Source organism: Micromonospora sp. A202 (assembly GCF_006715105.1).
GTDB classification, from domain to species: domain Bacteria; phylum Actinomycetota; class Actinomycetes; order Mycobacteriales; family Micromonosporaceae; genus Micromonospora; species Micromonospora zamorensis.
In genome coordinates, this window is sequence record NZ_VFMP01000001.1 from 4024145 (window position 1) to 4946890 (window position 922746).

The 922746-nt window shown below is 70.5% G+C and carries 772 protein-coding genes, 36 tRNA genes, 1 other RNA gene and 9 pseudogenes (2 of these 818 only partly in view); 351 read left to right on the forward strand and 467 right to left on the reverse strand.

The genetic code is table 11. The features are described from left to right. Positions 1-1179 carry the 5' portion of a glycoside hydrolase family 6 protein gene (locus tag FBZ33_RS18675; RefSeq protein ID WP_141912783.1) on the reverse strand. Its footprint begins 165 nt before the window's first position, so only the first 1179 of its 1344 coding nucleotides appear in the window; it begins with the start codon at positions 1177-1179; its stop codon lies off the left edge, out of view. A gap of 509 nt (positions 1180-1688) precedes the next feature. Between FBZ33_RS18675 and FBZ33_RS18680 the strand changes: the two genes are divergently transcribed. Next, entirely contained in the window at positions 1689-2264 is a 576-nt protein-coding gene (locus FBZ33_RS18680; protein WP_141910074.1) for a hypothetical protein, read from the forward strand. A gap of 3 nt (positions 2265-2267) precedes the next feature. Here FBZ33_RS18680 and FBZ33_RS18685 read toward each other — a convergent pair whose 3' ends face one another. Beyond that, entirely contained in the window at positions 2268-2705 is a 438-nt protein-coding gene (locus FBZ33_RS18685) for an ATP-binding protein (RefSeq protein ID WP_185755335.1), read from the reverse strand. Between the two features lie 193 nt (positions 2706-2898). On the opposite strand from FBZ33_RS18685, the gene FBZ33_RS18690 reads away from it, so the two are divergent. Next, on the forward strand, positions 2899-4119 hold the full coding sequence (locus FBZ33_RS18690) for a PP2C family protein-serine/threonine phosphatase (protein WP_141910076.1): 1221 nt from the start codon (positions 2899-2901) through the stop codon (positions 4117-4119). A gap of 45 nt (positions 4120-4164) precedes the next feature. Here the strand turns inward: FBZ33_RS18690 and FBZ33_RS18695 are convergent, their stop codons facing one another. Further along, positions 4165-4875 carry an OBAP family protein gene (locus FBZ33_RS18695; RefSeq protein ID WP_141910077.1) on the reverse strand — a complete coding sequence of 237 codons (711 nt, stop codon included), beginning with the start codon at positions 4873-4875 and terminating at the stop codon, positions 4165-4167. A 207-nt stretch (positions 4876-5082) separates the two neighbouring features. Between FBZ33_RS18695 and FBZ33_RS18700 the strand changes: the two genes are divergently transcribed. Further along, a complete protein-coding gene (locus FBZ33_RS18700; RefSeq protein ID WP_185755336.1) occupies positions 5083-6294 on the forward strand; it encodes a low temperature requirement protein A in 1212 nt (403 codons plus the stop codon). Between the two features lie 124 nt (positions 6295-6418). Here the strand turns inward: FBZ33_RS18700 and FBZ33_RS18705 are convergent, their stop codons facing one another. The 7 genes from FBZ33_RS18705 to FBZ33_RS18740 all read right to left on the reverse strand — a co-directional run bounded on the left by FBZ33_RS18705 (position 6419) and on the right by FBZ33_RS18740 (position 13239). After that, positions 6419-6928 carry a sigma factor gene (locus FBZ33_RS18705; RefSeq protein ID WP_141910079.1) on the reverse strand — a complete coding sequence of 170 codons (510 nt, stop codon included), beginning with the start codon at positions 6926-6928 and terminating at the stop codon, positions 6419-6421. Continuing rightward, complete coding sequence (locus FBZ33_RS18710; RefSeq protein WP_141910080.1) at positions 6921-7796, reverse strand: hypothetical protein; 876 nt, start codon at positions 7794-7796, stop codon at positions 6921-6923. The genes FBZ33_RS18705 and FBZ33_RS18710 overlap by 8 nt, the downstream gene beginning before the upstream one ends. A 209-nt stretch (positions 7797-8005) precedes the next feature. Then, positions 8006-8776: an alpha/beta fold hydrolase gene (locus FBZ33_RS18715; protein ID WP_141910081.1), complete on the reverse strand. Its 771-nt coding sequence runs from the start codon at positions 8774-8776 to the stop codon at positions 8006-8008. A gap of 87 nt (positions 8777-8863) precedes the next feature. Beyond that, positions 8864-9625 carry a GNAT family N-acetyltransferase gene (locus tag FBZ33_RS18720; protein ID WP_141910082.1) on the reverse strand — a complete coding sequence of 254 codons (762 nt, stop codon included), beginning with the start codon at positions 9623-9625 and terminating at the stop codon, positions 8864-8866. A 294-nt stretch (positions 9626-9919) separates the two neighbouring features. After that, the gene (locus FBZ33_RS18730) at positions 9920-11446 is read right to left on the reverse strand and encodes a methyltransferase domain-containing protein (RefSeq protein WP_141910083.1); all 1527 of its coding nucleotides are present in this window, start codon (positions 11444-11446) and stop codon (positions 9920-9922) included. A 128-nt stretch (positions 11447-11574) separates the two neighbouring features. Then, positions 11575-12759, reverse strand: a complete 1185-nt coding sequence (locus FBZ33_RS18735) for a peptidase M23 (RefSeq protein WP_185755337.1) — start codon at positions 12757-12759, stop codon at positions 11575-11577. A gap of 87 nt (positions 12760-12846) precedes the next feature. Continuing rightward, the gene (locus FBZ33_RS18740; protein ID WP_141910084.1) at positions 12847-13239 is read right to left on the reverse strand and encodes a nuclear transport factor 2 family protein; all 393 of its coding nucleotides are present in this window, start codon (positions 13237-13239) and stop codon (positions 12847-12849) included. A gap of 254 nt (positions 13240-13493) precedes the next feature. On the opposite strand from FBZ33_RS18740, the gene FBZ33_RS18745 reads away from it, so the two are divergent. After that, complete coding sequence (locus FBZ33_RS18745; protein WP_141910085.1) at positions 13494-15476, forward strand: GTP-binding protein; 1983 nt, start codon at positions 13494-13496, stop codon at positions 15474-15476. Between the two features lie 40 nt (positions 15477-15516). Here FBZ33_RS18745 and FBZ33_RS18750 read toward each other — a convergent pair whose 3' ends face one another. The 11 genes from FBZ33_RS18750 to FBZ33_RS18800 all read right to left on the reverse strand — a co-directional run bounded on the left by FBZ33_RS18750 (position 15517) and on the right by FBZ33_RS18800 (position 27970). Next, positions 15517-17091 carry a tannase/feruloyl esterase family alpha/beta hydrolase gene (locus FBZ33_RS18750; protein WP_141910086.1) on the reverse strand — a complete coding sequence of 525 codons (1575 nt, stop codon included), beginning with the start codon at positions 17089-17091 and terminating at the stop codon, positions 15517-15519. A gap of 118 nt (positions 17092-17209) precedes the next feature. Continuing rightward, a complete protein-coding gene (locus FBZ33_RS18755; RefSeq protein ID WP_088948996.1) occupies positions 17210-18415 on the reverse strand; it encodes a CaiB/BaiF CoA-transferase family protein in 1206 nt (401 codons plus the stop codon). A 2-nt stretch (positions 18416-18417) separates the two neighbouring features. Beyond that, complete coding sequence (locus FBZ33_RS18760) at positions 18418-19887, reverse strand: dihydroorotase family protein (RefSeq protein WP_141910087.1); 1470 nt, start codon at positions 19885-19887, stop codon at positions 18418-18420. Then, positions 19884-21251, reverse strand: a complete 1368-nt coding sequence (locus tag FBZ33_RS18765) for an FAD-binding protein (protein WP_141910088.1) — start codon at positions 21249-21251, stop codon at positions 19884-19886. The genes FBZ33_RS18760 and FBZ33_RS18765 overlap by 4 nt, the downstream gene beginning before the upstream one ends. Then, positions 21248-21889, reverse strand: coding sequence for an aspartate/glutamate racemase family protein (locus FBZ33_RS18770; RefSeq protein WP_141910089.1), 642 nt, complete (start codon positions 21887-21889; stop codon positions 21248-21250). Before FBZ33_RS18770 ends, FBZ33_RS18765 begins: the two co-directional genes overlap by 4 nt. A gap of 10 nt (positions 21890-21899) precedes the next feature. Next, positions 21900-23234: an MmgE/PrpD family protein gene (locus FBZ33_RS18775; protein ID WP_221629483.1), complete on the reverse strand. Its 1335-nt coding sequence runs from the start codon at positions 23232-23234 to the stop codon at positions 21900-21902. A 1-nt stretch (position 23235) separates the two neighbouring features. Beyond that, positions 23236-23937: an ABC transporter ATP-binding protein gene (locus tag FBZ33_RS18780; protein WP_088949000.1), complete on the reverse strand. Its 702-nt coding sequence runs from the start codon at positions 23935-23937 to the stop codon at positions 23236-23238. Further along, complete coding sequence (locus tag FBZ33_RS18785; protein ID WP_088951866.1) at positions 23924-24655, reverse strand: ABC transporter ATP-binding protein; 732 nt, start codon at positions 24653-24655, stop codon at positions 23924-23926. Before FBZ33_RS18785 ends, FBZ33_RS18780 begins: the two co-directional genes overlap by 14 nt. Beyond that, on the reverse strand, positions 24652-25701 hold the full coding sequence (locus tag FBZ33_RS18790; RefSeq protein ID WP_088949001.1) for a branched-chain amino acid ABC transporter permease: 1050 nt from the start codon (positions 25699-25701) through the stop codon (positions 24652-24654). The genes FBZ33_RS18785 and FBZ33_RS18790 overlap by 4 nt, the downstream gene beginning before the upstream one ends. Beyond that, entirely contained in the window at positions 25698-26726 is a 1029-nt protein-coding gene (locus FBZ33_RS18795; RefSeq protein ID WP_221629484.1) for a branched-chain amino acid ABC transporter permease, read from the reverse strand. The genes FBZ33_RS18790 and FBZ33_RS18795 overlap by 4 nt, the downstream gene beginning before the upstream one ends. Next, positions 26723-27970, reverse strand: coding sequence for an ABC transporter substrate-binding protein (locus tag FBZ33_RS18800; RefSeq protein WP_088949002.1), 1248 nt, complete (start codon positions 27968-27970; stop codon positions 26723-26725). The genes FBZ33_RS18795 and FBZ33_RS18800 overlap by 4 nt, the downstream gene beginning before the upstream one ends. 240 nt (positions 27971-28210) lie before the next feature. On the opposite strand from FBZ33_RS18800, the gene FBZ33_RS18805 reads away from it, so the two are divergent. From FBZ33_RS18805 to FBZ33_RS18855, 11 genes are read left to right on the forward strand one after another with little or no spacing between them, the layout of a single operon-like run. Beyond that, positions 28211-28951 (forward strand): IclR family transcriptional regulator, encoded by a 741-nt coding sequence (locus FBZ33_RS18805; RefSeq protein WP_221629485.1) that lies wholly within the window; start codon positions 28211-28213, stop codon positions 28949-28951. Next, positions 28948-29790 carry a CoA ester lyase gene (locus FBZ33_RS18810; RefSeq protein ID WP_088949004.1) on the forward strand — a complete coding sequence of 281 codons (843 nt, stop codon included), beginning with the start codon at positions 28948-28950 and terminating at the stop codon, positions 29788-29790. The genes FBZ33_RS18805 and FBZ33_RS18810 overlap by 4 nt, the downstream gene beginning before the upstream one ends. Further along, the gene (locus tag FBZ33_RS18815) at positions 29787-30635 is read left to right on the forward strand and encodes a cyclase family protein (RefSeq protein WP_255508952.1); all 849 of its coding nucleotides are present in this window, start codon (positions 29787-29789) and stop codon (positions 30633-30635) included. Before FBZ33_RS18810 ends, FBZ33_RS18815 begins: the two co-directional genes overlap by 4 nt. Beyond that, the gene (locus FBZ33_RS18820; RefSeq protein WP_141910091.1) at positions 30632-32029 is read left to right on the forward strand and encodes an MmgE/PrpD family protein; all 1398 of its coding nucleotides are present in this window, start codon (positions 30632-30634) and stop codon (positions 32027-32029) included. Before FBZ33_RS18815 ends, FBZ33_RS18820 begins: the two co-directional genes overlap by 4 nt. After that, on the forward strand, positions 32026-33345 hold the full coding sequence (locus FBZ33_RS18825) for an MmgE/PrpD family protein (protein WP_141910092.1): 1320 nt from the start codon (positions 32026-32028) through the stop codon (positions 33343-33345). The genes FBZ33_RS18820 and FBZ33_RS18825 overlap by 4 nt, the downstream gene beginning before the upstream one ends. Further along, positions 33342-34220, forward strand: coding sequence for a DUF3891 family protein (locus FBZ33_RS18830; RefSeq protein ID WP_088949007.1), 879 nt, complete (start codon positions 33342-33344; stop codon positions 34218-34220). The genes FBZ33_RS18825 and FBZ33_RS18830 overlap by 4 nt, the downstream gene beginning before the upstream one ends. Further along, positions 34220-34741, forward strand: a complete 522-nt coding sequence (locus tag FBZ33_RS18835) for a hypothetical protein (RefSeq protein WP_141910093.1) — start codon at positions 34220-34222, stop codon at positions 34739-34741. Before FBZ33_RS18830 ends, FBZ33_RS18835 begins: the two co-directional genes overlap by 1 nt. Continuing rightward, positions 34738-35091 (forward strand): hypothetical protein, encoded by a 354-nt coding sequence (locus tag FBZ33_RS18840; protein WP_088949009.1) that lies wholly within the window; start codon positions 34738-34740, stop codon positions 35089-35091. The genes FBZ33_RS18835 and FBZ33_RS18840 overlap by 4 nt, the downstream gene beginning before the upstream one ends. Next, positions 35088-35690, forward strand: coding sequence for a hypothetical protein (locus FBZ33_RS18845; RefSeq protein ID WP_141910094.1), 603 nt, complete (start codon positions 35088-35090; stop codon positions 35688-35690). Before FBZ33_RS18840 ends, FBZ33_RS18845 begins: the two co-directional genes overlap by 4 nt. After that, complete coding sequence (locus FBZ33_RS18850; RefSeq protein ID WP_141910095.1) at positions 35687-36616, forward strand: LLM class flavin-dependent oxidoreductase; 930 nt, start codon at positions 35687-35689, stop codon at positions 36614-36616. The genes FBZ33_RS18845 and FBZ33_RS18850 overlap by 4 nt, the downstream gene beginning before the upstream one ends. Next, a complete protein-coding gene (locus FBZ33_RS18855; RefSeq protein ID WP_141910096.1) occupies positions 36616-37980 on the forward strand; it encodes an MmgE/PrpD family protein in 1365 nt (454 codons plus the stop codon). The genes FBZ33_RS18850 and FBZ33_RS18855 overlap by 1 nt, the downstream gene beginning before the upstream one ends. 20 nt (positions 37981-38000) lie before the next feature. Here the strand turns inward: FBZ33_RS18855 and FBZ33_RS18860 are convergent, their stop codons facing one another. Next, positions 38001-39008, reverse strand: a complete 1008-nt coding sequence (locus FBZ33_RS18860) for a hypothetical protein (protein WP_141910097.1) — start codon at positions 39006-39008, stop codon at positions 38001-38003. A gap of 342 nt (positions 39009-39350) precedes the next feature. Between FBZ33_RS18860 and FBZ33_RS18865 the strand changes: the two genes are divergently transcribed. The 3 genes from FBZ33_RS18865 to FBZ33_RS18875 all read left to right on the forward strand — a co-directional run bounded on the left by FBZ33_RS18865 (position 39351) and on the right by FBZ33_RS18875 (position 42325). Next, positions 39351-39887 (forward strand): ATP-binding protein, encoded by a 537-nt coding sequence (locus FBZ33_RS18865; protein WP_141912790.1) that lies wholly within the window; start codon positions 39351-39353, stop codon positions 39885-39887. Positions 39888-39964: 77 nt separating this feature from the next. Then, positions 39965-40153, forward strand: a complete 189-nt coding sequence (locus tag FBZ33_RS18870) for a hypothetical protein (protein WP_141910098.1) — start codon at positions 39965-39967, stop codon at positions 40151-40153. Between the two features lie 180 nt (positions 40154-40333). Next, the gene (locus tag FBZ33_RS18875; protein WP_141910099.1) at positions 40334-42325 is read left to right on the forward strand and encodes an acyl-CoA dehydrogenase; all 1992 of its coding nucleotides are present in this window, start codon (positions 40334-40336) and stop codon (positions 42323-42325) included. 395 nt (positions 42326-42720) lie between these two features. Here the strand turns inward: FBZ33_RS18875 and FBZ33_RS33425 are convergent, their stop codons facing one another. Next, on the reverse strand, positions 42721-43134 hold the full coding sequence (locus FBZ33_RS33425) for an ANTAR domain-containing protein (RefSeq protein WP_255508953.1): 414 nt from the start codon (positions 43132-43134) through the stop codon (positions 42721-42723). A gap of 713 nt (positions 43135-43847) precedes the next feature. Between FBZ33_RS33425 and FBZ33_RS18885 the strand changes: the two genes are divergently transcribed. Next, entirely contained in the window at positions 43848-44561 is a 714-nt protein-coding gene (locus FBZ33_RS18885; RefSeq protein ID WP_141910100.1) for a GAF and ANTAR domain-containing protein, read from the forward strand. 166 nt (positions 44562-44727) lie between these two features. Then, entirely contained in the window at positions 44728-45204 is a 477-nt protein-coding gene (locus FBZ33_RS18890; protein ID WP_255508954.1) for a response regulator, read from the forward strand. A gap of 321 nt (positions 45205-45525) precedes the next feature. On the opposite strand, the gene FBZ33_RS18895 is transcribed toward FBZ33_RS18890, so the two are convergent. Beyond that, a complete protein-coding gene (locus tag FBZ33_RS18895) occupies positions 45526-46572 on the reverse strand; it encodes an acyl-CoA desaturase (protein WP_141912792.1) in 1047 nt (348 codons plus the stop codon). 278 nt (positions 46573-46850) lie between these two features. Here FBZ33_RS18895 and FBZ33_RS18900 point away from each other — a divergent pair, with 278 nt between their 5' ends. From FBZ33_RS18900 to FBZ33_RS18910, 3 genes are all read left to right on the forward strand, one after another. Further along, entirely contained in the window at positions 46851-47087 is a 237-nt protein-coding gene (locus FBZ33_RS18900) for a hypothetical protein (RefSeq protein ID WP_141910102.1), read from the forward strand. A 731-nt stretch (positions 47088-47818) separates the two neighbouring features. After that, positions 47819-49066 carry a PP2C family protein-serine/threonine phosphatase gene (locus FBZ33_RS18905; protein ID WP_141910103.1) on the forward strand — a complete coding sequence of 416 codons (1248 nt, stop codon included), beginning with the start codon at positions 47819-47821 and terminating at the stop codon, positions 49064-49066. A gap of 793 nt (positions 49067-49859) precedes the next feature. Continuing rightward, positions 49860-50060 carry a hypothetical protein gene (locus tag FBZ33_RS18910; RefSeq protein WP_141910104.1) on the forward strand — a complete coding sequence of 67 codons (201 nt, stop codon included), beginning with the start codon at positions 49860-49862 and terminating at the stop codon, positions 50058-50060. A 148-nt stretch (positions 50061-50208) separates the two neighbouring features. On the opposite strand, the gene FBZ33_RS18915 is transcribed toward FBZ33_RS18910, so the two are convergent. Further along, positions 50209-51633: a PLP-dependent aminotransferase family protein gene (locus FBZ33_RS18915; RefSeq protein ID WP_141910105.1), complete on the reverse strand. Its 1425-nt coding sequence runs from the start codon at positions 51631-51633 to the stop codon at positions 50209-50211. 47 nt (positions 51634-51680) lie between these two features. On the opposite strand from FBZ33_RS18915, the gene FBZ33_RS18920 reads away from it, so the two are divergent. Further along, entirely contained in the window at positions 51681-53033 is a 1353-nt protein-coding gene (locus tag FBZ33_RS18920) for an FAD-binding oxidoreductase (protein WP_141910106.1), read from the forward strand. 24 nt (positions 53034-53057) lie between these two features. Here FBZ33_RS18920 and FBZ33_RS18925 read toward each other — a convergent pair whose 3' ends face one another. The 40 genes and pseudogenes from FBZ33_RS18925 to FBZ33_RS19090 form a co-directional block, all read right to left on the reverse strand. Then, positions 53058-53570, reverse strand: a complete 513-nt coding sequence (locus FBZ33_RS18925; protein ID WP_141910107.1) for an LURP-one-related/scramblase family protein — start codon at positions 53568-53570, stop codon at positions 53058-53060. A 114-nt stretch (positions 53571-53684) separates the two neighbouring features. Then, positions 53685-53755 (reverse strand) — tRNA-Cys (locus FBZ33_RS18930). A 9-nt stretch (positions 53756-53764) separates the two neighbouring features. Beyond that, positions 53765-53837, reverse strand: a tRNA-Arg gene (locus tag FBZ33_RS18935). A gap of 5 nt (positions 53838-53842) precedes the next feature. Next, positions 53843-53926, reverse strand: a tRNA-Tyr gene (locus FBZ33_RS32790). 1 nt (position 53927) lies between these two features. After that, a tRNA-His gene (locus FBZ33_RS18940) sits at positions 53928-54002 on the reverse strand. A 20-nt stretch (positions 54003-54022) separates the two neighbouring features. Continuing rightward, positions 54023-54094, reverse strand: a tRNA-Val gene (locus FBZ33_RS18945). Position 54095: 1 nt separating this feature from the next. Then, positions 54096-54185: transfer RNA gene (locus FBZ33_RS18950), tRNA-Asn, on the reverse strand. A gap of 4 nt (positions 54186-54189) precedes the next feature. After that, positions 54190-54263, reverse strand: a tRNA-Glu gene (locus FBZ33_RS18955). 12 nt (positions 54264-54275) lie between these two features. Next, positions 54276-54347, reverse strand: a tRNA-Val gene (locus FBZ33_RS18960). 85 nt (positions 54348-54432) lie between these two features. After that, a tRNA-Met gene (locus FBZ33_RS18965) sits at positions 54433-54510 on the reverse strand. Positions 54511-54512: 2 nt separating this feature from the next. Next, positions 54513-54584: transfer RNA gene (locus FBZ33_RS18970), tRNA-Lys, on the reverse strand. Between the two features lie 11 nt (positions 54585-54595). After that, positions 54596-54669, reverse strand: a tRNA-Arg gene (locus FBZ33_RS18975). Positions 54670-54672: 3 nt separating this feature from the next. Then, a tRNA-Lys gene (locus FBZ33_RS18980) sits at positions 54673-54748 on the reverse strand. 480 nt (positions 54749-55228) lie between these two features. Beyond that, positions 55229-55316, reverse strand: a tRNA-OTHER gene (locus FBZ33_RS32795). Between the two features lie 5 nt (positions 55317-55321). Continuing rightward, positions 55322-55395, reverse strand: a tRNA-Pro gene (locus FBZ33_RS18985). Between the two features lie 5 nt (positions 55396-55400). Then, positions 55401-55474 (reverse strand) — tRNA-Pro (locus FBZ33_RS18990). Positions 55475-55478: 4 nt separating this feature from the next. Next, positions 55479-55551 (reverse strand) — tRNA-Arg (locus FBZ33_RS18995). Between the two features lie 12 nt (positions 55552-55563). After that, positions 55564-55923, reverse strand: an RNA gene (rnpB, locus tag FBZ33_RS19000) — RNase P RNA component class A. A 9-nt stretch (positions 55924-55932) separates the two neighbouring features. Next, positions 55933-56004, reverse strand: a tRNA-Ile gene (locus tag FBZ33_RS19005). A gap of 1 nt (position 56005) precedes the next feature. Next, positions 56006-56095, reverse strand: a tRNA-Ser gene (locus tag FBZ33_RS19010). 5 nt (positions 56096-56100) lie between these two features. Beyond that, positions 56101-56173: transfer RNA gene (locus FBZ33_RS19015), tRNA-Asp, on the reverse strand. 25 nt (positions 56174-56198) lie between these two features. Beyond that, a tRNA-Ala gene (locus FBZ33_RS19020) sits at positions 56199-56271 on the reverse strand. Positions 56272-56282: 11 nt separating this feature from the next. After that, positions 56283-56365, reverse strand: a tRNA-Leu gene (locus tag FBZ33_RS19025). 10 nt (positions 56366-56375) lie between these two features. Further along, positions 56376-56449 (reverse strand) — tRNA-Met (locus tag FBZ33_RS19030). Between the two features lie 5 nt (positions 56450-56454). Then, positions 56455-56528: transfer RNA gene (locus FBZ33_RS32800), tRNA-Thr, on the reverse strand. Position 56529: 1 nt separating this feature from the next. Beyond that, positions 56530-56606: transfer RNA gene (locus tag FBZ33_RS19035), tRNA-Arg, on the reverse strand. Between the two features lies 1 nt (position 56607). Continuing rightward, a tRNA-Leu gene (locus tag FBZ33_RS19040) sits at positions 56608-56683 on the reverse strand. 78 nt (positions 56684-56761) lie between these two features. After that, positions 56762-56836: transfer RNA gene (locus FBZ33_RS19045), tRNA-Gln, on the reverse strand. Between the two features lie 46 nt (positions 56837-56882). Then, positions 56883-57053 (reverse strand): annotated as a pseudogene (locus FBZ33_RS19050) (HNH endonuclease); the annotation flags it as partial. Positions 57054-57124: 71 nt separating this feature from the next. Beyond that, positions 57125-57199: transfer RNA gene (locus FBZ33_RS19055), tRNA-Leu, on the reverse strand. A gap of 92 nt (positions 57200-57291) precedes the next feature. Continuing rightward, positions 57292-57368: transfer RNA gene (locus tag FBZ33_RS19060), tRNA-Gln, on the reverse strand. Positions 57369-57375: 7 nt separating this feature from the next. Further along, positions 57376-57448, reverse strand: a tRNA-Gly gene (locus FBZ33_RS32805). 17 nt (positions 57449-57465) lie between these two features. After that, positions 57466-57539 (reverse strand) — tRNA-Glu (locus FBZ33_RS19065). A 119-nt stretch (positions 57540-57658) separates the two neighbouring features. After that, positions 57659-57731: transfer RNA gene (locus tag FBZ33_RS19070), tRNA-Ala, on the reverse strand. A 1-nt stretch (position 57732) separates the two neighbouring features. Continuing rightward, positions 57733-57808 (reverse strand) — tRNA-Pro (locus tag FBZ33_RS32810). A gap of 109 nt (positions 57809-57917) precedes the next feature. Further along, a tRNA-Trp gene (locus FBZ33_RS19075) sits at positions 57918-57990 on the reverse strand. Positions 57991-58062: 72 nt separating this feature from the next. Continuing rightward, the gene (locus FBZ33_RS33430; protein WP_255508955.1) at positions 58063-58194 is read right to left on the reverse strand and encodes a hypothetical protein; all 132 of its coding nucleotides are present in this window, start codon (positions 58192-58194) and stop codon (positions 58063-58065) included. Between the two features lie 179 nt (positions 58195-58373). Then, positions 58374-59105 carry a hypothetical protein gene (locus FBZ33_RS19080; RefSeq protein WP_247671698.1) on the reverse strand — a complete coding sequence of 244 codons (732 nt, stop codon included), beginning with the start codon at positions 59103-59105 and terminating at the stop codon, positions 58374-58376. Between the two features lie 129 nt (positions 59106-59234). Next, a complete protein-coding gene (locus FBZ33_RS19085) occupies positions 59235-59984 on the reverse strand; it encodes an ATP-grasp domain-containing protein (RefSeq protein WP_255508956.1) in 750 nt (249 codons plus the stop codon). 251 nt (positions 59985-60235) lie between these two features. Continuing rightward, positions 60236-60466 (reverse strand): hypothetical protein, encoded by a 231-nt coding sequence (locus tag FBZ33_RS19090; protein WP_141910109.1) that lies wholly within the window; start codon positions 60464-60466, stop codon positions 60236-60238. Between the two features lie 168 nt (positions 60467-60634). Between FBZ33_RS19090 and FBZ33_RS19095 the strand changes: the two genes are divergently transcribed. The 5 genes from FBZ33_RS19095 to FBZ33_RS19115 all read left to right on the forward strand — a co-directional run bounded on the left by FBZ33_RS19095 (position 60635) and on the right by FBZ33_RS19115 (position 66995). Beyond that, entirely contained in the window at positions 60635-61861 is a 1227-nt protein-coding gene (locus tag FBZ33_RS19095; RefSeq protein ID WP_141910110.1) for a sensor histidine kinase, read from the forward strand. Beyond that, complete coding sequence (locus FBZ33_RS19100; protein WP_099855124.1) at positions 61849-62505, forward strand: response regulator transcription factor; 657 nt, start codon at positions 61849-61851, stop codon at positions 62503-62505. The genes FBZ33_RS19095 and FBZ33_RS19100 overlap by 13 nt, the downstream gene beginning before the upstream one ends. A gap of 111 nt (positions 62506-62616) precedes the next feature. Further along, positions 62617-63378 carry an ABC transporter ATP-binding protein gene (locus FBZ33_RS19105; protein ID WP_141912795.1) on the forward strand — a complete coding sequence of 254 codons (762 nt, stop codon included), beginning with the start codon at positions 62617-62619 and terminating at the stop codon, positions 63376-63378. Then, positions 63375-65846, forward strand: coding sequence for an FtsX-like permease family protein (locus tag FBZ33_RS19110; protein WP_141910111.1), 2472 nt, complete (start codon positions 63375-63377; stop codon positions 65844-65846). Before FBZ33_RS19105 ends, FBZ33_RS19110 begins: the two co-directional genes overlap by 4 nt. Before the next feature lie 414 nt (positions 65847-66260). Continuing rightward, positions 66261-66995: a dienelactone hydrolase family protein gene (locus FBZ33_RS19115; protein WP_141910112.1), complete on the forward strand. Its 735-nt coding sequence runs from the start codon at positions 66261-66263 to the stop codon at positions 66993-66995. Positions 66996-67158: 163 nt separating this feature from the next. On the opposite strand, the gene FBZ33_RS19120 is transcribed toward FBZ33_RS19115, so the two are convergent. Further along, the gene (locus FBZ33_RS19120; RefSeq protein WP_141910113.1) at positions 67159-67932 is read right to left on the reverse strand and encodes a hypothetical protein; all 774 of its coding nucleotides are present in this window, start codon (positions 67930-67932) and stop codon (positions 67159-67161) included. Between the two features lie 345 nt (positions 67933-68277). On the opposite strand from FBZ33_RS19120, the gene FBZ33_RS19125 reads away from it, so the two are divergent. Then, positions 68278-68790, forward strand: coding sequence for a hypothetical protein (locus FBZ33_RS19125; RefSeq protein ID WP_141910114.1), 513 nt, complete (start codon positions 68278-68280; stop codon positions 68788-68790). Positions 68791-69009: 219 nt separating this feature from the next. On the opposite strand, the gene FBZ33_RS19130 is transcribed toward FBZ33_RS19125, so the two are convergent. The 3 genes from FBZ33_RS19130 to FBZ33_RS19140 form a co-directional block, all read right to left on the reverse strand. After that, positions 69010-69189: a hypothetical protein gene (locus FBZ33_RS19130; RefSeq protein WP_141910115.1), complete on the reverse strand. Its 180-nt coding sequence runs from the start codon at positions 69187-69189 to the stop codon at positions 69010-69012. A 95-nt stretch (positions 69190-69284) separates the two neighbouring features. Further along, complete coding sequence (locus FBZ33_RS19135) at positions 69285-69761, reverse strand: hypothetical protein (RefSeq protein WP_141910116.1); 477 nt, start codon at positions 69759-69761, stop codon at positions 69285-69287. Then, positions 69758-70159, reverse strand: a complete 402-nt coding sequence (locus FBZ33_RS19140) for a DUF6069 family protein (protein WP_141910117.1) — start codon at positions 70157-70159, stop codon at positions 69758-69760. Before FBZ33_RS19140 ends, FBZ33_RS19135 begins: the two co-directional genes overlap by 4 nt. A gap of 129 nt (positions 70160-70288) precedes the next feature. Between FBZ33_RS19140 and FBZ33_RS19145 the strand changes: the two genes are divergently transcribed. Together FBZ33_RS19145 and FBZ33_RS19150 are read left to right on the forward strand one after the other, a co-directional pair. Then, entirely contained in the window at positions 70289-71449 is a 1161-nt protein-coding gene (locus FBZ33_RS19145) for a sensor histidine kinase (RefSeq protein ID WP_221629486.1), read from the forward strand. Beyond that, positions 71428-72099, forward strand: coding sequence for a response regulator transcription factor (locus tag FBZ33_RS19150; protein ID WP_099855143.1), 672 nt, complete (start codon positions 71428-71430; stop codon positions 72097-72099). The genes FBZ33_RS19145 and FBZ33_RS19150 overlap by 22 nt, the downstream gene beginning before the upstream one ends. Positions 72100-72202: 103 nt before the next feature. Here the strand turns inward: FBZ33_RS19150 and FBZ33_RS19155 are convergent, their stop codons facing one another. Continuing rightward, on the reverse strand, positions 72203-72940 hold the full coding sequence (locus tag FBZ33_RS19155) for a GntR family transcriptional regulator (RefSeq protein WP_141910118.1): 738 nt from the start codon (positions 72938-72940) through the stop codon (positions 72203-72205). Positions 72941-73096: 156 nt separating this feature from the next. Here FBZ33_RS19155 and FBZ33_RS19160 point away from each other — a divergent pair, with 156 nt between their 5' ends. From FBZ33_RS19160 to FBZ33_RS19180, 5 genes are read left to right on the forward strand one after another with little or no spacing between them, the layout of a single operon-like run. Beyond that, on the forward strand, positions 73097-74296 hold the full coding sequence (locus tag FBZ33_RS19160; protein WP_141910119.1) for a CaiB/BaiF CoA-transferase family protein: 1200 nt from the start codon (positions 73097-73099) through the stop codon (positions 74294-74296). A 9-nt stretch (positions 74297-74305) separates the two neighbouring features. Then, positions 74306-76381 (forward strand): hydantoinase/oxoprolinase family protein, encoded by a 2076-nt coding sequence (locus tag FBZ33_RS19165; RefSeq protein WP_141910120.1) that lies wholly within the window; start codon positions 74306-74308, stop codon positions 76379-76381. 44 nt (positions 76382-76425) lie between these two features. Next, entirely contained in the window at positions 76426-78255 is a 1830-nt protein-coding gene (locus tag FBZ33_RS19170; RefSeq protein WP_255508957.1) for a hydantoinase B/oxoprolinase family protein, read from the forward strand. Next, entirely contained in the window at positions 78252-78878 is a 627-nt protein-coding gene (locus FBZ33_RS19175; protein WP_141910122.1) for an isochorismatase family protein, read from the forward strand. Before FBZ33_RS19170 ends, FBZ33_RS19175 begins: the two co-directional genes overlap by 4 nt. Continuing rightward, positions 78875-79774 carry a hydroxymethylglutaryl-CoA lyase gene (locus FBZ33_RS19180; protein WP_088949055.1) on the forward strand — a complete coding sequence of 300 codons (900 nt, stop codon included), beginning with the start codon at positions 78875-78877 and terminating at the stop codon, positions 79772-79774. The genes FBZ33_RS19175 and FBZ33_RS19180 overlap by 4 nt, the downstream gene beginning before the upstream one ends. A 76-nt stretch (positions 79775-79850) precedes the next feature. Here FBZ33_RS19180 and FBZ33_RS19185 read toward each other — a convergent pair whose 3' ends face one another. Next, positions 79851-81212, reverse strand: coding sequence for a hypothetical protein (locus FBZ33_RS19185; protein WP_141910123.1), 1362 nt, complete (start codon positions 81210-81212; stop codon positions 79851-79853). A gap of 361 nt (positions 81213-81573) precedes the next feature. On the opposite strand from FBZ33_RS19185, the gene FBZ33_RS19190 reads away from it, so the two are divergent. From FBZ33_RS19190 to FBZ33_RS19225, 8 genes are read left to right on the forward strand one after another with little or no spacing between them, the layout of a single operon-like run. After that, complete coding sequence (locus FBZ33_RS19190; protein WP_141910124.1) at positions 81574-82620, forward strand: LacI family DNA-binding transcriptional regulator; 1047 nt, start codon at positions 81574-81576, stop codon at positions 82618-82620. A 39-nt stretch (positions 82621-82659) separates the two neighbouring features. Then, complete coding sequence (locus FBZ33_RS19195) at positions 82660-84255, forward strand: FAD-dependent oxidoreductase (RefSeq protein ID WP_141910125.1); 1596 nt, start codon at positions 82660-82662, stop codon at positions 84253-84255. A 24-nt stretch (positions 84256-84279) separates the two neighbouring features. Further along, complete coding sequence (locus FBZ33_RS19200) at positions 84280-85563, forward strand: ABC transporter substrate-binding protein (protein WP_141910126.1); 1284 nt, start codon at positions 84280-84282, stop codon at positions 85561-85563. Positions 85564-85574: 11 nt separating this feature from the next. After that, positions 85575-86522: a carbohydrate ABC transporter permease gene (locus FBZ33_RS19205; RefSeq protein ID WP_088949059.1), complete on the forward strand. Its 948-nt coding sequence runs from the start codon at positions 85575-85577 to the stop codon at positions 86520-86522. Beyond that, on the forward strand, positions 86512-87354 hold the full coding sequence (locus tag FBZ33_RS19210) for a carbohydrate ABC transporter permease (protein WP_088949060.1): 843 nt from the start codon (positions 86512-86514) through the stop codon (positions 87352-87354). The genes FBZ33_RS19205 and FBZ33_RS19210 overlap by 11 nt, the downstream gene beginning before the upstream one ends. After that, a complete protein-coding gene (locus FBZ33_RS19215) occupies positions 87351-88238 on the forward strand; it encodes an ROK family protein (protein WP_141910127.1) in 888 nt (295 codons plus the stop codon). The genes FBZ33_RS19210 and FBZ33_RS19215 overlap by 4 nt, the downstream gene beginning before the upstream one ends. 23 nt (positions 88239-88261) lie before the next feature. Further along, positions 88262-88960 carry an N-acetylmannosamine-6-phosphate 2-epimerase gene (locus FBZ33_RS19220; RefSeq protein WP_141910128.1) on the forward strand — a complete coding sequence of 233 codons (699 nt, stop codon included), beginning with the start codon at positions 88262-88264 and terminating at the stop codon, positions 88958-88960. Between the two features lie 10 nt (positions 88961-88970). Further along, positions 88971-90611 (forward strand): DUF4127 family protein, encoded by a 1641-nt coding sequence (locus FBZ33_RS19225; protein ID WP_141910129.1) that lies wholly within the window; start codon positions 88971-88973, stop codon positions 90609-90611. A gap of 38 nt (positions 90612-90649) precedes the next feature. On the opposite strand, the gene FBZ33_RS33435 is transcribed toward FBZ33_RS19225, so the two are convergent. Then, a complete protein-coding gene (locus FBZ33_RS33435; RefSeq protein WP_255508959.1) occupies positions 90650-90775 on the reverse strand; it encodes a hypothetical protein in 126 nt (41 codons plus the stop codon). 169 nt (positions 90776-90944) lie between these two features. Between FBZ33_RS33435 and FBZ33_RS19230 the strand changes: the two genes are divergently transcribed. Continuing rightward, positions 90945-91538 carry a hypothetical protein gene (locus FBZ33_RS19230; RefSeq protein WP_141910130.1) on the forward strand — a complete coding sequence of 198 codons (594 nt, stop codon included), beginning with the start codon at positions 90945-90947 and terminating at the stop codon, positions 91536-91538. After that, complete coding sequence (locus tag FBZ33_RS19235) at positions 91522-92136, forward strand: OmpA family protein (RefSeq protein ID WP_157744032.1); 615 nt, start codon at positions 91522-91524, stop codon at positions 92134-92136. Before FBZ33_RS19230 ends, FBZ33_RS19235 begins: the two co-directional genes overlap by 17 nt. A 177-nt stretch (positions 92137-92313) precedes the next feature. Here FBZ33_RS19235 and FBZ33_RS19240 read toward each other — a convergent pair whose 3' ends face one another. The 5 genes from FBZ33_RS19240 to FBZ33_RS19260 form a co-directional block, all read right to left on the reverse strand. Then, positions 92314-93456, reverse strand: coding sequence for an ABC transporter ATP-binding protein (locus tag FBZ33_RS19240; RefSeq protein WP_099855170.1), 1143 nt, complete (start codon positions 93454-93456; stop codon positions 92314-92316). Further along, positions 93453-95207 carry an iron ABC transporter permease gene (locus FBZ33_RS19245; protein ID WP_141910131.1) on the reverse strand — a complete coding sequence of 585 codons (1755 nt, stop codon included), beginning with the start codon at positions 95205-95207 and terminating at the stop codon, positions 93453-93455. Before FBZ33_RS19245 ends, FBZ33_RS19240 begins: the two co-directional genes overlap by 4 nt. Then, on the reverse strand, positions 95204-96271 hold the full coding sequence (locus FBZ33_RS19250; RefSeq protein ID WP_141910132.1) for an ABC transporter substrate-binding protein: 1068 nt from the start codon (positions 96269-96271) through the stop codon (positions 95204-95206). The genes FBZ33_RS19245 and FBZ33_RS19250 overlap by 4 nt, the downstream gene beginning before the upstream one ends. 114 nt (positions 96272-96385) lie before the next feature. Next, on the reverse strand, positions 96386-97135 hold the full coding sequence (locus tag FBZ33_RS19255) for a response regulator transcription factor (protein WP_370453022.1): 750 nt from the start codon (positions 97133-97135) through the stop codon (positions 96386-96388). Beyond that, positions 97132-97938, reverse strand: coding sequence for a sensor histidine kinase KdpD (locus FBZ33_RS19260; RefSeq protein ID WP_185755338.1), 807 nt, complete (start codon positions 97936-97938; stop codon positions 97132-97134). The genes FBZ33_RS19255 and FBZ33_RS19260 overlap by 4 nt, the downstream gene beginning before the upstream one ends. A 467-nt stretch (positions 97939-98405) precedes the next feature. On the opposite strand from FBZ33_RS19260, the gene FBZ33_RS19265 reads away from it, so the two are divergent. From FBZ33_RS19265 to FBZ33_RS19290, 6 genes are all read left to right on the forward strand, one after another. Beyond that, complete coding sequence (locus FBZ33_RS19265; protein ID WP_141910134.1) at positions 98406-98999, forward strand: sigma-70 family RNA polymerase sigma factor; 594 nt, start codon at positions 98406-98408, stop codon at positions 98997-98999. A gap of 69 nt (positions 99000-99068) precedes the next feature. Next, positions 99069-100724, forward strand: a complete 1656-nt coding sequence (locus tag FBZ33_RS19270) for an RICIN domain-containing protein (RefSeq protein ID WP_141910135.1) — start codon at positions 99069-99071, stop codon at positions 100722-100724. A 37-nt stretch (positions 100725-100761) separates the two neighbouring features. Then, positions 100762-101511 carry a zf-HC2 domain-containing protein gene (locus tag FBZ33_RS19275; protein ID WP_141910136.1) on the forward strand — a complete coding sequence of 250 codons (750 nt, stop codon included), beginning with the start codon at positions 100762-100764 and terminating at the stop codon, positions 101509-101511. Positions 101512-101666: 155 nt separating this feature from the next. Continuing rightward, positions 101667-103472 (forward strand): S8 family serine peptidase, encoded by a 1806-nt coding sequence (locus tag FBZ33_RS19280; protein ID WP_141910137.1) that lies wholly within the window; start codon positions 101667-101669, stop codon positions 103470-103472. 181 nt (positions 103473-103653) lie between these two features. Further along, the gene (locus tag FBZ33_RS32815) at positions 103654-104775 is read left to right on the forward strand and encodes a zf-HC2 domain-containing protein (protein WP_185755339.1); all 1122 of its coding nucleotides are present in this window, start codon (positions 103654-103656) and stop codon (positions 104773-104775) included. A 48-nt stretch (positions 104776-104823) separates the two neighbouring features. Continuing rightward, complete coding sequence (locus FBZ33_RS19290) at positions 104824-105852, forward strand: CE1758 family FMN-dependent luciferase-like monooxygenase (RefSeq protein ID WP_141910138.1); 1029 nt, start codon at positions 104824-104826, stop codon at positions 105850-105852. 49 nt (positions 105853-105901) lie between these two features. Here the strand turns inward: FBZ33_RS19290 and FBZ33_RS19295 are convergent, their stop codons facing one another. The 3 genes from FBZ33_RS19295 to FBZ33_RS32820 all read right to left on the reverse strand — a co-directional run bounded on the left by FBZ33_RS19295 (position 105902) and on the right by FBZ33_RS32820 (position 117573). After that, the gene (locus FBZ33_RS19295) at positions 105902-114295 is read right to left on the reverse strand and encodes a hypothetical protein (protein WP_141910139.1); all 8394 of its coding nucleotides are present in this window, start codon (positions 114293-114295) and stop codon (positions 105902-105904) included. Continuing rightward, positions 114292-116526, reverse strand: coding sequence for a hypothetical protein (locus FBZ33_RS19300; RefSeq protein ID WP_141910140.1), 2235 nt, complete (start codon positions 116524-116526; stop codon positions 114292-114294). The genes FBZ33_RS19295 and FBZ33_RS19300 overlap by 4 nt, the downstream gene beginning before the upstream one ends. Before the next feature lie 411 nt (positions 116527-116937). Next, positions 116938-117573 (reverse strand): response regulator transcription factor, encoded by a 636-nt coding sequence (locus tag FBZ33_RS32820; protein WP_185755340.1) that lies wholly within the window; start codon positions 117571-117573, stop codon positions 116938-116940. Between the two features lie 261 nt (positions 117574-117834). Between FBZ33_RS32820 and FBZ33_RS33640 the strand changes: the two genes are divergently transcribed. Next, positions 117835-119040, forward strand: a complete 1206-nt coding sequence (locus FBZ33_RS33640; protein ID WP_185755341.1) for a zf-HC2 domain-containing protein — start codon at positions 117835-117837, stop codon at positions 119038-119040. Between the two features lie 3 nt (positions 119041-119043). On the opposite strand, the gene FBZ33_RS19315 is transcribed toward FBZ33_RS33640, so the two are convergent. The 3 genes from FBZ33_RS19315 to FBZ33_RS19325 form a co-directional block, all read right to left on the reverse strand. Continuing rightward, positions 119044-119688: a hypothetical protein gene (locus FBZ33_RS19315; protein WP_141910143.1), complete on the reverse strand. Its 645-nt coding sequence runs from the start codon at positions 119686-119688 to the stop codon at positions 119044-119046. Positions 119689-119822: 134 nt separating this feature from the next. After that, positions 119823-120467 (reverse strand): hypothetical protein, encoded by a 645-nt coding sequence (locus FBZ33_RS19320; RefSeq protein ID WP_141910144.1) that lies wholly within the window; start codon positions 120465-120467, stop codon positions 119823-119825. Between the two features lie 168 nt (positions 120468-120635). Then, positions 120636-121301 carry a hypothetical protein gene (locus FBZ33_RS19325; RefSeq protein ID WP_141910145.1) on the reverse strand — a complete coding sequence of 222 codons (666 nt, stop codon included), beginning with the start codon at positions 121299-121301 and terminating at the stop codon, positions 120636-120638. A gap of 145 nt (positions 121302-121446) precedes the next feature. Here FBZ33_RS19325 and FBZ33_RS19330 point away from each other — a divergent pair, with 145 nt between their 5' ends. Then, positions 121447-121932 (forward strand): hypothetical protein, encoded by a 486-nt coding sequence (locus FBZ33_RS19330; RefSeq protein WP_141910146.1) that lies wholly within the window; start codon positions 121447-121449, stop codon positions 121930-121932. A 9-nt stretch (positions 121933-121941) separates the two neighbouring features. Further along, positions 121942-129690: a hypothetical protein gene (locus tag FBZ33_RS19335; protein ID WP_141910147.1), complete on the forward strand. Its 7749-nt coding sequence runs from the start codon at positions 121942-121944 to the stop codon at positions 129688-129690. Between the two features lie 1082 nt (positions 129691-130772). Here the strand turns inward: FBZ33_RS19335 and FBZ33_RS19340 are convergent. From FBZ33_RS19340 to FBZ33_RS32825, 4 genes are all read right to left on the reverse strand, one after another. Beyond that, complete coding sequence (locus FBZ33_RS19340) at positions 130773-131081, reverse strand: YbaB/EbfC family nucleoid-associated protein (RefSeq protein ID WP_185755342.1); 309 nt, start codon at positions 131079-131081, stop codon at positions 130773-130775. Positions 131082-131092: 11 nt separating this feature from the next. After that, the gene (locus FBZ33_RS19345) at positions 131093-131407 is read right to left on the reverse strand and encodes a WXG100 family type VII secretion target (protein WP_099855205.1); all 315 of its coding nucleotides are present in this window, start codon (positions 131405-131407) and stop codon (positions 131093-131095) included. Between the two features lie 27 nt (positions 131408-131434). Beyond that, entirely contained in the window at positions 131435-131755 is a 321-nt protein-coding gene (locus FBZ33_RS19350; protein ID WP_099855207.1) for a WXG100 family type VII secretion target, read from the reverse strand. 113 nt (positions 131756-131868) lie between these two features. Further along, positions 131869-136485, reverse strand: coding sequence for a hypothetical protein (locus tag FBZ33_RS32825; RefSeq protein ID WP_185755343.1), 4617 nt, complete (start codon positions 136483-136485; stop codon positions 131869-131871). Between the two features lie 873 nt (positions 136486-137358). On the opposite strand from FBZ33_RS32825, the gene FBZ33_RS32830 reads away from it, so the two are divergent. Next, positions 137359-137982 carry a response regulator transcription factor gene (locus tag FBZ33_RS32830; RefSeq protein ID WP_158240944.1) on the forward strand — a complete coding sequence of 208 codons (624 nt, stop codon included), beginning with the start codon at positions 137359-137361 and terminating at the stop codon, positions 137980-137982. On the opposite strand, the gene FBZ33_RS19360 is transcribed toward FBZ33_RS32830, so the two are convergent. From FBZ33_RS19360 to FBZ33_RS19385, 6 genes are all read right to left on the reverse strand, one after another. Beyond that, complete coding sequence (locus FBZ33_RS19360; protein WP_141910149.1) at positions 137979-139319, reverse strand: EsaB/YukD family protein; 1341 nt, start codon at positions 139317-139319, stop codon at positions 137979-137981. The genes FBZ33_RS32830 and FBZ33_RS19360 overlap by 4 nt on opposite strands. Before the next feature lie 11 nt (positions 139320-139330). Beyond that, positions 139331-143317 carry a type VII secretion protein EccCa gene (gene eccCa / locus FBZ33_RS19365; protein ID WP_141910150.1) on the reverse strand — a complete coding sequence of 1329 codons (3987 nt, stop codon included), beginning with the start codon at positions 143315-143317 and terminating at the stop codon, positions 139331-139333. 8 nt (positions 143318-143325) lie between these two features. After that, a complete protein-coding gene (locus FBZ33_RS19370) occupies positions 143326-146016 on the reverse strand; it encodes a right-handed parallel beta-helix repeat-containing protein (protein ID WP_141910151.1) in 2691 nt (896 codons plus the stop codon). Beyond that, positions 146006-146779, reverse strand: coding sequence for a hypothetical protein (locus FBZ33_RS19375; protein WP_088949091.1), 774 nt, complete (start codon positions 146777-146779; stop codon positions 146006-146008). Before FBZ33_RS19375 ends, FBZ33_RS19370 begins: the two co-directional genes overlap by 11 nt. 310 nt (positions 146780-147089) lie before the next feature. Continuing rightward, positions 147090-150005 (reverse strand): M20/M25/M40 family metallo-hydrolase, encoded by a 2916-nt coding sequence (locus FBZ33_RS19380; RefSeq protein WP_185755344.1) that lies wholly within the window; start codon positions 150003-150005, stop codon positions 147090-147092. A gap of 255 nt (positions 150006-150260) precedes the next feature. Next, positions 150261-151136 (reverse strand): sigma-70 family RNA polymerase sigma factor, encoded by an 876-nt coding sequence (locus FBZ33_RS19385; RefSeq protein ID WP_141910153.1) that lies wholly within the window; start codon positions 151134-151136, stop codon positions 150261-150263. Positions 151137-151223: 87 nt separating this feature from the next. On the opposite strand from FBZ33_RS19385, the gene FBZ33_RS19390 reads away from it, so the two are divergent. Then, complete coding sequence (locus FBZ33_RS19390; RefSeq protein WP_141910154.1) at positions 151224-151682, forward strand: carboxymuconolactone decarboxylase family protein; 459 nt, start codon at positions 151224-151226, stop codon at positions 151680-151682. Between the two features lie 114 nt (positions 151683-151796). Further along, the gene (locus tag FBZ33_RS19395; RefSeq protein WP_221629487.1) at positions 151797-152390 is read left to right on the forward strand and encodes a DUF4240 domain-containing protein; all 594 of its coding nucleotides are present in this window, start codon (positions 151797-151799) and stop codon (positions 152388-152390) included. A 223-nt stretch (positions 152391-152613) separates the two neighbouring features. On the opposite strand, the gene FBZ33_RS19400 is transcribed toward FBZ33_RS19395, so the two are convergent. After that, on the reverse strand, positions 152614-153516 hold the full coding sequence (locus FBZ33_RS19400) for a LysR family transcriptional regulator (protein WP_141910156.1): 903 nt from the start codon (positions 153514-153516) through the stop codon (positions 152614-152616). Between the two features lie 188 nt (positions 153517-153704). On the opposite strand from FBZ33_RS19400, the gene FBZ33_RS19405 reads away from it, so the two are divergent. Both FBZ33_RS19405 and FBZ33_RS19410 read left to right on the forward strand, forming a co-directional pair. After that, positions 153705-153998: a DUF1330 domain-containing protein gene (locus FBZ33_RS19405; protein WP_141910157.1), complete on the forward strand. Its 294-nt coding sequence runs from the start codon at positions 153705-153707 to the stop codon at positions 153996-153998. 207 nt (positions 153999-154205) lie between these two features. Continuing rightward, entirely contained in the window at positions 154206-156908 is a 2703-nt protein-coding gene (locus tag FBZ33_RS19410) for an AAA family ATPase (RefSeq protein ID WP_141910158.1), read from the forward strand. Here FBZ33_RS19410 and FBZ33_RS19415 read toward each other — a convergent pair. Genes FBZ33_RS19415 through FBZ33_RS19435 form a run of 3 tightly spaced genes read right to left on the reverse strand, consistent with a single transcriptional unit; the run spans position 156871 to position 167792 of the window. Next, positions 156871-160728, reverse strand: coding sequence for a hypothetical protein (locus tag FBZ33_RS19415; protein WP_185755345.1), 3858 nt, complete (start codon positions 160726-160728; stop codon positions 156871-156873). The two genes, FBZ33_RS19410 and FBZ33_RS19415, sit on opposite strands and share 38 nt — an antisense overlap. 5 nt (positions 160729-160733) lie before the next feature. Beyond that, a complete protein-coding gene (locus tag FBZ33_RS19430; protein ID WP_141910162.1) occupies positions 160734-164588 on the reverse strand; it encodes a hypothetical protein in 3855 nt (1284 codons plus the stop codon). Between the two features lie 3 nt (positions 164589-164591). Continuing rightward, the gene (locus FBZ33_RS19435; RefSeq protein WP_141910163.1) at positions 164592-167792 is read right to left on the reverse strand and encodes a hypothetical protein; all 3201 of its coding nucleotides are present in this window, start codon (positions 167790-167792) and stop codon (positions 164592-164594) included. A 543-nt stretch (positions 167793-168335) separates the two neighbouring features. Between FBZ33_RS19435 and FBZ33_RS19440 the strand changes: the two genes are divergently transcribed. After that, positions 168336-170009, forward strand: coding sequence for a PP2C family protein-serine/threonine phosphatase (locus FBZ33_RS19440; RefSeq protein ID WP_141910164.1), 1674 nt, complete (start codon positions 168336-168338; stop codon positions 170007-170009). Between the two features lie 190 nt (positions 170010-170199). Here the strand turns inward: FBZ33_RS19440 and FBZ33_RS19445 are convergent, their stop codons facing one another. The 3 genes from FBZ33_RS19445 to FBZ33_RS19455 form a co-directional block, all read right to left on the reverse strand. Then, entirely contained in the window at positions 170200-170427 is a 228-nt protein-coding gene (locus tag FBZ33_RS19445) for a ferredoxin (protein ID WP_141910165.1), read from the reverse strand. Further along, on the reverse strand, positions 170424-171653 hold the full coding sequence (locus FBZ33_RS19450; RefSeq protein ID WP_141910166.1) for a cytochrome P450: 1230 nt from the start codon (positions 171651-171653) through the stop codon (positions 170424-170426). Before FBZ33_RS19450 ends, FBZ33_RS19445 begins: the two co-directional genes overlap by 4 nt. A 381-nt stretch (positions 171654-172034) precedes the next feature. Further along, the gene (locus FBZ33_RS19455; protein WP_141912800.1) at positions 172035-173357 is read right to left on the reverse strand and encodes a lipase family protein; all 1323 of its coding nucleotides are present in this window, start codon (positions 173355-173357) and stop codon (positions 172035-172037) included. A gap of 341 nt (positions 173358-173698) precedes the next feature. Here FBZ33_RS19455 and FBZ33_RS19460 point away from each other — a divergent pair, with 341 nt between their 5' ends. Then, on the forward strand, positions 173699-174244 hold the full coding sequence (locus tag FBZ33_RS19460; RefSeq protein ID WP_141910167.1) for a TetR/AcrR family transcriptional regulator: 546 nt from the start codon (positions 173699-173701) through the stop codon (positions 174242-174244). A 323-nt stretch (positions 174245-174567) separates the two neighbouring features. Here the strand turns inward: FBZ33_RS19460 and FBZ33_RS19465 are convergent, their stop codons facing one another. The 5 genes from FBZ33_RS19465 to FBZ33_RS19485 form a co-directional block, all read right to left on the reverse strand. Then, positions 174568-175917 (reverse strand): alpha-L-fucosidase, encoded by a 1350-nt coding sequence (locus FBZ33_RS19465; RefSeq protein WP_141910168.1) that lies wholly within the window; start codon positions 175915-175917, stop codon positions 174568-174570. Beyond that, positions 175917-176807, reverse strand: coding sequence for a carbohydrate ABC transporter permease (locus tag FBZ33_RS19470; protein WP_221629488.1), 891 nt, complete (start codon positions 176805-176807; stop codon positions 175917-175919). Before FBZ33_RS19470 ends, FBZ33_RS19465 begins: the two co-directional genes overlap by 1 nt. After that, positions 176804-177724 carry a carbohydrate ABC transporter permease gene (locus FBZ33_RS19475; protein WP_141910169.1) on the reverse strand — a complete coding sequence of 307 codons (921 nt, stop codon included), beginning with the start codon at positions 177722-177724 and terminating at the stop codon, positions 176804-176806. The genes FBZ33_RS19470 and FBZ33_RS19475 overlap by 4 nt, the downstream gene beginning before the upstream one ends. A gap of 101 nt (positions 177725-177825) precedes the next feature. After that, positions 177826-179181: an extracellular solute-binding protein gene (locus FBZ33_RS19480; RefSeq protein WP_221629489.1), complete on the reverse strand. Its 1356-nt coding sequence runs from the start codon at positions 179179-179181 to the stop codon at positions 177826-177828. A 195-nt stretch (positions 179182-179376) separates the two neighbouring features. Further along, on the reverse strand, positions 179377-182379 hold the full coding sequence (locus tag FBZ33_RS19485; RefSeq protein ID WP_221629490.1) for a glycoside hydrolase family 2 TIM barrel-domain containing protein: 3003 nt from the start codon (positions 182377-182379) through the stop codon (positions 179377-179379). Between the two features lie 296 nt (positions 182380-182675). Between FBZ33_RS19485 and FBZ33_RS19490 the strand changes: the two genes are divergently transcribed. Then, positions 182676-183725, forward strand: coding sequence for a LacI family DNA-binding transcriptional regulator (locus FBZ33_RS19490; RefSeq protein ID WP_141910171.1), 1050 nt, complete (start codon positions 182676-182678; stop codon positions 183723-183725). 251 nt (positions 183726-183976) lie between these two features. Here the strand turns inward: FBZ33_RS19490 and FBZ33_RS19495 are convergent, their stop codons facing one another. The 3 genes from FBZ33_RS19495 to FBZ33_RS19505 all read right to left on the reverse strand — a co-directional run bounded on the left by FBZ33_RS19495 (position 183977) and on the right by FBZ33_RS19505 (position 186880). Continuing rightward, positions 183977-185053 (reverse strand): DUF808 domain-containing protein, encoded by a 1077-nt coding sequence (locus tag FBZ33_RS19495; RefSeq protein ID WP_255508961.1) that lies wholly within the window; start codon positions 185051-185053, stop codon positions 183977-183979. 403 nt (positions 185054-185456) lie between these two features. Next, a complete protein-coding gene (locus FBZ33_RS19500) occupies positions 185457-186209 on the reverse strand; it encodes a DNA polymerase beta superfamily protein (RefSeq protein WP_141910172.1) in 753 nt (250 codons plus the stop codon). Beyond that, the gene (locus FBZ33_RS19505) at positions 186209-186880 is read right to left on the reverse strand and encodes a DNA polymerase beta superfamily protein (protein WP_141910173.1); all 672 of its coding nucleotides are present in this window, start codon (positions 186878-186880) and stop codon (positions 186209-186211) included. Before FBZ33_RS19505 ends, FBZ33_RS19500 begins: the two co-directional genes overlap by 1 nt. Before the next feature lie 220 nt (positions 186881-187100). Between FBZ33_RS19505 and FBZ33_RS19510 the strand changes: the two genes are divergently transcribed. Continuing rightward, positions 187101-189248, forward strand: coding sequence for an MMPL family transporter (locus tag FBZ33_RS19510; protein ID WP_141910174.1), 2148 nt, complete (start codon positions 187101-187103; stop codon positions 189246-189248). Between the two features lie 56 nt (positions 189249-189304). Here the strand turns inward: FBZ33_RS19510 and FBZ33_RS19515 are convergent, their stop codons facing one another. The 3 genes from FBZ33_RS19515 to FBZ33_RS19525 form a co-directional block, all read right to left on the reverse strand. After that, positions 189305-190663, reverse strand: coding sequence for an ATP-binding protein (locus FBZ33_RS19515; protein WP_255508962.1), 1359 nt, complete (start codon positions 190661-190663; stop codon positions 189305-189307). Positions 190664-190737: 74 nt separating this feature from the next. After that, positions 190738-191421: a response regulator transcription factor gene (locus FBZ33_RS19520; RefSeq protein ID WP_172862064.1), complete on the reverse strand. Its 684-nt coding sequence runs from the start codon at positions 191419-191421 to the stop codon at positions 190738-190740. A gap of 150 nt (positions 191422-191571) precedes the next feature. Beyond that, a complete protein-coding gene (locus FBZ33_RS19525; protein WP_141910176.1) occupies positions 191572-192513 on the reverse strand; it encodes a TIGR01777 family oxidoreductase in 942 nt (313 codons plus the stop codon). 175 nt (positions 192514-192688) lie between these two features. Between FBZ33_RS19525 and FBZ33_RS19530 the strand changes: the two genes are divergently transcribed. The 3 genes from FBZ33_RS19530 to FBZ33_RS19540 all read left to right on the forward strand — a co-directional run bounded on the left by FBZ33_RS19530 (position 192689) and on the right by FBZ33_RS19540 (position 195788). Further along, complete coding sequence (locus FBZ33_RS19530) at positions 192689-192937, forward strand: SDR family oxidoreductase (protein ID WP_370453093.1); 249 nt, start codon at positions 192689-192691, stop codon at positions 192935-192937. Between the two features lie 205 nt (positions 192938-193142). Further along, on the forward strand, positions 193143-193778 hold the full coding sequence (locus FBZ33_RS19535; RefSeq protein WP_141910178.1) for an FUSC family protein: 636 nt from the start codon (positions 193143-193145) through the stop codon (positions 193776-193778). 1029 nt (positions 193779-194807) lie between these two features. After that, entirely contained in the window at positions 194808-195788 is a 981-nt protein-coding gene (locus tag FBZ33_RS19540) for an AraC family transcriptional regulator (RefSeq protein ID WP_141910179.1), read from the forward strand. Positions 195789-195886: 98 nt separating this feature from the next. Here the strand turns inward: FBZ33_RS19540 and FBZ33_RS19545 are convergent, their stop codons facing one another. From FBZ33_RS19545 to FBZ33_RS19570, 7 genes and pseudogenes are all read right to left on the reverse strand, one after another. Continuing rightward, a complete protein-coding gene (locus FBZ33_RS19545) occupies positions 195887-196462 on the reverse strand; it encodes a zinc-binding dehydrogenase (protein ID WP_185755346.1) in 576 nt (191 codons plus the stop codon). A gap of 83 nt (positions 196463-196545) precedes the next feature. Further along, positions 196546-196752: pseudogene (locus tag FBZ33_RS33765) on the reverse strand (universal stress protein); the annotation flags it as partial. A gap of 110 nt (positions 196753-196862) precedes the next feature. After that, the gene (locus tag FBZ33_RS19550) at positions 196863-197075 is read right to left on the reverse strand and encodes a hypothetical protein (RefSeq protein WP_255508963.1); all 213 of its coding nucleotides are present in this window, start codon (positions 197073-197075) and stop codon (positions 196863-196865) included. A gap of 638 nt (positions 197076-197713) precedes the next feature. Continuing rightward, positions 197714-198520 carry an FkbM family methyltransferase gene (locus FBZ33_RS19555; protein WP_141910181.1) on the reverse strand — a complete coding sequence of 269 codons (807 nt, stop codon included), beginning with the start codon at positions 198518-198520 and terminating at the stop codon, positions 197714-197716. A gap of 303 nt (positions 198521-198823) precedes the next feature. Further along, the gene (locus FBZ33_RS19560; protein ID WP_185755347.1) at positions 198824-199819 is read right to left on the reverse strand and encodes a helix-turn-helix domain-containing protein; all 996 of its coding nucleotides are present in this window, start codon (positions 199817-199819) and stop codon (positions 198824-198826) included. A 280-nt stretch (positions 199820-200099) separates the two neighbouring features. After that, complete coding sequence (locus tag FBZ33_RS19565) at positions 200100-200759, reverse strand: response regulator transcription factor (protein WP_141910183.1); 660 nt, start codon at positions 200757-200759, stop codon at positions 200100-200102. After that, complete coding sequence (locus FBZ33_RS19570) at positions 200732-202021, reverse strand: sensor histidine kinase (protein ID WP_185755348.1); 1290 nt, start codon at positions 202019-202021, stop codon at positions 200732-200734. The genes FBZ33_RS19565 and FBZ33_RS19570 overlap by 28 nt, the downstream gene beginning before the upstream one ends. Before the next feature lie 180 nt (positions 202022-202201). On the opposite strand from FBZ33_RS19570, the gene FBZ33_RS19575 reads away from it, so the two are divergent. The 4 genes from FBZ33_RS19575 to FBZ33_RS19590 all read left to right on the forward strand — a co-directional run bounded on the left by FBZ33_RS19575 (position 202202) and on the right by FBZ33_RS19590 (position 207037). After that, the gene (locus FBZ33_RS19575; RefSeq protein ID WP_141910184.1) at positions 202202-202735 is read left to right on the forward strand and encodes a DedA family protein; all 534 of its coding nucleotides are present in this window, start codon (positions 202202-202204) and stop codon (positions 202733-202735) included. A gap of 185 nt (positions 202736-202920) precedes the next feature. Next, on the forward strand, positions 202921-203700 hold the full coding sequence (locus tag FBZ33_RS19580; protein ID WP_141910185.1) for an AfsR/SARP family transcriptional regulator: 780 nt from the start codon (positions 202921-202923) through the stop codon (positions 203698-203700). Positions 203701-203828: 128 nt separating this feature from the next. Continuing rightward, the gene (locus tag FBZ33_RS19585; protein WP_141910186.1) at positions 203829-204566 is read left to right on the forward strand and encodes an ABC transporter ATP-binding protein; all 738 of its coding nucleotides are present in this window, start codon (positions 203829-203831) and stop codon (positions 204564-204566) included. Then, entirely contained in the window at positions 204560-207037 is a 2478-nt protein-coding gene (locus FBZ33_RS19590; RefSeq protein ID WP_141910187.1) for an ABC transporter permease, read from the forward strand. The genes FBZ33_RS19585 and FBZ33_RS19590 overlap by 7 nt, the downstream gene beginning before the upstream one ends. A gap of 166 nt (positions 207038-207203) precedes the next feature. Here the strand turns inward: FBZ33_RS19590 and FBZ33_RS19595 are convergent, their stop codons facing one another. The 31 genes from FBZ33_RS19595 to FBZ33_RS19745 form a co-directional block, all read right to left on the reverse strand. Beyond that, the gene (locus FBZ33_RS19595; protein ID WP_141910188.1) at positions 207204-208148 is read right to left on the reverse strand and encodes a TauD/TfdA family dioxygenase; all 945 of its coding nucleotides are present in this window, start codon (positions 208146-208148) and stop codon (positions 207204-207206) included. 34 nt (positions 208149-208182) lie between these two features. After that, positions 208183-209127: a TauD/TfdA family dioxygenase gene (locus FBZ33_RS19600; RefSeq protein ID WP_141910189.1), complete on the reverse strand. Its 945-nt coding sequence runs from the start codon at positions 209125-209127 to the stop codon at positions 208183-208185. 16 nt (positions 209128-209143) lie between these two features. Continuing rightward, a complete protein-coding gene (locus tag FBZ33_RS19605; protein ID WP_141910190.1) occupies positions 209144-209899 on the reverse strand; it encodes a thioesterase II family protein in 756 nt (251 codons plus the stop codon). Further along, entirely contained in the window at positions 209896-211194 is a 1299-nt protein-coding gene (locus tag FBZ33_RS19610) for an MFS transporter (RefSeq protein WP_255508964.1), read from the reverse strand. Before FBZ33_RS19610 ends, FBZ33_RS19605 begins: the two co-directional genes overlap by 4 nt. After that, the gene (locus FBZ33_RS19615; protein ID WP_141910191.1) at positions 211164-212132 is read right to left on the reverse strand and encodes an ornithine carbamoyltransferase; all 969 of its coding nucleotides are present in this window, start codon (positions 212130-212132) and stop codon (positions 211164-211166) included. The genes FBZ33_RS19610 and FBZ33_RS19615 overlap by 31 nt, the downstream gene beginning before the upstream one ends. Before the next feature lie 25 nt (positions 212133-212157). Continuing rightward, positions 212158-223032, reverse strand: coding sequence for a non-ribosomal peptide synthetase (locus FBZ33_RS19620; RefSeq protein WP_141910192.1), 10875 nt, complete (start codon positions 223030-223032; stop codon positions 212158-212160). Further along, on the reverse strand, positions 223029-228086 hold the full coding sequence (locus FBZ33_RS19625) for a non-ribosomal peptide synthetase (RefSeq protein ID WP_141910193.1): 5058 nt from the start codon (positions 228084-228086) through the stop codon (positions 223029-223031). The genes FBZ33_RS19620 and FBZ33_RS19625 overlap by 4 nt, the downstream gene beginning before the upstream one ends. Positions 228087-228120: 34 nt before the next feature. Continuing rightward, positions 228121-228333, reverse strand: a complete 213-nt coding sequence (locus FBZ33_RS19630; RefSeq protein WP_141910194.1) for an MbtH family NRPS accessory protein — start codon at positions 228331-228333, stop codon at positions 228121-228123. Between the two features lie 39 nt (positions 228334-228372). Continuing rightward, a complete protein-coding gene (sbnB, locus tag FBZ33_RS19635; protein ID WP_141910195.1) occupies positions 228373-229368 on the reverse strand; it encodes a 2,3-diaminopropionate biosynthesis protein SbnB in 996 nt (331 codons plus the stop codon). Between the two features lie 80 nt (positions 229369-229448). Then, on the reverse strand, positions 229449-230768 hold the full coding sequence (locus tag FBZ33_RS19640) for a condensation domain-containing protein (RefSeq protein ID WP_185755349.1): 1320 nt from the start codon (positions 230766-230768) through the stop codon (positions 229449-229451). 12 nt (positions 230769-230780) lie between these two features. Then, positions 230781-231740, reverse strand: coding sequence for a 2,3-diaminopropionate biosynthesis protein SbnA (gene sbnA, locus FBZ33_RS19645; RefSeq protein ID WP_221629559.1), 960 nt, complete (start codon positions 231738-231740; stop codon positions 230781-230783). Positions 231741-231799: 59 nt separating this feature from the next. Then, positions 231800-232075 (reverse strand): acyl carrier protein, encoded by a 276-nt coding sequence (locus FBZ33_RS19650; RefSeq protein ID WP_141910198.1) that lies wholly within the window; start codon positions 232073-232075, stop codon positions 231800-231802. A 3-nt stretch (positions 232076-232078) separates the two neighbouring features. Continuing rightward, positions 232079-233866 carry an acyl-CoA dehydrogenase family protein gene (locus tag FBZ33_RS19655; RefSeq protein WP_141910199.1) on the reverse strand — a complete coding sequence of 596 codons (1788 nt, stop codon included), beginning with the start codon at positions 233864-233866 and terminating at the stop codon, positions 232079-232081. Continuing rightward, positions 233863-235629 carry an acyl-CoA dehydrogenase family protein gene (locus FBZ33_RS19660; RefSeq protein WP_185755350.1) on the reverse strand — a complete coding sequence of 589 codons (1767 nt, stop codon included), beginning with the start codon at positions 235627-235629 and terminating at the stop codon, positions 233863-233865. The genes FBZ33_RS19655 and FBZ33_RS19660 overlap by 4 nt, the downstream gene beginning before the upstream one ends. After that, positions 235626-237377 carry a fatty acyl-AMP ligase gene (locus tag FBZ33_RS19665; RefSeq protein WP_185755351.1) on the reverse strand — a complete coding sequence of 584 codons (1752 nt, stop codon included), beginning with the start codon at positions 237375-237377 and terminating at the stop codon, positions 235626-235628. Before FBZ33_RS19665 ends, FBZ33_RS19660 begins: the two co-directional genes overlap by 4 nt. Before the next feature lie 75 nt (positions 237378-237452). Beyond that, entirely contained in the window at positions 237453-238181 is a 729-nt protein-coding gene (locus tag FBZ33_RS19670; RefSeq protein WP_141910202.1) for a 2-hydroxychromene-2-carboxylate isomerase, read from the reverse strand. Beyond that, positions 238178-238927, reverse strand: coding sequence for a 3-oxoacyl-ACP reductase FabG (gene fabG / locus FBZ33_RS19675; RefSeq protein WP_141910203.1), 750 nt, complete (start codon positions 238925-238927; stop codon positions 238178-238180). Before fabG (FBZ33_RS19675) ends, FBZ33_RS19670 begins: the two co-directional genes overlap by 4 nt. Before the next feature lie 12 nt (positions 238928-238939). Beyond that, on the reverse strand, positions 238940-239455 hold the full coding sequence (locus FBZ33_RS19680; RefSeq protein WP_141910204.1) for a 3-hydroxyacyl-ACP dehydratase FabZ family protein: 516 nt from the start codon (positions 239453-239455) through the stop codon (positions 238940-238942). Further along, positions 239452-239832 carry a 3-hydroxyacyl-ACP dehydratase FabZ family protein gene (locus FBZ33_RS19685; RefSeq protein ID WP_141910205.1) on the reverse strand — a complete coding sequence of 127 codons (381 nt, stop codon included), beginning with the start codon at positions 239830-239832 and terminating at the stop codon, positions 239452-239454. The genes FBZ33_RS19680 and FBZ33_RS19685 overlap by 4 nt, the downstream gene beginning before the upstream one ends. Next, positions 239829-240104 carry an acyl carrier protein gene (locus FBZ33_RS19690; protein ID WP_141910206.1) on the reverse strand — a complete coding sequence of 92 codons (276 nt, stop codon included), beginning with the start codon at positions 240102-240104 and terminating at the stop codon, positions 239829-239831. Before FBZ33_RS19690 ends, FBZ33_RS19685 begins: the two co-directional genes overlap by 4 nt. A gap of 46 nt (positions 240105-240150) precedes the next feature. Further along, entirely contained in the window at positions 240151-241257 is a 1107-nt protein-coding gene (locus FBZ33_RS19695) for a beta-ketoacyl synthase N-terminal-like domain-containing protein (protein ID WP_221629491.1), read from the reverse strand. 26 nt (positions 241258-241283) lie between these two features. After that, entirely contained in the window at positions 241284-242108 is an 825-nt protein-coding gene (locus FBZ33_RS19700; protein ID WP_141910207.1) for an SDR family oxidoreductase, read from the reverse strand. After that, positions 242105-243097: a beta-ketoacyl synthase N-terminal-like domain-containing protein gene (locus FBZ33_RS19705; protein WP_141910208.1), complete on the reverse strand. Its 993-nt coding sequence runs from the start codon at positions 243095-243097 to the stop codon at positions 242105-242107. Before FBZ33_RS19705 ends, FBZ33_RS19700 begins: the two co-directional genes overlap by 4 nt. Continuing rightward, entirely contained in the window at positions 243094-244254 is a 1161-nt protein-coding gene (locus tag FBZ33_RS19710; RefSeq protein ID WP_141910209.1) for a beta-ketoacyl synthase, read from the reverse strand. Before FBZ33_RS19710 ends, FBZ33_RS19705 begins: the two co-directional genes overlap by 4 nt. Continuing rightward, positions 244251-245216 (reverse strand): hypothetical protein, encoded by a 966-nt coding sequence (locus tag FBZ33_RS19715; RefSeq protein WP_141910210.1) that lies wholly within the window; start codon positions 245214-245216, stop codon positions 244251-244253. Before FBZ33_RS19715 ends, FBZ33_RS19710 begins: the two co-directional genes overlap by 4 nt. A 1-nt stretch (position 245217) precedes the next feature. Beyond that, positions 245218-246000, reverse strand: coding sequence for an alpha/beta fold hydrolase (locus tag FBZ33_RS19720; RefSeq protein WP_185755352.1), 783 nt, complete (start codon positions 245998-246000; stop codon positions 245218-245220). Continuing rightward, on the reverse strand, positions 245997-246980 hold the full coding sequence (locus FBZ33_RS19725) for a beta-ketoacyl synthase N-terminal-like domain-containing protein (RefSeq protein WP_141910211.1): 984 nt from the start codon (positions 246978-246980) through the stop codon (positions 245997-245999). Before FBZ33_RS19725 ends, FBZ33_RS19720 begins: the two co-directional genes overlap by 4 nt. Then, entirely contained in the window at positions 246977-248137 is a 1161-nt protein-coding gene (locus FBZ33_RS19730) for a beta-ketoacyl synthase N-terminal-like domain-containing protein (protein WP_141910212.1), read from the reverse strand. Before FBZ33_RS19730 ends, FBZ33_RS19725 begins: the two co-directional genes overlap by 4 nt. Then, a complete protein-coding gene (locus FBZ33_RS19735) occupies positions 248134-249381 on the reverse strand; it encodes a beta-ketoacyl synthase (protein ID WP_221629492.1) in 1248 nt (415 codons plus the stop codon). Before FBZ33_RS19735 ends, FBZ33_RS19730 begins: the two co-directional genes overlap by 4 nt. 32 nt (positions 249382-249413) lie before the next feature. After that, entirely contained in the window at positions 249414-249683 is a 270-nt protein-coding gene (locus FBZ33_RS19740; RefSeq protein WP_141910214.1) for an acyl carrier protein, read from the reverse strand. A 487-nt stretch (positions 249684-250170) separates the two neighbouring features. Next, a complete protein-coding gene (locus FBZ33_RS19745) occupies positions 250171-251187 on the reverse strand; it encodes a beta family protein (protein ID WP_185755353.1) in 1017 nt (338 codons plus the stop codon). 1479 nt (positions 251188-252666) lie between these two features. Here FBZ33_RS19745 and FBZ33_RS19750 point away from each other — a divergent pair. The 22 genes from FBZ33_RS19750 to FBZ33_RS33445 all read left to right on the forward strand — a co-directional run bounded on the left by FBZ33_RS19750 (position 252667) and on the right by FBZ33_RS33445 (position 279905). Continuing rightward, a complete protein-coding gene (locus FBZ33_RS19750) occupies positions 252667-253824 on the forward strand; it encodes a hypothetical protein (RefSeq protein ID WP_221629493.1) in 1158 nt (385 codons plus the stop codon). A gap of 32 nt (positions 253825-253856) precedes the next feature. Further along, positions 253857-254816 (forward strand): hypothetical protein, encoded by a 960-nt coding sequence (locus FBZ33_RS19755; RefSeq protein ID WP_141910216.1) that lies wholly within the window; start codon positions 253857-253859, stop codon positions 254814-254816. Continuing rightward, positions 254813-255031 carry a (2Fe-2S)-binding protein gene (locus FBZ33_RS19760; RefSeq protein ID WP_185755354.1) on the forward strand — a complete coding sequence of 73 codons (219 nt, stop codon included), beginning with the start codon at positions 254813-254815 and terminating at the stop codon, positions 255029-255031. Before FBZ33_RS19755 ends, FBZ33_RS19760 begins: the two co-directional genes overlap by 4 nt. A 7-nt stretch (positions 255032-255038) precedes the next feature. After that, complete coding sequence (locus FBZ33_RS19765) at positions 255039-255998, forward strand: acetylxylan esterase (protein WP_255509140.1); 960 nt, start codon at positions 255039-255041, stop codon at positions 255996-255998. Continuing rightward, complete coding sequence (locus FBZ33_RS19770) at positions 255995-256966, forward strand: nucleoside-diphosphate kinase (RefSeq protein WP_185755355.1); 972 nt, start codon at positions 255995-255997, stop codon at positions 256964-256966. The genes FBZ33_RS19765 and FBZ33_RS19770 overlap by 4 nt, the downstream gene beginning before the upstream one ends. Beyond that, positions 256963-257613: an MOSC domain-containing protein gene (locus FBZ33_RS19775; RefSeq protein ID WP_141910220.1), complete on the forward strand. Its 651-nt coding sequence runs from the start codon at positions 256963-256965 to the stop codon at positions 257611-257613. The genes FBZ33_RS19770 and FBZ33_RS19775 overlap by 4 nt, the downstream gene beginning before the upstream one ends. Continuing rightward, entirely contained in the window at positions 257610-258275 is a 666-nt protein-coding gene (locus FBZ33_RS19780) for a hypothetical protein (RefSeq protein ID WP_141910221.1), read from the forward strand. Before FBZ33_RS19775 ends, FBZ33_RS19780 begins: the two co-directional genes overlap by 4 nt. A 23-nt stretch (positions 258276-258298) precedes the next feature. Continuing rightward, positions 258299-258988 (forward strand): HAD family phosphatase, encoded by a 690-nt coding sequence (locus FBZ33_RS19785; RefSeq protein WP_221629494.1) that lies wholly within the window; start codon positions 258299-258301, stop codon positions 258986-258988. Continuing rightward, positions 258972-259451, forward strand: a complete 480-nt coding sequence (locus FBZ33_RS19790; protein ID WP_141910222.1) for an adenylate cyclase — start codon at positions 258972-258974, stop codon at positions 259449-259451. The genes FBZ33_RS19785 and FBZ33_RS19790 overlap by 17 nt, the downstream gene beginning before the upstream one ends. Before the next feature lie 121 nt (positions 259452-259572). After that, the gene (locus FBZ33_RS19795; protein WP_185755356.1) at positions 259573-264651 is read left to right on the forward strand and encodes a non-ribosomal peptide synthetase; all 5079 of its coding nucleotides are present in this window, start codon (positions 259573-259575) and stop codon (positions 264649-264651) included. A 14-nt stretch (positions 264652-264665) separates the two neighbouring features. Beyond that, positions 264666-264896, forward strand: coding sequence for an MbtH family protein (locus FBZ33_RS19800; RefSeq protein ID WP_141910224.1), 231 nt, complete (start codon positions 264666-264668; stop codon positions 264894-264896). A 141-nt stretch (positions 264897-265037) separates the two neighbouring features. After that, positions 265038-265286 carry an acyl carrier protein gene (locus FBZ33_RS19805; protein ID WP_255509141.1) on the forward strand — a complete coding sequence of 83 codons (249 nt, stop codon included), beginning with the start codon at positions 265038-265040 and terminating at the stop codon, positions 265284-265286. Between the two features lie 35 nt (positions 265287-265321). Beyond that, positions 265322-266458 carry an acyl-CoA dehydrogenase family protein gene (locus tag FBZ33_RS19810; RefSeq protein WP_255509142.1) on the forward strand — a complete coding sequence of 379 codons (1137 nt, stop codon included), beginning with the start codon at positions 265322-265324 and terminating at the stop codon, positions 266456-266458. Positions 266459-266483: 25 nt separating this feature from the next. Continuing rightward, a complete protein-coding gene (locus tag FBZ33_RS19815; protein ID WP_255508965.1) occupies positions 266484-267365 on the forward strand; it encodes an aminoacyl--tRNA ligase-related protein in 882 nt (293 codons plus the stop codon). A gap of 79 nt (positions 267366-267444) precedes the next feature. After that, positions 267445-268776 carry a condensation domain-containing protein gene (locus FBZ33_RS19820; RefSeq protein ID WP_141910228.1) on the forward strand — a complete coding sequence of 444 codons (1332 nt, stop codon included), beginning with the start codon at positions 267445-267447 and terminating at the stop codon, positions 268774-268776. A gap of 8 nt (positions 268777-268784) precedes the next feature. Beyond that, positions 268785-270644, forward strand: coding sequence for an ABC transporter ATP-binding protein (locus FBZ33_RS19825; protein WP_185755357.1), 1860 nt, complete (start codon positions 268785-268787; stop codon positions 270642-270644). Beyond that, positions 270641-272422, forward strand: coding sequence for an ABC transporter ATP-binding protein (locus FBZ33_RS19830; RefSeq protein ID WP_141910230.1), 1782 nt, complete (start codon positions 270641-270643; stop codon positions 272420-272422). The genes FBZ33_RS19825 and FBZ33_RS19830 overlap by 4 nt, the downstream gene beginning before the upstream one ends. Then, positions 272419-276381, forward strand: coding sequence for a non-ribosomal peptide synthetase (locus FBZ33_RS19835; RefSeq protein WP_185755358.1), 3963 nt, complete (start codon positions 272419-272421; stop codon positions 276379-276381). Before FBZ33_RS19830 ends, FBZ33_RS19835 begins: the two co-directional genes overlap by 4 nt. A 110-nt stretch (positions 276382-276491) precedes the next feature. Beyond that, entirely contained in the window at positions 276492-277643 is a 1152-nt protein-coding gene (locus FBZ33_RS19840) for a nucleotidyltransferase family protein (protein ID WP_141910232.1), read from the forward strand. A 76-nt stretch (positions 277644-277719) separates the two neighbouring features. Next, positions 277720-278220 (forward strand): flavin reductase family protein, encoded by a 501-nt coding sequence (locus FBZ33_RS19845; protein WP_141910233.1) that lies wholly within the window; start codon positions 277720-277722, stop codon positions 278218-278220. A gap of 381 nt (positions 278221-278601) precedes the next feature. Continuing rightward, complete coding sequence (locus FBZ33_RS19850) at positions 278602-279690, forward strand: epoxide hydrolase family protein (RefSeq protein WP_141910234.1); 1089 nt, start codon at positions 278602-278604, stop codon at positions 279688-279690. Positions 279691-279773: 83 nt separating this feature from the next. Beyond that, positions 279774-279905: a hypothetical protein gene (locus FBZ33_RS33445; protein ID WP_255508966.1), complete on the forward strand. Its 132-nt coding sequence runs from the start codon at positions 279774-279776 to the stop codon at positions 279903-279905. Positions 279906-280264: 359 nt separating this feature from the next. Here FBZ33_RS33445 and FBZ33_RS19860 read toward each other — a convergent pair whose 3' ends face one another. After that, positions 280265-281233 (reverse strand): hypothetical protein, encoded by a 969-nt coding sequence (locus FBZ33_RS19860; protein WP_141910235.1) that lies wholly within the window; start codon positions 281231-281233, stop codon positions 280265-280267. A gap of 88 nt (positions 281234-281321) precedes the next feature. Between FBZ33_RS19860 and FBZ33_RS19865 the strand changes: the two genes are divergently transcribed. The 3 genes from FBZ33_RS19865 to FBZ33_RS19875 all read left to right on the forward strand — a co-directional run bounded on the left by FBZ33_RS19865 (position 281322) and on the right by FBZ33_RS19875 (position 283319). Continuing rightward, a complete protein-coding gene (locus FBZ33_RS19865; RefSeq protein WP_255508968.1) occupies positions 281322-281849 on the forward strand; it encodes a hypothetical protein in 528 nt (175 codons plus the stop codon). A 598-nt stretch (positions 281850-282447) separates the two neighbouring features. Further along, positions 282448-282858 (forward strand): hypothetical protein, encoded by a 411-nt coding sequence (locus tag FBZ33_RS19870; RefSeq protein ID WP_141910236.1) that lies wholly within the window; start codon positions 282448-282450, stop codon positions 282856-282858. Between the two features lie 113 nt (positions 282859-282971). After that, positions 282972-283319: a hypothetical protein gene (locus FBZ33_RS19875; RefSeq protein WP_141910237.1), complete on the forward strand. Its 348-nt coding sequence runs from the start codon at positions 282972-282974 to the stop codon at positions 283317-283319. Between the two features lie 89 nt (positions 283320-283408). On the opposite strand, the gene FBZ33_RS19880 is transcribed toward FBZ33_RS19875, so the two are convergent. From FBZ33_RS19880 to FBZ33_RS19890, 3 genes are all read right to left on the reverse strand, one after another. After that, on the reverse strand, positions 283409-284446 hold the full coding sequence (locus FBZ33_RS19880; protein WP_185755359.1) for a PQQ-binding-like beta-propeller repeat protein: 1038 nt from the start codon (positions 284444-284446) through the stop codon (positions 283409-283411). Between the two features lie 225 nt (positions 284447-284671). Continuing rightward, positions 284672-285082 (reverse strand): hypothetical protein, encoded by a 411-nt coding sequence (locus FBZ33_RS19885; protein ID WP_255508969.1) that lies wholly within the window; start codon positions 285080-285082, stop codon positions 284672-284674. A gap of 1019 nt (positions 285083-286101) precedes the next feature. Continuing rightward, positions 286102-286401 (reverse strand): hypothetical protein, encoded by a 300-nt coding sequence (locus tag FBZ33_RS19890; protein ID WP_141910239.1) that lies wholly within the window; start codon positions 286399-286401, stop codon positions 286102-286104. A gap of 453 nt (positions 286402-286854) precedes the next feature. Here FBZ33_RS19890 and FBZ33_RS19895 point away from each other — a divergent pair, with 453 nt between their 5' ends. Both FBZ33_RS19895 and FBZ33_RS19900 read left to right on the forward strand, forming a co-directional pair. Next, a complete protein-coding gene (locus FBZ33_RS19895) occupies positions 286855-287673 on the forward strand; it encodes an aminoglycoside phosphotransferase (RefSeq protein ID WP_141910240.1) in 819 nt (272 codons plus the stop codon). A gap of 1197 nt (positions 287674-288870) precedes the next feature. Continuing rightward, on the forward strand, positions 288871-289650 hold the full coding sequence (locus FBZ33_RS19900; RefSeq protein ID WP_141910241.1) for a transposase family protein: 780 nt from the start codon (positions 288871-288873) through the stop codon (positions 289648-289650). Positions 289651-289699: 49 nt separating this feature from the next. Here FBZ33_RS19900 and FBZ33_RS19905 read toward each other — a convergent pair whose 3' ends face one another. Both FBZ33_RS19905 and FBZ33_RS19910 read right to left on the reverse strand, forming a co-directional pair. Then, the gene (locus FBZ33_RS19905; RefSeq protein WP_141910242.1) at positions 289700-290320 is read right to left on the reverse strand and encodes a hypothetical protein; all 621 of its coding nucleotides are present in this window, start codon (positions 290318-290320) and stop codon (positions 289700-289702) included. A 5-nt stretch (positions 290321-290325) separates the two neighbouring features. After that, the gene (locus tag FBZ33_RS19910) at positions 290326-296580 is read right to left on the reverse strand and encodes an RHS repeat-associated core domain-containing protein (protein ID WP_141910243.1); all 6255 of its coding nucleotides are present in this window, start codon (positions 296578-296580) and stop codon (positions 290326-290328) included. Between the two features lie 981 nt (positions 296581-297561). Here FBZ33_RS19910 and FBZ33_RS19915 point away from each other — a divergent pair. Continuing rightward, positions 297562-297969: a hypothetical protein gene (locus FBZ33_RS19915; protein WP_141910244.1), complete on the forward strand. Its 408-nt coding sequence runs from the start codon at positions 297562-297564 to the stop codon at positions 297967-297969. Between the two features lie 368 nt (positions 297970-298337). After that, complete coding sequence (locus FBZ33_RS19920; RefSeq protein ID WP_141910245.1) at positions 298338-298625, forward strand: hypothetical protein; 288 nt, start codon at positions 298338-298340, stop codon at positions 298623-298625. Positions 298626-298713: 88 nt separating this feature from the next. Here the strand turns inward: FBZ33_RS19920 and FBZ33_RS19925 are convergent, their stop codons facing one another. Then, on the reverse strand, positions 298714-299145 hold the full coding sequence (locus FBZ33_RS19925; protein WP_141910246.1) for a hypothetical protein: 432 nt from the start codon (positions 299143-299145) through the stop codon (positions 298714-298716). Positions 299146-299831: 686 nt separating this feature from the next. Between FBZ33_RS19925 and FBZ33_RS19930 the strand changes: the two genes are divergently transcribed. After that, positions 299832-300548 (forward strand): GAF and ANTAR domain-containing protein, encoded by a 717-nt coding sequence (locus FBZ33_RS19930; RefSeq protein WP_141910247.1) that lies wholly within the window; start codon positions 299832-299834, stop codon positions 300546-300548. 195 nt (positions 300549-300743) lie between these two features. Continuing rightward, positions 300744-301067, forward strand: a complete 324-nt coding sequence (locus FBZ33_RS19935; RefSeq protein WP_185755360.1) for an STAS domain-containing protein — start codon at positions 300744-300746, stop codon at positions 301065-301067. Between the two features lie 78 nt (positions 301068-301145). Here FBZ33_RS19935 and FBZ33_RS19940 read toward each other — a convergent pair whose 3' ends face one another. After that, positions 301146-301886: a GAF and ANTAR domain-containing protein gene (locus tag FBZ33_RS19940; protein WP_141910249.1), complete on the reverse strand. Its 741-nt coding sequence runs from the start codon at positions 301884-301886 to the stop codon at positions 301146-301148. A 390-nt stretch (positions 301887-302276) separates the two neighbouring features. Further along, positions 302277-302732: a DUF6766 family protein gene (locus tag FBZ33_RS33770; RefSeq protein WP_370453023.1), complete on the reverse strand. Its 456-nt coding sequence runs from the start codon at positions 302730-302732 to the stop codon at positions 302277-302279. Between the two features lie 435 nt (positions 302733-303167). On the opposite strand from FBZ33_RS33770, the gene FBZ33_RS19950 reads away from it, so the two are divergent. After that, complete coding sequence (locus FBZ33_RS19950) at positions 303168-303476, forward strand: STAS domain-containing protein (protein ID WP_185755361.1); 309 nt, start codon at positions 303168-303170, stop codon at positions 303474-303476. Positions 303477-303872: 396 nt separating this feature from the next. On the opposite strand, the gene FBZ33_RS19955 is transcribed toward FBZ33_RS19950, so the two are convergent. Continuing rightward, entirely contained in the window at positions 303873-304688 is an 816-nt protein-coding gene (locus FBZ33_RS19955; RefSeq protein ID WP_141910252.1) for a SigB/SigF/SigG family RNA polymerase sigma factor, read from the reverse strand. 341 nt (positions 304689-305029) lie between these two features. Continuing rightward, positions 305030-305605 (reverse strand): GAF and ANTAR domain-containing protein, encoded by a 576-nt coding sequence (locus tag FBZ33_RS19960; RefSeq protein WP_370453094.1) that lies wholly within the window; start codon positions 305603-305605, stop codon positions 305030-305032. 537 nt (positions 305606-306142) lie between these two features. Between FBZ33_RS19960 and FBZ33_RS19965 the strand changes: the two genes are divergently transcribed. The 6 genes from FBZ33_RS19965 to FBZ33_RS32835 all read left to right on the forward strand — a co-directional run bounded on the left by FBZ33_RS19965 (position 306143) and on the right by FBZ33_RS32835 (position 310374). Continuing rightward, entirely contained in the window at positions 306143-306856 is a 714-nt protein-coding gene (locus tag FBZ33_RS19965; RefSeq protein WP_141910254.1) for a GAF and ANTAR domain-containing protein, read from the forward strand. A 149-nt stretch (positions 306857-307005) separates the two neighbouring features. After that, positions 307006-307341, forward strand: coding sequence for a helix-turn-helix transcriptional regulator (locus FBZ33_RS19970; RefSeq protein WP_141912818.1), 336 nt, complete (start codon positions 307006-307008; stop codon positions 307339-307341). Between the two features lie 172 nt (positions 307342-307513). Next, positions 307514-308281: a hypothetical protein gene (locus FBZ33_RS19975; protein ID WP_141910255.1), complete on the forward strand. Its 768-nt coding sequence runs from the start codon at positions 307514-307516 to the stop codon at positions 308279-308281. Positions 308282-308301: 20 nt separating this feature from the next. Then, positions 308302-308892 (forward strand): hypothetical protein, encoded by a 591-nt coding sequence (locus tag FBZ33_RS19980; RefSeq protein ID WP_141910256.1) that lies wholly within the window; start codon positions 308302-308304, stop codon positions 308890-308892. Between the two features lie 1051 nt (positions 308893-309943). Then, entirely contained in the window at positions 309944-310060 is a 117-nt protein-coding gene (locus tag FBZ33_RS33775) for a DUF4259 domain-containing protein (RefSeq protein WP_185755362.1), read from the forward strand. 140 nt (positions 310061-310200) lie between these two features. Further along, positions 310201-310374 carry a hypothetical protein gene (locus FBZ33_RS32835; RefSeq protein ID WP_158240953.1) on the forward strand — a complete coding sequence of 58 codons (174 nt, stop codon included), beginning with the start codon at positions 310201-310203 and terminating at the stop codon, positions 310372-310374. Positions 310375-310491: 117 nt separating this feature from the next. Here FBZ33_RS32835 and FBZ33_RS19990 read toward each other — a convergent pair whose 3' ends face one another. From FBZ33_RS19990 to FBZ33_RS20020, 7 genes are all read right to left on the reverse strand, one after another. Next, the gene (locus tag FBZ33_RS19990) at positions 310492-311124 is read right to left on the reverse strand and encodes a hypothetical protein (protein ID WP_141910257.1); all 633 of its coding nucleotides are present in this window, start codon (positions 311122-311124) and stop codon (positions 310492-310494) included. A gap of 238 nt (positions 311125-311362) precedes the next feature. Beyond that, positions 311363-311500, reverse strand: a complete 138-nt coding sequence (locus tag FBZ33_RS33080) for a hypothetical protein (RefSeq protein WP_199177166.1) — start codon at positions 311498-311500, stop codon at positions 311363-311365. A gap of 194 nt (positions 311501-311694) precedes the next feature. Beyond that, positions 311695-312840 carry an ATP/GTP-binding protein gene (locus FBZ33_RS20000; RefSeq protein WP_099855374.1) on the reverse strand — a complete coding sequence of 382 codons (1146 nt, stop codon included), beginning with the start codon at positions 312838-312840 and terminating at the stop codon, positions 311695-311697. 351 nt (positions 312841-313191) lie between these two features. Continuing rightward, on the reverse strand, positions 313192-314352 hold the full coding sequence (locus FBZ33_RS20005; protein ID WP_141910258.1) for a hypothetical protein: 1161 nt from the start codon (positions 314350-314352) through the stop codon (positions 313192-313194). After that, complete coding sequence (locus tag FBZ33_RS20010; RefSeq protein ID WP_141910259.1) at positions 314349-315509, reverse strand: hypothetical protein; 1161 nt, start codon at positions 315507-315509, stop codon at positions 314349-314351. Before FBZ33_RS20010 ends, FBZ33_RS20005 begins: the two co-directional genes overlap by 4 nt. 299 nt (positions 315510-315808) lie before the next feature. Further along, positions 315809-316999 carry a PIN domain-containing protein gene (locus FBZ33_RS20015; protein ID WP_158240954.1) on the reverse strand — a complete coding sequence of 397 codons (1191 nt, stop codon included), beginning with the start codon at positions 316997-316999 and terminating at the stop codon, positions 315809-315811. Positions 317000-317115: 116 nt separating this feature from the next. After that, positions 317116-318606, reverse strand: coding sequence for a HEPN domain-containing protein (locus FBZ33_RS20020; RefSeq protein ID WP_141910261.1), 1491 nt, complete (start codon positions 318604-318606; stop codon positions 317116-317118). Positions 318607-318763: 157 nt separating this feature from the next. On the opposite strand from FBZ33_RS20020, the gene FBZ33_RS20025 reads away from it, so the two are divergent. Further along, positions 318764-319759 (forward strand): pentapeptide repeat-containing protein, encoded by a 996-nt coding sequence (locus FBZ33_RS20025; RefSeq protein ID WP_185755363.1) that lies wholly within the window; start codon positions 318764-318766, stop codon positions 319757-319759. A gap of 417 nt (positions 319760-320176) precedes the next feature. Here the strand turns inward: FBZ33_RS20025 and FBZ33_RS20030 are convergent, their stop codons facing one another. The 7 genes from FBZ33_RS20030 to FBZ33_RS20060 form a co-directional block, all read right to left on the reverse strand. Then, entirely contained in the window at positions 320177-321313 is a 1137-nt protein-coding gene (locus tag FBZ33_RS20030; RefSeq protein ID WP_099855390.1) for a site-specific integrase, read from the reverse strand. Further along, positions 321301-321684, reverse strand: a complete 384-nt coding sequence (locus FBZ33_RS33450) for a helix-turn-helix domain-containing protein (RefSeq protein ID WP_141910263.1) — start codon at positions 321682-321684, stop codon at positions 321301-321303. The genes FBZ33_RS20030 and FBZ33_RS33450 overlap by 13 nt, the downstream gene beginning before the upstream one ends. Before the next feature lie 110 nt (positions 321685-321794). Beyond that, complete coding sequence (locus FBZ33_RS20040) at positions 321795-322532, reverse strand: hypothetical protein (RefSeq protein ID WP_099855392.1); 738 nt, start codon at positions 322530-322532, stop codon at positions 321795-321797. Then, positions 322501-323052: a DNA cytosine methyltransferase gene (locus FBZ33_RS20045; RefSeq protein WP_099855394.1), complete on the reverse strand. Its 552-nt coding sequence runs from the start codon at positions 323050-323052 to the stop codon at positions 322501-322503. The genes FBZ33_RS20040 and FBZ33_RS20045 overlap by 32 nt, the downstream gene beginning before the upstream one ends. Further along, positions 323049-323915 (reverse strand): hypothetical protein, encoded by an 867-nt coding sequence (locus tag FBZ33_RS20050; RefSeq protein ID WP_141910264.1) that lies wholly within the window; start codon positions 323913-323915, stop codon positions 323049-323051. Before FBZ33_RS20050 ends, FBZ33_RS20045 begins: the two co-directional genes overlap by 4 nt. Beyond that, positions 323912-324904 carry a TRM11 family methyltransferase gene (locus FBZ33_RS20055; protein ID WP_370453024.1) on the reverse strand — a complete coding sequence of 331 codons (993 nt, stop codon included), beginning with the start codon at positions 324902-324904 and terminating at the stop codon, positions 323912-323914. Before FBZ33_RS20055 ends, FBZ33_RS20050 begins: the two co-directional genes overlap by 4 nt. Continuing rightward, on the reverse strand, positions 324888-325820 hold the full coding sequence (locus tag FBZ33_RS20060) for a hypothetical protein (RefSeq protein ID WP_099855400.1): 933 nt from the start codon (positions 325818-325820) through the stop codon (positions 324888-324890). Before FBZ33_RS20060 ends, FBZ33_RS20055 begins: the two co-directional genes overlap by 17 nt. Positions 325821-326660: 840 nt before the next feature. Here FBZ33_RS20060 and FBZ33_RS20065 point away from each other — a divergent pair. The 7 genes from FBZ33_RS20065 (at position 326661) to FBZ33_RS20095 (ending at position 335916) form a co-directional block, all read left to right on the forward strand. Further along, entirely contained in the window at positions 326661-327542 is an 882-nt protein-coding gene (locus tag FBZ33_RS20065) for a hypothetical protein (protein WP_099855402.1), read from the forward strand. Between the two features lie 724 nt (positions 327543-328266). Further along, positions 328267-328647: a pilin gene (locus FBZ33_RS20070; RefSeq protein WP_099855404.1), complete on the forward strand. Its 381-nt coding sequence runs from the start codon at positions 328267-328269 to the stop codon at positions 328645-328647. A 5-nt stretch (positions 328648-328652) separates the two neighbouring features. Next, a complete protein-coding gene (locus FBZ33_RS20075) occupies positions 328653-329567 on the forward strand; it encodes a conjugal transfer protein TrbL family protein (protein WP_099855406.1) in 915 nt (304 codons plus the stop codon). Between the two features lie 35 nt (positions 329568-329602). Beyond that, positions 329603-330526 carry a PrgI family protein gene (locus FBZ33_RS20080; protein ID WP_141910265.1) on the forward strand — a complete coding sequence of 308 codons (924 nt, stop codon included), beginning with the start codon at positions 329603-329605 and terminating at the stop codon, positions 330524-330526. Further along, positions 330523-332313: a VirB4 family type IV secretion system protein gene (locus tag FBZ33_RS20085; protein WP_099855412.1), complete on the forward strand. Its 1791-nt coding sequence runs from the start codon at positions 330523-330525 to the stop codon at positions 332311-332313. The genes FBZ33_RS20080 and FBZ33_RS20085 overlap by 4 nt, the downstream gene beginning before the upstream one ends. Continuing rightward, positions 332310-334829, forward strand: coding sequence for a type IV secretory system conjugative DNA transfer family protein (locus tag FBZ33_RS20090; protein ID WP_370453025.1), 2520 nt, complete (start codon positions 332310-332312; stop codon positions 334827-334829). Before FBZ33_RS20085 ends, FBZ33_RS20090 begins: the two co-directional genes overlap by 4 nt. A 211-nt stretch (positions 334830-335040) precedes the next feature. After that, the gene (locus FBZ33_RS20095) at positions 335041-335916 is read left to right on the forward strand and encodes a replication-relaxation family protein (RefSeq protein ID WP_141910266.1); all 876 of its coding nucleotides are present in this window, start codon (positions 335041-335043) and stop codon (positions 335914-335916) included. 229 nt (positions 335917-336145) lie between these two features. On the opposite strand, the gene FBZ33_RS33455 is transcribed toward FBZ33_RS20095, so the two are convergent. From FBZ33_RS33455 to FBZ33_RS20110, 3 genes are all read right to left on the reverse strand, one after another. Continuing rightward, positions 336146-336511, reverse strand: a complete 366-nt coding sequence (locus FBZ33_RS33455) for a hypothetical protein (RefSeq protein WP_255508970.1) — start codon at positions 336509-336511, stop codon at positions 336146-336148. 202 nt (positions 336512-336713) lie between these two features. Then, positions 336714-337151 (reverse strand): hypothetical protein, encoded by a 438-nt coding sequence (locus FBZ33_RS20105; RefSeq protein WP_141910267.1) that lies wholly within the window; start codon positions 337149-337151, stop codon positions 336714-336716. 988 nt (positions 337152-338139) lie between these two features. After that, a complete protein-coding gene (locus tag FBZ33_RS20110; RefSeq protein ID WP_141910268.1) occupies positions 338140-338565 on the reverse strand; it encodes a hypothetical protein in 426 nt (141 codons plus the stop codon). A gap of 150 nt (positions 338566-338715) precedes the next feature. Here FBZ33_RS20110 and FBZ33_RS20115 point away from each other — a divergent pair, with 150 nt between their 5' ends. The 13 genes from FBZ33_RS20115 (at position 338716) to FBZ33_RS20175 (ending at position 349597) form a co-directional block, all read left to right on the forward strand. Next, on the forward strand, positions 338716-339357 hold the full coding sequence (locus FBZ33_RS20115) for a DUF998 domain-containing protein (protein WP_141910269.1): 642 nt from the start codon (positions 338716-338718) through the stop codon (positions 339355-339357). 40 nt (positions 339358-339397) lie between these two features. Continuing rightward, positions 339398-339769, forward strand: a complete 372-nt coding sequence (locus FBZ33_RS20120) for a YciI family protein (protein WP_141910270.1) — start codon at positions 339398-339400, stop codon at positions 339767-339769. Between the two features lie 67 nt (positions 339770-339836). Continuing rightward, entirely contained in the window at positions 339837-341075 is a 1239-nt protein-coding gene (locus tag FBZ33_RS20125) for an RNA polymerase sigma factor (RefSeq protein WP_185755364.1), read from the forward strand. Between the two features lie 791 nt (positions 341076-341866). After that, positions 341867-342583 carry a hypothetical protein gene (locus FBZ33_RS20130; RefSeq protein ID WP_141910272.1) on the forward strand — a complete coding sequence of 239 codons (717 nt, stop codon included), beginning with the start codon at positions 341867-341869 and terminating at the stop codon, positions 342581-342583. Positions 342584-342984: 401 nt separating this feature from the next. Next, the gene (locus tag FBZ33_RS20135; protein WP_141910273.1) at positions 342985-343656 is read left to right on the forward strand and encodes a hypothetical protein; all 672 of its coding nucleotides are present in this window, start codon (positions 342985-342987) and stop codon (positions 343654-343656) included. Continuing rightward, positions 343653-344045, forward strand: a complete 393-nt coding sequence (locus tag FBZ33_RS20140; RefSeq protein ID WP_141910274.1) for a hypothetical protein — start codon at positions 343653-343655, stop codon at positions 344043-344045. Before FBZ33_RS20135 ends, FBZ33_RS20140 begins: the two co-directional genes overlap by 4 nt. Positions 344046-344200: 155 nt before the next feature. Next, on the forward strand, positions 344201-345118 hold the full coding sequence (locus tag FBZ33_RS20145) for a MarR family transcriptional regulator (RefSeq protein ID WP_141910275.1): 918 nt from the start codon (positions 344201-344203) through the stop codon (positions 345116-345118). 94 nt (positions 345119-345212) lie between these two features. Then, positions 345213-345890, forward strand: coding sequence for a GGDEF domain-containing protein (locus FBZ33_RS20150; protein ID WP_141910276.1), 678 nt, complete (start codon positions 345213-345215; stop codon positions 345888-345890). A gap of 251 nt (positions 345891-346141) precedes the next feature. Continuing rightward, positions 346142-346579: a hypothetical protein gene (locus FBZ33_RS20155; RefSeq protein WP_255508971.1), complete on the forward strand. Its 438-nt coding sequence runs from the start codon at positions 346142-346144 to the stop codon at positions 346577-346579. A 213-nt stretch (positions 346580-346792) separates the two neighbouring features. Next, the gene (locus tag FBZ33_RS20160) at positions 346793-347191 is read left to right on the forward strand and encodes a hypothetical protein (RefSeq protein ID WP_141910278.1); all 399 of its coding nucleotides are present in this window, start codon (positions 346793-346795) and stop codon (positions 347189-347191) included. Positions 347192-347325: 134 nt separating this feature from the next. After that, a complete protein-coding gene (locus tag FBZ33_RS20165; RefSeq protein WP_141910279.1) occupies positions 347326-347739 on the forward strand; it encodes a hypothetical protein in 414 nt (137 codons plus the stop codon). Between the two features lie 114 nt (positions 347740-347853). Then, complete coding sequence (locus tag FBZ33_RS20170; RefSeq protein WP_141910280.1) at positions 347854-348948, forward strand: M23 family metallopeptidase; 1095 nt, start codon at positions 347854-347856, stop codon at positions 348946-348948. Positions 348949-349072: 124 nt separating this feature from the next. Further along, positions 349073-349597 carry a LysR family transcriptional regulator gene (locus tag FBZ33_RS20175; protein ID WP_185755365.1) on the forward strand — a complete coding sequence of 175 codons (525 nt, stop codon included), beginning with the start codon at positions 349073-349075 and terminating at the stop codon, positions 349595-349597. Between the two features lie 80 nt (positions 349598-349677). On the opposite strand, the gene FBZ33_RS20180 is transcribed toward FBZ33_RS20175, so the two are convergent. Next, complete coding sequence (locus FBZ33_RS20180) at positions 349678-350619, reverse strand: phosphotransferase (protein WP_141910282.1); 942 nt, start codon at positions 350617-350619, stop codon at positions 349678-349680. 370 nt (positions 350620-350989) lie between these two features. Here FBZ33_RS20180 and FBZ33_RS20185 point away from each other — a divergent pair, with 370 nt between their 5' ends. The 8 genes from FBZ33_RS20185 (at position 350990) to FBZ33_RS20225 (ending at position 359624) form a co-directional block, all read left to right on the forward strand. Beyond that, complete coding sequence (locus tag FBZ33_RS20185) at positions 350990-351661, forward strand: hypothetical protein (protein WP_141910283.1); 672 nt, start codon at positions 350990-350992, stop codon at positions 351659-351661. A 62-nt stretch (positions 351662-351723) separates the two neighbouring features. After that, positions 351724-352818: a DUF4314 domain-containing protein gene (locus FBZ33_RS20190; protein ID WP_141910284.1), complete on the forward strand. Its 1095-nt coding sequence runs from the start codon at positions 351724-351726 to the stop codon at positions 352816-352818. Positions 352819-353224: 406 nt separating this feature from the next. Continuing rightward, on the forward strand, positions 353225-354373 hold the full coding sequence (locus FBZ33_RS20195; RefSeq protein ID WP_255508972.1) for an AAA family ATPase: 1149 nt from the start codon (positions 353225-353227) through the stop codon (positions 354371-354373). 11 nt (positions 354374-354384) lie between these two features. Continuing rightward, positions 354385-356016, forward strand: a complete 1632-nt coding sequence (locus tag FBZ33_RS20200) for a VWA domain-containing protein (RefSeq protein ID WP_141910285.1) — start codon at positions 354385-354387, stop codon at positions 356014-356016. Positions 356017-356262: 246 nt separating this feature from the next. After that, positions 356263-357570, forward strand: coding sequence for an HAD domain-containing protein (locus tag FBZ33_RS32840; protein WP_255508973.1), 1308 nt, complete (start codon positions 356263-356265; stop codon positions 357568-357570). A gap of 184 nt (positions 357571-357754) precedes the next feature. Beyond that, complete coding sequence (locus FBZ33_RS20215) at positions 357755-358078, forward strand: transposase (protein WP_141910286.1); 324 nt, start codon at positions 357755-357757, stop codon at positions 358076-358078. Then, on the forward strand, positions 358075-358971 hold the full coding sequence (locus FBZ33_RS20220; protein WP_185755211.1) for an IS3 family transposase: 897 nt from the start codon (positions 358075-358077) through the stop codon (positions 358969-358971). Before FBZ33_RS20215 ends, FBZ33_RS20220 begins: the two co-directional genes overlap by 4 nt. A gap of 20 nt (positions 358972-358991) precedes the next feature. Then, complete coding sequence (locus tag FBZ33_RS20225; protein WP_141912826.1) at positions 358992-359624, forward strand: class I SAM-dependent methyltransferase; 633 nt, start codon at positions 358992-358994, stop codon at positions 359622-359624. A 121-nt stretch (positions 359625-359745) separates the two neighbouring features. Here FBZ33_RS20225 and FBZ33_RS20230 read toward each other — a convergent pair whose 3' ends face one another. Further along, positions 359746-360666, reverse strand: a complete 921-nt coding sequence (locus tag FBZ33_RS20230; protein WP_141910288.1) for a LysR family transcriptional regulator — start codon at positions 360664-360666, stop codon at positions 359746-359748. A gap of 70 nt (positions 360667-360736) precedes the next feature. Between FBZ33_RS20230 and FBZ33_RS20235 the strand changes: the two genes are divergently transcribed. Both FBZ33_RS20235 and FBZ33_RS20240 read left to right on the forward strand, forming a co-directional pair. Continuing rightward, positions 360737-361615 carry a dihydrodipicolinate synthase family protein gene (locus FBZ33_RS20235; RefSeq protein ID WP_141910289.1) on the forward strand — a complete coding sequence of 293 codons (879 nt, stop codon included), beginning with the start codon at positions 360737-360739 and terminating at the stop codon, positions 361613-361615. Between the two features lie 18 nt (positions 361616-361633). After that, positions 361634-361887: pseudogene (locus FBZ33_RS20240) on the forward strand (IS1380 family transposase); the annotation flags it as partial. Between the two features lie 76 nt (positions 361888-361963). On the opposite strand, the gene FBZ33_RS20245 reads toward FBZ33_RS20240, so the two are convergent. The 4 genes from FBZ33_RS20245 to FBZ33_RS20260 all read right to left on the reverse strand — a co-directional run bounded on the left by FBZ33_RS20245 (position 361964) and on the right by FBZ33_RS20260 (position 370591). After that, positions 361964-363283 carry a hypothetical protein gene (locus FBZ33_RS20245; RefSeq protein ID WP_141910290.1) on the reverse strand — a complete coding sequence of 440 codons (1320 nt, stop codon included), beginning with the start codon at positions 363281-363283 and terminating at the stop codon, positions 361964-361966. A 134-nt stretch (positions 363284-363417) separates the two neighbouring features. Next, positions 363418-366237: a BTAD domain-containing putative transcriptional regulator gene (locus tag FBZ33_RS20250; protein ID WP_141910291.1), complete on the reverse strand. Its 2820-nt coding sequence runs from the start codon at positions 366235-366237 to the stop codon at positions 363418-363420. 378 nt (positions 366238-366615) lie between these two features. After that, the gene (locus FBZ33_RS20255; RefSeq protein ID WP_141910292.1) at positions 366616-368715 is read right to left on the reverse strand and encodes a hypothetical protein; all 2100 of its coding nucleotides are present in this window, start codon (positions 368713-368715) and stop codon (positions 366616-366618) included. 1 nt (position 368716) lies between these two features. After that, complete coding sequence (locus tag FBZ33_RS20260) at positions 368717-370591, reverse strand: Hsp70 family protein (RefSeq protein ID WP_255508975.1); 1875 nt, start codon at positions 370589-370591, stop codon at positions 368717-368719. 187 nt (positions 370592-370778) lie between these two features. On the opposite strand from FBZ33_RS20260, the gene FBZ33_RS20265 reads away from it, so the two are divergent. The 4 genes from FBZ33_RS20265 (at position 370779) to FBZ33_RS20275 (ending at position 372682) form a co-directional block, all read left to right on the forward strand. Next, on the forward strand, positions 370779-371756 hold the full coding sequence (locus tag FBZ33_RS20265; protein ID WP_141910293.1) for a DUF6745 domain-containing protein: 978 nt from the start codon (positions 370779-370781) through the stop codon (positions 371754-371756). Between the two features lie 152 nt (positions 371757-371908). Further along, positions 371909-372067 carry a hypothetical protein gene (locus FBZ33_RS32845; RefSeq protein WP_185755366.1) on the forward strand — a complete coding sequence of 53 codons (159 nt, stop codon included), beginning with the start codon at positions 371909-371911 and terminating at the stop codon, positions 372065-372067. Then, positions 372067-372300 (forward strand): hypothetical protein, encoded by a 234-nt coding sequence (locus FBZ33_RS20270; RefSeq protein WP_141910294.1) that lies wholly within the window; start codon positions 372067-372069, stop codon positions 372298-372300. Before FBZ33_RS32845 ends, FBZ33_RS20270 begins: the two co-directional genes overlap by 1 nt. 130 nt (positions 372301-372430) lie before the next feature. Beyond that, on the forward strand, positions 372431-372682 hold the full coding sequence (locus tag FBZ33_RS20275) for a hypothetical protein (protein WP_141910295.1): 252 nt from the start codon (positions 372431-372433) through the stop codon (positions 372680-372682). A gap of 53 nt (positions 372683-372735) precedes the next feature. Here FBZ33_RS20275 and FBZ33_RS20280 read toward each other — a convergent pair whose 3' ends face one another. Then, entirely contained in the window at positions 372736-373413 is a 678-nt protein-coding gene (locus FBZ33_RS20280) for an HNH endonuclease family protein (RefSeq protein ID WP_141910296.1), read from the reverse strand. Between the two features lie 585 nt (positions 373414-373998). Here FBZ33_RS20280 and FBZ33_RS32850 point away from each other — a divergent pair. The 4 genes from FBZ33_RS32850 to FBZ33_RS20295 all read left to right on the forward strand — a co-directional run bounded on the left by FBZ33_RS32850 (position 373999) and on the right by FBZ33_RS20295 (position 380598). After that, the gene (locus tag FBZ33_RS32850) at positions 373999-374436 is read left to right on the forward strand and encodes a hypothetical protein (RefSeq protein ID WP_185755367.1); all 438 of its coding nucleotides are present in this window, start codon (positions 373999-374001) and stop codon (positions 374434-374436) included. Continuing rightward, complete coding sequence (locus FBZ33_RS20285; RefSeq protein WP_185755368.1) at positions 374429-378130, forward strand: tetratricopeptide repeat protein; 3702 nt, start codon at positions 374429-374431, stop codon at positions 378128-378130. The genes FBZ33_RS32850 and FBZ33_RS20285 overlap by 8 nt, the downstream gene beginning before the upstream one ends. Before the next feature lie 542 nt (positions 378131-378672). Further along, positions 378673-379530 (forward strand): META domain-containing protein, encoded by an 858-nt coding sequence (locus FBZ33_RS20290; protein WP_185755369.1) that lies wholly within the window; start codon positions 378673-378675, stop codon positions 379528-379530. 876 nt (positions 379531-380406) lie between these two features. After that, positions 380407-380598 carry a hypothetical protein gene (locus FBZ33_RS20295; RefSeq protein WP_141910299.1) on the forward strand — a complete coding sequence of 64 codons (192 nt, stop codon included), beginning with the start codon at positions 380407-380409 and terminating at the stop codon, positions 380596-380598. A 67-nt stretch (positions 380599-380665) separates the two neighbouring features. Here FBZ33_RS20295 and FBZ33_RS33090 read toward each other — a convergent pair whose 3' ends face one another. Further along, positions 380666-381589 carry a hypothetical protein gene (locus tag FBZ33_RS33090; protein WP_221629496.1) on the reverse strand — a complete coding sequence of 308 codons (924 nt, stop codon included), beginning with the start codon at positions 381587-381589 and terminating at the stop codon, positions 380666-380668. Positions 381590-382037: 448 nt separating this feature from the next. Here FBZ33_RS33090 and FBZ33_RS20305 point away from each other — a divergent pair, with 448 nt between their 5' ends. Further along, a complete protein-coding gene (locus FBZ33_RS20305) occupies positions 382038-382805 on the forward strand; it encodes a hypothetical protein (RefSeq protein ID WP_141910300.1) in 768 nt (255 codons plus the stop codon). 354 nt (positions 382806-383159) lie between these two features. Next, on the forward strand, positions 383160-384134 hold the full coding sequence (locus tag FBZ33_RS20310) for a hypothetical protein (RefSeq protein WP_141910301.1): 975 nt from the start codon (positions 383160-383162) through the stop codon (positions 384132-384134). A gap of 823 nt (positions 384135-384957) precedes the next feature. Here the strand turns inward: FBZ33_RS20310 and FBZ33_RS20315 are convergent. The 10 genes from FBZ33_RS20315 to FBZ33_RS20360 all read right to left on the reverse strand — a co-directional run bounded on the left by FBZ33_RS20315 (position 384958) and on the right by FBZ33_RS20360 (position 393426). Continuing rightward, a complete protein-coding gene (locus tag FBZ33_RS20315) occupies positions 384958-385413 on the reverse strand; it encodes a SitI3 family protein (RefSeq protein WP_141910302.1) in 456 nt (151 codons plus the stop codon). A gap of 14 nt (positions 385414-385427) precedes the next feature. Further along, the gene (locus FBZ33_RS20320) at positions 385428-385838 is read right to left on the reverse strand and encodes a hypothetical protein (protein ID WP_091434016.1); all 411 of its coding nucleotides are present in this window, start codon (positions 385836-385838) and stop codon (positions 385428-385430) included. Positions 385839-386023: 185 nt separating this feature from the next. After that, positions 386024-386551 (reverse strand): DUF6244 family protein, encoded by a 528-nt coding sequence (locus tag FBZ33_RS20325; protein WP_141910303.1) that lies wholly within the window; start codon positions 386549-386551, stop codon positions 386024-386026. Between the two features lie 113 nt (positions 386552-386664). Beyond that, positions 386665-387342, reverse strand: a complete 678-nt coding sequence (locus FBZ33_RS20330) for a histidine phosphatase family protein (RefSeq protein WP_141910304.1) — start codon at positions 387340-387342, stop codon at positions 386665-386667. A 17-nt stretch (positions 387343-387359) separates the two neighbouring features. Next, positions 387360-388472: a glycosyltransferase family 4 protein gene (locus FBZ33_RS20335; RefSeq protein ID WP_141910305.1), complete on the reverse strand. Its 1113-nt coding sequence runs from the start codon at positions 388470-388472 to the stop codon at positions 387360-387362. 3 nt (positions 388473-388475) lie between these two features. Next, positions 388476-389603 carry a glycosyltransferase family 4 protein gene (locus FBZ33_RS20340; protein ID WP_141910306.1) on the reverse strand — a complete coding sequence of 376 codons (1128 nt, stop codon included), beginning with the start codon at positions 389601-389603 and terminating at the stop codon, positions 388476-388478. Beyond that, entirely contained in the window at positions 389600-390502 is a 903-nt protein-coding gene (locus FBZ33_RS20345; RefSeq protein ID WP_141910307.1) for a phosphotransferase, read from the reverse strand. Before FBZ33_RS20345 ends, FBZ33_RS20340 begins: the two co-directional genes overlap by 4 nt. Then, positions 390483-391427 carry a glycosyltransferase family 2 protein gene (locus FBZ33_RS20350; RefSeq protein WP_141910308.1) on the reverse strand — a complete coding sequence of 315 codons (945 nt, stop codon included), beginning with the start codon at positions 391425-391427 and terminating at the stop codon, positions 390483-390485. Before FBZ33_RS20350 ends, FBZ33_RS20345 begins: the two co-directional genes overlap by 20 nt. Next, positions 391424-392425: a hypothetical protein gene (locus tag FBZ33_RS20355; protein ID WP_141910309.1), complete on the reverse strand. Its 1002-nt coding sequence runs from the start codon at positions 392423-392425 to the stop codon at positions 391424-391426. The genes FBZ33_RS20350 and FBZ33_RS20355 overlap by 4 nt, the downstream gene beginning before the upstream one ends. Beyond that, on the reverse strand, positions 392422-393426 hold the full coding sequence (locus FBZ33_RS20360) for an NAD-dependent epimerase/dehydratase family protein (protein ID WP_141910310.1): 1005 nt from the start codon (positions 393424-393426) through the stop codon (positions 392422-392424). Before FBZ33_RS20360 ends, FBZ33_RS20355 begins: the two co-directional genes overlap by 4 nt. Positions 393427-393654: 228 nt before the next feature. Here FBZ33_RS20360 and FBZ33_RS20365 point away from each other — a divergent pair, with 228 nt between their 5' ends. Continuing rightward, complete coding sequence (locus FBZ33_RS20365; protein WP_141910311.1) at positions 393655-394560, forward strand: hypothetical protein; 906 nt, start codon at positions 393655-393657, stop codon at positions 394558-394560. After that, positions 394553-395248 (forward strand): RibD family protein, encoded by a 696-nt coding sequence (locus FBZ33_RS20370; RefSeq protein WP_141910312.1) that lies wholly within the window; start codon positions 394553-394555, stop codon positions 395246-395248. Before FBZ33_RS20365 ends, FBZ33_RS20370 begins: the two co-directional genes overlap by 8 nt. 240 nt (positions 395249-395488) lie before the next feature. Here the strand turns inward: FBZ33_RS20370 and FBZ33_RS20375 are convergent, their stop codons facing one another. From FBZ33_RS20375 to FBZ33_RS20385, 3 genes are all read right to left on the reverse strand, one after another. Then, positions 395489-396364 carry a DMT family transporter gene (locus FBZ33_RS20375; protein ID WP_141910313.1) on the reverse strand — a complete coding sequence of 292 codons (876 nt, stop codon included), beginning with the start codon at positions 396362-396364 and terminating at the stop codon, positions 395489-395491. A 34-nt stretch (positions 396365-396398) separates the two neighbouring features. Then, the gene (locus tag FBZ33_RS20380) at positions 396399-396890 is read right to left on the reverse strand and encodes a hypothetical protein (protein WP_141910314.1); all 492 of its coding nucleotides are present in this window, start codon (positions 396888-396890) and stop codon (positions 396399-396401) included. A 165-nt stretch (positions 396891-397055) separates the two neighbouring features. Beyond that, positions 397056-397736, reverse strand: a complete 681-nt coding sequence (locus FBZ33_RS20385; RefSeq protein ID WP_141910315.1) for a hypothetical protein — start codon at positions 397734-397736, stop codon at positions 397056-397058. A 320-nt stretch (positions 397737-398056) separates the two neighbouring features. On the opposite strand from FBZ33_RS20385, the gene FBZ33_RS20390 reads away from it, so the two are divergent. From FBZ33_RS20390 to FBZ33_RS20420, 7 genes are all read left to right on the forward strand, one after another. Continuing rightward, positions 398057-399463 (forward strand): APC family permease, encoded by a 1407-nt coding sequence (locus FBZ33_RS20390; protein WP_141910316.1) that lies wholly within the window; start codon positions 398057-398059, stop codon positions 399461-399463. A gap of 5 nt (positions 399464-399468) precedes the next feature. Beyond that, on the forward strand, positions 399469-400473 hold the full coding sequence (locus tag FBZ33_RS20395; protein WP_370453026.1) for an acetamidase/formamidase family protein: 1005 nt from the start codon (positions 399469-399471) through the stop codon (positions 400471-400473). A gap of 10 nt (positions 400474-400483) precedes the next feature. Further along, positions 400484-401161, forward strand: a complete 678-nt coding sequence (locus tag FBZ33_RS20400; protein ID WP_141910318.1) for a GPP34 family phosphoprotein — start codon at positions 400484-400486, stop codon at positions 401159-401161. 31 nt (positions 401162-401192) lie between these two features. Continuing rightward, positions 401193-401693, forward strand: a complete 501-nt coding sequence (locus FBZ33_RS20405; RefSeq protein ID WP_141910319.1) for a hypothetical protein — start codon at positions 401193-401195, stop codon at positions 401691-401693. Positions 401694-402202: 509 nt separating this feature from the next. Continuing rightward, positions 402203-402853: a GNAT family N-acetyltransferase gene (locus FBZ33_RS20410; protein WP_141910320.1), complete on the forward strand. Its 651-nt coding sequence runs from the start codon at positions 402203-402205 to the stop codon at positions 402851-402853. Between the two features lie 539 nt (positions 402854-403392). Beyond that, positions 403393-403506: a hypothetical protein gene (locus tag FBZ33_RS33460; RefSeq protein ID WP_255509145.1), complete on the forward strand. Its 114-nt coding sequence runs from the start codon at positions 403393-403395 to the stop codon at positions 403504-403506. Between the two features lie 2189 nt (positions 403507-405695). Next, positions 405696-408257: an NACHT domain-containing NTPase gene (locus FBZ33_RS20420; protein WP_141910321.1), complete on the forward strand. Its 2562-nt coding sequence runs from the start codon at positions 405696-405698 to the stop codon at positions 408255-408257. 17 nt (positions 408258-408274) lie between these two features. On the opposite strand, the gene FBZ33_RS20425 is transcribed toward FBZ33_RS20420, so the two are convergent. The 4 genes from FBZ33_RS20425 to FBZ33_RS32855 all read right to left on the reverse strand — a co-directional run bounded on the left by FBZ33_RS20425 (position 408275) and on the right by FBZ33_RS32855 (position 415891). Then, positions 408275-411361, reverse strand: a complete 3087-nt coding sequence (locus tag FBZ33_RS20425) for a type I restriction endonuclease subunit R (protein ID WP_141910322.1) — start codon at positions 411359-411361, stop codon at positions 408275-408277. 3 nt (positions 411362-411364) lie between these two features. Beyond that, positions 411365-412600, reverse strand: a complete 1236-nt coding sequence (locus FBZ33_RS20430) for a restriction endonuclease subunit S (protein WP_141910323.1) — start codon at positions 412598-412600, stop codon at positions 411365-411367. After that, positions 412597-414558 (reverse strand): class I SAM-dependent DNA methyltransferase, encoded by a 1962-nt coding sequence (locus tag FBZ33_RS20435; protein ID WP_141910324.1) that lies wholly within the window; start codon positions 414556-414558, stop codon positions 412597-412599. Before FBZ33_RS20435 ends, FBZ33_RS20430 begins: the two co-directional genes overlap by 4 nt. Positions 414559-415816: 1258 nt before the next feature. Next, positions 415817-415891: transfer RNA gene (locus FBZ33_RS32855), tRNA-Val, on the reverse strand. Positions 415892-416274: 383 nt separating this feature from the next. Here FBZ33_RS32855 and FBZ33_RS20440 point away from each other — a divergent pair. From FBZ33_RS20440 to FBZ33_RS33095, 3 genes are all read left to right on the forward strand, one after another. Then, positions 416275-416541 carry a hypothetical protein gene (locus tag FBZ33_RS20440; RefSeq protein ID WP_141910325.1) on the forward strand — a complete coding sequence of 89 codons (267 nt, stop codon included), beginning with the start codon at positions 416275-416277 and terminating at the stop codon, positions 416539-416541. A gap of 295 nt (positions 416542-416836) precedes the next feature. Continuing rightward, positions 416837-417583: a recombinase family protein gene (locus FBZ33_RS33465; RefSeq protein WP_255508976.1), complete on the forward strand. Its 747-nt coding sequence runs from the start codon at positions 416837-416839 to the stop codon at positions 417581-417583. Positions 417584-417609: 26 nt separating this feature from the next. Further along, positions 417610-418218 (forward strand): hypothetical protein, encoded by a 609-nt coding sequence (locus FBZ33_RS33095; protein ID WP_255509146.1) that lies wholly within the window; start codon positions 417610-417612, stop codon positions 418216-418218. Here FBZ33_RS33095 and FBZ33_RS20450 read toward each other — a convergent pair. Further along, positions 418200-418283, reverse strand: a tRNA-Leu gene (locus FBZ33_RS20450). The genes FBZ33_RS33095 and FBZ33_RS20450 overlap by 19 nt on opposite strands. Before the next feature lie 231 nt (positions 418284-418514). Here FBZ33_RS20450 and FBZ33_RS33780 point away from each other — a divergent pair. The 5 genes from FBZ33_RS33780 to FBZ33_RS20475 all read left to right on the forward strand — a co-directional run bounded on the left by FBZ33_RS33780 (position 418515) and on the right by FBZ33_RS20475 (position 428549). Then, positions 418515-421145 (forward strand): hypothetical protein, encoded by a 2631-nt coding sequence (locus FBZ33_RS33780; protein ID WP_370453027.1) that lies wholly within the window; start codon positions 418515-418517, stop codon positions 421143-421145. Between the two features lie 161 nt (positions 421146-421306). Continuing rightward, complete coding sequence (locus tag FBZ33_RS20460; protein WP_370453028.1) at positions 421307-423934, forward strand: fibronectin type III domain-containing protein; 2628 nt, start codon at positions 421307-421309, stop codon at positions 423932-423934. 27 nt (positions 423935-423961) lie between these two features. Next, positions 423962-424957: a MoxR family ATPase gene (locus FBZ33_RS20465; RefSeq protein ID WP_141910326.1), complete on the forward strand. Its 996-nt coding sequence runs from the start codon at positions 423962-423964 to the stop codon at positions 424955-424957. Between the two features lie 14 nt (positions 424958-424971). Beyond that, positions 424972-426150 (forward strand): DUF58 domain-containing protein, encoded by a 1179-nt coding sequence (locus FBZ33_RS20470; RefSeq protein ID WP_141910327.1) that lies wholly within the window; start codon positions 424972-424974, stop codon positions 426148-426150. After that, positions 426144-428549 (forward strand): transglutaminaseTgpA domain-containing protein, encoded by a 2406-nt coding sequence (locus FBZ33_RS20475; protein WP_255508977.1) that lies wholly within the window; start codon positions 426144-426146, stop codon positions 428547-428549. The genes FBZ33_RS20470 and FBZ33_RS20475 overlap by 7 nt, the downstream gene beginning before the upstream one ends. 28 nt (positions 428550-428577) lie before the next feature. On the opposite strand, the gene FBZ33_RS20480 is transcribed toward FBZ33_RS20475, so the two are convergent. Then, on the reverse strand, positions 428578-429039 hold the full coding sequence (locus tag FBZ33_RS20480) for a hypothetical protein (protein ID WP_141910329.1): 462 nt from the start codon (positions 429037-429039) through the stop codon (positions 428578-428580). Between the two features lie 573 nt (positions 429040-429612). On the opposite strand from FBZ33_RS20480, the gene FBZ33_RS20485 reads away from it, so the two are divergent. Further along, positions 429613-430311 (forward strand): class I SAM-dependent methyltransferase, encoded by a 699-nt coding sequence (locus FBZ33_RS20485; RefSeq protein WP_255508978.1) that lies wholly within the window; start codon positions 429613-429615, stop codon positions 430309-430311. Positions 430312-430349: 38 nt separating this feature from the next. Here FBZ33_RS20485 and FBZ33_RS20490 read toward each other — a convergent pair whose 3' ends face one another. Continuing rightward, the gene (locus FBZ33_RS20490; protein ID WP_099855557.1) at positions 430350-431141 is read right to left on the reverse strand and encodes an SDR family oxidoreductase; all 792 of its coding nucleotides are present in this window, start codon (positions 431139-431141) and stop codon (positions 430350-430352) included. Beyond that, positions 431138-432121, reverse strand: a complete 984-nt coding sequence (locus FBZ33_RS20495; protein ID WP_088949105.1) for an LLM class F420-dependent oxidoreductase — start codon at positions 432119-432121, stop codon at positions 431138-431140. The genes FBZ33_RS20490 and FBZ33_RS20495 overlap by 4 nt, the downstream gene beginning before the upstream one ends. A gap of 154 nt (positions 432122-432275) precedes the next feature. On the opposite strand from FBZ33_RS20495, the gene FBZ33_RS20500 reads away from it, so the two are divergent. Together FBZ33_RS20500 and FBZ33_RS20505 are read left to right on the forward strand one after the other, a co-directional pair. After that, a complete protein-coding gene (locus FBZ33_RS20500; protein ID WP_255508979.1) occupies positions 432276-433496 on the forward strand; it encodes a low temperature requirement protein A in 1221 nt (406 codons plus the stop codon). 51 nt (positions 433497-433547) lie between these two features. After that, entirely contained in the window at positions 433548-434411 is an 864-nt protein-coding gene (locus FBZ33_RS20505; protein WP_141910331.1) for a DUF1028 domain-containing protein, read from the forward strand. A gap of 5 nt (positions 434412-434416) precedes the next feature. Here the strand turns inward: FBZ33_RS20505 and FBZ33_RS20510 are convergent, their stop codons facing one another. Then, on the reverse strand, positions 434417-435085 hold the full coding sequence (locus FBZ33_RS20510; RefSeq protein ID WP_255508980.1) for a maleylpyruvate isomerase N-terminal domain-containing protein: 669 nt from the start codon (positions 435083-435085) through the stop codon (positions 434417-434419). Between the two features lie 8 nt (positions 435086-435093). Continuing rightward, positions 435094-435981, reverse strand: a complete 888-nt coding sequence (locus FBZ33_RS20515) for a phosphatase PAP2 family protein (protein ID WP_185755370.1) — start codon at positions 435979-435981, stop codon at positions 435094-435096. Positions 435982-436157: 176 nt separating this feature from the next. On the opposite strand from FBZ33_RS20515, the gene FBZ33_RS20520 reads away from it, so the two are divergent. After that, on the forward strand, positions 436158-436790 hold the full coding sequence (locus FBZ33_RS20520) for a DUF3159 domain-containing protein (protein ID WP_088951882.1): 633 nt from the start codon (positions 436158-436160) through the stop codon (positions 436788-436790). Between the two features lie 334 nt (positions 436791-437124). On the opposite strand, the gene FBZ33_RS20525 is transcribed toward FBZ33_RS20520, so the two are convergent. Next, positions 437125-440031, reverse strand: coding sequence for a glycoside hydrolase family 48 protein (locus tag FBZ33_RS20525; protein WP_141910333.1), 2907 nt, complete (start codon positions 440029-440031; stop codon positions 437125-437127). A gap of 844 nt (positions 440032-440875) precedes the next feature. Between FBZ33_RS20525 and FBZ33_RS20530 the strand changes: the two genes are divergently transcribed. After that, positions 440876-442219, forward strand: coding sequence for a GH1 family beta-glucosidase (locus tag FBZ33_RS20530; RefSeq protein ID WP_088949110.1), 1344 nt, complete (start codon positions 440876-440878; stop codon positions 442217-442219). Positions 442220-442301: 82 nt separating this feature from the next. On the opposite strand, the gene FBZ33_RS20535 is transcribed toward FBZ33_RS20530, so the two are convergent. The 3 genes from FBZ33_RS20535 to FBZ33_RS20545 all read right to left on the reverse strand — a co-directional run bounded on the left by FBZ33_RS20535 (position 442302) and on the right by FBZ33_RS20545 (position 446770). Beyond that, on the reverse strand, positions 442302-442715 hold the full coding sequence (locus tag FBZ33_RS20535) for a roadblock/LC7 domain-containing protein (RefSeq protein ID WP_197699692.1): 414 nt from the start codon (positions 442713-442715) through the stop codon (positions 442302-442304). A 5-nt stretch (positions 442716-442720) separates the two neighbouring features. Then, entirely contained in the window at positions 442721-445258 is a 2538-nt protein-coding gene (locus FBZ33_RS20540; protein WP_185755371.1) for a nitrate- and nitrite sensing domain-containing protein, read from the reverse strand. 99 nt (positions 445259-445357) lie between these two features. After that, positions 445358-446770 carry an FGGY family carbohydrate kinase gene (locus FBZ33_RS20545; RefSeq protein ID WP_141910334.1) on the reverse strand — a complete coding sequence of 471 codons (1413 nt, stop codon included), beginning with the start codon at positions 446768-446770 and terminating at the stop codon, positions 445358-445360. A 205-nt stretch (positions 446771-446975) separates the two neighbouring features. On the opposite strand from FBZ33_RS20545, the gene FBZ33_RS20550 reads away from it, so the two are divergent. Beyond that, entirely contained in the window at positions 446976-448898 is a 1923-nt protein-coding gene (locus FBZ33_RS20550) for an anthranilate synthase family protein (RefSeq protein WP_141910335.1), read from the forward strand. Between the two features lie 85 nt (positions 448899-448983). Here FBZ33_RS20550 and wrbA read toward each other — a convergent pair whose 3' ends face one another. The 4 genes from wrbA to FBZ33_RS20570 form a co-directional block, all read right to left on the reverse strand. After that, complete coding sequence (wrbA, locus tag FBZ33_RS20555) at positions 448984-449601, reverse strand: NAD(P)H:quinone oxidoreductase (RefSeq protein ID WP_088949114.1); 618 nt, start codon at positions 449599-449601, stop codon at positions 448984-448986. Positions 449602-449902: 301 nt separating this feature from the next. After that, positions 449903-450271, reverse strand: a complete 369-nt coding sequence (locus tag FBZ33_RS20560) for a DUF3037 domain-containing protein (protein WP_141910336.1) — start codon at positions 450269-450271, stop codon at positions 449903-449905. Further along, positions 450268-451026 carry a HipA family kinase gene (locus FBZ33_RS20565; RefSeq protein WP_141910337.1) on the reverse strand — a complete coding sequence of 253 codons (759 nt, stop codon included), beginning with the start codon at positions 451024-451026 and terminating at the stop codon, positions 450268-450270. Before FBZ33_RS20565 ends, FBZ33_RS20560 begins: the two co-directional genes overlap by 4 nt. 119 nt (positions 451027-451145) lie before the next feature. Then, positions 451146-451520, reverse strand: a complete 375-nt coding sequence (locus FBZ33_RS20570) for a hypothetical protein (RefSeq protein WP_141910338.1) — start codon at positions 451518-451520, stop codon at positions 451146-451148. 154 nt (positions 451521-451674) lie between these two features. Here FBZ33_RS20570 and FBZ33_RS20575 point away from each other — a divergent pair, with 154 nt between their 5' ends. Beyond that, positions 451675-452784, forward strand: coding sequence for a winged helix DNA-binding domain-containing protein (locus tag FBZ33_RS20575; protein ID WP_141910339.1), 1110 nt, complete (start codon positions 451675-451677; stop codon positions 452782-452784). A 10-nt stretch (positions 452785-452794) separates the two neighbouring features. On the opposite strand, the gene malQ is transcribed toward FBZ33_RS20575, so the two are convergent. The 5 genes from malQ to FBZ33_RS20600 form a co-directional block, all read right to left on the reverse strand. Continuing rightward, positions 452795-454801 carry a 4-alpha-glucanotransferase gene (gene malQ / locus FBZ33_RS20580; protein ID WP_141910340.1) on the reverse strand — a complete coding sequence of 669 codons (2007 nt, stop codon included), beginning with the start codon at positions 454799-454801 and terminating at the stop codon, positions 452795-452797. A 114-nt stretch (positions 454802-454915) separates the two neighbouring features. Beyond that, positions 454916-456124, reverse strand: coding sequence for an ABC transporter ATP-binding protein (locus FBZ33_RS20585; protein WP_141910341.1), 1209 nt, complete (start codon positions 456122-456124; stop codon positions 454916-454918). A gap of 10 nt (positions 456125-456134) precedes the next feature. Then, positions 456135-456977: a carbohydrate ABC transporter permease gene (locus FBZ33_RS20590; protein WP_141910342.1), complete on the reverse strand. Its 843-nt coding sequence runs from the start codon at positions 456975-456977 to the stop codon at positions 456135-456137. 1 nt (position 456978) lies between these two features. Then, entirely contained in the window at positions 456979-457974 is a 996-nt protein-coding gene (locus FBZ33_RS20595; RefSeq protein ID WP_099855593.1) for a carbohydrate ABC transporter permease, read from the reverse strand. A 55-nt stretch (positions 457975-458029) separates the two neighbouring features. Further along, positions 458030-459316 (reverse strand): ABC transporter substrate-binding protein, encoded by a 1287-nt coding sequence (locus FBZ33_RS20600; RefSeq protein ID WP_141910343.1) that lies wholly within the window; start codon positions 459314-459316, stop codon positions 458030-458032. Positions 459317-459750: 434 nt separating this feature from the next. Between FBZ33_RS20600 and FBZ33_RS20605 the strand changes: the two genes are divergently transcribed. Then, complete coding sequence (locus tag FBZ33_RS20605; RefSeq protein ID WP_141910344.1) at positions 459751-460074, forward strand: hypothetical protein; 324 nt, start codon at positions 459751-459753, stop codon at positions 460072-460074. After that, positions 460071-460469: a hypothetical protein gene (locus FBZ33_RS20610; RefSeq protein ID WP_141910345.1), complete on the forward strand. Its 399-nt coding sequence runs from the start codon at positions 460071-460073 to the stop codon at positions 460467-460469. Before FBZ33_RS20605 ends, FBZ33_RS20610 begins: the two co-directional genes overlap by 4 nt. Positions 460470-460487: 18 nt before the next feature. Here the strand turns inward: FBZ33_RS20610 and FBZ33_RS20615 are convergent, their stop codons facing one another. Beyond that, positions 460488-460742, reverse strand: a complete 255-nt coding sequence (locus FBZ33_RS20615) for a flavin reductase (RefSeq protein WP_141910346.1) — start codon at positions 460740-460742, stop codon at positions 460488-460490. Positions 460743-461022: 280 nt separating this feature from the next. On the opposite strand from FBZ33_RS20615, the gene FBZ33_RS20620 reads away from it, so the two are divergent. The 5 genes from FBZ33_RS20620 to FBZ33_RS20640 all read left to right on the forward strand — a co-directional run bounded on the left by FBZ33_RS20620 (position 461023) and on the right by FBZ33_RS20640 (position 463656). Next, positions 461023-461823: a helix-turn-helix transcriptional regulator gene (locus FBZ33_RS20620; protein WP_141910347.1), complete on the forward strand. Its 801-nt coding sequence runs from the start codon at positions 461023-461025 to the stop codon at positions 461821-461823. Beyond that, positions 461817-461999, forward strand: coding sequence for a DUF397 domain-containing protein (locus FBZ33_RS20625; protein ID WP_141912837.1), 183 nt, complete (start codon positions 461817-461819; stop codon positions 461997-461999). Before FBZ33_RS20620 ends, FBZ33_RS20625 begins: the two co-directional genes overlap by 7 nt. An 11-nt stretch (positions 462000-462010) precedes the next feature. Further along, positions 462011-462715 carry a VOC family protein gene (locus tag FBZ33_RS20630; RefSeq protein WP_099855597.1) on the forward strand — a complete coding sequence of 235 codons (705 nt, stop codon included), beginning with the start codon at positions 462011-462013 and terminating at the stop codon, positions 462713-462715. A 186-nt stretch (positions 462716-462901) separates the two neighbouring features. Then, positions 462902-463333 (forward strand): hypothetical protein, encoded by a 432-nt coding sequence (locus FBZ33_RS20635; protein ID WP_141910348.1) that lies wholly within the window; start codon positions 462902-462904, stop codon positions 463331-463333. Between the two features lie 47 nt (positions 463334-463380). Next, positions 463381-463656 (forward strand): hypothetical protein, encoded by a 276-nt coding sequence (locus FBZ33_RS20640; RefSeq protein ID WP_088949127.1) that lies wholly within the window; start codon positions 463381-463383, stop codon positions 463654-463656. A 343-nt stretch (positions 463657-463999) separates the two neighbouring features. On the opposite strand, the gene FBZ33_RS20645 is transcribed toward FBZ33_RS20640, so the two are convergent. After that, on the reverse strand, positions 464000-464710 hold the full coding sequence (locus FBZ33_RS20645) for an HAD family hydrolase (RefSeq protein ID WP_141910349.1): 711 nt from the start codon (positions 464708-464710) through the stop codon (positions 464000-464002). 43 nt (positions 464711-464753) lie between these two features. Beyond that, positions 464754-465377: a TetR/AcrR family transcriptional regulator gene (locus FBZ33_RS20650; protein ID WP_255508984.1), complete on the reverse strand. Its 624-nt coding sequence runs from the start codon at positions 465375-465377 to the stop codon at positions 464754-464756. Between the two features lie 190 nt (positions 465378-465567). Between FBZ33_RS20650 and FBZ33_RS20655 the strand changes: the two genes are divergently transcribed. Further along, entirely contained in the window at positions 465568-466770 is a 1203-nt protein-coding gene (locus tag FBZ33_RS20655; RefSeq protein ID WP_141910351.1) for a low temperature requirement protein A, read from the forward strand. A 24-nt stretch (positions 466771-466794) separates the two neighbouring features. Here FBZ33_RS20655 and FBZ33_RS20660 read toward each other — a convergent pair whose 3' ends face one another. After that, positions 466795-467679 carry an RNA polymerase sigma-70 factor gene (locus FBZ33_RS20660; protein WP_221629499.1) on the reverse strand — a complete coding sequence of 295 codons (885 nt, stop codon included), beginning with the start codon at positions 467677-467679 and terminating at the stop codon, positions 466795-466797. A gap of 179 nt (positions 467680-467858) precedes the next feature. On the opposite strand from FBZ33_RS20660, the gene FBZ33_RS20665 reads away from it, so the two are divergent. Continuing rightward, positions 467859-468236 (forward strand): DoxX family protein, encoded by a 378-nt coding sequence (locus tag FBZ33_RS20665; protein ID WP_141910353.1) that lies wholly within the window; start codon positions 467859-467861, stop codon positions 468234-468236. Positions 468237-468277: 41 nt separating this feature from the next. Then, positions 468278-468580 (forward strand): hypothetical protein, encoded by a 303-nt coding sequence (locus FBZ33_RS20670; RefSeq protein ID WP_088949133.1) that lies wholly within the window; start codon positions 468278-468280, stop codon positions 468578-468580. A gap of 66 nt (positions 468581-468646) precedes the next feature. Here FBZ33_RS20670 and FBZ33_RS20675 read toward each other — a convergent pair whose 3' ends face one another. Both FBZ33_RS20675 and FBZ33_RS20680 read right to left on the reverse strand, forming a co-directional pair. Beyond that, positions 468647-469093 carry a hypothetical protein gene (locus tag FBZ33_RS20675; protein ID WP_141910354.1) on the reverse strand — a complete coding sequence of 149 codons (447 nt, stop codon included), beginning with the start codon at positions 469091-469093 and terminating at the stop codon, positions 468647-468649. A gap of 212 nt (positions 469094-469305) precedes the next feature. Beyond that, positions 469306-472014 carry a glucosidase gene (locus FBZ33_RS20680; protein ID WP_141910355.1) on the reverse strand — a complete coding sequence of 903 codons (2709 nt, stop codon included), beginning with the start codon at positions 472012-472014 and terminating at the stop codon, positions 469306-469308. 42 nt (positions 472015-472056) lie between these two features. Here FBZ33_RS20680 and FBZ33_RS20685 point away from each other — a divergent pair, with 42 nt between their 5' ends. The 6 genes from FBZ33_RS20685 to FBZ33_RS20710 all read left to right on the forward strand — a co-directional run bounded on the left by FBZ33_RS20685 (position 472057) and on the right by FBZ33_RS20710 (position 480834). Next, positions 472057-474000 carry an amylo-alpha-1,6-glucosidase gene (locus tag FBZ33_RS20685; protein ID WP_141910356.1) on the forward strand — a complete coding sequence of 648 codons (1944 nt, stop codon included), beginning with the start codon at positions 472057-472059 and terminating at the stop codon, positions 473998-474000. Positions 474001-474137: 137 nt separating this feature from the next. Further along, positions 474138-475472 (forward strand): glycosyltransferase family 4 protein, encoded by a 1335-nt coding sequence (locus FBZ33_RS20690; protein ID WP_172862068.1) that lies wholly within the window; start codon positions 474138-474140, stop codon positions 475470-475472. 83 nt (positions 475473-475555) lie between these two features. Further along, positions 475556-477259 carry a serine/threonine-protein kinase gene (locus tag FBZ33_RS20695; protein ID WP_255508985.1) on the forward strand — a complete coding sequence of 568 codons (1704 nt, stop codon included), beginning with the start codon at positions 475556-475558 and terminating at the stop codon, positions 477257-477259. 119 nt (positions 477260-477378) lie between these two features. Beyond that, the gene (locus FBZ33_RS33100; protein ID WP_255508986.1) at positions 477379-479016 is read left to right on the forward strand and encodes a serine/threonine-protein kinase; all 1638 of its coding nucleotides are present in this window, start codon (positions 477379-477381) and stop codon (positions 479014-479016) included. A 103-nt stretch (positions 479017-479119) separates the two neighbouring features. Continuing rightward, positions 479120-479929 (forward strand): metal-dependent hydrolase, encoded by an 810-nt coding sequence (locus tag FBZ33_RS20705; RefSeq protein ID WP_099855612.1) that lies wholly within the window; start codon positions 479120-479122, stop codon positions 479927-479929. Then, positions 479926-480834: an amidohydrolase family protein gene (locus tag FBZ33_RS20710; RefSeq protein ID WP_141910357.1), complete on the forward strand. Its 909-nt coding sequence runs from the start codon at positions 479926-479928 to the stop codon at positions 480832-480834. Before FBZ33_RS20705 ends, FBZ33_RS20710 begins: the two co-directional genes overlap by 4 nt. Positions 480835-480927: 93 nt before the next feature. Here the strand turns inward: FBZ33_RS20710 and FBZ33_RS20715 are convergent, their stop codons facing one another. Continuing rightward, positions 480928-481923: an IS30 family transposase gene (locus tag FBZ33_RS20715; protein ID WP_141908230.1), complete on the reverse strand. Its 996-nt coding sequence runs from the start codon at positions 481921-481923 to the stop codon at positions 480928-480930. Positions 481924-482215: 292 nt separating this feature from the next. Here FBZ33_RS20715 and FBZ33_RS20720 point away from each other — a divergent pair, with 292 nt between their 5' ends. The 6 genes from FBZ33_RS20720 to FBZ33_RS20745 all read left to right on the forward strand — a co-directional run bounded on the left by FBZ33_RS20720 (position 482216) and on the right by FBZ33_RS20745 (position 490192). Further along, complete coding sequence (locus FBZ33_RS20720) at positions 482216-483256, forward strand: LacI family DNA-binding transcriptional regulator (RefSeq protein ID WP_088949138.1); 1041 nt, start codon at positions 482216-482218, stop codon at positions 483254-483256. A 78-nt stretch (positions 483257-483334) separates the two neighbouring features. After that, entirely contained in the window at positions 483335-484639 is a 1305-nt protein-coding gene (locus tag FBZ33_RS20725) for an ABC transporter substrate-binding protein (protein WP_141910358.1), read from the forward strand. Positions 484640-484706: 67 nt separating this feature from the next. After that, positions 484707-485675, forward strand: a complete 969-nt coding sequence (locus tag FBZ33_RS20730) for a carbohydrate ABC transporter permease (RefSeq protein WP_141910359.1) — start codon at positions 484707-484709, stop codon at positions 485673-485675. A 1-nt stretch (position 485676) separates the two neighbouring features. Next, complete coding sequence (locus tag FBZ33_RS20735; RefSeq protein ID WP_141910360.1) at positions 485677-486558, forward strand: carbohydrate ABC transporter permease; 882 nt, start codon at positions 485677-485679, stop codon at positions 486556-486558. Next, the gene (gene yicI, locus FBZ33_RS20740) at positions 486555-488786 is read left to right on the forward strand and encodes an alpha-xylosidase (protein WP_141910361.1); all 2232 of its coding nucleotides are present in this window, start codon (positions 486555-486557) and stop codon (positions 488784-488786) included. Before FBZ33_RS20735 ends, yicI begins: the two co-directional genes overlap by 4 nt. Continuing rightward, entirely contained in the window at positions 488783-490192 is a 1410-nt protein-coding gene (locus tag FBZ33_RS20745) for a GH1 family beta-glucosidase (protein WP_088949143.1), read from the forward strand. The genes yicI and FBZ33_RS20745 overlap by 4 nt, the downstream gene beginning before the upstream one ends. Before the next feature lie 161 nt (positions 490193-490353). Here FBZ33_RS20745 and FBZ33_RS20750 read toward each other — a convergent pair whose 3' ends face one another. The 3 genes from FBZ33_RS20750 to FBZ33_RS20760 form a co-directional block, all read right to left on the reverse strand. Next, the gene (locus tag FBZ33_RS20750) at positions 490354-491112 is read right to left on the reverse strand and encodes a hypothetical protein (RefSeq protein ID WP_141910362.1); all 759 of its coding nucleotides are present in this window, start codon (positions 491110-491112) and stop codon (positions 490354-490356) included. 56 nt (positions 491113-491168) lie between these two features. Further along, the gene (locus tag FBZ33_RS20755; protein WP_088951889.1) at positions 491169-491762 is read right to left on the reverse strand and encodes an NTP transferase domain-containing protein; all 594 of its coding nucleotides are present in this window, start codon (positions 491760-491762) and stop codon (positions 491169-491171) included. 171 nt (positions 491763-491933) lie between these two features. Further along, positions 491934-493613, reverse strand: coding sequence for a bifunctional 3'-5' exonuclease/DNA polymerase (locus tag FBZ33_RS20760; protein ID WP_370453029.1), 1680 nt, complete (start codon positions 493611-493613; stop codon positions 491934-491936). Positions 493614-493763: 150 nt separating this feature from the next. On the opposite strand from FBZ33_RS20760, the gene FBZ33_RS20765 reads away from it, so the two are divergent. Both FBZ33_RS20765 and FBZ33_RS20770 read left to right on the forward strand, forming a co-directional pair. Beyond that, positions 493764-495500 carry an ABC transporter ATP-binding protein gene (locus FBZ33_RS20765; RefSeq protein ID WP_255508987.1) on the forward strand — a complete coding sequence of 579 codons (1737 nt, stop codon included), beginning with the start codon at positions 493764-493766 and terminating at the stop codon, positions 495498-495500. A 50-nt stretch (positions 495501-495550) separates the two neighbouring features. Then, a complete protein-coding gene (locus FBZ33_RS20770) occupies positions 495551-497248 on the forward strand; it encodes an ABC transporter ATP-binding protein (RefSeq protein ID WP_255509147.1) in 1698 nt (565 codons plus the stop codon). A gap of 4 nt (positions 497249-497252) precedes the next feature. Here the strand turns inward: FBZ33_RS20770 and FBZ33_RS20775 are convergent, their stop codons facing one another. Genes FBZ33_RS20775 through FBZ33_RS20795 form a run of 5 tightly spaced genes read right to left on the reverse strand, consistent with a single transcriptional unit; the run spans position 497253 to position 502280 of the window. After that, positions 497253-498182, reverse strand: a complete 930-nt coding sequence (locus FBZ33_RS20775; RefSeq protein ID WP_088949148.1) for a carbohydrate ABC transporter permease — start codon at positions 498180-498182, stop codon at positions 497253-497255. After that, a complete protein-coding gene (locus FBZ33_RS20780) occupies positions 498182-499090 on the reverse strand; it encodes a carbohydrate ABC transporter permease (RefSeq protein ID WP_099855633.1) in 909 nt (302 codons plus the stop codon). Before FBZ33_RS20780 ends, FBZ33_RS20775 begins: the two co-directional genes overlap by 1 nt. Before the next feature lie 18 nt (positions 499091-499108). Continuing rightward, positions 499109-500545 carry an N-acetylglucosamine/diacetylchitobiose ABC transporter substrate-binding protein gene (ngcE, locus tag FBZ33_RS20785; protein ID WP_141910365.1) on the reverse strand — a complete coding sequence of 479 codons (1437 nt, stop codon included), beginning with the start codon at positions 500543-500545 and terminating at the stop codon, positions 499109-499111. Positions 500546-500571: 26 nt separating this feature from the next. Beyond that, positions 500572-501321 (reverse strand): sugar isomerase domain-containing protein, encoded by a 750-nt coding sequence (locus FBZ33_RS20790; protein WP_141910366.1) that lies wholly within the window; start codon positions 501319-501321, stop codon positions 500572-500574. After that, positions 501318-502280: a MurR/RpiR family transcriptional regulator gene (locus FBZ33_RS20795; RefSeq protein WP_088949152.1), complete on the reverse strand. Its 963-nt coding sequence runs from the start codon at positions 502278-502280 to the stop codon at positions 501318-501320. The genes FBZ33_RS20790 and FBZ33_RS20795 overlap by 4 nt, the downstream gene beginning before the upstream one ends. Before the next feature lie 197 nt (positions 502281-502477). Between FBZ33_RS20795 and FBZ33_RS20800 the strand changes: the two genes are divergently transcribed. After that, positions 502478-503470, forward strand: a complete 993-nt coding sequence (locus FBZ33_RS20800; RefSeq protein ID WP_141910367.1) for an N-acetylglucosamine kinase — start codon at positions 502478-502480, stop codon at positions 503468-503470. A 171-nt stretch (positions 503471-503641) separates the two neighbouring features. Here the strand turns inward: FBZ33_RS20800 and FBZ33_RS20805 are convergent, their stop codons facing one another. The 3 genes from FBZ33_RS20805 to ngcE (FBZ33_RS20815) all read right to left on the reverse strand — a co-directional run bounded on the left by FBZ33_RS20805 (position 503642) and on the right by ngcE (FBZ33_RS20815) (position 506926). Next, positions 503642-504517, reverse strand: a complete 876-nt coding sequence (locus FBZ33_RS20805; protein WP_255508988.1) for a carbohydrate ABC transporter permease — start codon at positions 504515-504517, stop codon at positions 503642-503644. A 20-nt stretch (positions 504518-504537) separates the two neighbouring features. Further along, the gene (locus FBZ33_RS20810) at positions 504538-505446 is read right to left on the reverse strand and encodes a carbohydrate ABC transporter permease (RefSeq protein ID WP_088949155.1); all 909 of its coding nucleotides are present in this window, start codon (positions 505444-505446) and stop codon (positions 504538-504540) included. Positions 505447-505510: 64 nt separating this feature from the next. Beyond that, complete coding sequence (gene ngcE, locus FBZ33_RS20815) at positions 505511-506926, reverse strand: N-acetylglucosamine/diacetylchitobiose ABC transporter substrate-binding protein (RefSeq protein ID WP_141910369.1); 1416 nt, start codon at positions 506924-506926, stop codon at positions 505511-505513. 193 nt (positions 506927-507119) lie between these two features. Between ngcE (FBZ33_RS20815) and FBZ33_RS20820 the strand changes: the two genes are divergently transcribed. Together FBZ33_RS20820 and FBZ33_RS20825 are read left to right on the forward strand one after the other, a co-directional pair. Then, positions 507120-508526 (forward strand): acyltransferase, encoded by a 1407-nt coding sequence (locus FBZ33_RS20820; protein ID WP_141910370.1) that lies wholly within the window; start codon positions 507120-507122, stop codon positions 508524-508526. A gap of 210 nt (positions 508527-508736) precedes the next feature. After that, positions 508737-509726 carry a hypothetical protein gene (locus tag FBZ33_RS20825; RefSeq protein ID WP_255508989.1) on the forward strand — a complete coding sequence of 330 codons (990 nt, stop codon included), beginning with the start codon at positions 508737-508739 and terminating at the stop codon, positions 509724-509726. Positions 509727-509783: 57 nt separating this feature from the next. Here the strand turns inward: FBZ33_RS20825 and FBZ33_RS20830 are convergent, their stop codons facing one another. Then, positions 509784-510467 (reverse strand): Tat pathway signal sequence domain protein, encoded by a 684-nt coding sequence (locus FBZ33_RS20830; RefSeq protein WP_141910371.1) that lies wholly within the window; start codon positions 510465-510467, stop codon positions 509784-509786. A gap of 434 nt (positions 510468-510901) precedes the next feature. Between FBZ33_RS20830 and FBZ33_RS20835 the strand changes: the two genes are divergently transcribed. The 3 genes from FBZ33_RS20835 (at position 510902) to FBZ33_RS20845 (ending at position 512993) form a co-directional block, all read left to right on the forward strand. Further along, on the forward strand, positions 510902-511666 hold the full coding sequence (locus FBZ33_RS20835) for a TetR/AcrR family transcriptional regulator (RefSeq protein WP_141910372.1): 765 nt from the start codon (positions 510902-510904) through the stop codon (positions 511664-511666). A 189-nt stretch (positions 511667-511855) separates the two neighbouring features. After that, positions 511856-512485, forward strand: coding sequence for a DUF6230 family protein (locus FBZ33_RS20840; protein WP_141910373.1), 630 nt, complete (start codon positions 511856-511858; stop codon positions 512483-512485). 1 nt (position 512486) lies between these two features. Further along, positions 512487-512993, forward strand: a complete 507-nt coding sequence (locus tag FBZ33_RS20845; RefSeq protein WP_221629500.1) for a DUF6114 domain-containing protein — start codon at positions 512487-512489, stop codon at positions 512991-512993. A gap of 1 nt (position 512994) precedes the next feature. On the opposite strand, the gene murD is transcribed toward FBZ33_RS20845, so the two are convergent. Beyond that, a complete protein-coding gene (murD, locus tag FBZ33_RS20850) occupies positions 512995-514341 on the reverse strand; it encodes a UDP-N-acetylmuramoyl-L-alanine--D-glutamate ligase (protein ID WP_141910374.1) in 1347 nt (448 codons plus the stop codon). 82 nt (positions 514342-514423) lie between these two features. Between murD and FBZ33_RS20855 the strand changes: the two genes are divergently transcribed. Next, the gene (locus tag FBZ33_RS20855; protein WP_141910375.1) at positions 514424-515773 is read left to right on the forward strand and encodes a hypothetical protein; all 1350 of its coding nucleotides are present in this window, start codon (positions 514424-514426) and stop codon (positions 515771-515773) included. A 136-nt stretch (positions 515774-515909) separates the two neighbouring features. Here the strand turns inward: FBZ33_RS20855 and FBZ33_RS20860 are convergent, their stop codons facing one another. From FBZ33_RS20860 to FBZ33_RS20870, 3 genes are read right to left on the reverse strand one after another with little or no spacing between them, the layout of a single operon-like run. Beyond that, complete coding sequence (locus tag FBZ33_RS20860) at positions 515910-517739, reverse strand: PucR family transcriptional regulator (protein ID WP_370453095.1); 1830 nt, start codon at positions 517737-517739, stop codon at positions 515910-515912. A gap of 29 nt (positions 517740-517768) precedes the next feature. Beyond that, entirely contained in the window at positions 517769-519220 is a 1452-nt protein-coding gene (gene argG, locus FBZ33_RS20865) for an argininosuccinate synthase (protein WP_088949165.1), read from the reverse strand. A gap of 47 nt (positions 519221-519267) precedes the next feature. Further along, positions 519268-520182 (reverse strand): TrmH family RNA methyltransferase, encoded by a 915-nt coding sequence (locus FBZ33_RS20870; RefSeq protein WP_370453030.1) that lies wholly within the window; start codon positions 520180-520182, stop codon positions 519268-519270. A gap of 26 nt (positions 520183-520208) precedes the next feature. On the opposite strand from FBZ33_RS20870, the gene FBZ33_RS20875 reads away from it, so the two are divergent. The 3 genes from FBZ33_RS20875 (at position 520209) to FBZ33_RS20885 (ending at position 523485) form a co-directional block, all read left to right on the forward strand. Continuing rightward, positions 520209-522056 carry a thiamine pyrophosphate-requiring protein gene (locus FBZ33_RS20875; protein ID WP_141910377.1) on the forward strand — a complete coding sequence of 616 codons (1848 nt, stop codon included), beginning with the start codon at positions 520209-520211 and terminating at the stop codon, positions 522054-522056. An 83-nt stretch (positions 522057-522139) separates the two neighbouring features. Then, complete coding sequence (locus FBZ33_RS20880) at positions 522140-523015, forward strand: MBL fold metallo-hydrolase (RefSeq protein ID WP_141910378.1); 876 nt, start codon at positions 522140-522142, stop codon at positions 523013-523015. Next, positions 523012-523485, forward strand: a complete 474-nt coding sequence (locus FBZ33_RS20885; RefSeq protein ID WP_141910379.1) for a MarR family winged helix-turn-helix transcriptional regulator — start codon at positions 523012-523014, stop codon at positions 523483-523485. The genes FBZ33_RS20880 and FBZ33_RS20885 overlap by 4 nt, the downstream gene beginning before the upstream one ends. A gap of 255 nt (positions 523486-523740) precedes the next feature. Here the strand turns inward: FBZ33_RS20885 and FBZ33_RS20890 are convergent, their stop codons facing one another. Beyond that, positions 523741-524361 (reverse strand): TetR/AcrR family transcriptional regulator, encoded by a 621-nt coding sequence (locus FBZ33_RS20890; RefSeq protein WP_141910380.1) that lies wholly within the window; start codon positions 524359-524361, stop codon positions 523741-523743. 133 nt (positions 524362-524494) lie between these two features. Here FBZ33_RS20890 and FBZ33_RS20895 point away from each other — a divergent pair, with 133 nt between their 5' ends. After that, complete coding sequence (locus FBZ33_RS20895) at positions 524495-524857, forward strand: DUF1330 domain-containing protein (protein WP_141910381.1); 363 nt, start codon at positions 524495-524497, stop codon at positions 524855-524857. A 140-nt stretch (positions 524858-524997) separates the two neighbouring features. Here the strand turns inward: FBZ33_RS20895 and FBZ33_RS20900 are convergent, their stop codons facing one another. The 4 genes from FBZ33_RS20900 to FBZ33_RS20915 all read right to left on the reverse strand — a co-directional run bounded on the left by FBZ33_RS20900 (position 524998) and on the right by FBZ33_RS20915 (position 529904). Next, complete coding sequence (locus FBZ33_RS20900) at positions 524998-527196, reverse strand: transglycosylase domain-containing protein (protein ID WP_255508990.1); 2199 nt, start codon at positions 527194-527196, stop codon at positions 524998-525000. Between the two features lie 221 nt (positions 527197-527417). After that, the gene (locus FBZ33_RS20905) at positions 527418-528185 is read right to left on the reverse strand and encodes a hypothetical protein (protein ID WP_088949169.1); all 768 of its coding nucleotides are present in this window, start codon (positions 528183-528185) and stop codon (positions 527418-527420) included. 133 nt (positions 528186-528318) lie between these two features. Then, positions 528319-529425, reverse strand: coding sequence for an SPFH domain-containing protein (locus FBZ33_RS20910; protein WP_141910383.1), 1107 nt, complete (start codon positions 529423-529425; stop codon positions 528319-528321). A 5-nt stretch (positions 529426-529430) separates the two neighbouring features. After that, positions 529431-529904, reverse strand: a complete 474-nt coding sequence (locus tag FBZ33_RS20915; protein ID WP_088949171.1) for an NfeD family protein — start codon at positions 529902-529904, stop codon at positions 529431-529433. A gap of 130 nt (positions 529905-530034) precedes the next feature. Between FBZ33_RS20915 and FBZ33_RS20920 the strand changes: the two genes are divergently transcribed. After that, positions 530035-531336, forward strand: a complete 1302-nt coding sequence (locus FBZ33_RS20920; protein ID WP_141910384.1) for a serine hydrolase — start codon at positions 530035-530037, stop codon at positions 531334-531336. Between the two features lie 22 nt (positions 531337-531358). On the opposite strand, the gene FBZ33_RS20925 is transcribed toward FBZ33_RS20920, so the two are convergent. Continuing rightward, positions 531359-532171 carry a DUF3097 domain-containing protein gene (locus FBZ33_RS20925; protein ID WP_099857766.1) on the reverse strand — a complete coding sequence of 271 codons (813 nt, stop codon included), beginning with the start codon at positions 532169-532171 and terminating at the stop codon, positions 531359-531361. Between the two features lie 75 nt (positions 532172-532246). Next, a complete protein-coding gene (locus FBZ33_RS20930) occupies positions 532247-533149 on the reverse strand; it encodes an alpha/beta fold hydrolase (RefSeq protein ID WP_141910385.1) in 903 nt (300 codons plus the stop codon). A gap of 122 nt (positions 533150-533271) precedes the next feature. On the opposite strand from FBZ33_RS20930, the gene FBZ33_RS20935 reads away from it, so the two are divergent. Then, on the forward strand, positions 533272-533847 hold the full coding sequence (locus FBZ33_RS20935) for a TetR/AcrR family transcriptional regulator (RefSeq protein WP_255508991.1): 576 nt from the start codon (positions 533272-533274) through the stop codon (positions 533845-533847). Between the two features lie 128 nt (positions 533848-533975). Next, a complete protein-coding gene (locus tag FBZ33_RS20940) occupies positions 533976-534770 on the forward strand; it encodes a hypothetical protein (RefSeq protein ID WP_088949176.1) in 795 nt (264 codons plus the stop codon). A gap of 31 nt (positions 534771-534801) precedes the next feature. On the opposite strand, the gene FBZ33_RS20945 is transcribed toward FBZ33_RS20940, so the two are convergent. From FBZ33_RS20945 to fabG (FBZ33_RS20960), 4 genes are all read right to left on the reverse strand, one after another. Further along, positions 534802-535581 (reverse strand): HAD-IIA family hydrolase, encoded by a 780-nt coding sequence (locus FBZ33_RS20945; protein WP_099855682.1) that lies wholly within the window; start codon positions 535579-535581, stop codon positions 534802-534804. Positions 535582-535596: 15 nt separating this feature from the next. Then, positions 535597-536625 carry a ferrochelatase gene (locus FBZ33_RS20950; protein WP_141910386.1) on the reverse strand — a complete coding sequence of 343 codons (1029 nt, stop codon included), beginning with the start codon at positions 536623-536625 and terminating at the stop codon, positions 535597-535599. 112 nt (positions 536626-536737) lie between these two features. Next, positions 536738-537505: an enoyl-ACP reductase FabI gene (gene fabI, locus FBZ33_RS20955; protein ID WP_088949179.1), complete on the reverse strand. Its 768-nt coding sequence runs from the start codon at positions 537503-537505 to the stop codon at positions 536738-536740. A gap of 36 nt (positions 537506-537541) precedes the next feature. Beyond that, positions 537542-538297 carry a 3-oxoacyl-ACP reductase FabG gene (gene fabG, locus FBZ33_RS20960; protein ID WP_088949180.1) on the reverse strand — a complete coding sequence of 252 codons (756 nt, stop codon included), beginning with the start codon at positions 538295-538297 and terminating at the stop codon, positions 537542-537544. A gap of 154 nt (positions 538298-538451) precedes the next feature. Here fabG (FBZ33_RS20960) and FBZ33_RS20965 point away from each other — a divergent pair, with 154 nt between their 5' ends. From FBZ33_RS20965 to FBZ33_RS20980, 4 genes are all read left to right on the forward strand, one after another. After that, the gene (locus tag FBZ33_RS20965) at positions 538452-539681 is read left to right on the forward strand and encodes a sensor histidine kinase (protein WP_141910387.1); all 1230 of its coding nucleotides are present in this window, start codon (positions 538452-538454) and stop codon (positions 539679-539681) included. Then, on the forward strand, positions 539678-540340 hold the full coding sequence (locus tag FBZ33_RS20970) for a response regulator transcription factor (RefSeq protein ID WP_141910388.1): 663 nt from the start codon (positions 539678-539680) through the stop codon (positions 540338-540340). The genes FBZ33_RS20965 and FBZ33_RS20970 overlap by 4 nt, the downstream gene beginning before the upstream one ends. A gap of 99 nt (positions 540341-540439) precedes the next feature. Then, positions 540440-541336, forward strand: a complete 897-nt coding sequence (locus FBZ33_RS20975; RefSeq protein ID WP_088949183.1) for an alpha/beta hydrolase — start codon at positions 540440-540442, stop codon at positions 541334-541336. After that, complete coding sequence (locus tag FBZ33_RS20980; RefSeq protein WP_141910389.1) at positions 541333-542565, forward strand: acyltransferase; 1233 nt, start codon at positions 541333-541335, stop codon at positions 542563-542565. Before FBZ33_RS20975 ends, FBZ33_RS20980 begins: the two co-directional genes overlap by 4 nt. A 357-nt stretch (positions 542566-542922) precedes the next feature. Here FBZ33_RS20980 and FBZ33_RS20990 read toward each other — a convergent pair whose 3' ends face one another. The 3 genes from FBZ33_RS20990 to FBZ33_RS21000 are packed head-to-tail and all read right to left on the reverse strand — an operon-like array spanning position 542923 to position 545956. Further along, the gene (locus tag FBZ33_RS20990; RefSeq protein ID WP_088949185.1) at positions 542923-543873 is read right to left on the reverse strand and encodes a VWA domain-containing protein; all 951 of its coding nucleotides are present in this window, start codon (positions 543871-543873) and stop codon (positions 542923-542925) included. Further along, positions 543870-544871 (reverse strand): DUF58 domain-containing protein, encoded by a 1002-nt coding sequence (locus tag FBZ33_RS20995; protein ID WP_141910391.1) that lies wholly within the window; start codon positions 544869-544871, stop codon positions 543870-543872. Before FBZ33_RS20995 ends, FBZ33_RS20990 begins: the two co-directional genes overlap by 4 nt. Next, complete coding sequence (locus tag FBZ33_RS21000) at positions 544850-545956, reverse strand: MoxR family ATPase (RefSeq protein WP_141910392.1); 1107 nt, start codon at positions 545954-545956, stop codon at positions 544850-544852. The genes FBZ33_RS20995 and FBZ33_RS21000 overlap by 22 nt, the downstream gene beginning before the upstream one ends. Positions 545957-546196: 240 nt before the next feature. Between FBZ33_RS21000 and FBZ33_RS21005 the strand changes: the two genes are divergently transcribed. The 3 genes from FBZ33_RS21005 (at position 546197) to FBZ33_RS21015 (ending at position 548791) form a co-directional block, all read left to right on the forward strand. Beyond that, positions 546197-546427, forward strand: a complete 231-nt coding sequence (locus FBZ33_RS21005; protein ID WP_141910393.1) for a hypothetical protein — start codon at positions 546197-546199, stop codon at positions 546425-546427. A gap of 224 nt (positions 546428-546651) precedes the next feature. Next, positions 546652-547206 carry a PH domain-containing protein gene (locus FBZ33_RS21010; protein WP_370453096.1) on the forward strand — a complete coding sequence of 185 codons (555 nt, stop codon included), beginning with the start codon at positions 546652-546654 and terminating at the stop codon, positions 547204-547206. 103 nt (positions 547207-547309) lie between these two features. Continuing rightward, positions 547310-548791, forward strand: a complete 1482-nt coding sequence (locus FBZ33_RS21015) for a PH domain-containing protein (RefSeq protein WP_370453031.1) — start codon at positions 547310-547312, stop codon at positions 548789-548791. Positions 548792-548960: 169 nt separating this feature from the next. Here FBZ33_RS21015 and FBZ33_RS21020 read toward each other — a convergent pair whose 3' ends face one another. Further along, the gene (locus FBZ33_RS21020; protein WP_255508993.1) at positions 548961-550034 is read right to left on the reverse strand and encodes a phosphatase PAP2 family protein; all 1074 of its coding nucleotides are present in this window, start codon (positions 550032-550034) and stop codon (positions 548961-548963) included. A 161-nt stretch (positions 550035-550195) separates the two neighbouring features. Between FBZ33_RS21020 and FBZ33_RS21025 the strand changes: the two genes are divergently transcribed. Continuing rightward, positions 550196-550600, forward strand: coding sequence for a thioesterase family protein (locus FBZ33_RS21025; protein WP_141910394.1), 405 nt, complete (start codon positions 550196-550198; stop codon positions 550598-550600). Beyond that, on the forward strand, positions 550597-551427 hold the full coding sequence (locus FBZ33_RS21030) for an MBL fold metallo-hydrolase (RefSeq protein ID WP_141910395.1): 831 nt from the start codon (positions 550597-550599) through the stop codon (positions 551425-551427). Before FBZ33_RS21025 ends, FBZ33_RS21030 begins: the two co-directional genes overlap by 4 nt. Position 551428: 1 nt before the next feature. Here FBZ33_RS21030 and FBZ33_RS21035 read toward each other — a convergent pair whose 3' ends face one another. Further along, a complete protein-coding gene (locus tag FBZ33_RS21035) occupies positions 551429-552382 on the reverse strand; it encodes a carbohydrate kinase (protein ID WP_141910396.1) in 954 nt (317 codons plus the stop codon). Positions 552383-552495: 113 nt separating this feature from the next. Next, positions 552496-553734 carry an XdhC family protein gene (locus FBZ33_RS21040; protein WP_255508994.1) on the reverse strand — a complete coding sequence of 413 codons (1239 nt, stop codon included), beginning with the start codon at positions 553732-553734 and terminating at the stop codon, positions 552496-552498. 333 nt (positions 553735-554067) lie between these two features. Between FBZ33_RS21040 and FBZ33_RS21045 the strand changes: the two genes are divergently transcribed. Then, entirely contained in the window at positions 554068-555162 is a 1095-nt protein-coding gene (locus FBZ33_RS21045) for a lytic polysaccharide monooxygenase (RefSeq protein ID WP_141910397.1), read from the forward strand. A 98-nt stretch (positions 555163-555260) separates the two neighbouring features. Here the strand turns inward: FBZ33_RS21045 and asnB are convergent, their stop codons facing one another. After that, on the reverse strand, positions 555261-557222 hold the full coding sequence (gene asnB, locus FBZ33_RS21050) for an asparagine synthase (glutamine-hydrolyzing) (RefSeq protein ID WP_088951893.1): 1962 nt from the start codon (positions 557220-557222) through the stop codon (positions 555261-555263). 128 nt (positions 557223-557350) lie between these two features. On the opposite strand from asnB, the gene FBZ33_RS21055 reads away from it, so the two are divergent. The 3 genes from FBZ33_RS21055 (at position 557351) to FBZ33_RS21070 (ending at position 563177) form a co-directional block, all read left to right on the forward strand. Then, on the forward strand, positions 557351-558832 hold the full coding sequence (locus tag FBZ33_RS21055) for an aminopeptidase P family protein (protein WP_141910398.1): 1482 nt from the start codon (positions 557351-557353) through the stop codon (positions 558830-558832). Between the two features lie 584 nt (positions 558833-559416). Continuing rightward, a complete protein-coding gene (locus FBZ33_RS32860) occupies positions 559417-561240 on the forward strand; it encodes a right-handed parallel beta-helix repeat-containing protein (RefSeq protein WP_185755372.1) in 1824 nt (607 codons plus the stop codon). A 302-nt stretch (positions 561241-561542) separates the two neighbouring features. Further along, on the forward strand, positions 561543-563177 hold the full coding sequence (locus FBZ33_RS21070; protein ID WP_141910400.1) for a hypothetical protein: 1635 nt from the start codon (positions 561543-561545) through the stop codon (positions 563175-563177). Positions 563178-563276: 99 nt separating this feature from the next. Here the strand turns inward: FBZ33_RS21070 and pulA are convergent, their stop codons facing one another. The 5 genes from pulA to FBZ33_RS21095 form a co-directional block, all read right to left on the reverse strand. Then, positions 563277-568772 (reverse strand): pullulanase-type alpha-1,6-glucosidase, encoded by a 5496-nt coding sequence (gene pulA, locus FBZ33_RS21075; RefSeq protein ID WP_141910401.1) that lies wholly within the window; start codon positions 568770-568772, stop codon positions 563277-563279. Positions 568773-568882: 110 nt separating this feature from the next. Then, complete coding sequence (locus FBZ33_RS21080; protein WP_141910402.1) at positions 568883-569572, reverse strand: cellulose binding domain-containing protein; 690 nt, start codon at positions 569570-569572, stop codon at positions 568883-568885. A gap of 88 nt (positions 569573-569660) precedes the next feature. Continuing rightward, positions 569661-570341 carry a hypothetical protein gene (locus FBZ33_RS21085; protein WP_141910403.1) on the reverse strand — a complete coding sequence of 227 codons (681 nt, stop codon included), beginning with the start codon at positions 570339-570341 and terminating at the stop codon, positions 569661-569663. 136 nt (positions 570342-570477) lie between these two features. Then, the gene (locus FBZ33_RS21090; RefSeq protein WP_141910404.1) at positions 570478-570867 is read right to left on the reverse strand and encodes a hypothetical protein; all 390 of its coding nucleotides are present in this window, start codon (positions 570865-570867) and stop codon (positions 570478-570480) included. Positions 570868-570904: 37 nt separating this feature from the next. Next, positions 570905-571636 (reverse strand): hypothetical protein, encoded by a 732-nt coding sequence (locus FBZ33_RS21095; RefSeq protein ID WP_141910405.1) that lies wholly within the window; start codon positions 571634-571636, stop codon positions 570905-570907. Positions 571637-571655: 19 nt separating this feature from the next. Between FBZ33_RS21095 and FBZ33_RS21100 the strand changes: the two genes are divergently transcribed. The 3 genes from FBZ33_RS21100 to FBZ33_RS21110 all read left to right on the forward strand — a co-directional run bounded on the left by FBZ33_RS21100 (position 571656) and on the right by FBZ33_RS21110 (position 574094). Next, the gene (locus FBZ33_RS21100) at positions 571656-571844 is read left to right on the forward strand and encodes a hypothetical protein (RefSeq protein WP_088949202.1); all 189 of its coding nucleotides are present in this window, start codon (positions 571656-571658) and stop codon (positions 571842-571844) included. Positions 571845-571908: 64 nt separating this feature from the next. Continuing rightward, positions 571909-572631: a dienelactone hydrolase family protein gene (locus tag FBZ33_RS21105; RefSeq protein WP_141910406.1), complete on the forward strand. Its 723-nt coding sequence runs from the start codon at positions 571909-571911 to the stop codon at positions 572629-572631. Between the two features lie 806 nt (positions 572632-573437). Then, a complete protein-coding gene (locus FBZ33_RS21110; protein ID WP_141910407.1) occupies positions 573438-574094 on the forward strand; it encodes a C39 family peptidase in 657 nt (218 codons plus the stop codon). A gap of 65 nt (positions 574095-574159) precedes the next feature. Here the strand turns inward: FBZ33_RS21110 and FBZ33_RS21115 are convergent, their stop codons facing one another. Further along, entirely contained in the window at positions 574160-574861 is a 702-nt protein-coding gene (locus tag FBZ33_RS21115; RefSeq protein WP_141910408.1) for a DedA family protein, read from the reverse strand. Between the two features lie 279 nt (positions 574862-575140). Here FBZ33_RS21115 and FBZ33_RS21120 point away from each other — a divergent pair, with 279 nt between their 5' ends. Beyond that, the gene (locus FBZ33_RS21120; protein WP_141910409.1) at positions 575141-577993 is read left to right on the forward strand and encodes an aconitate hydratase; all 2853 of its coding nucleotides are present in this window, start codon (positions 575141-575143) and stop codon (positions 577991-577993) included. A 115-nt stretch (positions 577994-578108) separates the two neighbouring features. On the opposite strand, the gene FBZ33_RS21125 is transcribed toward FBZ33_RS21120, so the two are convergent. Continuing rightward, positions 578109-578303, reverse strand: coding sequence for a hypothetical protein (locus FBZ33_RS21125; protein WP_231927096.1), 195 nt, complete (start codon positions 578301-578303; stop codon positions 578109-578111). Positions 578304-578652: 349 nt separating this feature from the next. Between FBZ33_RS21125 and FBZ33_RS21130 the strand changes: the two genes are divergently transcribed. Together FBZ33_RS21130 and FBZ33_RS21135 are read left to right on the forward strand one after the other, a co-directional pair. Continuing rightward, a complete protein-coding gene (locus FBZ33_RS21130) occupies positions 578653-579420 on the forward strand; it encodes a DUF5753 domain-containing protein (RefSeq protein WP_141910410.1) in 768 nt (255 codons plus the stop codon). Next, positions 579411-579599, forward strand: a complete 189-nt coding sequence (locus FBZ33_RS21135) for a DUF397 domain-containing protein (protein WP_141910411.1) — start codon at positions 579411-579413, stop codon at positions 579597-579599. Before FBZ33_RS21130 ends, FBZ33_RS21135 begins: the two co-directional genes overlap by 10 nt. Positions 579600-579609: 10 nt before the next feature. Here FBZ33_RS21135 and FBZ33_RS21140 read toward each other — a convergent pair whose 3' ends face one another. From FBZ33_RS21140 to FBZ33_RS21180, 9 genes are all read right to left on the reverse strand, one after another. Next, a complete protein-coding gene (locus tag FBZ33_RS21140) occupies positions 579610-580878 on the reverse strand; it encodes an RNA polymerase sigma factor (protein ID WP_141910412.1) in 1269 nt (422 codons plus the stop codon). A 4-nt stretch (positions 580879-580882) separates the two neighbouring features. After that, the gene (locus FBZ33_RS21145; RefSeq protein ID WP_088949210.1) at positions 580883-581218 is read right to left on the reverse strand and encodes a YciI family protein; all 336 of its coding nucleotides are present in this window, start codon (positions 581216-581218) and stop codon (positions 580883-580885) included. Between the two features lie 85 nt (positions 581219-581303). After that, positions 581304-581915: an ATP/GTP-binding protein gene (locus tag FBZ33_RS21150; RefSeq protein ID WP_088949211.1), complete on the reverse strand. Its 612-nt coding sequence runs from the start codon at positions 581913-581915 to the stop codon at positions 581304-581306. Continuing rightward, entirely contained in the window at positions 581896-582282 is a 387-nt protein-coding gene (locus FBZ33_RS21155; protein WP_088949212.1) for a DUF742 domain-containing protein, read from the reverse strand. The genes FBZ33_RS21150 and FBZ33_RS21155 overlap by 20 nt, the downstream gene beginning before the upstream one ends. Positions 582283-582286: 4 nt before the next feature. After that, positions 582287-582709, reverse strand: coding sequence for a roadblock/LC7 domain-containing protein (locus FBZ33_RS21160; RefSeq protein ID WP_141910413.1), 423 nt, complete (start codon positions 582707-582709; stop codon positions 582287-582289). An 89-nt stretch (positions 582710-582798) separates the two neighbouring features. Continuing rightward, on the reverse strand, positions 582799-585372 hold the full coding sequence (locus FBZ33_RS21165; protein WP_141910414.1) for a nitrate- and nitrite sensing domain-containing protein: 2574 nt from the start codon (positions 585370-585372) through the stop codon (positions 582799-582801). Positions 585373-585451: 79 nt separating this feature from the next. Beyond that, positions 585452-587065 (reverse strand): prenyltransferase/squalene oxidase repeat-containing protein, encoded by a 1614-nt coding sequence (locus FBZ33_RS21170; protein WP_141910415.1) that lies wholly within the window; start codon positions 587063-587065, stop codon positions 585452-585454. Then, positions 587062-587964 carry a terpene synthase gene (locus tag FBZ33_RS21175; protein WP_255508998.1) on the reverse strand — a complete coding sequence of 301 codons (903 nt, stop codon included), beginning with the start codon at positions 587962-587964 and terminating at the stop codon, positions 587062-587064. The genes FBZ33_RS21170 and FBZ33_RS21175 overlap by 4 nt, the downstream gene beginning before the upstream one ends. Before the next feature lie 3 nt (positions 587965-587967). Then, the gene (locus tag FBZ33_RS21180) at positions 587968-589350 is read right to left on the reverse strand and encodes a cytochrome P450 (RefSeq protein ID WP_141910416.1); all 1383 of its coding nucleotides are present in this window, start codon (positions 589348-589350) and stop codon (positions 587968-587970) included. Positions 589351-589720: 370 nt separating this feature from the next. Between FBZ33_RS21180 and FBZ33_RS21185 the strand changes: the two genes are divergently transcribed. Beyond that, positions 589721-589969 carry a DUF2630 family protein gene (locus FBZ33_RS21185; protein WP_088949218.1) on the forward strand — a complete coding sequence of 83 codons (249 nt, stop codon included), beginning with the start codon at positions 589721-589723 and terminating at the stop codon, positions 589967-589969. Between the two features lie 44 nt (positions 589970-590013). On the opposite strand, the gene FBZ33_RS21190 is transcribed toward FBZ33_RS21185, so the two are convergent. The 3 genes from FBZ33_RS21190 to FBZ33_RS21200 form a co-directional block, all read right to left on the reverse strand. Further along, a complete protein-coding gene (locus FBZ33_RS21190) occupies positions 590014-590928 on the reverse strand; it encodes a serine protein kinase RIO (RefSeq protein ID WP_141910417.1) in 915 nt (304 codons plus the stop codon). A 316-nt stretch (positions 590929-591244) separates the two neighbouring features. After that, positions 591245-591889 carry an HAD family hydrolase gene (locus tag FBZ33_RS21195; RefSeq protein ID WP_088949220.1) on the reverse strand — a complete coding sequence of 215 codons (645 nt, stop codon included), beginning with the start codon at positions 591887-591889 and terminating at the stop codon, positions 591245-591247. 65 nt (positions 591890-591954) lie between these two features. Continuing rightward, on the reverse strand, positions 591955-592815 hold the full coding sequence (locus tag FBZ33_RS21200; protein ID WP_255508999.1) for a carbon-nitrogen hydrolase family protein: 861 nt from the start codon (positions 592813-592815) through the stop codon (positions 591955-591957). A gap of 77 nt (positions 592816-592892) precedes the next feature. On the opposite strand from FBZ33_RS21200, the gene FBZ33_RS21205 reads away from it, so the two are divergent. The 6 genes from FBZ33_RS21205 to mug all read left to right on the forward strand — a co-directional run bounded on the left by FBZ33_RS21205 (position 592893) and on the right by mug (position 597511). Beyond that, on the forward strand, positions 592893-593465 hold the full coding sequence (locus FBZ33_RS21205; RefSeq protein ID WP_088949222.1) for a TetR/AcrR family transcriptional regulator: 573 nt from the start codon (positions 592893-592895) through the stop codon (positions 593463-593465). 81 nt (positions 593466-593546) lie between these two features. Further along, positions 593547-594470, forward strand: a complete 924-nt coding sequence (locus FBZ33_RS21210; protein WP_141910419.1) for a TIGR04222 domain-containing membrane protein — start codon at positions 593547-593549, stop codon at positions 594468-594470. After that, positions 594467-595285, forward strand: coding sequence for a DUF692 domain-containing protein (locus FBZ33_RS21215; protein ID WP_141910420.1), 819 nt, complete (start codon positions 594467-594469; stop codon positions 595283-595285). The genes FBZ33_RS21210 and FBZ33_RS21215 overlap by 4 nt, the downstream gene beginning before the upstream one ends. Further along, complete coding sequence (locus FBZ33_RS21220) at positions 595282-595827, forward strand: hypothetical protein (protein ID WP_141910421.1); 546 nt, start codon at positions 595282-595284, stop codon at positions 595825-595827. Before FBZ33_RS21215 ends, FBZ33_RS21220 begins: the two co-directional genes overlap by 4 nt. Next, the gene (locus FBZ33_RS21225) at positions 595818-596579 is read left to right on the forward strand and encodes an SDR family oxidoreductase (protein ID WP_141910422.1); all 762 of its coding nucleotides are present in this window, start codon (positions 595818-595820) and stop codon (positions 596577-596579) included. Before FBZ33_RS21220 ends, FBZ33_RS21225 begins: the two co-directional genes overlap by 10 nt. Before the next feature lie 320 nt (positions 596580-596899). Then, a complete protein-coding gene (mug, locus tag FBZ33_RS21230) occupies positions 596900-597511 on the forward strand; it encodes a G/U mismatch-specific DNA glycosylase (protein ID WP_330468344.1) in 612 nt (203 codons plus the stop codon). Positions 597512-597545: 34 nt separating this feature from the next. Here the strand turns inward: mug and FBZ33_RS21235 are convergent, their stop codons facing one another. From FBZ33_RS21235 to FBZ33_RS21245, 3 genes are all read right to left on the reverse strand, one after another. Then, positions 597546-599522: an ABC transporter ATP-binding protein gene (locus tag FBZ33_RS21235; RefSeq protein ID WP_172862217.1), complete on the reverse strand. Its 1977-nt coding sequence runs from the start codon at positions 599520-599522 to the stop codon at positions 597546-597548. Positions 599523-599636: 114 nt separating this feature from the next. Further along, positions 599637-600404 carry an enoyl-CoA hydratase/isomerase family protein gene (locus FBZ33_RS21240; protein WP_141910423.1) on the reverse strand — a complete coding sequence of 256 codons (768 nt, stop codon included), beginning with the start codon at positions 600402-600404 and terminating at the stop codon, positions 599637-599639. Positions 600405-600450: 46 nt separating this feature from the next. After that, positions 600451-600678: a helix-turn-helix domain-containing protein gene (locus FBZ33_RS21245; RefSeq protein ID WP_007462679.1), complete on the reverse strand. Its 228-nt coding sequence runs from the start codon at positions 600676-600678 to the stop codon at positions 600451-600453. A 216-nt stretch (positions 600679-600894) separates the two neighbouring features. Between FBZ33_RS21245 and FBZ33_RS21250 the strand changes: the two genes are divergently transcribed. After that, positions 600895-601494, forward strand: coding sequence for a cadmium resistance transporter (locus FBZ33_RS21250; protein WP_185755373.1), 600 nt, complete (start codon positions 600895-600897; stop codon positions 601492-601494). Between the two features lie 60 nt (positions 601495-601554). On the opposite strand, the gene FBZ33_RS21255 is transcribed toward FBZ33_RS21250, so the two are convergent. Further along, positions 601555-603159, reverse strand: a complete 1605-nt coding sequence (locus FBZ33_RS21255) for an ABC-F family ATP-binding cassette domain-containing protein (RefSeq protein ID WP_141910424.1) — start codon at positions 603157-603159, stop codon at positions 601555-601557. A gap of 263 nt (positions 603160-603422) precedes the next feature. Between FBZ33_RS21255 and FBZ33_RS21260 the strand changes: the two genes are divergently transcribed. Continuing rightward, a complete protein-coding gene (locus tag FBZ33_RS21260; RefSeq protein ID WP_141910425.1) occupies positions 603423-604343 on the forward strand; it encodes a neutral zinc metallopeptidase in 921 nt (306 codons plus the stop codon). 150 nt (positions 604344-604493) lie between these two features. On the opposite strand, the gene FBZ33_RS21265 is transcribed toward FBZ33_RS21260, so the two are convergent. After that, positions 604494-605147, reverse strand: coding sequence for an acVLRF1 family peptidyl-tRNA hydrolase (locus FBZ33_RS21265; protein ID WP_141910426.1), 654 nt, complete (start codon positions 605145-605147; stop codon positions 604494-604496). A gap of 223 nt (positions 605148-605370) precedes the next feature. Here FBZ33_RS21265 and FBZ33_RS21270 point away from each other — a divergent pair, with 223 nt between their 5' ends. Continuing rightward, positions 605371-606990: a PQQ-binding-like beta-propeller repeat protein gene (locus FBZ33_RS21270; RefSeq protein ID WP_141910427.1), complete on the forward strand. Its 1620-nt coding sequence runs from the start codon at positions 605371-605373 to the stop codon at positions 606988-606990. 134 nt (positions 606991-607124) lie between these two features. Here FBZ33_RS21270 and FBZ33_RS21275 read toward each other — a convergent pair whose 3' ends face one another. From FBZ33_RS21275 to FBZ33_RS21320, 10 genes are all read right to left on the reverse strand, one after another. Beyond that, a complete protein-coding gene (locus tag FBZ33_RS21275; protein ID WP_141910428.1) occupies positions 607125-607757 on the reverse strand; it encodes a LysE family transporter in 633 nt (210 codons plus the stop codon). 336 nt (positions 607758-608093) lie between these two features. Next, complete coding sequence (locus FBZ33_RS21280; protein WP_141908230.1) at positions 608094-609089, reverse strand: IS30 family transposase; 996 nt, start codon at positions 609087-609089, stop codon at positions 608094-608096. 237 nt (positions 609090-609326) lie between these two features. Beyond that, positions 609327-609782 (reverse strand): metal-sulfur cluster assembly factor, encoded by a 456-nt coding sequence (locus tag FBZ33_RS21285; RefSeq protein WP_088949232.1) that lies wholly within the window; start codon positions 609780-609782, stop codon positions 609327-609329. A 76-nt stretch (positions 609783-609858) separates the two neighbouring features. After that, on the reverse strand, positions 609859-610332 hold the full coding sequence (gene sufU, locus FBZ33_RS21290; protein WP_088949233.1) for a Fe-S cluster assembly sulfur transfer protein SufU: 474 nt from the start codon (positions 610330-610332) through the stop codon (positions 609859-609861). Next, positions 610332-611636 (reverse strand): cysteine desulfurase, encoded by a 1305-nt coding sequence (locus FBZ33_RS21295; protein WP_099855777.1) that lies wholly within the window; start codon positions 611634-611636, stop codon positions 610332-610334. Before FBZ33_RS21295 ends, sufU begins: the two co-directional genes overlap by 1 nt. Before the next feature lie 20 nt (positions 611637-611656). After that, on the reverse strand, positions 611657-612430 hold the full coding sequence (gene sufC / locus FBZ33_RS21300; protein WP_088949235.1) for a Fe-S cluster assembly ATPase SufC: 774 nt from the start codon (positions 612428-612430) through the stop codon (positions 611657-611659). Then, a complete protein-coding gene (locus FBZ33_RS21305) occupies positions 612430-612756 on the reverse strand; it encodes a non-heme iron oxygenase ferredoxin subunit (RefSeq protein WP_141910429.1) in 327 nt (108 codons plus the stop codon). Before FBZ33_RS21305 ends, sufC begins: the two co-directional genes overlap by 1 nt. Beyond that, complete coding sequence (gene sufD / locus FBZ33_RS21310) at positions 612756-613904, reverse strand: Fe-S cluster assembly protein SufD (protein WP_141910430.1); 1149 nt, start codon at positions 613902-613904, stop codon at positions 612756-612758. The genes FBZ33_RS21305 and sufD overlap by 1 nt, the downstream gene beginning before the upstream one ends. Positions 613905-613995: 91 nt before the next feature. Further along, the gene (gene sufB / locus FBZ33_RS21315; RefSeq protein WP_088949238.1) at positions 613996-615426 is read right to left on the reverse strand and encodes a Fe-S cluster assembly protein SufB; all 1431 of its coding nucleotides are present in this window, start codon (positions 615424-615426) and stop codon (positions 613996-613998) included. After that, positions 615423-616103 carry a helix-turn-helix transcriptional regulator gene (locus tag FBZ33_RS21320; RefSeq protein ID WP_370453097.1) on the reverse strand — a complete coding sequence of 227 codons (681 nt, stop codon included), beginning with the start codon at positions 616101-616103 and terminating at the stop codon, positions 615423-615425. The genes sufB and FBZ33_RS21320 overlap by 4 nt, the downstream gene beginning before the upstream one ends. A gap of 218 nt (positions 616104-616321) precedes the next feature. On the opposite strand from FBZ33_RS21320, the gene FBZ33_RS21325 reads away from it, so the two are divergent. Next, positions 616322-617287 carry a heme A synthase gene (locus FBZ33_RS21325; RefSeq protein WP_185755374.1) on the forward strand — a complete coding sequence of 322 codons (966 nt, stop codon included), beginning with the start codon at positions 616322-616324 and terminating at the stop codon, positions 617285-617287. A gap of 184 nt (positions 617288-617471) precedes the next feature. Here FBZ33_RS21325 and FBZ33_RS21330 read toward each other — a convergent pair whose 3' ends face one another. The 3 genes from FBZ33_RS21330 to FBZ33_RS21340 form a co-directional block, all read right to left on the reverse strand. Further along, positions 617472-618392 carry a RimK family alpha-L-glutamate ligase gene (locus FBZ33_RS21330; RefSeq protein WP_141910432.1) on the reverse strand — a complete coding sequence of 307 codons (921 nt, stop codon included), beginning with the start codon at positions 618390-618392 and terminating at the stop codon, positions 617472-617474. 13 nt (positions 618393-618405) lie between these two features. Continuing rightward, on the reverse strand, positions 618406-618741 hold the full coding sequence (locus FBZ33_RS21335; protein ID WP_088949242.1) for a hypothetical protein: 336 nt from the start codon (positions 618739-618741) through the stop codon (positions 618406-618408). 314 nt (positions 618742-619055) lie between these two features. Then, the gene (locus FBZ33_RS21340) at positions 619056-620009 is read right to left on the reverse strand and encodes a heme o synthase (RefSeq protein WP_088949243.1); all 954 of its coding nucleotides are present in this window, start codon (positions 620007-620009) and stop codon (positions 619056-619058) included. 266 nt (positions 620010-620275) lie between these two features. On the opposite strand from FBZ33_RS21340, the gene tkt reads away from it, so the two are divergent. The 6 genes from tkt (at position 620276) to pgl (ending at position 628872) form a co-directional block, all read left to right on the forward strand. Continuing rightward, positions 620276-622414: a transketolase gene (gene tkt / locus FBZ33_RS21345; protein ID WP_141910433.1), complete on the forward strand. Its 2139-nt coding sequence runs from the start codon at positions 620276-620278 to the stop codon at positions 622412-622414. A gap of 15 nt (positions 622415-622429) precedes the next feature. Continuing rightward, the gene (tal, locus tag FBZ33_RS21350) at positions 622430-623605 is read left to right on the forward strand and encodes a transaldolase (RefSeq protein ID WP_088949245.1); all 1176 of its coding nucleotides are present in this window, start codon (positions 622430-622432) and stop codon (positions 623603-623605) included. A 123-nt stretch (positions 623606-623728) separates the two neighbouring features. Further along, the gene (locus tag FBZ33_RS21355; RefSeq protein WP_141910434.1) at positions 623729-625378 is read left to right on the forward strand and encodes a glucose-6-phosphate isomerase; all 1650 of its coding nucleotides are present in this window, start codon (positions 623729-623731) and stop codon (positions 625376-625378) included. 2 nt (positions 625379-625380) lie between these two features. Further along, positions 625381-626934, forward strand: a complete 1554-nt coding sequence (gene zwf / locus FBZ33_RS21360) for a glucose-6-phosphate dehydrogenase (protein ID WP_099855793.1) — start codon at positions 625381-625383, stop codon at positions 626932-626934. Next, positions 626931-627947 carry a glucose-6-phosphate dehydrogenase assembly protein OpcA gene (locus FBZ33_RS21365; RefSeq protein WP_141910435.1) on the forward strand — a complete coding sequence of 339 codons (1017 nt, stop codon included), beginning with the start codon at positions 626931-626933 and terminating at the stop codon, positions 627945-627947. The genes zwf and FBZ33_RS21365 overlap by 4 nt, the downstream gene beginning before the upstream one ends. Positions 627948-628101: 154 nt before the next feature. Further along, positions 628102-628872 (forward strand): 6-phosphogluconolactonase, encoded by a 771-nt coding sequence (gene pgl / locus FBZ33_RS21370; RefSeq protein ID WP_088949249.1) that lies wholly within the window; start codon positions 628102-628104, stop codon positions 628870-628872. A gap of 37 nt (positions 628873-628909) precedes the next feature. On the opposite strand, the gene FBZ33_RS21375 is transcribed toward pgl, so the two are convergent. The 8 genes from FBZ33_RS21375 to rapZ form a co-directional block, all read right to left on the reverse strand. Further along, complete coding sequence (locus FBZ33_RS21375) at positions 628910-629251, reverse strand: RNA polymerase-binding protein RbpA (protein ID WP_088949250.1); 342 nt, start codon at positions 629249-629251, stop codon at positions 628910-628912. Positions 629252-629394: 143 nt separating this feature from the next. Beyond that, positions 629395-629655, reverse strand: coding sequence for a preprotein translocase subunit SecG (secG, locus tag FBZ33_RS21380; RefSeq protein ID WP_030337344.1), 261 nt, complete (start codon positions 629653-629655; stop codon positions 629395-629397). A 96-nt stretch (positions 629656-629751) separates the two neighbouring features. Continuing rightward, a complete protein-coding gene (tpiA, locus tag FBZ33_RS21385) occupies positions 629752-630543 on the reverse strand; it encodes a triose-phosphate isomerase (RefSeq protein ID WP_141910436.1) in 792 nt (263 codons plus the stop codon). Next, positions 630544-631743 (reverse strand): phosphoglycerate kinase, encoded by a 1200-nt coding sequence (gene pgk, locus FBZ33_RS21390; protein WP_088949252.1) that lies wholly within the window; start codon positions 631741-631743, stop codon positions 630544-630546. It abuts the gene before it with no gap. Further along, positions 631740-632744 carry a type I glyceraldehyde-3-phosphate dehydrogenase gene (gene gap / locus FBZ33_RS21395; protein ID WP_141910437.1) on the reverse strand — a complete coding sequence of 335 codons (1005 nt, stop codon included), beginning with the start codon at positions 632742-632744 and terminating at the stop codon, positions 631740-631742. Before gap ends, pgk begins: the two co-directional genes overlap by 4 nt. 262 nt (positions 632745-633006) lie before the next feature. After that, on the reverse strand, positions 633007-633987 hold the full coding sequence (whiA, locus tag FBZ33_RS21400; RefSeq protein WP_030337350.1) for a DNA-binding protein WhiA: 981 nt from the start codon (positions 633985-633987) through the stop codon (positions 633007-633009). Between the two features lie 54 nt (positions 633988-634041). Next, positions 634042-635166, reverse strand: coding sequence for a 2-phospho-L-lactate transferase CofD family protein (locus tag FBZ33_RS21405; protein WP_141910438.1), 1125 nt, complete (start codon positions 635164-635166; stop codon positions 634042-634044). Beyond that, positions 635163-636095 carry an RNase adapter RapZ gene (rapZ, locus tag FBZ33_RS21410; protein ID WP_370453032.1) on the reverse strand — a complete coding sequence of 311 codons (933 nt, stop codon included), beginning with the start codon at positions 636093-636095 and terminating at the stop codon, positions 635163-635165. The genes FBZ33_RS21405 and rapZ overlap by 4 nt, the downstream gene beginning before the upstream one ends. Positions 636096-636266: 171 nt before the next feature. On the opposite strand from rapZ, the gene recQ reads away from it, so the two are divergent. Then, entirely contained in the window at positions 636267-638108 is a 1842-nt protein-coding gene (gene recQ / locus FBZ33_RS21415; RefSeq protein ID WP_141910439.1) for a DNA helicase RecQ, read from the forward strand. Between the two features lie 62 nt (positions 638109-638170). Here recQ and FBZ33_RS21420 read toward each other — a convergent pair. From FBZ33_RS21420 to rsgA, 5 genes and pseudogenes are all read right to left on the reverse strand, one after another. Then, a pseudogene (locus FBZ33_RS21420) lies at positions 638171-638542 on the reverse strand (C39 family peptidase); the annotation flags it as partial. A gap of 91 nt (positions 638543-638633) precedes the next feature. Then, positions 638634-640622, reverse strand: coding sequence for an excinuclease ABC subunit UvrC (gene uvrC, locus FBZ33_RS21425; protein WP_099855809.1), 1989 nt, complete (start codon positions 640620-640622; stop codon positions 638634-638636). A gap of 169 nt (positions 640623-640791) precedes the next feature. Then, positions 640792-641274: a Rieske (2Fe-2S) protein gene (locus FBZ33_RS21430; RefSeq protein WP_141910440.1), complete on the reverse strand. Its 483-nt coding sequence runs from the start codon at positions 641272-641274 to the stop codon at positions 640792-640794. A gap of 228 nt (positions 641275-641502) precedes the next feature. Continuing rightward, positions 641503-644448, reverse strand: coding sequence for an excinuclease ABC subunit UvrA (gene uvrA, locus FBZ33_RS21435; protein WP_141910441.1), 2946 nt, complete (start codon positions 644446-644448; stop codon positions 641503-641505). Between the two features lie 273 nt (positions 644449-644721). Then, positions 644722-645792 carry a ribosome small subunit-dependent GTPase A gene (gene rsgA, locus FBZ33_RS21440; protein WP_141910442.1) on the reverse strand — a complete coding sequence of 357 codons (1071 nt, stop codon included), beginning with the start codon at positions 645790-645792 and terminating at the stop codon, positions 644722-644724. Between the two features lie 179 nt (positions 645793-645971). On the opposite strand from rsgA, the gene FBZ33_RS21445 reads away from it, so the two are divergent. Together FBZ33_RS21445 and FBZ33_RS21450 are read left to right on the forward strand one after the other, a co-directional pair. Continuing rightward, a complete protein-coding gene (locus FBZ33_RS21445) occupies positions 645972-646688 on the forward strand; it encodes a maleylpyruvate isomerase family mycothiol-dependent enzyme (RefSeq protein WP_141910443.1) in 717 nt (238 codons plus the stop codon). Between the two features lie 7 nt (positions 646689-646695). Continuing rightward, positions 646696-647349 (forward strand): MBL fold metallo-hydrolase, encoded by a 654-nt coding sequence (locus FBZ33_RS21450; protein ID WP_141910444.1) that lies wholly within the window; start codon positions 646696-646698, stop codon positions 647347-647349. A gap of 185 nt (positions 647350-647534) precedes the next feature. On the opposite strand, the gene FBZ33_RS21455 is transcribed toward FBZ33_RS21450, so the two are convergent. Both FBZ33_RS21455 and FBZ33_RS21460 read right to left on the reverse strand, forming a co-directional pair. Beyond that, positions 647535-648143, reverse strand: coding sequence for a DedA family protein (locus tag FBZ33_RS21455; protein ID WP_099855820.1), 609 nt, complete (start codon positions 648141-648143; stop codon positions 647535-647537). A 102-nt stretch (positions 648144-648245) separates the two neighbouring features. Next, entirely contained in the window at positions 648246-648929 is a 684-nt protein-coding gene (locus FBZ33_RS21460) for a methyltransferase (protein ID WP_370453033.1), read from the reverse strand. Between the two features lie 193 nt (positions 648930-649122). Between FBZ33_RS21460 and FBZ33_RS21465 the strand changes: the two genes are divergently transcribed. Next, the gene (locus FBZ33_RS21465) at positions 649123-649326 is read left to right on the forward strand and encodes a cold-shock protein (RefSeq protein WP_007462771.1); all 204 of its coding nucleotides are present in this window, start codon (positions 649123-649125) and stop codon (positions 649324-649326) included. 48 nt (positions 649327-649374) lie between these two features. Here FBZ33_RS21465 and FBZ33_RS21470 read toward each other — a convergent pair whose 3' ends face one another. The 5 genes from FBZ33_RS21470 to FBZ33_RS21490 all read right to left on the reverse strand — a co-directional run bounded on the left by FBZ33_RS21470 (position 649375) and on the right by FBZ33_RS21490 (position 654563). Further along, entirely contained in the window at positions 649375-650655 is a 1281-nt protein-coding gene (locus FBZ33_RS21470) for an MFS transporter (RefSeq protein ID WP_141910445.1), read from the reverse strand. Further along, positions 650652-651227, reverse strand: coding sequence for a helix-turn-helix transcriptional regulator (locus FBZ33_RS21475; RefSeq protein ID WP_141910446.1), 576 nt, complete (start codon positions 651225-651227; stop codon positions 650652-650654). Before FBZ33_RS21475 ends, FBZ33_RS21470 begins: the two co-directional genes overlap by 4 nt. 111 nt (positions 651228-651338) lie before the next feature. Continuing rightward, positions 651339-652208 carry a hypothetical protein gene (locus FBZ33_RS21480; RefSeq protein ID WP_141910447.1) on the reverse strand — a complete coding sequence of 290 codons (870 nt, stop codon included), beginning with the start codon at positions 652206-652208 and terminating at the stop codon, positions 651339-651341. Between the two features lie 159 nt (positions 652209-652367). After that, complete coding sequence (locus FBZ33_RS21485; RefSeq protein ID WP_141910448.1) at positions 652368-654044, reverse strand: CocE/NonD family hydrolase; 1677 nt, start codon at positions 654042-654044, stop codon at positions 652368-652370. Between the two features lie 3 nt (positions 654045-654047). Further along, positions 654048-654563, reverse strand: coding sequence for a MarR family winged helix-turn-helix transcriptional regulator (locus tag FBZ33_RS21490; RefSeq protein WP_141910449.1), 516 nt, complete (start codon positions 654561-654563; stop codon positions 654048-654050). A gap of 122 nt (positions 654564-654685) precedes the next feature. Between FBZ33_RS21490 and FBZ33_RS21495 the strand changes: the two genes are divergently transcribed. Further along, on the forward strand, positions 654686-656809 hold the full coding sequence (locus tag FBZ33_RS21495) for an efflux RND transporter permease subunit (protein ID WP_141910450.1): 2124 nt from the start codon (positions 654686-654688) through the stop codon (positions 656807-656809). A 52-nt stretch (positions 656810-656861) separates the two neighbouring features. On the opposite strand, the gene FBZ33_RS21500 is transcribed toward FBZ33_RS21495, so the two are convergent. Both FBZ33_RS21500 and FBZ33_RS21505 read right to left on the reverse strand, forming a co-directional pair. Further along, a complete protein-coding gene (locus FBZ33_RS21500; protein WP_141910451.1) occupies positions 656862-657743 on the reverse strand; it encodes a lytic transglycosylase domain-containing protein in 882 nt (293 codons plus the stop codon). Positions 657744-657778: 35 nt separating this feature from the next. Beyond that, positions 657779-659197 carry a DedA family protein gene (locus FBZ33_RS21505; protein WP_141910452.1) on the reverse strand — a complete coding sequence of 473 codons (1419 nt, stop codon included), beginning with the start codon at positions 659195-659197 and terminating at the stop codon, positions 657779-657781. A gap of 133 nt (positions 659198-659330) precedes the next feature. On the opposite strand from FBZ33_RS21505, the gene typA reads away from it, so the two are divergent. The 3 genes from typA to FBZ33_RS21520 all read left to right on the forward strand — a co-directional run bounded on the left by typA (position 659331) and on the right by FBZ33_RS21520 (position 662925). Then, on the forward strand, positions 659331-661199 hold the full coding sequence (typA, locus tag FBZ33_RS21510) for a translational GTPase TypA (RefSeq protein WP_141910453.1): 1869 nt from the start codon (positions 659331-659333) through the stop codon (positions 661197-661199). A gap of 119 nt (positions 661200-661318) precedes the next feature. After that, a complete protein-coding gene (locus FBZ33_RS21515) occupies positions 661319-662170 on the forward strand; it encodes a serine hydrolase (protein ID WP_141910454.1) in 852 nt (283 codons plus the stop codon). A 53-nt stretch (positions 662171-662223) separates the two neighbouring features. Beyond that, positions 662224-662925 carry a lysoplasmalogenase gene (locus FBZ33_RS21520; RefSeq protein ID WP_141910455.1) on the forward strand — a complete coding sequence of 234 codons (702 nt, stop codon included), beginning with the start codon at positions 662224-662226 and terminating at the stop codon, positions 662923-662925. Here FBZ33_RS21520 and FBZ33_RS21525 read toward each other — a convergent pair. After that, entirely contained in the window at positions 662894-663691 is a 798-nt protein-coding gene (locus FBZ33_RS21525; protein WP_141910456.1) for a tyrosine-protein phosphatase, read from the reverse strand. The two genes, FBZ33_RS21520 and FBZ33_RS21525, sit on opposite strands and share 32 nt — an antisense overlap. Before the next feature lie 44 nt (positions 663692-663735). Between FBZ33_RS21525 and FBZ33_RS21530 the strand changes: the two genes are divergently transcribed. Both FBZ33_RS21530 and FBZ33_RS21535 read left to right on the forward strand, forming a co-directional pair. Further along, positions 663736-664833, forward strand: coding sequence for a mandelate racemase/muconate lactonizing enzyme family protein (locus tag FBZ33_RS21530; protein WP_088949276.1), 1098 nt, complete (start codon positions 663736-663738; stop codon positions 664831-664833). Positions 664834-664891: 58 nt separating this feature from the next. After that, complete coding sequence (locus FBZ33_RS21535) at positions 664892-665818, forward strand: NlpC/P60 family protein (protein ID WP_141910457.1); 927 nt, start codon at positions 664892-664894, stop codon at positions 665816-665818. Positions 665819-665856: 38 nt separating this feature from the next. Here the strand turns inward: FBZ33_RS21535 and FBZ33_RS21540 are convergent, their stop codons facing one another. Continuing rightward, complete coding sequence (locus FBZ33_RS21540) at positions 665857-666855, reverse strand: TerC family protein (protein WP_141910458.1); 999 nt, start codon at positions 666853-666855, stop codon at positions 665857-665859. A 488-nt stretch (positions 666856-667343) separates the two neighbouring features. Between FBZ33_RS21540 and FBZ33_RS21545 the strand changes: the two genes are divergently transcribed. Further along, positions 667344-667637, forward strand: a complete 294-nt coding sequence (locus tag FBZ33_RS21545) for an antibiotic biosynthesis monooxygenase (protein ID WP_088949279.1) — start codon at positions 667344-667346, stop codon at positions 667635-667637. A 102-nt stretch (positions 667638-667739) separates the two neighbouring features. On the opposite strand, the gene FBZ33_RS21550 is transcribed toward FBZ33_RS21545, so the two are convergent. The 4 genes from FBZ33_RS21550 to uvrB all read right to left on the reverse strand — a co-directional run bounded on the left by FBZ33_RS21550 (position 667740) and on the right by uvrB (position 672397). After that, the gene (locus FBZ33_RS21550; RefSeq protein WP_141910459.1) at positions 667740-668597 is read right to left on the reverse strand and encodes a helix-turn-helix transcriptional regulator; all 858 of its coding nucleotides are present in this window, start codon (positions 668595-668597) and stop codon (positions 667740-667742) included. A 306-nt stretch (positions 668598-668903) separates the two neighbouring features. Further along, positions 668904-669272, reverse strand: coding sequence for a VOC family protein (locus tag FBZ33_RS21555; RefSeq protein WP_141910460.1), 369 nt, complete (start codon positions 669270-669272; stop codon positions 668904-668906). Between the two features lie 77 nt (positions 669273-669349). Continuing rightward, positions 669350-670204: a helix-turn-helix domain-containing protein gene (locus FBZ33_RS21560; RefSeq protein WP_141910461.1), complete on the reverse strand. Its 855-nt coding sequence runs from the start codon at positions 670202-670204 to the stop codon at positions 669350-669352. An 84-nt stretch (positions 670205-670288) separates the two neighbouring features. Further along, positions 670289-672397 (reverse strand): excinuclease ABC subunit UvrB, encoded by a 2109-nt coding sequence (uvrB, locus tag FBZ33_RS21565; protein WP_088949283.1) that lies wholly within the window; start codon positions 672395-672397, stop codon positions 670289-670291. A 208-nt stretch (positions 672398-672605) separates the two neighbouring features. Here uvrB and FBZ33_RS21570 point away from each other — a divergent pair, with 208 nt between their 5' ends. Further along, a complete protein-coding gene (locus tag FBZ33_RS21570; RefSeq protein ID WP_141910462.1) occupies positions 672606-674684 on the forward strand; it encodes a hypothetical protein in 2079 nt (692 codons plus the stop codon). A 10-nt stretch (positions 674685-674694) separates the two neighbouring features. On the opposite strand, the gene coaE is transcribed toward FBZ33_RS21570, so the two are convergent. After that, positions 674695-675876 (reverse strand): dephospho-CoA kinase, encoded by a 1182-nt coding sequence (gene coaE / locus FBZ33_RS21575; protein ID WP_141910463.1) that lies wholly within the window; start codon positions 675874-675876, stop codon positions 674695-674697. 235 nt (positions 675877-676111) lie between these two features. Further along, positions 676112-677626, reverse strand: a complete 1515-nt coding sequence (gene rpsA, locus FBZ33_RS21580; protein ID WP_141910464.1) for a 30S ribosomal protein S1 — start codon at positions 677624-677626, stop codon at positions 676112-676114. Between the two features lie 470 nt (positions 677627-678096). On the opposite strand from rpsA, the gene FBZ33_RS21585 reads away from it, so the two are divergent. From FBZ33_RS21585 to FBZ33_RS21595, 3 genes and pseudogenes are all read left to right on the forward strand, one after another. Beyond that, on the forward strand, positions 678097-678924 hold the full coding sequence (locus FBZ33_RS21585; protein WP_141910465.1) for a class I SAM-dependent methyltransferase: 828 nt from the start codon (positions 678097-678099) through the stop codon (positions 678922-678924). A gap of 95 nt (positions 678925-679019) precedes the next feature. Next, a complete protein-coding gene (locus FBZ33_RS21590) occupies positions 679020-679238 on the forward strand; it encodes a DUF2945 domain-containing protein (RefSeq protein WP_141910466.1) in 219 nt (72 codons plus the stop codon). Then, positions 679225-679572, forward strand: a pseudogene (locus tag FBZ33_RS21595) (DUF3140 domain-containing protein); the annotation flags it as partial. The gene FBZ33_RS21590 and the pseudogene FBZ33_RS21595, both read left to right, overlap by 14 nt. 444 nt (positions 679573-680016) lie before the next feature. Here FBZ33_RS21595 and polA read toward each other — a convergent pair. From polA to FBZ33_RS21635, 8 genes are all read right to left on the reverse strand, one after another. Next, positions 680017-682716, reverse strand: coding sequence for a DNA polymerase I (gene polA / locus FBZ33_RS21600; protein WP_141910467.1), 2700 nt, complete (start codon positions 682714-682716; stop codon positions 680017-680019). Positions 682717-682850: 134 nt separating this feature from the next. Further along, on the reverse strand, positions 682851-683564 hold the full coding sequence (locus FBZ33_RS21605; protein ID WP_141910468.1) for an ABC transporter ATP-binding protein: 714 nt from the start codon (positions 683562-683564) through the stop codon (positions 682851-682853). Further along, a complete protein-coding gene (locus FBZ33_RS21610) occupies positions 683551-684492 on the reverse strand; it encodes an ABC transporter ATP-binding protein (RefSeq protein ID WP_141910469.1) in 942 nt (313 codons plus the stop codon). The genes FBZ33_RS21605 and FBZ33_RS21610 overlap by 14 nt, the downstream gene beginning before the upstream one ends. Beyond that, on the reverse strand, positions 684485-685663 hold the full coding sequence (locus tag FBZ33_RS21615; RefSeq protein WP_088949293.1) for a branched-chain amino acid ABC transporter permease: 1179 nt from the start codon (positions 685661-685663) through the stop codon (positions 684485-684487). Before FBZ33_RS21615 ends, FBZ33_RS21610 begins: the two co-directional genes overlap by 8 nt. Further along, positions 685660-686643: a branched-chain amino acid ABC transporter permease gene (locus FBZ33_RS21620; RefSeq protein ID WP_099855879.1), complete on the reverse strand. Its 984-nt coding sequence runs from the start codon at positions 686641-686643 to the stop codon at positions 685660-685662. Before FBZ33_RS21620 ends, FBZ33_RS21615 begins: the two co-directional genes overlap by 4 nt. A 67-nt stretch (positions 686644-686710) precedes the next feature. Continuing rightward, entirely contained in the window at positions 686711-687862 is a 1152-nt protein-coding gene (locus tag FBZ33_RS21625) for a branched-chain amino acid ABC transporter substrate-binding protein (protein WP_141910470.1), read from the reverse strand. 364 nt (positions 687863-688226) lie between these two features. After that, positions 688227-689414, reverse strand: coding sequence for a hypothetical protein (locus tag FBZ33_RS21630; RefSeq protein ID WP_141910471.1), 1188 nt, complete (start codon positions 689412-689414; stop codon positions 688227-688229). A gap of 65 nt (positions 689415-689479) precedes the next feature. Next, positions 689480-690103 carry an ANTAR domain-containing response regulator gene (locus FBZ33_RS21635; protein WP_088951901.1) on the reverse strand — a complete coding sequence of 208 codons (624 nt, stop codon included), beginning with the start codon at positions 690101-690103 and terminating at the stop codon, positions 689480-689482. 105 nt (positions 690104-690208) lie between these two features. On the opposite strand from FBZ33_RS21635, the gene FBZ33_RS21640 reads away from it, so the two are divergent. The 3 genes from FBZ33_RS21640 (at position 690209) to FBZ33_RS21650 (ending at position 691798) form a co-directional block, all read left to right on the forward strand. Next, positions 690209-690285 (forward strand) — tRNA-Leu (locus FBZ33_RS21640). A gap of 299 nt (positions 690286-690584) precedes the next feature. Then, positions 690585-691067, forward strand: coding sequence for a hypothetical protein (locus FBZ33_RS33470; RefSeq protein WP_255509002.1), 483 nt, complete (start codon positions 690585-690587; stop codon positions 691065-691067). A gap of 80 nt (positions 691068-691147) precedes the next feature. Then, a complete protein-coding gene (locus FBZ33_RS21650) occupies positions 691148-691798 on the forward strand; it encodes an NAD-dependent epimerase/dehydratase family protein (RefSeq protein ID WP_141910473.1) in 651 nt (216 codons plus the stop codon). Between the two features lie 9 nt (positions 691799-691807). Here FBZ33_RS21650 and FBZ33_RS21655 read toward each other — a convergent pair whose 3' ends face one another. Further along, positions 691808-692986 carry a PLP-dependent aspartate aminotransferase family protein gene (locus FBZ33_RS21655; RefSeq protein ID WP_141910474.1) on the reverse strand — a complete coding sequence of 393 codons (1179 nt, stop codon included), beginning with the start codon at positions 692984-692986 and terminating at the stop codon, positions 691808-691810. A gap of 83 nt (positions 692987-693069) precedes the next feature. Here FBZ33_RS21655 and FBZ33_RS21660 point away from each other — a divergent pair, with 83 nt between their 5' ends. Both FBZ33_RS21660 and FBZ33_RS21665 read left to right on the forward strand, forming a co-directional pair. Beyond that, on the forward strand, positions 693070-693549 hold the full coding sequence (locus FBZ33_RS21660; RefSeq protein WP_088949299.1) for an Lrp/AsnC family transcriptional regulator: 480 nt from the start codon (positions 693070-693072) through the stop codon (positions 693547-693549). Positions 693550-693621: 72 nt separating this feature from the next. After that, positions 693622-694632: an LLM class flavin-dependent oxidoreductase gene (locus FBZ33_RS21665; protein ID WP_185755375.1), complete on the forward strand. Its 1011-nt coding sequence runs from the start codon at positions 693622-693624 to the stop codon at positions 694630-694632. A 200-nt stretch (positions 694633-694832) separates the two neighbouring features. On the opposite strand, the gene FBZ33_RS21670 is transcribed toward FBZ33_RS21665, so the two are convergent. Next, entirely contained in the window at positions 694833-697079 is a 2247-nt protein-coding gene (locus FBZ33_RS21670; protein ID WP_141910476.1) for a cellulose binding domain-containing protein, read from the reverse strand. A 242-nt stretch (positions 697080-697321) separates the two neighbouring features. Between FBZ33_RS21670 and FBZ33_RS21675 the strand changes: the two genes are divergently transcribed. After that, entirely contained in the window at positions 697322-698761 is a 1440-nt protein-coding gene (locus FBZ33_RS21675) for a pyridoxal-dependent decarboxylase (RefSeq protein ID WP_255509003.1), read from the forward strand. A gap of 229 nt (positions 698762-698990) precedes the next feature. Here FBZ33_RS21675 and FBZ33_RS21680 read toward each other — a convergent pair whose 3' ends face one another. After that, positions 698991-699968: a sulfite exporter TauE/SafE family protein gene (locus tag FBZ33_RS21680; RefSeq protein ID WP_141910477.1), complete on the reverse strand. Its 978-nt coding sequence runs from the start codon at positions 699966-699968 to the stop codon at positions 698991-698993. A gap of 339 nt (positions 699969-700307) precedes the next feature. Continuing rightward, the gene (locus tag FBZ33_RS21685) at positions 700308-700772 is read right to left on the reverse strand and encodes an Rrf2 family transcriptional regulator (protein WP_088949303.1); all 465 of its coding nucleotides are present in this window, start codon (positions 700770-700772) and stop codon (positions 700308-700310) included. 268 nt (positions 700773-701040) lie between these two features. Between FBZ33_RS21685 and FBZ33_RS21690 the strand changes: the two genes are divergently transcribed. After that, positions 701041-701709 carry a YceI family protein gene (locus tag FBZ33_RS21690; protein ID WP_141910478.1) on the forward strand — a complete coding sequence of 223 codons (669 nt, stop codon included), beginning with the start codon at positions 701041-701043 and terminating at the stop codon, positions 701707-701709. A 65-nt stretch (positions 701710-701774) separates the two neighbouring features. Here FBZ33_RS21690 and FBZ33_RS21695 read toward each other — a convergent pair whose 3' ends face one another. The 4 genes from FBZ33_RS21695 to FBZ33_RS21710 form a co-directional block, all read right to left on the reverse strand. Beyond that, the gene (locus FBZ33_RS21695) at positions 701775-702659 is read right to left on the reverse strand and encodes an acyl-CoA thioesterase II (protein ID WP_088949304.1); all 885 of its coding nucleotides are present in this window, start codon (positions 702657-702659) and stop codon (positions 701775-701777) included. Continuing rightward, on the reverse strand, positions 702656-704104 hold the full coding sequence (pyk, locus tag FBZ33_RS21700) for a pyruvate kinase (protein WP_088949305.1): 1449 nt from the start codon (positions 704102-704104) through the stop codon (positions 702656-702658). The genes FBZ33_RS21695 and pyk overlap by 4 nt, the downstream gene beginning before the upstream one ends. 205 nt (positions 704105-704309) lie before the next feature. Further along, on the reverse strand, positions 704310-705686 hold the full coding sequence (locus tag FBZ33_RS21705) for an FAD-binding oxidoreductase (RefSeq protein WP_141910479.1): 1377 nt from the start codon (positions 705684-705686) through the stop codon (positions 704310-704312). A gap of 134 nt (positions 705687-705820) precedes the next feature. Next, complete coding sequence (locus FBZ33_RS21710) at positions 705821-706186, reverse strand: YciI family protein (protein WP_088949307.1); 366 nt, start codon at positions 706184-706186, stop codon at positions 705821-705823. Positions 706187-706440: 254 nt separating this feature from the next. On the opposite strand from FBZ33_RS21710, the gene FBZ33_RS21715 reads away from it, so the two are divergent. Beyond that, a complete protein-coding gene (locus tag FBZ33_RS21715) occupies positions 706441-707313 on the forward strand; it encodes an aldo/keto reductase (protein WP_141910480.1) in 873 nt (290 codons plus the stop codon). A gap of 135 nt (positions 707314-707448) precedes the next feature. On the opposite strand, the gene FBZ33_RS21720 is transcribed toward FBZ33_RS21715, so the two are convergent. Further along, complete coding sequence (locus FBZ33_RS21720; protein ID WP_141910481.1) at positions 707449-708243, reverse strand: alpha/beta fold hydrolase; 795 nt, start codon at positions 708241-708243, stop codon at positions 707449-707451. 231 nt (positions 708244-708474) lie between these two features. On the opposite strand from FBZ33_RS21720, the gene FBZ33_RS21725 reads away from it, so the two are divergent. Continuing rightward, a complete protein-coding gene (locus FBZ33_RS21725; RefSeq protein WP_141910482.1) occupies positions 708475-709833 on the forward strand; it encodes a pentapeptide repeat-containing protein in 1359 nt (452 codons plus the stop codon). Between the two features lie 18 nt (positions 709834-709851). Here the strand turns inward: FBZ33_RS21725 and FBZ33_RS21730 are convergent, their stop codons facing one another. Next, complete coding sequence (locus FBZ33_RS21730; RefSeq protein WP_141910483.1) at positions 709852-710427, reverse strand: TetR/AcrR family transcriptional regulator; 576 nt, start codon at positions 710425-710427, stop codon at positions 709852-709854. Positions 710428-710642: 215 nt separating this feature from the next. On the opposite strand from FBZ33_RS21730, the gene FBZ33_RS21735 reads away from it, so the two are divergent. The 3 genes from FBZ33_RS21735 to FBZ33_RS21745 all read left to right on the forward strand — a co-directional run bounded on the left by FBZ33_RS21735 (position 710643) and on the right by FBZ33_RS21745 (position 713797). Further along, a complete protein-coding gene (locus FBZ33_RS21735; protein ID WP_141910484.1) occupies positions 710643-712109 on the forward strand; it encodes an MFS transporter in 1467 nt (488 codons plus the stop codon). A 105-nt stretch (positions 712110-712214) separates the two neighbouring features. Beyond that, entirely contained in the window at positions 712215-713201 is a 987-nt protein-coding gene (locus FBZ33_RS21740; protein WP_141910485.1) for an SEC-C domain-containing protein, read from the forward strand. A gap of 128 nt (positions 713202-713329) precedes the next feature. Further along, positions 713330-713797 (forward strand): nitroreductase family deazaflavin-dependent oxidoreductase, encoded by a 468-nt coding sequence (locus tag FBZ33_RS21745; RefSeq protein ID WP_255509004.1) that lies wholly within the window; start codon positions 713330-713332, stop codon positions 713795-713797. Here the strand turns inward: FBZ33_RS21745 and FBZ33_RS21750 are convergent. From FBZ33_RS21750 to FBZ33_RS21770, 5 genes are all read right to left on the reverse strand, one after another. Then, on the reverse strand, positions 713794-714198 hold the full coding sequence (locus tag FBZ33_RS21750; RefSeq protein ID WP_141910487.1) for a hypothetical protein: 405 nt from the start codon (positions 714196-714198) through the stop codon (positions 713794-713796). The genes FBZ33_RS21745 and FBZ33_RS21750 overlap by 4 nt on opposite strands. After that, entirely contained in the window at positions 714195-714506 is a 312-nt protein-coding gene (locus FBZ33_RS21755) for a hypothetical protein (RefSeq protein ID WP_099855926.1), read from the reverse strand. The genes FBZ33_RS21750 and FBZ33_RS21755 overlap by 4 nt, the downstream gene beginning before the upstream one ends. A 103-nt stretch (positions 714507-714609) precedes the next feature. Then, on the reverse strand, positions 714610-715056 hold the full coding sequence (locus FBZ33_RS21760; RefSeq protein ID WP_141910488.1) for a hypothetical protein: 447 nt from the start codon (positions 715054-715056) through the stop codon (positions 714610-714612). A 339-nt stretch (positions 715057-715395) separates the two neighbouring features. After that, complete coding sequence (locus tag FBZ33_RS21765; RefSeq protein WP_088949318.1) at positions 715396-715659, reverse strand: DUF6244 family protein; 264 nt, start codon at positions 715657-715659, stop codon at positions 715396-715398. Between the two features lie 160 nt (positions 715660-715819). Further along, the gene (locus FBZ33_RS21770) at positions 715820-716038 is read right to left on the reverse strand and encodes a winged helix-turn-helix domain-containing protein (protein WP_141910489.1); all 219 of its coding nucleotides are present in this window, start codon (positions 716036-716038) and stop codon (positions 715820-715822) included. A 334-nt stretch (positions 716039-716372) separates the two neighbouring features. Here FBZ33_RS21770 and FBZ33_RS32865 point away from each other — a divergent pair, with 334 nt between their 5' ends. From FBZ33_RS32865 to FBZ33_RS21785, 4 genes are read left to right on the forward strand one after another with little or no spacing between them, the layout of a single operon-like run. Next, positions 716373-716528, forward strand: a complete 156-nt coding sequence (locus tag FBZ33_RS32865; RefSeq protein WP_157744051.1) for a hypothetical protein — start codon at positions 716373-716375, stop codon at positions 716526-716528. After that, complete coding sequence (locus FBZ33_RS21775; protein ID WP_141910490.1) at positions 716525-717142, forward strand: hypothetical protein; 618 nt, start codon at positions 716525-716527, stop codon at positions 717140-717142. Before FBZ33_RS32865 ends, FBZ33_RS21775 begins: the two co-directional genes overlap by 4 nt. Beyond that, positions 717136-717696 (forward strand): hypothetical protein, encoded by a 561-nt coding sequence (locus FBZ33_RS21780; RefSeq protein WP_141910491.1) that lies wholly within the window; start codon positions 717136-717138, stop codon positions 717694-717696. The genes FBZ33_RS21775 and FBZ33_RS21780 overlap by 7 nt, the downstream gene beginning before the upstream one ends. 6 nt (positions 717697-717702) lie before the next feature. Further along, positions 717703-718260 (forward strand): hypothetical protein, encoded by a 558-nt coding sequence (locus FBZ33_RS21785; protein WP_141910492.1) that lies wholly within the window; start codon positions 717703-717705, stop codon positions 718258-718260. 43 nt (positions 718261-718303) lie between these two features. Here FBZ33_RS21785 and FBZ33_RS33475 read toward each other — a convergent pair whose 3' ends face one another. The 4 genes from FBZ33_RS33475 to FBZ33_RS21805 form a co-directional block, all read right to left on the reverse strand. Further along, complete coding sequence (locus FBZ33_RS33475) at positions 718304-719236, reverse strand: hypothetical protein (RefSeq protein WP_255509197.1); 933 nt, start codon at positions 719234-719236, stop codon at positions 718304-718306. Next, on the reverse strand, positions 719233-721764 hold the full coding sequence (locus FBZ33_RS21795) for an FtsK/SpoIIIE domain-containing protein (RefSeq protein WP_141910494.1): 2532 nt from the start codon (positions 721762-721764) through the stop codon (positions 719233-719235). Before FBZ33_RS21795 ends, FBZ33_RS33475 begins: the two co-directional genes overlap by 4 nt. Before the next feature lie 98 nt (positions 721765-721862). Continuing rightward, the gene (locus tag FBZ33_RS21800) at positions 721863-724559 is read right to left on the reverse strand and encodes a hypothetical protein (protein WP_255509005.1); all 2697 of its coding nucleotides are present in this window, start codon (positions 724557-724559) and stop codon (positions 721863-721865) included. A gap of 127 nt (positions 724560-724686) precedes the next feature. Further along, the gene (locus tag FBZ33_RS21805) at positions 724687-725484 is read right to left on the reverse strand and encodes an SGNH/GDSL hydrolase family protein (RefSeq protein WP_141910495.1); all 798 of its coding nucleotides are present in this window, start codon (positions 725482-725484) and stop codon (positions 724687-724689) included. Positions 725485-725667: 183 nt separating this feature from the next. On the opposite strand from FBZ33_RS21805, the gene FBZ33_RS21810 reads away from it, so the two are divergent. Next, positions 725668-727218: a M1 family metallopeptidase gene (locus FBZ33_RS21810; RefSeq protein WP_370453034.1), complete on the forward strand. Its 1551-nt coding sequence runs from the start codon at positions 725668-725670 to the stop codon at positions 727216-727218. A 146-nt stretch (positions 727219-727364) separates the two neighbouring features. On the opposite strand, the gene FBZ33_RS21815 is transcribed toward FBZ33_RS21810, so the two are convergent. The 3 genes from FBZ33_RS21815 to gltB form a co-directional block, all read right to left on the reverse strand. After that, the gene (locus FBZ33_RS21815) at positions 727365-727859 is read right to left on the reverse strand and encodes a hypothetical protein (protein WP_141910497.1); all 495 of its coding nucleotides are present in this window, start codon (positions 727857-727859) and stop codon (positions 727365-727367) included. A gap of 179 nt (positions 727860-728038) precedes the next feature. Further along, the gene (locus FBZ33_RS21820) at positions 728039-729574 is read right to left on the reverse strand and encodes a glutamate synthase subunit beta (protein WP_141910498.1); all 1536 of its coding nucleotides are present in this window, start codon (positions 729572-729574) and stop codon (positions 728039-728041) included. Further along, on the reverse strand, positions 729567-734213 hold the full coding sequence (gltB, locus tag FBZ33_RS21825; RefSeq protein WP_141912861.1) for a glutamate synthase large subunit: 4647 nt from the start codon (positions 734211-734213) through the stop codon (positions 729567-729569). Before gltB ends, FBZ33_RS21820 begins: the two co-directional genes overlap by 8 nt. A 204-nt stretch (positions 734214-734417) precedes the next feature. Between gltB and FBZ33_RS21830 the strand changes: the two genes are divergently transcribed. Then, entirely contained in the window at positions 734418-735263 is an 846-nt protein-coding gene (locus FBZ33_RS21830; RefSeq protein ID WP_141910499.1) for a GNAT family N-acetyltransferase, read from the forward strand. Positions 735264-735273: 10 nt separating this feature from the next. Here the strand turns inward: FBZ33_RS21830 and FBZ33_RS21835 are convergent, their stop codons facing one another. Both FBZ33_RS21835 and lgt read right to left on the reverse strand, forming a co-directional pair. After that, positions 735274-736461, reverse strand: a complete 1188-nt coding sequence (locus FBZ33_RS21835; protein WP_141910500.1) for an NAD(P)/FAD-dependent oxidoreductase — start codon at positions 736459-736461, stop codon at positions 735274-735276. 15 nt (positions 736462-736476) lie between these two features. Further along, on the reverse strand, positions 736477-737679 hold the full coding sequence (gene lgt / locus FBZ33_RS21840; protein WP_141910501.1) for a prolipoprotein diacylglyceryl transferase: 1203 nt from the start codon (positions 737677-737679) through the stop codon (positions 736477-736479). A gap of 102 nt (positions 737680-737781) precedes the next feature. Here lgt and FBZ33_RS21845 point away from each other — a divergent pair, with 102 nt between their 5' ends. Next, entirely contained in the window at positions 737782-738360 is a 579-nt protein-coding gene (locus tag FBZ33_RS21845; protein ID WP_141910502.1) for an NUDIX hydrolase, read from the forward strand. 110 nt (positions 738361-738470) lie between these two features. Here the strand turns inward: FBZ33_RS21845 and trpA are convergent, their stop codons facing one another. From trpA to trpC, 3 genes are read right to left on the reverse strand one after another with little or no spacing between them, the layout of a single operon-like run. Beyond that, a complete protein-coding gene (trpA, locus tag FBZ33_RS21850; RefSeq protein WP_088949334.1) occupies positions 738471-739274 on the reverse strand; it encodes a tryptophan synthase subunit alpha in 804 nt (267 codons plus the stop codon). 1 nt (position 739275) lies between these two features. After that, the gene (gene trpB, locus FBZ33_RS21855) at positions 739276-740514 is read right to left on the reverse strand and encodes a tryptophan synthase subunit beta (protein ID WP_141910503.1); all 1239 of its coding nucleotides are present in this window, start codon (positions 740512-740514) and stop codon (positions 739276-739278) included. A 34-nt stretch (positions 740515-740548) separates the two neighbouring features. Next, positions 740549-741352, reverse strand: coding sequence for an indole-3-glycerol phosphate synthase TrpC (gene trpC / locus FBZ33_RS21860; protein WP_172862221.1), 804 nt, complete (start codon positions 741350-741352; stop codon positions 740549-740551). Between the two features lie 485 nt (positions 741353-741837). Between trpC and FBZ33_RS21865 the strand changes: the two genes are divergently transcribed. After that, positions 741838-742107 carry a hypothetical protein gene (locus FBZ33_RS21865; protein ID WP_141910504.1) on the forward strand — a complete coding sequence of 90 codons (270 nt, stop codon included), beginning with the start codon at positions 741838-741840 and terminating at the stop codon, positions 742105-742107. Between the two features lie 27 nt (positions 742108-742134). Here FBZ33_RS21865 and FBZ33_RS21870 read toward each other — a convergent pair whose 3' ends face one another. The 4 genes and pseudogenes from FBZ33_RS21870 to FBZ33_RS33785 form a co-directional block, all read right to left on the reverse strand. Further along, complete coding sequence (locus FBZ33_RS21870; protein ID WP_141910505.1) at positions 742135-742725, reverse strand: Trp biosynthesis-associated membrane protein; 591 nt, start codon at positions 742723-742725, stop codon at positions 742135-742137. Further along, positions 742722-744275 carry an anthranilate synthase component I gene (locus FBZ33_RS21875; RefSeq protein ID WP_088949338.1) on the reverse strand — a complete coding sequence of 518 codons (1554 nt, stop codon included), beginning with the start codon at positions 744273-744275 and terminating at the stop codon, positions 742722-742724. Before FBZ33_RS21875 ends, FBZ33_RS21870 begins: the two co-directional genes overlap by 4 nt. Positions 744276-744324: 49 nt before the next feature. Beyond that, the gene (hisI, locus tag FBZ33_RS33480) at positions 744325-744756 is read right to left on the reverse strand and encodes a phosphoribosyl-AMP cyclohydrolase (protein WP_141912863.1); all 432 of its coding nucleotides are present in this window, start codon (positions 744754-744756) and stop codon (positions 744325-744327) included. A 180-nt stretch (positions 744757-744936) separates the two neighbouring features. Further along, a pseudogene (locus FBZ33_RS33785) lies at positions 744937-745623 on the reverse strand (phosphoribosyl-AMP cyclohydrolase); the annotation flags it as partial. Between the two features lie 195 nt (positions 745624-745818). Between FBZ33_RS33785 and FBZ33_RS21890 the strand changes: the two are divergent. The 3 genes from FBZ33_RS21890 to FBZ33_RS21900 all read left to right on the forward strand — a co-directional run bounded on the left by FBZ33_RS21890 (position 745819) and on the right by FBZ33_RS21900 (position 747985). Beyond that, a complete protein-coding gene (locus FBZ33_RS21890) occupies positions 745819-746574 on the forward strand; it encodes an ABC transporter ATP-binding protein (protein WP_099855969.1) in 756 nt (251 codons plus the stop codon). Beyond that, positions 746571-747326 carry an ABC transporter permease gene (locus FBZ33_RS21895; protein ID WP_141910506.1) on the forward strand — a complete coding sequence of 252 codons (756 nt, stop codon included), beginning with the start codon at positions 746571-746573 and terminating at the stop codon, positions 747324-747326. Before FBZ33_RS21890 ends, FBZ33_RS21895 begins: the two co-directional genes overlap by 4 nt. A gap of 62 nt (positions 747327-747388) precedes the next feature. Then, on the forward strand, positions 747389-747985 hold the full coding sequence (locus tag FBZ33_RS21900; protein ID WP_141910507.1) for a TetR family transcriptional regulator: 597 nt from the start codon (positions 747389-747391) through the stop codon (positions 747983-747985). 16 nt (positions 747986-748001) lie between these two features. On the opposite strand, the pseudogene FBZ33_RS21905 reads toward FBZ33_RS21900, so the two are convergent. Continuing rightward, positions 748002-748852, reverse strand: a pseudogene (locus FBZ33_RS21905) (IS5 family transposase). A gap of 149 nt (positions 748853-749001) precedes the next feature. On the opposite strand from FBZ33_RS21905, the gene FBZ33_RS21915 reads away from it, so the two are divergent. Next, positions 749002-749409: a hypothetical protein gene (locus FBZ33_RS21915; RefSeq protein WP_088949342.1), complete on the forward strand. Its 408-nt coding sequence runs from the start codon at positions 749002-749004 to the stop codon at positions 749407-749409. Between the two features lie 45 nt (positions 749410-749454). Here the strand turns inward: FBZ33_RS21915 and FBZ33_RS21920 are convergent, their stop codons facing one another. The 3 genes from FBZ33_RS21920 to FBZ33_RS21930 all read right to left on the reverse strand — a co-directional run bounded on the left by FBZ33_RS21920 (position 749455) and on the right by FBZ33_RS21930 (position 753950). Then, the gene (locus tag FBZ33_RS21920) at positions 749455-750204 is read right to left on the reverse strand and encodes a DUF2470 domain-containing protein (RefSeq protein WP_141910508.1); all 750 of its coding nucleotides are present in this window, start codon (positions 750202-750204) and stop codon (positions 749455-749457) included. 87 nt (positions 750205-750291) lie between these two features. Next, on the reverse strand, positions 750292-752055 hold the full coding sequence (locus FBZ33_RS21925; RefSeq protein ID WP_141912864.1) for an ABC transporter ATP-binding protein: 1764 nt from the start codon (positions 752053-752055) through the stop codon (positions 750292-750294). An 11-nt stretch (positions 752056-752066) separates the two neighbouring features. Beyond that, positions 752067-753950 carry an ABC transporter ATP-binding protein gene (locus FBZ33_RS21930; RefSeq protein WP_141910509.1) on the reverse strand — a complete coding sequence of 628 codons (1884 nt, stop codon included), beginning with the start codon at positions 753948-753950 and terminating at the stop codon, positions 752067-752069. Between the two features lie 173 nt (positions 753951-754123). Between FBZ33_RS21930 and FBZ33_RS21935 the strand changes: the two genes are divergently transcribed. The 3 genes from FBZ33_RS21935 to FBZ33_RS21945 all read left to right on the forward strand — a co-directional run bounded on the left by FBZ33_RS21935 (position 754124) and on the right by FBZ33_RS21945 (position 757796). After that, positions 754124-754753, forward strand: a complete 630-nt coding sequence (locus tag FBZ33_RS21935; RefSeq protein ID WP_141910510.1) for a TIGR03085 family metal-binding protein — start codon at positions 754124-754126, stop codon at positions 754751-754753. Positions 754754-754880: 127 nt separating this feature from the next. Then, positions 754881-755831: a terpene synthase gene (locus FBZ33_RS21940; protein WP_141910511.1), complete on the forward strand. Its 951-nt coding sequence runs from the start codon at positions 754881-754883 to the stop codon at positions 755829-755831. A 138-nt stretch (positions 755832-755969) separates the two neighbouring features. Then, the gene (locus FBZ33_RS21945; protein WP_141910512.1) at positions 755970-757796 is read left to right on the forward strand and encodes a long-chain fatty acid--CoA ligase; all 1827 of its coding nucleotides are present in this window, start codon (positions 755970-755972) and stop codon (positions 757794-757796) included. 45 nt (positions 757797-757841) lie between these two features. Here the strand turns inward: FBZ33_RS21945 and FBZ33_RS21950 are convergent, their stop codons facing one another. Both FBZ33_RS21950 and FBZ33_RS21955 read right to left on the reverse strand, forming a co-directional pair. Then, complete coding sequence (locus FBZ33_RS21950; protein ID WP_141910513.1) at positions 757842-759146, reverse strand: low temperature requirement protein A; 1305 nt, start codon at positions 759144-759146, stop codon at positions 757842-757844. Between the two features lie 106 nt (positions 759147-759252). Next, the gene (locus FBZ33_RS21955) at positions 759253-760704 is read right to left on the reverse strand and encodes a PLP-dependent aminotransferase family protein (protein WP_141910514.1); all 1452 of its coding nucleotides are present in this window, start codon (positions 760702-760704) and stop codon (positions 759253-759255) included. Positions 760705-760763: 59 nt separating this feature from the next. On the opposite strand from FBZ33_RS21955, the pseudogene FBZ33_RS21960 reads away from it, so the two are divergent. Both FBZ33_RS21960 and FBZ33_RS21965 read left to right on the forward strand, forming a co-directional pair. Next, positions 760764-761412: pseudogene (locus FBZ33_RS21960) on the forward strand (YitT family protein); the annotation flags it as partial. A 193-nt stretch (positions 761413-761605) separates the two neighbouring features. Further along, positions 761606-762067 carry a hypothetical protein gene (locus tag FBZ33_RS21965; protein WP_141910515.1) on the forward strand — a complete coding sequence of 154 codons (462 nt, stop codon included), beginning with the start codon at positions 761606-761608 and terminating at the stop codon, positions 762065-762067. A gap of 5 nt (positions 762068-762072) precedes the next feature. On the opposite strand, the gene hisF is transcribed toward FBZ33_RS21965, so the two are convergent. From hisF to hisD, 12 genes are all read right to left on the reverse strand, one after another. Further along, positions 762073-762840: an imidazole glycerol phosphate synthase subunit HisF gene (hisF, locus tag FBZ33_RS21970; RefSeq protein WP_141910516.1), complete on the reverse strand. Its 768-nt coding sequence runs from the start codon at positions 762838-762840 to the stop codon at positions 762073-762075. 73 nt (positions 762841-762913) lie between these two features. After that, positions 762914-763912: an NADP-dependent oxidoreductase gene (locus FBZ33_RS21975; protein WP_088949352.1), complete on the reverse strand. Its 999-nt coding sequence runs from the start codon at positions 763910-763912 to the stop codon at positions 762914-762916. A gap of 46 nt (positions 763913-763958) precedes the next feature. Continuing rightward, positions 763959-764390 (reverse strand): organic hydroperoxide resistance protein, encoded by a 432-nt coding sequence (locus FBZ33_RS21980; RefSeq protein ID WP_088949353.1) that lies wholly within the window; start codon positions 764388-764390, stop codon positions 763959-763961. Positions 764391-764395: 5 nt separating this feature from the next. Further along, positions 764396-764842, reverse strand: coding sequence for a MarR family winged helix-turn-helix transcriptional regulator (locus FBZ33_RS21985; RefSeq protein ID WP_141910517.1), 447 nt, complete (start codon positions 764840-764842; stop codon positions 764396-764398). Positions 764843-764922: 80 nt separating this feature from the next. Continuing rightward, entirely contained in the window at positions 764923-765312 is a 390-nt protein-coding gene (locus tag FBZ33_RS21990; protein ID WP_141910518.1) for a RidA family protein, read from the reverse strand. Next, positions 765309-766034, reverse strand: a complete 726-nt coding sequence (gene priA, locus FBZ33_RS21995) for a bifunctional 1-(5-phosphoribosyl)-5-((5-phosphoribosylamino)methylideneamino)imidazole-4-carboxamide isomerase/phosphoribosylanthranilate isomerase PriA (protein ID WP_088949355.1) — start codon at positions 766032-766034, stop codon at positions 765309-765311. Before priA ends, FBZ33_RS21990 begins: the two co-directional genes overlap by 4 nt. A gap of 14 nt (positions 766035-766048) precedes the next feature. Beyond that, positions 766049-766372: a hypothetical protein gene (locus tag FBZ33_RS22000; protein WP_088949356.1), complete on the reverse strand. Its 324-nt coding sequence runs from the start codon at positions 766370-766372 to the stop codon at positions 766049-766051. A 36-nt stretch (positions 766373-766408) separates the two neighbouring features. Next, positions 766409-767041 carry an imidazole glycerol phosphate synthase subunit HisH gene (gene hisH / locus FBZ33_RS22005; protein WP_141910519.1) on the reverse strand — a complete coding sequence of 211 codons (633 nt, stop codon included), beginning with the start codon at positions 767039-767041 and terminating at the stop codon, positions 766409-766411. A gap of 13 nt (positions 767042-767054) precedes the next feature. Then, positions 767055-767225 (reverse strand): hypothetical protein, encoded by a 171-nt coding sequence (locus tag FBZ33_RS32880; RefSeq protein ID WP_165435803.1) that lies wholly within the window; start codon positions 767223-767225, stop codon positions 767055-767057. Positions 767226-767283: 58 nt separating this feature from the next. Beyond that, positions 767284-767895: an imidazoleglycerol-phosphate dehydratase HisB gene (hisB, locus tag FBZ33_RS22010; protein ID WP_088949358.1), complete on the reverse strand. Its 612-nt coding sequence runs from the start codon at positions 767893-767895 to the stop codon at positions 767284-767286. Beyond that, positions 767895-768965 carry a histidinol-phosphate transaminase gene (locus FBZ33_RS22015; protein WP_141910520.1) on the reverse strand — a complete coding sequence of 357 codons (1071 nt, stop codon included), beginning with the start codon at positions 768963-768965 and terminating at the stop codon, positions 767895-767897. Before FBZ33_RS22015 ends, hisB begins: the two co-directional genes overlap by 1 nt. Positions 768966-769041: 76 nt before the next feature. Continuing rightward, complete coding sequence (hisD, locus tag FBZ33_RS22020; protein WP_141910521.1) at positions 769042-770364, reverse strand: histidinol dehydrogenase; 1323 nt, start codon at positions 770362-770364, stop codon at positions 769042-769044. Positions 770365-770470: 106 nt separating this feature from the next. Here hisD and FBZ33_RS22025 point away from each other — a divergent pair, with 106 nt between their 5' ends. Continuing rightward, positions 770471-771178, forward strand: coding sequence for an LON peptidase substrate-binding domain-containing protein (locus FBZ33_RS22025; protein WP_088949361.1), 708 nt, complete (start codon positions 770471-770473; stop codon positions 771176-771178). Here FBZ33_RS22025 and FBZ33_RS22030 read toward each other — a convergent pair. The 25 genes and pseudogenes from FBZ33_RS22030 to mraZ all read right to left on the reverse strand — a co-directional run bounded on the left by FBZ33_RS22030 (position 771090) and on the right by mraZ (position 797942). Beyond that, the gene (locus FBZ33_RS22030; protein WP_141910522.1) at positions 771090-771920 is read right to left on the reverse strand and encodes a DUF2567 domain-containing protein; all 831 of its coding nucleotides are present in this window, start codon (positions 771918-771920) and stop codon (positions 771090-771092) included. The genes FBZ33_RS22025 and FBZ33_RS22030 overlap by 89 nt on opposite strands. A 56-nt stretch (positions 771921-771976) precedes the next feature. Then, positions 771977-773704 (reverse strand): AAA family ATPase, encoded by a 1728-nt coding sequence (locus FBZ33_RS22035; RefSeq protein ID WP_255509008.1) that lies wholly within the window; start codon positions 773702-773704, stop codon positions 771977-771979. A 74-nt stretch (positions 773705-773778) separates the two neighbouring features. Continuing rightward, positions 773779-774807 (reverse strand): hypothetical protein, encoded by a 1029-nt coding sequence (locus tag FBZ33_RS22040; RefSeq protein ID WP_141910523.1) that lies wholly within the window; start codon positions 774805-774807, stop codon positions 773779-773781. A 42-nt stretch (positions 774808-774849) separates the two neighbouring features. After that, the gene (locus FBZ33_RS22045; RefSeq protein WP_088949365.1) at positions 774850-775794 is read right to left on the reverse strand and encodes an RluA family pseudouridine synthase; all 945 of its coding nucleotides are present in this window, start codon (positions 775792-775794) and stop codon (positions 774850-774852) included. Further along, positions 775791-776405 carry a signal peptidase II gene (gene lspA / locus FBZ33_RS22050; RefSeq protein ID WP_088949366.1) on the reverse strand — a complete coding sequence of 205 codons (615 nt, stop codon included), beginning with the start codon at positions 776403-776405 and terminating at the stop codon, positions 775791-775793. The genes FBZ33_RS22045 and lspA overlap by 4 nt, the downstream gene beginning before the upstream one ends. A gap of 64 nt (positions 776406-776469) precedes the next feature. Further along, positions 776470-776889 carry a TraR/DksA C4-type zinc finger protein gene (locus FBZ33_RS22055; RefSeq protein ID WP_088949367.1) on the reverse strand — a complete coding sequence of 140 codons (420 nt, stop codon included), beginning with the start codon at positions 776887-776889 and terminating at the stop codon, positions 776470-776472. 228 nt (positions 776890-777117) lie between these two features. Then, positions 777118-778617 (reverse strand): potassium/proton antiporter, encoded by a 1500-nt coding sequence (locus FBZ33_RS22060; RefSeq protein WP_088949368.1) that lies wholly within the window; start codon positions 778615-778617, stop codon positions 777118-777120. Between the two features lie 22 nt (positions 778618-778639). Further along, the gene (locus tag FBZ33_RS22065; protein WP_141910524.1) at positions 778640-778945 is read right to left on the reverse strand and encodes a DUF167 domain-containing protein; all 306 of its coding nucleotides are present in this window, start codon (positions 778943-778945) and stop codon (positions 778640-778642) included. A gap of 10 nt (positions 778946-778955) precedes the next feature. Then, positions 778956-779747, reverse strand: a complete 792-nt coding sequence (locus FBZ33_RS22070; RefSeq protein ID WP_141910525.1) for a hypothetical protein — start codon at positions 779745-779747, stop codon at positions 778956-778958. 80 nt (positions 779748-779827) lie between these two features. Further along, positions 779828-780640: a DivIVA domain-containing protein gene (locus FBZ33_RS22075; RefSeq protein WP_088949371.1), complete on the reverse strand. Its 813-nt coding sequence runs from the start codon at positions 780638-780640 to the stop codon at positions 779828-779830. Positions 780641-780684: 44 nt separating this feature from the next. Next, positions 780685-780990: a YggT family protein gene (locus FBZ33_RS22080; protein WP_088949372.1), complete on the reverse strand. Its 306-nt coding sequence runs from the start codon at positions 780988-780990 to the stop codon at positions 780685-780687. Between the two features lie 30 nt (positions 780991-781020). Continuing rightward, positions 781021-781713: a cell division protein SepF gene (locus FBZ33_RS22085; protein ID WP_141910526.1), complete on the reverse strand. Its 693-nt coding sequence runs from the start codon at positions 781711-781713 to the stop codon at positions 781021-781023. A 190-nt stretch (positions 781714-781903) separates the two neighbouring features. Further along, positions 781904-782647, reverse strand: a complete 744-nt coding sequence (locus tag FBZ33_RS22090; protein ID WP_141910527.1) for a YggS family pyridoxal phosphate-dependent enzyme — start codon at positions 782645-782647, stop codon at positions 781904-781906. A gap of 9 nt (positions 782648-782656) precedes the next feature. Then, positions 782657-783772 carry a cell division protein FtsZ gene (ftsZ, locus tag FBZ33_RS22095; RefSeq protein ID WP_141910528.1) on the reverse strand — a complete coding sequence of 372 codons (1116 nt, stop codon included), beginning with the start codon at positions 783770-783772 and terminating at the stop codon, positions 782657-782659. Between the two features lie 246 nt (positions 783773-784018). After that, on the reverse strand, positions 784019-784837 hold the full coding sequence (locus tag FBZ33_RS22100; RefSeq protein ID WP_088949376.1) for a cell division protein FtsQ/DivIB: 819 nt from the start codon (positions 784835-784837) through the stop codon (positions 784019-784021). After that, positions 784834-786399, reverse strand: a complete 1566-nt coding sequence (gene murC / locus FBZ33_RS22105) for a UDP-N-acetylmuramate--L-alanine ligase (RefSeq protein ID WP_141910529.1) — start codon at positions 786397-786399, stop codon at positions 784834-784836. The genes FBZ33_RS22100 and murC overlap by 4 nt, the downstream gene beginning before the upstream one ends. After that, complete coding sequence (murG, locus tag FBZ33_RS22110) at positions 786396-787502, reverse strand: undecaprenyldiphospho-muramoylpentapeptide beta-N-acetylglucosaminyltransferase (RefSeq protein ID WP_099856017.1); 1107 nt, start codon at positions 787500-787502, stop codon at positions 786396-786398. The genes murC and murG overlap by 4 nt, the downstream gene beginning before the upstream one ends. After that, entirely contained in the window at positions 787502-788947 is a 1446-nt protein-coding gene (locus FBZ33_RS22115) for an FtsW/RodA/SpoVE family cell cycle protein (protein WP_141912868.1), read from the reverse strand. The genes murG and FBZ33_RS22115 overlap by 1 nt, the downstream gene beginning before the upstream one ends. A 312-nt stretch (positions 788948-789259) precedes the next feature. After that, entirely contained in the window at positions 789260-790384 is a 1125-nt protein-coding gene (mraY, locus tag FBZ33_RS22120) for a phospho-N-acetylmuramoyl-pentapeptide-transferase (protein ID WP_088949380.1), read from the reverse strand. Further along, the gene (gene murF, locus FBZ33_RS22125) at positions 790381-791778 is read right to left on the reverse strand and encodes a UDP-N-acetylmuramoyl-tripeptide--D-alanyl-D-alanine ligase (RefSeq protein WP_141910530.1); all 1398 of its coding nucleotides are present in this window, start codon (positions 791776-791778) and stop codon (positions 790381-790383) included. The genes mraY and murF overlap by 4 nt, the downstream gene beginning before the upstream one ends. Further along, positions 791775-793337: a UDP-N-acetylmuramoyl-L-alanyl-D-glutamate--2,6-diaminopimelate ligase gene (locus tag FBZ33_RS22130; protein ID WP_141910531.1), complete on the reverse strand. Its 1563-nt coding sequence runs from the start codon at positions 793335-793337 to the stop codon at positions 791775-791777. Before FBZ33_RS22130 ends, murF begins: the two co-directional genes overlap by 4 nt. A 52-nt stretch (positions 793338-793389) precedes the next feature. Further along, positions 793390-795597 carry a penicillin-binding protein 2 gene (locus FBZ33_RS22135; protein WP_141910532.1) on the reverse strand — a complete coding sequence of 736 codons (2208 nt, stop codon included), beginning with the start codon at positions 795595-795597 and terminating at the stop codon, positions 793390-793392. 3 nt (positions 795598-795600) lie between these two features. Then, complete coding sequence (locus FBZ33_RS22140; protein ID WP_141910533.1) at positions 795601-796206, reverse strand: hypothetical protein; 606 nt, start codon at positions 796204-796206, stop codon at positions 795601-795603. Next, positions 796196-797305, reverse strand: a pseudogene (gene rsmH, locus FBZ33_RS22145) (16S rRNA (cytosine(1402)-N(4))-methyltransferase RsmH). Before rsmH ends, FBZ33_RS22140 begins: the two are co-directional and overlap by 11 nt. A 205-nt stretch (positions 797306-797510) precedes the next feature. Beyond that, a complete protein-coding gene (gene mraZ, locus FBZ33_RS22150) occupies positions 797511-797942 on the reverse strand; it encodes a division/cell wall cluster transcriptional repressor MraZ (protein WP_088949385.1) in 432 nt (143 codons plus the stop codon). Positions 797943-798297: 355 nt separating this feature from the next. Between mraZ and FBZ33_RS22155 the strand changes: the two genes are divergently transcribed. From FBZ33_RS22155 to FBZ33_RS22170, 4 genes are read left to right on the forward strand one after another with little or no spacing between them, the layout of a single operon-like run. After that, positions 798298-799545: a MurT ligase domain-containing protein gene (locus tag FBZ33_RS22155; RefSeq protein WP_088949386.1), complete on the forward strand. Its 1248-nt coding sequence runs from the start codon at positions 798298-798300 to the stop codon at positions 799543-799545. After that, a complete protein-coding gene (locus FBZ33_RS22160) occupies positions 799535-800254 on the forward strand; it encodes a type 1 glutamine amidotransferase (RefSeq protein ID WP_088949387.1) in 720 nt (239 codons plus the stop codon). Before FBZ33_RS22155 ends, FBZ33_RS22160 begins: the two co-directional genes overlap by 11 nt. Next, entirely contained in the window at positions 800251-800934 is a 684-nt protein-coding gene (locus FBZ33_RS22165; RefSeq protein WP_088949388.1) for a TVP38/TMEM64 family protein, read from the forward strand. Before FBZ33_RS22160 ends, FBZ33_RS22165 begins: the two co-directional genes overlap by 4 nt. A gap of 2 nt (positions 800935-800936) precedes the next feature. Next, positions 800937-801722 (forward strand): phosphotransferase, encoded by a 786-nt coding sequence (locus FBZ33_RS22170; RefSeq protein ID WP_141910534.1) that lies wholly within the window; start codon positions 800937-800939, stop codon positions 801720-801722. 109 nt (positions 801723-801831) lie between these two features. Here the strand turns inward: FBZ33_RS22170 and leuS are convergent, their stop codons facing one another. Continuing rightward, the gene (gene leuS, locus FBZ33_RS22175) at positions 801832-804672 is read right to left on the reverse strand and encodes a leucine--tRNA ligase (RefSeq protein WP_141910535.1); all 2841 of its coding nucleotides are present in this window, start codon (positions 804670-804672) and stop codon (positions 801832-801834) included. 218 nt (positions 804673-804890) lie between these two features. Then, entirely contained in the window at positions 804891-805682 is a 792-nt protein-coding gene (locus FBZ33_RS22180; protein ID WP_141910536.1) for a cysteine hydrolase family protein, read from the reverse strand. Positions 805683-805958: 276 nt separating this feature from the next. Here FBZ33_RS22180 and FBZ33_RS22185 point away from each other — a divergent pair, with 276 nt between their 5' ends. The 3 genes from FBZ33_RS22185 to FBZ33_RS22195 are packed head-to-tail and all read left to right on the forward strand — an operon-like array spanning position 805959 to position 810808. Next, on the forward strand, positions 805959-807017 hold the full coding sequence (locus tag FBZ33_RS22185) for a MoxR family ATPase (protein WP_088949391.1): 1059 nt from the start codon (positions 805959-805961) through the stop codon (positions 807015-807017). Between the two features lies 1 nt (position 807018). Continuing rightward, a complete protein-coding gene (locus FBZ33_RS22190; protein ID WP_088949392.1) occupies positions 807019-808317 on the forward strand; it encodes a DUF58 domain-containing protein in 1299 nt (432 codons plus the stop codon). A 16-nt stretch (positions 808318-808333) separates the two neighbouring features. Continuing rightward, complete coding sequence (locus tag FBZ33_RS22195; protein WP_141910537.1) at positions 808334-810808, forward strand: DUF3488 and transglutaminase-like domain-containing protein; 2475 nt, start codon at positions 808334-808336, stop codon at positions 810806-810808. Between the two features lie 479 nt (positions 810809-811287). Here the strand turns inward: FBZ33_RS22195 and FBZ33_RS22200 are convergent, their stop codons facing one another. The 13 genes from FBZ33_RS22200 to FBZ33_RS33490 form a co-directional block, all read right to left on the reverse strand. After that, entirely contained in the window at positions 811288-811686 is a 399-nt protein-coding gene (locus tag FBZ33_RS22200; RefSeq protein ID WP_088949394.1) for a DUF3040 domain-containing protein, read from the reverse strand. A 116-nt stretch (positions 811687-811802) separates the two neighbouring features. Beyond that, complete coding sequence (locus tag FBZ33_RS22205) at positions 811803-813065, reverse strand: DNA polymerase IV (RefSeq protein WP_088949395.1); 1263 nt, start codon at positions 813063-813065, stop codon at positions 811803-811805. Positions 813066-813128: 63 nt separating this feature from the next. Further along, the gene (locus FBZ33_RS22210) at positions 813129-814295 is read right to left on the reverse strand and encodes an alkaline phosphatase family protein (protein ID WP_141910538.1); all 1167 of its coding nucleotides are present in this window, start codon (positions 814293-814295) and stop codon (positions 813129-813131) included. Further along, positions 814292-815059 carry a methyltransferase domain-containing protein gene (locus FBZ33_RS22215; protein ID WP_141910539.1) on the reverse strand — a complete coding sequence of 256 codons (768 nt, stop codon included), beginning with the start codon at positions 815057-815059 and terminating at the stop codon, positions 814292-814294. The genes FBZ33_RS22210 and FBZ33_RS22215 overlap by 4 nt, the downstream gene beginning before the upstream one ends. 9 nt (positions 815060-815068) lie before the next feature. Then, complete coding sequence (locus FBZ33_RS22220; RefSeq protein ID WP_141910540.1) at positions 815069-815992, reverse strand: carbohydrate ABC transporter permease; 924 nt, start codon at positions 815990-815992, stop codon at positions 815069-815071. Further along, positions 815989-816162 (reverse strand): hypothetical protein, encoded by a 174-nt coding sequence (locus tag FBZ33_RS32885; protein WP_158240969.1) that lies wholly within the window; start codon positions 816160-816162, stop codon positions 815989-815991. Before FBZ33_RS32885 ends, FBZ33_RS22220 begins: the two co-directional genes overlap by 4 nt. Further along, positions 816159-817106 (reverse strand): carbohydrate ABC transporter permease, encoded by a 948-nt coding sequence (locus tag FBZ33_RS22225; protein WP_141910541.1) that lies wholly within the window; start codon positions 817104-817106, stop codon positions 816159-816161. The genes FBZ33_RS32885 and FBZ33_RS22225 overlap by 4 nt, the downstream gene beginning before the upstream one ends. A 7-nt stretch (positions 817107-817113) precedes the next feature. Then, positions 817114-818463, reverse strand: coding sequence for an ABC transporter substrate-binding protein (locus FBZ33_RS22230; RefSeq protein WP_141910542.1), 1350 nt, complete (start codon positions 818461-818463; stop codon positions 817114-817116). Positions 818464-818560: 97 nt separating this feature from the next. Further along, the gene (locus FBZ33_RS22235) at positions 818561-821968 is read right to left on the reverse strand and encodes an error-prone DNA polymerase (RefSeq protein ID WP_141910543.1); all 3408 of its coding nucleotides are present in this window, start codon (positions 821966-821968) and stop codon (positions 818561-818563) included. Between the two features lie 108 nt (positions 821969-822076). Next, the gene (locus FBZ33_RS22240; RefSeq protein ID WP_141910544.1) at positions 822077-823843 is read right to left on the reverse strand and encodes a DNA polymerase Y family protein; all 1767 of its coding nucleotides are present in this window, start codon (positions 823841-823843) and stop codon (positions 822077-822079) included. Continuing rightward, complete coding sequence (locus tag FBZ33_RS22245) at positions 823840-824565, reverse strand: hypothetical protein (RefSeq protein ID WP_099856054.1); 726 nt, start codon at positions 824563-824565, stop codon at positions 823840-823842. Before FBZ33_RS22245 ends, FBZ33_RS22240 begins: the two co-directional genes overlap by 4 nt. 102 nt (positions 824566-824667) lie before the next feature. Next, positions 824668-825117: an SAV_6107 family HEPN domain-containing protein gene (locus tag FBZ33_RS22250; protein WP_088949400.1), complete on the reverse strand. Its 450-nt coding sequence runs from the start codon at positions 825115-825117 to the stop codon at positions 824668-824670. Positions 825118-825533: 416 nt separating this feature from the next. Further along, entirely contained in the window at positions 825534-825668 is a 135-nt protein-coding gene (locus tag FBZ33_RS33490) for a hypothetical protein (protein WP_255509010.1), read from the reverse strand. A 175-nt stretch (positions 825669-825843) separates the two neighbouring features. Here FBZ33_RS33490 and FBZ33_RS22255 point away from each other — a divergent pair, with 175 nt between their 5' ends. From FBZ33_RS22255 to FBZ33_RS22280, 6 genes are read left to right on the forward strand one after another with little or no spacing between them, the layout of a single operon-like run. Then, entirely contained in the window at positions 825844-826332 is a 489-nt protein-coding gene (locus FBZ33_RS22255; RefSeq protein ID WP_141910545.1) for a YbaK/EbsC family protein, read from the forward strand. Then, entirely contained in the window at positions 826329-827066 is a 738-nt protein-coding gene (locus tag FBZ33_RS22260) for a monooxygenase (protein WP_141910546.1), read from the forward strand. The genes FBZ33_RS22255 and FBZ33_RS22260 overlap by 4 nt, the downstream gene beginning before the upstream one ends. Continuing rightward, positions 827063-827614, forward strand: coding sequence for a GNAT family N-acetyltransferase (locus tag FBZ33_RS22265; protein WP_141910547.1), 552 nt, complete (start codon positions 827063-827065; stop codon positions 827612-827614). The genes FBZ33_RS22260 and FBZ33_RS22265 overlap by 4 nt, the downstream gene beginning before the upstream one ends. Next, positions 827611-828510: a carotenoid biosynthesis protein gene (locus FBZ33_RS22270; protein ID WP_141910548.1), complete on the forward strand. Its 900-nt coding sequence runs from the start codon at positions 827611-827613 to the stop codon at positions 828508-828510. The genes FBZ33_RS22265 and FBZ33_RS22270 overlap by 4 nt, the downstream gene beginning before the upstream one ends. Continuing rightward, a complete protein-coding gene (locus FBZ33_RS22275; RefSeq protein ID WP_141910549.1) occupies positions 828507-829634 on the forward strand; it encodes a glycosyltransferase family 2 protein in 1128 nt (375 codons plus the stop codon). The genes FBZ33_RS22270 and FBZ33_RS22275 overlap by 4 nt, the downstream gene beginning before the upstream one ends. Before the next feature lie 11 nt (positions 829635-829645). Next, the gene (locus FBZ33_RS22280) at positions 829646-831133 is read left to right on the forward strand and encodes an NAD(P)/FAD-dependent oxidoreductase (RefSeq protein WP_141910550.1); all 1488 of its coding nucleotides are present in this window, start codon (positions 829646-829648) and stop codon (positions 831131-831133) included. Positions 831134-831157: 24 nt separating this feature from the next. Here FBZ33_RS22280 and FBZ33_RS22285 read toward each other — a convergent pair whose 3' ends face one another. Beyond that, positions 831158-831847, reverse strand: coding sequence for a CDP-alcohol phosphatidyltransferase family protein (locus FBZ33_RS22285; RefSeq protein ID WP_099856061.1), 690 nt, complete (start codon positions 831845-831847; stop codon positions 831158-831160). A gap of 44 nt (positions 831848-831891) precedes the next feature. Continuing rightward, on the reverse strand, positions 831892-832809 hold the full coding sequence (gene metF / locus FBZ33_RS22290; protein WP_088949408.1) for a methylenetetrahydrofolate reductase [NAD(P)H]: 918 nt from the start codon (positions 832807-832809) through the stop codon (positions 831892-831894). A gap of 247 nt (positions 832810-833056) precedes the next feature. On the opposite strand from metF, the gene FBZ33_RS22295 reads away from it, so the two are divergent. Together FBZ33_RS22295 and FBZ33_RS22300 are read left to right on the forward strand one after the other, a co-directional pair. Next, positions 833057-833446 (forward strand): helix-turn-helix domain-containing protein, encoded by a 390-nt coding sequence (locus FBZ33_RS22295; protein ID WP_141910551.1) that lies wholly within the window; start codon positions 833057-833059, stop codon positions 833444-833446. A gap of 9 nt (positions 833447-833455) precedes the next feature. Beyond that, a complete protein-coding gene (locus FBZ33_RS22300) occupies positions 833456-834538 on the forward strand; it encodes a polyprenyl synthetase family protein (protein ID WP_141910552.1) in 1083 nt (360 codons plus the stop codon). Between the two features lie 156 nt (positions 834539-834694). Here the strand turns inward: FBZ33_RS22300 and FBZ33_RS22305 are convergent, their stop codons facing one another. Continuing rightward, on the reverse strand, positions 834695-835084 hold the full coding sequence (locus tag FBZ33_RS22305; RefSeq protein ID WP_141910553.1) for an Rv2175c family DNA-binding protein: 390 nt from the start codon (positions 835082-835084) through the stop codon (positions 834695-834697). Then, positions 835081-835230, reverse strand: a complete 150-nt coding sequence (locus FBZ33_RS32890; RefSeq protein ID WP_185755377.1) for a hypothetical protein — start codon at positions 835228-835230, stop codon at positions 835081-835083. Before FBZ33_RS32890 ends, FBZ33_RS22305 begins: the two co-directional genes overlap by 4 nt. A 42-nt stretch (positions 835231-835272) precedes the next feature. On the opposite strand from FBZ33_RS32890, the gene pknB reads away from it, so the two are divergent. Next, positions 835273-837258, forward strand: coding sequence for a Stk1 family PASTA domain-containing Ser/Thr kinase (gene pknB / locus FBZ33_RS22310; RefSeq protein WP_141910554.1), 1986 nt, complete (start codon positions 835273-835275; stop codon positions 837256-837258). Beyond that, positions 837258-838130 (forward strand): deoxyribonuclease IV, encoded by an 873-nt coding sequence (locus tag FBZ33_RS22315; protein ID WP_141910555.1) that lies wholly within the window; start codon positions 837258-837260, stop codon positions 838128-838130. The genes pknB and FBZ33_RS22315 overlap by 1 nt, the downstream gene beginning before the upstream one ends. A gap of 114 nt (positions 838131-838244) precedes the next feature. Here the strand turns inward: FBZ33_RS22315 and FBZ33_RS22320 are convergent, their stop codons facing one another. The 4 genes from FBZ33_RS22320 to FBZ33_RS22335 all read right to left on the reverse strand — a co-directional run bounded on the left by FBZ33_RS22320 (position 838245) and on the right by FBZ33_RS22335 (position 843203). Further along, a complete protein-coding gene (locus FBZ33_RS22320) occupies positions 838245-839279 on the reverse strand; it encodes a low specificity L-threonine aldolase (RefSeq protein WP_141910556.1) in 1035 nt (344 codons plus the stop codon). Positions 839280-839387: 108 nt separating this feature from the next. Then, positions 839388-840794: a class II 3-deoxy-7-phosphoheptulonate synthase gene (locus FBZ33_RS22325; protein ID WP_088949414.1), complete on the reverse strand. Its 1407-nt coding sequence runs from the start codon at positions 840792-840794 to the stop codon at positions 839388-839390. Between the two features lie 87 nt (positions 840795-840881). Then, positions 840882-841397: a nuclear transport factor 2 family protein gene (locus tag FBZ33_RS22330; RefSeq protein WP_141910557.1), complete on the reverse strand. Its 516-nt coding sequence runs from the start codon at positions 841395-841397 to the stop codon at positions 840882-840884. A gap of 186 nt (positions 841398-841583) precedes the next feature. Next, positions 841584-843203, reverse strand: coding sequence for a glycosyl hydrolase family 18 protein (locus tag FBZ33_RS22335; RefSeq protein ID WP_141910558.1), 1620 nt, complete (start codon positions 843201-843203; stop codon positions 841584-841586). A 168-nt stretch (positions 843204-843371) separates the two neighbouring features. On the opposite strand from FBZ33_RS22335, the gene FBZ33_RS22340 reads away from it, so the two are divergent. Continuing rightward, a complete protein-coding gene (locus tag FBZ33_RS22340) occupies positions 843372-843860 on the forward strand; it encodes a glutathione peroxidase (protein ID WP_099856077.1) in 489 nt (162 codons plus the stop codon). Between the two features lie 59 nt (positions 843861-843919). On the opposite strand, the gene FBZ33_RS22345 is transcribed toward FBZ33_RS22340, so the two are convergent. Beyond that, positions 843920-844087, reverse strand: a complete 168-nt coding sequence (locus tag FBZ33_RS22345; RefSeq protein WP_185755378.1) for a hypothetical protein — start codon at positions 844085-844087, stop codon at positions 843920-843922. 73 nt (positions 844088-844160) lie between these two features. Between FBZ33_RS22345 and FBZ33_RS22350 the strand changes: the two genes are divergently transcribed. Next, a complete protein-coding gene (locus FBZ33_RS22350) occupies positions 844161-844835 on the forward strand; it encodes an NADPH-dependent F420 reductase (RefSeq protein ID WP_141910560.1) in 675 nt (224 codons plus the stop codon). A gap of 26 nt (positions 844836-844861) precedes the next feature. Here FBZ33_RS22350 and FBZ33_RS22355 read toward each other — a convergent pair whose 3' ends face one another. Then, the gene (locus FBZ33_RS22355; protein ID WP_141910561.1) at positions 844862-846463 is read right to left on the reverse strand and encodes a glycosyltransferase 87 family protein; all 1602 of its coding nucleotides are present in this window, start codon (positions 846461-846463) and stop codon (positions 844862-844864) included. 116 nt (positions 846464-846579) lie between these two features. Between FBZ33_RS22355 and FBZ33_RS22360 the strand changes: the two genes are divergently transcribed. The 3 genes from FBZ33_RS22360 (at position 846580) to FBZ33_RS22370 (ending at position 849041) form a co-directional block, all read left to right on the forward strand. Next, entirely contained in the window at positions 846580-847251 is a 672-nt protein-coding gene (locus FBZ33_RS22360) for a class I SAM-dependent methyltransferase (protein WP_141910562.1), read from the forward strand. Between the two features lie 279 nt (positions 847252-847530). Further along, complete coding sequence (locus tag FBZ33_RS22365) at positions 847531-848400, forward strand: DUF4397 domain-containing protein (RefSeq protein WP_141910563.1); 870 nt, start codon at positions 847531-847533, stop codon at positions 848398-848400. Continuing rightward, positions 848397-849041 carry a class F sortase gene (locus FBZ33_RS22370; RefSeq protein WP_255509011.1) on the forward strand — a complete coding sequence of 215 codons (645 nt, stop codon included), beginning with the start codon at positions 848397-848399 and terminating at the stop codon, positions 849039-849041. The genes FBZ33_RS22365 and FBZ33_RS22370 overlap by 4 nt, the downstream gene beginning before the upstream one ends. Before the next feature lie 111 nt (positions 849042-849152). On the opposite strand, the gene FBZ33_RS22375 is transcribed toward FBZ33_RS22370, so the two are convergent. From FBZ33_RS22375 to FBZ33_RS22395, 5 genes are all read right to left on the reverse strand, one after another. After that, positions 849153-849503 carry a DUF2203 domain-containing protein gene (locus FBZ33_RS22375; protein ID WP_088949422.1) on the reverse strand — a complete coding sequence of 117 codons (351 nt, stop codon included), beginning with the start codon at positions 849501-849503 and terminating at the stop codon, positions 849153-849155. 46 nt (positions 849504-849549) lie between these two features. Further along, entirely contained in the window at positions 849550-850368 is an 819-nt protein-coding gene (gene proC / locus FBZ33_RS22380) for a pyrroline-5-carboxylate reductase (protein WP_088949423.1), read from the reverse strand. A 114-nt stretch (positions 850369-850482) separates the two neighbouring features. Continuing rightward, positions 850483-851511 carry a 6-phosphofructokinase gene (locus FBZ33_RS22385; RefSeq protein ID WP_088949424.1) on the reverse strand — a complete coding sequence of 343 codons (1029 nt, stop codon included), beginning with the start codon at positions 851509-851511 and terminating at the stop codon, positions 850483-850485. 158 nt (positions 851512-851669) lie between these two features. Further along, positions 851670-852173, reverse strand: coding sequence for a pyridoxamine 5'-phosphate oxidase family protein (locus tag FBZ33_RS22390; RefSeq protein WP_141910564.1), 504 nt, complete (start codon positions 852171-852173; stop codon positions 851670-851672). Positions 852174-852251: 78 nt separating this feature from the next. Further along, positions 852252-852749, reverse strand: coding sequence for a polyadenylate-specific 3'-exoribonuclease AS (locus FBZ33_RS22395; RefSeq protein WP_088949426.1), 498 nt, complete (start codon positions 852747-852749; stop codon positions 852252-852254). Between the two features lie 285 nt (positions 852750-853034). On the opposite strand from FBZ33_RS22395, the gene FBZ33_RS22400 reads away from it, so the two are divergent. Beyond that, on the forward strand, positions 853035-853727 hold the full coding sequence (locus tag FBZ33_RS22400) for a Crp/Fnr family transcriptional regulator (RefSeq protein WP_007463121.1): 693 nt from the start codon (positions 853035-853037) through the stop codon (positions 853725-853727). A gap of 72 nt (positions 853728-853799) precedes the next feature. Here FBZ33_RS22400 and FBZ33_RS22405 read toward each other — a convergent pair whose 3' ends face one another. After that, entirely contained in the window at positions 853800-853997 is a 198-nt protein-coding gene (locus FBZ33_RS22405; RefSeq protein ID WP_088949427.1) for a hypothetical protein, read from the reverse strand. 66 nt (positions 853998-854063) lie between these two features. Between FBZ33_RS22405 and FBZ33_RS22410 the strand changes: the two genes are divergently transcribed. The 3 genes from FBZ33_RS22410 (at position 854064) to FBZ33_RS22420 (ending at position 860463) form a co-directional block, all read left to right on the forward strand. Beyond that, positions 854064-857687, forward strand: coding sequence for an adenylate/guanylate cyclase domain-containing protein (locus tag FBZ33_RS22410; RefSeq protein ID WP_370453036.1), 3624 nt, complete (start codon positions 854064-854066; stop codon positions 857685-857687). Positions 857688-857950: 263 nt separating this feature from the next. Beyond that, positions 857951-858805: a DUF308 domain-containing protein gene (locus tag FBZ33_RS22415; RefSeq protein ID WP_141910565.1), complete on the forward strand. Its 855-nt coding sequence runs from the start codon at positions 857951-857953 to the stop codon at positions 858803-858805. Between the two features lie 158 nt (positions 858806-858963). Further along, positions 858964-860463 (forward strand): trehalose-6-phosphate synthase, encoded by a 1500-nt coding sequence (locus FBZ33_RS22420; protein ID WP_255509012.1) that lies wholly within the window; start codon positions 858964-858966, stop codon positions 860461-860463. A 31-nt stretch (positions 860464-860494) separates the two neighbouring features. Here the strand turns inward: FBZ33_RS22420 and FBZ33_RS22425 are convergent, their stop codons facing one another. The 6 genes from FBZ33_RS22425 to FBZ33_RS22450 form a co-directional block, all read right to left on the reverse strand. Beyond that, the gene (locus FBZ33_RS22425; RefSeq protein WP_141912873.1) at positions 860495-861292 is read right to left on the reverse strand and encodes an alpha/beta hydrolase; all 798 of its coding nucleotides are present in this window, start codon (positions 861290-861292) and stop codon (positions 860495-860497) included. Positions 861293-861340: 48 nt separating this feature from the next. Continuing rightward, the gene (locus FBZ33_RS22430) at positions 861341-862747 is read right to left on the reverse strand and encodes an NAD(P)/FAD-dependent oxidoreductase (protein WP_141910567.1); all 1407 of its coding nucleotides are present in this window, start codon (positions 862745-862747) and stop codon (positions 861341-861343) included. 116 nt (positions 862748-862863) lie between these two features. Continuing rightward, positions 862864-863556 (reverse strand): endonuclease/exonuclease/phosphatase family protein, encoded by a 693-nt coding sequence (locus tag FBZ33_RS22435; protein ID WP_088949432.1) that lies wholly within the window; start codon positions 863554-863556, stop codon positions 862864-862866. 11 nt (positions 863557-863567) lie between these two features. Then, positions 863568-864515 (reverse strand): ROK family glucokinase, encoded by a 948-nt coding sequence (locus FBZ33_RS22440; RefSeq protein ID WP_141910568.1) that lies wholly within the window; start codon positions 864513-864515, stop codon positions 863568-863570. 76 nt (positions 864516-864591) lie between these two features. Next, complete coding sequence (locus FBZ33_RS22445; RefSeq protein WP_141910569.1) at positions 864592-865296, reverse strand: hypothetical protein; 705 nt, start codon at positions 865294-865296, stop codon at positions 864592-864594. A 31-nt stretch (positions 865297-865327) separates the two neighbouring features. Continuing rightward, on the reverse strand, positions 865328-865783 hold the full coding sequence (locus FBZ33_RS22450) for an SRPBCC family protein (RefSeq protein WP_088949435.1): 456 nt from the start codon (positions 865781-865783) through the stop codon (positions 865328-865330). 188 nt (positions 865784-865971) lie between these two features. On the opposite strand from FBZ33_RS22450, the gene FBZ33_RS22455 reads away from it, so the two are divergent. The 7 genes from FBZ33_RS22455 (at position 865972) to FBZ33_RS22485 (ending at position 874501) form a co-directional block, all read left to right on the forward strand. Further along, on the forward strand, positions 865972-867786 hold the full coding sequence (locus FBZ33_RS22455) for a long-chain fatty acid--CoA ligase (protein WP_141910570.1): 1815 nt from the start codon (positions 865972-865974) through the stop codon (positions 867784-867786). A gap of 14 nt (positions 867787-867800) precedes the next feature. Beyond that, entirely contained in the window at positions 867801-869495 is a 1695-nt protein-coding gene (locus FBZ33_RS22460; RefSeq protein WP_141910571.1) for a GAF domain-containing sensor histidine kinase, read from the forward strand. Between the two features lie 7 nt (positions 869496-869502). Further along, positions 869503-870171: a response regulator transcription factor gene (locus FBZ33_RS22465; protein WP_007072219.1), complete on the forward strand. Its 669-nt coding sequence runs from the start codon at positions 869503-869505 to the stop codon at positions 870169-870171. Positions 870172-870359: 188 nt separating this feature from the next. After that, positions 870360-871169 (forward strand): SAM-dependent methyltransferase, encoded by an 810-nt coding sequence (locus tag FBZ33_RS22470; RefSeq protein WP_088949437.1) that lies wholly within the window; start codon positions 870360-870362, stop codon positions 871167-871169. 79 nt (positions 871170-871248) lie between these two features. Continuing rightward, the gene (locus FBZ33_RS22475) at positions 871249-872907 is read left to right on the forward strand and encodes a bifunctional diguanylate cyclase/phosphodiesterase (RefSeq protein WP_255509150.1); all 1659 of its coding nucleotides are present in this window, start codon (positions 871249-871251) and stop codon (positions 872905-872907) included. 333 nt (positions 872908-873240) lie between these two features. Next, positions 873241-873825 (forward strand): TetR/AcrR family transcriptional regulator, encoded by a 585-nt coding sequence (locus FBZ33_RS22480; protein ID WP_141910572.1) that lies wholly within the window; start codon positions 873241-873243, stop codon positions 873823-873825. 13 nt (positions 873826-873838) lie between these two features. Then, positions 873839-874501, forward strand: a complete 663-nt coding sequence (locus FBZ33_RS22485; protein WP_088949439.1) for a 1-acyl-sn-glycerol-3-phosphate acyltransferase — start codon at positions 873839-873841, stop codon at positions 874499-874501. A 13-nt stretch (positions 874502-874514) separates the two neighbouring features. Here FBZ33_RS22485 and FBZ33_RS22490 read toward each other — a convergent pair whose 3' ends face one another. From FBZ33_RS22490 to FBZ33_RS22500, 3 genes are all read right to left on the reverse strand, one after another. After that, complete coding sequence (locus FBZ33_RS22490; RefSeq protein WP_088949440.1) at positions 874515-875639, reverse strand: glycosyltransferase family 4 protein; 1125 nt, start codon at positions 875637-875639, stop codon at positions 874515-874517. Continuing rightward, positions 875636-876895 carry a M48 family metallopeptidase gene (locus tag FBZ33_RS22495; protein WP_141910573.1) on the reverse strand — a complete coding sequence of 420 codons (1260 nt, stop codon included), beginning with the start codon at positions 876893-876895 and terminating at the stop codon, positions 875636-875638. Before FBZ33_RS22495 ends, FBZ33_RS22490 begins: the two co-directional genes overlap by 4 nt. Positions 876896-876997: 102 nt before the next feature. Continuing rightward, complete coding sequence (locus FBZ33_RS22500) at positions 876998-877216, reverse strand: hypothetical protein (protein WP_099856110.1); 219 nt, start codon at positions 877214-877216, stop codon at positions 876998-877000. A gap of 255 nt (positions 877217-877471) precedes the next feature. Between FBZ33_RS22500 and FBZ33_RS22505 the strand changes: the two genes are divergently transcribed. After that, positions 877472-877972 carry a hypothetical protein gene (locus FBZ33_RS22505; protein ID WP_141910574.1) on the forward strand — a complete coding sequence of 167 codons (501 nt, stop codon included), beginning with the start codon at positions 877472-877474 and terminating at the stop codon, positions 877970-877972. Here the strand turns inward: FBZ33_RS22505 and FBZ33_RS22510 are convergent. Beyond that, complete coding sequence (locus FBZ33_RS22510) at positions 877958-878725, reverse strand: DinB family protein (protein WP_141910575.1); 768 nt, start codon at positions 878723-878725, stop codon at positions 877958-877960. The two genes, FBZ33_RS22505 and FBZ33_RS22510, sit on opposite strands and share 15 nt — an antisense overlap. 95 nt (positions 878726-878820) lie before the next feature. Beyond that, the gene (locus tag FBZ33_RS22515) at positions 878821-880185 is read right to left on the reverse strand and encodes an NYN domain-containing protein (RefSeq protein ID WP_370453098.1); all 1365 of its coding nucleotides are present in this window, start codon (positions 880183-880185) and stop codon (positions 878821-878823) included. 304 nt (positions 880186-880489) lie between these two features. On the opposite strand from FBZ33_RS22515, the gene FBZ33_RS22520 reads away from it, so the two are divergent. The 5 genes from FBZ33_RS22520 (at position 880490) to FBZ33_RS22540 (ending at position 885994) form a co-directional block, all read left to right on the forward strand. Further along, positions 880490-882244, forward strand: a complete 1755-nt coding sequence (locus tag FBZ33_RS22520) for a DEDD exonuclease domain-containing protein (protein WP_141910577.1) — start codon at positions 880490-880492, stop codon at positions 882242-882244. Positions 882245-882371: 127 nt separating this feature from the next. Then, on the forward strand, positions 882372-884165 hold the full coding sequence (locus FBZ33_RS22525) for a bifunctional (p)ppGpp synthetase/guanosine-3',5'-bis(diphosphate) 3'-pyrophosphohydrolase (RefSeq protein WP_088951918.1): 1794 nt from the start codon (positions 882372-882374) through the stop codon (positions 884163-884165). A gap of 53 nt (positions 884166-884218) precedes the next feature. Then, positions 884219-884761, forward strand: a complete 543-nt coding sequence (locus FBZ33_RS22530; RefSeq protein ID WP_088949447.1) for an NUDIX hydrolase — start codon at positions 884219-884221, stop codon at positions 884759-884761. Continuing rightward, positions 884758-885627, forward strand: a complete 870-nt coding sequence (locus tag FBZ33_RS22535) for a sugar phosphate nucleotidyltransferase (RefSeq protein WP_141910578.1) — start codon at positions 884758-884760, stop codon at positions 885625-885627. Before FBZ33_RS22530 ends, FBZ33_RS22535 begins: the two co-directional genes overlap by 4 nt. Before the next feature lie 79 nt (positions 885628-885706). Further along, positions 885707-885994 carry an Lrp/AsnC family transcriptional regulator gene (locus tag FBZ33_RS22540; RefSeq protein WP_088949449.1) on the forward strand — a complete coding sequence of 96 codons (288 nt, stop codon included), beginning with the start codon at positions 885707-885709 and terminating at the stop codon, positions 885992-885994. Positions 885995-886053: 59 nt separating this feature from the next. Here FBZ33_RS22540 and FBZ33_RS22545 read toward each other — a convergent pair whose 3' ends face one another. The 5 genes from FBZ33_RS22545 to FBZ33_RS22565 all read right to left on the reverse strand — a co-directional run bounded on the left by FBZ33_RS22545 (position 886054) and on the right by FBZ33_RS22565 (position 891223). After that, the gene (locus FBZ33_RS22545; RefSeq protein ID WP_099856120.1) at positions 886054-886743 is read right to left on the reverse strand and encodes a DUF4142 domain-containing protein; all 690 of its coding nucleotides are present in this window, start codon (positions 886741-886743) and stop codon (positions 886054-886056) included. Between the two features lie 192 nt (positions 886744-886935). Next, the gene (locus tag FBZ33_RS22550; RefSeq protein ID WP_141910579.1) at positions 886936-888567 is read right to left on the reverse strand and encodes a cytochrome bc complex cytochrome b subunit; all 1632 of its coding nucleotides are present in this window, start codon (positions 888565-888567) and stop codon (positions 886936-886938) included. Next, positions 888564-889652: a ubiquinol-cytochrome c reductase iron-sulfur subunit gene (locus FBZ33_RS22555; protein WP_099856124.1), complete on the reverse strand. Its 1089-nt coding sequence runs from the start codon at positions 889650-889652 to the stop codon at positions 888564-888566. Before FBZ33_RS22555 ends, FBZ33_RS22550 begins: the two co-directional genes overlap by 4 nt. 64 nt (positions 889653-889716) lie before the next feature. After that, a complete protein-coding gene (locus FBZ33_RS22560; protein ID WP_141910580.1) occupies positions 889717-890553 on the reverse strand; it encodes a cytochrome c in 837 nt (278 codons plus the stop codon). A gap of 70 nt (positions 890554-890623) precedes the next feature. Continuing rightward, positions 890624-891223 carry a heme-copper oxidase subunit III gene (locus FBZ33_RS22565; RefSeq protein ID WP_088949454.1) on the reverse strand — a complete coding sequence of 200 codons (600 nt, stop codon included), beginning with the start codon at positions 891221-891223 and terminating at the stop codon, positions 890624-890626. Positions 891224-891331: 108 nt separating this feature from the next. On the opposite strand from FBZ33_RS22565, the gene FBZ33_RS22570 reads away from it, so the two are divergent. The 4 genes from FBZ33_RS22570 (at position 891332) to FBZ33_RS22585 (ending at position 894452) form a co-directional block, all read left to right on the forward strand. Then, the gene (locus tag FBZ33_RS22570) at positions 891332-892252 is read left to right on the forward strand and encodes a cytochrome c oxidase assembly protein (protein ID WP_370453037.1); all 921 of its coding nucleotides are present in this window, start codon (positions 891332-891334) and stop codon (positions 892250-892252) included. Positions 892253-892439: 187 nt separating this feature from the next. Further along, positions 892440-892835, forward strand: a complete 396-nt coding sequence (locus FBZ33_RS22575) for a hypothetical protein (RefSeq protein ID WP_088949455.1) — start codon at positions 892440-892442, stop codon at positions 892833-892835. Between the two features lie 88 nt (positions 892836-892923). Continuing rightward, positions 892924-893982, forward strand: a complete 1059-nt coding sequence (gene trpD, locus FBZ33_RS22580) for an anthranilate phosphoribosyltransferase (protein WP_099856130.1) — start codon at positions 892924-892926, stop codon at positions 893980-893982. Positions 893983-894242: 260 nt separating this feature from the next. Next, positions 894243-894452 carry a hypothetical protein gene (locus tag FBZ33_RS22585; protein WP_141910581.1) on the forward strand — a complete coding sequence of 70 codons (210 nt, stop codon included), beginning with the start codon at positions 894243-894245 and terminating at the stop codon, positions 894450-894452. A gap of 114 nt (positions 894453-894566) precedes the next feature. Here the strand turns inward: FBZ33_RS22585 and FBZ33_RS22590 are convergent, their stop codons facing one another. Then, complete coding sequence (locus tag FBZ33_RS22590; protein ID WP_141910582.1) at positions 894567-894992, reverse strand: cytochrome c oxidase subunit 4; 426 nt, start codon at positions 894990-894992, stop codon at positions 894567-894569. Positions 894993-895001: 9 nt separating this feature from the next. Continuing rightward, entirely contained in the window at positions 895002-895973 is a 972-nt protein-coding gene (gene coxB / locus FBZ33_RS22595; RefSeq protein ID WP_141910583.1) for a cytochrome c oxidase subunit II, read from the reverse strand. Positions 895974-896263: 290 nt separating this feature from the next. On the opposite strand from coxB, the gene FBZ33_RS22600 reads away from it, so the two are divergent. Together FBZ33_RS22600 and FBZ33_RS22605 are read left to right on the forward strand one after the other, a co-directional pair. Then, positions 896264-897415 carry a cysteine desulfurase family protein gene (locus FBZ33_RS22600; RefSeq protein ID WP_141910584.1) on the forward strand — a complete coding sequence of 384 codons (1152 nt, stop codon included), beginning with the start codon at positions 896264-896266 and terminating at the stop codon, positions 897413-897415. Beyond that, complete coding sequence (locus tag FBZ33_RS22605) at positions 897412-897645, forward strand: sulfurtransferase TusA family protein (RefSeq protein WP_088949461.1); 234 nt, start codon at positions 897412-897414, stop codon at positions 897643-897645. The genes FBZ33_RS22600 and FBZ33_RS22605 overlap by 4 nt, the downstream gene beginning before the upstream one ends. Positions 897646-897791: 146 nt before the next feature. Here FBZ33_RS22605 and FBZ33_RS22610 read toward each other — a convergent pair whose 3' ends face one another. The 3 genes from FBZ33_RS22610 to FBZ33_RS22620 all read right to left on the reverse strand — a co-directional run bounded on the left by FBZ33_RS22610 (position 897792) and on the right by FBZ33_RS22620 (position 900671). Further along, on the reverse strand, positions 897792-898769 hold the full coding sequence (locus tag FBZ33_RS22610; RefSeq protein ID WP_088949462.1) for a carbohydrate kinase family protein: 978 nt from the start codon (positions 898767-898769) through the stop codon (positions 897792-897794). Positions 898770-898968: 199 nt separating this feature from the next. Beyond that, the gene (erpA, locus tag FBZ33_RS22615; protein WP_141910585.1) at positions 898969-899361 is read right to left on the reverse strand and encodes an iron-sulfur cluster insertion protein ErpA; all 393 of its coding nucleotides are present in this window, start codon (positions 899359-899361) and stop codon (positions 898969-898971) included. Positions 899362-899531: 170 nt separating this feature from the next. Beyond that, on the reverse strand, positions 899532-900671 hold the full coding sequence (locus tag FBZ33_RS22620; RefSeq protein ID WP_141912877.1) for a glycerate kinase: 1140 nt from the start codon (positions 900669-900671) through the stop codon (positions 899532-899534). A gap of 67 nt (positions 900672-900738) precedes the next feature. Here FBZ33_RS22620 and nadA point away from each other — a divergent pair, with 67 nt between their 5' ends. From nadA to FBZ33_RS22655, 6 genes are all read left to right on the forward strand, one after another. Next, positions 900739-901938, forward strand: a complete 1200-nt coding sequence (gene nadA / locus FBZ33_RS22625) for a quinolinate synthase NadA (RefSeq protein ID WP_141910586.1) — start codon at positions 900739-900741, stop codon at positions 901936-901938. 213 nt (positions 901939-902151) lie between these two features. Next, on the forward strand, positions 902152-903507 hold the full coding sequence (murA, locus tag FBZ33_RS22630) for a UDP-N-acetylglucosamine 1-carboxyvinyltransferase (protein ID WP_088949465.1): 1356 nt from the start codon (positions 902152-902154) through the stop codon (positions 903505-903507). Positions 903508-903620: 113 nt separating this feature from the next. Continuing rightward, positions 903621-904214 carry a DUF3043 domain-containing protein gene (locus tag FBZ33_RS22635; protein WP_088949466.1) on the forward strand — a complete coding sequence of 198 codons (594 nt, stop codon included), beginning with the start codon at positions 903621-903623 and terminating at the stop codon, positions 904212-904214. A 193-nt stretch (positions 904215-904407) separates the two neighbouring features. Continuing rightward, entirely contained in the window at positions 904408-904968 is a 561-nt protein-coding gene (locus FBZ33_RS22640; protein ID WP_141910587.1) for a helix-turn-helix domain-containing protein, read from the forward strand. Positions 904969-905354: 386 nt separating this feature from the next. Further along, positions 905355-910328 (forward strand): WG repeat-containing protein, encoded by a 4974-nt coding sequence (locus FBZ33_RS33495; protein WP_255509016.1) that lies wholly within the window; start codon positions 905355-905357, stop codon positions 910326-910328. A gap of 44 nt (positions 910329-910372) precedes the next feature. Beyond that, positions 910373-911371, forward strand: coding sequence for an aldo/keto reductase family protein (locus FBZ33_RS22655; protein WP_141910588.1), 999 nt, complete (start codon positions 910373-910375; stop codon positions 911369-911371). A gap of 113 nt (positions 911372-911484) precedes the next feature. Here the strand turns inward: FBZ33_RS22655 and FBZ33_RS22660 are convergent, their stop codons facing one another. After that, positions 911485-912285, reverse strand: coding sequence for a site-2 protease family protein (locus FBZ33_RS22660; protein WP_088949469.1), 801 nt, complete (start codon positions 912283-912285; stop codon positions 911485-911487). Further along, the gene (locus FBZ33_RS22665; RefSeq protein ID WP_088949470.1) at positions 912285-912485 is read right to left on the reverse strand and encodes a hypothetical protein; all 201 of its coding nucleotides are present in this window, start codon (positions 912483-912485) and stop codon (positions 912285-912287) included. The genes FBZ33_RS22660 and FBZ33_RS22665 overlap by 1 nt, the downstream gene beginning before the upstream one ends. Before the next feature lie 211 nt (positions 912486-912696). Here FBZ33_RS22665 and FBZ33_RS22670 point away from each other — a divergent pair, with 211 nt between their 5' ends. The 3 genes from FBZ33_RS22670 (at position 912697) to FBZ33_RS22680 (ending at position 916757) form a co-directional block, all read left to right on the forward strand. Beyond that, positions 912697-914631 carry a bifunctional adenosylcobinamide kinase/adenosylcobinamide-phosphate guanylyltransferase gene (locus tag FBZ33_RS22670; RefSeq protein ID WP_141910589.1) on the forward strand — a complete coding sequence of 645 codons (1935 nt, stop codon included), beginning with the start codon at positions 912697-912699 and terminating at the stop codon, positions 914629-914631. Beyond that, the gene (locus FBZ33_RS22675) at positions 914621-915394 is read left to right on the forward strand and encodes an adenosylcobinamide-GDP ribazoletransferase (RefSeq protein WP_141910590.1); all 774 of its coding nucleotides are present in this window, start codon (positions 914621-914623) and stop codon (positions 915392-915394) included. Before FBZ33_RS22670 ends, FBZ33_RS22675 begins: the two co-directional genes overlap by 11 nt. Before the next feature lie 67 nt (positions 915395-915461). Next, positions 915462-916757, forward strand: a complete 1296-nt coding sequence (locus FBZ33_RS22680; protein WP_141910591.1) for a DUF2314 domain-containing protein — start codon at positions 915462-915464, stop codon at positions 916755-916757. A 30-nt stretch (positions 916758-916787) separates the two neighbouring features. Here FBZ33_RS22680 and gcvT read toward each other — a convergent pair whose 3' ends face one another. Continuing rightward, a complete protein-coding gene (gcvT, locus tag FBZ33_RS22685) occupies positions 916788-917918 on the reverse strand; it encodes a glycine cleavage system aminomethyltransferase GcvT (protein ID WP_141910592.1) in 1131 nt (376 codons plus the stop codon). Between the two features lie 162 nt (positions 917919-918080). Between gcvT and FBZ33_RS22690 the strand changes: the two genes are divergently transcribed. Further along, positions 918081-919655 carry a leucyl aminopeptidase gene (locus tag FBZ33_RS22690; protein ID WP_141910593.1) on the forward strand — a complete coding sequence of 525 codons (1575 nt, stop codon included), beginning with the start codon at positions 918081-918083 and terminating at the stop codon, positions 919653-919655. A 49-nt stretch (positions 919656-919704) separates the two neighbouring features. Here the strand turns inward: FBZ33_RS22690 and FBZ33_RS22695 are convergent, their stop codons facing one another. Then, positions 919705-920034 carry a hypothetical protein gene (locus FBZ33_RS22695; RefSeq protein ID WP_088949477.1) on the reverse strand — a complete coding sequence of 110 codons (330 nt, stop codon included), beginning with the start codon at positions 920032-920034 and terminating at the stop codon, positions 919705-919707. Positions 920035-920212: 178 nt separating this feature from the next. On the opposite strand from FBZ33_RS22695, the gene lpdA reads away from it, so the two are divergent. Next, positions 920213-921604: a dihydrolipoyl dehydrogenase gene (lpdA, locus tag FBZ33_RS22700; protein WP_088949478.1), complete on the forward strand. Its 1392-nt coding sequence runs from the start codon at positions 920213-920215 to the stop codon at positions 921602-921604. A 67-nt stretch (positions 921605-921671) separates the two neighbouring features. Further along, positions 921672-922746, forward strand: the 5' portion of a protein-coding gene (sucB, locus tag FBZ33_RS22705; RefSeq protein ID WP_141910594.1) for a 2-oxoglutarate dehydrogenase, E2 component, dihydrolipoamide succinyltransferase. Its footprint extends 770 nt past the window's final position; the window shows 1075 of its 1845 coding nt (coding positions 1-1075); the start codon lies at positions 921672-921674; its stop codon lies off the right edge, out of view.

The window sequence follows — 922746 nt, forward strand, 5'->3', positions numbered from 1 at the left end:
GCCGGCGGGCAGTTCGACTGTCACCTTCCAGCCGTTGATTTCCGACTTGCCGGCGGTGACAGTCACGGTCGCAGTGAAGCCCTCGGCCCACTGGTTGACCGCCACATCCGCGTAGCAGCCGTCACCGGTCGGAGGCGAGCTGTTCGGCGGAGGGGTGGTCGGAGGGGTGGTCGTCGGCGGAGGGGTGGTCGGCGGAGTGGTGGTCGGAGGAGGGGTCGTCGGTGGCGCGGTGGTGGGCGGGTTTGGCGCGCCGTTGGCCAGGCTGAAGGCCAGTTCGGGCTGGAACGAACCGGCCGTGTAGCGGCAGCCGTCAGCCTCTCCCGGCGGCTTCACCCAGAGGTACGCGTCGATGTTGCTGTCGCCGGTGTTGGTCGTCGGGTACTGCCCGATGCGCCGGTCGGTGTTGTCGTCGCCGCACCAGTCCCCGCTGGCCCCTCCGTTACGGCTGGTGTCGATGACCTGGCGCTTGCCCGAGATGCCCATGCCGTTGAGGGCGGAGATGACGTTCCGGCCGAAGTTCGCCTCACCGGAGGTGGAGTTGTAGTTCGACACGTTGGTGAAGAAGCCGTCGGCGTACTGCACGCCGGCGGCCCGGAGTCGGTTGGCCGTCTCCCCCGCGCTGTTCCAGGTGGAGTGACCGCCGTCGAGATACACCTTGGCGTTGGGGTTGGCGGACTTGATGGTCCGGGTGGCCGTCGAGATCGCGTCGTTGCGCGCGCTGATCTCGCCGCTGCTCAGGCACGTCAGCAGGGCCAAGGAGTCCGTTTCCAGGATGATGATGACGGTCTGGTTGCCCAGTCCCCTGGCGAAGTTGGACACCCACGTCTGGTACTGGTTGAGGTCCGGCGCCCCACCGGCGCTGGCCCCGCCGCAGTCCCGGTTGGTGATCTCGTACACCGCCAGCACCGGGATCTGCTGCGCCGCGTTGGCGGCGCCGATGTGCTCGGAGACCTCGGACTGCACTGTCGACGGGTTGAAGTTGGCGAACCAGCGGGCCTGCGGCTGGCTCGCGATCTTGTCGCGGATGACGGCGGTACGCGAGTCGCCGGGGTTCGCGGCGACCCAACGGACGACGGCCGAACTCGGGTCGCGGTAGAGCGAGCCGGACAGCGTGCCGGCGGAGGCGCTGCCGACGGTCAGGCAGACGCCCACGACGGTGGCGGCCGCGACGGCCGCCATGCTGATGGCCGCCGATCTGCGGCGAAGCGAGGAGAGGGTAGGCACGACGTGTTGCCTCCTGATCACATAGATGTTTCCACGTTCATGGGAGCGTTCCCAGGACGGTATCGGAGGTGTGCGCCCCTGCCAAGACGTGGAGGCCCGTCGATGAGCAGGACCTCGTCATCCGTCAAGGCGTGACGAATGCACACTGATGTTTGTCGATGTTGCCAGAACAGGCTCAGGCGTGCTGGAATGACTCACATCGCCGCAGCGCGGGGGCAACCGCGCTGGGAACGGCCAGCGCGGGAGCATCGCAGTGCCGGCAGCGCGCCGCTTGACGGACGCTCGCATGCCGCATCGCCGGGCCATCTCCAGGACGACGGGCATCGTGCCGGGCAGGCATCCTCGCCCGCCATGGCATTCCTCACTGCGCATCCCCCGACGGCCGACGCGCTCGACGTCTGACACGCCGTGCATCCGATCCGGTCCGTCAGCGCACCAGAACCGGCGACGAGGTGAGAGCAATCATGATTTCCCGAGAACGTTTCGCGGGTTGGTACCGAAACCGCTATGTGTGGGTGGCGGTGATCCTGCTGGTGGTGTCGGCCGGCGCGGTCATACTGCTCAACAGGGCCGACCCGGGGGCGAAGCCGGCCGATCTGCAGGGGCAGATCATGGCTCGGATGCGTACCACGCTCGAACAGGCGGACCCGGGGCAGCACAACCACGCCGGACACACTGCCCAGCAGGTGACCACCGAGAAGCCGGCAGTGATCTGCGGGGTCCGCGTCTACGGCTACGAGCCGGCCAAGGTCAGCGCGCTTGCCGACGTGCGGACGGTCTACGGCTTCCACCTCTGCGGGGTCGCCGAGCAGAAGCGCCCCTGGGACGTGGCGGTCAAGCTGGCCGGCCCCGTGATCATGGACATGTCCACCGAACCTCCGGGCATCCAGGTGGTCGAGGCGACGGCCGACGTCATGTTCACCGACCGGCTGCGCGAGATGTTCCCGGAGAAGTACGCGGAGTTGGCGCTCAAGGAGGCGCTGACCGACTCGGAGATGGCCGACCAACGCCGCCGGTACGACGCCGCAGCCGGGCTCTGAAGGCTATGCGAAAGTGCCGCTGGTGCGTGCCGCGATGCGAATGGTGGTCCCTGCGGGTCCGCTGACGACGAGGAGGTAGTCGGCCATCTGCCCGACCACCCACAGGCCCATACCTCCCGTTTCGGACAGGGGTGGTCGCTCGGTGCGCGGAAGGTAGTGCGCGGTGTTGAAGCCCGGCCCATGGTCGGTGACTTCACAGGTGAGCTGGCCATCCACGAGCAGGCGTAGGCCACCTCTGCCGCCCCCGTGCCGAATCACGTTGATCATCAGTTCGTTGACCGCAGTGACCCAGTTCTCGATCTCGTCGTGACCGAGGCCGCACCGGTGGCTGACGGCCTCAACCTCGCGTCGGACGCGGGTCAGGTCGGCGAGGGTGAACGACGTCGAGAGCAGCGGCTTCCTGGCGCAGGGAGCATGGTGGCCGAGCGGTGGATTCGCCACTGCTTCCCTCCCTGTCGGACGCGGAGCCGGTGAGCTTGTCGATGGCACGAGGGAAGACAGCTCTCCGGATCGGGTTCGCCGGACGATCAGTGCATCGATGTGACATGGGAAGATACCCCACCTCGGCGGCGCAACACTGTTGATCTCGCTGCTGGCATGCCGTCGGCGGTGTGCCGGCGTCTAGGCTGCCTGCGTGGCGGACGCCGAGCTGATGACCAATGACGAGCGGCTGCGTCGCATCGAGGCGATCACCGATGCCGCCCTGTCGGGGCTGCACGTCGCCGAGTTGCTCGACGAGCTGCTGGAACGCGTCCGGGACCTGCTCAAGGTCGACACCGCCACCATCCTGCTGCTGGACGAACACACCGGCGAGCTGGTCGCGACAGCGGCAAAGGGCCTGGAGGAGGAGGTACGTCGCGGTTTCCGCCTCCGGGTCGGACGCGGCTTCGCCGGGCGAGTGGCGGCGACACGTGCGCCGGTCACGATCCATGACGTCACGCCCGACGACGTGGTCAATCCCGTCCTGCTCGCCACGGGCGTACGTGCTCTGCTCGGCGTGCCCATGCTCGTCAACGGCGACCTCGTCGGCGTACTGCACGTCGGCTCCCTGGCCCTGCGGCGGTTCGGTCCCGACGACGTGCGGCTGTTGCAGCTGGTTGCCGATCGCGCCAGCCTCGCGGGTCGGGCCCGAGCGCAGGTCCTCGACCGGCAGGCAGCGCTGGCCCTGCAACGTAGCCTGCTGCCCGGCCGACTACCCGACATCCCCGGCCTGGACCTGGCCGCCCGGTACGTGCCCGGCCACGACCTGGGCATTGGTGGCGACTGGTACGACGTGTTCACGTTGCCCTCGGGTTGGCTGGGCGCCGTCATCGGCGACGTCTCGGGCCACGGACTTCCGTCCGCCGTCGTCATGGGACGCATCCGCAGCGCGCTGCGCGCCTACGCCCTCGATTCCGACGACCCCGCCCAAGCGCTGACCTCCCTCGACCGCAAGATCCACCATTTCGAAGCGGGCACCCTCACCACCGCCGTCTACGCCCTGATCACACCCGATCGCACGAGGGTGCACCTCTCCTCCGCCGGCCACCTGCCACCGCTGCTGGCTGTCCCCGGCCGTCCCACCGCGCTCGTCAACCTGACGGTGGACCGGCCACTCGGTGTGGGCCGACCATCAGCTACTCGCCGCAACACCGTGCTGGACCTACCGCCGGGTGCCGCGCTCATCTTCTACACCGACGGACTGATCGAACGCCGCACCGAACTGATCGACACCGGGATCGAGCGCCTCGCCGACGCCGTGCGGTCCGGGCCAGCCGAGGCGTTGTGCGACCACATCATGGCCACAACCGCGGAGGAGCACCCCAACGACGACATCGCACTCCTGGTCATCCGGCGCCAACCAGCATCTGGTTGAGCCGCTCGGGCAACCGATTCGGGATGAAGCAGATCGAGCAGTGGCCTATCGCCCGGTGCCCCGGTCCACCGCACCGGGGATGGGGGTGCTGTCCGGGAACGTGTCGTCGAGCAGCGCCACCCCGTCCTGGGGATGCGCGCGCTCGACCAGCTCGGACCGGGAGGCGCGCTTCTTGGCACGGTCAATGCTCATTGCCTGGTTGCGGTGCTGCTCCAGGGCCGGGTCGCACTGCCCATCGCGGTTGAACGACCACATCAGCATCGGCTCGCCCAACGGCAGCGAGTCCCCTGGGCCAGCGTCGAGGCGACCTGTGTGCCAGGTGTGCCAGGTCTTGCCGTAGCTGTTCAGCAACATCGCCATCAGCGCCCGCTCGGCGGGCTCCGGCAGCCCGGGGGCTACCAGCGAGGCACCGAGAATCTCGAAATTGTGCGGGTGCCAGTACCCGCGTTCGCCCTCGGGCAGCGTCCCGTACAGCCGTTCGGAGACGATGTACTCAATGCCGATGAGGTTGGCCCCGGCGGTGTTGCCGTCGAACAGCACGCACTGCAGGAAGTCGTCGTTGACCTGACGACAGTAGTGATGCGCCTCCATCTGCATCGACGGGTCGTCCTTCGCCGGGTGGAACCCGACGACGTACGCGTCGAAGCCCTTCAGCGGCGCCGTGTCCTGGAGTGCCTTGGAGCCGAGCGACAGCCCCTGGTGCCACAGGCTCGTCGACTCTCCCGGTGGTCGTAGCGGGCTTGGGCGCCGTTCCATCAATCACTCCTTCGCCAGAATCATGTCGTCTTCAGGCAAGGCTAGGTGGGCTGAGCACCGGCTTCCGCCTTTCGGGATGCCGCCCCGCGTTCGGGTGTTCCCTCTTCCCGGGTCCGTCGCCGCGTTGCCCACGCTCTGCAGATTCGACAGTGTGATGGACGGCCAACCCAACGTCGAGGCAGTGTCGCGGGAGCCAGCATGGGCGGCATGGGGTTTCCGGGGGGTGGCGGACGGGATCTGCTGGAACGCCGCGAGGACGTGCGGCAGGCGAACTTCCTGGAACTCTTCGTCGACCTGGTGCTGGTGTTCGCGCTCTCCGGAGTGGTTACCCGGGTGGTGCGGGACGCGACCGCGGCCGACCGCGTCGTGCAGTGGCGGTCGCTGGCGTACCTGCTGGTGCTCTGTCTTCCACTGCTCTGGTTGTGGATCACCACCGCGCACATCACCAGCTGGTTCGACCCCCGCCGCCGCAAGATCCAATGGCTGGTGCTGGCCAGCGCGTTCGGTCTGCTGGTCATGGCCTCGTCCCTGCCGTACGCGTTCACCGGCAAGGGCTGGTCGTTCGTACTTCCGTACGTGGTCCTGCACTGCGTCCGCCCGCTGATCCTGCTGCCCAGCCTGCACGGACACGCCCTACGGGCTCTCTACGCGAGATCGGTGCCATGGTGCGCGGCCGGGGCGGGCATCTGGGTGGCCGGCGCGCTGGTCGGTGGCGATGCCCGGGCCGCACTCTGGGCAGTCGCCGTCACCGTGGACATCGTGGCCGCCCAACTGCGCTGGCCGGTGTACGGCCGAGCCCGACCACCGGTCAGCGCCTGGGCCATGGACAGCGGCCACCACCTGCCCGAGCGCTACCAGCAGCTGCTGCTGATCGCCCTCGGCGAGAGCGTCCTGGCCGTGGGTATCACCTTCACCGACCTGCCCACCACCAGGTCCACGTGGGCGACGCTGGTGGTGGCGTACCTGTCGACAGTGCTGCTGTGGCGGATCTACTTCTACCGCTCCGGCCAGGTCCTCGCCGATGCGGTCGCCGCCGCCCGGGACCGGCTGGCCGCCGGCCGCGCCACAGGCATCGCCCATGTCGTCATGGTCATCGGCATCGTCACCACCGCCGTCGGTTACGAGATCGTCCTCGAACACCCCGCGGGCCGTCCGGAACCAGTGTGGCTCGCCACGATCCTCGGTGGTCCGGCGCTGTTCCTCTACGGCCGCATCCGCCTGGAACGGGTCGTGTTCAACCGGCTGTCGATCCGCCGCGTCGTAGCCATTGCCGCACTGGCGGCGGCTGCCGTACCGCTGCATCACGCCCCGCCGTTGACCGCCTCCGTCGCGGCCGCCTTCGTGCTGCTCGGTGTCGCTGTCGCCGACGCCCGCCACGCTGCCCACCAGCCGCCCGAGACACCTTCCCCGGCGCACTGAAACCACGCCACCCTGATGTCGTCGTCCGACCAGGCCTCTGCCGGCCCCCGGTGAGCGAGCACCGGCGCCGAGCCGGCATGGGCGGCGGTCAGCGGCTCATGGCCGAGACCGCGGGACCCCGGCCCTACCCCTGCGAAGGACCGTCGCCCGCGGTAGCGGCGCGCATTTCCTTGAGCACGTACGTGGCAGCCTTCTCGACGACGCGGACGCCCTCTTCCCGGCTCGCGTGATGGTCGGACAACACGGCGATCAGCCAGTCATGACGGGCCTGGTCGTCCCAGTAGCGCAGGACGATGATCGCCCGATCCCGTAACGGCAGGGTGGCGACCGCGTCCAGCAACGTCATGCGCAGTTCGGCCGGATGTTCCTCGCCCCGATCCGGCGGCGCCGACATCGCCAACTCGCTGCTGGAGCGACGCCGCTGCTGGTCGATCATGCAGCGCAGAAGTATCTTGCGGGCGTACGCGTGGGGCTCGTCGGCCCGACGGACCCGCCTCCAGTTGGCGTACACCTTGGCCAGCGTCGTCTGGGTGAGGTCCTGGGCGAGATGCCAGTCACGGCACATCAGGAACGCGGCGTCGCGCAGGCGGCCGGCGGCCGCCTGCGCGAACTCCACGAAGTCTTCGTCAGCCATTCGACCGGGCCAGCGTCGGGAAGTTCCTGGCACCGGTGACGACGAGTTCGGCGGGCAGTTTCGTTCCCCAGATCGGGTTGGCGGCGATCTCGGTCGCCTCTTTCACCGAGAGGACGGGCCGTGCCGGCACCGTCCCCTTGCTGTCCCACACCAGACAGGTGGAGACCATCAGGTCAACCCGGAGGCCACCGCGATGGTGCACGGTGACCACCTTGTTCTGTACGCAGTCATCGGGTATCTCGGTCAGCTCCACCGTCCCCGGGGGCGGATCGCCGTCGAGGTTGTCGCGGTAGATGGCGAGCCGCAGCATGCCCGGTCCATTGCCTCGGTCCAGGTAGACCTGGACGTACGGCATGTCGGGGCTCGCCCCGCTGCTCTGCAGACTCGCATAACCGCTGGTCTTTCCCCCCCTGGGCAGCAGCCGGGTCAGCAGTTCCAGAGCGCCCTGCGGTGTGGTGGTCAGCAGCTCACCGTCCGGCCCCGGCCCCATCCTCACGGTGTCGATCACAGTGGTCGAGGGTGTCGGTGGCGCCGGCCGAAAGGGGTCTCCTCGTTCCTTGTTGTCGCCCTCCAACCCGCCAGGTGCGCCGGCCGGGGACGGCGTGGCGGTGCCGACCGAGCCGCTCGGCAAACCCAGGTTCGGCCCGCCGGGCTGACCGGCGTCATCCGCACCGACGCCGAGCGGCCCGGCGGCCAGGCCGATCACGAGCAGCATCGCCAACGCCGACCCGCCAGCGCCGAACTGCGCCCGTCGGCGCTGGCGGCGCAGCCGGCGGCCCTGCACGATCGACTGCTGGACCAGGTCGCCCAACGGCGGGGCGGGGTGTCGGGCCAGGTCGTCCCTCAAGCGCCCATGAACGTCACCCATGTCCCGTACCCCTCCTCGGCCGGCCGCCCGCGATGGCGATCCGTCACCTGACCTGACGGGTTGGCCAGCCGATTCGGTTACCGCCTTTCGGCGCGAATCCTCAGCTGCCGTGTCACGTGGCAGGCGGTGACTTCAGTGCGTGGGCGTCCACCTCCGCAGGGTCACGCTGCCCTGATCAGGTGCGCTACTGCGTAAGGGCTGCCGTCGGGCTAACGGGGCAACTGGTGGCCGGTCCGATCAGCACGCAGCGAGCGCAGCGCCTCCACCACGGCGTCGGGTGCCCGCAACGGCACGAAATGGTCGGCGCCGGGTATCCGCACAAGGCGGCACCCGGGAATGCGTCGCGCGGCCTCGACGCAGGCCGGGACGAACGACTGGCGCTCGAGATCGCCGAGCAGCAGCACGCAGGGGGTGGCCACACTTTCCAGCCGGGACCACGCGTCGCCGTCATCGGTGAAGGCGTCGCCCCAGTTGAGCCAGAACCGAACCGCCGAGCGCAGCAGATCGACGACGAGCGGATCTCGGCCGGCGCGGGCCCACCGGGCGATGCCCTGTTCGAGGAAGATCTCCAGGTCGGAGCTGTCCGGCTCGTCGTCGGGATCGTTGGCGGGCGGGGCGCCAGAGATGCCGGGGCAGGCCAGCACCATCCCGCGGACCCGATCCGGCTCGGCGAGGGCGAGGTCGAGCACGGTGCCGCCGCCCATGCTGCAGCCGGCGAACAACGCCGGCCCGACCTCGAGCCGATCGAGCACCCGACGCAGGTCGTCCAGCCGGGAGAACCGCCCGGCCGGCGGTGCTGAGCGCGCGAAGCCCCGCACGTCGTACCGGATCAACCGGTGCTGCCCGGCGAGCCGCTCGCACACCGGGTCCCAGATGCGAGAGTCGCCAACGCCCGGATGCAGCAGCACGACGGGCGGAAGGCCACCCCCGGTGTCCTGGGCCCACACGGACCCGTCACCCACGTTGATGAACTGATCCACGGCTCCGAGCCTTCCACAGTCGAGTGACGCACAGGTCAGCAGGCGGTTCGAGCGTGGATGACCAAGTTCTGTGGTCGCGCCGGACTCCTACCGGGACGACCACCAGGTCGAGGAGGCGGTGACGGCGAACCCCAGGGACTCGTACAGCGGCTGGCCCAGCCGGGAGGCGGTCAGCGTGACCGGCAGCTCCGCCATCGGAGCCAGGGATCCCAGCATGACCGCCCGCCCCACACCACGGGACCGGAACGCCGGTGCGGTTCCGACCCAGTAGTGACTGCCGAGCCCAGCGTGCACGACAGTGACGCACACCCCGGCGATCTCGTCATCCAGGCTGGCGACGAACACGTCCACACCTGGTTCGTGGATCAACGCCGTCGGGAACATCTCGCCGGCCCGGTAGGGCACGAACCTGGCCAGCTCGAAAGCGGCGATCACGGTACGCTCCGCGGCTCGCAGGTCCTCCTCGCTTCGCAGCCGGATGACCGTCATCGCCGGCTCGGCCACGATGCCAGGCTGGCGCAGCATGACCGGCATCTGCCAGGAACGCATGTCGAGGTGGCGCAGATCCGTCGAGCTGAACGGGTCCTCGGCGTCCACCGGCCCGATCGCCCGGGCTGCCAGTTCGGTGATCTCGGCCAGTTCCTCACGACGGAGGTCGGGCTCCTGGATCAGGATGCGCAGGCCAGCACGCCCGTCGCCGACGACGGCGAGGAAGCCCCGCCGACGGAGCACCTCGTGGCCGCGGACCCGCCCGGTGGTGGCCCAGAAGGCAGCGGAGTTACGGGCCTGGCGCAGCGGCGCGTCGGAGGCGGACAGGGACCGGGCGCGTTCGTTCGCTTCTGTCGTCATGGCGGTAGGTGTCCCTTCGAAGGGGTCCACGTACGCTGCGACCGTCGACGCACGGTCAGAATTGTCTTCCACGGAAGGCAAGTTACCTTCCATGGAAGGCAAGATGCAACGTGGATGACGACCGCAGCACCCAGATCGTTGGTCAATGGCGACGCGAGCGACCAGACCTCGACCCCAGCCCACTGCTGATCATCGGTCGGTCCAGCGGCTGGCCGTCGTACTCGACGCAGCCCTACGGCCGTTCGCCGCGGCGGACCTCGGCAACGGTGAGTTCGACGTGCTCGCGGCGCTGCCTCACTCGTTCCAGGGTCGGTGGGCGACGGTGAGGATGTGAGTCGTCGGCCAGTCGAGGGGCTGGCCATCGAGGTCGGCGAGAGAGGCGACCGGCGCGATCCGGTTGTCGATCACCCACTCGTTGCGGACGGCGGTGCAGGCAGGACCGATCTCGAAGCCCGCTTCGGTCAGCAGGGTCGTCCACTCGGCGAAACTGAGGCCACAGAACTGTTCCTTCGTCTCGGAGAGCCAGTTGTCGGTGTAGTCCTTGCGGGTCAGGTAGTCCATCGCGGAGCCCAGCTCAAGCCGCACCGAGCCGTCGGGCAGCGCCTCGTAGTCGAAGGGGAACGCAAAGTCGACAGCGAACTGATCCAGCCGTGCCCGCGTCGACAGTCCGCCGACATACCGCCTGACCTCGGCGGAGTCGAGGCTGGCGAGGTCCCGGTGCGGCGATGGCGGGTTGTCGCCGTCATCCGCCACTAGTCGCAGGATCACCGGACGGTGGGGATCGTCCGGGCCACACACGTCGCTGTTGATCCAGACACCACCGGGCACGGTGTGGTCGTGGATGCGGCGGGCGAACTGCAACAGTGATTCCCGCTGCCGCCCGTACGACCAGATCTCATGGGTCAGCGCGAAGGTGAGGGTGGTGTCCACCGACCGGTCCTTGAAGACCGCGCCACCGAGGACGTTCCGGTGGAAGAAGTACACGTTGGCGTTGCGGAACACACCCTGCGCCTTCTTGTGCAGGCACTCCTGAAAGAGGTGTCGGGCGACCTCGACGCCGATGAGGTCACTCTCGTGCAGGCCGGTCTCCCGGTCGGCCAACTCCAGGACCGCCCCGGCGCCACAGCCGATATCCACGATCCGGCCGGGTTGCACGTACTGCCGGACGGCGTCCCACTTGCGCTCGGCGGCGCCGGCGAAGGCCTCCACGTAGGTCCGGTAGTCGCGGGTGACGGTAAGGCCCCCCTCGTCGCCGACGAGGGGGTCGTTGACCACCATCCGGATCTCGTCGACCAGGCGGTAGCGCTCGAAGACGTCGATCGTCGCCGGGTGCGTCAGCTTGCGCCACGTGTCGTCGCCAGCGGCCAGGCGCAGCAGGACATCCCAGGGCCGTTCGGGCGTGGTACGCAGCTCCGGGTCGGCCTCGACCTGCGCGATGGTGAAACCGAGCCGCTCGTACAGCTTGGCGACCTGCGGCGTCGAGCATGCCACCAGGGTGTCGGCAGGAGTGAGTTCGAGTCCGGTGGCTACCGCGATGTTCTTGAGGGTCACCTCGGCGAAGGCATCGGTGTACGCGGTGTCGAAGATCGGCACGACCACCGACCGCAGCCCACTCAACACGCTGAATCGCTCGATCGCGGCCTCCCGCCGGTGGTACGGGACCGGATTGCGCTTGGTGTTCTCGTGGTTGGCGGAGGTCACCGCCCAGACGATCGTGACAGCGCCGTCCTCGGCGAGCCGCCGCAGGTAGTCAGCCTGGAAGCAGGTCAGCAGGTGATGCCGCCCCGGAAAGAGCACGAAGCGGGTGGACGGGCCAGCCATGGTCACCCCACGTTTGTCCGGGCCGATGTGCGGCCCGCGATCATAACGGGAGGCTAGTTGCGGTCATCCGGCCGGGACGGCGACGACGCCGTTGCGCAGCTGCGACCGACGTGGCGCGGGGCGGCGCCTCAGCACGAGCCGTTGACCTGGCTGGCCGATCCGGTGTACAGGTACGCGTCGGGGACCCAGGTGCCGTCGGTCAGCTTGTTCCACAGGGTGCTGGCGCCCCAGCGGCCGGTCAGACTGGTGCCGTTCGACGAGCAGGCGATGCTCGCTGTGGCACCGTCCGCGAGCGAGCCGACGACGCCGTACCCGGTGCCCGGCCCGGACCGCCGGCTGATCGACGTGCCGCCGTTGCTGTCGACGATTCCCTGGGTGAAGCCGAGTGCGCCGTAGTTGTAGAGCGCCCCGCCGACGTAGACGCGTTTCGAGCCGTGCAGCGCGGAGCCCTCGTAGGCCGTGCTGCCCTCTCTCGGCACCCACTTGCCCAGGTTGTGGGTCGCGATCGCCACGTACGCGCTGTTCTGCCGGAGCCCCAGGTGCACGTGCCGGCTGCTGGCAGAGCCGCCGCAGGTGATGTCGGTGCCGGTGTCGCCGAGGTAGGTGCCCGCCGAGACGGACGCGCCGTCGACGTTGATGTTGTTCCAGAGGTGGTAGTAGTCCGTGGCGTACCCCCGGTCGTGGATCACCCGGATCCAGCCCTTGCACATCGTGTACGCGGTGCCGGCGCGCACGGCCAGCACCCGCTGGTCACCGCCTTGGAGATCGATCGAGCTGAACGGTCGCGGGGAGCCCGACCAGCCGTGCGGGCCACCTCGCAGGGTCCAGGACTGGCCGACGGTGAACGGCAGGCGCATGCCGGTGCGGAAGTCTCCGTTGGCGGCCAGGGTGCCGGGGGCTGTGAGAGCGGCCATTTCCTGTCGGGGGACGACGGAGGCGGGCGCGGCCGCGGTCAGTTCGGCGAAGGTGGCCTCCCCCTCGAAGGCGACCTGCCAGTCGCCGCGCTGGTGGCGGGCGACGAAGATCCAGCCGGACGGGTAGAGCCCTTCCTCCTGCGGAGCGACGAGCACCGCGGTGCCGAATGCCCAGGCCCGGCCGTCCCGGCGGGTGACGGTCACCCGGGTGTCGGCCAGACCGGCGGCGCGGGCTCCCTGGCCCGCCGCGACCGCGGCCTCCTCGAGCAGCCTGTGCTGCACGGCGATCGTGACGTCATTGGCCGGCGCGGCGTGGGCGCCGCTCGGCACGGTGCTGATCATGGTGGCAACGAGCAGCATCGCCGTGGCGGTACCGAGCCAGCGTTGAGTAATGATCATGTCCTCTCCAGAGGGGGTTGAGAGGCTGATGTATACCGCAGGACGCTATACCGCAGATCGATCTTTGTCTATGAGCGAGAGGGCGCGCTAGCCGGCGGTGGCCTCACGCTGGATCTGCCCGAACTGGGCGGCCATCGCGGCGGACAGGGCTTGCGCTGCGGACAGCGGGCGAACCATCACGGTGAACTCGTCGATCAGGCCGTTCTCGTCCAGGTGCAGGAAGTCGCAACCTTCGACGGCGACGTCGCCGATCCGCGCCTCGAACACCAGCGCGTGATCGCGATCGTCGTCACCGCTCAACTCACGGACGTACCGAAAGTCCTCGAACACCCGCAGCACGCCCCGCAGGATCGCCGCGGTGATTGCCTTGCCCGGATACGGCTTGAACGCCACCGGGCTGCGAAAAACCACATCGTCGGCCAGGGCCGCACTGATGGCATCGGGATCGCGTGCCTCAACCGCCGCGCGAAAGTCGATCACCACGCCAGCGTACGGGTTTCCTGACCACCGGTCACCCAGTGATCGTTGAGCCGGCACCCGTTGGAGCTGCTGCCTGGAACCAAGCCGGTCATATCTGGTGGACGACCTGGACCGGCTGTGCCAGCCTGACCGGAGGCCGCCACCACGGGGCCCGGTGCCATGACGGATTGAACCGACCGACGGGAGCACGGCGATGCGAGGACTCGAAACCTTCCCGCCCATCCGGACGCGAGATTTCGAGGACCCGTCAGCCCATGCAGACCATCAACCTTGGCATCGTCGCCCACGTCGACGCCGGTAAGACCAGTCTGACCGAACGCCTGCTGCACGCCACCGGTGTCACCGACCGGCTCGGCAGTGTCGACGCGGGCACCACGCAGACCGACACCGGCGAGATCGAGCGCCGCAGGGGCATCACCATCCGCAGCGCCGTCGCCGCGTTCGGATTACCCGACTGCCAGGTCAACCTGCTCGACACCCCCGGGCACAGCGACTTCGTGGCCGAGGTCGAACGCGCGCTCGGGGTGCTCGACGCGGCGATCCTGGTGCTGTCGGCCGTCGAGGGGGTGCAACCGCACAGCCGGCGGATCATGCGAATCCTCCGGTCACTCCGGCTACCCACGCTGATCTTCGTCAACAAGATCGACCGGAGGGGTGCCCGCACCGACGAGCTGGTCGCGGACGTACGACGGCTGCTCACCCCGGCCGTCGCCCCGCTGGGCACGGTCCGCGTGCCCGGCACCCCCGAGGCCGCCTTCCGGCTCGACGATCCGCAGTACGACCGCAGCGCCGCCTACCGGCTCGCCGAGGCCCTCGCCGAGCACGACGACGAGCTGCTGGCCACCCTCGTGGACGACCTGCCACCCGACGCCGATCGGATCGACAAGTCGCTTCGGGTCCAGGTAGCGGCCGGGCAGGTCCACCCCCTGCTGTTCGGCTCGGCGCTGTCCGGAGCCGGCGTACCGGAACTGCTGGACGCTATCGCGGCCCTGCTTCCGGCGTCGCCACCGGCGGAGCCCGAGCCGCGGGCCCGGGTCTTCGCCATCGAACGCGACCCCGCCGGCGAGCGGGTGGCGTACCTGCGGTCGTACGGCGGGGAGCTTCGGGCCCGCCAGCGGGTCATCGCGTACCGCCGGGAGCCGGACGGCCAGATCACCGCGACCCGCGCCCGGATAACCCGGCTCGACGTGATCGGCGCGCCCACCGACCAGGCCGAACCGACCGGCCGGGACGACCTGCCGGCCGCGCTGACCGCCGGGTACATCGCCCGGGTCACCGGCCTGACCGGGGTACGCCTCGGCGACCAGCTCGGCAGCTCGGCCGGCCTCGACGGGCGGTCGTACTTCCCGGCACCGACCCTGGAGGCGGTGGTGCGACCCCGCGACCCGGCCCGGACGCTGGCGCTGCACGCCGCGTTGCTGGACATCGCGGACACCGACCCGTTCATCCGGACCCGGGTGGCCCCGGATGGCGGCACGAGCGTGCTGCTCTACGGCGAGGTGCAGCGCGAGGTGCTGGCCGCCACGCTGGCCGAGGCGTACGGGATCGAGGCCGAGTTCGGGGCGGGCCGGCTCATGCACGTCGAGCGGCCAACCGGCACCGGCTCGGCGGTGGAGATCATCGGGCACGGTTTCTTCGGCACCGTCGGGTTCCGGGTCGAGCCCGGCTCCGCGGTGGACTATCGGCTGGAGGTCGAGCTCGGCTCGCTGCCGCTGTCGTTCCACAAGGCCATCGAGGAGGCCACCCGGGCCGCCCTCGACCAGGGTTGTCACGGCTGGCCGGTCACCGACATCCGGGTAACCCTCACGCACAGCGGCTACTGGTCGCCGATCACCACGGCCGGGCACTTCCGGGACCTGGCGCCGTACGTCCTCATGCAGGCGCTCGCCGGGGCCGGCACCCGGGTCTACGAGCCGTGCCGGCGGTTCGAGGCGGACATACCGGCCGACCGGCTCGGCGCTGTCACGTCGTACCTGGGCCGGCTCGACGCCCGCATCGACGGCACCGACGAGATTGCCGCCGGCTGGCGGATCGGCGGGGTGCTGCCGGCGCGGCTCGAACCGAAGGCGCAGCGGCGGCTGCCGGACCTGTCAAGCGGGGAAGGGCTGTGGTCGTCGGTGCCCGGCGGCGACCGCCTGGTGTCCGGTGACCCGCCGCACCGACCCCGCACCGACGGCAACCCGTTCGACCGGGTGGAGTACCTGCGCTTCCTCGCCCAGCCGAGGAACCGAAACTGAAAGGGCCCGCGCGAGATGCGCGGGCCCTTTCAGAATGCGATCAGCGCCAGCCGCGTGGGCCGGGCACCGGCTTCCAGTTGACCGCCGCGTTCGGGTCACCGCTGCCGTCATAGCCTGCCCGCAGCGGGTACGCGTACACCGGACGTTCCGTCGTGGTCACGCCACCGCTCACCTTGCTGGCCAGCACCGACGTCGGCGCCTGACCCCGCTCAGTCCAGGCGCGGATCGCGCCGAGCCAGTCGACCCGGTCGGCACCGGGACCGCCGGAGCAGTGGTAGACGCCGGGCAAAAGGAACAACCGGGCGAACTGCTGTGCGCGGGCCAGCGAGCCATACCGCTTCACCACGTCCTCGTAGTACTGGATCGTGCCGAACGGGGTGATCAGCGGGTCAGCCAGACCGTGGTAGAGCATCAGCTTGCCGCCCGCCCTGCGGAAGGCGTCGAGATCGGTGGTGTCGGCGTTGTAGACCTTCGCCATCCTGTCGAGCTTTGCCGCGTCCCGGCTCGGGTCGAAGTCCCAGAGCGAGTAGCCCGCCCCCGGGTCGGTCAGGAAGGCCAGGTAGCGCAGGACCTGTTCGGCGAACGCACCGCCACCGCTCAGACCGGTCGGCGACGTGCTGATGTCGGAACCGACCCAGCCGCCCTCGGAACCCAACGGCAGCCCGCCCGGGTACAGCGCGCGACCACGGTTGTCGCGCGGGCTGTCGTACCACTTCTTCACCACCGCGACCTGCGCGGCGCTGAGGCAACCTGCTGCGGCTGCCCCCTGCGGGCAGAGCAGCGTCGCCGGGTCGAACCGGCAGGCGCGTGGGTCGTCCACGACACCGTCCTTCACGACACCGTCGCAGGCGGCCTGCACGCCCTGGTTGACGACCGCCGCGGCGGCGGCGTCGACGATCTGGTTGCGGTCGGCGTCCCGGTTCTGCTGCTCGCGCACGCCCTGCGAGAGCGGGGCGAGGTAGTTCTGCCGGTTGGCCGGTGCGCCGGCGACGATCCCGTCGAAGTCACCGGGCCAGCGCTGCGCCTCGATCAGCGCCTGCCGACCACCGGTCGAACAACCCACGAAATAGGAGTACGCGGGAGCATGGCGGGTCATTCCCTTGAGGAGCGTCTTGGCCGTGAGCGCGGTCAGGTGCTCGGAGAGGTAGCCCCAGGTGTTCTGCGCGGCCTTGTTGTTGAGTCCGAAGGAGGCGTCCGAGCCGCTGCCGACGTGGCCGGTGTCGTCGGAGGCGACCGCGTAGCCGAGGTCGACGTTGCCGTTGCCGGAGGTGCCGGCCGTCGGGATGCTGCCGCAGAAGCCGCCGCCGCCCAGCTGGACGTAGCGGCGGTTCCAGTCGGTAGGCACCTGCAGACGCAGCTGGATCACCGAGGTGCTGCCGTCGTCGGCACCGACCGTGATTGCGGCCCGGACGTCGCAGTAGGGCGTGGCCGCCGCCGTGGCGCCGGTCGTGGCGGAGCTGACCGTCGTCGGGTAGCCGACGGCGCGGCTGAGCTTCCCGGCGGCGGTCGTGGAGCAGTCGAGTCGCGGCTTGGCGTGTGCGATGCCGGGCGCCGCGGCGACGGTGAGACCGGCGGCGACGACCACGGCGGAGAGGAGACGTAACCTGTGGAGCACATCGGCCTCCAATGTTTCGCTAGGCGGAACGCGGCAATATCGCCACGGCCTGGGAGTGACGCTAGAGCTGGGCGAATGCCCTGTCAACATCCACGCCTGTCGTTCCGCTGGGCGGAACCTACCCGAGCACGTCGCGCTCCCGCAGGGCCGCCATCTCCTCCGCCGACAGGCCCAGCTCGTCGCCGAGCACCGCGTCCGTGTCGGCACCCAGCGCGCGGCCGGTGAACCGGATCCGGCCCGGTGTGCGGCTCATCCGCCACAGCACGTTCTGCATCCGGACCGGCCCCAGGTCCGGATCGTCCACAGTGGTCACCAGATCCAGTGCCCGCACCTGCGGGTCGTCGAGCAACTCGCTCGGCTTGTAGACCGGCGCCACCGCCGCCCCCGCCTCCTCGAACGCGCGCAGCACCTCGTCGCGGGTCCGCGCCCCGATCCACTCCCCCACGTAGCCGTCGAGCAGGTCGGCGTGCTGCGCCCGCTGGCGCCCGGTGGCGAACCACGGCTCGTCGATCACCTCCGGGTGGCCGACCAGCGTCAGCACCCGCCGAGCGATACTGTCGGCGCTCGTGGAAATGGCCACCCACTGCCCGTCAGCCGTCCGGTAGGTGTTGCGCGGCGCGTTGTTGAGTGACCGGTTGCCGGTGCGCTGCTGATCGATGCCGAGCTGGTCGGCGTAGATCACGCCGGGCCCGACAGCCGTCATGATGGGGCTGAGCAGGTCGAGGTCGATCTCCTGACCCTGGCCGTCCTTCTCCCGCTGGAACAGCGCCATCGAGACCGCCGCCGCACCCGCCATCCCGGCGATCGAGTCGGCCAGACCGAACGCCGGCAACGTCGGAGGGCCGTTCGGGTCGCCGGTCAGGTGAGCGAAACCGCTCATCGACTCGACGAGCGTGCCGAAGGCCGGCCGCGCCGCGTACGGGCCGGACTGACCGAAGCCGGTGACCCGCAGCAGGATCAGCCGCGGATTGTCCGCGGAGAGCACGTCGTAGCCGAGGCCCCAGCGCTCCAGCGTGCCGGGCCGGAAGTTCTCGATCACGACGTCGGCGGTGGCGGCGAGCTTGCGGAAGATCTCCGCCCCGGCCGGGTCACCGAGATAGAGCCCGACCGTCCGTTTGTTGCGGGCGACCATCTTCCACCACAGCGGCTGGTCGTCCTTGGCCAACCCATGCCCGCGCATGCCGTCCCCGCGGCCAGGGTGCTCGATCTTGATGACCTCGGCGCCGAAATCGCCGAGCATCTGCGCCACCAGCGGGCCGGCCAGGATGGTCGACAGGTCGAGCACCCGCAGGCCGGCCAGTGGTCCGTCGTTCACACTGGACATGCTCACCCCTGGTACGGACGGTGCACGTAGCGGCCGCCGGGGGTGCCGACGATGTTGCCGGCGTCGAGCACGCGCTGCCCCCGGACCCAGGTGTCGGTGACACGGGCACCGAGTTCGAAGCCCTCGAACGGCGTGTACTCCTGGGTCGACTCGGAGTCCGCGGCGTGCACGGTCCAGGTGGTGTTCTCCACGAGACACAGGTCGGCGTCGAAGCCCACCCCGATGGTGCCCTTGCCCGGCAGTCCGTAGCGGCGGGCCGGATTCCAGGCGGCCAACTGCGCGATCCGCTGATGCGACAGGCCGCGCTTGCGCCCCTCCGAGACCAGGCCGGGCAGCAGGTATTCCGCCCCGCCGAAGCCCGACTTCGCGGCGAAGATGTCCTCGCGCGGGTCACCGAACTTCGTCTCGTCCTTGCAGCACGCGTGGTCACTGACCACCCAGTCGACGCTGCCGTCGAGCACGTACTCCCAGAGCGCCTCCACGTCCTCCTGCGGGCGCAGCGGGGGGTTCACCTTGCCACCCAGGCCGTGCGCGCTGTCCACGCTGGCCAGCAGGTGCCCGAGGGTGACCTCGCGGCGGAAGTCGACATGCGGAAACGTCCTGGCCATCAACATCGCCGCCCGCAGGGCCTTGCGCGAGGAGAGGTGCAGCAGGTTGATGTTGGGCAGCCCGGTCTCGTCTGCCAGGAACGCCGCGATCGTCACCGCGAGCCCTTCCGAGTGCGGCGGTCGTGACGCGCTGTAGGCGGCCAGGCCCTGCAACGACGGGTCCTGCTCGACCAGCTTCGTGTAGGCGGTCATGATCTCGGCGGTCTCGCAGTGCAGCGACAGCGACACGTGCGGTGCCGCGTCGGTCAGCTTCTCCCGGGCCGCCTGCACGCCGCGCATCACGAACTCGAAGTGAGCGAGGTCGTAGCGCTCGTTCGGCGGGATCATCAGGAACGAACTCTGGTCGCTGGACCGCCCGTGCAGCCCGTGGCTGCCGTAGAACATGAAGATCTTGAAGGAGGTGACGCCGAAGTTCTCGATGATCGAGGGGATCTCGTCGATGTGCTCCCTCATCATCGGCGCGAGGTGGAATCCGTAGTCGATGAACGAGCGTCCTTCCGAGGCGGCCAGCACGTGCGGGAAGAACTCCGCGTACGAGCCACCCCGGTTGAGGTAGTACTGCCCCGTACGCATGTAGGTCAGTCCGGTCGTCACACCGCCCTGGGCGCTGGCGCGGCTCTCGGTGGCGGTGTCCTCGGCCAGCGAGTTGTAGATGCCCCAGTGCTGGTGCGCGTCGACCGCGCCCGGGTACGCGAGCCGGCCGCGCCCGTCCACGACGGTCTGCGCCTCGTCGGCCGGGATGTCGGCCTCCATCCGCACCACCTTGCCGCCGGCAATGCCGATGTCCAGCCGGTCGCCGTCGGGCGAGCCGGCGTCGGGCCGGACCACGGTTACGTTCTTGATCAGGGTTTCCAGCAGTTTCATGCGTTTCCTCCCGTGGTTCGAGCGACGTGGTTCGCCGCGAGGTAGGCGAGGCCGAGGGCGGGCAGGAGTCCGTTGCCGGCCAGGTAACCGGCCGCGCCATGGCCGGAGATGCCGGCCGCGGCACCGCCCGAGGCGTAGAGGCCGGGGATCGGCGCGCCACCCGGGCGCAGCACCCGGGCATGCTCGTCGACCAGCAGGCCGCCCTGGGTGTGAAAGAGCGCCGGCACCACCCGGGCGGTGAGGTACGGCGGCTCCAGTGGTGCTTCGAAGAAGGTGCGGCCGAAGCGGTCGGCCCGCTCGCCGCGAGCCACCGCCGCCGTCTCGGCGAGTTCCGCGACCACGGCCTCGGCCGGCAGCCCGGTGACCGAGGACAGCGCGGCCTCGTCGGCCGCGTCCAGCAGCGCGCCCGACTCCACGCTCTGTCGAAAGTCGGTGAACGCGAGGCAGGCGTCGTGGATCCGGCGGTCCAGCACCAGCCAACCGAACGCGTCCGGGCGGGCCGCGAGCGCGGCGGCGTACTCGGAATAGCCGGTCGTCTCGTCACCGAACCGCCGTCCGGTGGTGTCCAGCAGGAAACCGCCGTGCATCACTGTCGCCCAGCCGACCAGCGTCGCGGAGCGGGCCGAAAGAGCGGCATGCCCCTGGTACGCGTCGAGGAAGGCGCTCTGCGCGCCGAGCTCGGTGCCGATCCGCAGCGCATCGCCGCGGGACATCTCACTGCCGTGGTAGACCGCCGCCGCGATCTCCGGCAGGTGCTCGCCGACCATGGCCCGGTCGGCGCCGTAGCCGTTGGTGGCCAGCAGCACCGCCCCGGTCGGGATCTCCTCACGTGTGCCGTCCGGTCGTTCGACCACGGCGGCTCGAACCACGCCGGAGTCGACGACCACGTCGACCAGTCGGGCCGGGACCAGCATGTCGATACCGGCCCTGCCCAGCCGCTGGACGAGATGGTCGAGCAGCACGGTGCCGTGCCGGCCCTCGACCGTGTGGCAGCGGTCGACCGAGTGGCCCGGGTAGTGGAAGTCGGTCACCAGCGACAGCTCCAGCCCGACGCTGTCAGCCAGCCACTCGACCAGCTCGGCGCTCACCGCGCCGAGCGCACGGGCGAGCCTCTGGTCGCCCTGCCCCTTGGTCTTGCGCGCGACGTCCGCCGCGAACAGCTCGGCCGAGTCGTCGATGCCGGCGGCCCGCTGCCACCGCGAGCCGGCGCCCGGGATCATCGCGGTCGACATCGAGGTGTTGTTGCCCCGGCGGAAGTGCTCGCTGGCCTCGACCACCAGCACGTCGAGGCCGAGCTGGGCGGCGCGCAGGGCGGCGACGAGCCCTCCCCCGGCTCCGGCGACCACGAGGTCCGGCCCGGTCACGCGCCCACCTCCCCAGCACCGATCAGCCGCAGCGCCAGGGCGGTCGGGTCGACCACCCGAGCTGGCAGGCTGACGCCGGCCGGCAGGTCGACGGCCGAGCAGCCGTTGATCACCGAACGCGCGCCGCCCGCGGCGAGCGTGCCGACGGCACCGCCAAGCGTGCTGGCCCAGCGGGAGGTGTCGGCGATCGCGTGCACGTCGAGGTCGAGCACCTCGACGCCGAGCAGGTCGGCCGACCACCCGTACACCCCGGCCCGGGCGGTGATCTCGTCGGCGATCGCCTTGTTGCGGGCCACCGCCGCGCACCTGCGCCCGCTCAGCACGGCCCAGCCGAGGCTGAGACGGAGCAGTCCGAATACCGGCACCGGCAGGGTGCCGGCGAGGTCCGCGACACCGGGGTCGAGGACGCAGTCCGGCAGCAGCGCGTCGAAGCCGGCCGGCGCGCCGCGCAGCGCCGCGGTGACCAGCATTTCGCTCTCCCGCACCTGCTCGTCGGTGTCCAGGGCGCGCGGTGCGTCCGCTCCGATGTCGTGCAGCACGACGTCGACGCCCGGCGGCGACAGCGCCGCGTAGCGCGCCTGCCGGCGGGCCAGTTCCTCGGCGTCGACATGGATCGGGGTCACGGCGTAGATCCGCACGGTCTCTCTCCTAGATCTCGGCGAGCCGGCGCAGGTCGGGCCCGACGTCGGTGGTGGCAGCCAGGCCAGCGGCGATTTCGTGCACGGCTCGGACGGTGTCGGGGTCGAGCAGGCGTCCGAGCAGCGCGAGCACGTCACCCTCGGTCATCGGGTGGTAGGCCGCGTCGCCGACCGGGTTGGGCACCTCAATCACCCTGGGTGGTCCGCCGAGGGTGCGGACGGTGACGCGGGCCGCACGTTCGTCGGGCAGTCGGGCGTCGAGGTCCGGAGCCACCCGCAGCACCACCTTGGCGGCCAGCGCGCGTACCCGCGGGTCGTCGCGCTGGTCGTCGGCGGAAACGGCGGGGTCGACGGTGCCGTGCACCAGCGCGGCGGACACCACGAACGGCGTCGAGAACAGCGCGGCCAACCGGCTGTCCCAACTCGTCCGGCCGAGCCCGCCAGCCAGCGAGTGGGTCTCGACCAGGACCTCCTCGATGGAGTCGAGCGTCAGCCCGTCGGCTCGCATCAGCAGGGCCGCGTCGGCTGCCGGGTGGGTGAACGAGCAGGACGCGTGCCGCTTGAAATAGCCGAGCTGCACGTCCCACCGCGTGCCGAGCCCGTCGGTGAGCGGCGCGGGGTCGAACCGGCCGAGCACGTCGCCGAGCGACAACGAGGGGGTACCGGTGTTGCGGGCGACGCCGGCCGCGGCCATCCGTGCCGCCGCCAACCCGGACACGTTGGAGGCTCCCAGCCAGGCGTCGCGGACCGGGTTGCCGTCCAGGGCGCTGGCGAAGTGCCCGGCCACCGGTAGGCCGGCTCCCGCGTCGATCGCTGCGGCGACGCCCTCACCGGGCAGGCCGAGCAACCGCGCGCAGCCGGCCGCCGCACCCGCGACGCCCCAGCTGCCGTGCGGATGCGCGTCGGCGCGAAGGGTGGTGGCCCGGCCGAAACGCGCCGCCACCTCGTAGGCCGCCAGCAGCGCCGACATCGTCTCCGGACCGGACGCGCCGAGGTCGGCGGCGAGCGCCAGCACCGCGGGCAGCCCGTGCGCCGCCGGATGACCCTTCGCGTACTTGTGACCCTCGTCGAGCTCAAGCCGCGCCATCGCGGTCGCGTTCAGCCAGGCTGCCGCCTCGACGGTGGTGGTCGCGCCTGCCCCGACCAGCGGCGCGGGCCCGGACCCGGGACGCCATGCGGCGACCAGGGCCCGCTGCTCGGACTGCCGGGCGCCGACCACTGTCACCCCGAGCGAGTCGAGCAGCACGAGCCCGAGCCGGTCGCGGACGGTGTCCGGGACGTCCGACCAGCGGAGCGCGGCGGCCCAGGTGCCGAGCCGGGCCACCGCCTCCACTGTGGATTGCACGTCAGAGCCCCAGGTAGGCGGCTCGGACCCGGTCGTCGCGGGCGAGCTCCGGCCCCGGGCCTTCGAGGACCAGGCTGCCGCTCTCCAGCACGTACGCCCGGTCGGCCAGGTTGAGCGCGTGCGCGGCATTCTGCTCGACCAGCAGCACCGAGACACCCCGGTCGCGGATCGCCTTGATCGCGTCGAGCACGGTCCAGGTCAGCTTCGGCGACAGGCCGGTGGACGGCTCGTCGAGCAGCAACAGCCGTGGACCGGCCATCAACGCCCTGCCGATCGCGAGCATCTGCTGCTGCCCGCCACTGAGCGTCTCGGCGGCCTGGGCGCGCCGCTCGGCGAGGATCGGGAACAGGTCGAAGACCTCGCGCAACGGCTCACCGAGCGGCTTGCGGCCACGGGTCCAGCCGCCCATCCGCAGGTTCTCCTCGACGCTGAGCGGCCCGAACAGCGCCCGCCCCTCCGGCACGTGCAGCAGGCCACGGGCGACCAGCTCGCTCGGACGTACGCCATCGGCCCGTGCGCCGTTGAAAGTGATCGTGCCCGCGGTCGGTTTGACCAGCCCGGAAATGGTCTTCAGCGTGGTGGTCTTGCCGGCACCGTTGGCGCCGACGATCGCCACGATCTCGCCCTCCTCGACCCGCAGGTCGAGCTCGTGCAGGATCTGCAGGCCGTGGTAGCCGGCGCTGACCCCCTCAAGCGTGAGCATGCGGGTCCTCCCCGAGGTAGGCCTCGATGACCCGCGGGTCACGGGTCACCTCCTGTGGTGGGCCCGAGGTGAGCACCCGGCCCAGATCGAGCACGAGCACCGAGTCCGACAGCCGCATGACCGCAGCCATGATGTGTTCGACGAAGACGAGCGTCACGCCGTCCTCGGTGCGCAGCCGCTCCAGCAGCTCCATCACCGGCGCCCGCTCCGCCGGCACCAGGCCGGCCAGCACCTCGTCGAGCAACAGCACGCGGGGTTTGCTGGCCAACGCCCGGGCCAGTTCCAGCCGCTTGAGGGCCGCGGTGGGCAGGCCCTCGGTCGCCGAGTCGCGCCACCGGCCGAGGCCGACCCGATCGATCAGCTCGGCGGCGGCGGTCCGGGCCGTACGCTTGGCGGCGCCGCCAGCCAGCACCGCGATCGTGACGTTCTCCAACACGGTCATCGAATAGAACGGCCGCATCAGCTGGAACGTCCGGGTCATGCCCGCCGCGGTCACCTTGTGCGGCGCGTGCCCGGTGATCTCCCTGCCGCCCAGGTACACCCGGCCGGTGTCCGGCCGCAACGCACCCGCGATCAGGTTGAACACCGTGGTCTTGCCTGCGCCGTTGGCCCCGATGACGCCGAGGATGCTGCCCTCGGCGACCTCGAAGCTCACCTCGTCGACCGCCCGCAGGCCCTTGAACGACTTGGAGATTCCGTCGACCCGAAGCAGTGTCATCGCCGGGACCACCTTTGGCGGATCGTTCCGTATATGCCTTTCGGCAGGAGCAGCACGATGATGATCAACAGGGTGCCGTAGACGATCACGTCCAGGCCGCTGCGCCCCTGAAGGAACTCCAGCGCGGGCGGCGGGTTGCGCAGCACCGTCGCCGTCACGTCGTTCAGCGGGCCCATCACCACGGCGCCGATCACCGGCCCCCAGATGGTCGCCACCCCGCCGATCACGGCCGGCAGGATCGCCTGGATCGACACGCTCGACCCGAACGCCAGGTCCGGATCGATGAACAGGAAGTACTGCACGTAGAAGGCACCGGCGACAGAGGTGATCGCGGCGGACAGCGCCATCGTCACCAGCTTGTAGCGCATCACCGGGATGCCGACCGCTGAGGCCGCGTCCTCGTCGTCGCGGGCGGCCTTGGTGAACTGTCCGGCACGCGAGCGGACGAACTGCACGCTGATCACCAGTGCGGCGACGGTGAGCGCGAGCGCGATCCAGAAGTAGTTCGGCGAGGCCGGCTCGAACTGGATCCACCACCACGAACTGTCGGAACGAAGCGGCACGTGGTAGCCGACCGCGCGGTTGACGAAGTCGCTGTTCGTCGCCCAGAGCCGGAGCATCTCGGCGAACGCGAAGGTGGCCAGCGCGAAGTAGGCGCCGCGCAGCTTGTACCGCAGCGCCAGGAAACCGATCAGCGCGGCGAACGCCGCGGCCATCACCATGCCGGCGAGCATCCCGATCCACGGCGACACGCGGTGCTCGACCAGGAGCCAGGCGCTGGTGTACGCCCCGATTCCGAAGTAGGCCGCGTGCCCGAAGCTGAACATGCCGCCGAAGCCACTCATCATGTTCCAGCCGATGCTCATCAGGGCGAAGATGAGCACCCGCACCGCGACCGATGCCTGCGCCGACGGAAGGATCAGCGGCAGCGGCACCAGCAGCACGGCGAGTACCGCGATGGCCAGCAGGTGCTTGTTCCACGGCAGGCGAGGCAGTGGCCTGCTGGCCGCTGTCTCCGGTGCCGGCGTGTCGGTGGTGGTCGTCATGCCGACCTCCCGAAGAGTCCCTGCGGGCGCAGGAAGAGCACGAGGACGAAGACGATGAACACCGACAGCAGAGGCGACTGTCCCGGCAGGTAGATACCGCCGAGCTGCTCGGCCAACCCGATGACCAGACCGCCGACCAGCGCGCCGACGACGTTGCCCATGCCGCCCAGCACCACCACCACGAAGGCAACGATGTTGAACAGCGAACCGGTGGTGGGCTCGATGGTGACCAGCGGGGCGACGAGCGTGCCAGCGGCGCCGGCGCAGGCGGTGCCGAGCGCGAATGTCACCGCGTAGATGACCCGGGTGTCGATACCGACCAGCTGCGCGCCGGTGTCGTTGGCGGCCACCGCGCGGATCGCGGTGCCCAGCCGGGTGCGCTGCAGCAGCAGGTAGAGCAGTCCGGCCAGGACCAGTGCGCCGACGAAGGCGAGGATCCGGGACAGGTTGGCCACCGCTTCGAAGATCGGTACGCCGCGGTCGCCGGGCAGGGCCACCGAGCGCGGGTTCCCGCCGAAGAACAGCAGCAGCGCGTTCTCGATGATCAGCGAAATGCCCAGCGTGATCAGCAACTGGTTCTCCAGCGGCTTGCCCATCGCGCCGGCCAGGATGCCGCGTTGCACCAGCAGGCCGAGCACGAACATCGCTGGCACGCTGACGGCGAGCGCGAGATAGGGATGCAACCCGGCCTGGGTCAGCCCGAACGTCAGGAACAAGGCCAGTGCCAGGAAGCTGCCGTGGGCGAAGTTGACGATGTCGAGGACACCGAAGATCAGCGTGAGGCCCATCGCGATGAGGCCATAGACGCCGCCGATCAGGACACCGGTGGCCATCGCCTGCACGACGACGACCCCGCTGCCGGAGCGGACGTACGCGAGCAAGACCGCGAGCACGACCAACGCGGCGATCACCGCGATCCGCAGCCACGGCACGGTACGGGCGGGAGTCGGGCGTACCTCGTCGGGATCCAGGGTTGCCACGCCGCCGCTGCCGGCGGCGTGGCCCTGGTCGGCTGGCGTGGTCACTGGCTCTTGAAGGCGGGGTAGAGGGGCTTCTCCTCCGCCTTGTCGGCCGGGAACACCTGCTTGACCACGCCACCCTGGACCTGCATGAGGATCGGCGTGGCGTTCTCGTTCTCTCCGGTCGGTCCGAACTTGATCGGGCCGTTGCCGGCGATCAGGGTCGGCACCGAACCGCTGGCGATCGCGTCCCGCACCTTGGCCGGTTCGGCGCTGCCGGCCCGCTCCAGAGCGTCGGCGATCACCTTGACCGAGTCGTGTGCGAGCACCGCTCCGGTGCGGATCTGGTCGTTGTAACGCTCCTGGTAGAGCTTGGCCAGCGCCTGCGTGTCGGCGTTGGTCATGTCGGCGTGGTAGTTGGCGTCGAAGAAGCCCTCGGCTGCGGCGCCCGCCTCCTTCGGGAACTGCGGGAGGTCGAACGCACCGTTGGCGACCCCGTAGACCGCCTTCAGGGCCGGCGGCTTGACGGTGGCGACGGCTTTGGCCGCCAGCACGCCGTCGCGGTAGTAGCCGGCCACCATCAGCACGTCGGCGCCACTGGCCTTGACCTGGGTGACCTGGGTCGTCAGGTCGGAGACGTTGGCGGCGTCGTAGGCGAGCGCCGGGCCGACCTTGATGCCGGCCTTCTCCGCCTCGGCCTTGAAGGCGTCACGTACGGCGCTGCCGAACGGACCCTGCTCGTGCAGCACCGCCACCGTCTTGACCGGCTGGTTGGCCGCCTTGGCCACCTGGTCGAGGAACTGCGCACCGGCGGTGCCGAGCACCGTGGAGCTGGGCTGCACCCGGAACGTGTACTTGTAGCCCTGGGAGAGAATCGAGTCTGCGCTGGACACGTCGATCACCAGCGGCACCTTGTTGCGTTCGGCCACCGTGGACACGTTCGCGGTGACCGCGCTCTGGTAGGTGCCGACCAGGCCGACCACGCCGTCCTGAATGAGGCGCTGTGCCTCGCTCTGGCCGACCTCCGGCTTGCCCTGGGTGTCAGCGCTCACCAGTTCCAGCTTCTTGCCGCCCTGCGACTTGATGCCACCGGCGTTGTTGATCGCCTCGACGGCCAGCTTGGCTCCGTTGTCCATCTGCTGCCCGTCAGCCGCGGCCGCTCCGCTCAGCGGGTGCAGGGAACCGATCTTTATGGTGCTGCCGGACTGGGCGCCGCCGCCGTTGGTCGTGCCGGCGGGCCCGGACCCGCCGCACGCGGCGAGGGCCAGCGGCAGGGTCAAGGCGAGGCTCAGGGTCCAGGTCTTCCTCATGTCAGCTCCTGGGGTGACCGTGTTCCGCCGCACGGAACATCGCATGGGGCATGATGCTGGCACTGCCCCTTCGCCTGGGTCAAGGGTTCGCCGCAGAATCTTCTTCGACCCTGGATAGCGCCTCATTGGGGACTTGACCCCCGGGCCGGTCGGTGCTGCAATCGTGTTCCGCTGGCGGAAACACCCGCATTGGGAGATGAAGACTTGGCAGAGAGTCAGGGCACTGAGGCGGCGAGCCGCGTGGCCGACGTCCTTCTCCTGTTCACCGACGGGCCGGACTTCCTCGGGGTCACCGCGATAGCGCGCAGCCTCGACCTGTCCAAGGCCGTGGTGCACCGGATCCTGCAGACATTGGTCGAACGCCGGTTGCTGGTCAGCGACCCGGCGAGCCGTGGCTACCAGCTCGGCCCGGCGGCCGCCGCACTCGGCGCCCGCGCGCTGCGCGAATCGCAGCTGCGCACGGTCGCGATGCCGGTCCTGCGCGAGCTGCAACTGGCCACCGGCGAGACGGCGACCGTGTCGGCGCACGTGCACGGCGGCCGGGTCTACCTCGACCAGGTCGAGTCCACCCGGGAAATCAAGATGACGGTCGAGGTGGGTCGCCGTTTCCCCCTGTACGCCGGCAGCTCCAGCACCTGCATCCTGGCCTTCCTGCCCGACACCGAGCGGGAGTCCCTGCTCGCCACCGAACTGCCGTCGCTGACGAACCGCACAGTGACCGACCACGACCTGCTCCGCGCGCGGCTCACCGCGATCCGCAAGACCGGGGTGGCCAACTCCGACGGCGAACGCCAGGAGGGCGCGGGCTCGGTCGCCTCGCCCGTCTTCGGCATCGACGGCACCGTCGTCGGCGCCGTCTCGGTCTGCGGCCCGGCGCACCGGGTCGACGAGGCCGCCCGGGAACGGTTCGGTCCACTCGTGTGGGAGGCCGCCGACAGCATCTCGCGGGCGCTGGGCTGGTCCGGCGGGCTCCCCAAGTGACCCCGCGATCCTGGCTCTACGTGCCCGGCCACCGCGCCGACCGGGTCGCGAAGGCCCTCGCCGCCGGCGCCGACGCGGTGGTCGTCGACCTCGAGGACGCGGTGCCGCCGGACCAGAAGGAGACCGCCCGGGCAACCGCGCTGCGGCTGGCCTCCCAGGGCCCCCACGAGCGACCCCTGTGGGTACGCGTGAACGACCCGACCGGCCCGTGGGGCGAGGACGACATCGACGCGCTGGCCGGGTTGGAGCTGACCGGATTGCGGGTGCCCCGGTGCGAAGACCCGGCCGTGATCCGCGACGTCGCCACCCGCGCCGGGCTGCCACTGCAACTGCTCCTGGAAAGCGCTGCCGGGCTGGCCCGGGCGGCCGAGTTGGCCACCGCGCATCCACTGGTCGCCGGGCTCGGGCTGGGCGAGGCCGACCTGTCGGCCGACCTCCGGGTGACCGGCGACGACGGGCTGGCCTGGGCGCGCGGCTGGGTGGTGGTCGCGGCCCGCGCCGCAGGCCTCCCTTCGCCCGTGCAGAGTGTCTACACCGACGTCGCCGACCTCGACGGCCTGCGCGTCAGCACCGAGCGGGCCAGGGCCAACGGCTTCGTCGGCCGGTCGGTGGTGCACCCCCGACAGATCCCGGTCGTGCACGAGGTCTTCACGCCGACAGCCGCCGAGGTGGCGGCCGCGCGGGCCGTCCTCGCCGCAGCGGCACGCGCACAGGAGGCCGGCGAGGTCGCCGTGCTCGACGCCGACGGCCGGTTCGTCGATCCCGCTGTGGTGCGCCGGGCCCGACTCGTTCACGACCTGACCGAACCGTCCGACCCACCATCCGGAGGAACGAGTTGACCACCGAGCCGCAGGCCCGCCCGGCACGCACGACCGACGACGCCCTACTCGCCGCGGTGACCGCGGGGGTACGGCTCGTCGAGCTGGGGCACCCGCATTTCACGGGCATGCCGTGCTCGCCGAACCATCCCGGCTTCCGAATGAGCCTGATCCGCCGCCACGGCGACATGATCCGCCCGGACGGTGGCTCGGCGGCCAACGAAATGATCGTGACCGGGGGGCACGTGGGCACCCACGTCGACGCGCTCTCGCACGTCAGCCACGACGGCAGGCTGCACGGCGGCGTGGACGCCGCGGCGGCGCAGACCGGTGGCCGGTTCAGCGCGCTCGGCGCCGAGCACACGCCCGCGCTGCTCACCCGGGGTGTGCTCCTCGACGTGGCCGCCGTCCACGGGGTGGACGTGCTACCCGCCGGCTACGGCGTGACCGCGGCCGACCTGGCCGCCGCCGCCGAACGGGCCGGTGTCGAGCCGGGGCCCGGCGACGTCGCGCTGGTGCGCACCGGCTGGGCGCGGCACTTCGACGACGCGACGACCTATCTCGGACAGGCCGCCGGCGTGCCGGGCGCCACCACCGACGCCGCCGAGTGGCTGGCCGCGCGTCAGGTGGTGGCCACGGGCTCGGACACCACGGCGTACGAGCAGATCCGTCCGGGCAACGGCCACAGCGTGCTGCCCGTGCACCGGGTACTGCTGGTCGATGCCGGCGTCTACATCATCGAGCACCTCAACCTGGAGCACGCGGCCGCCGAAGGGCTGACAGCGTTCGTCTTCGCGATGGCGCCGTTGCGCATCGTCGGCGGCACCGGCTCGCCGATCCGGCCGTTCGCGGCGGTGGCGGCATGAGCACGCCGACCATCGTCCAGCGGCTCGCAGCGGTGGCAGACGACGTACGGCGCGATGGGCTTCCCGGCGACCTGCGACAGGACGTGGCCCGCAGGGTCCTCGACCTGATCGGCAACAGCCTCGCCGCCACCGGGCTGCCGCCCGCACGGGCGGTCACCGCGTACGTCCGGGCGGCTGGCGGCACGCCGGAGGCCGTCGCGATCGGCACCGGGCTGCGCGTCCCGGCCGCGAACGCGGCGCTGGTCAACGGCACGCTGGCGCACTCGCTCGACTTCGACGACACCCACCTGCCATCGGTTCTGCACCCCTCCTCGCCGGTGGTGCCGGCGGCGTTGGCGGTGGCCGAGGCGCGCGGCGCGTCCGGCGCCGCGCTGCTCGACGCGGCCGGAATGGGCATCGAGGTCGCCGTGCGGCTCGGCATGGGCGGTTACGACCGCGCGCTCGGAAATTCCGAGTTCTTCGAGCGCGGGCAACACGCGACTTCGATCTGCGGCGCGGTCGGGGCAGCCGTGGCGGCCGCGATGGTCGGTGGCGCCGACGCCGAGGGCATCGCGCACGCGGCCGGGATCGCCGCGAGCATGGGTGCCGGCCTGCTGGAGGCCAACCGGACCGGCGGCACCGTGAAGCGGGTGCACTGCGGCTGGGCGGCGCACTCCGGCGTGGTCGCCGCCGAGTTGGCCCGGCACGGGCTCACCGGCCCGCCGACCGTGGTCGAAGGGCGGTTCGGTTTCCTGCACGCGTTCTGCGGCGAGCGGGCCGACGTCGACGCGGTGGTGGACCGGCTCGGCACGCACTGGGAGCTGCCGGGCATCTTCTTCAAGCCGTACCCGTGCAACCACTTCACGCACGCGGGCATCGACGCGGCGCTGGCCCTGCGCGAGCGCGGCGTCGACCCGGCCACGATCGAGTCGATCGAGTTGGGCGTACCGTCGCCGGTGCTGCGCACGATCGCCCAACCGCCGGAGGACAAGGCGCGGCCGGAGTCCGGCTACCACGCGGCGTTCAGCGGCCCCTACACGGTGGCGGCCGCGCTGCTCGGCGGCGGCGGCCTGGGCCTGGGCCACGAGGACTTCACGGACGCTGCGGCGGCGGACGAGACGCGGTTGGCGCTGGCGGCGAAGGTGCGCTGCGTGGCGGACGCCCGCTGCGACGAGATCTTCCCGAACCAGTTCCCTGCGGTGCTGCGGGTGGTGCTGCACGACGACACCCGGCACGAGGTACGGGTCGACGTCAACCGGGGTGGGCCGGGCAACCCGCTCAGCTCGGCCGAGCTGGCCGCCAAGTTCGCGCTCAACGCCGCGCTGGTGCCCGACCGCGAGGACATCGCCGCGGCCGTGCTGGACCTGGCCGCCGCGCCCGACGTGGCCGGTCTGATGGCCCGGGTGCGGGAATGATCGAGCGGCTGGCCGCGACCGCCGCCGGCACCGAGTGGGTGTCGGCACCCGCCCGCGTCCAGGACCGGGTGGTCGACCTGGTCACGGACACGATCGCGGTCGCCGCGCTGGGCAGCGGGCGGGCCGAGCTACGCGCGCTGGCCGCCGGGTCCGGCGGTTCGGGTGAGTCGACAGTGGTGGGCTCGTCGCGCGGTTGGCCAGCCGCAGAGGCTCAGTTCCTCAATGGCAGCGCGATCGCTGCGGATCAGCTCCAGGACGGCCATCGGCCGGCTCGTGGCCATCCGGCATCGCACGTGGTCCCGGCCGTGCTGGCGCTCGCCGAGGACCGGGACCTACCGGGTGTGGAGCTGCTGTCGGCGGTGCTGGCCGGTTACGAGGTCGGTGTCCGGGTCGGCCGGGCGATGGGGGGCACGCCGGACGGCGTGCACGACATCGGCACCTGGGGTCAGGTCGGCGCGGCCGCCGGGGTGGCCCGGCTGCTGGCGCCCGGCGATGAGGCCGCCATGCGCCGCGCCATCGAGCTGGCCGGCTCGGCTGTGCTGCTCAGCGACGCGGCGACCATTTTCGCCGGGCGTGCCGGCGGGCACGCGTTCCTGGGCGCGTCGGTGCAGCTGGGCGCGAGCCTGGGCGCGGCCGCCGTGGCTGGTCTGGAACCGCTGCCCGGCGCACTGGATCGGCATTTCGCGACGGTCGCCGCCCGTGACTGGTCGGGTATCGGGCAGGACCATGGCCACGAGGTGCTGCGTGGCTACACCAAGGCGCACCCCACCTGCGCCCACCTGCACGGCGTGAACGACGCGGTGGCGGACATCGTCTCCGTGACCGGCCCGTTGTCGGATGTGGAACGCGTCGAGGTGCGCACGTTCGCGCACGCGGCCCGGTTCGACGCGGTCGCCGACAGTGAGCTGGCCGCCCGGTTCAGCGTGCCCACCTCGGTCGCGGTCGCGCTGCTCACCGGCACGCTCGACGAGACCACGCTGACCGCGGAGACGGTCTGCTCGGCGACGGTCCGCGACGTGGCCGCGCGGGTCGAGGTGCGGCACGACAGTGAGCTGGACGCCGGCTATCCGGCCGGCCGGCCCGCCCGGGTGCGGGTCCTCCGCGCCGACGGCAGCGTGCTGACCGGCGCCGCGGACCTGCCACGCGGCGACGGTCCCCGGGCCTTCGACCGGGACGCGTTGCGCACGAAGGCCCGGCGGCTGCTCGACCGCCGCTTTCCCGGGCATGCCGACGGGGTGCTCGCCCTGATCGACGGACTGGCGGCCGGCGGCACCGCCCGCTCGCTCGGCGCCGCGCTACGGGCGGCGGCCGCGTGATCGTCACCCGACGCGACGGCGCGCTGCGCCTCGTCGAGCAGGTCGAACACGGACGGGTCGCCGGCGAGTTGGCGGCCGTGTGGGGCAACGACCGGTTCGAGACGCCGACGCCCGGTTCGCCGGTGCGCACCGCGGCCACACGGCACGACGAGGGCTGGCGGGCCTGGGACGCCCGGGTGCTCTTCCACGAGCTGGAACGCCGGCCGCTGCACTTCCTGGAGATCGACGCCACCGAACACGTGCGGCTCTACCGCCAGGGCGTCGAGCGGGTGGCGCTCGGCGACGTGTACGCGGGCGTGCTGGTCGGCATGCACTGGACCGGCCTCTACCGGGGCCGGTGGTCGGCCCCGGACGCCCGAGGCAGGCTGAACCTCGGCCCCGAGGGCCGGGCGGCGCAGGACGCGGCGGTCGACGCCGAGGAGCGGCGGTGGGTGACGGCGAAACGGCTGGCCTGGGCGGCGGCCGAGCCCCGGGCCGCATTCGAGACCAGGCTGTGGCACAACTACGAACTGCTTCAGCTCTGGGACCTCCTCTCGCTGTACCTGTGCGTGATGCCGCCACAGCCGGCGGCCGTGCCCGGACCGGCGCGGCCCTGGGGTCCGCAACTAGCCGACCTGGAGCATTCGGCCCAGGACGTGCTGCTGCCGCCCGTGCGCACGCACCCGTTCGGCTCGGTCGAGCGGATCACCGTCGGTGTCCGTAGACCGGGCGTGCTCTGGCTCGACCCGTACCCGTTCACCCGGCCCGGCGTCACCGTCGACGTGCTCAGCGCGGTCGTGCCGGACCGGACCTACAGCCATGCGGAACTCGCCGCACGGGTCGGACGGACGCCGGCCACGGTGATGACCTGGCACCTCGCGCCGTGGACTCGCTGATGGACGTCGCCACGGCCCGCGCCGCCGCACACGCCTTCGTGCTCGGCGAGGCCGGCTTCGCCCAGCTGACCACCATCGACTCCGACGGCTTTCCGGTGAGTCGCACGATGACCGCGTTCCTCGAACCGGACTGGTCGGTCAGCCTGGTGCAGCGGGCCGGCCACCGGCGGCTCGAGCAGTGGCGACTCGATCCGCACACGCTGGTCACCTGGGTCGGCACTCCCGCGCCGGGCGCCACCAACGAGCGGCCGCATGTCTTCGACGTCGGCCTGCTTCCGCCCCGGATGGTGTCCATCCGCGGGACGGCGTCGGTCATGCCACCGAATTGGACGATCGCTGTGTACCGGCGTGAGGTTGCTCGGCAGCGGGCGTCCGGCTTCACCAAGGCGCCCGTGCGCTCGGACGACGAGGTGACCGCCGAGTTGGCCGGGGTGCGGATCGAGCCGGCGCGAGTGCGACTTGAAGGGTTCGGCGTGGGCGCCGAATCCCATCTGTGGACCGTCAGAAAGGCAACCACATGATCAAAACCATTCTGGGTTACGAGATCGAGGAGGGCGTCAGCCCTGAGGAGTACGAGCGCTGGCTCTTCGACGTGCACGCGCCGGACCTCCTGACCAACCCCTACCTCGACCGGATCGTCTTCAACAAGGTGCTGCGCCCGGTGCGGCAGGCCTCCGGCGGCACGGCGTCAGTGCCGGAGGGTTACACGTTCTACCGGATCGCCGAGATGCACTACGCCGACGAGGAGGCGTACGCGAACTACCTGCGCTGGTTCGAGGAGCACCCGCTGCCGGCCGAACGCGGCCCGGCCGGCCGCACGAAGTTCAAGTTCTACCTGGTCACCGACAGCACTGAGGTGAACCGGGAATGAGTGTCGTCGCGCTGCTCGCCGGGTTCGCCGCGCTCTCACCACCGGAGGGGTCCCTGGCCAGGTGGGCGGCCCGGATCGGCACACCGGACGGGGAGTTCCCACTGATCGGCGCCGGCACCCGGGCGGAGACCTACGTCGCTCTGCAGTGGAATGGCGAACGGTGCGCGTCGCTCGGCCCGGAGGCCGCGCCGACGCTCGTCGGTCTCGCGGTCGGCGCGGCCCGGCGCCGGTCGGCGGCCCAGCTGTGTGCGGCCGTCGACGCCGGGCTGGCCGCCGCCGCCGAGGTGTCGACGCCCATGGTGCCGGTGAGTACCGGTGTGCTGGCCGCCACCGTGTGCGCGGCGCGACTGGCCGAGGTGCCGGAGAACGAACTGCCGGCGCTGCTGGACCTCGCGGCGAGCCTGATGGTGATCGGCCCGCCCGGTGTCGCGCCCGGGCACGACCCGGCCGCCGCCTGGCTCGCGATGCGGGCCTGGGATGCCGGCATCACCGGCATGCCCGGCGGGCTGGCCCACACCCTGTCCGTGGTGTCCAACGGACTTCCCGACCGTGCTGCGGCCGACCTGGATGTCTTCGACCTCGTGGAGGCGCTGCGATGATCGTGCTCAACGTGGCGCGGCCGGTCGGCGAGGCGGACCCGGTCGAGCTGGCCGGCGCCGCGCTCGCAGCCGGGCTCGACGGTGTCGCCCTGGCCGACAGCCCACGGCTGTTTCCCGACTGCCTGGTGGAGACCGAACGGGTGCTCAGCGCCACACCGGCACGGCTCGCCGGGCCGTGCGTGCTCAGCCTCGGGCTGCGGCACCCGGCAACGGTGGCCGGCGCCGTGCGCACCCTGGAGGCGCACCATCCCGGCCGGGTGCTCACCGTGGTCGGGCGGGGCGAGAGTTCGGTACGCAACGAAGGGCTGACACCACCGTCTCTGCGCGCGTATGAAGCGGCACTCGACGTGCTGCGCGAACTGGTGCCGGCGTCGGCGCTGCTGCTGGGCGCCGCGTCCGGCCCCCGCACCATCGCGGCCACCGCCGCCCGGCTCGGCGGCGTACTGATCGACGCTGGGGCGGACCCCACGATCGTCGGCAAGGCGGTGGCGTTGGCCCGCTCAACGCGGGCAGACGTGCCGGTCTGGATGTTCGTCCGCGCGGTAGTGACCGACGACGAAACGGACGCCGACGCTGCCGCCGCGCCCGTACTCGGGTCGTGCGCGGCCCGGCTGGTGCAGGCGCCGGACTGGTTCGACGTGCCGGCCACGCTGCGCTCCGGGGTCGCCGCCGTGGCCGAGGCGCACGACTACCGGCGGCACGGCACGGCCGATGCCCGCGGCGCCGGCGACGTACCCGCCGAAGCCGACCGGTTCGTGCGTGAACGCTTCGTGGTGACCGGGGACCGGCGCGCGGTCACGGAACGGTTCGCCGCGTTCAGCGCTGCCGGCGTCGACGGCGTGGTGCTGGCCGGCGCTGTCGGTGGGGTCCTGGACCGGCTCGACGAGCTGGGCCGGGCGGTCCGCGATGGCCTGACGAAAGGCTGATGATGCAAGGAATCGACACCACCCGGATCGCCGCCTTCGCACACGACACCAGCCTCGGGGACCCGCCCGGGGAGGTCCTCACCTTCACCCGCGCGCTGCTGCTCGACACCCTGGGCGCAATGCTGGGTGGCCTTCGGTATCCGGCCGTCCGGGCGCTGGCCGAGTCACTACGCCCGTCGGCCACCACCGACCTACCGTTCGGCCGACTACTCACCCTCGGTACGGCTGCGACCTGGCTGGACGCGGATTCCGGTGGGTCCTTCCATCCGCAGGGACACCGGCTACCACCGGTGCCGACGGCGCATCCGGCACCGCACTCGCTGCCCGTGCTGCTGCACGCCGCGGCCCACGGCGTCGACGACCGGCGGCTCGTCGAGATCTTCCTGATCGCCAACGAGATCGGCATGCGTTTCGGCGTGGGCACCACCCTTCGGCCCGGGTTGCACCCCCACGGCATCCACGGCCCGATCGCCGCAGCGGTTGCCACCGCTCTGTTGGATGGCCTTCCCCCTGCCACCACCGCCACTGCCATCGAGCTGGCCGGCGCGGTGCCGATGGCCGCGACCCTCGCCGTCCCGATGCGCGGCGGTACAGTCCGGAACCTGTGGACCGGCCTGGGCGCCTACTACGGCGCCTCCGCCGCCCGCCGCGCCGCCGACGGCGCCACCGGGTCGGAGGCCCTGCTCCGCGAACTGCTCGACGGCCTGGTCTGCACGGATCTGTCCGCCGCGGAGCTGACCACGGGGTTGGGCACCCGCTGGCGGTTGACCGACAGCTATCTCAAGCCGTACGCCTGCGCACGCTGGGTGCACCCCGCGCTGGACGCGTTCCGCGCCGCCGTCGCGGGCGTGGCCGACCCGGTGCGTGAGCGCGGGGGCCTGGCCGCGATCGAGGTCGACACCTTCGCCTTCGCCGCGTCGCTGTCCACCGTCGACGTCTCCTCGGATCTGCAGGCGCGGTTCTCGGTGCCGGTCAGCTTGGCCACCCTGGCCCTCGACGGCGAACTGGCCGCAGCGGGTTTCCTGCCCGACCGGCTGGCCCGTCCCGAGGTTGGCGCGCTGGCAGCTCTGGTCCGGCTGCGCGAGGAGCCGCTGTTCACCGCCGCCCTCCCGCACGAGCGGCCGACGAGGGTCACGGTCCGCTGGCGGGACGGTTCCACGGCGTCGGCCACGGTTCGCAACGCCCGCGGCAACCCGGACGACCCGCTGACCGCCGACGAGGTGGCCGCCAAGTTCCGGCGCAACGTCGAGGACGTACTCGACCCGACTACCGCCGACGCGGTGGTGGCCGGGCTCCTCGATGGTGCTGGCGGCGACACCATGGCACGCGCGGCTGCCGAGGTGATCGGCCGGCTCTGCCCGTAGGGCCCGCCCGTCGGCGCTCGTCAACTCTCGGAGCGGCGCTCCGCCACGGCGGCGTCGAACCAGTCCCGCAGGTCCTCCGCGGCCGGCGGGGTGCGCGGGTCCACCGGGTCAGGGTTGCGCAGGTGGTAGACCTTCCCCATGAGCGGCCTCAGCGAGCTGATCGGCTCAAGGTCATGACCACGCCCGGCCAGCACCGGCTGACCCGCGTACACGTATCCCCGGGTTTCCCCGTGCCCCACCTGCCAGCTCAGCTCGGGTACGGCGTGGCGGACGCACTCCGCGGCGTAGAACGCGACCGCGTCGATCAGCGCGAGGGACTCGTCCGACCAGATGTGCGGGGCGAGGAGCGCACTCCGCCCGTACCACATCGGCAGGACGGCGTCCGTCGGGCGTTGGAAGACGCTCCCGTTTTCGAGGATCACCTTCTCCCGGGGAGCATCGGCGGGGCGCAACTCGAGGCGGCCGATGGCCCAGCCCCAGATCGGGGCCAGGCTGTCGCGGGAATGGTCGAGCCGTTGCGGTCTGCCGGTGCGGGCGGCCTGGTCGTGCAGCCAGGCGAGCCGTTCGTCTCCGGCGGCCAGGTAGCGCCCCAGGAAGTCCTCGTCGGACTCGGACGTGGTGCTGAGGACCATCCCGGCAGGTGTCCGGTCGTCCTCGTCCGAGGAGATCATGTCGAGGACCTCGCCGAGCGGCGCGCCGGTGACATCGCCCTCCTGGACGACGAACCGACCGCCGGTCGCCTGCGCCACCTCCTGCAGCACCTCGACGACCCGCGTCACCTCGGCCCGGAATCCGGCGGCCGGCAGCAGGGGGAAGGCGTCCCAGATCGAGACGACCAGCTCGCTGACTCCCGTCTTGCCGGGGTGCACGAACCACTGCGTGCCGAGCCGCTCCCCCTCCCAGACCAACTCGGCGTACTCCCCGCCGGCGACATCCTCGTGGAGATCCGGATCGTCACCGAAGACCCTGCTGAGCAGGGCGACCGTGGTCGCCCTGCTCAGCTCGGCCCCGGACGGGATGACACCCATTTCCAGGCTCACTGCAACTGTGCCCCGCTCGGTGCGTAGGAAGCACTCGGAAAGAAGTGCCAATGTACTTGTCGAGTTTCTCGGTGACGCCCCGTTCGACACCACGTTCAGCCTCGTCGACCGAGGCGCCGTCTGACTCGCGCGTGAGCGGGACGTCGGCTACGTCGAATCGTGGAGTGCTGCCGGTACACGGTTCGTTGCAGCCTGTTCCGGTACGTTCGATCCGTTCACCCTCGGGCAGCCGCTGAGGCCACGGCAACAGCGCCGAGGCGAGCCGGAGCATGTGGCCGACTGGCCGAGAAGGCCGGCAGATGATGGGCGTTCGATCGGAATTGGGTGTTGATGACGCGGCCGACACTGTTCCTGACGGTCGGGCTCCCGTGCACCGGTAAGACCACTGCGGCTCGGCGTATCGAAATCGAGTGGAAAGCGCTTCGTCTGACGAAGGACGAATGGGTGAAGGCCCTCTACGGGCACGAGAATCCGCCATCGGCTCAGGACGTGATCGAAGGACGACTCATCGAGATCGGGCTGCGCGCCCTCGAACTCGGCAACAACGTTGTGATCGACTTCGGCCTCTGGAGTCGGGACGAACGCTCCGCCCTGCGGCAGGCAGCAGCAGATCTCGCCGCGCTGGTGGAGATGCACTACTTCGCGCTCACCCCAGCCGAGCAGCGCAGACGACTCGACCGGCGGCAAGCCGAAGCGCCGCACACGACGTGGCCGATGTCCGACGAGGAACTCGCCGAGTGGGCCGCCAGCATCGACATCCCGACGCCAGGCGAACTCGACGGCAGCGAACCCGTCGATGAGCCACCGGCTGGTTTCGCGACCTGGAACGAGTGGCGCGCACGCCGCTGGCCGCTGGCGGTCTCCTGACGCCGGGCCGCCAGGAGACGGTTTCCCGGCCGGTCGTTCGGGTACCGCCGCTGGTCAGGACAGAGGAAGGAACACATATGACCGAGCGGGACGAGCGACGCGATGGGGAGCAGACCGGGGTGCCGCAGGACGAGGGGGCCCGCAGCACCCGGGCGGCGCAGGACGCCCACGGCGGCAGCATGGCGCCGGGGCTGGTCGACGACACGGGCCACCCGGTGGCGCAGGCCCCGGCCGACCAGTTGGCCGACAGCGAAAACGAGGCCTGAGGCACGAGCGGCGGGCTGGTCGGGAGCAGTCCGGGCCAGCCCGTCGGTCGCTTGAGCGCGGTGTGAGAGTTCGATGGTGTCCCGTCTCACCCCGATCTCGTTCGCCAGGTCGCCACAGCCCGCCGGTACTCTTGATCGAGTACGGACTGTACCCATATGTCCACCAGCCGAGGGGTGACCATGCACGATCACGCGTCCGGCCACATCGACCTCGCTCGCCTGCGGGACGTGCTCGACGGACCGTGGGCAAAGGTGCGCAACGCGCACCGGGAGCACCTCGACGAGCGTTTCCTTCCGGTGTACGGCGAGACCGGTGACCAGGCACGTGAGCGGATCTCCCGGCTGCTGACCGAACTCCCCGTCGAACTGGGGATCGCGTCGGCCTTTCCCACCGAGTACGGCGGCAGCGCCGACGTCGGCGGCTCGATCATCGCCAGCGAGATGCTGGCGCAGGTCGACCTCTCGCTGATGGTCAAGGCGGGCGTGCAGTGGGGCCTGTTCGGTGGCGCAGTGCAAGCCCTCGGCACCCAGCGCCACCACGACACCTACCTGCGGGACATCATCTCGGGCACCATTTTCGGCTGCTTCGCGATGACCGAGACCGGCCACGGGTCCGACGTCCAGCAACTGCGCACCACCTGCACGTACGACCCGCAGACGCAGACCTTCGACCTGCACACCCCACACGAGGCGGCCCGCAAGGACTACATCGGCAACGCCGCCCGGGACGGACGCATGGCGGTCGTCTTCGCGCAGCTGATCACGAACGGTCAGCGGCACGGCGTACACGCGTGGTTGGTGCCGATCCGCGACGCACAGGGCAAGCCGCTGCCCGGCGTGACCATCGGCGACGCTGGGCCCAAGGCCGGCCTGCTCGGCGTGGACAACGGGCGGCTCAGCTTCGACCACGTGCAGGTGCCCCGCGACATGCTGCTGGACCGTTACGGTCAGGTCGCCGAGGACGGCACGTACTCCAGCCCGATCGAGAACGACTCCCGGCGCTTCTTCACGATGCTCGGCACCCTGGTCCGTGGTCGGGTGAGCGTGGGCGGCGCCGCGTCGGCGGCCACCAAGTCCGCGCTGACCATCGCAGTGCGCTACGGCGACATCCGGCGCCAGTTCGACACTCCCGGCGCCGACCGGGAGGTGCTGATCAACGACTACCTGGCCCACCAGCGCAAGCTGCTGCCGGCCCTGGCCACCACGTACGCGCTGCACTTCGCCCAGACCGAGCTGGTCGCTGCGCTGAATGAGGTGCAGGGCGGCGACGGGCCGGTCGACGAGCACCGGCAGAGGGAGCTGGAGTCCCGAGCCGCCGGTCTCAAGGCCGCGCAGACCTGGCACGCGACCCGCACCATCCAGATGTGCCGCGAGGCGTGCGGCGGCGCCGGCTACCTGGCGGAGAACCGGCTACCCAGTCTCAAGGCCGACACCGACGTCTTCACCACGTTCGAGGGCGACAACACGGTGCTGCTGCAGCTGGTGGCCAAGGGGTTGCTCACCGGCTACCGCGACGAGTTCGGCTCGTTGGACGGCTGGGGGCGCGCCTCCTTCGTCGCTGAGCAGGTCCGCGAGATGGTGCTCGAGCGCACCGCCGCACGGTCGCTCATCGAACGGCTGATCAGCGCGGTGCCCGGCCGCGACGAGGAGGTCGCCGTCACCGACCGCGGCTGGCAGCTGAAGGCCTTCGAGGACCGTGAGCGGCACCTCCTCGAGGGCGCTGTCCGCCGCCTTCGCGGCGGCGCGGCCACCAAGAAGGACCGCCCCTTCGACATCTTCAACGACGTCCAGGACCACGTCCTGGCCGTTGCCGCCGCGCACATCGACCGGGTCACCCTGGAGGCGTTCGTCGCCGGCATCGAGAACACCGCCGACCCGGCGGTCCAGGCGCTCCTCTCCCGCGTCTGTGACCTGTACGCACTCAGCGTCATCGAGGCGAACAAGGGGTGGTTCCTGGAGCACGGTCGACTCACGCCGGCCCGCTCGAAGGCGATCACCGGCGTGGTGAACGGATTGCTCAAAGAGCTGCGCCCGCACATGCGAACGCTCGTGGACGGTTTCGCCATCCCGGACACGTGGCTGCACTGCGCCATCCTGCGCGAGGAACCCCGCAGGCAGGAAACGATGTCCGCCCATGACGCCACCAGTGGTACGCAGGCAGTCCCGGCGTAGGCAGGCAGACTCGCTGACCGACAGGGCGCTATCGATCACCTCGGTTCCCCAGCGGCTGGCCTCCACCTCAACGGCTCGGCCACCGCGGCCTACGGGAGCTGACCACGCCCGACGCCGCCGGGGCCAACCCCGCAGATGGCCGTGCATATGCCGTACGCCATGGCAACCACCGCGCCCACCCAGGCTTACCGCGTCGGTGCCGTACCGGGGGCGGGTCCCGCATGTGGCCGCCGGCCGGCTTTTCGACCGGCGACCGCGGGATACCCGCCGCTGCAGCGTCCGTGGCATCGTCGCCAATTTTCCCTGAGCAGGGAAAATTAAGCACGACAAATAGTTGACCTTGCCCGTATATCCGCGGCTTCCGAGACTCCTCCGCGAAGCCGGCGGGCCGCTGCCTACTGCTGTCCGGCGGTTTCGGCGGTGCGCTCCACCATGGCTTGGGCGGCCTCGCGGACGGTGCGGTTGGTGGCGCGCGCCATCGTTGTCAGGCCGGCGAATGCCTGGTCGGGGGTGCAGTGCCGCTCGCCGATGATGATGCCCTTGGCCTGTTCGATGACAGCTTCACTGTCCATGGCGGCGTCCACGTGTTGCGAGAGGGTCACCTGGACGTTGTTGAGGTGGTCGTTGGCCATGGCGAGAGTGGCGTAGCTGGCGAAGGCCTGCGCCACGGCGACGATGTCGGCGTCGAAGGCATGGGAGTCGGTGGCGTAGAGGTTGAGCGCCCCGCCGCCTGCGGCGTGGGCCGGCAGCCCATGGACAGGGAGCTGCGGGCTCCTGCCCGCAGCGCGCCGGCGGTCCAGCCCGGCCACCGGCTTTCGGTTGCCATGTCGCTGACGGACTCGATGGTGGTGGCGCGTGCGGCCTGCAGGCACGGGCCTTCACCCAGCGTGTACTGCGACTCGTCGAGGGACAGAGCGAGGCCGCCGGTGCACGCCGGGGTGTGGGCGTCGGTGCCCTGCACCAGGGTGACGGATACCTCGGTGACCCCAGGGATGCTGGCTCCGGCGAGGTCGACGACGCGTTGGAACATGTCGCGGATACTCATCTCGCGGGCCTTGATCCGCCCGAGTTGCGCAAAGGCGTTACTGGGCTGCATGGGCTGGTTGTACGTCAAGAGGCGCGTCCTTAAAAAGGCACTTCACCGGCGCCTTTGGCGGGGGCCGGCGTGCGTAGGTCGCTGCAGGCCCCCCTCCGAGGGGGTCCTAGACCTACGCCGCTTCTTGACGATGGTTCGGTCGACGGTTGAAGGCGTCGACTACAGACCCCCAGAGTACGCGCCTTCGAGAACCGCCGTCGACCGGTCGCGAGGGGCGGCACGCCTGCACCGCGGGACGTGGATGACAGGCGACGTCCGGGCTGGGATAGGCTGGGCACCTGTGGCACGGCGCCTTCGATGGGCGTCGTCGAGACCAGCGTCATAAAGCGGCGCGGATCCCGGACTCCGGCTCAGGAGTCCTACAGCGATCCCGCACCCCACCCCGGATTCCTGCTGGTGGTACGCGCCCTCGTTAAGGATGCTTTGATGACGCACGTCGAACCCATGGACCCGCACGAGGCGTTCGCCGAGCTCGGCCGTATCCGACTCGCCGACATCGACCTCGACACCCTGCTGGACAAGATCGCGCACCTGGCCAAGCGCACGATCCCCGGGGCCAGTGAGGTCAGTGTCACCCTGCTGCACAGCAACAAACCGCAGACCGCCGCGTTCACCGGCGAACTCGCCCGGGCCCTGGACGAGAAGCAGTACGAACGTGGCTACGGCCCATGCCTGCAGGCCGCTGAGAGCACCTCCAGCCTGATCGTGCCGGACACCGGCAGCGAGCAGCGGTGGCCCGGCTGGGCCCAGACCGCCGCCCAGGCCGGCGCGCACAGCTCCCTGTCGGTCGGGCTGCCCGTGCACGAACAGGTCACCGGTGCACTGAACATCTACGCCACCACACCGAACGCCTTCGACGACGACGCGATCGCGATCGCCCAGACGTTCGCCGGTTTCGCCGCCGTCGGCCTGGCCAATGCCCACCTGTACGAGACCCAGGCCACCCTGGCCGGGCACATGCAGAAAGCGATGGAAAGCCGGGCGGTCATCGAACAGGCCAAAGGCATCATCATGGGCGAACACCGTTGCACCCCCGAGCAGGCCTTCGCCATCCTGAGCAAACTGTCGCAGGACGCCAACCGAAAAGTACGCGACGTCGCCTCGACCCTGGTCGAGAACGCACACCGCCCACAGCCATAGCAGATCGCTGACGTGCGCCGCCTTTTGACGTGGGCCAGTCCCCTGGGCTGTGGTGGTCCCTGCTGACAGCACGCGGGGCGGGTAGGGGCGATGGTCGAGACCACCAGCCAGCAGGACAGACGATCGGTCATGGTGGCTGATGCATTTCGGTCGTAGGCTCATGCTCGTGAACGCTGTCGCTGATGCCAACGGCACCCTGGTTTCCGCACTGCGCATCCTGCTGGTCGAGGACGACCGGGCCGACGTCGCACTCATCGAAAGCGCTATCGCGGCGTGCGATCTGCCCACCGAGCTGCACTCGGTCGACGACGGCGAGGAAGCCATGGCGTTCCTGAACCGCACCGGCGCCCACACCCACGCGCCACGCCCCGATTTGATCATCCTCGACTTGAACATGCCCCGGATGAACGGTGGCGAGGTCCTGTCGGCGGTCAAAGCCGACGACCAACTGAAGGTGATTCCCATCGTGGTGTTCACGACCTCAGCCGTCGACGCGGATGTGCTGAGCAGCTACGCCGCCCACGCCAACGCCTACGTCACGAAACCCGTCGACCTTCCCACCTTCGAGCGCGTCGTCAGCGACATCCACCGCTTCTACAGCACGATCGCTTCGCTTCCTCCTGCACCGTCGGACCTCGGATAGGTCACGCAGCGGGCATTGCCGCAGGCAATTCCCTCCCCCCTCGGCCAGGTACAACCGCCACCGCTGTCGCCAGTTGCGCCCGCATGATCCATTCCCAGCGGGAGGGCCGCGACGAGTATCGCCGGCAGCGCTAGGCATTGACCAACCCATTGTCGCCGTCGCAGCCGGAAACCCCGATGATGGTGTTTCCCAACACCCGAACAGCCGTCTCTCGGCGGTGGCCTCCCCGGTACCGAGGGGCCCATCAGGTCCTCCGCACCGCACCTGCCGTCCCGGTGTTCTGCGGCGATGGTCGGTTACCAGGGCGTGCGCGGACCAGACTCAGTGGTTGCCTGGGCGGGTCGCTCCGGCCCCGATCGCGCGCAGGTGTGCCAGCCCCTGCGACCAGGACTGGATCAGAGTGGTTTCGTGGTAGGCGACGCCATGTTCGGTGCAGAATCGGCGGATCAGTGGCTGGGCCTGGCGCAGGTTCGGTCGGGGCATGCTGGGGAAGAGGTGGTGTTCGATCTGGTAGTTGAGCCCGCCGAGGAGTGCGTCGAGGAGCCGGCCGCCGCGCACGTTGCGAGAGGTAAGGACCTGTCGGCGCAGGTAGTCGAGGTCGTCGGCCTCGGTCAGGATGGGCATTCCCTTGTGGTTCGGGGCGAAGGAGCTGCCCAGGTAGAGGCCGAAGAGTGCCTGGTTGACCAGGATGAACACGATCGCCTGCGGAACGCTCAGGACCAGGAATACGGCTGCGAGGTAGCCGGCGAAGTGCAGGACGAGAAGTCCGGCTTCCGCCGGTCGGTGCCTGAGTCCGCCGCGACTGACGACCGCCCGGACGCTGGCGGCGTGCAGATGCAGACCCTCCAGCATCAGCAGGGGGAAGAACAGCGTCGCTTGGTGTCGGACGAACAGCGCCCGCAGGCCGCGCTGCGTCGCGGCCTGGCTCAGGGTGAAGGACAGCGGAGCCACGACGATGTCGGGGTCGCGGCCTTCGGTGTTCGGATGCGCGTGGTGGCGGTTGTGCTTGTCGACCCACCACCCGTAGCTGATTCCGGTCATCAGGTTTGCACAGATCATGCCGAGCACGTCGTTCGCATGTCGGGATCGGAAGATCTGTCGATGCCCGGCGTCGTGACCGAGAAACGCCAGTTGCGCGAGCAGCACCGCGACCCCGGCCGCAGTGGCCGTCTGCCACCACGACGACCCGAGCCGAACGAACACCACGCCCATGAGCACGAGACAACCCAGTAGAACCGTCACCCGGGCCGCGTAGCGGCGCGGGTGACGGTCGAGGAGACCCGCGCTTCGGACCAGGCGAGACAGCTCGGCGTACGCACTGCCACGGTCACTACGGGCGCCAAGATCTGTATCCCTCATCCTCGCCATCCCCTGTACGACCGTCACGTCAGCGTGCGGGTCCGGCGGCAGTCGTGACCTTGCAGGCTCGCGGCGCATTCGTGGTGCGGCAGACATCGAACCAGCGACCCGCCGCTTGATGGTTCCAGTCTTCCTCACAGCCGCCTCTCGCAGGAGGAAACGGCGGCTCACGGCAACCACGGCGCCCGCAATTCATCTTCATGCAAGTCCGCCGATTAAATGCCTGACCGCCCCTGTCGAGTCCGACAATCAGGACTATTAGGTCACGTCGGATTCAGGAGGTTGTCATGGCGCGAAAGAGGAAGTCCATCGCACGGCAAACGCTCATCCTTGCCTTCGCGGCCGGAGCGGTGGCCGGAGCGGCGAGCATGCTCACGCTCCGAGGTCGCCGCCAGGATGGTGGCTTCCCGGCGGCTGACGTCGAGGGCCAGCTCGACGACGGCCTCGCACCCCCGATGACCAGCGGGCGTATCGACGCCCCGCCGCACAGGCCCGGAAGTTTGCCCGCCGCGCAGCACCACTGACCCCCGGGCAGCGCCTCGAGCCACTCCCTGCCTGACAGAGATCAGAACACTGATGCCAGACACGCCACCGGCAAGGCTGGATCGACCTTGATCACCTTCGCTCGCACCGCCACCACCAAGATCGGCAGTCTGGTGCGCACGAAATCCGTGCCAACCCTCGCCGCCACCGGCACGCACGTTCGCATCACCGACACCACCCGACCTGGCACCGTTCGCCTCAACCGAGCCAGAGCAGAATCTGGCGGTGGTAGCTGAAGCCGTTACGCAGGTAGAAGTCGCCCGGGCGCCGGCCGCAGTGAGGTTACGTGCAGCAGCCCCCGCGCACGCGCCTCGGTCGAGATCGCGGCCATCAGCGCACCGTCGATTACCGGGGTCGTGGAGTCCTCGCGGACCTCGACTGGCTGGATGTCGCCGTGCCACCGTCCAGCGACTCTTTCTTGGGCACTTGTTCCCGTCGGTGCAGCCCAGTTCACGCGGGCATCGGCACGTCTGCCACGCTGGCCCGCCGCACGATCACCCGGCCGACGGCAACCGATCACGCACGTGGCGCTCCTCATCGTGCGACCGGCCTCAGCCGGTCGGACGGCACGAGTGAGTTGATCTACCCGGGACGGGCGACGGCGTAACCATGGGACGTGGAGGTTGGCCCCTGGTGTGACGTGGCTCTGCAGCGAGAGCCTCCTGGTCGGTGCAGAGTGACAATCTACGGGCTGGTACATGGGAGGACGCTTGTGAGTAGTTTGGAATCGCTGCGGCAGTTGCTGCAGCAGTCGCACCACGCGCGTCCGGATGATTTGCCGGAGATGGCGATGCGAGCGGCGCCGCTGCTGGACGCGCGTGCTCTGGTGATCTACCTGGTGGACCATCAGCAGCGGCTGCTGCTCCCGTTGCTGGGCGGCAGCGCACCCGCCCGCGACCCGATCGACATTGACGGCACCCTCGCCGGACGAGCTTTCAGCACCGCGTCGACCTGCGTCGGCGCCAGCGGCGATGACGGTGTGCGGGTATGGGTGCCGGTGCTCGACGGCAGCGAGCGCATGGGCGTGCTGGAAGTCGTCACCGACGGCCCGCTGGCCGACGACAGCGTCGACGACTGCGCCGCGGTCGCGTCCCTGCTCGCCGAGTTGGTCGTGACCCGTAGTTCGTACAGCGACACGATCGAGCGGCTCCGGCGCCGGGCACCGATGCAACTGGCCGCGGAGATGCTGCGCGCGCAGCTACCGCCGCTGACCTTCTCGACCGGGTACCTGATCATCAGCGGCATCCTCGAACCGTGCTACGACGTGGGCGGCGACGCGTTCGACTACGCGATCAACGGTGACACCGCGCACCTGGCGTTGTTCGACGCGGCCGGTCATGGATCCAGTGGCGGCATGCGGGCCGTGGTGCTCGCCTCCATCGCCCTCGCCGCCTATCGCAACGCCCGCCGCACCGGCCTGGACCTGACCGCCACCTACCATCACATCGACGTCGCGGTACGCAACCACGACCGGTACGGGATGATCACCGCGGTGCTCGCCGAACTCGACCAGCGCACCGGAATCCTGCAGGTCATCTCGGCCGGTCACCCGAGTGGGATAGTGCTGCGCGACGGCAAGGCCGTCAAGGTTCTGCCCACCCCGACCGCCCTCCCGGTCACCCTCGGCGACCGGCGCCCACCGGTCGTCGTCGAGGAAGCCCTCGAACCCGGCGACCAGGTGCTGCTGTACACCGACGGCATCATCGAAGCCCGCACATCCGAAGGCGAGACGTTCGGCGTGGAGCGCCTCGTGGAGTTCGCCACCAAAGCAGTCGCCGATCAACTACCCCTGCCCGAGACCGCCCGCCGGCTCGTACACGCCATCCTCGAACACCAGGACGACCGCCTTCAGGACGACGCCACCGTCCTGCTCGCCGAATGGCGCAGCCCCGCACCCCCGCACTCAGACCGGGAAACGATCAACGCGCCGACCCACCAACCACTCGAAACGCAGTCGTAACCCCACCAAGCAAGCCGGCCCGGTAGAGGCCTGAACGACTGCGGACCGGGCGACCGGCGGCACCAAGCTGGTCAGTGAGGTTCATCGGCCGCATTGCTCTGATCTGAGGTCACACCGTAGATGTCTCTCGGCCGCCGGGCCGCTGCCGCCGGCCTCCACGATGTTGACCGCTCACGTGTACGTCGATCCGGCACCGCTGCCTGATATCGAGGGAGTGTCACCCGAGGTTCACCGTCTCCTCGACCGCTGCCTCGCCAGGAACCCCGCGGATCGGCCGGACGCGGCGGAGGTGGCGACGGCCCTGCACGGTCTGACCGATGACGCCGAGCGGCGGGTGGAACAGGCGGCGCAGCGGGTAGTCGAGCCGGCACCGACTACCGCCGGTTCCTCTGCCAGTCGGCGTCGCCGCATCCCACATGCCGTGCTGATCCCCGTTCTGCTGGCGACGGCAGGGACCATTTCGCTCTTGCTCCCCCAGTTCACGCCAATCGATGGCAGATCGGGCGGGGCCACCACACGTGACGGTGCCGCCCCACCCGGCGCCGCCTTCGATGCGTCTGCCACTGAGCCACCTGCACCCCGGCAGACTTCTGCGGAGCCCGCACCATTCCCACGACCGAGCCGCACGCTGGCCGCTCCGGCCGGGCCGGGTGAACCGACCGCCACAGCCGGTTCGTCGGCCGGCCCTGGCCCTACAACGTCACCCAGTGCCGAGCAACTGACGGAGCCATCCACTGCCGCACCGGCGCCGGCCTCCCCGAAGCCAGGTACACCCCTTCGGGCACTCGGTGGCGTGGTGACTGTGCTCTGCACCGGCGACCAGGCTCACGTTGTCAACGTCGCTCCTGCCCCCGGCTACAGCCTCAGGGATTACAACTCGGGGCCCGTCAAGGAGATCCAGGTGGTGCTGCTGTCCGCAGGCAACAAGAGCGAGATCAAGGCGCGGTGCGACGACGGTACGCCATTGCCGAAGATAAAGGAGAGCCCTCAGTGAGCGGACGACGTGCGCTCTGAGTGGTCATATTTCACCGGCTCCGCGAACCGCCCCGCCACCGCCGCGAAGCCAGGCGGCCGAGCCGCCGACGTTTCGCGCTTCTGCGCGCGGTGGAAGCCGGCCTGGTCGCGTCACATGACGGCCACCATCAGCGGCAGATCTGCGCACGGGCCTCTGTGACCGCGTCGGCGAGGGCTTCAACTCCGTCGGCGATGGCGCGTTCGGTGAGGGTGGCGTAGCCGAAGAGAAGCCCGCCGGGTCCAGTGGGGCTCAGGCGGTACCGGGAGACGCCTTGCACCACCAGTCCGTGCCGGGCGGCGGCAGCGACGACCGAGGCCTCGTCGAGGTCGTGCGGGAGCCAGGTGACGACGTGTTGGCCCGCCGCGACACCGACCGGTTCCAGTTCGGGCAGCCGTGCGCGCAGCGCGGCCAGGAGTGCATCGCGGCGGCGGCGGTAGACCGGGCGCATGCGCCGTAGGTGCCGGTCGAACTCGCCGCGGGTGAGGAAGTCGGCGAAGGTTAGTTGGTCGATGACGGGAGAGCCGCGGTCGGCCCGTACCTTGGCCGCCGTGATGTCGTCGACCAGGTGTGACGGCGCAAGCAGCCACCCGAGGCGCAGCCCCGGTGCCAGGGTTTTGCTCGCCGTGCCGCAGTAGACGACGGTGTCGGGTGCCAGCCCCTGCATCGCGCCGACGGGTGAGCGGTCGTAGCGGTACTCCGCGTCGTAGTCGTCCTCGATCACCACGGCGCCGCGACGCTGCGCCCAGCCGATCACCCGGGCCCGCGCGGTGGCCGCCAGGACGCCGCCGGTAGGCCACTGGTGCGAGGGCGTCAGCACGACGGCGTCCGCGTCGGTCTGTTCGAGCTTCTCGACGAGAATGCCGTCTGGCCCGACCGGGACGCCGATCACGTCCAGGCCGACGGAGGCCGCGACGAGGCGGGCGTCGTCGTCAGCGGATGGGTCCTCGACGGCCACCCTGCGGGCGCCGCGCGCCGCGAGCACCTGGAGTATCAGCGCGATGCCTTGGCCGTAGCCGCTGCAGATCACGACATTCTCCGGACGGGCCGATGTGCCGCGGACACGGTTGAGGTAGTCGCTCAGGGCTGTGTGCAGTTCGGGTACGCCACGCCCGTCGAGGTAGGCGAAGCGTTCGTTCGGCGTGGTGGTGAGGATGGTTCGCACCGAACGCAGCCAGGCAGCCCGAGGGAACGACGACACGTCGGTGCGGCCGTACCCGAAGTCGATCCCGGCCGCCGGCCGATCCCCGCCGCGCCGACTCGCCGATGGTGGAACCGGATCGACGGCGACCTGGGTGTAGCCGCCCGCCCGACTGGTGAGGTAGCCCTCGGCGACGAGTTGCTGGTAGGCCTCGACCACGACGCCGCGTGAGACTCCCAGATCGGCCGCCATGGTGCGGGTGGGCGGCAGGGACGTCCCGAGACGCAACCGGCCAGCCCGGATGCTGCCCCGGATCGAGGCGGCGATCTGCCGGTGCAGCGGGTCGCCCACAGACCGGTCGACATCGATGAGCAGGTCCTCCGCAGTGCTCGAATTGGTCCTGGTTCGACCCATGAAATCGGACCTTACCGGGTGTACCGATTTCCGTCAGGCTCGGACGTATGACGACAACGACCAGCCCTCACTTCGACGGCCGCCTTCTCACCCCGGGCAACCCGGGGTACGACGCGGCCCGCACCGTCTGGAACGCCATGATTGACCGCCGCCCGCGGATGATCGTGCAGGCCGCGAGCGTCACCGACGTGGTGACCGCGGTGCGCCTGGCCCGGGAACTCGATCTGGAGATCGGGGTACGTTGCGGCGGGCACAACGTGGCCGGCCTCGCCGTCCCGGCGAACGGCCTGATGATCGATCTGACCCCGTTGAACCGCGTTCGGGTCGACCCGATCCGACGACGCGCCCGGGTCCAGGGCGGCGCGCTGCTCGGCGCACTCGACCGGGCGTCGCAGCCATACGGCCTCGCCACGACCGCCGGTAACGTCTCGCACACCGGGGTCGGCGGCCTGACCCTCGGCGGCGGCATGGGCTGGCTCGCCCGCCAACACGGGTTGGCCTGCGACAACGTCGTCTCCTACACGATGGTCACCGCGGACGGGGAAGTGGTGACCGCGAGCCGAACCGACAACCCCGACCTCTACTGGGGCCTACGCGGCGGGGGCGGCAACTTCGGCATTGTCACCGACTTCGACTTCCAACTGCACCACATCGGTACGCAGACCCTGGTCGCCGAGTTCGACTTCCGCGCCGAGGACGCCGTACCGGTGCTCGAAGGCTGGCGGGACCTCAACGCCGTCGCGCCGCGACAGGCGACCTTCACCGCCGATGTCCACAGCACGGCCAGGGGCCCTGTCGCCACCGTCGGCTTCGTGTGGGTCGGCGAGCCGGCACAGGGTCACCGGCTGCTGCCGGCGATGCGCGCGCTCGGGCGACCGGTCGCGGAGCGGGTCACCACCCCGTCATACCTGGACCTCCAGCAGCGCGACGACACCGTCGGCGGCCACGCCTACCGCCGGTACTCCAGTGCGCACTACCTGCGGCAGTTCCCCACCGCCGCGATCGAGGCGTTCCTGCTGCGCGGCGAGTCGGACCTGCACACCGGCGCCCACTTAGCCAACGTCGGGCTACAGGCGCACGGCGGTGCCATCGCCGACATCGCGGATGCCGACGCCGCGTTCAGCCACCGCGGCACCATGTTCGAGTTCGGTGCCGGCTCCCGCTGGACCGAGCCATCCGAAGACGACATCTGGATGGCAGCGGCTCGCAGTGCCGGAGCCGCGCTCGACCCGTACGCCGACGGCGTCTACGTCAACTCGCTCGCCGCCGACGAGGGGCAAGGCGGCGTACGCCGCGCGTACCCAGTCGCCAAGCTCGCCAGACTTGCGGCACTCAAGACGATCTGGGACCCGCGCAACGTGTTCCACCTCAACCACAACATCCGGCCCCACAGCCAATAGCGCAGCCGGCTGCTGCCTTGGGGGTCAGTCCTCGTCGCTTTTCTTCTTGTCGCTCTTCTTCTTGTCGCGGTCCATGGCCAGGTCGAGCGCGAGGACGCTGCCGATGATGAGCAGCGGGTCGACGCCGGCAGTGACCTGCACGGCGTACGTGTCCCGGATCGTCAGCCACCTCTTGGAGACCACGGCCACCTCGGTGCCGTCACGTTCGATCACGTACTCGTGGTCGAGCAGGTCACCCTTCATCTCCAGGTCGTCGGGCCCTGGCACGTCGATGGTGAACTTGTCGCGGAACGGCGTGAGCAGATTCTTGCGGACCTCTGCGGCCTTCTCGCCGCCGATCCTGATCTCGTACGTGGGACGCAGCGCCACCAGGTGCCGGTGCAGCGTGGCGACCTCATGGCCCGAGGCGTCCTCGATGATGACCTTGTTGCGGACGCTGAGCACCTTGCCGTCGACGTGGAAGACCTTGGTGCCGTGCTCGTCGAGCACGTCGAAGTCGTCGCCGATCGAGAAGAACCGCTCCCTGATGACATACATGAACCGATTCTCCCCCACCCCGCCCGGAAGTGCCGGCCGGCCGGGGGCGGCCGACCCTTCGGCTCCCCCATCGGGAACAGCATCCCGCTCGCTCTCCACAGTGGATGACACTCGAGGCCGTGGCCGGGATCGAACCGGCGTACGCGGTTTTGCGGACCGCTCCCTCACCACTCGGGCACACGACCAGGCAGAAGCGCCCGCGGAGGGAATCGAACCCCCGACACCCAGCTCCGGAAGCTGGTGCTCTGTCCCCTGAGCTACGCGGGCATGCGTGGGAGTGGGGAGATTCGAACTCCCTGAGCGCGAACGCACCGGGGTTACAGCCCGGCCCACCTCACCATCGGTGGCGCACTCCCCTGGGGTGACTGGCGGGTACCGACCCCGCGTCCTTCCGGGTCACAACCGGACGCTCTACCACTGAGCTACAGCCACAACTACGGCCCGAAGGCCAGTGCCCGTGGAAGGTGTCGAACCTCCGACCCCCTGGGTGTAAACCAGGTGCTCTTCCGTTGAGCTACACGGGCTTGGCTCTGGCGACAGGGCTCGAACCTGTAGAGGGCTGACGCCCGCCGGATTAACAGTCCGGACCGCTACCAAATTACGGTTTACGCCAGATCGGCAGCGCGGACGGGACTCGAACCCGCACATGTCCCGGGTGAAAGCCGGGCGACTCTTCCATTCGTCCACCGCGCCAGGTGGGTTACGTGCCCCGAGCTGGATTCGAACCAGCGGCCCCCGGTCTGTCGAACCGGTGCTCTCCCGCTGAGCTACCAGGGCGCGAGTAGGGGGCTGGTCGCGGAGTGTGTGCCGCGCTTACGCCTGGCACTCCCTGTGCCAGGGCCAACCCGAACGGACAGGAACGTGGGAGCGGGAGCCGGATTCGAACCAGCGGCCTCTGGGTTATGAGCCCAGCGCGCTTCCATAACTGCGCCATCCCGCAAGTGGGCCGCCAGAGGATCGAACTCTGGACACTCCGATTAAAAGTCGGCAGCTCTACCACTGAGCTAGCGGCCCGAATATAGACGTCCCCCGAGCAGGGCTCGAACCTGCGACGACCCGGTTTAGGAAACCAGCGCTCTATCCGCTGAGCTACCGGGGGGTCTGGTACGCCGCCAGGGACTCGAACCCTGCACTTACTGATTAAGAGTCAGCAGCTCTACCCCATGAGCTAGCGGCGCTCGTTCTTCCAGCCGTGCCCACCCGAAGGTGCGGGCTGTCCGACGGCGGTGGTCGTTAGCGCAGACCACCTCACACTTTTCGATCTCGGCAAGGATGCGCTCCCAGGGAGCGCCAGCACCCACCAGTTCGCTCACCCCGACTTCCTTGTCGCGCTGGTGGTCGAAGTCCAGGACTACGATGTCCGCCTCGCCGCAGTCGACGCAGGGGTGCTCGCGCAGGTACTCGATAACGCGAGCGGTCGCCTCGGCCTTCGCCTGTCGCCGCCGCTCGGCCCGGCTCGGGTTGTGCCGGTCCTTCGTGAGCGTGTAGTAGGTCGCGTTGTACTGCTTCTTGCAGCTCTTGCAGTAGGTCGTTCGGCCATCGGCCCGCCTACGGTTCAACGCGAAGTCAGTGAGCGACTTAACCTGCTGGCACTTCGAGCAGCGCTTCTCCACGGCTCAATTGTCTACTAATAGTCTGACAACAAGAGCCACGCTGCGTGGCGGAAGGTAAAGGAGTTGAACCCTCGGGCTTTCGCCCGGTGCCGGTTTTCGAGACCGGTTGCGGACGTGTTCCGCACTACCCTCCATGCGTCGGGTACGGGCGATTCGAACTCCCCTCCTCCGGCTCCCGAAGCCGGCGCTCCACCAAGTTGAGCTAGTACCCGTTGAGTCGGGATAGCCGGATTCGAACCGGCGACTTCCGGTCCCCCAGACCGGAGCGCTACCTGACTGCGCCATATCCCGAAAGAGCCCCCGACTGGAATCGAACCAGCGACACCGAGATCCGTAATCTCGTGCTCTATCCACTGAGCTACGGGGGCATGTACTGCGGCGAGGGAAGCCGACCGGTACGCCGGGTTCTGTCCCACCCCGACAGGGTGGGGGCGACCATCCATCTCGGCCTACCGTCGCCGGGCAGGCTCTAGCGGCCAACCCGCACGCATCAGGCGGGCCGCCCGCGTGCTGTTCGGCCTTGCTCCGGGTGGGGTTTACCGTGCCGCCCCCGTCACCGAGGACGCGGTGGGCTCTTACCCCACCGTTTCACCCTTACCGGCGGTCGTGCTGCGGGCGGTCTGTTCTCTGTGGCACTGTCCCGCGGCTTTCGCCGGGTTCCCGTTAGGAACCACCTTGCCCTGCGGAGCCCGTACGTTCCTCGACGGCCTGGTGGCCGACGCGGTCGCCTGGCTGGCATTCTCGCTGCGTGCCGACGGGAGGAATCGAACCTCCGGCCCCGAGTTATCAGCTCGGTGCTCTAACCGCTGAGCTACGACGGCTTGGCGAAGGGTGAGGGATTCGAACCCCCGGCGGTGTGACCCGCTCCGCGCTAGCAACGCGGCGCCATCGACCAGACTCGGCCAACCCTTCATGCGCGCTGACGACGGGACTCGAACCCGCGATCCCCTCGCTGACAACGAGGTGCCTTAGCCGCTTGGCCACGCCAGCATGGTCCCGGCCGAGGCCGGGGGAGTGGAGACGAGGGGAGTCGAACCCCTGACCTTCTGAGTGCGAAACAGATGCCCTACCAACTGGGCCACGTCCCCATGGTGTTGCGTGCGCTCGGGGAGAGTCGAACTCCCATGCCTTTCGGCACACGGGTCTGAGCCGTGCGTGTCTACCAGGTTCCACCACGAGCGCGTGATGTGCGTGCCGACGCCCGGTGTCGAACCGGGGGCCTCTCCGTTATGAGCGGAGCGCTCTGACCACCTGAGCTACGTCGGCGAGAGAGCCAGCGACGGCAGGCGGACCCGCATCCTCGCCCTTACGAGGGGCCCGCTCTGCCCTGGTGAGCTTCGCTGGCGTGGAGCCGGCGGCCGCACTCGAACCGGCTGCCTCCGAGTTAGAAGGTCGGTGCTCTGGCCCGGTGAGCTACGCCGGCTTGGTGCCCTCGACACGAGTCGAACGTGCAACTACGGCCGCCTCACGACCGCGCCTCTTCCATTGGGCTACGAGGGCATGTTCGCGGCAGGGTCCCTTCCGGTTCGCCGGCGCCGATGGGTGCACCCTGTGCCGACCCGCTTACGCGCCCTGCCGTGGCTCCCAGGCCAGGATTCGAACCCAGCTCCCCGCATCCAGAGTGCGGTGTCTTACCGAATAGACGACCCGGGAATCGTGGCCGGCGAGCCGCGGACTCGCCGGCCGGTGATCAGCGCTGCACGTGTCGGACGAGGCGCAGGACCTTGGGTATCGGGAAGACGCCGATGAGCCGGTCGGGCTCGGCTTCGTGGATCTCGGTGACCTGGCGCATGAGCATCCGGATCGCGTGTTTGATCGGGACCGGGTGCAGCGGTCCCAGGTCGGCGTTGAGGACGAGAACGGCGTCCACCGGGCCCTCCTTCTCTCGTGGGCGGTGGTGCTTGGAGCCGCCGGCCGGAGTCGAACCGGCGACCTGCTGAGTGCCCCGAGCGGGATTCGAACCCGCACTGTGCGCAGTTTGAGTGCGCCGCCTCCTACCAGTTGGGCTACCGGGGCAGGCTTCCGCAGGTTGCGGCATCGTCCAGTGGGGGCAGTCGAGTTCCGGATCTGCAACCCCAGCGGCGACTTTTCCCGCTGGTCGAGTGTTGCTCCGGGAGCAGGAATCGAACCTGCGTTTGTACCGGGATCCAAAGTCCCGTCGCCCTTGCCAGCAGAGCACCCCGGAATGGTTGAGCGGTCGGCGGGCACCGACCCCGCTTCTTCGGTTTGGAAGACCGACGTGTCCGCCAAGTTCACCACGACCGCATGGCATTTCACTTGCGTAGGCCGTACGGGGCTCGAACCCGTAACCTCCTGGCTGAGAACCAGGTGAGCTGCCAGCTTGCTCCAACGGCCCATGGAGCCGGCGGGAATCGCGGTCGCGAGCCCACGATCGCCGCCAACGTGCCCTCCCCCGGAGCCCTCGGGGACTTCACTCCCGTGCGTTACCAGTTACGCCAGGAGGGCACGGATGCGTGGAGAAGAAGGGATTCGAACCCTCGACCTCCGGTCTGCCGAACCGGCGCTCTCCCAGCTGAGCTACAACCCCATGGTCCGGGACCGGGGTGTCGAACCCCGTGTCTCTCGCTCCCAAAGCGAGCGGGTCAGCCGTCTCCCTCGTCCCGGAGGTAATGCCCCCGGCCGGCCCCGCGCAGGCGCCGGCCGGGGTTTTGCTATGCCATCCACTGTGAAGTTGAGAATCTGCAACGCCGCCGGCCGCAGCCGGGACGAAAAGCAGGGGCGGCAGGACTCGAACCCGCGACCTTCGGTTTTGGAGACCGGTGCTCTACCAGTTGAGCTACGCCCCTATGAAGTTGTTCAGTAACGAGAAAGCCGCCCTGTCCCTGTCGGGGTGGGCGGCTTCGCAGCTTGCGCTGGCGCTATTCGCGCCGCCACCCCGGCTTCCAGTTCTGCTCACTCGCGCACAGATCGTGGGCTCGCGCAATCGAGGGCAGCACGTCACCGCCGCGCGGCATGAGCCGCGTGGTTTCGGTGTAGGCGTGCTGCAACACGGGGAACTCCTTGGGTTGGTCGGGACGGCCTTGCTCATTCAAGGTAAGCGTTGTGCCGATCGGATGGCAATGGATATTCCGACGGACCGGCTTCGAAGCCTGGCGGGCTGAGACGGTTCCCGGGTTGATGTTGCCCTGCCGTAGCGGTCGGCATGGTGGAGGCCGGCCGCACCTCAAGATCAGGTTCTGTCGCGATGACGGCGAGCTTCGATGTCGCGCAGCACATCCGGGTCCCATTGGCCGGCGTTCCAGTCCTCCCTGGTCGGAGTGGGCGACAGCGGCCACGCCGGGTCCTGCCTGGCGACCGGCGAGTAGTGTCCGGCGACGACTCTGTTGACGTGGGCGATCAGCCGCAGGACCCGCGTCCGGCTGTGCAGCACGCCCCCGATCAGTGCGGCGGCTCCGAGGGTGCGCAGGGCCGCTTGGCCGAACAGGACGGCAGGGGCGGTTCGGTCGGTGGCCAGCCAGGCGATGGCCGCGCTGCAGACGACGCAGGCGGGGAAGACGCGCGTGCCCCAGTGGCGGCTGTACGAGCGGCCGGATGAGCCGTGCGCCTCGGCGAGCTGGCGCGTGCCGCGTCCCCAGATCAGCCCGCTGACAGCCAGGCCGATGATGGCGACGAACAGGGTCAGATTGGCCAGGACGAAACCGACCGCTGCGCCGGTGCCGGACGGGGGCAGCGGCCGGGCCCGGGCGCTCGGGATGCTGCCGAGGACGGCCGCGACGATCGCGGCTAGCGCAAAGAGGATGGCGAACCCGACGACGAACCAGGTCGCGACGTCCCAACCTGCTGTCCGAGGCGCGGGCGGCGGTGTCGAGGACCGGCACGTGTGGCCTTGGCCGGGATGTTCGAGACTGGCGCCGCATTTCATGCAGTGCAAAGCGTTCTCCTGAGGGGCCAGGCCGAGCATCGGCGGAGTAGACGGCGAGAACCGCGCTCCGCTCGGCGGAGTCGAGCTCGGAGTCGTCGATGCGCTGCCAGTTCGCTTGCCGAGCGTCGCAGGCTTCGACGTCGGCCCACCGGCCGACAGTGTTGCCGATCAGCGGGCCTGGGCAAGCAGGACCTCGATCATCGTCTGAGGTTCGATGGTGGTTGGTCGGTCGCTGACCTGCCCGTCGCCGAGTTCGATGACTCGCCACACGCCGTCCGCGCGCAGAGCGAGGTCCACGGTGACGAAAGACAGGCCGAGCCCGCCGATCAACGGTGCGACCGTGGCCAGGTCGAGCTCGACCGGCGCCGAGTCGTTCGGGCTGTCGGGATGCGCTCCGATCAGAACGCACGCCCCGTCGATCCACCACGTGCGCACCTCGGTCGAGGCGAACCGCTCGAAGCGCCGCAGCACGAGCCCGCCCACGAAGTCGTCGTCACGCAGTTCCAGAAACCGCGACGCCACGCCCCACGCGGCCGCGCCGTCCTCAAGGTCGGGGATGAACGCGGCCGCGTCCCAGTAGTGCTTCATCGACTTGCTGTAGTCACGCAGCACCGCTGGTCCCGCGCCAAGCTCGGCACGCGCGCGGTCGAAGTCGGCCCGCTCGGAGCCCGTGGTCCACACCGATGGCGGGGTCACGGGAGCCAGAGCTGCATACCAGCCAGGCAGCTCATGCGCCCGCTGGTACTGCTCAGCACCAGTCCGCAACACCACACCACGCTCAGCGAGTGTCTCAGCGAACACGGCGTACTGCTCGCTACGTAGCATCCAGCCGCGGTACACAGCCGGACCGCTGCTAGAGACCGAGGCGACCGCGCGGCGCACGTCTCCGCCCCGCGCCAACGCGTCGTGGTCGACCACCGCCACATCCATCCCGGCAGCACGTGCAGCCCGCGCCTCCGCGGCGAAGTGCTCGTCCGGGTGGCGCGGCCGAAGAGGGTCCGCGGGAACCAACAAGATCACGTCTGCATCATGCCCCACGCGGCCGTCCGACCTCGACCTGTTATCGCGGCCCGCCGCCCGGTCCCGGCACGAGCGGGCGTGACGCGGTCAGCGTTCGCCCCGAGCGTGGCGTCCAGGCCAGGGCGGGGGTCGAGTACGCGTCCATGTCCCTACGACTCTCGCGTGCGGTTACGGCGGTGGTGGACGAGCAGCGTGACCGCGCAGAGCACCGCCACCAGGCCGAACGTCGAGCTGATCCACGGGTTGTCCGCTGCGGTCGACAGCACCACGTTGGCCGCCGCGCTGATGAAGAGCACCAGCCACAGCAGCGGGCGTAGCAGGCCGCCCGGCTTCTTTGGTGCGGCGACCGGGGCCTCGGTGATGCGGTACGGATCGGTCATGACTGCCTCCTTGAGCGAGCGTTCCTCGATGCCGTCAACGCTAGGCGCGGGGTGTGGCGGGGACGATCCCGCCAGCTCGACGACAGTGGTACAGCAGGCTGTACCTTCCGCGCCGAGCGTTGCCGGGCGCGGCCCGTGGTGGCCTATGTTGGCGGGGGAGGTGGGTCGATGGCGTACGTGCGAGGCCGGGTTCGCGCCTCGGTCGACGCTCTGGAGCACCTGGTCGGAGGACTGGGCACCGCCACGCTGGCGCTGGGCGCGCTGCTCTGGGCGGTGATCGTGGCGGTGACCTGCCTGCTCGGGGTGGGGCTGCTGGCGGCGCCCGGTGCGTTACGGGCGGTGCGCTGGGTGAGCGACCGCGAGCGGGCCCGGCTGTCCCGCTGGGGCGAGCCGATCCCCACGCCGGGGCCGGTGCCGGTCGGGTTGCGGACGGCGGCACGCGATCCTTTCGTACGCCGGGAGCTGGGCTGGGTCGGGCTTTCCTCGCTCATCGGCCTGGCGACCGGGGTTGTCGGCCTCGCGCTGCCCCTCTCTGCCGTGCAGTACGTCACGTTCCCCCTGTGGTACCAGCTGATCCCTGCCGACGCCGGCGCGCCGGGGATCGTCTGGTGGCGCATCGACGGATTGTCCGAGGCACTCGCGGTCGGGTTGCTCGGGGTCGGCTCGCTGGCCGCCGCGATCTGGTTCAGCCCGGTCCTGGCCCGTCTCCAGGCATGGCCGGGCCGGTTGCTGCTGCCTCCGCCGCCGGGTGTCGACCTGTCGCTGCGGGTGGCCGAGCTGACCGCCACCCGCGCTGCGGCGCTCGACGCCCACGCTGTCGAACTGCGCCGGATCGAGCGGTCGCTGCACGACGGCACCCAGAACCGGTTGGTCGCGGTCAACGTGTTGCTGGGTGCCGCGCGGCGGGCCGTGCGCCGCAATCCGGACCGCGCCGACGAGATCCTCGGGCAGGCGCAGGACGCCGCGGAACAGGCACTCGGAGAGCTGCGTACGGTGGTGCGCGGGATCCTGCCGCCCGTGCTGGACGACAGGGGTCTCGCCGGCGCGCTGGCGGGCCTGGCCGGCAGCTGCGTGGTGCCCTGCCGACTTGAGGTGGACGTGGCTGTGCGGTGCGCGGCCTCGGTCGAGGCCACCGCGTACTTCGTGGTGGCCGAGGCGCTGACCAACGTCGTCCGGCACAGCGGTGCGAGCCGGGTGGACGTGGCCGTGCGCCGCGAGCGCGGTCGGCTGCTGGTGTGCATTGAGGACGACGGGCACGGCGACGCGGACGAGACACGTGGCTCAGGGCTCACCGGTATCCGCCGGCGGGTCGAGGCGTACGACGGCCGGATGACGCTGACGAGCCCACCGGGAGGGCCGACGAGAATGGACGTGGAGCTGCCATGCGGATCGTGATCGCCGAGGACGACCCGCTGCTGCGTGAGGGGTTGGCTCTGCTGCTGCGGGCGGAGGATCTGGACGTGGTCGCCACGGCCGGCACTCCGGGCGAGTTCCTGGTCGCCGTCGACGAACATGCGCCGGACGTCGCGATCGTGGACGTACGGATGCCGCCGACCCACACCGACGAGGGCATCGTGGCCGCGGTGGAAGCCCGGCGGCGCCGCCCCGGCCTCGCGGTGCTGGTCCTGTCGGCGTACGTGGAGCAGGCGTTCGCCACCGACCTGTTCTCGGTCGGCGCGGTCGGGCTCGGTTACCTGTTGAAGGAGCGGGTGGGCCGGGTCGAGGAGTTCCTCGCCGCGCTGCACCGCGTCGCGAACGGCGGCAGCGTGATCGACCCGGAGGTGGTGGCGCAGTTGCTCGCCCGCAACCGCCGAACGGACACGGCGCTGAGCGAGCTGTCGCCGCGTGAGCGTGAGGTGCTGGGGCTGATGGCCGAAGGGCTCGGTAACAGCGCGATCGCCGAGCGGTTGTTCGTGACCGACGGCGCGGTGCACAAGCACATCCGCAGCATCTTCTCGAAGCTTCAGCTTCCACCGGACGACCAGGCCGACCGCCGGGTCACCGCGGTGCTGCGCTACCTCGACGGCGGTCGGCGGTAGCGCCTGCTGTACCCGGACCTGGCAGCCCGCGGGATGGTCGCCGTTCTCGCACGTCAATAGCGTTTCTGGTGCGCGCAGTTCTTGCCGATGACACGGAAAGAGGCCACCAGAATGCCGGACTATCCGGGACAGACGATCGAACCGGCGGTACGCGTCGAACGACTCACCCGCGTGTACGGTGCCGGCCGTAACCAGGTGACTGCGCTTGCGGGCATCGATGTCGGCTTCGACCGGGGCACCTTCACCGCGGTGATGGGGCCCTCGGGCTCCGGCAAGAGCACTCTGCTGCAGACCGCGGCCGGGCTCGACCGGCCCACCTCCGGTCGGGTGGTCATCGGCGGCACCGAACTGTCAGGGCTGTCCGAGACCCGCCTGACCGAGCTGCGTCGTACACGGATCGGGTTTGTCTTCCAGGCCTTCAACCTGATCGGTGCGCTCACCGTCGAGGAGAACATCGTGCTGCCCCTGCGCCTGGCCGGCGTCCGACCGGACCGTGCCTGGCTGACCCAGGTGGTCGAGCGGGTCGGCCTCGCCGACCGACTGCACCACCGGCCGGCCGCGCTCTCCGGTGGCCAGCAGCAGCGGGTGGCGATCGCCCGGGCGCTGGCCACCCGCCCCGAGGTGATCTTCTGTGACGAGCCCACCGGCGCCCTCGACTCGCGGACCGCGGCGGAGGTGCTGACGCTGCTTCGCGCTGTCGTGGACGAACACGGGCTGACGGTGGTGATGGTGACCCACGATCCGATCGCCGCGTCGTACGCGGACCGCGTGCTCGTGTTGGCCGACGGTGCGATCGTCGCCGATCTTCCGCAGCTCGGAGCCGCCCGTATCGCCGAGCACCTGGCATCGCTGGATCGGCGGGTCCTCCGATGATCGGGCTCGCCGCCCGCCTGCTGCGGCACCGGGCCGGCCCCGCCGCCGCGACCCTGCTGGCCCTGATCGTCGGCGTGCTGATCCTGGTAGCGATGGGCACCCTCGTCGAGTCCGGGCTGCGGTTCCGCCCGGAGCCACGGCTCTGGGCGGCGGCCGACGTGGTCGTCGCCAATCGCACGGTCAGCCACACGTTCAGGGAGTTCGACGGCGAAACCACCACGAGCACCGTCATGCTGCCCGAGGGCGGCACGGTGGACGCGGCGCTGGTGGACCGGATCCGCCAGGTGCCGGGCGTCGCGGCCGTCACCGGCGACGAAGGGGTGCCGATCGGCTCGCCCGCTGCGACGGGACACGGCTGGGACACGTACGCCTTCACCGGTCGTCCCATCGCCGCGGGCGCCGCGCCACGGGCCGACGACGAAGTGCTGGTCGACACCCGTCTCGGCGTGGCGCCGGGCGACCGCATCGACCTGGTCGTCGGCGGGGTCGGCCGGTCGTACCGGGTGAGCGGAACCGCCGAGACCGGTTCGGCGGCGGTGTTCTTCACCGACGCGCAGGCCGCCCGGTTGTCCGCCCACCCGGGCCGGGTGGATGCGATCGGCGTGCGGATGGTGCCCGGCGCCGACGTCGGCGCCGTACGCGAGATCGCATCGGCGGCCGGCGCCACGACGTACGGCGGGAAAGACCGTGGGAACGTCGAGCAGTCGGAGAACCAGGCCGCCCAGACGTTGCTGGTCAGCGCCGGATCGGCCTTCGGGGGGTACGTCGTCCTGCTGATCGTCTTCGTGGTGGCCGGCACCATCGGGCTGTCCGTCCGGCACCGTCGACGTGACCTGGCGTTACTGCGCGCGGTTGCGGCGACGCCGGGGCAGGTGCGCCGCATGCTGATCGCCGAGGCCGCGCTGCTCGCCCTGATCGGCTCTGCGATCGGCGGCCCGGCCGGCCTGCTGGCGGCCCGCTGGGTGCACGGCGAGCTGGTCGGGCGGGGGTTCGTGCCGGAAAGCTTCCCGATGGTCGGCGGCCTGTTCGCGGTGCCGGCCGCGATCGGTACGGCGGTCCTCGTGGCGGTGCTCGCCGCGTTGGTCGCCGCACGCCGGGTGACCGGGATCAAGCCGATCGAGGCGCTCGGCGAGATCGCTGTCGAGCCTCGGCGTAGCGGCCGGGTGCGGCTGATCGCCGGCGTGCTGACGCTGGCGGCGGCCGGCACCTCCGGGGCGTTCACGCTCGGCGCCGCGGGGTCGACCGGGGCACTGGCCGGCGCGGTCGGCATGCTGTACCTGTTCGTCATCGCGGTGGCGCTGCTCGCACCGAGGATCAACGCGTACGCGGCACGCCTGCTCACACCGTTGTTGCCGCGGATGTGGCGGGTCAGCGGCTATCTGGCTGCGGCCAATCTGCGGGCCAACGCGCAGGGCATGGCGACCGTCCTGACCGCCCTCGTGCTGTCCGTGGGGTTCGGCGGCTCGGTCTGGTTCCTGCAGACCAACCTGGAACGGCAGACCACCACGCAGAGCAGCGCGGGCACGCTCGCCGAGCGGGTGCTTGTCGCTCCGGGTGGGTTGCCGGCGGACGCGGCGCGGGAGATCCGCGAGTTAGCCGGGGTGCAGGCGGCCACCGGTGTGCACCGTACGCAGGTGGTGGTGCGGGCGCTCGACGGAATCGAGCCGGTCAGCGCGCAGTCGGTCGACCCGGCGGGCATCACGACGACGATGGACCTCGCCGTGCGCGAGGGCAACCTGGCCGACCTGCGCGCCGGCACTGTCGCCCTGTCCGCGACGCAGGCGTCCTCGTCCGGCTGGGACGTCGGCGATCAGGCGAAACTCTGGCTGGGCGACGGCACCCCTGTCACGTTGGACGTCATCGCGGTCTACGACCGTGGCCTCGGATTCGGCGACGTCACGCTGGCCGCCGAGACGGTCGCCGGGCACACGGCCGGGAATACCAACGACGAGATCCTGGTCAGCGCCGGCCCGGAGGCCGACACCGCATTGGCCACCTGGTCGGCTGGGCGACCAGGCACCCAGGTTCTCGACGCCGCCACCCGTACGCGCCTGATCAGCACCGACCTGGCGCTCGGTGCCTGGCTGAACCGGCTGCTGATCGGCGTGATGGTGGGGTACGCGGCGCTGGCGGCAGCCACCACGATGGTGATGGCCGCGCTGGCCCGCCGACGCGAGTTGGCGTTGCTGCAACTGGTCGGGGTCACCCGGCGTCAGATTCGACGGATGGTCCAGGCCGAACAGGCCGGGCTCCTCGGCAGCGCGGTGCTGATCGGCGCGACGATCGCGGCGCTGACCCTGAGCGCGATCGTCAACGGACTGACCGGCAGCCCGATCCCGTACGTCCCGCCGCTCGGTTGGGTGGCGGTGCTCGGCGGCACCACACTGCTGGCGTTGGCAACCACTGTGTGGCCCGTCCGCCGGCTGCTCAGCGCTCCTCCGATCGACAACATCGGTGTGAAGGAGTAGACGTCGCGGCTCGAACATGGACGACCGTGCCGGCTCCGCGTACATCGCTGAGGCGGCACGGTCGGCTCTGGCTGACGCCGGCGCCCGTCCAGGGACCGTCAGCCCCAGGCGCGCCCGACCTGCTCCCACGGCACCGGCCATGACCAGCCGCCTCACGGACGCTGCGCCCAATCAGGGCAGATGCGGACGCACGGACCGGCGGCTGGATCCGTCCTCATTCGATCAGCTAAGTTGTGCAGCCATGACTACCGGGACGGCATCGCGCCACGCACAGGTTGGTGACCCGGTGCCCTTCTGAGCGCCGTACGGGCCGGTACCGGCCCGCTCATGGATCGAGAATCCTGCGCTTCCGCGCGGGCTCCACCTCCGTCGTGTTGACCAAGGCTCGAGACCTCAACGACGACAGGAGAAGTCATGCCCACCAAGACCCTGCACATCCCCACTGCGGACGGCCAGGCCGACGCGTTCGCCGCGCTCCCCGACGCTGGCGGGCGACGCCCAGCAGTGCTGATGTACCCGGACGGCTTCGGCATCCGGCCCGCGCTTCGGCAGATGGCCTGTGAACTGGCCGAGCACGGATACTACGTGCTCGTCCCCAACGTCTTCTATCGACACGGCCCCGCACCCGTGATCGAGCTTCCCGAACACATCGGAGACGAAGCCCGGTCGGCGATTTTCGCCCAACTCATGCCCATGATTGAGACGCACACCGCCGAACGGACCCTGAGCGACGCCGACGCCTATCTCAGGTTCCTCACCACCCAACCCGAGGTCAGTACCGGACCGGTCGCGGTGACCGGCTACTGCATAGGTGGCCTCATGGCGGTACGCACCGCTGCGGCCCACCCCGGCCAGGTGGCTGCTGTTGCCGGATTCCACGCTCCCGTAGGCGCCGACGGCCCGGACGTCCTCTCCAAGCTCACCGCTCAGCTCCACTTCGGTCACGCCGAGGGCGACATAACCCCTGGGGCCCTCGAGGAGCTCAACGAGATTCTGAATGCCTCGGGCGTCAGCTACACCTCCGAGATCTATCCCGGCACCATCCATGGCTTCACCATGTCCGACACCGACGCATTCAACCCGGCCGCGCTGCAACGCCACTGGGACCGCCTGTTGTTCCTGCTCGGCAACACCCTGCCCACCAGCTGATCGTTGAGTTGTTCTGGGGTCAGGCTGCCCGAGTCGGCGGGCTGGCCCCAGCAACGTTGTCGTTCGCTGCAGATGCAAAGAGGCTCACCACCCACCTCGAACCGGCGCCTCGAACGATCGGCGGCAGATCCGGATGGTCGGTGACGACAACCGGGGCTCCAGATCAGCAGCCGAGCCGCTTGCTCGACAGGGCGATGTCGTCAATCCAGAGGTCGAACTCCCCCGGTGTCGTGCCGCCCTGGTAAAGCTGCCAGCCGATCTTCACCGTGTCGACAGTCGGCAGGACGAAGGGAACATCGTTGCCGCCGTGGTCACTCGTGGAGGCCGTCAGCTCCGGGTTCGCCACGCCATCGATCCACACCGCGACGTGGTTGTCCGCGGCGTCCATCTCCCACTCGAAGCACTGCCAGGTGTCCTCAGCGACCGGGGCGGACTCCCGCCAGTTGGTCCAGTCGCCGGTCGGACCGCCGTCGGCGCCGACCCCCCAGAAGGTTCCGGGGACCGTGGGCGCGTACTGGCCACCGACTGGACGGACGACCTCCGCGCTGCCGGTGCCGGTTGCTTCCACCAGCGTGAAGTGCGCCCAGTCCGGGGCCGTGGGGAAGGCGTCGACGCGCAGACGCATCCGTCCGTAGAAGCGGTTGCCCGGCGCGGCGAAGTCGTCGACGCGCAGGAAGGCGCGTCCGTTGTCAACAGTGTGGATGTGCAGAACCTGGTTGCCACGACGGGCACGTTCGACGGTGAGCGTGCCGTGGCGGGTGTCGACGCCCCAGTTCAACGTGCTGGGCCCCCCGGGAGGCAGTCGCTCGAAGTCCTCACAGAAGAGCAGGCCACTGCGGCACGGGGGCGGAGAGGCCCCCCATGCTCCGGCCGGAACGCTGCCGACGGCGGCACCGAGAATCAGGGCGGCGCTGAACACCGCGAGAAAACTGCGCATCGTCATCCTCCAAGACGGCGGGTGCCCCACCACAGGGGCCGGGCCAGCAGGAACACCGCCGCGACAACCCCTGCTGCATCGATGTCCGTCATTATATGTGATGGGGTTGGCTTCGGTCGGCCGGCAGTGGATTCCCACCGGGGGCCGGCAAGCGTCCGGTCGACCATCGTGGACCGGATCCGACCGGCCGCGACGGCACCCGGGCCCGGAGCAGGTGAGTCCGGGCCTGCCCGGCACCCGTCGCCCACTGTCACGACGCGCCTCGCATCCAGCTCCAGACCCAGCGCTCCTCGGCCCAGTAACTGACCCCACCCGTTCGACCGGGGCTGGTAGCGTCCGCGGAACATGAAGATCATGGGGGAAACATCGATGAACCGAACTCGACTCGTCCTGACTGGCTTGGCCGTTGCGGCGGCGATCGCAGTGTCCGGCTGCGATCCGCAGCCCGAATCTGGGGGCACCGCAACCTCGCCGTCCCCGGCGGCCTCGAGCGCCGCCCCGACCGGCGGTGCGGCCACCACCGCGGCCAGCACCGCCGCCAACGGCGCTGCCACAGTGAAGGCCTGCGCCGACATCAAGAAGGACATCAAGGACAACGCAGCCAAGGTCACCAAGGCTGAAAAGATCGGCCCGCCAGCCGGGCACTTCGCGGTCAGTGCCCAGTGGGCCGCCGGCTCGGTCGCGATCCTGGCGCACGCGATGGGTGCCAACGAGGCAGTCACCGCCGCCTCCGAGAAAATCCAGAACGAGATGATGGGCCTGAGCGACGCGTACAACAAGTCCGCCGACGCCAAGCCCAGCAAGAAGGCCCTGGAAGCCGCCATCAAGGAGCTGGACACCGCCTGCTCGGCCGCCTGACCGGTTCGACCACGCAATCGGCGGTGACCGTCACCCGCACGGTCACCACCGATTCGTGGACCGATCCTCGGCTACGGCCCCATCGAGACGGAACGGCTGCCTGAGGGACTCCGGCTGCTCGCCCGCTGCTTCTCGGCTGGGACGGGGGGCGGGCGGTCAGGTTCGGCGGTGTGGGATCCGTTTGACAATGCGGGCTCGGACGGCCCGGATTGTCACCGCCTACGCCGGCTCGCGCACACCGCCGTCGTCGTCGTCGCCGCCGTCATCCGGCATCGGTTCGACAGGGGCCTGCGGCAGTTCGTCGGGTGTGTCCGGCAGCAGTTCGCCGGCGTCGTCCGGTGCGGGTTCACGCGGGTCGATGGGCGGATACTGTTCGGGGTCGAGGTCCGGTCCAGTCATCCAGCGAGTATCCGTCACATGCGGGGCTGCCGCTCGTGGGACCGAAGGGCCACGCCCCGCCGAACGTCGGACATGCGAGGCCGGACACACTCGTGTCAACCTGTGGGGCCGCCACCGGCGGTGCTGATGACCGCCATCATGACCAGGGTGCGCTGCCGCCGCCGGGTCAGCAGCGCGAAGCAGGCGGTGAGCGCCACGAGATCCAGCTCGGCCCACTCGCCGGTGACGTCGACGCGGATCGGCCCGCCCGCCCGGCCGGGGAGGCGCACCGCGAGCCGATGCCCGTCGCGGACCAGCTCACCGCCGCAGCGACCGGGCGCCCAGCGCGTCACGCCGCCCGGCCCCGGCACGTGTGACCGGCTCGGGTCGAGCCGCACCGCGGCGCCGTGCTCGGCCCGCGTTGTGACCCCGATGCGCCGACGGTCGGTCGGCTCGACCGTCCAGAGGCCCGCGGCGGTTCGGATCTCGCCGCATCGCCAGGTCCAGCCGGTGGTACGCAGCCAGGCGCGCGGCCCGGCACCGGAGTCGAGGACGAAGGCGCCACGCTGCTTGCGTACGGTCAGCGCGGTCATCGGTCCAGCCCTTTCCGGCGCGGCCGGGGCAGGCCGAGGATGAGGACGACGCCGACGCTCAGGTGCAGCAGCGCGAGCGCCGCCTTCGCTCCCCCGCCGACGCCGCTCGGCGGCCCCACCAGCAGTGACAGCAGCAGGACCGCGACCGCGATCGAGGTCCACCAGACGCGCGCCCGGTTGGTGAGGTGTTCCAGCACCGCGAGTATCGCCCAGCCGAGCAGTGCCGCGACGGCGGCGGCCACCACGACCGCGGCCAACGTGATCTGCCGGGTCGCCTCCGGGGTGCCGGCCGCCAGGTCGACGCCGGCCGCCGAGTGCAGGATCGCGAACTCCGCCGTCGCCACCAGGATCGCACCGGCCGCCACCACGGCTCGACGCAGGAAGAGGTTGTTCGTCATGCCCCGAGTCTGTGGACCGGCCCGGGTGGGCACGTCGGTCCCGACGCCGCGGCGCGTACACCCGTCGGCGACGCCGCGTACTACCAAAGGAGGTGGCCCTGCCCTCCGCGAGCCCATTAGCCTGCGCTGGTGGATGCGGCGACGTGCGACGTGGACCCGCCGCGGACGTGGCGTTCCGTCCCGGTGGGAGCGGCGACCGTGGCGATGGGCGTGCTCATCGCGACCGTGCTGTGGTCCGCCACCCGCTCCGGGCCGACCGCACTGGTCCGCGCCGATGTCGCGCTGGCGGTGGCCGCCCTGGCCCTCGTCCCGGTGGTCGTCCGCCGCCCGGAGGTCGCTGGCGTACTGGCGGGCCTGCTGGTGGCACTGTCGCCGGTGGCCACCCCGGTGGCGAGCTTCGCGGTGCTGTTCACCGCCCGCAACCGGCCGTTCCGGCAGGCCGTGGTGGTGGCGGCGGTCGGCGTGGCGGGCGAGGCGGTGCAGGCGGTGTGGCGGCCGATACCCAGCCTGCCGTACGGGTGGCGGCTGGTGCTGATGACGGCCGCGTACGCTGCCCTGCTGGGCTGGGGCACCTGGGCGCAGGCTCGACATGCCCTGCTGGCGGCACTGCGGGACCGGGCCTGGCGGGCGGAGCAGGAGCAGGAGCGCCGGGTCGTCGAGGCCCGGGCGGCCGAGCGCAGCCGGATCGCGCGGGAGATGCACGACGTGCTGGCCCACCGGCTGTCGCTGCTGGCAGCGGCCGCCGGCGCGATGGAGTACCGGCCGGACGCGCCACCCGAGCGGCTCAGCGCCGCCGCCGGGGTGATCCGCGCCAGCGCGCACCACGCCCTCGACGAGCTGCGCGAGGTCATTACGCTGCTGCGCAGTGACGACGCCGAGGCGCCGGGGGACACACCGCCCGGTCAGACCCTCGCCGATCTGCCGCGCCTGGTCGAGGAGGCCCGGGCCGCCGGGCAGCACATCGAGGTCGACGACCCCCTCGGCCCGCCGGTCGAGGTCCCCCCGACGGTCGGCCGCACCGCCTACCGGATCGCGCAGGAGGGGCTGACCAACGCCCGCAAGCACGCCGCCGGGCAGCCGGTCCGACTCGCCCTCGGCGGGGCGCCCGACTCCGGCCTGAGCATCACGGTGAGCAACCCGACCACACCCGACAGCGGTGCCACCGGGCACGACGGCGCGGGCTTGATCGGTCTCGCCGAACGGGCCGCCCTCACCGGTGGCCGCGTCACCCACCACATCGACGCCTCGGGTCGGTTCCACCTCACCGCATGGCTGCCGTGGTCGAGGTGACGGGCCTGGTCCGGGTCGTCATCGTCGACGACGACCCTCTGGTACGGGGAATGCTGACGATGATGCTCGACGGCGCTGACGGGATCGTCGTCGTGGGCGAGGCCGCCGACGGCGCTGCGGCGATCACCGCGGTGGACCGGCACATGCCCGACGTGGTGCTGATGGACATCCGGATGCCCGGCGTCAACGGCATCACCGCCACCGAACGCCTGCGCCGCCGCCCCCGGCCGCCAGAGATCATCGTGCTCACCACGTTCGACACCGACGAGCATGTGGTGCGGGCGCTACGGGCCGGGGCCAGCGGCTTCCTACTCAAGGACACCCCGCCGGAGCAGATCAGCCAGGCTGTCCGCGCCGTCGCCGCCGGCAGTCCGATGCTGTCGCCGGGCGTCACGCGCCGTCTCATGCAGCGGGTCGCGTCCGGCGCCGAGTCCTACGAGCACGCGCGTGGCCGGCTGGCCCTGCTCACGCCCCGGGAACGTGACGTCGTACGGGCCATCGCGCAGGGACGCTCCAACGCCGAGATCGCCACCGAGCTGCTGATGAACGTGACCACAGTGAAGGCCCACGTCTCGCACATCCTGACCAAGCTGGACCTCGACAACCGCACCCAGATCGCCCTGCTCGCCCATGACGGCCGGCTCGCTTGAGCAGGAGGTCAGGCCACTGCGCGGACGCGGTCGGGCGCGATGGTGAGCAGAATCCGCGTCTGGTCCCGGCCCATTCGCGCGATCGCTGAACCCGACCCCATGATCAGAGTGGCGGTTGACCTGCGGTTGCGCTGACCTGGTCCGGCAGTTCCGGGCCAGACGCCCGGTCGCCGCCGTCTCGCAGCCGGATGGAATGCCATGCCGCGCGTACGTGGCTGCGCATGACCGACTCCGCCCAGTCGGGGTCGGGCGCGGCCAGGGCCGCCACCAGTTCGTGATGGTGAGCCAGGCTACGGCGCAGCGCGTCCGGGCTGTAGCGGGAGAAGGTACGCCAAACGAGCGGCATCTGGATCACCGATGAGACAACGCCGGCCAGTCGGCTGTTGTCGGACGCTTCAAGGATCATCCGGTGGAACCGGTTGTTCAGCTCGGTGAGCTCGTCCACATCGGTCGGTCGCCCGTCTGGCGCCACCTCGTCCATCCGGTGGGCCAGCGCGTCGAGCGCGTCCACGTCGATGGTGCCCGTGGTCGCCGCCAGTCGACAGCCCCACGGCTCGAGCACGGCCCGCAGGCTGAAGATTTCGTCGAGATCGTGGATGCTCCACGCCTGGACCTGCACGCCACGGTTGCGTTCGTGGCGGACCAGTCCCTCCGCGGTCAGCCGTCTGAGCGCCTCCCGGACGGGCGTGCGACTCACCCCGAACGACTCGGCCAACTCGCCCTCGCGGAGCCACGCGCCGGCCGACCGTTGCCCGGACAGGATCTGTTCCCGGATCAGCCGATAGGCGTCGTCGGCGGCGTGGCCGTTGTCGGCCTCCCGCGGTGGCGTGTGGTCGCTCATGATGCTCGGCACCGTAGCAACACGGCAGGTTGTATGCAATCTTCCTGCAGGGCATTGACACCGGAGGAGCACGGGCCTACTTTCCCAGCACAACCTGCCGTAACGACAGTCACAGACCTGTGAATTGCATGCAAAGACACGTTGATTGAGGGGCTCATGAGCACTCCACTGCCGCTTGACGACATCCGGGTGATCGAGCTCGGGCAGCTGCTGGCGGGGCCGTTCTGCGGTCAACTCCTGGGTGACTTCGGCGCCGAGGTGATCAAGGTCGAGGACCCGGGTCAGGGCGACCCCATGCGGCAGTGGGGGCGCGAGAAGCCGTACGGCAAGTCGCTCTGGTGGCCGGTGGTGGCGCGGAACAAGAAGTCCGTGACCGCGAACCTGCGGGCCGAGGAGGGGCAGGATCTGGTACGCCAGCTCATCGCGCGGGCGGACGTGTTGATCGAGAACTTCCGGCCCGGCACGTTGGAGCGCTGGGGGTTGGCCCCGGAGCGGCTGTGGGAGATCAACCCCGGCCTGATCGTCACCCGCGTGACCGGCTTCGGGCAGACGGGCCCGTACTCGTCACGCGCCGGATACGGATCGGTCGGCGAGGCGATGGGCGGAATTCGGTACGTGACCGGCGACCCCGATCGCCCTCCGGCCCGGGCCGGCGTCTCTCTGGGAGATTCGCTGGCGGCAACGTTCGCCTGCCTGGGCACCCTGGTGGCGCTGCACCAGCGCGGACGCACCGGTCGAGGCCAGGTGGTGGACTCCGCCATCTACGAGGCCGTGCTGGCGATGATGGAGTCGCTCATCCCCGAGTACCAGATCGCCGGCTACCAGCGGGAGCGGACCGGAACGACCCTTCCGAACGTGTCCCCGAGCAACGTCTACCCGACGGCCGACGGCGAGATGGTGCTGATCGCGGCGAACCAGGACACGGTTTTCCGCCGGCTCGCCGAGGCGATGGGACGGGTGGAGCTGGCCACCGACGAGAAGTACGCCACCCACGGCGCCCGAGGCCGGTGGATGGAGCAGCTGGACGGCCTGGTCGCCGAATGGAGCTCGACGCTGGCGGCCGACGACCTGCTCGAACGGCTGCACGCCCAGGGCGTTCCGGCAGGCCGCATCTTCAGGGCCCGGGACATGCTCGAGGACCCGCACTTCGCCTCGCGGGAGGCGATCGTCCGGCTGACCCACCCCGGTCTCGGGGAGTTCGCCATGCACAACGTCGTACCCAAGCTCTCTGACAGCCCGGGCCGGGTCCGGCACGTCGGCCCCGAGCTCGGTGAACACAACGAGGACATCTATCGCGACCTGCTGGGGCTCGGCGACGACGCGATGGCGTCGCTGCGTTCTGCCGGCGTCATCTGAGGAGGAACCATGACCTACCGACTCGGTGTGGACGTGGGGGGAACGTTCACCGACATCCTGCTGATCGACGAGGCGACCGGAGAGACCTACCGGGCCAAGACCTCCTCCACGCCCGAGGACCAGTCCATCGGGGTGCTGCGTGGCATCGAGCGGGCCTGCGAGGCCGCCGGCGTGCCCATGTCGGACATCACTGAGGTGTTCCACGGCACCACTGTCGCCACGAACGCGATCCTCGAAGGCAAGGGCGCCCGGGTTGGGCTGGTCACCACCGACGGCTTCCGGCAGGTGCTCCAGATCGCCCGTTCCTTCGTGCCAGGTGGCCTGGCCGGCTGGATCATCTGGCCGAAGCCGGAGCCACTGGCGGCGCTGGAGGACACCGTGGAGGTCGTCGGCAGGATCGGCGCCGACGGCGCGGTGGTGACCGAACTCGACCAGGCTGACGTCCGAACGAAGCTGCGCAAGCTCCGCGCGCAGGGCATCGAGGCGTTGAGCATCAGCCTGATCAACTCTTACGCCAACCCGCAGCACGAGCGCCGGGTGGCCGAGCTGTCCGCAGAGGAGCTTCCGGGCGTACCTGTGTCGCTGTCGTCCTCGGTGTTGCCGGAGCTTCGCGAGTACGAGCGGACCATCACCACCGTCGCGAACGCGGCCGTGCAGCCGCAGGTGGCGCGCTACGTGGCCAACCTCGAGGCGCAGCTGCGCGAGTCCGGAGTGGACGGCCGGCTGTGCATCCTGCGCAGCGACGGTGGTCTGGTCTCCGCGGCCGTCGCCGCGGACAACCCGGTGAACCTGCTGCTGTCCGGCCCTGCCGGCGGGGTTACCGGCGCGACCTGGGTGGCGGAGCAGGCCGGCTACCCGGACTTCCTGACCTTCGACATGGGCGGCACCTCCACCGACGTCGCCCTGGTTCAGGGGCTCACGCCGCGGGTGGGCCGGGAGACCACGGTCGGGGACCTCAAGGTCCGCGCCACCTCCGTCGACGTACGAACCGTGGGTGCCGGTGGCGGATCCATCGCCCACGTACCGCCGTTGACCCAGGCGCTCCGGGTAGGGCCGCAGTCGGCCGGCGCCGCACCCGGTCCTGCCGCGTACGCGGCGGGCGGTGAGCAACCGACGGTGACCGACGCGAACGTGGTGCTCGGCTACCTGCCCACCGAACTGGCTGGTGGCGAGATCACGCTGGACCGTGCGGCGGCACGAGCGGCGGTGAAGTCCATCGCCGACGCCACCGGGTTGGAGTCGGTCGAGGCCGCCGCCGCGGGCATCATCGACATCGTCAACGAGAACATGTTCGGGGCGTTGCGGCTGGTGTCGGTGCAGCAGGGCTTCGACCCGCGCGACTACGCACTGGTGGCCTTCGGTGGCGCCGGCCCGTTGCACGCCAACGCTCTCGGCAGACTGACCGGGGCCTGGCCGGTGATCATTCCGCCGTCGCCGGGAGTGCTGTGCGCCTACGGCGACGCGACGACCAATCTGCGCGACGAGTCAGTACGGACGTTGGTGCGCCGCTTCAACGAGATGACCGACGAGAGCCTTCGCGGGGTGCTCGCCGAACTCGCGGACAAGGCGTGCTCCACGCTCAGCGATCAGGGCGTCCCCCAGGATGAGCAGCACGTCGTCTACTCCGCCGACCTGCGCTACCACGGACAGGGTTTCGAGATCCCGGTGGCAGTCGACATCGACGCCTTCGACGGGGCCGGCGGTGGGCTGGTCGCCCTGCGGTCGGCGTTCGACGCCGATCACCAGCGGCTGTTCTCCTTCGTTCTCGATGCCGAACACGAGCTGGTGACCGTCCGGGCCACCGCTCACGGTCCCCGGCCCCAGGTCGCCGCGCCCGAGCTGGAGCACGGTGACGCGGACCCGAGCCCCGCGATGCGGGCCCACCACCGCATCTGGGTCGAGGGCGCGGAAGTGGAAGCCGGCATCTACGACCGGGCCCTGCTGCGAGCGGGCAACGTCGTACCCGGTCCGGCGATCATCACCGAGATGGACTCCACCACCCTCGTGCTGCCCGGGCACACGGCTGCGGTGCACCCGAGCGGCAGCCTCCTCATCCGCCCCGCCGACACCCACCGGGAGAACTGACCATGGCACGCCTCATCGAGACCGCTACCGGAACGCTTCGCTCCGTGGATGTCGACCTGGTCACCATCGACCTGATCGAGAACGGGCTGCGCAACGCCCGCTACGAGATGGACGAGGTGCTCTTCCGGACCGCGCTGTCGCCGGGGATCCGTGAACAGCACGACGAGTTTCCGCTGATCGCCAACCCGGACGGCAAAATGATGGTGGGACAATTCGGGCTGTCCATCCCCGACTTCCTGGAAAACTTCGACGGCGACATCGAGGAGGGCGACGTCCTGCTGACGTCGGACCCCTACTCCTGTGGTGCGGCGATCAGCCACGCCAACGACTGGCTCGTGGTGCTGCCCATCTTCTTCGAGGGCCGCATCGTGGGTTGGGCGGCGATGTTCGGGCACATGTCCGACGTCGGCGGCAAGACACCGGCGTCGATGCCGACCGATGCCCGCACCATCTTCGAGGAGGGCGTGGTCATCCCGCCCTTCAAGCTGTACCGCAAGGGCGTGCTCGCCGAGGACCCCCTGCGGATCATCCTCAACCAGGTGCGGAAGCCCGACTGGAACCGCGCTGACCTCAACGGCATCGTCGCGGCGTGCCGGACCGCTTCCCGTCGGGTCCAGGAGATGTGCGCCCGGTTCGGGGTGGACACCTACAACTCCGCGCTCGACCAGCTCCTGGACCGCAACTACCGGGCGATGAAGGTCCTGCTCGGAGCGGTCTTCAAGGAGGGCGAGACGCTGTCGTTCACCGACTACATCTGCGACGACGGCCTCGGCTACGGCCCCTACGAGCTCAAGCTCAGCCTGACCCGCACCGGTGACAAGGTGCTGCTGGACTTCACCGGCAGCAGCCCGCAGGCGCAGGGTCCGATCAACTACTACATCAACGAGAACCTCGTCCGGATGTTCTTCGGCATCTACATGATCACCGTCGCCGACCCGCAGATCCTCTGGAACGACGGCTTCTACCCGCTGGTCGACGTCACGATCCCCGACGACTCGTTCTGGAAGCCCAAGTATCCTGCCGCCCTCAACGCGCGTAACCACGGGATCGGTCGCGTCTTCGACCTGTTCGGCGGCCTGCTCGGTCAGACGAACCCCGGGCTGCTCAACGCGGCCGGCTTCTCGTCATCGCCGCACTTCATGTATTCGGGCACCTACGGGCCGGGTGAGCGCAAGGGCGAGTGGTTCCAGCTGTACTCGATCGGATTCGGTGGGGTTCCCGGCCGGCCGGTGGGCGACGGCCCGGACGGCCACTCGCTGTGGCCGTCGTTCGTCAACATCCCGTGCGAGTACCTGGAGTCCTACTACCCGCTGCGGATCGAACGCTGGGAGACCATCGCGGACACGGGTGGCGCCGGGCTCCATCGCGGCGGGAACGGCGTCGACGTGGCCTACCGGTTCCTGGAGGCCGGCACGATCGCGATCCACGACGACCGCTGGCTCACCTATCCGTGGGGGGTCAACGGTGGCGAGCCCGGTGCGCGCGGCCGCAAGTGGCTCGAACGCGCCGACGGCGGCACCGAGATCCTGGGCAGCAAGGTGCACGACGTGCCAGTAGCTCCCGGGGACGTGCTGCACTTCGTCACCTGGGGTGGCGGCGGGTGGGGCGACCCGCTCGCCCGCGACCCGGAACTCGTCGGCCTCGAGGTCCGCCGGGGCCTGGTCAGCCCCACGGGGGCCCGCCGCTTCGGAGTGGTCTGCGACGAGGCCGGCACCGTCGACGTGGCGGCCACCGAGGAGGTACGGGCCGAGCTGCGCCAGGGACGTCCGGACCCACTGCCCACGTTCGACATGGGACCGCCGATGGAAACCATCCTGGACCGGTGCCTGGAGGAGACCGGTCTTCCTGCTCCTCGGCCACCTGTCGCCCGATGAGCCCCGTGCCGGACAGCAGCGACGACGGATTCGGGGGCGCGCTCCTGCCCGGCGCCCGTCCCGCGGTGCTCGTCATCGACCTGATGCGGGCCTACTTCGACCCGGCCAGCCCACTGTGCCTGCCGTCCGCGGACTGCCTGCAGTCGGCTGGCCGGGTCATCGCCGCAGCCCGCGACCACCGGGTTCCGGTGCTGCACACCCGCGTCGCGTACGGACCCGGCGGTGTCGACGGAGGCCTGTTCGTCCGGAAGGTCACCGCCCTTCAGCAGCTCTTCTCCGGCGGTGGCGCGATGGGTGAGCTGATGCCGCAGGTCTCCCCCGCCGAGGATGAACTGGTGCTGGTCAAGCAGTACGCCAGCGCCTTCTTCGGCACGTCGCTGGCCTCCACCCTGCGGGCGGAGCGCATCGACACCGTCGTGCTGGTCGGCGTGAGCACGAGCGGTTGTGTCCGTGCCACCGCGGTGGACGCGATCCAGCACGGCCTCGTCCCGCTGGTGGTCTCCGAAGCGGTGGCGGACCGCGCCCCCGGCCCGCACGAGGCGAGCCTGTACGACCTGCAAGCCAAGTACGCCGAGGTGATCAGCGAGGCCAGGGCCGTCGCGTACCTGTCGGAGGAGCGATGACAGTCATGGTCGACATCGTCGAGGTCTCGCCCCGTGACGGCCTGCAGAACGAGGCGACGCTACTCACCACCGCCGACAAGGTGGAACTCACCGAGCGGGCGGTACGCGCGGGAGCCCGGCGAGTGGAGGTGACCAGCTTCGTCAACCCCGCCCGCGTTCCGCAGATGGCGGACGCGGACGAGCTGATGGCCGCGCTCCCCCGCCACGACGGCGTCCGATACGCGGGCCTGGTGATGAACCGCCGCGGCCTGGACCGAGCTCTGGCCGCGGGGGTCGACGAGATCAACGTCGTCGTCGTGGCCACGGACACCTTCTGCGGCCGCAACCAGGGCATGACCACCGCCCAAGCCTGTGACACGGCCGCGGTGCTGGTGCAGGCGGCTCGCGAGGCAGGGGTGTTCACGACGGTGACAGTGGGTGCCTCGTTCGGATGCCCGTTCGAAGGCGAGGTCCCGCCGAACCGGCTGCGGGAGGTGCTCGCCCGGGTGCGGGACGTGGGTCCGGACGAACTGGCCCTCGCCGACACCATCGGAGTGGCCGTACCCTCCGACGTCACCGAACGGCTGACGCTCGCCCGGGAGATCACGCAGTCCCGCACACCGCTGCGGCTGCACCTGCACGACACCCGGCACACCGGCGTGGCCAACGCGGTCGCGGCAGTCCAGGCGGGCGTCACCACCCTCGACGCCAGCATCGGCGGAACAGGCGGTTGCCCGTTCGCACCGGCGGCGACCGGAAACGTCGCCACCGAGGATCTCGTCTACCTCTTCGACCGGATGGGGCGGCCCACCGGTCTGAATCTGGAGGAACTCACCTCGGCCGTCTCCTGGCTGCAACGGAGACTCGGGAAGCAACTCCCCGGCGCTCTGCTCCGGGCGGGCGGTTTTCCCGCCTGAGCCCGGCCGCTGGACCAGCTGTCACACGCCCGCCGGTGCGCCCCACCAGGTGGTGGGGCGCACTGCCGGCGACGACCTACCGGTTGCCGCCCTGGTCGTGTGGGACGGTGACGGCGACGGTGCAGCCGACCGGCCGTCCGATCTCGTCATGGCCGGTGTACGTGAGGTGGTACACCCGGTCCTCCGCGTTGCCGGCTCGGTCGGCCCGCAGCTTGCCGCTCGTGTCCGGCGTGCCGGTGGCGAAGCCACTGACGTCCGCGGCGTCACCCCCGGTCACGCTGGCCAGGGTGAACGCGTTCGGGCCGAGCACCCCGTCGTGCAGGTCCACGGTGACGTTGACGTCGACCAACTTGTGGTTCGGCGGCCACAGGACCGGTCGGTCCGGCACACAATCGAGCTGCCGTACGGGTAGTGGGTTCGCCAGGGTTGCGGTGGCGTGTCCGATGGTCGCGGTGAGCCGGCCGCCTGCTTCGTAGTACATGTGCGCGGTACGCCCGTCGAGGTAGAACGTCGGCGCGGCCGAACGGCCGAGGTCGGGCGCGGCGGACATCGAGTCGTGCACGACGCCGAGGTGGATCTCCTGGTCGAAGTCCTGCCCGACGTCCACCGCGTGCATGTTGCCGTCGGCGGCGTGGTAGATCACCAGGTTGCGGTCGTCCCAGCGCAGGAAGAACGGTCCAGAGGCGTTCGGGCCTTCGATGCCCTGCGGAGTCACGATCGGTTCCGGCTGCATGGCCCAGGTCCGCGCGTCGTTGGAGACCGCCCAGCGGATCCGCCGCGACACTGGCCCGGTCGGTCCCGGCAGCGCAGCGGTCGGGTTGTCCATGAAGACCATCAGGTACCGGGTGCCCAGGCGGGGCACGGACTGCTCGAACACCCGGGCGTACGAGGTCTCGCCGCCGGTCGTGTCGTCCCGGCTGACCGCCGTACCGCCGTAACTGAAGTGGATGCCGTCGTCGGAGGTCGCGTACCGGGTGATGGAGTTCTCGCCGTGGAAGTAGAGGAAGAGCTTGCCCTCGCCCTCGATCCACACCGCGTGCGGCGAGGAGATGTGGCTGACCGTCGAGTAGTACGGCAGCCAGGTGTTGCCGATCAGGGGGTTGGCGACGTATTCGGTCCACGGACCGTTGATCGAGTCGGAGTACGCGAGGGCGATCCCACCGGGACGCTCGTGCGGTGCGTAGTACAGGTAGTAGGTGCCGAGCGGGTTGGGAAAGTAGTCGGCAGCCCGGATGACGCTCGGGAAGATGAACTCGTTCGTCGGGTTGTAGGCGAGGGTGCCCTTGTCGAACGCGGTGCCCTGGTAGGTGAACTGGGGGAAGTCGAGCGAGGCGTCGGCGGCTGCTGGCCGGGCGCCGGCCACGGCGGCGACGAGCAGGCCGGCACTGGCGGCCGCCAGTACAGCACGTCGGGACGACGGGGTGGATGGTCTCGTCATGCGGCTTCCTCTTCGGTCGGTCGGCTCGTCGGCACGAGCGGTGCGGAGTGACGCTGAGTAAGAACACAGGGGACACCGCTCGGCGGACACCCCTGGCATCACCGAGCTAATACGTATTAGCATCTATGTTTCTCGAATGTTGCACGCTCTGCCGCGTCTCTGTCAAGAGCCGGCTCGCCACCCTCCCGGTCCGCCCGCCCCGCCGCCAGCCGATCGGGAACCAGATCGCTAATACGCATTAGTCCAGGGGGTTCATCTCCACGAAATGTTGCGGACACCCCTTGACACATGCCGTCCCACCCACCAAGCTCCTTCCCAACGCCGAGGCTAATACGCATTAGCCCCACCGGAAGGACCTGACGTGACCGCTCCCCCTCGACGCGTCACCCAGCGTGACATCGCGCGGATGGCCGGTGTCAGTCAGGCGACCGTGTCGCTGGTGCTCAACAATCGGACCGACGCCGAGGTCCGCATCGCACCGGAGACCCGGGACCGGGTGTTGCGGGTCATCGCCGAGACCGGGTACGCCGCCGACCCCGTGGCCCGCCGCCTCGCCTCGCGGTACAACCGGATCATCGGCGTCTTCACGTACGAGCCCGCGTTCCCCAGCGGCAGCCGGGACTTCTTCCACCCGTTCCTGCTCGGCATCGAGGACTACGCCGAACGGTTCGGCTGCGACCTGCTGCTGTTCACCAGCGCGCCGGTGGTGGACGGCCGGCGACGAATCTTCCACCAGGACAACCGGCTACGTCTGGCCGATGGGTGCATCCTGCTCGGACGCGAGATCGACGGCGAGGAGCTGCACCGGCTCAACCGCGATGGATATCCGTACGTCGCCGTCGGGCGCCGGGACGACGCCGGCGGCCCGGTCCCCTACGTCGGCGCCGACTACGCCTCGGCGGTGTCCCAACTCGTCGAGATCGCGCTGCGGCACGGTCACCGCCGCCTGACGTACGTGAGTGCGGGCACCACCGCGGAATCCTCCGAGGACCGGCGCCGCGGGTTTCATGCCACCGCGGCGACCGCGGAGAGCGCGGGGCAGATGTCGGCGCTGGCCAGCGAGGCCGACGCCACCATCGACACCCTGCTGGCCGACGGGACCACCGTCGTCTTCGTCGAGGACTTCGCCACGGCGGTCGCGCTGCAGTCGGCAGCCCGTCGGCGCGGCCTGACCGTGCCCGGCGACCTGTCGATCGTGACCCTCGGCGACCCGACGGTCGCGGTCCCCACCGACATCACGTTCACCGGATTCCGCATCCCCCGCGAGGAGATGGGCCGGCAGTCGGTCGAGGTGCTGACGGGCGTCATCGACGGCAGCGCGGACGGCGTCCAGCAGCGACTTCTCCCCTGCGAACTCGTCGAGGGCATCACCCTCGGCACCCCTGATCCGGCGGTTGACCGGCGCTGAGCGGTCGATCGCGCAACTGGAAGGAAAAACGTGGTACTCATGCGTACGGACGTCCTCGTCGTCGGGGGCGGACTGGGCGGCGTCGCCGCGGCGCTCGCCGCGGCCCGGGCCGGCCGGTCCGTCATCCTGACCGAGGAGTTCGACTGGCTCGGCGGGCAGCTCACCAGCCAGGCCGTCCCCCCGGACGAGCACTCCTGGATCGAGCAGTTCGGCGCCACCGCCAGCTACCGGGAACTGCGTAACGGCATTCGCGACTACTACCGTCGTCACTACCCGTTGACCGAACGGTCCCGGGCCTGGACCGACCTCAACCCGGGTGCGGGTTGGGTGAGCCGGCTCTGCCACGAGCCGCGGGTGGCCGTCGCCGTCCTCGAACAGATGCTCGCGCCGCACCTCGGTTCGGGCCGTATTCGGGTGCTCCAGCCGTATCGGCCGGTGGCCGCGGAGACCGACGGGGACCGGGTGACCGGCGTTACCCTCGCGCACCGCGACCGGGACGAGCGGATCGACGTGGTCGCGCCGTACGTCCTGGACGCCACCGAGACCGGCGAGTTGCTGCCACTGACGGGCACGGAGTACGTCACCGGGTTCGAGTCGCAGGCGGAAACCGGTGAGCCGAGCGCCCCGGCCGAGGCTCAGCCGTTGAACATGCAGGCGGTGTCCGTCTGCTTCGCCCTGGACCACGTCGACGGCGACCACACCATCGACCGTCCCGCGGGGTACGACTTCTGGCGCGACTACAAGCCCGACTTCTGGGGTGACCGGCTGCTGTCCTGGAAGTCACCGCACCCGCGCACGCTGGAGATCGTCGAGCGCAGCTTCACCCCCAACCCGGACGACGACCCGTTGAGCGTCAACGCCGACCAACGCCTCAACCCCGGCGACGGCAACCTGTGGACGTTCCGCCGGATCGCCGCGCGGCGCAACTTCACCGACGGCGCGTACGGCAGCGACATCACGCTGGTCAACTGGCCGATGATCGACTATTTCGAGGGTCCGGTCATCGACGTGCCGAACGCGTCGTGGCACCTGTCCAAGGCCCGCGAGCTGTCGTACTCGGTGCTCTACTGGATGCAGACGGAGGCGCCCCGGCCCGACGGCGGCACCGGCTTCCCGGGCCTGCGGCTACGCGGCGACGTGACCGGCAGCGCGGACGGCCTGGCCCAGGCCCCGTACATCCGCGAGTCCCGCCGGATCCGCGCCGAGTACACAGTGGCCGAGCAGGACCTGTCCCTGGCGGTCCGGGGCGACCACGGTGCGGTCAGCTACCCCGACGCGGTGGGCCTGGGCATGTACCGGATCGACCTCCACCCGTCGACCGGCGGGGACAACTACATCGACGTCGGCTCGTGCCCGTTCGAGATCCCGCTCGGTGCGCTGATCCCGCAGCGGATGGAGAACCTGCTGCCGGCCGGCAAGAACATCGGCACCACCCACATCACCAACGGCAGCTATCGGCTGCACCCCGTCGAGTGGAACGTCGGCGAGGTCGCCGGCCTGCTCGCCGACTTCTGTCTGGCGCAGGGCGAGTCCCCGCGCGCGGTCCGCAACACCCCCCGTCTGCTGGCTGACTTCCAGGACCGCCTCACCGCGGCCGGCGTGGAACAGCGCTGGCCACAGATCGCGGGCTACTGAACACACCCCCGTAAGGAGAACATTGTGAAAGCAGGAAAGGCCCTGCGCGGCGTCGCCGTCGCACTGGCCGGCACGCTCGCCCTGACCGCCTGCGGTGGCGGTGACGACGCCGACGACAGCGGCCCGGCGGCACTGCGGATGACCGTCTGGTCGGCCAACGAGGCGCACCTCAAGTTGTTCAACGAGATCGCCGACGAGTACCGCAAGAGCCACCCGGACGTGACCGAGATCAAGTTCGATCCGCTGCCGTTCGACACGTACACCACGACCCTGACCACGCAGATCGCGGGCGGGAACGCACCGGACCTCGCGTGGGTGTTCGAGAATTCCGCCCCCGACTTCGTCACCTCGGGCGCGCTGCTGCCCCTGGACGACACCCTCAAGAAGGCCGATGGCTACGAGTACGAGGACATCTCCCCCGCCACGCTCAAGCTCTGGCAGGACGACGGCAAGCTGTACGCGTACCCCTTCTCCACCTCGCCGTTCGGGGTGTTCGTCAACAACGACATGGTCAAGAAGGCCGGGCAGAAGACCCCGGCCGAGCTGATCGCGGCCGGCCAGTGGAACTGGGACAACGCGCTGGCAACCGCCGCGGCGACGGCGGCGGACTCCGGCAAGGCCGGCATGGTCATCCGGGACTTCGACTACAAGGGCTGGGACAACCTGTCCACCTTCTGGACCGGATGGGGCGCCCAGGCGTGGAGCGAGGACGGCAAGTCCTGCGGCTTCAACAGCCCGGAGATGGTCGACGCGATGACCACCCTGCACAAGGCCACCTTCACCCAGAAGGCGCTGCCCGGTCCGGGCACGACCGCCGACTTCTTCGCCGGTGACTCGGCCATGACGGTCACCCAGATCTCTCGCGCCTCGCTGCTGAAGGACGGCGGTTTCGGGTGGGACCTGGTGCCGCTGCCGGCCGGCCCGAAGGGGAACTACGCGGTGGTCGGCCAGGCGGGTGTCGGTGTCATGAAGAAGAGCCCGCACGCCAAGCAGGCGGCCGACTTCCTGGCCTTCTTCACCAACCCCACCAACTCGGCGAAGCTCGCCCAGTTCTTCCCGGCGCCCCGACAGTCGCAGCTGACCGCCGAGACCCTCGCCAAGACGAACCCGAAGCTCAAGCCGGAGCAGCTGCAGAAGGTCGTCATCGACGGCATCACCAACGGCGTGGTCAAGCCCAGTCACTCCGGCCAGGCCGAGCTGAGCCAGCAGGTCCGCGCCGGGCTCGACCCGCTGTGGCAGCCGAACGCGGACGTCAAGGCCGTACTCGACGGCGTCTGCACCAAGATCCAGCCACTGCTGGCGAAGTAAGGCAAACGATCATGACCCAGACGGACACCAGGGTGGGCTCGGCTGCTGCCGGGCCCGCCCCGGGCCCGGCCCGGCCGTTCTGGACCAGCCGCCGCCGGGACCAGCTCGCCGGTTACGTGTTCATCGCCCCGCAAATGCTCGGCAGCATCGTCTTCGTGATCCTGCCGCTGATCCTCGTGCTCTGGTACAGCCTGCACGAGTGGAACGTGCTCGCCGGAACCTTCGACTTCGTCGGCACCGACAACTACAAGGCTCTCGCCGATGATCCCAACCTCGGCGAGGTGCTGCGCGCCACCGGGCTGTTCTCCGTCGGCCTGGTGGTGCTCAACCTCGGCCTGGCCCTGCTTCTGGCAGTCCTGCTGAACCAGAAGCTGCGGGGCACGATCGTGTTCCGCACGCTGTTCTTCTCCCCCGTGGTGGTCTCGCTGGTGGCCTGGACCATCGTCTGGGGCTTCCTGCTTCAGGACAACGGCGGGATCAACGGTCTGCTCGACACCATTGGCGTGGACGGGCCGAACTGGCTGCGCGGCGAGGGCACCGCGATGGTGTCCGTGATCGTCGTGCAGGTGTTCAAGAACGTCGGCCTGAACATGGTGCTGTTCCTGGCCGCCCTTCAGGGTGTGCCGGGCGAGCTGTACGAGGCCGCCGAGGTGGACGGGGCGAGCCGGATGCGCCAGTTCTGGCGGATCACCGTACCGCTGATCAGCCCCACGATCCTGCTGACGTCGATCATCACCGTGGTCGGGTCGTTGCAGGTCTTCGCGCAGATCTCGGTGCTCACCCAGGGCGGCCCGGGCGCATCGACGACGGTCCTCGTCTACTACCTGTACCAGCAGGCCTTCCAATTCCATCACTTCGGCTACGGCGCCACGCTGTCGATCGTCCTGTTCGCCATCGTGCTCGCCCTCACCGTGCTGCAGTGGCAGATGCGCAAGAGGTGGGTCTTCCATGAGTCGTGACCTGTCCCGCCGGACCAAGCTGGTGCTCTACGGGGTGCTGCTGGTCCTAGCGATCCCGTTCGTCTTCCCGACCTGGTGGATGGTCACCTCGTCGCTGAAGCCGGTGGCGGACATCTTCGCCTTCCCGCCGAAGCTCCTGCCGACCAATCCCCGATTCGACGCCTATGAGCGGGTGTTCGAGTTGCAGCCTTTCGGGCAGCAGTACCTGAACAGCCTCTACATCGCGCTGGTCGTCACGGTCGGCACCATGGCCGTGGCGGCGCTGGCCGGCTACGCCTTCGCGCGCATCCGGTTCCGGGGCCAGAACGTGTTGTTCCTGGTCGTCCTCGCGGGCCTGCTCATTCCGAGCGAGGTGACGATCGTGCCGCTGTTCCAGATGTTCTTCAAACTCGGCCTGGTCAACACCCACTGGCCGCTGATCCTGGTGCCGATCTTCGGCGCGCCGAGCGTCCTGGCGACGTTCATCATGAGGCAGTTCTTCATCAGCCTGCCTGGTGAGCTGGAGGAGGCGGCCCGGGTCGACGGGCTGGGCCGATTCGCCACCTTCTGGCGGATCGCCCTGCCGCTGTCGCGGCCGGCGCTGGGCGCGGTGGCCATCTTCACCTTCCTGCACAGCTGGAACCTCTATCTGGAACCGATCGTGTTCCTCTCCTCTCCGGAGAAGTTCACCCTGCCCCAGGCGCTCACCCAGTTCGTCGACGCCTACGGCGGCCCCATGTGGGACGTCCAGATGGCAGCGGCGTCGATGACCGCCCTGCCCGTCCTGGTGGTGTTCGTCATCGCGCAGAAGCAGTTCGTCGAGGGCCTCGCGCACACCGGCCTCAAGGGATGACGACACCGGTTGTCGGTATCGACATCGGTGGCACCAAAACGGCAGTCGCGCTCGTCGACCGGGCCGGACGGGTGTTGGAGCGCCGCGAGGCGCCCACGCCCGCCCGGTCCGGGCCCGAGGCGGTGCTGGACGTCGCCGCCCGGCTGGCCACCGACCTGCTCGGCGCGACCGCCGGACCGGTGGGCGTGGGCACCGCCGGCACTGTCGACCCGGCGACCGGCAGCATCCGGTACGCCACCGACAGCCTGCCGGGCTGGACGGGCACCCCGGTCGCCGACGCGCTGGCCACCCGGCTGGGTCGAGGAGTGCGGGTCGTCAACGACGTGCACGCCGCCGCGCTCGGCGAAAGCTGGGCAGGCGCCGGACGGGACCGCGCTCATGTGCTGCTGGTGGCCGTCGGCACCGGGCTGGGCGGGGCGATCGTCCGCAACGGCCGGGTCGAGGCCGGCGCCCGCGGGGCAGCCGGCGAGGTCGGGCACCTGCCCGCCCCGGGCGCCGAACGACTGCGGTGCGGGTGCGGCCGCCACGGGCACCTGGAGGCGATCGCCTCCGGCAGCGGGCTGGCCGCCGCGTACGCCATCGAGACCGGCACCCACGTCACCGGGCGGACCGTGGCCGAGCGCGCCGCCACCGGCGACGGGGCCGCCCAGCGGGTCGTGCAGCGGGCCGGAGCCGTCCTCGGCGCGACCCTCGCGGGGTTGGTGGCGCTGCTCGATCCGGACGCTGTCCTGGTCGCCGGCGGGGCCGCCGGCTCCCTACTGCCCGCCGCGTCCGCCGCCTACTCGGCCGAGGTGCCCGCCGGCTGGGCCGACGTTCCACTGCTGCCCGCCACGCTGGGCGTCGACGCGGTCCTGGTCGGCGCCGCCCGACTGGCCATCGACTGACCCCACATCGAAGGGACCAACAGGTGAACGTGCTCGACGACCTGGCCGGCGGGCTGGTGGTGTCCTGCCAACCGCTGCCCGACGACCCGGACGATCCGATGCGGGATCCGTACGTCCAGGCCCGGGTGGCGGCCGCTGTGGTACGCGGCGGCGCCGTGGCGGTCCGGGTCAACGGACCGGACGACATCCGGACCGTACGGGCCGCCGTCGACGTCCCGGTGATCGGGCTGTACAAGCACGGCACCGCTGACGTCTTCATCACCCCGACCGCTGCCCACGCGCTCGAGGTGGCGCTGGCCGGCGCGGAGATCGTCGCGATCGACGCCACCGACCGCCCGCGACCGGACGGCCGCGCCTTCGCCGACACGGTTCGCGTGCTCCGCGAACGGACCGACGCACTGATCCTGGCAGACGTCTCCACCGCCGCCGAGGGCGTCGCAGCCGTCGAGGCCGGCGCCGACGCCGTTGCCACCACGCTGTCCGGCTACACACCGGCCAGCCCACCAACCGACGGGCCCGACCTCGGGCTCGTGGAGCGACTCGTCGCACTGCTGCCCGTGCCGGTGATCGCCGAAGGGCGGTACCGCAACACGGAACAGATCGGCCAGGCCTTCGAGGCAGGTGCCCACGCGGTGGTGATGGGCAACGCCGTCACCTCACCGCTCTGGATCACCCGCCGGCTCGTGCCGGCCACCCCCCGCGCGGCGAGCGCACCGAAATAGAGGAGTGAACATGAGAAGACGCACCCTTCTAGCCACCGGCATGGCCGGGCTGACCACCCTGACCGTGGGCCGGCCCGCATTCGCCGGGCCCGCCAAGCGGCAGCTGACCGTGGCGCTGGTCCCGTTGGATGACCGGCCCGTCAACACGTACGCGGCGCAGATGACCGCGGCCAGCGCCGGCGCCCAGGTGCAGCTGCCGCCACGGGAGTCGCTGGGCCGCTTCTTCACCCCCGGCGACGGCGCCGCCATCGCCCGCTGGCTCGGCACCATTAACGGCGTCGACGGGTACGTGATCTCGGTCAGCATGCTCGCGTACGGCGGCCTGATCGCCTCCCGCACCGCAGCCCCGACGCTGGCCGCCGCCCTGGCGAACCTGGCCGCGATTCGCACCCTGCGCTCCACCCGGCCGGAGGCGGTGATCGAGGTGCACGACACCATCCAGCGCCTCGCCATCACCAGCACGGGCACCGAGCTGGATCGGTACCGCGACCTGCTCGTCTCCTGGGCCAAGCTCTACGACCAGGTGACGAACCTCGGGCAGGAGGAGCTGCGAGCGCAACTCGACGCCGTCCGGGCACAGATCCCCGACCAGGTCGTCGAGGACTATCTCGCCGCGCGGGCCCGCAACCACCAGGTCAACCGGCTCATGGTCGAGTGGGTCGCCGACGGCACCATCAACCACCTCGTGCTCTCTGAGGACGACACCGCGCCGGTCGGCCTGGCCCGTGCCGAGCGGGTGGAACTGGAGGCGCTCGTCGACCAACTCGGCGTCGGCGACCGGGTGGAGATCTTCCCCGGTGCCGACGAGGTCAACGCGCTGCTGGTCGCGCGGGTGATCGCGGCCGGCACCGGCCCCACCTACCGCGTGGAGTACGCCGGCGTCTCCGGTGAGGCCTGGACCGCACAACTGGAGGGCATCCCGTTCGCGGAGAACATCCGCCGGCACGTCACCTCGGTCGGAGGACGGGTCGTCAGCGGCGACGCGGACATCGTGCTCGCCGTGAACACCCCCTCATCGGCACCCGGGCAACGGGCCGCTGACCTGGACGCCTTCGTCGGGCGGATCGGCAAGCTGCTGGCCGCCGGCACTTCGGTCATCGTGGTGGACCCGCTCATCGTGAACAAGGCGGACCACGACCTGGTCGCGCGGATGGAGAACCAGCTGGATCTCGCGGCGCTGCTGTCGTACTCGGGGTGGAACACCGGCGGCAACGCGCTCGGCCTGGCGCTCGGTCACGGCACCGCCCGGTGGGCGTACCTCCGCGCCTCCGGCAGCGGTTTCGGCGTGCCCGACCTGCGCGGGCCGGGCCAGGCCCACGCCGAGTACCTGCTCTACCGGTTCGTCAAGGACGACCCGTGGAAGAACATCGTGCAGGTCGAGGCGTACGCGCACGCGCGGGCGCAGGGCTGGGACCCGCTCGCTCTCACCTCCGAGCAGAAGACCTACTTCGACGGTTGGGTCAGGGAGCGGCTGGTACCCGTGACCGAGCGGTACTTCGCCGACCACTTCGCGGGGCACCGCATCGTGCTGGGACGGCGAGGCGCGAAAACGTTCACGGCGACGCTGGCTAGCTTCGAGTCAGCGCGTGTCGAGCTGCCGTGGGACCGGCTCTTCGAGGTGGTCCTCGAACCTCGGCTGCGACTGTCCTGACCGGTGACCGTCTGATGCTCCGATAGGACCGTGGAGCATCAGACGGTCAGGTCGGCGCGTACGAGAGCCTTCGCGACAGCGGTTCGCAGGATGTCGTTCGTGCCCTCGGCGACCTGGACGCCGTCGCGGCGAGCCGGAGTGCTCGACTGCGGGCTCGCACTCACTCCCGGACATCGCTGAATATCTTGCTTTCTCGCCTGGTCGCGTCCGTACTGATCGCTAAGAAACCCCACGACGACGAGTTCTCCGCCCCACCCTCGCCCAGTGGATGCCATCGACTACCGTGCCGGGAGTTGATCGCGCCCGCTCCGACCAGCCCACTAGGGAGTATTCGTGCGTCTGCGCACCACAGTCGCCGCTGGTTCGCTCGCACTGGTGATGGCCCTGGCCGTCAGCGGTTGCGACAGTCTCGGCGGGACCGACGACTCCGGCGGTGCCGCGAAGGGGACCACCGGTTTCGCGCCCGGTCAGCCCGACGAGATGGGCACGGTGATCGCGAGCCGGGACATCCAGATCAGCGAGAGCGGCAGTCTGTTCCGGGTGAAGGTGGAGCTGTACCAGCTGCGACGGGACAAGGGGTTCGTCAACCTCAACGTTCGGATGACCCGTACGGATCCGGCGGGCAGCCCGGGACGCTGGCAGATCGCCAGCGCCTTTCAAGGTGAGACCGTCTCGTTGGCCTTCTCCGGCGTGACGTTGGTCGACCGGAAGAACCGCAAGCGGCACCTGGTAGCCCGGGCCGGCGACTCGGATGCGAAACCCGGTCAGGTGACGTACCTCGCTTCGTCGGGCCTCGCCTCAGTCTTCGTCACTCCCGGTCAGTCAGTGGACCTGTACGCCATGTTCGGCGCCCCGCCGGACGACGTCACCGCCGTGGATGTCGTCATCCCTCGTGTCCCGGTGTTCGAGAATGTTCCGCTCGGTTAGCGGGCGTACGGCCCTGGCCGCGACCGCGTTGACCCTCCTGCTGGTCAGCGAACCGGTCGCCGCCTGGGCGGCGCCGACGCCGACACCCACCTCCGGGACCGCGGTCGTGCCCGGGCCCACGCTGGCGGCCGGCGCGCGGGTCGACGCCCCGATCATCGACATCCTGGCACCGACAGACGACATCTACCTGCGTACGGAAGATCTCGACGGCAACAGTCTGGAAGCCGAGTCCGGCGGACGAATCGAGCTGATCCTGGCGGCGGACGTGCTCTTCGCGTTCGGCAAGGCCGACCTCTCGCCGGCAGCCCGCACCCGGCTGGCCGAGATCGCGAGACGACTACGCGCCGAGGCCACCGGCACGGTGCAGATCTTCGGGCACACCGACGCGGTGGGCGACGACGCGCAGAACCTGGCGTTGTCCCTCCGGCGAGCCGAGGCGGTCCGAGCGGTGCTGTCCGCGGAAGGTGGCAGCCAGGTCACCTATGAGATCAAGGGCTTCGGAGAGACCCGGCCCGTCGCGCCGAACACCCTCGGCGGCAAGGACAACCCCAAGGGCCGGGCCAGCAACCGGCGCGTCGAGATCCGGTTCGACAAGTAAGACCGACGGGACCTCTACCAGACGTGGCAGGATGCCCGATCACCAGCTCAGTGGCCACCGTCGGCGGGGGCGATCGGCTCCGGGCTGGCGGGCACGCCTACTCCTTCTTATACAGATGTTGTCGAGCGGTGGCGGCCCGCCGACACTGCGGGGGAGGCCGGCAGGGCCGCCACAGGCTCATTCCCGGTTCAGCAGGTAAGCCCGGTCCGCGTCGATGGCCACGTCCACATTGGTTCCCTCGGCCACCGCATCCCGTGGGTCCTTGCCCGACTCGGTCACCGTGACGGTGCCGCCGGTCGTCTCCACCTCGTAGTCGATGCTCGGCCCGTGGAACGTCGACCGCAGCACCACGCCCAGGCCGGTCCCACCATCGGTGACCGGCGACAACGTCACCGTCTCGGGACGGACCATGAGGTACGCGTCCCCCGATCCGGCCACCACCGTCGAGTGGGCGGGCACAGTCAGCCGCCGGCCGAGCACCGTCACCGTCGCCTTACCGTCGGCGATGCTCTCCGGCACCGTCTCGATGAAGTTGGCCCGACCGATGAAGTCCGCCACGAAGACACTGGCCGGGCGGGCGTAGATCTCGCCGGGCGTCGCCACCTGCTCGACCTTGCCCTTGTTCATCACCACGACCCGGTCGGACATGCTCATCGCTTCGTCCTGGTCGTGGGTGACGTAGATGCTGGTGATCCCGAACATCTTCTGGATGCGACGGATCTCGGTCCGCATGGCGTCGCGCAGCTTCGCGTCCAGGTTTGACAGCGGCTCGTCGAACAGGAGCACCTTCGGCTGCACCACCAGTGCCCGGGCCAACGCGACCCGCTGCTGCTGGCCGCCGGAGAGCTCGTGCGGGCTACGGTCCTCCAGGCCGACGAGGTTCATGCTGGTCACCGCCATCCGCATGCCCTCGGCGATGTCGGCCTTGGTGCGCCGCTGCAGCTTCAGCCCGTACGCGATGTTCTGCGCGACGGTCATGTGCGGGAACAGGGCGTAGCTCTGGAACACCATCGCCATCGGTCGGCGCTGCGGTGGCATGTCGTCGATGGCCTTGCCGTCGAGCAGGATGCTGCCGCTCGTGGCGTCCTCGAAACCCGCCACCATGCGCAGCGTGGTGGTCTTGCCGCAGCCCGACGGGCCCAGCAGGGTGATGAACTCCCCCGGCAGGACGTCGAGCGAAACGCTGTCGACTGCGGTGACGTCCTCGGGACGGCTCCGGAAACGCTTGGTCAGGGCCTCGAGTTGCAGGCGTCCGGTGCTGGCCTCACCACGTCCGGCGGGTGCGAGCGCAGCGGCCTCGGTGGGCGCGGCGACGGTCATCGTTTCGGCCTTTCAGACTTGGCGGTGCGGTGCAGTGCGGCGCCCCCGCCGACGAGCAGTCGGATGATCGCGAAGGCGACCAGGACGAGCACGGTCAGCACCGTGCAGTAGGCAAATGCCACCCCGTACCGGCCGGTGCTCGCGGCGCTGAGCACCTGCGATGTGATGATCTTCGTCTCCGGCGTGACCAGCAGGACGATGGTCGACACGGAGGTCATGCTGCGGGCGAAGCTGTAGCTCAACCCGGTGAGCAGGGCCGGCTTGATCAACGGCAGGGTCACCCAACGGAACGTCTGCAGCGAGTTGGCCCCGAGGTCGGTCGACGCCTGCTCGATCTGCGGATGCAACTGGGTCAGCGCGCCGACCGCCGTCCGTTGCCCCGCCGGCACGCTTCGGATCACGTACGCCACGACGATGGCCATCGCGCCGGCGAAGACCGCGCTACCACCCACCAGGCTGGGGAACACCAGGTAGTCGCCGATGTACCGCTCGGGCCGGTAGGCGAGGACGAAGCCGATGCCCAGCACGGTGCCCGGCACGGCGACACCCAGCGTGCCGCCCAGGTCGAGCAGCCAGGCGGTACGTCGCAGGTGGCGAACCACCAACCAGGCGATGAGCAGGCCGAGGACAGCGGCGATCGGAGTGGCGATGACCGCGAACGTCAACGTGTCGAGGACGGCCTCCACTCCCACCCCGAGCAGTACCTCCTTGAGGTAATCGAGGGTGAAGGTGTTGTCCACGCCGAACACCTTTGTCACCGAGCCGAGGATGACAGTGCTGTAGATGCTCACGATGATCGCGGCGGCGAACAGCGCCAGGGCGTACACCGGCCACCGGCTCCAGCCGGTGATCAGGTGCACGGAGCCCGACGGTCGGCCGGTGATGGTGGTGCGCACCTTGCGGTTGAGCCACCACCGCTGGCCGAAGTACATCGCCAGGGACGGCACCAGCAGGATCACGCAGTAGACGGCGGCGCTGGTGGTGTCGTACTCACCGGTGACCGCCAGGTAGGCGCGGCTGGCCAGCACCGTGTAGTCGCCACCGAGCACCAGCGGGTTGGCCAGGTCGGCGATCGCCTCCACAAAGAGCAGCAGGAACGGGGCGACGAGCCCGGGGGCCAGCAGCGGCAGGATCACGCGGCGCATGATCTGCCAGCGGCTGGCACCCATGTTCATCGCCGCCTCCTCCAACGCCGGATCCAGGCCCCGCATCATGCCAAGCAGGCCCAGGTACGCCACCGGGAACAGCGACAGCGACAGCACGAACACCAGGCCGTCGAGGCCGTAGATGTCGTACTCCAGCCCGAACAAGCCGTTGCTGATCACGCCGCGCCGGCCGTAGAGCACCACCGTGGCGGTGGCGACCGCGAACGGCGGGCTGACGATCGGCATGAGGGCGATGAGGTGCAGGATCTTCTTGCCCGGCACGTCCAGCCGGGCCTGGACGAACGCGAACAGGAACCCCAGGGCGGTGCCGCACAACCCGACCAGCGCCCCGAGCACCAACGTGTTCCGCAGGATGCCGAGATCGACGGAGGAGCTGAAGAACTCGACGTAGCGGGGCAGCGCGTCCGGAGCGAAGGCAGTGGCCAGCACCGCCACGAGCGGGATCGCCGCACCGATCACCACAACCGCCGCACAGACTCCGACCAGGACCCGCAGCCCCGCGCCGAGGCGGCGGCGCCGCCGCGGCGCGACCACCTCGGGTGGGGTCGGGGTGATCACCCCGGGATCGGACAACAACGTGGTCATGACTTCGGCGCCTGCGCGACCTCGGTGTCGAACCGCTTGTTGAGCGCCGACTTCGCCTTACCTGCCGCCACCGCGTCGTACTCCACCATCTTGATGCCGGAGAGCGGGACGACCTTCTCCGACACCTTCGCGTCCGGGTTCGTCGGGAACTGGTACGCCTTGACGCTCGGGCCGACCTCCTGCGCCTCGGTGGTGAGGGCCCAGTCGACGAACTTGCGGGCGCTGGTCGGGTTCTTGGCGTTCTTCACCAGGGCGACACCGCCGGTCTCGTAACCGGTGCCTTCGGCCGGGAAACTCAGCCTCAGGTCGGGGAAGCCGGCCTCCATGGTGGCCACGCAGTCGTGCGCGAAGATGACCCCCACCGCGACCTCACCACGGGCGGTCATCTGAGCGGGCGCCGAGCCGGACTTGGTGTACTGCAGGACGTTCGGGTGCAGCTTGCGCATGTAGTCCAGCGCCTTGCCCTCGTCGCCGCCGGCCAACTGCACCTGGGTCCAGAGCGTCGTGTACGCGGTGCCCGAGGTCGACGGGTGCGCGATGCCGATGTCCTTGGCGAGCTTCTGGTTGAGCAGGGCCGCCCACGAGTCGGGGAGCCCGATTCCCCGCTCCGTCAGCAGCTTGCTGTTGCTGCAGAAGCCCAGGGCGCCGACGTAGACGCCGGTCCAGGTGCCTTGCGGGTCCTTGTACTTGTCCGGGATGACACTCGCCTTCGGGGAGACGTACGGCTCCAGGAGACCCTCGCCGCCGGCGGAGGCGTACCCGTCGGCGGGCCCGCCGTACCAGACGTCGAACTCCGCGTTGCCCTTGCCGGCCTTGATGCGCGCCAGCGCCTCGCCGCTGGAGAGCCGCACGAAGTCGGCCTTCACCCCCGTGGACTCGGTGAACTTCTTCGTGGTCGCCGCGCACCAGTCCTCGGTGGCGCCGCACACCACGTGCACCACACCGCTGTCCTTGCTGGCCTCGGCGCCACCCTCGCGGGCGCAGCCGGCCGCGCCGAGCAGCAGCGAAGCCGCCATCGCTGTCGCCAGCAGTGTGCGGTTGCCCCGTATCTTGTTCGTCGCCATGACGTGGTCTCCCCTACTAAGCCGCCCGAATCAATGCGAGTGGTGTGACGGCCACGTTAAAGGCGTGTGAACGGCGCCCCGGTGACGGCGGCGTAAGTAATGGTGACGCCGCCGTCACCTGGCCGCCGGAGAGGCGTCCCCGTCCTCGGCGGTCCCGGCGGCCATCTCGGGCATCAGGTAGCCGACCCCCCGCAGCGTGCGCACGTACGCCGATCCGTTCGGCGTCCCGGCGAGCCGGGAGCGCAGCCGGTACACCGCGGACTTCACCACGTCTCGTCCGCCGATCAGGTCCGTGGTGCCCCAGACCTCCCGCAACAGGTCCTGCCACGACTGCGGCACGCCGCGGCGCACCGCCAGGTGGTGCAGCAGCTTGAACTCCGTGAACGGCAGGTCGAGCCGGTGCTGCGCCAACGTCGCGGTCTGCGTTGCCGGCTCGATGACCAGCTCACCGACCTGGACCGTGGTGCCCGACCCCCGGCGGCGACGCACCAGCGCCTGCGCCCGCAGCGCCACCTCCCGCGGGTGGAACGGCTTGGTGACGTAGTCGTCGGCACCGTGCTCCAGCCCAGCGATGATGTCGTCACGCTGGGCCAGTGCGGTGAGGAACATGATGGGTGCCTCCGAGCGCGCGCGAATGCGCTGGCACAGGGCCAGCCCGTCCATCGTGGGCATCATGACGTCCAGCACCACGAGGTCCACCGAATGCGTCCGCAGCAGGTGCAGGGCGGTAGCCCCGTCGTGGGCGGTGAGGACGGTGAAGCCCTGGGTCTGCAGAGCGAACTCCACGATGATCGTCATTTGCGGCTCGTCGTCGACCACCAGCGCGGTAGGCCCACCCCCGGGCTGCTCGCCGGCGCGCGTCACGGCCGGTCCGGCAGGGTCAGGAGGATGGTGGTCCCCCGCGTCGACGCAGTGTGCACCATGATTTCGCCTCCGTGCAGCTCCACGATCGTCTTCGTGATCACCAAGCCGAGGCCGGTGCCGTCGGCCAGCGGCCGACCCGTGGCGAAGCGGTGGAACAGGCGTTGCCGCTCCGCCTGACTCATGCCCGCACCGTCGTCGGATACGTACACCGCCACGCCAGTGTCGATCAGCATGACCCGCACGTCGAGATTCCCGCCGGTCGTGGTGAACCGGCTCGCGTTCGACAGCAGGTTGGTCAGCGCCTGGGTCAGCAGCATCGGGTCGGCCCGGATGCGCGGCATCACCTGGGGCATGTCGAGGCTGATGCGTTGCTGCCGCTGCGCACACAACGGTCGCATCGCGGTCACCACCTCGCGCACCACCACCGACACGTCCACCCTCTCCAGGTGTGGGGTGAACAACCCAGCCTCGATCTTGGCTTGGATCAGCAGGCTCTCGCACAGCCCGATGACCTGCGTACACTGCTGATCCAGGACCTGCAGAAAGCGGGCCTGCGCAGCGGTGAGCGGCCCCGGGGTGCCCTCCCGCAACAGATCGACCGCCCCCTTGATCATGCTCAGCGGGGTCCGCAGCTCATGGCTCAACGCGGTCACCTGCTCCGCCCGCCGCTCCACCAACTGTTCGAGGTGTGCCAGCTCGTTGCTCCTTGCGGCGGCCGTGCGACGCATGCTCAGCGCCATGATCGAAGCGCCGACGACACCGCCGACCACGGAGGCCACCGCCACCACCCAAGCGGTGTCCATGCTCGGCCCTCCTCCCATCGGTGGCCCGCCAAACCGGTCGCGGCCCGGAAGGGACGCGGCAGATGTCGGGACCGTGTTTACAGCCGAGTGAACAGTCGACGTTACCGCCGAGTGAACAGTGGACGTAGGTTAGCTTGCCCCAGGCAACGGCTTGCCGGGCGCGTGCCCCGGCACAGTTCACGCTGGTCAAATGCCGTCTCGGCCGTCTGCCGATCAACCGAACGCCCCGACATGGTCGTCACGCTCCGTGAATGATCGGCGGGCCGACGCCGCGCCACCGGACACCTCACCGCGATCGATGAACAGCCCAGACAGCAACCGGCCAGACTGTCACCGTCAGTGTCACTGAGTAGACAATCCGCAATCCCGGTGCAAGTCTTTGCCGCGTGCGACCCTCCCCAGAAGTCAGCGGCGCCAGCGGCACGGCAGCTGGCGCCCAGTCCCCAGCGGACGGTCCGGGTCAGGGCATGGACAGCCCCGAAGATGTAGCAGCCCTGCGGCATCTGCAGCAGGTCCACGCGCCCGTGCTGCTGAGCTTCCTGACCCGCCTGACCAGGGGTGACGTTCACCGAGCCGAAGACATCGTGCAGGAGACGGTGCTGCGGGCCTGGCGGAATCCAGAGGCGCGTAACGCCGAGGGAAACTGGAACCGAGCCTGGCTGTTCACCGTGGCCAAACGCATCCTGATCGACCAGATGCGCTCCGCCGACGTCCGTCCGGCGGAGCTGCCGGTCGACTATATCGACGACCATGCGCAGCCGGACGACGCCATCGAGCGCCTCCTCGACGCGCGTGAGGTCCGGGCCGCGCTCGACTCCCTGCCCGAGCGGCTACGCATCACGCTGGTCGAGATCTTCTTCCGGGAACGGTCGGTGTCCGAGGCCGCCGACGCGCTCGACGTCCCGGCCGGCACCGTCAAGTCACGCACCTTCTATGCACTGCGGGCCATGCGGGAGGCCCTCGTCAGCCGGGGCTTCGATTTCGGAACCGCAGGCGAGAGACGGCCGACCGGCAACGGCGATGCGGGCGAGGCACGCCCAAGAAAATCCGATCAGCTGTGAACCGGGGTAGCTGCCCGGCCGTCATGTGCACGACACGTGCCCACACCCACTGAGCGTAAGAGTGAGTCGATGAAAGCAACCGCAAGTGGCCAGCGCCGCCCGTGGCGACGGCTCATCTCGTCGACGCGTAAGCGCGTCGAGATCGTCGCCCTGGTCGGCGTCATCCTGGCGTCCGGGGCCGTCGGTTTCGAACTGGCCGCCACTGCGGACCCGGACAAGCTGGTCGGGGAGCCGGTTCCGGACGGTGACGTGCCCGCCATCGTGGAGGCAGCCCTGTCCTGCCCCGCCCTCAATCCGCCGAAGCTCGCCGCGCAGATCATGGCGGCGTCCGGCTTCAAGAGCAGCCCCGACATGATCGCCGGTCTCGACCAGGCGGCGTGGGAGAAGTGGCGGCCCTCGTCCGATGCCAGTCGCGCCGACCGGCGAGCAAACATCATCGCGCTGGGTCACCGCACCTGTGAGAACGTGGGTCATCTGCGCTCCGCCGACATCGATGGAGACCTCTGGCCGGCCGCCATCGCCGCGGAGCAGACCGGAGTCAAGGCGGTGCTCGACGCCCGCGGCGTACCGAAAGACGCCAAGCCCTACGTCGACAAGGTGAAGGCGTACGCGGCCTGGTACGCCGAGCAGCCGCAGTTCTCCGAGAAGGCGACCACCCAGCCGGTCGTCGCCGCGGCGGACGGTGAACTCAAGGTGCCCGACGCTCTCGTCCAACCGATCCAGGTCGCCGGAAAGATCTGCCCGCAGATCACGCCGGCCCGGATCGCGGCACAGTTGCGGACACTGTCCGACTTCGACGTGAACAAGCGCACGTCGGACCGTCAGGGTGTCGCCCAGTTCACGCCCACGATGTGGGAGCAGTACCAGCCGGGCGAGGGAACGTCGGTGTGGCGGCCCGCGGACGCGATCCCCGCACTCGGTATCGCGATGTGCGACATGGCGCAGCAACTGTCCGAGCTCAACGGCGAGGACCCGTATCGACTGGCGCTGAGCGCGTACCAGTGGGGAATCGACCCGGTGAGGCGGGCGGCCGGTCTCCCCCGCGTCAACGTCACCCAGCTGGCTGATCAGGTTCCGGCGCACGTCACCGAGTATGAGAAGGACAGCCGGCTCTCCGTCCCCGTGACGAAGCCGAGCCCCACCGTGAAGCCGAGCCCCACGCCGTCGGCGAGCCGGAGCGTCCAGGCCTCGCCGAGCACCAGCCCGTCCGCGAAGCCCAGTGAGAAGCCCCAGGGCCGGAAGCTGTTCGCGTATGAGGCGGGTGCCACGTACCGCCTGGACAGCCCGTGGGCCCAGTCGATCGTGGAGCTCCCTGGCATCAACGAGAACACGCAGCCTGGTAGCCGGGTCCAACTGTGGAAGGACGAGGGGTACAAGGACCAGCGCTGGAAGCTCTACCCGGCGCCGGACAGGCGGCACGTCATCATCACGAGCGCGTGGAACAACATGGCCCTGTCCGTGCAGGACCGTTCCCTGCAGAAGGGATCGAAGATGGCGGTGTACGCGCGTGACGACAACGACGAGAATCAGCAGTGGCTGCTGGAGGACGTCGGCGCCGGGAACGTGGTCATGACCAACCGCCGCTCCGGCTTTGTGATGGAGCTGCTGGGCGTGGACATCGGGCCGACGAGGGACAACGGCACCACCTGGAACGGATACTGGATCCAACAGTTTGACCGTCAGGACACCCAGAGAGACCAGAAGTGGCGATTTGTAAAGCAGTGATGCCGGCCGGGCACGGCGAGCCGGGAAGCTGAGCGGCGTGCCGGACCTACCCGCCCTGGGCGACCATGTGACGGACCTGCTGGGTCCGCACTACATGGGTGTCCTCGATCGCGCCGACAGCGACGCCGTCGACCGGCACCTGCGCGACTGCGCGCAGTGTCGGGTGACGGCCCGCGAGGTGTGCGAAGTCGTCGCCGCCCTCGCGCTGCTCAGCGACGATGTGGCTGTCGAGGAGGCGTCGCCGGTCACCCGACCGGCGGCGCCCGCTGCCCGCCGTGGCGGCTCGGGCTCGGTTCGTCCGGCCGGCGGGCGTCCGGTGTCCGCCGGGCCCGGGCGGCAGCCGCGCCCCCGGCGGCAGCGGCTGGCGCTGGTGCGGGCCGGTCTTGCGCTTGCGGTGGTGCTGTTCGTCGGCTTCGGCGCCCTCTTCGTTCTGGATCAGGTGAGTGACGAGGCCGGGCCGGAGGTGGTGACGGTCGCGGCGAGCGGGAGTGAGCCACGCACCGGCGCGGCGGCCTCGGTGTTCGCGTCGGAGACCGACAGCGGAGTGCACGTGCGGGTCACGGTCACCGGCCTGCGCGCCGGCACCGGCTACCAGCTGTACGCGGTGACGCTCGACGGCCAGACGCGCGAAATCGCATCGTGGACCAGCACCGACACGGTGCAAGAGGTCTCCGGTGACCTGCCGGTGGCGCTGGGCGACCTGGTCTTCGTGACGATCAGCGTGGCGAACGGCGCGCCGTCGGTCACGGTGCACCTTCCCCGAGCCACGTCCACGACACCGCGCTGAGGCACACCGCCTTCGCACCTGCTGAGCGCCGGATGGCGGCGTGGCACGAAGGGATCGCGATGCCGCCGCAGATTGCGTCCAGCCGTGAACCACGATGCCGTCTCGGCCGTCGTGTGTGCAGATCCGCCCTGGGCGACGACAAAGGGAAGTAGAGAATGTTCTGGATCACCCGGTCGGCACGTGGTGCCTGCCTCGCGGTGTTCGTCATGGTGGCTCTGATCGTCGGAGCCGTGAGCCCGGCTTCGGCCGCCGACGAATACGTCAAGTTCTACGCCGTCACGTCGTCGTACCAGGGAGAACCGGAGAACCTCACCAGCATCGCCGCCCGGTTCCTCGGCGACGGGGCGCGGTCCGTCGAGATCCGCAACCTCAACACCGGCCGCCGGCAACCTGACGGCGCCACCCTCAAGGAACCGGGCCAGTTGCGAGCCGGGTGGCTGCTGGTGCTGCCCTGGGACGCCGTCGGCGAGGGCGTCAAGTACGGAGTGCTGCCCGACAAGGCGCCGGCCGCGCCGGTCAAACCGCTGCCCGGCAAGGCCAAGGCCACGCCCACCGCCAAGGCGCGGCCCACCATCCCGCCGGAGCGGGTCTCCGGCGCGGCCGCGGTCCCGAGCAAGGCACCGACGCAGCCCCGCGCGAAGGCGGGGCAGTGTGCGACCACGGCGGCGTCGAGCAGTCGCTCCGACTGGGCGAGCTTACGCCTGGCCGCCGACCAGGCCTGGCCGCAGAGCCGCGGCAAGGGGCAGCTCGTGGCGATCGTCGACTCCGGTGTGGACGGCAGCCTGCCGACCCTCAGTGGTCACGTGGCCGTCGGCATGGACATCACCAGCGGCAGCGGCCGCGGCGACACGGACTGCCTCGGCTCGGGCACCGCAATGGCCGGTCTGGTGGTTGGGCAGTCCACCAACGGCAGTGACGTCAAGGGCGTCGCCCCCGACGCCACGGTGATGCCGGTCCGGATCGTGGGCAACGACGCCAAGGCCCAGCCGGCCGACTCTGCCGCGGCCATCGAGGCCACCGTCGAGGCGGGCGCGACAGTCATCGCGCTGGGCAACTTCGTCGACACGAGCAAGCCCGAGGTGGCCAAGGCGATCATGGAGGCGGTGGCCCGGGACGTCGTCGTGGTGATCGGCGCTGCACGTGCTTCGGTACCGGTCAACCCGGGCGCGGAGATCGGCCCCGGTGTGCTGCGGGTGGGTGGTGTGGCAGTCGACGGCCAGCGAGCCGCCGACTACCGCGGTGGCGGCATCGATGTGGTCGCCCCGGGTGTCAACGTGAGCAGTGTCGGGATCACCGGGGTCGGCGCCGTCGCGGGTAGCGGCACCCAGTACGCGGTGGCCTTTGTCGCTGGCGCCGTCGCGCTGGTCCGGGCCGCGTACCCGGACCTGAGCCCGGAGCAGGTCGCCCATCGTCTCCAGGTGACGTCGGACAAGATGGGCGACGGCGCACAGCCCGACGGCCGATACGGCTGGGGCATGATCAATGCCGCCGCCGCGGTCACGAAGGTGCTGCCCGAGGAGGCCGAGGTGGCCTCACCGGGGCGGGAATCGGGCGGACGGCTCACCTCCGGCAGCTCCGGCGGACGGTCGGCGTTGCTGGCCATCGTGGCGCTGGTCGCGCTCGCGGCAGCGGTGCTGCTCGTGTTCCGGATCCGCCGGCTGCTGCGCGACGACACCGAGAACGACGGTGACGACGACGGCCCCGGGCCGGTGACCGCCGCGCCGCCGGTTCGCGGCGGCGCTCTTCCTCCGGCCTCCGCGCCACGGGCGCCGTCGGTCTCCCGGCGAACGTTCGGCGACCCACCGCCCTCGGACGGCGGGAAGCTGAACCCGGACGACGAGCAAGCCGGCAGCACGGCGTCCGTGGCCAGCGACGGGCCGGGAACCCGGGCTGAGACCGTGGCACTGCCGAAGGCGTCGATCGGAGCCAGGTCGCCCAAGCAGCGTCCAGACGCGCCGTGATGACACCCGCTCCGGGCCGTCGGCGCGGTGATGCTGCCGCGCGACCCCCGGCGCCCCGTCCGCCAAGCTGACCCAGCGCAACGAGTGGTGCTGGTGGGGTTTGTCGCCGCCGACGTGAACCGCGCGTCGGCAGGGCACGTTTCAAGCATTACTGGTGGAAAGTCGGTGAACCGAGGGTCTGATGCGGGTGGAAGAAGTCTCCGGTACGGAAGCCCATGTGGCGGACCTGCTGGCTCTCTACCACCTCGACGCGCTCGACCGGCGTAGTGCGGAGCAGGTCGGCCGCCATCTCCAGTCGTGCCAGCAGTGCCGGGCTGCGGCGACCGAGGTGTGCGAGACGCTCGCCGCGCTGGCCCTGCTCAGCGACGACAGGGATCACCTGCTCAACCGCTACGGGGCCCTGGGGACGGCGGTGCCGCCGGCCTTTCCGGCGCGGTTCGCGCCGCAGGAGCCGGCAGGCCCGCCGCGCAGCGAGGTCCAGCAGACCGACGGGCGCCGGTTCCGGCTGCGACGCGGCGGTACGGGTGCCGAGACGCCCACGGGGGAGGCGTCTGCCGCCGCTGGGCCGGACCTCGGGCGCAGGGAGCTACCGCAGCAGCGGGTGGCACCGGCACCGGTCACACCCCCACCCGTCGCACCGCCACGGGTCACACCCCCGGACGCACCCCCGCCGGCCGCGCTGGTTGAAAAGCCCGCGCCCATTCAGGAGCAGGCCTCGCCGACGGCCGTACCCTCGCCGACGCGGGCCGCCCGACGGCCCGTCGCGCACCCCGCCCAACCCGGCTTCGATCGCGCGCCGGCCATCGCGCATCCGGGCGACGGTCAGCGTGTCTCCCCACGGAAGCGCTTCCTGCCCCGGCGTGCCGTTACCGTCGCGGGCCTGGGCGCTCTGCTCATGGCCGCCCTCACGGTGGCCGGAATCTCCGCGAGGGCGCTGCTCGCCCCGCCGGCCCCGGGAGTGCAGACGAACATCGTCCGTACCGCAGTCGCCTCCGCGACGGACCGGGACTCTGGCGCGACCCTGTCGGTCCTCCTCACCGAAGAAGGCGACCGGGTCACGGTGCGGGCCACCTTGAGCGGCCTGGCCGAGGGCACCGGCTACCGGCTCTACGGCTACACCTTCGACGGCCGGCAGCGGCCGCTGGTCAACTGGACCGGCCGCGCCGGCGTGCAGGAGCTTGACGGTGAACTACCGGTCGGCATCGCTGATCTCTCCCACTTCGCCGTCACCCGCGGCACCCGGGTCGTCGTCACGGCATATCTGCCCCGCGACGCCGGTGCGCCTGCCACCCCCGGCCGGTGAGCCGGGCCACGATCTGAACCGGTCGCTTGCCCCGTTCGTCTGGGGGGTATGCAGATCGGTGTCTACAGTCTCGGCGACCGCACTCCCGACCCGTTGACGGGTCAGGCGCCAACGGATCACGAGCGGCTACTCAGCACGGCGCGGATCGCCGAGCACGCCGAGGCGGCCGGGTTCGACGTCTTCGCCGTCGGAGAGCACCACAATCCGAAGTACGCCGTGTCCGCCCCGGCCGTGCTGCTCGGCTACCTGGCCGCACGGACGAGCCGGATACTGCTCTCCACGGCAACGGCTCTCATCACCACGAACGATCCGGTCCGGATCGCCGAGGATTACGCGACGGTGCAGCATCTGTGCGGTGGCCGGCTGGACCTCATGCTCGGCCGGGGCATCTTCGGCCCGGTGTATTCGTGGTTCGGCCGCGACGCCGACGACAGTCGCCGACTGGCGGCCGAGAACTACCGGCTGTTGCGCCGGCTGTGGGACGAGGACACCGTCGACTGGTCCGGCGATTTCCGTACGCCGTTGCGGGGTTTCACGGCGGTGCCGCGGCCGCTCGCGGGCCATCCGCCGTTCGTCTGGCACGCGTCGGTATCCAGCGAGGAGACCGCGGAACTGGCCGCCACCCACGGCGACGGCTTCTTCGCCAACCACATCATGTGGCCCTGGCAGCACACCGCCCAGCTGGTCCGGACGTTTCGCGAGCGGTACGCCGCGCACGGCCACGGCACCGCCGAGCAGGCGGTCGTCGGGCTCGGCGGACATGTCTTCGTCCGGCCGAGGTCACAGGATGCGGTCCGGGAGTTCCGGCCGTACTTCGACAACGCGCCCCTCTACGGCCGCGGGCCCTCGCTGGAGGAGCACATGAACACCACCCCGATGACCGTGGGCAGCCCGCAGCAGGTCATCGACGCGGTCCTCGGTTACCGCGAGTACGTCGGTGACTATTCCCGTCAGCTCTTCCTGATCGACCACGCCGGACTGCCGGTGAGCACGGTGCTGGAGCAACTGGACATTCTCGGCACCGAGGTGCTGCCCGTCCTGCGGCGCGAGCTTGCCGCCGGCCCTCCGTCCGCCTGATCGACGCTCGCAGGGCGTCCCGCGGCCGCGCCGCCGCAGGGCGCCCCGATCAGCACTTGACGACCGCTTCAAGCACTGGCAGGAAGCGGACGCGTTCGGTCCCGTCCATAGCGTGCGAGAGGCTCTCGAGCGCGTCGAGCCAGGCCTTCTTCTGCGCCGGGACGAGCTTTCCCTTGTACTTGTCGATGAACTGGGTTGCGTCCTCGAACCTGCCTTCCTTCACTTGGCGGATGGCCTCGAGCACTGAAACGGTGAAGTCAAAGACGCCCTGCTCCGCCTCATCCGCGCCCAGTCGGACCGCCTGGACCAGATCGACAAGGTCGTGGGTGGCGGAGCCGGAGCCCTGCGGATTCAGCTTGCCCGCCTCGTCCAGTTCCAGCCGGGCGACCGCCTCCAACAGCGCTTTCGGTCGCTGCTCCGGCCCGGCCTCCGTGAACTCGACCACCACCTGCTCCTTGGCGCCGAAGCTCAGCAGGGGTCTGACCAGTGCGAGCTTCATGCTGGTCGGGACCCGCCGAGACATCTCGGCGGCCTGGTTCAGCTGTCCCTCGCTCCGCAGGCTCGGGTCCCGCCGCAGCAGTTCGACCTGATCGCGTACGCCCTGCGCGCCCCACACCAGCTCGCCGAACGCCTCGGATACCGGGGTGAGCGGCGATCGGGCCAGCTTGCGGGCGGCCGCCACCACGCCCGCTGTGATCTTCAGCCAGGTGGCGTCCGCATCCGGGCGGGCCGCTGCCGCAGGGACCGACCCGCGGACCGTCCAGCTGTTGTCCAGGTTCATCCCGCCGAGTCCGCCCGAGGAACTCTGTGGCACCTGGTGAACGACAGCCGCGCCGTACTTGCTGAGCAGCCCCATCAGGTTGGACGTCTGGGCCCCTGGCACGCTCTTCAAGCTGCCCGGCGCATCGTCGAGGAAGGGCTGGCCGCGGGTCACCACGATGGGCGTCTTTCCGGCTTGGGCCAGTTGTTCCAGTCGCTCGTTCAGCCACGAGAACACGGCTGGGTCCACCGGCTTGCCAGGGGCCTTGCTGAGCCAGATGAAGTAGTCGCCCTGTTCCTTGTTCGCGGTGGTCACGAGGTCTTTCGGCGGTGGCACCGCCCGGGCCCCGAGCACCGAACTGTCACTGAGCAAGTTCGGTGTGTTCTCGTCCGGCCGCTCGGTGCGGGCGAGGGACATCCGCAACCACTCCGGCGCCGGGCTGAGGTCGCTGTCGCCCTTTGTGCCCGAGTAGGTCTGGGGGGGCGACGTAGTTGGCTCTGCCGACGCCGATTCGGCCGCCGCATTGGACGAACGGAATTCCTTGGCTCTGTGCTTGGGCGGTACGACCTGCATGAGTGACTCGATCGGAATTCCCCAGGCGAGGGCATCTTTCTGTTTGACCAGAATACTGACGGCCCCGGGCACCTTTAGGGGTTCCTGGGAGCGGCTCGGGAGCGTGACATCGTACTCCACCAGCGCGTAGAAAGCGAAGAGCGAAGTGTCCTGGCGCAGCCAGGATCGGTGTTCGATCCATGAATTTGTTTCGACGCTCGTGGTCAGGTAGCCCTGCCCGCCGATAGAAGCTTGACCTCCGACGTTTGCACCAATTGCGACCGGCCCGGTGACGCCGATGGCGACGCCTGCCTGCCCCTTGATGGTCGACACGTCGGCGGTGCCGACCAGATCGGTGCCGTGAGCGTAGCTTTCTATCTCGGTCTTCGGCATATAGTAGACTTGGACAAGCTTAGTAAAGCGAGCCTTCACCCGCAGCTTACCCCCGCTGATTTGGAATACCTGACCGGGGATCGACACCGCGTTGAACCTGGCCCCCTGACCGGTGAACATCTCCTTCAGGCCGGTCCGTAGCGTATCGAAGTGGAGATCGTCGTTGGTAACCAGCCTATCCACAAGCTTGCCCCCGCCGGCAGATTCGACCGCCTCGTAGAGCGCCTTCATTCCGAAAGTGCCCTCGACATGAGCCGCCGCCGGCAGCTTATGACTGAGGCCGAAAGTGAAACTCTGAGCGGGCGCACCCCGGGAAATGGTGCCCTCCGTGGGCACGCTCAGGATAAACTCTTCACCGATATCGAATTTTTTAGGCTTCCGGGTGGAACCGCTGAGCATCTTTTTGGCCTTGCCTAGCGGCGCACTCGCTGAGGTGGTTTCCCAGATCGAGACCTTGAAATCGACCTCGCTAGTGAAGTTCGTCAGGCCATTGATTCGCGCCCCCTTCATGGAGAGCAGGTTCGCGCCACGCGTGTCGCTGTGTTCCTTAACCAATGCCGCTCCAACAACCGGTGCGACCTGCAGGAAACCGTCGTTCAGATTCTCCGGTCGCGTCGTGTTGTTGTAAAGGGCATTCCCCGCCGCCTTCGAATCCACGAAGCGCCTACTGGCGTCCTGGTAGACGTTTTCGCGTTCGTAGATCTTGAAACCGCTTGGACCCGGTCTACTCCGGGACGCCGAAGGGCGCAGCTCGGCTTCTATCTTTATCATGAACGTCCGGCGGTTGGCCTCCAAGGGGAAGACCGCGCCGCCGTCACTCATTCTCGACATGTACGGACTCAGCCCTGCCGGTAGCGCCTGAGCCCCGTTGGCCAGATCGGGGGCATTGAATAATCTGGCGGCCTCTACCATCGCATCCGCGAGCTTTCCGTAACCGTTGTGCAGCATCTGCAACGTCACGGAGAAAAAGTGGCCGTGCTGGATACTCATCGGCGGCTGCATGTCGGGCTCCACCGACGGCTTGGCCTTTTGTTTACGGTCCCCGCTGTTGAGGTACTCGTCCAGGATGTCAAGCCCGTCGAAGCCGTCGCGGTTGTTCTTAACATCTTCCAGATCCACCTGGACGATCAGCTCACCGCGGGTTGTGAACTTGACATCACCCACCCGAATGTGGTTTTCGACTGCGGTACGCACGAGTATCATCTCGCCGTCCTGGAAGACGCCTCGGTAGCTGCCCACCGTGTTCGTCGCCAGGGAACCCGCTCCGGTCCCAGTCGATCCGGTGTAGCTTAGTCCTCCCATTTGTAGCTGACTGCCGCCGCCCTGCTCCATTCCCCCAAACACGCCAATAGGTTTGCCCTTCTGATCCAGTTTATCCCCGCCCTCCTCACGGCCCACCTGACTCTCGACAATGCTCTGGGTGTAGGGGGTCCAGCCCTTTTCGATCCTCGGGGGACCGACCGGACGGACGGACAGGCTCACTTGGTGCCCACCAACGGGAATCGTTCCCCCTCCGGCGAGCGTCCTTACCAGTTGGGTTTTGTAGGTGGAACGTTTGAGCCCTCTCCAGACGTCGACCTCGGACAGGCCGGGCACGTTCTTCAGGAGGTCCTTTTGCAGCTCCCCGACTCCTTTGACGCCGAGCACGGTGTAGAGCGCCATCTTCTTCTCGGTCAAGATCGAGGGCGTACCGTCACTTCCCCCGTCAGCCAACTGCAGGCCGTCGTCAGCCCTGGCGCTCAACTGCGGCTGGTCGGATTGAGGGCGGTCGTTCAACTGCGTTGGTTGCAGGAGCTCCATTTCCGACTCAATGGGCTTCCGGTTGGCAGAAAGGATATCTTTACCGCGCTTGGCGAACCATGTCCACTCAATCTTTGCCTTGAACCTGTGACTGGGCTGTTCCTGACCGTCCGTATCGGACGTCAACGCGGTCGACTGCGTCTCGCCAAACTTGCGCTTGCGCGTCCATGACCATTGTCGACCGTACTGCAATTGCCAGAAGCTGCCGAGGTTGTTCCCGCCGACTCCGCCGTACGCGCCCGCCTCAACCGCCTTGCCACGGGCGCGCTTGGAGGTCAGCGTGTCGATGCTTGTATGGCCGTACTGCACCATCATCGGGGTTTCTCGGAGGGACACGACTGAGTCGGGGACAACCCTGGCCCCCAAGCCGATGACGAGCGCACCCTTCAACACCGACGGGTACGGAAAACTCCAGACAACGCCCGGTTGGGACGGGTCGATGTTCAGCAAGTCGTCGGCCGACGACAACAGCGTGGCCTCTTTCAGTCCCTCGAGGAGCCTCGCCCAGTTAACGTACTTCACGCCCTCTTTGTTGACATCTTTGCCGGTCGGGTCCAGCCCTTGCAACACTTGCCACGCGGAAACCCGACCTGTTCCTTTCGCCTCCGCCGGCAGGTACCCCTCGTTGACCATGAGCGGAACGATCTCGTTGTAGAGCTCCTCCCTCCCGCCGAGCGTCCTGATGTAGTCCATCGTCAGGCCCCAATCGTCACCTGGCGTCCACCACGTTGCTCCCTCTCGCTTCAGCGCGGCGGCCAACTCGACGGCGTCGATTGGCGGATGAATCCCGCCGGACGGGGTTGGACCTGGGGTGGGCGGGAGGGATTCAACAGCATGATCGTCACCTGGCGTTCCCCGCTTTGCTCCCCCTCGATTCAGCGCGGCGGCCAACTCGACGGCGTCGATTGGCGGATGAATCCCGCCGGACGGGGTTGGACCTGGGGTGGGCGGGAGGGATCGCTCTGGGGATTCAACAGCATGCAAGTTTTTCAGAGTGTCCTTATGGACCAAGAAATGCGCGAAGCCCGATATATCCTCGGATTTATTGGTGACCTCGTCGCCGTTCACAGCCAAGCTCAGCTTGACCTTGAACTTGGCCAACACGAGCTGCAAAGAACCTACTACCCGCTGGGCTCGCGTCAGCAGAGCCCGATGATGGCGGATGAACTGGGCGCCATATTCTCTACCGTATTGTGCGCGGCCACCAATTCGTAGGTAACGCGCTATCAGGCGGGCAGCGCCGTTCATGGCTATACGCCACTGCGACGTATTCTCCACGCTAAGCAGATCCTTGCCCACGAAGGCCCGCACATCGTCGAACCGGGTCTCCTCGCTTGTACTTGTGCTCAGCGGGCTGATCTTCATTACTGAGGTGATCGGGGGTTCATCAACGCCAGCGGTGATGCTCAAATTGAACTGCTTGCCCGCCGCTTGCTTGTTCAGGCGGAAGATTTTCGTTGGGTCCTCGCCCGCCCCAGGCCGTAGGATGTCACCCAATTTCATAGTTAGCTTGTCGTTGGACAGCTCCGGCTCCACGTACGACCTGAAAAACGCCCAGTCCTTTTGGGGAAGCCAATCTTGCACCTGGGTGATCACCGTGTCGGAAAGTTGCAGGCGTGACACCGCATGCTCCGCGTCCCACACCGGAAACTGCCACATATTCCTGACGTCTACCGACGTCATATAGTCAGCTTCGGGTTCCTTCGCCTGGCCGACCGGGACGGGCAACGCGAACTCCGCCGTCGTATATCTCACGACGTCCTCACGCAGGTCGCCGTTGGTGTCTTCGAATTTCAGGTCCCGCCACCGACCCGTTTCCCGATCCTGCACCCGCAGCACCCAGTTCACCGGAAGCTGCACCCAGCCCATTTTTTCCTTGATCCGGATCTGTTGGAATCTGGCGGTGTCGCGGGAGGTGAGGCCCCGCCCCGCCACACCGAACTGTCCGCCGCCACTCAACGCCGCATCGAGCCGGGTGGAGCTTGGCAGTCCAGGAACCCCCAGCGCGCCACGACCGAAGACCGCTAAATCCCCGCCGACCGCAGCGCCTGTCGTAGACGAGTCGATAACTTCGTAGTTATCGTATATTCGCAATTCGCCCTTGGATACGGCGAGGTTAGGGTTATCTGCACCGGGCAAGCTTCGCGGGTCCACCTCAGGCGGTCTGGCCGGCACGGCCCACAGCCGTATGCCATACTCCCTCCCGTCGACGGTGACGTCCTTTGCCGCCCCGTCGTCAAGCGCCTGGGTAAACAGAGACTCCAGTGTGCCCCTGACGAAATCCTCGGTGATCTCTCCATCGGCGAACGGTATGGACCGGTTGGCCCAGGCGGCCAGATCGCCCACAAAGGCCATCTCACCGAGGGAGACGAAACCGTCGACCAACTCGCTGGGGTCTTCTCTGTGGCCCTGCGGATTGGGCCGCCCGCCGTGCTTCCCGCTTTCCCACTTCGAGATCGCCCGGTCCGTGATCCACTTCCGCACGGCGCGTCTGTCAAATCTGCTGACGACGAGGTCGACCAGAGGAAGGCGCGTCGGCACCCCCCTCAGCTCGCGCGCCATGTGCGCCAATTCGTCAGCGCCCACCTCGTTTTGTGTGTTCAGCAAATCGGAAGCAATACGCTGGTAATCAGACAAGCCCCTGTAGTGGCGGTCGAGCGGGTGAGCGTAGACCAGACGTCGAATCGAGACCAGCGTGGCGACGTCGTCGCGAGTGACCGCTGGTCGAGTGACCGCTTGTGACGCCGGCGGGGTCTGCAACCACTGCCACAGCTCGTCCAGCTCTGCCTGACGGCTTTCCGGCGAGTCAGGCTGATCGGGACGACGTCGAATGGCCTCTGAGTGGCGTAGGACAATTTTGTTGTTGAGTTCCTGCAACTTGGAGGAATTCGGCTTGACGGCCTTTGCCTTTTGGGCGACCTTCCAAAGGCTCGGGTTCTTGGCCCGCCACGTTTGCTCACCCTTGATCACGCTAGCAGCGCGCCGCACATCCGCCCAGGTCAAAGTTGCCTGCTTGTCGAGCGTGTGGCGAAGCAGCTCCTGCAGAAGCTCAGGCGTCAGTTCCCCCCGCGGCAAGGCGCCGAAATTGTTCTCGGCGTAGAGTTCGTAGGCCGATTCCAGGACCCGGTCCAGAGTCTGCACGTCCGCAGTCTGCAGAGCGACCCCTGGGCTCGGCAACTTCCGGACCATTCGGTTCAGCTCGATCGTGCGATGGTCACCCTTCAAGCCTGTGTGGGGCAAATAGGTATTGTCGATCAGGTCCGCGGTTCCCTGGAAAACCGGTTCGGTCTCACGAGCGCGCCGCTCTTCGTCTCCTAGCCGGGCGAAATGTTCCTGCCGCATCAATGCCGCTATCGAAACTGCTTCCCTCTTTGCCCCCTGCTGTGCGTCGTTGTACAGCTCGTCGGCGTACATATGCAACTTCTGCATATGGGTTGGGGTCACATTGGAGGCCGCCGGGTCCAGTGCCCCCCTCACCACCAACAGGAACCTCTCGTCATCTCTTTCGGCACCGAGACCCAATTCGCTGGTTTCAAAAAAGAAATCCCGGTAGAGTACGGCCTCGAGCAGGAGTCCCGACCGCCGGTCCTGACCTGCCGCCGCCGCCTGATCGAGCAGGTCGTTCACCTTGGTCTGCATCGCTTTTTGCTTGCTCTGGATTTCTGCGCGACTCAACGCGAGCAAAGCCCTGCTGGCGGCCACGTCTGACAGGACACCATCGGCGATATCCTGATCGACACGGGCCCTGATCTGCTCCATCTCCACGTCGGCCCGCTGGACGTCGGGGTGTTCCGCCGATAGCCCTTCTTCTGCCTGCTCGACTTGTCTCTCCAGGACGGGGAGAATCTCGTTGACGTAGCCCAAGTCGGCGAGATTGGCGTTCTCGCTGGCCCGCGACGAGCCCGGCTCGACACCGGCCGCTGGTTCCGCCGTAGTGTCTGGCGCGGCCGTGATGTCCTGCGGCGCAGTGATTTCCGCCGTGGTTGCTGCTGGTGCGGGCATTCGGGGCGGCCGGTTCGCTCCCTCGGCCCACGAGGCGTTCACACTGCTCGCGCCCTGGGCGGCGGTGGCGGCACCGCCAGGGCGAGTGAGTGGAGCATTGTCGCCGCCGACGCCCGCGTAGATCGGGGCCAGGGTATCCATAACCGGCAGTGACACGGAGATGGAGTCCGGATGCCGCGGCAGCGCTCCCGATACCGCCAAGCCCCAACTGTGCATCCTCGCGACCACTTGTTGGGTGCCGTCGGAGGTAGTTGCGGTGACTTTCGCCTGCTGCCCCTGCGCCAAACCGTCGAGATGCGACATCAACTCGGCGTAGCTGTTCACGATCACCGGCTCGGCGAACTCCGTCGGCGGTTCCGCAGCCCGGCTCGGCAGCGAGTCGACCGCCGCACGCGGCACGCCGATCTCGACGCTGCCTGCCGCCAACCGCAGTTGGCCGCGCATCGCCCGGTAGTTGTTGAGCTTCCGCATGTCCGGGGCGGTGGTGATGTCCTCCAGCAGATGCTTCTCAGGGAGCACCCGGACGCCGGACGCGGAAGCGAAGCTTGTGACGGCTCGCTCGCTGGTGATGGGCAGGAACCGGTCGTCGGCCGGGTTCACCAGGTCGACCCGATCCGGCAGATCGAGGTACACGCCAAGCTGGTTGGTGAAGGACAACGCCTCATCGCGGCTGATGGTTCTATTACGCTCCGGGGGAAGGCTTACCGACAGGCGAGCGGCAGTCGTCAGCTCCTCGCGCTCCAGTACGCTCCGCACCCTGATCGAGCCCAGCGCGTCCCCGGGTAGGTGCACCTGCACCAAGCCGTCGATCGATGGCGCATCTCGAACGTGAGCGGGCACCTCCTCAGTGGTGACGCCGAGTTGGAGAGAAAAACCGGAAGGGATCGGCACGAAACCGTCGAGGCAGATCGAGGGTGCGGAAGCGCCTGGCATCACGCACCAACCACGTCGTTGCAGGCGTTGATGCGGTCCTGCATCCGGCCTATCTCCGCTTTGTGCGCTCCATATGTCGGCAGGACGATATCGCGGAGTATGAAATGCCAGAAAACACGATCGATGCCGGTAAGGCAATCGGTGGCGTTGAGCCGCTCGAGCCACCTGCCGGAGGCCCCCCTGCCGCCAACGATGTCGGCGATCGCCTCCACGATGGCAGCGTGGGCGCGGAAGATCTCGGGCTCGCCCGGAAGGCGGGCAGCTCGTTCCTCCTCCAGTTCGCCCTTGGCTCTCACCACCGCCAAAACGTCAGCGAGGGTGACCTTCGTCTTGTCGGCATCTCGCACCGCCTGCAGCAATTCCCTCAACCACAGGAGGCCCACCTGATAGTCACCGACCTTGTGTCCGATGCGGGCCTCGTTCAGCGGGCGCGAGGTGAGGTAGCCGAGAAAGAAAGTGGAGTCGGCCGTCTGGGTGTGCGGTTTAACCTTCTCCGTGGGCCAGCCGTTCAGCGGCTCCAGCGGACGCTCGCCGGCCTTTTCCGGGCCCTTCTGCGCCCGCAGATCCTGCTCGATCAAAACCCGGAGAGCCGCCAGGATCCGATCTTCTCGAAAGAAGGGACTGTCCTTGATCTGCTTGTTGCCATACCGGGAGATCCGCTCACCGTTCGCTATGCTCGCTGATTCCAGATCAGTCAACTCCCGCACAACCGCCCGGGTGAGCAAATCATCTCCATGCTGCTTGAGGTATGACTCGACGTGTTTCCACGTCGGCTGGTTGATGAACCTCGCTACCAGGTCCGATGGACCAGGCTTCGGCGGATGGGCAAGTGCCTCGGCTCGCGTCAACGCACCGTCGGTGAGGCTGCGGTATCGCTCCCGGTAGGCCGACCGGGCCCCCTGCACGTCCCAGAACTTTTCGAAGCCGACCATCGTCGGTTGCACCAAGGACCGGCCGTGCTGGTCGGCAACGATGAATTCCAGTTCATCGTTGCGCTCCGTGGCGACCACCACGCTGATCGCGGGGTTCATCGCCAAAATGTGATGCAGGCTCTCGGCGATCGACGCTTTCAGCGTGGTTCCATGCCTGCTCGGAGCGCCACGGCGTACGTTGACCAGGACGACCAGGCCGCCATGGTTTTTGATGACCTTAGTAATTTCGTCGGTCGCAGTGGATGACGGGGCCGGGCCGAGCAGAATCGTGTTGCCGTCCCTGCGGGCATTGGCTGACACCGACAGCGTCCACGGGGGCTCGGCCGGCAGGTACGGCAGGTACGGCACACCCTGCGAGGTGACGACCACGAATTCGCTGTACGGGTCCTCCATGACGGCTGTTCTCCGATCGACGGAGCCGTCCAAGTCAACCGGAGCGACCGGCTCGGTTCCGGTCGCCCACCACGACTGCCCGGCGTCGTCCTTCACCATCCAGAACGAACCGGGCGTAGGAGACCCCGCAGGTGCGTGCACCAGCGCGGCGGCCGCCCGACCCGACTCGAACTCGCCCAGCACGTTCGCCAGAGGCATGGGCATCGGATTCTGGCCGAGGGCCTCATGGAGGCGTTGTCGAGACAGCGGCCTGGCGAGGGCGCGCAGCTCCGCGAGGGACAGTTTGGGCAGGTCGCCGAAGGTCGCGTAGTACACGGCGGCCAAGGGCGAGAGATCGCCGGCTACGAAGCCGTCACGGCTGACTGTCGGGCGCCCGGCCGCGGAATGGCTGACGAGTTTGGCCACGGACGCCGGTTGGCCCGCCATGTCCAACTCGGCGAGCTGTCGGAGGTTCGCCGCCAGCGTTTCGGGCAGCAGGCGGTAGGCGCTGGCCTGCTCACCAATCCTCTCCAGCTCTGCTTCCGATTCGACCGACCTGAGTCGGTCCTCCAGGCCCGGTGGCACGCCCCCCGGGGCGACACTTCCCGGCAGGGCCAACACCACGCCCAGCTTGTCCTGCAGCCGAAGTGCGCTGTCCAGATCCAGGAGCCCGGAGGATTTCGAGCTGAACGGGACCACCACCACCCGGGCATCGGCGGCTACCAGATCATGCAGATAGGCGCGAAGGCTTTTGGGGTTCGAGACCGAGGCGGGAATGAGCAACGCGGTGGTATCCGGCGTCACCATCTTCCTGGCCAGGTCGTACACCCGATCGTCGACCACCGTCGACAGCGAGGCAGCATCCTTGTACCGGAACATGCCGGGCCCGTCCGTGCTGATCACTTCAAGGCAGTCCGCCAGCACTCCCACGTCGCGCCTCCTCCGCTCTGCCGCCGATGGTCAACGGTCTTCCTGCCACGGGGGCGTCAACAAGTCCTCTCTTCATACGACACCGGGACGCGGTCGTTGAGCAGCGCCGATGACGCCGAGAGGGGTCAGCCGTCCAGCGCATGAGGGAATCGCTCGACGACGACTGAGCGGGGCGGGCCCGCCGGCCATGAGGAAAGCGGGCTCAAGTAATCCTCGAGGCCGGCCGGAGCCTGGTTTCTCCCCGCCCGCTGCGGCCCCTCCGAACCGGCGCTGGAGGCTGCGCGAGGCGCTGGCCGAACGCGAGCTCGACATTCACGAACCGCCAACGGGTCGGCGGACGTCTCCGTAGGGCATGACAACCTGCGCAGATCACTGGTCGCGCGACCGGGTAGCTGAGTGGGTGGCGGCCGGTCAGGCCGCGGTGCGGCTCAGCCGGCGAGGGTGGCTGAAGTGGCCCAGTTCGATCGCCATCCGGGTCAGCTCCGCCTTGTTGCTGACGTTCAGTTTCGCGCGGATCCGCTTCGCGTACGTGTTGACCGTCGCCTGCGAGAGGCCCATGCGGGTCGCGATCTGCGCGTGCGTGAAGCCGGAGGCGATGAGCCGCAGCGTCTCGACCTCCCGCGGCGCCAGGCCGTTCTGCTCCTCGCCCCCGCCGCGGGCGAGCTCGCCCTGAAACTGATCGACCAGCCGCGGGCAGATGTAGAAGCCACCGCGGATGATCACCCGCACCGCCTCCCGCACGTCACGCTGTTCGCTGAGGCTGCTGAAACAACCCCGCGCCCCAGCCCGGACGGCGGCCAGCAGGCTCGGTGACCGGTGCCACGCCGCGCTCACCAGCGGCCTGCCCACCGTTGCCGCCCTCGCGATGTTGTCCGTCCCGCCCGACGGCAACTCCAGCACCACCGCGTCGAACGTCTGACCACCGGCCAGCAGTTCGTCCACGTTCGCCACCGTGGCTGCGACGCGCAGACCGCCGTCGTCGGATGCCAGCTTTTCCAGACCAGCCCGGGAGATGGGCTGATCGGAGACGATGGCCACTGTCAACACCGGGGCTCCTCCAAGCTGTCGGGCCCGTGTTCCACGGGCGCCACTGAGACGGATCCCGGCCCCGTCCGGTTCACGAACCGCGGAAATCCGCCAGCGTCCCGGTCGGTTGCAGTGGCGATGCCCCCCGATGAGGGACTTTCCGTTTCCCGTACGGATCGAGCATGCTCGCCTGGTGTCTCGCGGCGCCCCGGCGTTCGGCGAGGATGGGCAGGGAGCCCGGCGAGGGCTCGGACCAGCGAAGCGGACCGGGGATTGATATCTGTGGCGGACGGCACCGAGCACGTCGAGGAGTTGCTCGGGCTCTACTACCTCGACGAGCTCGACGTGGCCTCGGCCCAGCGGGTGCGCGCCCACCTCGACGCGTGCGGAACCTGCCGCGACGAGGCGGCGCAGGTGTGCGAGGCGCTCGCGGCAATGGCCCTGCTCCTCGACGACCGGGAAGGGCTGGCCAGCATGTACGGCGCGCTCGGCACGTCGGTGCCACCGGCGTTCCCGGCCCGGTTCGCCCCGATCGAGGAGCCCGAGGAGCCGCGGTCCCGAATCGGCTGGCCGCCTCGATCACGCCGGTCCGGCCGCAGCCGCCCCACGGAGTCCGCAGCCCTGACTGATGCGCCGGCGCCCGAACCGGCGCCGCCCGCTCCGACGACGCGCACCGCCGTCGCGCCGGCCAAGGAAACCTCCGCTCCCACGGTGCCGACCGCCGCGCCCGCCGCGCCGCCCGCCAATCCCGCCGCGCCCGCTGGGCGTGCTGTGCCGGCTGCTGCGCCCGCCGCGCCGGCTACCGCACCTGCCCTGCCGGCCGTATCGCTCACGGCGCCGACCGTCGCGCCCGTGGTGCCGGCCGTCGCGCCTGTGGTTGCCGCCGCCGATCCGGCTGCCACGCCGGTGCTACCGACGATCGCGCCGGGCGTACGCACCAAGCCCGTGAAGCGGCCGGCACCGTCGACCGTGCCTGCTCCGATGCCCCTGACCACGCAACCGGCCGGGCAGACGCGACCGGTCCGGCATACCCGGTCGCTGATCGTTTCGATCGGGTTGCTGGCCGCGACCGTCACGCTCGGCGGAACCACCGCGACAATGCTCCTGCGCGAGCACGACGGCGAGCCCAGCACACCGACGGCCCGGGCCGCCGTGAACGCGGCGGCCTCGACGACCGACGTGGACAGCGGGGTGCGCATGACGGTGACGCTGACCGCCAAGGACGGGTCGACCGAGGTGCGCGCGAAGCTGACCGGTCTGACCAAGGGGACCGGTTACCGGCTGTACGGCTACGGCCCGGACGACAACCGATGGGCGGTCGTGAACTGGACCGGCGGGGCGGGCAAGGAGCAGGAGGTGTCCGGCACAGTGCCCGCCGCGATCGCCGGCATCTCGCACGTGACGGTGCTGCGCAGCGACCGCAAGACCGTGGTGACCGTGTACTTCTCGCACGACGCCGAAGCTGAGATCGGCCCCAACGGCGGCTGAGGCTCAGGCGGTGCTGGTGCCGTCCGGGACTGTGGAGTTGATGTCCGCACCAGCGTAGATCTGGGCGGCGTTGTTGAGCCTCCCGACAAACTGGCCGACCAGATCGAGCACGCCGGCGCAGCCCTGCAGCAGTTGGAACTGGCTGTACTGGATCTCCGCGGTCTGGTCCGGGTGGGGATCCTTGAACGGGGCGTACGAGCCGCTGCCGTCGTCGTAGGGGCCGATCCACTTGACGTTGTTGTTGAGCGGAACCCCCTCGTGGTAGACGGCGACCGTGTCCGACTCCTTTGTGGCCCAGAAGATCCAGCTCGACTTGGCGATCGCGGCGTCGCGGAAGCGCTCGAAGTCGGCGATCTGGCCCGTCGTCGCCTGGAGGATCGTTGACTCGGCGTCGTACATCTGGCCGGGGCTGACGTCGTAGGTGCGCAGGTCCGGTTCGGCCGGGTCGCCCGTGGGCGCGTTCGGGTCGGGCAGCAGGTTACCGTGCTCATCGACGGGCTTACCCTCGGTGTTGGTGTAGCCTCCGTGGCCGTCCGAGGTGGGCGCCTCGAAGCCGATGAGGTCCTCGTTTTTCCCGCTGACGTGGCGGCCGGTCGGCCATTCCTGGGTCAGATCGGCCGGGACGACAGAGGTGTTGGGATCGCTCATACCTCAACCTTGCGCGCGCGTGGGGGTGGCGGCAACGTCCCTCTTGGTACGACCCACCGGCGCCGGGGAGAGCCGGCAGCGAGTCGGTCGAGGCGCGGGAGGCGCGCAAGCGGAACAGGCTGTTGGCTGTAGGCTCAGACGGTGCTGGTGCCGTCCGGGACTGTGGAGTTGATGTCCGCACCGGCGTAGATCTGGGCGGCGTTGTTGAGCCTCCCGACAAACTGGCCGACCAGATCGAGCACGCCGGCGCAGCCCTGCAGCAGTTGGAACTGGCTGTACTGGATCTCCGCGGTCTGGTCCGGGTGCGGGTCCTTGACCGGGGCGTACCAGCCGCTGCCCTCGCGGTAGGTACTGCCCCATCTTTCGAGGTTGGTGAGCGGTTCCCCGGTGAGGTAGGTGGGGATTGTGTCCGACTCCTTTGTGGCCCAGAAGATCCAGCTCGACTTGGCGATCGCGGCGTCCCGGAAGCGCTCGAAGTCGGCGATCTGGCCCGTCGTCGCCTGGAGGATCGTTGACTCGGCGTCGTACATCTGGCCGGGGCTGACGTCGTAGGTGCGCAGGTCCGGTTCGGCCGGGTCGCCCGTGGGCGCGTTCGGGTCGGGCAGCAGATTGCCATGCTCATCGACGGGCTTACCATCGGTGTTGGTGTAGCCTCCCTGGCCGTCCGAGGTGGGCGCCTCGAAGCCGATGAGGTCCTCGTTTTTCCCGCTGACGTGGCGGCCGGTCGGCCATTCCTGGGTCAGATCGGCCGGGACGACAGAGGTGTTGGGATCGCTCATACCTCAACCTTGCGCGCGCGTGGGGGTGGCGGCAACGTCCCTCTTGGTACGACCCACCGGCGCCGAGGACAGCCGGCAGCGAGTCGGTCGAACCGCGGGAGGCGCGCAGCGGATCAGGCTGTTAGAGCAGGACAACGAGGTCCTGCGCCAGGCCGCCGAGGGGACCGGTCACCGCTGTAGGCTCAAGGCGGTGCTGGTGCCGTCCGGGACTGTGGAGTTGATGTCCGCGCCGGCGTAGATCTGGGCGGCGTTGTTGAGCCTGCCGACGAACTCACCGACCAACGCGAGCACGCCGGCGCAGCCCTGCAGCAGTTGGAACTGGCTGTACTGAATCTCCGCGATCTGTTGCTGTTGCGGTTGCGGGTCCACGTACTCGGCGTACACGCCATGGTCGGTGGTGGTGCGGCCGCCCCCATTGTAGAAATTGCTGTATTGGACCCCCCCATTCAAGGCGGCGGCCGTGTTCGACTTCATGCCGGCCGAGAAGATCCAACTCGACCTGGCGATCGCGGTGTCGCGGAAATGCTCGAACTCGGCGATCTGGCCCGTCATCGCCTGAAGGATCGTCGTTTCGGCGTCATACATCTGGCCGGGGCTGACGTCGTAGCTGCGCAGGTCCGGTTCGCCCGGATCGCCCGTGGGCGCGTTCGGGTCGGGCAGCAGGTTACCGTGCTCATCGACCGGCTTACCCTCGGTGTTGGTGTAGCCTCCCTGGCCGTTCGAGGTGGGCGCCTCGAAGCCGACGAGGTCCTCGTTCTTCCCGCTGACGTGACGGCCGGTCGGCCATTGCTGGGTCAAATCGACCGGCACGACAGAGGTCTTGGGATCGCTCATGCCTACACCATGCGCGCGCGTTGGGGTGCCGGCAACGTCCCTCTTGGTACGACCCGCCGACGCCGCAACGGGGTCTGGGACGCTGCCCTGCCACGTGGCTACGGTCGGGCTGGGAGGGTGAAGTCCAACCTACGGAGCGTGCATGGTGAGTGACGGTGCAACCAACTATGACGCCTCTGCCGTGCGGATCAACGTGGATATGTACTACATGCACCGGTCCGCGAGCGTTTACCTGGCTTCGCTGATCACCAGCCTGCAGGACGACTGGAGGGAAATCGGCAACACCTGGGACCAGCTCAAGATCGGTTGGGTCGGGGAGAGTTCCGAGGCGGCCGACGCGTTCAACGAGCGCCTCCAGGACGTGCAGAACCGCCTTTTCGGCACCCCCGACCCGGCCGACACCACCAAGGTGGAGACCCCGGGCATCCTCGATCGGGTCCGCTACGGCGCCGTGGTGGCGGCGGCGAACTACAACGCCGCCGAGCACGCCGTGACAGACATGTTCGACGCATTCGTCCACGCCATCGCCGGCGAGGGCGACGGCGAGGGGGGACCGCAGGACAGCACGATGCCGCCGATCACCGTGGACTACAACACCAACCCGTACCCCACGCCGAAGACCGACGGCTGACGACGCGCCGTGGCGAAGCAGACGAACGGGCACGCGAGCCCTGAGGAGCTGCGCGCGCTCGCTGCCGACTGGCGTGCACAGGCCGATCGACTGGAGTCGCTCGGTGGCACGGTGATGTCGGCCTACAACAGCATCAAGTGGTCTGGGTTCGCATACTTTTCGGCGACGGCCGCAGCGAACGCGGTGAACGTCAAACTGGGCAAGATGGCCGACGCGGCGCGGGAATTCGCGAACTTCCTCGACGAGTACGCCAGCAAGGTCGAGGAGCAGATCAAGCGGGAGAAGGCGGCCACGATCGTCCAGATCGTGCTGGCCATCTTCGGTGTGCTCACGATCGGCCTCGCATTCGTGCTGGCACCCGCCCTCGCCGCCCTGTCGAGCCTGCTCGCCAGCCTGCTGCCGGCCATGAGCGCAGTGGCCGGCCGGATCGCCACCATGGTGCTCGACTTCGCGCTGGGCTTCCTGACGTTCGGTTCCATGCAGGTCGCGATGGAGTTCGGCATGCGGGGAATCGTCTACGGGGCGATGGACCTGCCGGTGGAGCTGCACAGCTCGGAGCTGCTGCTGAACATCCTGCTCGCGGGCGGGCTGGGCGGTCTGTTCTCGATCCGGGCCGTCAACTCGGTGCCGCGGCTCGGTTCGCGCGGTGCCACTCCCCCGCCGGTCCCGAAGACGCAGGCGTCGCCGAAGGCGTCGCCGGCCACCGGGACGGACGGCAACACCGTGCGGCTCAACAGCCCGGCGCCGGTCAAGGGCGCGGACATCGCCAACACACCCCGCGTCAACGACACCACGCCTGCGGTGAGCGCCAGCGACATCACGGCCGCGCCGGTGGTGCCGGCCGGCAGCCACGCCGCACCGACCGTGTCGGCCTCGTCCGCCGGCGACGTAAGCCGTCTGGCGGTCGGCGCGCCGGGCGGCACCAAGTCGGTGAGCGCGTCCACCCAGCAGGGCACCGGTCACGTCAACCAGCCGCTCGGCGCACCGCGCACCACCACGACGACGACGGCCGCACCACAGGCCGGCACGCACGGCGACGGGCTGCGGATGGCGAACCTCGACCGCACCGTTTCCCCCACCGGCGCGCGCGGCGACTTTTCCCCGCAGGTCAACACCCCGGCGTCGAACGTCGTCCGCCAGCCTCCCCAGCCCACCGTGACCGAGCGGGGCCTGGTCGGGATGGCCGAGGGTCGTGCCACCCCTCGCGAGTCGTCGGCCACCGGCCCGACGATCCACGCCACCCCGCCGACCGGCCCGGCCACCGTGCCGCACGGGACGTCGCTGCCCCCGGCCATGCGCCCCGGCGGCCTGCCCGAGACGTCGGTGCTGAACAGCGGCAACCACCTGATACCGCCGACCGGTCGGCCCGGCGTCACCGACTACGTGCCAGCCACCACCAGCTCGCACACCGTCGCGCCGCACGCGCCCGGGCGCGTGTTCAACGAAACCGCCACCAGCGCCGCGCATCCCACCCCCCACCAACTGCGCGACCACAACGTCAAGTTCTCCGAAGAGATACGCGGCACCACCGCCGGCCCCGTCGCCCCTCGCCATACCCCCGACTTCTCGAAGTCCATCGCCGGGCGCGTACTCGACGAAGCCGCCATCGGCGCCACACACCCGACCCCCCAACAACTACGCGAACACCACGTCAATGCCTTCGAAGGAATAGGCGGCACCAAAGCCGACCTCCCCCTCGACTGGTCGAAGCACGGCCCCGGGCGCGTACTCGACGAAACCGCCACCACCGCCGCGCATCCGACCTCCCAACAACTGCGCGACCAACACGCCAATGCCTTCGAAGGAAAACAACGCGCCACCACAGCCGACCTTCCCCCCGACCGGTCGAAGCACGGCCCCGGGCGCGTACTCGACGAAACCGCCACCACCGCCACACACCCGACCCCCCAACAACTACGCGCCCACCACGAAACGTTCCTCGACAAGGTGCGCGGCACCACCGGGGCCGACGCTCCGGGGCCTGCGAGCACCCCGACCCCCGGGCGTCAGCTGCTCCAGACCGGCCCCGACGGGCGTGCCGATCTTGTGCGGGTTTCGGCGGAGTCGCGGTTCACGGCCGAGGGGCGACAGCCCGGCGGCGATGCGCGCCCGACCCTCGATGGACCCGCCACCGGCCCGGACAAGTCCTTGTCCTATGTCGAGCTGCGCGCCGACGGCACGATGGGCCCGACCACGCTGCGCCCGGGCGAGAACGTCCTGCACTCGCAGCCGTTGAACGGCAAGCCGCAGGAGCAGCTCCTCAGCTACTCCCCCGACGGCAGGTCGTGGGACGTCAACTCGGTCACACCGGCGGTTCGTACGGCCGGGGCTGCCCAGCCCCGGCCCACGCAGATGCTCCGGCAGAACCCGGATGGCACCGTGGACCTTCTGACGTTCCACAAGCCGCCGGCGCTCGCGTCGGGGCCGCCGGTGAAACCGCGGCCCGGCGAGCCGAGCTTCCACGACCTGAACGGGCCCGGGGTGCGCCAAGGCTGGCAGTCGCGCTCGTTCAGCCCGGATGAGGGATTCAAGGTCGACCAGATCAGCAGGCCGCAGTTGACTGGGCAAAGGGTCGACGGTAAGGAGCTGTTCTTCCAGCGTGAGCCCACGTCGATGCTGGTCAAGGACCCAGTGAGCCACCAGTGGAGGCCGCTGGGCACGACCGAGGGCGTGGCGACGCTCCCGAAGGGCTGGGGCCGGGCCCCCGACGCGCCGCCCGTCACAGTTGGCAAGCCGGCCGACAACCCGTCGTTCAGCAGGGGGGGCACTGGACAGGGGACGCCGCCGGACAGCGCCCACTACCGCTGGAGCATGGAGAACGGCAAGGTAGAGCCGGTGAAGGTGCGGGCCACGTCGCTCGAGGTGGTCGAAATCGGCACGCAGACCCGGTCGGTTTCCATCGGCCGGCAGATGGCCACCGGCGGCACGGGCGGCGGCAACGGGCTCGACTCGCTGCGCATGCTGCCGGACGGCACTCTCGCTCCGGCGAACCCTCGAGCGATCAGCGACCAGATCAGACTCGATCTCAAGTCCGGCGCGATCACCGTGGACGGTGTCCGGCTTACCGGTGGCCACTCGTTCGGCGGAGGCGGCGGCCTGTCCAGCCACGGCCCGTCTCACGGATCGGCGACGCAGCGGCCGGGCGAGGTGGACACGGCGGTGGCCGGGCATTCCGACCGATCGGCCGTGACGCGCGCCGACTCGCGCCTGCAGAACGCGTCGGCTCCACCCGCACCGGCACGGGCGGACGCGGGATCCACTCGGATCGAGCACGGCGCCGTGCCGGTGCGACCGGACCAGGCGGCCACCCGGGCCGACGCTCCGGGGCCTGCCACGCCCCGGGCCAGCACCCCCACCCCTGGGCGTCAGCTGCTGCAGACCGGCCCCGACGGGCGTGCCGATCTTGTGCGGGTTTCGGCGGAGTCGCGGTTCCCAGACGAGGTGCGACGCCCCGGCGGCGATGCGCGCCCGACCCCCGAGGGACCCGCCACCGGCCCGGACAAGTCCCTGTCCTACATCGAGCTGCGCGCCGACGGCACGATGGGCCCGACCACGCTGCGCCGGGGCGAGAACGTCCTGGACTCGCAGACGTTGAGCGGCAAGATCATCAGCTACTCCCCCGACGGCAGGTCGTGGGACGTCAACTCGGCCACACCGGGGGCTCGTCCGGCCGGGGCTGCCCAGCCCCAGCCCAAGAGGCTCACGCAGATGCTCCGGCAGAACCCCGATGGCACAGTGGACCTTTTGACGTTCCCAACGCCGCCGGCACTCGCGCCGGGGCCGTCGGTGAAACCGCGGCCCGGCGAGCCGAGCTTCCACGACCTGGACGGGCCGGGGGTGCAAAACGGCTGGCACTCACGCTCCATCGACCATTTGAGATACTGGGGCGAGCAGGTCAGCAGGCCGTCGGCCGGGCGACGGGTCGACGGCGGGGATCTGTTCTTCCATCGCGAGCCCAGGTCGTTGCTGGTCAAGGACCAAGCGAGCCACCAGTGGAGGCCGCTGGGCACGACCGAGGGCGTGGGCCCCGGCGCCCCGCCCGTCACGGTTGGCAAGCCGGCCGGCAACCCGTCGTTCGGCAGGGAGGGCACGCCGCCGGACGTCCACTACCGCTGGAGCATGGAGAACGGCAGGGTAGAGCCGGTGAAGGTGCGGGCCACGTCGCTCGAGGTGGTCGAGATCGGCACGCAGAGCCGGTCGGTTTCCATCGACCGGTGGATGGCCACCGGCGGCACGGGCGGCGGCAACGGGCTCGACTCGCTGCGCATGCTGCCGGACGGCACCTTCGTTCCGGCGAACCCACGAACGATCACTCCCGACCAGATCAGACTCGACCCCGAGTCCGGCGCGATCACCATGGACGGTGCCGGACCCACCGGTGGCCACTCGTTCGGCGGGGGCGGCGGCGCCCCGGGTTCGGGGGGAGGCGGTGCTCCGGGTTCGAGGGGAGGCGGCCTGTCCGGCCGCGGCCCGTCTCACGGATCGGCGACGCAGGCCGACGACGGCGCGCTGACCTTCGTCAAGCCGCGCGGCACCGCGGAGAGCAGTGCCGCCGCCATGGCACGGGATGCCCGCACCCACGCCGACGCGGCGGGCGAGCGGTCCGATCCGGGCCGCACGCTGGGCAGTGGCAAGCCCGCGACGCGTGCCGGTGCCGGGGTAGGCGGTCCAGAGGAGGCGAACGCCGCCCGCATCGTCACCAGGGGCGATGACGGTACGTACGTGCTTGGGGCTCCCGCCGAGGCGCCGCGCAACGTGCTTCGCAAGCCACAGCCCGATCAGACGCCCGGCGCGGAGGCGAGAGCCGCCCGCATCATCACCAGGGGCCATGACGGTAAGTACGTGCTCGGGAACCCCGCCGAGGCGCCGCACAACGTGCTTCGCAAGCCACGGCCCGAACAACCGCCCGGCACCGAGGTGCGGACTCCCGACCCGGCGCCCGGTGAGCACCCGGCGGGAACCATGCCGGCTGCCCTGGCCACGCCAGCTGCCCCGGCGCACGAAGCGGCCCCGGGTACGCCGGTGGACGCCGTGGCGACACCGCAGGTAGTGGCGAAACCGCAGGCACCGCCGGTCGTGCTGGACCCGACGCCGCCCCCGGCACCGACCGTACCGATGCGCCCACCGCTCGCCCACGAAGCGCCCTACGTCACCGCGATGCCTCATGGCCTCTCGCTGACCGGACAGGGCAACGTCGTACACCTCCACACAGGGATGGAACCCACCCGACTGGTGCTACGCCCCGGCCCGGACCTGACCATCGTCGTCGACAGCTCAGTGATCAACCTGCCGGACATCAGGGCAACGCTGACCAAGCTGCACCCGTCGCAGCCACCCATATCAACCGTCGAATTCGTCGGCGCCCGCCACCCGATCACGCCGGAACGCGCCCAGCAGATCGCGGACCGGCTGCTCGCCGGCCTACCCGGCAACCCGCAGATCAGCCTGCTCGCGGCCGCCCTCACCGACGCCCCGACCGGGGCACCAGCCGCGAAGTCGTACCGGTTCGGCGCCAGCAACGGCGCTCCGACAAACCCGCCCGGAGAGTACGACCTCCCGGCCGCCCCGGCGCACGACCTGGCCCCCCGCACGCCGGCCGGCGCAGTGGCGAAACCGGAGGCGCCGCCGGTGATGGTGGAGCCGACGCCGGCACCCGCCGTGCCGATGCGCGCGCCGCTTACCCACGAGGCGCCGTACGGCACAGCGACGCCCTACGGCCTCTCGATGACCATGCAGGACAACGTGGTACACCTCCACGCCGGGGCGGGGCCCACCAGGCTGGTGCTGCGCCCCGGCCCGGGCCTGACCGTCGTCGTCGACGCCTCGGTGACCAGCCTGCCGGCCATCCGCGCGGCGCTGGCCGAGCTGCACCCGTCGCAGCCACCCATATCAACCGTCGAATTCGTCGGCACCCGCCAGCCGGTCACACCAGAGCGGGCACAGCAGATCGCAGACCGGCTGCTCACAGGCCTACCCGGCAGCCCGCAGATCAGCCTGCTCGCCTCTGCCCTCACCAGCGCCCCGACCGGGGCGCCGGCCGCAGAGTCGTACCGGTTCGGCGCCAGCAACGGCGCTCCGACAAACCCGACCGGAAACTCCACCCTGGACCAGGCAGCGCGGACGCAGCAGTGGACGGCGCGGCAGGACGCGCTGCGCACCGACTACGCCGCCCGGATCGGCACCGCCCGGCGCGTCGAGGAGTTCCGGCCCGACCTTGTCGGCGCCTTCGGCAACGCGGTGGCCGACGCGGCCGCCCGGACCGAGCGGAGCCCGCAACCAGCGTCGCTCGACCGGCTGCCCGCCGAGGTGGCCGACCGGTTCCGGACGGAATTCGTCGCCGCCGGGCGTCACCTGTTCGACCAGGCGTGGGCGCCGGTGATCGCCGCGGGCACCCGCAGCGACGACCCGGCATTCCAGGCGACCGAGCACGAGTGGCAGGTGCGCTACGAGCAGCTGCTGACCGCCGTACGCGGCAGCACGTTCAGCTATCTGCAGGCGCACCGCCACGAGGCAGCCGTGCAGGCCGCCGTACTCGAGGCGCGCGACGCGGGCCGGCACGTGTCGGAGACGGCCGTGCAGGCTTTCTACAACGACGCCCGGACCAGGCTACGCACGGCTTTCGACGAGTCGGCGGATCCGGCGGGGGCGCAGCAGTGGGAGGCGCTCGCCACCACCATCGAGGCCAGCATCCCCGGGTACTTCAGCGAGGAGGCGCTGCGCCGGCACGCGAACGCGAACACCCCCGCCGAGGGCGACGACACCACGCGGCTGCTGGAGGCGACGCCAACGGCGTACGAGAGCGCCGCGCGCCCGGTCGTCGACCAGGCCCGCGCGGACATCCACGCGGCCCTGAACCGTCCCGACCCGGACATCGACGCCGCCACCCAGCAATGGATCACCCATCTACTCGACGGCGATATCCGGGAGGCCACCACCTACGCCCAGACCTGGGCCGAACGTGGCGGCGACACTCCGGCGGTGGTAGCCGCCGCAGTGGACGGACTGCGGGACATACCCAGCGACCTGGTGCGTTCGATACCCCTCCTGCTGCTGCACCACGCCCTGCTCGGCGAGCAGGTGCGCGCCGCCGGTTCCGCCTTCGACGACCTGCCCACCATCGACCTGCCGGCACCGGTCAGCGAAGCGCTAAGCCAGTCGTTCACGCTGGACTGGCTGACCGCGTACGACGAGCTGTTCCGCGGCGACGCGGTGGCGACCACCGAGTTGCACGAGCTCCCGGGGACCGTCCAGCTGGCCACGGCCGGACTGGAGCTGCTCGGCGGGGTACCCGGGGTGCCGGGTGAGCAGGTCCAGGCGCTCCCGATCAGCGACTCCGAGCTGACCGCTCCGGCGCCCGATACGCGGACGGCGGCGGACGAGGCGGCCGACACCCTGGCCGCGACCGGGCACGCTGATATCCGCGACGCCTTCCTCACCGAGGCCGACCCGGTCCGCCGGAACACGCTGCTCGCCGGGCTGCTCGGCGAGAGCGACGCGGTGCTGAGCGCCCTGCCCGCGTTACACACCGGCCTGCCGGTTGTGACAGCCTCGGACGCGGCAATGGCGCGGTTGCTGGGATACGCCCACGACGCCACCCGGGGTGAGCCGCTGCCGACAGCCGAGGTGCACGCCGCGGCCCTGGATCTACACCTCGAGACGAAGCTGACGCTGATAGACGGTCTGAGGCTGCTGGCCGTCGCCAATCCGGCACGACGGCCGGTGCTGGACACCCTCGGTGCGCTGATCCTGGACTGTTGAGCGGGCGAGAGGAACCGACCGGCCACCACTGCCGACTGCCCGCCCCGCACCCTGCTCTCCGCCACCGTCCATCACCGAGGGCCTGGCCCAGCTCACCACCTAAGTGCAGCGCAGCGCGGACGAGCAGGTTCTCTGGCTGGCGTCCGACGAGTACGGCACCCCTCGAATGCCACGACCCCAGGACCACCGGCACGCCCACGCTCAAGGTCGACGGCAGCCAGGACCTAGGCACCGCGGTGCTGGAGCGCGACGACGCGCGCGTTGCTGCTGGACGCGACGCGCCTCGGTCCGACGACGTCTGCCATGAGCTTGGAGACTCCAGGACGCCGGCTCCCACGTCGAGATAGAGCAGCAGCGGCCTGCGTTCCGGTCCGTGCAGCCGGTCGTGGCCGGTGTCGAAAGCCGGTCCCGTCTCGGCGTCGCCCGAGTCGAACACGCGGACCGGTTCGACACCGACGATCGCGTCACGCGCTCACAGCAGCGCCGCGTTCATCGTCGCCCGCTGGTAGGCGGGCGTCGCGGTACCCGGTACTTACATCTCGACCAGCGGGACCGGCAGGTCCGAGCCGGTCAGAGCGCGCATGAGCGTGGCGATAGCGCCGGCCAGCTCGGTCACCGGTGCGTCGAGCCCCAGCACGTACGCCTACACGCCGTCGGGCCGCCACGCCCGTCAGCGAACCGCGCAGGCCGGCGGTGACGCCCGGGGCGGCATCGTCGGCGGTCCCGGTGCGCAGCGGCTCGGGCGCGGCCGTCAGATCGAGCGCCGGTGGCAGGTACGCCGCCCACTCCGAGCGCAGGTCCGCGCGCGTGAACCTCCGGCGAGGGGTCGGCTCGCGGGCCGTTCGGCAGGCCACCGGGTAGGTATGCCTGGAGCGGCCGCCGAGCGTTCGCGTCCCAGTCGAGCCCGGTGCCGGGGACTGCGGCCGCCGCCCGGCCGCGTCCCCGTCCGCCAGGGCAATCCGGGCTTGCGCGAGCATCGTCGGGCACGCCGCTGGCGGCACGCGGCAGCAGTCGGTGCAGCGACGTCTCCGGCGGGTCGGCGAATTACGTCGGCGTGCCGTCGCCTTTCTCTTGTTACCCGGCTACTGCTGGATCGACTGGAAGATCTCGTTGAGCGAGCCCATCCGGCGCTCGGTCATGTCGCGCAACTGTGCACCGGCGTCCTGAAGGGCGGCGAGCATCAGCTCCTCCATCTCCTCCGGGTCGATGTCGGTGAACAGGTTCGGATTCAGGTGTACGGCGGTGAAGGTGCCAGCCGCGGTCATCGAGACCCGCACCGCACCGTTGGCGGCCGTGCCGGTGACCTCGCTGGCCGACAGCCGGTCGCGCATGGCGGCCATCTGCTCCTGCACCGCCTGCGCCTGCTCCAACATCCGGTCCAAGTCCGACATGGGATCCTCCCTCAGCGCCCTGACCAGGTACGCACGTTGGCCCATTCGCCCTCGGCGTAGTTGTTCCACGACAGGTTCATCGCCGACGCGATCCTGCCGAGCACACCGGTCGGGCCGAACAGGCCGTCTGCGGCGATGTTCCACTCCTGCTGCAGACCTTGGTAATAGGACTGGGCCGGGCCCTGCCACTGGTCCTGCAGGGGCATCAACTTGTTGATCAGCGCCGCGAGTTGCTCTTCGATTTCGGCGGCTTTGGCGTTGAGCGTCTGCCCGGCCATCTCCAGTTCCGCCGGGACGCGCAGGTTACTGGTGGTGGGATCTGGCATGGATCTGTCCTGTCTCGTGGCGGAGGGCTAGAGGTTCGCGCCGGGGATGTCCTGGTTGACGGCGACGAGGCTGTTGATGTTGGCCTGCTCGGCATCGACGTAGTTGTGGAAGTTGCCGCGCAGGCCACTGCCGATGTCGGTCAGCGCGTTGTGCAGCATCCGGCCGAACACGTCGAAGTCGTGCATGAGAATCTCGAACTGCCCGGCCGCGACGCCGTGCCAGATCGCCTGCATCTGCACCACAGTCGTCCGCAGGTTGGCCAGTTCACCGTCGATATCCGTCGCGGTCACGTCACAGCTGGCCGCGGCGTCCATGATCATTTCCGGTGTTACGAGAATGTGGTCCATCGCAACTTCTTCCTTCCGCTGCCGTCGACAGCTGTTATGCCTTCATCAGGATGGTGGTGCCCGCGCGGACAGCGCGAGTGACCTCTTTGCGGGACACCGCGACAGTCCCCGGTTCAGCGCTGCGTCATCCTGGTCTCGGCGGTCATGCTCTTGAGGTTCGCTCCCTCGGCCGCGACGTAGGTTTCGTACGACTTCTGCATCGCCATGAGGGCGTCATCGAGCAGGCCGCGGGTGTCGGTGGTGAGCTTCTTCAGGTCGGTGGTGAGGGCCTCGTACTTGTCCCCCGCCGGGCTGTTCCACGATTCGCAGATCGACTGCAGGTGGATCGCCATCGCATTGAGGCTGCTCTCGACCGAGTCACGCTGCTTACGCAGACTGCCGATCGACTCCCCGAGCAGCGGGATCTGCACGGCGTACTCGTAACGCTTGCCGTCCACGATCACGGCGACCGGCTTGCCATTGCCGTCGGTGACCACCCCGTTCTTCGGGTCGTACATGAGGGTGGTGAGCCCGTCGGCCCCGTACGAGATGGTGATGCTCTTGCCGTCCTTGCTCCCGTGCAACGGGCGGCCCTGACCGTCGAACACGTCGTAGATCCACCCGTCGGCCTGCATCAGCACGACGTCCCCGTCGGGGTTACGGCTGACGACTGTCCCGTCCCGGTACGTCCACACACTCGAACCGTCGCCGGCGTACTTGATGTCCACAGCGTTGTTCTTGCCATCCTCGGTGGCGTGTGTGGGCCGTCCCTGCCCGTCGAACGTGTCGAACGTCCACCCGCCGGCCTGCATCCCCGTCACGACTCCCGCCGGGTTCCGCTGGATCGTCGTGCCGTCGCCGTACTTCCAAGTGCTCGACCCGTCCGGGGCGTACGTGATGGTGATCTGCTGGGCCGGCTGCCCGTTCGTGCTCGGCGCGGTGCCGTGCGTGGGGTTGCCCTTCGCGTCGAACTGGTCGAAGGTCGTGCCGTCCTTCAGCACCTGCCGGGTGGTGTCGCCCTCGGCGTTGCGGTAGACCTTGGTGCCGTCGCCCTGGTAACTCCAGACACTCGACCCGTCGGCGCCGTACGTGATGTCGACCTGCTGCCCGGGTCCCCCGTCCTGCCCCGGCACGGTTCCGTGGGTGGGCCTACCGTCGCCGTTGAACCGGTCGAAGACGCTGCCGTCCTTCAGCTCCTGCCGGGTCACCGTCCCGTCCGCGGCACTGAAGACCTTCGAGCCGTCGCCCTGGTAACTCCAGACACTCGACCCGTCGGCGCCGTACGTAATGTCGACCTGCTGCCCGGGTCCCCCGTCCTGCCCCGGCACGGTTCCGTGGGTGGGCTTGCCGTCGCCGTTGAACCGGTCGAAGACGGTGCCCTCGGAGGTGGTCTGTCGAATCACCGCGCCGTCAGGGTTGCGGTCGACCTTGGTGCCGTCGGCGTAGGTCCAGGTGCTCGACCCGTCGGCGCCGTAAGTGATGTCCACCGCCTGGGCCGGCTGCCCATCGGTCCCCGGCACGGTGCCGTGCGTCGGCTTGCCATCGGCGGTGAACCGGTCGAAGACGGTGCCCTCGGAGGTGGTCTGTCGAATCACCGCGCCGTCAGGGTTGCGGTCGACCTTGGTGCCGTCGGCGTAGGTCCAGGTGCTGCTGCCGTCACCGCCGTAAGTGATGTCCACCGCCTGGGCCGGCTGCCCATCCGACCCCGGCACGGTGCCGTGGGTGGGCTTGCCGTCGCCGTTGAACCGGTCGAAGACGGTGCCCTCGGAGGTGGTCTGCCGAACCACCGCGCCGTCAGAGTTGCGGTCGACCTTGGTGCCGTCGGCGTAGGTCCAGGTGCTGCTGCCGTCACCGCCGTAAGTGATGTCCACTGCTTGGGCCGGCTGCCCATCGATCCCCGGCACGGTGCCGTGCGTCGGCTTGCCGTCGCCGGTGAACCGGTCGAACGTCGCACCATCCGCGCTCACCTCACGCGTGACGTCACCAGCGGCGTTGCGGTCGACGGTCGTGCCGTCGGCATACGTCCACGTGCTGCTGCCGTCACCGCCGTAAGCGATCGACACGTCCTGCGCCGGCTGCCCATCAGCCCCCGGCACGGTGCCGTGCGTGGGCTTGCCGTCGGCGGTGAACCGGTCGAACGTCGCCCCATCCGCGGTCACCTCACGGGTGACGTCACCGGCCGCGTTGCGGTCGACGGTCGTGCCGTCGGCGTAGGTCCAGGTGCTGCTGCCGTCACCGCCGTAGGCGATCGAGACGTCCTGCGCGGGCTGCCCATCCGACCCTGGCACGGTGCCGTGGGTCGGCTTGCCGTCGGCGGTGAACCTGTCGAACGTCGCGCCATCCGCGGTCACCTCACGGGTGACGTCACCGGCCGCGTTGCGGTCGACCGTCGTGCCGTCGGCGTAGGTCCAGGTACTCGACCCGTCAGCGCCGTAGGCGATGTCCACCGCCTGCGCGGGCTGCCCATCCGACCCTGGCACGGTGCCATGGGTCGGCTTGCCGTCGGCGGTGAACCTGTCGAACGTCGCGCCATCCGCGGTCACCTCACGGGTGATGTCACCAGCGGCGTTGCGGTCCACCTTGGTGCCGTCGGCGTAGGTCCAGGTGCTCGACCCGTCACCGCCATAAGCAATCGACACGTCCTGCGCCGGCTGCCCATCGGCGCCCGGCACCGTGCCGTGCGTCGGCCTGCCATCAGCAGTGAACCTGTCGAAGGATGCACCATCCGCGGTCACCTCACGGGTCACGTCACCGGCCGCATTACGGTCCACCTTGGTGCCGTCCGCGTAGGTCCAGGTGCTCGACCCGTCACCGCCATAAGCAATCGACACGTCCTGCGCCGGCTGCCCATCGGCGCCCGGCACAGTGCCATGCGTCGGCCTGCCATCAGCAGTGAACCTGTCGAAGGATGCACCATCCGCGGTCACCTCACGGGTCACGTCACCAGCGGCGTTACGGTCGACCTTGGTGCCGTCCGCGTAGGTCCAGGTGCTGCTGCCGTCGGAGCCGTAAGCGATCGACACGTCCTGCGCCGGCTGCCCATCGGCGCCCGGCACAGTGCCATGGGTGGGCTTGCCATCGGCGGTGAACCTGTCGAACGTCGCACCATCCGCGGTCACCTCACGCGTCACGTCACCGGCCGCATTACGGTCGACCGTCGTGCCGTCGGCGTACGTCCACGTACTCGACCCGTCACCGCTGTACGTGATGTCGACCGCCTGCGCCGGCTGCCCATCGGCCCCCGGCACCGTGCCATGGGTCGGCTTGCCGTCGGCGGTGAACCTGTCGAACGTCGCACCATCCGCGGTCACCTCACGCGTCACGTCACCGGCCGCATTACGGTCCACCGCCGTGCCATCCGCATACGTCCACGTACTCGACCCGTCACCGCCATAAGCAATCGACACGTCCTGCGCCGGCTGCCCATCCGACCCCGGCACCATGCCATGGGTGGGCTTGCCGTCGGCGGTGAACCTGTCGAACGTCGCACCATCCGCGGTCACCTCACGGGTCACGTCACCAGCGGCGTTACGACCGACCGTCGTACCGTCCGCATACGTCCAGGTACTGCTGCCGTCACCGCCGTAAGCAATCGACACGTCCTGCGCCGGCTGCCCATCCGACCCCGGCACCATGCCATGGGTGGGCTTGCCGTCGGCGGTGAACCTGTCGAACGTCGCACCATCCGCGGTCACCTCACGGGTCACGTCACCAGCGGCGTTACGACCGACCGTCGTACCGTCCGCATACGTCCAGGTACTGCTGCCGTCACCGCCGTAAGCAATCGACACGTCCTGCGCCGGCTGCCCATCCGACCCCGGCACCATGCCATGGGTGGGCTTGCCGTCGGCGGTGAACCTGTCGAACGTCGCACCATCCGCGGTCACCTCACGGGTCACGTCACCAGCGGCGTTACGACCGACCGTCGTACCGTCCGCATACGTCCAGGTACTGCTGCCGTCACCGCCGTAAGCAATCGACACGTCCTGCGCCGGCTGCCCATCCGACCCCGGCACCATGCCATGGGTGGGCTTGCCGTCGGCGGTGAACCTGTCGAACGTCGCACCATCCGCGGTCACCTCACGGGTCACGTCACCAGCGGCGTTACGACCGACCGTCGTACCGTCCGCATACGTCCAGGTACTGCTGCCGTCACCGCCGTAAGCAATCGACACGTCCTGCGCCGGCTGCCCATCCGACCCCGGCACCATGCCATGGGTGGGCTTGCCGTCGGCGGTGAACCTGTCGAACGTCGCACCATCCGCGGTCACCTCACGGGTCACGTCACCAGCGGCGTTACGACCGACCGTCGTACCGTCCGCATACGTCCACGTGCTGCTGCCGTCACCGCCGTAGGCAATGTCCACCGCCTGCGCCGGCTGCCCATCCTGGCCGGGCACCGTGCCGTGGGTGGGCTTGCCGTCGGCGGTGAACCGGTCGAACGACGCCCCATCCGCGGTCGCCTGACGCCTAACGTCACCAACCGCATCACGATCCACGGTCGTGCCGTCGGCGTAGGTCCAGGTGCTACTGCCGTCACCGCCGTAGGCAATGTCCACCGCCTGCGCGGGCTGCCCATCCGACCCCGGCACCGTGCCGTGCGTCGGCTTGCCGTCGGCGGTGAACTGGTCGAACGACGCACCATCCGCGGTCGCCTGACGCGTAACGTCACCAGCGCCATTCCGATCGACGGTCGTGCCGTCGGCGTACGTCCACGTACTCGACCCGTCACCGCCGTAAGCGATCGACACGTCCTGCGCCGGTTGCCCATCCGACCCCGGCACCGTGCCGTGGGTGGGCCTGCCATCAGCGGTGAACCGGTCAAACGACGCACCATCAGCCGTCACCTGACGCGTAACGTCACCAGCCGCATTCCGATCCACCGACGTGCCATCCGCATACGACCACGTACTCGACCCGTCACCGCCGTACGTGATGGAGACGTCCTGGTTCCCCGGAAGGGTCCCGTGGGTGGGCCTGCCATCAGCGGTGAACCCGTCGAACGACGCACCATCAACGGTCACCTGACGCGTAACGTCACCAGCCGCATTCCGATCCACCGACGTGCCATCCGCATACGACCACGTACTCGACCCGTCACCGCCGTACGTGATGGAGACGTCCTGGTTCCCCGGAAGGGTCCCGTGGGTGGGCCTGCCATCAGCGGTGAACCCGTCGAACGACGCACCATCAACGGTCACCTGACGCGTAACGTCACCAGCCGCATTCCGATCCACCGACGTGCCATCCGCATACGACCACGTACTCGACCCGTCACCGCCGTACGTGATGGAGACGTCCTGGTTCCCCGGAAGGGTCCCGTGGGTGGGTTTGCCGTCGGCGGTGAACCCGTCGAAGACGGTTCCGTCGGGGAGTTGCTGGCGCACGGGATGGCCGTCGCTGTCGTAGTCGACGACGGTGCCGTCGGCGCTGGTCTCGGTGGGCACGTCGGTCTCCTCGACTGGCGGCGGGCATGCGCTTCGAGACTAGGAGCGACGACAGAGCAGACGGCAAGACACTTGTTCGGGGACGTCGGAGGCTGTTTCGGGAGGAACTTTGCGACGTCCTCGAACCGGCACGGGGTTCCAGCCGTTCTATGGCGGAACCTGGTGTGGGAGGTAGCAATGTTGGAAGTCGCTGTCGTGGCAGATCAGCCGATCTGGCGAGCCGGCCTGGAAAAGCTGGCCGGCGACGATCCGGATCTGCGGATGGTTGCGGCGGTGGCTGCCCTGACGGATCTGCCGGCCGGCGCGACGTACGACCTGGTCGTTCTGGATGCGGCGGAGCCGGACGCGTCGACGCTGGGGTTGGTCCGCGGGGCCACGCCGTTCGGGCATCTGCTCGTCAGCGCGGACTGGACGGGCCGCCCGAAGCTGATGGCGGCGATCCGGGCGGGGGCGCGCGGCTGCGTGAGCCGACTCGCGGAGCAGGAGGCGGTGCGGGAGGCCATGCGGGTGACCGCGCAGGGTGGCTTCTACCTGTGCCCGCGGTTGGCGGATCGGTTCCCGGCGGAGTTGCCGGGTTCTCCCGCCGACGAGCAGGGCGGGCTCGCACCGCGGGAGGTGGAGACGTTGCGGTGGATTGCGTCCGGCTTCACGCACTCGCAGATCGCTACGCGGATGGGCCTTTCCCAGGCAACGGTCAACACGTACGCGAAGCGGATCCGCGCGAAGCTGAACGCCAACAACAAGGCCGAGCTGACCCGCCGCGCGATCGAGCTCGGCCACTTGACGTCCGTGAAGAGCTAGAAGATCGTGCGTCCCATCATCATCAGGTGGCCGAAGACGCCGAAGACGCCCATGGTCAGCGGCGCGATGAGGATCGCCGCGAGGACGCCGAGCGCCTCGGCGCGGCTGCGGCGGATCGGCGGTTTCGGGCCGGGTCCGTGTGGCTTGGCTGGCGGCATGAACACGCTCATCGCGACTCCGGCCGCGATGACGAGCAGTCCCGCCCCGAGCAGGATGACCGCTGCCACGCCGCCGGAGGTGGCGTACGCGCGGGCTGCGGCGACCAGCAGCCCGAAGACGCCGATGGTTGCCGCCCCGCCGAGAAGGTAGAGCTCGGTGGTGAACGCCGCTCCGCGTGCCCTGACGGCGATGGCGATGCAGATGAAGAGGGCGAGGATCACGGCGAACCAACGTCCGGAGAGGGCCAGCACGGGCATGGCCACGGCGAGGGCGAGGACCGGACCGGCCAGCACGATGGGCAGGATCCGGGCCGAGGTGTGCACGAGCTCGGGGATGGGCCGCACGGGCGTCCATGCTGTGATGAGGGCGGCGACGCGGCGGCCGAGGGCCAGCATTCCGGTGGCGACCGCAGCGGCGATCGCGGCGGATTCGACGCTGTCGGCTTCCAGGCCGGCGGTGAGTGCGACGGTCAGACCGCCCGCGAGCAGAGACACCTCGACCGCGACGAAGATCGTTTCGGGCAGCATCGCGATCGCCATGAGCATCGCGGTGTTGGCGCCGATGGCGGCGCCGCCCCAGGCCCAGTCGCTGCCGCCGAGGCCACGGGCGATGAGCAGACCGGCGCCGGCGAGGCCGGGTACGGCGGTGAGCGCGACGGTCAGCACGAGGCCGACCGGCACCGCGGTCTGGCGTTGGCGCAACCCCCAAGCGGTGCCGAGCAGAGCCATGCTGGCGACGGTGAGCCCCACAGCCGCACCGGTGTCGGTGCCGTAACTCAGCGAGAGCAGGACGGCCGCCGCGATCAGCAGGATGAGGCCGAGGGCGAGCACGACAGGCCCGGGGTGGACGCCGTTGCGGCGTAGCTGTTCGGTTTCCTCGGCGACGGCCTCGTCGATGTCTTTGACGTCGAGGACGTCGACAGTGCCCCCTGCGAGGTCGTACAGGTAAAGCACCTCGCCGTCGACGACGCCGGCCTGCAGCAGTGCGATGTCGAGGGCGAACGGCCCGGTGTCGGCACGGGCCAGTGACCAGACGGGTGGCAGCTGGTCGGAGCCGCCCTGGCCGCACAGTTCGGCGAGGCGGGGGGTGTATTCCCCCAGCGGGCTGAGCGACGGCAGGGCGATGTCGACGCTGCGGTAGGTGCCCACCACTGTGACACGGGTGTGTTCGTTCGCCATGCGACGGCCTTTCAGTTGACGGGTTCGAGCGCCGGCACGGGAACGGCGGTCTGGATGAGCTGGTTGGGGTGGCCGCGCCGGACCAGGACGCCGCGACCGGGCGGGCGCTGGGCGGCGCGTTCGTCGCCGAGGATGACGCCTTCGCGGTGGTCGCCGGAGAGCACGATGCCGCCGCAGCCCATGTCGCGGATGCGGCTGGCGAGCTGGTCGGACATGCCGGAGCGGACCATGCCGGCGACCCGGCGGGCGAGGACGAGGTGCAGGCCGACCTCGCGGGCCTGCGGGACGAACGGTATGAGCGGGGCGAGCACCGCCTGCGGGCCGCCGGCGAGCAGGTCGTAGTCGTCGACGACGACGTAGATTTCCGTGCCTTCCCACCAGTCGCGGGCTTTGAGCTGGGCGGGGGTGATGCCGGGCGGCGGGATCCGTTCCTTGAGTTTGTCGACGACGCTCTGGACGTAGACCCGTGCACTGTCGGCGTCACCGGCGTACGCGCCGAGGTGGTCGGGTCCCACGGCGTCCATGAGCGAGTGGCGGTAGTCGAAGAGGACCACCCGCATGTCGTACGGGGAAAGGCGTTCGGTGAGCCCGGTCAGCCACGTACGCAAGAAGGTGCTCTTGCCGGACCCGGCGTCGCCGTAGATGAGGAAGTGCGGGTCGCCGGTGGTGAGGTCGAGTCCGACGGTGCGCAGGTCGTTCTCGGCGACGCCGATCGGCACGGTCTCGGGGGTGGCGGCGGCCAGGGCGGGAAGCTCGGTGACGCTGATGCGCTGTGGCAGCAGCCGGATCGGGGGTGCCGAAGGACCGGTCCAGTGCTCGGCGATCCGGGCGATGACGTCCTCCTGGGCTTCGCGCAGCCCGTCCGCGGAGTCGACGCCGTCGAGGCGGGGCAGCACGAGCTGGAAGTAGATGCCCGGTGCGCTGATGCCTCGGCCCGGCACCCCGGCGGGCACCCGGGCGGCGATGCGGCGGTTGACGTCGGATTCGCTGGGGTCGTTGAGGCGCAGCTCCATGCGGGTGCCGATGCTGTCGCGCAGGGCGGGACGGATGTCGTTCCAGCGCCCGGAGGTGAGCACCAGGTGCACTCCGGCGCCCAGGCCGCGCGCGGCGATCTCGTTGACCGCAGCTTCGGCGCCCTCGAACTCGGTGCGCAGCGCACCCCAGTTGTCGATCATCAGGAAGACGTGCGGGGCGCCGAGGTCAGCGAAGGTCTCGATGCCCTTGGCGCGCATGGTGCGTTCCCGTTCGACGATCAGTGCGCGCATCTCGGCGAAGGTGCGGCTGACCAGATCGGGTTCGGCGCGACCAGCGACGGTGCCGACGTGCGGTGCCGCCGCGTACGGGTGAAGTGTCCCGCCGCCGAAGTCGATGCAGTAGAACCGCATCTCCTCGGGGGTGTGGGTGAGCATTCCGGCGAGCATGATCGTGCGCAGGAGTGAGCTGCGCCCGGTCCGTGGTGCGCCGACGGCGGCGAGGTGCCCGTGAGTGCCGCCGAAGTCCATGACCAGCGTTTCCTGGTCCTGTTTGACTGGCAGGTCGAGCAGGCCGATCGGCACGGCGAGGCGCCCGGACAGCGGCCAGACGTGGGCGGAGTAGCCGCGTTCCTCCTGGACGGAGGGCCGGCCGATCAGGTGGTCGAGGGCGAGCGCGGCGGGCAGCGGCGGCAGCCACACCTGGTGCGCGGGGCTGGTGACCGAGGTCAGCCGGTCCACCAGGATCTTCAGCTCGGTCGGGCCGGGCCGGGCGGTGAGCTGCGACTCGTCGGGTTCCTGCACGTTCGAGGTGTAGGTGCGCAGGTCGAACGGCAGCAGCGCGCCGTCGCCGCGGCCGGCGCTGAACCGTTCCTCCGCGCTGACATAGGGGGCGGAGACGTGGGCGACGCGGAATCGCTGGTAGATCGACTCGTCCACTTTCAGGTACGCCGAGCCGGGGATCGGGGGGAGTTTGTACGCGTCGGTGGTGCCGATGACCGTTCGGCTCTCGGCGGCGCTGAAGGTGCGCAGGCAGATCCGGTAGGACAGGTGTGAGTCCAGTCCGCGCAGCTTGCCCTCCTCGAGCCGTTGGGTGGCCATGAGCAGGTGCATGCCGAGGCTGCGGCCGACCCGGCCGATCTGGACGAACAGCTCGGCGAACTCGGGGCGCCCGGAGAGTAGCTCGCCGAACTCGTCGACCACGATGAGCAGCGTGGGCAGCGGTTCGAGCGGGGTGCCGTCGGGTGCGGCGGCGCCGGCTGCGCGGCGAATCTGGTATTCGCGGACGGTGTCGACGTTGCCGGCGTCACGCAGGATCCGCTGACGGCGCTGCTGTTCGCCCATCAGGGCGGCGAGCACCCGGTCGATCATGGCGGCGTCGTCGGCGAGGTTGGTGATCAGCCCGGAGACGTGGGGCAGGCCCTGCAGCGGCGCGAACGCGGCGCCGCCCTTGAAGTCGATGAGGACGAAGCTGAGAAGCTCCGGCGAGTGGGTCAGCGCGAGGCCGGTCACCAGCGTACGCAGCAACTCGCTCTTGCCGGAGCCGGTGGCGCCGACGATCAGACCGTGCGGCCCGGACCCGCCCTGCGCGGATTCCTTGATGTCAAGCACGACGGTCTGGCCGTCGCCGTCGACCCCGATCGGCGCGCGCAGCATCCGCGGGTCGCCGGCGGTGACCCATCGGCTGGTGACGTCGCCGCGACCGGGGTCGGTGCCGAGGATCATCTCGCTGAGCGAGCGGGTGCGGGTAAGGACCTGTTCGCGTTCGTCGCTGAGCCGCAGCGGCGCGAGGTTGCGCGCGATGAGCTCGGCCAGCAACGGCGACACGTCGTCGGGCCGGCAGCGCAGCGCCGGGGTGACGACCAGATCGCGGCGTCCTTCGGTGACCACGTGGCCGGCGTCGTCGAAGCGGATCCGCAGGTCGACCCGGCTGGGTTCGTCCAGCTCCCGCTCGCCGCAAAAGATCAGAGTGAGGCCGAGCTGGGGTCCGGCCCCGGCGAGCAGGGCGGCCATCAGGTCGGAGCGGCCCCATTCGGAGAACGGCGCGAATCCGGTGAAGAGCACGACCAACCGCCGCTGCTTGGCGGCGGGGCGATCGCCACTGAACCCATTACGCCGGGTGGTCTGCAGTTCGGTGCGCTGGGTGAGTTCGGCCTGCAGGAAGGTGGTCAGGACGTCGGGGCCCTCGGCGACCAGCGACACCGATCCGCTGTCACTGCGGGCGTCCGGCTCGAAGGTGTGCGGCAACCACTTGGTCCACTCCCAGTGTTCAGAGCTGGCGGTCTCGACCACCAGGGTGACGTCGTCGGGGGCGTGCAGGACGGCGATCTGGCACAGCAGGGCTCGGGTGAGCAGGTCGGTGCGGGCCGGGTCGCCGACGACGCTGATGACTCCGGCGTTCCCGACGTCGATGATCATCGGCTGGTTGTCGAGGTGGCCCATCCGGTCGATGAGCCGGTGCGCCGCCTGCATGGAGTCCCAGTCGTAGTCGCCCAGCGGATCCATCTTGGGGTCGAGCTCGATCGGGGTGGCCAGCCGTACGGCCCCGTGCCCGATCCGGACCCGCAGGAAGTCGGCGTCGTCCTGGCGTCGTTCCCACACGCGGTGCCGGTTGATGCTGATTGACCAGAGCCGCTGCGGGTCGGGGTTGGCGAGCGCCGCGACAGTCCGCTGGGCCTGGGCGACCTCGCGGGCCTGGTCGCGGGCCAGCGCGAGGTGGCGGCGGTAGCGGATGCGCTGCTTGCGCGCGGTGCGGCCGGTGGAGCTGCGCTGCTGCATCCGCATCGCGATGACCGCGCCGGCGGAGGTCACGAAGAAGAGCACACCGATGATGATCAGCGCCGGTTTGCCGAACGTGATCATGTACGCGGCCATGCCGACGCTGCTCAGCAGCGGCAGAATCAGCGTCCACGCGGAGTTCGCCTGGTTGTCGTTGGGCGGTTCCGGCGGGCTGGGCAGGGTCACCGTCTGCTCCGGCAGCTGCGGCAACAGCATCCGGGCGGGGCGGTGGAAGGCCAGGCGGCTCATCAGGCTCCTCAGCCTCGGACGTCGAAGTCGACGTCGGTCAGGTCGGCGGCTTCCAGCGTGCTGAGCTGTTCGTCGGTGGGATCGTCAAGGGTGCTGATGCGCCCGGCGTGCTGCTCGGTCATCGCCTGGAAGACCTTGCGCGCGTACCGGCCGTTGCCGAAGCCTTCGCCGCGGTCGATGGTGGCGAAGAACTCGGCCAGTCGGTCCTGGGCGCCGTCGGAGAGCCGATAGTCGTGGTCCTTGGCCTGTTTCGCGACGATCCGTGCCATGTCGACCTCGGAGTAGTCGTCGAAGGTCAGGGTGCGCGAGAACCGGGACGACAGGCCCGGGTTGGCGGCGATGAAGTGACGCATCAGGTCGGGGTAGCCGGCCACGATGACGACGACCTCCTCGCGGTGGTCCTCCATGAGCTTGACCAGCGTGGAAATCGCCTCGCGGCCGAAGTCGCTGCCCTGTCCCTCGGGCACCAGCGCGTACGCCTCGTCGATGAACAGCACCCCGCCGAGCGCTCGCTCGAACGCGGCCTGGGTCTTGGGTGCGGTGTGCCCGACGTACTCGCCGACGAGCATGCCGCGGTCGACCTCGACGAGGTGGCCGCTGCCGAGCATGCCCAGCGCGGCGAGCAGTTGACCGTAGAGCCGGGCGACGGTCGTCTTGCCGGTGCCGGGGTTGCCGGCGAACACCAGGTGCCGGGACATCGGCGGGGGTGCCAGGCCGGCCTCGCGGCGCCGTTTCACCAGGTGCATCAGTTTGACCATCGTCCCGACGTCCTGCTTGACCCGGGTGAGCCCGATCAGCTCGTCGAGTTGGTCGAGCAGCGGCTGCAGCTCGACGGTGTCGGGCTGGAGCGCGGAGCTGGCCGCCGAGGTGGCGACCGTCGCCGGGGCAGCGCCCGCCGCCGGAACGGCGACCGAGGGCCAGCGCGCCGCGCCGACCCCCGAGCTGTGACATTCGGTGAAGGTCGCCGACGCCCGGTCGCCCTGGCTGACGTCCTCGTCCGTTTCGCGTACGGCACACCGGTGGAACGCCGGGTCGGCGTCGTCGCCGATGTATATGGCGGGATATCCGGTACGCGAGAACGTCGAGTCGGCGATGCTGCCGTGGGCGCCCGCTCCGAAATAGATGCCGTTCTTCTTCGTGTCGGTGACCGTCAGTCGCCGCACTGACGGGCGCGCGCCGGTCCAGACAGCTATCCCGCTGCCACCGATCTCGGCGACCTCGCAGTCGTCGAGCATCGGCTCGGCGTCGACATCGATGAAGATGCCGGCGGCGCCGCAGCCGCGTACGGCGGTGCGCGTGATCGCCGGCGCGGCACCGGCCGCGATCTCCACTCCGGTCTGGGCGATGTCGCGGATGACGCAGTCCTGCAGCAGCGGCCGGTGCGGGGTGTCGACCCGTACACCGGTGTGGCACCTGGCCACGGTCAGCCCGCGCAGCTGGGCGTCGGCGGTCTCGTCGATCTGGATGCCGCCCAGCTCGGCCCGCTCGACCCGGCCGCCGCGCACGTGCAGGATCGCCGCACCGGAGGCGCGCACGCCCAGCTCGGAGGTGCCCTCGACGGTGACGTCGAGCAGGGTGACCGCCGCCGCGCCGGTCAGGTGCACGGCGGTGAATCCGCAGTTGGTCACGGCGCTGTCGCGCATCAGCAGCCGGCTGGCGCCGACCGCGAAGACGCCGTTGGCGGCAGCGGTGCTCAGCGCGCCGCCGGTCCAGCGAACCTCGGCGTCGTCGAGTAGGGCGAGCCCGGTCTGCACGCTGTCGGTCACTGTGGAATTGCGTACGCCCAGCCGGCTGTGCTGGGTTGCCAGCACCCCGGAGGTGCCGGCCCGGTTGACGGTGGTGTCCACCAGCAGCGCGCCGGACGTGCCGCCGGTGACGAACCCGGCCCCGCCGGTGCGGCTGATCTCGCAGTCACGCACGACGACGCCGGTGCCCTCCGGCGGCTCGGCGATCTCGTGGTCGTCGGCTCGGCCGGGCCGCACGGACGCCCACCAGGCGCGGTCGCCGGGCAGGTTGCCGAGCACGCGGACGCCGTCGCCGCCGACGTCGTGCACCTGGCTGCCGGACAGGCGCAGCACGCTGGCGTCGCGGACCTCGATGCCGGCGTCGGCGGCTCCGCCGATGTCGCAACCGGTGAGCACGGCCGAGGCGGTCCCAGCGAGGCGGACCGCGACCCCCGGGGTGTCGGTGAGCACGGTGTCGGTGAGGGTGAGCACGGCCGACCCGGTAGCGGCCACCGCGGCTCCCGTGACCCGCAGCCGTTCGGCGTCGAGCCTGGCCCCGTCGGCCACGCCCACCGCGACGTCCTGGGCGCCGTCCACCGAGCAGCCGGTCAGCCGCGCCGTGGCACGGCCGGTGAGCTGCACCGACCCGGCGGCGACACGGCTGTCCTCCAGGTTCAGGTGTCCGGAGGTGACTGTGACATCGCCGCGGATCGTCAGGCCGCGCGCGGTGACCGTGCCGGCGCGCACCATCATGGCGGGCCCTTCGGCCGCGACCAGCTCGACCAGACCGTCCACGTTCTCGGCCATGACGGTGACCGTGCCGTCCAACACGAGGCACTCGCGGTAGGTGCCGGCCGCCACCGCCACGACAGTGCCCGGCTTGGCGGCGCGCACGGCCGCACCGATCGTGCGGTGCCGGCTCCATGCCCGGGTGGAGACCCGTTCGATCTTGGCCGCAGCCACCTCAGGACGCACAGTTCGCCCGCACCTGGGCCAGGACGATCCGCGCCTGCTTTGCCCCGGAGGCGTCCTTCGCGTCGAGCCGCACGGCGATCTGGTTGCGGTGCACCGGGAAGGTCCCGACGCCGACCCAGGTCCCGGCGGCCTTGCGCTGGTCGACAGTGAAGTTGGCGTACGGCGTGCCGGAGGTCCCGGTGGTGATCGTGTATTTGACGCCGTCGGCGAGTGTGGTTCCGGGCACCGCCGGCACGTAGACGCCGACCTGGCAGGAGGTGATGCGCTCGCCGGTGCTGAACGACCATGTCGCCGTCTGCGGCTGGGTCTGCTCCGCGGTGGGCAGGGGCAGCGTCTGGAACGTGCCGCGGCAGCCGTCCTGCTTCCAGCCGCCGGTGCCGATCGTCCGCCACTGCGCTGTGCGGCCCTGGGCGTCGAACCCGCGGTCGGCACGCGCCTCGCAGTCCCAGCCGGCGACCCCGGTGAAGCCCGCGACCGGCGGGGCCGAGCTGGCCGGTGCCTTGCCCTTGAAAGCCGCCTTCTGGGCGGGGCTCATCGGCTTGACCAGGTGCCAGAACACCCCGACGACGACGGCGCCCACCGCTACCAGCGCGGTCACGGTGATCAGCGTCGGCAGCCGGACGGTCCTCCGCTCACTCGCCGGGCGCTCGGCCGCGTGTTCGACGAAGGCCCGGACGAACTGGCCGCGCCGGCTGAGCTCCTCGGACGCCCGGTGCTCGACGTCCGGCCCGGCCGGATGTTCAGTTCTCGTTGCCCCAGTCATGCTGCTCCGCGCTCGGCTTGCCGGTGTGTAGCTGACCCGGATCATCGCGCACGCTGCGGGGACGCGGCCAAGCCCCGCGAACAGGGGACATGTGCCGGTCCACCCGCGTGGCAGGGTCAAGCAGCGAAGGCTCCAACGGCTGGCGTACCAGCCCGCGCAGTGACGCGCAATGGAGTGGAGCCATTACCGAAGGTAATGGCTCCACTCCATTGCCAATACGCCTCGCACCCCGTTGGCACTCACCCCGAGTCGAGGCGTCGTGCCACCGCGCGTGTCCTCTGGTGCGTGCTGAACTTCCGCGTCACAGGCGTCACACGATGGAGATCGACCGCACCTGGGTGTTGCCCTTGGTGTCGACGTACACCTTGTAATCGCCGACGGTGTAAGTGCCAGCAGCGTTGTTGTTGATGGTGAACGTGCCCGTCACAGCAGACTCGCTGCCGTCGATGCGGGTCTGCTTCACCGTGATGGTCAACTCGTTGGTGTTGCCCTTCAGCTTCTTGACCACGGCCGACGGCTTCGCGTCGACGGCCGCGTTGGCGACAGTCACGTAGACGGCGTCGGGTGACGAGAACTCCGCGTTCTTCTGCCCATCACCGAACACGAAGAAGCCCCGCTGTTCGACGGCGCCGCGCCCCGGGAACGGATCCGGGTTCGAGGCGAGGTACGTCGGGTTGAGCTTGTACAGGTCCGTCTTGGAATCCGCGAGGACGGGCTTCACCCCGGCGTACGGCGCATCGGTGATCGCGAGGTTGACCGACAGGTAGATGGCGTTGGGGTTGGTGGCCGAGATGCGCGAGGAGAAGTACTTGTCCGCGCTCTGCCCCGCGGGAACGGCCAGCGGCACAACCGCACCGCCGACGAGGATGTTGAACTGGAAGCCGCCGTAGCCTCCGGCGACGAACTTCGCCCAAGCCGCGTCCGACATGTGGTCGGAGCGCTCCACCTTGAACTCCAGACGCATCGGCGCCACGTACGAGTTGTTCAGGTACTCGGCGTCGTTCAGGGGCAGGTAGACCCCTCCCGGCTCGTGGCCCAGTGCGAAGGCCGCCTGCGTCGGGGCCGTGTTGCCGCGCCCGTTCCACATCGGGATGTTGAACGAGGTGGCGCCGAGCAGGGCCTGGTTGCCCAACTGGTTCGCGCCGACAGCTGGCGACGCGTCCTTGTAGGTTCCGATCGTGACGTCGAGCAGGTCGAGGTCCGCACGGTCGGCGTTCAGCCCTGGCATGTCCGCCCACATGAACTTGGCGCCGGCGGGCCCGGAGTAGCGGGCCATCTCCAACATGCCGTCGGCCATGATCTTGGTCATCTGCACTGCCGAGTCGACCTTCATCCGCTCGTTGGCCGTGTGCCACCAGCGCTCGTTACCCGGGATGACGGCGCCGAAGGCAGTCATCTTGTTGCGGAAGTTGCTGGCCAGCGTGCCACCGGTGGTGCCCTGTGGGTACACCACGTCCCGGAGGGAATACGGATCCGCGAACTCCTGCGGGCTGTGGTCGATGGAGGCCTGGTAGCTCCCGAACTGAAGAGCCGTCAGCGGGTTGTCGTGAGTGACGTACAACCCGGCGCCGATGGGCGAGCCAAGGCTGCCGATGGTGAACCCCTTCGACTGGAAGGCGTCCGTGACCGCCGCCGTCGCCTGGCCGGAGTCAGCCGCGTTGAGGTGCATGCTGCGCACGTACATCGGCATGCTGAGGCTGCCGGAGGCGTCCGTGTAGAAGCGCGTCGGGGTCTCTGAATTGATGTTTCCCATGAGGGCGAAGGTCAGGTTCGGCGTGCCGTTGCTCGCGTTGCGCAACAGATTCGCCGGGATGCCCATGTACTTCCCGATGTAGGCCTCGCCTTCGACACCGTCGCGGAAGAACAGGTCGGCGATGCCGTCGGCGGCCTTCTTCAACTGCATGTCGGCGGCCGTGTCTCCCAAGGAGCCGAGCCCCTTGGAGAGGAGGAACATCCCCCACACGACGGCGTTCTTGCCGTACTGCGGGGTCGGCATCTCCATCGCCACATTGGTGTTGATCTCCAGCGTCAGCGAGTCGCCGCTGATCGTGGTCTGAACCTTGGGCGTGGTGCCGGAAGCCGCCGGGAGCCAACCCTTCGTGGTCGCGGCGGCGACGATCGCCGACACGAACCGGTCGCGCTCGGCGGAGCCGGCCCCCGCCACATCGAGGGTGAAGATCGTCCGCGAGGCGATCTGCGTGGTGCTGCCGTAGGCGATGTCCTTGAGCGTCGGGTCGCCTTCGCGCAGTGTGACGCCAGCCGTGGCATCCGTCAGCCGGAAGGCCTTGGCGCTGTCCGCGGACAAGCTCATCGACACCGCCGGGGTCACCGATCCGGAGTTGCCGACGATGACCGGGAACCGCGAGTCGGAGGTGTAGGCCGCGATCGGGGTTTCTTCCCGATTGAGGTTCTTGTAGGCCCAGTTGTCGTAGAAGCTCGGGTTCGAGTTGTACGGGATGGACTGGAAATTGGCGGTGTTCGCCGCCGTGGGCGTGCCGGGACCGCCGTCTTCGTAGACTCCCATGACGATGCGGATGCGTCGGTCGAGGGGCAACCCCGCCTTGAGCAGCGCCTTGGCCGCGAGCAGCGTCGCCAGCGTCGGACCGCTGTCGTCCTGAATGCCCGCCCCGTAGACCCAGCCGTCCTGGACATAGGGCGAGTGGTAGGCACCAGGAGTGCCGAGGTTGCCGTCGGCGTCCCGCCAGCGCGCCAGCTGCGCCGGCGAAACGGAAGACGTCGGCGAGTCGAGGTGACTCAACGCCATGACCATTTCCGGGGCGTCCGGGTCACCGATCTCCGCGTAGACGTACTTGTCGGCTTGGCGTTGGACGACCACCGGGAAACCCAGGTCAGTGGCAAGCTTGACCACCCAGGCGAGCTTGGCGACCTTGCGGTCGTACTCGTTCTGGTTGGCTTCGGTGTTGCTGACCGGGAAGGGGTACTCCGTCGCGGCCGTGCCGCCCCGGGAGATGGAGTCGTAGCTCGACCCGTCGAGCATCGCCCCGACCAGACTGAGCGGGTTGTAGGTGCCGTCCCCCGCCCGCGCGCTGCTGACGCGTCCAGCCAACGCCTCGACTTCCGCGTGGATCGCGTCGCGCTCGGCGTCGGTCACCGACAGGTCGTAGGTGACACTCGGCTGGAAGCGCTTTTCGCCGGAGCTGCTCGGGGACGCGCTTGCCGGGGGCGCAACGGTCGCCACGAGGGTCACGGCGAGCAGGACGGACAAGGTTAAAGTCGGTCTATCTCTCATGGAAACTCCAGAACAGGGGGAAGATCAGTAGCGACAGCACACACCAGCCGTGCCGCCAGTGGCCCTCCGAGTGGGATATCTTGAGGATCATCTGAGAATCCGCCGGTGCCGTCAGCACAGCCGCAGCCGTGGCCCGCCTCGCGTACGGCCTCCATCAGGCCGGCATAGCCAGACCGCCGGCGCGAGGACGCCCCCACCGAGCCGCTTGACGAGTGGCTGACCTCGTCGAGCTCACACTGGGTCTGGCAGGTCGATGAGCGCGAGCTTGGCCGGGTCGTTCACAGCGGTGATCTCGGTGATGTGGCCATCGGCGACGGTGAAGGCGAGCAGGGACAGCGGGGTACCGTTCTCGTCCCAGGAGACAACGCCGGGGCGGCCGTTGACGGTCGCTGCGTGTCCTCGTGCAGCACCGCCCCCTACTTGGGCGCGGGTGGCGACATTGGTGGCTCCGAGCGTGACGAACTGGCCGTCCTGGGTGTGGACGGTGAACTTCACGTCGGGGTGGAGAACCTCCAGCAGCCGCTCGAACTGGCCCTCACGGGCCGCGGCCAAGAACGCCTCGACCACCTCACGTTGCTGCTGTCGATCGCTCGCGGACTGCCTGGCGGCCTGCACCTTCTGGCGGGCGCGGCTGGTCAGCATCTTGGTCGCGTCGGTGGACCTGCCGAGGATGGTGCCGATCTCCCCATGGGGAACGGCGAACACGTCGTGCAGCACGAACGCCAGGCGCTCGTCGGGGCGCAGCGAGTCCAGGACCGTCATCAGCGCCAGGCCCACCGAGTCACCCAACGCCACAAGCTCTTCCGCAGCCGGACCATCGTCGAGCGTCACGGCGAATTCGGGCAGATGGTCGTCGAGTGGGACTGTGGGGCGCGTGCGGCCCGAGCGTAGGAGATCAAGGCTGATGCGGCCGACCACGGTGGTCAGCCAGCCGCCGAGGTTGTGGATGGTGTCGGTGTCTTGGCGGGAGAGACGCAGCCACGCCTCCTGGACCGCGTCGTCGGCGTCGGCATGCGAGCCGAGTACGCGGTAGGCGACGGCTGTGAGCCGGCCGCGGTGCGCCTCGAAGGCCTCGGCGATCGGGTCGGCGGGATGGTTGCCGGACATGGTGTTACCTCCCTGGAAGCTGCTCCGTCATAGGGGTGACGGGCACCAGCCCCGCGAGGTAACCCCGAGCAAGGAGAGCATCCTGCCATGCAGAACCGACTGAAGAACAAGAACACCATCAACCCCGACGTGTGGAAGGCGGTCGGGCACCTGCAGAAGGCGATTGCCGCCGGGGGCGTCGACCCGAAGCTGCTCGCGCTGGTCCATCTGCGCGCCAGCCAGATCAACAGCTGCTCGGCGTGCGTCTACGCCAGTGTCGCCGGTGGAAAGAAGGCCGGTGATACCGACGAGCGGCTGCACAACGTAGCGGCGTGGCGTGAGGCGCCGTTTTACACCGATGCGGAGCGCGCGGCACTGGCGCTGGCCGAGGCCGCCACCCGGCTGCAGGACGGCGCACAGGGAGTCACCGACGAGATCTGGGAAGAGGTGAACACCCATTTCACTGAGGAGCAGATCGGTGCGATCAACCTGGAGATCGCACTGACCAACTTCTTCAACCGGATCAACCGCACCATCAAGGAACCGGCCGGCCAGACCTGGGGCTGAGCCTCGGGCATGAGCGCATGCGCAGGGCCAGGAACGCTTCAACGGCTGCTCGCGACTGGTGCCCGGGCCGACGGGCATGAGTTGTGTCGTTTGGTCGTGGGAGACTCTCGCGCCGTGGACGTTGACGAGTTTTGGGCGGTCGTGGAGTCGGCCGGGGCGGGTCTCGACGGGCGGACCGGCGACGACGGTGAGGCCATTGCCGCAGCGCTGGTGACGCGCTTGGCCGCAACATCATCGGAGCGCATCCTCGAGTTCCAGGAGCTGTTCGATCAGCTCCATGACGCCCTCTACCGCTGGGACGTGTGGGCGGCAGCCTACCTGATCGGCGGAGGATGCTCGGACGACAGCTTCATCGATTTCCGGGCGGGAGTCATCGCGCTCGGGCGCGAGTGGTACGAGCGCGTCCTGGCCTCCCCAGACGGACTGGCTGACCATCCCGTGGTACGACAAGCGGCGACCGAGGAAGATGACGGCGCGCTGTTCGCCGAGTCGGTGAATTACGCAGCCAGCAAGGCCTACGAGCAGGTCACGGGTGGTGACGACGACGCCTTCTATGAAGCGATGAAGGCCCGCGAACACACTGCGGTCGGCATCGACGAGGCCCGCGAGCCCGACATGGGTGAGGACTTCGACTTCGACAACGATGACGAGATGCGCAGGCGGCTACCCCGGCTGGCCGAGGTGTTCCTCGATCCCAGCGAGGGTTGATCTCGACAGCTGAGCCAGGACGCTTGGAGACGGCGCGGCCAAGCCAGGCCAACGGTGTACGACTCGGACCGGCCCCGGGGCCATCATCGGATGCTGATTCGCCGGCGCAGCGAGGTCGTGTCGGATATTCAGCAAGACCGCCGTCATCACCACCGCGAAGTCCGCCGGGCAAGGTCTTCGGCCTCGCCACCGCAGGCGTCCGTTTCGTTTCACCCTTTGTGCGTCAGCCCGGCAGCCAGTGCAGCTCGTGCGCCAGGGCTTTGGCGACGGCACGGATTCGGAGGTGTAGCGGCGACTGCTCGCGTGGGAGGACCAGGTGGATCGTCATGCTGGGCGCGCCGCGCAGTGGTCGCCAGGTGAGACCGGCCGGTTGTGCCGTGACCGCGGCTTCTCCGGCCGGGGCAAGGGTGACCCCGTCGCGCAGGTCGCGCTGCGACATGTCGAAAAGAACTGCGGGCGTGTGGAATCGGGGGTGTGGTCGGGTGTCTCGGAACAGTGCGGACAGCTGATCGTGGATCGCGGGGTTCGTCGAACGGTCCGGGAGTCGCAGCGGATACGCGGCCGTGTCGGCGATCTCGATCTCCGGGTGTTCGGCCAGCGGATGGTGCTGCGCCAGCTGGACCCCGACGCGCGCACGCCGCAGCAGGAACCGGCGCACGCCACGCCCCGGCTGTTCACCGCGGGTGATCCCGGCATCGATGCGGCCGTCGGCGACCGCGGGGGTGATCTCCGGTGTCGCCATCGGGACGGCGCCGACCTCGAGTCCGCTGTTGCCGCGAATCAGCCTGTCCACCAGGGCCGGTGCCGTCTCGGCCCCGGCGCTGAGGCTGTATCCGATGCGCAGCCTGCCCAGTTCACCGGCCGCCGCGCTCCGGGCGGTGTCCCATGCCCGGTCCAGTGCCGCCAGCGCGGGAGGCGCGGACTCGGCCAAAGCCGCACCGGCCGTCGTCAATACGACGCTACGCGTGTTGCGAACCAGCAGGGCCGTACCGAGTTCCGCCTCCAATCGGCGCATCCGGGCGCTGAGTGCGGGCTGTGCGATACCGATCCGTGCGGCCGCGCGGGTGAAGTTCAACTCCTGCGCCAGCACCAGGAAGTAACGCAGGCTCACCGTATCCGCCGCCACGCGCCCTCCCTGCCGATTGATAACGATCCGTTCTGAGTCTATCCCGTACCGGTCTTTCCCTCGATCGCACATCGAGCCCTAACCTGCGCATCTGAGGATTCAGCTGACCGCAGTACCCACCGCCCCGGTCGATCGATCTGAGTCTCAATTCGAAGTCGGACGTGTCCGGTTGAACACAGAAGGTTTCCATGGCTAAGGGCTACTGGGTCAGTGTCTACCCCGCCATTTCCGACCCCGAGAGGCTGACTGCCTACACCAAGCTGGCCCGTCCGGCTGTCCAGGCTGGGGGCGGGCGCACCCTGTCCCGTGGCGGTCGAGTCGTTGCCCACGAAGCCGGAATCACGCAACGCGTCGTTCTGATCGAGTTCGACAGCTTTGAACAGGCCGTCGCGGCATACGAGAGCGAGGCATACCAAAAGGCGCTGGTGGCCCTCCCCGACGGCGTCGAACGCGACTTCCGCATCATCGAAGGCATCGACTGACCGACAGGCCCAGCCATCGCTGAGCATCCGTCACCTGCTCTCGGCACGAGAGCGTGTTGACCTGAAAACGACCTCGTCAGGCTCAGGAGGTCGTCCACTCCCCCGGCGTTCCGGTGGCGATGATCCTCGAGGCACCGGCTTCGGGTAGCACGGTCAGCAAGCCGTCTCAACCGGTTTCGCCCCCGATGCGGGTGGCACCATCGAAGAATGCCTGCGCAGCTCCTCGAGCGCCGGTCCGCGCTGACCACGCTGCGGGCCGCCGTCGACGCCGCGCTGGGCGGCTCGGGCTCGGTGGCCCTCCTTACCGGTGAGGCGGGGATCGGCAAAACCAGCGTCGTGCGCCAGCTGCTCGCCGAGGTCGATCCGGCGGTGCGGGCGCTCTCCGGCGGCTGCGACGATCTGATCGCCCCTGCTCCTCTTGCGCCGTTGCGCGAGGCGGTGGCGAATCATGGGGGTCCTCTGGCTGCCGCCCTGGCCACGCCACACCTACCAACCGCGCCGAGCGCCGCGGCCAGGGCGTACCCGTTGGTGGCTGTGCTGCCCGCGATGCTGGCCGAGCTGCGCGGCGCGCCCGCGACGCTCCTTGTGGTCGAGGACATCCATTGGGCAGATGAGGCGACCATCGACGTCTTGGTCTATACCGCCCGGCGGATCGGGCCGCTGCCGGCCGTCCTGCTGCTGACCATGCGTGACGACGTGGACGATGCGCACCCCGTTCACCGCCTGCTGGGATCGTTGACCGCGGCGCCGGTGGTCCGAGTCCCGCTGGCCGCCCTGTCCGCGGCTGCGGTGGCCCGGATGGCGGCCGGCACCGGCCACGACGGCGCCGCGCTGCACGCCCTTACCGGCGGCAACCCGTTCTTCGTCAGTGAGTCGCTGGCGTCCGACGGCTCGGCCGCTACGGGGGCGGTGCGCGACGCGGTCCGCGCCCGCTGCCGCCGCCTCGCACCCGCCTGTCAGGAGGCGTTGGCGCAGCTCTGCGTGGTCCCGCGGGCGGTCGGGGTGGACCTGGCCGCCACCCTCCTCGGGCCGCAGGGGCTGGCGACGCTGGCCGAGGCCGAGCAGAACGGGGTGATCGAGGTACGGCCGGACGGTCTGGCCTTCCGACACGAGCTGGCCCGACGGGCAATCGAGGCCGACCTGCCTGAGCTGCGTCGGCGACTGCTGCACCGCCGGGTGCTGGCGGCGCTGCGGGCCGAGCCGTCGCCGGACCGGGGGCGCCTGGTGCACCACGCGGTCGCCGGGGACGACCCGGCGACCGTGGTCGCGGTCGGCCCGAGCGCGGCCCGAGCCGCGTCGGCAGCCGGCTCGCACCGGCAGGCACTGGTGCTCCTCGAGTCGGTGCTGCCCTACCGCGACCGGCTGGGTGACGCGGAGAGCGCCGCACTGTTGGACGAGTACGGCTGGGAGCTCTACAACGCGCACCGGTTCCACGAGGCGGTGCGGGTCGGCGAGCAGGCCGCCCGGGAATATGCCGCGCTCGGCGACGAGCCGGCCCGAGGGCGCTGCCTGATCCGCGTCTCCCGGCACCAGTTCATGGCTGGCGAGACCGACGCCGCTGAGCGGACCGCGGGCGAGGCCGTGCGGATCCTCGACAACCGGGCCGACGACGCGGCAGCTGCACACGCACTCCTCTACCAGGGCGCGATCCTGGCGTTGACCGACGACTTCGCGCGGGCGGTCACCGCCCTGGAGTCGGCTCGCAAGCGGGCCGGCCGGGCCGGCCGCACCGACCTCGACACACTGTGCCTCAACTATCTCGGCATCGCCCGGATCGAGGTGGGTGACGCCGGTGGTCTGGACATGCTGCGCCAGAGCGTGGACACGGCCCGCGAGGACGGCTTGCTGGAGTATGTCGCGCGCGGCTACACCAACCTCGGCGAGATGCTCTTCCGGATGGGCGCCCTGGCCGAGGCGGCCGGGTGCCTGCGCGCAGGGCTGGCCTTCGCTGAGGAGCACGGCTTCTGGTCGCACGCCTACAACATGCGGGTGCACCACCTGCTGGTCGAACTGCGCCGCGGCGGCTGGGACCACGCCGAGCCGGGGCTGCGCGCGCTGGCGCAGCGCCAGGACCCCCCGGACATGCTGTACGTCTACAGCGTCCCCTGGTACGCCCGGCTACGCGCCCGCCGGGGCGACCCGGCCGCCGCGCCGCTGCTGGCGCAGGCGTGGGATCGGGCCCGTCGGGGCCGGCTGTTGCTGGGCACGGCGTACGCCGGCCTCGCCTACCTGGAGTGGGCCTGGCTCACCAACGACCGTCAGCGTGCGGAGGAAGTCGCAGCCGAGCTGCTGCCCCGCCTCGCGCACCCGGGTGCCGCGCCGTTCCGGGCCGAGGCGGTGCGGTACCTGGTCCGCCAGGGCGTCATTGTCGACCCGGTCAGCAGGCCGTTGACTGATGCGGCGGGCATGCAGGCGTCCGATCTGGTGGTGACCCAGGCGTATGCGGCCGGTGTCGGTGGTGACTGGGCCACCGCAGCCGCGAAGTGGGCGACCCACAGCGACCCGTACGAGCAGGCTCTGGAGCTGACCGAATCCCCGGACGCCGACACGGTGGCCGGGGGTCTGCAGATGCTCGACGGGCTCGGCGCGGTGGCAGCGGCCGACCTGGTCCGGGGCCGGCTGCGCGATCGAGGTGCCCGGGTCCCGCGTGGCGCGCGCCGCGGCACCCGGGCCAACCCGGCCAACCTCACCGAGCGGCAACTGCTGGTGCTCACCCAGCTCAGCGCCGGCCGGACCAACGCCGAGATCGCTGCCGACCTGGTGCTGTCGGTGCGCACCGTGGACCACCACGTCGCAGCGATCTTCGACAAGCTGGGGGTGCGCACCCGGCAGGACGCCGCGGCGGCCGCCCGCGATCGGGGGATCGGCCCGGCTAACGCCACGCCCGAGGCGCCACATCGGCCGGTGTGAGCACCCGGCTCAGGGTGCCGGCGACAAAGTCACCGACGTAGGCCACGCCGGTGACCGGGTCGACCGCCACCGAGCACGGCGCGGTGCCCAGCTTGACCGCCACCCGCAGGGCTCGGGAACGGCCGTCCACCATCAGCAGACCGGCTGAGGTCGCGACGTAGGCGATGCCGGTCCCCGGTCGCGTGGTCACCGCCCGCGCACCGCCGGGCACCGGCAGCACCGCGCCGGCCGGCACCGGCCGGGTGCCACCGTCGGTGGGAAAGTCGCCCTGCTCGAGCACCACGACCGAGGGGTGGGTGGTGTTGCCGCCGAGACAGGACACGAAGACCAACCCGGCCGGTTCGTCGACCGCCACGTCGACCGGCTGCAGCAGCACATCCTGTAGGTCGATCGTGCCGGTGATCGCGTGCCGGCCGTCCGCGTGCCGGGTGATCACCGAGACGGCTGCCGTCTGCGGTACGCCGGACCGGTAGGTCCTGGCAACGTAGACGCGTGCTTCGGTGCTGTCCACCGCCGCGGCGATGATCCCCGCGAAGCCGTCCTCGTCACCGATCACGTCACGTTCGCTGAGGTCGGTCGGGGCGAGTACTCGCACGTGCATGTCGACTCCCACCGGCGGCGCACCGCCCTGGTGCACCACGTAGAGCCGCTGGGCGGCCGGGTCGAGCGCCACGTCGACCACGCCCAGCCCGATCGGCCGGCTGATCCCCGGTTGTGGCATGCCTGCGGTCACCTCGAAGCGCTGCACGGAGAAGTCGTGGTGGCCACCGTTGACCACGAATCCGTGGTTGCCCTGCGGCTGCACGCTGAGCGCGCGCGGCCCGTGGCCTACGGAGGCCGTCTGCGCCTGAGTCAGTGCGAGGTCCCAGCTGCTCAGGGTGCCGTCCTCGTCGGGGCGGTCGTGAGGTGAATGGGTGGCGAAGACCCGCCCGCCGGCGCCCTCGCGGGACACCGCCACCGCCGCGACGGCGCCCGGACCCCCCAGGGACACCGTCGTCACGAGCGGCGCTGCCGGCACCGGCGGGGGTACGTGCACGATCGCCTCCCGCCGGACGCCGGCCATGCTGGCCGAGACGTCGATCGGCTGCGGACCGGTGGGTGCCAGCACGTCGATCGCGAAGTCAGCCGTGGAAGCTCCCGCGACGACGTCGACTCCACTGGGAACCTTGACCAGATCGGGCCGACTGCTCTGCAGGGTGACCCGCTTACCGCCGGCCGGTGCCGGGCCGGTGAGCAGCACCCGGCCGGTGGCCCGGGCCCCGACGAAGAGCCCGGTGGAGGCGTGTTCCACCCGCTTGAGTGACACCGAGTCGAGGGACTCCATCGCCTCGTACTGGATGTTGACGTCGACCTGCTGCAGGCCGGTGAACGGGACAGTCACCGAGTCGTAGGCCAGCGTCCAGCCGCCGGTGAGGCCACGCCCGTACAGGCTGAACAGATGTTCCTTACCGGCGACGGCGGCCGTGTCGCCGGTCCACACCTGGGTGGCCGGGTCGAAGCGCAGCACCAGCTCCTGGGTGGCCGGTGGACCGGTCAGGTCGTGCACGCCGAGGTCAAGGTCGCGCTGTTGGGAGAAGCCGGCATGCGTGACCGTCATCGGCAGGCTGTTGTCGTTGCCGGCCATCCCCCTAAGGTTGACGGTGACCCCGACCACCTTCAATTCGGCCAGCCCGGGCGCCAGCTTGGCCAGTGGCAGGTCGAACCACAGCGACTTGCCGTTGACGAACCGGTTGATCGCCGCGGTGTGCGCGCCGACGGTGAACGCGTTGTGGATCACCTGGGTGCCGTCCTGGACGGCCAGTGGGCGCCCCTTGGCCCGGTGGCGGTCGCGCTCAGCCACCGGGTCCCGGGTGAAGATGGCGTTCATCATCAGGTCGTAGGTGCCCACCGGGAAGTCGGGCGTGACCTTCTCGTCCAGGTCCAGATCCAGGTCCGGGTAGGCCAGCGCCGCGGTTTGTCCCGAGATGCTGCCGGGATTGCCGCGGTCCAGGATGTAGAGCTTCAACGCCCGCTGGGCCCGTTGGCTCCAGAGGTCCAGAGCGTCGAAGAGGCAGACCAGGCCGCGCAGCAGCCGTGACACCGGCGACTTGGCCGGCCGGTCGTCGGTGTCCACCGAGTCCAGGTCCTGGATCGCCTCTCGGGCGCGCCGTTTGAGGTCGGCGATGGCCGCCGTCGTGCCGGCGATCTGCCGCAGCCGCAGGGTCGCCAACCGCCAGCTGTGGCAGGCCTCGGTCATCTCGATCAGCAGGTCCCGCAGCGGCCCGTCACCCTGGGCGGCGCGCAGGTCGGCGGCGACCCGGCGCAGGTGCACCACCCGCCCGGAGCCGGGGCTGCCGATCTGGGCCCACTGACCGTGCGCGTCCAGGCCCACACCGGCCGCGGCCAGCTGAGTGGTGGCGGGCAACCCGGCGAGGTAGGGGCCGCCAGCCGCGGTGCCGGCGTCGACCAGCAGGGTGGTGTCCGCCGGCAACAGCAGCCCCGCAGCGCCCTGGGGCTGGGTGGGGTCGGGTGCGCCGAGCACCTGGGCGATCGTCGTGACCAGGTCAAACCCGGAGACAGCGCCGGAGCCGTACGAGATCAGTGCCTCGGCGGCGGTCAGGTCGCCGAGCCGTTCCTGGATGCGTAGCACACTCTGGCCGATCAGCTGCCCGGATGCCTGCTGGGCCTGCTCAGCGGCTGCCCGTCGGCGCCGGGCGCTCTCCCCGATGGTCTCCTCCAGCGGCCCGTGGTCGCCCAGCAGCGCGGTCAACTGGGTGCGGATCGCCTCCCGTGCCCGCAGCAGCCGTTGCTGGTCGCCGGCGAGCAGCAACGGGCCGTCGCCGGGCGCGAACAGCGCCGCCCGGAGGGTGTCCGCCGCTGCGCGCCGCTGCCCGGCGTAGAAGTCCACCGCCGGCACGAGGTCCAGCTCCAGGTCGCGCTCCACGCCGACCTCGGTGCGGTGATCGGCCATCAGGGCGCGCAACTGTGGTGCCATGGTGCCCGGGCGGAACCACTCGACGGCCGCGCACTCCCGTTCGGCCGGCACCAGGTTCCCGGAGCGGAACTCGTACCACGCCTGCCTGCCGCGCTGTTCGGCCCAGCGGTTGCCACCGCGGCCGGAGAGCAGCGGGCGTAGCTCCTCGTCGTACTGCTCGGGGGTGCGGGCCAACACCTCGGCGGCGCGGGCGCCACCCGGCACCCCCGGCTCCCCCTTCGGTCCCTGTGGCCCCTGGTTCTCCGGTTCGTTCGGTATTCCAGGCCCACCTGGTCCACCGGCACCGCCCGAACCACCCGGGCCGCCGACTCCGACGAAGGCGTTGGTGCCGGAGGCCTCGATGAAGAAGACGTGCACCGGACCTCCGGCCCCTCCGGGGCCGCCCGGATGACCCCGCAGACCCGGATGCCCGCCGATCGGCGGCGGGGGCGGTGGAGGTAGCGGCGGCAGCGCCGCGCTCCGCGAGACGCCCGGATCGTTGACCGGTGGGCCGGGATCGCCGGTCACACCCGTGCCGCCCCGCTGCCCGGTGCTGGTGGCGGAGACGTCCGTCAGCCTGCGGGCGTAGATCACCAACTGACGGCCGGGGAGGCCCTCCTCGCCCTGCCCCGCGGTGCCGGGCACCTGCATCGCCAGCGAGGGCGTACCTGTCGGGCCGGCGCCGACCACCTCGTCACCGACGATGGCGACGTTGCGAAGGGTGCGGATCACCGCGCCGAGCAGCACCACCCGGCGGCCGATGAAGACCAGTTGGCGACCACTGTCGGCGGTCGAGGGCCGCAGACCGTCGACGAACGCCTGATCGATGCGGATCTCGTCACGGATGTGCAGTCCGAAAACGTCCACTGTGCTCAGCTCTCCTCGATCGCGGCGGTGGTGGCCGGCGGGTTGGGGTCGATCACCGCGCGGTCGAGGACCTCGGTGTAGACCGTCCGCAGGGCTTCGCCCGGACCGGTGACCGCCCAGCCGCGCTGGCGTTCCTGCACCACGACCCGGCCGGCGCGCAGCTCACGCATGAGCTGATCCGGTGGCGCCCCGGCGGCCACCCACTCCAGGCGCATAGCGGCGATGCCACCGGCCGGCGCGGGCAGGGCGGTGACCCGCCAGCCGTCACCGGGCGTGCCGGTGGTGCCCTCCTGCGCCCGGACGCCGATGTCGGAGCCGATGTCGGAGCTGGCCAGGAAGGGGTCGGGCATTCTGCGCTCGTGACGCATCGTGAACTCGCTGGCGGCGGCGAGCTTGCCAAAGACGTTGACCCGCACTCCGGTGGACCCGAACTTCTTGACCTTGATCTGCCGGTGCGGGGGCAGCTGGACCAGGTCGGTGGTGACCACCCGGGACACCGCGCAGCCGGGCAGTGAGTGCGGCTGGAAGCGCACCAGCCCCAGCCGCAGGAACGGCCACACCGCGAGATCGACGTCCACGTCAATGTCGGCGAACCACAGGTCTCGCTCGGCGTCGAAGTGCACCGGGTGCCCGACCACGGTGACCTGCCGGCCGCCCGCGGCCGGGTCCAGCAGCGTGACCGTGGTCGTGACCTGACCCGGCGTGTCGAAGTCGCCAGCGACAAAGTGCTGCTGGTCGCCGAGGCCGATTTCCTCGATCGGGTCGCTGCCCCAGCGGGTGACGAGGCCGGACAGCGCCCGGCCCTCCTCGGCGTCACCGTCGGCCGGGCTGGCGAAGAGGACCACGCCAAGCAACTCGCCCTCACCGGTGCGGTTCCAGCGGCGGTTGAGCCACACTCGCACACCCATCGTCTCCCGGGTGCTGGTCCACTCGCCGAACTCCATGCCCCTGGTGAAGCGGAACGACGGCACCACCGAGTGCACGTCCGGTGGTGGCGGCACGGCCCGGTTGGGCACGTGCACCAGCATCGGGCTGCCCTCGCGCAGTTGACTCTGGTCACCGTCCGGCACCGGAGGGAAGTACTCACGGAACCGGGTGGACCCGACCGGCCGGTAGGCGATCGCCCGGTGCCGGGTGTCACCGAAGAACTGCGACGCGGTCAGCACCGCCGGCCCGCCGCCGCGCTCCAGGTCGACGGGGGCGAGCGTGGCGGTGCGCGCCTGCGGGTCGACGCTGCCGGTACCGGCGTCCACCGCTTCGAGCCAGGACGCCGCAAGGTGCACCCGGCCGGTGGTCGGCCGGTGCGCCTGCACCTGCGCGGTGACGGTGACCTGCCCGGTCAGGCCGGTCGCGGTGACAGTGGGAGGCCCGGTCAGGGCCGGCGCCACCAGCGGCTTCTGCACCGCGTGCACCACGGTGACCGGTTGCCGGGAGGACAGGCCCAGAACCTGACCGTCGAGAACGTCCTGAGGGTCGGCGACGCCGACGGCGAGGTGGTCCAGCCGGTCGGGGTGCAGCGTGCTGGACAGCTCGAAGGTCTGCTCCACTCCGGGGGGAACCTCGACGGTCATCACCGATCGGCCACCGGACTTCTTCACCGAGACCTGCACCGTGTTGGAGCCGGCCGCCGGGCGGACCACCAGTTTCGCCGGCGGCAGATCTGGCCAGCTGCCCCCGTACCCCATGCTCACCACGGGCGAGGCACCCGGCACACCGCCGACGGCCACGCCCGCGACGGCCGGGTCCGGCAGGTAGGGCAGCAGGGCGGCCGGCGCGTCGATCACCACGTAGGCGCCGTTGGGCAGTGCCCGGCCGCGCGGCACCGGCAGACTGCCCTTGACCTGCCTGGTCGGGTCGCTGGTGACCACCTGCAGACCCGGTTGGGGCACCATCGCACCGTTCGGGCCGGGCACCATCGGGTCGAGGAACGAGCCCTCCTCCCGGCGGGCGACGGCGAACATCCGCTCACGGACCGCCGGGGTGGCCTGCGGCCCGAAGGCCGCGTCGAACATGCCGTGCCGCTCGGCCAGCATCTGCGGGCTGTCCGGTGCGGCGACGTGCCGCTCGCAGGTGCCCAGCAGGGCGCCCTGGCCGTCGCTGCGCACGACCAGCCGGAGCAGCGACTCGCCCTCGGTGAAGCGCCTGGTCGGCACCAGGGTGGGTGAGCCGGCCGCCTCGTGGCGAAGGTAACGCACCGCGGGCAGCACCTGCGTCGGATCGCAATCGTCCGGGTCGATCGCGGTGCCGGCGATGTCCACCGCCCGGGCCCGGAGCTGATAACTGTGTCCGTAGCGCAGCCGTGGCAGCGTGCCCGGCGCGGCGGTGATCTCCGCGCGCAGCGGGTAGCCGGGCGCGAGGACGGTGTCGATCTCCTCCACCTCCGGGCTGTTGCGGCCGTCGCCGCCCACCTTCGGCCCCGGCTTGCCGACCGACAGGCCCCAGCCGTCCCACCCGGCGATCTCCTCGCCGACGATGAGCCGGGCGACGCCGAACTCGTCATCTTGCTGGGCGGCGACCACCGCTTCGGTGCGGCCCTCGTCGTCGGCGTCGACCGTCATCTCACCCACCGTGTAGCGCACCCGGCGGCGCATGAGCGACCGGAACGGCCCGCTGTCGGTGGCCACGTCCACCCGGTAGCCGGTGGTCACGTCGTCGGCGAACAGCACCGCCGGGGCCTGCACGCCGGCCGAGGCGATCGCGTCGGTACGGGTGGTGGCGTGGCTGACCACCGTCTCGGCGCGGGCCTGCTGGCCGAGGGTCAGACCGACGTCGCGGCGCACCGGCAGCCGGACCGGCAGCGGCTCGCCGGAGCGCGCCGACGCGGTCGACGCCGCCGCCAGCTGACCGCTCAGGCTGGCCACATCCACACTGGTCAGCACGTAGGTGGTTGCCGGGTTACGCAGGTTGAGCACCCCACCGACGATTTCGGCGCGGGCGTCCGGCTCGGTGGCCATGGTGAACCGGCGCGCGGACAGGTCGCTGACCACCGCGCTGAACGGTTGGGAGCGGGGCACCGGACCGTCCAGCGGCTGACCAGCCGCGTCCACCACCCGGACGGTGCGCGCGCCGTCGAACGCCGCCATCTCCAGATCAACGCGCAGACCCAGCGGTACGGAGAGTGCGGGGTGCGCCATCAGCAGGGTGCAGACCTGGTGGAAGTCGGCCTGGGCGACCGAGTTGACCCCGGTCAGCGGCCCGCCGGCGGCCCGCCCGTCCGGGTCGGGTGCCCTGCGAGGGCCGCCTGCGCGGCGCAGCCACCGGGCGTAGGCGGCGATCGGCAGCGCCAACGCCAGATCCTCGTGGCCCTCCTGGCGCAGCCGCTGGACCGCGGTGGCCAGCATCGTGTTCGACGTTGCCGCCGGGGCGAGCAGGGCGGCGCCGGCCGGGAGTCCCATCGCCCGAGCCACCCGGGCATCGCCCTCCACAGTGGCAAGTGCGGCGATCGCCCGTCGGACGACATGGTCGGCGCCCAGCGAGCCGGTGGGGCTGGTGTCGTTGACACTGCCGTACATCTGCTCCAGAGCCGTCGCGGTGGCGGCGAAGGCCGGCCCCGGTCGGGCGGCTCCCAACGCGCGGCGCCCGCCAGCCTTGGTGAGCACCCTGGTGGCCGGGCCGAAGAGCGCCGTCCACAGCGGTGCCGACGCCGGACCACTGCGCCGGGTCAGCGGCTGCGGCTCGCCGCCACCGGTGTCGGCCAGGAAGAGCGGCCCGAGGGCGTTGACCACCGCCGGCCAGTTCGCCAGCGGCGTACCGCCGATCGTGGTGATGCCCTGACCGCGCGGGGCGGCGACCAGGCTGAGCTGCGCCTTGCCGTCGGCGAAGCCGGCCGGCAGAACGGTCCAGAGCACGCTGTACGTCATCGTCTACTCCTGTGCGAACGCGGCGCAGTAGGTGTCCCACGGGCGCGGGCCGGGCCGCCCGGTCGGCGCCATCAGCTGGGCGAAGGTCGGATCGGCGCTGGGGCCGGCGAAGCGGCGCTCCATGGGGACCACCACCGACTCGCTGAAGAACAGCACCTTGATCTCCACGGCGATCTCGGCGTAGCCGAACAGCTCATTGGAGTTGAGGTCGTAGTCGAGGGTGAGCGTCAAGGTGATCGAGACGCTGATGATGCTCAGGACCTCGACCTCCCCGCGGATGCGGAAGTAGCCGCCGATACGGGCGATGTCCTTGCTGGCGTCGATGTCGAACAGCACACCGCCCATCGCCTCCACCGAACCGCGGGCCACGAACAGGTCGACCGAGAGCGAGGCGCCGAACTCCAGGGCACCGACCAGCTTGATCAGACCGGTGGTGGCCAGGCCGATGGCGAGGTGCCCACCCCCGCCGAGCGCGGCGATGGTCAGCCGGAACGGGTTGTCCGGGGTGGAAAAAGCAAGATCGAAGGAGAGCGGGTACGGGTCGCCGGTGAAGTTCAGTTCGGCGCCGGCGGAGATGGCGATGTTCTCCAGCGCGAAGACGCCGATCGCCAGCGACGGCACCGGGAAGCTGAAGCCGGACCGCACTCCGGTCGGGGTCACGGTCAGCGCCGGCGGATCGGAGAAGCCCTCCTGATCGATCAACTCGGCCAGGGTGGCAATGAAGGCGAGCACCTGGCCGTAGCGCAGCGCGCCCAGCTTGATGTCGACGTCGGGCTTGCCGGCGTCCCTGCTGGTGAACCGAATGCTCTTGATCGGCACGCTGAGCAGCGGCACGGTGTCGAAAGCCGGCGTGGTGGTGGAGTGGATCTGCAACTCCACCTGTTCGACCAGGCACTCGCTGGTGGACCGGGTCTCCAGCCGGGCGGTGTCCACCTCGGTGGTCTGGGTGATCCTCAGGTTGGCCTTGTTGGCGTCACCGGGGTTTTCCCGCAGCGGCCGCAGCACCACGAAGCCCTGGTGGAAGCGGGCCTGCGGCTTGTCGCCGAAGAGCTTGGTGTCCCAGGTCAACACCTGCGAGGCCACGCCGTCGATCAGGTCGCTGACCATCTTGTAGGCCTTGCCCAACTCCCGGACGATGCCTTCGTCAGTGGGCAGCAGATCCTTGATCCTGGCCAGACCCAGCAGCTTGTCGGCGTCCTTGAGGAACGACAGGTCCATCGCCCCGGCTGCCAGGGTGGACACGTCCGCACCCGCCAGCGCCCCGAACTGCCGGGAGATCGCCGAAGGGCTCAGGGCGAGGGCGGCCAGCCCACCGGTGGCCTTCTGCGCCAGACCGACCGCCGGCGACTCGCCGATCAGCTTCAGGAAGACCTGTCCCTGGGCGTTCGCCCCGTCGAAGAGCGCCTGCGTGTACGGCGCGGCGTACTGCAGCACCGCCTCTTTCGCCCCCGGCGCGTAGCGGTCCAGCGCGGCGATGCGCCCGACGATCTGCTGGGCGACCGGCAGCCCGGTGGCGGCATCCAACGCCAGGTCGACCTTGCGGGTGAGCACCGTCGTGGCCTGCTCCGGGGTGGGCACCTCCAGGTCGGCCGCCGACCCCGCCGCCGACCGGGTCGCCGCTGGTGCGGGCTCCGGCATCGGGGCGACCGCCATCGGCTGCCCACCGGTCTGGATGGTCCGGAAGACGTTCTCGGACTCCTGTGCTCCGCCGCCGAGGGTGTCCCACAACGCCCGGGCTTGCGCATCGGAGGCGGTGTTGGGCACGAAGAGCAGCGGCAGCGCGAACGGCACCGGGCTGTCCTCATGGTCGTAGCCGATCAACTGATAGGCGAATGGTGTGGCGGCGTCCAGCCGCAGCACCCGTGAGCCGGTCATTCCACCGGCCGGCTGGAAGGCCTCCAGCGGCGGGGTCACCGTGGTGATGACATCGACTCGGGTGAACGGCCAACGCCGATGAGCATCGCCGCCCACGTCGTCCACCGACTTGGCGGGCGGCACGAACGGCATCTGCGGATCGGTGACCAGGATGGTCGCCGCGGTGCGCAGAGCGGCAACCCGGGTGCTGCCGCTCTCGAAGCGCCGAACCGTCTCCTCGGTGAAGATCGCCCGGTGGCCGAACGGGTAGAGCCGGCCCACCACGACGATCCGTTGAGCCTGGTCGCGGCCCATCGACGTGTCGTGGCGCCACTGCGCGACGGTGGCGGCGATCTGCTCGGGCGTGGAATCCGGCGGCGGGTCGGGCCAGTCACCACGCACGCTGAGCCAACCGCCGAGGCTGCTCAGTGCGAGCCGCCGCACGGTGGCCGGCGCGATGGTGCGCGACTGCTCGGAGATCTCGACGCACAGGTCGGCCCTGAGGGTGTTCTTGAGCCGTGCGTCGTTGACGTCGTCGGCCCACCCCGGCTGCGGTGCACCGCTCTGCGGGTTGTGGGTGAAGCGCGCCGCCAGCGGCACTTCGGCGCTGGCCGAGAAGTCCACCGAGGTGACCTCCAGCCGGGTGCTCCACAGGGCGGTACGGCCGGCGTTCGCCCGGGCTGCGGCGGCGTGCCGCAGCCGGACGTGGCCACCCGGGGACTGGAGGCTGAGCAGGTAGGGCAGGCGAAACTGCGACGCCTGCGGAAAGCCCGGCGGCGGAGCGGCTGCCAGCGCGGCGTCGGCGGCGCGGGCTCTGGACGTACCACTGGATGGGGGTGGGCTGACGGCGGCCCGGCGGGCCGCGCGGTCCTGGCGCCGGTCGTCTGCCGCGCCCGGGTCCCCCGGCCGACCAACCTGCCCGGCCATCGTGGCGGCGACCAGGTGGTACGCCGAGGTGGCCGGCCGAGGTGGCCGGGCGTCGAGCGGGTCGACCGCGCCACCCTGTTCACCGGGGACGATCTCCAGCCGGGAGATCGCGGCCAGGATACCGGCGACGGACAGGTCGATCGGGCCGTCCGACGGGCGCACCACGAGCACCACGTCGCTGGGTGGCGTGAAGATCGGCTTGGTCTGCACCAGTCGCGGGCTGGCGCCCCGGGCGGCGTTCTCCAGGAGTTGCTGCGGGGGGAACTGCACCCACAGGTGTCCCTGGGCAGCGCCGGCCACCAGCTTCAGGTCGTGACCGGTCGGTGGGCCGGGGCGCAGTTGCGGCTGCAGGTTGCTGACCGACACCTGCAACACGAGCTGGTCCTCGGCCCGGGTGAGGGCGAACGACGGCGAAAAGGCCATACGCCCACCCTGGCCTCCACCGCCCGCGACGACATCGGTAGCTGCTGCCCATATCTCGCCGGACCGCTACCTACGTTGCGCGTGCCGCCACCACCGCGTCTCAGCAAGGCAGGTCTCATCTGACACGTCGAGGATCAGGTACTCGTCGTGGCCGCAGAGTCGAATGGTTGCTGGTGGCGTGGCGTGTTGTGGCGAGTTGGTTGCCAGTTCGGTGGCTCCGGGTGGAGGGCGGTACACATCGTAGGCGAGCGGGTAGCCACCTGCTTTCGTGTCGTACCCTGGCGGGATGCTCGCCCGGCTGCCGCACCTGGGCTTGCGGGCTGCTGACGTCGAAGGAGTCGCACCTTCCTCGGCACTCGGGAGCCTCTTGGCAGGGCACGCCGCAGCGCAGGCGCGGGGTCTGCCGTTCGTGATCACGAACGCGACGGGCCACGTGCGGCGGGTGCTGGAGATGACCGGCCTGTACCCGTTCCTCAGCTCTTCGTAATACTCGCAGGTAGGTGCAGTCAACGACGGTGGGGCGGGCTCAGGTTGAATGCGGTCGTGAATGATCCGTTCGAGGCCGCCGGGGAGTTGCGGGACGCGTACCGGCAGGTCGACTGGGCTGCCACCCCGTTGGGTCCGGTGACGTCATGGAGCCCTGCCCTGCGCGCTGCGGTGAATCTGGTGGTCCGCTCCCGGGCCGCCGCCACCCTGTTGTGGGGTCCGCAGTTCGTGTTGCTGTACAACGAGGCGTACGTGCCGATCCTGGCCGAGAAGCACCCAACGGCGCTGGGCCAGCCCGCTCAGGAGGTCTTCCCCGAAGTCTGGGAGGACATCGAAGGGCTCCTGGGGTCGGTGGCTGCCGGTCAGGGCACCGTGTGGATCGAGAACTTCCGACTCCTCATCCAGCGCCACAACACGCTCGAAGAGACATACTTCACGTTCTCCTATTCCGCAGTCGCGGGTGAGGACAACCAGATCGAGGGTGTGCTCGACATCGTCTCCGAGACCACCGGGCAGGTTGTCGCGCATCGCAGGCTCTCCATGCTCAGGCGCCTCGTCAGCCAACTCGCGGATGTGGACAACTCGCAGACCCTGCTGGACCGGGCGTTGCCTGTGTTGCGGGAAGACATCGGGGACCTGACCTTCGTTGACATCTTTCTACCCGGCACACCGACCACCACCGCTGTGGGTACGGTCGGCGGGGCGGCCCGGCGAGACATCGACCTCACCGCGCTCGGCGACGAGCGGGCGGTGTCCATCTGGCTCAGCACCGGCGACCCCGCGCAGGATGGTGTCCTGACCGTGCACCTGAGCCCGTTCCTGCCGGTGAACACCGCGTTCCAGGAATTCCTCGAACTGATCAGCGCCACCCTTGAGCAGAGCCTGGCTCGCATCTCCGCTCGCCAGAACGAACGCCGCGCCGCTGCGCTGGAACGCGACATGTCCGAGACACTGCAGCGCAGCCTGCTCACCACACCCGTCCAACCAGATCACCTACAGGTCGCGATGCGCTACCAGCCGGCCGCGGAGCAGGCTCAGGTCGGCGGCGACTGGTACGACGCCTTCCTCCTGCCCAACGGGTGCCTGACCGTTGTCGTCGGGGACGTCACCGGCCACGACCGGCACTCCGCGGCCGCGATGGCACAGGTCCGCAACCTGGCCCGCGGCATCGGGTACACGCTGCAGCAGCCCCCCGCCAAGGTCCTGAGCGCCCTGGACGCGGCGATGTCCGGTCTGGCCGTCAACGTCTACGCGACCGCGATCCTGGCCCAGGTGGAGCAGGACGCCTGCGACGCCGAGCAGGGTCTACGCACGCTGCGATGGTCCAACGCTGGTCACCCGCCGCCGGTTCTACTCCACCCTGACGGCCGTGCGGAGGTCCTGAACGCCACACCAGAGCCGTTGCTCGGCACCCGCCTGAAGGTGGACCGTCACGACCACACGGCCATTCTGAAACCCGGCTCCACCGTCGTGTTCTACACCGACGGTCTGGTCGAGCGACGCGCCACGGGCATCGATGAGGGAATCGCCAATCTCGTCGCCCTGCTGGGCAACCGGCAGAACTACACCGCCGAACAGGTGTGTGACCTCCTGCTCGATCACTTCGGCTACACCACCGAAGACGACATCGTTCTCGCAGTCGTCCACGCGTACCCCGAGAACGGTCCACGACCAACTGAAGCAGGCCCGGCAATCCTGCCGCGCGATCTCGCCCCCGACCACAGCGCGTGACGTTCAGTCTGGACTACCGCCGACATCGCTCGGGACCAGCCCACACACCTCGCTCCGAACGAACACACGAGGCCGGACACGCTCGCGTCAACCCACGGGGCCGCGACCGGCGGTGCTGACGACCGTCATCATGATCAGGGTGCACAGCAGTGTCCAGCTCAAAGAGCAGACGGGTGGGCTCGATTTCCGGTCACTCCTGCGGCGCGATCAGCCGGTCGTCGGTGGCGTCGCGGACCGTGATCGCCTCCACCGGACACGAGTCGGCGGCATCGAGGACGACCTCGGCCGGGGCGACGACGTCGGCCAGCGGCGCGGACAGGCCGCCAACCAGGCGGAAGTGCTCGGGAGCGGTACCGGCGCAGACGCTCGTGCCGATGCAGCGGCGAGAGTCCACCCCGATCCGCCACGTCGTACTCACCAGGCCACCGGCATGCCGAGCAGGCCCCGCACCAACATGCCCCGCTTCCAGTCCAGCTCGGCTTCCGGTACGGCGAGCCGCAATCCGGGCAGGCGGGTCACGAGGGTGGCGACGGCGACCTGCAACTCCATGCGGGCAAGCTGCGCGCCGACGCAGTGGTGTACGCCGTGCCCGAAGCCCAGGTGCGGGTTCTGCTCGCGTTCGAGATCCAGCCGGTCCGGGTCGGCGAAGACGGTACCGTCCCGATTCGCCGATGACAGTGAGCCGAGAACCGGCTCACCTGCCCGGACCAGCACCCCGCCGACCTCGACGTCCTCCTTGGCGTACCGGGCGAAGGAAGAGCCGACGCCGAGCGGCACGTACCGCAACAGTTCCTCGACCGCGGCCGGCACCAGCGACGGGTCAGCCCGCAGCCGAGCAAGCTGGTCCGGGTTGTGCAGCAGGACGTAGACGAAGTTGGGGATCTGCGTCACCGTGGTCTCGTGGCCTGCCGCGAGCAGCCCTCCGGCCAGCTCCACCAGCTCGGTCTCGCTGAGCCGATCCTGATTCTCGTCGCGGGCCTGCACCAACGCGCCGAGCAGGTCGTCGATCCCCGGCTCGCGGCGGCGCTCGGCGACCAGATCACCGATGTAGCCCCAGAGATTGTTCAGGTACTCCTGGATCGTTTCCAAGGGCAGGGAGGTGGTCGAGACGATCGCCTCGGACCAGATGTGGAAGCGGTCCCGGTCGGCGTACGGGACCCCGAGCAGCTCGCAGATCACCTGGATCGGCAGCGGCGTGGCGACGTGCTCCACCAGGTCGGCCGGAGGACCGAGCCGGACCATGTTGTCGACCAGCGCGTCGGCGATCTCCTGGGTTCGGGGTCGCAGCGCCTCTACCCGACGTGCCGTGAACGCCTTCGCCACCAGCCGGCGCAGCCGAGTGTGATCGGGCGGGTCCATGGTCAGCATGCCGCTGTACTGCTGACGCGGGGTGAGCCTGGGCTCGTCGCGCTGGACGGCCGGGGCGCGGCCGAACCGCACGTCGCCGAGGACCGTACGGACGTCCTCGTACCGGGTGGCGAGCCATGCCTCCTCGCCGTAGGGGAGCTTCACCCGGGTCATCGGCTCGTTCTCGCGCAGCTCGCCATAGGTCGGATCCATGACGAGGCGGTCGGGCACACTGAACGGGTACGGCCGCGCTGGCGGAACGGTTCGGCTCTCGGCGGTCTGCGCGCTCTCCGTCATCCGGATTCCCTTCGTCGAGACGGCGTGATCCTCAGGCCGGTGCCACGTGCGCAGCGGCGCCGGTGGCCAGCAGCCAAGCCTTGCGGACAGCACACGCTGACGCTCAGTAATCTTTCGAAATCGGATCGTAGCGGGAAGACATCGATGATCGCCATGGGGGCCGGTCCGCGTCCGGACACGACAGCGTTCTCGTGGCGAACACGCCTGATCGGCGGGTACAGCGTTCAGGCGGGCACCTCCGCAGGACGGCTGCCGTGGTTCGGTCGGTCACGATCTCGCGGTGCGGAACGCGAGCAGAACCGCGACTATGGTCCTGCTCGCGTTCTTGGCTGTCGAGCACCCCTGCGTCGGGATTTTCGCCGCTGGGCGTCGATCGCTCCGCTACGGCAGCAGGGGCAGGATGGGGCAGTTGGAGACAGCCGGCCAGCCGGCCAGGCGGTGGGTAAGCCAGTCCACGGCCGTGGACTGGTCGGTGAGCAAAGGCCCAAAGTGGTTGAGCAGCGCGCTGCTGCCCTTGGGCAGGTTGATCGGGTCGTAGACGACCTTGCCGCCGAGGCCGCACCAGTCGACGGCCATCGTGCGTGCCTGTGCGTGCGGCACGAGATTGTCGTTGACACCGGTGGCGACGCGCACGATGCCGGTGGGCTTACGCGTGCCGAGGAGTTGGTCGTTGATGAACACACGCAGGACGGGTTCGGCTCCGATGATCTCGGCCACGGACTCGCCGTTGGTGGTCCATGTCGAGGAGCGTGTTCCGGAGTACGCGATGATCGCGTCGCCGACACACATGGTTGACATGTCGTGGAGCGCGGCGCGGCCGTTGTCGCTGAGGTACCGATCGAACAGTGGCCGAATTTCCGGCTTCGCCTGCAGGAAGCCGTTCACCGACCAACCGAGCGCACCCAGTAGTTCACTGCCGTCGATTGCGGCGGTCACGTCGGCCAGGTTGGCCGGCGGGGCGCCGGCGTAGGTGGCCTTGAGTGCGACGTCGGGCGCGTAGGTCGCCTGGAGTTCGGCTGCTGAGGCGACTGCACCGCCGCCCTGGCTGTAGCCGTAGAGGCCTACGGGCGCCTGTGCGGTGATTTTGGTGTTCGGGAGCGCCTTGGCCGCCCGCGCGGCGTCGAGTACGGCGTGGCCGCTGTCGATCCGGTTGACGTAGGTATGCAGCCGGTCGGTCGTGCCGAGTCCGACGTAGTCGGTCTGCACGACCGCGATGCCCTTGGCGAGGAGCCGGTACATGGCGAGGATCTCGTAGCCGACCGAGACGGTGCTCTGTTCCTTGCCGATCCCCAGGATGAGACCCCGCTGCAGGGCCAGCGATGTGGAGCACTGGTCGCCCTGGCCCATCGTGCCCGGCGCGAGGACCACCAGCGGCCTCGGTCCCATCCCCAGCCAGGGTGCGGCGGGTTCGAGGTAGGCGCCAGTGACGGCGACCGGGCTGCCGGTGGAGTCGGTGGACTTGTACATGATCCGGGTGGCGCTGCCCGGCATGCTGGAGTTGATACCCGGCAGGTTCAGGGCCAGATTGAGCGGTTCGGTGCGGATCAGCCCTCCGTTGGCTGCCGGTAGGTTGGCCGGCGGCGTGTAGAAGGCGGGGATGGTGATGCCGCGCGAGGTATCGGCCTGAGCGGGGATCGCCCCGAGGCCGACGCTGGCGAGGGTTCCGGCGAGCAGCGTGGCGGAAACGCGGGTGCGTAACGACATGTACGCCCTTTCTCGTGTCGCCGCAGACTTGGCTGCATCAATGCGCGAGCGGCGGTTACCGGACGGTAACCGGGAGAACCGAGAACCTCCAGAGGGGCGTCTTATCACTACGGCGTCCACGATTCGAGCGATGTTCCGGAGGGCTCACTCACGTGGGCATGCAACCCGGAGCAGTGCGCGCTCCTATGTGACTGGACGACGCAGCCGCCGGTCGCCAACCTGCGCACTGTGCACGACGCCGACGGGCGCAACCAGCAGCGCAGAAACTGGTACCGACAAGCCAGAACGTGTGACATCATCATTACCGTTCGGTAACATGAGCCACTTCGAGGAGCATGTTGGTGCTGTACGGGTCGCCGCCGTCACGTCGCCGAGATGCCCTGCGTAACCGTGCCGCCATCGTCCAGGCCGCCAGCGACCTGATGACCGGCGTCCGTTCGGAGCCGCCGATGCCCGAGATCGCCCGCCGGGCGGGCGTGGGACAGGCCACCATCTACCGGCACTTCCCTGACCGGCGCGCCCTCGCCGAGGCGGTGGTCACCTACCAGGTCGACCGGCTCGAGATCGTCGCAGCGACCGTCGATCATCCGGCGGCGTTCCGCGCGCTGCTGCTGGAGGTGCTGCGCACGCAGGTTGCGATGCGCTCGCTCGTGCCGCTCGCCCTCAAGCTTGAACAGGGCAGCCGTAACCGCCTCCAGCACCGAGTCATTGCCGCGCTCACCGGGCCGCTGCGCCGCGCGCAGGCCAGCGGGCATGTACGCGCCGACCTCGCACCGGCCGACCTGGCGTTGTTGTTCGCGATGGTGCACGGCGCGGCCGAGGCCGGCGTTGCAGCCGAACGTTCGGTGGACCTGCTGCTGGACGGCGTGTTCTGCAGTCCGGCGTGAAGGTCGGGCGCTCGGACCGGCTGCGGCTGAGGCCGGCATGACCGGCCGCTCAGCCGGACCGAGATGGGGCTGTGATCTGCCACGACGTTGAGCGCGGGATCATCCGGGTCCGCGATCGCAGCTGGACACAGGTGATACGACGTCAGGCCAGACTGGTAGGACGCACCGACCACGACCCCTGGCGGGAGCGGCGTCTGTACTGCGTCGTCGCGCAGTAGGACTGTGCCGATCAGTTGATCCAGGTTGCGCAGCCGGTCCCGGATCAACTGGGAGACCACCGTGTCGGCGAGGTCAGCGCAGCGGTGAGCCTGCGGGTCGTGACCCTATCCTTCTGATCCGGAGGGGATCTCGACCACCACGACGTGGGGGTTGGACCCGGCCGGAACCTGCACCGTGACGTCGTGCCCGTTCCCGGTGACACGCAGGGTGCTGGGGACCGCCACGCCGTCCGCGTACAGACCGATCGCATGCACCACCTCCGGCCTCCCCGACGGTGAGGTGAGGTGCCACTCCAGCGTGCCGGAGGCCGTCAGACCCGGATCGGCGGGCCGGGAACCGTAGATCGCGTGACCGGCCTCCCGCAGGACCTCGCCGAGCTCACGCATCCGCTCGATCACGTGGCGGGAGATCCGGCCGGTGGCGTCCGGGCCGACACCGATGAGGTAGTTGCCACCGCGAGCGACGATGCGCACCAGAGTGGCGGCGATCTCGCCGATCGGCTTCGCGGGGTCGTCGGGGACCTCCGAGCACCAGGATCGGGTCATGGTGATGCAGGATTCCCACGGGTGGTCCAGCCGCTCGTCGGGCAGCTGCTGCTCGGGCGTGCGGTAGTTCTCGTTCGGGCCGTGAACCTCGCGGTCGACCACGAGGATGTCCGGCTGGAGTTCCCGGGCGCGCTCGGCGATCGTGTCGATCCCGATCGGCTCGTCTGGCTCGCGCACCCATCCCGCGTCGAGCCACAGCACGTTGACACGGCCGTACCGGGTCAGGAGTTCCTCGATCTGACGGTGGGTGTAGTCCACGAACGAACGCCACTTCGCCGGCTTCTCGGCGATGTCGTAGTTGTGGAACCGGTCCCGGATCGGCAGTGCCCGGTCCCAGTAGCCGGGGTGGTTCCAGTCGGCCTTGGAGAAGTAGACGCCGGTCTCCAGGCCCTCAGCACGGAAAGCGTCGAAGGTCTCGGCGACGATGTCCCGCCGGAGACCGGAGTCCTCGGCGGTGGACTTGAAGTTCGACTGGTCGGTGTCGTACAGGGCAAATCCGTCGTGGTGTTTCGTCGTGAGAACCAGATAGCGCAGTCCCGCGTCGGCGCACATTCGCGCCCAGGCAGCGGGGTCGTAGTCCTCGCCTCGGAACGTCTCGGCCTGGCGGTTGTACCAGGTGTGGTACTCGGCGTCGGTTCCCGTCCAGTCGGTGGGCGGGTCGGTGAACTCGCCCAACCGCTCGCGGTGCAGCGACCAGGATCCGCTCTGGCCGATCGCGCTGTAGATGCCCCAGTGGATGATCACGCCGACCTTCATGTCGCGCCAGTGTTCCAAGGCAGCGCGGGTACGCGGGTCGGACGGCCACTGGTAGCCGGGGTCCGGGACGGCCGTCAACGCGCCCGCCGCCTCCAGCGCGTCCGGCGTGAAGTCGGCCGGGCCGTCGGCGGTGCCGTTCGTCGGGTGCGTCATCAGAATTTCAGTCCTCCCTCTTCGATGCCCCGGAAGAAGTACTTCTGGGCCAGGAAGAAGATGAGCAGCAATGGCAGGAAGGCCACGATGGCGCCGGCGAGCACCACCCGGTAGTCGAAGCCGAAGGCACTCTCCAGCTGCGTGATGGCGAGCATGACCGTGAACTTGCTGTCGTCACGCAGCACGATGACCGGCCACAGGTAGTCCTCCCAGGCGAAGATGAAGGAGGTCAGCCCGACGATGACCAACGCGCCCTTGACCTGCGGAAGGAAGATGTGCCAGAAGCGCTGCCACTCGCTCGCGCCGTCGAGCAGTGCCGCGTTCTCGAGTTCGTCGGGGACACCGAGGAACGCCGCGCGCATCAGCAAAATGTGGAACGCCTCCAGCATGAGCGGCAGCCACACACCGATCAGGCTGTTGTAGTACCCGAGATCGCGTACCTGCGCGAACAGCGAGACCATGATCGCCTCGAACGGGAAGATCAGGGCCGACAGCACGATGACCGTCATCAGGTTGCGGCCCTTCCAACCTCGGCGCGACAGGATGTAGCCGCCCATGGTCGACAAGATGATCCGGCTGACGACGATGAGGGAGCAGACGACGAGCGAGTTCCCGAAGGCCCGCAGAACGTCGGTTTGCTGCATCAGGTCGCGGAACGCGTCGAGGCTCCACTGCTGCGGCCACACCGTGGCGTCCGGACCGAACATGGCCTCGTCCGGACCCTTGAACGCTCCGAGCAGCGGCACGACGAGCGGGCCCACGAGCGCCACGAGGACGACGACCAGGCCGACGTAGCGCCCCACTGCCGGACGGGCGGGCTTGCGGTTGCGGGCCGGACGGGGTGCGGACGCCGCCCCCTGCGCGGTCGTCGAGCATACGGTCGTGCTCACTGCTCCTCCGCCTTCCGGTTGATGCGCTGGCTCAGCAGCACCAGGCCCACGGTGAGGAGGAACAGCACCACAGAGGCGGCGCTGCCGAGGCCGAGGGAGCCGTAGGTGCTGTCGGCGATACCGACGTCGCGGATGTACATGGTCAGCGTCGACGAGTCGCCGCCGATGCCACCGGTGCCGTTGGTCAGCAGGAAGACCTCACTGAACACCTTCATCGAGCCGATCATCACGAGGACGGCGACGAGGTTCAGCATGAGCCGTACGCCGGGCAGGGTGACGTGGAAGAACTTGCGCACCGCGCCGGCTCCGTCCATCTCCGCGGCCTCGTACAGCGAACGGTCCACGTTGGCCAGGGCGGACAGGTAGAGGATCATGTAGTACGGCAGGCCTTTCCAGATGGTGATGAGCATCGCGGAGGCGAGGACCCACCATCGCCCGGTGAGGAACGGCAGCGAACTCTGGACCAACCCGGTGTCCTTGAGGAACGCGTTGATGAGGCCGTCGTCCTTGAGCAGGTAGGACCAGGCCAGCGCCACCACCACCACCGAGGCGACCGCCGGCAGGTAGAACAGCGAGCGGAAGATTCCGATGCCGGGGAGACGGTCCCGGACCAGCAACGCGAGCAGGAGCGGCAGGAAGGTCAGCACGGGTACGACGCACAGGGCGTACACCACCGAGTTGAGCAGCGCCGACCAGAAGGCCTCGTCCCGCAGCAGGTCCCGGAAGTTCTGCAGGCCCACGAAGTTGCCGGCGCCGCCGAGAGGACGGGCGTCGGTGAAGCTCAGCAGAACCGTGTTGAAGAAGGGGTAGATGTAGAACGCGACAACCGCTGCGATCGGCGGGATGCACCACAGGTATGGCACCCACCACTTGCGGTAACGGGCCGCTCCACCGAGAGATGTGCCGGTGTGTGCCATTGACCGTAGCTGCCTTCGTGAGCGGGCCGCGGACGGCGGCCCGGTGGTTCGGACGGGCGGGTTCGCGGGGGGCCCTGGGCCGGGCCCCCCGCACATCGGCCTTAGCCGAGCCGCCCGAGAAGCGTGTTGGCCTCGGTCTGGGCGTCGGCCAGCGCCTGCTTCGGGTCCTTCTGGCCGGTGATCGCCTTCTGGACGTTCTCGTTGATGATCTTGTCAATCTTGCCGGTGACGTAGAAGTGGCCGACGACGACCTTGCCCTGCTTCGCCGCTTCGGCGGCGACGCTACGCGCCTTGTCGAACGGGTCGCTGCCGCCCTTCGCCTCGAAGAACGGATCGTTGAGCGCCGTGGCCGACGACGGGAAGATGACGACGTTGGGGTCCTTGGCCCAGGCGAGCTGGTTCTCCGCGTTGGTCACGTACTGCGCGAACGCCATGGCCAGCGGGGCGTTCTTCGTCGTGCTGGCGACCCCGACGTACTGGCCGTTGAACAAGACCGAGCCGCCCGGCGAGGACAGGTGCGGGCCGACACCGGTCTTCGGGTAGAGGGCCGCGGCGTTCTGCTTGATGTTGCGCAGGAACGACGCGTTCGGGCTGCCGAACGCGAGGGTGCCCGCGCTGTAAGCCTGGCTCGGGTCCGGCTGACCGGTCACCGAGTCCTTCGGGATGGCACCGGCCTGATAGAGATCCGCCATGTCCGTCAGCCACTTCTGGGCCTTGGCATCATCGGCGAAGGCGAACTTCTTGTTGTCCGGCGTCATCAGCTGGACGCCCAGGCCGACCCAGGAGTCAACGAAGGTCCACTGGGCGTTGCCCCACAACGCCTGGTACTGGCCCTTGGACGACGCGGCGATCTGCTTGCTGTTCGCGACGACCTCGTCCCAGTTCGCCGGCGGCTTCTCCGGGTCCAGGCCGGCCTTGACGAAGAGATCCTTGTTGTACGTGGTGATCAGCGGCCCCCAGTACCAGGGGTAGACGGTGCGGTGGCCCTGGGCGCCGAAGTTGAGGTTGCCCCAGACGTCAGGCAGGAAGTCCTTGCCGGTGCCGGGCGCCTTCACGTCGATGTCCATCAGCAGGTTGGCTTTGGTCAGCGCCATGACCGTGGAACTGGTGACGTTGACGACGTCGGCCATGACGCACGTCTGCGCGTCGTTGACCAGGCGGGCGTCGACGTCGTCGGCGGTCGGGGTGTCCTCCCACTTGATCTTGACGCCAGGATGCTGCTGCTCGAACTTCGCGATCAGCGGCTCGAAGAAACCACCGAAGTCCTTCTTCAACCCGTCGGTGGCGAAGCGGATCTCACCGGACAAGTTGGACGTGTCCAGCGGCTTGTCGTCGATGTTGCCGGTCGGCACGTCGCAGTCGACCTGCGGCTTGGGGATGCCGCCCTGCGTCGTCTCCGCGTCCGAGCCACCGAGCCCGCACCCCGCCATCAGGGCGAGCGCGCTGACGGCGCTCACGGCCGCCAGCATGGGCCGGCGACGCCTGGTGAAGCTGTTCATCGTATGTGCCTCCGAGAATTCTCGTTCCTCGCGGACGGCGGCCCATTCGCTGCGCGCCTCTCCGGAGTACCTGATCCGCCCGTCCGCCGAAGGTCGGATGCGTGGCGAGGGCTTGGCGGTATTAGACCCTTGCTATCACGAGTTTGCAAGAGGTCATCTGATGTTCTCGGCAAGATCGACAAAATCGATGGCCGCTCGTAACCGACGGGGGCGCAACGCGTACGCCGGTCGTACGTCCGGGCCGCAGGAGCGACTGCCGAGCCCGTGCTGCGCCAGGTCCAGGTAGAGATGCGTCGCCGAAGGCCGGGGCAACCGGTACGGGTGACTCACGCCGGTCAGTTCGTGTGCACTCCACGGGCGCAGCGAGAAACCCACGGTCCCCTCCACGACGCGGACCCCCAGGCCGGGCAGCCCGTCGCCGGGATCGAGTCGCAGGCTGCGCAGCTCCGAGCGGTGACCGCCCTCCTGCGGTCGAATCTGCGGCTCCACGAAATTGTCGAGGTCGGCGCTGTAGGTGCCCACCACGACGCCGGCCCGCATGTCGGGGTACGACTCACCCGGCCCCAGGCCGTACCAGGTCGCGCGCCACGGCGCAGGGTCGAGCGCGAGGTGCAGGCCCGCTCGTGGCCACGTGCCCCGCCACTCCCCGTCCGGCTCCAGGGTCACGGCGCACCGGGCACCGCCGTCGCAGGGCGTCCACTCCAGCCGGGCCGTCACGCCCCAGGGAAGTGCCGCGGGCGCCCACCGGGAGACGGCGACGAGGCCGGCCGGGGACCCCGACACCCGCACCGTACGACGCTCGAGCCGGTCCAGGCCGCGCTCGCGCCAGCGGTCGGCGGCGGAGGGCCCGCGGACGCCCGCCCCCGCGCCACCGGTCGTGGCCGGGTCGTGTTCCTCGTAGTCCAGGGGGCCATGCCCGAGGTCGTTGTCGGTCGGTGCCCGCCACAGCTCCACACCGAAGGCGAGCAGCGGCACACCCATGATGTTGGTGGGGTCGCCGCTGTGGGCGTCCAGGATGACCCCGCCCACACTCGGAGAGCCGCCGCGGTGCCGCGCCGGCCTCGGCCGGGTCACGGTGGCACCGGCCGGGACCGGCATGGCGCGCGGTCGGGCCGGCGGCTTGTCGAACGGGCGTCCCTGCCACCGGTGCAGGACGTGCCCGGCGTCGCACCAGGCGGTCGAGGCAACGGTCTGCACGCTGAGCGTCAGATGGGTGTCGGCCTCGGCGTCATCGACGGATGCCAGCGCCGTCCGCAGCCCCTCCGGGCAGTTCAGCTCGCTGCGCTCGCCGGGCGGCAGCTCGCCGCAGGGCAGCACGCCCCCGGCGACGAGCTGGCCCCGGCTCTCCAACCGCCAGCCCACCGCCAGATCCGCGGTGGTGGTGAACCGTCGTCGCGAGTCGACTGTGATCCGGTCCGCACCGGACCACTCGGCCCGTACGGGAGCGACAAGCTGGGCCCAGTCGACCAGCCCGGAGGTGGGCGTCCCGTCCGCGCGGACCATGCCGTCGGCGAGGAACGTGCCGTCGTGCAGGCGCTCACCGAAGTCACCGCCGTAGGCCTGGAACGGCTGCCCGGCGGGGGCGGTGGCGCTGAGGGTGTGGTCGCGCCACTCCCACACGAAACCACCAGCGATTCGGGGTGAGGCGTCGATCAGCTCGGCGTAGTCGCAGGCGCCACCCGGTCCGGTGCCCATGGCGTGCAGGTACTCGACCAGCAGGTACGGCAGGGACCGCGCCCGCGAGGCCTGTTCCCGGGTGACCTCGGCGGCAGGGTGGTGCGGGACCGCGATCGGGCCGTCGTCGGCGAGGAAGGCCCGCACCTCCTCGATCGCCGGGTACATGCGGGAGTAGATCTGGGTGTACTCCGCCGCGTGATCCCCCTCGTAGTGCACTGGGCGGGAGGGGTCACGCTCCTTGATCCACTGCGCCATGGCCGCGAGGTTTTGTCCCGTGCCACATTCGTTGCCCAACGACCAGCAGATGACGCTCGGGTGGTTCTTGTCCCGTTCCACCATGCGGCGAGCCCGGTCGAGCAGGTTGTCGCGCCAGTCGGGGTCGTCGCTCGGGTTGCGCCGCCACTCGTCGATCTCGAAACCGTGGGTCTCCAGGTCGCACTCGACCATCACCCAGAGGCCCAGCTCGTCGGCCAGATCGAGCAGCCGGGGATGGGGCGGGTAGTGGGCGGTACGGATGGCGTCGACGTTGTGGCGTTTCATCAGCGCCAGATCCGCCCGGGCGCGTTCCTCGTCGAAGACGCGTCCGTGCCGGCTGTCGATCTCGTGCCGGTTCATGCCCCGCAGCGTGATCGGACGGCCGTTGACGCGTAGCACGCCCTCCGTGATCTCCACCGTGCGAAAGCCAATGCGCAGCCGGACCGTCTCACCCGACGCGGCCACGATGACGTCGTACAGCGCGGGGTGCTCGGCCGACCACGGCCGCACGACACCGACGGCCACCGGCGCGACCTCGGCCGGCGTGGACCAGGTCACGTCCACGCCCAGTTCGGGGACCCGCAGGCGCACCGGCCAGGCGGCGGGTCCGGACCCCAGCTCCATCTCGATGGTTCCGTGGCCGGTGGGGTCGTAGCCGGCCCGCAGCCAGATGTCGTCGATGCCGCCGACGGGTCGTCTGAGCAGCTGAACCTCGCGGAAGATGCCGGGCAACCACCACTGGTCCTGGTCTTCGAGGTAGCTGCCCGCCGACCACTGGTGCACGCGGATGGATACCAGGTTCCGCCCCGCGACCAGGACGTCGGTCACGTCGAAGTCCTGAACGAGCCGCGAGCCGGTGCGCACGCCCACGTCCTGCCCGTTGACCCAGATCCGGGCCACCGACTCGATCCCGTCGGTACGCAGCAACACCCGCCCGCCGTCGAGCCAGTCGGCGGGCACGTCGATCCAGCGCCTGTGGTCGCCGGTGGGGTTGGCATCCGGTACGTGCGGCGGGTCCAGGGGGAACGGGTACATGACGTTCGTGTAACTGGGCTTGCTGTACGGCCCGTCCACCGGAAGCACCCAGTGACCCGGCACGGTGATCTCGTCCCAGTCCGAGTCGTCCAGCTCGGGATCCTGCACGGCGTACGGGCTGGTCGCCACGGGTGAGAACCGGAAGCGCCAGCGGCCGCCGAGGTCGATCCGCGGGGCGTCGCTGAGCACGGCCGCCACCGGCGCCGAGCGCGAGCCGGATCCCGGCGCGGTCGAGCTGACGTATGCGATCCCGCCGGGGCGGTCCGCATGCTCCGCGGGCGTCCTGGACAGGTGTCCGTGCATCTGGAATCCCCCAACGATCGCTCCGTGCCCGCGGGCCCTCCCGAGCCCGCGGGGACCGCCATGCGACGGCCACGGAGGTGAGATCGGCGCAACCTATCACGAGTTAGCAAGGATTCTTCGTGGTCCACGACGCTGCTCGCCTGGCCGCATCGACGGCGCCCGCGCTGTGTCAGACTGACGCCATGGCCCGCGCATCACGCAGCGATGTCGCCCGTCTCGCGGGAGTGGCACCGACCACCGTCTCCAACGTGCTCAACGGGCGCGCGGAGGCCCTCAGGCTGGCTCCGGCGACGGTGGAACGGGTCCGCGCCGCCGCGCTCGAGCTGCAGTACATCCCTCAGGCGTCGGCGCAGACCCTGCGGGGCGGGCGCTCGCACACGCTCGGCCTTCTGCTGGCCGCGCTTCCGCCCTCACCCTTCGTGCCGGTCGTGTACGACGTGCTCACCTCCGCCATCGTCCAGGCTCAGCGCCGTGAGCGCCTGCTGTTCCCGGTGGTGCAGCCCGAGCATGGTGAGGACACCGCGTACATCGACCGCATGCTCGCCGACGTGGATCTGGCCGGCGTGGTCTGTGAGTACTCGCCGCGCAACGCTCTCGCCGGCCAGCGACTCGTCGACATGGACGTACCCGTCGTCTGGATGTCGCTCGACTCACCGCCGGAGCAGCGGGCCGGGATCGCGCACGTGCACGCGGACGAGAAGCCCGGCGTACGGGACGTGCTGTCCCGGCTGCGGATCGCCGGCGACAGGCGTCTGGGCGTACTCGTGGGGCCGGTGTACCGCACCGAACGCCTCGACGTGGCCGAGGAACTCTTCCCGGGCCGGATCGAGTTGATCGAGGCGGAGTCGTGGCTGCCGCATGCGGGGATGGCCGCCACCCGCAGCGCCCTGGCCCGTCATCGGGACCTCGGCGCGTTCTTCTGTGCCGACGACCTGCTCGCCATCGGCGCCCTTCAGGCTTGCGCCGAGAAGGGCCTCGCCGTGCCCGACGACATCTCGGTGATCGGCTTCGGCGGCTACCAGCTCGGCGAGTACGGGATCGGCGAGCTCACCACCGTGCACTGGCCGCTGCGGGAGCTGGCCGCTGCGGCGGTCGACACCCTGGTCGACCATCTCGCGTCAGGTGACAGGCGTTCACGGGTTCCGGCCGCCACAGCGCCGGTCACCCGGGTGTTGCCGTCGGAAGCCGTGGTGCGCAGCTCGGCACTGCTGGCACCGCACCCGCTCCGCTAGGTGTTCTGCCCATGGACTGCCGTCAGACGGCTTGCGGTACGCCATGATCACCTCGGGGTGGCACACCTGATCACCACGATTCGACCCTTCGGCCACATCCATCGATGGTCACGATGGCGACGACACCAGTACCGCACCAAAACGGCCCACTACCAGCGAAGACCCCGACTCCACCAGGTGCGGCTGGAGTACCAAGCGCGGTTCAGCACCAGAACGCATGATGCCGTGGTCGAGTTGCGATGATGTTGTGGTCAACCGCGCGGCGCTCGGTCCGCAGGAGCGTCGCGACGCCGAGCTGCACGGCTCGGCGGTGCGGGGATGGTGCCGTCAGCACGAGTCGTGGCCGCCGCAGTCGCAGCCGCAGCCTTGGATTTGCGGCGGTGGAGCGCGAGAGTCATGACCAGCACGACCAGCGCTCCGACGATCAGCCCGAGGATCGCGCTGGCCACCGTGTTGACGAGCCAGCCGACGAGCCCGCCGAGAACACCCGTGGCGTCGTGGGCGGCGACCTCCACGTCATGCACGGCCTCGTACAGGAAGTTCAGGTTCAGCTCGTTCGTGCCTAGCAGCAGGATGTGCCCGCCCACCCACAGCATCGCCGCGGTGCCGACTACCGTCAGCACGGTGAGGACCACCGGCATCGCCCTCACCAGACCGCGGCCGAACGTCGCGACGGCGCCGGAACGTTGCGACAGGCGCAGCCCGGCGTCGTCCATCTTTACGATCAGGGCCACCACGCCGTACACCAGGACGGTTATGAAGACGGCGACGACAGCCAGGATCGCCAGGCGGGACCCGAACGCCTCATCGATCACCTCGTTAAGGCTGATGACCATGATCTCCGCCGAGAGGATCAGGTCGGTTCGTACCGCCCCAGACACCAGTGTCGTCTCGTCCTGCACCTCTTCCTCGCCCGCACCGGAGGCACCGTGATGGGCGATCTTGGCCCACACCTTCTCCGCACCTTCGTAACAGAGGTAGGCGCCGCCGAGCATGAGGATCGGAGTGAGCAGCCAAGGCACGAACTGACTAAGCAGCAGCACCGCCGGCAGGATGATGAAGAACTTGTTGCGCAGCGACCCCACGGCAATTCGCTTGATAATCGGCAACTCGCGCTCGGCCGCCAGGCTCCGCACGTACTGCGGCGTGACGGCAGCATCGTCGACGACGACGCCCGCAGCCTTGGCGCCCGCCTTCGCGGCGGCCGCCCCGATGTCATCGATCGACGCGGAAGCGGCACGGGCCAGCACCGCCACGTCGTCCAGCAGGGCTACGAGTCCACCGGCCAAGGGAGGGTCCTTCCAGGGTTGCGGGTCGAACTGGCCCATTCTCGCTCAGGTCCCTGCGCGCGGCACGCCACCGCCCGGTCGCATATCGGGCGAGAGCTCGAGGTGGGCTGCCTGTATCACCGAACCGGCGGCATCACCGATGCGTGTCGCGGGAGAGGTCAAGGAAACCTGGCTACGCGACCTGCGGTACCGCCACTGGGAAGTCCACCGGTTACGCACCACGGCGACGACCGTCGAACTCCACGTTGCCACCCGCGTCGATCAAATCAGCTACTACATCACCGGGCTGATCGTCGTGCCCCCGGGAGCGCCAGCGCTGACGCCTTCGGATCTGTCGAAGAGGTCGCTAGCCTGAAGGGCCTGCTCAGGACATTGCCCGTGGGATCGGTGTCTGAGATGACGGGCCTGCGGCGGACCTCAGTCCGCTGACTCACGACGCTGGCTAGGAGCCATGCAGTCGGGTGCGCACCACCAGGTCGTGCAGGGCTTCCACGGCTGCCGGATCTACGCGATCGGGCAACACCGAGATGTCCCGGGCCGCCTCCAACTCGGCGCGCAGCCGCGACACGTCGGTGGCGAGCCAACCTGCAACGCCCGCGGGGAGCGGGCCATGCTCGGCCTCCCGTTTGGCGGCAATGAGTTCCGGTACGTACGACAACCTCGTTCCGAGCACGGCAAGGTTCGTCTCTACGCGGCCGGTCCGCATCAGGTGGATCCCGGTGAGCAGGACCCGCAGCGTGTACAGCGCAGGCTTGAGCTGCCCGGTTTTGGCGTACAACTTTTCCTGGGTGGCCGCGAATCCGAGGTAGTGGTGCGCATGGTGACGGGTGACCAGCCGCGGGGCCAAGGAAATGAGTTCGGCGTGCACCGCGGTGGTCACAACCACCAGCGGTGACAACAGCTGCTCCAGGACGTACCCGTTGCGGCTGTTCAACAGTCTGACGAACTTCAGCAGATCGTGGCTGACCACGTCCAACTCGACACCGTCGCGCACGCTCATGTGCTGCAACGTCTGCGGACCGGTGCGCAACCCGACGACCTCCTCAGCCGGGAGCAAGTGCACGGCCCGCAAATCCAGATCGGAGTCGATGGATGCGAATCCGTACAGATGCGCACCGCTGACGGTGGCGAACAGCAGCGGACGAGGCAGGGTGCAGGCTGCCTCGGCGGCCCACGGCGGCACCTCGGTGGTCACTACAGGTTCCTCTCCCGTACGGCCGTGAGCAGCCGATCCACGTCAACCCGGTCGGGCTGATCAGGCAACACGGTGCTTGCGGTCGCGTCGGCGAGCTCAACCAGTAGATCCGCCGTCCAAGCGGCGACCTCATCCCAGGGCAGCTCGCCGCGCCGCACCGCGAGCAGCCGGTCGCGCAGGTGACGAACGTCGACCAGCACCTCCCCGGTCCGAAGCACATGCGCCCCGGCGACCAGCAGCCGGATCATATGCATGGCCTGCTTGTGATTCGTCTCGCCGGTGCGCTCGCGGCGGGCCGCGACTCGGTTGAGCTGATCCCGGGCGTAGTTGCCGTAGGTCTCCGCCACCCGCCTCGACAGGAACGCCTGCCGTGCCGCCAGCAACCACTCCCCGTCGACGGTGATCGTCTCGACCAGCGGCGACCAGAGCACCTCCAGGACTGTCGGGTTGCCCTGCAGGGCCAGGACGCAGAAGCGTTCGAACTCCCAGGAGAACTGCTCCACCGCCGGACCGTCGAGGTGAGTGGGCGGCTTGTCGAGGTGCCAGAACGCCCGTGTGGGCGCTACATACACACCACGCCGGTCGTAGTCGGAGGCCAGGTCATGCAGCCCGTACGCCCGCGACCCGACCACAACGGCGAGAACCGTATGCCGCTCGACAAGCTCGATCACGCCCGGGACGCTACCCAATCACCGCCCTGCACACGTCACCCTTTTCGAGCACTCCGCGTCCGTGAGGTTCGGCTCTTCGACGACGCCACCACGGTGATGCGTGCGCTGGGCACCTGGTTCGGCCAACCGGCCTGAGCGCCGTTCTAACAGTCGTCTCAGATTCGCTCGGTAGGAAGTCGGCATCAGATAAGCGATGTGACCCGTCTGTAGGAGGCTAGTGATGGCAGTCAACGCAGCGCCGTCCGGGGAAGCGCCGGCTGGTCGGTTGGCAGGCCGGTGGGTGCCGTGGTTGGTGGTTGGCCTGTGGGTGGCGCTGGCGGCGGTGATGGTGCCGTTGAGCGGAAAGCTGAGCTCGGTCACTACCGACAGAGCCGTGGACACTCTGCCGGCCGGTGCCGAGTCCACCAAGGTGGCGGTGCTGGAGGACGGTCTCCCCGGCGGTGAGGACAACACGTTCGTGTTCGTGTACCACCGCGCCGGCGGCATGACCGACGCCGACCGCGCGACGGCCGAGCGCCACTACAACACCCTTGCCAAGCGGTACCCGCCGAAGGTGGCGGCCCCGGCCGGCGAGGACGACGAGGGCTCACCGACAAGACTCTCCACCAACGGCAAGGCGATGATGTTCACCCTCGACGTGAGCACGACCTACGGGGCACCGGAGGCCATCGTCGGGCCGTTGCGTGACGCCGCGAAGGACCGCCCCGCCGGCCTGGAACTCGACGTGACCGGCCCGGCCGCGGTCGACGGCGACATGGACGCCGTCTTCGACGGCATCGACCTGCAGGTCTTCCTCACCACCGTCGTCGTCGTAACGCTCCTACTCATCCTCACCTACCGCAGCCCGGTGTTGTGGTTCATCCCGCTGGTGGTCGTAAGCGCGGCCGCACTGACCGCGATGGCGACCGTCTACCTGCTCGTCAAAGGCTTCGGCATCGTGGTCAACGACCAGAACTCGGCGCTGCTGACGATCCTGGTATTCGGCGTCGGCACGGACTACGCGCTGTTGCTCATCGCTCGATATCGGGAGGCACTGCACCACCACGAGAACGTCCGGGTTGCGATGGTCCACGCATTGCGCGGCGCGGCGCCGGCGATCGTCGCGTCCGCGGCCACCGTGGTCGCCGGCCTGCTCTGCCTGCTCGTCGCGGACCTGAACAGCACCAGCGGGTTGGGCCCGATCGGTGCGGCCGGCATTCTGTGCGCGCTGGTGGCCATGCTGACGCTGTTCCCGGCGGTGCTCGTGGTGCTCGGCAGGCGGATCTTCTGGCCGGCCATCCCGCGGTTCAGCACGACCGTGGAGCAGAAGCAGGGGCTGTGGGGCCGGCTTGGCACCGCCATCAGCCGCCGCCGGTGGGTGGCGACGCTCGGCTCGCTCGGAGTCCTCGGCGTGCTCGCCCTCGGGCTGGCGGGCAATACCGGCGCCCTGCGGGAGCAGGACCAGTTCCTGTCCGCGCCGGAGTCGGTCACCGGCTTCACCGTTCTCCGCCAGCACTTCCCGGAGCTCGGCGGCCAGCCGATGACGATCTTCACGCGGCCGGCGTACCAGGAGCGGGTGCTCGACATCGTCAAGGGCACCCGAGGTGTGGCCATGGCTATCCCGGGTCAGACCAAGGGTGGCTGGGCCGACATCTCCGTGTTCCCGACGGACGCGCCGGACACCGTCGCGGAGTACGACACGATCAAGCGGGTGCGCACCGCCGTGCACGCGGTGAGCGGGGCGGAGGCGATCGTCGGCGGGCCGAGTGCGGAGAACCTCGACACCGAGGTGACCACCAGCCGCGACGAGAAGCTGGTGATCCCGCTGGTGCTCGCCGTCGTCCTGATCGTGCTCGGGCTGCTGCTGCGCGCGGTCGTGGCCCCGTTGGTCCTGATGGCCACCGTGGTCGTCTCATTCGCCGCAGCCTTCGGCGGCAGCGTGTTCGTCTTCGACACGATCCTCGGGTTCAAGGGCATCGACTATTCGGTGCCGCTGCTGGCATTCCTGTTCCTGGTGGCGCTCGGCGTCGACTACAACATCTTCCTGGCCAGCCGTGCCCGGGAGGAGGCCGTGCGTCTCGGCACCAGAGAGGGCATGCTCAAAGCCTTGTCCGCCACCGGTGGCGTCATCACCTCGGCAGGCCTGGTCCTGGCGGCCACGTTCGCGGTCCTCGTCTCACTTCCGCTGGTGATGCTGATCGAGGTCGGGTTCCTGGTCGCCTTCGGCGTGCTGCTCGACGCCCTGCTGGTGCGATCGGTCCTGGTGCCCGCCCTCACCCTGCTGATCGGCCGGCGGATGTGGTGGCCGAGCCGGCTGTCCCGACCGGTGGAGCCGCCGGACGGGCAACAGCCGCTCGCCGACGACGAGGAGCCCGCGCTGCAACGGTGAGCGCGGCGGCACGGGCGAGATCCGGGACGGAGCCTCAGGCCCGTCCCGGATCTTTTTCATGATGCGGCGGTGGGCCGCGTGATTCGACCGGGCGGGGCCGCGGCCGGAAGGTCGACCCGAAGCAGCGCGCCACCGCGTGCGGAGCGGGCGACGGTGGCCCGGCCGCCGTGGGCGTCGACGACCCGCTGAACGATCGACAGCCCCAGACCGGATCCGGGCAACGCCCGGGCGCTGTCGGCACGGTAGAACCGGTCGAACACCCGCGGTACGTCGACGGCGTCGATGCCCGGCCCGGCGTCATCGACCTCGAGCACCGCCGACGCGCCCTCGGCACGGAGCCGGACCTGGACCGGCTGTTCCGCGGGGGACCACTTGCCGGCGTTGTCGATGAGGTTGAGCACCGCCCGTTGGAGCGCAGCGGGACGCCCGCTCACCCACACCGAGGTGACGTCGAGCGCGACCTCGATGTCGGGCACGCGGGAACGCGCCCGGGTCGCGGCGGCCACCACCACGTCGGCGAGGTCGAGCAGGTCGGTGCTCTCGTCGGTGACGTCACCGCGCGCCAGGTCGGTCAGTTCGGCGGCGAGGGTGCTCAACTCAGCTACCTGGGCGCCGAGGTCGTTGAGCAGCCGGCTCCGGCTCTCCGCCGGCAGCGCGCTGTCCAGGGTGCCGCGCCGATCGAGCCGGATCAGCAGTTCGGCGTTGAGGCGCAGGCTGGTGAGCGGGGTCTTGAGCTCGTGGGCGGCGTCTTCGGCGAGCAGCCGCTGGGCCCGCCGGGAGTCCCGGAGCGCGGCGAGCATATCGTTGATCGACTGGATCAGCCGCCGGATCTCCCCGCCGCCTTCATCCGGGATGTCGGCGTCGAGATCCTGAGTGTGCGCGACGCGTACCGCGGCGGCGGTCAGCCGGTCGATCGGTGCCAGTCCGGCCCGCGCCACGGTCCGCCCGACAAGGGCGCCGCCGACCACGCAGAGCAGCCCGATCAGCAGCATGCCGAACCCGAACCGGTTGATCGGGCTGTCGTTGGCGACGCGGGCCACCTGGACCGCGCCGTCGCCCGCCCGCAGCGTGTAGATGAGGTAGCCGTCCTCGTCGATGTCGTTCGACTCCATCAGGTCGGCCGACGTGCCCTGCGCCACGCGCCCTGCGTGCTCGCTGACCGGGGGCAGCGCGGGTTGGCCGGCCGGCGTCCGGGTCGATCCGTCGGGCAGGATGACCCGCACCAGTCGAACGGATCCGGGATACGGCGGTAGCTGGACCTGCGCCAGACCGGCGCGCTCCGCGTCCGTCGCCAGGACGCGGGAGTCGGCGCGCAGCTGATCCTCGGTGGTGTCCCGCAGTTCCCGGTCCAGCAGCTCACTGGCCACCTGGAAGGCCATGAACACGCTGACCGCGATGGCGGTCGCCGCGATCACCGTCAGCCTGGTCCGCAGTGACCGCCGGCGCCACCATCGGGTTAGCCGGCGCGGTATCCGGCCGGCGGGCCTGCTCACGGAGGACTCTCCCGCAACGTGTATCCCAGGCCGCGCAGCGTGTAGATCAATCGCGGCTCACCCTCGGCCTCCATCTTGCGGCGCAGGTAGCTCACATACACCTGGAGGTTGTTGGCGGTGGCGCTCATGTCGAAGCCCCAGATCGCCTCGAACAGCGCGTCGCGGGTCAACACCCGGGTCGCGTTACGCACGAGGACCTCCAGGAGGGAGAACTCGGTCCGGGTCAGGCGCAGCGGCCGCCCGCCTCGCCACGCCTCGAACCTGTCGGGATCGAGCCGGACGTCGGCGAACGACAGGACCTGCGACTCCCCATCGCCCGGCGTGCGCCGGCGCAGCAAGGCCCGCACCCGGGCCAGCAACTCCTCGGTGGCGAACGGCTTGGGCAGGTAGTCGTCGGCGCCCGCGTCCAGCCCTGCGACCCGGTCCGAGACCTGGTCACGAGCGGTCAGCATCAGCACCGGCAGATCCCGACCCGCCGCCCGCAACCGTCGGCAGGTCTCCAACCCGCCGAGGCGGGGCATCATCACGTCGAGGATCAGCAGATCCAGCGTGTCACCGCCGGCCCCACCGACCCCGTCGAGCACGGCGAGACCGTTGGCGACGGTGCTGGTGTCGTAACCCTCGACCTGGAGAACCCGCTCCAGCGACTCACGGATGGCCGCGTCGTCATCCGCGATCATGATCCGCACGCCGACGCGCCCCCTTCCAATCGATGCTTTTGCCGCTCATTGTCCCCGATCAACCTGAGGCCAGGATTAAAAGGTCGGGCGCACGGTGGACCGCAGCATCCCATCGCCATGATCCGTCGCCTCGGCTTTGGCGCGAGGTAGCTAGCCTCGCCGACGCCGTAACGCCAGGTCTGCGGCCGCGGCCTGCCACTGCGGATAGCCGAATGTGAATCCGGCATCAGAGAGCCGTCCCGGGGTGACTCGCCGGCTCTTCAGCAGCAGTTCGGTGTCCGACCGCATCGCGAACGCGCCGACCTCAGCCATTCGTCTGGTGGCAGGCAGGCCGACCGGCATCCGCCAAGCCGAACGCAACTCCCGCATGAATTCTCGCTGTGACAACGGACCGGGTGCGGCTAGGTTCACAGCCCCGGTGAGGTCGTCGCGTTCGATCAGGAATCGGATAGCGCGGGCGAAGTCCTGGTCGTGGATCCACGAGACATACTGCCTGCCGCCCGCGACCGGTCCACCGAGTCCGAGCCGCGCTAGCCAGCTCAGCACGTCGAACACGCCGCCACGGTCGGGGCTCATCACCATGGCCGACCGCAGCGCAACCTTGCGGGTATCCGGATTTGCCGCCTGCTCCTGCGCAACTTCCCAATTCTGAGCGATCTTGACGCTGTACGCCCAGTACCCCGGCACGCCGCGCTCACCACCGCCGATCAGACCGCCGTACTCATCGTTGGCCGCATCAAAGCGGTGCGCATAGATCGTCGCGGTGCTCATCTGCATCCACACCTTGGGTGGCCGGGCCGCCTCGGCGATGGCCTCGCCGACAACCCGCGCCGACTCCACACGTGAACTCATCATGGCTTCGAGGTTCTCCGCGGTGTACCGACAGCTCACACTGCGCCCCGCTAGATTGATGACCACATCGCTGCCGTTGATCTGCTTGGCCCAATCGCCAAGCGTGGAGCCGTCCCAGTGAACCTGACGCTCACCCTTCGGCGAGCGGGTCAGCAGCACAACATCGTGACCCTCCGCAGTCAACGCCCGATCCAAAATGGTGCCGACCTGCCCAGTCCCACCAGGAATGACGACCTTCACAGCCCCTCCTCATCCGGCGCCTCATTCTGAACATGTTCAACCATGCTGTGGGCGTACGGCTATGGCGGGTCACCGAGCTCACGCGTCGCCAAGGTGATCCAGAACGCTGCCTACGGAACGACTGGGGAGATCAAAATCAGCGGGAAGATCTCCGCCTTCCATACCCATCTCATCCCTGGCCCGGCAGGTCGCACCGAAGGGCATCCGGGTCAACGCCGTGGCACCCGGTCCGGTCTGGACTCCGCTGCAGGTCGTCGGCGGCCAGCCTGCCCCCGCGCTGAAGCAGTTCGGTGCGCAAACCCCACTGGGACGTCCCGCGCAGCCGGCGGAGATGCCCCCGGCGTTCGTGTTCCTCGCCAGCCAGGAGGCCAGCTACGTCATCGGGGAAACGCTCAGTGCCGCCGGTGGCATGCCCACCCCCTGATCGCCTGGCGGTGACCGCCGCGCCCCTGCCGATGGTCGGCCGCCTGGTTCAGGAGACGGCGTGAGGGGTAGTCCGCCACGTGGCCGCTTCTCGATCCGAACCGGGTGATCAGGCTCCGCTAGCGGCGGTAGGTAGCTACCTCCCGGGCCTGACGGCCCGCACCCGACGCCGAGGAAGCCAAACAGGTCGGCTGCGGCGGCGCCAGATGAAAATCATCGGGCTGATCGCGGTGCAGGTCGGGCTCGCGGCGGCGCTCGCCTGGTGGCTGGCACACGACCTGCTGGGTAATCCGAACCCCGTCTTCGCACCGACAGCGGCGGTAGGCACCATCGCGGCCGCGATCGGCCAGCGAACACGGCGCACCATCGAACTGCTGGTCGGCGTGGGTCTCGGCATCACCATCGGCGATGGACTGGTCCGCCTCATCGGCACCGGGCCATGGCAGACAGGCATCATCGTCGCTATCGCTATCGCCATCGCTTCCGCCCTCGTGGGCCGAGGCGGCACCGTGGTCAGTCAGGTGGGCGGCACGGCGGTGCTGATCGCCACGCTCTCCTCCAGCCAACGAATCTGGAACTACCCCGAGTCGTCGACGCGGTCACCGGCAGCGTGGTTGGCCTGGTGGTGGTGGCGTTGCTGCTGCCCCTGCACCCCATGCGCGTCCTGCACCGGGCGGCCGCGCCGGTCTTCGACGCGCTCGCCGGGTACCTGCGCGACATCGAGACGGCGATGCGCACCAACGACCCGGACCGCGCGACACGCGCACAGCACGGACTACGCGCCATGGGACCGGACGTGGACCGACTCCGCGAAGCCCTCAGCGGCGCCGAAGAGGTGGTGACTGTCGCGCCAGCCCGCTGGCACTGGCGACGCCACGTCGAACACTACGACCGTGGTGTCCACTACCTGGTTCCTGTCGTTGACGAGCAGAGCCCTTGCCCGCCGGTCAGCCGCGATGATCCAGTATCAGGAAAAGCTGCCCGGTCACCTTCCCGACGCCGTCGCCGCACTGGCTGAGGCCGTCCATCAGTTGCACCGGGAGACACGGGCCGACAAACCCCACGAGCAGACTCGACGCCACGCCTTGCGGGCCGCAGACGGTGCCGGTCGAGCCGCGGCAGCACGTTTGCAGAATTTCGGTGTCACGACGGCCACGCAGGTTCGGGTGACCGCCAGTACCTGCTCAGGGCAACCGGCTGCTCGGTGGACGAGGCGAACCGGCAGGTGCGCCAGACAGCGCGCCACGCGGAAAAACCGACCTGAACGAGCGGTGACCGGGGCGGGCTTCCGCGTACCCCTGACGAGAACAACATCATCCTGAAGCCCACACGGATGCTGGGGGCGTCGAAGCGGTACGAGTGATGCCCCATATCCATACGGCGAGACGGCGGGTCGGCCCCACGTGCAGAACCCCATCGGGTACGCGCGACACCGCCCTGCCGCGCGCCATCGCCGGCACCGACCTTGTCCTCGTCGGGCCGACGACGCATCCCTGGAGCACGACATCGGCGCCGTTATGCGCGATGCAGCACTCCCTGAGCCGTCGGCCTGACCACCAGGTCCCGGCTGCAGGAGAGCACGAGCAGTGACCGCGGGCACGATGACGAGATGGGCCTTTCGACGAACCGGACGCATCCCGGCGACCGCTGCGGAGGCGAACGGTTGGAGGCGGGTGCCCTTGCCCGACTGCTTGACCAAGGGCACCCGCCGAATCGCCTTGGCAACAGCCGGACGAGGCGATCTACCTGCTGCGTATCCGCAGCGAGGGCGGTACCGCCAGACAGCGGGCGGTGACCTGCGCCTGCCGCGAAGGTGATGCGTATCGTGGATAGGAGCGGTCGCGCAGAGTACGGGCGGGGAAGGCGTGGACATGACAGATGGCACGGTCTACTCCGGCTCACACTGGCAGCGCTACGCCACCAACGACATCGATGAGGCACACGCCTACATCCGGCGGGCATTCCTCGACATCAAGGTGCGGTCTTCCGGTGAGGGCCGTGACGGGGCCGGCCTGCGCGCCGTCACCACCGCGCTCGCCGACGTCGACGTGACCCGGCTGCACTACTCGGCGCGCACCCAGGCCCAGACGGCCCCGGACGGCGACCTGAACATCACCCACCTGATGGGCGGCCGCTTCACCATCGCCAGGGACAAGAACGAATACCGGTTGCAGCCCGGGGACGTGATGCTGATCCTGCCGGACCAGCCTGCGGACCTCGTCTACGACAACGTCGACACGTTCGTCGCCCGCCTCCCCCGCGCCCTGCTCGAGGAGGTCGCCCACGCGCAGACCGGCATCAGCGGCACCGACCTGCGCTTCAACAGCTCCCGACCGATCTCGACGGCGCTCGGTCGGCACTGGACCAAGACTGTCTCCCACCTGACCCGCAGCGTGCTACCTGACCCTGCCCTGATGGCCAACCCGCTGGTCGCCGGGACCACCCGCCACCTGCTCGCGGCGACAGCCCTCGCCGTGTTCCCCAACACCGCCCACAACGTGACCCTGCGCCCCGCTGGCGGGGTCACTCCGCAGCCGTTACGCCGAGCCGTGAGCTATATCCACGACCACGCGGACCAGCCGATCACAGTCGATCAGGTCGCCGCCGCGGCCGGTGTGGGTGCTCGGGCTCTGCAACTGGCGTTCCGCCGCCACCACGACACGACGCCGATGCGGTACGTCCGCCAGGTCCGCCTCCAACGCGCGCACCGCGACCTGGAGACCGCCGACCCGACCGCCGGTGCCACCGTCGCCATGATCGCCACACGCTGGGGCTTCACCCACCTCGGACGCTTCAGCACGGACTACCGCGCCGCCTACGGGTGCAGCCCCAGCCACACCCTGCGCACCTGACGCTCGCTTGAGGTGCTCAATGGTTCAGGTCGCAAGGGCCACCTTTAGCCAGCCCGGGTCACGGTCCTGGAACTGGCGGTACGCCTGCAGCACGTCGGTCATCGGCTCGTGTTGGTCAGCAACTGCGCCGGATCGACGGTGCCGTCGGTGACCAGCCGCAGCAGCTCCGGGATGTAGCGGCGGTGCTGGCAGTTACCGCTGCGGATCTTCAGGTTCTTCATCATCGCCTCCCCGAACGGCCAGATCGTGACGGTCTGCGGGTAGACGCCGATCACGCCGAGCGTGCCCGCCTTCGCCACCGCCTGCACCGCCCACCGCGCGGCGAGGCTTGGCGCGTCACCCGGCGCCCGGGCCGGATCGGTCTCCGGTGCGACCTGCTGAACCTCGCTGTCGAACTGCTGCGCCTGCTGGTCCGCCTGCTCGGTGGCCGGGCCATCGGCGGGAAGTTCGGCGTCCACGCCCACGGCGTCGGTGACCTTGTCGACACCGATGCCGCCGGTCATGTCGACGATGGTCTGCACCGGGTCTTCGGCGTTGAAGTTCACCACCTCGGCGTGCTGGGCGCGGGCCACGGCGAGGCGGTCCTCCAGCCCGTCCACGGCGATGACCCGTCCGGCGCCCTGCAGGTACGCCGACAGGACGGCGAGCTGGCCGACCGGCCCCGCGCCGAGCACGGCGACGGTCTCGCCGGGGCGGACGTCGGCGAGGCGGGAGCCGCTCGGCCGGCCGCCAGTTGCCGCTGCACGACCACCTGCGGGTACCTCTGCGACCAGCCCGACAGCGCTTCGGTCAGGACCTGGTCCTGTTCGACGTGTTCGGACCCGGAGTCGTCCATGACCATCGAAGCGCGTGGGGTGCTATTCGGTTCATGCCGAGTATGCAGAGCCCGCAGGTCAACGTTGCGAAGCGCGGCCTCGTGGAATGCGAAACCGATGGCGGCGTGGTTGCCCGGCGAGTCGTCCACACCGATCGACAAGAATGGTTGGGCCGGTCATGGTCTGCCTCCGGTGGACGCTGATGAATGTTCGGTAGGCCCTCCACCGCGGCTGTGGGATCGGCTGTGAAGCGTGCCGGTCATGAGTGCTTGGCGACGGTGAGCAGCACCGCGGCGTCTTCGAGCGCTTCCAGCGTGTGCCGGCGATCCGGCACAATCAGCAGGTCGCCTGGTACGCCGTCCCAGGACATTTCGCCAGCGCCGAGCCGGACCCAGCCGTGCAGTACGTGGACCGTGGCCTCGCCGGGGTTCTCGTGTTCGCTGAGCATCTGACCGGCGGTCAGCGCGATCACCGTCTGGCGGAGTGATGAACCGCCGCGGCCTGGACCGAGCTCTGGCCGCGGGCATCGACGGGATCAACGTCGTCGTCGAGTCCGGCACGGCCCCGGACGGCCGCGACGCACGTGCCGCCGGGTCGCCACGTTCCCAGTCCCCGTACCGCTTGCCGAAGGCACGGGTTGGACAACCTGCGCAGCGCACGACGGCGAAGCGGAGTTCGCACGGGTGGCCGCCCCGCACGGCAGGGTCGCCGCGTACGTCTGGGACTACGCCGAAGGCATGACCGTGATGCGGTCCCCCTGGGACGCCGCCTCGGAGGTGGACCCGGGCGGCGGCGCCGACGAGGGCGCCGGTTCCCGCTGTGCCGGCCGGACCCGCTCGCCGCGCTGTGGCGTGACGCCGGGCTCCGCGAGGTCGCGGTACGGCCGATCGAGATCCCGACCGCCTTCACCATCTGGGCCAACTATTGGGAGCCGTTCCTCGGCGGGCAGGGCGCAGCGCCGGCGTACCTGAAGTCGCTGAGCAGCGACCAGCAGGCCGCCGTCCACGATCGCTGCGCCGGCGCGTGCCGATCGGACCGGATGGCAGCATCCGGCTCACCGCGCGGGCCTGGGCGGTACGGGGCACCCCGATGTGAGGCATCGCGCCCTGGTCAGGCGCGACGGGCCTCGATCTCATAAAGTTCCGTCCCGGCCAGCGCGGGATCCTGATCGACGCTGATGTGAAAGCCCTGCGCCCGCAGCAGATCGCAACAGGCGTCGAGGCGGCCACCCTCGTCGTGCACCTCGGCCACGACCTCACCGATGCGGGGCCAGTCGGCGGCCTCCACACCCCGCAGCACCTCCAGTTCGGCGCGCTCGACATCGACCTTGAGCAGGGCGATGTCACCGTACGGGCGCTCGCGCAGCAGCGTGGAAACCGTCAGCGTCGGCACCTCGAGGCTCACACCGTCGTGCAGCCCCTCGAGCACCATCTCGATGAACTCCTCTTCCACCCCGGAGTTCTCCAGGTAGCGGCGGGTCAGCGCGTCATCGGTCACCGGGTCGGTGTGCAGCCCGGAGTTGCTCGGGGCGTTCGGGTAGTAGACGAACCGGCTGTGACCCACCCGGTCGGTGACCGCGGCCCGCACGGCCCGCGAGCCGGGGACGTGCGCGGCGAGATTGGCCTGCAGGCAGGCGTACAGGTCGGGGGCGGGCTCGACGGCGACGGTCGTGATCCCCGGTTGGACGTCGTGGAAGAACACCGAGGCCAGCCCAACGTTCGCGCCGATGTCGAGCACGCGGTCACCCGGGCGCAGACGGGCGGCGGCGCGGCCGTACATGCCGTCCGGGGTCATCTCGCGCCACACCGACATGGTCTCGGCCGAGCCCACACCCCAGACGGGAGCGTGACCCGGCAGGCGCACCTCGACCGGTTCGAACGGGCGCGGGCCTGGGGCCGGGCGTGTCCCTGTGTCCATGGCTGAACCGTCCCTTCCGAGGGCGCAAAGTCACGCCAGCGTGGGGATGGTCGCTATACGGCATCTATATCGCGGGAGCCGTCCGAACCCGCCTGAGCCCCGGCACGGCCGCGGGGGCAGCGCGGCGCAAGACGGCGCGGGGTGGCGCGGGCGGCGCAGGGCGGTGCGACGCCGGGCGGCCCGGCCCGCGACCGTGACCACCCGGGCGCCGCGCCTCATCCCCGGCCGGGCCTGGTCGAGCGCGCCCACTCCGGCCGGAGCCATTCAGCTCCGGGCGCAGCCGTTCGATCCGGTCGCAGCCGTTCAGACCCGGCCGGAGCTGAGCCAGCCCCGTTCGGCCGCGCGGACGCCGGCCTGGAAGCGGCTGCTGGCGCGCAACCGCTTCATCAAGAACGCCACGATGCGCCTGGCCGTGCGGACCGAAACGCCGAGCTTGCGGGCCACCACCTCGTCCGTGTAGCCCGCGGCGAGAAGTTCCGTGACCACTCGCTCCTGCCTGGTCAGTTCCGCGTGCGGTTCCTGCTCGCCCTCGCCGAGCGGGCTCGCCTGCCGCCACACGTTTTCGAACAGCGCGTGCAGTGCGGCGACGGGTGCGGCGCCGGTCAGGACCAGGGCGCCAGTGCTGGGGCATTCGGGGTCTAGGTCGAGGATGGCGGTCGTCCGGTCGTAGATAGTCATCCGGGGCGGCAGGTAGGGCGCCGTGCGGATCTGGGCGCCCGCGTCGATCAGGGCGCAGGCGCGGGAGATGGATTCGGCGTCGTTCACGATGCTGTCCAGGAAAATGCAGCGTGCAGTGACATCCCGGGACAGGAGGCGCGTGTCGACCGTTTCCACGATCCGTCCTTCCGGGCGGCGGAAGACGCTCGGGGCGACGACGACCACCTCGCTGACGGCGGTTTGCGAGAGTCGCTCGCTGCAGGCGTAAATGGCGTCCAGGTCGGTCAGTGCCTGTACGCGGACCCGGTCCGAATGCGGACGGGTCTCGCCGTATTCGACGACCATTTGGCTGATCGCGGCACGCGTGTCGACCATTGCTCGCTGGCGTTCCAGCAGGTCAGCCTCCCGGCGTTGCAGCAGCATGCCGAGGCCGATCTCCGGATGGATGAGCCGCAGCGCGCCCGGCGCCTCCAGCGATGGGCGCACGAGAGAGAGCCTCACCAATTCCTCAAGGGCGGTGTGCACCCGTTGGGACGACCATTTCAATTGGCTGGATATTTCGACTGCAGTCGCTACCGAATGTTTCAGCAATTGCTGATAGACAGCCTCAGCATCCGTTCCCAAACCGAGATCGGCCAGCATCGTGCTCCTCCCCCATGGCCACCGAACCGCACCGCCGAGGCGAACCACGACGGCCGATGGGAAGTCTGCACGAAAATACGTCGCCAACCCAAGGCCCTTAAAACCGGCGAACCCCATCGAACGTGGTGAACGAGCCGGGCAAGTCAGGTTTCAGTCCTGTTGGAGGCGGTGGCAGAAAGTTGCCATGGCCGGAAGATGCCATCGCGCCCCGGGCTTGGACCCGCGCCGGGCACCGAACGCGGCGAGCGCGGGCGGAGGGCGAGGATCCGCAGGTCAGGGCTCAGGATCGCAGGAAAGTGAGCACCGCGAGCACGCGTCGGTGATTCTCCTCGGTCTGCGGGAGGTCGAGCTTGTAGAGGATGTTGCGGATGTGCTTGGCCACTGCCGCCTCGGTGACCACCAGCTTCGCGGCGATCGCGGCGTTGGATCGGCCCTCGGCGACCAGGGCCAGCACCTCGCGCTCGCGGTTGGTCAGCTGTTCGAGGGGATTGCGGCGCCGGCGCAGCATCTGCCGCACAACCTCGGGATCCACCACGGTGCCACCCGCCACCACCCGGTCGAGGGCGTCGAGGAATTCCTCCACCTGCCCGATCCGGTCCTTGAGCAGATAGCCGACGCACGTTCCGTCGCCGGCGTTCAACAATTCCGTCGCGTACATCGTCTCGACGTATTGGCTCAGCACGAGGATGGGCAGGGCCGGGCGTGTGCGGCGCAATTCCACCGCGGCGCGCAGCCCTTCGTCCTTGAATCCCGGCGACATACGCACATCGGTCACGACCACGTCGGGGTCGTGCATCTCGACCGCTTCCCGCAGGCCGTCGGCATCGGAGACCGCGGCGACGACCCGGTGACCGAACCGCGCCATCAGCCCGATCAGGCCCTCCCGCAGCAGAACGCTGTCCTCGGCGAGGACTATTCGGAGTTCGGAAGCGGCTGGCAAGGAATCTCCACAACTATTCGGGTGGGTCCGCCCGGTGGGCTGGACAACGACAGTCTGCCATCGACGACGGAAACCCGGTCACCGAGGCCGAGCAGGCCGGTCCCCGCGTCGATGTCGGCGCCGCCGCGACCGTTGTCGCGGATGCTCACCGTCAGGCGGCCTTGCGCATATCCGCCGGAGATCGCCCCGCGGTCGGCGCCGGAATGTTTGGCCATGTTCGACAGCGCCTCCGAGACGACGAAATAGACCGTCGACTCGATCGGCCGCGAGAATCGTTGCGGCACCGTCAGGGAAACGTCGACCGGAATCGCCGAGCGGGCCGCGAGATCGTCCACCGCCTCCGCCAGGCCGAAGTCGGTGAGCACTGGCGGGTAAATGCCGCGGATCAGCTCCCGCAGCTCCACCAGCACCATTCCGGCCTCGTCGTGCGCGCGGGTCAGCTGCTCCGCCAGCGGTCCGGCCGGCGCGTCGAGCCGGGCCACCCCGAGAATCATCGTGAGGGCGACCAGCCGTTGCTGGGCACCGTCGTGCAGGTCCCGCTCGATGCGGCTGCGCTCGGCCTCGAACGCGTCGACCAGACGTACCCGGGAGCGGGTCAGCTCGGTGATCCGCTTGCCCAGCTGGCTGCCAGTCGGGGTGATGAGGACCCGGGCCAGCGCCCCGCGCGAGCCGGCGAGCAGGCCAAAGCCGTACGCGCAGGCAGCCACCGCGAGGACCCCCGCGGCGCAGGCGGCGAACGCGCCCGACCAGGAGGTGACCGCGTATGCCTTCAGCACGTTGACCTGCTCACCCTCGCCGACGGTGGCGAGCAGCAGCGGGGTGGCGAGCAGCGCGAGCGGCACGGTCACCCCCAGGGTCACGGCGAGCAGGTCGATGGGCCAGAGCACGATCATGAGCAGCGCCGCGTAGCCGAGCTCGCGCCACGTGACCGGCTCGGTGAAGCGGGTCCGCAGCCACGAGGTGAGCCCCGGGCGCGGCGGGATGCGGTGGGCGTCGGGCACCGGCCGGGCGTCGATCATCTGCAGCGACCAGCGCTCGACGGCCGCCACGGGCAGGCCGAGCAGGGCGATCGCGCCCAGCAGCGGGATGCCGACGACCACGACCGCGAGCAGTCCGCCGGCCGAGAGCAGAAGCACCGCGACGACCAGCGTCAGCAATCCCGTCAGACCATTGGCGATCAAATATCCGATCGAGCGCAAAGGCCACCCGGACAGCAGGAAACCCGGCCGGGCCAGGGCCTGCCATACGTTTTGCGCGCTCACCCGGACAACGGTAGACGGCCGGTGATCGCGTTTCCAGCCAGCAGGTGTGACTGACGGAGGTAGTGCCTGCGTTACCAACAGGACTCACTTCTGGAGGCGTGTGCCGGGCCCGCAAATCCTGTTCTCTTGAGGAAGTGCATCCGCACCACGACGACCACGCCGCTGGAGGGTGAGCACCCGATGACTGATTGGCTGGCCGGCAACGTCATGACGCTAGGACTGTGGGGCACATTGCTGGTGGTCCTGCTGCTTCCCGCGCTCGAGGCGGCAGTTCCCTTCATCGGCATTCTGGTGCCGGGACAGAGCGCGGTGATCGTGGGCGGGATGCTCGCCTCGCACCGGGTCGTCCCGCTGGCTGCTACCATCGCCGCCGCTCTGCTCGGCGCCGTGCTCGGCAACTTGATCGGATATTGGGCCGGTAAGCGGTGGAAGACGGCGGCGTCCACCGTGGCGAGAGGTGACGGGCTGCGCCGCCGGCACACCGCGAAGGCGCTCGAACTGGTCGAGGGGCGGGGCAGCGCCGCCGTCCTCATCGGACGCTTTTTGCCCGGGCTGCGCACGCTCGTGCCCACGCTGTGCGGCATGGTGCGGACCCCCTGGCGTGCGTATCTGACCTGGTCGGTGGCGGGAAGCGTGGTGTGGGCGGTGACCTGGACGCTCATCGGCGTCCTCGTCGCCCGCGGGGCAGGCGGTGTCACCGGCCTCGTTACGTGAGCGACTACTCGTAAGACTTCCCTATTTGTCGACCCTTTGCGGGATTCGTACGTGGCAACCTGCTGCCATCGCAGCCTCCTGACGCCCTGGGTGGGACCCAGGTGGGGATGTCACCCCGGAGGATTACTCCGGGGTGATCGCCCATGCCCGGTGGGCACCCGTCACGGTTCGGCAACGGGGGATACATGGAATTCAGGATTCTCGGTCCGGTGGAGGCGACCCGCGACGACATGACCCGGGTGACCCTTTCGGGCACGAAGGTCACGACCGTCCTGGCGGCGCTGCTGCTCGCTCGGGGACGGGTGGTCTCCGACGGCCGGCTGGCGGACCTGCTGTGGGGTTGGTCGCCACCGGTCACGATGGGCGCCCAGATCTACACGTACGTCTCGCGGCTGCGCAAGCAGCTCGGCGGCGGCGCGGAGATCGAGCGTCGGCTTCCGGGATACGCGATCCGCATCGGCGGGGCTCAGGTGGACCTAGTGCGCTTCGAGGACCTCGCCGAGCAGGGCCGCCAGTCACTGCAGGACGGACGGTACGAACGGGCCAGCGACTGCCTCTGGGAGGCGCTCGAGCTGTGGCCCGGCAACGCGTTGTCCAACGTCACGGAGCACATGGCCGCGGTGGAGCTGCCTCGCCTGGAGGAGCTGCGGACCGCCGCGGTGGAGAACAAGGTGGAGGCCGATCTCATGCTCGGCCGGCACCGCGAGCTCGTCGCCGAGCTGACCGGACTCGTCGCCGACCACCCGCTGCGGGAGCGGCTGCGCGCCCAGCTGATGACGGCGTTGTGCCGCAACGGACGGCAGGCGGAGGCGCTGCAGATCTTCCACGAAGGGCGCCGCCGGCTCGCCGACGAGCTCGGCGTGGACCCGGGAGCGCAGATCACCCGTACCTACCAGGCCGTGCTCAACAGCGAACTCGAGCGCATGCCGGCCCTGAGCCGGGAATCCGCGCTCGTCACGGTCTGACCGCTCCACCCACAAAGGGCACCGGCGTCTCGCGACGCCGGTGCCCCTTCCCGGTATCGCTAGCGCTACCGCAAAGATTCGCTCCCACGGGGCTGTGCGCAGCCTCGCCCGTACACCAAGGTTGAACCATGACCCGTGACGCGATCCGGCTCCGCTCCGTCACCCGCACCTATGGCGCGGGCGACGGAGCGGTGACCGCATTGAACGACCTCTCCCTGTCCTTCACCGAGGGCACCTTCACCGCCGTCATGGGCCCCTCCGGATCGGGCAAGTCGACGCTGCTGCAGTGCGCGGCCGGCCTCGACCGGCCGACCTCCGGCTCGGTGCTGCTCGGCGAGACGGACCTGACGACGCTCAACGAGACGAAACTGACACTGCTGCGCCGCGAGCGCATCGGCTTCGTGTTCCAGTCCTTCAACCTCCTGCCGGCGCTGACCGCCGAGCAGAACGTGGCGCTGCCGTTGCGGCTGGCCGGGCGCCGGCCCGGCCGCTCGCAGGTGCAGGACGTGCTGGCCCAGGTCGGGCTCGCGGGCCGGGCCAAGCACCGGCCGGGCGAGATGTCCGGCGGCCAGCAGCAGCGCGTCGCGATCGCCCGGGCGCTGATCACCCAGCCCGAGGTGCTCTTCGGCGACGAGCCCACCGGCGCGCTGGACTCCACCACCAGCCGCGAGGTCCTGACGATGCTGCGGGCCATGGCGGACGAGCAGCGGCAGACGATCGTGATGGTCACCCATGACCCGGTCGCCGCGTCGTACGCTGACCGCGTCGTCTTCCTCGCCGACGGCCACCTCAACGGCGAACTTGAGGCGCCCACGGCCGAGGCCGTCGCCGCCCGGATGACCCAGATGGAGACCGCCGCGTGCTGACCGTGACCCTCAGCACCCTGCGGACCCGCTGGGTGACGCTCGTCGGCACGTTCGTCGCGTTGGCGCTGGGCGTGGCGCTGATCGCCACGATGGGCCTCGGGCTCGCGTCGACCCTCGACGCCCCCGACCAGAAGCCCGAGCGCTTCGCCGGCGCACCGGTCGTGGTGCGCGGCGCCGACGAGTTGCGGGTGCCCTCGCCGATCGGTGACCGCACCCAGCCCCTCGCCCAGCCGCGCGGCGTCGCACCCGAGGTCGCCAAAGCGCTCGCCGCGAAGGCCCCCACGGTCGCCGACAGGTCGTTCCCCGTACGCGTGGCCGGACCCGGCGGCGACGACGGCCTGGTCGGGCACCCGTGGTCGATCGCCGCGTTCGGCGGATACCGGCTGACCGCCGGGCACGAGCCCCGCAAGCCCGCCGAGGTGGTGCTCCCCGGCGACGCGTCCCTGGTCGGCAAGGCGGTGCCGGTGCGCACCCCGGCAGGGATGAGCACGCGTACGGTCGCCGGCGTGGTCGCGCCGGCCGGCTTCGAGGAGCCCATCTTCTTCACCGACGCGGAGGCCGCCAAGCTCTCGCCGCGCATAGACAACCTGGTCGTGCAGGCAGCGCCCGAGATGGTGCGTACGGTGGTCGGTGCCGGCTCGGACGTCCAGGTGCTCACCGGCAGCGACCGGCACAAGGCCGACCCGGAGCCCAACCGCGACCGCGACGCCCTCATCGCCATGAACGCCCTGCTGGGCACCGCGGGCGGGGTCACGACGTTCGTGTCCGTCTTCGTGGTGGCGTCGACCTTCGCCTTCGCCGTCGCCCAGCGGCGCCGCGAAATCGGGCTGATGCGCACCGCCGGCGCCACCCCGCGGCAGGTGCGTTCGATGATGTTCATGGAGGCGGTGGTGGTGGGCGTGCTCGCCTCGGTCGCCGGGTGTGTGCTGGGCTCGTACGGCGCCCCGTGGCTCGCGAGCCTGCTCGTCGACGAACAGCTCGCACCCCCGTGGTTCGCCATCGGGGCGTACACCTGGCCGTACCACGTGGCGTTCTGGACCGGGCTGCTCGTCGCGCTCTGCGGGGTCACGGTCGCCACGGTGCGGGCGGGGCGCATCCGTCCCGTCGAGGCGCTGCGGGAGGCCTCGGTGGACACCAAGGCCATGACGCTGGGGCGCTGGGTCTTCGGTGCCGGCCTGCTCGCCACCGGGCTCGGCATGCTCGTCTGGCGGCTGCTCGTCGACCCCGGCGACGCGCTGCACCGCAAGACGTACACCACCCAGCCGATGCTGTTGATCACCGCGGTGGCGCTGCTCGCGCCGATCCTCGTGCGGCCGCTGATCCGGCTGCTCGCGTGGCTCCCGGCCCAGTTGCCCGGCGCCACCGGCATGCTGATGCGCGAGAACGCGGCCGCCGGCGTCCGGCGCACCGCGGCGATCGCGGCACCCGTGCTGGTGACCGTGGCGCTGGCCGGCTCGCTGCTGGGTGCGACGGCGACCATCAACGAGGCGAAGGCCAACGAGATCCGGGAGCAGACCCGCTCCGACCTGATCGTGCAGGCCGACGACGCCGCCGGGGGTTTCGCCGCCGGGACGGTGGCGCAGGTCCGCCAGGTGCCCGGAGCCACGGTGACGGCCAGCGCCGCCACCGCCGTCTACAACCTCGAGGAGGGCACGGCGCTGATCCGCTCGGACGCGCAGGCCGTCGACCCGCGCGAGCTCACCACAGCGCGCAACCTGCCGGTGCAGGCCGGCGACATCGCCGACCTCGACGACAGCAGCATCGTCGTCAACAAGGAGTGGGCGCAGCACACCGTCGGCGAGCAGGTCGACGTGTGGCTCGGCGACGGCACCAAGAAGTCGCTGCGGATCGCGGCCGTGATCGCCGCCGGCACCGGCAACAACGGCGTGTACGTGACCCCGCGCAACGCTCCCGGGGTCGCTCCGGACCGGCTGGAGGTCACCTGGGCCGCAGGCGCCGACGCGAGCGCCGGGACCGCGGCGGTCCGGGCCGCCCTGGAGCCCACCGGCGTGGATGTGCAGACCCGGGCGGAGTGGATCCAGTCGGAGTACCCGAGCAACAGCCGCCAGACCCGCGTCGGCTACCTCGTGGTGCTCGGCATCGCGCTGATCTACACCGGCATCGCGCTGGGCAACACCATGGTGATGGCCACCTCGGACCGGGTACGCGACCTCGCGGTGCTGCGCCTCGCCGGTGCGACGAAGCGGCAGATCCTCATCCTTGTCGCCGTGGAGGCGATGACGGTCGTGGTGGTCGGCGCGGTGCTGGGCACGATCGTGACGGCGGTCAACGTCCTGGGCATCTGGGGTTCGCTGGCCGCCCTGTCGGTCTGGTCCACCGTGGTGCTGCCCTGGCAGACTCTCGCGGCGACATTGGGGGCGTGCGCGGTGGTCGCCGTGGTCGCCTCCGTGCTGCCCGCCGTCGGCGCGCTGCGCACCCGCCCGGTGGAGCTGGCCGGCGCCCGCGAGTGAGCGCGGCCCGACCCTGACCGCGCCCGGCACTGACCGCTTCGGGCCGGTCCCGCCGGGAGCCCGTTTCCCGTTGCGGGCTCCCGGCGACCCGAAGCACCAGACAGTCCCGCCGGGTGTGGCCGGGATGTCTGGGGGCACGCTTGTCGCGCAGCTGCCGCGCAACGGCTCAGGCGGACGGCTCCGCCATCGCCACCGCGATCCGACGGGGCCCGGTGAAGGGCTCCCGCGCGTGGGCGGCCAGCATGTTGTCCACGACCAGGACGTCGTCGCGCTCCCAGTCGAAACGGGTCGACGCGGCCCGGTACAAGGCGCGCAGATGGTCCATCACGTCGTCCGGGATGCGCCCGCCGTCGCCGTAGTACGTGTTGGTCGGCAGATCCTCCTCATCGAAGATCGCCAGCATCCCCTCCCGAACGTCCTCCGCGAGCGTGGTCACGTGGAAGAACGTGGCGTGGTTGAACCACACCCGCTCGCCCGTCACCGGGTGGGTGTGCACCGCGGAGCGCACCGCCACGGTCCGCAGGCCACCGTCCGGGCGCCAGTGCGGGGTCAGGCCCTTGTCGCGGCAGTACGCCTCCACCGCGGACCGGTCGTCGGTGCCGAACGTCTGCTGCCACGGCACGCCGAAGTCGGCGTGGAAGTTGCGGACCACCCGCCAGCCGCGCCGCTCGAACTCCTCGCGTACGGCCGGGTCGAGGTTGCGATAGACCTCGCGGATGTCCGCGAGCGGGGTCGCGCCCTGCGTGTGCGCCGGCTCGATGCAGTAGAAGTACAACGTCTGCGGCCACACGGCCTGGTAGGAGTTCTCGTTGTGCAGGAAGATCTCCTCCTCGGCGGGGTAGTCCGTCGAGGTGTAGACCTGCCCCTGGATGGTGCTGCGCGGCGAGGACCGCTCCGCGTACGTGAGGGGGGCCGAGCCGGAGAACGCCCGGACCACGCCGTCGAAGCCCTCGACCCCGCCGACCGGGAAGCCGCGCAGCAGCACGGCTCCCCGGTCCCTGAGGGTCGCGCGCAGGTCCTCGCGGTTGTCCCGGATGTAGTCGTGGACATCGGTGCCGGGGTGCGGCGCCCGCCGGACCGCGGCCACCGTATCCCTGATGCTGCTCGCCATGTCGGGGTTCTCCCTTCGTTGCCGTCGGCCGCGCTCAGTCGGACATCGCGACGAGGACCCGGCGGTCGCCGGTGAACGGCCGGCGGCCGTGCGCGAGTGACACGTTGTCGATGACCATGAGGTCACCGGCCCGCCAGTCGACGTCGACCGCGTTGTCCAGCCCGCGGTCGCGGATCTGCAGGATGTACTCGGCGGGGATGGGCGAACCGTCCGCGAAGGTGACGTGCTGCGGCAGGTCCTCCTCCGGCATGATCTGGGCCAGGGCGGCCGCGGTGTCGTCGCCGAGCCCGGCGGCGTGCCACTGGTCGGCCTGGTTGAACCACACCTCCATGCCGGTCACCGGGTGCCGGGTGGTGGAGGGGCGCACCGAGCGGATCCGGACGCTACCGTCGCGCTTCCACTCCCACGTGGCGCCCGCGTCGGCGAGGAACGCCTCGACCTGCGCCCGTTCGGTGGTCTCGAACGTGTCCTGCCAGCTCTTGCCGAAGCCGTACCCGTCGTGCAGGTTCTGCACGTAGCGCACGCCGCCAGCGAAGGCCTCGCGGACTTCCGGGTCGAGCGAGTTCAGCCACAGGGCCGCGTCCAGCACGGGCGTGGCACCCCCGCCGCCCGGCTCCACCTGGCAGTAGAAGGCTAGCCGGGCCGGCCAGGCGTGCGCGTAGCTCATCTCGTTGTGCATCGAGATGGTGAACTCCTGCGGATACTCCGTGGAGGTGTAGACGTTGCTGCCGACCTTGGTTCGCGGCGAGTTGCCGTGCACGTAGGCGAGCCGGTTGGGCAGCAGGTGGTCGAAGACCGGGTCCAGCGTCTCCGGCGTGATGCCGAAGCCCCGGAACACGAGCGCCTTGTGCTCGGTGAGCAGGTCTCCCAGCTCGGTGCCCAGGTCGCCCAGGCACGCGATGATCCCCTGCGGCCCGCTGCGGCCGACCGCCGGGATTTCCAGCGGGGACCAGACCTTGGTGTGCTCCGTCTGCGTCACTGACTTACCCTCTCGTTCACGACAGCCGCCTCGTGATGTGCGAGACGAGCTCGGCCTGGCGCGGTGCCAGGTAGAAGTGGTCACCCGGAAAGCTGTGCAGCTCGAACCGCCCGGGCGCGGTGAGATCGGACCAGCCGCGGACACGCTCCGGCGCGCATCCGGGGTCACGGTCGCCGACGTACGCGGTGATCGGAGCGCGGACCGGGGCCGGAGCCGCCGGCTGGTATCCCTCGATGAGGGCGTAGTCCGCGCGCAGTGCCGGCAGCAGGAGCTCGCGCAGCTCGGCGTTGTCGTACGCCGCCGAACCGAGATCGCCCAGCCGTCGGACGCCCGCGACGAGCGCGTCGTCGCCCAGCTCGTGCAGCCCCGTCCGCTGGGCCTGGTGCGGGGCCGCGCGGGCCGAGACGAAGAGCCTGCGCACCGGGATGCCGGCAGCCTCCAGGCGGAGCGTGACCTCGTAGGCGACCGAGGAGCCCATGCTGTGCCCGAACAACGCGACGCTGCGCGGTGGGCACCGGCTCAGCGCCGCGGTGATGTCGTCGGCGAGCTCGGTCATGTCGGTCGCGCAGGGCTCGGCGAGCCGGTCCTGCCGGCCCGGGTAGCGCACCGCGAGCACCTCCACGTCCGCCGGCAGCAGCGCGGACCAGCCGTGGAAGAGCTGGGCGTTGCCGCCGGCGTGCGGGAAGCAGACGAGGCGTACGCGGGGTTCGACGACCCGGCGGTACGCGCGGAACCAGTCCTCGGGCCGGGCCTGCCGGCGGATGTCGGTCATCCTTGTCCGCTCTCCTCGGATCGGGGGACACCCGCGGCACGGTCCTCGGTGCGCAGGGCCGGGCTCAGCGCACACGCGAGGGCCAGCACGGCCATCGCGGCGCCGACGGTGTGCAGGGTCGCTCCCCCGCCCCAGGTCGTGAGCAGCACGCCGCCGACCAGTGCGCCGAGCGTGTTGGTGCCGGAGCCGACGATGTTCATCGCCGCCGCGACCCGGCCCTGCAGCGCGTCGGGTGTGACCCGTACCTGGTAGACCGCGGCGGTCACGTTGAAGATCGCGCCGACGAAGCCGGTCGCGGCGAACAGCACGCCGAGCACGACGGGGTTGCGGGTGAAGGCCATGGCGCTCATCAGCACCGCCCAGGCGCTCGCGCCGCCGAGCAGGGTCGCGCGCTGGGTGAGGCGGCGCAGCCACCAGCCGCCGGTGAGGGCGCCCGCGACGCCGCCGATCCCGCCGATCCCGACGATCACGGCCAGCGTCGCCGGGCTGCGGTTCTCCTCCTTGACCACAACGATCAGGGTCAGGGCGAGCACCTGGAAGAGGATGTTGCTGAGCGCCACGAAGACCAGCGCTCCGCGCAGGAACCGCTGCCACCACAGCCACCGCAGCCCGTCGAGCACCTCGGCGGTGAGCTTGCGGCGGGGCGCCCGTTCGCCCTGGAACTCCTTCTTGATGAGCAGGAGGGTGAGCAGGGAAATCAGCGACGCGAGCGCCGCGAACGAGAACGGGGCCCAGCGCGCCGCGGTCTGCAGCAGCACCCCGCCAGGCTGACCGATCAGGCCGGCGGCCCGGCTGCGCGCCTCGTTCTGCGACAGGGCCTGCCCGAGGTGGGCGGGGTGCACGACGTTGCGTACGGCCCCGCGCTCGGCGAGCTTGTAGAAGACGGCGAGGCTGGTGTCCACGAACGCCACCGCCGCGAGGTGGGCCACCGACACGAAGCCGAGCGCCAGCGCCACGGCGACGCTGCCGAGCACGAGCGCCCGACCCGCCTCGCAGGTGATCATCAGCCGGCGGCGGTTCCACCGGTCCGTGAGCGCCCCGGCCGGCAACTGCACGAGCAGCACCGGCAGCAACGCCGCGAACGAGACCGCGGACATCGCCAGCGGCGAGTCGGTGTGCCACAGGACGATCAGCGGGTAGGCGACGGCGCTGACCCGGGCGCCGACGAAGGAGACGCCGGCGCCCGACCAGAGCAGCAGGAAGTCGCGGTTGCGACGCAGCGGCGGCGGCGCGTCCCTGCCCGGCGGGGCCTGGCCGACGGCGGTCACCGCGGCGAGCCGTCCGCGGGCCGGCACCACTCCAGCACGGCCATGGCGCTGTGCATCTTGTTCTCCGCCTGGTCGAACGCGATGCTGGCCGGGCCGTCGAGCACCTCGGCGCTCACCTCGTCGCCGCGGTTGGCCGGCAGGTCGTGCATGAACACGGCCTTGGGGCTGGCCCGCCAGAGCCCGGCGTCCACGGTGAACGGTGCGAAGACCTCCCGCCATCGCGGGTCGGGCTTGACCGTGCCGGTGGTCTCCCAACGGGTCGTGTAGACAACGTCGAGGTCGGCGGGCAGGTCGTCCATGTCGTGGCGCTCGACGAAGGAGCAGCCGTACCGCGCCGCCTGCTCGGTCGCCCCGAGCCGGTACGCCGGCGGCAGCCCGTACCCGGGCGGGGTGCGCATCTCCAGCATCACGCCCCGGAAGCGGGTGAGCGCCAGGGCCAGGGCCGTGGCGGTGTTGTTGCCCTCGCCGACGTAGAGCACCCGCAGCCCGTCGATGCGGCCGAAGCGGCGCGTCATCGTGGTGAGGTCGGTCAGCGCCTGGGTCGGGTGCTCGTCGGCGCTCATCGCGTTGACGACCGCCATCCGGTCCTGCGCTGCCCACTCGCGCATGTCGGCCGGGTCGGCGGCGGTCCGCGCGACCAGCACGTCGAGCATCCGGGACATGACCCTGCCGGTGTCGGCGTTGGTTTCCCCCGTGTTCAGCTGCAGGTCGTCGGGGCCGTACGCGATGATCTGCGCGCCCAGCCGCAGCGCACCGGCGGAGAAGGCCGTACGGGTGCGCGTGGAGGTCCTGCTGAAGTAGATGCCGGCTACCCGCCCGGCGAGCGGGCGGGTGTGAGCCGCCCGTCCGCCGGTGCCGTCGCCGCCGGCCGCCGAGAATTCCACGCCCCGCGCGACGATGGCCCGCAGGTCGTCGTCGGTGAGGTCGTCGATGGAGATCAGATGGCGTACGCGTTGCTGGGTCATGTCCGCTCCCTGGCTGCGCGCCGGATCAGGCGCGCTCGTCGTCGGTGACCACGGGCCGCAGCACGGCCGCCGCGGCGCCCGCGTCGGGACCGGCGGTGCCCGCCCAGCCGGCCGCGAGAGTGCCGCGGCCGAAGGATGCGTCGCGCTCGGCGAGCGCGGCGGTCAGGTGCCGCACGACGTCCTTGCCGCCGTCGGCGTTGGTGAGGGCGACGAAGCCGGAGCCACCGGTGACCCGGCTGATCGCCATGTTCCAGTAGCCGGCGGGTTCGCCGCCGTGGCCGAACTCGAGGTCCGCGCTGGTGTCGTCGACGATCGTGCCGAGCCCGTAGAAGCTGCCCGGTTCGGCGCCGACGAGCTGCTGCGCGTAGGGCTGGGCGAGCAGCGCCCCCGGCTCCCCGAGCAGGCAGCGGCGCAGCTGCGCGGCGAAGGTGGCGAGGTCGCCCGCGGTTGACCACAACCCGGCCGCCGCGAGGTGCCCGCGCTCACGCCAGCCGCCGTCCAGCACCGTCCCCCGCCGGTCGTGTCCGAGCGCGACGCTGCGCCCCGCCGTACGCGGGAAGTCCTGCCCGAAGCTGCTGCCGGTCATCGCGAGCGGGTCGAACACGAGCCGGCGCATAAGCGGCTCGAAGGCTTCGCCGGTGACGTCCTCGAGGACCTGCTGCACGACCCAGTAGTGGGTGCTGGACTTGCGGAACGCCGACCCGGGCACCAGCTCGCGCCGGACCTCAGAGTTGACCGCGGGCGGCCGTCCGGTGAGCAGATCCAGCAGCGTGGGCACCGGCTCGCCGGGGCGGAAGCCGACGCTACGGTGCCGGGCCAGGCCGGCGCGGTGGCCGAGCAGGTGCCGCAGGGTGAGCGGCCCCGGCGCGTTCGCGTCGGCCGCGGGCCGCCAGGAGGTGAGGTACGCGTCGACGTCCAGGTCCAGGTCGAGTACCCCGTCCGCGACGAGCCGCAGGACGGCGAACGCAGTAAGGTGCTTGCTGATCGACCCGGTCTGGAAGATGGTGCCCGGCTCGACGGCCGGGTTGGCCTCCGCACCGAGCACACCGAGGCTGAGCGTCTCCGCCACCTCGCCGTCGCGCAGCAGCGCGATGCTCGCGCCCGGCACGTGGTTCTCCGCCATGACAGCGCGGAGGCCGTCGGCGAGATCCGGCAGGACGGCCAGTGACTCCGCTGCGCGGGCGCGGTCCACCAGGGCCGCGGCCTCGGCGAGCTTCGGGTCCTGCGCCCCGGGTGCCTCGCCGGCCCGCCGAAGCAGGTCGGCCAGAAGCACGGCCGACACCGTCACCTGGGGTTCGGGGGCGGCTGCCTGTGCGGCCTCCTCGGCTTCGTCGGCGTCGACGGCCGCGGCGAGTGCGTGCAGGGTCTCGTGCTGGTACATGCGCCAGATGGAGACGGTCAGCCCGGCCTGCCGGGCCGCGGCCAGCACCTTGATCATCAGAAGCGAGTGGCCGCCGAGGTCGGCGAAGCGGTCGTGCACGCCGATCTGGTCGACGCCGAGGACTTCGGACCAGATGCGGGCCAGGAGCCGTTCGGTGGGCGTCTCCGGCGGGACGAACTCGTCACCGGTGTCCATCGTGGCGCGGTCGGGTGCCGGCAGGGCCCGCCGGTCGACTTTGCCGTTGGCGTTGAGCGGGATGACGTCGAGACCGACGAACGCGGACGGAACCATGTACTCGGGCAACCGGACCCGGCACCACTGACCCAACTCACCGGCATCCACCACGCTGCCGTCCGCGGGCACCACATAGGCCACCAGACGACGATCACCCGGCGTCGGCTCGAACACCGACACCACCACATCCCGAACACAACCGTGCTCGGCCAGAACAGCCCGAACCTCACCCAACTCCACCCGATAACCACGAATCTTCACCTGATCATCGGCACGACCCAGAAACTCCACATTCCCATCCGGCAACCACCGCACCACATCACCCGTGCGATACAACCGCCCACCCGAACCGAACGGATCCGGAACAAACCGCTCCGCCGTCAAATCAGGACGACCCGCATAACCCCGAGCCACCCCCACACCACCCACGAACAACTCACCCACAACACCCACCGGAACCGGCTCCAACAGCGAATCCAAAACAAACATCCGCATATTCGGCAACGGCCGACCGATCGGCACCACATCACGACCCGACACCGACACCACCGGGAACACACACGTCCCCACCGACGCCTCCGTCGGACCATACTCATTCACCAACCGGCCAGGCCCCAACACCTCCAGACCCCGATCAGCCAACACCCCCGGCAACGCCTCACCAGCCACCACCAGAACCGACGCCAAACCCTGCGCCTGCTCCACCGACAACTGCGACGTCAACACCTCCAAATGCGCCGGCGTCAACTTCACAAACGAATAAGGACCACCCGCGGCCAACACCTCACCCAGATCCGCGACATCCACACCCTGACCCACCAACCGAACCGCCTGACCCGCCACCAACGGACCCCACAAATTCGGCACCACCAAATCAAAAGCAACCGACGAGAACAACGGCGCCCCACCCACACCCTGCGACGCCAACACATCCCTCGCCCACACCACATGATTCACCAAACCCGCATGCGAAACCTCCACACCCTTAGGCCGACCCGTCGACCCCGACGTGAAAATCACATACGCCAAACCACCCACCACATCCACCCGCGACACCCGGTCGACGGGCCCGTCCTGCAAAGAGCCGGTAAGCAACAAATCGATGCAGCCAAAGCAGTCCGCGTACCGACCAGACGTCACCGCGACCGAGACACCGGCGCTCTCCACCATCGCAGCGACACGCTCCACCGGGTAGGACGGATCAACCGGCACATACGCAGCCCCGGCCTTCCAAACGCCGAGCAACGCGGCGACCAAATCCGGGCCGCGATCGAGCAAAACCGCGACACGGGACTCGCTACGGACACCACGCTCCCGCAAGGCATACGCGAAAAGATTCCCGCGCCGATCAAGGTCGGCATACGTCACCGCCTCGTCCTCAAACCGCAGAGCAACCGCATCCGGGTTCTGCGCGGCCTGCGCCTCAAACAGCTGCAACACCGTCAGCGGCTCCACCTCCACCGCCGACTCGTTCCACCACACCAAAACCCGCTCGCGCTCCTCCACCGACAGGTACGACCCCAACGCATCACCACCACCACCCGCCGCCATCGACTCCAGCACCCGCCGATACAAACCCACCAAGCACTCCCCCGACTCCCGCGACAGGGCGTGCGTGTGCGTGGTGAGCAGGAGGTAGCCGCCGACAGCGGAGACCGCCAGGCCGAACTCGGTCGCGCCCTCGCCCACGCTCTGCTCGGAGTCCACCAGGTCGGTGTCGACGTGGTCGAAGTCCTGGTAGCTGAACCGGACGTCGAGCAGCCGGTCCACCGCGGCGAGGCGCTGCACGGCCGGCATCGGGTAGCGGCGGTGACCCCAGACCTCGCTCTCCCTGCGGAAGACCCGGCGGACGAGATCGTCCCAGGTGCGCGCGCCACGGTCGAAGGCGAACGGCAGCGTGTTGAGGTACATGCCGTACACCTGGTCGGCGCCGGGCGCCTCGGGCCGGGCGCTGAACACCAGGCCGGTGAAAAACGCCTCGTCGTGGGTGAGGATGCTCATGACCTTGAGGTGGGCGGCCAGCAGCACGCCCTTGAGCGAGGTGCCCGACTGGACGGCGAGGCCGCGCAGTCCCGATTCGAGGTCGCGCAGCGGCACGGCGACGCGGTACTTCTCCCGCGGCTGCGACGCATCCCCCGCCCACGCCGGCGGCAGAGTGAACCGGGCGTACCCGTCCACCACCGACCGCCAGTAGTCACGGTCCTCGTCGGAGGCCAGGGCGCGCCCCTCGGCCGCGATGAAGTCCGCGTACCGCACCGCCGGGGCGGCCCGTTCGGTGACCGGCTCGCCGTCGCGGAGCCGGGCGTACTCGGTCAGCAGTTCCATCAGCAGTGCGCGGTGGCTCCAGCCCTCGGTGATGGCGTGGCACACCGTCACGGTCAGCCACCAGGCGTCGTCCTCGAGGTGGGCGGTCATGCGCAGCAGCGGGGCCTGCTCGAGGTCGAACAGCGTGGCGCGCTCCCGGGCGGCGAAGTCAGCCAGCGCCTTGCGGCGCGCGTCCTCGTCCAGCCCGCGCAGGTCGCCGACCGCCACCGGGATCTCCGCGGTGGCGCGCACGACCTGCAGCGGCATCGACCACGAGTCGAGGTGGAAGGACGTACGCAGCATCTCGTGCCGCTCGGTCACGACGGCGGCCGCGGCGCGCAGTGCCTCCTCGGCGAAGGGTGAGCCGTCACGGACCCGGAACGACGACACGTTGTGGTAGGCGTGCTGCTCGCGGTCGGCGAACATCTCGACGAGCATGCCGAGCTGCACCTGCGACAGCGGGTACGCGTCCATCGCGTCCGCCGGCAGCTTCGCCCGGTCGTCGTCGCTAATCTGGGCGAAGGGGGCCACGTACTCCTCGACCTCGGCGACGCCGGGCCGTCCGGTCAGGAACTCGCAGAGCTCGGCGACCGTACGGTGCTCGAAGACCTCCCGGACCCCGACGTCGAAGCCGGCGCCCCGCAGCGCGCCGACGAGCGCCACCGCGCGGATCGAGTGGCCGCCCAGCTCGAAGAAGCCGTCGGTGACGCCGACCCGCTCGCGCCCGAGGACGTCGGCCCAGATCTGCGCGACCCGCTCCTCGGTGACCGTACGGGGTGCGACGTAGCCGTCGTCCGCTCCGGGAACGTCGTCCGGGGACGGCAGGGCCCGCCGGTCGACTTTGCCGTTGGCGTTGAGCGGGATGACGTCGAGACCGACGAACGCGGACGGAACCATGTACTCGGGCAACCGGACCCGGCACCACTGACCCAACTCACCGGCATCCACCACGCTGCCGTCCGCGGGCACCACATAGGCCACCAGACGACGATCACCCGGCGTCGGCTCGAACACCGACACCACCACATCCCGAACACAACCGTGCTCGGCCAGAACAGCCCGAACCTCACCCAACTCCACCCGATAACCACGAATCTTCACCTGATCATCGGCACGACCCAGAAACTCCACATTCCCATCCGGCAACCACCGCACCACATCACCCGTGCGATACAACCGCCCACCCGAACCGAACGGATCCGGAACAAACCGCTCCGCCGTCAAATCAGGACGACCCGCATAACCCCGAGCCACCCCCACACCACCCACGAACAACTCACCCACAACACCCACCGGAACCGGCTCCAACAGCGAATCCAAAACAAACATCCGCATATTCGGCAACGGCCGACCGATCGGCACCACATCACGACCCGACACCGACACCACCGGGAACACACACGTCCCCACCGACGCCTCCGTCGGACCATACTCATTCACCAACCGGCCAGGCCCCAACACCTCCAGACCCCGATCAGCCAACACCCCCGGCAACGCCTCACCAGCCACCACCAGAACCGACGCCAAACCCTGCGCCTGCTCCACCGACAACTGCGACGTCAACACCTCCAAATGCGCCGGCGTCAACTTCACAAACGAATAAGGACCACCCGCGGCCAACACCTCACCCAGATCCGCGACATCCACACCCTGACCCACCAACCGAACCGCCTGACCCGCCACCAACGGACCCCACAAATTCGGCACCACCAAATCAAAAGCAACCGACGAGAACAACGGCGCCCCACCCACACCCTGCGACGCCAACACATCCCTCGCCCACACCACATGATTCACCAAACCCGCATGCGAAACCTCCACACCCTTAGGCCGACCCGTCGACCCCGACGTGAAAATCACATACGCCAAACCACCCACCACATCCACCCGCGACACCCGGTCGACGGGCCCGTCCTGCAAAGAGCCGGTAAGCAACAAATCGATGCAGCCAAAGCAGTCCGCGTACCGACCAGACGTCACCGCGACCGAGACACCGGCGCTCTCCACCATCGCAGCGACACGCTCCACCGGGTAGGACGGATCAACCGGCACATACGCAGCCCCGGCCTTCCAAACGCCGAGCAACGCGGCGACCAAATCCGGGCCGCGATCGAGCAAAACCGCGACACGGGACTCGCTACGGACACCACGCTCCCGCAAGGCATACGCGAAAAGATTCCCGCGCCGATCAAGGTCGGCATACGTCACCGCCTCGTCCTCAAACCGCAGAGCAACCGCATCCGGGTTCTGCGCGGCCTGCGCCTCAAACAGCTGCAACACCGTCAGCGGCTCCACCTCCACCGCCGACTCGTTCCACCACACCAAAACCCGCTCGCGCTCCTCCACCGACAGGTACGACCCCAACGCATCACCACCACCACCCGCCGCCATCGACTCCAGCACCCGCCGATACAAACCCACCAAGCACTCCCCCGACTCCCGCGACAGGGCGTGGGTATCGGTGGTCAGGGTGATGTGCCCGACCCGGGCCGAGACGGCGAACGGGAACTCCGTGGGGCTGTCGTCGATGCTCGCCAGGTAGTCGACCAGTTCCCGGTCGACCTGGTGGAAGTCGTGGTAGCTGAACCGGACGGTGAGCAGCCGGTCGACGCCGGCCGCGCGCTGGATCTCCGACATCGGGAAGCGGCGGTGCGGCCACAGCTCCACCTCGCGGGCGAAGACCCGGCGGACGAGTTCCTCCCACGTACGCGCGCCCCGGTCGAAGGCGAACGGGACGGTGTTGAGGTACATGCCGTACACCTGGTCGGCGCCCGAGGCCTCCGGTCGGCCGTTGCACACCAGGCCGGTGACGAAGGACTCCTCCTCGGTGAGCATGCTCATCACCTTGAGGTGGGCGGAGAACAGCACGCTCTTGAGCGAGGCGCGGGCGGCGACGGCCAGCTTGCGTAGGCTGTCCTCCAGGTCGTGCCACGGTACGGCGACGCGGTACTTCTCCCGCGGCTGCGACGCATCCCCCGCCCACGCCTGCGGCAGAGTGAACCGGGCGTACCCGTCCACGATCGACTGCCAGTAGCCGCGCTCCTCCTCCGACGCGAGCGATCGTCCTTCCGCGGCGATGAAGTCCGCGTACCGGACGGCGGGCACGGGCGGCTGCGAGAGCTCCGAGCCGGTCCGCAGCGCGCGGTAGACCTCGATGATCTCCATGATCAGCGAGTGGCAGCTCCAGCCCTCCAGGATCGGGTGGCACTCGGCCGCGGTCAGCCACCACGCGCCGTCGTACTCGTGGGCGCAGATCCGGAACAGCGGGGGCACGGCGAGGTCGAAGAGCTTGCCCCGCTCCTCGGCGGTGAACTCCCGCAGCGAACGGTCGAGCTCGTCGGCGTCGAGGCCCCGCAGGTCACGGACGGCGACCGGCATCTCCGCGCTCGCGTGCACGACCTGCATGGGCACCGAGTAGCCGGTGAGGTCCAGCGAGGTCCGCAGGATCTCGTGCCGCTGCACGATCAGGTGCGCCGCGCGCCGCAGGGCGTCCACGTCGAACGGCTCGTCGTCGCGGATCCGGAATGACGTTACGTTGTGGTAGACGTGTAGCGCCGTGTCGTTGAGCATCTCGACGACCATGCCGACCTGCGTCTGGGCCATCGGGTACGCGTCCACCGCGTCCACCGGCAGCTTCGCCCGGTCCGCCTCCCCGATCAGCTTGAACGGGGCCACGACGGGGTCGAGCTGATCCAGCGCGGGCCGGCCGGTGAGCAGCTCCGCGAGGTCCTCGATCGTGCGGTACTCGAACACGTCGCGCACGGCGATGTCGAAGCCGGCCGCGCGCAGCTCGCCGACGAGCGCCACCGCCCGGATCGAGTCACCGCCCAGCTCGAAGAAGGGCTCGGTGACGCCAACCTGGTCGAGACCGAGCACGCGGGTCCAGACCTGGGCCAGCCGCTCCTCGGTGACCGTGCGCGGGCTGACCTGCTCACGGCCGCCGAGCGCGGTGTCCGCGTCCGGCTCGGGCAGCGCGGCCTTGTCGAGCTTGCCGTTGCCGGTCAGCGGGATCGTGGCGACCGGCACGAACGCCGACGGGACCATGTACTCCGACAGGGTCCGGGACAACGCGGCCCGCAGCGCGGCGCGGTCCAGTTCGTCGCCGATGGCGGGCACCACGTACGCGACCAGCCGCTGGTCGGCGCCCGTGCCGCGGACCACCACGACAGCGTCGTGCACCTCGGGCAGCGCCACCAGCGCGGCGACGATTTCCCCCAGTTCGATGCGGAAGCCGCGGATCTTCACCTGGTCGTCCGCGCGGCCCAGGAACTCCAGGCTGCCGTCGGCACGGCGGCGCGCGAGGTCGCCGCTGCGGTACAGCCGGGCGCCGGCCGGGCCGTACGGGTCGGGCACGAACCGCTCGGCGGTCAGCGCCGGGCGGCCCAGGTACCCGCGGGCCACGCCGAGGCCGCCGACGCAGATCTCGCCCACGACGCCGGTGGGGACGAGGTTGCCGGCCTCGTCGAGCAGGTGCACCCGCAGGTCGCCCAGCGGGGACCCGACCGGGCTGCCGGCGTGCGGGTCGAGGTCGGCCGCGGTGAGCCGGTGGTACGTGACGTGCACCGTGGTCTCGGTTATGCCGTACATGTTGATGAGCTGCGGCGCGTCGAGCCCCAGCCGTGCCGCCCAGGGCCGCAGCTCGGCCGGTTCCAGGCGCTCCCCGCCGAAGACGACCGCGCGCAGGCTCAGCGCGTCCAGCCGCGGATCGGCGGCGAACGCCACGAGCGAGCGGAACGACGACGGCGTCTGGTTGAGGATCGTGACGCGCTCGGCGACCAGCAGGTCGAGGAAGTCCTCCGGTGAGCGGGTGACGTCCTGCGGCACGACGACGAGGCGGCCGCCGTGCAGCAGGGCGCCCCACAGCTCCCACACCGAGAAGTCGAAGGCGTACGAGTGGAACAGCGTCCAGACGTCACCGGCGGAGAAGTGGAATTGTTCGGCGGTGACGGTGAACAGGCGCAGCACGTTGGCGTGGGTGACGCCCACGCCCTTGGGCTTGCCGGTCGAGCCGGAGGTGTAAATGACGTACGCGACGTCGTCCGGCACGGCTAGCGGCGCCGGGTCGTCGCACGGCCTGCCCAGCAGGAAGGCGGTATCCGCGTCCAGGACGAGGGTCTCGCCGTCGTGCACCCCGCCGAGCTTGCCCGCGTGCCGCTGCTCGGTGACGACCATGGAGACGTCGGCGTCGGCGAGGATGAAGGACAGCCGGTCGGCGGGCTGGGCGGGGTCGAGCGGCAGATAACCGGCGCCGGCCTTGAGCACACCGAGCAGCGCGGGCACGAGGTCGGCGCCGCGCTCGAGACTCACCGCGACCAGTGCGCCGGGCCGGGCACCAGCCGCGACCAGGTGGTGGGCGATGCGGTTGGCGCGCTCGTTGAGCTCGCGGTAGGTCAACGACTCACCGGCGTACGTGACGGCCGGCGCGTCCGGGGTGCTGCGGGCCTGCCGCTGGAAGATCTCGACCGCGGTGGTAGGCACCGGGGTGGTCTCCGCGGCGGAGGGCGCCGCGGCGAGCACGGCCAGCTCCTGCGGCGCCACCAGGTCCAGACCGGACAGACGGGTGCCGGGATCGGCGACCGCGGCACCGAGCAGCCGGATCACGTGATCGGCGAGGCGCTGCGCCGTGGTCTCGTCGAAGAGGGCCGTCGCATACTCCAGGCGGCCGCCCAGCGAGCCGTCGGCCGCCTCGTGGAGCTGCAGGTCGAGGTCGAACTTCGCGCCGCCGCCGGTGCCCTCGTACGGAACCGTCTCCACGCCGGGCAGCTGGAACGCGGTGGCGCGGTCGCCGTGCATGGTGAAGGCCACCTGGAACAGCGGGGTCCGCGACAGGTCCCGCTCGGGCTGCAGTTCGTCGACCAGGCGGGCGAACGGCACACCCTGGTGGTCGAACGCCTCCAGCACGGTGTCGCGCACGGCGCCGAGCAGCGTGGCGAACGACGGGTCGCCGTCCCAACGGCCGCGCAGCACAAGGCTGTTGATGCCGTATCCGATGAGGTCCTGGATTTCGGGCCGCACCCGCCCGGACACGACGGTGCCGACGGGGACGTCCGCGCGGCCGCTCCACCGGGCAAGCACCGCCTGGTACGCGGCCAGCAGCACCATGAACGGCGTCGCGTCGTGGCGCGCGGCGAGGTCCCGCACACCCGTCATCAGCTCGGCGGGCAGCACCAGCGGCACCACGGCACCGACGCCGTCGCGGCGGGCCGGGCGGGGACGGTCGGTGGGCAGGTCGAGGTGGGGCAGGCCGGCGAGCTGCCTGTGCCAGTACGCGAGGTGCCGATCGAGCGCCCCGGCCGAGAGCTGCTCGCGCTGCCAGGCCGCGAAGTCGGCGTACTGCACGTCGAGCGGCGGGCGCGGGGACCCGACACCGGCGAGCGCGGCGGCGTAGTCCTCGCTCAGCTCGCGCCCGACGATCCCGATCGACCACGCGTCGAAGGCGATGTGATGGAAGACGATGGCGAGCACGTGCTCGTCCTCGGCGAGCCGGATGAGGCGGGCACGCACCGGCTGGTCCTCGGCGAGGTCGAACGGGCGGCGCAGGTCCTCCTCGACGAACGCGAGCGCGGCGGCCTCCCGCTCCGCCGGGCTGCCCGACCCCGAGGGCACGCTGAGCCGCAGCTCGGCCGTACCGATGTCGTCGACGACCTGGGTGACCTCGCCGCCGTCCATCCGGTAGCGGGTGCGCAGGATCTCGTGCCGGCCCAGCAGCCGGCGCCACGCCTCGCCCAGGGCGACGGTGTCCAGCTGACCCCGCAGGCGCACGACCAGCGGGACCAGGTATTCCGAGCTGTCGGGCTCGAGCCTGTTGAGGAACCACATCTGCTGCTGTCCGTACGACAGCGGCAGCGGCCCGGAACGGTCGGCGCGCTCGATGGCCGGGCGCCGGCGGGTGGTGGACCTGCCGGCGAGCCGCCGGCGCAGCAGCTCCTCCCGCGCCTCTGACGTGCCGGCCGCGGTGGGGTGGTCAGAACCGGTGCTCATCTGTCGCGCTCCTTAGCCGTCAGTTCCTCGCTCGCGATCTCGCTGTCGGAAAGCGCGGCGATCTCCGCCCGGATGCGCTCCTCGACGACGGCCGCCAGCTGGGCGACCGTCGGGCCCTCGAACACCGTGCGGACGGCGAACCCGATCTCGAACTCCTCCTGGATCCGGGAGATCAGCCGGATCGCGAGGATCGAGTTGCCGCCGATGTGGAAGAAGTTGTCCTTCGCGCCGATCCGCTCGAGGCCCAGCAGCTCGGCGCACGCGGCGCCGATGCGCTGCTGCACCGGTCCGGACAGCGGCACGTACCCGGCGTCACGGTCGGTGCCGTCCGGCCCGGGCAGGGCGCGGCGGTCGACCTTGCCGTTGGCGGTCAGCGGGATGGCATCCAGGGCGGTGAACGTGGCCGGCACCAGATAGTCGGGCAGCGTCCGGGCGCAGTGCCCGGCCATCCCGGTGACCGGTCCGCGGCCAGGCTCGGGCACGTAGTACGCGGCAAGCTCGGTCTCGCCCGCCGCGGAGGTCACGGCCAGCACCACGGCCTCGCGCACGTCGGGGTGGGCCAGCAGCACGGCCTGGGCCTCGCCGGGTTCGACGCGGTAGCCGCGGATCTTCACCTGGTCGTCGGCGCGGCCAAGGATGACGACCTCGCCGTCCGGGCCGCGGCGCACCAGGTCGCCAGTGCGATACAGCCGCGAGCCGGGCGGTCCGAACGGGTCCGGGACGAAGCGTTCGGCGGTGAGGTCGGGGCGGCCCGCGTAGCCGCGCGCCACACCGGTGCCGCCGGCGTACAGCTCCCCGACGACGCCGGGCGGGACCAGCCGGCCGTCCGCGTCCAGCACGTGCATGACCATGTTGGGCAGCGGGTGGCCGATCGGCAGCACCTTGGCGTCGGTGGTGGCCGGGACGGGGTGGATGCAGGTGCCGACGGTCGCTTCGGTGGGGCCGTACTCGTTGATGAGCAGCACGTCGGGCGCCAGGCGCCGCCACCGCAGCAGCGTCGCCCGGGTGAACGCCTCACCCGCCACGACCAGCACCGGCGCGAGCTCACGCGCCTGCGCCGGGGTGAGTTGCAGCGCGAGCACGTCCAGGTGTCCCGGCGTGAGCTTCACGAAGCTGAACGCGCCCGCGGCGGCCAGCGTGCGGCCCAGGTCGGCCAGGTCGGCATCCTGCGCGACCAGGAAGACCCGCTGACCGCAGATCAGCGGGGCCCACAGGTTGGGCACCGCGAGGTCGAAGGCGACCGAGGAGAACAGCGGCGCGCCCCCGGCGCCGCGCGACGCCAGCTCCCGCGCCGCCCAGGCGACGTGGTTGACCAGGCCGCGGTGGGTCACCTCGACGCCCTTCGGGCGCCCGGTGGAACCCGAGGTGAAGATGACGTAGGCGAGGTCGTCGAGGGCGGCCTCGCGCGCCGGGGCGGTTCCCGGGTACGCCTCCGCGTGGTCGAGCAGCACCAGGTGCGGCACCGAGAACAGGCCCGCGTGGCGTTCCTGCGTCACCACCGTGCGGGCGCCCGCGCTGTCCAACATGGACGCGATGCGCTCCGCCGGGTACGACGGATCGAGCGGGACGTACGCTGCCCCCGCCTTCCACACCGCGAGCAGGCTGGCCACCAGGCCCGCGCCGCGGTCGACGAGGACACCTACCCGGGCCTGGTCCGCGTCTGCGGACCGTCGGCCGGCGCCCTGCTCGTGCAGCCGGTGCGCGAGCCGGTTGGCCCACCCGTCGAGTTCCGCGTAGGTCAGCCGGACATCGCCCTCGACCGCGACCGCGCCGGGAGTCCGGGCGGCCTGCGCCTCGAACTCGGCCAGCACGGACCGTTCCTGCGCGGGGTGGTACGAGGCGTTCCAGGTGTCGAGCAGCAGCGTGCGCTCCTGCTCGGAGAGCAGCTCGACGGCGCCGAGGACAACCGTGGGCGCCCCGGCGACCTCGCGCAGCAGGGTCACGAAGTGCTCCGCCATGCGGGCCACCGTGGAACGGTCGAAAAGAGCCGTCGCGTACTCCAGCACCCCGTCCAGGGCGCCGTCGGCGGTGCGGCGCATGAACAGCGAGAGGTCGGTCTTGGCGACCTGCCACGCGGAGACGAACGAGGCCATGTCGTCGTCGTTCATGGCGACGCTGGTGACTCCCTCGCTGTGCAGATCGAAGGCGACCTGGTAGAGCGGCGTACGGGACAGGTCGCGCTCAGGCTGCAGGTGGTCGACCAGCACCTCGAAGGGGATCTCCTGGTGCAGCATCGCCTCGCGGACGACGTCGCGGACCCGGTCCAGTGCGGCGGTGAACGGCAGGTCGCCGGCCAGGCCGCAGCGCACGACGAGGGAGTTCAGGAAGAACCCGACCGTCGAGTCGACCTCCTCCCGGAGGCGGCCGGCGACCGGCGTGCCCACCGCCACGTCCCACTGCCCGCTGAACCGGGCCACCATCGCGGCGTACGCGGTGAGCAGCGTCATGAACAGCGTGGCGTCGTGCGAGCGGCCCAGCGCGGCAAGGCGCTCGGCCAGCTCCGGGTCGATGCGCAGCGGGACGACGGCCCCGTGCGGGTCGCGCTCCGCGGGGCGCGGATGGTCCGCCGGCAGCTCCACCGTGGGCAGCCCGTCCAGGGCGGTACGCCAGTACGCCAGCTCCTGCATGACGTACGCGGGGGTGAACCGCGCGGCCTGCCAGGCGCCGTAGTCCGCGTACTGCACCGGGAGCGGGGCCAGCACCGGCTCCCGGCCCTCCTGGACGGCGGCGACCAGCTCGCGGATCTCACGTTCGAGCACCACCGTCGACCAGCCGTCGGAGGCGATGTGATGCATGGTCAGCAGCAGGACCTCGCCCTCGGCGCCGAGCCGGGCGAGCAGGGCCCGCCACAGCACGCCCTCGGCGAGATCGAAGCCGAGCTGGAACTGCTCGGCGAAGCGGTCGCCGAGCTGCTCCGGCACCGTGTCGACGACGCGCAGCTCCACCGGTGCCTCGCCAGGCGCCATGATGATCTGGCGCGGCTCGCCGCCGTCGTCGGTGTAGCGGGTGCGCAGCGCCTCGTGCCGCGCCGCGACCGTCTGCAGCGCGCCACGCACCACCTCGGCGGGCACCCCGGCGGGCAGCCGCAGGAAGAGCGGGGCCACCCATTCGGGGCTGCCGGGGTGCATGCGGTCGAGGAACCACAGCCGCCGCTGCCCCGAGGACAGCGGCAGCGGGCCGCTGCGCGGGATCGGCACGACGGGTGTGCCGCCGTCGCGGAAGGCCGCCTCGGTCGCCTTTTCCGGCGTGGCGGCGGGCTCCGTGCTGCCGGCGATGAGGCGGGCCTGGGCCTCGACCGTGGTCGCGGCGAACAGGCCGCGCAGCGCGATCTGCTCCCCCGTCGCGTTGCGCAGGCGTACGGCGAGCCGGGTCAGCTGCAGCGACGTGCCGCCGAGGGAGAAGAAGTCGTCGTGGACGCCCACCTTCTCGGCCCCGAGCAGCTCCGCCCAGACGTCGGCGACCAGCTGCTCGGTCTCGGTGCGCGGGGCGATGAAGCCCGGCTGCGCGACGGCGACCTCGTCGAGGGCGGGCAGCGCGGCACGATCGATCTTGCCGCTGGTGGTCAGCGGGAACTCGGCCACGACCCGGAACGACGAGGGGATGTGGCTCTCGGGCAGTTGGTCGTGCAGGTACGCCCGCAGCTCGTCCGAGGCGACCGGCTTGCGGGTGGTCAGGTACGCGGCGAGCCGCTTGCCCCCGTCGGGCGCCTCGGCGGCGAGCACGGCCACGCCCCGCACGGCCGGATGGGCGGCGAGCGCGGCCTCGATCTCGCCGGGCTCGATCCGTACCCCGTTGACCTTGATCTGCTGGTCCAGCCGGCCCAGGTACTCCAGCGTGTGGTCGCTGCGCCAGCGCACGGCGTCGCCGGTGCGGTAGAGCCGGGTTCCGGGCGCTCCGTACGGGTCGGGCACAAACCGCTCCGCCGTCAGCGCGGGACGCCCGAGGTAGCCGCGGGCGACGCCGGCGCCGCCGGCGTACAGCTCGCCGGGCACGCCGACGGGCACCGGGTCGCCGGCCGGGTCGAGCACCATCACGCGCAGGCCCGACAGCGGCCGGCCGATGGGCACCGGTCCGGTGGTCTGCGCGGGGTCGGCGAGTTGGGCGGTCACGTCGATGGCGCACTCGGTCGGGCCGTACGTGTTCCACACCGTCAGGTCGTGGCCGAGGCGTTCCCGCACCCGGGACACCAGTTCGGCGTGCAGCGGTTCGCCCGCGGAGAACAGCAGGCGCAGCGCGCCGCACCGGCTCCACAGCTCGGCAGGCTCCTCCGCGAGCAGCCGCAGCACCGAGGGGACGACCTGGAGGACGGTCACGTCGTGGCGCGCGACGGCCGCCAGCATCGCGGCCGGGTCCCGCTCCGCACCGACGGGCGCGGCGACCACGGTGGCTCCGGCGACGAGCGGCGCGGCGATCTCCCAGACCGCCGCGTCGAACCCGATGGAGGTCTTGTGCAGGACGCGGTCCCCCGGCCCGAGGCCGTGCGCGGACACGGCCCAGTCGACCCGGTTGGCGATGCCCCCGTGGGTCACCGCCACCGCCTTCGGGCGTCCGGTCGAGCCCGAGGTGAAGATCGCGTACGCAAGGTCGCCGGCCGTGACCACCGCCGTGAACTCCGGCTCGTCGCCGTCGCCTGGCGCACCGGGCTGCAGGACCTCGGCGCCGGCGGAGCGCGCTGCGGACTCCAGCTCCGGGGTCACGAAGGCCAGCTCGGCGCCCACGTCGGTGAGCAGGCCGGTGAGCCGGGCCGGCGGGTTACCGGGGTCAAGCGGGACGAAGGCCGCCCCGGCCCGCCACGTGGCGAGCAGCGCCACGACGAGGCCGGCGCCCCGCTCGAGGCACACGCCGACCAGCGATCCGGGGCCGGCCCCCCGCTCGCGCAGCAGCCGGGCGGTCCGCCCGGCCGCGGCGTGCAGCTCCCGGTAGGTGACGGAGCGTTCCGCGTCCACGACGGCGATCGCGTCCGGTGTGCGACGAGCCTGCTCAGCGAGGCGCGCGACGAGCAGGGCTGCGGCGCCGCTGTCGCCGGCGGTGACCGGCGGAAGTTCGGTGGTCACGGGCACTCCTGTCCAGGTGGCGGGCGATCGGGGATTACGCGGCGCTGTCCAGGCGCTTACGCACGCTCAGCGGGCGCATGTCGGTCCACACCGCGGCGATGTGCTCCAGGCACTTCTCCTTCGGGCCCTCGAAGCCCTCGGCGCGCCACCCGGCCGGCACCTCGCGGTCGCTGCGCCAGATGGAGTACTGCTCCTCGTGGTTGAGCACGACGAGGTAGGTGCGGTCGTCGATCGCGTCGGCGGTCATGGTTCGCTCCTTGTGCGGCTGGGGATGACGAATCGATGGTCAGGGCAGGAAGTCGTCGACGCGGACGCCGAGCGAGGCGGCCGCGGCCGTACGGCGCACGAACTCGGCCAGCGCGATGTCGAGCACGCCGAGGCCGAAGGGCGAGAAGACGACGGGGCGGTACGGGTCGCGGGTCACCGTGGCGCTGCCGCGCAGCAGCGCGCCCAGCGACGCGGTCACGAAGTCACGGCCGCCGGTGCTCTGCTCGGCCAGGTGCAGCGACGTGCGCTCGCGGCAAACGTGGTCGGCGTCGTCGACGACGTTGGTCGCCGCGAGGATCGTCGGGACGGTGAGGTCACGCAGCGACACGTGCAGCACGGTGGTGTCCGGCGGCGAGGCCGTCAGGTCCATGTGCGGCTCGGCGGCGGTGGTGGCCAGCGACACGAGCCGGTGCCGGCCGACGAGCTCGAACGCGGTCGCGGCGGTGGTCACCCGCAGCGCGGGGAACTCCGCGGCACACCGGTCGGCAAAGGCGGCCGCCCGCTGCGGGTTGGTGTCGAAGCAGGCCGCCTCGGTCAGCCCGGGCAGGGTGACGGTGAGAAAGCGCAGGATCTCGTGGTTGATGACGCCGCAGCCGATCAGGCCCACGGCGGACGGCGGCGCCTCGATGGTGAGCTCCCGGGCGGCCAGGGCCGCGCTCGCGGCGGTGCGCCGCGCCGAGACGACCGCGCCCTCGACCACCGCCGCCGGGCGCCCGTCCTCGAGGGAGTTGAGCACGATGGAGGCGCTCGCCCGCTCCCGTCCCCGGGCGACGTTGCCGGGGAACGAGGCGATCCACTTAATGCCGGCCGCGGGCGCCGGGCCTCCGGCGTAGGCGGGAAGCCCGATGATCCGATCCCGGCTGTGCGCCTCCTCCGGAAAGCGCAAGAAGACGGAGTGCGGTACGGCGGACTGCCCGGCGTCGTGCAACCGGTAGGTGTCGGCGACGAGGTCGACGATCTCCTTCTCCCGGCCGGCCAGCACCGTCTCCACGTCCGCGCGCCGAAGGATCAGCATGGGGCTCCTCAGTTAAAGACCATCTCGATGAGCCCAGCCTGCAGGGGGCGGCTATACCGGCCCTATACGAAGCGGGTGCCCTACAGGGCACCGGATCCGAGGCTCAGCAGGAACGCCAGATCGTTCTCGGCGACGACCGCGGGGCGGGTCACCGGCTGACCCGGGTCCTCGACCGACGCCTCGACCATCAACCGGTAGATCCCGGCCAGCCGCTCGACCGTCTCCGGCAGGAAGAGGTCGCGGTTGTACCGCAGCAGGGCGGTGAACCGGGAGCCGCTCTGCAGCACCTCCACCGTGAGGTCGAGCTGGCCCTCCTGCTGCGGGACGTCGACCAGCTCGAGGTCGAGCCCGGCGTGCCGGACCGGCCCGTCGAACAGCCCCGGCACGGGCAGCCGGTCCGCCGCCACCAGCGTGAAGGTCACCGGCAGCGGCGGCAGGGCGTCGCACAGCTCGGTCGGCAGCCCGTTGTGGGTCATGCCGGCCAGCATCTGGCGCGCGGCCGCGGAGATGACGTCACCGAACGTCGGCGTCGCCTCGAAGCGGGCGGCGATCGGCAGGATGTTGACGTAGTACCCGACCGCGTCCCGGCTTCCGGGCACCGACCGGGTGGTGGCCGGGCAGCCGACGAGGAAGTCGGTCCCGCACCCGAAGCGGTACAGCGCCGCCTGGAACGTGCCGAGCAGCCACGCGAACGGGGTGATGCCGTGCGCCGCCGCGGATGACTGGACGCGGGCGCCCAGCGTGGCCGGCAGCTCGAGGGTGTGGGTGGCGCCGTTGAGGGTGCGCTGCGCCGGGCGGGGGTGGTCGCTCAGCAGCTCGGCTCCGGCTAGAGAGGCGCAGACCGTACGCCAGTGCTCCCGGGCGCGCTCGCCGCGGGCGGAGGCGGTGAGTTGCTGCTCGGTCCGTACCCGGTCGTCCCAGGGCAGGACGGCGGGCAGGGACGCGCCGGGGTCCTCGTACAGACGCAGCAGGTCGCGCATGAGCAGCCACTGCGACGTCGCGTCGGTGACGAGGTGGTGGGCGGCGGTGACGAGTACCGCTTCGCCGGGCGCCCGGGTCAGCAGGACCACCCGGAAGGCGCCGGAGGTCTCCAGCGCGAACGGCTCCTCACCGGCGCGCCGGGCCAGGTCGAAGAGCTCGGCGTCGCTCGCGCCGGGCACGGGCCGCACGTCGAGCCGGACACTGTCCGCCGGGCGCAGCGCGCGCAGGTGCCGGCCGGCCGCGGTCATGGTGAAGGTGGAGCGCAACAGCTCGTGCCGCTCGGCCAGGGCGGTCACGGCCCGTTCCAGGCGCGCCCGTGCGAGCGGCGAGCGCACCCGTACGGCCAGCACCACGTTGAAGGCGGAGCTGTGCGGATCGAGCTGGTGGGCGAGCCACAGCGCCTCCTGTCCGGCGCTCATCAACATCGGATCTCAGCCCTTCCAGAGGTGGGCGATCTCCCCGAAGTTCTCGTGCACCCAGGAGTCGGAGTAGATCGTGTCGAGGTAGCGGTCGCCGCCGTCCGGAAAGATCAGCACGCAGTTGGCGCCGGCGGGGACGCGGTCGGCGTACTTGAGCAGGGCGGCCACCGTGGCGCCCGAGGAACCGCCGGCGAGCACGGCCTCCCGGTCGATGAGCTGCCGGCAGGCGACCACGCAGTCGAGGTCGGTCACGTGGATGACCTCGCCGGCCGCGGACGAGTCCAGCAGCGGCGGCACCACCGAGGCGCCGTGGCCCGGGATCAGCCGCCGCGTCGACTCCAGGCCGAAGATGGCACTGCCCAGCGCGTCCACCGCGATCACGTGGGTGTTCAGCCCTTCGCGGCGGATGTGGTCGGCGCAGCCCCGCAGGGTGCCGAACGTGCTGACCGAGGCGAACAGGTAGTCGACCCGCCCATCCAGCGCCTCGGCGATCTCGCTCATGGTGGTCTCGTGGGCCAGCGGGTTGAGCGGGTTCGCGTACTGGTTGGGCCAGAAGGCGTCGGGTATCTCCTCGACCAGTTCCCGTACCCGGCGCAGCCGCACGGGCAGGTACTCGCCGGTGAGCTCGTCGCGTTCGGTGATGACCTCCACCTCCGCGCCGAACGCGCGCAGGATGGCCAGGTTGACCCCGGTGGTCTTGCCGTCCACCACGCAGATGAAGCGCAGGCCGAGGTTCCGGCAGATCTGGGCCAGCCCGACGGCGAGGTTGCCGGAGCTCGACTCGACCACGACGGAGCGGCCCGGGACCACCCGGCCGTCGCGCAGCGCGCCGTTGAGCATGCTCAGCGCGCTGCGGTCCTTGATGCTCCCGCCGGGATTGAATCGCTCCACCTTGGCGAAGACGTTGAAGGCGGCGCCCGGCACCAGGCTGCTGAGCTCCACGAGGGGAGTCCTGCCGATGGTCGCCAGAATGCCTTTGTAGGGTTTGTCCCGCACGGCTGTCCTTCCCCTGGAGGCGAATGCCGGTCGCGTCAGCGGTCGCCCGCGACGAGGCCGGTCAGGTGGGCCGTCATGGCGTTCACCGTTGGGTGGTCCCACGCCATCGTGGCCTCCACCACGACGCCGAAGCGGTCCTCGACGTCGCCGCAGAGGGTGAGCGCGTAGACCGAGTCCAGCCCGAGGTCGACCAGCGGCGCGCTGACGTCGATCTCGGCGGCCGGCCGTTCGAGGTAGAACGCCACGCGTTCCACCAGCCACGCCCGGATCGTCCCGGCCGTCGCCGTCGTGGTGTGCGAGGTCTCTGTCATCGGTCAGCTCCCTGGGCGTCGGGCGGGTCCAGAGGCCAGGTGCCCCTGGAACAGGTCGAAAGTGCGGGCGGCCTCGTGGCGGGCCGTCAGGTCGGCGAAGAGCCGGTCCTCGATGTCCGGCGGCAGCGGGCCGGGCCGCAGCCCCAGCCGGGCGGCGAGCCGGTGCAGCGCGGCGCCGGCCCAGACCGGATCCGCGGATGGCGTGCCGGCGCCGATTGAGTACGAGTGCCACCAGACGGCGGCGACGGCCGCGGCGGCGAGCACGTGGGCGTAGCGGTCGGCGAGGGTGAAGGCCCGCGGCCCGGCCAGCACCGTACGGTCGCGGGGCGCCAGCGCGAGCACCCGGTCGGCCAGCCCGCGCAACTCCGTCACGAACAGCCCGGTGAGCCCGGCGAGCAGGCCCAGCGCGGGTTCGCGGCCGGCGCGTCCGACGAGGACGGGGTGCATCCGGACGAGGTCGCCGGCGAGACTGTCCGCGCCTCGCGCGTTGAGCTCCAGGGCGCCCAGGCGTAGCGGCGGCAGCGGCCCGTCGAGGTCGTACACGGACCCGGCGTCGTCGTGTTCCGGGCTCTGCGCGGCGAGGGCGGAGCGCCACCCACGTTCGGCGAGCCGGGGCAGCTGCGTCACCAGGCTGGCCTGGCAGACGGCGCTGCCGGCGTGGGCCAGGGCAACGACGGGCAGGTCCCGCGCGGCTTTCTGGAACATGGCGTACGAACCGGTCCGCAGGTAGCTGCGCGCCCCCATCTGGACCGAGAGCCGGTACGACGACTCCTGCAGCAGTTTGGGGACCAGGTACTTGACCGCGGCGGCGCTGACACTGGTCTCGCCGGGCCGCAGGTGCAGCGAACGGCCGACGACGGAGGCGAAGGCGTCGCAGACGAGCAGGTCGGCGAAGCACCCGGCGAGCGTGGTGCGCGCCGACGGCAGGTCCGCGAGGCTCCGGCCGTAGAGCCGGCGGTCGCGGGCGAAGCCCAGGACGGTCCGCAGCTGGGTGTCACCGACGCCGACCACCATGGACGGCAGCACGGCCCGGGTCACCTGGAAGACGCGCAGGACGGTCTCCATCGCGCCGCCCTCGGCGCCCAGCAGGGCCTCCGGCGGCACGACGCACTCGTCGATCTCGATGCCGCCGAGCAGGCAGCCGCGCACGCCGGAGACCGGATACCGCTTGTCGCGCCGTACCCGGCCCGCGGGCAGCGCCGTGAGGTCCACCAACAGGTGCGAGTGTCCCCGGCTGCCCGGCCCCTCGGCCGTACGGGCGAAGAACACGGCCAGCTCGGCGCGCGAGATGTTGTTCACGAGCTGCTTGCCGCCGTCGAGCACGAACCCGTCGGGGCCGGGCGCGGCGGTGAACTCGGTCCGCGAGAAGTCGCTGCCGTGCGCCAGTTCGGTGTACGCCGCCACGACCCGCCCGCCGGCGAGCAGGGTGCGCGCCACCCGGGCCTGCTGTTCCGGCGTGCCGTCGGCCCAGACCGGGAGCCCGGCGATGAAGCTCGTGACGCCGTACCCGATGCCGAGCGCGCAGTCACGCCGAAACACGGCGCGCATCAGCTGCCCCAACCGATCGGCGCGTTCGAACCGCCCGCCCAGGTGCGCCGGCACGAACTCGGCGTTCAGCCCGAAGTCATGCAGCGCGCGTTCGCCGTCGGCGAGAAGCACGCCCCGCTCGTCAGCGGCGAGCACGGCCCGGTGCCCGAGCGGGTTCGCCGGGTCGTCGCCGGGGCCGAGCACGTCCTCCAGGCGGGCGGCCCGGGTGCGGTAGCCCTCCTCCGGGCGGATGTCGACCGTCACGGCTCCTCCTTCGCCAGCTCGCAGGGGAACATGGAGAACAGCTGCCCGCCGTCGTGCTGGGCGCGGAGGACCGGCAGCAGCGCGTCGACGGCCGGACCGTCCTCGTCGTCGAGGTCTGGCTCGCCGGTCAGCCGGCGCAGTAGCCGGGCGAGTACGGCATCCAGCCACGCGCCCCTCTGCCACAGCGGATCGGCGGCCCGGGCCGCGAAGCCGGCCAGGAACAGGTGTGTGCTCGCCGCGGCGGCGTACAGGACCGCGTAGCGACGGGCCAGCACGAACGTCTCCTCGGTGACGCCACGAGGCGATGGCCGGACGGTGGAAAGCTCCGCGTGCACGCTGTCCGCCACGTTGCGCAGGCGGGCGCAGCGGTCGGCGAGGGCGTCCGGGATGTCGTGGCGACCGGCCAGCTCTTGGATGCCGGCCACGGCGGCGGGCAGGCTCTGCACCACGCTGCTGCCGGAACGCGAGTAGAGCGCGAGCCGCTGCGGCTGCAACGGCGGGGGCGGCCCGTCGAAGGTCACCGCCGCCGCGAGGCCGGGCTCGTCGGTGTGCCCGGCGCGGTAGCCGCGTACCAGGGCCGGGAACTGGTTGACGAGCAGGTTGAGGTTGACCGCGGTGCTGCCGTCGAAGATGCCCACGATGCGGTGGTCGCGGTCGAGCTTCTGGAACGCCCCCTCCTCGTGGTCGTCGACCAGCATCGCGCGGGCGCCGAGGACGCCGCGCAGACCGTCGATGACTCCGTCGCCGAGGCTCGGCACGAGGTACTTCACCACCGCCGAGGCGACGCTCTGCTCGGCCGGAAGGGCATGGATGCTGCGGACGCCGACGAGGCTGACCGCCTCCATCGCCAACATGTCCACGTAGGACTCCGCGAGCGTACGGGCGGCCTGGGGCAGCTCGGCCAGCGGGCGGCCGTACAGCCGGTGGGTGCCGGCGAACCGCATCGCCAGGCGCAGCGCGTGGTCGGTCATGCCCAGCGACATGGCCGAGCAGAGCGTACGGGTGATCTGGAAGCCCTTGAGGATCGTCTCCAGGCCCTCGCCCTCGGCCCCGATCAGCGCGTCCGCGGCGACCCGGGCGCCGGTGAAGGCGATGCCGCTGATGTCGGCCCCGCGGACCCCATGCGTGGGCACCGCCGGCAACGCCCGCCAGCTCCCCGGGGTCAGCGCCGCCTTGTCGACCAGCAGGAGGCTGAAACCGCGAGCGCCGCCGGTGGGGTTCGTGCGGGCCAGCACACAGACCATGCCGGCCCGTGTGGCGTTGTTGATGAGCCACTTCTCGCCGTCGAGACGCCAGCCGCCCGAGGCGAGAGGTGTGGCGCTCAGGTCACCGGCGAGCAGGTCGCTGCCGTGCTCGTGCTCGGTGAGAGCCAGCGAGACGACCTCGCCGGCGCTCACCCGGGCGGCGAGCGCGGCGGCCTGCCGGTCCGACCCGGCGACCCACACCGACACCGCGCCGAGGTACGTCTTCACGTGCGCCAGCGCGACGGTGAAGTCACGGCGGCTGAGCACGCGGATGAGTTGAGCCAGGTCCTCGCTGTCGCGCAGCGCGCCACCGTGGGCCTCCGGCACGAACCACCGCGGCAGGCCCAGCGCGTCCAAGCTGCGGCAGATGCCGGCCGGGAACCTCTCGTCACGGTCCAGCGCGGCGCTCTGCTGCGGGGTGAAGGTTCGCGCCGCGCCAGCGAGCAGCTTCTCCAGCTCGGCCGCCAGAGCGTGCGGCGTCCACCGCCCGGCCAGGGCGTCCAGGGTCACGCGGCTCACGAGCGGGCCCCGCCCGTCGCCGCCGGTGTCCGCAGCGGACGCGCGGCGCCGCCGTGCAGCGCCGGGTCCAGCTCCTCGTGCCACGCCTCCAGCTCGCCGCGCAGGAACAGGTCGCGCATCAGGTTGCGCTGGATCTTCCCGCTCGTCGTGCGGCGGGTGCGCCCCACGCGCAGCAGCACGAGCCCGGCGACCGCGACGCCGAGGCGCCGGGCCAGGGCGGTGCGGGCGCGCCGGGCTAGGGCTTGCAGATCCTCCACCGGCACGCCGCGGCCGCGGATCTCCTGCGTCACCACGATCTCCTCGTGGGTGCGCCCGGGCGGGCGGACCGCGAACACGGTGGCAGGCAGGCCGTCGAACGCGGGGTCCAGCGCCTGCACCTCCCGCTCAAGGTCGTGCGGGTACAGGTTCCGGCCGTGCACGATGATGATCTCCTTCAGCCGGCCAGTGACGACCAGCTTGCCGTCGTGGAACGCGCCGAGGTCACCAGTACGCAGGAAGCCGCCGTCGCCGCCCGCAGTCGTCCCGCCGAACGTCCGCGCGGTCTCCTCCGGCCGCCGCCAGTAGCCCTGGGCGACGCTTCGGCCGCGGATCCACACCTCCCCCACGACGCCCGGCGCGGTCTCGGTGAGGCGTATCGGGTCGACGATGCGCACGTCCAGGCCCCGGACGACGCCGCTGGCGGCCACCTCGACGGCGTCCGTGCTCGCCTCGGCGAGCCGACCCTGCTCGAGCGCCGCCGGGTCCACCCGGAACACGGCGGGTTCCTCGCGCACCGGCGTACCGGAGACGTAGAGAGTGGCCTCCGCCAGCCCGTAGCCGGGCAGCAGCGCCGAGGGTTTGAGGCCCACGGAACGGAACCGCTCGGCGAACCTGGCGAGCGTACGAGCGTCCACCGGCTCGGCGCCGTTGCAGGCGTAGCGCCACCGCGACAGGTCCAGACCGGCGATCTGCTCGTCGCCGAGCCGGGCACACAGCTCGTACGCGAAGTTCGGCGCACAGGAGATCTCGGCGCCGCAGCGGTCGATCAGGCGCAGCCAGGACACCGGCCGCTTGAGGAAGTCGGTGGCCGGCATCAGCACCGCTGTCCCGCCGAGGTAAAGCGGCGCGAGCATCATCGCGATCAGGCCCATGTCGTGGTACGCCGGCAGCCAGCTACACCACGTCATCCCGCCGTGCCACCCGTGGCTGTCCCGCATCAGGGCGAGGTTGTGGGCCAGGGCCCCGTGGTGCACCATCACGCCCTTGGGCTCGCTGGTCGACCCCGAGGTGTACTGCAGGAACGCGAGCTGCTGCCGCTCCGGCAACGGCGGTGTCCAGTCGGACGGGTCGGCCCGCAACGCCTCCTGCACGGTGAGGATCGTCGGGACGCCGAGCCCATCGCCGGACAGCGCCTCGGCCATGTCGGTCAGGAGCAGCTCCGCGCCGGTGTCGCGGGCGATGCCGGCGGTGCGCTGGGTCTGCGGGGCGCGGCCGCCCGGCGGCGGGACGGGAACGGGTACACGGCCCGCGTACAGGCAGCCGAGGAAGCCCTTGAGGAACGCCGTGCCCGGGGCGCAGGAGAGCAGGACCCGGTCCGCCGGGGCGGTGCGGGCCCGTACCGCAGCGGCCACCGCGCGGGCGGCAAGATCGAGCTTGGCGTAGGTCAGCCGCTCGTCGCCGTCCCCGGCGCGGAACCGGACCGCGACGTGACCCGGCCTCTCGGCCACCCGCCGGCGCAGCGCGCCGGTGAAGCTGTCGAACTCGGGCACCTTCCCCCCGTTCCGTCGATCTGCCACAAGCTTTGCCGCCAGCGCTATATCGCCCCTATACGGCCGTTGCCGCCGTCAGCCGCACCCGCCGGCGTGTCCGTCGTCGACGCCGGGCGGCGGGGGCACGGTCACCAGCCGGCCCGCGTCCACGGGCGGCTCGGCGCGGACCGGGTCGGCCGCGAGCGCCTCCAAGAAGGCGGGCAGCCGGTCGATACCCCAGAACTTCTGCCGCCGGTGCATGAAGAACGGCACGCCGAAGACACCGTCGTGGTCGACGGCGAGCAGCGCCTGCACTCCCTCGGCGCGCAGCACCGCATCCTCGGCCGCACCGGCCAGCTCGTCACCGTCGAGTCCGAGCACCGTCGCCATCTCCGCGACCACCTCCCGGTCGCAGATGTCGCGGCCCTGCTCCCAGCGCGTACCCGCGGCCTGGGCGATGAACGCGGGGCCGAGCCCGTGCCGCCGGGCGGCCAGGTACGCCAGGTGCGGCACCTCCCACACCGGGTCACGGTCGACCGGCCAGGTCAGGCTCAGCCCGCGCGCGGCCGCGAGCCGCCGTGCGTCCTGCAGGATGTAGTGGTGCTTCTGCCGGGACATCGGCACGTACGGGAAGCTGCCGCCCGCCTCAACCAGCATCGCCAGGCTCCGCTGGTCGGGCTCGAAGAACGGCACCCACTCCAGCTGCCCGGCGACCTGCGGGTGGTGCGTGAGCAGGTCCCGGTACGCGAGGTACGAGTACGGGCTGCGCAGCGAGAAGTAGAAGCGCGGCGGACGCTGGGAACGCCGCGCCGGTCCTGCGCTCACAGCGCGATGCCGCCGTCGACCTGGAACACCTGCCCGGTGACGTAGGAGGACTCCGCCGAGATCAGGTACGAGACGAGCGGCGCGACCTCCTCCGGCTTGCCGAAGCGCCGCAGCGGGATGCGGCCGAGCATCCCCTTCGTCGCCTTCTCCGACATCGCACCGGTCATGTCGGTCTCGATGAACCCCGGCGCGACCGCGTTGGCGCGCAGCCCGTACGGGCCGACCTCCTTGGCCAGCGACTGAGTGAACCCGATGATCCCGGCCTTGGAGGCCGAGTAGTTCGTCTGCCCGGCGTTGCCGGCGACCCCGGCGACGGAGGAGATCGTGACGACCGCCCCGACACCGCGTTTGATCATCGGGTAGATGGCCGGCCGGCAGACGTTGTACGTCCCGTCGAGATTGGTGCGCATCACCGCGTCCCAATCCTCGCCGTCCATCATCACAAGCGGGCGGTCGCGGGTCACGCCCGCCGACGTGACGATACCGGTGACCGGGCCCAGGTCGCGCTCCACGGACTCGACGAACTCGGCGCTCTCCGCGCGGTCCCCGACATCCACCTTGCGGGCCAGCACACGCCGGCCCAGCCCCACCACGGCCTTCTCCACCTCGTCGGCCGCCGCCACGTCGGACCGGTAGCAGAACGCGATGTCGTACCCGTCGCGGGCGAGGCGCATCACGACCGCGCGGCCGATCCCCCGGGAGCCGCCGGTCACGATGACGACGCCGGAACTCTGCTGCTGACTCATGCCGCTGCCTCCTCAGGCGAGCGCACCGGCGAGCGCCGGTGCGGGAATGGACAGGGTCGGCGCCGGCAGCTCGGTGACGTCGCGCAGGGCGACCACGAAGGAGCCCACCCGCAGCAGTGGCGCGCCCTCCACCCGGCTCTCCCCGGCGAGGATCGCGGTGCCGTCGAGGGACTTCACGAGCTGCACGTGGTGCTCGATCACCTGCCCCGGGAACACCTGGCCCTCGACGGCGATCTCCTTGATGGAGCCGGCGAGCTCGACCTTGCCGGCCAGCACGTCCGGGTTCGGGCACTCCCAGACCGCCAGCAGCACCGCGGACTGCGCCCACGACTCGATCACCAGCGGGATCGGGTACGAGTAGTCTCCGGCCTCGCCGGCGAAGCCGGCGTATACCGGCTCGTTGGCGGAGACGGCCTTGCGGGTCGTCATGCGCTCGCCGGCGACGACCTCGGTGACCCGGTCGACGAGCAGGATCGGCGTGCGGTGTGGGATCGTGCGGCTGATGCGCTCCAGACCGTACGTGCTCATCGGGACTCCCTCGCGTAGCGCAGGCGGACGTCGGCGACCTTCCCGCGGCCGGTGCGCACCTGGGCCCGGCAGACCAGCTCGTCGCCGTCCGCACCGGTGACCGTCACCTCGGTGACCACCCGGTCACCGGGGTAGACGGGATGCAGGAACTGGCACCGGGCCACCGCGGTCAGCCGCACGGCCCGGCCGCCTTCGCTCCAGTGCTTGACGGTCCGGTCCGCCGCCTCGATGAGGTAGACGCCCGGCAGCACCGGGAAGCCGGGATAGTGCCCGATGAGCACCGGGTCGGCCGGGTCGACCGTGAAGGCCGCCGCGGCACCGTCGGCGTCGCGTCGCAGCGGCTGCAGCGCCGCGCCGAGCGGGCTCGCAGCGCTCACCCCTGCTCCCGCAGCTTGCGGTTCAGCAGGTCGTAGGTGGCCTGCAGGGAGGTGATGGCGGGCAGCTCCTTCTCGTCGAGCTTGACGCCGTACTCACGCTCCAGCCGGACGGTGATCTCCAGCGCGAGCAGCGAGTCGACCTCGAGGTCGTCGGCGAAGTGGGCGTCGTCGGTGATCTCGGCAGGGTCGATGTCGAGGACGGTGGCGATCCGGGCCCGCAGCTCCTCCTTGTCGATCGTCAGGACGCTCGCCGGGCGGGCTGTGTCGGTCATGGTTCTCTCCATTCTCAGTGGCGGATGGGGGTGGATCAGCGGGCGTTCAGGCGCCCGCACGCAGCACGACGCATCCCGCCTGTCCGTCGGGGTCGACGGACGTGACGAGGACGGTGTCGCCGGGAGCGGCCAGGGCCAGCGCGGCTGCCAGCTGGAACGCCGAGGATGCGGCCGACGCGTCGCCGAGCAGCAACCGCAGCCGCTGCCGGCGGGGCGTGTGGCCGGCCAGCACCTCGTCGAGGGCGGCCTCCTCGCGGGCGCCGAGCGCACCCCCGAGGTCGGAGGGGACGACCAGGCGGACATCGCCCGCCGGCACGTCGGCCTCCTTGAGGGCTTCGGTGACCGCCCGCGCGACCGCGTGCTGGGCGCCCTCGATACGGCTGAACGCGAGGAAGCGGGCAGCGGCGATCGTGGCGAGGGGCATCCGGCCATGGGCGAGCGCCCGTCCCGCGGGCTCCAGCAGGAAGAGCGCGCAGCCCTCGCCCAGCGGGCCGGCGGGCTGACCGGGCGCGGACCCGGCGAACCAGCCCCGGTATTCCAGCCAGGCCCGGTCGACCGAGAACTCCTCGACCGCCCCGCACAGCACCGCCGCGCAGTGGCCCTGGCGCAGCAGCCGCGAGGCGTAGCGCAGCCCGAGCAGGCAGGTGAGCCGGCCACCGGCGACAGTGGTGTTGGGGCCCTTGATCGAGTGCCAGATCGCGCTCTGCCCCGCCGCCCGGTTCATCACCGTGTTGGGAAAGCGCGCCGGGTCGACGTGGAACGGCTTGTCCCCGGCGAGCGCGTCGCGGGTGAAGTCCATGATGCTCTGCACGCTGCCGTGCCCGGTGCCCAGCACCATCCCGATCTCCTCGGGGTGGTCCGCGGTCAGCCCAGGCCCGGCCGACTCCAGCAGCGCCGCCGTGGTGGCCACGGCAATCGCGGTGGCCCGGTCCATCGACCGGGTGCCCTTGCGGCCCAGCACGGTGCGGGCGTCGAACTCCGGGATCCGCCCGGCGCGGTCGAACGGCCCGGCGGTACCCGGTTCGGCGGCGGTGATGGCAGAGCGCTGCTCCCGGACGCCGTCGATGAACGGCTGCGCGCCGAGACCGTACGGGGACATGGCCGACCAGCCCGATACGACCAGCGGGTCCGCGGGCAGGAATGTGGTCATCATGGTGCGACTCCTCAGCTTCCGCAGGGCTACGAGGGGGACGGTCCCCAGGCGCCGGCGGCCGCGTGGAACTCCCCGCCGTCGACGCCGATCGTGTTGCCGGTGATCCAGGACGAATCGGTGCGTGCCAGCAGCGCCACCGCCTCGGCGACGTCCTCCGGCTGGGTGAGCCGCCCGTGCGGGTTGTTCTCCGCGGCGCGGGCAACGTAGCCGGCGTGCTCGGGGATGAGCTGGAGGGCGGGGGTGACGGTGACGCCCGCCCGCAGCGCGTTGACCGCGACCCGGTGCGGCGCGAGCTCGCAGGCGAGCTGCCGCACGTGCGACTCCAGCGCCGCCTTCGCCGCGGACACCGCGCCGTAGCTCGGCAGCGCCTGCCCGACCCCGGCGCTCGTCATTGCGAACACCTTGGCGCCGGGACGCAGCAGGCCCGCGGCGTGCAGGTCCTGGGTCCAGTAGACGAGGCTGTGTGCCATCACGTCGGCGGTCATCTCCAGCTGCCTCGAGGACAGCGTCCTGTCCCAGCCGTCGCGCGGCAGGAACGGCACGAGCGAACCGAAGGCGAGGGAGTGCACGAGGAGGTGGATGCCGGTCCTGCCCGTGAGCTCCCGCAGGGCGGCGACGACCCGGGTGCGCGTCTCGCGGCTCGCCGCGTTGGCGTTGAAGAACTCGACGCGCACGTCGAAGTCGCGCAGCTGGGTCACCAGCTCCGCCACCTCGCCCTGGCGGGCGGCGGTGTCGAAGTGGACCCCGGCTACGTGCACGCCCTCGCGGGCCAGGCCGAGGCAGATCTGCCGGCCGATCCCGCTAGACGCGCCGAGGACGAGGCACCACGTGCCGGAGAGGGACTTCATCATGGCCGGGACTCCTGTCCGGGAGACCGATGGCGTGCGCCGGGGCGGCACGCCAGGGTGATCGCGAGATGTCCGTCGTGGACGGCGGTGACGAGCAGGGTGTCGCCCGGCTCGCCGGTGAGGGCGTCGGCGAGGTGCAGCGCCGGGGTCAGGCAGCCCAGCGGCGACTCGGTGCGGTGCTGGGTGACGTCCGACCCGGCCAGGGCGGCGGCCACCGTACGCGCGGTCAGCTCCGCAAGGCCCGAGCCGTCGAGGATCAGCCGCACCCGCAGGCCGGGCGCCGCATCGCCGGTGACCCGCCGGACGGCGGCCCTGATGGCGACGGCGGCCCGTTCCGTGCCACCCGGGGCGGCGAGGACTTGTGGCGGCACGAACAGCGATCCCGCCCGGAGAACGGGCGTTTCCTGCCGGCCGTCGCTCGCCTCGAGCACGAGGGCGACCGCGCCCTCCTCGCCCGGGGCCGAACCCGAGCCGGCGTCCGGCAGGTGATGCTCGGTAGCGGCCACCAGGGCCACGTCGCAGCGACCGGCCCGCAGCGCGCGGGCACCCGCCTCCACGGCGTCCATCGCGGCTGTCCGCGGGGAGGCCATGGTCAGCGCGAACGCCTTCAGGCCGTGGTCGGCGGCGACCCGGTTGCCCAGGACGTTCAGCGCGAAGTACGGCGCGCTCACGGGCGCCAGCCCCTCCGCGCCTTCCGCACTGGCGACCTGGCGGTCCATGTCGTCGAAGAGGCGTCCCAGTCCGCCGTTGGTGGCCAGCGCCAGGCCGCGGCGTACCTCCGGGACCTCGGCCAGGCCCGTGCCGCCGGCGGCGTGCCGGGCCGCGGCGAGCGCGTACTGGGTCGCGGGCGGCAGGTAGCGATATCCCCGCGCACCTAGGCGGGTGCGATGGTCGAACCAGCCGGCCGTTGTGTCCGTGCCGCCCAGCGCCGCCGTGGCGCTGTCGCCGCCGGGGCTCACCACCGCGACCGCGGTCACCGCAACGGCGCTCATGCCGCCTCCAGGACCAGGGACACGTTGTTGCCGCCGAAGCCATACGCGTTCACCAGCACCCGGCCCCCGTCGAGCGGGACCGGCCCGTCCTGGGGCAGCGACACGTCGCACTCCTCGTCCTGCTCGTCGAGGCGTACGTTGGGCGGGACGCTGCCGTGCCGCAGGATCTGGGCGCCAGCCACGGCACCGAGCGCGCCGGACGCCCCGCCCGTGTGGCCCAGCAACGCCTTCAGGCTGTAGAGCGGTACGCGGCCGGCGCGGGCGCCCAGCACCCGGTGCAGCGCCCGGCTCTCCAGCGCGTCGTTGAGTCGGGTGCCGGTGCCGTGCGGCACGACGCAGCCGACCCCCTCGGCGCCGCCGGCCTCGGCGAGCGCCTCGCTCATCGCGCGCACGATCTGTTCCGCCTCCGGCTCGGGCGCCGTGGGATGCCCCGCATCGCAGCTCCAGGCCGTGCCGGCGAGCCGCAGGCCACGGCCGGGCACGGCTCCGCGCGCCTCGGCGTGCTCACGCGACTCGAGGACGAGCATTGCCGCGCCCTCGGCGAAGACCGTGCCGCCCCGGTTCCGGTCGAAGGGGCGGCACCGCTGCGGGTCGACGGCGCCTAGCCGGTTGAAGCAGCCCAGCGCCACCCGCGAGTACGCGTCCGCGCCACCGGCGACGACCACGGAGGCCTCACCCGCGCGGATCATGTCCGCCGCGGCGCCGAGCGCGTACCCGCCGGCGGCGCAGGCGTTGGCGATGTCCTGGGCGGTGCCGAGCACCCCGAGCGCCCCGGCGACCCCGGCCGCGAGCCGGAACGGCGGCAGCCAGCCCTGTTCCGGTGCGACATCCCCGCGCCGGTCGCTTTCGTTGATGCCCGGCTCGCCCATGCAGCTGCCGACGACGACCGCCACCCCGGCACCGGCCTCGGCGGGACCCAGCCCGGCGTCGCGCCACGCCTCCCGGGCCGCAGCGACAGCGAACCGGGTTGCGCGCGCGCCGGTCAGATCCCCGTCCGGGGCGAGGTGGATCAGTGGGCGGTCCATCACCGCCGGCGGATCGGCGGGGCGGTCGGGGCGGCGGGCCGCGGCGTCCGTCATGGCCTTCCACAACGCGTCCGCGCCGGTGCCGTGGCACGAGACGGCGCCGATACCGGTGACCATGACGTCGGTGGTCATGCCGACGTACCGGCCAGGGCGGCGTTCATCCGGTCGTCGAAGGTGACCAGGCTCCAGTCGCGGCGGTTCTCGATGAGGGCGTACCCGTGGGTGATGGTGCCCGTGGAGGTGTGCACCAGGGCGCCGTCGCGCACGACGTACGTGTCCATCCGGGCCGTGTACGTGACGTCCTTGAAGACCTCCTCGACGGTGAAGACCGTGTAGAGGTCCTCCTCCATGCGGGCCTCGTCGAGGACGGTGATCCGCGAGCGCGGCACGACCGGGATCCAGTTCTGCTCGTCCAGCAGCGTCTTGATGGACACGCCGCGGTCCTCGAGGAACAGGTCCACGACCTCCTCCATGAGCCGCAGGTAGCCCGACATCTGCACGCGCTCGGTGAAGTGGCAGTACCAGTACGGCATGCGCCACTTCCAGGCGAAGGCGTTGCTGCCGGCGGTCAGCTGCTTGATCAGGTCGTCGGCGTCGAGGTTGACCTCGGGCGCCTCGACGTCCCAGCCGGGAGCCGCGCCCAGCTGCGACACGACATGCGGCTGCAGCACGGTCGGGATCGGCTGGTTTCCCCCGCCGCGGGGGTCGTGGCGCAGCTGCACCCGTACGGTCGACGTGGCGGCCTTGACCAGGCCCTCCTCCCGGGCGACCTGCAGCACGACCCCGAACAGCAGCTCGCCGTCGCGGGCGCGCCGGTGCGGGCGGACCGTGGCGGTGACGACGTCGTCGATGTGCAGGGCGTGCACGATGCGAGTGTCGATGTCCACGAGGTCGGTGCACAGGCCGTACGTCTCGTAGATCGCGCCCGGCGGCAGCCCGCCCTCGCGCAGGTGGTTCAGCACCGACTCCTCGACGAGGTAGTTGACGTGCTTGAAGCCGATCCAGGTGCAGATGTTGGAGCCCTCGTAGCGGGGCCGGATCGTCAGCTCGGACGGCTCCGTCAGCGACAGGGTCGGGGCCAGGGTCAGGGTCACGTCAGCTCCTTGAGGTGGTGGTCAGGCGGACGAGCTCCCGCAGCAGGTCCCCGGCGACACCGGCGCAGTGCCCGGGTCGCTCGGCCATCGGGAAGTGGCCGCAGCCGGTGAGGATCTCCAGCCGGGCGTCGGGCAGGCGCGCCGCGAGGGCAGCGGCATCGCCGGGCGGCGCGCAGAAGTCGTCGGCGCCGGCCACGATCCGCACGGGCAGGTCCAGCGCGGCGACGTCGAGGAACGGAGTACGCAGGTACGCGTCGAAGAACCGGGTCCAGCCGTACGGCCCGATCCGGTCCCGCACCCGCCGGGCCATCCCCGCGACGACGTCGTCCCCGAGCCGACCGGCGGACCGTACCCGCAGCCCCTCCTCGAGGATCCGGTGGAAACCGTTGAGGTACGTCGAGGCGGTGTCCCAGGTGAAATCGCCGGGGGTGGGGCGGTGGAAGGGCGCCAGCACCATGGCCGAGCGGGGCCGGTCCGCATTGCGGGCAAGCCACTCCAGAGTGAGCGGTACCGCGAAGGAGTGCGCGACGACGACGTCCACCGTGCCCGGCATCGCCACCAGCGAACGGCCGATCCACTCCGCGGGGTCGCCGCGGTGACTCCACGCCGGGTCGCTGAACGAGCTCCACGGCAGCTCCGCCATCCACACCTCGGCGCCGCCCGGGAGCTCGTCCGTGAACGGCTCCCACACCGCGTCGTTGCCCGCCAGGCCGGAGAGCAGCAGCACCCGCTGCGGTGCGTCGGAGGTGGCCGGGCGGATCAGCCGTGCGCCCGTCGCCGTCACGGGGCGTACGAGGACAGGACGACCGCGGCGGCCGCGTCCTCGCCTCCCGCGTCACCGATGCCGGCGGTGGCGAGCACGGACCCCGCGTGCGGGCCGCACAGCCACGCCGCTGCGGCCACGCACTGCAGGACACCCAGCGCGCCGGAGGCGGGTCCTAACGTCGCCGACAGGTCGATGCGGTGCGCACCCGTCACGACATCCCCCATCGGATCGGACCCGCGCTCCGGCAGGCACCACAGCCCGACCGGGGCCGCTCCCGCGGTCACCTGGGCGACGGCCGTCGTGAGCGAGGCGCGCCGCGCGTAGCGCCCGACGACGGCCAACGGCCGCACGCCCCGGTCGAGGACTGCCGACTCGGCTTCGAGCACCAGCGCCGCCGCGCCGTCGAACGGCTCCGCGGTGACACCGGAGCTGGACAGGACGTGGCGGACCGGCGCGTTGTCGGGCTCGGCCCCGGCGACCAGCACCCGGTCGGCGCGCCCCGCGGCGATCAGCAGCGCCGCCCAGTGCACGGCGTCGAGGCCGGAGGTCTGCCCGTTGCACAGGGTCAGGTTCGCTCCGCGGAGGCCGTACGTGATGGCCAGCCAGGAAGCGACGACGTTGCTGGAGGTGGCGGGCAGCGTCATCGGGCTGGTGCCGAGGTAGGTGTGCTCCGCGATCGCCTGCACGGTGTCGCAGACGGTGTCGACGTTGCCGAGGTTGGTGCTGACGACCACGCCGACCCGCTCGCCGGGCACAGCCACCCGGTCGTCCTCGCCGACCAGGCCGGCAGAGCGCAGCGCGTCGCGGCCGGCGACCAGGGCCAGCTTGGTAGCGCGGTCCTTGTAGCGCAGTCCGCGGCCGGTGAGCCGGCGCACCGGGTCGGCGGGGGCCGGGTCCCGCCGGTCCCCGCGCGGCTGCAGCAGATCGCCCGCGTCCTCGAGACCGGCGACGGCGAGCCCGAGCCCGGTCACCACCGCGCGCCGGCCTTCGGGCGTCATCGCGTGTCCTCCGTGCTCTCGATGACGGCCACGGCGTTGAGGCCGCCGAAGCCGAAGGAGTCGATCTGGGCCAGGCGCATCGGCTCGCCGGGCCGTACGGCCGCGCCGCGCGCCAGCCGGAACCCGGAGACCGCCTCGACCGGGTCGGTGAGGCCGAGCACCGGCGGCACGACGCCGCGGCGCATCGCCAGCACCGCGGCAACCAGACTGTGCAGCCCCGACGCCCCGGCGGTGTGGCCGGTCATCGACTTGATGGCGGTCATGTGCGGCATTGGCTCCACCCCGGCGAAGACCGCGCTGATCGCCTCGGACTCCGCCTCGTCGTTGAGCGGCGTGCCGGTCCCGTGCAGCAGCACGAGGTCGATGTCGCCCGGGGTGATCCCGGCGCGGCTGTGGGCCTCCTCGGTGACCGCGGCGATGCTCTTGGCCTGCGGGGCGGACGGGTGGTACGCATCGCAGTTGACCGCGACACCACGCACCCTCGCGTGGATCCGGGGCGCGGGACCGGGACCGGCGGCCTCCCGGCGCAGCACGATCGCGACGGCGCCCTCACCCTGCAGCATGCCGCGCCGATTGCGGTCGAAGGGGCGTACACGGTCGGGGGCCTCGGGATAGCAGCGGTCCAGCAGGCCGTACGTGCTCTCCGTGAGGGTGTCCACTCCAGCGATCACCACCGTGTCCGCGTGCCCGAGGTCGAGCAGGTCGGCGCCGAGGGCGAGGGCGTACAGCGAGGCGGAGCAGGCGTTGACGACGGTGTGCGTGTCGGCGGCCCGGAAGTGCTGCCGCAGCGCCGTGCCGAAGTGCAGATCCCTTACGTGGAACGGAACCTTGTCCCGCCAGGACAGCTCGACCGAACGCAGCTCGCGCAGGGTGGTGCCGACCAGGACCGGCACCTCGCTCAGGTCGTCGCCCAGCCCCGCGTCCGCTGCTGCCGCCGCGACGGCCTGCACGAGCCAGCGAGTGGCGCGCAGCGGCTCGTCGGAGCCGAGTTCGGGGCGGTCGTCGATCTCGTACGCGACCTGCGCCCGGAACCGGCTGCGGTCGAAGCCGCGCAGCTCGTCGATGCCGCTGCGGCCGGCGACCAGCGCGGAGAACATCTCCTCCGCGTCGGCGCCGACGCTGGCGACCGCGCCCATGCCGGTCACGATCCAGCTCATGCCGCGCTCCGGTACCGGCGCATGATGAGCACGGCGTTGTTGCCACCGAAGGCGAGCGCATTGTTCTGCACGATGTCCAGCTCCATGGCGAGCGCCTCGTTGGGCACGCAGTCCACGGCGCACTCGGGGTCGGTGACGCGATGGTTGACGGTGGGCGGGATGAACCCGCGGGAGACCGCGATGGCGCAGGCCGCGGCGGCCACCGCGCTGGCAGCGCCCATGCTGTGCCCGATCATGGACTTTATCGAGATGGTGCGCGGCACGGCGTCGTCGCCGAACACCTGCCGCAGCGCCCCGCACTCGGTGACGTCGTTGGCCTTGGTGCCGGTGCCGTGCGCCGAGACGAAGTCAATCTGGTCCGCGGTGACACCCGCGTGCCGGTGGGCGTTGCGCACCGTACGCGCGATGCTGTCCCGGTCGGGCGCGACGGGGTGCAGCGCGTCGCAGGCGAGCCCGTACCCGAGCACCTCGGCGTAGATGTGCGCGCCGCGGGCCAGCGCGGAGTCGAGGCTCTCCATCACGAGGATCCCGGCGCCCTCCCCGGTGAGGATGCCCTCGCGGTCCCGGTCGAACGGGCGGCACAGCTCCGGGGCGATGGTGCCGAGCCGGTAGAAACCCGTGAACGTCTTGCGGCACATGGCGTCCGCACCGCCGCACAGGGCGATGTCGACGTCGCCGCTGCTGAGGGCGTCGTACCCGGACCCGACCGCGTAGTTGCCCGCCGCGCACGCGGTCGGGATGGTCACGGCCTCGACGTCCTCGAGCGCGAGCTCGCGGACGATGCCGGCGGACAGCCGGCCGGCCGAGACCCGCCGGGCCCGCACCGGGTCGTAGGACTCCGGCCCGTCGCGGAGCCCTGCCTCGACCAGCTCGTCGAGGTCGCGGGACTCACCGTCGGTGGTGCCGACCGAGACCAGACACCGGCGGGCGCGGACGTCCTCCTCGGTGAGGCCGGCGTCCGCGACCGCCATCCGGGCGGCGGCGACCGAGAACTGGCTCGCCCGGCCCAGCTCCGCGGGGTCGAGGCGCTGGATCCAGGCGTCCGGCTCGAAGTCGTCCACCTCGCAGCCCTGGGCGTGGGCGAAGCCGGCGGTGTCGAAGGCGGTGATCGCCTTGACACCGCTGCGCCCCTCCCGCAGCCCCGACGCGAAGGCTTCGACGCCGGTGCCGATGCTGGTGATGACACCGAGGCCGGTGATGACGACCCGGCGGCGCGTGGCGCCCGGTGCTGGAGCGTGCTGCATCATCTCACCCATCTGCGGTCGGAGCCGGGCGGTCAGCGGCGCGAGGTCTGCTCGACGACCTGGTAGATGCCCTGGAGGTTGACCATCCGGCTCAGCTCGGCCTGGTCGATGGTCACGCGCTGGCTGCGCTCGAGGGCGGCGAGGATCTCGATGGCGCTCAGCGAGTCCGCCGCGTGGTCCTCCTTGAACAGGCTGGTCTCGCTGACCTCGTCCTCCTCAAGCTCGAGGATGTCGCAGACGATCGTCTTGATCTCCTGCTTGCGGGCGGCATCAAGGCCAGCGGTCAGGTCGGCGTTCGGCATGTCGGCTCCATTTGGTTCGGGGGCGCGCCGGCTGGGAGGGGCACGCCCTTTGTCGGGCAGGTCGAGAGTGCCGCCGGCGGCTATACGAGCCCTATACGGACCGTGGGGTCGGCGGCGTCCGCGCAGGTCCACACGCCGCCCGAGGCCGCCTCCGCGCGGGTCGCCAGCCGTCCTCCAGCGCCCTGCCGTCCCCGTCGTGCCCGAGGGCGGCCGGATACCAGCTCTGTTCCGGATACCACTGGTCGAAGCTGGTGGAGACCAGTCCCAGCGGTACGACACCAGGCGCTCGACGAGCGCAGGAACGTCTCACCGGTGACGTCGCGCAGCACGAGCTCGGCGATCGAGAAGTGGGCGCTTCTCTTGCGGAACCCCGAGGCGGGTGGCGTCTCCGGGCGTACGGCCGCGAGCACCTCGGTCGGTCAAGGGCGGGAACGGCTCCGCCGGTCGATGGTGGACGGCCGTAGCCGCGGCGAGGGCGCAACCCACCTCAACGCCGACCGGACCTACCGAGTTGATCCATGACCTGCGCGAGGTGGTGCGAGGTTGTCCAGGCGCGCCAGTTTGCGGCGTTGCCGGGCCCGCCGACGCCGTCCGCCCGCGCAGCGATCTGGTGATCGCCCCAGGAGAAGTCTCGTCCTTGTATAGGCCAATGGTCGGAGGCAACCAGTTCCTTGCACAGGTCGTACATCGCGTGCCTGTCGGCTGTGACTTGGGGCCAACGGTAGATCCACCACACCTCGTCGTCGCTGTAGCGGAGACTGGGCATAGGTCGCCAAGCCGCTCCGGCTATCCCGGGGTGGGCGATGCCGTAGTCCGCGTACTGAATGCCGAGGTCCTGCACGCGTTGCCACAGCTGCAGGTCCCACCGCCGTAGGGCTGTTGGCCTGTGGACCGGGAGGTGCGAGATGCTCTGCGGCATGGCGCCGGCGGCAACAGTGATCGAACGCCAAGGGTAGCGCCGGGCCCAGGACGCGCATTTGCGCACGACCGGTTCAACTCTGGTCAGGTCGCGTTCGGATCGCACCTCGGACACGTCGAGGACCAGGTGGCAATGCTCGATGGTCAGGCCGATTTCATTTTGAAGGCGATCCAACGCCTCCTCGGCTTCCCCGTCGTCGGGGCCACGGTTGTCGCTACCCAGCCGGAGAATCGTGTGGCCGCTATGGAGGTCGGCCGCGAGTCGCACGTCGGCCAGCCGTGCCTCGGTGTCGTACAGGTGGAGGACTGGCAGCATCGGGATTCCCCAGGCGGCGAGGTCGTAGGCGATGTCGCGCAATGGCAGACGCACGCCCTCGGTTGGGTCGCTGAGATGCCGAACATCAACCGCGATCCTCAGATCGGCCGGAGCCGACTCGCGTACCTGGTTGACGAATCGGTAGGCGTCCTTGATGGGGCCGTTGGCGGTCGCGACTACCTCAAAGATCGGCAATATGTGTGAAACCAGGGCCGTCGGCAGGTGCGCGAACGCCTTGAACTCGCCTTCCCGGCCTTTGAGGATGGGCATGTACGTGACCATGAGTCCGCCCTTGCCAGCTTCGCCCTGGGTCAGTCACCTCCATCCATGGTCAACGATTAGTAGCTGGTTGACAACTCATCGTCCAAGTTGGCCGGCGCGCGGAGGCAACCCGGCCAGCCCGGAGGAGTGGTTGTTCATCACGCGGCCCAATCAGCTCGACACGGCAACTCGGCCCCGTCATTGGCCCGGGACCACAGTGAGGTGATCTGCATGGGCACCCGGGTGAGGGTCGAGTCCTCCCGCTCTCCCCCGAGCCAGCAATAACATCACAAGGACGGTTTTGATTTTCAGACCATTCAGGGATATCGGGGCGGAACCTCGCCCGCTCATGCCAGGGCCTCAGTGGTTGAAAAGGCGCGGTAGATAACGTCAGTTGACACAATGAAGCCAGCCGACAATATTTTTGCAAACATGATCCAACTCCCCCGTCGACGCGAACCGCCACACGGGGGCACACACCACCAATCATTGTTCTGACCGCCGTGGCGGCCACTCGAAACGACCGCAAACGAGATGTCCCAGCCCTCACATTCACTCCTATCATCCCGGCGGCATGCCGCTTTGACCACTCCCATATCCGCCGGGGAGATGCCGACGCATGACCGTTCGGTGGACTGAGTTGGAATCCGGCTATACCGCCAAAGCTCGCAATGCTCAACGCAGAAGTGACGGTGTTCACACAACGTCACTGTCCGCCCACGCTCCGCGCGTTCGGCGTGACGCGCAGCGAACGTGTGGGACTGCTCGCCTGAGCGCACCGTCACGAAGCGATCACGCACAGGTCATACTCGGCGTTCTTAGCAGCGCCTCCAGCGCGCCCAACCGGCGCTGCAGATCCGCCAGCTGGGACATGACGCGGTCGCGGACTTGCGGTGAAGACGCGGTGACAGCCGGTTGACACGCGAAACGAATCCGCTTACTTTGATGATCGTCGTTGGAACGGGCGATGCTTGCATCGCCCGTCGACCCAGGTCGCCTCAAGCATCTGGGCAGTGCATTTCGCTGACGACTGCGGCAATGTTGACCACGGGGATAGTTCCAGCGGAATTTCGCATGGAGCATGGCCGGCCATCGTCTGTCCTGGCAGGGCGACGAGGTCGACGGGGGGTGCAGCTTTGATGTGTCTGCAGATGAATGCCGATTCGGGCAGCCGCAATTCCGGCCACTGGGCTGACGTGGTTCCTGTGACACTCCGTCGAGGGTGACGGTCAGCCTGCCTGTGGTTCTTTCGGCCCGATCCGCACGGCTGGCTTGAATCGCGCGTGCCTTGGCATGCGTCAGCCGTCGTCGGCATTTCAGTGAGCCCTTTTTACGACTCACCCTGCTTCAAACTCACGGGAGGCCTGTGTGGCAATTTCTGATTTCACTCCTTCCTCGAAAGCCTGGGTCGATCCGGCCGGTTCATTCGGTGCGTTCGCGGAGCGACGTGACGGTCTCATCAGCGTCGACAAGTACGAGGCGCGTGGGTTGGGCGTCGACGAGCCGTACTTGGTCCCGTCCCTGCCGGTCGAAGTGCATTGTCACGGGCTGGGCACGGTGGACTTCTCCAACTTCGCCGAGATCGACCTCTTCGCGGTCGACCAGCACGCCGCCTCCGAGGGCCTTCTCTGCATCCCGACGCTCTATCTGCGCCAGGAGCGGCTCGACGGATTCGTCGCCTTCATGCGCGAGTTCGCGGCCCTGAAGGCGGACGGCAAGCTCCCGTTCGTGCCGGCCATCGCACTGGAGGGCCCCCTCGTCGCCAGCTTCGGCGGCACGCCCGCCTCGTCGGTCTGGGCTCCCTCCAAGGAGGAATGGGAGAAGCTCGCCGGCTGCGGCCCGCTCGGGCTGGTCTACATCATGTTGTCACCCGACGCCCTACAGTCCAGCTCGTATCTCGCGGCCCAGTTCACCCCGGACCATCCGTCTCTGGAGTGGATCGTGACACGGCTCGTCGAGAGCGGCGTACGCCCCGCGCTCGGTCACTTCGCCAAGGAAAATCCGCAGCTGGGTGCCGACTGCATCGAGGAGGTTCTCGCGGCCGCCGAGGCGGCCGAGTGTCCGCACTCCGGGGTCCGGGTCGTCACCGACCACCTCTTCAACGAGATGCCGCTTCTGATCAAGCACGCCTTCCGCACCTCCAAGGCCCGGGCGAACCGCGACCAGCTCCTCGCCACGTACGACCTTCCGTCGTGGAACCTGGCCGATCTGCACGAGCAGGTCGGACCCGTGCCGGCAGCAATCATGCGGGGCGCCCACCAGGGACGCATAGCGGCATGCCTCAACTTCGACGGTGAGCACGTCGACTTCGCGATCGCCAAGCGTGCCATCGAGATCGTCGGCCCCTCGAACATGATGCTCATGACCGACCGCAGTGACGTCGCGCGTCTGGCGGGCCAGGACCTGCACCAAGAGGCCGGTAGCGACCTGTGGTATCAGGATCAGGGCGTGGTCGCCGCGGGGACCCAACCCATCGATCAGCAGATCGAGAACGTGCGGGCGCTCGGAGTTCCCGAGGCTGACATCTGGCACCTCGTGTCGTTCACCGCTTATCGCACCTTCTTCCCCGAGCTCGAACTGAACGCCGGGCCGTTCGACAAGGGCTGTTTCGTGGACGCGAGGCGGCGCCGGTTCGCGCTCATCTAGGGCCGCACGACGCCGCGGATACGGGGGCAGTGATGGACGAGATAACCATGGATGGCGGCGGGAACGCCGCGCCGCGAATGCACGACATTCCGGCAGACGTGTTGGCTGCGCTGACGCGATCGCCGGTGAAGGCTCGGTTGTTCGGGGCCGACAACTACTTCCGGGAAGCGGTCTGGACCTTCGGGGGTCACGTACACGAGGTCCTCGGGATCGCCTTGTGTGTGCTCAAGCCGGAAGCCGCCGTGGGCCGACGGTACGGCGTCGCACTGCAGGCTCTGCGGGAACACGGCTTCGCTCCGGTGGACGTCCTTCGGGTACGGCACAACCGCCTGACGATCCGCGAAACCTGGCGTTTCCAGCTGAACTTCGCGGATCGGTATCGGATCGCCGCGATGGATCTGTTATTGCAGTCCCTCGACTGTGTGCTGCTGGTCCTTCGAGACGATCGGTACCGGCCCAATGGGGTGCCTGGAGCGGTCCGGCTGGCCTCTCTCAAGGGACCGGCCACTGCCCGGCTCCGCCGGCCCGATCACCTGCGTGAACGTCTCGGCGCCATCAACGGCCTGATCAATTTCATCCACACCACCGACGAACCGCTGGATGTGCTGCGGGACCTGAGCGTGTTGTTGCCGCCGGCGGATCGGGAACGCGTTCTCCGGCGGATGTGCGCGCGCCACGACGCCGGTCCGGAGTGTACGCAGACCTTCGCGGCCATCGAGGCCGTCACCGAACCACACGACCTGGACGTGGGCAACAGCTGGAAACGGCTGTCCGATTCCGACGCCCCGGCCGGTGACCTGGCACGCAGGCACCGGGCAGGCGAGCCGATCAGCCCGGTGGAACTGCTCGCCGCCGCTCACGATCAGCACGCGCAGCCGCGGGACTTCTGGGATCTACTCACCGTGCTGACCGACACCGTGCGCTTCAACGTCCCGGACATCGAACGGATCTATCCGAACGTCCTGCTCGAAGCGTGGCAGGAGGCGGCGTGAGCACTCATGTCTGCGTCTGTCACCGCGTCGACGAGGACGAGATCGTCAGCTGGATACGGCGCGGTGTCGTCACGATCGACGGCCTCGGCGAGTACTGCGACGCCGGCACCGGCTGTAGTGACTGTCACGAGATGCTCGAAGAGTTGATCGAGGACTTTTGGACCGACGACGTGGCGTTACGAGCCGAACCGGAGGCACCGATTGGCTCCCACTGACGGCGCGTTGCGACAGTTCTGGCGAGAGGCTGTCCGGCAGATCGACGGCACTCCCCTGGACGCGTCCCGCGTCGCGGTGAGGAGCAGCCCTCTGGTGAACCACACCGTCTACGACATCTCCTTCGCGGGCGCGCACGGCCACCGCATCAGTGGCTGGTTCCTGGTTCCCTCCGGGCAGCCCGAGCCTCTGCCGTGCGTGGTGCAGTTCCTCGGCTACGGCGAGGGGCGGGGACATCCGGTGGACCGCCTGTTCTGGCCGGCGTTGGGCTATGCCACCCTCGTGGTCGACACCCGCGGCCAGGGCGGATCCTCGGGGCGGCCGGGTGCCACCCCCGATCCGGTCGGACTCGTCCATCCTCAGGTGCCGGGTTACACCACGCGTGGAATCCTCGACCCGGCGACCTACTACTACCGCGATGCCTACCTGGACGCCTATCGGGCGGTGGCGGTCGCCGCCGGGCAGCCGCAGGTCGACCCGACCCGCATCAGTACGGCCGGATGCAGTCAGGGCGGTCAGTTGGCTCTGGCGGCGGCGGTGCTGAGCCCCGGTGTCGCTGCGGCTCTGATCGAATCGCCCTTCCTCTCCAGCGTCGGGGATCTGAATCGGCTTCCGGACCGCCAGCCGTACCGCGAGATGCTGCGGTTCGCCAGAAGCTATCCGGACCTCCTGCCTGGGGCTTCGGACACGCTCGGCTTCTTCGATGTCGCCAGGTTGGCGGCGTATGGCAGGTGCCCCGCGCTCTTCTCCATCGCCGGTCGTGACGAACGCTGTGCGCCGGAGACCGGTCAGGCGGCTCACGCCGCCTACACCGGGGACAAGCGCCTGCACGTCTGGCCACTCGCCGAGCACGCCGCCCCGAACACGGCGTTGCGGCTGGCCGAGGCCGACTTCCTCGCGGAGATCCTCTCCCAGCGGCGCGACAACCCCGATCCTCCCATCCTCGCGCAGGAAGGATGTCGACGATGACGACGCTTCGTCAGGAGAAGTCGCCGGTGGACCGGCTCAGTGAGATTCCGCCCGATGTACGCCACGCCGCGACCTGGTCCAGAGAGAAAGCGGACCTCTACGCGGTCGACCAGTACTTCCGCGAGGCCTGCTGGACCTTCGGGGACATCGTCGCCGAGATGCAGAGCGTCTGCCTGTGCATGCTCAAGTCGGAGGCAACCGTCGGCCGCCGGCTGGTTCCCGCGCTGCACGCCCTCGAACAGGCGGGGTTTCGCCCGGTTGACGCCATCCGCTTCCGGCACGACCGGATGACCATCCGGGAGGTGTGGCGCTACCAGTTCAACATCGCCACCCGGCACCGGGTCGAGGCGATGGACGTCATCCTGCCCAGCACCGACACGGTCGCTCTCGTCCTGCGTGACGAGCGCTGGACGTCCAAAGCGGTGCCGGCGGCGGTCCGGCTCAACGCCCTCAAGGGGCCGGCCGATCCCGCCTTGCGGCAACCCACCCATCTGCGTCACCAGCTCGGTGTCGTGCGGGGTTTGTTCAATTTCACCCACATCTCCGACGAACTCGCCGATGTCATGCGTGAGCTGGCCGTGATCAGTGACGAGGCGCGCCGCATGCAGACCCGGGAACGCATCCTGGCGGACCACGACGCGCGTGCGGAGGTGCTGGAGATCTTCGCGGATCTCGAGGCGCGGCACCCCGCGCACGACTTCGACATCGAGCGCAGTTGGGCCAGTCTGGCGGTGGACGAGGGGCCGGTAGCCGAGGCCGCCCGGCGCCGCGCGCGAGGTGACACGCCATCGCTGGACGAAATGCTGGCGCTCACTCGTGCGGTGCCCATCGAGGCGCCCCGACGGTGGGATCTGCTGACGGTGGTCACGCACCTGCTCGGTGACATGAACGTTCCCGGTGTGACTCCGACGGTGCCGAACGTCACCGAGGACTGGCGTCCCGGAACAGTATGTCCAGCCGGATCATGAACGCCGTCCTCTCGACCCTCAATCTGGGCGTCGAGCGCCGCGGCGCCTGGACCGGTGTCGGCCGTAGCGGCATCGACAAGCAGCCCGTTCATCATCGCGTCATGGCCCGTACCCATGGTCTGGAGGGCGATCTCGTCGCCAACCTCGCGGTGCACGGTGGTCCGGACAAGGCCGTCTACGCGTTCGCCCGAGAAGACGCGGTCTTCTGGGAGGAGGAGCTGAAGCGCCCGGTTCCGCCGGGCAGATTCGGTGAGAATTTCAGCACCGAGGGTCTGGACATCACCAACGCCGAGGTGGGTGAGCAGTGGGCCATCGGCGGCGCGGTATTCGAAGTCATCCGCGCCCGTAAACCCTGTCGGGTGTTCGCCGGCTTCTGGGAGGTCCCAGACCTGGTCGAGCGCTTCATCGCGCACGGCGCGCCCGGAGCCTACCTGCGCGTTCTCCAAGAGGGGTCGGTCGGTGCCGGGGACCCGGTCGAGATCGTCAAGAAGCCGGGACACGGCGTGACCATCAACATCATGTTGCGGGCGCTGACCACGGAGAAGCACCTGCTTCCACTTTTCCTCGACGTTCCGGAAATGCTTCCCAAACACCATGAGAAGGCCCGCCGCTGGTTGGCCACCCAGAAGAAGGAGATCGGCACATGACACAGACGACCGGTGTTCCCCTGATCGACCCCGCCCGCCTGGCCGCCCTGGACTGGACGGACATGCCGAAGCTGCTGGGGCCGTTGGAGGAGCTCCTGGACGAGCTGGCCAGCTCCCCGACCTGGCTCAACGATGCCTTCGACCACGTGCTGCGCACGCCTGAGCTGCTCGCACAGTGTGAGCGGCTGCAGGAGCTCGACCGGGTGGTGCTCGTCAGCGACAAGAACAGCGACGTCCGCGTACGCCTCCACCTCTTCACCGGCAGCGACTTCGACCGGCCGCACAACCACCGGTGGAGCTTCGGCAGTCGCCTGCTGCACGGCACCTACCAGCACTACCTGTTCGGTGACTACGACGAGCTCGACACCGAGACGCGGATCGGTACGCCAGCCCTCGTGCGCGAGGAGAAGGCCGGTTCCGGCTACCTCATCCGCCACACCATGGTGCACACCGTCGCCTCGCCGCCGGGCACGACGTCGCTCATCGTCCGCGGCCCCGCCGAGAAGGACCGCTTCGTGGTCATGAACCGGGACACCGGCGAGGCCTGGTGGCAGTACGGGCAGAAGGCCGAGAAGCCGGAGGACCAGGAGAAGCGGCGTCTCGGCGCGGAGCGGGTCGAGGAGATCCGGCGGCTGCTGATCAGTCAAGGTGTGATCAAGTGACCCAGGCGACGCTCCAGGAGCCGGTGGACCTGCTGATCTTCGACTGCGACGGCGTCCTGGTCGACAGCGAACCCATCGCCGTACGCACACACGTCGCAATCGGTGCCGAGATGGGCTGGCCGCTCACCGCCGACGAGGTCGTTCGGCGTTTCATCGGCCGTTCGACCACCTCCATCAACGCTCAGATCGCCGAGCGGTTGGGTGAGGCGGTCGCGCTCGACTGGAACGAGCGCTTCCGGGTGGGGCATGCCGCATCCGTTGACGCCGAGTTGTCCGTCGTGGACGGCATCGACGAGGCGCTCGACGCGCTGGAGGCGATCGGCATGGGAGCCGACCGTCGGTGTATCGCCTCCAGCGGCACTCACGAGAAGATGCGCCACACGCTCGGTCGTACCGGTCTCTATCCGAGGTTCCAGGGCCGGATCTTCAGCGCGCACGAGGTCCAGCACGGTAAGCCGGCCCCCGATCTCTTCCTGCATGCGGCGCGCAGCCTCGGGGTGGAGCCGCGGCGATGCGTCGTCATCGAGGACAGCCGTTACGGGGTGCAGGCGGCCGCCGCGGCCGGGATGCGCTGTTTCGGCTACGCGGGCGGCCTGACCCCGGCGGATTGGCTCGCGCAACCCGGTACGACGGTGTTCACCGACATGCGTGATCTACCCCGTCTGGTCACGGCGGCCGCAGGGCGGGAGAGCGTGTATGGCTCTCGAGATTGAGCGCAAGTTCCTCGTCGACCACATCCCCGCGGCCGTCGACGGCGCTCGGCTCGAACTCGAGCAGGGATACCTCGCGGCGGATGCCAACGGCATCGAGGTACGGCTGCGCCGCAGCGGATCGGAGTTCCTGCTCGGCGTGAAGTACAAGGTCGCAGCGATGTCCCGGGTGGAGGTCGAGCTTCCGATCGGCGAGGAGGAGTTCGGTGAGCTGTGGCCGGCGACCGTGGGCGCGCGGCTCTGTAAGACCCGCCGCACTCTCACCTGCGACGACCAGGTTTTTTACATCGACGACTATCACAATGATCTGGCGGGCCTCGTGACCGCGGAGATCGAGTTCGGATCCGAGTCGGAGGCGGAGGAGTTCCGGCCGCCATCCTGGCTCGGGCCGGAGATCACCGGCGTCGAGGCGTACAAGAACCGCACGCTCGCCCAGGCCGGTCTGCCGGTGGGCGTGACGACGTGACGACGGAGCAGGCGGAGGGCTGTGGGATGTCAGGTGACGGTGGCCGCCGCCCCGTCCTGGCCGTGGTGAGCCCGACCGGCGCGCTCCGACGTTGTTGATGAGATCCGACATGGGGGCTGGAATGACCGAGAAGCCTGATCACCGAGCGACCCGGCGCACGCCGGCTCGCCTCGTCACCGAGTGGCTCAGGTCCTCTCCTTCGGCGATCGCTGTCGTGTGCGGCGGGCACAGCATGACCTACCGGCAGCTCGACCAAGCGTCCGACGAACTCGCCGCCCGGCTAGCCGCTGCCGGCGCGCGCCCGGAGCGGCTGATCGCGGTCGCCCTGCCGCGCACCGTCGAACTCGTGGTGACCCTGCTCGCGATCGGCAAGACCGGCGCCGCGTACCTGCCGCTGGATCCGGCGCACCCCAGCGCTCGTAACCGACGGATCGTGGAGGCCGCCCGGCCCTTTCTGTTGGTGACCGACAGCGCCACCGAAGCCACGATCACGTTCGCCGAGCAGACACGACGCGTGCTCGTCGACCTGCCCGCCGAGGACCAGGAGGTGGTACGGCAGCCGACGGGGCCGGAGCCGTCCGAGGCGCACGCCTTCTACGTTCTTTACACCTCGGGATCCACCGGAGTTCCGAAGGGGGTGGTCAACACCCTCGGCAATCTGATGAACCTCCTCGACGACTTCGTCGAGCGGCTCGCCCTGCGCCCCGGTGACCGGTTCCTGGCCGTCACCACGGTCGGCTTCGACATCGCGGGCCTCGAACTGTTCGCCCCGCTGATGAGCGGCGCCTGCCTGATGCTCGCCACGGAGGAGGAACAGGGCGATCCCGCCAAGCTGGCATCGCTTCTGAAGCGTGACATCACGGTCGTCCAGGCGACGCCGGCCATGTGGCAGAGCCTGCTCGACGCGGCGGAGCCGGATCTCACCGGCGTCCGGGTTCTCGTCGGTGGCGAATCCCTGCCGCCGCTGCTGGCGCGCCGACTACGCGATGCTGCGGCGGAGGTGACGAACGTCTACGGACCGACCGAGACGACGATCTGGTCGACCGCCCGCAGGCTGGACGCCGCGCTCGAACTGGACCACGGCACCGTGCCGATCGGCAGGCCGATCCGGGAGACCGGAATCCGCGTACTCGACGAGAAGCTCGCCCCGGTCGCCGCCGGCGCCATCGGTGAGCTCTACCTCAGCGGTGCCGGCGTCGCCCGTGGTTACCTCGGGCAACCCGCGCTGAGCGCCCAGCGTTTCGTAGCTGACCTGTACGGCACGCCGGGCACCCGGATGTACCGCACGGGCGACCTCGTGCGGCAGCTCCCCGACGGAGACCTCGAGTTCGTGGGCCGGGCCGACACCCAGATCAAGATTCGCGGCTTCCGGGTGGAACTGGGTGAGGTCGAGGCCGCCGCGAACGCCATCCCGGGCGTCACACGCGCGGTGGCCGTGCTTCGCGAAGATCGTCCCGGTGACCGACGCATCGTGCTCTACCTGGTCGGCGCGGCCGAGGGCCTGCCCGAGCCGGCGGAGGCCCGTGCGCTTCTCGCCGAGACGCTGCCCGAGTACATGGTTCCGTGGACGACCGTCAACCTCGACCGGCTGCCGTTGACGCCCAACGGCAAGACTGACCGCGCCGCCCTGCCGGCGCCCGCGCTGTCGGTGAGCTCGGACGGCCCGTACCGCAATGCCACCGAGCGCCGGCTGGCCGCACTGATCGCCGCGGCACTCGGGCTCGACTCGATCGGCGCCTCCGACGACTTCCTCCAGCTCGGTGGGGACTCGCTGCTGGCCGCGAGGCTGATCGGGCTGGTACGCCGGGAGATGGGCTGCGTGTTGTCCATGCGGCAGGTCTTCGCTCGGAGAACGGCGCGGGAACTCGCCGACGTGCTCGTCGGAGGCGAGGCACCGACGACGGCACCGCCGGGGATACCGGTCCTGCGGCCCCGTCCGCAGCGCATCCCGCTGTCCTTCGCCCAGCAACGGCTCTGGTTCCTCAGCCGGATGGAGGCCGGCAGTGATTCCTACATCCTTCCGCTGACCCTGTGGGTTCGGGGTCCGCTGGACACCGCAGCCGCGGCTGCCGCGTGGGGCGACGTGCGGGCCCGACACGAGATCCTGCGCACCCTTCTTCCCGCAACCGACGACGGTTCAGCCGTGCAACACGTGCTCCCTGCGGAGGAGTGCACGGCCGGGCCGCAGGTGTTGCGATGCGCCACTCGGGAGGAGATGGTCACCCGCCGCGACGAGCTGCTCCGCCACGAGTTCGACCTGCGCGACGAGCCGCCCGCCCGGGCCTATGTGCTGTCGACCTCGGCCGACGAACATGCCGTGCTCTTCGTCTTCCACCACGTGGCCTGCGACGGCTGGTCGATCGCGCCGTTCGTCTCCGACTACCTGGCGGCCTACAGCGCCCGGCGGGCGGGTGTCGCGCCCATGCCGCAACCCCTGCCCTGCCAGTACGCGGACTTCGCTGTCTGGCAACGCGATCAGCTCGGCAGCATCAGCGACCCGTCCAGCGTGGTTGCTCGTGAACTCGACTACTGGCGAGCGGCATTGGACGGGCTCCCCGATCAGGTCGCGCTCCCGTACGACAGACAACGTGCCGCGCGCTCGTCGCACCGCAGCGGCACCGTCGACCTGAGCGTGGACGCCGGCTTGCACCAGCAGCTGACGCGTCTGGCGCGCGACTGCGGGGCGACGCTGTTCATGGTGTTCCAGGCGGCGCTGGCCGTGGTCCTGTCGCGGCTGGGCGCGGGAACGGACATCCCGATCGGAAGCCCCGTGTCGGGTCGCAACAACAGCGCGCTCGACCCGATGGTGGGCTTCTTCGTCAATACGCTCGTCCTGCGGACCGACACGTCGGGCGATCCGTCCTTCGCCGAACTCCTGGTCCGGGTCCGCGACGGTGACCTGGCCGCGTTCGACCACGACCAGCTGCCGTTCGAGATGCTGGTGGAGGCGCTGAACCCGCCCCGGACCCCGTCCATTCATCCGTTGTTCCAGGTGCTACTGGCCGCGCAGAATCCCCGCCGCCCCACGCTCACCGCGGCTGACCTGACCATCGAGGTGGATGAGTCGGGTGCGAAGGCCGCCACCTTCGATCTCGCGGTCAACTTCACGCCGGCCAGCGGGGACGACGGAGCCCCGGACGGTGTGGAGATTTCGATCGACTACGCCATGGACCTCTTCGATAGCTCCACCGTCGCGCGGATCGGCGGATACCTGCTGCGGATCCTCCGTGCCGCCGTGGATGACCCGGGCGTCGCTGTGCATGCCCTGCCCATGCTGGCCGCCGCCGAGCGTCGGCAGGTCCTCGAGGACTGGAACTCCACGCGGCGAACGGTGGACGGCACCTTGCTGCCGGAGATGCTGCGCCGCCAGGCGGCCCGTTCCGCCAGTGCCGTCGCCGTGCGTTTCGAGGACCACTCGCTGACGTACGCGGAGCTCCACGAGCAGTCGAACCGGCTCGCCCGGTTGATCATCGGGCACGGTATCGGTCCCGAGGCGGTGGTGGCCGTTGCGGTTCCTCGGTCGATCGAGCAGGTCGTCGCGGTACTCGCCGTCGTCAAGGCCGGTGCGGCGTATCTGCCTGTCGATACCGCCTACCCAGCGGATCGCATCTCCCACATGCTGGTCGACGCCGCGCCGGCCTGCGTGCTGACCGCCGACGAAGCTCCGGTCGACGACCTCGGCCCACTCACGATCGATGTCCGCAGCCCGCAGATCCGCGCCCGGCTCGACGCCCTCTCCGCAGCGGACGTCGCCGACGGCGAGCGGGTAAGCCCGCTGCGGCCGTCGCATCCGGTCTACGTCATCTACACGTCGGGGTCGACCGGCCGCCCCAAAGGAGTGGTGATGCACCACGCGGCCCTGGTCAACCTGATGGCCTGGCAGACGGATCTGGTGCCCGGCGGCGTGGGCTCGGTGGTCGCCCAGTTCGCCTCCCTGAGCTTCGACGTCGCGGCTCAGGAGATCTTTTCTGCGTTGACCAGCGGTAAGACGCTCGCCGTGCCGCCGGACCACATCCGCAGGGATCCCGACGAACTGACCCGCTGGCTCGACCGGTGTGCCGTCGAGGAGCTGTACGCGCCGATGTCGGTGGTGGAGAGCGTCGCCGCCGCCGCCCAACGGCTGGGAACACGGCTGGACGCCCTGCGTCACCTGGCTCAGGCCGGCGAGGCGCTGGACCTCTCGTCATCGGTCCGCGCCCTGTACGAGGGCCGACCTGATCGCTACCTCTACAACTATTACGGTCCCACGGAGACCCACGCCGTCACCAGCTGCAGGGTCCCTGCCGCGACCATCAGCACCGCTCGCACCGCGCCGATCGGCCCGCCGATCCTGAACGTGCGGACCTACGTGCTGGACCAACGGTTGCAGCCGGTTCCGGTCGGCGTACCGGGTGAGCTCTACCTTGCCGGCGCGCAGGTCGCGCGCGGGTATCTCCGCCGCCCTGGGCTGACGGCACAGCGGTTCGTCGCGGATCCCTACGGCCCGGCCGGCACGCGCATGTACCGCACGGGTGACCTGGTCCGTTGGCGTCCGGACGGCAGCCTGGACTTCCTCGGCCGCACCGACTTCCAGGTCAAGATCCGGGGCTTCCGGGTGGAGCTGGGCGAGATCGAGAGTGTTCTCACGGCCATGCCCGGGATCGCCCAGGCCGTTGTGCTCGCCCGTGCCGACCGGGCCGTCGGCCAGCGTCTCGTGGCCTATGTGGTCGGCGAGACCGGGCGTGCTCCCGACCCGGCGGAGATCCGATTGCGGGCCGGCCGCCGACTGCCGCAGTACATGGTGCCCTCGGTGGTGGTGCCGCTCACCGACCTGCCGCTGACGCCGAACGGCAAGCTCGACCGTGGCGCGCTGCCCGTTCCCGATTACTCGCGGGCGCTCGGGGAAGGGCGTTCGGCACGCACCGCGGAAGAGGCGACGCTGTGCCGGCTCTTCGCCGAGACGCTCGGCGTCGAGACCGTGGGCATCGACGACGACTTCTTCAGTCTCGGCGGCCATTCGCTGCTGGCGACCCGGCTGGTGAACCGGATACGCGCGGAGTTGCGCTGCGAGCTCGACATCCGCGACCTGTTCGACGGCCCGACCGTGGCTGCGGTCTCCCGTTGCCTGCGTAGCAGGTCAACCGCCCGCCCGGCACTGCGACGGATGCGTCCCGTCGCGTCGGGCACACCGGACCGACTTCTGCCGATGAACGAATCCTAGGCTCGGGAGGAACCATGATGATCAATCCGTTCGATGACGAGAGCGGCCGCTTCTATGTGCTGGCCAACGACGAGGGGCAGCATTCTCTGTGGCCGGTCTTCGCCGACGTGCCAAACGGCTGGCAGATCGTCTTCGGCGAAAGCGACAGGACCGCCGCCCTGACCTATGTCGATCAGCATTGGCAGGACCTGCGTCCCCGGAGTCTGCACGAGGCCATGGCGGCCGCCGGTGACCGGCGGGCGTGAAACCGGCCCCGTCTGCAACGGCCACTGTTCGCGGGCGGCGATTGCGGTCCGCCGGGGTTGACGGTGCCGGCCGGATGCGGATCGAACACACGACAGCGGTCTTCAGTTGACAAAGATGGGAGATAGGTCTTGCAGGACCAGGTGAAGGAAATTGTGAGAGGTTGCATGGACTCCCCGTCCCTCGACCTCCAGCCGGATACGGACCTGTGGGCTGCGGGCATCACGTCCATGCAGGTGGTGCGCGTCATGATCGCCGTCGAGGAGGAGTTCGAGATCGAGCTTCCCGAGGAGGTGCTGACCCGCGAGACCTTCACATCGGTGCAGGCGATCACCCAGGCGGTACGCGAACTGGTCGCCGGCGAATCCCGCGTGATCGGGACCTCCGCCTGATGACCGGCGTCCGTGACGTGCCGAAAACCTCCACGATGAACGGCGGTTCGTACTCACTTCGTGAGGCCTCCGCGATCCTCGCCGAGAACGCGGCCCATACCGATCGTCATGCGAGCTTCCCGGCGGAGTCCGTCGCCGCGTTGCGCCGCGCCGGGGTCCTCAACGCGGCGTGTCCGACGGCTCACCAGGGCCTCGGCTGCAGCCTCGAAGAGCTGATCCGGATAGGGGTCGAACTTGGACGGGGGTGCGGCTCCACGGCCATGATCTGGGCGATGCACCAGGTTCAGGTCATGTGCCTCGTACGGCATGGCGGCGACCACATTCTGGACCTCGTCCCCTCCATGGTGAGCGGGGGAACACTCGTCGCCTCGGTCACGTCGGAGCGTGGCATCGGCGGCAGCCTCCGGACGAGTTCGGCGGCGGTGGTGCCGGACGGCGACATGGTGCGACTGGAGAAGCGGGCACCGACTGTCTCCTACGGTGCACAGGCCGGCGCCTATTTGATCACCGCTCGCCGGACCCCCGAGGCGCCCGCGACCGACCAGGTCGCGGTGTACGCGGAGGCGAACCAGGTGTCGCTGACACCGGCCGGGCCGGACTGGAATCCCATGGGCATGCGAGGCACGTGCAGCCCAGGGTTCGACGTGGTGGCGACCGTACCGGCGACGCATGTCCTGCCCGTCGGGTTCGGTGAGATCGCCGAGGCCACGATGGTTCCGCTGTCACACCTGCTGTGGACGGCCTGCTGGGTGGGGATCGCCACTGACGCGTTCCGCAGGGCGCAGTCCATGGTGCGCCAACGCACGCGTTCCGATGGAAATCATCTGGAGCCGAGGCTGGCCGCAGCCGGTGCCGCGCTCGCGCAGACCCGCGCTCTGCTGACCGAGGCCGCGAGCCGATACCAGCCCATCTGGGCGGATCCCGCCGCGTTGGGCGCGCACGGCGGTCCCGCGCTCACGCTGTTGCTCAACGACCTGAAGATGCTGGCCTCCACGTCGACGGTCGATGTCGCCAGGTTGGCCCTCGAGATCTGCGGCATGGCGGGCTACTCCGAGGACGGGCCGCTCTCGGTGGCACGGCATCTGCGCGACCTCTACTCGGCCCGCCTCATGATCGGCAACGAACGGCTGCTCAGCACGAACGCGCGACTGAGCCTGATGAAGAAGGTGTGACATAGACACCCTGGACGACTCCGACGTGCTCGCCGCGTCGCTCATTCCCACCGAGGTTGCCGGCGTCGGCGTGCTGAATTCCGCGTTCGAGGCGGTTGTGGGCGGACTGCGCGCGTCCGTGCTCGGCTTCGCCGAACCGGAGGACGTACGCGCGTTCCACGTGCCGCCCGTCATCTCGAGGGCGCTCCTGGAACGCCTCGGCTACGTGGACGCGTTCCCGAACCTGCTCGGCACGTTGCACACCTTCGTTGGGGACAACCGGCGGTGGCGTGCGATTCAAGCCGCACGGTTGGCGGACGGCGCTGACTGGCACAGCGAACAGACGATCAGCGACGTCGTGGCGCTGCCGGCGACCTGCTACCACCTGTATCCGCTGGTAGCGGGCCGGACGCTGGCAGGGCCGATGACGATGACCGCGGAGGCGTCGTGCTACCGGCACGAGGGGAGCAGCGAGCTGGGCAGGTTGCGCAGCTTCCGGATGCGCGAGGTCGTGCGCATCGGCAGCCCCGACGACGTGCCCAGGTGGCGCGACGAGTGGCTGGCGCGGACCCGCACCTGGTTTGAGGGGCTCGGGCTCAAGGTGTCGGTGGAGGCCGCGACGGACCCGTTCTTCGGTGACGCCGCCCGGATGATGGCGCCACCCCAGCGGCAGGAGGAGCTCAAGTGGGAGTTGCGAGCTGATCTGGGCACCGGCCAGGCGCAGGCGATCGCGAGCGCGAACTACCACAAGGACCACTTCGGTGGCCTGTTCGGCATTCTGATCGACGGGGATGTCGCGCACACCGCCTGCGCGGCGTACGGACTGGAGCGGATCGTGCTCGCTCTGATCGCCGTGCACGGTGACTCACCGGCGCGGTGGCCCGCCTTCGTCCGCGGCGCGCTTGGGTTGGGCGGGACGACCAGGTGAGGCGCCTCCCCCACCGCGCACCCACAGATGCGCCGGTCGTGCGGGTCGCACCGGCCAACCGGACGCCGGGAGGCGGATCATGACCGACCAGCATGCGCCGAGACCGCTGGCCTTCGGCCAGTTGTCGGTGTGGCGAGTCATGGAAACGTATCCACTGGAGCGCTTCTCGGAGACATATCTACGCGACCACGTGGCGGTTCCGCCCGGCACCACCCTCGACGAGGCGGTACGTGCGGTCAGCGTGCTGTGCCGCAGACACGAGTCGCTGCGCACGCTGTTCGTGGACTCACCGGAGGGGCCCCGCCAGCACGTCGTGCCCGCCGAGGAGACGGTGACCGTCGAGGTGGTCGAGCACGACGACGCCGCCGTGGTCGCGGGTCGGTTGGCCCGGGACCGGATCGTCCGGGCGGATGAATTCGGCCGCCGGTTCGCCGTGGTGACCCGCGACGGGCTGCCGCATGCGGTCGTCATCGTCGTGGACCACATCGTGTCCGACGGCTACGGCATGATCCGGCTGATGGCCGAGCTGTTGGCGCTGCTGGGGTCACCGGACGAGGCGGGCCGGCGGTGGCTGGCCGAGACGGCCCCCTGCCCGAGAGACCTCGCTGCGGAGCAGTGGTCCGAGGCCAACGGACCGCGCCGGAAGGCGGTGCTGCGCCACTGGCAGAAGCTCCTGGACACGCTGCCGGAGGAGCACTTCCCGGTGCGGCTGTCCGACGGGGACGTTCCCGGCCGGATCGAGGCGACCCTCTACTCGGCGCGGGCACGCGCGGCGTTGGAACTCCTTGCCTCCCACACCAACGCCTCGCCGCACACGCTACTGCTGTCACTGAGCGCGGTGGCCTGCGGCGTGGTTACCGGCGCCACCCAGCCGGTGCTGACCCTCCAGTCCGGCAACCGCTTCGACCCACGGTGGAACGCCATCGTCAGCTCCATGAACCAGTACGTGCCACTACCGGTCGATCTCGGGGCACCTGAGGCCGAATACACCGGCTTTCTCTCTCGTCTGGGCGCGTCGGCCTTCAAGGCATACCGGATGGGCATGTACGACTTCGACGGGATCACCGACCTGGTGCGCCGGGAGCGGCAGATCGAGCTCGGCTTCGACCACTTCTTCAACTTCCTGCCGACCGACATCGTGGCCCGTCCCTCCGCCCGGCTGGACGGCCATCCGCCACCCCGCGTGGAGACAACGACGCCGCGCCGCCAGATCGGACCCCGCTTCGACATCAAGGTCCGCTTCGGTGCCGAGATGCCGATCGTGATCCGCGCCGATCCCCGGTTGCTGCCCGCCCCGCAGCTGCGGTCGCTGGCCGGATGGTTCGACGAGCAGCTCTGCCGGCTGGCCGACGGAACGGACACCACCGTGCGGCAGGTGGCCAAACGCTGCGCAACCGCTGTGGAGAGATGAAGAGTCCGATGACTTACTGGAAAACCGTGGGGCGGCAACGCCTCCAGCTGCTGATGCTGCTCACTCGGGCGGGACGCGCGACTCTGGGCGGACTGCTCCTGGCGCACCTGATATCCGCGATGGCGCCGGCGGCCACAGCAGTGTTCACGGGTTTGCTGCTCACCCACGTCCTCGATGCAGGGTCGGTCGGTGAGATGGTGCCCCATCTGGCCCTCGTCGCGGTCGTGGTGCTCTTGGGGCAGTGCACGGAGCTGCTGCGGGAGCCGCTCGACGTGCTCGCGGCCCGTCGGATCGACGGCCGGCTGCGCTCCGACGTACGCCGCAGGGTGTCCGAACCACGGGGGATCTCGCACCTCGACGACGCTGACTACAGCACGGACGTGGCTCGCGTGTCGGAGCTCGGCGGCTGGCGGACCCGCACCCCTGGAACCGGTGCCGTCGGGCAGCTCGTCCTGTTCGGACGGCTCGCCGGGGCGGTGGGCTGCGGTGCGGTGCTGGCGTGGATCGAGCCGTGGCTGGGGATCGCCCTGCTGACCGCGACTCTGCTCATGCGCGCCGTGATCCGGCGGCAGTGGGTGCGACTGGGAGCCATCTGGGACTCGCGGATGGGTGACCGGGACCGGATGGAGTACTGGTCGGACACGCTCACCGGCTCCGCCGCCGCCAAGGAGGTACGCCTGTTCGGTCTCGCCGGATGGCTCAACGCACGGCACCGGGAACAGTCCGAGGACTGGCTCGGCGAGATATGGCGCGAGCGGCGCGGCATCCTGCGTCGCCAGTGGGTCACGTTCGGCCTCGCCGGAGCGGCCGGCTTCGCGGCGCTCTACGTGCCGGGAACGGCGTTGGACAACGGTCAGCTCACCGCCGGGGCGCTGGTGACGATGGTCCTCGCCGCCTGGGGTGTCTTCGCCGCCGGTGCCATGGGACACGAGGCCTTCGACATCGAATACGCCACCGGCGCCCTACAGGCGTTCGAGCGGCTCCGCTCGCACCGACTCGCCACAGCGGACCAGCCGAGCGCGGGGCTTCCGGCCCCCGGGTCAGCGCCACGCATCAGATTCGAGGGCGTCGGCTTCTCCTATCCGGGCAACGGAAAGAGGGTTCTCGACGGGCTGGACCTGGACATTCAGCCCGGCGAGGTGGTGGCCGTGGTCGGCCGCAACGGAGCCGGCAAGACCACCATGCTGAAGATCCTCACCGGCCTGCAACGACCGACCGAGGGACGGGTGAGCGTCGACGGTGTCGATCTGGCCGAGCTGGACATCACGTCTTGGCGCCGTCGCGTCTCGGCCGTCTTCCAGGACTTCGTGCACTATCCACTGACCGTCCGGGACAACATCGCGTTGGGCGCGCCGGAGGCCGAGGCGACGGACGAGAGCATCATGGCAGCGGCCGAGGCGGCGGGTGCCCGGGACGTCATAGAGCGGCTGCCCAAAGGGCTGGACACCCTGCTCACCCGCGAACACCGGGGTGGGGTCGACCTCTCCGGCGGACAGTGGCAGAAGATCGCCATCGCCCGCGCGATGTTCGCCGTCGCCCACGGCCGCAAGCTGCTCATCCTCGACGAGCCCACCGCGCATCTGGACGTCAAGGCGGAGACGAGCTTCTACGACCAGGTGATCGCCGCGGTGTCGGGCGTGAGCATCGTGCTGATCTCCCATCGGCTCTCCACGGTCCGCAACGCCGACCGGATCGTGTTGCTCGCCGACGGCCGCGTCACCGAGACCGGAGACCACCGCGAGCTGATGGACCTCGACGGCCACTACGCACGGCTCTACCGACTCCAGGCCGACCGCTTCGGCGACGGACCACCGGCCGGCGCGCCCGGGACCGAGATGACGGCTCGTCCGGAAGGAGTGACGGCATGAAGGCCGAGTCCAACGTGGTTCTCGCCATGCTCCGCATCGCGTACCACGCCGACAGGAGGGCCACCGCCACCGTCCTGGTGCTGGCATTCTTCAACGCCCTGGCCGTAGCCGCCACCGGTCTCAGCGTGCGTAACCTGTCCAACTCCGCCGCGCTCGGCGGCGGGCGCGGCATTCTGCTGGCCGCGCTGGTCGGTGCCCTCGCCTACGCCATGATCGCCTCGGCCCAGCGGGTGCAGGGTGGCCTGCAACTCGACCTGACCGAGCGGGTCGACCTCGTGCTGCGCCAGCGGCTGCACGTCATGACCGGGGGCGCCCCGACCGTGGAGCACCTGGAACGCGCCGAGTTCCTCGACCGGCTCAGCCAGATCAAGTCGAGCACCGAAGCCCTCGCTGGTGCCTGCTGGGGTGCGGTCAGCGCGGCCTCCTCGGTGCTGAGCCTCGGACTGAGCGCGTGGCTGCTGGCCGGCGTGCACCCGGCGCTGTGCGCGCTGGTGCTGCTTGCCGCTCCGCCGTTGTACTTCTCCCGCAGGGCTTCGTCGTTGCTGGCCCGTGCTCGCGATGAGAGCGCCGAGGCCGAACGCCGCGAGTTGAGCCTGCACCGTCTGGGCACGTCGCCGGCGAGCGCGAAAGAACTGCGGATCAGCGGCAGCGACCAGAACGTGGACGGACGGGCCGCCCACTACTGGGACAGCGTGACCCGCCGGCTCGTGCGCGCGCTGCGCATCGCCTCACTCTGGCAGGTCGCGGGCTGGGCCGGCTTCGCCGCAGGCTACCTGGTCGCGCTGGCCCTCGTCGCCCACGAGGTGAGCCAGGGCCGGGGAACTGTCGGTGACCTGCTGATGGTGGCCAGCCTGTCGGGCTACCTGCGCACCCAACTCGCCACGACGGTCAATGGCCTCTCCCAGCTGGCCGAGGGTCGTTCGACCATGCGCCACCTCGACTGGCTCCAGGAGCACACCGAGCAGCACGCGCATACCGGCACCCGCCCGGCTCCGACGCGCCTCACCGACGGCATCCGCCTGCGCGGGGTGACCTTCGCCTATCCCGGCACGGACCAACCCGTACTGCGCGACGTGGATCTGCATCTTCCGGCCGGCTCCACCGTGGCGGTCGTCGGCATCAACGGGGCAGGAAAGACCACACTGGTCAAGTTGCTCACCGGGATGTACGAACCGAATCAGGGCGACGTCCTCGTCGACGGCATCCCGCTGCGGGAACTGCGTCTGGACGAGTGGCGCGTCCGGACGACCGCCGCGTTCCAGGACTTCCTCAAGCTGGAAGGCAGGACGCGGCACACCGTGGGTATCGGCGATGTGCCGCGGGTCGACGACGAGGAGGCGGTCGAGGCTGCGGTGGCGACAGCACAGGCACAGGATGTCGTCGATCGTCTGCCGCAGCGGCTCGACACCATGCTCGGCCGGACGTTCGGCGGCGCCGATCTCTCCCACGGCCAGTGGCAGAAGCTGGCACTCGGCCGTGCGATGATGCGTCACAAGCCGTTGCTGGCGGTGCTGGACGAGCCGACCGCCGCGCTGGACCCGCAGGTCGAGCACGATCTCTACGAGCGCTTCACGGGTCCGGGTCGCCCGGCCGACACGGCCGCCGGCGGCATCACCCTGCTCGTCTCGCACCGATTCTCCACCGTACGAGCGGCGGACCTCATCGTCGTGCTGGACGACGGCCGGGTCGCGGAACTGGGCACACACGACGAGCTCACCCGCATACAGGGCAGATACGCCGAGCTCTACGCCGTCCAGAGCCGGGCGTACGCGCGGTGATCCCGCTGTCGCACGCCCAGCGGCGGCTGTGGTTCCTCGACCGGCTACACGGCTCCGACCCGGCCTATCATCTGCCGGTCGTCCTGAGGCTGCGGGGACCGCTGGACCGTACCGCGCTGCGCCTCTCCCTCGACGACGTCGTCGCCCGGCATGAGTCGCTGCGTACGGTCTTTCCCGACATCGACGGCGTGCCCTGCCAACACGTCCTGGACGCCTCGGCCGGCGGCCCGGAGTTGAGGGTGACCACGGTCGATCCAGCCGAGGTCGGGACCCGGCTCCACGTCGCCGCGTCGGCGCCGTTCGTGCTCGCGGAGGCGCCGCCACTGCGAGCCGACCTCTTCGTGTGCACGACGGACGACTCCGTGCTGCTGCTGACACTGCACCACATCGTCGCCGACGGGTGGTCGATCACGGTGCTGCTGCGCGACCTCGCGACGGCGTACCGGGCCCGAAGCGGCGGCCTCGGCCCACCCGGCTGGGCGGACCTGCCGGTGCAGTACGCCGACTTCACCCTGTGGCAGGAGGAGCTGCTGGGCAACCGCGAGGACCCGGAGAGCCTGGCCGCGCGTCAGCTGGCCTACTGGCGCGCCGCTCTCGACGGAGTCTCCGCCGCCCTGCCGCTTCCCACCGACGGTCCCCGCCCGGCGGCGTCGGCTCCCCGCGGTGCTGGCGTCACGATCGACTGGGATGCCGGCCGGCACCAGAGGCTGGTGGATCTCGCCCGGGGGCAGAACTGCACGGTCTACATGGTGGTGCAAGCCGCGCTGTGCGGGCTGCTGTGCCGGATGGGAGCAGGTGCCGACATCCCCCTCGGCGCGGTGACCGCCGGGCGTACCGACGAGGCACTCGACGACCTTGTGGGCTTCTTCGTCAACACGCTCGTGCTGCGCGCCGACCTGTCCGGTGATCCGTCCTTCGCCGAGCTGGTGAGCCGGATCCGGGACGTCGACCTGCAGGCGTACGCGCATCAGGACCTTCCCTTCGATCTGCTGGTGGAGGTGCTCAACCCGCCGCGTTCGGTGGAACGTAACCCGTTCTTCCAGGTCATGCTCGCCTTCGACACGAGGGAGGAGAAGGACCTGGCCTTCGGCGCGGTCACGGCCGAGCGGACGGAGGTGGACGTGCCGGGCGCGAAGGCGGACCTCAATCTGCAACTGACCGAGACCGTCGACGCGAACGGCGCACCGCGGGGGATCTCGGGAGCACTCGAATACGCCACGGACAAGTTTTCCGCGGGTACCGCCGAGATGCTGGCATCCCGGCTGGCCCGCTTCGTCGACGCGGTCGTCGATGCGCCGGAGCTGCCGATCAGCGCGGTCCCCCTGCTGACGCCGGAGGAGCGCAGGCGCGTCCTGGTGGAGTGGAACGACACCGCCCGGCACCTGCCCGTGACCACCTTGCCGGAGGCCTTCCGGGCGCAGGCCGCGCGGACCCCGCACAGCACCGCCCTGGTGTCCGCGACCGGCACGCTGACCTACGCGGAACTGGACCTGCGGACAGATGACCTGGCCAGGAAGCTGCGGGCGCTGGGTGCGGGGCCGGGGAGGATCGTGGCTGTAGGGCTTCCGCGCTCCGCCGAACTGGTCGTCTCGCTGCTCGCGGTGGTGAAAGCGGGAAGTGCCTATCTGCCGCTCGATCCCGGCCATCCGGACGAGCGGATCCGGATGATGCTGCGCGACGCCCGGCCGGTGTGTGTGCTGAGCGACCCCGAGCTGTGCACGAGATTGACCAACAGCGAGTTTCGCCTGGTCACGCCGGAGGATCTGCGGGCAGACGCGACAGCGGTCGCCGGTGATCTCCTGGAGACCGGACCGGAGCTTCAGCCGCGGCATGCCGCGTACGTCATCTACACCTCCGGTTCCACCGGGCGGCCCAAGGGCGTCGTCGTCTCCCATGCCGCGATCGACAACCGGCTCCGCTGGATGCAGGCTGCCTACCCCCTCACCACCGCCGATCGCGTTCTGCAGAAGACCTCCAGTGGGTTCGACGTCTCGGTCTGGGAGTTCTTCTGGCCGCTGCGAGTGGGCGCGGCGCTGGTCGTCGCCGGCCCGGACGAGCACGGCGACCCGGCCGCTCTGGTCCGCACCATCGTGGCGAACAACGTGACCACCATGCACTTCGTCCCGTCGATGTTGAACCTGTTCCGCACCGAGCCCACCGCCGCGCGATGCGGCAGCCTGCGGCGCGTCTTCTGCAGCGGCGAAGCCCTTCCGCGTGAGGCGGCCACCGCCTTCCACCAGGTCCTGCCCGGGGTCGCCTTGACGAACCTCTACGGCCCGACCGAGGCCGCCGTCGATGTCACCTACCACGACTGCGTTCCCGAGGCGTCCGGCGCGGTGCCGATCGGCCGTCCGGTCTGGAACACGCAGGTGCGGGTGCTCGACGACCGGCTGGACCCGTGCCCGGTGGGGCTGGTGGGCGAGTTGTATCTCAGCGGTGCCCAGCTCGCCGACGGATATCTCGCGCGCCCGGCACTGACTTCGAGCCGTTTCGTGGCTGACCCGTACGGTCCGCCGGGCAGCCGGATGTACCGGACCGGTGACCGCGTCCGCTGGACCTCCGCGGGCGAGCTTGTCTTCCTCGGCAGAGCCGACGACCAGGTCAAGCTTCGCGGCCAGCGGATCGAACCGGGCGAGGTGGAGGCCGCGCTGTTGAGCGAGAAGACGGTGGGCGACGCCCGCGTCGTGCTCCGCGAGGACACGCCGGGAGACCAACGCCTGGTCGGGTACGTCACTCCGGCCGGACCGCAGGCACGCGATACGGTGGATGCTCAGGCTATCCTCGCCCGCCTCGGCGATGTGCTGCCCGGCCATCTGGTTCCGGCCGCCGTCGTGATCCTCGACGAGTTCCCGCTCAACCGAAACGGGAAGCTCGACCGCCGCGCGCTACCGCCGCCCCCGGTCACCGTACGGCGGAGTCGGGAACCGCGAACAACCGTGGAACAGCAACTGGTACGACTGTTCGCCGAGGTGGTGGGCGCGCCCGGCGCAGGGGTCGAGGACAACTTCTTCCAGTTGGGCGGACATTCAATGCTGGCTGTCCGGCTGGCCCGACGCATTCGTGCCGAGCTCGCCGTGGATCTGCCGCTGCAAGCCGTCTTCCGCCACCCCACGCCGGCGGCCCTGGCCCGACAGGTGTCGCGGAGCACAGCGGCGGAGGAGGTCTTCGGGCCGGTCCTGAGGCTGCGCCCCGAGGGATCCGGCGAACCGCTGTTCCTCATCCACCCCGGTGCCGGCCTGAGCTGGTGCTACCTGCGGATCCTGGAGCATCTGGGTCACGGCCGGCCGGTCTATGCGCTTCAGGCCCGCGGATTCACCGAGGTGATGGCGGGAGGTCCGCTGCCCGCACTGCCCGGATCTGTCCCCGAGATGGCCGCCGACTATCTGGCGCAGATCCGCGAGATCCAGCCGGCCGGCCCGTACCACCTGGTTGGCTGGTCCTTCGGCGGCCTGGTCGCGCACAGCATGGCTACCCTGCTGGAACGGGTGGGCGAGCAGGCAGCCTCCGTGGTGGTCCTCGACGGCTACCCGGAGTCGCCTGGTGAGGAAGCCGCGAGCGATGCGCTTCGGGACGCGCTGCACAACGTGCTCGGTGTTCTTCCCGGTGATGCTGTCGGCGACGCCCGGGATCCGGACGGCCTCACGAGTCGAAGCCTGGACGAGGTACGCCAGCGCTTTCCCCCACTGGCCGACGCCGGTGACCGCGCGATCCGTGCGGCACTGCGGATAGGGATGAACAACATCCGTCTCCAGCGTTGCTTCGAACCGGAACGCCTCCAGGGGGACATGACCCTCATCGTGGCGCGGCGGGAGGACCCGACGACCTGGCAGCGGTTCGTCGCCGGCCGTCTGAAGGTGCTGCGCCTCGAAGCCGAGCATCACGACTTCTTCAGTAGCGCCGCCGAGGAGACCGGACGGCTGCTCGCCAGCATTCTCCGAGTGGGGGGATCCGGGAGATGACCGTCGTGGCGCCCTAGTTCCCCGCAGGCCGGTTCAGAGATCGATTACCGCTTCCGGCGTGGCCATCCGGGCCGCACGAGTCGGACAGCTGTTCAAGAAGGAGATGGCGAATGCACGAAGCCCGCGACAGTGAGCGGAACGTCTGGCGGCTCCTCGAGTCGGTGGCGGTCACCGACTATTCGGATTCCTGGTTCGAGCAGGCGACCGGCCTGGCGAAGGACCTGGACGACCCGGACCTGTTGATCGCCTTGGCGGCCAGGCACAAGATGGTGCCGGCGCTGGCTCACTTCTACAGCAGTGCCGCGTTGAACTCGACACTGCCCATCGGTATGCGTGACCTGCTGAACGGGTCGCTGGCATGGAACCGGTTCAAGGTGGAGAAGCTGCGTGCCGAGAGCCTCGACATCGCCGCAGGCTTCGCCGAGCGGGGAGTGCCGGTGGTGTTCAACAAGGGAATCGTGTTGCAGCAGTCGCTCTACGACGGCCTCGGTGTCCGCAGCTTCGGAGACGTGGACCTCATGCTGCACCCCGACAACGTCCCCGATGCCCGTGCGGTGCTGGAAAGCCTTGGCTACCTGCCGGAGCAGACCTTCGATCCGGACCTCGGCGGCCTGGTCAAGCTTCCCCGGGAGACGCTGCTGATGTACCGGCTCTACCCGGATCACGTTCCCCATTTCCACCGCGTTGACCCGGAATCCGGTATTCCTGTCTACAAGGTGGACGTGGCGCTGAGCCCCACCTGGTTCGGCAGTGCCTGGCAGCTTCCGATGGCCGAGGTGATGGGAAGCGCCGGGGAAACCCGGGTCGGGCCGGACGCACGGCACGTGCTGCCGACGCTCGGCGACGGCTACGCGTTCCTCTTCGTGGTGCTGCACCTCTTCCGGGACAGCTGGTTCGAGCGCGCCATCGCCGTGGGCGAACTCCGGATCACCCAGTTCGCTGATGTATTGAGGTACTGGCAGCGCTGGGGGCGGCAACATCCGGAGGAGTTGCGCAACCTGATCAACGAATACGGTGTGGGGCCGGCCGTCGCCTGGATCAGCCACCATGTCGACGCCTTGTTCGGCAGCACCATGACAACCGAACTCGGCTTGCAGGGGTTCTGCGACCCGGTCTGGCTGTCCAGCGCGGGTGGCATGGACGGCCGGTTCCTCGCCTGGGACGGCGACATGCGCGAGCGGCTGTTCAACAGGAAGCCGGTCACACTGACGCCCATCGACGAGCCGCCATACGGCGCGGACGCGCGTGGCAAGGCCTCCTGACGCGGCACCGCGGGGGCGTGGCGGGGGTGCTGACGCGGAGGGGCCTGCGCCCTTCCAGGATGACTTCCGTGAGGTGATGGCCCATGTCTGTACGCCGGTCTCGGTCGTCACCGCGATGTCGTGCGGTCGACCCCACGGGACGACCGTGAGCGCCTTCGCCTCGCTCTCCATGGACCCGCCGATGATCCTGATCTCGCTGAGCCGGAACTCCGATCTGCTGGCCGTCGTCCGCACCAGTGGCTGCTTCGGCGTCAACATGCTCGCCAGCGAGCAGTCCGCTCTCGCCATCGGTTTCGCCCATAAGGGCGGGGCGGACAAGTTCAACGGCGTGCCCTGGCATCCCGAAGGTGGTGTGCCGCGCCTCCCTGATTCGGCGGGTTTCCTGGTCTGTCGAGTCAGCCGGCTCGTGGAAGGAGGTGACCACATGATCCTGCTCGGTGAGGTGGTCTCCGCGCACCCGGTCCGGGCTCGGCCCCTGACCTACCACCGCCGCGCCTTCGGCACTCACCTCCCGCACCGCGGCAGGTGGGCTGACGAGGTCCCCGGACAGTACGGAAGCGATACGGGGTCGGCCTGACCACGTACCGCAGGGCAGGTTGCCGTGCCGGGTGCGGGACCGGCGGCCACGACCGTGTGGCCGCCGGACTGGATCGTGGCCGTTTCGATCGTGGCTGTGGCGCGGGCGCTTGATGCTCCGGTCGCGCGGGTGACCTGGGGGATCCGAGACGCTGACCAGTGGTTCTGGACACCCTGGTCTCCGCGTCGGGAGCCGTGACGACGATCCGGTCGGCGCCGCAGCCGCCGTCACCGCCGACGTGGCACCGGCAGGTCCACGACACGCGACGCCCAGCGGGATTCACTCGGTCACTGACTCCGTTGCTGTACACAAGCAGAAAGGCCACCCGCCTGCCCATTCGGGCGGCTGCCGAGTGACTCCTTGCGATGGAATCATGATCGGGTGACGCCCTTCCACATCGATGTGCCCGAAGCCGTCCTGGACGACCTGCGAGCTCGGCTTTCGCGGACAAGGCTCGCGCCAGCCGCCCCAGGAGAGCCGTGGGCCGCCGGCACCGACCCTGGGTACCTGGCAGGTCTGGTGCGGTACTGGCTCGATGGATTCGACTGGCGTGCGGTCGAGCGTGCCCTCAATCGGTACCCTCAGTTCGTCACCACGGTCCGAGGCACGCCGGTCCACTTCGTTCATGTTCGCTCGGCATCGCCCGACGCCACGGCGCTGACCCTGACCCATGGCTGGCCCAGCACGTACACGGAGATGCTGCCCCTGGTGTCCCGGCTCGCAGACTTCGACCTCGTCATACCGAGCCTGCCCGGTTTCGTCTTCTCCGGTCCACTCGCCGAGGGCCCGACGACCGAGGCGGCTGTCGCGGACGTGTGGGCCGAGCTGATGACCCTTTTGGGCTACGACCGCTTCGGCGCCTACGGCGGCGATATCGGGTCCGGCGTGTCGACGTGGCTCGGCGCCCGCCACCCAGATCGGGTCATCGGGGTCTTCTCGCAGCACATCAAGTTCCCGCCAGCGGACCGCAGGGGCGACCTCAGCCCAGCCGAGGAGGCGTTTATCGCCATGCTCGACGCGAAGGCCCAAGATGACTGGGGCTACGGAATCCTCCAGGAAACACGGCCCGACACCCTTGCGGCCGCGCTGAGCGACTCGCCGTCCGGACTGGCCGCATGGATCATCGAGAAGTACCAGCGCTGGAGCGACTGTGGCGGCGACATCTCCCGCCGGTTCGGCTTCGACGAGCTGCTGACCACTGTGATGCTGTACTGGGTCACCAACTGCATCGGCACGTCCTTCCGGCCCTACCGTGACGACCGCCTGGCCCCACATCTGCCAATGGTCGCCGTACCCGCCGGTATCACGGTCAGCGTGGAGGACGCCGGCCTGCCCCGGTCGTTCGCCGAACGCACCTACGCCAACCTCACCCACTGGCACGAGCCCAGGGTCGGCGGCCACTTCTTCGCCCAGGAAGAGCCCGACCTGCTCGCTGCCGACCTGCGCGCCTTCTTCAGCGCGCTGCGGTAATCCAGGAGCGGCCTGTCGTTGGGGCCTGCTGGGCGAGGCGGTGGCGTCGGTGCTCGGCCGGTTCGTGTTCCATCTTGCGATGCTTGCCGTCCGCCCTGTTCCTAGCCCTGTCCCGGATGCCGCTCTCCGGGTTCGCCGGCCGCCCGCTGCTCGCCTTCGGGGTGAGCACGGCCGCGGTCGTCGGGTTCGGCTGGGTCGGCGCGAGCTCACCTTGACAACCCGTTCAAGCGCCGGAACGCCTCGTCCCGCGCGACGAGGCCGTGGTGGGGATGCGGCGCGCGCATCACGGCAGGCCCCCGCCTGCCGGCAAGGCCGGCCTGAGGGGTCGGAAAGTCTCCGGGGCCAAGGGCGGCTCGTGACACCTTCGGACTCACCGAAGTGGTCGTCACAGCGAATGCGCTGGTTAGGGCACCACCGGGTGGAATCGGTGTCTCAGTTGACTACCCCAGTTACCGATCCGGTGGCTCCGGAAGCCTTCGGACCGTCGCGACGAGTCCGGGCTTTGCTGGTCAGTGCAGGAATTCTGGGGCTGCGTCAGCGCACAGGCGACCGCCGCCATCTGCAGGGGCTTGGGTTACAGGATGCGGGTCAGCTCGTGCATCGCGGCGAACTGCGTGTCCGGATGTGGTGGTGGCAGCCGCAGAAGGTAATCGGCGTCGCGGTCGCACTGTTGGCTGCCCAGCACGATCTCGGCGCGTTCGAGCGTCGGGTGATCAACGAAGGGCACAAGCGCGTCGACTGGCAGATACGGCGCTGCGACCACAAGCTCCCGCAACTGCGGTGCCGCGGCGAGGCCCTGAAGGGCTGTCGGGTGGCCTAGGTGACGCAACCCGAGGCATTCGGCGCGCGTCAGCATGGTGTTGGAGCCGAAGTCCAGAAGCCGTTCGACGGTGAGCGTTTCCAGCCACAGCCACTGCAAGGCCGGCAGTTGTGTCACCGGGGTGAGGTCGTTGAGCTTTCGAACCCGGCGCAGTGCCAGGTAGCGGAGTGTGGGGAGCTGGGCGAGCCATTCGCTGTTCGTCAACGAGCCGAGGGTCAGCGCTAATGCCTGCAGGTGTGGCAGGGCGATGACGGGCAGGATGTGGTCGACGGGAAGCCGCCACAGCGACAGGTCCCGCAGACGCGGATTGGCGTGCAGCAGTTCGGTAAGCCCACGCCGGTGCTCGACGATCCTCAGCCGGCGAAGCCGACGAAACTGGGCAACCGGAGCGAGGTCGAGAGGCTTTCGGATCTCGCCGATATCGAGGAACTCCACACCAGCGCTCAACTGATCCAACGGGGCCAGATCGGTCAGGTGCCACAGGCCCGCGACACTGAACCGGCGAACATGTGGAAACCAACGCAGGAACCGCAGCGTCGCCAAGTCGTCATCGAACCCGTAGACCCGAAGCGGAACCATCGGATGATCCCCCAGGAGCGCGGCCACCGACCGATACTCCGCCTCGGCGAGCGGCTCCTGGAACTGGACGACATCCGCATCCCCCAGCCGGGCACGGAGCTGCGCAACGTCGACCGGACTCCGCACCTCCACGACACTGCCCATCCCCAACATGATCCTCCACCGCCTACCGCCTGCAGCAGCCGGATCATGCAGGTGATCTGCGCCGCCGCGGTGCCAGTAGGGTCAGCCGGTGACCGTGTACGACATCGCCGCCGGATTGCCGACCATCGGACGGCTGCGGCAGCGCTGCAAAGCATTGGCCGTGCTGGAAAGAACCGTCGATGGTGGAGCACCGTACTACGCCTATACCTCGGCATGGGGTCCGGACGAGGCGGCGCTGATGAGCAACGGCAGTGGTGACGAGTGGGCCGTCGTGTTCACCGTCGACGGAGCGTTCATCCGGGTCTTTGACCATGAGTCGGCCATGTCGCCCTACGGTGACCCGGACCATGAGTTGTGGCCGGGTCTGCTTGACGGCATCCCCGCCGCGCTATGCCCGCAGGTGGGTGAACCCGCCTTCTGCGATGAGAACGGGCAGTTCATCGCGACCGCCGTGCTGTGGCGGCTATTCGACGACGACCGTTGGCACGCCGGCGACGGCATCAGCTTTCCACCACTGCAAGGACCGTACGACGACACCGGGCCGGACGGTTCCGGCATGCTCGAAATCCTGCTCGACGACATCGTCGACCAGTACATCGAGTTCGCCAGCGACTAATACGAGGTTGAGCTGAACCGCGCCGCAGTCGAGCACATCGTCGCTCACCTGCCGCTCACCGACACCGTGATACAAGCCCTGAACCCGCAACTCACCCTCGCTGACCTGAGCAAGGACATCGCCGCGATCAGCTACCCGACCGCCGCCCTGTAGCGGCAGGCGGACCAGACCGCTCGCTCCGCAAGCAGCAACGCCCAGCATGGCCATGGGCAGACGTTGTTCGACATGATCGTCGAGATCATCCACGACCACCATCCAGGCGGCAGCGGGTCCAACGAAGGCATAATCCTCGAGTTGCTCTGAACCGTTCGGCCGGATGTGCAGAACCCTGACCTGGCGTTCTGCGCCGACAGCGTACCGATCGACCAATGGCTCACTACGGCCAGACGAGCCGGTCTCGACGGCAATGTTCTCGTGCTTTTCAACGCCCACGGCGACGAGACAGGCCGGCTCTCCCCCATGAACTGAAGGCCGTCAAGTAACAGCTTCTGACTCGTCGACTTCGGCATCGACACGCGGGAGAACGCCGACGAGGACGGTGACAACCGACCGTCTTCTCGGATGCCGCGCCATACCAAGGCATAGCAGGGTGTTGGGTATGAGCTCCGCCGGCGATGGTCCCTATTTGACGTTAAGGATCAGCAACGGCCTGCTCCTCGTGCGGGATGGTGTCGGCACTTGGCTAATCCATGGCGCTGCCGACGGGTTGGTCTACCTGGCCGCCGACCGGCTGGTGTGGCTGTTGCCACTGCTGGAGCGCACCCCGAGCGACGTCAGTGCGGAGTTGGCTGACGTGTCGATAGCCGACACACCGCTACCCGCCCTCGTGCGGTTCGCGCTCACCGCATGGGGAGTGCACTGGCCGACACTGGCACTCGATTGGTTGGACGCCGGCCGGCCGACCCGGGATCTGCGCGGCGTACTGGCCGACATGAAGGACTCGCGCGAACTCTCCCAGCCGCTTCGCTACCGAGCACTTCGCCTCTGGAGCGCCTCGGCACTTGCCTGACGGCCTGACAAGCCCGAATCCCCGGAGCCGCCTCGACCAACGCCGGACCTACACCGCACTGCACGCACAATCCCTCGATGACGTTCGACTTGGGTGCGGCATGATGGGCGTTCATGGGCAACACCGATCCGTACGTGACCATCACGGAACCGACCTTCGTGGCACGGTTCCTTCTCAATCCCCACACGGACACCGACGAGTCTCTAGCCAACGTGGATGCCTTCGTCGATCTTCCTGACGGCTCCAGTTGGGCCCTGACCATCTTCACCGTCGACGAGGTCCGCCGCCTGCTTGCGAGTTGGAAGAAGACCGGCGAAGTCGCGAACGGCAGTTACTTCTGGGGCGTTGACCAGCTGATCGTGCCGGAACCGGGCGTGTCGGCCATGACCATAGCGATCCGAGAGCTGGTTCGCAGCGGGGAGATAGAAAGCGTCGGTGTCCGATGCGGGGATCCGGACTGAAGCCGCCTGGGCGCACCCACGAGGGGTGATGGTTCGGAGGGTGCCAGGCACGGGTGGCGGCAAATCCGGATGCCGAGCGGGAGCTGTGCTCACGTCGGCGTGGTCGAGATGTCGATCGTGGTGAGGTGGCCTTTGCCGATGGCGTGTACCAGGGATCGACCGTCGGGAAGTATCCGGTCGATGCGTGCCGGCAGTCGCACGCAACCGGCGGTTTCCCCGGCCCGGTTCACCATGATGAGTTGGTTACCGGCGCGGGCGAAGAGTGCACCTCCCCAGACGGGGACACCCTCACTGGTAGCACCGTGCGGGAGGTGCGTCACCTCGGTACGGGCACTGCGGTCGAGATCGATGATCGTAACCCCGGCGTCTTCAGCAAGCCACAGCGTCCGACCGGTGAGGAGCAGTGGCAGCGATGGCAGGTCACGGTCGTGCCGCCACAGGATCTCCATGCCGCCACTGGCCAGATGCAGGGCCATGACGGTGCGCCTACCGCTGAGAAAGACGATACGGCCGTCTTCGCTGGCGGTGAAGTCGATGCCGGAATCGGGAAAGTGCACCGGCGCTGGCAGCGACCACTCACCCCTCGCAACGCCGGTCCGAGCGTCCAGCAGCAGCAGTGTCGCCTGTTTGGCAGTCGCGATGAGGATCGCGTCGGCCGTGCAGCCCGGCGCCGGGTCCAGTCGTACGGTCAGCGGCCAGGCCAAACTGCTGTCCGACGCCGGTCCCGGGAACTGGCCCGGAAGAAGCTCGCCCTTGGTCAGATCCACCCGTATCAGCGGACGATAGCCGCGCCACCCGCCCAGAAAAGCAACGGATCCACTGACACTGATGTAGTGGCGCAGGCGCAGCTTCGGTGTCGACCACGTCCGCTGCCCGCTGTGCACGTCGAAACAATGCAGGACACCAGCCTGACTCAGATAAAGACAGCGGTCCCCCGCGACGACGGTAGTGCCCCAGCAGTCCTCAACCTCCTGCTCCCATAACGGCGCCCCGCTCTGCGGGTCCAGTCGAACAAGACGCGAGTGCCGCTCCGCTACAACAAGGACACCAGACGCCGCCGCCAACGCCGCCGCGCTCGAACGCAGGTGCAGAAGCCGCGACCACAGCACCTTCAGCCGTTGATCCACGAGCCTAGTGTCGCGCACGATCCCGAGGATCTACGGCACGCCGTTATCGCCAGCGCCTGGCGAGCAGATACGTCGATGGGACCCCCGCTCATCGGCAGGGCCTGGTGTTCGCTGCACGGACTGCTCCTGACGAACTGTGACACCCGGTCGACGGCAAACAGTGAACTTGAATGTCCTGCCTGCACCCGGGTCCGTGACTGCTGAAGACTTTTGCGCCGAACTGCGTTAGAACCAGGTCCACGGTCGTACAAGTCGCCACAGGCGCCCACGCCAGCGCGCACGCCGAGGATGCAAGAAGACCTCAATGTCCTTCAGCGCGTTGCCGGCAGTCCCCCTGACGTGAGGCCTGGCGCGCACGTGGCGGAGTGCGGGGACTACCCGGTCTTCGTCGAGTTGACCGTAAACCCTCGCGAGGTGCCCCAGACAAGTGGCTGCAAGCGCCTGCACCTGGTGGTCAGGGTGATCGAGCAGAGTTAGGTAGAGCTCCTGCGACGCCTTCCAGTCGCCGTCGCCGTACAACGCGCATCCGACCATGGCATCCGTGACCCCGACGATGTCGTTGCGGTCGAGAGCCCTCCGCACATCGACGGGCGTTGCCGACGGAGGGTTGTGAAAGGTGTGGTGCTCGTGGCTCATGGCCAACATCTTTGACCATCGCGACCACCGCGAACATCCGCTCATCCGCCTGAGCGGACACCGCCCTGCCGCCTCCGCGGGGCGCTGACGCTGACGCCTTCGGGCTCGCCGAAGAGGTCACCGTTCAGGAAGCCCTGCTTAGAGGTTCGCCAGTGGGATCTGGGTCTCAGCTCGCGGGACCCGTACCGAGGCCACCGCGACGACAGCCAGAGCCGTGCATCGATGCGGGCTGGTCCCGTCTTTGGCGCCGGCAGGCCTAGGTTCAACAGCCGGCACCAGCCAGTCGGGAGGCTGGAGGGCTTGACCTCTTCGGTATCCGCTGGGAGTCGCGCCGCTCGATCTCCATCACCGCAGCCCAAAGCCCCTGGCCTCTGTCCGGCGTCGGTGAGCACGTCGGGTGCGGAGACCTCTTCGCCAACCTGCACCCAATCTGCTCCCAGATGCAAGGCCGCGCCACCCGTCGGCTCCTTATCGCCTTGACCTGCGCACACTCACCTTTCAGGCGACATAAATCCTCGCCGAACGCTGCGCAGAACCGCGGAGCACTCAGCGGGAACAGGACGCCGCACCCACTCTGACCTGCGGGAACGTGAAGCCGCAGGAGGGGGTGGGTGCAGTTGAGCGCCGTTCGCCGCTGTTAGGCGCAGTTCGAGGCCGTTCAGGGCGTGCTGTTGCTCCCCGACTGCTCCCCCATTTGCAGTTCGCGCCGGCCCGCGGATTGCCGTGATGCTCTGGCCCCACGTGTGAAGCACATGTTGCCCAGGTTGGGTCTCATGGCCCTAGCAGACGGCGGTATCGTGCCCTGCCAACAGCGAGGCCCTTCCGCGACGGGAGGCGATCAGACTTGTCGGGAGGACTTGTTCGTGGGCATGGAGCTGATCGGGCTCCGGCTGGTGAAAATGGTCGCGGGCTCGGGGAGCCCTCGTAGTGCCGCACGGCGATGCCTGCGGCAGCAGGAGGCATCCGTGTTCGGGACAGCTGACCATGATCGGTAGTTGCGCCATCAGCAGCAGGCCCACTCAGTCACCGGAGATCCAGAGATATCCGCGCGCCCGGGTCGCCTCCTCGATGAGCACCCCCAGCGCCTGCACGTCAACCCGGAGCTCCGGTCTGCGGCTCGCGATCTCGTCCAGCTCCGCGGTCAGCTGCGGCAGCTGGATCAGGTTGATCATGGTGTCGCCGTAGGAATCGATCCTCGACACCAGGTGGTGCCGCTCCCTGTCGCTCGCCGCCACCAGGCGTTCCAGCGAGGAGCCCAATTCCACGCCGGCATAGCGTTGCTCGTGCACCTGGTTCTCGACATACACATCGAACCCCACAGCCGCGCCTCCTTCGCGAAATGGCCAGCCAGGACATTGCACACCCAGGCCGGCCAACCTTACGGTCGTCGACGCTCAGTCCTTGCAGGGAATCGGGTACATCGATCGCACACCGCCCCACCTGTCCTGAACCACCATGTAACAACTCGTGATCTCTGCGCCACTCTCCTTCGACGTCCGGCCGACCGGCTTGTCGGCCTTCGCCTCACGCTCGTAGTGGCCGTCTTGTTCGGTCCGTTGCACGAGCACTTGTTCGCCTCGTCGACGAGATCGTAGAGATCCACCGTGTCGTCGAAGACGCCCTTTTTGTCTGCAACCATGACCCATCCGCCACTCGCCAGGACGAGACATGAGACCGACTACCGGGTCGACATCGAAGTTTGGGGTGGCCAGGCTGAGCCCTGCGGTCCGCCAATCCCGCCTCAGCCGAGGAAGTAGCTGAGAAGAGAACCGATGCGTAGCGATTGGACCGCTCTGCCCGAGAGTGTCACGGCAGGGATCGCCGCACGGGTCGGCGGAACCTTTGACGTCGCCCAGGCTTCCAGCGGCGACCACGCTGAGATCGCCTCGACGGTGACCGGACCGGCCGGACAGGTCTTCGTCAAGGCGTCCTCCGGCGAGTTGAGCGTTCGGTCGCTGCGCTACGAACTGGTGGCAACCCGGACCATCGACCGGCACCCGCCCGCAGTCCTGTGGCATTTCGAATCCGATGGCTGGCTGGTGGTGGGGACCGAGCACCTTGCCGGCCCCCACCCCGACCTGTCTCCCGGCAGCCCGGATCTCAATCTGCTCCTAGCCACACTGACAACACTTCAGAAGACGCCGGCGCCCGGCGAGATGTGGTTCACCCCGGCAGCCCGGCTCGGGTTCTCGCACCCGGCGATGGACGGCGGGACAATTATCCATTCTGACCTCAATCCGGTGAACCTGATCGTGACACCACTCGGCCTACGCATCGTGGACTGGGCGTGGGCAACCAAGGCCGCCGCATGGGTCGAACTCGCGTTGCTCGTCCCATGGCTGATCGGTAGCGGCCACACCGCCGAGCAGGCAGAACAGTGGCTCACCCAGCTTCCCGCATGGACCGCGACTGACCGTCAGGTCTTGGACGACTTCGCGTCAAAAAACGCAACGAAGTGGGCGGCCAAATCCCGGCAGAACACCGAGCGCTGGGTACGCGACCTCGCAATGTGGACCGGCGCGTGGGCGGATCACCGGACCGGCGGCCATCAGTCAGCCCGTGAGCCACAGCGCGGGGGCACCCTCTCGTGATGTGGGCGCCGGTGCTCCTCAACCAGCCAGCAGGCCCGCTCGGACCGCAAATCAGCTCACTCAGCGGGGCGGTCCATGGCGGCCCGAACCGAGAACCAGCCGCGCTGCTCCCAATCTGCTCCCAATGTAAGCAGCAGATACCGCAAAGCCCGTTACCGATGACTCCGCAACGGGCTTCTGACCTGCCAAAACTAAGGGTGGGCGATGCTGGTATCGAACCAGCGACCTCTTCGGTGTGAAACAGGACGCCACACCCACTCTGACCTGCGCAAACGTGAAGCCGCAGGCAGGGGTGGGTGCAGTTGAGCGCCGTTCGATGCCGTTGGACGCAGTTCAAGGCCGTTCAGGGCACCCTGCTGCTCCCCATCTGCTCCCCCTGAACCCGGGCTCACAGCGGGCTGCGAAGCGATCGTGAGCCGGCGGCCCAGTGCTTTGGCTGGCACCAGCGCTGGCTACCGCAGCCGCATCGGTGGATCGGGGAGCAGAGTCACGGGCCTTGTCAGGGGCAGATGCACGCACCATCTCGACAGCCTCGGGCGTCGTTGTCGCTCACAGCTGCCGAGCTCTAGCCGGGTGGCCGAGGGCCGAGCACCTTCTCAAGAGCAGGTGCCAAGACGTGAACCGAGGGTTCGCCGCTGTCATCCGGCGCCTGCTCCAGCTCTTGCGCCAGTGCTTGAAATAGCGTGTCCGGTGCCAGGGCAGTCCATAGCTGAGGACTGTCGTAGGCCCGAATCACGCAGGTTCCACAGAGCGTCAACGAGCTGTCGCCTCGTCTCCGCCGCATCAAGCCTTCGCAGTCCGAGGGCTAGATCGTCCATCGGCCGATGGTATAGGACGGTTCTCGCACCGATAGAAAGTTTCGAACCGCCCTACGTCAGCGGCCTCAACGCGGCAGGACAGGAGACACCTGCGCCTGAACACGCCGCCGCTGGCAGACCCGAAGGGTGACGGGCGTTCGGCACCGACGCGCACGGTCGGCGGCAAATCCGGATGTCGGATGCTGACGGTGGCAGGCATCATCATCGCAGCCGGTCCAACTCCCCATGCCACCGATCAACATCAACCTCGGTCACAGACATACCAACGGACGCGAGTCGAACTCGATTCGCCTACTGCAGTTAGAGTATTAGGAGTTCTTAAGGGATGTCTCGTAACCCTGGCGTCTGTCCGTTGAGGATGATCGGGCAGGATGCTCGGGTGCAGGTGATCACCGCCGCCCGGTCTGAGTGGATCTTCCCGTTCACAGGGCTGCAGCCCGTCCAGTTCCGTAAGTTGCTCCGGCTGGTCGCTGAGCGCGGCGGTGACGGCATCGCCGATGGCCGGCCGGGCCGGCAATGGGCCCTTGACTTGGCCGACCGGGTGTTGCTGGTGGCCACCTACTGGCGCACGAACCTGACGATGCGCCAGATCGGCCCGCTGTTCGGGGTGTCGCATTCCGCGGCGCACCGAGTCATCGACACCCTCGCGCCGTTGCTGGCCTTGGCGCCGGTGCGTAAGCGGCCTGTCGAGCAGATCGCGATCGTCGACGGGACGCTGGTCCCCACCCGCGATCACCGCCTGGCCGCCCGGAGCAAGAACTACCGGTACTCGACGAACCTGCAAGTCGCCATCGACGCCAGCACCCGCCTGGTCATCGCCGTCGGCGACCCACAGCCCGGCAACCGCAACGACACCATCGTCTACCGCACCTCGGGCATCGACCAGAAGTTGGACGGGCGGCCGGTCATGGCCGACGGCGGCTACCGGGGCAACCCGCAGGTGATCATGCCGTACCGCAAGCCCTCCGACGGCAGCGAACTACCGGACTGGAAGCAGGCCCTCAACGTGGAGCACCGGACCGTCCGGGCAGGGGTCGAACACGCCCTGGCCAGGATGAAATGCTTCAAGATCCTGCGCGACTACCGCCGTGCCGGCCACACATTGGCCGACGCCGCTTCCGGCATCGCCAACCTGCACAACATCATCCTCACCGGCTGACCACCAGCCTGATACCGGGTAACGCCTCCACCCAGTTACGAGACGTCCCTTAGACCGGGACCTCACGACCGAGAGCCTTCGCGTATTGTTTAGCCCAGCGCTTTGCAGAACTTGCGATATCGACTTCTCGCCCACCGGGTAACAACAGCGTCCCAGACCTTAGCTTTTTCTCAATCTCCGCTTCGAGTTCGGTCGACCCTAGATCACGGGCAAGGATCAATGCTTGGACGAGTCGTGCGGGATAGTTAGACAGGGGAAGCCAGGTAGTCAGATTCCCCCGCAGCACATCCGACTCTGATGCAATTAGCCGCGCGAGATCAAGTCGATCCACAACGAATCCCTGGGCAGCCCCGATGCCGCCATGCAAGAACTCCTCAGCATATTCGACTGAGTCGTCCACGGTTGGCCAGTCGACAGCATCATCTACCGCAGGATCAATTGCGACCGACAAACCACCGAAACTGGACAATGCCGGGCCAAACTTGAGGTCGCCAACGAAAAAATGCCAGCCAATCCGGCCGTCGGATAGCCGCTCCAGCGTCGCCACCAGCGCGAACTCGTCCGACGACCATGTAGCCCGCCCCCGACGATCCACCGTGGCGGACTCTGGGATTACACCAACCCCTACCGCGATGTCGAAAACTCGGCTCATCGAAAGTTGCTTCGCCATGCGCTTTACCACTTTAACCATCGATGTGGACTCTTCGGCACCGCCGCGAGACGAAATGTAACATCTCCATTGCTGCCGACCTTATAGGTCCACAGCTCTCCGTAGTCTACACCCATCTGGTTCATGTAGCGCCTCAGCTGGCGAGTGCCCTTCCGCATCCCACTCCCCGTATCCGGCTTGAGCTCGACAGGAAAACCGTCGTCGGTGAAACCATCAGGCACGTCGCCGCTCGCAAGACGCCGCCCACCTTGGTAGCCCAATGAATCAAGATTCTCACGCCACCCAGGGGCATTGTGAATAGTTGTACCCTGCGACGCCGCAGGACTGTTCCCAGGCCGAAGATTGTCCTTTCCTGTTTTTTTCGGGGCCTGTTTCTTGCTGGCGGGTCTGGGCTTTGGTTTTGCGGCGGGTCTGGGCTTGCTGCGGTTGCCCTTGGGTTTGGTGGTGGGCTTGGGTCGGGGCTTGGGGGCCGTTTTGGGCTTGGCCTTAGGTTTGGTGACCCTGTTCTTGTTTGGGTTGTTGCGGATGGCTTTCTTGACGTCGGCCATCTCATTGCGGTCGTTCATGCGCTTAGCGCCGGTTTGTTTCGTCTGCTTTGCCCATGGCGCCTTTTTTGGGGGCTTCTTCTTAGAGCCCTTACCAAACAACTTCGCCAGCACTTTCCCGAGGGAGGACCCGCCACTGCCGAGAGCCGCCCCGCCGCCGCGGATGCCGCCTCCGTTGTGAGAAATATGCGCGAGTCCGTCGGGGTCGGAGTAGGTGATGGGGCTGTTGTTGGCGTAGGCGTAGCCGTGCAGTGTTTGTGGGTCGCCGAAGTCGATGAGGGGGTCGGGGGAGAGGAAGCGTCCGGTGGTGGGGTCGTATTCGCGGGCGCCGAGGTGGGTGTATCCGGTGGGGTCGTTGGTGCCGCCGACGATGCCTTTGTTGTCGGGCCAGGACGGTGGTGTCGCGCTGCGGTCTTCGCCGAAGGGGGTGAGTCGGCGGCGGGTGGCGGTGAGCGTGGTGGCGTTGATGGCGAGTTCGGTGGTGCCGTGGTGGTTCGCGGCCATCCAGGTCAGGCCGCCGGTGGTGGTGCGCACGGCGTTGGGGTAGTAGCGGGTGGCGGTGACTTGGCCGGTGCTGCTTTGGTGGTATTCGGTGTCGCCCAGGTAGAGCGTTTTTTGTGTGCCGGGGTTGTCGGCGATGAGGCGGTTGCCTTCGGGGTCGTAGACGTAGCTGTGGGTGGTGGCGCCGTTGGTGAGGGTGGCGAGGTGCCCTTCGGCGTCGTAGTTGAGGGTTTGGTTGGGTTTGCCGGTGCTGGTGCGGGTTTTGAGGTATCCACCGTTGTCGTATGTGGAGGTGGTGGTGGGCCCACCGCCGTTGGTGGTGATGCCGGTGAGGGCGTGTGGGATGTACTGAGTGGCGCTGCCGTAGGTGTAGCTGCGGGTGGTGTCGCCAGATGCGCTGTGTCGGGTGTCGCTGAGCCGGTTGCCGGTCTGGTCGTAGGTGTAGGAGCGCCAGTAGGCATCCGCACCGCCGACGATGGTCTGGCTGGGTGTGCTTTGGCAGGTCGCGGCGGCGGTGGTCCAGGCTTCGGTGAGTCGCTGCAGGTAGTCGTAGCCGAAGCATTGGTTGGCGGCGGTTGTGGCGCCGCTGGTCTCGGCGATGCCGGTGATGTTGCTGTTGTCGTCGTAGGTGTATCGCTCGGTGAGTTTCTCGTTCCAGGTGTCAGGGGTGGTGGGGTTCTCGGTTTCGACGCCGTACTTGGTGAGTCGCCCGGTGGAGTCTTCGATGGTGGTGGTGAGGCGGGCGCGCTTCGTTCCCGAGCCGAGGATCTGTTGCTTGACGCCGCCGTGCCAGTAGTACTGGGCGCTGGCGAGGTAGGTGTCGAGGCCGGTGACGCCGGCGAGGTAGCCGTGGTCGGTGTAGGTGGAGGTGACGGTTTCGGCGGGGAGTCCGCCCTTCGCGGGCAGGGTCGTGGTGGCGGGGGTGCCGTCGGGGTGGTAGCCGAAGCCGGTGGCGTAGGTGCCGCCGAGTAGTCCTTGGCTGGCGGGGATGGTGTTGGTGCGGCCGGTGGGCTGGTACAGGTCGGTGTAGCCGGTGACCTGTTGGGTGTAGTCGCCGGTGCTGTGATGGCGCGTGGATGAGGTGGGGAAGCCCTTGGCGAGGGTGTCGTAGGTCCAGGACGCGCGCAGCGGGCCGGTTTCGGTGTCGTCGCGGAGTTCGGTGATCCTTCCGAGAGCGTCGAAGTCGCGGTACAGGACCTCACCGCGGCCGTCGGTGGTGGTGGTGAGCTGGTCGCGGTCGTCGTAGCCGTAGGTGCTCTGACCGGTGTCAGGGTCGTTGGTGTGGATGAGGCGACCACGGAGGTCGTAGGTGTAAAGCCAGCCGTTGAAGACCGGGTCGATGACGAAATCGAGTCGGCCGAGTGGGTCGTAGTAGTACTTTGTTTCGTCCGCTGCACCACTCGGTGCCTGACCTAGGTGCTGTAGCAGGCGCGTGGTGTTCCCGTTGGCGTCTTCGAAGCGGGTGGTGGGGATACCGCCGGCCGGTGGATCGATGGTGACGCGGTCACCGTCATGGGCGATGGTGGTGTTCCACTTTTCCGCGTTCATCGACCAGAGGGCGTCTCGGGTGAGTTCCCCGGCTCCGTTGAAGGTGTAGCGACGCTGGGTGGGCACGTTGGCGTCAGCGAAGGTCACCAGGGTGCCAGTGGGCGCGCTGGCATCGTTGTAGAAGGCCGATTCCTGCACGAGTAGGCCGCGGGAGTCATAGCGAACGTCAGCGATGACGCGTTTCCCGTCCGGCGCTGTGGTCTGAGTTTGCCGCTGGCGGAGGAAGCCGTCGTAGATCTCGACGGAGCTGATCTGTTTATCGGTGGGGCCGAGGGCCTTGGTCTGCACTGTCGATGGCGCGGCCTTGGTCACGGTGTAGATATATTCGCTGTTGGGATTAGCGGTGGTGGAGCGGCCGGGCAGCCAGGTCTTGGTGAGTCTGCCGAGCAGGTCGTACTGGGCTGTGGTGATCTTGTTGTTCGGGTCGGTCGAGGTGACGGGGAGCCCGCGCAGGTTGAGGGTGTCGGTGGTCGAGTGTTCGGCGGCGTTGGTCTCCGTGACTGCCGTCACCGGGCTCCCGGCCGCCGGAGTGTAAGTCGTGGTGGTGGTGTAGCCGAGTGCGTCGGTGGCGGTGCGGATGCGGCCGTGCGCGTCGTAGGTGCTGGTCTCGGTGGTGAGCCAGTTAGGTGTGGACGACGTGTAGGACGCCAGTTCGTCGACGCGGGTTTCCAAACCCAGGCTCGGAGGTGCCCCTGGGTTGGTTGATCCGTCGTAGAAGGTGCGGGTGCCGCCGAGGATGTTGGCGGGCCCCGGCGATGCGGTGCAGTCGCTGACGAGTTCCTCGGCCGGGTAGTCGACCATAAACGTCGTCGGCGTGACGTTGCGGGCGTAGGTGTAGGTGGTGCAGGTTTCGTCGCCGTAGCGGTTCGTGTCGCCGTTGTCGGTGGTCGTCGTGACGCTGCCGTAGGTCGTGTCGTAGTTGTGGTACAGCTCTGATTGGCGCCAGATGCCGGTCGCGGCGATCCACTCGTAGGTGTGCAGGACACGGGACTCGGCAAACCATGCCTCGAAGGTTGAGGGTTGCGCGTACCCCGGCGGTTCCACCCGAAGGGCGGTGCGGTGCCGCCACGGACCATGAATCTTGCGGACAAGGGCCTGCCCACCCGGGGAGGCGTAGTGGATCTCCTCGCGGAGCATGCCCGCGTAGCTGTCGTAGTCGGCCACCGGGTAGCCGTCCGACGCCGTGATCGACACGGAGCGGGTGTTCTCGCCCGCGTCCGTGCGGTCACCGTGCATGCCGGTGAAGTAGACGTAGCGGGTTTGCGACTGGGTGCCACCCGCGGCGCCCTCGGTGACGGTGACTACTGGCCAGCCGCGGAAGTCGGACCAGGACCGGTGTGGCAACTGTGCGGTCCAGGCATTGTCGTTGTGGTGCCACAGGACCGCGCTCGATGAGCCGCCGGTCGGTGTGGAGGTGGCATAGGCGTAGGAGGTGACCATGTCCGGTGACCCGCCGACAAGGTCCTTCTCAACCACCTGAGTCACCCGGTACTTGTTCCACCACGCCCAGCCAGCGACGTTGTCCGGCGGGGTGTAGTACTGGGGAAAGCACCGCTTGGTATTCGTCGCCGGATCGGCTGGCAGGCTGGTCGCCGTGCAGTCCGACCCCTCATACGTGACATCGATCTGACCGCCCGTCTCGGTCGCGACCCTGGTGACTCGGTACTTGTTTGTCAGTGGCACACCCGCAGCAACGTTGTGGTCGGTGCGGTTGGCGTATCGGGAACCGCCGAACGTCACCGACGGCAGTGACTGTGTGGCCGTGCCGTGGCCGCCCGTTCGCGTGATTGACGCCAACCACAGGCTCGGCGAGGTGAGCGCCGTGCTCTCGTTGGTGGAGGGGAACTGGTGCGTCAGAGACCACGTGTCGACCGTGGTGTACGAGCTACCAGTGCGGACTTGAGTCACGATCGACTCCAGCCGGCGCTCGCTCCAGAACGTCGGTGAGGCGATGCTGCAGGGCGCGCCTGAGCACTTGAGGTCCCAGGGGGTGTCGGGCCAGTTGGCCGTCACCGGGTTGGTGCCCGACCAGCAGGACGACAAGCAGCGTTCCTTGGTGTTGAACAGGACCTGCATCGCCGCGGTGGCCGGTTGCGGGAACCCACGTGAGCCGTACTCGATTCGAGCCAATGTGGCTGACCGGTCGTACTGGGTCACCGTGCTGGCGTTGCCGGCGCGCGCGGTGGTGTTGAATTCCTTGCTGTAGAAGAACGACATGACGTCCCCGGTGGGTTCCTCGACCAGGTCGAGGTACCAGCGGTAGGCCATGGGGCACCACGATGCGGTGAACCCGGTCGCCTTGTAGCACGGCTCGTTCGCGTGGTTGGAGAAGACCGGCACGCCCTGCACGGAGTGGGTCTCTCGGCTGTCGATCCAGTTCAAGCCGAAGGTGTAGCGGGTTCCGTCTGGCGTGGTCAGCCGCCACCGTTCGTCATTCCAGTTACGGGTGTCCAGTCCGCCCGTTAGGAGCTCAACCCGGGTGCCGTCGTCGTCGGACTTGCGCCAAGTGCCGCTAGCGTCGTCGAGGACCAGTTCCGTCGATTCACCATCAAGCACCAGGGTGGCGTTATGGTCGCGGTAACACAGGTCAGAGGTGGCGTTGGAGTAAGTCGGCGAGGTCTCTAGATCGTCTTTGCAGGGCCGATAGAACCGCTCGATGTAACCCGCCTGGTAGTCCCAGCCCTCGCCCACCCACGACGTCTGCGTGTTCTCGCCGTTGGTCTGTCCATCCACTCGCCCGGATGAGTAGTTCAGCCCAACCTCGGGATCAAGGTCACCGGCGGACGGCGGAACCTCCATGTCGTAGGACCATGAGAAGTCGCCCGACTGCGAGCCGGCCGCCCACGAAGACGACGACGCCAGCGGTGTCCTGGTGAAGGTGCCCGTCTGACTCGACGCCCCCGCGACGAGCGCAACGACAGCACCCGCGGCGGAGCTGCCCTCAACCGCCCCGGCACGCAACGCCGCATCGGTCGGCGCATTCTGGTCCAGCTTCACGCTGCCAGACACCACAGCACGTTCTACGTCGTTGTCACCAGCAAGAACGGTCATCGACGTACAGGGCTCTTCGTTGCTTTCCCCCTCACAGTCGGTGAACTGCACCAACTGCAGTCGGGAAGCCCAAGCGGCGCCGAAAGTACCGCGAATTCCCGAGTAGTCGACCTCCACCCGCACGCGAGCGTCGGCGTTCTGCCCGTCCGCGCGGCCGATGCCCATCAGGACCGGCACATCCGCCCGCTCGGCTCTCGCCTTGTCGAACACCTCGACCCGGACAGTCCCGGGCGAGGAAGCCCCGCCTCGCGAGTCAGGTGAGGCAGACGCGTCGCTCGCTACACGAACCGGTAGCCCACCCACCCGGGGCATCGCGGACGTACGCGCCGCTGCCTGCCCCAGGACCTCCACCACTGCCGAACCGCCAGCCGGCAACGAACCCGACTCCGGCTTCCACAGCTCCTTCGCCGACTGCGCCACATCAGGCTTACGCTTGCCGAGCGGCTTGACCGGCACCGACCGGTCCTTCGGTGCACCGGATGAAGCCTGGGCAGCGTAGGCAGGCACGAATGGCAACAACGTCAGCACCAACAGCATCACCGCCGCCAGCGAGCCACGCCGCAATACCCGCACCCAGAAGGGGAAAACGCTAGAAGCCCCGAACGTACCGTCCACAGTGTCCTCCAACGCCAACCCCGAAGCAGAGTGATCGAAAACTAGGGGCCAACCAACAGAACGTCAATAGATGATCACATCCTGCAACCACAAAGCAGGCGTGTCAGGACAGAGCTCCGCTCGACGGCACCCACGGTGATCACGATCCCCAGCCGGGTCACCAATTCGGCGACGCCGAAGACGTCTCCAGACTGAAGGGCCTGGTCACGGCGCTGTCCGTGGGATTGGCGTCTCAGATGACGGAACCGTGACGGACTCCAGCAGGCTCCCCGCAATGCTTCACATCGATCTACAGCAGACCTACAGGGGTGGCGTTAGGCGACCTGAGACACCGTCCGGCGCCAGCCATCCCGGAACAACACGCCTGACCACTTCGAGCTCTACTGGGAGGTCACGCCGCACCGTTCGACCTCGATCACCGCAGGTCAAGGCCCCTCGTCTCTGTCCGGCGTCGGTGAGCACTTCGGGCGTGGAGACCTCTTCGCCAACCTGCACCCAATCTGCTCCCAGTTGCAAGGCCAGGCCACCCAACGGCTCCTTACCGCCTTGACCTGCGCACACTCCCCCACCAGGCGACATAGAGCACCGTCGAATGCATCGCAGAACCGCTGAGCACTCCGCGGGAAACAGGACGCCGCACCGACTCTGACCTGCGGCAACATGGAGCCGCAGGATGGGGTGGTGCAGTTGAGCGCCGTTCGATGCCGTTGGACGCAGTTCAAGGCCGTTCATGGCACCCCGCTGCTCCCAACCTGCTCCCCCTAAACCGGGCTCGCGCCGGGCCGCCGACCGCCGACCGCTCGTGAGCTGCCGGCCCAGTGCATTTGGTTGGCGACAGCGCCGGCTCCCGCAGCCGCATCGGTCGATCCGGGGAGCACGCTCACGATCGCCGCGCCTTGTCACCGGCAGGATGGCAGCGGATCGTGGTGCAACGAGCACGAGTTAAAGTGCCGAGTTGGCTGAGGACGCCGGGGGGACGCCATGAGTTGGGACGTTCTGATCTTCGACGCCCCGGCCGACGCCAGGTCGGTTGACCAGCTTCCGCAGGACTTCAACCCGTCGCCGTTGGGAACCGGGCCGGATGTCAGGCGGTGGTTACGTGAAAACCTCCGGGACCTCGACCTCTCGGATCCTGAGTGGGGGCGCTTGGTCGGGCCGACTTGCCACATCGAGCTCAACATCGGGTCGCACGATCCCGTTGATTCGATCATGTTGTACGTGCGTGGAGGCGGCGACGACGTTCTGGTCGTTATCGCGCGGATCGTCGCCTCGGTTGGTGGTCGCGCTCTCGACATCTCGACCGGCGAGTTCCTGACCGGCGAGCCCACTCAGACCGCCGGCTGGCACGGCTTCCAGCAGTACCGGGACCAGATTCTGCGCGGGAGCTGACGCCTGCAAGTCCGGCTGGCGTTGCGCCCGGTCAGATGCTCAGGGTTACAACGCCAGTCACGCCTCGTGACGCCCGGATCGCCGCATGTGCGGACACCTCTGGGGCCCGGGTGAACTACGCTTTGAGGCCGGCCTGCCCAACGCGCGGCGCCGGTACCGCGCGTCACTGAGCCCAGGGGTGGCAGCACCGTTCGAGTCGGGCCAGGCTCCGGGGAGCCGGCTCATAATGAGCGGGCTCCCGAACACAACCCCGTCGGGCCAACCGTGCACCTGCACCAGAGCGCGGCGGAAGCGCGGACGCCTTGGCAACGGCCTCGACTTTCATGGCGTGGCGGCAGGGTGAGCGCGCGTCATGCGAAGGTCTGCCGGTGATGGTGCCTCTTGAATACGGCGGTCGGCGATTCCAGGTAATGGCCTACCACGACGCTATGCGGCATGACGGCCGGGCGCTCGAGCTAGCGGAACTGATAGACGGCGAGCTAGGTCCGGCTCTCGTGACTATCACGTTCGCCAACGAAAGCGCCGGCGGCGCCGAGGTCTTGCTGACCAACTCTGGCCTGCCACTACCGATACTGAGGACATTCATGGAGGAAGCCGTGCAGGAAGAACATCGCATCTGTGAGGTGAGTCTGCCTGGCCCCGCAGAGACGGAGTGATGGAGCCAGCGATGCCAAGTCGTGCTGGGCGTTGGGCCGTTCGACGAGCGCCTGCTCGTCGGCACCTCCGTGGGCCATCCGCGCGCAGTCACTCGGGCCGTGGTGAGGATTCCACGCCACCCCGGGCACGGGACACCGCGAAGGGGTCCTCCGGAAGGAAACAGCCGTAGTCCTGCAGGGGCTGAGTATCATCGAGTACCACCTCTTGCAGCCAGCCGGCCGGCGACAGGCCGTCCGGCCGTCCGCTCACCCGCGCCCCAGGCCGACGTCCACCCACACCAACCATCTCGCCGTCCACGGCGTCGGCGGCGAGCGTTCCGTCCCGATCGAGCAGGGTGTGTACGGCGTCGTAGACGTCAGTAACCGCCTCGGCCGCCTCCGCATCGGTCAGACCCGGGTTGCGGTCGCACAGCGCCTGCCGTGCTGCGGCCATGAACCGGTCCGGGTCCACTACGACGACGTCGCGTCGTGTCCGGATGCTGATCACCATTCCCTCCCTCGGTGCCACGGCGTCCGTCATACCCGGAGGGTAAACCCGCCTGGCCTGGCCGGCAGCCGTCGGCCGCGAGGGCTCGTCGGCCGCAGCACGCACGCTCTTCAACGTGTGCGGACGTTAGCCGCTCCTGAGGCGTGAGCCACTCATGCTGACGCCTTCGCATTCGCCGAAGAGGTCACCATTCAGGAAACCCCGCTCACAGGTTCGCCAGTGGGATTTGGGTCTCAGCTTGCGGGACCCGGACCGACGCCACCGCGACGACAGCCAGAGCCGTACATCGATGCGGGCTGCCCTCGTGATTGGCGCCGACAGGCCTCAGTCCAACGGCCGGCACCAGCCAGTCGACAGGCCGGAGGCTTGACCTCTTCGGTATCCACTGGGAGGTCACGCCGCACCGCTCCACCGCATCACCGCAGGTCAAAGCCCTCGTATCTGTCCGGCATCTGGGAGCACTTCGGGCGCGGAGACCTCTTCGCCAACCTGCACCCAATCTGCTCCCAGATGCAAGGCCGGACAGGTTTGGGCATGCGCCGAAGGTGCATGTAAGCGCTATGCTGTCTCATCTGTGGCCGGCGCCTCTCTGGGTGTCGGCGATCCGGCGTCATGAAGCGGCGCGGTTCCTGGGTTTCTCTTTGGGTGCCCTGCAGTGATCCGCATGCCCGGGCGCCCGCTGGAGCGTCTGTGACGTGCCCTTCTGAGCGACACCAGACATGAATGACGTAGATCCGCTGCTGCCTGCCGTTGCCTTCGCGGAGTTGGGCCGGATCAAGTTCAGCGAAACGGATTTCAGCGGCGTGCTGTCCCGGGTTGCCGGCTCGGCCACCCGGGCCGTTCCGGGCGCCGACCAGGTCTCCATCACCCTGGTCGGGGCCGGCGGCGCGCACACCGCGGCCTTCACCGGCGAACTTGCCCTCATGCTGGACGAAGCACAGTACGAACAGGGCCACGGGCCCTGTCTCTTGGCAGCAGCGGCTACCACTACCGTGCACGTCGTCGACATGGCGGCAGAGAGCCGCTGGCCGGACTGGGCCGGTCAAGCCCTCGCCTCCGGGGCCCGCAGTTCCCTGTCGATCGGCTTGCCGATGTACGAGTCGGTGACCGGGGCGCTCAACCTCTACTCCACCCGACCCGACGCCTTCCGGGCCGATGCGGTGACCCTCGCGGAGACGTTCGGCGACTACGCCGCCGTGGCGATGACAAACGCCCACCTGTACGACACCCAGATGACCCTGGCGCAGCACATGCAGGCAGCGATGAAAAGCCGCGCGGTGATCGAACAGGCCAAGGGCATCATCATGAGCGAGCGACGCTGCACTGCCGACGAGGCCTTCGCGATTCTCGCGAAAATCTCCCAGCACTCCAACCGCAGACTTCGCGACGTCGCCGCGGCGCTCGTAGCCCGCACCGCACCGATCCAGAAGCTCTGATTCGGCACGTCATCGCCGATGTGATCGTCCGCATCCGGGGGTTGGACGGCAGGGCGGCGAGGGTGCATAGTTGCTGTCGAACAAGTTCTGCCTTCAGCAGTGAGGGAACGTGACCGCGGCTCTTGCGGGAGGTCCCTCGTGCACCCTTACGTGCGCGTTCAATGTCCGGCTGAGGAAGGCCTCCTGCGGATCGACGTGCACGTTGAGCCCTCGACACGGGCCCGGATCACTGCCGTCGGCGAACTGGACGGACCCGTCACCGATCATTTCGAACAGGTGGTGCGGGCCATCCTGAGCGAGCAGGACATCCGGAGCATCGACGTGCACCTCGGCGGTGTGTCATTCCTGGACTCCGCCGGCATCAGGTGCCTGTTGACCTGCCAAGAACACGCCCACGAGGCGGGACGTGAGCTACGTCTGAGCAAGGTGAGTCCTATTGTGCGGAGGGTGTTGGCCATCAGCGGACTACTCGGCATCCTCGGCGTGCCCGAACACCTGCCCCCGCCTGCTCAACTCTGAACCGACGCCGGCCCGAAGACCGAGTTTCGCAAGCACACGGGCGCCTGTCCGAGCAGGTGACACCCGGACGGCGCCGACTTACCGGGATGCGCGGCGGGCCAGGTCGCCGGTCGCCGTCAGGTCCGCCGCGACGTCGACGAGCTTGCGGTTGGTGTGCTGACTGGCCCGCGCCAGGACGGCGAAGGCCTGATCGGCGGTCAGCTTGTGACGCTCCATCAGGATGCCCTTCGCCTGCCCGATGACATCCCGCACTGACATCGCCTGATTGAGCTGTTCGAGGTGCTGCGCGCCCGACATCGCCACGGCGGCGTGCGCAGCGAAGAGCAGCCCCACGTGCGCGGAGTCGTCGTCGAAGGCGTGCGTGCGCGAGGAGTACAGGTTCAGCGCGCCCAGGTTGTCCTCCTGCACGTACAGCTGGAACGACAACATGCTCGACACGCCCAACTCGGCGGCGCGCTGGGTGAACAGGGGCCACCGCGTCTCGGCGGTCATTTCCGGCAGGTGCACGGTCTGCTGCTCGTAGACCGCGCTCAGGCACGGGCCCTCACCTACCTCGTACTGCACCCGATCCACCGCGTACGCCAGGTCGGAGGTGCCGGCCCGGGTGTGGACCTCCCGGCGGTGTTCCACCACCGACAGGGCGGCGTACTGGGCACCTGGCACCGTGCCCACCGCTGCCTCCGCGATCGCCTGCAGGGTCGCCTCGACGCTCTCCTCGTGCTGCAACGTCCGCGCCAGATCACTCAGCTTCGCCGCGAGATCGTCCACCTCCACCGGCTGCGGCTGACCCGCGCCCGTGTCCCTGTCACTGCTGGCCATCCCGCTGCTCCCTCAACTGGGCGGGGCGGCCCCGGCCGGGATTTTCTTACCGACCGGGGCCTGACCGGGACGCTGTCGCGAACCGCGCCCCAGCTTCGGCCCCAGGCTATGACGTCAAGCTCACCGTCGCACAGCCGGCCATCCGCTGGCGATAGCCAACGCTAGCTGCTCACCGGCTCCTTGCCGCCCCGTTTGCAGGGAGAGGACCACAGCATCCCCGACCAGGACAGTCCCTTCGAGGATGGCAACGCTGCACGGCACCTGGGAGAGGCGGCGGCAGATGGCACGAGGCATGAATGTCGGCTCTCGTTAGGGACGAATGATCGACAACCGCCTCTGACGATCAGTCAGCCGAGGCTACGCCTGCACCCCCGGGACGGCGCCCAACCGTCACGGGTTCTCCGGGTCCAGGTTCCGCTCGCGGAGCAGGGCGTCGAGCTTGGCCTCGATCCGCTCGTCCGACTCGCGCGACTGGGACGAGCCCCAGTAGTAGAAGAGCGCCAGACCGGCGGCCTGCCAGATCAGCTGGAGGAACTCGGACTGCCAATTCTCCAGTGTTGACGAGAAGAACTGGGGAAGGAATTCACTCCACGAGAACGCCTGCCCGTGCTGGGTGGCCTCGTTGCTTTCCACGGTCATTTGGAAGAAGAATTGGCCAATCCAGGACAGGAGGAACAACGCGCCAGTGACCAGCGCGAAGGCGTAGGCCTTCGGCCATCGAGGCTTGCGAAATGGTGGCCCCTCAGGGTGGCCACGCCGCATGGAACGCCGGCCGTTCTGCCCAGCCGTGCCGTCCGACGAACGTGTCCCGGTGGTCGTGCCTTCTCCGCCCATGACAAACCCCATTTCTACAGGTCAACGCCCACGAACGTGCCCCGGAGCACCGGGCACCAAACCGACGCGGCCTGAGGACGGGGACGGTGCGTCGAGATCACCCGATCACTCGATTACCCGTCGGGGCCTGGCCAGATCGGGCACTCCTCCCCCTGGCACTGGTACCGGGGCACCGACAGTTAGCACTCCTTGTGGCGAGACCGCGGTCGTGGGCTTGGACGTCGTGAGGTGCGGCAGCTGGGAGGTGTACCGCCGGTTCGTGCGGGTAGGGATCATCCCGGGTCAAGACATGCGCCCTCCACCGCCCGCCTGCACGCACTTTCGCACCCGACGGCGGGCAGCCCCAGGGGAAGCGGAGGCGCCATGTTGACCGACGGCATACCTCGGATCGGGCCGAGGCCCCGACCTGCCACCGCGCTGGACCGCCCCAGGCTCCGTGAGCCGATCATGTCATTGGAACTGACCGATGACGGCTCGGCCAGACTGATCACCGTCTCGGGTGAGATCGATATGAGTAACGCGCACCTGCTCACCGAACTGGTGGAGTTCGTGTGCCGCCAGCCTGCGCCGGTGATCGCGGTAGACCTGTCCGCGGTGAGGTTCTTCGGCGCACACGGCGTGAGCGCGCTGCTTCAGGCCCAGGACATCGCCACCGATGCCAGGGCCGCCGTCCTCCTGCGCAACCCCGCGCCGTGCGTCACCTACATCCTCGCCACAACCGGCGCCCTGCGGAGCTTCCGGCTGACGAACACCTGACTCCGCAGCGACACCCGTGATGGCTGCGCAAGAACCCACCGTCGTCGGCCCTGCGCACCAAGGAACTCGTCAGCGGACTCGTCGAAGCCTTCGCCGTGCGTGCCGTCCTCCAGCAGGCCCTCGGGATGATCATGCATCGGCGACACAGCACGGCCGAGGAGGCCTACCTGATCCCGCGGGTGAAGGCGGCCGGGCCGGCAGGTCGCTCATTGAGGCTGCGGCCCTCACCGGACATCACGACGACAGGCCCGTACCCGGAACCCAGGGTGCTGGATCAGTTGCCGAGATCGCACCTCGTCGGTGCCAGCCAACCCCCTGTAGTACCGGTACGGCGAGGGCGCCGTTGGCCCTGCGGCGGCCGGATCCACCGACCGCCGCAGGGCCAACGGGTCGCTCTCACGGGGTGGCAGTGAGCTGCACCCTCAGCTTGGCCAGGGCGCGGGTCAGCAGGCGGGAGACGTGCATCTGTGACACCCCGACCTGTTCGGCGATGCCCTGCTGGGTCAGGTTGCCGTGGAAGCGCAGTGCGACGACCTTCCGCTCCCGTTCGTCAAGGCGCGCGAGAGCCGATGTGAGAGCCAGCCTCAGCTCGGCGAGAGCGAGTTCGTTGTCGTCGCCGCCGAGCGTGTCGCCCAGTTCCCTGTGCGTGGTGCCATCGCCGATCGGGGTGGACAGTGAGACCGCGTTGTAGGCGCGGGCGCCCTCCAGCCCCTCAAGGACCTCCTCCTCCGTGAGGTCCAGGTGCCGGGCGACGTCGGCGGCGGTCGGCGAGCGGCCCAGCAGCTGGGTGAGGGTGTTGTTGGCCTCGGCGATGGCCATCCGCCGCTCCTGCAGCCGTCGGGGAACACGGACGTCCCAGGTGCGGTCACGGAAGTGGCGCTTGATCTCTCCCACGATGGTCGGGATCGCGTAGCTGGCGAACTCGATCCCACGCGTCGGGTCGAACCTGTCGATCGCGTTGATCAGCCCCAGTGCCGCCGTCTGGGTCAGGTCCTCGCTCGGCTCGCCACGGCCGCTGTAGCGACGGGCGAGGTGATGGGCCAGCGGGAGCCAGGCCTCGATGGCCCGGGCCCGGGCGGCGGGCCTGGACAGATCGCCAGCCGGCAACGCGACCATCACGGCGAGGAGATGGCTGGCCGGCGAATCGGGAGCGGTGCTGCGGTCAGCCAGGCTGTTCGTCGGCGCGGGCCGACCCGTCGAAACGGTGATCATAGGTATCCTCCGCTGTCCGATCTGGGCGTCGTCGCGACCTCCGGGTGGGGAGGCCGCATCGTGTCCAGACCGGGGCGGGCCGCCAGCCGTCCGCACCAACCTGTATCAGGGGACATCCAAGTGGGCCTTCACGGCCGCTGCGGTTGCTGGGGTCGTCCGTCACGTGCGGACCCCGAGACTCGGGATCGCGTTGGGCACGTGGCTTGACCCAGAGGAGAGCCTAGAAGGGCCGGCGGGGTTCTGCCACTCGTCAGCAGCCGCACCGGCCCGAGCGGCACGGCTATTGGCCAATGGTGTGCAGGTAGGTGGGTGCGCCGTGGCCGGAGCCGGCGGGCCGCTGCCTACTGCTGTCCGGCGGTTTCGGCGGTGCGCTCCACCATGGCTTGGGCGGCCTCGCGGACGGTGCGGTTGGTGTCGCGCGCCATCGTTGTCAGGCCGGCGAATGCCTGGTCGGGGGTGCAGCGCCGCTCGCCGATGATGATCCCCTTGGCCTGTTCGATGACAGCTTCACTGTCCATGGCGGCGTCCACGTGTTGCGAGAGGGGCACCTGGACGTTGTTGAGGTGGTCGCTGGCCATGGCGAGAGTGGCGTAGCTGGCGAAGGCCTGCGCCACGGCGACGATGTCGGCGTCGAAGGCATGGGAGTCGGTGGCGTAGAGGTTGAGCGCCCCGCCGGTGGCGTGGGCCGGCAGCCCGATGGACAGGGAGCTGCGGGCTCCTGCCCGCAGCGCGCCGGCGGTCCAGCCCGGCCACCGGCTTTCGGTTGCCATGTCGCTGACGGACTTGATGGTGGTGGCGCGTGCGGCCTGCAGGCACGGGCCTTCACCCAGCGTGTACTGCGACTCGTCGAGGGACAGAGCGAGGCCGCCGGTGCACCCCGGGGTGTGGGCGTCAGTGCCCGCAGCACGCTGACGGATGCCTCGGCGACCCCCGGGATGCTGGCCCGGCGAGGTCGACGACGCGTTGGAACATGTCGCGGAGACTCACCTCGCTAGGCTTATCCGCCCGAGTTGCGCGAAGGCATCGATGGGCTACATGGGCTGCTTGTCCGTCAAGAGCGCGTCCTCAAAGGCACTTCGGCGCCTCGGCAGGGCCGGCGTGCGTAGGTCACTACAGGCCACCGCTCCGGGGTGTCCTAGACCTACGCCGCTTCTTGACGATGGTTCGGTCGACGGTTGAAGGCGTCGACTACAGGCCCCAAGCGTAGGCGCCTTCGCGAACCGCCGCCGACCATGGCGAGGGGCGGCACGCGGGCACGGCAGGACGTGGATGACCCCCGACGTCCGGGTAGGGATAGGCTGGGCACCTGTGGCACGGCGCCTTCGATGGGCGCCGTCGAGACCAGCGTCATAAAGCGGCGCGGATCCCGGACTCCGGCTCAGGAGTCCTACAGCGATCCCGCACCCCACCCCAGACATCTGCTGGTGGTACGCGCCCTCGTTAAGGACGCTTTGATGACGCACGTCGAACCCATGGACCCGCACGAGGCGTTCGCCGAGCTCGGCCGTATCCGACTCGCCGACATCGACCTCGACACCCTGCTGGACAAGATCGCGCACCTGGCCAAGCGCACGATCCCCGGGGCCAGTGAGGTCAGTGTCACCCTGCTGCACAGCAACAAACCGCAGACCGCCGCGTTCACCGGCGAACTTGCCCTCACCCTGGACGAGAAGCAGTACGAACGTGGCTACGGCCCGTGCCTGCAGGCCGCTGAGAGCACCTCCACCCTGATCGTGCCGGACACCGGCAGCGAGCAGCGGTGGCCCGGCTGGGCCCAGACCGCCGCCCAGGCCGGCGCGCACAGCTCCCTGTCGGTCGGGCTGCCCGTGCACGAGCAGGTCACCGGTGCGCTGAACATCTACGCCACCACACCGAACGCCTTCGACGACGACGCGATCGCGATCGCCCAGACCTTCGCCGGTTTCGCCGCCGTCGGCCTGGCCAACGCCCACCTGTACGAAACCCAGGCCACCCTGGCCGGGCACATGCAGAAAGCGATGGAAAGCCGGGCGGTCATCGAACAGGCCAAAGGCATCATCATGGGCGAGCGCCGTTGCACCCCCGAGCAGGCCTTCGCCATCCTGAGCAAACTGTCGCAGGACGCCAACCGAAAAGTACGCGACGTCGCCTCGACCCTGGTCGAGAACGCACACCGCCCACAGCCATAGCAGACCGCTGACGCGCACCCGGTATTCGCCGGCAGCTGGGGAGCGTTGAGGGGCGCGGCCGATCATGGCGGCGAACGCACCGCCGCCGTCATCGCCCCACGTCAAGGCGCGTGGCCACATAGTTCAGCGTATGGTTTATTCATTAGATGATGTACTGTCGGGTGGTGGAGACCCTGACGCACGGGCAGGTGCTGGCCCGTTTCGGTCATGCTCTGTCCGACCCGGTCCCCGCCCGCCTCCTGCTCGCGCTGCGCGAGAGGCCCGGCTACCCGTCAGATCTGGCCGACCTGCTGGGCACGAGCCGGCAGAATCTGTCCAACCACCTGGCGTGCCTGCGGGGCTGCGGCCTCGTCGTCGCCGTGCCCGAAGGCCGCCGCAGCCGCTACGAACTGGCTGACGCTCGCCTCGCGCACGCCCTCGGCGACCTCCTCGGCCTGGTCCTTGCCGTCGATCCAGCCGCAGCGTCGTCCTTGGCCCGGAAGTAGTCGTACAGCACACCCATGGCACGCACTCCACCACACGGATACGACAGTGGTTTCCCCCACCGGGGGGACGTCAGGTTGCAGGTCCAGCGCCTCGGTTGGTGGCCGTGCGCTTCGACATCTCGACCGGCGAGTTCCCGACCGGCGCGCCCACTCAAACCGCTGGCTGGTTGACATGTATGGCGGCTGGGGCTCGATCGGCGGCACCCTGGCCCAGGGAACCGCCACGTGCACCGGCGCCTGCACCGTCAACAGTTCCGACTTCCTGCCGCAGGCCGTGACCACCACCAACCAGGTCGAAGGAGAGGCGTTCTTCCGGTCCACCGCCACCACCCGCGGCTCGGTCGGCACCGCCACCGCCACCTGGTCCTACTACTTCGTCAACCCGTCCTGGGTGGCCCCGTCGACTCCGGTAAACGTCACCCCGCCGGTGACCCGCTGCGATCACAACCTGCCTGGCAACAACACCGTGGCCGGCTGCATCATCCGAGACATCCCGCCAGCCATGATCTACAGCGTCTCCTCGGCATACGAGGAACTCGCATGGCACATCCTGGCCGCACAGGACTCCGGGCTACCCGGCTCGCACCCCAGCTACGGTCTGTCTCACCCGGCGCCACTCAACCGCCTGGTGAACGCCGCCCAGCAGACCTCGAACTACAACCGCTCCTGCCCGAGCAGCTACCCGCGACCGGCCGGGCTCAGCTGTGACGAGTATCCGTTCCAGTCCAGCCAGCAAGGCGCGGCCACGGGCGGCGGCGGCCCGGGCCGCACCTTCGGCGGATGTCAAGTGCCACTCCCAGCCGGGACGGGACCGTCGGGGTACAGCGCTTGCATGATCGACAACACCCAGAACAGTGAGGGTGGCAGCGCACTCGGCAGCTTCTACATCGATCAGCGGATATTCAACGCCGACCCGTTCTATGTCTGGATCACCCCGTAGGGGCGGAATATGATCCGGTGGTGAACCAACGAGGTGCGGTGCCGGTCACCGATCACATGTTCCATCTTGTCGATACCGGCACCGTCCTCGGCCCACCACTCACGTATGACAACGGCCTGAGCTCGACCCATCCCGGTGGCGTAGTGGTGTTCACCGGCATCAGTTCCGGCTTCGTGCAAGTCACCGTGGATGCCAGGGATGCGCCACCGGCCACCACCGACCTCGTCGGCTGGGACGACGTCGTCGAGACCTCGGTACACGCACCCGCCGGCCGGATGGTGGTCTCCGGCGTGATGAACGATGCCCCAGAGCTCCCGGTCCTGACACGGTCAGGACCGGGAAGCTACCGGATCCGGATACACGCCCGCGGCCGCGACATCGCCGTCGATCTGGGTGCACTCGAGCCGGTCGAGGATTACCTGGTGGTGGCATGGCCGGCACAACCAGCAACGGAGACCAGCCTCAAACACACCGACACCTTCGGCGCCGGACTGAGAAGCGCCCCGCGCAGGCCGAGACCCGTCCCGCGCACGGAGGAAAGAAAGGCCGCGCGGCATGCCCGGCTGCAGGCAATGGACGAGAAATTCCGCACGCAGGAAACATCAGACTAGCGCTGACCTTCGGTTTCCTTCTGGCACCCACCCAACTGAAGTTTCACCGGTCGGAGACGACCCGTCCTCCGTCGCAGCGCGTTGAGCAGGTACACCACGACAGCGAGCGGCATGACCAGCCGCGAAACCGCCTACTTCACCATCTGGCTATCCGCCGCCAACCCGCACCCCGCCGACCTGCACGACTGGATCCGCCGACGGATGGTGACAAGTGCGTGCTCGTGGCTTATCGGCCAACCTTCTTGATCATCGCAGCCGGCGCGAACTCCGCATCGACACGAGCAGACGGCGTCCGACTGACGGTCGGGAGCTAACCGTCTGACACCTTCGGGTTCGCCGAAGAGGTCTTCACCCCGAAGCGCCTGGTCAGGGCATTGCCCGTGGGATCGGCGTCTCGAATGACGGAACTGCAACGGACTCCAGCAAGCTCACCCGCAACGCTCCACATCGATCTGACGCAGACCTATAGGCGTGGCCTTAGGCGAACCGAGACGTCGGCCGGCACCAGCCATCCCGGGAGCAGCAACGCCTGAGCACTTCGACCTCTACTGGGAGGTCACGCCGCACCGCTCGACCGCATCACCACAGGTCAACGCCCTCGTCTCCGTCCGGAGTCGGTGAGCACTTCGGCACGGAGACCACTTCGCCAACATGCACCCAATCTGCTCCCAGTTGCAAGGCCAGGCCAACCAGCGGCTCCTTACCACCTCAACCTGCGCATACTCCCCTACCAGGCGGCATAGAGCGCCATCGAATGCATCGCAAAGCCGCAGAGCACTCCGCAGGAAACAGGACGCCGCACCCGGCCTGACCTGGGGAAACGTTGAGCCGCAGGCAGGGGTGGGTGCAGTTGAGCGCCGTTCGATGCTGTTGGACGTAGTTCAAGGCCGTTCAGGGCACCCCGCTGCTCCCACCCTGCTCCCCTAAACCCCGCCAGAATCCGCTGCCACCGCGCAGGGTTTACGCTGCGGCGCCCGGCCACCGCACGATCTTCAGTCAGGTCCACAACCGTTGATGATCGGCGGTGGCCGTCTATCGAGGCGAGGGCGATGTGGGCACCTTTGGAACCGGACCGTTCAGCAGTGACGGCGCACTGGACTTCCTTGACGAACTAGCCGAGCGACCCCCACAACAGCGCGCCGAGGCACTACGACAAATGCTCGGCTAGTCCTAGCCAACCCCGGCCTCCTCTGGCGGGAGTACTTCCCCGACCAAGTAGTAGCGGCGGCAGCCCTAGTGGCCGCTAAGTTTCCCGGCGGCGAGCACCTACAGCACCGCCTTACGCAAGTGTCCGAAGAACCAAGCGCAGTGATTCTGCCCGAGCCAGTGCCCGACCTTGCCACGTCCGCGCTCGAAGCGCTGCACTTCGTGGCCGGTCCCGGCGGACCCTGGCATCAAGGATGGACGACCGAGACCGACCAGGCCGAGGCGCAGCAGACCATCGACGGTCTCACCGCCATCCTCGAAGCAGCGAACTCGTAAAGTCCGCCAGACACACCAGTTCAACCGAAGATCGCAAACGACGGCTGCCGTACTAGGTACGAGCGATAGGGGCAACTGCCGAGAGCATCGCCATCCGTTGCCACGAACGGTGGAGACTCAGTCGATGGTGCCTTCGATCTTGTCGGTCAAGTCGAGGATATCAGGGACAGCGCCTAGAACGGTGACCTCGACCAGGGCGCCATCGCAGCCGAACCGGCGGCGGTACTCGTCGTAGGGGTAGTCGGCGATCGGCACCCAGGATCGGTGTCCTCGCATGGGGTGGTTCTTTTGCGTCACCGCCCCAGAGTTGAGCCGGCAGAGTTCGATTCGTGGGCCGTATCGCTCGACGAGGGCGCGGGTGTCGACGTGCAGGACGACTTGGTCCTCGGTGCGGTACTCCTTTGCTTGACGCAGCCGGTCCAGTCGCTCGGCGCTGGCCCAGAAGAAGACCCGAGAGTTGATGGCGGCGAGGTACTCGGCCAGCGAGGAGTCAGGCTCAATTTTCTCGGCGATGAATTTCATCGGCTTCTGATCGCGGATCACGGCCGGCGGCAGGCCGGGCGCGCGCAGAACGGTGGACTGCTTGCGAGGTGCACTCAAGAGTCGGTCACGCTCGCCGGCATCAAGGCCGAACAAATCGATCAGTTGCCGCGTGGACAGCAGGCCGTGCCGTTGCAGCGATGGCCAAGCGGTCGCCGACATCGTATGGAAGACCTGCGGATGGCGCGCGATCAGTTCCTCGACGTCCATGCCGGCCATGATGCCGAACGTCCATGAGCACGGGCCATCGGGGATCCGGTCGACATCCCCCATCCCCCGGTTGACGGGTGGTCTGCAGCGCTGGCTGTCTGCGGCGCTACCTCTACGCCTCCCGAGACAACCGACACCCGTAACGACCGGCTCGCGCCCATAAGCACGTCGTGAGCAAGTCCGGGAAGCAGCGTGACGGCCAGGATCAGGTAGGCGCGCCTCGCGCCCGCGATCGGCTTCAGAAGGGCGGCCGGGGCGTCTCCCAGACCCGCTCGAACTCTTCGGCCACCTGCGGCCACACCAGCGCGAGACCGTCGGCCACCGAACGGATCTCCGCGGCCTGCGGCCCGCAGACGACGAACTCGTGCGGGATCACCCGTCCAGACTGATCCTTACGCCCCAGCGGGTCCGCGATGCGCAACGCAACTCGGTCCCCGGCACGGTGGCAGGTTTCCGGCGCATCACCGGCGTCCGCGAAAGCGGCCTCGTACTCCGGAAGGGGGTCCGAGAATCCACCGGTGAGTAGGAAACGAAAACCCCACGCCCGGCCGCGGGTGGCCCAGATGAAGCTCATCGCACGCTCCGGATCAGGATCTGGTTCTCTTCGCCCTTCTCCAGATCCATCCGGAAGCCGGTCAGCGTGGCCGAGAGAAACTCCTTCTTGGACAGCGCCTCGGCGTTGGCCGCTCGGAGCTTGTCCCCGGCCAGTTTCGCCGCATCGCTCAGGAGATCGGGACCGACGAGGTTCATCAGCAGGCCCAGCGGGCCGGGAAGCCTGGTCTTGGCCAGCAGCGCGGACGCCAAGTCGCCGGCACGGCCGAGTAGGCCCTCGAACACGCGTGCCGGGAGCTGCGTCAACTCATGCCATCGGTGGTGCCGCTCGAAGGGCAGGATGGCGGACAGCGGCAGGATCAGATCCAGCCCGACGCGCTCGGTCACCGTGATCTTGCCCGGCTCGAACTTCGCCGACGAGAGCAGCACGAAATCCTCGCCGATCGATAGCGCCTCGCGGCCCTCCACCAACCCGACGATGGCCTGGCGCAGCTGCTCTAGATCGTCGCAGGCCTTGGCGACGAGCAGATCACGGAACCGGTAGACGTCCAGATCCGGCAAGAGGTCGGCCTTCGACAGCGCCATCACCCAGATCCGCGGGAACTGGGCTAGCGGCTTGCCGTCCTCCAGCAGCTCGTCCCGTAGCGACAGTACGCCGTTGCGGAAGTTGCTAAACAGCGACTTGAGGTACCGATCCTCCTCGCCCGCGTTGTCGAGGAGCTTCTGACCGTCTACCAGCAACAGGGCGACGTCCGAGCTCAGCAGGGACCGGAAGCTGTCGGCGCGGCGCTGGGCCTCCTCCGGGCTCTGCACCGACTGCTCGAACCACTCACCTGGATAGTCGTGCCAGACCACCCGCAGCACGTCGAAGGGCCGGGACTTCGCCACCGCGGGATCCGACCCGTCCTTCATCTGAACTTTGAAGGCGTACGACGTGGCGGCGAACCGGGTGGTGAGCGGCAGCGTCGCGTCGTCCTTCATGCCGAGGTAGTTCTTGTGCAGCCGGTTACCCTGGCCGATGTCTTCCGCCAGGATGTGGAAGAGGCTCCTCTTCAGATACTGCGGCTCCTGGGCGGCCCCGTAGAACGATGAGAGCAGGACGGTCTTGCCGCTGCCGCTCTCCCCGAACACCGCGATGTGCTGCTCGAACGCCCTCGGTTGCATGTGAGGACTTTACGCGAACCGGCGGCGATCGCTTGTCCCCTGGCAGGAGTCCGGCACTTCGGGAAGACGGCCGGCGTAGGTGCCGCGTAGGCATGGTGGCCCGGCCTCGCCCGCTGGCGGAAGCCCGACGAAATCGGTGCCGATATCAAAAGCGTCTTCGATGGCACCACGATCGACCGGCTCATCGGCGACAGCACCGACAACTTCATCGCCGGCGGGCCCGGCGACGGGCTGTTGAGATACAGCCCCTCCCAATGAGCGCCATGTCCGGGAGCTGCCGATAGAAGAAACAGACCATCTTGCCGGCACCCATTGCGCTATTTTTCCGGGGGCTACCTGATCTGGCCACCCTTACTCGACGATGCCCTCTGGGACGCGTTCTTCATTCGGCCTATCGGCCGGGGCGAGACGAGGGCCGCTGGTCAGGTCCTGGATCAGCAGTTCTCTGGCCATCGTCCGGAAGTTCGGGTGCAAGCCGGCGGAGGCCACCAGGAAACCGACGATGTCGGACAGGAGTTTCGCGGCGATCGGGTTGATGTGAGCACTGAAGGCTTTCGACACCGTGGTGCGTTTACGGGCGACTAGTGCCGCGCTGAGCATCTCGGCGTACTGCAGGGCTGGCAGGCATGCGTGTGGTGAACGGTTGAACCGGCCGACGAGTTCGAGAAGCTGGTTGTACCAGGCCGGGAGCAGTTGCGCGCCGCCTTGCGCGGCGGGCGGCACGATGCGGGAGAGCTGTTCGAGCATCTGCTTCTTCTCGCGGAGCGCCACCTGGCCGCCGAAGAAGTATTCGAGGAGGCAGGTCTGAACGTCGGCGGCGTGCGTGGCGCGGATGTGTTCGACCGCGCGGGAGACCGTGAGCAGGTACAGCCATGAGCAGTCGAGCAGCAGCGCGGCATGCAGGGGGTTTGCCGGGTCGAGGGTGCTCGCGGCGTCGGCGAGATGGCTGACCATCTGGGTGAGGTTGCGATAGGGCTCGTAGACCCAGAAGTCGAACTGCCGGTACTCCAGCAGCGGAGCGAGTTTGCGGTCCATCCCGGTGAACGCCTTGAGGTACTGCTCGATCTGAGTAACGTCGAACAGGCGTGCCAGTGGCGCGTCATTCAGGTCCAGTGAGATGGGGTGCTGGGATTCCAGCACGGTGAGGTCCTCTCCGGTGACGACGGCGATCTTCAGCCGGGCGGCGAGCTGCCGGGCGGCGTCGGTGGTCTTGACGGGGCGGACCATGTAGGCGGCGTCGGCACCGAAAAAGTCCCCGACACCACGAATCCAGAACATCCGTTCGGTGGTGTTCCGGGAGGTGCTCTTGCAATCGGCGATAGCGGTCTGCACGCGGAAGCCGGGCGCGATGGTGATCCCGAGAACGTCAAGGTCGGTGTACGACTCGTGACCCGGCCGGTCCTTGCTCGTCGGGACGTAGGCGCGCAGCGGCACGTCAACGCGGGTCGCGAAGCCCATGCGCCAGAGCAGACGTCGCACGGCGGCTTTCTGTGCCAGATCATGCTCGCTCACAGTGCTCCCCGGCCCATCATCACGTCGAAGAACTTGCCGTACTCCTTGTCCGGCACGCGCACCAGGTCGCGGCTGCGGGCTGCGGTTTGGAGCGGCTGTAGGTACCGGGCGTCGAGCGAGAGCATGTCGCGGGCCTGGTCGGAGGTATCGCGGCCGGTGGACATGGGCTCACCGGCGAGCAGCATGTCTCGGGCGATGGTCAACGCCTCGCGGTTGTCCGGTGTGTCGATGAGGGTGGGGCGCACCCAGCTACCCCAGGAGACGTCGTCCGGGCCGAACGTGATGATCCCGCGGTTGCGCATCAGCAAGTATTGCCGCTGTGAGGAGCTATGCGGGGAGATGCTGCCTACCTCAAGCAGGGTGTTGATGAGGTGTGCCGCCCGGGACACGTTGTTGAATCCGCCGAAGTCCTCCGCGCAGCGCACGCACGCGATGATGGCTAGGGCCTTGTCGAGGACCGGTTTGCGGGTGACGAGTAGTTCCCGGTCCAGGGTGTAGGGCAGCGTCGCGAAAGCCCGCATCGAGAGGTCCGGCAGTTGGACGGTCGGCGCGGGCACAAGGCCGCGCGCGACGGCGTCGACCAGCAGCGGGTGCTCGGTCGAGGTGATCGCCAGCCCTTGGTGGTTCTTTAGGGTCTCGAACTCGGCGAGCATCCGCTCCGGGCCATGCGTGGTGAGCAACTCGTTGAGAACGTCGGGGTGCTCGAAGGCGGTAAAAGGCGAGTAGGCGATGTCGCCGTCGATGGTCGCGACGGTCCGTAGCAGCCCGGACTGCTGGCCGATGGTCACGACTCGGCCGGCGTCGGCGCTAGACAGGTTGACCGCCTCGGAAAGGACCTCAACCGGGACCGGACCGCTGGCGAGGCGGTCCACAACGGCCAGCATCTGCTCCTCGAACTGCTTCGGTCTGCGGGACCGCCACCGGCCGCCGAGATCCTCGTACAGGTCACGGTACATCGGGACGTTCTCGGTCAGGCCGGTGACTTCGCCTGCCGGGTTACGGGTGAGTTCGACGAGCTCGGCCTCTTCGAGCAGGTCGAGAACCTGCTCGAAGGCGGTCGGGGCTACGTCCAACTCCGTAACGGCCACGGTCTCCAGCGCGTTCACGTCAGCGATGAGTTGCCGGTCCCGGATCAGCGCGGCCACATCTGCAGCCATCCCGACCAATCGGGTGGTCTTCAAGGGAATCAGGCCGGGTGAGTTCGGGTCGACCGTTCGCAGGCCAGCATGGACATCTTGACAGCGCAGACCCTCGATGTACTGCTCCATCCCCCACCTTCATCGCGTCCGTGCCGAAGTACCGGGCGCTGGGCAGAGCCGCCTCCGAAGCGGAACCGGCGGAGTCAACCCAGCCGCAACAGGTTACTCAACGCGGGCGCATCGCTTTGCCTGCCCACCGTGACCGGCCGATGCCGTGACCAGCACGGTGGAACAACGCCATGAACGCTCAAAACAGGTTATAGCGCCTTCCGTTGGGTCAGTAAAGTGCTGGCTGGCCGACCGAGTTGAAAGCGTCCCCTGCTGGGCTCGACGAAGGCGGCGTTCTCGCGGAGCATCGAGCGCACCTTCGTCTCGCTGGTAGCGACACCGTCCACCCGCCTCAGCGCATCGGTCAGTTCCCGGGCGCTCTGGTCACGTTGTGGGCTGCGAGCCAGGCGATAGAGGCACGCTCGGGTCAGGACCGCCGAGGAAACGTGATTCCCAATGATCTCGTCTCTGCCCGGTTGACTCGGTTGGAGCGTCTCGAACTGCCGTCGCGCGGCATCACGCTGTGTCAGGATCTCGGCGACAGTCGCAGCGGTGGTGGAGAGGCCAGCGCCCAGCGCAGCCTGCACCCTGGCTCTCGTCTCGGGTGTGACGACGTAGCGGACTGCACCTGCGGTAGCCAGCGCCCCGATCACGAGCCACGGCCACGGCACGCGGCGAGCGGCAGCAGTGATCCCGTGGAATACACCTTCGACGGCGAGGCCGAGAAGCGAATTTAGCGCGTGAACGAGCCTTCCGAGCGGGCCGAGGTCACCGACGGCACTCAGCTCACCGCGCCACTGCGCGTGGGCTACGTGGTCGTGCGTCTCGCCGTAAACCGCTCGGCCGGGCGCCTTGTCCTTGCTCAGCAGCGCAGCGGTCAGCAGCAGCGCCAGCGTCGCAGTGGGAACGTCGTCGGGGTCGCAGTACCTGCTGGTAGAGGACGGCTGCGCCAGGTAGTCAAGCCGTCCCTGCTCAGCGACTGTCGTGAGCCCGGCCGGCACCTCCACACAGCGCAGCAGGGGCGCAACGCTGTCCTGCCACGCCGCGCGAACGACTGAAAGACCGAGTCGCCGCTGCCCTGACCATTCCTCCATGTGTTCCTCGACCTCGTGCAGGACGTGTGGTGCGCAGAACAGTCTCAGGACACCCGAGTTGGCCGCGTTCAGCATCAGCGTGCGCGGCTGACCGGCAGCGACCCGCAGCAGGTCGTCCCGGAGCGCGTTGGCGTCCACGACGACAGGAAAGACCTCGGGCAGTAGCGCCGCAGCAAACCGGCCACGCTCGTCCGGGCGAACGACGGGCTTCGCCGAACTTTGTTGATGAGCAAGATCTAGCATGCCCCGGATGACATCTGCCGGCGACGGCGGCGTCCGGGAAGGACTCTGCTCCGCAGCGGTCATCATCGCCTCCCCTTTGACATCGCACCGGCCTTGGAGGCTCAATCGCCACCGCCGAGGCTTGCCCTAAGGATCATGCAATCGGGGTGGGCATGTCGAGCACGTGCTGGTGAGTTGAGTCATGCGCGCCGGCGCCTGTTTCTCAACCTTCGCGTTCGGTACGTCTGAGCGCGCAAGCTGCGGGTCTGCTCGGGAAGTGGCCCTAGAACCAGCTGAAGCGGGCCGTGGATGCGACGCTGCGCCGCGGTCTGCGAAAGCAGCGCAGCGTCGCAATCTTCTCCAGGTTGGAACTGTGGGCCGAGGATGATCAATGCCCGGAGTACCTCCCTCAGGTAGCCGTACAGCCGGCGGGGGAGGTTGAGGAGGTCATCGGCTTGTTTGTCCTTCAGCGGGCTGCCGTGCACGACGGCGGACCGGATGCCGTAGGCGGTCTTGACGTCGTGGTAGATCGCCACCCGGTCGTCGCCGTCACCGTCGCCGATCAAAATCGCAGCGCGCTGCGCGACCTTGCGGCCGTAGTCTCCGTCATTGGAGTCTGGTACGAGCAGGTGCTCCAGTGCCGAGATGAGCCAAAAGATCACTTCGGGGCGGTCGCGGGGCCGGGTCACGTCGCCGTTGGTGCCAAGGAAGGTGCTGAGCGCCAGCAGCCGGTGGGTGCTGCGTCGCAACCTGCCTTCGGCAGCCTTTAGCGCCTTGCCACCCTGCTTGCTCAACGGAGCTGTGGATACGTGGAATGCTTGCAGGTACGGTTCGAGGACCGCCACGGTCTGCAGCATCATGGCGACCTCGTCCGGGCTGGGTCGATATGGCCCCCACGCGGGCTCCTCCCACATGACCTCGCCATTACCGTTGTCGACCAGGCCGAGGCCGGTGCCGCGAATCCGATCGACGACGCGGCCGGGCTCGATCTGATACTCGGCGCCGACGACGACGCGGTCATAAGCAGCCAGGTTGATCAGCAGCAGTGGTGCCCACGCCTCGATCGCCACTTCCGCCTCGGTCAAATCGGTCCCCAGCGCGGCGGGAAACCACGTGTTCGCCCGTGGCTCAAGCCCGGGGTCGGCCTGGCGCAGGACGACGCATCCACCGTTGCGGAGGGCGTCGTCCCACGGGTCCTGGGCGAATCCACGCGCTGACGGCAGCGGGGTCAGCGCGTCCAGGTCGTCGGGACCGATCCGGGCCAGCGTCCATCCGGCTATCTGGTGCTGTCCGGTCATCGGCATGTCGGCATCGATGACGTACATCCTCTCGCCGGGTACCGGCGGCCCGGCCAAATACCCGGCGAGGTCGGACACGACCTGGTCCGGGATCACCGGCTCCGGCAGGTCGGCGACGAGGTCAGCAATACCGAGGGCGTGTAGCGTCCTACGGTTCAGCCGGCGACCCCAGGTTTCCAGGTCGGGGTCCGGTGGGTCGTCGAAGTCGAGGGTGTGCAGGTAGCCGCTGGTGCGGGCAACGGTGGTGGCGTGGTCGTTGACCTGGCGTAGCCGGTTGGTAATGCCTGCCTTTACGTCCGGTGCTGGGTCCTCCAGGCTGCTGCGGTGTTGCCACAGGAAGGCGGCCAAGTCGCGGATTGCGTCCATCAGGGTCTGGTGCGCGTCTGTGCCCACCGGCAAATCCTGTCATTATCCGGACCTCGCGGCCAGGACGACCATATGTCGGAGATCGGAATCCTTGCCCCTGTGAGCTGCAATGGAGTCCGTGCCTCCTCGTCGTCGTACCCGCGCTGTCCCCGCTCGCCAACCTTTCGAATCGCCTTGGCAGCGGGTGGCCGCAGCAGCGACAGCCCTGGCAGCGGTCGGCGCCTTGCTCGTGAGCAGCATTTCGATCATCTATACGGGACGCTCGGTCGATGCTGCCCGACAGCAGGTCGAACTGCAGGAGCGGGGTCAGATCACAGATCGGTTTGCACGAGCAGTAGAGCAACTTGGCGCGGAGCAGACCAGCGTACGACTAGGTGCGATCTATGCACTTGAGCGCATCATGCGTGACTCGCCAGCGGATCAACCGGCAATAATTGAGGTTTTGTGTGGATTTGTGCGGGATCGGTCCCCGAACAAGGGCACCAGCTACGACCCGTACGAGTTCAGCTGGGCGGCCTTCACGGAGAAGCCCTGGGTCCGCCGGCTTCCGCCTACGGACATCCAAGCGGCGGTCACCGTCCTCGGCCGTCGCGACAGCGGTGCCGACGGTGGCACCATTGTCGACCTTTCTGGCGCCCACCTTGACGGCGCGACTTTCGTCGGCCACTTCCAGCGCGCAAACCTCACTCGCTCCTCTCTTGTAAAGGCGAACTTGTGGGGTGACTTCGAAAAAGCGGACTTCACGGAGTCGGATCTTGCGGGAGCGAAAGCCACCGGAAGAGTGATGACCGCAGTTACCCTGAAGTACGCTCGTCTCGACCAAGCGGACTTCAGTTACGCCCATCTCGAGCGCTCGGACTTGTCCGGCATCTCCGGGTCGGTCGTGAACCTCAGATTCGCGTTGCTTGCCGAGGCTGACCTGTCTGATGCCCGAATGCACGGCGCAGGCTTACAGTTTGCTCAGCTCCAGAGCGCATTGCTGCGAAGGGCCGACCTATCGAGAGCGTCGTTCGGACCCGCAAACGTCCAGGCCGCCGATTTCGAAGGTGCCGACCTGCGCGGCGCAAACTTCATCGAGACGAACAACATGCCCCACCAACTCAACTGCGTAAAAGTTGATGAACAGACGCGGCTGCGAAGCCAGACGACGGTGAGCCAAATCGACTGCGCCACCGGTTAGGATGGAGAAATTGTTAGCGAGCACGCAGAATTTACCAGGTCGGTGACCCCTGCGCCTCGACTCGACCAATCTTTCGCCAGCACGCCATCGCCCGGGAGCGGGGTGGCGGGGCTTCGCACTGACCGCAGAATCCGGCGTCGTTGTAGAAGCCCGCGAAGGTTACCGCGGCGTACCGGTACGGCTGGGTGAAGGCGTCAGCTATCCGTTGTGCCTCTGCCAGGTCCACCGGTCGGCCGGATCCGTTGCTCGCCACGATCCCGGAAAGCGGCAGCCACCATTGCTGGCCGCTGTGACGCTGCGAGGGGACCGGTTGGGCGGTGGGTGCGACGAGTTCGATGTGGGCTGCCGGTCGCGCGCACCGCGCACGGTGGTTTCGCGACGAAGGCCTGGGGCATGACTCTCATCTTCCCCTGTTCGTTAGGCGACCACGCGCAGCCGTCGGACGGTATCGCTGGCATGGTCGGGCTGGGTGGTTTCCCATCGACGTTGCAGCGCTTCGACGACGGTGGTGATCATCGGCTCGGTGACGTGGCTGTAGATACCCCGTACACCGGCGAGGCGGTGACCGAGGCGGCGGGCTTGGGTGATCTCGGGGATGCCGTCCTCGATTAGCCAGGTCTTGTGGGTGTGGCGCAGGTCGTGGAAGTGCATGCCGGGCAGGACCGGTGGGATGCCCCGTTGAGGGTTGCCGGTGACGGCTGGGGTCCAGGCGCGGCGGTTGAAGTTGGAGCGCCGCTGGTGATGACCGCGAGCCCCGGGGAAGACGAGGTCGTGGGGTTGTTCGGCGAGGTGGACGGTGAGCAGGGTGGTCAGGAAGCGGGGTAGCCGGATGTGGCGGACGCTGTCGTTGGTCTTGGGTGGGCCGAGGAACAGCTTGCCTTCGACCTCGTGCAGTGCGCCGACGTCGGGGTGGACGTGGATACTGCCGGTGGTGAGGTCGACGTTGTCGCGGGTGAGTCCGGTGAGTTCTCCCCAGCGCATGCCGGTGTAGGCGGCGGTGAGGATGAGCAGTCCGTCGCTGGGGCGGGCTTGGCGGGCGACGATCGCGGCGACCTGCTCGGCGGTGGCATGCGGTCGTTCAGCGCGGATGCCTTTGGGGATGCGGACTCCCCGGCAAGGGTTGAAGGGAACGCGGCGGTCTTCGACGGCCTCTTGCAGAACCATCGACAGGACCATGATCACGTCGGCGACGGATCGTGGTGAGAGGCGTTTGCCGAGGGCGACGGCGAGGGTTTTGACGTGTTGGCGGCGGATGTCGACCAGCGGCAGCGGGCCGAGGGCGGGCAGGATGTGCAGCCGTAGGTGACTGCGGTAGGCGGCCCAGGTGGCGGGGCCCGCTTGGTGGGTTGTTTCCCAGATCGGGACCCAGTCGGCGAGGGGGATGCGTCCCCCTCGGGGGTCGATGAAGGTGTCCCGGGCGGTTTCGACGTCGATTTCCTTGGCGCGGATGACCGCGTCGGCGCGCAGGTCGTGGGCTGAGTCGGTGGTGACGGTGCCGTCGGGCATGCGCAGGCGTACGCGGAATCGGGTGCCGCGTTTTTCTACCCAGGCCATGGTGTGGTCTCCGTCCGGTTGGTGTCGGGTGCGGTGGTGATTGACGCGTGGCTGTCGGGGTGGGGCAAGTCGCCGGTGGGGTGCCGGCGTCGTCGGGGGGCGCGCCGGCCGGTGGGGGGTTGGGCGGCGGCGGCGATGATGGCGGCGAGGTCGGCGGCTGAGAAGCGCAGGTGCTTGCCGAGGAAGGTGCAAGGAATCTGGCGGCGGCCGGCGCGTCGGCGCAGCCATGACTCCGGCACGCGGAGTCGGGCGGCAGCCTCGGCTGGGGTGTAGAGCTGCGGACCCTTCTCGTTGTGGACTGCTGGGCGGTGGTCGACGGTGGGGGCGGTCGGTGGTGGTCGGCGTCGGGCTCGGGGCAGGTTGGCAGACATCGGTGGACTCCCGAACGTCGGAGGTTCTGGCGGCTGGACACCGCGGGTGGTGGCTCGTCGCGGACGCTGCGTGGATGCGCCCACGACGAGCCACCCTGTGCTGGCGGTGGCTAGGTGTGCTGGCAGAGCAGCAGTCGCAGGGCGGTCGCCGCTTGGGCGGGGACGACGCCGTTGCCGAGGACCCGCAGTGCGGTGGTGCGGGGCAGCCCGAGGTTGGGGTTGGTGACCCAGTGCTCGGGCAGGCCCATGAGCCACTCCACGAACGGCGGTGCGAGGACGGGTTTGCCGTGCCGGCCGGTTTGCGTGGGTTCGGGTGCGGGGCGGCCGAGCAGTAGCTCCCAGCGGGCGACCGCGTCGGCGTAGCCGCCCCACCGTTGCTCGTCGGGCTGCCCGAGGGCGGCGATGGTGGTGCGCAGGTCCGCGCCGCCGTCGCCGTGGCGCCCGGGGCCGCGCCCGTCGGACGCGCGCGGGGTGGGCAGGATCCGGGCCGGGACCCGCACTGCCGCGGAGGGGAGGGTGAGGTCTCCGTGGGAGCCGCGCTGCCCTGGGCAGCCCTTTTCGCCGTCGGTGGCCCGCGGGGTGGGCAGCAGCACCTCGGACAGTGGGGGCCGGAACCCGGTGCCCGCGCGTCGTCCGGGCGTGCCGGTGTCGCTCGCCCTGGGGGTGGGCAGTAGCCGTGCGGCGTCGGTGCGCGTGTGCCGGTGGTGGCCAGTGCGAGCGATGTGCCCCGCGGTGGTGGTTGGTAGGAGGCCGTCGGTGGAGCCCGACGGTTCGATGAGGTCGGGCAGGCCGTGCTGGTGGCCGGGTCCTTTGCCGTCACGGGCGCAGGGTGTCGGCAGCGTCCGCATCTCCCCCGGGTCGTGGGGTGGGTGCGGCCAGCAGGAACAGCCGGTCGCGGCGGTGGGCGGCGCCGATGTCGGACGCGCGTAGGCACGTCCAGCTTGTGTCGTACCCGATCGTGGCCAGGTCGGCTTCGACGACGTCGAGTCCCCGCCGCAGGAGGGCGGCGACGTTCTCCACGAACACGAGCGGTGGTCGAAGGACGCGAACGGCGTCGGCGACGGCACTCCACAGGCTGGAGTGCTCTCCGGTGATGCCGGCGCGCTTGCCGGCGTTGGAGATGTCCTGGCACGGGAACCCGGCGGTGAGGACGTCGACGGGCGCGACGCGGGTCCAGTCGACGGTGCGGATGTCGCCGAGGTTGGGCACAGCGGGCCAGTGGTGGGCGCAGACGGTGGTGGCGTGCCGGTCGGTCTCGGCGTACCAGGTGAGCTGGCCGCCGAGCACCAGCTCGACGGCCATGTCGAGGCCGCCGTAGCCGGTGCACAGCGATCCGATGCGGGGGGCGGTGGTGTGGGCAATGCTCACGCCACCTCCCCGCGCCCGGCGTCGCCTGTCGACGGCTCGCCCTGCGGGCAGGACCAGGGGCCACAGCCAGGCGCTTCTGCGGGTTGGGAACGTGGGCGCAGCTGTACTTTGTCGAGTGGTACTCGCTGTCTGTGCAGGAAGAATTGGCCGCGCAAGGGATGTCCGTCCGCGTTGGCCCGGGCGGAGCCGTTGCGGATGGACCGGTCGAAGGCGACGGCGTCCGCCCATTCCCGTGGGCTGTGCTCGCGCAGGGCGAACCAGAAGCCGTCGTCGTGGAAGGGGCAGCCCACGCACGATGACTTCGGGGTGTCGGCGAGACCGTGCTCGGCCAGGAAGCGTAGACAGTCGGTACGTCGCCAACCGACGTCGAGCAACGGGTGCACGTTGCGCATGTAGGCGACGTCGGAGTCCCGGGCCCGACCGATCTCGTCGAGGCTGATCCCGATCGCGACCTCTGCCCGGACCCCTGCCGGGACGCGCCTCGGGTGTGGGTAGCCCAGCCGGCGCCGCACCTCAGCCTTGATGGGTTTGATCTTGTATTCGGAGGTGCACTGCCGGCGGGCCATGCCCCGCTCGCCGTTAGGACCGAGGGTGAACATGGGCATGGAGGCGAACCGGTGGAGTGGGTCGAGCGCGTCAGCTCGGATGTCACCGGCGCTCACGCGTACCACCTCGATTCCGGCCTGCTCGGCGATGCCGGTCAGGCGGTCCAGGTGCCGGTAGACCGCTGCCGGTTCCCAGCCGGTGTCGGCGAAGATCGCCGCGGTGAACCCGGGGATCGCCCCCTGGGCGGCGAGCAGCAGGAGCGTCGAGCTCTGCACGCCGGCGCCCAGGGACAGGTAGCGGTGGGTGGGTGGGCTCACGCGACCACCCCTGGCCCGTCCTCAGGCCTGCGCGTGTTGGTGAAGATCAGAACGTCTTCGTGGGCGATGAGGTGCATCGGCACCCCGGACGAGCGGGCCTTGCGGACCTGTTGGAGTTGGAAGAACGACGGGCGGGCGACGAGCTGCCCGTGACGGACGGCGGCGAGGAGGGCAACGCACCGCTCGGTCGGCACGAGGCCGGCGCGCAGGCCGGCGGCGATGACGGCGCTGGGCAGGTCGACCAGCTCGCCGCGCTTGCGCCACGGACGGGCGGTGACCACGACGGCGCCGCCGGGGCGTAGCAGGGTGGCGCAGCCGCGCAGAATCTCGGCGAAGCCGTCGGTGAGACCGGTCAGGTCGCGGTAGGCGAGGTTGCCCTTGTCCTCGCCGTCGTTGTACCGGTCGTCGTACTTGACGACGCCGTGCTCGCCGGGGCGGACAAGGCCGTGGACGGTGGGACCGTACGGCGGTGAGGTGACCACGAGCGCCACCTGCCCGGTGAGGGCCTTCGGCACCAGCGACATCAGCCGGGTCGCGTCGCCGCGGATGACGGACGCGCGTCCGCTGGCGCCCTGGTCGTGGGCGTGGCGGATGTTGGCGTCGGCGATGTTCGACCATTGCGGCTCGTATTCGATGCCGAAGGCGTCGCGGCCGGCGTGGACGGCCTCGACCAGGGTGGTGCCGATGCCGCACATCGGGTCCAGGACCAGATCGCCGGGCTGGGTGTAGGCGGCGATCGCGTGGGCGGCGATCGCGGGCAGCATCCGGGCGGGATGCTTGACCGATTCCGGCACGTACCGGCCGCGTCGCTGGACGGGGCCGGTCGACTGGGCGGTGGCCCAGACGGACAGGCCCTCAGGATTGGCGCGGTGGCGGCCTTCGTAGTCGCGGTGCCGGCCCGGGTAGTCCTCGCCGGCGGCGGAGCTGTTGGTGTCCGGCTCGCCCGCGCCGGAAGATCCCGCGGTGGTGTGTTCAGCCACGGCGCTCACCGCCGTCGCGACCACGGCGCCGTCCCGACCCCGAGGCAGATGCCGGGTGGGGGGTGAAGACCATCAGGTCGGCGTGCACCCGCAAGTGGGCGACCGACCACTGCTCGGGGTTGGCGTGGACCAGGGTGAGCAGCTCCTCATCCGTGCCGAAGTAGATGAATTGGTCGCCGTCGGTGTCGGCCTCGACGGCGACGATGTGCTGCAGGTAGCCCAGTCCCGCCGCGGAGGCGGCGGCCACGAGCGGCCCGAAGTCCTCCGGCGTGGGCTGCGTGCCGGCGGGGACGCCGACGACGAGGACGAGGCAGCCGCCGGGGCGCAGCAGCCGCGCGCAGGCAGCGAGGAGCCAGGCGAGGCGGACCCGGCCGATCGTGCCCGCCTCATGCAGCGGCCACGAGGCGACCACCAGGCTGATGGCCGCGTCCAGCGGCCCGTCGTCGGGCGGCCGGACGACCGCCGTGTCGGTGCCGGGCAGGTCGGGGTCGGTGAGGTCGTCGCCGAACCAGTCGACCAGCTCGGGCGGGTCGTGCGCGTCGCCGGCCTCCGGCTCGCCGGGCGCGGTGAGCGGGTTGGTTGCGGTCGTGGGCGCCGGCGGTCCGGCGGTGGCGGGTCCGATGATCAGGTTGGAGCTGTCGGTGAACCAGGCGCGGTGGTGCTGGCGACGACCCTGGGCGCAGATGGGTGCGAGGACGTGGTCGGTGGTGAGGTCGACCACCGCTTCCCCGGGTCGGCTGTAGGCGGCGACGAGGCGGTAGGCCAGACGGGTGGGCAGGCTGGTGTGCGGGTCGGCGTCGGTACGGGCCGTGCGCCAGACCGTGATCGGTACCGGCGGGTCGCCGGCGATCAGGTCAATGAGAGTGGAGTCGGCCGGCTCGCTGTGGTCGGCCTGCGGGTGTGGGTGCGGCGTGTGCTCGCTCATGTGCTGTCGGCTCCGCGCCGCGCCGTGAAGCGCTGACATCCCCGAACCGGGTTTTGTGAGCCCCGGCGAACACTTGCCGAACCCACAACCGCTCACAACGCTCGACCCGGCAGCGGCTTGTCCCGGTCTTCCTCGTCCTGCCTGGTGCGCGCGACGTAACAGCCGCCATCGGCATTCGCCCTACCGAGACGGGACCGGCCTCGTCCCTACTCACCCCTGTCACTGACGCTGGGTCACTGACAGAAGGCGCTGACGGTGCCGGCGCCGGTTAAGGAGAACGCGTCGGGCGTCGACGTAGACATGAGCATTGACCGGCACTGTGAGACGCGCCGAGCGTCGTGTGTGCGGGGCCGTTGTCATCGGCGCGGCGCCGCCTGTCACAGGGTGCGGAATGTCCAGCGGTGACAGCCTGCCCCCGACTGTCACAGGTACGTCCGCAGCCCGCGCGTGCCGTCCCCGGCGAGCGGTGACAGTGGCGCTGTGAGCCGACCCGGTTGTCACAGCCGGCCGCGCGTGTCCCCTGTGAGGTCGTCCGCGCCGTCTCGCGGGTCGCGACGTGAGCCTGCGTCACCAGCTCCGAACAGCGCGCCGTCACAGGCTCTGTCAGGGTGTCACAGGGCAGGTCAACTAGCCTTTGTCAGGCTATTGCCAACGATTAGCGGCGATGGCGCGCCGTGCGGGCGGGCCACTGACAGAGGCCCGGTTCGAGGGCGACGAACAGCGCCGTGAGCGGCTCTGTCAGGACCTTGTGAGCTCTCTGTGGCGCAATCGATGCCACCGATCGCCGTGACAACGCCGGCGACGGCATTCGCATCCCTTCGGTGTCACAGGAGTGTTGACATGAGCGCGTCCGACGCTACGAACTGGCCGACTTCCGCCCTCGACGCGGCGGCGACCGCCTACGCCGCGCTGACCTGCGAGCCTGCGCCGCTGGCTCTCGACTGCACGGCGTTCTTCTCCGACGCGGGTCTGCCGCGGCCGGTGATGCCGCTGCCCGCAGTGCGGGACTGGCTGTTGCGACACCCCCGCGCATACACGGCGCGTGACGAGGTGTGGCGGGAGCTGATCCGACGCGCCCGGCTCGACGGGCCGCACTGGGTCGTCGCCGCGGTCGGCATGGCGATGCCGGCGCTACAGCGGTACGCGGCCCACTTGTGCGAGGGCTACACCGGCGACCCTGCGGATATCGACGCCGAGATCCTGACCGGGTTCCTGAGCGCGCTCCGCGACCGGGCCGACCTTTCCAAACCCGCGCCGTACGCGAGCCTGTGCAAGGCGGCGTGGCGAGCCGGGCGGGACCTGCGGCTGCGGCAGCATGAGTACCTGCCGGTGCAGGACATCGAGCACCTCGTTTCCGGCTCCCGCACTCCGCCGGTGCCGTACGGGCATCCGGATCTTCTGGTCCGCCGCGCGGTGACCCTCGGGATCCTCGACCCGGAGGACGAGCAGCCCTACATCGACGTGCGGCTCGGTCGTCGGGCGATTGAGCCCATCGCCGCGAGGAATGGTGTCAGCGTCGACGCCCTCCGCATGCGGCTGTCCCGCATCGACAGCCGCGTCGCCGAGGCCCTCGCGGACGGGCTGCTGACCGGGGTCGCGTCGCCGGAGACCACGGCGCGGCTGCGGCAGCAGGCCGAGCAGCGCGGCGGGCGTCGCGCAGGACGTGCCGCGGCCGGCCGCCGCGAAGCCGCCCGGCAGCACGCTTCGGCAGCAGCCGCCTGACAACCAACCGGCACGGCTGTGGCCCGACATACCCGTCGGGCCACAGCCGTTTCCGCGTACCGAGCGCCCGTCCCAGCAGAGCTGTTCCGGCGGCAGCGCGCTGGCAGAAGAGAACCGGCGCAGAATCGCCAGCCGACCTGCCCCGCCGGCACGTTTTGCGGCGCAGGCGCCGCTCAGCCGTCCCCCTCCGCTCCGACGATCAGAACCTCTCCGCCATCGTCCTAGGCACCCTGGAACGGGCGAACCGATGCGGCCTTGTCAAGAACTGTGAGCCCCAACGGCACTCACACCGCTCGAACACAGCCCGTTCCGATCCGGTTGTGAGTCCTCGCCCGCAGGCAACGCCGGCGACAGTGAAAGGCCCTGACCTGCCCTGTGAGCCCTGCCTGGACCGGGGTGAGCGCGGCAAGTGTTCGCCAGGGCTCACCAATCCCGGTTTGGGGGTGCGGGACTTTCAGCGAGCCATACCGCTCGCCGGTCCCGCCCGCCGCCGGGCGACACGAGCAGCCGCGATCCGCGCGCCTCGGGTGCCGCGCCAATTGATGCGCTGACACCACATTGATGACCGCAACCCACCCCTGAGGGAGGACGAGCTCCTCCCGGGGCTCACGCGGTTCGTGCGCTTCTCGCCTGCGCCCTGCGGCGGTCCCATCGGACCGTTTCGAGCAATCGCCGCCCCCGGTCACACGTCTTCGTGATCGGGGGCGGCGGGAGGTGAACCGCAATGTCCCGCACCCCACAGCACACTCTCCGAATCCCGCGACTCGTTCGTCTCGCACTCCGGGCGGCCGTACCGCTGGTCGGCGTCGGCCTGTCACTCGCCGCCCCGGCCGCCGCGTCTGCCGATCCGGGCGGCGCCGTCTACCTGGCGGCGAACTCGCTGCCGGTGGTGATCGCCAATCTGCAGGCCTGGGTCATGGGCATCCTGGCCGCTATCGCCACCCTCTTCCTCGTCCTGGCCGGCGTGTACTGGGCCACCGCCGGTGGTGACCCGTCGCAGGTTGAGAAAGGCAAGCTCGCCCTGCGCAACGCGCTGATCGGCTACGGGCTGGCCGTCCTCGCGCCGATCTTGCTGCAGGTCGTACAGGGCATCGTCGGGGTCTGATCGTCATGGGATGGGTCCTCGACCAGGTTCTTGATTGGCTCACCACGGCGATCCTGGCCTGCCTCAACGCGATCTTCGACCTCATTACCGGCATTCTGCTCACCACACCGAAGGTCACCGTGCTGCCGCAGGTGCAGGCGCTCACCGGCCGGTCGGTCTGGATCGTGGACACCGTCTTCGTGTTGGCGTTCGTCGCCGCCGGCGTGCTCGTCATGATCGCCGGCGGCGACGAACAGTCCCGGTACACGGTCAAGGACCTCCTACCGCGGCTGGTCGTCGGGTTCACTGCCGCGCACTTCTCCCAGTTGGCCTGCGACCAGCTCATCGATGTGGCCAACGCCCTGACCGCGGCGATCAGCGAGGGCGGCTACGACGGCGACGGCGCGTTCACCGCGATCCGCGCCCACCTCGCGGCGGCACAGGACCACACCGTCCCGCTGCTGTTCCTGATCCTGATCCTGCTCATCACCGTTCTGGTCGTGACGGCGGCGTTTCAGCTGATTGGCCGGTTCGTGGCGCTGCTGGTGATGACGAGCATCGCGCCGCTGGCGCTGGCCTGCCACGCGCTGCCGCAGACCGACGGTCTCGCCCGGCTGTGGTGGCGCGCCTACGCCGGATGCCTGGCGATCCCCGTGGCGCAGGCGTTCTTCCTCACCGCGGGGCAGCAGACACTGCTCGACCCGGCGACCATGCTGCCCGTGTTCGGCCTGCCCGTCGACCCGGGCGGCACGCTGAATCTCCTGGTCGTGGTGGTGCTGCTGTGGACCACCGTCAAGATCCCCACATTGTTGGCCCGCTGGGCGGGCCAGGCCGGACGTGGCACGAGCAGCATGCTCGGCGCGGTGGTCCGCGTCGTTGTGGTGCAGCAGCTCGCCCGCGCCGTCCCTGGCCTGAACACCCTTCGGAGGACCATCAAATGACCCGCCCTGATCCCGAAGCGCCAATGAGGGCGCGGATGCCGGCCGACGTCGACGCCTCCGACAAGGTGGCCTACGGGCTGACGTTCCACCAGCTGGCGATCGTCGCCGCCGGTGCGCTGCTGTTCTACGCCGGGTGGCGCACGCTGCACGATGTCGTGCCGGCGCCGGTGTTCATCGGTGTTGGTGTGGTGCTTGGCGGGCTGGTTATCGGCCTGGCTGTGGGCCGCCGCGACGGCCTGTCCATGGATGTGTGGCTGCTGCACGCGATCCGCCACACGCGCGCCCCCCGGTCGGTGTCCACCGCCACCGTCGCGGCGGACACCGGGACGCCGGATTGGGTCGAGACCCCCAGCAGCGGCCGGATGCCGCTGCCAGCGCCGTTGCGGCTGCCAGCCGACGCTATCGACGACGACGGGGAGATCAGCCTCGGTGACGCGCGGGCGGCGATCGTTGGCACCACCACGGTGAACCTCGCGCTTCGCACACCCGCCGAGCAGGTGGCCCTGATCGAGGGGTGGGGTCGGTGGCTCAACAGTCTGTCGACGCCGACGGAGATCGTCGTGTCCGCGCGACCGGTTGATCTGACCTCCCATAGCCGGGCTCTCGCCGCCGTTGCGGACGTCCAGCCGCATCCGCGGCTGGGCGCGGCGTGCGCCGATCACGCGGAGTTCCTCGGCGACCTCGCCGCCCGCCGGGATCCGCTGCGTCGGCAGGTCCTGGTCGTCGCCCGCGCGGCGTCCGGCGAGCGGGCGCATGCCGCGCGGCGGCGAGCCGATGACACGGTGCGGGCGTTGGCTGGCCTCGGCGTTTGTCCACGGGTGCTGGACGGCTCGGCGGTCACCGTCGCCCTGGCCGGCGCCGCCGACCCGTACCGCCCGCCGCAGCCGGGCCGCTTGGCCGCACCCGACGCTGTCATCACCGCCGCCACGCCCACCCGCAGGACAAGGAGAAGCCCATGATCAGGAAGAGACGGTCCGTCGACGACAAGGCGCAGCCGCGGCCGGGCGCACTGCCGTCGGTGGTCGCGCCGGCCGCCGTCGAGGTCACGCCCCGGTGGCTGCGCGTGGGTGACGGCTTCGCCGCCACGCTCGTCGTGACCGGATACCCGGCCGAGGTTGGCCCGGCGTGGCTGGAGCCGCTGCTGTCCTGGCCGGGCCGGCTCGACCTCGCGTTGCACATCGAGCCGCTGCCGGCGCCGATCGCCGCGTCCCGGCTGCGTAAACAGCGGGCGCGGCTGGAGTCGTCGCGGCGGGCCGACTCCGAGCGCGGCAAGCTCGCCGACCCCTACGTCGATGCCGCCGCAGATGACGCCGGTGACCTGGCCGAGCGGCTGGCCCGAGGGGCGGCGAAGCTGTTCCGCGTCGGCCTGTACCTGACCGTGCACGCCCGCACCGAAGACGAACTCCTGCAGGCGTGCGCGCAGGTTCGGGCCGCCGCCGCGTCCACCCTGCTGGAGGTGCAGCCCGCGACGTGGCGGCAGCTTGCCGGCTGGACCACCACCCTGCCTCTCGCCTCGGATGGGCTGCGGATGCTGCGCACCATGGACACCCAGGCCCTCGCGGCCGCGTTTCCGCTGTCGAGCCCGGACCTGCCCGCTCCGCTGCCCGGCGACCCGCCGGCCACCGGCGGTGTCCTCTATGGGATCAACCCGGCCAGCGCCGGCATTGTCTGGTGGGACCGCTGGACGCAGGAGAACCACAACTCGATCGTCCTGGCCCGCTCCGGGGCTGGGAAGTCGTACTTCGTGAAGCTGGAGATCCTGCGCAACCTCTACCAGGGTGTGCAGGTCGCGGTGGTGGACCCCGAGGACGAGTACCTGCGACTGGCCGACGCGGTCGGCGGCAGCATCGTCCGGTTGGGCCTGCCCGGCGTGAAGATCAACCCCCTGGACCTGCCGGTCGGCGACCGGCGTCCCGACACGCTGACCCGCCGCGCCCTGTTCCTGCACACACTCATCAGCGTGCTGCTCGGCCACCAGCCGCCACCGGCGGAGCGAGCCGCACTGGACCGGGCCATTCTCGCCGTCTACCGGGCCGCCGGGATCACCGCCGACCCGGCCACGCACCACCGGCCGGCACCGCTGCTGCGCGACCTGGCCGCCACGCTACGCGCCGACGACGACCCGGCCGCCGCGACGCTGGCCGCCCGGCTCGCGCCGTGGGTGCAGGGCAGCTTCGCCGACCTGTTCGACGCACCCACCACCCAGGCCCCGGTCGGACACCTGGTCGTGTGGTCGCTGCGGCACCTGCCCGACGAATTGCGCACCGTCGGCACCCTGCTCGCGCTGGACTCGATCTGGCGCACCGTCGACGCCCCACAACGCCCCTCGCGGCGGCGGCTCGTGGTGGTCGACGAGGCGTGGCTGCTGATGCGCGACGGCGAAGGCGCCCGCTTCCTGTTCCGCATGTCGAAGGCGGCACGCAAGCGCAACGCCGGGCTGACCGTCATCACCCAGGACGCCGCCGACGTGCTGGGCACCGACCTCGGCCAGGCGGTGGTGTCCAACGCCTCCACCCAGGTGCTGCTTAGGCAGGCGCCGCAGGCCATCGACGCCGTCGGCGAGGCGTTCGGGCTCACCGACGGTGAACGGCGACTGCTGCTCTCGACCCGCCGCGGCCAAGGGCTGCTGATCTCCGGGGCGAGCAGGACCAGCTTCGAGTCGATCGCCTCGGATGCCGAGCACGCGCTGGCGACGACTGACCCGGCCGAGCTGGCCGACCTCGACCAGGAAGAGGACGACCTGTGACACCACCGACCGAAGCCCTCAGCTCAGCGCTCGCGTCACCGCCACCGGCGCCCAGCCCCACCATCGGGTCGGGCGCCGGTCCCATCCCGCCCCCCACCGGGCCAGCGGGCGCGCTGCTCGACGCCGCCGTGTGGGCCACACAGCGGCCGTGGCTGGCAGCTGTCGCCGCCGGCGGGCTGATCGTGTGGATCGCGGCCCGCAACCTCGTCGAGATCGGGCGGCACCGCCACCACGCCCGCGGCGCGCGCCTCGTGACGATCGCGCCACCGCCGGAGGTCGACCCGCACAGCGCGCCAGCGTTGTGGGCGAACCTGGCCGGCGTGCTGACCCCCTCACGGCGGCGGCGCCTGCTGCACGGCGCCCCACACGTCGTGTGGCAGTACACCTGGTCCGGCCGGCAACTGCTCATCTCGATCTGGGTACCCGGCACCGTCCCTGCGGGGGCGGTCGAGGCCGCGGTGCGGGCAGCGTGGCCCAGCTCGGCCACCACCACCGACGACAAACCCCCGCCGCCAATCCCCCTGGACGCGCACCCCGCAGCCGGTGGGCACCTGCTGCCCGTATACGCGGAGTGGCTGCCGCTGACCACCGACCACGACACCGACCCGCTGCGCCCGCTGATGGCCGCCGGCGCGCAGCTCAACCCCCGCGAGTACGCCTGCGTGCAGGTCCTCGCCCGCCCGGCCACACCCCGGCGGGCGGCGCGGGCCCGCCGCGCCGCCGGGCGGCTACGGGCCGGCACGACCGCCGTCCCGGCGATCAACCCGGCCGCGCCGGTGCGGTGGCTGCTGGACGCGTTCCTGCCCGGCAACGGCACCACCGGCCGCGCTGCGGCGCCCGCGTCCCGTCGGGATCCCACCGTCGAACGCGACGTCCGGGCGATCCTGGACAAGACAGCGCACCCGCTGTGGCAGACCGGCATCCGGTACGCCGTCGCCACCACCAACCGGCGCCCCAGCACAGACCCGACCGGCCGGCTGCGGGGCATCGCCGACACCCTCGCCTCGGCGTTCGCCATCCACACCGGCCGCAACCGGCTCGCCCACCGCGCCCGGATGCCCGCCCCGGTGGCCGTTCTCGCCGCACGCCGCCTCGGACCCGGATTCCTCACCTCCGCCCCGGAACTCGCCGCCCTCGCCGCGTTGCCGCGCGACCTCGCCGTGCCCGGCCTCGACCGGGCGCGGGCCGCGTCCATGCCGGCGCCGGTCGCCGTCCCCGGCGGCGGGCGTGGGGTGAAGATGCTCGGCGACGCCGAAATCGGTGGCCACAGCGTGGGGCTGTCGGTGGCGGACGCGAGGTATCACCTGCATGTGATCGGTTCCACGGGCTCCGGCAAGACCACCCTGCTGGTCAACATGGCCCTCGACGACATCAAAGCCGGCCGCGGCACGGTCGTCATCGACCCGCACGGCGACCTCGTCCTGGACATCCTCGACCGGCTCCCCGCAGGCGTCGCCGACCGCGTCGTGCTCTTCGACCCCGACCAGGACAACCCGCCGACGCTGAATCCCCTCGAAGGCGACGACCCCGACCTGGTCGTCGACAACCTCGTGTCGATCTTCGGGAACATCTTCGCCAAGGCGTGGGGGCCGCGGATGGACGACGTCATGCGGGTGGCCTGCCTGACCCTGCTGCGCCACAACAACGTCACCCTGCAGCACATCCCCCCGCTGCTCAACAGCCCTCAGTTCCGCTCGGCGATGACGGTGGACCTGGACGACCCGGCCGGGCTCAGCGGCTTCTGGCAGTGGTACGACAGCCTCAACGACAGCCTCCGCTCGCAGGTCATCGGACCGGTCCTCGCCCGGCTGCGCGCGTTCCTGCTGCGCGACTTCGTCAAACGCACCATGCGCTACCCCCGCTCGAGCTTCGACATGGGCCGCGTCCTCGACGGCGGCGTGCTGCTCGTCCGCATCCCCAAGGGCGTGCTCGGCGAGGACACCAGCCGCCTACTCGGCTCCCTGATCCTCGCGCAGGTGTGGCAAGCCACCACCGCCCGCGCCGGCGTCGAACCCGACCGGCGCCGCGACGCGACCCTGATCATCGACGAGGCCCAGAACTTCCTGACCCTGGCCAACTCCCTGGACACGATGCTCGCCGAGGCCCGCAAGTACCGGCTGTCACTCGTGCTCGCCCACCAGGACCTCGCCCAGTTCCCCCGCGACCTACTCGCGGCGGCGTCGGCCAACGCCCGCAACAAGATCTACTTCACGGTGGCGCCGGAAGACGCGAAGGTCCTGTCCCGGCACACCCTGCCGGAACTGGGCGAGCACGACCTCGCCCACCTCGACGCGTACACCGCCGCGGCACGGCTGGTCGTCAACGGCCGCCAGACCCCGGCGTTCACGATGAAGACCCGGCCGCCGAAGCCGATCGTCGGGGAGGCGACCGCCATCCGCCAGGCCGCCGCCGCGGCGGTACCGAGCCAGGACACCAGCGCCGTCGACGACCTCGTCGAACGGCTCAGCCGCAGACCCGACGACCGTCGATCCCGCCCGAAGAGCGACCGGAGCTAACTGTCTTTGTCAGACGGTGGCGTCGCCCGGGTCGCGCACCGGCTCGCCACCGGGATCGTCACCGGTGACCGTCGGACATCCGCAGCACAGTGCTGACCTGGGCTGTCAGTGCCGCACACACCCCGTGACAGGCCCTCCGCACCGACCTCCCTCGTCCCAGACACCCCTCCCGATCGGGAGGGGAACCCCATCCTGCCCAGGAGCAACTGTCGTGTACTCCCGCGTTCCCCCCGCTTCCCGCAACCCGGATCCGCTCGCCGTCTTCGGTCGCATCGTCCCCCGTGACCATGCCCTCCTGGCTCTGCTCGCCGAGCACTACCTGCTGTCCACCGACCAAATCACCAGCGCCCTCTTCGACACCCGGCGCACCGCCCAACGACGGCTGACGATCCTGCACCGCCTCGACGTACTGCACCGCTTCGGCCGCAGCGGCGCCCACGGCCGGTACGGCTCGCTGCTCTACGCCCTCGGCCCCGTCGGACTGCAGCTACACCCGACCGTCTACCACGACCCCACGGGCACCAGCGGCAGAGCGCCGCGCAGCTCCCTGGAACGCGCCAAGCGCATCGCCGCCAGCGGCCAGGTCAACCACCTACTCGGCGTCAACCAGTTCTTCACCGACCTCATCGCCACCGCCCGCCACACAACCGGCGCCCGGCTGTCGCGCTGGTGGTCCGAGCAGCACGCCACCACCGTCTACGCCCAGGCCGGCATCCGCCCCGACGGGCACGGCGTGTGGACCGTCGATGACACCTCGACCGGCTTCTTCCTCGAGCACGACAACGACACCGAGAACCTCGCCCGGGTCGTGGCCAAGCTGCGCGGCTACGAACGCCTCACCACCTTCGGCCCCCGCTACCCCGTGCTGTTCTGGGTCCCCAGCCGGCGCCGCGAGGCCAGCCTCCTCGCAGTGCTCGCCGGACTGCGCACCGCCAGCCCGATCGCCACCGCCATCCACGGCCCCGACCCGGCCGGTCGGGTGTGGACTTTGGTCTCGGACCCCACCCACCGCCGGTACCTGCACGAGCTGCCCTGCGACCACGGCCCCGACACGGTCACCAACCCACGGCGCTTCGACCACCCGTAGAACTCACACCGCAGGCCAGCTGTGACTCCCAGCGATAGTTGACACTTCCCAGCTATGGTTGGCATCGCTCGAATTCGATCTTTTCGGGGCCGGTCGGCGGCCGGTAGGCGTCTCGCCGAGGAAGTTGATGTTCGCACGCCCGTAGCGGTGCCAGGGATTTAAGCTGATCGCATTCCTGTCAGGCTGGAGGTGCCCGCCGTGGTCGGTTCTGGTGCTTCGGCAGGAGGCGTCACTGCTCGACGCGCAGGGCCCATCTCACGTCTGCTGAAGTCTCGACCACGATCTTCATCTGACGCTCCGCAAGAAGGTTGATCTGATTCTTGCTGACGAAGATTTCCTTACCGCACTCGAAGGTGAATTTGTCGAGTGGCTCGAACTTGACAACGAGTGAGCCGTCGCCCTGGCAGTTAAGATTGATCCACAGTTCGCCTCGATCGGCGCTGATGCGTCCGGCTATGGCAGGCCCGGATTGTGGCCCAGCGGCCATTAGCGTGGTCAGGCCCCGCTCGACGGTGGGTAGGCCAACTTGACTGGCGGCGGAAGGAGAGGCTGATGTTGTTGATGCAGGCGAATTTATGGTTGCAGCGGGCTCCACGGTCGAGCTTGCAGCGGGACCGGGGCTAGTATCCGATCCATCTGTGCAACCGGCCAGAGCAATTGCGCAGAAGATAAGCGCGAGCCCTCGAGTCACGGGCGGCGGCATATGCACTCCATCGTTTAAACAGATATTGATTCTATCTAGTTTGCTGGGCTCGCCGGGAACGCCGCTGTGAGGAGCGACGTTCCCGGCTACATCGTTACGAAGAAGTTTCCCAGTAGCGCCAGCCGACGGCGTTGTTGGGGATCTTCCCGCCAGAACCCGACGACAGGCGCGTGACGCTGCAGCTGGGATTGACGCGGGAGTAGGTCCAGGACACGGTGTGACCCCAGGAGCCGTACTGCATGTTGCCGTACTTGCCGCTGGCGATGTCCCGGCTGTACTGGTGCCCGACGGTGATCTGCTTGCTCGCGGTCGCACTGGCACTGACCTCGACCTGGGCCTGTGCGACAAGTCCCGAGATGGTAGCTCCGGCGCTGACCGAAGCCGTGGCGCTGATAGTCGTTGCGCTCTGTACCGACACGGTCATGTTTCCGCCAGGGCCGTCTTTGTAGTAGGTGCTGCTCGCCGGTAGGTGCGTCGACGATGACGAGGTGATGTCGTAGAGGAATTCTTGGGGACAAGCGAATGGCGCCATGGGTGGCGGAGAAGGCTTACTCGCCGCCGCTGCCGGTCCAGCGGCAGCATTCAGTGCCACCGCGCCGGACGCGACAACGGTCGCGACGATAATTGCCGACCTTCTGGCTGAGCTGACGAGCCGAGCGGAAGTTCCCAACACAATCCTCCATTACTGTGATCGAATGGCCGAAGCCAAAGTGATTCGGGCCCTGGCCAGGCGCGCGACCGAATCTGTGCTGCAGACGCTAACGGTCCGACATGTGCCACACAAGCCCTTCAATCCCGGCTAGCCCGCGGCAGATACTGCGCTAATCACCAAACGTGTTCTTACGACGGCCGCAAATCGGTCATCCCTTACGCATCGAGCAGTAACCTGACCTGTCAGCCTCGGGTTCGTGACCTAAAGAAGTCGACCTGCGATCCGACGAAATTCTGCGCCAGGCCCCAGGCCCACCAGCACGCCTGTCCGGGACGGACGCCCGGATCGGCCCTCCTGGCACAAGGTGCCTTGCCCGCGAATCGGAGCACATCTCGGCGGGGTGTGCGTCGCCGCGAGGCGGCCGTCGGCACGAGGATCGGCGCAGCCCGTGGCGAGGACGTCGTGGTGGTCCTCACCCCCCGGCGGCAACCCCTGATGTTGAGCGTGCCGAGTTGCTGCACGAACACTGCTGGCTGTCTGGCCGGGTTCCGGCTGTCGTTGGTGTCCGACACGTCGGTGAAGCAGCGATGCTGCTGCGCGAGGTGATGACCCCGACGCCGCTGCGCGAGGAGTGGAGCGAGGACACGCGGTGGTGCTCTCCGCGGATCCCCGCGCGGGTCGTGGTGACGTGGCTGCGAAAGAACTGGCGGGTATGCAGTACCTGTTGGCACGAGACCCGGGCCTCGGCCCTCGATCCTCGACGGGCAAGGCCCGCAGCGGTCGGACGAATAGGCCGGAGAGCAATGACCTTCGTGATGCGTGAGGGATGCTGCCTCCGGCCGTTCAGGGTCGGCGTGGCCTTCCGATGTCAGATCCGGGTCATGGTGGAGGCGTATCCGCCTCCACCGGGGTGGGTCCATGCGCCGGTAACCGTGGTGTCGTCGGCGCTGAACGTGCCCTCGTAGTAGGCGGGACCGCCCTTCGCGCCGGCCCAGATGGTCAGCTTGTCGCAGACGAGTTCGTAGACGTAGTCGAAGGTGTTGCCGGCCGCGTCGTAGAACCGCGACACCACGTCCGCGCCGACCGGCTCGCCGAACGGGTGTAGGTGTCCGATGACCTCCAAGCCAGTGACCGGCTGCCCGAACTGGCTGAGTTCCACGTGCTGGAGCAGGAAGAACCGGCCTGCCATCCACTCGTACCGCACGGTTCCCTCGGCGCCGCCGGTCACCGACCAGGTGCCGACCAGACGGTCCAGGGCCTGCAGTTCGACGCTCGGCTCGGTGTTCTCAGACATCGTGTCCTCCTTGATGAATGCTTGCCGATACCTCGAAGGCGGCACCCGCGCTTTGACACCCACTGGGCGTAACTCAGGTCACATCGTGGTCGTGTCGGAATCCCCGGATCGGCCACGAGGTAGCGGCAGGAACTCACCAAGGAGGAAGTCATGGCCACCGTCGTCGCCACCGTTCCCGCCATCCGCCGCTCGTCCGACCGGCTGCTCCTCGCCGGCGCCCTTGCCGGGCCGGTCTTCTTCGCCTCGGCCGTGACGCAGATGCTCACTCGTGAGGGCTACAACATCACGCGGCACCCGATCAGCCAGCTCGCCACCGGTAGCCTCGGCTGGATCCAGATCACCACGTTCGTGCTCGCCGGTCTCGGCGGCCTGACGCTCGCCGCCGGTATCCGGCGCACGCTCACCGAGGGAACCGGCCGGCGTGTGCTGCCGATCTTCGTCGGGATCTTCGGTGCCGGTCTCGTCGCGGCCGGCGTGTTCACCATGGATCCGGAGCACGGCTTCCCGGTTGGGACCCCCGACGGGCCGGTCGATCAGATGTCCTGGCACAGCATCGCGCATTCGGCCGCAGCCGCCATCGCCTTCACCGCACTGGCCATCGCCGCCATCGTGCTGACCGTCCGCCACGTCCGTCGTCGGGCCGCGCTGCCGGCGGTGCTGAACGGCGTCGCCGCGCTCATCCTGCTGCTGCCCATGTCGCCGAGCCACATGAGCATCCAGATCGCCGTGAACGGCCTGGTCGCCTTCACCTGGACGACGGTCCTCGCCCTCTCCCTGCACCGTTCGTCCTGACCGGCGTAACGTGATCTCCCGCGCAACAACAAGGATGACCATGAAGTATCTGCTGCTCAGCTACACGCCGGCCGCCGCCTGGGACGCCGCGACAGCCGACACCCCGTCCGCGGAGGCGCTGGCCGCGTTCGCCGCGTACCAGCAATTCGAACAGGAACTGATCAAGACCGGCGAGTTCGTCAGCAGCGAGGGTCTTGGCCACCCGGCCATCAGCACCACGGTCCGCAAGAGCCCGGCCGGCGTGGTGGCGACCGACGGACCATTCATCGAGCTCAAGGAGGTCCTGGCCAGCTTCGCGGTGATCGACGTGGCCAGCCAGGAACGCGCCGTCGAGATCGTCTCGCGGATGGTCGAGGTGCTGGGAGAACCAGTGGAGATCCGGCCGATCATGGGCGCGGACTTCGCGGCATGACCGATTCCGCTGAACGCTGCCATCCGGAAGCGGCGAACCGGGAGGGCACAAGAACGGCAGACCCGGCGTGACGCCGGACGTCGAGCACCTGCTGCGCACGGAGGCGCCGCAGGTGCTCGGCGCGTTGGTGCGGCGCTTCGGCCACTTCGCCATCGCCGAGGATGCGGTACAGGAAGCACTGCTCGTCGCGAGCCGGGCGTGGCCGACCAACGGCGTGCCGGAGAACCCGCGCAGCTGGCTGATCCGGATCGGCTACCGGCGAATGGTCGATCTGCTCCGCACCGACCAGGCCCGACGCCGGCGCGAGCAGCACGCGGGCATGACCGAGCTGGCGATGCAGGACCCGGCCCGCCAGGCGCACCCTCCGCTGGAGACCGATGACAGTCTCACGCTCCTGCTGCTGTGCTGCCATCCTGCGCTGAGCCCCAGCTCCCAGGTGGCGCTCACTCTGCGCGCGGTCGGCGGCCTGACGACCGCGGAGATCGCACACGCCCACGGGACGACCGAGAGCACCATGGGTGCGCGGATCAGCCGCGCCAAGCAGCAACTGGCCCGCGCCGGCGCCCGCTTCACCCCGCCCACTGACGCCGATCGGGACAGTCGGATGAACGCCGTGATGCAGGTGCTGTACCTGATCTTCAACGAGGGCTACACGGCCTCCACCGGCGACGAGCTCGCCCGCATCGACCTGACCCGCGAAGCGATCCGGCTGACCCACATGCTCCGCGACTCTCTGCCGGACGACCCCGAGGTGACCGGCCTGCTCGCACTGATGCTGCTCACCGAGTCGCGGCGCACTGCCCGTACCGACGGCGACGAGCTGGTGCGGCTCGACGAGCAGGATCGGACACAGTGGAATACCGCCCTGATCCGCGAGGGCACGGAACTGATCGACAGCGTCTGGCACCGACGCGAGATCGGCACGTACCAGTTACAGGCGGCGATCGCCGCCGTGCATGCCGCGACCACGTCGCCGGAACAGACGGACTGGCCACAGATCGCGGCACTGTACCTGTGGCTCGAAAGGCTCAACCCGACCGCGCCGGTACGTCTGAGCCGGGTAGTCGCGGTCGCCCACGCCTACGGGCCGGCCCGAGGACTGGCGCTGCTCGACGACCTCAACCGGCGCTACCAGCTCGATCAGGAACCCCTGACCCGACAACGGGAACGCGCCGTGCGCGCCCACCTGCTCGAGATGACCGGCAACCCGAGCAGCGCGGCGGAACGGTACCGCGAAGCAGCGGCCCTGACGGAGAACCAGGTCGAACGGCGATACCTCCTCGGCCGGGCCCACCGCCTCGGCTGACCGGTCATCGGCCCCGGGCTGCGACGGTGGGAAACATCGGCAACCCTCTCCCCGCCACCTCCGCAACGGCCGCCGGAAATGCTGGCGTCCGGGAAGCGACGTTCACCGACACAGTGTCTGCAACGTCCATGCCACCGGCAGACAATCGCAGGCAAAAAGTTGAAAGCTGATCTTCGGTGGAATCTGAGGCGACTCTGACCCCCCTGCCGCCCGAAGGGCGGCTGACGTTCGCACGTCGGAGATTAGGATGGCCGATCACCTCGCGGCTCCCTCCTCCATGGCCGTCTTTTGCGCTCAACTGGGCCATCTATCGCGCTCAGTCACAGCCAGCGCGCCGACACCCTGCCAGAGCGAGCACCGCCAGCAAGCCGACTACCGTCGCCGACGTCTGTCAGCAAACGAGATCATCTGTGATAGTCGTGAAGGCTCACAGCGTCCGCGGCGACGAGGGCTCCGCTACGAGCCGGAATGTCTCACAGCGCAGGTCAGCCCCACTTCCTGGCGATCAACTCGTCGGATCGGCCTGACAGAACAGGCCGCTACCGTTCACGGCACTAACACCACCTCATAAATCTCCACCCCGGTCCGGTCCCACCTCGGAACCACCGCCGCACCTACCAGGTGCGCCCCGCCCACCCGCCCCTCCCGGGGCCGGTCGGCGCCGCGCCGCGCGGCGACCCCAGGTCGCACCGCACCAACCCGCACCGCACCTCTCCCGCAACCGACCCATGCACCCAGTGGGCCGGTCATCTGCGCGCGCCCTCACGCGCCAACCCCAAGGAGGACCACCCATGCCCAAGAACCCGACCCGGAAGGCAACCTCGCCGGCTGTCACACCGACGGCGACGATCCGCACCATGATCGTCTGTGTGCCGGGCGACCTGCCCCGCGAGTCCCTGACCGCGCACCAGCTCGACCGCAACTTCGGCGTGCAGGGCACGCTGTCGCCCCGCTTCTGGGCCAGCCCCGCCCTGCACCTGTGGCAGCGCAGCCAGATGTTCGGACTGCGCAAGGGCCGCCCGGCCTACTGCGCCGGCGGACCAGCGCGACTGCTCGACCTGACCGGCATGCGCCAAGCCGCCGGTGTCGGGGCGGGCATCCGCCATCAGGTGTTCAGCCGCGCCGTGCACGGCACCCGCAACGCCACCCCGTGGCACGTCTACGAGGCCCGCCACCTGGCCGACCCGCAGCAGTACCCATGGGACGCGGCCGTCGCGGACTTCACTCATCAACCCCGGGTCAACGCCATCCGGATGCACAACGCCGCCACCTACGGCGCCGGGCAGATCCGCCTCAGCGAACTGGAGATGTACCAGGCCGGCTGCATGGCCTACCAGCACCACAGCGCCCTGACCGCCCTGGCGGGCGACGCGCTGATCACCGCCGAAGGGGCGAAGCTGGCCCCGGCCAGCGACGCCATGGCCGACCGGGTGACCTACCTCGAACAGGCCAACCGGCTGCTCGACGCCATCGACCCCGACCAGCGACTGCTCGCGGTCGCGCTCTGACAGAACCGGCCAAGAGGGAGACACGCCCGACGGGCCCGTCATCGGTCCTACTGCTCCACAAGGTCAGCGCCTGCGTCCGCGCCCCGCGAACCGCTAGCCGTCCACGCGCAGCTCATCGCGCAGCGTCGGGTTCCCCGCACGCAATGGCGCACCGCCCCGCTCACCATCCCGGCGACCGGCTCACGGCGTCGGCAGAAACCCCGCGATCCGCCGCATCTCGCCCGGCGTGCCGGCCGCCCCTGGCAGGGGCGCTGACAGCGCTGCCGGCCAGCGAGACGGCCGCCCTTTCCCTCTTGCGCATAAGCCGGCGAGCGCTGGCACCAACCCCCTCGCACCTCACCGAGCCGTCGGCGGCCAAGCCCTGGTCGTCGTCATCACCCTGCCTGAAGGGACACCGCTCCATGATCCAACTTCCGATCTGCCCCGTCTGCAACGAGCCGGTGGCAGACCAACCCGCCACGCACTGGACCAACGCCTACCGCGGCGGTACCCCGTGGTGGCATCTGACGGACAACAGCCCCATCTGCGCGGCTGCCGACGGCCAACACTCCCAGCCGACCCTCGTCGCCGACCCGCTTCCGGTCGATAGCCAGACCAACACTTGGCTCGATGACATGAGCCGCCTGTTCGCCGTCGACGGTCCCTACGACCCCGCCCGACTGGGCAGCGCCATCACCGCCGCCGAGCACCTCACCCGCTGGCTGCACACGGCCACCGGACCGTTCAGCGCGCTGCTCACCCTGCCGACGCCCTCCGAGGTCACATCCCTGATCGGGCACCTACACCGCAGCACCCGGCTGCTCGCCCGGGTGCACGCACAGACCGGCTCTTACCTCCTCGACCAGGCCCGCCAGGCACACCTCGCCAGCGTCGATGACAGCGAAGGGCGCAGCGAGGTCATCGACGCCGCCGACGACATCCGCGCATGGTTGCAGGACGCGGCCGACTGGCTCGCCCAGTCGGCGCAGGCGTCAGGGGTCGCGTGGTCCAGCGCCCGCACGGTCACGGCCGCGAGTCACCTCGGCGCCTCCTCCACCCCCGGCGGCACCGACGGCCAGGAGGGCCAGCAGTGACGACGCCTGACTACACGCCGCGTCAGGGCAGTACAGCCGTCTTCTCCGGTCGGTGGCTGCGCTACGAACCGGTCCCTGGCTTCCACCGCTACCACGAGGGCTACCTCGCGACGGTGGCCGGTTGGTGGAACGGCAGCTTCGAACTCGCCCTCGACCACGAGGCCGTGACCGCCCTTACCCAGACGTTCGCCGCGATGGCCAGTTACGTCGGTGGTGACTGGCGCACGGTCGGCTTCGACGGACACACGCTCACCATCGCCCGTCCGGTGTCCCTCGGCGGCGACGTCCACCTCGTGAAGCCGACCGGTGGGCGGTATCGGATCGGCTGGGGCCTGCCGTGGTTACCGGTCGACTCGAGCCGCTGCGACCACGTCTTCGGCCAGCCATAGCCGCACCGCCTACCAGCACGGGGCCTGGCAGGTTCCGCCCCGAGCGTTGACGGCATCCCAAGATTCGTGACCGCACTTGATCACGAGCGCTGTCGAAGCGTGGATCAGTGCACGCCACATCCCGGCAGACGCAACAGCAGCCACAGGGAGGACTCATGGACAACACGACCGACCAGACCGGAGTGCCAAGCGCGCTCGACAAGGTCGCCGCCGCTCTGGCAGCACTTGACCAGGACACGGCCGCCGCGATCGCGCAGCGCGCCGGCGTCGGCTACTCGACGGCCACCAAACGACTTCGCACCCTTGCAGAGGCAGGCCAGGCTGAACCGTTGCGCGTCGACGACGGCCGCACGCTCTGGCGGCACCTGTCGAACACGACGACCAGCACCGACAGCGACGACCCGCCGGCGACCACGACCGACGCCAGGCGCGACCCGCCCCCCGCATTGACAGACGACAACGCTGACAAGGCTTACGGGCCGGGCGAGGCCCTCGGCCCGGCAGAGGCGGCGAGCGCCGCCATGCCGGCGGGACCGGACGACGAGTCGACCAGCCCCCAGCCGGACGACGAACGCCGACCAACGCCGGACAGCGACGCGGGCCAGCCAGCCCAACAGGATCCACCCGCCAAGCCGGACAACGTCCCCGACGCACCGACCACAACGCACGCGGAGGCCGGCGAGGCTTCCCCGGCCGACGCCGAGAATCCGGCCGCAGCCGACGCGTCCGGTCAGGCAGACCCCGGGCCCAGTCTGGACCCGGCGGGCAGCGACGAAACCGTTGCGTCCAGCAGCCCATCCGAGGCTCCGAGCGCGTCAGGTGCCGGGAAGCCGCGCCGGTCCAAGGGCAGCCTGCGCGGGGCCATCCTCGACGTGCTCGAAGCCCATCCCGGGCAGCCGTTCAAGACCAGCCAGCTGTGCAGGGCCATCGACCAGGCGAACGAGGGCACCGACTCGGCCAAGGCCAGCGCGGGCGCCGTCGTCAACGCCGTGCACAAGCTCGTCACCGATGGAGTCGCCGTTCAGGTCGCCGAGAAGCCGGCGACCTTCCAACTCGCTCCGACAACCACCTAGCAGACCCGTTACCGCTGGTAGCCCGGGGCGGGCGTCGAACTTGGCGGAACCACGCCCACCCCGGTGCTCCTTAAGAGACAAGGAGCGACGTCAAGTGTGTCACCTGAGCTCGTACCTCGCGGCGGCCGGCGGAGTCCTCGCCGGTCTCGCCGTCGCCGCGGCACTGCTCGCCCGGCAGCGGCGAATCATCGACCATCAGCGACAGGCGTTGGCCGCCCGCGACCGCGACCGGACCTTCTGGCATCGGCTGGCCACGCACAACGACACGACCGAGCTACCGAACCGGCGGGCCCTGTGGACCCATCTCGAGGCCACGTTCTCGCTCGGGGAACCGCTCGGGCTCGTCCTCATCGACCTCGATCGGTTCAAGCAGGTCAACGACACCTACGGTCACGAGCACGGCAATGACCTGCTGCACGAGGTCGGACGCCGCCTGACCGGCCTTGGGCCGTCGGTTGCCCTGGCCGCGCATCTCGCCGGCGACGAGTTCGCCCTCGTCGTGCACGGCGACGACGGCGAGATCGAGACTGCCGCCGAGGCCGCCCACCGGCGCATCTCGACGCTCCCGTTCGAGATCGCCGGGCAGCAGGTGATCGTCGCCGCCAGCGTCGGCTACGCGCTCGCCGAGCCGGACATGCTGCCCCGCGATCTCCTGCACGCCGCCGACCAGGCCATGTACCTGGCCAAACACGAGCGTTGCGGCATCCGCGCCCACGACCCGGACCACGCGACACCGCCGGGAATCGTCATCCGCTACCGCGACCTGCGGTAACACGCGGCCTGGCGCCAACCGCACCGTCCCTGCACGCACCAGAAGCCCCGCAGGCCCATTCGGCCTGCGGGGCTTCGCGTATGTCAAGGAGCCCCATCCCCGTGATGTCCTTCCACGCCGTTCACACCCTGACTGGATGCCTGCTGAACGTCGAGGCCAGCGCCGAGCTTGCCGGCTGGGGCCGCCCGCCTCTCCTGTTGCTCGTCCAAGACCGGCCGGCCCCAACCGCACCGCACGGCACGAGACGCCAGATGCGCGCCGTGCACCTGCCGCTCAACGACACCCGCATGGGCCGCTACCGCGCCGGACTCGCCGACCTCCTGCCAGACCTCGCCACCGCGCTCGACATCAACCAGCCGGTCGCCCGGCCCACCCTCGCGGCCTGCGTCGACATCGGCCTGATCACGGACCTCCTCGCCGATCCCACCCCCGGACTCCGCCTGCTGGCCTGGGCCCTCTGCTACGAGGACGTCCTCGTCGAGTCCGACGACCTGCACGAGATCCGCCGCGTTGACGCCGTCGACGCCGACCGCCGCGGCTACCGGATCACGAGGCTGCGGGGCGAACCGCACCCCGTGGTCCGCATCGACGACCACGTCGACCACGACGCAGCGGCCACTCGCTCCGCACTGACGCGTCTCGTCGAGACCACCAGCAGGCCCGGTCGAATCACGCCGACGGCCTCCTGACGCCGCCGACGCCAACCGGGAGCGCGGGTCCGAACCTCATCCGCGCGCCGCAAACCGTGCCCTCCGGCACCACCCACGCAGACGACTTGACCTTTATCGAGAGAGAAGCGTCGATCAGCTAGGTCATTGTCCGGGGCTGCCATCAGGCATAACACGACCGGCCCCGACCGGACGGTGGCCCCTGCCCGAAACTTCGACGGAAGGTCACCCGCCATGTCTGACCGCAGCCGAACCCGCCCGTCCCACCGCGCCCTTGTCCCCCGTGACGTCACCGACCCCCTGCTGTGGCGGCTGGCCGTTGACGTCCTCACCGCCCACCAACCCGGACCCGGCAACCGGTGCGCCAACCTGCAGTGCGCCGACCAGAGCGGGCCGTGTTCGGCCGCCAGGCAGGCACAACGGGCGATGCGCGCCGCGCGAGCCGCACAACCGCCACAGCCGGCACCCGCCCGTGAACCCACACCACAACGGCCGGCCCGCGACTCCCTCAGATTCGTCGGCTGGTTCGCCAACGGTCTCGCCGCCGCTGCCACGCAATTACTGCCGCGGGTCCCGCAGCGGCTGCCCCGCCGCGTCCCCGGCGCGACCCTGACCGCCGCCTCCGCCGCGTAGCCGCAGCCCGGACGCAACGACCGACGCCGTCCGGCCCGGACCAAGAGCCGTCACACCTTCGACCGCGTGGCCCACTACGGCCGCGCGGTCGTCGCCGTACCCGAACACACCACCACGACGAGGAGACACGACCCGTGGGAACCATCTGCTACGTCAGCGCCATCGATCCCGCCCAGCCGAGCACCGTCCACGCCCGTTACGTCCACTTCGACGGCTACCCCTTGGCGTTCATCGCGCACCTGCGCGGCATCTGGGCCAGCACCGCTCGCCGCGACACTCAGGCCCTTATCGACGCGGTCCTCGCTCACGACTGGTTCTACCTCGGATCCGACGTCACCCCAGACACCCGGTCGTTCCCCCACCAGCACCCCGTCGGGGGCGTCGGTGTGACGTTGGACGACAGCGAGCCGGAGCCCGCCACCGTCTTCCCGCTCAGCCGCGCGGTCGACCTCGACGCCTCGTGGATCTACGTGATCAACCCGGCCGACGACACCGTCACCGTGCACACCGGCGACGGCGATCCGGTCGATGTCCACAGCCTCGGCTAGCCGGCAATCAGGAGGACCAGTCATGCCCGGCCACGCCTCTCCCCTCGTCCAGCGCCACTTGACGCTCTACCGCGCTCCCTACCTCGTCTATCCCCTCGTCCGCTGGGGGCCGACGTGAAGCTCCGATCTCTGGTGTCAGTCGCGGTGGCGCTCGTCGCCGTGTTCATCCTCTGCGCCGGTGGGCTCGGCGGATTCCTCGCCGACGGCTCGGCCACCGCCGGATGTGTCCCCATGGTCACCACTGCCGGGTCCACGTCAGACAGCACGGCGTCGCCACCCGGGCCGCCGATCCTGTGGCCGGCGATCGGTGACTGGGACAGCGACCAGGTCGCCAACGCCGCCGCGGTCGTCACCACCGGCGATCGCCTGGGGCTACCGGCGCGCGGTTGGGTGATCGCGGTCGCCACCGCCATGCAGGAGAGCAGCCTGCGGAACCTTGCCGGCGGCGACCGGGACTCCGTCGGGCTGTTCCAGCAGCGCCCCAGCCAAGGGTGGGGCACCCCCGCCCAACTTCAGGACCCCGTCTACGCGTCGGAGAAGTTCTTCGACGAGCTGGCCGCGATCCGCCGCTGGCAGGCGATGCCGCTCACCGAGGCCGCCCAGGCCGTGCAAGTCAGCGCCTTCCCCGACGCCTACGCGACATGGGAGGGACCAGCCACCCAGCTGGTCACCGCGATCGCCGACACCGCACGCATTCCCACCGACGGCCTGGCCGGGTGCGGGGCCACCGGCCCATGGACGCAGCCGGTCCTCGCCCCTGTCGGGTCGGGCTTTCGTAGCTCGGAGCGGCCCGGTCACGACGGCGTCGACCTCAGCGCCTCGCGCGGCACCATCATCCGCGCCGCGTCCGCCGGAACCGTCCGCACCGTCCGCTGCAACGCCGTCCACGCCGACACCGGCGCCGATTGGGGCTGCGACCGCGACGGCGACCCCGCTCGCATGCGCGGGTGCGGCTGGTACGTCGACATCGACCACGCCGGCGGCCTGCTCACCCGCTACTGCCACATGGACCAACCCCCGATGGTGACGCTCGGGCAGCCGGTCGCCGTCGGCCAGCCCATCGGCGTCGTCGGCTCCACCGGCCACAGCTCCGGCCCGCACCTGCACTACGAGGTGCACCACAACGGCGATGCCAGCCCGAACGGCGCGATCGACCCGGTGCCCTTCATGGCCGCACAGGGCGCCCCGCTCGCCATCAGACCCTTGTAGGTTCTCAATGAATCTTTCGGATTCTCATCGATGTGTCGGTGGAGATGTCGGTTTCCGACATTCTGCTGAGAACCGGTCGGTGTGGCGGGCGGGGCACGTATCGCTTGCCGTTGATGATCCGGCCATGAGAGCGCAGGCCGCCGCTCGTCAACCGTCCATAGATCCCGACTGGCTACGCGAACAGGCCGGCACCCTGCAACGCTCGAACGGCGACATCGGCGCCGAGCTCGGCATCAGCCACGAAACTGTCCGGCGGCACCGCGAACGCCTCGGCATTCCGGCACGTCCGACAGGATCCGCCGGCCACGCCGTCCAGACCCGGCGCCACCCCGACCTGCCGGCCGACATCCGACAAGCTGTCGAAGGCAAACGCCACGGATGGCAACGACTACGCCGTTTCCAGCAACTCGCCACCCACCCGAGCGTCAACGCAGCCGCCCACGCACTCGGCCTGCACTACCAGAACCTGTTCCTCCAGATCGACCAGCTCGAAAGCGGTATCGACGGTGACGGCTGCCTGATCATCCGCACCAACAGCCGTTACCGAGGCATGCAGCTGACGCCGCGCGGCCAGCGGCTACTCGACCACCTCGCTGAACCCCTCGTCCAGCAGATTCTCGACCGCTACGCACCAGTGGAGGTCAGATGACCAACACGACTCATGCCCAGGCCCGTGAATCCGCCAGCCTTCCCGCTGGCAGCCGGACACCGGCGGCCATCCGACACACGTCAAACACTGTCCGGTACGCCATGCCCAACCCAACGCCGGACCTGCTCGGCGGCCTGGTCAGCAACGGCATGCCCCACCGGGCGAGTCAGCAGTTCACTCAACGCGAACATGTCCAGGACCCGCCCCAGATAGGTCCAGTTCTGCACCAAGGGCAGGTCTGCGGGCTGCTGCTCGGCGAAGCCCGCCTGGAAGCCATCCAAGAACCCGGCGGGATAGTCAGCGCCAAACCTGGCCATGTTCGCAGCATCGCCATACGGGCAACCGGAATAACTGAACTCCCAGTCGAGCAGCGCATCCACTCGCCAACCGCCGCCCACCCGAGAGACCAGGATGTTCTTCGGGTTGATGTCGGCATGCACCAGCCGAGTCTGACCGTCAATGCCTTCCAGCGCCGTCGCGTGAGCCGCGCACAACTTCACCCAAGCACGACGCGTCTCGCCGTCGAGCCGGCTGTCGGGAACCGCAGCCATACAACCCTCGGCGACCTCCACCAACTGCTGCGACCAAGGGCGCTCCTCCTTGACGGTGAGATCCCCGTCCACGAAGAAACCTCGTCGGTCGAACGTCGCACCAGCGACTCGCGCTACGACCCGTCCAACCTCAGCCCCCAGCTCACCCGCTTCCACCCGCCCAAGATCACCCCTAGCGAGCACTCCACTCAGCGCGACACCGTCCACATACTCGATGACCATCGCGGGTCGCACTCGCCCGTCTCCGGCGGGCATGACCAACAAGACGTCCGGGACCGGCACATACCGGCGGGCGACGTCCATGACCCCCGCCTCAACCGCCGGGTCAGCTCCTCCGAACCGGGCAACGACCCGACGGTCAGCAAGCGTGAGCAGGCAGGTCTCGTGAGAGAAACCGCCCGCCAACACAGATGTCGTTACGACCTTGCTACCCAGGGCCGCCGCGATTCCCTCAACTTCCTCGATCCGCATCGGCCCAGTCAATCAAGACACCACGACATCCGTACCGAACCATGCGCCGGCAGCTCACCCCGATCCCACGGCACCGCCACCAACCGGACGGGGCCGCCTCGACTACGCCCACCGCAGCGGCGTCGCGCCGCCACCCAAGAGCCCAAGGTCATCAAGAAAACGACAAACCGATGAGAACAACCAGACGACAAACCGATGAGAAACCACCAGCCAAGCCCAGGTCAACCGACACGAGGCCGACAAGATCAACGAGAACCTACAGCCCTAGCGGCGATACCAGCGGCCCCATGGTCACCCGACTCGACGGCCGTCCCGCCCGCGGACGACCGCCGCAACCCCCCATCCACGCATCCTCAAGGAGGAAAGGCACGTGAGCACACCCGTACTGATCGGTGTCGCCGCACTCCGCGGCACGTACACCGCCCGCTCCATCCAGCTCGGCGAGGACCCGGAGGTCCTAGTGCCGCTGCTGCGCCGGATCTGGACCGACACGTTCGGCCGCGACACCGACGCCTTGGCCGCCGCGCTGCTGGCCCGCAACTGGTGGAGCCTCGCGGTCAACCCCAAGCCTCGGCGGTGGCACCGGCAGCCGCCCGTAGCGGGGCTGGGCTACCCGGCCGTCACCGGGAACGACACCATCCGGCAGGGCTCGCTGCGGGAGGACCTCGACGGGTTCGACGAGTGGATGTACCTGCTGCGCCTCGACCAGCGGCTGCTGGTGGTGTACGAGGCGACGGTCCACGGCCGCTGGCTGCGGCACAGCGTCCACCACCTCGACCCGGTCGAGGACCTGTTCGTCACCGCACCCGCCCTCGACGAGGGCGGCCCGGAGATGACGGTGTGCACCGTCTGCGGCGCGGTCGACGAGATCGACCACGTCGAGGTCCCGTCCATGGCCGGCTACGGCCACGACACCGCCACCAGCTGCACCCGCTGCAGCTCCTCGGTCACCACCGACCCGATGTTCGGCGCCCACCTCACCCGCAAGCCCTGGCCACCGCACGCCCCCACCACGGGTGACGCGACAGGCGGCACCCGATGAGCACGCCCAACCCGCCGCCGCCCACCAGCCGCGTCCCATCCACTCGCCGATCGGAGAGCACCATGACCTACCAGCCCGGCCAGCGCGTCGCCCTGGTCCACACCAGCGACCCGTACACCCAGTTGCGGCCCGGCGACACCGGCACCGTCCGCCGCCACGACCAGCAGCAGAACATCGTCGAGGTCACCTGGGACAGCGGCTCGGCCCTGTCGATGTGCCTCGACGCCAGCGACCGCATCCAACCGGTCACCACCAGCCCGCCGCCCGCCGGTGGGCTGGTCGCCGAGGCCGCCGGATGGGCCGCCGCGCTGCAGCGGATGCGCGCCGCCGGCATCGAGGCCGGCCGCACGGCCGCCGAGTCGTGGGCACAGGACACCATCGGCGTCCGGGCCAGCGGCGACACCCGCCTGGCCGCCCGCCAGGTCCTGGCCGGCATCAAGGACGGGGATCCCGCCGTTCTCGGCGCCCTGCCCCGCTTCACCTTGGCCGGGGAGGCGGTCGATACCGCTGGATGGGAGCTGTTCGCCGACGCCACCGGCGACGTCAGCGGCTGGTTCGGGCTGGGCATCCAGCAGCGCGACGAGGCGATGGCCGTCTACCGCGACGCCTTCGACACCGCCGCCACCGACCGGATCGCCGACCTCTGTCACCTCGCGGCCAGCCCCACAGGCCGCGACGTGTCGCACCTGCGCCCCGCGAGGGTCCGTGTCGGCGACATCGGCGTGTTCTCCGGCGACTGGGCGTTGGCCACCGGCCCGGACGGCGGCGACCGGTTCGCGGTCGGGTTCGTCGGCACCCTGGTCGATTACTGGAACGGGTGGGCGGTGTTCTCCTGCACCCGTGCCGTGGCCGAGGCGATCGTCACCGACCAGCAGCGGCACCGCGACCAGTACCGCCACAGCCTGCGCGACGAGGGCGTGCCGGAGGACGAGCTGGACCGTCGGGTCAACGCCGAACTGGCCAACCTGTCCTTCGACGGCGACGTCATCGTCGCCGACCAGCGCACCACGTCCGACGACCCGGACGCCATCGAACGCATCGCCCCCGACGGCGACGGCCGATACGTGGTGATGGGCCGCAGCTGGTGCTGGGAGGCCGTCGACCCGTACGCGTGCGACCGGATCGTCGGCGACCTGCCCGACCCCGACCAGGCGTAGGGCGCAGATCTACCCCGGGCCGGCACCGGCACAACCACCGCAGATAAATGACGCCGACCAGGAATCGAAGCAGCTTGCGCAGGTCGGACGCCGGCCTGCGACTCCCGAATCCGATCGCGCCTTACCGCCGGTAGGCGCTCGACCTGAAGACCGCTCCGCGTAGCCGAACACCGCTACGCGCGCTCTTCCCGCCCGCTGTGGCCCACCAACGCCGCCGCGCGCCCCGGGAAGGAGCGCGCGGCGGCACATTCGCCAAGGAGCACCCCATGCCACACCTGAGCACATCAGTCCGCCGGCCGCTGCCTAGCCACGCGCCGGCCCCGCAGTCGCCCGGATACGACTCGATCACCCGCGGAACCGCGGGTATCGGTTGCACCCCTACCGCAGCCATCGTCGGAGGTGCCCGGTGACCTCGCCCGCTCGACCCGCCAAGCCCAAGGCCAAGCCCCGGCCGATGTTCGGGCCGGTCCTGGCCCTGCTCGCGGCCGAACCGCACCGCGCCTTCTCCATCGGCGACCTGGGCAGGGAACTGCCCGGCCGCTCGTCCGGGGCAATCGGATCCGTTCTGAACCGCCTCGTCGACCGTCGTTGGGCGACCATGTCCACCGGATCGCCCCGCCGGTACACCATCACCGCCGAGGGCATCGACGCGTTCACCGCGGGAGCCGGCACCAGCCGCGCCCCCTCCGCCGCCCCCGGCACGCCCACGGCGACCGCCGCGCCGGCACCTGCCCCGACCGGCCCGGTTCCCCCGCGTCCCGGCGCTGTCCCGCGTCCCAACGGGGTCTGGTACCTGCCCCGCCAGCTCGGCGACAGCACCGACGTCGAGGTGCTGCGCCAGCTGCGCCGCGACACCATCCCGGTCCTGCTCTACGGGCCACCCGGCACCGGCAAGACCAGCCTCATCGAAGCCGCCTACCCCGATGCGATCACCGTCGCCGGGCACGGCGACACCACCGTCGAGGACCTCGTCGGCAACTACGTCCCGCTTCCCGACGGCGGCTTCGCCTTCGCTTACGGGCCGCTCGTGAGCGCCATGCGCGCCGGACGCGCCCTGTTCATCGACGACGCCACCCTCATCCCACCCCGCGTGCTTGCCGCTCTGTATCCGGCGATGGACGGCCGGGCCATCATGACCATCGCCGCCCACCACAACGAAGTCGTGACCGCCACCGACGGGTTCTTTGTCTGCGCCGGCCACAACCCCGGCGTGCACGGCGCGATCCTCACCGAAGCCCTCGCCTCCCGGTTCTCCGTGCACATCGAGGTCACCACCGACTTCCAGCTCGCCCGCTCCCTCGGCGTACCCAACGGCGCAATCGACGCGGCGATCACCCTCAACACGCGGTTGCGCAAGCACGACATCGACTGGGCGCCGCAACTGCGCGAACTGCTCGCGTTCAAGCGCGTCACCGAGAGCCTCGGCCTCGCCGCCGCCGTGGCCAACCTCGCCGCGATCGCACCCGAGGCCGACCGGCAGGCCGTCATCGAGGCCCTGCAGCGGGCCTACCGCGGCACCACCATCACTCCCCTCACACTCGGCAAGCAGAAGTAAGGCAGGCCGTCATGACCAGCGTTTCCGCGCACCTGCGCCCCTCCGGCGCCAGCCCCGCCTCCACGACCCCGGCCACCTCACCGTGGCGCCGGTGGTCAGCGGCTTGGACCAGGCAGGCCGCGACACTGACCGGCCGACTCGACGCCAGCGTGACCGTCACCCCGGCCGACGGCGGCCCACCCGGCTTCAGCTACCCCGCCACCGCCCAGATTCAGGTCGACGCCGACCTCATCGCCGACCCGGCGATCGCCGACCCCCGCCGGCCCGGGCACCGGTCGAAGGTTCCCGTCGCCTACGGCGTCCTGCTGCACGAATGCGCCCACGTCATCCACTCCCAGTGGGATCCACCGCCCACCGTGGCGCCCGTCGTCCGGGAAGCCGCGCTCCTGCTCGAGGAGTCCCGCATCGAACGACGCTACCGCGACAACCGACCCCGCGACCGGCGATGGCTACGCCGCGCCATCACCAGCATCATCGACCCCGCCGACACACCCACCGACACCCTCTGGAGCGCCGCCTACGCCGCCGGACTGCTCCTCGCCCGCGTCGACGCCCGAATCCTCTACCCCGCCGACGTTCGCGAGGCACGACGCGCCATCACCACGGTCCTCAGCCGCAAACTGATCCGGGGCCTGCGCGCCATCTGGCGGGAAGCCCACACCATCGGCGACACCGACACCACCCGCATGATCGAACTCGGTGAGCGCTGGTGCCGCCTACTCGGCATCGACCCGACCATCAACCCGGGCCTGCCCGCCGACGACGCCGCCACCAGCGCGATCGCGGCAGCCATCTCCGGCGCCCTCGACACCATCCTCCACAACCCCGCCGACACCCCCGAACCCGCAAGCGACAGCAGCCGTCCCCACCCACCGGGCATCCACGTCGACACCGACACACCGATCACCTGGACCGAACGCGACGCCCGCGACGCCGAACGCCACGCCGCCAACCGCCTCACCGCCCTGCTGCGCCGCGCCCGCCACCGCGAACCCGCCCGCACCCGCGAACCCAGCAGCGCACCGCCCGGACGGCTGCGAACCGGCGCCGCGGTCACCCTCGCCGCCCAACGCGCGGCCGGGGCCATCCCCACCGCCCAACCGTGGCAGCGCACCGTACGCCGCCCCGTCCCCGACCCCGAGCTAACCGTCGGCATCCTCATCGACGCATCCGGCTCGATGGAGGACTTCGCGAAACCCATGTCCTCCGCCGCGTGGATCGTCGCCCACGCCGCCACCCGCGCCGGAGCCACCACCGCGACCCTCGCCTACGGCGACCGAATCACCGTGCTCATCCCACCCGGCCGCCGCCCGACCACGGTCCGCGACATGCAAGCCGACGCCGGCACGGAACGGTTCGTCGAAGCCTGCGCCGAAGCCGACCGACTCCTGCACCTGTCCACCCCCGGCACCGGACGGCTGCTCGTCGTCGTCTCCGACGGCCACTACGTCAACCCCGACGAAAGCCAAGCCACCATCACCCGCCTCCACCACACCGGCTGCGCCATCCTCTGGCTCGCACCCGACAACAAAGGCTGGCCACCCAGGGTCTACGACAACACCACCACCATCACCGTCGACGACCCCACCACCTGCATCAACCTCATCGGCCAAGCAGCCATCGAAGCCCTGACCAGGGCCTAAACCCGCACCCATCGCGGGGCCTCGTCGACACAGGCCGCAGCGGGGATGGAACCCGACCACATCGTCAGGACCGCCCCCGCTGTCCACCCGCAGGTCCATGACCCGCAGCCCCCCGACGCACAGCCGAACCCCGCGCACGACTTGTCTCCGTCGCCGCATGGAGCGTCAATTCGCCCGAGACCTTCGGGTCAGCTGTCGCGCCCTGCACCAAGGCGACCCCACGCCCACAGACTGAGGAAAACAAGCATGTCTGCCGCTGAACCTGCCCCGTCGCCGCCCGAACCAATCTTCGTCGACCGCCACGATCTGCCGTACGTCGAGCGCCCCTGGGGGCCGATGTACCTCTCACCGTGCTGCCTCGCGGCCGTCACCATCTTCATCGATGACGGCGTCCTCTATTGCAAGAAGTGCTACCAGGGCGTCGACGAGCGCCTGGCCGCCATCCCCGAGCCGCGCGAGCCAGCCTTGCCGCTGCAACAGCAGCGACGCCGAGCCGGGACCGCCGCAGCACACCGGGTACGACCCGTGGTCGCGATCGACGTCGACGGCGTCCTCAACCCCGACCACCAGGCCACCGCCTGCCAGCTCGGCTACCACCGACACCACTACGACGGTCCCGGTCCCACCGGCCAGCACGTCTCCGGTGAGGTGTGGCTGCACCCCGACCACGGCGCCTGGCTCCGAGAACTTTCGCGCGACGCCGACCTCGTCTGGTACACAAGTTGGGGCGCGATCGCCGCGACCTGGATCGCACCCCGGCTCGGCCTACCGGCCGACCTGCCGGTCATCGACGTAGGCGATGGCGGCGTGCGGTTCGGCCGCCAGCTCAAGCTCGCCCCGCTGTACCGCGCCGTCGGCGGACGGCCGCTGGCCATTCTCGACGACGGGTTCGGCGGCCGGGATGCCGCAGAGGCCACCGACCGCACCGCGTGTGGCAACGTAACCCTGCTGGTCCCCGTCGACAGCGCCACGGGTCTACAACGAGGCCACATCGATCAGATCATCCACTGGCTCAGTCAGCTTCCTACCGATGCGCAAAAGGCGCATGTACCGCGCGATACTGCGATTGGGTCGGCTGCACCTGACGGAGGCGACACGTCATTGGATGCGGCCCAGGACCTCAGCGTCGGCGATCCGGTGCTGCGGAAGTCACGAGTGCTGTCCAGGCAGTGCCGCACGTGCATCTTCCGGCCCGGCAACCTCATGCGCCTTTCCGAGGGCCGCCTCCGTGAACTGGTCGCCGAGGCACGGCGCGACGAGGGGTTCGTGGTCTGCCACGACACCCTCCCCTACTCTCAGTTTCCAGAGGCCAAGCCGGCTATCTGCCGGGGTTTCGCCGACCGCTACTCGACCCAGGCGCTCCAGGTGATTGAGCGACTCTTCGGGTTCGTGGAGGTTGAGCCACCCGGCGAGGACGCGGGCGGGACCGACGCCACCGCGCCACCCCAACCGCCACCTGGCAGGTCACCAACGCCGGCGGCACCTGGAGTCGGTACGCCGCCGGCGACCACACCCCATCACCCTGACACCTCGCGCCGGTCTTCACATACATGACGGCACGGCCTTGGCCACCTCACTTGCGCCGATCGATGGTGGCATTGCCCAGGGCGACGCCAGCGTGTAAGTCGGGGCTAGCGTGCTCCGCATGCGCGTTTCCCGTTGGCTCGATGACACCCGGACTGGGCCTGCCCCGTTTTGACGGACATCCGAGATCAGGGGACCTGGGGTCTCCGGGAGGATGTCCATCATCATGGAGAGCATGGGGAAGAAGCGGCCGCGGCCTCGGCGTTCGTTCACGCCGGAGTTCAAGGCCGAGATCGTCGAGTTGTGCCAGCGTGGTGACCGCACGCTTCGGCAGGTCAGCCAGGATTTTGATCTGACCGAGACGGCGGTGCGTGAGTGGGTCAAGCAGGCCGAACTCGACACCGGCGTCCGCGCCGACGGGCTGACCAGCGACGAACGGGCCGAACTCGCACAGCTGCGCAAAGAGAACCGCAGGCTGCGCGAAGACGTCGATGTGCTCAAACGGGCGACGGCTTTCTTCGCGAAGGAGACCCGGTGAACGTCTTCCCGTTCATCGCCGCGGAGCAGGCCGGCAAGCACAACGTCAAACGTGCCTGCGAACTGCTCGAGGTCTCCCGATCCGCCTACTACCAGCAGAAAGCCGGCACCCAGTCGCAGCGCGAGCGGGTCGATGCGCAGCTCACCGACAAGATCACCGTGCTGCACGAACGGTCCAAGGGCACCTACGGGGCGCCGCGGATCCACGCTGACCTCACCGAACAGGGGCTACGGCACGGCCGTAAACGCGTCGCCCGGCTAATGCGCACCGCCGGACTCGCCGGCAAGAGCCCACGCCGCTGGCGCACGACCACAATCCCGGATCGGGCCGCCGGGCTCCGACCTGACCTGGTCGGCCGCGACTTCCGTGTTGATCCCGGCGTAATCGATACCCGCTGGTGCGGCGACATCACCTACATCAACACCTGGCAGGGCTGGCTCTACCTGGCCACCGTCATCGATCTCGCATCACGCCGGGTCGTCGGCTGGGCCGTGGCCGACAACCTCAAGACCGACCTGGTCGACGCCGCCCTCGCCGACGCTCTCGCACGCCGCCGACCCGAGCCCGGGCTGGTGTTTCATTCCGACCGCGGCACGCAATACCTCAGCGCCCAGCACGCCCGCCTCGCACACCGTCACGACATCCGCCTGTCCGTCGGACGGCGCGGACAGTGCTGGGACAACGCAGTCGCCGAATCGTTCTTCGCCACCATCAAAACCGAACTCCTGCACCGCCAGGCCTGGCCCACCCATCAAGCCGCCCGCCAGGCCATATTCGAATACATCGAGGGCTGGTACAACACCCGCCGCCGACACTCAACCCTCGACTACCTCAGCCCTGCGGCCTTCGAGGCCACCAGCTCACAACCGCTACCGATCGACCAAGCCGCCTAACTAAGATCAACACAACGACCCTGTCCGTCGAAACGGGTCAAGCCCAGACTTCCTACGACACCGTGGCGGTCAGCTATGCCGACTTGCTGCGGGACGCCCTCGCTGGCGAGCCGTTCCAGCGGGGCATCCTGGCACTCTTCGCCGAGCTGGTGCGCGCACAGGGGAACGGGCCGGTCGCCGATGTCGGCTGTGGCCCGGGTCGGATCACCGCCTATCTGCGGGGCATCGGCCTGGACGCGTTCGGTGTTGACCTGTCGCCCGCAATGATCGACGTGGCCCGGCGAGATCATCCCGGCCTGCGGTTCGAGGTCGGCTCCATGACGGGTCTCGAACTGGCTGATGGTTCTCTGACCGGCCTGCTCGCGTGGTTCTCTCTGATTCATGTCCCCGATGACGAGGTCCCCACGGTCATGGCTGAGTTCTTTCGGGTGCTGCGGCCTGGCGGGCCCCTGCTGCTGGGCTTCCACGCCGGCGACGGCAGCAAGCTCAAAACGGAGGGCTACGGCGGCCATCCGATGAACGTCTACGTGCACCGTCGGTCAGCGGCCCGGGTCGCTACCTGGCTGGACGCTGCAGGCTTCACTGTCGAGGCGGAGATGGCGCATCGTCCGGGCCCGAACGTCGAGGGTGCCTTCGTCTTCGCCCATCGGTGAGGTGGGCGGAAGCCGCGGTGACTCGCGCTACGTCGCAACAGTGCGGCAGCCCTCCGCGTCCGGACCGCTGCCAGCCCGTCAGTCGCTACTGACGACACCTGCCGTCAAGCTCGCTGATCGATCACAGCCCGGCGTACCTGTCCTGTTCGTCGCCGTGGTCGCGGCCGGTGTGGCGAAGCGCCGCGATGCAAGCGGCGACTGCCGGGTGGTCTCCTGCGCCCTTCCGGTAGGCGATCCGGGTACGTCGCCTGATAGCGAGGGGTACGAGGCGGACCCGCGTGGGCGGTTGCCCGACGGCGAGTTGGGGCACCAGTCCGACGCCTTGTCCGGCGGCCACCAGGGCCAGCATGGCGGTGAAATCGTCGGCGTGGTGGCGCACCCTCGGGCGGAAACCGGCCAACTCGCAGGCGTGCAGGGCAACCGAGTGGCACAGCGTTCCTTGGCTACCCACGATCCACTCGGCATCGCGCACCGAGTGCATCGGGTCACCTCGAAGATCGCACTCCATTTCGATCGGCAGGGCGAGGAAGACCGTCTCTTCGAGCAGAGGCGTCGAGTCCAGCGCCGGATCCGAATCGAGCGGCACGATGTCGTAGTCGTGATCGAGGGCCACGTCGAGGCGACGGTCGCGCAGCGCGTCGGGCACGGCGACCGGGTCCAGTTCGGTGACCATCAGGTCGAGCGCGGGATGGTCGCGGGCCAGCGCGACCAGGGCCGGCGCCAACACGGTACGGACGGCACTCGGGTACGCGCCGATGCGTACCGTGCCGGAGAGCCCCCCGCGGGCGGCGGCCAGCGTGGCGTCCGCCGCTTCCAGGGCGGCAAGGACCACCTCGGCGTGTCGGACCAGCGCCTCCCCGGTGGGGGTGAGAGTGACCCGGCGGCCGGCGCGTTCCAGTAGCGCGACGCCGGCTTCCCGTTGCAGCGCAGCGAGCTGCTGGGAGACGGCGGATGGCGTGTAGGTGTGCGCCTCGGCGACGGCGGCGATGGTGCCCAGGCGGGCCAGGTCGCGCAGCAGGCGCAGACGGCGGACGTCAAGCATCAGCCAAGCTTACGTATTCAGTCAGTAATCGGAACTGGTTCTTCACAGTCTCGGCCCGCAAGGTGGAGGCATGACACTGACCGGCCTGTACGTACCGCTGATCACGCCGTTTGACGAGCGGGGTGCTGTCGCCTTCGACGCTCTGACCGCCCTCGCCAACCAGGTCCTGGAAGGTGGGGCAGCCGGACTGGTCGCCCTCGGCACCACCGCAGAACCGCACGCTCTCACCGAAGCCGAGCAGCAAGATGTGGTCGACGTCGTCGCGACGGTCTGCCGCGAGCGCGCGGCCCAACTTCTGGTCGGCGCGCACACCCTCGATGCACTTCGGGTGCTCGGCGGACGGCCTGAGGTCACGGCGGCGCTCTGCCTGGTGCCGCCGTTCCTGCGGCCCGGCGAGGAGGCCGTACTCGCCCATTTCGCCCGACTGGCCGAGGACTCTCCCGTGCCGCTGGTCGCCTACCATGTCCCCTACCGCACCGGCCAGCCACTCTCCGTCGAAACCCTGCGCCGGCTGGCTGGCCTGCCCGGCGTGGTGGGAATCAAGCACGCTGTCGGCGGCATTGACGCCGACACCCTCGCCTTCCTCGCTGACGTACCACCGGGTCACTCGGTGCTGTGCGGCGAAGACGCTTACGTCTCCGCGCTGCTCGCTCTTGGCGGGCACGGCGGCATCCTCGCCTCAGCGCACGTCGCCACCAACGACTACGCCTCGCTGATCAGGGCCTGGCAGGCCGGGGACACCACTCGTGCCAGATCGCTCGGCCACCGCCTCGCCACGCTATCGACAGCGCTCTTCGCCGAACCCAACCCATCCGTCATCAAAGCGGTGCTACACGCCCAGCGACGCATCCCCACGCCGACGGTCCGGCCACCGCTGCTGCCCGCCACGCCAGCGGCCACGGCACGGAGCCTGAAGCACGTAAACGAACAGATCAGGACGTCGACGTAGGACGACCTATGCAACGACAGTGACGCGCTCGCGTTGTTGCGGCAGCGGCAGTCCGGCCATGATCCCGGCCGCGTCGGGTAAATCTGGCGGTCATGCTGGCCGACGGCGGGGAGGCGATCGCCGACCTGGTGGTGCTGCTGCGTAACCAGGCCGCCCTATTCGGCACCGTCGCCTTGGATCCGACCGCATGGCGGGTGCTGTCCGGTATGGACGCTGCAGCGTTGACACGACTACGGCAGGCTCGCGCCGACGCGCGGGAGTTGGCGCGGGCGCATTTTCCCATTTCGTTGCGGCCCGCGCCATCAGACTTGTACGCCGACAGTCGGTAGGCAATCGCTTCTGTTGCCGTCACTCGTTGCGGATCGTGCGCCGGTCAGGGCCGGGCTGGCGTCCGGTCCGTCGCCTGGCGATTCCCGGTCGGCGGGGGTATTCCGCCGGCAGGTATCGGTAGACCGATCGCAGCGACTTGCCGATCCTCTCGGCGAGCAGTTCAGGGTCCAGGTTCGGCTCCTTACGCAGCCAGTAGGCCACTGCCTGCGCGGTCCCCTGGGGCACCTCCGAGGCCTCATCGTCGTTCGCGTCGTCGCCGGCAGCATCCAGATCGCCGTCGTCCGTCTCCTCGTCGGCTTCCACGCCAAGGACGTCCTTGTCGTTCTCGCCCCTGTCTACTGGGTCCGCGACGGCCGGCTCGTCCAAAGACACTGCTCCAGGCGGGTCAGCGGCGCGGCTCTCGGCACTCTGCTGGTGGCCGCTCGGGGCCGGTTGAGGATTCTCCTCTGGCTCTGGATTCGGCTCCTGCCGGTCATCGCGAGGCGTGTCCGCCAGCGACGCGGCAGGCGCTTGCGGCGGGGAGAGGGCGGGCTCAGGTGCCGTTGGTGCGTCCGCGATGCCCTCTCGCCTGAACCAGCGACGGTGGCGACTGGAACTGCGGGCCGTCATGATCCGCTCTGGGGCGAGGTCAGCGGCCAGGAGCGTGGTCAGCCCGTTGTAGTCGGCGGTGGCCGCGAGGCGTGCGGCGATCTCGTCCAGGTCATACACGCGTATGGCGATGTCGGCGGTGGTGGGGTCCACGGCGGCTCTAATCTTGCGATGGAGCACCTTGGCGATCGCGGCCTCGCGGCGTCGGCGGGCGATCGCGGTGCGGGCCACGGCGAGGGACCCGTACAGGTCGAGGCCGTCGGCCTTGGCGATGGACCGCGCCCGAGAGGTGACGACGGGGTGGCAGACCCAATGCCCGAACACCTCGTAGGCGGGTGGTGTGGGCGGCAGGACACCCGTGACGCGCAGCCGGTCGCGGCGCTGGTTGCCGGCGTGCATCAGCCAGACGAGGTATCCGAGGGCGGACATGCCCGCGTAGAAGCCGCCAACTATGTGGTCGGGGTGGGCGGCCCAGTTGAAGGTGACGGCTCCGGCGGCGATCGCGGCGGACAGGAGGCGTGATCCGATTGCCCGCTCGCCGAGGCGGCGTCGCACGTCGGCGTTGGCCATCACGACCACGCCGCCCAGTTCGAGCGCCGCGACGGCCGGGACCGCGACGACCATCGGGACGCCGAGCGTTTGGACGGCGCCGGTGACTTGCCCGACGAGGGCGACCAGCAGCACCAGGACGTAGAACACCTGGCGTATCCAGGCGGCGTGCCGGACTGCTGTGGCCAGGTCGGTGTCCACCGCGTCGAGGCTCGTCGGGCATGGAGCTTGTTGATGCGCCGACCCGCCTTGAGGGCTGCGGGCGGGCCCAGGGTGGCCGGTGAGGACGGCCGCTCGAAGGGGCCATTCGGTGCCGTTGGGGTCCCAGTCCGGCGTCATGGCTGAAGTCCGTTGTGGTGAGAGCCGGTCTTCCCGGTGGGCTTCTGCCGGCGCATGTCGGCGATGAGCCGGTCGGCGAGTCTCAGGGTGTCCTCGCTGGGTTCGGCGTCGATCTCGTCGAGTCTGCGGGTGAGGGCTCGGCGTAGGGATCGGATCTGCTCGAGGTGTCCGAGTGCGGCGTGGGCGCGCATCGCTTGCTGGTAGGTGGCTTCGGCGTAGGGGTCGTGGCGCATCGCGGCTTCCAGGACGGCTAGGGCTTGTGTCGGGTCGGTGGTAGCGGCGGCGAGGGCGAGGTGGGCGTCGAGGGCTTGGCGGCGGATGCCCTCGCGGTATGCCTCGATCCATTCGTAGTCGAAGCCGTCGGCGAGTGTGCCGTCGTAGGCGTCGACGGCGCGCTGGAGTGCGGCGGTGCGGTCGGCGTCGGTGGTGGCGAGGGCGGCGTCGCGCAGCGCGGTGCGCATGCGCCACAGGTCGGTGTCGAGGGCGTCGCGGTTGAGCGCGTAGCGGCGCGACGGGTGAGTGAGGTAGGTGTCGGGTCCTCCGGTGAGGACGAGGGCTTTGCGTAGTGCGGATACGTAGGTGTGCAGGCGGTGCGGTGCCTTCGACGCGGGGGCGTCGGGCAGCAGGTCGTCGAGGATGTTGTCCTGTGCTGCCTCGCCGTCCTGAACGACGAGGTAGACCAGCAGTTCGAGGGCTTTCGCGCGCAGCGGCGTGGTCGTGTCCATGTCCACGATGCGGGCCCCGCCGAGCACTCGAACGTCGACGCGGCTGCCGGTGCTGCAAGGCCGGTCGTCGCCCGCCGGGTGCGGTTGATTCCCGGCGTGATCGCGGCGCTCCTGTAGGTGTGCGGCGGCAGAATTCTCGGGTGTGGGGTTCGGCGCGTGGGCGGCGTTGACCAGCCTGTCGAGTGGTATGTGCTGCGCGGGTGCTGGCGGTTGAGGCTCGCCGGTATGGGACTCGGCGAGGAGTCGCAGCAGTTCGGTGGTCTCGCTGCGGTTGATGACGCTCAGGCGGCCGACGGCGGAAGGGCAGCTGTGCTGTTTCGCGTCGTGCTTAATGATGCTGGTGGAGCCGTCTTCGGCGACGAGGATGGTGTCGCCATCGGGCCAGGCGCCGAGCAGGACGCCGTGGATGTCGAGTCGGTGCCCTTGCGTGAGCAGCGCGGCGATGCGTGTGCGCTCATGAGCAGCGGTGGGGGCGGCGATCAGCAGTGTCGGCGGCACGGGCTCGGCGATGGAGTCCCGGTCCCGCAGGTCGGCGATCGTGTCGACCTCGTAGTCGCCGCATATGCGCGCGCGGTGCAGCGTCTGCTCCTCGATCAGCGTCAGAGCGTCGCTGAGTCCGCTGGTGACGCTCATCCGTGGCGTGTCCGCCAGTGTGGTGGCGGTGCCTAACAGCGTGGCGAGGGTGTCCGAGGCGATGACGACGTGGTGGCGGCTATCGGGGTCATCCGGTCCGCCGGCAGCGAGAGCCGACACCAGCACGCCTCGGGCCGCTGCCTCGGCACCCGGCCCGATCAGACCGAGTCCCGCGGACGGCCACACCTCGATCAGCGGGCGGGCCGGCGCGGGTATAGGCGGCTGCGCCTCGTGCGCCGTGAGTTTGGAGGTCTCGTCGTCGGCCGCGTCTGCCGGGTCTGATTCAGCGTCCACGACGGGTTCGTCGGGCGGAGGGTCGAGGGGGCCGGGGCCGGGAATCGTCTTCGCGCTCGGTGTCAGGGCCCGTAGGTCGCGACGGATCCGGGTGATCACCGCCGGCATCGGTTCGGCGCTCGGGTCGTCGAGGCGTGGGCGCGCGGTGGGTTGCTGGGGGATGTAGCGGCGACGGCGGTGTGCCCAAACGAGGGCCACCGCGGCGAGGACTGCGGCGGCAAGTCCCATGTCGAGCCAGCTACCCGTACCGAGCGACACACCCGGCTGCGGTCGCGGCGTTGGGGCGGTTCCTTCGTCGGCGGTGCCAGTGGTGGGCGTGGCAGCTGGTCCCGACGTCGAACCCTGGTCGGCTGGCGCAGATGTGGGCGCTGGGGCGGACTCCACGAGGCCGTCGTCGGTGTCCGTTCCGGTCGGGCTGCTGGGCGATCCTGAGGGATCTGGTGTCGTTGGCGTTGGGGTAGGCGTCGGTCGGGGCGAGGGGCGTGGTGCTTCGGCCGTGGGAGGTAGTCGCAGTGTCCAGCCTGGGTAGATGAGGTCAGGGTCGCGAAGTGTCCCACCGGTGTGGGGGAAGCGGGTGCCACGGTTGGCGGTGAAGATTTCGGGCCAGCGGTCCGCGTCGCCGAGGCGGTCCTGGGCGATGCGGGACAGCGTGTCGCCGCGCCGCACCGTGTAGTTGTGCTTGGCCTGGTCCCTGCCGTTGGCTGGTGAGGTGGTCTGGTCGTCGGCGTGGGCGCGCACGGCGGCTGCTGCACCCTGCGGTGGATGGGTCGTCTCCGCAGGGGCGGCGGTGGTCGCGCTGGCGTGGGCGGGCGTCGCGGTGGCCGCCGTGCTGACGGCGGTCGCTCCCAGGACAGCCGCCGTGATGCCCTGCAGCGGCCCGGGCATGTGCAGCCGTGGCAGTCGCCGTGACATCTGGGCGGCCTGGGCGTACAGGCGGGCTGTGATGGCGGCGGCGAGCATTGCCCATAGCAGCCAGGCCGCGAGGTAGGCGATGCCGGCGAGGAAGCCGCCGCTGAGGGGCTCCTCGATCCAGCCGCGGAGCAGGGTCGTCCACGAGCCTTGCGGGCGTGGCCACCTGCCGACGCGGACGAGCGTGATCGGCACAGCGACGAGCAGCAGCGTGGCCGCCGACGTGTGAGCGGCCGAAGCGACCCTGGACTTCATCGCCCCTCCCTTGCTGCCGTGTGCGGGACCCGGACGCCGACCGGCACCGAGCCGGATTGTTGGCGGCGCCGTAGGCCGTTGGCCACGAATCGACCGTAGGGCGAGCGGCAGAAGACGAGGCGGTTCTGCTGGCTGACAGGACCTCACACGACCTGACACGACCTCACAACCCCAGCTCACAGGCAGTCGATAGGAGTCGAGACGGTGCGACCGGCGGCATCTGCTGAGGCCAAGTGGCGCCTTCTATTAGCAGGACGAGCTGGCTGTCTGGGACCGAACACTGGGGCAGCCAAAAGCGGCAACGGAGCCGCAAAGCGCGTGGGGGTAGCACAGTTCGGGCTTCCCGAACCGGGTCACCTGTGCTCGGAGCCGGCGGCGTTACCGGGTGGGGATGGCGGGCCGGTCTTCGAGGGTGGCTGTCGTGAGGTCGGTGTCGTTGGGGAGGATGCCCGCTGCGGCGAGGCGCCGGGTGTAGCCCTCCCGTAGGTGGTCGGCCGCGTCGTGGTCGCCGAGGGTGATGAGTGCGGTGACCGCGCGGGTGTGCAGGTCGGCGTTGTACGGGTCGATGCGGATGCCGGCCTGCAGCCATGCCAGGGCTTCACGGACGTCAGGGCTGGCGCTGGCGAGAGCCGCGTGTGCGTCGATGACGTGCCGGCGGGTGGCCTCGCGGATCGGGTCGAGCCAGGGCCAGGTACGTCGGGCGGCGAGGTCAGCGGGGTAGGCGTCGATGACGGCCTTCCAGGTCGTCGCGTCGGTGGCGACGGCGGTGGTGGCGTCGCGGACCGCCTGGTGGAAGTGCCACAGGTCGACGGTGACGCCGGTGGGGTCGAGGCGGTACCGGTCGTCGCTGTGCTCGATGAGGGTCATCCCTGCCGTGGAGCGGATGGTGGCGCGGAGGTCGCTGAGGGTGGTGTAGAGGCGGCCGGTGAGAGAGCGGCGGGGCAGGCCCGGCCAGATGACGTCGGTCAGCTGTCGGGTGTCGGCGCCGTCGGGGTGGGCGGCGAGGAACACCAGGACCTGGAGCGCGGCGGTACGCCGGATCTCCACCGGGTGGCCGTCCAGCAGCAGTGTCGGTTCGCCCAGCACGCGCAGCTGAAGGCGTCGTTTGTCGTTGCCGGAGTGGACGGGGTGGTCCTGGGCGGTGGCCTCCCACAGCGGGGACCGGCCCGCCAGGGCGGGGTTGCGCGACGGGCCGGAGGTGCCAGGCCCTGGCCGTGCGGTGTCGGGGTGGGCGACGACGGTGAGCAGGTCGGTAGCCGTGACCTGGGTAAGGACGCACATCCGTGGCCCGGCTGACCCGCTGCCGTCCTGGTGGTGGGTGCGCCCCGACGGGTCGACCTGCCATGTCTGGCCGGCCGGCCACCGTCCGAGCACGGCCACCACGGCGGAGGTGATGGCCAGACTCGCCAGGGTCTCGGGGTTGTCCGTCGCGGACGCCGCATCGACGATGAGGGTTGGTCCGGGTGGGCCGGCGCCCTCCTGCGTGTCTCGTTGTGCCTGGTCTCGTCCGCCCAGGCCACGACCCAGGTGGTCTCCGGAGAAGAACCCGGCTGCCTGCCCGAGGTTGTCAATGACAGTCAGCCCCGGCAGGCGCCGGCCCAGCGTTTCGGCGGCGGGGCCAAGCAACCCGGCCAGGACAGGTCGGGTGACGACCACGGACACTGCCGGGTGATGACGCCCAGCTAGGAGGCTGGTGACGAGCAGGCCTCGCGCCGCGTCCTGCGCCCCCAGCCCGGTCAGACCGACCCCAGCTCGGGGGAAAGCCCCGCCCACGGTGGGCCGGTCGAGCAGCGACGAGCCCGCCGAGGCGGCGCCCGGTTCGGTAGGCGGTGGCGTCGAATCGGCGAGGGCGGCTTGCACGGCCGCCACTGTCGGGGGCAGCGGTACCAGGTCCGTGTCCTCGCGGCTCGGTGGACCGGGCGGGCGCGGCCGGTAGGAGCGACGGCGACGGAGCCACACCAGCGCCGCCGCCGCGCTGACCTGCTCCGCTGTCTCACGCGGCAGCCAGCCACCGGCGACGCTGATCCCTGCGTCGGCCAGGACGTCGCCGTCTGATGGCGTGGGGTTATCCGCGTCGCCGAGGATTCCTGCCGCTACCGGCTGCGTGGGCGGCGGTGGCGGCGCGGCGATCGCGTGGGAGCCGACGCCGAGGACGGCTGCGCCGGCGATGCCACCGGCGGTGGCTTGCAAGGGTGTCGGCAGCGGCATGCGCCGCAGCCACGACACGGTCGCGCTCAGGCGGGTCAGCACCCGGATCGTGACCGTGTAGGCGAGCAGGAGCCACACCAGCCACGCTGCGATAGTCAGCGCGGCGGTGAGGGTCTGTTCAGTCAGCGGGTTCTGCACCCACTCCCGGGCCTGCGCGACCGTCGGCCGCCCTTTCAGGGGTGCTCCGATCAGCGACAGCAGCACTACCGGGGGGCCGGCCAGAAGCGCGAGGACGAACAGCAGGGACATCAGCTGCCGCGGCCACCGCATGTCACCCGCCTCCACCCGGTGACAGGTCCGCCCGAACCGGGCCCGTGGACGGTGCGGTGCGGGCGGGTGGGGCGGGTCGCAGGACACGGCTCCAGAGCCGAGTAGCCCACCAGGTCGCGACGGCGATGGCGTAGATGACGCCAAGCATCCCGGCGGCCCGTCTACTGACGATCGCCGCGAAGATCACCGCCAGCGGGGCGGCGAGGATGAGGCGGAACATCAGGGGTGTCACCACGGCCATGACCACGGCGACGCCGAGGAGGAGACCGCCGACGCGGCCGGCGATGTCGATCCACAGGATCCGGTCCGGCCACCGGTCGGCGGTCAGGGAGTACTGGATCAACCCCATGCCGAGCGTGGCGGCGACGATGGATCCGGTCGGCGCGGCCAGCAACGCCGACCAGCCGCCGTGCGGGGAACGCCACTGCCGGGCGGCGACGACCGCCATCGCCACGGCCATCACCGACACCGGCGCGATCGGCCACAGCGCCCACTTCAGGTACGGGCCGACGGGCATACCGAAGTATTGGCTGGTGACCACCGCGTACAGGCCAGCGATCGCCGCACCGAGGGACACCGCGGCGAGGATCCCGACGCTGACCCTTCCCCCTTCGGTTCGGGTGCCGGGGGTGGGACTGCGGGCAGCGATCAGCGAACCGAGGACCGTGCCCGCGGCCAGGCACGCCAGCAGAGCCATCGCCGCCGCCATCGTGAACTCGCCCCAGTTCACACTCACCGAGTAGTACACACCGAGCGTCCCGTGCCGCTCCGCGGTCAGCAGGCACTGCCAGATCAGGGCCAGCGACGCGAAGCCCGGTACCGCGATCGCCGCCGCCCGCCGCACGGGCGGCACGGGCGCCTCGACCCGCTCGACCGTGGCGGTATCGACGGCGCCGACGTCCGCGGCACCCCGAGCCGCGACCAGCCCCGGCTCGGGCACGACGACGGGTGCGGCGCCTGTGTGCTCGGCGATCGCCGCCGCTAGGTGCGGTAACTGGGCGCTGCCGCCCACACAGTAGATACCTGCGAGGTCGCCGACCGTGAGCTCAGCGGCGGCGACTGTCTCCTGGGTCAACTGCGCCACGCGCCATGCCACCGGCCGGACGGCCTCGTCGAGCATCGCGCTGTTCGCTATCACCGGCGGCCGGTCCGGGAGCGGAACCGTGACAGCCGGATGGCTCACCAACGCTTCCTTGGCCACCCGAACGCTGTCCGCCACCGACGCGAGCGACGCGCCCTGGCCCTCCCCCGTCGACGCGCCGATGGCGTCGGCGAGCGCGTGATCGACTGCCGTGCCGCCAGCCGCAGCGTCGGCGAGGGTCGCGAGGACCTCGAACCCGGCCGGCCCGCGGCGCAGCACCGTCACCTCCGCGCCAGCCCCGACATCACAGACGACAAGGAACGCACCGACCGGCACCCGCACACCAGTGGTGAGCAGATACTCGGCGACCGCCACCGGGGCCTCCACCAGACGCGGTTGCGGCAACCCCGCCCGGTGCGCGACCTGCCGCATCCAGGTCCGCCGCCGTGGCCCCCACCCCGCCGGGACTACCACCCGCACATCCCGCACCGGCTGACCGACGACCCGCTCGGCTGCGGCGACGACCCTGCGCAGCGGCGCCGCCGCCACCTCCAGCGCGTCGCCGCGAGCGTCACCTGCCGTCGCGTCCTCCACCGGATGGCGCGGCCCCGGAATGAACGCTTCGGGCTGCCTCGCCGCCTGTCCGTTTGCGGGCATAGACGACGTGCTGTGTAGGGATGGATTCCCGTCGAATGACAGTACGTACGCGCTGCCGTCGGCCCACGCCAGGACGGCTTGGGTGCCGGCGCTGCCGCAATCGATCGACAACCGCGCTTCCCCCGCCCCCATGTCCATAGTCAAACATGAGGATCACATTCACGTCACCTGTCAATCACTCACGGCCAGCAGAGGCCAGCCGAAACCGCACCAGCGTCACCGTCCGCCGAACCGCCGACGAATCTCCTCGAGGAAGCCTCGTGGTGAGGCCGCCTCCCGCCTGCGGGCCTCTTGCCAACGACACCAACACGCATTGGATGGAACCGTGGAGCCCTCGAACACATCCGCCTACCCCACCGACGGCATCGCCCGCACGTGGGCCCGCGCAGTCCTGACAACCGAACCCGCCGATCACGACGCCGCCGAAGCCGCAGCCCGCGCCGCCTACCGCACCGCAGGCAGGCCCGAGCCCACAGAGTTCATCTGGTGTCCGTCTCCCCGGGCCGCTCTCGAGCTCATCAGGAGTTTCCTCGAAGAGGGGCGGGCTCCACTCGCCAATTCCGTGCGTCGGGCGGTGTTGAACCAGGCGTTGTCCGCAGCCCGCGCCCCACTCATCGATCGGGCCAGCGAGACTGACCGGTTCAATGCCTTCGGTGAGTTCCACTCCTACTTCGAACGCAAAGGGTTCTACGGCGAGCAACGCTACGACGGCATGGACGAGCGGTACGACCTCATGGAGCACCCCTACCGGTGCCCGCCTGTCCTGCCGTCCGAGCGATCGGCGCTGCGGCCCGTGCTTCACGCCGTGCATCAGACCTACCGGCACGTCCTGAGCCCAGCGTGGTCGGCGATTGACCGCACGATTAGCGCCGATTACACGCTTCAACCGGCCTGGTACTGGTCCGACGAGCACGGGCTCGTCGACCAGAACGACGAGGCCCGTGCCGTCGTCCGCTACAGCACACCTGAGCTCAACGACCGATTCTTCGACCCGGCCTGGTGCTTCTACCCCGACCTCATGGTCCTGGCGGCCATCGACACCTACCGCAGCGTCTTCGATACGGACCCCGGCGCCGCCTGGCAGGGCTGCCGCGACGTCGCGCTCACCAGCGGACCCTGGTGGCCCTTCCCGGAAACCGTGGTCATGAGCGAGCGACCCACCCTGCTCACACTCGACGAGCAGGACCGTCTCCATGCCGACGACGGGCCAGCTATTCAATGGCGCGACGGTCACCACGTGTGGGCTCATGACGGTGTTCTCATCGGCCCATCTCGCTCGGGGTCGGCAACGAGCGGCGCATGATCTCAGAAGCCCGCAGTGATCATCTGGTTATCCACAGGGGCCTGAGTTGTCCACAGCTAATGCGATCGGGCATTGATCGGCTGGACCGCCCCTGCTGAAGTACCTCCGCAGGGACGACGCCATGTCCCATCCAATGACGAAGGAGCGCAGCCATGACCCGGGGTGGACGCAGCCGATCGCGGCGCACGGACAGGCCGACACCGCTGGAGCACCTCGCCGGTGTCACCGGCCTCATCGGCGCGACGGCCGCCCTCATCGCCGCCGTCGCCGGGCTGCTGACAGCCGCCGCCACACTGACGGTGAGTCGCTGATGCCCGCCGTCGAGGCATGGCTGCTCGGCGGACCTGCCGACGGCCGCTTCACCCACATTGAGGTTGACGACGACGGGTCCCTTCCGCAGGCCATCGTCCTGCCGCAGAGCGGCGCCTACCTCGGTGCCCGCGATCGCCCCAGCCCGCCGGTGCAGCACCGCTACCTCCGCTGCGCCGGCGAGGTCGACCCGCCAACCTTCCGGTACGACGGCCCTGTCCCCCAGGACCAGTGACGTCAGCATGGGCTGCCAACCGACCAAAGCCGGAGCGGTCCGTGTTCCGGCCAGAGAACGACACCACCCGAGAGCGGCCCGCACCGCTACCCAACATCATTCGCCGATCGAACACTTGTACGATTACCTGGTGGAGGATGTGGCGGCGCGCTGGTGGAACGGGATCTGGGGTCGCCTGGGCCGCCGAGATGTGTGGCTCGCCCGCGAGGTCCGGTGGAAGGTCACCGCCCGCGCCGGCGACAGCGAGACCGGCCGGGTGCTGCGGTGGGAGTTCGACACCGAGGACGAGGCACTCGCCATGGTCAAGCGTCTGCTCGCCGCCGACGCGGGCGGCCAGTGGCGCAAGCAGTCCGGCGACAGCCAGCCGCCACAGCAGACCTAGCATCCGACTGACGGTCTGCACCTCGGGGGCGCTGACCGTCAGCCGGATCGCGCTCAGGAGCTACAGGTGTTGAGCATGCTTTGCAGGGCGGACTTCTCCGACGACTGCAGTTTCAGGCCCCAGCTGTACTTCACGGTGATCCACATCTTGCTGTAGGTGCACCGGTACGACGACAGCGGTGGCTGCCAGGTGGAGGGGTCCTGGTCGCCCTTGGACTGGTTGACGTTGTCCGTCACCGCGATCAGCTGCGGGCGGGTGAGATCGTTGGCGAAGCTCTGCCGGCGGCTGGTCGTCCAGGAGTTGGCGCCGGAGCGCCAGGCCTCAGCCAGGGGGACGACGTGGTCGATGTCGACGTCGGAGGCCGCCGTCCAAGTGGCGCCGTCGTAGGGGCTGTACCAACGGCCGGAGGTGGCCGCGCAGGAGCTATCAACGACGACGGACGTGCCGTCGCGTTTGAGGACCTGCTCACGGGTGTTGCAGCTACCGCTGATCGTGATCCAGTGCGGGAACAGATCCCGGGAGTAGCCGCTGGTCGAGCCCTGCGTTGCCACGGTCAGGGCGTTCAGCTGTGACTGCGCTGTTGCCTTCGACGGGATTCCGGGAGGCGTCGCCGACGCGGGAGTGGCGTTCGTGACCGCGAGAGTCCCGCTTACGAGTGCGGCGATCGCGATAGCTACGGCGCGCGGACGGCGGCGGGCGAGCGGCAGGATGTCGAGTGTCGGTCGCGGCATGTAGGGGCCTCCATCCTCAATGGGCGGGCAGGCAGTCACGCTCATCGATGATGGTGACGGTAGTGCGGCGGTGTTGTGAAGTACCAGAGACGCGTTCACGACGTCTTGCCGACGTTGGCAGCTTGCGTGCCTCACGCACGTCGCGGTGAGGGGGCACGGCAGCGGGCCTGCTGGGGCTTCGGCTCGGTGCCCGCGTCTTGCATGTGAGACCGCCGCCGTCTTCGCCGCAACATCACCCATCCAGATCATTGGAGTTCGCTCAGTGTGCCCGGCAGGCGGTACGGCAAGCCGCCCTGAGCGGCTGACCGGTGCCGGTGCGGCCCATGCCGGTCATGGACTTGTCGGCGAGAAGGAGGGCGCAACGACGGACGGGAGATGGCCAGCAACCTCCGTGCCTGCGCGGCCTCGCCGACGAACACGGCGCCTCGGCGTCTGATGAACCGCCCGACTGCAGGGACCACCACGGCCGGCGGGGGTCAGAAGCTGGCGAGTAGGTCAACGACGTAGGGCTTAGTCCCCCGTTCGGACAAATATGTGGCTACGTCAGTGGACGTCCACATCGACGTTGCGTGTCAGAATCCGGCTGTGGACATCTTCAATGTCACGGTCGGCATCGTCGGTCTCCTCGCTGCGCTGTTCGCCGTCTACGTCTTCGTCGATACCAAGCGCAAGGAGGGAATCGAGACACAGAAGGCGGCCGAGTATCAGCAACGGCTAGCGGATCTGCTGTCCATGACGAACGCGGTCGCCAAGCAGGCAAGCATGATCACTGCACTCAGTGATCGCGATAGTGTCACCAAGAGTGAGCTCAAGCACCTGCTGATCGCGCAGCTCGCGACGGTGGAGAGCCTGCAGTCGAGTCTCGTCCGGACGCACGCGGTCGAGCAGCGCTGGGAGTTCGGTGTCCCGGCCACCTATCGCACCATCCCCGTCAGCGCTGCACCCGTTTCGCCAACTCCAAGCCCGGCGCCCGTGTCACCAAGGCGTCAGCCTCCCAACGCTCAGCAGACAACCAGTGACTAAGAATGCTTACACATTCGCCGCGCCGGAGTACCTGCGGCGGGCGGTCACCCCGTCCGACAGCGAGGACGCCCACGTCCATCGTGTCGGCGACGTGGTCCAACTGATCATCAGACAACCACCAGTTGAGATTCTTGCCCGCCACATCGGCGGGTTTGGCGCCGTGTATGTGACTAGGTCGACCGTCGACGGGGCAGTGTCTGCGGTCAAGACGCCCCGCATCGACCGTTACCGCGACAAGCGCACGCTCGACGACTTCGCGCGTGAGGCGACCCTCTGGCGCAATCTGCCGCCGCACCAATTCGTGCTGCCCGCACTGCGTGTCTTCCGTTATGATTCACGGCCGTACGTACAAATGCCGTACGTCTCACCGCTCACCCCATCTGGATCGACGTTGGCCAGCCTGCTCAGTGAGGGGGCGAGGCACGGCGGGCTCGCCAGCGGAATCCTTACGATGGTGGTCGGCCAATTGCTCCAGGCTTTGGCGTTTATGGAGGATGCGGTCCCTGAGTTCGCACACGGCGACATCAAACCGGGCAATGTGCTGCTTAACGCTCCGGGTGGATTGCTGTCAGACGAGATCAGCGCCCAGTTGTCGGATTTCGGGCTGGCCCGCGTCCTTAATGAACCCGGATCACCGGCGGGCATCTCGGGCGACTTGTACTACCTGCCGACTGAGTGGCTGCGGCCCGGAGCAGTGGTCGACAGTCCCGCTGGACAGCCGATCACGAAGCTTCAGGACCTGTACGCATTCGGCTGCACCGCGATGGAGTTGCTGCTCAACCTGCGCTGGCAGGCTCCCGATCCGGCAGATGGCCAGTGGCGGACGTTGGCTGATCAAGGTTTTACCCTCAACGATCTTCGGAGGGCGCGGCCCGACATCGGCGACCGCCCGTTGGGCGTCCTTTGGCGGTGCGTTGCCGTGCCCCCAGAGCAGGCCTGGTCCTCATTTCTTGAACTGACGCAGGCTTGGCAGGAGGCCATGGCCGCAAGACCGGGCGTCGTTTTTCGTGATTTGTCCTCGTGGACACGGCTCGGAGCCGACCTCGTTGCAGACTCCACGGCGGAGTCGAACGGCGCTTACAGTTACCTGACACGTTCCGGGACTGCAACGGTCGAGGAGGCTTCCCGGGTAGCGGCTGCACTTTGGGACGCCAGCCAGCTCCGAGCCGTCGGCCGCGTAGAGGAGTCGTCGGAGATCCTGTCGGAGATCCACCGGGCCTACCCAAGACTGGCGACGGTGGCCGCAAGCACGGCGCACGGTTTGTTGTTGCTGGAGGACCGCTGCACCGAGGCGGTTCCGCTTTATCGACACGCAGTCGATCTGTACCGGGCAGACGATCTGCAACGGGACCTCGATAGTCTCGGATTCGCGGCCGCTTGCACGACCCTTGCCCAGCTGTTGCTGCTCGAGGACAACGAGGACGGCGCCGCTGAGGCGGCGGCCATACTCGCCCGAGAAGCGATCGCCGCCGATTCCTCCATCGGGCTGACGCACATCACGCTCGCTTACGCACTCATGGCGCTTGGCGATTTCGACGGCACTATCGAAGCACTGAATCGGGCAGAACGACTCGACCCGGGGCGCAGCTCCATTAAGATCGCGAGACGGATTGCGCGAGGCCTAGCCGGGGGCGCATTCCTCGATCCGGTCGGCATCGACGACCTCGACCCGGATCAACGGGCACGGGCTCGGGTGTGGTGGGCCAGCCTGTCACCGCCGCTGCGGGAGATGAATCGGCTGCACGAAGTCGGCCGTTTCGATGACGCGGCCACCGTCGTTGCCGACGCAATAGGCCTATGTCGGCAGCAGGGGGACCGCGGCGGAGAAGCCCAAGGGCTGGCCTTTCTCGCAAACACTATGCGTAGAGCTGGGCGTCTCGATGAGGCCGCGGCGGCGTTTCAGGACGCCGCTGCGTTGTTCACCGCCATTAGTCGGCCCCACAGCGGGGCCGATGCGGCCGTCTCCGTGGGAAGTATTCGCTACGAACAGGGCCGCTTCGCCGACGCGGCCGCCGCCCTCGGTCAAGCGACCGGGGTCTTCAGCCCGGCAACCCAGAAGTTTCGGCGGGCACGCGCGGAACTGGAGCTGTCCAAGGCACTGGGCAAGCTGCGCCGGTGGGATGAAGCGATGGCGGCGGCGAGGACGGCTGTTCGCCTCCAGGGCGAGTTGGACGCGCCGGCCGACGAGGCGTTCGCGTGGTTCATATTGGGCGAGTTGCACCGCGAGGCGGGCCAGACGAAGGCGGCACTGGCACCTCTGCGGAAGGCGCTGGAGCTGTACCGGTCGGTAGAAGACGATCTAGGGGCGGGGAGCGCTCTGGATCATCTCGGACTGGTCCTCGCCGCCTTGGGCCGGCCGGCCCAAGGGCTGGACCTGTGCCGCGACGCGGTCACCCTGTTGACGGCTGCCGATGACAGGCATGCCGTCCTGGTCGCTCGTGGGCACATGGTGGCGCTGTTGGTGGGTGAGAAGTTGTTCGACCAGGCAATCCAGTTGGCCAAAGATGCCCTTGAGGCCGATCCGGCCGCCGCGACCGACCCTGGAGCCGCAGCGGTATTCAACAATCTCGGTCTTGCCCTTGCTGGGCGGTCTAGATTTTGCGAGGCGGTCGAAGCTCATCGTCGGGCGGCCGAGCTTCACGAGGCCGATCACAATGCGGCCCATCAGTCGCTGGCACTCAACAACATGGGTGCGGCCCTGCGGGCCGCCGGGAACCTTGACGGCGCCGCGGCGGTCTTTCGCACGGCGGTCCGGCTGGGCGTCCAGGCCGGCGATCCGGGTCGGGAGGCGTCCGCGCTGTTCAATCTCGGGACAGTCCATGCCGACGCGGAGGATTATCTGGCTGCCGAAGCGACCCAGCGCCGTGCTGCTGATCTCTACGATGCCGCAGGGGAAATCGAACAAAAAGGCCGTGCGCTGCATCAGATCGGTGAAGCGCTGAGTGCGATGGGGCGACTAGAGGAGGCCGCCGCCTCTTATGAGGCAGCGGTGGAGGCCCGCCGCCATGGTGCCGACCGAGTCGGCCTCGGACGGTCCTACTTCCAGCTCGGTATGGTTCGTCATCAGCTCGGGCACCACGACGTCGCCGTAGACGCTCTGTCCGAGGATCTTGCGATCTGCAGAGCGGTTGGAGACGTCTCGGGAGAGGCGCAAACCTTGTGCAATCTGGGTGACGTCTTCCGCGCCGCCGGCCGGCTTGACGATGCTGAAGCGGCGACTCGTTCCGCCGCTCAGCGATACGCCGACGCCGGCAACCACGCGGAGCAGGGCGAGACTCTTTATAGCTTGGGCCGGTATCTAGGAGAGCGGCAGCGTTCGGCAGAAGCCGAGCAGACTTTGCGTGAATCGGCTGAAGCGTTGGAGCGTGCTGGCGAGGCCGCTGTCCGCAGCATGGTGCTAACCGAGCTGAGCTTGGAGCTCACGCGGTCCGGTCAGATCGAAGAGGCAGAAGCGCAGTGTCGAACGGCGGTGGCGATGTCCAAAACACTGGATCAACCTCTTGTCGCAGGCTATGCATACATGGGACTCGGTGTCGTCCTCTCCGTCGCCGGAAACCTCAGTGAAGCAGTGCATGCATTGACATGTGCGCATGACTGCTTTGCAAAGAAAAATGAATCCGAACTAGTGTCCAGGACTAGCCAGTTGCTGGCGAACGTCACAGCCGCGATCACGGCGGGAGATGGCAGGCCCTAACGCGCTAGAGAAGATGGCTGGCGGGTCTTGGGGGTCCTCATAGGCGAAGATTCCCGCACACTCGCGACCTGGCCCGACCGTTTCGCGATGCCATCGCGGGGTTCACAGCTCACAATCGCCGGTTTGAGGGGTACGGCACTCGTCCGGCGGCACCACGGCGTTATTGGAGGGCTGATTCCGCGCGCAGCCGGGCCGGGACACCGTCGTGGCGTAACGAGATACGTCGACACAGTGGTCTTTGGCCCCTGGAGCTGCGTCGGGTCCAGATGGGGTGGGGAGTACGATTTTTTACGTTTCCGGGCACATCTCTAGGAAATTGTGGCGGTGCGACGTGGCCGTCACTCGAGGGGCGGCCGGTGCGGCGCGGCGCGGTCCGACGAGATCGCGGGCGCATCCAGCGCGCCTACCAGCCGTTGACAGGAGAAGTGCAACTGTCGTTCGCTGAGTGCCGCCCGCCGGCCCGACGGTGCCTGGATGAGCCGGGAGACCGCAGCATGAAATGCCAAAAGGCGCGTCAGGGCCGCCTCGTGACGTTGGTAGTGATGGGCGTGCTGCTCAGCGGATGCGCCATGCAGGGCCATCCGGAGGCAGCAGACACGACGCCGCCGGCAACGGGCACGACGGGGGCCGCAGTGCCGCTGGTGCCGGAGATGCTGATCGGCTCCTGGACGCTCGTGGACGTTGCCGACACCGGCGTGGGCAAGATCCTGCGCCTCGCAGACAGTGAACTGCACCTGATCGGCAGCCACTGCGGAACCCTGGGCGGATCCTGGCGGGCCAACGATGAAGGTGTGTTCCTCGCCGACGTCTGGTCGGCTTCCACGGTCGTCGTCGGAAGCACGCCTGGCTGCGAGAAGGCTAGTCAAGGAACACCCGGGTGGCTGCGGAGCGTGACCGCCTATCAGTTCGACGGGGCGGGGTTGCCCGTACTCTTGGACGGACGAGGGCAAGCGGTCGCCCGGCTGATCCCCGGGGCGACACCGACCCCCGAGCCCGACAAGGTCGACTCCGTGCTGGAGCCGCCGGTGGTCACCGACGAAGCGCGACGAGCCCTGGCACCAGCCGTCGCACTACCGGCGACGCTCGTTCCCGCCGATCAGCGCCAGCCGATAGGCCGTTGGGCGCCCGAGAGCGGACACAAGGCGGCCCACCTGGAGTTCACGGCCGACGGTGAGTGGCACGGATCCGACGGCTGCAACGACCAAAGCGGTCGGTGGATCACCGCTTCCGGCGGCGCCCTGCTCGCCACCGCAAGAGCAGCCACATTGGCCTTCTGCGCCGACAGCGTGCCGATCGAACAATGGGTCACGACGGCCAGACGAGCCGGTTTCGACGGCAAGGACCTCGTGCTTCTGAACGCCCACGGCGACGAGACAGGTCGGCTATCCCCCACGAACTGAACGCCGTCCTGCAACGGCCGATGCCACGGCTTCGCGGGCCGCTGGCCGGGGTGCCCATTAACCGCGCGCCTACACGAGGCCCGCGCGTTGCGGTCCACGGAGCTCAAGCACGTTGACTGAGCGGGATGGAACGCAGCTCTCGCTCGAGTCCAGTTGCTGGGGCCTCCAAGCATCGTGGATGCGGCCCTTAAGCTGGACCCGGCCTTCTGGCGCAGGGGCCCTGGCATCCGGGAGAACGCCGACGAGGCCCGGTTGATGCCAGTTGTGGGATGAGGTTGGGTTGCGGCGCCTTGAGTTCGTCAACGCAGCCCGGCAGCAGCTTTGCCGTAGGCTGCCTCCCTTAGATCGCCTCGTCGCTAGAACAGAGCCGACGAAGCTGCCTGCCCTGCGGCGTCCATAAGGTGGCGACGGGTATGCAGGATGTTAAGCGGGCAGATGGCGACCGCCGTCAGCTTCGGCAGGAAGCGCGGCGTGCCAGACCCTCATCACCACGGTCAACGCCGGCTTGCGGCAGCTGCTCGTACCAGCAGCCATGCTCGGTCGGGTCATCGCCGGATTCGGCACTGTCGCCAACAGCGCATCCCCGCTGGCGCAGTCCTGGGCGGGCTCATCGCGGCCGGTGCCGGCCTGCGGGCGCCGATGGTCGCTGGAGGCGTCATCCTCGCCGTGGCGGTGGCATGCGCGCTTCCTGCCCTGCTCCGGAGCGCTGCCAACGACTGATCAACAACTGTTCGGACGGTGGTTACCGTGACGTAGGGATGGTCCCGCACATCGTCCTTTTGCCGGAAATCCGGCCACTGTCTATAGTGCGCAGCACGGCCCTCAGATGAAGGTTCCTCCCTCAAGGGAGGGGTCTGATTCTTGGAGGAGTCCCGTATGTCGCCGACCACCCGCGCACTGTCGTTCGCCCTCGTCTTCGTGACCGCGCTGCTGGTCGCCAGCTGGACCGGGTTCCTCGTCTGGCTCAACACCCACAAGCCGGTCGACGCGATCCTCCAGTCCGGCGTTGCCTTCGCCGGCACGGTCGGCTTGAGCCTGGCCATCTGGGCGGCCTATCGGCAGAGATGACCTCGCGCTGGGCCCTGCGCCGTAGCGGCGCGGGCAACCGCTGCTGCCCGCGCCTCCACCACCGGTCCTACTGGGCTGCGCGGGCCCGGTCGACGTCGCGCTTACTCATCCCGAACAGCGCGTTGGGGCCGCTTGGACCCTTCCACGGGTACCCGGCCATCAGCGCAGCGGCGATCAACTCGCCGTTGGTGACGTACCGGCCCGTCGCGCTCTCCACCACGTGCTTCATGCCGTAGCTGCCGACCGTCGGGGTCTTCACCGGTGCGATGTTCGTCCGGAGCCACCCACGGATCCGCAGCACGACGTCCTCCCGCGCCCGCAGCTGCTCCCGCCCATCGGCCACCTCCTGCGCCCGCTGCTCGACGGGAGTACCGAAGTACGCCCCGAACCCGAATCGCTGCAACGTCGGGTGAGCCTCCATCACCTCCGCCAGCGTCAACGCCGGGCCGAGCTCCACCGCCGGACGGGCGGCCGGAGTCGCCGGCACCGGACGCCGCTGGGCCGGCAGCGGCGGCTCACCGCGGCGTCGCCGGCAGGTGGCGTGGTCACAATCCTGGCCGGTGGGCACCGAACGGACCGTCAACCGGCGCAACGCGCCGGCCCCGTCGAGCTTTGCGACTATGCCGTCCAGGTGCTCTGCCTTCGTGACGTAGAACGTGCCGAAGGCCAGCCACAACCCGCGCTGCTCGGGTGGCCCCTCCTGGAGGGCGCCCGCTACGGACCTGGCAAGGTCGTCCAGCGCCCACCACCGGTCGCCCTGGCTGATGTTGACGGCGATCAGCGGCCCATGCTCGGCCACGAGCTTCGCCCAAAGTCGGCAGGTGATCGGCCGGTTCCAGCTGGCCATCGGCGGCAACACCGCCACCTTGTCCGTCGCGGGCGGTAGCGGCTCGCTGGGTTGCGGCACCTGCCACCGGGCAGCGGTGTACGAGCCGCCCGTCGCGGCCCGCTGCAAACGGATTTCAACCTTGCGACGTCGGTTCCTGGTCATCGTGCGCTCCATCACGCGAGACGCCACGTCACATCTCGCCATGGGTGCAGTGGCCTACGTCGAGTGAGATGCGCGATTCGGAGAACCTACGGCCTCGGCGCGCCGATGGGGACGTGGCCCACGACGCTCGGGTCTGGCAGGCGCTACTGCCGGCCATCACTCTACCCGGCGGGCGGCGAAGCCGACACTCCACAGGTCACCCTTGCAACGTCGAGTGCGCGGATGCGGTATGTGGTCTGCGGTGATGGCGCGGTGGCTCGGCGTCTGGTCATCAAAGCGGCGGGCCGCTTCGGTGTCGCGGGTACCGTGGTCGCACCGCGAAGGGGAAGCAGGTGCTGCACTTGGACGCGGTTGCCCCGATCCTGTGTCTGTGCAGGACTACGCTTGGAGCGTTGGTCGATATCTGAGGCCAGTGTGATTTCGGTGCGATGCCTGCCAGAATGACACGATGGCTGACGACGCGGGTGTCGCGACGCTTCGTGAGGTCGTGACCCGGGCCGCCCGCGCGATCGCTGACGGAAGCACTCACGCCAAGCTCGACGAGGACCTGGCCGAGGCTGGACTCCCGCCATCGACAGGCGGCGAGACCAAAGCCCAGCGTGGCGCAAGCAGCGCCGCAGCGGTCCCGGACGAGCGACTCCGGGCGGTCGCCATCGGTCTGGTCGAACGGAACACCGGCCTACACATGATCGACCGCATGACGATCCAGGATCTCGTGTGGGCCGACGAGCATCCTCCTCCGATCCCGAAGCGGACAGGACGCGACCTCGCCCGGGCCCTGCCGGGGCAGATCCTGGTCGATCACGCCCAGCGATTCCATAACCTCCTGGCCACGCTAATTGACCTTGGCCGCGGCGGCATCTTTTTCGGCTTCGAGGACACCAGTCTCAGCGGGCACATCGAACGGCACTTCTACCGCAACGACGACTGGACCGTCGAGCAGTTGTTCGACGAGCTGGATGCGGTCGATCACGCATCTGACCGCAGATTCGCCCTCTTCCTCGAAGGCATGGTGTCCGGCGAGACCGTGCCGGACGAAGACGCCCAACGCCAACTGGTCGACACGATCAATCCGCGGCTGGCCGCCATCGGGCTGGAGCTTCGGGAGACAGGCAACACCGACGGCTACCCGACTTTCCACCTGGTGGCCACCGGATCCAGGACCGGCCGACCCAAGCAGCTCATCTTCGCGTCCCCGAAGAACCATTGCGGTTGAAGGCCAGGACGACCGCGGACGTTATGGGGATCGTGTGCGGCAGCGGCATCGTCTAGGTTCAGCCGAGTGATGACCATGTACACACTGCGATGCCCCGGCTGCGAGGAGCCATTCAATCTCCGGCTGGGGATTGGGCCAGCAAAGATGGCTCGTTTCTATGCACCGTGTCCGCACTGCAGCTTGCCCATTCGGGGACGGTCTCACGGGCAAGATCTAGAGTCACATCGGGTCGAGTTCGAAGCTGAGGCGCTGCCGAGCGAAGCCTCGCTGGATGCTGATTTCGTTACCGTGGATCCAAACGTTCCGTCCAAGTACAACGCTGCGCAGCGAGGTGAGCTCGGCACGTTCCCCACCATGACCCTGGTGCACCTGGTCGGCGACGAGCGAGCAGGGGCCCTTTTCGAGACGTTTTCGAGGAGTAGAACTGCTGCCGAGGAACTCTGGCCGAAAGTGCGACGAATTTACGAGTACTACCTCGTAGAAGATTGGAAAAACTTCGACAAGGCCGGCAGAGCTGCATTCGATGACTGGCGGGCGAAATCGACGACTCATGAGCGAGCCACTATGGCACACCAAGCCGTTGCCATCGCGACCATTTCAATGACGGATGGCATCGACGATTCTGCTCGACGATACCTTTACAGGTTTCACGTCAAGCACACCAGTGCCCTCAGGTCATCGGCATACATCCATTCCGCTCGCGCCGACGTTGCGTCCGGGCTGGTGCCGGGTCTGCAGCGCAGCGTCTTCGACGTGATCGACCGGTTCATTGGTCACTTCGAGGCATGGCAGATGGGCGTTTTGCGGCGGGTAATGCCCCCTGATCGTCTGCCGCTACTTAGGGAACTAACTCTGTTCCGCGATGAGTTTGATATCCTCCGAGACCTCTATCAGCAGGGATTTGAGACGGCCTGCAAGACCCTGAGGTTCGCCGTGGCAGCACAGAACACCGTGAAGCGCCAAAGCCCAGGTGACTTTGGGACAGATTTGCCGAACGGGGTAGACCTGAAGGCGAACCCAACGTCACTCAAGGCGTTCGACGACAAACTGAGCAACGCTGCGCGCCTCGCCTTCGTTCGGCAGGTACCAGGGTGGCAGGATTATGCAGCTCTCCTTAACAACCGGACTCGGAACGCGATCGGCCACGCCGCCGCTCGACACGACCTTCGAACTGGACGAGTATTCAGCGACAAGGAGCCCGCCGGAGTTCAATATCTTGATCTAGTTGCCGACGTCTTCGGAGTATTCGACGCGCTCTGCACCTCTCTCCAAGTGCTTCGCGCCGTCCGAGTCGTTTCGTCGCCCGATTTTAAGAACGCTCCCTTATAGGTCGCTACGAGGCGACGACTCACAGACAGGCGATCTACTCTTGTCTGCTGGCGCCCACTCCGTCGCTGCTGACATCTGAAACGCGCCCATAGGTCACCACCACATCGTTTCCCTCCAAGCGCCCTCAGATCAGGCGCGCAGCGACAGTGCCATGGCCCTCATGGTCGGATCGCGGTAGCTCGCCGCGGGTATCTGCCCGCGCCGCGGGCGAGGGGACACACGGTGGGCGGCTCCTGACCAGGGGAAACGCCCGTCCCGCAAATGTTCAGCAGGCGATCACAGCAAGGCACCCGTGCGACCCATTCTCAAGCCCTAAAAGAGAGAAGCCGCAGGTCATCAGCCTGCGGCTTCGATAAGAACACGGTTTAGGAAACCGATGCTCTATCCCCTGAGCTACGGGGGCGCGAGCGCACAGTCTCGCGACCTGGGCGTTCACCCGGGGGTGGCAGGGATTGGCCCACGTTCACCTACGTTCCCCGCACCGCCGTTCGCGCAGCCCAGGACCACACCCCGAGCACACGAACCCCGGTTTGCGACCGGCGGTCGGCCGTGGTGACCCGCGTTGGCACCGGTTCACCCGGGTTGGCATCCGCTGGAGAGCACAGACCGCGCACATCATCGAAGATCATGTGCGGCTGCCCGCTCCCCCTGCTGGGCGTCGCCTGCCACGGGGGATTCGGCCAGGTCGCCATCAGCCGCGCAGTGGCCTGGTCGTCGTTGTCGCGGGTCAGGTCCGCCGGATCGAGGAAGACGACGTCGATGTCACGCACGGACGGCGGGTCGAAGCCGCGTCGTCCGTCAACGGTACCCGCGCTCGGGTGGCTCATGGGGTGATGAGGTCGGCTACACCGTAGTGGCTCCACCAGGTAGACCGATGTCTGCGGAGTTCGCCCCCGACGCGGGTCAGCAGGAGCCAGTTGCCGTTCTGAACCAGCGCCGCGTCCTCCTGCCGGGCAGCCAACACACGGGCTACGGCCTGCATCATGTTCGGGATCCCCTTGTCGACCACGTCGTCTGCCCGCATGGAGAAGTCGATGTCGACGTACGTCTTCGGCTCCCACTCCCAACGGGCACCGCCGTCGGCCTCGGCATCGAAGTAACCCTGGCTCCCTGAGGAGACGGTCAGCGCGTACCCGCGGGTCTCGTAAAGGCGAGCACTGAACAGCCGCAGGCTGGTGCCGCTCGGCCTGGGCTTCTCGGCGGCGTCCGCCGCCACGAGATCAGCCACGTGGTCCAGGGGCAGGTCACCCGCCAGGGTCAACCTGAACTCGACAGCCATCTCTGGGCCTCTCCTCAGTCTCGACGAACGATTTGCACGATCGCGCCACTCGGCGTTACCGCGACGAGTTCTTTCAGCCTCTCGACGGGCCAGGTGTCGAACTGTGTCCGCAGGGCCGCGAGGTCTCCGTGCCAGTCGTGCAGGTTCAGCACCACGCGTTGGGTCTGCTCCTTGTCGACCTTGGCACGGACCTCGCTCCAGACACCCCGTACCGGCTTGCCGAGGGTGGGCGAATAGCAGTCGAACACGTGACCTTCGATCAGGTAATCCGGGTCTTTGTTCGGGTTGCCCGAGTCGCCGGTACGGAGCCGGGCGTCGGCGATCTCCTGCCTGGTGGGGTTCTGGTGGACCCGATAGCTCTTGCTGGCGACTATATCGGCGCATTCGTTCTCGAGCTCCAACGGACGCCGCCCGTCGTCGTCCAACCGGGGTGGAATTCTGGTTCTCGGACCGGTCGGCGTCCCGCCCGGGACACCGGTTGACTGTCTGGTCCAAGACGTGCCGTGGTCGTCGTCAGCGGACGTGGTGTCGCCGGCGGCATGAGGTGTCGACGGCGGGTCACCGCGCTCGGAAGGGGTAGGGCTGGCCGGTGGGTGACCGCCAGCCCCTGTCAGTTTCCCGACGACCCCAACTGCCGGGCCTGCGCGATCGCCGCTTCGATGGCTTGTCGGGCGCCGCCGGTGCGCTGAACGACCAGCACCAGGACCTGCTTGATGGCCTCCAGTGCCTGCGACAGCGGCCCGGGCTGCCCACCCTGCAGGACCACGGCGACGAGCTGCTGCGCCTCCCCGACTCCGGTGATGGCCCCGGCCGCCGCGTCACGGGCGGCGTCCACGGCGCTTAGCACGGGCGCCAGCCCGGCGATCGTCTCCTGCGGGGTGGCCTCGTTCGGCACCGCCGCAGCGGCCTTCGTCGCCTCACCGACCGAACCGGCAAGACTTCCCAGGCCGTCGTGGATGCCCGTGATCGCGTTACGCACCCGCGCTACACCCGCCGCCACGGCGACGAAGCCTGCGCCCGCGGCCCGCAACGCCACCTCCTGTGCCTGCCTGTCAGCAGCGGCTGCCAACCCCTGTGCACGTTCAGCTCCGGTCATCATCGCGCGGAGCTCACCGGTGATCTTCTCGATCTGCGACACGTGGCCGGCATCCCCAATCGATGAAAGCGAAAGTGCTCGACAGCTGAAACTACCGGGCTCCTTGCGAGGCCACCAGACACCCGGAGGGGTAGTCGGCACCGCAGACAGACCCGCTAACTCTTGGTCATCTCTACATCTGCGAACAGATGCCGGGTGTCGTTGTGGCTGGTCAGGGTCCATCGCCAACCAGCGGAGGGCCGAGTCCAGGAGAGCGGTTGCTGTACCCAGGTGGTGACGCTCGCGTGGTACGCCGCGACAGCCGCGGTGGCACGGCCGGCGATAGGCACGGCCAGGAAATGGCGGAAGGCGGCATCGATGGTTTCGCCGTGGCCGACGACGAGGACGCGCTCACCTACATGCCGGGTCGTGATCTCGCCGATGGCGACGCTGGACCGATGCAGGTAGTCCCGCCAGGTTTCGCCGCCGGCTGCGAGCGGACGGTCCGCATCGAGGGCAGGGATGTCCCCGTACTCAGCGACGACGTCGGTCCACGGCCGGCCGTCGGCGGTGCCGTAGTCCTGCTCGGTGAGATCGGCGACGGTCTCGGCGTCCAAGCTGAGGTACGCGCCGATGATCGCGGCGCTTTCCTGGGCTCGACGCAGCGGCGTGGTGTAGATGGCGTGTATCGGGCGCTCGTGGTGCTCTTGACCGAGTCGTTGGGCTAGGCGTTCGATCTGGCGTCGGCCTCGGTTGGTCAGTCCGCGACACCCTTGCGGGCCTCCGACGATCTGTTCGCGGTTGCAGTGGGCTTCGCCGTGGCGGGCAATGATCAGTTCGGCGGGAAGTGTCATGGTCGCTGGTCCCGTTCTCAGCGTCTGATGAGGGTGTCGTAGAACCGAAGGCACTGGGCGGCGTGGTGGACGGCGCTGAAGCGGCGGGCGTGGCGGCGTGCAGCGCTGGCCAGGGCCTTACGGTGTTGAACATCGTGGATGAAGCGATCGACCGCGTCTGCCAACGACTGGGGATTTGCGGGCTCCATGACCACTCCCGCGTCGCCGATCAGTTCGGCCATGTTGGCAACGTCCGTTGCGAGGACGGGCACACCGTGGGCGAGGTAGTCGGCGACGGCACCGCTGCCCTGGAAGGTCGGCTGGGCGTGGTAAGGGAAGATCCCGAATTCCGTCGCCGTGACGAGCGCCAACCGAGCGGCGGCATCGAGGTACGTTGGCACGACGCGCAGCTGTGTTGATCCGTGCGTGGTGCCCTTGACCTCGGCGGCGAGATCCAGTCCTGCCTGTGATGGGTCGTCCCAGAACGGGCCCGCGACGATCATGCGGCCGGGTTCCTTCGTCCGCTTACATGCGGCGATCAGGTTCTCGGTGTCTTTCCAGGGGGCTGCGTAGCCGTAGAGGCTGCCAAGCGGCCGGGGCTCCGAGGGTTCCAGGGCTGCGGCAAGATCCTTCGGGTATCTCGGCGGGGTGCCCGATGGGATGGTGGTTGGCAGCCAGGAGACAAGGTGTGGTGCGTGGGGTCCAGCGAGGGTCTCGAGGCGCTCGGCGCCGTAGGCGCCGAAGCATACGAAGGCGTCCATTCCGGCGACTCCCCTGTTCACCGCCTCGCGTAGGTCCGGCTCGGGGATGTGGTCGGTGAACAGGGTCCAGTCGAGGCTGTGTAGGTGGTAGACGGCCGGAGGTCGGCGGGCCGGCCACAGTTGGGGTAGCAGTTGTTCGACGTCAAGGTTGCCGAAGTGGACGGAGAGCAGGTCATACGTGTTCACGTCGACGTCGGCAAGCATGCCCTCGGCCTCCTGGCGGACGCGCTCGGCCGTCCAGAATCGGTCCTGCTCCTTGTCGTAGGGCACGCCCGACGAGCCGAGGCGGTCGACCTGCACGCCGAGGAATCGCAGCGCGGCGGTGAAGACGTCGAGGTAGGGCGGGATGCTTCCGCCGGTGTGGTGTGGGCCGATCAGCAGGATTCGCACGGCTCACCTGGCGACGAGCGCTCGGTAGAGCCGGAGGCTTTCGGCCGCGTTGGCTGCCCAGTCGAAGTAGTCGGGGAGGCGGCCGGCCGGGCGTTCGGCCCGGGTCAGGATGTCCTCGAGGTGATCGAGGTCGCGGTACGTGTAACCGCCGCTGGCGGCGAGCAGCTCGGGCGCGGTGCCGAGGTGCTCTGGCAGCAGGACCGGGGTGCCACAGGCGAGCGCCTCGGCGATGGCGAGGCCGAAGCCTTCCCAACGCGACGTGGACAGCAGCCAGTCCGCCGCGCGGTAGAGGCCCGGAAGGTCGGTGTCATCCAGATCTTGAAGGACAGTGAGTTCGCTGCTGGCTGACGTGACCGGCGCGAACGTTGGTGAGTGGCCGAGCAGCACGGAAATAGAGGCAATGTCCCGAAGCCGGGTCGCGGCGGTCTCGAGCACGTCCCAGCCCTTCATCGGCGTGACCTTTCCGACCCATATGAGCCGGAGGCGCCCCGCCGGATCGGGCGACCATGGCGAGACTGTCTCTCCGGCCGCGAGGAGGTCGGGTATAGGTCTGCGGCCTGCCACGTGGCCGTCGGCCCCGAGGTCGATGTAGAAGCCGCTGGCGGGCGTGGTTGGCCTCCCAGGATGGAACCGTTCGCGGTCGACTCCGTTGGCCACCGCGAGTGGAAGAGGAATGCCGTACTCCGTCGCGAGATCCTGGGCCGCGTACTGGCTGACGGCGATGACCTGGTCGGCGGCCTGGACGAGTTGGTGTTCGTCGCGAGCGAGGTCGCCTGCGTGGAGGCGGACGGCGCTGAACTCGCCGCGTACAAGGACGGGGGCCCGGTCTTCGCGAGGTCTGGCGAGATACCGCAGGGTCTCCGCCTCCCAGGTGGAACAGTCGATGACGTCGGGCCTGACCGCGTCGAGGGCGTCGGCGACGGCCTCGCGGTGCCGAACCAGGTCTTCGGTGCGGGGAAGCGAGACGACGGTGACGTCCTTCGACTGCAATGGGTGGGGTGACTCCTGCGTGATCATGGTTACCGATGCGCCCAGGTCGGCCAGTTGCCGGGCCAGGGACCGGTAGAGTGTGCAGATGCCGCCGCGGCTCACTTCGTGGAGGTCCCGGTGGACCAGGGCTACGTGGATCATGCTGACCTCGCCGCGGCGAGCCGTTGTAGGCGGATGCTGGCCGAGGTCCAGGCGGCCTCAATGATCGGCAGACACCGCGTCCGGGCCGGGTCGTCCTCGGGCAGTTCGTGGTGCAGGCGCAGCTCGCGGGTCAGGACCACAGCGAGGTTGAGCGCGAATGCGGCCTCGATGCCCGTCTCACTCACGATCGCCTCGATACGCTCACGGATCAATGGCGTACTTGCGCCGACCTGGGTGTGGAGCATCGCAAGGTCGAAGCCAGGAAGGAACAGCCCAGTGAACTCCCAGTCGACTAGCACCGCCGTGGTCTCGGCCTCGTCATCGCTGTCGGAACGGCCGGAATTGAGGAGGATGTTGCTGGCCAGCGGGTCGCCGTGATTGAGCTGTGCCGGCGCGTCGCAGCGGGCCAGCAGACTGTCCAGAGCCTCTCGCTGGCCCTCAGTGAGGTACCCCTTGACCTGGTACCGAGCCACGCGGTCGGAGTAGTCGAAGGTGGGTGAGAACCGGACGGCGGAGTAGGTCCACTCATTCAACGCGGTGATGCAGTCCAGGATGGCATCGACCTCCCGGGTATCGAGCTCACGCTGGGGGTAGCGTTCGACCGCGAGGGGCGATGCGTCGACCCATTCCAGGACCAACAGCCGGTCACGGTCGGTATGGAGCAGCCGAGGAACGCGGACAGGCGGGGTGGTGTCACCGAAGACCTCGTACACGTCCAGCTCGTGCCGCCACCTGGCCGCCCAGAACGGGTCCGGGTCGATCAGATATTTCACCGCTGCCGGTTCGCCGCGGAACGAGCCTCGCGCCAGCAGGGTCTTGTCCGTGCGCCGTAGCACCGTGTCGATGGTCAGCCCGATCGTGGCTGCTGAGCCAGGCAGATCAGGCGGCGTGTGCGACATCGGCGGTCTCCTTGATCGAGTCGATGATCCGTTGGCGAAGGCCGGTCTCGGAGCGCTCCCCGTGCCAGACCGCGGCGATCTCTGCGACGCAGCGTTGAAAGTACTGGTCGCTGAGCGGATGACCGCCCGCCAGGCGCGCCAACGAGTGCCAATACATGACGGCGATGTACAGCCGGAAGTGCTGCGCCTTGGGCGTGCGGGCGGGCCAGCGACACCACATCTGTTCGGTCAGGGTCCCGAAGTGGGCGAGGGCATGCCCATCGCCGACGGTCGCGCCGACCATGCTGGCCTCGCTCGCGATGCGGTGGTAGACGACGGTGGGCTCCGGGACGTGCACGAACCGGTAACGATGCTCGCGGGCCAGACGCAGCCACATGTCCCAGTCCTCAAGCGCGGGAAGGTCAGGATCGAACCGGGCCGACTCCGGTGGGCGCCGAAGCACCGCGGTATGGACCGGCATGAAGTTGGCCACCGACAGCAGGTCCGGATCGAACAAGAACGTCGCAGGGGTGCTGCTGAATGCCGGCGGGTTCGTGGAGTCGACGCGCGCTTCCTGGACGACGCACACCGTGTACGCGAGGTCGGCATCCCCCGTACTCAGCGCTGCGAGGGCTGTGCCGAGGTGGCTGGGCAGGAAGATGTCGTCGTCGTCGAGGAAGGCGAGGTAATCACCTCGTGCGGCCTGAATGCCGACGTTGCGCGCTGAAGGAAGACCACCGTTCTGGTTGAGATCGATGAGGCGGACAACGAGGCCCTGCTCGCGGGCTGCGTTCGCGACCGTACTGACGTCGCATCCGCCGTCATTGACGACGACTACCTCGACGGAGCCGGGTACGGCGCGCTGGGCGGCGACGCTGGCCAGGGCATGCCACAGAGGGCCGGGTCGGTTGAACGTGGGGATTACGACGGTGACGAGGGGTTTCATGCCAGTCTCCGATTGGCGGCGAACTCCAGGATCGGGGCCGGATCACCACGGTGAGTCCAGCGAACGACTGTCGACCGCTCTGCCAGGGCGGTGACGATGCGGCGGGCGTCAGCGAGGTACTCACCCCGGCCACGCTCGGCCCGCGGAAGGTACCGCTGGTTGAGCGTCGGATCGAACATCCAATCAGTACGCACGTGAGCGAGAAGCTCCGTCACGGGATCCGCGACGGGTTCGGGTTCGCCAGCGTCGCCCGGCGAGTAGCTCGCTAAGACGATCAACGTCGTAACCGGGGAGCGGCGGGAGCCGAGGTCTACCGTGATCGGGTTTTCGTGACCCAAACGGCGGTACGTGTAGAGCACGCGCCGATCGAGCGAATAGACCTCGGATCTCGACGACGCACGATATGCCTCGACATCGAGCCCGTCACGATCCCACGGCTCCGGCAACGCGCTCTCGAGGTCCAGAAACGTGCCGATCTTGAGCGGAATCAGCGTGGGAAGCGACGTCAACGTTAGGGTGCCCGCGCCGTCACGCCCATACATGATCAGGTGGTCGTTGGACACATACCGCATCCCGTGCCAGAGAGCGGCCTTCAGCGCGAGGGTGGTTTTGCCGCTTCCCTTGTCTCCGACAACAACGATCGTGCGGGCCTGATCGACGACCGCGGAGGCGTGCAACATCGTGTACCGCCGCTGCTCGCAATGGTCGACCAGGACTTCCCGTACGCATTTCCGGGCAGTGATCGAGAGGCTCTCGGCGGCCTCGGCGCGTAGATGGACCGTGCGGTCAGAGCGGTCTATCCGCCAGGAAACGCCCCACTGGTTGGTGTTCGCATCTGGTTCTGGCAAGCCAACCTGAGCGTCGACCGTCCAGCCGTGGCCCGGCCGGGCGGCGCTGGTCACGGTGTAGAACTCGCCAAGATGGTCGAGGACCGATTCTTCATTCGAGGTCACCTGCACCTCGACCGGCCCGACCGCGAATCGACACGCGTACCTCATGACGCCTCCTTGACCGAATCGCGCAGCCGCGCGGCCCGGACGGTGACCCGGACGCCTTCCGCGAGCGGAGTCGTGGGATGCCAGCCGAGCACGTCACTCGCACGCGAGATGTCCAGCGCCATACGCCGCACCTCACCTGGCAGCGGATCGGCATGCCGTGGAGCGCCGGTGCCGGCTGCCTGAGAGACCCATCCAGCGATCTCGCCAACGGTCGTCTCGACGCCCGAGGCGATGTTGACCAACCCGAGGCCACCAGTGGTGCAGGCGGCGGTCACCGCCTCGGCAACATCGGCGACGAACACGAAATCTCGCGTTTGGTGGCCATCGCCAAAGATTGCCAAGTCCGCGCCCGCCATCGCGGCCTGCGCCATCAGGCCGACGACGCCGCACATCGGGCCAACTTGGCGCGGCCCGTAGACGTTGCCCAACACGAGCGCCGTGTAGTCGACGCTCCGGTGATCTCGGTACCAGTCGAGGTACTTCAGTGCCGTCGCCTTGCTCAGCCCGTACGGGCTGGTCGGCGCAATCGGCGCGGTCTCCGCAACAGGCAGGGCGTCGCCATCCACCGTGCCGTAGATCGCGCTGGTGGCCGCGTATACGACGAGCCCGGTCTCTGCCTCGGCGCACGAATCCAAGACGTTCACCGTTCCCCGGATATTGATGTCCGCGTCGACGAGCGGCGACCGTGTCGAGGCCGGCAGGTTCGACTGCGCGGCGAGATGGACGACGATCTCCGGCCGCCACAGCCGTATAGCCTCGGCGGCCTCGGCCGACCGCACGTCACAGATCCGAATGTCCGCATCGGTCAGGCCGCCGCTCAGGCTATCGTCCAAGTTCTCTATCCGGCCCGTCGAAAGATCGTCGATGACCTTGAGAGTCGCGCCGGCCGCCAGCAACCGGGCGACCACGTGGCTGCCGACGAAGCCGGCGCCACCGGTCACGACGATCGTCGACTCGTTCAGCCCACCACCTGCGCCAAGCCGCAGAACGGTATCAACCATGTGCCCTCCTCAACTCCTTCGATTCGCGTCGCCTCGACCCCCGGAAGGTCCGGCATGGTCGGTCACGATTGGGAGTTTGGGCTTGTCGTCGACATCAGGAAATTGACGCGACCCGTGGTCCGAGTCCACGGGCGTCGGACAACAAAGCGGTGGGACCAGGTCACGCGAACTTCCATCGAAATCCATTACCCTCTGGTCATCGCAGATCGACGACCAGTGGGGGGCGGGGTGGCTCGGCGCAAGACGTTCGACGTCACCGGCGTCTCACTCCCGTTCTGGCGGCGCGATGACGTGCGGCTCGCGCTGGCCCGCCGCGAGATCGGGACCCTCTTCAAGATCTACCTCGAAGCGCACCCGGACTGCACGCAGACCCAACTCGCGCTCCTGACCAGCCACGACCGGTCCGACGTATCAAACTTCATCCGAGGAACGCGTGGCCCGCGCGTCACTGACATCGACGTGCTCGCCCGCGTCGCCGATGGGCTCCTCATGCCCGACGAATCCCGCGTGATGCTCGGCCTCGCCCCTGTCGATGTGGCCATCTCCGCGTTCACCGCACCGAAACAGCGCGGGGCCCGGGTTGGCGACAAAGCCGCGGTGACAACCGGGTGGTTCCGGCCCCCCCGATCCGAACAACCACTACGCATCTCGGTCTGCGGAAGCCGATCACCAGACGCGGACGACAAGGCGATCGACGGCTGCATCATCGCCGCGAGCCGATGGCTCATGAACCACCGCTTCGACGTTGACCATGGACCGCGAGGCGTCGGCATCGAGATCATGACCTACATCGCCAATCACTACCGCCCACCCAGCCTCGGTGCGGCCGTCGGCGTCTTCGGCCATCCGAACGTCGTCCGCAACGCCGACTACGTCCTCGTGTTCGGTGGCGGTCAGGGCACGCTGGACGAGATCGACCTTGCCGTCTCCATGGACAAGAAGATCATCCCTTACGGTGCCACGGGCGGAGCGGCCCGCAGCGCGCTCAACCGGATGCGGATCAATCTACGATTGCGCGAGTGGATCACGCAGGACCTATTTGACTCGCTGGACTCATGCGCCATCGCTGACGAGTTCATAGAACTCGTCGAGCGGATCATCGCCACAGACCGTAGGAGTGACATCCGTGAGTGACCGACCGTACGTGCTGCTCAAGTGCGCCATGTCCCTCGACGGCTACATCGACACGGCCGGCCCCACTCGACTCATCCTCTCTAACGAGCAGGACCTCGACCGGGTCGACGCGGTGCGGGCCGCCTCCGACGCGATCCTCGTCGGATCCAACACCATCCGCCGAGACAACCCCCGGCTCATGGTCCGGTCTGAAGCCCGCCGCGAAGCCCGGACCGCCGCCGGACTCTCGGCCACGCCGGTCAAGGTCACCGTGAGCCGCGGGGGCGACCTCGATCCCACCGCGGCGTTCTTCACCACCGGTGAAATCGAGAAGATCGTGTACTGCGAGACCAGCGCGATCGCCAAGCAGCGGGAACACCTCGGGTCCGTGGCGACGGTCGCCGACGGCGGCGACCCGCTCTCATTCCCGCGCGTATTGGCCGACCTCGCCGGACGCGGCATCGCTCGGCTCCTGGTCGAGGGCGGCAGCAGCGTACACACCGCACTGCTGACGGCGGATCTTGCCGACGAGCTACACCTTGTCGTGGCACCCTTCTTCGTTGGCGAGGCTGACGCTCCCCGGTTCGTGAACCCGGGGTCATTCTCATGGACATCAACAAGCCGGGCCCGCCTTGCCGAGGTACGACAGGTCGGAGACGTCGTGTTCCATCGCTACGCCCTCTCCGACCGCTTCGCGTCGATCGGCTGAGTGCCCGCCGGCATAACCGCGACGATTGACTCGCTCTCAACGAGCATCCGTCAGTCGAAGATCACGAGATCGGGACGGCTGCCGGCGGTCACTTCGCTATCCGCTTCACGCCCGCCCTTCACGGGATCGATTGTCTCCCACCGGGCGGCCCAGGCCGGGAAACGAAGGCTGCGCCAAACGCGCCCCGAGACCGCCCGGGGATCACCACACGGTGAGCCATGTCCAGGGGTGAAACAGCCGTCACGGAGGCGTCGGCTCGCTGCGGTGGGCGGCGAGTACGGACCCGACGATGATCGCCGCGAGCCCGAGGATCGCAGCCATGCTGATCTGCTCGCGCAGGAAGGCCACGCCGAAGGCGACGGCGAACGTGGGTGAGAGATAGAAGGCGAGTGCGGCGCGGGCGGGTCCAATCTGGGTGATGAGTTTGTAGAAGAGCGCAAGCGTCGCGCCCGTGCACGCGATACCGAGCACGAGCAGGGCCGCTGTCGCTTCCGAGCCGGGCAATCTGCTTGGAACCGTCGCCGAGGCGGGCACGGCCACGGCTGCGGTGGTGACGAGCATGGCGGAGGTGGCGACACCGAGCGGCGGAGCCTGGGCATATCTGCGATGTATCAGCATCGCGCCTGAGGCATAGCAGACCGCCGCGACGAGGATGAGTGCGCCGCCGAGCAGCGCCAGCCGGCCTCCACGCAGGTCGACGCCGAAAAGCAAGACCAGGCCGACCAGGCCGAGGAGCACCCCGGTCAGGCCCTTCCAGCCTTGCGGGCGCTCGTCGGGTGCGAAGCGGAGGGCGAGGAGCGCGACGAACAGTGGCTGCGCACCGACGAGGATGCCTGCGACGCTCGCCGACACGTACTGCTGGCCGTAGGTGAGCAGCAGCAGCGGTGCAGTGGACTGCACCAGCACCGTCTCGATGATCGCCCGAGGGTTGCGCCAAACGGGCCGAAGCGCGTCCCGGCGTATCGCGAGGGGAAGCAGCAGCAGCGCGGCGAGGAGCACTCGGCCAAGGACGACGAGCGCTGGCGAGAGATCCCGCAGAGCGACGGTGATGAGCGGGTACACCGCGCCCCAGAGGGCGGACAGGATGACCAGTTCAATCCAGGAGCGGCGGGTCACAGCGGGTCGGAGCGGGTCGACGTACGCACGCGCTCTAGTTAATCAGCACCTCTCGGTAGAGGCTCTGCACGCAGTCGAGGCCGGTCCAAGGCAGCAGGTCGATCATGAGCTGCCGTAGGCGCTTGCGGTTGCGCTCGGATCCGGTCCGGCGCGCGAGAATGTCAGCCTGGGTGGCCGCATGGCAGGCCTGCTCGATCTGGTTCATCTGCATGTACGCGACCGCGAGGTCGATGAGAGTGCCGGAGCGCTCCCGTACGAAGTCAGCGGGAAGCAGGGTCAACGCTTCGTAGAGCGAGCGGGTCGCCTCGGTGGGACGGCTGAGCCGGGTCAGGCATCGACCCTTGAGTCGGGCGGCGTGGCAGTCGGCGTTGAAGAAGCTCAGCCAGACGGGCGTGTTGGCCGCGCTGACGCCGTCGAAGACCCGTTCGGCTTCGGCCAAGGCGGTCATTCCCCGGCGAGGCTCGTCAAGGAGGCCGTACGCCTCACCGATTGCCTCACCCAGCCAGGAGTTGACAGCAGCCGGCATGCCCTGCCCGCCGACGTCACGGGCGGTGCCCAGCAGGCTGAGGGCGGTACGGCCGTCGCCGCGGTGCAGGTGGATCTGGCTGAGAACGCCGAGACCATACGAGTGCAGAGCTCGGTCGTTCGCCTTCTCCGCGAGCGAGATTGTGAGCCGGCAGAAGCCATGTGCCTATTGGTAGCGCTGAGCGTCGATGGCGAACCAAGCCGCGAGCTGGGCGGCGTCGCCCGCCGCGCGCAGTAGCCGGCGATGGGTGCCGGTGTTGGTCGTGCGGTTGCTGACCTCCAGCATCCGGTGCAGGTGAGCGCCGACATCCGCGCTCACCCGGCCGGAGCCCTCCCGGTAGTCGAGATGCCGGTAGGTGTCGGTCAGGATCTCGAAGTCCTCGACGATCCGATCGGTGACTCGGCTCAGGACCGTGCCGGCGGGCAGCGGAGCGCCGGTCATGCGCTCGCCGGTCGGCCCGCCCGCGTGCGGCTCCGGTTCGTTCGCGCGCAGGGCCGCTGTGTCGAGGTGGCTGTGGTCCTCGCCGCCAAGCAGGTCGCCAGCGGCGCACCGGTAGAGGAACGCCAGTTTGTTCAGCGTGTCCAACGACGGTGCGCGGCCCGCCGGGCGCGGCCAGATTTCCCAGTACGAGATCTGCTTGGCGGTCTTCGGTGCGTCCGCGTCCCGCCACTGCTCGTTCCAGCGCTGCGCCACGTCAGCCTGCGTCAGGCCGTGCGCGAGGCGGAAGGCCACCCGCGGGTTGAAGCGGTACCGCTTCCGCCAGTGCGAGGCGATCTGCCGGTACGTCCACCCGCTGGCGCGAAGCTCGTCGGCCTCTCGCTGGTAACTACGCGCGCTCCTCGCCATCCCCGCCTCCTCCTCCAGGCCGCCGTGAGTGGCACGTTAGCGATCACCGTCGCTGTGACGGAAGCCATCCACCCGAGTACTCCCCGTGATCCGTGGAGTCCCGGCGGACCGATGATCCCCACCAATCGGGGTCGATCTTTCCCGCTGCGGACGCGACCCTCGATCACGACGCGGATCACCTGCTCAAGGGACATCGCTGGCAGCACGCGATCCAGTAACGGCCGGAGGCGCAGGCGCTGATGGCGTCGCATTCAAGCCGGGTGGGCGTCCACCACCTGGCGCTGGTCCCGAGCAATCGAAGGGGAAAGAGAGGCTCGCTGATGTATGAGCAAGACGAGTTAGCCCGGTACGGCTACCGGCAGGAGTTGGCGCGAAGGCTGCGGTTCCGGGACTTGGTCGCGTATGGGCTGGTGTACATGGTGCCGATCGCGCCGATGGCGATCTTCGGCAGCGTGTATGCCGGCTCCGGCGGGATGGTGGCCCTGGCGTACGCGGTGGGTGTGGTGGCGTTGGTGTTCACGGCGTTCTCGTATGCGCAGATGGTGAAGGCGTTCCCGATGTCGGGCAGCGTCTACAACTACGCCGGCCGGGGGATCAGCCCGCCGGTTGGGTTCCTGGCCGGCTGGGTGATCCTCCTCGACTACGTCCTCGTGCCGGGGCTGTTGTACCTGGTGGCGTCGGTGGCGATGCACGCCACGGTTCCGTCGGTGCCGGTGTGGTTGTGGCTGCTCGGGTTCGTCGCGGTCAACACGGTCGTCAACTCGGTAGGGATCCGGATGACCGCAGTGGTTACCCGGGTGATGCTGGTCGGCGAGTTGATCGTCTTGGCGGTCTTCTTGGCCGTCGCGGGCTGGGCTCTCGCGACCGGGAAGGGCCGGTTCAGTTGGGAGGCGTTCTACAACTCCGACACGTTCACCTGGTCTCTGGTGGCGGGGGCGGTGTCGCTCGCGGTCTTGTCCTTTCTTGGCTTCGACGGGATCAGCATGCTGGCCGAGGAGACCAAGGGTGGTTCCCGTCAGATCGGCCGCGCGATGGCGGCCGTCTTGGTCCTGGCCGGGGTGCTGTTCATCGCGCAGACGTGGCTGGCCGCGATGCTCGTCCCCGACCCCGGCAGTCTTCTTGGGGAGGGCGATCCAAACGGCACTGCCTTCTACGACGCCGCCGCAGCGGCTGGTGGGGGTTGGTTGGCGACGGTGTGCGCGGTGGCCACGGCGATTGCGTGGGGATTGCCGAACTCGATGGTCGCGCAGGTCGCGACGTCTCGGCTGCTGTACGCGATGGCCCGGGACCGGCAGCTGCCGGCATTCCTGGCGAAGGTGTCGATCCGCCGCAACGTGCCGATCAACGCCACGCTGCTCACCGGCGCGGTGTCGCTGGCGCTGGGCCTGTACATGGCGACCCGTGCGGATGGGATCACCCTGCTGTCGTCGCTTATCAACTTCGGGGCGATGGTCGCGTTCCTGGTCCTGCACGTCTCGGTCGTGGTGCATCACCTCGTCCGGGAGCGCAGCGGGAACTGGTGGGCGCACCTGGTCATGCCCGGCATTGGCTTCGCCATCTTGGTGTGGGTGGTGGTCAACGCCAACATCGCCGCGCAGCGTCTTGGCCTGGCGTGGCTCGCCCTCGGGATGGTCGTTTTGGCTGGTCTGTACTTGTCCGGCCGCCGGCCGGCCCTGTCGGGGTTGGCGCCCGCGCAGCCGCAGGCGCGTCACGTGGAGCGGGTGTGACCGGCATGGACAGCTTCACTTACCGGCCGGCTCGGGACGAGCTGGCCTACACGTTCGGCGGTCGGATGCCGGTGGCGCATGTGCGCGGCGGTGACGTGTTCACCGTCGTGACGGAGGACTGCTTTGGTGGTCTCGTGAGGGGGCCGGCGGATCTGCCGTCGCAGGTGTGCCGCATGCCGTACCTCAATCCGGTGTCCGGGCCGTTCTTCGTCGAGGACGCCGAGCCCGGCGACACGCTCGCCGTCTACCTCGCCTCTATCGTTCCCGCGCGGGATTGGGGTGTGTCGTCGACGTTCCCGCATTTCGGGGCGCTGACGTCCACCTCCCACACCGCCACTCTGCAGCCGGCGTTGGAGGAGCGGGTGTGGGTGTACGGCATCGACCGGCAGGCTGGGACAGTGCGGTTCGAGGCCACGCGCAGCGACCACAGTGTGGACCTGCCGCTGGACCCGATGATCGGCACGATCGGTGTCGCCCCCGGCGGGTTCGAGGCCCGATCCACACTCGTGCCCGACACACACGGCGGGAACCTCGACACCCCGCACCTGCGCGCCGGCACCACCCTTTACCTCGGGGTGAATGTCCACGGGGCGATGCTCGCGCTCGGCGACGGGCACGCCCGCCAGGGCGAGGGCGAGGCCTGCGGCGTGGGCGTGGAGATCGCCACGACCACCACCCTCGCCATCGACGTCATCAAAGGCGTGAGCACACGGTGGCCGCGGTTGGAGACCGACCGGGACATCCTGACGATCGGGTGCGCCCGTCCATTGGAGGACGCCTACCGCATCGCCCAGCACGACCTTGTCGGCTGGGCCAGAGCCCTGACCGGCCTGGAAACCCTGGACGCCTGCCAGCTCGTGTCGCAGGCGGGGCGGGCACCGATCGGCAATGTGTGCGACCCCAACTACACCGTCCTCGCCGCCATCGACAAAGCCCTGCTCCCCGCCCCTGGGCCCGCCTATGGCGGGGCACACGAGCGGCTGCGGCGGCTCACCGCCGGACTACGGTAGGAGCCGGCTGATGACCGCGTCGATCCCGCGCCTGCCGCTGCGCGATGACCTGTTCCTCCTCGGCCACGACGACGACAGCGGGCACCCTCACGTGCACCGGCAGACCCTCGCCCTGGGCCTCGCGGGCGCGGTCCTGATCGACCTGTACCTGGCCGGGCGGGTGACCCTCGACCCGAACGACGACACCCGCCCGGCCAGCCACCAACGGATCCACCCGCACATCGACCGGCCAGTCGGGGACCTGATTGCCGACGCCGCGACCGCCACCATCCGCCACGCCCACCCACCGCTGCGGGGGTGGCTGCGCGGGTTCTCCGACGACCTCTACGACCGCACCCGCGCTGGCCTTGTCGCCGACGGGATCCTGCGCCACCACACCCGACGGCGCCTCGGCGGCCTCGTACGCGCCGACACCTACCTCGCCACCGACAGCAAATGGGCCGTCGTGGCCCGTTCCCGCCTGCGCTACCTCGCCGCTGGCCGTGAACAACCCGACAACCACACCGCCGCTCTCGCCGGCCTCGTCGCCTATCTCGGCCTCACCGACCACCTCTACCTCGACGACGACATCACCACCCTGACCGCTCGCTTGAAGGCCATCGCCGGGCAGCACTACCAGCCGGTACGCGACATCACCGCCGCCGTGGACGCCGCCGTCGGGGACCTCGCCACCGCCGCCTACCGCTAGCCCAATCCACCTCACCTCGAGAAAGCTCATCGTGAACAACCTGCCCCACGTGCGACCCGCGACCGAGACGCCCCACCCTGTGGGCCGGCGAGCCGTAAAGGTCACTGCCGCCGCCTGCGCGCTCGGCCTCCTCGCCACCGCCACAGCCATCCCGAACTGGACGGGCGTCGCCGGGCCAGCCCAATCCCCACCGTCGCCTTCCAGCACCGCCGCGTCCCGGCCGGCCGTGTCGCCGTGTCCGTCACCTGCCGCCCTGACCGCGGCACAGCTCAAGGCACGCGCACAGCAGAGACTCGACCCATCGCCGACGCATCTGCCGGCGCCGACCCCGTCGCGGCAGGTTTTGGAAGCGGTGACGGTTTGGCCATCCGGCTGCGACGCCATCCGAGGCCAGTTCGCCTACGTTCCCTTGCTCCAGTGGGCCACGGACACCGCGATCGCGGGCAACAGCACCACCACGAGGATCGTGCTGTTCGAAGAGCAACACTGGCGCGCCGACGACGCCTCCGGCCGCGTCATCCGCAGCCGCTAACCCATCGTTCAGCGGCCCACCGACGACAGCACCTACAAGCCCGGGGACCTGGACGGACCCATCGGCCCGATCGCCGCCGACCCGACAGCACTCACCGCGCACATCGACGCCACCCAACCCCGATTCCTCGGACCCACCGCCGTCATCCGCGGCCTCGCCAGCCTGCTCGGCTGGCGCACCCCCAACCAAGCCGCCCGCACCGCCGTCCTCACCGTCCTGCGAGACACCTCTGGGATCACGTACCACGGCTTGGTGACCGACAGGGCCGGCCGAACGGCGTCGGCGTCAGCGCCACCTCCGGCGCCATCCGCTCCTTGCTGATCCCCAACCCCGCCAGCGGCGAACTACTCGCCTACGAAAGAGCCGCACTCACACCACCACCACCCGGCAGCGGCCGGACCGGCGCTCTCGTCGACGACTACCTCCAGTACCTCGCCCACACCCACAGCGAAACCGCTAGCGACGCAACTCCTGATCCGCGTCACCAACACACTCGAGGGAAGCCAATTATGGACACTGTCCCGCGCATCCGCGCCGTCCGCTGGGCGGACAAAGACCACGTCGCCGCACTCATCGCGGACGCACTCAACTCCAGCCCTCTCGCAACATGGCTGATCCCCGACCCAGGCCCACGGCGCCGGATCCTCACCGATGTCCTCGGCATCTGGGTCGAACACGCAATGTTCTACGGCGACATCTACCTCACCGACGACGCCGCCGCCGCCAGCGTCGGCTTCCACCGATATCGGCCCATCCCGCCACCAGCGAACTACTCCACCCGCATGGGCCACTTCGCAGGCCCTCACAGCTACCACTTCGACCTACTCGATTGGCTGCTCGCGAAGGAGCGACCTACCGAGCCCCACTACCACCTAGCATTCCTTGCCGTGCAGCCGGCCGCGAGGCGGACTGGACACGGCACGGCATTACTCAACCATCATCGCAGCCGACTCGACCATGTGAATCTGTTGTCCTGGACGAGCACCACCCTCGATGCCCAGCGTCTGCATATTCGGCATGGCTACACCCCAGGACCGGCGATTGACCTACCCGAAGGCCTGGTCGTCTGTTCCATGCGCCGCAGCCCTCGCGACGGTGAGATCTGGCCAACCAACAAAACCAGCGCGACCGGCGGCCAGGCCATCCAACCCGGTCGTTGACCACAACCCATCCGCCACTCGCGAAGGATGACAACTGGCCGCTGCTCTGCTGACTGCAAGATAACGGAACGGTTCCCATCGCCTAAGTCTCGGAGTGAGAGACAGTTTGCCTCTCGTCGCCGGCGTCCACTCCACAACGGCCTTGTGCCGGCGACGGCCATCTTGCGTGGCGTAAACGCGCCGTCGAAGTGAAGGGACACAGCAACGTGCTCGTTCTTACCAGCAAGCTATTTTGCCTCGACCCTCAGCCGTCGTCCGTCAATCAACGTGAGGGCCTCCGCTTACGGTGGTGGGTGCGGCTTGCGCCTCTCTAGAGCAATAGAAGGCCCCCAAGCCCGTAGCGTCGGTCAGCCACCACGACCGGTCGCGGTCACGTTGGGCGGCAGACCGGATAGCCGGTTGGCGCATAGGTTGGCGGTGTCGGTGTCTCGGATGGCGTTGGTTCGGATGATCCGGCGTATGCCTGAACTGCCGCCGGTGCCCCCAAGGTGCTGGGGGTGGACGACTTCGCCCGACGCCGTGGGCACCGATACGGGACCGTGCTACTCGAGACGCACACCCGCCGGCCGGTCGACGTCCTACCCGATCGAACCTCCGACACCCTCGCCGCGGGGCTGCGCGAGCACCCCGGAGTCCTGATCATCTGCCGCTAGGCCGACGGCGCCCGCAAAGGCGCACCCTACGAGGTCTAGGTCGCCGACCGGTGGCACCCGCTCAAGACCCTCAGCCACACCATCGAAAGGTCGTCGGCGGCGTCAGACGATTCGTTGCAGCCCGGGCAGAGCACAGCTGGCTCTGGCCGGGGGCAATTCAACGGCCGATCCTGGTTGTTGTGGTGGTCAGTGACTGCCCAGGTGAGCCAGCCACCGAAAGTGATCCCACTACGCGCGCCACCACACCCCCGGGGCTCCAGTCTTGATCACGATCGGCGGTTGCCGCATTTGCCCCACCATCAGACAGAGCACTCTGCGTGTCATCCAAAGGATCTGGGCCCGGCGACGTAGGAGCGTCCGTGCTCGCTTCCCTCCAGACGACTTGTCAATTCGACAAAGTGGGATTTCAATCACCATGAGGTAACGGTGATTGACACGACTGCGGCGAACCCGGTGCCCAGCAATGCTCACATGGAGGATTTGGTGCCCGACCCACTGATCGTTGAGCAACTTTGCGGAGTCTTTCTCGGTATCCAAGCTATGGCTATCGCCGATAATCGAAACCGAACTCCGGTTTTGTCTGGTGTACGAATGTGGAATGTGCCGACGCGGCCCGGAATTGCAGCACACCACGGGATGCGTGACTTTCAGGTTCCCTTGATCATCCCGTGCTGGGGTCAACACCCAGAACAGGCTGTGGGCGCCTTGGAAGAGGCGCGCCTAATCCTGCGTACGGTACCGCAGCCTCCTGGGTTTCCCCCTGAGGCGACCACCGTGGCTTGGTTCCTCACCTACCAGGACACTATCGACGGTGATGGCGGAAGAGGGTTTGGTGTTCAATGTCTTGACGGCGTGGACGAGGAGGGCTACATATACCAGGTCCGTAATCATTTTTGGGACGTCCGTCCAGGCAAGGTCCTCGTAATCGATAACCTTACTCTGCCTCTGCGGCCTATACTTGTCGGTCTCGCTGGCCTACACGACCCAGGCCGCACTTGGCGGTAGCCGCTACATACCGTCCTGATTTTACTGGCGGGTTGTAGAGCACGTGGGGCATTGCGGGTCCGTCTCGTCAACGGTGCTTCCGGCAATCTTGGCTGGCATGTTTCGGCTAGTGCACAACGGTCAATTAAGGTGATGGCGAGGCGTTCCAACCTGGGGTTTCAGCGCATCGCCCACCGGGTTCGGCCGTTCCCGGATCGGTTCCAAGGGCCGGGCCGCCAGGAACAGAGGCTTCAACACGGACCGGTCAATACCCCTATGTCTGCTGCGATAGGGCACTTGAAGAATTCGTGAGCGATGTAGCGTTTGAGGCCGTGCGAGATCTCCCCTTGTTCGGCCTGCGGGGCCGTTGGAGGTGCGCGCGGCGGGTGTTAGCGCGGAGTCTGGTCAAAACGATCGAAACAGCATGGCATTTGCCTGGCGGTACGTCGGTGGCGTTCCTACGGCCGGTGGTCGGGCCGCTGGGGTTGACCCGACGGCAGCGGGTTTTTCCTGATGGTCGTTCGGCTGCGGAGCTCACACCGCAGAGGGCTGTCGAGGCTGCTTCGCCGGTCGGCCGTTCGAGATTGTCGCCGGCAGCGATGAGCGGCACTACTGCGCTGTCATGGCCGACACCGAAGAGCTCCAGTATCCGCGGTGTTGTCGGCGATCGCGGCTATCAGCAGCTCACCGGTGGCGCTCCGGGCGCGGTGAACAGCACGTCATTCAGGGTAACGATGCCGACCTCGCGGATCTCTTCGCGGCCATAGCCTCGGCCGGTCTGCCTGCGCAGGATGGGCACCTGTTTCCACGCAGCGCCGCAGCGCGGCGGCGAGGGTGGTTTCATCGTCCTTGGCGACGATCAGGGTAGCGGGCTGGCGTTACGGATTCGTACCGCGTACCGGACGGATCCCAATCGCCACCCACCCCTTCAATCGGTCGAGCAGCCCCCCACGTGGTCGACCCCGGCGCCGAGGGCACGGCCGCGACGCCGGCGGTCGGAGCAATGAGCACGGCACTCCATGTGGATCTTGAAGTTCGGGCACCTTAATGGTCCACGCCTGCCGTGCTCGCCCCACACTCAGCCATCCACACGATCAAGATTCGGCCAAACAGGACTCTTGTGAACTAGCGCGAAACCTACTTTGTGGATGTCACTGAGCCGTTCGGGTAGGGCGGCTACGGTACAGATGCTCTAGCGTGGACGCATGGATGCCGCGCCCCAGTTGCCGAACACCAAGGAGCTGGTGCATCAGATTCGCTACGCCCTCGCGAGGCTACGAGCGCACAACGGGCACCATACGTTCGAGGATCTGTGTCTTGCCTTCACCAAGATCCGTATCTGTCGGGATGTGGTGCCTGCAACCGGGCCGGTGTCCGCGGGCGGTGACCAAGGTCGCGATTTTGAAACGTTCCGGTCTTACATCTCAAAGCACCTTCCTGCAGCCGCCGTTGGACAAGCTCCAGAGGGACCCCTCGTGTTCGCCTGCACGCTTCAGCAAGAGGGCCTCGAGAGAAAGGTAAAGAGCGATGTTGGCAAGGCGGTGGGAGGGGAACCCTTCGCAGCGCTGCACTACTTTTGTGAAGCGAACCTACCCGCAGCTGCACGGCACAAGCTGATCGCCTGGGCGCGCGACACTCACAACATCACGTTGGAGATCCTTGATGGCGAAGCCATCGCCACGAACCTTGCCGATGACGATGTTTACTCGACCGCACGGCAATACCTGGGGCTTCCTGAATTTCTGCGGACACGCGCGTCGGCGCTGCACGACTACCTCACCGCGATTGTTGCGAACGGCCAGACGCACCAGTACTCGCCCTGGGTCGGGTTGTCGGCGACGTGGCTGCCCAGCCTGGCAGACATTTTCGAGCCGCCAACACTGGCACTCCTGCCACCGGGATGCTCGCCCAACAGCGTGACGGATGACGCCTCCCTCCACATCGGCAGATCGGTTGAGTGGCAACAACTGGTCGACGACCATCGCCACGTGCTGATCTTCGGTGGGCCCGGAAGCGGCAAGTCGGGCCTGCTCGGCGCTATCGCAACGGACCAGGCCAGGCAGTGGCTCGATGGCGCCGACGTCCCTGCGCCGCTCACGTTGCACGCACGGTCGTTTGTCACGAGCATGCCGCTGGACGCTGCGTTGCGGGAGGGTGCCACTCAGCAGCTAGGGACCGCGTTACGGCAGACGCTGCCCTCGGAACTTTTCGCCCAAGGTCCCGCCGAGGGTCGATCCTGGTTAGTGCTGGTCGACGGTCTCGATGAGATCAGCGACCCCGTCAGCCGTAAGATGGCTATCGACCGCATTACGGCACTGTCGGAGGTTCCGTGGCTGCGGCTGGTTGTTGCAAGCCGGCCTCTGCCCAATCTTGACCTAGCCAGAATTCGCCCGATATTCGAAAGTGCCGAGATCCTTCCGCTCGCCGCGGATAGTCGAGACCGGTTGGTCCGGCAGTGGGTTACTCAGATCGGATCCGCTGATCCCGAGGCGGACATTGAAACCGTGCTAACACACCTGCAAAAGCTCGGGAGAAGCGGGTGGGCACGGACGCCGCTGGTGACGCACATGCTTTGCGGCCTGTGGGCCGCAGAACCGGAACGGGAACTGCCCCAGGGGCGGGGAACTCTTTATCGGGCGTATCTCAACCTGCTACAGCACAAGGCAAGGGAGGATCATGAGACGCCAGCGGAGCTCTCACGGCATGCCCTCGCCCTGCTCAGCGAAGCCTCATACGCACATTTGACGGACCCTAGCGAGCCCGCTTTGCTCGACGTCGCGGTCGTTGCAGCCGGACGGCTGGGCATCGGACCGGTGTCTCACGAGAAGATGTTATGGCAGCGGCTCGTACACGATGCTTTATGCCGCACCGGGTTGGTCGCAACCGAGGGCCGGCAACTGCGATTCGCCCACATCACGCTCGGAGAGTTCCTGGCCGCTGACCACCTGGCTGTTCTGTTGAAGCGGGAGGACCCAGCAGGGCGGGCGCAGGTATTGCGAGAACTGCTCTACGCCGGGTTTGCCGATCGTAGCGAGATACTGGCCTTCCTCGGTCAAGCGGTACAGGAAGCGGGGCTGTCACCGGATCCGCTGGTCGCGGTGCTTTTGGAAGGCAAGCCAGAGGACGGCATGCACCTTCTCTGGCGATGGGAGGACGACGGTTTCGCCCCGGGACCTAGGACAATTGCGGGGCTGGTGGAGATAGTGAAGGGCTGGTGGACGGAGTCCTCCACCCGAGTAGCCGCAGCTCAGACGGTCGGTCACGTCGACACCGAGGAGGCAACACGACTGCTCTTGGCTGTGGCCGCCAACGCCAACCGTACCGACAGCGCGCGCCCTCGCGTGCTTGCCGAGCTGCGGCGCGCGGGTGGAGAAGTGGAAGCCGCCGCCATCTGGCTAGACCGAATCCTCACGGCATCCGACCCAAAGGCCAAGGAGCAGCCGGAGGCTTCCCGGGTGATGGCAGGCAATCACAGCCTGCCCGGCTTGGCGCTGCTGCTGTGTAACCGCCATCTAAAAGATGACTATCGCGTCGACGCGGCCCTGCGGCTGGATGAGCTCCTGCATACAGGGGCCCATCGAGATCCGCTAGGCGCCGACGCCCTGTTCGGCGCGGTTTCGGCCCTGGGTGAACTCATGCAACGCGGGCAGAACGGCGTTCGTGGTCTTCTCGGCCGGATTGCTCACGACGCCGCTCTGCCGGTCGCGGTTCAGCGGAGCGCCCGCGCGGAACTCGAACGCCCAGGATCGGCCGTCCGCTTCCGATAGACGCCCCGGAATCCGGATTAGGCGTCACGAAGCGTCTCCCATAAGCGCATCATTGCGAGGATGGCGAGGATGTCGTCCCGGGACCGCTCCGCCGCCAAGCGTTCGATACCCTTGGCGTGCTGGTCGCCTGCTTCGACGATAATTTCCTGCAGGGTAGACCATAAATCGGGACCGGCAAAGAAATCCTGCCTGTTGTTAGCACGAGCCTGCGCCCGCAAGTCGCCGTTGTCGAGCATTTTGCGCACGACGCTTTCGACCGCCGTGATCTGGTCGCTGTCGGTAAGTCCATCCCCTTGGAAGAGGGCGTTAATCTGCTGCAGTATCGCGCTCCACGGGACCAGGTTGCCCTCATGTGGACTGCGGCTGCCTGCAGCGACTAATGCCGACAACCCTGCCGCGTCGCCCCGCGAGAGGTTGAGGTTGGACTCGGGCTGCTTATGCAGAGCGTGATGAGTGAGGGTCACATCGGATAGGTCGATGGCTGGCGCGTAGCGCTGGGAGTCCTTAAGCACCTGAGCGAGCATCCGTGCGAACAGGGCCCGCTTTTCCAGGTCCACATCATCGTAGTCGACGATCGAAGACAAGAAGTCGTATGTGCTGACGAAGGTGCTTAGGTCTCGTCGAAAGGTATCGAGCCGATCGATCTCGCTGGAGTCGTCAACGGCGATAGCCGTCCTATAGGCCGCGTTGAAGCGATCTCGGACCGGACTCAGAGCCGCAGACAGTTTTCCTTGCGTCGGTTTGGACGTACCGTGGCCGAAGTATGCCCTCGCAGCGGCTTCCACGTCCATTTCACTGAAAAAGCCAGCCCCGTCAAGCTTGTCCCACTGATCGAACACCAGGTTGGGGTCGCTGGCCTCCGTGAGCTCTGCGCCTTCGTAATAAGTCTTGAACGCGGCCAGAACGTCTTCAGCGTGATTGGCGAAGTCCAGGACGTATGTGACCTTGCCCGGACAGGTCCGGTTAAGCCTGGACAGCGTCTGCACGGCCTGGACTCCGTCGAGCCGTTTGTCGACATACATCGCACACAGCTGGGGCTGGTCGAATCCAGTCTGGTACTTGTTCGCAACGATCAGAACCTGAAAGTCGGAGCTCTCCAGTGCTTCAGGAATCGTACGGCCTCTGAGCTTCGGGTTCATCGAGGATTCGGTGAACGCTAGAGGTCCGCTTTCACGATCGCTGACCTCGCCAGAGAAAGCGACCAGCGCCGCGACACCGCTGATCCGCCGATCGTGGAGGTACTTATCGACCGCGAGTTTGTACCGGACCGCGGACTTGCGTGAGTCCGCCACAATCATCGCTTTGGCATGGCCGTTGATCAACGGAGTCACGTTGGTGCGGAAGTGCTCGACGATGATCGCAACCTTCTGCCCGATGTTGTACGGATGAAGTCTCACCCAGCTCATCAAGGACTTCATCGCTTTGGACTTTTCGACCTTCTGCGAATCATAATCTTGGCCGCCGTGCACTAGCCGGAATGCCGTGCGATAGGTCGTGTAGTTGCGCAGCACGTCCAGGATGAAACCTTCCTCGATGGCCTGCTGCATTGAGTAGAGGTGGAACGGTCGCTTGTCAGTCTCCTGGCCGGTCGACGAGGTGCCGAACAGCTGAATCGTCTTGCCCTTGGGAGTGGCGGTGAACGCGAAGAAGGAGACGTTGGCTAAGGTACCGCGACCCTCTAACTCCATACGGACTAGGTCATCAACATCGACCTCGCCCTCGCTCTCCGGCCGAACCGCGCCAGACAGCGTCTGGCGGAGCTTGTTCGCTGAGTCCCCAGTCTGGGATGAATGCGCCTCATCCACGATTACCGCGAAGCGCTTACCCTTCAGAGCTCTGGAGGTTCGGATCGCCTCGAGCGCGAATGGCACAGTTTGGATGGTCACGACGATGATCGCGCCGCCAGCCGTCAGAGCTTCCGTCAATGCCTCGGATTTTGAAGAGAACCGCCGGGTGAAATCACTGTCTGTTCCCTGCCCGATCGGCAGTACGACACCACGCTTGTGATCGATCTGATAGATTGCGTCCTGCAACTGATCGTCGAGGACGGTGCGATCGGTAATGACAATGACGGAGTCGAACACCTTCTCCGACTGCTCATCGTGCAGGGTCGACACTTGATGAGCAAGCCAGGCGATCGAGTTGGTTTTGCCTGATCCCGCCGAATGCTGGATCAGGTACCTCTGGCCCGGTCCTTTGGCCTTCGCGTCAGCGAGGAGTTTGGTGACGACGTCATGCTGGTGATAGCGGGGAAACAAGATGGTCGCCGACCGCGTAATACGGCCGGTAATCGCATCCCGCTTGCGGCTTGTTTGGACGTGCATGAACTTGCCCAAGATCTTCAACCATGTGTCTCGTTGCAGGATCTCTTCCCACAGGTAGGCCGTCGCCGTTCCAGCCGCGTTGGGTGGGTTCCCGGCGTGATGGCCGTTACCCCGGTTGAAGGGCAGAAACCGGGACCGATCCCCATCGAGCTTCGTGGTCGTGAAAACCGCGCTGTTGTCCACCGCGAAATGCACCAGGGCTCGGTGCCCGAACGACAACAGTGGCTCCCTCGTGCCGGTCTCCGGATCGATTGGTAGTCGATCACGCTTGTACTGTGAGACTGCAGCGTGGACATCCTGGACGAACTCAGATTTTAGTTCTGCTGTCGCTACCGGCAGCCCGTTGACGAAGAACACCAGATCAATGCTGTCAGTTTTGCTGACCGAGTATCGCACTTGACGCATCACACGTAAACGGACCTTACCGTAGCGCTCCAACGTAGTCGGGTTCATCGCGTCAGCAGGCTTGAACTGGCATAGATCCATCTGCTTTATGTGCTTGAATCCGTGGCGCAATGCCGACAACGTACCACCGGCGGCGCTTAGTGGCCGGTCAAGTGACTCGGCCAGCCGGTCAAGCAGACGAATGCGCTCCCTGTCCGTGCGAGCTACAGCTTCGAGGGTTGCGGGCTGCGTGTTCTCGAGCCAGCCGAACAAGTCCTCGGGAAAAAGTGCTCGCTGCTTGTCGTAGCCGTCGTCGTTAGGCGAGTAAGCCCAATCATGAGACGACAGATGGGCGCAAATCTCGGCTTCAAGATTCTGTTCGTGATGCAATGCCATAACTTAGCTGCCTTCGCGATACGTCGCTATGTCAACTTGCCCTGTTACGCATGCCGCGATCCACCCTCGTCGCCGCTCCTTCATGATCCCGATCAGCTGGCGAGTCTTATCGAGCAGTGTGTCGATACGCCTTGTCTCGATATCTAAGCGGTCAGCAATGGCACGTTGCTCATCGACCGTCGGTACTGGGATAGGGAGATTGCCGACATTGGTCGAGTTGGTTGACGCAAGGTTCGTCGTCCTCTTTGCGGTAGCCCGAAAGTACCGGCGACCAGTGTCGGACTCCAGAAGATAGACCAAAAATCTGTTAATTAGGCTCGGGTGACAGCGCACTGCAAAGATGTGGTTCTGGTGGACGCATGGGTCTATCTGCCCTTCCCAGATGCATCCGCGGCCAAGTTTGTCAATATCGCCACCTTCGGTCATTAAGACATCGCCGGGTCTCAGCAGGTAATTGGCAAGGTCACCGGGATTAAGTGCGACCTCTTTAACCTCAGCTAGATCGACGTAACCGGTCTGCACGTTCGCGACCCGCAAATACGGATACCTGCTCGCCTCTTCGTCCAGAGTTTTACCCAGCGTTACACCGGTCTGAATCTCGGCGTGATACTTCAGTCGAGACTGCTGCGTCCCGCCGTGAATAAGTTCAGCGATTGCTTCGGTGATCAGAGATGCACGATGCTCAAGAAGCGTGGTTACCAAGCCTTGCTGCTTCGTGATGATGGCGTCGATCTTTGCAGTCTCTCGAACCAAAAAATTCGCGATCGCTTGTTGCGCTTCGATTGGGGGGAGCCACACTGGCAGAATACGTAAACCGTCGTTATCGATCTCGACCTGGTTAGGACGGACACCGCGCGACAGCCGCAAATACTCGACAGTATAGACATCCGACCGCAGAAGCCAGTTGAGAAATTGGGCGTTCTCGTGGTGCTTAGGACGAAAACATACGTAGTGCCCTGAAATGATGCCACGATATGACGAAATCCCTACGGATCCTTGCCACGCCTTCATTCGATTGATGACTAACCACCCGCTGTCGACGAGTTGGTAGATCTCCCGGTTTTCGGCGGTCTTATTACCATTGTCGCTTCTGCTATCTTTCTTCACAATCCCGTAATCACGGTAAACGCTGAGCATCTCTTCGTCGGGATGCCCCACGTCCTTGACGCGATCAAAAAGTGACCATAAAGGAACTGCTCGCCACGTCTCGGGCCAGTCGATCGAACCGAGAACACTCATGATTCGATCTCAGCGAAGAGGGTCTGGATCTCGCCGATAAGACGCCTAACGTCGGCGTCAACATCTTCCAGGTTCCGAGGTGGGACGTATTCGTAGAAGTGGCGGTTGAACGGGATCTCGTAACCTATTCTCGTCTTGGACTCATCAATCCACGCTTCAGGGACGTGCGGTTTAATTTCGCGGAGAAAATGCTCGGATATATCCTCGTCCAATGGAACGTTTTCGGTGTCGCGCAACTTGGGGTCGGGCTCCGCGTCGCCCTTCGCGTCCCTACAAACCTCCGCAGACTCGTCCCGCTCGGCCATGCTCCCCAGCAGTACCTTGCGAACAGGGGCGCTCACTTTGACGCCCACCTCGCGTAGAGATTTGTCCAGTTGCGCATTGAAAGCGGACCGATCTTTGGTTATCTTTTCCGAAATGAGCGGCTGGAGGGCGTTCCGCAACTGATCTCTTGTCTCTTGGCCAAGTTTTTCAACTGCTGGATTGCTGAGAGCCGATTCGATGCGCGCCATCGTCACTTGGAATGACAGCCTGAGCGGCCGCTCGATCGTGATCGTATGGTAGCCGAAGGCCTTGTTCTCGAAGACCTTGGATCGCTTGTCATCCACACTGGGGGTGGCATACAGCCTCACGATGGTCTCAATATCCGTGTCGGAAAGTGCCTTTCGCTTGTTCCCAAGTGACTTGCGCATCTTTACGAACATCTGAGATGCATCGATGAGCTGAACCCTGCCGCGGCGCTCCTCAGGCTTATGCTGGTCTAGAACCCAGATGTAGGTAGCGATCCCGGTGTTGTAGAACATATCCGTCGGCAAAGCAATGATCGCATCAAGAAAATCGGATTCAATAACCCAGCGCCTGATCTCCGACTCACCTGAACCAGCTTTGCCCGTAAACAGCGGGGAGCCATTGAGCACGATGGCTGCTCGGCCGCGAGTTTGGTCAGGATCGACCGGCCGCATCTTCGAGATCAGATGGAGCAGGAACAGCATCGAGCCGTCCGAGACGGACGGTAGCCCGGCACCGAAGCGGCCGTTGAAGCCCATCAAATGCTCTTTGCGAACCTCGCGTTCGGCGGTCTTCCATTCGACGCCGAATGGCGGATTCGACAAGCAGTAGTGGAACACCTTGCCGGCATGCTGGTCATCTGTGAGAGTGTTCCCGAGCGCTATGGCGTTGACGTCCTGGCCCTTGATGACCATGTCGGCTTTACAGACGGCGTACGAACTAGGATTGACTTCTTGGCCGGCCATCCTCAACCGCGCAGTCGGGTTCTGCAGCCGCAGGTGCTCGTCCATCACTGAGAGCATGCCGCCCGTGCCTGCCGTAGGGTCATACACTGTGCGGATGATGTCAGCCCTGCTAGTAGCCTCCTCGTCACCCACGAGGAGTAAGTCGACCATGAGCGCGATGACCTCTCGTGGCGTAAAGTGCTCCCCGGCGGTCTCGTTAGACGCCTCGGCGAACTTGCGGATCAGTTCCTCGAATACGGAGCCCATCTCGGTGTTGCTGACGTTTTCGGGACGCAGGTCGAGTGCCGCGAACCGCTGCAGGATTAGGTAGAGGGCGTTGGCGCTGTCCAGGCGCTGAATCTGCTCATCGAACTTGAACTGCGTGAAGACGTCTCGAATGTTGTCGCTAAACCCATCGAGATAGCTCAGAAGGTTAGCCTTGGCGTTGGCGCTGTCGCCGGTGAGCGAAGTGATTGTGTACTGCGATGTGTTGTAGAACTTGTAACCGGACTTCTTGCGCAGCCGGACATCTAGAATATCAGCGCTTGTCTTGTCCCTAGATGCTAGCCACTCCTCGTGGACTGCCTTTTGCGTCGGGGCCAGGACGCAGTCGAGCCGTCGCAGGATGGTCATCGGGAGAACCACATCGCCGTACTCTTTTGGCTTGTATGGCCCCCGGAGCAAGTTGGCGATGGCCCAGATGAAGTTGGCGTCTGGCTTTGACACGGCTGACAAGCCCTCCGGCGGCAGGTAGCTCGGATCGTTCCCTCGGCAGCGCAGCCAGAAAGGAGATCCGACATATCGACAGTTCATTCCCAGCCTAGCCGCAGTCGCGGAGACGCGCGGTGCCGGGACTGCCCATGATTTCGAGGCCGTAACGAACCTGTCGGGCCTAGGACGCGAGCGCGCCCAGCGACGATCACGGGCGGGCTTAGTAGAACAAGCCTCGCAAATCTCCCGCTCGGGCGCTGGCCCGAGGCAGAGAAGTACGGGACCGATGCCCGATCCTTCTTGCTCTGCACGAACAGGGACGGAAACCGACGGAGAGGGTGAATACACCGTTAGCCGCCACCGCACGCCCACGACGCTACCGCCGGACGACACGAGCAAGGCCGGCGTTCGCTCGGGAGTAGCCGTGGCCAGAGTCGGCCGACGTGGGTATTTTGCGGACGCGCGACTGGACCTGCCTCACGGCGGACACATCCCTCCGCTTACCGGCGGACGTCGACCTATCAAGGGTGGGGTGCAGCGACGCCTCGCATCTTTGATGGCGGGTCGGATCCGGCTATCGCCTCTAGCCTCACGGGTCTGTTTTCGACGAGGTGGAAGTGGGTCGTCGGAGCTCGCCTGTGAAGGCTGCCCAAGCCCTAGATGTGGCACGAGGGCGCTGGGCCCGGCCCCGCTGCACTCGGCGGATGTGACAGCGACCTCACGACCTGCCGGGTTAGGCTCGCGGACTCCGGCACCTGACTCCGCCGACGAACGCCGTCCACCCCGAGGTGTTCACCACCAGGATGCGACCAAACGGGCCCTTGAAAATTGCGGATGCCAACCGCAAGCGGAGTCAGTGCGAATTGGACACACTCAGCATTCCCGTTCAACCTGCCGGTGCTCCTGCGCCAGGCTGCGCGGTTCAGAAGTCGCGGTCCATGCTGTCACCTTCCCAGGAGTTGCTCGGGCTCGTTCGAGGGCCATCGAAGTGCTGCCGGCGCGGCTAGGACGCCGCAGACCACAGTTGTTGACGAGCGCTGGCGAAGGCGGGCACGCGCACGAGGCTGTGCGCCGAAGCCCTCAGGACGCTGCCGGCGCCGATATCCGGACGGAGGCGGTCGACGATCGAGTCACCATCGGACTACCTTGTGGCCGACCCTGGACTGCCACCTCGGTCACTGCTCCCAACCTGCTCCCAATGTAAGCCGCACATACGGCAAAGCCCGTTACCGATGACTCCGGTAACGGGCTTCTGACCTGCACAAACTGAGAGTGGGCGATGCTGGTATCGAACCAGCGACCTCTTCGGTGTGAACGAAGCGCTCTCCACAGCAATACTGGGCCACCCGGACGCGCAGTAAGGCGCGCCATCGTGCGCTTGTCCCATCTAAGAGACTGCCAACCGGCCTGACAACCGCAGAGACGTAACGCCCGTACTGCTCAACGAGCGGCCGATGCCCGACGGCACCGGCCGCTTCTTCATGCCCGCCGGAGCAACCGGTACACGACCAACTTCCGAAGGACATCTCGCATGACAACCCACCCACCTGCCACGGCGCGAGTCACCGGCGCATCAAGCTCCGGCGCCACGATCCCGCCCACCCACGAAGCCGATGCTGGCATCGCCCGACGGGCCGTCCCCTGTCACATCGAGGTGACGGCGGCCGAGGAGCGAACAATGCACGCCCACCGCCGCAGGTCTCGGCGGGGGCGACCGCCGGACGGAGGCGCATGACGCTGCCGCCCGGCCATCAATCTCAACAGCGCGAAGAGCCGAATTCGACCGCGCCCTCCGACGAGCGACTTGACCAGCCCAGCGAAGACAGCGGTTCATGGACGGTCGAGACCGTCGACGGCGGCGCAACGTCCGGGGTCACCAGCGTGGCGGCGCCCGTTCAGCCACCCGAGCTGCACCCCGGCGCCGCTGCCGCCCTACTGAAGCTACTCAGGCACGTGAACGACAGCCGCACGGACAACTCGAACCAGGAGAACGGATGACCACCCCTCAACCGAAACCCTTCGCCTTCTACGGCCGCGTGTCGACAGAGGACAACCAGGACCCCGAATCGTCCCGGAGCTGGCAACTCACCCGGGCAACCACACTCATCCAGCCCCACGGTGGACGCATCGTCACGGAATATTTCGACGTCGGCCAGAGCCGCTCCCTCCCCTGGCAACGCAGGATGAAGGCCAGTCTCCTTCTCACGACGCTGCGCGATCCACGGCGCGGTTTCTCCGCCGTCGTGGTCGGCGAACCCCACCGCGCCTTTACGGCAATCAGTTCGGTCTCACTGTGCCGCTGTTCGCCCACTACGGCGTCGAACTTTGGGTGCCCGAGATCGGCGGCCCGATCGACCCCGACAACGAGGCCCACGAACTGGTCATGTCCGTCTTCGGCGGCATGAGCAAGGGCGAACGCAACCGGATCAAACTCCGCGTCCGCACCGCCATGGCTGCCCAGACCCTCCTCGAGGGCCGCTACCTCGGCGGACGCCCGCCCTACGGCTACACACTCCGCGACCTCGGACCCCACCCCAACCCTGCCAAGGCCGCCGACGGCAAACACCTCAAGGGCCTCATTCCTGACGAGCAGACCGCGCCGATCGTCCGGCAGATCTTCACCGAGTTCCTCGCCGGTATCGGCATGTTCGCCATCGCCGAGGGACTCACCGCCAACCACGTGCCCTGCCCATCAGCCCACGACCGCGCCCGCAACCGGCACCGCAGCGGCATCGCCTGGTCCAAGAGCGCAGTCCGCGTCATCCTCACCAACCCCCGCTACACCGGCCGCCAGGTCTGGAACAAGCAACGCACTGACGAAGTGCTGCTCGACGTCGACGCGTGGCAATGGGCCGCACCGGCGTCATGCGCTGGAACCCCCGCGACAAATGGGTGGTCTCCAAGGACATCACCCATGAGCCACTCATCGACGACGCGACCTTCGAGCAGGCCCAAGCGATACTGCAACGACGCGGACGGGGAACCGGCGGACAACACGTCCGGCAGCGCACCCTCAACCCGTACGTCTTCCGGGGCATGATCTACTGCGCCGCCTGCGACCGACGCATGCAGGGCCAGTACGACCACGGCGACGCCTACTACCGCTGCCGCTTCCCCCAGGAGTACGCCCTCGCCAACCAGGTCCCCCACCCCCGCAACGTGTACCTGCGGGAGGACGCTCTCACCGACCCGCTCGACACCTGGCTGGCCTCCGCCTTCGCGCCCCACCGCATCCAGCAAACGATCACCGCGATGGCCGACGCCCAGCCCCTGGATCATCCGCCCGCAACGAGCAGAGCAGCCCAGACGATCATTACTGAGTGCGACGCCAAGCTGGAGCGCTACCGCGCCGCCCTCGACGCTGGTGCCGACCCCGCAGTCGTCACCGGCTGGATCGCCCAGACACAGGCCGAACGCGCCCGCGCGGAAGCAGATCTGCACGCGAACGCGGACACCACCCCGCGCCGGACGAGCCGAGCAGAGATCACGGCGCTCGTGAACGCGCTCGGCGACATCGCCGCCGTACTCCGCGACGCCGACCCCACCGACAAAGCCGAGGTCTACCGGCAACTCGGACTCCGGCTCATCTACCAACCCGAAACGCAAACGGTGCGCGCTGCAGTCGATCTCAGCGCGCACCGTGGGGCAATGGTTTGTGTCCGAGGGGGGACTTGAACCCCCACGCCCTATACGGGCACTAGCACCTCAAGCTAGCGCGTCTGCCATTCCGCCACCCGGACCTACACGTTCAGCCTACCTCGCCGACCAGATGATCTTTCCATCCGGTGGTCGGCACGGCGGGCCGCACGGGGAGTTACTGTACACGCCGCTCGTGGATCATGCACATCGCCTTCCGGCGCCTCCGTTCCGACGCTTCCGCCCCTGTTCAGGCCGCCTGAAACGCCTCACGGACACGGCGCCCAGGCGTGTCCGGGTGGCGTCCGGTGGCCCTCTGACGGCAGCATTGCTGTGTGTCCCATCCCTCCCCTCTGGCAGCCGCCCAGCACCGGGCCCTCGCCCTGCGCGCTGCCGGCGACCTCAGCGCCGCCCGGCAGCTGCTCGCGGAGGCTGTCGGCTCCCCTCCCCCTCCGTACACCGATGATCACCCGGAGGTGCTGCACACCGCGCACCTGCTGGCGCGGCTGCACCGCGAGGCGGACGATCCGCTCGCCTCCCGCCGGGTGTTGGAGGAGGCGTTCGCCGCGGGCGAACGGCGGTGGGAGCACTCCGACCCGGTGCTGCTCGCGCTCGCTTTCGAGCTCGCCGAGGTAGCCGAAGAGCTGGGCAACCGGCACGAGGCCCGCCGCAACTACACCCGCGTCGCCACCGCCGGGCCCGCCGTGCTCGGGGAGCACCACCCGGTGGTACGCGCCGCCCGCGCCTACCTCGGCCCACCCGCCTCGGCCCCGACCGAGCAGCCCGACCCACCGCCGACGCCCACTGCGGAGCCGGTCGGTGCGGCGGCCGACGCCGGCCCCCACTCGGCGCTGTCCGGGCCGACGCTGTCGCTGGCGACCCTGGCCGCGATGCGACCCTCCGCTGGTGGCCCGGCCGCCACCAGCTCACCCTGGGCTCCGCCGGCCACACCCCGGTCAACCCCTCCAGGGGTACGAGCACCCGCCGCACCCACCCCGCCCAGTAACGCCGCCACAGCGTCGCCTGAGGTTTCTCGGGTGCAGCCCGCACCCTCCTCGATCGCGCGGGCGCAGCCCGGTCCACCCACCGCCCCGACGGCGCCTGCCGCGGCACGACCGGCGCTTCAGCCCACGGACCAGCAGCCGTCCGAAACCGCGGTCCCCACGGTGGCGCCCCGCCGAGTCCTCGACCAGCAGCCATCGGGGCCGTCCCTGCCAGCGGTCGACACCCAGCCAGGGCCGAGGGCGGTAAGCCAGCCACCCGGGCAAAGGGTCGAGAGCCAGCCACCGCGGCCGAGGGCCGAGAGCCATCCGATCCCGTCGTCCGGTCAGCGGCCACCACACCGATCACCGTCCGGGCCCGCCACAGCGCCCCGTCAACGGGTCGGCGACGACCCGGCGGTCGACGCTTCCCACCGGCCATCGAGCGCAACCGCCCCGACCCCAGCCTCCCCGACGCCAGCATCCGGGCTGCCGGCGCCCCGCTGGGACGACCCGACGATCCAGGTACGGCAGATCGAACCGCTACTCGCCGAGGAGGCTGCCCGAACGGGAGTCAGGGCCCCGGGGGCGAGCGCACCGGTCGACGCGCCCGCTGCCCAGATTCTGAGCAGCCAATCCCCGAGCAGGAGTCACCCAGGGCCAACCCAGCCGGTCAGTGGAGCACCAGCCCACCCGATCAGCGCGCCACCCATTGCTCCGCGGCCAGTGTCCGCACCACCGGCCCTCCCCCACCCGGTTTCGGGACCGCCGACCCACCCGGTCTCCGGACCCCCGGCGCACCCGGTCTCCGGACCACCCGGGCACACCTACCCCGTGTCCGCACCACCCGCGTTCGGCCAGCAGATCTCCGCGCCGCCGATGAGCGCGCCTCCCTTCCTCGCGCGCCCGCTGAGCGCGCCACCCGTCTCCGCGCCGCCGGTCAGCGCACCACCCGCACCGCCGTGGGGGTTGACCGCGCCACCGTGGAGCCGCACCGGCCCACCGCCAACTGCCGGTGCCGACGACGCTGGGCCGCTCCAAACGGACGCGGAGCGCACCGGCGCGGACGGCGGTGAGTTCGGGCTGGACATCCTCGATGCCGCGGTGGTCCCGACGCAGCGGGCCCGGGCCGCGGCGTCCGACCAGACCGAGGTGCTCCCGGCCGTCGCGCCCGGCAGTGGTCCGGCCAGGGACTTCGCCGGTTCGGCCCAGCCCGTCACGTCCCAGCCGACACCGGGCGCCCTTCAGCCGCACCCCGTCGAGCCGTCTTCGGCTGCCTGGTCACCGGGTGGGGGCAGCGCGCCGCCGCCGACCGCGCCGCGACCGGCCCCGCAGTACCACCAGGGCCAGCAGCCGACCCAGGCCGAGCAGGACCACTACCCGACGCAGGAGCACCGCCCGATCCAGGATCACCGGCCGTTCCAGGCGCCGTACCCGGGTCAGCAGTACCACCACCCCGGACCGGACGCGTACCGGCCGGCGTACGCCGACGAGAGCGACTCGGCGGGCCGCAACCGTGCGACGCTGATCGGCGCGGTAGTCGCGGCCGGGGTGGCTGTCGTGGCGGTGGCCGGGCTGGGTGCGGTCGTGCTGACCCGCGACGACCCGCCGCCCGGGGGCAGCGCACCGACGGCGGTGGCGCCGACGGGGGCGGCACCGACTGCGGCCGGTCCTCCTCCGGGGGATCTGAAGCTTCGGGACAACTCGACAACGATCACGCTGACCTGGACGGATCCGTCCGGCGGCGCGGTGCCGTTCATGGTCGCCGCCGGACGTGCCGGGCAGGCGTTGGGCGTGGTGGCCACCGTGGACCCGGGGAAGACCAGCTACACGGTCAACGGTTTGAACTCGCGAGTGGACCACTGCTTCACCGTTTTGGCGGTCTACTCCACTGACAGCTTTGCGACTTCGGGGCAGGTCTGCACGGCGCGGGAGCGCAGCACCCCGTCGAGCGGAAAGCCCTCAGGGCGGCCGTCGCCGAGCTGACGCGAGCTGAGCTGGGCGTCCACAGCGCACACGCTCGGTATCCACAGGGGTGACCGTGCGGGTTCCCCCGCCACCAGCAGCGCCATATGATGGCACCCGGCTCAGGGGAGGGGTCGCCGCGAGGCGCGCCACCTGCCACGACTCAGGGAAGGCAGCCGGCTGTGGCCAGCATGGACGACGCCGTACGGACCGACGCCCCCCGCTTCCGGTCCCGGTTTCGCGGCGGGCTGGTGACCATCGGCACGGTGACCGCGCTGCTGGCCGCCATGGGGCTGACCGTCCTCGGGTTGGGCGCGGCGGACAACGCGGTGGCCAACTACGACGCGAGTTCCTGGCTGTGGAGCGCGGCGCGCAGTGAGCTGGCCCGGGTCAACGGGGTCACCGCCCGGGTGGACACCCGCACCGAGATCCCCGCCGCCCGCCAGCACCCGATGCAGGTGACCCAGACCGATCGGCTGCTGATCCTGCGTGACCTCCAGACCGGGCAGGTCAGCTCTCTGGACCTGGCGACCCTGCAACTGACCGCGACGACCCGCACGACTCCTGGCCTGGGCGTGAGCGTGGCCCTGCACGAGGACGCGGCGTTCATCGTCGACGCCGTGCAGGGCATCGTTCGGCAACTCGACCCGCGGTCGCTGTCTCCGGTCGGTGAGCCGGTGCGCTACCCGCCGGGCATCACCGGCGGCACCTTCGACGGTAAGGGCCGGCTGTGGATCGCTGTCCCCAGCCAGGGCACTGTCTCGGCGATCACCGCCGCCAAACTGCCGTCCGCTCCGGCCTCGGCGGCCTCACCAGGTGCCGGGCTCCGGCCGGAGCGTGTCGACTCCTACGACGTCGCCGAGGCCAGCCACGAGTTGCAGGTTTCCACACTGGACGACGGGGTGGCGGTGCTCGACCGTACGGCCGGCAAGCTGGTGAGGGTGCAGAGCGGCAAGGTTCACCCGACGCAGTTGACGCTGTCCGGTCCGGCGGCACTGCCCTCGCGCACCAGTGGCTCCCGGGTCCCGGTCACCGTGCCCGCGGACCGGCGGGTGCTGGTGGTGGGTGACGGTGGTGAGGAGAGGGCGTTCACCGTGCCGGGCGAGGGCGACCGACTCAGCCCGGCGGTGGCCTGGGCGGACCGGTTCTACTGCGCCGACGAGGCGACCGGCACCATCTACGCCTTCGACGGGGGCGGTCAGCTGGTCGAGACCATCGGCGGGCGGGCGAACGGCCCGCTGGAGCTGGAGGTCCGGGAGAATCACCTGTTCATCAACTCCCCCGACTCGGCGACCGCCCGGGTGGTAGACGACAAGCACCAGGTGCGCGAGGTCAACAAGTACGCCAACGACGTGCTCGGCGGCGATCCGCCTCCGGTTGCCCCGCCGCCGCCCCCGCCGAAGAAGCCCCGGGTGGGCAAGCCGAGCGCCCCGCGCAGCGTCACCGCCGCCGCCGGTAACGCGCAGGCGCGGGTGAGCTGGCGGCCGGCAGCCGCCAACGGTGCCGAGATCATCAAGTACGTGGTGGAGGGCGCCGGCCAGCGCCTTCAGGTGGGCGCCAACCAGCGTGCGGTGGAGGTAAAGGGCCTTACCAACGGTGAGACGTACCGGTTCGCGGTGCACGCCGTCAACGCCAAGGGCGACGGTCCGCCGCGCAACAGCAACCCGGTGACCCCGACCGCCGCGGTGCCTGATCCGCCGGCGAGCGTCACCGCCCAGGAGCGGCCGGACGGCACGGTCCTGGTGAAGTGGCCGGCCGCGAACGGGCAGGGCAACAAGATCGCGAGGTACGCGGTGACGGCCAGTTCGGCGGGGACGAACGCCCCGGCTGGCGAGTCGACGAAGACGGAGCTGGTGGTGCCGGCCGGTGAGCTGGAGTTCGGCACCCAGTACGCGTTCACCGTGGTGGCGGTCAACGACAAGGGCGCGGGGTCGGCGGCGTCGCCGGTCAGCAACACGGTGGTGCCTTTCGCGGCACCCGGTCGGCCGCTCGACCTGCGCGCCGGCACGGTTGCCAACCAGCCGGGTGCGGTCACTGTGCAGTGGGCGCCAGCCGAGGCCAACGGTCGGCCGGTGACGAAATACCTGGTGGACGTCGGCGGGCGCGCCAGCGAGGTGACCGACACCCGCACGACCGTCACCGGGCTGGGCAACGGCCAGAACGTGACGGTGAAGGTGAAGGCGGTCAACGAGGCGGGGCCCGGCCCGGAGGCCACCGCCACCGCGCGTACGGTCGCCGAACCACGCGTCACGGTGACCGGCTCGTCGTCGACCGCCACCTCGGCGACGGTGACGTTTACAGTGGACGCCGGCGGCGGTCAGGCCACCTGCTCGCTGAGCACGACGGGCGAGCCGGCGAAAGCCGCGGCGTGTTCCAGCATCACGATGACGGGGCTGACGCCGGGCACCAACTACACGTTCACGGTGACGGCGAGCAACGCCGCCGGTAAGGGCACGGCGACGCGGGCGCAGGCCACGCCGTCGCTGTACGGAATCGCGACCTGCAACAACGGGTCCGACGGTGACCAGCGCACCTACTGCGACAAGGAAGTCGACGGCCGCAACGGCAACGAGGTCTTCAAGGTGACCCGGCAGGACAACGACCAGCAGGCCGGTTGGGCGAAGCCCGGCACCCGGCTGAAGGCGTATTGCAAGAAGTCCGGCGAGGACGTCGACTCCTACGTCTACAACAACCACAAGCGCAGCACCTGGTGGGTGCAGGTCGACTTCAACGGGAAGAAGAACTACATCCCGTGGGCCTGGCTCAACCTGGAGGGCGGCGACAACATCAATGTCCTGCCCACCTGCTGAACCACCAGGCAAGGAGCACCGCCGACCGTGAACACCCACGAGCCGCTCACCCAACCGGAGGTCCAGGGCTTCGCGGCCCTGGCCGCCCGGCTGGCCGAGAACGTCAACGCGGTGGTGCTCGGCAAACCGCAGGTGGTTCGGCTGGCGCTGACCGCGCTCTTCGCGCAGGGTCACGTGCTTCTGGAGGACGTGCCCGGGGTCGGTAAGACGACCCTGGCGCGGGCCATCGCCGCCACGGTGAAGGGTGAGTGGCGGCGCATCCAGTTCACCCCCGACCTGCTCCCCTCGGACGTGTCCGGGGTGACGATCTTCAACCAGGCGACCCGGGACTTCGAGTTCCATCCGGGGCCGGTCTTCGCCAACATCGTCATCGCCGACGAGATCAACCGGGCTTCACCGAAGACCCAGTCGGCTCTGCTGGAGGTGATGGAGGAACGCACCGTCACCGTGGACGGGGTCCGGCACCCGGTGCCGTCGCCGTTCCTGGTGGTGGCCACCCAGAACCCGGTGGAGATGGACGGCACCTACCGGCTTCCCGAGGCGCAGTTGGACCGTTTCCTGGTGAAACTGTCCGTGGGCTACCCGGACGAGGCGGTGGAGGTCGAGGTGCTGCGCGGCGCGACGGTGCGCTCCCCCGAGGCGCTCGCCCCGGTCACCGACACCGCCACCGTCGGGGAGATGGTCCGGATGGCCCTACGGGTGCACATCGCCGAGCCGCTCTACGCGTACGCGGTCCGGCTGGCCGCCGCGACCCGCACCCACCCGCAGGTGCGGGTCGGGGTCAGTCCCCGGGGGGTGATCGCGTTGACCCGCGCGGCGTGCTCGTACGCGCTGATCGACGGGCGGGGCTGGATCATGCCGGAGGACCTGAAGGCGCTCGTCGAGGCGGTGTTCGCACATCGGCTGCTGCTCACCCCGGACGCCCAGGTGCGCGGTGTGACCGCCGGGGAGGTGCTGCGCCAGGCCGTCGCCTCGGTGCCGGTGCCTCTGCCGTCGGGGCAGCCGGCTCCGGTGCAGGGCTGACCGGCAGCAGCGGCATGGGGATCACCGCCCGCGGGGTCGGGCTGCTCGTCGCCGCCGTCGTCCTGCTGGGGGTGGGTTTCCGGTTCGCGTACCCCGAGTTGACGTTGCTCGGCGCGGCGGCCGGCGCGGCCGTCGGCTACGCCGCACTGGTCGCGGCCTGGCGGCCCCGGTTGACGGTGACCCGCCTGGCCGACCCGGATCGGGTGGCGCGCGGAGAGCCGGCGAGCATCACGTTGACAGTGCGAAACTCCGGCCGGTTGCGGTCGGCGAACCTGCTGGCCGAGGACCGGTGCGGGGACTGCACCGTGCCGGTGCCGGTGCTGCGCCTGCGTCCGGGCCGGGACACCGAGGTCCGCTACGACGTGCCGACACACCGACGTGGGGTGGTGCCGATCGGGCCGCTGCGGGTGACCCGACGCGACCCGCTGGGGTTGGTGGCGCTGGCCCGCCCGTACGGCGCGACGGTGCCGGTCTGGGTGTACCCCCGGGTCCACCCGCTGACGGCGGTGCCCACCGGCGCGGGGCGCAGCCTCGACGGCCGGGTGGACGGGGTCCCCCACGGGTCGATCACGTTCGACTCGCTGCGGGAGTACGTGGTGGGTGACGAGTTGCGCCGGGTGCACTGGCGGACCAGCGCCCGGGTGGGTGAGCTGATGGTGCGGGAGAACGTGGACACCAGCCTGCCCCGCCTGGTCGTCCTGCTGGACAATCGCGCCACCGCCCATCCGGAGCGGGTGGGTGGGGTGGTGGAGTCCTTCGAGTCGGCCTGCGAGGCGGCGGCGTCGATCGTCACCGCCGCGCACCGCGCGGACCTGCCGGTGGTGTTGCTGTCCGCCGCCGCGGAGCCGGCCGCGCCGGTGACACCCGGCGGGGAGGTGGACGGGGGCGGCGCGCTCGGGCCGTTGGATCGACTCGCCGCCGCCGAGTTGTCGCGCGACGACGACGCGGTCCGCGCGGCCACCACCCGGCTGCGTCAGGACCGGCTCGGCGACACGCTGATCTTCCTGACCGGCCCGGGTGGCCGGGGCGAGTTGGGGCACGTGGGGGCGCTGCGGGGGGCGTACCCCTCGGTGGTGGTCGGGGTCTTCGGCGCGGCCGAGCCGACGCCGCCCGGCGCGGCCGGCCTGGTGGTGGTCGACGCGGCGGACGGCGCGCAGTTCGCCGCAGAGTGGGACGGGGTACGCCGGTGGTGACGCGCGTCGTGCGGGTGCTGCGGGCGGCCGCCGTCCCGGTGGCGCTGATCGGGTTGACCGCGCTCGCCGGGGTGGTGCTGGGCCGGGTGTACGCGGGCGACCTGCTGACCCGGCTGGTCATCGGCGCGGCGGTCGGTTCGGTGCTGGTCAGTGTCGCCACCCGGCGGCTGCCGTCCTGGCTGGTGGCGCCGCTGTCGGTGGCCGCGATGGCCGGTTGGACGCTCTGGTCGCTGCGGCTGGCCGCCAACCACGCCGAGCTTCCTGGTGGCCTGCTGGAGGTCACCGCCGACGCCGCTCGCAACGGCATCCCGCGGCTGCTCACCGCGATGATTCCGGTGGAGCCCGCACCGGACACCGTGCTGGTGCCCGTCGTCGCCGCCTGGCTGGCCGGGCTGGCCGGAGCGGAGGTGGCGCTGCGCGCCGGCCGGGTGCTGCTGGGTTACCTGCCACCGGCCGGGCTCTACGCCGCCGCCCTCTACGCCGTCGGCCCGAACGCCGAACCAGCGGTCGGGGCGACGGTGGCGTTCGTCGCGGTCGCGGCGCTCGGCCTGGCGAGCCCGCCCAGCACGGCAACGGCCGGCGACGATCCCGCCGCCAGCCTGACTCCCCGGGTACGCGCAGCGGTGCGACTTCGGCTGGCCACCAGCGCGGCGCTCGGGGTGGCCCTGGTGGTCGGGTTGGTCGCGGTGCTCGGCCCGGTCGTCGCCGGTCAGGTCGACGGCCGACCGGTGGACCCGCGCCGGTACGTGGAGCCGCCGCAGGTGCAGACGCTCGACGAGAACCCGCTGATCCGGATCTCCGGCTGGGCGCTGCACCCGGAGCAGAAGCTCCTCGACGTGAGCACGGAACGCTCCGGCGCGCCGGTTCCGCCGTCCGGCGACGCCTCGCCGGAGCCGGAGCCGGGCGCCTCCTCGGGGCCGGCGGACACCAGTGGCGGTGCGCGGATCCGGTTGGCGGTGCTCAGCGACTACGACGGGGTGACCTGGCGGGTCGGCGCGACGTACCGCAACGCCGGTCGGATCCTGCCGGCTGCCACGCCACCGCGGGACAGCACTGTGGGAACGGTCCGTCAGCAGATCACCGTGGCGGAGCTGAGCGGTCGGCTGCTGCCCGCCGTGGCGACGCCTCAGGAGGTCAGTGGTGCACGGGTGGCGTACGACCCGGCGAGCGGGACGCTGATCCGGCCGGAAGGGCTGACGCCGGGGCTGCGGTACGCGGTGACCTCTGCCGAGGAACACCCCGACTCGAACCTGTTGGCCATCGCCAACGTGCCCGCCGGCGATGAGGTGGCCCGTGTGCTGCGGGTCGCCGACGGGGTGCCCGACCCGATGCGCCGGCTGGCCGCGCAGCTCGCCGAGGAGAACGGCGCGCCGTTCGCGCGGGCTTTGGCGATCGAGCAGTTCCTGGCCGAGCACTACCGGGTGGCGGCGGACGCGCCGAGCGGGCATGCCTACCCGAATCTGAGTTTCTTCCTCTTCGGGCCGCGTAACGGCGGCGGGCAGGAGGGCACCTCGGAGCAGTTCGCGGCGGCGTTCGCGGTGCTCGGTCGGCTCTCCGGCCTGCCGACCCGGGTGGTGGTGGGCTTCCGCGCCGGTGGGCAGGGGCCAGTGCTGGCCGGTGACGCGTACGCGTGGCCCGAGGTGCTCTTCGACGGGTTGGGGTGGGTGTCATTCGACCCGCTGCCGCGGCCGAAGAGCGAACCTCGGCCGGTCGAGGAGGACTTCCGGCCGACACCGGAGGATCCGCCACCGTCGGAGGCGCCGGCACCCACTGTGGACCCGAGCGCCTCGCCGGAGCCGGTGGCCGCCCCGGCCGGGCCGCCCAACTCTGGCCGGCCGTCCACAGGGGTGTTCCTGGGCGCCGGCAGCGGTGGCCTGCTGCTGCTGGTGGGGGCGCTGCTGCTCACCCTGCTGGCGATGCGCCGCTCGCTCACCCGTACCCGCCTCGTCCAGGGTGACCCCGGTCAACGCATCGCCGGCGCCTGGCGGGAGGTCACCGACGCGCTCCGGCTGGCCGGTCGACCGGTCGGCGACGACCTGGCCGCCACCGAGGTGGCCCGGCACGCCCGCCAGGCCCTCGCCGAAGCCCGAGCAAGAGCGAGCGGAGGCAACGCGACCGACAGCACCGCCACCGGCGAAGGCCCAACCGGCGGCAGTGCACCCGGCGACGGCCCAACCGGCAGCGGCGACGAGCCGGCCGTCGACGAGCTGGCGGCGCTGCTCAATCGGGTGGGCTTCGCCCCCGACGCCGCGGCGGCCGACCAGGCGGCCCGCGCCGCCGAGGTGGCCACCGTCTACGTCGCCAACCTGCGCTCGGCCCGCCCCTGGTGGCGCCGCCTGCTCTGGTCCATCCACCCATCCCCCCTCCACCGAGCCCGCCAGTCCCGCCACCCCAACTAGTCCCCCACCCCCACCCCTCCCACGGTGATCAAGAGGTTTGCGTCATTTCGGGGCCCGTTCCTGACGCGAACCTCTTGATCGTCGGTGGCGGGTTGGGGGATCGGCGCAGGGCGCGGCGGCCGTAGTCGACGGCCACGGCTATGACGAGGGGGCCCCAGGCGACCAGCGGGGCGTAGTACCGCAGCACCTCCCAGCCCGGAGCCGGATGTGCCGGTTCGTCGCGCCCTATCCCCACCCAGCCGCGGTCCACGACATGGAACATGCTGTTCAGCAACAGATACAGGCAGACGGCGACGAGCAACGAACCGCCGATCAGGGCGACGAGCACGACCGGGCGGGCCGGGATCGGACGCCTCCCGAGCAGCGGCACCCAGTGCGGCACCTGTTGCCCCCAGCGGTACACCAGCCCGAGTGTCGACAGGGCCAACCCCATCGACAGGACGGACAGGAAGACCATGTACCAGGTGGTGGCCGAATCGTCGGTGAACACGAGGGACAGTCGCCAGATCGCCGACGGCAGGACGCAGAGCGGGACGGTGTGGGCGGCCCCGACCGCCCAGGGTGAGGGCGCGGCAGCCCATTCAGGGCCAGGGTCAGCGTGTTTCATGAGCGCTCCGATCGTCGAAGGTCGAGGTCGTCGAGGCGTCGGCCGTGGTTGGTCCGGCCTGCGACTCACGCCGAACGGCGGGCCATCGCACCGACGACGCAGGCCGCCGCCCACCGTCTGGTCGGGTCGGCCGCCCCGGCGGTCGTCACTCCGTGCTCGTGGCCGTACCGGTCCCCGCGAAAAGCGGAACCTGACGACCAGCCAGTGACATCCATGAACCGATGATCTGCGGCGATGGACGCACTCAGCTTCCCCGGAGGAGGTGAATGCGCTCCCGCAGCCGGGGGATGAACCATGGCGCTGGAGCCGAAACCCGCTGGCGGTTCGTTCGCGCGCCGGTGAGCATCAGGGGGTGGACCAGCACACGAGCGAGATCGTCGACTACTACACCCTGCGCTACCGGGAGGACCAGCGGCTGTCCGCCCGCCCCAGGCACGACTGGAGTGGATCCGCACGATGCAGCTCCTGCGGGACCTTTTGCCCGGCCCGGGTGCCCGTGTCCTGGACATCGGTGGGGGCACCGGCGAGTACGCGAGGGCTCTCGCCGTCGACGGCTACGAGGTCCGCCTCGTCGACCTGGTGCCGAGCCACGTGGAGCAGGCGCGCAGTGGGCAGCCTCCCGTCGAGGCGCGAGTCGCCGATGCGCGTGCGCTCCCCGACGCCGACGGCGGATACGACGTGGCGCTGCTCCTGGGGCCCCTCTACCACCTGGTGCGCCGCGCCGACCGGCTACGGGCGCTGCGGGAGGCCGTCCGGGTCACGCGTCCCGGTGGTCACGTCGTGGCCGCTGTCATCTCCCGTTTCGCCGGCCCGCTGGACTTCGCCGCCACCGGACGCCTCGACGAGCGACTGCTCGACGAGGCCAGGACCCTGCTGACCGACGGCACCAACGATCCACGCATCGGCTTCACCCATGCCTACTTCCACCGGGTCGAGGAGATCACCGACGAGTGCGCGGTGGCGGGGCTGACCGATGTCGTCGTACACGGGGTGGAGGGCCCGGCGTGGCCGGCGGCGGAGGCGGCGGCCGGTGGGCCGGCACAGGACGCGGTCTTCGCCGCGGCGTTGGATCTGGCCCGGCTCTACAGCACCGAGCCGACGCTGCTCGGATCGAGCGCGCACCTCCTGGCCGCCGGACGTGTCCCACCGCGCTGACGGCGGCCAAGCCGTCAGGCAGCCAAGCCCTCAAGCCTTCAGGCCGTCAGGCGGCGGATGAGTTTGCGCATGCCGGCCTGCCAACCGTCCGGGTCCTCGGCGCGGCGGCGGGCATAGTCGGCGACCTCCGGGTGCGGCAGGATCAGGAAACGTTCCTCGGCCAACCCGGCGATGGCCGCGTCGGCGACCTGGTCCGGGGTGAGCACCGCGCCGGACGCGGCGATCACCCGGGCGCCGAGGTGGCCCTCGACGATCCCTCCGGCGAGCATCGGGGTGTCCACGCCCTGCGGGCAGAGCGCGCTCACCCGGATGCCGCGGTCCCGGTAGGTGATGGCCAGCCACTCCGCGAACCCCACCGAGGCGTGCTTCGTCGCGGTGTACGCGGCGTCGCCCACCGCCGTCAGCACGCCCGCCGCCGAGCAGGTGTGCATGAGATGCCCACCGCCCCGGGCGAGCATCCCGGGCAGCACCGCACGGGCCGAGTAGACGTGGGCGAGCACGTTGACACGCCACGCCCGGTCCCAGCCCGCGTCGTCGACCTCCACTCCCCCGCCGGTGGTCACCCCCGCGTTGGCGCAGAACAGGTCGATCCGGCCGTAGCGCTCCTCGGTGTCGGCGACCAGCTCGCGTACCTGCTCCTCGTCGGTGACGTCGAGGGCGATGGGATGCGCGATCGGGCCGATGGCCTCGGCCACCGCGTCCGCCGCGTCGGCGTCCAGGTCGGCGACCACCACGGCGGCGGCCCCCTCCGCGGCGAAACGGCGCGACAGCGCGGCCCCGATTCCGCCGGCGCCGCCGGTGACCACCACGATCCGGTCGGTGAGGTTCACGCGGACGCTCCTACGGGGTCGGTGCCCAGCTGGGCGATGAGGGTGGTCAGCGCGCTCGCGCCGCCGGCGGTCACCTCGGGGGTGGGCAGCAGCGCGAAGATCGGTACGTCCACGCCCGCGTCGGCGTAGCGGCGCACCTGGGCGCGGCACCGCTCCGGCGAGCCGTGCAGCACCAGGGCATCGACCACGTCGTCCGGCACCGCCGCGCTGGCGCCACGCCGGTCACCGGCGGCCCAGGCCTCCCACATCGGCGCGAGCGCCTCGTCGCGGCCGAGCCAGCGGTGGAACTCGGCGTACGCGGGAACGGTCAGGTAGCTGGTGATCAGCCGGCGGCCCAGCGCGCGGGCGTACGTGGCGTCCTCGGTGGGGCAGACGAAGATCCGGGCGGCGACCTCGAAGCCGGGACGCCGCTCGCCCAGCTCGGCGAGGGCACGCGGCACGTCGTCGGCGCTGAGCCAGTTGAGGATGACCCCGTCGGCCTCCGCGCCGGCCAGCCGCAGCATCCCCGGGCGCAGCGCGGCGAGCAGGATCGGCGGCGGCACGGCCGGTGGTCGTTCCAGCGTGAACCGGCGCACGGTGAACGTCTCGTAGACCTCGTCGACGGTCTCGCCGCGCAGCGCGGCGCGCAGGAAACGCAGAACGTCGCGGGTGCGCCGGAACGGCTCGTCGAACCGCACCGCGTTCCAGTCCCGTACGAGCACCGGCGAGGACGCGCCGATGCCGAGCGAGAACCGACCCGGCGCAGCCTCGGCCAACGCCGCCGCGCTCATCGCCAGCAGCCCGGGGCCCCGGGTGAAGACCGGCGTGATGGCGGTGCCGAGCCGCAGCCGAGGTTGCCAGGCGGCGGCGAGGGCAAGCGGGGTGAACGCGTCGGCCCCGGCGACCTCGGACGACCAGACGTCGGTGAACCCGGCCCGGTCGAGCGTCGCGTAGACCGCCGCGTGGTCGGCCAGCGGAATGCCGCCCAGCGGCACCGTCATGCCCCATCGATTCGTCACCGGTCGATCGTGCCCGTTGACGGGGCATGCGAGCAAGATCCCCGTACTGGGCAGAATCACCGGTTTCCGGCCGTGCCCACCGCCGATGGTGCTACGACTTCGAGGTGGACCAGACCAACGGCGCAGGCCGCTGACCATGGGTTCCAGGGCAGCGGGACGCCTGGAGCCGGTCCCTGCGGCGACCAATCCCGGCCGGGCCACATTCCTGGAACTCTTCTTCGACCTGGTGTACGTCTTCGCACTCACCCGGATCTCGGCACGCGCGTTCGAGGACCTGACCCAGGACCCGGGTCGGGAGCACGGCTGGGGCGCGGTCACCGGCGGTGGCAAGACACTGCTGCTGCTTCTCGCGCTCTGGGCGGTCTGGCAGGGCACCGCGTGGACGACCAGCCGCTACGACCCGTACAAGGTGCCCCTGCAGACCGTGGTGATCACCGCGTTGGTGTGCAGCATGGTGATGGGGGTGGCGATTCCCCGGGCGTTCAGCGAGACGGCGCTGATGTTCGCGGTGGCGTACGTGATCACGCAGGTGACCCGGCCGTTGATCCTGTCGATCGCGTTGGGAGCGCACCCGTACCGCCGCTTGAAGGTGCGCATGGCGGTCGTGTTCGCGTTCAGCGGGGTGCTCTGGATCGGTGGTGCGATGTTGACCACCAACGCGCAGGTGGTGCTCTGGTCGGCGGCGCTCGTCATCGAGTACCTGGCCGCCCGCTGTGGCTGGCCCGTGCCGGGGCTGGGCCGCTCGACCGTCTCCAAGTGGGAGATCGCCGGGGAGCACCTGGCCGAGCGGTACCAGCAGTTCTTCCTCGTCGCGTTGGGCGAGACCATCCTGGTGGCGGGTTTCGCGTACAGCGCGGGGTCGTACGAGGCGGGGCACGTGTGGGCGTTCGCACTGGCGCTGGCGACCTCGATCCTGCTGTGGCGGATCTACGTCCAGCGGGCGGGGCGGATCCTGGGCGAGGCGGTGGTGAAGTCCCGGCACCCCGCCAACATCGGCCGCTCGGCGGCCGACACCCACCTGCTGATGGTGATTGGTCTGGCCGCCACCGCGATCGGCTACGAGCTGATCATCGAGCATCCGTTGGAGCGGATCCCGGGAGCGTGGCTGGCCATGGTGCTCGGTGGGCCGGCGCTTTTCCTGGCCGGCCGGGCCCGCCTGGAGTACGAGGTGTTCGGGCGGGTCTCCCCGTCCCGGTGGATCGCCCTCACCGTGCTGGTGGCGGCGTCGGTGCCTCTGCTGCACCTGCCCGGTGTGATCGCCACGGCGGTCGGGGTGGTGGTGTTGGCGACGGTCGCGGTGATCGACGCCCGCCGGGCACGAGGCGCCCCGCCGGAGGCCGCCGCACCACCGTTCTGACCCATCGACACACGGGGATGGCAGGCCGCCTAGGCCGGATAGTCTCGGCGGGTGACCTTCTCGCTCGTCGCCCGTTCCGCCGACGGCCGCCTGCACGGCGTCGCCGTCGCCAGCAAGTTCCTCGCCGCCGGGGCGCTGGTGCCGGCCGCCGCCGCCGAGGTCGGCGCACTGGCCACCCAGGCGCACGTCAACCTCGCGTACCGCCCGCAGGGCCTCGCCCTGCTGCGTACCGGTGTGGCCGCCGTCGACGTGGTGGCCGGGCTGGTCGCCGCCGACCCGGAGCGGGAGCACCGCCAGCTCGGCGTCGTGGGGGCCAGCGGTGCGGGCGCGAGTTGGACCGGGCCGGCCTGTCATCCGTGGGCCGGCGGGCGCACCGGCGACGGCTGGGCCGCGCAGGGCAACGTGCTCACCGGCCCGGAGGTCGTCGACGCCCTCGGCGACGCCTGGCTGGCCGGGTCGACGCTGCCGTTCGCCGAGCGGTTGGTGGCCGCGTTGCGGGCCGGCGACCAGGCCGGCGGCGACCGGCGGGGCCGGCAGAGCGCCGGTCTGCTGGTGGTCGAGCGAGGCGGCGGTTACGGCGGCACCAGCGACGTGGTGGTCGACCTTCGCGTGGACGACCACCCTGATCCGGTCGCCGAGCTGGGTCGACTGCTCGCCGTGCACACCATGCTGTTCAGCCGTCCGGACCCGGCCACCCTGCTCGACCTCAGCGGCGCGGTGGCCGAGGAGGTTGCGGCGTTGCTCACGGCGCTGGGCCACCCGGTGACCGACGACGGGACGGAGGCGGCGTTGGTCTCCTGGGCGGGGCTGGAGAACCTGGAGGAGCGGCTGGTGCCGGGGCGGATCGACCCGGTCGTCCTGACGCACCTGCGCGGCGTCGCCCCGCACGTCCCCGCGCCCCGCTCCGCGAGCTGACCGGGTCAGCGACCGAAGGCGAGCCAGCGGAAGCCCGCCGCGTCGACCGCGGCCCGTTCCGGTGCGGTCAGCGCCACCCGGCCGGTGGTCTTGCGGATCAGGGTCAACCGGTCCCAACCCAGTTCGGCCGGCACCGGGCGTCCGCCGGTGAGCAGGCCGGCGATCACTGCGGCTGCCGGCGGGGTGAGCCACGGCGGCCGGCCCAGCGCCGCGGCCAGGTCCAGACCGTGCACGCCCACCTCGACGACGCGGGTCCGTAGGAACTCGGTGAGGCGCATCGCGTCGCCGTGGCGGGTTCGCACCACCCGGTCGGGCGGTGCGGCGGCGACCGCCGCGTCGGTGGCCCGCCAGGCACGGTCGAACGCACTCGCCAGCCCCGCGCGGTCCACCTGCGCGGCGTCGCGCCGCCCGCCGTCGATCCGGTCGGCGTCCACCTGCGGGGTGAACTTCGCCCCACCGAAGTAGCCGGAGGCGTCCACCTCGGCGCGCGGCGGGGCCGGTGCGGCGAGCATGCCGGTCAGCCGGCCTACGCCGGTGTGTACGTGCGCGATCAGTTCCCGGACGGTCCACGGCGGGCAGTCGGTGGGACGGTCGAGGTCGGCGTCGACCAGCTCGGCCAGGATCTCGGTGAGCCGCGCGCACTCGGCGGAGAACGCCGCGCGAACCGGGTCCACCGGCCGGCTCAGCCCTTGACCCGAGGCACCAGCCGATGCACGACGGTGAGCGCCAGCGCCATCACCACCGCCATCGTGCCGGCGATCCCGGCCGCGCTGCCCGCGTACCCGATGAACAATGGGCGCCGACTCAGCTCGTCTGGTCCGGTGTCCCGCAGCTCGATCAGCCAGGCCAGGGCCAGCCCACAGGCGACCAGGGCGAGCACACCGCCCACCCCGAGCACCAGCGCGGCGACCCGGTGCGCGTCGCCGGGCGCGACCTCGGCCTGCTCCCGCTGGAAGACGAGCAGGACCAGCCCGGCCAGGGCCGCCCAGACACCCACCACGAGGTACGCGGCGACGGCGTCGCTGGGCCGGTGCCAACCGGCGGAGAGGGTGGCGACCCCGGCGATGGCGGCGTAGCCGGCACCGATGAAGGCGCCGACCGCTCGCACCTTGCGGGGCAGGACGAGCATCAGCGCGATCGCTACCGAGGCGGCCACCGTGGTGTGCCCGCTGGGCAGGCTGTTGCCCACCGCGGCGCGCTCCGGGTCGAGGCCGAAGTCGGGCCGGCTCAGCCCGTGCTTCAGCAGTTGGGTCGAGACGTTCGCCCCGGCGATCAGCAGGGTCGCGGTGATGGCGAGGGCGATCCGCCCCCGGATCAGCGCGATGAACCCGATCATCGCGGTGGCGGCCACCAGGGAGACCACCGACATCGCGTTGAGGATCCGGTTGACGGGTCCGTCGATGGTGTCCTGTCCGATCCGGTTGCCGGTCAGCGCGACAGTGTCCACCCACTGACCGATCTCGGTGTGCACGGCCACCCGCCAGACGGCGAGTAAGGCGGCCGCCTGGACGAGGGCCAGTACGACCAACCAGACCGCGGTCCAACCCCGTGCCGTCGCGCGCATCCGCACACCGTAGCGGCCGGTCGCGGCCGACCGACCGGTGGCCCGCCGACCGCCGCCGGTTAGGTTGTGCCTGAGACGAGGAGGCCGTGGTGGGCGGTGCACCGGAGGGCGACAGCGGGCAGGCCGTACCCGGCCCGGACCAGCGGACGGGTGCCGACCCGGCGCCGGCCCGGCCGGAGTCGCTGACGGATCTGCTGGGCGGGCGACGCGGCGCCATCGACGCCACGCTCCCACCGCTGGCGTTCGCGGTGGGCTGGCTGCTCGGTGGCGAGTCGCTGTGGGGTGGGGTCGGCGCGGCGCTCGCCGTGGGCGCGGTGGTGGCCGGCGTACGGCTGCGTCGCGGTGACCGCCCGCGCTCGGTGCTGATCGGGTTGCTGGCGGTCTGTGTCGCGGCGTTGATCGCGGTGCGCACCGGCCGGGCCGAGAACTTCTTCCTTCTCCAGGTGCTCTCCAACGCCGCCAGCGCGTTGGCGTGGGCGGTCAGCATCGTGGTGCGCTGGCCGCTGCTCGGCGTGCTGGTCGGGGCGGTGCTGGGCCAGCGCGCCCGGTGGCGGCGGGACCCGGCGCTGCTGCGCGGGTACGGCCGGGCCAGTTGGGTGTGGACGGCGACCTACGTGTTGCGGGTCGCGGTGTTCGTGCCGCTCTACCTGGGCGGGCAGGTGCTCGCGCTGGTGGTGGCCCGGGTGGCCCTGACCTGGCCGCTGGTCGCCGCGGCGCTGGCGTTGAGCTGGGTGGTGCTGCGGCGGTCGTTGCCGGCCGGGCACCCGGGTCTGCGTCATCCGGTCACCGTGGACCCGGTCGCACCGCCCCGCTGACCCGAAGGAGATCGGTTGGCGACGGTCCGGAGTGGGCGGTGGCGGGGCAAAAAAGTGGAGAGGCCGCCACGGGGGGAGCGGCCTCTCCGGTGACGTACGTTACTCCGTCGTGTGCTTCGGCGTGATCCCGTGACGGCCCGAATTTCTGGGCTTTTTCGCGGCTGGCTCCAGTCCGGGCGGTGGGGTGGGCCAGCCGATCCGCTGCGTCGGCCAGATGGCTGGCCCACCCCGGCCTGACCGTGGGTGTCAGGCCGTCCGCCGGCCCGGGTCCGGCGTTCCCCGGACCCGGGCGGATCCCGGGGTGGGCGGTCCACGCCACCCACCCCGGGTCGCCTCAGCCGTTCGGGAACAGGCTGCCGTAGTCGGCGTACGCCATGGCGACGTCAGCCTGTGCCCAGAACCGGTGGTAGTTGAAGCTCGGCTCCGGGCCACCGTCCAGGTACGCCTGCACCTTGGGCCAGTCCGGGTCGTTCTTGTAGAAGGACCGGATGTCGAGGAAGCTCTTGCCGGCGGCGATGGTGTCGCCGTTCGGCATCTTCCCGGTCCAGCCCGGCGGGACGTAGAGGCCCTGCCCGGTGGACGCGTTGTAGACGTCGTCGAAGCGCCGGTAGTCGCCACGCTTCTCGGTGGTGGAGACACCCTTGGCGTCGCTGGCGGCCGACAGTGCGTCGAGCAGCCCCTTGGCGGTGTCCTTCGCCGCCACGTTGCCGGACTTGGCCGCGTACGCGATCAGGATCCGGGCGTAGGCGGCGGTGACACCGACGTCCTGACCCTTGCTGATGACCTCGACGTGCAGGCCGGTGTTGGGTTGCGGGCTGGACGGGTTCCAGGTGGTCGGCTGACCGGTCCACGCCATGTCCGACGGGATCGACCAGTTGGTGCCGAGGGTGGTGTTGGCGATCGCCCAGGGCACCCACTTGTCCAGCAGCGCCTTGGCCTTCGCGTTGCCGGTCTGCTGGTACAGCTCGGCGATGCGCTGCATCGACCAGGCCTGCATACCGAACCACTGGTTCGACGGCGGGTCGTTGTAGACCGGGTCGACGTCGTAGAACATGCCGTAGAAGGTGCTGGTGCCGGCCGGCGGCTGGGCGTAGCTGCCGTCCCAGCTGTTGGTGGCGCCACCGGCGATGCCGCCCTCGGCGGACTGCAACCAGGTGTAGAACTCCAGCTGCCGTTCGAAGCTCTTGGTCCAGTCGGCGACCGCGGTCGCGGACTGCGGCTTGAGCTCCGGGGTGTTGGTCAGCGCCCAGGCCGCGAACGGGTTCTGGTAGCCGAAGTGGTTGTGGCTGGAGCCGATCCGCCAGGACCAGTTCTGGCTGGCGTCGTACGCGCCGCCCCAGGCGTAGTACCAGGACAGCAGGTAGTGCGCCGAGTCCTTGCCGCTGCCGGCGGGGCAGGTGCTCGCCCCGACGCAGTTGCCGATCTTCTTGAAGTACTTGTCGAACATCGCGTACCGCAGGTAGTCACCCATCTTGGCGGCCTTCGCGATGGTGGCCGCTACGTCGGCCTGCTTGTTCTGCGCCTTGGCCCAGGTCAGCGCCCAGTACGCGGCCTGCACGGCGCGGGCGTCGGCGTCCGGGGCGTTGGTGTACTTCCACTGCTTGGCGGGGGCGCCGGTGTCCTTGACGAACAGGTCGAGGTAGCCGTACTGACCGCCGTGCTTGAAGGTGTCGCAGGAGGGCTGCGGGACGGTTTCCCACACCGACTCCTGGGTGCCCCGCTGGAAGGTGTTGATGTAGGCCGGCTTGGTGGTGCCGTCACCGCAGCGGCCGAAGCCGTAGGTGTTGTCGACGTCCATCAGCCAGTGCATGCCGTAGATGTCGCCGGTGCCGTAGGTGGACTGCAACTCCGAGCGCAGCGGGTCCTGTCCGACGGGGATGTTCGCGTTCAGCGCCGAGGGGTACTGGCTGGGCAAGTTGTACTCCGCGGCGTACTGCGGGGTGCCGGCGGAGCCGGCGGTCGGCTGGTCGGCGTGCGTGGGGATGATGTACTTTTCCATCACCGTCCAGGCGTTGTTGAACGGCGCCCAGTTCTGGGTGACCTTGCCGTAGTAGGCCTCCAGCCAGAGCCAGAAGCTGAACGCCTCCGAGGTGGTCTCGTGCCCGTGGTCGGGCGCCTCGACGATCAGCGTCTCCACCGAGTGGTACGGCACGCCCTCGGGGCTGAAGTAACCCGAGTTCTTGATCTTGCCGTACTGGTCGAGGAACTTCGCGATGTAGGCGTTGTCGCCGCCGGGGGTGTCGTTGTCGATCTCGGTGGCGGTGACCGCCAGCGAGGCGAGCCCGGTGGCGGAGGCGGTGATGGTGGCGGCACCGCCGGCGGTGTCGGCGTCCTCCGCCGCGGCGACAGTGACGGTGACCCCGGTGCTCCAGTTGCTCGGGGTCAGCGTGGCGGTGGCCGGCGAGACCGTGACATCGGTGTCGCCGGTGCGGGTGAGGGTGACCGGCACGTTGGCCGTCGGCGCGGCGCTGAGCTTCAGGTTGAAGGTGGCGGTGCCACCCTCGGCGACGCTCACCGCGGACGGCGTGGCGACCAGCGTCGGGCCGGTTGCGGCACCGACGGTGAACGCCTTCTCGTCGACCCCGATGCCGTTGGCGTTGTCGTACGCCTTGGCCTGGACGGTGTAGCTGCCGGCCGGCAGGTCCTCCTGGGTGTACGCGTACGGGGCGGAGGTGTCGGTGTTGATCAGCAGGCCGTTGCGGTAGAACTCGACCTTGCTGATCGTCCCGTCCGGGTCGCTGGCGGTGGCGGTCAGCGGCACGTCGGCCGGAGCGGTGAACGGCCCGGTCGGCAGGCCGAGCGAGACCGTTGGCGGCTGGTTGGCCGGGGTGCCGTTGCAGGGGGTCCCGTTCAGGGTGAACGAGGTGGGCTTCGGGTTGCTGCCCGAGTGGGAGCCGTTGAAGCCGATGGTGGTGGAGGCCCCGGTGGCGAGGTTGCCGTTGTACGACTCGTTGGTCGCGGTGACCTCGCTGCCGGTCTGACTGAACTTGGCCGACCAGCCCTGGGTGACCCGCTGACCGCTGGTCGGGAAGGTCCACTTGAGCGTCCAGTTGCTCACCGGGTCACCCAGGTTCTTGATGGTGACGTTCGCGGTGAAGCCGGTGTTCCAGTCGTTGGTCGCGTAGACCACGTCGCAGGCGGGTGCGGCCTGTGCGGCGCCGGCAGGCAGGGTCACCCCGCCGATGGCGAGCAGCGCGGCGGCGGCGAGCGCCACGCGCCGGCGTATTGCCAGTTGTCTCATGTGCGCGGTGTCTCCTCGGACCAGGCCGGGATGGTCCCCGGCGAGGCGCCTGCCCGCGAGGGTGGTGGTCCGCGGGGGATTCGAGGCGCCGGGAAGGTGGTCTTCCCCGGGCCCGGCCGGGGTAGGGCGGTGCGGCCCGCACGGGAGGGGGTCCCGCCGGCTGCGCTCGGGTGACCGTGACCGGAGGTGGTGCTGCCGGCTGCCCTCGGTGGACCCGCACTCACGCGATGTGGCTCCTGTCGCGTCGAATCGACAGTGTGCCATGGAAGCGCTCCCACAACAAGCGCGCGCGGCGGCGGATCAGCTCCTTGTTTCGATCTCGTTTTGGGTCTTTCACAAAGGCGTGACGGGCGTTACAGTCGCAACATCGGTCGATGGGAGCGCTTCCATCGACAAGGTTCCAAGTAGAAGATCACCGGGGCCGTCTCTGACGGGCCCGGTGAACCAGAACCGAGGGCCGACGACGGGCCAGCCCGGACGCCGTCGTCAGCCATCGTCCCGCCACATGGAGGGAGGTGGAACCAGAGCCACTCGCGTGGCCCGGCTCCCGCGCGACACGCACGGCAGGACCCAAATCTCGCCCGTGTGTGTGCAGTTACGGTGGGGACGGGGGTTGCCCTCCCCCGTCCCCACACTAAACCCCCGTACACGATAGGAAAAGAGGCCGACGGGACAGGCGCGTTGCGCCGCCCGGACGGCCTCGTTCGCTGCTCGGGGCCAGACCCGCCTCCACCACGCCAGCACCGGCCGCCTCGACGGCCGGATGACCGGCCGGCCGCGCCTGCCCTATCATGGGAGCGCTCCCGAACCTTCGGCGGTGGCCCCGTATCCATGAGGAGAATCCATGTCGATACCTACTGGGCCCGCCGGCCCGCTGCGCTTCCCGGACAACTTCGGCTGGGGCGCGGCCACCTCCGCGTACCAGATCGAGGGCGCTGCCAAGGAGGATGGGCGCGGCGAGTCCGTCTGGGACACCTTCAGCCGCGTCCCAGGGCGCACCCGTAACGGCGACACCGGCGACGTGGCCGCCGACCACTACCACCGGTACGCCGAGGACCTCGACCTCATGCGCGACCTCGGGCTGCGCAGCTACCGCTTCTCCATCTCCTGGCCACGGATCCAGCCCGACGGCACCGGCGCACCCAACCAGCGCGGGCTCGACTTCTACCGCCGCCTCGTCGACGGCCTCCACGAGCGCGGCATCACCCCGATGGCCACCCTGTTCCACTGGGACCTCCCGCAGGCCCTGCAGGACGCCGACGGGTGGGAGTCGCGCGAGACCGCCCTCCGCTTCGCCGACTACGCCGACGCGGTCTTCGAGGCCCTCGGCGACCGGGTGCCGGCCTGGCTCACCATCAACGAGCCCAAGACCGTGGTGCAGAACGGCTACCTCGTCGGCCACCACGCCCCCGGCCGGCAGGACCCGGACGCGGCCTACCTGGTCGCCCACCACCTGCAGCTCGCGCACGGGCTCGCGGTCAGCGCGCTGCGCGCCACCGGCAGCGCCAGCCGGATCGGCCCCGCGCTCAACCTGCACCCCTGCTACCCCGCTGACGACTCGCCGCAGGCCGCAGCCGCCTCCCGCCTCTACGACGGCTACGAGAACCGCCTCTACCTCGACTCCCTGTTCAAGGGCAGCTACCCGGAGGACGTGCTGGCCGACCTGGGCCCGCAGAGCCGGATGGTCCAGGGCATCCGCGACGGCGACCTGGCGATCATCTCCGCACCGATCGACCTGCTGGCCGTGCAGTACTACACGCCCATCTACGTCACCGCCGACGGCGGCACCGAGCACCGCTGGGCGACCTCCGAAGCCGAGTGGCAGCAGATCTACCCCGATGGCATGTACGACATCCTGACCCGGGTCACCCGCGACTACGGCCCGATCCCGCTCACCGTCACGGAGAACGGGCTGCCCACACCGGACACACTGGCGGTGGACGGCACCGTCCACGACGCCGGTCGGATCAACTTCCTCCGGGACCACCTCGCCGCCGCACACCGGGCCATCGCCGCCGGCGTGCCGCTGGAGAGCTTCCACGTCTGGTCATTGCTGGACAACTTCGAGTGGAACGAGGGGTACGACCAGCGGTGGGGACTGGTCTACGTGGACTATCCGACCCAGCGGCGGGTGCTCAAGAGCAGCGCCACCTGGTACCGCTCCGTGATCGCTGACGGCGGCTTCTGAGCGGCCGCCTCCCGGACAGCCGGGCCCGGACGGCTCGGCTCCGGTGAGCCGGTGACCGTCCGGGACCCAGCGCCGGGGTCGGTCAGCGGGGCAGCGCCTGCTGCAACTCCGCCCGCAGCGCCGGGGTGAGCATCTCCCCCGCCTGCTTGGCCAGCCGGGCCATCTCGTAACCCACCACACCGATGTCCGCGTCACCGGCGGCCAGCGTGGCCAGGATCGAACCGTCGCGTACCTGCATCACCAGGAAGTAGCCGCGGCCCATCTCGACCACCGTCTGCTTGACGATGTCGCCGTCGAACATCTGGGCCGCGCCCGCGGTGATGCTCATCAGCCCGGAGGTCACCGCGGCCAGCTTGTCCGCGTTGTCGCGGGGCAGGTGGTCGGAGAGCGCCACGAGCAGCCCGTCGGAGGAGACCACCACCGCGTGCGCCACGCCCGGCACCCGCTCCGCGAACGCGCTCACCAGCCAGCTCAGGTCACGCGCCTCCTGGCTCAACGTCGTCACTGTCGTCGTCCCCCTTCGTCGTGCCCCCCGGACGGTGGCACGGGTATCTCGGTGGTGTCCTCGGCCTCGGCGCGCCGCACTCCGCTGTAGAGCCGGGAGAGCATGCCGCCGACCGCCTCCGGGTCCGGGTCGGTGCGGGTCGGTGCCGACGTCGGTTGTGCCGAGCGGGTGACCACGCTCAACTGTGCCATCGGCACCCGCATCGGCAGCCCTCGCTCATTCGTACCGGCGGTGACCGGGATCGTCGGTGGCACCGGCTGCGCGGGCACGACCGGCGCGGACGGATCCTGCCGCGACCACCAGCCCCCGCCGTTGTCGCGAGCGCCGGCCGGGGTCAACACGTCCTCGGCGCGCACCGGCACCGGACGGCCCTGGCGCGGCACGGCGACACCCGGTGGCCGACCGGCCACCGGCAGGTCCCGTGCCTCGACGCGCGGCCCGGAGGCGACGGCCTCCCGCACAGCCCCGGGCTGCCGGGCCACTCCCCGGGCGGCGCTCGTGGCCAGCATCCGGGCCGGCGCCGGCGGATCCAGCTCCACCGAGCCTGCCGGGGCCAGCAACACCGCGGGCAACGCGAGCCGGGCGACCAGGCCGCCCTGGTGGTCGTCCAACCGCACCCTTACGCCCAGCCGGGACGCCAGGTGGCTGACGACGAAGAGACCCATCCGCTCCACCGCCGCGACGTCCGCGGCCGGCGGGGTGGCCAGCACGGCGTTCGCCTCGGCCAACGCCGTCGGGCTCATGCCCAGGCCACGGTCGGCGATCTCGATCAGCGCACCCCCGGAGTCGACCCGGGCGGTCACCACCACGCTGGTGTCCGGGCGCGAGAAGGCGGTGGCGTTCTCCAGCAGCTCGGCCAGCAGGTGCACCAACTCGCCGACGGCGTGCCCGACCATGTGCACGTCGGCCACCGCCTCGATCCGAACCCGCTGGTACTGCTCGATCTCCGCCGCGGCGGCCAGCAGCACCGCGCCGAGACCGACCGGCCGGTTCCACCGACGGGTGGAGTCCGTGCCGGCGAGCACCAGCAGGCTCTCGTCGTTACGACGCATACGAGCGGCCAGGTGATCGAGCTTGAACAGGTTCTCCAGCTGGTCCGGGTCGCTCTCCTCGCGTTCCAGGTCGTCCAGCAGCTCCAGTTGGCGCTCCACCAGGACCTGGCTCCGGCGGGCCAGGTTGACGAACATCGCGTTGACGTTGCGTCGCATGAGCGCCTGCTCGACGGCGACAGTGACGGCACTGCGGTGCACCGCCACGAACGCCTCGGCCAGCTCGCCGATCTCGTCGAGCGAGCGGACCACCGCCGGCGCGACATCGATGTCCGGCACCCCGCCTCGGACGGTCTTCAGACGGTCCAGCGCCTCCGGCAGCTCGACCTGGGCGATCTGGAGCGCCTGGCTCCGCAGCAACCGCATCGACCGGGCGACCGAACGACCCACCAGCAACGAGATCAGCAGAGCGACCAGCAGGACCGCGACGATCCCGCCGACGACCAGCAGGGTGGCCCGCAACTGCCCGTCGCTGGCGTCGTCGGCCTGCCGCACAGCGTCGTCGAGCACACCCGCCTCAAACTGGCGCAGCAGCTCCTGCCGCTGCTGGCTGGCCCCCCACCACTGCTCCGACGGCAGCACCTCCGGCGCCTTGTCGCCGGCTGGCAGGCTGCGCTCCTCCAGCCGGGTGGCGACCACGAACATCGGGGCCACCGACGTCTCGTCGTACCGGCGGATCTGGTCGGACGTCGCGGCCACCCGGAACGCGCCGAGCGCGGTCAGCTGCTGGGCGCGCAGGTCGGTGAGGAGCACCCGGTCCTCGGTGCCGTACCCACCGGCGCGGGCGGCGGCGTAGAGCTGGGCCCGCACCCGGGAGGAGAGCTCCTTGACCCGGGCCAGTTGGACGTAGCGCAGCACCGCGTCGTTCAACGCCGGCTGGTCCTGACCAGGGGTCGGCTCGGCGAGCAGGTCGATCAGCGCGCCGACGGCCCGGTGGTAGTTGCTCAGGATGGTCTCGCTGCTGAGCACCGCCGGTGGGATGGCCGGACGGATGTCGACCACCTGGTCGTACGCCTCCAGCGCCTCGGAGAAGGCCACCCGCCAGGACGCGTCGGCGTCGGCCAGCGGCTCGGCGGCCCGGCGCAGGTCCGCGACAGCCCGGTCGGTGGCGGTCTGCAACGGCTTCAGGTCGGTCGCCGTGGTCTCCCGCTCGCCGCCCCTGCGCAGCTCGCCCAACTCACCCGCCGAACGGTCGCGCTCCTGCTGGAGCTGGTGCACGGCGGCGGTGATCTGCCGGCCGATGCCGACCTGGCTGGAGAAGTCGTTCAACACCGTCGTCCGCCCCACCAGCGCGCTGGTCTGCACACCGGCGAGCAGCAGGAACGCCATCGAGGGCACCACCAGCACGGTGGCGAGCTTGGTGCTCATCCGCCAGTCCCGCAGGCGGAACGGCGAGCGCCGCCGGTGCGGCACCACTCGGACGTCGAAGCGTCGCCGGCGATGGTTCGACACCGCGCCGTTCGCCGGCTCGGGACCTACCGCCACCCTGCCTCCTCCGTCCTACCGCGTCCACCGCGGTCCGGGGAGCGCCGTCCATCCAACCAGGCTCGGGAGCGCTGTCAACGGCCCGGGCAACGCGGAGGTTCAGGAAGGATACTGCGGGTGGGACCGTCCTGCCGTGGTCGGCAGGACCAGCTCGTCCGTCCGGCCGATGTCGGCGAGGCCGATCGCGTCACCGAACCGGCCAAGTGCCACCAGTGCCGCGCCGGTGGCGCCGATCTCCGGGTTGCGTTGGTGCGACACCGGCCGCGGTGCGAGCGCGGCGGCGAAGGCCTGCCGCCACCACACCGACGCTGCCACGGCACCCCCACCCAGCACCACACCGACCGGTTTGTCGATGGTGGACTCCAGCACGGCGAGATCCTCTGTGACCAGGTCACACAGCCCCTGCATCAGCCCGGCCAGGATGTCCACCGAGGTGGTGCTGAAGCTGAGGCCACGCAGTTCGCCGCTGCCCGCTGGCGCCAGGCCGGGCGCCCGGTCGCCACCGAAGCGGGGGTCGGCCGGTCGGCCACCGCCCGTCGGCACCAGCGCCAACGCCGCGTCCAGCTCCGCGCCCCGGGGCAACCGCAGCTCCCGGTCCGCCCAGGCGAACAGGTTGCCTCCGCAGCCGTACGCCGCGCCGGTCACCACGTGGTCGTGGTCGACCCGGTAACGCCACAGCCGTTCGGGGAGCCGGGGCATCGGCTCGCCGGCCGGGATCCGCTGCATCAGCCGTACGGCCGCGGAGGTGCCGACGGTGACGGCGGCGCGGCTCGGGTCGACGCAGCCCGAACCGACGTTCGACGCGCCGCCGTCGCCGACCGGCGGTGACCACCGGGCCTGCGCCAGCTGCGGCCAACGGCCGGCCAGGTCGGCCCGCAGCCGGCCGTGCCAGTTCAGCTCCCCGAGGGGCGGCAGGTCCTGCGGTCGCGCCCCGGCCAGCGTCAGCGCCTCCTCGTCCCAGCGCAGGGTGCGCAGGTCCAGCAGGCCGGTCCCGGAGGCCTGGGAGATCGACATGGGTGCCGAGTCGAGCAGTTCACCCAGCACGTACTCGGGCAGACCGACGAACCGGGCGATCGGGCTGCCGGACTGCTCCCGCAACCAGGGCAACCGCATCGACCAGTACGAGCGGTGCCACCAGCAGCCGGTGCGTTGGTGGAAGCCGTCCGGGTCGGCCGGCCCCGCCGTGCCGCCGACCGGCGCGGGCCGGGTGTCCAGCCAGGTGACCACCGGGCCCATCGGGGCACCGGCTCGGTCCAGCGGGAGCACCGAGTGCCACTGCGCGGAGACCGCCACCAGACCGACGTCGTGCAGGTGCCCTGCGTCGGCCAACTCGTCCAGGCACTCGACCAGGGAGGCGAGATAGTCGGGACCGGACAGCGTGCCGGTGCCGTCGTCGCCGATGGCGAGGTCGACCTTGCGCCGGGCCAGGGCACCGGGCAGCGGCTGGGTGTCCCCGTCCAGCACCAACCCCCGGACGGAGGAGGTACCCAGATCGAGCGCGAGAATGTTCATCGCCGGTCAAGTTACCCGGTGCGAACAGGGCAACGGGCGCGTAGGGTGGATCACATGCTCGCGCATCTGACCAGTTGGTGGCCCGCCGATCCGGCGGCCACCCTCCGCGCGTAGCTTCATCCACGCGGCCGCCCTCCAGGCGGCCGCCGGATCTCCCGGCCGGATGGCCGCCTCAACGGCGGCGCCCAGCCCGACGGAGACCCCGATGACCCACCTGACCGACCTGATCGCCGCCATCGCCAGCGGTGTCGACCCTGGTCCCTTCGCCCTGCTACTCCGTGAGGGCGCGGACGAGCTGGAGCTGTTCACCGGCCCGGTCGACACTGTCGAACGGCTCGCGGACATCCCGCTGACGCCGGGCGCACCCGGTGCGCAGACGCTGGCCCTGGTGCCGTTCCGGCAGATCTCCGAACGCGGCTTCGCCTGCGTCGACGACGGCGCCCCGCTGGAATGCCTGCAGGTCCGCGACCATCGACGGATCGCCCTGGCCGACGCCCTGGCAATCCTGCCCGACGAGCAGGTCCGCACTATCGACGCGGCCTTCGACATCACCGACGAGGAGTACGCACGGACCGTGCACCGGGTGCTCGCCGAGGAGATCGGCCACGGCGAGGGCGCCAACTTCGTCATCCACCGCACCATGCGCGCCACCGTTCAGGGCCCACCGCTGATGGCGGCGCTGGCCGCGCTGCGCCGGTTGCTGGTCGCCGAACGCGGCGCGTACTGGACGTTCGTGGTGCACACCGGCACCCGGACGATGGTCGGCGCGAGCCCGGAACGACACGTCAGCGTCGACGACGGCCTGGTCATGATGAACCCGATCAGCGGCACCTTCCGGCGCGCGGGTGACACCCCGGACCGGGAGGCGCTGCTGCGGTTCCTCGACGACCCGAAGGAGGTCGAGGAGCTGTACATGGTGCTCGACGAGGAGCTGAAGATGATGGCCACCGTCGCCGAGCACGGCGGCCAGGTGATCGGCCCGTACCTGAAGGAGATGTCGCACCTGGCGCACACCGAGTACCTGCTCGCCGGGCGGGGCACCCGGGACGTGCGGGAGGTGCTGCGCGAGACGATGTTCGCCCCCACCGTGACGGGCAGCCCGATGGAGAACGCCTGCCGGGTGATCGCCCGACACGAGCGCCGGGGCCGCGGCTACTACTCCGGCGTGCTGGCCCTGCTCGGCCACGACGAGGCCGGCCGACAGACGCTCGACGCCCCGATCCTGATCCGCACCGCGGAGATCTCCCCCACCGGCCGGCTGCGGGTCCCGGTGGGTGCCACCCTGGTCCGGCACTCGACGGCAGCCGGTGAGGTGGCCGAGACGCACGCCAAGGCCGCCGGTGTGCTGGCCGCCCTCGGCCTCGGGCCGGCGGCACCCGATCGTGGGAGCGAGCCGGTCGCGCGGCTGGCCGACGACCCCGCGGTACGCGACGCGCTGGCCATGCGCAACGCACCGCTGGCGCGGTTCTGGTTGGACCAGCGGGCACCGGACGCACCCGGGCTGCCCGGTTTGGTGGGCCGTCAGGCGTTGATCGTGGACGCCGAGGACACCTTCACCGGCATGCTGGCCCACCAGCTGGGCGCGTTGGGTCTCGCGGTGACCACCCGACCGTGGCACGCGAGCGGCTCGGTCGACGGGTACGACCTGGTGGTGGCCGGTCCCGGGCCGGGTGACCCGGGCAGCACCGACGAGCCGAAGATGGTGGCGCTGCGGGAGCTGCTGGGCGGGCTGCTGGCGACCGGCCGACCCACCCTCGCCGTCTGCCTCGGCCACCAGGTGCTGGCCGGTCAGTTGGGGCTGCCGCTGCACCGCAGGGACGCGCCCTACCAGGGGTTGCAGCGGGAGGTGCCGCTGTTCGGCACAACCCGGCGGGTGGGGTTCTACTCGACGTTCACCGCCCGCGCGGAGGCGGACCGGCTGGACACGGCGTACGGGCCGGTGGAGTTGGCCCGGGATCCGGGTGACGGGGCCGTGCACGCCCTCCGGGGACGCGGCTTCGCCGGGGTGCAGTTTCACCCCGAGTCGGTGCTCAGCCCGGACGGGCTCGCCGTGCTGACCGAGTTGCTGACCGATCTGCTGCCGGCACCGCGCGCCGACGAGCTGTCCACCACCGGCGGGCGCGCATAGTCGCTCCGCCGGAGGGTAGGGCTGGAACGACCGGTGGCACGGACGGGCCGAGAGCCCCCGCCCGCGCCACCGGTCGTTTCCGCCGTCAGCCGGCCATGCCCGCCTTCAGCGCGGTGCCCAGCAGCACCGCACGCCGCGCGGTGAGCGCACAGGCGCCAAGCGCCACGGCGTCCGGGGCGATCTCCCCGTTGTTGCTCGTGTGCGAAGCGCCGTACGGGTTGCCGGCGATGAACTGGCTGGTGTCGGTGTAGCCGGGGGTGACCACGACACCGCCCCAGTGGTAGAAGACGTTGAAGAGCGAGGTCAGCGTGGTCTCCTGCCCGCCGTGCGAGGTCGCCGTGGAGGTGAAGGCGGAGTAGACCTTGTTGGCCAGCGCTCCCTGCGCCCACAGCGGGCCAGTGGTGTCGATGAACTGCTTGAGCTGGGCCGCGACCATGCCGTACCGGGTGGGCGCCCCCATGATCACCACGTCGGCCCAGGACAGGTCGTCGACCATCGCCTCGGGCACGTCCTGGGTCTCCAGACGGTGCGCCTGCCAGCCGGAGTTGGAGCGGATCGCCTCGTCCGGCGCCAGCTCACGCACCTTGCGCAGGCGCACCTCGGCGCCGGCCTCCCCGGCGGCCTCGCAGGCCGCCTGAGCCATCTGGTACGTGATGCCGGTGGCGCTGTAGTAGATCACCGCTACCTTGGTCTGGGCAGCCATCAGATGTTCCCCTATCTCGTCTCGGGTCAGCTCTCGCGACTACCCGTCGCGCGCGATCTCTAACGGCTGCGCCCGGACGATCCCACCCGCCGATCGGCGGGGCTCAATTTTTCCGCAACTTCCCGGTGGTTTTCGCCCTGCGCCCCGCATCGACGACGATCCTGATGCCATCGGTGCCGGCGGGAACCAGCCGCCGCCCCGCACCGGGCACCTGAACGGGGGATCGCGCTCCGCCACCAACGACGCTGGCGTAGCGCGATCAGGGGCCGTCCAGCGTGCTCACACCGGATGGCGGACGCGCTCAGTGGACCAGGGCCGCCATCAGCCGGTCCAGCTCGGCCGCCGGGTCAGCGGTGAGCCCGGTGTGCACCGGCCCGGTCTGGATCATCGTGCTGCGCGGAGCCGCCAGCCAGTGGAACCGCTCGCCGAGTCGCATCCGGGTCGCCGGCCCGTCGCCGGCGCACGTCCGGTTCAGGGAGTCGAGCACCGCGGCCACCGCCGGCAGGTCCACGTCGGGTGCCAGTGCGCGGACCCGGTCGGCGTCGAGGTGCGTGCGCGCCGCCAGGAAGTCACGTTGCTGGCAGTAGAGCAACAGCCCGACGTTGATCTGCTCGCCGCGCTCGATGCGGGGCACCAGCCGGATCAGCGCGTACTCGAAGGGATGCCTCATGCGGCGCTCCCCTGCGGCAGCCAGTCGGCAGTGCGGGCGACCCGGCGGGACAGGTGCTCCAGGTACGCGGCCCGTGCGGCGTCGGCCGTCTCGAAATCGGCAGCGGTCAGCCAGTCCGCTGGCACCAGGGCGAGCACTTCGGTGAGCAGCTCCGGGGTGACCCGGGGGGCCAGCTCGGCGTCGGCCTCGGCCAACAGTGACGCGTACGGGGCGAGCACGTGGTCCTCAGCTCGGTAGGCCCGGTGCACTGCCGCCTGGGCCCGGGGCCAGTTGTGGTGGAAGTACAGCGAGGCCCCGTGGTCGATCAACCACAGCTCCCGGTGCCAGACCAGCAGGTTCGGGTTACGCCAACTCCGGTCGACGTTCTCCACGTACGCGTCGAACCAGAGCACCCGGGAGGCCAGCGCCGCGTCGACGGGATGCGCCATCGGGTCGAAGCCGAGCGCCCCGGGCAGGAAGTCCATCCCCAGGTTGGCGCCGCCGCTGTTGCGCAGCAGCTCCTGCACCTCCTGGTCGGGCTCGGCCCGCCCGATGACCGGGTCGATGTCGAGCACCACCAGCGGGGGCACCCGCAGCTCCAGGCGGCGGGCCAGCTCACCGCAGATCACCTCGGCGATCAGCGCCTTGGGCCCCTGGCCGGCGCCTCGGAACTTCGCCACGTACGTGCCCAGGTCGTCGGCCTCCACGACGCCAGGCAGCGACCCACCCTCGCGCAGCGGGGTGACGTAGCGGATCGCGGTGACCTGGCGGAGCACGACGCCCACCCTACTGGGACCGGTTGCCCGGCCCGCACCGATGAGCGCGATACCTCTGAGTCATAAAAATGCCTCACAGTCATCACGCTCACCGGTGCGTGCCCGCCGAAGCGGGTGGGTCAGTCGAGCTTGTCGCGTAGGTCGTCGACCTGCTGTTGGAGGCGGTCCACCGCGCTGTCGTTGTTGACGAAGGTGGTGATGCCCGCGGCGAGGCCCAGGCCGATCAGGACGGCCAGGATGCTCAACACGAGGCCGCCGATGGCCACGCCCCGGCCGGTCACCCCGGGCCGGCGGGCCATCTTCAACCCGACGATGCCGAGGATGATGCCGATGATGCCGAGCACCAGCCCGATCCAGGCGAGGATGGCGGTCAGCACGCTGAGCAGGCCGGCCACCCCGAAGACCAGAGCGAAGGTGGCGGCCGCGCTGGTCTTGGCGGCGGTGGTGGGCGCCCGGTGGGTCCGCGACCCGGCCGGTTCGCTTGCGGCAGTCATGGGACTCCCTTCCGTACGCGCGGCGCGCGCACTTCCGGGTGACCGCCTTCCCACTGCCTGGGCCGTTATGCCAGCCCAGCCGGGCCATCGCCGCAGGCCCACTGTCGGTCGGGTGCCCTAACCTGGCGCAACCACCTGCGGGGAAGGGAGTCCGATGACCAGGGAGCTGACGGCGTCCGAGGCACTCGATCTGCGGATGACGAGTCTGCTGCTACGCCCGCACCCGAGCATCCGGCCCGGCGACGTCGCCGGGGTGGTCCAGTGGTTCGGCGCGATGCAGGCGCAGGATCTGGCGAGCGGTCTGTGGTCGTTGGGCGCGCGGCTGCCCGGGCAGAGCGTCGTCGACGTGCAGGCGGCGCTGGAGCGACGCGAGGCACTACGCACCTGGCCGATGCGGGGCACCGTTCACCTCGTCCCTCCCGCCGACGCCCGCTGGATGCTGGAGCTGACCGGCGTACGCTCGCTGGCTGGCGCGGCGACCCGGCGCGCGCAGCTCGGGCTCACCGAGACCGACGCGGACCGGGCGGTGGACGTCCTCGGCAGCGCTCTGGCCGGTGGCGGCCGGCTCACCCGCGCGCAGTGCCTCGCCGCCCTGCGCGCCGCCGGCATCGGGACCGACGGCCAGCGCGGCTACCACCTGCTGTGGTACGCGAGTGTCCGCGGGGTGACCTGCGTGGCACCGAACCTGGGCACCGAACAGACCTTCGCGCTGCTGGACGAGTGGGCGCCCGAGTCACGCCACCTGGAACGGGACGAGGCGCTGGCCCTGCTCGCCCACCGCTACGTCCGCGGGCACGGGCCGGTCACCGCCCGCGAGTTCGCCGGCTGGACCGGCCTCACCCTGACCGACGCGCGGCGCGGCCTGGCCGCCGCCGATGACCTGCTGAGCACGGTACGGGTCGACGGCGAGCCGATGCACGTCGACGCGGCGCTGGCCGACACCGCGCCTCCCCCGCTGGACGACATGATCGTGCTGCCGGGCTTTGACGAATACCTGCTCGGCTACCGGGACCGGTCGTTGATGCTCGACCCCGCGCACCAGGCGGCCGTGGTGCCCGGCAACAACGGCATCTTCCAGGCCACAGTGGTCCGCTCCGGGCGGGTGGTGGGCGTGTGGAAGCGCAAGGTCGCCCGCGCAGCGGTCACCGTGACGGTCCAGCCGCTGACGACGCTCGACGCCGCGGCGCGGGCTCGGGTGGAGCAGGCGCTCGGGCAGTACGCGGACTTCCTTGGGCTGCCTCCCCGCTTCGACTGGCTGACCTGACCGCGCCGCGTCAATCCTCGGTCGGCGCCCTGTTGTCCCGTCGTGGGCGGGCGGTGCTGAGCAGGTCGACGATCCGGGTCACCCGAGGATCCGAGGGGATCTCCGCAACGGTTTTCGGCAGTGGCAGCCGCCAGTTCGGATACTCGTCCACAGTGCCCGGCATGTTGGGTTGGCGCACCTCGCCCAGCACGTCGTAGAGGGAGACGCCGAGCAACCGGGTCGGGCTGGCCGCGAGCGCGGCGTGCATCGCCACCACCACCTCGCCGTCGTCGGGTGTCGGAGCCGCACCGGGCGACGCTGGCTCGGCGGTCGGCGCCGGGTCGGGCAGCAGGCTCTCGGCACGCAGCATGTCCAGCAGCCGCTCCCGGTCGGTGGCGGCCCGGGCCTGCTCCACCGCCACGTCGGTGCCGAGCAGCTTCAACTCGTCGCGCACCCGGACGTGCTCGCCGGTCAGAAAACCCGGCGCGGTGGGCAGGTCGTGTGTGGAGATCGTGGCGAGGGCGTTGCGCGGCCAACGGGCCGGCGGGACGAAGCCGCCGTCGTCGTCGCGAGCGAACCACAGCACTGTCGAGCCGAGCATGTTGCGCCCGCGCAGCCCACGGGTCACCGCGGGTTGGACGGTGCCGAGATCCTCCCCGACCACCACCGCGCCGGCCCGGTGCGCCTCCAGCGCGAGGATGCCGAGCATCGCCTCGGCGTCGTAGCGCACGTAGGTGCCCTCGGCCGCGCCGGCGCCCGGTGGCACCCACCACAGCCGCCACAAGCCGGCGACGTGGTCGACCCGCAGGCCACCCGCGTGTCGCAGGGTCCGGCGCAGCATGTCCCGGTAGGCCGCGTACCCGGTGGCGGCGAGCCGGTCGGGACGCCAGGCGGCGAGCCCCCAGTCCTGGCCGAGCTGGTTGAAGTCGTCCGGCGGCGCGCCGACGCGCACACCCTGGGCCAGCACGTCGGCGAGCTGCCAGCCGTCCGCGCCTCCGGGGTCGATGCCGACGGCCAGGTCGTGCACCACGCCGACCGGCATTCCGGCTGCCCCGGCAGCCGCCGTCACGGCGTCCAGTTGCTCGTCACACAGGTGCTGCAACCAGGCGTGGAAGGCCACCCGGTCGGCGAGCTGCCGACGCTGCTCGGCGACCGCCGGGGCGTCCGGGTGGTGCAGGTCCTCCGGCCAGGCACGCCAGTCGTTGCCGTGCCGCTCGGCGAGCGCGCACCAGGTGGCGAAGCTGGCCAGCGCCGGGTCCGCGGCAAGGTCGACCGGCTGGGCGTACGGGTGCAGCAGCTCCAGGGCGTGCCGCTTGGCGGCCCACACCTGGTCGTAGTCGATCAGATCCCCACGGTCGGGGCGCAGGGCGTCGACCACCGCCCGGGTGGCCGGGTCCGCCGCACGGTACGCGGCGGTGTCACTGACCCGCAGGTACAGCGGGTTGACGAAACGTCGACTGGCGGGCGAATAGGGCGAGGCGGCGACCGGGTGCGCCGGCCCGACCGCGTGCAGCGGGTTGAGCAGCACCAGCCCCGCGCCCGTGTCACCGGCCCAACCGGTGAACTCGGCGAGATCGCCGAGGTCGCCCATGCCCCACGAGCGTTCCGAGGTGAGCGCGTAGAGCTGGAGCATCCAACCCCAGGTGCGTGGCGGCACCGGCAGCCGACGGGGCACCACCACCAGCGTCGCCTCGCGGCCGGCGCAGGCCAACCGGTGCCAGCCCAACGGCAGGTCCCCCGGCAGCTCGCTGTCGACCGCGCGACGGCCGCCGTCCTCAAGGGTGACGACACCCGGGCCGGGCAGTGCCCGGGTGGTGCCGTGGGCGAGCACCACCGCCTCCGGCAGTGCGCCCCGGTCGACGGCACGGGCGGCGGTGAGCGCGTCGGCGATGGCGGCCGGGCTGGTGGCGTCCACACCGAGCAGCCCGAGCACGCCCACCACGGTCTCCGATGCGACCTCGACACGGCGGTGCCGCCAGTCCTCGTACCAGGTGGACACGCCGTGCGCGTTCGCCAGCGCGGCCAGTCGTCGGTTCATCCCGCCCCCCGCCTCACGACTCGACCTCCGACCACCTTGCCACGACCGGACGCGCGGCGCAGGACACGCTGAGGGCCGGCGGGCGAACCCGCCGGCCCACCTCGCTGGACGCTGTCAGTCGTCGAGCGCCCCCGCCGCCCGACCGTCGCGCAGGGTCAGGTTGCGCCCGGTGGCCGGATCGAACAGGTGAATCTTCTCAAGGTTGAACCAGACCCGTCGCGACTGCCCCTCGGCGACCGCCGACTCCGCGGACAGCCGGGTCACCAGGTTGCCGCCACCTCCGGCGAAGTCGGCGGCACCGGCGTCGGCGGCCAACTCCTCCAACTCGGCGGCGCTGGCCTTCTCGCCCTCCACGGTGAAGTAGACGTACTTGTCCGAGCCCATCGACTCGACGATGTCCACCGGCGCCTCGAACTCCATGCCCCGGCGACGGGTGTCGTCGTCGACCAGCTCGGCGTCCTCGAAGTGCTCGGGGCGGATGCCGAGGATCAGCTCGCGGGGCGCGTCGGCCGACTCCAGTTCCCGACGGACCCGGTCGCCGATCGGCACGTCACCCAGGGCGGTGTGCAGGCTGCCGTCCTGCACGGCGGCGTGCAGGAAGTTCATCGACGGCGAGCCGATGAACCCGGCGACGAACAGGTTCCGCGGGTGGTCGTACAGCTCCTGCGGTGGCCCGACCTGCTGCACCGCGCCACCGCGCATGATCACCACGCGGTCGCCGAGGGTCATCGCCTCGGTCTGGTCGTGGGTGACGTAGACGGTGGTGGTGCCGAGCTGCTTCTGCAACCGGGACACCACAGTGCGCATCTGCACCCGCAGCTTGGCGTCGAGGTTGGACAGCGGCTCGTCCATCAGGAACGCCTTGGGCTGGCGGACGATCGCACGACCCATCGCGACCCGCTGGCGCTGACCGCCGGAGAGGTTGGCCGGCTTGCGGTCCAGCAGGGAGGTCAGCTCCAGCACCTTCGCCGCCTCGTCGACCTTCCGGTTGATGGTCTCCTTGTCCATCTTCGCCAGCCGCAGCGGGAACGCCATGTTCTCCCGCACTGTCATGTTCGGGTACAGCGCGTACGACTGGAACACCATGGCGATGTCCCGGTCCCGGGGCGCCTTGTCGTTGACCCGCTGCCCGGCGATGCGCAGCTCACCGGAGCTGATGTCCTCCAACCCGGCGATCATGTTGAGGGTGGTGGACTTTCCGCAGCCCGAGGGGCCGACCAGGATCACGAACTCGCCGTCGGCGATCTCCAGGTCGACGTCCTGCACGGCGACGGTCCCGTCCGGGAAACTCTTGCTCACCTTGTCCAGCACGATGTCAGCCATGACTACTCACCTATCCCTTGACTGCGCCGGAGGTCAGACCGGACACGATGCGGCGCTGGAAGAAGAGAACGAACAGGATGATCGGAACGGTGATCACCACGGCGGCGGCGCAGATCGCCCCGGTGGGGTCCTCGAACTGCGACTCGCCGGTGAAGAACGACAGGGCGACCGGCACCGTACGGGCGCGTTCGGTGGAGGTCAGCGTGATGGCGAACAGGAAGTCGTTCCAGCAGAAGATGAAGACCAGAATCGCCGTGGTGAACAACCCGGGCGCGGCCAGCGGCGCGATCACCCGCCGGAACGCCTGCCCCTGCGTGGCCCCGTCCATCTTCGCGGCCTTCTCCAGGTCCCACGGGATCTGCTTGAAGAACGCCGACAGCGTGTAGATCGCCAGCGGCAGCGCGAAGGTGATGTACGGCAGGATCAGCCCGGGCCAGGTGTCGAAGAGGCCGAGTTGCCGCTCGATCTCGAACAGCGGCGACACCAGCGACACCTGCGGGAACATCGCGATCAGCAGGGAGACGCCGACCAGCAGCTTCTTGCCCGGGAAGTCCAGTCGGCTGATCGCGTACGCGGCCATCGCCCCGAGCACCACCGCGATCAGCGTGGCGATCAGCGCGATGCCGATGGAGTTGACCAGGGCCCGGACGAACTGGTCGGTGTCGAAGATGGTCTTGTAGTTGTCCAGCGTCCACTCCCGGGGGATGACCTTCCCGTCGGTGAGGGTGGCCGGCGTCTTGAACGACAACGACGCGATCCACAGCACCGGGACGAGCGCGAAGACGACCACCAGGACGTCCAGCAGCCCCCAGCGCACCTTCGCCCGGGTGGTGGTTTCGGTACCGGTGGCCATGTCAGCGCCTCTCCCCGTCGTCGCTGCCCGGGGCAGCGGTGCCGAACAGCTTCACGAAGACGAAGGCGATGATCGCCACGGTGATGAAGATCAGCACCGACATCGTCGAGCCGATGCCGAGGTTGAGGCCCCGGATCAGGTTGTTGTAGGCGAGCATCGACACCGAGGACGTCTCGTTGCCGCCGGCGGTCAGCACGAAGATGTTGTCGAAGACCCGGAACGCGTCCAGGGTGCGGAACAGCAGCGCGACCAGGATCGCCGGCTTCATCACCGGCAACATGACCTTGGTGAACTTCTGCCAGGCGGTCGCGCCGTCGGTCGAGGCAGCCTTGAGGAGGTCCTCCGGCACCAGCGCCAGCCCGGCCATCAGCAGCAGCGCCATGAACGGGGTGGTCTTCCAGATCTCCGCCAGCATGATGATCGCCAAGGAGCTGGCCCGCTCGGTGAGCGGCGCGCCGTCGCTGAACAGGTTGGCCAGGTAGCCGGTCTCCGGCGTCCAGGCGTACCGCCAGGAGAACGCGGCGACCACGGTGACGATCCCGTAGGGAATGAGCGCCGAGGTCCGGACCAGGCCGCGCCCGATCAGGGTGCGGTGCATGATGATCGCCAGGCCCATGCCGAGCACCAGCTCGACCGCCACGGTGACCACCGTGATCAACGCCGTCACCCCGAACGCGGTCCACCAGAACTCGTTGGTGAGCACAGTGACGTAGTTCTCCAGCCCGATGAACTCGCGCTGGTCGGGAAAGCGCAGGTCGAAACGCTGCAACGACAACCAGACCGAATAGATGATCGGGTACGCGGTCACCAGGACCATGACCAACGCGGCGGGTGCGCAGAGAAGCAGACCCAACCGGCGTTCGGCCTTCTTGTTCTCACTCAACGGCCCCTTGCCACGGCCGCCGCGTTGCTTCGGGACGGTGGCGGGCCGGCCTGCGGACCGGTCGGTCTCCTCGGCGGCGACATCAGCGCCGGTCGGTGTGGCGTTGATACTCACGGGGCCACCTTCCTTCGCGACTGCGGGGCTCGCAGGAACGGCTCACTCCTCGCGCTCACGGCAGCACCCCCTTCGACTCGAGGGCATCGGCGATGGCGCCACGCAGCTCGTCGGCGGTCTTCTGCGCGTTGATCGCCGACGGTGGCGACAGGATCGCCGACATCACTGTGGAGATGCTCTGGTAGGCGGGGGTCAACGGCCGGGTGGCCGGGTCCTTCAGCTCCTCCAGGATGGTGTCCTTCATCGGGTACGCCTCGGTCATCTCCGGCTCGTCGTAGACGGCTTCGATAGTGGGGGGCACACCGTCGTTGATGGCGGAGAACTTCTGGTGCTCGGCGCTGCGGATGCACCGGGCCGCCTCGAAGGACATCTCCGGGTGCTTGGAGTAGGAGCTGACCGCCAGGTTGACCCCACCGATGGTGACCTTGCTGGGGGTGCCCTCGTCGATGCCGGGGATCCGCGCCCAGCCGACCTGCTTGGCCAGCTCCGGGTTGGCCTCCTGCATGGCCGGGTAGACGAACGGCCAGTTCACCTGGAACGCGCCCGAACCGGACTGGAACTCCAACCGGACCGGGTCCTCGGTGGCGTTGCTGAACGACGGCGAGGTCACGCCCGACGTGGCGAACTTTTTCAACTGCTCCAACGCCCGCACCGTGCCGTCGTCCATCACGGCCTGCTTACCGTCGTCGCTGACGATCTTCCCGCCGGCACTCTCGGCCAGGGTGTTGTAGAGGACGACAAGACCCTCGTACTGGGCGCCCATGGTGAGCACCCGGTACGGCTTGTCCTGGTCCTTGAGCTGCTGGGCCGCGCTGATCATCTGGTCCCAGGTGGTCGGCGGCTGCGGCACGAGGTCCTTGCGGTACCAGAGCAACTGCACGTTGGTGTTCTTCGGTGCCGCGTACAGCTTGTCCTCGTAGCGGGCGGTGTCCAGCGGCCCGGCGAGGGTGCCCTGCTCGACCTCGGCCTTGTCCTGGCCGGTCCACTCGCGGATCCAGTCGGCGCTGGCGAACTCCTGGGTCCAGGTGACGTCCAGGCCGAGCAGGTCCATGCCGCTGTCCTCGGCGGCCAGCCGGCGCACCATCTGCACCCGCTGGTCGTCGGCCTGCCGGGGCAGCACCCGGTAGGCGATCTCGTAGCGCCCCTGGGCCTGCGCGTTGCAGTCGTCGACGACCTTCTGGAGGTTCTGCTCCGGCGGGTAGTACAGGTTGAGCGTCGGTGGGCCACCAGCGTCGTCGGCGCCGCACGCGGCCAGCGGTGCGACCAGCGCCAGCGTGGCAGCCGCCGCCCCAAGCCGAACAATCGGCCGGCGTCGGTGTCGAGCCGTTTCGGGGTCCGTCATCGCCCTCCCCCTCTCTTCGGCGAAAACCGGGGAGGGGCCATCCGTGCCCCGGCGCACGGCGAGACGATTCCGGGCCAGTGAGCTGCGGAAACACCCCGACCCGGATGCTCCGTGCGGCTACTCTGCCCCACCTGCGGAGTCGCGAAACCTGGCTGTCACACCGAGAGTGCGCACAGCGACCGGCCCTGTATGCCCTGCGCCCCGACACCGCTCATGATCGACTCGGCCGCCCTGAACGGACCGCCGGGCGTGATCGACTCGGCTTCCTGGACTGACCGCCCTACCAGCGCACGATCAACTCGCCTTCCTGAAAGTCGCGCTATCAGCGCGCCAGAGAACCCCGCCTTTCAGAAAAGCGAGTCGATCACACGCTGAGACGGCGGGCCTGCCTGACGGCAGAAGGCGCAAGAGTATGACAGGTGTATGCTGCGCGTATGACAGAGCCTCAGCGCCGCTTCACGATCTCCGTTCCCCCGGACGTGAGTCAGATCCTGGAGAGCCAGGGCAACCGCATGGCCAGTGCCTACGTCACCGAGTCGGTACGTCGGCGCAGGCGGGTGGAGCAGCACAAGGAGTTGTTGCTCGCCGCCGGCATTCACGTCACTGAGCAGGGTGTCGCGGAGTCTCGGGCCCGCCGCCTGGGCGTCGAGGCCGAATGGTCCTCGGAGCGGTTCGAGGCGGAGCGCGCCAAGATCCGCGCCGCCATGGAGGCCGAGATGAACGGCGACGACACTGCGCCCCGCGCCGACGCCGCATGACATCAGAGACAACACCACCTGTCCGGCTCATCCTGGACCGGTCGGCCCTGCTGGGATACGCCGTCCTCCGGACGGTGCACGTGGGCGAGCCCGTCCACGAGGTGATTGAGGACGGCGTGCGGTTCGGGGTGCCGGTGGTGGCAGCGACCGAGGCGTTGACCATGGCGGCCGGCAAGGACCTGGCCCTGCTGCACAAGCTGCTGGCCCTGACTTCCTGCGCGTTGCTGCCCGAGCGGGCGGAGGATCTACCGGAGCTGACCTTCTGGCAGCGTAGGACCCGCCGTTTCGACCTTGCAGCGGCCGCCGTTGCGGGCCTGACCCACGATGCCGCGGTGCTCACCGGCGAGGGGCCCGGATACTCCGACGGGGTGCCTCTGATCCACTTTCCGGGATGAACAACGGCGGGCCGAGCGTCAGCCCCGGGCCCTGGCCCAGGAGAGGAAGCGCTCGGTCATCCTGGTCGGTGGATGATCCGGGTGGAGTTGGGTGAGCTGGTTCGTCGCCTCGTGCATCAGAGTGCCGAGGTAGATCAGCAGTGCGGTCCGGTTGGCCCGGTACTCCGTCAGCAGAGCGAGCTTGGCCGGTTGGCAGGGCCACTCGGTGCCACAGTTCCGGCACCGCCAGAGCGGGCGCATGGCGACGTGCGGGACGGGCGGCCGGACCACCATCACCGCCACCGCGCCGAGGGCTGCTGGACTATCGGGGTGAGCACAACGACCTCCTCGGGGACGGGGAAGGGGCCGCTCCCGCAAGGGGGAAACGGGAGCGACCCCGGAGGGCAGGGCCCGCCGCCGCCATTCCGGCCACCGGCGGACCCGCCACTGGTGACAGTGTGGTGATGGGGCGACTACCGTCGATACGTGCTCGCGCCATTTGTGCAGCTCAGCGGTTCAGGTGAGCACCCCTGGGGGACACGCCGAGCCAGACTGAGCGAAGGTTGGGGAATCGATGGGGACGGTCACCGACTACGTACTGGAGGAACTGCGTCTGTTCCGGACGGGGTTCGGGCTCAGTCAGGACGACTTCGGCAGGGGCATCGGTTATTCGGGTTCGCACGTCAGCTCGGTGGAGACCGGCGGGCGACCGCCCACGAAGGAGTACATGCGGGCGGTCGACACCCACCACCAGACCGGGGGACGCTTCCTCCGCATGCTGGACGGGTTGGCCCGGCTCGACGCCGAGCCGGCCTGGCTGCGCGAGTGGATCGAGTTCGAGCGAGAGGCGACCACGCTGCGCTGGTTCGAGCTGGCGTACGTGCCGGGCCTGCTCCAGACCGAGCGGTACGCCCGTGCGACGCTGGCCGGTGGCCGGTTCGACGCCGAGGATGTGGACCGGATCGTCGCCTCCCGGCTGGAGCGCCAGGCGATCCTGCAACGCCCACGCCCGCCACAGCTCATCGCCGTGCTGGACGAGGCGGTGCTGCGCCGGCCGGTGCTCGACCAGCCGGGTCTCATGGTCGAGCAGTGCGAGCACCTGGTCCAGTTAGCGACGGCGGAGCATATCCAGGTGCACATCGTGCCGGTGGATGCTGGGATGCACCTGGGGCTCGCCGGTCAGTTCATCATCGCCGAGATGCCCGACGGTGAGCGGGTTGCTCACGCCGACAACCAGCTCACGGCGCAGTTCGTCGATGCACCGACCGACGTCGCTAAGCTGGCGAAGACGTGGGAGATCGTGCGGAACGAGGCGCTCCCCCGCCGGCAGTCAACCGAGCTGATCAAGGGAGTGGCGAAGTCATGGGCATGCTGACCCCACAGTGGCGGAAGTCGACCCGGTCCGGCGGCAACGGCGGGTCCTGCGTCGAGGTCGCCGACAACCTGCCGAGCGTGGTGCTGGTGCGCGACACCAAGGACCGCGACGGCGGCACCCTGCACGTCGATCCGACGGCCTGGAAGGCGTTCATCCGCTACGCCAAGCAGCACTGAGCCACACAGAAATGATCGCGCGCTTCAAGGACCTATGTCTGGACGCCGCCGACCCGCTCGCCCTGGGCGCCTTCTGGGCCCGGATGCTCGACGGTGACGTGGCCGATGCCGGCGACGGCGACACCCGGGTGGACCCGCGCTCGGCGCGCTCGAACGCCGAGTCGATCTGGGTGAACCGGGTGCCCGAGCCGAGGGTCGGCAAGACCCGCGTACACCTGGATCTGCGGTTGGCCGACGCGGACCCGGCGGCGCTGCTCGCGGACGGCGCCCGACTGGTCCGCGAGCCGAGCGGCGAGGTGACCTGGTGGGTGCTGGAAGACCCGGAGGGCAACCCGTTCTGTGCGTTCCCGGCTCGCGACGGCGCCCGGCCGGGCCCGTTCGAGCTGGTCGTCGACTCGATCGACCCGGTCGCGCAGGCGACCTGGTGGGCCGGGGTGGTCGGCGGCACCGTCGAGGACGAGGGGACCCACGCGGGGGTGGTCGGCGCGTCCGGGTTCCCCTGGGACTACTGGGTGTTCGCCGGGGTGCCCGAGCCAAAGACGGTCAAGAACCGGCTGCACTGGGACGTCGACCTGGTCGACCCGGAGCCGACCGCGCTGCTCGCCGCAGGTGCGACACTGCTGCGGGAGCCGGTCGACAAGGCCCACTGGTGGTGGGTGCTGGCCGACCCGGAGGGCAACGAGTTCTGTGCCTTCACGCCGCGGCCAACCGGGTGAACGACCGACTACCGAGCGCGGGCGACGTCAGCTAGCGTTTTCCTAGCGCCGCAGTCAGCGCGTTCGCCGCCGCCGTCGACACGCCTCCGGCCGACCCCCAGCCTGCCCGATCGGTTGGTAATCGCGGGAACGTCCCACCGCCGCTGCCCCGGTTCGGCAGGATCGTCCCAACGAGGAGGTGCCGTCGTGCAGGACACCCGCGCTCTCGCCCTGACGTTCGAGGTGAGCGGCCTGCCACCGGTCAAGACCGAAGCGTTGTCCATCTTCGCCGCCGGGCATCGGCAGGCGACGAGGGTTCGCACCCTGCTCCAGGCCGCTCTCACCGCGGCCCAGCGCACCGGCTGGACGCCGTTGCCCGGGCCGATCGAGGTGGACCTGGTCCTGCGCTGCCCACCCGGGCACCGTACGGCCGACGCCAGCACCCTGCTCGGCGGCGTCTGCGCGGTCCTGCAGGACAAGAAGCGGGTGTCGTCCATCGGCCTCACCCACCTCGGCGTCCTGGTGGACGTCGCCCTCTACACCGACGACCGGCAGATCCGCCGATTGTCGTACCACGAGGAACCGGCGGAGGACTGTTCGTACCAGGTGCGGGTCGCCGCCGTACCGACCGGGGTTTGACCGACGTCCGTGGTGGGGTACCGCGGACGCCGACGAAGGGAGCACCGATGTCGGAGCCACATGTCACGCTCGACCCCCGCGGGCTCGACCCTGTGCAGCAGAAGCTGCGGGGCCCGCTGGAGGACCAGCTGACCTCGGCGCTTCAGGCGGCCACCGACCGGATCCGCAGCGGTTACGCCGGTGAGCCGGTCGAGCAGGTCTGCCAGCGACTGTTGGAGGAGACCCGCTCCGGGTTGCATCCCGACATCGCGGCCGGGTTCAACCCGGACATGGACGAGTTCTGCAAAGTGGCGGTGGCGATCGTCCGGGGCGAGGCCGGCTGAGTCGGGTCAGGACCGGGTCCGCAACTACCCGGCCCTGACCCCCGGCTGTCCGGCAGAGGAGCGGACAGCTACGGCGCCCCGCCGCTCGGGCGTGGCACGGGGCCACGCGCGGCAATGGGGATAGCCGGCCGCTCTGCACTCAGCTCCACGGTGCCCACCCGCCGAACGCCGGTGCGCCCCGACACACCTCGAAGGGTCGTGAACGCCGGCCCAGGCTAGGCGGGGTCGCGACGGCCGGACAAGCCGAGCCGTACGGCCCGGGGCGTGACTTACCCCAGGTTGAAAAACCGGCATGTGGGCGTAACACGATCATGATCGCGGGCGCTGTTCGGCTTCGGTGGGGTCAGAAGTGCCGCAGCAGGTCGCGGAACGAGGCCAGCCGCAGGACGCCGGTGTCGGTCGGGTCCAGTTCGTCGTCCTCCAGCACCCAGGTGTTCTCGTTCGGGATGAACACCGCGTTCAGCCCGGCAGCCCGTGCCGGCAGGATGTCCGACTTCGGGGAGTTGCCGATCATCCAGGCACCGGACGGGTCGAAGCCGTGCTCCCGCACCAGCCATCGGTAGGTCTCGACGTTCTTCTCGGCGACGATGTGCGCGGCCCGGAAGTGGTGCAGCAGGCCACAGGCGTCGAGCTTGCGCTGCTGCTCCGCCTGATCCCCCTTGGTCAGCAGCAGCAGCTCGTGCCGGACGGCCAGTTCGTCGAGCGCCTCGGCCACACCGGGCATCAGCTCCACCCGGTGTTCGACGAGTGCCACGGCCAGTCGGTCGATCTCCTGACGCTCGAACTCAGTCGCGGACCGTTCGCGCAGCCGCTCCAGGCACTCCGCCAGACTGCGCAGGAACACCTTGCTGCCGTAGCCGTGCGCCACCGCGTTGGCCCGCTCGATGTCGTCGAGAACGGCCCGCAACTCGGCCCGGTCCAGGGTGGGGTGGTCCAGCCAGGCCAGGAAGTCGTCGATCACCCGCTCGAAGACGACGTTGTTCTCCCATAACGTGTCGTCCGCATCGAAGATCAGCACCTTCGCCTGCCGCCGCGCCGTCGCGTCCACCGTCATGCCGCCAGCTCCTCGTGATCAACTCCTCCGACGATCGGGGACTTTAGGGCAGATCGTCCGACGTACCCAGCGACTTTCCGCCCACCGGTCGGGGCCACCGCAGCAACCGTTCCGCGATCATCGTCTCCCGCTCCTCCTGCGCGTCGGGGCGCAGCCGCCCACCCCTGGTCAGCATCACCACACCGTGCAGCAGGCTCCAGCCCATCTCGGCCAGCACGTCCGGGTCACGCCCCTCGGCCAGCGGGGTCAGGGCCGCCCGCAGCTCGGCGAAGACCGCCCTGGGCGCGGCCGGCACGCCATCGACGCCGAGGGCCAGGTCGGGGGTCAGCGCGAGCATCGCGTCATAGACCTCGGGATTCGTGTACGCGAAGTCGAGGTACGCGGTCGCCACCGCCGGCCAGGCCCCCTCGGGACCCTCGACGGCTTCCGCGTGCGCCTCCGCCAGGTCGGCGGCCAGGTCGGCGAAGGCGCACACGGCGACGGCGGCGAGCAGCGCCTCCAGATCCGCGAAGTGCCGGTAGAGGTCACCGACGTCGACCTCGGCCCGCTCGGCCAACCGTCGGGTGGTCACCCCCGCCCAGCCCTCCGCCTCGGCCAGCTCTCGCGCGACCGCGACGATGAGGTCGCGCCGGTCCTGTTCGGTGGCCTTCTCGGCAGGTCCGGGCACGCCCACGAGCGTAAGGGCGCACACCTGTCGTAGCTGCCTGGTGACGGATTGGTGACTGTTGGGGATGGAAGGCCCCTGCGGCCGGGCTCTTTCTCCGCGTGCCACAGCCCACCCGTTGCTCGTTGAGCGAGGAGATCACCGGGACGGGAGGGCACGTGGTCGTTCGACGGCGCCGGCCCGTGGCAGGCCGATGAGGAGGCAATCCAGCGACGGGTTGCTGCGCAGTGGGGCCACTCGGCAGCGGGCGACCTTTCTGGAGCTCTTCCTCGACCTGGTCTTCGTCTTCGCCCTCACCCGGATCTCCGCTCGCCTGATCGCCGACTTCACCGACGCCCAGCGCGGCGTCTACGCGGGCCTCGGTCAGGCTCTGCTGCTGTTCCTGGCGCTGTGGGCGGTCTGGTCGGTGACGGTCTGGTCGACCAGTTGGCTGGACCCGGAGGCGCCGGTCGTCCAGACCGTGATCGTCATGACGTTGGTCGGCTCCATGACGATGGCCGTCGCGGTGCCCAACGCCTTCGGCGCGCGGGCCGCACTGTTCGCCATCACCTTCGTGACCCTCCAAATCGGCCGAGTGGTCTACTTCCACGTCGCCGGGCACGGCCGACCGGATCCGCAACAGTCCATCCGGATCCTGTTCTGGTTCGGCTTGAGCGCACCACTCTGGGTGGTCGGCGGGCTGGTCAACGACGGCACGGTTCGCGCGGCTCTCTGGACCGCCGCCGTGCTGATCGACTACACCGGGCTGCTGCTCGGGTGGCCCACTCCCCGGCTCGGCGCGCAACGGCTCGGCGTCCAGATGATCGCGGCCGAGCACCTGGCCGAGCGCTACCAGCAGTTCCTCCTCATCGCGCTCGGCGAGGCGATCTTCGTCATCGGGCTCGCCTTCAGCGGCAGCGAGTTCCACGCCGACCAGACGGGCGGATTCGTCCTGGCGCTGGCGAGCACCGTCCTGCTCTGGCGGATCTACTTCCATGCGGCGGGAGGGATGCTGGATGCGGCCATCGACCGCTCCCGCAACGCCGCACGGCTCGCTACCGAAATGGCGTTCGCCCACATGGTCATGATCGCGGGGATAGTGCTGACCGGCGTCGGCTTCGAACTGTTCATCACCGAACCGCTCGGCCACCTCCCGGCGGTCTGGCTCATCGCCATCCTCGGCGGCCCCGCGCTCTTCCTCGCCGGACGCTCGGCCCTGGAGTACCAGGTGTTCGCCCGGGTTTCCCGCTCCCGGACGGCCGGCCTGCTGGCCCTCGGCCTGCTGGTGCCGGTGACGGTGCACCTCGCACCGCTCACCGCCGGCGCCGCGGCCGCCGTGGTGCTGCTCGGCGTCGTCACAGCGGACACACGGCGCTCACGTCGACAGCCAGCGGAGACGCCCACGCCTCCGTTCTAGTTGCCGACGGCCGAGGGTCGCGGCTCACCGGCGCAGCGCGTTCTCGCTCCGCATGTGCGACAACTTCTCCGGGTTACGCACGGCGTAGAGCCCGCTGACGAGGCCATCGTCGATACGCAGCGCCACTACCGTGTCGATCTCGCCGTCGGATCGGAACACCAGCGCCGGGAAGCCATTCACCTGGGCCGGGTGCAGCGACAGGGCAGCGACCTGGAACTGCCTGCTGGCCAGCAGGCGGGCCACCTTGTCAGCCCCGGCGACCGGCCGCAGCAGCGCCTGTCTGATACCGCCGCCGTCGCCCACGAGCACGACATCCGGCGCGAGGACGTCGAGCAGGCCCTGCACGTCGCCGGTCTCGATCGCCCGCTGGAACGCGTCGAGCACCCGTCGGGTGTCGGCTGCCGAAACCACTCCCCGGGGTCGACGCGCGGCGACATGCGCCCGCGCCCGGTGGGCGATCTGGCGGACCGCGGCCGGGCTCTTGTCGACCGCCTGGGCGATCTCGTCGTAGGCCAGGTCGAAGACCTCACGGAGTACGAACACCGCCCGCTCGATCGGTGCGAGCGTCTCCAGCACCAGCATCATGGCCATCGAGACGCTCTCGGCCAGTTCGACGTCGTCGGCGACGTCGGGCGCGGTCAGCAGCGGCTCGGGCAACCACGAGCCGACGTAGGACTCCCTGCGCCGGCCGACCGTCCGCAGCCGGTTGAGCGACTGGCGGGTGGTGATCCGGACCAGGTAGGCGCGCTGATCCCGCACCATCGCGAGGTCGGCGTCCGCCCACCGCAGCCAGGTTTCCTGGAGTACGTCCTCGGCGTCGGCGGCCGAGCCGAGCATCTCGTAGGCGACAGTGAAGAGCAGGTTCCGGTGCGCGACGAACGCGTCGACAGCAGGGCCGCCCTCACTCATGACTTCTCCCCCGGCTTCCATGCCGCCTCCAGTCTCGTCGATCTCGGCTGTGCCTCCCACAGGACACCGCTCCCCCGCCTGGCGTGACACCGCCGCGCCGTGCGCCACGTCACGTGTCGAGCCGTCACAACGAGCGGGCCGGCGGTGTCTCGTGTTCGACCCGAACCGGAAGGAAGATCATGAACCTGGCTCTGTGGATCGCAGCCGGACTGTTGGCCGCAGTCGCCCTGGCCGGCGGCATCACCAAGACGTTCGTACCTAAGGAGAAGCTGGCCCGGGCCAACGGCGGAGGGTGGACGGAGACCGCGAGTGTCAACTTCGTCAAGACCCTCGGAGTCCTCGAAATCCTGGCCGCGGTCGGTCTGATCCTGCCCGCCGTGCTGGACATCGCACCGGTGCTGGTGCCGGTGACCGCCATCTGCTGGGTGCTACTGATGATCGGCGCGATGATCACCCACCTGCGTCACAACGAGGCAAAGTTCATCGTGCTGAATCTGTTCTACCTCGCCCTGGCCGCCTTCGTGGCCTGGGGCCGACTCGGACCCGAGCCCTTCTGACGGCCCTGGTGGATTGATGGGACGGCTGCCATGATCGCTCGGTGTCCCTGTGGGAGGCCGTCTCGCGCTTCGGCCCGCCGCTGCTCATCGTCATCGGCGCCTCGGTTGCTGTGTACGGCGCAAGCTCCGACTCACCGAAACATTTCTCCCGGCCACGCGGCTGGCAGTGGGCGTGGGTGGGCCTCTGGCTCATGACAGCTGGTGAGGCGGCGTTCGGCGACGACCGACCGTGGTTCGAGCGTGCCTGGAAGGGCGCCACCGCACTGCTCGTCGCGGTGGCTGTCGCAGTCGCGGCATTCCGCCGCCACCGATGGAACGCCGGGCAGGTTGCTAGGGACGACTAGCGCGTTTCGTGTTCTGCACGCGAGTTCGCGTGGGGCAGACCGGAGGACCTGGCACACGAGACGGGGTCAGCGGTCGAACAGTGTCTTGATGCCGTGGGTTTCGAGCAACGTGGGCAGCGGGTCCGCGAGGTGCCGACGCCTGGGCCGCCAGATGCGCCCCACGTTGATCGACGCGTTCGGCCCCGGCACGTCGTAGGGACCACCTCGGGGGTAGACCGACAGGCTGCTCCCCCACATCCCCGCGTCCATCCAGCCCATGCGCTCGATCTCATTCCAGGCGTACGAGCGGCGCAGGCCACCGCGATCGCGGATCAGCAGCCCCAGATCGTCAGCGAACACCGCGTTTCGCCGACGAGTGAAGGCGACGATGATCGAGGCGGCGCCAAACGCCATGACGGTCCAGTTGACCAGGTCGAAGAGCACCCCGACGACGATCATCACGACCAGGGCCGCGCTCGGGATCGCGATGGCGGGCCAGGCCCGCGACTGCCCGAGGACGTGGACTTCACCCACCGGTTTCACCGACTCCCCCACAGCCGATGACGATAGTGAAGGAAGCGCATGTTCGCGCCGTGAGCGGCGGGGCTCGGATGCACCTGCAAGATTCGCGCACTTTCCCTGATGTTGCTGCCTTCGGCGGCTCCGAGACAGCAACATCCGGGAAGTTGCGCGGATCTTGCGGGGCAGCGGGCGGGGCGGGGCGGGCGGGCGGGTAACGCTGACGGTCAGCGGCGCAGGGTGAGGATCAGGTCGGCGACCAGTGCTGTCCAGCCGGTCTGGTGCCAGGCGCCCAGACCGGCCCCGTTGTCGCCGTGGAAATACTCGGGGAACGCCACCAGGTCCCGCCAGTCGGGGTGGGTCTGGAAGAGCTGGCACGCGCCGTAGATGGGCCGCCGCCCCCAGTCGTCCTGGGTGAAGAGCGAGATCAGCCGGGCGGAGAGGTCGTCGGCGATCTCGTCCAGCGTCCGCTTCACCCCGGAGCGGGTCGGGTACTCCACCTGGAGGTCGTCGCCGAAGAACGCGGCGTAGTCGCGCAACGCGCTGATCAGCAGGAAGTTCGTCGGCATCCAGATCGGACCGCGCCAGTTCGAGTTGCCGCCGAACAGGCCGCTGGTCGACTCGGCCGGTTCGTAGCCGACGGAGAACTCCTGCCCGCCGAGGCTGACCGAGAACGGCTTGTCCAGGTGCGCGCGGGACAGCGTACGCAGACCGAAGTCGGAGAGGAACTCGTCGGGGTCCAGCATCCGGGCGAGCAGCCGGACCACCTGCTCCGGGCCCACCATGGACAGCAGCCGCTGCTGCCGGCCGTCGGGGCCGAGCCTGCGGGTGCCGATCACCTGGGCGTACTCCGGGCGGTTGGTGAGGAACCAGCGCAACCGCGCGCCCAGCTCCGGCAGGCGGTGCAGGGTCTTCGCGGTGAGCCGGGTGGTGGCGGCCAACGGCAGCAGCCCGACCACCGAACGGACCTTCAGCGGCACCTTCGTGCCGTCGGCGAGGCGCAGCACGTCGTAGAAGAAGGCGTCCTCGTCGTCCCACAGCCCCTGCTCGTACGCGGCTGCGGCGATGTACGCGAAGTGCTCGAAGAACTTGGTGGCGGTGTCCACCCAGGTCCGGTCGTGCTCGGCGAGGACGATGGCCATGTCCAGCAGGTTGAGCGCGTACATGCCCATCCAGCCGGTGCCGTCGGACTGCTCCAGCACGCCGGCGACCGGCAGCGCCGCCGAGCGGTCGAACGGGCCGACGTTGTCCAGCCCGAGGAAGCCGCCCTCGAAGACGTTGTTGCCGCCGGTGTCCTTGCGGTTGACCCACCAGGTGAAGTTGAGCAGCAGCTTGTGCATCACCCGGGCCAGGAAGTCGTAGTCCCGGCCGCCGTCGATCTCGAACACCTTCAACGCCGCCCACGCGTGCACCGGCGGGTTCACGTCACCGAACGCCCACTCGTACGCCGGGATCTGCCCGTTGGGGTGCAGGTACCACTCGCGGAGCAGGAGCAGCAGTTGTTCCTTGGCGAAGCCCGGGTCGACCCGGGCGATGCTCACGCAGTGGAAGGCCAGGTCCCAGGCCGCGTACCACGGGTATTCCCAGGGGTCGGGCATGGAGATGACGTCGAAGCTGGTCATGTGCCACCAGGCGCTGTTACGCCCGTGTCGGCGACCGGCCGGCGGCGGTGTCGAGCCCGGGTCGCCTTCGAGCCAGCGTTTGACGTCGAAGTGGTAGAACTGCTTGCCCCACATCAGCCCGGCGATGGCCTGCCGTGCCACCAGCGCCTCGTCGGCGGTGGCGGCCGGCGGGATCACCCCGGCGAAGAACCGGTTCGCCTCGGCCCGCCGCGCCCAGACCACGGCCTCGAAGCCGTCGCTGAGGTCGGCCGGGGGCGGCGGCGCGGCGGCCGGTGGTGACGCGGTGCGGGTCAGCCGCAGCCGGATCTGGCGCTGCCCGCCGGCCGGCACGTCGAGCACGTAGTGCAGCGCGCCCTTGGTGCCCTCCCGCGCAGGGTTGACAGTGGCCGCGCCGTTGACGACGTGGTCGTTGATGCCGTCCTTCGGGTACGGCGAGCGGCCGGGCAGGCCCCAGAGTCGTTCGGCGTTGGTGTCGTTGTCACAGAGCAGTGGCACCGGCCCGCCGTCGCCCTCCAGCAGCAGTTGGCCGAGCACCCGGTGCTCGCCGACGAGCCGGGTGCCCTGGCCGGTCAGTCGCGGGATCCGGTCGCCGCCGGGCAGGCCCCAGGCCCAGGTGTTGCGGAACCACAGGGTGGGCAGCACGTGCAGGGTGGCCGCCCGGTCGCCCCGGTTGGCGACGGTCACCACCATGCAGAGGTCGGTCGGGGACGCCTTGGCGTAGTCGACTGTCACCGCCCAGTACCGGTCGTCGTCGAAGATCCCGGTGTCCACCAGCTCGTACTCGGTGTCGTCACGGCCGCGCAACGCGTTCACCGCGACGAGTTCGTCGTACGGGAAGGCTGCCTGGGGGTAGTGGTAGCGCCAGCGCATCCAGGAGTGGGTGGGCGTGGAGTCCTCGTACCACCAGTACTCCTTGACGTCCTCGCCGTGGTTGCCGCCGTCGCCGCCGAGGCCGAACATCCGCTCCTTGAGGATCGGGTCCTTGCCGTTCCACAGCGCGAGGGCGAAGGCGAAGGTCTGTCGTTCGTCGCAGACGCCGGCCATCCCGTCTTCATTCCACCGGTAAGCTCTGGACCGCGCGTGGTCATGCGGGAAGTAGTCCCAGGCCGTACCGTGCTCGCTGTAGTCCTCCCGTACCGTCCCCCACGCCCGTTCGGACAGATAGGGACCCCATGCGCGCCAGTCCTGCTCCCCCGAGTCGGCCTGGGCGAGCCGGAGCCGCTCAGCGTCGGGTGGCGAGGCGTCGGAGGACGATCGGTCAGTGATCACGTGCACATCTTTGACGTCGCCGCGGTACTTGACCACAGCGGCCATTCTCGTCGTGGCGTGTTACACCCCGCCGCCGATGGAGGAAAGTTGATCGACATGCACTTCGGCCCACAGGTCTGCGGCGATCTGAGCAGCGCCGCGAGCCGGGAGTGGCTGGTTCCCGACGGCCTCGGCGGATATGCGATGGGCACCGTCGGCGGGCTCCGGACGCGCCGCTACCACGGTCTGCTGGTGGTTCCCGGCGAAACTCCGGCCTCCCGTCAGGTGGGACTGGTCAGTCTCGACCCGGCGGTCACGCTGCCGTCCGGCGCGCGGGTACGGCTCGGCGCGCACGAGTGGTCCTCCGGCGTCGTGGACCCGCGCGGTTTCGAGTTGCTGGAGCGCTTCGACCTGGTCGACGGGCTGCCCCGGTGGCGGTGGCGGATCGGCGCGGTGGTGATCGAACGGGAGCTGGCCATGCTGCCCGGCCGCTCCTGCGTGGCGGTGGTGCACCGGCTGGTCGCCGGCGGGCCCGTCCGGCTGGAGCTGTCGGCAGCCTGCACCTGGCGTGACGCGCACGGCGAACGGCGGGCCGACGGCCCGACCCCGCAGGTCGAGGCGGTGGCCGACGGCGCGGTGGTCGAGGGCGCGTACCGGCTGGCCGGCCCGGGCTGGGCGCCCGAGGGGCAGTGGTGGCTGGGCGTGCACCACCGCGAGGAGGCCAACCGTGGTCTGAACGCGGACGAGGACCTCTGGTACGCGGGGCGCTTCGTCGGCGAGCTGGAACGCCCCGGCGACACGGTGTCGGTGCGGGCCTGGGCCGGTCGACTCGACGAGGAGCCGCCGCCGGCCGCCGAGATCGTGGAGGCGGCCCGACGGCGCAACCGGCAGGTGGTGGCAGCGGCGAAGCCGGCAGACCCGGTGGAGGCGACGCTCACGCTGGCCGCGGACGCCTTCGTGGTGCGGCCCGGGGGCAGGGCCGTCGACGTGGTGGCCGGCTACCCGTGGTTCGGGGCGTGGTCCCGGGACACGATGATCTCGTACGAGGGGTTGTTCCTCTGCACGACTCGCGCCGACGAGGGCCGGGAGCTGCTGCGGTCGTACGCGGCGACGCTGTCCGAGGGGATGCTGGCCAACACGGCCGACACCGGTCGGGTGGAGTACAACACCGTCGACGGCACGCTGTGGTTCCTGCACGCGGTGAGCCGGCACGTCACCGTCACCGGTGACACCGACCTCGGTGACGAGTTGCTGCCCGCGCTGCGTGCCGTGATCGACGCCCACGTGGCGGGCACCCGGTACGGGATCTCCGTCGACCCGGCCGACGGGCTGCTCACCCAGGGCGCCCCCGGCACCGCGCTCACCTGGATGGACGCCCGGGTGTACGGGGTGCCGGTCACCCCGCGTACCGGCAAGCCAGTCGAGGTCAACGCGTTGTGGATCAACGGGTTGGCCGGGCTCGCGGAGCTGAGCGAGTTGGCCGGGCAGGACGCGGACGACCTGTGGCGACGGCACGGGCAGGCGACCGCCTCGTTCCGGGAGCGTTTCCCGTCGCCGACCGGCTGGCTGCACGACGTGCTGGACGCGCCCGCGCCGGCGTACCCGCTCGGTGGGGCCGCCCTGCACGACGACGACGCGTTGCGACCCAACCAACTGCTGGCCTGGTCGTTGCCGTACGCACCGATGGAGCCGGACGAGGCGACGCTCCGCCGCGTCGGAAACGGTCTGCTCACCCCGCTCGGGCCGCGCAGCCTCGCCCCGGATTCAGCGGAGTTCGTGGGCCGGCACCGGGGTGGTCCTGCCGAGCGCGACGGTGGCTACCACCAGGGCACCGTCTGGCCCTGGCTGCTCGGGCCGTACGTGGACGCATGCCGCCGGAGCAAGATGTCGGTCGATGACGTATTCATCGGCATTGAGGCCCATCTGACCGAATATGGGCTAGGCTCGGTAAGCGAGACGGCCGACGGCCTCGCGCCGCACGCCGCGACCGGCTGCCCATTCCAGGCGTGGTCGGTGGCCGAGCTGCTGCGGGTGCGCCGAAAGGGCCAGTAGCGCTTTACACGACCGCAACGGTGGTGTCTCCGCTGGTTATCTCGATCCCGGCAGGATTGGCCCCGATCCAGACGCGACGGCGACATCGACTCCGGTGTCGGTCGGCGCGCGCCCGGGGACAACTCAAAGGGGGCCGCATGTCACCCGACGCCCACGTGATCGACATCCACGCCGCCCGGCAACTGCGGGTGCTGATGCTCTCCTGGGAGTATCCGCCAGTGCTCGTCGGCGGCCTGGGCCGACACGTGCACGCGTTGTCGGTGGCGTTGGCCGCCGCCGGCCACGAGGTCACCGTCGTCACCCGTCATGCCGACGGCGCGCCCCTGGAGGAGTACGCCGACGGCGTGCGCATCCTGCGCGCCCCCGAAGACCCGGTCGCCTTCCCCCTCGCCACCGGCTCACTGCTGGCCTGGACCATGGCCTTCAACCACACCCTCACCCGCACCGCCCTGCGCGCCACCGAAGCCGGCGCCTACGACGTCATCCACGCCCACGACTGGCTGGTCGCCCACACCGCCATCACAGTGGCCGATCACCTGGACCTGCCGCTGGTCACCACCATCCACGCCACCGAGGCCGGCCGACACCAGGGCTGGCTCCCGGAGGAGATGAACCGCACCATCCACGGCGTCGAGCACTGGCTCAGCGGCTCCTCCATCCGGGTGATCACCTGCTCGGGGTACATGCGCGACCAGGTCACCGCACTGTTCGACGTACCGACCGCGCAGGTGGACGTGGTGCCCAACGGGGTCGACAACAGGGCCTGGCGGGCCCGGCCGAGGGCGGTCGCGTCGGCCCGCGCACGGTTCGCCGGGGACGGCCCGTTGGTCGGGTACGCCGGGCGGCTGGTCTACGAGAAGGGCGTCCAGCACCTGGTGCACGCGGTGCCGCGGCTCCGCGAGCGGCACCCGGGGCTGCGGGTGGTGATCGCCGGCGACGGGCCGTACCGAGCCGAGTTGGAGGCGGAGGCCCGACGGCTGGCGCTCAGCTCGACCGTACGGTTCACCGGTTTCCTCGACTCCACCCAGTTGCCGGCCATGCTCGGTGCCACCGACGCGACAGTGGTGCCCAGCCTCTACGAGCCGTTCGGCATGGTGGCGCTGGAGGCGGCGGCCGCCGGGGCGCCCCTCGCCGTGGCCCGCACCGGCGGTCTCGCCGAGATCGTCGAGCCCGGTGTCACCGGGGTGACGTTCCCGCACAGCGACCCGGACGCGCTCGCCGGAGCGGTCGGTCAACTGCTCGGTGACGAGGTCTTCGCCCGGCGGGTGGCCCGCCGGGCCCGCACCATGGTCGGCGAGCGCTACGGGTGGGCCACCATCGCGGCCCGTACGGCCGCCAGCTACGCCGCCGCACGCAGGGAACACGGCCCGTTGCAGGCCCGTCGGGCGGCAGCCCAACTGGCCGGTGGGCGCACCCGGATTGCCATCCCCGAGGGCAACCTTCTGGCGCGCGACGGCCACGCCGCCTGCTGAGCCGAAGCGGACGACCGATTGGTGACTTCCGATCCGCTGGTTAGGGTGTAGCCCGGACAGCGGCTGAGGAGGTGCGTGCGCAGGTGCTGATCGCGGATCGGTACCGGCTGCTCGACCTGGTGGGTCGCGGGGGCATGGGCCGGGTGTGGCGTGCCCGCGACGAGATGCTGCATCGCGAGGTCGCGGTCAAGGAGATCGTGCCGCCGAGTTGGCTGGCCGATCGCGAACGGGACGAGTTGCGCTCGCGCACCCTGCGGGAGGCGCGCGCCGCAGCTCGACTCAACCACCCCGCCGTGGTCCGGCTCTACGACGTCGTCGCGGTCGACGGCAGCCCATGGATCGTGATGGAGTACGTCCCGTCCCGCACCCTTCAGGACGTTGTGGACGCCGAGGGGCCGCTCGAACCGGCCCGCGCGGCCCGGATCGGCCTGGCCGTGCTCGACGCGCTGCACGCCGCGCACACCGCCGGGGTGCTGCACCGCGACATCAAACCGCAGAACGTGCTCGTGGCGCACGACGGGCGGGTGATGCTCACCGACTTCGGGCTGGCCACCTTCGACGGCGGCGACGGTGCGATGACCCGCCCCGGCATGGTCCTCGGCTCCCCGCAGTACGTTGCCCCTGAGCGAGCCGCCGAGGGAGTGTCCACGGTGGCTGCCGACCTGTGGTCGCTCGGTGCGACCCTGCACGCCGCGGTGGAGGGTCGCTCCCCGTACGCCCGCAGCACCGCCATGGCCACCCTGAGCGCACTGGCCGCCGGACCGCCGGACCCGGCTCCGCACGCCGGGCAGCTCGCGCCGGTCCTCGCCGGGTTGCTGCGCCGCGACCCGCACGACCGCCTCGACCACGACGCGGCCCATCGGCTGCTCACCGCCGCGGCGACCGGGCGCACCGAACCGACCGCCGAAGGGTCGACAGGTTCGGGCGACCGGCCCGAGGCGCATGACCCGGACGACCAGGACCTCACGATCCCGTTGCCCGCGCCCGAACCGCCGGCGAACCCGGGCGACCGGGCTCTGAACGCGCCGGCTGACACACCACCGGCCTCCCGCCCGCCAGCCCGGCAGCGCACCATCCGCCGGGCGGCGTTGATCGCCGTGGCTCTGGTGGTGGCCGCCGCCGCCGGCGTGGGCACCGCGATGGCCGTCACCGGTGACGAGCCCAGGGGCACCGCCAGCCGGCCCACCGCACGGCCGCCGGACGGTGGTGGCGGCCCGGGCGGGCCGGGCCCCGGTTACGACCCCGACCGCCCCGGCCCACCGCCGGGAGGCCCGGGCATTCCTCCGCCACCCTTCCCGTGTGTCCGTCCGAAGGCGGCCGGTGCGCCCGTGCTGGCCGGCGCCCCCGCGGCGGGCGAACGGTTCCGCCCGCCACCCGGCTGGGTCTGGCACGCCGACACCATCGGGTTCCGGGTTGCGGTGCCGGCTACCTGGTACTACTCCCGCGACGGCGCGGTGGCCTGCTTTCAGGACCCGACCACCGGCCGGGCCTTCAGCGTCGCCAGCGGCGACGACACCGACCCGCTGGTCCGACTCCGCACGGTCCGCGACGTGGCTGCCCAGGCCGGCGCCCTGCCGGGGTACGACGAGATCCGGCTCGCCGCCGCCGACGGAGGGGCGGAGTGGGAGTGCCGCTGGCAGGCCCCGTACGGCGCATGGCTGCACGCCCGGCAACAGGTCGTCGGCGCAGGCCGGTGGACGCTGGCCTGGATCACCGACGACAGGGACTGGACCAAGGCCAGCTCGGACTGGACGACAGTGCGAAACAGTTTCCGACCACCCCCCTGACCTGCACCGTACAGTCATGATCCGGACTACCGTCCGGCGTGGATCGAGGCCGCTCAGCGGATGAAAAGAGCGGGCGCGGTAGCTATCGTGTAACCCGGGGTGACCAAGGGGGAGCGACCGTGCAGCAGTTGCTGATCGCGGGTCGGTACCGGCTGCTCGACCTGGTCGGCACCGGCGGGATGGGCCGGGTGTGGCTTGCTCGCGATGAGATGCTGCATCGCGACGTGGCGGTGAAGGAGGTCGTGCCGCCGTCCTGGCTGGCCGAGGCCGAGCGCGAGGAGCTGCGACTACGGACACTGCGCGAGGCTCGCACCGCCGCGCGGCTCAACCACCCCAACGTGGTCCGCATCTACGACGTGGTGCACGACCGGGAGAGCCCCTGGATCGTGATGGAGTACGTGCAGTCCCGGTCGGTGCAGCAGATCATCAGCGCCGAGGGGCCGCTGAGCCCGCAGCGCACCGCTCTTGTCGGGTTGGCGGTGCTGGCCGCGTTGCGGGCCGCGCACACCGCCGGGGTGCTGCACCGCGATGTGAAGCCGCACAACGTGCTGGTGGCCGACGACGGCCGGGTGGTGCTCACCGACTTCGGGCTGGCCACCTTCGACGGTGGTGAGGGTGCGATGACCGGTCCGGGCACCGTGCTCGGCTCACCGCAGTTCGTCGCCCCCGAGCGGGCCCGCGAAGGGGTGTCGGATCCACGCACCGACCTGTGGTCGCTGGGCGCGACGCTCTATGCGACGGTTGAGGGCCAGTCCCCGTACGCCCGGTCGAGCGCGATGGCGACGCTCAGCGCGCTGGCCACCGAGCCGCCGGACCCGATGCGGCGGGCCGGGCCGTTGCGTCCCGTGCTCCTCGGCCTGCTGCAACGCGACCCCTGGCGGCGGTTGACCGCCGCGGAGGCGGAGCCGCTGCTGCGGCAGGCGGCCGCGGAGCCCGACCAGCCGGCCGCGCCACCGATGTCCTCGGCGGTGGCGGCGCTGCGGAGCGCGGGCCGTACCAGGTCGCCCGCCCCGGTGGACACGGCCGGTGCGCCCGACCACCCGCCGACGTCGGCCGGTCGGCCGGCGAGCCGCCCCCGCAGACGCCGACGACGCCTGATCGCTCTCGGCGGCGCGGCCACCGCTCTCCTCGTCGCCGGCGGCGTCACCGTGGGTCTGGTCTACCGCAACGACGAGCGGACGCCACCGTCCGGTGCCGGTGGGGGCGCGTCGAGCGCCCGGCCGGCCGCGTTCGCCTGCGCGACACCACCGCCACCGCCGCCGACGTCCACTCCGGTGGCGTCGGTCGCGCCGCCGACCGAGGCACGGTACCGGCTACGCGACGGCTGGACCTGGCACGACGACCCGACCGGCTTCCGGATCGCCGCGCCGGTGGGCTGGGCGCGCTGGACGGAGGGGTCGGTGACCTGCTTCCGGGAGACGGGCGGGGCCCGGGTGCTCAGCGTCGAGTCCGGGCCGGTGCGGGCCGACCCGGTGGCGTACTGGAAGGCCGAGGAGGCGCGACTCGCCACCGGTGACGGGCTGCTCCCCGGCTATCGCAAGGTGGACATCTCCGCGATGGACATCTTCGAGGGCGGCGCTGTCTGGGAGTGCGGCTGGGAGAACGCGGCAGGCGAACAGGTGCACAGTTTCCGGTTGCTGGCCAACACCTCGGCCGAGCGTTCCTACACCGTCTCGTGGTTGACAAAAGAGTTCGACTGGCAGGTCAACGCGGCATACTTGCCGATGATCCGGCAGAGCTTCACCCCCGCTCTCTGACGGCGTCCGATGTGGACCTTCCGGGTGATGCCCCTGCGACGCCGAGGCTGACTACAGTGGCGTAGTTTTGGGCGCTCAAGATCCCTGGGGAGGGTGAGACGAGATGATGGGACCACAGCACGCGCTGTCCGGCGCGGCGGTGTGGTTGGCGGGGTCCTGGGCACTGGACCATTTCGCCGACTACCACCAGTCGCCGCTCGCGTTGGCGGTGGGCACCGCGGTGTGTGCCGGCGGCGCGCTCTTTCCCGACCTCGACATGTCGGGCAAGGTGACCAGGAACCAGGGTGGGGCCACCGTGGCCCGCACCTTCGGGGTCTTCTCGCTCTTCGCCGCCGAGGTGATGGAGAAGATTTCCCTCGGGGTCTATTACGCCACGAAGCTCAGCAGGGACCCGCGTCGCAACAACGGGCACCGGACGCTGACCCACACCCTGCCGTTCACCGTGCTGGTCGGCTGGGGCACCACAGCGCTCTGCGCCGCGTACGGCAAGTGGGCGGTCATCACCATCCTGTTCTTCATGTTCGGCCTGGCGCTGCGCGGGCTGTTCGACGAGTGGGCGGAACGCGCGGGCTGGGTGATCATCACCCTCGCGTCGGCCGGGGCGGCCTGGTTCACCTTCGCCAACCTGCCGGGCGGTCGCGGCTATCCGCTGATCGGCACGGCCCTGGGGGTGGGCTGCTTCGTGCACATCCTCGGCGACATGATCACCCGAGCCGGCGTGCCGATCCTCTGGCCGATCCCGATCAAACGCCGAATGTGGATGATGATCGGCCTGCCGAACAGCATCGCCCTGCGGGTCGGCAGCAAGGCCGAGGTGGTCGGGATGCGCATCGCCCTGACCGTCGTCTCGGCGCTCGCGACCGTCGGCCTGATCGCGCCCTCCGTGCTGAGCCGGTTCGACATCGAGATATGACCGATCCGGCACCGGAGCCGCCGCCAGCCGCCGACGCGCGGGTGCCGGCATTCTGGCGCGGACTGGGCCTGCCCGGCCTGGCCGACGTGCACGTGCACTTCCTACCGCCGCGCCTGCTGCGCAGGATCTGGGCGTACTTCGACGCGGCCGGCCCACTGGTCGGCACCGAGTGGCCGATCCGATACCGGTGGAGCGACGCCGAAAGGGTCGCGTACCTGCACCGTCTGGGCGTGCGGGCGTTCAGCGCCCTGGCGTACGCCCACCGGCCGGGCATGGCCGCGGACCTTAACCGGTGGTCGCTGGACTTCGCCCGGGTCACCCCGGGCTGCCTGCCCTCGGCCACCTTCTTCCCCGAACCGGACGCGCCCGGTTACGTCGAGGCGGCGCTGGCCGACGGGGCCCGCGTGTTCAAGGTGCACGTCCAGGTCGGCGGCTTCTCGCCGACGGATCCGGCGCTGGACCAGGTGTGGGGGACGCTGTCCGACGCGGGTGTGCCGGTGGTCGTGCACGCCGGGCACGCACCCGTGGGCACCGCGCACACCGGCCCGGAGCAGTTCGGCGAGCTGCTGGCCCACCATCCTCGGCTGACCGCCGTGGTGGCACACCTCGGCGCCCCGGACTATCGGGCGTTCCTGGATCTCGCGGAGGCGTACGAGCGGGTCCGGCTGGACACCACGATGGCCTTCACGCCCTTCTTCGACCAGTTCGTCCCCTTCCCCGACGACGAGCTGCCCCGGCTGCGCGAGTTGGGACTGTCCGGCAAGGTGCTGCTGGGCAGCGACTTCCCCAACATCCCCTACCCGTACGCCGACCAGCTCACCGGGTTGGCCCGGCTCGACCTGGGCGACGACTGGTTGCGCGCGGTCTGCTGGAACAACGCGGCCGCGATGTTCGACCTGACCTGACCCGCCGCGCCGTCCCCGCACCCCCGCACCCCCGCACCCCCGCACAACTTCCCGGATGTTGCTGCCTCCGGCTCGCGCAAGGCAGCCCCGTGCTCAGCCGGTGGAAGCAATCTGGCTGGTCAGCAGCTCGGCGAAGACTTCTTTGGGTTTCTTGTAGCCGAGGATACGGCGGGGTCGGTTGTTGAGTCGGTCGGCGATGGCGTTGAGGTGGTCGTGGTCGTTGGGGATGACGGTGCCGCGGGGTAGGTATTCGCGAATCCACCGGTTGGTGCTCTCGTTGGTGCCGCGTTGCCAGGGACTGTGGGGGTGGGCGAAGTAGACGTCGATACCGGCGGCGATGCTCAGGGCGGCGTGTTCGGCCATTTCGGTGCCGCAGTCCCAGGTCAGGGTGCGGCGCAGGGCGTCGGGCAGACCGGCGATGCCGGTGGCCACGGCGCTGGTGACGGTGGGGCTGTCTCTTCCTGATAGCGGGATCAGGATCAGGAACCGGGAGGTGCGTTCCACCAGCGTGGCGGTGGCGCTGGCGCCGTTCTTGCCGATGACCAGGTCGCCTTCCCAGTGCCCAGGTACCCGCCGGTCCTCGGCCTGGACGGGCCGCTGATCGATGAACGTCGGGTTCGGGATCTTCGGCGCCCGCGACGCCGGCGAACGCGCCGGGCGACGGTTCCTGCGGCCACTGCGCAACCGCAGGTGCTGCCGTGCCAACTCCCCGACCGGCAACGCATACATCCACGTGTAAATCGCCTCGTGCGACACCCGCATCGCCTCGTCCTCGGGATAGTCCACCCGCAACCGCCCAGCGACCTGATCCGGCGACCAACCCTCACCCAACAACGCCACCACCACCTCCCGCAGCCGCGCGTCCAACTCCAGCTTGCACGGCTTCGGCCGGCGCCGCGCCCGCTGCGCCTGCCGCTGCGAACGCCACGCCCGATAGAACCCCCGCCCACCACCCCGACAAATCTCCCGCGACACCACACTCGGATCCCGACCAATCCGCGCCGCAATCTGCTGACCCGAGAGCCCTTCAGCGATCCCCCGCGTGATCTCTTCCCGGTCCACCACCGTCAACGGCCTACGACCCGCCACGCCCCACCAGCCTCTCAGCGATCACCCCGCCGAAGAGACCAACGAACGACAAGATCGATTGCTACGACCACCTGAGCACGGGAGCAACATCCCTGATGTTGCTCGGATCTTGCGCACCGGATCACGCGACGCGACCGGCTGCGGGGCACTCAGACGGCACCCGAATTCTTTTCGACATCGGCTATTGACGTCGCCGTAACAGGTGGCCTAGCGTCCTGTCGAACCGCTTAGTCGAAGCGTTTCGACGGTGAATTGGGAGCGATCCCAACCCCCGGCCCGAGGAGGTAACGCGATGGCCACCATGCACGACGTCGCCCGCCTCGCGCAGGTCTCGGTCAGCACCGTCTCGTACGTGCTCACCGGCACCCGGCCGATCTCGCAGGCCACCCGTAACAAGGTGCTCGCGGCGATGGCCGAGCTCGACTACCAGCCCAACGCGATGGCCCGCGGTCTGGCCAGCCGGCGCAGCCGGATCCTCGGCCTGCTGATGCCGATGGACGAACGCGGGCTCGGCGCCACCGAAACGGCCTTCGTCACCGGTGCCGCCGCGGCGGCCAGCGCCGCCGGCTATCACCTGGTCCTCTCGCCGGTCGGCGGGGGTGACCCCGGCGAGCTGCGGCGACTGGCCAGCCAGCGGATGCTCGACGGCGTCGTGCTGATGGAGGTCCAGCTGGCCGACGAGCGGGTCACAGTGCTCCAGGAGGCCGGCGTGCCACTGGTGTTGATCGGCCGCACCGGTGACACCAGCACGCTCTCGTACGTCGACATCGACTTCGACCAGACCGTCCGGGATGCCGTCGCGCACCTGGTCGGCCTCGGGCACCGGCAGATCGTCTACGTCAACCACTCGGCCGCGACGCTGGCCAGCGGCTACGGGCCCGCGCTGCGTACCCGTGACGCCTTTGCCGCGGCCATGACCGGGCACGGCCTGGAGCCGGTCATGATCGCGGCCGAGGACAGCGCCGCCGGCGGGCGGGCGGCCCTGGCCGCCGCGTTCGCGCAGGCCCCGGAGCTGACCGCCGTGCTGGCCATGAACGAGACCGCGATCTTCGGCATCCTCGGTGAGCTGAGCGGCCGCGGGCTGTCGGTGCCCGACGACGTCTCCGTCGTCTCGATGGTCACCTCGCCGCAGGTCGCCGAGTTGGCCACCCCGGCGCTGACGGCGATGACCTCACCCGGCTCGGCGATCGGTCGGATCGCGATCGAGGCGCTGACGCGCCACCTGGATGACCCCGGCGACCACCGTCACCAGCAACTGCTGCCGTGCGCGTTGGAGATCCGGGGCTCGACCGCCGCACCACGAAGCCGCCAACCCATGGGGGCTGACCAGTAGGAACAGCCCGCCGCCGCGCTGCAACGCGACGACGGGCCCAGTGAAGTACCGGCTAGATACTCGACGAGGAGGATCGTAATGCAGCGATTCCGTCGGCTCGTCGCCGCGATCGCCATAGTGGCGACCGCGACGACCGCCATGGCCGCCTGCGGCGGTGACGACAACGGGGACGACAGCGACGCCAAGACCCTCAAGCTCTGGCACTACGAGAGCGAGAACAGCGCCATGGGGGTCGGCTGGAACCGGGCCATCGAGCTGTTCAAGGCCGAGCACCCGGGCGTCGAGGTGCGCTTCGAGCGCAAGGCGTTCGAGCAGATCCAGCAGAACGCGGGCATGATCATCAACTCGTCCGAAGGCCCGGACATCATGGAGTACAACAAGGGCAACGCGACCGCCGGCCTGCTCTCCTCGCAGGGCCTGCTCACCGATCTGAGCACCGAGGCCGACAAGCGCGGCTGGGCCGGCAAGCTCAGCCCCAGCCTGCAGACCACCGCCCGCTACAGCGACAAGGGCGTGATGGGGTCGGGCAAGTGGTTCGGCGTGCCGAACTACGGCGAGTACGTCACGGTCTACTACAACAAGGACCTGTTCCAGCAAAACGGCGTCAAGGTGCCGACCAGCATGGCCGAGATGACCGCCGCGATGGACACCTTCGTCGGCAAGGGCGTCACCCCGCTGGGCATGGCCGGCGCCGAATACCCGGCCGGGCAGCTCTTCTACCAGCTCGCCCTGTCCAAGGGCGACCGGCAGTTCGTCGACAACTACCAGCTCTACAAGAACCCGATCGACTTCAAGGCCGACCCGCTCAAGTACGGCGCGGACACCTTCGCCGACTGGGTGCGCAAGGGCTACGTCGCGAAGAACTCGGCCAGCCTCAAGGCCGAGGACATGGGCACCGCCTTCATCGGCGGCAAGGTTCCGATGATCGTGTCGGGTAGCTGGTGGTACGGCCGGTTCAAGGCCGAGATGAAGGCCAACTGGGACACCTTCCTCTTCCCCGGCAACACCCTTCAGGCCGGCTCCTCCGGCAACCTCTGGGTGGTCCCGGAGAACAGCAAGGCCAAGAGCCTGGCGTACGACTTCATCGACATCACCCTGCGTCCGGAGATCCAGGACCTGATCGGCAACAACGGTGGTGTTCCGGTCGCCGCCGACGCGTCGAAGATCACCGACCCGAAGGACCGCAAGCTGATCGAGGACTTCAACACGGTCAGCAAGTCCGACGGGCTCGCGTTCTACCCGGACTGGCCGGTCCCCGGCTACTACGACGTGCTGGTCTCCGGCTTTCAGGGCCTGATCAACGGCTCGAAGTCGCCCGACCAGGTCCTCGACACGATCGCCAAGCCGTACGCCGATGGCGTCAAGGAGATCACCGGCAAGTGACACGGCGAGCGGCGGGCGCGACCGGCACAACCGACGCGCCCGCCCGCCCCGCCGGGAAGGATCTTCCATGGCAGTCTCCGAGACCCTCGCCACCACCCAGCCGGCGGCGGCCCCGACCCCACCGCCACCCGGCCGCAGACGTCGCGGCCGCAACGCGGCGTACTGGCTCTACCTGCTCCCCGGAGCGGTGCTCTTCCTCCTGGTCATCGGTGCACCGCTGGTCGGCACGCTCTACCTGTCGCTGACCAAGTGGTCCGGCATCGGCGACCCCCGCTGGGTCGGCCTGGACAACTACCAGCAACTGCTGCACGACGACGTGTTCTGGGCGTCGTTCCGCAACACCGTCTGGATGATCGTCGCGATGGTGGTGGTGCCCACAGTGCTCGGGCTGCTGCTCGCCGCGGTGCTCTTCGACGTCATCGGGCGGCGGTTCAAGCCCCGCACCGCCGCCGCGCTGCGGGCCGCCTTCTACCTTCCGCAGGTGCTGCCCGTCGTGGTGGCCGGCATCGTCTGGGGCTGGATCCTCCGCCCCGACGGCGCGTTCAACAGCCTGCTCGACGCGGTGGGTCTCGGCGCGCTCCGCCACGACTGGCTCGGCGACCCGGGCACGGCCCTGCCGGCCGTGATGGCGGTGATGATCTGGGTGCAGATCGGCTACCCGGTGGTCGTCTTCATGGCGGCGCTCCAGCGGGTCGACCCCGAGTTGTACGAGGCGGCCGAGGTCGACGGCGCGAACTGGCTGCACCGGTTCCGGGCGATCACCCTCCCGCAGATCCGGCCGGAAACCTTCGTGGTGGCCCTGACCTGCACCATCGCCGCGCTGAAGGTTTTCGGGCCGATCTTCGCCCTGACCCGGGGTGGTCCGGACAACGCCACCAACGTCCCGTCGTACTTCGCCTACTACACGTTCTTCAAGAAACTGCAGGTCGGCTACGGCTCCGCGATCTCCACGGTGCTGACGCTGATCATCGTTGTGGTGGCCGTGGTCTTCATCTGGATGCAGGCCCGCAGCGAGCGCCGGGACCGGGGGTTCTGAGATGGCCGTGACGATCACTGGAGCCGCCGCGCCGGTCCGCCGGCCCGTACCCGACCGCCACCACCGGGGCGTCAGCCGCTGGGTGGTGCTCGCCCTGGTCATCCTCGGCGCGCTGGTCATGCTGGTGCCGTTCGCGTTCATGCTGCTCAACGCGTTCAAGTCGCCCGGTGACTACTCGTCGGGCGGGCCGCTGAGCTGGCCGAGCGAGTTCTACACCAAGGGTCTCCGCACGTACTGGACCGAGGTGAACTTCCCGCTCAAGCTCTGGAACTCGGCGCTCATCGCCGGTTCGGTGGCGGTGCTCGGCGTCGCCGTGTCACTGCTCAACGCGTACGCCCTGGGCATCGGTCGGGTCCGCGGCCGGCTCTGGATCGTCGGGTTGTTCCTGCTGGCCAACATGCTGCCGCAGGAGGCCCTGATCTACCCGCTGTACTACGTGGCCAAGGAGGTCGGGCTCTACAACACCCGACTCGCGGTGATCATCATCTTCACCGTCATCCAGAGCGCGTTCGGCACCTACCTGCTCGCCTCGGTGATGGGCACGTTCCCGCGCTCACTGCTGGAGGCCGCCGCGCTGGACGGCGCCGGCAAGTGGACGGTGCTGTGGCGGGTGGTCTTCCCCAACCTGCGGCCCACCCTCGCGGTGCTGCTCATCTTCTTCTTCATCTGGACCTGGAACGAGTTCCTCATCCCGCTGGTCATGCTGATCGACAACCAGACGCAGACCATCCCGGTCGCGCTCGCGTCGTTGCAGGGCGACCGGCTGATGGACGCTCCGACCACCAACGCCGGCGCGCTGATCAGCCTCGTGCCGGCCATCCTCTTCTTCCTCATCTTCCAGCGCACCCTGGCGCGCGGCATCACGGCAGGAGCCGAGAAGTGAAGTTCACCGACGGGTACTGGCAGCTGCGCCCCGGCGTCAGCGTCCTGCGCCCTGGCGTCGTGGAGTCGGTCGAGCCGGACGAGCGTGGCTTCACCGTCTTCGCACCGACCGGCCAGATCAACGGACGCGGCGACACCCTCAACCGGCCCTTGGTCACCGTCCGGTTCTTCTCCCCCGCCCCCGGCGTCATCGGGGTGACCATCGCCCACCACACCGGCGGGCTGCCCCGAGAACCGCACTTCGGGCTGAGCACCGGCGACACGCACCCGGTCACCGTCGACGTCACCGGGATCAGCGCGACGCTGACCACCGGTGAGCTGACCGCGCGGGTCGCGCTCGTCGACGGGTGGCGGGTCGACTTCCTACACGGCGACCGGCTGGTCACCGCGTCCACCGGGCGCAGCATCGGCGTCGTCACCGACGCCGAGGGCCGCCGGCACGTGCACGAACGGCTCGCGCTGGGGGTCGGCGAGACGGTGTACGGGTTGGGCGAGCGCTTCGGTCCGTTCGTGAAGAACGGGCAGACCGTCGACATCTGGAACGCCGACGGTGGCACCGCCAGCGAGCAGGCGTACAAGAACGTGCCGTTCTATCTCAGCAGCGCCGGTTACGGCGTTTTCGTGGACCACCCGGAGCACGTGTCGTTCGAGGTCGGCTCCGAGGTCGTCACGCAGACCCAGTTCAGTGTCGAGGGGCAGTCGCTCACCTACTACGTCATCAACGGGCCCAACCCGAAGGACGTGCTGCGCCGCTACACCGCGCTCACCGGCCGACCGGCCCGGATCCCCGCCTGGTCGTACGGGTTGTGGCTGTCCACGTCGTTCACCACGGCGTACGACGAGAAGACCGTGACCGAGTTCGTCGACGGGATGGCCGAGCGCGGGCTGCCGCTGTCGGTGTTCCACTTCGACTGCTTCTGGATGCGCCAGTTCCACTGGGTCGACTTCGTGTGGGACCCGGAGACCTTCCCCGACCCGGAGGGGATGCTGCGTCGGCTGCACGAGCGTGACCTGAAGGTGTGCGTCTGGATCAACCCGTACATCGCGCAGCGTTCGTACCTCTTCGAGGAGGGCCGCGAGGCCGGTTACCTCGTGCGCAACCCCGACGGTTCGGTCTGGCAGTGGGACAAGTGGCAGGCCGGCATGGCGCTTGTCGACTTCACCAACCCGGACGCGGTCCGCTGGTTCACCGGCAAGCTCAAGGCGCTGCTCGACATGGGCGTCGACTGTTTCAAGACCGACTTCGGTGAGCGCATCCCGACCGACGTAGTGTGGCACGACGGTTCGGATCCGCAGCGGATGCACAACTACTACTCGTACCTCTACAACAAGGCGGTCTTCGAGCTGCTGGAGGCCGAGCGGGGCAAGGGCGACGCGGTCCTGTTCGCCCGCTCGGCCACCACCGGCGGGCAGCAGTTCCCGGTGCACTGGGGCGGTGACTGCGAGTCGACGTTCGCCGCGATGGCCGAGTCGCTGCGCGGAGGGCTGTCCCTGGCCGCTTCCGGCTTCGGCTACTGGAGCCACGACATCGGCGGCTTCGAGGGCACTCCCGACCCCGTGGTGTTCAAGCGGTGGGTCGCGTTCGGTCTGCTCTCCTCGCACTCCCGGTTGCACGGCTCAGGGTCGTACCGGGTGCCGTGGGCGTTCGACGACGAGGCCGTCGACGTGCTGCGGCACTTCACCCAGCTCAAGCTCCGCCTGATGCCGTACCTGGCGGCCGCCGCCCTGGAGGCGCACCGCGACGGGACGCCGATGATGCGGCCGATGGTCGTGGAGTTCCCGGACGACCCGGCCACGACGCACCTGGACCGGCAGTACATGCTCGGCCCGGACGTGCTGGTCGCCCCGGTGTTCAGCGCCGACGGTGACGTCACCTACTACGTGCCCGCCGGCACCTGGACACACCTGGTCAGCGGCGCGCAGGTCACCGGCCCGGCGTGGATCACCGAGAAGCACGGGTTCGACAGCCTGCCGGTGCTGGCCCGGCCCGGCGCGGTCATCCCGTTCGGCTCCCGTGACGACCGACCGGACTACGAGTGGGCCGACGATGTGCGCCTGCGGCTGTACGCACCGGCCGAGGGGCAGCGGACCCGCGTACGGGTACCGTCACCCGGGGACGGGCCGGGCGCCGAGTTCGACGTGCGCTACGAGGACGGAACGGCCAGTGCCGCACTGGTCGCCGGCACCTCGACGGGCTACATCTGCGAGATCCAGGGGACTGAACGATGACGCGACACCACTTCCCGGAGAGCTTCGTCTGGGGTTCGGCGACGGCCGCGTACCAGATCGAGGGCGCGGCCACCGAGGACGGGCGAGGGCCGTCAATCTGGGACACCTACAGCCACACACCCGGTCGTACGCTCAACGGCGACACCGGCGACGTGGCCGCCGACCACTACCACCGGTGGGCCGACGACCTCGGGCACATCGCCGACCTGGGCCTCAGCGCGTACCGGTTCTCCATCTCCTGGCCACGGGTGCAGCCCGGTGGCTCGGGCCGGTTCAACCAGGCGGGCATCGACTTCTACTCGCGGCTGGTCGACGGGCTGCTGGAGCGGGGCGTCCGCCCGGTGGCGACGATGTACCACTGGGACCTGCCGCAGGAGCTGGAGGACGCCGGCGGCTGGGCGACGCGGGAGACCGCGCTGCGCTTCCAGGAGTACGCGGCGGGCATCGTCGGTGCGCTGGGCGACCGGGTGCACACCTGGACGACGCTCAACGAGCCCTGGTGCTCGGCCTACCTGGGCTACGCCTCCGGCGTGCACGCGCCGGGTCGGACCGAGCCGGCGGCGGCGCTGGCCGCGGTGCACCACCTCAACCTCGCGCACGGTCTGGCCGGCCGGGTGGTCCGGGAGCTGGCCCCGGCCGCCGAGCTGTCGGTGACGCTCAACCTGCACGTCATCCGGGGGGCGTCCGACTCCGACGAGGACTCCGACGCGGTACGGCGGATCGACGCGTTGGCCAACCGGGCGTTCCTCGGCCCGATGCTCGACGGCGCGTACCCGGCCGACCTGCTGGCCGACACCGCGTCGGTCACCGACTGGTCGTTCGTCCGTGAAGGCGACGAGAAGCTGATCGCGGTGCCGCTGGACGTGCTCGGGGTCAACTACTACTCCAGCACCCTGGTCCGGGCCTGGGACGGGGTGTCGCCCCGCTCCGACGCCGACGGGCACGGTGCGTCGACGTCGACGCCGTGGGTCGCCGCGGACAACGTCGACTTCCTGCCGCAGCCCGGCCCGTACACGGCGATGGGGTGGAACATCGACCCGCCAGCCCTGACCGAGCTGCTGCTGCGCCTGCACCAGGCGTACCCCAGCCAGCCCATGATGATCACCGAGAACGGCGCGGCGTTCGACGACGTGGTGGAGGCCGACGGGCGGATCCACGACGACCGGCGGATCGACTACCTGCGTCGGCACATCGGCGCGATGGCCGACGCCCGCGAACAGGGCGCCGACGTGCGCGGTTACTTCGTCTGGTCGCTGCTGGACAACTTCGAGTGGGGCTACGGCTACGACCGCCGCTTCGGCATCATCCGGGTCGACTACGACACCCAGGTCCGCACCTGGAAGGACAGCGCCCACTGGTACCAGCGCCTGGCCGCCACCGGAAAGCTGGACTCGGCGCAGGACTGAAGTACCCCGCCACGCCCGCACCGAGCTTGCGGCCATGTCCTGACGAGCGTGATGCCTGTGAGTCATCCTGATGACTCACAGGCATCATTCCGGGAAGCCCGACGCAACGCCTCCTGGACCGTCGGTTCGACCCGGAACCGTCGGGAACGCGCTTTCGCCGATCACGGCCGGGGCAGGTCGGCGCAGAGCTTCCTCGGGAAGGCCGGCTCGGTGGTGCGGACACGTCCGCACCCGGCCTCCGTCGAGTTGGCGATCGTTTCCCAACCGCCCTGGCCGGCCCATTGCAGAAAGTAGCGGCGCACGTTGACCGACGCGTCGCAGCCGGGCCGCGCCTCGGCACCGCAGGGCACCGGATCAAACGGCACCGTCATGACCAGCCAGGTGCCGTCGCAGCCCTCGACCGATCCGGTCGAGTGCCGGGACACGTCCATGCCGCGGACCACGACGCCGACCCACGCCTGGTCACAGTGGTCCTTCGGCATCGGACCACAACCGAACGTCGGGTCACAGCGCTGGTACTCCGCACCGTCGGGCTTCCACGGCTGCTCGTTGAGCACGACAGTCCGGCCGGCAATCGGCCCTGGCGCTGTCAACGTCACCTCGCCCGGCGTGTGGGTGGGACAGGCCCCGACCACCCCGGACAGGCGCGAATCCTGCACCACGTTGGCGTAGATGAGGTTGTTCTCCTCGGTGAAGTAGGTGATTCGCGGATTCCGGGAGCAACCATCCGCGTCACCCAGCAGCGCCACGGTCAGCACGAGCGAGCGCGGATCCGCGCCGGCCCGGACGGCCGTGACATCAGTCTGGTAGGTGGTCCAACCGGTGTCTGCGGCCGGGCCGACCTGCACGGGCTCGTCGCCCGGCCTGGCGCAGCCGACGAGCACGGCCAGGCACAGCAGGGCGGTGGTGAGTCGACGCATGCAACGAGTATCGCCAGTGGACGACCCGGCACATCCGTACGGATACTCAGTCCGCCTCAGACCCCGACCCGCTGCGGCGGGACGGTCAGGCCGTACAGCTCCATCAGCTCGGGGGTGTCGGCCCGACTGCCGTCCGCCACCGAGTCGCAGGCGATGTCGACGATCTGGTCCTTGTGCGCCAGCAGGTACGGTCGGGCGCCCACGTCCGCGCTGGCGAGGGTGGCGATGCCGGGCCAGTGCCGACGGCCGAAGAGCATCGGGTAGCCGCGCAACCCGTCGTAGGTGGCGCAGACCAGCACGTCCGGGTACGGCAGCGCGGCCACCCGGCTGACGGCCGTGACGGTGAGACCCGGCATGTCGACCGGGACCACCACCACCGCCTCGATCCCCTCGTCGTCCATGGCGGCCAGGCCAGCCCGGATGGACGAGCCGACCCCGGTGCCCCACGCCTTGTTGATCACAACGGTGGCCTTGCCCAGGTCGGCGGTCTCCTGGACCTGTTCCGCGGCGGCGCCCAACACGACCACGATCTGCTCGCAGCCCGCCTCGGTCATCGTGTCGATCATCTGATTGACCAGGGGTTTGTCACCCTGGTGCAGCAGTGCCTCAGGACCACCGATCCGTCGTCCACCACCCGCCGCGATGATCATTCCTGCGATCCGGTTCAGCTGCGCCCCCTCCAGCACGGGACCGACCGTGACCGGCCCGTCCCTTCCTACGGACACTGCAACGAGGACGGCCAGCCGCGGGTGGCGGGGCGAAAAGGAGAAATAGCGCAACCGTTACACGCCCGGCACCTGCCGGCACGGACACTCCGTCGGTCAGGCCGCGTCGGCGTAGCAGTCGACGATGGACAGGTCGAGCGGAAACCGCACCGGCGTCGCACCGAAGAGCAGCGCGGAGGCCCGCTCACCGGACCGGTTGACCGCCTCGGCGACCGCAGCCGCCTGATCAGCGGGAGCATGCACGACCACCTCGTCGTGCTGGAAGAAGACCAACTCGGCGTCGGTGCCGGACAACTCCGTCCGCAGCGTGGCCAGCAACGTGGAGGCCCACTCCGCGGCGGTGGCCTGGATGACGAAGTTGCGGGTGAAGCGACCTCGGGACCGGGCGGCACGGGCCCGGGGACCGCGCGGGTCGGCCGCCTCCTCTGGATCGGATGGGACGTCGTCGGGATCACCGAACCCGGCCGAACCCGGCGGGCACGTCCGCCCCAGCCACGAGCGCACCAGCCCGCCCGCCTCACCGGTGCGCGCCGCCGACTCCACATAGGCGAACGCCGTCGGGTAGCTGCGCTTCAACACTGCCAACGCGGGCACCGCCGCCCCGCCGGTCTGCCCGTACATCGCCCCGAGCAGGGCCACCTTGGCCTTGGCCCGGTCACCGCCGAACGAGTCACGCGCCAGCGCGGCATAGAGGTCGCCGGCCCCGCCCGCCGCTGCCAGCCGCGCGTCGCCGGACACCGCCGCGAGCACCCGAGGCTCCAACTGGCCGGCGTCGGCGACCACCAGCCGCCAGCCCGGATCGGCCACCACCGCCCGCCGGATCACCTTCGGGATCTGCAACGCGCCACCGCCCCGAGTGGCCCAACGGCCGGAGACGACCCCACCCGGCACGTACTCCGACTGGAACCGGCCGCCCTGCACCCACTGCTCGCGCCAGGCCCAGCCGTGAGCCGTCCAGATCCGGTAGAGCTCCTTGTATTCCAGCACCAGCGGCACCGCCGGGTGGTCCACCCCGCGCAACACCCAGGCCCGGGTGTTGGGCAGCTCCACGCCGACCCGGGCGAAGGCCTTCAGCAGCTCCGCCGGGGAGTCGGCGTGCAGGCGGCGTACGCCGAGCGCGCCGGCGATCTGAGCGGCCAGCTCGGCGAGCCGTCGCGGCGGACCACCGACCGGGGACGCCTCGCCGAGCAGTTCGTGCAGGATCTCGTCGTGCACATCGGCCCGCCAGGGCAGCCCGGCCATGCCCATCTCCACAGCGATCAGCGCGCCGGCGGACTCGGCGGCCACCAGCAACCGGAACCGGCCCGGGTGCTCGGTCGTCGCGATGCGGGCGAGCTGGTCGGCGTACACCTGGGTGAGTGCCTCGATGCCCGGGCCCGACGGGCCGGGCAGGGTGTCGAAGAGCGCGCCCTGGCCGTGCCCGGGCGGCGCGGCGGCGCGCGGCGGCGGGTCGGGCGGCACCGCCGCGCCGGTCAGCCGGGCCCAGGCCGCAGCCAGCGAGCGCGGCTCGCCCCAGCGGCCCGCGTGCCCCAGCAGCAACGCCTCGGTCAACTCCACGTCGTGACAGCGATCGACCCGGACGCCGGCGCGCAGCAGCGTCGGATAGACGGACGCGGCGCCGGACCACACCCAGCGCGGATGCTCGGCGGCCTCCCGCGCGGCGACCGCGGCGACCAGGTCGGTGACGGCCTCGGCCGGGCCGGCCGGCCGGCCGACGGCGTCCAGCGGGCACAGCACTCCCCCACCCCGCTCGTCGGACACCACCGCCACCAGCACGAACGTGATTCTGCCTCCCCCGTCCGACAGAAACGGAGGCGCACCTCACCTGTTTCGGGACGGTGCGGTGTCGGGGGCGCTCGGTAGCGTGACCTGGTGCCTCCGCAGATCCCTCATCCCGATCCTGGCACTCCGGACACCCGCGGACCGATGCGATACCTGTGGTGGCTCACCCGCCGCCAACCCTGGCGGGTGCTGCGCGGCAGCCTGTTCGGCACGGCCTGGATGATGGGCCTCTCGGCTCGGCCCTACCTCATCGCCCGCGCCGTGGACGACGGGTTGCGCACCCGCGACATGCGTGCCCTGGCGCTCTGGGTCGTGGCGATCGTCGTCGCGGGACTGGGCCTGTCCTACCTGGGCATCATGCGACACCGCACGATGACCTTCATCCGGGAGGACGCCAAGGCCCGCTCGGCGGAGGTCCTGCTGCGCCACCTTTCCCGGATCGGCGCCGTGCTGCCGCGCCGGGTCGCCGCGGGCGAGGTGTCCACCATCGGTGGCTCCGACATCGACTGGACGGCGCAGGTGCTGACGCTGACCGGGCCGGGCGTCGGGGCGGTCGTCGCGTACGGGGTCATCGCTGTGGTGCTCTGGTCGATCTCCCCGATGCTCGCGCTCTGCGTGCTGGTCGGAGTGCCGGTGGTCGGGCTGGTCGTCGGGCCCCTGCTGCGCCGCCTGGAGCGGGCCGAGTCGGTCTACCGCAAACAGCAGGGAGCGCTCACCGCCCGGTCCGGCGACATCGTGGCCGGCCTGCGGGTGCTCGCCGGGGTGGGCGGCCGGGATCTGTTCGCCCGACGGTACGCGGCCAGGTCCCAGGAGCTGCGCGCCGAGGGCTACCGGGTGGGCGCGGTCTACAGCTGGATCGACGCGGCGACCGTCGCCATCCCGGGGCTGTTCCTGGCGGCGGTGGTGTGGCTGACGGCGCGGATGGCGGTGACCGGTGACGTCACGATCGGCGAACTGGTTGCCGTCTACGGCTACGTGGCGACCCTGATCGTGCCGGTCTGGTTCCTGCTGGAGGGCAGTCACCAGCTGATCCGGGGACGGGTCGCCGCCCGACGGATCGCCGACCTGCTCAACGTGGCCTCGGACGACGTCGGCGGTCCGGGTCGTCGGTGGTCGGGCTCGGTGCCCGACCCTCGCCGACCGGGAGCCCCGGCCGCGCCAGCCGGCCCGGCCGACCTGCACGACCCGCTGACCGGGCTGACCGTACGCGCGGGCTGGCTGACCGGCGTGGCCGCCGACGATCCGGCGGAGGGGCTGGCGCTGGCCGACCGGCTCGGCCGGTACGTCGTCAGCGACACCACCTGGGGCGATGTGCCGCTGACCGGGGTCGCCCTGGACGAGGTCCGCTCCCGGATCATGGTCGCCGACCACGACTCGTACCTCTTCGCCGGGACACTGCGCGACATCCTGCGCCCCCTGGTCGACGACGACGACCACCGGATCGGCGCGGCCCTGCGGGCCGCCTCCGCCGAGGACGTCGTCGACGCGCTGCCCGCCGGTCTGGACACCCCGATCGACGCCCGGGCCCGGACGCTCTCCGGTGGTCAGCGCCAACGGGTACGCCTGGCCCGGGCGCTCCTCGCCGAGCCGGAGATTCTCATCCTCGTCGACCCGACCTCGGCGGTGGACGCGCACACCGAGGCGCGCATCGCCGAACGGCTGCGCGCAGCACGGGCCGGGCGGACGACAGTGGTGATCGCCACGTCGCCGCTGCTGCTGGGCCGGACCGACCTGGTCGCACACCTGAGCGGCGGCCGGATCACCGCCACCGGCAGCCACACCGACCTGCTCGACTCCGACGCCGGCTACCGGCACCTGGTGGCCCGTGGCAGCGACGATCCCGACATCGAGGCCGCCGACACCGAGGAGGCGTACCGGTGAACCGGCTGCCGGTGGCCGACCGCCGCACCGTACGCCAGGCGTTGCGGGACATGATCGGCCGGCACCGCCGCGCGGTCGGGATCGTGCTGGCGCTGCACAGCGCCGCCGCGGTCGCCGGGCTCGCCCCGCCATGGCTGCTGGGCACCATCGTCGACCGGGTCACTGCGGGCGCGGGAGTGGCCACTGTGGACCGGCTGGCGCTGGCCATCGCCGGTTGCGTCCTGGTCAGCGCGTTGCTCTCCCGATACGCCCAGTACGCCGGTCACCGCTTCGGTGAACGGGCCGTCGCCGAGCTGCGCGAGGAGTTCGTCTCCCGGACTCTCGGGCTGCCGGTCTCGGTCGTCGAGCGCGCCGGCTCCGGGGACCTGGCCACCCGCAGCTCGGTCGACGTGGCGACGGTCGGCACCACCGTCCGGGACGTGGTGCCCACCATCGTCATCGCCGGGGTGCAGTTGACGTTGCTGTTCGGGGCGGTCTTCCTGCTGCATCCACTGCTCGGGCTGGCAGCGCTGGCCGGGCTCCCGTCGATCGTGACGGTGACCCGCTGGTACCTGCGCCGGGCCAGCTCCGCGTACCTCACCGAGGGCGCCGCCGCAGCCGAGCTGACCGAGACGCTGACCACCACCGCCGAGGGTGCCCGCACCGTGGAGGCGCTGCGACTGACCGACGACCGGATCCGGCACGGCACCGGCCGCATCACCCAGGTGTGGCGGGCCCGGCGGGCGACCCTCGCGCTGCGGACGGTGTTCTTCTCGATCGTCGAGGCCAGCTATCCGCTGCCGGTCGCCCTGGTCCTGCTCGTCGGCGGTTACCTGTTCTCCAGGGACATGGTCACGCTCGGCGCGGTGGTCGCCGCCGCTCTCTACCTGCAACAGGCGATCGAACCGTTGGACCGGCTGTTGCAGTGGACTGAGCAGGCGCAGCGCGGTTTCGCGTCGTACGCCCGGGTCCTCGGCGTCGGCATGGTCCCGGCGGAACCGACGGGCCGGACGACCACGTCGCGGGGAGAGCGGCTCGTCGTACGCGGGGCGCGGTTCTCCTACTCCGGCGGCCCGGACGTGCTGCACGGCATCGACCTGGAGGTGCAGCCCGGTGAGCGGCTGGCCGTCGTCGGTCCGTCGGGCGCCGGCAAGTCCACCCTGGCCCGGCTGCTGGCCGGGATCGACGCGCCACGGCAGGGCGTCGTGAGCATCGGTGGCTGCCCGATCACCGACCTCGACACCGCCGAGCGGCGCCGCCGCATCGCCCTGGTCACCCAGGAGCACCACGTCTTCATCGGCTCGGTGCGGGACAACCTCTCGTTCGCCGCGCCGGACGCGTCGGACGAGCAGATGCGGGCCGCGCTGGTCACCGTGGGCGCGGACTGGTACGACGACCTGCCGGCGGGGTTGGACACCGCGATCGGCGACGGCGCCCGGCAGCTCGGCGCCGCGGAGGCCCAGCAGCTCGCGCTGGCCCGCCTGGTGCTCGCCGATCCGCACACGCTGATCCTGGACGAGGCGACCGCCGCGCTCGATCCGAGCACCGCCCGTCGGACCGAGCGGGCGTTGGCCGCCGTGCTGGCCGGACGGACCGTCATCGCGATCGCGCACCGGCTCAACACCGCGCACGACGCCGACCGGGTGGCCGTGCTGGCCGACGGTCGGATCACCGAGATCGGCAGCCACGATGATCTCGTGGCTGCCGACGGGGCATACGCGGACCTGTGGCGCTCCTGGCACACGCAGGCCGACGAGCGGCTGCGGTGACCGGCTACTTGACCGCGCCGGAGGTGAGGCCGGCCTGGATCTGGCGTTGGAAGACCGCGTACACGATGATCATCGGCAGGATGGCGATGGTCAGCGCGGCGAACAACCCGGACCAGTCCGCCTCGTAGCCGGCGTTGACCGAGATGTCGGCGATGCCCTGGGTGAGCACCCACTTGTCCTTGGCGTTGGAGAGCAGCACCAGCGGAAGTTGATACTGCGCCCACTGACCGATGATGTTGAAGATCGCGACACTGATCAGACCGGGCTTCGCCATCGGCATCATGACCTGGAAGAACAGTCGGCTGTGCCCACAACCGTCGATCATGCCCGCCTCGGCCACCGACGACGGCAGCGTCTTGAAGAACGCGGCCAGGAAGAACACCGTGAACGGCAACGAGTACGCGGTGTAGACCAGCACCACACCGGTGTGGGTGTCCAGCAGGCCCAGGTTCTTCACCACGAAGAAGAGCGGCACCAGGGCCAGGAAGACCGGGAACGCCAACCCGGAGACGAAGAGGTAGTAGACCGCCCGGTTGCCCCAGAACTTGTAGCGAGCCAGCACGTACGCGGCCATCGAGCCGAGCAGCATGGTGAGGAACGTGCTGCACGAGACCACGATGACGCTGTTCAGGAAGTACCGGCCGACGTTCGCCTTGGTCCAGGCCCGCCCGAAGTTCTCCCAGCGCAGCTCGGCCGGGAGCGTCCACGGGCTGCTGAAGATCTCGCTCGTGTTCTTGAACGCGGCGAGAAAGGTCCAGAGGATCGGCACGATCACGATCACCGCCCAGACGGCGAGCGCGATGTGCCCCAGGCCGGCGAAGAGCCGTACCTCCGAGCGGGGGCCCTTACGCCCCGGCCCGGCGGGGTCGGACGGATCACCGGTCTTCGGCGGTAGCGCCGCCGGGGTCGGCGGCAGCGTCGACTGCGGATTCATCAGTACTCCACGCTTTCCCGCTTGGTGAGCCGCAGCGTCAGCGCCGCGAACGTGAGGGTGAGGAAGAACAGCGCCACGCCCATCGCCGAGGCGTAGCCGTACTTCGAGTAGACGAACGCGTTGCGGTAGATCTCCATCGCCAGCACGGTGGTGGCGCCGTCCGGACCACCGCCGTCCACCGAGAGCACCGCCACGATGGCGAACGCGTCGAACGCCGCGATGCCGAGATACACCCAGGCCACCTGGAGGGTGTCCCACAGCAACGGCAGGGTGACCCGGAAGAACAGGGTCACCTTGGTCGCCCCGTCCATCTCCGCGGCCTCGTAGATCTCACCCGGGATGGAGGCCATCCCGGCCGAGAAGAGCACCACGTAGAAGCCGACGGCCTGCCAGACGAGGACCGCGATGATCGACCAGAGGGCCAGGTTCGGCTTGACCAGGAAGAGGATCGGCTCCAGGCCGAACTCCATCAGCACGCCGTTGATCAGGCCGGACTCGTTCGGTCGGTACACCATCTGGAACAGCACCGCGATGATGGCCACCGCGAGGACCTGGGGGAAGAAGAACACCACCCGGTAGAACTTCGCCCCCCAGACCCCCTGGCGTTGCCCGCCGCTGCTCTTGCCGCCCACGTTCAGCAGGAAGGCGAAGAACAGGGCGATGGCAACGGTGATCAGCGGCAGGGCAAGCAGCAGTACGCCGTGGTGCTGGACCGCCTTCCAGAAGGCCCCGTCGTCAAGCAGCCTCCGGTAGTTGTCGAACCCCACCCACTGCGGGGCGGACAGCCCTCGCCAGTTGGTCATCGAGATCTGGAACGCCTGCGCGTATGGCCAGATCACGAATGTCACGTACAGCGCGACCGGGGCGAACAGGAACCCGATCACGAATGGATACTTGCCGTGCCGCATGACCCTAGCTCCGATCGATCAGCGCTTGAACTTGGCTACGGAGCTGTCCTTCTTGATCGCGTCGGCGCGCTTCTGGATTCGCTCCACGAAGGCGTCCGCGTTGATCCGGCCGAACATCAGCTCGTTGGTGGCGGTCCGCGCCTCCGTGTCGAGCTCCTTGTACCAGCCGTCGAAGTACAGGTTGAACACGTCCTGGCCGGCCGCCTTGAGCGCGGCCTGCGAGCTGGCCACACCGGGCGGGAAGGCGAAGCCCTCCGAGCCGGCGGTGACCACGGTCGGGGCCTTGACCACCTCGGTGAAGCCCTTGGCGCCCGCCTTGGACAGCATCTGGCGCATGTACTCCAGGCCGCCCTTGGGGTTCTTGCTCTTCGCCGAGACGAAGTAGCCCTCACCCGCGGTGGCGCGCAGCGCCGTGGCCGGCATCTTGTCCGACGCGGTCAGGCTCGGCACCGGCATGAGCTGGTAGTCGAAGCCGGGCGGGGTGTCCTTCTTCTGCTCGCCCTCCAGCCAGTCACCGCTGGGGTAGAGGGCCACCTTGTACTGGTTCTGCCGCAGCTGCACGTCGGTGTGCTTGAGCCCCTCGAAGCTCTTGTCGCTGAACTTCGCGCCGACCTCGGCCCACGCCGTGGCCGCCTGCTTGATCGCGTCCTGCTTCCAGGCGCCATCCTCCAGGTTGTCGATGTTCTTGAGAACGTCGACGCCACCGATCTTGGCGGCCTGGGTGAGGATCACGTTCCACTGGTAGTAGGCCGCGTTCGCCCCGGCGTAGCCGTACGGGGTGATGCCCTTGGCCTTGATGGCGGTGAGCAGGGTGATGAAGTCGTCCCACGTCTTCGCCGGCGCCCAGCCGTTGTCCTTGAACAGCTTGGCCGAGTACCAGATGCCGAAGACGGTGGAGACGTAGTACAGGACGTACGGCTTGCCGTTGAACGAGCCCGCCTCGATGGTGCCCGGCACCACGGTGTCGCGGACCTTCTTGGATGCGTCGTCGACCGACGGGGCGTCCCACAGCTCGGTGAGGTCCTGGAGCTGACCGTCGGCGACCAGCGCGCCGAAGTCCATCAGCTTCTCGCCCGAGTTGTTCACGAACTCCGGCGGGTTGCCGGAGGCGAACCGCGGCTGGAGCACTGTGGAGACGGCCTGGGTGGCCTGGTGCTTGACCTCCGCCTTGGGGAACGCCTTCTTGTACAGCGGCTCGTGCACGTCGGTGGCGTACTTCTCGCCGTAGCCGCCGTTGAAGATGATCACCTCGATCGGCGCGTCCTCCTTGACGCCCAGCGGGTTGGCAGCGTTCTTGGTGCCGCCGGCGACCTGCTCGTTGTCGTTGTCGCTGCCGCTGGTGGCGCAGGCGCCAAGCAGGCCGATGGCCGGAGTGGCGAGCATGCCCACGGCGGCGGCGCGACGCAGAACCGTGCGACGGTCGAGTGCGGCCGGGTGTTCGGGGGTAAACGACATCGTCGTGTCTCCTTGTGAAATTCGGGTCATGCCGTGCGCCGGAGGCGCCCGGCGTACCGCGACTCGAGGGCGAGGTTGTGCTCGTCCCCGCCGGGGACGTTGGCGGAGAGGTAGATAGGGGGTACCTCCCCTGCCTGGTGGAACCGTCGTACGACCTCCGCGGTCAGCAGCTGCGCCAGCAGCGCCGTGGTGACCGAGGAGACCGCACAGACCGCGCCGCCGCCCTCGAGCGGCAGCAGTGCATCGCCGTACGGCGCGCCGTTGTCCAGCACGACGTCGGCGAGGTCGGCGAGCCGATGCCCGGACGGGTGCCGTGGGGCGACCCGCGCGGTGTGCTCGACCGAGGTGACCGCGATCAACGGGTGACCGCGCTCGGTGACCAGCGCCGCCAGCTCGACCACCGAGCCGTTGATGCCGGACTGGGACGCCACCACGAACACGTCGCGCGGCTGTGGCGCCGCGAGCGCGTAGATCTGGTGGGCGATGGAGGGGTCGCGTTCCAGTTTGGGGTCGGCGAGCACGTCGCGCGGGGCGTCGCCGTGCATCACCAGGTCCCGTACCGAGAGCCGGTTGGTGGGGACCAGCCCACCGGCCCGGGCCACCAGCTCGGCGGCGAACGCCTCGGAGTGCCCTGCGCCGAACGCCTGGAGCACCCCACCGCCGCGCAGGCTCTCGGCGATCAGGTCGGCGGCCCGGGTGATTCCGTCGGCCTCCGAGCCGAGCAGCCGGTCGAGCACGGGGCGGACGGCGTCGGCGTACCCCTGGGCGCTGATCATGAGACGGATCCCTTCGCCGACTTGTGCCCGTCGACGGCCTGCGCGGTGCGCCGGAAGGCCGCGTGCGCGCGGTCGTGCGTGCGTTGGGCGACGGCGATGTAGAGCAGGTCGAGCACCACGAGCTGGGGGTGCCGCGCGGAGAGCGCATCCGGTCGGAAGGTGGTCGCCTGGCTGGCCGTGAGCAGCACGATGTCGGCCAGCTCGGCCAACGGGGAACGGGGGAAGCCGGTGAGCGCGACGGTGGTGGCACCCCGGCTGCCCGCCTCGGCGAGCATCTCGATCGTCTCGCGGGTCTGCCCGGTGTGCGAGATGCCCAGTGCCACGTCCCCGGCGCGCAGCAGCGCGGCGCTGGCCAACCCCTCGTGCACGTCGTTCCACGCCCACGCGGCCACCCCGATGCGGTGCAGGCTGAACTGCATCTCCTCACCGACCAGGGCGCTACCGCTGGCGCCGAAGATGTTCACCCGGTTGGCGCCGGCGATCGCCACCGCGGCCCGCTCGACCTCGGCGAGATCGAGAAGGGTGGCCGTGTCGTGCATGGCCCGCGTGTCGGCGGCCATGATCTGGTCGAGCACCCGGGCGAGCGGGTCGCCCGGCTGGATCTCACGTCCGATGTCGATGGTCCAGCCGGCCGAGCGTGCCCGGCCGGTCTCGGAGGCGATGCCCAGCCGCAGGTCGGCGTATCCCTCGAAGCCCATCACCCGGCAGAAGCGGGTGATGGTCGCGGGTGAGGTGCCGCTCCGCTCGGCCAGCTCGACGATTGTCGAGCGGGCGGCGGCCTCCGGGTCGCTCAGCACGTGCTCGGCGACGCGGCGCAGGGCGCCGGTCAGTTCGGCGAGCCCGTTGCGGACCCGGGCCAGCACCCCGTCGGAGGTCGATCCGAGGGCGTTGCGCCGGTCGATCGCATCGGCGTCGACCACCGCGGTCCCCGCAGCGGTGTCCACCTCTTGATCAACCATCGACGCCTCGCATTTTCGAAGGACTGTTAACTGTTAGTGGTAAAATTTCTTACTAAACGACTGTCTATGTCAAGACCGTGGGCGAAGTTTTCAAACTGTTACCTGGTGCACAGCCCGCCGCGCCCGCCAGGATTTGCCCTCGACGGCGTCGCCGACCAGCATGAACAGTCCCGATCGCCGTCAGCGCAAGGAGACCCGTGCCGAAGCTCGACACCGCCGTGGTCGGTCTCGACATCGGCGGTACGTCCACCCGGGCGACCGTCCTGACCCTGACCGGGCAACGCCTCGGCACCGGTCGCGCTGGCGGCGGCAACCCCACCAGTCACGGCGCGGAACGTGCCGCCGTCGAGCTGCTGACCGCGCTCCGCGAGGCGCTCAGCGACGTCGACCCGGCACGGGTCGTCGCCGGCACCATCGGTCTGGCCGGCGCCGGCCGACTGCTCGCCGACCCGGCCGGACGAGCCGCCTTCGACCAGGCCTGGCAGGACGCGGGCCTGCGCTGCCCGTACGCGGTGCACGGCGACGCCCTGGTCGCGTACGCCTCCGGCACCGCCGCCCCGGACGGCACCGTGCTCATCGCCGGCACCGGTGCGATCACCGCGCAGGTCCACGACCTGCGGCTCGACCGGATCGCCGACGGCCACGGCTGGCTCCTCGGCGACGCGGGCTCGGGCTTCTGGCTCGGTCGCGAAGCGGTCCGCCGGCTGCTCGCCGACCTGGACGCCGGGCGTACACCCGGCACGCTCGCCACAGCGGTGCTCACCGAGCTGGTGGGCAGCGCCGAGATCGCCCCCCGCCCACGGGACACCGTGGACGCCACCATCCAGGCCGTGACCCGACGGGCCCCCGTCGAGCTGGCCCGGCTCGCGCCGCTGGTCGTCGACGCCGCCACCCACGGCGAGCCGGTCGCCACCGCGCTGATCACCGAGGCCGCCGCCCACCTGGCCGAGAGCGTGGGCCGCATCCGCGCGGCCCGCGCGGCGACACCGGTCGTCCTCGGCGGCGGGCTGCTCACCGCCGACACCCCGCTCGCCGCCGCCGTCCGGGTGGAGATCGCCCGCCAGTGGCCGGACGCGCCGCTACGGACCGCCGGTGACGGCGCCGCAGCCGCAGCCTGGCTCGCCGCCCGCGACCTCCCCGAGGTGACCGACCCGGCCGCCCTGCACGCCCGCCTCTTCCCCGCCCCCTGACCCCCCGCCCCACCGTGCGCCCCGCCCGCACGCCCGCGCACGCCCGCGCCCGCACGCGCAAGGTCCGCGCACTTTCGGTGAAGTTGCTGCCTCACGGCGCGCTGAGGCAGCAGTTTCACCGAAGTTGCGCGGATCTTGGGACGGGCGGGCGGGGACGGGCGGGTGTGGGCTCTACTTGAGCTGGCCTGCGGTTAGGCCGGCCTGCACCTGTCGTTGGAACGCCACGTAGATCGCGAGCACCGGCAGCACCGCGATGCTCAGCCCGGCGAACAGCCGCGCGTAGTCGCCGGCGTACCCCTGGCTGACCGAGAGCGCGAACAACCCCTGCGCCAGCATCCACTTGGAGTCGTCGCCCTGCATCAGCACCTGCGGCAACAGGAACTGATTCCAGTGGCTCAGGAAATTGAAGATCGCCACACTGATCATTCCCGGACGCGCCATCGGCAGCATCACCCGGAAGAAGAGCCGGAAGTGACCGCAGCCGTCGACCATCGCGGCCTCCGCCACAGTGGTCGGCAGGGTCCGGAAGAACGCGGTCAGGAAGAACACAGTGAACGGCAGCGAGTAGGCCGCGTACACCAGGATCAGGCCTTTCCAGGTGCCGAAGAGGCCGGCGTTGCGGACCACGAAGAAGAGCGGCACCAGGGCGAGGAACACCGGAAACATCAGGCCGCCGACGAACAGGTAGTAGACGACCTGACGGCCGCGGAACTCGTACCGCGCGAAGACGTACGCGGCGGTCGCGCCCATCAGCATGGTCAGGCTGACCGAGCCGGCCACCACCACCAGGCTGTTGAGGAAGTACCGGCCGATGTGCGCGCCCGTCCAGGCCCGCGCCCAGTTGTCCCAGTGCAGCGCGCCGGGGAGACCCCAGGGGTCGGACAGGATCTCACCGTTCGTCTTGAACGAGCTGATGAACATCCACAGCAGCGGCAGTACGGTGAGCAGGCCCCAGAAGACCAGGAAGCCGTGCGAGAGGACGTTGGCCACGCCGAGTTGCCGCCGCACCGGGCGGTCCCGTGTGGCAACCGGGGTCGGGGCGTTCACGGTAGGTTGATCCAGAGTGGTCACGAGTACTCGATCCGTTCGCGCCGGCCGACCCGCAGCGACAGCACCGCCACCGTGAGGGTCAGGAAGAACATCACCACGCCGATCGCCGAGGCGTAGCCGAACTTGGTCTCGCTGCCGAAGGCGGTGTCGTACATCCGTACGCCGATCACGTCGGTGGAGAAGTTCGGCCCGCCGTTGGTCATCAGCTGCACGAGGATGAACCCGTCCAGGGCGAAGATGGCGAGGTAGACCCAGGCGACCTGGATAGTGTCCCAGAGCAGCGGCAGCGTGACCCGGCGCAGGGTGGTGAACCGGGACGCGCCGTCGAGCAGCACGGCCTCGTAGATCTCCTTCGGCACTGCCGACATGGCGGCCCCGAACAGCACGACGTAGAAGCCGACGTTGCTCCAGACCATCACCGCCAGCACGCACCAGAACGCTGTGGCCGGGTCGCCGAGCCAGGTCGGCGCGGGCAGGCCGACCGCGCGCACGGCGCCGCTGAGCAGACCCTGGTTGGGGTGGTACACCTCTTTCCAGAGCAGCGCGATGATCACCACGGAGAGCACCTGCGGGAAGAAGTACACAGTGCGGTAGAGCGCCCCGCCGCGTACCCCGGTCACCCCGGCGCGGCCCTTGCGCCCGCCGAGGGCGAGCATGCTGGCGAAGAAGAGCCCGAGCACGATGGTCAGCACCGGCACCAGGCCCAGCAGGATCGCGTTGTTCTTCAGCGCGTTCCAGACGTAGTCGTCGTGCCAGAGGGTCCTGAAGTTCGCCAGGCCGACCTGGTTGGCGTCGGCGGAGTAGCCGAGCCAGTCGGTGGTGGAGATCTGGAACGCCTGCAGGTACGGCGAGACGACGAAGAACACGTACAGCAGCACCGGCGGCACCAGGAACGTGACGATCAGCGGCCACTTGCCATGTCTCACGAGGGGACCTTTCCGAAGGTGGTGCGGCCGGTGGGGGTAAAGAGCTCCCCCACCGGCCGGGCGGTCAGGCCGCTCGCTTGTACTTCTTGATCGAGCTGTCCTGGGCGATCGAGTCGGCGCCCTTCTGACACTGGTCGAGGAACTCCGCCGGGCCGATCCGGCCGCTGAAGAACTCGCCGCACGCGGCGTCGACGAGGTTGCGCTCCAGCTTCCGGTAGTAGTTGTTGTAGACCCAGTTGAAGCCGTTGGCGCCGGACGCGTCGAGGGCCTTGACCACGGTGGTCAGGCCGTACGGCAGCTCGACGCCCTCGGTGGCGCCGGCGACCACGGTGAGGCTGGCGACCTTCTTCGTGAAGTCCTGGGCGCCCTTCTTGGAGAGCATGGTGCGGAAGTACTCCAGGCCGCCGGCGAGGTTGCGGGCCTTGGCGGGCACCATGAACGGCTCACCGGCGGTGCCCCGGATCGCCTCGAACGGCAGTTTGTCGCCGCTGCCCAGGCTCGGCGTGGGCGCGATGGTCATGTTGAACCCGGCCGGGGTGACGTCCTTCTGCTCGCTCTCCAGCCAGGAGCCGCAGGAGATGAAGGCGGCCTTGCCCTGGCACCAGGCGGTCTGCGACTGCTTGTGATCCAGGCCGGACGAGCCGTCCAGGATGTACTTGTCCTTGACGATCTGGTGCCAGGCGTCCGCGGCGGTCCGCATCGACTCGGACTTCCAGGCGTTCGGTTCCAGGTTGTCGATGGCGGTCGCCACCGAGGGGCCACCGAGCTTGATCGCGGTGGCGATCACCGGCCAGCTCATGTAGCGCGGGTGCAGACCGGCGTACGTCCACGGGGCGATGCCGGCGGCCTTGATCTCCTTGCAGAGCGCGATGTGCTGGTCCCAGGTCTTCGCGTACTCCCAGGAGCGCTCGGTGAACAGCTTGCTGGAGTGCCAGATGCCGTAGGCGGTGTACGTGTAGTTGAGCACCAGGAACTTGCCGTCGTACGAGCCGACCTCGACCGCGCCGGGCAGCAGGGTGTCCCGGACCGTCTTGCCGGGGACGTCGAGGCTCGGCGCGGCGAGCAGCTCGCCGAGGTCGGCGATGGCGTTCTGACTGACCAGGCCGTTGAAGTCGATCTGGCCCGCACCGGAGTTGTTGACCACGTCCGGCGGGGTGCCGTCGACGAAACGCGGCTGGAGGGTCTTGCTGATCTCCTGCGTGACGGAGTGCTTGACCTTGGCCTTCGGGTACTTCTCGGTGTACATGGCCTCGTGGGCCTTTGCGTACTCCTCGCCGAAACCGCCGCCGAAGATCACCACCTCGAGTGGGGCGTCCTCCTTCACGCCGAGCGGGTTCTGGGCGCTCTTGGTGCCCTGGTAGGTGCTGGTGTCCTTCTTGTCACCACCGCCTCCGGTGGCGCAGCCGGTCAGCAGACCGGCGGCGGGGGTGGCCAGCAGGCCGGCGGCAGCGGTGCGCCGCAGAATGTCACGCCTGTTCATCGAGTCTCCTCGGGTCGGGTCGGGCGGACCGCCGATGTCAGGGGGACGGCGGCCGCCGCGCGAGGCACGTTGATTCTCTTCAGTTCATGCTCTGTTACTGAAGAATTTCTACGACAGCCGGCCCCGGACTTCAAGTCCTGACGGTCGAACCGTTATCGCCATCTGCGGCGGTCGGGTCGCCTAGCCTGGGGCGATGCGCCGTCTGCGCGAGCTGGCCGAGCGCACCCCGGCCGAGCGGGAACGGTACGTCGACCTACTTCGCGCGCTCGCCATCGCCATGGTCATTATCGGACACTGGGTCGGCACGGTCATCGAGCGCGACGCCGACGGACAGGCCACTGGGCACTCCGCGCTCGGCGATCTGCGGTGGGCGTACCCGTTGACCTGGCTGGCCCAGGTGATGCCCGTCTTCTTCCTGGTCGGCGGCTATGCCAACGCGGCCTCGCTGACCCGGCTGCGGGCCCGCGGCGGCGACGCCGCCGGCTGGCTGCTCGACCGCAGCGCCCGGCTGGTCCGCCCCACCAGCGTGCTGCTACTGGTCCTCACCGCCGCGGCGGCCGTCGCCTGGCTGGTCGGCACCGACCCGACCCGGATCCGCGAGGTGTTCTGGTTCGCCACCATCCCGCTGTGGTTCCTGGTCGCCTACCTGGCGGTGGTCGCGCTCACCCCACCGATGTACGCGCTGCACCGCCGCTTCGGCCTGGTCGTCCCGCTGGCGCTGGTCGCCCTGGTCGGCCTCGGCGACCTCGGCCGGCTGACCGGGCCGGAGGAGTGGAGCTACGGCAACTACCTCTTCGGATGGCTGGCCGTCCACCAGCTCGGCTTCGCCTGGCACGACACCCGCGCCGCACCGCCGGCCACCGGTCAGACCGCGCCGCCGTCCACCGACGCAGCCGGGCCGTCGGCGCACGAGCATCCGGGGGTACGCCGAACACTGCCCATCTCCCGCCGGGCCGGCCTGATGTTCCTCGTCGGCGGGCTGGGCGCGCTGGTGCTGCTCACCGTGCTCGGCCCGTGGCCGGTGGCCATGCTCAAGGTGCCCGGCGAACGGCTCGACAACGCCTCGCCACCCAGCCTCGCGCTGCTGGCCGTCGCCGCCGGTCAGCTGGGCCTGATCCTGCTGCTCCGAAACCCGGCGGAACGACTGCTGCACCGGACCCGCCCCTGGCAGGTGGTGATCGGGGTCAACCTGGTGGTGCTGACCATCTTCCTCTGGCACCTCACCGCCGTGATCCTGCTGATCGGGGTGCTCGACGCGACCGGGACGCTGCCCACCCCGGCGGTCGACTCCGCCGGCTGGTGGGCCTGGCGGCTGCCCTGGCTGCTGCTGCTCACCGTCGTCCTGTCGGTGCTGGTCGTCATCTTCGGGCCGGTGGAGGCGCGCAGTGGCCGGCACCGCACCGCTGGGCGGGCCGGCCCGTTCGGGGCCGCGTTGACCGTCGCCGGATACGCCGCGGTGGTGGCCGGGCTGCTGATCAACAGCACGACGGCGGCCCGCGCCCCGGAGCCGCTCGGCACCCCCGTCCCGGCGCTCCTGGCGTACGCGGCCGGGGCGGGCGTGCTGCGACTGCTCAGGTCGGGGTGGGGAACCCGAGGTTGACCCCGTCCGCCGCTCGACCGGCGGCCTCGACTGGTGACCCACTTTGCCCGGGTGAAGAAGCGCACCCCGTCCTCGCCGTGGGCGTGCGGGGTCACCGAAGAGCGAGGATTCCGACCGCCCAGGCCGACGGGTCAGGCTGGCTCGGGCGTGCGCTCCGATCGGTACGATCCGACGGTGCTCGAATTCCCCGACCCGCCACGATCAGGGCCGGTGCGCACCCGGCCTGTGCTCATCGGGCCGGGCGTTCCGCTGCCCGCCGGGGCCCCGGACACGTCCGCGATGATCGACGGGATCGAGGGATGGGTGGGCGCCGACCCGCTGCGCCAGCTGATCGACCGCTTCGGCGGCAGGTGGCCGGCCGGTGACCTCACCGACATGCTCCGGTTCCTCGACGACTTCTCCGCCGAACACTGGGACTTCCGGGGTGGCCGGGAGAGGCCCGACGCCCGGGAGCCGGATCTCGATTCGGGCACCGTCGAGCTGGTGCACGCCGCCGCCGCCGCGCTCGGGCTCGTCCAACCCGTGCCACCAGCCCAGCCCGCGTACGCCCACCTGGTGGTGCTGGGCGGTCTGGCGCACGCCTGCCTGCGCCGCGTCGCGTACGCCGCGCGCCTGCTGGACGGTGGGCTGGGGGTGACCGGCGAAGTGGCGGTGCTGGGCAGCTTCCGACCGCTCTCCGACCGGGAACACCGAATGTTGGCCGAGGCGGGGGTGCCCGGCTGTGTGACCGAGGTGGACGCCCTGGACGCGGCGGTCCGGCTGGCGTTCGGGGTGAGCACCCCGGCAGTCGAGGACGGGGTCGACGCGGATCACCCGCACCATTCCTGGTCGTCGCGCACCTATCTCCCGGCGGGTCTGCCACCGGTGCGGGTGCTCGCCGCGCCCTCCAGTGAACCGCACCGACGGCGCGCCCACACCGCGGACACCCAGCGGTTCTGGGCCGGGCACGTCCGCCTCGCCCCCGACGACGCGGTGCTGCTGGTGACCGCGCCGATCTACGTGCCGTTCCAGCACTGCGACGCGCTGCGCACCCTGGCCGTGCCGTACGGCTGCGGCATCGACACGGTCGGCGTCGACCCCGGTCTGGTCGACCTTGATCGGCTGCCGGAGCCGACGCTCAGCCCCGGCCGCTACCTTCAGGAGATCCGCTCGGCGATCCGCTCGATGCGCGCCCTGCACCAGGAGCTGACCGCCGGCTGACCGCCGTGGAGGGCCGGCGCACGGCGGGTCGCCGCGCACCGGCCCCGTGGACCGTGGTCAGTTCACGTAGACAGCGGCGTTGCCCTTGGTGCTGTCGCGCACCGGCGAGTAGGTCGCCGAGAAGTACGCGGTGCCGAAGCAGAGGGACGGACCGGAGAACTTGGTGAACGGCTGGTTGGTGAAGGTGATCGAGTTGGTCGTGTTGACCGCCGCGCCGGTGAGGCTGTTGGTGCTGGTCCGGTAGACGCAGGTGATCGTGCCGAGCAGCGATTTCAGCACGACGGTGCTCTGGACCGGCGCCGCCGTGGTGCCGGTGATCTTGACGACGCCGGCGCTGGTGACGGAGGTGGCGTACGGCAGGTTGTTGAGAGCAATGCTCTGCACCCCGGTGGTGCCGAACACGTTGGTGGTGCAGCTGCCGAAGCTCTGGGCGGTGAGGCTCTCGGTGGCGGTGCCCGGGGCGATCGGGTTGGTCAGCACCTTGGCGCTGAAGCTGGACGCGGCGCACTTGATCCCGGTGGTGCCGGAGGTGGAGTTGTAGAAGGTGGCGTTGGTGCCGGTCTTGAGGCTGGCCTGGATGACGTCGTTGACGGCGACGGCGGTGCCGCCGGCCGTGGGGTAGGTCAGCACGTTGCCGGCGAGCGCGGCCGACGGGTCGGCGGAGGCTGGCGTGGCGGCGACGAGACCGGTCAGCAGCGCGAGGGCCACGAGGCCCCCGCCGATTCTTCCGTACCTGAGCATGGTTTTTCCTTCCGCGGTGGGACGGGAATGAGCGGACCGCACAGGCGGTCACCGCCGGGCGGGGACGCCCGGGCGGGGATTGGGGCCGTCCGTGACGGACGGCGGTGGTGGAGGGTGCCGGGCGGCCGTCGGGACCGGCCGGCGGTGGTGGCGGAGGCCGGGCGGCGGTCAGGGCCGGCCGACGGTGGTGGAGGTGCCGCCGTTCAGGTGGCGGGCCAGCGTGGCGCACTGCGACGGAATCGCTTCACCTGCGCCTTTTCGGCCTTGGGAGGGCGCTCGTGTTCGGCGATAATGACAGCCATCGAGCCCTCCTTCGACGAGTCAGGGCGATCATCCGGGGAGATCACCATAGGTGACGGGACAACAACTGAGCGTGGAGAAAGTTATAAACCCCGGAGGGTCGTAAAGTCAACGCATCAAAGGCGGTCAATGAGTTGACCACGCAGAGCCAGCCGCATCCGGCGTCGGTGCCCCTCCCGGGCGCGCGTCCCGGCCGCGACCCCGACCGCGCGATCAAGCGCGGCCCGCGCCGGGTCTCCGCCGAGGCGGTGGCCGCGACCCAGCGCGACCGCCTCTTCGACGGGCTCGTGCACGAGGTGGCGACGAAGGGCTACGACAACGCTCGGGTCAGCGACATCTGCCACGCCGCCGGGGTGACGCGGCCCGCCTTCTACGCCCTCTTCACGGGCAAGGAGGACGCCTTCCTCGCCGCGTACCGACACGGCATCGCCGTGGTGTCACAACTGATGGACAGCGCCTACCACGAGGCGGGCCCGGCCTGGCCGGACGCCGCCCGCGGTGCACTGCGCACCCTGCTGGAGGTGCTGGCGAGCGTGCCCGCGTTCGCCCGGATGGCGCTCGTCGAGGTGGACGCCGCCGGCCCGGACGCCCGCCGGGAACGGGACGCGCTGCTCGGCAGCTTCCGCCGGTTCTTCGCCGACGCCGGCCCGGGACCAGCGGTCAGCGGCGTGGACCGCGAGGCTCTGGTGTCCACAGTGGTCGGCGGTGTCTACGCCACCATCCGCGGCCGCGTGGCGCAGGGTCGGGCGAATGAACTGCCGCAGTTGTTGCCGGTGCTCACCTACGCCTCCATCGCGCCGTTCCTTGGCACCGAAGGTGCGGCTCGGGCGACCCGGCCAATACGCCCGGACGACGGCCCGAGCACGGCCGCGCCCTGCGTGCCGACCCTCCAGCCCTGATCACACGGTCGGAAACCGCAGCGGTTTTTCACTTTAGACGCATTTCACAGATACCGCGTAACCGGCTGCCGCTACACGCTGTTGACCCGCCCTTTACTCGGCGGTAACTTCGGCTCTGCGCCTCGATACGCAGCATCCCGGGGTCGCAATTCCCATTGTCGCCAATGAATGATCTCTAAGGAGAGCCCCATGTCGGAGGAGACCGCACACATCGAACCCGGTCCGCCGCGCAGCGGTGTGCGCTGGCGCCGGTTCGCCGCCGCGTTCGGCACCGTCGCGGCGGGCGCCGCCGGCATGATCGTGCTCACCGCCCAGGGCGTGCTGGCCGCGCAGTTCGCCATCTCGGGCATGCCGTTCACCGTCACCGCCGACAAGCTCACCGGCACCGGGTTCGAGCAGTTCGCCACCCTCGACCAGATGATCCCGGACAGCCCCAACCAGGGCGACACCGGCGGGCAGGTCCTGGTGATGGTCTCGGCGATCGACAAGGCGGAGCTGACCAACCTCTGCCAGAGCATCAACCTGGGCGGCGTCTTCCTGAAGATCACTGCCGGCAACGGCGACAAGCCGGTCAGCGCCCGCACCCTTGTGGTCGACGGTGACGAGATCGCCGGCAACGCCTCCTTCAAGAACATCGACATCGGTCAGGATGCCAGCACCCTGGACAAGGTGCCCGGCGTGAAGGGCAACCCCGGCGTCTTCTCCCAGCAGGCGGACTCGATCGTCATCGAAAACCTGCGGCAGAACAACTACGCCACCACGGCCGCCGTCTTCAACCTGCCCAACCTGCGCATGGCGTTCACCCAAGACGGGTGCTGACGTGAGCGCACAACGACACCAGGCTGCGCCGGCCGCCCGCGGATCCCGCGGGCGGTGGCGCCGCTGGCGGCGAGGCCGCCCCTTCACCGCCGCGGTGCTGATCGCCCTCGGCGGCGCGGAGATGCTGGTGACCCTGCGCGCGCCGCTCGGGGTGCTGCTGCACGTCGGGCCGCAGGGGCTCGCCGCGTACCTGGTGCCCACCGTCCTGGTGCTCTGCGGGCTGTTGCTGATCACCAACCCGCAGCAGAGGGTCTTCTACTCACTTGTCACGCTGGTGCTCGGGCTGGTCTCCTGGTTGACCTCGAACCTGGGCGGCTTCGTCATCGGGATGCTGCTGGCCCTGCTCGGCGGAGCGCTCGCATTCGCCTGGACCCCGGACAAGAATCGCCCGCCGGTCGTCGCGGCGGAGCCCGAGGCACCGGAGCCGAGGGAGCCCGACGACGACGCCGACACCGTGCTGCTGCCCGGCATGCAGGCGCCGGACCCGACCCCGGCCGACCGGGGCTGACTCAGCGGGCGGTGTCGGCGACCGCCTGCGCGAAAACCTCGGAGCGGTGCTCGAAGTTGCGGAACCGGCCGTAGCTCGGCGCCGCCGGGGACAGCAGCACGACCCCGCCGGCCGGGGTCACCTCGCGGGACAGCCGGACCGCGTCCACCAGATCGTCGACCAGTTCGGTACGCACCTTGGGCAGGCCGGCGAGCGCCTCGACGATGCGGGTGCCGCTGTCCGGGATGCCGATCACCGTCAGCTCCCGCTCGGCCAGGTGCTCGGCCAGCGGCGTGTAGTCCAGACCCCGGTCGGTGCCCCCGACGATCACCGTCAGCGGCCGTCCGTCGTACGCGTCGATCGCGTGCATCGCGGCGTACGGGCTGGTGGCGAGGGTGTCATCGACGAAGGTCAGCCCGGACGGGTCGGTGATCTCGGTGAGCCGGTGGGCCAGCCCCTGGAACTCGGCGACCGCGACGGCGAGGTGGTCCTTGCCGGCCACCACGTCCATGCCGAGTGCGTCGAGCACGGCGAGAGCGACGCACAGGTTGCCCTCGTTGTGCCGTCCGACCAGCGGCAGTACGGCGCGCGGGAACAGCGCCTGGTCGCCGAGATGGAACCAGGGCATGCCGTCGAGGCCGGGGGCGACGTGGGTGGTGTCGGGGTGACCGGCCCGGACCACCGGCAGCTCACCCAGCTCGGCGGCGAGCCGGGGGTCGCCGCCGTTGACCACGATCGTCTGCGGGTTGTGGGCCAGCAGATTGAGCTTGTCGCGGTAGTACTCCCGCTCACCACCGTGCGCGTCCAGGTGCTCGGGGAAGAGCGCGGTGACCACCGCCACCCGGGGCGAGTCGGTGAGATCGCTGCACTGGTAGCTGGACAGCTCCAGCACGTACAGCTCCGCGTCCGGCAGGTCCAGGGTCGGCACCCCGATGTTGCCGCCGAAGACGTTCGGCCGGCCCATCGCGGTGAGCAGGTGGCTGATCAGGCTGGAGGTGGTGCTCTTGCCCTTGCTGCCGGTGACCCCGACGGTGCGCGCGGCGTGGTCGGCCATCCACAGCGCGGTGCCCTGAGTGACCATGACCCCGCGCTGGCGCAGCTCGACCAGCCACGGGTGGGTCTGGGGCACGCCCGGGGAGCGGACCACCACGTCGGCGGCGGCCAGCCGTTCAAAGCCCGCTTCACCGGTCACCAGCGGCGCCGCCTCGGCCAGGGGGCCGTCCCAGGGCAGCGACAGGAAGTTCGCGCTGTCGTCGACGGCGACCAGCTCGGCCGGGCCGTGCGCCGCGATGGCGGTCACAGCGGCCCGGCCCTCCCGACCGGTGCCCCAGACGGCGACGGTACGTCCGCGCAGGTCAGACAGGCGCACAGGGCTCTCCTCGGGGGTCACGGCGGCGGCAGGGCGGGCCCGGTCCGGACACGGCCGGACGAACCAGGGCCTAGTATGGCGTGTGCCCAACGAGCAGCTCCGGCGGATGGACGCCTTCACCTTTCCGTCCTACTCGATCGACTTCGCCACCGGCGAGGTGTTGTTCGACTACGCCCTGACCGGCCCGACCGGCGAGCAGCGATTCACCGAGGTGATCACTCTCCCGCTGCCGGCCGAGCCACCCTCGGACGAGACGGTGGCGACCCTCGGTCGGGTGCTGGAGGTGCTGCACCTCGTCGCCGGCGTCAGTTACTACAAGGCCGCCGCGCCGCCCCGACTCGTGCTGCCGGCGCCGCTGGGCGCGGCCACCGTCGACTACGTCACGGCCGTCTACACCAAGGGCCTCGCGGAGTACGCGTACCGCAACCAACTGCCGCACGTGCTCCAGCTGCGCCCGGAGGTGCCGGCCGGCTCACCGGAGCCCCCGCGCGTGTACGACGACTCCGACCGTCGCCCCCTCTCGGCGGTGGGTGGCGGCAAGGACTCGATCGTCAGCCTGGAGGCGCTGCGCCGCGCCGAGCTGGACCCGGTGCCGTTCTCGGTCAACCCGAACCACGTGATCGTCGCGGTGAACGAGGCCTCCGGGCTGACCCCGCTGGCCGCCCGACGGCGGCTCGACCCGGTGCTCTTCGACCTGAACGCGGCCGGCGGGCTGAACGGGCACATCCCGGTCACCGCCATCAACTCGCTGATCGCGGTCGCCACCGCGGTGCTGCACGGGCTGGGCCCGGTGGTGATGTCCAACGAGCGCTCGGCGTCCGACCCGAACCTGGTCTGGGACGGCCACGAGATCAACCACCAGTGGTCCAAGGGTGTCGAGGCGGAGGGGCTGCTGCGGGCGGCGCTGGCCGAGCACGCCGGCCTGACCGAACCGTACTTCTCGCTGCTGCGCTCACTGTCGGAGCTGCACATCGCCCGGCTCTTCGCCGAGATCACCCGGTACGACGACGTGGTGACCAGCTGCAATGCCGCGTTCAAGCTGCACGACGCGAGCGAGCGCTGGTGCCGTAACTGCCCGAAGTGCCGGTTCGTCTTCCTCGCCATGGCACCGTTCATGTCCCGCGAGCGGGTCACCCACATCTTCGGCGGCGACCTGCTGGCCGACCCGGAGCAGATCCCCGGCTACCGCGAGCTGCTGGGTGTGGACGGGCACAAGCCGTTCGAGTGCGTGGGCGAGGTCGAGGAGTCGGTGGTGGCTCTCGGCCTGCTCGCCGAGCAGGACCAGTGGCGCGACGCCCCGGTGATCCGAGCCCTGGTCGACGCCGTCCCGGCGACAGCCTGGTCGGCGGTGGCCCACTCGGACGTCTTCACCCCCGGTGGCCCCAACCACATCCCCCCAACCTATGCAAAAACCCTGATCCCCCTCCCCTAACCCCACCCGCACCCCCACCCCGCCCGCCCGCCCGCGTCGATCATGGAGTTGTGGTGGGCGTAACAAACGTTCTTGGGGCTTTTGTGGAGCACCACAACTCCATGATCGGCGGCAGGGGCGGGGCGCGGGGAGGTTCTTAGGGGGTTCGGACTGCTTCGAGGGCCAGTAGGGCTACGTGTAGGGACAGGCTGGCCTCTACCGAATCCAGGTCGACGTCGAGGATGCGGGCGATGCGGGCCAGGCGCTCGTAGAACGCCGGCCGGGACAGGTGGGCGGCGGCTGCGCCCGCGGTCTTGTTGCGGCCCTGCTCCAGGTACGCGCGCAGGGTGTCGAGCAACTGCTCCCGGGGGTGGCGGGCGTCGTATTCCAGCAGGGCGCCGAGTTCACGTTCCACGAAGGTCTGCAACCGGGGCTCGTCGCGGAGCAGGTGCAGCAGCCCGGCCAGCCCGACGTGCGGCAGCCGGAAGATCGGCAGGTCCCGCCGGTCCTGCCGGGCCGCCTCGGCGATCTGCCGCGCCTCGACCAACGACCGTCGGGCCTCGCGCAGGCTCCCCACCCCGGACCCGGCGGCCACGATCACCGCCCCTGGACCAGCACCGCGGTGCACATCGACAGCGAACGGCGCAGCTGACGATTCGGTGCCGGCCGTCGACCGGGGCACCTCGCCACCGGAGGTCGCCCGGCTGGCGGCGGAGTCGAGGCGTACCCGACGGAGTGCGCCGGCGAACGCGGACAGCGCGCGGTCCTCGGCGGCCGGGTCGGTCAAAGCCAGCAGCACGCCCACCGAGTTGTCGTCGACCGCGCTGGTCAGCGCGGTCAGTTTCGCCTCCCGCAGTGCCTGGCCGACGGCCTCGGACAGGTCCCGCAGCCGGGCCTGACCCGCCTCCGGGCCGCTCTCCCCGACCGGGTCCTCGACCCGGTGTCGGACCATCACGCCGACCAGGTGCCGGCGGTCGAGCACCACACCGAGCGCCTTGGCCCGCAGCGCGACCTCGTCCACCGGCCGGGAGTGGTCGAGCAGCGCGGTGAGCAGGGTGCGGTGGATCTGCCGTTCCAGCCCTTCGGCGTCGCGGCGGATCAGCCGGCCCAGCGCGAGGGTGGACGCGGCCCGCTCGATCAGGATGGTGAGTCGGGTGGGTGGGCCGACGGCCGGCTCGCTGGACCGAGTACCGGGAACGTCGCCGCTGGCCGGCCAGCGCAGCAGCAGGCGACCCCAGTCCTGCCCCCGCGCGCCGACGGCCGTGACCAGCCAGCCGTTGTCCGGGTCGTACGCGGTGCGCCCGGTCGGCCGGATCCGCCGGGAATGCTGCTCCCAACTGTCCAGCAGCAGCTCGGCGCTCTCGCCCGCCGGGTCGTACCCGAGCACCTGCCGGGACAGGTTCTCCAGGACCACGGGGCAACCGGACAGCTCGGCGGCCTGCCGGATGACCTCGGCGGCGTCCGCGCCCTCGACGGACAGGTCGTTGAAGCGCTGGTGGATCTCCTCGGTGGCGCGCAGCTCGGTGAGCTGCGCGTCGACGATCAGCGCGTGCACCGCCTCGGTGATCCGCACGAACGGGGTGGCCCGGCGCAGCTCCACCAGGGGCAGCCCGCGCCGCTCGGCGGCTGCGACCATCACCCGGGGCACCCCGCTGACGTAGCGACGGCCCAGCTCGACGACGAGCCCGGAGACTCCGACGTCGGCGAGGTCGCCGATGAACGCGCGCAGCCCCGCGTCGTCCCCGGGCAGGCCGATGCCGGTGGTGAGCACCAGCTCACCACCACCGAGCAGGGTGGCGATGTCCGGCACCTCGGCGACGTGCACCCAGCGGACGGGTCGGTCCAGCCCCGCGTCTCCGGCCACCACGCGCGGCGCGAAGTGGCGGACGGGGTCCAGAGCCAGGACCTCACGGACGGTAGGGAACACGGCCGACACGCTACCGTCCGTGACGCCGGATCTCGACTCGCCGCAGCCGAGGCCGGTCAGCGGCCCAGCCGCCGAAGCCGGTCAGCGGCTCAGTCGACGCCGAACTCCATCGCGGCGCGGTCGAGCGCCTCGTCCTCGGGGGAGGCGACGCCCCGGGAGGCGATGGCTTCCGCGCCGCCCTCCGGCATGGCACCGATCAGCCCGGTGGAGGCTGCCTGCGCGGCGCCGATCATCCGCTGTGGGGCCCCACCGCCGACCATGCCGAGGGAGGCGTACTGCTCCAGCTTCGCCCGCGAGTCGGCGATGTCCAGGTTGCGCATGGTGAGCTGGCCGATCCGGTCCGACGGGCCGAACGCCGAGTCCTCGGTACGCTCCATCGACAGCTTGTCCGGGTGGTAGCTGAACGCGGGGCCGGTGGTGTCCAGGATCGAGTAGTCCTCGCCCCGGCGCAGCCGCAACGTCACCTCGCCGGTGACCGCCGTGCCGACCCAGCGCTGCAACGACTCGCGCAGCATCAGCGCCTGCGGGTCCAGCCAGCGGCCCTCGTACATCAGTCGGCCGAGGCGGCGGCCCTCGTTGTGGTAGTTCGCCAGGGTGTCCTCGTTGTGGATGGCGTTGACCAGCCGCTCGTACGCGGCGAAGAGCAGCGCCATGCCGGGTGCCTCGTAGATGCCCCGGCTCTTGGCCTCGATGATCCGGTTCTCGATCTGGTCGGACATGCCCAGGCCGTGCCGGCCGCCGATGGCGTTGGCCTCCAGCACCAGGTCGACGGGGCTGCCGAACTCCTTGCCGTTGATCGTCACCGGGCGGCCCTGGTCGAAGCCGATGGTGACGTCCTCGGTCGGGATCTCCACCGACGGGTCCCAGAACCGGACGCCCATGATCGGGTTGACCGTCTCGATGCCGGTGTCGAGGTGTTCGAGGGTCTTCGCCTCGTGCGTGGCGCCCCAGATGTTGGCGTCGGTGGAGTAGGCCTTCTCGGTGCTGTCCCGATACGGCAGGTCGCGTTCGAGCAGCCACTCCGACATCTCCTTACGCCCACCCAACTCGGTGACGAAGGCGGTGTCGAGCCACGGCTTGTAGATGCGCAGCTGCGGGTTGGCCAGCAGGCCGTACCGGTAGAAGCGCTCGATGTCGTTGCCCTTGAACGTCGAGCCGTCGCCCCAGATCTGGACGTCGTCGGAGATCATCGCCCGCACCAGCAGGGTCCCGGTCACGGCCCGGCCGAGCGGCGTGGTGTTGAAGTACGCGCGCCCGCCCGAGCGGATGTGGAAGGCGCCGCAGGTCAGCGCGGCCAGGCCCTCCTCGACCAGGGCGGCGCGGCAGTCGACGAGTCGAGCGACCTCGGCGCCGTAGCTGAGCGCACGACCGGGCACCGAACCGATGTCGGGCTCGTCGTACTGGCCGATGTCGGCGGTGTAGGCGCAGGGGATCGCGCCCTTGTCGCGCATCCACGCGACCGCGACCGAGGTGTCGAGGCCGCCGGAGAAGGCGATGCCGACACGTTCGCCGGTGGGCAGGGAGGTGAGAACCTTGGACACAGGGAAGATTATGCGTCAAGACGCATGGCCATGCAAATAGAAGCGGGTTACGCGCCACCGAAAGGTGGGTCGTCGCGGCCCAGCTCCCAGAACGCCACCGCTGCGGCGGCTGCCACGTTGAGCGAGTCCACCCCGCGCCGCATGGGGATGACCACCCGCACGTCGCTGGCCGACTGGGCCGCCGCGGTGAGGCCGGGGCCCTCGGCTCCGAGGAGCAGCGCCGCCCTCTCCCGCTGCGCCGGGGTCAACCGCTGGATGGGTACGGCGTCCGGGGCCGGCGTCATGGCGAGCACCGTGAAGCCCGCGTCCCGCACCTGATCCAGGCCCGTGGGCCAGGGATCGAGCTTCGCGTACGGCATCGCGAAGACCTCGCCCATGCTCACCCGCACGCTGCGGCGGTAGAGCGGATCGGCGCAGGACGGCGACAGCAGCACCGCGTCGATGCCGAGCGCGGCGGCTCCCCGGAAGATCGCCCCGAGGTTGGTGTGGTTGTTGACGTCCTCCAGGATCAGGACCCGGCGCGCGGCGGCGAGCACCTCGGCCGCCGTCGGCAGCGGCCGGCGGTGGAACGACGCCAGCACCCCCCGGTGTACGTGGAAACCGGTGGCTCGTTGCAGCACGTCCTGCGTCGCGGCGTACACCGGCGCGTCGCCGGTGTCCAGGTCGGCGAGTTGGTCGACCCGCTTGGCGTCGACCAGGTACGACCGGGCCGGGTAGCCCGCGCGCAGCGCCCGGCGCAACACCAGCTCCCCCTCGGCGATGAACAGGCCGTGCGGCGGCTCCCAGCGGGTGCGCAGTTCGACGTCGGTGAGCGCGCGGTAGTCGGCGATCCGGTCGTCGTCGGGGTCGGTGATCTGGTGGACGGGCACCCGACGATTCTGCCGGACGGCCAGCCCCGCCCTCCGACGCCCGCCCGGCGGGGTGGTTTGTCCGGAGAAGAAGAGAAATGACAGGCGGAGCATCGGACCGGACGGGAAGGATCAGCCGGGTGAGCGCAGACCACACCGCCCCGGGCGAGGCCGGTGCCCTGCCCCGGCACCCGACCGTCGCGGACCACATCGTGTCCCGGCTGGCCAGCTGGGGTGTGCACCGCTACTTCGGCTATCCCGGTGACGGCATCAACGGCATGACCTCCGCGCTGCAACGCACCAACGAGCGGGCCCAGTTCATCCAGGTACGGCACGAGGAGACCGCGGGTTTCGCCGCCTCCGCCCACGTCAAGTACGGCGGCGGACCGCTGGGCTGTGCCCTCGTCACCAGCGGGCCGGGCGCCATCCACCTGCTCAACGGCCTGTACGACGCCAAGCTCGACCACCAACCGGTGGTCGCCCTGGTCGGGCACACCGCGACCACCGCCGAGGGCGGCGGCTACTACCAGGAGGTCGACCTGCTCGCCCTCTACAAGGACGTGGCGGCGGCGTTCCTGGCCCAGCTCGACCACCCCGCGCAGGTGCGCCACCTGGTCGACAGGGCATGTCGTACGGCGTTGGCCCGGCGTACCGTCACCGCCCTGATCCTCCCCCTGGACCTCCAGGACGAGCCGGCTGTCCCGGACCCGCCGCACGCGCACGGCTACTACCAGACCAGCAACGCGCCGAGCAGCACGCCGACCGTGCCTCCGGCGGCGGACGTGCGCCGGGCGGCCGAGGTGCTGCGTGGCGGGCAGCGGGTGGCCATGCTGGTCGGGCAGGGCGCTCTGGGCGCGCGCGACGAGGTCCGCGAGATCGCCAACCGACTCGGGGCCGGTGTGGCCACGGCGCTGCTCGGCTTCACCGCCGTCGACCACCGCGAGTCGTGGGTGACCGGCGCGATCGGGCTGCTCGGCACCCGACCGAGCTGGCAGCTGATGACCGGCTGCGACCGGCTGCTGATCGTGGGCAGCAACATGCCGTACTCGGAGTTCTACCCGCCGCCCGGGCAGGCCCGCGCGGTGCAGATCGACCTGGACGGCACCCAGCTCGGGTTGCGGTACCCGACCGAGGTGAACCTGACCGGCGACGCCCGCCCCACACTGCGGGCCCTGCTGGACGAGCTGGGCCCCGGCCCCGGGCCGACCGCCTGGCGGGCGGAGATCGCCGACAACACCTCGGCGTGGCGGCGGGTGCAACGCGACCTGGCCGAGCAGACCGCCGACCCGGTCAACCCGCAGTTGCTCTTCCACACCCTCAATGAACGCCTGCCCGACGACGTGATGCTCGCCGTCGACTGCGGCACCACCACCGCCTGGTACGCCCGACACATCCAGGTCCGCCCCGGGATGCTGGCCAGCCTGTCCGGAACGCTGCTGTCCATGGGCGGCGCCATGCCGTACTCGCTGAGCGCCAAGTTCGCCCACCCGGACCGGCCGCTCGTCGCGCTGATCGGCGACGGCGCCATGCAGATGAACGGCGTCAACGAGCTGATCACCGTGGCCAAGTACTGGCGGAGCTGGGCCGACCCACGGTTCGTGGTGCTGGTGCTCAACAACCGGGACCTGGCGTTTGTCAGCTGGGAACAGCGCTCCAGCGAGGGGACGCCGATGTTCCCGGACAGTCAGCAGTTGCCGGACATCGCCTACCACCAGTGGGCGGAGGTGCTCGGGCTGCGCGGCGAGCTGATCGACTCGCCGGAGCAGATCCCCGGCGTCTGGGACCGGGCGCTGTCCGCCGACCGACCGGTGGTCATCAACGCCCTGGTCGACCCGGCCGAGCTGATGCTCCCGCCGCACTTCACCGCCGAGCAGGCCCGCAAGACCGCGGCGGCGGTGCTGCGCGGCGACACCGACTGGGCCGGGATCGTCCGACGCGGCCTACCGGCCACCCTCGCCAGCTACCGCCCCCGCCGCCGCGAGCGCTGACGGCGTACCGCTTGACACCGGGACTCCACAGACGTCTAATTCGTGTCGCGACATACATGTCGCGACACGGAAAGGATTACCCCATGAATCCGATCAAACGGGTCGCCGTCGTCAGCACGGGCACCGTCCGGATCCGTCCGGAGCACGTCGAGACGAACGGCACCCCACTGCTCTGGTGGCTCAACACGTCACGCCGGTGGACCGACCCCCTCCCGATCAACGTGTACGTGATCGAGCACGACAAGGGGCTGGTGCTGTTCGACACCGGCCAGGACCGGCGCTCGGTCACCGACCCGGGGTACTTTCCCGGCGGCCCGGCCGGACACGTCTACCGCAGGCTCGCCACCTTCGACGTGCCGGCGGGCGCGACCCTGACCGACCGCCTCCGCGAGCAGGGCTACGACATCGCCGACGTGCGCGTGGCAGTCCTCTCGCACCTGCACCAGGACCACATCGGCGGCCTCCGGGAGCTGCCCTCGTCGGCGCGGATCCTGGTCCACGCGGCCGAACTGGCCGAGGTCGACAAAACGTTCGCGGCCTTCGCGGGTCTGCTGCGGGAGCACATCCACGTGCCGGGCGTCAGCTTCACGGCCGTCACCCCGCAGCGGGTCGACGACCCGGCCATCGCGCCGTTCACCCACGCCCACGACGTCATGGGCGACGGCTCCCTGTTACTGCTGCCCACCCCCGGGCACACGCCCGGATCGATGTCGCTGCTGCTACGCGGCCAGGGGATGCCGCCCATGCTGCTCGTCGGCGACGTCACCTACGACGTGCGACGGCTCGCCGCCGACCGCGTCCCCGGAGTCGGCGACGCCGCCGGGCTGCACGAGGTCACCCGGCGAGTCAACGCGCTGGCCGCCCGCCACCCGAGCATGCCGATTCTCGCCGCACACGATCCCGCTGCGGCCGGGCTTCTGGCCAGGGCGCTGGCCGAACACGGCACCATACCGGTGTGAGAACAGCCGAACAGCTCCGCTACCTCATCCTCGCGGCACAGCGAGAAGGCAACCGTCAGCTCACCGTGCTGCTGTCCGCGATCGGTCTCACGCCGGCGCAGTCAGAAGCACTGCGCATCATCGCGGACCACGGACCGCTGGCACTCCGGGAACTCGGCGACATGCTCGTCTGCGACACCGGCACCAGCCCCAGCCGCATAGTCGACCGACTCGTCGCCGCCGGCCTCGTGGAGAGAACCAGCAGTGCACACGACCGGCGGCAGGTGAAGCTCACGCTCACCCCGACGGGCCAGGACACGGCCCTCCGCGTCGCGGAGGTCGAGAACCAGCTGTACGACCTGCTCGACGACGCCACCGCGGGCACGGACGTGGACGCCTTCATCGCGTTCCTGGACGGGTTCACCCGACAGTCACCCGCCGGAACCGCCCTCGCGAACCGCCTCGCCGCCGAGAAGAAAAAACCCGACTGACCCGTCGCCGACTTCACCACCATGCCGAGGTGGTATTCCGCGGTGCGACGCGTGGAGCGTGTCGACGGCACCCACGGCCTCGGGAACCCGCTTGTCGACTTCGACCAGTTGAAGAACAAGAAGTAGTCGACCCGATGGCGCCTACCCAACCCTGCGGGTGGGGAGGCGTCATCGCGTTGCAGGTCCGCCCCGACGGTCGAGCCAGCGTTGCAGGGCCGAACGCAAGGTCGCGGGTGGACCGCTGCTGGCGAATCGTCAGCTGTCGTCCCCGTCTCCGCGTGCGCTGGCCGGGCTCGACAGGGCTGCCTGCGCGGCCTGGAGGATCTCCTCCGACAGGGGCGTCTGACCCGTCGCGCGGGCCAGCGTGAGCGCACCGACCATCGTGGCGAGGTCAACGAGCGCGCGCCGGCGGGCGTCGGTCCCGTCTCGGCCGGGCGCCTCCGCGAGGTCCGTCATTCGCTTGACCGTCTCCTGAAGACCCACGGTGTACGACGTGCGGAGCGGGCTGTCGGCGGATGCCCGGGCGGCGTCGGCGGCCAGCGCGGTGTTGGCACATCCCGTGCCGGGTGTGTCGCGATGCTCGGGTGACAGGTAGTGCCGCAGCAGCGCCCTCCGCGCTTCCGACCGGTCGGGTAGGTCGTCGGAGAACTGGTCCAGCAGGGCCAGGAGTTCGCCGAACGCCGTCGTGGCGGCAATGCCCAGCAACTCGTCCTTGGAGCTGAATTGCTTGTAGAACCCTCCGTGGGTCAGTCCGGCGGCACCCATGAGGTCCTGCACGCTCATGCCCGCCGCGCCGCGTTCACGGAGCAGCCGCGAGGTGACGGCCACCACTTCCTCGCGGTGCCTCGCCGCTTCGGCACGTGATGTCCTGCCCATCGCGCTTCCTCTCTCACGTGCTCATCACTGGACCCCCGAATTATAGAGGATGACCCTAATCCAAAACTTGCCGCAGCTGCGGACCTTGGTTAGATTATTGACGTCATCTAAAGCTCGAGGACTGGAGATCCCTATGAGCACCTACCTGATCAACCACCTGCGCATCCCCGGCGGCATCCCGAACGAGGCGGGGCTGTCGTACCTGGAGCAGGTTGAGGCGACCGTGCGCCCGCACGGCGGCAAGTGGCTCGCCCAGGGCGACGTGGACGTGGTCGAGGGCGCCTGGCCCGGCTCCGTCGTCCTGATGGAGTTCCCCACCCGCGCCGACGCCGAGAACTGGTACAACTCGCCCGATTACCAGGCGATCATGCCACTGCGGACGAACAATGCCGTCTCGGACATCATCCTGGTCGACAGCCTGGCCCCGGACTTCACCGTCGCCGGTTTCGCCCAGCAGGTGCGCGCCGCCATCTCGGCAGCCTCCGCCAATCGCTGAGGCTGGGCCCGGTCGAGTCGCACTCCGAGGTCACCGTCAGGCACGGCAGTGACCTCGGAGTGACCGACGCCCGCCAGCGGACCTGCGGGAAGAGCACGGCGACCCGGCCCGAGGTGGCCAGGCCGCCACTGAATCCGGAGTCAGCCGCGACGATCGAGCCAGCGTTGCAGGGCCGAGCGGGGGTCCTGGGTGGGCGCCTGCTGACGCTCCGGGACCACGGGGCGCTGCACGGGGCGGCGCGCGTCGCCGGCCAACTCGCGGCTGGGTGCGGCGAACGCCTTCTCCGGCTGACCCTTCACAGCGGTGGCGATGACCCGGGCGACCGCGTCGATCACCTTGCTCTGCACCGCAGAGCCCACCGAGTCGGCCGGGTCGTCCGGGTTGGCGGCGATGCCGGCCACCGCGACCTGCGGGGTGAAACCGACGAACGTCTCGGTCGAGTTCTGCTCCGAGCTGCCCGTCTTACCGGCCACCGGCCGGCCGTCGAGGATGTCGTTCACACCGGTCGCGGTGCCGCCGTTGCACTGCCCGAACGCCGACTGCTGACCCACCGGGCAGCGAGCGGCATCGGTCGCGGCACGGGCGACGTCGACGTCGATGACCCGCTTGCAGGACGGCTGACCGACCGGCACCTTCGCACCGTCCGCGTCGGTCACCGAGACCACCGGCACCGGTGTGCAGTAGGTGCCCTCGGCGGCCACCGTGGCGTACGCGTTGGCCAGGTCCAGCGGGGTGGTGGCGGCGACGCCGAGGGTGAACGACCCCCAGTTCGCGGCGTTGTCCTTGGCGAAGGCGGCGTCCGTGTCGGCCCGGAAGGTGATGCCGAGGCGCTGCGCCATCTCGACCACCTTGTCCTGGCCGACCTGCTCGGCCAACCACACGAAGTAGGTGTTCACCGAGCGGCCGAAGCCGTCCCACATCATCCGGTACCCGTCCATCCAGTCCGGGTTGGCGTTCGCCGGGCACCAGCGGCCCTCACAGCTGCCCGGCCCCTCGGCCGCGTACCGGGTGGGCAACTTGGCGGGCGCGTCGAAGCCGGTGGAGAGGGTACGGCCCGACTCCAGCGCGGCGAGCATGGTGAACAGCTTGAACGTCGAACCTGCCTGGTACCCGTCGACGCTGGCCCCGCCGGAGATCAACGGGTTGACGGTGTTCGGGTGGTTCGCCTGCCCGGCCGGGTTGTCGGCGAGGCTGTAGTGCCGGTTGACCGCCATGGCCAGCACCTGACCGGTGCCCGGCTGGACCGCCGCGATCGGCAGGGCGCGCTTGTTGTCGTATCCGTAGACCTTGGTGGCCTGCTGCTGCGCGGTGGCCTGGATCTTCGGGTCCAGCGAGGTGACCACGGTGTAGCCCCCCGACCGCAGGGCCTGCTCACGCTCGGCGACGGTGGCGCCGAACGCCGGCTGGGTCAGCCACCACTGCCGCAGGTAGTCGCAGAAGTAGCCCCAGTCGTCGTGGCCCTGGGAGACCGCCGTGCAGCCGTTGGGCTGGGCGGTGGGGTGCAGGGTCAGCGGCTCGGCCTTGGCCTGGGCGGCCTGCGCGGCGGTGATCGCGTTGGTGGCGACCATCGAGTCCAGCACGTACGACCGGCGGGCCAGCGCCGCATCCTTGTCGCCGCTGATCGGGCTGTACGCGTCCGGGGACTGCACCAGGCCGGCGAGCAGGGCCGACTCGGCGAGGGTCAACTGCGCCGGCGGTTTGCCGAAGTAACGCTGGCTGGCCGCCGCGATCCCGTACGCGCCGGAGCCGAAGTAGGCGATGTTCAGGTACCGGTCGAGGATCTCGTCCTTGCCGAGGCTCTTGTCCAGCGCACTCGCGTACCGGATCTCCTGGATCTTGCGCCCGAAGGTGGGGTCGGTGGCGGCGGCGCGCTCCTCGGCGGTGCGGGTGGGGTCGGTCTTGAGGACGTTACGGACGTACTGCATGGTCAGCGTCGAGCCGCCCTGCTCGGTGCCGCCGCCCTTGACGTTGGCCACCAGTGCCCGGGCGAGGCCGCGCAGGTCCGCGCCGCCGTGGTCGTAGAAGCGCCGGTCCTCGGCCGCCACGATCGCCTGCCGCATCACCGGGGCGATCTCCGACAACGGCACGTCGGTGCGGTTCACGTCGTAGAACGTGGTGATCAGCGTCTTGCCGTCGTTGGCGTACAGGTACGAACGTTGCGGCGTGGCGGGGGTCTTCAGCGAGGCGGGCAACGCGCCGTACGACCCGAGCGCGGCGCGGGCGCCGAGCCCGAGCAGCAGGTTGCCGGGCAGCGCGGCGACTGCCAGGACAAGCCCGGCCAACACGCCGGCGAGCAGCACGGTGAACAGCCGCGACAGCGGCGAGCGGGGGGCGGCCATGCTCCCCAGGATTGCCACGAAAGCCGCCAACCGACCACCCCCACCCCGCGATTGTCACCAACTTCACGCCCCCGCCCCGCCCCCAGGCCCCGCCCCGCTCGCCCGCCCGCCCGCCCGCCCGCCACGGTGATCATGGGGTTAGCGGGAGGTTTGATCACGGAACCGACCGCCAACCTCATGATCACCGGAGCTGGGCGAGGGCTGAGGGCCCGGTGGGTGCGTTAGGGGTTTGGAGTGCTCAGGCTGGCGCTGGCGGCGTCTCTCGCGGTTTCACGGGGCATCAGGCGGCCGGAGCGGTAGCCGATGCCGATGCCGGCGATCAGCACGAAGATCGCGCCGAACGTCTGCAGCGAACCGATCAGGGCGCCACCGAGGCCGAGCAGCGGCGCGGCGATGATCAACATGACGCCGTCGCCGAGGCTGAAGGTGCCCGAGCGGGCCACAGCCCATCCGGTGAGGAACCAGCCGACGCTGTAGAACGTCGCGCCGAGCAGGACCAGCGACCGCGCGGTGGTGCCGAAGACCGGCGTCTGCTCGGCGAGCCCGGCGAACGGCAGCATCAGCACGGTGCCGGCGATGCTGACCAGCAGCCCAGCGGCGGCCACCCGGCGGCTGCGGGTCGCGGCCAGCAGACCGGTGAGGGCCAGCAGCGCGAGCAGGCCGAGCCAGACCGCGGCCACCCAACCGATCAGGTACACCGCCTGGCCGTCGGCCGGATAGGGGTCGTTGCCCACCCCTCCGTCACTGGCCATCGCCACCGCGCCGTAGAGGATGGCGTACGCGGGCAGCAGCCACACCGCGGCCCGCGCGAACCGACGTATCGACCAGGCCCAGGTGGCGTTCGTGGCCGGGGCGCCCGGGCTGGGCTCGCCCACGAACGGCAGTACGCCGAACCCGCCTCCGCTGCGCCGGGAGCCCAGCGGGGCGACCGGGTCGTGCGCGCCGGGCACCGGGGCTGAGGACCACATCCGATTCGCCGGATCCTTCATGCGTCACCTCGCTCGTCCACGAGCGGTGCGAGACGCGCCGGGGCGCCCCGATTGCCTGGTCACCACCCGTCCTAGGACCGATCGTGGCAGGCGTCGGAGCGCCCCATGAGACTTTCTCGTATTAAGGCCGTGATCAGCCGCGTTCCCGCTGGTCGGCCGGGTCCTCGGTCAGGCTGGCCGGGGACACCGGCTCCGGGGCGGGCAGCCCCTGCGGCTTGTTGCCGCCGGTGGCCTGCGCCTCGGCGACGCGTACCTCGTCGTGGATCTGCTGGGCGGCGTCCGCCGCGGCCTGCGCCGCCTCCGCGGCCTCGCGCTGGACCTGGCTCGCGTGTTCGGCCGCCTCCGGTGCGGGCAGGTCCCCCACCATCTGGCTCAGCCCGCCGAGCGCGCCACCCATGCCCTCCAGGGCCTTGGTCAGCTCGGCCGGGACGATCCAGACCTTGTTGGCGCTGCCCTGGGCGATCTGCGGCAGGGCCTGCAGGTACTGGTAGGCGAGCACCTTCTGGCTCGGGTTCGCCTGGTGGATCGCGTCGAAGACCGTACGAATCGCCTTCGCCTGACCCTCTGCCTGCAGGATCTGGGCCTGCCGGTCACCGTCGGCCCGCAGCACCGCCGACTGCTTGTCACCCTCGGCGGTGAGGATCACCGACTGCTTGTGGCCCTCAGCGGTGAGGATCGCCGCGCGACGGTCACGCTCGGCGCGCATCTGCTTCTCCATGGAGTCGCGGATGCTGGCCGGCGGCTCGATCGCCTTGATCTCGACCCGGGTCACCTTGATGCCCCAGCGGCCGGTGGTCTCGTCCAGCACCCCGGAGAGGTGCCGGTTGATCTCGTCCCGGCTGGTCAACGCGCGCTCCAGGTCCAGCGAGCCGATCACGTTACGCAGCGTGGTGACGGTCAGCTGCTCGATGGCCTGGAGGAAGCTGGAGATCTCATAGGTCGCCCGGACCGAGTCGACCACCTTGAAGTAGAGAACGGTGTCGATCGAGACCACCAGGTTGTCCGAGGTGATCACCGGCTGCGGCGGGAAGCTGACCACCTGCTCGCGCATGTCGACCTTGGTACGCACCGCGTCGACGAACGGCACCAGCAGGTTGAGACCGGGGTTGAGCGTGCGCTTGTACTTGCCGAGCCGTTCCACCACGTCCTGGCGCTGCTGCGGCACGATCCGCACCGCCTTCGCCAGCGTTATCACGGCGATCAGCGCCACCGCGATCACCAGCACCCCGATTATGGTCATTCAGTTCACCCTCTCGCTTCCGGCAGCTCGCCGGCGGAAGAAACGTCGTCCTGCCAGACCAGGGCGGTCGCGCCCCGAACCTTGATCACTCGAACCCGTTGACCAGGTTCGTAAAATTGCGTCGTGTCATATGAGCGGGCGGTCCACAGCTCGCCGTCGATCTTGACGAGGCCGTGCTCAGCGTCGACCCGTTCCAGCACCAGCGCCGTGGAGCCCTCGATCGCTTCCACGCCGAACGGCTGCTCGCCGCTGTCGAGCGCGGAACGGCTGTGCCGCCGGATGACCGGCCGGACCACCACCACGCTCAACGCCGACACCACAGCGAAGACCAGCGCCTGCACCGCAACCGGCGCACCCAGGGCGGCGGCACCGGCGGCGGCGAACGCCCCGGCCCCGAACATGATGAGAAAGAGCGTCGTCGTGAAGATCTCGGCGACCGCCAGCACCACACCTAATACGATCCACACCACCGCGTCCACCCCCTGATCGTGACACGCGAATGCACGAACAGCCCACCTCTCATGATCAGCAGGCTCGCCGAAATGGACTGGCCGACCGAAACACCCCCGGCTAGGGTCCGCTCCGAGCCACCGACGAGGAGAGATCCCCTTGACCCTGCTGCCCGCGACCGCCCGACAGATCGACACCCAGGTCACCCAGGCGCAGATCGACGGTCGCACCCCGTCACTGGTGCTGGGCGTGGTCCGTGACGGCGCGCTCGTCCACCTGACCGCCGCAGGTGAGCAGCCCCGCCCGGACGCCAAGCTGCAGTACCGGGTCGGCTCGATCAGCAAGACGATGACCGCGTCCCTGATCATGCAGCTGCGCGACGCCGGCCGGCTCAGCGTCGACGACGAGCTGGAGAAGCACCTGCCGGGCACCGTTGTCGGCTCGCTCACCCTGCGTCAGCTGCTCGGGCACGCGAGCGGCATGCAACGCGAACCCGAGGGCGAATGGTGGGAACGGGCAGCGGGCACCGACCTGGCCACGCTGCTCGCCGGCCTGACCGCCAACAAGATCGCCTATCCGCCGCACACCGCGTACCACTACTCCAACCTGGCGTACGCGCTGCTCGGCGGAGTGCTCGAACGGCTCACCGGAACGCCCTGGGCCGACCTGCTCAACGACCGGCTGCTCGGCCCGCTCGGAATGCGCCGCACCACGTACGCGGCCACCGAGCCGTACGCCCGCGGCTACGTCGTACACCCCTGGCACGGCACGCTGCGCGAGGAGCCCCGCACCGACACCGGCGCGATGGCCCCCGCCGGGCAGCTCTGGTCGACGATCGAGGACCTGGGCCGCTGGGCCGCCTTCCTCGCCGACCCCGACCCGTCGGTGCTGGCCGCCGGGACGCTCACCGAGATGTGCGCGCCCGTGGTGATCAGCGATCTCGACTCCTGGACCGGCGGGCACGGCCTGGGGCTGGAGCTCTACCGGGACGGCGAGCGCGTGTACGTCGGGCACGGCGGCTCGATGCCCGGGTACGTGGCCGCCCTCGTGGTGCACCGGCCGACCCGTACCGCCGTGGTCGGCTTCGCCAACTCGTACGGCTTCCCGATCACCGGGCTCGGCCGCCGGCTGCTGACCACAGTGCTGGACGCCGAGCCGGCGCTCCCGCAGCCGTGGCGGCCGGCCACCGCCACGCCCACGGCCGAGCTGGCGGAGCTGACCGGCCGCTGGTGGTGGATGGGCACCTCGCTGGACCTGAGCTGGGACGCGGGTGACCTGGTGGCCCACGTCCGCGGTGAGCGGGTGAGCCGGTTCACCGCCGAGGGAACGGACCGCTGGCGGGGACGCTCCGGCCCGGAGAACGGCGAGATCCTGACGGTGCGGCGCGACGACAGCGGGCGGGCGGTGGCGGTCGACATCGCCACGTTCGTCTTTACGCGCAGCCCCGACGAGATCCCCTGACCCACCGGACGGGTCAGCCGGCTCAGGGGGCTTCGGTGACGAAGTCGATGAGGCGTTCCATGGCGTTGATCAGGGGAGTCTCCACGTCGGCGAAGCTGTTCACCCGGGACAGGATGTGCCGCCACATGTCCGCCGGCTCGGCCACGCCGAGGGCCGCGCAGACCCCCTCCTTCCACGGCCGCCCCGGCGGCACGACCGGCCACGCCGCGATACCCAACGCCGCCGGTTTGACCGCCTGCCAGACGTCCACGTACGGGTGGCCGGTCACCAGCACGTAGGGCGAGTTCACCCGGGCCACGATCCGGCTCTCCTTGCTGCCCGGCACGAGGTGGTCGACGAGCACGCCGAGTCGTCGGGTCGGGCCGGGGCCGAAGTCGCGTACGTCGGCGTCGAGGGCGTCGATGCCGTCCAGCGGCTCCACGACGACACCCTCGATCCGCAGGTCGTCGCCCCAGATCCGCTCGACCAGCGCGGCGTCGTGGATGCCCTCCACCCAGATCCGGCTCGCCTTGGCCACCTGGGCGCGGACGTTGTCCACCGCCACCGAACCGGACGCGGTGCGTCGACGGGCCGCCGGCACCGGCGCGCGGGTGGGGCGGCGCAGCGTCACCGGGCGGCCGTCGAGCAGGAACGCCGCCGGCAGCAGCGGGAAGTTGCGCCGTCGGCCATGCCGGTCCTCCAGCACGACCGCGCCGGCCTCGAAGCCCACCACCGCTCCGCAGAACCCGGAGTCGGCATCCTCGACCACGAGATCCGGTTCGGCGTCCACCTCGGGGGTGACCTTCCGCCGCCGCCAGTCCCCCGCCAACACGTCCTCGCCGTATCGCCCCGCCATGTCGATCACGCTAACTCCCCCACCAGCACCCCGCGCCCCGACACACCGCCCCACCCCACCTCACCACTCAGTCGATCATGGAGTGGATTCGAGGCGGCCCAGGGTGCTCTCGACCGGTGCCGGCCAGACAGAGTCCTTGAGGCCGAGGGCGTCGCGGAGGTAGGCCCACGTGAGCCGCTGGATCAGAGCGACCCTTTCGGGGTTCTCGTCAGTCGTCTCCCTGGCCTCGTAGTCGGAGATGCCGCCGAGGGAGTGCTCCGCTCCGAACAGCGTGAGCAGGCTCTTGCTCCCCGGGCTCAGGTGGTACGCGTCGGTGAACCAGCCCGGCCCACGGACCGACAACGGGGAGTCGTCCCGATCGCCCGCGACGACGAGGGTCGGGGTGTTCATGTCCGCGAAGCTCGGGCTCATGAAGGGATAGTGCTCGGCAGCGAACGGGGAGAGATCGCCTCCGCCCCGGCCGGTCACGGCCAGGAGGACGCCTGCCCTGATCCGTTGGTCGGACATGTCCTCTCCGGGGTTCCCGTCGGCGTCGAGGACTCGGGCACCCAGCAGGGTGCTCGCCGTCTGGGCGCCCCAGGAGTGGCCGGCCACGGCGATTCGGGTGCGGTCGAGACGTCCAGCGAGGCTGGGAACGGACGACTCCAGCAGGTCGAGCTGGTCGAGGGTGCGCTTCAGGTCGTCCACCCGGATTCGCCAGATCCGCGGTGTGCGGGTGTCGTCGGGCGGAAGGTTCAGGCGCCGTGAGTCGAGGTGGGTGGGCTGGATGACGACGAAACCGTGCGAGGCCCAGAAGTCGACCAGCGGACCGTAGTTGGTGGCCGCAGAGCCGAAGCCGTGCGAGAAGACGATGACGGGCAGCTCATGGCCGGTCGTGGGTGCGGAGACCCGTACGTGCAGATCGTTACCGCGATCCGGGGTCGGCAACGTGATGGGGTGGACCGTGACGACTGGCGTGGGCTCTGGCATCGCGTGCATGGTCGTTCCTCCGTGACTTGGGATTGGCCTGCCGTTCTGGCATGCTGCATATGCGGAACCTTGTTCCGCTAAAACATACGGAACAAGGTTCCGTTTTCTCAAGGGATGTGACGGGGGTAACGGTGGCCGGCACGGAGTCGGGTGCCCCGCGCAAGCAGCGGGCTGATTCGCGGCGCAACGAGACGGCGCTGCTGGAGGCGGCCGCTGCGGCATTCATCGTTTCCGGAGTCAATGCGCCGGTGCGCGACATCGCCGCCAGGGCGGGCGTCGGCGTCGGGACGATCTACCGCCACTTTCCGACCCGGGCCGATCTGATCGTCGCGGTGTACCGACACCAGGTCGAGGCATGCGCCGAGGCGGGCCCGGCGCTCCTGGCCGAGAGCGCCACACCGCACGCCGCACTGGCGAGCTGGATCCACCTCTTCGTCGACTTCCTGGTCACCAAGCACGGCCTGGCCGAGGCGATGCGGTCCGACGACACCGCCTTCCAGACGCTGCACGCCTACTTCCTCGACCGGCTCGTCCCGGTCTGCGCCGAACTGCTCGACGCCGCCAGCACGGCGGACGAGATCATTCCCGGCATGGACGCCCTCGTCCTGATGCACGGCATCGGCAACCTCTGCATCGGCGCCGACAGCCCTGCCTACGACGCGCGCCTCATGGTCGGACTGGTCATCGAGGGCCTACGGCTGCGTTAGCGGTACGCGGGCCGGGTCGCAGCGCCGCGCCACGGCCGGGGATCGGGCGAAGGGGGCAGTTCGGGGCAGGCCGGGCGGCGGGAGCGGCAGCCGAGACAGAGCCGGTCGTGACCACGTACCCTTTCGGCATGTCCACCCCCGCAACGGGCGCGGCCACAGTCGCGCCGCGCCGGTCGAGCCGGTTCGTTGCCTGGGTGCGCGCGTGGCGCGCCGGGCTGGTGCCGTACGACGAGGTCGCCGACGCCATCGCCGGCAACGAGGAACATCTCGTTGCGGACGCCCCGGGCACCTGGACCGACGTCCCGCTGGGCGCCGCGCTTCCCACTCTGGCCAAGCTCTCACCGGACGAGATCCGCCTGGTGCTGCCCGCGCCGGGCGACCCCCGGGGGCTGCCCGGCCCCGGTGACTTCGCCGGCGCGGCGCTGGTCACGGGTGAGGCGGTGGTCGCCGGCGGGCTCGGGTTGATCCCGGAGGTCCGCTCGCACACCTCCGGCTCCGGGGACTGCTTCGAGACGGTGCTGTGGCGGGTCTACCCGCTGCCGGCCAATGCGCCCGCCGCGTCACTCTCATTGCCCGGCGCTGCCGAGGCGGAGGCCGAGCTGGCCGCCGCGCTGGCCGAGACGACCGCCGCACTGACCCGCCTCGACGTGGCCCAGTGGCGGCCCGAGCTGGCCGGTGCGCTGGCCGCGCTGCGCCGGCCCGACGGCGCCACCGACCTGCCACCGGGCTTCGACCCGCGGGCTCGTCGGCTCTTCGCCCGGGCCGCGGTGCTCGACCGGGTGCTCGCGCTGGCCGGGCACGCCGCCCCGGGCGGGGCGATCAACAACTACGAGGCGCAGCAACGGGACGCGGCTCTTCGCCCGTTGACCGCAGCCTGCCGGCAGGCGCTGGTGGCCGCCTGCAACGCCCCCCTGCGCCCCTGATCGGAGCCCCGCAACACCGGTTGGGGTTTGGTCAGACCTCGTCGAGCAGGTCCGCGACCGAGTTGATGATCCGGGACGGGCGGTACGGGTAGCGCTCCGCCTCGGTGCGGCTGCTGATGCCGGTGAGCACCAGGATGGTCTCCAGCCCGGCCTCCAGGCCGCACAGGATGTCGGTGTCCATCCGGTCGCCGATCATCGCGGTGCTCTCCGAGTGAGCGTTGATCGTGTTGAGCGCCGAGCGCATCATCATCGGGTTCGGCTTGCCGACGAAGTACGGCTCCACCCCCGTCGCCTTGGAGATCATGGCGGCGACCGAGCCGGCGGCGGGCAGGGCGCCCTCCACGGAAGGGCCGGTCACGTCGGGGTTGGTGCAGATGAACCGGGCTCCGTCGTTGATCAGTCGGACGGCCTTGGTGATCGCCTCGAAGCTGTAGGTGCGGGTCTCGCCGAGCACCACGTAGTCGGGGGCGAAGTCGGTGAGCACGTAGCCGACCGCGTGCAGCGCCGTGGTCAGCCCGGCCTCACCGATGACGTACGCGGTGCCGCCCGGCCGCTGGTCGGCGAGGAACTGCCCGGTGGCCAGCGCCGACGACCAGATCGACTCTTCCGGCACGTCCAGTCCCATCCGGCTCAGCCGGGCCGTCAGGTCGCGCGGGGTGTAGATCGAGTTGTTGGTCAGCACCAGGAACGGCTTGCCGGAGGAGCGCAGCCGGTTGATGAACTCCGGTGCGCCGGGCACCGGCTGGCCCTCGTGCACCAGCACGCCGTCCATGTCGGTCAGCCAACTCTGCACGGGCTTGCGGTCATGCATGATGATCCTCAGAGGTCAGGGGCGGCGGGTCGGCACGCAACAGACGGTGGCGCAGGTGTCCCACATCGGCAGCTCGCCCAGGCGGCGGCGCAGCTGCGCACCGTCCGGGTCCGTCCGTTCGGTGACCAGCTCACGCACCATGGTCACGAAACGCGGGTCGGTGCCCGGGGTGTCGGCCCGGACGAAGTCCAGGCCGAGCTGCTTGGCCGTCTCCAGTGCCTCGGTGTCCAGGTCCCACACGACCTCCAGGTGATCGGAGACGAACCCGATCGGGCTGACCACCACGCTGGTGGTGCCGCTCTGGGCGAGGGTGGCCAGGTGGTCGTTGATGTCCGGTTCCAGCCACGGCACCTGCGGGGGGCCGGAGCGGCTCTGCCAGACCAGGTCGTACTCCAGCTCGGGCGCGGCGGCAGCGGCGACGAGGCGGGCGGTCTCGCGCAGCTGCGCCTCGTACCGGCCGCCGTGCGGGCCGGCGTTGGCCGCCATCGAGCTGGGGATGGAGTGGGCGGTGAAGACCAGCCGGGTGGTGTCCCGCTTCGCCGGGTCGAGCTGGCCCAGGGCCGCCCGGACCGCGTCGGTGTGCGGCTCGACGAAACCGGGGTGGTCCCAGAACTGGCGCAGCTTCTCGATCACCGGCGCGTCCGCGCCGACTGCGGCCCGGGCGGCGGCGATGTCCTCCTGGTACTGCCGGCAGGAGGAGTAGCCGCCGTACGCACTGGTCACGAAGGCCAGCGCCCGGGTGACCCCGTCGTCGCGCATCTGGGTCACCGTGTCGGCGAGCATCGGGTCCCAGTTGCGGTTGCCCCAGTAGACGGGCAGGTCGAGACCGTGCGCGGCGAAGTCGGCGCGGACGGCGGCCAGCAGGTCACGGCACTGCTGGTTGATCGGGGACACCCCACCGAAGTGCTGGTAGTGCTCGGCGACCTCGGCCAGCCGCTCGGGCGGCACGCCTCGGCCGCGGGTCACGTTCTGCAGGAACGGCATCACGTCCTCGGGCCGCTCCGGCCCACCGAAGGACACCAGCACCACCGCGTCGTAGGACATGGGGTCATTCTCGCCCCTCGACCTGGACCGCCCGGCGACGCCCCCTGGTCCGGCCGCGCAGATCACGCGAACGGCTATCGGGAGCGTCACCGGGGAGAAGCGCGAGGGATCGTCAGGAGCCGATGGCGTGGTAGCCGCCGTCGACGTGGACGATCTCGCCGGTGGTGGCCGGGAACCAGTCGGAGAGCAGCGCCAGGCAGGCCTTGGCGGCGGGCTCCTGGTCGGTGAGGCTCCAGCCCAGCGGGGCCCGCTCGGCCCAGGCGTCCTCGAACTGGTCGAAGCCGGGGATCGACTTGGCGGCGATGGTCCGCAGCGGCCCGGCGGCGACAAGGTTGCTGCGGATGCCCTGCTTGCCCAGGTGCATGGCCAGGTAGCGCGACGCCGACTCCAGGCCGGCCTTGGCCACGCCCATCCAGTCGTAGACCGGCCACGCCTTCGTCGCGTCGAAGGTCAGACCGACCACCGCGCCGCCGGGCGACATCAGCGGCAGCGCGGCCATGGCCAGCGACTTGTACGAGAAGGTGGAGACGTGCAGGGCGGTCGCCACGTCCTCCCACGGAGCGTCGAGGAAGCCGCCGCCGAGGCAGCTCTGCGGGGCGAAACCGATCGAGTGCACCACACCGTCGAGGCCGTCGACGTGCTCGCGTACCCGGTCGGCGAGGCCGGCCAGGTGCTCGGTGTTGGTGACGTCCACCTCGATGACCGGGGCGGGCTCGGGCAGCCGCTTGGCGATCCGCTCGACCAGGGAAAGCCGGCCGTAGCCGGTGAGCACGACCTGCGCGCCGTTCTCCTGGGCGAGCTTCGCCACCGAGAAGGCGATCGAGGCGTCGGTGATGACACCGGTGACGAGCAGCCGCTTACCGGCGAGCAGTCCGGACATGCAGTGTTTCCTCCGTACGTTGTCGAGAAGCGCTGATCAGTGGCCCATGCCGAGGCCGCCGTCGACCGGGATGACGGCGCCGGAGACGTACCCGGCGCTGTCGGAGGCCAGCCAGGTGACCACCCCGGCGACCTCGTCCGGGCTGGCCATCCGGCCGGCCGGGATCGACTTGCGGATCTCCGCCTTGCGGTCGTCGGACAGACCCGCGGTCATGTCGGTGTCGATGAAGCCGGGCGCCACCACGTTCGCGGTGATGTTGCGGCTGCCCAGCTCCCGGGTGATCGAGCGGGCCACGCCGACCAGACCGGCCTTGCTGGCGGCGTAGTTGACCTGCCCGGCGCCGCCGGCGAGGCCGACCACCGAGGAGATGAAGATCATGCGGCCCCACTTGGCGCGGAGCATCTTGCCGGAGGCCCGCTTGGCGACCCGGAACGCGCCGGTGAGGTTGGTGTCCACCACGTCGGTGAACTGCTCCTCGGTCATCCGCAGCAGCAGCGTGTCGGCGGTCATGCCGGCGTTGGCGACCAGCACCTCGACCGGGCCCAGCTCGGCCTCGACGGCGGTGAACGCGGCGTCGATGGAGGCGGCGTCTGTGACGTCGGCGCGGACGGCGAACAGGCTGCCATGCTGGCCGGCTCCGCCTGCGCCAAACCCCGGCTCGGCTCCGCCGGCGCCGGGCACTCCCCCACCCCGGTGGGTGACCGCCACCCGGTCGCCCTGCTTGGCGAAGGCCTGCGCGATGGCCAGGCCGATTCCCCGGTTGCCGCCGGTCACCAGCACGGTACGGGCCACTGTTCCCCCTTGCGAATGGTCAGCACGGACGCGTCGGAGCCTAGGCGTTACCGGCAGGTAAGCGCTAACGGGAGTCGCGTCACACCGGGGTACGACACCGGGATCAACCCCTGGTGGCACGCCCTGGAGGCAGCCGAACCGTAGCCTTCCGGTGGTGAACCGGCAACCGATCGCCGTGGCCCTGCGGGCCCTGCGGCACACAGTGCTGGGCCGCGACGTCCCGCCCGGCCGACGGCTGCTGGCCCGCTGGCCCGGGCTGGACCGGTACGCCACCCCGGTCGGGTTGCTCGCCGTGCTCGGCCTCTTCCTGATCACGCTGACGGTGGAGAGCGAGTGGGGCCTGTCGACGCCGATCGCCCTGCTGTTCGCGGCGATGACCGTGGCCCCGCTGCTGGCGTTGCCCCGGCGTCCGCTGCTGGCCTGGCGACTGACCGTGCTGGCCCTGTCGATCTGCACGTTCAACGCGCCGGCCGACCAGGCCTGGCCGTGGACCCCGCCGCTGGCGCTCGGGTCGATCGCGGTGCTTGCGGTGGTCGTCGCCCGGGTCGACCGGCCGGTGCTGGTCTGGGTGGTGGCGATCAGCACGGTGCCGGTGCTCGGCCTGGTCGACCCGGACAACCGGGTGCCCGTCCTGCTCCTGCTCGGCGCGCTGGCGATCGTCGGCGACCTGATCCGACGCAACCGCTTGTCCCGGCACGCCCTGGCCGCGCAGACCGAGCAGAGCGAGCGGGAGCAGGAGCGCCGCGCGGTGCTGGAGGAACGCACCCGGATCGCCCGGGAGATGCACGACGTGGTGGCCCACCACATGTCGCTGATCGCGGTGCAGGCGGAGACCGCCCCGTACCGGCTGACGGACGTGCCGGCGCCGGCCGCCGCGGAGTTCGTCGCCATCGCCGCCTCGGCCCGCGACGCGCTGACCGACATGCGACGGTTGCTGGGTGTGTTGCGCAGCGAGTCGTCCGGGCCGCAGACCGCGCCGCAGCCGGACCTGGCCGACCTGGACGCCATGGTGGACGCGGCACGCCGGGCCGGGCTGCCGGTGACCCTGGACGCTGGGCCGGTGGACGAAGGGCAGGTGCCCGCGCCGGTCGGGCTGGCCGCGTACCGCATCGTGCAGGAAGGCCTCGCCAACGCGGCCCGGCACGCGGTCGGCGCCGCGGTGCGGGTCACCGTCCGCGCCGGTCGCTCCGGTCTGGAGGTACGCGTCGAGAACTCCCCGGCCGACGCCCGACCGACCGCCGACGGCGGCCCCGGGCACGGGCTGACCGGCATGCGGGAGCGGGCCACCTCGCTGGGCGGTACGTTCACCGCCGGGCCGCTGCCCGACGGGGGTTACGCGGTGGCAGCCGAACTGCCATACGACGCGGAGGGCGGGGACGCGTGATCAAGGTGCTGATCGCCGACGACCAGGCGATGGTCCGGCAGGGCTTCGGCGCGCTGCTCGCCGCCCAACCGGACCTGCTGGTGGTGGGTGACGCCGCCGACGGCGCGCAGGCCGTGGCCGCCGCCCGCCGGCTCGACCCGGACGTGGTGCTGATGGACGTGCGGATGCCGGTCATGGACGGGCTGGAGGCCACCCGCAAGCTGCTCGGTGACCGTTCGGCGCAGCGGCCCCGGGTGCTCATCCTCACCACCTTCGACCTGGACGACTACGTGTACGAGGCGCTGCGCGCCGGGGCCAGCGGCTTCCTGCTCAAGGACGCGCCGGCGGCCGATCTGGTGCAGGCGGTGCGGGTCGTGGCGGCCGGGGACGCGCTGCTCGCCCCCGCGGTGACCCGCCGGCTGATCGCCGAGTTCGCGGCCCGCCCGGACCGCCACGGTCCGCGCCCCACCGACCTGGCCGGGCTCACCCCACGGGAGACCGAGGTGCTGCGGTTGATCGCCCGGGGTCGCAACAACGCGGAGATCGCCGCTGACCTGGTGGTGGCCGAGCAGACAGTGAAGACGCACATCGGGCGGATCCTGGCCAAGCTGGGGCTGCGCGACCGGGCCCAGGCCGTGGTGCTGGCGTACGAGACGGGTCTGGTGGCCGCCGGCGAGTAGCCCCGCGGAGCCAGCCCGCAGACGGCTCCCCGGGACGACGACCGAGCCCCACCCACCCGCGCACTCTCCCTCCGGACGACATTCCGGAGGGAGAACGTGATGCGACGACGAGGTGCCAGTCGGGTGGCGGTGGCCGCGCTGCTCGGCGTGAACCTGGTCCTGCCGACCCGACCCGAGCCGGTTGCTACGGCGGGGTTCGTCGAGGCGTACCCGGTCATGGCGGCGGCGATGCGCGCGGCCGGGCCGCCGTACGCGGACTGGGCGGCCGACGGACGCCGGTTCCTGACGTTCGACCCCCGCGGCGACGGCCGGGCCGTCGAGGTGCTCGGCGACCTGGCCGGCGCGGACCGGATCGCGGTGCTGGTGCCTGGGGTGGGGAGCACCCTGGCCGACTTCGACCGGGGGTTGGGCGGGGTAGCCCGCCGGGCGCCAGCGGTGCAGGCCGGGCAGCTCTACCAGGAGCTGCGGGCGACCGAGCCGGCGGCGCGGGTCGCGGTGCTGGCCTGGCTCGGCTACGACCCGCCCGACGGGGTGCTGACCGCCGCCGGTGGCGTCAGCGCCCGGCGCGGCGCGGACGGGCTGGCCGCGCTGCTGCGGGAGCTGGCCGTACGGCGTCCGGCGGCGACGATCACGCTGGTCGGGCACAGCTACGGGGCGTTGGTGGTGTCGCTGGCAGCGGCGGACGCTCCGGCCCAGATCACCGACGTGGTCAGCCTCGGTGGCGTGGGCGCCGGGGTGCAGCGCGCCGACGACCTGCCCGGCGGGCGGCGGTTCTGGGCGGCCGAGGCGCCCAGCGACTGGGTTCGTCGGGTGCCGTCGGTGCGACTGCTCGGCCTGGGCTTCGGCCGTCGCCCCGGCGACCCGGCGTTCGGTGCCCGCCCCCTACCGGCGGGTGGGGTGGACGGGCACGACGGCTACCTGGTGCCGGGCAGCGCCGCGCTGGTCGCGGTGGCGGCGGTGGTGCTGGGCGGCGTCGGCGTCGGGGACGCCCGATGAGCCGGGACCGTGCCGTCGACGCGTTGCGGGCGTACGCCATCGGCGGGGTGGTGCTGGGGCACTGGCTGGTCACCGGGCTGGTGCTGACCGGCGACGGCGGGCTGCACCAGGCCAGCCCGCTGACCGCCCTGCCCGGTCTGGCCCCGCTGACCTGGGCGTTGCAGACGCTCGGATTGTTCTTCTTCACCGCCGGGTTCGGCTCGACCCGGTCGCTCGCACACCACCGGGGAGGCGCGGGCGGTTGGCTGGCCCGTCGGCTGCGCCGGCTGCTCCTGCCCACTGTGGCGCTGCTGGGGGTGGGCGCCGCCGTGCTGCTCGCCGCCACCGTCGCCGGCACCCCGGACGACACGCTCACCGTGGCGTTGCGGCTGGCGATCAGTCCACTGTGGTTCCTGGTGCCGTTGGTGTTCCTGGTCGCGGTGACCAGCCCACTGCGCACCGCCGTACGCCGCTGGGGTGTGGCCCGGTGCGTCTCGCCGGCGGTGGCCGCGGTCGCGGCTGTCGACCTGGCCGTCCGCCTGCTTCCGGCCGGCACCGACGTGCCACCGGTCACCGTGCTGGCGGCCTGGGCGGTGCCGTACCTGCTGGGCGTAGCGCACGCCGACGGGCAGCTGGACGGGCGGCGGGCCGCGGGCATGGTGGCGGGCGGCGGAGCCGTCGCGCTGGGGGCACTGCTGGCGCTGGGCTACCCGGTGAGCGCGGTCGGCGTGCCCGGGGCCGGGGTGTCCAACCTGAACCCGCCGTCGCTGCTGGCAGTGGCGCTGGCGGTCACCCAGGTCGGGCTGGGGCTGCTCGCCCGGCCGGCGCTGGAACGGCTGCTCGACCGGCCACTGCCGGGCCGGGCGGCGACCGAGGTGAACCGGCAGGCGGTCCGGATCTATCTGTGGCATCAGCCGGTGCTGGTGGCGGTGACCGCGCTCACCGCACGCAGCGGGCTGACCCTGCCGGGTCTGCACACCCCTCCGGACGGCCCGGGCTGGGTGCTGGCGCGGCTCTGCTGGCTGCCGCTGCTGGCTGCGGTGCTGGTCACGGTCGTGCGGACCGGCCAGCCGCGGGCGCGGCGCCACCCGGGCGGTGGAGGGGTCGCCGGCCGGTCGGCCGAGTGCGTCCGGCCGACACCGCGGGTGTACGATCATCGACGTTCCGGCCCGCCCGACCTGCAGGAGGTGATCGCTGTGCGAGATAGCGATCCTCCCAGTCGTGGCCGGGCCGATGGTCAGCCCCGCTGAGCCACGACTCAGTCTGGTGAGCTGACCCAGCTCCGCTCCCCCACCGCTTCGGCCGAGGCCGAGGCGCGTGCGCCGCGCCGTCCGATTCCGGACGGTCGCCGGGAGCCGCCCGGTCACGACTTCGTGTGCGCGTCCCCACCCCCTGCGGTCCGCCCCCGCACGCGGACCGTCCAGCCGCCACCCGGAGCCGTCCATGAGCCGCTACGTCGCCCCGCTGGGCTTCACCCTCGCCGCCGTATGGGTGGCCATCGTCTTCGTGCTCGCCGGTGGCGGTCACTGACCGCTCCGGATCGGCGACGGCTGGAGCTGCCCCGTGCTGGTGCCGGCGGCGGTCGCTGACCACCGCCGGCCCGTCGTTCAGAGCATCCGGGACGACCACAGCAGGCTGAGCGCGCCCGCGCAGAGCGCCAACAGCAGCGCGAACCCCGCGTACCACTGGGTCACCTCACGTGGCTCGGTGCGGAACCCGATCGAGCTGCCCATGTCCTGGTAGACCTGCTTCAGCTCGCTCACCGAGGCCGCCTCGTAGAAGTAGCCCTCGGTGGTCTCGGCAAGCTCGGCGAGCGCCATCCGGTCCACCGGCACCCGCTGCAACTGCCCGCCGATGTCGACCTGGCCCGTGTCGGTGCCGAAGGCGATGGTGGAGACCGGGACGTTGGCCGCCTGCGCGGCGGCCGCCGCCTCCTCCACTGCGCGACCGGAGGTGCGGAAACCGTCGGAGAGCAGCACGATCCGTGCCGGTGGGATGCCCGCCGCGCCATCGGCCGGCACCGACCGGATCGCCTCCAGGCAGGTGAACACCGCCTCGCCGGTCGCGGTCGCCTCGGCCAGCACCAGCCCGTCGATGGCACTGGTCACCGCGTCCCGGTCCTTGCCCGGGGGCACCAGCACGTTGGCCGCCTTGGCGAACGACACGAGGCCCAGGTTGTAGCTCTCCGGCAGCTCACCGACGAACTGCTTGGCCGCCTCCTGGGCCGCCTCCAACCGGTTCGGCGCCACGTCGTCGGCCTGCATCGACAACGACACGTCGATGGCGAGCATCACCGTGGCCCGCTCCAGCGGCTCCTTGGTGTCCACCGCCGGCCGGGCCAGCGCGGTGGCCAGCACCAGCAGGCAGAGCAGGAACGCGGTCGCCGGGACGTGCCGTCGCCAGCCGAGCCCCTTCGGCGCCACCGTACGCAGCAGGTCCACGTTGGTGAACCGCATCGCGTACGCCCGGCGGTGCAGCTGCCGCCAGATGTAGAACGCGGCGAGCGCGAACACCGGCAGCACAGCCAGCAGCCACCACGGTTGCATGAAACGGATCATCGTGTCGTCCCCCGGGTGCGGGCGTGCCGCTGCGCGGCCACGAATCGCACCATGTCCAGCAGCCAGTCTCGGTCGGTACGCAGACGCAGGTGGGCCGCGCCGGCGCCACGCAGTGCGGCGGCGATCGTGGCCCGTTGGGCGGCGGCGGCATCAGCGTAGCGCTGCCGCAGTCGAGGGTCGGCGGTCTGCACCTCGTGCAGCTCGCCGGTCTCCGGGTCGACCACCGGCAGCACACCCACGTCGGGCAGCTCCAGCTCCCGAGGGTCGATCACCTCGATCGCCAGCACGTCGTGGCGGACCCGGAGCTTGCGCAACGGACGGGCCCACTGCTCGGCCGGCGAGAGGAAGTCCGACACCACCACGGCCACCCCGCGTCGACGAGGCGGGCGGTTGAGCATCTCGATCAGGGCGCCCAGATCACCACGACCGGGCTGGATGGTGGTGCCGGCGACCGTACGCAACAGGCCCTGCGCCTCCTTGCGACCGGAACGGGCCGGCAGGCGGGTGAGCACCCCCGGCCCGGCCGGTGGCGGCGTGCCCCGCCAGCGTCGGGCCGAGGAGGACGCGCCGCCGCCGGTGCCGATGACGGCGCCGATCCGGTTGCCGCCGCGCACCGTCAGGTGGGTGATGGCGGCCGCGGCGGCGACCACCACCTCGCGCTTGAGCCACTGCCCGGTGCCGAAGTCCAGGCTGGCGGACAGGTCGAGGGCCAGCCAGGTCTCCAGCTCGCGGTCGGCGACCGTACGCCGGACGTGCGGAGTCGTGGTGCGTGCGGTGACCGGCCAGTCCATCCGGCGCACGTCGTCGCCGGGGCGGTATTCCCGTGACTCCCCCGCCTCGCTGCCCGGTCCGGGCAGCAGGCCGGCGTAGTCACCCTGGAGCAGACCGTCGAGCTTGCGGGTGACGAGCAGTTGCAGCCGGGACAGCACGGCCTCGCTGCGGTCGGCGAGGGGGGCGGGACGAGGGGTGGGTGAGGTCACGGCCGCTGCCCGGGCCAGCCAGCGCCCGGCGGCGGCGCGGTCGACGACGGGGTGGCCTGCTGGCGGGGAGCGACCGCCGGGAGAGGGATCGTCGACATCACCCGGTGCACGATGTGGTCGGCGGGCACGTCGTCGGCCAGCGCGTCGTAGCTGAGCACCAACCTGTGCCGCAGGATGTCCGGTGCGATGTCCTGCACGTCCTGCGGCAGGGCGTAGTCGCGTCCCCGCAGCAGCGCCAGGGCGCGGGTGGCCCGGACCAGGCCCAGCGAGGCGCGCGGGCTGGCCCCGTACTGGATCAGTTGCGCGACGTCGGGCATCCCGTGCTCGGCCGGGGCGCGGGTGGCCAACACCAACCGGACCGCGTAGTCGACCAGGGCGTTGTGCACGAAGACCTGGTCCGCCTTGCGTTGCAGGGCGATCAGCTCGGGGGTGTCGAACACCGCGGTCGGCTCCGGCGGGGACACGCCCATCCGGTAGACGATCTCCCGTTCCTCCGCGTCGGTCGGGTAGCCCACCACGATCTTCATGAGGAACCGGTCCCGCTGCGCCTCCGGCAGTGGATAGACGCCCTCCTGCTCGATCGGGTTCTGGGTGGCCATCACCAGGAACGGGTCGGGCACCCGGTGGGTCTCCCCGCCGATGGACACCTGCCGCTCGCTCATCACCTCCAGCAGCGCCGACTGCACCTTCGCCGGAGCGCGGTTGATCTCGTCGGCGAGCAGGAAGTTGACGAAGACCGGGCCCAGCTCGACGTCGAACTTCTCACTCGACTGCCGGTAGATCCGGGTGCCCATGATGTCGGCCGGCACCAGGTCCGGGGTGAACTGCACCCGGGCGAAGGACCCGCCGACGACCTTGGCGAGAGTCTCCACGGCGAGCGTCTTGGCGACCCCGGGCACCCCTTCGATCAGGCAGTGACCCCGGGCGAGCAGCGCGACGAACATCCGCTCCACCATCCGGTCCTGCCCGACGATCACGCGTTTGATCTCGAACAGCGCCTTCTCCAACAGGGTGGCGTCCTGCGCGGGCGTGGTCACCGGCGCAGGCGGCTGCGGTGCCGCCCCGTTCGGCGTCGGGGCGTCGGGCATGGTCGGCTGGGCCACCGGTCCTCCACAGCGTTGGTCGTCGTCGCGGCTCGTGCGGTATCAAGACTCGCACGCCTTGCTGAGTGTCGAGGTGGGGAGAAGCCGATTTCTGCCGCGCCGTCCCCGGCGGCCGAATCGTGCGTCGCGGGCGTGCACGGAACGGCCCGCCGCGTGTACGATTCACCCCGTCGCCGGGCGGCTCCCCCCGTGGTCGCCCGGCGATCAAACTTCCTCTCCCGCCGCCCTAGACTGGCCGGGATGAGCATCCCCTCCCCTGCCGACGAGGCCCTGGTCTGCTCGGCCCGGGGCTGCCGCGCCGCTGCCGTCTGGGCCCTTGAGTGGAACAATCCGCGGCTGCACGACGCCGATCGGCGCAAGACCTGGCTGGCCTGCGACGAGCACCGGAGCACTCTCGGGGGCTTCCTGGAGGCTCGCGGCTTCCTGCGTGCCGTCACTCCGGTGCCCGGATCGCCTACGCTCGACGTGTGAGCGGCGACCCACCGGCTTCCCCCGGCCCCACCTCCCCGTCCTGGCCGCCCACCCCGGCCCCCGCACCCGGCGTCGAGCCGCCGCCCGGTGCGTTCCCCGCACCCGGCACGCTCGGCCCGGAGCCCGCCGCGCCCGACGTCTCCTGGCCCGCCCCACTGCCACCGGCAGCTCTGCCACCACCCGACCACCGGCCGCAGCCCGGCGCCGACCAGCGCGCACCGGACCTGCCGGCACCCGGCCTCCTGCCACCCGCCCCCTCCGGCCCGCTGTCCACTGGCGCGCCGGTGGGGCGAGGGCCGCTGGAGCCCTGGCCGGACACGGTCAACTGGCAGCCGATCTGCACCGACCTGATCTGGGTGGAGCTGATCCGGCTGGGGGTCGTGGTCGCCATCGGGCTGGCGGTGACGGGAGTGGGCTGGGCGTTGAGCGGCCACTGGCTGTTCGGGCTCGCCGTCGCCGTCGTCGTGCTGCTCGGCGTGTGGCGGGCCATCGCGATCGTCCGGGCGGTGCGAGCCTGGGGGTACGCCGAGCGGGAGAACGACCTGCTGGTCCGGCACGGGCTGCTGGTCCGGCGGCTCTCCATCGTCCCGTACTCGCGGATGCAGTTCGTCGACGTCAGCGCCGGGCCGTTGGAACGCGCCTTCGACCTGGCCACCGTGCAACTGCACACCGCCGCGGCGGCGAGTGACGCCCGGGTGCCCGGGCTGCGCCCGGCGGAGGCGTCCCGGCTGCGCGACCGGCTCACCGCGCTCGGCGAGGACCGGGCCGAGGGCCTGTGAGCGCGAGGAGTGAGCCGGGGTTGCGAGCCCCGCAGTCGCGAACGAAAGGCGACTTTGTGAACACCCGCGTGGGTAGCCGCCGACCGCGCCGAGGGCCGCTCCGATGAGTGACGGGCCCGCCGAGCCGAGCACCGTGCCGCCCACCGGCCCGACGCCACCGGGCCCGGTGCTGCCCGCTGGCGCGCCAACTACTGGCGCGGCACCGCCCGGGTCGATGCCGCCGGGGGCACCCGCGCCGTGGCCGGCACCGGCCGGCGGTGCCGAGGGTGAGCCCCGGCAGCGACTGCACCCGCTCAGCCCGGTCCTGCACGGTGCCAAGTCACTGGTCGTGGTGATCGCCGGGTTGTCCTGGTCGACGCTGTCCCGGGTGGGCTTCGGCTGGTTCGCCGCCATGGTGGCGGTGCTGGCTCTCGGCGCGACCGTGCTGTCGGTGGTGAGCTGGTACAACACCGGCTACCACGTGGTCGGCCGCGAACTACGGGTGTACGAGGGGCTGCTCTGGCGGCGTACCCGGGCCATCCCGTTGGAGCGACTGCAGGCCGTGGAGGTGGTCCGACCGCTGCTCGCCCAGCTCACCGGTCTGGCCGAGCTGCGCCTGGAGGTGGTCGGCGGGGGCAAGACCGAGGCGCCGCTGGCGTACCTCGGGGTGGCCGACGCGGCCCGGCTGCGCGAGCGGCTGCTGGCACTGGCCGGGCGGGGCGCGCAGGCACCCGCCCCGGAGCACGCGGGCGCCGCGGTGCTCCCGGGAGCGGCGGCGCCGACGGCGGCCGCGCTGGGCCGGCCACTGCACGCGGTACGCAACCAGAGTCTTCTGATCAGCCAACTGCTCACCCCGCAGGCGTTCCTGCTCCCGTTCGGTGTGGCATTCGTCGTGGTGCAGTTCCTCACCGCCGGGTCGTGGTCGTTCGTCGCGGTGGCGAGCACGCTGACCGCGATGGCCGGCGTGCTGCTGCAACCGGTGCGGCGGGTGCTCGACGACTGGAACTTCCGGCTGGCCCGCGACGGCGGCACGCTGCGGGTGCACAACGGCCTGCTGGAGACGCGGGCGCAGACCGTGCCGCTGGCGCGGGTGCAGACCGTACGGGCCACCTGGCCGCTGCTCTGGCGAATGAAGGGCTGGCTGCGGCTGCGCCTGGAGGTGGCCGGCTACTCCGTCGCGGAGGCTGACGACCGCAACCGGCCCGACCGGCTGCTGCCGGTCGGTGACCTGCCGACCGCGACGATGATCGTCGCAGAGGTGCTTCCGGGGGTACGCCTCGACGCGCTGGCGCTGAGCCCTCCGCCGACCCGGACCCGGTGGCTGCACCCGCTGGGCCGTCGCGCGTTCGGCGCGGGGCTCTTCGACGAGGTCTTCGTCACCCGTTCCGGGCGGCTGACCCGGCAGGTGGTGATCGTGCCGTACGCCCGCATCCAGAGCGTGCGGGTGGTGCAGGGGCCCGTTCAGCGTCGGCTGGGGTTGGCCTCCGTGCACGCCGACACCGCGGGCGGTTCCGGTGCCACCGCCCAGGACCGCGACCTGGCAGAGGCCTGGGCCCTGGCCGCAGACCTGACCACAAGAGCCCACCAGGCCCGCAACCCCATCTGATCCCCACCCCAGCGTCCCACCCCCAACGACCCCAGCCGGGTCCCACCCCGCCCTCCATCTCCGTTGATCATGAGGTTAGCGGCGCGACACGCCGTGGGGGCGGGCGCTAACTTCATGATCGACGGGAGCTGGCGGGGCCGGACGCCGACCCGGGGCGGGCCGGGGTGGGTCAGTGGTCGGTCTTTGTGGGTTCGCGTGGAGGGCGCTGGGTTTCGGGTGGGTGTTCGGCGTCGGGGGCGGTGGCCTGCCTTGGTGGTTCCGTGCGGGGCGGTGGGGGTCCGGCCTTCGGGTGGCGGATGCGCCACGCGGCCCAGCCGCGCTCGGCCAGACCGACCACCAGGAAGGTCAGCCCCACGTACGCCCAGCCGACCAGCACGTCGATCACGTAGTGCTCACCCGAGTAGACCAGGGTGAAGGTCATCGCCAGCGGGTACGCGAGCAGCAGCGGCCACCAGCGACGACGGGTGCTGGCCAGGAAGAACAGCACCACGAACAGCGCCCACGCGGTGTGCAGCGACGGCATCGCGGCGACCGGGTTGGAGGCGATCTGGCCGGCGTTGAGGACGTTGCCGGCACCGTGCATGCCGAACACCTTCCAGCCCCGGGTGGAGATCCGGGCGACCTCGGTGAGCAGCCCGTTCTGTGCGGCCCACCACGGCGGGGCGGCCGGGTAGATGAAGTAGGTGACCAGGCCGGCGGCGCAGAGGAAGCCCCAACGCCGCATGTACGCGGCCCAGCGGTGCCGGTCGCGTAGCCAGAGCACCGCGGCGGCGGCCAACGCCACCACGAAGTGCGAGAAGTACACCCAGCTCGCCGCGACGTCCCACCAGTGCACCTGCGGGTGGTAGAGGTGTTGCTGCAACCAGACGGTCGGCACCTCACCGCCGGTGGCCCAGCCGAACATGAACCGGTCTGCGACGATCAGCTCCATCGCGTGCGGGGTGGCCCCGTTGTCGGCGAAGCCGCGCGACAGGTTGTACACGACGAACAGCAGCACCACCGGCACCCAGTCCCGGGCGAAGCGCAGGTGGCTGCGCCACGGCCGGTCGCTGTTCCAGGCGATGGTCGCGAGCCAGATCCAGACGAAGGCGTACGCGGGGTCGGTGGGCAACCCGATGGCCAGCCACGCGGCCACGAAGGCGACCGCCCAGACGGTCATCGCGACGACACGACGACGACCCCCGTCCGGGGACGCGGGCGGGTCGGTCCGGGCGGGGGGCTGGGGGTCAGTCACGACGGCCATCGTCGTCAAGGTTAACGACGGTCGCGGCATCGACCGACGGGGACCACCCGGCGAAGCCGTGCACAGGTGGGTGGCGGTCGACGCCGGATGCCCGGGCAGGGGCCCGGCGGGATCCCCGGGCGGGTGCTCGGCGGGCTCGGCGAGCACCTAGGCTGACGACCATGCAGGAGCAGCCCGAGCCGGCCTTCGCGCCGGGTCTGACCGCCCAGGTCGAGTTGACCGTCACCGACGCGGACACCGCCCAGGCGGTCGGTTCCGGGGACGTACCGGTGCTGGGCACTCCACGGGTGCTCGCGCTGGCCGAGGCGGCCACCGTCGCGGCGACAGCTGTCGAGATGCCGCCCGGGTCGACGACAGTGGGCACCCGGGTCGAGCTGGAGCACCTGGCGCCGACCGTGGTCGGCCGGACGGTCCGGGCGCAGGCGCTGTTGGCGACCGTCGACGGTCGCCGGCTGTCGTTCGAGGTCACGGTCAGCGACGGCGACCAGACGGTGGCCCGGGGCCGGGTGGACCGGATCATGGTGGACCGGCAACGTTTCGTCGAGCGCGCCGGGCGTGTGTCGTGAACGCCGGTTTCGTCGAGGTCGCCGACCGGGTGCACGTGCTGGCCGAGCCGCTGCTGCGGGTCAACGTCACCCTGGTCGTGGGCGATGACGAGGCCCTCCTGGTGGACACTCTGTCGTCAGCCGCCCAGGCCACCGACCTGGCCGCCGCCGTCCGGGCGGTCACCGACCGCCCGTTGACGCTGGTCAACACCCACCACCACTACGACCACTGCTTCGGCAACGCCGTCCTGGCCGGCGACCCACCCCGTCCGGTGTACGCGCACGAGCTGGCCGCCGCGGCCCTGCGCCAGGACCCGGAGCGGCTGCGCCGGGAGGCGTACGAAGAGGTGCGCACGGAGCACCCGGCGCTCGCCGCCGAGCTGGCCGACACTCCGCTGCTCGCCCCGACGCACACCGTGCAGACGGAGACGGCACTCGACCTGGGTGGCCGGCGGGTGCTGCTGCGGCACCCGGGGCGGGGGCACACCGAGGCCGACCTGGTGGTGCACGTGCCGGACGCCGACGTGTTGATCGCCGGGGACCTGGTGGAGCAGAGTGGCCCGCCCGCCTTCGAGGACTCGTACCCTCTGCGGTGGCCGGACGCGATCGCGGACCTGCTGCGGCTGACGACCGCGCGCACGGTGGTGGTGCCGGGCCACGGCGACCCGGTGGACGTCGATTTCGTCCGCGCCCAGCACGCCGAGCTGGCGAAGCTGGCCTGGCTGATCCGGGCCGCGCACACCGGCAGCGCGCCTCCGGAACGGGTGGCCGCCGAGGCTCCCTTCGGTGCGCGCGCCGCCCTGATCGCCGCCCGGCGCGGCTACCGCGAGCTCGACGGCGAGGCCTGACTCAAAAGATCGACGGCGAGGCCTGGTTCGGGAAGCGGCGTTCGACGTCGGCGCGGGTGGGCATGGCGGTGGCGCCGCCGGGTGACTCGCAGACCAGGCCCGCGACCCGCAGCGCGAACGCGACCCGCTCGACCCAGCCTGCCGGGGAGTCCGGTTCGCCGCCGACGAGCAGATCGGCGATCAGCGCGGCCATGACCGAGTCACCGGCACCGGTGGCGTCGATCGCGTCGACCTTGGGGGCCGGCACCCTCACCGGGTCGGCGGCGGCGGCCAGCACCGCACCGGCCGCACCGAGGGTCACCACCACCGTGGCGGCGCCCAACTCACGCAGGTACGCCGCCACCCCCTCGACCGGTTCACCCGGGTAGAGCAGCACGGCGTCGGCGGCGCTCAGCTTGACCAGGTGCGCGCCGGCGGCGAACTCGGCCACCACCTCGCGCAACCCTTCCAGCGCGGCCGGCCCGTCCAGCAGCCGGGGACGCACGTTCGGGTCGAAGACCCGCAGACCGGTGGCGAGCGACCAGGCGCGTCGGGCGGCGGCGAGCGTGCGGGGTTGCAGCAGCACGATGGAGCCGCAGTAGAGCACGTCCGCGCCCTCCAACTGCGCGAGATCCAGGTCGTCGGGGCCGAGCAGACCGTAGGAGACCGGCTCGCCGTAGAAGCGGAAGTCGGGTTCCGGTCCGGCGTACGTGACCACCGCGAGAGTGGTCGGCGCCGCCACCGTGACCGCGCCGGCCACCCCGACGTCGACAGCGCTCAGGAAGGTGCGGATCCGACCGCCCAGCACGTCGTCGCCGAGCGAGCCGACGAACTGCGCCGCGCCACCGAGGCGGGCCACGCCCACTGCGACGTTGAGCGGCCCACCGCCGATCGCCTGCCGGTAGACGCGCTCCCCGTCACGCTCGCTGTCGAGCAGGTCGACGAGCGCCTCGCCGAGCACCACCGCGTATCCCATGCCGATCCTCTCGTCGTCGCCAACCGCCACCGGGCGTCGTCCGCCGGGCCGACCGCCGTGGCATCAGGCTGGCACAGCGGGCCACCCGGCGGGCGGCGAAGGCGACGCAACGGCTACCCCGGCCGGTGGATCGGCCCGTCGAGCGCCGCCAGTGGGCGGCCGGTGCCGCCCCACCGGGCCGCGACGATCTGCGCGGCCACACTCACCGCGGTCTCCTCAGGTGTACGACCACCGAGGTCCAACCCGATCGGCGAGGCGAGCCGGGCGAGCTGCGCCTCGGTGAGCCCCGCCTCGCCCAGCAGCTTGAGCCGGTCGTCGTGGGTGCGGCGCGAGCCCATCGCGCCGACGTACGCCAGCGGGTGGCGCAGCGCCAACTCCAGCAGCGGCACGTCGAACCTCGGGTCGTGGGTGAGCACGCACATCACCGTCCGTTCGTCGACCCGACCGGCGTCCACCTCGGTACGCAGGTAGCGGTGCGGCCACTGCACCACCACCTCGTCCGCCTCGGGGAAGCGTCGCACGGTGGTGAAGACCGGCCGGGCGTCGCAGACGGTGACCCGGTAGCCGAGGAACGCGCCGATCCGGGCGACGGCAGCGGCGAAGTCGATGGCCCCGAAGACGATCATCCGAGGCGGGGTGGCGTACGCGGTCACGAAGAGGCTGACGCCGGAGCCCCGGCGCTGCCCGGAGTATCCGTACCGGAGCATCCCGCTGTGCCCGGCGGCGAGCAGTCCGAGGGCGTCGGCGCTGGCGGCGTCGTCGAGCCGATCGTCGCCGAGCGAACCGATCGGGTGCTGGCCGCCGGCCAGCACCAGCCGCCGGCCAAGTCGCCGGGCCGGGTCGGTCGGCGGCGTGCCCGGTGAGTTGCCGGCATCGGCCGGTGAGTTGTCGGCATCGACTGGTGAGTTGTCGGCATCGTTTGGTGCGCCGCCGGCGTCGGCCGCCACGCAGGTGACCACCGCCGCCGGTTGGGCGGCCCGGCGGGCGGCGGCGACCGCGTCCAGCCCGGGCAGGGCGCCGGGGTCGACGCGCTCCACGAACACGTCGAGGACACCGCCGCAGGTCAGGCCCACGGCGTACGCGTCGTCGTCGCTGATTCCGTACCGGATCAGCTCGGGTGCTCCGGTGGCGAGCACTCGGCGGGCCCGTTCGTAGAGATCGGCCTCGACGCAGCCGCCGGACACGCTGCCGGTGACAGTGCCGTCGGCCGCGACCAGCATGGTCGCGCCGGGCGGCTGCGGCGCGGAGTGCCAGGTGGCCACGACGGTGGCCAAGGCGACCGGCTCGCCGGCCTGGCAACGGCGGTGTGCCTCGTCGAACACGTCCGGCACCCGCTGCCGCCTCTCCGTCACGTCGTTTCCGTACGCAGGATATGGCGTGCACCGACCGCCGACGGGTCTTTTGATTCATCGAGGAACGACTATTGCATTGTGGCGGCGGGGCGTGATGGGATGACGCGTACCGGGCGGTGCGAGGGCTGCGGCACCACCGGTTGCCGGGTTCGTCAGACGCGAGGGCAACGGTCCAGGACAGGACCGTCGACGGCGCACGTCCACCGGTCGATTCCCGCCGGGGCAGGTCGCCGTGACCGTCGCACCGCGCACGACAGCGGTGCGATCACGCCACATCCCACCCGATTTCGGCGGGGCGGCCTGGGCTGCGCGCCTCGCGAGTCAGGAGAACCCGTGAACCGTTCCCGTACGGCCGCACTGCTCACCGCGGCCCTGACCCTCGCGCTGGGCGCCGTCGCCCTGGCGTCCAGTCCACAACCGGCCGCCGCGCACGGCACGGCGATGACCCCGGGCAGCCGGACCTACCTGTGCTGGCAGGACGGCCTCAGTTCGACCGGTCAGATCACGCCGACCAACCCCGCGTGTTCCGCTGCCGTGGCGCAGAGCGGGGCGAACTCGCTCTACAACTGGTTCAGCGTGCTGCGCTCCGACGCCGGTGGCCGGACCACCGGCTTCATCCCGGACGGGCAGCTCTGCAGCGGCGGCAACTCCGGTTACCGCGGCTTCGACCTGGCCCGCACCGACTGGCCGCTGACCCACCTGACCGCCGGGGCACGGTTGGACTTCCGCTACAGCAACTGGGCACACCACCCGGGCACGTTCTACTTCTACGTGACCAAGAACAGCTGGAGCCCGACCCGGGCGCTGGCCTGGAGTGACCTGGAGGAGCCGTTCCTCACGGTGACCAACCCGCCGCAGCGTGGGGCGGTCGGCACCAACGAGGGGCACTACTACTTCAGCGGCAACCTGCCGTCGGGCAAGAGCGGCCAGCACATCATCTACTCCCGCTGGGTCCGCTCGGACTCGCAGGAGAACTTCTTCGGCTGCTCCGACGTCGTCTTCGACGGCGGCAACGGCCAGGTGACCGGCGTGAAGGGCGGCGGCTCGACGCCGACCCCGACGCCGACCACCCCGACGCCCGGGCCGACCGACCCGCCGCCGACGACCACCCCGCCGCCGGCGGGTGGTGACTGCATGGCCGTCTACAAGGTGAGCAGCGCCTGGCAGGGTGGCTTCCAGGGCGAAGTCACGATCATGAACCACGGCAGTACGCCGTTCAACGGCTGGACCGCGAGCTGGACCTGGCCCAACGGGCAGTCGATCAGTCAGATCTGGGGCGCGACACAGACGTCGTCCGGCTCGTCGGTGACGGCGACAAATGTGGCCTACAACGGCACTGTCGCACCTGAAGGCACCACGACGTTCGGCTTCCTGGGCAGCACCACAGGAACGAACGGCCTCCCCACAGTCACCTGCGCTCGCCGCTAACCACTACCACCACCACCCCCTGAAATGATCAAGAGGTTTGCGTCACCGGAACCGCTCCGGATGACGCAAACCTCTTGATCAACAGGGTCGGGCCAGGGTCAGCGGACCATGGAGCCCACCACCGGCTTCGTGAGCAGGGCGGACTGGTTTCGCTGGATGCCCGGGTCGAGGGTCTTCGCCACGAAGATCGCGTGCCAGATGCAGAAGATCAGCACCGTCCACACCTTGCGGGAGTGGTCGGCCTCCTCCCGCTTGTGCTCGTCGAGCAGCCGCAGCGCGTACGACAGGTCGAGCAGGTCGCCCGCGCCCGAGGTGCTCAGCACGTGCCGGGCCCACTCGTACATCTCGCCGCGCAGCCAGACCCGGGTCGGGGTCGGGAAGCCCAGCTTCTTGCGGTTGACGATGGCCGGCGGCACGACACCCTGCAACGCCTGGCGCATCGCGTACTTCGTCGCGTCGGAGCGCGGCGGCAGCTTCAGGTCCACCGGGATCTTCGCCGCGACGTCGAACACCTCGCGGTCGAGGAACGGCACCCGCACCTCCAGCGAGTGCGACATCGAGATCCGGTCGGCCTTGACCAGGATGTCACCGCGCAGCCAGGTGTAGAGGTCGACGTACTGCATCTTGGTGACGTCGTCCAGCTCGGTGCACTCGGCGTAGATCGGGGCGGTGACGTCGGTGTAGCGCACCGAGGGGTCGTAGCGGCGCATCAGATGCTGCTTCTCCTCCTCGGTGAACATCCGGGCGTTGCCGTAGTAGCGCTCCTCGATCGGGGTGGTGCCACGCTCCAGGAAGCTCTTGCCCTTGACTCCCTGCGGGATCGCCTTGGAGACCGCGCGCAGGCCCTTCTGCACCCCGCCGGGCAGGCCGTTGACGGTCCCCAGCGACAGCGGCTCGCGGTAGATCGTGTAGCCGCCGAAGAACTCGTCGGCGCCCTCACCGGAGAGCACCACAGTGACGTGCTCGGCGGCCTTCTTGGCCACGAAGTAGAGCGGTACCAGCGCCGGGTCGGCCACCGGGTCGTCCAGGTGCCAGACGATCTTCGGCAGCGCGTCGATCATGTCCTGCGGACCGATCTTGGTGGGGATGGTGGTGACGTCCAGGTGCCGCGCCGACTCCTGGGCGACGTCGATCTCCGAATACCCCGGTACGTCGTAGCCGACGGTGAACGTGAGGATGTTCGGGTTGAACTCCCGGGCCAGCGCCACCACTGCTGTCGAGTCGATGCCACTGGACAGGAACGAGCCGACCGGCACGTCGGAGCGCATGTGCATGCGCACGCTCTCCCGCAGCGTCTCCCGGATCTCGTGGTAGAGCTTCTGCTCGTCGTCGACCGGCGCCGGCCGGAACACCGGCCTGTACCACCTACGCACGTCGATGCGCCCACCCGGCGTCCAGTTCAGGTATTCCCCCGAGCCGATCCGGCTGATGCCCTTGTGCAGGGTGCCGGGCTCCGGGACGTACTGCAGCGTCAGATAGTGGCTCAGGTTGGCCGTGTCGACGCCCGCGTCGCCCTGGTAGTTGCTGTGCGCGAACGGCAGCAGCGCCTTCTTCTCCGAAGCCAGGTAGAGGCCGTCGGCGGTCTCCAGGTAGTGCATGGGCTTGATGCCGAAGTAGTCGCGGGCACCGAACGCGCGCCGCTCCTGCCGGTCCCAGATGACGAAGGCGAACATCCCCCGCAGCCGGGTGAGCACCTGTTCGCCCCAGAAGTGGTAGCCCGCCACGATCACCTCGCCGTCGCCGGCGGTGGCGAACTGCGCGCCAAAGTTCCTGATCAACTCCTCGCGCAGCTCGATGTAGTTGTAGATCTCACCGTTGAAGGTGAGCAGGTAACGGCCGTTCGCGTAGGGCAGCGGCTCATGGCTCGACGCGACGTCGATGATGGCCAGCCGCTTGTGGGCGAACACGCCGTCCGCGTACCGGCCGGAAGCGTCGCCGACCACCTCGACCCCGGTCTCGTCGGGGCCGCGGTGGTGCAGGCATTCCAACGCTCCGGCGATGTGGTCGCGATGCGCGGCGGCGTTACCGTTCGCGCTGAAGAAGGCCAGAAGTCCGCACATGGTGGTCATCTTTCCACGCGCGCTGTCGGCCCGTCGCAGCCGTCCGTCGATCCGCCCGCCGGGGGCGTCGCCACGAACCGGGCGCGCGGTACCGTCGGGATCAGCAACGAAGCGGAGGGAGCGGCGCAATGACCGAGGGACAAACCGACGGTACGCCGACGGACGGCACGGAATCGCACGATCCGGACTTCCCGGAGGCCTTCCTGTCCTTCATGCGGCAGGGCTGGAGCGACACCGCGCTCCCCGTGGCGCCCCGGCCGGAGACGCCCAACTACGCCAAGAGGCGTGCCGCGCTCTCCGCGGCCTTCCCCGGCGAGACACTGGTCATCCCCACCGGCACCGAGAAGGTCCGCGCCAACGACACCGACCACCCGTTCCGGCCGGGCAGTGACTTCGCCTACCTGACCGGCGAACACGACGCCGACAGCGTGCTGGTGCTGCGCCCGAACGGCTCAGGGCACGACGCGACGCTGTACATGCGACCCCGGTCGTCCCGGGAGACCGACGAGTTCTTCCGCAGCCGCAACGGCGAGCTGTGGGTGGGCCGGCGGCACACGCTCAGCGAGAAGTCGACCGAGCTGGGCCTGCCCACCGCCGATCTGACCGGCCTGGAGGCGACTCTCGCCGACCTGGCGCCGGGGCGTACCCGGGTGTTGCGCGGCTTCGACGCCCAGGTGGACGCGGCCGTCCGCGCCTACGACGGCCCGCGCGCCCAGGGGCAGCCGGCCCGCGACCGGGAGCTGGCGATCGCCATCTCGGAGATGAAGCTGGTCAAGGACGAGTGGGAGATCAGCCAACTCCAGGACGCTATCGACGCCACGGTACGCGGCTTCGAGGACGTCGCCCGGATCCTCCCGGCGGACCGCGCGGTCTCCGAGCGCCTCCTGGAAGGTGTCTTCGCGCTGCGGGCCCGGCACGACGGCAACGACGTCGGGTACAGCTCGATCGTCGGCGCCGGCGAGCACGCCACGATCCTGCACTGGGTGCACAACCACGGCGCCACCCGGCCGGGTGACCTGCTGCTGATGGACATGGGTGTCGAGGGCCGAAACCTCTACACCGCCGACGTGACCCGGGTGCTGCCGGTGAACGGGCGGTTCACCGCCCTGCAACGCCAGGTCTACGACATCGTGTACGCCTCGCAGCAGGCCGGCATCGATGCCATCCGCCCCGGGGTGAAGTTCAAGGACGTCCACTTGACCTGCATGCGGGTGCTCGCCGAGGGCCTCTCCGAGCTGGGTCTGCTGCCGGTGAGCGTGGACGAGGCGATGGACGAGAAGTCGACGGTCTACCGGCGGTGGACGCTGCACGGCTTCGGCCACATGCTCGGCATCGACGTGCACGACTGCTCGAACGCCCGCAAGGAGACGTACCGCGACGGCGCGCTCGGCGAGGGCTATGTGCTCACCGTCGAGCCGGGGCTGTACTTCCAGCCGGAGGACGAGCTGGTCCCCGCCGAGCTGCGCGGCGTGGGCATCCGGATCGAGGACGACGTGCTGGTCACCTCTACCGGCGCGGTGAACCTCTCCGCCGGGCTGCCGCGCACCTCCGACGAGGTGGAGACCTGGCTGGCCGAGCAGCGCGAGGCGGGCCCCCGCCTGCCCGGCTGACCACCGCACCAGCCCTCACCACACCAGCCCTCACGCACCGGCGTCGCCGCCAGCCGACCAACGGCCCGGCGGCGCCGGTCTGCCGTTGTCGACCAGGCCCTCCGGCCCGGGCGCGCCGGTGTGCCGTTGTCGACCAGGCCCTCCGGCCCCGGCCGAGCGTCGGTCCCGACGCCGCCCGACCCAGACTCACCTCTCGTGACCACTCGCCTTCACGGAAACCGGGCTGTCCAGGGCGCACGGACACCGCGTCTTCCGTGAACCCGAGTGGATCAACCCCTCGGCGCGCCTGCGGCATAGACGGCGGACGCGCACGCGGGCCAGGTGGGCAACGTCCGTTCCCGCGACGGTGGTGACTTTCACCCGCCCGAGTCGGCGTTTGCGCTGCTCACACCCTTTTCACCAACCCGGACCGCTTGCCCGCCGTCATCCGCCCTGCGCCGAATGCGGGGTTATCTCGGATACGTCCGCATCGCGAAGATGGTTCTCATACGGTGGGGATCAGAGGCTGCAACCGATTTGTAGCTGGTCGTGGCGCCTCAGGCGGTGCGACCCCGTCTGGTAGCAGGAAAGGGCGGAAGGCTCTGATGTCCAACGACGTAACGAGTACCGACGGCGGGGCCTCGACAGCTCCGCCGACACGACGACGGCGGGCGCTGTGGGTCGCCGGCGTGGCCGGGCTGACCGGTGTGGTCGGTCTGGCGGCCCTCGGCGGCGTGGCCGCCAGGGATGACAAGCCCAAATCCGACCAGGTCTCCGACGCGCAGCCGTCGACCAACCGGCAGAACGTCAGTGACGCTGGCGGCGCGGACGAAGGCGGCGCCAAGGAAGCCGACGCTCGGGACGACGAGTGGAGTGGCGGCGACTGGAGCGGCTTCGACGACCGGTCCGGCAAGGACGACAAGCGCCAGGACGACAAGCGCGACGAGAAGGACCGCATCAAGCAGGTCCCGTGCGACACGGACAAGCTGATCCAGGCCATCACGTTCGCGAACAACGAAGATGGCGGCGTACTGGAGTTGGCCAAGGGCTGCACCTACACCCTGACTCGCAACCAGGACGGCAACGGCCTGCCGGTGATCACCCAGCCCATCACCCTGAAGGGCGAGCACACGACGATCGGCCGTGAGGCCACCGCCGACTACTTCCGGATCCTCAACGTCGGCCCCGGGGGGCACCTCACCCTCAAGGGTCTGAGCATCAGGGGTGGTCAGACCCTTCAGTCATCGATGACCGCTGACCCTGCCACGGTCTGGGCGCCGTACTCGGCCCTGGTCCGGTCCACCGTGGCCGGCCCGGCAGCGAAGCCGGCAGCCACAACGGCAGCGAAACCGGCAGCGACAACGGCAGCCAAGCCCGCGGCAACAACGGCGGCCAAGGCCGGGGCCAAGGCCGGAGCGACAACGGCAGCGAAGCCCGCAGCGGCCAAGGCCGGAGCCAAGCCCGCAGCGAAAGCGACGGCGAAGGCGGCGGCCGCCAAGCCGATCGCCGCGGAGGCGAAGCCGGCGGGGGCCGGAACCGCGGTGCCGCTGGTCGAGCAGCCCGGCTTCACCGACGGCGCCGGGGTGCTGGTGCAGCCCGGTGGTCGCGCGGAGATCCTGGACAGCGAGTTGCTCTACAACCAGTCCGGTGGCAACGGCGGCGGCCTGGCCAACTTCGGCAGCACCAGGCTCAGCAAGACGACAGTGGCGCACAACACCGCCTTCTTCTTCGGCGGCGGCATCTTCAACGCCGGGGTGCTCCAGGTCGACGAGTCGAAGGTCAAGGACAACACCGGGATCATCGGCGGCGGCGGTATCGCCAACGGCGCGGCCGGGATCTTCACCGACAGCGTCGACGGTGGCTCGGTCTGGGTCTACAAGAGCGAGATCACCGACAACGAGACGCTCGGCTTCGGCGGTGGCGTGCTGGACGTCGAAGGCACCACGACCCTGCACTACACGACGGTCAGCGGGAACACCGCGGTCCTCGCGGGCGGCGGCGTGGCCGTGGCCGACAGCCAGCTCACCCTCAAGGACGCCACGGTGGTCAGCAACAGCACCGCCGGCGTGGGTGGCGGTGTGGCGGTCACCTTCGACAGCGCCGCAACCGTCGAGAACAGCAAGATCAACGACAACACCGCCGGGTTCTTCGGCGCCGGCCTCTACAACGAGGACAGCGTCACCACGCTGCGCGACAGCGAGGTGGTGGGCAACCGGGCCGTCGGTCCGTTCGCCCGCGGCGGCGGCATCTTCAACACCGAGGGGAGCGAGGTGACGCTCCGCCGGACGAAGGTGGCGCACAACTTCTCCACCCTCCCGCCGGGGGGAATCTTCAACAGCCTCGGCGGCACGGTGACGCTGGACGACGAGTCGGCGGTCACTGCCAACCGCCCGACCAACTGCTTCAACGTTCTGGACTGCTTCGCCTGATCGGGTGGGGCTGAACCACATAGAAGAGGTACGCCTCTCCGCGCCGTCACCGGCTCGGAGGGGCGTACCCGTTTGGCAGGTCAAGAGGGGTCTACGGCCGTCCTGGGCGGCAGTGGGCACGGCGGGGTGTCCCGGCCTTTCCGGATGCAACATGAACCGAATGTGGGCTTCTTTCGGATAAGCCCGCGAGGCGAGGAACCTTCTCATACGGTGGTTTTGGGAGCTACAACCGATTTGTAGCAGGGGACGCCCGTCTGACGGCGGCGACCCTGTCTGGTACGAGGAGAGGGCAGAGAGCTCCGATGTCCAACTACCTAACGAACAACGAAGCCTCCGGGCGGGCGACGGCCAAGCGCCGCCGCAAGCTCTGGCTCGCCAGTGGCGTAGCCGGTTTGACGGGCGTGATCAGTCTCGCGGCGGTTGGCGTCGCGGGCAGCGCCGGAGCCGTCGGCCTCGACTGGAACACCGCGCAGGTCAGCAAGGACGGCGACCAGCGGGGTGACGAGGGACGCGACTGGGACAAGGACAAGGGCGAGGACCGGAACAAGGACAAGGACAAGGACCACGAGCGCGGGAGGGAGGTGCCCTGCGACACCGACAAGCTGATCCAGGCGATCGTGTTCGCCAACAGCAAGAACGGCGGTGTGCTGGAGCTGGCCAAGGGCTGCACCTACAACCTGAGCCGCAACGACTACGAGGGCAACGGCCTCCCGGTGATCACCGAGCACATCACGCTCAAGGGTGAGCACACGACGATCTCCCGGGAAGCCACCGCGGACTACTTCCGCATCCTGAACGTCGGCGCTGGTGGTCACCTCACGGTCAAGGGCCTGACCATCAAGGGTGGCCAGACCCTCGAACTGGAGAACGGCGTCGAGCCGGCTGCGGTCTGGGCGGCCTACTCGGACTCCGAGGCGCTCGCCGCCCAGGTGAAGGCCGGCACCCCGCTGGCGCAGGCGCTCACCGCGCGGCAGGCCAACCCGAAGGCGGGCCTGAAGGCCGCGCCGAAGGTCACCCCGAAGGCTCAGGCGGGCGTCGTGACGCCGCTCGTCCAGCAGCCGGAGGAGAACGACGGCGCCGGCATCCTGGTCCAGCCGGGTGGCACCGCCGAGATCCTGGAGTCCGAGGTCGTCCTCAACCAGTCGGGCGGCAACGGCGGTGGCGTGGCCAACTTCGGCACCACGAAGATCTGGCACAGCACCGTCGCCCGTAACACCGCCTTCTTCTTCGGTGGTGGCGTCTTCAACGCCGGTCTGCTCAAGGTCGAGGAGTCGAAGATCAAGGACAACACCGCCGTCATCGGTGGTGGCGGTATCTCCAACGGCGCCGCGCCGATCTTCACCGACGATGTCAACGGCGGGACCGTCGAGATCAAGAAGGGTGAGATCAGCGACAACGAGACGCTCGGCTTCGGCGGTGGCCTCCTCGACATCGAGGGCAACACCACGGCGTACGAGACCAAGTTCGTCTCGAACACCGCAGTCCTCGCCGGTGGCGGTCTCGTTGCGGCGGACAGCCAGCTGAACCTGCACCACGTCTCGATCGAGAAGAACAGCACCGCCGGTGTCGGTGGCGGTGTGGCCATCGCCTTCGACAGCGCGGTCACGTTCGAGAAGAGCAGCATCAAGGACAACACCGCCGGGTTCTTCGGCGGCGGGCTCTTCAACGTCGGCAGCGTCACCACGCTGCGCGACAGCGAGGTCGTCGGTAACCGGGCGGTGGGCCCGATCGGGGTCGGCGGCGGCATCTTCAACATCTTCGGCGAGGTCAACCTGTCGAAGACGACGGTCGCCCACAACTTCTCCACCTTCGAGCCGGGCGGTGTCTTCAGCTTCTTCGGAGAGGTGAACGTGGACGAGAAGTCCGCCATCACCGCCAACCGTCCGACCAACTGCCTGGCCATCCCGGGCGGAACCATCGAGAACTGCTTCGCCTGATCACCCTTGGGTGACGATGGCACAGCAGCAGGGGTGACAGCACAACGGACCGGCCCCCTTCCGCACCACGCGGAAGGGGGCCGGTTCACGTTCACGTCACTACTTCTGGACGAACACCGCCACGCTGCGCGCCGGGACGCTGAACGTGCCGGCCGCCCGGTCGAACGAGGCGGTACGCAGCACCGGATCGGCCGAGTCGACCAGCACCGGGTGCAGTGCCACGTCCGCACCGCGCAGGTCGGTCACCGTCTGCTTCGCCGTCTCCGGGGTGCTGTTGAAGACGACGGTCAGCGACTTCCACGACCCGCCCAGCCCCCGGGCGTCGAGCGTCATGGTCAGCACGCCGGGCGTCTCCTGCTCCCCCGACAACGGGAACGCCACCCGCCGCTGCACCTGCTCGGCGGTGGCCAGCCCGAACACCGGCGACGACGCCCGGATGCGCAGCAGCTCGGCGTACCGGGCGTCGGTGGTGTTGATGGCCGCGCAGTCCGGCACCAGCGCCGGGTCCGCCAGCAGGGGCTTGGCGTACGACCACTTGTCCTCGTTGTCCTGCGCGGGCGGCAGACCGGCGCCGAACCCGTTGCCCCGCTCGCAGCCCCACCGGATCTGGTTGAACCAGTCTCCGGAGTTGTACGAGTTGCGGTCCAGTGACTTCGACCGCAGCCGTTCGGTGCCCGCGGTGACGAACCCGGTGCCCTGCCCCAGCACCACAGTGCCCAGCGCCAGCACCTGCATGCGGGAGCGGTCGGTCGCCGAGGTGGCCTGCGGCAGTTTGTAGGCCAGCGCGTCGTACAGGATCTCGTTGTCGTGCGCGTCGACGTAGGTGACGGCCTCCCCCGGAGCGGCGGTGTAGCCGGCCGGGGAGCCGTTGTAGTCCACCTGCGCGCCGGTGATCTGCCGTCCGGCGGTGTCGGTGAACCGGTACCCGCGCAGGTTGCCGGTGAGCCCCACCTTGATCAGGTCGTGGGCGTGCAGCAGGCGCGCCTTCTGCTCGGCCGCCGACCCGTTGACCGCGTCCCCGTTGGGGTCGGTGTAGAGCCCGGACGCGAAGCCCTGCACGCGGGGGTTGGTGTCGAACGGTCCGCCGCCGCGTACCGCGTCGCGCAGCCGGTCGTTGAAGGTGCCGATGCCGGTGCCGGCCATGTTGGCCTGGGTGGCCTGGACGAAACGGGCGTCGTCGGCGACCTCGCCGAAGTTCCAGCCCTCGCCGTAGAGCATGATCGCCTTGCCGTTGACGCCGTCGCGGGCGACGGTCAGCCGGTCCAGGGCGCTGCGGACGGCGAGGATGTTCGCCTTCGGGTGGTGACCCATCAGGTCGAACCGGAAACCATCCACCTTGTACTGCTTTGCCCAGGTCACCAGTGAGTCGACGACCAGCTTGCCCATCATGGCGTGCTCGGGCGCGGTGTTGGCGCAGCAGGTCGAATTGGCCACCGTGCCGTCCTCCAACAACCGGTGGTAGTAGCCGGGCACGACCTGGTCGAGCACCGACTTGTCGTCGACACCGGCGGCCGAGGTGTGGTTGTAGACCACGTCCATCACCACCCGCAGCCCGGCGCCGTTAACCCCGGCGACCATCCGCCGGAACTCGGTGGTCCGCGCCGCACCGGCCGGGTCGACGGCATAGCCGCCCTCCGGGACGGTGTAGTGCAGCGGGTCGTACCCCCAGTTGTAGCCGTCGGTTTCGGCGACCGCCGCCACGCACTTCTGCTGTTCCGCGGAGTCCGGCGGGAGCGCCGCCAGGTCGCAGGCGGGCTGCCGCTGGTCGGCCCGCTTCTCCGGGATCGTCGCGAAGTCGAACGTCGGCAGCAGGTGCAGGTGGGTGACACCGGAGTCACCGAGGGCGCGCAGGTGGGTCATCCCGGCGGTCTTCGGGTCGGTGAAGGCGAGGAACGTTCCCCGCCGCTCGGCCGGCACGGTCTCGTCGGCGATGGAGAAGTCGCGTACCGACAGTTCGGAGATCTGCGCCTTCGCCGGGGGCACCGGCGCCGGTTTGCGCAGCGTCCGCCAACCCGCCGGGGCCAGCGCCGCGTCGTTCAGGTCGACCAGCAGGCTGTGCGTGGAGTCCGCGGCGAGAGCCACCGAGTACGGGTCGGTCACCGACGCGGTGACCGTCTTCTGCACCGCCGGCTGCCACGCCCGCACCTGGTACCGGTAGTACTTGCCGACCCAACTCTGGTTGCCGCGCGCCGACCAGACACCGGTGCGGTCGTCGCGGCGCATCGGCACGGTCCTCGGCGCGGCGGTGGGCGAGTCGAACAGCTGCAACGCCACGGTGCGCGCGGTCGGCGCCCACAGCGCGACGCTCGGCGTCCGGCCCGCGAACGTCGGCCCGAGGGTGGCGTCGGTGGCCCGTGCGTACACGTCGTCGAGAACGCCGGGGATCTGCACGCCGGTCGCCGCGAGCAGGGCACCCTCCGCGTCGCGCTCGGTCACCAGCACCTGCCCCCGCAGCGCCCCCGGGACCTTGGCCAGGTCACCCCGGTCCAGGGCGAAGCTACGGTACGACCACAGGTGCGGGAACGTCGTGCGCTGGGCCTCGGTGAGCCCGTTGCGCTGCGCCCGCAACGGCAACGTGGTGTACGTCCCGGTCAGTTCCCCGTCGACCACGCCGACCCCGCCCTCGGGCGAGACGACGAGCGCGTACGTCCTGCCGTCGGTCGGCGGGGTCTGCCACGCCACTGTGGACCGGTCGATCCAGTGCGCCCTCTGCTTGCTGATGTCGGTGTCCGCGTTGACGCTGGTCACCGTGGACGGCAGCAACCGGCCCGGCGTGGCGGCGAGCAGCCACACCTCCCGGCCCGCGCTGGCGAAGTCGAGCCGCTGGTCGTCGGGCAGATCCTTGGTGTCGCCCTGGTGGATGACGTAGTTCAGCCCGGTCGCGCCGGCGGCCAGCGGCACCCGGAACACCGCCCCGAACGCGTCAGTCCTTGTGGGCTTCAGCGGCGCGGACCACTCGGTCGGGTTGGCCGCGCCGTCCCACAGGTGCAGGCCCCAGCCGTCGTAGTTGCCGTCGGCCCTCCGATAGTGGATCACCGCGGTGCCCTCCTCGACCGCCGGATCCGGTTCACCGGTGGCCGCCTGCCTGCTCGGGTAGACCACCGGGTCACCCTGTTTGAGCCAGACCTCGCCGGTTGCCGTGACGTCGACGCTGCGGTCCTGGGCGACGTCCTTGTTGCCGTCGGAGTCGACCACCACGAAACCCACGGACTTCGCGCCCGGCTTCAGTTTCACCCAGGCGAACCGGCCGTAGGAGTCCTCCCCGGCGAACGGCTGCCCCTTGGGCCACTCGGTGACGTACGCCGGGTCGATGTCACCCCAGGCATACAAACTCCAGTCGTCGTACCCACCGGCGGGGCGTTGGTAGTGCACCACCGCCCACTCCCGGGACTTGCCCTGTGCCGGCGTACCCACGATGGCCGTGGACCGGGCGGTCGCGGTGCGGCCCCGACCGTCGCGGACCACCGCCTTGTACTCGACGCGGGTGCCACCGGCCAGGCCGGTCAGGTCGTGCTGCACGGTGTACGGCGCGTGGTCGGCGCTGCCCAGCAACGTCCACCGGCCACCCGCGACCCGGGCGGCGACGGTGACGGTGGCGAGCGGGTCACCGGTCACCTGGGCGGTGACGGCGGCCCGGGTGGCGACCAGCGCGTCCGGAGCCGGGCTGGTGATGGTGATGCGCGGCGCGGCGACCGGGCGCGCGACAGGCGTGCCGGCCCGGTGCACCACCGCCGACAGCGGTGGCACGGTCAGGCTCAGCTTGCCGTCGGCGCCGGCCGTGGCAGTCTGGCTGCCGCCGTAGATGCCGGTGAAGGTGGCGCCGGCCGACCAGGTATCCACTGTGACAGTCTGCGCGGTGTCGGCGTTGTTCACCGCCACGACGTACTCGGTCCGGTCGGCGGGGGCGATCCGGGAGGCGGCGAAGACGCCGGGGCCGTCGGCGGCGTACCGGGTGACCTGCACACCGTCGCGCAGCGCGGGGTGCGCCTGGCGCAGCCGGCCCAGCTCGGCGATCGTCCGGTACAGCGGGTGGCTGGTGTCGAACTGGTCGCTGGCGTGGGTGCGGTCGGTGCCGAGCAGGTCGTCGTCGAGATAGTCGGGAGTCGTCGAGGCGAACATGTCCTGCCGGGCGTCCTTGTCCCCACCGGGGCCGGTGAAGCCCTGCTCGTCGCCGGAGTAGACGACCGGTTGTCCACGGGTCAGGAACATCAGCTGGTGCGCGAGCTGGTCGCGGCGCAGGTGACTGGCCGGGTCGGTGCCACCACCGGCGACGAACGACCCGATCCGGCCCATGTCGTGGTTGCCGAGGAAGGTGGTGAGCCGACCGGCGTCGGTGTCCCGGGCGGCGTAGAGGTCGTCGCGGGCGTACACGTCGGCGAGTGCCTTCGCCGAGCCGGCACCGGCGGTGTAACCGCGCGCGGCCTCCTGGAAGGCGAAGTCGAGGGTCGCCGGCAGGCCACCCTGCCGCACGTAGCTAGAGCTGATCTCCGGGTCGGCGCTGTAGACCTCGCCGAACATGAAGAAGTCCTTCTTGCCGGCCTTTTCGGCGGCCCGTTCGATGCCCTGGCTGAACTGCGGCCAGAAGTCCATGTTGACGTGCTTCACGGTGTCCAGCCGGAACCCGTCGACGCCGGTCGCGCCGATCCAGTCCCCGTACGCCCTGGTCAGCCCCTGGACCACCTCGGGGCGCTCGGTCCACAGGTCGTCGAGGCCGAAGAAGTCGCCGTACTCGCTGTTCTCACCGGCGAAGGTGGAGTCGCCCCGGTTGTGGTACATGGTGGCGTCGTTCAGCCAGGCCGGGACCTTGACTGTCGCGTCCTTCGGCTCGGCGAAGGTCGGGGTGTACGGGAACGACTCCTGGTCGACCGGCGGGAACGCGCGGCTGCCGTCGGCGTAGTTGCGGTCCTCGAACGCCCGCCCCTGCGCGTCGGTGTACGGCGAGGTCGCCTTGTCCACGTACGCGTACTTGTCCTCGGCGTACTTGATGACGTCGGCGGTGTGGTTGACGATCACGTCGAGGTAGATCTTGATGCCGCGCTGGTGGGCGAGCTTGACCAGGCGCTTCATCTCCTCGTTGGTGCCGAAGTGCGGGTCCACCTGGGTGAAGTCGGTGATCCAGTAGCCGTGGTAACCGGCCGAGACGTCTTCGCCGGCGCCCTGCACCGGCCGGTTCTTGAAGATCGGGGCGAGCCAGATGGCCGTGGTGCCCATCCCCTGGATGTAGTCCAACTTGTCGATGACGCCCTTGAGGTCACCGCCGTGGTAGAAGCCCTTGTCGGCCGGGTCGAGCCCGGTCCGCAGCCGGTCACCGGTGAGGCCGCCCCGGTCGTTGCGGGGGTCGCCGTTGGCGAACCGGTCCGGCAGGACGAAGTAGAACTGCTCGGCCCGGGCGGAATTGTCGCCGGCCTTCAGCAGTGCCTCGGCGGAGGGTTCGTTGCTCCACTGGGCGGCGCCGCCGACGGCGACGGGGACACCGGCGGACGTCCGAGGGGCCGCGGCGGCGGCCGGGGGCACGGCGACCGAGGTGCCGACGAGCGTCAAGGTGAGCAGGGAGACGAGGGCCAGGGTGGTGCGCGGTTTCGGCGGGGGTGTCATCGACGCCTTCCTCTGGTCGCTGATTGGCCGCACGCTAACCCTTGCCGAAACATTCTGCAATACCTTGCAAACGCAGTCGCAACACAGCAGAGTCCTTGCGGAAACGCGGCTCAGAGCCCGCCGCAGCGCACCCCGTCGACAGTGCACAGCCGCGGCGTACCCGACGTCCGCTCCATGTGAAAACGCAACGTCACCGACCCACCGGGCCGCACGTCCACCCCACTGACGTACGTGAAGCCGTCGCCGGACTGACGCACCGTCCCCTGCGGAACGCCCTCCACCCAGGCGGTCACGAACCGACCGCCGGAGAACTCCAGCCGCACCGTCCAACCACGGCTCTGGGGCGACGCGTTGACCATCGACACCTCGCCGATGAATCCCCCGTCGAAGCTCTGCACCACCCGGTACCGGCCAGTCACCGCCGGCTGCACCTGCGCCGCCCGACTCGGCGACCGCGTCACCGTCGGCCGACCCGTCGACCCGACAGACCGGGCCACCGACGGCGACGGCGTCGCGGCGCTCGGCGGCAACCCGCTCGCACGCGCGGACAACCCCGGCAACGCACCTGCCGGCGACGACGCCGGTGCGGGTTCGCTCGGCGCGGCCTCCGCCGACGGCAGCGGCAACGCCGGCGGAGCCGACGCGCCGTCCGGGGTCGGATCAGGCCCCCGGTACGTGCCCAGCGCGACGAAGAGCAGGACCACCATCACGACGACACCAGCGCCCACCACGATCCAGGGCGACGACACGATGGCGACCGGACCGGGCGACAGTCGCGGGAAGCGACGCATGCCGGACATGTACCTCCCTCAGCGGACCGTCCGGGCAGCGTAGCGACCGGCGGCCGGGCCGGGAAGCGCCGCCGCCGCACCACTGCGCGAAACCAGCTCAGCCGAGCCGGCAGTCGATCCCGTTGATCGTGCACCGGTGCGGCCGCTCCGCGGACTCACCCCACCCGAGGCGCAGCCGTAGCGTCCGCGAACCACCCGGGTCCAGCGAACGGGTCCCCCGCAACACGAACTCGCCGTTGCCGCGCCCCCGCACCGAGATCCCCTCGTCGTCAGCGATGCGCAGTGCCCACAGGTCGTCGTCGAACGTCAACTCCACCACCCAGTCCACCGACCGGCTCGACTCGTTCGCGATCGACAGCACCGCCGCGTCCCCGTCCCTGCCGTTCGTGCCGACCTCGTACCAGGCGCTGACCGTCTTCGCCACCAGGGGCGTCGACACCGCCGGGGCGCTCGTCCGCCCCGGCGTCGGGGAGCCGGTCACGCTGGCGCGTGGCGACGGCGTCCGACTGCTGCGCGACGGCCGAGGCGACACCGAACGCCGCTCCACACCAGCCGGACTCGGCCCACCCGTCGCCGACGCCGCAGCCGGCACGGTCGGCAGGAACACCGGAGGCGCGGCCTGCGGTCTGGCGTCCCGCTCCCTGGTCCGGAACGACAGCAGCGCGATCACCAGGAGCACCACCAGCGCACACACACCGAGCAGCACCACGATCCACGGCACCGATGCCAACACCCGAGCCGCCCGCGTCCCCGTCGCACCGTCCGGCCGCACCGCCATCAGGTCTCCCCTCGTCCCCCACCGACGCGACAGCGTAGCCAGCACCAGCCAGACCGGAAACCAGGCGGGTACGGATCGGGCCGACCGGCCGACACGCCACGGAAAACGGCCCGACCCGGCGGACGTTCCCGCTCGGTCAGGCCGTCCGGACGACAGTGCAGATGAGCGGCCCCTCGTCCGAGGTACGCAGCAGATAGCGATACCGCTCCCCCGGCACCGACTGCCCCCGGCTGTCCAGGAACTCCCACTCCACCGCCACCATCGTCAACAGCGCGGACAGCGGCTGCACGTCCTCGATCCGGGCATGCGCCGCGATCAGCTCCCGCTCCTGATAGTCGGGTGCGGCGCCCACGAAGGACAACGCCACCGCCGCCGGTGACGTGAACGAGAAGCTGTAGGTGTCGGCCACCACCAACCCCGGCAGGGCATAACAGCCGACGAGAGCCGGCAGGTCGCCGGAGGTCAGCGCCACGCCGTACCGGTCGAAGAAGTCGGCCAACGTGTCGAGATTCGTGGGAGCGTTCACGGCAAGGGCAATTGCCGGTCACCGGCCAGGTCAAACCTCAACGAGGCGGTACACTTACCTCGATCTCCGAACCCAGCCTGGCATCGTTGGCCAGACCCAGGTCGTCCCCACTCCAGAACCGCCCCGGGTCGTACCAGTTCGGACGCCGCCCCGCCGGCAGCAGCCCCATCGCCTCGTAGGTCACCGCGACCACCTCGGCGCAGTACGCCGTCTCCAGTGCCCGATCCCGCTCCGCCGGGCTGGACGGGGTCGATCCGGTCGGCGTCGACTGTGGTGCCGGCCGGCCAAGGTGCGACAGGGCCAGGCGGCCGAGCTGCGGCAGCGCAAGCTTGCCGGGGTGCGGCAGAGCCGGCACCCGACCACGCACCCACCGCCACGCCAACTGGGCAGTCGACGGGAACGGCGTGCCGTCCAACCGCGCGATCGTCCGCAGCACCGCCCGCTCCATCTCCCCGTCGGCCGGCGGGTCGAGCTGCCGCAGCCAGGCCCGTTGGCCGTACCGGTTGGCCCACACGCCGACCGCGTCCCGCAGGTCGTGCAACTGGACCCCCCGCTGGTGGGTGCCCGACCACAGATCGGGCAGCGACCTGCCCAGCTCCGCGTGCCACATCAACGGCGGCATGTCGTCGAGCACCACCGCCATCCCGACGTGGTTGACCGGGCTGTTGGTGGTGAACTGGATCGCCCGGTCCGGCACGCTGCGACCCCGGAACACCCACACGTCACCGGTGCGGGTCAACTCGACGGCCTCATCCAGGCTGATGCTCATGAGGGTCTAGCCTAGGCCGATGCGGCAACGAATGCGGTGGTGGAAGGTTCTCGGGCTCGCCGGCCTCGCCGGCGTCGCGGCTTCCGGCGTGGTCATCGCGCGCGCTGAACGGCGCCGACGCGCGTACACCCCTGAGGAGATCCGGCAGCGACTGCTGGAACGACACGCCCAGGCCGGCGACGCCACGAAGCCCAGCGACCCCGCCTGACCACCCACCCCTGTGGATCGTCGACGGGGCACCTGAGAAGGCGCATGATCGATATCATCGGGGCATGACGACGCCTGTCGCACAACGGCCCTTCGTCCTGTCACCCCCTGCCGCGCCCGTCGAACGGCACGGCAACGTCGACCTGCACCTGCCCACCCGCACCGACCCCGCCCCCGCCGTCGTGGTGGTGCACGGCGCCCCGCTGCCGCCCGACGCAGCCGACCCCCGCGACTGGCTTCTCTACCGCGGCTACGGCGCACTGCTCGCCGACAGCGGCGTGGTCACCGCAGTGATCAGCTACCAGGTAACTGACCTGTCGGCCCTCCCCGCCGCGGCCGACGACATCGCCGCGATGGTCGAGCAGGTCCGCGCCGACCCGCGCGTCGACCCTGAGCGGGTAGTGCTGTGGTTCTTCTCCGGCGGAGGCCTCTTCGCAGCGGACTGGCTGCGCGCGGTGCCACCATGGCTACGCGGGATCGCGCTCACCTACCCGCTGCTCGTCCCCTTCCCCGGCTGGGAGGTCGACCCCCGTTTCCTGCCCGTCGACGCACTCGACTCCGGTGCGCACGTTCCTCTGGTGCTGACCCGCGCCGGACGGGACATCCCACCGGTCCTGGCCGGGATCGAAGCGTTCCTGCCGGCGGCGACCGCCCACGGCTGGCCGATACAGGTGATCGAAATACCGGACGGTCAGCACAGCTTCGACATCCTCGACCACAACCCACAGTCGGAGGCCGCCGTCGTGACCGCACGAGACGCAGTCCTCGACCTGCTGAAGGCGACCTGACCCACTCCGCCACTCCGTCGATCTGTCGGTCCGTCGGTCTGTCGGTCTGTCGGTCCGTCGGTCCGTCGGTCTGTCGGTCTGTCGGTCTGTCGGCGGTCCGCAGTCCGCGGTCGTCCAGATCTCCCATGATCGTGCTCATCCAGGTTGTAGTGGCCTCGTCGGCGCCGGATGGGGCCTGTTCCTGGATCGAGCGCGACCTTGGCGTGACGCGTCGCGTTTGACGTCCCCGGCGTGACTGCCCGGATCACCACCCCGCTCAAGATCCGCGCAACATCAGGGAAGTTGCTGCCTCGCCGCGGCGTGAGGCAGCAGTCTCCCCGAAAGTGCGCGGATCTTGGATTGTCGAGGCCGGGGTTGGCGGGTGTGGCGTCCGGTTCGGCGGATCCGGCCGTGGGGTGGGTGTCCGCTTTCGGCGTGGCTGTCCCGTGGTCGGGGCCACCCTGGCGGCGGAATCGTGGGCCGGGCGGGGTCGTTATACCTGGCATGCCACCGCGACTTCGAGTCGTGGGGCGCGGCAGCCGCCGGGAACACCCGACCGGCCGCCCCGGTTACATCCCCCGGAGCACGCAGGCCGAAAGCCCGGCGGAATGACTCACCGGCCCGGCCGGTTACACACCCCGCACCCCCCGAGCACCACAGCCGGGAGCCCGGTGGAATGACCCGCCGCCCCGCACCGTTACACCCTTACCCGACGCCGGCCCCTGTGGCCACCGGGCAAGAACCTCCAAAACTTTCCCCCTTGCACGTACGGCACGCCCACCCCCCGGGCGTGCCGTGCACCCCCAATCGCAGAGGAGCACGCCATCATGCGTACCGATCTGATTCGTAAGACCGCTCTGACCGCTGCTGGTCTGGCCTTCACCGGTGGTGCGATCGTTGGACCGATCACCGCCGCGTACGCCGCGGACGCGAAGCCCGCCGGCCAGACGCAGTCTGATCGCAAGCCTGCTGGTGAGCGTCAGCTGGGTGTGCGCTACGAGGCGCAGCCGAACTTCTACTACTGCGGGCCCGCCGCCGCCCGTAACGCCCTGAGCGTGCAGGGCAAGGACATCAGCGTCGACGCCATGGCCAAGGAGATGGGCACCACCGAGGCCGGCACCAACTCGATCAACGACATCACCCCGGTGCTGAACAAGGAGACCGGCAAGAACGACGCCTACCGGTCCGTGGAGATCAGCAGCCCGGATGCTGACGCCAAGCAGACCGACAAGCTGCGCGCCGACATCGTCAAGACCGTTGACGACGGCCGGGCCGTGGTCGCCAACATCGCCGGCACCACCACTGACACCGACGGTGGTATCCACTCGTTCGAGGGCGGGCACTACATCAGCGTCGTCGGCTACCGCGACAACGGTCAGATCGTGAAGATCGCCGACTCCGCCGACCCGAACACCGCCTCCTACGAGGTCACCGTCGAGCACCTCGCCGACTGGATCGCCACCCGCGGCTACGCCACCAGCTGACCACGACTGACACGAAGCGAAGGGCCGGACCCCACCACGGGGCCCGGCCCTTCGGCACGTCCAGGTCAGGTGTCGCTGTGGACGCGCGCCGGCTCGGTGTCGGGCGCCGAGGGCTCGGTGTCGGGCGCCGAGGGCTCGGTGTCGGGCGCCGAGGGCTCGGCGGCCTCCAGCCGATGGGCTCGTCGGCGCAGCCACCAGGTGCTGGCGAGGCCGGCGAGCACGGCGAGGACCAGCCCAGCCCAGGAGATGTCCTTGAGCCAGTGCTCGGCCGCCCGGCCCACGGTGAACAGCAGGTAGGTGGTGCCGAACGCCCAGACCAGCCCTCCGGCGGCGTTGGCCAGCAGGAACCGCCGGTACGGCACGTGCAGCGCCCCGGCGAGCGGCCCGGCCAGGATCCGCAGGAGTGCCACGAAGCGACCGAAGAACACGGCCCAGACTCCGTACCGGGCGAAGCTCTGTTCCGCGCGTGCAAGTTGGGCGGGGCCGAGATGGCGGGGGAAACGGCGACCCAGTCGGGCGAGCAGTGGACGGCCACCCCGGCGGCCCACGGCGTACCCGATGGAGTCACCGACGATCGCGCCGGTGGCCGCGGCGGTGGCCACCCACTCCGGTTCCACCACGCCGGTGGCGGCGAGCAGGGCGGAGCTGACCAGGACGATCTCGCCCGGCAGGGGCACGCCCATGCTTTCCACGCCGATCACCCCGCCGACGAGCAGGTAGACCGCGATCGGCGGCAGCGACTCGAGCCAGTGCTGGACATCGAACACGGTGACCCCTTCCGGCCGGCCTCGAACCCTACCTGTGGCGGTCCGATCGCAGGGTGCACCGCGGCAGCGTTCCGGTTGAGGTGGCACGACCCACGCCCCGCAGAGCGTCCTAGGAGGCTAGGGGTGGCGGTGGACCGTGGAGGGCGCCAGTCGGGTTGCAGAACTAGCAAGACGGACGTACGGTTTTGTTGAGAGCGGAATCGGCGGTAAGTGTCACCTAACCTCGGCGGCCCCCCGACCGGTGCGACAGACTGCTCAGGACTACTCACGGTCGCTGGTGTGAAGGAGTACGACGTGGCGAGCCTCGACACCTTCGGTGCGAAGACCCAGCTACGCGTCGGAGACGCGAGCTACGAGATTTTCAAGATCGACAAGGTGGACGGCCACGCCCGGCTGCCGTACAGCTTGAAGGTCCTGCTGGAAAACCTGCTGCGGACCGAGGACGGCGCGAACATCACCGCCGACCACATCCGTCAGCTCGGCGCGTGGGATTCCACCGCCGCCCCGAGCGTGGAGATCCAGTTCACCCCGGCGCGGGTGCTCATGCAGGACTTCACCGGCGTGCCCTGCGTGGTCGACCTGGCCACCATGCGCGAGGCGGTGCGAGACCTGGGCGGCGACGCCAGCAAGGTCAACCCCCTCGCCCCGGCCGAGCTGGTCATCGACCACTCGGTGATCGCCGACCTGTTCGGCCGCGAGGACGCGTTCGCCCGCAACGTCGAGCTGGAGTACGAGCGCAACAAGGAGCGTTACCAGTTCCTGCGCTGGGGCCAGACCGCGTTCAACGAGTTCAAGGTCGTCCCGCCGGGCACCGGCATCGTGCACCAGGTCAACATCGAGTACCTGGCCCGCACCATCATGGAGCGCAACGGCCAGGCCTACCCGGACACCGTGGTCGGCACCGACTCGCACACCACGATGGTCAACGGCCTGGGTGTGCTGGGCTGGGGCGTCGGCGGCATCGAGGCCGAGGCCGCGATGCTCGGCCAGCCGGTCAGCATGCTGATCCCCCGGGTGGTGGGCTTCAAGCTGTCCGGCGAGATGCCGGCCGGCACCACCGCCACCGACCTGGTGCTGACCATCACCGAGATGCTGCGCAAGCACGGTGTGGTCGGCAAGTTCGTGGAGTTCTACGGCCCCGGCGTGGGCGCCGTGCCGCTGGCCAACCGGGCCACCATCGGCAACATGTCCCCGGAGTACGGCTCCACCGTGGCGATCTTCCCGATCGACGCGGAGACGATCCGCTACCTGGAGCTGACCGGCCGCGACGCCGCTCAGGTCGCGCTCGTCGAGGCGTACGCCAAGGAGCAGGGCCTCTGGCACGACCCGGACGCCGAGCCGGACTACTCCGAGCGCCTGGAGCTGGACCTGGGCTCCATCGAGCCGTCGCTCGCCGGCCCGAAGCGCCCGCAGGACCGGGTGCCGCTGGGCGCCGCGAAGACGCTGTTCCGCTCCGCGCTGACCGACTACGTCGCGGACGACTCCGTCGGTGAGCGTGACCTCAAGCCGGGCGTACCCCGCGAGGAGCTTCCGCGCGGCGCGAATGGCCCGGCCGACGAGGCCAGCGCCGAGTCGTTCCCGGCCAGCGACCCGCCGGCCAACGAGTTCAGCGACCCGGCCGACGAGCCGCGCGACCTGGAGACCGCCGCGGTCGGTGCCGGCGGTCGCGCCAGCAACCCGGTCCGGGTCACCGGTGCCGACGGTGTCGAGTACGAGCTGGACCACGGCGCCGTGGTGATCGCCGCGATCACCTCGTGCACCAACACGTCCAACCCGCAGGTGATGATCGGTGCCGCGCTGCTGGCCCGTAACGCCGTCGACAAGGGCCTGACCAGCAAGCCGTGGGTGAAGACCACCCTGGCGCCCGGCTCGAAGGTCGTCATGGACTACTACGAGCGGGCCGGCCTCACGCCGTACCTGAACAAGCTCGGCTTCAACCTGGTCGGCTACGGCTGCACCACGTGCATCGGCAACTCGGGCCCGCTGCCCGAGGAGGTGTCCGCCGCGGTCAACGAGCACGACCTGTCGGTGGTCTCGGTGCTCTCCGGCAACCGGAACTTCGAGGGCCGGATCAACCCGGACGTCAAGATGAACTACCTGGCGTCCCCGCCGCTGGTGGTCGCCTACGCCCTCGCCGGCACGATGGACATCGACCTGGCCAACGAGCCGATCGGTGAGGACACCGAGGGCAACCCGGTCTACCTGCGTGAGATCTGGCCGAACAGCGCCGAGATCCAGGACGTCATCGCCCAGGCGATCGGCGCCACCGGGTTCAGCGCCGCGTACGCCGACGTCTTCGCCGGCGACGAGCGGTGGCAGTCGCTGCCCACGCCGACCGGTGACACCTTCGCCTGGGAGAACGACTCCACCTACGTGCGCAAGCCCCCGTACTTCGAGGGCATGCAGCAGGAGCCGAGCCCGGTCGTCGACATCGCCGGTGCCCGGGTGCTGGCCAAGCTGGGTGACTCGGTGACCACCGACCACATCTCGCCGGCCGGCTCGATCAAGGCCGACTCCCCTGCCGGCACGTACCTCGCCGAGCACGGCGTGCCGCGCCACGAGTTCAACTCGTACGGCTCCCGCCGGGGCAACCACGAGGTGATGATCCGGGGCACCTTCGCCAACATCCGGCTGCGCAACCAGCTGGTGCCCGGGGTGGAGGGCGGCTTCACCGTCAACCACCTCACCGGCGAGCAGACCTCGATCTACGACGCCTCCGTGGCCTACCAGGAGGCCGGCATCCCGCTGGTCGTGCTGGCCGGCAAGGAGTACGGCTCGGGCTCGTCGCGGGACTGGGCGGCCAAGGGCACGATGCTGCTGGGCGTCCGGGCGGTCATCGCCGAGTCGTACGAGCGGATCCACCGCTCCAACCTCATCGGCATGGGCGTGCTGCCGCTGCAGTTCCCGGTGGACGTCACCGCCGAGTCGCTCGGCCTCACCGGCACCGAGACGTTCACCATCACCGGGGTGACCGCGATCAACGACGGCGAGACCCCGCGCACCGTGCAGGTCAGCACCGACACCGGCGTGGAGTTCGACGCCGTGGTGCGGATCGACACTCCCGGTGAGGCGGACTACTACCGGCACGGCGGCATCCTGCAGTACGTGCTGCGCCGCATGATCGCCAACTGATCGCGTACGGCTGGTCGAAGGCCGCTCCCGCTCCGGCGGGGGCGGCCTTCGCCGTCCATGCCGAGGAAGGCTTGCGGTCAGAGCGGGAGCGCTAGGGCAGCCAGCCGTTAAACGCTCAGCGCAGCCGCAGCGCGACCGCACGGGCCTCCTCGTCGGTGAGGGGCAGGAACCAGAGGAAACGGCGGACGATGGCGACCGGATCGGGGCCGCCCGGCTGGCCGCGCAGGTCGCGGATCGCCCGGCGGGTGATCCGCGAGAACTCGGGGATCAGGGTCGCTCGGCGGGCGAAGTCCGTCGGGGTCGCTCGCATTGTGGGGCAGGGCCAGTCCTGACAGCAGGCGTCGCACGTCCAGAGCGGGCCGTCTGCGGTGTGCGCGACCGGCGGGCCGCACCGGGACCGCCAGCGTGATTCGGGTACGACGTTCGGCGCGCGACCAGGGCCACGGTACGGAGGATGCCGTGGCCCCGTCGGGCGGGGCAGGCTCGGCCTGACCGGTGGCGGGCCGCCCGTCGGCTTCGGGTGGTTCCGGGGCCTGTCCTCGGGCATTCGTGCTCCCTCCTCGACGCTGTCTCAACACACCCTGCCGAGAGTTGCCAGGCAATCACACCGCGTAGAACTATTTCCTTCCGACGTCTGGAACGTTCTGAAGGGCCTGGGAATGAATCGAGTCGTACAGGCGGCAATGGTCGAGAGGGGCCACACAGCGGACAGTCTTGCTGCTGAGATTGGTGTGGATCCGAAGACGGCCGCGAAGTGGGCGAGCACGGGACGAATTCCACAGACGCGTCATCGCGCCCGGGTCGCCGAGCTGCTCGGTCGGAATGTCGAAGAGCTGTGGCCGGACGTGTTGAAGCGCCGGACGCCGGCCTGGTTCCGGCCTTGGGCCGAGATCGAGCGTGAAGCGGTGTCGCTACGGTCGTTTCAGCTCGCGTGGATACCTGGCCTTCTTCAGACGAAGGCGTACGCGCTGGCGACGCTTGTCGGCGAGGCGTTGACGCCCGCCGAGGCCGACGATCTCGCCGAGGCTCGGCTGAGCCGGCAGGCCATCCTGCGACGGGAGCGCCCGCCCCTGCTCGTCGCAGTCCTCGACGAGCGAATCCTCCGGCGCACCCTCAATGGCGACCGAGCCATGATGCGGGAACAGTGCGAGCGGCTGACCGAGCAGGCCGCCCTGCCGAACGTGTCGCTGTTCGTCGTGCCCGCCGACGTCGGCATGTACCCGGGCCTCGGTGGACCGTTCACCGTCGCGGACATGCCGGACGGGGCGCGGGTCGCGCACGTTGACAGCCAGGCGCAGGCGCAACTCATCGACCGAGCGGCCGACGTTGCTACGCTGGATCGACGGTGGGAGCGCATTCGCGACGGCGCCCTGTCGCGTGCCCAGTCCCTCAATTTCATCAGAGAAGCGGCGGCATCATGGACCTGACCGGCGCTCGGTGGCGCAAGAGCACCAGGAGCGGCAACAACGGCGGTGACTGTGTCGAGGTGGCCGACAACCTCGCGGGCGTCATCGGCGTACGTGATTCCAAGGACCCGGCCGGTCCGACGCTCGCCTTCGACCCGACGGCCTGGGCCCGATTCGTGATGATGGCCAAGCGGGGCTGACCCCACTGCCTTACCCGGCGAGTTCGTTGGCCCGGTCGAGCAGCGCACGGCGTTCGGCGTCCGAGCCGACCATCGCCGCGGCCTCCCTGAACAGCGCGGCGGCCCGCAGCCGGTCACCCTGCCGGGCGACCAGATCGGCCCGCACCGCCACGGCGAGCGGGTTGCCGTCCAACCCTCCCCCGGCCTGCGCCGCGTCGAGCAGGCCCAACCCGGCGTACGGCCCGTACGCGTAGCCGTGCGCGACCGCGCGGTTGAGCGCGATCACCGGTGAGGGCCGGATGCCGATCAGCGCGTCGTAGGCCCGTGCGATCGCAGGCCAGTCGGTGGCGTCGGCGGACGGTGCGGTGGCGTGGCAGGCGGCGATCCGGGCCTGCCAGGCGTACGGCCCGTCGTGGCGTACCCGAGAAAGGGCGTCCAGACCCTCGGCGATGGCCACACGGTCCCACCGCGCGCGGTCCTGCCGTTCCAGGGTGAGCAGGTTGCCGGCGGCGTCCCGACGGGCGTCGCGGCGGGAGTGCTGGAACAGGAACAGCGCCAGCAGCGCGGCCACCTCGGACTGCTTCGGCATCAACCGGTCGAGCAGCCGGGCCAGCCGAACCGCCTCGTCGGCGAAGGCCGGCTCGCCGTCGACGACGTAGCCCCGGGTAAACAGCAGGTACAACACGGCGAGGACGCCGGGCAGCCGCTCGGTCAGCGCCGGCCCGCTGGGCACCCGGTATGGAATGCCGGCCTGCGCGATGCGGGTCCTGGCCCGGGTCAGCCGTCGGGTCATTGTCGACTCGTTGACCAGCAGGAGTCGAGCGATGTCGCCGGTCGGCACACCGCAGACGGTTCGCAGCGTCAGCGCCACCCGGGCGTCGATCGCCAGCGCAGGGTGGCAGCAGGTGAAGATCAGGCGCAGTCGGTCGTCCACCACGTCCTCCGGCACCTCCGGGTCGGGCTGCCCCTCGGGCGGCGTGAGCAGCGCAAGGTCGTGCAGCTTGCGGCGCTCCACAGTGGCCCGTCGCAGCACGTCGAGCGCCCGGTTGCGAGCCACCGTCATGAGCCAGCCGCCCGGGTTGGCCGGCACACCGTCGGCTGGCCAGCGCTCCAGTGCGACGGCCAGCGCCTCCTGGGCGCAGTCCTCGGCCAGCGCCCAGTCCCCGGTCACCCGGATCAGGGTCGCGACGATCCGGGGGTGCGCCTCGACGCTGGCGTCGCCGACGGCCTGCGCCGCCGCAGCCGCTACCGCGCCGGCCGGTGCGGGCGGGCGTACCGGCCGGCGCTGCGGTGTGGACAACTCGTCAGGCGGACAGGTCCGCGAACGGGCGCAGTTCCAGCCGCCCTTCGTGGGCCATCGGGTGCGTCCGCGCCACCTCGATCGCCTCGTCCAGGTCCGCGCAGTCGAGCAGGTCGAAGCCCACGATCACCTCCATGGTCTCCGCGAACGGCCCCTCGGAGACGAGCAGTTCACCGCCGCGTACCCGGACCGTGGTGGCCGCGGTGGTCGGAGCCAGCACGTTGCCGGTGAGGCGGCGACCACGGGCGTCGTTCTCCGCCACCCACTTGTGGATGTCGGGGAGTTCCGTCGGGTCGTTGTCCGGCTCGGTGTCGCTGCAAACGAACATCATGTACTTCATCTGGTCGCTCCCTGGTTTCTCGGGGTGTCGCCAGCATGACGTTCGGGCGGGAGCGTTCCGGACACCCTTCCGCAAAAAATCTCGGTCAGTTTCCTCCGGCGGCGCGGCGGCGGGCCTCGCGGGTCTTCATGGCGTGCTCCATCAGCGTGACGAGCACCTCCTTGCTGGACTCCCGCTGCCGGGCGTCGCAGAGCAGCACCGGCACACCCGGATCCAGGTTCAGCGCGGTCTGCACCTCGTCGAGCCGGTACGACCGGGCGCCCTCGAAGCAGTTCACCGCGACCACGAACGGCGTGCCCCGGCCCTCGAAGTAGTCGATCGACGGGAAGCAGTCGGCGAGCCTACGGGTGTCGGCCAGCACCACAGCGCCGATCGCCCCCAGTGCCAACTCGTCCCAGACGAACCAGAACCGGTCCTGGCCGGGCGTGCCGAACAGGTACAGCACCAGGTCGTCGCTGATGGTGATGCGGCCGAAGTCCATGGCCACCGTGGTGGTGGTCTTGCCTTCCACCCCGGACAGGTCGTCGATGCCGACCCCCGACTCCGTCAGCACCTCCTCGGTGCGCAACGGTCGGGTCTCGCTGACCGCGCCGACCATCGTGGTCTTACCCACGCCGAATCCACCTGCCACCAGGATCTTGATCGCGGTGGGCAGTGGGGGGGCTCCCGCCGGCCGGTCAGAGTGCCCGTAGTCCATTGATTACCGCCTCGAAGATGCTGTTGTCGGGAAGACCGGCCGTGGTCTGCGGCTCGCGGACCTGGACCAGGCTGCGGGCCGCCAGATCACCGAGGAGCACCCGAATGGTGCCCACCGGCAGGTCGAGATGGGCGGCTATCTCGGCGACGGACTGTATGCGCTGGCACAGCCCGATGATCGCCAGATGTTCCGGGCCGATACCGACCTCCGGCGTGACCTCGGCTCGGGTCGCGGTGACCAGGGAGATCAGGTCGAACGTGCCGGTGACGGGGCGGGCCCGACCGCGCGTCATGGCGTACGGGCGCACGACCGGACCCGCATGGTCGTCCACCCACTGATGGTCCGCTGCCTCACCCTGCACCGTCATGCCGCTACCTCTCGCTGGCCGGCTGCTCAGGTCCCCGGGACGGGGATGCGACGTACTTGCCGACGCGGGTGACGAGCATCGCCATCTCGTAGGCGATGAGGCCGACATCGGCCTCATCGGTGGCCAGCACCGCCAGACAGGCGTTGCGGCCGGCCGCGGTGACGAACAGGAACGACGACTGCATCTCGATGATGGTCTGCTGCACCTGCCCGCCACCGAAGCGCTTACCGGCGCCCCGGGCCAGGCTCTGGATCCCCGCCGCCATCGCTGCGAGGTGCTCGCCGTCGTCCCGGCTCAACCCTCGGGAGGCGGCCATCAACAGGCCGTCGCTGGAGAGGGCGACCGCGTGCTCCGCCTGTTTCACCCGGCCCACCAGGTCATCCAGCAACCACGTCAGGTCGGCACTCGAAGCCGTCTTCTGGGCCACTTCGTCGTCCTCTTCTCGCCCGGCGTTGTCGCCGTACTCGTCTGGGGTTGACCGTCACGCTGCGCGGAGACCGCATCACCGGCAGCCGGTCAGGTCACGTCCGGATTCTCGGTCGGCTCCGGCGTCGCTGCCGGTTGGGCGTCGGAGGCGCCTCCCAGCAGCCGCGCCGCGTCGGTCCGACCACGCCGCGTGCCGGTCTGGTAGGAACTCATCATCTTGCGCACCTGCTCCGGCTGGCGTACCACGTCGTCGTGGTCGCTCTCCGTCGCGGGCTCGTCGCGCAACTCCGGCGCAATGCTCGCCTGCCGGACCCGGACCGGCAGGCCCGCGTTCGTCCGGTCCGCCTCGGCACGCTCCGGTCCGGGCCTGTCGTCACCGTTAACGTCCGACTCCATGGGGTCCGTGCCGGCCGTCGGCCGGGCGCCGTTGACCGCGGGCAGGCCGGTGGGCAACGTCGGGCCCTCCAGGGCCGGCTGCCCCTGGGTACGCCGGACCCGCGTGGGCAGCTCCGGCGTCCCGGTGGCCGGCGTCCCGGTGGCCAGCGTCGTCCGCCGCCGGGTGGGCAACGCGTCCGCCTCGGCACCGTCGGCCTCATCCGTCCCGGTGGCGATCCGCGCCTCGGTCGTGACCTGCGGTGTGTCCGATTCGGGCGTTCCCGGTGCCGTCGGCCGCGCGGCCAGCGCCAGGGTGGCCGGGCGGACACTGTCGGAGGGGGCGGTCGGCCGCGCGGGCAGCGGGATCGCCGGCGAACCGGTCCGGATCCCGCCGGAGGTCTCCGAGTCCGCGGCCTCCGGGATCAGCTCCGCCGGGATCAGCACGACGGCCGTGGTGCCGCCGTACGCCGACTCCTTGAGCCGGACCCGCACGCCGTGCCGCTCGGTCAGCCGGCTCACCACGTAGAGCCCGAGCCGCGCGGCGTTGGCGAGGTTCAGCTCCGACTGGTCGACGATGCGGTCGTTCGCGGCGGCCAGGTCGTCCTCGCTCATGCCGAGGCCCCGGTCCTCGATCTCGATGGCGAAACCGTTGGCCACCAGCTGACCGCGAACCTCCACCGTGGTGTGCGGCGGGGAGAACGAGAGACCGTTCTCGATCAACTCGGCGAGCAGGTGGATGACGTCACCGACCGCACGGCCGGCCAGCGAGACCGGGCCGAGCGGCAGCACGTTGACCCGGGTGTAGTCCTCGACCTCGGCCACCGCGCCGCGCACCACGTCGACCATCGGCACGTTGCGCCGCCAGGCCCGGCCCGGAGTCGAGCCGGAGAGGACGATCAGGTTCTCCGCGTTACGCCGCATCCGGGTGGCCAGGTGGTCGACCCGGAACAGATCCTCCAGCTCCTCCGCGTCGTGCTCGCGCCGCTCCATCGCGTCCAGCAGGGTGAGCTGGCGGTGCACCAACGCCTGGGTACGCCGGGCCAGGCTGAGGAACACCTCGCGGACGTTGCGCCGCAGCTCGGCCTGCTCGACGGCGGTACGCAGGGCGGTCTCCTGCACCGCGTTGAACGCCTTGCCGACCTGGCCGACCTCGTTGTTGCCGAAATCGAGGGGCGGCGCCTCGGTGGCCACGTCGACCTCCTCGCCGCGACCCAGGCGCTCCACCACCCGGGGCAGCCGCTCGTCGGCGAGCTGCCAGGCTGCCTGGCGCAACCGTTCCAGCTGACGCAGCAGGGCCCGGGCCGTGGTGATCGAGACGACGATGGAGGCGATGACGGCGAGCAGACCGAGGCCGGCGGCGAGCACCAGCCGGATGACAACCCAGATCGCGACCGGGGTGGCCCGCTGGACCAGCGCGTCCCCACCGGCCAGCACGACGGCCTCCTGCTCCTCCAGAGCGGGAGCGAGGGCTGCCTGCCAGTCGTCGGCGGCGACCGGCAGAGGGGCGTTGGGTCGAGCGCTGGCGACCAGACGGTCCTCAAGCGCTTGGAGCTTGGTGAAGGCCGGCCCTTCGGTCATCTGGAGGTACCGCTGGCGGTCGGCCTCGGGCAGTTCGGCCAGGGCCTCGGAGACGAGGAACCGCTGCGCGCCCACCAGGTGTGCGAACTGGGCTGCCTCCTTGTCGCTGATTCGACCCGCCGCCGCGACGCCGGCGAAGAGGGCGTCCTCCTGCGACATCAGCTCACGCACGCGGAACAGCTGAGTGAGGGTGACGGTGTCCTTGGCGATCTGCTCGTCGTCGAGCTGACCCATGGCCCCGTAGACCCGGAAGAGCCCATCGAGGACCCCGGTGTACGCCGCCGCCGCGCCAGCCCGGTCCACCGTGCCGGCGACAACGGCCTCCCGCATCTGGCCGAGCCCATCCAGCCGGGTGATCACCGCGTCGATCCGCGTGATCAGTTCGTCGCTCGACGCGAATCGGGCGCGCCAGTTGCGGGACGCCTCGGCGAAGGCGGCGGACTCCTTCTCGCTGCGCTCGTGCTGGGCCTGCAACTGCTGCACCATGCCCGGGTCGCGACGTCCAAGGTAGGCCACCGACAACCGGCGCTCCCGCTGGAGCTCGGTGAACAGCGATTCACTGGGTTGGGCGACCTGCGCGTCAAGCGTCTGCACACCGAGCACGTTGAACCCGTCGCGCAGGGTCACCCACGCCGCGAACGCCCAGAGCGCGGCGAGTGAGACCAGCAGGGCCACAATCTTGGTGCGCAAACTTGCACTGCGGGAAGCCATCCCACCCGTCCCTCGACCGTTTCGATTGGCTGAATGAGCCCAGCCCCCGGCCCGGCGCACGCTAGCAGTGTCCGGAATTTCACTCAAGCGATGCAGTCCAGCGGCTTGCTGGCATATGGGCGGAACCGTTCACCCGTACCGCAGCCGCCGCCCGGGCAGCCACCACCGCAGCTCGTACGATCAGTACCGGATGGTAGAGGTCCTTGTCATGCCACAGTGGACTCTCAATGGCCTCATCTTGCATTGTGGACAGACGGTGAGCAGCGGCGACCGTTGCGTCACGAGTCGTGGATGACGGCGGCACTGCCAGCAACACCAGCAGGCCGTAGGCGGTCTCCTCCGCCGTGCCCTGCCATCGTCCCCACGAACCGTCGGCCCGCTGATTCTCGAGCACCCACGAGACGGCCCGCCGCAGCGCCGCGTCGGCCGACGGACCGCCGTACTCCCGCAGTGCGAGCACCACGCAGTAGGTGGCGTAGTAGGGCGAGGCGTGCCAACGGTCCGTCCATCGACCGTCGGCGTGTTGGTGGTCGATCAGCCAGCCGGTGAGCCGGCGCAGCACCGGTGCCGCGGCCGGGTCGTCGCCGCCGAGGCATCGCCCGAACGCCTCCAACACGTGCGCGTTCGTGGTCACCGACGCGCCGTCCTCGCCCTGCCAGGTGCCGAAGTGCTCCCCGGTGTCGAACCGCCGCAGGCACGTCGGATCGGTCGGGTGACCCAGGAGGGCCAGCGTGTAGAGCGTCACCGCCGTCGTGTCGGCGTCGGTGGGCAGCCCCGGCCCGGTGGCCGCACCGTCCGGCCCAAGGGCGTCGCGCAGCCCGATAACCAGTTGCGCCGGCGCCGTCGGGAGCACACCCGCCCGTGCCAGGGTGCTCAGCACCCACGACCGTTCGAACACGGTGATCGGTGTGGCACACGGAACCGCTCCGCCGTGCTCGCCGAGCGCCCGGGTCAGGTAGTCCAGCGCGGCGGATTGAGTACCGTCGGGGTCACCGAGCCACGCGGCGGTGGCGGCCGGCGAGGCTCCGACCGGGCCGGCGGCGGTGGCGGTGACACCTGCCGCTTGCCGGGCGGCCGGCCCGAGGATCTCCAGCGCGTGCAGCAGCTTGGGCGGAATCGGCCGACCGGATCCGACCAGCAGGCGTACCCGGTCGAGCCGCTGCCGATCCATGCCCGCGGGCATCGGCGGCGGGCCGACGCCTCGCCAGTGGGCCAACCACGTCGGCGGATCGGCGAGGTGGTCGGCGATCCGGTCGACCATTGCCGGGACGATCAGGTCGGCGGCCGGCAGGTCCGGCACGGGACAGGTCGAGGGGCCGGCCAGCCGGTCGAACAGCAGGCGTAGCGCCCTGTCGATCGCGTCGTGCACCGCCGCCGGGGACCAGCCCACCGGCTCGTCGTTCAGCGAGGCCGCGAGCAGCCCCTCCACGGCGCTCAGGGTGGGTACCAGGGCGTACCCTTCCGGCCCGCCCCAACCTCCGTCCGGCCGCTGCCTGGCGAGCAGGTACTGGATCCGGTCGGCGTGTCGGGGCAGCCAGGGTGCCAGGGAGACCAGACGGGCAGTCTCGTACGGCGACGCGGATGTGCGACCGGACGGGTGCTGGCTCAGCTCGGCAATCAGCTCGTCGACGGCGCGCGTCGACCCGGAATCCTTCGCCCCGCCGGGGTCCCGGGTCAGTGCCTCGGTGCTCACGACACACCCCAGAAGTCGGTGCTCCGGTAGAAGCCTGTGGTGTAGCCGAGCTGTCGGGTCAGGTATGCCGCCTCCCTCGGGCAGTCGGCCCGCAACTCGCCGAGCAGGTCGGTCGCCTCAGTGACCAGGCGCGCCAACTCCTGCTCCACCACTGCCCGGTCCTCCACCAGCATGATCGCGTTCAGGTCGTCCCAGCGGAGGTCCCGCTCGTAGGTGCTCAGGTCGTTGACCAGCCGAAGAGCACGTTGCACCGCGTCACTGGCGAGGACCAGCCGGTTGAGCCCCGCCTCCGTGTCGGCCCCGCCGGTGCGAATCCAGTGCACGACGTTCACGACGGTGCAGGCCAGGTTGTCCGCGTTGTTCAGGTACTCGGTGAGGGTGGGCCGCGGCTGGAGGTTGTCCCGCATCGCCGTCTTCCACTGCCACTCCTGCCGCATGGCGTGCAGGGTCCGCCGGGCCGCCGCCCGCCACGCCCCGCCCAGTTCGGCGAAGGCCGGCTCGGCGGCCAGGTCGGCGAGAAGATCGGCGAGGAGGTGACCCAGGGGGTCGTCTGTCGTCGCGGCCGCGCCGTCCGCGACGAGAAGCTGCTGGCGCACCAGTCGGTCGAGCGCGACGGCAGAGGTGGCCAGCCGGTCCACCTGCCAGTCCAGCGCGAACCCCCAGAGCACCGCCCGGTTGGTCAGACGCAGCTCGGCTGCCTCGCACCAGGGCGCGCTGAACGCGATGGCCAACGCGATGCTGCTGGTCAGAGCGCCATCGAAGGGCCCCTCGGCGAAGAGGTCCGGATGGGCGGCCAGGCACCGTTGCAGGTCACGTTGGCCCTGAGCGGCCAGGGCACAGACGCGCCCGTGCTCGGCGGCCTGTTGAAGTGCGTCCTCGACCACTTGTCGTTGTGCCACTCGTTAGGCCAGGGCCGGTTGCCGATGGGGGGTGAGCAGCAGCGGCACCCGTTCCCCTGGTCGGAGCGTCGCGGCGAGCCGCGGCGATGGCAGCCCGGGCGTGCAGAGCCGGTACCGGAAGCGGCTGAGCAGCGTCGCCACGATCAGTGGTGCCTCGACCTGGAAGAAGTACTGGCCGATGCACTGGTGGGCGCCGCCCCCGAACGGATAGTAGGCGTACCGGTGGGCGCGTCGGGGGGCGTCGGGGGCGAAGCGCTCCGGGTCGAAGACCGTCGGCCGATCCCAGAATCGTGCCAGCCGATGGGTCACGTACGGACTCAGGATGATCGTGTCACCGGCCCTGACCCGGGTGCCGCCGATGAGGTCGTCGGCGATCGCGGTCCGCGGCACCAACCAGCCGGATGGGTAGGCGCGGACGAGTTCGTCCAGCACCATCCGGGTGTAGCGCAGCTCGCCAAGCTGTTCGCGGCTGATCACGTCCCCGGGGCCGACCACACGATCAATCTCCGCGTAGAGCCGCGCGGCGACGTCGGGCAGTTGCTCCAGCAGCGGGAAGATCCAGGTGAGCGCCGTGTAGGTGGTCTCGGTGGCGGTCACGAAGATTGACACCAGATCGTCGCGTACCCGCTGGTCGTCGACCTTGTGGCCGTGCGCGTCACGGCCCCGGGCCAGCGACGCGACGAAGTCGTCGCCTCCGTCGTCGCGGGATCGCTCGGCACGGACCAACGGCAGGATGATGCTGTCGATGTTCCGGACCGCCCGCCGCAGTGCGCGGTCGCCGGGCATCGGCACGGCGTCCGGCAGGAACGGGATGAGCAGCCGGAAGCGCAGTGCGGTCGCCACGGTGTTCTGTTCCGCGACGATCCGCACACCGTCGGCGACGGGGATCTTGTCGCCGAAGAAGACCCGGATGACGGCCTGGCAGATGATCCTCGAGATCTCGCTGGCCGCGTCGACCGGTTCGCCGTTTCGCGCCGGGACGTTCAACTCGTCGACCGCATCGCTGATCGCCCGGCTCAGACCGTCCACCACCGAGTCGATCCGCTTCGCGGTGAAGTGCGGCTGGAGCCGTCGGCGACTCGCCTCCCAGTCCGGGCCTTCGGCGAGGATGCCGTCACCGGCGATCTTCTTGACCGACTTCCACAACATGCCGTCGCCGGCCCGCGTGTAGTTGGCGGCGTTGTCGCGCAGCACGTGCTGGACGTGTGCGGGCTCGACGACCAGGTACGGCCGGATAGTGCCCAGGTTGAGTTTGACGACCTGCCCGGGCGACGCGTCGGCAAGCCCGACCAACGTGCCCAGTGGGTCCCGGAGCAGCTTGGGAAAGGTGCGTCGCAGGGTGGCGACGTGCGGCTGGCGGTACGCGGGGGCGGTCGACTCAGCCATCTTTCACCTGCACGGATCCGTCCTTTCCGGCCGCACAGCGGGTTGCGCTCCGTGCTGCCTTGTTGATGGCGCGTGACCATCCGGGCGAGCATCCCATTCATGAAACTGCTTTGCCATGGGACAGATCTGGAGTATTTCTCGCGTTGAGGCGACGACGGCCGTGCCGGATCCGGGCCGTGTGGCCGACTCAAAAGATTGCGCAGGTGAAGCCCCACGTCGGGCGGCATGCGGGCCGACCTGGGGATGGGCGTGAAAAAGGCCACATTGACATGTTGCTGCCAGTATGGGGGGACTCACCGATCGTGGTCTGACCCCACTGTCGGCACACGAAGCCAGGCGCGTCATGGGGCGCTGTGCCAGGCTCAGGAGCATGGACGACAAGACCATCCTGAACCGGATCTCCGAACTGGTCGACGAGGAACACAAGCTGCGCGCGGACGCCCAGGCCCACGAGGCGGGCACCGAGGGCGAGGCCAGCGAGCGACTGCGCGCCCTGGAGGAATCCCTCGACCAGTGCTGGGACCTGCTGCGCCGTCGGCGGGCCGCCCGGGAGACCCACGGCGACCCGGACGCACAGGGCGAACGCCCCAAGCCCGAGGTGGAGCGCTACCTGCAATGACCGACGCGGCGGGTCGGGCGGTCCGACCGCCCGACCCGCTCTGATCAGCGGATGCCCGCCTCACGCAGCAACTCCCCGGTCAACGTGCCCGGGTCGACCTGCTCGGCGGGCAGACCCCGGGCCGCGAACCAGGTGCCGACCACCCGCACATCGCGGGCCAGGAACTCCGGCCCCTGCGGGTTCGCCACCACGTCGACCACCTGCGGCAGGTCGATAACGACCAGCCGCCCCTGGTGCACGAGCAGGTTGTACGGCGACAGGTCGCCGTGCGCGTAACCGGCCCGGGCCAGCACCCGCAGCGCCTCCACCAGCTGGGCCCACAGGTCGCGCAGCTCGGTCGGGCCGGGTCGCAGCTGGGCCAGCCGGGGCGCCGCCTCCCCCGACTCGGCGTCGCCGACGAACTCCAACATCAGCTCGGTGCCCTGCAGCTGCACCGGGTACGGCACGGCGATCCGGTCGTGCCCGGCACCGATCTCCCAAAGCCGGGCCAGGGCGTCGAACTCGGCCGCGGCCCACTGCCCGGCGATCATCTGTCGGCCGAACGCCGTCCGGCCGGCCATCGCCCGGTTCTCCCGGGACCGGCGCACACGACGGCCCTCCAGATAGCCGGCGTCCCGGTGGAACAGCCGGTGCTCGGGGTCACGGTAGCGTTTGACCGCCAGCAGGCAGGACCGGTCGGTGTCGGGCACCTCCCGGCGCACCAGGTGGACGTCCGCCTCCTTGCCGGTCTTGAGCACACCCAGCTCGGTGTCCCGGGCGGCCAGCTCGGTGACCAGCCATTCCGGGTGCGGCTCGGGCCCGTGCACGGCGTCGTCCCAGGACGACCAGCGCTCGCCGGTGTCGGGGTCCGCGGGCGGCTCGGTGGGCCGCCCGCGCTTCAGAAACTGTGATTCGTCGTCGTCAAAGCGGCTTTTGCCGCGGCTCCGGCGCTCAAGCGCCGGAAGGTCGTAATCGCGCACTGTGGTGAGGTTCCCTTGGTCGAGGCTGAGATAGGCAGCTGGAAGCGACCTGCGAAGACGGCCATGACCGACCTCCTCTCCACGACCGGGCCCACGCCCGGGATGCACGATGCGCTGACAATGCTCGCGGCCCCACGGCAGCCGGTCAACCGAATTACCGAGCCGCCGTCACGCGCTGTCGGGGCCAAGATCCGCACAACATCCCTGATGTTGGTGCCTCCAGGCGGCCCGGAGGCAGCATTATCAGGGAAACTGTGCGGATCTTGAAGCGACGCAAGGCGGCGCGGACGGCGTGACGCGGCGCGCGCCGCGGGCGTCAGCGGGCCAGGACTGTGGCGACCGCGGCGATCAACCCGTCCACCGTGTGGCTCGGCGCGAACCGGCCGTCGGTCCAGGTGCGCCCCCGGTGCAGCCAGACGCTGGGCAGCCCAACAGCGGCGGCACCGCCGATGTCCGCCTCCGGGCTGTCGCCGACCACCCAGGCGCCCCGCAGCGGCATCCGGACCCGCTGGGCGGCGAGCGCGAAGATCCGCGGATTGGGCTTGCTGACGCCGGCTTCCTCGGAGATCACCCAGTCCGCGACGTACTGGTCCAGGCCGGTCCGGCGAATCTTGGCGTCCTCGACGCGTACCGTGCCGTTGCAGACCACCACCGGCACCCAACCGGCGTCGTCGGCGATCCGCAGCGCGCAGGCGGTCAGCGGGTCGAGCCGGGTCTGCGCCACCACCCCGTCGTGCAGCTCCTCCACCAGGTCGATCGAGGGGATGCGCAGCTCGTAGCGGTCCCGGATGGCGTCGGCGAGATCCCAGCGGTCGGTCAGACCGTCGGCGTCGATCGAGAGCAGCCAGTCGATGTCGGTGTGGGGCGCGCCGATGCCGTCCAGGAAGCGCTCACCCCAGCGGCGGAACGGCCCGGCCCGATCCAGCAGGGTGTTGTCCAGGTCCAGCAGGAGCAGTGGCACTCGGGCACCCTATGGGACCGACGTGTTCGCCAACAGGTCCGGCGGGTATCCACCTGACGACGGGTTCAGCCGGACATCGACACCCGGGTGCCGCCCTGGTTCGGCAGGCGATCGGCGAGCATCGAATGGGCCACCCGGGTGGCCGCGAGCACGGCGGGATCCAGGGTCGCCACCAGCACCTCCGTGCCGTCGTCGGCGCCCCGGGCCAGCGCCCGGCCCTGCGGGTCGTAGATCGCCGCGCCGCCGTTGAACCGCCACGGGTCGACGCCGCCGACCGCGTTGGCGAAGACCACGAACATGGTGTTGTCCAGGGCTCGGGCGGCGTAGTAGAGGTCCCGGCGGTGCTCGGAGCCGGCCAGGTATCCGCTGGGGCACAGGTAGCCGTGCGCGCCGTCGAGGGCGGCGGCCCGGCCGTGTTCCGGGAAACAGCCGTCGTAGCAGATGCCCAGCCCGAGCCGCCAGTCGTCGACGAGCAGCGTGGCACCCCGGTCGCCCGCGCTGAACAGGTCGCGTTCGTCGCCCCAGAGCTGCTGCTTGTCGTACCCGACCCGCACCTCGCCGGCCCGGTCGATGACCAGCGCGGCAATGGTCCGCCGGCCGTCCGGGTGTCGGGCGGCGGCGCCGACCAGCGCGGTGACACCAGCCTCGCGCGCCGCGGCGCGCAGCGGGTCGAGCCGGGGATCCGCGACCGCACCGGCCGGGTCGGCCGCGACGTCCGTGCCGACCGGGTCGGCGGCAAGGCTCGGCGGGTGGTACGCGCAGAGGAACAGCTCCGGCAGGACGGCCACCCTGGCGCCCTGGTCGCCGGCTCGGCGGACCAGGTCGGCGGCGGTGACCGCGTTGCCGGCGACGTCACCCGGCGTCGGGGTGGCCTGAACGGTGGCCACGGTCAGCGGGGCGGTGGGCACGGTGTGCGGCGGGGTCACCAGGCGAGGGTAGTCGGCGATATCCCAAGCCGTACGTACGGTTTGCATGCCCTGGGTTGACCTGCGACGATCGACGCGTGCCCAGAGTAAGCCAGGACCAGCTCGACGCGCGTCGGCGGGAGATCCTCGCCGCTGCCCGGGCGTGTTTCGCCCGGCTCGGCTACGAGGGGGCGACCGTACGCCGCCTCGAGGAGGCCACCGGCCTGTCCCGCGGCGCCATCTTCCACCACTTCCGGGACAAGGACTCGCTCTTCCTGGCCGTCGCCGAGGACGACGCCGCGGCCATGGTCGAGACGGTGGCCCGCAACGGCCTGGTGCAGGTGATGCGCGACCTGCTCGCCCGCGCCGTCTCACCGGACACCACCGGTTGGCTGGGCAGCCAACTGGAGGTGTCCCGCCGCCTGCGCACCGACCCGGCGTTCGCCCGTCGATGGGCCGAGCGGTCCGCCGCTATCGCCGAGGCGACCCGGGACCGGCTGGCCCGCCAGCGCGACGCCGGGGTGCTGCGCGAAGACGTCCCCATCGACGTGCTGGCCCAGTTCCTGGAGCTGGCCTACGACGGCCTGGTGCTGCACCTGGCCATGGGCCGACCGGCCGGTGACCTGGGCCCGGTGCTCGACCTGGTCGAGGAGGCGGTCCGCCGCCACTGACCGCCCGTACACCCGACTGCCGACCGTGGCGAGGCTGCTCCACAATGGGGCCGCGCATCCCTCCGGTGACAGGAGCAGTCGATGATCGTCCACGCCGCATCCGGCGACACCTGGGGCATCTCCGGCCCGACCTTCCTCCGGTACTACCTGGTGGCAGCCGCTCTGGTGGTGGCCGTCGCGGTGTACCACCGGGTCCGTCTGGCGGCCGCGTCGACCGCTGCCATGACCGCCGATCCACTCGGGCCGCAGCAGGTCGCGTACCTCAACGGTGGACCCCGACTCGCCGTACACGCCGCGTTGGGCGGACTGCGCGGCAGCGGCGCGATCGGCGTGCGGCCGGACCGTCGACTGACCACCAGCGGGATCGCGCCGACCGGGCTCACCCCACTGGACCAGGCCGTCCACTGGGCCGCCCATCAGCACGCCCGGGTCGGGGACCTGCCGCAGGACGAGCGCGTACGTGTCGCGCTGCACCAGATCCGCAACGGCCTGGAGCAGCGCGGTCTGCTGACCGACGACGCGCAACGCGCCCGTGCCCGCTTCTGGACCACGATCCTGATCGCCCTGCTGGGCCTCGGCGTGCTCCGGTTGGTCTCCGGCCTGTTCAGCGGTCGCCCGGTCGGTTACCTGCTGCTGACCCTTGTTGCGCTCCTGATCGTCACCTTGGCGCTACGCCGGGCGCCCGTCCTCACCCGGGCCGGTCGGTCCACGCTGCGCGGTGTACGCCGCGAGCACACCCACCTCGCTCCGGCCTCCACGCCGTCCTACGCCACCTACGGAGCTGCCGGCGCGGCGATGGGCGTGGCCCTGTACGGCACCGCCTCACTCTGGGCGCTCGACCCCGGCTTCGCCGAGCAGGCCGAGATCCAGCGCCAGGCCGCCTCCGGCAGCGGCTGGACGGGCGGCTCCGACGGATCGTCCGGAGGCGACAGCTCCGGTGGAGACGGCGGCAGCTCCTGCGGTGGTGGTGGCGGCTGCGGCGGTGGCGGGGGGTGCGGCGGATGACCGGCCCCTCCGGAGTCGGCATCGGCTGGCGTCCGGAGATCGCCGGCTTCGTGGCCGAGCTCCCCGGCCTGCGCTTCGCGGAGGTGGTGGCCGAGGGGGTGCCCTCGTCCGGGCCGCTCCCGCCGGGTCTTGCGCAGCTGCGGGAGCGCGGCGTGACTGTCGTACCCCATGGGGTGCGGCTCTCCCTCGGCGGCGCCGAGCCGGTCGATCCGGCCCGGGTCGCCCACCTGGCCGCTGTGGCGCAGCAGGTCGACGCCCCGCTGGTCAGCGAGCACATCGCGTTCGTCCGAGCCGGCGGCCTGGAGGCCGGGCATCTGCTCCCGTTGCCGCGCAGCCGGGAGGCGGTCGACGCGGTCTGCGCCAACGTGGCGCGGGCGCAGGCCGAGCTGCCGGTGCCGATCGCGCTGGAACCGATCGCCGCGTTGGTCGAGTGGCCCGACGACGAGCTGGACGAGGCGGACTTCCTCACCGAGATCCTCGACCGGACCGGCGCACTGTTGCTGCTGGACGTGGCGAACGTGCACGCCAACGCCTGCAACCGGGGCACCGACCCGCTCGCGTTGCTGGACCGTCTGCCGCTGGAGCGGGTCGCGTACGTCCACGTGGCCGGCGGCGCCGAGCACGGCGGTTTCTACCACGACACCCACACCGATCCGGTGCCAGCGGCGGTGCTGGAGCTGGTCGGCGCGCTCTGCGCTCGACAGCGTCCGCCGGCGCTGCTGCTAGAACGGGACGGCCACTACCCACCGGCAGCCGAGCTGCGCGCCGAACTGGACGCCCTGGCCGCCGCCGCGGGCTTCCCGGCCGTGACATGACCGAGCCACGCGACGACAGCGGCAGGCGGTCGTCCGGCGATGCCGCCGGGCTCGCCCAGCGACAGGCGGAACTGGTCGCGACGCTGGTCGCCGGATTGCCGCCGCCGCCAGGGTTCGCACCGGCCCAACTGGCCGCCACCCGGGCGGCCCTGAGACGCAAACGTGCCGGCGAGGTGGCCCGACACTGGCCGCTGCTCGCCGCCGGCCTCGGCGCCACCTGGTCGACGACCTTCGCAGGCTGGGCAGCCGGGCGACCAACCGCCGGGTCGTTGCGCGACGGTTGGGACCTGGCCCGTGCGATGTGCGAACAGGGTGCGCTGCCCCCGGCCGCCGCCGAGGAACTGGCCGTCCGGGAGGCGCGCCTGCGCTACGACGGGCTCGGGGCGCCACGTCCGCGCCGGCTGCCGGCCGTGGGCCGCGCCGGCGGCGCCGTGGCGGTGCAGATCGCCGGGCGGGTACGTCTGCTGCGCCCCGCCTCGCGTCCACCCACAGTTGGTGGCGACGGTGTGTCGGATGCGGCAGGATCGACCTTATGGATCTAGGCCTGACCGACCACGTGTACGTCCTCACCGGTGCCTCTCGCGGCCTGGGCTTCGCGACCGCGCAGTGCCTGGTCGCCGACGGGGCACGGGTGGTCCTCTCGGCACGGGACCCGGACGCCGTGGCCGCCGCCGCGCAGCAGCTCGGCGGTCCCGAGCATGCCGTCGGGCTGACCGCCGACCTGGCCGACCCGGAGACCCCGGAGCAGCTCGTCGCCGCCGCCCGGGAGCACTTCGGCCGGCTCGACGGCGCGCTGATCTCGGTCGGCGGGCCACCGGCGGGCAACGCCGCCGCGATCAGCGACGAGCAGTGGCGGCAGTCCTTCGAGACCGTCTTCCTGGGCACCATCCGCGCGGTGCGCACGGTCGCCGCCGCGCTGCCCGAGGGCGGTGCGATCGGGCTGGTGCTCTCCACCTCGGCCCGAGGCCCGGTGCCCGGCCTCGGCATCTCCAACGGTCTGCGGCCCGGCCTGGTCGGGGCGGCGAAGGACATCGCCGACGACTACGGCCCTCGTGGCGTACGAGTGGTCGGGCTGCTGCCGGGCCGGATCCTGACCGACCGCAACCGGGAGCTCTTCGCCGCGACCGGCGACCCGGAGCGCGCCCGCACCGAGGCGGAGGCCGCCATCCCGCTGCGTCGCCTCGGCGATCCCGCCGAGTTCGGCCGGGTGGCCGCGTTCGTGCTCTCCCCCGCCGCGAGCTACCTCACCGGGATCACCCTCCCGGTCGACGGCGGCGCGCTGCGCGGGCTGTGACCCCCGCCGGGGGCCGACCTGGCCGTGCCGTGACGCCGCCCGAGCGGGCCCAGCCAGACGACCCGGCCGTTGATCGACTCGGCCTTCAGGAGACCGGGCGGTCGCTGCGGCCAGGACACCCCGACTTCCAGGAACCCGAGTCGATCAACGCGCGGCACACCGGACGGCCGCCGGGACCCGGGGACCAGGCCGATCGTCACCCGACGGCGACGCCCGACACGGCCCGGCCGACCCGGGCGGAGCTGACGACGCCCGACACGGCACGGCCGACCCAGGCAGAGCTGACGACGCCCGACACGGCACGGCCGACCCAGGCAGAGCTGACGACGCCCGGGACGGCCCAGCCGACCCGGGCAGAGCTGGCGGCGGCCCGGACGACTCGTCCGACCCGGGCGGAGCTGGCGGCGGCCGCTGACCGGACCATCCCCGACGTCCTCGCGCCGGGGTTGGCGGTGCTCTTCGTCGGCATCAACCCCGGCCTCTGGTCGGCCGCAACCGGCTGGCACTTCGCCAGACCCGGCAACCGGTTCTGGCCCGCGCTGCACCGGGGCGGGTTCACCCCCCGGCTGCTGCACCCCAGCGAACAGGACGAGCTGCCCGCACTCGGGCTCGGCATCACCAACATGGCCGCCCGGGCCAGCGCCCGCGCGGACGAGCTGAGCAGCGAGGAACTCCTCGACGGTGCCGCGATCCTGACCGACAAGGTGGGCCGCTACCAGCCGCGTTGGGTGGCGGTGGTGGGGGTGACCGCGTACCGGATCGGTTTTCAGCGGCCGAAAGCCACCTTCGGGCCGCAGCCGGAGTCACTGGCCGGCGCCCGGCTGTGGGTGCTGCCCAACCCGAGCGGCCTGAACGCGCACTTCACCCCGGTCACGCTGGGTGTGGCGTTCGCCGAGCTGCGAGTGGCGACCGGCCTGCCCGAACGGCGCTGACCGCGACGGACCTCGGCCCGGTGCCCGCGGGACGTCAGTTGGCCGCGGCGGGCGGCAGCACCTCATCGGCGCGGTAGGTGCCCAGCGGCATGACCACCGGCTCGGGCCCGGTCGCGTCGACGAACGGGGTGGGCGAGTCGGCGACCGCGAACTGGGTGCGGTACAGCTCGGCGTATAGCCCGCCGACCGCTACCAACTCGTCGTGCCGTCCCCGCTCGACGATCCGGCCGCCGTCGAGGACGAGGATCTGGTCGGCGTCGCGCACGGTGGAGAGCCGGTGTGCGATCACCAGGGCGGTCCGCCCGGTCAACGCCACCGACAATGCCCGTTGCACCGCCGCCTCGCTCTCCGAATCCAGGTGGGCGGTCGCCTCGTCGAGGATCACGATCGAGGGCGCCTTGAGCAGCAGCCGGGCAATCGCGATGCGCTGCTTCTCGCCGCCGGAGAACCGGTAGCCGCGTTCCCCGACGGTGGTGTCCAGCCCGTCGGGCAGCGCCCGGACCAGGTCGGCCACCTGCGCGCCGGCCAGCGCGGCCCAGATCTCGTCGTCGGTGGCGTCGGGCTTGGCGTAGCGCAGGTTCTCGGCGATCGTCTCGTGGAACAGGTGCGAATCCTGGGTGACGACACCGATCTCGTCCCGCAGGGAGGCGAGGGTCGCGTCGCGTACGTCCACCCCACCGACCAGCACCTGGCCGTCGGTGACGTCGTAGATCCGGGAGATCAGCATCGACAGGGTCGACTTGCCGGCGCCGGACGGGCCGACCAGCGCGACCATCTGCCCCGGCTCCACGCTGAACGAGACTCCCTTGAGCACCGGCTCGTTGACCGTCCGGTCCAGTGTGGCGACCTCCTCGAGCGAGGCGAGGGAGACCTCGGCGGCGCTCGGGTAGCGGAACCGCACGTCGCGGAAGTCGACCCGGCCGGTGCCCCGGGGCACCGGCACCGCGTCGGGCTTCTCCACGATGCCCGGCTTGAGGTCGAGCACCTCGAAGACCCGGTCGAAGGAGACCAGGGCGCTCATCACGTCGACCCGGACGTTGGACAGCGCGGTGAGCGGGCCGTACAGGCGGGTGAGCAGCAACGCGAGCGTCACGACGGTGCCCGCGCTGACGCCGCCGGTCACCGCCAACCAGCCACCGAGACCGTAGGTGAGCGCCTGCGCCAGCGAGGCGACCAGCAGCATCGCCACGAAGAACGTGCGGGAGTACATCGCGGACTGGATGCCGATGTCGCGGACCCGCTCGGCCCGGCCGGCGAACCGGCCGGCCTCGATCTCGGGCTGGCCGAAGAGCTTCACCAGCAGCGCGCCGGCCACCCCGAACCGCTCGGTCATGGTCGCGTTCATCTTGGCGTCGAGGTTGTACGCCTCGCGGGTGATGTCGGCCAGCCGCCGACCGACCCGGCGGGCCGGAATGATGAAGATGGGCAGCAGCACCAGTGACAGCGCGGTGATCTGCCAGGAGAGGGTGAACATCACCGCCGCGGTGAGCACCAGTTGGATGACGTTGCTGACCACACCGGACAGGGTGGAGGTGAACGCCCGCTGGGCGCCGAGCACGTCGTTGTTGAGCCTGCTGACCAGGGCGCCGGTCTGGGTACGGGTGAAGAACTGCAACGGCATCCGCTGCACGTGGTCGTAGACCCGGGTGCGGAGGTTGAAGATGATGCCCTCGCCGATGCGCGCCGAATACCACCGCTGGGCCAGGGAGAGCAGCGCGTCGGCGACCGCCAGCGCGGCGATGAACAGGGCCAGCCGCACCACGAGCCGGCCGGCCTCGGTGCCACCCCGGTTGATCGCGTTGATCACGTCACCGGCCAGCACGGGGGTGGCCACGCCAATGATGGCGGCCAGCACCACGGTGGCCAGGAAGACGATGATGTCGCGCCGGTAGGGCTGGGCGAAGGCGACGATGCGGCGGGCCACCCCGTGCTTCAGTCGGTGGGTGGAGACCTCGTCCCGGTTGCGCATCGACCGGAGCATGCTCCACCCGGCCATGCCACCTCCGGACATCGGGTTGGACATCGCTCACCTCCGGGTCGTCGGGCAGACCGCGCCGTCAGGTCAATTCTCCCGACGACTGTGACAACCTCGGTCGTAACCCGGATCTTCCCGCGCGGTCCTTACCTATTCTCCCCGGCCGGCCAGGTCGCGCAGCCGACGGGTCTGCGCCTCGCGCTCGGCGCGCTGCTGGTCGGCGTGCGACCGGCCGGCCGCACCGGCGAGCAACGCCTTGATCTCCACCACCGCGTCGCGGGCCCCGGAGAGCAGGCCAGCGGTCAGGTCCTGGACCGCGCCGTCCAGCTCGGCTGGTGGCACCACCAGATTGGCCAGCCCGATCCGGTCCGCCTCAGCGGCATCCAACCGGCGGCCGGTGGCGCAGATCTCCAGCGCCCGCGCGTAACCGATCAGCTCGACGAGCCGTTTGGTGCCGGCCAGGTCGGGCACCAGGCCGAGGGTCACCTCGGCCATCGACAGTTTCGCGTCGGCGGCGAGGACACGCAGGTCACAGGCGAGGGCGAGCTGGAAGCCCGCACCGATCGCGTGACCCTGCACGGCCGCCACGGAGATGACGTCCGGCCGGTGCAGCCAGGTGAAGCCGCCCTGGAACTCCGCGATGCGCTCGGCGCACTCCTGCTCGGGCAGCGTGGCCAGCTCCGCGAACGAGCCCGGGCCGGACGCGCCAGCCACCGCGAGGTCGAGGCCGGCGGAGAACGCACGCCCCTCGCCCCGGACCACCACCACCCGCACGTCGCCGGGCAGGTCGCGGGAGAAGTCGCTCATCGCCTGCCACATGGCCGGCGTCTGAGCATTGAGCACGTCGGGCCGGCACAACGTCACCGTGGCGACCGGCCCGTCGCAAGTCAGCCGGACCCCGGTCGCCTCGGCGGTCACCGGACGGCCCGGGGAGCGGCGCTGCTGGACGACGCTGAGTGGCGGGTCACGCCTTCTTGCGGCGCCGGGCACCACCGCGCTGACGCAGCTGCACCCCGGACTCGGTGAGTACTCGGTGGATGAACCCGTAGGAACGGCCGGTCGAGGCCGCCAACGCGCGGATGCTCTCCCCCGAGGTGTACCGCTTTACCAGGTCCTTGGCGAGCGTCTGACGCTCGGCTCCGACGATCCGGCGACCCTTCTCAGTGCTGGTGGCTGTGCCAGTGGCTGCCATGCTGTGTCCTCACGTCCCAGACTGTGCGGTTCGGATACGGTCCCACCTATTAGACCGTCTCGAACGATCATGCGCCAGATATCAACTCTTCGCCAACCGACACGCTATGCAATGTCAGCTTCCCGATAGAGTGATCCTGGCGATTGGCCCCCGCGCTGCCTCCGGGCGTACCACTGCGGCACGGTGACGCCTGCCGACGACCCGTAGCCTTCGGTCGTGATCGACCTGTTGAGCACCGCGGGCGGAGCAGCCGTGGTCTTTGCCGCGACCGACATCGACGACATCGTCATCCTGACCCTGTTCTTCGTCGCGGCGCGCACCACCGGTCGACCCCGCCCTTGGCAGATTGTCGCTGGTCAATACCTTGGAATCGGTGCGCTCGCGCTGGCCAGCGCGGTGGTCGCGGCGGGGCTGCTGGTCGTGCCGGACCCGTGGACGGGGCTGCTCGGCCTGCTGCCGATCGCGCTGGGCGTACGCGCGCTGCGCGCCTCTGACGACGACGTCACCCCCGCGGTCGTCACCGGAACGCTCGGTGTGGCCGGGGTGACGATCGCGAACGGCGCCGACAACGTGGCCGTCTACGTACCCGTCTTCCGGGCCCTCGGCGCGGCCGACAGCGCGGTGTTCCTCCTGGTCTTCGTGCTGCTCATCGCGCTGTGGTGCGCCGCCGGCGCCTGGCTGGGCGGGCATCCCCGGGTGGTCCGGCTGGTCGAACGCGCCGGCTACTGGCTGGTGCCGACCATCTTCATCGGCATCGGCGTGCTGATCCTGGTCAGCTCCGGTGTGCTCGGCCGGCTGGTCGACCTGCTCAACTGAGGACGGCCCGGTCGACCGCCCGCAGGACGCGACGGCCGGGCCGGCGGCGGGCCGGGCCGGTCAGGCCAGCTCGACCAGTTCGAGCAGGTCGTCGCTCCAGGCGTCCTCGTCACCGTCGGGCAACAGGATCGCGCGGTCCGGCTTGAGCGCGAGCACCGCGCCCGGGTCGTGGGTGACCAAGACGATCGCACCCGGGTAGTTGGCGATCGCGTCGAGCACCTGCTCCCGGCTGACCGGGTCGAGGTTGTTCGTCGGCTCGTCGAGCAGCAGCACGTTGGCGCCGGAACAGACCAGGGTGGACAGCGCCAGCCGGGTCTTCTCGCCACCGGACAGCACCCCGGCCGGCTTGTTCACGTCGTCACCGGAGAAGAGGAACGCGCCGAGGATCTTGCGCAGGTCGGTGTCGGACTGCTCGACGGCGGCGGCGCGCATGTTCTCCAGGACCGTCCGCTCCACGTCCAGCGTCTCGTGCTCCTGGGCGTAGTAGCCCAGACGCAGGCCGTGACCCGCGTGCACCTCGCCGGTATCCGGGCTGAGCAGACCGCCGAGCATCCGCAGCAGCGTCGTCTTCCCGGCGCCGTTGAGCCCCAGGATGGCCACCCGGGAGCCGCGGTCGACCGCGACGTTGACGTCGGTGAAGATCTCCAGCGAGCCGTACGACTTGGACAGGCCGGTCGCGGTGAGCGGGGTCTTGCCGCACGGCGCGGGGCTGGGGAATCGCACCTTGGCCACCCGGTCGGAGACCCGCACCTCCTCCAGGCCGGAGATCAGCTTCTCGGCACGGCGGGCCATGTTCTGCGCGGCCACGGTCTTGGTGGCCTTCGCCCGCATCTTGTCGGCCTGCGCCATCAGGGCGCCGGCCTTCTTCTCCGCGTTGGCCCGCTCCCGGCGTCGGCGACGCTCGTCGGTCTCGCGTGCCTCCAGGTACGCCTTCCAGCCCAGGTTGTAGACGTCGATGACCGACCGGGTGGCGTCGAGGAACCACACCTTGTTGACCACCGACTCCAGCAGGGCGCCGTCGTGGGAGATCACGATCAGGCCGCCCTTGTGGTTGGCGAGGAAGCCGCGCAGCCAGGTGATCGAGTCGGCGTCGAGGTGGTTGGTCGGCTCGTCGAGCAGCAGGATGCCGCCGCCGTTCTCGCCCGCGTCGCGGAACAGGATCCGGGCCAGCTCGATGCGGCGGCGCTGACCACCGGAGAGGGTGCCGATGGTCTGCGCGAGTGCCCGGTCCGGCAGGCCGAGGTTGGCGCAGATCCGGGCGGCTTCGGCCTCGGCCGCGTACCCACCCAGGGCGGCGAACTGGTCCTCCAGCGCGCCGTAGCGACGGACCAACTTGTCGCTGGCGTCCTCGGCGAGGCGGGCCTCGACCTCCTGCATCTGCGACATCAGGACGTCCAGGCCGCGGGCGGAGAGCACCCGGTCGCGACCGGTCACTTCCAGGTCGCCGGTGCGCGGGTCCTGTGGGAGGTAGCCGATGGCGCTGCGCTGGTCGATCTGGCCGCCGTACGGCTGACCCTCGCCGGCGAGCACCTTCAGCGTGGTGGTCTTGCCGGCGCCGTTGCGACCGACCAGGCCGATCCGGTCACCGGGCTGTACGCGCAGCGTGGTGTCGGACAGCAGGATCCGGGAACCGGCACGCAGTTCCAGGCCGGTGGCAGTGATCATGTTTTCGGGCTCGCTCTCGGGGTCTGGAAGGCTGACTCGGGGCACGCGAAACGGCCGGCGGGCTCAAGGGGCCCGACGGCGCGGGGCGGTTCAGCCTTCGCAGCGCAGCACCCGACAAGTGTACCGGGCGTCGCTGGGCGGCCCGCCCGGATTACCAATCAAGATCATCGGGTACCGGAAGCGCTGTCCGGACCCCGTCCGGCATTTACAGGACAGAACGACATTCAGACGACATTCACCGGCATACGGCGATCGGGGTCAGCATGGAACTCAACGAGCGGGCCGAGCTCGACACCTCCCAGGTCAACGACCGGGGTCGGGGCGGTGGAGGGGGCGGCGGTCTCGGCATTCCACTTCCCGGCGGCGGTGGTCGCGGCGGGTTGATCGGCATCGTGGTGGCTGTGCTGGTCGCACTGCTCGGCGGCGGGTTCGGCCTGAACGCGATGACAAACGGCGACGAGGGCGGGCAGGCCGGCGGCACCGACCTGGAGCAGCTGTGCTCCACCAAGAACCCCGACCGCTTCGACGATCTGCGCTGCCGCAACCTGGCCTACGTCAACAGCATCCAGGGCTACTGGCAGGAGGCGTACCCGGAGCTGGGCAAGGGCAAGTACGAGCCGACCGACACCAACTACTTCCAGGCCGCCGTGAACACCGGCTGCGGTCAGGCCGACTCGGGCGTCGGCCCGTTCTACTGCCCCGCCGACCGGCAGGTCTACATCGACCTGGCCTTCTACGAGGAGTTGGCCTCCCGGTTCGGTGCCAAGGGCGAGTTCGCCCAGCCCTACGTGCTCGCCCACGAGTACGGCCACCACGTCCAGAACCTGCTCGGCACCAACGAGAAAGCCGGCCAGGGCGACCAGAGCGGCCCCCGCTCCGCGTCCGTGCGGCTGGAGTTGCAGGCCGACTGCTACGCCGGCGCCTGGGCCAAGCACGCCACCGAGACCAAGGACAAGACCGGCCAGGAACCGCTGTTCAAGTCGATCACCCCGGGCGACATCACCGAGGCGCTGAAGGCCGCCGAGGCGATCGGCGACGACAGCATCCAGGAACGCTCCGGTGGGAAGGTCAACCCGGACTCGTTCACCCACGGCACCTCGCAGCAGCGGCAGCGCTGGTTCCAGCAGGGCCACGACAGCGGTGACCCGAAGACCTGCGACACCTTCGGCACCGACCAGCTCTGACACCTCGCACCCGGTCGTGGCAGGTCCTTCTAGGACCTGCCACGACTGTTTTACGACCGCCTCGTGGTCACCCTCCGCATCGAGTGGCGGTGGGGAAACTGCACGCCGGATCAGCCCGGAACGTCCGTCGCCACCTGACCAGCTGCCCGGTCAGGCTGGGTCGGGGTCGCGGACCAGGATCCGGACCGCCCGGGCGGCCGCGATCGCGCTGACCAGCACGGCGTGCCGGGGCTCGGGCACATCCAGAAGCCGCTCCGCGCGTAGGGCCGCCAACGGGGCGAGCCGCCGGTCGGCCAGCACCGTGTCCACCGCCCGGCGGTCGCCACCACAGACCACCGCGGCCAGCGTCGACGCCTGCGGCAACAGCAGCCGTACGGCCAGGTCGGCCGCATCGCCCAGCGCCGCCTTGGCCTGGTTGTCGCGCCGACGGGCGAACCGGTGCTGGGACCAACCACCGGCGGCGGTGCGCCCCTGCACGTACCGGGTGTCCACCTTCGACACGGTCAGCTCCTCCCCCGCCGCGACGCCCACCGCCACCGCGCCCTTGCGGGCGAGCAGCAGGCCGATCCGGCGGGGCGTGGTCGCGGCGGCCACGAACCCGGGCACGTCCGGGACGGCCGGCGCGCCCGGCGGGGAGTGCAGCTCGGCAGTCGCACCGTCGGGGGCGGCGAGAAGCAGCCCGTACCCCTGGATGGTGGTGGTGGGCGGGCCGTGCCGCTCGCCGAAGCCCTCGACCCAGCGCCCGACGCGGGCCGGGTCCACCTCGACCCAGCGGCCTCCTCCGGCTGCGGGTCGACTGCTCATGTACCCGAACCTACGGCACCGCAGCACCGGCGGCCCGCTCGGCCGCCCGCCATCGGCGCGGCCAGGCGCTGCGGTGACCACGTTGGAGAGCAGCCGGCCCGTTCCGTCGGCTTCAGGCCAACCCGGACATCGACTGCTCCTAGTACGCTCACCGCCGACCGACTGCGGTATCGGACCGTTGCTGACGGCGGTCACCGCTACACCCATCGACGAGAGGGCGCGCGTGGGGCCGCTGAAGGAGCAGACGGAGGGTCCGATCGACGGCCAGGACGGCACGGGCGTCGACCCGGCCAGCAGAGGACCGGATGCGGCAGGCGCCCGGCATCTGCGGGTACGGGACCTGGCCTGGTTCCCGATGGGACTGGCCCTGTTGTTTCTCGGTGTGCTGCTCCCCCTGCGGGAGGTGTACGTCGTCGGCTGCGTGCTGGCACCGGCGGGCATCGCGGTGGTCGTCTTCAGGACCCGCGCATGGACACTCACCACCCGGCCGCGCCCGGTACTCGTCGTCACGGTGGCTCTCGCGACGGTCGTGGCCGGGACGCTCATCACCGCGCCGCGAGTCACCATGGCCCGCCTGGACGCCCCGTTCCTGTGGCGGATCCCGGGGCCCGTCAACGAAGTCCAGGTCCTGCCACATGTGCTGCTCACGAGCAACGACGAGACGCTGTGGGGGCACAACCCGGAGACGGGTGCGGAGATCTTCACCATCCGGAGAAGCAACGGGCCGGTCAACGTGGGCCCGGACGGCAGTGTGGTGGTGCAGAACGGGGACCAGGTCAGGTACTACGACGCTCAGGGCTCGCTGGTGTGGCAGCAGGTGATAGCCGGCGCCCGATCCACCGTCAAAGATCCCCGTGGCCAGGAAGTGGTCGCCATGGGCATCGGACTCGTCGTGCTGCGCAACTGCGCCCAGGGCGGATGCGTCTACACCGGGTACGGGACCTCCGGGGGCGTGGTGTGGCGGGCCACGGGATACCACGAGAATCCGGTCCTCGGCGCCGCGCCCCACCGGAAATCACTCACCAGCCGGGGCATTAACGTTGCTCCCACCGTCGTGGCCATCCCCGCCCAGCCGGACAGCCGGGGGACACCCGTGACCGGGTCGACGATCGTACGTGGGGCCGACGGGCGGATCCTCGGCACCACACGCGGCGACGTGACGGCCGTCATCGGCGACACCGTGGTGCTGGACGTCGGCAGCTGCCAGCTCGCCGCCGCCCGGGCAGGTCAGACCCTCTGGACCACGCAGGGGCTGCCCTGCGAGGAACGCTCGGGCCTGCGCCCCCACTCGCCGCGATACTTCAAGAGCCGCATCTACCTGCCGACGTTCACCGACGGCGAGATGACGGGCGCCGCCACGATCGACCTCGACGACGGGCAGTGGCGCATGACCGGCCCGCTCCTGACGGGCTACTTCGACGACGTGCTCCCGCCGGCGACGGCAGGCGTGGCCGGTGACGACATCTGGGTCGAGCGGCATGGTTCGAGACTCACCGGGGTTGACGCGGCCACCGGCACGAAACTCTGGACATTCCACTCGCCGGACCACATTCCGGCAAGCGTCGGGAACGGGACCGTCGTGGTGACCTCCGTATTGAACGGCAGGCTCACCGAACTCGCCGGACACCCCTTGATCAGGGACAGGAGTACCGCCTACCTCGTCACTGTGCTCGACGCCCGCACCGGCCGGACGACTGCTCGACTGATCATGACAAGCTCACATTCAGCTCCGACAGCCTTCGGCACAGCGCCAGGGCAAGCCTTCATCCAGGGCTGGCCCCTCAGTGACGAGGACGACAAGTACGACGCCGGCGTCGTGGGCCGCCCGGCGCCGGCACAGTAGGAGAAGCGACCGCCGACCCTGGACCACGCTGGAACGCCCATCTGGCGGCGGTCGACTGCCCGCCGGGGCTGCCCTGACCGCCGACGGCGGCGGTCACGAACCCGGCAACGTCGCCGCCGACCGGCGCGGACCAATCAGCCGGGCAGTATGGCGACTACCGCCAGCGCGGCGATGAGCGCGCTGGAGACCAGCCCGGTGACCAGCCGCCCGCGCGGCCCGGTCAGCGCCCGCCCGACCATCGTGCCGCCACCCGCGACGAGCAGTTGCCAGCTCGCCGACGCCAGGAACACACCGGCCACGAACAGCGCCGCCGCGCCCGGGTCCGCGTCGGCGGTGTCCCGCCGACCGAGCACCAGCGCGCTGAAGTAGAGCACCGTCATCGGGTTCAGCAGGGTCAACCCGAGCAGCGCCGCGTAGGCCCGCCCGGGCGTGCTCAGACCCCGCCCGACGGGTGCCGTCGGCGTCTGCCGCGACCGGTGGGCGGACCAGGTCCGCCACAGACCGTGCGCGGCGAGACCGAGCAGGACGACGGCGGCGACCACCCGCAACGGCCCGGCGACCGGCGCGATGATGCCGGCCAGGCTGGCACCCCCGAGCGCTGCGGCCGCCGCGTAGAGCCCGTCGGCCGTCGCCACCGCGAGCGCCGCGGCCGCACCGACCCGAAACGAGGTACGCGCACTCAAGCCCAGAATCAGGATCGCGATCGCGCCGACGGGGATGGCGACGCCGTAGCCGGCCACCAGACCGGCCAGGAACGCCCCGCTCACGGACGTCGGTGTCGGGTCGAGGCCCGTCCCCGGACCGGCCGCTGTCGACGCACGGCGGTGGCCGCACGGACAGGGACCTGCATCGGGTACGCCTCAATCACACGCGCATCCTGCGCGCCGAACCCACGCCTCCGCCACCAGATTTCCCGCGCCCCCGCGCCCCCGCGCCCCCGCGCCCCCGCGCCCTGCCGCCCCCGCACCCCGCGCCCGCGCCCTGCCGCCCCACGTCCCCGCGCCGTGCACCCCGCACCCTGCGCCGTGCCGGCGCTGTCCCAAGCCCATCCCGCGGGGGCTGCGACCAAGATCCGTGCAACTTCGGGGATGTTGCTCCCGTGCTCAGCCGGTGGAAGCAATCTGGCTGGTCAGCAGCTCGGCGAAGACTTCTTTGGGTTTCTTGTAGCCGAGGATACGGCGGGGTCGGTTGTTGAGTCGGTCGGCGATGGCGTTGAGGTGGTCGTGGTCGTTGGGGATGACGGTGCCGCGGGGTAGGTATTCGCGAATCCACCGGTTGGTGCTCTCGTTGGTGCCGCGTTGCCAGGGACTGTGGGGGTGGGCGAAGTAGACGTCGATACCGGCGGCGATGCTCAGGGCGGCGTGTTCGGCCATTTCGGTGCCGCAGTCCCAGGTCAGGGTGCGGCGCAGGGCGTCGGGCAGACCGGCGATGCCGGTGGCCACGGCGCTGGTGACGGTGGGGCTGTCTCTTCCTGATAGCGGGATCAGGATCAGGAACCGGGAGGTGCGTTCCACCAGCGTGGCGGTGGCGCTGGCGCCGTTCTTGCCGATGACCAGGTCGCCTTCCCAGTGCCCAGGTACCCGCCGGTCCTCGGCCTGGACGGGCCGCTGATCGATGAACGTCGGGTTCGGGATCTTCGGCGCCCGCGACGCCGGCGAACGCGCCGGGCGACGGTTCCTGCGGCCACTGCGCAACCGCAGGTGCTGCCGTGCCAACTCCCCGACCGGCAACGCATACATCCACGTGTAAATCGCCTCGTGCGACACCCGCATCGCCTCGTCCTCGGGATAGTCCACCCGCAACCGCCCAGCGACCTGATCCGGCGACCAACCCTCACCCAACAACGCCACCACCACCTCCCGCAGCCGCGCGTCCAACTCCAGCTTGCACGGCTTCGGCCGGCGCCGCGCCCGCTGCGCCTGCCGCTGCGAACGCCACGCCCGATAGAACCCCCGCCCACCACCCCGACAAATCTCCCGCGACACCACACTCGGATCCCGACCAATCCGCGCCGCAATCTGCTGACCCGAGAGCCCTTCAGCGATCCCCCGCGTGATCTCTTCCCGGTCCACCACCGTCAACGGCCTACGACCCGCCACGCCCCACCAGCCTCTCAGCGATCACCCCGCCGAAGAGACCAACGAACGACAAGATCGATTGCTACGACCACCTGAGCACGGGGCTGCCTGCGAGACGCCGGAGGCAGCACTATCGCTGATGTTGCGCGGACCTTGCCGGGTGGACCGATGCGGCGCACGCGCGGCAGGGGCGGAACGCGTCGAGCGCGACGCCCCGCAGGGCATCGCGCTCGACGGGCAGAGCCGACCGGAGTCCGCTCAGACGTTGAAGCCGAGGGAACGGAGCTGGTCCCGACCCTCGTCAGTGATCTTGTCCGGGCCCCACGGCGGGAGCCACACCCAGTTGATCCGGATGTCGTTGACCAGGCCGCCACCCGGGCCGGTGGTCAGCGCCTGCCGGGTCTGATCCTCGATCACGTCGGTCAACGGGCAGGCCGCCGAGGTGAGCGTCATGTCCAGGGTGGCGACGTTCTCGTCGTCGACGTGAACGCCATATACCAGACCCAGGTCGACGACGTTGATCCCGAGTTCCGGGTCGACGACGTCCTTCATCGCTTCTTCGATGTCGGCGATCATGGCCTTGCTGACGCCGGCCGTCGGTGCGTCGCCGGCCTCCGGCGTCGCGGTGGCGTCGGTCGTCACGGAGTCGACCTGCGACGCCGCGACGGCGTCACCGGCCTCCGGCGTCGCTTCGGTAGCCGTGTTCTCGCTCATGCCGTCCCTCCGCTTCGCTCCGTGACGCCGACAGGCGCCACGGTGCTGCAACAATGATTGGCTCGCTGACGCTCGATCACGCCTTCACCTCCGGGCTCGCGCCCACACCCGCGCGTGCTGCGGCGTCCTTGAACGCCATCCACGGCAGCAGTGCGCACTTGACCCGGGCGGGATAACGGGCCACACCCGCGAAGGCCACCCCGTCACCCAGCACGTCCTCGTCCGGCGTGACCTGGCCACGTCCGGACATCAACTCCACGAACGCCTCGTGCACCTCGAATGCTTCCCGGGCACCCCGACCGCGCAGCAACTCGTGCAGGACGCTCGCCGAGGCCTGGCTGATCGAGCAGCCCATGCCGTCGTACGAGATGTCGTGCAGCACAGTGCCGTCGGTGGCCACCCGGACGGTGACCTCGTCGCCGCAGGTCGGGTTGACGTGGTGCGCCTCCTCGACCCGGTCGCCCGAGTCTTCGGCGTCGCGCAGACCACGCCCGTGTGGGCGCTTGTAGTGGTCCAGGATGATCTCCTGGTAGAGCTGGTCGAGCTGCATCAGTCGAACACCTTCCGCACCTGCTCCAGACCGGCCACCAGAGCGTCGATCTCCTCGGTGGTGGTGTAGAGGTAGAACGAGGCCCGGGTCATGGCCGGGACGCCGAACCGGCTGCACACCGGCTTGGCACAGTGGTGACCCACCCGCACCTGCACGCCGAGCGAGTCGAGCACCTGACCCACGTCGTGTGGGTGCACGTCGCCGAGCGCGAACGAGATGGTGCCGCCCCGGCCAACCGGCACGGTCGGGCCGAAGATCCGAAGGTCCGGCACCGAGCCGAAGGCGTCCAGCGCGTACGCCGTCAGCTCCTTCTCGTGCCACTGGATGGCCCGCATCCCGACACCGGTCAGGTAGTCGACGGCAGCGCCGAGCGCGACCGCCTCGGCGATCGGCGGGGTGCCGGCCTCGAACCGGGCCGGCGGGGCGGCGAACGTCGATCGGGCCATGGTGACCGTCTCGATCATCGAGCCGCCGCCGAAGACCGGTGGCATGGCCGCGAGCAGCTCACCCCGGCCCCAGAGCACCCCGATGCCGGTCGGGCCGCACATCTTGTGGCCGGTGAACACGATGTAGTCGGCGTCCAGGTCGACCACGTCGATGGGCAGGTGCGGCACCGACTGCGAGCAGTCCAGCAACAGCAGCGCGCCCACCTCGCGGACCCGCGCGGTGATGCGGGAGGTCGCGTTGACAGTGCCGAGGATGTTCGACACGTGCACCAGCGAGACGATCTTCGTCCGTTCGGTGACCAGGTCCTCCAGGCCCGACTCGTCCAGTCGGCCCTGGTCGGTGACGGGGAACCAGCGCAGGGTCGCGCCGGTCCGTTCGCAGAGCAACTGCCACGGGACGATGTTCGAGTGGTGCTCCATCTCGGAGATCACCACCTCGTCGCCGGGGCCCAGGCGGAACCGCGGGTCCGCGTCCGGGCGCAGCGAGGCGTTCGAGAAGGCGTACGCCACGATGTTGATCGCCTCGGTGGAGTTCTTGGTGAACACCACCTCGTCGACGCTGGGCGCGTTGATGAACGCGGCGACCTTCGCCCGCGCCCCCTCGTACGCCTCGGTGGCCTCGGTGCCCAGGGTGTGCACCGACCGCGAGACGTTGGCGTTGTGCCGCGCGTAGTGCTCGTCGAGAACGTCGAGCACCTGGCGGGGTTTGTGCGAGGTGTTGGCGCTGTCGAGGTAGACCAGTGGGTGCCCATTGACCTCGCGATCCAGGATCGGGAAGTCGGCGCGTACCCGGGCCACGTCGAAACGCGGCACGTCGTCGTACTGCGGCATCCCCTCGGGGATCGCGATGCTGGTCATCTCGGCAGCGCCTCTCCCGCTCAGGCCTTGGCCGTGCCGGCCCCGGCGGCGTACCGCTCGTAGCCCTCGGCCTCGAGCTTGTCGGCCAGCTCCGGGCCGCCCTGCTCGACGATCCGGCCGGCGATGAACACGTGCACGAAGTCCGGCTTGATGTAGCGCAGGATCCGCGTGTAGTGGGTGATCAGCAGCACGCCGGTGTCGCCGTCGTCGCGGACCCGGTTGACGCCCTCGCTGACCACGCGCAGCGCGTCCACGTCGAGGCCCGAGTCGGTCTCGTCGAGGATGGCGATCTTCGGCTTGAGCAGCTCCAGCTGGACGATCTCGTGCCGCTTCTTCTCACCACCGGAGAAGCCCTCGTTGACGTTGCGCTGGGCGAACGCCGGGTCCATCTGGAGGCGCTCCATCGCGCCGCGCAGCTCGCCACCCCAGGTGCGCAGCTTCGGTGCCTCGCCGTCGATGGCGGTCTTCGCGGTGCGCAGGAAGTTGGCCACCGAGACGCCGGGCACCTCGACCGGGTACTGCATGGCCAGGAAGAGGCCGGCGCGGGCCCGCTCGTCGACAGTCATGGCGAGCACGTCCTCGCCGTCGAGGGTCACCGTGCCGCCGGTGATCTCGTACTTGGGGTGACCGGCGATCGAGTACGCCAGGGTCGACTTGCCGGAGCCGTTCGGGCCCATGATCGCGTGGGTCTCGCCGGACTTCACGGTCAGGTCGACGCCGGACAGGATCGGCTTGAGCTCACCCTCGGGCAGCTTGACCGACACCTTCAGGTCGCGGATCTCCAGGGTGCTCATTATCGGGTCACTCCATTACTCGGCGTCAGGCTGAGGTAGATGTCGCCGTCGCGGACTTCGACGGGGTAGACGGGGACGGGTTCGGTGGCGGGCAGCCCGGTCGGCTCACCGTTGCGCAGGTCGAAACGCGAGCCGTGCAACCAGCACTCCAGCGTGCAGCCGTCGACCTCGCCCTCGGAGAGGGCGACCGCGGCGTGCGAGCACTCGTCGTACACGGCGTAGAAGTTGCCGTCCTCGCCGTGCACCAGGGCGATCGACGTGCCGTCGACGTCCGCGCTGATGGCGGTGCCCTTCGGTACGTCCTCGGTGGAACAGATCCGGATCATCAGGCGCCCGCCTTGGTCAGCCGGGCCTCGATCGCGTCGCCCAGGCGCTCGCGCAGGGACTCCACCGGGATCTTGTTGATCAGCTCGGCGAAGAAGCCGCGGACCACCAGGCGGCGGGCCTCGCTCTCCGGGATGCCCCGGGCCATCAGGTAGAAGAGCTGCTCGTCGTCGAAGCGGCCGGTCGCGCTGGCGTGGCCGGCGCCGGCGATCTCGCCGGTCTCGATCTCCAGATTGGGTACGGAGTCCGCCCGAGCGCCTTCGGTGAGCAGCAGGTTCCGGTTGATCTCGTACGTGTCGGTGCCGGTCGCCTCGGCGCGGATCAGCACGTCGCCCACCCAGACGGTGTGCGCGTCCTCGCCCTGCAGGGCGCCCCGGTAGCCGACGTAGCTGCGGCAGTCCGGCACGGAGTGGTCGACCAACTGCCGGTGCTCCAGGTGCTGACCGGAGTCGGCGAAGTAGACGCCGTACAGCTCGGCCTCGCCACCCCGACCGGTGTATTCCACGCTGGTGAACTGCCGGACCAGGTCACCACCGAGGGAGACCTGGATGTGCACGACCCGGGCGTCACGGCCCAGCTTCACCTGGATGTGCTGCGCCTGGACCGCGTCGGAGGCCCAGTCGGCGATCGTGACCAGGGTCAGCTTCGCGCCGTCGGCGACGAACACCTCGACGTTGTCGGCCAGCGTGGCCGAGCCCTCCTGGGAGAACACGACAGTGGCCTCCGCGAACCGACCCACCTGGACCTGGGTCCGGGCGAAGGCCAACTCCTCGGGGTACGCGCCCAGCAGCCGGACGATCACCGCGTCGGACACCACCGCGTCGGCGGCCACCTCGACCAGCGCGACCCGCGCGGCACCGCCGTGCGCCAGCGCGCTGATCCGGTCGGTTGGCACCGGCGCGGACACGACGCTGGCGTCACTCGGCTCGACGAGCCGCACCGACACCCCGGCCGGCAGGTCCGGGTGCTCGATGGTGACGCCCCGGCCGGTGGCGGCGGAGGTGTCCGCCGTGGCCAGGCCGCGGAGGCGCTTGAGCGGGGTGAAACGCCACTCCTCCTCCAGGCCGGTGAGGGCCGGGAAGTCGGCGACGTCGTACGAGCGCAGCGCCTGCGACTTGGTGCTGGGTGGCGCGGAAGCCTGGGTAGTCATTTCTTCCTTGGTCTGTCTGTTCCGTGACGACGAGGTGGGGTCCTGGTGTGGCGGGCCGAGGTTCCCGGCCCGCCACGCGGGAGCGGCGGCGTCAGCCGACCGCGCCCTCCATCTGAAGCTCGATCAGGCGGTTGAGCTCCAGGGCGTACTCCATCGGAAGCTCCTTGGCGATCGGCTCGATGAAGCCACGCACGATCATGGCCATCGCCTCGTCCTCGCTCAGGCCCCGGCTCATCAGGTAGAAGAGCTGGTCGTCGCTGATCTTGGACACGGTCGCCTCGTGACCCATCGACACGTCGTCCTCGCGGATGTCGACGTACGGGTAGGTGTCCGAGCGGGAGATGGTGTCGACCAGCAGCGCGTCGCACTTGACAGTGCTCCGGCTGTGGTGCGAACCCTCCAGCACCTGCACCAGACCCCGGTACGAGGTGCGGCCGCCGCCCCGGGCGATCGACTTGGAGATGATGGTCGAGGAGGTGTGCGGCGCGGCGTGCACCATCTTGGCGCCGGCGTCCTGGTGCTGACCCTCGCCGGCCATCGCCACCGAGAGCACCTCGCCCTTGGCGTGCTCGCCGGTCATGTAGACCGCCGGGTACTTCATCGTCACCTTGGAGCCGATGTTGCCGTCGACCCACTCCATGGTCGCGCCCTCGTGGCAGACGGCGCGCTTGGTGACCAGGTTGTAGACGTTGTTCGACCAGTTCTGGATGGTCGTGTAACGGCAGCGCGCGTTCTTCTTGACGATGATCTCCACGACTGCGCTGTGCAGCGAGTCGGAGGAGTAGAGCGGCGCGGTGCAGCCCTCGACGTAGTGCACGTACGCACCCTCGTCGACGATGATCAGCGTCCGCTCGAACTGGCCCATGTTCTCCGTGTTGATCCGGAAGTAGGCCTGCAGCGGGATCTCCACCTGCACACCCTTCGGCACGTAGATGAACGAGCCACCGGACCACACGGAGGTGTTCAGGGCGGCGAACTTGTTGTCGCCGACCGGGATCACCGTGCCGAAGTACTCCTTGAAAACGTCCTCGTGCTCGCGCAGCGCCGTGTCCGTGTCCAGGAAGAGAACTCCCTGCTCCTCAAGGTCCTCACGGATCTTGTGGTAGACGACCTCGGACTCGTACTGCGCCGCGACACCCGCGACCAGCCGCTGCTTCTCCGCCTCCGGGATGCCCAGCCGGTCGTACGTGTTCTTGATGTCCTCCGGCAGGTCCTCCCAGCTGGTGGCCTGCTTCTCGGTGGACCGCACGAAGTACTTGATGTTGTCGAAGTCGATCCCGCTGAGGTCCGCGCCCCAGGCCGGCATCGGCTTGCGGCCGAACAGCCGCAGGCCCTTCAGCCGCAGGTCGAGCATCCACGCCGGCTCGCTCTTCTTGGCCGAGATGTCCCGCACCACCGCCTCGTTGATGCCGCGCTGGGCAACCGCCCCGGCGGCGTCCGGGTCGGACCAGCCGTACTCGTACCGACCCAGGGCCGCGAGCTGCTCTTCCTGGGTCAGGGGCTGGACGATCTGCTCGGTCATCTATCTGTCCTCACAGTGGTGACGGGATTACCGGATTGAACACGGCCCGGCTGGGTCGGAATGTGCGTGGTGCACACCCCGTCGCCGTGCGCGATGGTGGCCAGGCGCTGCACGTGGGTGCCGACCAGACGGGAGATCACCGCGGTCTCGGCCTCGCACAGCTGGGGAAACTCGGCGGCCACGTGCGCCACCGGGCAGTGGTGCTGGCAGAGCTGACCGCCGGAGGCGATCGTGGTCGCATTGGCAGCGTAACCCTCGGCGGTGAGCGCCGAGGCGAGTGCCTCTGCACGCGCGAGAGGGTCCTCGCCGGCGTCTTCCATGGCCGCTCGACAGCGGGATTCCAGGGCCGACACCTGCTCGGTGGCGAACGCCGCGACCGCGTCCGAACCGCCGCTGCGGGCGATCCAGCGCAACGCGGCGGTGGCCATGTTGTCGTAGTGGTGTGTGCCACAGCGCACCCGGGCGGCCTCGGTCAGCATGAACACCTTGGCCGGACGTCCTCGCCCGCGGCTGCCCTGCACGGTCTGCTCGCGGGCGTAGACGTCACCGTCGGCGAGCATCGCGTCCAGGTGGCGTCGGATCGCCGCCGGGCTGAGCCCCAGGGCCGCGCCAAGCTGAGCGGCGGTGGTCGCACCCCGCTCCAGCAGCAACTGGGTGACCCGGTCCCGGGTGGAGATCTCGGTCGCCGTGCCGGCGCCGAGGGCGGTCGAGGTGGTCGTGACGAGCGCGGACGCGGACGCGCCGACGGCCGGAACAGCCGCCGACTGGTGCCCGGAGAGCGCCGCCGCGTTTTTCACAACGCCAACGTTACGTAATTACCCGGAGGGTCGCAAACCCGGGCCCCGGTGATCCGAACCACCGAGCCGACGGAGTCGGACGAACCTCGATCACTACAGTGCGTAGGATTTGCGCCGTGAACCGAATCGTCCGTCCGGTCTCCGGCATCCTGCTGCGCCGCCTCGCGCTCGCCTCGATCATCGCGAACGTGGGCATCGTCGTCACCGGCGGGGCCGTCCGGTTGACCGCCTCGGGCCTCGGCTGCCCCACCTGGCCCCGGTGCACCGACGATTCCTACGTCACCACGCCCGAGATGGGCGTGTACGGGGTGATCGAGTTCGGCAACCGGATGCTGACCTTCGCGGTGGGCCTCATCGCGCTGGCCACCGTGCTGGCCGTACTCCTGCACCGACCCCGCCGACCCGGGCTCCTCGCCCTGGCCGTGGCGGTCTTCCTGGGCATCCCCGCCCAGGCGGTGATCGGTGGCATCACCGTGCTGACCAACCTCAACCCGTGGGTGGTCGGGCTGCACTTCCTCGCCTCGATGGCGGTGATCGCCGCCGCGTACGCCCTCTGGCGGCGTATCGGCGACCCCGACGGCCCGCCCGTGGCCGTGGTGCCCGCACCGCTGCGCGCGCTGGCCCGGGTCACCACCGGCGTCACCGTCGCCGTGCTGGTCGTCGGCACCTGGGTCACCGGCAGCGGCCCGCACGCCGGCGACCACGGCGCCGCCCGCAACGGGCTCGACCCGGAGACGATCTCGCAGGTGCACGCGGACGGCGTCTTCCTGCTGATCGGGCTGTCGGTGGCACTGATCTTCGCGTTCCGCGCCGTCGGCGCCCAGCGGGCCACCCGCGCCGCGATCGTGCTGGTCGCCGTAGAGCTGGGTCAGGGCCTGATCGGCTTCGTGCAGTACTTCACCCACGTGCCGGCGATCCTGGTCGGCGCACACATGCTCGGCTCCTGCCTGGTGCTGCTGGCCGCGCTGTCGGTGCAGTGGTCGACCCGTGAGCGCCGCCCGGTCACCCCGGCAGCAGATGTCGCAGCGACCCACGCCGAGGAATCCGTCCCGGTCACCGCCTGACCCCCAGGCGCGGCCCCGCGCCCCGCGCCTCGCGCCCCGCGCCTCGCGCCTCGCGCACCGAGGCCAAGATCCGCGCAACTTCGGGAAAAGTGCTGTATCCCGGGGCCCTGAGGCACCAACTTCACCGAAGTTGCGCGGATCTTGGCGGTGCGCGGTGGCGCGGTGCGCGCCGCGCCGGGGGCGGTCAGGCGCGGCGGGCCAGGTGGGTGGCGATCGCTGCGGCGAGGCGGTCCGGGGCCCCGTCGGCGTACCCCATGAAGAGCGACGGCTCGGTCAGCTCCAGCTCGACCAGGACCGGCTCGCCGTCGGGGCCGGGGATCAGGTCGACCCGGGCGTAGAGCAGCTGCCGCGTGCCGCCGGGCACCGTGGCGAGGGTCTTCTCGGCCACCGCGAGCTGTTCGGGTCGGGCGGTACGGGAGGTGATCTCCTCGGCCTTGTAGAGCCCGTCCGGGCCCAGGTCCGGGCCGGTCAGCATCGGCCCCTTGCGGATCGCGTGGCTGAACGTGAGCCCGCCCGGCCCTGCCAGGAAGAGCAGTGCCGTCTCGCCCTCGGTGTCGACGGCGCGCAGGTACGGCTGGACCATGGTCACCCGGCCGGCGTCGGAGAGCCGGCGGACATGTGCGGCGGCCAGGTCCCGGTGCTCCGGGTCGGCCAGGTCGTAGCGGCCGGTGTCCTGGCTGCCGGCGCTGACCGAGGGCTTGAGCACGTACTCGCCGGTCTCGGCGGGCGGTTGCCAGCTCTCCCCCGGCTCGACCCAGGACGTCGGAACGGTCGGCACCCCGGCGGCGGTCAGCTCGGCCAGGTAACGCTTGTCGGTGTTCCAGCGGACCACGTCGGCCGGGTTGACCAGCGTTGGGACGGTTGCCGCCCAGGCGACGAACTCGTCGCGGCGCAGCGCGTAGTCCCAGGGTGAGCGGAGCACGACCAGGTCGTACGCGGCCCAGTCGACATCGGGGTCGTCCCACACCACGGTGTCGACGGCGATGCCATGGGCGCTGAGCGGGGCCAGGACCAGCCGGTCGTCCGGGTCGAGGTCGGCGAGGTCGGCGCAGGTGACGAGAGCGACCCGGGGTTCCCCCCGGGTCGACTGGTGATCGGTGGTCAATTCAGGTGTCTATTCAGCGGGCCATCGTGCGCCGGGCCATCGACCGCCACAGGTCGTTGCTCGGACGCATCTGGTCCATCAGTTCACGCTCCCAGGCGTTCTCGACGGTGACTCCCGCCTTGGCGCACGCCTCCCGGGCGGTGACGGTGTCGTCGGCGAACTGGTCGCCCCACTCACCGTCGGACCCGACCAGGACGATTCGCGCGCCACGCTTGCCGACGTACTCGATGACCGCCTTCGCGCCGCCGTGCCCGGCGGCGAACGCCTTGAGGCCCGCAACCAGGCCCTGGGGCGTCTGCTCGCCGGCGGTCTGCTCGGCCGTCAGCGTCGTATCGGAACCATCTGCCATGACGCGAAGCCTAAGCAGACTCGCACCCTCTCGGGCGAGAACCATGAACCTTTTGTGATGCCAATTACCTACAGGTTTAAGGCTGACCACAGGCAAGCTGTCCGTTTATATACGGACTTTTCATCGGAAAACTTCGCGGCAAACCTCTGCGCATCCACCGCAGGTTGAGCCCATCCGGCTCATGCCGAAAGTTACCCTGATGTGACGTTAAACCGGACAACTCATCCATGGGCATGATTAGTCGGACGACGAACGCCACCCACCCGATACGGCGGGGCGGAAACGCGAGGCGGGCGTCAGACGCGACGCGGGCGTCAGATCAGCGCGTCGAGCGCGACGGCCACGAACACGATCGTCAGGTACGTGGTCGACCAGTGGAACAGCCGCATCGGCTTGACCGCCTCGCCCCGCGTCGCGCGCCGGCAGAGTCGGTGTGCCTCGACGATGAAGATGGCGCCCACCACCAGGGTCGGCACGCCGTAGATCGCGCTGAGCCCCAGCGGCCAGACAGCCAGGGAGGTGAGCACGGTGAGCCACGCGAAGATCAGGATCTCGGCGTTCACCCGTCGGGTCGACGCCACCACCGGCAGCATCGGGATGCCGGCCCGCGCGTAGTCGTCCTTGTATTTCATGGCGAGCGGGTAGAAGTGCGGCATCTGCCAGAAGAAGACCACCGCGAACAGCCCCCAGGCCGCCGGGGCCAGCCCGCCGGTGACCGCCGCCCATCCGATGAGCACCGGAGCGGCCCCGCAGGCACCTCCCCAGAACGTGTTCGTCGGGGTGGAGCGCTTGAGCCACAGCGTGTAGACGACGTCGTAGTAGACGATCGCGGCAAGGGTCAGCCCGGCGGCGAGCAGGTTGGTGAACGCCGCCATCAGGACGATCGAGATCGCCGCCAGCACCAGACCGAAGACCAGCGCGCTGCGTGGCGACACTGTGTGCGCCGGCAGTGGCCGACGCTTGGTACGCCGCATCAACTGGTCGATGTCCCGGTCGATGTAGCAGTTGAGCACGCTGGCCGCGCCGGCGGCGAGCGAGCCACCGATCAGCACGATGGCCATCAACCACAGCGACGGGAGCCCGCCCTCGGCGAGCATCATCGCCGGGATGGTGGTGACCAGCAGCAGCTCGACGATCCGCGGCTTGGTGAGCGCCACGTACGCCGAGAGGACCGCGCGTACGTCCCGCCGGGCCACCGGGCCCTCGGCCGCCCGCGCCGGGTGCTGCCCGGCCGGGTTGCTCGCGGGGCGCTCGGTGATCATGCTCACGGATTGCCACCTTCCGGCATCGGGCACGGGGAGATCGGATTGGTCGGGACCGCCCGGGTCCGCATACCGACCCACACACTACGCGTTGTCGTTTTGGCTGCCCGGCCGACCCGACAACGGTGCGGACGGTCACACCACCGGGTTGACCGGCGCGACGGGTTCGTCACGTAGCGCACACCATGCGGAGATCCCCGGGCGCGCGTTTAGGGACGCTCGATAGGGTCATCAGTGAGGGTTCCGCCCATCTGCCGAGGAGCACAACCATCGTGGCTGCCAAACGACCCGAGCACTCCGCACTGAACTGGTCCGACCTCGATCGCCGGGCCGTCGATACCGTCCGCGTGCTGGCCATGGATGCCGTGGAGAAATCCGGCAACGGCCACCCGGGCACCGCGATGAGCCTTGCGCCCGCGGCGTACCTCCTCTTCAACCGGGTCATGGGGCACAACCCGGCCGACCCGAACTGGCCCGGCCGTGACCGGTTCGTCCTCTCCGCCGGGCACTCCAGCCTGACCCTCTACATCCAGCTGTTCCTGTCCGGTTACCCGCTGGCCCTGGACGACCTCAAGTCGCTGCGGCAGTGGGGTTCACTCACGCCGGGTCACCCCGAGCACGGGCACACCCCGGGCGTCGAGACCACCACCGGCCCCCTCGGGCAGGGTCTGGGCAACGCGGTCGGCATGGCCATGGCGGCCCGTCGCGAGCGCGGCCTGTTCGACCCGGAGGCCGAGCCGGGCGCGTCGGTCTTCGACCACAACATCTGGTGCATCGTCTCCGACGGCGACATCGAGGAGGGCATCAGCCACGAGGCCAGTGCCCTCGCCGGGCACCAGCAGCTGGGCAACCTCACGGTGATCTACGACGACAACGAGATCTCGATCGAGGACGACACCCGCATCGCCAAGAGCGAGGACGTGGCAGCCCGCTACGAGGCGTACGGCTGGCACGTGCAGACCGTCGACTGGCGTAGCGGCGACGCCGACCAGGGCGACTACCACGAGGACGCCGAGGCCCTGCACGCCGCGCTGCTGGCCGCCAAGGCGGAGACCGGCCGTCCCTCCTTCATCGCCCTGCGCACCATCATCGGCTGGCCCGCTCCCAACAAGCAGAACACCGGCAAGATCCACGGCTCGGCGCTCGGCGCCGACGAGGTGAAGGCCACCAAGCAGATCCTCGGCTTCGACCCGGAGCAGACCTTCCAGGTCGACGAGGAGGTGCTCGCCCACGCCCGCACGGTGATGGGCCGCGGCTCCGACGCCGAGCAGGCATGGACCGGCGAGTTCGACGCCTGGAAGAAGGCCAACCCGGAGCGCACCGCGCTCTACGAGCGGATGGCCGGGCGGGTGCTCCCCGACGGCTGGGCCGACGCGCTGCCGGTCTTCCCCGCCGACGCCAAGGGCGTGGCCACCCGTGCCGCGTCCGGCAAGGTGCTGGAGGCGCTCGCGCCGGTGCTGCCGGAGCTGTGGGGCGGCTCGGCCGACCTGGCGGAGAGCAACAACACCACCATGAAGGGCGAGCCGTCGTTCATCCCGGCCTCGCACGCCACCAAGGACTTCCCCGGCCATGAGTACGGCCGCACGCTGCACTTCGGCATCCGTGAGCACGCCATGGGAGCGATCCTCAACGGCATCGCCCTGCACGGCGGCACCCGCCCGTACGGCGGCACGTTCCTGGTGTTCAGCGACTACATGCGCCCGTCGGTGCGGCTGGCCGCGCTGATGAAGCTGCCGGTGACCTACGTCTGGACGCACGACTCGATCGGCCTGGGCGAGGACGGCCCGACCCACCAGCCGGTGGAGCACCTGACCGCGCTGCGCGCCATCCCGGGTCTGGACGTGGTCCGCCCGGCGGACGCCAACGAGACGGCCTGGGCCTGGCGGATGGCGCTGGAGCACACCGACCGGCCGACCGCGATGGCGCTGAGCCGCCAGCCGCTGCCAACCCTGGACCGGGACGTCCTGGGCAGCGCGGAGGGGGTCGCCAAGGGCGGCTACGTGCTGGCCGAGGCGTCCAACGGCAAGCCTCAGGTGATCATCGTCGGCACCGGTTCCGAGGTGCAGCTCTGCCTGACCGCGCGGGAGCGCCTGGAGGCCGACGGCACCCCCACCCGGGTGGTTTCGATGCCCTGCCAGGAGTGGTTCTACGAGCAGGATGAGGCGTACCGGGAGTCGGTGCTCCCACGCGGGGTAAAGGCACGGGTGAGCGTGGAAGCGGGCATCGCGATGTCCTGGCGCGGCGTCGTCGGCGACCTCGGCGAGAGCGTCAGCCTGGAGCACTACGGAGCGAGCGCCCCGCACACCGTGCTCTTCGAGCAGTTCGGCTTCACCGGCGACCGGATCGTGGCGGCGGCGCACGCCTCGCTGGCCCGGGTGGGCGACATCACCGGTTTCACGACCGGCAACTGAGGGAGCGTGGACGGCATGACGGACAAGCTGAATGAGCTCACCGCCGCGGGCGTGGCGGTGTGGCTCGACGATCTTTCCCGGGTACGACTGAGCTCCGGCGGGCTGGACCAGCTCCGCCGTGAGAAGCACGTGGCCGGTGTCACCACCAACCCGACGATCTTCGCAAAGGCGCTGAGCGACGCCGACGAGTACAACTGGCAGCTGCGCGACCTCGCCACCCGTGGCATTGAGGTCGAGGAGTCGGTGCGGATGCTCACCACGTACGACGTGCGGTGGGCCTGCGACGTGATGCGCCCGTCCTACGACGGCAGTGCGGGTGTCGACGGCCGGGTCTCCATCGAGGTGGACCCCCGGGTGGCGCACGACAGCGACCGGACGGTTGCCGAGGCCAAGGCCCTGTGGTGGCTGGTCGACCGTCCCAACCTCTTCATCAAGATCCCGGCCACCGAGGAGGGCCTGTCGGCGATCACCGACACGCTGGCCGAGGGGATCAGCGTCAACGTGACGCTGATCTTCGGCCTGGACCGCTACTCGGCGGTTATGGAGGCGTTCCTCGCCGGCCTGGAGAAGGCCAAGGCCAACGGCCACGACCTGTCCACCATCGGCTCGGTCGCGTCGTTCTTCGTCTCCCGGGTGGATGCCGAGGTGGACAAGAGGCTGGAAAAGATCGGCTCCGAGCAGGCCAAGTCGCTCCGGGGCAAGGCCGCCGTCGCGAACGCCCAGCTGGCTTACGAGCGCTACACCGAGGTGTTCTCCTCCGACCGCTGGAAGGCGCTCGCCGACGCGGGGGCGCACCCGCAGCGGCCGCTGTGGGCGTCCACCTCGACGAAGAACCCGGACTACCGCGACGTCATCTACGTCGAGGAGCTGATCGCCCCCGGCACTGTCAACACCATGCCGGAGTCGGTCATCCACGCGTACGCCGATCACGGCGAGACCCGCGGCGACACCATCACCGGCGCCTACGACGCGGCCCGCAAGGTCTTCGCGGACCTGGAGTCGGTCGGGGTGGACATGGCCGACGTGATCGCCACCCTGGAGCGCGAGGGCGTGGAGAAGTTCGAGGCCAGCTGGCAGGAGCTGCTCGACGGCGTCCGCAAGTCGCTGGAGGCGGCGGCGAAGGGTAAGGGTTCTCCGAACAAGGCCGCCAAGGGCAACGCCAAGGGCGCCGAGAAGGCCGGTGGCGCATGAGCGAGAGCATCGAGCGAATCAGCAAGCTCAGTGCGCTGGTGCCTCATGACGGCACGCAGCGAAGCGGAGTGACGGCGTGAGCGAGAGCATCGAGCGAATCAGCAAGGCCAGTGAGGTGGCGGCATGAGTGACCTGTTGGCAGGGAAGGTGGAGGCCGCCGCCGGGCTGGCCGTGTACGGCGCGGACGCGGTCGACAAGTCCGCTCCCGCCTCGACCCGGGACGCGCTGGTCAAGGCCGGCGTCCCGGGCAAGCTGGCCGGCAAGGACGCGAGCCTGTGGGGTCCGGACGCCGAGGCCGAGGCGAAGGTCCGGCTCGGCTGGGTGGACACCCACCAGCGCAGCCGGGAGCTGCTGGCGCAGCTGGCCGAGCTGACCGCGGAGCTGGCCGACCTGGACCACGTGGTGCTCGCCGGGATGGGTGGCTCGTCACTGGCCCCCGAGGTGATCACGCGGACCCTGGGCCGCCCGCTGACCGTGCTGGACACCACCGACCCGGGCCAGGTCCGTGCGGCGCTCGGTGACCGGCTGGAGCGCACCGTCGTCGTGGTGGCGAGCAAGTCCGGTTCGACGGTGGAGACCGACAGCCACCGGCGCGCCTACTGGCAGGCGTTCCTGGACGCCGGGATGACGGAGGCGGAGGCCGGCCGGCACTTCGTCATCGTCACCGACCCGGGCTCGCCGCTGGAGGCCACCGCGACCGAGATGGGCGCGTTCACAGTGCTCGCCGACCCGAACGTGGGCGGCCGGTACTCGGCGCTGACCGCGTTCGGCCTGGTGCCCTCGGCGCTGGCCGGGGTCGAGGTCGCGGAACTGCTCGACCAGGCCGACGCGCTGGCCGCGTCGCTCGGCGCGGACCGGGACAACCCGGCGCTCGCCCTGGGTGCCGCCCTGGGCGCGGCGGCGACGCTGGCCCGGGACAAGATCGCGCTGGTCTCCGACGGCACCGGCATCGACGGGCTCGGCGACTGGGCCGAGCAGCTGATCGCCGAATCGACCGGCAAGGCCGGGGTGGGCATCCTGCCGGTGGTCGTGGAGTCTCCGCAGAGCCCCGGCGCCAGCGGTGCGGACGTGCTGACCGTCAGCTACGGCGGCGCGCTGGCACCTGGTCACATGCCGGGCGGCGGCGCGTCCCCGGACGTGGCCGTCAACGGCCCGCTGGGCGCGCAGTTCCTGGCCTGGGAGTACGCGACCGCGGTGGCCGGTGTGGTGCTCGGCATCGACCCGTTCAACCAGCCGAACGTCACCGAGTCCAAGGAGAACACCAACAAGATCCTGGCCTCGGGCCTGCCGGCGGAGACGCCGTCGTTCACCGAGGGCGCGATCGAGGTGTACGCCCCGCAGGGCGCCCCCGGGGACCTGGCCGGGGTGCTGCGCTGGCTGCTCGACGGGCTGGGCGACGACGGTTACCTCGCGGTGATGGCGTACCTCGACCGGTTCGCCGACGCCGACATGGCCAAGCTGCGGCCGCTGCTGGCCCAGGCGGGCGGCCGGCCGGTCACCTTCGGTTGGGGACCGCGGTTCCTGCACTCGACGGGTCAGTACCACAAGGGCGGCCCGCAGGTGGGCAGCTACCTCCAGGTGACCGGCGCGGTCGCGGAGGACCTGGCGGTGCCGGGCAAGCCGTACACCTTCGGTGAGTTGCAGGCGGCGCAGGCTGCCGGGGACCGGCAGGCGCTCGCCGGCCGGGAGCGCCCGGTGCTGCGGCTGCATCTGACCGACCGTGCCGCCGGTGTCGCCCAACTGCTCGACGCGGCCGGTGATCTGCGGGCGTGAGGATGGACGACGTGACTGAGGCGGAGCGAGGAGGTGGCTCGGTGAACCCGCTGCGCGACCCGCAGGACCGCCGGTTGCCCCGGATCCCGGAGCCCTGCGCTCTGGTGATCTTCGGGGTGACCGGCGACCTGGCCCGCAAGAAGCTGCTCCCTGCCGTCTACGACCTGGCCAACCGAGGGCTGTTGCCGCCGGGTTTCGTGGTGCTCGGTTTCGCGCGCCGCGACTGGGGAGACGGCGACTTCGAGACGCTGGCCTGCGAGGCCGCCCGCAAGCACGCTCGTACGCCGTGGCGGGACGAGGTGTGGGCACGGCTGGCCGGCAACATCAAGTTCGTCGGCGGGTCGTTCGACGACGACGCGGCCTTCGACCAGCTCGCCTCGACGCTGGACGACCTGCGCCAGACCCACGGCATCACCGGCAACGCGGCGTTCTACTTCTCCATCCCCCCGGCCGCGTTCCCCGTCGTGCTCAAGCAACTGGCCCGCACCGGGATGGCCGACAACGAGAAGTCCGGCGGTTGGCGTCGGGTCGTCGTGGAGAAGCCGTTCGGCAACGACCTGCCGTCGGCGAAGTCGCTCAACGACCTCGTCGACGACGTGTTCACCCGGGAGGACGTCTTCCGGATCGACCACTACCTGGGCAAGGAGACGGTCCAGAACATCCTGGCCCTGCGGTTCGCCAACAACCTGTTCGAGCCGCTGTGGAACTCCAAGTACGTCGACTCGGTGCAGATCACCATGGCCGAGGATGTCGGGATCGGCACCCGCGCCGGCTTCTACGACACCGTCGGCACCGCCCGTGACGTGCTCCAGAACCACCTCCTGCAACTGCTCGCCCTGGTGGCGATGGAGGAGCCGACCAGCTTCGACGCCGACGAGATCCGGGCCGAGAAGCTGAAGGTGCTCAAGGCCATCACCCTGCCCAAGGACGTCGCCCGGGACACCGTTCGCGGTCAGTACCTGCCCGGCTGGGTGGGCGGCGAGCGCGCTGTCGGTTACCTGGAGGAGCAGGACGTTCCGAGCGACTCCACCACGGAGACGTACGTGGCGGTGCGGCTGGGCATCCAGAACCGCCGCTGGGCCGAGGTGCCGTTCTACATCCGGGCCGGCAAGCGGCTGCCCCGGCGGGTCACCGAGGTCGCCATCATGTTCAAGAAGGCACCGCACCTGCCGTTCAACGACGCCGACATGGAGTCGCTGGGCAACAACCAGCTCGTGATCAGGGTCCAGCCGGACGAGGGTGTGGTGCTCAAGTTCGGCTCGAAGGTGCCGGGCACCACGATGGAGGTCCGCGACATCGCGATGGACTTCCAGTACGGCGAGGCGTTCACCGAGTCCAGCCCAGAGGCGTACGAGCGGCTGGTCCTGGACGTGCTGATCGGCGACCGCACCCTGTTCCCGGACGCGTCCGAGGTCGAGCAGAGCTGGCAGGTGATCGACCCGCTGGAGCACGCCTGGGCTGGCACCACGCCGGAGCCGTACCGGGCCGGCGAGTGGGGTCCACGCGCCTCCGACGAGATGCTGGCCCGCGAGGGCCGCGCTTGGAGACGAGCATGATCGGGCTGTGGGACACCACCGGCAACGAGGTGGTCAAGGCGCTCGCCGCCGAGCGGCGCAGTGCCGGCGGGGTGGCCAGCGGCATGGCGCTCACCCTCATCGTGGTGGTGGACGAGAAGCGGGTCCGGGAGGCGGAGGCGGCGGCGACGATCGCCGCCGCCGCCCACCCGTGCCGGCTGGTGGTGGTGGTTCGCTCCGAGATCGAGCGGGACCGCAACCGGCTGGACGCGGAGATCGTCGTCGGTGGCCGGCTCGGCCCGTGCGAGGCGGTGGTCACCCGGATGTACGGGCGGCTGGCCCTGCACGCCGAGTCGGTCGTGATGCCGCTGCTCGTCCCCGACGTGCCGGTGGTCACCTGGTGGCACGGCGAACCACCGGCGGAGATCGCCACCGACTTCCTCGGGGTGGTCGCCGACCGGCGGATCACTGACTCGGCGCAGGCCGCTGACCCGGTGGAGGCGCTGCACCAGCGTGCCCGGGACTACGCCCCGGGCGACACCGACCTGGCGTGGACCCGGATCACCCCGTGGCGGACCCTGGTCGCCGGGGCGTTCGACACCACCAGCGAGCGGGTTACCGAGGCGACAGTCGTCGCGCCGCCCAGCGACCCGACGGCGGCGCTGATGGTCGGTTGGCTGTCCAGCCGGCTCGGCATCACCCCGCACCGGGTGGACACCAACGAGTTCCCCCGGATGCGGGAGGTGCAGTTGAGCTGCGCCAACGGCGATCAGCTCACGCTGACCCGCGAGGAGAGCATGGCCGTTTTCCGGCGGACCGGCCAGGACGACCGGGCTCTGCCGTTGGTCCGCCGCCCGCTCGGTGACGAGCTCGCCGAGGAGTTGCGCCGACTGGACGCCGACCAGGTGTACGCGGAGGCGCTGGGTGCGACGGTCGGTCTGCGGGGGTTGGAGCAGCGTCCCCCGCAGCGGGTGCACGTCTGGAAGGATCCGGCCACCGCCCGGCGCGCCGAGGCCGGGGTCACCGCACACGCCGGCACCAGCGGCGAGGGCTGAGCCCGACCGGGGCACGACAACGTCGGGGCAGGGCCGGGTCACCCACCGGGCCCTGCCCCGGAACCTCCGGGGCACTCGCCCCGCCACCTCGGGCCTCCAGCCCGGGTACGACGCGACAGCGACCGCACGCGGTCGGGAAACGAAGGCGCAACCCATGAGTGAGGCGAGTGTCGCGGTCCACGCCGACGCCGATCTGCTGGCGCAGGCCGTGGCCGCCCGGTTGCTGGTGAAGATGCTCGACGCCCAGGCCGACCGGGGTGAGGCGTCGGTGGTGCTCACCGGCGGTCGGATCGCCGCCGCCGTGTACCGGGCGGTGGCGACGCTGCCCGCCCGCGACGCGGTGGACTGGTCCCGGGTCGACGTGTGGTGGGGTGACGAGCGGTTCCTGCCCGCCGGCGACCCGGACCGCAACGAGACCCAGGCCCGGGCCGCCCTGTTGGACGTGGTGCCGCTCGACCCGGCCCGGGTGCACCCGATGCCGGCCTCCGACGGCCCCGCCGGCAACGACCCCGAGGCCGCCGCGGCCTGGTATGGGGAGGAACTGGCCCGCGCCGCCGGACCCGGGCACGGCACGCTGCCGCACTTCGACGTGCTGATGCTGGGCGTCGGCGAGGACGGGCACGTGGCGTCGATCTTCCCCGAGCACCCGGTGCACTACGACACCCGCCCGTGCAGCGCCGTGCGGGGCAGCCCCAAGCCGCCGGCCGTGCGGACCACCCTCACCCTGCCGGCGATCAACACCGCCGAGGAGGTCTGGCTGGTGGCCGGCGGCGCCGACAAGGCCCGTGCGGTGGGCATGGCGCTGGCCGGGGCCGGGCCGGTGCAGTTGCCGGCCGCCGGGGTGCACGGTGTGGGTCGCACCCGCTGGCTGCTGGATCGGGCCGCCGCAGCCGACGTACCCGCCCGGCTGCGCAGCCTCCGCTGATCGACAGGAAGGGCCCCTCGACGGGGGCCCTTCCTTCTTATTCGCCGCGGCGGCGGCGGAGCGCTGCGAGCGCCTCGGCCAGCAGCGCCTCGCCTTCCTCGGCGGTACGCCGCTCCTTCACGTACGCCAGATGGCTCTTGTACGGCTCGGCGCGGACCCGGCCGGGCGGGTTCTGCGCGTCCCGCCCGGCGGGCAGGCCGCAGCGGGGGCAGTCCCACAAGGCCGGCGCCTCGGCGTCCGCGGCGATCCGGATGTCGATCCGGTGGTCGTTGCGGCACCAGTAGGTGACGTCCTGTCGGGGGGCGGGTTGGTGCCGCTCGTCGGGGCGCATGGGTGCGGACCCGACTCGGGCGCCGCGGATGACGTTGCCACTCGGCACGGCTGCTCGCTCCTGTCGTCGGAAGGGACCCGCCGTCCTTTTCTCAGGATGGGCGGCGGGCGACGCGGTGCAGCGGAGAAAAGCCTGCGCGCGGCCCGTCGAGTGACGGACCGCGCGCAGATTGTACGACTTGACGAGCCTGCTCAGGCGCCGCTGTTCATCTGGAGGCGGAGCCAGAGCCCGAGCCCAACGATGGCGGCGAACCAGACGACGCTCACCAGGACGGTGTAACGGTCCAGGTTTTTCTCCGCGACCGAAGAGCCTGCGAGGCTGGAGCTGACGCCACCGCCGAACATGCTCGACAGACCGCCGCCCTTGCCGCGGTGCAGCAGGATCAGCAGGGTGAGCAGAATGCTCGTGATGACCAGCAACACGATCAACGTGTATGCGAACCAGATCGGCATGGCTGGGGTCAGTTCCTCTCGTAGCGATCCTCGCCCGGTCTGATCGGGCACGGTGGCACCGACCGGTGGACGGGCGGTGTCAAGGATACCGAGCGATCAGCGAGCGAGGTGCTCCGGGAAGCGGCAGATCTGAGCGAATTCCTCCGCGTCCAGGCTGGCACCCCCCACCAGGCCCCCGTCCACGTCCGGCTGGGCCATGATCGAGGCGACGTTTGACGCCTTGACCGAGCCGCCGTAGAGGACCCGGACCTGGTTCGCTGTGTCCTGGTCGAAGCGCTCCGCCAGTCGCTGGCGGACCGCCCCGCAGACCTCCTGGGCGTCCTCCGGCGTCGCGGTCTTGCCCGTGCCGATCGCCCAGACCGGCTCGTACGCGATCACGACCTGGCGCACCTGCTCGGGGGTGAGCCCGGCGAGGCCCCCGTCGAGCTGGTCGGAGCAGTGCGCCACGTGGGTGCCCTGCTCGCGCACGTCCAGCCCCTCCCCCACGCAGAGGATCGGGGTCAGGCCGTGCGTCAGCGCCGCCTTCACCTTGGCGTTGACCAGCGTGTCGTCCTCGTGGTGGTAGGCCCGCCGCTCGGAGTGCCCGACCACCACGTACGTGCAGCCGAGCTTGGCCAGCAGCGGACCGGAGATGTCCCCGGTGTACGCGCCGGACGCGTGCGGCGACAGGTCCTGCCCGCCGTAGCCGATCAGCAGCTTGTCGCCGTCCACCGCGGTCTGCACGGTACGCAGGTCGGTGAAGGGCGGCAGGACGACCGTCTCGACGGCGGTGAGCTGCTTCTCGGTGAGGCTGGCCGCCAGCTTCTGCACCAGCAGGTTGGCCTCGAGGTGGTTGAGGTTCATCTTCCAGTTGCCGGCCATCAACGGCCGGCGGGTGGTGCTCGACATTCAGTTCTCCAGGGCCGCGATGCCGGGGAGGGTCTTGCCCTCGAGGTATTCCAGGGAGGCGCCGCCACCCGTGGAGATGTGCCCAAAGGACGACTCGTCCAGCCCCAGGGCACGGACCGCCGCCGCCGAGTCACCGCCACCGACGACGCTGAACGCGTCGGCCTTGGTGATCGCCTCGGCGATGCCCCGGGTGCCCGCCGCGAAGGCCGGCATCTCGAACACGCCCATCGGGCCGTTCCAGAAGATCGTCTTCGCCTGGGACAGTGCGGCGCTGAAACCGGCGACCGTCTCCGGGCCGACGTCCAGCCCGAGCCGGTGGCTCGGGATGCCGTCGACACGGACCGTGTCGTGCGCGGCGTCCGGGGCGAACGCGTCCGCCACCACCACGTCGACCGGCAGCATGATCTTGCCGCCGGACCGCTCCAGCAGGTTGCGGCAGGTGTCGACCATGTCCTTCTCCAGCAGCGAGGTGCCCACCTCCAGGCCCTGGGCCTTGAGGAAGGTGAAGCACATCCCGCCACCGATGAGCAGCCGGTCGACGGTGGGCAGCAGCGCCTCGATCACGGCGAGCTTGTCGGACACCTTCGACCCACCGAGCACCACCACGTACGGCCGCTCGGGGTCACCGGTGAGCTTGGAGAGCACCTCGACCTCACGCAGCACCAGTCGGCCCGCCACGTGCGGCAGCCGGGCCGGCACGTCGAAGACGCTGGCGTGCTTGCGGTGCACCGCGCCGAACGCGTCGTCCACGTACGCGTCGCCGAACGCGGCGAGCTGGTCGGCGAACGCGCCCCGCTCGGCCTCGTCCTTGCTGGTCTCACCCGCGTTGAACCGCAGGTTCTCCAGGAGGGCGACCTGACCGTCGGCCAGGTCGGCGACGGTGGAACGGGCGGAATCGCCGACGGTGTCGGTGGCGAAGTGCACCGGGGCGCCGAGCAGCTCACCGAGCCGCCCGGCGACCGGGCCCAGGCTGAACTGCGGGTCCGGCGCGCCCTTCGGGCGGCCCAGGTGCGAGCATACGACCACCTTCGCGCCGGCCTCGACCAGCGCGCCGAGGGTCGGCAGCACCGCGCGGATCCGGCCATCATCAGTGATCGCACCGGTCTGCTTGTCGAGCGGGACGTTCAGGTCGGCGCGCACCAGCACGCGCCGACCCGAAACCCCCTCGGCGAGCAGGTCGTCGAGGGTCCGGATGCTCACAGCGAGCTACCGACCAACTTGACCAGGTCGACGAGCCGGTTGGAGTAACCCCACTCGTTGTCGTACCAGCCGACGACCTTCACCTGGTTGCCGACGACCTTGGTCAGCGGCGCGTCGAAGACGCACGACGCCGGGTCGGTGACGATGTCGCTGGAGACGATCGGGTCCTCGTTGTAGACCAGGATGCCCTTGAGCGGGCCGTCCGCAGCGGCCTTCAGCGCGGCGTTGACCTCGTCCACGGTGGTCTCGCGACCCACGTTGACGGTGAGGTCGGTGACCGAGCCGGTCGGGATCGGCACCCGCAGGGCGTACCCGTCGAGCTTGCCCTTGAGGTCCGGCAGGACCAGACCGATCGCCTTGGCGGCGCCGGTGGAGGTCGGGACGATGTTCAGCGCGGCGGCCCGGGCACGACGCAGATCCGAGTGCGGCGCGTCCTGGAGGTTCTGGTCCTGGGTGTACGCGTGGATCGTCGTCATCAGACCGTGCTGGATGCCGAACGTGTCGTGCAGGACCTTCGCCATCGGGGCGAGGCAGTTGGTGGTGCACGAAGCGTTGGAGATGATGGTGTGCTTCGCCGGGTCGTAGGTGTCGTGGTTGACACCCATGACGACGGTGACGTCCTCGTTCTTCGCCGGGGCGGAGATGATGACCTTCTTGGCCCCGCCGTCGACGTGCGCCTTGGCCTTGGTGGCGTCGGTGAAGAAGCCGGTGGACTCGATGACGACGTCGACGTTCAGATCGCCCCACGGCAGCTTCGACGGGTCCTTCTCGGCGTACGCCTTGATGGTCTTGCCACCGACGGTGATCTCGTCGGCGGTGGCCTTGACCTCGTAGGGAAGGCGACCCAGAATGCTGTCGTACTTGAGCAGGTGGGCAAGCGTCGCGTTGTCGGTAAGGTCGTTCACCGCCACGACCTCGATGTCGGCGTCAGACGCCAGCACTGCCCGGAAGAAGTTACGGCCGATTCGGCCAAAGCCGTTGATGCCAACCCGGATGGTCACAGGTTCCAGCTCCTCGCGTTCTGGTCCGCCGGCTTCAGACAACGGGCCGGCGGAGTGGTGTGCGCCGACCGTTGGAGCCGGCCGTTGACGGTTCTTCTCGGCCACCCCGCCGCGGTCTGAGGACCTGACCGCCCGAGGCGGTGCGCACGACGAGGAGTGCCTGTGTCGGCCCCCTTGCCGTACGCAGCGACCCTATCCGAGCGTGCGAGACCCCGCTGCGCCGGGTAGTGCCCCGGGCGCACCGTGCGGCCCCACCGTCCTATCAGACCACGAGCATGTCGGGCGTGACGGCTGCTTCCGTATCCGGGATGCCGAGGTCCCGGGCCCGCTTGTCGGCCAACGCCAGGAGCCGGCGGATCCGCCCGGCGATGGCGTCCTTGGTCAGCGGAGGGTCGGCCAGCGCGCCCAACTCCTCCAGCGAGGCCTGCCGGTGCTCCAGGCGCAGCCGCCCGGCGTCGGTCAGGTGGTTGGGCGCCTCGTCGGCGAGGATCTCCAGCGCACGGGTGACCCGGGCGGCGGCGGCGACCGCCGCGCGCGCCGAGCGACGCAGGTTGGCGTCGTCGAAGTTGGCCAGCCGGTTGGCGGTGGCCCGCACCTCGCGGCGCACCCGACGCTCCTCCCAGGCCAGCACGCTGGAGTGCGCCCCGATCCGGGTGAGCAGCGCGGCGATGGCGTCGCCGTCCTTGACCACCACCCGGTCCACCCCGCGTACCTCACGGTTCTTGGCGGTGATGCCGATCCGGCGGGCCGCGCCGACCAGCGCCAGCGCCGACTCCGGCCCCGGGCAGGTGATCTCCAGGGCGCTGGAGCGGCCGGGCTCGGTGAGCGAGCCGTGCGCCATGAACGCGCCCCGCCAGGCGGAGACCGCGCAGCAGACGTTCGCCGCCACCACGTGCGGGGGCAGCCCGCGCACCGGACGACCCCGCACGTCGAGCAGGCCGGTCTGCCGGGCGAGAGCCTCGCCGTCCTTGACCACGCGCACGATGAAGTGGCTGCCCTTGCGCAGCCCACCGGAGGCCAGCACGTGGATCTCGCTCGGGTACCCGTAGACCTCCGCGATCTCCCGGCGCAGCCGTCGGGCCACCGCCCCGGTGTCCAGTTCAGCCTCCACCACCACGCGGCCGGAGACGATGTGCAGCCCGCCGGCGAAGCGCAGCAGTGCGGCCATCTCCGCCCGCCGACAGCAGGGCTTGGGCACGTCGACCCGACTCAGCTCGTCCTTGACCGCGGCCGTCATCGCCATTGTGCGTCCCCTCACGGACCGGTTCCGGCGTGTCGCCGGAGATTACGTACGTGTCTAACGATCGGCACCCAGGACAGGCACCAGTGCGGCGCCCAGGGCAGCCGGATCATGGCGGGGAGTGCCACCGGTGACGGCGACAGGGGCGAGGACCAGGCGGGCACCCAGCGATTCTGCCGCACGTTCGACCGGTTCGGGGTCACCCACCGCCTTGGCGTCGGCGAGCACGAGATCCACCTTGAGCTCGGGCAGGTACCAGTGCAGCGCCGCGAGATGATCGGCGACGGAGAGCCCGAGGGTTTCCTTCTCGGCCGCGAGGTTCAACGTGACCAACCGCCGGGCCGAGGTGGACACGATAGCGTCGGCCAACTGCGGCACCAGCAGGTGCGGGAGAACGCTGGTGTACCAGCTGCCTGGCCCGAAGATCAACCAGTCCGCCGCCCTGATCGCCTCGATCACCTCGGCGCAGGCCGGCGGGGCGGACGGGGTGAGGCGCAGCGACTCGACCCGCCCGGTGGTGACCGCCACCTGGTGCTGGCCGCGCACGGTGCGTACCTCGTCGGGGGCGGCCGGGTCGACACCTCGGACCTGCGCCTCGATGCCGACCGGCTGACGGGACATCGGCAGCACCCGGCCGACAGTGCCCAGCATCGCGCCGGCGTGCTCCAGCGCGGCCACCGGGTCGCCCAGCATCTCCATGAGGCCGCAGAGCACGAGGTTGCCCACCGCGTGCCCGGCCAGCCCGTCGGCGCGGGCGCTCGCCCGCTCAGCGCCGGGGACGGTCGCGCCGGGACCGTCGGCGCCCCGGTCGTCTGGGCCCTGGCTGTTTGCGCCCTGGTCGCGCGGGTCGGGGTTGCGGCGGTCGGTCGCCGCCGGGGCCGGGTCGGCTTCGCCGAGCGGGGGTACGCCGGCCGGCACGGCGGCGAAGCGGTGCTGGAACAGCCCGGCGCTGCGCCGGGTCGCCGGGTGATCCCCGGCCAGCGCCACCAGCGCCTGACGCAGATCACCCGGGGGCAGACCGCCCCGCTCAGCTCGCAACCGGCCACTGGAACCCCCGTCGTCACCCACGGTGACCACAGCGGTGATGTCGAGGTCGAGTTCGGGGGCGCAGTGACGCAGCGCGCGCAGCGAGGCGGACAGCCCGTGCCCGCCGCCGAACGCCACCACCCGCCGGGCCGTCATTCCCGCCCCAGATCGCGGTGCTGGGCGTTGGCCGCCAACCCGGAGTGGCGCAACCGCCCGGCCAGCTCCTCGGCGATGGCCACGCTGCGGTGCTTGCCGCCGGTACAGCCCACGGCGACCGTGAGGTAGCGCTTACCCTCCCGCTCGAAGCCGGCGGTGGTGGCGTTGACCAGGTCGGCGTACGAGGCGACGAAGGCGTCCGCACCCTCCTGACCCAGCACGTACGCGCTGACCGCCTCCTCCCGACCGGTGTGCTCGCGCAGCTCCGGCACCCAGTACGGATTGGGCAGGAAGCGGGCGTCCAGCACGAAGTCGGCGTCCGGCGGCAGACCGTACTTGAAGCCGAACGACAGCACGGTGACCCGCAGCCGGCGGGCGTCCTCGCCGCCGAACAGCTCCTCGATGCGCCGACGGAGCTGGTTGACGTTCAGGTGGCTGGTGTCGACGATCACGTCGGCCTGGTCGCGCGCCTCCTCCAGCAGACCGCGCTCCACGGCGATGCCGTCGGCCAGCCGTCCGTCGCCCTGAAGCGGATGCGACCGGCGCACGCTCTCGAACCGTCGGATCAACACCTCGTCGTCGGCGTCGACGAAGACCACCCGGGGCGAGAACCCACGGTCCTTGAGCTCACGGATCGCCCCGGCCAGGTCCGTGGAGAAGGCCCGGGACCGCACGTCCAGCACCATGGCGGTGCGCCGAGCGGCCCCGCCCGCCTTGAACGCCAGCTCGGCCATGTCCAGCATCAGTGCCTGCGGGAGGTTGTCGACCACGTAGTAGCCGACGTTCTCCAACGCCCTGGCAACCGTGCTGCGGCCACCGCCGGAGAGGCCGGTGACGACCACGAGTGTGGTCTCCGACTCGGCCGTCACCTGCCCGTCGACCGCCGCCGGGTCGTCGATCCGGTCACCGGTTGTCCGCGCCTCGCTCACCCGTACCCCCAAGCCGTGGCGCCGCGGCCTCCGTTGGCCGCGATTGGTCAATCAGCGACTCTATCCCGCCACCGGCGCAAGCCCGCGCACCCGCCACGGGTCGTGGGGTGAACACCCTTCGCTCGGGTGCGCCGGGTCGGCGGTGTCGGGGTGGGCTCGTAGACTCCGCGGATGGCTTCCCCCACCGACCTGCGTACCGAGGACGCGCTGCCGGTGCTGCGCCGGGTGTTCGGCTACGACGCCTTCCGCGGTTTCCAGCAGGACGTGATCGATCACGTGGTCGCCGGCGGCGACGCGCTGGTGCTGATGCCCACCGGTGGTGGCAAGTCGCTGTGCTACCAGATCCCGGCCCTGGTCCGCGACGGCGTCGCGGTCGTCGTCTCCCCACTGATCGCCCTCATGCAGGACCAGGTGGACGCGCTCACCGCCGTCGGCGTCCGCGCCGGGTTCCTCAATTCGACCCAGACCCTCGACGCCCGACGTCGGGTCGAGGCGGCCTTCGTCGCCGGCGAGCTGGACCTGCTCTACCTCGCCCCGGAGGCGCTCGGCGTCCGGTCCACCCTCGCCCTGCTGGACCGGGGGCGCATCTCCCTGTTCGCGATCGACGAGGCGCACTGCGTGTCCCAGTGGGGGCACGACTTCCGCCCCGACTACCTGGCGCTGTCGATGCTGCACGAGCGGTGGCCAGAGGTGCCGCGGATCGCGTTGACCGCCACCGCGACCAGCGCCACCCGCACCGAGATCGCCACCCGACTCAACCTCGACGACGCCCGGCACTTCGTGGCGAGCTTCGACCGGCCCAACATTCAGTACCGGATCGTGCCCAAACGGGAGCCGCGCAAGCAACTGCTGACGCTGCTGCGCGACGAGCACCCCGGCGACGCCGGCATCGTCTACTGCCTCTCCCGTGCCTCGGTCGACAAGACCGCCGAGTTCCTCGTCGCCAACGGGGTCGCCGCACTGCCGTACCACGCGGGTCTGGACGCGGCCACCCGCGCCGCCAACCAGCAGCGCTTCCTGCGGGAGGACGGTCTGGTGATGGTGGCCACGATCGCCTTCGGCATGGGCATCGACAAGCCCGACGTGCGGTTCGTCGCCCACCTCGACCTGCCCAAGTCCGTCGAGGGCTACTACCAGGAGACCGGCCGCGCCGGGCGGGACGGCCTGCCGTCCACCGCCTGGCTCGCGTACGGGCTGCAGGACGTGGTCCAGCAACGCAAGATGATCGAGACGTCCGACGGCGACCTTGCCCACCGCCGCAACCTCGCCGCGCACCTGGACGCGATGCTCGCCCTCTGCGAGACGGTGCGCTGCCGGCGGGTCCAGCTGCTCGAATACTTCGGCGAGACGTCCACGGCCGTCTGCGGCAACTGCGACACCTGCCTCACCCCACCGGAAACCTGGGACGGCACTGTCGCCGCCCAGAAGTTGCTCTCCGCGGTCTTCCGTCTCGACCGTGAGCGCAACCAGCGGTTCGGCGCGGGGCACTGCATCGACATCCTGCTCGGCAAGCAGAACGACAAGATCAGCCAGCACGGTCACGACTCGCTGACCGTCTTCGGCATCGGCTCCGAGCTGAGCGAGGCGGAGTGGCGGGGCGTCGTCCGGCAACTGCTCGCCGAAGGGCTGCTCGCCGTCGAGGGTGACTACGGCACGCTCGCGCTGACCGATGCCAGTGCCGACGTCCTGGGTCGCCGCCGCACGGTCACGATGCGCCGCGAGCCGGAGAAGCCAGCTTCGAGCCGCTCGTCCAAGCCGCGCGGCTCGGCCACCGTCGTGGCCGAGCTGACCCCGGCCGCCGCGTCGCTCTTCGAGCGGCTGCGTGGCTGGCGGGCGACCACCGCCAAAGAGCAGGGCGTTCCGGCGTACGTCATCTTCCACGACGCCACTCTTCGACAGATCGCCAGTGACGCGCCGGGCTCGCTTGCCGAGCTGTCCGGCGTCAGCGGGGTCGGCGAGAACAAGCTCGCCAAGTACGGCGAGCAGATCCTGGCCGTCCTCGCCGAGGACTGAGGACATGCCGAAGGGCCGGGCCCCGTGGTGGGGTCCGGCCCTTCGCTTCGTGTCAGTCGTGGTCAGCTGGTGGCGTAGCCGCGGGTGGCGATCCAGTCGGCGAGGTGCTCGACGGTGACCTCGTAGGAGGCGGTGTTCGGGTCGGCGGAGTCGGCGATCTTCACGATCTGACCGTTGTCGCGGTAGCCGACGACGCTGATGTAGTGCCCGCCCTCGAACGAGTGGATACCACCGTCGGTGTCAGTGGTGGTGCCGGCGATGTTGGCGACCACGGCCCGGCCGTCGTCAACGGTCTTGACGATGTCGGCGCGCAGCTTGTCGGTCTGCTTGGCGTCAGCATCCGGGCTGCTGATCTCCACGGACCGGTAGGCGTCGTTCTTGCCGGTCTCCTTGTTCAGCACCGGGGTGATGTCGTTGATCGAGTTGGTGCCGGCCACGTAACAGGCCCCATCCGGCGCCGACGAGGCCACTACGAGCGCGATCATGCGTGCCGTGCGACTGACCCCGAGACCGCGCGGCGCGGCGTCAGGTGTTGGGGGTCGCCTCCGCGCTGTCGTCGGTCTTCGTGTCCTTGTCGAGGGCGGCCAGGATCGCCTCGGCGGTGCGTCGACCCACCCCGGGCACCTCGGTGATCTCCTCGACCGTTGCGGCAGAGAGCCGCTTGAGTGAGCCGAAATGCCGCAACAACGCCTTGCGCCGCACCTCGCCGAGGCCGGGGACGTGGTCGAGTGCCGACTCGGTCATCCGCTTCGAGCGGCGCTGCCGGTGGAAGGTGATGGCGAACCGGTGGGCCTCGTCGCGGATGCGTTGCAGCAGGTAGAGACCCTCCGAGGTGCGCGGCAGGATGACCGGGAACTCGTCGTCGGGGAGCCAGACCTCCTCCAGCCGCTTGGCCAGGCCGCACAACGCCACGTCGTCGATGCCCAGGTCGGCAAGGGCCTGTGCGGCCGCCGCGACCTGCGGAGCACCGCCGTCGACGACCACCAACTGCGGCGGGTACGCGAACTTCCGCGGCCGGCCGGTGGTCGGATCGATGAGCACACCGATCTGCGGCTCGGCCGCGTCTTCCGGGGTGATCGGGTCGTCGGCCGACTCGACGCCCACCTCGCCCGTCTCCGCCCGCGCGTCCAGGTAGCGGGCGAAGCGACGGCGCAGCACCTCAGACATCGCGGAAAGGTCGTCGGTGGCGCCACGGACGATGAACCGTCGGTATTCGCTCTTGCGGGGCAACCCGTCCTCGAAGACCACCATGCTGGCCACCACGTCGGTGCCCTGAATCTGGGAGATGTCGAAGCACTCGATGCGCAACGGCGAGGTGCGCATGTCCAGTGCTTCGCTGATCTCGTCCAGTGCCTTGCCCCGGGTGGTGAGGTCACCGGATCGCTTCAGCTTGTGCCGGGCCAGCGCGTCCTTGGCGTTGCGCTCGACCGTTTCCATCAGTGAGCGCTTGTCGCCGCGCTGCGGCACCCGCAGCGACACCCGGCTGCCCCGGTGGTTGGAGAGCCATTCCGCCAGCGCGTCGGCGTCGGCGGGCAGCTCGGGCACCAGCAGTTCCCGGGGCACGTCGGCCTCGCCGTGCTCGCCGCCGTACACCTGGGTGCAGAAGTGGTGCACCAGGTCGCCGGTGGTCAGGTCCTCGGTCTTCTCCACCACCCAGCCGCGCTGCCCCCGGACCCGGCCGTCGCGGACGTGGAAGACCTGCACGGCCGCCTCGAGCGGGTCGTCGGCGAACGCGACCACGTCGGCGTCGGTGCCATCGCCCAACACCACGGTCTGCTTCTCCATGGCGCGGCGCAGCGCGGCCACGTCGTCGCGCAGTTTGGCGGCCCGCTCGAACTCAAGCTGCTCGCTCGCCTCGGTCATCTCGCGCTCGATCTTGCGGACCATGGTGTCGGTGCGCCCGGCCATGAAGTCGCAGAACCCGTCCACGATCGCGCGGTGTTCGTCGGCGGAGACGGTGCCGACGCACGGCGCCGAGCACTTGCCGATGTAGCCGAGCAGGCAGGGACGACCGACCTGGCCGGCGCGTTTGAACACGCCGGCGGAGCACGTCCGGGCGGGGAACACCCGCAGCAGCAGGTCGAGGGTCTCCCGGATGGCCCAGGCGTGCGAGTACGGACCGAAGTAGCGCACCCCCTTGCGCTTGGCACCACGCATCACCTGGAGCCGTGGGTATTCCTCGTTGAGGGTCACGGCCAGATAGGGGTACGACTTGTCGTCGCGGTAGCGGACGTTGAACCGGGGGTCGTACTGCTTGATCCAGGTGAACTCCTGCTGGAGCGCCTCGACCTCGGTGCCGACGGTGATCCAGTCCACCGACTCGGCGGTGGTGACCATCTGCCGCGTGCGCTCGTGCAGGTTCCAGACATCGCCGAAATAGGAGTTGAGCCGGCTGCGCAGGTTTCTCGCCTTGCCGACGTAGATCACCCGGCCGGTGCCGTCGCGAAAGCGGTAGACCCCTGGTAGCTCCGGGATGGTGCCGGGTGCGGGGCGGTAGGTCGAGGGGTCAGCCACGTCAGCAAGCCTAGTCCGCAGCACCGACAGCCCAACTCAAGCTCTAGATCGACTCGGCTTCCGGGAAGTCGGGGTGTCGAAGGATCGCGGACACCCCGACTTTCCGAAACGCGAGTCGATCAGGCCGGCCGGACACGCCTGGCCGGGTGCGGTCGCCGCCCCCGGACGGTCAGGCGAGCGAGATCTGGTCGCCGGTGACCTTGATGTTCTTCGGCGGCAGCGGCTTGGTGGCCGGGCCGGCCTTCACCGAGCCGTCCTCGATCGAGAACTTGCTGCCGTGGCAGGTGCAGTTGATGGTGCCGCCGTCGACGTTCGTGACCGGGCAGTTCTGGTGGGTGCAGATCGGGTCGAATCCCTTGAACTGGCCGGCGCTCGGCTGGGTGATGACCACGCCCTCGGCGGCGAGGACCTTGCCGCCACCGACCGGGATGTCGGCGGTGGTGGCCAGCGACTGGGAGCCCTGCCGGTCGCCGCCGCCAGCGTCACCGGTGCTGGGGACGGCGGGGCCGCCACTGGTGGGGGTGTCGCTGCCGCTGCCGTCGTCGCTGCCGCAGGCAGCCAGGACGACGGCCGCGCCGACCGCCCCGACACCGGTGAGCAGGGTACGACGTGTCTGCGTACCCGGACCGGTCAGCGCCTGATCGTCACTCATGCCTCGCCTCTCTCTAGCCCGCCGCGCCGGTCCGAAAGCCGGTCACACTTCTCCACACGGGCAACTGTGCCGGATGGTTCACCGCAGCATCTGTCCGACCCAGGAAATGGGACGGGGCGGGCTCCGGACCGGCTCGCCCGCGCCGCGATGGACGCGCACGAACCCGATCGGACCCGCCCCGCAGCCGCCACACCAAACCCAGCCGGACCTGCCCTCGGGAAGTCGAGGTCAGCGGGCGCTGGCCGCCACCTTTCGGCTGGTCCGCGCCTTGGTCACACCGTTGGCCTTGGCCGCCCGCGTGGTGGCGGCGGCCGCGCCCTTGGCCTTGCCGTCGAGCTTGAGCACCTGGCGCAGGAACTCGCCGGTGTGGCTCTCGGCCACCTCGGCGACCTCCTCGGGGGTGCCGGTGGCGAGCACGGTGCCGCCCCGGTGACCCCCCTCCGGACCCATGTCGATGAGCCAGTCGGCCGTCTTGATCACGTCGAGGTTGTGCTCGATGGTGATCACCGTGTTGCCCTTGTCGACCAGACCCTCCAGCACCATCAGCAGCTTGCGGATGTCCTCGAAGTGCAGACCGGTGGTCGGCTCGTCGAGCACGTAGACCGTCCGCCCGGTGGAGCGCTTCTGCAGCTCGGACGCGAGCTTGACCCGCTGCGCCTCACCGCCGGAAAGGGTGGGCGCGGGCTGACCGAGGCGTACGTAGCCCAGGCCGACGTCGACCAGGGTCTTGAGGTGCCGGTGGATGGCCGGGATGGCGGAGAAGAACTCGGCGGCCTCCTCGATCGGCATCTCCAGCACGTCCGAGACGGTCTTGCCCTTGTAGTGCACTTCCAGGGTCTCCCGGTTGTACCGGGCGCCCTTGCAGACCTCGCAGGGGACGTACACGTCAGGCAGGAAGTTCATCTCGATCTTGATCGTGCCGTCACCGGAGCACGCCTCGCAGCGCCCACCCTTGACGTTGAAGGAGAACCGACCCGGGCCGTACCCCCGAACCTTCGCCTCGGTGGTCTCGGCGAAGAGCTTGCGGACGTGGTCCCAGACCCCGGTGTAGGTGGCCGGGTTGGAGCGCGGCGTACGGCCGATCGGCGACTGGTCCACGCCGACGACCTTGTCCACGTGCTCCAGACCGGAGACCCGGGTGTGCCGGCCGGGCACCAGTCGGGCGCCGTTGATCTGGTTGGCCAGCACGGCGTACAGGATGTCGTTGACCAGCGTCGACTTGCCCGAGCCACTGACCCCGGTGACCGCGATGAGCTGGCCCAGCGGGAACGAGACGGTCAAGTTGCGCAGGTTGTGCTCGCGCGCGCCGTGCACCACCAGCTCCCGTGCCGCATCCTGCGGGCGGCGCGTCGACGGCGTCGGGATGGAGCGACGCCCGGACAGGTATGCCCCGGTGATCGACTCCTTGTTCTTCAGCAGTGCCGGCACCGAGCCGCTGTGCACGATCTTGCCGCCGTGCTCACCGGCGCCGGGCCCGATGTCGACGATCCAGTCGGCGGTGCGGATGGTGTCCTCGTCGTGCTCCACCACGATCAGCGTGTTGCCCAGCCCGCGCAGCCGGATCAGGGTCTCGATCAGGCGGTGGTTGTCACGCTGGTGCAGCCCGATCGACGGCTCGTCGAGCACGTAGAGCACGCCCACCAGGCCGGAGCCGATCTGGGTGGCCAGCCGGATGCGCTGTGCCTCGCCGCCGGACAGCGTGCCGGCCGGCCGGTCCAGGGAGAGGTAGTCCAGACCGACGTCGAGCAGGAACCGCAGCCGGGCGTTGATCTCCTTGAGGACCCGCTCGGCGATCATCTTCTGCCGGTCGGTCAGCTCGATGCCGGCGAGCAGGTCGGCGCACTCCCCCACGGACAGGTTGCAGACCTCGGCGATGCTCTTGCCGGCCAGGGTGACCGCGAGCACCTCGGGCTTGAGCCGGGCGCCGCCGCACGCCGCACACGGCACGTCGCGCATGTAGCCCTCGTACTTGTCGCGGGACCACTCGGACTCCGTGTCGGAGTGCCGGCGCTCGATCCACTGCACCACGCCCTCGAAGCCGGTGTAGTAGGAGCGCTCGCGGCCGTACTTGTTGCGGTAGCGCACGTGCACCTGGTCGTCGGAGCCGTGCAGGATCGTCTTCTGCGCCCGCGCCGGCAACGCCCGCCACGGGGTGTCGACGTCGAAGTGCTGGGCCTCGCCGAGAGCCTCCAGCAGGCGCAGGAAGTATTCCAGGTTGTGCCCGGTGGACCAGGGCTGGATGGCGCCCTCGCGCAGGCAGCGCTCCGGGTCGGGGACCAGCAGCTCCGGGTCGACCTCCTTCTTGGTGCCCAGGCCGGTGCACTCCGGGCAGGCGCCGTACGGGGCGTTGAAGGAGAAGACCCGGGGCTCGAGATCCTCGATGGCCAGCGGGTGGTCGTTGGGGCAGGCCAGGTGCTCGGAGTAGCGGCGCTCCCGGTCCGGGTCGTCCTCGGGGAGGTCGACGAAGTCGAGCAGCACCAGGCCACTGGACAGGCCCAGGGCGGCCTCGACCGAGTCGGTCAGCCGCTGCTTGGCGCTGGGCTTGACGGTGAGCCGGTCGATCACCACCTCGATGGTGTGCTTCTCCTGCTTCTTGAGCTTCGGCGGCTCGGTCAGCGGGTGCACCACGCCGTCGACGCGGGCCCGGGCGTAGCCCTTGGCCTGCAGCTCGGCGAAGAGGTCGACGTACTCGCCCTTGCGGCCGCGGATGACCGGCGCGAGCACCATGAACTTGGTGCCCTCGGCCATCGCGAGGACCCGGTCGACGATCTGCTGAGGGCTCTGCCGGGAGATCCGCTCACCGCAGACCGGGCAGTGCGGCTCACCGATGCGGGCGTAGAGCAGCCGCAGGTAGTCGTAGACCTCGGTGATGGTGCCGACGGTCGAGCGCGGGTTGCGCGAGGTCGACTTCTGGTCGATCGAGACGGCGGGGCTCAGACCCTCGATGAAGTCGACGTCTGGCTTGTCCATCTGGCCGAGGAACTGCCGGGCGTACGACGAGAGCGACTCGACGTAGCGGCGCTGCCCCTCGGCGAAGATCGTGTCGAAGGCCAGGCTCGACTTGCCCGACCCGGACAGCCCGGTGAACACGATGAGTGCGTCCCGGGGCAGGTCGAGACTGACGTCACGCAGGTTGTGCTCGCGCGCGCCACGGATGATCAGTCGGTCGGCCACAGTGCGTGTACTCCCGGGAGAAGACGAAGCGAAGGATCTGTCCCGCTCTGGGTGATTGTGAGCGGTCGTGCGGGCGCGGAAAACACGCCTCGGCAACTCTAGCCCCGAGGTATGACACTTTCCCCCGCCCGCACATTCCCCCAGCTCAGCCCGGTCGGCCGCACCGCGTCAAGGTCCAAGATCGCGCCGGGTGGCAGGTCCGCCAGCGCAGAGCCACAAGCCTCGGCCGCCCGGAGCCACAAGCCTTCGACCGCGCAGAACGCCGGCCGCTGGTCAGTAGCCCCCGGGCGACGGCGGCCGGGCCGTCCGTCGTCGAGCCGACCGCCATCCGCCGCGCCGCTCCGCCGCCACCCGCGCCTCCCGCCGTCGGCTCTCGTGGGCAACCTCGCCCTGGAGTCGCCGCCAGCTCTCCCACCGACGGGTGGAGAGCTCCCCGGTGTGCAGCGCGTCGCGGACCGCGCAGGCGGGCTCGCCGTCGTGCCCGCAGTCGGCGTACCGGCAGCCCTCGGCCAGCCCGGCGATGTCGGCGAACGCCCGGTCGAGCCCGGCCGCGCCGTCCAGCAGGCCGACCGCCCGCACACCGGGGGTGTCGATCACCGCGCCCCCGCCGGGGATCGGTACGAGGGCCCGCCAGGTGGTGGTGTGCCGACCCTTGCCGTCGACGCGGCGGATCGCCTGTGTCGGCATCACCACGGTGCCGGCGAGGGCGTTGACCAGGCTGGACTTGCCGGCACCGGAGGGCCCGAGCAGGCCGAGCGTGCGGCCGGGCGTCACCTCGGCGCGCAGCGGGTCCAGCCCGATGCCATGCTCGGCGCTGACCGGCAGCACCGGCACTCCGGGCGCGATCGCGGCGAGTTGGCGGGCCAGCGCGGCCGGGTCCGCCGCGAGGTCGGCCTTCGTCAGCACCACCAGCGGTCGGGCTCCGGACTCGTGGGCCAGGGCGAGCAACCGTTCGATCCGGCCCACGTCCGGCTCGGGGTGTACGGGTTCCACCACGGCGGCCGCGTCGAGGTTGGCGGCCAGCACCTGGCCGCTGGCGTCCTTGCCAGCGGTACGCCGGATCAGCGCGCCCCGGCGGGGCAGCACGGCCTCCACTGTGACGCGGCGGTCCGGCCAGTGGGTGAGCAGGACCCAGTCCCCGGCGCAGGGCAGCGCGGACGGGTCCCGGGCGGCGGCGGCGAGCACCGCCCCGCCCAGGCTGGCCCGGAGCGGGCCGGTCGCGGTGAGCACCGTGCAGACACCCCGGTCCACCCGGGCCACCCGACCCGGGTGGTGCTCGCCGCGTCGTTCGGCGTACGCCGCCCGCTCGGCGTCCCAGCCGAGGGCGGTCAGATCGATCGTCATGGCATCCTCATCGGTGTCGAAGCTGGTGATGGCGGAACACGCGTGCCACGTCCGGCATGATCAACCACCTCCGTCCGATGTCCCGGTGCCGCGTCTGCCGCTGACGGTAGGTCGCGCGCCGACGCGCCGAAAGCGATTTCCCCGGCGACGTCTTGACGGCGGACCGCTAGGGTCGACGGGTGACCACGGACCCGCTGCTGCTGATGGGCGAGGTGGACGCGGCCACCAGCCGACTTCTGCGTACCGCCGCTTCTTTCGACGCCGCCGACCTGGCGGCCCCGTCGCTACTCCCGGGCTGGACGCGCGGCCATGTGCTGGCGCACGTGGCTCGCAACGCCGATGGTTTCGTCAACCTGCTCACCGCGGCCCGCACCGGGCAGGCGCTGGCGATGTACTCGTCGTTGGCGGCCCGCACCGCGGACATCGACGCCGGCTCGGGCCGCCCGCCCGCCGAGCATCTGGACGACCTTCGCCGCACCGCCGACCTGTTCGCCGAGGCGGTCGAGGCGATGCCCGGCGAGGCGTGGGCGGCGACGGTGCAGGCGCGTAAGGGCCCGTGGCCGGCCGCGCTGCTCGTCTGGGGTCGGCTGCGGGAGATCGAGGTGCACCACCTCGACCTGGCCGCCGACTACCGGCCCGCCGACTGGTCGGAGACGTTCGCACACCGACTGCTGCGCGAGGCTGCCAGACATCACGCCATGGGGCCGACACCACCGTCGATGGTGCTACGCCTGGACGGGAGCGAGCACGACGTGGTGCTCGGCGACCGGGACGGCGCCCCGATCGTCACCGGTCCTGTTTTCGACCTCGCCGCCTGGCTGATCGGCCGCGCCGACGGCGAACCGCTCTCCGTCACGCCCGACGGTCCCCTGCCTACTCCACCGGAATGGATCTAGAAACGTCATGACATACAGCGGAGACGTCACGCACGGCGGCGCGCCGGCGGTACGGGAGCTGGACGGGCTCACCATCAGCAAGTTGTCGGTGGGCCCGATGGACAACAACGCCTACCTGCTGCGCTGCACGGGCACCGGTGACCAGGTGCTGATCGACGCCGCCAACGAGGCGCCCCGGCTGCTGGAGCTGATCGGCGACGGTGGCCTCACCGCCGTGGTGACGACCCACCAGCACATGGATCACTGGGTGGCGCTGGAGGAGGTGGTCGCCAAGACCGGCGCCCGGGCGCTGGTGCACGCCGACGACGCCGCCGGGCTGCCGATCGAGGCGGAGCGTCTGGCCGAGGGCGACACCGTGGCGGTGGGTGACTGCGCGCTGGAGGTCATCCACATCAAGGGGCACACTCCGGGGTCGATCGCGTTGCTCTACCGCGATCCGGCCGGCACCCCGCACCTCTTCACCGGGGACAGCCTTTTCCCAGGTGGCGTGGGCAACACCGACAAGGACCCGGAGCGCTTCGCCGCGCTGATCGACGACGTCGAGCACAAGCTGTTCGACCAACTGCCGGACGACACGTGGTTCTACCCCGGCCACGGCAACGACAGCACCCTGGGAGCCGAACGCCCAGCCCTCCCCCAGTGGAAAGCAAGAGGCTGGTAACAGCCAAACAGAAGACCCATCGTCGACCAGGAACCACCAAGATCGATAACCCCCCGACGGCGGCGGAACGCCCACACGAGCCGAAGCCACAACGGGGGCGGGCCTGCCGTGCCCGGCGCAGGGATCAAGCCTGACCGCCCGGAGCCGGGCACGGCAGGCCCCGCCCCCACACCGCAACCACAGCCTCAGCCAGTCACAGCGAACAACCGCCGCCGAGCCCCCAGCAGCACGACGGAAGCCAACACCACCCCGACCCCCATGGTGACCAGCAGCGGGCTGGGGTCCCCCGGGAGCAGCCCGGCCAGCGACCGCGACGCGGTGCCCAGCGCGAGGTAGAGACCGGCCCAGGCGGTCGCGCCGATCGCGGCGCAACCGAGGAATCGACCGTACGACATGCGCAGCCCACCGGCGGCCAGCGGAAGCAGCGCGTTGAACACGGGCAGGAACGGCGCGACGACCATCATCCGACCGCCACCGCGACGCAGGATGCCCTCCGCCGCCGTCCAGCGCGCCTCGCCGATCCAGCCGCCGATCCGGCTGTGCCGCAGTTGCTCGGCGTAGCGGCGGCCGACGAGGAAGCTCAGCGACCAGCCGGCCAGGCAGCCGACCAGGACCGCGGCGAACGTGGCCAGCCCGGTGGTCGGGCGTCCCACCCCGACGGCGGCCAGGATCGCCACGTCGCCGGGGATCAGGACACCGAGCAGGGGTACGGCGTCGAAGAGCATGACGAGCCCGAGCGCACCCATCAGCAGCAGAACGGGCAGTTCACCGATCTGTGCCAGCCATTGCGTCATGCCTCGTACGCTATGGCCGCGGCACCACTTCGGACATCCGGTTACAGCCCCCAGGCACCCCTGGTATCGGTCTCGGGGTCGCCCCTGAGCCGGCGTCCGCACTCAGGCGGGTCGCAGCACCTGCACCCGGCGTAGCGACGAGTCGACCGACGGTTCGGTGGTGGGCACCGGATAGTCGGCCAGCACGGTCAGGCGGTCCGTCGGCAGGTGGCCCCGACCCGGGTCTCCGACCAGCACATCGGCGCCCGCAGCGGCGGCTCGCTGGAGGAACGGCAGCATCCGGTCGGCCATCTCGCGGTCGTAGAAGACGTCGCCGGCGACCACCAGGTCGGCTTTCGGGTCGGCGCTGTCGAGCAGGTCGTCCCCAACGGCGTCGACGGCGACCCTGTTGACGCGCGCGTTGAGCGTGACGGCGGCGACGGCGTACGGGTCGATGTCGTTGGCGGTCACCTGCGTGGCGCCGGCCAGCGCGGCGGCGATGGCGACCAGTCCCGACCCGGCGGCGAGATCGAGCACCCGGCGGCCGGCGGCCAGCTCAGGGTGGTCCAGGAGGTGCCGGGCCAGTGCCTGGCCACCAGCCCAGGCGGACGCCCAGTACGGCGCGGGCAGGGCGTGCCCCGCAGCGGCTTCCATTCGGGCCCACCAGACGATCGCGTCCTCGGCCAGGTGCAACCGCACCTCGGGCACGAACGGGGTGGGGACCAACCGGAGCCGGTCCAGGCCGGCGCCGGGCGCGTCGATTTCGCGTTCCAGCTCGGTCAGCGCGTCGGCTGCGGCACCTGTCATCGGCGCAAGCATGCCCCAGCGGCGGGTGGTCGGGGTGGGTTTCACATGCCGCCGCGCAGAGTTCACCCGACTTCACACAAAGACCTACGGCACTTCGGCCAGCGGATCGGGGTTTTGCCCGTTACTGTCGAACAGGTACGGGCGATCATCGGCCAGAGGCCGAGGGTCAGCCGCTTTGAACAGGGAGAGATGCATGGCAACCGGCACGGTTAAGTGGTTCAACTCGGAAAAGGGCTTTGGCTTCATCGAGCAGGATGGCGGAGGGCCGGACGTGTTCGTCCACTACTCCGCGATCGCTTCGAGCGGCTACCGGGAGCTCAACGAGGGCCAGAAGGTCGAGTTCGAGGTGACCCAGGGGCAGAAGGGTCCGCAGGCGGACAACGTCCGCCCGATGTAGCTCCGTGCCGGTGACGGCGGCCGGTCTCCGGCCGCCGTCGCAGCGCACTCAAGACGCCGCCGGGGCGGCGGGCAGGTCCCGCCGCCTCCGGATTGGCCCGATCAACAGAATCAACGGGGTGAGCGCCAACCAGGCGGTCATCACGAATATTGCTGTCGCGACGCCGTAGCGCGCGCCGATCGCACCGGCCAGCAGGGCCGCCAGCGGGATCGTTCCGTAGTTGAGCAGATGCATGCTCACCGTCACCCTGCCCAGCAGGTGGTGCGGCGTGTAGGTCTGCCGGAAGGCACCCTTGACGACGTTGCCGATGGCCACGCCGAGGCCGATCAGCAGACCTCCGAGGGCTGGCCAGGCCAGCCCGATGCCGGGTGCGGCGAGCGGGATGAGCAGAGCCGGCGGGCCGGTGAACGCCGCCCCGATCAGCAGCGCCCGCGCGGTGCCGCAGCGCCGGCCCAGCGTGGTGGCGAGCAACGCCCCGATGACCCCTCCGGCGCTCATCACGGCGATCAGGACGCCCACCAGGCCCGGTTCGAGACGCAACTCACGGACCAGGAAGACCACCAGGACGGCCTGGTAGCCGGTCAGCCCGATGTTGCTGGCCGCGCCGAAGACCGTCAGCACCCGCAGGTACGGGTCTCGGGCGACGAAGCGCAGCCCCTCGGCGATGTCGCGGCGCAGTGAGCGGGACTGGTCCACTCGGCGAACGCGCGGTTCGACGGTGCGGATCCGCAGCAGGCACACCGCGGAGACCAGGAAGCTGATCGCGTCCAGCAGCAGAGCGGTGACCGCACCGATGAGCTGGGCGATCAGACCTGCGACGCCGGGGCCGACGACATAGCTCGCGGTCTGGGCGGCGTGCAGCTTCGCGTTGCCCTCCGGCAGTTGCTCGGGTCGCAGCAGCACGGGCAGGTACACCTGGTCGGCTGTCTCGAAGAAGACCCGGGCCACGCCGGCGCTGAGCGCCACCAGGAGCAGGTGCCAGACGGTGAGCCGGTCGAGTGCGGCGGCGAGCGGCACGCTGAGGAAGAGCAGCGCGCGGAACAGGTCGCACGCCACCATCACGGGTCGGCGGGCCAGCCGGTCCACCCACGCGCCGGCCGGCAGGCCGATCAACAGCCAGGGCAGCCAGGCCGCAGCGGTGAGCACCGCCACCTGGAAGGTGCCGGCGTCCAGGACGGCGACCGCCACCAGTGGAAGCGCGACAGTGGTGACGTTGCTGCCGATGCTGCTGACCGTCTGGCCGGTCCAGAGCAGCCGGAAGTCGCGGTGCCGCAGCAATCCGCCGGCCTGGCGGACGGGGGTCGGGTCGCTGCGGGTGGCGGCGGTCACGGTCGCGCCGGCACGCCGTGGACGAACACGAAGACCGGTCGGCGCTCGGCGTCGTCGTCGGGCAGGTCCCGGTTGGCCCAGCGCGAGAGGATGCCGATCATCTCGCGGCTCAGCTCGGCCAGTTCCTCGGGCGTGAGGCGCAGCCAGTGGTCCGTGGAGAACGCGGCGTCCTGCCAGGATGCCTGCTCGGCCTCGTCGGCGGCGTGCCATGCCCGGGCCAGTGCGACGTGCCGGTCGAGGTTGAGCGAGGTGGCGGCGTCGGCGACCGCCCGGGCGGCCGGGTCGGCGTCGAAGTCGGTGTTGGACCAGCGCAGCCCTCGGGTGACCAGCCGCCACCACCGTTCGCGCCGGTCGCGGGCCAACTCGGGGGCCTCGGTGACCAGGTCCGCGGCGGCGAGGACCTTGAGGTGGTGGCTGACGTTCGCCGGTGCCTGGTCGGTGCGTTCGGCGAGCAGACCGACAGTCGAGGGCCCGTGCACCTTGAGCACGTCCATCAGGCGGCGACGCAGCGGGTGGGCCATGGCGGCCAGCACCCGCGAGTCGGTGATCTGGCGTACGGCGGGGGTCTCCATACCGCCACGATGCCATCCGCAACAGCCGTTGCGCAATACCTATTGCCCAACGGCTGTTGCGGACTGGCACTGCGAAGAGGGGCGGCCCGGCGGCTACGGGCCGCCCCTCGCTCAGGCGACGAGCCGGCGGGCCAACTCGTCGGCGACCTGCTTGGCCATGGCGGGCGGGATCGCGGCGGCGATCTTCTCCGGCGTCAGCCCGGCCAGCACGCCGGCGATGATTGCCTGCTCGTCCCGATCCCCGGCCGGCCGGTCAGCCGCCGCGGCGATGACCGCGATGGGCGAGCCTGGCGCCGGGGCACCGACCACACCGGGCGTGCCGGGCGCCGACACGAGCCAGTTCCGCAGGTTCGACAGGTCGGCCAGAACATCGTCGACGGTGCGCTGCGGGCGGCCGGTGTCGCGCTGGATCTTGTCGGTGAGTTCCATCTCAGTCTCCTCCGTCAACGGTGGTGTGGCGATTAGGCCGATGGTGGTGAGGTAGCGGCGAAACAATGGCCGCTGGTCGCGGCCCGCCTTGATGGCGTCACGAAAGAAGCTGAAGTGGGTGTGCCAGCGGTGCGAGCTGTCGCCGCTGCTGCGTTTGCCGAGGCGGTCCCACCGCTTCACCGTGCTGCCGTCGAGGCTGTAGATGATCTCGCGGATGTCCCGGGTGTCGGCGGCGTTCGCGGCGCACTGGGCCACGCACCAGGCCGAGAAGCTGGCCAGGGTGTGCGTACGGCCACCGGAGCGGACCTCGAACTGGCCGACGTCCAGCGCTGCCGCGTCGAGGGTCAGGCCGTTCCGGTCCCGGGATGACTCGACCACCGAGTAGTCGTTCTTGACCACCCGGTCGGATCCGCAGTGGTAACCGCCGCGGTGGGCCGGGTCGCCGACGATGCCGACCTCCGCCGGATCCAGGTCGTCCGGGCCGGGGGCGTTGTCGAGGTGAGTGAGGAGCAGGCTTCGAAGGGCCAACAGATTAGCCGGGGCCCGGGTCATGGGGTCCCCCTCTCAAATGGGGCGGGGACCGGGCACGACGTCACACCGCGTACGCGGTGCTGGGCTTTGAACGAGCCCGGTCTGCTGATGCACGGCGCCGGGCGTTGACACAACCATAGCCCGTGTTTCCGGTAAATGCCCAGCTCAGAGGGGCTCTGTTCAGATTGGAGGTTGCACCGGGGCAGAGTGGACGATCGGCAACAGCACCGCTGAGGGGTGAGTCGGGTCATGCAGAACCTGCCGCCAGCCGGCACGTAGCGTAACCGCCGTGCCGAGGGGTTCCCCGGTGCCGGGGTTGCGCGCCCAGCGCGGATGGGCTCCACCGCTGACCTGCACCCGCAGCCGGTGCCCGGCGGCGAACCGGTACGCGGTCGGCCAGAGCGGCACCGGGACCCGCAGCGCCCCGCAGGGGTCGGCCGGGAAGCGGTCGGGCGTCACCCGCACCAGACCGTCGCACACGTTCCACGATCGGCCCCGGCGGTCCACGTCGCACAGTCGCACGAAGACGTCCAGGTAGGGCAGTTCACTGCGGACGTGGATCTCGGCGCGTACCGGGCCGATCACCTCGACCGGCCCGGTCAGCGGGGCACTGGTGTAGGTCAGCACGTCTGGGCGGGCCTCGACGGGCCGGTTGTCCACCGGGCCGGCCCGCTGGGCGACGAGCAGCGGCCCGCCCAGCGACGGGGTGGGGTCGGCCGGGTCGTAGCGGAACTCGTCGGGCGGCGAGGTCACCGGCGGGCGCACCGCCAGCTCACCATCCGGATGCAGGTGCCAGGGGGTCTCGACCGCCGGTGGTGGCCAGGCCGGCAGGTCCCGCCAGCCGCCGCCGGGACCGCTCACGTGCAGCCGTACCGGGGGTTTCCGGAGCGGGTGTTCGTCCGCCGGTGGCGTGGCCGTGAGGTGCTCGTCGAGCCAGGCCAGCCCCTCGCTCAGAGCGGCCACGAACAGGCCGGGGCTGCCGTGCGTCCAGGGGCCGATCACCAGTCGCGGCTGGGCGCCGGCGGCGCGCAGGGTGGCGTGGTCGTCGAGCTGGGCGGGTAGGAAGATGTCATGCCAACCGGTGACCATGACCACCGGCGCGCGCACCCGGGCCGCCCGGTCGGCGAAGACCCGTGTCCGCCAGTAGACAGCGTCCGGGCTGTGGTGACGCAGCCACTCCTGGAAGAAGGGGATGGTCACGCCGGTGGCGACCCGGTCGGCGTCCACGAGCGGCAGGTGCCGCAGCGCGGCGGCCAGCCGGGGTTGCCCGCGCTTGAGCTCCCACTGCCGGGCCAGCCACGGCACGGTCTGCGCGTGCAGCAGCTCCGCCCAGGTCAGCACGGTGTCCAGGGCGAAGGACTCCCCCGCGTACGTCGAGTCGCGGGTGGCCGAGGCGGTCACCACCGCGACCATCGCGCGCAGCTCCTCGCCGGCGTCGGCGGCCAGCGCCCACTGCGCGAAGCCCTGGTAGCTGACCCCGAACATGCCGAGCCGGCCGGCCCACCAGGGCTGGCGGCGCAGCCAGTCCAGGGTGTCCAACCCGTCGTCGCGCTCGTGCACGAGCGGGGCGAAGGTCCCGCCGGAGCCGTCGGTGCCCCGGCAGGACTGGATCACCGCGTGTCGGCCCCGCGCGGCGAGCAGCCGGCCGAGCAGCCGCAGTGGGCCGCCCCGCCCGTACGGGGTGCGGATCAGCACGGTCGGCGCGTCCCGGACTGCCGGGGCGTAGTGGTCGGTGCGCAGCACCACGCCGTCGCGGGCCCGGACCGGGATGTCGCGGGTGACCCGCACCGAACCGGGCCGGATCGGTGGCAGCCGCAGCGCTGCGGCGGCGAGGCGGGCGGCGAGCCGGTCCGGCACCGGTCAGGCCGTCGGGCGGCGGGGCGACTCGGGACGGGCGACGCGGACCGAGTCGCGGTGGCCCCGCAGAGACTCGCTCATCTCCGCCATGAACCGCTGCACGATCTCCAGCTCGTCCTCGCCGAAGCGGGCCATCACCTCGTCGGTACGGGCGCCCAGCGGCCGGAAGAACTGCATGGCCAGGGCGGCGCCCTGGTCGGCGTAGTGCAGCAGCACCTTGCGCCGGTCGACGGTGTCGCGGTCGCGGCGGATGTGGCCGGCCCGCTCGAGTCGGTCGATCAGGGCGGTGACCGAGCCGGAGGAGAGGTTGAGGTGTTCACCGAGACGGCCGGGCGTGATCGGATCGCCGAGCCGCTCGGCGTCCATCACGGCGATCAAGGCCTGCAGGTCGGTCGGGTTGAGGCCGTGCAGGTTGGCGAAGGCGTGGCCGACCTGCTGGGCGTCGGCCGTATACCGCCGGAGGTTGTCGGTGATCTCCGCGGCCAGCTGCTCGCGGCGCGTGTCGCGCCGTCGGTACATGCCGTGAGTCGCCACCTCGCGCCGCTTCTTCCGTCGTCGGTCTCTCGGGTTGCAGCATAGAACAACCGTCGATAATCTCGATAGACAAGATACTCGTCTTTCGAAGGACCCTGAGGTCACTGATGTCTGTGTTCACCAGAGTCGCCCGCGGCCGGCTGGCCGCCTGGCTCACCGTGGCCGCGGCGATCGTCGTCGCCGCGGCCGTCTTCGGGACACCCCAGCCGGACAACCCGGCACCGGTCTCCGCCACCGGCCTGTCGGTGGAGTGGCAGTCGACCCAGGTGCAGCGCCTACAGGACCAGCTGCCGTCCAGCGACGTGCAACCGGCGATCGTGGTGGTCAGCCGAGGCGACCGGGGTGCGCTGAGCGACGCCGACCGGGCCAGCGTCGACGCCCGCGCCGGCGATCTGCGCCGCTTCGCGGTGGGCGGGCAGGTCAGCCCCGCACAGGTCTCCCCGGACGGCACGGTGGCCCTCATCGCCATCCCGATCGACACCGCCGGCGGGCAGGAGGCCGTCACCGAGACGGTGACCCAGCTGCGCACCGCCCTGGCGGACCTGCCCGGGCTGACCGCCGAGGTGACCGGCTCCCCCGCCTTCACCGCCGACCTCTCCTCGGTGTTCGACGGCGCCGACATCACCCTGCTCGCGGTGACCGCAGCCGTCGTGGCGCTGCTGCTGCTGATCACCTACCGCAGCCCGTTCCTGTGGATCGTGCCGCTGGCCGTGGTCGCGGCGACCGAGCAGCTCACCCTGCGTGCGGTGGACACCATCGTCCCGGCCGTCGGCATCAACCTCCAGCAGGGCCAGGTCACCGGCATCGCCAGTGTGCTGGTCTTCGGCGCCGCCACCGACTACGCCCTGCTGCTCATCGCCCGCTACCGGGAGGAGCTGCGGCGCGAGGAAGACCGGTTCGCGGCGATGCGCGCCGCGCTGCGCCGCACCGCCGAGCCCATCCTCGCCAGCGGCGGCACCGTGATCCTCGGTGTCCTCACCCTGCTGCTCAGCGAGCAGGAGACCAACCGGGCGCTGGCGGTGGCCTGCGCCACCGGTGTGCTCTTCGCCATGCTCTCGGCCCTGTTCGTGCTCCCCGCCGTCCTGGTGCTCTTCGGTCGGGGTCTGTTCTGGCCGTTCGTGCCCCGTGTCGGTGGCCCGGTCCGTGAGGGACGGCTCTGGGGCCGGCTCGGCACCGCCGTGGAACGCCGCCCGGTGGTCGTCGCGGTGCTGGCCACCCTGCTGCTCGGCGGTCTGGCGCTGGGTGGGCTCGGGATCCGCACCGGCCTGTCGGAGACCGAGCAGTTCCGGGCCGAGCCCGAGGCGGTGACCGCGGCGCAGACCCTCGCGAGGGCCTTCCCCGCCGGCAGCACCCAACCGGTGGCCGTGCTCACCACCCCGGCGGCGGTGCGGGCCGTCACCGACGCCGCCACCGCCGTGCCCGGTGTGGCCTCGGCACGCCCCGGTGACGCCGGTGACGCCGTGGCCCAGGTCGACGTGATCCTGGAAGCCGAGCCCGGCACCACCGCCTCGGACCGCGCGATCGAGGCGCTGCGCGAGACCGTCGCCGCCGTTCCCGGCTCCGCTCCCCCGGCCGCCGCCGGCGCGGACGCGCCGTCCGGGGCGATCGTCGGTGGCTCCGTGGCCGCCACGTACGACTCCGACGAGGCCAACGGCCGCGACCTGCGACTGATCCTGCCGATCATCCTGTTGCTGGTCGGCGCCGTGCTCGTGCTGCTGCTGCGCGGCCTGCTCGCACCGCTGCTGCTGGTGCTCACCGTGATCGCGTCGTTCTTCGCGAGCCTCGGCGCGGCGTGGCTGCTCTTCGACCACGTGCTCGGTTTCCCCGCCCTGGACAGCGGCGTGCTGCTGCTCGCCTTCGTGTTCCTGGTGGCGCTGGGGGTGGACTACAACATCTTCCTGGTCACCCGGGCCCGGGAGGACGCCCGCAGCGCGGGCACCCGCGACGGCATGCTCTCCGCCCTGCGGGTCACCGGCGGAGTGATCACCAGCGCCGGGGTGCTGCTCGCCGCGGTCTTCGCGGTGCTCGGCGTGCTGCCGCTGATCACACTGACCCAGATCGGCATCATCGTCTGCATCGGCGTCCTGCTGGACACCCTGCTGGTGCGCACGGTCCTGGTGCCGGCGCTGGCGTTCATGCTGGCTGAGCGCTTCTGGTGGCCCGGGCGGATCACCCGGGACCGACCGGAGGACAGCCCGGCGTCGCCGGAGCTGGTCGCCGCCCGCGACTGACCGACAGGTAGCGACGGGGGCCGTGACGACACCGTCACGGCCCCCGTCGAGGTCAGTAGTCCAGGCAGACGCACTCGGTCATCAGCGCCCGCACGTTGCGCACGTACGACGGGTTGGGGATGGCCAGGGGCTTGCCCTCCTGCGCCACCGCACCGTGCCCGTAGTTGTACGAGGCGATGACAGCGTTGAGCAGGCAGGAGTTCAGCTCGGCGGTGCACAGGGCCGGATCGAGGCGGTAGTCGGCTTCGAAGTACATGTCGCCGATGTATTTCGTCGCCCAGGCCAGGTAGGTGGCGCCGAGGTAGGCGTTGTCCCGGTAGTCGTCGATCTCGTAGCTCTTCTCGAACCGCTGGTTCATCCAGGTCGCGGTGCCCGGCATCACCTGCATCAGCCCGACACCGCCGTCGCAGGCGTAGATGTTGGACTGCCAGCCGCTCTCCTGCCAGGCGGTGGCCTTGAGCAGGGTGAGCGGGACCTTGATGTCCGGCGCGGAGGTCGGCCAGTAGGTGCGCCCGGCCGCGTCGGTCAGCGCCGCCTTCGCCTCGGCCCGGGTCGCCTGGGTGCCCTTGTACGTCGGCTTGCAGGAACTCGGCGCGGGCTTCGGCGGGGCCGGCGGGACCTGCGTCTCGGTGGGCGGCTTCGCCACGGCGAGTGGCTTCGGCGCCGTGCGGGTCGGCTTCTTCGTCGGCTTCTTCGTCGGCGTCCGGGTCGCGCTGAGGCTGGGCGCGGCGCCCATCGACTCCAGGGCGCTCACCGACGGGCTCGGCTCCCCGCTGGGCTCGTCGGCGGGGGCGTCCGTCGGCGCGTCGGTGACCGCCACCGGGGCGGCCAGGTCCTGCGGGCTCTCCCCCTTGGTGGCGCAGCCGACCAGCGTGCTCGCCAACAGGAACCCGGCGAGCACCGCGGTGCCCAGCCGTCTCGTCCGTCGAACCATGCCCTTGCCTCCCCCGGTGTGATCCTCGCCGCACCCTAGCAAGGTTCAACTGGGCGGCGGTGCCCCTGCGACGGCGGCCGGGCCTGTTCCACCGGCTGCTCCAGATCCCCCACCGCCCGGTCCCGGGTGGCCCACGCCACCACGAAGACCACCGTCCAGAGCACCCCGAGCAGCACCGCCGCGGCGGTGCTGCTCGCCGTGTCCAGACCGAGGTAGAGCCGTGCGCCGCTGATCCCGAGCACCCCCGCGGCGGCGGCTGTCCAGGCGGCCACCGCCACCGGCCAGCGGGAACTGCGGGACACCAGCCAGGCCAGGGTGCACAGGCTCGCCGCGACCACGGCGTTCTGGGTCGGCAGCGGGGCCGAGTCGCCGCCACCCGGCGCGCTGCCGTGCGGCCCGGTCAGCTCGGCGACCACGGCCAGCACCACCAGCGGCACGAACGCGCCCACCGTGCCGACGACGCTGAGCAGGTCCGCCCGCCAGGGTCGGTTACGCCACGCCAGCACCGCGGCCACCAGCGCCACCAGCACGATCAGCACCGACCCTCGTACCACCGACACCACGACCATCGTGGCGTCGGCCGCCCCGGGGGTGCGCCGGGAGGCGAACCAGCCCGCGATGGCCCCGTCCAGGGCGGCCAACCCGCTGTTGCGGACCGCCACGCCGAGCAGACCCGCGATGGCGAGCCCGGCGACGAAGAGCAGCAGGAGCCCGGCGGCCAGATTGAGCAGCAGCGTCCACCCCGGCCCGATCCGCATGGCCACCAGGAAGAACAGCACCCCGTAGCGGGCCGTGAGCCAGCGCACCGGTGGCAGGGCGCCCGCCCGGGACAGCAGCGCGCGGACCGGGTCGGGATTGCGACCCAGCCACCGGCCGGCGAGCACCACACCCAGCAGGCCGGCCAGCAGCACCAGCGCCGCGCCGGTGGCCCGGCCGAGCAGTCGGGAGACCGTGTCGTACGACTCACCGGCGAGGTGACCGAGCAGGATCGAGCCGCCCACCCAGGTCACCACCCCGGCCAGGTTCCACAGGGCGAACCGCCGGTACGGCATGCCAGCCGCACCGGCCAACCGGGGCACCAACGTGCGGGCGAAAGCCACCCAACGGGCCGCGAACACGCCCCGACCACCCAGGCGGGCGAGCATGGCGTCGGCCCGACCCCACCGCTGCGGCCCGACCCGGTGGCCCAGCCCGGCGCGCAGGCGGGGGCCGTAGCGCCGTCCGGCGCGGAAGGCCAGCCCGTCACCGAGGACCGCCGCGGCGATCATCGCGAGCAACGCCGGCGCGAGCCGCAAGGTACCGTTGTAGGTGAGGAAGCCGACGAGCAGCAGGGTAGCCTCACCCGGCACGAGCAGGCCGAAGATCACCGCGGTCTCGCCCGCCACGATCAGCGCGGCGACCAGGTAGATCCACAGGGTGGGCAGACCCTGCACCCAGGTCAGCAGGTCGTGCATTCAGGCCCCCGGGACACGGGAGCCAGCATGCCAGCCGGGGGAACCACCGGCACAGCAGTTTCACCATAGATCAGGGGCACCTGGGGGTGACCCCGACGCAGCCTGCGCGAGCGCAGGCGGAAGGATAGAGGGTATGCAGCTTCGCACCGACCTCCGCAACGTCGCCATCATCGCTCACGTCGACCACGGCAAGACCACCCTGGTCGACGCCATGTTGCGGCAGGCCGGGGCGTACGGCGCCCGGGGCGAGAACACCGAGCGGGTGATGGACTCGGGTGACCTGGAGCGCGAAAAGGGCATCACGATCCTGGCCAAGAACACCGGTGTGCGCTACCTGCCCGCGGACGGCTCCGACCCGGTCACGATCAACATCATCGACACCCCCGGCCACGCCGACTTCGGTGGCGAGGTGGAGCGCGGCCTCACCATGGTCGACGGCGTGGTGCTGCTCGTCGACGCCAGCGAGGGCCCGCTGCCGCAGACCCGCTTCGTGCTGCGCAAGGCGCTGCGGGCCCGGATGCCGATCATCCTGGTGATCAACAAGGTGGACCGGCCCGACGCCCGGATCAAGGAGGTCGTGGACGACACCTACGAGCTCTTCCTCGACCTGGACGCCGACGAGGAGCAGATCGACTTCCCGATCGTCTACGCGTGCGCCCGCGACGGCATCGCCTCGCTGACCCAGCCCGCCGACGGCTCGGTGCCCGACGACAGCACCTCCCTGGAGCCGCTGTTCCGCACCCTGCTGGACACTATCCCGCCGCCCTCGTACGACGAGGGCGCGCCGTTGCAGGCGCACGTCACCAACCTCGACGCCTCGCCGTTCCTCGGCCGGCTGGCGCTGTGCCGGGTCCGCCAGGGCACCATCAACAAGGGTCAGACGGTGACCTGGTGCCGCACCGACGGCAGCACCCAGCGGGTCCGCATCTCCGAGATGCTGATGACCGAGGGCCTGGAGCGCACGTCGGCCGAGACCGCCGGCCCAGGCGACATCATCGCCGTCGCCGGCATCCCGGAGATCATGATCGGTGAGACCCTCGCCGACCTCGACAACCCGGTCGCGCTGCCGCTGATCACCGTCGACGAGCCGGCCATCTCGATGACCATCGGCACCAACACCTCGCCGCTGGTCGGCCGGGTCAAGGGCGCCAAGGTCACCGCCCGGATGGTCAAGGACCGGCTCGACAAGGAGCTGATCGGCAACGTGTCGCTGCGGGTGCTGCCCACCGAGCGGCCGGACGCCTGGGAGGTGCAGGGCCGCGGTGAGCTGGCGCTGGCCATCCTGGTCGAGCAGATGCGCCGGGAGAACTACGAGCTGACCGTCGGCAAGCCGCAGGTGGTCACCAAGGAGATCGACGGCAAGACCTGCGAGCCGGTCGAGCGGCTGACCATCGACGCCCCGGAGGAATACCTGGGCGCGATCACCCAGCTCCTCGCCACCCGTAAGGGCCGGATGGAGCAGCTGGTCAACCACGGCACCGGCTGGATCCGGATGGAGTGGCTGGTTCCGGCGCGCGGCCTGATCGGCTTCCGCACCGAGTTCCTCACCGACACGCGGGGCACCGGCATCCTGCACCACGTCTTCGAGTCCTACGAGCCGTGGTTCGGCGAGCTGCGCACCCGCAACAACGGCTCCCTGGTCGCCGACCGGGCCGGCGCGGTCACCGCCTTCGCGATGACCAACCTGCAGGAGCGCGGTCAGCTCTTCGTCGACCCGACAACCGAGGTGTACGAGGGCATGATCGTCGGGGAGAACTCCCGCTCCGACGACATGGACGTCAACATCACCAAGGAGAAGAAGCTCACCAACATGCGGCAGTCGACCTCCGACGAGACCGAGAAGCTGGTCCCGCCGCGCAAGCTCTCGCTGGAGCAGGCACTGGAGTTCTGCCGCGAGGACGAGTGCGTCGAGGTCACCCCGGCCACGGTCCGGATCCGCAAGGTGGTGCTCGACCAGCAGCTGCGGGGCCGGGCCACCGCCCGCCGCAAGCACGCCGGCTGAGCACACCAGCACCCGACACCGGGCGCGTCGGCCGCTTGCGGCCGGCGCGCCCGTCGGTTTTTCCCAGGGGTACGCGGGCCAGCCCGACCGGCTGCCGCCGATCGGCTACGGTCACCGGCATGACCTGGGATGATCTCGACGCCCACCTGGACAGGGTGCCTGGCACCGTCTCGGCGTACGTGGGCCGACCCGACGCGCCGCCGACCTGGACCCGCCACCCGGACGCCGCCCACTACGCGGCGAGCACCATGAAGGTGGCGGTGCTCGCCGCCCTGCACCGCGCCGCCGAGGCCGGCACGCTGGACCTGGACACCCCGGTCCCCGTGGTCAACGAGTTCGACTCCGCCCAGCCCGGCGCGCCCCGGTTCTCCTGCGCCCAGCACTACGACAACGACGACGCGGTCTGGGACCGGTTGGGCGGCACGGCGTCGTTGCGCTGGCTGGCCGACCGGATGATCGTGCGATCCAGCAACCTGGCCACCAACCTGGTCATCGGGCACGTCGGGCTGCCCGCGGTGGCCGAGGTGTGGGCGCGCACCGGCGCCCGCACCAGCGTCACGGGCCGCGGCATCGAGGACTTCGCCGCCCGCGAGGCCGGCATCACCAACACGGTCGCCGCCGCCGACCTGGCCGCCCTGCTCGGCGCGCTGGCCACCGGGGCCGACACCCCGGGCCTGCTCGCCTCGCCCGCCGGCTGCACGGCCATGCTGGACGTCCTTCTCGCCCAGGAGCACCGCGAGGACCTGGCCGCCGGCCTGCCCGAGGGCACCCGCATCGCGCACAAGAGCGGTTGGGTACGCGGGGTCCGACACGGTGCCGGCCTGGTCCTGCCCGACGACGCCCCGCCCTACCTGATCACCGTCTGCACCACCACGGACCTGGCCGGCGGCGACGACGAGGTCGAGGACGACGCCTGCCGGCTGCTCGCACACATCTCCGCGCAGGTCTGGGCCGCCCGTCACCAGCTCTGACCACGACCCGCCGTTGCGGCTAGGCTGCTCGCACCCCCACCCCGGAGCCGCCGATGCCCCGCAGTCGCACCATCCTCATCGCCTTCCTCGTCGTGACGGCGGCGAACCTGCTGGCCAACGCCACCGATGGCCGCGTGGCCGAGGCACTCACCAAGCCGCTGCTGATGCCGCTGCTGGCCGCGTACCTCTGGCGGGCCGCCACCGAGCGCGGCGCCCGCCCGGACCGGCTGGTGCTCGTCGGGCTGGCCTTCTCCACCGGCGGCGACGTGTTCCTGCTCGGCGACGGCACCGGTTGGTTCATCGCCGGCATGGCCTGCTTCCTCGGCACGCACCTCTGCTACATCGCGGCGTTCACCCGACACGGCGCCGCGACCGCGCTGCGGCGTGCGCCGCTGCTCGCGGTCCCACTGACGTACGCGGTGCTGACCGTCGTCGCGCTGTGGTGGATGTGGGCAGGACTGACCGACGCCGGGCTCGCCGTGCCGGTGGCCGGCTACGCGCTCGCGCTGGCCGCGATGGCCACCACCGCCACCACCAAGGGCTGGCGGGTCGGTCTCGGCGCAGCGCTGTTCCTCGGCTCCGACCTGCTGATCGCCGCCGGGGTGGCCGAGGTGGCCCAACCACCCGGCGCACCCGTGCTGGTCATGGCGACCTACGCCGCCGGCCAGGCGCTGATCGTCCTCGGCCTGGCCGCCCGCGTCGGCACACCCCCGGGCGCGCCCGTCACTCCAGCAGTTGCGCCCGCAACGCGCTGAGGGTCTCGTCGGTCAACCCCAACCCGTCCCGCAGGTACGCGTCGAACGAGCCGTGCACCCGGCGTACCTCGTCGTAGCCGGCGTCGAGGTACTCGCCGCGGACCTCCAACACCGGCAGCACCGCGTCGACGTCCAGCTCCGGCTGCCGTCGTCGCATCGCCTCGATGATCACCGCCCGCAGGCTGTCGGTCAGCTCGTTGTTGCGCAGGTAGTCGGCGCGGATCGCCGCCTCGTCCACCCCGAGCGCCGTCAACAGGATGACGGTCAGCCAACCGGTGCGGTCCTTGCCGGCGGAGCAGTGGTAGACCAGCGGCAGGTTCTCCGGCTGGGCGGCCAGCCGCACCGCCTCCGCGAAGCCGACCCGAGCCGACTCGCCGGTCACGAACCACCGGTAGATGGCGGCCATCGCCCCCGTCGTGCCCTGCCGGGCCAGCTCCGCGTACGCGTTCAGGTCGTGGCCGAGCAGCACCGCCGACACGTACGTGAAGACCGGGTGCTCCGGGTCGTGCACCGGCAGGCACACCACCCGTGGCTCACCGGCCAGTCGATCCGCCGGGGCGACCTCGATCTCCGCGGGGGCGCGCAGGTCGAGCACGCACGCCGGCCCCAGCTTCGCGAGCACCGGCAGATCCTCGTCGGTCAGCCGACCCAACGCGGGAGTGCGGAGCAACTGCCCCGCCCGGACCCGCCTCCCGTCGGCACCGACGAGCCCACCCAGATCGCGTGCGTTCGGTGCACCTACCAGCTCCCAGCCCTGCCCGGTCATCCGGTCTCCCATCCCGACGTGCGCCTGCGTATAGGGTGCCTGACATGACGATCTCGGAGGTACGCACCCACCGGGTTTCGGCCCCCTTACACACCCCGTTCGTCACCGCGTTGCGTCGTACGACCACAGTGGACACCCTCGTGGTCGAGTTGGTCGACTCCGACGGCCGTTCCGGCTTCGGCGAGGCCCCCCAGGTGTGGCAGGTCACCGGCGCGTCGGTCGCCGGCGCACGGGCGTGCGTACGCGAACTGCTCGGCCCCCAGCTGATCGGCCGTGACCCGGACGACCTGGTGGCCCGGTGCGCCGAGGTGCAGCGCGCGGTGGTCGGCAACGAGGCGGCGAAGGCCGCGGTGGACGTCGCCCTGCACGACCTCGCCGCCCGGCGCTTGGGCGTACCCCTGGTGCGGTTGCTCGGGGGCACCAGGCTGCGGGTGCCGACGGACGTCACGCTCGCGGCGGGCGACGCGGTGGACCTGGCGGCGGCGGCGCGGCAGCGGCAGGCGGACGGCTTCGGCGTGTTGAAGTTGAAGGTCGGCACCGACGCGAGCACCGACCTGGACCGGGTCCGGGCCGTTCGCGCGGCCGTCGGCCCGGGGGTGCGGATCCGGCTCGACGCCAACCAGGGCTGGACGCCCCGGGAGGCGGTCCGGGTGATTCGGGGCATCGAGGACGCCGGCCTCGACGTGGAGCTGGTCGAGCAGCCGGTGGCCCGCTGGGACCTCGACGGCCTGGCCTGGGTGAGCGACCGGGTGTCCGTGCCGATCCTGGCCGACGAGGCGGTCTTCGGGGTCCGTGACCTGGTGGAGGTGATCCGTCGTCGGGCCGCCGACCTGGTCAACGTCAAGCTCGCCAAGTGCGGTGGGCTGCACCCGGCGCGTACCCTCCTCGAACTTGCCACCGCCCACGGGCTCGGCACGGTGGTCGGCTCCATGATGGAGAGCCAGGTCGGCATCGGTGCGGCGGCGAGCCTGGTCGCCGCGTACGGCACCACCGCGGTGCCCGACCTGGACGCCGCCTGGTGGCTGGCCTGGTCACCGGTGCAGGGCGGAATACGCTACGAGGGGGCGACCGTGGTGTTGCCCGACGCGCCTGGCCTGGGCATCTCCGGCCTTGCTGAAGCAAAGGTGCAGGCGCGTGGTTGATGAGCGTTGGTTTCTTTCATAGGGTTCCCTGGACAGCCGACTCGATCTGGGGGTTGACGTGAAGCTGCAACCGGGCCGCGAGGCCGTCGTCCGGGTCGCGGTGGCGACGCTGTGGACCTCCCCCGAGGCGGTCCGCCCGGTCGACCGTCCGGCGCTGACCGCAGGCGCCGACATCCTGACCTGGGTTTCCGGCCTGGACACCGACCAGCAGGTCGGCGACTGCGTGCTGAGCCAGCTCCTGCTCGGCGAGCGGGTCCTCGTCAGCGAGCTGCGCCCGGACGGCTGGGCCCGGGTCGTCGCCGTCGAGCAGCCCGCCGCCAAGCTGGACCCGCGCGGCTACCCGGGCTGGCTCCCCACCGAGCAACTGGCCCCCGTCGACCCGTCCACCGACACCGGCACCGACCCGCCGCTGGTGGTCGACTCCACAGTCACCGGGCTGCACGCCGCTCCGAACGGTCCGGTGGTGCTGCCCGGCGTCGTCGTCGGCACCCGCCTCGTCCCGGCCGGCCCCGCACGCGACGACTGGCGACCGGTGCACGTCCCTGGCCACGCCGCGCCGCTCTGGCTGCCCGACGACCACCTCGTCGCCACGTCGGCCGAGGCACCGGCCGCAGTGCAGGCGCTCGCGGTGGCGCAGCGGTTGCTGGACGTGGCCTACATCTGGGGCGGTCTCTCCGCGCACGGCATCGACTGCTCCGGGCTGGTGCACCTGGCCTGGCGGCGTTTCGGGGTGCTGCTGCCCCGCGACGCCGATGACCAGGCCGTCGCCACCACGCCGCTGGCGTTGGGGGCGGAACGCCCCGGTGATCTCTACTTCTTCGCCCGACCCGGCCGCAAGATCCACCACATCGGCATCGTCACCGCCCCGCCCGGTAACGGTGGCGAGCGGCGGATGCTGCACGCCTGCTACCGGCGGCGGCGGGTCATCGAGGAGCCCCTGCCGGCCGACCGGACCGCGACGCTGGTGGGCGCACACCGCGTCTGACCGGCCGGGCGCGTTTCCCGCACCCGGCCGGCGACACGTCAGCGTCGGGCGTCGGCCAGCTCGCGGCGCCGGTCCCGGGAGGACTTGATCAGGCTGGCGGCGGTGGCGATGCCCAGGGTGCCGAGGATGACCAGCAGCGACAGCCAGATCGGGATGTGCGGCGCCCAGCCGACGTGCTCACCACCGTTGATGAACGGCAGGGTGTTGTCGGCCAACGCCTCCAGCACCAGCTTGACCCCGATGAAGCCGAGCACGACGGCCAGGCCGTAGCTCAGGTAGATCAACCGGTCGAGCAGGCCACCGAGCAGGAAGTAGAGCTGACGGAGGCCCATCAGCGCGAAGACGTTCGCGGTGAAGACCAGGTACGGCTCCTGGGTGATACCGAAGATCGCCGGGATCGAGTCCAGAGCGAAGATCAGGTCGGTGGTGCCGATCGCGATCATCACGATCAGCATCGGGGTGAACAGCCGCTTGCCGTTCTCGTGGGTGATCAGCTTCGCGTCGTCGTAGCCCTTGGAGATCGGCAGCGCCTTACGGCTCCACCGGATCAGCAGGTTCTCGGAGAACTCGTCCTCGTCCGGCTCACCCTGCCGGGCCAGGTTGACCGCGGTGTAGATCAGGAACGCGCCGAAGATGTAGAAGACCCAGGAGAACTGCGAGATCAGCGCGGCACCGGCGGCGATGAACCCACCGCGCATCACCAGCGCCAGCACGATGCCGACGAGCAGGACCTTCTGCTGGTACTGCCGGGGCACCCCGAAGCGCGCCATGATGATCACGAAGACGAAGAGGTTGTCCACCGACAGGCTGTATTCGGTGAGCCAACCTGTGTAGAACTGCCCCGCGGAGCTGGCGCCCGAGGTCAACCAGACACCAACGCCGAAGATCAGGGCCAGACCGACGTAGAAGGCGACCCAGAGGCTCGACTCGCGCACACTCGGCTCGTGCGGGCGCCGACCGATGATCAACAGGTCGATGAGCAGGACCGCAGTCAGTGCGACAAGCGTTCCCGCCCACACCAATCCGGACACGTCCAACGTTCATTCCTCCGGCAGACACGCGGCGTCGCGCACACCGTACGCCCCCGGAGAGGCCGGTGTGCCGCTGTCGCTCACTCTGGTGACTGTCGGAGGTCTCTTCCGCCGCCGCCCGCGAACGGAACGGCGACCTACGGGGCCGGGTCGGGTCGCCGTGGTTCCGACGATCGACCGTGCTGACGACTCCGTCGCGAAGGAATACTCCCCTCCTCGGTGACCATTGTTGCCCACCACGCGCCGTGATCACACCCCGGGCACCCGGTGGCGCCAACCACCCCTCGCCGGGGAATACCGGGGGCAGCGCCCGCCGCGTCAGACCGCCGCGTCACACCCGCTGTGGTGTCCTAGGAGGCTAGTGCAGGTCGGGTGCGGTTATCGGGTCGCTGAGCGACCGGCAGTCAGTCAGCGCATGCGGCGGCGGGCACCGTCGACACCGGAACAGACCCCGCGGCACCGCCGACGCGGCCCGCCATGCGAGGCTGTCCGACATGGTGCTTGAGGTCGCGCTCATCGACGTACTGCCCGGACACGAGGACGCGTTCGCCGCCGCGTACGCCGAGGGTCACCCGGTTCTCGCCGGGGCAACCGGCTGCCGGTCCGTGCGGATGACCCGGGGCATCGAGTCCCCGACCCGGTTCGTGCTGCTCGTCGAATGGGACTCGGTCGAGGCGCACGAGGAGAACTTCCGGGCCACCGAACGGTTCGAGCAGTGGCGGGCGTTGATCGGGCCACACTTCGCCGGGCCGCCCGTGGTCGAGCACTTCCTCGACGTGCCGGCCTGAGCCTGCTGTCGTACCCCGCGGTTATCGTGCCCTGCGCACGCGCCGGCCGCCGGTCCCGACGGGCTCGGGGGCGCCGGGCCCGGTGGCCGCGCGGCGCGGCTCCTACTCGCCGACGCGGCGGGCCAGCACGGTGACCGTCTCCTCCGGTGACAGCGCGGCCGCCAGCAATGCCTCGGTCATCCGCTGGTAGCGGTCGACGTCGAGCACGGTGGCCAACCGCACGTCGGTGGTCAACGCCTCCAACATCACCGTCCGCGGGTCCGCCGGGTCGGGAAAGGCATAGCAGGAGTACGGGGTGAGCGGGTGCAGCCCACCACCGGCCGCCCCGGGGGGCAGCAGCCGCACCGTGACGTGGGACAGCCCGGTCACGGCGACCAGATGCCGCAACTGTTCACGCCAGACCTCGTCCGGCAGGTCCCCCCTGTCGCAGACGGCCTCGGCGAGCACCGCCGTGTAGCGCGGCGGATAGGCCCGCCGCAACACCTCCTGCCGCAGCGCCCGGGCGCGCACCTCGGCCTCCACGTCGACCTCGGGCGTGAGCTGCGCGCCGGCCGCGACCAGCACCCGGGCGTACGCGGGCGTCTGGAGCAACCCCGGCACGATCGCCGGCTGGTATTCGACGATGTCGGCGGCACCCGCCTCCAACTCGGCGTAGGTGCGCTGCCGTTCGCTCATCTCGCCCAGCGTCTTCCACCAACCGCGGCTGGTCGCCGCGTCCCGGGCGATCACGATCAGCGCGTCCCGGGCGGGCGAGGGCACCTTGTAGATGTCCAGCAGATCGAGCACATCGGCGAGGTCAGGACGGCTCTGACCCAGCTCGATGCGGGACAACTTCGACGTCGAGGCCCAGCCCAGCCGGTCGCAGACCTGTTCCAGGGTCAGCGCCTCGCGCCGGCGTAACTGGCGCAACTCTGCGCCGAGACGTGCACGTCGAATGACAGGACTTGTTGGCAGCGGCATCCCGGCCTCCCCACCGAGGGAGAGTACGCAGGACGATCACCCAGTGCAATAGCTCGCTCGCGCACCGCAATCAGGGGCCATGGCACCGTCCGGCGGTCGGACCGGCCATCGTCCGGCGTTTCCGCACGTCAGGCGGGGTGTCGAGCCTTGCTGTCCAGTCCCGCGCACCCGGAGTCCCGCGCACTCGGAGTCCCGCGTGCGACGGGGCACTGCGGTGCGGTGCGGCGCGGCCCTGCGGTGTTGTGCCGCCCTGCGGTGCTGTGCGGCCCGGGAGTGCGGCCCGGGAGTGCGGCACGCGCGGTTGGCTCAGGGCCGGTAGGTGCCGAAGGACCAGACGGTGCCGGCCAGGTCACGGGCGGCGTAGTCACGGGAGCCGTAGTCGGTGTCGAACGGCTCGCGCGTGATCTCGGCACCGGCGGCGCGTGCCCGGGCGCAGTGGGCGTCGACGTCCGGCACCGCCACGTAGACCGACCAGTCGTCGTCGGCCGGTCGAGGTGCCGCGTCGGCCCGACCACCCAACATGATCATGCCGCTGTCGAGGACGAGTTCGGCGTGCACGACAGTGCCGTCCGGCGCCTCGTGCACCGAATGCACCTGGAAGCCGAAGGCGGAGCAGAGCCAGTCGATGGCGGCGCGGGGATCGGGGTAACGGAAGATCGGGTAGATGGTTCGCATGACCCGATTCTGCTGCCGGCGGCCCCGATCCGGATTGGACGAATGTGACCTCGGCGTCGCCTGCCGACCGGGTGGTGTCAGCCGGCCGGAGCGCGTGCGGCGAGCAGGGCGGCCGGAGTGGCCCCCGCGAACTGGCGGAAGTCCCGAATGAGGTGGGACTGGTCGTAGTAGCCGTAGCGCGTCGCCACCGTGGCCCAGTCGACGGCGCCCACCTCGGGCTGATCGGCGCCGACCGGCGCCCCGGCGGTCGGTCCGACGTCGGTGAGCACCGCGTACGCCCGCTGGAAACGCAGCAACCGGGCGGCCATCTTGGGTGGCAGACCAACCTCCTGCCGGAACCGGGACGCGAGGTGTCGCCGGCTCCAGCCCAGCTCGTCGGCCAACACACCGACACTCCCCTGCCCACCGCCGGAGACGAGCCACCGCCACGCCCAGTCGAGCCGGGCGTCGACCGGAGGGGACGCCGCCAGCCGGGCCGCGAGGACCTGGTCGAGCAGGGCGAACCGCTCCGGCCAGCCGGGCGTCTCCGCGAGCCGGCCACGCAGCCGATGCAGCCAACGGCCCGGGAGTTGCCCGACATCGACGGCCCGGTTGGTCAGCTCACTCAGCGGCAGGCCGAGCAGCCGTCGGGCGGTCAGTGGGGCGAGCAGCAGCTCGACGCCCTCCCCCACACCCACAGTGCGCGTGGTGCACCAGCCGTCGAAGGTGCCGGCCACGAACGAGTCGACCATCGTGACGCCGCGCTGCGCGCTGCGCGGGTCGGTCACGTCCAGCGGAGCGCCCCAGCCAAGGATCAGCACCACCAAAACGCCCGCCGACTCGCGGCGCACCAGCGGGATGTCCGCCCGTTGCCGGTAGCCGACGTACCGGTCGACGAACGGACGCAGGCTGACCTCGGGCAGGCCGAGGACGAACTCGTCGACCGGTGCCACCGCAGTCAACCCCGCCCGCCCTTCGCACGGTCGCGATCCGGCCGGCCGCGCCCCGGGGAGCGCTGATGGCCGGCCGAATGGCTGTCACTTCACGCCGGCGGCGTCCATGCCGCGCAGCTCCTTCTTCAGGTCGGAGACCTCGTCGCGGATCCGAGCCGCCAGCTCGAACTGCAACTCGCGGGCGGCGGCCAGCATCTGGTCGTTGAGCTCCTGGATGAGCTGGGCCAGGTCGGCGCGGGCCATCCCCTCCCGTGATGGGGTGGTGGTGGCGGACCGGCTCCGGCTGCGGGTCTCCTTGACCGGCGCCTTGCCTCGGGACAGCTGACGCACCGCGCCACCGACGCGGGAGTTTTCGGTGTCCTCCGCCTCGCGGTAGATGTCGTCCAGGATGTCGTGGATCTTCTTACGCAACGGCTCCGGGCTGATCCCGTGCGCCTCGTTGTGCGCGATCTGCTTGGCCCGACGCCGGTCGGTCTCGTCGATCGCCGCCGCCATCGACGGGGTGATCTTGTCGGCGTACATGTGCACCTGACCGGACACGTTACGGGCGGCCCGGCCGATGGTCTGGATCAACGACCGGCCGCTGCGCAGGAAGCCCTCCTTGTCGGCGTCGAGGATCGCCACCAGCGACACCTCGGGAAGGTCCAGACCCTCGCGGAGGAGGTTGATGCCGACCAGCACGTCGTAGTCGCCCTTGCGCAGCTCACGCAGCAGCTCCACCCGGCGCAACGTGTCGACCTCCGAGTGCAGGTAGCGCACCCGGATGCCGTTCTCCAGGAGATAGTCGGACAGGTCCTCGGCCATCTTCTTGGTCAGCGTGGTGACCAGCACCCGCTCGTCGCGGTCGGTCCGTAGCTTGATCTCGTGCATCAGGTCGTCGATCTGGCCCTTGGTCGGCTTGATCACGACCTGCGGGTCGACCAGACCGGTCGGCCGGATGACCTGCTCGACGAACTCGCCCTGGGCCTGCTCCATCTCCCAGGTGCCGGGGGTCGCGGACAGGTAGACCATCTGGCCGACCCGCTCCAGGAACTCGTCGAAGCGCAGCGGCCGGTTGTCGGCGGCGCTGGGCAGCCGGAAGCCGTGGTCGATGAGCATCCGCTTGCGGGACGCGTCGCCCTCGTACATGCCGCCGATCTGCGGGATGGTCACGTGCGACTCGTCGACCACCGTGAGGAAGTCGTCGGGGAAGTAGTCGAGCAGGGCGTGCGGCGGGCTGCCGGGCAGCCGCCCGTCCATGTGCATCGAGTAGTTCTCGATGCCGGAGCAGAAGCCCACCTGCCGCATCATCTCGATGTCGTAGGTGGTGCGCATCCGCAGCCGCTGCGCCTCCAGCAGCTTGCCCTGGCGCTCCAGCTCAGCGAGGCGCTCGGCCAGCTCCACCTCGATGTCACGGATCGCCCGCTCCATCCGCTCCGGACCGGCCGCGTAGTGGGTGGCCGGGAAGATCACCAGCTGGTCGACCTCGCGGACCACGTCACCGGTCAACGGGTTGAGGTAGTAGAGCTTCTCCACCTCGTCACCGAAGAGCTCGATGCGGACCGCCAGCTCCTCGTACGCCGGGATGATCTCCAGTGTGTCGCCGCGGACCCGGAAGGTGCCCCGCTGGAAGGCCATGTCGTTGCGGGTGTACTGGATGTCGACCAGCCGGCGCAGCAACTGGTCGCGGTCGAGCTCCTGGCCGATCTGCACCTTCACCGCCCGGTTGAGGTATTCCTCCGGGGTGCCCAGACCGTAGATCGCCGAGACGGTCGCCACCACGATCACGTCGCGGCGGGTGAGCAGCGACATCGTCGCCGAATGCCGCAGACGCTCGACCTCCTCGTTGATCGAGGAGTCCTTCTCGATGTAGGTGTCGGTCTGCGGGATGTAGGCCTCAGGCTGGTAGTAGTCGTAGTACGAGACGAAGTATTCGACAGCGTTGTGCGGCAGCAGCTCGCTGAACTCCTTGGCCAGCTGCGCGCAGAGCGTCTTGTTCGGGGCGAGCACCAGGGTGGGGCGCTGCAGCCGCTCGATCAGCCACGCGGTGGTGGCACTCTTGCCGGTGCCGGTCGCGCCGAGCAGCACGGTGTTGCGGTCGCCGCGCCGAACCCGACGCTCAAGATCGTCGATGGCCGCCGGTTGGTCGCCGGCCGGCTGAAAGTCACTGACGACCTGGAAGCGGCTGTCCAGCCGAGGAATGTCGAGCGCCATACCGTCAACGGTACGCCGGAGGTCCGACAGGAACGGCCGTCACGCCAGTTACGTGATCAGCTTCAATATTCCCATTGTGTGGCCCATGTCACCGGGACTACCCTCTTCATGTAGGCCGCTCGCGGCGGCCGACCGGGCAGGTGGCCAGGCCGTCACATCACGGCCGGTCGCCCCCGGCACTGCGGTCGCAGCACCCGGCTCGCCCGGCGTGCGCACCCGTGTGGTCGCGCTCGAGGCGCAGACCGGCCGCCGCGAGCGCCCCTGCTCGTCACCCCGACGCCTCCCCGCCCGTTTCATCTCCGTGGACACCTCTCCGACCCCGGCACCCGACACCACTCCCCGCGGCACGCCCCGGCTGGACGTCACCGCCGCCGAGCGGCCCAACTCCCCCAAGGTCGGGCGGTCAGGCAGCGGGCGGCACCGCTCCGGCACCGCCTCAGAGACCACCCGGAGCACGGACACCGGAGTCGGTTCCACCACCGGCCGGCCCACCGACGCCCGCCGCGCCGCCACCGACCGCCCGACCGACTCCGCAGCCAGGGCCAGTCGACCTGCAAACGCCCGCTCGGCCAGCCCAGGCCCGCCCGCCGCCGCTCAGCGAACCGCCAGTGGGCGCAGGCCCGAGAAGGACCGGACCACCGCCGGCCAGGTGCCCACGGAGATCCGGGCCACCACCGGCGACGGGCCCACGGAGAACCGGACCACCACCGGCCAGGGCCCCACGCAGAGCCGAACCGCCACCGGGCGAGGTCCCGGGACAGCCGGGACGACCACCCGCCGCGAGGCCACTGCCGAACCCTCCACCGACACGGCGGACGCCACGGGCCCGGCCCCGGTCAGCCGCCGCAGACGTACCCTGCTGCTGTTGCTCGTCCTGACCGCCGCGACGTCCGCGACGGCGCTGGTGCTCGGGTTGTTGAGCTGGGCGCCCGACCCGCCCGAGCCGACCCGGCCGCTGACCCTCGCGGAGGGCGAGCGACTGGCCGCCGTGCGGGTCACCAACCTCCGGGACCTGCGCGCCGGAGTCCGCATCACCGCCGGCGCCGACGCCGCCCGGATCGAACTGGTGGGCTGGGTGGACTGGTCGCGGTCACTGCTCTACCTCGACGTGGGTGGGCCGGGCGCGGGCGCCGAACGCGGGCTGGTGCAGCGGGTCGGCCCGGTCCTGGTCATCCGACCCGACCCGGCAGCAGTGCCCACCCCCGCCGCGCCGCCCCTGCTGCCTCCGGCGGACCGTTGGCGGCTGCACCGACTGGCACCCGGGACGAACCTGGCACCCGTGCTCGACCTGCTCCTCGACCTCGCCGCCGACCGCCCGGACCAGACCCAGGCGGTGCCCGGCAGCGGTGCGCGTTGGATCGCTCAGGACACCGTGGCGGCCGGTCCGGTGGACGTCCTTGAGGCGTCGCTGCCGACCGGACCGCCACGCCGCAGCCCGGCTTCCGGCAGCACGGTGGCACCCACGCCGAGCGCCGCGCCGGCGAGCACCGACCCGAACGGGCAGACCCGGTTCTGGCTCGACCAGGACGCCCGACTGCACAAGCTGGTGACCCGCTTGCCCGGCGTCGGCCCGGTCACGATGATCCTCAACCGGGCGGACCGGCCGACGCTACGTCCGGTGGACGCACTCGGCGGCCGGCCCGGACTGCCCCGCGCGCTGACCGACGCCGAGCGGCGTCGACTGGACCGGTTGCCGGCCCGGCTCCGGGCCCAGCGCGGTGCGACGATGACGCTGACCGCGCCCGTTGGCACGGACACGAACCTGCGGGGCGCCGGCTGGGTGAGCTGGACCACGGGTACCGCGTACCTCGCGGTTGCCGACCTGGGCGTGCCGGACCGCCGGACCCTGCTGCGGCGCGACACCGCCGGTCTGGCCCGGGCGGATCTGCCGGCGGCCGCCGCCGGTGGCGGCACCGCGGAAGCGCCCGGCCGACCACCGCTGCCGCCCCCGGCCGGGCCCTGGCGGGCCCAGCGATCGGGCGGCGACGACCTGAACGTGCTGGTCGAGGCCGCGGTGGCCGCCGGGTCGGTCGGGCCACCAGGAACGGCCCTCCGGGTACGCGAGGACGTCACCGCCGGACGGACCGTGGACGTCGTCGAGGTGGGCCCGGCCGACGCCCGACTGCGTTACTGGATCGACCGCGACGGGTCCCTACGCCGGCTGGAGCTGCACACCGACGCCAACGCCTGGGCCCAACTGGACCTCCAGCCCGCCGTGGTGCCCCGACTGATTCCAGTGCCCCGCCCGGCCGCCAAGCCTCGACCCACGACACCTCGGCCCCGCTGAGCGATGGCCCTCAGGGGCGCCAGCCGGTCTGCTCGGCCCACTGCTCCGCCCGCAGGTACTCCTCGTCGAACCACGGGTCGCGGGCCGTGCCCGAATCGCCAGCCTCCGGTGCGGCGTCGACCAGGTCCCTCTTGAGCAGCAGGTATGCGGCCCGCTGATCCGGGTCGGCCCGCAGGTGGTCGCGCATCAGCAGCGCGTACCGCCAGCCCGGCGAATCGGCCACCCGCACGTGCAGGCGAACCGGGCGGGCCGGGTCCGCGCTGCCGTGCAACCTCTTCTCCCACCGACCGCTGCCGGCCGGGCGTGGGTCGTCCCACCAGTGCCCCGGCACCCGGGGGAACCCGGCGTTCGCCAGCCGGTCGACCAGCGCCCCGTCGGCGTCGACGAGGCTGCGCACGGCCACCTGCACGTCGATGACGTCCTGGGCGGCGAGGCCAGGCAACGCGGTCGAGCCGATGTGGTCGATCCGCAGGGCGTCCGAGCCGAGCGTGTGCCGGATCCGGGCGGCCAGCCGCTCGTACTGCTCCGGCCAGCTCGCGTCGGTCCCCGCCGGGTCGACCCGGCCCGGCAGGACCACCCGCCGCTCGCGCAGATTGTCCTCGTAGGGCAGCAGCCGCTGCCGCCAGAGCTCGTCGACGGCGTCGTGCAGATCCGCCAGGCTGCCGTCGTTGGTCAGCACCACGTCCGCGGCGGCCCGTCGACGGGCGTCGTCGGCCTGGGCGGCGATCCGCCGCTCCGCCTCCGCGCGATCCATCCCCCGGTCGCGCGCCAGCCGCTCCAGTCGGGTCGTCACGGCCGTCTGCACCACGATCACCAGGTGGTACGTGGGCGCGAGCCCCACCTCGACCAGCAGCGGCACGTCGTTGACGACGATCGCGCCGGGTGCCGCCGCAGCGGCCAGCTCTGCGGTGCGAGCCCGAACCCGGGGGTGGGTGATCGACTCCAGCCGACGGCGGGCCTTCTCGTCGGCGAACACCACAGCGCCCAGCGCGACACGGTCCAGCGCACCATCGTCGTCCAACACCGCGTCGGAGAAAGCCGTAACGATCTCGGCCAGTCCCTCGGTGCCCGGCGCCACGACCTCCCGGGCCACCTGGTCGGCGTCGATGAGCACCGCGCCCCGCTCGACCAGCCTCGCGGCCACCGCGCTCTTTCCCGACCCAATCCCGCCGGTCAACCCCACTCTCAGCACCCGACCAGTCAACCGGATCCCCGAGCCCGTCGCCAAACCCGCCGCCATCGTCCCGACCGACCCGGCCCTGCCCGCCTCGTCTCGGACCGGGCTCGCCTCGGACCGGGCTCGCCTCGGACCGGGCTCGTCGAGAGGTCCGGGCTGCTCCCACAACGAGCGGGCCTCACCCACGGCGAAGGCCCCGCCCCCAGCGATCCGAAGATCGCGAGGACGGGGCCCGTCGTCGTTCAGCGGGTCACTTACCGCCGGCGAGCTTCTCCCGCAGTGCGGCGAGCGCCTCGTCGGTGGCCAGCGTGCCGGCCGGCTCCTCGGCCTGCCGGCTCGGGGCCGGGCTGGACGAGGAGGTGGTGCCACCGCCACCGCCGCCACCGGCAGCGGCCGGGACGACCGGAGTCGGGTTGGCAGCGGCCTCGGCGTCGGCGGCCCGAGAGGTCTGCACCTGCTTGGTGTGGGCCTCCCAGCGCAGACGAGCCTCGGCGTACTGGTTCTCCCAGGTCTCGCGCTGCTTGTCGTACCCCTCGAGCCACTCGCCCGTCTCCGGGTCGAAGCCCTCCGGGTAGATGTAGTTGCCCTCGGTGTCGTACGTCGCGGCCATGCCGTAGAGGGTCGGGTCGAAGTGCTCCTCGCCCTCGACGAAGCCCTCGTTGGCCTGCTTGAGCGACAGCGAGATCCGGCGGCGCTCCAGGTCGATGTCGATGACCTTGACCATGACCTCGGAGCCAACCTGGACGACCTGCTCCGGGATCTCCACGTGGCGCTCGGCCAGCTCGGAGATGTGGACCAGGCCCTCGATGCCGTCGTCCACGCGGACGAACGCACCGAACGGAACCAGCTTGGTGACCTTACCCGGCACGATCTGCTGGATCGCGTGGGTGCGGGCGAACTGCCGCCACGGGTCTTCCTGGGTCGCCTTCAGCGACAGCGAGACCCGCTCGCGGTCCAGGTCGACGTCCAGGACCTCGACCTCGACCTCCTGGCCGACCTCGACAACCTCGGACGGGTGGTCGATGTGCTTCCAGGACAGCTCGGAGACGTGCACCAGACCGTCGACGCCGCCAAGGTCCACGAAGGCACCGAAGTTGACGATCGAGGACACGACGCCCTTGCGGACCTGGCCCTTCTGCAGCTTGTTGAGGAACTCGGTGCGCACCTCGGACTGCGTCTGCTCCAGCCAGGCCCGGCGGGACAGGACCACGTTGTTGCGGTTCTTGTCCAGCTCGATGATCTTGGCCTCGAGCTCACGCCCGACGTACGGCTGCAGGTCGCGCACACGACGCATCTCGACCAGGGACGCGGGCAGGAAGCCCCGCAGCCCGATGTCGAGGATGAGGCCGCCCTTGACCACCTCGATGACCGAACCGCGGACGACGCCGTCCTCGTCCTTGATCTTCTCGATCGTGCCCCAGGCCCGCTCGTACTGTGCCCGCTTCTTGGAGAGGATCAGACGACCCTCCTTGTCCTCCTTCTGGAGGACCAGGGCCTCGATGTGGTCGCCAACCGTCACAACCTCGGCGGGGTCCACGTCGTGCTTGATCGACAACTCCCGAGAGGGAATGACACCCTCGGTCTTGTAGCCGATGTCGAGCAGGACCTCGTCCCGATCGACCTTGACGACGGTTCCTTCGACAATGTCGCCGTCGTTGAAGTACTTGATGGTCTCGTCGATCGCGGCGAGGAATGCCTCCTCGGAACCGAGATCGTCGTGGGTGACCCGGGTGGCGCTCGAGGGGGCCTCGATGCTGCTCGTCATGTGGGCGGTTGCTCCGGTCGGTGGGTTGTCACAGCAGGCTGGTGTCGCAGTGACCTGTTCGCGCCAGCGGATCCGCCGCCGGGCACACCGAACGATCGCCTAGTGAGATCATGATGTGGCTCCGACGACCGCGTACCTGCTCCCTGCCGAGGCAACGCGATCCGCGAGCGCATCGTCTAGCCTACCGTGCGCATTACCACAGCGTGCAAGCCCTCCCGGCTTCTCTCCGTGCGGTGACCTGCGAAAGGCGAACAATCGCCCGTAAACGGCCTCTCCTGTCTCGTGCGTCACAGCAGCCCCAGCCGTCGCATCATCCAGCGGACATGTGCTCCGCGTGATCGACCCGGTTTCCTGAACATCGGCGTGTCCCACCGGCCCGGACACCGCGACTTCACCGAACCCGAGTCGATCAGGCGTCACCGCGCGAGGAGTCGCAGGATCTCGGACGCGCCGCCGTACCGAACGGGGCGATGGGGCCTAGCGTGAGCGCCGTGGATGACGACAGCCGGGTCACCCGGCGCCGGGTGGGTGACGCCGAGGCCCGGCGGGCCAACCGCGGCTGGTGGGACACCGACGCCGACGACTACCAGGCCGAGCACGGCGCGTTCCTCGGCGACGTGGACTTCGTCTGGTGTCCGGAAGGGCTGCGCGAGGCCGACGCCCGGCTGCTGGGTGACCTGTCCGGGCGGCGGGTGCTGGAGGTTGGTTGCGGCGCGGCGGCCGCTGCCCGCTGGCTCGCCACCCAGGGTGCCCGGCCGGTCGCCTTCGACCTGTCCGCCGGCATGTTGCGGCACGCCGCCAAGGCCGCCGACGACACCGGGGTACGCGTACCGCTGGTGCAGGCCGACGCCCTCGCCCTGCCGTTCGCCGACCGCTCGTTCGACCTCGCCTGCACAGCGTTCGGGGCGATCCCGTTCGTGGACGACTCGGCGGCCCTGCACGCCGAGGTGCACCGGGTGCTGCGCCCCGGGGGGCGGTGGGTGTTCTCGGTGACCCACCCGATGCGCTGGATCTTCCTCGACGACCCGGGTGCGGGCGGGTTGACGGCCGTCCACTCATACTTCGACCGCTCCCCCTACGTGGAGCAGGACGAGTCCGGCGTGGCCACCTACGTCGAGCAGCACCGCACCCTCGGCGACCGGATCCGTGAGCTGGTCGGCGCCGGGTTCCGACTGCTGGACCTGGTGGAGCCGGAGTGGCCGGAGGGGCACGAGGGGATCTGGGGGCAGTGGAGCCCGCTGCGCGGTCGGCTCTTCCCTGGTACCGCCATCTTCGTCACCGAGAAGCCCGCCGACTGAACGCGCCGCCGTGATCGAGTTGATCCAACCGTTCGGCATCAGGCTGCCGGGCCGGCCGGTCGTTTCGCCCCACCCGTGTCGGGTAGCCGAGGAGCATGGCCGAACAGAGATTCCACCAGGGCGACCATGTCTCCTGGTCGGCCCACGGCAGCCGCGCGTACGGCGTGGTGCAGGGCACGATCACCGAGCGGACACGGATCCGCGGGCGAGCCGTGAACGCGGCCCCCGATGACCCGCAGTACCGGGTCCGCAGTGACGGAACGGGCCGCGACGTGGCCCACCGCCCTGAGGCGCTGCGTCATGAGCAAGGCTGACGACCCCGGCCGGGACACCTACCGGGAGTTCACCGAGGCGGTGAACATGAAGCCCGGCGAGCTGTCCACATGGCTAGAAACCGACGAGTCGAAGCAGGTTGGCTGGCACAAGGGCGGCCGTTCCGGTGGCGGCGAGTCCGTCGGCCACGAGTCCGGCCGGAAGATCATCAACCTGTTGCGTCGTAAACGCGGCGACCTGTCCGAGGGCGACTACAAGCACATGCGCAAGGTGGTCGGCTACGTCCGACGGCACATGGCGCAACGCCCGTCCGGCAACGTCCGCGACACCAAGTGGCGCTGGTCCCTGATGAACTGGGGCCACGACCCCCTGAAGTAGCCCGTGAGCACGCCCGAACCACGTCACTCCACGCCAAGATCCGCACAACTTCGGCGAAGTTGGTGCCTCAGACCCCCGCGACCCAGCACTTTCCCCGAAGTTGCGCGGATCTTGGGCCGGCGTCGGCGCACGGAAGCGGGCCCAGCGTGGACCTTGCGATCAAGAAAGCGGCGCCCATCGGCGCGCACGACGCGGACCTGGCGACCCGGCGTCAGCAGACGGCGACGAAAGCAGCGCGGACCTGGAGATCAAGGGCGCTGTCCACCAGGCCGAGCTGGACCGACCGCAGAGACCTCGTCGGGTTTCGGGGCAGCCCGACCCGCGCAGGGATCAAGCCTGACCGCCCGGAGCGGGTCGGGCTGCCCCGGAACCCCCAACCGCGACCAACCCCGGAGCCCAACCGCGACGAAACCCGGAACCCGAACCGCGACCGCCAAAGGCTCAGTGGTCAGCGCTGTTCCAGTCCCGCCCCTCGCCCACGGACACCTCCAACGGCACCGACAGCGGGTACGCCCCGCCCATCTCGTGCCGGACCAGTGCCTCCAGAGCCTCCCGCTCACCGGGGGCCACCTCGAAGACCAACTCGTCGTGCACCTGCAGCAGCATCCGCGAGCGCAGCCCGGCCTCGCGCAGCGCGGTGTCGACGTGCAGCATCGCCACCTTGATGATGTCGGCCGCGGAACCCTGGATCGGGGCGTTGAGCGCCATCCGCTCGGCGATGTCGCGGCGCTGCCGGTTGTCGCTGACCAGGTCGGGCAGGTAGCGGCGGCGGCCCAGGATGGTGGAGGTGTAGCCGTCCTGACGGGCCCGGGCGACCACCTGGTGCAGGTAGTCGCGCACCCCGCCGAACCCGGCGAAGTAGTTTTCCATCAGCCCGCGCGCTTCTTCGGTGTTGATCCCGAGCTGCTGGGACAGGCCGAAGGCGCTCAGCCCGTACGCCAGGCCGTAGTTCATGGCTTTGATCTTGCGGCGTTGGTCGGGGGTGACCTGGTCGAGCGGCACCCCGAAGACCGACGAGGCGGTGGTGGCGTGGAAGTCGGCGCCGGAGTTGAAGGCGTCGATCAGCGCGTCGTCCGACGACAGGTGCGCCATGATGCGCATCTCGATCTGGCTGTAGTCGGCGGTGAGCAGGCATTCGTAGCCCTCTCCCACCACGAAGGCCCGGCGGATCCGCCGGCCCTCTTCGGTGCGGATCGGGATGTTCTGCAGGTTGGGCTCGGTGGACGAGAGTCGACCGGTGGCCGCCACCGTCTGGTTGAAGGTGGTGTGGATCCGGCCGTCGTCGGAGACCGACTTGAGCAGACCGTCCACTGTCGACTTGAGCTTGGCGACGTCGCGGTGGCGCAGCAGGTGGGCCAGCACGGGGTGCGGCTGCTGCGCGTAGAGCCACTGCAGGGCGTCGGCGTCGGTGGTGTAACCCGTCTTGATCTTCTTGGTCTTCGGCAGGCCCAGCTCGGTGAAGAGGATCTCCTGCAGCTGCTTGGGCGAGCCGAGGTTGAACTCCCGGCCCACCGCCTCGTACGCGCCCTGAGCGGCGGCCTTCACCTCGGCGGCGAAGTGCGCCTCCAACTCGGACAGATAATGCGTGTCGGCGGCGATGCCGGTGCTCTCCATGCCGGCCAGCACCCGCATCAGCGGCAGCTCGACCCCGGCCATCAGGCGGGCGGACTGCTCGCCGTCGCGGGACAGCTCGGCGTCGATCGCGTCGGCCAGGTCGAGGGTGGCCCGGGCCTGGAGCATCAGGTTCTGCTCGACCACACCCTCGTCGCCCAGCCCGTCGAGGGTGAGCTGGCCGGACTCCGGGACGTCGACGCGCAGCTCCCGGTGCAGGTAGCGCAGCGCCAGGTCGGTCAGGTCGTAGGACCGCTGGTCGGGGCGGGCCAGGTACGCGGCGATCTGGGTGTCCCGGACGATGCCGGCGAGCTGCCAGCCGTGCGCGGCGCAGGCCAGCACGGCCGGCTTGCTGTCGTGCAGCACCTTGGGGCGCTGCTCGTCGGCCAACCAGCTGGCCAGGGCGCCCTCGTCGGTCGGGTCGAGCGTTGCCGGGTCGACCCAGGCCGCCGCACCGCCGGCGGTGGCCAGCGCGAGACCGGTGATCGAGGCGGTGTGCCGGCGGTTGGGGCCGGTGTCGAGCTTGACCGCCAAACCGACGGGGGTGCCGGTCGGCGCGTGCGTGGTCAGCCAGCCGGCCAGCGTGCCGGGCTCGGTGAGCACCTCGCCGGTGAGGTCGAACCCGGACTCGGCTTCCGGCTCGACCGCCTCCAGGTACTGGTAGAGGCGGTCACGCAGGATGCGGAACTCCAGGGTGTCGAAGACCTGGTGCACGGCCTCCCGGTCCCAACCGGTCCACCGGGCGTCCTCCGGGCGCAGCGGCAGCTCCAGGTCGGAGACCAGGCAGTTGATCTCGTAGTTGCGGATCACGTCGGCGAGCCGCTCGCGCAGGCTGTCGCCGGCCTTGCCCTTGATCTCGTCGGCGCGGGCGATAACCCCCTCCACGCCGCCATACGTGATGATCCACTTGGCTGCGGTCTTCGGGCCGACGCCGGGGATGCCGGGCAGGTTGTCGCTGGTCTCGCCGACGAGCGCGGCGAGGTCCCGGTACTGCTGTGGCGGAACGCCGTATTTCGCCTCGATCGCCGCCGGGTCCATCCGGGCCAGGTCGGAGACGCCCTTGCGCGGGTAGAGGACGGTGATCTGGTCGTCGACCAACTGGAACGCGTCCCGGTCGCCGCTGCTGATCAGCACCGTCATGCCCTGGTCGCGGGCCTGGCAGGCGAGCGTGGCGATGACGTCGTCGGCCTCGAAGCCCTCTTTCTCCACCACTGGGATCTGGAGCGCGGCCAGGACCTCCTTGACCAGGCTGACCTGCCCCTTGAAGTCGGTCGGGGTCTCGCTGCGGCCGGCCTTGTACTCCGCGTACTTGTCGGTGCGGAAGGAATGGCGGGAGACGTCGAAGGCGACGACGATGTGGGTGGGCTGCTCGTCGCGCAGGACGTTGATCAGCATCGAGGTGAAGCCGTAGACCGCGTTGGTCGGCTGACCCGTCGTGGTGGAGAAGTTTTCCACAGGCAGGGCGAAGAAAGCCCTGTATGCCATGGAATGTCCGTCGACGAGGAGCAGGCGCGGCGTCGTAGCTGTCACGGCAGCGACTCTAGCCCGTCGCACCGACATCCCTGGCCGGCGGCACCGGGTGACACGACGCCGAAACGGCGTCCGGCCCGAACGCCGACGGCCGGCCACCCCGTGCAGGGGTGACCGGCCGTCGCTCGGATGGCTCAGGCCACGCCGAGGTACGCCTCCTTGACCGACGGATCGTGCAGCAGGTCCTGACCGGACCCCTCCTTGACGATCCGACCGGTCTCCAGCACATAGCCGCGGTGTGCCCGCGACAACGCCTGCTGGGCGTTCTGCTCCACCAGCAGGATGGTGGTGCCCTGCTGGTTGATCTCCGTGATGATGTCGAAGATCTGCCGGATCACCAGCGGGGCCAGACCCATCGACGGCTCGTCGAGCAGCAGCAGCTTCGGACGGCTCATCAACGCCCGGCCGACCGCGAGCATCTGCTGCTCGCCGCCGGAGAGCGTGCCGCCGGCCTGCTTGCGCCGCTCGGCCAGCCGCGGGAAGAGGGTCAGCACCCGCTCCAGATCGGCGGCGATGCCGGCGGAGTCCCGCCGGGTGTACGCCCCCATGTCCAGGTTCTCCATCACCGTCATACCCGGGAAGATCTGCCGCCCCTCCGGCGACTGACACAGCCCCCGGACCACCCGCAGGTCGGCCCGGAGCTTGCTGATGTCCTCACCATTGAAGGTGATCTTCCCGTTGGCGAGCGACCGGGTCCCGGAGATGGCCCGCATCGTGGTGGTCTTACCGGCGCCGTTCGCGCCGATCAGGGCCACCACCTCACCCTCGTTCACGGTGAGGCTGATGCCGTGCAGCGCCTCGATCCGGCCGTACGCGACGGCGACGTTCTCGAGCTCAAGCAGCGTCATCGGCTGGCTCCCCCAGGTATGCGGCGATCACCTTCGGATCGCGGCTGACCTCCGCGGGCGCACCCTCGGCGATCTTGCGGCCGAACTCCAGCACCACGATCCGGTCGGTGACACCCATGACCAGCCGCATGTCGTGCTCGATGAGCAGCACGGTCAGGCCCATGTCACGGATGTTGCGGATCAGGGAGAGGAGCTCCTCCTTCTCCGCCGGGTTGAAGCCGGCAGCCGGCTCGTCCAGGCAGATCAGCTTCGGCTCGGTGGCCAGCGCGCGGGCGATCTCCAACCGGCGCTGGTAGCCGTACGGCAGGTTGCGTGCCTCGTCGTTGGCCCGGTCGGCGATGCCGACGAAGCGCAACAGCTCGAGCGCCTTGGCCTCGGCGGCCCGCTCCTCGAGGATGTGCCGGGACAACCCGAACGTCTTGGCGAACGTCCGGCGAATCTCCTGCCACGACCGCTGGATGCCCGACTCGGCGGTGACCTGCGGCAACTCGTGCTGCTTTGGCCTGCGCCGAGGCAACCGGAAGAGCGCCCCGGGCACGCTGGTCTTGTGCCGGGAGTCGGTGCCGACCATGACGTTCTCCAGCGCCGTCATCTCCGGGAAGAGACGGATGTTCTGGAACGTCCGGGAGATGCCCAGCTGGCTGATCTGGTGCGGCTTGCGGCCGGTCACCTGCTGGCCCTGGAACCGGACCGCTCCGGAGGTCGGCTTGTAGACCCCCGTCATCACGTTGAAGCTGGTGGTCTTGCCGGCGCCGTTGGGCCCGATGAGACCGAGGATCTCGCCCTCGTAGATCTTGAAATTGATCTTGTCGAGGGCCACCACGCCGCCGAAGCGGAGCGTGACGTCGTCGACTTCGAGCAGTACCGACCGGGGCCCCGGCTGGGCCGGGATCTTCGGCGCGGACGTGCTGGTGATCTGGTCAGACATGAGCAGGCGCCTCCTCTGCCTCGGCCGCGCGGTCCTTCAACTCACGGGCCCGCCGCCGGCTGGGGATCAGGCCCTGCGGACGCAGGATCATCACCAGCACCATGGCCAACCCGAAGACCAGCCACCGGTAGTCGGCGAAGTCGCGGAACCGCTCCGGCAGGTACGCCAGCAGGACCGCGCCGAGCGAGACGCCGATCATGTTGCCGGAACCGCCGACCACGACCATGGCGACGAAGAGGATCGAGAGGTTCGCGTTGAACTGGGTCGGGTCGATGAACGCGTTACGGCTGCCGAAGAGGAAGCCCGACAGGCCACCGAGCGCCGCGCCCATGGCGAACGCCCACAGCTTGAACTTGAACGGATACACGCCCATCACCGCGGCGGCGTCCTCGTCCTCGCGGACCGCTAGCCACGCGCGACCGACCCGGCTGTGCTCCAGCCGGCGAACCAGGATCACCATCAGCAGTACGAAGGTGATCGCCAGCCAGTACCAGGGCTTCGCGTCGATCAGACCGAAGACCTTGTTGTCCGCCGACGGCGGACCCTCCGGACCCGGAATGGCCGAGATACCGACCGGACCGTTGGTGACGCCGGTGGCGTTGCGGGCGACGATGCGGATGATCTCACCGAAGCCGAGCGTCACGATGGCCAGGTAGTCACCGCGCAACCGAAGCGTCGGCCAACCCAGCAGCACACCGGAGATCATCGTCAGCACGATCGCGAGCAGGAGACAGATCCCCCAGGTCACCGCCCAGGTCGGCGGCAGGTTGAACTCCTGCTGGATCCACTTCACGACCGGCGAGTTCACCGAGCCGAAGAGCGCCACGCTGTACGCGCCGATGGCGAAGAAGCCGATGTAGCCGAGGTCGAGCAGGCCGGCGAGGCCGACCACCACGTTCAGACCGATCGCGACAAGCACGTAGATGGCGCAGATGAAGAGCACACCCGCCCAGTTGTTGCCGCCCTCGATCGAGTCGGTGCGCAGGTTGTTCAGACCGGGGATCATGAGACCACCGGGCAGCTTGCCCAGGTACGGCAGGTGGTAGACGAAGACGAGCAGAGCCACCACACCGATGGCCTTCTGCCACTTCGGCAGGGCCTGCCAACGGTCGCTGACCGAGGTCAACAAACCGACCCGGCGGCGGTCTGCGGAGCGAATCTTGTCGATCATGCGCGGGCCCTCCCGAGCGACTCACCCAACAGGCCGGTGGGCCGGAACATCAGCACCACGATCAGCACCACGAAGGCGATGACGTCCTCCCAGTTGGACGCGAAGAGCGTCGCGCCGTAGACCTCGACGATGCCGAGGAAGAGGCCACCCAGCAGCGCACCGCGCAGGTTGCCGATGCCGCCGAGGACCGCTGCGGTGAACGCCTTCAGGCCGAGCACGAAGCCGATGCTGTTCTGCGTGAAGCCGAACCGCATGCTCCACAACAGCGCGGCGGCGCCGGCCATGATGCCTCCGAGCACGAAGATCAGCATGATCACGCGCTCCTGGTTGACGCCCATCAGCGCGGCGGTTTCCGGGTTCTGGGCCACGGCCCGCACACCCCGGCCGTACCGGGTGCGATTGATGAACCAGTCCAGCACCGCCATCATGGCCACGGCCGCGACGAAGACGATGAGCTGGATGTTCGTGATCGCCGTGTTGCCGATGGTGAAGAGGGTCTCCTGCTGGATGATCGTCGGCATACCGACGATCTGCCGCGGCCGGCCGAACACATCCGGCAGGGCGCCACCAAGCAGCTTGGGCAGGACCTGCCCGAACAGCTCCACGAAGACCAGCGACAGACCGATCGCGGTGATCAGGAAGATCAGCGGCGGCGCGTTCTTGCGTCGCAACGGCCGGTACGCGATCCGTTCGAGCGCCAGGGCCGTGCCGCCGGAGGCGACCGCCGCGACGACCAGACCGAGCACCAGGAACAGGATCGCCTGGCCGATAGGCGGGTTATTTTGCACCCCGAGCTGGTTCCAGAGGATCAGCACCGCGAAGGTACCGACCATGAACACCTCGGAGTGCGCGAAGTTGATCAGGCGAAGAACGCCGTAGACGAGGGTGTAGCCGAGGGCGATCAGGGCGTAGATCGCACCCTTGGACAGGCCGTCGACCGTGTGCTGGCCGAGATGGCCGATCAGTTCATCGAAATGCACCGGGGGTCTCCTTGAATCGAGTGCGGCCGGGGTGAAACACCCCGGCCGCACTCCATTGCGTGGGGCGTCAGCTGAGCTTGAGCTCCTGCAGCGCTTCGATGGCCTCGCCCTTGATCTGGTAGGCCCAGATGACGACCTTCGACGGGTCGACGTCACCCTTGGAGTCGAACTTGATGTACTTCGACACACCCTGCTTGTCGTACGACTTCACGAACGCCAGGATGTCCTCACGGCTCTTCTTGCCAGCCTTGAAGGCGTCCAGGTAGATGGTGGCGCCGTCGAAGCCTTCCGCACCGTAGGAGCCCGGCGGGATGCCGAACTTCTTCTGGTAGTCGGCGGAGAAGGTGCCGCCGGCCTTGTCAGCCGGGAGGCACGGGCAGGTGATGATCGCGCCCTCGGCACCGCCGGAGGCACCCTTCGGGAACGCCGTGTCGTAGAGACCGTCCGGACCGACGAACTTGGCGTTGACGCCAGCGGCACGCATCTGCTTCACCAGCGGGGCGGCCTCACGGGTGTAGCCGCCGTAGAAGACGAAGTCAGCCTGCGAAGACTTGATCTTCGAGACGGTGGCGTCGAACTGCGTCTGCCGCTCCTGGATCTTGTCCTTGTTCACGACCAGCGGGCCGAGCTGCTTGCCCAGCTCGTCGGTGATACCGGCGCCGTAGGCGCTGGCGTCATCGACCATGAAGACCTTCTGCGCGTTCTGGGTCTTCAGGTAGCTCGCCACCGCACCGGCCTGCGTGCTGTCGTTGCCGACCACGCGGTAGAAGGACGTGTTGCCCTTCTGGGTCAGGTCGGTCCGGGTCGCCGACGGGCTGACCATCGCCAGGCTAGCGGCCTGGTAGATCGGCATCGTCGCGTCCGACTCACCGGAGAAGTGACCACCGATGACACCGAGGAACGAGTTGTCCCCCGCGATCTGGTTCGCGAACGGGGTCGCCACCGCAGGGTCACCCTGGGTGTCGAACTCCTGCATGGTGACCTTGCAGTCCGCGTTCGCCGCGTTGAACTGCTCCACGGCGAGCTTCGCGCCGTTCAGCGACGGGATCACCAGACCCGCGTTGTCACCCGTGAACGCGCCGAAGATCGCGATCTTGCCACCGCAGTCACCGGACGCGGTTCCACCCTCGCTGCCACCCGAATCCTGGCAACCAGCCGCGACCACCAGGGTCGCGGCGAGCGCAACGGTGCCCAGCGCCCGTACATAGCTTCGCCTCACGGCTTCAGACCTCCTCCAGATGCGGACGCGGCTGACCCGTTGCGACGGCGACAGCAGCAGACCGCAATTCCACCCACCCCGCAGGGACTGCCCCTGCGTTACGGCTCGTGATGGCGGAGCGTACCGACACCGCATACCGTCCCGGAAGACCTGAACGCTGGGTCTGCGAAACCGTTACGAAGACGTGGGCAATCATGTCGATGTCCGTAACAGGTGAATCCGCCGGACGGTCCTTAAACCCACGCCCGGTCGCAGTCCGCCCGGACCCGCCCGGACCGGGCACTGCTGCCGAAAAAGCCGATTGACCTGCGGAAACGTCTCAGCGGACCGCAACCGGACCCGTGCACCACGTGAACGTCGGCGTTCAGACGCCCACACCGGCCGCCCACCACAGCCCGGCCCGCGTCCCATCGTCGGCCGCCAACCACCACCGGTCACCCACCGCCACCAGCGTCACGTCCCGATCAACACCGGCCGGCACATCGAGCGGCGCCGTGACCTCCCGCCACGACCCACCCCGGTCCGACGACACCCACACCGAGTGCCGCGCCCCGTCCGTCACCGCGGCGAACAACCGATCCCCGGACGACACCAGCGACGTCACACTCTGCACCCCGGCCCCGGCCCGCCGCCCGAACGTCCCGGCGGACACCCAACTCTCCGCCTCCTGCCGCCAGGCGCCGAACACCGCCCCACGCAGACCGACCGCCACCGGCACCCCGCCGACCAGCACCACCCGCTGCAACTCCTCGTACTCCGAACCGCCCGGCAGCACGGTGCGCCGCCACGACCGCCCGTCCGGTGACGACCAGACCGCCGGGTCACGGTCGATCCGGCCGGCCGGCAGAAGGCCGCCCACCGCCAACCAGCCCGACGACGTCGCCACCGAGTCGAACGCCCAGGTCACCCCCACCGCGTCACTCGCCAGCTCCGGCGCACCCTCGACCAGCGCGAACTCCGCCGCGTCCGGCGACGACACCCAGGAGGCCGCGCCCGCCGAACGGTTACCGACGATCAACCAGCCCTGCGCACCCGCCGTCAGGCGGGAAACGTTCACCGCCGTCGGCCCGCCGTACGTCTCGAACGACGCCTGCACCTCGACCAGCGCACCGTCGGCCACCTGCCGCCAGGTGCTCACCCGCGGGTAGCCGTGCGCGCCACCGACCTTCGCGCCGATCAGCGCCGCCTTCCCGTCCCGGCAGGCCACCGACAGGAACACGTTCTGCCGACCGTAGAAGGACTCCGCGCGAACCGGCAGCAGCGTCCAGGTCGTACCGTCCACACTGGTCCAGGCCGCCGGACGCGTGCCGCCCTCGGCGTCGACGACGCCACCGACCACGAACCACCGATCCGCGCACGACGCCGCGTCACGTATCAGTGGACGCCCCGCACCGCCCGGCGGCGCCGGCAGCGTCAGCGGCTGCCAAGCCGGCCGCAACGCCGGCGCGGCGGGCGTCGCCGACCCCGCGCCGTCGGGCGCGGTCGACCCGTCGCACCCGGCAAGCACCAGCGTGAAGAGGCCGAACACCGCGATCACCCGTCGGACGGACATCCGCCGATGCTAACCATCGGAGGCCGCTCACGGCGGCCCACACGGCCCGTTGTCGCGCGAAGCGCTCAGACGGTCGGCTGCTGCGACACCTCGCCGCCAGCGGTCTCCGCGAGGATCCGCTCGGCGACCTCCTTCATGGTCATCCGGTGGTCCATCGCCGTGCGCTGGATCCACTTGAACGCCTGCGGCTCGGTCATGCCGTACGTGGTCATCAGCGCGCCCTTGGCGCGCTCCACCGCCTTGCGGATCTCCAGACGGTCGGTCAGGCTCGCGACCTCGGCCTCCAGGGCCGCGACCTCGGAGTAGCGCGACAGCGCGATCTCCACCGCCGGGACCAGGTCACTCTTCTGGAAGGGCTTCACGAGGTACGCCATCGCGCCCGCCGCCCGCGCCCGCTCCACCAGATCACGCTGGCTGAACGCGGTCAGGATGATCACCGGTGCGATCCGGGCACCGGCGATGCGCTCGGCGGCGGCCAGCCCATCCATGATCGGCATCTTGATGTCGAGGATGACCAGGTCGGGCTTCAACTCCTCGGCGAGGCGAACGGCGGTCTCGCCGTCGCCGGCCTCCCCCACCACCTCGTAACCCTCTTCGACCAGCATCTCGGCGAGGTCCAGCCGGATCAGCGCCTCGTCCTCGGCGATCAGTACGCGCCTGCGCTCGGTATCCGTCGGCATCTCAGCCACCAGCCCTACCCCCACCAGTTCGAACGCGTCACCCGCCCAGCCGGGTGTCACCGCCCTCAGCGTAGTAGGTAACCTATGGGAGGCCACCAGAGCATGCGGCCAAGCGTCCCCGTATTCCAACCGGCAGAGAAGCGGAGCTCAAACCTCCGACAGTGTGGGTTCGAATCCCACCGGGGGCACCAAAAGTGTCGTACGCCTGTTCCAAAATCGTGTTGTGCACCCACCTGAACTGCGCCTACAGGCCCGCGCCCTCCGCGCTCACGGACACAACATTCACGCAGTAGCTCGCACGCTCTCCCTGCCATACGCGACGGTCTGGCACTGGTGCGTCGATCGACCCGAACCGGTGAAGCGCGGCACTGAGCTACGGTGCTTCCGATGCCGGCCGGATGTCGAGAATCCGACGGAGCCCGCCGCCTATGCCTACCTGCTCGGTCTCTACCTGGGCGACGGTCATCTGGCCATGTCACCAAAGGTCCCGGTGCTCCGAATCGCTTGCACGGCCATCTATCCGAATCTCACCGACGCGTGCGAGGCCGCCATGCTCGCGGTGCTCGCCGCGCGTGTGCAGAGGATCCCCAAGCAGGGCTGCATCTCGATCGAGAGCAGTGGGGCGCACTGGCCGTGCCTGCTCCCGCAGCACGGCCCCGGCAAGAAGCACGAGCGCCCGATCGTCCTGGCCGACTGGCAGCGACCGATTCTGGAAAACCACCCCGGCGACTTCCTGCGTGGCCTGTTCCACTCCGACGGCTGCCGCGTCGCCAACCGGGTCACAGTGCGCGGCAGGGCGTACGTCTACCCGCGGTACATGTTCGTCAACGAGTCGGCCGACATCATGCGGCTGTGCCAGTGGGGCCTCGACCTGCTGGCCATCGACTGGCGGATGAACCGGCGCAACTCGCTCTCGGTGGCGCGACGGGGCGCGGTCGCCGCGTTGGACCGGCACGTGGGCCCGAAGTCCTGACCGCAGCCCGCGCGGATCACGCCGACCGTGGGAGCCTGGCCGCCAGGCGGCAGCGGGATCGACGACAGGGGTGGGAACTGATGCGCGTGGTCATCTTCGGTGCGACCGGCATGGTCGGCCAGGGCGTGTTGCGGGAGTGCCTGCTCGCCGACGACGTGCGGGAGGTGCTGACTGTCGGTCGCCGGTCGACCGGTCGGCAGGACCCGAAGCTGCGGGAGCTCACGGTCGCGGACGTGGGTGAGTTGGCTGCGGTGCGCGCCGAGTTGACCGGTGTGGACGCGTGTTTCTACTGCCTGGGCGTGTCCTCGCTGGGTCTGGACGAGGCGGCGTACACGCGGGTGAGCTACGACTACCCGCTCGCGGCGGCACGGTTGTTGGCGGAGGTGAGCCCGGAGGTCACGTTCGTCTACGTGTCGGGCCAGGGCACCGATTCGTCGGGTCGGGGTCGGGTGATGTGGGCGCGGGTCAAGGGTCGGGCCGAGAACGCGATCATCGAGTTGCTGCCCAACGGCTACGCGGCGCGTCCCGGTTTCATCCAGCCGACCTACGGGGCGGTGTCGAAGACCCGGTTGTACCGGTTCGGGTACGCAGTCGCGCGGCCGCTCTTTCCGGTGTTGCGTCGGTTGCTGCCGAACCAGGTCACCACCACCGACGGGATCGGTCGGGCGATGCTGCGGGTGGCTCGGCAGGGCTCGTCGCGTCGGGTGTTGGGCAACCGCGAGCTGCGCTGACCGGGCCCGTCAGGCGATCGTGTCGAGGGCCTGGGCGAGGTCGGCGCGCAGGTCTTCGGGGTCTTCGAGACCGACCGAGAGCCGCAGCAGGGCGGCGACGGGTTTCGCGTCGCCCTCGACGGGTCGGTGGGTGAGCGAGGCGGGGTGCTGGATGAGGGTGTCGACGCCGCCGAGGGAGACGGCGTGGGTGATGAGGCGGCAGGCGCTGGTGACGGCGGCGGCGGCGGGTGCGCCGCCGCGTACCTCGAAGGCGAGCAGGCTGCCGGGTCCGGCCATCTGCCGGCCGACCAGCGCCGCCGGGTCGTACACCGAGGGGTGGTGCACCCGGTGTACGGCCGGGTGGTCGGCGAGCCAGCCGGCGAGTTTCTCGGCGCTGGCCTGTTGGGCGCGGACCCGCAGCGGCAGGGTCTGCAGGCCGCGGTGCAGCAGGTAGCCGCCGAGTGGGTGCAGGATCGCGCCGGTGACCGCGCGGACCTGGCGTAGTCGCGCGGCCCAGTCGGCGTCGCAGGCGACGACGCCGGCGAGCACGTCGCCGTGCCCGCCGATGCTCTTGGTGGCGCTGTGCAGGACGAGGGTGGCGCCGTGTCGGGCGGGTTGTTGCAGTACGGGGGTGGCGACGGTGTTGTCGACGAGCAGCGGGACGTCGCCGGCCGCGGCGGCGAGGGCGGCGATGTCGACCAGGTCGAGGGTGGGGTTGGCGGGTGTCTCGACGATGATCAGCGCGGTGTCGGGGCGGATGGCGGCGGCGACCTCGTCGGGGCGTGCCCAGGTGACTGTGGTGCCGAGCAGGCCGGTGGCGAGGACGTGGTCGGTTCCGCCGTAGAGGGGCCGGACGGCGACGACGTGCCGGCGGTCGTCGCGGGCGGCGGCGAGCAGGGTGGCGGTGAGGGCGGCCATGCCGCTGGCGAAGGCGACGGCCTGGGCGGTGCCCTCCAGTTCGGCGAGGGCGGTTTCGAAGCGGGCGACGGTGGGGTTCCAGAGCCGTTGGTAGACGGCGCCGCCCTCGGCGGGGAGGGTGCCGCCGGTGGCGAGCTGCTCGTACGCGGCGCCGCCGTCGTCGACCGAGGGCAGTGGGTTGGTGGTCGACAGGTCGATGGGTGGCACGTGCACGCCGAGGGCGCGTAGGTCGTCGCGGCCGGCGTGTACGGCCCGGGTGTCCACCGTCATCATGCCGGTAGCGTCGAACATCTACCGCCTGGTGGGCAATGGTTCGGCAGATCATTCTGTCGATCGGCTTGGTTTTGGTGGCGGATTCGGGCGATGATGGCGGTATGCCTCCTGAGCCGAACGATGTGCGGCCGTATCCGGCCCTGGACGAGGTGGACCGCGCGATCCTGAGCGAGCTGGCCGCTGACGGTCGTCTGCCGAACAACGCCCTCGCCGAGCGGGTGGGGGTGGCGCCGTCGACGTGTCTGACGCGTACGCGGGCGCTGCGCGAGCGTGGCGCGATCCGTGGTTTCCACGCCGAGGTGGATCCGGCCGCGCTCGGCCTGCCGTTGCAGGCGTTGGTGTCGGTGCGGCTGACGGCGCACGAGCGGGCGGCGGTGGACGCGTTCCGGGCCCGGTCGGTGCGACTGCCGGGGGTGGTGTCGGTGTTCCATGTGGCCGGCGCGGAGGATTACGTGCTGCACGTGCGGGCGGCGTCCGGTGACGCGTTGCGGGACTTCGTGCTGGACCATCTGGCGGTCGACCCGGTGGTGCAGCACACCCAGACCAGTCTGATCTTCGAGCAGGCGCGCGGAATGGGCTGAGCAGCGGGTGAGCTGGCCGACGAAAACCCGCGTGGCGGAACAAAGCCGCCCATTGACGGGTTGGTTGACCTTGTGATCACCGTACCGTTGTCTGTTCTTGATCTTGCCCCGGTCGCCAAGGGCACCTCCGCTGGCGCGGCGTTGCAGGCCACCACCGAGCTGGCCCGACGCACCGAGGAGCTGGGCTACCACCGGTTCTGGGTGGCCGAGCACCACAACATGCCGGCGATCGCCAGCTCCGCGCCCGCGGTGCTGCTGGCGCACCTGGCCGCGAACACCTCGACGATCCGCCTCGGGTCGGGTGGGGTGATGCTGCCCAACCACGCGCCGCTGGTGGTGGCCGAGCAGTTCGGCACCCTGGAGGCGCTGCACCCCGGTCGCATCGACCTCGGCATCGGCCGGGCGCCGGGCACCGACCAGGTGACCGCGCTGGCGTTGCGGCGCACCATGGAGGGCCTGTCGGCGGAGGGCTTCCCCCGCGAGCTGGCGGACCTGATGAACTACTTCAGCGGGGAGAAGCCGGGGCAGATCATCGCCACGCCGGGTCACGGTGAGCAGCCGGCCGTGTGGCTGCTGGGTTCCAGCGGTTTCAGCGCCCAACTCGCCGGTCTGCTCGGCCTGCCGTTCTCGTTCGCGCACCACTTCAGCTCGGCGAACACCCTGCCTGCGCTGGCCCTGTACCGGCAGAACTTCCGGCCGTCGCAGTGGTTGGACAAGCCGTACGCGATGGTGGCGGTCAACGCGGTGTGCGCGGAGACCGACGAGCGGGCCGAGTGGCTGACGGGGCCCAGCGCGTTGTCGTTCCTGAAGTTGCGCTCGGGCCGGCCGGAGCCGCTGTCGACGCCGGAGGAGGCGGCGGCGTACCCGTACTCGGAGTTCGAGAGGGAGTTCGTCCTGCAACGCCGCGACGGTCAGGCGATGGGTTCGCCGGAGACGGTGCGCCGACAGCTGACCGAGTTGATCGAGCGCACCGGCGCGGACGAGCTGATGCTGACCACGCTCGTGTACGACGTCGAGGACCGGGTGCGGTCGTACGAGTTGATTGCCGAGCAGGTGGCGGGCGGTCTGCACCGGGCGGCGTGAAACACGATCTTCACGTCAGCGTCACCAGGCCGACCCGGACGGTGCCTAATGTTGGTGCCGGTGGTGGTACGGGATTCTCGGTCGGGACGGGTCGAGAATGCCGCGGTGTGGCGCACCGGGCCGGAGCTGAGCGGATTCCGCGGCTGCGGCCCGGTGCCTGCCACCCTAGGCGGCCCCGTTCGGGACCACCAGGGGTCAGATCAGCGTAGGTAGATGTTCGGGGTGGGTGGGTCGGCCATCCCGTTGCCGATGAAGAACCCCGGGTGTGGCGGTTGGTTGTAGGCGGTGTTCTGCCACGCGATCGCCACCCGATACTGCGGGTCGTGCATCAGGGTGTGGATCCGGGTGCTGGTCGGTGTGGGCGTGCTGTAGATGCGCAACGCCCGACTGTCGGTGGTTCGCCAGATCACCTCCTCACGCCAGTCGCCCAGGATGTCGCCGGAGAGCGCCGGGGTGGACTTGGTGCCGTTGTTGGACGCCACCCCACTGCCGGTGAGCAGCCGGGTGTCGCCACCGGTGCCGTACTTGTCGATCTTCGTGGCGTCGACCAGTTCCCGCACCGGGTCACCGTCCCACCAGGCGAGGAAGTTCGCCGACGACGGCTTGCGGCCGACGTTCTGCCCCCGGGTGTTGGCCAGCCCGGTGGCCGCCGACGACCAGGACTCGGCGCCGGGGCTGCCGGCCCAGATGTCCGCGGAGACTCCCCGGCCGTTGTCGCCGGAGGCCGGCGTGGACCAGAGGACCTGACCGGTACGGGCGTCGGCGAAGTAGGAGCTGGGCTTGCTGGCGTCCTCGTCGACCTTGAACACCTCCAGGCCGGCACGGCCCGGGTCGAGGTCCCCGACGTGCATGGCGTCGCCGTGCCCGTTGCCGGTGGAGTGCAGCAGCCAGCCGTTGTCGTCGATGGTGGCGGCCCCGTAGACGATCTCCTGCCGGCCGTCGGAGTCGACGTCGGCGACGGAGAGCTGGTGGTTGCCCTGCCCGGCGGCGGCACCGTTGCCGGAGGCGTTCGAGTCGAACGTCCAGCGCTTGCGCAGCGTGCCGTCGCGGAAGTCCCAGGCGGCGATCACCGCTCGGGTGTAGTAACCCCTGGCCATGATCAGGGAGGGGCGCTGCCCGTCGAGGTAGGCGGTGCCGGCGAGGAACCGGTCCACCCGGTTGCCGTACGAGTCGCCCCAGGAGGAGACGGTGCCGCGCGGCGGGTCGTAGTTGACGGTGGAGAGCACCGCGCCGGTCTGCCCGTTGAACATGGTCAGGTACTCCGGACCGGACAGCACGTAGCCGCTGGAGTTGCGGTGGTCCGCCGACGACGAGCCGATGACCTGGCCGGTGCCGGAGCGGGTGCCGTCGGCGGTCTTCATGGCCACCTCGGCGCGGCCGTCACCGTCGTAGTCGTACACCTGGAACTGGGTGTAGTGGGCGCCGGCGCGGATGTTGCGGCCCAGGTCGACGCGCCACAACCGGGTGCCGCCGAGGGTGTACGCGTCGACGAGGACGTTGCCGGTGTAGCCGGACTGGGAATTGTCCTTGGCGTTGGACGGCTCCCACTTGAGCACGATCTCGTAGCTGCCATCGCCGTTGAGGTCACCCACCGAGGCGTCGCTGGCGCTGTAGCTGTAACTCTCACCGCTGGGGGTGCTGCCGCCGGCCGGGACCTGCAACGGCACATCCAGGTAGCCCGCGCCGAACTGCAACGCCGGTGCCGACGCCGCCTGCTCGGCGCCGCCCACCACGGCCCGCACGGTGTACGCCGAGCCGGCCGCCGCGCCGCTGTCGAGGTAGTTGGTGGCGCCGGTGATCGGGCTGGCGTTGACCTTTGTCGCCCCCCGGTAGAGGTTGAACGCGACCCCGGAGGTCTCGGTGCCGAGCAGCCGCCAGGAGACCAGGTTGCCGCTTCCGGAGCGGACACTGATCAACCCGCGGTCCAGGTTCTCCATCTGCAACACGCCAGCCGACGGCGGCGGAGTGGTCGGCGGTGGCGTGGTCGGGGGTGGGGTGGTCGGGGGCGGCGTGGTCGGTTCGCCGGTGGGTGGGGCGCCGGTGCAGGTGGTGCCGTTGAGCGCGAAGCTGCCCGGCACCGGGTTGCTGCCGGTCCACGAACCGTTGAAGCCGAACGTGGCGGTGCCGTTGGTCGCGATGGCGGCGTTGTGGTCGACGTTGCGGGCGGTGACCTGGGCACCGGACTGGGTGACGGCGGCGTTCCACGCCTGGGTGACCTGTTGCCCGGCGGCGTACGACCAGGCGAGGGCCCACCCGTTGACCGGGTCGCCGAGGTTGGTGACGGTGACGTTGGCGCCGAAACCGCCCTGCCACTGGTTGGTGATCTGGTAGTCGACCCGGCAGCCGACGGCGGCGGCCGAAGCGGCGACCGTGCCGAGGGTGCCGGCCACGACGGCGGCGGCCGTCGTACCGGCGAGCAGGATCAGCCGATGTCTGGACGGGTGCATGGACTGCCTCCGGGGATCCGGTGATGATCGCTGCGGCCCACTGACCCTGCCCGGGAAGCACAGTGGACCGGCCCGGCCGCGACTGCGGCGGACGGCGATCTGATCGGGGTTGAACGCCCTGGAACTCACGGATCCGGCTCACCGCGCATCGTAAGGCAAGCGCTTTCCGGTACGCAACATCGACGACCGTCGTTCCTTTCCGGGTCTTGCCCCGACAAGCGCCACCTGATCAACTCGTGGGTGTGAGCGCCCCACACATGAGCCCCGACGAGTTCCGCCGAGCCGGCCACGCCGTCGTCGACTGGATCGCCGACTACTGGGCGACTGTCGAACAGCGACCGGTCGCCCCGTCCGACCCGCCGGGCATCGTCGTCGCCGCCCTCCCCGCCACGCCACCGACCACCGGCGGCGAACCGGTCGAGGCGGTCCTCGCCGACCTGGACTCCATCGTCGTACCGGGGCTGACCCACTGGCAGCACCCCGGCTTCTTCGGCTACTTCCCGGCCAACACCTCCGGCCCGAGCGTGCTCGGTGACCTGGTCAGCTCCGGGCTCGGTGTGCAGGGCATGCTCTGGGCCTCCAGCCCGGCCTGCACCGAGCTGGAGACGGTGATGATGGACTGGCTGGCCCACCTGCTGGACCTGCCGCAGCGGTTCCGCTCCACCGGCAGCGGCGGCGGGGTCATCCAGGACTCCGCCTCCTCGGCGACGCTGGTGGCCACCCTGGCCGCACTGCACCGGGCCAGCGGAGGGCGCTGGCGCGACACCGGCATCGACCGGCGCTACCGCGCCTACACCTCCACCCACGGCCACTCCTCCATCGAGAAGGCCGTACGCATCGCCGGGCTGGGCAGCGACGGCGTCCGTTCCATCGCTGTGGACCCGGACACCCAGGCGCTGCTGCCCGACGCGCTGCGTACGGCGATCGAGGCCGACCTGGCCGCCGGCGACGTTCCCGCCATCGTGGTGGCGACCATCGGCACCACCTCGACCACCGCCATCGACCCACTGCCCGAGATCGGGACGATCTGCGCCGAATACGGGATCTGGCTGCACGTCGACGCCGCGTACGCGGGCTCCGCCGCCGTCTGCCCCGAGCTGCGGTGGTCGCACGCCGGCCTGGAGCACGCCCATTCGTACTGCTTCGACCCGCACAAGTGGCTGCTCACCGGCTTCGACTGCGACGCGTTCTGGGTGGCCGACCGCGCCGAACTGATCGAGGCACTGACGGTGCTGCCGGAGTTCCTGCGCAACGCCGCCTCCGACTCCGGCGCGGTCATCGACTACCGGGACTGGCAGGTGCCGCTGGGCCGGCGCTTCCGGGCCCTGAAGCTGTGGTTCGTGCTGCGCTGGTACGGCGCCGAAGGGCTACGGGCCCACATCCGCTCCGGGGTGGCGCTCGCCGCCCAGTTCGCCGATCGGGTGCGCGCCGACGACCGCTTCGAGCTGGCGGCGGCACACCCGTTCTCACTGGTCTGCTTCCGACTGCGCGCCGACGACGACGTCAATGCCGCACTGCTGGCCCGGGTGAACGACACCGGGCGGGTGCACCTGACACACACCCGGGTCGCCGGCCGCTACACGCTGCGCATGGCCATCGGCTCCCCGCAGACCACCGAAGCGCACGTCGACGAGGCCTGGACGCTGCTCGCCCACGCGGCCAAAGACCTGCTCAGCCCCTGACGCCCTCTCCCCCGCCGCCGCACCGCACCCCGCACCCCGCACCCCGCACCCCGCACCCCGCACCCCGCACCCCGCACCCCGCACCAAGATCCGCGCAACTTCCCGGATGTTGCTGTCTCCGGCGCGCGGAGGCAGCAACATCCCTGATGTTGTGCGGATCTTCCGCGCGATCTTGACGGGTCAACCCCGGAAAGCGCGGCGTTGATCGTCGAGCGGGTGTGGCGGGCGTTCAGCGCGGGTTGGGCGTACCCGTCGCGGCCAACTCGCCCGCGACCACCGCGGCCGGACTGGCGGGAGCAGCAGGAAGGGCGTCGGGGGTGGCCTCGGCGGTCGCTGCTTCGGCGCGGGCCAGTCGGGTCCGGCGCAGGGCCCGCACGGCCAGCACCAGGGCGGCCAGCCAGCCGGCGGCCAGCAGGGCGTACGTGATGGGGCGGACCGGGCCGTCCAGCTCGGCGGAGCGGAGCAGGGTGCGGGCGTTGGTCAGCACGATCACGCCGCCGACGGCCGCGCCGAGGAGTTGGGCGGGGACGATGCGCACCAGCCAGGCGGCCAGCGGGGCGGCGATGAGCCCGCCGATCAGCAGTGCCGCGACGGTGGGCAGCAGGAACCCCTCGGTGCCCAGCCCGATCAGGAAACCGACGCTGGCGGCGGCGGCCACGACGAACTCGGAGGTGTCCACCGAGCCGATCACCTTGCGGGGTTCCATGCGGCCGGAGACCAGCAGTGCCGGGGTGGCCACCGGGCCCCAACCGCCGCCGCCGGTCGCGTCGACGAAGCCGGCGACCAGGCCGAGGGGGCCGAGGAAACGACCGCGCAGACGCCCGCCGACCCGGTCGGTGCGCAGCGGTCGGGCGAAGCGGATCAGCAGGTACGCGCCGAGCGTGAAGAGGATGGCAGCCATCCACGGCGCTGCCGCCTCGGTGGAGATCGAGCTGAGCACTGTGGCGCCGGCGAACGCGCCGATCGCGCCGGGCAGGGCGATGCGGGTCACCACCCGCCAGTCGACGTTGCCGAACCGCCAGTGCGCGACGCCTGCGGCGAGGGTGGTGCCGATCTCGGCCAGGTGCACCGAGGCCGAGGCGGCGGCCGGGGCTACCCCGGCGACCAGCAGCAGGGTGGACGAGGTCAGCCCGTACGCCATGCCGAGCGAGCCGTCGATCAACTGCGCGACGAGCCCGACCAGAGCGAGGACCAGCAGCTTGCGCACGAGCGCCCCCTGACTTTTCGGCATCTCCTATCGACTTGGTCGACAATGCGGCACGGCGCTGCCAGGGTCAAGCCCCCGATCGGTGGATGGGACGCCTCCATGCGGAGACGGCACGAGAGACGACATCACGCCGCGCCGCACCACGGATGACGTAACCAGTGGCCGCACTGCGAGGACAACAGACGCGGCGCGCCGCCGAGGACGACGTCAAGGGCGCGCATCGCGGCAGAGCCGCCGGGCGGTGCGGGGCGGCGGGTGACGCCGGGTCTGAGCGGAGCGGCGGGTGACGCCGGGTATGAGCGGAGCGGCGGGTGACGCCGGGTCTGAGCGGGGCGGCGCTCAGATCCAGGCGCGCGGGTCGGCGACCAGCTCGGTGACCCGTGCGGGCAGGGTGCCGGCGGCCACGTCGGCGATGCTGACCAGGTCCAGGATTTCCCGCTCGCTCGCCCGCAGCGCGATCCAGACCTCCTGGAGCGCCCGGGCCGGGCCGTGGTAGCCGAGCTGCTCGGGACGCTGCCCGCGTACGTGGGCGAGCGGCCCGTCGATCACCCGGATCACCTCGGCCAGGGAGATCTCCTCGGCGGGGCGGGCCAGCCAGTAGCCGCCCTCCGGGCCACGCTGGGCGTGCACGATGCCGCCGCGACGCAGTTGCAGCAGGATGCTCTCCAGGAATTTCGGCGGGATCTCCTGGGCACGGGCGATCTGGTCGGCCGTGACCGGCCGGCCGCGCCCAGGACCACTGGCCGTCGCGGCAAGCTCGGCGGCCGCGCGGAGGGCATAGTCGACCCGGGCGGATAGGCGCATGCCGGCAAGGTTAGTCGCTGGTCAGCCGGCTGGGCGGGCGACCCTCGGCCGATCGGGTACGCATCGATGGAAACCCGTGCCGCTCGCGCCCGTTCCCGTCACCGATGCGCAGCGGCGAAAGCGCGTCATGATCCACCGCGCGGTGGGGGCCGAAATGCTGTTCTGGAGCGTCCTTATGCTGGGCGGGAGTACGAATGTCCGGCCGTTTACGTGGCCGCCGGCAAGATATAGATAAACACCCGGGTGTGCTCGGGGGGAAGGCAATACGATGACCGATGTCGCCACACGCACCTGGGATGGCATGACCATCCCGGTCGCCGGCACCTATCTTCTCGATCAGGCGCACAAGCGGATCGGTTTCCTGTCCCGGCACATGATGGTGAGCCCGGTTCGCGGCGAGTTCGCCGAGGCCACCGCTGAGATCATCGTGGCGGAGGACCCGCTGCTCTCCTCTGTGACGGCGACCATAATGTCGGCCAGCATCACCACCGGGAGTGTCGACCGGGACACGCATCTGAAGAGTGCCGACTTCCTCGATGTGGAGAGTTATCCCACTCTCGAATATCGAAGCACCGGAATCAAATGGCAGGGCACCGAGGACCCCATATTCCAGTGGGCCCGTCTGCGCAACCATCGGTTGGGCGGACGAGGCCGGAGTCACATTGTTCCGCCGCAGTCCGACAGCACACCCGGACGATTCGTCCTCACCGGTGAATTGACGGCGAAGGGAGTCACCCGGGCTGTCGACCTGGAGGTGAATTTCGGTGGCACCCGTCGTGATCCGTACGGGCAGAACATCTTCGGATTCAGCGCGACGGCTGAGATCAACCGCGAGGACTACGGCCTGCTCTGGAATGTCGTCCTGGAGAGCGGCGGAGTCCTGGTCGGCAAGACGGTGCAGATCGAGATCGCCGGCGAGGCCATCTACCAGGCCTGACCTGCCTCATCCCCGCCACGACGCGGCCGTTGCGGACGCGCGCCTGGCGGGGATGATCGAGAAGGTCAGGCGCCGACGCGGCGGAGCAGGCCCTCCTGGACGGCGCTGGCGATCTGCTGGCCGTCAGTGGTGAACATCCGGCCGGTGGCCAGCCCACGCGCGCCGGACGCCGACGGGCTCAGGCAGTCGTAGAGGAACCACTCGTCGGCCCGGAACGGCCGGTGGAACCACAGCGCGTGGTCCAGGCTGGCGCCGACCAGCCCGCCCGGCCCCCACACCTCACCGTGCGCGGAGAGCACCGAGTCGAGCAGGGTGAGGTCCGAGGCGTAGGTGAGCGCGCAGGCGTGCAGCAGCGGATCGTCCGGCAGTTTGCCGTCGATGCGCATCCAGACCCGCTGGTGCGGGTCGGCGGGCCGGTCACCGGGACGGACCCAGCCGGGCTCCCCCACGTAGCGCACGTCGATCGGACGCGGGATCTGGCCCCAGATGCCCAGCCGCTCCGGGTAGCGGGAGAGCCGGTCGGTCATCGTCGGCACGTCCTGCGGCATGGGTACGTCCAGCGGGGCGATGACCTGGTGGTCCAGACCCTCCTCGGCCCGCTGGAACGACGCCGACATGAAGAAGATCGGCTTGTCGTGCTGGAGGGCGACCGCGCGGCGAACCGAGAAGGACCGGCCGTCGCGGATGTTCTCCACCTGGTACTCGATCGGCTCGACCGGGTCGCCGGGGCGGACGAAGTATCCGTGCAGCGAGTGCACGAAGCGCTCCGGGTCGACAGTGCGGCCGGCGGCGACCAGGGCCTGACCTGCGACCTGGCCGCCGTACACCCGTTGTGGGCCGACCGGGGGGCTCATCCCCCGGAAGGTCATGTCCCCGGTCGGGTCGAGGTCCAGCACTTCCAGGAGCTGGTCCACCGCGGCCTGGCCGACCGCGACCCGACCGTCGCTCACTGCAGCGCCCGCGCCGACGCCGCGTCGACCAGCGACCCGAGCTGGTGTACGCGCAGCGTGTTGGTCGAGCCGGGGGTGCCGGGCGGGCTACCGGCCACGATCACCACGTAGTCACCCGGGTTGGCCCGGTTGAGGCCCAGCAGCGCCTGGTCGACCTGACGGAACATGTCATCAGTGTGCTGCACGAACGGCATCAGGAAGGTCTCCACGCCCCAGGAGAGGGCGAGTTGGTCGCGCACCTCGGGCACCGGCGTGAAGGCCAGCAGCGGCAGGTCGCAGTGCAGGCGGGACAGCCGTCGGACGGTGTCGCCGGTCTGCGAGAAGGCGACGAGCGCCTTGGCGTTGATGGCCCGGGCGATCGACGAGGCGGCGACGGTGAGCGCGCCGCCGTGGGTACGCGGGTCGTGCTGCAACCGGGGCACGCCGATCGAGCCGGACTCCGTGGTCGTCACGATCTTGGCCATGGTGCTGACGGTCAGCACCGGGTACTTGCCGACGCTGGTCTCGCCGGAGAGCATCACCGCGTCCGCGCCGTCGAGCACCGCGTTGGCGACGTCGGAGGCCTCCGCCCGGGTGGGGCGGGAATTCTCGATCATGGAGTCGAGCATCTGGGTGGCCACGATGACGGGCTTGGCGTTCTCCCGGCACAGCTGCACGGCGCGCTTCTGCACCAGGGGCACCTGGTCCAGTGGCATCTCGACACCGAGGTCACCGCGGGCGACCATGACACCGTCGAAGGCCAGCACGATGGCCTCCAGGTGCTCCACCGCCTCCGGCTTCTCGACCTTGGCCAGGACCGGGCGGAACACGCCCTCCTCGGCCATGATGCCGTGCACGAGCTTGATGTCCTCGGCCGAGCGGACGAAGGACAGCGCTACCAGGTCGACACCGAGGCCCAGGGAGAAGCGAAGGTCCTCGGCGTCCTTGTCCGACATGGCGGGCACGCTGACCGCCACGTTGGGCAGCGAGACGCCCTTGTTGTTGGAGACCGGGCCGCCCTCGGTGACCAGGCAGCGGATGTCGTTGCCGGTGACGTCGGTGACCTCGACGGCGACGCGACCGTCGTCGATCAGCAGCCGGTCGCCGGGCTTCACCTCGTGCGGCAGCTTCTGGTAGGTGCAGGAGACGCGCTCCTTGGTGCCGATGATGTCGTCACCGGTGATCACGACCGAGTCGCCGGTGCGCCACTCGTGCGGGCCGTCGGCGAACTTGCCGAGCCGGATCTTGGGGCCCTGAAGGTCGGCGAGGACGGCCACCGGCTTACCTGCCGCCTCGGACGCCTCCCGGACCAGTCGATAGACCGCCTCGTGGTCGGCGTGGCTGCCGTGGCTGAAGTTGAGCCTCGCCACGTTCATGCCGGCCTCGACAAGACCCCGGATGCGCTCCGGGGACGAGGTGGCGGGACCCAGAGTGCAGACGATCTTTACGCGGCGTGTCACGCCCATCAGGCTAGTCTCTCCTTCAGGTCGGACTCGGGGCCGACCCATTGCAGGCAGCGGAACATGTGTCCAACGACGCGCGGTGCGCGTCGGGCCGGCGGGTGGAACCGCACCGGGAACGTTGTGGCGACGGGCAACGGCGACCGCGCGCCGGGAATCGTACGCCTCCGGTGGCGTGAGCTGTCGGGGTGCTCCCGGCGGCAGGTCACCATCAGCGCCGCGACCGGGGCAGGGTGGGCACCGCGGTGAGCAGGTCACGCGGGTCGTAGCGGTGCTTGGCCCGGCGTAGCCGCGGCCAGTTCGCGCCGTAGGCGAGCCGGACCCGGTCGGTCTCCTCGGGGGCGAGCAGGTTGGGGTAGCCACCGGGCAGGGCGTGCGGTGCGAGCGCCGCCGAGGTGTGCTCGGCCCACTCCCGGTGTGGCCTGGCCTGGTCGCCGGGTGCCCAGACCGCGATGATCTCGGTCAGCAGGTGGTCGGTGCGCAGGCCGAACGCCGTGTCGGCGAGACGGACCCGGGTGGCCGCGCCGTGGAAGTGGTGCACGGCCAGCGCGGAGAACGGGGAGCTGACCTGCCGGGCCGCGTCGACGAGCACGTCCACCGTGCTGTCGGTGAGCGCGGGCAGCCAGCGGGTACGCAGCAGGTAGTGGTTGCCGTCGACCATCCCGCCGTCGAACATCCGCAGCGCGTCCGCGTACGGCATCGGGGCGATCTGGTCGACCAGCGGGGTGCCCAGCGCGCGCAGCCGATCCATCCACGGCAGCCCGGCGTCCAGGTCCGGGCCGCTGTAGAACGGGCAGACGAAGATGACCGGTTCGCCGGCCGGGCCGGGCAGGAAGCCGGTCATCACGGTCAGCTCGTCCGGGGCCTCGGCGATGAGCGCGCCGTAGCCGCGCAGGACGGCCGGCGCCTCCGCCAGAGCGAACATGATCATGCCGGCCAGCACGCCGGGCAGCCGGTGCGCGCGGAAACGCAGCTCGGTGACCACGCCGACGTTCCCACCGCCGCCGCGCAGCGCCCAGTACAGCTCGGCGTCGTGTCGAGGGTCGGCGGTGACCCGGCGGCCGTCGGCGAGGACCACCTCCGCGCCGAGCAGGCTGTCCAGGGTCAGCCCGAACCGACCGCACAGCGGGCCGTACCCGCCGGCGAGGGCCAACCCGGCCATGCCCACGTCGCCGACGGTGCCGGTGGGCACCACCAGGTCGTACGGGCGGGCGGCGGCCAGCAGACCGGCGGCCGTGACGCCGCCGCCGATGGTGACCGTGGCCGCGTCCGCGTCGATGTCGACCGCGCGCAGACCGGTCAGGTCGAGCACCACACCGCCGTCGCGCAGCGCCCGGCCGGCCCAGTCGTGCCCTCCGGAGCGGACCGACAGCGGCAGGTGGCACTGGGCGGCGACGCGGACCGCGTCGGCCACCTCGTCGGCGTCCAGGCACTGGGCCACCAGGACCGGCGTGCGCTGAACCGCACCGTTCCAGAGGGTCGTGGTGGTGACGTACGCCGGATCGCCCGGCTCGTGCAGCCGGTCGCCGAGCAGGGCGCGCAGCCGGGCGGTGGCCGTCGCGACATCGGGGGTGGCGGCGGAGATCATGGCGACTCCTCGACCGGGGCCGACCCAAGGCTTTCCGGGTACGCCCCGGCGGCGGCCCTCGCTGGGCGCGACCGTAACACCGGCAGGCAGCCGAGCGCCGTCGCCATCACGACAGCCGTCGATTGACCGGGTGGTCAGCTTTCTGTCTTCACCAGCGGAAACTCCAAGGATCCAGCCGGGCAGAGGAAGGTCAGCACGTCCACCCGGTAGAGCCCGGCCTGCACCGCCGGGTCGGCCTCCAGCACGCTGCGGACGTCGTCGACGCTGCCGGTGCGGGCCAGACCGAAGCCGATCGGTGGCTCCGGCTCGCGGGCCGGCCCGTCCACCGAACCGGCGACCAGGATGATGCCGCTTCGCTGTAGCGCCTGCATGTGCTCGGCGTGCTCGGCCTGCAACCGCTGCACGGTCTCGGCGGGCAGGACCCGTCCGGCAGCGCCGGGATAGATCACGATGCACTCGTACGTGTCGAGCGCGAAGTTGACCTGCGGCACTCCCGCCATGGGTGCTCCCTCTGCCGTCGCGCCGGAAGGCACCGGCTCCGGCCAGCGTCGCACGGACGCCCCGGTCGTACCGGCAGCTTCCGGGCAATGCCCGGCGCGGACTCCAGGCGACCGCCCGACGCGGCTTGCGGGTGAGGTGTCCACGCACACAGTCGGCCGACGAGCGGAATACCGGCCGGCTGCCGGGGGATGATCTATCTGGTGGCGGGTGGGCCTTTCCACGCCCCCACGACACGACGATTGGGGATCGGCCAATGGCGACCAACATCAGTGAGCAGCCCGCGAAGGCGTCCGGCACGTACCGCATCGGTGGCGACGTCACCGTCAACCGGCTCGGCTACGGGGCGATGCAGATCACCGGCCCGGGTGTCTGGGGAGACCCGAAGGACCCGGCCGAGGCGGTCCGGGTGCTGCGCCGCGCGGTCGAGATGGGCGTGACGTTCATCGACACCGCCGACTCGTACGGCCCGTTCGTCTCGGAGTTGCTGATCCGGGAGGCCCTGCACCCGTACGCCGATGACCTGGTCATCGCGACCAAGGCCGGGCTGAGCCGCTCCGGCCCGGGCGACTGGCGTGCGCTGGGCCGCCCGGAGTACCTGCGCCAGCAGTGTGAGTTGAGCCTGCGGCACCTCGGCCTGGACAGCATTCCGCTGTACCAGCTGCACCGGATCGACCCGAAGGTGCCGCTCGCGGACCAGTTGGGTGAGCTGGCGCTGCTGCGCGAGGAGGGCAAGATCCAGCACATCGGTCTGTCCGAGGTGAGCGTCGCGCAGATCGAGGAGTCCCAGGCGATCACCACGATCGCGTCGGTGCAGAACCTGTACAACCTGGCGAACCGCAGCGCCGAGGACGTGCTGGAGTACTGCGAGCGCAACGACCTCGCGTTCATCCCGTGGTTCCCGATCGCGACCGGCGAGCTGGCCCGCCCGGGCGGCCCGCTGGACGCCATCTCCACCGCGCACGGCGCGTCGCCCGCGCAGCTCGCGCTGGCCTGGCTGCTGCGCCGCTCGCCGGTGATGCTGCCGATCCCCGGTACGTCCTCGGTGGCGCACCTGGAGGAGAACGTGGGCGCTGCCGACGTGCGGCTCACCGACGACGAGTTCGAGGCGCTCGCCAAGGCGAGCTGACCCACCGGTGCGGACGCCGTCGGTGTCAGTCGACGGCGTCCGGGCCATCCCGTTTCACCGTACCGTCGCCGACCCGACACTCACCGTCGCGCGCCCGTGGGGGCGGTCCCGCCGGGACCACCCCCGTGGACCGGGTCAGAGCGCGAGGCAGTTGGGTCGCACCGGGCCGTCGACCAGGGCGCCACGCACGATGGTGTACGCCGTGCCGTCGAGCACCAGGCCGAGGTGCCCCACCACCCGCAGCGGGCAGTACGTCTGGATCAGCACGTTGGTCGCACCATCGTTGACCACGGCGTTCCCGGTCGGCCGGACCAGCTCGTCCTGAAGCGTTCGGATGGTGGTGTAGCGAACCGCGCCGGGGGTGTCGTCGCCGACGTTGAGGTCGGCGAGGAACGCCGAGCCGATGGTCATCTGCTGGCAGGCCACGACGCCGGCGCAGCTGCCCAGCCCGAGGAACGCCACGATGTTGGCGACGTAGGTGCCGTACTGCGGTGTGCCGAGGCTGACGTAGCGCCCGATGGCGGCGGTGCCGCCGAGCCGCTTGAGGTAGTAGCGGCTGACCAGGCCACCCTCGGAGTGGGCCACGACGTCCACTGTCGCCGCACCGGTACTGGCGCGCACCTGGTCGACGTAGGTGGCGAACGCGCGGGCGGACGTGGGGATGTCGCCGAGGCCCAGCCCCGGCAACTGGTAGATGAAGGTGCGGTAGCCGTCGGCGCGCAGCCGGGCGGCCATCGGCTCGTACGCGACGGCGATGCCACTGAGCCCGCCGACCACGATCACCGGGTTGGCCGCGGCGGCGGCAGCGAAGGCTTCGGGCGTGGCGGGAGCCGGGGTGGGATCGGCGGGGGCGGCGGTCGCCGTGCCGGCGGACGCGAACAGGGCGGCGGCGACGAGGGACACGACGAGGGCGGTCTTTCGGAGCAGCATGGCTGCACCTCCGGGGGGAGGCACCCGGCGTACCGGGCAGGTGGGTGGGGGTGTCCGGTCGACCGTGCGACGATCATCCCCGCAACAATTCAGAAACGTCAATGACTTGTTACGCGCTGGTAACCCGTTGTCCCGGCGAGGGTGCAAACGCGCAAATCGCGGCGCTCCACATCGGACCGCCGGCCCGGCGCGCGCACCCCGGGTCGGGTCGGCGGATGGCATGCTGTGGCCGTGGCCGCCGACGAACCCACCGAGCGCCAACTACGCGTGATGCCCTGGTGGCTGGTCCTCGTCGGCCTGCTGCTCGCCGCCGCCCTGGGCTGGCTGGTGCTGGACCTGCTGCTCACCGAGGCCGGCCGGGCCAGCCAGCCGGACACCCGCGCCACGCTGCGCATCGACGCGATCCGCACCGGCCTGACCGTGGTCGCCGGCACCGGCGGAGGGCTCGCCCTGCTCCTGGCCGCTCGCCGCCAGTGGATCACCGAACGCGCGCAGCGGCACCAGGAGAGCGTCGCCGCCCGGGACCAGGCCCACCGCGACCGCGTGCAGGCGCACGCCGAGTCGGTGGCCGAGGCCGCGCAACGCCAGCAGGACCGGCAGTCCACCGCCGCCGAGCACGACGCCTCCGAACGTCGACTGACCGAGCTCTACACCCGGGCCGTCGAGCTGCTCGGCAACGACAGCGCGGCGGTACGCCTCGGCGGGCTGCACGCGCTGGAACGCCTCGGTCAGGACAACCCTGGGCAGCGCCCGACGATCGGGGCGGTGCTCTGCGCGTACCTGCGGATGCCGGCGCCCGACGACGAGCCGCGCGAGACGGAGGTCCGGCGCACCGCGCAGCGTGTGCTGACCCGCCACCTGCGGGCGGACGACGTGGCCCACTGGCCGGAGGTGGTGCTGGACCTGACCGGCGCCACGCTGGTCGACTTCGACGCCACGGGCTGCACGCTGGTCGACGCGAACTTCACGGCGACGGCGTTCACCGGCACGACCACCTTCGCGGGCGCGACGGTGCGGGGGCGTGTCCTACTCGGGGCAGCGACCTTCGGCGACGTGGTCTTCGAGGGCGTCGCGGCCGACGGCGAGGTCCTGCTGGACGGCGTCCGCGTCAGCGGTCAGGCCACCTTCGACGGGGCCACGTTCAGCGACGGCCTGTCCTGTCGACGGTCCACCTTCGCCGGCCACACCTCCTTTCGCCAGGTGACCTTCGGTCAGCCGACCAGCTTCGACGCGACCCGCTTCGAGGACTCCACCACGTTCCGGCAAGCCGTCTTCGAGGGCGCAATGTCGATGGAGCACACCGAGTTCGGCCGGTCGGCCAACTTCCACGCTGCCCGCTTCACGAACATGGCGCTGTTCCGCTGGACGGTGTTCGGGGCGGAGGCGTTGTTCGACCAGGCCCGCTTCACCGACGCCGCGAACTTCGGCCGGGCCCGGTTCCACAGCATGGCCAGCTTCCGCGACACGCAGTTCAGCCGGCCACCTCAGGTCGATCAGGCCCGGGCGGTGGTCGACCCTGGTCATCGCTGGCCGGCGGGCGCGGTGGTCCAGCAGCTCGATGACGGGTGGCTGTTGCTGGTCGACCGCTGACCGGTCGGCGGGCGAGCGTCAGCGGGTGGAGGCGCGCAGCCCGTCCAGGGCCACGCCGAGCACCCGGTCGCGCTGCTCGGGTGACGGGAACTGGGCCATGGTGAGGCCGCTGATCAGCCGCACCACGTCGTCGAACCCGATGTCGTCACGGACCACGCCGGCGGCCTGGCCGCGACGCACCAGCGGCTCGCCGGCGGAGTAGATCTCCGTCCGGCAGCTCCGGAAGATCTCCGAGTCGTGCAGCAGATGCTCGGCGAGCGCCCGCTTGGTGGCGACGTACGCGACGAAGCGGTGCAACCAGGCGACGAGCGCGTCCCACGGTGGCAGCTCGGCCAGGTCCTCGGCGGAGCGGCTCAGCGCCCGGACCTCCTCGACGTACACGGCCTCGAAGAGGTGCCGCCGGCTGGGGAAGTTGCGGTAGAGCGTGCCGATGCCCACCCCGGCCCGTCGGGCCACGTCCTCCAGGGAGGCGGCGGCGCCGTTCTCGGCGAACGCGTCGCGCGCAGCGGCGACCAGAGCGTCGTAGTTACGCCGTGCGTCGGCCCGCTTCGGGCGTTGCGCGAACACCTCGGGCACCTGCCCCGCGCTGGTCATGACGTGCGTCACCTCGTCCTGGTTGCAACCGGAGGCAACCCTCCGCTAGCTTAGTGGAGGCACCCCTCCGGAATCCCGGAGGCCTGCCTCCGCTTAGCTTACCTCGGGACCCGCCCGATCCGCCTGGCCACCCGATCGCCCGGACCCGACAGCCAGCCCGCCACAGACGACGGGTGACAAACCTCCTTCCGCACCTTTATCAGGAGTCTTCTCTCGTGGCAGTGACCTCCCGACGCAGCTCGCGTCGGCTCACCTTCACCGTGCTCGCCGCCGGTGCCGGGTTCTTCGCGATGCTCCAGTCGCTGATCACCCCGGTGCTGCCGACCATCCAGCACGATCTGCACACCTCCCAGAACACCGTGACCTGGGTCCTGACCGCCTACCTGCTCTCCGCGTCGATCTTCACGCCGATCCTCGGACGGGTCGGCGACATGGTCGGCAAGGAGCGGATGCTGGTCGTCGCGCTCGCCGCGCTCGCCCTCGGCTGTCTGCTGGCCGCCATCGCGCCGAACATCGGCGTCCTCATCATCGCCCGGGTCGTGCAGGGCATCGGCGGAGCGGTCTTCCCGCTGTCGTTCGGCATCATCCGCGACGAGTTCCCCGCCGCGCGGGTCTCCACGGCCGTGGCCGCGATCTCGGCGATCGTCGCCGTCGGCGGTGGCCTGGGCATCGTGCTGGCCGGCCCGATCGTCAGCACGCTCGACTACCGCTGGCTGTTCTGGATCCCGATGGTCGTGGTCGGGCTGACCGCCGTGGCCGCCCACCTGTTCGTCCCCGAGTCCCCGGTCCGCACCCCCGGTCGCATCGACTGGCGAGCGACACTGCTGCTCTCCGGCTGGCTGGTCGCGTTGCTGCTGCCGATCAGCCAGGGCGCGGCGTGGGGCTGGACCAGCCCCCGGGTGCTCGGCCTGCTGGCCCTCGCCGTGGTGCTGCTGGTCGGCTGGCTGGTCACCGAGGTGCGGTCGCCCAACCCGCTGATCGACATGCGGATGATGCGCCTGCCCGGAGTCTGGACCACCAACCTGGTCGCCCTGCTCTACGGCGCGTCGATGTTCTCCGTGTACGCGTTCCTCCCCCAGTTCCTGCAGACCCCGACCGCCGCCGGTTACGGCTTCGGCGCGAGCATCAGCCAGGCCGGTCTGCTCATGCTGCCGATGGTCAGCGCGATGTTCGTCGCCGGCATCGTCGCCGGCCGGCTCCAGGCCGTCTTCAGCGCCAAGGCGCAGCTCGCCACCGGTGCCACGTTCAATGTGGCCGCCTCCGCGATGCTCGCCGTCGCGCACGACACCCGCTGGGAGGTCGCCATCGCCGGTGGCCTGGTCGGCCTCGGCATCGGCCTGGCCTTCGCGTCGATGGCCAACCTGATCGTCGCCAGCGTGCCCGCCAGCCAGACCGGCGTGGCCACCGGGATGAACGCCAACATCCGCACCATCGGAGGCGCGATCGGCGCCGCCGTGGTCAGCGGTGTGATCACCGCGAACCCGCAGGCCAACGGCCTGCCTCGGGAGGCCGGCTTCACGATGGGGTTTCTGGTCCTCACGGCCATCGCGCTGGCCGCCGCGCTCGCGGCCCTCGCCGTCCCGTCCGCCCGGCGGAAGGCGGCCGGTCCCCGGCCGTCCACCACGACGATCGTCGAGTCCGAGCTAGCCGGCGAGTTCGCCACCATGCCCGCGACCCGCTGAGGGAACGTGTCGGAGCCCGGGCGGTTCGCCGCCCGGGCTCCACCATGTCCGGGAGTACGCTGGCCGCTTCCCCGTCCACCACTCGCCGTTCTTCAGGATGCCCACATGCCCGAGTTGCTGACCACCGACCGCATCGAGGAGATCGGCTCCCTGGGTCCGGAGAGCCCGGACCCGGCCGCGCTGGTCGCCGAGTTGGTGGGCGCCGTCGACGAGGGGCGGGTCGCCGACCCCGACGACACCGCGTACGCCCTGCTGGTCGCCGCGGACATCCTGGAGCAGGCCGGCGACCTGGCCGACGCGCTCGCGCTGGCCACCCGCGCCATCGCCGAACAGCCCGACGAGGACGCGTACGCCCGCTCGGTGCGCGGTGGCCTGCTGCTGCGCCTCGGCCGCTCCGACGAGGGCATGGCCGAGCTGACCGCCCTGCGCCCGCTGCTGGAGACCAACCCCAACGCCACGTACCTGGTCGACGAGCTGGCCGATAACGGCCACACCGACCTGGCGCTGGAATGGCTGACCGGGGCGCTCGACGCGATCCTGGAACGAACCCGCAACCAGCAGCACGAGTCCGAGGACGCCCAGGACGAGGCCGCGGCCATGATCTACGGCCTGACGCAGCGGCGGCACACCCTGCGCGAGGAGATGGGCCTCCCGCACGACGAGTACGACAACCTCGCCGACCGGCTGCGCGCCGCGAGCGACCACGCGCTCGACGCACTGGACGAAGGCCCCGCGACGCTGCTGTTCTGGCCGCAGGCGGAGTTCGACGCGCTGCTGCTGCGCTGGCCCGTCCTCGCCGACAGCTACCCCGCCAGCTGGGACGAGCACCGCGCCCAGACCGAACGCGCCCTCGTCGACGCCTCCGGGCTGGGCGGCGCCGACCTGGGCGTGGTCGTCGGTTCCGTCGCCGGGTTGGCGGCCTTCGCCGAACGCGAGGGCAGCGATCCCACCGACGAGGAAACCCAGGACGAGTACGCCGACTCGCTCACCGGCCCCGACCTCAGGGCCTGGCCGCCGGGGCGCAACGACGCCTGCTGGTGCGGGTCCGGGGCGAAGTACAAGAAGTGCTGCCTCCCGCGCTCGCGCGGATGACCCCCTCGGTCCTGGCCCCACGCAACTGGAGGCCATGTCCCGTGAAAGCCTGATGCCGGTGAGTCATCTTGATGACTCACCGGCCTGCCCTCCCCCCAGCGGACAGGCCCGATGAAGGAGGCGAAGCGGTGACCGCGCAGGAGCAGCACGAGACGATCGAGGACAGCCCGGTCGGCTGGGTGGCCAAGCACATCCAGCGGTACGTCGAGACCGACGGCGCCGACGGTGGCACCTACCACGGCGTACCGTCGCTGCTGCTCACCACCCGCGGACGCCGCACGGGCGCCCTGCGCCGCACCGCGCTGATGTACGGCCGCGACGGTGACAACCACCTGCTGGTGGCGTCCAACGGGGGCGCGGACAAGCACCCCGCCTGGTATCTGAACCTGAGCGCCGACCCGGTGGTGGAGATCCAGGTCGGCGCGGAGCGCATCGCCGGTCGGGCCCGCACGGCGACGGGCGAGGAGCGGGCCCGGCTGTGGCCGGTGATGACGAAGGTCTTCCCGACGTACGAGCGCTACCAGAAGGGCACCGACCGCGAGATCCCCCTCGTCGTCATCGAACGCGCACCCGCGGAGCCCTCGGCGACCCTCTAGGCAGGAAAGCGGATGACCGGGAGGTCACCGCCGTCGCCGTACGCCTTACCCTCGCTGGTCAGCACCGAGGCATCGTGCTCCAGGACAGCCATCACGGCAGCGGCAAGGTCAATCCGACCGGTCAACACGCGCCAGTACGCCAACTCCTGCCACTCCTCACCCCACGTCGGCAGCACCGCGCAGGCGGGACGTTCGAGCAGTCGGTGCAGCACCGTCCGATCACCCGGATCGTCCACCACGGCCAGCGCCTCGGCCACGACCACCGCCGGCACACCGAACCGGACCCCGTCCTGGGCAACCTCGTGGATGGGTTCGGCGACATCCATGGACCCGGCCACGTAGGCGAGCAACGCGGACCGGTCCAGTATCAGCCGGACCGACAGCGCCTCGGGAGTCGTCATGCCGCCGGGGCCTGGCTGCCGGAGCCGTCGAGCATCTCCGCTGCCGCGCGGCGCGAACGGTCACGTAGTGCGGCGCGTCGACCAGGCGACCATTCCTGCTCGACCTGAGCGCGTCGGGCCCTGGCACGGGCCTGTCCCTCCGCCGTCACGGTCATGCCTCGGCGGGCCAGCTCGGCGTCAAGATCCTCAGCGCGCATCCGTGCCCGAATCGTGTCGACTACGTACGCGCTGGCGTTGGGCTCACGCTCCAGGCGCTCGGCCACGTCCTGCGGAAGCGAGAACGACTTCTTGCTCACCGATCCGGTCATACCAGGGAGCGTATCCAATCGCACCGTCCCTGGACAGCGACACGCCTACCGCCAGTGAGCACCACGAGATCTCACTCAGAGACAACCGGATCAGGCGCGCCCGTCATCCCGCCGCCTCAATGGCCGCCTCCACCTTGTCCAGGTAGTTGAACCACCACTCCCCCGCCGGCTTCGGGCCTGCAGACAGGAGGCTTGCCGCCACAACGAAGGCAAGGATGACGGGGCTACCGGCCGGCAGCACGCCCGATAGCGGTCGACCGGTCAAAGCGGCGCCGAGGAAGGCTTCGACCTCAGGAGACGTCGCCGAACTCCAGGCCTCTGCCTCGGCAACTTCAACGGCCAACTCCTGAATCTGCTCGGGCGACGGCTTGCCTCCGCAGATGTCAGTACTGACGAAGGCCGAGATGGCAACGAGCAACTCCAAGGCGGACCGCCGCGCTGATTCGTCGGAGAACGCCTTGAGCGCCTCATCAAATTCGGCCGGCTGCCGCTTGACGGCCCAGTGCAGCGCGTCTCGGACGAGTTGCTCAACTCGCTCATCGATCTTCAATGGAACCTCCGCCATCCTGCGTTCTCGCCTTGTATGCCTTGAGGGATCCCCAGGTGGCCACGGCCCCGAGGACGACGCCAGCGACCGCCTTTGGCAGAGCCGGCAAGAACTCTGAAACGGGCGCCCATGCTGTTGCCGCTGCTGACCCGCCGACAGCAATTGCCTCCGGGCCAACGCTCCTGCGTCTTGTGGGCGGTGGTGCCTCCCGGCCCTCTCGGCTCCGCGCCTCACGTCGCCCGTCACGGTCCGGCAGTGCCGACCTTGAGCGTGGTACTGCGGGTCGTAAGGTGAGGCCGGCTGCTGCGGGTGGTCGGTGGGTTGTGCTACCACGACCCGTGGTCAGTTTCCCAGCGCTCGGACCTTGGCGATCGTCTCCTGGACGTGTTGCTTGGCCGGGTCGCCGCCCTGGGACGCCTGAGCGAGGGCCTGACGGTACGCATCGATCATGCCGACCAGCGGGCCGGCTGCCACGCCTTCCAGCGCACCGGCCACGAGTGCCCGGGCCTCGGCCGCGTCCTGGGCTGCCGCTGCGGTCTTGGCCTTCGCCTCGTCCAGCTTCTGCGACGCCGCCGCCAGCCTCGCGATGATCTGTGCTGCGCTCACGCGCGCCTCCCCCATGGTCGACCATCGCCTCCACCACCGCACCGGCGGAGACCACATGGGAGCGTACGAGATCCGCGCACGCAGCGCGACCACTCACTTGCCCAGCTAGGAACTCGCCCGCGGCGGCTGCCCGAAAAGCGCTGAATCTGCCGTTGAGCGCTCAGCGGTCGGCGACGAACACGCCAAGCCCGTGGACGCCCTGCACCCAGCCCTGGGTCTGGAGGACCAGGATGGCCTGCCGCACGACGGTCGTCGAAACGCCGTGCTGCGTCTTGAGCTGCACCGTGGACGGCAATTGGTCCCCCGGCGCAAGCTCTCCTGACTCGATCTGGCCCCGAATGTGATCCGCGAGCCGTTCCCACTTTGGTTTGACGGGCATATGGACTCCCAGGTCTGCCCCGCCATTTGATCACGCGTTACTACTCGTGACAAGCAACGTGTTGTCGTGCTTGCTATCTGTGACTAGTTGTGTAAAGTCGAATCGACCGGCTTCCAGGTCTGCAACCCGGAGCTGGTTCGTTCCCACCGCGCAGAGAGCGCCCGGCCGGTCGGTCCCCCCGTTCGGCCGGGCGTGCCGGGGCGTGCCCGCACGCCGTCCTGGCGCACAAGCCATGACCAGCAAGGAGACGACCCGACGGGAGCCCCCGATGCCCGATCGACCCGACGAATCCCCCACTGACCCAGCATCCCCATCCAAGCAGCGCCGTCGCCTCGTGTCCGAACAGGACGTCGAGGATGCCGACGACGTCCTGTTCGCCCATCCACCACGCGTGGTGCGGCGCTGGCTGTGCGAGTGCGGCGTGGACTACCCCTGCGCCGATGTGCGCTTCGCCCTCCTGGTCAAGTCCAGCGCTGAGGCGGGCGAATGAGCACCGACACCGTGGACGACCTGCGTACCGCATGGTTGGCCACGATCTCCGCCGCCGACCGCGCCGGTGCGCACCTGCACGGGGCCGGGCCACGCGGCCGGCGGCTGCCCTGGCAGGACGCGGTCACGGAGTGCTGGCGTGCGCTGAGTTTGGTCTACGCCGGCTTGGCTGCGGACCGGAGTTCGCCGGGAGGCTCGGCCGGGGACCTGCTCGCCGGCCTGCGTGACGCTCGCGTCGACGCCGACCGGGCCGCCACGTTGGCCGCCCGTGTCCGGTGGCGGTTGGGGGCGGCTGAGGACCGGCTGCGGCGTACCCGAATCGTGGCGGACGAGGTCGCGGCCCGGCACGTCGCGGCGGCGATCAGCCGGTTGGACCTGGTCGGCGCCCGGCTCGCGGTCGGCGGTTGCCGGATCGACCGAACGGTCGCGGCACTGACCGGTGAACCGACGGCACCGCCCCGGCCTACCAGCCACCGCAACGCCGAGAGCGACACCGCCGAGTTGATTGCCCACGGCTGTCACGCGGCGAGCGTTCTGGTGACCAGGCGGTACCGATTGAGCAGGCCACGCCGACACAGGAGCGCACTCACGATGATCAGGGAGCGACGATGGTGACCGATCCACACGCGGCGCTACGGGGTCTGCTGACTGGTCGGCTGCGTGGCCACGAACGGCGGCTGCGCCGGTTCACCGAGCCGGACTGGCGGCGGTACGCCGATCTGCTCGCTGGGGCGCTGCTGGTGGCGGTGCGGCGACGGTTCGTGGCTGGGCAGGATCGGGCGCCGGTGATCCGGTTCGTGGCGTCCGTCCGGGAACGCTACGACGCCACCGGGCGTGACGTCGATCCGGTGCTGGCCGAGGCGCTGGTCTGGGCGGCGCTCGGTGAGCGTCCACCGGTGCCCGACGACGCGGCGGCGGTCGTCGCGCGGACGGTGTTGCTGCTCGGCCTGCTCGAAGACGAGGGTCTCACCGACAGCGAGCGCGACGACATTCTCGCCGCTGCCGCGCACGCTGCTGACGACTCAGCGCCCGGTGTCGAACGGCGGCAAACAGGCGGAAGTGACCAGCAGCAGGGACCGACTTCGCGGGACAGTGCCGGGGCGGGCAGCGTCATAGACTCTGCTGCCGGCAGCCAGGAGGACGGTCCGGGCATGCCGCTGGAGGAGTGACGCGACGTGGCACCTCAGGGGAACCCCACCACCGGTACCAGCCGTCGTCGCCGGACCAGGGCCATAGCGCTGTCGGGCGGGCTCGCGGCAGTTCTGGCCCTTGTGCTCGTCGCTGCCCACGCCACCGGTGACAGGTGGGACATCCTCAACAGTTCCCGGTCGTCTTCCTCGACACCGCCCGCGCCCACGGTCACCGCAGAATCTGGGGCACAGCTCGCCCGGGCCTGCATCGCGCAGACCAAGGGCGAGGAAGCCGTGGCGTACTTCCACCGGGACATCCCCGCCGACCGGTGGGGCGACCCGATCCGCGGCACCGCCTCGGCGAGCAGCGAGCCGTTCGTGCTGTGGCTCTTCGACGACGATTGCGAGCCACACAAGGCGCTCGACGTGCCAGCACGGACCAGTCGTACGTTCAAGGCGCAGGTGGGTCAGGTCTGGTCCTACACGGAAGCGTCCGCTGGCCAACCGGCCGGCGGCCGCACCTGTCGCGTCTTTGGCCTCTCGAACAGCGGCACCGAGCAGAGATTCAGCGACAGCGGGCTCCTCACGTACCACGCGGAGTAGGCCGGCGGCCCCAAGGTCGAGCCGGGCGGGATCGCGGCGGGGATCAGCGCAGGCCGCGGACCAGCAGCAGGTAGGCGCAGTAGGCCATCGGCACCAGCAGGAAACAGATCAGGAACCCTAGCGGCAGATAGCGCGGCGGGGTGCCGGTGACCATCGCGGGCCGCCCCCATCTGCCCAGCACCAGGTACCCGCCGAAGAACGCCACCGCCGGCAGCCCCGCGCAGATCCACGCGCCGAGCGTGAACCCGTCGACCAGACCGACACCGGACGCCAGCACCAGGGCCAGCACGAGCATCCCGGCGGCAGCACCGGACCCGGCGTAGACAGCGACCGCGCGCGCGAGCGGTGACCACGTCGGCAGGAGCGCCGGCCGCTGGGCCAGCAGCTCCGCCTGCTGCCCGTGCCGGTCGGCCTCGTCGGCCATCCGCCGGGCCAACTCCAGCTCCACCGCCGGGTCGACCGCCGCCGCGCGTTGCGCCGGCACCCCGACGCCCGCCGGGCTCACCGCCGTCGGCAGCGCCAGCCGCGCCTCCCCCGCCGGCAGCTCGGGGTACGCCCCGACCCCCGCCCGCCCCGGCACGCCGGCTGCGCCGTCGGATCCCCCGTCCCCCGTTCCGGGTGCGGTGGAAGGGCCGGACCCGGCAGCGGACGGAAGGCCCGACCCGGCAGCGGTGACCGGACCAGCGCCGAACCCGGAGCCGGAGGCCGCCCCGGAGCCCGACGGGGGGCCCGGCCAGCCGGCGGCTTCGGCCGGACTCCCCGGGGCAGAACCGGCGGGTGGCTGGTCGACTCGGATCGATCGGCCGAGCTGGTCGAGGCGGTGCCCCTGTGCGGTCAGTCTCTGCTGGAGGTAGTCGACGGCTGCGTGCAGGTCACGGCGGCGCGCGGACTCGGTGGCGGCGTGCTGCTCACCGGCCCGGCGCTGCTCGGCGAGTTGTCGGGCCAGCGCCGCGTACTCCTCGAAGGACACTGTCACCGCTCCCCGTCCGGGTCGTGCCCGTCGCCGACGAACGGGACGATCAGCCGGGTGCGCTGGTCGTGCCGGTCGATCAGCAGCGCCCGGTCGGCGCGGGGCGTGTAGGTCAGGTCGTGCGTCCCGAGGTGCAGGGCCAGCTCGGCCCCGGGCACGTTGAGGGCGACCAGACAGGCGACGTCGTCGCGGTTCTGTGTGCCGCCGAGGTCGTCGGCGAGCCGGCGCAGCCCTCGCCACCAACCGAGCAGGTGCACGCCCTGCCCGGGGCCTTGGCGCAGCAGTGTGCGCAGGTCGTCCAGGCCGGAGCGGAACGTGCCCGGGTCGGTCGCCCCGAACACCGGCGCGGCGGCGTCCATGCCGAAGACCACCAGGTATTCGCGGCCGGTGGGCTCGGCGGCCAACGTGGTGACCCGGTCGCGCAGCCCGGCGGCGTCGAGGCGGTGCACCGGGTGGCCGGCGGCGCGCAGGACCGCTTCGGTGTCGTCGGCGACCGGGTCGGCGACGGTGACCAGGGAGACCAACTGGAACCGGGCGTCGCCGGGGGCGTGCTGGCGGGCCAGGCTCAGCGTCGCGGCGCGCAGCACGTCCGCGCCGGTCGGTGCGGTGCCCACCACGGCGAGGTGCCGGCCGGGGGTGGTGTCCATCAGGAACAGGGCGGTGGTGCCGTGCACGTCGACGGTCCGGCCGACCAGGGCCATCGGGCGCCGACCACCGGGGCGCAACCCGGCGAAGGTGGGGTCGTCCTCGACCCGTGCGACCTCGTACCCCTTGAAGACCGCCGGTGCCCGCGAGCCCGGCGGGCGGGCCTGCCACAGCTCGTGGCGCAACGCGGCGAGGTCCGCGGCGGCGGCGTGCGCGTCGGGGAAGCGCAGCACGGTGTCGGCGCCGACCGCGCCGGCGGCGGTGTTGACCACGGCGGAGCCGACCGGCAGGGCCGCGGCGGCGTCGTTGAGCTGATCGAGCACCCCGCCGCCGCCGGGCAGCGCCACCCGCAACGCGAACTGGCCGAAGATCGCCTCGGCCCGCCCGTAGAGGGCCTCGATGCCGGTCATGCTCTGGCTCGCCAGCACCAGGTGGATGCCGTACGAGCGGCCCTTGCGGGCCAACTCCTCCAGCAGGTCCACGGATTCGCGGGCCAGCGCGTCGTTGCCGGCGAGCAGCACGTGGAACTCGTCGATGACCGCCACGATGCGGGGCAGCGGGCTGTCCCGTGGCAGGTCGGCGAGCTTCGTGACGCCGTGGCGCTTCAGCGCGCCGGCCCGGCGTTGCGCCTCCCGGCGCAGCTCGCGCAGGACGGCGAGGCCGTACTCACGATCGGATTCGATGCCGACGGCACGGGCGTGCGGCAGCCAGGACGGGTCCCGACCGGTGGGCACGAACTCGGTGAAGCTCACGCCCTCCTTGAAGTCGAGCAGGTAGAGCTGCAACTCCGCCGGGGAGTAGCGGGCGGCCAGCCCGTAGAGGACGTCGAGGAGGAAGACGGTCTTGCCCGCGCCGGTGCGCCCCCCGACCAGCCAGTGCGGGGTGGCGTCGTCGAAGGCGAGCGTCAGTGGGGCGGTGCCGGCCCGGCCGATCACCGTCCGCAGACCGTTGCCGGCCGACTCGGCCCAGCGTCGCTCCGGCAGCAGGTCGGTGAAGGGCAGCGCGTCGGCGCGTCGGGTGGCGGCGCCGAGGTGCTCGGCGAGCGCGCGTACCGAGGCGGCCGGCGGGTCACCGTCGAGCACCACGGGTGCGGCGAGCCCGCTGCCGTCGGCGCTGAACGGGACGCCGGGCGGGTCGCCGACCTGCGCGTACCCCTGGTGGAGCCGGATCGCGGTGGTGCCACCCAGCGGCGGCGCGGTTTCGCCGGGCACCCGGGACGGGTGGCCGGTGAGCAGCACGCAGACGGCGGCGGCCGGGCCGGCGTGGGTGAGCGCGGCGAGCCGGGCCAGCTCACGCGGCGGTGGCGCGGCGGTGGCGACCACCACCAGGAGGTGCCGGCCGGCGGGCTGACCGTGCTGGGCGGCGCGGGCGTGCTGCTCGGCGGCATCGAGCAGCGCGGCGACCTCGGCCTCGCTGGTGGCCGGCGGGTCGAGCACCCCCGCGTCGAGCAGGGGACGCAACGGGCCGAAGGTGGCGCCGAGCGCCGCGGTGTCGATGCCGGCGACCCGGACCTGACCGGGCGGTGCGGTGGCGACCAGCCGCAGCACCAGTGCCCGCAGCAGCCCGGCGACCCGGGGATCGCGGGCGTCGGTGTCCAGGGCCAGGTGGTGCCCGCCGCCGAGGGGAACCAGCACCGGGAAGCCAGCGTCCGAGATGGACGCCTCGCCGATCCGGACGGCCGCCGGCTCGTCGGTCAAGGGCGTGGCGCCCGGAGCGGGGGTGGCCAGGGCGCCGCCGAGGCGGGCGAGGCGGGTCACCAGCGCGTCGACGCCGACCGGGGCGACGGCAGCCGGTGCGGTGCCGAGCGCGTTCCGGGCGGCGTCGAGGTGCGCTCGGGCCGCCCGGTGGGAGTTGATCGCCTGCCCGTACGCCGACGCGAGCCTGCCCACCCTCTGCCCCCAACGCCGACGGCCGCCTGGTCCCAGGAACCCTAACGGACAGCGGTGGCACCCGGACAGTCCTGCGAGGACGTGTCACGCCGGACCCGTCAGGCAGGGCCGCACGGCACGGGGTCGGGCGCGTCGGCCAGCCCACAGCGGAACACCTCCACCGGCGCCGTCGCCACCTGCGGCACCTGCTCCACCCGCAGCAGGGCCAGCCGTTTGTCGACCGGCTCGCCGGAGTCGGGCGTGAACCGGATCAGCCCTGCCACCCCCGGGTAACCCTGGCCGGCGTTCTGTCGGAGCACCTCCGTGTGCACGGCGACCGGGTTGACAGACGTCGGCTCCCACCGTTGTCGCGGGTCGGCGTGGTGCAGCCGGGCGGCGAGGCTCTCCACCGCCCGGATCATCATCATCGCCGCGTCGTAGGCGAGGCTGACCCGCTCGCCGACCTGGTGCCCGGAGTCCGGCCGACAGCGCGGCGGGTCCAGCAGGTCGTCGGCCTGGATCCAGGACAGGAAACTGGCCCGGGCATCGTCGCGGCGCGCCTCGGCGGCCCGCAGCGCGGCGCAGGTGGCCAGGGAGGCCTTGGAGACGTACGTGACCGGCAGGTTGCCGGGGGCCGCGGCGCGCAGCCCGGGGTTGGCCATGTAGCGGTTGACCGAGTCGTCGGCGACGAGGTGCCGGGGCGGGTTGCCCCCGCACTCGCGCAGCGCCCGCAGGAAACCGTCGAACTCCGTCCAACGGCCCGCGTAGAAGAGCAGGCCGGGGTAGCCGCACTCGTCGGTCAGCCGCTCACCGGTGCTCCACTCGTCGAGGCGCGTCATGCGGGCGCCGAACCGCTGCCGCAGCCCGTCGACGAGGGTGCCCACGTAGAGGTCCCCGGTGAGTGAACTGCCCTCCAACGTCGTGTAGTAGACGTGCGCCTCGTCGACCTTCAGCACCTGTTGGGCGTACGCGTCGACCATCTCCACCTGGTCGGCGTTGGGCGCGGAGATCTGCAGGTAGAGGCGGGAGTTGGCGTCCATCCGGTCGGCGGAGAGCGTGGGCGCCAGCACCGGCAGCCCGACCTTGTTCAGCTCGCGCAGCGCTCGGGCGGTGCTCGTCCGGCTCTCCACCAGGCCGACGACCCCGAGCACCGTGGGATCGTCCGAGGCCAGCTCGGCCAGCATCGACACGGCCCGGTCGGCGTAGATCATCTGCCGACCACCGTTGGCCACCACGATCCGCAGCAGCGCGGCGCCGTCGGCGCCGGCCGACTCCTTCAGCAACGCGTACTGGGCGGTGGCCATGCCTTCGAGCTCCTCGCGCTCGGAGACGTAGGACTCCTCGTCGGCGCGGGTCCGGTTGCCGGTCAGGGTGCCCAGGTAGACCAGGGTCAGGAAGGGCCGACGCCGGTCGCTGCGCTGCCAGACCTCCTCGGCGGCGCGGTTCTGCGCGAAGATGCGCTCCTGGATCTTTCGCAGCCCCTCCTGACCGGGGTCGTTGTTGAACACCTGCGCGGCGCTGTCGCTGTAGCCGACACACTCGCCGCTGGCGACCACCTCGACCGAGACCCGACCGCCGGTCAGCGACGGGCGACACCCCGGCGCCCACCGACTGCCCGCCCACACGCCGAGCGCCGCCACCAGCACCAGGCACAGCGCCGCCGGCAGGAAGCGCCGCGACCACCAGGGCGGGTCGGGCGCGGAGAACGGTCGCATGCCGCCACGCGACGGCGGGCCGGTGTCGGAGTCGTCGGGGCGCAACGCCACCAGCCAGGCGGCCTTGCGGCGCAGCCGCCGCATCTCCGGGAGCGCCTCGGCCCACTCGTCGTACGCCTCGTCGGCCTCGGTCAGCGGGTGCGGCTCGGGCAGTTCCGGCGGTGGTTGAACGCCGGACACGACGATGAGCAGCGGGTCGTTGCGGCCCGTCTCGGTGCGGACGTCGCCGATCAGGCGGACCAGTTCGCCACCGACGTTGCCGGGGGCGACGTGATCGAGCAGCAGCGCCGGGTACGCGGTGCGCCGCCAGTCCGACGGGCGCCACGGTCGACGCCGGTACGCCTGCCGCAGGTCCTCCAGGAACGCGTGCAGCAGAAGCTTGTTGACCTGGTCGGGTTGCTCGCCGTCGCGCCACCCGGCGGTGAGGCGTTCGGCGAAGCCGAGGAAGGTGACCGACTGCCGGGGCGCCAGATACTGCTGGCGCATGAACCAGTTGTAGTGCCTCCCGATCACCGGCACCCGGCCGGAGACGGCGGCCCGGAAGACCACCCCCGGCACGGCGCGGCGGACCACCCACAGCAGCACCTGCGAGACGATGCTGACCGCGTCACCGCCGCTGGGCAACGCCTCAGGCGTACGCGGGCCCCGGCGGTCGCGCAACCGTCGGACCAGGGCCGCGCGGCTGTCGTCGGCGTCGATGCCGAAGCTGAGGCTCTGGTGCATCAGCCAGTCGGCGAGCGGGTAGTGCCGGAAGCGCAGCCGGGCGGCGCCGAACGCCTCCAGGGAGAGCTGCCGGTGCAGTTCGCGCAGCAGCGCCGGCACGTCCCCGGCGCCCGGTGGCGCGTCGGCGTCCAACACGGCGTGCGGCACCCGCCGCCGGGCGCCCTGACCGAGGAATCGGCGCAGCGGCACCATCAGATCCGCCGTGTCGGAGCGGACCAGCCAGAGCAGCGGCAGCCGACGGTCGCCGCGACGGGGTCGCCGCAGCAGCCGTGCGAGCAGCGCGAAGAACTCCAGCCCGCCAGCCGGCAGTCGCTCGCGGCCGGCTGCCGCCTGCCGCTGGCCGATCAACTCCTGCTTGGGCACCTCGGACCGTCGCACGCGTCACCTCCGATTCCACTCAGTGTGACGCATCGGGTACAGACGCGGGGCCGGCCGACGGCCGAGTGCCCACAGGGGACGCTCGGCCACCGGCCGGTGGGTTCTGGCGGTGCGGTGCCGTTTCGCTCTAGCCGGTGATGGCGTTGAGCGCGGGCAGGTATCCGTAGCGGTAGCCGTCGGCGTCCGGGTGGTACGCCTCGATGATCCCGGAGATGTCGTTGATCCACGGGTCGCCGGCGCAGACGCCGTGCCCGGCGAAGGTGCGTCGGGTGTCGGCGAAGGTGGCGCCGGCCGCGCTGGCCCGGCCAGCCGTGACCGAGGCGAGCACGTCGGCGGCCTCGTTGAGGATGGTGCGCTTGTAGGTGCTCATCGCCAACCATCCGCAGGAGGTCGTCTCGAACAGGCGCGGGTAGCCGAGGACGATCAGCCGGGCGTTGGGTGCCCGGTTGCGGATGGCGGTGTAGGTGGCGTCCAGCCGGGCGGGCAGGGTCGTGGTGGCGAAGGTCTTCGCGGTGTTGACGGCGTTGGTGCAGGACGAGGTGCTGCCGAACCGGCAACTGGTGATGACGTTGACGAAGCCGGCGTCGTTGCCGCCGATGGTGATGGTGACCAGGGTGGTGCTGGCGCTGAGCGCGCTGACCTGGTCGTTGAGCACGTCGGCGGTGACCGCACCGCCACAGGCCCGGAAGTTGAAGCTGGTCACGCCGTGGGCGGCCGCCCAGAGCGGGGCGTACGACTTCTGGCTGCGCAGGCAGCCGGACGAGTCGTACGGGCCGGCGCCGACGCCGGAGGAGTACGAGTCGCCGAGCGCGACGTAGTTGACGGCGGCGGCCTGCGCGGTGCCGGGAACGAGCACGGCGCCGAGGGCGGCGGCACAGAGGGCGACCAGTGCGGCCAGGGCGCGGGCGAGTGGACGGTGGGGCATGACGGACCTCCACAGAACAGGGGGTGGTGGGATCCTGCGACCGCGCGCGTGGCCAGGTTGGGTCTTTTGTTACTAGCCGGTAATGCTATCGAAACATGTGCATCAATGGAATAGCTGGACGACGCCGCGCGGCGGGTCTGCGACGTTCACTTCCGTCGATTAGGTTGACGTGGCGAACACCCGATGGAGGGAGTCCACCTCGTGCGACGAGCACTCACGGCGGCCACCGCCGCCCTGACCCTCACCACCGCCGGCACCATGCTCGCCGGCACCCCCGGCCAGGCCGCCCCGACGGGCTGGGGTCGGCCGATCGTCACCGCCGCGCCGCAACCCGGTGCGGCCGGCCTGGGCGACACCTACTTCCCCGACTATGGCAACGGCGGCTACGACGTCGAGCACTACGACGTCCGGCTGCGCTACGACCCGGCCACCGACCTGCTCACCGGCACCACCACCATCCTCGCCACCGCCACCCAGGACCTGTCGGCGTTCAATCTCGACTTCCTGCTCGACGTCGAGTCGGTGCGGGTCAACGGTTGGGCGGCGACGACCAGCACCGCGGGCGCACACGAGCTGGTGGTCACGCCGGCCCGCACGGTGACCCGGGGCCAGCAGCTCACCATCGTGGTGCGCTACCACGGCATCCCGTCGGAAACCCTGGTCGGCGGTTACACCGGCTGGACGCGCACCGACGACGGCGCCCTCGCCGTCAACGAGCCAGAGTCGGCCTGGTGGTGGTTCCCGAGCAACGACCACCCCCTGGACAAGGCCACCTTCGACATCTCGGTGTCGGTGCCCACCGGCGTCGAGGTGATCAGCAACGGCGTGCAGCCGAGGCCACCGGTGGCCGAGGCCGGCAACCGCACCCGGTGGATCTGGCGGACCACCTCACCCACCGCCACCTACCTGGCCTTCATGGCCATCGGCCAGTACGACATCGTCACCGACACCACGCCGGGCGGCCAGCCGGTGGTCAACGCGTACAGCACCTCGTTGGGCGCGCTCGGGCCGGCCGCGAGGGCCAGCATCGAGCGGACCGCCGAGATCGTCGACTGGGAGAGCGGGATCTTCGGGCCGTACCCGTTCGAGGCGCAGGGCGGCGTGGCCGGGCCGGTCGACGGCATCGGCTTCGCACTGGAGACCCAGACCCGCCCGGTGTACGGGCCGGGCTTCTGGCGGCGCGGCGCCAACACGTACGTGGTGGCGCACGAGAACGCCCACCAGTGGTTCGGTGACTCGGTCTCGGTGGCCGAGTGGCGCAACATCTGGCTCAACGAGGGCTTCGCCTCGTACGCCGAGTGGCTGTGGTCGGAGGAGCAGGGTGAGGGCACCGCGCAGGAGGTGTTCGACTTCACCTACGCCAGCTACCCGGCTGACGACGAGTTCTGGCAGGTGCTGCCCGGTGACCCTGGTGCCGCCCGGGTCTTCGACAACGCCGTCTACGACCGCGGCGCGATGACGTTGCACCAGTTGCGGCTGGCCGTCGGCGACGACGCGTTCTTCGAGATCCTGCCGGCCTGGACCAGCGAGCACCGGTACGGCAACGGCACCATCGAGCAGTTCCAGGCACTGGCGGAACGGATCTCCGGGCTGGACCTGGACGACCTGTTCACCACCTGGCTGTTCACCGCCGGCCGGCCCGACGTGGCCGCCGCCGCACGCAAGGCGGCCCCGCCGACGGAGCCGAAGTCCTGGGCCAAGATCCGCGAGTCGCACCACCTGCTGTCGCACTAGGCATCCGGTGTGGACCGCGAGCGCCCGCACGTGAGCGCGGGCGCTCGCGGCACGCCCGCCGACTTTTGTCGATCATGGAGTTGTGGTGCCAACTTCGGCCCGAAACGGGTGGTTCTTCCGGCACCACAACTCCATGATCGACGGCGTCAGGGGCGGGCCGTGCTCGCTTCCACGGCACGGATGTGCCGGTAGGCGAACCAGAGCGGAGGGAACGCCCCGACCGCGAAGGACAGGTCGATGAGCGTCCAGAACCAGGGGATGTCCCGGATCGGCCCGCAGATCAGCGCCAGCGGCACGATTCCCGCGCAGGCGATCATGCCGACCTGCACGACCCACACGTTGCGCACCGGGTCCCGCAGCGGACCCCAGAACGCCACCGCCAGCACCAGATGGGCGAACGCCAGCCAGTCGGTGCCGTAGAGCAGGAACGGGTAGTCCTCACCGGCCGTCACGAGGCCGGTGTGCACCCGCTCGATCCAGGCGACCAGGGCGGGCAGTTGGTCGGAGAGCGGGTCCAGTGCGCGCAGCAGCCAGCGCACCTCGATCTCCAGCGGAAATGCGGTGGCACCGCTCAGGAAGAGCCCGATCAGCACGATCCACAGCCACCGACGGGTCCGTCGTAGCCGCTCCTCGATGTCCATGATCGCAGCGTAACGATGATCTTCGTGTCGTCCTGCCCCGTGCGCGGGGCACCGGGGTGACCGCTGTCTCAGCGACGCGCCACCCGCCCGGCCGTGGCCAACTCCGGGAGCGTCTTCACCAGCGGGAATGTCCGGCCGGTGAGGCAGCAGACCTGCCCCACCGACCGAACGTCCGCAACTCAGCGAGCGGCGAGAGCCTGCGCGGCCGGGCCGACCGGGGCCGGCAACGCACCGACACCACCGAGGTGCTCATGGATGGCGGCAGCCGCCGCACGCCCCTCGGCGATGGCCCAGACGATCAGCGAGGCACCCCGGTGCATGTCACCGGCCACGAACACCCCGTCGGCGTCGGTCTGCCAGTCGTCGCGGGCGTCGACCGCGCCCCGGGGATTACGGGTCACGCCGAACTGGGCCAGCAACGGCTGCTGCTCGGTGCCCTCGAAGCCGATCGCCAACAGCACCAGATCTGCCGGCAGCTCCCGCTCGGAACCCGGCACCACTGTCACGACCCGTCGACCGTCGCGCTTCTCCACTGTCACCTCAGCGATCCGCACCGCCCGCACCTGTCCGGTGCCGTCGTCCACGAACTCCTGCACCGCAACGGCGAAGACCCGCTCGCCACCCTCCTCGTGCGCCGGGTAGCTGCGCAGGATCCACGGCCACGTCGGCCACGGGTCCCGCGCCTCGTCGCGCTCCTGGGGCGGCTGCGGGTACAGGTCGAGCTGGTGCACGCCCGCGGCGCCCTGCCGGTGCGCGACGCCGAGGCAGTCAGCCGCAGTGTCACCACCACCGATGATCACCACGTGCTTGCCGGCCGCGTCGATCGGGCTGCCGTCCGGCAGCAGCGCACGCGCCGGCCGGGCCTCACCCGTGGCCGCGACGCCAGGCTGGTCGGTGGCCGCGGTGGCGACCGCGCGATTCGCCGCGACCAGGTGCGCCATCGCCTGGTGTACGCCCCGAAGCGCCCGCCCCGGAGTCTCCGGAGTGTCCCGCCCCTGCAACGCGCCGCAGGCCAGCAGCACCGCGTCGTGTTCGGCGCGCAACTGCTCGGCGGTGACGTCCACCCCGACGTGCACGCCGGTGCGGAAGCGCACCCCCTCGGCGACGAGCTGGGCCAGGCGGGCATCGATGTGCCGCTTCTCCAGCTTGAAGTCGGGGATGCCGTACCGGAGCAGGCCACCGATCGCGTCGTCACGCTCGTACACCGTCACCGCGTGACCGGCGCGGGCCAGTTGCTGGGCGGCGGCGAGGCCGGCGGGCCCGGAGCCGACGACGGCGACCGACCGACCGGACGGCGCCGGCACCGCGCGAGGGGTGAACCCGCGTGCCGCGGCGGCGTCGGCGATCTCCACCTCGACCTGCTTGATGGTCACCGGCTGGCCGCCGGAGATACCGAGGACGCAGGCCGCCTCGCAGGGCGCCGGGCAGAGCCGGCCGGTGAACTCCGGGAAGTTGTTGGTGGCGTGCAGCGACTCGACCGCGGCGTCCCAGTTGCCGGTCCGCACCAGATCGTTCCAGTCCGGGATGCGGTTGCCCAGCGGGCAGCCGTCGTGGCAGAACGGGATGCCGCAGTCCATGCATCGGGTGGCCTGCTCGCGGACCAGTTCCTCGCCGGCCGGGGGGTAGACCTCGCGCCAGTCGCTGATCCGCACCGGCACCGGGCGGCGGGCCGGCAGTCGCCGGTCGTAGCGCAGGAAACCGTTCGGGTCAGGCACGAGCCACCTCCTGGGCAGCCACCCGCGGGGCGGGCGGCACCGGCGCGGCGGACGGCGCGCTGAGCGCGCTCATCACCGCGTCGTCGACGTTGCGGCCGGCGGCTTCGGCGGCCTTCATGATCTCCAGCACCCGGCGGTAGTCGCGGGGCACCACGGCGGTGAACTCGGCCACCGCCTCCGGCCAGCGCTTGAGCAGCTCCTCGGCGACCGCCGACCCGGTCTCGGCCACATGCCGCTGGACCAGCTCGTGCAGCAACGACTGCTCCTGCTCGCCCAGTTGCGCCAGGTCGACCAGCTCCGTGTTGACCCGTGCGCGGTCCAGGTGGTGCACGAACGCCGTGCCGCCGGACATGCCGGCCGCGAAGTTACGACCGGTCGCGCCGAGCACCACGACAGTGCCGCCGGTCATGTACTCGCAGCCGTGGTCGCCAACCCCCTCGACCACGGCGACCGCACCGGAGTTGCGCACCGCGAACCGCTCCCCCACCCGGCCACGCAGGAAGACCTCACCCGCCGTGGCCCCGTACAGGATGGTGTTGCCGGCGATGATCTGATCCTCGGCCCGCTGCCCCGGCTCGGCGTCCGGGTCGAGGAACGGCGCCGCGGCGTCCGGACGGACGATGATCCGCCCACCGGAGAGGCCCTTGGCCACGTAGTCGTTGGCGTCGCCGTGCAGCCGCAGGGTCACCCCGCGCGGCAGGAACGCGCCGAACGACTGCCCGGCCGTGCCGTGCAGCACGAACTCGATGGTGTCGTCCGGAAGGCCGGCACCGCCGAAGCGGCGCGTCACCTCACCACCGAGCATCGCGCCGACGCTGCGGTGCTCGTTGCGGACCGCCACCTCGACACGTACCGGCGCACCGGCGGACAGGGCGGGCTGCGCGAGCGCGATCAGCTCGTTGTCCAGGGAGAGCTCCAGGCCGTGGTCCTGTGCGCGAATCCCCCGTCGGGCCGCGCCGGCGGGCAGCTCCGGCAGGTGCAGGACGGGCGCCAGGTCCAACCCGTGCGCCTTCCAGTGCGTCAGCGCCGGGGCAAAGTCGAGCAGCTCGGACTGCCCGATCGCCTCCTCGATGGACCGGAAACCCAGCTCGGCCAGGTATCCCCGGACCTCCTCGGCGAGGAAGAGGAAGAAGTTCTCCACGAACTCCGGGGTGCCGGTGAAGCGCTCGCGCAGCACCGGGTTCTGCGTGGCGATGCCGACCGGGCAGGTGTCCAGATGGCAGACCCGCATCATCACGCAACCGGCGACGATCAGCGGCGCGGTCGCGAAGCCGAACTCCTCCGCGCCGAGCAGCGCCGCGATCAGCACGTCGCGGCCGGTCTTGAGCTGACCGTCGACCTGCACGGTGACCCGGTCGCGCAGCTTGTTGAGCAGCAGCGTCTGTTGGGCCTCGGCAAGGCCCAGCTCCCACGGGGTGCCCGCGTGCTTGAGCGAGTTCATCGGGGAGGCGCCAGTGCCCCCGTCGTGGCCGGAGATCAGGATGACGTCGGCCTTGAGCTTCGCCACCCCGGCGGCGACGGTGCCGACGCCGACCTCGCTGACCAGCTTGACGTGCACCCGTGCGGTCGGGTTGACGCACTTCAGGTCGTGCACGAGTTGGGCGAGGTCCTCGATGGAGTAGATGTCGTGGTGCGGCGGCGGGGAGATCAGACCGACTCCCGGAGTCGCGTGCCGGGTACGGGCGATCCACGGCCAGACCTTGTTGCCGGGCAGTTGACCGCCCTCGCCCGGCTTGGCGCCCTGGGCCATCTTGATCTGGAGGTCGTCCGCGTTGACCAGATATTCGCTGGTCACACCGAACCGGCCGCTGGCGATCTGCTTGACCGCCGAACGGCGGGCCGGGTCGTGCAGGCGATCGACGTCCTCGCCGCCCTCACCGGTGTTGGACTTGCCGCCGAGACGGTTCATCGCGATGGCGAGCGTCTCGTGCGCCTCCGCGGAGATCGACCCGTACGACATGGCGCCGGTGGCGAACCGCTTGACGATCTCGCTGGCCGGCTCGACCTCGTCGATCGGCACCGCCGGGCGGAGCCCGGTCCGCAGGGTGAACAGTCCACGCAGCGACCCGGCCTGCGCGGCGAGCGCGTCGACCTTCGCGGTGTACTCCCGGAAGACGTCGTACTGCCGGCTGCGGGTGGCGTGCTGCAACAGGAAGACCGTCTCCGGGTTGAACAGGTGCAGCTCACCCTCGCGGCGCCACTGGTATTCGCCACCGACCTCCAACCGGTCGGAGGCGGCGGAACCCGCCGGGGGCCAGGCCAGCGCGTGCCGGGCGGCCACCTCGGCGTGCACGCCCGCGAGGTTCACCCCGCCGATCCGGCTGGGGGTGCCCCGGAAGTAGCGCTCGACCAGCCGGGTGTCCAGGCCGACCGCCTCGAAGACCTGTGCCCCGCAGTACGAGGAGACCGTCGAGATGCCCATCTTCGACATGATCTTCAGGACGCCCTTGCCGAGCGCCTTGGCGTAGTTGCGGACCGCGGCTGCGGGCTCGACGCCGGCCAGGGTGCCGGTGGCGATCATGTCCTCGACGGACTCGAACGCCAGGTACGGGTTGACCGCCGCGGCGCCGTAGCCGATCAGGACCGCCGCGTGGTGCACCTCCCGGCAGTCGCCGGACTCCACGATCAACGCCGCCTGGGTGCGGGTCTGCTCCCGCACCAGGTGCTGGTGCACGGCGGCGGTGAGCAGCAGCGACGGGATCGGCGCGAGGTCGGCGTTGGAGTCCCGGTCGGAGAGCACCAGGATGCGGACGCCGTCCTCGATGGCCTCGGAGACGTGCCGGCAGATCTCGGTCAGCCGTGCCTTGATCCCGGCCGCGCCCTCCCGGATGCGGTACAGCCCGGACACCCGGACCGCCTTGAAGCCGGGCAGGTCGCCGTCCTCGTCGATGGAGAGGATCTTCGCCAGCTCGTCGTTGTCGATGATCGGGTGCGGCAGCACGATCTGGCGGCAGCTCGCCGCGCCCGGGTCGAGCAGGTTGCCCTCCGGCCCGATCGTCGACGCCAGACTGGTCACCAGCTCCTCGCGGATGGCGTCCAGTGGCGGGTTGGTGACCTGGGCGAAGAGCTGGTGGAAGTAGTCGTAGAGCAGCCGCGGCCGGGTCGACAACGGGGAGATCGGGGTGTCCGTACCCATCGAACCGAGCGGCTCGGCGCCGGCGCGGGCCATCGGCCCGAGCAGGATCTTCAGCTCCTCCTCCGTGTAACCGAAGGTCTGCTGCCGGCGGCGCACCGAGTCGTGGGTGTAGACGGTGTGCTCGCGGGCCGGCAGGTCGCCCAGCTCGATCAGCCCGGCGTGCAGCCACTCGCCGTACGGTTGGGCGGCAGCCAACTCGGACTTGATCTCCTCGTCGTGCACGATGCGACCCGCGACGGTGTCGACCAGGAACATCTTGCCCGGCTGGAGTCGCCCCTTCGCGACCACGTGGGCCGGGTCGAGGTCGAGCACGCCCGCCTCGGAACCGAGCACCACGAGCCCGTCGTCGGTCTGCCACCAGCGCCCCGGGCGCAACCCGTTGCGGTCCAGGACCGCGCCGACGATCTCGCCGTCGGTGAAGGCCACCGACGCGGGACCGTCCCACGGCTCCATCAGGCTCGCGTGGAAGCGGTAGAAGGCTCGCTTGGCCGGCTCCATGCCGGGGTCGTTCTCCCACGCCTCGGGGATCATCATGAGCACCGCGTGCGGCAGGCTCCGTCCGGCCAGGTGCAGCAGCTCCAGGACCTCGTCGAAGTTCGCCGAGTCGGAGGCGCCGGGCGTGCACACCGGGAAGACCCGCCGGATGTTGCCCGGCACGTTCGGCGAGCGCAGCAGCGCCTCGCGGGCCTGCATCCAGTTGCGGTTGCCACGGATCGTGTTGATCTCGCCGTTGTGGGCGATGAACCGGTACGGGTGCGCCAACGGCCAGGACGGGAAGGTGTTCGTGGAGAAGCGGGAGTGCACCAGCGCGATCGCGCTGTCGATCCGCTCGTCGCGCAGGTCCGGGTAGAACGCCGGCAACTGGTCTGGCGTCAGCATTCCCTTGTAGACCATGGTGCGGCTGGACAGCGACGGGAAGTATGCCGGTACGCCCCGCTCGGCGGTCTCCCGCTCGGCCTGTTTGCGCAGGCTGAACGCCACCCGGTCCAGGTCGATGCCGCGCAGCGGTGAACCGGCCGGCCCTTCGGGCGAGTCGGTGAGCCGGCGTGCGGCCAGGAAGAGCTGCCGGACCCGGGGCATCGCCGCCAGGGCCGTCTCACCAAGCTCACTCGGGTCGATCGGCACGTCGCGCCAGCCGAGCAGGTCGGCTCCCTCGACCAGTGCGTACTTTTCGACCACCCGTCGGGCACGCGCCTCGGCGGCGTCGTCGTCGGGGAGGAAGACCAGCCCGGTGGCGTACTCGCCCGCCGGGGGAAGCGCGACGTCGGCCACCGCGCGCAGGAAGGTGTCGGGGACCTGGATCATGATGCCGGCGCCGTCGCCGGTGTTCGGCTCGGCACCGCGAGCGCCGCGATGGTCCAGTCGACAGAGGGCACCGAGCCCGTTGGCGACGACCGCGTGCGAACGCCGGCCGTGCAGGTCCGCCACGAAGGCCACCCCGCAGGCATCGTGCTCCTGCGCCGGGTCGTAGAGGCCCTGCGCGGGCGGGCGGGAGCCAGGCATCGGGGACGCCTGCGGGCTGTGCGGATACGGCTGAATCTTGTCCGCGTACGGCTGAGCCACCGGGCCTCCTGTCGTCACTCAGGTTGGATCATGGTGGGGACGACGTCGGCCCGTGGGTCTATTGAGTCTACGTTAGGGCCGGGGTCGCAGGGCCACCTGAGATTGATCACACCGTCCACACGCTGGGACGTGTAGTCTCGCGCGGTGGATCAGCTACACAAGGACGTCTTCGACCGGTTGGAACGCTTCTACGACGCGGTGCCCCGCGACGTCGCCGGTGCGGAGGAGCACGGCGGGTTGGTGCTGTTCGTCCGCGACGGTGCTGGCTGGCCGTTCTACGCCCGCCCCCGGATCGACGCCACCGAGCCGCCGTCGCTGGCCGACGTGACCTCGGTCCGCGAGCGGCAGCGCAAGCTGGGCCTGCCGGAAGCCTTCGAGTGGGTGCACGAGACGAGGCCCGAGCTGCTGGCGGTTGCCCGTTCGGCGGGGCTGCACGTGCTGGAGGCGCCGCTGATGGTGCTCGACCCGGCCGCGCTGCCCGACCCGGCGACGTTGTCCGACGTGGCGGTGCGGGTGCTGGCCGCCGACTCCCCCGGTTTCGCCGCCGATGTCGCCGCGCGGCGTGCGGTGGCAGCGGTGTCGTTCGCCGCCGCCGGTACCGCGCCCGGCGAGGCCGGCCCGGCCGAGCGGGACGCCGCCGTCACCGAACTCGAACTGGCCGCGCTCGACGAGGAGCGTTCCCGGATCGCCGACGGTCGACGGATTTCCGCGCTGGCCGGCACGCCCACCGACGGTGCGCTGGCCAGCGGCATGGCCATGCGCGTCGGCGACGTCGCCGAGATCGCCGGGGTGGCCACCCTGCCCGCCGCCCGCCGACGCGGGCTGGGCGCCGCGCTCACCGCAACCCTGGCCCGGGAGCTGCTCGCCGCCGGCACCGACCTGGTCTTCCTCTCCGCTGGCAGCGACGAGATCGCCCGGGTCTACCTGCGGGTCGGCTTCCGCCGCATCGGCACCGCCTGCATCGCCGAACCGGTCGCCCTGATCCCCTGACCGAGGTGGGTCAGGTTGGGGGGCGCCACTGGGCCGCAGAGGCAGCGGCGCTGGAGAGCAGTCGCGAGTTGATCGTGCCCAGTGCGGCGTCCCGGGCTCGCAACGCCAACCGGCCCCGAGCCTGGAGCACCGCCGACATCCGTCGGGTCTGCCGAACCACTGTCGCGGCCCGCGGGCGGCGAATCCGGTCGTACGCCTGAACGGCGTCGGGCAGCCGAGTCTCCCGCAGCAGAGAGGCCAGGGTGGCGGCGTCCTCGAACGCGAGGCAGGCGCCCTGCCCGAGGTGCGGCGGCATGGCGTGCGCCGCGTCGCCGAGCAGCACGACGCCGCCCGGCCCGGACGGAAAGCCGTACGCGCGGGGCAGCGGTCGCAGCTCGCGGACCTCCTGCTGGACCAGGTCGGCCGGGTCGGTGGCGTCGAGCAGCGCCCCGATCGGGTCGGGCCAGCCCGCGTACCAGCGGCGCAACAGGGCGAGCTGGGTCTCCGGTGGTTCCGGGCGGGGTGCGCCGGCGGCGGTGGCCACCCAGTAGATGCCGCCCCGGGTGGACCCGCCGGACGAGCCGCGCTCGCCCAGCGACGCGGCCACGAACCGGTAGCCGGCGCCCAGGATCTCGCCGGCGAGTGGCTGGTCGTCGGGTAGCCGAGGGGCCTGGTACCAGGGAATGACGGCCCGCCAGGAGGCACATCCGGAGCTGACCACCCGGGATTCGGGGGCGAGTTGGCGGCGGATGCCGCTGTCCGTGCCGTCGGCGGCGACCACCAGGTCGACCTCGATGGTCTGCCGTCCGTCGCTGACCGCCGGCCGCTCACCGGGCTCGACCCGGACGTGGCGCACCGTCACACCGGTCCGCAGCTCGACCCGCTCGCCGAGGCCGGCGATCAGCGCGTCGTGCAGGTCCTCGCGGTGCACCACCACCGGCATCCGGTCGGCGGGAATGGGTCGGGGCTGCACGAGCCAGTGCCCGTCGGGGCGACGGACCCCACCGTCGGGCAGCGGCGTGGCGATTGCGGCCAGGCCCGCGCCGAGACCGAGGGCCTGCAGCGCGCGGACGCCGTTGGGCCAGAGCACCACGGCGGTCGGCTCGGGACGGACCCGTTCGGCGCGCTCCAGCAGGGTCACCTGCCAGCCGGAGCGGGCCAGCGCGCCGGCCACCGCGAGGCCACCGACCCCTGCGCCGACCACCACCGCGCTTCGCATCGGTGCCGCCCCCGCTCAGCTGTCCCGGTCGGCGGGCCGTGCGCCAGTGGCGTCGGCCCGGTCGGTACGGGTGGCCGACGGGTCGTCCGCCGGGTCCTCGTCGGTCGACGGGCTGTCGACGGTTGCCTCGTCGACACGCGACTCGTCACCCAGCGGCTCGGCACCACCGGGCCGGACGTCCTCGTCGGCGGTCGGCTCGGGCGGCACGACGCCGGTGTCCTGCCAGGCGGCGTACTGCTCCTCGCTGACCACCCGGTAGCCCTCCGGGGCGGCGGCCTGCGCTGGGGTCTCCCGCTCGGAGAGGTCCACCTGGGACAGGTCGGACGTGGGGGCCGTGGTCGGCGTCGCCGCCGCGCCGATCGGGATCAGGAATTCCTGGGGGCCGCGCACCCGGACGAAGTAGATCAACCCGCCGAGGAAGACCAGCGCGGCGGTCCAGACGTTGAGCCGTACGCCGAGGATCTGGTTGGCCTCGTCGGTGCGCATCAGCTCGATCCAGAAGCGGCCGGCGGTGTAACCCATCACGTAGAGCGCGAACGCCCGGCCCCGGCCCAGCTTGAGCCGGCGGTCGAGGAGGAGGACCAACGCGACCACGCCGAGGTTCCACAGCGCCTCGTAGAGGAAGGTCGGCTGGTAGAGGCCCGGTTCGAGGATCGGCTGCCCGGCGTCGTCGCGCAGCGCGTGCCCCGGATTGTCCGGGTCCATCCGGTGGATCTCCAGACCCCACGGCAGGGTGGTCCGGCCACCGAACAGCTCGTTGTTGAACCAGTTGCCGAGCCGGCCGACCGCCTGGGCCAGCGGCAGCCCGGGTGCCAACGCGTCGGCCACCACCCCGAACGGGATGCCGAGCTGTCGGGCCGCGATGAAGGCGCCGAGCGCGCCACCGGCGACGGCGCCCCAGATGCCGAGACCGCCCTCCCAGATGGCGAAGGCCTTCATCGGCTCACCACCGGCGCCGAAGTATTTCTCCGGTGAGGTGATCACGTGGTAGATGCGGGCGCCGATGATGCCCGCCGGCACCGCCCAGACGGCGATGTCGAGCACGGCACCGGGCGCGACGCCGCGCTGCCGCAGCCGGCGCTCCGTCACCCAGCAGGCCAGCACGATGCCGGCGATGATGCAGAGCGCGTAGGCCCGGATCGGCACCGGCCCGAGCTGCCAGACCGCGGTGCTGGGGCTGGGCAGGGCCGCCTGGGGGGACAGCGAGGCGAGGGTCACGGGTGCACACGCTACCGCTGCACACCCCCGCAGCGGCACCCCGGGCCGCTGGAGTGCGCATCCCGGTGACTTCTGGTTTGCACCCCCGTACGCTCTTTGTCCATGAGCGCGCTCACCTGGGCGGTCGCCGCGGTCGTCAGTGACGACACCGGCCGGGTGCTGCTCTGCCGGCAGGGCCGGGGGGAGCGCCGATACGCGCTGCCCGGCGGGCGGCTACGCCCGGCCGAGAGCCCGGTGCAGGCGGCCCTGCGGGACATCCGCGCGGAGACCGGCTGGGAGATCGAGCTGGTCGACCTGGTCGGCGTCTACCACCTGACCGGCCCCACCGGGCGGACGTCCCCCGGGCGCGCCGGGCCGCTGCCGGACGTCCTCGTGCACGTGTTCCGGGCCCGCGCCGCCAGGGTCCGACCCGCCGCCGACCCGCCGCCGGGCTGCCGGTTGTCCTGGCACTCCCCCGACGCGCTGCCCGAGTCGGTCACGCCGCTCACCCACGCCGCCGTCACCGATGCTCGCGCCGGCCGCTCCGGCGTGCTCCGCGACGCTTCGTGGGCACCGCCCGAACCCATTGGAGAGCCGGTGAACGGGCCTGACCGGCACGGGGTCGTGGCGCAGCCGCCGGAACAACGTGGTGAGACAGCGGCGGACGGCCCACTTCGCCCCGGACCGCGCCGACACGACTGAGCGGCCCGACGCCGACCGGACCGGCGGCACCCGTTCGAGCGTGATGCCGGTGAGTCATCACGATGACTCACCGGCATCACACGCCTAAGACAGACAGGCCCGCCGCGCCGTCAGCGGGTGGGGTTGCGGACGCCTTCCGCGAGTTCGGCACTGAGGGTACGCAGGGCGGCCAGCCCCTCCGCCTCGCTGGGCGCGTCGAGCACGCACCGGACCAGGGCACTGCCGACGATCACCCCGTCGGCGTACCCGGCGACGGTGCCGGCCTGCACACCGGTGCCCACACCCAGGCCGACACCGACCGGCAGGTCGGTGACCGCCCGGACCCGGGAGACCAGCGTCGGCGCGGCGTCGGACGTGCTCGCCCGGGCACCGGTCACCCCCATCACCGCTGTCGCGTAGACGAAACCGCGGCAGTGCTCCACCGTCATCGCCAGCCGGGCGTCGGTGGACGACGGCGACACCAGGAACGTGCGGTCCAGCCCGTGGGCGTCCGAGGCGGCCAGCCACTCGTCGGCCTCGTCGGGAATGAGGTCAGGGGTGATCAGCCCGGTGCCGCCGGCGGAGGCGAGATCACGGGCGAACACGTCCACGCCGTACCGCTCGACCGGGTTCCAGTAGGTCATGGTGACCACTGGAGCGCCGGTGGCCGCCACCGCCTCGATGATGCGCATGGTGTCCGCGGTGCGTACGCCACCGGCCAGGGCGATGTCACTGGCCTTCTGGATCACCGGCCCGTCCATCACCGGGTCGGAGTAGGGGATCTCCACCTCGATGACGTCGACGCCGGCCTCGACCATGGCGGTCATCGCGGCGATGCTGCCCTCGACGGTCGGGAAACCAGCCGGCATGCAGCCGACCAGCAGTGCCCGCCCGTCGGCGCGGGCCTTGTCGAAGGCCACCCCGATCCGGCTCATCTCACCGCTCCTTGTCGAGGATGCCGAAGTAGTCACCGGCGGTGTGCACGTCCTTGTCGCCCCGCCCGGAGAGGTTCACCACGATGGTGGGCTCGCGGCCCAGCTCGGCGGCGAGCTTCGGGGCCAGCGTGAGGGTGCCGGCGAGCGCGTGTGCGCTCTCGATCGCCGGGATGATCCCCTCGGTGCGGCAGAGCAGCTCGAACGCGGCCATCGCCTCGTCGTCGGTGACCGGCAGGTAGGTCGCCCGGCCGGTGTCGTGCAACCAGGCGTGCTCGGGCCCGACGCCCGGGTAGTCCAGGCCGGCGGAGATCGAGTGCGACTCCAGCGTCTGCCCGTCGGCGTCCTGCAACACGTAGGTGCGGGCACCGTGCAGCACGCCGGCCGACCCGCCGGTGATGCTGGCCGCGTGCCGGCTGGTGGTCACGCCGTCGCCGCCGGCCTCGAAGCCGTACAGCCGCACGTCCGTGTCGCCGACGAAGGCGTGGAAGATGCCCAACGCGTTGGACCCGCCACCGACGCAGGCGGTCACCGCGTCCGGCAGCGCGCCGGTGAGGTCGAGGCACTGCTGGCGGGCCTCGTCGCCGATGCCCCGGACGAAGTCGCGGACCATCGCCGGGAACGGGTGCGGGCCGGCGGCGGTGCCGATCAGGTAGTGCGTCTCGTCGACGTTGGCCACCCAGTCGCGCATCGCCTCGTTCATCGCGTCCTTGAGCGTGCGCGAGCCGTTGGTGACCGGGACGACGGTCGCGCCGAGCATCCGCATCCGGGCCACGTTGAGGGCCTGCCGCTCGGTGTCGACCTCGCCCATGTAGACCACGCACTCAAGGTCGAACAGGGCGGCGGCGGTTGCGGTGGCCACGCCGTGCTGCCCGGCACCGGTCTCGGCGATCACGCGGGTCTTGCCCATCCGCTTGGTGAGCAGCGCCTGGCCGAGCACGTTGCGCACCTTGTGCGCGCCGGTGTGGTTGAGGTCCTCCCGCTTGAGCAGCACCCGTGCGCCGAGTTTCGCGGAGAACCGCCGGGCCTCGTAGAGCAGCGACGGGGTGCCGGCATAGTCGCGCAGCAACGCGGCGAACTCGGCCCGGAAGGACTCGTCCGCCATCGCCGTGCGCCACGCCCCGTCGAGCTCGTCCAGCGCGGCCACCAGGGCCTCGGGAACGAACCGACCGCCGAAGCGGCCGAAGTGGCCGGCGGAGTCGGGCTGCGAGCCGGCCACCGGGGCCAGCGCGTCGGCGCTCATCGGGAATCCTCTCGGTGGGGCGTCCGGTGCGAGGTCAGCGCACCGGCCTGGGCGTTGCCGGGTGGTTGCCCGCGTTGACCAGTTCGGCGACCGCCTCGCGGGGGCTCTTCTGGGTGACCAGGCCCTCGCCCACGAGCACCGCGTCGGCGCCCGCCGAGGCGTACCGGATCAGGTCGTGCGGGCCACGGACGCCGGACTCGGCGATCTTGACGACACTGCTGGGCAGGCCGGGCGCGATCCGCTCGAACACGGACCGGTCGACCTCCAGGGTACGCAGGTCACGGGCGTTGACCCCGATCACCTGCGCGCCGGCCTCCAGAGCGCGGTCGGCCTCTTCCTCGTCGTGCACCTCGACCAGCGCGGTCATGCCCAGCGACTCGATGCGCTCCAGCAGACCCATCAGCACGTTCTGTTCGAGCGCGGCGACGATCAGCAGAACCAGGTCGGCGCCGTGCGCGCGCGCCTCGTGCACCTGGTAACTGGAGACCACGAAGTCCTTACGAAGCACCGGAACCGTGACCGCGGCCCGGACGGCCGCCAGGTCGTCCAGTGAGCCACCGAACCAGCGCCCCTCGGTCAGCACGCTGATCGCCCGAGCCCCACCGGCCGCGTAGTCGACGGCGAGGTCGGCCGGATCGGCGATCTCGGCCAGCCGGCCCTTGGACGGCGACGAACGCTTCACCTCGGCGATCACGGCGACGCCGGGCTTGCGCAGCGCCGCGTACGCGTCCAGCGGCGGCGGCGCAGCCGCTGCCAGTTCACGGATCCGCTCCAGCGGAACCTGCTCCTGGCGTCGGGCGACGTCCTCACGTACGCCAGCCAGAATCTCGTCGAGCACGCTTACGGACGCTGCCTGACCGGCGTCGTCCCCCTCCGCGTGCGCATGCTCAGCAGTCACCAACGGACTCCCCTCTCCGGGCGTCATGGGCCGATGCTAGGGGCAGCCGACCTACGCCGGACGCCGGGGGTATGGCGCTGCTCACGAAAAGGGCTGCGGCATAATGGCCGACTTGCCGTGAACGGTGTGTCACGCAGCGCCACCTCCGGTATCGACCACCGTCACGGGTACGGGGCCTGGCGACCACGGTCGAACCGGGCCGATCCATCGATCATGCCACCAGTTGGCGGCCGGCGCTCGGCGACAACGACGCCGATCTATGTTGTGAGCAAGCTCAAGGTTTGACAGCCGGCCCTGGTCAGGGCCAGGGCGGGACAGTTGACCCGGCGTTCACGGCGGCGAAACGTCAGCCGGCGAGCATCGTCCTCGGGCAGACTCAATGGCGCGCCTGCCCCGACCGTCGCAACTCCTCGTGCGAGGTGACCATGAGCATTTCCGAGCCGCAGCCGGCCATCGGCCTGACCACCATCTCGCGCACTGTGGCCTCGCTCGCCGTCGGTGTGGTGCACAGCGTGGAGCGGGCCGTGGTGGGCGAAGGACGGATGCGGACCGCCCGCGGCAACGCCTGGGAGGCCGTCTGCGCCGACCGGGCCCGCGCCGACCAGCGTGCCGAGCTGAACCGCCTGGTAGCCGAACTGACCGCCGCCCGCGCCGCCGGTCGCCGAGCCCAGCGGGAGCACCAGCCGGTCGGCTGACCCCCGTCCACCGCACCGGCCGCCGCGTCAGTCGGCCGTCGGGTCCTCGCCCCGGTCCAGGGCGTCCCACGCCTCGGTGGTCCGCCGCCCCGCCAGCGGAGCCGACGGACCCTCCGAACCAGCCGGCACCGACGTGGTCGCAGGGGCCGAACGCACCGGCCGCTCGTACCGGGCGCCCATCGCCGGCCAACCGCCACCACGCCACGCCGTCCACCACCCGCCGACGGCAACCAGCAGACCGCCGAGCAGGCAGAGCGCCGGCCACTGCCGGCTCACCGAACCGCCGATGTCGGCGACCAGCCCGTACCCGCCGCCAGCCGCCACGGCCAGCCCCAGCGCGCCGAGCAGCCCACCGAGCACCTGCCGCAGTCGCCCCCGGGTGGCCAGCACCGCTCCACCACCCGCCAACGCCACCAGCGCCAACGCCGGCAGCCAGGGCAGCAGCCCGCCGCCGCTGCGGGTATCCCGCACCGGCGGCAGCGGCGCCGGGCGCACCGTCAGCTCCACCGACCAGCTCCGCGTCGCCGCCCACAACGCCAGGCCCGCGCCGGCCAGACAGAGCAACACCGCGTACGTCAACTCGCGCCGACCCACGGCGGACCGCTCCTCGGCGCTCACCGAGCAGGCCGCAAGGTTTCGGCGGCCGCGATCGCCGCCAGCACGGCGGCGGCCTTGTTCCGCGTCTCCTGGTCCTCGGCGGCCGGGTCCGAGTCGGCGACCACCCCCGCCCCGGCCTGCACGTAGGCGCGGCCGTCGCGGATGAGCGCGGTCCGGATGGCGATCGCCATGTCCAGGTCGCCGCCGAAGCCGAAGTAACCGACAGTGCCCCCGTACACGCCCCGGCGGACGGGCTCCAACTCTTCGATGATCTCCATGGCCCGCACCTTGGGCGCGCCGGAGAGCGTGCCGGCCGGGAAGGTCGCGGCGAGCGCGTCGAAGGCGGTCTGGTCGTCCCGCAACGTGCCGGTGACCGTCGAGACGATGTGCATGACGTGGCTGTACCGCTCGATGGTGGCGAACTCGGGCACCTCCACGCTGCCCGGCTGACAGACCCGACCCAGGTCGTTGCGGCCCAGGTCGACCAGCATCACGTGCTCGGCTCGCTCCTTCGGGTCGGCGAGCAACTCCTGGGCGAGCGCTGCGTCGGCGGCGGGGGTGCCGCCGCGCGGCCGGGTGCCGGCGATCGGGTGCAGCAGCGCCCGCCGTCGCCCGTCCACACCACCGGTGACCTTCAGGTGCGCCTCCGGCGACGAGCCGACGATGTCGAACCCGTCGAAGCGCAGCAGGTACATGTACGGGCTGGGGTTGCTGGTGCGCAGCACCCGGTAGACGTCCAGCGGGTCGGCGTGGATCGACCGCTCGAAGCGCTGGGAGAGCACGATCTGGAAGCACTCGCCGGCCCGGATCGCCTCCTTGGCCGCCTCCACCGCCTTCGGGTACCCGTCGTCGGGCGTACGACAGAGCACCTCCCCGGCCGGCGGACGCTCGACGGTGGAGATCATCGGCGGGATGGGCCGCGACAGCGCGGTGGTCATGGCGTCCAGTCGGCCGACCGCGTGGTGGTACGCGGCGGTCACCTGCGGGGCGCGGTCCGGGGCGTCCGGTGGTGGCAGCACCGCGTTGGCGACCAGGATCGCCGAACCGTCGTAGTGGTCGAGCACCACCAGGTCGGTGGCGAGCATCATGCCCAGCTCCGGCACGCCCAGGTCGTTCTCGGTCAGCTCCGGCAACCGCTCGAAACGGCGGACCAGGTCGTAACCCAGGTAGCCGACCATGCCCCCGGTCAACGGCGGCAGGCCGTCGGACGGGTCCCCCACCGGGCCGGCCAGCGCCGCCACCGTCTCCCGCAGCACCCGCATCGGGTCACCCTCGGTGGGCAGCCCGGCCGGCGGCTGGCCGAGCCAGGTCGCGACGCCGTCCCGCTCGACGAGGGTGGCGCTGCTGCGTACGCCGATGAACGAATACCGCGACCAGGCCATGCCGGCGGACCCGACGCCCTGCTCGGCCGATTCCAACAGGAACGTGCCCGGACCGCCGGCCAGCTTCCGGTAGACCCCGACCGGGGTCTCCGCGTCGGCCAGCAACCGTCGGGTGACCGGCACCACCCGCCAGCCGGTGGCCAGCTCGGTGAAGGCGGCCAGGTCGGGGCTGACGATGCCGTCGGTCATGGCTGGGTCCGCCTTTCGTTCACGGCCGTGGGGCTCGGCCACGCCGCGCTCACCGTGCCTCCGGCGTGGTGACGGGCAGCTCGGTGAAGAAGCAGGTCCGGTGGCCGGTGTGGCAGGCCGCTCCGACCTGGTCCACGCTCACCAGCAGCGCGTCCCCGTCGCAGTCCAGCGCGACAGAACGGACGTACTGGTGGTGCCCGGAGGTGGCGCCCTTGACCCAGTATTCGCGTCGGCTGCGTGACCAGTAGGTGGCGCGGCCGGTGGTGAGGGTGCGGTGCAGCGCCTCGTCGTCCATCCAGGCGACCATCAGCACCTCACCGGAGTCGTGCGCGCGGACCACGGCGGCCACCAGGCCGTCGGCGGAGCGGCGCAGCTGGGCCGCGATGGCCGGGTCGAGCCGGGACGGGCGAGCCGGCTCGGACACCACCGGGTCGCTCGGATCGCTGGGAACGCCGGTCACCGGCGAGTCAGGTACGGGCACAGTGATGAATTGTCCCGCACGCGGTGCGGGTACCGGCGACCGCTCCCGCCCGGGCTGCGGCGCAGACCCGGCGGGCCGGGCCAGCTGGGCCACGTAGCGGTCCAGCCGACCGTCGACCAGGGCGGCGGCCAGGTCCGCGCCGGCCGTGTCGGCGATCTCCTCGGCGTACGGCCGGATGAGCGGCAGTGTGCCGGCGACCAGCCGTACGGCGGCGGCCCACAGCTGGCTGGTGGCGCCCGGACGCAGCCCGAGGCAGAGCAGCATGTCCGACCGGTAGCCGGGTGGGGCGACCGGCAGTTCCAGGGCCGCCGCGAAGGCCGCCCGACGGGAGTGGACCCGCACCGACGGGTTGGCCGGGCGCAGCACCGACGGGCAGAGGCGGGCCAGGTCGGCGACGGCGAGCCGGACCCCCACGCGGTCGTTGGCGACGCGGGCGGCGGCGGCCTTACCGAGCGTGGCGATCAGCTCCTCCAGCCGGGGTGGCTCGGCGGGCTGACAGAGCACCGGCAGATCGATCCGGGGCCGCCAGTGCGGGTCGGCCCAGAGCAGTCGCGCCGGTGTGGTGACCGGCAGCCCGAACGCCCAGTCGGCCGGTTCGCCGAGTCGGTGCACCCAGGAGCGGACGTCACGGGCGGCCACCGAGACGTGGGTGACGCGGCCTGCGGATTCGGCCAGGTACGCCTGTCGGGCGGCGTACGGGGCACCGCCGACCAGCACGTCGAGGTCGACGTCGCTGTGTGCGGTGGCGGCGCGGCGGGCGTGACTGCCGCGCAGCAGGATGCCGACGACCGGCCGCTCGGCGCCCTGTCGCAACCGCGCGGCCCAGTCCTCAAGAAAACCGCTGTCCGGTAACGGAGCGTGACCCACCGCGCCATCGTGCCGTACGTCCGATCAGCGCGCAATGCCCGTTGGCGGACTCGGTGTCCGGTCCGGAGCCTACTGCCCGTTCTCACGCTGTACGCGACGGCGGGCAGTCGGACACCGGCCGCGACCGTTGCGCCCGGATCAGTATTTCATCTAGCGTTGAGTTCAACAGATGATGAGTTTCCTTGGAGGTGCGCGATGGACGACGCGATAGCCGTCCGCGACCTGGTCGTCGACCGAGGCGGGCGGCGGGTGCTGGACGGCATCAGTTGCCGCGTCCCGCGCGGGGCGGTCACCGGCCTGCTCGGCCCCAGCGGCAGCGGCAAGACCACGTTCATGCGCGCGGTGGTCGGTGTGCAGGTGGTCGGCGGCGGGGAGATCACCGTCCTGGGCCAACCGGCGGGCACTCCGGCGCTGCGCCACCGGGTGGGCTACCTGACCCAGGCGCCGAGCGTCTACGCCGACCTGACCGTTCGGGAGAACGCCCGCTACTTCGCCGCCCTGTATGGACGGGGGCGGGTCGAGGCCGACCGCGCGGTCAGCGATGTCGGGCTGACCGATGCGGCGGGCCAACTGGTCGCCACCCTCTCCGGCGGCCAACGCAGCCGGGCCTCCCTGGCCTGTGCGCTGGTCGGCGAGCCGGAACTGGTCATCCTCGACGAGCCGACCGTCGGTCAGGACCCGGTGCTGCGGGCCGACCTCTGGGCCCGGTTCCACGCGATGGCCGCCGCCGGCACCACCCTGCTGGTCTCCAGTCACGTCATGGACGAGGCGGCCCGCTGCGACCGGCTCCTGCTGATCCGCCAGGGGCGGCTGATCGCCGACGACAGCCCCGCCGCCATCCGCACCGCCGCCGGTGTCGACGACCTCGACGAGGCGTTCCTGCGCCTGATCCGGGCCGGCGAGGCGGGCCCGACCACCACCGCCACGACAGCCGGACAGGAGCAGTCATGAACCCGCGGATCCTGGCGGCCACCACCGGCCGCATCCTGCGCCAGCTCCGGCACGACCGGCGGACCATCGCGCTGCTCGTGGTGGTGCCGGCCGTCCTGCTCACCCTGGTCTACTTCATGTACGCCGACCAGCCCACCCCGCCCGGCCAGCCGACGACGTTCGACCGGGTCGCGTTGGTGATGCTGGGCATCTTCCCCTTCGTGATCATGTTCCTGGTGACCAGCATCGCCATGCTGCGCGAACGCACCTCCGGCACCCTGGAGCGGCTGCTCACCACACCGCTGGGCAAGCTCGACCTGCTCTTCGGGTACGGCATCGCGTTCGGGCTGGCCGCCGCCGTGCAGGCCGCGGTCGCCGCCGGAGTGGCGTACTGGATCTTCGGTCTGGAGACCGCCGGCAGCATCGGTCTGGTGATCGGGATCGCCGTCGTCGACGCCGTGCTCGGTGTCGCCCTCGGGCTGCTGTGCAGCGCCTTCGCGCGCACCGAGTTCCAGGCAGTACAGTTCCTGCCAGTCGTGGTGATCCCCCAACTGCTGCTCTGCGGGCTGTTCGTGGCCCGCGACCAGATGGCCGGCTGGCTCCAGGCGCTCAGTGACGCCTTCCCCCTGTCGTACGCCATCGAGGCGTTGCAGGAGGTCGGTGCCCGCGCCGAGCCGACCGGCAGAATGTGGCGGGACGTGGCGGTGGTGCTCGGGGCGGTGGTGCTCGCGCTCGTGCTCGCGGCGGCCACCCTGCGTCGACGCAGCGGGTGAGGCTGCGGCAGCCGTGGGCGGACCCGCCCACGGCTGCCCAGGTGGACGAACGAAGGGCGGCGATGACGCGGCGGACCGGCCGGCGACCCGGCAACCCGGACACCCGGGAGGCGATCCTCGACGCAGCGCGCACGGCGTTCGCCGAGCGTGGCTTCGACTCCGCCTCGATCCGCGCCATCGCCGGCACGGCAGGCGTCGACCCGGCGTTGGTGCACCACTACTTCGGCAGCAAGGACCAGCTCTTCCTCACCGCGATGAACTTCCCGGTCGACCCTGGTGAGCTGGTGCCGAAGGTGATCGCCGGCGACCCGGACGGGGCCGGTGAGCGACTGGTGCGCACCTTCCTCGGCGTCTGGGACTCACCGGCCGGCAGCGCCGCCCAGGCACTGCTTCGCTCCGCGGTGAGCAACGAGTGGACCGCTCGACTGCTGCGCGAGTTCGTCACCACCCAGGTCCTGCGGCGGGTGCTCGAACAACTCGACGTCGATCCGGCCCAACTGCCGCTGCGCGGTTCCCTGGTGGCCACCCAGATGATCGGCCTGGCCATGATGCGGCACGTGGTGCGTCTGGAGCCGGTCGCCTCGGCGGACCCGGAAACCCTGGTCGCCACGATCGGCCCGACGATCCAGCGCTACCTCACCGGCCCTCTGCCGACCTAGGCCGTGTCTTCAAAGGTCACAACCATTGGAGTAGCGCGGCGATGGTGACGGTGGCCTGGAACGAGGTTGCGGTCTTGTCGTAGCGGGTCGCGACGCTGCGGCACTGCTTGAGCCGGTTGAAGCACCGTTCGACGACGTTGCGCCGCTTGTAGAGCTGCTTGTCGAACACCGGTGGTCGGCCGCCACGGCTGCCGCGTCGGTGGCGGTTGGCCTGCTGGTCGGCGCGCTCAGGGATCGTGTGTCCGATGCCGCGTCGGCGCAGGTGCTCTCGGATGGCCTTCGAGCTGTAGCCCTTGTCGGCGATGACATGGTCCGGGCGGACCCGAGGTCGGCCGGGACCTGAGCGCTCGACCCGGATGGCGGCCATGACGTTGGTGAAGCGGGTGCAGTCGTTGACGTTGCCGCCGGTGAGCACGAACGCCAGTGTCCGACCCAGCCCGTCGCAGGCGAGGTGAATCTTGGTGGTCAGTCCACCTCGACTTCGACCGAGGGCGTGATCTTGTGGTTCGTCCGATTCACAGGCCCCCCTTTAGCGCCCGCGGCATGCTGGTGGGCTCGCACGATCGTGGAGTCCACCGACACCAGCCAGTCAATGTCCCCGGCCGCGTCCGCGTCGGCCTGGACCCCGGCGAGCATCCGCTCGAACGTGCCATCAAGGGCCCACCTGCGGAAACGGGTATAGATCGACTGCCACGACCCGTAGCGGGAAGGCACATCCCGCCACGCCGCCCCGGCCCGGATCTTCCACACGATCCCGTTGAGCACCCGCCGATCATCGACCCGAGGCCGACCACCCGTGACCGCCGACGGCAGATACCGCGACAGCGCTTCCCACTCGACGTCAGACAACTCGTAGCGACGACCCACGCCCTACATCATCCGACACCACGATCCTTTGAAGACACTGCCTAGGGCCGGCCTGCGGCGGGCCGGCTCTCGGGTTCGCAGGGTTGAACGGTGCGGAATCGGAGATGGTAGGGGAAGTCCGTCTTCGACAGAGCCCCAGGAACAGGATCATGAGCCAACCGACGAAACCCGTTCTGCAGGCCATCGGTCAGGCCTCCCTCGGTGCTGTCCTGCTGAGCACCGGCGTCGGTCACCTGACGACGAAGCGGCAGGAGTTCCGGGCACAGGTGCCGTCCTGGCTGCCGGTCGACGTCGACAAGGTCGTGGTCGTGTCCGGCCTCGCTGAGGTCGCGCTGGGATCGGCGTTGCTGGCGACGTGGCGCCAGCCCGCCCGCCGGTTGCTCGGCCGGGCCGTCGCCGGCTTCTTCGTCGGGGTCTTCCCCGGCAACATCGCCCAGTTCGTCGAACGCCGGAACGGCTTCGGGCTGGACACCGACCGCAAGCGGGCGCTACGCCTGCTCGGTCAGCCGGCGCTGGTGGCGTGGGCGCTGGCCGCGACCCGCGATCGGTCCCGCTGACGGCGTGCAGCCGGGCAGGTGGTGCCAGCGGCGTGCCTACCGGGCTCAGTACGGCGGATGGGCCTCGGCCGGGCGGCGCAACGTCGGGAGCAGCCAGCCCAGTTCGTCGGCGTCGGCCAGCGGATCCGGGAAGGCTAGCCGGATCCGACGCCGCGCGCCCGGTCGACCGAGGGCGACCACCAGCCCGTAACGATCGATGCGCACCACCCGGGGTGGCCCGTCCGGGGTCTGCTCGGTCAACCCGAGCTGCCGGCGCAGATACTCGGTGACCTGCGCGCCGTCGCACTCCGCGAGGTCGGCCAGCAGACGCGCCTCGACCGGGTGCACCGGGTCCGGCTCGGCCCCGGCATACTCCACCGGGTCGACACGGTGCACGGCGCCGGCCCGCTCCCAGCGGACCTCGACCACCTCGAAGCGGAACAGTCGGAACCGGGTGCCCAGGTCGAGCAGGTCGCCGGTCGGCTCCACCGCGGCGAAGTCGACAGCCGCGTGGCGGGCCTCGTCGCCGTGCAGCTCGGCAGCCCACCCGGAGACCCAGGCGCGACCCAGACCGGGCGCACCGGCGGCGGGCGGCAGGTCGAGCACGTCGAGCACCACCGCCACGTCGCTGCCCCCGGCCACCGGTTGCAGCGCGGCGGCCAGGTGGCTGGCCACCGGCACCAGCAGCAGCACCCGCCCGTCCGGGTCGGTCACGTGCCGGGCGTGGTGCGGACCGGGCCGGTGGGCCAGGTGCACGAGACCGGGCAGGCGCCCGGCGACGAGGGTACGAACGATCTCGGCGGGGTTGGGCCGCATGGGCGCGACCTCCTTCGAAGGTTAGGCTTACCTAAGCCGGAGCCTAGAGCACCTGACCTTCGACGTCCACCACACCGGCGCATCGCGTCACCGGGTCTGCTCCAGCCAGGACGCGTAGAGCAGGCCGTAGACCGAGTCCGCGTCGCGGACCAGCTCGTCGTGCGGACCCCGCTGCACCACCCGACCGCGGTCCACCACGATCACCTCGTCGGCCGCCTGCGCCGTGGAGAGCCGGTGGGCGATCGCGAGGGTCGTCCGGCCCCTGGTGACCGCGTCCAGGGTGCGTTGCAACCGCACCTCGGTCGCCGGGTCCACCGCGCTGGTCGCCTCGTCCAGCACCAGCAGGTCCGGATCCGCCACGTACGCGCGGGCCAACGCGACAAGCTGCCGCTCACCGACGCTGAGCGCCTCGCCGCGCTCGCCGACCGGAGTGTCCAGCCCCGCCGGCAGGCCATCCAACCAGTCCGACAGACCCAGCTCGGTGAAGGCGGCGCTCAACTGCTCGTCGGTCAGCTCCGGCCGGGCGAACCGGACGTTGTCCCCCACCGTCGCGTCGAAGAGGAACCCGTCCTGCGGCACCATCACCACCCGGGACCGCAGCGAGTCGAACCGGACGTCCGCCAACGGCACCCCGGACAGCAGCACCGCCCCCGCCGACGGGTCCATCAGACGGGTCAGCAGCTTCGCGAAGGTCGTCTTGCCACTGCCGGTCTCGCCGACCACCGCCACCCGGCTCTTCGCCGGAATCTCCAGGTCGATGTCGTGCAACACCGGCGGACCGCCCGGGTACGCGAACCGCACCCCCGCGAACCGGATGTCCAACGGCCCGCTCGGCAGGTCCCGTCCCTGCTCCCCCGGGTCAGCCACGTCCGGGGCGACGTCCAGCACGTCCAGCACCCGACGCCAGCCCGCGATCGCGTTCTGCGCCTCGTTGAGCACCTCGGTGGCGATCTGCACCGGCTGGATGAAGAGCGTCACCAGGAACAGGAACGCGGTCAGCTGGCCGATCGACAGCGTGCCGTCCACGCCCAGCGTCACCCCCAGCACCACCACGCCGGCCAGCGCCAGCCCCGCGGCCAACTCACCGACCGAGCTGCCCACGATGCTGATCCGGATCGCCCGCTGCTGCGCCAGCCGCTGCCCGTCGATGGCCTCGTCCAGCCGCCGCTCGGTGCGCCCCGCGATGCCGTACGCCCGGATCACCGGCGCGCCCACCACGCTCTCGCCGATCGCGCCGAGCAGCGTGCCGGTGCGCTGCCGCACCGTCGCGTACGCCGAGCCCAGACGCTGCTGCAACTGCCGGATGACGAAAACGGCCGGCAGGAACGCGGCCAGCACCACCAGGGTCAACTGCCAGGAGTACGCCAGCATGACGGCGGTGGTGACCACCAGCTGACCGAGGTTGACCAGCAGGATCACCCCGCCCCACTGGAGGAACTGGGTGATCTGGTCGACGTCGCTGGTCACCCGCGAGACCAGCGAGCCGCGCCGCTCCGACTGCTGGTGCAGCATCGACAGGTCGTGCACGTGCCTGAATGCCCGCGTCCGCACGTTGGCCAACGCCGTCTCGCTGACCGTGAACAGCCGGCGCATCATCAGATAACCGCAGACCGTCGTGATCACCAGGATCGCCGTGGTGATCGCCACCACCGTCCAGACCACGTCGAGGTTCAGACCACCGACGAGGCCGCGGTCGATGCCCTGCTGCACGGCGACCGGCACGGCCACCCGACCGACCATGTAGACCAACGCCAGGGCCAGCGTGCCGGCCAGACCGGTCCGCAGCTCCGGCGACAGCGCCAGACCTCGGCGCAGGGTCTGCCAGGTCGTCTCCTCCCGCTTGTCACCCATGCCCGTCGTGCTCACCGGTCCACCTCGATTTCCAGGCCCGAGGGCAGCGGCGCGACATCGTCGCCGTACGAACTTTCCTGCGCGCGGTCGACCTCGGCCTGCTCGTAGGCGGTGACGAGGTCGACGTAGCCGGGCACGGTGGCCAGCAGCTCGGTGTGGGTGCCCCGGGCAATCACCCGCCCCTGCTCCACGTAGATGACCTCGTCGGCGAGCGCGATGGTGGCCCGCCGGTATGCCACCACCAGGATCGACGCGACCGGCACCCCCGGCTCGGCCGTCGACGACCGCAGCCCGGCCAGGATGGCCGCCTCCACGCGGGGGTCCACCGCGCTGGTCGCGTCGTCGAGCACCAGCAGGCGCGGCCGGCCGGCCAACGCGCGGGCCAGGGTGAGCCGCTGCCGCTGCCCGCCGGAGAGCGAGGTGCCCCGCTCACCGACCATGGTGTCCAGGCCGTCGGGGAGCGCGGCGACGAACCCGTCCGCCTCGGCGAGCCGCAGCGCCGCCCAGACGGCCTCGTCGTCGATGCCCTGCCGGTCGAGGGCGATGTTGGCGCGAACCGTGTCGTCGAAGACGAACGGCACCTGCGCGACCAGCGCCACAGTGCCGGCCAGCGACGCGGCGGTCAGCTCGCGCACGTCCACCCCGTCCAGGCTGACGCTGCCGGAGTCCGGGTCGACGAGGCGCACCGCCAGCGAGGCGATGGTGGACTTGCCGGCGCCGGTCGGCCCGACCAGGGCCACCGTCCGACCGGCCGGCACGGTGAAGCCCACCTCACCGAGGACCTGCGCCCCGGTCTGGTGCGCCTCGGCCGGCGGATAGGAGAAGTGCACGTCGCTGAACGTGAGGGTGGCCGGACCGGCGCCGGCCGCGTCGAGCACGCGCTGCCCGTACGGCATCTCGCCGGTGGCGTCGAGCACCCGGCGGACCCGGTCCCAGCCGGCGACGCTGCGCGGCAGCTCGGCCAGGACCCAACCGATGGCCCGCACCGGGAAGGCCAGCACGGTGAAGAGGAAGGCCACGCTGACCAGCTCGGTCACGCTGATCGCGCCCTGGCGCAGCCGGAACGCCCCGACCACCAGCACGGCCAGGGTGCCGAGACTGGGCAGGGTCTCCAACAGCGGGTCGAAGATGCCGCGCAGCCGACCGACCGCGATCAACGAATCGCGCAGCTCACCGGCGCGGCCCGCGAACCGGGCGGTCTCCTGGGCCTCGCGGCCCATCGTCTTGACCACCAGAGCGCCGTCGAAGCTCTCGTGGGCGATGCCGCTGACCTCGGCGCGCAGCCGCTGCGCCCGAGCCTGCCGGGGCGCCATCCGGCGGGAGTAGACGACGTTGAGCGCGAACAGCGCGGGGAAGACCGCCAGGCCGACCAGGGCGAGCGCCCAGTCGGTGGCGAAGAGCGACACGATCGCGCCGACCAGCATCACCAGCGTGCCGACGGCGAAGGGCAGTGGCGCGATCGGGTACCAGGCCGCCTCCACGTCGGAGTTGGCGTTGGACAGCAGGGTGCCGGTGGAGTTGCGGTGGTGCCAGGACAGCGGCAGCTCCAGGTACCGGCGGGTGACCCGGCGGCGGTAGGAGGCCTGGAGGCGGTACTGCATGTAGCCGGCACCGAGCCGACGGCCGAAGATGCCCGCCACCCGCAGCACGCTGATCCCGAACAACGCGGTCGCCGCCAGCGCCAGGGTGCCGGCGCCCACCTCGCCGCGTTCGATGGCCGGAAGCGCCACCTCGCCGATGACCGACCCGACGACCCTCGCGCTGACGATGATCATCCCGCCGAAGAGCACGCTGCCCACGACCGCGACGGTGAAGATCCGTGGCTGCTCGCGGATCGCCTGCCGCAGGACCCCCAGCCCTCGACTGAGCACGTCCCGACTTGTCCTGCTCGCCACACTCTCCCCCGCCGTAAGCCGCAATTATCTCCCTCATCCTTACCGGTCCAGGCCAGCACCGCCGACCCCGACGGGATATGTCGACCATCACGTACCGGACGGGGCGAACCGCGGACATGGAACCGGCGGACGGTAGCCGCGCGCCAACGGGCCGCCGGGCCTACGATCAGGCCATGCCGCGGTACGCCCGAGCCGAGCGCGATGCGCTGGCCGATCTCTTCCTGGCCCTCGGGCCGGACGCCCCGACGATCAACGAGGGGTGGGCGACCCGTGACCTCGCCGCGCACCTGGTGCTGCGGGAACGCCGCCCGGACGCGGCCGGGGGCATCATGCTGCCGCCGCTGCGCGGCTACGCCGAGCGGGTCCGTCTCCGACTCGCCGCACAGCCCTACCAGGAGCTGGTCGACCAGGTGCGCAACCCGCCGTTCTGGAGCCCGGTCAGCAACCGGGTGACCGACGAGCTGGCCAACATGATGGAGTTCTTCATCCATCACGAGGACGTGCGGCGGGCCGGCTCCGGGTGGCAGCCGCGGGACCTGCCGGTGGGCCTCCAGGCTGCGCTCTGGAAGCGTGCCTCCCCGATGGCCCGGTTGACGCTTCGCCGCTTTCCGGCGGACCTCTACGTGCAGGCGCCCGGCCACGGCGAACTCTCCGTCGGCCGGGGCGGCGAGCCGCTACGGGTGGTCGGCGCCCCGGCCGAGCTGGTCTTGTTCCTTTCCGGTCGGCAACGGGTGGCCCGGGTCCAACTGGACGGTCCTCCGGAGGCCATCCGACGCCTCCGGACCGCCAGCCTGGGAATGTGACGCTATGCCTGGAAACGGTCACAGGTCTACTGTGGAATGCCCCACACCCAGCGACGAAAGCTGATACCTCCTCACGTACGCTTTACCGCGTCACTCTTCGCCGAGCGGCAACGAGTGGGGACGGACTGTGCGAAGTTTCGCGATTTCGGCGCTGCGGGAGCCCCCGTTTCCCGTAGGCCGCCATGAGGCCACCGAACGGGTGGCGGACGAGAGCATCGAGTGGGCACAGACCTTCGGGCTGATCGATTCCAGCCAGCGGGTTCGTCGGCTGCAACGGGCCGACGCCGCCGGCCTGGCCGGCCGCGCCTGCCCGGCGGGCTCGGTGGACGGGTTGCGACTCCTCACCGACCTGATCAGCTGGCTCTTCGTGATGGACGACGCCTGCGACGAGGACGGCCTCGGCGCCGACCCGGTCCGGCTGGGACCGGCCATCAGCACCCTGCTCGACGTGCTGGACCGGTACGGCGACCCGGACGTCCCGCCGCCCGCCGTCGGGCCCCTGGGTGACGCGTTGCACGACCTGTGCCGCCGGACCCGGCTGCACGACGACCATGCGGCGCTGCTGCTGCGGTTCGTCAGCCAGATGCGGGAGTACCTGCTGGCACTGCTCTGGGAGGCGACCAACCGGGAGCGTCGGCGCGTGCCGAAGGTGGCGGAGTACCTCCAACTGCGCCGGCACATCGGCGGCGTGCACCCCTGCCTCACCCTGACCGACCTGGCATCGGCGCGGCCCCTCGGGGCGATCCAGCGCGCCAACCCGGCGCTGCTCGCACTGGATCTGCTGGCGGTGGACCTGGTCTGCTGGTGCAACGACCTCTTCTCCTACGGCAAGGAGAGCCAGGCTGATCCGGAGGCGCACAACCTGGTCACCGTGATCGCCCAGGGCGCCGCCGGGGACGAGGCGACCGCGCTGCGGACCGTGGCGAACCGGTTCAATCAGAGCCTGGCGGCATACCTGGAAGCGGAGGAGGCGCTGCTGTCCAGTGGGAACGACGAGATGACCCACGCGGCGGCCACCCGGCGCAACTGGGTCCGGGCCACCTACGACTGGTCAGTCGTGGCTGCCCGATACGCCTGATTCCGCCGGACCGGTCGGTGGGTTGGGCCGGCCGGACGATCACCAGGGCTAGCCGATGCACGGTGCCACGCAATACTCTTCGGTAACCATCATGACGTGACGACGGTCACGCCACCACCCCCGAAGGCGGCTCCAGCGATGGCTCTCGATGTACCGTACCGTTCCATCCCGGACATGTTCCTCAAGCGCGTGGCGGCCACCCCCGACCGGAACGCGTTCGCCTCCCCCGCCCCCGACGACTCAGGGCCCGTCTGGCTGACCTGGGAGCAGGTCGGCCAGCGTGCCAAGGCGGTCGCCGCCGGCCTGCACGGCCTGGGCGTCGGCCAGGAGGACCCGGTCGCGATCCTCGCCAACACCCGACTGGACTGGGTGATCGCCGATCTCGGCATCATGTGCGCCGGCGGGGCGACCACCACCGTCTACCCGACCACCGAGCCGGCGGACGCGACCTTCATCATCACCGACTCCGGCTCGAAGGTGCTCTTCGCGGAAAATCCGGCCCAGGCGGCGAAGATCGCTGGCGCCAATCTGCCCGCGCTGACCCACGTGGTGCTCCTCGACGGCGACACCGACCAGGCCGCGGCGATCCCCCAGTTGACCCTCGCCGAGCTGGAGGAGCGGGGCACCCGCGCGCTGGCCGCCGAGCCGGATCTGATCGACATGCTGGTGGCCGGCATCGGCCCGGACCACCTGGCCACCCTGATCTACACCTCCGGCACCACCGGTCGACCCAAGGGCGTCGAGCTGCTGCACGGCGGCTGGTGCTGGGAGGCCGTGGCGCAGGCGGAGGTCGGGCTGCTGCGCGACGACGACCTGCAGTACCTGTGGCTGCCGCTGGCCCACTCGTTCGGCAAGACGCTGCTCTGCGGTGCCATCCACGTCGGCCTGCCCACCTATGTCGACGGGCGGGTGGAGAAGCTGGTCGACCTGCTGTCGGTGATCCGCCCGACGCTGATGTGCGGCGCTCCCCGGGTGTTCGAGAAGGTCTACAACCGGGCGGTGACCACCGCGCAGGACGGCGGCGGCGCGAAGGCGAAGATCTTCGCGTGGGCCGTCGGCGTCGGCAAGCAGAAGGTGACACTGGAGCAGGCCGGCAAGCCGGTGCCGGCCGGGTTGAAGCTGCGCTACGGCGTGGCCGAGAAGCTGGTGTTCAGCAAGCTCCAGGCCCGCCTCGGCGGCCGGATGCGGGTGCTGGTGTCCGGCGCGGCTCCGCTCAGCCCGGAGATCGCCACCTTCTTCGCCGCGGCGAACCTGCCGATCTCGGAGGGCTACGGCCTGACCGAGACCAGCGCCGGCAACTTCGTCAACCCGCCGTCCGGGCTCCAGATCGGCACTGTGGGCCGGGCGATGGGTGACCTGGAGTGCCGGATCGACACCGACGGGGAGATCCTGGTGCGTGGCCGGCCGGTGATGCGCGGCTACCACAACCTGCCGGAGGAGACCGCCGCCGCGTTCACCGAGGACGGCTTCTTCCGCACCGGTGACATCGGCACCCTGGACGAGCAGGGCTACCTGCGGATCACGGACCGCAAGAAGGACCTGGTCAAGACCTCGGGCGGCAAGTACATCGCGCCGTCGCACATCGAGGGGATGTTCAAGGCGATCTGCCCGTACACCTCGCAGGCGGTCGTCGTCGGTCAGGCCCGCAACTTCTGCACGATGCTGGTCACGCTGGACCCGGACGCGATCCGGGGCTGGGTCGCCGGTGGTCCGCTGGAGGGGCGCAGCTACACCGAGATCGTCGCCTCGCCGGAGGCCCAGACGATGGTCGAGGAGTACGTCGCCCAGCTCAACGCCAAGCTCAACCGCTGGGAGACGATCAAGAAGGTGGCCATCCTGCCGCGCGACCTGACGATCGAGGACGGCGAGATCACCCCGTCGTTGAAGATCAAGCGGCGTGGTGTGGAGAGCAACTTCGCGGCCCAGATCGACAAGATGTACGCGGGCACGCTCGCCGAGCTGTGAGCCGGCCGAGGGTCCCGTGTCGGCGAGAGAGCCGGCACGGGGCCCTCACAGGTGGTGGCCCCGCCACCTCGTGTGTTCCTCTTCCGCGGCGAGCTGCTCCTCGAACGCCTTCTGCCGGACCCCGGCCCGGCGCCGCGAGTCGACGACCGTCTGCGCGGCCACGGCCAGCGTCGTGGCCAGGGCCAACGTGCCCAACGCGATCAGCTCGGGCAGCGGCCCGGCAACCGGCACCAGCGCGACCAGCAGCAGGATCCCGCCGATCGTGGGCCAGCGGGGGGCGTCGAGCATCAGCCGGCCGAGCGCGATGAGCGCGAGCAGGTAGAGCGCGACCCCACCGTAGAGCGCCAGCAGGTCGAGGCCCGGCAGCGGGATGCCCCAGCTCGGTGTGTTGGGGTCGGCGCCCTCGTGGATCAGCCCCTTGAGCCCGAGCGCGAACAGGATGACGCCGGCGATGACCGGCAGGTGCAGGTAGCTGTAGGCGTTCCGGGCCAGGATGGCACGGGCCTCCGGGTCGCGGGTGCGGTGCAGGGTCTGTTCCATGCCGAGCGCCAGGGTGTCGAAGTACGCCCACCACATCGCGGCGACCACCGCGACGCCGAGGAGCGCGGCGAACAGCACCGGCCAGGTCAGCGGCAGACCGGCGATCCCGCTGGGGCTGAGTCCGAGCGCGATGATGGTCTCGCCGAGGGCGACCAGGACGATCTGACCGTGCCGCTCCGCCCAGTGCCCGGCCGAGAGCACCGTCCACCCGCTGCCCCGCAGCGTGAGGCCGGCTCCGTACTCCACGCCGAGGGCCGCGAGCCAGCACAGCAGGCGGGCCACCGACTCGGCTGTTCCGTCGAAGAGCCGCTGCGGCAGCAGCCCGGCGACCACGATGAGGGCCGTGGCCAGCAGCAGCGGCAGAACGAGCAGCCGCCAGCGTCGACGCACGTCGCGGTTTCGGCGGCCGATCCACAGGAAGATCACCGTCTCGCTCACACGCACCAGGAAGTAGCAGGTCGCGAAGACCAGCGGACCGAACAGCCCACCGGGCCGGTCGACGAACGCCTTCGGCAGACTCAGCGCCAGCACGAAGGCGGCGGCGATGGTGACGAAGCCGATCGCCGGGACGATGCCCTGGTCGGTGCGGATCAGGTTGCCCAGCACGGCGAACCCCGACCAGCACCACCAGAGCAGGGCCAGCAGCACCAGGCACTGCACCAGGCCCCGGGCGGTCGGATTGCCGGCGGTGGCCGTGGTGACGTGCAGGAACGCGAAGACGAAGACCAGGTCGTAGAAGAGTTCGAGCGGGGTCGCCCGTGAGCCCGGCGCGCTCCGGCGGACCCCGCGCATCCCCCCGCCCTCGCCCATCAGGAGATTGTGGCAGCCAAGATGGGGTGAAAGGTACATTCCCGCATACCGTGGAGGATCTGGCGCTGGCCGACGATCGTGGGCTGGTGGTCAGTTCGGCGATGGCTCAGGCGATGACGGCGGGCTCCCGCCATCGCTGCCGGCCGGCGCGGTCCAGGTCGTAACGCACCGCCGCGATCCGCCCCACGGCCTCCACCAGGTCCGCGGCCGGCAGGGTGAACGGCAGCCGCAGGAACCGCTCCATGGTGCCGTCCAGGCCGAACCGGGGGCCGGGAGCCAGCCGTACGCCGACCTCCTCGGCGGCCCGGGCCAGCGCGCTGGAGACCGGGCCGTCCAACTCGGCCCACAGCGTCACGCCACCCCGGGGCACTGTGACCCGCCAGTCCGGCAACCGCTGCGCCAGCGCGCCGAGCAGAGCGTCGCGCTGGACGGCCAACTGGACCCGGCGCTCGGCCACGATGGCGTCGGCGTCGGCGAGCAGGTGCACAGCGACCAGCTGGTCCAGCACCGGGCTGGCCATGTCCACCCCGACCCGGACGGCGGCCAGCCGCTGCACCTGCGGCGCGGAGGCGCGCACCCAGCCGATTCGCAGGCCGCCCCAGTAGGGCTTGCTCATCCCGCCGATGCTGATCACCCGGCTGTGTCGGTCGTAGACGCCGACCGGGGGTGGCAGCTCGGTGCCGTCCAGCGGAAGGTCCACGAAGGACTCGTCGATGACCAGATCGGTGCCGACCGCGTGCGCGGCGGCCACCACCCGCTCGCGCAGCGAGGCGGGCATCAGGTGCCCGGTCGGGTTCTGGAACTCCGGAATCAGGTAGGCCAGCTTGGGCCGGGTCTGCCGGAGGCTGCCCAGCAGCAGGTCCGGCTCCCACCCGTCGGCGGCCAGGCCGTGGGTGGTGATCCGGGCCCGTCGCCCGGCCAGCGCGGCGAGCGCGTTGGGGTAGGTCGGTGACTCGACCAGCACACTGCCGCCAGGGGCCAGTGCGAGTCGCAACACCAGGTCCAGTGCGTGCTGGGTGCCGCTGGTGACCATGATCTGGTCGGCCGAGGTGGGCAGGCCCCGGGCGGCGTACGCGTCGGCCACCGCCTCGCGCAGCTCGATGATGCCAGTCGGGTGGTAGCCGGCCCCGCCCAGATAGCGGGGCAGGTCCTCGGTGGCGGCACGGGCGGCCGTCAGGAGCTGCGGTGGGGCCGCCAGCGCGGCGACACCGAGGTCGAGCATCTCCCGGTCGTCCAGCGGGGTCCACAGGCCGGTGCTGGCCACCCGGTGGTTGCCGGGCAGCATCGTCCAGCTGCCGGCGCCGCGGCGGCTTGCCAGGTGCCCGGTCTCGCGCAGTTGCCGGTACGCGGCGGTGACAGTGGTCCGGCTGATCCGTAGCGCCTCGGCCAGCTCCCGTTCGGCGGGAAGGCGGACGCCCAGCGGCAGCCGGCCGTCGGCGAGCAGACCGCGCACTGTGCCGGCCAGCGCGGCGTAGTCGGGGTTGCGTCGGCGGCCCGGCAGGGCGTGCCACTGACCGAGCAGACGCGCCAATTGGACGCCGCGCACCTGACCCGTCATGGCCACTCCCCGGATATTGGCTTCTTCCTCGACGTGGATTGGCACCTAGGGTGGCATGCATGGCATTGCTTGGCAATCTGCGGCACCGGCCGGTTCGACGGTTGGTCCAGCTCTACCTCGGGCTCGTCCTCTACGGCGTCAGCATGGCCCTGATGGTCCGCTCCGACCTGGGCCTCGACCCGTGGGACGTGTTCCACCAGGGCCTCTCCGAGTTGACCGAGCTCTCGTTCGGCACCGTCACCATCGGCGTCGGCGCTCTGGTGCTGCTGCTCTGGATCCCGCTGCGACAGCGGCCAGGGCTCGGCACGATCAGCAACGTCGTGGTGATCGGTCTGGTCGTGGACGCCACACTGGCCCTGATGCCAGCCGGTGGCCCCCTCGGCGTCCGGATCGCGCTGCTCGTCACCGGGATCGTCGCCAACGGCGCCGCCACCGGCATGTATCTCGGTGCCCGGCTGGGCCCGGGCCCACGTGACGGGCTGATGACCGGATTCGTCGCCCGCCGGCCGGGCTGGTCGGTCCGGCTGGTGCGCACCGTCATCGAGGTCACCGTCCTGGCGCTGGGCTGGCTGCTCGGCGGCACTGTCGGCCTGGGCACTGTTGCGTACGCGCTGGCCATCGGTCCGTTGGCCCAGCTCTTCATCCCGCCGTTCGCCGTACCCGAGGAAAGTGTGTCCGACGCCACCACGCGCGGTGCCACCGTCCCCGACGGTGCCGTGTCCGACGGCGCCGCCGCTGCCCCGGCGGAGGCCGACGTGCCGCGACCAGGCAGCACCGCCCCGGCCGCTCCCACCGGCTGAGCCCTCACCTACCGTTCGCGAACCGGCACGCGGTGGTGGTCCGGTGTGCCGGATGGAGGGTGGGTGTTCCCTTCCGCGACGCGCGCCGTCATCATCTCTGCATGGGGGAGAACGGTTGGCGCTGGACGGACGCCTGGATCTTCGTGTCGCTGGTCATCGCGAGCGGAGCCGGACGGCACCACCGGTCGGCCACGAGTCGACGGCCGGAGGGCGTCCGCCTGACCGACGTGCTCTCCACCGCCGATCACCTCAACCACGCGATCCCGCAGCGGCACGAGGTGGAGGCCGCGATCCAGCGGCTGGTCGGCTCCGGGCTGGTGAGCGTCGCCGACGGCTGGTTCCGGATCACCGCCGAGGGTGAGCAGCTCTGGCGCACCCGCCCTCGGGCGGGGGTGGCGACCATGGTGGACACCGTGCAGGGGGTGCTGACCCGCCGGCACGCACCCGGCAGCGCGGACTGGATCCTGGAAGAGGCCGACCACGCGGCAGCCGTCCAGGAATACGCGGTCCGTTCGATCCCGACGCCCCGGCGGTCACCGGAGGGGCACTCCGGCGTGCACTGACCGGCTCAGCGCACCGGGTGGCCGCTGTGGCGCAGCGCGTCCTTGACCTCGGCCACGGTCAGCTCACCGAAGTGGAAGACGCTGGCGGCGAGGACCGCGTCCGCTCCGGCACCGATCGCGGGCGGAAAGTGAGCCACCTCACCGGCGCCGCCACTGGCGACCACCGGCACGTCCACGACCGCCCGCACCGCAGCGATCAGCTCCAGATCGAAGCCGGCCTTGGTGCCGTCGGCGTCCATCGAGTTGAGCAGGATCTCCCCCGCACCCAACTCGGCGCCCCGCTGCGCCCACCGCACCGCGTCCATTCCGGTGCCGCGCCGACCGCCGTGGGTGGTGACCTCGAAGCCGCTGGGCGTGCCGCCGTCGGGCGACCGACGCACGTCGAGGGAGAGCACGAGCACCTGCCGGCCGAACCGGTCGGCGATCTCGGCGATCAGCTCGGGGCGGGCGATGGCGGCGGTGTTCACGCCGACCTTGTCCGCCCCGGCGCGCAACAGTGTGTCGACGTCGGCGACCTGCCGGACCCCGCCACCGACGGTGAGGGGGATGAACACCGACTCGGCGGTGCGGCGCACCACGTCGAGCATGGTGCCCCGGTCACTCGAGGACGCAGTGACGTCGAGGAAGGTCAGCTCGTCCGCGCCCGCCCGGTCGTACGCGGCGGCCAGCTCCACCGGGTCGCCGGCGTCGCGAAGGTCGAGGAAGTTGACCCCCTTGACCACCCGCCCGGCGTCCACGTCCAGGCAGGGGATCACGCGCACCGCCACCGTCATGCCGCGAGCCTATCCTCCGTCAACGACACGGCGGTCGACCCGATCGGGTCGACCGCCGTGAACGAGGCCTGGGTCACACCTTGACGAGCATCTTGCCGAGGTTGTCGCCACGCAGCAGGCCGATGAACGCGTCCGGAGCGTTCTCGATGCCGTCCACGATCGTCTCGTCGTAGGACAGCGTGCCCTCGCGCAGCCAGCCGGCGACGTCGCGGACGAACGCCGCCCGCATGTCGTTGTGGTCGTTGACCAGGAAGCCGCGCAGGGTGAGCCGCTTACCGATGACCAATGCCAGGTTGCGCGGCGCGGCCGACGGCTCGGTCTCGTTGTACTGCGAGATCATGCCGCAGATCGCGGCCCGGCCGTGCAGGTTCATGGCCGAGATGGCGGCCTCCAGGTGATCGCCGCCGACGTTGTCGAAGTAGACGTCGACGCCGTCCGGCGCGGCCGCCCGCAGCGACTCGCGGACCGGCCCGTCGTGGTAGTCGAACGCGGCGTCGAAGCCCAGCGCCCGCAGCCGCTCGACCTTGGCCGGCGAGCCGGCGCTGCCGACCACCCGGCCGGCACCCTTGAGCTTGGCGATCTGGCCGACCAGGCTGCCGACCGCGCCGGCCGCGGCGGAGACGAAGACCGTCTCGCCGGGCTTCATCGCGGCGACCTCCAGCAGCCCGGCGTACGCGGTCAGCCCGGTCATGCCCAGCACGCTGAGGTACGCGCTGACCGGCGCGACGCTCGGGTCGACCGGCCGGGCTGCGGTGGCGTCGAGCAGCGCGTACTCCCGCCAGCCCAGCCCGTGCAGGACGGTGGTCCCGACGGCGACGTCCGGTGCCTCGCTGGCCACCACCTCGCCGATCGAGGCACCGTCGAGCGGCGCGTCGAGGGCGAACGGCGGCACGTACGACTTGACGTCGTTCATCCGTCCGCGCATGTACGGGTCGACCGACATGTACTGGTTGCGGACCACGATCTGGCCCGGGCCCGGCGTCGGGACGTCGGTCTCGACGAGCCGGAAGGTGTCCTCGGTGGGCCAGCCCTGAGGGCGGCTGGCCAGGTGGATCTCGCGGTTTCTGGTCACGGGGTGGTCGTCCTCTCGTCCGCGGTGGGGGTCTCGGTCCGCGAGGTCACGCGGCCAAGGTCTCCCGGACGGTCAGCGTGACGTCGATGTTGCCGCGGGTCGCGTTCGAGTACGGGCAGACCTGGTGGGCCTGCTCGACGATCTGCTCGGCGGTCTCGCGGGAGACGGCGGGCAGGTCGACGACGAGCTCGACGGTGAGCCCGAAACCGCCGCTGCCGTTCGGGCCGATGCCCACCTCGGCCGCGACGACGGAGTCGCTCACGTCGGCCTTGGCCCGGCGACCCACCAGCCGCAGAGCGCTGTGGAAGCAGGCCGCATAGCCGGCGGCGAAGAGCTGCTCGGGGTTGGCGGCGCCGCCGGCGCCACCCATCTCCTTCGGCACGGCCAGGTCGAGCGCGAGGGTGCCGTCGGAGGTCTCGACGTGGCCGTCGCGGCCATCACCCTTGGCGGTCGCGGATGCGGTGTAGATGACCTGCATGAGAGTCACTGCTCCTTCTGTCGATGGATGGTGTCGGTGACCCGGGTGAGCGTGTCGCGCAACGCGACGAGCTCATCGATGCCCAGCCCGGTGGCCAGGGCGATCCGCACCGGGACGTCGCAGAGCTGCTCCCGCAGCGCCCGCCCCTGCTCGGTGAGGCCCACCTCGACCCGCCGCTCGTCGCGCGCCGACCGCCGCCGAACCACCAGGCCCGCTCCTTCCAGCCGCTTGAGCAGCGGGGAGAGCGTGCCGGAGTCCAGTCGCAGCTCGGCGCCGAGCTCGGACACCGTGGGGGCGTCGTCGGGGCGTTCCCAGAGCACCAGCAGCACCAGGTACTGCGGGTAGGTCAGCCCGAACTCGTCGAGGATCGGCCGGTAGACGTCGGTGAGGGCGCGCGACGCGGCGTAGAGCGCGAAGCACACCTGTCGGCGCAACAGCAGATCATCGGTCACCGCTGAACCGTAGCCCACAATTAAGTTGTGCACAACTTATCTGGCCGGGAAGCGGCCGGCACCACGCCGACCGCCGACCCTCAGCGACCGCCGAGGTACGCCTCCAACTCCACCTCGACCAGGTGCTCCGGATCCAGCAGACCGGCCACCACCACCAGGGTCGCCACCGGCCGGACCGCGCCGAAGACCGCATTGTGCGCCCGACCCACCTCGTCGGCGTGCAGCCGGTCGGTCACGTACATCCTGGTCCGGACCACGTCGCCGGGCTCCGCACCCACCTCGGCCAGCGCGTCCAGCCCGATCCGCAACGCCTGCGCGGTCTGGGCGGCGGCGTCACCGACGTGCACCACCCGACCGTCCACCGTCGCCGTGCAACCGGCCGTGAACGCCAGGTCACCGGCCCGAACCACCCGGGAATAGCCGTACCGCTGCTCCCACGGGCCACCCGAGGAGAGCCGGGTGACCGTCACGCCTCGGCCAGGGTCCGCAGCGCCTCGGCCACCGTGAAGGCACCCGCGTAAAGCGCCTTACCGGCGATCACACCCTCCACCCCGAGCGGCTCCAGGGTCGCCAACGCCCGCAGGTCGTCCAACGTGGACACCCCACCGGAGGCGATCACCGGTCGATCGGTGCGGGCACACACCTCGCGCAGCAGGTCCAGGTTCGGCCCGCGCATCGTGCCGTCCTTGGTGATGTCGGTGACCACGTACCGGCTCGCGCCCGCCTTGTCCAGCCGCTCCAGCACCTCGTACAGGTCACCACCGTCGCGGGTCCAACCGCGCGCGGAGAGGGTGTGACCCCGCACGTCCAGCCCGATGGCCACCCGGTCGCCGTACTCCCCCACCACGCGGTCACACCAGACCGGGTCCTCCAGGGCGGCAGTGCCGATGTTCACCCGGGTCGCCCCGGTGCCCAGCGCCGCCCGCAGCGACTCGTCGTCCCGGATGCCGCCGGAGAGCTCCACCTTCACGTCCAGCTGGCGCACCACCTCGGCGAGCAGGTGCGCGTTGGTGCCCCGACCGAACGCCGCGTCCAGGTCGACCAGGTGGATCCACTCGGCGCCGTCCTGCTGCCAGGCCAGCGCCGCGTCCAACGGCTCGCCATAGATGCTCTCGCTTCCGACGGCGCCCTGCACGAGCCGGACGGCCCGGCCGTCGGCGACATCCACAGCGGGTAACAGGGTGAGGCTCAACGTCTTCTCCTCGATCAGGTACGACGGTCCAGGGCGATCACGACGATCGCCGGCAGTACGAGCAGCAAGAGCACCATCAGCGCGACACGCAGCGCCAGGTTGTCGACGAACGTCCAGATCAGAATCAGCGCGGCACCGGTCAGCAGCACGATCGCGGCCCGCTCACCCCGGCTGTGCCGGGGCAACCGTCCGGAGCGGCCCCGCCGCACCTGCGGCGTCAACCGGCGGACCACCGCGCGACGGCGCTGACGGCGCGCCACCTGCCGCTGCCGGACCGCCCGCTCCCGGGCCTGCTCCGCCTCACGCACCGCCCGACGACGGGCCCGTTCCCGGCTCACCGCGACACCCTCGCGCCGGGCACCGGGCGACGACGGTCAGTCACCGCTGGGCAGCGTGACGAGCCAGTTGCGCAGCAGCGCGGCACCGGTGTCGGCGGACTTCTCCGGGTGGAACTGGGCCGCCGACAGCGGACCACGCTCCACCGCGGCGACGAAATCAGTGTCGTGATGGGCGGTGGTCACCGTGGCACCGGCAGCAGCCAGCGCAGCCGGCTCCCCCATCGCGTACGAGTGGACGAAGTAGAACCGGCTCTGCTCCGACAAGCCGGCGAAGAGCACCGACCCCTCGGGCGCCCGGACCGTGTTCCAACCCATGTGCGGCAACCGGGTGGCGGCCAACCGGGTCACCCCGCCGGGCAGCAACCCGAGCCCCTTGGTCACCACACCGTGCTCCTCGCCGTACTCGAAGAGCACCTGCATGCCCACACAGATGCCGAGCACCGGCCGACCCGCCGCCACCCGCTCCGCGATCACCGGGCCGGCACCGAGGGCCTCGATCCCGGCCATGCACGCCGCGTACGCGCCCACCCCCGGGACCACCAGGCCGTCGGCGGCGGCCGCGGCGGCCAGGTCGTCGGTCACCCGCACGTCAGCGCCGGCGGCGGCCAGCGCCCGCTCCGCCGAGCGCAGGTTGCCCGAGCCGTAGTCGAGCACCACCACATCACTCATGTCGTCACCCCGATCACCCATTCTCCGGCAGCAGCCGCAGAACCCCGGCGACAGTGGCGAGCACCGCGAGCGCCGCGGTGACCAGGACAGCCGCCTTCGGCGCACCCTGCCGGTAGAGCGACCAGGTGCCACCCACCAGCACCCCGGCCAGGATCAGCAACAACGTCGGCAACGCGGCACCCATCAGAGCCACCCTCGAATCGAGACTGCGGGGCTCCGCTGCGCTGCACTCCTCGCGCTCATCAGAGAGCACCCTTCGTGCTGGGAATCGCGCCCGCCGAGCGCGGGTCGATCGCTGTCGCCTCCCGCAGCGCCCGGGAGACCGCCTTGAACTGCGCCTCCACCACGTGGTGCGCGTCCGGGTGACCGCCCGGCCGGGCCGCCCGCAGCACGTCGACGTGCAGCGTGACCCGGGCCGCCTGACCGAAGGACTCCCAGATGTGCCGGGTCATGCTCGTCGCATACACCGGCCCGATGTACGGGGCCAGCGCCGGCTCGTCGTGCACCACGTACGGCCGACCCGAGAGGTCCACCGCGGCCCGGACCAGCACCTCGTCCATCGGCACGGTCGCCGAGCCGTACCGCCGGATGCCAGCCTTGTCGCCCAGCGCCTGGTCGAACGCGGCACCCAGGGCGAGCGCCGTGTCCTCGATCGTGTGGTGCGCGTCGATCTCCAGGTCACCCACGGTGCGCACGGTCAGGTCGAAGCCGCCGTGCCGGGCGATCTGGTGCAGCATGTGGTCGTAGAAGCCGACGCCGGTGCTGATCTCGGCGGCGCCGGTGCCGTCGAGGTCGATCTCGACGAGGACCTTGGTCTCCTTGGTGATCCGCTCCACCCGGGCGGTCCGGCTCATCACACAGTCTCCATTGCAGAAAGGAAGGCGTCGGTCTCGGTCGGGGTGCCCGCGGTCACCCGCAGCCAGCCGGGCAGGCCGACGTCACGGACCAGCACCCCCTGTGCCAGCAGCGCCTTCCAGACGGTGGTCTGGTCCCCGCCCACCTCGAAGAGCACGAAGTTGGCGTCGCTGTCGGCCACCCGCAACCCACGCTCGCGCAGCGTCACCACGATCCGGTCCCGCTGCGCCATGATCGCGCTGACCGTGCCGAGGAGTGCGTCGCGGTGGGTCACCGCCGCCCGTGCGGCGGCCTGGGTCAGTGCGGAGAGATGGTACGGCAAGCGGACGAGCTGCACCGCCTGCACCACCGCCGGGTCGGCGGCCAGGTAGCCCAACCGCCCGCCGGCGAAGCCGAACGCCTTGCTCATCGTGCGGCTCACCACCAGCCGCGGGTGGCCGGGCAGCACCGCGAGGGCGCTGACCGTGCCCGGGCGGGCGAACTCGGCGTACGCCTCGTCCACGACCACCATGCCCGGCGCGACGTCGAGAACCGCGGCGATCACCGCCGGGTCCAGTGCCGTGCCTGTGGGGTTGTTCGGCGAGCAGAGAAAGACCACGTCGGGCCGGTGCTCACGGACCTGGGCGACCGCCTCCTCGGCGGTCAACCCGAAGTCGACGCCGCGCTCGGCGGGCACCCACCGGGTGCCGGTGCCGAGGGCCAGCAGCGGATGCATCGAGTACGCCGGAACGAAGCCGAGCGCGGTGCGCCCCGGCCCACCGAACGCCTGCAAAAGCTGCTGCTGGATCTCGTTGGAGCCGTTGGCCGCCCACACCTGCTCGACGGTGAGCCCGTGCCCGAGATATTCGGCCAGGTCGGCCCGGAGCGCCAGCGCGTCCCGGTCCGGGTAGCGGTTCAACTCGCGCAGCTCGGCCGCGAGCGCCTTGCCGATCGCCTCGACCACCGGCTCCGGCACCGCGTACGAGTTCTCGTTGGTGTTGAGCCGCACCGGCACGTCGAGCTGCGGCGCCCCGTACGGCGAGAGCCCGCGCAGGTCGTCGCGGATCGGCAGCTCATCCAGGCTGCTCATGTCGCCTCCCCGCTTCGCGAGGAGGCGACATGAGGCACCGGGCGACTGAGCCAGCTGGTTCGCTCGCTGCGCTCGCTCATGCCGCTCCAGCCGGGAAACGGGCCTGGACCGCCTGGCCGTGCGCCGGCAGGTCCTCCACGTTGGCCAGGGTCACCACGTGCGGGGCCACCTCACGCAGAGCGGTCTCGGTGTATTCGATCAGGTGCACGCCACGCAGGAACGACTGCACGGACAGGCCCGAGGAGTGCCGGGCGCAGCCGCCGGTGGGCAGCACGTGGTTGGACCCGGCGCAGTAGTCGCCGAGCGACACCGGCGACCAGGCGCCCACGAAGATCGCCCCGGCGTTGCGGACCCGCAGCGCCCACTCTCGGGCGTCGGCCGTCTGGATCTCCAGGTGCTCGGCCGCGTACGCGTCGACCACCCGCAACCCCGCCTCAAGATCGTCGACCAGGACGACGCCGCTCTGCTCACCGGTCAGCGCCGTGGTCACCCGCTCGGTGTGCTTGGTCGCCGGCACCTGCCGGGCCAACTCCCGCTCGACCGACTCGACCAGCGCCAGCGACGGGGTGACCAGCACGCTCGCGGCGAGCGGGTCGTGCTCGGCCTGACTGATCAGGTCGGCGGCCACGTGCGCCGGATCGGCCGTGTCGTCGGCGAGGATGGCGATCTCGGTCGGCCCGGCCTCGGCGTCGATGCCGACCACGCCGCGCAGCAGCCGCTTGGCGGCGGTCACCCAGATGTTGCCGGGGCCGGTGATCAGGTCGACAGGGTCGCACCGCAGCTCACCCAACGGGTCGACCGCCGCGCCGTACGCCAGCATCGCCACCGCCTGGGCCCCGCCCACGGCGTACACCTCGTCGACGCCGAGCAGCGCGCACGCGGCGAGCACCCGGGGGTCGGGCAGACCGCCGTTGTCCTTCTGCGGCGGGCTGACCACCACCAGCGACCGCACGCCGGCCGCCTGCGCGGGCACGACGTTCATCACCACCGTCGACGGGTACATCGCCAGGCCACCGGGCACGTAGAGGCCGACCCTGTCGACCGGCAGCCAGCGCTCGGTGACCGTGCCGCCGGGCACCACCTGCGTGGTGTGGTCGGTGCGCCGCTGGTCGTCGTGGACCCGACGGGCCCGGCTGATCGACTCCAGCAGCGCGGCGCGCACAGCCGGGTCGAGCACCCCCTCGGCCTCGGTGATCGCCTCGACCGGCACCCGCAGCACCTCCGGGGAGATGCCGTCGAATCGCTCGCTGGCCTCCCGGATCGCCGGGTAGCCATGCTCGCGAACCGCCTCCACCAGCGGGCGGATCCGCTCGACGGCAACCGACACGTCGAGCTGGGCACGGGGCAGCAGGCGGCGCGGGTCTCCGAGACCCTTGCGCAGGTCGATCCGATTCAGCACCCTTGCGAGTCTAGGCGGCCGGCCCGGCGTACACCCGAGCCGCCCGTCCGCCGGGACGGTGAGCCGGGCCACGCCCACGCGGGCGAGATTGGTTAGGCTCGACCATGTGACCGCACGGCTGCCGGTGTTTCCGCTCGCAACGGTGCTCTTTCCCGGGTTGGTGCTGCCGCTGCACATCTTCGAGGAGCGCTACCGGGCGCTGGTCCGACACCTCGTCGACCTGCCCGAGGGCGCTCCCCGCGAGTTCGGTGTGGTGGCCATCCAGGCTGGCTGGGAGGTCGCGCCCGCCGGTCCCGGCGCCCGCGCGACGCCCGGCGTCGGCGACGTCACCCTGCACGAGGTGGGCTGCACCGCCGAGCTGCGTCAGGTGACCGAGCTGACCGATGGCGGCTTCGACATCGTCACGGTCGGCCGACGCCGTTTCCGGATCGCCGAGGTCGACGACAGTGCGGCCCCCTATCTGACCGCCGACGTCGAGTGGCTGCCCGACCCGGCCGGGTCGGACGAGGTGGCCGATCTGCTGGCCGCCCGGGTGATCGCGGTGTTCCGGCAGTACCTCGGCCTGATCCGCTCCGACCCGGAGGAGATCTCCGAGCAACTGCCGGAGGATCCGACGGTGCTCTCCCACCTGGTGGCGGCGACCGCGGCGCTCACCGTCGACGACCGGCAGCGCCTGCTGGCGATCGACGACACCGCCGCGCGGCTGCGCGCCGAACTGCGGCTGCTCAACCGCGAGGCGGCTCTGCTGCGCCAGGTGCGGGCGGTTCCGGTGCCGCTGGCGGAGCTGGCGTCGTCCCCACCGACACCCAACTGAGGTCGGCCGGCTCGGGTTCCGGGCGCAGGCCCGGCCACCGCGACCAGCCGGCCAGCAGGGTGTACGTGATCGCGGCCCCGAAGGCCGGCAGCAGCAGGTTGCCGTGCGGCACCGGCAGGACGCCGAGCAGCCAGTCGACCCCGCCGGCCCGCAGGTCCGGGGGCTTGGTGAAGGACTGCCCCGCCGGGGCGGTGTCCAGCAGCCGGTCGAAGGTGGCCAGACCGACCCGCCGCCCCACCTGCCAGGCAACCGGCGCGGCGGCCAACGCGCCGAGAACCGCGGCGAGCAACCCGACCGGACCGCGCCGCCGGCGCAGCACGAACCACAGGGCGAGCGCCACCAGCAGCCCGAAGCCGAGCCCGAGCAGACTGAACCACCCGTCCGCCGCGATCGGCTGCTCCGGCTGCGGGTCGGCGTAGATCGCCCCCTCGGCGGTCTTGAGCACCGGCGTGGCCGGCGCGAGCACGGCCCACAGCAGCCCGAACGGCACGCCCAGCACGGCCAGCGCGAGCACGGCGCCCAGCACCGTCGCCGCGGTGCGTAGCGGACGACGCGGCTCGTCGGAGGTCAACTCGAACCAGCTCCGGGACGCGGTCGAGGGTGCGGCGCCCGGCGGTTCGGCGTACGCCTGCGGTTGGGCAGCGGGCTGCGTCTGCGACGTGGTCGCCCCCGACGGGTCGGGCGAAGCGGCCCGGTCGGGATCGTCGACGGGCCGCTCGGGTTCGGGGTTGTCCGGGCTCACCCGATGATCCTCTCAGGCCCGGTGCAGGGCCGGGGCTCCGGTGGCGGCAGACCAGCTCACCGGGCGAACGGCTCCACCATCATCGCCGCTGCCTGCAACCAGGCCTGTCGGGTCTCCGGCTGGAGTTGGTGGTACTCGATCGACGACCCGGTTTCCAGCGCCGGGTCGTAGGGCACCACGGCCACCCCACGCGTACGGGTGGCGAAGTGCCGCTCCAGGTCGTCCTGCAACGACGAGCGGCCCGGGGTCGGGCAGGAGATGAGGGTGATGGCGTTGTCCGCCAACTCGCCCATGCCCTCCTCGTGCAGCAGGTCGAGCATCCAGTCGGCGCTGAACGCCGCGTCCTCCCGGGGCACGGTGGTCACCACGAGCTGGTCGGCGGCCTGCATCACGGTGCGCCAGTTGGGGCTCTCCACGTTGTTGCCGGTGTCGACGCAGACCACGTCGTGGGTGCGCCGCAGCAGCTCCAGCACACGTCGGACGGTGAACTGGTCCAGTCGTTGGGCGAAGCGCGGGCTCTCCTCACCGGCCAGCACGTCGTACGAGCCGTCGGATGCGTGCCGCAGGTAGTCGTCCAGCCGACCCAGCAGGGTCTCGCCCTCGAGGATCTCGATCTGCGCCAGGTCGGTGATCAGGTGACGGATCGTCCGGGCGTGCCGGGCACTGCCGGCGCGCAGCCCGAGGGTGCCGCGCAGCTCGTTGTCGTCCCAGGCCAGCACGCCCTGCCCGCGCACGCTGCCGACAGTGGCCGCGGCGAGCACTGTGGCGGTGGTCTTGTGCACCCCGCCCTTGGGGTTGGCGAAGGCGAACACCCGGGGCGTGCCCAGGTCACGCCGGAGCACCCCGTTGGCGCGTTCCTGCTCCTGGTCGACGCCCTGCGAGCGCCACTCGACCCGGGCCGGAAAGGCGCGCTCGACGATCGCCGAGCCGACCGACGGGGCGGATGGCGGGGCCACCGGCGCGACGGGTGGCGGGGCCACCGGCGGTGCGACCGGTGCGGCGAGTGGCGGTGCGACCGACGGGGTCGGGGGCGCCGGGTAACCGGTCTCCGGCTGGTAGCCGGTCTCCAGCAGGGCGTACCGGGACTGCACCGGCGGGTCGCCCGGCCGGTAGCCGTTGTCCAGCAACGCGTACCGCGACTGGGCCGGGTCGGGGACGGCCGGCGGTGGCTCGGGCTCGGCCCGGTACGTCGGCTCGGCCCGGTACGTCGGCTCGGCCCGGTATTCCGGCTCAACGCGATAGCCAGGCTCGGCCCGGTACGTCGGCTCGGCCCGATAGCCCGGCTCGGCCCGGTATTCCGGCTCAACGCGATAGCCAGGCTCGGCCCGGTAGGTCGGCTCGGCCCGGTAATCCGGCTCGGCGCGGTACGCCGGCTCGGACCGGTACGCCGGCTCCGACCGGTAGTCCGGCTCAGAGCGGTACACCGACTCGGCCCGATAGTCCGGCTCGGCGCGGTAACCCGGCTCCGCCCGGTAACCCGGGTCGGCCCGGTAGGCGGGGTCGACACGGTAGGTCGCCTCGGCCCGGTAGTCGGGCTCCGCGCCGTACGACAGCTCGGCCGGATGCCCGATGGCGGACGCCCGCCCGGCGTTGCCGTTCGGTGCCGCGCGCCGTGGCAGCGGATCCGGTGACGGGTCGTCGGCATGCCGGTCCGGCTCGGTTTGCTCCGCGCCGCGACCGCCCAGCCGGGCACGGTCCAACAACGCGCGCCACCGCGGCGCTGGTTCGGCCGGCCGGCCCCAGCCGGTCTCACTGCCCTCCACGGCCCGCCCTCCCAGCGCCATCGATCTCCGTCTGACAGGCTACGAACCAAACCCTATTCGGACCACACCTCAGAGCGCACACCAGCCGACGCAGATCACGACGACGCGGGCGTCGGCGGCTCGGCACCGATGCCATCCGGGGAGGTGGTGACGGTCGGCGGGGGTGGCGCGGTCGACGTGGCCGGCGACGGCGCGGGTGACGGAGTCGTGACGACCGGTGCGGGTTCCGACGATTCGCCCATCGACGCCATCGGCGCGGGCGCGGGTGGTGTCGAGGCCGCGTCCCCGTCGGGCGTGGGCGCCGGACTCGGCCCGATGTCGACGGGCGGACGCACCACGTCGCGCTGCTCGGGCAGCGGAGGTGTGAAGACCGTGCGGTCCAGGCGGTACACCTCGGGAGCGGGGTCGACCGCACGTACGTCCGTCCGGGCCGCCACACCGCGCAGCGCCCCCGGCGTCGCTCGCACCACAGCGGCGTAGACGCAGGCGCAGCCGGTCCGGTACGCGGTCGCCTCGGCGGCGGCCACCTCGGCGCCGCTGGCGTAGCGCTCCCGCAACTCCCGCTCATCCGGCCCGTCACCGTCGACGCTGGCGGCCAGCGCCCGGTAGTCGGCGGCTTCGACGTCCTTGCGGGCCGCCACCTGGTCCATCCCGGCCACGACGTCGTCCGGCACCCGCAGCGCGGGAATCTTGACGATCTCGGTCTGCCGCCCGGGTAGCGGCACCCGCCCGAACACGGTGGAGACCCCCACGTCGCCGAGGACCGTCGCCAGACGCTGCGGCGGCAGGTACGCGGCAAGCGTGACCAGCGCGTAGGTCCCGTCCCCCGCGGACTGCGCCGACGCTGGCAGCGCGGCCAGGTCGGCGGCGGCGGACCGCAGGTAGCCGGGGACGGAATCGCCGTCGGTCACACCGACGCGGGTCACCTCACCCACCGTCCGGTCGCCGACCGGAGTGTCGTCGACGGCCCAGACCGCGGTGCCCAGGACCGCCGCCGCAGAGAGCACGGCGGCCCAGGTGAGCACCCCGGACCGCGCCGACCGCTCGCCGAGCCGGGTCACGGCCCGGGTCAGCGGCGGCAGCAGCCGTTGGTCCAGCTGCCGCAGCAGGTTGCCGGCGCGCACGGGCGGGATCCCCTCGTCGGAGCGGTGTCGGGCGGTCGCCGCTCAGTCACGCAGGATCTGAAGCGCACGGTCCAGGTCGTCAGGGTAGTCGCTGACGAACCGGACCTCGTCCCCCGTTCGGGGGTGCAGGAAGCTCAGTTCGCGGGCGTGCAGCCACTGTCGGGCCAGGCCGAGACGGGCCGAGAGGGTGGGGTCGGCACCATAGGTGAGGTCACCCACGCAGGGGTGCCGCAGGGTGGAGAAGTGCACCCGGATCTGGTGGGTCCGGCCGGTCTCCAGTCGAACGTCGACCAGGCTGGCCGCCGGGAACGCCTCAATGGTGTCGTAGTGGGTGATGCTCGGCTTGCCGCCGGACACCACCGCCCAGCGGTAGTCGTGGGTGGGGTGACGGTCGATCGGCGCGTCCACGGTCCCGCGCAGCGGGTCCAGGTGACCCTGCACCACCGCGTGGTAGCCCTTGTCCACCTCGCGGTACTTGAAGGCCCGCTTCAACGCCGTGTACGCCTGCTCGCTCTTGGCGACCGCCATGATCCCGGTGGTGCCCACGTCGAGCCGGTGCACCACGCCCTGTCGCTCGGCGGCGCCGCTGGTGGAGATGCGGTGCCCGATCGCGGCGAGGGCGCCGATCACGGTCGGGCCGGTCCACCCTGGGCTGGGGTGCGCGGCCACGCCCACCGGCTTGTCGACCACCACGATGTCGTCGTCGGCGTAGACCACCCGCAGGCCGGGCACCGCCTGCGGCACCACTGTCGGCGGTGCGACCGGGGCCGGCAGCGTGACGTCCAGCCAGGAGCCGGCCTTGACCTTGTGCGAGTTGGGTCGGGCGGCGCCGTCGACGAGCGCGTCCCCGGCATCCACCAGGGCCGCGGCGGCGGTGCGGGAGAGCCCGAACAGGCGGGACACCGCCTGGTCCAGTCGCATGCCGTCGAGGCCGTCCGGCACCGGGAGGGAACGGTGGTCGCCGCCAGCGGCGAAGGCGGAGGTCATGCCCGCTCCTTCTGGTCGGCGCCCTGGGTGGCGTCCGTTTCGGCCGGGGCGTCGTCGCGTCCGGCCCGCCGGCCGTCCCGCTGGCGGCCGGTCAGTTCCAACAGGACCGCCAGCAGCACACCGCAGACCAGCGAGCTGTCCGCCAGGTTGAACACCGGCCAGACCTGGCCGTACGGGTCGAAGAGGCTGATCATGTCGACCACGTGCCCGTGGAAGGGCGAGGGCGCCCGGAAGATCCGGTCGACGAGGTTGCCCAGCGCACCACCCAGCACCAGGCCCAGGGAGATCGCCCAGGGCAGCGAGCGGAGTCGCAGCGCCATCCAGACGATCCAGCCGACCACACCGATCGTGATCAGCGGGAAGATCCAGGTGTGGTCAGCGCCGATGCTCCAGGCCGCACCGCTGTTGCGGGTCAGGCTCAGGTAGACGAACCCGCCGAGCAGCCGGACCGGCTCCCGGTCGGTCAGCGCGGCCAGCGCGAGGTGCTTCGTGACCAGGTCGGCCAGCAGGGCCACGAGGGCGACTCCGGCAAGGATCGCGACGGCCCGGGGCCGGCGTGTGCCGCCTCCCGGGTCGGTGCGGCCGGGCTCGGCGGACGGTACTGCGGTCATGCGCTCCCCATCGACAGTCTCGGCGGTGATCGCTCACCGTCTCATCGCCGCCGGGGAGCGGACCTCAGCGCCGCTCCTCCAGCTGCTTGCACGTCACACACTGGGTGGCCGACGGGAAGGCGGCGAGGCGCTCGACCGGGATCGGGTTGCCGCACCGCTCGCACCAGCCGTAACCACCCTCGTCGAGGCGCTCCAGAGCGCGCTCGACCTGCGTGATCCGTTCCAGAATGCTGTTGGCGAGAGAGATCTCCTGCTCCCGCTCGAGCGTCTTGGTGCCCGTGTCGGCCTGGTCGTCCCCGGCCGAGTCGGTCAGCCGGTCGCGCTGCAGCTCGGTGATCTCACTCAGCGTCTGATCGTACTCGGCGCGAAGCTCGTCCCGCCGCGCCGCCAGCGCCGCCCGGATCTTCTCGGTCTCCGCCGTGCTCCGGGTGGGCTTGGTCACCGGCTTGCGCCCGGCGGTCCTGGTGTCGGCTGGCTTCGCCATGGGTCGCTCCCTCGGCCGGGGAGCCGCGTGGTCCGCGGCATCCTGGTTCGGGGGGCGCCGACCAAGGCGTCCCCTAATGTACGAAAAGGGGCGCACGGCAATGATGGCCGCGCACTCCGGAGGTTGGCAAGAATACGGAACGTACAGGCGTCCGACAACGTGCCGCACCGTCGCTCCGCTAAACAGCCCCTAGCCCTGCCTAACTGGGGCAAAGGGAACGCTAGCAGATCAATCGACTGCCTCATCCCCGTACTCACCAAACCACCGGGCCAGGCGACCCCGCCGGCTGACCGCCCGCAGCCGGCGCTCCGCGGCGTCCCGCACCCCCGCGGTCGCCACGATCAACAAGCTGTCGCCGGTCTTCAGGCGGGTGTCCGGTGCGGGCACGAAACCCACCCCGTCGCGCAGCACCAGCGTGACCGATGCGCCCAACGGGAGCCGCAGCTCGTCGACGTGCACACCGGCCAGCCGCGAGCCGGGCGGCACCTCCAACTGGAGCAGGTCCGCCCGCATCCGTTCCAGCGGCGCCGTCTCCACATGGATCTCGGCCGCCTCGGCCGGCGCTGTCACCCGCAACCACCGCGCGAACGGCCCGAGCGCCCCGGCCTGCACCAGCGTGAAGATCACCACCAGCACGAAGACCACGTCGAAGAGACGCTCCGCACCGGGCACCCGCTCGGAGAGCGGAATGGTGGCCAGCACGATCGGCACCGCCCCGCGCAGCCCCGCCCAGGACAGGAACGCCTGTTCGCGGAGGCTGACACGGAACGGCAGCGCCGAGACGGCCACCGACAACGGCCGGGCCAGCAGCACCAGGGCCAGTCCCGCGACCACCGCGGGCAGCACCGCCGCGTCCAGCCGACCCGGCGAGGCCAGCAACCCGAGCAGCACGAACAGCCCGATCTGGGCGAGCCACGCGAGCCCGTCCGCGAAACCGAGGATCGCCTGCCGGTGTGACAACCGGGCGTTGCCCAGCAGCACCCCGGCCACGTAGACGGCGAGGAACCCCGAGGCGTGCAGCACCGCCCCGGCGGCGTACGCCAGCACGGTGATGCCCACCGCGGCGATCGGGTAGAGCCCGGCCGAGGGCAACGCGGCCCGGCGCAGCGCCCAGGTGCCGGCGACGCCCGCGCCCACACCCACCGCCGCACCCACACCCAGCTCGTAACAGACCAACCCGACCTCGTACCACCACGGGTGCGCCCAGCCCTCGTGGGACAGCAGCACCACCAGCAGCACCACCGGGGCGTCGTTCATGCCCGACTCGGCCTCCAGCGTCGCCACCAGCCGGGGCGGCAGCCGCAGCCGACGCAGGGTGGCGAAGACAGCCGCCGCGTCGGTGGACGAGAGCACCGCGCCATAGAGCAGCGCCAACCGCCAGTCCAACCCCAACAGCAGGTGTACGGCGACACCGACCACCACGATGCTGACGATCACGCCGACCGTCGAGAGCGCGGAGGCCAGCCCGAGCACCGGACGCAGGGTGGTCCACCGGGCGGTGAGGCCGCCCTCCGCGATGATCACGATGAGGGCGCAGAAGCCGAGGGCCCGGGTCAGCTCGACGTCCTCGAAGCCGATGCCCAGCCCGCCCTCGCCGATCGCCACGCCCAGCGCCAGGTAGACGAGGAGGCTGGGCACGCCGAGCCGGGTGGAGAGCCGCACCGCACCGACGGCGACCAGCAGCACGGCCGCACCGAGCAGCAGCGCGATGTCCAATCCGGGCGTCACCGCAGCCTGGCCTGGGCGTTCCTCACTCGGCGGATCCGTCGCGCAGTCGGCGCAGCAGCTCGGACAGCTCCGGGCCGGGCCGATCGACGAGGAAGAGTTTGTCGCGGCTGGCCGCGCCGACCCGCAGTGACACCGCGGCCGGCCGGAGGCCCAGGGCGGCGGCCAACGCCTTGCGGGCCGCCTCGGTCGCCCGACCGTCGACTGCCGGGTCGTGCACCGCGATCACGAGGGCGGGCCCGTGTGGACCATCGAAGCGGCCACCCACCCGTGTACGGGAGGCGCCCGGCTTCACCCGTACCGCCACGGTGAGCGTCTCCTGCGCGTGCACCGGCGCCGCTTCAGATCGGCCGGGCGTCGGCGAGCAGGGCGGTGGCTGGCGCACAGTGCGCGCAGGGCGTGAAACCGAGCTCGACGGCCTCGGCGACCGGCAGCACCTCGGGCGCCCGGCCAACGAGGTGCGGGCAGCTGGCGAGGTGGTAGCGGGGGTGACCGTCGACCACCTGGACGGAATCGGGAAGGCGCGCCACCCGGGCCGCCTCGGCGGGAGTGACCGGCTGCTCGGCCGGCTCGTCGGCCGTCGGGGCACCGTCGAGGAAGGCGTCATCGGTTGACGCCGCGAACGGCGACGCCGGGCTGACGGGCCGGGCGGGAGCGGGCACGTCGTCGGCCGGGGTCACGAACGGCGAGCCCGGATCGAACTGCGGCACATCGTCGAGCGGCGGCACATCGTCGACGCGCGGATCGAACTGCGGCGCATCATCGACGCGCCTGTCGAACGGCGGCGCATGGTCGGCCGGCGGCTCGGGTGGTTGCCGCCACCCGGTGCCGCCGGTACCAACCGTCGTGGGCACGTGCTGAACCGGCACCTCCGGCTCGACCAGCGGCGGCCCGTACGCGACACCCGTGGCCTGGCGGGCCGTGCGGGGTGCGTCGGGGGGTCGCCGGCCGGGCCGACCGGGATCCGCCATAGCGCGGTTGGCGGCTGCCTGGCGGGCGCCCACCACCAACGCCACGGCGGCCAGCAGACTGGCCGCGATGGAGATGATCAACATAAAGCTGGAGCCACTGGCCAGACCGAGCACCAGTAGGACCACCGCGACGAGGATGAGCAGAAGACTTGCGACTATCACGGCTCACCCCCGCCGCGTCGTACCGTCCAGGCTGGGCCGGCGATCGTCACCATTGGCGGGAAACGATCGCCGGCCGGTGCTCAGCGTCCGGCTTCGAGGGCGCCGGAGCGCCCGCCGCCGCCGTACGAACCGGCGAGGCCCGCAGCGGCCAGCCCGTTGCCGCCGGCGACCCGGCCTGCCTCGGAGCGGGTCATCTCGGCTTCGAGGCCCTGGCCGCGACCGTCGAGGTCACGCAGCTGGCTCTCCAGGTAGGCCTTGAGCCGGGTGCGGTACTCGCGCTCGAACTGCTTGAGCTCCTCGATGTGCTTCTGCAGCGCCGTGCGCTTGGCGTCCAGGCCGCCCATGGCCTCCTGGTGCCGCTGGCGGGCGTCCCGCTCAAGGGCGTCAGCCTTGGCGCGCGCCTCCCGGGTCACCTCCTCGGCCTTGCCACGGGCCTCGGACAGCAGCTGGTCGGCCTCGCGACGAGCGTCGGACACGTGGTCGTCGGCGGTGCGCTGGGCCATCATCAGCACGCGCAGGGCCTGCTGCTCACCGTCACCGGTGACGCCGCCGCCGGCCGGGCCGCCGGTCGCGCGGACCTGCTCGAGCTCGGCCTGCATCGCGCGGGCGGCCTGCTCGGCCGCCGACTTGTCGCGCTGCACCCGGTCCAGCTGGGCCTTGACGTCGTTGAGCTCCGCCGCCAGTCGGGCGTCGCCGCCGGGGCCGGCGGGGGCACCGCCACGGCCGCCGCGCTCCACCTGGGCGCGCAGCTCGTTGTTTTCCTCGATGAGACGGGCGAGCTCGCGCTCGACCTCGTCAAGGAAGGCGTCGACCTCCTCCTCGTCATACCCCCGCTTGCCGATCGGCGGCTTTTTGAAGGCGACGTTGTGGACGTCGGCCGGGGTCAGCGGCATCGAAACTCCTCGGGTCAGTTGCGGCCGCGAAAGCGCGTCGGTCATCAGGCAGATGCCCTGATCGACGGCCCTAACACGAACTCCATCAGCACGAACAGGATAACCAGGAGCACAAGGGAGGCCAGGTCGATGCTCACGGTACCAATTCGCAGCGGAGGGATCACACGCCTCAACGCGTTGAGAGGGGGATCAGTGACGCTCCACACGGATTCCAATCCTGCCGATGCTCCACGCCCCGGTTGCCAGCGACGGCCGTACTGCAGGACGGCGCTCAACACGAACCGGGACAAGAGGAGGAGCAGGAAGACATAAAGGACCAGGTACAACACTTGCAGTAAGATCGACAACACGGTCAGCGACGTCCCTCGGGTCGGGCGGGGTCAACTCAGACTGAAAAAACCGCCCTCAGCGATCTTGGCCTTGTCCTCAGCGGTGACCTGGACATTAGCCGGTGAGAGCAGGAACACCCGATTGGTCACGCGCTCGATCGTACCGCGCAGGCCGAACGCCAGACCGGCGGCGAAGTCCACCAGACGGCGGGCATCGGCCTCATCCATCTCGGTGAGATTGATGATCACCGGAACCCCGTCGCGGAAGTGCTCACCGATCGTGCGCGCCTCGCGGTAGGTGGTCGGGTGCAGCGTGGTGATCTGGTAGCGCTGCTCCTCCTCGGGCAACGCCCGCTCACGCGACGCGACCTGCGGCGCGAGCGCCAGATTGTCGCGGGTGTGGTAGGTCAGCGCGCCGGAGGTCTCACCAGCCGACGACCGGGTGATCGACCGTACGCTGGCACGCTCGACCCGCTCCGGACGCTCGTTGTCACCACGCTCGGACTCGCTCAACCGCCCGCTCGCCCGCTCGGAGAGTCGACCCCGCTCACTGACCCGCGGCCGGGGAGCCGGTGGCTCCTCGGTGTCGTCCTCGTCCTCGTCGGCGAACTCCTCGGCGTACCGGCTCTGCCGGTAACGCGAGTCGCGGTAACCACCCTTGTCGTAGCCACCGTCGTCGTAGGCCCGCTCGTCGTCTTCTTCGACCAGACCGAGCCAGACCCCCGCCTTGCGCAGTGCACCCATCCCGCGCCCTTCCGTCCGCCGTGCGGCACGCGCCCCCGTGCCATGTCGCCCGTCGCGAATGGACAACAATGCCCATCGGACCGGGGCGGCAATCCCCTGGCGCGCGATTCGCGTCGCGCGCCACGACCCCCGACTAGGGGACGCCACCCCTGAAACAACACTGATGTAATTTGCATGTCTCGCGGTCAGGCTACCGCAGCGTGGGACGCATTCCGAGCAACGCGCTGCCGACGCGGACATGTGTCGCGCCGTATCGGATCGCGATGTCGAAATCTCCGCTCATTCCCGCGGACAGCTCGGTCGCTCCCGGATGGACCGTTCGAAACCCGCCGGCAACCTCCGCGAGTTGAGCGAAGGCCCGGTCCGGCTCCCAACCCAGCGGAGCCACCGCCATGAGACCGACCAGATGCAGCCCGGGCGCGTCGGCCACCGCCTCGGCCACCGGTTCGAGCCCGGCGCCCGGATCGGCCGAACCAGGCAGTGCGCCACCCCGGGCCGCGTCGCCGTCGATGCTCACCTGGACCATGACGTCCAGCGGCACCTCCCTGTCGGCGGCGGCGTTGGCCAACGCCCGGGCCAGCCGGACACTGTCGACGGACTGCACCACGTCGGCGTACCGGACCACCGAGCGGGCCTTGTTGCGCTGGAGTTGACCGATGAAGTGCCAGCGGGGGCGCACCCCGGCCGCGGCCACCTCGGCGGCCTTACCGGCTGCCTCCTGGTCGCGGTTCTCCCCCATGTCGGTGACGCCGAGCCCGGCCAGCGCCAACACGTCGCTGGCCGGGTAGGTCTTCGTCACCGCGATCATCGTGACGTCGGCGGGGTCCCGGCCGGCCTGCACGCAGGCGTCGGCGATCCGGGACCGGACCTGAGCCAGACCGGCCGCGATCTCGGCGTGCCGGTCCGGCCCTACCGTGGCTGAGCTGTCGGTCATCGGCGGTGCTCAGGACCCGTTCTTGAGGAAATCGGGAACGTCCACGTCGTCGAAGAGCACTCGGCGCGGCGACTGGGCCGGAGCCGTGTTGGTCGCCGGCGCCGGCACCGGGGTGCTCTGCGCCGCCGGCTGGTTGGTGTTGGTCTTGCGGGTGGGCTCGGCCGCCTTGTACGCGGGCGTGCCACCGTCGAAGCCCGCCGCGATGACCGTCACCCGCACCTCGTCACCGAGCGCGTCGTCGATGACCGCGCCGAAGATGATGTTGGCGTCCGGGTGGGCGGCGTCGGTGACCAGCTGGGCCGCGTCGTTGATCTCGAACAGGCCCAGGTCGGAACCGCCGGCGATGGAGAGCAGCACGCCGCGGGCGCCGTCCATGCTCTGCTCCAGCAGCGGGCTGGAGATGGCCGCCTCGGCCGCCTCGACCGCGCGGTTCTCGCCGCGGGCGCTGCCGATGCCCATCAACGCGCTGCCGGCGCCGCTCATCACGCTCTTGACGTCGGCGAAGTCCAGGTTGATCAGACCCGGGGTCGTGATCAGGTCGGTGATGCCCTGTACACCGGAGAGCAGCACCTGGTCGGCCGTGCGGAAGGCGTCCATCATGCTGATGTTGCGGTCACCCAGGGCCAGCAGCCGGTCGTTCGGGATCACGATCAGCGTGTCGCACTGGTTGCGGAGTTCGTCTATTCCGGTTTCGGCCTGCACCTGACGGCGCTTGCCCTCGAAGGAGAACGGCCGGGTCACCACGCCGATGGTCAGCGCACCGAGCTTGCGGGCGATGTTGGCCACCACGGGCGCGCCACCGGTGCCGGTGCCGCCGCCCTCACCGCAGGTCACGAAGACCATGTCGGCGCCCTTGAGCACCTCCTCGATCTCGTCGCGGTGGTCCTCGGCGGCGTTCTTGCCGACGTCCGGGTTGGCCCCGGCCCCCAGGCCACGGGTCAGCTCCCGGCCGACGTCGAGCTTGACGTCGGCGTCACTCATCAGCAGCGCCTGGGCATCGGTGTTGATCGCGATGAACTCGACGCCCTTGAGCCCAACCTCGATCATCCGGTTGACGGCGTTGACGCCGCCTCCCCCGATGCCGACGACCTTGATGACCGCCAGGTAGTTGTGCGGAGGTGTCATCTCCGGTCCTTTCCTTCGAGATTGGCTTCGGCCGACCGGGTACGGCGTGGCCAGACCAGCGGCCGACGACAGCTGTCACCAGCGAGAGTCAGGAGTGAACCCTCACCCTCTACTAGAGGCTTACAGTTATGTCAACCACTGAACCTCTTCGGGGCAACGTAAGCGCCACCACGCGATGAGCCAAGGACCCGCCCGGCGTGTCGCCGGCCGGAGCGCGACAGGTCACGCCTTGACGCGCTCGCCGGGTCAGCGGAAGGTCACCACGTCCGGGGCACTCACGTCGATCCGATCGGTGTCCTCGTCGAGCAGCGCGGTGGCCACCCGGGCCTTGTCCGCGCCCCGGGTCGCGTCGCCCCAGACCACCGTCCGGTCTCCGCGCAGCCGCAGGGTGATCCGGGCCAACCCCTCCACGCTCACGTCCACCACCTCGGCGCGCAACTGCGGGGTCAGGGCGACGAGCACCTCCAGCCCGGCCCGGGTGCCCGGGTCGTCGGCGGCCGGTCGGGCCACCGTCACCTGCGGCATCCCGGCGGGGCGTTGGTCCACTGTCCGGAACGCCACCCCACTGCGGTCGATCAGGGCGTACGCCTCCCCCTGCGGCACCGCCGCCACCGGAGTCCGCTCGGTCACCCGCACCACCAGCGTGCCGGGCCAGTCGCGGGACACGGTGGCCCGCTCCACCGGCGCCAGCGCGCCCACGCGGCGGGCGGCGGCCGCCAGGTCCACCCGGGCCAGCGGCACCCCGTCCGGTACGGCGACCGCGTCGTGCACCTGCACCGGGGTGACCAGGTCGGCTCCCTCCACGCGCACCTCCCGCACACCGAACAGCCCGGTGCCCAGCACCGTCCAGGCGACCAGCCCGGCCAGCGCGAGCACCCCGGCGGCCACCGCCCAGGGCAGCGCCGCGCGCATGCGACGCTGCCGGGCACGGGCCATGAACCGGCGGGTCGAGGGCGGTACCGCGTCGCGGCTCGCCCGGACCAGCTGCCAACGCCGCGCCGGACCGCGACGCGGGGCGCCGCCGTCGGCGGCGCGGGTCCGCCCTCGGGCCGGGCCGGGACTCATCCGGCCGTGGGCGCCGTGCCGCCGGGCGCGACGGTGCCACCGAGGGCCGCTCCGTCGCCCCCGGCCGTGGCGCCACCCGGCACCGGATCACCGATCACCGGGGCGGTGGCCACCGGGTCGACGGTCGCGGTCGGCGCGGAGCCGTTCGCACGCGCCCCCAGGGCGGCGAGCAGCTCGTCACCCATCAGCGAGATCGGCGGGGCGCCCATGGTCACCACGACGTCCCCCGGGCGGGCCCTGCGGGCCACCTCGACCGGCGCCGCCTCCCACGAGTCGACGAAGACCTTGCGGTCGGCGGGCAGCCCCACCGCCGCGATCAGCGCCGCCGAGCCCTCGCCGGGCTGGCGCAGCTCGCCCGGCCCGAAGACCTCCAACAGCACCACCTCGTCGGCGATGGCCAGCGCCTCGGCGATCTCCGCCTGGTTGTCGCGGGTGCGGTACAGCCGGTAGGGCTGGAAGACGACGATCAGCCGCCCGTCGCCGGCCACCTCGCGCAGCGTCTGCATGGCGAGGGTCATCGAGGTCGGGTGGTAGGCGTACTCGTCGTAGACCAGCACGCCGTCCGCGACGCCCTTGCGCTCGAAGCGCCGCCGCACTCCCGGGAAGACCGCCAGCGCGGCCTCGGCCGCCTCCAGCGGCAGTTTCAGCAGGTACGCGGCCAGCACCGCGGAGGCGCTGTTCAGCCCCATGTGCCGTCCCGGCACCGGCAGCCGGAACTCGCCCAGTGACCGGCCGTCGATCGCGGCCAGGTAGCGCACCCCACGCGCCGAGGAGACGATCTCGGTCAGCCGCAGGTCGGCGTCGGCCGCCTCGCCGTAGGTGAACACCTGCCGGCCCTCGGCGCGCAGGCTCTCGGCCAGCCGCCGACCGCCCGGGTCGTCGGCGCAGGTGATGATGAACCCGTCCGGGTCGGTGAGGCGGGCGAACTCCACGAACGCCGCCTCCAGCGTCGCGTAGTCGCCGTAGGTGTTGAGGTGGTCCGCCTCGACGTTCGTGATGATCGAGACGTACGGGCGGTAGATGAGGAACGAGCGGTCACTCTCGTCCGCCTCGACCACGAAGTGCTCGCCGGTGCCGTGGTGGGCGCCCGAGCCGACCTCGGAGATCTCGCCGCCGATCACGAAGGACGGGTCCACACCGGCCTGCTGGAGCACCATCGTCACCATCGAGGTGGTGGTGGTCTTGCCGTGCGTGCCGGCAACCGCCACCGCCCGGCGGCCGGTCATCGCCGCGGCGAGGGCCTCCGACCGGTGCAGCACCCGCAGCCCGCGCCGACGCGCCTCGACCAGCTCGAGGTGGTCGGAGGGGATGGCCGACGAGTAGACGACGGTGTCCACCCCGTCGAGGTTGGTCGCCTCGTGGCTGAGGTAGATGGTGCCGCCGAGCGCCCGCAGGCCCGCCAGCGACGGCCACTCCCGCAGGTCGCTGCCGGAGACCCGGATGCCCCGGGTGAGCAGCAGCCGGGCCACGCCGAGCATGCCCACCCCGCCCACCCCGATCAGGTGGACGGCGCCCAGGTCCTCCGCGGTGAGCGTGCCGGCCGGGGTGAACTGCGCGGTCATCGGGCCACCGCCTGGATGACGAAGGAACGCAGGGCCTCGTCACCGTCGCGTCGGCCGTACGCCCCCGCGGCCGCGCCCATCGCGTACAACCGCTGCGGGTCGCGGATCAGGGGGATGACGGTGCGCTCCAGCCAGGCCGGGGTGAGTTCCGCGTCGTCGACCAGGAGCCCGCCTCCGGCCTCCACCACGGGCAGCGCGTTGCGCCGCTGCTCCTGGTTGCTGTGTGGGTACGGCACGTAGATCGTCGGCAGCCCGATCGCGGCAACCTCGGCGACCGTCATCGCCCCGCCCCGGGCCAGCATCAGGTCGGCGGCTGCGTAGCCCAGCTCCATCTCGGACAGGTACGGCAGCGTCACGTACGGCACCGGCAGGTCGGTGGGGATCGGCACCGGTTCGTTGCGGGCGCCCATCACGTGCAGCACCTGCACGCCGTTGCGGGCCAGCTCCTTGGCCGCCCCGGAGACCGCCAGGTTGATCGACCGGGCGCCGGACGAGCCGCCGGAGACGAAGAGCACCGGCAGGTCCGGGCGGAGCCCGAAGTGGGCGCGGGCGGCGTCGCGAAGCGCGTACCGGTCCAGTGCGGCGATGGTGCGGCGCAGCGGCACCCCGACCACTGTGGCGTCGCGCAGCGACTCGGCCTGGCTCGGCTGGTGCGGGAAGCCGACGGCGACGTTCTTGGTGAACTTCATGCCCAGCTTGTTGGCCACACCCGGTGGCACGTTCACCTCATGGATCACCATGGGCATCTCGCGACGCCAGGCGGCCAGGTAGGCCGGCACCGAGACGTAGCCGCCGAAGCCGACGACCACGTCGGCCTGCACCTCGTCGATCACCTTGCCCGCGGCGCGCGCCGCGGTCCACATCCGGCCCGGGGTACGGACCAGGTTCATGTTGACCGACCGGGGCAGTTGGTACGCCGGGATCTGCCGCAGGTCGTAGCCCTGCGGCGGGATCAGGTCGTTCTCCATGCCGCGTGGTGTGCCGAGGCAGGTGATCCGGACGCCCGGGTCGTGTCGGCGCAGGCAGTCGGCGAAGGCGAGCAGCGGGTAGACGTGCCCCCCGGTGCCACCTCCCGCGAGCACCACCGAACGCAGCGGACCCATCAGCGTCTCCTTTCGCTCGCCGTACCCCCGCGGTTGCGGTCCTGGCGGACCCCGCGCGGCGCGGCCTGGTCGTCATGGCGCCGCTCGCGGGACCGGGGTACGGACCCTCGGCCAGCGGGCGGCGTCGCCGGTCGGCGACGCCGTCCGGGAAGCGGCGGCAACGGGGCCCAGAGTAGTCGGACCCACCGGGCCGGCGGACGGGCATGCAGTGCTCGGGCCGCATCGGGTTCGGCGCGGGCGAAGGACGCCAGCATGCCGATGCCCGCCAACGTCACCACCAGGGCACTTCCGCCGTCGGAGATGAACGGCAGCGGCAGACCGGTGATCGGCAGCAGCCCGACCACCCCACCGATGTTGATCACGGCCTGGCTCACCAGCCAGGTGGTCACGGCGGCGGCGGCGAAGCGGCGGAACGGGTCGTCGACCCGGCGGGCGATCCGCAACCCGGTGTACGCGAGGACCGCGAACAGGGCGAGCACCACCGCGCAGCCGATCACGCCCAACTCCTCGGCGATGATCGCGAAGATGAAGTCGTTGTGCGCCTCGGGCAGCCAGTCCCACTTCAGGCTGCCCTTGCCCAGCCCGACACCGAACCAGCCGCCGTGCTCGATGGCCAGTCGACCCTGGTAGAACTGGAGGCAGTCGCCGAGCTTGCAGGTCTCCGGGTCCGGCGGGTTGAAGAACATGGCCAGCCGGGCGAAGCGGTAGTTGTCCTCGCCCTTCTCGCCGGAGCCGGCGCCCAGCGAGGCCACCGCGATGAGCAGGCCGACGCCGAGCAGGCCGACCACGGTCAGCGCGCCGAAGACCCGCATGCGGACGCCGGCGGCCCAGAGCAGACCCACCACCAGGGCGAGCAGGCAGAGCATCGTGCCCACGTCGTTGTAGCCGACCAGGACGAAGAGCAGGCCCATCACCGGGAAGAGCGGGGTGGCCAGCTCCCGCCACCAGCCCAACGCTGCGCCCTTGCGGGCGATCAGGTGCGCGCCCCACAACACCAGCGCGAACTTGGCCAGCTCGGAGGGCTGGACCTGGATTCCGCCGATGAACAGCCAGAGCAGCCGCGCCTCGATCGGGCCGATCCGGGCCGAGTCCTGCTTGGTGAGCCGGGCGTACGCGAGCAGCAGGTTGAGCACCAGCAGCAGCCCGATCGAGGTGAACAGCAGTGGTCGGCCCAGCGAGCGGTACGTGCTGGCGGGCAGGCGCTGGCAGACCCAGAACGCCCCGATGCCGATCACCGCGAAGATCGCCTGCTTGGTCACCGAGGCCGAGGCGTTGCCGTCCTCGGCGTAGTCCTTCACGCTGGTCGCCGAGAAGACCATGGTCAGCCCGATCAGCAGCAGCAGGCCGGCGCTGGACAGCAGCAGGTAGTAGGAGGCCAGCGGTCGTGCCAGCAGACCGCGCAGGGCGGCGAGCCCGCCGGCCCCGTCCAACCCGCGCAGTGGCACGGGTGGTGGCGGGTCCGCTGCCCGCGGTGCCGCACCCGGTTCCGCGCCGCGCGCGTCGTCGGGCGGCGCGCCCGCCGCAGCGGTACGCGTCGCGCCCGGTGACCGTCGCGGCCGACCGGCTGTCCTGTCGTCGGTGCCTGAGTCCTCCCCCACCCCGACATCATCACCGCTGGACGCGCCGGGCACGCCCACAACGACGCACCGGGCGTGTCGAACTCCCGCGCCGGCCGTTCACGCACCAACCGCCCGGACGGAACCCGCGCGGGGCGGGCCGTCCGGGCGGCCGGAGAGTGCGGGGATCGCGAGGGCCGATCAGGTCATGTTGGCGAGGAACTCGCTGTAGAACAGGCCCAGGGCGATGGCCACGCCGATGCCCGCGATGATCCAGAAACGCACCACGATGTTGACCTCACTCCAGCCGGCCAACTCGAAGTGGTGCTGCAGGGGCGACATCCGGAACACCCGTTTACCGGTGGTCTTGAAGGAGATGATCTGGATCACCACGGACATCGTGATGATCACGAAGAGCCCACCGATGATCGGCAGCAGCAGGATGGTGCGGGTCGACATCGCCATGCCGGCGATCAGACCGCCCAGCCCCAGCGCCCCGGTGTCGCCCATGAAGATCCGTGCCGGGGACGTGTTCCACCAGAGGAAGCCCACACAGGCCCCGGCGGCCGCCCCGGCTATCAGCGCGATCTCCAACGGGTCACGGACCTCGTAGCAGTACGGCTGGGTGTAGTTCGGGTCCGCGCACCAGTGCCGGTACTGCCAGAACGCGATCAACGCGTACGCGGCGAGCACCATCACCGAGGCGCCGGTGGCCAGACCGTCGAGGCCGTCGGTGAGGTTGACGCCGTTCGTCGCGCCCATCACCACGAAGATGAAGATGATCACCGCGCCGACCTTGCTGACCTCCAGGGCATCGATGTCCCGGATGAAGCTCAGCGTGGTGCTGCCGACCGTCTCGGTGTTGGTCGCCAGGCCCGAGCCGTCGGTCATCGTGCTCGGGAACCACAGCGCGATCACCCCGAAGACCGCGCCGACCAGGATCTGGCCGAGCAGCTTGCCGCGCTTGTTCAGCCCGGCGCTGTTGCGCTTGCGCACCTTGAGGAAGTCGTCGAGGAAACCCACAGCGCCGGAGAAGACCATCAGCCCCAGCAGCACCAACGCTGTGATGGTCGGCTCCACCTGGGCGATCTGCTGGTCCGGCAGGCTGGTCAGGGCCAGGTGCCCGGCCACGTACGCGATCACCGTGGCCAGGATGAAGACCACGCCGCCCATCGTGGGCGTGCCCTTCTTGCCCTGGTGCATGGCCGGGCCGTCGGACCGGATCGGCTGACCGGCCTTGAGCCGGGTGAACAACTTGATCGCGATCGGGGTGCCGAACAGCGAGACGAGGAAGGCGACCCCGACGGCGACGATGACGGCCCTCATCGGGTTGGCTCCCCACCGGCGTCGGCGCGCAGGGCGTCGGCCACCTCCCAGGTCCGGTACCGGGAACCCTTGACCAGGACGACATCACCCGGTCGTAGCTCGCTCCGCAGCACCTCGACGGCCGCCGCCTGATCGGTGAGCAGCACCGACTCTCCTCCCCAGTTCGCTACCGCTGTCGCGCCTTCGTGGATCGGCGCTGCCGGCTCACCCACCACGAGCAGCCGGTCGACGCCCAGCTCGGCCACGAGTTGGCCGACCTCGGCGTGGCCGTCGCGCTCGAACGGGCCCAGCTCGGCCATGTAACCGAGCACCGCGACGGTACGCCGCCCCTGGCCGATACTGGCCAGCGCCCGTACCGCCACCGCCATCGAGGCCGGGTTGGCGTTGTACGAGTCGTCGATGACGGTCACCCCGTCGGGGCGGTCGAAGACATCCATCCGACGGGTCGAGACCAGCCCCAGCTCGCCGAGGGCCGTGGCCAGCTCGGCCAGCGGCATGCCCAGCTCCCGGGCGACCGCCGCCGCGGCGAGCGTGTTGCCGACCTGGTGACGGCCGGTCAGCCCGAGCCGCACCGCCGCGCGGCCCTCCGGGGTGACCAATGTGTACGACGGGTGCCCCCGCTCGTCCAGCGTGACGTCCTCGGCGCGCACGTCGGCGTCCGGGGCCTCGCCGTAGCGGACCACCCGGGCTCCGGTGCGACCCGCCATCGCGTCCACCCGCGGGTCGTCGGCGTTCAGCACCGCCAGCCCGTCCGCCGGCAGAGCCTCGACCAGCTCTCCCTTGGCCTGGGCGATGGCGTCCTGCGAGCCGAACTCGCCGATGTGCGACGTGCCGACGTTGAGCACCACGGAGATCCGGGGCGGCACCAGCTCACACAGGTACCGCACGTGCCCGATCCCCCGCGCGCCCTTCTCCATCACCAGGTAGCGGGTGTCCGGCCCGGCCTGCAACGCGGTGTACGGGTGACCCAGCTCGTTGTTGAACGAACCGGGCGGCGCCACGGTGGCCCCGAGCCGGGCGGTGAGCTGACCGATCAGGTCCTTCGTGGTGGTCTTGCCGGAGGAACCGGTCACCCCGATCACGGTCAGCTCCGGCAGCCGGTCCACCGCGGCACGGGCCAGCCGGCCCATCGCGGTCAGGGCGTCGTCCACCAGCACCATCGGCACCCCGGGCACCGCACGGCTGCCGAGCACCGCCACCGCGCCGGCCTGGATCGCCGTCGCCGCGTAGTCGTGCCCGTCGACCTTCTCACCGGGGAAGGCCACGAAGAGCGAACCGGGCCCCACCTTGCGGGAGTCGAACTCCACCGAACCGGTCACTGTGGCGGCGGGATCGGCGGCCTCCAGCCGGCCGTCGACCGCCGCGGCCACCTCGGCCAGGCTCAGCGCGATCACCGCTGGACCGCCAGGTCCCCGAAGCGGGCCCGCAGCGCGTCGGCCAGCTCGATGCTGTCGTCGAACGGAAACACCTCGCCCGCCACCTCCTGGCCGCGCTCGTGCCCCTTGCCGAGCAGCGCGATCACGTCGCCCGGCTCGGACAGCCGAACCGCCTCGTCGATCGCGGCGCGACGGCCGGCCACCTCGATGATCCGGGCGGCCGTTCCGGCCCGGTACGCGCCCGCGAGCACCTCGGCGCGGATCTCCGCCGGGTCCTCGGTACGCGGGTTGTCGTCGGTCACCAGCACCAGGTCGGCTCCCTCCGCCGCGGCCGCGCCCATCACCGGCCGCTTGCCCCGGTCCCGGTCACCACCGGCGCCGATCACACAAATCAGCCGCCCGGCGCTCAACTCGCGCAGCGCGGCCAGCGCCGCCACGATCGCGTCCGACTTGTGCGCGTAGTCGACGACGCCGCGCACCGGCGCGGCGACGTCGACCAGTTCCAGCCGGCCCGGCACGCCACCGCAGGCGGCCACCCCGGCCGCAGCGGTCGTCGGGTCCACCCCGGCACCGACCAGCGCGGCGATGGCCAGCAGCGCGTTCGCCACGTTGTGCCGGCCAGGCAGTGCCACCCCGGCGTCCAGGACCACGCCGTCCGGGCCGTGCGCGGTGAACCGCTGCGCGTACCCCTCGCCGCCCACGCCGTCGGCCCACCAGCTCGCGCCCTGGTCGCCGGCCGCCGAGTAGGTGACGGTGGCCGGCTTGTACAGCGGCTTCAGCGCCGGGTCGTCGTGGTTGAGCACCTCGACCGCGCACCGCCCGTCGAAGAGCTGGGCCTTGGCGGCGAAGTAGTCGTCGCTGTCGGCGTGGAAGTCCAGGTGGTCGGAGCCGAAGTTGGTGTAGCCGCCGACGGCGAACCGGACGCCGCCCACGCGACCCATGGCCAGTGCGTGGCTGGAGACCTCCATGACCACCGCGGTGACCCCCCGCTCGCGCGCGGTGGCCAGCATGGCGTGCAGGTCGGTCGCCTCCGGAGTGGTGCGCACACTGTCGATCACCAGGTCACCGAGCCGCGTCTCGACCGTGCCGATCAACCCGGTGGTGTGGCCGGCCGCCCGCAGCCCCGACTCGATCAGGTACGCGGTGGAGGTCTTTCCGGCGGTGCCGGTCACCCCGATCACTGTGAGACCGGCGGTCGGGTCGCCGTACACGGCCGAGGCCAGCTCGCCGAGCACGGCGCGCGGGTCGGGCACCACCAGGACGGGCAGCCCGCTGCCCGCGGCCAACTCCGCACCCGCCGGGTCGGTCAGCAGGGCCACGGCACCCGCCTCGGCGGCACCGGCGGCGAACTCCGCGCCGTGCCGGCGAGCGCCGGGCAACGCCGCGTACAGGTCGCCGGGATGGACCTCCTGGCTGGCGTGGGTGGCCCCGGTGACGACCACCTCGGCGGCGTCCGCCGGAAGGTCGACGGCGAGTCGGACGGCGAGATCGCCGAGCCGGACTCCGGTCACGGTACGTGGACGTGGATTGCCGGGCACGGCGTCAGACCCTACCCCGTCGTCCGGTTCCGGCCGCACAGCCGCCCCGGTGGTTCGTCGGCACTCACCGATGATGTCCCGCCATTGCTGCTCAGCGCGGATAGACCACGAACTTGGGTGCGGAACCACCGGTTGACGGTGGTACGCGGTAGTGACGCAGCGTGAACTGCATCATGTCGCGGAACGCCGGGCCGGCGATCGCCGCGCCCCCACCACCGGGCGCGTACGCGAAGACCGCGATCACGTACCGGGGGTTCTCGGCGGGGGCCATGCCGATGAACGAGGACACCTCGCCGGGCTGCTTCTTGCCGTCCACCAGTCGCCACCCGGTGCCGGTCTTGCCGGCGACCCGGTAGCCGGGGACGGCGGCGGTCAGCCCGGTGGCGCGGTCGACGGTGGTGACCGCCTCCAGCATGGTGCGCAGGGCCGCCGCGTTCTGCGGGCTGAGCACCGAGCGGGTCACCGGTGCCGGCGCGGGGGTGCGCTTGCCGTCCGGGCCGATCACCTCCTTGACCAGGTGCGGCTGCACATAGGTGCCGTTGTTGGCGATGGCGGCGTACGCGGCGGCCATCTGCAGCGGGGTGGCGTCGACGCTGTGCCCGATCGGCACCGAACCCTCCGACGAGTCGCTCCACTCGTCGGCCGGGAGCAGACGTCCGCTGGCCTCCCCCGGCATTCCCTCGCCGGTGGGCTTACCCAGCCCGAACCGCTTCTGGTAGTCGATCAACCGGTCCTTGCCGAGCTGGCCGGCGATCGTGATGGTGCCGACGTTCGACGAGTAGGCGAGCATCCCCGGCACGCTCATCTTCTTGCCGTCGGCGGGATGGGTGTCGGAGAACCAGGTGTCACCCTTCTTGATGCTGTTGGCGATGGGCAACGCCGTGTCCGGCGTGATCACACCCTCCTGCAACGCCGCGCCGAAGGTGATCGCCTTGTGGATCGAGCCGGGGTCGACGACGAAGCTGGTCGCCGCGTCCTCCCGGGCGACCGGGTCGCTCGGGAACGGCTTCGCCGCGCTGTAGGTGGGATTGCTGGCCTGGGCCAGCACCGCACCGGAGGGGATCTCGATGATCACTGCCACGCCGGTGCCGCCGCGCTGCTGGGCCATGCCCGCGCTGAGGATCTGCTGCGTGCGGAACTGCAGGTCACGGTCGATGGTGAGGGTCAGTGAGCTGCCCGGCTTGGCGGGAGTGGTCTGGCTGTAGCCGCCCGGGATCGGCGCCGCAAGGTCACCGAGGCCGGCCTCGTACACCCGCTTGCCGTCCTGCCCGGCGAGCACGTCGTCGTAGCGGGCCTCCAACCCCTCCAGGCCGGCCATGTCCTGACTGGTGAAGCCGATCAGGTTGGCCGCCAGATCACCGCCGGGCACGTCACGGCTCTCGTCGCGGTGCACCCCGATGCCGGGAAGCTCCAGCGCCTGCACCCGCTTGGCCGTCGGGATCTCCACACCCCGGGCCAGGTAGGCGAACGTGGACAACTTGCCGTTCTCCAGCCTGCGGGGCTTCATTAGCTCGACCAGCTTCGACGCCGGGATGCCGAGCAGCGGGGAGAGCGCCTTCGCGGTGGCGGGCGGGTCCTTCACCTCGGTCGGGTCGGCGAAGACATAGCGGGCCTCGACACTGCGGGCCAGCGGTGCTCCGGTGCTGTCGTAGATCGCGCCCCGCGGCGCCGGCAGCTCGACAGTGCGGAGGCGGTCGGCGATGCCGCCCCCTGCGTACGCCGGAGCGTCGACCGCCTGAAGGAAGATCAGCCGGATCCCGATGACGGCGAACAACGTCAGGGCGAGCGCGGTGCCCAACCGCAGGCGCAGTCGCGACTCGGCCAGCTTCGGCGGGCGCGGTGGCTTGCGGGACGGTCGGCGGGCCGCCGGTCGGTCGGTGCGCCGCGGCGCGCGTGGCGTGGTCCGACGGCGTGGCGGCGGCTCGTCGACGCCCGGGGCACGCGGGGTGCGCGGCGAGACGGTGCGCACGACGCCGCCGCGCCCAGCGGCCGGTGCGTCGCGCCGGCCGGCGCGGGCGGCGGCCCGGCCGCCGTCGAGCACCTGCAACGCCGGCCGGAACGGGTCGCCGGACCGGGTGCTGCGCGGCGTACGCCTCTGCTCGGCGCCCCCGCTGCGCGCCGGCGTGCCGCGCTCCTCGCGAACGGTTCGACCCCTCGGGGTGTACGCGCGAGCCCCGGAGATGCCTCCGATGCCTGGTTCGCCGGCGCGGGACTCCCCGTCGACGGGGCCGGCGTCACGCGAAGAACCGCGCCGGGCCCCCGTGGGGTCCCGGCGCGGCTCGTCCGACCTTGGTGGCACTGGTCAGCCTCCCGCACCCTGGCTGGTCACCGACGGCTTGCCGGTTGCCGGCTGCGGCACGCCGATGGTCTTGCCGTCCGGCAGCCGGATGTAGCCCGGCTCGCCGGCGTCCACCAGGCCCAGCCGCCGCGCCTCGGCGGTCAGGTTGCCCGGCGCCTCGGCCTCGGCGATCTGCTTGTCCAGTTGCTGCTTCTCCAGATCCAGTCGAGCCTGCTGCTGCTGCAACCGCTCCAACCGGAACGCGTTCTCATTGATCTTGGTGTTGACCGCCAGGATGCCCAGCACCCCGCCGACCACCAGCAGCACGATCAGCGCCGCGAACGGCGCGCGCGGCACCGACACCGGCGGTGGCGGCGCCACCCGCAGCCGAGGCGGGCGGGCAACGGTGGCGCTGGCGGCCTTCTCGACCGGTCGCAGCGCGGCGGTGCCCTGAGTCGGGAACTCGCGCGCCCCCCGGGCGCGAGTCTCCCCCTGCCGATTCGTTCGATCGATGCGTGGCGTACCGTTTCCGAGGCGCGGAGCCCGCTCCGCCGCGGTCCGGCCCCCCGACCGCGGTGCGCGCTGCTCGCCGCCGGTGACGTCCCGGCGGCCGCGCTTGTCAATGTTCATGTCCCTCCCCCTCAACGTCCGTCCCTCTGCCGTCCCGGTGCCCCTGACCCCCCACGGATCAGGCGGACCCCGTGCCCGGTTGGTGCATTCCCTTCACCCGTCGGCGAGACCGTTCGCGGTCGGTCCGCCCAAGCTCTGTCGCGTTCGGGTCGAGTCGCTCCGCGGCCCGCAGCCGCACCGAGGCGGCGCGCGGGTTGGCGGCGACCTCCGCCTCCCCGGGCAGTTCGGCGCCCCGGCTGAGCAGCCGGAACGTCGGACCGGACCCGGGAAGTTCGACCGGGAGGTCGACCGGGCCCGTGTTGCGGACCCGGTCCGCGAGGGCCGCCTTGGTGAGCCTGTCCTCCAGCGAGTGGTAGGACAGGACCACCATGCGACCGCCCACGGTCAGTGCGTCGAGCGCGGATGGCAACGCTGTCTCCAGCGCTGCCAGCTCTTTGTTTACCTCGATCCGTAAAGCCTGAAACGTTCTCTTTGCCGGGTGTCCGCCCGATCGTCGGGCCGGCGCCGGGATGGAGTCCCGGACCAGCTCCGCCAGCAGCGCGGACGAGGTGATCCGGGCGCGTTCCCGCTCCCGGATGATCGCCGAGGCGATCCGGCCGGCGAACTTCTCCTCGCCGTAGACCCGCAGCACCCGGGCCAGGTCCGGATGCCCGTAGGTGTTGACCACCTCCTCGGCGGTCACCCCCCGGGTCTGGTCCATCCGCATGTCCAGTGGCGCGTCCTGGGCGTACGCGAACCCGCGGTCGGGCGCGTCCAACTGCAACGACGAGACACCCAGGTCGAACAGGATCCCGTCGATGCCCGGATAGCCCAGCCGGTCGAGCACGTCCGGCAGCTCGTCGTAGACGGCGTGCTCCAGGTGCACCCGATCGGCGAACCGGGCCAGTCGGACCCGCGCGTGGGCGAGCGCCTCGGTGTCCCGGTCGAGCCCGATCAGGACCGTCTCCGGGTGCGCCTCCAGCACCGCCTCCGCGTGCCCGGCCAGGCCGAGCGTCGCGTCGACATAGATCGTCCGGCCGCCTCGACCCAGCGCGGGGGCCAGCAGCTCGAGACACCGCTCGAGCAGCACCGGCACGTGCGTGCCGCGCAACTCCCCCATGATGACCCCCACTGGTTGAAACGTCCGTTCTCTTCGTGCGCCTGCCGTCGGACGGCGCTGCCGTCGTACCGCCAGATCCCCATCCGCTCCCGCCGGACACCGGACCGTCGCCCGATGACTGGATCGTGCGCCTGGCACCGGGGAAGGGGTGCCAGGAACTCGAAAGCGGCTGGAGATCTCGCAGTACGTCGGGCGCCGTTCCGCCCTACAGACCGCCTGGCAGCACCCCCTCCTCGATGTCGGCGAAGTCGTCTTCACTCTCGGCGAGGTAGGTCTCCCAGGCGACCTTGTCCCAGATCTCCACCCGCGTGCTCGCGCCGATAACCACCAACTCGCGGTCAAGCGCGGCATACTCCCGCAGATGGGCTGGAATGGTCACCCGACCCTGCTTGTCGGGAACCTCGTCGTGCGCGCTCGCGAAGAAGACCCGGCTGTAGGCCCGGGCCGCCTTGTGCGTCATCGGCTGCGCGCGCAACTGCTCCGCGATCCGCTGGAACTCAGGAGTCGGGAAGACGTAGAGGCAACGATCCTGCCCTTTGGTGACCACGACACCCCCCGCCAGCTCATCCCGGAACTTGGCCGGAAGGATCAACCGGCCCTTTTCGTCAAGGCGCGGAGTGTGGGTGCCGAGGAACATCGGCCCAACCCCCTCGCCCTTGAGCGGCGTTCGCGGCGCCGCTGACCCCCCGGGCCGGTGAGCCCTCCCGGCCTCACCATTGGTCCCCACTCTACTCCACTTCCCTCCACCCGCAACCAGATTCGCCCGCGTGGCGCGCCCGATCCCCGCCTAAAACAGCACGTCACAAGGGGTGGAGCGGAGTGGAGGGCCGGGACCGCCCTCCGGCGTGGTCCGCTTTCCGACATAGATCGACTCCGTCCGGCGGAGGTCCACCCGGCCGCCCGCGCAGCCACCACGGCCGAACGGTTCACCGTCGGCGGCGATCTGGCGGGGCGGGCGGTCCGGTAACCTCGCTCGCGTGACCGACGCGAAAATGCCCCTACGGGCCAAGGTGGCCAGCTCCGTGTCACGGACCGCCGCAGCGCTCTCCCGGGCGGCCGGCCGCGGCGACGGTTCGGTGATCGGCGGTTGGATCGGCCTGAAGATCGACCCGGACCTGCTGGCCCACCTGTCGGCCGGGCGGGCGATCGCGCTCGTCTCCGGCACCAACGGCAAGACCACCACCACCCGGCTGACCTCGGCCGCGGTCGGCGTGCTCGGCCGGGTCGCCACCAACTCGTTCGGCGCCAACATGCCCAGTGGGCACACCTCGGCGCTGGCCAAGGCCGGCAGCACCCCGTACGCGGTGCTGGAGGTGGACGAGCACTACCTCGCCCAGGTGCTGGAGGCGACCGAGCCACACGTGGTCGCGCTGCTCAACCTCTCCCGCGACCAGCTCGACCGCGCCAAGGAGGTCGCCATGATGGCGCAGCTCTGGCGCGCGGCCCTGGTCCGGCACACCAACGTGCGGGTGGTGGCCAACGCCGACGACCCGCTGGTGGTGTGGGCCGCCACCCCGCCGGGCGACCCCGCCCGAGGCATCAACCCGCCGCACGTGACCTGGTTCAGTGCCGGCCAGCGCTGGCACGACGACTCCTGGGTCTGCCCGGAGTGCGGCTCCACCATCCAGCGCTCCGGTGACCAGTGGTGGTGCACCGGCTGCCCGCTGCGCCGACCGGAGCCGAACTGGGTCGTCGAGGACGAGGGGGTGCTCGACCCCACCGGGGCCTGGCACAAGGTCTCGCTCCAGCTGCCCGGCAAGGTCAATCTCGGCAACGCCGCTACCGCGCTGGCCGTGGCCGCCGAGTTCGGCGTCCGTCCGGTCGACGCGGTGTCCCGCCTCGGCATCGTCACGTCGGTGGCCGGCCGTTACGCGCAGGTCGACAAGGACGGGCGCAACATCCGGCTGCTGCTGGCCAAGAACCCGGCCAGCTGGCTGGAGGCCTTCGACATGGCCGACGACGCCCCGACCCTGCTCTCCATCAACGCGCGCGACCCCGACGGTCTGGACACCTCCTGGCTCTACGACGTCGACTTCGCCCCGCTCCGTGGCCGGCAGGTGTTGATCACCGGCGACCGGGCATACGACCTGGCAGTCCGTCTGGACGTCAACGACGTGCCGTTCCAGCACGTCCGCACGTTCGACGACGCGATCCGGTCGGTCCCGCCCGGGCGGCTGGAGGTCATCGCGAACTACACCGCGTTCCAGGACATCCGAGCGGAGTTGGACCGTGTCATCTGAGAGCCTGCGCATCGTCTGGATCTACCCCGACCTGCTGTCCACCTACGGCGACCGGGGCAACGCCCTGATCCTCGCCCGCCGGGCCCGCCAACGCGGCATGCCCGTCGAGGTGTTGGAGGTCCGCTCCGACCAGCAGCTGCCCGCGACCGCCGACATCTACCTGGTCGGCGGCGGCGAGGACGGCCCACAGGCACTGGGCGCTCAGCGCCTGCTCGCCGACGGCGGTCTGCACCGGGCGGTCGCCCAGGGTTCGGTGGTGTTCGGGGTCTGCGCCGGCTACCAACTGCTCGGCACCTCGTTCTTCGCCAAGGGCGTGCAGTGCCGCGGCCTGGAGCTGCTCGACCTCCAGTCCGACCGGGGCCCGAGCCGGGCCGTGGGTGAGCTGGCCGGTGAGATCGACCCGCGGCTGGGCCTGCCACCGCTGACCGGTTTCGAGAACCACGGCGGCCGCACCCACCTCGGCCCGGAGGTCTCCCCGCTGGCCCGGGTCACCGCCGGGGTGGGCAACGACGGTGCCACCGAGGGCGCGTGGCGCGGCAAGCTGCTGGGCACCTATTCGCACGGCCCGGCGCTGGCCCGCAACCCCGCCCTGGCCGATCTGCTGCTGCGCTGGGCCACCGGGGCACACCAGCTTCCTCCGCTGGACGACACCTGGCCCGACCGGCTCCGCAACGAGCGCCGCTCCGCGGTGGCCGCCGCCCGGCAATGATCCGAGCCGTCCGTCGGCTGCTCCGGCAACCGTCGGCCGCCCGGTTCGCCCTGCTCGTGCTGCTGATCGGCGGGTGCGGGCTGCTGCTGCTCCTGGTGCCCCGTCCGGATCCGGAGCAGTTGCCGTTGCTGGCCGACCGGCTGGGCGACCTCGCCCCGGTGGCGGCGATCCTCGGCGGCGCTCTGCTGCTGGTCGCGCTGGTACCCCGTACCTTCATCACGCTCGCCGCGGGCGCGATCTTCGGCCCCCTGGAGGGCGCCGCGTACGCCCTGGGCGCCGCGTTGGTGGCCGCGGCGATCGGGTTCACTGTCGGCCGGCTGCTCGGCCGGGAGTTCGTGGCCGAACGGGTCCGTGGTCGCCTGGCCCGCCTCGATGGCTGGTTCGCCCGGCAGAGCGTGTTCGGTGTGGTCACCGTGCGGCTGCTGCCCATCGCCGGCTTCGGGCTGGTCAGCTACGGCTACGGCACGACCGGCGCGCGCGTGCTGCCGTTCCTGGCCGGCAGCGTGATCGCCTCCGCGCCGACCGCCGTCGGCTACGCGGCGATCGGCTCGGCGGTCAGCTCCCCCGGCCACATCAACTGGTATGCCGCCGCACCGGCCAGCCTCGGCCTGATCGCCAGCGTGGTGCTCATCCACCAGTGGTGGCGTGCCGAGCGCCGACGCCGTCGAATGCCGGTCTGACAGTGGCCGAGCCGACCGCCGGCCCGGCCGGGGAGCCGCTGTCCGGTGGGTTCGTCGCCGACGTGGTCCGGATCGGGGACACGGTACGACGTACCCCGCCCGCCAACCTGGACTTCGTCGGCGCGCTGCTGCGCCACCTGGCCGGGGTGGGCGCGGACCTCGCGCCCCGCCACCTGGGCGTCGACGCCCACGGTCGGCAGATGCTCAGCTATGTCGCGGGTCGGGTGCCGTGGCGGGACCGGGAGGATCCGGCGTTCTTCGCCGACGCCGCGCTGGTGCGGCTCGCCGAACTGATCCGGCGGCTGCACGACGCGTGTGCGGGCACCGGGTTGGCGGGCGGCGCCGAGACGGTGTGCCACCGCGACCTGTCGCCGAAGAACACTGTGTACCGGGACTCCCCCGCCGGGCCACTGCCGGTGGCCTTCCTCGACTGGGACCTGGCCGCCCCGGGCCGGCGGATCGAGGACGTCGCGTTCGCCGGCTGGCACTGGGCCGCGTTGGGCAAGGGCGCCGACCCGGTCGAGCTGGGTCGGCGCTGCCGGGTCCTCTGCGACGCCTACGACGCGGCGTCGATCGCGACCGCACCGGCCACGCTGGCACGGGCCGAGCTGGTGGGCGTGATGCTCGACCAGATCGAGAGCACCTGGCGGGGCATCGAGGCCGGCGCCGACCGCGACGAGCCGGGCATGCGCCGGCTGCGCGACCAGGGCGCGGTCGAAGGAATACGCCGTTGGCAGGACTGGCTGCGGTCCCACCACGAAGCCGTGGCGGCCGCGCTGGAGGCCTGACCGGCCGCTCCTGGGTCGATCATGGAGTTGTGGTGGGGGATCAAGCCCCTGCCACGGGGCGAACCAGGCACCACAACTCCATGATCGACGCCGGTGAGGGCTCGCGGCGTCAGGCGACGACGGAGACCATCCGGCCCTTCACCACGATGACCTTGCGGGGTTCCTTACCGGCCAGCGCTGCGGCCACCGCCTCCAGGGCAGCCGCGCGGACGGCCTCCTCGGCGGTGTCGGCGGGGACCTCGATGCGGCCACGGACCTTGCCGTTGACCTGCACCGGGTAGGTCACCGTGTCCGCCACCAGCAGCGCCGGGTCGGCGGTCGGGAAGTCCGCGTACGTCAGTGAGGTGTCGTGGCCCAGCTTGCGCCACAGCTCCTCGGCCAGGTGCGGGGCGAACGGCGCCACCATCAGCACCAGCGGCTCGGCCACCTCGCGGGGCGTCGCCGACAGCCCGGTCAGCCCGTTGGTCAACTGGATCAGCTTGGCGATCGCAGTGTTGAACCGGATGCCGTCCATGTCGCCGCGGACCCCGTCGATCACCGTGTGCAGCAACCGGCGGGTCGCCCCGTCGGCCGGGTCCTCGGTGACCCGCAGCGCTCCGGTCTGCTCGTCGACGACGGCCCGCCAGACCCGCTGCAGGAACCGGTACGAGCCGACCACCGCCCGGGTCTCCCAGGGGCGGGACACCTCCAGCGGGCCCATCGACATCTCGTACACCCGGAAGGTGTCCGCGCCGTACGCGGCGCACATGTCGTCCGGGGTCACCACGTTCTTCAGCGACTTGCCCATCTTGCCGTACTCGCGGTTGACCGTCAGGTCACCCAGGTAGTAGGCGCCGTCGCGCTCCATGACCTCCTCGGCCTGCACGTAACTGCCGCGCGAGTCGGTGTACGCGTACGCCTGGATCATGCCCTGGTTGAACAGCTTGCGGAACGGCTCGAACGACGACACGTGACCCAGGTCGTACAGCACCTTGTGCCAGAACCGCGCGTACAGCAGGTGCAGCACGGCGTGCTCGGCGCCGCCGACGTACAGGTCGGTGCCCCCGCAGTCGCCGTCGCCGCGCGGGCCCATCCAGTACTGCTCGTTCTCCGCGTCGACGAACCGGTCGCTGTTGGTCGGGTCCAGGTAGCGCAGCTCGTACCAGCAGGAGCCGGCCCACTGGGGCATCACGTTGGTCTCGCGGGTGTAGCGCTGCGGCCCGTCACCCAGATCCAGCTCGACCTCGACCCAGTCGCGCCGCCGCGACAGCGGCGTCTCCGGGTTGCTGTCGGCGTCGTCGGGGGCGAACGTCTTCGGCGAGAAGTCGTCCACCTCCGGCAGCTCCACCGGCAGCATCTCCTCCGGCAGGGCGATGGCCGCGCCGGTGGAGTCGTAGACGATCGGGAACGGCTCGCCCCAGTACCGCTGACGGGAGAACAGCCAGTCGCGCAGCCGGTAGGTCACCGCGCCGGTGCCGTGCCCGTTCGCCTCCAGCCAGGAGATGATCGCCGCCTTGGCGTCGGCGACCCCCAGGCCGTTCAGGTCCAGGCCGCGCTCGGGCGCGGCGCTGTTGATCGCCGGGCCGTCGCCGGTGTACGCCTTGCCGTCGAAGCCCTCCGCCGGCTGCACGGTGCGCACGATGGGCAGCTCGAAGACCTCGGCGAACGCCCAGTCCCGCTCGTCCTGAGCCGGCACCGCCATGATCGCGCCGGTGCCGTAGCCGGCCAGCACGTAGTCGGCGATGAAGATCGGGATCTGCCCGCCGGTGACCGGGTTGGTGGCGTACGCGCCGATGAAGACGCCGGTCTTCTCCTTGGTGTCGGACTGCCGCTCGACGTCGGTCTTGGCCGCCGCCGTCTTGCGGTACGCCTCGACGGCCACCCGGGGGCTGGCGTGCCCGCCGGTCCAGGCGTCCCTCGTCCCGTCCGGCCAGGCGGCCGGCACCAGCGCGTCGACCAACTCGTGCTCGGGCGCCAGCACCATGTAGGTGGCACCGAAGACGGTGTCCGGTCGGGTCGTGAACACCCGCACCGGCGCCTGCCCGGTGGGGAAGTCGATGTGCGCACCGGTGGAACGGCCGATCCAGTTGCGCTGCATCAGCTTGATCGGCTCGGGCCAGTCCAGGGTGTCCAGGTCGTCGATCAGGCGGTCGCCGTACGCGGTGATCCGCATCATCCACTGCTTCAGGTTGCGCTTGAAGACCGGGAAGTTGCCCCGCTCCGAGCGGCCGTCGGCGGTGACCTCCTCGTTGGCCAGCACGGTGCCCAGCCCCGGGCACCAGTTCACCGGGGCCTGCGAGACGTACGCCAGGCGGTGGTCGTCGACGACCTGGCGGCGCTCGGCGACGCTCAGCTCGGCCCACGCCCGGCCGTCCGGGGTGGACCGGTTGCCACCCTCGAACTCCGCGATCAGCTCCGCGATCGGGCGGGCCCGGCCGGCGTCACGGTCGTACCAGGAGTTGAAGATCTGCAGGAAGATCCACTGGGTCCAGCGGTAGAAGTCGGTGTCGATGGTGGCCACCGAGCGGCGCTCGTCGTGCGCCAGCCCCAGCCGGCGCAGCTGCGCCTTGTACCGCTCGATGTTCGCGACCGTCGTGGTGCGGGGGTGGGTGCCGGTCTGCACCGCGTACTGCTCGGCGGGCAGGCCGAACGCGTCGAAGCCCATCGCGTGCAGCACGTTGCGGCCGGCCATCCGCTGGTAGCGGGCGTAGCAGTCGGTGCCGATGTAGCCCAGCGGGTGGCCGACGTGCAGGCCGGCGCCGGACGGGTACGGGAACATGTCCAGCACGTACAGCTTTTCCGCGCCGGCGCGGGGGTGGGTCGGGTCGGCCAGCGGGCCGGTCGGGTTCGGTGCGTGGAAGGTGCCCTCGCGCGCCCAGATGTCCTGCCAACGAATCTCGATCTCGTCGGCCAGGGCCGCGGTGTACCGGAACGGGGGAATGTCGCCCGCCGGTGCGGCTGCCTCACTCATCGTCTCTCCTCGCTTCGCTTCGCTTCGTCTCGGCACCACCGGGCCGGGCCGGCGGCGGGCACAAAAAAGCCCCTCGCACAGGAGGGGCCGCCGTGCTGTCGCTGCGTTCAGCGCATCAGCACGGCCCGGTAAGAAGCAGGAAGACTCCGGCCATGTCCGGCAGTGTACCCCGCTGTGCGGCGTGACGACGTGCCGCCGCCGGGCAGGGCGCGCGGCGGTCACCCGGCCGCGGCGAACCGTGCGGTGTCGGAGGTGAAGCCCCAGCACTGCTGGGAGTTGAAAACCACGGCGTCCTTGCAGTACGCGGGGCTGGAGGTGGCGGTCGCGTCGGTCAGCAGCACTGCTGCGTAGTCCCGGAAGTACGCGTCCTCGACAGTGGTGCTGACGCACTGGTCGGTGTTGACCCCGCCGAACAGGAGGGTGCGAATGCCCTGGGCGCGCAGCACCTGGTCGAGGTGGGTGGCATGGAACCCGTTCATCCGGTACTTCTCCACCTGCACGTCCTCGGGACGCACCAACTCCCGCAACTCGTCGACCAGCGTCGCGCCCCACGATCCCTCGGTCAGCACCCGGCCGTGGTCCAACTGCTCCCCGATGCCGGCCTGGTCGAGACGGTGCTTGAACGACCAGAGCGTGGGGGCGCCGAGGTTACGCAGGTCAGGACGGTTGTACCAGTACACCCAGATCACCGGTACGCCGAGCTGGCGGGCGGCCTGCACCGCCCGTACCGCGCCGGGGATCGCCGCCCGGCAGGCCGTGTGGTCCAGCCCGGAGCGGTCGGTCCATCCACCCGGAGAGCAGAAGTCGTTCTGCAGGTCGAGCAGGACCAGGGCGGTCGCGTCCAGGTCCACCACGACAGGCAGCAACTCGGCCTCGATGCGGGCTCGCCGCCCTCCGGCGCCGGTCGCCACGTCGACGTGGTCGGCGTGCAGCCGCCACTGCGCCACGCCACCGGCGAGACGTACGCCTCCGTCGTCGGCCTGCCCGTAGATGTCGCGCTCCCGCCACACGGTGCTCTCCCCCGGTTACGTCGCCGCCGCCGACCGGTGGGCCACGCGGGCGGGGCACCGGATACCCGGGCTCGGACCGGTCACGCATCTCCCGAACGGCGAATATTCCGGTGCGTAACCGACGGACTACCTGCGGGGGTCGGCGATAACGACAAACATGGTTAGCCTGAGAGACCAGTGAGATTCCTGCGGCAGACGAGGCTCGACGTCGCGAACCCAACGGCGGGTCCAGGTGCTCTATACAGAGCTGCCGTCATGGCGACGAGGAGGAGGCCCGTGACACAACAGACCTGGGACGAGGTGGGCGGCCTACTGCCGCACGACGAGTTCCGCGCCGCCAGCGAGGCCATCGTGGCCAACATCGAGCAGGTCATCGAGGGTAAGACCGCCACCGTGCGGCTCGCCCTGGCCGTCCTGCTCGCCGAGGGTCACCTCCTGATCGAAGACGTGCCGGGTGTCGGCAAGACCAAGCTGGCCAAGGCCCTGGCGCGGTCCATCGACTGCACGGTGCGACGGATCCAGTTCACCCCCGACCTGCTGCCCAGCGACGTCACCGGGGTCAGCGTCTACAACCAGGAGACGCACGACTTCGAGTTCCGTCCCGGTGCCGTGTTCGCCAACCTGGTGGTCGGCGACGAGATCAACCGGGCCTCGCCGAAGACCCAGTCGGCGTTGCTGGAGTGCATGGAGGAACGGCAGGTCACCGTCGACGGTGTCACCTACCAGCTCCAGACCCCCTTCATGGTCATCGCCACCCAGAACCCGATCGAGATGGAGGGGACCTACCCGCTGCCCGAGGCGCAGCGCGACCGGTTCACCGCCCGTATCGCGATGGGCTACCCGGACTCCAACGCCGAGCTGGCCATGCTCGACGGGCACGGGGCCACCGACCCGCTGAACGAGCTGCGCTCGGTCTCCGACGCGGCCATCGTCCGACAGCTCATCGCCACCGTCCGACAGGTGCACGTCGCGGACGCGGTCAAGCAGTACGCGATCGACCTGGTCACCGCCACCCGCGAGGCACCTGACCTGCGGCTCGGCGCCTCCCCCCGGGCGACCCTGCAACTGCTGCGCACCGCCCGGGCGGTCGCCGCCCTGGAGGGTCGCGACTACGTGCTCCCCGACGACCTGCAGGCCCTGGCGGTGCCGGTGCTCGCGCACCGGATCATCCCGACGGCCGACGCGCAGCTCGCCCGACGCACCACCGACGCGATCGTCTCCGAGCTGGTGCACCGCCTGCCGTTGCCACACGACCGGCAGCGCAACCCGTACGACACCCGCCCCGGCACCGGCACCGGCAACGGCCGCGCGCCCTACGAGCCGCGGAGGCCATGACGTGCGTGCCGGGCTACGCGGGCTGACCACCCGCGGGCGCTCCTTCCTCGCCGCCGCCATCGCGGCGGCGATCTCGGCCGCCATCCTGGGCGAGAAGGACCTGCTCCGGGTGGCTGTGCTGTTGGCCATCCTGCCGTTGCTGGCCGCGGCCTACGTCGGGCGGAGCCGCTACAAGCTGGCCTGCAACCGTTCACTGGACCCCCACCGGGTTCCGGTCGGCGCCAACTCCCGGGTGGTGCTGCGCCTGCAGAACCTCTCCCGGCTGCCGACCGGCACCCTACTCCTGGAGGACCGGCTGCCCTACGCGCTGGGCAGCCGGCCCCGAGTGGTGTTGGAGCGGCTCGGCGCGCACCAGGCCACCTCCGTGGCGTACACCGTCCGTGCCGACGTTCGGGGTCGCTACGACGTGGGCCCGCTGGTGGTCCGGATGACCGACCCGTTCGGTCTCTGCGAGCTCACCAGGTCCTTCCCCAGCACCGACCACCTGACGGTCATCCCGCAGGTCACCGCACTGCCGTCGGTCCGGCTCCCCGGGGAGTACGCGGGCAGCGGCGACAGCCGGGCCCGCTCGGTGGCGGTGCACGGCGAGGACGACGCGGCGACCCGGGAATACCGGCGTGGCGACGACCTGCGCCGGGTGCACTGGAAGTCCACGGCACGCACCGGCGAGCTGATGGTGCGTCGCGAGGAGCAGCCGTGGGAGAGCCGGGCCACTGTCGTCCTGGACACCCGCGCGTACGGCCACCGCGGCGAGGGGCCGACGGCCAGTTTCGAGTGGTCCGTCTCCGCCGCCGCGAGCATCGCCGTCCACCTGCGCCAGGCCGGCTACAAGTTGCGCCTGGTCACCGGCTCGGGGGCGGATGTCGACGCCTCGGAGGCCGGCGGTGACGGGGCGCTGCTCGATCACCTCGCGGAGGTCCGACTGGATCAGCGCGCGGAGCTGACCGACCTCGTGCAACGGGTCCGCCAACGCGCCGACGGTGGTCTGATCATCGGGCTGTTCGGCACGGTGAGCGTGGCCGAGGCCGAGCTGCTGGCCGGCCTGCGGGGCAACGGCGCCACCTGCGTCGGCTTCCTGCTGAACAGCTCCACCTGGCTCAGCCTGCCGGAGAAGGCCCGTGCCGAGGCGGAACGCGCGCACGCCGCCGCCGTCCTCGCCATGCTGCAGAGCGGTTGGCGGGTGGTCGGTGTCGACCACGGCGGCCGACTGCCCGCGCTGTGGCCGCAGGCCGGCCGGGGCTCCCAGGGCTTCGCGCTTCGCGCCGCACTGGCCGAGACGGTGGCCGGCGGCGTGCGATGAACGGAAGGTTCCCCTCATGATCGCCAGTCGGAACATCGGCCTGGTGGCGGCCACGGCCACCCTGCTGGCCGCCGCGCCGCTGTCGGCCATCTTCCAGAGCTGGACGTGGCTCATCCAGTCCGTCATCGCTGTCGCCGTGGTGGCCGGGGTGGCCGCGTTGACCCGCCTCGCCCGGGCCCCCCTGTGGGGTCAGGTGCTGGGCATGCTGGCCGGCCTGCTCCTTGCCCTGACCTGGTTGTTCCCCAGCGGCGCGGAGCTGCTCGCCGTCCTGCCCACGCCGGGCACGCTCGCGCACTTCAACGATCTGCTCGCCGGTTCCATGGAGGACATGCGCTCGTACGGCGTCGAGGTCCCCGACACCGACCCGCTGCTGTTCATCACCGTGCTCGGCGTCGGTGGGGTCGCCGTCCTGGTCGACGTACTGGCCGTCGGGTTGCGCCGACCCGCGCTGGCGGGGCTGCCGATGCTCGCCATCTACTCGGTGCCGGTCGCCGTCTACGTGGACAGCGTCCCCGCGGTGCCGTTCGTGGTGGGCGCCGCCGGTTACCTCTGGCTGCTGGTCACCGACAACGTGGACCGCGTACGCCGCTTCGGGCGCCGCTTCACCGGTGACGGCCGTGACGTCGACGTGTGGGAGGCCTCGCCGCTGGCGTCCGCCGGCCGCCGGCTCGCGGCGGTCGGGGTGGCTCTGGCGGTGATGCTGCCGCTGGCGGTGCCCGGCATGACCGGCGGGCTGCTCGACTCCCTCAGCCGGAGTTCGGGCAACGGCACCGGCAACGGCACCGGCTCGGGCGGCACATCGGGTCGGATCGACCTGTTCGCCTCGCTCGCCGGCCAGCTCAACCAGTCCCAGGTGGCCGATCTGGTCAAGGTCACCACGTCCGAACAGAACCCGTTCTACCTGCGCTACGCGGTCGCCGACGAGCTGCGCCCGGGTGGTTTTCAGGCGCGCAGCCCGAGCGGTCGGCCCGCGAACCGGGACCTGCCGGACCCGGCCAAACCGGCCGATCGGGGCGTGCAGCAGACCACCTACCGGGCGACCGTCGAGGTCACCAAGAGCCTGAGCATGGGGCTGATGCCGGTGTACGCCGAGCCGGTGCGCACCGAGGACCTCAACGGCAACTGGCTCTACGACCCCAACCAGCAGGTCGTCTTCTCCAACCGGGAAAACTCCCGGGGCCGCAAGTACTCCTTCGACTACGTCCGCTCGACATACACTCCGGCGGCGCTGCGGGCCGCGCAGCCGCTCGCGGCCGACGTCCCGGTACGCCGGCAGCTGACCGCCACCCCCGAGCGGGTGCCGGAGGTGGAAGAGCTGGTCAAGGGGCTGGTCCAGGGCAAGCGCACCGACTACGACCGGGTGCTGGCCATCTACCAGCACTTCTCGGCGGACAACGGGTTCAGCTACCGGTTGAGCACCGAGAGCGGCAGCAGCGGGCAGGACATCGTCAACTTCCTGACCAACAAGGTCGGCTACTGCCAGCAGTACGCCGCCGGGATGGCCTGGCTGGTCCGCGCGGCCGGGATCCCAGCCCGTGTGGCCTTCGGCTTCACCAACGGCAGCAAGCGCGACGGTGACACCTTCACGCTGACCAACCTCAACCTGCACGCCTGGACCGAGGTCTTCTTCAACGGCCTCGGTTGGGTGCCCTTCGACGCCACCCCGGCGTCCGGGGTGCCCGGTTCCACCCGGTCGGCCTGGGCACCGGACACCGACGCACCGGATCCGACCACCCCGGGCACGGGTGTCACGGACGCCCCGACGGGCCCCGAGGCCTCAGCTGGGCCGGCCGGCCCGGACAACGCCGACCGGGACACCGACGAGGGGCTTGCCCTCGGCGGAACGACGCCCGACGAACAGCCGCCGACCTGGCCCTGGTGGGCGGCCGGCATGCTGGCCCTGCTGCTGCTCCTGGCGGTGCCTGCTCTGCGCCGGGTCGCGCTGCGGCGCCGACGCGGTGGCCAGGCGGCGAGCGCCACGGTGGCCGCCACCACCGTCGCCGACGGCACCGAGCCGGGGACCCGCCTGGTCACGGTCGCCGCGGACGCCAACCGCGCCCGCGCGGACGCGCACGCCGCCTGGTCGGAGCTGCTCGACACCCTGGTGGACTTCCGGGTTCCGGTCGACCTCACCGAGACGCCGAGGGCGACCGCGGACCGGCTCATCCGGGACACCCTCAGCGACGACACCGCCGCCGTGGAGTCGGCGCGGCTGCTCGGCAAGGCGGAGGAACGGGCCCGCTACGCGCGGGATCCGCTGACCGGTGAGCGGTTGCTGCCGGCGCTGCGCACGGTCCGCGGGGCGCTCGCCGCACGGGCGGACCGACGGACCCGCATCCTCGCCGCCGTGTTGCCGCCATCGGTGCTGCTGCGGTGGAGGACCGGCATGGCGGACACGTCCGGCCGAATGGCGGCGCTGACCGGGCGGACCCGGTACCGGCTGCTGCGCTGGAACCCACGACGGCTGATGGCCGACCGGGCGGCGCGCTGAACAACGCAGGTCCAGGTGTGGGGCGGCGGTCAGGTGGACCGCCGCCCCACTCTGCATCAGTCGCCACCGCCCAGCGCCCCCGGCGCGGGTCACCCCGCCCCGCCACCCGCGTCGGTCCCCCGTCGCCCGTCGACCCGTGGGCCAACGAGCCAGCGAGCCATGATCAGTTGATGCTCAGGGAATGCGGAGCACGATCATGCGGAAAGGGGGGCCGCAAGGCTGCCGTGGGCTGGGTCAGCGTTTCCGGGAGAGCCGGCGCTCGCGCCCGGGGAGACACGAGAGAGACCGGCGGAAAGGGGACCGCCAGAAGGAAGACCGCGGGAAGGAAGACCACCGGCAAGGAAGCCGCCGGATAGGAGGCGGCACGCAGAGGGCGCGTGGATGCCACTGAGGTCGCCGGCGGGAATGCCCGGCGACCCACTCGTCGCGACGTACGGCCGCCTCAGCGGCGTACGTCCCGCCTCAGGGGCGGGACCGGCCTACCGGTGCCCCTCCGGACGCTGCCGCCACCTGTCCTCCATGCGGTCCAGGAGTGACGACTTGCGACCGGATCGGCCACCGCGGGGGCGACGACGACTCGTCGTGCCGCCCACCACGTGCAGGTCAGGTGATTGTGCCCGCCGGTGCGACTGGTACGCGAACGCGGCCGACGCCAGCATGACGACGAAGCCCGCCACCGCCAGCGGTGGAGTCTTGATCACCGCGCCATAGACCAGTAGAGCCAAGCCAGCGATGATGACGCCGGCGGCGACGAGCAGGCGACGCCGCGCATGGAAGCGCGGATCGCTGGCGCGCACGGCCGAGGCGAATTTGGGGTCCTCGGCAAGCGACTGCTCGATCTGCTCGAACAGCCGCTGCTCGTGCTCCGAGAGCGGCACGGCACTCCTCCCCGGTCACGTTGGTCGGGCCCATTCGGGCCGACAGACCGTGGCAGCCATCCGGCTGCTTACCCGCAAGTCTACGAGGGGGCTCGCGCGTCGGAAAGCGGGACGACCTACGGGTGGGGTGGATTTTCGTTTCGACGGCTGTCACGGTCGCCCATCAGACTGGCCGGACCTATGACGGACCGCCCGAAACGGGCAGCAGCGGCGTCCACGGCAGCTTCCGCTTCGCGCCAACCATGCTCGGGCGCGCCGAGGGTGAGCTGCCGGGGAGCGCCCTGCGCCGGGGCGAGCCCTTCGACCCGGACACCGACGAGTCGGATCCGCTCGCCCGGGTCCAAAACGGTGTAGAGCGCCCAAACCGTGTCGAACATCTCGCGGGCGGTGTCGGTGGGCACGTCGAGGGTGCGGGAGCGGCTCACGGTGCGGAAGTCGGCCAGCCGGACCTTGAGGGCGACGGTGCGCCCAACCTGCCCGGAGCCTCGCAGCCGGACGCCGACCTTCGCGCTGAGCGCGAGCAGCGCGCGGCGGATCTCCAGTGGGTCGGCCACGTCGACGTCGAAGGTCACCTCGGCGCCGATCGACTTGTCGACGTGCTCCGGGCTGACCCCGCGCGGGTCCCGTCCCCAGGCCAGCTCGTGCAGGTGTGCCGCCGAGGCGGCGCCGACCGCACGGCGGATCATGCCCACCGGCGCCTCGGCGAGATCGCCGACGGTGGTCAGGCCGAGCCGGCGCAGCGACTCGGCGGCGCGCTCCCCCACCCCCCACAGCGCGTCCACCGGCAACGGGTGCAGGAAGTCGAGCACCTGCCCCGGGGGCACCACCAGCAGCCCGTCCGGCTTGGCCCGGGTGGAACCCAGCTTGGCCACGAACTTGCTCGGCGCCACCCCGACCGAGCAGGTCAGCGCCTGCTCGGTCGCGACCCGACGGCGGATCAGCCGGGCGATGGTGGCCGGGGAGCCGAAGAGCCGGCGGGCGCCGGTCACGTCGAGGAACGCCTCGTCGAGGGACAGCGGCTCGACCAGCGGGGTAACGTCGCGGAAGATCTGCATGACAGCCCGGGAGGCCTCGGTGTAGGCGGTGAAGTCAGGTGGCAGGTAGACGGCGTGCGGGCACCGGGCTCGGGCCTGACTGGTCGGCATCGCGCTGCGCACGCCGTACCGGCGGGCCTCGTAGCTGGCCGAACTGACCACCCCGCGTGGCCCGACGCCGCCGACGACCACCGGCCGGCCGCGCAGCTCGGGTCGGCGGCGCACCTCGACGGCGGCGAAGAACGCATCCATGTCGACGTGCAGGATCGGGCTGCCGGAGTCGTCGGCGTCCGGCCCGAAGCGCGGATCGTCGTCGCCCCGGGGCAACGACTGGCTGCGGCCCATCCCGGCAGGTTAACCCGAAGGTACGACACCACCAGCCACCGGCGGGCCGGACCGGTACGCCGGTCAGCCGCGGACGACCAGCAGGGGCACGGTCAGCTCGGCCGCGGTGTCCGACCCGTGGTACGCCACCAGCTTCGACGCCATCGGCCGCTCGGTGCGGCTGGCCATGACCGCGTACGTGTCGTTGCAGGTCACCACCACGTCGCCGATCCGCCCCAGGTGTTCCTCGGGCACCGGACCGAACCAGCCGGTGGCCACCACCTCGTCGCGGGTGCGTACCCGCGCCGCGTCGCCCAGCACCTCGGACCAGGCGGCCCGCACGTCGTCGACCGCGCCCTCCTCGACGTGCAGGTAGCGCACCCGGGCCTCACCGGCCACCACCCGCACCCCGGCGCGCAGCCGTGGGTCGGTGTCCAGGTCGAAGCGGTGGTCGGCGGGAATGTCGAGCTGGCCGTGATCGGCGGTCACCAGCAGTGCCGCGTCCGGCGGCAGGCCGTCGACCAACCGGGCGATCAGGGCGTCCACCTCGGTGGCGGCGACCCGCCAGGGTGCTGAGTCGACGCCGCTGAGGTGGCCGTGCCGGTCCAGGTCGGCGTGGTAGCCGGAGACCAGGGTCGGGCCCGGGCCGGCGGCCAGCGCGGCCAGCATGGCGGCGGCCACCGAGTCCCCACCGGCAGCGCCCCGGAAGTCGCCGCCCCGGTTGGCGGCGAGGGTCAGCCCACTGCCGCCGAACTCCGGCCGGCTCACCACTGTCACCGTCACACCGGCGGCGCGGGCCCGTTCCAGCTGGGTGGGCACCGGCTGCCAGTGCAGCGGCGACGGGTCCGCGGCCCAGTCGGTGTGGGTGAGCACCCGGTCGGTGCCGGGCACCCGCACGGTGAAGCCGAGCACCCCGTGCGCGCCCGGAGCGACGCCGGTGCCGAGCGTCACCAGGCTGGTCGGTGTGGTGGACGGGAAACCGGCGATGATCGGCCGGGCCACCGTGGCGGCGAGCCCGGCGAGGGTCGGCGCGTACGGGGCGGCGGTCGGCAGCTGGTACCAGCCGAGCCCGTCGACCAGCAGCACGGCGATCCGGCGTACCCCGGCCAACGCGGGGACGAGCCCGAGCGGGTCGGCCGAGCCGGGAACGCCCAGCACGGCGAGCGCGCTGGGCAGCACGTCGGCGAGACGGCCGCCGCCGTGGTGCGGCCCGAGGACCGTCAGCGGCGCGGCAGGTGGCGAGTCGCTCATGCCGGCCGGCGGGCGAAGAGGTGCAGTTGGGCGGCCAGGTCCCGGTACGGAGGTTGGGCGGCCAGCGCGCGTTCCAACTCGACCAGGGCGGCGGACTGCCCGTCGGCGACCGCGGCCGGCAGCAGGTCGGCGAGCACGCGTACCCCGTGGATCTCCTCGACCACGAGACCGGCGGCGCCGAGCAGCGCGGCGGCGCCCGGGGCGTCGTAGCGTCGGCGCAGCGTGTCCCGTGGTCCGGCGGTGCCGGCCGGGTCGGCGGCCAGCGCGGTCGCGACGTCGAGGTGGCCGTTCATCGCGCGGCCCAGCACGGCGGCGGCCCGCCCGGCCACGAGCACACTGGCCGCGCCGCCCGGGCGCAGCGCGGTGGCCAACGCGCTCACCACCGGTGCCGGGTCGTCGACCACCTCCAGCACGGAGTGGCAGAGGACGAGGTCGACGCCGGCCGGCTCGACCAGCCCGGCGAGGGCGTCGCCGTCGCCCTGCACGGCGGCGATCCGGTCGGCCACGCCGGCCTCGGCGGCCCGGCGGGTGAGCGCGGCGAGCGCGTCGGGGCTGGCGTCGACCACTGTGACGCGGTGCCCGGCGCGGGCCAGCGGAACGGCGAAACCGCCGGTGCCGCCGCCCACGTCCAGCACGGTCAGCTCGGCGTCGCCGCGCCGGTCCAGCTCGGCGCGGAGCACCGACCAGATCACGGCGGTACGGGGGGTCAGCGGCGGCCCGGCGAACCGGCCTCGGGTCTGCTCCACCCGGTCGAGCCTAGTCACCTGGTCCAGTCAGCCCTTGCGGCCGGTGGTGGCGATGCCCTCGACGAAGTGCCGCTGGGCCAGGAAGAACAGAATGATCATCGGAACGGTGGCCAGCACACTTCCGGCGAGCACGATCTCCCACTGCTGCTCGCCGCCATAGCCGAACCGGTCCAGCACGACCTTGAGCCCGCGCGGCAGAGTGTAGAGCTGCTCGTTGCGCAGGTAGATCAGCGGCTTGAGCAGGTCCGTCCAGCTGGCCTTGAACTCGAAGACGAAGGCGACCAGCAGCGCCGGTCGGATCAGCGGAAAGGCCATCTTCCAGAACAGCTGCGGGTAGCTGGCCCCGTCCACCCGGGCGGCCTCGAAGTATTCACGGGGCAGGGCGAGCAGGAACTGTCGCAGCAGGAAGATGTAGAACGCCGAGCCGAACAGGTTGCCCGCCCAGAGCGGCACCTGGGTGTCGGTCAGCCCGAGGTCCGACCAGATGAGGTACGTCGGGATCATGGTGACCGCGAACGGCAGCATCATGGTCGCCAGGACCAGCCCGAAGAGCAGGTTGCGGCCGGGGAAGCGGAAGTAGGCGAAGCCGAAGGCCACCCAGGCGCTGGAGAGGGTCGCCGCGGCGGCGGCGGCCACACCGACCACCACGCTGTTGAAGAACCAGGTCACCAGTGGCACGGCCCGCCAGGCCTCGGCGTAGTTCTCCGGAGCGAACGGGACCGGCAGGAAGCCGGGGGCGAAGACGTACTCCCGGGGGCGAAGCGAGGCGCTGACCAGCCAGACGAACGGCAGCATGAAGATCACCGCGGCGCCCACCAGCGCCACCACGAAGAGCACCCGCTGCCAGGGTGACCGACGGCCCTCACCGGCCGCCGACCGGGGCGCCGCCGGCCGGACCGGCGAGATGCCGGACACCGGCGACGCGGCGCCCCGCTCGACGGCGGTGGTCACGACTCGGCCCCAGCTGCCGGATCCTCCTCCGCCCGGGACCGCCGAACGTTGGCGACGGGACCGTCGGTGAGCTGGTACTCGCGCGGCTCAAGCTGCTCGGGCACCCAGCCAGCGGTCAGCCGGGTGCGTCGCGCGTTGGCCACGCCGTTGTGGCCGATCATCGAAGTCACTTGTCTTCTCCCTCGTAGTACACGAACCGGTTGCTGAGTTTCACCTGTATCAAGGTGATGATCAAGATGATCACGAAAAGCAGCCACGCCATCGCTGACGCGAAGCCCATGTGCAGGAACTGGAACGCCTCCTGGAACAGGTGGATGACGTAGAAGGTGGCGGCGTCGCTGTTGAACGAGTTCTGCGTCTCCCGGTTGCCGAAGTACATCGTGTAGACCTCGGTGAACATCTGCAGCGACGCGATCGTGTTGACGATCAGCGTGAAGAACAGCGCACCCGAGATCATCGGCAGGGTGACCGACCGGAACCGGGCCCACGGGCCGGCGCCGTCGATGGCAGCCGCCTCGTACAGGTCACGGGGCACGTTCTGCAACGCGGCCAGATAGATGATCACTGTGGAGCCGAGGCTCCACAGGCTCATCAGGACGATGCCGGGCATCACCCAGCCCGGGTCGGTGGTCCAGCTCGGACCGTCGATGCCGACCAGGCCGAGCGCCCGGTTGATCAGGCCGTCCTGGGTGTTGAGCAGCAGCAGGAACAGGATGCCGACCGCCACCGCCGGGGTCATCACCGGCAGGTAGAAGACGGTACGGAAGAAGCCCTGCAACCGGCCGACCCGCTTGAGCAGCAGCGCCAGGCCCAGCGAGATGAGCATAACCAGCGGCACGTGCAGCGCCGTGTAGTAGACGGTGTTGCCCAGGCTGCGGGCCACCGCCGGGTCACTCATCAGCTGCCGGTAGTTGTCCAGCCCGGTGTACTCCGGCGGGTTGATCACGTCGTACTCGGTGAAGCTCAACCACAGGCTGGCGATCATCGGCCCCGCCGAGAAGACCAGGAACCCGACGATCCACGGCGCCAGGAAGAGGTACGCCCAGCGCGCCTCCCGCCGGGCCAGCGGCGTGCGACGGCGCCGGCCCGGAGCGGGAGTGGTGACGGTGGTCATCGCGGGGCTACTTCGCGGCCTTGTCCAGGGCTGCGGCGGCCTCCTGCTGGGCCCGCTGCAACGCCTGCGCGGGCTGCGCCTGGCCGGCGAGCACCCGGTTGACCGCGTCGTAGTACGCCTTGTCGAACTCCGCGCCGGCCGGAGAGGCGGGCATCGCGAACGCGGCGTCCTGCACCGAGCGGATGGTGGCCACGGCGTCATCGAAGCGCTTGTTGCCGGTCGGCTGGTACAGCTCGTCGAAGATCTTCTTGTCGGCGGTGGCATTGGCCGTGTAGAGGCCCGTGAACGGCTGGCCGGCGGCCTTGCGGGCGTCCACCCGGGCCTTCGCGGCGGCCACCCAGGTGTCGGTGGCGGTCATCTGCTTGACGAACGCGCACGCCGCGTCCGGGTTCTTCGCGCCCTTGGTGACGACCCAGGCCTGCCCGCCGGACTGGGTCAGCGGCTTGCCCTGCCGGTCCACGAACGGCTTGACCACCAACTCGGCGTTCGGGCTGTTCTTGGCGGCCTGGTTGAGGAACCACTCCTCCATCGGCCACGCCACGATCTGGTTCTTGGACAGCGGGTTCTGCGCACCGAAGAAGTCGAAGGTGTCCCGGAACGACTTGAATTTGCCCCAACCGCCCTGCTGCTGGATCAGGTTGACCCCGGTGGTCAGCGCCTCGACCACCCTGGGGTCGTCCAGCTTGGCCGTGCGGCCGTCGGCGGAAAGCATGTCGGCGCCGTTGGCCTTGGCCCACATCGGCAGGAACTCGGGAACCTTCGGGTCGATGCCGATCCGGGAGAGTCGACCGCCGGAGACGGCGGCCAGCTTGGCGTTGAGCTGGGGCAGCGCGGCCCAGTCGGCCAGGTTGACCTGGTCGGCGGTCAGCCCTGCCTGCTTGAGCAGCCCCTCGTTGAGGTAGACCACCCGGACGGTGGAAAACTCGGGAATGCCGTAGACGGTGTCGTCGAGCGTGACCTGGGCGCGGGCAGCCGGCCGATATTGTTCCAGGCCGATGTCCTGCTTCTTGACGCAGTCGGTCAGCGGCTGGATCGACCCGCGCTTGGCGTACGTGCCGATCAGCTTGCGGTCCATGTAGACCAGATCCGGTGGGTTGCCCGAGGCGACCGCGGAGAGGAACTGCTGCTCGTCGAAGGCCCCCTCGGTGACCTTCAGCTCGACGCCGGGGTGGTCACGCTTGAAGGCGTCCACGCGGGTGATGGCGATCTCGTCGGAGAAACCGAAGCCCATGGTGCTGAGCGTGCCCTTGGCGGCGGTGCCGCCACCCGCGTCGCTGTCGCCGCCGACACCCCCGCAGCCACTGAGCACCAGAGTGAGCGCCCCGGCGAACACCGTCGCCCGCAGCATCCGTGACATGTGTCCCTCCCCGAGTCCACGCGGACCACACCGTTCGCGTGACCTGCACTTCTCCTCAGACGCGCGCCTCAAACGTGGGATCTGGGTAGCCGAACGGTCACCGGAAGTCACGGGAAGCGGGGCTGACCGGCGGCTCGATGGCGTCCAGTCGGTCGGCGACCAGGTTGGTCACCCCCTCGTGCCGCTGCAACCGCCCCCGGACCACCAGCGCGGCGCTGGTGCGGGCCACCCGCCGGTAGCGCTGCCACAACCCCGGCGAACAGGTGACGTTGAGCATCCCGGTCTCGTCCTCCAGGTTGAGGAAGGTGACCCCGCCCGCGGTCGCCGGACGTTGCCGGTGGGTGACGATGCCACCGACCCGGATCCGTTGGCCGGGCTCCACCCGGCCGAGCCGGGCGATCGGCACCGCGCCGAGCACGTCGAGCTGACCCCGGATGAACCGGGCGGGATGGCTCTCCGGCGACAGCCCGGTGGCCCACACGTCGGCGACCAGCCGGTCCACCGCCTCCATCCCGGGCAGCGTGGGCGCCGCCGCGCCGGTCACCGTGCCGGGTAGCCGTCCCGGCCGGTCCTGGGCGGCCGCGCCGGCGGCCCACAGCGCCTGCCGCCGGGTCAGCCCGAAACAGGCGAAGGCGTCCGCGGTGGCCAACGCCTCCAGCTGCGCGGCGGTGAGACCGACCCGCCGGGCCAGGTCAGGCATGTCCCGGTACGGCCCACCGGCGGCCCGTTCGGCCTCGATCCGCTCGGCCACGTCGGCGCCGAGGGTCCGTACGCTGGACAGGCCGAGCCGGACCGCCGGGCCGCCCAACCCCCAGGCGTGCGGCGGCTCCCCCGGCCCGCTGCCCCACCGGGTGTCCGGGGTGGACTCCAGCACCGCCAACGCCGCACTGGCGTTGATGTCCGGGCGACGAACCTCCACCCCGTGCCGACGGGCGTCGTCGACCAGGGTCTGTGGGGAGTAGAAACCCATCGGCTGGGCGTTGAGCAGCGCGGCCAGGAACGGCGCCGGGTGGTAACGCTTGAGCCAGGAGCTGGCGTAGACCAGGTAGGCGAAGCTCATCGCGTGGCTCTCCGGGAAGCCGTAGCTGGCGAACGCGGTGAGCTTGCGATAGACGTCCTCGGCCAACTCACCGGTGATGCCCCGCTCGGCCATCCCGGCGTAGAGCCGGTCGGCGATACGGGTCATCCGCTCGACCGACCGTTTGGCGCCCATCGCCCGGCGCAGCTGGTCGGCCTCTGCCGCGTCGAAGCCGGCCAGGTCGATGGCGAGCTGCATCAACTGCTCCTGGAACAGCGGCACACCCAGGGTCTTCTCCAGGGCGTTGCGCATCAGCGGGTGCGCGAAGGTCACCGGCTCCTGGCCGTTCTTGCGCCGGATGAACGGGTGCACCGAACCGCCCTGGATCGGGCCGGGCCGGATCAACGCCACCTCGACCACCAGGTCGTAGAACTCGCGGGGCTTGAGCCGGGGCAGGGTAGCCATCTGGGCGCGGCTCTCCACCTGGAACACCCCGACCGAGTCGGCCCGGCAGAGCATGTCGTAGACCTCCGGGTCGTCCAGCGTCATGTCACCCAGGTCGAGGCTCTGGCCGATCATGTCGTAGCCGTAGTGCAGGGCGGAGAGCATGCCCAGCCCGAGCAGGTCGAACTTGACCAGGCCGACCGCCGCACAGTCGTCCTTGTCCCACTGCAGGACGCTGCGCCCGGGCATCCGCCCCCACTCCACCGGGCAGACCTCGATCACCGGCCGGTCGCAGATCACCATGCCGCCGGAGTGGATGCCCAGGTGCCGTGGGAACGTCTGCAACTCGTTGGCGTACTCCACCACCTGCTCCGGGATGTTCTCCACGTCGACAGTGGCGACCGAGCCCCACCTGTCGATCTGCTTGCTCCAGGCGTCCTGCTGCCCCGGCGAATAGCCGAACGCCTTGGCCACGTCGCGCACCGCCGACCGGGGCCGGTAGGAGATGACGTTGGCCACCTGGGCGGCGTGCTCCCGGCCGTAGCGGGTGTAGACGTGCTGGATCACCTCCTCCCGACGGTCGGACTCGATGTCCACGTCGATGTCCGGTGGGCCGTCGCGTTCCGGGGCGAGGAACCGCTCGAAGAGCAGCCGGTGCCGGACCGCGTCCACATTGGTGATCCGCAACGCGTAGCAGACCGCCGAGTTGGCCGCCGAACCCCGGCCCTGGCAGTAGATGTCCTGCTCACGACAGAACGTGACGATGTCGTAGACCACCAGGAAGTAGCCGGGGAAGCCCAACTCCTCGATCATGTTCAACTCATGGTCGAGTTGCGCGTACGCCGTCGGGTGCGCCTGCGGCGGCCCGTAGCGCTCGTGCGCCCCGTCGGCGGTCAGCTTCCGCAGCCAGCTCATCTCCGTGTGCCCCGGTGGCACCGGGTACGCCGGCAACTGCGGCGCGACGAGCTGGAGGTCGAAGGCCAACTCGGCGCCGAACTCGGCGGCCCGCGCCACCGCACCCGGGTACGCGGCGAACCGGGCCGCCATCTCCGCGCCGCTGCGCAGGTGGGCGGTGGCCGCCGCGGGCAGCCAGCCGTCGATCTCGTCCAGGCTGCGTCGGGCCCGGACGGCGGCGACGGTGGTGGCCAGCCGACGCCGGCCAGGCGTGGCGTAGTGCACGTTGTTGCTGGCCACCGTCGGCAGCCCGGCTGCGGCGGCCAGGTCGGCGAGCGCGTCGTTGCGGTCGGCGTCGACAGGATGGCCGTGGTCGGTCAGCTCCACCGCCACCGTCTCCGCACCGAAGAGCGCGGTCAGCCGGTCCAGCTCGCGGGCCGCCGCATCCACCCCCTCGGTGAGCAGCGCGCCCGGCACGTGCCCCTTGCGGCAGCCGGTCAGCACCAGCACGTGATCGCGTAGCTCGGCGGCGACCTCCTCCAACTCTCCGTAGACCGGGCGGCCCTTCTCCCCGCCGCGCAGTTGGGCGCGGGCGATGGTGGTGGCCAGCCGGGCGTACCCCTCATGGCCGTGCGCGAGCACCAGCAGGTGCGCGCCGTGCGGGTCGGGTTCGCCGTTCTGCGGGCCGGGCAGCCCGAGGGACAGCTCCGCGCCGAAGATGGTCGGCAGGCCCAGCGTGCGGGCCGCCTCGGCGAAGCGGACCACCCCGTAGAAGCCGTCGTGGTCGGTGACGGCGAGCGCGGTGAGCCCCAGCCGGGCCGCCTCCTCGGCCAGCTCCTCGGGATGGCTGGCACCGTCGAGGAAGCTGAAGTTGGTGTGCGCGTGCAGCTCCGCGTAGGGCACCACCCCGTCGGGGCGGGTCAGCTCCGGTGGCTGGTACCGCTCACGGTGGCGGCTCCAGGCCGGGGAGTCTCCCCCGTCGGCGTCCACGGCGAGCGGGTCCACCACGTGCAGGTGCCGCTCGTCGCGCGACCGCCCGCCGCCGGAACCGCCCGACCCGCCGTCGCCCCGCCCGGAGCTGCCACTGCCCCGCCCGGAGAGCACCCGTTCCAGCTCCGACCAGGGCATCTTCGGGTTGTGGAAGCTCATTCCCGCACCCTCGCCCTGATCGACTCGACCTCCGGGAAGTCGGGCTGTCCGGGTCGGCGGGACACCCCGACTTTCGGAATACCGAGTCGATCAAGCCCTGCTGGACGCTCAGTCATAGATCGCCTCCACCAACCACTGCCCGCCCTCGACGGCGAGCAGCAGGGCGGTGCCGTCGGCCAGGCAGACCTGGAACCGTGCCCGCCGCCGAGCCTCGGCCGGAGCCCACCACCGCTCGTCCACCGGCCACGGACCGACCCAGCCGACGATCTCCGCCGGCCGGCCGGTGCCGACCACCAGCCGGGCGGGCGGAGCGCTCACCGCCAGCCGCGCGCTGATCACCACCGCCTCACCAGCGGCGTCGTGCACGGTCGCGGCGAGCGGGCTGGGCAGCACCACAGCCGGCGCGGGCGCCGGCAGCCGGCCGGGCCACGGTGGAACCCCGCCGGCACTGTGGTCGGCAGGCCGACCGGCACTGACGGCCCGGCCGCCGCCACTGGCGATCGACTCGCCGGACAGCGGTGCCCGGCCGGGACGCGTGATCGGCGCGCCAGGCAACGGCGCCGGACCGGGACGTGCGATCGGCTCGTCGGACAGCAGTGCCGGGCCGGGACGCGCGATCGGCGCGCCAGGCAACGGCGCCGGACCGGGACGCGTGGGGAGGCGTTCGTCGCCCCACGGCACCAGTCGCACCTGGTCGGCCGGGGAGCGACCACCGCCGAGCACCGCGGTGACCACCGCTTCCGGGCCGAGGATGCCCTGCACCCGGCTCAGCGCCCGGTGCGCCCGTTCCCGCTCCTCGCCGGTCTCCCCCCACAGGCCGGCCTGCAGACCGGCCTGGGCGATCACCCCGTCCGGGATCAGTCGCAGCCGGATGATGCCGGCCGTCGGTCGGGCCGGTCGGGCGCCGGTGCGGCCACTGCTGCCGGAGAGCCACCCGTCGAGCTGCCAGCGCACCCGGTCGGCGATGGCCGCGGCGGTGAGCAGGCCGTCGTGCCGCCACACCCGGTGCAGCTCCTGCCCGTGCTCGGTGACCGCCTCGATGCCGAGCCGGGTGCAGGCCAGCCCGTGCCCGGCCAGCCGCTCATGCAACTGCTCAGCCAACGCCCGGGCCACGAACGCGGCCACGTCGACCCGATCGATCGGCTCGTCCTGCTCGGCGGTCACCGTCAGGTCGGCCGGCGGCTGCCGGACGGCGAGTGGGCGGTGGTCCCGCCCGGCGGCCAGCCGATGGGCCAGCGCACCGTCGAACCCGAACCGGGCCAGCACGTCGCCAGCCGGCAGCGCGGCGAAGTCGCCGAGACTGCGCACACCGAGCCGCCGCAACAGGTCGGCCAGCGCCGAGCGGCCGAGCGCCTCGACCGGCAACCCGGCCAGGAACTCCGGTGTCCCGCCCGGTGGCACCACCCGACCGGAGCGAGCGGCCAACCCAGCCGCGAACACCCCGTCGGCGATGCCGACCTGGCTCTCCACCAGGCACGACTGGGCGACGTGCTCAATGATCCGCTCGGCGGCCGCCTCCTCGCCACCGAGGTAACGGCTGGGCCCGCGGGCGGCCACCGCGCAGGCACCCGGACGGACCACCTCGACGCCGGCGACCAGCTCCTCCACCGCGGCGACCACCGGCTCGAATGCCCGGGCGTCCCGACCCGGGTCGTACTCCACGACGGTGAGCTGCGGGCAGCGACCCTGCGCCTCCCGTTTGCGCAGCCCTCGGCGCACCCCCTCGGCGCGGGCCCGCTCGGAGCAGGCGACCACCCGGTTGGCGTGCAGCACGGCGACCGGGCCGGTGGCCGGCACCCCGTCGACGATCTCGGCGGCGAGCACCGGCCAGTCCGGGCACCACAGCAGCAGGGTCCGTGCCGGCGTGCCGGTCACTCCCGACCGACCAGGGCGAGCGGCGCGGCCGGACGGCCCACTGTCGACGGCATCACACGCGGGATCACCCGGGTCAGCTCGTCGCCCGGCAGCCAGACCTTGATCTCCTTTGGTCGGGCAGCCGCCCCGCGCCCGCGCGCCGAGACGGTGACCTCCCGGCGGCGCAACCGCCCCCGGCCATGCCCGAGCCCTTCCCAGACTCCACGGACCACCTGCAACGTCACGTCCGCGCCGTCCCACCGGCCGTACGGGACGAGCACACTGCCGCGCTGCCGCGCCCGGGCGGCCAACCGGGTGGCTACCGAGGCGGAGACAGCGGCCGGCACGGTGGTGACCACGACGTCCACGCCGTCGATCAGCGCGGCGACCACTGTGGCCCACTCGGGGCCGGGATTCGGCACCAGGGCCAGCCGGTCCAGGGCGATGCCCAGCTCGGCGGCCGCGCCCGCACCGAATGTCGGCACACCGACCACGGCACACCACGAGCCGGCCCGGGAGGCCTCGGCGAGCAGAGCCAGCATCAGCGAGGTGCCACCGCTGCGCCGGGGCTGGCCGGCGGCAACCGCGATGGTGCTGCCCCGGCGCAGGCCTCGGTTGGGCAGCAGACCGGTCAGCTCGGGCACCACCGGCAGCACCCGGTGCCCGCCGGCCTGGTCGGGCGCGCTCGCCGGGCGCACCAGATCGGCCAGTGCGGCGGAACCGACCACCATGCGGCCCGCCATTGGACCAACTCCCCCGTCGTTGCTGTGGATCAGATCAGGACCGGCACGCCGTGCCACCGGCCGCCCGGCTCCCCCCGCGGGGCGGTCGGTGGCACGGCGGGATCAGGCGGCGAGGCCGTCCAGGGCCGGTTGGTGGGCAACGCCGAGTGCGGTCTCCACCACCGTGACGAACTGTTCGGCGGCACGGAGCAGATCGTCGGCCTCCCGGGCGCTGACCACCCGGGGGATGCCGGCCTCGGCGGCGGCGCGCTTGCTGGCGCCGGCGGCGAAGAACCGGGACCACTCGTCGAGCTCCGGAGCGACGGCGCAGAGGAGGACCCAGACGCTGGTGATCCGGTTGCGTCGGCTCGGCGCGGGTCGGGCACGCGCGGCGAGCAGGGCGGCCGCCGCGCGCAGCGCCGCCAGGTGGGCAGCCGCATAACGCAGACCGTCAGGTCGGGTCTGGCCGGCCTCGACCAGCCCACGCCGGGCCAACGTGAGCAGCTGGGCGGGGGTGCGGTGCGGCAGCACGTGCGCCGGCACCGTCGGTGCCTGAGCCGAGTTGGTCGGCATGGATGTCTCCTCCACATGGCCGAGGCGTCGCCCCGGCGCGCTGATGCCGCCGACGAGACGCCGAGGTCGAGTGGTGCGGAGGAAGACGCACCGGGTGTGGCCGGCCGGGTGTGGATGCTTCCCCACACCACACCCGGCCGGCGTACCGGCGGGTTCGTCGCCCGCCGCCCGGGGGTCGTGGGCGGCGAGCGACGATCCTGCCTGTCGGGACCAGGCTCGCGACTGCCCGGAAACCCAGGTGCGGCCCGCGGAGCCACACCGCCCGGAGCTGGCGCCGCGAAACGCCGCGCTCCGGCTGGTTGGAACGGGCGTTCGAGGCAATCGAACACTCGTTCTAACTGCTCCTGACAGTACACCTCCCCTCCGACGAAAATGCAACGTGTGACGCGCCAGGCGTGCGTACCGAGCGCGGCGGCTCAGCTGGGGGTCGGATAGTCGGGCGGGGCCGGCGGCCGGGACGAGGAACGGGCCGGGGTCGCCCCACGCTGCCAGCGCATCACGTAGTCGCGTAGTCGCTCCGGCGAGATCGACGAGGAAGATCCGTACAACATCAGGGATGTTGCTGCCTCCCGCGCGCCGGAGACAGCAACACCAGGGAAGTTGCGCGGATCTTGGCGCGAAGGTCGGTCACTCACCACGAACGGGACCTGTCGGGCTGGGTCCGATGGGACGGGATGGAACGTGGTCGGCTGAACCCGTCGCCGACTGACCGGGAAGAATGGCGACATGCAGCCACACCCGAACGTACGAGCGGTGCAGGACGCGCTCACCGCCGTCGGCGCGCTCGACGGCACCGGTGAGCCCAGCACGGTCCGTCTGCTTCCCGACGCGGTGCACACCGCCTCGGCGGCCGCCGAGGCGCTCGGCGTCGAGGTAGGCCAGGTCGCCAACTCACTGATCTTCGACGCGGACGACGCGCCGCTGCTCGTGCTCACCTCCGGCGCGCACCGGGTCGACACCGCCAGCCTGGCGGCGTCGCTCGGCGTCACCCGGCTGCGCCGCGCCACCCCGGAGTTCGTCCGGACACACACCGGGCAGCCGATCGGCGGTGTCGCCCCACTCGGGCACCCGCACCCGCTGCGCACCCTGGTGGACACGGCACTGACGGCGTACCCCGAGATCTGGGCCGCGGGTGGCGTACCGCAGGCGGTCTTCCCGACCACCTACACCGAGCTGCTGCGGGTCACCGCCGGCAGCCCGGCCGAGGTGGCGTGAACGCCGCACCGGAGCTCGTCACGCTGCACGTGTGGCGGACCTCCCGCGCCGCGCTGCCCCGGGCGCTGACCCGGATGGCGGTGGACCCACGCCGGTTGCGCTCCCTCCCGGGCGTTCGGTTCGGCAAGCTGCTGGGCACCGGGACCGGCACCGGATTCGGGCCGGGGGACGCCGACCTGACCCGGTGGGTGGCGCTGACCGTCTGGGACTCCCCCGCAGCGGCGGCCGGCTTCGACGACTCGGCGGTCGGGCGTGCCTGGGCGCGCATCGCCCACGCCTCCGCCCGGGTGGATCTGCGCCCACTGACCAGCCGAGGCGAGTGGTCCGGTCAGCGGCCGTTCGGTGACCCGCCGGGTGGCCGGGTCACCGGCCCGGTGCTGGCGCTGACCCGGGCTCGGCTGCGGGTCCGCCGGGCAGCCACCTTCTGGCGGGCGATCCCCCCGGTGGCCGCCGCCCTGCGCGACGCGCCCGGGCTGTTGGCCCGGTTCGGGGTCGGGGAGGCGCCCTTGGGTTGGCAGGGCACGGTGAGCGTGTGGCGCGACCCGACGGACCTGGTGGCGTTCGCGTACCGTCACCCGGAGCACCGGGCGGCGATCATGCGAACCCCCACCGAGGGCTGGTACGCCGAGGAGTTGTTCGCCCGGTTCGAGGTGCGCGACGTGGTCGGCGACCGGTCGGTGCTCGGATGGGTCGCCGACGGTGGCCCGGAAACAGTGAAGGGTGGACGGGCATGAGGTTGGTGCGCTGGACGCCGGACGATCTCGTCCGGCGGCTGGACGACGTGGTGACCGTCTATGGCGAGGCGATGGGATACCGCACCGACCTGCTGGAGGCCCGGCGCGGTTACATCGCCACCCACGTCCGCCGGCCGGGTTTCCGGGCGGTCGCCAGCCTGACCAGCGAGGGTCACCTCGCCGGCTTCGGTTACGGCTACCTGGGCGCCTCCGGTCAGTGGTGGCACGACCAGGTGCACCGGGCACTGGACGCCCCGACCCGCCAGCGCTGGCTCACCCACTGCTTCGAGGTGGTCGAGCTGCACGTCCGGCCGCCGGCGCAGGGGCACGGTCTGGGCGCCGGCCAACTGCGCGCGCTGCTCGGCATGGCCGAGGGTGACACCACGCTGCTGTCCACCCCGGAGGCCGACGAACAGACCTCACGGGCCTGGCGGTTGTACCGGCGCTTCGGTTTCGTCGACGTGCTGCGCAACTTCCACTTCCCCGGCGACGAGCGGCCGTTCGGCGTACTCGGTCGGGGCCTGCCCCTCGAACCACCGGCGTCATGACCCGACGGATCTCCTGGGCGCTGCTCGCCATCCTGGTGCTCGCCCAGATCTGCTACCCGCTCACCACCGGCGCCACCAGGGCCGGGCTCACCGTGGCCACCGTCGTGCTCGGGTGGCTGCTCTCGGTCGGCCACGCGCTGCTCAGCCGGGGCCCTCGGGTGGCGGCGGCGCTGGTCGCGGTGGCCACCGGCGGCGGGTTCGCGATCGAGGCGATCGGGGTGGCCACCGGGGTGCCGTTCGGCAGCTACGACTACTCCGGCGAGCTGGGCCCCAAACTGGCCGGAGTGCCGCTGATCATTCCGCTGGCCTGGACCTGGATGGCCTGGCCGGCCTGGCTGGCGGCGGTCCGGCTGACCGGCGGCAGCGCGTCGCGGGCCGGCGGCGGCAGCGCGACGGCCGGCGGCCGCACATCGGGGACCGGCCGCGGCGGGTCGGCGGCCGGGCTGTGGGTACGACGGATCGCGCTGGCCACCGTGGGGCTGGCCGCCTGGGACCTCTTCCTCGATCCGCAGATGGTGGCCGAGGGCTACTGGGTCTGGCGGGACGCCACCCCGGCGTTGCCCGGCCTGCCCGGCATCCCGGTCAGCAACTACCTGGGCTGGCTGCTCTTCGCGGTGCTGATGATGAGCGCGCTGCGCCCGCTGGCCGGGCCGGCGGCCGAGCACACCGACCGGCGGGACCACCCGATGGTCGCGCTCTACCTGTGGACGTACTTCTCCAGCATCCTGGCCCACGCCGTCTTCCTCGACCTGCCCGCCTCGGCGCTCTGGGGCGCCGCCGGCATGTCGGTGACAGCCGTACCGCTGGCGGTGATCCTGCTGCGTGCCCGGCGGGCTCGCGACACCCGCCGGGAGGACCACCAGCCGCACCGGCCCGGCGTCGACGCGACCCGATGACCGTCCTGCTCGCCCTGGTCATCGCCGTCACCGCGTTGACCGGGCACACCTGGCTCAACGCCACCCGCTGGCTGCGCAGGCCCACCGACCGGCCCGACGAGGTCGACGAGCGGGTCGCCGTGCTGCTGCCGCTGCGCGACGAGGCCAACCGGGTCACGCCCTGCCTGCGCGCCCTGCTCGCCCAACGCGGCGTAACCGGGCTGCGCGTCGTGGTCCTCGACGACGGGTCCACCGACGGCACCGCCGACGTGGTCCGCGCGGTGGCCGGCGACGACCCCCGGGTGACGCTTCTCACCGGGGTCGCCCCACCGCCGGGCTGGCTGGGCAAGCCGCACGCCTGCTGGCAACTGGCCACCCGGGCCGACCCGGACGCCACCGCGCTGGTCTTCGTCGACGCCGACGTGGTGCTCGCCCCGCACGCCGTGGCCGCGGCCGTCACCGAGCTGCGTGCCGCCCGCGCGACGCTGCTGTCGCCGTACCCCCGGATCGTGGTGGCGACGGCGGCCGACCGGCTGGTGCAGCCGCTGCTGCAGTGGCTCTGGCTGACCTTCCTGCCGCTGCGCGCGATGGAGCGCTCGTCGCGGCCGTCGCTGGCCGCGGCGGGCGGCCAGTTCCTGGTGCTGGACCGGGCCGGCTACACGGCCGCCGGCGGGCACGTCGCGGTCGCCGACAAGATCCTGGAGGACGTCGAGCTGGCCCGGGCGGTCAAGCGGTCCGGTGGGCGGATCGCCCTGGCCGACGGCTCCCGGCTGGCCACCTGCCGGATGTACGACGACTGGCCGCAGCTACGCGACGGGTACTCGAAGTCGCTCTGGGCGTCGTTCGGGCACCCGGGAGCGGCTGCGGCCGTGGTGGCGTCGCTGCTGCTGCTCTACACCGCACCGCCGCTGATCGCGCTGGCGGGTGTGGCGACCGGCGCGCCGGAGGTGGTCGCCTCGGGCCTGGCCGGCTATCTGCTCGGGGTGGCCGGGCGGGTGTTCACCGCCCGGGCGACGGGGGGCCGGTGGTGGCCCGACGCGCTCGCACACCCCGTGTCGGTCGTGGTCCTCGGTTGGCTGACCCTGCGGTCGTACCATCTGCGAAAGCGACGCCGCCTGACCTGGCGGGGTCGCCCGGTCAGCTAGGAGGACGCGGAATGGCGCGGATCGTGGTCGTCGGCGCCGGGGTGGGTGGCCTCGCCACCGCCGCCCGGCTGGCCGCCACCGGGCACCAGGTGACCGTCTTCGAACGGGCCGGCACGGTCGGCGGCAAGCTCGGCCGGTACACGCACGACACCCCGGCCGGGTCGTTCCACTTCGACACCGGGCCGAGCCTGCTCACCCTGCCCGAGGTCTTCCACGACCTGTTCGAGGCGACCGGGGCGAAGCTCGACGAATACCTGGACCTGGTTCCGCTGGACCCGATCGTCCGGCACGTCTTCCCCGGCGGCGGCCCGGCACTGGATTCGTGCGCCGACCCGGTGGAGTTCGCCACCCGGATCGGTGCCGCCTTCGGCGACCGGGCGGCAGCCGACTGGCAGCGGCTGTGGCGTCGGGCCGCGCGGGTGTGGAACGCCTCCTCGCGGGACATCCTGCGTCGTACCGTCGACTCCCCCCGTGACCTCGCGTCGCTGGCCTGGCGGGTCGGTGACCTGGCCGCCATCGCCCCGGGCCGCACCCTGCGTGGCCTGGGCCGCCGGCACCTGTCCGACCCGCGGCTGCGGATGATGCTGGACCGGTACGCCACCTACACCGGCGCCGACCCGCGGCGGGCGCCGGCGGCGCTGGTCGCGGTCCCGTACGCCGAGCTGGCATTCGGTGGCTGGTACCTGCGCGGTGGGCTGGGCACGCTCGCCGACGCGCTGCTCACCCGCTGCCTGGACCTCGGCGTGGTCGTGCAGACCGACGCCACGGTCACCCGGATCGACGCCACCGGTGGCCGGGTGCACGGGGTACGCCTCGCCGGTGTCAACGCGCCGGTGCCCGCCGACGTGGTGGTGGCCAACGTGGACGCTCTCACCGTCTACCGTGACCTGCTGCCGCACCCGCGTCGGCTGGCTGGGCTGACCGACCGCAGCCTCGCCGGCTTCGTGCTGCTGCTCGGCGTCTCCGGCAGCACCGGGCTGGCCCACCACAATGTCTTCTTCCCGCGCGACTATGACGCGGAGTTCGACGCGATCTTCGGCGACCCCGGGCGCGGCGTACGGGCCCGGCCGGCGGCCGACCCGACGGTGTTCGTCACAGTGGCCGATGACCCGATGGTCCGCCCGGCCGGACATGAGGCGTGGTTCGTGCTGGTCAACGCCCCTCGGCAGGGCACCGCGGCGGGCGCTGTCGACTGGCGACGGCCGGGGCTGGCCGACGCGTACGCCGATCGGGTCCTGGACGTGCTGGCGCGGCGCGGCATGGACGTGCGCGACCGGCTGCTGTTCCGCGAGGTCCGCACCCCGGCCGACCTGGACGCGGCGACCGGAGCGCCGGGTGGCTCGATCTACGGCACCGCCGGCGGGCTGCTCCGCCCCGCCAACCGGGGCCCGGCCAACGGGTTGTGGCTGGTGGGCGGCTCCACCCACCCGGGCGGCGGGTTGCCGATGGTGACCCTCTCCGCGCAGATCGTCGCCGACGAGATCGGCCCCGCCTGGTAGGCGCGGGGCCGCACGCTCCGGGGCTCAGTCGGCGTCGAGCAGCGCGCGGCGGATGGTGGAGAGCAGCTGCCCGAGGCCGAACCCGGCCAACAGCACCCACACCGCGGTCGCCATGGTGATGGTGCCGGCGGCCAGCTCCGGCTCGATCAGCCCGGCCAGCCCCGCGACCAGCAGCCCGGCCAGCGCCACCGAGACCCGGGTGGGACGCTCGCCCACGGTGACCGCGCCGATGTCGCGCATGCCGGCGGCGACCGCCCGGGCTCGGACGTACTCGTGCAGCCAGGACAGCGCGCCACCCGCGACGACCAGCGCGCCCGGCGCGCCGAGCAGCCAGAACGCCAGCAACCACGCCACCTCACCGAGCCGGTCGGCAACCGAGTCGTAGACGTAGCCGAGCCGGGTGGTGCGGCTGGTGGCGACCGCCACCGCACCGTCCACGCTGTCCGCCACGGCGGCGAAAAGCACGAACAACGCGCCCAGGAAGGGCCCGTTGCCCGGGCGGGTCACCAGCAACGGTACGCAGAAGCAGAGCAGCACCCCGGCCACTGTGACCGCGGTCGGGCTGACCCGCAGCCGGCCCAGCACATAGCCGACGTGGTACGCGAATCGCAGCCAGGCGCGGACCACCGGGGCCGCGACCCGAGGGTCGAACCCGCCGTGCAACCGCGCCCACGCCGTGGCGTACTGATCCCAGTTCAGCTGTGTGCCCACCACGGATCAACCGTCGTGCCGGGCATCAGGTGTCGCAGAAGCAACGTTCACACCCGCGCGCCGGCCTTCAGGTTCTGCCAGACCTCGCGCGTGGCCGTGGACCGGTTGAGGGTGATGAAGTGGATCCCGGGCACACCCTCGTCCAGCAGTCGACGGCACATCTCGCTGGCCTGCTCGACGCCGAGGCGGCGGACGGCCTCCGGGTCGTCGGCGACACGCTCGAAGCGGGCCGCCAGCGCCGGCGGGAAGGGCGCGCCGGACAGCTGCACGGACCGCTCGATGGTGCCGATCTGGGTCACCGGCATCACCCCGGCCAGGATCGGGGTGTCGCAGCCGGCGGCGGCCACCCGGTCACGCAGCCGCAGGTAGTCGTCGGCGTCGAAGAACATCTGCGTGATCGCGAACTCCGCGCCGGCACGGCACTTGCGGACGAACTGCGCGGTGTCGCTGGCCACGTCGGGCGAGCGGGGATGCTTGTACGGGAAGGCGGCCACGCCGACGCTGAAGTCGCCGGCATCGCGCACCAGGCGGACCAGGTCCTCGGCGTAGTCCACGCCCTCCGGGTGGCGGATCCACTCACCGCCCGGGTTGCCCGGCGGGTCCCCTCGGACCGCCAGCACGTTGCGCACTCCCACCCCGGCGAGCCGGCCGATCACGTGCCGCAGCTCGGCGACGGAGTGGTCGACAGCGGTCAGGTGGGCCATCGGCAGCAGTGTGGTGTCGGTGGCGATCCGTTCGGTCACCGCCACCGTGGTGTCCCGGGTCGACCCGCCCGCGCCGTACGTGATCGACACGAACGACGGGCGCAGTGACTCCAGCTCGCGGATGGCCTGCCAGAGCAGCCGCTCCCCGGCGTCGGTCTTGGGCGGGAAGAACTCGAACGAGAAGGTCGGCTGGCGCTCACGGATGAGCTCCCCGATCGCCGGTTGCGGATTGGGGAGGACCGAAGGAAGACCGAGCGCCACCACCCGACTCTAGCTGGCGACGCCACCGCGACCCAGGCGCTTCCCACCCGGTGACCCGTGCCGCCCCGCCCGTCCCGGTGCGGTGGACGCACGGGTGTCGTACCCCCGGGGTAGGAATGGGTGGCGTGGGAGGGGCGGCGGGGGCGGCTCCGGGGTTCCGCGCGGGGGTCAGCAACCGAGCGGTGACGCCGGTCCGGCCGGTCGGCCGGGCGGGTCGTCACCACACCGACGCCCGCCAGGAGGACCCGTGACCCCACCCGCAGCGCCGCGCCCCGCGCAGCTCGGGCCACTGCTGGCCCGCTGCCGGCTGGCCCGCGGCTGGAGCCAGCAGCGCGCCGCCGCCGAGTTGTGTGCCGCTTCCGGAGTGCCGACGCTGAGCCGGCATGAGGTGTCCCGCTGGGAACGACAACGCCGCGTGCCCGGCGGTTTCTGGCTCGGCTGGCTCGCCGTCGTCCTGGACGTGCCGCTGGTGACGCTCGCCGAGGCCGCCGCAGCCACCCGTCGGGCCGGCTCGACAGGAGCCGCCGGTCCGGGCCGCACCGCACGGGCCGGGGCGCCAGCGGCGGGGCGCACCGGTCCCGGCCGCACCGGCGGGACTACGCGTGGCGGGAGAGCGCGGGTCAGGACGACCCGCTAGCGTCGGGGAGTGACCCAAGCTGCTCCCGTGTCTCCCGTCGACCGCGCCGGCCTGCGCCAACGCGTCGACAAGGCCCTCACCGAATTCCTCGCCGGTCAACGGGGCCGGCTCGCCGCCGTGGATGACGCCCTCGCCCCGGTGGCCGAGGCGATCGAGGCTTTCGTGCTCGGCGGCGGCAAGCGGCTGCGTCCGGCATTCGCCTACTGGGGGTTCCGGGGCGCTGGCGGGGTGGACGGCGACCAGGTGGTCACCGCCCTGGCCGCGCTGGAGTTCGTCCAGGCCAGCGCCCTGATCCACGACGACCTGATGGACCGCTCCGACACTCGCCGCGGCGAGCCCGCGGTGCACCGGCGGTTCGCCGCGCGGCACCGGCAGTCCGGCTGGGGCGGCGACCCGGACGGCTTCGGCGACGCCGCGGCCCTCCTGCTCGGCGATCTCTGCCTGGTCTGGTCCGACGAGCTGCTGCACTCCTCAGGCCTGGATCTCCAGGCGTTGGCCCGGGCTCGGCCGGTCTTCGACGAGATGCGCACGGAGGTCACCGTCGGGCAGTACCTCGACGTGTTGACGCAGGCCACCGGGGACACCTCGGTGGAACGCGCCAGCAAGGTCGCCCGCTACAAGTCCGCGAAATACACGGTCGAGCGTCCGCTGCTGCTCGGCGCCGCGCTGGCTGACGCAACGGCCGACGTGCGGACGGCCTACTCGGCGTACGGGCTGCCGCTGGGCGAGGCGTTCCAGCTCCGCGACGACGTGCTGGGGGTCTTCGGTGACCCGGCGCTGACCGGTAAGCCGGCCGGGGACGACCTGCGGGAGGGCAAACGCACCTTCCTCGTGGCGGCGGCCGGGGAGGCAACCGACGACGCGGGCCGCGAGCTGCTGCTCAGCCGGCTCGGCGACCCGGAGCTGGACGAGCAGGGGGTGGCCCGGCTCCGCGAGCTGATCACGGCGAGCGGGGCTCTCGCCCGCGCAGAGCAGCGGATCGTCACGCTCACCGACGCCGCGCTGGCCGCCCTGACCGCCGTGGACCTCGACACCGAGGCCCGCCAAGCCCTGGTGGACCTGGCCATAGCCGCAACCCGCCGAGCCGACTAACCCACCCCGCCCCGCCCCTCTCCCCCGGCCTCCGGCCCCCTCTCCCACAGTCGATCATGAAGTTAGCGGCGTCCGCGACGGCGTGTCGCGCCGCTAACTTCATGATCGACGGGGTGGGTGGGGGCCCCGGGGGTGCGGGGTGGGGTGGGGGTGGGGTTAGAAGGCTTGGGCCTGGGCTCTGCGCTTTACCTCGCGGGCCTGGTCGCCCGACAGGGCGGCTGCGGCGGTGGCGCCGGGGAGGGTGTCGTCCGGCTCGTAGAGCCAGCGCAGGGCGGCCTCGTCGTCGTAGCCGTTGTCGGAGAGCAGGTTGAGCACGCCGGGCAGGTGCTTGAGCACTGTCTCGTTGGCCACCAGGTCCACCGGGATCCGGCGGACGCCGTCGCGGCGGACCGACAGCAACTCCCGGTCACGGATCATCTGGTGCACCTTGCTGATCGACACGTCGAGGCGCTCGGCGACGTCGGGCAGGGTCAGCCAACCGGCCGGGTCGGTGGGTCCGGCGAGCTCCGGGCCGGGGACGGCCTGGTCGGGTACGGGTTCGGTCACCCGACCACCCTGCCACGTCGTCGCCACGACGAGCCACCGGCACCCCGGACGACCGATCGGCGACCGGTCCCGTACGCGGCGCTGACCAGCGGGTGAGTGGCAGCGAGCGCGGCGGGAGGTTCCAGTTCGGCGTACGGCTGTAGCATCCTGTTCATCCTTCACCCCCTGGACACATAGACTCCCTGCCGATGGACACTCAGGTCGCCGACACGTTGCTGGGCTCGCTGATCGACGGGCGCTACCGCATTCGCGGTCGCGTGGCCCGTGGTGGCATGGCGACCGTGTACACCGCCACCGACGAGCGCCTCGAGCGCACCGTCGCTGTCAAGATCATTCACCCGACCCAGGCGCCGGAGGCCCGCGCCCGGATCGCCAACTTCGTGGCCCGGTTCACCGACGAGGCGAAGACCATCGCCCGGCTGACCCACCCGAACGTGGTGGCGGTCTACGACCAGGGCACCCACGCCGGTCTGCCGTACCTGGTGATGGAGTACGTCCGCGGTCGCACGCTGCGCGACGTGCTGGCCGAGCGTCGCCGGCTCAACCCGGACGAGGCGCTGGCCATCGTCGAGCAGATGCTCGCCGCGATCGCCGCCGCGCACCGGTCCGGTCTGGTGCACCGCGACGTCAAGCCGGAGAACGTGCTGGTCGCCGAGGCACCCACCGGCGGCGTCGCCAACCTGGTCGACAGCGTCGTCAAGGTGGCCGACTTCGGGCTGGCCCGCGCCGTCGAGGCGAGCGCCGACGATGAGCAGGGCAACCAGCTGATGGCCACCGTGGCGTACGTCGCCCCGGAGCTGGTCACCGAGGGCCGTGCCGATCCACGTACCGACGTCTACTCGGCCGGCATCGTGCTGTTCGAGATGCTCACCGGCCGCGTGCCCTACGACGGGGACCGCCCGGTGGACGTCGCCTGGCAGCACGTCGACCGGGACGTGCCGGCACCCTCGACGCTGGTGCCCGGCCTGCCGTCGGTCCTCGACGACCTGGTGCAGCGGGCGACTCGGCGCGATCCCGACGCGCGGCCCGCCGACGCCGGCGCGCTGCTGACCGAGGTGCAGGTCGCCCGGGATCGCCTGGGCGACGCCAACAGCCACACCGCCGTGCTCCGCCCGGTGAGCGGCGAGCCACTCTCTCAACCGACCATGGTGGTCGCGACGGTCCGCCCCTCCGACCGCCCGTCCTGGGCGCGGCTGCCCGAGGGTGCCAGCAGCCAGGGGCCGGGTCGACGTCGGGCCGCTCCGGAGCCCGCGGACAGCCTGGGGTCCCGACTCGCAGCGCTGCGCACCACCCTGATGGCGAGCCAACGCGGCCGGCTGGCCGTCGCGGCCGTGGTGGTGACGCTGGGCCTGGTGGCCGCGATCGGTGGCTGGTGGTTCGGTGTCGGTCGTTACACGGATGCCCCGCAGCTGGTGAGCTTGAGCAAGGCCGAGGCGCAGGCGCAGGCCGACCGTGCCGGGCTCACCCTGAAGTACGGTGAGCCGCGCTTCGACGAGCAGGCCCCGAAGGACAGCGTGCTGACGCAGAGCCCGGCGTCCGCCACCAAGATCGTCAAGGGTGGCGCGATCACCCTGACCCTCTCCCTCGGCCCGGAGCGTTTCCCCGTGCCGGACGTGATCGGCAAGGAGTTCGAGCTTGCCGAGGCGGACCTGGTCAACGTGAAGCTGGTGGTGGCCAAGGGAGCCTCCCGCTACGACGACAGCCTGCCGTCCGGGGTTGTGCTGGACACCTCCCCCAAGGTGGGCAGCGAGGTCAAACCCGGCGCGAAGATCACCCTCATTGTGAGCCGGGGCAGGGCGCCGGTGTCGGTGCCGAACCTGGTCGGAAAGAGCCTGACCGAGGCCCGGACCATTCTGGCCCAGCTCAACCTGGTGCTGGTGCCGACCTACAAGGACTCCGACAAGCCCAGGGACGAGATCCTCGGCCAGAGCCCCGCCGATGGCGCCGGCGTGGAAAAGGGCACCCAGGTCAAGCTGGACGTCAGCAAGGGCCCGCCGGCGATCGTCGTGCCCCGGGTGATCGACCTGCCGTGTCAGCAGGCCAAGCAGGCGTTGGAGAGCCAGGGCTTCCCGGTGACCGTCGTGGTCAACCCGAACGCCGTGGTCCGGATCCAGGTCCCGGGCGAGAATTCGCAGGTGCCGCCGGGCACCCCGGTCACCCTCACGTGCTTCTGATGCCGGCGGTCACCTCGCGTCCGGTGGGCGCGCACACTTCGACCTCCGGTGGGCTGGCCAAGGCCGCCCTGCCGTACGCCGACGCGACGGGCGCCCAGGTGGTGCAGGTCTACGTCTCCAACTCGCGGGGTTGGGCGCTGCCCAACGGTGACCCCGTGCAGGACGCCCTGTTCCGCGACGGCTGCGCCGAGCGGGGCATTCCGGCGTTCATCCACGCCTCGCTGCTGGTCAACCTCGGCTCGCCCACCCCGGCCACTGTCGAGAAGTCGGCACAGACGCTTGCGCACGCGTTGCGTAGGGGCGTGGCGATCGGTGCTCAGGCGGTGGTGTTCCACGCCGGCAGTTCGGTGGACGAGGGGTACGCCGAGGCGGCGATGCGACAGGTCCGCGAGGAGTTGCTGCCGCTGCTCGACTGGGCCGCCGAAGCCGGCGGGCCGATGCTGCTGGTCGAGCCGAGCGCGGGCGGTGGTCGATCACTGGCCTCCCGGGTGGAGCAGCTCGGGCCCTACCTGGACGCGGTGGACCGGCACCCCATGCTCGGGGTCTGCTTCGACACCTGCCACGCCTGGGCGGCCGGTCACGACCTGGCGGCCGAGGGCGGCATGACGGCGACCCTGGACACGCTGGTGGCCACGGTCGGTGCGGACCGGCTGCGGCTGGTCCACGCCAACGACTCGAAGGATCTGTGCGGCTCCACCCGGGACCGGCACGAGAACATCGGCAAGGGCACCATCGGCGAGCCCGCCTTCGCCGAGCTGATGACCCACCCCGCCACCGCCGGCGTCCCCTTCGTCGTGGAGACCCCGAGCGAGAAGCAGATCGGCCACGCCGCCGACATCACAACCCTGACCCGCCTGACCCCTGCCCCCTGATCTCCGCCCCACCCCTGGCCCCACCTCGGTGATCAAGAGGTTTGCGTCATCCGGAGGCCGGAATCTGACGCGAACCTCTTGATCACCAGGTCGTGGGAGGGCGCCGGCCGGAGGTCAGGACGCGGCGAGGATGCGGGGCAGGGCCGCGACCGCGCGGTCGACGGCCGCGTCGTCGAGGCCCAGGTGGGTGACCAGGCGGGCGGTGCGGGGGCCGAGCACCGAGATGAGTACGCCCTCGGCCCGCGCCGCGGCGGCCAGGGCCCGCGCGTCCAGGGTGTGCTTGGTGAGATCCAGTGCGACCAGGTTGGTGCGGACCGTGGTGGCCAGCACGCCGAACGGCGCGACCGCCTCGGCGAGCCGGGCCGCCTTCGCGTGGTCGTCGGCCAGCCGGTCGACGTGGTGCGCGAGCGCGTACCGGCCAGCCGCGGCGAGGATGCCGGCCTGACGCATGCCGCCGCCCATCCGCTTACGGATCATCCGAGCTCGCTCGATCTTGTCCGCGCTGCCCACCACCAGCGAGCCGACCGGCGCGCCGAGGCCCTTGGAGAGGCACACCGACAGCGTGTCGAACAGCCGGCCGTACTCGATCAGGGGCACCCCGTCCGCGACGTGCGCGTGCCAGATCCGAGCGCCGTCGCAGTGCAACGCGACACCCGCGTCGTCGGCGACCCCCCGCAGATCCCGCAGGGTGGCCAGCGGAATCACGCCGCCACCGCCCCGGTTGTGGGTCTGCTCGACGGCGATCGCGCGGGTGGGAACGGCGAAGTAGCCGTCCGGCCGGATCATCCCGGCCACCACCTCCGGGTCGATGTCCGCGCCCACCGCAGGCCAGGTCCGCGAGGAGATCCCGCCGTACGCGGCCGCTGCGCCAATCTCGTACGTGACCACGTGCGCGTCCGCGTCGCAGAGCAGCTCGTCGCCGGGCGACACCAGCAGTTGCAGGGCGATCTGGTTGGCCATCGACCCGCTCGGGGCGAACAGCGCCGCCTCGTGCCCGAACAACGCGGCGACCTCGGCCTCCAGCGCGTTGACGCTCGGATCCTCGCCGTAGACGTCGTCACCGACCTCGGCGGTGGCCATCGCCTCCCGCATGCCGGCGGTGGGCCGGGTCACCGTGTCGGAACGCAGGTCCACGAACAGATCAGCCATGATCATCCCTTCGGCTGCCGACTGCGGGGCTCGCAAGCTCACTCCTCGCGTCAGCCACTGTTGTCCTTTCGGCTGCCGACTGCGGGGCTCGCAAGCTCACTCCTCGCGTCAGCCACGGAGCATCTCCGCTACGAGGAACGCCAACTCCAACGACTGCTGGGTGTTCAGTCGCGGGTCGCAGGCGGTCTCGTACCGGTCGGGCAGGTCAAGGTCCTCGATGCCCTGGGCGCCGCCCAGGCACTCGGTGACGTCCTCACCGGTCAGCTCGACGTGCAGCCCACCGGGGTGGGTGTCCAGCCCCCGGTGCACCTCGAAGTAGCCGAGCACCTCGTCGACGATGCGGTCGAAGTGCCGGGTCTTGTAGCCGTTGGACGACTCGTGCGTGTTGCCGTGCATCGGGTCGCACTGCCAGACCACCTTGGCGCCGGCGGCGGTGACCTTGGCGACGATCGGCGGCAGCGCGTCGCGTACCCGGTGGTTGCCCATCCGGCTGATCAGGGTGAGCCGACCGGGGATGTTGTCCGGGTTGAGCTTCTCGCACAGCTCGATCGCCTCGTCCGGGGACGTGGTCGGGCCGAGCTTGACGCCGATCGGGTTGGCGATGCGGGAGATGAAGTCGATGTGCGCACCACTGATCTGCCGGGTGCGCTCGCCGATCCAGAGGAAGTGCCCGGACAGCCCGTACGCCCGACGGTCGGAGACCCGGGTGAGCGCCCGGTCGTACTCCAGGGCCAGAGCCTCGTGGGAGCAGTAGAGCGTGACCGTACGCAGGGCCTCGTCGTCGGTCATCCCGCAGGCCCGGATGAACGCCAGCGCCCGGTCGATCTCCCGAGCGATCGCCTCGTAGCGCTCCCCCGCCGGGGAGTTCTTCACGAAGCCCTTGTTCCAGTCGTGCACCGCGTGCAGGTCGGCGAGCCCACCGGCGAGGTACGCCCGGAGCATGTTCATCGCCGCCGCCGAGTTGGCGTACGCCCGGATCATGCGCTGCGGGTCGGCGACCCGCGCGGCCGGGTCGGCCTCCAGCGAATTGATCATGTCGCCGCGGTACGCGGGCAGGCCGCGCGCGTCGGTGGGCAGCGAGCGGGGCTTGGTGTACTGCCCGGCCACCCGGGCGACCTTGACCACCGGCAGGGACGCGCCGTAGGTGAGCACGATCGCCATCTGGAGCAGGGTGCGGGCGTTGGCCAGCAGGTGGCTCTCGGTGTTGTCGACGAACGTCTCGGCGCAGTCACCGCCCTGGAGCAGGAACGCCTTGCCCTCGCAGACCAGGGCGAGCTTCTGCCGGAGCTGGTCCACCTCATAGGGCGCGACGACCGACGGCACGGTGTCGAGGACCTTGCAGACCGCCGCGACGGCGGCCGGGTCGGACCACGGTGGGACCTGCTCGCGGGGCAGATCCCGCCATCGGTCCAGCCCGAGCGCGGCGTCCTCGGCGGAGTCGACGGTCGGTCGGCTGGTCTGCAGGCCCGGGCTGCTCACCGCGGGATGGCTCAGCTGATGCCACTCATGGCGCATGACAGAAAGCGTACGGCGACGGTCGGGGTGACCGGGCGGCGAGGGGGACGGTTCCGGCAGATGGGAGATCAGCCCGCCCGGCGCCGGTCAGGACGCGGGGGTGGGGGCGACGCCGGTCGGCGGCGCTTCGGCACCCGGCGGGCCGGTGGGCGCCTCTCCGGCGATACACCAGTCGCTGCCGTCGCGGGTCACGGTGAACACCAGCGGACGGGTGACGGTGCGCTTGCCGGCGGTGACCGAGACCGAGACGCTGACCTCCTGCCCGAGCGGACCGGACCGGATGTCCGTGATGGCCGCCTCCGGCACCTGGAAGTGGTCGGCGAAGTCACCGTTGGGCCCGGTGGCACCCAGGTCGAAGCCGTCGTGCAGGAGAGCACAGAGCTGGCTGCGGCCGGCGGCGACGTCCTTCGCGGTCATCGCGTCGAGGTACGCCTGCACGCGCTCACGGGAGCGGGCGGCGGCCTCCTCGGCGGGGGCCCGCGCGGGCTTGGGCGTGGGCTCGGCCTTGGTGTCGCCGCCGCCGATCCCGCAGCCGACCAGGGCGACCGGCAGCAGCACCAGCCCGGCGGCGGTTGCCGCCAGCCTGCGGTGGGTCGGGCGCATGACCACCTCCGTCGCCGGTGCCATCGAGATCGAGACGTGCCGAGCCGCGAGTCTGCCACATCGAGCTGGGTCAGCCCAATGACGGCGGCCCGGCCGACGCTGGGCGCCGGCCGGGCCGTGGTGTCACGGGCGGGGAGGGACGGTGCGGGCCCCTCCCCGCCGTGTGGGTGTTGCGCCGGCATCGGCTCAGCCGAGACCGCCCTTGATGGCGCCGATGAGCTCGCCGTTGCTGGTGTCACCGGAGAGCTCCCAGAAGAACGCGCCACCGAGGCCCTGGTTGTTCGCGTACGTCATCTTGCCGTTGATGGTCGACGGGGTGTCGTAGCTCCACCAGTTGCTGCCGCACTTGGCGTATGCGGTGCCGGCGATCGTGCCGGTGGTCGGGCAGGTGTTCTTGAGGACCTTGTAGTCCTCGATGCCCGCCTCGTAGGTGCCGGGTGCCGCCCCGGTGGCGCTGCCACCCGGTGCGGCCTGGGTGACCCCGGTCCAGCCGCGACCGTAGAAGCCGATGCCGAGCAGCAGCTTGTTGGCCGGGACGCCCTTGCTCTTGAGCTTCTGGATCGCCGCGTCAGAGTTGAAGCCCTGCTGCGGGATGCCGGTGTACGAGGTGAGCGGGGAGTGCGGTGCCGTCGGACCCTGCGCGGCGAACGCCCCGAAGTAGTCGTAGGTCATCGGCATCAGCCAGTTGAGGTTGCCGATGGCGCCGGCGTAGTCGGTGGCGTCGATCTTGCCGCCGTTGCTGCCGTCCGCGGTGATGGCGGCGGTGACCAGAGCGCTGGACCCGAACTTCGACCGCAGCGCGCTGATCACGTTCTTGAACGCGTTCGGTCCGCTGGTGTCACAGGTCAGACCGCAGGCGTTCGGGTACTCCCAGTCGACGTCGATGCCGTCGAAGACGTCCGCCCAGCGCGGGTCCTCGACCAGGTTGTGGCAGCTCTCGGCGAACGCGGCCGGGTTCTGTGCGGCCTGGGTGAAGCCGCCGGACCAGGTCCAGCCGCCGAACGACCAGATCACCTTGAGGTGCGGGTTCATCTGCTTGAGCTTGCGCAGCTGGTTGAAGCTGCCCCGCAGCGGCTGGTCCCAGGTGTCGGCGACGCCGTCCACGCTCTCCGCCGCCGTGTACGCCTTCTCGTAGTCGGCGTAGGTGTCGCCGATGGAACAGCGGCCACCGGTGGTGTTGCCGAAGGCGTACAGGATGTGGGTCAGCTTGGCGGCCGAGCCGCTGGTCTGGATGTTCTTGACGTGGTAGCCGCGGTTGTAGACGCCCCACTCGGCGAAGTAGCCGACGACCTTCTTGCCACCGGGAGGCGGCGTGGTCGGCGGCGGTGTGGTGGGCGGGGGCGTGGTGGGTGGCGTCGTGGTCGGCGGCGTGGTCGTGGGTGGCGTGGTGGTCGGCGGGGGCGTTCCGCCGCCGCACGCGGCACCGTTGATGGTGCAGTTCAGCGGCGCCTTGTAGGCGCCGGTGCCGTTGTAGCCCCAGCTGAACGAGGCACCGGGCGCGATGCCGCCGGCCCAGCTCTTCTTGACCGCGACGTAGTGGTTGCCGCTGCTGGTGACGTCGGCGTCCCAGGCGCTGCTGATGGTGGTGCCCGACGGTAGGTCGAACTCGATGCGCCAGGTGCTGATGGCGGCACTTGATCCGTTGGTGACAGTCACCCTCGTCTCGTGACCGGTCCCCCAGTCCTGTGCCCTGGTGAACGTGGTGGTGACCGTGCCGGCGCCGAAGGCAGTCGTCACCGGTACCGCAGCGACGGTCACGGCGACCACGGCACCGGCCCAGAGGGCCCGGCGGAGCGATCTTTTCATGAGGCGTCTCCCGAACTGTTAGGAAACTTTCCAAAAGCGATGGTGAGACGGTACTCACGGCGTCATCACTTCGTCAAGATGTGCATGTTTCGATTTCCTCTGGTGCATGGAGTGCACCCGTTGGGCCCGTCCCCCGGCCGCTCGGCGCCCGGCGCGTAACCTCGGCCCATGACCGTCTTCGACATCCCGATCGACGCCCTCAACGGTGGACCCGCCGACCTGGCCCGCTACCGCGGCAAGGCGTTGCTGGTCGTCAACGTGGCCTCCCGCTGCGGCCTCACCCCGCAGTACGCCGGCCTCCAGACGCTCGCGGACACCTACGCCGACCGTGGCCTGGTGGTGCTCGGCGTGCCGTGCAACCAGTTCGCCGGGCAGGAGCCGGGCAGCGCCGCCGAAATCAGCGACTTCTGCCAGGTCAATTACGGGGTGACCTTCCCGCTGACCGAGAAGGTCGACGTCAACGGGCCCGACCGGCACCCGCTCTACGCCGCGCTGGTGGACACCCCGGACGCCGACGGGCACACCGGTGACGTCCGGTGGAACTTCGAGAAGTTCCTGGTGGCCCCGGACGGCACGGTCGCCGCCCGCTTCGCCCCCACCGTCGAGCCCGGTGCCGACGAGCTGGGTGCCGCCATCGACAAGGTCCTCCCCGCCTGACGGCGGTGATCAAGAGGTTTGCGTCAACCCGGGGTCGGTTTCCGACGCAAACCTCTTGATCAACACCTGAGTGCGGCGCGACGGTCCAGGTCACCGGAGAGTGGCACGTCACCGGAGCGCCGGTCAGCGACGAGCGTGAGCAGTACGTTGTGCAGGACGGGCTCGCGGCGCAGCCAGGCACCCGCCGTGACGGCGAAGGTCGCGAGGTCCTCGACGAGACAGCGCATGCCCGGCAGTCTGCGCAGCCGATCGACACCGGGCAACCGGAATGCCTCGCGGGTGGACGGAGTTGGATCAAACATGACAACTGTGGGACTGATCGGCAGTGGCAACATCGGCGGCACCCTGGCCCGGCTGGCGGTGGACGCCGGCTACGACGTGGTGCTGAGCAACTCGCGGGGCCCCGAGACGCTGAAGGACCTCGTCGACGAGCTGGGCGAGCACGCCAGCGCCGGCACGGCACAGGACGCGGCTCAGGTCGGCGACCTGGTGGTGGTCACCGTGCCGCTGAAGGCGTACCGCGCCGTGCCCGTCGAGCCGCTGGCCGGCAAGGTCGTCATCGACACCAACAACTACTACCCGCAGCGCGACGGGAACTTCCCGGAGCTGGACTCCGGCGAGATCACCAGCAGCGAACTGCTCCAGCAGCACCTGCCGGAGGCCCGGGTGGTGAAGGTCTTTAACAACATCTTCTTCAAGCACCTGGCCGCGCTGCCCCGGCCGGCCGGCGCGGCCGACCGCAGCGCCCTCGCCATCGCCGGCGACGACGCCGCCGCGAAGGCCGAGGTGACGGCCTTCCTGGACCGGATCGGCTACGACACGGTGGACGCCGGATCGCTGGCCGAGGGGTGGCGCTTCCAGCCGGACACCCCGGCCTACGGAAGCATCTACTCCGCCGACCCGACCGACTGGGAGCACCCGGCCCCGAGCGACGCCGAGAAGCTGCGCGCCGCACTGGCCGCCGCGACCCGCTGAGCTACGCCGCCGCCCTCCCCGATCACCTACCGGGTGGTCGTACGGAGGGCGGCGGCGAGTTCCTCGTCGTAGCTGGCGATCGGCTGACCGTCCGAGGCGTACGCGACGAGCCGCCCCTGCGCCATGTTCGCCGAGCGGAACGAGAACGTCCGGCTACCCGGGTACGCGTCGAGCAGCGGGATGGCCCGGGGCGCCCCGCCGGGCGCGGAGAAATATTCCAGGCGTGTCACCTGCGGGGAGACCACGCCGTTGACCCGAACCTTGGTCTTCTCGGCGCGGGTGCCGAAGGTGACCGGCGCGTCGGTGCCGTAAGCGGCGCACTCGACCGGGCCACGGCACACGAAGAAGTATCGCGGGTTGGCCACGTCGTCGAGGGCGTACGCCTTGAAGGTGGGGTCCGCCCCGGCGGGCAGCGGCTGCACGGCGAAGAACGCGACCGCCACCGTGGCCGTGACACCCACCCGCAACCAGCCTCGCCCGCCGGCAGGCCGGCGAGCCGATCGGGTGGCGGCGACCGCGACACCGCCGAAGCCGACCAGGCACAGCAGGCACACCCCGATCGCGCGGGCGTTCTCGAAGAGGAACTGCACGCCCGGCCGTGCCGACACCGGGCTGAGGACCGCACCCAACGAGACGACCATCGCGGCGAGCAGCGCCACGCCGGCGGCGCGCTGGGCGACGCCGGACGCGCCGATCAGCAGCATCGCGGCGAGCACCGGCCACACCTGGTGGTGGGTCCAGGACACCGGGGACGCGGCGACGGTCGCGCAGCCGACCAGCACGGCAGCGTGCCCCGGCCGGCCCTCCACCGTCAACTGCCGGGCCCGCAGCAGCGCCGCCGCGCACATGAGCGCCGCCAGACCGGCCCAGAGCAGGGGCAGTGTCGCCTCGTCGACGCCGACGCGCAGCAACATCCCGTGCACTGACTGATTGCCCAGCGAGGCGAGGTTGCCGATCCGCGAGGTCTGCCGCACGGCCTCGGTCCAGTACGTCCAGCTCTCCCCCGGCAACACCACCGCAGCGAGTGCCGCGCAGGCCAGGAAGGTCGCCACCGCGCGCCCGGCGTCGCGATAGCGGCCCGTGGCGAGGAAGTAGACCACGAACAGCAGCGGCGTCAGCTTGATCGCCGCGGCGACCCCCACCAACATCCCGCGCAGCCGGGGCGGGACGACGCCCATCCCGTCGAGCAGGGCCATCAGCACGATGAAGATGCTGACCTGACCGAAGCGCAGATTGCTCTGCACCGGCGCGGACAGCATCAGCACCGTGGCGGCCACCGCCACCACGAGCGGTCGCCGGGACTGCCGGGTGGTCAGCGCGACACCGACAGCACCGGCGACGGCGACGACCGCCGCGCACGTCGCCACCAGCCAGATCCCCTGGAGTACGCCCTCACTCACGGCGGTGATCGGACCCAGCACGAGTGCCGCGAACGGCGGGTACGTGAATGGCCCACCGTTGGCCGCCTTGAACTCGTACAGCGGGCGACCGGCGTGCAGATCGGACAGTGCGCCGTAGTAGATGTGCAGGTCCGAGAGGCGGTCATCGCGGCGCAGCACGAGCGCGCAGGACACCAGCGCGACGACGACGAAGGCCGTCCACACCAGCGCCACCCGGCGATCCCGCATCGATCGAGGATAAGGGAGCACGCCCGTCCGCGGCGGCCCGTAATGACAGGCGCCGGCACGTCTGCCCGCGGAAGAACGGGCACGGCGTGACCGGCCGCGATTCCTAGCATCGAGGGATGGGAACGACGAGCACACCGGCGTACGACGCCCACGCGGACTGGTACGAGGGCTTCATGTCGGACGGGGGTGACTATCTCCGCCGGGTGCACGCCACAGTGGAGGACCTGCTCGGCCCAGGCGAGGGTGTCTGCCTCGACATCTGCTGCGGCACCGGTGCGCACGCGACCGTACCCGCCGGTCTGGGTTGGACGCCGATGGGCGTGGACCTGTCCGGAGGGCAGTTGCGGCACGCGAGCGGGCGGTTGCCGGTGACCCGGGGCGACGCGACCGCCCTGCCGTTCGTCAAGGCGTCGCTGCCAGCCGCAATGTGCGTGCTGGCCAGCACCGACATGCCCGACTACCCGGCCATGCTGCGCGAGGTCGCCCGCGTGCTGCGCCCCGGCGGTCGCTTCGTGCACGTGGGCGTGCACCCGTGCTTCGTGGGCGCGTTCGCCGACTGGGGTCGGCATCCGAGCGTCGTCGTCGACGAGCGATACGCCGACCGGTCGCGCAGCTTCGACAGTTGGAACACCAGCGGCGTCCGGATACGGCTCGGCGCCTGGCACCTCCCTCTGGCCGACCTGGTCAACGCGACAGTGGCAGCAGGTCTCCGGCTGCTCCGGGTCGCCGAGGCAGGCCCAGGAGGAGTCCCCGACCTGTTGGGCCTCCTCGCTGTCCGAGAGGGGTGACGACACGTCGCCCGCCCCGCGCGCCCACGTCGACGAGCCAAGATCCGCGCAGGTTCGGGGAAGTTGCTGCCTCAGCACGGAACGAGGCAGCAGTTTCGCCGAAGTTGCGCGGATCGTGCGAGGGGGTGCGGGGCGAGGGGGGTGCGGGCGGGGGCGGCGGCGGGACAGCGACGGGGACACGGCGAGAAACACCTCGTCGCAACTTGCGTTGCAGTCCCGCGCACGGGACCCTGTTCTCTGGGTTGCCGCCCGCTCACCGAAAGTGCTTCCGGAGGCGACATGTACACGCTCCGTACCCTTCCCCGCCGGCTGTTGGCCGGCTCCGGCGCGCTCCTGATCACCACCGCTCTCGCTGCCACCGGCGTCCCGGTTCCGGCCGGTGCCGCGACCGACACGGGCACCGTCGGCTACGTCCGGCTGGCCCACCTCTCCCCCGACACCCCGGCCGTCGACGTCTACCTGGCCGCGCCGGACTCCACGAAACCCCGGGTCTTCCCCGGGGTCGGCTACGGCGTGGTCTCCGACTACCTGGAACTCGCACCCGGGCGGTACGCGGTGGCGATGCGCGAGGCCGGCGCCCCCGCCAGCGATCCCCCGGTGCTCACCACCGAAGTCGCGGTGGCCAGCGGCGACGCGTACACGGTGGCCGGTGTCGGCCGACACGCGGACCTGGGGCTGCGGGTCCTCAACGACGACCTCAGCGCCCCCACGCAGGGCCGCGCCAAGGTGCGCGTCGTGCAGGCCTCCGTGCGTACCCCGGTGCTGGATGTGGCCGCCGCCGACGGGCCGATGATCGCCGACGGTGTGCAGTTCGCGACCACGACCGCATACCAGCAGGTCGACCCGGGCAGTTGGCGCCTGCGGCTGACGGGTGCCGGTGGGCCGAGCACCGACGCCGAGGTGCGGCTCGTCGGCGGGGCGGTCTACTCACTGCTGGTGCTCGACGCGAAGCAGGGCGGGCTGACCGCCGAGCTGCGGCGCGACGCCGAGGGCGGCACCGTCGTTCCCGCCGGCGGGGTGGACACCGGCGCTGGCGGCACCGCCAGGACCGGCCTCGGGGCGTACCCCCTGGTGGCCGGCGGGTTGGCCGCGGCGGCCGTCGCGGTGGTCCTGCTGATGTGGCGCCGGCGGCGGCGCACCACCTGGTGACCACCGGGCCCGACCCGTCGATCCGGCGGCACCGCGACCGCCGGGTGCCGCTGGTCGGGCTGGTCGCGGCCGGCGCGGCGGTCTGCCTGGCCGCCGGCACCGGGGTCGGGCTCGCCACCACCGGCCCGGCGCCCCCGGCCGCGACCTGGCACCCCGGCTGCACCGACGACTGCCCGTCGGTGGCCGCCGCGCCCACGGCACAGGGTCCACCCACGCGGGTACGCGTACCGCGCATCGGCGTCGACTCCACGCTCACGGTGCTGGGCCTCGACAGCAGCGGTGCACTGGTCCCGCCAACCGACTTCGACACCGCCGGCTGGTACGGCGGCGGCCCGGCCCCCGGCGACACCGGTCCCGCCGTACTCGCCGGCCACCTGGACTCGCGGCGCGGCCCGGCGGTCTTCGCCCGGCTCGACGAACTGCGGCCCGGCGACCGGGTCGACGTGTGGCGCGGCGGGCAACGGCTGTCGTTCCGGGTGACCGGGTCGATCCGTGCGCGCAAGGACCAGTTCCCGACCGCCGCGGTCTACGGGCCGACGCCCGGCGCGGAGCTGCGGCTGGTCACCTGCGGAGGTGACTTCGACCGGCGCAGCAGGCACTACCGGGACAACATCGTGGTTTTCGCGGTGACCGAAGCTTGATCGACTCGGGTTCAAGGAGATCGGGGTGTCCACCCCACCCGGACACCCCGACTTTCATTGATCCCGAGTCGATCAAGCATGAGGCTGGGCGGGGCGGGCTGGTGGGGTGGGTCAGAGGGGGCGGCGGCCGGCGAAGCCGCACTCGGCCCGGTGGTACCAGCGCACGTCGGAGTCGCCCTCCAGCCAGCACCAGAGCACGGCGCGGCCGGCGCGCTCGCCGGGGAAGTCGAGCAGCACCGGAGCGATGCCCTTGACCTGGATGTCGTGCTGGTGCAGCTCGTCGACGACGGCGTGCAGCCGGGCCTCCAGCCCCTTGACCTCGGCCAGCCCGCCGAGCGCGCTGACGCCGTGGTCGGCCAGGTCGGCGCGCAGCTCGGCCAGGTCGGCCCGGACCCGGATCAGCTCGTTGACGCGCGGCTGGAGGGTGGCCACCAGGTGCCGGGCCTGGGCAAGTGTGAACACCGCGCCAGTATGCGGCACGCCCGGCTTCCGGACGGGCCCGGAATGCTCAGTCGGCCTGTGCCGCCAGCTCGCGGGCACGATCGCGGGCAGCTTCCAGTGCGGCGAGCATCGCGGCGCGTACGCCGTGCTTCTCCAACTCGCGGATCGCGGAGATGGTGGTGCCGGCCGGTGAGGTGACCGCCTCGCGCAGCTTGACCGGGTGCTCGCCCGAGTCACGCAGCATCACCGCGGAACCGATCGCGGTCTGCACGATCAGCTCGTGGGCGACCTGCCGGGGCAGGCCGAGCAGGATGCCGGCGTCGATCATGGCCTCGACCAGGAGGTAGAAGTAGGCCGGGCCGGAGCCGGAGAGCGCGGTGACCGCGTCCTGCTGCGACTCGGGCACCCGGATCGTCTGGCCGAGGGGCTTGAACATCTCCTCGGCCAACGCCAGGTGTGCCCCGGTCGCGTACGCGCCGGCCGAGATCGCGGTCATCGCCTCGTCGACCAGGGCCGGGGTGTTGGTCATCACCCGGACCACCGGGGTGCCGTCGGGCAACCGGCGGTTGAAGAAGCTGGTGGGCAGGCCGGCGCAGAGCGAGATGACGAGCTTGTCGGCCGGCACCTTGGGGCCGATCTCGTCGAGCAGCGCGGCGGCGTCCTGGGGCTTCACCGAGACCGCCAGCACCGCTGCCTCGTCCACCGCCGTGAGGTTGTCCACGACCCGTACGCCGTAGCGGGCGGTCAGCTCCTCGGCGCGGGCCGGTCTGCGGGCGGTTGCCAGCAGCCGGTCCACCGGCCATCCCGAGCGCAGCAGCCCGGAGAGCATCAGCTCACCGATCTTGCCCGCGCCGATCACCGCGACCGTGTGCACCCCGGCTGACATCTCGGCCGTACCCCTCTCGCGTCGGGTCGCGGCACGGCGGACCCGCAGGTCTGCCGCGCCGCATCGGGTCGCGGCGCAACGGACCCGCAGGCCCGCCGCGCCGCCTACCGTCGATCAGCTGCCGAAGAACACCTCAGCCTCGGCGTACCGCTCCAGCGGCACGGTCTTCAGCTCGCGGGTGGCCTCCGCGAGGGGCACCCGGACGATGTCGGTGCTCTGCATCGCGACCATCTTGCCCCAGTCGCCGTCGTTGACCGCGTCGATGGCCTGCAGGCCCAGGCGGGTGGCGAGCACCCGGTCGAAGGCGGTCGGGGTGCCGCCGCGCTGGATGTGGCCCAGCACCACGGTGCGGGCCTCCTTGCCGGTCTTGGCCTCCAGCTGCTCAGCGAGCCACTGGCCGATGCCGCCGAGGCGGACGTGACCGAACGAGTCCAGTTCCTGGTTGGCGAGGACCATCTGGCCGTCCAGCGGCTGGGCGCCCTCGGCGACGACCACGATGGGGGCGTACTGGTGCTGGAAGCGCTTCTCGACGTAGCCGGCCACCTGCTCGACGTCGAACTGCCGCTCGGGCAGCAGGATCACGTTGGCGCCGCCGGCCAGACCGGCGTGCAGGGCGATCCAGCCGGCGTGCCGGCCCATCACCTCGACGACCAGGGTGCGGTGGTGGCTCTCCGCGGTGGTGTGCAGGCGGTCGATGGCCTCCATCGCGATGTTGACAGCGGTGTCGAAGCCGAAGGTGTAGTCGGTGGCGCCGAGGTCGTTGTCGATGGTCTTCGGCACGCCGACCACGTGCACGCCCAGCTCGTAGAGCTTGGTGGCCACGCCGAGGGTGTCCTCGCCGCCGATCGCGATGAGCGCGTCCACGCCCTGGGCGGCGAGGTTGTCCTTGATCCGCTCGACGCCGTTCTCGATCTTGAACGGGTTGGTCCGGGACGAGCCGAGGATGGTGCCGCCGCGGGGCAGGATGCCGCGGACGTCAGCGATGTCCAGGGGGCGGGACAGACCCTCCAGGGGGCCCTTCCAGCCGTCCCGGAAGCCCACGAACTCGTGACCGTACGTGGCGACACCCTTGCGGACCACCGCCCGGATGACCGCGTTGAGACCTGGGCAGTCGCCGCCGCCGGTGAGCACGCCGATACGCATGATCCGTCATCCTCCTGGAGCATCAGGTAAAGCCCGATATGCCCCAGGGTATGTGTCAGGTCAGACCATCGGCGCCGTTGCCGGCCCGGGGCGGGCCGTCACTGCGAACTGTAGTCGGCGTGCCGGTGCGACGACAGCGCGCCCCGGGGCGACGCGGCTCAGAAGGTCACCTCGTGGTTCTCCCCGGCGTTCGGCGGCTGACCGGTGACCGCCGCCTTCGCGTAGCCGAAGAGATTGACCACGGTGCTGCTCGGCGAGTCCCAGTACTCGGCCGAGCTGGCGTGCACCTTGATCAACGTGAGACCGGGGGTCTCCAGCTCGTCGGGAAACCACGCCTTGAGCAGCGGGTTCCACAGCTGCTCGGCCCGGGCCCGGTCGAACCCCTCGGTGGCGGTCCCGGAGATCGACACCCAGGCGTTGTGCTTCTGGTCGGAGAAGGCGATGTTGACCTCCGGGTTCACCCGGATCTGACGGATCTTGGCCGAGTCGGCGTCGGCGAAGAACCAGAGTTCGCCGTCGAACTCGGCCTCCTGGAGCCCCATCGGCCGGCTCACCTGTCGCCCGTCCAGGGCGATCGTGGTGAGCATGCAGATCCGTGCGGCCCGGGCCAGCTCGGTGACCCGGGCGCGGGCCTCGACGGCGTTGGTCGGCTCGTTGCTCATGGCACTCTCCTCCGCTTCGGTTCGACGAACCGATGCCCGGGACAGAACCGGTCAAACCTACGACGGTACGACCGGCGTTCAGCGGGTCGTCATCGCCCGCCAGCGGGCCAGATTGTGCCGGGCGTCGACGAGAGCGTCATGCCGGGCCGCGTCCGCCTCGGGCAGGGCCGGCCGACCACGGTCGTCCCAGAGCTGCCGCAACTCCTTGGTGTAGCGGGGGATCTCCCGGGGCAGCGCCGGCATCGCACCCCAGAGCTGCGCGAGCACCACATGGTCGTACGCGGCGAACCAGGCCCACAGCTCCAACTGCTCGCCCGGCCGGTCCCGAATCGGTTCGACCAGGAAGTCGTACAGGTCATCGCGGATGCGCTCGCGCGACCGCCAGGCCCGGTCCGCCGGGGAGGGCAGCTTGTCCAGCACGTTGCGCCGGACCCAGGGCACGGCGCGGGAGTCGTCGAACTCGGTGGAGACCGCGTAGAACTCGCGGCCGTACTCGTCGACGACACCGATCGAGACGAGGTCGACGGTGGTGCCGTCCTCGATGAACTCGCAGTCGTAGAAGTAGCGGTAGACCATTCCGGCCATCCTCGCCCACCGCCGCGGGGCCGCGTCCGGCGGGGGTCCGCACCGGCGCTGGCGGTCACGCGGGCGCCGAGGCCGGACCGGCAGCTCCAAAACGGGTACGCCGCAGCTCGCGACGGTCACGGAAGTGCTTTGAGGGGTGTACAGCAAGCGACCGGACCGTCATGATCTGATGTGTACCGCTACCGGACGCCGAATCGGTGTCAGTTCACCTTGTCAGGGCCATCAGGTTCACCCGGTGAGCGAGTTTGTGGTCCATGACCGGGGAGGGGTTGGGCCGTGGAGATGCGCCTGCCGGAGCCGGGTGACGCGCTCACGGGTGTCGAGATGTTCGCCGGGTTGGAGCCTGAGGTACGGCAGCGTGTCATCGCCGCCGCCGTCCCACGCACCTACCGCAAAGGCCAACTGCTCTTCGTGGAGAACGACCCCGGCGAATCACTGATCGTGCTGCGCCGCGGCGCGGTGGCCGTCTTTCGGACCGCGCCCACCGGCGAGCGGGCCGTGTTGTCGGTCATCCGACCACCGGACGTGCTCGGCGAGGTTTCCCTGCTCGACGCGTCCACCCGGTCCGCCTCGGCGGAGGCCATTGAGGACTGCGCCGCGCTGGCGCTCTCCCGAGGCGCGTTCATGGAGCTGGTGCACTCCAACCCTCGCATCCTCGACGCGGTGATGCGCTCGCTGGGCGGGCTGATCCGCCGGCTCACCGAGCAGAACGCCGACCACGTCTTCCTCGACCTGCCCGGTCGGGTGGCCAAGACGCTGGTCCGGTTGGCCGGCGAGAGCCAGGCACCGATGATCACGATCGAGCTCAACCAGAGTCAGCTGGCCGAGATGGCCGGCGGTTCCCGGCAGAGCGTCAACCAGGCGATCGGCTCGTTCGCCAGCCGCGGCTGGCTGCGTACGGAGGGCCGCCGGATCGTGGTGACCGATGTGGCCGCGTTGCGCCGCCGCGCCGGCATGAACGACCGCTGACACCTCACGAGCAGCACGAAACGGCCGGGTCACCCGTGGGAGACCCGGCCGTTCGGCGTCATCGGCGTGGGGTCACACCCCGGAGCTGCCCGGCCCGGCCCACTTGTCCGGGCCCTTGCCGTCGCCACCCGGGCCGTGGGACTGCTCGCTGACGATCCCCTCGGCCTGCAGCGTGGCGAGCGTGGCGGCGTCGACGTCCACCGAGTCGCCTGCGGAGTGGCTGACCCCGTTGCCATCGGTCCAGTCGCTCTCCAGCTTGACGTACACCATTGACCTGTCCCCCTCTGGTCCCTGATCGATATCTGGCCGCCTGAATCTAGTCGGTCAGCACCCTCGGTGACTGTCCACAAGCCAACAGGCCGGTACCTGACAGCGGCCGACGGGGGCGATAATCCCGGTCAGGGGACGCGCCATCGGCGTCGACCCGTTGACCTCTGGGGGGATGTCATTGCCACGCAGTGTGGACGCTGTGGACGCACGGCCGCCGACGGGGACCGCTTCTGCGGCGGCTGCGGCGCCGAGCTGGGCGCGGTGTGCCCGCACTGCCTGCGACCCCTCGCCTCGGACGTCACGTTCTGCACGTCCTGCGGGTCGCCCCGACCGGGCGCGGACCGACCGGCCGTGGTCACCCCGCAGGAGGACCGCCGCCGGGTGAGCGTCCTCTTCGTGGACCTGATCGACTTCACGCCGTACGTCGAGCGCGCCGACCCGGAGCAGGTCCGTGGGATGCAGACCGGGTTCTTCTCCGCCGCCCGTCGGGTGGTCGGCCAGTACGGCGGGGTGGTGGAGAAGTACATCGGGGACGCGGTGATGGCGCTCTTCGGTGCCCCGATCGCCACCGAGACCGACGCGCTGCGCTGCGTGCGGGCCGGTCTGGAGCTGCAACGGGTGCTCACCCGGTTCGCGCCGACCGGCAGCACCGAGTTGCGGTTCCGGGTCGGGGTGGCCACCGGCGAGGCGCTTGTCGACGTGGCCGCCGCGCGCGACGGCGGGCAGGCCATCGTGGCCGGCGACGTGGTCAACACCGCCTCCCGGATGCAGTCGGTCGCGCCACCCGGAGGGGTGCTGGTCTGCGGCACCACCCACGCGCTCACCAAGGACGCGATCCGCTACGAGGAGCAGCCCCCGGTCACCCTGCGCGGGCGGTCGTCACCGACCGAGGTGTGGCTCGCCCTCTCCCCGCTGCGTCGCCAACCCACCGACCGGGAACCGGACACCACACCGCTGGTCGACCGGGAACACGAGCTGGGGATGCTCGTCAACGCCCTGCACCGGTCGCTGCGCGACCGGCGACCGCAGGTGGTCACCATCTTCGGCCGAGCCGGCATCGGCAAGAGCCGCCTGCTGCGGGAGCTCTACCGGCACACCGGCCGGCTGGTCGACGAGCCGCTGACCTGGCGCACCGGGCGCTGCCCGCCGTTCGGTGAGAACGTCACCTTCGCCGCGCTCGCCGACATCGTGAAGTCCGAGGCCGGCATCCTCGACACCGACCCGGCGGCCAGCGCCGCGCAGCGGTTGGCCGCCGCCGTGGGCGAGCTGATCGGCCCGGGCGAACGGGACCGGGTGGTGGACGCGCTGCGCCCGCTGGTCGGGCTGCCCGGCACGCCGCTGCCGGCCGAGGAGGCGGAGTCGGCGTGGCGTCGCTTCCTGCTGGCGCTGGCCACCCGGCGTCCCACAGTGCTGGTCTTCGAGGACCTGCACTGGGCCGACGACGCGATGCTGCGTTTCGTGGAGCTGCTCGGGGCCGCGGCCCGCGACGTGCCGCTGCTGCTGCTCTGCACCGCCCGCCCGGAGCTGGTCGACCGGGACCCGAGCTGGGCCGGGACGATCACCGGCTCGGTGACCATCACCCTGCCGCCACTGCGCGACACCGGCATCGCCGCCCTGTACGCGCACCTGTTCGGCCAGGCGGCCTTCTCCGCCGACATGCTGACCCCGCTGATCGAGGTGGCCGGCGGCAACCCGCTCTACGCACACGAGTACGTCCGGATGCTGATCGAGCAGGGGGCGCTGCGTCAGTCGGGGCGGGGGTGGTCGCTGGACAAGCAGCTTGAGCTGACCATGCCGGAGAGCGTGCACGCGGTGATCGCCAACCGGGTGGACCTGCTGGACGCCAACGACCGCGCGGTGCTGTTGGCCGCATCGGTGGTCGGGGTGCAGTTCTGGCCCGGCGCGGTCGCCGCCGCGCTCGGGCAGCAGGTCGAGTCGGTCGAGCGTTCGCTGCGCCGACTCGAACAGCGCGACTTCGTGCACGAGCAGGCCGCGTCGACGATGGCCGGGCAGGCGGAGTTCCGGTTCCGCCATGTGCTGGTCCGGGACGTCTGCTACCAGCGGTTGCCGCGCACCGAGCGGGTGGCCCGGCACGAGCGGGCCGCCGACTGGCTCGACGCGCTGTCGCACTCCCGCGACACGGACCTGGCCGAGGTGCTCGCCCACCACCGCTGGGCGGCGCACGAGATCGCCCGCTCGCTGGGCATGCAGGTGCGGCGCTACGCCGGGCCGGCGCGGCAGGCGCTGCACCGGGCGGCCCGCCGGGCGTACGCGCTGCACGGGTTGGACGCGGCGGCCAGCCACGCGGGCCGGGCACTCGGCCTGGCCGACGACAGCGACCCGGTGGGCCGACTCCAGTTGGAGCTGCTGAGCACGGAGATCTCGTTCTACCGGGACGGCAACGCGTTCCTCTCCGGCGGCGGCGCGGAGCAGGTGCACACCCTCGCCGACCGGCTGCTGTCGCACGGCGACAACGCCTGTGCCGCCCGGGCGTGGACGCTGCTCGGCCAGGCCGCCTGGCTGCGGGCCGACCGCAGCGACGCGTTGGCCTGCCTGGACCGTGCGGTGCAGTTGTTCGAGCCACTACCGGACACCCCGCAGAAGGCGGACGCGTACGCCGAGGTGGGCCGGCTGCACATGCTCAACTACGAGCGGGACCCGGCCGTCGCGGCGGCGGACACGGCGGCGGAGATCGCCGAGCGGTTGGGCCTGACCGAGACCCGCACCAACGCCCGGATCACCGCGGCCACCGCCCGCTACCAGTCCGGGGACCGGGTCGGGCTGGACGAGCTGCACGCGATCGTCGAGTTCGCCCGCGCCGGTCAACTGCTGGCGCTGCCCCGGGCCACCCAGAACCTCGCCTGGGCGATCCGGGAGGAGGGCGACTGGCTGCGGTCCGACGCCCTGCTCTCGGCCGCGCCGGCGCGGACCGCCAGCGGTCAGACCCTGACGACCAGCTATTCGGCGGAGGCGATGCGCGCCTGGTTCGACGGCGACTTCGGCCGGCTCCTCGCGGCGGCGGAGGCATTCGTGGACACGCCCACCGGGAGTTGGGACATGCAGGTGCGCGGGTTGCGCTGCTGTCTGCTGGTGCTGCGCGACGACGAGGATCCGGACGACCTGACCGACGCGTTGGACACCGCGCGGCGCAGCGGGTTCCACCGGCTGCTCTGGACGATGCTGAGCATGGCCGCGTTGTGTCGGGCGTTGCAGGGGCGCGACGACGAAGCGGCGAAGCTGATCGAGGAGCTGGACGGACGCTGGTCGGTGGTGCCGGCCCTGGCCAGCGGCGAGTGGATCGCCGCTGCCGCGTACGCCGCAGCCCTCAGCGGTCGGGACGCGGCGGTGCGGGTCCGCACGATGCTGGGCCGGGTCGGGCACCGCACGCCCTGGTCGGAGGCGGCCCTGCGGACCGTGACGGCGGCCCTGGCCGCGGCGGACGGTGACCACCGACGCTCCGCCGAGCTGCACCTGGCCGCCGCCGAGACCTACGGGCGGATCCCCGACGTCAGCGACCGGCTGTTGGCGCTCGCGCTCGCGGCGGCGGAGCTGACCCGCGCCGGCGATCCGGCGGGCGCACGGACGATCCGCGCGGAGGTACGTACCTTCGCGTTGCGCAACGACGCTCCCGGCCTGCTCGCCCTGGCCGGTCGGCCGATCAGCCCGACCGGGCCAGCGGTGGCGTGCTGAGCCACGGACAGAGGATCACGTACGTCACCGTCGACCACCGCACGCACCACCCGAATCGCCATCGGAACAGATCGCACTTGTCGCGCAAGAACGGACAAAGGAGCCCTGCCGTGACCTGCGGCAGCAGCCGTGACTTTGGAAGACGCGACACAACGCACTCCCGGAACCAGGCCCTGACGTGTCACGATTCAGAGCACGGCGTGCGGACGGGCGTCGAGGGGCGAAGTGGCCGCGCCGGAAGGCGCGTTAAGGGGGATGTCCGGGTGTCAGCGGGTGGGGCCCGCCGGGGACGGCGGGACAACGGGCTCGACGCGAACGAGTACGCCGTCGTCGGCGACGTCGATCCGCGCGTCGGTGAGCACCTGCTCGACGTGCTGGCCGCTGGCGGGATCGCCGCCTACCTGCAGCCCTCCGCCGACCTCAACCCGGTCACCCGCACGACCACCGTTCCGGCCCGGCCGGTCGACCGGCTCTACGTCGACCGTTCGCACCTGACCACCGCACGGGACTACCTGACCCAGCTCGCCGACGAGACCACTCCGGAGCAGCCGCCAGCCCGCGACGAACCGGACATCGACGCCGAGTGGGCGCGGATCGTCGCCGGCTTCCACACCACCCCGACGACCGACGAGCACCCGTGGCCGGCCTCGGAGAACGTGGACGAACGGGACGCCCGCGACGAGTCGGCCGCCGGCCCGCTGCCCCGCTCCGGAGCCGACGAGCCGGGTCCGACCGCCACCGACGTGCGCCGGCTGCCGTCCGCGACCGACATCTCGGGGATCTCGGTGGGGCGCGGCACCCGGCCGGACGAGCCGTCACTCCTGGACGGGCTGGACACCTTCGGCGCCGATCTGCCCGACGACGAGGACGACGACGAGGGTTACCACCCGCCCCCGCCGCCGCCGCTCCCCCGGTTCAGCAAGTACGCGGTGATCGGCGTGCTCGGGGTGGTCGTCGGGTTCATGCTCTTCCTCTTCCCCTGGCTGCTTCCGATCGACAGGTCGGCGGTCACCCTGTTCGGGTTCACCGGCATCCTGGCCGGTTTCGTCACGCTGATCTGGCGGCTTCGCCCCGGCGACGAGGACGAGGACGACCCGGACAACGGCGCCGTCGTCTGACCTCCGGCCCGCATCCCGGGACAGCACCGGCCCGCCGACGCCGTAACAGTGGTGTAACTTACTGTCAGTAGGAATACCGCTGTACGTCACTTCCCCCGCTGACTGACCGGTTTTCCCTTGCTCGCGGCGGTCAGTCTCTGCTGATCGGAATGCCCGAGATGCGACAGAGTTCCCTCGTGGTGGTGGCCAACCGCCTCCCCATCGACGACAGTCAGGCCCCGGACGGGGCCTGCGAGTGGCGACGCAGTCCCGGTGGGCTGGTCAGCGCGCTGCACCCACTTCTGCGGCACACCCCGGCGACCTGGGTCGGCTGGGCCGGCGGCACCGGCCCGGCCCCCGCGCTGCCGGACGTGGACGGCGTCCGGATGCACACCGTCGCGCTCACCCCGGAAGACCTGCGCGACCACTACGAAGGGTTCGCCAACGCCACCCTCTGGCCGCTCTACCACGACGCCGTGGAGCAGCCACAGCATCACCGTCGCTGGTGGGAGGCTTACCAGCGGGTCAACCAGCGCTTCGCCGAGGCGACCGCCGAGGTGGCGGGGCCGGGCGGGGTGGTCTGGGTGCAGGATTACCACCTGCAGCTGGTCCCCGGCATGCTCCGCGCGCTCCGCCCCGACCTGCGCATCGGGTTCTTCCTGCACGTGCCGTTCCCACCGCCGGAGCTGTTCATGCAGCTGCCCCGCCGAGCCGAGTTGCTGCGCGGCATGCTCGGCGCCGACCTGGTCGGCTTTCAGCGCGTGCAGGCGGCGCACAACTTCGCCCAGCTCGTGACCAGGGTGCTGGAGTTGCCGGCCACCGACCGCCGGATCGGCATCGACGACCGGGTCGTCCGCATCGGCGCGTTCCCGGTCTCCATCGACACCGCCGAGATGGGCGCGCTCGCCGCCCGCCCCGAGGTGGCCGCCCGGGCCCGCCGGCTCCGGCAGGATCTCGGCGACCCGCGGCAGGTCATCCTCAGCGTGGACCGGATGGACTACACCAAGGGCATCGAGCAGCGCCTCAAGGCATACAGCGAACTGCTCGCCACCGGCGACGTCAAGGTCCGCGACACGGTGCTGGTGCAAGTCGCGATGCCGAGCCGGGAACGCGTCGGCCAATACCAGATCCTGCGTGAGCGCATCGAGCGCGAGGTGGGCCGGATCAACGGCGAGTTCGGCCGGGTCGGCGAGCCGGCGATCCACTACCTCACCCAGCCCTTCGACCGGGCCGAGCTGGCCGCGCTCTACCGGGTCGCCGACGTGATGGCGGTGACCCCGCTGCGCGACGGGATGAACCTGGTCGCCAAGGAGTACGTGGCCGCCCGCGTGGACGACACCGGGGCCCTGCTGCTCAGCGAGTTCGCCGGCACCGCCGCGGAGCTGTCCCAGGCGTACCTGGTCAACCCGCACGACCTGGAAGGGCTCAAGCAGGGCCTCCGCGCGGCGCTGCGGGCCAGCCCGGCCGACGTCACCCAACGGATGCGGGCCATGCGCGCCCACCTGCACGAGCACGACATCCGGGCGTGGGCCCGCTCCTACCTCCGGGCCCTGGACGAGGGCGGCGCCCTGGTCGGTCGCCTGTCCAGCACCGACACCAACCCCGACGGCGTGGCTCTGGTGCCGCGACCCGCCACCGCCCCGACCGCCAGCCCGGCCACCCACCAGGCCGGCGGCTGACCGACGGGGCCGCAGCGGCGCGCCCGAAGGCTCAGTGTGCCGCCGCGGGCTCCTTCTCCAGCCAGTCCAGGATCGCGTCGATCGGCTCCGCCCACCGCGCGTCGAGCATCAGGTCGTGGCCCATCCCGGGGAAGAGCAGCGGGGCCGAACCGTACCGGCGGGCCACCCGGGTCAACGTCGACGCCGGCACCACCCGGTCGTCCGGGCTGCCCAGCACCAGCACCGGAGGCGAGCCCACGGCCGGCTCGGCCTCCGGCTCGCCCAGCAGCGCCCACTGCGCCCGGCGGCCCGCCCGACCGAGACGTCCGACGTGCCGTCGGGCCTCCTCGTCGGACAACTCACGGCTGAACAACTGAGCGCGGTTGAGCCGCAGCGGCCCGCCGAACACCGCCGGCAGCGTGCCCGCCGGGTTCCGGCGCAGCGCCGCACCCAGCACTCCCCAACCGCCGAAGACGGGTGCCACCAGCACCGCGCCCCGCGCCGGGTAGCGGGCCAACGCGTGCGCCACCACCAGGGCCCCGGCGCCGTGCCCCACCAGCACCGCCTGCCGCGGCAGGCTCGCAGCCACCTGGACCACATCATGGGCGTACGCCCGCAGCGTCGCGTCCGGCGCCGGCTCGCTGCCACCGTGCCCCCGCAGGCTCACCGCGTACGCCGGGAAGCCCCGCGACGCGGCGTGACCCAACCAGTGCTCGGCGAACGCCCACGCGCCGTGCCCGAACCCGGGTACGAAGAGCAGCGGCGACCGCCCCTGCTCCAGCTCGGGAAGGGCGCTGAGCACCTCCCGCCGCGCCGACCGGACCGGGCGCGACCACTCCCGGCCTCGCATGATCCGCAGCTCAGTCACTGGTCTGCCTTTCGTCCGCGACCGGGGATCTCACTTGGCCTCCAGGTCGTGCAGGGCGCGCTGGATGGCGCGCAGGTAGTCGGCGTGACCGACCTCGAACCAGTGCCGGCTGCTCTCCTTGACCTGCCCGGAGTAGCGCTCACCGGCACGCTCACGCACCCGAGACGCGAACGCGGCGGCCCGCTCCGGCCGGTCCCGGCGAGCCCGCAGCAGGCGGGCGAAGAGCACCGTCTGCCAGTGCGACAGGGTGAACAACCCGGAGTCCGGCTGCAACAGGCCGGCGACCGCCAGCGTCGGGTGCCCCGGGGTGAACGCGTTGAGCCACAGCGTGGGCCGACCCGCGCCGGCGCTGTCACCGAACACCGAGGCGTCGAGGAACTCGAAGCGCGGCAGGTAGCCGGTGGCGAAGATGACCACCTCGGGGTCGATCTGGCGGCCGTCGGCCAGCTCCACCGCGTACGGGTGGAACCGTGCGATGTCCGGCACCGGGCCGATCGCGCCGTGGCCCACGTAGTAGACGAGCTGGCTGTTCGCGATGGGGTGCGTCTCGTACACCCGGTGGTCGGGTTTGGGCAGGCCGAAGCGGGTCAGGTCGCCGACGGTCAGGCGCAGCGTCCAGTGGTAGAGCCACTGCCGCACCCGCAGCGGCACGCGCAGCGCCAGCAGGGTGTCGTTCACCTGGTCGGCGGGGCGGCCGAGCACGTACTTCGGCGCGTACCAGTAGCCGCGCCGGGTGGAGTGCCAGCAGCGCGACGCCTGCTGGGCGGCCTCGACGGCGATGTCGCAGCCGGTGTTGCCGGCGCCGACCACCAGCACCCGCTTGCCGCGCAGCTGCGCCGGGTCCTTGTAGGACGAGGCGTGCATGATCTCGCCGCGGAACTCCTCCAGCCCTTCGTAGCGGGGCAGCTTCGGCGACCAGTTGTGACCGTTGGCGATCACCACGGCGGCGTACCGGGAGGTGCGCTCCGGGCCGTACCCGCCGGTGGAGCGGGTGGTGACGTCCCACCGGTCCCCCTCGGCGGGCTCGACCCGGATCACCTCGGTGCCGAACCAGATGTGCGAACGCAGGTCGAAGTGGTCGGCGTAGCGCTCGAAGTACGACAGCAGCTGACTGTGGTGCGGGTAGTCCGGCCAGGAGTCCGGCATCGGGAAGTCGGGGAACTGGGTGAACGGCTTCGACGACAGCAGGTGGGTGCTGGCGTACACCGGGCTGCGGTCGTGTCGCCAGTTCCAGGCGCCGCCGACGCCGGTCTCCCGCTCGTAGCAGTCGACGCCGAAGTCGTGCTCGCGCAGGTTCTTGATGGCAGTCAGGCCGCTGGCCCCGGCCCCGATGACGCAGACCGTGTCGCCCCGGTCGGAGACCGGGCGACCGTCGCTGCTCAGCGCGGACGGGATCGCTTCGGGGTCGGGCCGGCCGTGGTCGGTGGAGGTGGACACCGAAACATCTCCTTTTGGTACGGCAGGCGTGCCGGTCGCCGCGAAATCCTCTCCACAACGGGGCCGGATGTCCAGCCCTGACGCGGAAGCGTCGACTGTCGAACCGGCCTCGGGGGTCAGTCGGCGTCGGGCAGCAGCAGGTCGACCAGGACCGGGAAGTGGTCGCTGGCCCGGCGGGTCTGCGGGGTGTCCACCACGTCGTAGTCGACCACGGTGATCCGCGGGTCGACGAAGAGCGCGTCGATGCGTCGGCGCGGCTCGGCGCAGGAGTAGGTGAGCCGGTCCGCCCGGTCGGCCGCCACCGCGGCGTCGGTCAACCCGCGCGACACGGTCGCCCACGCCGGCCCGTCCGGGCCCTCGTTGAGGTCCGCGCCGGCGAGCACCGGGCTGGTCGCCTCGTCCAACCCACGCTTGAACTCGGCGGCCTGGGTCGGACGCTCACCCGGGTCGGTGGACAGGTGCGAGCCGGCGAGGGTGAAGCGGGCGTCGCCGACCCGGCATTCGGCGTACGCGGCGCCGCGCAGGTGCCGGCCGGGGGTCAGCGGGAAGCGCTGGCACCGGGTGGCCCGCACCTGGACCCGGAGGCTGGTCAACAGCAGGTTGCCCAGCGCAGGCAGGCCGCCGGCAGCCACCACCAGGCCGAACGACTCGGCCAGCGTGGCGGACTTCTGTCGCCACCGGAACCGGCGCGGCCCCTCCTGCACGATCACCACGTCCGGCCGCGCGGCCCGGACCACGGCCGCCAGCGCGGCGGTGTCGTCGCGCTGGCTGTGGATGTTGTACGACACGACCCGCAGCGGTACGCCCATCGCGGACCGCCTCAGATCCGGCGGGCCAGGTCGGCGGCACCGATGACGCCGGCGCTGTTGCCCAGCTCCGCCGGCAGCACCTCGGCCACCGGCAGGCGACCACGCTGGGCGAGCGCGTCGAGGTACGAACGGCGGGTCGGGCCGAGCAGCAGGTCACCGGCGTCGATCACACCGCCACCGACCACCAGGGTCTGCGGGTCGAGGATCTGCGCCATGTCGGCGAGGCTGGTGCCCAGCCACCGGCCGATCTGGGCGAACGCCTCGGCGGAGATCAGGTCACCGCCCTGCGCTGCGGCGGTCACCATCGGGCCGGTGATCGCCTCGGCCTCGCCACCGGCCAGTTCGAGCAGCGCGGTGGCCCGGTTGGGCTCCTGGCGGGCGCCGGCCCGGGCGAAGCGTACGAGGGCGCTGCCGCTGGCGTACTGCTCGATGCAGCCCAGCCGGCCGCAGCCGCACTGGTGCCCGTCCGGAACGGCCAGCATGTGGCCCAGCTCCGCGGCGATGCCGTGCGCGCCGCGCATCAGCTCGCCGCCGAGGACGATGCCGCCGCCGACGCCGGTGCCGATGGTGAACATGATCATGGAGTCGTCGGCGTCGCGGGCGGCGCCGTACCGGAACTCGGCCCAGGCGGCCACGTTTCCGTCGTTCTCCACGATCACCGGCAGACCGATGGCCTTGCTGACGTACTCACGCAGCGGTTCGTCGCGCCAGGCCAGGTTGGGGGCGAAGAGCACTGTCGAACGGCTGGCGTCGATCCAGCCGGCCGCGCCGATGCCCACGGCCTCGATCGTCCGCCCGGCTGCCAGCTCACCGACCAGCTCGATGATGACGTCGCGGGTCTTGCCGACGTCATCGGCGGGAGTGTCCCGTCGGGCCTGCACGAGGACCGTGCCGGTGTCGTCCACGACACCGCCAGCCACCTTCGTGCCACCGACGTCGACTCCGATGGTCAGCGTCACCGCTGCCGCCCCCTCTGCTGTGCCGTCCGGCCCGTGTCCCGGCGGCATGCCGGTCCGGGTCGGAAATGTCCCGCGCTCAGGCGCCGTCGCCCGATGCTTCCGCGTCGGTGTCGTCGGGCACCCGCGAGGCGGGCACCACGGGACGGGTGGTCGGTGCCGGTACGGTCGCCGACCCGGCCTCGTCGACGGGTGGTGCGGCGGCCGGGGCGAGTGGGTCCGCCGTCCGGGTGGCGACCGACCAGACATCCCGCTCCGGCGCCGGCTGAGAATCATGCCCGGTGCGGGTGGCATCGCGCCACACGTGGTTGTCACCGGCCGTGGCGGGCGGCTCGTCCGGGGCCGGCTGCGGGAGCACATCGTCGGTGCTCGCGGCCGGTGCCGGCGCGGTCCGGGTGGGTTGCTCGAATGGTGGCTCGGAGGGGTTCGTCGAGGGCGGCTCCGCCGGGGAGAACGCGCGGAGCAGGCTGGCGACGCCCGCCGCCAGGTCTCCGGCGCCGGTCGCGAGACGTTCGGCGAATTCCGGACTCGGGTCACGCAACGCGGCGATGCCCCGACAGACCGGGCAGACGCAGCATTCGGCCGATCCGGTGGCGAAAACACCTCCGGGGCCCGGACGCCCGTCCGGGCCGGCACTGTGACCGAGGACACCGGCCAGCACCCCGCCCAGCGAGCCGAACGCGCCGCCCGCCGAGCCTGCGGAGGCCAGTCGCGCCCCCGCCAGCAGTGTGGCGACCAGCCGCTCCGCCTCTTCCCGGGCCGAACCCGGATCCGTTCCGCCCACCCTCGGCTCCTCTACCGTGCCACCGGACACGTCACTGCGCCGCACCGGTTGCTTCTACCCGGCGCTTGAGCTGCTTCAACGCGGTGTCCATGATCATCTTCTCGGCTTTGCGGCGAAACATCCCGAGCATTCCCACCGACAGGTCGACCTCCAGCGTGTAGGTCACCGTGGTGCTGCCGTCCGGGTTGCCCACCAGGTCGTACGACCCGCGCTGGCTCTTCTGCATCTTCGAGGGCGCGACAAGGTGCCACTCGATGCGGGACAGGTCCTCGGCGTACTCGTAGGCGAGCACGTACTCGTCGGCCATCACTCCGGCGTCGATGGTGAAGCGCACCTGGCTGGCGTAGCCGTCCTCGTACTCCTCGACGACCTCGGCGCGGCGCAAAGCGTCGGTCCACTCCGGGTAGCGCCCGAAGTCGCAGATGACCGCCGCCACCCGATCCGGTGCGGCGCCGATGATGATCGACTGGGTGGAGGAGTCCGCCATGGGGCGAGGCTACCCGGCGGGTACCGCCGGTGTGCCGCGCCGCCCCCGTCGGCACGTCCCGAGGCCCGCAGGCGGCCGGAACAGCCCCGGGCGTTGGCGGTGTGCCGGTGCTCACCAGGTAGGTTTCGACACAGCCGACACCCACGGGTGACGGCTGGCCCGACCAGTGCGAGCACGAAGGAGTGCAGGTGCGCGAGTTCTCCGTCCCGCCGATCGTCACCGTTGGCGACGCGGCCAACCTCACCGATCCGGTCTGGGACAACGCCGAGGCCGCGCCCGACGCCGTCCAGTTCGCCCGCCCCACCGCGAGCGCTGACGGCGCCGTCACCGCCTGGACCGAGGTGACCTGCCTCCAGTTCCGGGACGAGGTGGCCGCCGTCGCCCGCGGGCTCATCGCCGCCGGCATCGAACCCGGCGTCCGGGTCGGCCTGATGAGCCGCACCCGCTACGAGTGGACGCTGCTGGACTACGCCATCTGGACCGTCGGCGCGGTCACCGTGCCGATCTACGAGACCTCCAGCGCCGAGCAGGCCGCGTGGATCCTCGAGGATTCCAACGCGACCGCCGTGATGGTGGAGACCGAGGCGCACGCCGCCCTGGTCGCCGGCGTCCGGCACCGGCTGCCCGAACTGAACCACGTCTGGCAGATCGACCGGGGCGCGGTCGAAGAGCTGGTCACGAGCGGTGCCAGCGTCGAACTGGCCGAGGTCGAGCGGCGGCGCAAGGCCGTCCACGCCGGCGACCTCGCCACGATCATCTACACCAGCGGCACCACCGGCCGGCCCAAGGGTTGTGTGCTCACCCACCGCAACATGTACGCCGACATCGCCAACGCGGTGCCGGTGTTGCCGAACCTGTTCAACCCCGGCGCGAGCACCCTGCTCTTCCTGCCGCTGGCGCACGCCTTCGCCCGGCTGATCCAGATCGGCGTCGTGCAGGCCAGGGTCACCATGGGTCACTGCGCGGACACCAAGAACCTGGTCGCCGAGCTGCAGGGGTTCAAGCCGACCTTCGTACTCTCCGTACCCCGGGTGTTCGAGAAGGTCTACAACGCGGCCAAGCAGAAGGCCGAATCGGACGGCAAGGGGCGAATCTTCGCCCGAGCCGAGCAGGTCGCCATCGCGTACAGCGAGGCTCTGGAGACCCCGGGCGGACCTGGCCTGGCGCTGCGCGCCCAGCACGTGGTCTTCGACCGGCTGGTCTACCGCAAGCTGCGCGCCGCGCTCGGCGGCCGGTGCCGCGATGCCATCTCCGGCGGCGCACCGCTCGGCGCCCGACTCGGTCATTTCTTCCGGGGCATCGGCGTGACGATCCTGGAGGGCTACGGCCTGACCGAGACCTCACCCGCGGCCGCATCGAACCTGCCGGACGGCACCCGGATCGGCACCGTCGGCCGCCCGTTCCCCGGCGTGACCGTACGGATCGAGGACGACGGCGAGATCCTGCTCTCCGGCGATCTGATCTTCCAGGGCTACTGGCGCAACGAGTCCGCGACCGCCGAGGTCCTCAGCGCCGACGGCTGGTTCCGCACCGGCGACCTGGGCCAGCTCGACAGCGACGGCTACCTCAGCATCACCGGCCGGAAGAAGGAGCTGATCGTCACCGCTGGCGGCAAGAACGTCGCCCCGGCGGTGCTGGAGGACCTGGTTCGGGCGCACCCGTTGATCAGCCAGTGCGTCGTGGTCGGTGACGCCAAGCCGTTCATCGCGGCACTGGTCACCGTCGACGAGGAGGCGCTGCCGGCCTGGCTGCAGAGCGCCGGAATGCCCGCCGACACCACCGTCGAGCAGCTGCGCGAGCACGAGGGCCTGCGTCAGGAGATCCAGACCGCGATCGACACGGCAAACCAGGCCGTCTCCAAGGCCGAGGCGATCAAGGTGTTCCGGGTCCTGCCCCGGGACTTCACCGAAGCGACCGGCGAACTGACCCCGTCGCTCAAGGTCAAACGCCAGGTTGTCCACAAGACGTACGCGGCGGAGATCGCCGATATCTACCGAGGCTGACTACCATCCGTCACGTGCCCGCATCCACAGCAACAGCACCGCACCCGCATCCCCTCGCCGCGGCCGCCCGCCTGGTGATGCTGGCGCTGATCGCCGTCCTGACCCTTTTCGCCACCCGTGACGTTGGCCAGCTGTGGTGGATCGCGTTGCTGGCGGTGGCCGGGCTGCCGTCCCTGCTCGCCCCGCAACACCGGCTGATCGCGCCGCTGAGCCGGGTGGCGGAGGTGGTGGTGCTGGGCCTCGCCGCGAGTCACGTGGCGGCGGTCGCGTCGATCGGCGGCACCGTCGACGGCCTCGGCGCCTCGGCAGTACTCCCCTACCTGGCGGTCCCGGTGACCGTCACCGCGCTGCGCCGGCGCTTCTCCGAGGGCACCGCCCTGCTCGCGGTCACCGCCGCCACCCTGCTGGTCAGCGGCGCGCTGACCCAGGTCGACGGAGGACCCCAGCTCGGCCAGCTCGGATACCTCGCGGTCTGCGCGCAGTGGCTCATCCTGGCGGCGCTGGGGCTCTACGCCGCCGGCACCCTGCACCGGGTAATGGCCGTCCGCAACGAGGGCAAACCCCAGCCGTACGCCGAGGCCACCCGACTGCTGACCCAACTGCGGACGGTCGCCCGGCAGCTGCCCGGGGCCACCCTGGATCCGGGCGGCATCTCCGAGCACCTGCTGGAGGAGTTGCGCACGGTGGCCCAGGCCGACCGGGGCGCGGTGCTGTCGGCCAGCGGCGGCGGCCGGCTCGTGGTGCTCGCCCAGGCCGGCGTCGACCGGGTGGACTGGGAGACGACACTCGACGCGGACTCGGCCATCGCCGACGCCTGGGCCAGCCAGCAGGCCACGACGGCCGCGCGCTCGCAGTCCCGCTCGCACCGTGGCGGCGACGTGTCCGCGCTGATCGTTCCGCTGGTCGCCGGGGTACGCACGGTGGGGCTGGTGGTGCTGGAGGCGGACGCCGCGCACGCGTACCCGCCGCCGGTGGTGTCCCGGGTGACCGCGCTGACCCGCCCGGCCGCGCTGCGGCTGGAGGCGGCGCTGCTCTTCGACGAGGTGCGTTCGCTCGCCACCAACGAGGAGCGGCAGCGGCTGGCCCGGGAGATCCACGACGGGGTGGCGCAGGAGCTGGTGATGGTCGGCTACGGCATCGACAACGCCCTGGCCACCGTCTTCGACGACGCCGACGAGACCGCCGAGGCCCTGCGTACGCTGCGCGCCGAGGTGACCCGGGTGATCCAGGAGCTGCGGTTGAGCCTCTTCGAGCTGCGCAGTGAGGTGGACCGGCAGGGCGGGCTGGCCGCGGCGATCGCCGAGTACGCGCGCACCGTCGGCGCGTCCGGAGGGTTGCGGGTGCACCTCTCGCTGGACGAGTCCACCGCGCGGCTGCCGGCCGCCACCGAGGCCGAGTTGCTGCGCATCGCCCAGGAGGCGGTGACCAACGCCCGCAAGCACGCCGGAGCCTCGAATCTGTGGGTCACGTGTGAGGTCGACCCGCCGTATGCACAAATAGAAGTGTCGGATGACGGTCAGGGGATGGCTGACCAGCGCCCCGACGGACGGTACGGTCTTGCGATCATGGCCGAGAGGGCGGAACGTATCCGGGGCCGGTTGGAGATCAGGCCGCGGCAACCCAGCGGCACGACCGTGGCGGTGGTTCTCGGCACCTCGGCCCGGCGCGACAACGTGCGCGACAGCGCAGCACCATCAGAAGGGGAGTAACCCGAGGATGACCACAAGTCCGACACCGGCCACCCGCACCAAGGTCCTCCTTGTTGACGATCATGACCTGATTCGCAAGGGCCTGCGGCACGCCTTCGAGCGCGACCGCCAGTTCGAGGTCGTCGGTGAGGCGGCCACGGCGGCGGAGGGCGTACGCCAGGCCGGCGCCCTGCAGCCGGACGTGGTGATCATGGATCTGCGGCTGCCCGACGGCAGCGGCCTGGAGGCCACCCGCGCGCTGCGTAAGTCCAGCGCGTCGATGGGCATCGTCGTGCTGACCATGTACGCCGGCGACGACCAGCTCTTCGGCGCCCTGGAGGCCGGGGCGAGCGCCTTCGTGCCGAAGACCGCCCCGGCCGACGAGGTGGTGGCCGCCGCACGGCACGCCGCCTCCTCCCCCAGCGCGTTCACCGCCGCCGACCTGGCTGAGGCCATGAAGCGTCGGCTCGCCCCGTCCGGCCCGCAGTTGTCACCGCGGGAGGGGCAGGTGCTGCGGCTGCTCGCCGACGGAATGAGCGTGGCGGGCATCGCGAAGCAGCTGTTCGTCAGCGAGTCCACGGCCAAGACGCACATTTCCAAGCTCTACGAGAAGCTCGGCGCGGCCAACCGGGCTCAGGCCCTGATGACCGCGCTCCGGCTCGGCCTGCTCGAGGCACCGGACGCTCCCAAGTTCTGACCTGTCCCCGCTCGTCGAGCGGGACGTCGCGACCGACGGTCCGCGCCAGCTTCGGCCAGGCGCGGACCGTCGCGTATCGACCGACGTCGGCGGGCAACCTCCGGCGCGCTATGGTCTGGCGTGCGTGGCGGGTGCACAATACCCGCGCGGGCGACGACGCTCGCGTCGCGGATTCGAGGGGTTGACGCATGCAGCGGCCGGACTGGGCACCCGACACCATCGACATCGAGCGCCCGAGCGTCGCGCGGATGTACGACTACTACCTCGGCGGCTCCCACAACTTCGCCGCTGACCGAGCCGCGGCGCAGGCGATGGTCGCGGCGGTGCCGGAGGCGCCGCTGATGGCCCAGGCCAACCGGGCGTTCCTGCGCCGGGCCGTGCACCACCTCGCCGAGGCGGGGATCCGGCAGTTCCTGGATATCGGCTCGGGCATCCCGACCGTCGGCAACGTGCACGAGATCGCCCAGCGGCTCGACCCGCAGTCACGGGTGGTCTATGTGGACGTCGACCCGGTGGCCGTGGCGCACAGCCGCGAGATCCTCGCCGGCAACGAGCGGGCCGTGGTCGTCCAGGAGGACCTGCGGCGCCCGGAGGCGATCCTGGCCCACCCCGACGTCCGCAAGCTGCTCGACCTGAGCCAGCCGGTCGCCGTGATGGTGGTGGCCGTCCTGCACTTCGTCTCCGACGACGACCGACCGGCGGAGCTTCTGCGGACGCTGCGCGACGCGTTGGCCCCCGGCAGCTACCTCGTGTTGTCGCAGGCCAGCGACGACGGGCGCAGCGACGACGAACGCGCCGAGGCCGAGCGGGTCTACCGGCGTACCGACAACCCGCTGTGGGTGCGCAGCCGCGCCGAGTTGACCGAGTTGTTCGACGGGTTCGAGCTGCTCGACCCCGGCGTGGTCTGGGTGCCCGAGTGGCGACCGGACACCCCGGAGAGCGCGGAGGACGCCGAGCGCGCGGTCTTCATGGGCGGCGTCGGGCGACTCGGTGACTGAGCTGCCCGAGGTGGTCACCCACCCGGGCACGTTCGCGCGCGCCTGGGCCAAGGCGGTCTCCGGCACCAGCTACCTGCCGATGACCCAGGCCCAGCTGGAAACCCTGCTGCACCGGCTCACCGGGCAACTGGCTGGCGCGTTGCTCACCGAGCCGTTCGACCTGCGTGCCGGGCACCGGGTCGGCGCCGAGCTGGTCGCCGCGCACATCGCCTCCGCGGAGGGCCTCGGTCGTACCGTCGAGGTCATCCAGCTCCGCCTTGTGCGCGACCTGGGGTTGGTGGCCGAGGACGTCGAGGACCGGATGGCCCGGCTGCTCGCGGCGGTGGCGACCGGCTATGCCCGCGCGTTGCGGGACCGGACGCTCGACGAGCAGGAGTCGATCCGCCGGGCCGCGATGAGGGCCCGCACCCAGGCCGAGCGGGCGCTACGGGCCAGCGAGGCCCGGTTCCGGCATCAGGCCACCCACGACCCCCTCACCGGCCTGCCCAACCGGACGCTGTTCACCGAGCGGCTCACCACCGCGCTGAACGAGCCGGGCCGGGGCGCGGAGCGGGTCGGGGTGTGCTTCCTGGACCTGGACCGCTTCAAGGTCGTGAACGACACCCTGGGGCACCAGGTTGGCGACCATCTGCTGGTCACCGTGGCCGAGCGGTTGTGCAAGGCCATGGGTGAGCACCTGCTGGCCCGCCTGGGCGGGGACGAGTTCGTCATCCTGGTGGAGCGCAGCGGCGGCACCGACGACATGCTGGAGGTGGCCGAGACCGCCCTGGCCGCGGTCCGGGCACCGGCGCTGGTCGACGGGCACGAGCTGCAGATCTCGGCGAGCATCGGCATCGTCGAGCGCCAGGTGGCCGGTGCCAACCCCAGCGACCTGATGCGGGCCGCCGACAGCACGCTGCACTGGGCGAAGGCCGCTGGCGGGGCCCGCTGGGCTCTCTACGATGCCGAGCGCAACCAACGTGAACTGGCCCGGTACGCGCTCTCCGCCGCCATCCCGGCCGCCCTGGAACGCGGCGAGTTCTACCTCGACTACCAGCCGCTGACCTCACTGCGCGACGGCAGCCTGGTCGGCGTAGAGGCGCTGGTCCGTTGGCGGCACCCGGAACTGGGGGTGCTTCGACCGGACAGCTTCATCGGGTTGGCCGAGGAGACCGGCCTGATCGTGCAGCTGGGTGGGTGGGTGCTGGCCGAGGCGTGCCGCGAGGCGGAGGCCTGGTCGGCCCGTAGCGCCGCCGCACCGTTCGTCAGCGTCAACCTGGCGGTACGCCAGGTGCACCGGCCCGGGCTGGTGCAGGAGGTCCGCGCGTTGCTGCGGCAGACCGGTCTACCGCCGGAACGGCTGCAACTGGAGATCACCGAGAGCACGATGATGAGCACCGCCGAGGAGCCGGTACGCGCCCTGCGGGTCCTGGCCGACCTCGGAGTGCGGATCGCCATCGACGACTTCGGCACCGGCTACAGCAACCTGGCGTACCTGCGGGACCTGCCGGTGACCGAACTGAAGGTGGCCGGGGAGTTCGTGGCCGGCCTGCGGTCGCCGTCGGTCGGCCGCACCGACGAGCGGATCCTCGCCTCGCTGGTCTCGCTGGCGCACGCGCTGGACCTGACCGTCACTGCCGAGGGCGTGGAAACCGCCGGGCAGGCTGAGCGACTGCGGGCGATCGGCTGCGACGCCGCCCAGGGCTGGCACTTCGGCCGCCCGGCCCCCGCCGATCGCATCCTGGCCCGCATCCGCTGAACCTCGGGCCGCGCGGCCGGGCATGATCCACTCGTCTTCCATGATGGCGGGGTATCCCTGGCATCAGGACACCCCGACTTTTTGAAACCGGAGTGGATCACGTGAGGGAGTGATCGAGGATCCCCGTCCGGTATCTCCATTGAGCCTGATGCCTGTGCGTCATCTTGATGACTCACAGGCATCACGCTGACTCCCACGTCCCCGGCAGCCCACGACACGCCGCCCGATGGTGGCTGAGCAGGCCCCACCGATGAGCCCAGCGAAAAGCGCGCGCCACCGACGCGCCCCGCGCCCCGAGTAGACAGCGTCTACGGATGCTGGTAGACACTGTCTATGGACGGGGACGAGAAGGGGCTGCGGGCGCGGCTGGTCGCCGTCGGGGTGGACCTGGTGCTCAGCGAGGGCCAGTCGGCCGTGTCACTGCGGGAGATCGCCCGCCGCGCCGGGGTTTCACACGGCGCCCCGCGCCGCTACTTCCCCACCCACGTCGACCTGCTCTCCGCCATCGCCCGGGAGGGCTTCGCCGACCTCACCGCCCGCGTCGAGGAGACGATGCGCGACGTCGACCCGGACCCGCGTACCCGATTGACCGCGCTGGCCCGGACGTACCTGGACTTCGCGGCGGCCCATCGCGGCATGTTCGAGCTGATGTTCCGTCACGACCTGCTGGACAGCGGCCGGCTGCGCCTGCGCGAGACGAGCCTGCCGCTGTTCGACGTGCTCGCCGACCTGGTGGCCCAGGTACGCCGGCCGACCGACGCCCCCGCGCCGGTGCTCGCCGGCGCGCTCTGGGCCAACCTGCACGGCATCGCCCAGCTCTGGGCCTGGGGCAGCCTGCCGCTGGCCACCGGCGCCACCGGGGACGACACCCTGCTGCGCGCCGCGCTCGACGCCCATCTCGGCCCGAACCCCACCTGAACCCGGAGAACACGTGCCCCTGCTGTACGACCTCACCAAGCTGACCGTCGGCACCACGCTGCGGCTGGGCTGGCGGCCCCGCGTGGAAGGGCTGGAGCATCTGCCCCGGCACGGCGGCGCGATCCTCGCCGGCAACCACCTGTCCGTCGCCGACGAGTTGTTCCTCGTCACCGCGGCGCCCCGACACGTGACCTTCTGGGCCAAGGCCGAGTACTTCACCGGCCGAGGTCCGGGCGGCTGGCTCAACCGGCGCATCGTCGCCGGCATGGGTGCCATCCGGGTCGACCGCGCCGACGGCCGAGCCGCCCTACGCGCCCTCGACGCCGCTGTACCGGTGCTGCGCGCCGGCGGCCTGGTCGCCGTCTACCCGGAGGGCACCCGCTCGCCGGACGGACGGCTCTACCGGGGCCGCGTCGGGATGACCCGACTGGCCCGCGACGCCGAGGTGCCGATCATCCCGGTCGGCGTCACCGGCACCGCCGAGGTGCTGCCGGTCGACGCGCGGCTGCCCCGCCGGCACCCCGTCACCCTGCGGTTCGGCCCGCCGATCCCGGTCGCCGAACGGATCAACGGGCCACGCGACATCCGGACGGTCACCGACGAGGTCATGGCGGCGATCCAGAAGCTCACCGGCCAGGAGTACGTGCCTCGCTACGCACCGACCCGGGAGAGCTGAGCACGGCGCTGCGTCAGCCGGCGAGCAACGCCGCCATCCGGTCCGCCTGCGCCTCCCAGCGCCACTCCCGCTCCACCCACGCCCGGCCGGCAGCACCCAGCTGGCGAGCCAGGTCCCGGTCGGCGAGAAGCCGGGCGACCCGGTCGGCGAGCTGCGCGACGTCCCGACCGCGGACGACGTAGCCGGTCTCCCCCTCACGGACCGCGTCCGGTGCGCCGCCAGAGTCACCGGCCACCACCGGCAGGCCGGTCGCGGAGGCCTCCAGGTAGACGATGCCCAACCCCTCCACGTCGAGACCGCGGTTGCGGGTGCGGCAGGGCATCGCGTAGACGTCGCCCGCCGCGTAGTGCGCCGGCAACTCGGCCGACGGCACCGAGCCGGTGAACACGACGTCCCGTTCCACACCGATCTGCCGGGCCAGCTTCTCCAGGGTGGCCCGGTACGGCCCGCCGCCGACGATCAGCAGCGCCGCCTCGGGCACCCGGCGACGGATCTCCGGCAGTGCCCGGATCAGCATGTCCTGACCCTTGCGCGGCACCAGCCGGGACACGCAGACCACCACCGGCCGGTCGGTCAGCCCTAGCCGGGCCCGGACCTGCTCACCGTCCACTGTCGGGTGGTAGGTGTCCACGTCGACCCCGGGCGCCAAGCGGCGGAGCTCGGTCACCCCGTCCAGCACGCGGGCCAACCGGCTGCGGGTGTACTCGCCGAGGTAGGTGGTGACGTCGACGCCCCGGCCGATGCGCCGCAGCGCCGGCCGGGCCGCCGGCAGCGCCGCCCAACCGACCTCGTGGCCGTGGGTCTGCGCCACCACCCGGCGTACGCCGGCCCGCCGCCGCAGACCGGCGGCGAGCAACCCCAACGGCGCTGCCGCACCGAACCACACCGTGTCGCAGTCGTACGCGCGAGCCAGCCGCGCCGCCCTGCGGGCGATCAACGGGGTGGGCAACAGCACCCGGGTGCGCTCCCGGATCACCTCGAACGGCTGGTCGGCGTCGAACTTCGCGGCACCGCGCCAGCTCGACGCATACACGACCACCGAGCCGGCCGGTTGACGCACCGCGAGGTTGTGCACGAAGGACTGGATCCCGCCCGGGCGGGGCGGGAAGTCGTTGGTGATCAGCAGTGTGCGGCTCATCGGCCAGACTCCCGGGCGTACGCGCGGGCGGCGGCGATCCGCTCCACGGTGGACGGATGCGAGGCCGAGTAGAGGTATTCCCAGCGCGGCGGATCGGGGTCGCCGAGGTTGACCGAGCCGAGCCGGCGCTGCATCGACTCGAAGGCCTCCGGGTCGCGGGTGAGCGCGAGCGCATGGGCGTCGGCTCGTGCCTCCACCCGCCGCGACATCAGTGCCTGGACCGGCGCGGCGACCAGCCCGGCCACCGTGACGAGGGCCAGCAGCAGCGGGAACGCGCTCGGTTGGGCGACCGAGTCGACACCGGCCAGCCGTAGCAGCGGCCCCCACGAGCCGAGCAGGTAGAGCGCCACCACTGCCGCGGCGGCACCCAACGCCCCGGTCAGCGTGCCGGCCGCCACGTCGGAGTCCTTGGCGTGCCCCAACTCGTGCGCCACCACGGCTGTCACCTCGGCCGGGGTCGCCTCGGTCAGCAACGTGTCGTAGACGACGACCCGCCGCGTCGGGCCGAGACCGGAGACGTACGCGTTGACCGCCTTGGTGCGCCGGGAGGCGTCGGCGACCAGCACGTCGCGCACCGGCACCCCGTCGCGGGCCGCCATGCTCATCAGCTCGGTGCGCAGCTGGCCCTGCTCCATCGGGGTGAACCGGTTGAACACCGGCTCGACCAGCACCGGCAGCACGAACGACAGCAGCACCACCAGCATCGCCGCACCACCCGCGCCGAACGCCCACCACCAGCGCGGCGCGAGCCGGATGACCGCGTAGAAGCCGAACAGCGCCACCGCGCCGATCACCGCGCTGACGGCGTACGACTTGAGCAGGTCGACCGCCCAGCCGCTCCAACCGTTGGTGCTCAACCCGTAGCGGGTGAGCACGCTCTGACGCCAGGCGGCGAACGGGAGCGTGACGAGGTCGGCGACGAGGACCACGGCCAGCCCACCGAGCACGGCCTGCGCGGCCCAGTGCCCGCCGAAGGGCCGAGCCACCAGCTCGACCAGGCGGCTGCCCAGCGGGGTGAGCCCGAGCGCCAGGGCGACCAACAGCCCGATGGCGAGCGCGGTGTAGCCGCCGGGGCGCAGCGCGGCCCGGAACTCCCGCCCCTTGGCCACCTGCTCCGCCGGCAGGTCACCCAGCGCGGCGAGCTGGTCGGCGCGGGGTGCCGGAGGTCGGTGCCACGGAATGAGCAGCGCGGCGAGCACGACCAACGCGACGGTCAAGCCGGCCAGGGTCAGCAACGCCCACCCGCGCGGGGTCACCGCGTCACCACCCGTCGTACCCCGCTCATCGCGCCGCTCCTCCCGCCGTGACCGCTCATCCTATGGCCCGCGGAAAGCGCGCTCCCGGGCGCGGTCTCGCGCTCAGGCGACCCGGCGGGTGGCGCGGCGGTGAGCGATCCCGGGCCGTGCGGGCGCGGCCAGCACCTCCACGTCGAAGCCGGCTCGGGCGAGCACCTCGATGGCCTCGACCTCGGCGGCGACCAGCCCGGCCGCCGGGGACGTTTCGTCGAACAGGGCGGTCAGCGGGCAGCCGGAACAGCCGTCGGCCCGCTTCGCGCACCCGTCGCAGTCGATGAGCATCACACCTCCTGATCGGCTCGCGGCGCAGGGCCGGCGCCCTGTCGTCGCCGACCGAGCACCGTCGGTCACATCGACGCTAACCACCGGGTACGACAGAAACCAGTTCCGACCGACCGTTTGGGGTGAGATCGACTCCAGCTCCGCGAAACCGGGCCATCCCGACCCGCCGGAACACCCGACATCAGGAAACTCGTGTCGATCGCCCGACGGGAGGGACATCGTTTGGCCGACCGGCCACTCGGGCACAGGACAGTGGTGACCAGCCTCGATGGCTCGCCCGTCGTGGAATTCCACTACTCGTCGCGCCGACATCGCATCGCCAAGCTCCTCGCTGTGCTGGGCGCCGCTGCCCTCGTCGCCGTGTACGCGGCGCTGTTCGATGAGCCGTGGTGGCAGGTGCTGCTGCGGTTCGGCACGATCGGCGTCGGCGTCGCGTTGACCACCGCCTGGCAGCTGCGCCGTCAGCCTCGGCTGCCGCTGCGGTTGACCGACGAAGCGCTGGAACTGACCGGACCGCACGGCAGCAATCTCCGCATCGACTGGGCCAACGTGGCGCGCGCTCAGGTCCGTGGCCGCCTGGAACCGCGACTGGTGGTCACACCACTCGATCCGCAGCAGACCCGGCCGCCGATGCGACCCGGCCAGTGGTCGACCCCCGGACGCGGCCCGTACGAGTTGGTCGCCCGGCTCGCCTGGATGACACCCGGCCCCGACGTGCTGCGCCGTGAGCTGGCCCGGCGCCTACCGACCACCTGACCCGGTGGCCGGGCGGGACTGCGCGTTCGCCGCCTCGCCCTGCGCGTCGAGGTCACGCAGGGCGAAGCGGAGGTGCTGCCACTCCTCGTCCAAGATCACGTGAAGGCAGTGCAGGACGGACACCTGCTGCTCGGGCCACCAGGCGGCCGGCCGGGTCTCGGCGAGCAGGTCCGGCGTGACGGCCGCGAGAAAGTCGCGCACCATCGCCTGCCGCTCGGCCCGCAGCTCCAGGGTCGCGGCCAACGTCGGTTGCTCGGCGGCGAAGATCGACATGTCGAAGCCCTCGGCCTCGTACTCGGCATCTGGCTGCCCGAGCGGGTGGAAGGGCTGCGGCAGGCGCAGGATCGCCTTGCCCAGCCAGGTGTCGGCGGCGAACGCGAGATGGCGCAGCGTCTGCGCGAACGACCACTCCCCGTCGATGGAGACGTCGACCGCACCCTCGGGCATGGACAGCGCCCGGTCGACCGCCGCCGCCCAGGCCCGTTCGAGTGCCGCCCACGCCACGCGCAGGCCGTCCGGATCCTTGGCCTGCCGGAGATCGCGCCCGGGGAACCGCTGGTTGAGCTCGGCCTCGACCAGCGGCGCGACATCGACGCCGTTGACCAGGAGCGTGCCCTCAGCCAGCCAGGGCGCGTCGATGTCCAGAGCATTCACGTCGACGCCGCGCATCACCGCACCGGCCAGCGTCGACCGGGTGAACCGCACACCCCGCAGGTCACTGTCGACGAAGAGCCTGACGTTGTCCTGGGTCATGGCGAATCCCCTCCCGTCGGCGACAACAACGACGCTAACGCTCGGGTACGACAGCCGGGCTGGCGACGACACGGTGCGGCGGGGCCACGCGTCTCTCAGGAGCGGGCGAGCCGCCGCAGCAGCGAGTCGGCGCCCAGCGGGTAGGCGCCGTGCCGGCGTACCCCGTCGGCGACCTCGCGGTCGGAGGAGACCACCACCACCGGACGACCCGCTGGCTCGGCACGGACCAGCCGCCGGATCAGCTCGTCGGCGGTCTCGCCCTTGCGGGAGAAGAGCACCCGGACGCCGCGCGGCGCGGGCGGCAACCCGTGCATCCGCTCGGCGCCATCGAAGACGACGGTGATCTCGTCGCCGGTCTGCGCGGCGATCCCGCCGAGCCCGGTGATGAGACGTTTGCGCTGCTGCTCCAGGGACATGTCACCGAAGCCGCGCTTGGTGACGTTGTAGCCGTCCACCACGAGGTGCGCCCGGGGCAGGGCGAGAAGCTGGTCGAGCCGGGCCGGGTCGTCGGTGTCGCGGGCGCGTGCGGCGGGGCTGGCCGGGGCGGTGCCCGGTTGCTCGGCGAACGCGTCGGCCACGAAGTCGGCGGGGAGTTTGTCCACCGGGTCGAGGGCCAGCTCCCGGCGTAGGCCGACGGCGGCCTGACCGATGGTCTCCAGCAGCAGCCAGAGGCGGGCGTCGTCGACCGAGCGGGACTCCTTGGCGCTCGCGCGGGCCACTCCGGCGGCGGCCTCCGCCTCGGCCAGCCGGGCCCGGGCGCGGCGCAGCTCGGCGTCCACGTCGGCGCTGGCCCGCGCGGCCCGGCCGCGTTCGGTGGCCAGCAGTTCGGTGGCCTTGCGCTCGCGGGCCTGGGTCTCCCGCAGGGTACGGGCGACCTGCCGGGACTCCTCGCGGAGCTGACCCAGCTCCTCACGGACGCGGGCCAGCTCGTCGCGCAGCTTCTCCGCCTCGACCCGGGCCACCGCCCGGTCGTGCTCGGCGCGGGTGGCCCGTTGCTCGGCCTCCCGGACCAGCTCGGCGACGACAGCGCTGTCCGCCTCGGCGCGAACGGCAGCGCCGCTGGCGTCGATCAGCTCCCGCCAGCCGCGCGGCCTGGCCAGGTAGGCCAGCGCGGCGACCTCGACCGGGTCGGCGGCGGCGGGCGCGGTTCCCTCGACGACGGCGGCCCCGAGGTCACCGGCGTCGGCCAGGACGCGGGCGGTGACCCGCTGCCGGAACAGCGGGTCGGCGGTGAGCTGGGCGGCGATGACCGGCGCGCCGAGCCGGGCCCGCCGGTTGGGGGCGAACTTGGCCACCCGGCGCAGCGGCACGGGCACCTCGTCGGCGGGCAGCGTGGGCAGGACGGCGGCGGTCAGTGTGACGATCCGCTGCCGGACCGGCTCGGGCAGGGTCGGCTCCGGCTCCGGCAGGGCCGGCTCCGGCTCGGACACGGCCGGTTCCGACTCGGCCGGCTCCGACACGGCCGGCTCCGACTCGGCCGACTCCGGCTCGGTGCCCGGGCCGTCGCCTGCCATCGTGGGGTCGGATGTCCCGGATGTCTCGCTGACTACGTTGTCGTCCGGGTTGCTGACGGCCCCGTCGAGCGCGACCAGATCCTCCTGTGGGAGGTGGTCGTCGTGCGGCTCGGCGAGGGGCATGTGGCAAGTCTCCCACCGCGACCGGGCCCACCGCCCGGTGAGTGAGCCGATCTCTCATCCTAGCCCCATGGTGACTGGTGGGACGGCTGCGACGGGAGTGTCGGACCGAGGCGCTAGCGTGCCGCCGATGGCACAGGCGGAGTACGTCCAGGAGTCGCTGGCCGGTCTCGACCCGGCGGTGGGCGGGGTGGACCCGGCGCTGCCGCTCTACGCGACCACCTTCGTGGTGGTCGACCTGGAGACGACCGGCGGCGCGCCGGACGGCGGCGGCATCACCGAGATCGGCGCTGTCAAGGTGCGCGGTGGTGAGCAGTTGGGTGTGCTCGCCACCCTGGTCAACCCGGGGCAGCCGATCCCGCCCTTCATCACAGTGCTCACCGGCATCACCCAGGCGATGCTGCTGCCGGCGCCGCCGATCGAGCAGGTGCTGCCGAGCTTCCTGGAGTTCATCGCCGACGCGGTGCTGGTGGCCCACAACGCCCCGTACGACGTGGGCTTCCTCAAGGCCGCCTGCGCGAAGCACGGCTACCGCTGGCCCAATCCCCGAGTGCTGGACACGGCGGCGCTCGCCCGCCGGGTGCTGACCCGCGACGAGGTGCCCAACCGCAAGCTCGGCACCCTGGCCGCCTACTTCCGCACCACCACCCAGCCCAACCACCGGGCGCTCGACGACGCCAAGGCGACAGTCGACGTGCTGCACGGGCTGATCGGTCGGCTCGGCGGGCACCGGGTGGACACGGTCGGCGACGCCATCGAGTTCGCCCGGGCGGTCACGCCGACCCAGCGCCGCAAACGGCACCTGGCCGAGGGGTTGCCCAAGGTCCCCGGGGTCTACATCTTCCGGGCCGCCGACAACCGCCCGCTCTACGTGGGCACCTCCGTCGACATCGCCACCCGGGTGCGCAGCTACTTCACCGCCGGGGAGAAGCGCGCCCGGATCTCCGAGATGCTGGCGGCGGCCGAGCGGGTCGAGGCGGTGGAGTGCGCCCACTCGCTGGAGGCGGAGGTCCGCGAGCTGCGGTTGATCGCCGCGCACGCCCCGCCGTACAACCGACGGTCGAAATACCCGGAGCGCATGCTCTGGCTCAAGCTGACCGACGGTCTGTACCCTCGGCTGTCGATCGTGCGCGACCTCTCCCCCACCGACACCGCGTACCTCGGGCCGTTCACCTCCCGGCGGGCCGCGGAGCTGGCCGCCGCCGGTTTCCACGACGCGGTGCCGCTGCGTCAGTGCACGCACCGGCTCTCGCTGCGCACCATCACGCCGGCCTGCGCGCTGGCCGAGCTAGGTCGCTGCCCGGCACCCTGCGAGCACAAGATCACCCCCGAGGAGTACGACCACCAGGCCGCCGCGCCCTTCCGGACCGCCACCGCCAGCGACCCGCAGCCGGTGGTGGACGCGCTGCTCGCCCGGATCGACGTGCTCTCCCGGGACCAGCGCTACGAGGAGGCGGCGGTAATGCGGTCCCGGCTGGCCGCGGTGCTGCGGGCCACAGTGCGGATGCAGCGGCTGGCCGCGCTGACCGGCATCGTCGAGCTGGCCGCGGCACGGCCGGCCGCCCGGGGCGGTTGGGAGTTGGCGCTGGTGCGGCACGGCCGGCTGGCCGGTGCGGGGGTGTCCCCGCCGGGCGTGCACCCACGGCCCACCCTGACCACCATCCGGGCGACCGCCGAGACGGTGTCGGGCGGGCACGGCCCGGTGCCGGCGGCCACCGCCGAGGAGTCCGAGCGGATTCTGTCCTGGTTGGAACGACCGGAGACCCGGTTGGTGGAGATGTCCTCCGGTTGGTCCTCCCCGGCCGGTGGTGCGGGGCGGTTCCGTGACCTGCTGGCGAAGGCCGAGAACGGCGCGTCCCATCAACTCTCGACCGAACGCTCATGACCAACTGACCGATCGGACTACGTCGACTCGCTTAGGCTGTTAGAGAAGTGCAGTCCTGCCCGATTCGTGGGCCTGCTCCCGCCGCCGGGTTTCGGCGATGCGGAGCCGGGGTGAGGAGGTGTCCCTCGTGGACGTCGACGCCGGACACGGCGCCGCCCTGGGGGGCGCCCTGCCGACACAGCCGGGTGAGCTGCCGCTCGCCCGCCGGCTGCGGTCGTTGCTCAGTTGGCCGACCACCGACTCCGACCCGGTCACCCAGTTGGTGCGCACCCACCGGGGCATCCACGCCGGCACCGACCCCGCGGTGCTGCGACGGGCGTACACGATCGCGGAGAACATGCACCGCGGGCAGTTCCGCAAGAGCGGGGAACCGTACATCACCCATCCCCTGGCGGTGGCGCAGATCTGCGCCGAGCTGGGGATGGACACCACCACCCTGGTCGCGGCGCTGCTGCACGACACCGTGGAGGACACCCGCTACACGCTCCAGGCGCTCTCCGAGGATTTCGGCGGCGAGGTGGCCCACCTGGTCGACGGGGTGACCAAGTTCGACAAGGCGTTCTACGGCAAGGCCGCCGAGGCGGAGACGATCCGCAAGATGATCGTCGCGGCCGCCAAAGACGTCCGGGTGCTGATCATCAAGCTGGCCGACCGGCTGCACAACATGCGCACCCTCGGGGTGCGCTCGGCCTCCTCCCGGGAGCGGATCGCCCGCAAGACCCAGGAGGTGCTGGTCCCGCTCTGTGACCGGCTGGGCATCCAGACCCTCAAGCGCGAGCTGGACGACGTGGTGCTGCTGCACCTGGAGCCCGACGAGCACGCCCGGCTGGCCCGGCACGTGCACGACCGGCCGGGGTGGGACGCGTACCTCGACTCGGTGGTCACCCGGGCCAAGGTGGCGCTCAAGCGCAGCCGGGTCGACGCCGAGGTGAGCCCTCGTCCCCGGCACCTCTACTCGATCTGGAAAGACACAATCGCCGGCGAGCACACCGCCCCGTACGATCTGCCCCGCATCGTGGTGGTGGTCGACGGCCCGGCCACCGACTGTTACGCCGCGCTGGGCGCGATCCACGGCACCTGGCGGCCGATCCCCGGCCGTTTCAAGGACTTCATCGCCTCCCCCAAGAACAACCTCTACCGCTCGCTGCACACCAGCGTCTGCGGCCCGCAGGACCGCACTGTGGAGGTGCTGATCCGCACCGAGGAGATGCACCGCTCGGCCGAGTACGGCATCGCCGCCGACTTCCGCTTCCCCCGCTCGGGGGCCAGCAGCGCCGCGGCGCGCGCCGAGCAGTTGGACTGGCTGCGCCGGGTGCTCGACTGGGAGCCGGGTGCGGCCGACCCGGCGCAGTTCCTCGAGTCGCTGCGGTGCGACCTCGCCGAGGGCCAGATCCAGGTGTTCGCCGAGGGGCGGCAGATCGTGCTGCCGGCCAGCGCGACGCCCGTCGACCTCGCGTACGAGCTGGGCAACGAGCGGGGCGACCACTGCCTCGCCGCACGGATCAACGGTCGGCTCGCCCCGCTGAGTTCGGAGCTGGACGAGGGCGACGTGGTGGAGATCTTCACCGAGAACGACGGCGACAACGGTTTCGAGGCCGGTGTCGCGCCGCGCGGCCCCCGCCGGGAGTGGCTGAGCTTCGTCAAGTCACCGCACGCGCAGATGCAGATCAACCGGTGGTTCGCCGAGCACACCGAGCCGGGCATCACGATCAGCGACAAGGTCCGGCTCGGGCGGGCCACCATCGGGCTGACCCTGCGTCAGCACAATCGTGGCCTCGCCAGCGACCTGCCACTGCTGCGCCTCTCCGAGGAGCTGGGCTATCCCGACCTGGAGACCCTGCTGGTCGCGGTCTTCGACCGGGTGATCGAACCAGACACCGTCGTACGCCAGCTCATCGACCTGGTCGACCACCGGCAGTGACCGGGCCGGCCCCGGCGCGTCCGAATGACATTCGTGACCACTAGCCTGGAGTCATGATCCCCCGCTCCCGCGCCACCGGTCGGGCCATCTTCTACCAGGCCTTCTACCGGCTGCCGCTGCCGGTGCGTCGGCGCCTGGTCCGGCTGGCCGTGCCCAAGTACATCGTCGGCGCGGTCACCCTGGTCCGCGACAGCGAGGCGACGGGCGCGGGCCGTCTGCTGATGCTGCGCCAGCCGCCCGGCCGGGGCTGGTCACTCCCCGCCGGCCTGCTGGACCGTGGCGAGCCCCCGGTGGTGGGAGCGGCCCGCGAGCTGTTCGAGGAGTCCGGCATCCGGCTCCCCCCGTCCCGGTTGCGCCCGGCGGTGCCGAACGCGATCGTGCACGCCAAGGGCTGGGTGGACATGGTCTTCGAGACGGAGGTCCCGGCGTCCACCACCGAGCTGGCGGTCGACGGCGCGGAGGTCTTCGAGGCCGCCTGGCACCCGCTGGACGACCTGCCCAAGCTGAGCTGGGCGACGGCCCGGCTGCTCGCCTACTACGACATCGGGCCGCTGGCCGGGCAGTTCCCGCCACCGGTTCCCGACAACCTGCCATGACCGGCAGGGCTGGCGTGCCGGCGGAGCTGTGCGCGGTGGTGCTCGCCGCCGGCGAGGGCACCCGGCTGCGCCCGCTCACCGAACGGGTCCCCAAGGCGCTCTGCCCGGTGGGCAACGTGCCACTGCTGGACCTCGCGCTGGCCCGGCTGGCCGGGCTCGGTCTGACCGGTCCCGCCCGGGTCGCGGTGAACGCCTGCTACCTCGGTGACCAGGTGGTCGCCCACGTCGGCGAGCGCGCGCATCTGTCCGTCGAGCCGGGTGACCCGCTGGGCACCGCGGGCGGGGTGGCCCGTCTGCGGGACTGGATCGACGGGCGGCCGGTGCTGGTCGGCAACGCCGACGCGTACCTGGCCGACCCGGCGGCTGCGCCCGGCCCGGACGTGGCGGCCCTGCTCGACGGGTGGGACGGGCACACCGTACGCCTGCTGGGTCAGCCCGCAGCGGACCCGGCGGCGCCGGGCACCTTCGCCGGGCACTGCTTCACCGGGTTCTCGCTGCTGCCCTGGCGGCTGGTCCGCGACCTGCCGGTCGTCGTCTCCGACCTGGTCCGAGCGGTGTGGCGCCCCGCCGAGGCAGCGGGCGCCCTGGAGGTGGTGCCCTTCCCGGGCACGTTCTACGACACCGGCACCCCGGCCGACTACCTGGCGGCCAACCTGCACGCCGCGGCCGGTGGCGTCATCGTCGACCCGTCGGCCACGGTGACCGGTCACTGCGTGGAGTCGGTGGTCGGGGCGGGCGCCCGGGTCGGCGGCGACGTCCGCCGGGCAGTGGTCTGGCCGGGCGCGACAGTGCGCGATGGCGAGCGGCTGCACGACGCGATCCGGGTCGGGGACGACCTGACGGTGCCCTGCGCCGCGCACGGCTGAGGCCCGACGGCTCCCGTCTCCAGTTTCCGACCGAAACATCTAGCATGGGCGACGACGCCGACGAACGGAGAGATGTCACGTGATCACCGCGATCGTGCTGATCGACTGCGCCACCGATGCGATTCCCGAGGTGGCGGAGACCCTGGCCAACCTCCCCGGCGTCAGCGAGGTCTACTCGGTCGCCGGGCACGTCGACCTCATCGCCATCGTCCGGGTCCGCGAGTTCGACCAGATCGCCCAGGTCATCGCGGGCAGCATCTCCAAGGTGCCCGGTGTGCTCAACACCGAGTCGCACATCGCGTTCCGGGCATACTCCCAGACTGACCTGGAGGAAGCCTTCGCGATCGGGCTGGCCAGCGCTGACTGACCCGCACGCACGGCGGCCGGTCCACCGCGCGGGTGGACCGGCCGTCTGCTGTCGCTACGTCAGCTCTCGCTGGGAGCCGGCGTTTCGGTGGTGCCGCCGCCCGGAACCGGGGACTCGGTGTTGCCACCCGGAGCCGGCGACTCGGTGCCGGTGCCGCCCGGAGCCGGCGACTCAGTGCCGGTGCCGCCCGGGCTGGGCGTACCGCTGGCGCTGGTCTGCGGAACCGGGATACCCAACTGGTTGGCGAGCTGCACCAGCTCGTCGTAGTGCGCCTGAAGCGTCGGCAGAGCCGTCTGTGCCAACTGGACCACCGACTGCTCGGAGCCCTGCGAGATCTCCGTCTGGGTGGCCTGGATGGCCTGGACGTGACCGGCCAGCTCACTGGTCACCCAGAGCCGGTCGAACTCCGCACCGCTGGCGTTGTTCAGCTTGTCGATGACCGCCTGCTGATCGGCGCTGGGCTCGTTCGGCAGTTCCACCCCGAGCTGGGACGCGGTCTGCTGCACCGTCTGGTCCAGCTGGGTGTGGTCGGTCTTCAGCATCGCACCCAGGTCCTTGACCCCCTGGTCCTGACCCTTCTGCTGGGCCAGGTCACCGGCGGTGATCTCGAACAGGTTGACCTGGTGAACCGCCTGCAGGTACTGGGTGTCCTGCGTTGACGGCTGTGCCGCGGCCTGCGCGGCCGCAGCCGGTGCGACACCGACGAGTACAAGCGCGGCCAACAGGCCGAGGCGTTTGATACCCAACATGCTTCCCCCCCTTGAGACGTTGGACCGCACGGATACCCGGCTCACCGGGGTTATTCCTGCGATCGCCCGTCGCACGGGGTCTACCGGTCCCGTCGTGGCCGTCCGACTCCGCCTCGCCTGGGCGGCGGGTGCGGATACGACGTGGCGCCCGCCGGAATCCGGCGGGCGCCACGTAACGGTGCGATCGGGCGATCAGCGGCGGCTCTCTCCGCTGCCGATCTCCTCGCGCTCGGGCCGGGCCTCGACCGGCGGGTGCCCCGGCGAGACCGGCGCCTCGACCGGCTTCTCGATCGGGTAGAAGAAGCCCCGGATGGCCGGCCCGAGGGCGCCCAGCCGGTTCATCTTCTTCGGCACGACCCAGCCGACGTACTCGAGCTCGCCGTGACCGTCCGCGTGCCCGTTCGACGCGCTGAGCGGCTGGTGCACCTCGACGAACCGGCCGTCCGGCAGGCGCCGGATGATGCCGGTCTCCACGCCGTGCGCGAGGACCTCCCGGTCGTGCTGCTGCAGACCGAGGCAGAGCCGGTAGGTGATGTAGTACGCGATCGGCGGGACCACCAGCAGACCGATCCGACCAGCCCAGGTCATCGCGTTCAGGCTGATCTGGAACTTGTCGGCGATCACGTCGTTGGCGCCGGAGAGCGTCAGAACGATGTAGAACGCGACGGCCATGGCGCCGACGGCGGTCCGGGCCGGAACGTCACGGGGACGCTGGAGCAGGTTGTGGCTGTTGCGGTCCTTCAGGTGCCGGGCTTCCAGGAACGGGTACATCGTCGACAGGCCCACCAGGATGCCGGGCAGCACGACCGTCGGCCAGAACAGCGGCGGGATGACGTACCCGTCGCCGAGCGGGATGTAGATTTCCCAGGCCGGCATGAGTCGGGTCGAGCCGTCGAGGAACATGACGTACCAGTCGGGCTGGCTGGCGGCCGAGACCACCCACGCCTCGTACGGGCCGAACAGCCAGATCGGGTTGATCTGGAACAGACCGCCCATCAGCGCGATGACGCCGAAGACGACCATGAAGAAGCCGCCCTGCTTCAGCGCGTACCGCGGGAACATCCGCTCGCCGACCACGTTGTTGTTGGTCCGGCCGGGGCCGGGCCACTGGGTGTGCTTCTGCTTGAAGACCAGGCCCAGGTGGACGCTGATCAGCGCGACCAGCAGACCCGGGATGAGCAGCACGTGGGCGATGAAGAACCGGCTGATGATGATCGTGCCCGGGAACTCGCCGCCGAAGATCGACGAAGTGAGCCAGGAGCCGATCACCGGGATGGACAGCATGATCGCCGAGGCGATCCGCAGGCCGGTGCCGGAGAGGCCGTCGTCCGGGAGCGAGTAGCCGGTGAAGCCGGCCAGGAAGCCGACCCAGAACAGCAGCGAGCCGATGATCCAGTTGGTCTCACGCGGCTTGCGGAAGGCGCCGGTGAAGAACACCCGCAGCATGTGCACGACGATCGCGGCCATGAACAGCAGCGCTGCCCAGTGGTGCATCTGCCGCATCACCAGACCGCCGCGGACGTCGAACGAGATGTCCAGGCTGGAGGCGTACGCGGCCGACATCGGCGTGCCCTGCAACGGCGCGTAGCTGCCGTCGTAGACCACCTCGGTCATCGCCGGCTCGAAGAAGAAGGTGAGGAACACACCGGTCAGCAGCAGCACAACGAACGAGAACAGCGCGATCTCGCCGAGCAGGAAGGACCAGTGGTCCGGGAAGACCTTGTTCAGCAGTTTGCGCAGCGGGGTGGCCACCGCGAAGCGGTCGTCCACTCCCACCGCGGCCTTGCCCGGCGTCGCCGCAAGGTCAAGCTTTCGACGCTTCATGGCCGCTCCCAGAAGTCAGGCCCGACGGTCTCGGTGTAGTCGGACTTCGCCACGAAGAACCCCTCGGAGTCCAGCTCGATCGGCAGCTGCGGCAGCCGCCGGCTGGCCGGGCCGAAGATGGGCTTGGCGTTGTCGGTGATCAGGAACTGGGACTGGTGGCACGGGCAGAGCAGCCGGTTGGTCTGCTGCTCGTAGAGGCTGGCAGGGCAGCCGGCGTGCGTGCAGATCTTGGAGAACGCGACGTAGTTGCCCCACATGTAGTCGCCGTGGCCGATCTTCTCGTTGGCCTGACGCGAAGCCAGCGCGTCGGAGTCGCGGAGGTGGATCAGCAGCGTCGGCGAGTCGGCGTGCCGGTTGCTCACACCGTGCTCGATGCCGGGGAAGACGGTCAGCTGCCCACCGCTGCTGATGTCCGCCGGGCGGACCGGCCGGCCGTCCTCGCGGACGAGGCGGATCCGCTCGCTGCCCTTGGCTGCGGCGAACCCGGTGGTGAACATCTGGTTGTTCTTGTGGGGATCGGAGATCAGACCGCCGACCAGCGGTGCGGCGGCGACCGCGGCGACCGGCGCGAGACCGGCCAGCAGCGAGATGCCGAGCAGGGGGCGACGCTTCACGCCCAGCTCGTCCGCCATGTAGAGCATGGTCTGGCCGGTGATGATGCGACCTTCGGAGTCCACCTGGCCCTCGTGCCGGTCCTGGATCGAGACCTCCTTGGGCAGCAACTTCTTGCCCCAGGTCAGGATGCCGAAGCCGACGGCGAGCAGTGCGATGCCGAGGGTGAAACCGAGCAGCGGGGTGTAGAACTTGTCGCCGCCCCGGCCCGGCTCGTACTGCCACGGCCACGCGATGTAGATGACCATGAAGGCGGTCGCGGCCAGACCGGTGAGCAGGAAGAAGCCGGCGACCACCCGGGTCAGCCGACGCTCCGCCTTGGTGCCGGGCAGCACCTGCGGCTCGTAGTGGACGATCTCGATGTCGTCCCGACGCGCGCCCTCACGAACGATGTCGAACCGGGTCAGCTTGGGGTCGTTGACGTCGAGCGGCTCCCGGCCCTGGGGGGTCGGGTGCTCGGTGGGGGTGCTCATGCCGTCACCTCGCTACGGGTGGCGCCGAGCGGCACCACTGCGCTGATGGGGAGTATCCGCTCGGTCACGACTTGCCCGCAATCCACAGGCTGGCGAAGACGAGCGCCACGATGCCGACCAGGAAGATCGCCAGGCCTTCGGTGGAGGGGCCGTACCGTCCGAGGTTGAAGCCACCCGGGTCCTGGTCGTGCTTCAGCGTCTCCTGGATGTAGGCGATGATGTCGGCCTTCTGCTCCGGCCGAAGCTGGTTGTCGCCGAACACCGGCATGTTCTGCGGGCCGCTCAGCATCGCCGCGTAGATCTGGCGGTCGGTCGCGGGGCGCAGGCTCGGGGCGAACTTGCCCGAGGAGAGCGCGCCACCCCCACCACCGAACGCGTGGCACTGCGAGCAGTTGATCCGGAACAGCTCACCGCCGGACGCGATGTTGCCGTCCTCGCCGAGGTCGTCGCCCTCGGGCACGACCGGGCCGCCGCCCAACTCCTGGATGTACTGGGCCAGCTGACGGGTCTGCTCGTCGGTGAAGAGTGGGGGCTTGCGGTGGGCCTGGGCTTCCTGGCGGGCCATCGGCATCCGCCCGGAGCTGACCTGGAACTCGACCGAGGCCTCGCCGACGCCGATCAGGCTCGGCCCGCGGCCCTCGACACCCTGGGCGTTGCGACCGTGGCAGGTCACACAGCTCACGTCGAACAGCGCCTTGCCCTCGGCGGCGGCGCCGGTCAGCTGCGGGTTGTCCTGCGCCTGGGCACCCGGGGCGAAGACGGTGTAGGCGCCGCCGGCGAGCATCAGCGCGGCGATCAGCCGGACCGCGGCGCCCAGCCGGCGGCGGCCCCTGCTGCGCGCGGCGGGCCGCTCGCGCAACCGCGCGAGCAGACCGCGTCGGCGGTCGTTGTCAGAAGTCATGAGCGGTGTCCTTAACCGGTTGGACCTGTCTCAGGGGACGGAGCAGCAGCGCGGAATGTGACGCGCAAGATCACTGAAGCCAGTAGATCATGGCGTACAGCCCGATCCACACGACGTCGACGAAGTGCCAGTAGTACGACACGACGATCGCCGAGGTCGCCTGCGCCGGGGTGAACCGGCCCATGGTCGTACGGACCATGAAGATGATGAAGGCGATCAGACCGCCGGTCACGTGCAGGCCGTGGAAGCCGGTGGTCAGGTAGAACACCGACCCGTAACCGTCTCCGTTGATCTTGATGCCGTCGGCGACCAGGTGCCGGTACTCGTTCAGCTGGCCGAGCACGAAGATCAGGCCCATCACGAAGGTGATGGTGAACCAGCGCCGAAGCGCGTGCACGTCACCTTTCTCCGCCGCGAAGACGCCGAGCTGGCACGTCACGGAGGACAGCACCAGGATCACCGTGAAGGTGGTCGCGTACGGGATGTTCAGCGCTTCGGTGTGCTTCTCCCACTGCTCCGGCGCAGCTGCGCGGATGGAGAAGTACATCGCGAACAACGCCGCGAAGAACATGAGTTCGCTGGAGAGCCACACGATCGTCCCGACGCTGACCATGTTCGGTCGGGTCAGAGAGTGGATCCGGCTCTTGTCAATGGCTGGGGCCGCAGTCACGCCGTCATTATTGCCCCTGACCGGGGGCGGCGATCAGCGGGGTGGCAAACCTGCGCCTTCCGTGGCCCCACCGTCAGGGTCCGGTTCGCCTGGCCTAGCCTGAAAAGCGTGCTGCACGTCGATCCGATCCTCGCCGCCACCTCGGCCCCGCCGCCGTTCACCGTCGGCACGGTGCTGACCGAGACCCGGCTGGACAGCTGGCTGGCCCTCGGCCTGGTGCTCGCCGCCGGCCTGTACCTCTACGGGGTGTACCGGCTGCGCCTGCGGGGCGACCGCTGGCCGATCGCCCGTACCGTGTTCTTCATCGGCCCCGGCCTGGGCGGCATCGCGCTGGTCACGGTCAGCGGACTGCACGCGTACGACACCGCGCTGCTGTCCGTGCACATGATCCAGCACATGGTGCTGTCCATGGTGGCGCCGATCTTCCTGGCGCTGGGCGCGCCGATGACCCTGGCCCTGCGCACCCTGCCGGTCGGGCCGCGCAAGCGCCTGCTGGCGATCGTGCACAGCCGTGTCGCCCGGGTCTACAGCTTCCCGCTGGTGGCGTTCGCCATCTTCGTGGTCAACCCGTTCGTGCTGTACTTCAGTGATCTGTACCGCTTCACCCTCGAACACGCCTGGGCGCACGAGCTGGTGCACGCGCACTTCATCATGACCGGCTGCGTGTTCTTCTGGCCGCTGCTCGGGCTCGACCCGCTGCCCGGCCGCTGGCCGTACCCGGCGCGCGCGCTGCTGATGCTGCTCTCCGTGCCGTTCCACACCGTGCTCGGCCTCACCATCATGCAGAGCACCACGCTCTTCGGCGGCGACTGGTACCCGTCGCTCAACCTCGGCTGGTCGGACCCCTGGGACGACCAGGTGGTCGCCGGCGGCATCCTCTGGGCGGGTGGTGAGTTCGTCAGTGTGACCATGCTCGCGGTGCTCGTCGTCCAGTGGGTCAAGCAGTCCGAACGCGAGGCCCGCCGGGTCGACCGCGAGCTGGACCGCCAGGAGGCCCGCGAGCGCGCCGCCGACGCCGCGGCCACCTGAGCTGCCCGGACGGTACGCCCCGACGATCGGTGGCGGGCGGGATGTCGGCTACGTCACCCCGACCGGTACGATCGGCGGGCAGCTACGAGGTGGGAGTCAGTGCCGCAATGAGTGAGCGCAGCGAACGAATCATCAAGCGCAGTGCGATGGTGCCTCATGACGGCACGGAGCGAAGCGGAGTGCCGGCATGAGCGATCGTCTTTGCACCGTCCTGCTCTACAGCGACGACCCGAAGGTCCGTGATCGGATGCGGATGGCCGTCGGCACCCGGCCCGCGCCCGGTCTGCAGATCGAGTTCGTCGACGCGTCGACCTACGCGGAGACCATCCGACTGGTCGACGACTACGAGATCGACCTTCTGGTGCTCGACGGCGAGGCGAGCCCGGGTGGTGGCATCGGCATCGCCCGGCAGATCAAGGACGACCGGGACGACGCTCCCCCGACCTGCCTGGTGATCGCCCGCGCCGCCGACCGATGGCTGGCCGCGTACGCCGAGGTCGACGCGACGCTGGTGCACCCGCTCGATCCGGTGACCACCGGCGGCACGGTGGCCGAGCTGCTGCGGACGCACGCACCCGCCTGACGTCCCACGCTCCTCCGGCACCGCCACGGCGCCGGACACTCGGCGCTGGTTCCAGCCCACCGCACTTCGCACGCTCGGGAGGCCCGTCATGGGCGATCGGACCTGGCCGCACCTGCTCAACTCACTGCTGCGCGGCGACGAGCTGTCCACCGCCGACACCGCCTGGGCGATGGGCGAGATCATGGCCGGCTCGGCGGGTGCCGCGCAGGTCGCCGGCTTCGCTGTGGCGTTGCGGGCCAAGGGTGAGACCTCCGCCGAGTTGGCCGGGCTGGTGGAGACGATGCTGAGCCGGGCGGTCCCGGTGGACCTCCCCGACGAGCTGCGTTCCACCGCGCTGGACGTGGTGGGCACCGGCGGTGACCTCGCCCACACGGTCAACATCTCCACGATGGCCGCCCTCGTGGTGGCGGGTGCCGGCGTCCGGGTGGTCAAGCACGGCAACCGGGCCGCGTCGTCCTCCTGCGGCACCGCCGACCTGTTGGAGTTCATGGGCGTCCCACTCGACCTCGATCCGGACGCGATCGTCCGCTGCGTCACCGAGGCCGGCATCGGGTTCTGCTTCGCGGCCCGTTTCCACCCGGGGATGCGGCACACCGGCCCGGTTCGACGGGAGCTGGGCGTGCCGACCGTCTTCAACTTCCTCGGTCCGCTTACCAACCCGGCCCGGCCCCGCGCGGGCGCCGTGGGCTGCTTCGACCTGCGGATGGCCCCGGTGATGGCCGGTGTGTTCGCCGACCGTGGTGACTCCGTCCTGGTGATGCGCGGCGAGGACGGGCTGGACGAGTTCACCACCGCCGCGCCGACCCGCGTCTGGGCGGCCCAGGGAGGCACCGTACGCGAGGCCGTGCTGGACGCGACGGACCTGGGTGTACCCAGGTCCACCCTCGCGGACCTGCGGGGCGGTGACGCCGCGTACAACGCGGATGTGGCCCGTCGCCTGCTGGCTGGCGAGACGGGCCCGGTCCGGGACGCGGTGCTGGTCAACGCCGCGGCGGCGCTGGCCACCCAGGGCCCGCTCGACGGCGACCTGACCGAGGCGTTGCGCGCCGGCCTGGACCGCGCGGCCGAGTCGATCGACTCCGGTGCGGCCGCCGTGACCCTCGACCGCTGGATCGCCACCGCGACCGCCACTGCCACCGTGGCCTGACCTCGGCGTCGCCGCTCGGCGGCGAGGGCCTTGATCGACTCGGGTTCCTTGAAACCGCGGCGTCCGAGCCGTCCGGACACCCCGATGCCAATGATGTCGAGTGGATCACCTTGGCGGCACCAGCGGCCGGGGGTCCCAGCGACGGCCACGGGAGATTTGTCGGACCCGCGTGGGAAACTACAGGCGAGTAGTTATCCGATTCCGTCCGTGCGCCGCTGTCGCGTTCGGGGGCGGGTCGCCTGGTTCGAGAGGAGACGCCCGTGTCGCACCGCGAGCTGTACTGCGACGTCTGTGAGGGCGTGGCACCGTTCGAGGTGCCGCCCTGCGTCGACGGTCACGGAGCTGACTGTCCTGAGCTCATCTGCACCGGCTGCGGTGCCGCCGTGGTGCTGGTCACCGCGATCGCCGTTCCGGTCACCCAGCTGGCCGGCCGTCGACGCCGCCAGCCCACCCGCCGCCACGCCGCCTGACCCACGGCGCCGCCTGACCCACGGCGCCATCCGGCTCCCGCACGACGAAAGGCCCGCTCCCACTCGGGGAACGGGCCTTTCGTCACGCAGGTCGGTCGCGAGCGACCGGGTGGATCAGTGCTCGGCGGTGCGCCGGGTGCCGCTGTAGTACTCGAACAGCAGCCCGCAGGCGGAGAAGACGACAGCCACAAGACCGGCGCCGATCAGCCAGTACTGCCAGAACACCATGCCGAGCGCGGCGAGCGCGGCGGCCAGTGCCAGGCCGAACGGCCAGTAGCTGCCCGGGCTGAAGAAGCCGACCTCGCCGGCGCCGTCAGCGATCTCGGCGTCCGGGCGGTCCTCCGGGCGCAGGTCGATACGCCGGGAGACGAACCAGAAGAAGCCACCGCACATCGTGCAGAGCAGGAACGACAGCAGCAGGGCCACGGTGCCGACCCACTCGATGCCACCGGACGCGCCGTTGGTCCATGCGCCGTAGAGGATGGTGGCGCCGAGCAGGAACGCGGCAATGATCAGGAAGATACGCCACTCGGTCTTCATATGGCTGCCTCAGCTTCCCGTGCGGGCCGGAACGTCGTCCGGGTTGAAGTTGCCCTGCGTCCGGCGGGTGTCGAACGGCCGCGTGGTCTCCGCGTACGGCTGCTCACCGATCTCGGTCAGCGCGTCCTGCGTGGACTTGCCGCTCTGCTTGGCCGCCAGGAACTGGTCGTACTTCTCCGGCGACACCACCCGCAGCTCGAAGTTCATGAACGCGTGGTAGCTGCCGCACAGCTCGGCGCAGCGCCCGACGTAGGCGCCCTCGGCGTCCAGGCTCGAGACCTCGAACACGTTGCGGATCTTGCCCGGCATGACGTCCCGCTTGAACAGCAGCTCCGGCACCCAGAACGAGTGGATGACGTCGCGGCTGGTCTCCTCGAACCGGATGGACCGGTTGGTCGGCAGCACCAGCACCGGGATGACCTCACTGGTGCCGAGCGTCGACGCGGTGGTGCGGGCCTCCGCGCCCTGGCCGTCGCGGTAGTTGAACTGCCAGTTCCACTTGAAGGCGACAACCTCGACCGTGACGTCCGGGTTCTTCGACAACTTGTCGACGTCGGTCTGCACGATCGCCGTGTAGTAGAAGAGCACGGAGACGATCAGGATCGGCGCGATGGTGTAGAGGAACTCCATCGGCAGGTTGTAGCGGGTCTGCACCGGCAGCGTGTTGCCACGCTTGCGGTAGCGCACGACGCACCAGAAGATCAAGCCCCACACGAAGACACCGACCGCGAGCGCGGCGATGCAGGAGGCGATCCACAGGTCGTACATCCGCTTCGACTCCGGCGAGATGCCGCCCTGCGGCCAGCCGAAGCCGTCAAACGCCTGCCCTACGTCACAGCCCGTGAGCAGGACCAGCAGCGCCACGCCACCGAGACCGAGCCCGGCCAACCGACCAGCACCACGCCCCCGGCGGGCACCGACCCCTGGGGAAGCGCTGTGCCGTACGGCCGACGGCCGTACCTCCGAACTCCTTGCGACCACCTGGTCCTGCCTCCCTAGCGCGCCGCGGTGGGTCTTTCCTCAGCACCGACGGCAAAGGCGTCACCGACGGTCGCAGATTACTCGACCATGACGGAGTCGGCCGTGGTGGGGTCACTGTCCACCCCCCATTGGGGGGATGATGGGCATACCACCGCGATAGCGTGTCGATCTGTGAGCGCGAGGAGTGAGCCGGGTTTGCGAGCCCCGCAATCGCGAACAAAGGCGGATCTGTGAGCGCGAGGAGTGAGCCGGGGTTGCGAGCCCCGCAATCGCGAACAAAAGGCGGATCTGTGAGCGCATCCCCGGTCTACCTGGACGCGGCGACCGCCGCGCCGATGCATCCGGTCGCGCGGCAGGCGCTGCTGGCCGCCTTCGACGACGGCTGGGCCGACCCGGGCAAGCTCTACAGCCAGGCCCGCCGGGCACGGCAACTGCTCGACGCCGCCCGCGAGGCCACCGCGCTGACGCTCGGCGTCCGCGCGGACGAGGTGTCCTTCACCCCCAGCGGTACGACCGCAGCTCACGGCGCGGTGCTCGGTGGCCTGGCGGGGCGCCACCGGGTCGGGTCGACGCTGGTGCACTCGGCGATCGAGCACTCGGCGGTGCTGCACGCGGCGGAGCGGCACGTGGCGGCGGGTGGGACCGCGACCGTTGTGCCGGTGGACCGGGTGGGTCGGCTGGACGTGACCTCGTGGTCGGCCGCCGTTCGCGCACCCGGTGTCGCGCTGGCCGCTCTGATCACAGCCAGTCACGAGGTGGGGACCGTGCAACCGGTCGCCGAGGCGGCCGCGATCTGCGCCGAGGCGGGGGTGCCGCTGTACGTCGACGCGGCCCAGTCGGTCGGCCGGGTGCCCCTGCCGGCCGGCTGGTCGGTGCTCAGCGCGAGCGCCCACAAGTGGGGCGGTCCGCCCGGGGTGGGGGTGCTGGCGGTCCGTAAGGGCACCCGCTGGGAGTCACCCTGGCCGGCCGACGAGCGGGAGGGTGGTCGTACCCCCGGGGTGGTGAACCTGCCCGCGGTGGTGGCGGCGGCGGCGAGCCTGCGGGCCGCGGCGGCCGACGCGGCGGCGGAGGCGGCCCGGCTGGATCCGCTGGTGGACCGGATCCGGGCGCGGGTCGCGGCGGACGTGCCCGACGTGGAGGTGGTCGGCGACCCGGCGCTCCGGCTCCCCCACCTGGTCACCTTCTCGTGCCTGTACGTCGACGGTGAGGCTCTGTTGCACGCACTGGACCGGCGTGGCTTCGCCGTGTCGTCCGGCTCGTCGTGCACCTCGTCCACGTTGCGTCCGTCGCACGTGCTGGAGGCGATGGGGGTGCTCTCGCACGGCAACGTGCGGGTCAGCCTGCACCGGGAGACGACCGAGGCGGACGTCGAGCGGTTCCTCGACGAGCTGCCCGGGATCGTCGCCGAGCTGCGCGCCGACGCCGGGGTGGTGGGGCTGTGACGATGCCGGACGAGGTCATCGACTGCCGGGGGCAGCGCTGCCCGCTGCCCGTGATCGCGGCGGCCCGGCGGTTGCCACAGCTGCCGGTGGGCACTGTGGTCCGGGTGCTCGCCGACGACCCGGCGGCGGCGGTCGACCTCCCCGCCTGGTGCCGGATGCGCGGCCAGGAGTTCCTCGGGTCGGTCAAGGGCCCGGACGGCCCGGCCTACGACATCCGCCGCCGCCACTGACCCGCTTCATTCGTCGATCCAGATCAGCCTCAGTCGACGGCCCGGCCGGGCAAAGGGCCGCCCCGTTCGTGATCGTTGGCTGCTGAGCAGCAGTTCGCTCGGCCTGTCGTGCTGCCCAGCTGCCAACGATCACGGGAGGCAACCAGCTATGGCAGGAGGTGGGGGCGGACCTCGTCCGCCGCGGTGTCACCGTAGGACTCGGCGAGCCGCTTGACGAACAGGTCGCGGCGGACGTCGTACTCCTGGGTGCCGACCGTCTCAAGGACCAGCGTGGCCAGCAACGAGCCGACCTGGGCGGCCCGCTCCAGGCCGACCCCCCAGGAGAGCGCGGTGAAGAAGCCGGCCCGGAAGCCGTCCCCCACCCCGGTCGGGTCGACCGCCCGGATCTCCCGCGCGATCGGCACGTGGATCGGGTCGATGCCCCGCCCGGCGATCTCCACACCGTGCTTGCCCAGCGTGGTGACCCGCACCTTGACCAGGTCCAGCAGCTGGTCGTCGCTCAGCTTCGCCTTGCTCTGCAGCAGCGACTTCTCGTAGTCGTTGGTCATCAGGAACTCGGCGCCCTCGATCAGCGCCACCACGTCCTCGCCGCCCATCCGGGCGAGCTGCTGCGACGGGTCGGCGGCGAACGCGTACCCGCGGGTGCGGCACTCGGCCGAGTGCCGGAGCATCGCCTCGGGGTCGTTGGCGCTGACCAGCACCAGGTCCAGTCCGCCGAGCCGGTCGGCGACCGGGGCGAGCTCGATGTTGCGCGCCTCACTCATCGCACCGGCGTAGAACGACGCGATCTGGCACATGTCCGTGTCGGTGGTGCAGACGAACCGGGCGGTGTGCGCTACCTCGCTGATGTGCACGGAGTCGCAGTCCACGCCGTGGCGCTCCAGCCAGGAGCGGTAGTCGGCGAAGTCCGCCCCCACAGCGCCGAGCAGCACCGGGCTCAGACCGAGCTGCCCCATGCCGAAGCAGATGTTCGCCGCCACGCCACCTCGGCGGAGCACCAGGTCGTCCACCAGGAAGGAGAGGGACACCTTGTGCAGCTGATCGGCGATGAGCTGGTCGGCGAAGCGGCCGGGGAAGCTCATCAGGTGATCGGTGGCGATCGAGCCGGTGACGGCGATCTTCATGTCAACCCTCGGGGTCGGGAGCAGGGCGCGGTCAGACTACCGGCCCGGCAACCCGGCGGTGACCGGTCGGTCGGACAACGGCAACCGGCCCGTCACGAAAGCGTCGGGACCGCTCCCAGGGGGCATCACGCCCGGGCCGGTACGACGACGGGGCCGTCCCGAAGGACGGCCCCGTCGTCGTTGGTGCGTGGTGCGTGACTCAGTTGAACGAGTCACCGCAGGCGCAGGAGCTGCCCGCGTTGGGGTTGTCGATGGTGAAGCCCTGGGCGTCGATCCGGTCGGCGAAGTCGATCGTCGCGCCGGAGAGGTACGGGGCGCTCATCCGGTCGACGACGACCCCGACACCACCGAAGTCGGTGACGACATCACCGTCGAGCGAGCGCTCGTCGAAGAAGAGCTGGTACCGCAGGCCCGAGCAGCCGCCCGGCTGCACGGCGACGCGGAGCCGCAGGTCGTCGCGGCCCTCCTGCTCGATCAGGGCCTTGACCTTCTGCGCCGCAACGTCGGTGAGGACGACGGAAGTAGGGGCCTGGGCCTCGACGGAAGTAGGGGCCTGGGCCTCGGTCGACTCGGTCTGCGCTGGCGTGGTCACGTGGAAGTCTCCCTGCGCGGTTTTGGGTCCGGACGCACTGGCCAACGCCGCGCGCCGTCCAGTGATTCCCGGTTGTGGTCCTCCGCCGATCGTACGCCGCCTCGGCCGGGTGCACCCGCGTGGCGTGACGCCCGCCCCAGGTGGACCCGGTCGTCAGGCGGCCGGAACGCTCAGCGGCTCCACTGCCGCGCCAGTCGGGCGCCCAACTCGCGCAGCCCCTCGGCGGGCCTGCTCAGCGCGGCGTCGAGCCCGCCGCCCGCTTCCCCACCGAAGTGCTCGACCAGGCTGTACGCGTCGGTGACCCCGGCCGAGGCGGCCTCTCGCCGGCCGGTGCTCACCTGCCCTGCCACCACCACGCAGGGCACACCCCGGTCGCGGGCGGCACCGGCCACCCCGGCGACCACCTTGCCGCGCAGCGACTGGTGGTCGAACGACCCCTCGCCGGTGATCACCAGGTCCGCCGTGTCCAGCGCCGCGTCCAGCCGGGTGGCCCGGGTGACCAGGCCGATCCCCGACTCGCAGCCGCCGCCGAGGGCGAGGAGCGCCGCGCCGATGCCGCCGGCGGCGCCGCCCCCGGGCATCGTGCCGAGCCCCGCCGGGCAGCCGGCCAGATCGCGTTCCAGCACCGCCGCGAAGCGCTCCAACGCGGCGTCGAGCAGCAGCACGTCGGCGCGATCGGCACCCTTCTGCGGGCCGAACACGTTGCTCGCGCCGTGCAGACCGAGCAGCGGGTTGTCCACGTCGGTGGCCGCGACGAGCCGGACGCCACGCAGCCGGGGCACGCCGTCCACCGCGTCGACAGCGGCGAGCGCAGCCCCGCCGTACGGCAGCGCGGCACCACCGGAGTCGAGCGGTGTGACACCCAGCGCGGCGAGCATCCCCGCCCCGGCGTCGTTGGTGCCCGAACCACCCAGCCCGATCACCACCGTCCGGGCGCCGCTCTCCACAGCGGCGGCCACCAGCACCCCCAGCCCGTACGAGGTGGTGGTCTTCGGGTCACGCTCGGCCGGAGAGAGCAGGTGCAGACCGCACGCCTGCGAGCTCTCCAGGTAGGCGGTCGCGCCGTCGGTGGTGAGCAGGATCTCACCGGCGGCCGGACGGCCCAGCGGGTCGACCGTCGGCACCGGCACCCGCCGGCCGCCGAGCGCTTCGGCGAGCACCTCCACGAAGCCCGGACCCCCGTCGGCGAGCGGCCGGATCAGCAGGTCGTCACCGTCGGTGACGGTGCGCCAGCCGGCGGCCACCGCGGCGGCCACCTCCGGTGCGGGCAGGGTGCCGGCGAACTTGTCCGGGCAGAGCAGCACGCGCATGCCGAGCAGTGTGGCAGCCCACACCGACGGAAGCTGCGTCGCGCTCGCGCTGTGGGACCATGGCTACGTGACTTCGACCTGGGTGGAACCCTCCAACACGGCGACGGCTCTGCTGCTGCTCGGCCGGGGCAGCGACCCCGACACCGAGCGCGGCGTCGAGTGTCCGGGCGACCTTCCGGCGCCCAGCGACCCGGATCTGGTGGCCCGCGCCACGGCCGCGAAGGCGAAGCTGGGCAGCAAGGTCTTCGTGCTGGGGCACCACTACCAGCGCGACGAGGTGATCCAGTTCGCCGACGTGACCGGTGACTCGTTCAAGCTGGCCCGGGAGGCCGCGGCCCGTCCGGACGCGGAATACATCCTCTTCTGCGGCGTGCACTTCATGGCCGAGAGCGCCGACATCCTCACCACCGACGCGCAGCGGGTGATCCTGCCCGACCTGGCGGCGGGCTGCTCGATGGCGGACATGGCGGTTCTGGGCCAGGTCGAGGCCGCGTGGGACACGCTGACCGAGCTGGGCATCGCCGACGAGACCGTCCCGGTGACGTACATGAACTCCTCGGCCGACATCAAGGGCTTCGTCGGTCGCAACGGCGGCGTGGTCTGCACCTCCTCCAACGCCAAGCGCGCCCTGGACTGGGCGTTCGAGCAGGGGTCGAAGGTGTTCTTCCTGCCCGACCAGCACCTGGGCCGCAACACGGCGGTGCTGGAGATGGGCCTGTCGTTGGACGACTGCGTGCTCTACGACCCGCACAAGCCCGGCGGCGGGCTCACCCCGGAGCAGCTGCGCGACGCCAAGATGATCCTCTGGCGGGGGCACTGCTCGGTGCACGGCCGGTTCACGCTGGAGAGCGTCAACGACGTCCGGGAGCGGGTGCCCGGTGTCAACGTCCTGGTCCACCCGGAGTGCCGGCACGAGGTGGTCACCGCCTCCGACCACGTGGGCTCGACCGAATACATCATCAAGACAATCGAGGCGGCTCCGGCCGGCTCGGCCTGGGCGCTCGGCACCGAGCTGAACCTGGTCCGCCGGCTCGCGCTGGCGCACCCGGACAAGCAGATCATGTTCCTGGACAAGGCCGTCTGCTACTGCTCGACGATGAACCGGATCGACCTGCCGCACCTGGTCTGGGCCCTTGAGGAGCTGGTCGCGGGCCGGGTCGTCAACCAGATCACGGTCGACCCCGACACCGCGCACCACGCACGGGTCGCGCTGGACCAGATGCTCGCGCTGCCCGGCGCGGACACCCCGCCACCGACGGCGCCCTGATCACGATCTGTAGCGCTCTTGGTACGCAAAAGTGCCGGATCACCGATTAATGCCACACACGCCGATGTGACCGAGTCCTTTTTCGTCACGGAGGGCTATGCTGCCCGGAGCGAAGAGACAGGCGGGCCGTTTCGACATGGCCGCATCCGGGGTAGCGAGAAGGCTCAGGCGCCCCACCAATAACACTGCAGCACCGACGCGCTGGAGGTTGCGTTGACCGACGACGTCCTGGTCGTTCACGGAGGCACTCCGCTCGAAGGGCGGATCCGCGTGCGCGGCGCGAAGAACCTGGTTTCGAAGGCGATGGTCGCCGCGCTCCTCGGCGACAGCCCGAGCCGACTGTTCGACGTGCCGAAGATCCGCGACGTCGAGGTGGTCCGGGGTCTGCTCGGTCTGCACGGCGTCAAGGTCACCGACGGCGCCGAGGACGGCGAGCTCGTCTTCGACCCGGCGAACGTGGAGAGCGCCAGCACCGACCAGATCAACGTGCACGCCGGTTCCAGCCGGATCCCGATCCTGTTCTGCGGCCCGCTGCTGCACCGGCTCGGGCACGCGTTCATCCCGGACCTGGGCGGCTGCCACATCGGCCCGCGCCCGATCGACTTCCACCTCCAGGCGCTGCGCGAGTTCGGCGCCACCGTCGAGAAGCGGCCCGAGGGTCTGCACCTGTCCGCGCCGAACGGGCTGCACGGCACCAAGTTCGCCCTGCCGTACCCGAGCGTCGGCGCCACCGAGCAGGTGCTGCTGACCGCGGTGATGGCCGAGGGCGTCACCGAGCTGCGTAACGCCGCGGTGGAGCCGGAGATCATCGACCTGATCTGCATCCTGCAGAAGATGGGCGCGATCATCAAGGTCCACACCGACCGGGTGATCGAGATCCAGGGTGTGCCGAAGCTGCACGGCTACACCCACCGGCCGATCCCGGACCGGATCGAGGCGGCGAGCTGGGCGGCCGCCGCCCTGGCCACCCGTGGCCACGTCGAGGTGCTCGGCGCTCAGCAGGCCGACATGATGACCTTCCTGAACATCTTCCGGTCGGTCGGCGGCGAGTACGAGGTCACCGACGCGCGCGCGCCGAAGCTGGGCGACCTCGGCCAGGAGGGCGGCATCCGCTTCTGGCACCCGGGCGGTGAGCTGAACGCGGTGGCGCTGGAGACCGACGTGCACCCCGGCTTCATGACCGACTGGCAGCAGCCACTGGTCGTGGCGCTCACCCAGGCCCGCGGCCTGTCGATCGTGCACGAGACGGTCTACGAGCAGCGGCTGGGCTACACCGAGGCGCTCAACTCGATGGGCGCCAACATCCAGGTCTACCGCGACTGCCTCGGCGGCACCCCGTGCCGCTTCGGCCGGCGCAACTTCAAGCACTCCGCGGTAATCGCCGGGCCGAGCAAGCTGCACGCCGCCGACCTGGTCATCCCGGACCTGCGCGCCGGGTTCAGCCACCTGATCGCGGCGCTCGCCGCCGAGGGCACCTCCCGGGTGTACGGCGTCGACCTGATCAACCGGGGCTACGAGGACTTCGAGGCGAAGCTCGCCGACCTGGGCGCGCACACCGAACGTCCGTAACCCCGCTCACCCATCGTTCGGTTCCGACGGCTCCAGGTCGCGCTGCGACCTGGAGCCGTCGGCCGCTGTACCGCGATGTGCACCGGGCGCGGACCGTTGGCTACCCTTGCCGCGTGCCGTCGCTCTTTCGCCGCAAGTCCACCGACCTCGTCGACGAGGCCGTCACCTCGGTGACCCCCGAGGAGACCGCCGAGCGGTCCCGGGGTTACACCCCTGCCAAGGGTCGGGAGACGCCCAAGCGGCCGACCGTCGGTCGCCGCCCGGCCGGCCCCAGCCGCCCCCTCACCAAGGAGGAGGAGCGGGAGCGTCGCCGCCAACTGCGCGCCGAGGCCGCCTCGGAGTTCCGCCGTGAGGGCGGCCCCCGCGACCGCGGCCCGGAGCGGCTGTTGGCCCGCAACGTGGTCGACTCCCGGCGTACGGTCGGCACCTGGTTCTTCGGCGGCGCGCTGATCGTGCTGATCGGGTCGAACGCGGCCATGCCGCCCCTGGTCCGGTTGATCTCGAACGTGCTCTGGGGCGCGCTGGCGCTGGGCGTGGTCATCGACTCGATCCTGATCTGCCGCAAGATCAGCAAGCTGGTCCGCGAACGCTTCCCGAAGACCGACCAGCGCATGGGCTCGCTCTACCTCTACGCGGTCATGCGGTCGATCACCTTCCGGCGCATGCGCGCTCCGGCTCCCCAGGTCAAGCTCGGCGACAAGGTCTGACCGGGTCGGCCCGAGGGTCACCCACGCACTGGACAAGATCCGCGCAACACCAGGGATGACGCTGCCTCCGGCACACCGGAGGGAGCACTTTCCCCGAAGTTGTGCGGTTCTTGCTTGAGGACGGGTCTGGTTCAGCATGCTGAACAGCTGATGCTGTTCGCCGAACCGAACGTTGATCCAGTGGAGCGACCGTATGCCTCCGGAACCCGCGGCCCCGCTGGCCACCATCGCCGCCGCCCTCCGCCGGGAGCGCGAACGCGTCGGCATCTCGCTCACCGAGCTGGCCCGGCGGGCGGGGGTCGCCGAGTCCACGCTCTCCCAACTGGAATCGGGCACCGGCAACCCGAGCGTGGAGACGCTCTGGGCTCTGGGCGTCGCACTCGGCGTCCCGTTCAGCCGGCTGGTGGAGCCGACCAACGACGGCGTACGGGTGGTCCGGGCAGGGGACGGTCCTCGGGTCCGCTCCGAGCGGGCCGACTTCACCGGCACGCTGCTCAGCGCGGGCGAGGCACACCTGCGCAGGGACGTCTACCTGATCGAGCTGGAGCCGGGCGCGATCCGCGCCGCGGACGGGCACACTCCCCACAGTGTCGAGCACGTGGTGCTCGCCGCCGGCCGCCTGCGGGTGGGCCCCGAGACGGCTCCGGTCGAACTCGACCCCGGCGACTACGCCACCTTCCCCGGTGATGCGCCGCACCGCTACGAGGCGCTCACGCCCGGCACGTTCGCCGTCCTCATCATGGAGCACCCCTGACCGAAGCCGGTGATCCCGCCCGATACGGGCGGTCGGCCAGTGCGATAAGGTCGGAGACCAGATTCTGTTATAGGACCAAATGTCCGAAACCATTGGGATAACGTTTGCGCCCGTGGGCGGCGCCACAGTGGCGGTGAGCGAGCCCACGCCGTTACCCTCCATCGGCAGCCACGGGCTGCCGGAGCGGGCGATCTGACCGGCACGCGAGGCACCAGCGCGACAATTTGCAACGAGGTGACAAACGCCGTGAGCGAGCGGACGCGAGCTGGCCACCGGGGCGTGGCAGGCGGCGACCGGACGCCCGGAGGTCACCCCGCTGCGGCTGCGGACAGCTCGCCTCTGTCGAGGATCGGCCGAGTGGCCGGGTGTGGCGACGGGCTCGGCGGATGAACGGCCGTTACGACGACCGGTGGCCAGACCCGAACGAGCCGTCCTGGGTGGTCGAACCGACCACCGAGTGGCACCCCCAGTTCCCCGGCCAGCGCTACCCCGGCGACATCGGCGCCATCCACCAGCCGTCACCGCGTGGCCGCGCCACTGTGAGCGGCCGGGCCGAGGTGCCGCCGCTGGCACCGACCCGCCCGGACGGCACCTACCTCGGCCGTTCCTGGGCCGACGAACCGCCGGCGGAACAGGCAGCCCCCAACCGCTCCTCGGTGGACGAGGGGCCGGACGAGACACCGACCTACGGCCGGGCCCGCAGCGAGGTCGACGCGTCCGCCTACGGGCGGTCCGACAGCGCCGACTCCCGTCACTACGACCACGAGCCGTACCGCAGGCCCCTGCCCGAGCCACCTCGGCGCGACGAGCGCCGCACCTCCGAGTCGGATCGCCGTACCGCCTGGTCCGACCGACGCCCCGCCGACGAGCGGGGGCCGGCGCGGGAGGCCGCCTGGCACCGCGACCAGCCCGCCTCCGAGCGGTACGACGGCCGCCGCCCGCAGCACGACCCCAGCGAGCGGGATCGGGGGTACCCGGGCGGAACCCCGGTCTCCCCCGCGCCCCGGTCCGACTCCGGCTGGATGCCCGAGCCGGACGACTCACCGCGTCGACGCGGCACGCAGGAGCGACCGGCCGCCGGTTACGAACGGCACCCCGGCGACGGGTACGGCGAACGACCCACCCGTGACCACAACGGCCGCACTGCCGACGACCGCCTCCCCGACGCAGCCGACCCCTGGGCGTCCGCGGACGCCCACCAGCGGTACCGCTCGGATGGATACCCGGACCGGACGGCCGACGACGTTCGACGCCCGGAGCGGCGCTACCGCGCGGACGAGGGCGTCGAGGCGGCACAGGCGCCCAACGGTGGACGACGGCGACGACCCGACCCGGAGATGCCCGAGCAGCCCCGCCGCGACGACGACCGGCGTCGGCCCGACACCGAGCCGCAACGGCAGCAGCCTCGTGAGGCGGCAGCCCGCGCCGAGTCGTACCCCGATCGGCGCCCCCGCGAGGAGGCCCGACCGGACGCCTACCGCGAGGACGGGTATCGAGAGCACGGGCCGCGCGAGCACGCGCCCCGCGAGGACGGGTACCGCGAGCATGCGCCGCGCGAGCATGCGCCACGCGAGGACGGGCACCGCGAGCACGCGCCACGCGAGCACGGGCCACGCGAGCACGCGCCACGCGAGGACGGGTACCGCCAGCCTCGGCCGCAGCCCAGCCAACCGCCGGACGGCAGCCTGCCCTGGCCACCGCCGGGTCCGCTGCGTCCGGACCGCACCCGCGAGCAGAGCCACCGCACCGAGCCGCGCCGCGCCGCGGAGCCGCATCATGCCCCCGACCCACACCGCGCCCCCGACCCACACCGCAGCCCCGACCCGTATCGCGGCGCCGACCCGGGCGTCCCGTCGCGGCCGGCCGCTCGGCCGGAGCGGCCGCCGGTCCCGCCGTCGCGCCAGGACGAGCGCCCGGAGGCCACCCCCTCCCGGTACGACCAGCGCCCCGCACGTCCCGCCGCGACGGCTCCACCGGTCACGTCGGGTCGCACCACGCCGGTCTCCCCGGAACGACCGGTGTCGCCAGCGCCCGTCTCTCCGGCTGCGCCCGGTCGGGATCGCCCGGTGTCGCCAGCGCCCGTCTCCCCCGCCGCGCCCGGTCGGGACCGCCCGGTGTCGGCAGCCCCGGTCTCCCCCGCCGCCGACCTGCCCGTCTCGGGTCCACCTGCCGCACGCCTACGGCTGGAGTACCTGCCCGCGCCGGTGGACCCATCCGTCTCCGACGAGCGGTCGGACGCCCCGCTGTCACCTGAGCGCCGAACGGCGGCCGACCCGACGCCGGCTGCCGGGCCGCACCCCGCCCCGCCGCCGCGTTACCCCGGTCCGGACGTCGGAGACCGCCCGGTGGACCAACGGCGCGGCGAGGACCTGGACCGTCGACGGGTCGACGACCCGGTGGACACCGGCGCGCCGACCGACCACCGGCCGGTCCCGCCGGAGCGCCCCCACTCGCCGGCCCAGACGGGCTCACCGGAACGCCCGCACTCGCCGGCCCAGACGGGCTCGCGGGAGCACCCGCACTCGCCGCAGTGGCCTTCCTCGTCCGAGCGGCAGGCCCCCACGGCGGACGCCCGCCCGTCGGTCGCGCCGCCGCCCGCCTGGCAGGTGCAGGCACCGCCGGCCACCCGGCCGGCCCCGACACCACCCACCCCTGCCACCCCGATCCCCGCCACGCCGAGCCCAGCCACCCCGCCCCCTGCGGCCCCGGCGCCCTCCGTGGAGGACGTCGACCTGGCGCTCCCGCTGGCCCCCGGCACACCGCGCCGCTACGTGCCCCCGCCGCCCTCGGAAGAGCCGGTGGCGCCCGTTCGACAGTCCGACGAGGTCTCGGCCGCCCGTGGGCCGGACGCGTGGTTCAGCCCCGCTCAGCAGGCCGAGCCCGAGCACAGCGAGGCGCCACCGTCGTCCGCCTCGGTCGACGAGGAGTCGGACGACAACCTCGACCTCTCGGCGTCGGCCACGACAGACCGGGACCCGTCGACACCCACATCCCTCGCTCACGACGCTCCGTCCCGCGAGCCCGCAGTCGGGTCGACCTCGGCCGACCTCCCGGAGCCGATCTCAGCGCCACCCGCGGACCCGACCACCGGTGCCACCCACACCTGGGCGGACGACCCAGACGACACACCGTCGGCCGCCGAGCCGGGTTCGCTGGAGGGCGACCGGCCGGTCTCCGGCACCCCTGCCACGACGCTGCCGCACCACCAGCACGAGGACGTCGCCACTCGTCCCACCGAGGACACCGCCCCGATAGAGCACGACCCGACGGACGAGGCCACGACACACGACCATTCGGGGTACGCGCCGGACGGTCCAAGCAGCACAGGACCGACGGACGTGTCGCCGCCCGACGACTGGTCGTTCCCCGTTGTGCCGCCGTCCCGACCCGAGACAGCTGACGACGGCGTGCACGAACCCGTCTCGGCACCGCCGGTTTCGGCCCCACCGGTCTCCGCACCGCCCGCAGCCCCGGTCTCCGCGCCACCGGCCTTCGCGCCACCTGTGTCCGGGCCACCTGTGTCCGCACCGCCGGTCGCCACGACACCCGTATCCGCACCACCCGCACCCTCGACCTTCGCGCCACCTGTGTCCGCGCCACCGGTCGCCTCAGCACCCGTATCCGCACCCCCCGCGCCGGTCTCCGCACCGCCCGCACGCCCCGTCTCCGCGCCCCCGGTCTCGGCACCGCCCGCGTCACCGTTCGTTGCGGCGCCCACGTCCGCGCCGCCCGCGCCGGCAGAACCGACCTTCCTGGCACCGGTGTCCGCACCTCCCGCGCCGATGCCACCGCCCGACGCGGCACCCGTCTCCGAAGGGCCGACCTCCCCCGCCCCCATGCCGGCAGCGCCCGTCTCCGCACCACCCGCTTCGACAATGCCGACGCCCGCGCCACCCGCCTTCGCACCACCCGTCTCCGCGCCCCCCGTCTCCGCGCCACCCATGCCGATGTCCGCGCCACCCGCCTCGGCCGTCCCCGGCCCGAGGAACGGCTTCAGCGGGGACAGCGGGCCGGTGTCCGCACCATCCGCGGACACCGCGCCGGCGGTGGCCCGCCCGTCGCTGGCCGACCCGGGCGACCCGGAGCAGGTCCTGGCCGCGTACCGCTGGCGGTTGGACCCGGTGACGCTGCGCGAGGAGCTGACCGAACCGGACGACCTGCGGGCCATTCGGCGGCGACTGACCGAGAAGCTGGGCTCGGCGAACGACAACCGCACCCGGGCCCGGTTGCTGAGCCTCCGGGCGGTGGCCTCGCGGATCCTTGGCGACCTGGACGACGCGCTGGCCGATGGTCGGCTCGCCCTCACCTATGCCGAGGCCACCGGCGAGCTGCGCCGGACCGCGCTGGCCCAAGCCCGGTTGGCGCACGTCCTGCGGTGGCGCGGCAACTTCGCCGAGGCCGACCAGCTCTTCGCCCAGGCCAACTCGGTCGAGCTTCCCGACCGGTTGCGGGCCGCGCTGCACGAGCACGCCGGGCGGTCGTGCTACGACCAGGGACGGCTCATGGAGGCCTGCGAGCACTTCGAGCAGGCGCTCAACCTGCGCGGCGCCGGCGACGCCGAACTGCTGCACCGGGTCCGGGTGGCCCTCGACGCGGTCAGCGTCCGGGCCACGGCGGACGGCTTCGGGCCGTACCCCCGGAGTCGGGACGAGGTGCTCGACCGTGACCGACCCCCGGTGCCGGACCGCGACGGGCCGCTGTGGGGTTACACCGGCCAGGACGGCGAAATGGTCATCCCCGCCCGGTACGCCGAGGCGCAGCCGTTCCACGACGGGTTGGCCTGGGTCCGCCGGCCGGACACCGACCGGTGGTCGTTGATCAACCTGCTCGGTACGACGGTGATCCCGCCGTCCTACCGGGCGGCGCACCCGTTCAGCGACGGCCTGGCCTGGGTGGTCGGTGAGGGCGGATGGACGGCGATCGACGCGACCGGCAGCGTGCAGGTGCCGCCCAACTTCGCCGAGGTACGACCGTTCCGCCGCGGGTTGGCTGCGGTACGCCGCGAGGGGTGGGGGGCGGTCGACCGGACCGGCCGGATCGTCGTGCCGACCCGCTACCACGGGTTCGTCACCGAGTTGGCCGACGGCCAGCAGGTCGACGGTTTCACCGACGAGGGCCTCGCCGTGGTCGACGTGGCGGGCCGGCGCGGTGTGGTGGACCGCACCAACGCGGTGCTGGTCCCCCCGACGCACCCGATGCTGGTCATCCACCCGGTGGCGTTCCTGTTCGGCAACGACGCCGGGCGGTGGGGTGCGCTGGACCGGCGCGGCCTGCCACTGATCGACCCGGTGCACCGCGATCGCGACGAGGTGCTGGAGGAGATCGACCGGCTACTGACCGACGCCAATCCGGTGCTCTGAGTGGCCGGTCGGCGGTCGTGATCCACCGGAGTTAGGGTCGGTACATGGAATTCCGACACCTGGGCCGTTCCGGCCTGATGGTCAGCGAGATCTCGTACGGCAACTGGATCACCCACGGTTCACAGGTCGAGGAGGACGCGGCCTTCGCCTGCGTCCAGGCCGCACTCGACGCGGGAATCACCACCTTCGACACGGCCGACGTGTACGCCGGCACCCGGGCCGAGGACGTGCTCGGTCGGGCGTTGCAGAACGAGCGCCGCGAAGGGCTGGAGATCTTCACCAAGGTCTACTGGCCGACCGGGCCGGGCCGTAACGACCGTGGCCTCTCCCGCAAGCACATCATGGAGTCGATCAACGGCTCGCTGCGGCGGCTGCGGACCGACTACGTGGATCTCTACCAGGCCCACCGGTACGACAGCAGCACGCCGCTGGAAGAGACGATGGAGGCGTTCGCCGACGTCGTGCACTCCGGCAAGGCGCACTACATCGGCGTCTCCGAGTGGAGCGCCGCACAGCTGCGCGCCGCGCACCCGCTCGCCCGGGAGCTGCACATCCCGCTGGTCTCCAACCAGCCGCAGTATTCGATGCTCTGGCGGGTCATCGAGGCCGAGGTCGTGCCGGCCAGCGAGGAGCTGGGCATCGGGCAGATCGTCTGGTCGCCGATGGCGCAGGGCGTGCTCTCCGGCAAGTACCTGCCGGGGCAGCCGCCGCCGGCCGGTTCCCGCGCGACCGACGAGAAGTCCGGCGCGGGCTTCATCTCCCGGTTCATGAACGACGACGTGCTGACCCGGGTGCAGCAGCTCAAGCCGATCGCCGAGCAGGCCGGGCTGAGCATGGCCCAGCTCGCGGTGGCGTGGGTCCTGCAGAACCCGAACGTCTCGTCGGCGATCATCGGCGCGTCGCGTCCGGAGCAGGTGCACGACAACGTGAAGGCGGCCGGGGTCAAGCTCGACTCCGCGCTGCTCAAGGCGATCGACGAGATCGTCGAGCCGGTCACCGAGCGGGACCCGTCGAAGACCGAGTCCCCCGCGCAGCGTCCCTGACGCCGCTCCGGGTCGGCCGACGCGAGAGGTTCGCGCCGGCCGGCCCGGTCAGCTCAGCCCGTTGCCAGGCCTGGTCAGCACAGCCCTGCGGTCAGCTCAGCCCTGCGGTCAGCTCAGCCCTGCCAGAAGCGGATCAGGTCCAGGCCGGTGGCGTAGAGCCAGGACGGTAGGCCCAGGGCGTCGCCGACCGCGAAGACCCCGTCGAAGAACCAGCCGCCGATGCGCGGGTTCCACAGCAGCGCGAAGAGCAGGATGAAGCCGTACGGCGCGAACAGGTCGTACATCTTGCGCCACTGCGGGTTGAGCCACGGCTGGATCATGTTGCCGCCGTCCAGACCCGGCACCGGCAGCAGGTTGAGCACGCTCGCGGTGATCTGCAGGAAGGCGAGCAGCGCCACCCCGGCCCAGAATTCCACCGGGCCACCCGCCGACTGGGTGCCGATCCGCACCGCCGCCACCAGCACCAGCGCGAACAACACGTTGGTCGCCGGGCCGGCGAGGCTGACCAGGGTGTGCCGCAGTCGACCCGGGATGGCGTGCCGGTCCACCCAGACCGCGCCGCCGGGCAGGCCGATGCCTCCGAGCAGCACCACCACCACCGGCAACACGATCGACAGCAGCGGGTGCGTGTATTTCAGCGGGTTGAGCGTCAGATAGCCCCGGTGGGCGATGTCCCGGTCGCCGGCGCGGTAGGCGACCACCGCGTGGGCGTACTCGTGCAGGCAGAGCGATACCAGCCAGCCGGACACCACGAAGAGGAACACGTTGAACCGGGCGTTGCCGTACCCGTTCCAGGCCAGCACCCCGCCGGCCACGAAGAGAGCGACCAGGCCGAGGAAGACCGGGCTGGGCCGGAAGGCCGCCTTGGGCACGCCGAGGACCAGCCCGTCGGCACCCGGCCGGTCGTAGGCCATCACTCGGCCGTGGGCAGCAGGCTCATCCGGTAGTCCACCCGGTCGTCCTCCATCAGTGCGACCGAGGTGACGCCGGACGCCGCGAGCTCCCGCCAGGTCTGACCGATCCAGGATTCGGCGTCGGCCTGGCTGCCGAACGATTCCGCCGGCCCCTCGACCGTCTGACCGTCCGTGCCCTCGTACCGCCAGCTCCACGCCATGCCGCGTCTCCCCTCGCCGCTGAAGTCCCCGTGGGACGAACCCCCGCCAGCGTAGTCGGCCTGGCGCGCAACGGCCCCTCGCTAGCCCCGCCGGGACCCGCAGGTGGATCAATCCGGTTGGCGGCCTGGCCCGCAGCACCGACGGCGGGTCCTTCGACTACCACGCCGGGCCGGCAGGCACCGCCGCGCCCGGCGGCCTTAAGGTACGGGCATGTCCGTAGACGGGTGGAACACGGTCCTGGTGCTCGGCGGTACCCGGTCTGGCAAGTCCGAGTTCGCCGAGTCCCTGGTCACCGACGCGCCGGTGGTCCGCTACGTCGCCACCGCGCCCGAGGGCGACCCGGAAGACACCGAGTGGGCCACCCGGCTGGCGGCGCACCGCGCCCGGCGGCCGGGCAGCTGGACCACCGAGGAGACCACCGAGGACCCGCGCCGGTTGGCCGACGTGCTCGAGTCCGCCGAGCCGAACGAGACGCTGCTCGTCGACGACCTGGGCGGCTGGGTGACGGTGCTGCTCGACCCGGACCACCAGCCCGCCGACGACGTCGCAACGATCGCCGAGCTGGCCGAGGCGCTGCGCGGCTGCGCGGCGCGGGTGGTGCTGGTGAGCCCCGAGGTGGGGCTGTCGTTGGTGCCGACCACCCCGCTGGGCCGGGCGTTCACCGACGCGTTGGGCGCGGCCAACCGTGCGGTCGCCGACGCCTGCGACGCGGTGGCGCTGGTCGTCGCCGGTCAGCCGGTCTGGCTGAAGCCGGCCGCCACCACGATCGCCCAGTCGGCCCCTGCCGCCGCGCCGTCGGCTTCGGCCCGCGTGACCGGGCCGGTCGTCGCGAGCCTGGCCGACGCCGAGCCCACCCCCGAGGTGCAGCTGCCGGATGTGTTGACGCACGCGCCGCCGGCCGCCCCGAACCAGGAACCCGGCAACCCCTGGGCCGCGCCGACCATGGCACTGCCGATGGTGGCCACCGGGCTGGTCATCCAGCCCGGCATGGAGCTGCCGATGCCCGACGAGTACGCGGGCCCGCAGGCGGTGGACAGGCTGGCCACGCTGGACGTACCGGGTGCCGGGCTGGGCGTGCTGGACCGGGTGGTCGGCTTCGCCGCCGGCACCCAGGGCACCTCGACCCCCCGCGCCTGGAGCTCGGTGCGGGTGTTGCTGCTGCACGGCGACCACGCTGGCGGCGGGTCGGCCGGCACCATCGCCGGTGAGTCGGCGCGACGAGCCGCGCAGGCCCGCGCGGGCAAGGGCGCGTTGGCGCGGCTGGCGGCCGAGAGTGGCGCCAGCCTCCAGGTGGTGGACGCCCCGGCCTCCGCCCCGATGGAAGACCAACCGGCGCTCTCACCCGATCAGGTGGAGTCCGCGCTGCGCTACGGCTGGCGGCTGGCCGAACAGGCGGCCGACGCCGGCGTACAGCTGCTGGTCCTGGGGGCGTGCGGAGCCGGCACCGAGGCGGCGGCCGCGGCGGTGCTCGCGGCGACGGCCGGCGCGGAGCCACCCGCCGTGCTGGGCCGGGTGATCACCGACTCCGGTGAGATCGACGACGCGGCGTGGATGATCCGCTGCGCGGCGGTACGCGACGCCCTGCACCGCACCCGCCGCTCGTCGCGCGGCGCCAAGGACATCCTGGCCGAACTGGGCGGCGGCGACGTCGCGGTCGCCACCGGTGTGCTGCTCGGCGCCACCGCACGCCGGGTGCCGGTGCTGCTCGACGGGCCGGTCGGGGTGGCCGCCGGCATGGTCAGCCGGGACCTGGCCGGGCAGGCCCGGCACTGGTGCCTGCTCGCTGACCACGGTGGGCACCCGGCGGTGCGGCTCGCCGCGGACGTGCTCGGCCTCACCCCGCTGCTCGACCTGCGGATGGATCTCGGTGAGGGCGCGAACGCGCTGGTCGCGCTACCGCTGCTGCGCTCGGTGCTGGCGCTGTCGGCCGCGCTGCCGGTCCACCCGTCGCTCGGCGGCGACGACGAAACGGACCCGGCCGCCGACGAGCCGCAGCCCAGCTACCCCGCCGTGAACGACCCGTACGTGAACGACAGCGACCCGGACCTCGCCGAGCCCGACTTCGCCGAGCCGGAACCGGCCGGGCCGGGCCCGGCCAGCACCGGGGCGGACGAGCAGCCGGCGTCGGGCTGGCGTGCCGGCTGAGTCGCGGTTCCTCGCGGGCACCCGGCTCGCGCTCACCACGTTCACCACGCTGCCGGTGCGCGCCGGACGGATCGACCGCCCGGTGGCCGGCACCGCGATGGCGTTCGCCCCGGCGGTCGGCGCGCTGCTCGGCGCCCTGCTGGCCGGAGTGCTGCTGCTGACCGGCGCTGTCGCTCCCCCACTGGTGGCCGCCGGTGTGACGGTCGGTGCCGCCGCGCTGCTCACCCGCGGGCTGCACCTGGACGGGCTCGCCGACACCGTGGACGCGCTCGGCTCGTACCGGCGGGGCGCGGCCGCGCTGGAGATCATGAAGAAGCCGGACGTCGGCCCGTTCGGGGTGGTCGCCCTGGTGGTCGTACTCCTGGTGCAGGCGGCGGCGCTGGCCGACCTGGCGGGGCGGTCCTGGCCGGCGTGTCTCGCGGCGGTGGTCACGGCGACCGCCGCCGGGCGGCTCGGCGTCACGGTGGCCTGCCGGCGGGGAGTGCCGGCGGCCCGGCCGGACGGGCTCGGCGCGCTCGTGGCCGGCACCGTCGGCCCGCTGGCCCTGACCGCCGGCGCGGTCGCCGTCGCGCTGCTGGCGGTCGGCGCGGTGCCGGGCCGCCCGTGGCAGGGGCCGCTGGCCGTGGCGGTCGCATTCGCCGTCGCGTTACTGCTGCTGAACCACGTGGTACGCCGGCTCGGCGGGATAACCGGGGACGTTCTCGGCGCGACAGTCGAGGTGGTCACCACGCTGGTCTACCTGGGTCTGGTGCTGTCCGGCTGAACCGGGCGCGGCGGGCCGGGTAGCGTTCGGCTCGACAGCACCGGCACGGCCACCGGGGGAACCAGAAATGCTCATCACGGACGACTTCCTGCCCGTACCGGTGCCGGAGTCGCTCAGCGCGACCTACCTGGTGCCGATGGCGGGGCTGCCGAAGGTCAGCGCGAAGACCGCTGTGGCGGCGCTGACCGGCCGGCTGGCCGAGCCGGTCCACGGGCTGGCCAGGCAGATGCTGGACAGCCCGCTGATGAGCGTCGACACCCGGCCGATCAGCGAGTTCCCCGAGCTGCCACCGGACCTGCTCACCGCGTTCGGCGCCACCGAGGAGCAGCTGGCCCGGCTGGCCGCGGCGACCCACCTGGTGGTCGTACAGGCGGAATACCGGCCGGGTTGGCCGCCCGCGCACGAGTGGGCGGCCCGGGCAGTCGCGGCCGCCGTGGCGGAGTCCGTCGACGGCGACGTGGTGGACGTGTTCGGCCTGCAGTTCCTCGACCCGGCGACCGCGTTGCGCTCACTCCCCGACGAGCACGGCCGCATCCGGCTGGTCGACTGGGTCCTGGTGCCGTACTCGTCGGACACCGAGGGGCTCTGGTTCACCACCAAGGGGCTGCGCCGCTTCGGGCTGCTGGAGTTGCAGACCCAGGGGGTGCCCGACCACCTCACCCGCGCCTGGGGTGCGGTGATGACCGGGGCGGCACGCCGGCTGCTGCGGGACTGGACCGACGGGCTCACCGGCGAGGAGGTGCCGGCGTTCGTGCAGCTCCCGGTGCTCGCCACCGTCACCGGCCACGACATCGCGGTCGCGTACGGCAACCCGGAGCAGCACGGCGCGACCGCCCCGGTGCTGCTGCGCCTGGAGCTGGACCCGGCGACCGACCCGGAGGCCGACTCGTTCCTCAGCCTGCGCCCACCGGCCGGACACCCGGGTCCGGACGGGCGCTACTACGCCGCCGCCTGCGCGACCCTGTTCTCCGGGATCCAGCCGGACGTGCGCTACGCCCGCTCGGGTGACGCGATGAGCCGGGCTGTCGCCACCGCGCGGGCCGCGCTGGGTGACGCGCGCGCCCGTTTCGTCGCCGGCCACCTTCCCGCCGAGTCGCAGCTCGTGGTCAAGTACGGCCTGCCCGGCGACGACGGCCCGGAGTACGTCTGGGCGGGCGTCACCTCGTGGGAGGCCCCGGAGCGGATCGTCGGCGTGAGCGCCAGCGACGCCAACACCGACCCTTCGGTCCGCATCGGCGCACCGGTCGTGGTGGAGGCGACCGACGTGGTCGACTGGGCGGTCCTGGACGCCACCGGCGTCATCGAAGGCGGCTGGACCCAGGCCGTCCTGGATTCCGGCGAACCCCCAACCCCCACGCGCTGACCCGTCGCACTGATCAACGGCGTGAAGTGGTTACTTCACTGAGGGGGTTACGAAGGGGGGTTTCGTCAGCTTCAGGGGGGCTCGGCGGCCTCTGATGTCGATCTCCACCTCGTCGCCCTCGGCCAGGTTGGCGTCGGTGTTCAACAGGGCCAGCGCAATGCCCTGCTTGCGAGTCGGCGAGAAGGTGCCGCTGGTCACCTCGCCGACCTGGTTGTCTCCCACGTGCAGGGTCATCCCGGGCCGCGGGATCGCGCGGTCGACGGCCACCAGGCCGCGCAGCGTACGCCGGGGGCCGGCGGCCTTCTCGGCGAGCAGCGCGTCGCGGCCCCAGAAGGCCGGCTTGTCCCAACCGACCGCCCAGCCGGAACGGGCCTGCACCGGGCTGATGTCCAGGGACAGGTCCTGCCCGTGCAGCGGATAGCCCATCTCGGTACGCAGCGTGTCCCGGGCGGCCAGGCCGCAGGCCCGCAGCTCGAACGCTGCACCCGCGGCGAAGAGCGCGTCCCAGACGGCCACGGCGTGCTCCGCCGGCACCACCAGTTCGTAGCCCAGCTCGCCGGTGTAGCCGGTACGGCAGACGGTCAACTCCATCCCGGCCAGACTCGCGGCGGAGAAGCTCATGTAGCCGTGCTCGACGGGCAGGTCGAGGGCGGCCAGCAGCTCGGCCGAGCGGGGGCCCTGGACGGCCAGCACGGCGTACGCCTCGTGCTCGTCGGTGACGGTGACCTGCGCGGGCGCGGCGGCGCGCAACCGGCGCACGACCTCGGCGGTGTTCGCGGCGTTCGGGATGAGGAAGACGTGGTCGTCGGCGTACAGGTAGGCGATGATGTCGTCCACCACACCACCGGTGGCGTCGTCGCAGCAGAGCGTGTACTGCGCTCGGCCGGGGCCGATCCGGCCCAGGTCGTTGCTGAGGCAGGCGTTGACGAAGTCGGCCGCGCCGGGGCCGCTCACCCGGGCCTTGCCCAGGTGCGACACGTCGAAGACCCCCACCGCGGTCCGCACCGCTGTGTGCTCCTTGAGCACACCGCCGCCGGCGTACTCCAGCGGCATCTCCCAACCCCCGAAGGGGGCGAACTTGGCGCCGGCGGCGGTGTGCCGCTCGTGCAGCGGGGAACGGCGCAGCCGGGTCGCGGCGGCGTCGGAGGTCACGTCGGTCATGGGTGGCAACTTACCGGGGGCAACGTGGCTGGTTAGCATCGGCGGGAGCCCGCTGGCGCTGTCGGCGGGACAGCCATGACGTCCGGCGGGTAGGTTCCGCCGGAGACCTTCACCGCCGGTACGCGACGCCGCGACCGGCCCGGCCCGCCCGGAGTAGCTTCAGTGACATCACCCCGCACCACCAACCTGAGCCTGGTCGACACCGACCCGGCCGAGCTCGCCGTCGACGCGATCGTGATCGGCGTGCACAGCCAGACCGGAGAGCAGGACGCCACCAGCGGCCTCGCCGGCACCCTGCTGCTCGCCAGCGGCGCGGAGAGCATCGCCGTCGCCTTCGACGGCAAGCTGACCGAGACCCTCGCGCTGCTCGGTGCGACAGGTGGGCCGGGTGAGGTCGTCAAGCTGGCCACGCTGGGCACCGTGACCGCGCCGCTGGTCGTCGCGGTCGGGCTCGGCCCGGAGCCGTCGGGTGCCGCCCCGGCTCCGGAGACGCTGCGCCGGGCCGCCGGTACGGCGATCCGGGCCCTGGCCGGCGCTCCGAAGGTCGCCCTGGCCCTGCCGCTGCCGGACGACGCGGACGCGTCGGCGGAGCTGCGCGCGGTCGCCGAGGGTGCGCTGCTCGGCGGGTACCGGTTCGCCGGCTACAAGACCCGCCCGCAGCCGACCCGGCGGGAGCCGGTCGCCGAGGTGCTCATCGCGGTGCCGGACGCCGGTGACGCGGGCGCCCAGGCGGAGGTCACCCGGGCGCTGGCGGTGGCGGGCGCGGTCCGGACCAGCCGGGACTGGGTGAACACCGCGCCGAACGAGCTGCGTCCGCCGTCGTTCGCCGACGCGGTCGCCGACGCCGCCCGTGCCGCGGGCCTCGGTGTCGAGGTGCTGGACGAGGCGGCGCTGGCCGCCGGCGGGTACGGCGGCATCGTCGCGGTCGGGCAGGGCTCGGAGGCCCCGCCGCGGCTGGTGAAGCTCACCTACACCCCGCAGAGCGGTGGCAACGGCAAGCGGGTCGCGTTGGTCGGCAAGGGGATCACCTTCGACACCGGCGGCATCTCGATCAAGCCGGCGCAGGGCATGTGGGAGATGAAGTCCGACATGGCGGGCGCCGCCGCGGTCGGCGCGGCCATGCTGGCGATCGCCGCGCTGAAGCCGGCGGTGGCGGTCAGCGCGTACCTGCCGATGGCGGAGAACATGCCGTCGGGCACCAGCTACCGGCCGGGCGACGTGATCACCATGTTCAACGGTAAGCGGGTCGAGGTGCTCAACACCGACGCCGAGGGCCGGATGGTCCTGGGTGACGCCATGGCCCGCGCCTGCGCGGACGGCACCGACTACCTGTTCGAGACCTCCACCCTGACCGGCGGCCAGGTGATCGCGCTGGGCAAGCGGATGGCAGGCGTGATGGGCACCCCGGAGCTGTGCGACCGGGTCCAGGCGGTCGGCGACGCGGTCGGCGAGCCGGCGTGGCCGATGCCGCTGCCCGACGACGTGCGCAAGGGCATGGAGTCCGACGTGGCAGACATCTCGCAGGTCAACGCCGGCATGGACCGGGCCGGTCACATGCTGCAGGGCGGGGTGTTCCTGCGCGAGTTCGTGACCGACGACGTGGCCTGGGCGCACATCGACATCGCCGGGCCGGGCTACCACTCGGGCGAGCCGACCGGCTACTGGACCAAGGGCGGCACCGGCGTCCCGGTCCGCACCCTGGTGCGGCTTGTCGAGGACGTCGCCGCCAACGGCTGACGGATTTCCGGAAGGGCCACCTGCGTTGGCAGGTGGCCCTTCCGCACGTTCAGTACTGCTCGGGGCGACGTTTGCGGCGCTCGTTGAAGTCGCGCATCCGCTGCGGGTAGCCCATCAGCCGGACGTCGTACACGGGGATGCCCATCCGGTACGCGAAGCGCCGGGCGCCGTCCGGGCCGTCGATGCGCCGGCGGGTCCACTCCCCGTCGTCGGCGATCAGGATGACGGTGGTCTCCGTCACCGTCGTGCGGGGTTCGATGTACGCCTCGACGCCGCGCCGACTGCGGATGAAGTTCTCCAAATGGTCCAGATCGCCGCGACTGGCAGCGCGGTCATGGCTCGGCACAGCCGTCTGTTTGCGGCGCCGGAACAAGCCCACCGGATCTCTCCCCCATGTTGCGTCATCGACGACGGTGCCAAGGGTACGTGTCGATGACGTGTCGTTGGGCACCTCGGTACGCACCCTGTGCCCAGTGGTGACAAGATGACCGAGGTGGGGTGTGTCCGTGTTACACCTCTGTGACCCCCGATGCAGCGACGCGACCTGGGAGTTGGACGTGAGCGAGCCGAACGAAGCGACCTTCGACATTGTCATTCTCGGAGGTGGCAGCGGCGGCTACGCGACCGCGCTGCGCGCCGTCCAGCTGGGCCTGAAGGTCGCGCTGGTCGAGAAGGGCAAACTCGGCGGCACCTGCCTGCACAACGGTTGCATCCCGACGAAGGCCCTGCTGCACGCCGCCGAGATCGCCGACCAGGCCCGCGAGTCGGAGCAGTTCGGCGTCAAGGCCGAGCTGATCGGCATCGACATGGCCGGGGTCAACTCGTACAAGGACGGCGTGATCGCCCGCCTGTACAAGGGCCTGCAGGGCATGTTGAAGGGCAACAAGGGCATCACGATCGTCGAGGGCCACGGCAAGCTGGTCGGCAAGAACGTGGTCGAGGTGGACGGCAAGCGTTACACCGGCCGCAACATCGTCCTGGCCTCCGGCTCGTACGCGAAGAGCCTGCCCGGCCTGGAGGTCGACGGCGAGCGGATCATCACCAGCGACCACGCCCTCACGATGGACCGGGTGCCGTCGTCGGTGATCGTGCTCGGTGGCGGCGTGATCGGCGTCGAGTTCGCCAGCGTGTGGAAGTCCTTCGGTGTGGACGTGACGATCGTCGAGGCGCTGCCCCGGCTGGTCGCCGCCGAGGACGAGGAGTCGTCCAAGGCGCTGGAGCGGGCGTTCCGTAAGCGGAAGATCAACTTCAAGGTCGGCAAGCCGTTCGAGAAGGTCGAGAAGACCGAGAGCGGCGTCAAGCTGACGATCTCCGGCGGCGAGACCGTCGAGGCGGAGTTGCTGCTGGTCGCCGTGGGTCGCGGCCCGAACACCGCCAACCTCGGGTACGAGGAGCAGGGCGTCAAGATGGACCGCGGCTACGTGCTGACCGACGAGCGGCTGCGCACCAGCGTGCCGAACGTCTACGCGGTCGGCGACATCGTGCCCGGACTCCAGCTCGCGCACCGCGGCTTCCAGCAGGGCATCTTCGTCGCCGAGGAGATCGCCGGGCAGACCCCGGCCGTGATCGACGAGGTCGGCATCCCGCGCGTCACCTACTGCGACCCGGAGCTGGCGTCGGTGGGCCTCACCGAGGCCAAGGCCAAGGAGCAGTACGGCGCCGACAAGGTCAAGACGTACAACTACAACCTGGGTGGCAACGGCAAGAGCCAGATCCTCAAGACCACCGGCTTCGTGAAGCTGGTCCGGGTCGAGGACGGCCCGGTGGTCGGCGTGCACATGATCGGCGCCCGGGTGGGTGAGCTGATCGGTGAGGCGCAGCTCATCTACAACTGGGAGGCCTACCCGGCGGAGGTCGCCCAGCTCGTGCACGCCCACCCGACCCAGAACGAGGCCCTGGGCGAGGCGCACCTGGCCCTCGCCGGCAAGCCGCTGCACGCGCACGCCTGATCATCCACAACCGCGGCGTCCGGCGACGGGCGAAGATCCCACCAGGGGAATGAAGGAGTCTCAGAAAATGCCGGTATCGGTCACCATGCCCCGGCTCGGCGAGAGCGTCACCGAGGGCACCGTCACTCGCTGGCTCAAGCAGGAGGGCGACACGGTCGAGGTCGACGAGCCCCTGCTCGAGGTCTCGACCGACAAGGTCGACACCGAGATCCCGTCGCCCGCTGCCGGCGTGCTGAGCCGGATCGTGGTCGGTGAGGACGAGACCGCCGAGGTGGGCAGCGAGCTGGCTGTCATCTCCGGTGAGGGCGAGTCGACGGGCGGTGGCGAGGCCGCCCCGCAGGAGCAGGCCCCGGCCGAGGAGGTCGAGCCGGCCGCCGAGCCGACGGCCGCCGCCGAGGGCACCGCCGACGAGGTGGCCCAGGACGAGGCGCCGACCGAGGCCCCGGCCGAGGCGCCGGCTCCGGCCGCCGCTTCCTCGGGCGAGGGCACCGCGGTGAAGATGCCGGCCCTGGGTGAGAGCGTCACCGAGGGCACTGTCACCCGCTGGCTGAAGCAGGTCGGCGAGACCATCGAGGTCGACGAGCCGCTGCTGGAGGTCTCCACCGACAAGGTGGACACCGAGATCCCGTCGCCGGTCGCCGGCACCGTGCTGGAGATCAAGGTCGCCGAGGACGAGACCGCCGACGTCGGCGCCGACCTGGCGATCATCGGCGTTGCCGGTGCGGCCCCCGCCGAGGCCAAGCCCGAGCCGAAGGCGGAGGCCAAGCCGGCGCCCAAGGCCGAGCCGGCGCCGGAGCCGAAGGTCGAGGAGCCGACCCCCGGCATGTCGTACAACGAGCCGGCCGCGGAGACCGAGAGCTCGGCGCAGCCGGCGAAGACCGAGCAGGCCTCGCAGCCTGCCGCGCCGGCCTCGACGCCGCCGCGTCCGTCCGCCCCGGTGCAGGGTGGCGGCGAGGAGGCCGCCGGGTACGTGACCCCGCTGGTGCGCAAGCTGGCCGGTGAGCACGGCGTCGACCTGTCCTCGCTCAACGGCACCGGTGTGGGTGGCCGGATCCGCAAGCAGGACGTGCTGGAGGCCGCCGAGAAGGCGAAGGCCGCCAAGGCCGCTCCCGCTGCCGCACCCGCGCAGGCCACCGCTCCGT

Excerpts from the sequence above, each read along its gene's own strand:
- FBZ33_RS18680 (WP_141910074.1), top strand. The coding sequence starts at position 1,689 with ATGATTTCCCGAGAACGTTTCGCGGGTTGGTACCGAAACCGCTATGTG.
- FBZ33_RS18695 (WP_141910077.1), bottom strand. The coding sequence starts at position 4,875 with ATGGAACGGCGCCCAAGCCCGCTACGACCACCGGGAGAGTCGACGAGC.
- FBZ33_RS18700 (WP_185755336.1), top strand. The coding sequence starts at position 5,083 with ATGGGGTTTCCGGGGGGTGGCGGACGGGATCTGCTGGAACGCCGCGAG.
- FBZ33_RS18705 (WP_141910079.1), bottom strand. The coding sequence starts at position 6,928 with ATGGCTGACGAAGACTTCGTGGAGTTCGCGCAGGCGGCCGCCGGCCGC.
- FBZ33_RS18710 (WP_141910080.1), bottom strand. The coding sequence starts at position 7,796 with ATGGGTGACGTTCATGGGCGCTTGAGGGACGACCTGGCCCGACACCCC.
- FBZ33_RS18720 (WP_141910082.1), bottom strand. The coding sequence starts at position 9,625 with ATGACGACAGAAGCGAACGAACGCGCCCGGTCCCTGTCCGCCTCCGAC.
- FBZ33_RS18730 (WP_141910083.1), bottom strand. The coding sequence starts at position 11,446 with ATGGCTGGCCCGTCCACCCGCTTCGTGCTCTTTCCGGGGCGGCATCAC.
- FBZ33_RS18735 (WP_185755337.1), bottom strand. The coding sequence starts at position 12,759 with ATGATCATTACTCAACGCTGGCTCGGTACCGCCACGGCGATGCTGCTC.
- FBZ33_RS18745 (WP_141910085.1), top strand. The coding sequence starts at position 13,494 with ATGCAGACCATCAACCTTGGCATCGTCGCCCACGTCGACGCCGGTAAG.
- FBZ33_RS18755 (WP_088948996.1), bottom strand. The coding sequence starts at position 18,415 with ATGTCCAGTGTGAACGACGGACCACTGGCCGGCCTGCGGGTGCTCGAC.
- FBZ33_RS18760 (WP_141910087.1), bottom strand. The coding sequence starts at position 19,887 with ATGAAACTGCTGGAAACCCTGATCAAGAACGTAACCGTGGTCCGGCCC.
- FBZ33_RS18780 (WP_088949000.1), bottom strand. The coding sequence starts at position 23,937 with ATGCTCACGCTTGAGGGGGTCAGCGCCGGCTACCACGGCCTGCAGATC.
- FBZ33_RS18785 (WP_088951866.1), bottom strand. The coding sequence starts at position 24,655 with ATGACACTGCTTCGGGTCGACGGAATCTCCAAGTCGTTCAAGGGCCTG.
- FBZ33_RS18790 (WP_088949001.1), bottom strand. The coding sequence starts at position 25,701 with ATGACGACCACCACCGACACGCCGGCACCGGAGACAGCGGCCAGCAGG.
- FBZ33_RS18800 (WP_088949002.1), bottom strand. The coding sequence starts at position 27,970 with ATGAGGAAGACCTGGACCCTGAGCCTCGCCTTGACCCTGCCGCTGGCC.
- FBZ33_RS18820 (WP_141910091.1), top strand. The coding sequence starts at position 30,632 with ATGAGCACGCCGACCATCGTCCAGCGGCTCGCAGCGGTGGCAGACGAC.
- FBZ33_RS18825 (WP_141910092.1), top strand. The coding sequence starts at position 32,026 with ATGATCGAGCGGCTGGCCGCGACCGCCGCCGGCACCGAGTGGGTGTCG.
- FBZ33_RS18835 (WP_141910093.1), top strand. The coding sequence starts at position 34,220 with ATGGACGTCGCCACGGCCCGCGCCGCCGCACACGCCTTCGTGCTCGGC.
- FBZ33_RS18840 (WP_088949009.1), top strand. The coding sequence starts at position 34,738 with ATGATCAAAACCATTCTGGGTTACGAGATCGAGGAGGGCGTCAGCCCT.
- FBZ33_RS18845 (WP_141910094.1), top strand. The coding sequence starts at position 35,088 with ATGAGTGTCGTCGCGCTGCTCGCCGGGTTCGCCGCGCTCTCACCACCG.
- FBZ33_RS18850 (WP_141910095.1), top strand. The coding sequence starts at position 35,687 with ATGATCGTGCTCAACGTGGCGCGGCCGGTCGGCGAGGCGGACCCGGTC.
- FBZ33_RS18855 (WP_141910096.1), top strand. The coding sequence starts at position 36,616 with ATGATGCAAGGAATCGACACCACCCGGATCGCCGCCTTCGCACACGAC.
- FBZ33_RS18860 (WP_141910097.1), bottom strand. The coding sequence starts at position 39,008 with ATGGGTGTCATCCCGTCCGGGGCCGAGCTGAGCAGGGCGACCACGGTC.
- FBZ33_RS18865 (WP_141912790.1), top strand. The coding sequence starts at position 39,351 with ATGACGCGGCCGACACTGTTCCTGACGGTCGGGCTCCCGTGCACCGGT.
- FBZ33_RS18870 (WP_141910098.1), top strand. The coding sequence starts at position 39,965 with ATGACCGAGCGGGACGAGCGACGCGATGGGGAGCAGACCGGGGTGCCG.
- FBZ33_RS18875 (WP_141910099.1), top strand. The coding sequence starts at position 40,334 with ATGCACGATCACGCGTCCGGCCACATCGACCTCGCTCGCCTGCGGGAC.
- FBZ33_RS18885 (WP_141910100.1), top strand. The coding sequence starts at position 43,848 with ATGACGCACGTCGAACCCATGGACCCGCACGAGGCGTTCGCCGAGCTC.
- FBZ33_RS18895 (WP_141912792.1), bottom strand. The coding sequence starts at position 46,572 with ATGGCGAGGATGAGGGATACAGATCTTGGCGCCCGTAGTGACCGTGGC.
- FBZ33_RS18900 (WP_141910102.1), top strand. The coding sequence starts at position 46,851 with ATGGCGCGAAAGAGGAAGTCCATCGCACGGCAAACGCTCATCCTTGCC.
- FBZ33_RS18915 (WP_141910105.1), bottom strand. The coding sequence starts at position 51,633 with ATGGGTCGAACCAGGACCAATTCGAGCACTGCGGAGGACCTGCTCATC.
- FBZ33_RS18920 (WP_141910106.1), top strand. The coding sequence starts at position 51,681 with ATGACGACAACGACCAGCCCTCACTTCGACGGCCGCCTTCTCACCCCG.
- FBZ33_RS18925 (WP_141910107.1), bottom strand. The coding sequence starts at position 53,570 with ATGTATGTCATCAGGGAGCGGTTCTTCTCGATCGGCGACGACTTCGAC.
- FBZ33_RS19080 (WP_247671698.1), bottom strand. The coding sequence starts at position 59,105 with ATGCTCGGCCTGGCCCCTCAGGAGAACGCTTTGCACTGCATGAAATGC.
- FBZ33_RS19090 (WP_141910109.1), bottom strand. The coding sequence starts at position 60,466 with ATGACCGATCCGTACCGCATCACCGAGGCCCCGGTCGCCGCACCAAAG.
- FBZ33_RS19095 (WP_141910110.1), top strand. The coding sequence starts at position 60,635 with ATGGCGTACGTGCGAGGCCGGGTTCGCGCCTCGGTCGACGCTCTGGAG.
- FBZ33_RS19100 (WP_099855124.1), top strand. The coding sequence starts at position 61,849 with ATGCGGATCGTGATCGCCGAGGACGACCCGCTGCTGCGTGAGGGGTTG.
- FBZ33_RS19105 (WP_141912795.1), top strand. The coding sequence starts at position 62,617 with ATGCCGGACTATCCGGGACAGACGATCGAACCGGCGGTACGCGTCGAA.
- FBZ33_RS19110 (WP_141910111.1), top strand. The coding sequence starts at position 63,375 with ATGATCGGGCTCGCCGCCCGCCTGCTGCGGCACCGGGCCGGCCCCGCC.
- FBZ33_RS19115 (WP_141910112.1), top strand. The coding sequence starts at position 66,261 with ATGCCCACCAAGACCCTGCACATCCCCACTGCGGACGGCCAGGCCGAC.
- FBZ33_RS19120 (WP_141910113.1), bottom strand. The coding sequence starts at position 67,932 with ATGCGCAGTTTTCTCGCGGTGTTCAGCGCCGCCCTGATTCTCGGTGCC.
- FBZ33_RS19125 (WP_141910114.1), top strand. The coding sequence starts at position 68,278 with ATGAAGATCATGGGGGAAACATCGATGAACCGAACTCGACTCGTCCTG.
- FBZ33_RS19130 (WP_141910115.1), bottom strand. The coding sequence starts at position 69,189 with ATGACTGGACCGGACCTCGACCCCGAACAGTATCCGCCCATCGACCCG.
- FBZ33_RS19135 (WP_141910116.1), bottom strand. The coding sequence starts at position 69,761 with ATGACCGCGCTGACCGTACGCAAGCAGCGTGGCGCCTTCGTCCTCGAC.
- FBZ33_RS19140 (WP_141910117.1), bottom strand. The coding sequence starts at position 70,159 with ATGACGAACAACCTCTTCCTGCGTCGAGCCGTGGTGGCGGCCGGTGCG.
- FBZ33_RS19150 (WP_099855143.1), top strand. The coding sequence starts at position 71,428 with ATGGCTGCCGTGGTCGAGGTGACGGGCCTGGTCCGGGTCGTCATCGTC.
- FBZ33_RS19155 (WP_141910118.1), bottom strand. The coding sequence starts at position 72,940 with ATGAGCGACCACACGCCACCGCGGGAGGCCGACAACGGCCACGCCGCC.
- FBZ33_RS19160 (WP_141910119.1), top strand. The coding sequence starts at position 73,097 with ATGAGCACTCCACTGCCGCTTGACGACATCCGGGTGATCGAGCTCGGG.
- FBZ33_RS19165 (WP_141910120.1), top strand. The coding sequence starts at position 74,306 with ATGACCTACCGACTCGGTGTGGACGTGGGGGGAACGTTCACCGACATC.
- FBZ33_RS19175 (WP_141910122.1), top strand. The coding sequence starts at position 78,252 with ATGAGCCCCGTGCCGGACAGCAGCGACGACGGATTCGGGGGCGCGCTC.
- FBZ33_RS19180 (WP_088949055.1), top strand. The coding sequence starts at position 78,875 with ATGACAGTCATGGTCGACATCGTCGAGGTCTCGCCCCGTGACGGCCTG.
- FBZ33_RS19185 (WP_141910123.1), bottom strand. The coding sequence starts at position 81,212 with ATGACGAGACCATCCACCCCGTCGTCCCGACGTGCTGTACTGGCGGCC.
- FBZ33_RS19195 (WP_141910125.1), top strand. The coding sequence starts at position 82,660 with ATGCGTACGGACGTCCTCGTCGTCGGGGGCGGACTGGGCGGCGTCGCC.
- FBZ33_RS19205 (WP_088949059.1), top strand. The coding sequence starts at position 85,575 with ATGACCCAGACGGACACCAGGGTGGGCTCGGCTGCTGCCGGGCCCGCC.
- FBZ33_RS19210 (WP_088949060.1), top strand. The coding sequence starts at position 86,512 with ATGAGTCGTGACCTGTCCCGCCGGACCAAGCTGGTGCTCTACGGGGTG.
- FBZ33_RS19215 (WP_141910127.1), top strand. The coding sequence starts at position 87,351 with ATGACGACACCGGTTGTCGGTATCGACATCGGTGGCACCAAAACGGCA.
- FBZ33_RS19225 (WP_141910129.1), top strand. The coding sequence starts at position 88,971 with ATGAGAAGACGCACCCTTCTAGCCACCGGCATGGCCGGGCTGACCACC.
- FBZ33_RS19235 (WP_157744032.1), top strand. The coding sequence starts at position 91,522 with ATGTTCCGCTCGGTTAGCGGGCGTACGGCCCTGGCCGCGACCGCGTTG.
- FBZ33_RS19240 (WP_099855170.1), bottom strand. The coding sequence starts at position 93,456 with ATGACCGTCGCCGCGCCCACCGAGGCCGCTGCGCTCGCACCCGCCGGA.
- FBZ33_RS19245 (WP_141910131.1), bottom strand. The coding sequence starts at position 95,207 with ATGACCACGTTGTTGTCCGATCCCGGGGTGATCACCCCGACCCCACCC.
- FBZ33_RS19250 (WP_141910132.1), bottom strand. The coding sequence starts at position 96,271 with ATGGCGACGAACAAGATACGGGGCAACCGCACACTGCTGGCGACAGCG.
- FBZ33_RS19260 (WP_185755338.1), bottom strand. The coding sequence starts at position 97,938 with ATGGACACCGCTTGGGTGGTGGCGGTGGCCTCCGTGGTCGGCGGTGTC.
- FBZ33_RS19265 (WP_141910134.1), top strand. The coding sequence starts at position 98,406 with ATGGACAGCCCCGAAGATGTAGCAGCCCTGCGGCATCTGCAGCAGGTC.
- FBZ33_RS19270 (WP_141910135.1), top strand. The coding sequence starts at position 99,069 with ATGAAAGCAACCGCAAGTGGCCAGCGCCGCCCGTGGCGACGGCTCATC.
- FBZ33_RS19280 (WP_141910137.1), top strand. The coding sequence starts at position 101,667 with ATGTTCTGGATCACCCGGTCGGCACGTGGTGCCTGCCTCGCGGTGTTC.
- FBZ33_RS32815 (WP_185755339.1), top strand. The coding sequence starts at position 103,654 with ATGCGGGTGGAAGAAGTCTCCGGTACGGAAGCCCATGTGGCGGACCTG.
- FBZ33_RS19290 (WP_141910138.1), top strand. The coding sequence starts at position 104,824 with ATGCAGATCGGTGTCTACAGTCTCGGCGACCGCACTCCCGACCCGTTG.
- FBZ33_RS19315 (WP_141910143.1), bottom strand. The coding sequence starts at position 119,688 with ATGAGCGATCCCAACACCTCTGTCGTCCCGGCCGATCTGACCCAGGAA.
- FBZ33_RS19320 (WP_141910144.1), bottom strand. The coding sequence starts at position 120,467 with ATGAGCGATCCCAACACCTCTGTCGTCCCGGCCGATCTGACCCAGGAA.
- FBZ33_RS19325 (WP_141910145.1), bottom strand. The coding sequence starts at position 121,301 with ATGAGCGATCCCAAGACCTCTGTCGTGCCGGTCGATTTGACCCAGCAA.
- FBZ33_RS19340 (WP_185755342.1), bottom strand. The coding sequence starts at position 131,081 with ATGTCGGACTTGGACCGGATGTTGGAGCAGGCGCAGGCGGTGCAGGAG.
- FBZ33_RS19345 (WP_099855205.1), bottom strand. The coding sequence starts at position 131,407 with ATGCCAGATCCCACCACCAGTAACCTGCGCGTCCCGGCGGAACTGGAG.
- FBZ33_RS19350 (WP_099855207.1), bottom strand. The coding sequence starts at position 131,755 with ATGGACCACATTCTCGTAACACCGGAAATGATCATGGACGCCGCGGCC.
- FBZ33_RS32830 (WP_158240944.1), top strand. The coding sequence starts at position 137,359 with ATGTTGGAAGTCGCTGTCGTGGCAGATCAGCCGATCTGGCGAGCCGGC.
- FBZ33_RS19360 (WP_141910149.1), bottom strand. The coding sequence starts at position 139,319 with ATGGCGAACGAACACACCCGTGTCACAGTGGTGGGCACCTACCGCAGC.
- eccCa (WP_141910150.1), bottom strand. The coding sequence starts at position 143,317 with ATGAGCCGCCTGGCCTTCCACCGCCCCGCCCGGATGCTGTTGCCGCAG.
- FBZ33_RS19375 (WP_088949091.1), bottom strand. The coding sequence starts at position 146,779 with ATGACTGGGGCAACGAGAACTGAACATCCGGCCGGGCCGGACGTCGAG.
- FBZ33_RS19385 (WP_141910153.1), bottom strand. The coding sequence starts at position 151,136 with ATGTCCGGCAACCATCCCGCCGACCCGATCGCCGAGGCCTTCGAGGCG.
- FBZ33_RS19390 (WP_141910154.1), top strand. The coding sequence starts at position 151,224 with ATGCAGAACCGACTGAAGAACAAGAACACCATCAACCCCGACGTGTGG.
- FBZ33_RS19405 (WP_141910157.1), top strand. The coding sequence starts at position 153,705 with ATGGCTAAGGGCTACTGGGTCAGTGTCTACCCCGCCATTTCCGACCCC.
- FBZ33_RS19410 (WP_141910158.1), top strand. The coding sequence starts at position 154,206 with ATGCCTGCGCAGCTCCTCGAGCGCCGGTCCGCGCTGACCACGCTGCGG.
- FBZ33_RS19430 (WP_141910162.1), bottom strand. The coding sequence starts at position 164,588 with ATGACGTACAGCGTGCTCTGGACCGTTCTGCCGGCCGGCTTCGCCGAC.
- FBZ33_RS19435 (WP_141910163.1), bottom strand. The coding sequence starts at position 167,792 with ATGGCCTTTTCGCCGTCGTTCGCCCTCACCCGGGCCGAGGACCAGCTC.
- FBZ33_RS19450 (WP_141910166.1), bottom strand. The coding sequence starts at position 171,653 with ATGACGGAGAGCGCGCAGACCGCCGAGAGCCGAACCGTTCCGCCAGCG.
- FBZ33_RS19455 (WP_141912800.1), bottom strand. The coding sequence starts at position 173,357 with ATGTCGTTACGCACCCGCGTTTCCGCCACGCTGCTCGCCGGAACCCTC.
- FBZ33_RS19465 (WP_141910168.1), bottom strand. The coding sequence starts at position 175,917 with ATGACGCACCCGACGAACGGCACCGCCGACGGCCCGGCCGACTTCACG.
- FBZ33_RS19475 (WP_141910169.1), bottom strand. The coding sequence starts at position 177,724 with ATGGCACACACCGGCACATCTCTCGGTGGAGCGGCCCGTTACCGCAAG.
- FBZ33_RS19490 (WP_141910171.1), top strand. The coding sequence starts at position 182,676 with ATGGCCCGCGCATCACGCAGCGATGTCGCCCGTCTCGCGGGAGTGGCA.
- FBZ33_RS19495 (WP_255508961.1), bottom strand. The coding sequence starts at position 185,053 with ATGGGCCAGTTCGACCCGCAACCCTGGAAGGACCCTCCCTTGGCCGGT.
- FBZ33_RS19510 (WP_141910174.1), top strand. The coding sequence starts at position 187,101 with ATGGCAGTCAACGCAGCGCCGTCCGGGGAAGCGCCGGCTGGTCGGTTG.
- FBZ33_RS19520 (WP_172862064.1), bottom strand. The coding sequence starts at position 191,421 with ATGATCGCGGATGACGACGCGGCCATCCGTGAGTCGCTGGAGCGGGTT.
- FBZ33_RS19535 (WP_141910178.1), top strand. The coding sequence starts at position 193,143 with ATGAAAATCATCGGGCTGATCGCGGTGCAGGTCGGGCTCGCGGCGGCG.
- FBZ33_RS19540 (WP_141910179.1), top strand. The coding sequence starts at position 194,808 with ATGACAGATGGCACGGTCTACTCCGGCTCACACTGGCAGCGCTACGCC.
- FBZ33_RS19555 (WP_141910181.1), bottom strand. The coding sequence starts at position 198,520 with ATGGACACAGGGACACGCCCGGCCCCAGGCCCGCGCCCGTTCGAACCG.
- FBZ33_RS19560 (WP_185755347.1), bottom strand. The coding sequence starts at position 199,819 with ATGCTGGCCGATCTCGGTTTGGGAACGGATGCTGAGGCTGTCTATCAG.
- FBZ33_RS19575 (WP_141910184.1), top strand. The coding sequence starts at position 202,202 with ATGACTGATTGGCTGGCCGGCAACGTCATGACGCTAGGACTGTGGGGC.
- FBZ33_RS19580 (WP_141910185.1), top strand. The coding sequence starts at position 202,921 with ATGGAATTCAGGATTCTCGGTCCGGTGGAGGCGACCCGCGACGACATG.
- FBZ33_RS19585 (WP_141910186.1), top strand. The coding sequence starts at position 203,829 with ATGACCCGTGACGCGATCCGGCTCCGCTCCGTCACCCGCACCTATGGC.
- FBZ33_RS19595 (WP_141910188.1), bottom strand. The coding sequence starts at position 208,148 with ATGGCGAGCAGCATCAGGGATACGGTGGCCGCGGTCCGGCGGGCGCCG.
- FBZ33_RS19605 (WP_141910190.1), bottom strand. The coding sequence starts at position 209,899 with ATGACCGACATCCGCCGGCAGGCCCGGCCCGAGGACTGGTTCCGCGCG.
- FBZ33_RS19615 (WP_141910191.1), bottom strand. The coding sequence starts at position 212,132 with ATGACCCAGCAACGCGTACGCCATCTGATCTCCATCGACGACCTCACC.
- FBZ33_RS19620 (WP_141910192.1), bottom strand. The coding sequence starts at position 223,032 with ATGAGCACCGGTTCTGACCACCCCACCGCGGCCGGCACGTCAGAGGCG.
- FBZ33_RS19630 (WP_141910194.1), bottom strand. The coding sequence starts at position 228,333 with ATGACCGCCGACGCGATCGACGACCGCACCTACCTCGTCGTGCTCAAC.
- sbnB (WP_141910195.1), bottom strand. The coding sequence starts at position 229,368 with ATGCTGATCCTTCGGCGCGCGGACGTGGAGACGGTGCTGGCCGGCCGG.
- FBZ33_RS19640 (WP_185755349.1), bottom strand. The coding sequence starts at position 230,768 with ATGAGCGCCGGACAGGAGGCGCTGTGGCTCGCCCACCAGCTCGATCCG.
- FBZ33_RS19650 (WP_141910198.1), bottom strand. The coding sequence starts at position 232,075 with ATGACAGAGACCTCGCACACCACGACGGCGACGGCCGGGACGATCCGG.
- fabG (WP_141910203.1), bottom strand. The coding sequence starts at position 238,927 with ATGAGTCAGCAGCAGAGTTCCGGCGTCGTCATCGTGACCGGCGGCTCC.
- FBZ33_RS19680 (WP_141910204.1), bottom strand. The coding sequence starts at position 239,455 with ATGAGCACGTACGGTCTGGAGCGCATCAGCCGCACGATCCCACACCGC.
- FBZ33_RS19690 (WP_141910206.1), bottom strand. The coding sequence starts at position 240,104 with ATGACCGACACAGCCCGCCCGGCGAGCGTCCTGACGATCGACAAGGAG.
- FBZ33_RS19695 (WP_221629491.1), bottom strand. The coding sequence starts at position 241,257 with ATGATGACCACATTCCTGCCCGCGGACCCGCTGGTCGTATCGGGCTGG.
- FBZ33_RS19700 (WP_141910207.1), bottom strand. The coding sequence starts at position 242,108 with ATGATGAAGTCCCTCTCCGGCACGTGGTGCCTCGTCCTCGGCGCGTCT.
- FBZ33_RS19705 (WP_141910208.1), bottom strand. The coding sequence starts at position 243,097 with ATGAGCGCCGTTGCGGTGACCGCGGTCGCGGTGGTGAGCCCCGGCGGC.
- FBZ33_RS19710 (WP_141910209.1), bottom strand. The coding sequence starts at position 244,254 with ATGACCACCGACGTCATGGTCACCGGTATCGGCGCCGTCTCGTGCCAC.
- FBZ33_RS19725 (WP_141910211.1), bottom strand. The coding sequence starts at position 246,980 with ATGACGCCCGAAGGCCGGCGCGCGGTGGTGACCGGGCTCGGGCTCGCC.
- FBZ33_RS19730 (WP_141910212.1), bottom strand. The coding sequence starts at position 248,137 with ATGAGCTGGATCGTGACCGGCATGGGCGCGGTCGCCAGCGTCGGCGCC.
- FBZ33_RS19735 (WP_221629492.1), bottom strand. The coding sequence starts at position 249,381 with ATGCAGCACGCTCCAGCACCGGGCGCCACGCGCCGCCGGGTCGTCATC.
- FBZ33_RS19740 (WP_141910214.1), bottom strand. The coding sequence starts at position 249,683 with ATGCCGAACGCCGACCTGACCGCTGGCCTTGATGCCGCCCGCAAGCAG.
- FBZ33_RS19745 (WP_185755353.1), bottom strand. The coding sequence starts at position 251,187 with ATGCCCATCCTCAAAGGCCGGGAAGGCGAGTTCAAGGCGTTCGCGCAC.
- FBZ33_RS19755 (WP_141910216.1), top strand. The coding sequence starts at position 253,857 with ATGGACGAGATAACCATGGATGGCGGCGGGAACGCCGCGCCGCGAATG.
- FBZ33_RS19770 (WP_185755355.1), top strand. The coding sequence starts at position 255,995 with ATGACGACGCTTCGTCAGGAGAAGTCGCCGGTGGACCGGCTCAGTGAG.
- FBZ33_RS19775 (WP_141910220.1), top strand. The coding sequence starts at position 256,963 with ATGAACGCCGTCCTCTCGACCCTCAATCTGGGCGTCGAGCGCCGCGGC.
- FBZ33_RS19780 (WP_141910221.1), top strand. The coding sequence starts at position 257,610 with ATGACACAGACGACCGGTGTTCCCCTGATCGACCCCGCCCGCCTGGCC.
- FBZ33_RS19790 (WP_141910222.1), top strand. The coding sequence starts at position 258,972 with ATGGCTCTCGAGATTGAGCGCAAGTTCCTCGTCGACCACATCCCCGCG.
- FBZ33_RS19795 (WP_185755356.1), top strand. The coding sequence starts at position 259,573 with ATGACCGAGAAGCCTGATCACCGAGCGACCCGGCGCACGCCGGCTCGC.
- FBZ33_RS19800 (WP_141910224.1), top strand. The coding sequence starts at position 264,666 with ATGATGATCAATCCGTTCGATGACGAGAGCGGCCGCTTCTATGTGCTG.
- FBZ33_RS19810 (WP_255509142.1), top strand. The coding sequence starts at position 265,322 with ATGAACGGCGGTTCGTACTCACTTCGTGAGGCCTCCGCGATCCTCGCC.
- FBZ33_RS19820 (WP_141910228.1), top strand. The coding sequence starts at position 267,445 with ATGACCGACCAGCATGCGCCGAGACCGCTGGCCTTCGGCCAGTTGTCG.
- FBZ33_RS19825 (WP_185755357.1), top strand. The coding sequence starts at position 268,785 with ATGACTTACTGGAAAACCGTGGGGCGGCAACGCCTCCAGCTGCTGATG.
- FBZ33_RS19830 (WP_141910230.1), top strand. The coding sequence starts at position 270,641 with ATGAAGGCCGAGTCCAACGTGGTTCTCGCCATGCTCCGCATCGCGTAC.
- FBZ33_RS19840 (WP_141910232.1), top strand. The coding sequence starts at position 276,492 with ATGCACGAAGCCCGCGACAGTGAGCGGAACGTCTGGCGGCTCCTCGAG.
- FBZ33_RS19845 (WP_141910233.1), top strand. The coding sequence starts at position 277,720 with ATGGCCCATGTCTGTACGCCGGTCTCGGTCGTCACCGCGATGTCGTGC.
- FBZ33_RS19860 (WP_141910235.1), bottom strand. The coding sequence starts at position 281,233 with ATGGGCAGTGTCGTGGAGGTGCGGAGTCCGGTCGACGTTGCGCAGCTC.
- FBZ33_RS19870 (WP_141910236.1), top strand. The coding sequence starts at position 282,448 with ATGAGCTCCGCCGGCGATGGTCCCTATTTGACGTTAAGGATCAGCAAC.
- FBZ33_RS19875 (WP_141910237.1), top strand. The coding sequence starts at position 282,972 with ATGGGCAACACCGATCCGTACGTGACCATCACGGAACCGACCTTCGTG.
- FBZ33_RS19885 (WP_255508969.1), bottom strand. The coding sequence starts at position 285,082 with ATGAGCCACGAGCACCACACCTTTCACAACCCTCCGTCGGCAACGCCC.
- FBZ33_RS19895 (WP_141910240.1), top strand. The coding sequence starts at position 286,855 with ATGCGTAGCGATTGGACCGCTCTGCCCGAGAGTGTCACGGCAGGGATC.
- FBZ33_RS19905 (WP_141910242.1), bottom strand. The coding sequence starts at position 290,320 with ATGGCGAAGCAACTTTCGATGAGCCGAGTTTTCGACATCGCGGTAGGG.
- FBZ33_RS19915 (WP_141910244.1), top strand. The coding sequence starts at position 297,562 with ATGAGTTGGGACGTTCTGATCTTCGACGCCCCGGCCGACGCCAGGTCG.
- FBZ33_RS19925 (WP_141910246.1), bottom strand. The coding sequence starts at position 299,145 with ATGACGGACGCCGTGGCACCGAGGGAGGGAATGGTGATCAGCATCCGG.
- FBZ33_RS19930 (WP_141910247.1), top strand. The coding sequence starts at position 299,832 with ATGAATGACGTAGATCCGCTGCTGCCTGCCGTTGCCTTCGCGGAGTTG.
- FBZ33_RS19940 (WP_141910249.1), bottom strand. The coding sequence starts at position 301,886 with ATGGCCAGCAGTGACAGGGACACGGGCGCGGGTCAGCCGCAGCCGGTG.
- FBZ33_RS33770 (WP_370453023.1), bottom strand. The coding sequence starts at position 302,732 with ATGGGGTTTGTCATGGGCGGAGAAGGCACGACCACCGGGACACGTTCG.
- FBZ33_RS19950 (WP_185755361.1), top strand. The coding sequence starts at position 303,168 with ATGTCATTGGAACTGACCGATGACGGCTCGGCCAGACTGATCACCGTC.
- FBZ33_RS19955 (WP_141910252.1), bottom strand. The coding sequence starts at position 304,688 with ATGATCACCGTTTCGACGGGTCGGCCCGCGCCGACGAACAGCCTGGCT.
- FBZ33_RS19965 (WP_141910254.1), top strand. The coding sequence starts at position 306,143 with ATGACGCACGTCGAACCCATGGACCCGCACGAGGCGTTCGCCGAGCTC.
- FBZ33_RS19970 (WP_141912818.1), top strand. The coding sequence starts at position 307,006 with ATGTACTGTCGGGTGGTGGAGACCCTGACGCACGGGCAGGTGCTGGCC.
- FBZ33_RS19975 (WP_141910255.1), top strand. The coding sequence starts at position 307,514 with ATGTATGGCGGCTGGGGCTCGATCGGCGGCACCCTGGCCCAGGGAACC.
- FBZ33_RS19990 (WP_141910257.1), bottom strand. The coding sequence starts at position 311,124 with ATGGACGTCGAGGAACTGATCGCGCGCCATCCGCAGGTCTTCCATACG.
- FBZ33_RS20000 (WP_099855374.1), bottom strand. The coding sequence starts at position 312,840 with ATGCAACCGAGGGCGTTCGAGCAGCACATCGCGGTGTTCGGGGAGAGC.
- FBZ33_RS20010 (WP_141910259.1), bottom strand. The coding sequence starts at position 315,509 with ATGGCTGCAGATGTGGCCGCGCTGATCCGGGACCGGCAACTCATCGCT.
- FBZ33_RS20015 (WP_158240954.1), bottom strand. The coding sequence starts at position 316,999 with ATGACCGCTGCGGAGCAGAGTCCTTCCCGGACGCCGCCGTCGCCGGCA.
- FBZ33_RS20030 (WP_099855390.1), bottom strand. The coding sequence starts at position 321,313 with ATGGCCTGGGTAGAAAAACGCGGCACCCGATTCCGCGTACGCCTGCGC.
- FBZ33_RS33450 (WP_141910263.1), bottom strand. The coding sequence starts at position 321,684 with ATGTCTGCCAACCTGCCCCGAGCCCGACGCCGACCACCACCGACCGCC.
- FBZ33_RS20040 (WP_099855392.1), bottom strand. The coding sequence starts at position 322,532 with ATGCGGACGCTGCCGACACCCTGCGCCCGTGACGGCAAAGGACCCGGC.
- FBZ33_RS20060 (WP_099855400.1), bottom strand. The coding sequence starts at position 325,820 with ATGAGCGAGCACACGCCGCACCCACACCCGCAGGCCGACCACAGCGAG.
- FBZ33_RS20065 (WP_099855402.1), top strand. The coding sequence starts at position 326,661 with ATGAGCGCGTCCGACGCTACGAACTGGCCGACTTCCGCCCTCGACGCG.
- FBZ33_RS20070 (WP_099855404.1), top strand. The coding sequence starts at position 328,267 with ATGTCCCGCACCCCACAGCACACTCTCCGAATCCCGCGACTCGTTCGT.
- FBZ33_RS20075 (WP_099855406.1), top strand. The coding sequence starts at position 328,653 with ATGGGATGGGTCCTCGACCAGGTTCTTGATTGGCTCACCACGGCGATC.
- FBZ33_RS20080 (WP_141910265.1), top strand. The coding sequence starts at position 329,603 with ATGCCGGCCGACGTCGACGCCTCCGACAAGGTGGCCTACGGGCTGACG.
- FBZ33_RS20085 (WP_099855412.1), top strand. The coding sequence starts at position 330,523 with ATGATCAGGAAGAGACGGTCCGTCGACGACAAGGCGCAGCCGCGGCCG.
- FBZ33_RS20105 (WP_141910267.1), bottom strand. The coding sequence starts at position 337,151 with ATGGCGCCATTCGCTTGTCCCCAAGAATTCCTCTACGACATCACCTCG.
- FBZ33_RS20110 (WP_141910268.1), bottom strand. The coding sequence starts at position 338,565 with ATGTCTGAGAACACCGAGCCGAGCGTCGAACTGCAGGCCCTGGACCGT.
- FBZ33_RS20115 (WP_141910269.1), top strand. The coding sequence starts at position 338,716 with ATGGCCACCGTCGTCGCCACCGTTCCCGCCATCCGCCGCTCGTCCGAC.
- FBZ33_RS20120 (WP_141910270.1), top strand. The coding sequence starts at position 339,398 with ATGAAGTATCTGCTGCTCAGCTACACGCCGGCCGCCGCCTGGGACGCC.
- FBZ33_RS20130 (WP_141910272.1), top strand. The coding sequence starts at position 341,867 with ATGCCCAAGAACCCGACCCGGAAGGCAACCTCGCCGGCTGTCACACCG.
- FBZ33_RS20135 (WP_141910273.1), top strand. The coding sequence starts at position 342,985 with ATGATCCAACTTCCGATCTGCCCCGTCTGCAACGAGCCGGTGGCAGAC.
- FBZ33_RS20145 (WP_141910275.1), top strand. The coding sequence starts at position 344,201 with ATGGACAACACGACCGACCAGACCGGAGTGCCAAGCGCGCTCGACAAG.
- FBZ33_RS20155 (WP_255508971.1), top strand. The coding sequence starts at position 346,142 with ATGCGCGCCGTGCACCTGCCGCTCAACGACACCCGCATGGGCCGCTAC.
- FBZ33_RS20160 (WP_141910278.1), top strand. The coding sequence starts at position 346,793 with ATGTCTGACCGCAGCCGAACCCGCCCGTCCCACCGCGCCCTTGTCCCC.
- FBZ33_RS20175 (WP_185755365.1), top strand. The coding sequence starts at position 349,073 with ATGAGAGCGCAGGCCGCCGCTCGTCAACCGTCCATAGATCCCGACTGG.
- FBZ33_RS20180 (WP_141910282.1), bottom strand. The coding sequence starts at position 350,619 with ATGCGGATCGAGGAAGTTGAGGGAATCGCGGCGGCCCTGGGTAGCAAG.
- FBZ33_RS20190 (WP_141910284.1), top strand. The coding sequence starts at position 351,724 with ATGACCTACCAGCCCGGCCAGCGCGTCGCCCTGGTCCACACCAGCGAC.
- FBZ33_RS20200 (WP_141910285.1), top strand. The coding sequence starts at position 354,385 with ATGACCAGCGTTTCCGCGCACCTGCGCCCCTCCGGCGCCAGCCCCGCC.
- FBZ33_RS32840 (WP_255508973.1), top strand. The coding sequence starts at position 356,263 with ATGTCTGCCGCTGAACCTGCCCCGTCGCCGCCCGAACCAATCTTCGTC.
- FBZ33_RS20215 (WP_141910286.1), top strand. The coding sequence starts at position 357,755 with ATGTCCATCATCATGGAGAGCATGGGGAAGAAGCGGCCGCGGCCTCGG.
- FBZ33_RS20230 (WP_141910288.1), bottom strand. The coding sequence starts at position 360,666 with ATGCTTGACGTCCGCCGTCTGCGCCTGCTGCGCGACCTGGCCCGCCTG.
- FBZ33_RS20235 (WP_141910289.1), top strand. The coding sequence starts at position 360,737 with ATGACACTGACCGGCCTGTACGTACCGCTGATCACGCCGTTTGACGAG.
- FBZ33_RS20250 (WP_141910291.1), bottom strand. The coding sequence starts at position 366,237 with ATGAAGTCCAGGGTCGCTTCGGCCGCTCACACGTCGGCGGCCACGCTG.
- FBZ33_RS20255 (WP_141910292.1), bottom strand. The coding sequence starts at position 368,715 with ATGCGGTGGCCGCGGCAGCTGATGTCCCTGCTGTTCGTCCTCGCGCTT.
- FBZ33_RS20260 (WP_255508975.1), bottom strand. The coding sequence starts at position 370,591 with ATGGACATGGGGGCGGGGGAAGCGCGGTTGTCGATCGATTGCGGCAGC.
- FBZ33_RS32845 (WP_185755366.1), top strand. The coding sequence starts at position 371,909 with ATGACCCGGGGTGGACGCAGCCGATCGCGGCGCACGGACAGGCCGACA.
- FBZ33_RS20270 (WP_141910294.1), top strand. The coding sequence starts at position 372,067 with ATGCCCGCCGTCGAGGCATGGCTGCTCGGCGGACCTGCCGACGGCCGC.
- FBZ33_RS20280 (WP_141910296.1), bottom strand. The coding sequence starts at position 373,413 with ATGCCGCGACCGACACTCGACATCCTGCCGCTCGCCCGCCGCCGTCCG.
- FBZ33_RS20290 (WP_185755369.1), top strand. The coding sequence starts at position 378,673 with ATGGGCGTGCTGCTCAGCGGATGCGCCATGCAGGGCCATCCGGAGGCA.
- FBZ33_RS20295 (WP_141910299.1), top strand. The coding sequence starts at position 380,407 with ATGTCGCCGACCACCCGCGCACTGTCGTTCGCCCTCGTCTTCGTGACC.
- FBZ33_RS33090 (WP_221629496.1), bottom strand. The coding sequence starts at position 381,589 with ATGACCAGGAACCGACGTCGCAAGGTTGAAATCCGTTTGCAGCGGGCC.
- FBZ33_RS20305 (WP_141910300.1), top strand. The coding sequence starts at position 382,038 with ATGGCTGACGACGCGGGTGTCGCGACGCTTCGTGAGGTCGTGACCCGG.
- FBZ33_RS20310 (WP_141910301.1), top strand. The coding sequence starts at position 383,160 with ATGACCCTGGTGCACCTGGTCGGCGACGAGCGAGCAGGGGCCCTTTTC.
- FBZ33_RS20315 (WP_141910302.1), bottom strand. The coding sequence starts at position 385,413 with ATGGCTGTCGAGTTCAGGTTGACCCTGGCGGGTGACCTGCCCCTGGAC.
- FBZ33_RS20330 (WP_141910304.1), bottom strand. The coding sequence starts at position 387,342 with ATGACACTTCCCGCCGAACTGATCATTGCCCGCCACGGCGAAGCCCAC.
- FBZ33_RS20340 (WP_141910306.1), bottom strand. The coding sequence starts at position 389,603 with ATGATCCACGTAGCCCTGGTCCACCGGGACCTCCACGAAGTGAGCCGC.
- FBZ33_RS20345 (WP_141910307.1), bottom strand. The coding sequence starts at position 390,502 with ATGTCGCACACGCCGCCTGATCTGCCTGGCTCAGCAGCCACGATCGGG.
- FBZ33_RS20350 (WP_141910308.1), bottom strand. The coding sequence starts at position 391,427 with ATGAAACCCCTCGTCACCGTCGTAATCCCCACGTTCAACCGACCCGGC.
- FBZ33_RS20355 (WP_141910309.1), bottom strand. The coding sequence starts at position 392,425 with ATGAGGTACGCGTGTCGATTCGCGGTCGGGCCGGTCGAGGTGCAGGTG.
- FBZ33_RS20360 (WP_141910310.1), bottom strand. The coding sequence starts at position 393,426 with ATGGTTGATACCGTTCTGCGGCTTGGCGCAGGTGGTGGGCTGAACGAG.
- FBZ33_RS20380 (WP_141910314.1), bottom strand. The coding sequence starts at position 396,890 with ATGCCGGCTGCTGTCAACTCCTGGCTGGGTGAGGCAATCGGTGAGGCG.
- FBZ33_RS20385 (WP_141910315.1), bottom strand. The coding sequence starts at position 397,736 with ATGGCGAGGAGCGCGCGTAGTTACCAGCGAGAGGCCGACGAGCTTCGC.
- FBZ33_RS20390 (WP_141910316.1), top strand. The coding sequence starts at position 398,057 with ATGTATGAGCAAGACGAGTTAGCCCGGTACGGCTACCGGCAGGAGTTG.
- FBZ33_RS20395 (WP_370453026.1), top strand. The coding sequence starts at position 399,469 with ATGGACAGCTTCACTTACCGGCCGGCTCGGGACGAGCTGGCCTACACG.
- FBZ33_RS20400 (WP_141910318.1), top strand. The coding sequence starts at position 400,484 with ATGACCGCGTCGATCCCGCGCCTGCCGCTGCGCGATGACCTGTTCCTC.
- FBZ33_RS20410 (WP_141910320.1), top strand. The coding sequence starts at position 402,203 with ATGGACACTGTCCCGCGCATCCGCGCCGTCCGCTGGGCGGACAAAGAC.
- FBZ33_RS20420 (WP_141910321.1), top strand. The coding sequence starts at position 405,696 with ATGGATGCCGCGCCCCAGTTGCCGAACACCAAGGAGCTGGTGCATCAG.
- FBZ33_RS20425 (WP_141910322.1), bottom strand. The coding sequence starts at position 411,361 with ATGGCATTGCATCACGAACAGAATCTTGAAGCCGAGATTTGCGCCCAT.
- FBZ33_RS20430 (WP_141910323.1), bottom strand. The coding sequence starts at position 412,600 with ATGAGTGTTCTCGGTTCGATCGACTGGCCCGAGACGTGGCGAGCAGTT.
- FBZ33_RS20440 (WP_141910325.1), top strand. The coding sequence starts at position 416,275 with ATGACGCTGCCGCCCGGCCATCAATCTCAACAGCGCGAAGAGCCGAAT.
- FBZ33_RS33095 (WP_255509146.1), top strand. The coding sequence starts at position 417,610 with ATGCAGGGCCAGTACGACCACGGCGACGCCTACTACCGCTGCCGCTTC.
- FBZ33_RS20470 (WP_141910327.1), top strand. The coding sequence starts at position 424,972 with ATGGGGATCACCGCCCGCGGGGTCGGGCTGCTCGTCGCCGCCGTCGTC.
- FBZ33_RS20485 (WP_255508978.1), top strand. The coding sequence starts at position 429,613 with ATGCAGCTCCTGCGGGACCTTTTGCCCGGCCCGGGTGCCCGTGTCCTG.
- FBZ33_RS20495 (WP_088949105.1), bottom strand. The coding sequence starts at position 432,121 with ATGACGGTGCCGCTGGGCGGCATTCCGCTGGCCGACCACGCGGCGGTC.
- FBZ33_RS20500 (WP_255508979.1), top strand. The coding sequence starts at position 432,276 with ATGGGTTCCAGGGCAGCGGGACGCCTGGAGCCGGTCCCTGCGGCGACC.
- FBZ33_RS20525 (WP_141910333.1), bottom strand. The coding sequence starts at position 440,031 with ATGAGACAACTGGCAATACGCCGGCGCGTGGCGCTCGCCGCCGCCGCG.
- FBZ33_RS20530 (WP_088949110.1), top strand. The coding sequence starts at position 440,876 with ATGTCGATACCTACTGGGCCCGCCGGCCCGCTGCGCTTCCCGGACAAC.
- FBZ33_RS20545 (WP_141910334.1), bottom strand. The coding sequence starts at position 446,770 with ATGAACATTCTCGCGCTCGATCTGGGTACCTCCTCCGTCCGGGGGTTG.
- FBZ33_RS20550 (WP_141910335.1), top strand. The coding sequence starts at position 446,976 with ATGACCCACCTGACCGACCTGATCGCCGCCATCGCCAGCGGTGTCGAC.
- wrbA (WP_088949114.1), bottom strand. The coding sequence starts at position 449,601 with ATGGCTGCCCAGACCAAGGTAGCGGTGATCTACTACAGCGCCACCGGC.
- FBZ33_RS20560 (WP_141910336.1), bottom strand. The coding sequence starts at position 450,271 with ATGAGGCATCCCTTCGAGTACGCGCTGATCCGGCTGGTGCCCCGCATC.
- FBZ33_RS20570 (WP_141910338.1), bottom strand. The coding sequence starts at position 451,520 with ATGACTGCCGCAAGCGAACCGGCCGGGTCGCGGACCCACCGGGCGCCC.
- FBZ33_RS20575 (WP_141910339.1), top strand. The coding sequence starts at position 451,675 with ATGACCAGGGAGCTGACGGCGTCCGAGGCACTCGATCTGCGGATGACG.
- malQ (WP_141910340.1), bottom strand. The coding sequence starts at position 454,801 with ATGAACCGACGACTGGCCGCGCTGGCGAACGCGCACGGCGTGTCCACC.
- FBZ33_RS20585 (WP_141910341.1), bottom strand. The coding sequence starts at position 456,124 with ATGGCTGACATCGTGCTGGACAAGGTGAGCAAGAGTTTCCCGGACGGG.
- FBZ33_RS20590 (WP_141910342.1), bottom strand. The coding sequence starts at position 456,977 with ATGGCCACCGGTACCGAAACCACCACCCGGGCGAAGGTGCGCTGGGGG.
- FBZ33_RS20600 (WP_141910343.1), bottom strand. The coding sequence starts at position 459,316 with ATGACGGACCCCGAAACGGCTCGACACCGACGCCGGCCGATTGTTCGG.
- FBZ33_RS20605 (WP_141910344.1), top strand. The coding sequence starts at position 459,751 with ATGACAGAGCCTCAGCGCCGCTTCACGATCTCCGTTCCCCCGGACGTG.
- FBZ33_RS20610 (WP_141910345.1), top strand. The coding sequence starts at position 460,071 with ATGACATCAGAGACAACACCACCTGTCCGGCTCATCCTGGACCGGTCG.
- FBZ33_RS20615 (WP_141910346.1), bottom strand. The coding sequence starts at position 460,742 with ATGGTGGTCCGGCCGCCCGTCCCGCACGTCGCCATGCGCCCGCTCTGG.
- FBZ33_RS20620 (WP_141910347.1), top strand. The coding sequence starts at position 461,023 with ATGGGGACGGTCACCGACTACGTACTGGAGGAACTGCGTCTGTTCCGG.
- FBZ33_RS20625 (WP_141912837.1), top strand. The coding sequence starts at position 461,817 with ATGCTGACCCCACAGTGGCGGAAGTCGACCCGGTCCGGCGGCAACGGC.
- FBZ33_RS20630 (WP_099855597.1), top strand. The coding sequence starts at position 462,011 with ATGATCGCGCGCTTCAAGGACCTATGTCTGGACGCCGCCGACCCGCTC.
- FBZ33_RS20640 (WP_088949127.1), top strand. The coding sequence starts at position 463,381 with ATGTCGGAGCCACATGTCACGCTCGACCCCCGCGGGCTCGACCCTGTG.
- FBZ33_RS20645 (WP_141910349.1), bottom strand. The coding sequence starts at position 464,710 with ATGACGGTGGACGCGACGGCGCGGCGGCAGGCGAAGGTGCTGATCTTC.
- FBZ33_RS20655 (WP_141910351.1), top strand. The coding sequence starts at position 465,568 with ATGAGGAGGCAATCCAGCGACGGGTTGCTGCGCAGTGGGGCCACTCGG.
- FBZ33_RS20660 (WP_221629499.1), bottom strand. The coding sequence starts at position 467,679 with ATGAGTGAGGGCGGCCCTGCTGTCGACGCGTTCGTCGCGCACCGGAAC.
- FBZ33_RS20665 (WP_141910353.1), top strand. The coding sequence starts at position 467,859 with ATGAACCTGGCTCTGTGGATCGCAGCCGGACTGTTGGCCGCAGTCGCC.
- FBZ33_RS20680 (WP_141910355.1), bottom strand. The coding sequence starts at position 472,014 with ATGGCCGCTGTGGTCAAGTACCGCGGCGACGTCAAAGATGTGCACGTG.
- FBZ33_RS20690 (WP_172862068.1), top strand. The coding sequence starts at position 474,138 with ATGTCACCCGACGCCCACGTGATCGACATCCACGCCGCCCGGCAACTG.
- FBZ33_RS20705 (WP_099855612.1), top strand. The coding sequence starts at position 479,120 with ATGATGGGACCACAGCACGCGCTGTCCGGCGCGGCGGTGTGGTTGGCG.
- FBZ33_RS20710 (WP_141910357.1), top strand. The coding sequence starts at position 479,926 with ATGACCGATCCGGCACCGGAGCCGCCGCCAGCCGCCGACGCGCGGGTG.
- FBZ33_RS20720 (WP_088949138.1), top strand. The coding sequence starts at position 482,216 with ATGGCCACCATGCACGACGTCGCCCGCCTCGCGCAGGTCTCGGTCAGC.
- FBZ33_RS20725 (WP_141910358.1), top strand. The coding sequence starts at position 483,335 with ATGCAGCGATTCCGTCGGCTCGTCGCCGCGATCGCCATAGTGGCGACC.
- FBZ33_RS20730 (WP_141910359.1), top strand. The coding sequence starts at position 484,707 with ATGGCAGTCTCCGAGACCCTCGCCACCACCCAGCCGGCGGCGGCCCCG.
- FBZ33_RS20735 (WP_141910360.1), top strand. The coding sequence starts at position 485,677 with ATGGCCGTGACGATCACTGGAGCCGCCGCGCCGGTCCGCCGGCCCGTA.
- FBZ33_RS20745 (WP_088949143.1), top strand. The coding sequence starts at position 488,783 with ATGACGCGACACCACTTCCCGGAGAGCTTCGTCTGGGGTTCGGCGACG.
- FBZ33_RS20750 (WP_141910362.1), bottom strand. The coding sequence starts at position 491,112 with ATGCGTCGACTCACCACCGCCCTGCTGTGCCTGGCCGTGCTCGTCGGC.
- FBZ33_RS20755 (WP_088951889.1), bottom strand. The coding sequence starts at position 491,762 with ATGATCATCGCGGCGGGTGGTGGACGACGGATCGGTGGTCCTGAGGCA.
- FBZ33_RS20765 (WP_255508987.1), top strand. The coding sequence starts at position 493,764 with ATGCGATACCTGTGGTGGCTCACCCGCCGCCAACCCTGGCGGGTGCTG.
- FBZ33_RS20770 (WP_255509147.1), top strand. The coding sequence starts at position 495,551 with ATGATCGGCCGGCACCGCCGCGCGGTCGGGATCGTGCTGGCGCTGCAC.
- FBZ33_RS20775 (WP_088949148.1), bottom strand. The coding sequence starts at position 498,182 with ATGAATCCGCAGTCGACGCTGCCGCCGACCCCGGCGGCGCTACCGCCG.
- FBZ33_RS20780 (WP_099855633.1), bottom strand. The coding sequence starts at position 499,090 with ATGCGGCACGGCAAGTATCCATTCGTGATCGGGTTCCTGTTCGCCCCG.
- ngcE (WP_141910365.1), bottom strand. The coding sequence starts at position 500,545 with ATGTCGTTTACCCCCGAACACCCGGCCGCACTCGACCGTCGCACGGTT.
- FBZ33_RS20790 (WP_141910366.1), bottom strand. The coding sequence starts at position 501,321 with ATGATCAGCGCCCAGGGGTACGCCGACGCCGTCCGCCCCGTGCTCGAC.
- FBZ33_RS20795 (WP_088949152.1), bottom strand. The coding sequence starts at position 502,280 with ATGGTTGATCAAGAGGTGGACACCGCTGCGGGGACCGCGGTGGTCGAC.
- ngcE (WP_141910369.1), bottom strand. The coding sequence starts at position 506,926 with ATGAACAGGCGTGACATTCTGCGGCGCACCGCTGCCGCCGGCCTGCTG.
- FBZ33_RS20820 (WP_141910370.1), top strand. The coding sequence starts at position 507,120 with ATGCGCCGTCTGCGCGAGCTGGCCGAGCGCACCCCGGCCGAGCGGGAA.
- FBZ33_RS20830 (WP_141910371.1), bottom strand. The coding sequence starts at position 510,467 with ATGCTCAGGTACGGAAGAATCGGCGGGGGCCTCGTGGCCCTCGCGCTG.
- FBZ33_RS20840 (WP_141910373.1), top strand. The coding sequence starts at position 511,856 with ATGTCGGAGGAGACCGCACACATCGAACCCGGTCCGCCGCGCAGCGGT.
- FBZ33_RS20870 (WP_370453030.1), bottom strand. The coding sequence starts at position 520,182 with ATGCTCCGCCTGTCATTTCTCTTCTTCTCCGGACAAACCACCCCGCCG.
- FBZ33_RS20880 (WP_141910378.1), top strand. The coding sequence starts at position 522,140 with ATGAATCCGATCAAACGGGTCGCCGTCGTCAGCACGGGCACCGTCCGG.
- FBZ33_RS20890 (WP_141910380.1), bottom strand. The coding sequence starts at position 524,361 with ATGGGCAGGACATCACGTGCCGAAGCGGCGAGGCACCGCGAGGAAGTG.
- FBZ33_RS20895 (WP_141910381.1), top strand. The coding sequence starts at position 524,495 with ATGAGCACCTACCTGATCAACCACCTGCGCATCCCCGGCGGCATCCCG.
- FBZ33_RS20900 (WP_255508990.1), bottom strand. The coding sequence starts at position 527,196 with ATGGCCGCCCCCCGCTCGCCGCTGTCGCGGCTGTTCACCGTGCTGCTC.
- FBZ33_RS20905 (WP_088949169.1), bottom strand. The coding sequence starts at position 528,185 with ATGAAGGATCCGGCGAATCGGATGTGGTCCTCAGCCCCGGTGCCCGGC.
- FBZ33_RS20910 (WP_141910383.1), bottom strand. The coding sequence starts at position 529,425 with ATGACCATAATCGGGGTGCTGGTGATCGCGGTGGCGCTGATCGCCGTG.
- FBZ33_RS20925 (WP_099857766.1), bottom strand. The coding sequence starts at position 532,171 with ATGGCGGGGCGATACGGCGAGGACGTGTTGGCGGGGGACTGGCGGCGG.
- FBZ33_RS20930 (WP_141910385.1), bottom strand. The coding sequence starts at position 533,149 with ATGCACGCGATGCCAGAGCCCACGCCAGTCGTCACGGTCCACCCCATC.
- FBZ33_RS20940 (WP_088949176.1), top strand. The coding sequence starts at position 533,976 with ATGTCCACCCCCGCAACGGGCGCGGCCACAGTCGCGCCGCGCCGGTCG.
- FBZ33_RS20945 (WP_099855682.1), bottom strand. The coding sequence starts at position 535,581 with ATGCATGACCGCAAGCCCGTGCAGAGTTGGCTGACCGACATGGACGGC.
- FBZ33_RS20950 (WP_141910386.1), bottom strand. The coding sequence starts at position 536,625 with ATGTCCTACGACGCGGTGGTGCTGGTGTCCTTCGGTGGGCCGGAGCGG.
- fabI (WP_088949179.1), bottom strand. The coding sequence starts at position 537,505 with ATGTCCGGACTGCTCGCCGGTAAGCGGCTGCTCGTCACCGGTGTCATC.
- FBZ33_RS20975 (WP_088949183.1), top strand. The coding sequence starts at position 540,440 with ATGCGACGACGAGGTGCCAGTCGGGTGGCGGTGGCCGCGCTGCTCGGC.
- FBZ33_RS20980 (WP_141910389.1), top strand. The coding sequence starts at position 541,333 with ATGAGCCGGGACCGTGCCGTCGACGCGTTGCGGGCGTACGCCATCGGC.
- FBZ33_RS20990 (WP_088949185.1), bottom strand. The coding sequence starts at position 543,873 with ATGATCCGTTTCATGCAACCGTGGTGGCTGCTGGCTGTGCTGCCGGTG.
- FBZ33_RS21005 (WP_141910393.1), top strand. The coding sequence starts at position 546,197 with ATGAGCATCCCCTCCCCTGCCGACGAGGCCCTGGTCTGCTCGGCCCGG.
- FBZ33_RS21015 (WP_370453031.1), top strand. The coding sequence starts at position 547,310 with ATGAGTGACGGGCCCGCCGAGCCGAGCACCGTGCCGCCCACCGGCCCG.
- FBZ33_RS21020 (WP_255508993.1), bottom strand. The coding sequence starts at position 550,034 with ATGGCCGTCGTGACTGACCCCCAGCCCCCCGCCCGGACCGACCCGCCC.
- FBZ33_RS21025 (WP_141910394.1), top strand. The coding sequence starts at position 550,196 with ATGCAGGAGCAGCCCGAGCCGGCCTTCGCGCCGGGTCTGACCGCCCAG.
- FBZ33_RS21035 (WP_141910396.1), bottom strand. The coding sequence starts at position 552,382 with ATGGGATACGCGGTGGTGCTCGGCGAGGCGCTCGTCGACCTGCTCGAC.
- asnB (WP_088951893.1), bottom strand. The coding sequence starts at position 557,222 with ATGTGCGGACTTCTGGCCTTCTTCAGCGCGAACGGTAACGCCGCCGCG.
- FBZ33_RS21055 (WP_141910398.1), top strand. The coding sequence starts at position 557,351 with ATGACCGAGGGACAAACCGACGGTACGCCGACGGACGGCACGGAATCG.
- FBZ33_RS32860 (WP_185755372.1), top strand. The coding sequence starts at position 559,417 with ATGTCCAACGACGTAACGAGTACCGACGGCGGGGCCTCGACAGCTCCG.
- FBZ33_RS21070 (WP_141910400.1), top strand. The coding sequence starts at position 561,543 with ATGTCCAACTACCTAACGAACAACGAAGCCTCCGGGCGGGCGACGGCC.
- pulA (WP_141910401.1), bottom strand. The coding sequence starts at position 568,772 with ATGACACCCCCGCCGAAACCGCGCACCACCCTGGCCCTCGTCTCCCTG.
- FBZ33_RS21080 (WP_141910402.1), bottom strand. The coding sequence starts at position 569,572 with ATGTCCGGCATGCGTCGCTTCCCGCGACTGTCGCCCGGTCCGGTCGCC.
- FBZ33_RS21085 (WP_141910403.1), bottom strand. The coding sequence starts at position 570,341 with ATGGCGGTGCGGCCGGACGGTGCGACGGGGACGCGGGCGGCTCGGGTG.
- FBZ33_RS21095 (WP_141910405.1), bottom strand. The coding sequence starts at position 571,636 with ATGAGCATCAGCCTGGATGAGGCCGTCGAGTTGACCCGCACCGGTGAC.
- FBZ33_RS21100 (WP_088949202.1), top strand. The coding sequence starts at position 571,656 with ATGCGGCAACGAATGCGGTGGTGGAAGGTTCTCGGGCTCGCCGGCCTC.
- FBZ33_RS21105 (WP_141910406.1), top strand. The coding sequence starts at position 571,909 with ATGACGACGCCTGTCGCACAACGGCCCTTCGTCCTGTCACCCCCTGCC.
- FBZ33_RS21110 (WP_141910407.1), top strand. The coding sequence starts at position 573,438 with ATGCGTACCGATCTGATTCGTAAGACCGCTCTGACCGCTGCTGGTCTG.
- FBZ33_RS21125 (WP_231927096.1), bottom strand. The coding sequence starts at position 578,303 with ATGCGAGCGACCCCGACGGACTTCGCCCGCCGAGCGACCCTGATCCCC.
- FBZ33_RS21130 (WP_141910410.1), top strand. The coding sequence starts at position 578,653 with ATGAATCGAGTCGTACAGGCGGCAATGGTCGAGAGGGGCCACACAGCG.
- FBZ33_RS21135 (WP_141910411.1), top strand. The coding sequence starts at position 579,411 with ATGGACCTGACCGGCGCTCGGTGGCGCAAGAGCACCAGGAGCGGCAAC.
- FBZ33_RS21145 (WP_088949210.1), bottom strand. The coding sequence starts at position 581,218 with ATGAAGTACATGATGTTCGTTTGCAGCGACACCGAGCCGGACAACGAC.
- FBZ33_RS21150 (WP_088949211.1), bottom strand. The coding sequence starts at position 581,915 with ATGGACTACGGGCACTCTGACCGGCCGGCGGGAGCCCCCCCACTGCCC.
- FBZ33_RS21155 (WP_088949212.1), bottom strand. The coding sequence starts at position 582,282 with ATGACGGTGCAGGGTGAGGCAGCGGACCATCAGTGGGTGGACGACCAT.
- FBZ33_RS21165 (WP_141910414.1), bottom strand. The coding sequence starts at position 585,372 with ATGGCTTCCCGCAGTGCAAGTTTGCGCACCAAGATTGTGGCCCTGCTG.
- FBZ33_RS21180 (WP_141910416.1), bottom strand. The coding sequence starts at position 589,350 with ATGGCTGAGTCGACCGCCCCCGCGTACCGCCAGCCGCACGTCGCCACC.
- FBZ33_RS21185 (WP_088949218.1), top strand. The coding sequence starts at position 589,721 with ATGGACGACAAGACCATCCTGAACCGGATCTCCGAACTGGTCGACGAG.
- FBZ33_RS21210 (WP_141910419.1), top strand. The coding sequence starts at position 593,547 with ATGATCGTCCACGCCGCATCCGGCGACACCTGGGGCATCTCCGGCCCG.
- FBZ33_RS21215 (WP_141910420.1), top strand. The coding sequence starts at position 594,467 with ATGACCGGCCCCTCCGGAGTCGGCATCGGCTGGCGTCCGGAGATCGCC.
- FBZ33_RS21220 (WP_141910421.1), top strand. The coding sequence starts at position 595,282 with ATGACCGAGCCACGCGACGACAGCGGCAGGCGGTCGTCCGGCGATGCC.
- FBZ33_RS21225 (WP_141910422.1), top strand. The coding sequence starts at position 595,818 with ATGGATCTAGGCCTGACCGACCACGTGTACGTCCTCACCGGTGCCTCT.
- FBZ33_RS21235 (WP_172862217.1), bottom strand. The coding sequence starts at position 599,522 with ATGTCCGGAGGTGGCATGGCCGGGTGGAGCATGCTCCGGTCGATGCGC.
- FBZ33_RS21245 (WP_007462679.1), bottom strand. The coding sequence starts at position 600,678 with ATGGCAGCCACTGGCACAGCCACCAGCACTGAGAAGGGTCGCCGGATC.
- FBZ33_RS21255 (WP_141910424.1), bottom strand. The coding sequence starts at position 603,159 with ATGATCACTGCCACCGGCCTGGAACTGCGTGCCGGTTCCCGGATCCTG.
- FBZ33_RS21260 (WP_141910425.1), top strand. The coding sequence starts at position 603,423 with ATGGAACTCAACGAGCGGGCCGAGCTCGACACCTCCCAGGTCAACGAC.
- FBZ33_RS21265 (WP_141910426.1), bottom strand. The coding sequence starts at position 605,147 with ATGAGCAGTCGACCCGCAGCCGGAGGAGGCCGCTGGGTCGAGGTGGAC.
- FBZ33_RS21285 (WP_088949232.1), bottom strand. The coding sequence starts at position 609,782 with ATGAGCGAGAACACGGCTACCGAAGCGACGCCGGAGGCCGGTGACGCC.
- sufU (WP_088949233.1), bottom strand. The coding sequence starts at position 610,332 with ATGCAGCTCGACCAGCTCTACCAGGAGATCATCCTGGACCACTACAAG.
- FBZ33_RS21295 (WP_099855777.1), bottom strand. The coding sequence starts at position 611,636 with ATGACCAGCATCGCGATCCCCGAGGGGATGCCGCAGTACGACGACGTG.
- sufC (WP_088949235.1), bottom strand. The coding sequence starts at position 612,430 with ATGAGCACCCTGGAGATCCGCGACCTGAAGGTGTCGGTCAAGCTGCCC.
- FBZ33_RS21305 (WP_141910429.1), bottom strand. The coding sequence starts at position 612,756 with ATGATCCGGATCTGTTCCACCGAGGACGTACCGAAGGGCACCGCCATC.
- sufD (WP_141910430.1), bottom strand. The coding sequence starts at position 613,904 with ATGACTACCCAGGCTTCCGCGCCACCCAGCACCAAGTCGCAGGCGCTG.
- sufB (WP_088949238.1), bottom strand. The coding sequence starts at position 615,426 with ATGACCGAGCAGATCGTCCAGCCCCTGACCCAGGAAGAGCAGCTCGCG.
- FBZ33_RS21335 (WP_088949242.1), bottom strand. The coding sequence starts at position 618,741 with ATGGCAGATGGTTCCGATACGACGCTGACGGCCGAGCAGACCGCCGGC.
- tal (WP_088949245.1), top strand. The coding sequence starts at position 622,430 with ATGACGGACAAGCTGAATGAGCTCACCGCCGCGGGCGTGGCGGTGTGG.
- FBZ33_RS21355 (WP_141910434.1), top strand. The coding sequence starts at position 623,729 with ATGAGTGACCTGTTGGCAGGGAAGGTGGAGGCCGCCGCCGGGCTGGCC.
- zwf (WP_099855793.1), top strand. The coding sequence starts at position 625,381 with ATGGACGACGTGACTGAGGCGGAGCGAGGAGGTGGCTCGGTGAACCCG.
- FBZ33_RS21365 (WP_141910435.1), top strand. The coding sequence starts at position 626,931 with ATGATCGGGCTGTGGGACACCACCGGCAACGAGGTGGTCAAGGCGCTC.
- pgl (WP_088949249.1), top strand. The coding sequence starts at position 628,102 with ATGAGTGAGGCGAGTGTCGCGGTCCACGCCGACGCCGATCTGCTGGCG.
- secG (WP_030337344.1), bottom strand. The coding sequence starts at position 629,655 with ATGCCGATCTGGTTCGCATACACGTTGATCGTGTTGCTGGTCATCACG.
- tpiA (WP_141910436.1), bottom strand. The coding sequence starts at position 630,543 with ATGTCGAGCACCACCCGCCGGCCGTTGATGGCCGGCAACTGGAAGATG.
- whiA (WP_030337350.1), bottom strand. The coding sequence starts at position 633,987 with ATGGCGATGACGGCCGCGGTCAAGGACGAGCTGAGTCGGGTCGACGTG.
- FBZ33_RS21405 (WP_141910438.1), bottom strand. The coding sequence starts at position 635,166 with ATGACGGCCCGGCGGGTGGTGGCGTTCGGCGGCGGGCACGGGCTGTCC.
- recQ (WP_141910439.1), top strand. The coding sequence starts at position 636,267 with ATGGCTTCCCCCACCGACCTGCGTACCGAGGACGCGCTGCCGGTGCTG.
- FBZ33_RS21430 (WP_141910440.1), bottom strand. The coding sequence starts at position 641,274 with ATGAGTGACGATCAGGCGCTGACCGGTCCGGGTACGCAGACACGTCGT.
- rsgA (WP_141910442.1), bottom strand. The coding sequence starts at position 645,792 with ATGACGATCGATCTGACCGCCCTCGGCTGGGACGCCGAGCGGGCGGCG.
- FBZ33_RS21450 (WP_141910444.1), top strand. The coding sequence starts at position 646,696 with ATGACATACAGCGGAGACGTCACGCACGGCGGCGCGCCGGCGGTACGG.
- FBZ33_RS21455 (WP_099855820.1), bottom strand. The coding sequence starts at position 648,143 with ATGACGCAATGGCTGGCACAGATCGGTGAACTGCCCGTTCTGCTGCTG.
- FBZ33_RS21460 (WP_370453033.1), bottom strand. The coding sequence starts at position 648,929 with ATGACAGGTGCCGCAGCCGACGCGCTGACCGAGCTGGAACGCGAAATC.
- FBZ33_RS21465 (WP_007462771.1), top strand. The coding sequence starts at position 649,123 with ATGGCAACCGGCACGGTTAAGTGGTTCAACTCGGAAAAGGGCTTTGGC.
- FBZ33_RS21475 (WP_141910446.1), bottom strand. The coding sequence starts at position 651,227 with ATGGAGACCCCCGCCGTACGCCAGATCACCGACTCGCGGGTGCTGGCC.
- FBZ33_RS21480 (WP_141910447.1), bottom strand. The coding sequence starts at position 652,208 with ATGACCCGGGCCCCGGCTAATCTGTTGGCCCTTCGAAGCCTGCTCCTC.
- FBZ33_RS21490 (WP_141910449.1), bottom strand. The coding sequence starts at position 654,563 with ATGTACCGACGGCGCGACACGCGCCGCGAGCAGCTGGCCGCGGAGATC.
- FBZ33_RS21495 (WP_141910450.1), top strand. The coding sequence starts at position 654,686 with ATGTCTGTGTTCACCAGAGTCGCCCGCGGCCGGCTGGCCGCCTGGCTC.
- FBZ33_RS21500 (WP_141910451.1), bottom strand. The coding sequence starts at position 657,743 with ATGGTTCGACGGACGAGACGGCTGGGCACCGCGGTGCTCGCCGGGTTC.
- FBZ33_RS21505 (WP_141910452.1), bottom strand. The coding sequence starts at position 659,197 with ATGCACGACCTGCTGACCTGGGTGCAGGGTCTGCCCACCCTGTGGATC.
- typA (WP_141910453.1), top strand. The coding sequence starts at position 659,331 with ATGCAGCTTCGCACCGACCTCCGCAACGTCGCCATCATCGCTCACGTC.
- FBZ33_RS21515 (WP_141910454.1), top strand. The coding sequence starts at position 661,319 with ATGACCTGGGATGATCTCGACGCCCACCTGGACAGGGTGCCTGGCACC.
- FBZ33_RS21520 (WP_141910455.1), top strand. The coding sequence starts at position 662,224 with ATGCCCCGCAGTCGCACCATCCTCATCGCCTTCCTCGTCGTGACGGCG.
- FBZ33_RS21525 (WP_141910456.1), bottom strand. The coding sequence starts at position 663,691 with ATGACCGGGCAGGGCTGGGAGCTGGTAGGTGCACCGAACGCACGCGAT.
- FBZ33_RS21530 (WP_088949276.1), top strand. The coding sequence starts at position 663,736 with ATGACGATCTCGGAGGTACGCACCCACCGGGTTTCGGCCCCCTTACAC.
- FBZ33_RS21545 (WP_088949279.1), top strand. The coding sequence starts at position 667,344 with ATGGTGCTTGAGGTCGCGCTCATCGACGTACTGCCCGGACACGAGGAC.
- FBZ33_RS21550 (WP_141910459.1), bottom strand. The coding sequence starts at position 668,597 with ATGCCGCTGCCAACAAGTCCTGTCATTCGACGTGCACGTCTCGGCGCA.
- FBZ33_RS21555 (WP_141910460.1), bottom strand. The coding sequence starts at position 669,272 with ATGCGAACCATCTACCCGATCTTCCGTTACCCCGATCCCCGCGCCGCC.
- uvrB (WP_088949283.1), bottom strand. The coding sequence starts at position 672,397 with ATGGCGCTCGACATTCCTCGGCTGGACAGCCGCTTCCAGGTCGTCAGT.
- rpsA (WP_141910464.1), bottom strand. The coding sequence starts at position 677,626 with ATGACGAGCAGCATCGAGGCCCCCTCGAGCGCCACCCGGGTCACCCAC.
- FBZ33_RS21585 (WP_141910465.1), top strand. The coding sequence starts at position 678,097 with ATGGGGCCTAGCGTGAGCGCCGTGGATGACGACAGCCGGGTCACCCGG.
- FBZ33_RS21590 (WP_141910466.1), top strand. The coding sequence starts at position 679,020 with ATGGCCGAACAGAGATTCCACCAGGGCGACCATGTCTCCTGGTCGGCC.
- FBZ33_RS21605 (WP_141910468.1), bottom strand. The coding sequence starts at position 683,564 with ATGACGCTGCTTGAGCTCGAGAACGTCGCCGTCGCGTACGGCCGGATC.
- FBZ33_RS21610 (WP_141910469.1), bottom strand. The coding sequence starts at position 684,492 with ATGTCTGACCAGATCACCAGCACGTCCGCGCCGAAGATCCCGGCCCAG.
- FBZ33_RS21615 (WP_088949293.1), bottom strand. The coding sequence starts at position 685,663 with ATGATCGACAAGATTCGCTCCGCAGACCGCCGCCGGGTCGGTTTGTTG.
- FBZ33_RS21630 (WP_141910471.1), bottom strand. The coding sequence starts at position 689,414 with ATGTCCGTCCGACGGGTGATCGCGGTGTTCGGCCTCTTCACGCTGGTG.
- FBZ33_RS21650 (WP_141910473.1), top strand. The coding sequence starts at position 691,148 with ATGCGCGTGGTCATCTTCGGTGCGACCGGCATGGTCGGCCAGGGCGTG.
- FBZ33_RS21655 (WP_141910474.1), bottom strand. The coding sequence starts at position 692,986 with ATGTTCGACGCTACCGGCATGATGACGGTGGACACCCGGGCCGTACAC.
- FBZ33_RS21660 (WP_088949299.1), top strand. The coding sequence starts at position 693,070 with ATGCCTCCTGAGCCGAACGATGTGCGGCCGTATCCGGCCCTGGACGAG.
- FBZ33_RS21670 (WP_141910476.1), bottom strand. The coding sequence starts at position 697,079 with ATGCACCCGTCCAGACATCGGCTGATCCTGCTCGCCGGTACGACGGCC.
- FBZ33_RS21685 (WP_088949303.1), bottom strand. The coding sequence starts at position 700,772 with ATGCGCCTATCCGCCCGGGTCGACTATGCCCTCCGCGCGGCCGCCGAG.
- FBZ33_RS21690 (WP_141910478.1), top strand. The coding sequence starts at position 701,041 with ATGACCGATGTCGCCACACGCACCTGGGATGGCATGACCATCCCGGTC.
- pyk (WP_088949305.1), bottom strand. The coding sequence starts at position 704,104 with ATGGGCGTGACACGCCGCGTAAAGATCGTCTGCACTCTGGGTCCCGCC.
- FBZ33_RS21705 (WP_141910479.1), bottom strand. The coding sequence starts at position 705,686 with ATGATCTCCGCCGCCACCCCCGATGTCGCGACGGCCACCGCCCGGCTG.
- FBZ33_RS21710 (WP_088949307.1), bottom strand. The coding sequence starts at position 706,186 with ATGGCGGGAGTGCCGCAGGTCAACTTCGCGCTCGACACGTACGAGTGC.
- FBZ33_RS21715 (WP_141910480.1), top strand. The coding sequence starts at position 706,441 with ATGGCGACCAACATCAGTGAGCAGCCCGCGAAGGCGTCCGGCACGTAC.
- FBZ33_RS21720 (WP_141910481.1), bottom strand. The coding sequence starts at position 708,243 with ATGCTGCTCCGAAAGACCGCCCTCGTCGTGTCCCTCGTCGCCGCCGCC.
- FBZ33_RS21730 (WP_141910483.1), bottom strand. The coding sequence starts at position 710,427 with ATGACCAGCGCGGGGCAGGTGCCCGAGGTGTTCGCGCAACGCCCGAAG.
- FBZ33_RS21740 (WP_141910485.1), top strand. The coding sequence starts at position 712,215 with ATGCCCGAGTTGCTGACCACCGACCGCATCGAGGAGATCGGCTCCCTG.
- FBZ33_RS21750 (WP_141910487.1), bottom strand. The coding sequence starts at position 714,198 with ATGACGACTCCCGAGGCGCTGTCGGTCCGGCTGATACTGGACCGGTCC.
- FBZ33_RS21755 (WP_099855926.1), bottom strand. The coding sequence starts at position 714,506 with ATGACCGGATCGGTGAGCAAGAAGTCGTTCTCGCTTCCGCAGGACGTG.
- FBZ33_RS21770 (WP_141910489.1), bottom strand. The coding sequence starts at position 716,038 with ATGCCCGTCAAACCAAAGTGGGAACGGCTCGCGGATCACATTCGGGGC.
- FBZ33_RS21775 (WP_141910490.1), top strand. The coding sequence starts at position 716,525 with ATGAGCACCGACACCGTGGACGACCTGCGTACCGCATGGTTGGCCACG.
- FBZ33_RS21780 (WP_141910491.1), top strand. The coding sequence starts at position 717,136 with ATGGTGACCGATCCACACGCGGCGCTACGGGGTCTGCTGACTGGTCGG.
- FBZ33_RS21805 (WP_141910495.1), bottom strand. The coding sequence starts at position 725,484 with ATGCCCCACCGTCCACTCGCCCGCGCCCTGGCCGCACTGGTCGCCCTC.
- FBZ33_RS21810 (WP_370453034.1), top strand. The coding sequence starts at position 725,668 with ATGGAGGGAGTCCACCTCGTGCGACGAGCACTCACGGCGGCCACCGCC.
- FBZ33_RS21815 (WP_141910497.1), bottom strand. The coding sequence starts at position 727,859 with ATGGACATCGAGGAGCGGCTACGACGGACCCGTCGGTGGCTGTGGATC.
- gltB (WP_141912861.1), bottom strand. The coding sequence starts at position 734,213 with ATGCCTGGCTCCCGCCCGCCCGCGCAGGGCCTCTACGACCCGGCGCAG.
- FBZ33_RS21835 (WP_141910500.1), bottom strand. The coding sequence starts at position 736,461 with ATGCGAAGCGCGGTGGTGGTCGGCGCAGGGGTCGGTGGCCTCGCGGTG.
- FBZ33_RS21845 (WP_141910502.1), top strand. The coding sequence starts at position 737,782 with ATGAGCGCGCTCACCTGGGCGGTCGCCGCGGTCGTCAGTGACGACACC.
- trpA (WP_088949334.1), bottom strand. The coding sequence starts at position 739,274 with ATGAGCCGGATCGGGGTGGCCTTCGACAAGGCCCGCGCCGACGGGCGG.
- trpB (WP_141910503.1), bottom strand. The coding sequence starts at position 740,514 with ATGAGCGCCGACGCGCTGGCCCCGGTGGCCGGCTCGCAGCCCGACTCC.
- FBZ33_RS21865 (WP_141910504.1), top strand. The coding sequence starts at position 741,838 with ATGAGCATTTCCGAGCCGCAGCCGGCCATCGGCCTGACCACCATCTCG.
- FBZ33_RS21875 (WP_088949338.1), bottom strand. The coding sequence starts at position 744,275 with ATGACCGACGGCATCGTCAGCCCCGACCTGGCCGCCTTCACCGAGCTG.
- FBZ33_RS21890 (WP_099855969.1), top strand. The coding sequence starts at position 745,819 with ATGGACGACGCGATAGCCGTCCGCGACCTGGTCGTCGACCGAGGCGGG.
- FBZ33_RS21895 (WP_141910506.1), top strand. The coding sequence starts at position 746,571 with ATGAACCCGCGGATCCTGGCGGCCACCACCGGCCGCATCCTGCGCCAG.
- FBZ33_RS21900 (WP_141910507.1), top strand. The coding sequence starts at position 747,389 with ATGACGCGGCGGACCGGCCGGCGACCCGGCAACCCGGACACCCGGGAG.
- FBZ33_RS21915 (WP_088949342.1), top strand. The coding sequence starts at position 749,002 with ATGAGCCAACCGACGAAACCCGTTCTGCAGGCCATCGGTCAGGCCTCC.
- FBZ33_RS21920 (WP_141910508.1), bottom strand. The coding sequence starts at position 750,204 with ATGCGGCCCAACCCCGCCGAGATCGTTCGTACCCTCGTCGCCGGGCGC.
- FBZ33_RS21925 (WP_141912864.1), bottom strand. The coding sequence starts at position 752,055 with ATGGGTGACAAGCGGGAGGAGACGACCTGGCAGACCCTGCGCCGAGGT.
- FBZ33_RS21935 (WP_141910510.1), top strand. The coding sequence starts at position 754,124 with ATGCCGCGGTACGCCCGAGCCGAGCGCGATGCGCTGGCCGATCTCTTC.
- FBZ33_RS21945 (WP_141910512.1), top strand. The coding sequence starts at position 755,970 with ATGGCTCTCGATGTACCGTACCGTTCCATCCCGGACATGTTCCTCAAG.
- FBZ33_RS21950 (WP_141910513.1), bottom strand. The coding sequence starts at position 759,146 with ATGGGCGAGGGCGGGGGGATGCGCGGGGTCCGCCGGAGCGCGCCGGGC.
- FBZ33_RS21955 (WP_141910514.1), bottom strand. The coding sequence starts at position 760,704 with ATGACGGGTCAGGTGCGCGGCGTCCAATTGGCGCGTCTGCTCGGTCAG.
- FBZ33_RS21965 (WP_141910515.1), top strand. The coding sequence starts at position 761,606 with ATGGGGGAGAACGGTTGGCGCTGGACGGACGCCTGGATCTTCGTGTCG.
- hisF (WP_141910516.1), bottom strand. The coding sequence starts at position 762,840 with ATGACGGTGGCGGTGCGCGTGATCCCCTGCCTGGACGTGGACGCCGGG.
- FBZ33_RS21980 (WP_088949353.1), bottom strand. The coding sequence starts at position 764,390 with ATGCAGGTCATCTACACCGCATCCGCGACCGCCAAGGGTGATGGCCGC.
- hisH (WP_141910519.1), bottom strand. The coding sequence starts at position 767,041 with ATGAGTGATGTGGTGGTGCTCGACTACGGCTCGGGCAACCTGCGCTCG.
- FBZ33_RS32880 (WP_165435803.1), bottom strand. The coding sequence starts at position 767,225 with ATGGGTGCCGCGTTGCCGACGTTGTTGCTGATCCTGGCCGGGGTGCTG.
- hisB (WP_088949358.1), bottom strand. The coding sequence starts at position 767,895 with ATGAGCCGGACCGCCCGGGTGGAGCGGATCACCAAGGAGACCAAGGTC.
- FBZ33_RS22015 (WP_141910520.1), bottom strand. The coding sequence starts at position 768,965 with ATGAGCAGCCTGGATGAGCTGCCGATCCGCGACGACCTGCGCGGGCTC.
- FBZ33_RS22035 (WP_255509008.1), bottom strand. The coding sequence starts at position 773,704 with ATGGCGCTGGGAGGGCGGGCCGTGGAGGGCAGTGAGACCGGCTGGGGC.
- FBZ33_RS22045 (WP_088949365.1), bottom strand. The coding sequence starts at position 775,794 with ATGACCTCCGCCTTCGCCGCTGGCGGCGACCACCGTTCCCTCCCGGTG.
- lspA (WP_088949366.1), bottom strand. The coding sequence starts at position 776,405 with ATGACCGCAGTACCGTCCGCCGAGCCCGGCCGCACCGACCCGGGAGGC.
- FBZ33_RS22055 (WP_088949367.1), bottom strand. The coding sequence starts at position 776,889 with ATGGCGAAGCCAGCCGACACCAGGACCGCCGGGCGCAAGCCGGTGACC.
- FBZ33_RS22075 (WP_088949371.1), bottom strand. The coding sequence starts at position 780,640 with ATGCCGCTGACCCCGGCCGACGTCCACAACGTCGCCTTCAAAAAGCCG.
- FBZ33_RS22085 (WP_141910526.1), bottom strand. The coding sequence starts at position 781,713 with ATGGGTGCACTGCGCAAGGCGGGGGTCTGGCTCGGTCTGGTCGAAGAA.
- FBZ33_RS22090 (WP_141910527.1), bottom strand. The coding sequence starts at position 782,647 with ATGACCGACAGCTCAGCCACGGTAGGGCCGGACCGGCACGCCGAGATC.
- ftsZ (WP_141910528.1), bottom strand. The coding sequence starts at position 783,772 with ATGACACCTCCGCACAACTACCTGGCGGTCATCAAGGTCGTCGGCATC.
- FBZ33_RS22100 (WP_088949376.1), bottom strand. The coding sequence starts at position 784,837 with ATGAGTCCCGGCCCGGCCCGAGGGCGGACCCGCGCCGCCGACGGCGGC.
- murC (WP_141910529.1), bottom strand. The coding sequence starts at position 786,399 with ATGACCGCGCAGTTCACCCCGGCCGGCACGCTCACCGCGGAGGACCTG.
- murG (WP_099856017.1), bottom strand. The coding sequence starts at position 787,502 with ATGGGTCCGCTGCGTTCGGTGGTGCTCGCGGGAGGTGGCACCGGGGGG.
- mraY (WP_088949380.1), bottom strand. The coding sequence starts at position 790,384 with ATGAGGGCCGTCATCGTCGCCGTCGGGGTCGCCTTCCTCGTCTCGCTG.
- FBZ33_RS22140 (WP_141910533.1), bottom strand. The coding sequence starts at position 796,206 with ATGAACATTGACAAGCGCGGCCGCCGGGACGTCACCGGCGGCGAGCAG.
- mraZ (WP_088949385.1), bottom strand. The coding sequence starts at position 797,942 with ATGTTCCTCGGCACCCACACTCCGCGCCTTGACGAAAAGGGCCGGTTG.
- FBZ33_RS22155 (WP_088949386.1), top strand. The coding sequence starts at position 798,298 with ATGCCCCTACGGGCCAAGGTGGCCAGCTCCGTGTCACGGACCGCCGCA.
- FBZ33_RS22165 (WP_088949388.1), top strand. The coding sequence starts at position 800,251 with ATGATCCGAGCCGTCCGTCGGCTGCTCCGGCAACCGTCGGCCGCCCGG.
- leuS (WP_141910535.1), bottom strand. The coding sequence starts at position 804,672 with ATGAGTGAGGCAGCCGCACCGGCGGGCGACATTCCCCCGTTCCGGTAC.
- FBZ33_RS22195 (WP_141910537.1), top strand. The coding sequence starts at position 808,334 with ATGATCGCCAGTCGGAACATCGGCCTGGTGGCGGCCACGGCCACCCTG.
- FBZ33_RS22205 (WP_088949395.1), bottom strand. The coding sequence starts at position 813,065 with ATGGGCCGCAGCCAGTCGTTGCCCCGGGGCGACGACGATCCGCGCTTC.
- FBZ33_RS22210 (WP_141910538.1), bottom strand. The coding sequence starts at position 814,295 with ATGAGCGACTCGCCACCTGCCGCGCCGCTGACGGTCCTCGGGCCGCAC.
- FBZ33_RS22225 (WP_141910541.1), bottom strand. The coding sequence starts at position 817,106 with ATGACCACCGTCACCACTCCCGCTCCGGGCCGGCGCCGTCGCACGCCG.
- FBZ33_RS22230 (WP_141910542.1), bottom strand. The coding sequence starts at position 818,463 with ATGTCACGGATGCTGCGGGCGACGGTGTTCGCCGGGGCGCTCACTCTG.
- FBZ33_RS22235 (WP_141910543.1), bottom strand. The coding sequence starts at position 821,968 with ATGAGCTTCCACAACCCGAAGATGCCCTGGTCGGAGCTGGAACGGGTG.
- FBZ33_RS22245 (WP_099856054.1), bottom strand. The coding sequence starts at position 824,565 with ATGGCGGGCCGCATGGTGGTCGGTTCCGCCGCACTGGCCGATCTGGTG.
- FBZ33_RS22250 (WP_088949400.1), bottom strand. The coding sequence starts at position 825,117 with ATGCCGACCAACTCGGCTCAGGCACCGACGGTGCCGGCGCACGTGCTG.
- FBZ33_RS33490 (WP_255509010.1), bottom strand. The coding sequence starts at position 825,668 with ATGTTGTACGGATCTTCCTCGTCGATCTCGCCGGAGCGACTACGCGAC.
- FBZ33_RS22255 (WP_141910545.1), top strand. The coding sequence starts at position 825,844 with ATGCAGCCACACCCGAACGTACGAGCGGTGCAGGACGCGCTCACCGCC.
- FBZ33_RS22265 (WP_141910547.1), top strand. The coding sequence starts at position 827,063 with ATGAGGTTGGTGCGCTGGACGCCGGACGATCTCGTCCGGCGGCTGGAC.
- FBZ33_RS22270 (WP_141910548.1), top strand. The coding sequence starts at position 827,611 with ATGACCCGACGGATCTCCTGGGCGCTGCTCGCCATCCTGGTGCTCGCC.
- FBZ33_RS22275 (WP_141910549.1), top strand. The coding sequence starts at position 828,507 with ATGACCGTCCTGCTCGCCCTGGTCATCGCCGTCACCGCGTTGACCGGG.
- FBZ33_RS22280 (WP_141910550.1), top strand. The coding sequence starts at position 829,646 with ATGGCGCGGATCGTGGTCGTCGGCGCCGGGGTGGGTGGCCTCGCCACC.
- FBZ33_RS32890 (WP_185755377.1), bottom strand. The coding sequence starts at position 835,230 with ATGCTACAGCCGTACGCCGAACTGGAACCTCCCGCCGCGCTCGCTGCC.
- pknB (WP_141910554.1), top strand. The coding sequence starts at position 835,273 with ATGGACACTCAGGTCGCCGACACGTTGCTGGGCTCGCTGATCGACGGG.
- FBZ33_RS22315 (WP_141910555.1), top strand. The coding sequence starts at position 837,258 with ATGCCGGCGGTCACCTCGCGTCCGGTGGGCGCGCACACTTCGACCTCC.
- FBZ33_RS22320 (WP_141910556.1), bottom strand. The coding sequence starts at position 839,279 with ATGGCTGATCTGTTCGTGGACCTGCGTTCCGACACGGTGACCCGGCCC.
- FBZ33_RS22325 (WP_088949414.1), bottom strand. The coding sequence starts at position 840,794 with ATGCGCCATGAGTGGCATCAGCTGAGCCATCCCGCGGTGAGCAGCCCG.
- FBZ33_RS22330 (WP_141910557.1), bottom strand. The coding sequence starts at position 841,397 with ATGCGCCCGACCCACCGCAGGCTGGCGGCAACCGCCGCCGGGCTGGTG.
- FBZ33_RS22335 (WP_141910558.1), bottom strand. The coding sequence starts at position 843,203 with ATGAAAAGATCGCTCCGCCGGGCCCTCTGGGCCGGTGCCGTGGTCGCC.
- FBZ33_RS22340 (WP_099856077.1), top strand. The coding sequence starts at position 843,372 with ATGACCGTCTTCGACATCCCGATCGACGCCCTCAACGGTGGACCCGCC.
- FBZ33_RS22345 (WP_185755378.1), bottom strand. The coding sequence starts at position 844,087 with ATGCGCTGTCTCGTCGAGGACCTCGCGACCTTCGCCGTCACGGCGGGT.
- FBZ33_RS22350 (WP_141910560.1), top strand. The coding sequence starts at position 844,161 with ATGACAACTGTGGGACTGATCGGCAGTGGCAACATCGGCGGCACCCTG.
- FBZ33_RS22355 (WP_141910561.1), bottom strand. The coding sequence starts at position 846,463 with ATGCGGGATCGCCGGGTGGCGCTGGTGTGGACGGCCTTCGTCGTCGTC.
- FBZ33_RS22360 (WP_141910562.1), top strand. The coding sequence starts at position 846,580 with ATGGGAACGACGAGCACACCGGCGTACGACGCCCACGCGGACTGGTAC.
- FBZ33_RS22365 (WP_141910563.1), top strand. The coding sequence starts at position 847,531 with ATGTACACGCTCCGTACCCTTCCCCGCCGGCTGTTGGCCGGCTCCGGC.
- proC (WP_088949423.1), bottom strand. The coding sequence starts at position 850,368 with ATGTCAGCCGGGGTGCACACGGTCGCGGTGATCGGCGCGGGCAAGATC.
- FBZ33_RS22385 (WP_088949424.1), bottom strand. The coding sequence starts at position 851,511 with ATGCGTATCGGCGTGCTCACCGGCGGCGGCGACTGCCCAGGTCTCAAC.
- FBZ33_RS22390 (WP_141910564.1), bottom strand. The coding sequence starts at position 852,173 with ATGAGCAACGAGCCGACCAACGCCGTCGAGGCCCGCGCCCGGGTCACC.
- FBZ33_RS22395 (WP_088949426.1), bottom strand. The coding sequence starts at position 852,749 with ATGGTCTACCGCTACTTCTACGACTGCGAGTTCATCGAGGACGGCACC.
- FBZ33_RS22405 (WP_088949427.1), bottom strand. The coding sequence starts at position 853,997 with ATGGTGTACGTCAAGCTGGAGAGCGACTGGACCGATGGCAACGGGGTC.
- FBZ33_RS22420 (WP_255509012.1), top strand. The coding sequence starts at position 858,964 with ATGCGACAGAGTTCCCTCGTGGTGGTGGCCAACCGCCTCCCCATCGAC.
- FBZ33_RS22425 (WP_141912873.1), bottom strand. The coding sequence starts at position 861,292 with ATGCGAGGCCGGGAGTGGTCGCGCCCGGTCCGGTCGGCGCGGCGGGAG.
- FBZ33_RS22435 (WP_088949432.1), bottom strand. The coding sequence starts at position 863,556 with ATGGGCGTACCGCTGCGGGTCGTGTCGTACAACATCCACAGCCAGCGC.
- FBZ33_RS22450 (WP_088949435.1), bottom strand. The coding sequence starts at position 865,783 with ATGGCGGACTCCTCCACCCAGTCGATCATCATCGGCGCCGCACCGGAT.
- FBZ33_RS22465 (WP_007072219.1), top strand. The coding sequence starts at position 869,503 with ATGACCACAAGTCCGACACCGGCCACCCGCACCAAGGTCCTCCTTGTT.
- FBZ33_RS22470 (WP_088949437.1), top strand. The coding sequence starts at position 870,360 with ATGCAGCGGCCGGACTGGGCACCCGACACCATCGACATCGAGCGCCCG.
- FBZ33_RS22475 (WP_255509150.1), top strand. The coding sequence starts at position 871,249 with ATGACCCAGGCCCAGCTGGAAACCCTGCTGCACCGGCTCACCGGGCAA.
- FBZ33_RS22480 (WP_141910572.1), top strand. The coding sequence starts at position 873,241 with ATGGACGGGGACGAGAAGGGGCTGCGGGCGCGGCTGGTCGCCGTCGGG.
- FBZ33_RS22490 (WP_088949440.1), bottom strand. The coding sequence starts at position 875,639 with ATGAGCCGCACACTGCTGATCACCAACGACTTCCCGCCCCGCCCGGGC.
- FBZ33_RS22500 (WP_099856110.1), bottom strand. The coding sequence starts at position 877,216 with ATGCTCATCGACTGCGACGGGTGCGCGAAGCGGGCCGACGGCTGTTCC.
- FBZ33_RS22510 (WP_141910575.1), bottom strand. The coding sequence starts at position 878,725 with ATGACCCAGGACAACGTCAGGCTCTTCGTCGACAGTGACCTGCGGGGT.
- FBZ33_RS22520 (WP_141910577.1), top strand. The coding sequence starts at position 880,490 with ATGGCACAGGCGGAGTACGTCCAGGAGTCGCTGGCCGGTCTCGACCCG.
- FBZ33_RS22530 (WP_088949447.1), top strand. The coding sequence starts at position 884,219 with ATGATCCCCCGCTCCCGCGCCACCGGTCGGGCCATCTTCTACCAGGCC.
- FBZ33_RS22535 (WP_141910578.1), top strand. The coding sequence starts at position 884,758 with ATGACCGGCAGGGCTGGCGTGCCGGCGGAGCTGTGCGCGGTGGTGCTC.
- FBZ33_RS22545 (WP_099856120.1), bottom strand. The coding sequence starts at position 886,743 with ATGTTGGGTATCAAACGCCTCGGCCTGTTGGCCGCGCTTGTACTCGTC.
- FBZ33_RS22550 (WP_141910579.1), bottom strand. The coding sequence starts at position 888,567 with ATGAAGCGTCGAAAGCTTGACCTTGCGGCGACGCCGGGCAAGGCCGCG.
- FBZ33_RS22555 (WP_099856124.1), bottom strand. The coding sequence starts at position 889,652 with ATGAGCACCCCCACCGAGCACCCGACCCCCCAGGGCCGGGAGCCGCTC.
- FBZ33_RS22560 (WP_141910580.1), bottom strand. The coding sequence starts at position 890,553 with ATGACTTCTGACAACGACCGCCGACGCGGTCTGCTCGCGCGGTTGCGC.
- FBZ33_RS22575 (WP_088949455.1), top strand. The coding sequence starts at position 892,440 with ATGAGCGATCGTCTTTGCACCGTCCTGCTCTACAGCGACGACCCGAAG.
- trpD (WP_099856130.1), top strand. The coding sequence starts at position 892,924 with ATGGGCGATCGGACCTGGCCGCACCTGCTCAACTCACTGCTGCGCGGC.
- FBZ33_RS22590 (WP_141910582.1), bottom strand. The coding sequence starts at position 894,992 with ATGAAGACCGAGTGGCGTATCTTCCTGATCATTGCCGCGTTCCTGCTC.
- FBZ33_RS22610 (WP_088949462.1), bottom strand. The coding sequence starts at position 898,769 with ATGAAGATCGCCGTCACCGGCTCGATCGCCACCGATCACCTGATGAGC.
- FBZ33_RS22620 (WP_141912877.1), bottom strand. The coding sequence starts at position 900,671 with ATGCGCGTGCTGCTCTGCCCGGACAAGTTCGCCGGCACCCTGCCCGCA.
- FBZ33_RS22640 (WP_141910587.1), top strand. The coding sequence starts at position 904,408 with ATGCCTCCGGAACCCGCGGCCCCGCTGGCCACCATCGCCGCCGCCCTC.
- FBZ33_RS33495 (WP_255509016.1), top strand. The coding sequence starts at position 905,355 with ATGAACGGCCGTTACGACGACCGGTGGCCAGACCCGAACGAGCCGTCC.
- FBZ33_RS22655 (WP_141910588.1), top strand. The coding sequence starts at position 910,373 with ATGGAATTCCGACACCTGGGCCGTTCCGGCCTGATGGTCAGCGAGATC.
- FBZ33_RS22660 (WP_088949469.1), bottom strand. The coding sequence starts at position 912,285 with ATGGCCTACGACCGGCCGGGTGCCGACGGGCTGGTCCTCGGCGTGCCC.
- FBZ33_RS22665 (WP_088949470.1), bottom strand. The coding sequence starts at position 912,485 with ATGGCGTGGAGCTGGCGGTACGAGGGCACGGACGGTCAGACGGTCGAG.
- FBZ33_RS22670 (WP_141910589.1), top strand. The coding sequence starts at position 912,697 with ATGTCCGTAGACGGGTGGAACACGGTCCTGGTGCTCGGCGGTACCCGG.
- FBZ33_RS22680 (WP_141910591.1), top strand. The coding sequence starts at position 915,462 with ATGCTCATCACGGACGACTTCCTGCCCGTACCGGTGCCGGAGTCGCTC.
- gcvT (WP_141910592.1), bottom strand. The coding sequence starts at position 917,918 with ATGACCGACGTGACCTCCGACGCCGCCGCGACCCGGCTGCGCCGTTCC.